Raw genomic sequence first — 922,746 nt, forward strand, 5'->3', positions numbered from 1 at the left:
TTACGCTTTCGGTTCGCGGCGGTATGTAGTTTTCGCGTCCCGTAGTCTTCAGGTGAGACTGAAACTCTTCAGTCCACAGACAAGATCGCTCCGGGCGTTTTGGGTTTACGTAGCGGCCACGCACGATGGCTTCAACCGCCGCCTATATGTGGACGGCGTTGAAGTTGCGGCCGATACGCAGAATGGTTTTGACGCTGCCGTCAAGGGCGGTCTAGTAATTGGCTCGACCTTGAATCGTACAGGTCTGTTTTCGGGCCTTGGTGATGAGATCAAGATCTTCGGACGTGCATTAACGTCAGAAGAGGTCAAGGGCCTTTTTGATAAGGGGCTTACGGCAGATCGGCCGGATGCGGCTATCACTTTTACCGCGGGTGCAACCCAGAGCGTCACCGAAGGTGACTCTGGTCAGGCAAACCTCAGCATCAATTTCACTCGCGGAGCCGGCGGCGGTGCGGGTAACATGCAGGTTACTATTGCCCCTCTTGCGGGCGGTACCACCCAGGGAGCCTCCGGGAATTGCGGTGTGAATGATGATTACGTCGTTCAGCCCAATCCTGTGACAGTTGTCTGGGCAGCTAACGAAACGGTTAAGTCCTTCGGTATCGGTATTTGTGGCGACACTGTGCCCGAGCCGGCGGAAACGTTTACCGTCACGATCGATACTGTCCCGGGCGGTGATTCGGGTGCCGGAGCAGCTCAGGTAGTCACGATCAATGATAACGATGCGACGGTGACGGTCACAGCTGTTGGTTCCGGCGGCCCTGCGATTCCAGGCTTCCCGAATGCAGCATTTGAGAACCCAGGTTTTGGTGATTTTACGTTTACTCGTGCTCCGGGAGCTCCTGTCAACTTCCCGCTTACCGTTAACTTTAATAAGTTAGGAACGAGTACAGCGGACGATGGAGACGACCTGACCACCGGTGGTCTTGACTATACGTTCTTTAATTCAAGCTGTGCGGCTGGAACCACCTATTCGACTGTCACCAATTCAGGCACAGTGGTAATTCCGACTGGGCAAACCTCTTGCGTTCTGAGTGCGAGTTACGGTATCGATTCGAGGGTTGAGCCCAATGAAACGATCAACCTTCAGATAACCGCCGGTAGTTATGTTATTGGAGCCCAGAACGCGGCGACGGCGATCATTCAGAATGACGATTTCAGCACCGTCTTTATGGATGCCCAACCCATCACGAACGGTGTCGAGGGAAATCCTGGAGCTGCCGGTTTTATCACCTTCGATCCAGCTCGAACGGCTCCTGTTAATAGCCAGCTTGAAACGCTTAATGTTCGTTTCGAGATCACCGGCACGGCAACTTGCCAGACGACGCCTGATTACACGATCGTCGTGAACGGTACCAACCGCATCACGCAGTTCGCTTGTACGGGTCCCAATACGGGCCGCGGCGTCTTTACACTGCAAGGGACCGAGTTGGATCCAATTGACCTCCCGGTAATTGACCTGGTCGCAGATCCTCGCGTAGAACCGGATGACACGGTCACCTTTACGATTCTCGCGTTCAATGCTGCGGGCGTTGGTGACCCGGGCGCAGGTAATTACAACAACAGTAATACCTACACCGTTGGAAATCCTGCTTTCACTGTAAACAACATCAACGACGATGATGAAACGATCACGGTCGCTTCTGCGAATTCGCCGTTGTCAGAAGCCGGTCCTGGTGGAATTCAGTTCAACGTTGTTCGTAACTTTAACTCAGTTGGCGGACCACTTCCGGATAACGATCCTGCGGTTACTGATCCTTTGACGGTGAATTTCAGCATTTCATCATTGGCACCAACTGCAACTCAGGCATCGTGTACCGGTTCTGACTTTACGGTTTCCTCGGGAAGCAATGAAGTTGTTACCTACACCCCGGCAACCTGTACTGGAACGATCGTGTTCCCAGGCAGTGACGTTGCTGGTCAGATCGTCGTGACTCCGGTCAATGACAATCTGCCGGAAAACAACGAGACCTTTACGTTGACGATCACGCCTAACACGGGTGCACCAGCTAACAATTATGGCATTGGTCCTGTAGTTGGGCCTGACGGTGCTGTTTCGGGTACCGCTACGGCAGATTTGGTCAGATCAACAACGACGACCTCCAGGTTATCGTTGGTGAGCACGGCGTCCGTTACCGAAGGTAGCCCTTCGGCTCCGAACGCAACAAACCTTATCTATGCCTTCACGCGTATAGGTGAAACGAACAATCCGACCTGTGCGAACTTCAACGCAACGGGAGTTAGTGCTTCGGCTCTGACCGATTACACGACTTCGTTCGGGGCTGCGACGGTCGCCTTGTACGAACTCGTTCACGGCAACTGCGGGTGTTTCGCCTGGCAGCATCGGTATCCCTGCAGGAGCAGGTAATCCTGACAATATTGGCGGTGTTCAGGCAAATCAGGCTACGTTTATCGTAAACCCGACTGACGACGCTGATGTCGAAGGCGATGAAGAAGTCCAGATCCAGGTTGATAACCACACTGGCATTGGACAGTTCTACACACCATGCGACACCTGCTGCTGGTGCGAATACCGCTACTTTCGCAGCTGGCCAGTGCACGACGAGCGTAACTGTCAATCCAACCACGGATTCAACGGTTGAGCCAGACGAAACGGTTATCTTTACGATTGCCGCAGGTGCTGGTTACACCATCGCTGCTGCACCGGCAGACGCCGCTACCGGCACGATCCAGAACGACGATTCAGGCGTCAGCGTTGCTGTTGCTCCGGCATCAGTTAACGAAGACAGCGGAACGAATCTGGTTTACACCTTCACCCGTACGGGCGTAACGAATACCCCGCTGACGGTTACTTACACGGTTACAGGTACTGCGACAAACGGTACTGACTACACCGCGATCGGAGTTTTCGGTTCCGTTCGCTGTTGGTCAGACGATGGCAACGGTCAACGCAACCCCAACCGCAGACACCGTTGTCGAAAACGACGAAACAGTGGTCATCACCGTCACGGACGGAACTGGCTACTCAGCAGTCGGTGCTCCGGCATCGGGTACCATCACCAACGACGATGCTGACATCGTTTGTACAGGTCCGGTTCCTGCTTCGGTCAACGAAAACAGCGGTACGGCAATGGTTTACAGCTGCACTAGATCGGGCCTCACGGCACCGGCTCTGTCAGTTCCGTTCGCTATCGGCGGTACGGCTAATGGCGTTGTTGGTCCTAACGCCGACTACGCCGTCGCTGGCAACACCTCGGGTGTGACCAATACTGCCGGAACGCTCGACTTCGGTGCGGGTATTGCAACGGCTACAGTCAATGTAACTCCGGTTGCTGATATCGTGGTTGAAGATAGCGAAACCGTTATCGTTACATTCACCAACCCTGGTGTTTACAGCGGATACGATTTCGTTCCTAGCCCAACGATGTTGACTGGTACCATCACCAATGATGACCAGGATGTTTCAGTTGCTGTTTCCCTTGACCAACCCGGTTGGTGCTGGTAACACAGTCGTTGAAGATCAGCCAGTTAACCTGCTTTACACCTTCACCCGTGTTCCTGGTCTGGCTGCCCTTCTTAACGCTCCATTGACGGTGAACTTCACCACCACTGGTGACGCAACGTCTGGCACTGACTACAGCCAGTCGTTCACCGGTTCCATCACGTTCGCTGCTGGTTCTGACCACCGCTACCATGGTTGTCGATCCTACGGTTGATAACGTAGTTGAGCCGAATGAGACTGTCATCATCACGGTCACCTCGGTTGTTGGTTCATCACTGCGACAGGCACGCCTGCCACGGGTACGATCCTTAATGACGATACGTCATACACGCTTCAGTTCATCGGTGTCACCGGTGCTGCAAGTGGAGCAGGTAAAGAAGGCAACCCGGCTGACGCTGGTGAGACCATCGCAACCTTCCGCGTATTCCGTAACGGTGCTAACTCGGTTGCCGGTAACGTCGACGTTTCGACGGTTCCTGGTTCGGGTACAGCAGTTGGCGGTGCACCTAATACGGTCTGCCAGCCAGGCCAGGACTACACCGCAGACGGTCGTACGTTCGTGTTTACTGCTGGTGGCGACACCTCGCAGGACTTCACGGTCCGTATCTGTCGCGACCTCGTGTTCGAATTGACTGAAACGTTTGACGCTCAGTTGACGAACCCGACCGGTGGCTTCCTGGGTGCTCCGGCTGTTGCAACGGCGACGATCATCGACGACGATGCAGCTCCAACACTTGTCATCAATAGCATCCAGGTTAACGACAATGCTGGTACGGCAACCCTTACGGTTACCCAGAGCATCGCAACGGCACTCAACACGTCGTTCGCGTTCAACACTGGTGACATGGGCGATACCGCAACAGGAAACGTTGACTACACGTCAAGCTCCTCTACGGGTTCGATCCCGGCCGGCAGCACGACCGCATCTATCGTCATTCCTATCATTGATGACAACATCGATGAGCCGAATGAAACCTTTACCGTTACTCTTTCGGCTCCGGTCAATGCAACGATCAATGACGGAACCGGTATCGTAACCATCGTCGATAACGAACCGAACACTCAGTTCGCTATCAATAACGTAGTTCAGATCGAGGGCAACCCGAGCATGAGCGACCCGACTGTAGCATCAACCTCAGCGTTCAACTTCCGTATCACCAGAACCGGTGATGCCCAGGCGAGCGAAGTGGTCTGCTTCGAGACGGTCGATGGTGACATCGAGAATCCTGCGGTCAATCCTAATCCAGCTATCGGCGGTCCGGGCGGAACCATTCCGTCGAACGTCGGTGTGCCTGATTACACTCACAGAGCCGCTGGCCCGACAAACTGCGTAACCTTTACACAGGGCGGACCTAGCGTTATCACTGTTCCGGTTATCGTCTATGGCGATATCGTTGCTGAGTTCGATGAATCGTTCACGGTGAGAATCCTCACGGTTAACGGCGTCGCGAACCCGCTCGACCAGAACAACAACCCGCGTGTCACCGATGCCCTCGGCCTCGGCGTTATCCAGAACGACGACGGTGCTCCTTCGATCGCTCTGTCAGTAGCCAGCCCGGTCACTGAAGGCAACACCCCATCGACTGGTGGTAGCGTAACCTTCACGGTAACCAGAACAGGCAGCACCTCGAACCCGGTAACGGCGAATTGGGCAACCTCGACTGGTTCAGGAACGTCCGCAGCAACCGCTGGTGCATCATGTGCACTCAACAATGCTGTTGACTTCGTAACCTCATCGGGTTCGATCACGATCGCAGCCGGTTCATCGACGACGACCTTCACGGTTCCTTACTGTGGCGATCTGTACGACGAACTTAACGAGTCGTTCACGGCGACCCTTTCGAATCCTTCGAATGGTGTCATCAGCACGGCTTCGGCAACCGCAACCATCAACGACGACGATGCAGCTCCGATCATTTCGGTCAGCGACATCAGCGTCTGCGAACCGGAAAGCGGAACAGCAGCTGCAGTATTCACGATCACGAGAACAGGTCCTTCGTACCTCACCTCGACGGTCAACGTGAACACTGTTGACGGAACGGCAACGACGACGGATAGCGACTATGTCGGTATCTTGACCCCGGGCGGTCAGCAGTTCAGCTTCGGCCCAACTGTTACGACCCTCACCGTACCGGTAACTGTTAACGGCGATACGAAGTTTGAAACGGATGAAACCTTCACACTTCAGATCGTTGGAGCGTCATCGGATGTTGTAGTTGACCCTGTTGGTGGTGCTGATCCTATCGGACTCGGTGTCATCGTAAACAGTGGTGCCGGATGTACTGGCGACGCGGCCCCGAGCTTTGCTCTTGGACCAGTCACTCAGGCTGAAGGCAATGGTGCAGCTGGAACCTCGGCTCCGTTCTACGTAAGACTTACCAGAACGGGTACGACTCAGGTACCGACTGTCATCACCTACAGCACCAGCACCTCAGGTGGCACCGCTACGGGCGGCTCATCTTGTACAGCTGGAGTTGACTTCATCAACATTTCGAATGCGACGGTAGCGTTCGCTGCAAACGGCTTTGCCTCTGCAGTTGGACCTCCGGCTTCCGGACCGAACTTCATCGACCTTCCTGTTCAGGTTTGTCAGGATGCAACGTTCGAGCCGAATGAAACATTCAATGTTGTTATCAACAGTGCTGGTGGCGCGGGCGTAATCAATCCGACCGGTTCACCTGCTCTGGTCACGATCGTGAACGACGACGGCCTTGCCTTCGCAGTTCGCTTCCCTGGTCCTGAAGGTGCTGAAGGAAACGTCGGTAACACGGCATTCACCTTCACCATTGACAGAATCGGTGATTCATCGGTTGCTTCGAACGTCTGCTACCAGACTGTCGCAGGAACTGCTACTGAAGGAACTGACTACATCGGCCTTACGGCTGGTGCAGCCAACTGTGTTAACTTCACGGCTGGTACTATGTCAGCAAACGTAAGCGTTACGGTTGTCGGTGATACGACTCCTGAGCTTGATGAAACGTTCTTCTTACGTCTCATCAGTGCTACGGCAGGTACGATCCCGGTCAGCCCTGCAGGCGACAGAGTTGCCACGATCAACAATGATGACGGCCCGATCCCGGTTGCTGCCGGATTCGAAGGCGACATCGTTGACGGTAGCGGCGGTGCTGCTGGCGACAACCTCGTTCTCGCGAACGACGTAAGTGCTATCAGACAGTACGTCCTGAACGGTACGGGTTGGGTAACCACACCGAATCAGTTCCAGCGTGCTGACGTTAACCTTCCGTGCGGAAACGGCCAGATCGATTCCGGTGACGTTACAGTCATCAGATCAATCTTGCTCAACAGCACGGCTCTGGTTGCAGCATGCGGTCCGACGGTTGTCGGCGGTGTACGTCCCGAAGCTGAAAGGGGTGAATCTCCTGAGGTAGTAGGACGCATCATCCGTGCAGTCAACACCACGACTACAGCAGGACAGACGGTAGCCGTCTCGTTCCAGCTCGATTCGCAGGGCGACGAGGCTTCGGCCAGCTTTACGGTAAACTGGAACCCGGCAGTGTTCACATATGTGAGCTCAGCCGCAGGTGCCGGCGTACCAACGGGCACGAACCTTGGAGTCAACACCAGCCAGACGGCAGCAGGACGCCTTGGCGTATTGCTTGATGCTACGAATACGTATGCAGCAGGCACCCGCCAGATCCTGACGGTCACGTTCACGGTTGCAGCAAACGCTGCAGTCGGAACGTATCCGGTGACCTTCTCGAGCACCCCGACCGCCCAGAGCGTGTCGAATGCTCAGGGAGCTTTGCTTGCTACGACCTATGAAGCAGGCAATATCGTCATCGGCCCGACAGCTGCTGGTGTTCGTGTCAGCGGCCGTGTAACAACGGCAGGCGGACAGGCACTGCGTAATGCAACCGTTATCCTCACGGATTCGGAAGGCAATCGTCGCACAGTAACTACCGGTTCATTCGGTATCTACGCGTTCGAAGATGTCGAAGCTGGTCAGAGCTATGTTGTCGGCGTGTCGGCAAAACGATATCGTTTTGCTTCACGTGTCGTTAACGTAACTGACAGCCTTGCTGACGTTGACTTTGTTGGACAGGAATAACTCCTTTCCATCGCTTTAACTGAAAGGCGGCCTTCGGGCCGCCTTTTCTTTTATAATTGCCTACGGCGATCTGTACCACGCGATACTGCTTATTGACCCTTCTGAACACAAATACTAAAATTAGGAATACGTTCTCCGAAGTAAGCTGGCTTTAGCGAAAAATGTTTTAAATGGAATTCTTTTTTACCCGTACTAAAGGTCAAAAATTTGTCACTGCGTTCTTGTCTGCAGTTGCACTCTTAATTGGGTTATTTCCGCCTTCTATTCTAGGAGCTTTGGCTCCAAGAGAAACGGCATTTAGTAAATCGATCTTTACCCGATCGAATTTACTTCTCGCCGCCGAGGGGAAGATATCGGAGCAGGCCTTCCAAGATACTGCCAATGGGGAGATAAGTTTGCTAGTGATACTCATGGCGGAGCAGGCGGATGTCAGTGCGGCATATGATATTGACGATCAGGACCAACGCGGTTGGTTCGTATATCGAACGCTGAGTGAACATGCCAAATCAACTCAAGCGGACCTGATTGCCAAATTGAACAACTTAGGAGTACCGTTTCGTAGCTTTTGGGCTGCAAATATGATCGTCGCAGAGGTTGATAGACCAACGGCGGTTGCAATCGCCGGCCGATCCGACGTTGCCCGGGTTGATTCGAATCGACCCGCGCGGTGGATAGAGGATCCAGAAGTTGCCAAATCCGGCATAGATGGTCCAAAGAGTCTTTCGCCCAGCACAATAGAGTGGGGCGTGGCTAACGTAAATGCACCGGCTGTTTGGAATATCGGTATCAACGGTTCCGGTATCGTCGTTGGCGGGCTGGATACTGGCATTCGTTGGACACACAATGCAATAAAAGCTAAATACCGCGGATGGAACGGGACGACGGCGGATCATAACTATAATTGGCACGATGCGATCCATAGCGGCGGCGGCGTTTGTGGAGCGAACACGACAGCTCCTTGTGATGATAGCGGGCACGGTTCGCATACCGTCGGGACGATGGTTGGCGATGACGGGGCAGGGAACCAGATCGGCGTCGCACCCGGAGCAAAATGGATCGGCTGCCGAAATATGAATGTCGGCGATGGAACTCCAGCGTCTTACACCGAGTGCTTTCAGTTCATGATCGCTCCAACCGATTCCGCCGGAAATAATCCTAATCCATCGATGCGGCCGCATATTCTGAATAATTCGTGGGGTTGTCCCGCTAGTGAAGGATGTACGACGAGGGCCGAGTTGGAAACGATAGTAAACAATACACAGGCCGCTGGGATTTTTGTCCAGGCGTCAGCCGGTAACTCAGGCAGCTCTGGATGCTCATCTGTGTCGGAGGCTCTAGCGATCTATGACACGTCCTTTTCAGCAGGGGCTATCGATATCAATAACGCGATCGCAGGATTTAGCAGCCGTGGGCCGAGTACATATTACAGTCCGAATATCTTAAAGCCGAATATCTCGGCACCAGGTTCGAATGTGAGGTCGATAACGAGAACGAGCGACACCGCATATTCAAATTTATCGGGAACGTCTATGGCTTCGCCGCACGTAGCCGGCGTTATTGCCTTGCTATGGTCTGCTCGCCCATCGCTTGTTCGGAATATCGCGGCGACAAAAGAACTTCTGCAGAATACGGCGAATCCGGCCGTTACCAGTGCTAGCCAGACCTGCGGCGGCATTGCGTCTACTCAAATACCTAACAACACCTTTGGATACGGCAGGGTTGACGCGTTAGCCGCAATAAACGCCTCGGCGCCGACGGTTCCTGTATCAGGGCGTGTTCTATCGCCGGAAGGAGTCGCCATTCGAAATGCTACGGTTGCGCTGATCGACTCAAACAGCATTCGCCGCACTGCAACGACAAGCTCATTCGGCATCTTTTCCTTTGGAAGTGTTCGCGCAAGCGAGACTTACACGTTGACTGTCTCGAATAAGCGATACCGATTTGCCCCGCAAATAGTTACCGTGGGTACCTCTGGGCTGTCGGTTGGTGATTTTATTGGTCTTCAATAGCGTTATGAAAAATATTCTCGTTCTATGCGTTTTAATTCTCGGAGGGTTGAATGCGATGCAGGCTCAGATTCCGTTCACGGAGGATGCTATTCGGGTTTTCGACTCCAAAGGGAATCCGGCTACCCTGGAGCAAATTGTTACCGCGATCGGAATTAACGAGGCTGTTTTCCTTGGTGAACAGCATGACGACGCCGTAGGACACGCTGTTCAGATGGAGATATTCCGCCGTGCGGTCGAGCGATATTCGGTGGATCACAAGGTCGCGCTCTCGCTGGAGATGTTCGAGCGTGATGTCCAGGTGATCGTTGATGAATACCTTAACGGATTGATCACCGAGGCACAATTCCTCGCAAGCTCAAGGCCGTGGGGTAATTATAAGACGGACTATCGGCCTCTTGTCGAGCTTGCAAAGGCAAAGCGTTTGCCGGTGATCGCGGCGAATGCCCCGCGGCGATATGTGAACATGGTCTCGCGTAATGGTCGTGATTCACTTAATGGCCTAACAAAGGAAGCAAAAGCATGGCTCCCGCCGCTGCCCTATGGCGAGCCGTCTGCGACGTATGCAACTAAGTTTAAGGCCTTAATGGGCCCGAGCCCTGAAGCACAGATGGGAATCGATAAGATACTTGCCTCACAATCTCTTTGGGACGCATCGATGTCGAATTCGGTATACCGATTCTTGAAAAAAAACAAGAATCCGCTAGTCATCCATTTGAACGGTGGTTTTCATACGGAGAATCGCTTGGGGACCTTTGAGCATCTTATGCGATATCGTCCAAAGACCAAAGGTATTGTGGTGACCATCCGCTACGAGGACGATTTTAAGACCTTCGACAAAGCGAAGCACGCGGACCTCGGCGATTTCGTGATCCTAACGGACGGTAAACAACCAAGAAGCAAACGTTGATCAGTTCCTCTCAAATCGAGGCCTTATTGGGTTAAGGCCTCGAGAATTCCTCGCTTTCACTTACAGAAAATTAGTTTCCCTATACGATCAATCGGTAAGGAATCATATCACTGTGTAAAAGTTCGCAGTCTCAGCTTTCTTCCTCCAATAGAATCAACAATTTAGCCGCGGCACAATGGTTGCAGACTACCTTTTCGTACTATCGGGCAGTAGCTATGGCATTGTTCCCATGAATCTCTCATTAGCCAAACTCATACACTATATCGGTCAAACTGAGATCATCATCACCATAGTAGACTGTCAGCTGCATAGTAAAATTGGCCTTCGCAAGAATGCGAATAGGAGTTTTAATATTTTTTATGTATAGGCATTCATTACTCTACATTGTTCTCTCAATATTGGTGGCCGCGGGGTCAGCCCTCGGTCAGACAGCTACGGTCAAAGGCACCGTACAGGATTCGGCAAATTTGCCGCTTGCAGGTGCGATCGTCGTATTACGAAATCGTACTACCGGTCTCGAAAGGCTCACGAATACGGACAACGAAGGCAAATTTACCTTTAGCAGCCTTAACACGGCTGGCTACGAGATCATTGCGACCGCAACGGGCTTTGGCCGCCGAAGCCAGGTAGTTGAGGTTAACGGAACCGAGATCGTGGTAACGCTCGAGCCAGAGCAATTTCACGAAACGGTAACGGTTGTTTCCGGATCGCGGCAAGCGGAGCTCCAGGAAAGCCTGAATACAGCTGTCGAGGTCGTGACACGGCGCGAGATCGACAGCAAAGGATATCAGACCGTTGGTGAGGTCCTGAAGGAAGTGCCAGGAGTTCAAACCCGTCTCGGCTCGGACACGGGAACTGTCAATGGGATCGCAGGCGAACAGATACAGGGCGTTGGATCGCGTCAGTCCCTGGTTCTGCTCGACGGATTCCCGATCATCGCCGCCCGCGGTATCAAGAGCGGTACGATCAACCTGGACCGTCAATCAACCGGGAAGATCGAGCAGGTAGAGGTTGTAAAAGGTGCGGCATCAGCTCTGTACGGTTCGGACGCGATCGGCGGGGTTATCAATTTGATCTCACGCGAGCCAACCATGCCGCTCTCGGGCAGCCTAATGGTCTCGGGCGGAAATTTTGGTGTTCTTAGCCAGGCGGCAGAAGTGGGAGTGCGGAAGGGGCGCTACGGCGGTTTCTTTAGCCTTAACCGTGATAAGCAGAACGAATTTGACATCACGCCGAATACTTTTGACACGACTGGCGCGGGTTTCCATCGTTACGACGTCTTTGCGAAGCAGAAATGGGAATTCTCGCCAAAGTTCTTCATGACAGCGATGGGTAATCTCTTCACGGGGCGAGCCCGCGGACGGTCGATCGGTGAGCCGGATCCGACGCAGAATTATGCATCAGGTAAGCAATTTGATGATACGCATGACATCACTCAGAACTATGGTGTAACTGCGAACTGGACGCCGACTTCAAAAACCGTTATCCAGGCACGCGGATATTTTTCGCGATATGACGAGTACGCCAAGACATCATTCGCCAATGGACAGTCGTTCCCGGACGACAATCTGTTCCAGCGATTTGGCCGCTTTGATGCTTCGATACTGCAGATCATTGGCGAACGACAGATCGTTCAATTTGGTGGCGAATGGGCGACCGATCGTTATCGCGGGCTCAATCGTCTCGCGAGCAACGCGGGCCAACAGGCAAATACGAGTACCGCATGGGCCCAGGACAAGATCAGCCTGACAAACCGGACGACGCTGACGCTTGGCCTGCGATACGATTCACATTCGATCTTTGGTTCGGCTGTATCACCGAAGATCGGCCTCAATTTCCGTGCGTCGGATCGCATCAATCTGCGAGTCTCGTGGGGCCGCGGATTCCGTGCTCCCGATCTTGGCCAGCTATATTACAAGTTCTACAATCCGACGAATTTCTATCAGGTTTTCGGCAACCCAAATCTCAGCCCTGAGCACTCGGGATCCTGGCAGGTCGGTGGCGAGTATTCGAGCACGAAGAAGTCGTATCGCTTCGGCATCAATCTTTTCCGCAATGATGTTGTAAATATGATCGATCCGCAGACGATCGGTTTTGTTCTGCCATTTGCGTCGCCCGGAGCTTTAACTATCGCTCAGGCTCGAGCCTATCTGAACGGTATTGGGCTCGACCCTGCACAATATCCGATCATGCCTTTCAGGCTACTGATCGTATACAACAATATTTCGAAGATCTACACCCAGGGAATCGAAGCGAGTACAGACATCAAGCTGCCGCGAAACTTCTCAGTGAGTTCGAATTACACGTATCTCGACGCACGAAACAAAACGACTGGTGCATATCTGCCCGAGCGCTTTAAGCATCAGGGGGCTGTCCGATTGGCTTATGATAATGAGGAAGTTGGATTCAGATCGAACATCCGTATGAGTTTCTATTCGGAATGGAAAGCTTCATCACAGTCGAACCGTGTGGTCCAGGGAGAATTAGCATCACCCGGATTTCAGCTCGTCGATGCTTTTGCAGCGAAAGACATTCGAAAGAACTTCGAGATTTACGCCGGCGTTGAGAATTTATTCGACAATAAGGATGCAAGTGCAGGGAAGTTCGATTCGACGGGCCAACCGCTGCCTATCCTGCGTCCGGATGCGGGACGTATGTTTAGGTTTGGCGTTAGATATAGATTCAGCAAGGCTAAATAGTCATTGTTTATGGTGAAGTAAGACGCTCTGAGATCTCTCAGGGCGTCTTTTTTATTGAAAGTCATTCCAGATCGGCAATTCCCATCTTCGCTTTCTAAATTTGCTCGGGTTCCAGAATCCCTTTGTTAATTCGATCTCCGGCTCAGCGTGGTTGCGGACCAGCACCGTTACAACATCGAAGCGATACTGGATATCGCGAACGCCGAATAGTCTCCGGTAGATCTTGGACGTTCTGGTTATTTGTCGTTGTTTGCGGGTATCTACCGCCGAGATCACGGGAGCGAAATCGTCAGATCGCCGCGCCTTTACCTCGACGAAGCAGAGCGTTTCGATATCGAGTGCGATGATATCGATCTCGCCCGTGACTTGAACTCCCTTCGAATTGCGGCCGACGGGCACTTTGAAATTCGTTAGGACGATGCGATATCCGGCACGGATCAGGTGTACTACGGCAAGAGTTTCGCCGTATATGCCAAGCTCGCTTGTGCGTTGTGATGCCGCTCGTTTATCCTTTTGAAGTATCGATAATATTTCGGACATTCTATTTGTGCAAATGAAACCAAATTATATCAGAAAGATCGGAGCCGTTGGCCTGCTTTGCGTCGGCTCTTTCCTAGCTGTTACTGCACAAACGCCAACTGCACAGCCTGTGCGAACGCCGACTCCAGTGCCAACACCGTTCGTCGCTCCGCCGCTGCCGGCGGTCGTGAATTTTGAAAAGCCAACGGTACTTTCGTATGACCCGGCGAAGTTAGCGTCTCCATTTGCGACCGAGAGTGCGAGGCGCAGCTCGCGGGTGATCCCGCAGCCGGCGAATGCAACGCTCAACGTGCCCAAGGGCTTCAAAGTGAACGTTTTTGCTGAAGGGGATTTCAGGGTTCCGCGTTGGATGGCTCTGGCACCGAATGGAGATGTATTTCTAGCGGATTCGCGGGCGAATTCGGTGATCGTGCTCCGGGATACCAATAAAGACGGAAAAGCGGATCAGCGTTTTGTGTTCTCGGACAAACTGGCACAGCCGTTCGGAATGGCGTTTCACGATGGATGGTTTTATGTTGCGAACACGGATTCGATCGTTCGTTTCAAATACAAAACCGGGCAAACAGCTGCCGATGGTGACCCAGAAAAGCTCGTTGAGCTGACCCCGGGCGGCTATAACCAACACTGGACGAGGAATATCTTGTTCTCAAAGGACGGCAAGCAGATGTTCGTCTCGATCGGATCGGCGACTAACGTCGATGTGGAGGCCGACCCGAAACGTGCCGCGATATCGGTCTATGATCCTGACGGGAAAAACCATCGCATCTACGCGAGCGGCCTCAGAAATCCGATCGGCCTGGCGTGGAATCCAAAAACCGGCGAACTCTGGACCGCCGTCAACGAACGCGACGGTCTTGGTGACGATCTGGTGCCTGACTACGCGACCAGCGTCAAAGAGGGCGGCTTTTACGGCTGGCCCTACTCGTATATCGGCCAGAACGAAGACCCGCGACGTAAAGGCGAAAATCCTGATCTTGTGAAAAAAGCGATCGTTCCTGATGTCTTGTTTACCTCCCATGTCGCCGCGTTGGGAATACAGTTCTACTCAGGCAAGATGTTCCCGAAGGAATATCAGGGTGATGCATTCGTAGCGTTTCACGGCTCATGGAATAGAGCAAAGTTGAGCGGTTACAAGATCGTACGGATCCGATTTAAGGACGGCAAACTTATCGGCAATCAGTTCGAAGATTTCGTTACCGGCTGGCTGCCTGATGAAAATTCGAATGAGGTCTGGGGAAGACCGGTCGGGTTGCTCGTTGCCGCGGACGGCTCACTCCTGATCACCGATGACGGTGCCCGCAAGATCTGGCGAGTTAGTTACGGAAAATAGCTATTTCTTATCAACAAACTTTACCATCGACGGCTGCATTGTTTTTTTCAATGCGGCCGCTTTTGCTTCAACTTCCTCGAAGACACGTAGGAAATTCTCGCCCGTAATTTTTCGCAGATCTTTTTCCGTCCAACCTCTTTTGGCTAGTTCAATAAGGAGATTCGGATATGTCGAAACATCTTCTAATCCCTTGATCGTAAACGGAATGCCGTCGTAATCTCCGGCAATGCCAAGATACTCGACTCCAATTAGATTCTTAACATAATCAAATTGATCGGCCATCGCGGAAATCGTTACAATCGGCTGTGGATTCGTCGTTTCCCAAGCATCCATTTCGGCAGTCGCTTTGCTCATATCGCCACTGTATTTTTTGCTTAGTAGCTCAAAATAGGCTTCGGAATCGTCCATCCATTTTGACATGTCGTGGCTAACAAAATACGGGACAAAGGTAAGCATCACGATTCCGCGATTCGTTTTTAATTTACGGAGAACCTGATCAGGAACATTTCGATTAACATCGCAAAGAGCCCGTGCGTTTGAATGACTGAAAATAATAGGTGCTTGTGAAGAATCAAGGATTCCGTTCATCGCGTCCGCTGAGACGTGTGAGGCATCGATCATGATCCCGAGCCGGTTCATTTCCTTGATCATTTCTTTGCCGAATGAGGAAACCCCGTTGTGTTTTGGTGTGTCCTCGCTGCCGTCAGCAAGATCGTTAGTGCGGTAGGCAAAGGTGACGCTCCGAAGCCCAAGATCATAGTAGCTTCGCAACAAAGCCATATTGTTTTTGAGTCTGACCGCGCTTTCAAGCGTCGGGAGAATAGCGATCTTTCCGTTTCTTGAAGCCGCCCGCATTTCACGTGAAGTTCCGACGACCCGCAAGTCATTCGGGTAAGCAGCCTCCATTCGATGTAAAAGGTCGTAGGCTGAGAGCTGGCTTTCGGAAGTTTGCTCGCTACCAAAAATATTGAGAAGCTGACCGCCAACGCCACCTTTTCGCCAACGTGGAATATCCGTGTGCCCTTTGGCAGCGACGTCGATCCGATAAGCCATCAGATCTCTAGGACACTCCTTACAATCAAAATAGTGAATGAACAGGTCATTGTGTCCGTCGATAACGGGCGACACCCTCAGAACAGACGACACTATCTTTGCCGCCGCTTCATCAGAAACGACGTAATTTACCCGAGCCCCCCCTTGGGCGATCGCCGTATGAGATCCGGCAATAAAGAGCAGAACTATCAGGTAAATCTTAGTTTGACGTTTCATAACTTCATTAGGAACCTTCGGTGTCCGTAAGATAACTATTTTTTCTCGACAACCTTAACCGACGACGGCTGAATTGTTTTCTGCAATGCGGCCGCTTTTGCTTCTACTTCCTCAAAGACACGTAAAAAATTTTCGCTCGTGATCTTTCGCAGATCCTTTTCTGTCCAGCCGCGTTTGGCGAGTTCGGTCAACAATTTTGGATAACCGGATACGTCGTCTAATCCTTTTATTGTGTAAAGGATGCCGTCGAAATCGCCTCCGATGCCGATATGGTCGACGCCAACGAGGCGTTTTACGTGGTCAAAATGATCGGCGATGTCCGAAACTGTGACAACCGGCCGTGGATTCTCTTTTTCCCATATATCCATGTCGGCCTTGACCTTTACCTTGTCAAACGCATGTTTCCTTTGTAGTGCAAAGTAGTACTCATCGCCAGCGTTGTACCATTTTGCAAATGCGTTGGTCGTGAATTCCGGCACGAAAGTAAGCATGATCATCCCGCGATTTGCGACTAGTTTCTTAATGACATCGTCGGGGACGTTGCGGTTGTGGTCGCATAGTGCACGGGCATTCGAATGGCTGAAAATGATGGGAGCCTTGGTCGTCTCAAGAACATCGCTCATCGCTTTAGCCGAAACGTGGGAAATATCCACGATGATGCCCAGACGGTTCATTTCGCCGATCATTTCCTTGCCAAATGCGGAGACGCCGTTGTGTTTTGGTTTGTCGTCGCTTCCGTCGGCGAGGTCATTTGTCTTGTAGGCAAAGGTCACGCTTCGCAGGCCGAGCTGGTAAAAGCTCCTGAGCAGCGACATATTGTTCTCAAGGCCTATCGAGCCCTCCATTATTGGAAGTATCGCAATACGCCCTGATCGCATCGCCGCCCGCATTTCTGATGATGTCCCAACTACCTTTATGTCGTTCGGATAAGCCGCCTGCATCCGGTATACGATGTCATATGCATCAAGAAAAAGACCCAGTGATCTATCTTTCTCGATATTTAGTAACTGTCCGCCAACGCCGCCTTTGCGCCAACGCGGAATGTCCGTATGTCCGGTATTTGTGCTATCGATCCGATAGGTATGGAAATCCTGGGGACACTCTTTACAAGCAAAAAAATGGATGAAAAGGTCGTTATGGCCGTCGATCACGGGTGAAGTCTTGAGAACCCGAGTGACAAGTTTTTCAGCGGCTTGGTCGGATAGGACATATTTCTTTGCCTCTTTTTGAGCATAGAAACTTGCGGCAGGAATAAGAATGCATAACGCCAATTTGAAACAATGTCGGAAGCATTTCATTGTACTTACCTCGGGTTCTTTCGGGTTTGAAATAGGTCTCTAAAATGCAGGTTCCTCGTAAATACCGTAAACATCACGCAACGCTACGCAGATCTCTTCGACGGTTGCGTATGCTGCGACAGCTTCGATGATCGCTGGCATTGAGTTTTCACCCGTTTTGGCTGACTGTTTGACCTTTTCGAGCGAATTGGCAACAGCACCGGCGTCGCGAATGGACTTGACGTGTTCCATGCGGAGAAGTTGGTGGTCGCGGACGCCTTCGTCGATCTGGAGGATCTCGTATTTTGAGACGCCTTCGTCCATGGCGTATTTGTTGACGCCGACGATGACCTGTTCGTTGCGCTCGACGGCTTTTTGGTATTGGTAGGCAGACTCCTGGATCTCACGCTGTGGGAATCCCGCCTCGACTGCCTCGACCATGCCTCCAAAATTGTTGATCTTTTCGAAATAATCGAAACAGCCATCTATCATTTTTTGAGTGAGCGATTCGACATAATAGCTGCCGCCGAGCGGGTCGACGGTGTTTGCAACGCCGGTTTCTTCGGCGATGATCTGCTGTGTTCGCAGAGCTATCAAAGCAGCGGCATCCGTGGGTAATGCAAGGGCTTCGTCGTACGAATCGGTATGAAGCGACTGCGTACCGCCGAGAACACCAGCTAAGGCCTGTATCGCCACGCGGGCGATGTTATTTAGCGGCTGTTGAACCGTTAGCGAAACTCCCGCCGTCTGCGTATGAAAACGCATCTGCATAGTCCGCGGATTCTTCGCTCCGAAGCGTTCTTTCATAGTCCGTGCCCACACGACGCGGGCCGCACGGTATTTAGCTATCTCTTCGAAGAAATCGTTGTGAGCATTAAAGAAAAATGAGATACGCGGTACAAATTCATCCACATCCATCCCACGATCGACGCCATACTGAACGTACTCGACTCCGTCACGCAGCGTGAACGCGAGTTCCTGCAACGCTGTCGCTCCGGCCTCGCGAATATGGTATCCCGAGACGGAGATCGGGTTGTACTTAGGGACGTGTTTGGTCGTGTATTCGAATGTATCGATGACGAGCTTCATCGCCGGTTTGATCGGGTAGATCCATTCTTTTTGGGCGATGTACTCCTTGAGAATGTCGTTTTGCAGCGTGCCTGAAATCTTAGTAAAATCAGCTTTTTGTTTCTCGGCGACGACCAAATACATCGCGAGAAAGATCGGTGCGGGCGCATTGATCGTCTGCGAAACCGTCACGTGATCGAGCGGTATGCCGTCAAACAAAACTTCAAAATCCGCTAGCGACGATACCGCGACCCCGCATTTCCCGACCTCGCCTTCGCTTAGCGGGGAATCGCAATCAAGGCCCATCAATGCCGGAAGATCATATGCGACAGACAATCCCGTTTGGCCCTGGGCCATCAAGTACTTGAATCGGCGATTGGTCTCCTCAGGCGACGAAAACCCTGCAAATTGCCGCATCGTCCACAATTTGCCTCGATAGCCAGTCGGGTGAATGCCGCGCTTGTATGGGTACTCGCCCGGAAATCCGATCTCGCTCAGGCCTTCCGCATCGGCGGCAGAATAGAGACGTTCAACGGGTTCGAGACTAATGCCTTCGAAGGATGCTTTGCGTTCGGGTGACCGTTCGAGGATCTTGCCGACCGTTTCGGTCTCCCAACGCTGCTTTTCTGCCTCTGCCGATGTTAGTGCTTCTTTGATTTCAGGGGTCATGATTATGCTCGTATAGATTTGTATTTTAACACAAGGCGGGATCGGAGCGGTTTCGCCAAATTGCCAAAACAGACACCTTACGCATACAATTACCAAATGGTTATCGTCAGGTCAGGTATTTTCGCCATCGCGGTCGTCGTCGCGAGCATGTTCTCAGCATGCGGCGGCAACAGTGGAAATGGCAATACAAACGCGCAAAAAACCGCTACCCGTCCTGCCGAAAATCCGAATACGGTCCGCACTAATGTTGAAGAACTAGGCGTCCTTGTCAAGGTTCCTTATGAAACCGAAGACATCGTTTGGAAGGAGATTACGGCCAAGAAAAAGATAATTGCGATCATGCGGTTTTCGGCTGCCGACGCCAATAAGATCGTCGCCGAGGCCGGTGGAACTCCTGAAAACACCGGTATTGCGGTTGAATCGTGGTTTCCCGAGGAATTGATCGCCCAGACTGAGATGAGCGGTGACAACGCCTTAAAAGGCGTTTCCTATCCCGCTACGGCTTTTTATCAGGATCCCTACACGAGCGGGAAGATCACTCGCGTCGAAGGCAGTGATTACTTCATCCTTGAGATCCAATCTAAATAGAGACTATTCCAGCTCAAATCGTTTTAGCTTTCGGTAGAGTGTCGAAAGATCGATGCCGAGGATGCTTGCGGCCGTCACCTTATCCTGGCCGGATTCTGCAAGTACATCGAGGACGTAACGTTTCTCCATTTCCTCGAGGGTCGGCCGATCTCCGATCTTTCCTGTCTTTTCACTAGTCGCCTGCACCTTTGCCGGCAGGCTCGCCAGGTCGATCTCATCTCGACTGAGGATCACTGATCTCTCAATTACATGTTCCAACTCTCGAATATTGCCTGGCCAGTCGTAGTTTGTCAGAGCGGCGAGAGCTTCGCCGGTGACAACCTTCTGCGGAGCGTTTTGGGCATGAGCGGCAGTTCCGACAAAGTGCTTGATCAGCAGTGGAATGTCATCGCGTCTCTCCCTCAACGGCGGCACCTCGATCTCGATAACGTTTAGTCGGTAGAAAAGATCTTTGCGAAAACGGCCTCCGGCGACCTCGTCTTCAAGATCCCGGTTTGTCGCGGCGACGATCCGCGCGTCAAAGTTCACTGCTGTTGACGATCCGACCGGCACTACCTGATGTTCCTGCAATGCTCGTAAGAGTTTTACCTGCAGCGATGGCGGCATTTCGCCCACTTCGTCGAGAAAGAGAGTGCCGCCCGCTACTGACCGAAATAGCCCTTTTTTGTCCGCAACTGCTCCGGTGAAAGAACCGCGTGTGTGGCCGAAAAGTTCGCTTTCGAGCAGCGATTCGGGCAAAGCCCCGCAATTGACCGCGAGGAAAGGCTTATCCCGGCGTCCGCTGTTGAAGTGGATCGCACGGGCGATCAATTCCTTTCCAGTGCCGCTTTCCCCTTGTATCAGTACGTTCGCTGATGTATCGGCAACCTTGTTTACGAGCTCAAAAACCCGATGCAGAGCATCACTCTTGCCGACGATCTCTGAGAAGGTTTGATGCTTGTACAATTCGCGGCGTAGAACACGGTTCTCACGAAACAGCTGCCTGTGTTGTGCTGCGTTCCTTACGGTCTGAACGAGATCTTCGTTTACGAACGGCTTTGTGATGTAGTCATAAGCCCCTTTGCGGAGCGCGGCAACGGCTGTGTCGACCGACGAGAATGCGGTCATAATGATCACGACAGCTTCGTCATCGATGGATTTGATCTGATCCAGCAGGGCAAGGCCGTCCCTGCCTGACATTTTGATATCTGTCAGGGTGATTACGATCTCGTTCGACGTGAAGAGGTCGAGCGCTGTTTCCGCACTATCGGCGGTATAGACCTCGAAATCGGCCGCTTCTAAAAGCTGACGCAGGATGCCTCGCATCATCTCTTCGTCTTCGACGATCAGGACGCTTTCTTTTGCCATATCCGTTAAAAATTTAAGTCTAGCACAAGCTTTATTGTTGCTTCGCGTTCGTGTTAGCATCAAATATTATCTTCTTGATTCGATGCGGTTTATCAGATTTTTCAGCTTGTCCTTATTGATCGCGGCTTCCGCGGTTCTCGGGAACGCGCAGCAAACAAACCCCGTTGAGCGGCAGGTTTCAAATCCGATAACCGACACTCCTAACATCAGCCCGATCTCGGCGGAAAAAAAGGTCACGGCACCCAAGTCAACGAAGAAGCAAAAGGTCGAGCCTGAGGGCGGGGACGGCGAACTCGTCGTCTATTCCGATCGCAACAGCGTTGAGGGCGAAAAAGGTGCCCGAGTGGTCCGGCACACTGGCAATGTTGATGCCCGTTACGGTATCTACCGGATCCAGGCGAACGAGATAACGATCTATGAGGCCGAGAATAAACTGGCGGCAAAGGGAAGCGTTATTTTCGATCAGGGCGACGACCAAAGGATCACGGGAGCCACCGCCGTTTGGAATTATAAGACCAAGCTTGGCACTTTCGAGGACGCGACGGGCTTTACGAATCAGACCAATGACGGGACCGTCATTTACTTTACTGCCGAAAAGGTCGAGCGTGTCAGCCTAAACGAGATCGTCGTTATCAAGGGCACGTTCACAGCCTGCGAGGAAGCCGTCCCTAAATGGAGTTTCACATCGGATCGGGCAACGATCAAAACGAATGATAAGCTTCGGTTAAAGAACGCTAAATTTCGAATAAAGAGCGTACCGCTTCTCGTAGTACCTTTCGCTTCGATCCCGATCAAAGCGAAGGACCGGAGCTCCGGGTTTTTGACGCCGACCGTGAGTTATTCAAAGCGAAAGGGCGTCCGGCTTTCCACGGCCTATTATCAAACGCTTGGCTCGTCGGCCGATGTGACCTTTCGCGGTGATGTTTATACATCTCGCGGTCTTGGCTACGGTTTGGACGTTCGAACGCGGGCAAATTCACGTTCGTATCTGAACTTCGGATTTTACGCGGTCAAGGATAGGATTTTCGGAAATGAGGCCGACGCAGCCCACCCGGACCAGGGCGGATCGATCATTTTCGCGGATGGTGTTCATTATTTTTCCAATGGGTTCACGGCGGCTGCGGACGTTAGGCTGACCTCGAGCCTTGATTTCAGGCAGGAATTCTCGGATGGTGTTCAGCAGATCATTTCGCCTATCGAGGTCTCTCAGGTATTTCTCAACAAGAGCTGGGATAGCTATACACTTAATCTGCTGTCGCGTACTCAGGTCATTTCGATCCCTAATGTCCGGGAAAAGACCCGCAATCTCCCGAGCATCAATTTTGAAAAGCGGCCGACGATGCTGTCATTTTTGAAGGGCGTTTATTTCTCATTCAGGACCAGTCTCGAGGGCGTATCGCGCCGAGAAGAGGTGGATGATCTCGCTCTTTATCGTCAGACCACGGGCAGCGACCCGGTCGTCACGCCCGCGTTGTCGCAGCGTCTGGATGTTTACCCGCAGATAACAGTGCCGTTTCGGACCAAGTACTTTAACTTTACTGCGAATGCGGCCGCGCGGGTGACGTATTACTCGAATTCATTCAACGATATGCGTCAGGTTGTCGGCGATAACGTTGTGCGGAAATATGGGGATTTTTCGTTTGATGTTCGCCCTGTGGCTCTGGCACGGAACTTTTACGGTAAGGATAATTCGTTCCGTTTCCGCCACGTTATCGAGCCATACATGACCTACCGTCTGGTTAAGGGAGTCGATAATTTTAATCGGATCATTCGTTTTGACTACGTTGATACCGCGGCGAATACCAACGAAATTGAATTTGGCGTAATAAACCGTTTTTATACTAGAAGATACACTGAGGCGGTGACGAGCGAAGCCCAACGTCTCTTGTCGGAGGCGTCAGGATCAGGTGGAAATTCAACTAAAGACGGGAAAGCTACCGGTATTCAGCCCTACGAGATATTGACGCTGACTGTTAGAGGAAAATACTTCTTCGATAAGACGTTTGGCGGAGCTCTCGTGCCGGGCCGGCGGAATCAGATCGAACCGATCACGGCTCTCAGCTTTTATACTTTTGGCGGGGTTCCCCGCAGGTTTTCCCCCCTTAGTATCGATCTGACGTATCGGCCGCAGAAAACGATCTTTGCAAGCACAAGGATGGATGTTGGCCTCAACAGCGATGGTATCCGCGCGGTGTCGGCGACCCTTGGTTATGATTCATCTTTTATAAAGCTTTTCCAGACCTTTTATTTCACCCGCGCGGTGACACTTATTCCGTCGCTTGCCCAATACGCGAACGCCGAGGGCAAGGAACCAGGAACACTTCGTGGTTCGCAGTGGAGTCCTTCTGTTTTCGTCGGCAATCGTGATAAGGGATTGTACGGCGGCTACTCTTTCTTTTTTGACTTCCAAAACCGCAGGGCCAGCCAGCAAAATCCACTCATCAGTTCGCTGGTTACAGTTGGCTACACCTACGACTGCTGCTCCCTGGCACTGCAATACTACAGCTTCAACGTCGGCGTAAGAAAAGAAAACAAACTTGTTTTCAGCTTTCGCCTGAATGGTATCGGGTCTTTTGGATCCGAGCAGTTCGGGCAGGGCCTTCGCTAGTTGAATATCAGATCATCGACTGGAAAGGTAAAGGTTCTGGGCGATCGAATTGTAGTATTCAACCGGTGCAAGATCGTCGGTCAGAATCGCCGCTCCCTGCGGTAAAGTTCCCGTGTATCGATGGTCAAGCAACAGTCTCATCGCCGTACTGTCGGTGTCCTGAATTAAAGCGGGATCAGTCGATTTTGACGCAACCATGATCAAATTCTGGAGCTTTTCGTCCGGGTAGTCCGAGTTTACTTTGAACAAATGCACCTGCGGAAAGACCTGTTTGTAAGTTGCAAGTTCCGCGGCGAGGAACGTGCTGCCTTCGCCTGATATCGCGGCTCCAAGATTGAAGACAATTACGCCGTCGTCACTTAGTATCCGGCTGAATTGGGTCACAGCTTCCAAGGTCGTCAGATGATGAGGAACGCTGAAAAGCGAACCAAATGCATCCATCAAGATCGTATCGTACTTGGCAGTTTCAGCCCGATTGATGAACATCCTGCCGTCTTCATGGAAGATCTGCATCCGCGGGTCGTCCTTCATCCGAAAGTGATCGCGGGCGATCCTAGTCATTTGCGGGTCGATCTCGACAACGTCAATGCGGGCATTTGGGTACGTTTTCAAATATTCTCGCGGAAACGTGTAACCGGCTCCTCCGATCAGCAGCGTGGAGGTGAAATCGGGCTTAAAAGGACTGATCAGGTGATAATATTTGCCGTATTCCAGCACGAGTTCGTCGCTGTCAAGAAATATTGCCGACTGGACGAAATACGGGTCGGTTGCTAGGGCTCGGATCGGTCTACCGGACGCAGGGTCTTTGGTTTCAAATACTTGAACGCGGCTGTATTCGGTGTCAATGTCGTAAACACCGCTGCTGGTACGCAGAATGTACGCACCGCCTTCGCTCGCGACTACTCCGAGAATGAAGAAAGTGATCGCTGCAATATTTGTCTTTGAAATTGAGAACGGAACAAGCAGAGCTGACAGGGCGATCAAAGCTGCAGCGATCAAATAAAGCGTGCGGACGCTGCCGAGAAATGGGATCAGAAAAAAGCCTGCAGCAAAAGTTCCGATTATGCTCCCGATGGTGGAGAGAGCATAAAGACGGCCTACCGTGCGTCCGGTTTCCTCAAGCGTGGTCATCTTTAGCCGCACAGCAAAGGGCGTGACAAACCCGAGGCAAATGCTTGCCGGGGCGAATAATACGACTGCCGCTATTAACGCTTTGATCTCGATCATCATCGCAGCTGATGCGATCGTCGAGAGCAGAACATCCTTTATTAGAACAGTTAGCGAGATCAGGCCGCCCGCGGCAAAGATGACCGAAGCAAGGATCTTAACGTCGGGCCTATTATCGGCGAGTCGTCCTCCAAGCCAATAGCCAAGGCTCAGGCTTGCTAAAATGACGCCGATAAGGCTCGTCCATATGTAGGTCGAGGCCCCAATAAAAGGCGAAAGGATGCGGGAGCCGATGATCTCAAAGATCATGACAAGAGCACCGCAGACAAAGACGGTGATCTCTAAGATTATGGATTGGAATCTTTTAAGCACCGTTCCAGAAGGCGGCGGCCTAGCCGCAATTCACGCAAAAAGAGAAACGGAGAAACATAGCTTCTCCGCAAATAGAGCGGCAAAGCCGCAAGAAAAGTCATGACATAGTCCTAAACGCGCGCGGCCGAGGCATTTACAAACGTGAGCCATTCGGCTCCGTCGGGTGCCGGACGCGTTGCATCAAGGATCTTGAAGAACTCGGTTTGCAGACGTTTCGTTATATCACCGCATTTTCCGGAACCTATGGTAATGCGGTCGACCGCACGTATGGGCGTGATCTCAGCTGCCGTGCCGGTAAAGAAGAGCTCGTCGGCAAGATAAAGTGCGGCCCGCTGCACGGTTGTTTCTAACACTTCAATGCCCATTTCACGAGCGATCTGAATTACCGAATCACGAGTGATTCCCGGCAGGATCGACGCTCCGAGCGGAGGCGTGATCAGCTTACCGCCATTGACCAGAAACAGATTCTCACCCGAGCCTTCTGAAACGTAGCCGCGATCGTCGAGAGCGATTCCCTCAGAGAATCCACCGAGGAGGGCTTCCATCTTGATGAGCTGCGAATTCATGTAATTCGCTCCCGCCTTGGCCATCGCGGGAAGGGAATTTGACGTAATTCGAGACCAACTCGAAACGCAAACGTCGATGCCGGCGTCCATTGATTCTTCACCGAGATACTTGCCCCACTGCCACGCCGCGATGTATGAATCGATCGGATTATTAAGCGGATTTACGCCGAATGCCGGCTTTTCCAGATCCAGCCCGCGAATGATCAGCGGCCGAAGATAGCAGGAATCGAGACCGCTGCCGCCGATAAGGCTGACCGCCGCGTCGCAAAAATCGTCGCGTGTGAATTCCGGTTCCATCCGATATATCTTTGCTGAATTCACAAGCCGGTGCATGTGTTCCTTTAGGCGGAAAACTGCCGGCCCTTTCGAGGTGTCATAGCAGCGGATGCCCTCAAAAACGCTGGAACCATAGTTCACAACGTGCGACATTATGTGGATATTTGCATCCGACCAATCGATGAATTCGCCATTTCTCCAAACCTTTGGTGCGATCTTCATCGTGTTAACATCTTTTCCGGCCATATTATTGTTCGTGCCATTAAAATGGCTCATGAAGGGGTTCTAAAATTAATTGTCGAGATATCAATAGCTCTTTGATTGTATCCCACGCCTATTTGCCACGCAACAGGCAGCAAAAAAGGCGGACAATGCCCGCCTTTTTGTGTCCTTGTCGATGTCAGGACGGTCAAAGAATTGAGATCCTGGTCGATGTATCGTCGAGCCTGCTTTCGAAAGACACGCCATCGACTGTAACCGTCACCACGATCGGCTGATCCCCAACTCCGAAAAGCTGCGAGGGCATATCGAAATCGATCGTATAAATTCCAGGCTCAACAAGTACGGCACTACTCCTGAAATTCCCGCCGACCACCAAAGCATCACGTATTCGTAGCGTGACTACGTCTGAAGTAACGTTCTCAATGCCGGTCATGTAAAGCCTGATGACGCTGGGAACGAGCAAATCGCCCCGTCGTTTAACCGTCTTGATAGCGAAAGGTTCGGTGGTAAATATCGAGTTTGTCGCGTTAAAGGCTTTCGCTCGTCCGCCGGGGCCGATATTCCCGTCTTTTGTGAAAATATCGGGTCGTGTCGGAACGATGGTCACCCAACTTTTCATCAGTACGCCGTTATTGTTAATTGCGATCGGCAATACTGTGCCGCTCGTCGCACTCGCGATCGCGGGCGGAACCACAAATTCTACCCTTCTGCCGCCAACAGATCTTAGGCCGCACGCAACGCCGTCGATAGTGACCGAGACGCCGCTCAACTCGATCGGAAGCGTGAACGCCCGGGTCAACGAACCCGCTGCCGTCTTAGGCGTGATCGGGGTGTCCGTCGCGGTATACTCCATGATCGCAACCATGCCAGGTGAAATTCCGAGCACAGCCGCCGGAGTGACCGGCGTCGGAGTTGGTGTTGGGGATCCTGTCGGCGTCGGACTCGGAGTTGGAGTCGGCGTAGGTGTTGCCGTCGGTGTTGGTGTTGGCGTAACCGAGGGCGTTGGTGTCGGGCTAGCCGTGAACAGGATCGGCAGTTTGCTTGCTCCCGTAAAGAAATTCGTCGCTACCGTCGTCTGGCTCACCACTGCAGGCTGAACGAAGTAATAGACCTCAGACTGGTAATCTCCATTACCCGTGCCAAATTCGGTCAAGGCAATATTGAACGCCATCCTGCGTATCGAATTGCTGGGAAGCAATTGCGTCGATGCGATGTAATTCAACGGCGTCGGGAACTTTGCCAGACGTGTGAATGTCGCCGCTGAAGCAGCCACGTTCAATGGATAGGAATAGATCTGCGATGGACGCACGGCGTTGTCATTCAGCCCTTCCGACGATGTAGTCGGTACAGTCCCATCCGGCTTAATGTTGAGCCGTGTTTCCAATACAAGCGTCGACGGCGAGCCGTTGGCATCATTATTCGTGAATCCCGGATAATGGGCTACGTCTCCGCCTGATGCTGCTTCATCCGCATCGCTGCGAGCACCTACGCGGCGGAATGTGTTACCCGTCGTGTCGTAGAGATAAAGAGCGAATGACGTGTAGTTGGTCCCGCTGTTTTCGTTAGCCAGATCCGCATACGAATCAAAAGCAATGTAACGCCCGTCGCGGCTCATTCGCCGTCCGAGATCGAGGATGTTGACCGGATCGCCAAGATTTGTCGATGTCGTTGTCGTTACCTGTTTTTTGACCGTTGCCGTGGTCGGGCTTCCGGCTACGAGGTCAGCGAAATATATTTCCTCGTTGCGGCTGGCCACTGGGTTCACGCCGCCCGTCATTCCAACGATCGGATTTTCTCCCGTACTTGCAAACAGAACGCGCTGTCCATTGCCCGAGATCGTCGGATTCTTGCTATAGATCGGATTCGATATCACACCGCGAGGTGTTTTTGTGACCTGGCCGAGCGTGCCTGAACTTCGGACATAGGTGAAGATCTCGTCGTTGTCTTCGGCCGGAAAAGCGTTGCCGACAGCAGGTACTAGGTCGCGTGTCGAGACGAATGCAATTACGCTGCCGTCGTCATTGATACTCACGTCATGATTATCATCAGCAACAAAGGCTCCCGTGGTGCCAGTTCCCGGACGAGGTAACTGGCTCGGGTCCGTATTCGTCACACGGACAAAATTTCCGCCCGCAAGCTGAGTGAAGGCGACCTCATCGCCTGCCGCCAAATTGGGCACATCCGCGTAGGCCGGTATCTGATAGAGCCAAATTTCGAGATTTCCATCGGCTGAAAGCGGATTTGCAGCCGGGGTCGGAGTTGGGGTCGGCGTCGGCGTACCTGTGCCGGTAGGCGTTGGCGACGGAGATGGCGTCGGTGTCGGCGTTGGCGTCGCTCCTCCGATCGGTGTTGGCACTGGCGTCGGCGTTGGTGTCGGCGTCGCAGCCGAGAACGAATCACCGTAGAAAAGGCCCGGATTGGTTGAGTTAGGCGATCCCGGTCTTGATGTCGTCGCATTAGAACTAAAGGCGATCCACTTTCCGTCACTGCTGATTACCGGACGAGTATTGACTATCGTGACCCGAATGTTGTCAAAGGACGCCGGAAGCTGCGTATCATATAGAACGCTTTTCGTGTCCGTGAGCTGAAAGATCCGGCGCTGTGCGTAATCGAAGAGAAATATCTCTGAATTGCCGTCAGTGTTTCGCGGATTTTCGGTTGCAACATTACCGGTTGATTCGAAGACAACGAAACGCCCGTTACCGCTCATGCCGCCTGCGAACGATTCAGCCGTCGAATTCGACAACTGTGCGATAACAGAATCTACCTGCCCAAACGTTGAGACGGCAAATAGGTTAAGAAAAATAATTGCTGAAAAAAGGAAAGTAAGACGAATCGTCACAAACTCCTCCAAAAATAACCGATAAGAATGATTGCCGGCGATATGTCTCGGCTAGTCCATCAAAGTACTCAAAACACTAAATTTTATGTGTATCAAGGGTGTTCTGCAAGCACGTGACAGACGAAAAGTCAGATGTTAACTCAAAATCAAGTTCTATGATGCCGCGAACGCGCGATCGGGTTGTCATTTTGCGATACGCATATATCATTTAACGAGGGACGAATGACAACGAAGCGCAAAATAATGATCGTGGCAGGCGAGGCGTCAGGCGATGCTCACGCCGCGAGGCTGATAAAGGCTATTCGCGATGCTGAGCCTGAAACGGTCTTCCAATTCTTCGGCTCCGCGGGGCCGCAGATGCGCGATGCCGGTGTCGATGCTGTGGTGCAATCTGATGATCTGTCTGTCGTTGGTGTAGCCGAGATAGCCGGGGCGTTACCGATGTTTCTTCGGGCGTCGAAAAAACTCAAGGTTGCCGCGGACGAGCGAAAGCCGGATGTGGTGGTTCTCGTGGACTTTCCCGATTTCAACCTAAAGCTCGCTAAATGGCTGAAAAAGCATGGCTTTACGGTCGTCTTTTACATCTCGCCGCAGCTTTGGGCCTGGAGAAAATATAGGATCTCGACGATCCGCAAATACGTGGATCTGCTGCTGACCATCCTGCCCTTTGAGAAAGCCTGGTACGCTTCGCACGGCGTCGGGCACGTCGAATACGTCGGCAATCCGTTGGCTAACGAGGTTAGCGCCGGCATTTCGAAACAAGAGTTTTGTGATCACGTCGGGCTCGAACCAAAAAAATCGATCATTGCACTTTTACCCGGCAGCCGGCATAAGGAGATCGTGAGGATACTTCCGGTCATGCTGGAAACGGCTGCGGAAATGACAAAGAAGGATCCGGAACTTCAATTCGTCATAGCAGTCGCCCGTGGGCGGAATCGAAATGATGTCGATAAAGCGATCCTAGATGCAGGCGATGCTCCGAAAAACCTGCGGATCGTAGAAAACGAGACCTATAATGCCGTTGCACATTCAGATGCCGCCGCCGTGACCAGCGGAACGGCGACGCTCGAAACGGGAATTCTGGGCACGCCGCTGGTCATCGTCTACGCCACCTCAGCCCTGAATTACGCACTTCTCAAGCCGCTTATTGCGGTCGAACACTACGGGCTGATCAATCTGATCGCCGGCAAGAAAGTCGCTAAAGAGTTGATACAAAATGACTTTTCACCTGCGACGCTTTCGGCAGAGCTTTTTCGGCTGCTAGACCCTGCGGTAAATGCGGAGGTGTGTGAGGAATTGCGTATAGCTCGCGAAAAGCTCGGCTCGGGCGGTGCGTCGCAGCGAGCGACCGAGGCGATCTTGAAACTTCTACCAATAGTTTGAAATTTCTCTTTCCGGCCTCCGCGTTTATCAATTGCTAGTTTTTTTCAACGCAGAGAGTGGAGAGGAAGCCGCAGAGTTCGCTGAGGTAGTAATTGACCTGCATTAAGGTCCGTCATTCCTTGATGGATCTTTTCAGCTCAGCCACGTCGTCTTGCAGTTTTTCGAGATTTCGCACGAGAACTGTTTGTTTTGTGTATTCCTCGATCCGCTGAACAGGAATGCCTGACCAAAATCCGGAGCGAACGATCTTGTTCGGGAAAACGGCGGATTTAGCACCAATTATCGCTCCTGCCTTGATGGTTACATGATCGGAGATGCCGACCTGTCCGGCGATAACGACGTCATCCTCGATCACTGAGCTTCCCGCAATACCAGATTGACCGGCGATGAGAACGCGTTTGCCGATCTGGACATTGTGGGCGATGTGAACGAGATTATCGATCTTCGTGCCTCCGCCTATCCGGGTCTCGCCGAGCGAACCTCTGTCAATACAGCAGTTTGCACCGATCTCGACATTATCCTCGATGACGACGGAGCCGATCTGCGGAAACTGAAGATGCTCGCCTTTATCATCCTTTACATAGCCAAATCCATCGGATCCGATGACGGTTCCGGCGTGGATCACGCAGTTCGAACCGATTTTTGCACCATCGTAGATCACGCAATTTGGGTAAATGATGGTTCCTTTCCCGATCGACACATTTAGCCCGATGCGAACGCCCGCATGCAACTCGCAGCCTTCAGTGATTTGCGCACCATCGCCGATCGACACATTCGTACCGATAAAACTAGCGGCGACATTGGCCTTTGCCGCAACGTCGGCCGTTTCGCTCCAGCCTTTCAGCGATTTGTAAGGGTGAAGAAGGCTCGAGATTCGTGTGAAAGCGAGTTTTGGGTTGGCGGCTTTGATCAGAGTAACGTGCACGCTCGAATCAAATGAATTCGGAACGATAACCGCTGACGCGTTGGTTACAAAGTCCGCAGGTCCAGACGAAAACGATAGTTCTCCTGGCTCTGCCCCGTCGAGCGACGCAACGCCGACGATCTCGATACCAGGATCGCCTACAAGCTCAGCGGAGAGGAATTCGGCGATGTCTTTCGTCTTCATTCCTAACAATGTAAATGGTTTTTGCGTAAAAGTCAGTTAGACGGTATGGCGTTCGACCTCGTTGATGACAGTTTGCAGAAATATCTCCATGCCCTGAATACTGAATCCGTCGAGCATATCGAGACGCCGCAGGATCGGGGCCGCGTCGCTGTCGAGAAAATCCAGGTCGGCGACATCGACTATGATATCGTTGCCGGTTTCGGCATGGATCTCGACACCGATCCGCTCCAGCAAGCGTGCATCGTCGCCGAGCATATCGCCCTCGACCCGCAAGGTAGTTATTCCGCGGACGTTATCATCGATCTGATTGATCTGTGTTGCCATGTTTTGAAAGATTAGATGCCGATATTACGAAAAAAGCAACCTTAGGTTTCAATGGGAGTGAATTTCTTGGTAACCAAATACAGACCGGCGAAAACCAGCAATGCCGCGGCGATGAAGTTTAGGGCGACATGTTCCCCCAAAAACAATACGGCCAACATGAAGCCTACGACCGGCTGCAGGTAAACAAACACCGCGACTGTAGAAGGATCTACGCGAGCTAAAGCCCATGCATTCAGGAAATAAGGAACGAGGGTGCCGATCAAAGCAGTGTAAAGTATTGCTTCCCAGATGTCCGGCTGGATGCTCGCGAAGTCGACAGTTCGAAGAGAATACAGGCCCAGTGGAACGCAAAAGATCGCGGCAAATATAAAGATCCACATTATCGACCGAAAAGCTCCATTACGGGTCACTATCGATTTTGAGATTGCGACGTAGATGCCGTAGCAAAAGGAATTAGCCACTACCAGCAGATCGCCGAGCGTCGTCTGAGAAGAAAAAGACGCGTTTCGCGGGTCTATAAGTAAAATAACGCCCGTGCACGCGACTATGATGCCAAGAACCTTGATGGGGCGCAGCATTTCAGTACCGAGCAGATAGCCTGCGGTTAGCGCAAATATCGGGATGGTTACTGAGATGAGCGACGCGTTCGACGCCTTGGTCAAAGAGAGTCCCGTCGTGAAGAGCAGTTGATTAAACGTTACAGCAAGGAAACTGATGCCAAAGAGCTTGACGTAATCGATCCGATCTTTCAGCCAAAACCGCCGCCGGAATGACTGGACGATCACGAAGATAAGAGCGGTCAGCCCGACACGAAAACCTACTAGTCCTACAGGCGGTATCACCGTCAACGCGATCTTGCCGAAAACAGGGAACGACCCGAAGGAAAGCTGCACGCCGATGAGGGCGAGATACGGTGCGATCGATCTTTCCTTATCAGCCACGTTAGGCAAGCATCATCCCGGGCGATTCGAGCATTTGTTTGAATGTTTGCAGGAACTTAGCTCCCGTTGCACCGTCGATGACGCGGTGGTCGCACGACATTGTGACATTCATGATGCTGCGGATCACGATCTCGCCATTGCGAACGACCGGCGTCGGCGTCGCTCCGCCGACGGCGAATATTCCTGCCTCAGGCGGATTGATGATCGCTGTAAACTCTTTTATGCCGAACATTCCGAGGTTCGAGATCGAGAATGTCGCACCGGTATATTCCTCGGGCTGAAGTTTCTTGGCTTTCGCTTTTGCCGCCAGGTCCTTTATCTCGGCAGAGATCTCGAGGAAGCCCTTCAGATTCGCACCGCGTATGACTGGGGTGATCAAGCCTTCGTCGATCGCGACAGCGACACCAATGTCAGCCTGCTGATAAAAGCGGATCGTTTTGTCCTGATACGAGGCGTTCGCGAATGGGTGTTTGACGAGGGCCATCGCGGCGGCTTTGACGACGATGTCGTTGACGCTGATCTTTTGATCTTCTTTGACTGCAGCATTTACCTGCTTTCGAAGCTCGAGAGTATTGTCCATCTCGATCTCGACCGTCAAATAGAATGTCGGTATAGGCCCAATCGATTCGGCGAGTCGGCTCGCAATGATCTGCCGCATCTTCGAGGTCGGCTCCTCATGGAACGGCGACGCTCCAACGATGGTCGATGCGACAAATTCTCTTGCCGGCGCGGCGGCAGACGATTGCCCACCTTCCATCGCAGCTTCGATGTCACGTTTAATGATACGGCCGTTCGGCCCGCTGCCGGTGATAGATATCAGATCAACACCGTTTTCAGCAGCCATTCGAGCAGCGATCGGCGAGACGATCATTCGGCCATTATCGGAAGTCGCTGCCGGAGGTGCTGTCGAAGCAGAGGCAGGTGCTGGAGCGGAAGCCGCCGGTGCTTCAACTCTTGGAGCTGGTTTTTCTTCGGCTGCGGGAGCGGCAGCTTTAGCGGATCCGTTCGAAGCAACTTCAGCCAGCAGCCCGGAAATATCTTCGCCTGCCTTGCCGATAATTGCGATCGCTTCGCCAAGCAGTGCGGTTTCACCCGCACCTTTAAGGATCTTCAACACCGTTCCACCCGAAAGAGCGGTCATTTCCATGGTCGCCTTATCGGTGTCGACTTCGGCGAGAGTTTCGCCTGATTCGTAATTGTCGCCTTCGTTTTTGACCCAGCGAGCGATCTGGCCCTCTTCCATGGTGGGCGACAGCTTCGGCATTAAGAATTTTTCAGCCATAATTTTGAAACGCCCGTAAAAGCGGGCTTTGATATCAATCCAATCTTTTTAACAATTCGAGCCCTTCGCTCCACTCGCCGTAGCCAGACGACCCATTGATATGTCCTTTCTCGCCGACATTAACGAACTCGCTGCCCCACGCATCCGCAAAATGCCTTGCACGGTCAAACGCAACCCATTCATCGTTTGTACTCGCAACGACCAACGAAGGAAACGCTAATTTATCAAGCAGAACTGGCTCGAAACCCGTCGAATTAAAACTGCTTCGATATTTTTCCGACTCGCAATCACTCGGAGCCACTAGCAAAGCTCCTTTTATTTGCGTTCCGTACTTTCGCGACCAATGAGCAACCGCAACGCAGCCTAAACTGTGTGCCGCCAAGATCACGTTTTCCGGCCCGAATTCCTGAACATTGGCCTCGATCGTCGAGATCCAATCATCGACCGTCGGTTCATTCCATTCGGATTGAATGATGCGTCGGAACTTCTCGGGAAATTCACGTTCCCAACGACTCTGCCAGTGGCCTTCGCTCGAATTCGTTATGCCCGGCACTGTCAAAAAGATCGTCGCCATCTTAAAGTTTCCGGTTTGCCCGGATCATTGCGAGGCGTTCCTCACGCGTCAGTTTTCGCTCGTTGTAGCCCCTGTCGTCATAAGGTTGAAGCCTTTCCAGCCAAAGGTCTTCGAGAACCTGCACATCGGCTGCGTAATCGTAATTAGGTTCGCTGCGAGGCTCAACGGGCTCCAGGGTCTCAAACTCAAATGATGCCTCACCAAACTCGTTCCAGTCTTTTTGAAGCGATACCGATTTGAACGAACCAGCATTTAAAGTAAATCTGTGTCGGTTTACCTTGCCCGGAATATTCAAGCTCGAATCGACAAAGACCTTGTCATTCGTCACGTTTCGGATCTGAAAAACACCCATCGGCCGATGGGAAAGCTTGTATTCTAGTTTAGCCGCGGCCTTGTCCATTATAAATAGCAAACTTCCTTCACCGCCGCCACGATCTTCGCAACGTCCGGGAGAGCTAGAGCTTCAAGATTCTTCGCATACGGATTCGGGGCTTCCGCAGTCGAAATTCGCTTCACGGGAGCGTCGAGATAGTCGAACGCGTGTTCCATCACCGTGTGCGAGATCTCGGCCCCGACGCTGGCGAAATAGTGCGATTCCTCGGCGATCACCAGGCGGTTGGTTTTCTTGACCGAGTTAACGATCGTGTCGATATCGAGCGGCTTGATCGTTCGCGGGTCAATCACCTCCACCGAGACGTCAAATTCCTGCTGCAATTTCTCAGCGGCCTCAAGAGCCAAGGGAACCGTCATCGAACGGGCGACGATCGTGCAGTCCGTGCCTTCGCGTTTAACGTCAGCGACGCCGAGCGGGATGATGAAATCGTCGTCATCCGGAACTTCGCCCTTGTTGCCGTACATGCGTTCCTGCTCGAGGAAAAGCACCGGATTGTCGTCGCGGATCGCCGCTTTTAACAATCCTTTAGCATCCGCAGCAGTCGAAGGCATCACAACTTTTAGGCCAGGAAAGTTCGCATAAAATGCTTCCAATGCCTGTGAGTGCTGTGATGAAACTTGGTAGGCCGAGCCATTAGGCCCACGAAAAACGATCGGCACCTTGAACTGGCCGCCCGACATGTAAAGCATCTTAGCCGCATGGTTAATGATCTGATCGGCCGCGAGGATAGAAAAGTTCCACGTCATGAACTCGATCACTGGACGCAACCCAGCCATTGCCGCTCCAACCCCGATCGCCGCAAACCCAAGTTCTGTGATCGGCGTATCGACCACCCGCTTGTCACCAAACTCTTTCCAGAGCCCGCGCGTGACCTTGTAAGCGCCATCGTACTCAGCGACTTCCTCACCCATGACGAATACGGTTTCGTCCCTCAAAATTTCTTCGCGCAATGCCTGATTCAGAGCATCGCGTATCGTTAAAACTGCCATTATCGTTTAATTCGATAGGACGCATGAGTCCTATAAGTCCTATTAATACTTTGAGTTAGGCGTAGACATCCGTCATCAACTCGCTCTCCGCCGGAAACGGACTTTCCTCCGCAAACTTAACCGCGGCGGCGACGGCTGCCATTGCTTCTTCCTCGATCTTGTCAAAATCCTTGTCGCCCAAGACTTTCGCTTCTTTCAGGCTGTCTTTGAAAAGGATGATCGGGTCGCGTTCCTGATATTTCTTAATCTCGTCGCGTGAGCGATAGTTTCCGGGATCGGACATCGAGTGCCCCATGTAACGATAGGCTCTGACCTCGAGCAGGGTCGGCGAGCCGTCTTTTCTCGCACGCTCGATGGCCCTCAGGGTAGCATCGCGAACGGCCATTACGTCCATTCCGTCGACAAATTCATTTGCCATTTCAAACGCTTCCGCTTTCTTAGCAATGCTACGCGAACTCATCGCCCGTTCCTGCGAGGTTCCCATTCCGTACTGGTTGTTTTCGCAGATGTAGATACAGGGAAGTTTCCAGAGCTGGGCCATGTTGAGCGATTCGTGAAAAATGCCCTGATTCACCGCCGCTTCGCCAAAGAAATTGAGGACGACCTGATCGGTACCTTTATATTTTGCAGCATAGGCCATTCCGGTGCCGACGCCGATCTGGCCGCCAACGATGCCGTGGCCGCCGTAGAATTCGAGTTCTTTAGAGAACATGTGCATCGAGCCGCCTTTGCCTTTCACGCAGCCGCCTTCTTTGCCGTAAAGCTCGGCCATCACGCTTTCCGGCGTCATGCCTTTGATCATCGCCTGGACGTGATCGCGGTACGAAGTAATGACCATATCGGTCGGTTTCAGTGCCATCATCGAACCGACACCGATAGCTTCCTGGCCGATGTAGAGATGGCAAAAACCGCCTATCATTCCCATGCGGTAAACCTCGGCGCATTTCTCCTCAAAACGGCGCCCGAGCACCATTTGATAGAGCATTTCGCGCAGAAGTTTCTTGTCCGTCTTTTTGATAGACGCAAGCTGCGAGGTTCGGCGGGCGTTGTATTCGGCGATCGCCTGCTCGACTTCGACAAAGTCGGTGGTCTCTTCATTCAAAACGGGCTTTTCCGCCTTATGGCCGTTTCCGTTCATTACTGCTTTCGGCGCTTTGGCTGCCGGTTTCTTTATTGTTGCTGCTTTTGGCAAAATTAGATCCTCCGTAGGAATAAGAGAGCGTGAATCCGCAATTATTCTTTGTTCGTTATTATAGGCGAGCACAGGGATTTACGCAAAAGTTTCAAGTTCTGTTTGTGTCTGATGCAGGGTGAAAATGGTATAGTTTTGGAGAAGTTTCTAGTGATGAGTAAAGCGGTTTACAAGATCTTATTGGTGTTCACGATCTTTGCGGCGTCCGCGTTTGCGCAGAATCCGGCTAAGTGGACGTTAAGCTCCGATGCGAAGGACAAGGCTCTGAAAGTCGGCGATACGCTATCGGCGAAACTTACTGCCGAGATCGAATCCGGCTGGAAGCTCTACTCGACCGAACAGCCCGAAGGCGGCCCGATCGCAACGACGATCAAGGTATCCGAAGGCAAGCAGTTCGAGGTTGCGGGCAAGATCAACACGACTCCCGCGGCGACGAGCAAAGTTGATCCATTGTTTACGGGTTTCGACGGTAAACCGTTGATGACAAAGTTCTTTACGTCGTCCGCGGCATTCGCCGTTCCGCTTAAAGCTTTAGGTGAAGTCGCTGCTGGCGACCTCGCGTTCGACGTAAGGTTTCAGCTCTGTAATGACACAGTCTGTTTGCCGCCAAAGACAGTCAGGGTTTCATTCGGGGGCGTCGAAGACGTCAAAAAGAATACCGCCTCGATACCTGCACCATCCGCAGAACCGGTGGCAGAAACCAAGCCCGCTCCGCCGGTAACGGCCTCGCAGCAGCCAACCGATCTTTGGTCCTTCCTTCTGCTCGCGATCTCTCTCGGAGCTCTATCGCTGCTGACGCCGTGCGTGTTTCCGATGATCCCGATCACGGTTTCGTATTTTACAAATCATTCGGCAGGCAGCCGGTCAAGGTCTGTGCGGCTCGCGTCGGTTTATTCGCTGGGAATAATTGCTACTTTCACGATCCTGGGAATGTTACTCGCGATCTTTGTCGGGGCAGCGGGAATAAATCTTTTTGCGGCTAATCCGTGGATCAATCTGCTGATCACGGCCATCTTTCTGTTTTTTGCGTTCAATCTTTTCGGGGCCTACGAGATCACGATACCGACTGGCGTTTTAACAAAACTCGACAGTCTGACCCGCAGCAAAGAAGGTGAGGGAAGCGGCATTATCGGGGCCCTTTTAATGGGGCTGACGTTCACGCTGACATCGTTTACCTGCACGTCGCCATTTGTCGGAACGATCCTTGTTTCCGCATCGCAGGGCGAATGGCAGCGGCCTTTGCTCGGGATGCTGGCATTTTCGACCGTTTTTGCATTGCCGTTTTTCATTCTCGCTCTCGCACCGCAGCTTCTCGCTCAACTGCCGCGAGCCGGCGGTTGGATGAATTCGGTCAAGGTCGCGATGGGCTTTCTCGAGGTCGCGGCGGCGATGAAGTTCATCTCAAATGTCGATCTGGTATGGAAATGGGGCATTTTTACACGCGATGTCGTTCTCTCGGTCTGGATCGCCGTTGGTGTCGTTCTGACGATCTACTTGCTCGGTAAATTTCAGCTTTCCCACGATTCGAAACCAGAGCGACTCGGAGCATTTCGCATGTTTGCGGCGGTGGTTAGCCTCGCGGTCAGTTTCTATCTCCTCACAGGGCTTTTCGGCGCAAAACTCGGCGAACTCGAATCCTTCCTGCCGCCCGACCTCAACAAGTCCTCAGCCCGCATGAGCGGTAAAGGTGAAGAAGAACTTAAATGGATGAAGGACGATTACGCCGGAGCCCTGGCAAAGGCGAAGGCTGAGAATAAGCGTGTATTCATCGATTTCACGGGTTACACCTGCACTAACTGCCGCTGGATGGAGGCGAATGTTTTCCCCAAAAAAGAGGTTGAGGACGAACTAAAAAAATTCGTACTCGTCCAACTTTTCACCGACGGCGAAGGCGAGATCTACGAGCGTCAGCAGCAGATGGAACAAGACATGTTCGGAACCGTCGCATTGCCGTTTTATGCAGTCATGGACAGCGACGGAAAAACAAAGGGGACATTTCCGGGACTGACGAGAAACACGGCAGAGTTCGTTGACTTTCTAAAGAAATCGCAAGAAAATTAGGGCGAGAGGAACTTAACCACGAAAGTGCACGAAAGGGCACGAAAATATTGAATTTGCCGCGATTTCGGTAGGCTTCTAATCTTTGCGGCTTCCTTTGCGACTTAGCGTCTTGGCGGGAGATCGACCAACGGAGACCATTTAGCCGCAAAGCCGCAAAGCCGCAAAGCCGCGAAGGCTTGAAAAACGTCGATGAAAACCTATAATATCCAGAAATTAGTCGACGGACTTAACGGTATTCCCGAAGACAAGTTTACCTGCGATAACGTCTATCAATTCCTGGGCGAGACGCCGGTGGATGTGGATTCTATCACGAAGTATTTCCACTGGAGCCCCAATTTTTATACCCGAAATCTGATCCATAAGAACGACCGTTTTGAGGTGATGGCGATCTGTTGGGAGAAGGGGCAGGTTTCGCGGATACATAACCATTGGGATCAGAAATGCTGGATGATGGTGCCGGTTGGGCGTTTGCAGGGGCAGAATTTTGCTGTCGAGGAGATCGACGAGTCGCGCGGCCATTGTAAGCTCATCGAGACCGACGCTTTCGAGCTGAAAGACTGTCTCGCCGCAAAGGTCGAGCTCGAAGAGCCGATCCATCAGGTACTCAACCTTCCCGAATTTGACGAGCGTGCGGTCAGCATTCACATCTATTCAAAACCCTACGACCGCTGCCTTTCCTATTGCCGCGATACCGATACATTCAAAGAGGTCTCGCTGTTTTACACCAGCATCGACGGCAAGCTCTGCGACGGAATAAGCCTCTGAAATGACCCGAAACCGCTTCGTCAAAACCGTGGTCGTCGCGTTTCTGATCGCGGTTTTTGTCACGCTCCGCATCTGGAAAATGGGTGAGACGTGCCTGTGGTTTGACGAAATATTTAGCGTCCACGCCGCATCTCTGCCGTGGGAGTCGGTCCTCTCATTTGTCGCTCTCGACCTCATCCATCCGCCGCTTTTTTATCTCACTTTAAAAGTCTGGATCGCCATCGGCGGTGACGCCGTTTTGTGGCTGAGAAGCCTGCCGCTTGCTTTTTCAGTGCTCGCGATCTTGCCTCTTTTGCTCCTTTTAGACGAGCTGAGGCAGAACTTTAAGATGAAGATATTAATGCTGTGTATTCTTATATTTAGCGGCTCTATCTTAAAGTATTCTATTGAGGTTCGAATGTATAGCCTGATGCTCTGTCTCGGACTGTTTTCGATGTGGCTTTTTGTGAGGCACGTCCAACGGCGAACGAGCATTCTTCCACTGATCGTCATCAATATCCTGCTCGTCTATACGCACTATTTTGGCTGGTTCGTCGTGGCATCAGAAGTGCTCGCAACGCTGCTTTTTTACCGAAGTTCTTTGAAGAAGATCTTTTCGATGGCGGCGATGACGATGTTGGCATTCATACCCTGGATCGCCGCCGTTCTGAATGCATCAGGGACGGGTTCTGGGCTCGCCCAAAACATCGGATGGATGACCCGGCCCGACGTTCGCGAGATCGCTGTTTTCGCACTCAACCTGGTTGAGCCGTTCTACTATCAACTCGGCAGTACCGAGCCTGTCTCAAACCTTCTCATCACGATCCCGATCTTACTGCTGCTGACGATCACTGCAAGCCTTGCCGCGATCAATTGGAAACAGACCGATGAACAGATGCGTAAGGTATTGCTCATGCTCACAACGTTTGCGGCTGTACCCGTCGTTCTCGCTTTCGCAATCAGCTGGCTCTCACCATATTCCATCTGGGGAACGCGGCATCTGATCATCGTGTTCGTGCCGTTCTTTCTGATGATAGAGATCGCGGGAGCGAATCTGCCGGGACGGACGCTCAGGTACGCTGTACTTGGCTGCGGGCTGCTGCTTTGCCTCGCAGGTGGAACGATGAACGCCGTGCGAGAGCCTCAGAAATTCGCCTGGTGCGAAGCGGGTCCGCTCACGGCCGACATCGACGCTGGCACGGCCATCTACGCGATGGAAGACCTCATCGCGTACCCTATCTGGTTCGATCACCGGAAAGACGCTCCTGCTCGCCGTATAGTAAAACTGGAAAACACTTCCGGCCTCGGCGAAGACAAAGCGTATTTTCTGCCGCGTGGCTTTGACGGTGTAACGCGAACCGACATAGACGCCGTCGCCGAGCCGAAGCTCTGGCTGGTTCAGCGGGGCAAAACGCTAAAGGATACCGAACCACCATTGCGGAATTTTCTCTTGAAAGGCTATAGGATCACGGACCGCAAAAGCGTCACCGTGACGGGTGAAGAGGTCGGCGCATTTTTGCTCGAAAAGTAAGGCAGATTGGTAGAGGTCACCACCTTTGACCAATCCGGCAAATGCCTTTGACCAATCAGCGTCTTTTTGAACGGTAGGAGCGATTCACATTTGACCAACCACTAGGTTTTTACGCCAAAAATGTTCAAAAATACGCCTGTTTTTAAAAAGTGTGAAACGATTCACACTTTTGATCGGAGAATCTTGCGCAAAGTTTGCGAAACACAAAATTTTCCCCCAAAAAAATGATCAGATCGTCTATTTCCGCTTCCACCGAACGCCGTCTTTTGTATCCTCGAGAATGATGCCTTTCTCGATCAGCAGATCGCGGATCTCGTCCGAGCGGGCGAAGTCACGGTTCTGCCGGGCGGCGGTCCGTTCGGCGATCAGGGCTTCTATTTCCTCATCGAGGAACTGATCATCCTCTGGTCCAAAGATGCCGAGTACGGAATCGAATTTGGAGATCGCATCCAGCACCGCTTCGCGCCCCGCCGGGGCAAGCTTTCCAGCTGACATGATGATATTGACCTCGCGAACCATATCGTGGACCGCCGCGAGTGCCGCCGCCGTATTCAGGTCGTCATCCATCGCGGTTTCGAAAATAGCGAGGGCCTTCATCGCGGATTCGCGAGCCTCGTCCTCAGCCTGATCTTGGATCTGAGATCCCTTAACGAGCGCGCGGAAATTTCGCAGCCGTTCGATCGTCGATTCCGCACCCTGGAGCCCTTCAAATGTGAAATTAAGCTGCTTTCGATAGGGAACTGACAGCAGCAAATATCGGATCGCGAGCGACGAATAGCCTTGTTCCTTGAGGTCACGAAACGTGAAGAAATTGCCCTTCGATTTCGACATCGTGACGTCGTCGATCTTGAGGAATTCGCTGTGAACCCAGTATTTTGCAAAAAGCTTGCCCGTCGCACCTTCCGACTGTGCGATCTCGTTTTCGTGATGGGGAAATTGCAGGTCCATTCCACCGGCGTGCAGGTCGAATGTCTCGCCCAGATATTTCATCGCCATCGCCGAACACTCGATGTGCCAACCGGGGCGTCCACGGCCAAACGGAGCATCCCAGCCCGTGGGTTCGTCTTCGCCAACGAGCTTCCAAAGGGCGAAATCACGGGCGTCCTCCTTGTCATATTTATCCGTATCGATCCGCTCGCTGCCGCCATCGCGATTGCCGGAAAAGCTGATCTTCGAAAGCTTTCCGTATTCCGGAAAAGCCGTTATCCGGTAATATATCGAGCCGTCCGATTCGTATGCATGGCCATTTGCCAGAAGGCTCGAAATAATATCGATCATCTCGGCAATGTGGTGAGTCGCCCGCGGCGTCACTTCCGGCCGTTCCAGCCCGAGAGCGTCGAAATCCTCCCAGAAATACTGAATGTAGGGTGCCGTAAACTCATCGATCGAGATATTTCTCGCCGTCGCTTCGTTGATGATCCGATCATCTATGTCCGTCAGATTAAAAACGTGGGTCAGCTTATACCCCTTGAATTTGAGGTGCCTCCGGAGAACATCGCCAAAGGTGAACGTCCGAAAATTGCCGATATGGGCGAAGTTCCATACCGTCGGCCCGCAAATGTACATCCGCACTTTGCCTGCTTCGATAGGCTGAAAATCTTCCAGTTGTCGTGAAAGCGTGTTGAAAAGTCTTAGCATCTTCGTTTCCTGCAAAAGTTCAATGATAAACGATGGCTGTCAAAACTCTAACCCGGCGCTGAGACCTTAAGCTAGATCCGCTTCGACAAATGCAGCCATTGCTCGGTCCGAAAACAAAAGTTCGCGCGAGTAGAATTTGAGTGGGTAGTCCTTATCGAAATTTACAACCAGTTCTTTTGCTATATCGATCGTCGAGGAGTCGGTCCTTGCCATCATGAATTCGGCGACGGTACGCATCCAAAATATGGTTAGCGTTTCGTGATACGGCATCTCTTTCGCCAGATCGACCCCGAAACCGTTGACCAGCAGGTTCAAGATACCCTGGCGCATTTTTTCGGTTGCGGTTTCCGGATCGTGAAGTCCTAGATAATGGAGAGCAACGATCATATGCTCGGCGTGGCCCCAGGCCTCGCGCGAGATCGTCGCATTTTCAAAGGCGTCTACAAGATTGGTAATGTCGGAAATGTCGCTATAGGTCATTGTTACGATTCACCTCTTCAAAAATTCACGATCTAAAAGCAAATGCGACTGCGGTCGCCAGCCGTAGTCGCACCGTCTAAAATCGTTTTGTTCTAAATTAAGCCGCCATGAGTGAATTCTCTTCCGCCGCAACGTCATCCATGAAAAGATACTTGCGCCATTCGGGCCTATTTTCTGCATAATGGCAGAGAAGTACGTGGTCAAGGCCGAGGCGAAGGAGCTTTTGCGAAGTGAGCAGCGGCATACGTGCCTGCTCCGGCGTGCGGTTCCCCTTTCGCTGGTTACATTTTACACAGGCTGCAACCAGGTTGTGCGGAGTGCTTTCTCCGCCCTGAGCACGCGGGAAGATATGATCCAGCGTCAGCTCTTTTGCGTGTTTTGTTTCGCCGCAATACTGGCAGCGATAGCGGTCGCGGATGTAGATCCGGGCACGCTTCATTGTCGTTTCCCGATTATTGCGGCGGACGTGGATGTAGTGGCGAAGGCGAACAACGGACGGCACTGGAAACGTTGTCGATGGCGAATGCAGCACGTTATCGCCATCATTTTCCTCAACAAAGATCGCACCGCGAAACCAAAGACAAACGGCACGAGCAACACCCACGGTGCCGAGCGGCTCGTAAGAAAAGTTCAACAGTAATACTCGACCTGTAAGCAAAATGATCTCCTCCTAAGATTTCGGCGACCGAAAGGTGGACGTTATTGCTATGCAAATTGTATTTTGCGAAGCTAGGCGCACCAATACGGCTTATCCGTTTAATGTAATATCAAAAATCTACAAACGCAAGCACAATATGTTGGTGTGTAACAGGATGGTAATCAAATATGTTGTCCAAAGACCTGGCCGCACGGCATTTGCTTTCGCTGGGTCCGGATCATGGTGAACCGCTCCGGCCTCTCGACAAGATCTACACCTGTATATTAAATTATTGACGATCCCACAAAAATTAAAAACCAAAACACTTTAAACGCAATGAATTCAAGGACTATTCGCGACTTTAAGGTTCCAACCGACATTTGGCCCGTCGTTGAAAGATGGGCGCAATCCGAAGGTTTTCGCCTTTTGGACGAAAGCGGAAACAAACGGAGATATCAGAAAGGCCACGGATTGTTGATATTCCCGACCAGGCTCGAAATATCGCAGGAAGATGGCAATGTTCATCTTGAGGCGTGGGTTCACGGGTCGATCATCAACCGTGTGATGTCGCTGTTTCTTCTCGCCGAGGAAACAAATATCGATTCAGGTGGTTTTCGGGCGATCATTCCACGATCGATCGCCCGCGATTCTGTGAACCGGCTCATGATCAATTTGGCCCAGCCCCTTATTTCGTAGCGATCTATGTCGAATCATGTACTCAGAGCAACGATCATAAGGTAATGTTTGGATATGACATCTTTGCTCGATCGTTATATCGGTGAGTTCGACGTTATTGAACGTTTCGAGAGGCGGATCAACGCACCGCCGGAGGTGGTGATGCGTGTTGCGTACGATTTCGATCTGCAATCCATCTGGCTGATCAAGCTAATAATATGGCTGCGAAGAAAGTTTCTGCGGGCGGGCGATGCGGTCCCACGAAAACCACTCGGATTGGTTGCCGAGACCAGGGAACTTGGATGGGGAACGCTGATCGAAGAACCTGGCAAATTACTCGTTTGCGGCGCTGTTTGCCAACCTTGGTTCGGTGATGTGAAATTTGTCGCGATCCCGGAAAAGGAGTTTGCCGCCTACGATGTACCGGATCAGGTTAAGATCGCCTGGTCGCTTGAGGCCTATGCGATAGAACCAGGAATGACGTTATTTGTCCACGAGGTCCGTGCTCGAGCAACTGACGAGGAGGCCGAACGAAAGTTTATGCGTTATTGGCGTTGGGCACGGTTTGGGATCGTCGAGATCCGCCTCCTGCTGCTTCCAGCTATTCGAAGGAGAGCAGAACGCGAATTATCGCCGGGATGAATTTCATCTAGAAATGTCGAAAGCCTTTTGGTTCAAGTATCGAGGTTTTGCCATCCGCCACCAGTTCAACTGAGCCCGCGTTGGTGGTGACCTCCCCGATGTGGTGAAACCCGAGGTCCTGCACGGCCCAAAAATTTTCTTGTCTGACGGTAAATAAGAGCTCAAAATCTTCGCCGCCGTTCAAGGCGAGATCAAGACGATGCTTCTCGGGCAGAGCAAGAAATGTTATCGCCGGGTCGATCGGGAGCTTATCGATATCGATTCGGCAGCCGACGCGGCTTGCGTCGATCAGATGGCCCAGATCAGAAGAAAGTCCATCACTAAGGTCCATCATCGCCGATGTCAAGCCATGTTGTCGCAATAAGATAGCAGTCTTAACTTGAGGCAATGGCTGAAGTTGGCGAAACAGCAGATGTTTGAGTGGAGCGGGAAGCGTTTCGTCAAATCTTGCCCCGGATTCCAACCGTAACAGCCCCGCTGAGGCTCCGCCGATATAGCCCGATACGAAAATCGAATCCCCGGGTTTTGCGCCCGATCTCAGTATCGCTTCTCCTTTAGGCACCTCACCGATCACGGTGCTGTCGATAACAAATTTCCCTTCTGTTTTTGAGATATCGCCGCCCACCAACTCGACGTTGTGCTGCTTGGCCAGAGCGTGCCAGCCTTCATATAATCGATCTAGAAGATCGGTTTTCCACAGGTGCTCCGGAACGGCGATGGAAATTAGGGAAAAGGCTGGTATTCCGCCCATGGCGGCAATATCGGACAGCGAAACGGCAAGAGCCTTGTGGCCAAGGAATTCGGGTGTGGTCCATTCGAGGCGAAAGTCGATGTCCTCGACGAGCATGTCCGACGTCAGCAGCATGTCGGTCAATGCGTCCTTTGGCAAAATAGCACAGTCGTCGCCGATCCTGTCTAGCGAGAATTTTGATCTAATGTTGTTTATAAACTCAAATTCCGAAACCATTCTTTCGTTGACACAAGTACAATAAATACATACAATAACGATCACTAACTTAAACAGAACTTTAACACAGATGCGAACTCGATGGCACAAGAAGCTGTAGTGATACCTGAGAAAATTTACTTTAAGATCGGCGAGGTTTGCGAACTCGTCGGCGTTCAGGCTCATGTGCTTCGATATTGGGAAACTGAGTTTTCCACACTCTCACCCCAGAAGAACAAGTCGGGCCAGCGAAGCTATCGCCGGCGTGACGTAGAGATCGCTTTGCGGATCAAGCAGCTACTCTACAACGAAATGTTCACGATCGCCGGTGCACGGAAAAAGCTGCAGGCGGAGATCAGAGAAGGTTCAAAACCGAAGGAGCACTCCGCACCGCCCATCGCTCAGGTAAGGGCACAGGCAGAAGCCCCGGTTCCAACAGTTCCACCCGGAGTCGCCCTTGGCCCGACGGGAGCCCCGCTGCTGTTTGATGCGGGATTTGAAACTGAGTTAGAAACGGCTCCAACTGAGACAAGGACCCCACACGCAGTGCAGCCTGCTCGGGAATATTCCGGCAGTGAAAAAGACGCGATCAGGGTAATTGCAGGCCATCTTCTCGACCTTCGCGAAATGCTAAAGAATTCGCAGGTTTCGTAAGGGTACAGCCGCTAGTGACTAATTTCCCCCAGTTTGACATTTCCGAAGCGTAAAACTAATCTAGGAATTCGTTTTTTCGGGACGTAGCGCAGTCTGGTAGCGCGTTCGCTTGGGGTGCGAGAGGTCGTGAGTTCAAATCTCGCCGTCCCGACCAATAAATATGGGGCTTTCAGCGATTGCTGGAAGCTCCATTTTTTTGACTTGGTTGCAGTTTGGTTGCAGTATTCTTTTTGTCCTCCTTTTTCTGCTCAAAACTCTCAAAGATCATCACTCTTGATCAGGCTGGTTTATAAACATCCTTTGTGTGGTACAAAACTGCGCCGAATGGCGCGTTTTCGCGACTTTTATGGCCGATGCTGTCTATTTTCATGGCTTTTTGGCGAGGCACATTTTTTGCCAACTGGTGATCGGAGGTTCAGGAAATGGTTGAAATTATCACGATAGAAAAAGAAGAGCTGATTCGCTTGATCGACACCTCGGTCGCGGGGGCCATCGAAAAAGCTATACATTCATCTCAGCCGCCGCAGATCATGACGAAGTCCGAAGTTGCGAAGTATTTGAAGAAATCGGGAGCAACGATAAATCGATGGATGAGGAAAAATGGCCTTCCGTTTCACGGAGTGGGCCGGCCAACTTTCAACAGAACTGAAGTGGATGCCTGGTTAGCGAATTACTAAGCGTATGTCAGTTTTTAAGAAATATAACGGTAAGCGAATCAACGCTAAGCATCCGGCGTATGCGACAGCTCGTTGGTGGGTATACAGACGAGTTAAAGGACACAAGACCATTCATCAGGTTATTCCGACAGCCCGTACTAAGGAAGAAGCTGAACTCGCCGAGCGCCAACTGGTCAAGCAACTCTTCGACAGATCATTCGGTGTTGCAGATACAACCGTAACTTTTGGAGACTTTGTAGAAACGACCTATCGAAAATATGTAGATCAAAACAACGTCAATAAGGGAGCGAAGAATCTTTACATAAAACTTCTTTTGAAACACCTAAAGGATCAACCTCTGCATACCATTACGCCACAGGATTGTCGCGATTGCAGGAACAAACTCCAGTACGGTAAAAACCAGCGAAACAAGAAAAGTTTAATATCTCCGTCCTCGATCAATCGAATCATGTCGACTTTGTCGAAGATCTTTAGTCTCGCGTGTGAAGAGGACGTTCTCGATCGCAACCCAATGCAGTATGTGAAGGCCTTACCAGAACCACCGCCAAGAAAGCGCCTACTTACGACCGAGCAGAAGAAAGCCCTGTGGAAGGAACTTGAATCCGATCAGCTACTTTACAGGCTTGTTCAGTTGGCGGTTAACATGCCGTTGCGCCGGGGCCAGTTATTGGCATTGAATGAGGAGGTGATCGATTTTGAGAATCAAAGGGTATGGGTAATTGGTTCGAAGGGACGACCTCCGCGATCCGTACCGATCAATGCAACGGCAGCATCGGTACTACGGGATCTCATTGCCGATAAACAATTACCATTTCCAATTGTAGATTTCCGCAAGCGATGGCATCCAGTTCTTGTTAGAGCCAAAATCAACAAACCGGACGGCACGCGCGAAGAAAACTATCATTTCCACGACCTGAGAACCTACTTTGCCACTGAATTAATTCGGAGAAATACAAATCCGCTGATAGTACAGAATCTCTTTGCACATTCAGATATGAGTATTACAAATATTTACGCGGAAACCGACGCGGAACTTATGCTTGAGGCAGTAAAGCGACTTGACGGTTAGCTCGTCGCGTTCGGCGATTGTTGGAAATGATGTAGAGCCAAAATGATTTCCGCAGAAAATCTTGAAAGTCATCTCATCTTAAAATCGAGCGGCTAACATTTGAAGGCTTGGAATCCTTCACCTGAGTTTGTTGCAAAAGTTAACCACCTTATTGCTTAGACACTAGACTCCAACGTAACTTAGATTGTGTCCTAAGGAGCGAATCCCAAGTCTCGTCTGTTATTCGTCGTTCGTCTTATTCGTTGGGGAATCTTATTTTTCTAGGGAGTCACCAGTGGTAGACGGAACTGGTAAGTTACCTATAAATTGATAGCGATCATGTTTGGAATTTCACCGCTGCTTTGTAAGTTTTAGCGGTGCTCACTAGTTCACAGAAAGGATAAGGGAAATGAAAGATAGAAACATTGTTTCTTTAGAACATTTTATCGAAGCTGCTCGTGATGCAGGGTACACGAACATTGCAACCGCTCTTGCTGAGCTAATTGATAATGCGTTCGAAGCCCAAGCTATGTCGGTCAGAATTGAGTTTGAGATTTCTGAAGACCAGGAACTCTCGGTTTTAATCGGGGATGACGGATGCGGAATGGCCCCGACGGTACTCGAACTTGCATTGCAGTTTGGTGGCACGACCCGTTTCAATTCACGTACGGGTGCAGGTCGTTATGGAATGGGATTGCCCAACGGTTCCCTCAGTCAAGCTCGTCGAGTTGAAGTCGTGACTTGGAGGAACCGACGCACGGTCTGGAAAAGCTATCTTGATGTGGACGAAATAGTATCTGGTGAATTGAAATCCATACCAAAGTCTATGCGAGTCGGAATTTCATACGCTAATACCGAATCGGGCACAGTCGTAATTTGGAAGAAGTGCGATCGGATTAACTTCAAGAATAAACGAATCTTTTTAACGAGGATAAGGAAGACCTTGGGTCGCCTGTTCAGAAAGCATCTGTGGGCAGGAAAGGAGATAATCGTAGGCGGTGAAAAAGTTGTTCCGGTTGACCCTTTGTTCTTACGAACCAACGATTCAGAAAATGCGGCTCCTTTCGGTTCTGAAGTTGAGTATGAGATCGCCGTGCCGGGAATCCAGAACCTTACCTCGAAAGTCACAGTTAAGTTCGTCGAATTGCCAATTGAAAGATGGCACTCGCTCTCGAATGAACAAAAGCAATCCATGGGCATCTCGAAAGGTGCTGGTACATCAATAATTCGTGCCGGCCGGGAAATTGATTCTGGCTGGTTTTTTATGGGTAAGAAGCGCAAGGAAAACTACGATGACTGGTGGAGATGCGAAATCTGTTATGAGCCGGAATTGGACGAGATTTTCGGAGTGACGAACACGAAGCAAGGCATTCGTGTGCATCAAAGCCGGAGCGTATCGGAACCGAGATGACGCCGAACCCAGTTCGACCGGACACGCCTTCGAGATCCGCGGCCAGGGCTACGTAAACACAACATCCTTTATCGAAAACGGTGAAACAAGTGCTGTTGGCAGGGCTTTAGCAAATCTGGGGTTCAAGATCGACAACGGCATCGCATCAAGAGAAGAGATGCAGAAGGTCGAAAGAATGACCGAGGCACCTAGACCCACCGGCAACAATGGACGAAATGGCCATAACGGGCGTCTCGTCTCACAATCCGTTTCATAAACTCTTTCCAGTAAACAAATAATGTCTGAATTAGAAACCGGTGATGACAGCATACGGAAGTTTCTGCATGAGCTTGATATTAGGATCAGAGCCCGATATCCGCTTATTGCTATCAATACCTTCGAAGAAGACCGCGTAAGAGAGGCGTTGGTCGATCTCGTCTTTCAGGAGCGGCATAAGGAAAAGTCTCTCTACTTTTGGAGTCGTCCAAGCGGCCTTCAGAAGGTAGTCGATCCGAAAGAGGGACTGCTAAGCTCGCCTCAAACGATCGGCGATACCGAAGATCCCGAAAGCCTTCTTGGCTTTATCAGCGAGCAGAAGACAGGCATTTTCCTGCTTTGTGACTACGCTCCCTATATCTCACCGTATGGGCAGGAAGATCCGCTGCTCGTTCGACGACTTCGTGAGATCGCCTGGAAGCTGAAATCGACGAAAGCCACCGTTCTCTTTGTAGGACCGAACTTTCCCGAATTAAAAACACTCGAAAAGGAAGTAACGCAAATAGAACTCGACCTTCCGAGGGAGTCCGAGATCGAAGACTCGATCGAACTTCAGTTTGAGAACCTGCGTTCCAATGGTCTCGATATCAGCCTTACCAAAGAAACTCAGGACGCTCTGCAGCAATCTCTCCTTGGTCTAACATCCGTGGAGATAAGCAATGTCATTGCCAAAGCAGTTATCAGCTGCAACGGTCTGAATCAGGACTCGATCAATGTCATCCTTGAGGAAAAGAAAAACGTAATTCGAGGCAGCGGTTCGCTTACGTATGTTCATCCCGAACCGGCAAGCAACTTAGGCGGCTATCAATCGCTTCGAGCAATCCTCGAACGTGCAGCATATACCTTTAGTCCGAGAGCAAAGGCCCGACACGTCGAACCGTGTAAAGGCATACTGCTTGTCGGTCTTCCGGGGTGCGGAAAGGACCTCTGTAAACGTGTCGCTTCAAGCATTACAAACCGAGCGCTACTCGACTTGGACTTCGGTTCGATCATGGGTGAGGGCGGAGGCGTTATCGGCTCGTCAGCAATGTCGATAAAGCGGGCGCTATCTATCGCGGGAACGATCAAAGGCATTCTGGGTATCAGCGAGTTCGAGAAGGCGGTCTCAGGAATGAAATCGTCGAATAAGACCGACGGCGGAGAAACGGCGAGAACAATCTCCTATCTTCTCAACTGGATGCAGGACAACAAGGACGTTCTCGTTTTCGCGACCGCGAACGACGTTCGAGAGCTCGAATCCGAACAGTTCAGGATCGGCCGGTTCTCATACATACATTTCGTCGACCTTCCGGAGACCGATGATCGGAAAGAGATATTTCGGGTACACCTTAAGAAAAGAGCACTTGATGCCGAACAGTTTGATCTCGATAAGCTCGTAGATAAAAGCAAAGACTTTTCCGGAGCGGAGATCGAAGGTGCAGTACAAGACGGAGTTCTTGAGGCCTTCATCGACGGCGACCGGCAGGCCGAGACTCGCGACATAATTAAGGCCGCCGAGAACATGACGCCTACAGCTCAGATGATGAGCGAGAAGATCGAAGAGATACGCAAATGGGCGCGGAACAATATCAAAGGCGTAGGCTCCCGAAACGAAAATCCTGGCATTACCGGAACTCGCGCCGATCGGATCTATGAACTCTAATTACGGAGAATCTACTATATGAGTAAATACATGACATTCGACTCTCAGTCATTTCCGAATCGAGAGTTGCTTCTCGAAGCCTTGGCCGAATGCGGCTTCGCATCTCCGATTGTTGGGAGTGACATTTCTCTTGAAGGATGGGACAAACGCGATCCACAAACAGCCGACGTCGTAATCAGGCGTCGAGATGTAAACGGCCAATCCCTACTAGGCGATATCGGCTTCCGGAAAACCGCGAAAGGCTATGTTGCGGTTATCGACGACATGGATCTGTCGTATCGCCTCGGCAAAGATTTCATCATTAGACTGCAAAACAACTATCACGAAGCAGCCGCGAGAAAGATGGCAAAGAAGCTTGGGGGAACGCTTAGTAAAGAGCGGGTGGGAAAGACTCTCAAGATACGGATTAAATATTGAGGAGCATCGAAAATGCCTGAAGTCGAATTCAAAATCGATACTGAACGCGGAACCTGCGAAACCGAGATAAAAGGTTATCAAGGTGCCGCTTGTGAGAAGGCCGCGAGGCAGCTAAAGGAATTTCTTGGCGATCCCACTGCTGAAACTAAAAAGCAAGAGTATTTCGTCACACCGAGGTCCAAACTGACCAGCAAACAAAAATGAGCCAAGAAATCACTTTCATACTCGAACCCGACAATGGGAAAATCACGGCTGAAGTCTCTGGCGTTTCTACCGATGTACTCACTGATCTAAGGGACGACCTAGGCACCTCCCAGAATGTGAATTGCGGAAAACAGAACAAAGGAGGCGCCGTGAAGATGTCCGCGTCAGAAAATCCCGGTTCCGACCGCACTCAGTCCATCTGGATCTATCGGATTTATCACAATTCGGTCGTAGATGGCCCCGGACGGCGTAGCGTCATCCAGGTTTCCGGGTGCTCAATAGGATGCCCTGACTGTTATGTTCCGGAAACACACCGGATTCAGAATGGATCGTTATTCACAATCTCGTCTGTGGTCGAAGAAATAGTAGAGAATTGTAACGAGCAAGATGGCGTAACAATTTTAGGTGGCGAACCATTCGACCAGACGGGAGCGGTTGCAGAACTCGTACACAGGCTAAAGCGTCTGGGTATGCACATAACGATCTATTCCGGTAACACGATAGAAACTTTGGTTGAACGATTTGATCCTAACGTTCATTACATTCTTACTCATATCGATCTTCTTATCGACGGCCCGTTTATCCATAGGTTTGCCGAGAACGCTGGTGGGTATAAAGGTTCCCGAAATCAACGACTCATCTATTCAAAAGATCGGTCTGAAACCTGCTTATCAGTTAACCAGAATTGAAAATGGCCAAGCGGCTGGCAATTCAACTCATCGAGAAAGAAATTTATCAACCAGAGCGATAAAAGTTGACCGCTGATTTCGCTCAGTTGCGGGTCTTTCATGAACGAGGATGCACCCCAAACATTCGATCGGCTTCTTCGTTAGTTCTGAATTGATCTACATCCTTTTGCGGTAGCGATTGCAGCTTACCCATTTGGACTAAGATATCTAGATGGCTCTGTAAAGCTAAATAAATATATAAAAATTGCCATATTTCGTGATCAAGGATTTCCGTCATTCGAGATAAGTTCGTTTATTGCCCATTCGCTTATATCCGTATGATGGAGCCAAAAGGAAGTGAGCATCCGGTTCAAAACTCTGAGAACGGCGACAAATGTCAGAGATCACTCGCGGGGGATCCATCGGCATTTTTTTGTTTGCTCCATATTACTTGTTTCGTTACTTCTACTTTCTTCCCCAGCTTTTCCTCTCAATCCGGATAGAGCGATCACAAATCTTTATATACGGCGTGGACGGCGAAGGACGGTGCTCCAAGCCCGATAATAGCCGGTGCGCAGGCAACCGATGTTCATCTATGGGTGGGCACTTCTTCTGGCCTCTATCGTTTCGATGGGGTCATCTATGAGGGGTACGAACCTTTGTTTGGGGCCCCATTTGCAACTACCAATATTTACTCTGCGTGTTTTATGGTATGGGAGCGCCTTAAATGTATTTGAATTTGCCATCGGCTTGTTGCGTAAAGTAAATTTTTTAGGAAAATACCGAACCTAATTAGGGAAAATCCCTATTATTCCAACCAACCATTGGTGATACTTTTTTTCATTTTGGGGAAGTAATGGAATTAGTTCCGCCACCTCCATGTGAATGGATACCGTGTGGGGCCTTAGCCATAAATCATGTCGTGCCCGGACCTCGCGATCTCACCCCGATAAAACATCCGCTTGGCTTCGAGATTGTCGATAACCCCAGGCACCGCGATCTTTGCTCCTCTCATTTCGCGGAGTTGGCCATTCGGTATTCCCTCACGTCCACTTTCGAACTAGGTCAATGCCCCGACTGCCATCTGGCGCCGCCCCTGCCTAACGGTTCCTAACCTGTTTTTGACTTGGAATCATTCACTGCTCCAGCATACATTGGCGGCGAATTATATTTCGGTGGATGCTATGAAGCCGGCAGTTCATATGAACATTTCAGCCGGGCAAAATATCGGTGAAGTGTGACGGGCGGCATGCTGCTCGAAACGAGGATCGGCCCGGTCTTTCTCGGCGGAAGTTTTGCCGATGGTGATCGCAAAAAAATCTATTTTTCCCTAGGGCGCGTTTTTTGATTCAGAACCCGCTGCTGGAGCAGTATCAACTCTGCTGCTTACTCGGAACTCCATTTTTGTCTTATCGGCAGGCTGTTCCGTTTCTTGAAAGCTAACCCTGTCCCGCGAAACCTGCCATCTTTCTTCTAGATACCCAGCAACCGCCTCGTTACGTTCAGTGGCAATCTTCTGCGTTTCGTCCTTTCTCCGATTTGCGGCGACCGTCATTATGAGAGTGGCATTTTCGCGCATTACGCGGCCGGCAAAGTCGAGCTGTAGCATCCCCAAGATCGGAAGGGAAGAACTTTTGGCGGGAAACTCTATAAAACCGAGATTGGTCGGAATTCGTTCCATACTAACTGTGGCACTTTGATCACCTAGATCTGCCCGAACTTTATCGATCACTTCAGGTTTTGGGACCGGTGGGATCGCCGTCTCGCAGAGGTAGGTCATTTTGAGGTGAAGCGAATTTGTCCCGTCCGTAATTACCTGGCGGCTGATCAGCCTAGCGTCCGGCGGTAATTGCATATCGCTCATTGATCTGTCGATCTGCCGCCAGAGGCCTGCCTGAAGTTCGCCTAGGGTAGGTGTAGCGGGTTTTCTGTCGCGTAGCCGAGTCAGAACAGATGTCGTCGGAATTTCAGTCAGATTGAGATTTAACGATTCGATCGGCCGCTTAAGCTGCGATGCAAGCAATTGAATGAATTTCGCTTTTTCGTTCGGAGTGTACGGTTCGTCGTCGAAAACACGGAGATCGATATTTAGCTTCTCTTCCGTTTCCAGAATGGTGAGTTGATCCACCGAACTTCTCACCACGCCGTTCGACTTCGTTTGAAGCTGCTGTTTCCACAGGTCGAGAATATCTTTTCTTAGCACATTGTCCCGTCGCTTCAGAGCGATTTCCTTTTGCAGTTGGCTGAACGACTGGGTAAGCGGAATAAGGATTGCGATCAGCGGTATCAGGATCATTACAAACCGGACGCCGAGGCTCCGAATTTCGCGTGCCTTTTCAAGGGCTGGGAAGCGAGCAATAAAGCGGAGAATCATCGAACTCTCCGGATCGTTGTGCTCCCATTCTTCGGCGCGTTCTTTCACGTTGGACGTACTTACCTGAACGATCAGAAAAATGACCATTGCGGTGAAAGTTATCGCGACTAGATTGGTCAAAAACAACAGGCCACCACCGGAAGCAATCCGCCAGCCAGTCGCTGTATCCAAGGTCATAATGAGGCCCAGGCCGTAACCCGCAACGCATAGCGGTGGCATCAGGGCGACGGCGATGGCCACGCCAGGGATAGACGTGGCCACGCCTTTTACGTCACGGCAAACCGCGATCGATCCGACAGCACCGGACAGCAATGCGATAAAGAGGTCTAGTGTGTTTGGTTGAGTACGAGCGGCGATTTCATTCGTCATTTCTCGGAAAGGCAGAAGTGCCACGAGAAATACCGCAAAGAGAACGGCGAGTAAACAGCTTAAAATAATCTTTGCGAGCGCACGCAAAGCCAGGATCATATCCCCAGAGGCCAATGACAATCCGGCTGCGAGGATCGGGCCCATCAGCGGTGAGATAAGCATTGCCCCAATGATCACCGCCGGCGAATTCATAACGAGTCCGAGCGTTGCGATCCCAGCCGAGAATAAGATCTGGAGCCAGTAAATTAGATCATAAAGCGTCGCCCCACGCGAAAGTTCAATATACAGGTTGGATTTACGATCGGCTTCCACGCCCAAAGCCTTGGCGATGCGAGAGCGAAAGTCGACAAGTTTCCTAAGCAAGTTATAATTCATCGTGGCCCAACTTCTTTCCGATTCGAGTTCTGGATCGTGATTTCTTATTATGCCATAGTGCCAGATCCTAACGGCCCGCATTGATATAGCCATGATTGGCTGAGTACTTAATTAGAATATGAATTCGCCTAAACCAATTATGGTTCCTCTGGATTTTGAAATGGTCGAGCCGAGTGAACAAGCACGACGGGCCGATGAATTTTTCAAGCTGCTAAACCGACGCCGAACCGTCCGTGCTTATTCTGACCAGGACGTGCCGATAGAGTTGATAGAACGAGCCATCGCGACTGCCGGGACGGCTCCGTCGGGCGCGAATATGCAGCCGTGGCGGTTTGTCGTTGTGCAAGATGCGGAAATTAAGCGGAAGATCCGCGAGGCGGCGGAAAAGGAAGAATATGAGAGCTATCACGGCCGCATGAGCGAAAAATGGCTGCGTCGGCTGGCGGTGCTCGGCACGGACGAGCACAAGCCGTTTCTCGAGACAGCACCGTATCTTATTGTTGTTTTCCGTATCACTACCGTTGTCGAAGACGGCGAGACCGAACCGACATATTACTCGCAGGAATCGGTCGGCATCGCCGTCGGAATGCTCCTCGCCGCCCTCCACAACATCGGCCTCGCCACCCTGACGCATACGCCGTCGCCGATGAAGTTTTTGCAGGAGATTCTCGAACGACCGAATAATGAAGTGCCGTTCGTGTTGATCCCAGTGGGTTATCCGGCCGACAATGCCGTTGTTCCGGACATTAAGAGAAAAACGCTCGAACATATAATGCAGGTGGTTTGATCTGCGTATCTCTCTCGGCTGATATTTAGCGATGCGTTGCAGAAAATGCAGTCGCTTCATTTTTTGTCCCCAACAATTATGACCGAGATGGTAGTTTGTGTAGAAATGACCTAAGAGGGTATCTTAGAGTCGATCTATCCACCCACCTATAACATGAAGGTTGTCCTGTCGCAATTTAGAGAATACTCCTTTTCCCTGAGATATTTGACTGCGCTTGTTCTAGTAATATTCGCATCATTCGCGACAAACGGACTATGGTTGCTGGTTGACCGGCCCATCAGCACACCGCTTTTTTTGGCAGCTATTCTTGTTAGTTCATGGTTAGGGGGGATACGCGTTGGAATATTTGCTTCAATAATTTCCGGATTAGTGATTGATTATTATTATTTTCAACCTTTTAGTGCCTTTGGTTTCGGGCGGGAAGAGATTATCAGACTTATATTATTTCAAGCGGAAGGATCGTTGATGTGCTGGCTAATTGAAAAGGTTAGGACAGCTTCCGAGGAAATCAGGTATTCGCGCGAAGAACTTAGAGATCTGACTCAACACCTACAGTCGCTTCGCGAAACTGAACAAAAGCGTATTGCCTTGGAGATCCATGACGACTTGGGCCAATCTTTAACTAGATTAAAAATGGACGTACACGTTCTAAATCGTCGATTAGGCACCCTTGACCGGAAAGAAGCCTTTGATGAGGTTCCAGACACCCTCAGCAGCTTTAGTGGACGGATCGATGACGCAATTGATTCGGTGCGTAGGATAGCGTCGGACTTGCGACCATTAATGCTGGATGACCTGGGCCTTGTCGCCGCCTGCGAATGGCAGGCAAGCGAGTTTGCGAGGACCACCGGTATAACATGCGACTTTAGATCCGATATCGCGGAGTTGGATATGGGGCCAGATTCGAACACGGCCATTTTTCGGATCTTCCAAGAGGCTTTGACAAATATCGCACGTCACTCGGGAGCAAAAAAGGCTTCGATCAATTTTACCGGTGCGAATACTAGTATCGTGATTACTATTGCCGACAACGGGAGAGGTATTAGGAGTCATGGTAAGAAGAACACTCAAGGTTTAGGACACGTGGGGATGCGTGAAAGAACGCGGGTTTTAGGTGGCCAACTCACCATTAGCAATGGCCCGTTAGGTGGAACTGTCGTTGAATTGTATATACCGCGGGTCGTGGCTGACTAAATACCCAAACGAAAATGAAAGTTATAATAGCGGACGATCACGTAATTTTAAGAGAAGGTATTAGGCAGATACTTGATTGCGAATCCGACATCGAAGTCGTAGGCGAGGCCTCGGATGGAGCCGAACTCTTCAAGCTAATTCTCGAAAACAAGGTTGATGTAATCGTCCTCGATATTACAATGCCGGGGCAGAGCGGGCTTGAGATCCTGAAAGATGTCACCCGTTTGTATCCCAAAACTCCTGTAATCATGCTAAGTATGCATCGCAGTGATCAATACGCCCTGAGATCATTCCGGGCAGGAGCCTCCGGCTACCTCACAAAGCAAGCTGCTTCGGATGAACTTGTCGCTGCGATTCGAACCGCCCACAGGGGCGAGAAATATGTCAATTCCGAGGTTGCTGGCATTTTTGCCAATTTTTTCAAAAAAGGTGAGCCCGCAGAACTTCATGCCTTACTGTCCGATCGGGAACTCGAGGTTTTTCGCTTGATTGCCTTAGGCATTGGCTTGAGCCAAATTGGCCAACAGATGAACCTGAGTGTGAAAACGATTAGTACTTATCGCTCCAGAATAATGGAAAAAACGGGATTCCTTAGCAACGCCGATATTACCCGATATTCAATCGAAAATAAGTTGAGCTAGTGATATCCCAGATGTCCATCTGAGAACCCGCACATACCTTCCATTTCCCCTACCATCATGTAGGAAATCTCCTACGTTCAACTTCGCAAAATCCTATCTGTATATAAGAACTATCCGATTGTAAAGATTTGTAAAGACGCCTACCTTATAGAGGATTCAAGCCCGAGATATTAGTAAGACGTCTGAACGGCTTAGAAAGTCTCAAAAAAATTAAAAAAAATGCGTTCACAGATCCTGATACTCAGTTTACACAGGGTAGGATATCCGCCTGCGAATGCGACACACCGTAATCTTTTTACGACGCCGCGTTTACTTACCTTCCTGCTAAGGTTCCTTAAGCTATTAGGGTTTCGATTCGCGACGCTAAAAGACGGGCTATCTGCTACCGATGGCAAAATTGCCATAATTACGTTTGACGATGGGTATGAAGATAATTTCACACTTGGACTTCCTGTCCTTCAGAAATTCAATGCTCCGGCCACAGTTTTTGTTATTACAGGGGATGTCGGGGCAAGAAACTTAAGTTGGGATGAAGCAGGAGAAAAACTGCCCGCGGATTTCATGTCATGGAATGAATTGAAGAAGCTACGAGAATGTGGATGGGAAATAGGTAGTCACGCACATAGTCACATTCACCTTGCAGAGCACCCTCGTAGAGTGCAGACGGATGCCATAACCAGGTCCATAAATGAAATCAAAGAAAATCTCGGTGAGACTACCGTTTCTTTCGCATACCCGTATGGAAGCTATGATCAAGTTACGTTAGAGGTTCTCGATGAAGCAGGTATTGAGGCAGCAGTCACTATTATGCCATCCACTAGCAGAAAACATCCTCTGGATGAGAACCCGTTAGAGTTAAGTCGAGTATCGATCGGCGGACGAAATCTTCATCACTATTTTAAGTCTATGGTTCGTATTCTCAGAGCGACCGGAATTTCCTCCTTATTACCTGTTCCTAAATTGGCCGAGCCGTCGTCGAACTCGGTAGCCGTTACCGATTAACGGTCGGGCAACAAGTCAGAACATAATGCCGCGAGAGAAAAGAGCGAAACTGGAATACAGGCTGCCGTAGCGGATCGGGCGTTGAGACAGCGCTTGCAAGCAGTTCAAAAACGAAAAGCGGGAAACCAACCACGATCCACAACCAGTCACCGGACAACACCGGAACATACTCAATCGTATTAACCGTAAAGCCTGCATCTCCTAAGATTCTAATTAGATTTTGCGCGGGCAATATCTTCCAGGTAGGGATACCGGAAACACTCCTGAAAGGATATTGGGTGAACCGTCCCGAAAGTAAATACAGCAGTCGATCCTTCGCCGTGAGCAGGTTATCGTTGGTGACAATTAGGTCGCCATCATCGGAGATAATTCGTCGGATGGCTTTAAAAAAAGAAAGCGTGTTATCAAATTCCATCACACCGCTGATGCATGTAACGACGTCAAATTGCCCCTCTAATGTTTTCGGTTGAGCCCCGTCAAGTTCGATAAAGGAATGAGAAAATGATTCCTTCGGCTGATCCAAGTCAGCGCCGGTCAAAATCCAGTCTGGAAAACAATCGTGCGTCGCATCCAAAAATTCACCATTTCCGCAGGGTATGTCCAAGAGCCGACTTGGGGCCTCTGCCTTTTTGTTTGTTAGAAGTAATTCAATTATTTTGCGATTGACACCCTTCGATGTATTACCCCTCGGTATGGCTGCTAATTTTTCAGATTGGTTCTTCACACGAGCATTATCGCACCATTCGCTCCGACCAAATAGTCCCGAAATTCGTACGCCATAGAGACTCTTCTGAGCTAATTTGCATTTTGGCGATGAATAAAACCGACAGACTTCCACAGCCAACTTCGTTAGGAAAGATCTAAAGTTGCATTTGAACCCATGTTACGGTGTTGGTATGCATTGATCCAAAGTCGGCGGTGAGCTTCCAGGCTTTTTACAAAGGCCGCAAATTCGGCAATATCCTTTTTATCGATGATTCGAGATTTGCACTGAACGGAATTAAATCAGCTTAATGATATCAAGTGAAACGGAGGGCAGAACGTATGTACCCGGACGTGGTTAGGAAGTCCCCCGAATATGATCGGCTGCACGCCCAGCTAAGCACTTGCTGTGAGATAATGGGGTCGTTATCGATTTGTGCGTTGGACTGATGGGCATTTCCGAATTACAACACTCTCAACAAAACAACATTGCGGTTGAAAGGGCTCGGCATATAGTGTCGCTGAAAGGATGGAATTCTACCTCGTACCAAATTCTCAATCCCGGCATACGACGATGGTTCTCCCAGTCGGGAGATGCGGTAACGGGCTATGTCACAACTAGACGAGCTTGGGTCGTCGTAGGTGCACCGGTTTGTACGATTGAGCGGTTGAAGGAGGTTGTGTCTGAATTTGAAAGCGAGGCAGCACGCGACAATATGCGAGTTTGCTATCTTTGCGCCGAAGCGAGGCTGGAGGCGGTTTTTTCAAACTCGACAACCCACGCCAAAGTGCTTTTGGGTGCTCAGCCGGTGTGGAACCCCCAAAACTGGGCGGTATGCGTGTCCAAAAACAGGTCGCTTCGCAAGCAGCTTAACCGGGCACACAACAAAAACGTATTCGTTACCGAATGGTCGGCGGAACGGGCATTTGCAAACACAGAGTTGCTCAATTGTTTACATGAGTGGCTTAAAGGGAAGGGGCTACCACCGATGCACTTTATGGTTGAGCCGGAAACGCTAAGCCGCTTATTCGACCGACGGATATTTGTAGCCGAACGCGATGGAGCAGTAGTCGGTTTTGTGATGCTTTCACCGGTTCCGATGCGAAACGGTTGGCTCTTTGAACAATACGTGCATAGTCCCGACTCGCCAAACGGAACGGTCGAATTGATGATCGACGCGGCTATGAGGGCATTGTCTAATGGTCAAAGCGAATATGCGACTCTCGGACTGTCACCGCTCTCAACCAGAGCTGAGATAGAACCATTTAGAAATCCCGTATGGCTTAGCCTCCTGCTCACATGGATTCGTGCTCACGGACGGAGATTCTACAATTTTGAAGGGCTTGATTCTTTTAAGGCGAAATTTCGCCCGGAGAGATGGGAGCCTGTATTTGCTATATCCAATGAGCCGCGGCTTTCGCCCTCCACTCTGTATGCGATTGCGTCCGCATTCAGCAGAAATGCTCCAATACGACTTTTTTTAGGCGGATTGCGGCGAGCAGTTAGAAGTGAGATCCGTTGGCTAATCCAGAAATTGTAAAATCGGGAAGGGTGAATACCAGGAACTCGGAAGAAGGGAACAGATCGCTGCCTTTCGAAAAGTCCTTTGGAAAATCTTCGTTTGGTATTAGGTCCGTCTGTCGCTAGCTACTAGCGGCGAACTGCATCTTTTCTACCAGCAGTCGAAATCGCGCGTCGTCTCGAATTGACGTTAGGCGAGGATCGACATTTAGCCAGACGAGGCGTTCTTCGCGGAGGTTGAAACATCTTTCGAGGGCGGCGAATGCGTCATCGACGCGGCCTAGTTCGGCATAGTTGATCGCAAGAGAATAGTCGGCTTTCGAGTTTTCTTTGGACATTTCTTCGAGCTTTTGCAAATGTTCGCCGGCTTTCGCGGGGTTTCCTGTCTTTGAATATAGCGTGGCAAGCAGCGATGACCAGACGAACTGTCGTCCTCGATCAGATACCGCCATTTCTTCCGTGACGGTTATTGCTCGCTCGTATTGTCCGGTATGAAAGAGAAATGTCGGCAACGCACGACGTGCGGTTTGATTCTGTTTGTCAAAATTGTATCGACTCTCGGCGATCTTTAGACCTTCGTCAAAACGCCCTGCGGATTCGAGTATTGCAAATTTAACGTCCTCGACCATTGGCGTGACCGGATCGACCTCAATCGCGCGTTCGACCATTGCGAGAGCCTCATCGGTTCTGCCTAGAAACGACAGCATTTGCGCGCACCATGCGATTGCTGTCGCATTGTTCGGGTCCAGTTCAATAGCCTTCTTAAATTCCTTTTCGGCACCGATCCAATCCCATTCATTGCTGCGCTTTAGTCTGCCGAGAGATGCGTGGGCTTCGGAGAGGTCAGCGTCGAGTTCGAGTGCTCGTTTGATGTAGGCGGTCGCCTTTTTATAATTTTCGGCGGCCTGAGCGCCTGTCGCGCCGTTTCCCTGCCGCGTGAACAGATCGCCGAGTCCAGAATAGGCAAGGGCGAATGTTGGATCAAGCGCCAGTGCCTGTTGGTAGGCGTCAAGAGATTGCTGAAAACCCTTCTCGATGCGGCGGGAAAAGATTGTGCGTCCACGAAGATATGCGAGATATGCTTCGCGATTCTCGGTATATCGTTTTCCCAGAATCTCTTCGTCGTTCGGCGTTACGTTATCGAGAAGCGAACCGGCAACACGCAGTGCAAGTTGATCTTGCAGTGCGAATATATCGCCGTTTGGCTCGTCGAATGTATAAGTCCACAATTGCGAGCCGTCGCGAACATCGATCAGCCGCAGGTTAACGCGCATTCGGCTGTCTATTTTTTGATAGGTTCCAGCGATAACAGCGTCAACTTTTAATTCGGCCCCCAATTCAATCGAATCTTTTTTTCCTTTTGCGAAATGTTCAACCGCCGAATAAGGTCGAACCCTGAAACGTCTCAATCCCGCCAGACGTGTGATAAGAGAATCAGTAAGGCCGAGTATTACACTGTTGTCTAAATCGTCTTCGGATAAGTTCTTAAGTGGGAGAACGGCTAACGTCGTAATGCTCTTTGTCGAAGGCGAAACGACGGTTGAACCGTTTCGAAAATATACAAAACCCGTAATTCCTAATACCACGATCAGCAGAAGTGCGACTGCCGCGAATCTTAGGTATCTTTGCTGAGGCTTACGATCTTTAGATAGTTGCTTGTCGTTGTTGCCACTAGGCGGAGCAACAAGTTTATATCCGCGACGCGGGACGGTCTGGATCAGGTCTTTGTCGCCAAGGGCCTTTCGGAGCAAAGAGATCGTGTAGTTAATATTTCCTTCTTCGACAAACGTATCCTTCCAAACGGTCGCCAAAAGGTCTTCGCGCGTGACTATCTGGCCATCCTTTTCGATAAGCAGAGCGAGAATCTCAGTAGCCTTCGGCGGCAGCGGAATAATCTCATCGTTGCGCGAGAGTATCCGTTCCGACATATTAAAACGGAATTCACCAAAGTCAATAGTTTTCGGTTTTTCGTCACTCATCGGACAAACCTAACAACTTCCTAACGCGTTCCAAAGGATTTAGGGATACCTAATACGATAAAACTATCGCCTGTAAACGACAAACATACATTCGGAAAACATCAGGAGAAAGAAAGATGAAAAATTACATACGCACGATCTGCGTGCTGATGCTACTCGGCATTATGCCATCGATATCGAGTGCTCAGAGCAGCGGAGCGATCCGCGAAGCTTTTTATAATGAGGTCGGCCACGATGTGGTCGGGTACGTGGCGGTGTTCATGAATTTTTATGATCCCAATCTGACGGGAAATGTGAACATCAACAATCCGGGCAGCGCTGCCGAATGGACGGATCTAATGGCTCGCCTCGCCAGGCTCGACAATCTTTGCAAAACGAAATACTCGAACGTTACAAATGACCCGAACTTTCCGCCGAACTTCATAAACGGTAAGCCTAAGTTATGGTGTGCTATCGCTGCGAATCGCGTTGAGTATGAAAGGCAGGCACGCGGGTCGGCAAATGATCAGCGGGCCGAGTCGTTCGTCAAGATATGGCGATACGACATCGAAAAAGCCGTAAATGATCAAAAGGGTTATGTTTACGACGACATACAGCGAATGCTTTACGCCCCTACTTGGAAAACGGAGAAATTCGCTGAGGTGCAGAAAGCATATTCTTCCGAAGGTTTAGGCCAGCCGTCGATGAAGATGTTTGATGCGATCGAGCCGGACCTTGCGAAGGTCCGAGCCCGCATTGACCGTGACAGCAAAACCAACGTATGGGTACAGCCACCCAACTCAGAACCCGCGATGGAGTCTTTCTTTAAGACAAGACTGCTCGCCCACCCTCAACATAGGGGCACGGAAATCCTAAAGATCGGCAGTAATTATAGTAACTGGAGAGTGTTCAAAAACTCGCTTGGCATTCCGACCAGTCAGTACAAGCGCGGCCTTTTCCTCGCCAAACGTCCCGGGCAGAACGGGCTTTGCCAGATTCGCGAGTGGATCGTCAAACAGGAATACATCGGCGGTGGAAAATTTGGCCCGTCCAAGATCGAAAGCTTTGGCGGTGCAGGTATCTACGCAAAATGCCAGTGATCCGCGAATGGCGTTGGAATGAGACCGAAGAGGGTTGCGACGGAGTCACGCTGCGCAGAGACGGCGTGACCCTGTGGTCAGCAAACTGGCGGGCCCCATTTACCGATTCTGGCCATGAGTGGACCATCGAAGAATTCAGAACATCCGCTACTTCTGCGGGAATACCGCCAGATGTCTGGAAAGAACTGAATCAGGAAATAACGAAGATCGAGAAATAGGAGATTACAATGAAAAACACTATCGGATTTGTAGTACTATTGGCGGCCATTCTCGGCTGCTCATCATTCAGCAAGAAAGAAACATCAAACAATGCCGCACCGGCACCTGCCAAGACCGAACCGGCTAAAACCGATGCTGCTCCGCCGAGTGCATCGGACTTGACGCTTGAGAAATTTAACCAGCTAACCGTTGGAATGAAATATGACGAGGTCGTCAAAATTCTTGGCTCCGCAGGAACAGAAGCTAGCAGTTCTTCGTCGGCAGGAAACAAATATGTTTCGTATAAATGGGAAGGTGCGAACAATGCCCGAATAACCGCAACCTTCAAAAATGATGTTCTGACCACAAAGAATCAGTTAAATGTAAGATCAACGACAACCCAAGCAGCAACATCCGATCTCACAATGGCAAAATACGAACAGCTAAATACTGGTTTGAGCTATGCCGAAGCCGCAAAAATAATCGGTTCGGAAGGCTCACAAACCAGCAGTTCAACTTCGAGCAACTACAAGACGACGACTTACAAATGGGAAGGCGACAAAAACGCACGAATTTATGTCATTTTCAAAGATGACAAAATCCAGTCAAAGTCACAGTCAAATCTGAAGTAGGGGGCTTCGTACTAATGGGCCAACCGTTGGGCCGTGTGATGGGCCCGACGAGAATATCGTGCAATAATGTAAGCCGAACCTTAGACAATCGTATGGAACAGTTCTTAGCAACTGAGACGTTGATTATTGAGCTGCTGCTGATCGTTTCGCTCGTCGCTCTGGCCGTGCGGCGGCTGCGGATCCCGTATACGGTGGCCCTTGTGGTCGTCGGATTGCTGATCACTTTTCAGCAGCCGATCGGGATCGATCTCACGCCGGAGCTGATCTTGTCGATCTTTATTCCGCCGCTTGTCTTTGAAGCCGCATTTCATCTTGAGTTCAAATCTCTCCGTGCAAACTGGCTGCCGATCGTCGGGCTGGCGATTCCCGGTGTTCTGGTCACGACGTTTGTGGTCGGCGGTATTGTTTCATGGGGCGTAGGCATTTCGTTGTCGAGCGCTCTGGTTTTCGGGGCATTGATCGCCGCGACCGATCCGGTGGCGGTGGTATCGCTGTTCAAAGCATTGGGAGCTCCGAAGCGTCTGACGACTCTCGTCGAGAGCGAGAGTTTGTTTAACGACGGAACAGCGATCGTTGTTTTCAAATTGCTGGTTGTGTTGGCTTTGGGCGTGGCCGTCAGCGAAACGGGCGAAGCGTCCCAACCATTTGATTTATTGACAGCAACGGTTGATTTCTTTCGAGTCTCGGCCGGCGGCTTGCTGGTCGGTGTCGGCTTGGGATGGGTTATCGCACAGGTGATCGCTCGCGTGGACGACTATTTGATCGAAACGATGCTCACGACCGTCCTTGCCTTCGGGGCGTATCTGGTCGCCGAGCGGTTTCATGTTTCAGGGGTCCTAGCGGTAGTAGCGGCGGGAATTATCACCGGCAACATCGGCTTGAAAGGGATGTCGCCGACGACGCGGATCGTTCTGTTCAATTTTTGGGAGTTCCTTGCGTTTGTCGCAAATTCGCTTGTATTTCTGCTGATCGGCCTGGAGGTGAATCTGCGCGAGATCGGTGCCAATATTGTCCCGATCGGCGTAGCTCTGGGAGCGGTTTTATTGAGCCGGGCGCTGGTCGTTTACGGAATAACGGCTTTGACGAACCTGCGTTCGACAAATAAAGTTCCGTTCGCCTACCGACACGTCCTTTTCTGGGGCGGATTGCGCGGAGCGATCTCTCTGGCACTGGCATTGAGCCTACCGCTTGCTCTCGCGGAACGAGATCTTTTACGAACGATGACGTTCGGCGTGGTTTTGTTCACGCTGCTGGCACAGGGAACTACGATGCAGTTTTTGATGAAGCGTTTAGGACTAGGAGTGGCGCCCGCGCTCGAGCTCGAATACGAACGCCGCCACGGACGCCTCATCGCCGCGCAGGCTGCACTTCATCGAATCGAAGAAATGTATCACGCCAATTTGTTCTCGCTAGCGATTTGGCAGCAGTCCGAACCCGAACTGCAACGGCAGGTCGACGACGCTCTCGCCGCGCAAAACGAACTGTTAAAGAAACACCCCGAACTCCAGCTCGAAGAACGCGAAGACGCCCGCCGCGAAGGCCTCAACGCCCAACGCTCTGCCCTGACCACAATGCTCAGCAGCGGCCTCATCTCCGACGCGGTCTATGAAGAACTCGTCACCGAAGTCGATCACGCCCTCGAAAAGATCAATCACGGAACGGAACTGGTTTTAGCAAGCGACGGTTTCGAGCAAACGGTGTGAACCAGCTTGGCTGCAATTGCAGATCGAGCAAAAGAAAGGCCTGAGGCAAGCCTACACGCCGTAAGCAATAGGAGTATTTTCATTCGCGATGTCATCGCAATTGACTATGAACAAACGCTTTTACAGGAACTCAAAACTTCCAAAAAACCGGAATTAGAAATGTCGCGAGGAGCCAGAAGATGATGTTTAGCGGGGTGCCGACCTTGAGGAAATCGATGAATTTGTATTGGCCGGGACCGTAGATCATGGTGTTTGTTTGGTAGCCGACGGGGGTCATGAAGCTGGCGGAGGCGGCGAAGGTGACGGCGACCAGGAAGGGCTGCGGGTTGACGCCGAGGGTGGCGGCGGTGGCGATGGCGATGGGGGCGAGCAGGGCGGCGGTGGCGGTGTTTGACATCATCTCGGTGAGTAGCGAGGTCAGGATGTAGAACGCCGAGACGAGAGCGATGAGGCCGAGCGTGCCTACGGTGCCGATGAGCTGCGTCGAGATCAGTCGGGCGGCGCCCGTGTTTTCGAGGGCGACGCCGAGAGACAGAACGCCGGCGAGTAGGAAGATGATCTTCCATTCGATCGCATGGTACGCCTCGTCGAGCGTGATACATCTGGTCAAAATCAGAATGATCGCACCGACGGTCGCGGTGACGACGATCGGTGCGAAATTAAGGCTTGCGGCGAGGATCACTCCCGCGACGACCGCAACCGCGATGACCACCTTGTTTCGCCGGAATTCGACCGTCTGTTGCTCGGAGGTGACGATGAGATCGTTGCTTCGTTTGAAAGCGTTGAGACGGTCAATGTGGATTTCGACGAGGAGCATGTCTCCGGCCGTTAGTACCTTGTCGGAAAGTTTTTCCCGGAGGAGTTTGCCGTTATGACGGATCGCGAGAACGGTCCCTCCATAGTTTTCACGGAAATTTGATCTCTGAAGAGTGCTGCCGACGAGCGGCCCATTTGGATCTATGACCGCCTCGACCAGTCGGAAATCCTCGGAGGTAATGCTCTCGTCGCCCCATTTGGTCTGCGGTTTGAACCTGATGCCCGAGCGTTCCTGAAGAGCGCGTATCTCATCGAGGTTACAGCGGACGATCAAAATATCATCGGCGAGCAGGACAACGTCGCCCGTCGGCTGCTGTATCCGCTCATCTCCGCGGCGGATCTCGATGATGTTAATGTCGAGATCATGCACGAGGGCCGAGTTTCGAATTTTCGATCCGACTGACGCGGCGTGTGGCAAAAGAACAATCTCGGTAAGGTATTCGCTGAGTGCGAAAGATTCGGTCAAATCGCCTTGGCCGCGACGCTCGGGTATTAAACGAATGCCGACTAACAGCAGGTAAGCCGTACCGACCGCGAACATTATCAAACCGAGCGGAGCAAACTCAAACATCGTAAATGCGGGCAGGTTGTTCTTTTCGGCGATAGAGCTGACCAGAATATTTGTCGAGGTTCCGATCAATGTACACACGCCTCCGAACATCGACGCAAATGAGACGGGCATCAGGATCTTCGACGCACTTATTCCAGTCTCACGCGCAGCCCCAAGAAGGATCGGAAGAAAGATCGCGATAACCGGCGTGTTGTTAATAAACGCGGAAAGCACGCCGACAATGATCATCACCAAAAGGATCGCGATCCAAAATGAATTCTTGAAAATGCGGTTGATAAAGACGCCGATGAATGTAACCGCTCCCGTCCTAAAGAGCCCCGCGCTCAGGATAAACATCGCGGCGATTGTGATCGTTGCCATGTTGCTAAAACCCGCAAGTCCCTCGACGGGCGTTACGACACCGCTGACAAGAAGCAAAGCCATCACTACGAGAGCAACAAGATCGACCGGCAATTTCTCAGTAACGAACAGATAGACCGCTAGAAGCAGGACGGCAAAGACGAAAATCATCTCAAAATTCATAAACGATCGTTACGAAGCCATTTATGTTTCGGTGACGTGAAAATCCATCGCGTCTATATCTTCGTCGGATTCTTCTGGCTGTCCAAAGAGCTTAAGCCAGATAAAGCCGGCGGTTCCTGCTGTAAATGATGCGAGCAGAATCGCCATTTTAGAGTTATTTATCACTAGTGCATTATCGGTAAACGCGAGGTTTGTAATAAAGATCGACATTGTAAAACCGATGCCGCCGAGTAGCCCGGCGCCCAAGACGTGCCTCCAGTTCAAATCGAGCGGCAGTTTGCAAATGCCGATCGAAACAGCGATGAAACTCAAGAGCGTGATGCCAAGTGGTTTGCCGAGTACTAGTCCGCCGATGATGCCAAAACTGTTTGGCGTTGTAAGGTTTTGCGCCCAGTCGGCGCCGATGACAATGCCTGTATTACATAGCGCAAATATCGGCAGAATCACAAACGCGACCGGCATGTGCAAGAGGTGTTCAAGTTGATATGAGGGTGATTCCTCGTCATCTTCCAATTCAGACGAGGGAATTGCGAATGCGAGGAGAACTCCGGCAATCGTGGCGTGAACGCCTGATTTTAACATCAGATACCACGCCAACGCCCCGACAAGCAAATAGACAACCAGTGACTTTATCCCTAAGAAACGCGCCGCCGCCGCGAGCGTGGCCAAAACCAGGAGCGCTCCAACAAGATATAGAGCGGAAAGCTCAGCGGTGTAAAAAACCGCGATGATAACGATCGCGCACAGATCGTCGAGTACTGCGAACGCGACAACGAAAACCTTCAGCGACGCCGGAACACGGTTGCCCAAAATCGCGAGGGCACCGAGAGCGAATGCGATATCCGTCGCCATCGGAATACCGATCCCGGCCTGTGTCGGTGTTCCCGCGTTAAGGAAGAAGTGAATCAGAGCGGGAAAGGCAAGTCCGCCAAGGGCGGCGAAAATAGGCAAAAGCGCGTTCTTAAAATTCGAAAGCTCGCCGTTATAAAGCTCGCGTTTCAGTTCCAAACCTATGAGCAAGAAGAAAATCGCCATCAACCCATCGTTGATCCAGTGCTCGACGCTTAAGGGGCCGATGTAGTTGCTCCATATACTCAAATAATTCTTGCCCAAGATCGAATTGGCGAAAATGAGCGACACGGCCGTGCATACGATCAACAATATCCCGCTAGATTTCTCGGAGTCGAAAAATGCCTTGAACGATCTTGATAATTTTCTTTGTACAATTCCCATCAGAGCTTAATCTGGTTTTCGCGGAGTGGCGGCACTCAGATATTTCGACCTTTCGATATCTCCGTCGCGAGTGCCCGTCGTGTCGTGAAACAAAACCACCGAATGCGGATACGGCATATCTATTCCGGCTTCGTCCAACGCGAGCTTAATACCGGTTGCTACGCGGTCGCTCGTGAGGCGAACATCCGCTTTCTGAGACTTCGTCCAGAACAATACTTTCAGATCGAACGACGAAGGAGCAAGTGCGACGACGTTAACTGAGGGCTCCGGCTCCTTCAAAACGCCTTCCGTTTTTTCAAGCACAGCCATTATCGCAAAACGTGCTTTTTCAATCGAATCCTGATAACCAATACCTACGATCAGACTCGCGCGTCGGCGGTCGAAAGCGGTTCGAATCAGGACGGCGTTGGTATAAATGTCGCCGTTCGGTATGACGGCACGTTCGCCGTCATACGTTTTTATCCGGGTCGAGCGGACGTTGATCTCCTCGACGGTTCCGTCGAATTCACGAAATTTAATCTGATCGCCGACGACAAACGGTTTGCGCCAAAGAATGAGTATTCCGGCGAAAAAGTTTTGAAGCACATCCTTGAACGCAAAAAGCAGGCAAGACCCCATTCTTCTGCCGCCTCACATCGTGCAGCTAATTGTCCGAGTCGGAGCGTTTCGCGGCAGGTTCTTTTAGCAAGTTTGTCGTTCCTTCAGTAACACTGGCCGGGACATACTCAAAGTCGCCTATCGGCGCAAGCTTTTTGGTCGTAGGTGCGTGCGGCAGTGAATCCGGTTGTTTGGGGGCACCGCTCCGCTTATTGAAGGACGACCGCAGCATCGGGTATGCAGCGATAAAGAACATTCCGGCTATCGAAATGATCACCCCAAGAAAAATGACCGCGCGAAGTTCGACAAAGCTACCTACCAAAGCGATCATTATTCCGCCAAACGCCATCGCCAACCCGCCAAGCCTCGGGTTGAAAGGACGCGGCTCGGCGGCGGCAACCTGAGCTCCGCAGGAGCGGCAAAACTGCTGGTCGTTTAGTATTTGTGATCCGCAATCTGGACAGTTCATATTTTGCCTTTGTAAAACAATATTGCACTAGACTATACGTCAAACCGCAACCCTATGTTCGATGAGTGGCGGCAGATGTGAATGAGCCGTAAGAACAAGGCAGCAGTCAGAAGTCCGCAAGATCCGCCTTAATATTTCGGGTGTGCGGCCGAAAACAAGATGAACGGCAGATACTATAAAGGGACGGCTTCGGTCGTCTTTTTATTTAAATAACGGCCCGCGTCTTCGATTGGCAGGTCATTGATACTGGCATAACGATGCGACATTAAGCCGTCTTCGTTGAACTGCCACAATTCATTACCGTAACTGCGGAACCATTGGCCCGTGGTGTCGTGCCATTCGTATTCGAATCTGACAGCCATGCGGTTTTCGCGAAATCCCCAAAGCTCTTTTTTGAGAACGTAGTCGAGTTCGCGTTCCCATTTGCCTTTCAGGAACTGCTTGACCGCCTCGCGGCCGTTGATGAATTCGGCGCGGTTTCGCCACTCGGTGTCGACCGAATATGCAAGGCAAACTCGTTCAGGATCGCGGGAATTCCATGCATTCTCTGCCGCCTGAACCTTTGCCAATGCCTTTTCCATCGTGAAAGGCGGAACGATATCGCCCGGTTTTGGTGGATATTCGTTATTCATTTTGCTTTCTCCTTTGCTCGCAGTTGTGCGACCTCTTTTTCCAGTTTTTCGACGTGTTCGCGAAGCGGCAATGTGATCGAGCGAATCTCGTCCATCGTGAAACGTGGCGTGATGTGCTGCGGGCAGTTCCAGTCGAATGCCTCAACGTGCAGGATCATCGCCCGCTCGATCTTTGCTTTGTAATCGGGCACTGTCAGTTGCTCGATCAGCCAGGGTGCATCCACGGCATCTTTGACTTCGACGCGGGCTAGTATTTTGAGTCTCGCCTGGTTCGGATAATCCATCAGGAAAAGTGCGGCTTTGTCGTTCGCCGCTAGATTTCCGACGCTGATGTACTGCAAGTTGCCGCGAAAATCCGCGTATCCAAGGGTCCGATCATCCAAGACTTTCAAAAATCCCGCCGGCCCGCCGCGAAACTGGACATATGGCTGACCATCCTCGCTGACGGTCGCCATGTAAAAACCGTCGCGGGCCTCGATAAAATCATTCTCGGCATCCGAAAGCCCATGAAAATCCGGATCGCCGCCTTCAAACCTAGCGTAGTTCTTACGCGTTCCGTAATGTTCCTGTGCCGCCTTTACGCTCGGCGTGAATGTCAGATCAAAAAATTTGTGTGACATGGTTATACATCTCCAAAAAGGCAAATTGTCACGCTTTGGTCTTCTGCGGAGGCCAAAACGTGATCTTTCCAAATATTAACGCAAGAACCACGTAAACAATGGCGACCGCACCCACGGGTAGTGCGTCTTTTACAATGAACGCTCCTTTCGACAAAGCAAGACCACCGATCATAAAATGGGTGAAATTTGCGATCGCTACCGGCCGGCTGTAAATACCTCCGATCAAATTTGCCTTTGCTGTCCAATTAAGCATCGCAAACGCAAAATAAAGTCCACCGAGGAGCTGCAAGATCAGCGAGAACACGCCGTTTGGATCCGCGTCCGAGTATTTCAAGAGATAGCCCGGAAAGAAAACAAGCACTGATCCGCTGACCGCCATCAGAACTGAGCTAACTGCCATTATTGGTTTCGTATTCATTATTTTGTTGACCGTATTTGCACGCTAGTGTATTTCAGCTTGATTTTTCAAGAAAGGTGCATGCACCAGCCACGCACCTATTGAATAACGTTTACGCACTCGCCGCACGGCTTGCGAGCGGGAATTCTATCGTCGGGAAATCGACAACCGTTCCAGCTACCTCGTTGAAGTAATTGGTGAAAATATTCAACGCGACATTGGCGACGATCTCGGTGATCTCCATCTCGGTAAAGCCGGCGGCGGTCACAGCCTGAAAGTCTGCCGGTGACACTTTGCCGCGACTGACGATCAACGCACTTGCAAATTTCAGAGCTGCATCGGCCTTTTTGTCATGTGACGATGCCCTACGGGCGTCTTCGATCGAGTGTTCATCAAGCCCAACCATCTTGCCGATCGCCGAATGTGCAGATGCACAATAGTGGCAGCCATTGATCTCGGCTGTCGTCAACGCGATCTGCTCGCGAAGCTTTGCGGTAAGCGTCGTGCCTAAAGAACCACTGAAGTTCAAATAAGCCTCAAGGACCGCCGGCGAACTTGCCAGGGTTTTCATCAGATTCGGTGCGAAACCGATCTTTTCTTTTACTACATCGAGCAATTCTTTTGCTTTGCCTTCTGCTGATTCGTGATTGATTGCTGTAATTCTCTGCATTTTTTTATTCTCCTAATTTCTAAATTCTCCAAAAAACTGTTTCGTTACTTTTCCAAGTCGGTTATATTCTCCTCAAACTTTACTTACGATTCTTGACCTTCTCGTCATAAAATCGCTGCATATTCTCAGAGATATAATCGAGATGATCTTCGACTGCGAAATGTCCGGCATCGAGGCGGTGCATTTCGGCTTTCGGAAGATCCTTCAAAAACGCTTCACCACCGGCAGGCGTAAAGAAGATGTCCGTCTGTCCCCAGAAAATGATCGTCTTTGGATGATTGTCGCGGAGAAATTTCTGCCAAACCGGATACAACTCAACATTTTTACGATAATCGTAGAAAAGGTCTAGGTTTACTCGGACGGCATTGGGCCTTTCCATAAAACCGAAATCCGATTCCCAGTTGTCAGGGCTGATCAATTCGGGGTCCTTCGCTCCGAAAAGGTAGATGCCCTTGATCGCGTCTTTGGTCAAAAATCCTTCGAGCGGCTTTTCCGTTTCCGGCGAACGGTTCTTCCACAAGGCACCGCGAAGTCCGTCCCAGACCGCTGTGAAGCCAATTTCGTAGGCGTTTGTGTTCTGAACGATCAGCCAGTCGAGGGCCTTCGGATTGCGACCAACGATCCTGAAACCGACCGGGCCGCCGTAATCCTGCGCATAGAGCCCGTAGTGATCAAATCCCTTGAGCTTTAGAAAATGCTCGACGATCTGTGAAATTCCCTCGAACGTATAGTCATACTTTGCCGGATCAGGAATATCGCTGAGGCCGAATCCCGGATAGTCCGGAGCGATGACGTGAAACTTACCCGATAGTGACCGCATCAGATCGCGGTATTGGTGAGACGCTGCGGGAAAACCGTGCAGCAGCACGACCTTCGGGTTTGCCGGATCGCCTGCTTCGCGATAAGCGATGTTCAGGCCGTCGACCTTGATGAAACCGTATTTTACGGCCGTCGTGTCGGCACTTACCAACTTGCTGTCTGAATTTGGGGCCTGCCCCTGAACGCTAAGACCAGCTGACATTGCGGCGATCATGATCGATCCTAGTAAGAGATACTTTCGAAATGTGTTGTTGATCGTTTTGTTTTTCATTGTGTTCCTCATTGTTGCTCATTTGAGCGGAATTTGAATTTGTCTGTCGGGAAAGATAATTGCATTAAACGTGCCACTCGTATTTAAAAGGCTAACATCTTTCGTTTCAGTAGTTTACGGACATTATCCTGAATACACTCTGAAACGGAATTTCGTGATACAATGAAAATTCGTTGCAATTACAACGAAATATCGCTTCATTCGGGTCGGAGGTAGAATTTGAGCAGTAAAAAAATGATATTGGCTATTTCCGGCAGCACGCGGGAGTTCTCGACCAATCTAAACCTGATCAACGCGGCCGCCGACCTTGCATCTGACCGGTTTAACGTCACCATCTATCGGGGTCTGTTGGGACTGCCACAATTTAATCCGGACGATGACAATGAAAATGCGGGTGAACAAGTAGCCGATCTCCGCCGACAGCTCCGCGAAGCCAATGGCATACTCATATGCACACCGGAATACGCGATGGGCGTTCCCGGGACGCTTAAGAATGCGATCGACTGGACGGTTTCGTCCGCCGACTTTTACCACAAGCCGACGGCATTGATCACCGCCTCGTCGTCGGGTGAGAAAGGGCATGCGTCGCTGTTGGGAACGCTGAAAGTTATAGACGCAAAAATTACTGATGAGACACAATTGTTGATATCGCACGCAAAATTGAAAGTTAGTAATGAGTGCAAAATTACCGACGTTAAAACGTTGCTCGATGTCGAGACGCTGCTGTTCGCCTTCGACAAAGTGGTACAAAATAGTTTGGATAACGCATAAGAAGTTCGAGGAAGATCGCCGATGAGTTCAGAGATAGCATTTGATTCGATCAATGAGTTGATCGTCCGAAACAGCCCGGTAAAGGAAACTCTGCAGGCGATCGCTTCGCAAATGATAAAGCAAGAAGAAGTTGCTTTGGCGCGAATTTGGCTGATCGATAAGGGCGACATTTGCGACACTTGCGTCGTTCGTTCCGTTTGTCCTAGCCAAGAGCAATGCTTGCATCTCACCGCCAGTGAAGGCAGAAATCTGAATGGTGAGAAAGCTTGGTCGAATATCGACGGACGATTTGGTCGCTTCCCGATCGGTGTAAGAAAGGTCGGCCATGTCGCGCAGAGCGGTGAAGCGATCCACCTTCATGATCTGCTAACGACGGAAAGTTCATGGATAGCTGACCGAGATTGGATACACGCTGAAAAGATAAATGGCCTTGCCGCACACCCGCTTAAATTTCAAGATGATATTTTGGGTGTTATAGCGGTCTTTTCCCGGAAAAACATTAACCCGGAAAGCTTTGAATGGCTACGGGTATTTGCTGAACAGGCCTCGATCGCCATCGCAAATGCGCGTGCTTTCGAGGAGATAGACAAGCTCCGCAGCCAACTTAAGGAAGAGAATGAATACCTTCGCGAGGAGATCAGCGAAGCGACTCCGCACAAGTTTCTCATAGGCGAGAGCCCAGTTTGGACAAAGATCGTGCAGCAGATAGATCTGGTAGGTTCGTCGGACGCGACAGTTTTACTAACCGGCGAAAGCGGAACCGGCAAGGAAATGGTCGCCCGAGCTTTGCACGAAGCAGGCCCGCGGCGGGACAAGCCGCTTGTTCGCGTTAACTGTGCTGCGATCTCGCCCGAGCTTTTTGAGAGCGAATTCTTTGGCCATGTAAAAGGAGCCTTTACCGGGGCTTTTAAGGATCGCGTCGGGCGTTTTCAGCTGGCTGACGGTGGGACGATCTTTCTCGACGAAATGGGTGAACTTCCGCTCGCACTGCAGGGAAAGCTGCTGCGAGTACTTCAGGAAAGGCAGTTTGAACGCGTTGGTGACGACCGTACGCGCACGGTCAATGTTCGCGTGATCGCAGCGACAAACCGCGACCTATGGGCGGAGGTGGAAAAGGGAAGTTTTCGCCAGGATCTTTTTTATCGTATCAGCGTTTTTCCAATTCATTTACCGCCTCTTCGCGAACGGCCCGAGGATATCGCACCTCTGGCAAGACATTTTCTAGGTACATTGGCGGTCAAGTGCCAAAAGACGTCCTTAAAGCTATCGGCTCAAGACATCAGGATCCTACAAGGCTATTCGTTTCCGGGGAATGTGCGTGAACTGCAAAATATTATCGAACGAGCAGTTATCATGGCTCAAAGCAACCGGTTGAATTTTTCTCTTCCGCAGATAATCGATCGGCTCATCGACATTGATATGGGGCCGGAGGCAAACCCCAATATGACCAAAAATCGGATAAAAAACTATGAGGAATTGAAGGAATTGGAGCGGGAAAATCTGATCAATGCTCTTCGAGAAACTAACTACAAAATATACGGCATGGACGGAGCCGCCGAATTACTTCGAATCAAACCAACGACACTTATATCGAGGATCAAAGCGATGAAGATCTCGGTGCGGCCTTAGCTAAATCCCGGCTAAAGCGAAGATCAAGAGTCCAGGTCCTATGAAAAAAAGCAGTGAGACCATCCGTCTCACCGCTTCAAGGCTCTGTGGGGAGCTTGTTTATGAACCATGCTAGCTGGCTCGCCGTTAACACCGTCCATCACGTAATGCTCGAGAAAAGCGGCGGGGTGATCTGACCGATATGAGAACCGCAGGGGTAGCTATTATGATCGCCGGTATGACTATCGTGTCAACAGCGAAATAGGGTATGTCGATGGTAATTCTAGGTTAGAGACATTTGTACCGCCTCCTTTTCAGTCGTAGACAAGACTAAAAAATTTGCGGTAGATAGTTGATAGGAATCGACGGTGTAAGGTATGCTTCGTACGAGTCGAGGCGTCTGTGGCACGGTAAGGAAGTTCCTGAATTAGCATTCAAAGTTGGTTGCAGGTTGGTTGCAGCGTTGCTGATCACGGCTTATTAGTGTTGAATGGACATAGCCGTTAAGTTGTTGATTCTAAGAAGTTTTGAGCGGTTTTGACAAATTATACAAATCTACCTAAATCGCTTGGGGTGCGAGAGGTCGTGAGTTCAAATCTCGCCGTCCCGACCATTGTGGAAAAGGGCTTTCGAAGTGATCTTCGAAAGCCCTTTTTCTTTTCGCAACAGAATGCGGAGATAACGACTTTTGTTCTCCGCGAAGACAACACGGGCTTTTAGATGAATTTATGCAGGCGGTTCTGACTCGGCCGTTTCGGCGACGATGTCTTGGACGGGCGGGTACATTTTCTGTCGCAGCCGCACGATGATGAACTGGTTGAAGAAGACGACGGCGGCCACCACAGCGATCATGATCACGGCGACGAATGGGCCCAGGGCGAAGCTGCCGTCGAAGAGATTGTTTGTTTTCCTGAACGCAAAATAAGCTTGTTCAAGCCAGAAAAACCGGAGCACGACCATCGCGGCAAAGTACACGAACGTCACCCACATCGCCCACGATCGGTTAGTCGCCCAGAGGATCGCATTACCCAATAAAAGCAGGACGATCGTCGTCACCCAGAGCAGCGGCCATGCGAGGCCGGCGTGGTATTCGTAGCCGGCGGCAGCCGCGGCGGGAAGGCCGATGCTTTGGAGCCAGCTCCACGAATAAAAGACAAAAAAGCCCATCGCGACAAGCGACAGGCCCAAAATTGCTAGATAAATTTTGCTCAGCATACCGCAAGTTTTAACACGGAAATGCTTGAAGGCAAAACGCCGACGCGGTAAAACTTTAACCACATAGGAGCATAGAACCATAGGTTTGTTTCAAAACTATGTTTCCTATGTGGTTCAAATCCTTCTACTCCGGCTGGACGGTTAGATAGCTCGTCTGGCCGCGGCGGTTAACTAACAGCACGACCGACCGGTTGCCGGCTCCGTCGAGAGCTGCTCGAACATCGGCGACCGAGCTGACAGGCTTGCGATTGATCTCGAGGATCACGTCACCACGGGCGATACCGGATTCGGCGGCAGGGCCGTCCTGATCGACATCGGTCACGACAACACCTTCAGTTCCGTCGAGGCCGAGCTGTTTTGCAACCGCCGGCGAAACAGGCTCGAGGCTGAGGCCGAGTTTGCCGCCCTGGTTTTGCGGGCCCGGACCATCTTCGTTTCCGCCAGGTCCCGGCAATTTTTCACCGTCAAGCTTTGCTTCGTCGAGGGTGGCTGTCAGATCCACCTGCTTGCCGTCACGCTGCACTGTGATCTTGATCTCAGAGCCGGGCAGGGAACTCGCGACCTTGTTGCGGAGAACATTGCTATCCTCGATCTTTTCGCCGTTGATCGCGATGATCAGATCGTTCCGCTTGATGCCCGCCTTTTCAGCTGCCGAGCCGGTGCGTACGTTGCTGACGATCACGCCGCTGCGCGCTTCGAGGTCGAGCGATTTTGCCAATTCGTCGGTGACATTCTGGATGTTGATGCCGAGCTGTCCGCGGCGGACCCTGCCGTCTTTGATGAGCTGCTCCATGACCGATTTGGCCATGTTCGACGGGATCGAGAACGCGATACCGATGTTGCCGCCGCCGGCTCCGCCGGAGAGGATCTGCGAGTTGATGCCGATCAATTCCCCCGCCAGGTTGACGAGAGCTCCGCCGGAATTCCCGCGATTGATCGGTGCGTCTGTTTGTAGAAAATCTTCAAAGCTATTGCCGTCGCTCAGCCCGGTACGGCGGCCTTTTGCCGAAATAATTCCGGCCGTGACCGTCTGTCCGATGCCGAGCGGATTGCCGATCGCGAGCACGATATCGCCAACGCGAACGCTATCAGAATTTCCAAGATTCAAAAAGGGAAGGCCTTGGCCCTCGATCTTAAGTACCGCGAGATCGCTCGGCTGATCGGTGCCGACGACCTTGGCTTCGTACGATTTGTTGTCGCTCATCAGAACGGTGATCTTGTCTGCTCCATCGACAACGTGGTGATTTGTCAGGATCGAGCCGTCGGCTGAAACGAGAACGCCGGAACCCACGCCGCGTTCGACCTGAGGACGCCGATTCTGCTGCGGGAGCTGAAACTGCTTGAAGAAATCATCCGTGGGGCCTGGCTGGACCGAGGCTTTTGTCGCTTTATGTTCGGCCTCGATCCGGACGACCGCCGGCGAAGTTCGTTCCACAACGTCGGCGTACGACGTACGGTTGCCATCAACGACGAGCGGAGCTGCCGGAGCTGCTGCAGGTTGATTGACCGGCGGCGTTTCCGTGCCGCCAAGAAGCCCGGTCTTGCATCCCGAAACAACCGCAGCGGACGCAAAAACCGAGATCAGTACCAAATTTTTAATGCTCATTTCGAATGAATACCTCAATATCCCAATACTAAAATATGAATTATAACTCTGTCAGCTTAAAACATATCTCTTTTACGATGTAAACGTGCATGTTGTTCGAAAAAATGACTGGAGAGCATGCTCCCGCTTTCCAAGTGCTCAAAAGATCCGGGTAAAGTTCAAGTTGGAGAATGCCAGGCTTCTCACACGGCAGAAGCTGCCGTGTTGGCAAGCGGGACGATTGCGCTCCAGTCCGGTGCCGCGTTAGCAGGAGGAATGATTGCTCTTCAGTTGGTCAAAGATAGAAGCCGCAAAAACCATTCGACCTATCAGCCAAATACCTCTACCAATCAGGCCGTTTCCGGGCGAAACTACGTCGATCTATTTCGACCAATCTGCCCTTTCCGCTCACATTCGTTCGATAAACAGGGCGTTTTTTAAAAAGTGTGAAACGATTCACACTTTTCAGACGAAATTTGTCGCGAATAGGAAAGTGACAAAATCGGGGGAGCTTTATTTAAGTGTTTATGCCCTCGTTTTGGCTGTTATAAACACAAGAAAAGAGGCCGCGTTTGAACACAGCCTCTCTCTATCAAACAGGATCTTCGATCTAAGGAACGTCGATATTCATCTCTCTGCCAGAGAAGCTAAATGTCGGGCGTTTGCGGCCTTTCATGAACTTCGCGGCGGTCTGCGACAGTGCCGTGATGATCATCGGCAAGGCGATCGACGGGTCGCATGGGACGTAGGCGGTGGTTGCACCACGGATCAACTTTCCAAAGACCGAGGTGTGATTGCCGCCGTACGAGGGCGTGCGAATGTCGAGCGGAGCACTGTCCGTGGTGATCGAGATCGCGTATTTGTGCCCGCGGGGTGTCGTGCGGGTGATGTACGACGACATTTCGGCGATATTCACGATGTTCTGGCTGCTCGCACTGCCGAGCGAGATGATACCCGAATGACGCGTGCGCTGAGCGATAGTGCTCATTTCCATCGTATCCTGGGTCGTGTCGAACATGATCTGAACCTTCTTCTCAAATTTCGCTCTGGCGATGCCGATGGCGAGCTCCGATCCCGGAAGATCCGGGCAGAAAACCGGAATGCGAGCCTTGAATGCTGAGGTCAGAATACCGTCTTCGTGAGCGATCTCTGAGAGTTCGCGGCCAAGCAGGTGCAGGAATTCGCGAATCGAATACGGACGGCTGAGTTCGAGCTGGTTGATAACGCTGCCGATCCATTCGTCGGCTTCCTGATACTCTTCGCGGTTGGCCATTACATCGCCGAGGCGGAGAACGTCAGAGCCATCGAGCTCTTCGTCGCTCATGCTCGGGTGTGCCTGATAGTGATTGCGTCCGAGTATCTCGTGAATGTCGTGATACAGCACCGTTCCCGACATCACAATGACGTCGACAAAGCGGTTTTTGATCACGTAAGCCAGCAAACGACGCATTCCCGAGGTGATCAGGTTACCTGAACCGCAGAGGTAAATAGTCGAGTTGTCATCGAGCATATCGAGCCAGATGCGATGTGCTTCTGCAAGTTGCTTTGCTCCGAAACCGGCTCCTTCCATCTTTTCCAAAAGGCCCGCCACCGAGCGGTCTCTGTCGATCGGCACCGGACGTGTCGGAACCGTCAAAAATTTCGAAGCCTTTGTTTTCTTTTGAGCTACCATAAGTTTGTTTCTTTATTAATGTCTATATTCTGCGGCAGTTGGTGGAAGGCTGTTGGCGGGTTGCATATCATTCCGCTCACCGCGCTCTGCCTATTGCTTACTGCCATTCGGGGTCAGATATGTATAACTTTCGACCTGATCCTCGTAAAACTCTATTACCTTGCTGCCTTCCGTATTGGAAAGCTTACCTTCCTTGATCCGCTGCAGTACGGACTTTCTGAACGTGTCATGCAGCTGTCCCGGATCGAACCTGACCGAGCCAACAGCATCGCCGAGGGTCGCTCCGTAGATAACTTTTTTAATTATGTAACCGTCTTCACCAATAAAAACGTGGGCTTCGTGCGGCATTCCGAAAAGGTTATGGTTGTTGCCCATAACTTCCTGGTAAGCTCCGACCAGCATCATTGCTAAATAATATGGCTCATTTTTGACGAGCTTATGCAATTCCAACACGGGTTTGACGTCGTGAAGATCCACGAACTTATCCACAATCCCATCGGAATCACAGGTTATATCACAAAGCGTAGCATATTCTGTGGGCTTTTTGTTGAGTTTATGTATCGGGATGATCGGAAATAGTTGTTCAAGAGCCCAATTATCCGGCATCGAGCGAAAAACTGAGAAATTCGCAAGATATTTCGCACACATCAGTTGCCGAAGCTCGTCGAATTCTTCTGCAACGTACTTCTTAAGCTGGGCAAATTTGTCCGCCGCTTCGCAAATATCCCAAAAAAGGACCTCTCCTTTGCCCTTCGCCTCAAGAGAAATGAGGCCGAGATTGAACATCGTAAAAAGCTCATCCCGGTTCTCAATAGCGTCGTGGTAATACTCCCGGTAATTCTTAGCGTTGATCGTTTCCCGCAGATCGTGAAGCTCCTTCACGGTCGGCGGATCGTCGGCATTTAGAGTCAACGGGATCTTGCTGTCAACGACCGTTTCGATCTCATCCTGGATGTTTGTAACGAGGATCGCATGATATGCGGAGAGGTAGCGGCCCGATTCCTGAATAATGGTAGGATGCGGCACATTCTCGTCGTCGCAGACGGTTTTGATGACGTAAATTACATCATTTGCGAACTCGCGCGCGTTGTAATTTGCCGAAGATTCAAACGAAGTTCGCGAGCCATCGTAATCGACCGCCATACCGCCACCGACATCGAGATATTGGATGGGGATGCCCATTTTACTGATCTTGGCATAGGTCCGAGCGGCTTCCTTCATCGCATTCTTGATGCGTTTGATATCGGTTAGCTGCGACCCGATATGGAAATGAAGCAGGCGGAGCATGTCTATGCGTCCGGCTTCCTGCAAGCGGTGTATCACTTCCAGAATTTCGGTCGTCGTAAGGCCAAATTTCGCGGCCTCGCCTCCGGATTTTTCCCATTTTCCTGAACCTTTCGAATAGAGCTTAACGCGGACGCCGATCGTCGGGATCTGAGCATCGGGATTTTCGGCCTGGATCTTTTGAGCAAGGTCCATTGTGTGATCGAGTTCGCTAAGCTTCTCGATAACAATGACAACGTTCTTGCCGGCTGAAGCACCCGCAAACGCTAACTCGATGAATTCTCGATCCTTGAATCCGTTGAGGACGAGCAAGCTGTCTTTCGCCTGCTCGAGCCCGAGTGCTGCATAAAGTTCAGCTTTAGATCCGGCTTCGAGGCCAAAACTATACCGTGTGCCTTCACGAAGATATTCTTCGATCACGGCTCGATTAGAGTTGACCTTCATCGGGAACACGCAAAGATGTCCGCCTTCGTATTCAAATTCCTTGATCGATTTTCGAAAGGCTGTTTGAAGTTTTCGGATCTGGCCAAAAAGAAGCTGCGGGAAACGAAGAAGGACCGGAGTGTTGACCCCGCGTTTTCTTAGATCGTCAATTATTTCCTTGACGTCGGCAGTGAAGTTCTCATTCTCAGGAGCTCGAACGATCAGATTCCCTTTTCGGTTAACTCCAAAATAGTCAGCTCCCCAGTTGTCGATTCCGTACGTCTCAATACTTTGTTCAATTACAGTGCTCACCTATACCGATCTCCCGCAAATATGCCGAATAGAACATTATGCAACAAAACTTAATAGCTTAGTCAAAATCCTGAAAAAAACAAGCACAATATTTCAAAATGTCTTTCGCCCCGTCCACTTAACGCCTTGGCATAACCTTTGCAATGAGTAGGGCTCAGGAAGCGGCTTTAACGCCAACTACTGCGTGAAAGAGTATGTATTTGAGTCACTTTGGCCTAAATGAAACGAGATATATGCCGTATCTTGTCAAGAAACAGGTGCCAAAAAATGTCACTTTCGCGGTAAGCGTCGACGAAAACGAGGTGTTGAAAATGAGGAAAAAGCGTGAAAATGGATTCTCGCTGATCGAGTTATTAGTAGTTTGCGTTGTGATCGGGATAATTGCGACCATAGCGATCCCGTATCTCCGTAAGGCGGTCCATGCTACCGAAAATCGAAACACTCGAACAACTCTTAAAGCGGTAGCGACGAGCCAGCTGAGTTTCGTGACCACGAACAATCGCTATGCCCGTCTAACTGAGATCAATAATTTGATGAACGGAGCTGTCGGTACTGTATCAGGCAGTGATATTACCCGTGGCCAGTTCACGATCTCGATGGTTCCTCCGACTCCGACCGACGCTGAACTTCGAGCCGGATATATTATCAACGCGACCCGAAATGTCCCCGGCGAAGGCCTCTACATCTACGAAGTAACGGAAGCCGGACGCGTCCGTCAAGTACAGCCGCTATGCAGCGGCGATTGTGATTAAGCTGTTACTATCCCGCCCCGATAGGTACAAAAAATGAGTGTTTTTGAAGATCTGATCGTCGAACTGAAGCAGGAGAATCTACTCGAGCGAACCGTTATTGAAGAACAGCGGTTTGCTGAGCAAAATTTAGGATATCTTGACGAAACAGAAGTGCCGAATGTCGAATTCGAGTCTCCTTCTATGTTGCCCGGAGACGTCGACCTGAATGTAGTTCAGGTCGAGCTAGACGGCTATGACTCACATCTGCACGACACCGTCGTGCCCGAAGTGAAGCAGCCGGAGTCTCAGGTTCACAAAAAGCCGAGGAACGGACAGGAATTCTATCGCAAACGTGCGATGTCCGAGGTATCGAACCTGCAAATGGTCGAGCATGTGCTCACCGGCGTAGAGCGCGAATACATGAAGATCAAGCCGCGGGTCTTCGATGATTTTGCAACGAAAAAGGCGCTGAATAATTTTCTGCAGGTAACCGAGGACGAGAATTCAACGGAGCACAAAGAAGCTGAATTCAAATTGATGTCGGAGACTGAGGCCTGGTGTACGGCACTTTCGGAACGTGACCGTGACGTTCTGGTTTCTAATCTTCGCCAGTATTGCGAGAACTCGCGACCACCGCTTTCCTCACAGGCTTTGGTGGCACTGGCGAGATTCTATCGAAACCTACCGTACTCTGACACGGTCCGATCAAAATTCGATTTTGTCATTACGCGCCTTTTCTCACGTCCAGTTGCAAACGAAATGCGTACCGCATTTTTCACTCGCGATGAGACGCTTGCCCACATTCAGACTCTTTATCGTGACTGGTCCAGCATTGCTTATTATGGCGATGACGATGATGGATCGAAGGCTATGCTAACCGCCCTGAGTTTTGAGGATCTCGCGATCGAGGCTGAGAACGCCGGAAGTTTTGACCAATTGATCGAGAAGGAGTTCTTTGGCCGGGTCAGAACATTTAAAGACAGTATCGGCGAGATGTTCTATGCACCGAATGTTCTTGCCGCCGCGATCGACGCAAACGTCCGGATCGGAAATGCCTATGTAAAGCTGATCGACCGTGAGCGTCAAAGGATGGATGCCGAGAGCATTCACACCAAATATGGCGACTTGCACGACGATACCGTTTCCGAAGGTGTCGGCCGGACACTCGAACTCGTTGAGCTGTTAAGGTCTCCACTCAATAAGTCGGTGCAGATCGAAGATGTACCGCACGAGGAAGGTCAAACAGAAGCACGGGAATCCCGCCACGAGGCGGCAATTACTATCGAGTCCGCTCCGGCACGAGAACTACCTCCGTTCCTTCAAAAGCTAGTTGATCAGGTTCGTTCAATGAACCGCTTTATAGCTGTCAGTTCTGCAATACTCATAGCCCTTTCGATCGGTATTTACATTTATGCGAACTTCTTTGTCGCAGAAAAGGGGGTAACGGCCGAGGTTCGTGTAGTCGGTATCGAGGATGCACTCTACCGGGACTACATCGAGTCAGCCCGGGTAAGCAACGAGACTCTCTATGGGCTGCTGCTGCCAACCTGGGAGAATCTTTCGAAAGAAAAGAAGCAGGAAATACTCCAAAAGCTCTATCAGGACGGCAAGGATAAAGGATATTCGCAGGTCAACTTGATCAACAAGGACGGAAAACCAGCGGGCTTTGCATCAGCGACGCGGTTCGACATCATTTCGCACTGAGCGATCACACAAAAAACAAGAACGGCCGTCCGGAAGCTAATATCCCGGGCGGCCGTTCTTTTAAGTAGAAGCAAAGTTAGAACTCTGAACCAGCCGGCTTCTCAGCCTTACGGTTTTTGAATTTTTCCTCGAACTTCGTGTGCATTGCTGCGGCTTTCGCCTTTTGGTCGTCGGTCAGAAGGGCAAAGATCTGTGCCTTAACCCTTTCCCTTTCGACGATCATTTTGGCTGTCAGGTTACCCTGTTCGGCCGCCAAGGCCTCGACCTGAGCTTGGTCAAATTTCCCGTCCGTACCGAGGCTGCGGATCTTGTCGTGGTTTGCACGAGTCTGTTCCATCAGCGGATCTACGGTGGTTTTGGCTGCGTCCGTTATTTCCTTGACCTTTACTTTCTGCTCATCGGTCAGATCGAGGCCGCGAAGAGCCATCTCTATGCCGCCGCGATGGCCGCCCGGGCCGTTTCCGAATCCATGGCCGCCTTTTCCGCTCGATCGCTGTGCGATAACAAAGATCGAACCCGTTATAAGTATTACTGCTGCTGCGATTCCAAATATTATTTTCTTCATTGCTAACTCCTTAAGTATCATTCCTCGACAGCAGGATTATCTGCCGTCATAACGTATGACGAAATCATAGGCGGCGCGAATATGGGTAAATCGTCACGATGTGTAAAGAATTGTAAAACGCACCCCGCTGGGCTTGTTTTTGGCGTAGAATGCATCTTGTATGGACAAGATCCTGATCATCGACGACGACGAAGAGCTTTGCGAACTGGTATCTGAATACCTGACGGTCGAGGGCTTCGACATCTCGTCTGTAAACGACGGTGCAAGCGGACTTGCGGCGGCTCTTACCGGTGATTACGATATGGTTATCCTCGATGTGATGCTGCCGAAGATGAATGGCTTTGACGTTCTGCGGAATTTGCGCGAACAGTCAAAATTGCCCGTTATCATGCTGACCGCACGCGGCGACGATATGGAGCGTATCGTCGGGCTCGAGATCGGGGCTGACGATTATCTGCCGAAACCCTTCAACCCGCGAGAACTTGCGGCTCGGCTGCGTGCGATCTTACGCCGAACGGCTGTCGAAGAGGGCGACGCGGAGGCGAGCGAGAAGCTCGACATTGACGGTATCCAGATATCGCCTGCGTCCCGCATTGCGACGTGCGACGGCAGGGAACTGAACCTGACCTCGGTCGAATTCGAGCTTTTGATGGAATTGCTGAAAGAAGCCGGAAAGATCGTTAAAAAAGAAGACCTGAGCGAGAACGTGCTCGAGCGAAAGCTATCGCCGTACGATCGCAGCCTAGATATGCACATCAGCAATCTTCGCAAAAAGCTGGGCGAACGGGCCGACGGTACGGAACGCATAAAGACTATCCGCTCGGTTGGCTATATTTATACGCTGGTATGAAGCTATTTCTAAAAATTTTCCTGTGGTTTCTCGCGGCTGTCAGTTTGGTGGTCGTGGTCTTGATCTTTGTGACGCGGACATTCCAGACCGAGCCCATGGTCAGCCGTTTTGAGCGGTCGACGCGAAATCAGTTGACGGTTTATGGCGGTACCGCAAGCCAGATCGTTAAAGCGGAGGGAGAGGATGGACTTAAGACGTTCCTGACTCGGCTTAAGGATCTCGAACCACCGCGTCAAGTAAGCCTCGTTTCGAACGATGGCAAGGTATTTTTTGGCGACCCGGTCGAGGCTCCAGAAGTGGGCGAATTAACGACCCGAACAATGTCGAGCGGCCAGGTCGAGACGGATTTTAATTCGGAAGAACGCACTGTTGGAGCGGCCCCGGTGAATTTTCCTGACGGGCGCAGAATGGTCCTTGTTTTTCAATGGGAACGTCAGGCTCCCCCTTCTCTTTTTTGGGGATCGACGACCGCGTACACGCGTCTTGCCGGGATTCTTCTTACCGGTATTGTACTTTGCTACCTGCTTGCCCTTTATCTAACGTCGCCGATCCGCAAGCTTCGCGAGGCTACAAATAAACTTGCCGACGGCAATCTTGAGACCCGCGTGATTCCGAGTCTTGGCCGCCGTCGCGATGAGATCGGTGATCTCGCTCGAGACTTTAACATCATGGCGGAGAGGATCGAGTCGCTTATAACCTCTCAGCAGCGTTTGAATCGGGACATATCCCACGAATTACGCTCGCCTCTCGCCCGGCTCAATGTTGCTCTCGAGATCGCGAAGCAGAGATCAAATCCGGAAACGATGCCGATCTTTCAGCGCATCGAGGGGGAATCAAATCGGCTGAACGAGATGATCTCACGGCTCCTGACACTATCGAAGCTGGAAACCGGTGCCGATGATGTGGATCGGGTACGACTCGATTTTGCTGAATTGGTTCGCGATGTAGCCGCCGACGCCGAATTTGAGGCTCAAGCGAAAGGCAAACATGTCGAGGTTTCATCCGCTGACAGTTGCCCTGTCATCGGAAGTGAAAATCTTCTCCGCAGTGCCGTCGAGAATGTGTTACGAAACGCTGTTCGGTATACCCCGGAGAGAACGATCGTGGACGTATCGCTCACAAAAGAAAACGGCCACGCGATCTTGAAGATCTCAGACCACGGCGGCGGCGTTCCCGAGGAGGAGCTGCCAAACCTATTCCGTCCGTTCTATCGTGTTGGCGAAGCTCGGGAACGAAAGACAGGCGGCACCGGCCTTGGGTTGGCGATCGCCGAACGGGCTGTTAAAGCTCACAAGGGCACGATCACAGCACGCAACTACAACGGAGGGCTGCAAGTTGAGATCGGGATCAACACCGCCAAAAAAGGCGACGCTTAAGGCACAGCCGCTCTTGAAAGCAGCTGAAAAACCTACGGCGTTGATCGAGCCGCGATAAAAGAACGCACCGCTAAAATCACAAAGGCCAAACAGACCACTGCCATTGCAGCCTGCGACATAACGGCGGGCGACATGGTCAGTTCGCTCATCTTCATCAAGAGGCGGCCGGCCGTCATAAGAAATCCGACAAGGGCTATCACGACGGCTGCATGCATCAGGTGTTTTCTCAGCCCTTCATTGGACTTTGCGGCAAACCCGAGACCTTCCAATAGCGTTCCGAAGACGAACGGGATCAGAGCCGTGAGGCTGGCATTTCCGTTCATCATGCCGTAAACATAGCCCATGATCCCGATCATGGACAACAACATTCCACAAACTATAGCTGTAATTGGCATTGATGATCCTTATTTTTTCAGTATCGGCAAAATGATCGCCGAAGTATTCTTTCCACCCGTGTAGATCCTCTGTGTCGCGCTTCGGAAATCAGCCGCGGTCGTGACCTTATAATTTGGTACGAACTTCTGCGGATTCCGGGCGACAAGCGGGAACCATGTGCTTTGGATCTGAACCATGATCCGATGTCCTTTCTTGAATGTGTGCATAACGCCGGGCATCGTGAAGGCAAGCTTAGTTGGTTTATTCGGCGTTAACGCAACCCCTTTCTCAAATCCGTCGCGGAAACGTGCCGGCATGGGCTCACCCCGAAGGAGCATTTGATAACCGCCTGGCTGAAACACCGACCATGCCGAGCTTTGCGGCGGTCTCTGTCCTTCGGGATATCGGTAGTTATCTGGGAAAACGTCGATCAATTTCACGACGAAATCCGAATCTGTACCACTCGACGAAACAACCAGAGACGGCTTAATATCGCCCGCAACGGTTATGTCCTCGGTCAAAACGTCGCTCTGATAGACAAGAACGTCCGGACGGCCCGCGGCAAACCGCTGGTCTTCGGTCATAAAGTCACGTGGGTAATTCTGCGTGATCTTTTGTGTGTATGGAACAGGTTTCGAGGGATCCGAAACGTATTCGTTATAGCCTGGCGCGTTTGCGGGTGCCTTGAAGGAAAGTCCGCCTTTTTCAGTTAGATAAAGGGCCGTATCTGTGCTTGTCGTTGGCTCGTAATCGCTCAGGCCCCGCCATTCGTTCGAACCGGTGTCGAAAAGGTTAACCTCTTTTATCGCTGAGATATCGCCTTTGTCTTTCAGGAAGTGATTGAAAAAGGGAACTTCGAGATTTGCGCGGTAATATTCCCCGGTTTTCTGGCCAAAATATGCGGTTCCCAGCCAGTCGCCGTCATTGCGCGACCAGCCGCCGTGATCCCACGGGCCGACGACGAGGACGTTGAAAATTCCGGGATTCTGCTTTTCGATGTGCTGGTAGGTTTTGAGAGCTCCGTAAAGATCTTCGTTATCGTACCAACCGCCGACGGTCATGGTTGCGCAGCCGATATTCTTGAGTTTCGGTAGAATGTTGCGGTCCTTCCAGAACTGATCGTAATTCGGATGCTGCATCATTTCGTCCCAGAATTTGATGCGAACGCCCATGTTTTTTTCGTATTCGTCAGCGATCTCCTTGAGCCCGCCGGCTTTCAGGAAATAGTTATACGCGTCTGATGGCTGCGGGCCTGTCCAAGGTTTGAGATATTTAAAGTCGCTGTTCGGCGTTGGGCGATACTGGCCAAAGCTGGTGAAGAAGGAGAAGTTCTGAGTCAGAAATAGAGCACCATTGTGGTGCATGTCATCGCCGTGAAACCAATCGCTGACGGGAGCCTGCGGCGAACATGCCTTTAGTGCGGGGTGCGAATCGATCGAGCCGGCAGACGTGTAAAAACCCGGATACGAAATACCATAGGTTCCGACTCGCCCATTGTTGTTATCAACATTCTTGACCAGCCAATCGATCGTGTCATAGGTATCTGTCGACTCGTCTATTTTCGTTTTGTCGGTGTTTGCGATGTCGGGCCGCACATCCTGGAATTCGCCCTCGCTTATCGTCTTTCCGCGGACGTCCTGGTAGACAAAAATGTAGCCTTCCTTTGCAAAAAGCGCATCGGGGCCGAGTGATGTCTTGAATTTGTCCGCACCATAGGGGCCTACCGTGTATGGCGTACGGTTAAGCAGCATCGGGTATTTCTGCGACTTGTCCTTTGGCTCGTAGATCGCAGTGAAAAGCTTGATCCCGTCGCGAACAGGGATCATTACCTCACGTTTTGTGTAATTGTCTGTAATGTATTTTGCGAGTTCGTTCTGAGCCGCAGACGGTGCCTGAGCACTAGCCGATAACGCAAAGATGGTGACGAAAAGTGCAACGAAGATCGATTTGACGCGCATATTGACTCCAAAGAAAAAAGGCTGTGATAACAGCCTAATTCTCGCTTAAATCCGGGGTAAAAACAAGGAGGTCTATTTTCGCATCTCCTCGATCATATCCGAGATCGTTTGCTTTACGTGTGCCGTGACAGCCTCGTATTTCTCGTCGCCGGCGACAGCTATTTCAGTACCCTTTGCAGCAGCGAGAAACTCGCGGGCATAGATCGGTTTTCCGATCGTGATCTTCACTTTTGCAGGGCGGATCTTCCAGGAGTTGCGTGCCCAGACCTTGTAAAGACCGTCGATCGCGACAGGGACGATCGGCATGTCGAGTTCGGTTGCGAGTATCGCGGCGCCTTTTTTGAAGAGGTGCAGTTCGCCGTCGAACGCTCGCTCGCCCTCGGGATAAATGTTCAGCACTTTTCCGTTCTTGAGGCCGATCGCTCCGGATTTCATGGCTCGCATCAGTTCCGTGTCCGGGTTAACGGGCACGACATTCATCATTTTCGCTAAAGATCTCAGGAAAGAGCCCTCGAAAAACTCGCTGGCTCCAACGTGAAAAATGTTCTTGAAAAGACGATAAGGATAGTTGGAACAGAGGACAAAAGGATCAAGAAAACTCTGATGGTTCGGGCAGATAAGAAATGGTTTTGCTACGGTGCCGTCGGCATTCAGCGTCGTTAGCTCGGTCAGATTCTCCCTGCCTTTGACTTCAAGGAGCATGAACACGCGGCAAAAAAGATGAAAAAGTTTATAGACCGTAAACGCGAATACGGAAAAAAGAGGGCGAGCCTTAAGGACAGCCCTGACCTCCGGGAAATCTCCATCCGCATTTCGCACGATCTCGCCCCAATTCAGATCGAGCGACGCTGCGTCAGCATCGTCTCCGACATGACTTCGGATCATTTCGATGACGTTAGCCACCGTCAGTGCCTGAGCGGCTTCGTCACCGTTGAACTCTGTCGAAAATGCCTGTTCGAGCGATGCGAATGTCTCGGCACGGGCCAGGCTGTCGAGGCCGAGGTCGATCTCGAGATTCATATTCGGGTGAACAAGTTCAATATCCTTCGAGTTTTGTTTGATGGCCTGAACCACCGATCTTGCGATGTGAGATTCAATGAGAGCTTTATCGGCGTCGGAGAATTCCCACGCCTTGATCTCTTTTGCATCGGTCGCGATCACGCCGGACTCGATCTCTTTCTTAAGCTGAAATCGCTTGATCTTGTTGGTCGCGGTCCGCGGCAGCGGTTCAACGCGGATGATGTAGTCGCGGACGCGTTGATATTCCGGAAGGTCGCGGCCGAGCGTGTCGAGATTGTGGCGAACTGCTGCTTTTGAATTAGCGATCCCGTTCGCTTTGAGATACGCAAAATCGGGAACGACCACCGCGGCCAGCTTTTCGGCTCCGGCACGCGATTCAGTCTCGTCGGCGACGCCAATGACGGCAAGTTCCTCAACCATCGGCGATTTTAGATAATGGACCTCAATATCTTCCGGATGGACATTCTTGCCAGACGGCAAAACGATCACGTCCTTGGCCCGGCCAACGATGTAGAGAAAACCGTCTTTATCGAGCTTTCCAAGGTCTCCCGAATGGAACCAGCCATCCTCGGTAAACGCTTCCGCAGTAGCCGTAGGGTTCTGATAATAACCGTCGAAAACCATTGTCCCGCGTATCAGTACCTCGCCGACGCCATCTTTGTCCGGGTCCGCGATCTTTATTTCCGCGCCTCGCATCGGTTTTCCTACGGATCCGACGCGGTTATCGTCTTCCGGAGTTGCAGTCGCGGCTCCGCTCGTTTCAGTTAGGCCGTAGCCTTGAATAATGGTGAATCCGAGCCGATGAAAATCCTCAGCAACTGCCTCGTCAAACCTCGAACCGGCGGAGATCGCGATACGTAGCTCGCCGCCAAAAGATTCGTGAACCTGGCCGAAGAGTTTGGGGCCCAGATTGACGCCGAGTGAGTCGCGGAAAAAGCCGTTGGCGGCAAGCATGGTGCGAAACAACATCCGCACCGGTTTGGGTTTCGCCTCGACCGCGTCGAAGATCTTCTTATGAAATATGTACCAAAGGCGCGGTACTGTCGTGAGGATCGTCGGTTTGAAAACCTTCATCGACTCACTAAGTTCGGCGGGAGTTAGTTCCTTCAAATAACCGACCTGCGGGCCAAAAGTCGTGGCGACCCAGAGATTCACGATTTGCAGATACGCATGGAACAGCGGCAGCAGGCTCAGGATCCGTTCCTTATCGGATAGGCCCAAGATGTCATTTACGCCGGAAAGTTCACCGACAATGTTCCCGTGGGTCAAGGGAACGCCCTTCGGAGTTCCTGTCGTCCCGCTCGTATACATAAGCAGGGCGATATCCGGACCCTCCGCTTTAGGAATTTCAGCCGCGAAGGCTTCCGGAAAATCGGTAGAAGACCATTCTTCAAATTTTTGAAAGCCGTTCGTCGAATTCTCGAGATTCCAAACAACGGCGGGAATATGGCGGCCGAGCTTTTCTTCGATCTGTGAGAATCGGCCGGTTTGATCGGGCGAGAGGAAGGCGACTTTGGCTTCTGAGTTCTCAAGAAAGTTTGTTATCGTCTCGATCTCGCCATGCGGATCCAAAGGTACGCAAACGGCTCCGTGATAGAGCGTGCCAAGGTATGCGATCGCCCAGGATGGATGGTTTTCGCCGATCAATGCAACGCGGTCGCCGAACCCGACATTTTCCTGGCTCAGCCGATAGGCGATCGCCCGAACGCGCTTGAGCATTTCCGCAAACGTGTAAACCTCGGTATCGCTGCCGACGATCCTCATCGCGACTTTGTCAGGCCGTTGTTCGAACGAGTCGATCAACATTCTTAAAAATGATTGTGACATATGAATTCCGCCGCTATTGTGGTCTAAACTTTTAATAGTTTCAAGGCGAGATCGCGGGCCTGCGAGCGAATCTCAGGTATCGCGGTCGATTCCCACAGAATACCTTTGAGAGCGGTCCCGAGCGTGCGAACGACCTTCGAAGGCTCATCATTCTTGTCGATCACCCGTCCATCGGGCGTTGCTTCGATGCCCATGGCGAGTTCGTCGGGGCGAATATGGCGCCGCGCGATCAGATTCCTGACAAATTCGGAATCGATCCGCGTGAAATTTGCCTCAGAACCGATACAGTTGACCAGCACATCGCTTGCGACCGAATGCTCGACGCCGATCGTCTTAAATTTGATATCAAAACCGCCGTCCATCCCCACCGTTATGCTTTTCAATCTTCCTTTGAGTATCTCAAGCGACCCTTTCGCCTGCATTTCTTCGAGAATTGCAGCGGCTTCGCCGGGCATGCGGTGACGGGCAACATTCCAGTAGCGGCTTAAATGCTGCTTGAAATAGCGTTTTTCCGCGGTCGGCAGGCCGAGCCAAAGCTGTTGTGTAGCAGGCCGCAGGCTGTCGATGACCGCACGCCAATTGCTTCCGGTCGCCTCGGCTTGTTTCATGTGCCGGAGCACGGTTTTTAGGATGTCGGTAATGCGGTCTGTAGTTTTTAGTTCGTTCGAAAAGTCGGGGTACGTGAAGCCTAATTTATGCACCGCCGGAAGCAATCCGCGGGTCGAGATCGCCGATATTTTGCCGCGATGGCCGTGTTTATTGAGATGAAGTGCGACGTCGATCATCGACAATCCGGTCCCAACAATAAAGACGGAATCGTCCGGATCTAACGAATCGTAAAGCCGGGAACTCCACGGATCCTGAAAATACCGCTCCGAATCCACGAAACTTAGATCACCGACGCTCGGATGCGGTGGTTTGAAATTGCCGAAAGCAAGTACAACGTGACTCGATGGCAAGACCTCGCCCGAACGGAGCATCACCTCTGCTGAATCCCCGTTGACGGACATATCAACTGCTTCGTCATCCATCAGATTCAATCGAATGTTTGCCGGGACGTTCTCTGTCGCCTTTGTGAATACATCGCGGAGATATTCGCCATACTTTACGCGCGGTACGAAGTCATGCGAGTCGTATGCGAAGCCTTTCTCGGTCAGCCATTTATGAAAATCGTCGATGTCGTCAGGGAATGCTCCCATGCGGCCGGCCGGAACATTGAGCAAGTGCGAATCCCGCGTCGTGCCGAACGCCACACCGCGGCCGATCTTTGCGCGGCGTTCGACGAGGTTTATCTCGATTTCGCGCCCACCCGCGTGCCGCAAGAGGTTGACCATCAGCAGTGTTCCACTCGCGCCGCCGCCGATTATCGTGATTCTCTTCATATTCAAAATGATTCAAGTGTGAGCGATCCTTGTTTAAAGCACTTATGCTATTTAAAGCACTTGTGCTGTTTAAAGCGTTTTCTTGTTTAAAGCACTTTCTTTTTTAAAGCAGTTTAAAGCAAGCGTTTCGGTTTAATGTTTAAAGCTTTAAAGCATTCGTTTCAATCTGCTTGTTTAAAGCACCTGTTTAGGCGAAAGATACTGCTTCTCACTGAACATAGAAAAAGGCCGTGAAGCACACCTCACGACCTCAAGAAACGTAGTGCCCTCCTTCGTTTATGTCTACGGAGTTAGCTGCCGGGCTGGAAGCGAAGAAGTCTTCTTCTGAATATCAGATTAGCCCCGGATCGTTAAACTGCACGACCTGTTGGTTCCCCCGTGCGATGAGTTAATAAACTGACCGCTTCGACGATCTATTTGACGAGAAGTGTAGCGAAATGAGTGACCAGAAGCAAGAAAATCATTTGTGATGAATGGCGAGGGAAAGTATACGAAAAAGTCTTTACGAAATTCGCCCGGGTAAGATATGCTGAGACTCCATGTCACCGATCACAATTACACTTATCCTGTTGGTCGTCGCCATCATACTTTTTTCTACGGAAAGAATACCGGTCGACATCGTGGGCCTGCTTTTGGTTATGGCTCTCGTGTTTACACAGGTTTTGACCGCACAGCAGGCTCTTGCGGGGTTCGGAAACGATATAATAATTACTATCGGTGGCTTGTTCATCCTCGTTGGTGGGTTAGCTAAGACCGGGGTCGTCGACCTGATCGGCCGCCGCATGCACGGTATAGCCGGTGACAATGTCTTTATTCTAACGGCCCTTATTATGATCGCAGCGGCGGTTAGCGCTTCGGTTCTTAAAAATACGACGACGACAGCGATGTTCTTACCAATCGTAATTGGGCTAGCTGCAAAATCAAAAGTACCTACCTCCAAATTGCTCATGCCGCTTGCCTTTGGGGCGATCCTCGGCGGTAGCTGCACCCTGATTGGAACTTCAACCAATCTCGCAGTCAGCGGAACGATCCAGCGTTATGGCCTCGAACCTTTCTCGATGTTCGAGCTTGCACCTGTCGGAATTGTAACGCTGTGCGCGGGGACTATTTACATGCTCATCGTCGGACGAAAGCTGCTTCCATCCCGCGGAGTAGAGGAGTCTTTGACCGAGCAATATAAGATGCGCGAGTACATTTCGGAGCTGATCGTCTTACCGGATTCGCCATTGGTGGGCCAAACGATAAGCGAGGCTGACCTTAACCGGAGACTCGATCTCAACGTTCTTGGGATCATACGGACCGGCCAGAAGATAAATGCGCCGGGTGCGTCGGAACGAATACGGCGCCGTGATTCGTTGATCGTGGAAGGAGCGATAAGCGATATCCTGCGCGTCAAGGAAGAAGCGGGGCTGGAGATCAAACCAGATTTTTTGCTCTCCGACACTGAGCTCGAGGGTAATAACGTCGAGTTGTTCGAGGTTCTTGTCGCCCGCAACTCTCGTTTGTCAGAACAAACTCTGAAAACGCTCGGTTTCCGCGAGCGTTATAACTTAACGGTACTGGCCATAAATCGTCACGGAAGGACATTCGTCAACAAACTGAGTGACGTAAGGCTTGCTTTTGGCGACGTCTTGCTCGTTCAGGGGAGGCGAACGGGAATCGATGTCTTAGTAGGCGATAATGATGTCCTAATGCTCGAAGATCTTACGGACACCAATCCACGGATCGAAAAGCGTAAATGGGCGATATCAGCGTTTTTACTTTTTCTCGGCCTCTCGCTTTCACAGGTCATCACCGGCATCGAGGTCCCCTTACCAATTGCAGTGCTTTGCGGCGTAATGCTTTTACTTGCGACGAAAACCGTACATCATAACGAGATGTATTCGCTCGTGGGATTTCGCGTTCTTGTTCTAATCGCGTGCATGATGAGTTTTGGCGTTGCAATGGAAACTACCGGGGCCGACAAGATGCTGGCCGATATTATTAATTTACAACTTGGTCAATTTGGTCCGACGGCGGTTCTTGCAGGCTTTTTCGTCTTGACTGTCATTCTAACCCAGCCAATGTCAAATCAGGCCGCTGCCTTGGTCGTGCTGCCGGTCGCGGTGAAATCAGCCATCGCCCTTGGTGTCAATCCAAGAACCTTCATCATTGCCATCACATATGCGGCGAGTTTCTCGTTTATCACGCCTCTTGAACCAGCTTCGGTTCTTGTCTACACCCCTGGCCGTTACCGGTTTCTGGACTTCGTAAAGGTAGGTACCGCTTTAACGGTGATCGTCTTTATTGTCACTCTGGTACTCGTGCCGATAATCTGGCCATTGTGAAGCAGGACTAGAACTTGATCTTCCACCCGGTACCCAGCACATGGCTGACAGCAGGGTGCGAAAAATTGTCGTCCTGCCGCAGATAGTAGAGATCGACTGACAGCTTCTTCGTCAGAGTTTTATTTACGCCAAGAGAGAGGCGGTTTCGCGAGAAGCGGCCTGATGCCGAATCGTAAAATGGCTCTTCGGTGACGTAAACTTTGAGTCCCTTGACCCAGCGATCCGGCAGGTGTTTATCTACTGTAACGGACGGCCGATATCGCCATGTATTGCCGCTCGCACGGTGCCGATATTCGATTTGGCTGCGATGAGTGAGGCCGAATGATCTTGTTGGAAAACGGTAGGTTACGCCGAGGCTTAATCGGTCTTCCCGTTTGAATACGCCGGCGGAATTGCGGGTCTGAATAAATAGATACGCTGGAGCGATCGACACGCTCTTGTTTGGCTTGAAAATAAATCCACCGCCTACGCGGCCCTCGTGCAGGGTAGTGACGTTTTTATCAAAGCGAAAAGTGACCGGAATGTAAAGATCGACCTTTTTGTTAAGCGGAACAGTCACACTCAAATCGTTCCACGACTGGATATCGTCATCGTCGACTGGTGTCGGCGTCGGGGTTTGGGCGACTGCGGCCTGGGCCGTCATCGCGATGAGCGCGATGAGCGCGATGAGCAATAAATATTTGAAAAATTGCATTCCGTAGACATCCGGTCAAAAACCGCCGAAGATGTTACAGAAGTGTAACGAAAATGTTACAAAACTCAAAAGGGTTGCGACAATTCTAGACTTTTGATCTGGGAATGCGGACGCGGATGGCGTTGGGAACCACTTGGTAAACGGCCGGGAGTCTGCCCGGCATTTCGCCGTCGGTTTCGAGCAGGATCTCGTGAGATGGATCGAGAGCCGAGACCTCGATCTTTTTAGCCAGTGTGCTGTTAACCTCGTTGATGCTGAGGTGCGTGCCCTTGTAGAGTGAATAGGCGTTAAAAATGATCTTAGCCGTGCTCATATCGCCAACGTTGATGACATCGAGCAGTCCATCGTTGATCTTGGCGTCCGGGGCGATCATCATTCCACCGCCGAAAAATCGGGAGTTGGCGATGCAGAGACAAAGTGTTTGCATCGTGTGTTCGTCGCCATCGTCGATCCTGACCCGAACTGTCGCGGCGTCCGGGGCAATAACTTCCTGAAGGGCCGACATGGCAAAATTCGCTTTTCCGCGAAGTCCTTCGATCGGCATCCAGTCAAAGATCTTCGTGCTTTTCACGCGTTTTATTACCGAAGCAGCTAGCCCGACCGACGAGATATTGAGAAAGTATCGGCTCACGGTCTCGCCGTCATGGTCCTGAAACGAAACAAGCCCCGCGTCCATCAATCTTGTCTCGCCGTTGCGAAGAGCAACCGCGGCCTCGCGATTGGACAGCGGAAGCCCGAGTGTACGCCGAAGATCGCCGCCTGTTCCCGACGGCAAAACGCCGAGTTCGACGTCCTTGCCTGACCTGAGAATGCCGTTTGCGACCTCATTTATCGTGCCATCACCGCCGCAGGCAATGATAAACTTACGACCCTCTCGAGATGCGCGTTCCGCGATAGTGATCCCATCACCCGGTGATTTTGTAAAGGCAACAGTGAACGGCCCGAAATGAGCCCGCAACTCACTCGCCGTCAACGACCATTTCTCACGCGTCGCCCCCGAAGCCGATTTCGGATTAACGATGATCAGCGGCAGCGTAGAGTCAGATGATGAAGTTTTATCAGACGATCTTGCCAAAATGATAAAGAGTTCGGAACGATAACGGTCCGAACTCTAGCTTACAGTTTGAGTTAGATTTTGTCTTGTAGCTTAATGGCTGCGATCGACCATCGCGGTTGCCTGATCCACAAAAATGCTCGGCTTGATACGCTTACTCAAGGTCACCTGCTTCGGAGCAACTGCCATAAACGCCTCGATATCAGCCATCGAGCGGGGAAGTTTGCCTGACATCCATTCAACACCGGTTTCGGTGACAAGCATGTCGTCTTCGATACGGACGCCGATGTTTTTGTATTTTTCGAACGCGGGGCGGACCTTTGCGATGAAGGCTTTGTTTTCCGGGGTATCCTTAAGATTGTCGAGAGCGTCTTCGCGGATGTAGATACCGGGTTCGTTGGTGAAGACCATCCCGGGCTTCAGCGGGCCGCTGTAGCTGCCGACGTCGTGAACGTTCATTCCGATCCAATGCCCGAGCCCGTGCATGAACCAGATGCCGGATTGGTTCGATTTCAGGTCGGTTACGAGGCCGAGTTTGAAAAGGCCTTCGTTGATCGTCGTGCGGGCGATCGTACTGAGCTGGCCGAATGTCACGCCGGGTTTTGTCGCCTTCGCAACTGCTTCCTGAGCGTCGAAAACGATCTGATAGATCTCGGCCTGTTCCTTTGAGAATTTGCCGTTGACCGGGAAGGTTCGTGTGATGTCCGCGGTGTAATGTTCATATTCCGCGGCGGCGTCGATCAGCAGAACATCGCCTTTTTTGACCGGGCCCTGGGATTCCTCGTAATGAAGCGTTGTCGCATTTGCCCCGCAGCCGACGATCGACGGATAGCCCCAGTTGTCGGCATTTCGGCGTCGGAAAGTGTATTCGAGCTCGGCATGAACTTGATATTCCCACTCGGCACGCCCAACCACCGCCATTGCTCGCATGTGAGCTTCGGTCGAAATATCGACTGCGTGCTGCAGTATTTTCAGCTCATAAGGCGATTTGATCAGTCGAAGCTCGGCGAACATCGGCTGAGCATTCACGATCTTGAGGCCCGCCGCCGATCTGGCAAATTGGTTTTCCTGCGCGAATTCGCGAAGCCCGTCCCCATCACGCTCGCCGTCCGGCAGAAGCATGTAGATCGATTCCGGAGCGGCCGAGATCGCAACTTTTCCATCCTTTGATGCGAACGGGCCTTTGGCTTTCACGGCGTCGAGAAAAGCCGTCACTTCCGACGAGTCAACGATCGTTTTCAGCCCCGATATCGCTGTTACCTCTTCCCGCGAATACATTTTGCCGTTCCAAGTCTCCTGTGCGGGAACGCGTTTCGGAATGAACAAGGTCTCGCTGACCTTTGCACCATCTTTCGTGATCACGAGCGTCGCATTCTTCTGCTTCAACCCGGTTAGGTAAAAGAGGTTATTCTCCTGACGAAATACATAATCCACGTCATTCGTATAAAGTCGCGGCTCGGCACTGAACAAGATCATCATGCTCTTATCCGCCATCTTCGCGGCAACCGCGGCACGGCGTCGAGCAAGCTCAGCATGACGTTCCGCATCGGTAAACTGCGGTGCTTTTGGCGTAACAATGAGCGACGTTGGACCAGCAATTTTTGTGACAGGGAAAGCCGGAACGGCGATCGTTAGTAGAAGAACGAGCGAAGTGATGATTCTCATTTATTTACCTCAAATTCAATTTCTTTTGACGCGACATTACCAAAATAATCCGCCGCGAATACACGAATACCGTGATTACCATTCGATAGAGCGGAAATGTCCAGAAACTCTTCCCTAAATTCTTCACCCTCCACAAAATTCGTGACGATGTAGTTAAATATCGTCTCGCCGGTCGCTCCCGAGTGGCTTTTGTCGGCATAGACAAATCTGACCGCCGCGTTGGGCGGCATTCGGTCAAACTTTATGGTCCATTTTGGCTCGCCGATCGGATTTTTAGCTGCGTCGAGCAGTTGATAGCCGAGCTTGTAAACGCCGAGCCGTCTGCGGTCCGAGTTGCCGTCGACCTGATCGTAGGCTTTGACGACGATCCGTGTATTTCCTGTGAGTTTAATACGTGGATTTTGAGCTGAGGTTTCGACCAGATTCCAATTCTGGTCATAAATCGAAACTTTTTCTATCACGGGAGCCCGAGAATCCGCCACTCCGGGCAATGTTAGAGCGTCGAGTGCGTTCATTTCCGAGCCGCTGCGGCCCGCGATGAGGTGGACGTGGTTCATCGAGTTAAGCGTGCCGATCGGCTCGCCCGCCTTGAATTTCGCACCTCGTGGGACGCGAACGCCGGAGAGTTTTCCGGTGTTGTCCTTCTCGAACAGAAATCGCTCATCGCCGAAGGGAATCGAGCTGTCGCTTCGCCCAAGCCGGATGTGAATGTAACCCATCGTTGGCATTCGAATGAGTTCGCGGAGCGTCGCAAAATTCTCGGCTGCGATCGGACGCAGAACCTTTTCATCACGGACGAATCGTGCAGTTTCGCCGTAGCTACCGGCAATGTCGAGGCCGTTGTGAAACCAGACCTGCTCGTTTGCAGCGTTCACTTCACCCCGAACCTCGCCAAGCGTTCCGGCGATATCGCGTTTCGCGGCCGGCGGATCGTACGGCCACCGAGCGGGAGCGGCGGTGCGAAATTCCTCAGGTTTGTCACGAAGTGCATTGATCTCTTCAGCCGTGATCTCGTGGCCGTTCGATGTCGCGGCGATCCTTCGAATCAAGCGGTTCTCGCTGTCGGCCACGATCAAACTACCTTCACTATCGATCGCCAGTCCCGACGGCCGATTGAATCTCGCTCTCGACTTTATCCCGTCTTTTAGCCCGCGTTGATCGCTCGTGACTGTGCTGACGAGAGCGAACGTCCCGCCGCCGATCTTTCGCACGGCATTGCCGTCGGTGACGTAGATCGTACCGAATTTATCGGCCGCAACGCCTGTCGGCTGAAAGAAAACGGCCGACAAAAGCGAACCGTCAACCAGATCGCCGCTGCCGTTTCCGGCGAGCGTCCAAACGCGGCCGTCGGGTTCGACGACGCGAATGCGGCCGTTCCCGGTGTCCGCAACGACGAGCTTGTCGCCCCAATTGGAAATGCCCGAGGGCGTATCGAATCTCGCCGCCCCGCCGATGCCGTCGCCAAAGCCTTTTTCACCGCCGGCGAGCGTTCTGACATTTCCGTTCTCGATCACACGAATTCGATCGTTGTAGGTGTCAGCGACAAAGATCTTGCCGTCGGCAGCAGCTACGGCGATCGGTGCGTGAAGCAATGCTGTTTTCGCGTCGCCATCGGCGAATCCTGAACGGTTTTCAGTTCCGGCAAGCATGGTCACGGAGCCTTTGGCATCGATCGACTTGATCGTATGCGAACCCGGATCAGCGACTATCAGATTTCCCGCGTTGTCGAACGCGATCCCGGAAGGCGTCTCCAGCCCCGACGCAAAAACCGTAAACGAATCGCCGTTCACCGCCCAGATCTTGCCATTCTGCCCGTCTGATATGTAAACGGTCGAACCCTTCACCGATATTCCAAAAGGCTCGCCGATCTCGCCCTTTAGTCCGGCGATGGTCGAAATGTATTGCAAGGGCTGTTCGCCGCCGCTGCGGGGAAATAAGTACCAGAGCATAAGAGCCAGCGAACCGAGCATGATAAATGCCGCGGCGATGGCGAATATTGAGTTTCTGACAGTGAGTTTTTTCCGAATACGGGGTGAATTCATAGTTCGTTCGGACTTTGGATTGTGAGATGCACAAGCCCGCGCGTGAGCAATGGCGATTCGCGAACGTCGGTTCGTGTCGATCGTCGCGACATTAAATAGGTTTAAGTAAGTCGTCCTCGCTTACTCGCGAAGCTCCGGGAAAAAAGAAAAATCTTGGTAAAAAAATCCCGCTTCTGTTACTATATCGGCACAGCAATTATTTCGAAAATCAGGAGTTAACATTATGTTTTCATTACAGGATCTGCTTGGCCAGGACCAGGGAAATCAGGCAGTCGATCAGATCAGCCAGACAGTCGGTGCGGATAATTCGATGGTAAATTCAGCCATTCAGATGGCTTTGCCGGCACTCATCAACGGCCTCGCAAGCAACGCGGCAACGCCCGAAGGTGCCGAGAGCCTCAATACCGCCCTCGAACAGGATCACAGCGGCGGCGGTGTTCTCGATAATCTGGGCGGCCTCGCCGGAATGATCTTCGGCGGCCAGCAGGAAGCAGCTCCGCCGCCGCGTCAGGCCGATGCGGGCGGCATTTTGGGCCACATTCTAGGCGGCAGCCAGGGGCAGGTCGCTCAGGAAGTCAGCCAGAAATCCGGATTGAACATGGGCCAGGTCGCTCAGATCCTGATGTTCCTCGCTCCGATCGTGATGGGCTATCTCGGCAAACAAAAACAAGAGCAGGGCGTTCAGGCAGATGGGCTCGGTGGCTTGCTTGGCAGTTTGCTCGGCGGCGGCCAACAGGCGGCTCCGCAGGCTTCATCGGGCAACGCGATGATCGATATGGCGTCGAATATGCTCGACAGCGACCACGACGGCAGTGCCATGGATGACATCGCCTCGATGGCATTCAAATATATGACCGGTAAGTAAAAGTTTGTGGTTTCGGAAGCGAAGGAGTATTCGTGAGATCAACCTAAAAGCAACCAGCCGAAAAGTTGAAGGCTTGATCGCTTCCGAAACCACAACGCTCTCTTTTTGGCCATCTCTTTGGTCAAAGGTTTCGCTTCCAGATAACGTTTGACCAATCTCCTAAATACCTCTACCAATCGAGACCTTTCGACCCCGCGAAACGTCAAAGTCCTTCGACCAAGCAGCCGTTTTTCTTCCTGATAAAGCTGTAAACACGGCATTTCGGGAAAAAGTGTGAAACGATTCACACTTTTAGAACGAAAAGTTCGCCGACACTAAAAAAACACGATCTGCACTTTTCAAAACACAAAAAAGCTGCCCTCGCGGACAGCTTTTTGGGGTTCGTAATTTGAAGAAAGATCCTAGTTCTTCCCAGCCTTGATATCGGCGATGCGTTTCTCGAGAGCCGAGGTATCAGCCTTCTCAGCCTTGCCGACTTCGACCGCCTTTTCGGCAGCGACTAGGGCTTCCTGCATCTTTCCGGCGGCAACCAGAATATTTGCCCGGCGGCCTAGATTAGCGAAGTTCGACTTGGCCTTGATCTGCTCATCGGAAGCCTTCAAGGCAGCGTCATACCATTTCCCAGCCTCATCCATCCGCTTGACGCTCTTTGCATAGTTCGCAGCGTTGAGTGCGGGAGTCGGGTCATCCGATTTGCCGGCAGCAACGTAGGCCGCGAGTCTTGCTAAGGTTGAACCCACGATATCCTTGACCTCGACCGTAAAGGGCACCTTGGCCTTTTCCCAGCGGAGAGTGACCACTGCCGAATTATCGGTAACCGAATCTATGTTGAAGGCAAGAAGTTCCTGGCTGTCGGCAACCCACTGAGCTTTCGTCTTTACCCGAAGGGCGTCTTTTTTAGCGTCGTACGCGAAGCTGCCCCACTGGCCTTCGTCTTTGTTAAAGATGATCGTCCACTCGTCTTTGCCCGGGATCGTGTGAAGGCTGTATTTACCTGCCGGAAGCAGCTGGCCGTTGATCAAAACGTCGTCGACAGCAACAAAAAGGGTCGCCTCATTTGCACCCGTGCGCCATACGTGGCCCCAGGGTACGAGCGGAGCGTCCTTTGGACGTGTGTTTTGATTGTCGAGCGTTGCTTCGCCGGCAGCCGGCGTTGTCCATTCGCCATAAACGACGCGGCCTTTAACGGCCGGCCGGCTGTACGTGATGCTGATATCGGTCGTCCCGATCGTCTGCATGACGCTCGCCTTCTGGCTCGGACGCGGAACGGGCGGACGCACCTGCGCTGCCGCGATCACGCCTGAGGCGACGATCAAGGTCAATACTGAAAGATACGAAAAAAGAACTCGCTTCATAGTTAAAAACTCCTTAATATTTCAGGTCACAAACTATTGACGTTATCCAAAAGAATAACGTCAACCGTGCAAAATTTGAAAGTCGGTAACCGCCGCAAATTACTCATCATCCTCATGAGCCCTGACACGTCCGGCCGCTACGGCTTCGTCGATCACTTTTTGCGACAGGTTGCCCGGAAGCGGATCGTAATGTGAGAACTGCATGTGATAGCTGCCCCGAGCCTGCGTGACGGAATTGAGCTTCGATTGATAATCGAGCATTTCCGAGAGCGGGACTTTGGCTTTGATCACCTGCTGTTTGCCTCGCATTTCCATGCCTCCTACGCGGCCGCGGCGGGAATTGAGGTCACCCATGATGTCGCCTGAAACTTCCTGCGGCGTGAAAACCTCAACGTCCATGATCGGCTCGAGCAGTGTCGGTTTTGCTTTCTCGATCGCCGCCCGGAAGGCTTTCCTGCCGGCGGCACGGAATGAATGTTCGTCCGAATCGACCGCGTGGTAGCTGCCGTCGATCAATGTCACTTTGAAATCGACGAGCGGATAGCCCGCGATCGCACCGTTTGCGGCCGCTTCGATAATGCCTTTTTCGATCGCTGGGCGGAAATTCTGGGGCACCGAGCCGCCGAAGATCTTGTCGACCCATTCAAAACCAGATCCGCGTTCGAGCGGTTCAAAAATACACTTGCAATCACCGAACTGCCCGCGTCCGCCCGACTGTTTCTTATGCCGCCCCTGGACCTCGACCTGAGCCGTGATCGTTTCCTTATAAGGAACCTTCGGCGGATGCAGCGTGACTTCGACGTGATATCGATGCTCTAGTTTCTTTACAACGGTCTCAATGTGAAGCTGCCCTGAGCCTGAGAGAATGAACTCTTTCGTCTGCGGATCTCGGTCGAAATGCAACGAAGGATCCTCCTCGAGGATCTTGTGCAGAGCCGATGATATCTTGTCCTCATCAGCCCGTGATTTAGGCTCGATGGCAAAGGCGATCGCGGCTTCCGGATATTCGACCGGTGGATAAACGATCGGATTTGCCTTGTCAGCAAGAGTATCGCCCGTTTGCGTGTCCTTCAGTTTAACGACAGCAATGATGTCGCCGGTTGCGGCCGAATCGACCTTATCGAGAGTCTTACCTGAGATGACATGCAGAGCTCCAAGCCGTTCAGCGGTGTCGCGAGTTGTGTTTTGAACGGTCGCGTCGTGAGCAATCTTGCCGCTAACGACCTTCATTACATTGATGCGGCCAGCGAATGGATCGGCGATCGTGCGGAAAACGTAGGCGGAAAATGGCTCGTCGTTATTGTATTTGCGGCTTATGCGGTCGCCGGACATCTCGTTGTCTTTGAAACCGTATTCCATCTCATGGGTTGCCGGATTGGGGGCGAATTCGACCAGGTGGTCGAGCAGTACCGAAAGCCCCGTGAGATTTGTCGCCGAGACTGCGTAAACCGGACAAAGTTTACTGGCGGCGATGGCACGTGCCAGGTTTGGGATGATGTCTTCCTCGGGAAGCGTTCCGGTTTCAAAATATTTTTCCATCAGGCCGTCATCCGATTCCGCGACGATCTCGATCAGGCGTTCGCGGGTCGAATCAAGCAATGCCTTTTCTTCGCTCGGTATTCCGATAGCCTTAGCTTTGCCCTCTGGGTCAAATTCGTATGCCTTTTGGTGAACGACATCGATCACGCCGCGAAAACTGCCTTCGCGGCCAATAGGCAGCGTAAAGGGAACGATCGACCGCGCAAAACTTGACGCCGCGGTCTCAAGCGCGTGGCCAAAATCGGCGTGTTCTTTGTCGATCTTATTTATGACCATGAATCGCGGCAGCATGAATTCGTTCGCGTACTGCCACGTTTTCTCCGTCTGCACCTCGATGCCGTGAACACCATCTACGATCACCAGAGCGCAGTCTGCAACGCGGAGAGCGGGGCGTGCATGTGAAACAAAGGCTGCGTAGCCCGGTGTATCGATCAGATTTATTTTTGTGTCTTTGTATTCGAGGTGGGCGAAGTTGTTGTTGAGGGAAACTTTACGTTCGATGGAATCCTCGTCGAAATCTGTGATGGTCGTTCCTTCATCGACCTTTCCCCATCGTGGGGATGATCCGGCAACGTAAAGCATGGAGCTGACGAGCTGGGTTTTACCTGCGTCGCCGTGTCCAATGACAGCCAGATTCCTGATATTCTCAGTAGTAAATGCTTTCATGTTCGGCAATCTCTCCTTCTTTTCAAGTTTTCGAGTCCCGAGTTCCCAGTTTCGAGTTATTCTTGTCGCCAACGCGGAACCTGGAACATTTAACCCGAAACTTTTTAAGTTGTTGGTAATAATCGAATTTATACCACTATAAGTAAAAGGGCAAGATGATGTTAGTATTGTAAAAATCTACTTTAAGGGGATAGTTCGGATCGAATCGATTGGTCAACTTAAAATGCGGTCCAATGCATCTTACGCTTAGCTCGGTTGGGTAAAACACTTTCGACGTGAGGGAACCTAATGTTCAATAATTCAAGGCAATTGCGGATCGTTCTGTCTTTTGCCATGATCGCAATTATCCTTTATTCTCCTATCGCTGCGGTCGCTCAGGATCTGGTCGCGATCAGCAGTATTACTGGCGGATCAAGTGTTTTTGTGTTTAGGAATACGGCAAAAGCCGCGAAGCGCACGATCGTCTCAGTAAAACCCACCCGGACAAAAGCCCAGCGAATAGAGACCGTAGTTAAGATCAAGAGGCAGTATGAAACGCTGGCTAAGGTCGCACCTAAACGTATAAAAGCTGACGCGGTCGATCCGGTCAAGAACCCGGTTTCCAAATCCCTTCCGCCTGCCCAAGGTGCGATGCGCTTCGCGGGCGTCGGTGAGTTCTACCTGGATAAAGGAGATGTTGAGCTTGCTACAGCCGCATTTCGCGATGCCCTTGAGCTGGACGAGAATAATGCGGCAGCACGATCGGGATACAGTGAAGCTCTTTCAACTAAAGGAAATGACCTGCTCGTAAAAGATCAGGCGAATGCCGCAAAGTCTCTATTCCTCGAAGCTCTTAAGTTTAATCCGAAGAATTCTGCCGCGTATTTCGGTTTAGCAGAATCGTATACGGAATTGAATGAGACGGCCCAGGCTATCGCGAGTTACGAAAAGGCCATCGAAAATGACAAGGATCTTACCGAGATATACGTACCGCTGGGCATTCTGTATTACCAGAACGGCGAGATCGCAAAGGCTGATGATCTGTTAACGAAGACAATTGCCAAGTCTCCCGATCTTGCCGAAGCACAGTTCTTTCTTGGCCTGGTACGAACGGCTCAGTCTCGAGATGACGAAGCTCTCACCGCGTTCACCAGGGCCAAAACACTGGACCCGACAAATGCGGAAGCCTTTTTCAATTCCGCGGAAACGCTCGTACGGCTAAAGCGTTTAGAAGCGGCGATACCGGACTATGAAAAGGCCACCGAGCTAAAGCCGGCATATTTCGACGCCTGGTTTGGCCTCGGCGAGGTTTATTTCATGCTCGGCAATTATCCTAAGGCGATCGTCGCTTATCAGGCGGCAGCGAAGCTTAAGAACAACGATTGGGAAGTTTTTGCCGGGCTCGGCGAGGGCTTTCGCCTGACCAATGAGTTCGAAAAAGCAGAGGCAAATTACCGGCTGGCAGGCCTCTTCCTTGCCCAAAAAACTGGTTATGACAAAGCGAAGGTTGCGGAATTCAACAGTAAGATCGGCCTCGTAATCGGCCAACAGTGCGACGTCAATCAGGCTAAAAGAATAATATGCAACTGGCCCTCGGCGATCAAAGCTCTTCAGAAAGCCGTCGATGAGACGCAAAATCCGGTCGATTATGTGAACCTCGGTTGGGCATATTTCCGCGCCGGCCATGAAGAGGCTGAGAACAAGAACTTACCGGTTGCTACGCCGTTCCTCGAGAACGCGAAAGCGGCGCTCCAAAAAGCCGTTGATTCAGGACCGCCGGCAGAAGATTTTGCTTTGCAAAATCTTGCCTCCGTATATATCGACCTGGGCGATAACCGATCGGCTATTGACACCCTAAATAAGTTGATCCCAAAAAGGCCAGATCTTGATTTTGCGCGATACGCTCTGGGCGTTGCGTACTTCAAGAATAATGACTTTGTGAACGCTGAAAAATGGTTCAGAGCGGCGATCGATCAGGACCCCAAGAACGTCGTATATTACATGGCCCTGGGTAATGCTCTGATCAGCCGAAAAGACGGCAAAGGACTTAAAGCACTCATTGACCGAATCAGGCCGATCGATGCAGCTGCCGCAGATGAACTCGACAAAAAGCGTATCGCATTCAGAATGTAGGCAGACACTATTAGCCGGGATCGAAAACCCCGCGTGAGCGGCCAGACGGAAGTTTATTCCACAATTCAATTGAAACCGACCCTTAACATACAGCAAAACGTAAATCTCGCCCCATTTACAACTCTCAAGATCGGCGGCAATGCCCGTTATTTCGTCCGGGCCGAAACGGAGCAGCAGGTTGTCGAAACCATTAAATTTGCCGGCGATAACGATCTGAAACTGTTCATTTTAGGCGGCGGCAGCAATATACTGATCGCCGATACCGGCTTCGACGGCGTTGTTTTGAATGTCGCGATCCCGGGAATCCAAGAGACCGAAGCTAAGAGTTCAAATTTTGGATCTGAAAGTGCCAATGTTTTGGAATCCGAAACTGTGAGCATGCAACGTATCACAGTCGGTGCTGGCGAGGATTGGGATAACTTCGTGAAATACTGCGTAGACCGCAACCTGGCCGGTGTTGAGTGTCTTAGCGGAATTCCCGGATTTGTTGGTGGAACACCTGTCCAAAATGTTGGTGCCTATGGACAGGAGGTTGCCGAAACCATTATCGAGGTTCGCTGCTTCGATCGCACAACCGGCGAGGTTATTTCGCTCAGCAATGCGGAATGCGGATTTTCTTATCGCACAAGCATTTTCAATTCGACTTATCGCGAGCGATTCATCGTTCTCAGCGTAACTTTTGCCATGCATCAAAATGGCAGGCCAAAGCTCGTTTACAAAGATCTGATCGAATATTTCGCCGGGCAAAAGCCGACCCTCGCAGAAGTTCGTGATGCCGTTTTGAATATCCGGCGATCTAAATCCATGGTTATCGAACCGGATGATCCAAATTCGAAAAGCGCGGGTTCATTCTTCAAAAATCCGATCGTTTCCAGATCTAAACTGGAGGATCTTAAGGCTAACTATGACCGTATTCCGTCTTTTGAATATGGCGATATGTTCAAGGTTCCGGCGGCCTGGTTGATCGAGAATGCAGGTTTTAACAAGGGCTTTGTACTCGGCGAAGCAGGAATATCATCGAATCACAGCCTCGCATTGATAAATCGCGGCAACGCAAGTTCGAACGAGATCGTCGTTCTAAAAGAGAGAATCCAAGGAGCGGTTGCTGCAAAGTTTGGCATCGAACTGCATCCTGAGCCGGTTTTTATTGGGTTTTGAGTTGAAAATAGTTATCGAAAGTGTGTTATACGTTGTTGTATAATGCTAAGGGCCCCTCAGTGCCCCTGCCTATATGCTAAACCTGAATAAAGTGTTGAGATCGTTTCTTGTTTTCGCCGTCTTGGCTTCGATGCTGCCTCTGCCTCAGGCCGTTCGAGCTCAGGATCTCGTGCCAAGCGAGGAATTAGCCGGCGGGGCCAGCGTTTTCGTCTTTCGTGATTCACGAAAGAAGCCGCAATCCCGCGCGAGTGGCGGGCGTGTCAGCCTGGCGGCGGGTGGGCAGGTTCGAACACCGAAAAGTGCAGCCCAAACCTCGGCCCAGATCGCAAACGCTGCCAAAAAACGCAGAGCAGCTGCGATCGCTGCTCGCAAGCAGGCCGCGAAAGCTGAGGCGAACCGCAAACTTGCGCTTTCGAATACGCTCACAACAAAAGCGGAAGGATTTCTCGATAGCGATCAGACAGATCTAGCGATCAAGAATTACCGCGATGCTCTTGTTCAGAATTCTAAGAATACCAGGGCTACTGAAGGCCTTAGCAACGCACTGACCGCGAAGGGAATAGTCGTCGCGGGCGATTCCAACAACGAAGCTTCGGCCGTGTATTTTGAAGAAGCGGTCAAACTTGACGCAAAAAATGACGTCGCCTACGCCAAACTCGGGGCGATCCACGATACCTACGGGCGGAAAGATAAAGCTCTCGCGAATTATGAAAAAGCCCTCGCGATAAATCCCGAGTATTCAACACTATTTGCTCCAATTGGAATAGCTTATCTTGACAGCGGTGAGATCGCGAAAGCCGAGTCATACCTCCAGAGATCGGATGCGGCCGGGGTCGACACTGCCGGATTCTCGCTACCTTCGTGGTGTGGTTCTTTTCAAACAAAATAAAGACGCGGAAGCCATGACCGCTCTGAACAAGGCTCTCGAACTCGACGGCCGATTTGTTGAGGCCCAGTACCATCGCGGGCAGATCCTGGATCGTACGGGTAAATCAGCTGAGGCTTTAGCGTCCTACCGGAAAACTCTTGAATGGGAGCCTGCGTTCACGCCGGCACAGTTCGGGATCGGTGTTGCCTCGTACAATGCCGGTGACTACGCTGGTGCCGCCGCCGCATACGAACAGGTCGTTAAGACCGAAAAAGATAATTACCAGGCTCATGCGAACCTCGCGAGTGCATACCGACAGCTCGAACGTTTTACGGATGCCAATGCCGAATACGCTCTTGCTTCCACAGGCATAAAAACTGCCGACCTTTATAGCGAATGGGGCTATTGTCTCGGCAAGGTGGCAGAATGGGAAAAAGCACAGGCCCGGCTGCAGACGGCGAAAGAAATGAGCCCGACAGCTATTGACAATTCGAACGTAGGGTGGGCATATTACAATGCCGGCCAAGCTCAGGCTGCGGCAAAGGAATCTGAGAAAGCTAAGGCGAGCTATGCGTTGGCTAAAGCCGCACTCGAAACCGCAGTGCAGCTGGATCCGAAGCTCGATGCGGCTTTGCTCAATCTGGGATCGACGCACAACGGACTTGGTGAATTCCAACTTGCGGTAAACGTCCTGAAAAACGTGCTCGGAATACGCAAGGATTGGGCGATCGCAGCAAATCAGCTTGGAATGGGTTATCGCGGGCTTGGCGATCTTAAGAATGCGGTCGTGACCTTTAAACGGATCGTTGACCTCGACAAGAACAACGTAACCGGCCTCTTCAATCTCGGAGATGCCTACTACGCCAGTGGCAACGCTAAAGAAGCGAAAAAGATCAACGACCAGCTCAGGAAGATCAACCCCTCAGCTGCGGCGAAACTCGATAATGTTCTTTCCGGCAAAGCAGTGATCGATGCTACGAAGCAGAAGATCGAGAACAAGATCCCGAGGATACCCAGATTTCCTTTTTAGGATCGGGATCGCGACAGTCAGAATTGTGCAACCGAATTAGCGGCGGCTCCGTCCTGTCTATATAAATGCGAGGTCCCATGATAGATGAAAACGCTGAACTAAAAGTATCCGATCAGGAAGTTGAGGCAAAGGTCAGCCGAAGAAAATTCTTTGGCAAACTGGGTACGGCGGCGATCGGTGCTGCCGCTTTAGGGGCGGCCAGGCCGTTCATAGATGACAGTTCGACCGTCGTTGCCAGGGACGACATCAATCCATTTTATTATCAGCGGGCCTTAGCAAATCGTCAGTATCGCATTGACGCTGCTGAGGCCCATTTTAATGAGCTTTCACCGCGTTTTCGCCGCCTCGATAATGGCGACGAGTTACGTTACCCGAATAAGATCGGAAATTACTCAAAAGGGCTGCCTCATCAGCCGAATGGCGAGGTCGTCCCGACCGCGTATGCGGCACTTGTCAACGCGATCGAATCCGCAAATCCGGCGATGTTCGAGCAGATCCCTCTCGGCGGAACCCGAAAGCTAACGAATCCTCAGGCGGGTTTTGCTTTCGATATTCAGGGCTATGATGCGTTTTCCATGATCCAGGTGCCGCCGCCAAGGTTTGCCAGCCGGGAGATAGCCGCGGAGCTCGCGGAGAATTATTGGATGGCACTGCTCCGCGATGTTGCATTCACCGAATACACCTCCAATTCGATAGCCTATGCCGCAGCCGTTGACCTCACGGCGTTCGGATCTGACTTTAAGGGGCCAAAAAATGCGAGCGGACAGGTGACGCCAGAACTTTTATTTCGCGGACTGACAGCAGGGGATCGTCTAGGGCCGCTGATGTCGCAGTTTTGGTATCTGCCATGTAATTTTGGTGCGAACGTTATCGATCAACGCATTCGAACGACGGTTCCGAATGTAAATTACATGACCGATTTTGCCTCTTGGCTAGCGATACAAAGTGGATCGGCTCCTGCCGGCGGAGACGTTTTTGACACGACCTACAGATATATGCGAAACGGCCGCGATATTGGGCAGTGGGTCCATATCGATGTCTTATTCCAAGGCTATTTTCAGGCATTTCTTGCGATTGCCGGGATGGGGGTTCCATTCGACGCGGGGAATCCATACAACAATTCGTTAACACAGGACGGATTTGCGACCTTTGGGGGGCCGCACGTCGCGACGCTGCTTTGTGAGGTTTCGACGAGGGCTCTCAAGGCTGTTTGGAATCAGAAGTGGATCATGCACCGCCGGCTCAGGCCCGAGGTTTTTGCTGCCCGCGTCGACAGAACAGCGTTTCACGGTGCAGGATATCCGGTTCATAGTGAGATCCTGAACTCAATAAATACCTCTACTCGATTGGGCGGTTTTCTGCCCGCCGGAAATGCTTTGTTACCGATGGCATTCCCTGAAGGCAGCCCGACGCATCCTGCATATGGGGCGGGACACGCGACAGTCGCCGGAGCCTGCGTGACGATCTTAAAGGCATGGTTCGACGAGGCATACGTGATCCCGAATCCTGTGGTCCCAAATGCGATCGGTACTGCTTTGGTTCCATATACCGGTGATACTTTGACGATCGGCGGCGAGCTGAACAAGATCGCATCAAATATTGCCAACGGCCGCAACATCGCGGGAGTTCACTGGCGTTCCGATGCGACAGAGTCGCTAAAACTCGGGGAATCGATCGCGATCGGCATCCTCAAAGATCAGAAACTCTCCTACAATGAGCAGTTTAGCGGCTTTAGCCTGACAAAATTTGACGGTACGACCGTGGTCGTTTAGCCGTCGGGCGAAATTATCGAGAAAGTGCGGTGCGTCTGGCCGCACTTTTTTTGTATAATCAAGAGTTTAAAAAGATGCCCAGACGCGACGATATACATAAGATCCTGATCATTGGCTCCGGCCCGATCGTTATTGGCCAGGCCTGTGAATTTGACTATTCCGGCACCCAAGCCTGCCGGGCTCTTTATGCAAGAGGGCTACGAGGTCGTCCTCGTGAATTCGAACCCGGCGACGATCATGACCGACCCGGAGATCGCTGACCGCACCTACGTCGAACCACTGACGCTTGAAACTGCGACCGCGATCATCGAAAAAGAACGTCCCGACGCTCTCTTGCCAACCGTTGGCGGCCAAACTGGCCTTAATTTGTCGGTGGAACTGTTCGAGAAGGGAATTCTCGACAAATACGGCGTCAAGCTTATCGGCGCTAACATCAACGCCATCAAGGTCGGTGAGGACCGCGAACTTTTTAAGGCCGCGATGGACGAGATCGGGATCCAGAGCCCGCGGGGTGGATTTGCTCACACGTGGGAAGAAGCCCGGCAGATCGTCGAAGAAATAGGCTATCCCGCGATCATCAGGCCATCGTTTACGCTCGGCGGTACCGGCGGCGGAACCGCCTATCACCCGGACGAATTCGAAGAGATCGCCAAGGGCGGCCTCGCCGCTTCGCCTAACTCGCAGATCCTCATCGAAGAATCCATCCTCGGCTGGAAGGAATACGAACTCGAGGTCATGCGCGACCTTAACGACAATGTTGTCATCATTTGCTCGATCGAAAACTTTGACCCGATGGGCGTACATACCGGCGACTCGATAACGGTCGCCCCGGCCCAGACACTAACGGATGTCGAATATCAAAACCTGCGTGACATGTCGAAAGCATGTATTCGCAAGGTCGGTGTCGAAACGGGCGGGTCGAATATTCAATTTGCGATAAATCCGGCAAACGGCGAGGTTCGCATCATCGAGATGAACCCCCGCGTGTCGCGTTCGTCGGCTCTCGCGTCGAAAGCAACAGGTTTCCCAATTGCCAAGATCGCTGCCAAACTCGCGGTCGGCTACACGCTCGACGAGATACCTAACGACATCACAAAAAAGACTCCGGCTTCGTTCGAACCGACGATCGATTACGTCGTCACAAAGATACCAAAATGGGCTTTCGAAAAGTTTCCCGGAGCCGAAGATGTGCTCGGTACGCAGATGAAATCCGTCGGCGAAGTAATGGCGATCGGTAGGACATTTAAGGAATCTTTGTTTAAAGGATTACGTTCACTGGAAGCAGTTAAACCATTGCGTTTAATAGATGTTCCGGATTCGGAATTACAGCGTAAATTAGCTCGACCAAATTCTCAACGTTTCTCTTATCTCACCTACGCCTTCCAGATCGGCTACTCGATCGAAGAGATCCATCGCCTTACGAAGATCGACCTTTGGTTCCTCGATCAGCTACAGCAGGTAATGGAACTGCAAGCCGAGATCGACAAACAGCCGCTCGGTGAAATTTCAATAGAAACACTTCGTGCGGCTAAAGAGAATGGGCTCTCGGATCGCCGCCTATTCTTCCTGACGGGAACGCCCGAAAACGAAGTTCGCGAACATCGAAAGTCCATTGGGATCAAGCCTGTTTATAAACGCGTCGACACCTGCGGAGCCGAATTCGAGTCCTTTACGCCGTACATGTATTCGACGTACGAAGAGGAATGCGAAGCGGATCCGACGGACCGCCGAAAGATCATGATCCTCGGCTCCGGACCGAATCGTATCGGGCAGGGAATTGAGTTCGATTACTGCTGCTGTCACGCTTCGTTCGCGCTTCGCGACGCGGATTTTGAGACCATCATGGTCAACTGCAATCCGGAAACGGTTTCGACGGACTATGACACTTCGGATCGCTTGTATTTCGAACCGCTGACGTTCGAAGACGTTATGAACATCGTCGAGGTCGAGCGTCCCGAGGGCGTCATCGTCCAATTCGGCGGCCAGACGCCGCTCAATCTCGCCGGACGTTTGCACGAAGCCGGAGTTCCGATCATCGGCACATCGCCCGACTCGATCGACCTTGCTGAGGACAGAAAACGGTTTGGAGCCTTGCTGGATGAGTTGAAAATTCCATGTCCTGAGAATTCCAGCGTTACTTCAGCTGAGGAAGCTAAAGTCGTTGCAAATAAAATAGGTTATCCGATCGTTGTTCGTCCCAGCTTTGTCCTCGGCGGGCGTGCGATGGCGATCGTTTATGATGAGCAGTCGCTCGACGAATATATGCGTTCGGCGGTCGATGCCTCGCCTGAGAAACCGATCCTGATCGATAAGTTTCTGGAGCGTGCGTCCGAGATCGACGTCGACGCCTTAGCAGACGAAGAAACGGTCGTGATCGCCGGCATTCAGGGCCACATCGAGGAAGCCGGAATTCACTCCGGCGATTCCTCGAGCGTTCTACCGGCACAAAAGATCGCTCCTGAGCATCTCGAAACCATTGAGCACTACACGCATCTCCTCGCCCGCGGGCTCAAGGTCAAGGGGCTGATGAATATCCAGTTCGCTATCCAGGACGACCGCGTTTATGTGATCGAGGTTAATCCGCGTGCGTCGCGAACCGTGCCGTTCGTGGCAAAGGCGACCGGCGTCCCGATCGCGAAGATCGCTTCTCTCGTTATGGCCGGTCACAGAAAACTGGCCGATTTCAACCTGCCGGCGAGACTTCCGGTGCCAAAGATCTTTGTGAAATCACCGGTTTTCCCGTTCAAGAAGTTCGCCGGCGTCGACCCGATCCTTGGCCCGGAGATGCATTCGACCGGCGAGGTCATGGGCGTTGGTGATACTTTTGGCGAAGCCTACGGCAAAGCCATGGAAGGTGCCGGCCTGACGCTGCCGCTGAGGGGCAAGGCCTTCATCTCGGTCAACAACACTGACAAAGGCCAGGCGGTCGTTCTCGCCCGTCGCTTGAACAAACTTGGCTTCGACCTGGTTGCCACCTACGGCACCACTAAACGCCTCCACGAAGTTGGCCTCGAGTGCGAAACGGTCTTCAAGGTCAACGAAGGCCGCCCGAACATTGCCGACCTGATAAAACAAGGCGAGATCGCCCTGATCATCAACACACCGCTCGGCAAAACGTCATTCTACGACGAACAAGCCATCCGCAAGGCCGCACTGCAGTTCAACACGCCCTGCGTGACCACAATCACCGGAGCCGAGGCCCTGGTCGAGGCGATCGCCACCAAACAGGCTCAGGAAGGCGTGACCGTGAGGAGCTTGCAGGAGATACACGCTGATTCCAGCCACAGAGAGCGCGGAGCTTAGGTTTGAATTTTCAGTGATCTCTGTGTTCTCTGTGGCTAAGACTTCGTTTCCAATTCTTGACCCACCGCGAGCATTCCACTACCTTAGATAAAAGTTTTCTGAAAATTAACAGTTCTATAACAACAAATGAGTGAATCGCATGACCGCGAGATCATTGGCGGGCATCTGCTCGTCATCGGTGGGGCAGAGGATAAATATAACGAGCGGCGGATCTTGAAAAAGTTTCTTAAGCTTGCCGGTAAGGAAAATGCTGAGGTACTGATCGTACCCGTCGCGTCGGACTATCCGGAATTTGCGGCGGACGTTTATACGCAGGCATTTAGGAATCTAGGCGTGGCAAACCCGCGCGTTTTGCGGGCGACCTCGCGGCAGGATGTGGTCAATGCCGATGTCCAGAAGCTGCTCGACGGCGTCACGGGCATCATCATGACCGGCGGCGACCAAATGCGCCTTGTTTCGCTGCTGGGTGGAACTAAGCTGGCCGAGAAAATACGGAAGATGGTTCGGGAGACGGACGTAGTCCTCGCCGGAACGAGTGCCGGGGCCGCGGCGATGAGTACCTCGATGATCGTTCGGGGCGAACCGAGTTCGCATCCCCATAAAAACGCCGTTCGGCTGTCGCCGGGCCTCGGATTTCTCAAAAATATCATCATCGACCAGCACTTCAGCGAACGCGGCCGCATCAGCCGTTTGATCACCGCGGTTTCCTTCAATCCGTACAATTTGGGTATCGGGATCGACGAGAATACCGCGATCATTCTGGATGGTAAGGGAAAGCTTGAGGTTTACGGAGCTGGCTCGACGACGATCGTTGATGGCTCACAAATCAGTTTCAATGAGATAGCTGAAGTCGCTGATAATGAATCGTTTAGCGTATGCGGTATTCAATTTCATGTAATGCGTGAAGGGCTTATCTACAACTACATTGACCGCCACCCGATCCAGCCACCAAACGAGTTCCTTTTGCCCGATCTGGGCTGATGAGTTAACTCATAAAGTGGTAGCCAACATTCACATAAATTTGCTATAACAGAAATACAGTTCTTCAGTCTAGGCAATAAGGGTGTGGCGCTTCGCGATCGTCAGTTTGAATGGAAACGCCTTCAATGGACGTACAGTTCTATTCGTTTCAGCCTTCAGCGATGACAAATTCTATGGAAATACTCGAAATTCGTACACTTCGCGGCCCTAATTATTGGAGCGGTTATTGGAAAAAGCTCATTATCATGCGCCTCGACATCGGGGATTATGAGGAAAAACCGACGAATAAGATCGACGGTTTTTACGGCAGAATGATGGAGGTTTTGCCATCGCTCTTTTCGCACGGCTGCAGCTACGGCGAAGAAGGCGGATTTTTAAAACGCGTCGAAGAGGGAACCTGGGCGGGCCACGCGATCGAGCATTTTGCTTTGGAAATGCAAACACTCGCGGGAATGGATACCGGTTACGGCCGAACGCGTGAGACGGACGAGAAGGGGATATACAACGTCGTTTACAGTTACCTTGAGGAAGAGGTAGGCCGCTTTGCCGGACGTACGGCGGTTCGCCTTTGGCTCGATCTTGCGGAAGGCAAAGACCTAGCTGAGATCAAGGAGGGAATTGCAAAAGCCATTCAGGAGATGCGCGAGATCCGCGAGAATGTTCGGTTCGGCCCGTCGACCGGTTCGCTGGTTGAGGAAGCTGACCATCGAGACATCCCGTTCATTCGCCTGAACGATCAGTCACTGGTTCAACTCGGTTATGGTGTCTATCAGAAGCGAATTCAGGCGACGACCACCGTCAATACAAACATGATCTCGGTCGACATCGCGGGTAATAAGCACGCTACCAAAAAGCTGCTCGGCGACATGGGCGTTCCCGTGCCTAAAGGCTTCCGGATCCGGGATATCGAAGACCTAGAAGATACTATAAGTGACGTCGGCTATCCTATTGTAATTAAACCGCTTGATGGTAATCATGGAAAAGGTGCGACGGTAGGTATCAAATCACTTGAAGATGCCAAGATCGCCTTCGAAAAAGCTAAAGAATACTCGCGTTATATCATTGTAGAGAAGCAGCTTATCGGTGAGGATTTTCGTGCCTTGGTCGTGAATAATCGCCTTATCGCGGTAGCTGAACGGGTTCCGGCTCATGTTATTGGTGACGGGAAATTCACGATCCAGCAGTTGATCGATAAAACCAACGAAGACCCGCGTCGCGGCTATGGGCATGAGAATGTTTTGACGCAGATCGATATTGATAACCAGACGCTGCGGTGCATCAAAAAGGCCGGTTATGAGCTCGATACGGTCCTTAACGAGGGCGAACGTCTACTGCTGAAGACAACTGCGAATATCTCGACCGGCGGAACCGCGATCGACCGCACCGACGAAGTTCATCCAGAGAACGTTTTCCTCTTCGAGCGAATTGCGAAGATAATCGGGCTAGATGTTGCAGGTGTTGATGTTATCGCTCCCAATGTGAGCGAACCGCTTCGCGAAAATGGCGGCGGGATCATCGAGGTCAATGCCGCTCCAGGATTTCGAATGCACCTGAGCCCAAGCGAAGGGATCGGCCGCAACGTGGCAGAACACGTGATCGACATGCTCTTCCCGCCGGGAACGCCGGCCCGCATCCCGATCTTTGCGATCACCGGAACGAACGGCAAAACAACCACGACACGACTCATCGCTCACATTTTGAAAAATAGCGGACGTACGGTTGGATTTACAACGACGGACGGAACCTATATTGGAAATCAGCAGATCGTTGCCGGCGACAACACCGGACCGGTTTCCGCTCAGCTTGTCTTAAAGGACCCAACGGTTGACGTAGCGGTGCTCGAAACGGCACGGGGCGGTATTATTCGTTCCGGCCTCGGATTCGATTATTGTGACATCGGCGTCGTGATGAATGTCGCAGCCGATCATCTCGGCCTAAAGGACGTTAATACGCTTGAGGATCTTGCTCGAGTCAAATCCGTTGTTCCTCGCTCCGTTTCAAAAAAGGGGTTCGCCGTCCTGAATGCCGAGGATCCGCTGGTCTACAAAATGAAGGAGCTGGTGGATGGAAAGGTCGTCTGCTTCTCGATGGATGAAAACAACCCCGTTATTCAGCGGCGAGCCGAACGCGGCCGCATCTCTTGCGTTTACGAGAACGGCTACATCACGATCCTAAAAGGGAAATGGAAAGTTCGCATTGAGCGGGCAGTTAATATCCCGTTGACCTATGGCGGAAGAGCTGAGTTCATGGTGCAGAATGTTCTGGCGGCGACGCTCGCGTGTTTTGTCCACGGAGTCTCACTCGAAGATCTTAGGACCGGGCTAACGACATTCAACGCGGGAACGGCGCAGACGCCGGGACGCCTTAATTTCGTCGAGGTTGGTGATGTCACGGTTCTAATGGACTATGCCCATAACCCCGCTGGGCTCATAGGGTTAACAAACTTTATCTCGAAACTGCCTAACAAATATCGCACAGTCGTTTTGAACGGAACGGGCGACCGCCGCGACGATGATATCCGCGAATTTGGCAAGATCGCGGCTGACAATTTTGACCGCGTCGTGATCCGTACAGGTAACTACCTACGCGGCCGCACACCGGACGAACTTCACACACTGTTACAGGAAGGGATCGCCCAAAGTGCAAACACGCCGACAGTTCGAATTATTCCTGACGGCCGAGCCGCTATACACCATGCGATCAAATACGGACGCAAGGGCGAACTCGTCGTAACACTCGCCGACAGGGTGCCGGATGATATCAAGTACGTTCAGGAGTATCGGGATATGGTAAACGATAAATTAGCCGAACCACCAGCTTAACGGTGTAAGGCGAACTTTGAGTCTAATTCAGGCGGTTCTTTTTGAACCGCCTGAATGTTTACCGACTATTTATATATCGAGACTGTAAGCTGTCCGTCCTGCTGAATTGCTCCTCGATACATGCCGTCTGAATTAAACGGCAGCGTCACGTTGCCGAATGAATCAACCGCGATCAGGCCGCCTTCGCCATTTATTTGGGTTAGGCGTTCGATCGCCCCGCGGGCAGCATCCTCCAGGCTCAAACCTTTATACTTTATCCGAGCGGCAACGTCGTGGGCGGTCGAGGCGAGCATAAAGTATTCGCCGTGGCCGGTGCATGAGACGGCACAGGTTTCGTCTGCGTATGTTCCGGCCCCGATGATGGCGGTGTCGCCGACGCGGCCGAATTTTTTGTTGGTCATGCCGCCGGTTGATGTGGCGGCGGCGAGGCTGCCGCTTTGGTCACATGCGACGGCGCCGACTGTGCCAAGCGATTTTGGATTTTGGATCTTGGATTTTGGATTGTCGGAAGATGCACTTGCTATCGACCCAGGTTCTGACTCCTCTTCTCCGCCAGTCCTCTTGTCCCCATCTTCACCAGCGTGATCGAGCTGCACGCGGCCGGCGGCGATCGCCTCCTGCAACTGCAGCCACCTGTGTTCGGTGAAAAAGTACTCATCCGGCGCAGTTTCAACGTGGTGCTGCTCGGCGAATTGGTTTGCACCGTCACCAGCGAGCAGGACGTGTTCGGTTCGTTCCATAACCAGGCGGGCGAGGTGGACCGGATTCTTGATATTTTTGACGAAGGCTACACAGCCGGCCTTTAATCTCCGGCCGTCCATTATCGACGCGTCCATTTCCTGTTCGCCGTCGTGAGTGAACACCGAGCCGCGGCCGGCGTTGAAAAGTGGAAAGTCCTCGAGCGAGACGACCGCCGCCTCGACCGCGTCGAGCGAACTGCCGCCCTTTTCGAGTATGTTCCAACCGATTCGCAGAGCCGTTTCGAGTCCGCCTCGATATTCCTTTTCCAGAACGGGCGTCATTTGCGTTCTGAGTATAGTACCCGCTCCCCCGTGTATCGCGATCGCCGATCTATTCATAACGCAATCTTAACAGGAAATCAGACTGTCAGCCGGAAAATTAATGTTAGGTGCGAGCAGCTGTTGTTAGTTTTTAAGATACCTTGACACTGTTCCGAGGGGCGAACTATTCTTCAACATCAATTGGTAAATCCATTGGGCTGTCTATCGTAAGAAAAAAAGTAAAAAGATGAGCAATAATCTAGGCCGCCGGCCCGGGCTTACAAACTGGTATGTGATCACTGGCGGACCGTGCTCGGGAAAAACGACCGTGGTCAACCTGCTCGCTGAACGCGGTTACAAGACAACCATCGAGGACGCACGGCACTATATTGACACGCAGCTTGCAAGCGGCAAGACCGTGAAGGAGATCCGAAAGCACCAGGCCGAATTCCAGCTCAAGGTCCTGGATATGCAGATCGAACAGGAAAGCACGCTGTCTCCGAGCGAATTGGTCTTTCTTGATCGGGCCATACCGGATGCACGGGCATATTATCGTTTCCTGAATATCCCGGAGGACGAAGTGCTTACCAAGATGATGGCGGTCGTAGATTATAAGAAGATCTTCATCCTCGATTACCTCCCATTGGTTGCCGACTACGCCCGGCACGAGGATCCGGCGGCGCAGAAAAAGCTGCATAAAATAATTTCCGCGGTTTATGAGTCTCTTCCATTTCCGGTCGTTCATGTTCCGGTCTTGCCTCTGGAAAAAAGGGTTGACTTTATCCTCGCGAGGCTTTAACCCGATCTAGTTTCAAAGTTTTGCCCGCCTAAGCCTCAACGCGTTCGATATGACCGAAACCGAACTGAATGTCATAGCCGCGCTCGCGATCATCGGCGAGAGAAGTATCCCAAAGACCGGGAACAGAATGCCGGCAGCGATCGGAACCCCGACGATATTATAAATAAATGCGAAGAAGAGATTTTGCCTTATGTTTCTCATCGTCCCACGGCTGAGGTTTCGGGCCTTTAGGATGCCGTCGAGGTCGGGGCGGAGAAGTGTGATGTCAGCGGACTCGATCGCGACATCGGTTCCGCTGGCGAATGCGATACCGACATCCGCCTGTGCCAAAGCGGGAGCGTCGTTGACACCATCACCGGCCATTGCGACGATCTTGCCTCGTGATTGGAGCTCTTTGACCTTGGCGGCCTTGTCCTGCGGCATGACTCCGGCGATCACCTGATCTGGCTCGATCCCAAGCTGTTTTGCGACGCCGAGGGCGGTCGTGCGATTGTCGCCGGTCATCATAACGACCTCGATATTTTGACGATGCAGTTCGGCGATGGCGGCTTTGGCCGATGCTTTTATCGGATCGGTGACTGAGATCAGGCCGGCGGGAAGGCCGTCAATGGTTACAAAGACAACGATCTGGCCCTCAAATCTTAATTTTGCGGATCGATCGAGAAGATCCGCATTCGCTTTTCCGGCCGGGATTATCCCATCGCCGCCGATCTTGATCATTTGCCCGCGAACAATCCCCTCCAAACCTTGCCCAGTAACCGATTGAAAATCGGTCGCGGTCTCGAGCTGGATTCCGCGTTCTTTCGCCGCAGCAACTATCGCTGACGCGAGCGGATGTTCGCTCAGGCTTTCGAGCGTAGCAGCGGCTGATAGAAGATCCTTCTCGCTGACGCCGTCGGTTGCGATGATATTCGTTACCGTCGGTTTGCCGGAAGTAAGCGTTCCGGTTTTATCGACAACTATTACGTTTACTTTTTCAAGCGTTTCCAGGGCCTCGGCTTTTTTCACGAGAACGCCGTTTTTCGCGCCATGTCCCGTGCCGACCATGATCGACATCGGAGTCGCGAGGCCGAGAGCACACGGGCAGGCGATTATCAGTACGGAAACTGCCGCCACGATCGCGTAGGAAAGGCTGCCCAAGAAGAACCATACGGCAAACGCGATGATCGCTGCGACGATAACCGCGGGGACGAAATAGGCAGAAACCACATCAGCTAAACGCTGGATCGGTGCTCGGCTGCGCTGGGCTTCACCGACCATGCGGACGATCTGGGCGAGCAGCGTGTCTCCGCCCACCTTTTCCGCACGCATCAGGAATGATCGGTTTCCGTTGATCGTGCCGCCGATGACTTTGCTGCCGGCGGATTTTTCGACCGGGATAGATTCGCCGGTGACCATCGATTCGTCGATCGAGGTCTCGCCTTCGATTATTTCACCGTCGGTCGGGATCTTTTCATTTGCTTTGACACGCAGGACATGTCCGGCGTGGACGTGTTTTAGGTCGATCGTTTCCTCACTGCCGTCGTGGCGGACGACGGTTGCGGTCTCAGGTGCGAGGCGGAGCAGTTCCTTGATCGCCGATGAGGTTTGCGACCTGGCTCGCAGTTCTAAAACCTGTCCAAGCAGCACCAGGGTTGTTATCACAGCCGCTGACTCGAAATATCCAGGCACCATTCCCGTGTGGCTGTCTCTCATTGCCGCCGGAAACAGATCTGAAAAGAACAATGCCGCCAGGCTCAGTAAATACGACGCTCCCGTGCCGATGCCGATGAGCGTGAACATGTTTGGACTAAGGTTTTTGATCGACTGAACCCCGCGTTCGAAAAAGGGAAGTCCTCCCCACAGGACGACAGGCGTTGCGAGGACGAACTGTATCCAGATCGAGACCTTAGGCGATATGACCGAATGAAACGCCGGAAACATCTCACCCATCGCGAGCAGAAAGACCGGCAGTGTCAGAACGGCTGAGATCCAGAAGCGGCGTTTCATATCCACGAATTCCGGATCAGGACGATCGTCCAGCGAGACCTCTTTCGGTTCCAAGGCCATACCGCATTTAGGACACGAACCCGGACCGATCTGGACAATTTCCGGATGCATTGGACAGGTGTATTCAACGTCCAGCGATTGTTCAGCTGAGGGCTGCGGATCAAGAAATTTTGTTGGATCGGCCTTGAATTTAGCAAGACAACCTGTAGAGCAGAAATGATAGGTCTTTCCGTCGTGTATGTTCGATCCGGCGGCAGTCCCCGGATCAACTGTCATTCCACAAACAGGATCTATCGCCGAGAGCTGCACGGCCGGGTTGGGGTCAAAATGGTGTTCGGCTGTTGCGTCTTTTGTACCGCAACACGATCCGGGGACAGTTTTGGTCGAGCCAGAAAGGTATTTGTCGGGCTCGGCGATAAATTTTTCCTTACATCCCGGATTGCAGAAATAGTATTGTGTTCCTTCGTGAACATAACTCGCGGCAGCAGATTCAGCCGTGACGAGCATTTTGCAGACGGGGTCTGTAAATGTTGTGGGCACTGGGGTCGAGCTTCTCCCGATCTGAATGGGCGTTGTTTTTATGGGGTCGTCGTTTTTCATGCGTTTCGTTCCTCCGAAACTAGTCTACAACCTATGAGTAAGTATCAGGTCAAGCGCTTTCTTCGACTTCCGTAAAAGATTCGATCAAAAGGCAGACGGAATGCCCGTCGGGCTCGGAATTTTTCATCGTGCTCCACATCTTCGCCGCCGATTCGAGCCGCGTTTGCAGACGTTTCAATTGGCGGATCTTTTCCTTGTTTTCCTCGATCCGTTTTTCCACTACATCCCGTACCATCGGGCAGGGCGAGTCTCCATGCGCGGCGTGGCCGAGTATCTCTTCTATCTCGGCAAGTGTAAAACCGAGTTCCTTAGCTGCCGAGATAAAACGCAGCCTCTCGGCGTCCGCAGGTTTGTAGATCTTGTAGCCGTTGCGCAGATCGCGCGACGGTTTTAGCAAGCCGATCCGCGTGTAATAGCGGACCGTGAATAGGGGGACGTTGGCTTTTTTGGCTAGTATACTCGCAGTTATCATAACGGGCTTCAAAAATAGACCTTTTTGCTTAAGTCTAATCCTTGGGCTTACGATTATATAGCTCCGTCGTACGGTCACCAAAAGGATCTGCCCGACACATTTAGCGTCGTGAACGTGCCTTAACTACGCCGATTTCTGGTTACATTGATTGCTTGCCTGCCATTTTCATTTTTTTCTTTGCCGGCATTCCCATTTTCTCAAGCTGCATTACCAACTCCATCGCGTGTTTGTGGATCGCCGCCGCATCTGGAGAACTGCCATTAATGGCCAGATCAAGTGCGTCGATGTGTGACTTCATCATGGCTTTATCTGCATCCATTTTCGGTTTCATCATTGCCATCATCGGTTCCATTTTGGTTCGCATTTCCGGGCTCATCCCTGCCACGTGAATTATGTGAACTTCCTCACCTTGAGCGATCGAGCGTTTAATTTCGTCAAATGCGATCTTTGTGAGGCTAATATCGGCTACCTTACCACCTTTCGACGTATCGCGAATGGCCTTGGCAAATGTCAAAACGCTTTGTTGATATGCCATCATCATCTTGTGATGCGGGGCATTATGCATCTCGTCCATCATTCCTTTCATTTTCATTTTTGAGCTTTCCTGTGCCGATAGCCCGAAAATGCACGAGAGAATGATAATTAACAAACCTGCTGTCGTCTGAATTCGATTTTTCATTGCTGACTCCTTCTGAACGGTCTCGTTTGATCACGGCAAATATATCGCATACGTATTTTTCGATCTTATTTGCCATGTTCAGAGTGTCACGAGGCCACAGAAGGCTTAGTACTCTAGCGCACAGACGAAAAAAATCTTTTTTTTAGCTGAGAATTGCGGGAGCCAAGCCGAAAATACGGTACTGCAATAATTTTATTTTTTTTGTGGAAGAGTTTAAGAATTCACAATTTGTTTAACCAGACAAAACTTTTTTGTTTTGTCACCTTAACCGAAAAGGCAAGTGCCCGCGAGAGCATACGCAAAGCCAGGAACCTCAGTAAAAATAGTGTCGTCCGGCTGCCGAAGTGAGGAATCTAATGTTAAAAAAACTCTTCCTGTTCCTGGGCCTGTTCGCCGCGTCGGCGAGCTTTTTGTCCGCCCAATCAAATAATTTCCAAGCTCAAACCGCGATCAAGCTGACCACCGGTAGCGAAATGGCTGACCCGCTGGGCTTGCTCGAGAGCGACGACGAGAATGACGACGATAAAAAGAAAGCCGCTGGTGTAAAAGCCTCGGTGATCGTGAACATGGCAGCAGCGGAGCAGGCTGCTTTTGGCATGATCAACCAAAAACGCGTCGAAATGGGCCTCGCACCGCTCGTCTGGAGCGACGAACTCGCCGCCGTCGCCCGTCTGCATTCGCAGAATATGGCGGAATTCAAGTTCTTCTCACACCGCGGCCTGGACAACAAGCTAGTCAGCGACCGTGCCGACCAGCTCAAGATCGGCAGATGGCGTTCGATCGGCGAGAATATTGCGTTCAATCGCGGTTTTCAGGACCCGGTAGGCAAAGCCGTCGAGCTGTGGCTAGATTCGCCCACCCACAGACGGAATATGCTGGATCCGACGTGGAAAGAATCAGCTGTCGGCGTCGCAAAGGCTGCGGACGGCTCAGTCTATTTTACCCAGGTATTTTTGGTCAGGAAATAAGAAGGGTAACCACTAAAAAATACGAAAAGACACGAATAACGGTCGACGTTTCGTGTCTTTTCGTGTTTTTCGTGGTTACTTCTTCCACTTCCTTGTGCTAACTTCCAAGTCGGAATGTCGTTTTCTCTGCCATCCTTTGCCAAGATCAACTGGACGCTTCGTGTTTTGGGGAAGCGTGGCGATTGGTTTCATGAGTTGTTTACCGTGTTTCAGACGGTTTCGTTGAGCGATACGCTGCATTTCGCTGAGTCCGAGAATTTGGAAATGACTTGCGATGACGGAAACGTGCCGATCGATGAGCGGAATTTGATTGTGCAGGCGGGGAATTCTCTTCGGAATAAATTTGGCATTAATAAAGGTGCGGCGATCCATTTGGAGAAGCGGATCCCGTCGCCTGGCGGGCTTGGCGGTGGTTCCTCTAATGCGGCGGTGGCTCTGGTTGGGCTTGCAAAGCTTTGGGAACTTGATGTTTCTTTCGACGAACTGATGCCGATCGCGGCGATTCTTGGGTCGGATGTTCCTTTCTTCTTGTTTGGCGGATCGGCCGTTGGGTCTGGACGCGGTGAGCTTTTGGAGCAGCTGGATGATATCATTGAGCCTTGCCTGCTGATCGTTACGCCGAATGTGAGCGTTTCGACTAAGGATGCATTCCGCAGATTGGGGGCCGCGACCTTGACAAATGCGGAGCTCAAGCATATTCTTTCTGTTTGCCGCACCGAAGCAGCATCGCTCAGTTTGCATCGCTCGGCCTTGATAAACGATTTTGAAGCCAGCGTTTTCGCTGACTTTCCTGAGGTTCGGCGGGTCAAAGAGACCTTGCTTGAACTCGGCGCAGTAAATGCCGCGATGAGCGGCAGCGGGGCTTCGGTCTTCGCAATTTTTGACAATATAGAGACACGGCAAACTGCTATAAAAGCCCTCGACCCTGAGTCGACCTGGCGAAAGTTTGCTGTAGCAACCGTTTCGCGGAATAAATACCGCGAGGCTCTCGGGCTATAGGTTGCTTCCGCGTCTAAGAAAGAAAATTCGCATTGGGGCGTAGCCAAGTGGTAAGGCACCGGTCTTTGGATCCGGCATTCGTAGGTTCGAGTCCTCCCGCCCCAGCCAATTTCGATTTTAAGAACGGACTGTCTCTTGTTTTGAGGTAGTCCGTTTTTTGATTTTAGATTGCCGATTTTGGATCTTGGATTTTTGTCCTGGATCTGGAATCCAAAATCCAAAATCCGAGATCCAAAATCAAGATGAGCGTCAACGGGAAAATCAAAGTCTTTGCGGGTAATGCCCACCCGGCCCTTGCCGAAGAGGTTTGCGGGCATTTGGGTATCGAGCTTGGCAAGGCGGTTGCGAATCGTTTCTCGGATGGGGAATTCAATTTCCAGATCGGCGAGAATGTTCGCGGCCATGATGTCTTCATCATGCAGCCAACGTGCCCGCCGAGCGACACGCATCTGATGGAGCTGCTGATCATGCTCGATGCATTCGTCAGAGCTTCGGCAGAGAGAGTAACGGCGGTCATTCCGTATTTTGGTTACGCGAGGTCGGATAAAAAAGATCGTCCGCGTGTCCCGATCTCGGCGAAGATGGTTTCAAATATCATCACCAAGGCTGGTGCTCAGCGAGTTTTGACAATTGATCTGCACGCTTCGCAGATACAAGGGTTTTTTGATATTCCGGTCGATCACCTTTACGCCGCTCCGGTCGTGGTCGAATATTTCAATCGCAACCCGATCGAAAATCTGATCGTGGTAGCACCCGATACCGGCGGTGCGGAACGTGCGAGAGCTTATGCAAAGCGGTTGAACGCAGGCCTCGCTCTCTGCGACAAACGTCGTGAGCGTGCCAATGAGGCCGATGTAATGAATATCGTCGGTGATGTTCGCGGCAAAAATTGTTTGATAATAGACGATATGTGCGACACCGGCGGCACTATATGTAAGGTGGCCGAGGCTTTGCATAAAGCAGGAGCGAACGAGATCTCGGCGTGTTTTACGCATGGGGTTTTGAGCGGAAACGCGGTCGAGAATATTTCGAATTCGCATTTGAGAAAGGTGATCGTCACGAACACGATACCGACAAGTGCAGGTGCACAAAAGCTGGTCGAATCCGGCCAGATCGAAGTTTTGAGCGTCGCCGGGCTTCTGGCTTCGGCGATCAGATCGATCCATGACGAGACTAGTGTGTCGTCGTTGTTTATTTGAGAAGTTGTCAGTTGTCAGTTGTCAGTTGTCGGATAAAGCCGCCGCTGACAACCGACAACCGACAACCGACAACTGAGGAATTATGGCTGATAAAATTTTAGTAAAAGCAGAAAAGCGTGAAACACGCGGCAAGAATGAGAACCGTCGGCTGCGTGTCGCCGGCAAGATCCCGGTCGTCGTCTATGGCGGCGGATCGGAAAGCCTTGCAGCAACCGCGTCGCTCGCAGACCTCGCAGCGATCATTCGTACGGACAGCGGTGTTAACACCGTTTTCTCGCTCGATATCGAGGGCGAAGGCATCAATGACGTTATTTTCCAGGATCGTCAGATCCATGCGGTCCACGGCCGTATGATCCACGCCGATCTTCGACGCTTTTCGAAGGGCGAAAAGATCGAAATGACCGTTCCGGTTCACCTCATCGGCCACGCAAAGGGCCTCGAGGTCGAAGGTGCTGTTCTCTCACAGGCGATCCGCGAGATCAAGGTTTTGTGCGAACCGGCAAACACGCCTGATTCGATCGACGTTGACGTTTCGGATCTGGACGCAGGACACTCACTGCACGTTTCTGACCTCAAGGTCGGAAAGGGCATCGAGATACAGGAAAGTGGCGATGCTGTCGTGGCGTCGATCGTTTCGATCAACGCGAGCGACCTCGAACCGCAACTCGAAGCCGGTGCAGAACCTGAAGTTACGGGCGAAACACCTGCTGAAGGCGGCGAATAAGCTTTACGCAGCCTGCGTTTCGGTATGAGTAATTGGCTGATAGTCGGGCTTGGAAATCCGGGCCCGGAATACGCAAAGACGCGGCACAACCTTGGGTTCATGCTCGTCGATCGGCTAGCTTCGAGGCTGCAAACGCGAGTTGCACGCAACGAATGCCGGGCACTCGTCGGGCGGGCCGAAATTGACAATCAGGTAGTTGAACTCGTCAAACCGCAGACGTATATGAATTTGAGCGGTGAGGCAGTGAGCGGTCTGCTCGCCAAGGGCGGCAGATCGATCGAACGGCTCGTGGTCATTTCAGACGATCTCGCTCTTCCATTCGGAACGATGCGAATTCGTTCGAAGGGAAGTCACGGCGGGCAAAACGGCCTGAGGTCGATCATAGATTGTTTGAAAACGCAGGATTTTATTAGACTGCGTATTGGCATACAGCCCGAGCATCCGATCAGGGACGCAGCAAAATTCGTTTTGGAAAATTTCGCCAAGGGCGACGCCGAAACGCTTGAAAAGATATTGGACGAATCCGCCGACGCGGTCCAAACCATCGTTAAAGAAGGTGTTGACGCGGCGATGGGAAGATTTAATGGAGTGAATAGGGAATAGTTAAAAGTGAATAGTTAAGAGTGAAAAGTAGTGAGGATAGCGACGGCCGGAAGCGGCTTTTAACTGTTAACTTTAACTATTCACTGTTCACTGCGACCGAAAGGAGCAATTATGGCACTTAGAACGTACGAAGTAATGTATATCGTCAATCCGGACACGGAAGGCGAAAAGATCGTCAAGCTGAACGAAGCTGTCGGTAAATTGATCGAGAAGGAAGGCGGCACGGTCGTTCGTATGGACGATATCGGCATTCGCAATCTTGCCTATCCGATCCAGAAAAAGAATCAGGGACATTACGTCCTTTTCGAGGTCGACGGCACGGGCCAGGAGATTCTCGAACTCGAACGCCGCATGCGTGTCAACGATCTGATCCTGCGTTTCATCACGGTCCGAGTTGACGAAGACCGCAAAAAAGCTGACAAGGTACGTGCAAAACGCGAAGCCCGCTCGGCGAAACGTGCATCATTCCGCACTGCAGCCGCTGAAGCTGCTGCAGACGCACCGGCAGAAGCGTAAGAATAGTTAAAAGTTAATAGTGAAAAGTGAAAAGTGAAAAGTTAGGAAAATGATAGAAAACAGCGACGGTTCGCCGAAAAACGCTCTTAACTATTCACTTTTAACTATCAACTTTTCACTAAAACGGGAGTATTTATGGCAGATAATGATTTGGAATTATTGAACGACAGAAATGACCTTGGCGTCGGAGAAGACGTCATCGGCGATCGCCCGCGTCGCTATCAGCGCCGCCGGCCGCGTCAGATCGTGCCCGATTATCTTGACTGGAAAGACGTGGATCTTCTCAGGCAGTTCGTGCCGGAACGCGGCAAGATCATGCCGAGACGCATCTCGGGAATTTCAGCAAAAGACCAGCGCCGCATCGCCAAAGCGATCAAACGCGCCCGCTCGATGGCTATTTTGCCATTCGTTGCGGACTAGGACGAGTGGTCAGAGGTCAGTGGTCAGTGGTCAGTAGGGTTACAAGATCCTCAGACTTCGGGCGACGGGCTAATGACCTGCTCAGCGGATTAGAAAGCTCGGTAGGAAGTCTGAACACTGACCACCGACCACTTACAACTACTATTATGGCAAACACAACAATACTATTACGCGAGGACATCGAGCATGTCGGCGGACGCGGCGAGATCGTTAAGGTCAAGGCCGGTTATGCCCGCAACTACCTGCTGCCGCAGGGATTTGGAACGCTTGCGACCAAAGGCAATATCAAACAGATCGAACAGGAACGAGCCGCTCTACTGAAGAAAGCAGCGATCGAAAAAGCGACCGCCGAGGCTCAGAAAGAGCAGATGGAAACCATCAAGCTTACCTTCGAACGCAAGGTCGGTGAACACGGCCATCTTTTTGGTTCGGTAACCTCGATGGACGTCGCCGAGGCTCTCAAGGCCAAAGGTTACGAGATCGACCGCCGCAAGATCGTCCTCAAAGACGCGATCAAAGACACGGGCGATTTCACCGTCAACGTGAAACTTCACCGCGAAGTAACGCTGGCTGTTCCAGTCTCGGTCATCGCTGAAGGCGGCGAGGAAGCTCCGAAAACAGAAGCACCGGCACCTGTTGAACAGGCTGTCGCTCCAACCGAAGAAGCTTAGTCGATCACGTCCGACGAAAAAGAAATTAACCTGGGACGGATCACCGTTCCGGGTTTTTCTGTGTTTCCCGTGCGTTCCGTGGTTTAATTGTTTAGGGAAAATCAACCACGGATCACGCGGAGCAACACGGAAAACATCCAACTATGAGCGTCGTTCAACGTAAATTATCACGATCATTCCAAGCCTTCTTCGCTTCCGAAAAGGCGGGCGGGATCATTTTGATCGTTTGTACCGTCGTCTCGCTGATCCTGGCAAATTCCATGGTCGGCCCGTCGTATCTCGCGTTTTGGCATAGCTACATTGGCGGGATGAGCGTCGAGCATTGGGTGAACGATGGGCTGATGGCGATCTTTTTTCTGCTCATCGGGCTCGAACTCGAACGCGAATTCTACAACGGCGAACTCTCGAGCATCAAGAATGCACTGCTTCCGATCTTTGCGGCTGCGGGCGGCATCGCGGTTCCGGCCTTGATCCACCTCTTTTTCAATTACGGCACTGATACACAAGCCGGGATCGGCATTCCGATGGCAACGGACATTGCCTTTGCCCTCGGTGTCTTGGCTCTGCTCGGCAGCCGCGTTCCGGCGTCGCTCAAGGTTTTCTTAACAGCCCTTGCGGTCATGGATGACCTCGGGGCTATCATTGTGATCGCGATCTTCTACACGGCGAAACTTTCCGCGATATATCTTGCTTGCTCACTGCTCGTTTGGGCCTTTCTCGTTGTTTTGAACCGTTATCTCAGGGTCGTCTCGCTTATTCCATATCTGATCGGCGGCGTTTTGATGTGGTATTTGATGCTAAAGTCGGGAGTTCACGCCACGATTGCCGGTGTACTGCTGGGATTTGCGATCCCGTTCTCGATGAAGGAGGACGACGAAACCTCGCCTTCGCACCGGCTGGAGAGCTTTCTGCACAAACCGGTCGCTTTTTTCATACTTCCTGTTTATATTCATCACAAACCTAGCGTTTGCCACGAATCCTGTCGAGATCAACGGCTCAAAAATGGCGATCCTCCTTGCCTCGATGACAGCCGGAACGATCGGTTTTATCTACCTAAAACTCTTCGGTAAACCCGAAGCGTTTGATGAGGATATGGATGCGATGGATTTTGAAGAGGAAGATGTCCCGGCCACCGTTTCTTAACGAGATCGAACGAAAAATTCGTCACAGTTTCTTTGTCAGTAGAGCTGCGAACCGAGTATCATTAGAGACTGCAAATCACTTTTGCGGTCTCTTTTTTTTCCGGATCCGACATATCCTAATGTTGCCGGTATTTCACGATTTACCGGAGCATTTTAACTGATGGCGAGTGTTTTTCCAGACAACCGACGAGAGCAGTACCTCGAGAAGCCGCTGCCGAGCAGTGATGACAGCGAGCGTTATTCTGGGGGCGATCTTGCTCGATAATTCCCTGATCGCGCAGACGGTGGAGAGCCTGAAACCTGAGGATTTTTACTCGCCGCTTAATCGCCGTGTGTTTGCGGCGATGATCGCTTTGTTTGAAAAGCAGAAGCAGATCGACCCGATCCTGATCGGCGAAGAGCTAAAGAAAGAAGGCTCGCTCGATTCGATCGGCGGCATCACGGTCATCACGAATCTTACCTTCGGGCTGCCGCATTTCTCTGATCTCTCGGAATACATTAAGGTCGTTCACGATAAATCCGTCGTCCGCACCCTGATCCGAACCTGCAACTCGATCACGAGCGAAGCCCTTGCTGAGGAAGAAGACGCCGAGATCATTCTGGATCGTGCAGAACAGGCGATCTTTGCGCTTGCTGAAGCACGGACGAATCAGAGCTTTTCGAGGATCGCTCCGGTTGCCGATCGCGTTTTGGCACGAGTTCGTGAGTATGCAAAGGGAGAAGGAACTGGAATTACTGGGCTTTCCACTGGTTTTCGTGAGCTGGATGAAATGACCTCGGGACTGCAGCGGACAGATCTTGTGATCATCGCGGCTCGGCCTTCGATGGGGAAGACGGCATTTTGTCTGACGCTTGCGCAGAACGCGGCTTTGTATTCGCGAGCGGTAGTTGCCGTATTCTCGCTTGAAATGTCGAAGGAACAGCTCGTCACACGTATGCTCTCGTCCGAGGCTCACATCAACGCGCACCGCTTTCGCACCGGCCATCTGATGTCTAATGAGTGGGAACGCCTCGCCAACGCGATCGGTACCTTGTCCGATGCAAAGATATTCATCGACGACACGCCGGGCATTTCCTCGCTCGAGATCCGTGCAAAATGCCGCCGCCTGGCCGCCGAGGAAAAAAAGCTGGATCTGATCGTGATCGACTATCTCCAGCTCATGGGTGGCGGTTCCGGCCGACGCAGTGAGAATCGCCAGCAAGAAGTTTCGCAGATCTCACGTGAGCTGAAAGGTCTGGCAAAGGAACTGGACGTTCCGGTAGTTGCACTCTCGCAGCTTTCGCGTGCTGCGGAATCAAGAAATCCGCCGATCCCGCTGATGTCCGACCTCCGCGAATCGGGAAGTATCGAACAAGACGCCGACGTCGTCGGCTTCATCTATCGCGAGGACTATTACAAAGAAACCGAAGAAAACAAAGGCCTCGCCGAACTCATCATCGCCAAACAACGTAACGGCCCGACCGGCACGGTCAAGATGGCGTTTTTGAAGGAATTTACAAGGTTCGAGAATTATTTTGGCGGCTAGTTGCCGGGTCAGAACCGGGAGCGATAGCGACTGGGTTCCCGGACGCTCGGTATTGAGAAATCCTAAGCAACGAAGAACCCAGTCGCTATCGCTCCCGGTTCTGACAGGAGAATTCTATGAGTACAGACTTAAGCTACCCGATCGGTAAATTCGACCTAAACTACGAAACCACCCCCGAAGCCCGCCAACAGCGGCTCGAGACGATCAAGAAGTTACCGTATGCGGTCACCGCAGCAGTTTCAGGTCTTACCGACGAACAACTCGATACACCATATCGCCCCGGCGGCTGGACGGTTCGCCAGACGGTCCATCACATCGCGGACAGCCATGCGAATTCACTGATCCGTTTCAAACTCGCTCTCACCGAAGATGAGCCGCCGACGATCAAGCCTTATTTCGAAGAGCGTTGGGCCGAGCTAGGGGACAGCAAGATCCCCGTCGATGTTTCGCTCAAAATGATCGAAGCGATCCACACCCGCTGGGCCGCTCTGCTCGAATCGATGTCGGACGAAGATTTCAAGAAAACCTTCATCCACCCCGAAACCGGCGTCTGGCCGCTCGAAGGTGCGCTTGCTCTATACGACTGGCATTCAAGGCATCACACCGCACACATCACGCATTTGCGTGAACGAGAGGGTTGGTAGGATTTTCTTTGCCCGCGAATTACGCGAATAAGCACGAATAAAATAGAATACGGATGATTTATTATTATTATTCGTTCTATTCGCGTTATTCGCGGGCAAAAATTTGCTTATGGCTAATTCTGAACGCCTTGTATCCCTCGACGTATTCCGTGGAATGACGATCGCGGGGATGGTTTTGGTTAACAATCCGGGCGGTTCGCCGGTGTATTGGCCGCTTGATCACGCGGAGTGGCATGGACTGACGCCGACGGACTGGATCTTTCCGTTCTTTTTGTTCATTGTCGGTGTTTCGATCGCGATCAGCCTGGGTAAGGTCAGAATCGCGAGCGAAAGTGACGGGGCACCTGCCGCAAAAGGCACTTTACGCAGAATTTTCACCCGGGCCGCCTCGATCTACCTGCTTGGGGCAGCACTTTCCATAATTCCGTTTTTCCAATTCCAGGCCACCGATGCTCCTGACCCGATAAAGTTATTGGTTTGGCTGGCATTCGTTGCATCGCTTTTCTTTCTTTTGCTCAGGAATTTCAAGGTTGCGGGGGCATTATTCGTCGTCGGTTTGCTCGGCATCGCGGGGATGAATCTCGCGGGTTATAACGTCGTTCCGTACAATTATGGCACGCTCCGCATCTTCGGCGTGCTGCAGCGGATCTCGGTTTGCTATCTGATCACCGCGATCATTTTTTTGTACACAAGCTGGAAACAGCAAGTCGCGATCGGCATCGCTCTGCTGCTTGGCTATTGGCTGATAATGACGACTATCCCGGTTCCGGGCTGCGAAGTCACGAGCCTCGCCGACAAAGCCTGCAACCTCGCCGCCTGGCTCGACCGACTCATCCTCACGGAAAATCACATCTGGCGAGGCGGCAAGGTTTACGATCCGGAGGGGATTCTCTCGACGATCCCCGCGATCGTGACAACGATCTCGGGCGTGCTAACCGGAACGTGGCTGACATCAAATATTGAATCTCGAATAACGAATAAAGAATCACAGGATCTAAGCCATTCGATATTCGATATTCAATATTCTTTATTGAACAAGGTCGCCGGCATCTTCTTCTTCGGCACCACGCTCCTCGCTCTCGGCCTGATCTGGAACAGCTATTTCCCGATGAACAAGGCTTTGTGGACGAGTTCGTACGTGCTGGCGACGACCGGACTCGCTTTGCTGGTGCTCGGCTGCTGCTATTGGCTGATCGATATCAAAGGCTACAAACGCTGGGCGTGGCCGTTCGTTGTGTTTGGCGTGAACGCCATGCCGCTGTTCATCTTCTCCGGCTTCTGGGCCCGCATGCACGCCGGCTACCGCGTCACCGGCCCCGAAGGTACGCTGATCTCCGCCCAAAAATGGGTGATGATCCACATCTTCAACCCCATCTTCAACCCCATCGACGCCTCGCTCGCCTTCGCGATCAGCTTTATCCTGCTGTGGCTATTTCTAATGTGGCTGCTGTATCGAAGGAAGATCTTTGTAAGAGTTTAAGAATAGTAACCACTAAAACACACGAAAAAACACTAAATAAGGATTTCCTTTTTAGTGCTTTTTCGTGTTATTTCGTGGTTACTTTCCTCCTACTTTATCTCGAAATTCCGTATCTCCGTTGCCTGTTGAGCCGCGAGTTGGTCTTTCTGAGCGGCGAGTGATTTTCGTTCTTTTTCCATCTCCTCGAGCCGCGTTTCCTGTTCTCCGGCTTTTGCGATGTAGCGGGCGATCAGGGTTTTGGCTTCGGGGGTTTTGGCGAGAGCCTCGATGTTTTCGCGGAGCCGCTTTTGGTCGGCTTCGATCTTTTCGACCTCATCGTCAAAGGTGGCGAGCCGGCGGTCGATCTCGGCGATCTGGGAACGGATGTCGATGATCTTCTCTAACCGGGCACGCGTAGCTTCGTCGATATATCTGCGATTGACGAAGAGAATGAGGTCCGTTTTTTGCAGATTTGCCAACTGATAGCTGTCCATCAAAGGCTGACGGACCGCGATCTTCAGCTTCTTGTCCTCAAAGGCACCAAGCTCGACGCGAAATCGATAATATCGCTGCGTCGTATAATCCGGTTTAGGCGAATCTTCAGACAGCTCCCAGCCGTTGCGTATCGGGTATTCGATATAGACGGTCTTTTTGCGGTCGGTCTGGTTCGTGATCTCGTAGGTTTTCTGCTCGCCCTGGAAATAATGAACCTGCAGAACACCGTTGACCGCCTTGATCAATTTCGCGGGCTCGCGGTTTCCTTCGTTTCTGACTACGACATTTGTGCCAAGGTCGAGAGCGAACGAGACGAGCCGCTGTTCTTTTGGCTTCAGACGTTCCATCAAAGCTTCGCCGGCGTAAGCGTTGCCGTCCAATACCGTCAGGCTGCCGCTCTCGAGCGTGAGATTTGTCGTATTCTTGAGCAAAACGCCGCTGAACGGGCGATCCGTCCGAACCGATTCGTTATAGACCGCAACCCGCTCGCCGTCCATCTTTGTCTGGACGATCGGGATCAGTGCCGAACGGTTTCGGTTGACTGTCACGGGCTGCTCGATGCGGTATTCGAAAAGATCGCCGATCTCCGAACCGCTTGCTGCGGCGGAGATGCCGGAATTCGCGCTTATCAGAGCATCGCTAACCCTGGTTTGGCTGAGTGCCAAAATACCGGATCGGAAATTGGTTGTTTCCTGACCGTCCACAAGGTAGGTATTTTCCGCACCGCTTGCGCCATCAATAGAAACATTACTCTGGGTCCCGGGCGTCATCATCAATTGACTTTGAAAACTTCGGCCGTTTAGCGGCAGTTGCTGGATCTGCCGCGCCGTAATTGCATTGCCAACACTTGCGTCAGCTGTATTTGCTGCACCTCTGCCACTGCCACTGCCGCTGCCCATTCCGCTCTGCGGCTCATAGATCTGTGGCTGCAATTGTAGATCAGACGGTGTTGGGATCACCGGACGATATCGATAAAAAGGCTTTTGCAAATTCTGGATGAAAGAGATCGGCGAGCCTGAGACGAGCGACATCTGCACGCCCGTCCAATCCTCTTCACTCACGTTGTCGACGATCGCCCAGCCCTGGAAGAACGGTTTGCCTTCGGCGTCGAGGACAACGCGATAGGTGGTTTTCCAGATCGGGGCGGCTATGGTGTACGAGACGACCATTTCGCGTTGCCCCGTGCCCTGCGATGTGACCGTGATCGTCTTGGCATCGAGCCGCCGGGCCGAAGCCGTTGCGTTGGCAAATTCGTTAATGTCACGCCGCGTTCCGTCCTCGATCAGCTTCACGCTTTTGACGTCCGCGAGGTCAAAGCTCGATATTTCGCCGCTTTCCGAAGCGATCACCAGCACGCTCGTTATCTGCGTTTCCTTATCGGTCTTGATGGTCTTGCGTTCGATCGTCAGGATCGAACCGGTCGCGGTGCCCTTGGTTGAGGCGACGACGACCTTGGCACCCTGCAATTGCGACAGCACCGACGAGATCCCGCCGCCATCGCCCGAAACCGGACTGACCGAAAACGGTATCTCCGCCATCCGCGACGAGATCGGCGCCGACGAATTATAACTGACCGCCCCGATCTTGCCCTGACCGAGGTCGAGCACAACCATTGATTTCAAAACATCATCGACCTGCGACTGTTTGAACGACAGATTGACCTCGGCATTTCCCGATACAAACCCGCGACGCTCGATGTACGCCACGCCATTCGAGTACAAAATAACCCGCCGAATCGGCAGCTGATTCGCCGCCTCAGCCGGGCGTTTTGTTTCCGGAATCGCCGTAACCCGTTTATTACGAGCTACTTGCATAAACCCGCTCAGCGGACACACTAATACCAACAGGAGAACGATCAATTTCTTCATTTTTCTAAGTCCTTATTTGGAGAATCTGGTTAAAACTTAACCTTACAGATGTATTGAACGCGCGGATTGGTTGCTTTTTGCACAAGTTCAAGAAGCTCTGAATAAGGATGTAAAAAATCGAGATGTAGGCTATACTTTAGCTTCAGTTTTCGCACTCTCATGAATATATTACGCATTTTCCTTCGCTGTTCGGTTTTGATTTGTTGCTTTACCATAGGAGCATTTACTCAGGATCAGATATTAACAAACTCTGATTTGCTAGCCCTGACCAAGGCGGGGTTATCTGCGGAGGTCATTATAGCCAAGATTAAAAGCAGTGCGGGGAAATATGATACATCGACGGAAAAACTAAAAGAACTAAAAGACGCGGGTGTTGCTGATGCTGTTATTTTGGCAGTTGTTGAGAACCCATTAGGAAAGTCTACCCAAGCGATAGCTGGCGATGAGAATATTATCCCCGGCGAGAACCAAGCGGTCGTATATATTTATCGAAGAAAGGAGTTTTCGACCCGTAACCTGCAGCCGTCGGTTTTTATAGACGACGACAAGGAAGTTGCTCGAATTGATGATGGGAAATTCTTTATTCTTAAGTTTGATCCGGGTAAACACAAAATATACGTCAACAAGGGATTTTCGGGGGCGGCAATTGACATGAAAGCTGGGCGACGTTATTTTTTTCGCGTTACGTATAAACCTGGCTTTTGGAAAGCGAGGGGTGAAATGGAGTTTGTTCCCTACGAACAGGGAACTTTAGAAGTCGCAAATATGGAGCCACTCGAAGAGAAGTGGATAAAGGATAAATCTCGTGTTTTTGTAATGGTTTCTAAACCAAAGAATTAGTTCTTCGAGGAGTAAGAGTTTGCCCTAGTACTTACCGAACTCTTTACGGCAACCCACCAATAATATGTTATGGACTAGATTCTTATCATCTAGCTTTTTTGTTGCGCGGTTTTCTTCGAAATCTTGACATTTCCAATAACCAGGCGTAAACCTAAACCTGAAAGCAAAATCCATTTTTCTAAAGGAGGCTACATATGAAGCGGAATATCTTGGCATTGGCAGCAGGGTTGGTGACGGCGTGGGCAATAATCGTGATCGACAAATTGATCGCCATCGGCGGCTGGCCCACTGGCAGTGCGCTCGAATTTATGACCCGGAACGAGATCACGGCGTACTTTAGCTCGCAGCCTCTGCCGTTTTACATGACGCTGTTGATCGGTTCGGTCCTCGGCGGATTTTTTGGCAGCTACATCGCATCGAACATGAGTCGCCGCGAGAATCGGGGTTTCGCGATGCCGCTGGTCGTCGCCGTATTTTTGATCCTGGGAGCGATGGTTAATTTCTTCGTGCTTTTCCCGGGCCAGCCGGTCTGGCTGATGGTCGCGACGATCGGGCTTTATCTTCCGGTCACGCTGCTGGCGAGAAAGCTGGCTTACTAGCCCGTTGATCAAATTCAAAAACCCTTGATCGCCGCCGCCAGGTCGCGGCGTAGTTGTTCTTTTTGCTCTGTTAGAGCCTTTTTCTCCTTGTCAATTGTCTCGATCCGCGTTTCCTGATCGTTCGCTTTCGCGATGTAGCGGGTGATCAGTGTTTTTGCTTCGGGCGTTTTGGCCAGAGACTCAATATTTTCCCGTAAACGTGCCTGATCGCTCGCGATCTGGGCGATCTCGGTTAACAAACCATTTAACTTTGCGTCCACTTCGGCGATCCGGAAGCGAATTTCTACGATCGCTTCGAGCTTGGCCTTCGTTGCGGCGTCGATCGAGCGGTTTCGCGCAAACAGATCTATCTGATCTCGCGAGATGTTGTCGAGGCGATAGCTTTCGAGCAGCGGCTGTTGAAACGATATCGTAAATTTCTTTTCCTGAAATTTTTCGAGCGGAACGCGAAACCGATAAAAATTCTGCGTTACGCTTTCAGGTTTGGGCGAATCGGCGGACGGCTCCCAGCCTTTGCGGATGGGGAATTCAATATAAAGCACCTTTGGCCGGTCGCTCTGGTTCGCGATCTCGTAAGTCTTGGTTTCGGCCCGGAACGAATGGATCTGAAAAATGCCATCGACGGCTTTGATCATACTCGTCGGTTCACGGCTGCCTTCGTTGCGGACGGTAATTCGGGTGCCGAGATCGAGGGCGAATGATATCAGGCGTTCTTCTTTTGGTTTTAGCCGTTCCATCAACGCCTCGCCCGCATAGGCGTTTCCGTCGAGCACGGTCAAACTTCCATTTTCGAATGTGAGATCTGTCGTATTCTTGAGAAGCACGCCGCTCAGCGGGCGATCTGCACGAACCGCCTCGTTATAGACCGCAACTCGTTCGCCATCCATCTTTGTTTGAACTATCGGGATCAACGCCGACCGGTTACGTTCGACCGTGGTCGGCTGTTCGATCCGATATTCGAACAGATCGCCGATGTCCGAACCTTTGGCGGCGGCCGTGATGCCGGATCGTCCGCTCGTAAGGGCATTGCTGACAGGCGATAACTGTCCGCCAGTAAAGCCGTCGATATATATTTGACCGCCGTTCGATCCGGCTGACGCTCCGACCAGTGCTTTGAGATTGTGTTGTAGCTCATCCGGATCACTTGGCAATGCCTCGATATCTCGATCCTTAAGTACCGTTTTGTCCATATTCGCCTCGATCTCATTCGACATACGACGACCGTTAATGGGCAACGTGCCGCTCTGCGGTTCGTAAACCTGAGGCCGTAGTTGCAGATCGGCGGGCGTCGGAACAACCGGGCGATATCGGTAGAACGGCTTTTGCAGATTCTGGATGAACGAGATCGGCGAACCGGAAACCAGCGACATCTGAACGTCGCGCCAGTCTTCGTCGCTTACGTTGTCAACGATGGCCCAGCCCTGGAAGAACGGTTTGCCTTCGTCGTCCATGACCACGCGATATGTGGTTTTCCAAATCGGGGCGGCGATCGTATAGCTGACGACCATTTCACGGCGACCAGTGCCTTGCGAGGTCACAGTGATGGTCTTTGCGTCGAGCCGGCGTGCCGATGCCGTGGCGATGGCAAATTCGTTGATATCTTTTTTAGTACCGTCATCAAGCAGCTTTACGCTCCGGACCTCGTTCAGGTCATAGCTCGATATTTCGCCGCTCTCCGACGCGATGACGAGCACGCTCGTGAATTTCGTTTCCTTGTCACTCGTGATCTGCTTTCGTTCCACGGTCAGTATCGATCCGGTCGCGCTCCCTTTTGTTGAGGCGACCAGGACCTTTGCCCCCTGCAGTTGTGAGAGGACGGATGAGATCCCGCTTCCGTCGTCAGAGACCGGAGTGACCGAAAACGGAATCTCTGACATTGTCGATGAGGTCGGAGCCGACGAATTGTAGCTCACCGCACCGATCTTCCCCTGGCCGAGGTCGAGGACGACCATCGATTTCAGGACGTCATCGACCTGCGATTGCTTAAAGGGAAGTTCGATCTCCGCGTTGCCGCTCACGAATCCCCGCCGCTCGATATATGCGACACCATTCGAATAGAGAACAACACGCCGGATGGGCAGGGAAGCGGCAGCGTTCTGATTTTGAGCGGCGGGAGCCGAAACTGCCCGCCGTGCTACCGTCTGGCCGTTAACCGTTAAGAAAAATGATGCAACGAGTAAAGAGAGAACGATATTCTTCATATGATCTGCTTCCTTTTGTGTTTGATTTCGGGGCATCCCGTAACAGGAAGCTTATGGCAGAAAACTCGTAGTTTTTGTCGTTCCTCGGTAAACTTTTGTCATCATTCGTCAGGAGGTAGTTTGTATCGGGCGAAAGATCGGCGTTTGTCTATTTTTCGTACCGTTTTTAGGTCGAGCAGGAGCATCGGTTTCTGGTCGTAGAGCACTTTTTGGATGCTGGTGAAGACGAGTGTGCGATTTATGGAAATGCCGAATTGGCTTATCATTCGCTGGGCCCGAACGATCCGCTGGCGTTTGCCGCGCCCGTAGCGGCGGACGCGGAAGAAATTGCGGTCGATGGCGACCGGATATTTTATCCCGATCAGGCTGCGTTCTTCGTCATACAGCAGGGTTACGTTCGCGGTCTCGCCCAGCCAACGCCACGCCGCCGGATTGATGACAAATTCGCCGCGGCGGTTCAGCGAAACGTATAGACGCTCGGGTTTCCCAAGCGGCAGCGGGCGGGCCAGTGCTATCTGCCAACCGCTCATGACTTCCCATTCTTACGCTTCGCATCGGATTTCCACGGTTTGCGTTCGAGTCGGGCGACCGAGACCGTATCGCGAAGATCAAGGATCATATGGCCCTCGTTCGTGATCTCGGGACGGGAAAATCTTTCGGTGAAGTTGATCTTGATCCTATGATGCCCGGTGAACGGCGACGCATAGACTATAAACCCACCGCCGCGTTCGATAACCGGAAAGTTGTCATCCGAGCGCGAATCGTCCGGTACGAGAGCTATCGAATCCCGATCCCGATTGTAGTAAAGCTCCACTTTCTGCGGCCGGTTAAATGCATTGTAGGCCTTTGCGTTCATATAAATGAGCCCGTCGCGATTGATAGTGACCCGAAGCCGCACGTCGGATTTCGGAGTCGGCCCACCGCGAAATTTTTCCCATTGTCTGTCTAGTGGCATAGTTTGTATTTTCTCCCTTAAATAAAAAGATGTATTATAGATAGCACAATATGTCATAAAAGTCAAGAGAAATTTTCGCTCCGTTGGAACGCCGGTTGGGAAGTAAGGTTTTGCGGTCAGAAAATTCTTCCTTTGCGGCCACTTTGCGTCTTGGCGTCGTGGCGGGAGATCCGAACCCGGATTCCCGCAAAGTCGCAAAGAAGAACCCAAAGACGCAAAGGAGAATCGATTCCAAGCTGGATCGGCGTGGCTCCGTTGGCGACTGTGGAACGAGAAATTGTGACTGTAGAAAAACCGGAATATTACCAGCGTGGCGCCGGTGGCGGCGTGTAGAAATAGTGGTTGAGCGGTCAGGGAAGCGGTCTGTTTTTTGCGTCTTTTTGGTCCGTTATGATAAACCGCAGGTCAGGGGACACACGGCGTTGGTCAGGAGAAGGGACGCGAAATACAAAAAAGACACGGACCGGTGATGACATCACTGATCCGTGCCTTGATCGCATTGCTGATAAACGCTTCTATGCTGCCGCTGCGACCACTTTCTGAGCGGCATCATTCATGCCTTGAGCGGTGATGATCCCGATGTTCGATTCGGCCAAAACGCGTCGGCCTTCTTCCACATTCGTGCCCTCAAGACGGGCGACGATAGGGATCGAAACACCGAGGTTTTTGGCGGCTGCGACCACGCCGTTTGCGACCATATCGCAGCGAACGATCCCGCCGAAAATGTTGATAAGAACGGCTTTAACGTTTTTGTCGGCAAGCAGGATCTTGAATGCCTGTTCGACGCGTTCCTGCGAAGCACCGCCGCCAACATCAAGAAAATTGGCAGGTTCGCCGCCCGCGAGTTTAATGATATCCATGGTCGCCATCGCCAGGCCGGCCCCGTTGACCATACAGCCGATGTTGCCGTCGAGCTTGATGTAATTCAGGTCGTACTTCGAAGCCTCGATCTCAAGCGGTTCTTCCTCAGCCAGATCGCGGAGTTCGAGGAAATCCTTATGGCGGAACATCGCGTTATCATCGAAGGTAACCTTTGCATCCAGAGCAATTAGGCGATTGTCCTTGGTCAGCAGGAATGGGTTGATCTCGACCAGCGAAGCGTCGATCTTTTCGTACGCATCGTAGAGCGAGAGCATGAATTTTGAAGCCTGGCCGATCAATTCAGCCGGTATGCCGAGGCCGAAAGCGAGCTTACGAGCCTGAAAACCACGAAGCCCGACCGATGGGTCGATCGTCTCCTTCAGGATCAACTCAGGCGTTTCCTCGGCCACTTTTTCGATGTCCATACCGCCCTGCGAGGACGCCATGAATACGTTGCGTCCTGTCACGCGGTCGAGCGTTATGCCGAGGTAAAACTCTTTATCGATCGGCAATCCTTCCTCGATCAAAAGCGTCTGAACCTTCTGCCCTTCAGGGCCGGTCTGATGCGTAACTAGCTGCATCCCAAGGATTTCCGAAGCGAGTTGCTTCGCCTCAGCCGGAGATTTCGCGAGCTTAACACCGCCGCCTTTTCCGCGGCCGCCGGCGTGTATCTGGGCCTTGACGACGACAACGCCGGTACCGAGTTCGATCGCCGCTGCCTCAGCCTCTTCCGGAGTACGGGCAACGATGCCGCGTGGAACCGGTACGCCGTATTCTTTCAGAATGGCCTTACCTTGATATTCGTGGATCTTCATAGATTTTCTAATTGGTACGAAAGTAAGAGTTTAGCTTTAGGACAGGCAAAAATCAAAAGGCCGGCTGATGCCGGCCTTCGTTTGCGATGGTCGAAGCTCGCAGGCTATTCTTTGGTCGTCTTTACATTGATGCCGATCAGTTTCCAGGTTCCGTCGTCCATCGTGTACTTCAGTTCGAAATTTGCACGAGCTGGTTTTGTCGGATAGTAACCTTTCACCACGAGAGCATCGAGTCCGGCGACCTTTTCGATCGACGGAACGGGCGAAAACACTGCATCCATCGGTGAAACGGCACGTTTGAAATTGTAGTTTTCCTTGTCGTCCACGAATGGTTTGAACGCCTCGGCGAGCTCATCAGCACTCGCGTCATCCCGCCAAACCTTAGCAGCTTTCTTGTGGAAATCGGTAAAATCCCCGCTCTGAACAGCATCGCTGAAATCAAGGAAAGTTGACTTTACGAGCGACTGCAGCTTGTCGTTACTAGGGATCTCGGGTTTCGCATCCGATGACTTTGTATCCGATGTCGTTGAGCTGCTGGAACCGCCGTCTTTCTTAAAAACAATACCGTCGAGTGTCATCTCGCTGCCCGTCGGTGCCTTGTCGATCTTGAAGGTCGGCCCGAGGCTGGCGAGTGATATCTTGAGCGTTTTTGCCGCTTCATCGACGGTAACACTTCCGCCGCTCACCGAAGAACTGCCCGATTTATAATCGGCACCGCCGTCCGAACGGATCGTTATCAACGTTCCATCAGCGGCTTTCCAAACGCCGACATACTGCGATGGAGGCGGCGTGCTCTTGCCGCAGGCGAGACCGACGATCAGGACGAATACCGCGGCGATCACAAGATTGAAATTGTTCTTAGAAAGGATAGTTCTTTGACGCATGACCCATTAGTCTCCTTTTTTTCCTAGGTTAAGGAATGTTAATAACAAGCTTGAGCAGCTTCCAACTGCCGCCTCGCATCACGTATTCGAAATCGAAACGCGTTTTGTATGGCTTGGTCTTGAATTCGCCCTGAGCCATCAATATTTTCAGGCCTTTCTCACTGCGGATGCCCGGCGGAACCTTGAATTCGGCTGACATATCGTCAACCTTATTCAGGAGCGGAACCACCATCGATTTCTTATCAGTGTACGACTTGAATGCCGTTTTCATTTCATCGACGGTGTAGGTCGACTGAAAATCGGTCGAGGCGTAAGCATGAAGGTCAGAGAAATCGCCCGAATCGACGGCATCGCCGAACTTCTGGATCGTTTCCTTGACGAGGCCCTCAACTACGGTTTTTGACGGAACGGAATCGTCGGAGGTTTCTGATCTGGTGTTCGATACCGACGTTGAGTTGCTCTCGCTGGAGCTATTCCCGAGGTTGAAATCCTTGTTACAGTTGCAGCCAAGAACGAACGTACCGATCACCGCAAGGGCAATAAGGCCGTTGATCTTGGCATCCTTGCCGAAAAATAGTCCACTTATGAGCTTTTTCATGATCTCCTCCATTGAAAATTGTGGATGCCTGAGAAAAGTCCGATAAAGCTGGAACTTCGAATTTTACTGCGATTTCTCTACCAGATTAAGCAGCGTGCGGATCGCAACGCCCGACGGGCCTTTTGCGATGTGCGATTTCGCCGAATCAAGCCAAGCAGTCCCGGCGATGTCGAGATGAGCCCATTTGGCTTTGTCGACAAATTCCTGGATAAAAACCGCCCCCATGATCGTACCGGCTTTGCCGCGAGGCCCGATGTTTTTAATATCGGCGATGTCAGAGCGGATATCTTTGCTGTAATCTGCTCCGAGCGGCAACTGCCAATAGCCTTCGCCAACCTCTTTGCCGCACGCGATTATCTCATCCACAAACGCCTGATCATTGCCCATGATGCCAGTATTATGCGAGCCGAGAGCGACTATCACAGCGCCGGTTAGCGTGGCCATGTCGACGATCTTCGTAGCACCCTGCTTTTCGGCATAGGCGACGGCGTCTGCAAGGACGAGCCGGCCCTCGGCATCCGTGTTGAGGATCTCGACCGTTTTTCCGTTCATAGCAGTCACCACATCACTGGGACGCGAGGCATTGCCATCGGGCATGTTCTCAACTGCAGCAACCACACCAATTACGGGAACAGTTGGTTTGAGCAGAGCGATCGCACGCATTGTGCCGAGTACGGTTCCACCGCCCGACATATCGTATTTCATTGCGTCCATACCCTCGGCGGGTTTGATCGATATCCCCCCAGTGTCAAACGTAATTCCCTTTCCGACCAACCCGATCAACTCGCCTTTTTTTGCAGTCGATTTGGTCGGGGTGTATTTCAAGACGATAAGCTTCGCAGGCTGCGAGGAGCCGTGCGAAACGCTCATCAGCGAACCCATACCCATTTTGGTCATGCGGGCTTCATCGAGGACTTCGCACTTGAGACCGACCTCTTTTGCCATCGCCTGTGCACGCTTTGCCATCTCGGTCGGCGTGAGGATATTTGGCGGCTCGTTTGCGAGGTCGCGAGTGAAATTCACCGACTCACCGATCACCTGGCCGCGGGCGATACCGCTCTTAAGGTCGGTTGGTTTAGCCCCATCGACACAGACGATGAGATTTGAAATAACCTTGTCTTGCTTGTCTTTGGTCTTGTATTTATCAAGCTCGAACTGACTAGTGATAAATCCTACGACAGCCTGTGATGCTGCTTCAGCCGCGTTTTCACTACGCGGAAGAAGTGCAAAGCTCGTGATATTCCGTTTTCGGAGGAAGCGGGTCGCTGTGCCCGAGAGAGTGCAAATACTTGGCGCTGAGTAATCAGCTTTGTCACCGACGCCAACGAGCAACAGGCGGCTAGCTTTGACGGCGCCTTTCGGTACAAATCGTACCAGAGCCGTTTCACCTGCGTCGCCTTTAAAGTCTTCGGCTTTTATGAGAGCGGCGATGAGGCCGCCAGTTACCTTGTCGAGGTCTTTGAGCACATCGGTCGTGCCTTTTTCGCCTTTAAAAACCGCCACGGCCAGGGCCTCAGCATTTGCTTCAGAAAAGTTTCCGGTAATTCCCGTGAATTTCATTTATACCTCTAAAAAATCTGTGTTTGGGATCAAATAAATATCCTTATATCTATAACTTATCTAAGGGCTTGTTTCAACTCCTGTCTAGTTTCTTTTTCAATAGACTTCTTCATTTCTGCTTCACGTTTGTCATAGAGTTTCTTACCTTTAGCAACTCCGATCTCAAATTTGATGCGGCCGTTCTTCCAGTAAATGGCGGTGACAACGAGCGTCATGCCTTTTTGCGTCGTTTCTTTCTCGAGTTTTGCGATCTCTTTTCGGTTAAGGAGTAGCTTTCGAGTACGCAAAACGTCGTGATTATTGATGTTTCCATGCGAGTAGTGCGAAATGTGGGCACCGAGCAGCCAAACTTCGCCGTCGATGATCGAAACATAGGATTCCTTGAGCTGAATTCGACCGAGCATGATGCTCTTTACTTCAGTGCCAAGCAGAACGGAACCAGCTTCGTATTTTTCGAGAATTATGTACTCGTGGTACGCCTGGCGATTATTGATAATTTCTTTGTCAGCGGCCATAAACTATTATTTTGCCATAATTTGTGTCATACAGGTAGGACGTATGCTGCCTAGTTTGCCTGTTGCAGTTGACATAATCGCCGGTCATCCGTAAATTAATAGATTGCGTTGGGAGATCGTCTAATGGTAGGACTGCAGTCTCTGGATCTGCCTATCGGGGTTCGAATCCCTGTCTCCCAGCCAAACTTTAGTGGTCAGTTGTCAGCGGTTGGTTTTCAGTGCTTTCTTTGAACGATCCGCTGTCCACTCGCCACCGAACAACACATATGGACGGCTGGCACGAAACCGAGATTCGAGTTCGATACGCCGAGACCGACCAGATGGGCATCGTGCATCACGCGAACTTTCTGGTCTGGTTCGAGACCGGCCGCAGCGAATTATGCCGCTCCCGCGGATTCTCCTACAAGGAGATGGAAGAGCAGGACGATGCCCTAATGGTTGTTGCTGAATCCTACTGTCGTTACAAATCCCCAGCATATTACGAAGATGTCCTGACGATCCGCACGAAGGTGGTTGAGATCCGCAGCCGTAGCTTGCGATTCTTCTACGAGATCTACCGGGCATCTGACAATGTACTGATTGCTGAGGGCGAGACACTTCACGTGGTGACGAATAAAGATAAGAAAGTTCGCAGCCTGCCAAACGTTTATCGCGATCTGCTCCTCGATCAGCAAGAAGAACTGGCCTTTCCATCCGAACAAGCCCCACGGTGAGAGCCAAGCCACTATCTGACATTGATCAACGCTCGGGTTATTCGACGAAGAAACTTCGTATTGCGACTTTGGACATTGGGTCTTCGACCTTAGACTATTAGTATGCCTGGAGCCGATAGATCCGAAATTTATTTCATCGCGGCGATGATGTTCTTGATCATGGTCATATCTGTTGTAGCCGTGTATTTCTTTGTAAAAACGTACAAGAAAGAGATGCGCGAAAGGGATGCCATGCGCGAGCAGAAGGCGAAAGCGAAAGCCGCATCGAGCGAACCGGAAACGAAATAATGTCTCATCCTAATCTAATCGATATCGCCCAAACTGCCCTCGTGGTCGTTGATGTTCAGGAGGCGTTTCGCAATGCGATCCCAGATTTTTCTTTGATCGTGTCTCGGATCTCAACGGCGGTTCAAGGGTTTCAGATACTTGGTATTCCCGTCATCGTTACTGAGCAGTATCCGAAGGGCCTTGGCGTGACCGCGGAGGAGATCCAGCTAGTTCTTAGAGGGGAAAACGAGTCAGTTGAGAAGACAATTTTCAGTTCGTGCGGTGCTGAGGCCTTCATAACGAAGTTGGATAACTTGGGTGTTACACGGGTGATCTTGTGCGGCCTCGAAACCCATATTTGCGTCAGCCAGACCGCTCATGATCTGCTTGAACGTGGTTTTCAGGTGCACATTTTGAGCGATTGCGTTGCGTCAAGATTCGAATACAACCGACTCGCGGGACTCGCAAAAATGTGCCGCAGCGGCGTTATCGAATCGTCAGCTGAGATGGCTCTGTTCGAAGCCATGCGCGATGCGAAGCACGATAAATTCAAGGAAATTCAGGCATTGATCAAATAACCCCCGCAGGGCTAATGTTCGCGAAAATCTGTCGCAATGGGTTGTTAAAAACTAAATGGATCTACTTTCATCTCTAAATCCCCAACAGGTCGAGGCGGTCAAAACGACCGAAGGACCACTATTGATCCTGGCCGGTGCGGGTTCTGGTAAGACTCGTGTTATCACTGTCCGAATGGCTTACCTGATCTCTGAGAAGCATGTTGAGCCGCGAAGTATTTTGGCGGTAACGTTTACAAATAAAGCGGCGGGCGAGATGCGTTCGCGTGTCCAGGAGTTGCTGAAAGGTGAACGTTTACAGTCGGCTCCGCTGATCGCTACGTTTCATAGTCTATGCGTGCGCATTCTGCGTCAGGACATCGACAAACTTGACGAGGGCTATCTTAAATCCTTCACCATCTATGATACCGACGACACACAAAAGGTAGTTAAATCGTGTATAAAAGACCTCGGCTTCGACGAAAAGCAGATGGCTCCTCGTATGGTTAGGAATGCTATCAGTTCCGCAAAGAATCGGGGCGAAGATCACGAGATGTTCGCGTCGAAGATCGAATACGGCGACGAGAAAAAAGCTGCTATGGCTAAGGTTTTCCGTATGTACGAAGATCGTCTGCGGACCGCGAACGCCCTCGACTTCGACGATCTGCTTATAAAGACCGTCAAACTCCTCAGAAAATCGCACGAGACGCGGGATAAATATAACGATCGCTACAAATACATCCTTGTTGATGAATATCAGGATACGAATGCACTGCAATTCGCACTTATCAGCTTTTTGACGGAAAAACAGCAGAATATCTGTGTGGTAGGCGACGACGCTCAGAGCATATATGGGTTTCGGCAGGCTGATATTCGCAATATTCTTGGTTTTGAGAAGCATTTTCCGAGTGCCAAGGTCATATTGCTCGAACAGAATTATCGCTCGACCCAAACCATTCTTGATGTCGCTCATGCGATCATCGAAAACAATCAGAATCAAAAGAAAAAGAAGCTTTGGACTGCAAATGCGGGCGGAGAGCGGATCTACTATTATCAGGCTTATGACGCTGATGGCGAAGCAAGGTTTGTTGCAGCGAAGATCGAGGAACATCAACGCCGAAGCTTGAGCGACCGCATAGCGATACTCTATCGAACGAACGCTCAATCTCGACTTTTTGAGGAAGCTCTCCGCCGAATGCGGATCGAATATAACATCGTCGGGGGTTTTTCTTTTTACGAGCGAGCTGAGGTAAAGGACGTGATCGCATACCTCAAGCTTTCTATGAATCCCTTCGACGATATCGCCCTCATGCGTGTGATCAACACTCCGGCCCGAGGGCTCGGTAAAACAAGCCTCGATGAATTGCAGCGTATCGCGAAATCAAATGGCTCATCGCTGTGGATGACGATCGCTTCGGTCACCGCTGTCGATCATCCGCAGGAATCGGGACTTACACCGCGGGCGAAGGAAGCGTTACGCGCTTTCAGAAAAGTTATCGAGAATTTGATATCGAAGATCTCGGAGTATTCCGAATCAGGCAGAGCAGTTTCTGAAGTCGTGATCGGAGCGATCGAAGATACGGGCTACGCGAATTCGCTCCGCGCTGAAAATACCGATGAATCAGCCGCTCGTCTGGAGAATCTCGAAGAACTTGTCAACGCAGCAGTCGATTACGACAAGCAGGAAGAAAATGGCCTGCGTGACTTTATCGATCACGCGGCATTAACGTCCGACACCGACAAATACGATGGCACGGCTCCGGTCACGTTGATGACGGTTCACATGGCAAAAGGGCTGGAGTTTCCGATCGTATTTCTTGTCGGGCTGGAGGACGGTATTTTCCCGCATTCACGATCGCTGAATGATTCTAAAGAATTAGAAGAAGAGCGCCGTCTAGCCTACGTCGCGATCACGCGTGCGGAAAAACTTCTTTACGTCACGCATTCGATGCGCCGTAGGGTGTATGGTGAGGAGATCGCTGCCGAACCTTCGCAGTTCCTGAACGAGATGCCGCTCGAGCTGATCGATGATCTTTCGCAAGGTGCTTCGTGGCTATCGTACGCCCGCAGCACGACTTCGATGAGTGCCAAGGCCACGATCAGTGCCCTGAGAGGTGAGAGCCCGCCGCCAAAGCCAAAGAGCGTCTACGCCGGCAAGACCTACAATAGCAGCGATGCGGTAGCTGAGTTCTTTAAGAAGAAGAACATCGAGATTCCAGCACGTCCGAGCGATAGGCCGACCGAGCGACCGGCTTCGGGTTACGATAAATTAAAAGCCATTGCTACCCCGCCGGCGGCACGCCCGGATCCGAATGTCCTGGTCGCCGGTTCGCACGTCCGCCACGAAAAATATGGCCGAGGCCTTGTTCTTCGTCGCGAAGGCTCTGGTGATAATGTGAAATTAACGGTGAGCTTTGCAGGATTTGGACAGAAGAAGCTGATCGAGAAATTTGCAAATCTGCAGAAAGACTGAACGCAATAGTTTGTTTTTGCGTAAAGTGGCGTGACACAGGAAACGACTATGAAAAACAAATTTGCTTTATTTTCGGTATTACTTGTAACGACTGTAGCGGTTCTTGGCTGCAGTTCGATAAATCCGTTTGCTGAGAAAAAAAACGCAGGCAATCAGCCCGGATCGAACAAATCGCTGACCGATAAGGCCGTCGACACCGCCGTTGGGGAGCAAAAGATCGGCGTTCCCGAATGTGACGAGGTGATCGATCTGTTGACTTCCTACGCGAACAATCCGGATGACGGTTTTGTGGTCAAAGCAGGAAAAGCCTTAGTCGTAAATAAGATCAAAGAATCTATCAAGAAAGCTGCCGAGGACTACAAAACCGACAAGGTCGAGATGGCAAAAACGTGCAAAGAGGCTAAGGTCGAACTCGACAAATACAAAGCCGAAGAAGACAAAAAAGCATCGAAAAAGTAATTATCTGTCGGCTTCGTCCTTACCGAGTTGTTGGGCCCACTCAGTGCCGGGAAACTTTGTCTTTAGGAGCCTGGCAAGCTCATCGCGAAGCTCTTCGTTATTTCCGCAACCATATTTGTTCCAAGCGTTCGCAACGATCATGATGTAGATCGCTTCTGGAACCCGCTTGTCCGCGGGGGACCGTTTCGCCCAGGCCAGCACCTTGCCCGCCAGATATTTAGGGGAATCGCCGATGGCTTTCAATTTTTTTCGCTCATTCTGAGATGTCTGGCTCTGAGCTGCGGTCAAGAATGCGGGACGCGGCGGCAATTTCTTCGGAACTTCGGAGTTCGTTTCGTCGCTGTATTCCGAATCGTAAGGCTCGCACCACCAGTCGTCAGAATCCCATTCTTCGGTCGTATTGTCGGTTTTTCCCATTCCGTCCTCAATGTACGGACTAAGAATGGGATTTTTCAGAACGAAATAGAGCAGGGCATTGTTTCGAGCCGCCGGGTTTTTTGCCGCTGCGATCTTGTCGAGCATAGGTTGAAATTCTGGATTATAGGTGCCAAGATCCGCCAGGAACTTATCGACCGTCACCGCATCATTCAGCAAATAAGCACGTGTCCATATAGCCAAGGCAAGCCTGGGCCGCATGTAGTCGGGCAGAGCAGGGGACTTAAAGACCTCGATCAGCGACGCCGTGGAGAAATGCTGATTCAGCACCTCAACGATGTCCGAATCAAACATCGCCCGTCTCTGCCAGAGCTTTTCTTCCTTATAGTTTTCTTCGATCTCCGCCTCGTAAGCTTCACGCCCCTCTTTATTGTATTCCGGGTCGAAATAGCTTTTCTGCTCAGCAATGATGGATTCTATTGATCCAACATCTCCGTTGAAATCAAATGCGTAAGGTTTTTTGAGCGAATATTTGAGAAAATCCCCTAGGGTCTCTGCAAGTTTTAGGCGCAAGTCGGTAAACGAATTGCGCGCCGAAAGCGGAAGCGTGTCGCCAAGCTCGAGCATCTCATCGATCAGTTTTCGCGCTTCAGCCTGTTTATTCTGAGCGACCAGGATCCGGGCTGTATGATATGCGATCGTGGTATAAGCGGGCGACGAGCGATCAATTCTGTTTGAAGCCTCTATCAGGAGCGGAAGTTCCGTCGAGCTTTTACTGGCTTGCGAAAGAGCCGTCATTAACCATAGATCTGTTTTTCGCTCGTTGTATTTTTTTAGTGAATAGAGATATGCCTCAGCCCCTTTCATCTGATAGCAATAGAGCCAGTCAGTGATCTCGTCCTGACGCAGAAAGGCTGGAAGAAGTGTAGGCGTGAGCTGTTCTTCGCCCCAATAGCCGCCTTCGTAGCTTGATTTGTTTCCGTCGGTAAAACGGCTTGAGTACGCTCGCTGTCGGCCGTCACGGACCTGCGTTTTCATCTCGGCGGTCATCGGTTCATCGACAGCCTTTTCGGCCTCTGCTAAGGCTTCGGCGTCCGTTGCATCTGATTTGACGAATATCCTCCAGCTTTTCGACGTGGTAGGGGAATAAACATATATCTCGAGGTCATCGTCATGCTTTTTCTCACCTGTGCCGCTGATGTTCGACGGTTTCGTCGCATTGAAATCGACCGAATCAGGGGGCGGAGCGTTGGAATCCTTCGGTTTTGCGGCTTCTTTACGTTTTTCTTCGGCAGTCAAGACATCGTTTTCGAACTTATCGAGCAGCCATGTATAGTCGATCACGTCCTGCCGAAAATTATTGTTCCCTAGGTAGACAGTGATGTTTTTGGCGAGTTCAGAAGTACGTTCCTTAGGGCGAAGGCGATATTTGATCAGGCCTAAGAGGCGTTCGGCAGAGTCTGAGAATTTGCCGCTGCCGGAAATGAACCTCTGAAGATGGGCTTCCGCTTCTTCGTAGAACGGAGCCGCAGCGGTTGCTGTCTTGGACAAACTCGCCTGACGTATCAGGGTGCGGGCCACCAAATAATCTGCCGTTTCTTTCCACGGGGACTCGGTATCCTGGGCGATATCGGCAAACCGCTTTTTTGCTTCGCTGTAATCAAGCGAGTAAAATGCGGCTGCCGCGATCTGGTAATCGCGGTCTTTTTGCACCCAGACAGGCGCCCCGACGGGAACAGGGTCAGGAGAACGCTTGCCGCTCGCACAATTTTGAAAGACCTGATCTTGAGCCGCTATCCAATTGAGAACGTAGGGATCGGTAGCACCATAAGAACTTGTTCGGTCGGCCAAGGTCTGCGCGGCTGTTTCGAAAGCGTTCTTGGTACAATTCGGAAAAAAATCATAGCCGCCCCATGATCTCTCAGCATATATCTCAGGCGTTTTCTCGTCTTTTCCTGTAACTTCCTGGCGTCTTTTGACCCAGGCTTTTACGGCCTCATCTACGGTATCATCGCGAAAATCCTTGTTATCGATCTCCGCCCTCCATATCTCGACAAGCGCCTGCTGCTCAGGCGTGCTCAGACCGTTACCTGCGATATGGCGATATGCGGCGATCAGGACCGAGCGATGGAATGTCGATTTCACGATACCTAGTCGTCCAGCGGCAAAGTCGGAGTATGGGATCTCCGGCGCGGACGTTGTATCGAAAAGCGGCGAAATATAGCCCGGGCCGCAAGGCATCGCACTCGAAAGGAAAGCAAATACTAGGAACAATGAGATTAGAAGGCGAGGAATTAGGTTCTTCATTGCGTTGACCAAAACTCAGTCAAATATACTCCAAGTCTGGAACGATAGAAAGATGAATTTATGCAAAAAAAATAACGCCGGATCATCTCGATCGGCGTTACTAGAAGGATTATTTGCTGGTACAAAGCTACACGCTCATTATCTCGTGTTCCTTGTTTTTGACAAGTTCATCGATCTTGGCGATGTAAGTATTCGTCGATTTCTGGACCTCGTCCAGACCGCCGCGTTCGTCATCCTCAGATATTTCTTTATCCTTGAGCATCTTCTTCAGGAGGTCGTTCGAGTGATGCCGTACGTTACGGACAGCAATGCGGTGTTCCTCGGCGATCTCGTGAGCTTGTTTGGCAAACTGGCGACGGCGTTCCTCGTTAAGAGCGGGAACCGAAAGCCGAATGATCTTTCCATCATTCGACGGGGTCAGGCCAAGGTTGGCGGCAAGGATAGCCTTCTCAATGGCATTGAGCTGAGTCTGATCCCAAGGCTGCACCGTGATCATCTGCGGCTCGGGAACAGCAACGGACGCCATTTGGCTGAGCGGTGTTGGGGTACCATAATAGTCAACAGTAACCACATCAAGCAATCCGATTGTCGCTCGTCCCGTGCGGATATTTGAGAGTTTGCGTTTGAAATCTTCAACGACCGCCGCCATTTTTGGGCCTGTTTCTTTTACTATATCCTGTACGCTCATATCTAATTGGTGACCAATGTGCCGATCGAAAGGTCGCCGCACACGGCCTTAATTATATTTTCAGATTTCTTCATGTTAAACACCATGATCGGCAAGTCGTTATCCATACAAAGCGAGATAGCCGATGCGTCCATGACCTTTAACTGCTTTTCAAGAACTTCCTGGTATGTGATCCTGTCAAACTTGGTCGCCGTCGGATCTTTCATCGGGTCGGCGGAGTAAATACCGTCGACCTTCGTTCCCTTCAGGATAACCTCTGCTTCGATTTCAAGAGCACGTAGCGAAGCAGCGGAATCAGTCGTAAAATAGGGGTTTCCTGTACCTGCCGCGAAGATCACGACCCGTTTTTTCTCAAGATGCCGAACCGCACGCCGCCGGATAAACGGCTCTGCGAGCTGCGGTATATCGATCGCAGACATTACCCGGGTATAAACACCAGCTTGCTCAAGCGCATCCTGTAATACGACCGCGTTCATAACCGTGGCCAGCATCCCTATATAATCGGCTGCCGCCCGGTCCATGTTCCCGGCGGATTCGGAAACGCCCCGGAAAATATTGCCCCCACCGACAACGATCGCTATCTCAATGCCCAGATCATGAACTGTTTTAAGCTCTAGAGCTGCCGCCTCGGCGACTTTTGTGTCGATGCCGTAATTCTGAGAACCCATTAGGGCTTCGCCCGACAACTTCAGCAGAATACGTTTAAATGCTGGCTTATTCATAAGTAGTTGGCAGTAATTAAAGGCAGTTGGCGGCAAATACTAATGCGCCAACCGCCCCTTTTAACTGCCCACCGATCTATCCCACCATCGACGCCACTTCTGAGGCAAAATCGTCAGCTTTTTTCTCAATGCCTTCGCCCATCTTGAATCGCGTGAAACGGCGGATCGAAATATTCTCCTTGATCGAGGCGATCTTTTCGGAAACTAACTCTCCCACAGTCTTGGCCGGATCCTTAACGAATGGCTGATCGACCAGAACATTGTCCTCGTAGAACTTGTTCAAACGGCCTTCGATGATCTTATTAAGAACCTCCTCAGGTTTGCCCGCGTTTTTGGGATCGTTCTTGAGCTGTTCCATAAGGATCATCCGCTCCTTCTCCAGATCTTCGGCAGGAACTTCGTCGCGGTTCGTGTAACGCGGATCCGTCGCTGCGATATGCATAGCAACGTCCTTAACGAGTTGCTGAAACTCATCGCCACGCGAAACAAAATCGCTCTCGCAGTTGATCTCAACCAGAACACCAACCTTTCCGCCCATGTGGATGTACGAACCGACTGCACCCTCTGCGGTTACACGGCCAGCTTTCTTGCCCGCCTGGGCCATACCTTTTTTGCGAAGAATATCCATTGCGGCATTCTCGTCGCCATTTGCCTCGACTAGTGCATTTTTACAATCGACCATTCCCGCACCCGATTTTTCACGAAGTGACTTTACGCCTGCTGCTGTAATTTCTGCCATAACTTATTGCTCCGTACAGAGGTCAAGCCCGTGCTTGTCTCCTAAATGATGAATTTCTAGACGCTAATTGCGCGTTTAGCTGAATTTGTTGTAAAAAAGCGTAGCCCGTCACCGAGAAACGGAAATGAGCTACGCTTTCAAGAATAAAATTGTTGAACTAGCTCGCTTTCGCTTCGCTGCTTTCTTCTGTTGTGACTTCGGTCGTTGCCGTCGGTTCCTCTGCCGGAGTTTCCGTAGCGGCTTCCTCGGTTACGATCTCATCGTCCTCTATAACTTCGTCGGGAACGTCAGCAGATTCGATCTCCGCTACATCGTCAGCCGTAAGAAACTCTTTTGGGATCGAGATACGTGATTCAACGATAGGGGCGTTCGCACCTTCTTCACCATTGTCTTCGACCTCGACATCAGCCGTACGGCCTTCGGTTCCGACCTGTTTGCCTTCGATGATCGCATCGGCAATACGCGAAGCAAAAAGACGGATAGCACGCAGAGCGTCGTCGTTGCCTGGAATGACGTGATCGATCCCTTCCGGCGAGCAGTTTGTATCAACTACTGCGACGATAGGAATATCGAGTCGATTCGCTTCCTTGATGGCGATATCTTCTTTACGCACGTCAATTACGAACATCATGTCTGGCATGCCGTTCATCTCTTTGATGCCCGCAAGGTTCTTCATGAGTTTCTCATGCTCGCGATCTAATTGTAGGCGCTCCTTCTTCGTTAACATCTCGAATCTACCGTCTTCACGCATTGTTTCGATCTCTTTTAGTTTGTTGATCGATTTTTTGACGGTTTCGTAGTTCGTTAAGAGGCCGCCGAGCCAGCGGTTGTTGATGTAGAACTGCCCGCAGCGTTCGGCTTCTTCTTTAATGGCATCCTGGGCTTGACGCTTGGTGCCGACGAAGAGGACCTTCTGATTTGGACGCTCGGTGAGCGATTCGGTGACGTAATTTAGGGCGTCGCGGAAGAGTTTCTGCGTTTTTTGCAGATCAATGATGTAAATCCCGTTGCGTTCGCCGAAGATGTATTCTTTCATCTTCGGATTCCAACGGCGGACCTGGTGACCAAAATGAACTCCTGCTTCGAGGAGCTCTTTCATCGTAACTGTAGCCAAAGCTTTATTCTCCTGGTTTATGTACTCGGCGAGGCGGTTAACAACCAAAATGCCTCGCCGATGGCGTTGGGCCAAAGGATTTGGGTCTTAGCAGAAGCCAAAACCCTCGAACCAAAGGCCGATAAAAAAATTATCTCTTCGAGAACTGGAATCTCGCACGGGCGCCTTTCTGCCCGTATTTCTTACGTTCTTTCTGACGCGGGTCGCGGGTTACGAGGCCTGCTTTTTTCAGGGTGGGACGTAGATCGCTGTTGAATTCCATCAACGCACGCGTGATGCCGTGGCGAACTGCACCGGCCTGGCCGGCTGTTCCGCCGCCGTCAACGGTGACGAGGATGTCGAATTTTTCGACCGATTCCGTCAAATTCAGCGGTTGGCGAATGATCATACGCAACGCTTCGTTCGGGAAGTACGAGTCAAATTCACGTTTGTTGACCGTGATCGTACCGGTGCCCGGACGAAGGTAAACACGTGCTGTCGAAGTTTTTCTGCGGCCTGTGCCGTAATACTGGATGTCTGCCATATCTTTGTAGTTGTCAGTGGTCAGTTGTCAGTGGACAGTTGCAAAGCCGCAAACCGCCTACTGTCAACAGCCTACAATTCCCGAACTTCCGGCTGCTGAGCGATGTGTTTGTGCTCGCCGTCGGCGTAAACTTTCAATTTCTTTGCCATTGCTTTGCCGAGCTTTGTCTTCGGCAGCATGCCGCGAACTGCGAGTTCGATGACCTTTTCAGGCTTCTTTTCGAACATCTCTTTAACGGTTGTTTCTCTCAAGCCGCCCGGATAAAGCGTGTGGCGGTAATAGATCTTCTGATCGTCCTTCGAGCCCGTAAATACTGCGTGGCGGGCATTTATGACGACACAGTGATCGCCCATGTCGAGAAAAAGGCGTCCACGCCGGGTTGTTTTTGCCCGACAAAATTCTTGCAACCTCGGTGGCGAGACGGCCGACCGTTTTGCCCTTGGCATCAACGACCAACCACTTACGATTCTCAGCCAAACCCTTTCCGCTTGGAAAATAAGTACTCATAATCACACACTAATAACCTTATCCGCAAAAATGCGAACGAGTAGGATATCGAAATCCCGCTACCGGGTCAAGCGTAGAAGCGACAAACGTAAACGCCCAACATTGGTCACAGGGATTTTCACGCTGTCCGCGATCAAACCCTTAGTTTGGTAGAGGTATTTCCGAGATTGGTCGAAGGTGTTTCTGGGTCGACTCTATTCGTTGTTCGCGTAAGACCTATTATTGTTTTTGCGTCCTCAATGTCGCCGTTCTCGATCATTTCCATGGCCTTACTTAGAGGTAGGCGGACTATTTCTACGTGTTCGTCTTCGTCGAGGTTTTGTTGGGTTTCGGTTAGGTCGGTGGCCAGGTAGACGAACATTTTTTCGGAGAGGAAGCCGGGGGAGACGTAGAATTCGGCTATCAATTCCATTTTGGCGGCTCGGACGCCGATCTCTTCTTCGAGTTCGCGATGGGCGCCGTGTTCGGGGACTTCGTCTGGGGTGTCGAGGGAGCCGGCGGGCAATTCTAAAAGATACTTTCCGGCGGCGTGGCGGTATTGTTTGACGAGGGCGACGGTGCCATCGGCAAAGAGCGGGACGATGACGGCGCTGCCGTTGTGGGTGATGACCTCGCGGTCGTATTCGGATGTGCCGTCGGGCGTGGCCTCGGCGATGCGGTCTTTGAGGATGTCGAAAACGCGGCCGTGATAAACGACCTCGGACGAGAGAGTCTTTGTCATTCGACTAGTTTATCAGTGCTTACGCTCTGCGACGTAATCGACTAGCTGGACGAGACGCGTTCGGGCTGCGGACGGCGGGAAATTGTCGGTGAGAACTCTTTTTGATTCGGCGACCTTTTTCGCCAGTGTTTCGGCGGCCCGGGCTGCGTCGGTTGGGTTCAGGTTTCCGAGGATAGCCGCATCCTGCTGCATATCTATGATGTCATCACTGATCTGATATGCGTGGCCGAGGGCTTCGGCAAAATCGGAGAGAGCGTCGATCTGGTCGCCGCGGCCGCCTGAGAGTATCGCTCCTAAATTCAACGCGAGCCGTATGAGCGACGATGTTTTCAGGTTAAGCACGCCGCCATAGAGTGAGCGGGCGCAGACCTTGCACTCGTTGCAGGTCGCGATCTTGAGATCGACAGATTGGCCGCCGACCATTCCGCCCGGACCGACGCACTGAACGGTCTCGAGAATGGCATCAACCGTGCGTTCGCGATCGCCGCGGCCGTCGAGCGTGACCAATTGGTAAGATTGATTCAGGAATCCGATCGCCACCAGCGTCGAAAGCCCTTCGCCAAACTTTTCGTGCAGAGCGAGCTTCCCACGCCGATGCGGCGAATTGTCCATACAGGGCAGATCGTCAAAGATCAGGGAGCTTGTATGAATGTATTCTACCGCCGACGCTGCGTTCAGAACGTCCTCAGGCTGGCCGCCAAAAAGCTCGGCTCCGAGCAGCGTCAATACCGGACGCAGGCGCTTGCCGCCCGGGAAAACGGCGTAGCGGACGGCGGCGTTGAACTCGGTTTCGACAGTGCTCGGTGCGAACGGCAGATTATGCTCGAGCGCCCGCTCGATCTGCGGCTTGCTCGCAGCGACAAATTGCCAGAGGTCATTTATCTTGGTGGTGAATTTAACCGTCATCTGTAGATTCTTAAAAATATGCCTAAAAATCCGTTTCGAGTACAGTTCCGAATTGGATGCGCGGCCAAGCAATTATTTGAATCTAAGATATAATATAGCGCGAAAACATAAAATTCGCGGCAGTTGCTTACCTCGGCGTCCTACTTTGCGAACTCTTCGAGGATAGTGACTGAGGTAACTTGAGGTATATTCCTCGCAGAGGCTGCTGAGGTAAGACGCAGAGATCGCAGAGCGAGGTCAAACTTCGTTAGAACAGGATCTCAAAATGAACCGCTGCTAAATGGATTCTGATCTAGACAAAAGAGAATTTCTCGCCAAGGGCCTCGTCGAATGTCAGGCGATCACTAAAAAATACGGTACGAGCTATTATTTCGCGACGCAGTTCTTCCCGCGTGAGGTTCGCGAGGGGATTTACGCAATTTATGCGTTCGCGCGGATCCCGGATGAGATCGTTGATGGTAAGGCGAAGGTCGGTAAGGATGAGACGATCGCTCAGCTAAACGATTGGCGTGAACGCTGGCGCTCCGCCATGAAAGCAGGCGGCAGCGACGACAGCGTGATGAACGCGATCGTCCATTATTTTAAGAAGTTCGACATTCCTGAGGAACACGGCGAAGCGTTTCTGCGGTCGATGTTCATGGACGAGGAACGCGACACGTATGCCAACTACGCCGAACTCGAGGAATACATGTACGGTTCGGCCGGAGTGATCGGGCTGATGGTGACTAAGATCGTCGGGTATTCGACCGACAAGGCTTTTGAGCATGCGTTGAAACTCGGGTACGCATTTCAGCTCACGAATTTTCTGCGGGACATTCGCGAAGACTACGAAGAACTCGGGCGGGTCTACATGCCGCAGGACGAGCTGCGGCGGTTCGGTTTGTCGAACGCCGACATCTCGGAACGCGTTTGGGACGAGCGTTTTGTCGAGTTTATGAAGTTCCAGATCGAGCGAAATCGTGAGGTCTATCGCGAAGCCCTGCCCGGTATCCCGATGCTCGCCTTCCGCGGGCGGTTGGCCGTCAGGATCTCGTATGTGCTTTATAAAGCCATCTTAGCCGAAGTCGAGCGCGTTAATTACAATGTATATCTGGGACGCGTGAGAACCAATTTCCGGCAAAAGCTATGGCTCTCGGCGAAGGCTTTGGTCGGGGTTTATGAATAAGCCGGGAACGCAGGCGCCCTCGCCTGCAAGCGTTCCGCCTCGGGACGCTGACGAACGCGCTGATTGGCCAGGGTAAATAATATTAAGCTGCGTTACGCCGGAGGAACCGGCGTTGCAGGCGAGGGCGCCTGCGTTCCCGGCATGCATTATGAAAAAATTAGTCATTATCGGAGCCGGGATCGGCGGGCTTGGGGCCGCAGGGCTGTTTGCGCGTAAGGGGTATGACGTCACTGTCGTCGAAAAAAACGCGAATCTGGGCGGGCGGGCGAATATTTTTTCGGAGCAAGGCTTCAAATTCGACATGGGGCCGTCGTGGTATTTGGCTCCGGATATTTTCGAGCATTATTTCAACCTCGTTGGGGAAAAGGTCGAGGATCATCTCGATCTCGTAAAACTTGGCCCGTCGTACCGCATTTTTTTTCGCAACAATGGCGATCCGCTCGATATCAATTCGAACATCGACATCGACACCGCAACGTTCGACGCTATCGAGCCCGGAGCGGGCGACAAGCTGCGGGCGTATTTGAAACAATCCGAATATCAATATGAGGTCGCGACGCAGCACTTCATGTTTAAGAACTACGACACGATCTTTGATTTCTTCAACAAACGTGTGATGACCGAGGGGCAAAAGCTTTCGGTTTTCTCGACGATGCATAAGTTCGTGTCGAAATTTTTCACCTCGAAAAAGCTGCAGCAGGTGATGGAATACACGATGGTCTTTCTCGGCACCTCGCCGTACGAGGCCCCGGCCCTGTACAACCTGATGTCGCACATGGATTTTAACCAGGGCGTATTCTATCCGCAGGGCGGTTTTACGAGCTGATACGGGCTTTGTCGAATATCGCGGAGAAGAACGGTGCGACGCTGCGGAGGAATTCGCCGGTCGAGAAGATCCTGGTTCGCGACGGAAAGGCAGTTGGTGTACGTTTAGAAGGCGGTGAAGTGATCGACGCCGACCTCGTCATATCGAACGCCGATATGTGGTTCACCGAGACTAAACTGCTCGACATTCCGCAGCAGACACACAAAGAAAAATACTGGCAAAAACGCACGATGGCTCCATCGGCGTTCATTATGTACCTCGGCGTCAGCGAAAAACTGCCTTCGCTGACACATCATAATCTGCTGTTCTCGGAAGATTGGCGCAAAAATTTTGACGACATATATAAGGACCCGCGACTGCCGGACGAGCCATCGCTATATGTATGCGCTCCGAGCGTGACCGACCCGTCGGTTGCACCTGAAGGGAAAGAGAATTTGTTTGTGCTGGTTCCTATCGCTTCGGGATTGGAGATATCGGAAGCGGAAAAGGAAGCGTATGCGGAACGCGTTCTAGCGTTGATGGAGACCGAGATGAACCTGCCGGGGCTTCGGGAAAAGATCGAGTACAAGAGAATTTACACGGTCGCGGATTTTGGCGTTGATTACAATGCGTTCAAAGGCACGGCTCTTGGTCTAGCCCACACGCTGCGGCAGACGGCAATATTCCGGCCGAAGAATAAATCGAAAAAGGTCGAGAATCTATTTTATGTCGGAGCGGGAACAAATCCGGGAATCGGAACGCAGATATGTCTGATCTCGGCGGAACTCGCGTATAAGCGCGTGCATGGGATAAAAACGGCGGAGCCAATGGAGTCGCTTTAGTTCTACATCAATTGCCTCCAGCTTTAGCTGGAGGTTCAATGTGAAAATCAAACTGGCTTTAGCCGAATCGGCGGTTTGGCTAAAGCCCCTATTAAAAATTGGCAATTAACCTCCAGCTGAAGCTGGAGGCAATTTAAAGGAGTTTTTGTAAGGCGACTTCCCAAAAAAGTATGAAACCGGCCAGGATGTTTATTAGCGGAAATGCCTTGTAAAGCTTGAAAAGCCTGCCCGTTCGATAAGACCGAACCGATGCGAGCATCAAAAAAACGTACGCAAAGCCGAGCGAAACGCTCACCATACCGAGGTATTCGAATGAGATGATTGCGGCGGCGAGATACAAGGCCGCGCAGATCGCGAGCGTCAGATAAGGGCCGCAGACGGTGGCGATGGTTTGTAGGTTTGCCTTTTTATCAGCCTCGATGTCGGGAATTGCGGAATAAGCATGCATCGCGGCTGTCCAGCATCCGGCGGCGATCATAAGGGTGATCGGCGGGAACGAGCCGGACAGCATTTGATAAGCGAAAGCTCCCGGAAAGACGTACAGTATATTGAACGCCGAATCGAGAAACGGCTTCGCCTTTGCCCTGATCGGCGGTGCTGAGTAGAAGATCGAGAAGAACAGAAACCCCGCGAGCGAGGGCAACGCAACGGGTGCGAAAATGATCGCGGCGATGATGAACGGTAGATTTGTCGCGAGTATGGCGATCGTTAAAAGTTTTCGGCGATCAGGAGCGACGAGGGCTTCATATTCAGTCTTTTTTTCGTTTAGCTTGTCGGTTTCGTAATCGAAAATGTCGTTGACGCCGTAGATCAGCAGGTTTGCTGGAAATAGAAAAAACAATGCGAAAACCGCCGGCCGCCAAGTCAGTAGTTCGCTGCGTTCGGAAATAGCGGCCACTAGGCCGACGATGTACGGACCGAAAATATAGAACCAAAACCGCGGGCGGCTGACTTTTAGTAAAAAACGGAGATCGGGCATTCGAGATATATCTTAGGCTTTCGGGCTGTGCCCGTCTATTTGCGGAGAAGCTTGCTTCTCCGGGATGCAAAAGATTCCCCTTGCAGCTTGCTGCCGCTGAGGTTGAGGGGATCTCAACTTTGGGCGACGGCAAGCCGCGAGAAATTACAGTCGATCAATCGGCGAAGCAAGCTTCGCCGCAAATAGAGCGGCAAGCCGCAAAATCAGATTTTGGCTTGATGGTGATCAGTTCAAAACAACTTTGGTTAGTCGTGGGCGTATTGGCTATATTGGCGACGAGCGCTTTCTTCATGTCGAATGTCGTGATCCCGGCTGAGGCGGCGTTTGTTTCGGGCATCAACATCATTCTTTTCGCCGCTCCCGCGTTTTGGGCGGTGAAGATGTGGCTCGGCGTTCGCGATGCTGTTTTGTTATTCGTCGTGCTGGGCGTTTTGGCTTTGGTCATTGAGACGAGTGCGATCATTACGGGCTTTCCGTACGGGCATTTTGGATATTCGGATCTGTTGGGATATCGATTGCTTGGATATACACCGTGGACGGTTTTTCTGGCGTGGACGCCTTTGGTTTTGGCGGCGTTTGCTATCAGCAAACGGCTAGCGGTGAGCGGTAAGCTGTGGGCGGTGAGGATCGTGTTGGTTGCGGTTATTTTGGTTGTTTTCGATCTCGTGCTCGATCCGGGAGCGGTGAAGATCGGGTTCTGGCGGTACGAGGGCGGCGGTGTATTTTATGGCGTGCCGGTTTCGAATTTTCTAGGCTGGCTGTTTTCGGGGGCAATTGCCGGGGCCGTGCTTGAGATCTTTACCCTGATCAAAAAACCTTTGCTGCCCGCCCCGGCGCAAATGATCTCGAGTGCGTTTTTTATTGTCTCGTTTTGGACTTTCATCGCGTTTTTCTCGGGGATGTATTGGCCCTTAGCGATAGGGGTCGTCGCTGTTGCCTTGCTCGCAGGGTTTTACGCCAAATACCACTACGCCTTTGACGACATGATCGTGTATGTTGACGAATACAACAACCCGATAGGCACTTCGCGAAAGCTGCCCGCTCATGACGGCGAGACCCGGCGCCATCGAGCCTTCTCGGTCTTCCTCTTCAACGACAAAGGCGAATTGCTGCTCCAGCAGCGTGCCCTCACCAAAAAAACCTGGCCCGGCGTCTGGTCAAACTCGTGCTGCGGCCACGTCATGCTTCACGAATCCACCGAGCGTGCCGCCCGCCGCCGTCTGAAATACGAACTCGGGATGCAAGTCAACAAACTCCACCTCATCCTCCCCGATTTCCGCTACCGCGCCGAAAAAGATGGTGTAGTCGAGAACGAGATATGTCCGGTTTTTGTTGGTTTTGCATCCGCTTTGCCGCGTCCAAATCCGCTAGAAGTGAATGATGTGAAATGGGTCGATTGGGAACGGTTCGTCGTCGAGGTTGCCGATCCGGCGAACGGATATTCGCCGTGGGCGAGGGAAGAGGTTGAGTTGTTAGTTAATTCGAAGGATTTTTCGACTTTTCAGGAAGCACTTCCAGCAGTTTATTAGTGATAAGTTCGGTTTCAAGGAAAAAGTTATCATCGACGGTTGTTAAAAGACGTCCAAGTTTTCTCCAACGAGCTTTCGCCTCTGTGATGGGAAGAGTATCGGGAAACGATCGAGTATTCTGGATGGTAAAGTATGGGTGTTCGGGCATCGCAAATTCGAGATCTGGTTCCCACTTTTTGTCACTCGGCCGTGTCTCGACTCGAAATCCACTAGATATCGGTATTCTCGTGCGATATTCGAAACAAGTTCCTGGTTCGATCGATGCGAAGTAAAAAGCTGAAGGTTCAGGCTTTTCAAGTTCCTTAAGCAGCATTTCCGTGTCGTCATATGACGATTTCTTACCGGTTGCCGACGCAGCAACCTTGCTATCGGAGGCAGGGAAGTCGCGAAACAGGATCTTTTGACGGTCGTCGGAATAGAATCTCCCATACGGTACAATCAGTCTCGCTTCATCCTGATTGCAGAGTTGAATTTGAACGCTAAGGCTGAAATAGATGTCTTTTCGTTCCCATCGTCTACCTGCAAATTCGTTTTTCGGGTCAAGAAGGAACGACTCAAGTCTACCCTCGACCCGAACGTCTGTGACTGAGCCACGGACCACGAGCGAAGTGCTCTTTTGTGCAAAAAGATATGCCGCCGATGTGATGATCAGGCCGATCGTGAGTAAAGCTGGTCTAACACTAGCGATCATGTCGGTAACTACGCGCATTCTATCATCAGAGATGGTTGTGGTGTAAGATAATCCTTCGAATATGACGAAATTTCGCATAGGTTTAGGCGTTTCGGGCGGTATTGCGGCTTATAAGGCGGTCGAGGTTTTGCGGCTGTTGCAGAAGGCCGGGTGCGATGTTCAGGTTGCGATGACGCGGCATGCGACGGAGTTTGTGCAGCCGTTGACGTTTAGGGCTTTGACGGAACGGCATGTCATCGTTGACGACTACGATCCGGCGAATCCTGATCCGATCGCGCACATCAATTTTTCGCAAAACATCGACCTGCTGCTGATCGTCCCGGCGACGGCGAATGTCATTGCCAAATTCGCGAACGGCGTGGCGGATGATTTTCTTTCTTCGACCTATCTCGCGACGACCGCACCCGTGATGATCGCCCCGGCGATGAATACGACGATGTGGGAACAGCCCGCCACGCGGCGGAATGTGGCGCAGCTACGGGCCGACGGAGTGCATTTTGTCGAGCCGGTCGCGGGGGAACTCGCGTGTAAGACGGTCGGGACGGGGAAGTTGGAGGATGTGGAGAATATTGTCGAGCAGGCTCTTTCCTTGTTGAAGACGGGAGACGGGAGACAGGAGACGGGAGATAAGAGACAAGAGCCCGAAGACATTTCAGGCTCTCTGGCTCCTGTCTCAAGTCTCCTGTCTCATGTCTCAGACTTGGCGGGCGAAAACTTTCTCATTACAGTTGGTGGCACGCGTGAGGCGATCGATCCGGTTCGGTTCATTTCTAATCATTCGTCGGGGAAGATGGGGTTTGCGGTGGCTCAGGCGGCGGCCGCGAGGGGGGCGACAGTTACGGTTGTGGCTGGTGTGACGACGGTACCGCCGCCGGATGGCGTGCATTTGATCCATGCCGTGTCAGCTGACGAGATGCACGCTGTGGTGATGAACGAGTTGAAAGCGGCAACGGTCTTCGTCGGTGCTGCGGCTGTCGCGGATTACGCACCGGCAAATCCCGCAGATTCGAAGATCAAGAAGGACGGCCGCGATTTAATGACGCTTGAGCTTAGAAAGACCCTCGATATACTGAACGACGTTTCACTTCACCGTCACGAAGGGCTGCTCGTCGTCGGATTTGCGGCGGAGACGAATGATGTTGTGGGCTACGCCCGGTCAAAAATGGAAAAGAAAGGCCTTGATCTAGTGGTAGCGAACGATATTACTAAGGCTGGAGCGGGATTTAATACGGATACCAACATCGCGACGATCCTGACGCGTTCGGGCGACGAGATCGAGCTGCCGTTGATGTCGAAACGGGAAATGGCCGATCGCATTCTGGACGAGGTTCTCCGATTACGGCAGTCGTAAGTTGTTAATTGCCGGATCGTTAATTGGTAACCAATTAACAATGTACCACTTATCAATTAACAATTCTGATCCAAACACGATGACCAACGAGATCAACGAACTCATTTCTGACGTACGCGAGCAAGTGCTGTATTTGCAGGAGCTTGGCGTTGAGTCGTTTGACGTGAGCTTGTCGGAGCATTTGCTGAAATTCGCGGGGCACAGTCATATCTCAAATTTGAGATCTCAAATTTCGGAGCCGAGGGCAGAGAGAATCGTAAACGCGGAGAGCCATGAGATCCCGCAAATGCCGCGGCCGGAAATAAAAACAACGGAGCGACCGCCTGCCGGTTCGCGATTGTCCTCGCTGCCGACTCTTTCTACAAGGAAAAAAACTGTGCCATTTTTTGATAAATACAACCCTGAAGAGAGGCCGGAGACTGGAGACAAGAGACAGGAGACGCAAACGAGCGTTCCGGCTTTTGATACGTTGCTAGGCTTGCCTGAGGCGACGGAAACTATCGAGCAGATCAGGGCTGAGATCGGGAAGGATTGCCGGCGTTGCAAGCTTTGTGATCTTGGGCGGACGCAGGTTGTGAACAGTGTTGGTAATTTTAATGCTGACCTGATGTTTGTCGGCGAGGCTCCGGGAGCGGATGAGGATGCGCAGGGCGAGCCGTTTGTCGGGAAGGCCGGGCAATTGCTGACCGATATTATTGAGAAAGGCTTGCAGATACCTCGCAAAGACGTTTTTATCGGCAGCATAACTCGCTGCCGCCCGCCGGGGAATCGAGCACCCGAACCGGATGAATCCGTGGTGTGCAAACCATTTCTGCAACGCGAGATCGCGGTGGTTCGTCCAAAGGTGATTGTGGTGTTGGGAGCGACGGCGGCGCAGAATTTGCTCGAGACGAAGGTGCCGATATCGAAGCTGCGTGGCCGGTTTCATGATTATTTGGGTACGAAAGTCATGCCGACGTTTCATCCCGCGTATCTTCTTCGTGACCCGCACAAGAAGCGCGAGGTTTGGGAAGATATGAAGATGGTCAAAAGTTATCTGACCGCGACTGGAGGGTGAGCATTCTGCTTGCCCATCCTGATTTTGGTTTAGGTTTTTATTGAGAATACATGGGCGAGCAGGATGCTCGCCGTCCAGTCATTATGCGAATTTTAGTTTTGTTTTTGGTTATCGCGAGTTTTGTCACGCCTGATGTAACATTTGGTCAGAAACCGACTTTCACTGAATTAAAGCAGCTTCAAGGCCCGCAGAATCCGCGGCTTGGGTTTATGATCCATGGCGGTGCCGGCGTTTTGGCTAAGTCGTCGATGACCCCGGAGAAGGAAAAGGCTTTTCGGGCTGATCTGGAACGGGCGGTTTTGGCCGGCTATAAGGTATTGCAGGAAGGGAATACGAGCGTTGACGCGGTCGTCGCGGCGATCAAGATCCTCGAAGATTCGCCGTTGTTCAATGCCGGCAAAGGTGCGGTCTTTACGCATGACGGTACGAACGAACTAGATGCGTCGATCATGGACGGCAAAACGCAGGGTGCGGGAGCGGTCGCTGGGCTGCGGCATATCAAAAATCCGATAACTCTCGCGCGTGCCGTGATGGAAAAGTCGGAGCACGTGATGATGATCGGCGAAGGTGCCGAAAAATTTGCGAAGACGCAGAAGATCGATTTTGTTGACGAAAAGTATTTCTGGACGCAGCACCGTTGGGATGCTTTGCAGCAAGTCTTAAAGGAAGAAGAGGAGAAGAAGAGAAAGGCGGAAGGTGAGAAGAAGCCGGGCGTTTCCGGGTCTATTCCCGCTTCTTCGCTTGGTATCAACCGGTTTGGGACTGTTGGCGCGGTTGCTCTCGATAAAGACGGGAACTTGGCGGCGGGTACTTCGACGGGCGGGATGACGAATAAGAAATTCGGGCGGGTTGGCGATGCTCCGATCATTGGGGCCGGGACCTATGCGAACAATAATTCGTGTGCGGTCTCGGCTACCGGTTGGGGCGAGTATTTTATACGGCTCGGTGTGGCTCGCGATATCTGTTCGTTGGTGGAATACCGCCAGATGCCGATCCAGAATGCGGCCGATACGGTCATCAAGAAAAAGCTCCAATCAATGGGCGGCGACGGCGGCGTTATCGCGATGGACCGGTTTGGTTTTATGGCGATATCCTTCAATTCTGAAGGAATGTATCGGGCGTATATCGGAGCTGATGGGAAGCCTGTTGTCGAGATCTACTAGTTTTGAGGCACAAGCCCGCGCGTAAGCAAGGGCGAATCGCTCAACGTTGAATGTTCCGCCCTTGCTTACGCGCGGGCTTGTGCAATATGGACATATGCTAAGTGCAGAAATTATTGCTATTGGATCTGAGCTTTTGACGCCGGATAAGACCGATACGAACAGTCTTTGGCTAACGGAAAAGCTTAACGACATCGGTATCGACGTCAAACTGAAGACCATCGTCGGCGATGACGGCGATCGGTTGGAGGAAACGGTGCGGGATGCGATGCGGCGATCGGATATTGTGATCACGACCGGCGGGCTTGGGCCGACTGAGGACGATATTACGCGGCAGTTTACGGCGAGTGCGGTCGGACGAGAGCTGGTTTATCACGACGATATCGAGCAGCATTTGCGCGAACGCTTTCGAGCGTGGGGCCGTGAAATGCCGGAGATCAATAAGCGGCAGGCATTTGTGATGGACGGCTCGGAGATATTGCCGAATCCTAACGGCTCAGCGGTCGGGATGTACCTTGAGATCGACGGAAAAATGCTCGCGATCCTCCCCGGGCCGCCGCGTGAGAATCAGCCGATGTTTCTGGAGCACGTTTTCCCTAAATTTCAGGCGGTCTCGGGCGATGTATTTGTGCGGCGGCGTCTGCTGAAGGTTTCCGGAAAGGGCGAATCGGCGGTTGATGAGATCGCAGCTCCTATATATACCGCTTATCCTGACGTTCAAACTTCAATTCTATTTAATAAGAGCGAGGTCGAGATCCACGTTGCCGCACAGGCAAGCGATCCTGAGACATCTCAGGCGACGGCGGATAAACTGGCAGAGGAACTCGCCGCTGCGCTGGGAAATGCGGTTTTTTCCACCCACGGTGAAAGCATGGAAGAGGTCGTCGGTAAGCGTCTGGCGAAACTTGGCCAAACTGTCGCGGTCGCTGAAAGCTGTACCGGCGGGCTGATCGGTCAGCGATTAACGGAAGTTCCCGGCTCGTCTGCGTATTTTATGGAAGGTGCGATCACGTATTCCAACGCGGCGAAGATGCGGACACTTGGCGTTCCTGCCGAGATACTCGAAACGCACGGAGCGGTCAGTGCCGAGTGTGCTGAAGCGATGGCTGTTGGCATGCGGGAATACGCTTCGACAGATCACGCGATATCGGTAACGGGAATTGCCGGGCCCGACGGCGGCAGCGAGGAAAAACCGGTTGGAACTGTCTTTATCGGCTACGCAGGGCCGAAGGGCGTGAAATCTGTGAGGCTCGTGCTGCCGGGAGACCGATATTTGATCCGGTGGCGTTCGAGCCAGGCAGCGTTGGATTATTTGCGGCGGCAGTTGTCAGAACCGCCTGCGTAAGCGGACGGAACGACGATCGGGTAAGATCAAAGCCGAGATAGGTTTACACGTGGAGTAGAATTCGAGCGTTGGCGTTAGAATTTTATTCAGATCGTTCCGCCCGCTCACTCAGGCGGTTCTAACGCGGAGTAAAGGCGGAACCGTCATAAAGGTTGCATTTTCCTGCCGATAATCCGAAAATTAGACCGTTATTTTTCTAGAAAGCTGCATCAAACCTTTTGAAACTTTGCGGTGAGACTCGCGTGTATATCGTTTGGCTGCAATAAATTTGTCGGTCCGACCACAAGACCAGTTTTATACGTTATGAAAAGATCTATCCACCTTCGTTTTGTCGTTAGCCTGTTTATTCTGATGTCGCTGCTTTCGCCGATCGTGACCCTAGCGGCCATGGACAATGGAAAAAAATACTTTTCTCAAGGCGTTAAGCATGAGGCGGCAGAGGAATGGGACAAAGCAGTCGAGCAATTTGCTCTCGCGGTGGCAGACAGCCCGAAGAATCCTGAATACCGCCTGCACCTGACGCGTTCGCTCTTTAATGCGTCGCAGCAGTATATGAAGAAGGGGACTTCTGCGGCTAAAGAAAAAGATTATGAGGCAGCTTATGTAGCTTTCCGACGGGCTTATGCGTTTGACCCGACGAACGAACTGGCAAAATCGGAAATGGACCGTATGGTCAGGCTGCAGCAGGAAATAAACGAAGGTTCCGGAGATCCGAAGAATCCAAAGAAAGACGATCCGGGTAAGGTCAAGATGGTAATGACCGGCGGTTCAGCGGCTGTTGTTCCCGCCGCTGTGCAGATGCCGCAGAAGCTCGAGAAGCTTCGCGATCTGCCGTTCCCGTCGGGCGTTGATACGCAGTTCATTATCAAAGAACTCGCGAAAGACCTGGATCTCAACGTGCTCTTTGATAAGGAATCATTTCGTGTGTCCGGGGCCAAGACGAATATCGATCTAAAGAATGTTTCGGCCGCCCGTGCACTCGATTACATTTTCATGCAGGAAGGGCTTTTCTTTCAGAAAGTTGGCCCGCGGACGATCATAGTTGCGAACCAAAATCAGCGGCAGAAATTTCAGCAATTGGTCTTAAGAACATTTTATCTTGCCAACGCTGCTCCTAAAGATATTGTTAAGGTCGTGCAGACGGCGATCCCCGCACAGCCGGGACGCAGCCAGACCATCGTTCTGCAGGATGAGGCAACGAACAGCGTAACCATCCGTGATACGTCAGAGAACATTCGCCTGATCGGACAGCTAATCAAATCGCTCGATAAAGATCGTGCCGAGGTCGTTATGGATGTGGCGATCTACGAGGTGAACAAGAACGACCTTCTGCAGTTTGGTAATCAGGTCGGTACCCAGTCACAGTTGACGAATCTCGGCGGTTCACAAACTGGCCAGGTCCGTCTGGGCGGACAGGGGCTTTTCAATGCAGCCGTGGGAACTGCCGCCGCAACCGTCTTGAGTTCGGTTATTCCGACCGGCATCATTCTGCCGTCCGCGAATTTAACGGCATTTCAGAGTAAGAACGATACGAAATTACTTGCTTTCTCGCAGATCCATGCTTTTAACAACGAAGATTCGTCAGCCCGTATCGGACAGCGTGTTCCGGTAAAGTCGGCGTCATTCAATACTGGTGTCGTTAATACAGGCGGTATTAACGGCGGTGTTACTTCGGACGTTATCAATTATGAGCAGGTAGGTCTGACGCTGAAATTCAAACCGATCGTTTTTCCGAATCAGGATGTTCAGGTCGCTATGGAGATCGAGTCGAAAGACGTTTCAGGTGCCCAGACGCTGACGCCGACGTTCACAGAAAGAACGATCAAGGGCACGGCGAGGATCCAGAACAACAAAACATTACTTCTAGCAAGCGTCGCACAAGGCGTCGAGAGTCGTGGAAAGCAGGGATTACCTATCCTCGGGCTTATTCCGATCATTGGCCGTTTGTTCACGGCTCCGACACGAGACAATCGCCAGGTTGATATCGTCATAGCCGTTACACCGCGTGTGATACGTGCTCCGGCCATTTTGCCCGAGGATGAGATCGAGCGTGAAACGGGAAGCCAGGGTGTGCCGACGACCGGCACGCTTCAGGAACTGATCGTTCAGGAAGAGCGGGACGAGCTACTCGCAGCTGCACGCCGAATTCCGAATGTATCAGATGTTCAGCTTCCCGATCAGCCGGTTGAGTACGTCAAGTCAGACGTTGCCGCGGTCGATGTCAGCAAGACAAAGATCAACGACACGGAAATGACAACTCCGGAGGCGCTTGCAGCGGCGATACCGGGCCTAAAGGCTATCGACAATAGCGCGAGCACGATACAGCTAAATAAGACCTCTAATTTGGTGAACCCTACGGTCCCGGAAATTGTTAATACGCAAACTGCCGCTCCGCTCAAAACGCTTGAAATAAAAGAAAAACCAGAGAATGACAATCCCGCTGTCCCTGCTGAATCGAAGCCTGTATCAGAGAATCAAGAGGCCGCGGCAGCCGTTGAGCTTCGGCTCGGTACGGAGCTGACCGAGATGAAGGCCGGCGACAATGTCAAGGTTCCGGTACTTATGCAGGGAAGCGGGGCGTTTCGAACGGCGACGATGGGATTGAAATACGATCCGACAAAGCTTGCGGTGCGTTCGGTCAGCTACGGGGACGTTTTCGGTGCTATGGCAAAAACCCCGGCGAACCCTTTCCTAAATGAACGCGGCAAACTGTACGTTACCTTTACCTCGTTCGATGAGAAAGGCCTGATCCCGGCCGGTACGCTCGCATTTCTCGAGATCGAAGCTCTCGTCCCCGGCAAGCCGCTGATCGAATTCGATCGGGATATGTTCAATTTTCAGACGGCTCAGGGCCGCAATCTGATGCTGAAGTTTCAGGAATAAATGAGCAAACTTGTTCGACAACTTAAAGGGCAGTCGGGTTACAGCATGCTCGAGTTGATTGCTACGCTTGGGGTTCTCGCCGTGCTCGTTATGGGCACGATCCCGATGGCTCAGAACGCCCTCAAACGCCAGAAGGAACAGCGTTTACGCGAAGCTCTGGCAACGATGCGGCGGGCGATCGATGAATTTAAACGCGACACGTATGGAGCGTGTCCGCAAGGAGCGGTGAACTCCGTGAACCCGACGATCCCGGGCGGCGGCGGTATAGTTCCGACCGATCCTCGAAGCCGCGTCGTGATCGACGACTGCAAGATCTTTGAATCAGACAATCTCGACCGCTATCCCCCATCGCTTGAAATGCTCGCTGATGGCGTAAAAGTTAAGTCACGGCAGCCCAATCTAACCAGTGGCAGCGGGATCCGTGATGGTTCATTGCAGGCGACCGAGATCAACGAAGAGAAAGAGATCATTAAGGTTTACCTTCGCGAGATCCCGGTCGATCCGATGACCGGCGAAAAAGAATGGAAGCTTCGTTCCTCTTATCAGGACGTTGACTCGGAAAACTGGGACGACATAAATGTCTTCGACGTGCGTTCATCCTCGGAAGAGGAGGCTATGAATGGAGAGAAGTATAGTGATTGGTAAGAAACGGAGCTTCGATTTTCGATTTTCGATTTTTGATTTCTCGTCGCATTTAGCGCGGCGGGCAGTTTCGTATCCGCCAAAGATCCAGGATCCAAAATCTAAAATCCAAAAACAGAAAGGATTTTCTTTGCTTGAGCTGATGATCGCGATGTTTATCATGATCATCCTGCTCTCGATCGCGGTGCCGACGTATGAGCGGAGCGTGCGGAATGCTCGCGAGATCGTTTTGAAAGAGAACCTTTTCCAGCTGCGGCGTGCGATCGACCAGTATGCGGGTGATAAGGGCAAGCTTCCCTCGTCGGTTGACGATCTGGTCGAGTCGAAATACCTGCGCGAAAAGCCATACGACCCGATCTCAGAAAAACAGGAATGGGATGAGATACAGGGTGAGGACCCGAATTCTGCCGATGGTGAGCAGGGCCTGGTAAACGTTAAGACACTCGCTCCAGGTGAGGATGTGAACGGCGTTCCCTACAGCGATTATTGATCTCCGGCTAAACTTTATGTTTTCTTCTATTACTCAGCCCAACTATCCAAATGCGGCATTGGGAATTGAGAGCAATTTTATTTCTGCCGTAGCGCTTTCAGGCGGGCGGCGAGGCTATACGGTAAAGCAGGCCGGTTCGGTCGAATTACCGGCGGGGCTTGTCACGCCCAGTTTTCTTGACGTCAACATTCACGATCAGTTGGAATTCTCATCCTGTTTGCGAGAGGTAGCTGAGATCTCGGGCCTTCTGAAGCAAAAGCGCTGGTCCGTGGCCCTGCCGAGCAGCACGGCCCGAACCGCAATTCTGACACTCGACAGCGTACCCGCGAACAGCAAGGAAGCTGAAGAGGTGCTCGATTGGAAATCCGAGCAAAACTTTGGTGCTCCGGCCGCGGAATTACGGATCGCAAAGGAAAAGATCTCGCCTGACAAAGAAGGCCGTGTGCGATATTTTGCTACGGCGGTTCGGCTCGCCGTGATCGACGAATACGAATCCCACTTTGAATCGCTCGGCTGGAAGGCCGGGCTTATCCTTCCGCGAGCGGTAGGTGAGGCGAATTGGCTGATGGACAGGCAGAATAAGGCTGATTCGCTGTTGATCAGTGGTAACAACGAAGGGTTTACGGCATTGCTGCTTAGGGGGTCGGAGCCGACCGTTGTTCGTTCCGTTACCTGTCTGCAGTCGGAGGTTGATGACGAGATCTATCGGCTCGTTATGTTCTATAACGACCGGTTCGGTGGAGCGGACGGGAATGGGCTTCTGGAAAGATTGCTGGTTGTCGGGCGAACTCTTGTCGCGGCAAAAGTGCAGGCGATAGCCTCGGAAGCGCTCGGGCGCAACCTGCGTGTTTTGACCAGTGATGAGGTTGGGTTGAGTCTCCCGGGCGGCGGCTTGAGCTTTGACGATCTCGCTGCACCGGCTGGGCTTGCGGCTCTTGGAACTTAGGAAGTGCAGCCACGAAAGATCACGATAATTCACGAAATAACATTCATTTTGTGGATTTTCGTGTTTTTTCGTGGTTGAAATCCTTTGGGCGGCCTTGCTCTCTGAAACAATTCGGATAGAATTACCGTAATAAACGAGCAAGCGATGACTGCACAAGCGATACCAATTGAAGGGATTCGAACTCTGACCGATGGCGAGTTGATCGTCAATGCGGTCAACGGCCGTACCGACGGTTTTGAGGAGCTTGTCAGGCGTTACCAGCGTCCGATCACCAGCTATGTTTTCCGGATGTTGGGCGACTATGACCTGTCGCTCGACGTCACTCAGGAAGTCTTCATTAAGGTTTACAACTCGCTCACCAAATACAGCCCTGAATACAAGTTCTCGACGTGGCTTTACCGCATTGCTCATAACGCTGCGGTAGATCATATGCGCCGCAATTCGGTAACGCCGCAGAGCCTGGAGACCGAAAATGCTGACGGTTCGTATCAGATCCAGTTGGAAAGCCGCGGCTCTTCGCCCGAGCAGGACCGCGAACGCAGTGAATGGCGGACAGAGATCGATTCCGTCGTTAAATGCCTTCCGTCCGCATACCGCGATCTGATCATACTTCGACACTCACGTGATCTCAGCTACGACGAGATCGCCGATATTACCGGTTTGCCGCTCGGCACTGTTAAGAATCGTCTTTTTCGTGCACGTGAAATGATGCGTGAAATGTTCATCGAACGAGGATTTACGGGAGTTTAGACCTATGAGCTATCAAATGCAGCCAATGGGCCCGATGTCTCTGCAAACGGCCGAAGAAAAACAGATGGGGATGTTCCTGCATCTCTCGGGACTTGCTTTCGCACTGGTGTTTCCGCTCGGGATCGTTTTGCCGATCATACTTTGGCAGACCCAGAAGGATAAGATGCCGGCACTCGATGCCCACGGCAAAATGGTCACCAACTGGATGATCTCGGCAACGATCTACTTTTTCGTTAGCTTTATCCTGATGTTCGTCCTGATCGGATTTCTGACTACTCTTGCTGTCTTTCTTCTGGCGATCATCTTCCCGATCGTCGGCGGCATTAAGGCAAATAACGGCGAATCGTGGAATTACCCGCTAACCATCAAGTTTCTAAAGTAACGGATGACGCAAGCAACTCAACATGCGGCATTTGAATGCCCATCAGACGAGATCTCTGCCTATATTGATGGCGAGCTAGATCTCGTTCGCGAGTTGGAAATGGAATCTCATCTTGCGGTTTGCGAATCATGTTCGATCGAACTGACGCTGCAGAAGCAATTCCTCTGCAGCCTCAATTCGAGCTTGATGGAAGAGAAGGAGATAGAGCTGCCGGCAGACTTTGCAAAGCACATAGTTGCGAATGCAGAGAGTACGGTCAGCGGTCTTCGACGCCCGCGGGAGAGATACAACGCGGTATTTATCTGCGCCGCATTGGCTCTCTTCGTAATGTTTGCGATGGGAGCCGAAGCCCGGACACTTCTTGGCAGCCTCTACGGTTTTTTTGAGCAGGCAGCTGTCGTGGCTGGCTTTCTTGGCCATTTGGTTTATTCGGTTTTTATCGGCCTGGTGATCGTTTTGCGTTCCTTTGCCAGCCAGTTCCGCCTTGATGTGATCGTGGGGTTGGCTATCGCTGCGTGTTTTGGCGTGGCATTGATGTTGATTTCGCGAAAGGTCCTGAACATACGCAGGGCATGAGTTTTCTCTGCATTCAAGGTGAATAATTTATTAGAGACAAGGTTCGGAGTATGTGCTTTTGCGGTTGATTACCGCGTGCCCGCCATGCTCCGAACCTTTCTTGTTCTCGTATTATTCATTCCCATTCTTTGCCTCACCGCATTCGCTAATCCTGAGATCACAACTTCCGAGGACCAAACTACGGTTATCGTGAATGATGCTCCTGAACAGGACGTTATCAGCTTTGGAAAGTCGGTCATCGTGATCAAACGAGCGAAAGGCGTTCTGGTGGTCGGCGGCGACATTACGGTCGAAGGCCGCGTTGAGGGCGATGTGGCCACCATCGGCGGAAATATCGTGCAGAAAGAGAACGCCTATATCGGCGGCGAGGTCATCGCGATCGGCGGTTCGTACAAGCCGGAAAGCACTTCGCCGCTCCGAGAAGCGGGAAACAGACGATCGTCCTGGGTGTTTTCGAAGAAGAACTACGCAGTTTCGGACAGGATCCGAGCCGTGTTTTTGCCCCGAGTTTTTCGCTCGGGTTTCTGGCACAGCGGCTCTTTATCGCCCTCGTGTGGTTTGTAATTTCGCTCGTTTTCACGACGCTTGCTCCGGGAGCGGTCAGCCGGGCCGTTGCCCGTGTGCAGCTATCGTCGCTCAAGATCTTTGCGATAGGAGCGTTTTCGTTCGTGCTTATTGCCACGGCTGTCGTCGGCGGAAGCATAACGCTGCCGAATTATTTGAGTGCAACGATAGCGTTCCTCGGTGCGGTCGTCGTGCTGCTCGGTTTTGTTTTCGGCCGTGTCGTCCTTCAGGTCAGTGCCGGAAAGCTGATCCAAAAGCACTTTCTGGCGGGCAATAATCGCTCAGAAACGCTCGCCCTACTCATTGGTGTTTTAGCCTGGACGCTGGTCCTCTCGCTGCCGTATGTCTGGCTGATCGCCCTTTTTGTGATCTTCGCCGCCGGCGTCGGCCTTGTACTCACAGGCAAAACCTCACCAAAATGGCAGAATCCTTAAGCGTAATGCTTGCAGATTTTTACATTTCTTTACAAATAGCCTCGAACCTTACTGCTACTATTAACGTCATACTCCTTGAGAAGCGCATCTATTTGCGTTTTTGACGCGTATAAGGTTCAAGGATAAAAGTACGAAATTATGGCCCAGGTTATTATATCGATCATTATTTTTCTGTTCTCAGGTGCCTTTGCTCTTGTAATGGGGCAAACGCCGACGGCTGGCGTCAAACCGACGGTTGTCGCCGGCGATGTTGTCACGGTCGGGGATAAGAAGTTTGTCGTTAATTTCAAAAACGGTCCGGTCGACATTACCACGAGCGACAAAACTGTTTTCAAAAAGGTTGCGGCTGAAAATCCAAACTTCGCTACCGCAACGCCGGGAGCTTTTTCGGATGTTGGTGTCGGCGACAAACTTACGGTGAGCGGTATTATGTCGGAGGACGGTAAAACGCTTCCAGCACGTACTGTTTATTTCATCACGAAGGCAGACATCGCTGCGAAGAACGCAAAAGAAAGCGGCGAATGGCAGCGTCGCGGAGTCTGGGGGAAAGTAACAGCGGTTAACGCTCAGACGAATCAGTTAACGCTGGAGACTCGCACTTTAACGGGAGCGAGCAATGTCGTCGTTACACCTAAAGAAGGTGTGAAGTTCTTTCGCTACGCTCCGGACTCGATCAAGTTTGACGAAGCCGTGACGAGCTCGCTCGCGGACACGAAGATCGGAGATATGGTTCGTGCACTTGGCGACAAGAGTTCGGACGGATTGAGCTTTTCGGCTGAGCAGATTGTCGCCGGAGCCTTCCAGACGATCGCCGGAACCGTTAAATCGATCGACGCGGCGAAGAACGAAGTCGTTATCAAAAATCTTCAGACGAATAAAGACGTAACTATCGTTATTAGTGAGACGTCTGTATTAAAGCGTTTTCCGGCCGAACAGGCAGAGATGCTCGCTCGCTTCCAGATGATGGGAGCCGGCGGCGGAGCTCGGCCGGTTGGCCAACCCGGACAGGGTGGCCAGGGCGGTGCAGCCCGCGGCACCCAACCGCCAGCAGGAAATCCGGGTACAAATCCGGGTGGAGCACCGGGAGGACAGGGCCGTCCAGGAATGGGCGGCGGGCGAGGAGCGGGTGGTGTCGAAGACATGCTCGAACGCTCGCCAAATATTTCTGCAGCCGATCTGAAGGTTGGCGACATTATTGCTCTTTCGAGCACGAAAACATCTGACACGGCACGAATCAAAGCCATCAAGCTATTTGCCGGAGTTGAACCTTTCTTGCGGTCGGCTCAGGCGACCGGTGGGCGAGGCGGACGCGGCGGCCAGGGCGGAGTCGACGGCGGATTTAGTATCCCCGGCCTCGATGGCATCGGTTTCCCCTAAATCCAGATCTCGGGCGGTGAGTATTTTCAGGACCCGCCCTTAATTTTTTATTTAACCAAACTATTATCATGAAATTCATCAGACCCCTGTTTTTATTAGGAATTATATCCATGCTGGCCGTCAGCTCTGCGTTTGCGCAGGCAAACGGCAGTCTCGCCGGTACCGTCACTGACGCGAACGGCGCAATCATCGTGGGTGCTACGGTTTCGGCTCTCTCTGCGACCGGGGCAAAGAAAGACTACATCTCAAATTCGAAAGGCGAGTACACGATCAACAGCCTCGCACCGGGCAAATACACGGTCAAAGCGATCGCTCCGAAATTCGGCTTGTATGAAAACACCGAGGTTGTGATCACTGCCGGCGAGAAGAACGAGATGTTCATCGTTCTCACGGTTGCGGGAATCGAAGAGAATGTCGATGTTTCGGTCAATGAAGGCGTCAACAACGAGCCTGAGAACAACAAAGACGCCACCGTCCTGAAAGACAAGGATATCGAAGCCCTGCCCGACGATCCTGATGAAATGCAGGCAGCTCTGCAGGCACTTGCTGGTGCGGCGGCTGGCCCGAACGGCGGTCAGATCTACATTGATGGTTTCACCGGCGGCCAGATGCCGACCAAAGACCAGATCCGCGAGATCCGTATCAACAGCAATCCGTTTTCAGCAGAATACGATCGTATAGGCTTTGGCCGTGTTGAGATCCTCACGCGTCCTGGTTCGGATAAATTCCGCGGTTCACTGAACGGCAGCTTTAATGACGAAAGTCTGAACTCACGTAATCCGTTCGCACTAAATCGTGCTCCAACGCAGTCGCGTAACTTTGGCGGCAACTATTCCGGACCACTGAAGAAAGGTAAAGCGTCGTTCAATGTCGAGATAAACAACCGTCAGAATGACGATAGCTCGATCATTAACGCCCAGATCCTGGACGCTTCGCTGAACATTATTCCTTTCCGCCAGGACGTGACCCGTCCGACACGTCGTTTCTCGTTCAGCCCACGTATCGATTTCGCGATCAATGACAAGAACACGATGGTCGTCCGTTACAACTTTGGTAACGGAACCTCGAAGAATCAGGGAATTGGCGACACGTCGCTTCTGTCGCGTGCATATAGTTCTACGAATAAAGAGAACGAACTACGATTGACGGAGACGATGATCATCAACGCGAAAACGGTTAACGAAACGCGTTTCGAATATTCGGATAACGAAAGTAAGCAGACGGGCGATAACTCGATTCCGACGATCAACGTTTCATCGTCGTTTACCGGAGGCGGCCCGTCGATCGGCAACAGCTTTAACCGGAACAAAACTGTCGAGATCAATAATTTTACCAGCACATCATTAGGTGCTAAGAACTCATTCAAGTTTGGCGGAAAACTTCGCTATGTCGACGTTATTAACCGTTCGGAGAATAACTACGCTGGAACCTACACGTTCCCGGGCGTTTGTACGAGCGCTGCCGGATGTACGGTATCGTCGATCGAACAGTATCGCCAGAAACTCCTTGGTAATTCAAACGTGATCTATAACCCGACGCAGTTTTCGATCGCGACGGGTACCCCGGAAATATCCATAAAACAGACGGAAATTGGACTATTCGCAACTGATGACTGGAAGATCTCGCCTGCATTGCTCTTGAGTTTTGGTCTGCGTTATGAGAACCAGACGAACATCAGCAGCAAATTCAATTTTGCTCCGCGATTCGGGTTCGCATGGTCGCCGGGAGCCGGTGGTGCGAGGACGCCGAAAATGGTATTCCGCGGCGGTGCGGGTGTCTTTTATGAACGCTTCGGGCAGAACAACACGCTCCAGGCTCTTCGCAATAATGGTGTGAATCAGCTCAGCCTGCTTGTTAGTGCGAATGATACTGATCCGGCTCGCCGTGCGATCGCTCTTGCGTTGCTTGCTCAGCCGGTCTTTACGACCAGCGGCGTGACGAATTCACTTACTGCCGCACAGATCCTGGCTGTATTGCCACAGACCGCAAGTTCGATCCGTGATGTCGCGGACGATCTGCAGGCACCTTACACGATGCAGGGTGCGTTCTCTATGGAACGCAGCTTCGCGACAAACCGGTTTAATCTTGCCACGACCTTTGTCACTTCCAGGACGATCCACTCGATTCGAACCCGTAACTACAACGCACCTGTATGTGCCACGCCGACCAACTGTGTGGGTGCCGTTCGTCCTATCCCGACGAAGGGAAACATCAACGTATTTGAATCGAGCGGTGTTATTAATTCGAACCGACTAAACGTAAATTTCCGTGCAAACATCAGCGCTAAGTATTCGATCAATGTAAACTACGGACTTGGTTTCTCGAATGGCGATGATGACACGCCTGCTTACATGTACGATTTCACCGGTGAATATGGTAGGGCTCGCGGCGACGTGCGTCACAATGTCTCGATCTTCGGCAATGTTACGCTTCCATGGGGCATCAGCATGAATCCTTTCGTGACGATGCGTTCGGGCAATCCGTTCAACATTACGAGGGGAACCGATTCGAACGGTGACGGGTTCTTTACCGAACGTCCAACTTTTGGCGAGCTGCAGGCACGATGCCAGCAGTTAGCCCTGACAACGTCATTCTGCGACGTCGGCGGCAACAGCCTTACAGATATCGTGCCCCGCAACTACGGCGAAGGTCCAAAGAGCATTACGATCAATTTGAACATGCGTAAAAATTTTGGGTTCGGTAAAACTGCGGCTCAGAGAGCAGGTAATGCCGGCGGCGGTGCTCCTGGTGCAGGCGGCGGCATGTCTATCCCCGCTATGGTGATGGCAAGCGGCGGTGGCGGCGGCGGAATGCGAGGCGGCATGGGCGGCGGCGGATTCGGTGGCGGCGGCGATGCTCGCAAGCCCTACAATCTGAGCGTTGGTATCAACGTCCAGAACCTATTCAACATCGTAAACCTTAACACTCCATCCGGAAGCCTTAGCTCGAGCCGTTTTGGCCAATCCACCTCGACCGGCGGCGGATTCGGTGGTTTTGGAGGATTCGGCGGCGGCGGAGCGAGTGCGAATCGTAGGATCGAACTAAATATGCGATTTAACTGGTAAACCAAAAACCGTTTAATTTAATCAAACTAAAGAGAGTCTGAAACGTAATAGTTTCTGACTCTCTTTTTGATTTAGCACTCGATTTTTGCGAACCTCAACATTATGAAACTTACGCTAGCATCTCTTACCGCCATTGTTGTCCTTGGATCCATTTGTTATGCCCAGCCTGGAGCTACGGGCAAACCGGCGGAGAAGCCATCTGCAGCCTTGACCGCTAGTGCTGGAGCCACTGCTCCGCTCGATATTGCGAAGGCCGCTCTCGCGGCACACGGCGGCGACAAGCTAAAAAAACTCCAGAGCTTTTTCGTTAAAGGATCGGTCGATGTTAGTTTTCAAGGACAGAGCCTGCCGGGAGCTTTCTCGACAGCCTTTAGCGGCGAAAAATACTATTTTGAGATAGTCACCCCGGTCCAGCAGCTAAAGCAGGTGTTTGACGGCAAGCAAACGAGCAATTCCATCCAGGGCTTCTCACTTCCGCCGGTTACGAGCCTCGGTTTTCCATTGCTGCCGAAGATCGGTGACGCGGGCTTCGTAGTTACGGCTTTGCCGGACTCCGCCAAGAAGCGAAAAGGTTTTAGGATGACCACGCCTGAAGGATTTTTCACAGATTTTGTTGTGGATGAGAAAACCGGCCAGATAAAGGGCTACGAGGCAAAATGGATGAGCGGCCAGCAGACTATAACAACCTCGGTCGAGATCGATGAATTTATGACAGTAGACGGAATCGCCGTTCCGAAAAAATACTCGCAGCGTTTCGACCTCGGCCCGCTGACGGCTTACGCCAATTTCAAAGCGAAGGACGTTAAGGTCAACTCAACCATCGAAGACAGTGCGTTCACAATAGCGAACTAGTTTTGTACCAGGTTGTCAGACCAGGTGGGTCTGAGAAATCTGGTACTCACTTCGCGAATCTACTTGCTTTCCACCAATCGATCGTATTTCTGAGCCCTTCTTCCAGGCCAACGAGTTGTTCGTAGCCGAAACACTCCACGGCACGGCGGTTGTCTGCCTGGGAATCCTTTACATCGCCATTTCGAGCCGGTTGAAAATCCGCAACGGCATCAGTTTTGCCGGTGATCTTTTTTAATACTTCGAGTAATTCGTTGAGCGTTATCCGGTCGCCGTTCGCGGCGTTCATGGTTTCGCCGAGGCCTTTCGTGGTTTGTGCGGCTTTGATGTTCGCGTCGACGACGTTGGCAATGTAGGTGAAATCGCGTGACTGCTCGCCGTCGCCGAAGATAACAGGCGCAGTGTCGGTCATCAGAGCGTCGATGAACCGCGAGATAACGCCGGAATACATAGACGCCGGATTCTGACGCGGGCCAAATACGTTAAAGTAACGCAGCGATACCGTCTCCAGGCCGTAGACGTTGTTAAATGCCCGGCAATAGAGCTCTCCGGTCAGCTTTGCGGCGGCGTAGGGAGAAAGCGGGTCAGGCCGCATTGTTTCAACTTTTGGCAGCACCGGCTGGTCGCCATAGGCGGAACTCGAAGCCGCATAAACAAATCTCTTAACTCCGGCATCGCGTGATTTGATGAGCATATTGACCGTGCCGTTCACGCAGACACGATGGGTTTCGAGAGGATCCTCGACAGAACGCGGAACACTCGGCAGAGCTGCCTCGTGAAAAACGACCTCAACGCCCTCAATGGCTCTGGCAACTGAGGCATCGTCGTTTATGTCACCCTCGATGAACTCAAAATCACCCTTTATCTCTTCAAGATTTTCGCGAAAGCCGGTCGTGAAATTATCAATGATATTAACTCGGGCACCCTGCCGGATAAGTTCGTCGGCAAGGTTAGAGCCAATGAATCCAGCTCCGCCAGTTACGAGGACTTTTGTTGTGATTGCCATAGAAATATAGTTGTTGAGTACCAGAATACAGAGTACCAGAGTTTTTGTAGTCGCAAAGTACCGGGTTTTCAGAGTGCCGGGTTTGAAAAATAATCGAACCCCATAAAATCGCCCGTGCCGTCCGAATTCTGGTACTCAATGAACCCAGTTAACTATCGTCCGACTCCGACGTATTCAAATCCCATCTCGCGCATGTCTGAAGGTTCGTAAATGTTACGGAGATCAGCAACCTTTGGGGAAGCGAGGAGGGACTTTACCTTTTCCATGTCAAGAGCCCGAAATTGGTTCCATTCGGTGATGATCACAAGAGCATCGGCTCCTTTGATCGCATCATATTCGTCCACCGCGTATTCGATGTCCGGCAGATAGTGCTTTGCCTCGGCCATAGCGACCGGGTCAAACGCTCTGACAGCGGCACCGCGGGCCACCATTGCGTTGATAATATCGGTTGCCGGTGATTCCCGCATGTCGTCAGTTTCCGGTTTGAATGAAAGGCCGAGGACGCCGATCTTCTTTCCACTGAGATCACCAACGAGCTTTTCGATCTTCGGGATCATCGCGTCCCGCTGGCGCTCGTTAGCCTCGACCACGGCATCGACGATGCGGGTCTCGACGCCGAATTTATCGGCAACAGTGGTAAGTGCCCTGGTATCCTTTGGAAAACAGGAACCGCCATATCCCGGGCCGGGATGGAGGAATTTTCGTCCGATTCGGTTGTCCATTCCCATGCCCCGGGCGACATCGTGCACGTCGCAGCCGATGGCGTCGCAGAGGTTTGCGATCTCGTTTATGAACGTGATCTTGGTAGCGAGAAAGGCATTGGCAGCGTACTTGATAAGCTCGGCTGCCTCGAGGGAAGTGATGACGACAGGGGTCTCGATCAGATAGAGCGGTCGATAAAGCTCCTTCATGACCTCGATCGCTCGGGCCTCGTTGCTGCCAACGACGACGCGGTCGGGCCGCATGAAATCTTCGATAGCTGCTCCTTCGCGAAGGAACTCCGGATTTGATGCTACGCCGAAGTCCGTTTCAACTCGAAGATTTTCGCTGACAAAGTTCCTGAGCCATTCGCCGGTGCCGACCGGTACAGTCGATTTTGTAACGAGTACCTTATAGCCGTTTATAGCCTCGGCCACATCTTTAGCCGCCTGGCGGTAATAGCTCATATCCGGCGATCCATCAGCCTGCGGGGGCGTGCCGACCGCCAGAAACACCACGAGAGCCTGCTCAACCGCAGACTTGATGTCGGTTGTGAAATGGAGTCGGCCGGCGGCAACATTCTTTTCGACGATCTTATCGAGTCCGGGCTCGTATATCGGGATAATTCCGTTGTTTAGGTTTTCGACCTTAACCGTGTCCACATCGACGCATGTAACGTCTATACCGAATTCCGCGAAACAGGCTCCCGAGACCAATCCAACATATCCCGTGCCGATAACTGCTATATGCATATAAAAATCTATAAGACGATGAAATAAGTCACTAATACTGTCTAAATCAAAACAAAAGTATGCGGGTCACGTAAGTTCTACATGACCCGCACAAATACAAACTAGAGGTTTAGATTAACGAACCGGGCTAACTACGATACCTGGGCCACCGAAATTCGAATCGTCGCTTTTCGTACCGAAGTAGATACCCGCACCGGCAGCACCAGCCGCGAGGAGCAAGAGCCAAGGCCAGTTGCCAACTGATGGACCCGGAGCTGAATCAGGGCGGAGGCAAGGTTTGCATCCTGTCTGGACAAGGTTTCCGGCGGTTGCGGATGTGCCGGCAACGACCTGCTTGTCTGCCGAACCTTCACGCATCGTTACGATACCAGCACTGGTGTCAACGTGTGAGTGTGAACATTCCGCTTCTACAGTGAAGTTGTCAGCCTGACCCGCATCGGCGATGAACGTAGCGTTCTTCGTAGTAACGGTCGTGGCAACACCAGCTGCATTTGCAACACGAGCCTTACCATCCGTAAGAATAGCAACGATGCTTGTCTCGGTGAAGCGAAGGGTTACATTTGAATTCGCGAGGATCTCAACACGGCCGGTTTTACCAAGGCTGATCTCAGCACTAGAGTTATCACCTGTCGTGATCACGGCACCTGACATAACAGTCGAGTTCGATACAGCGGCCGATCCATTGACCATAACCTGGCCCGAGACCTTGATCTCACCCGCAAAATCCTTCGGCAGAGCGAAGGCAACCATTGAGTAAACACACCAGACCGCCACTAGGGTCGCTGATGTAACAGACTTTCGTAAAATATTCTTGCCGTGCATTTAGTTAATCTCCTCCAGAAATCAATTCTTTCAAATCTAAATAATAATACCTTATAGGGTAACAAAAAAACAACTATCTAACAGGACTGGTCGTATTGTTATCGTCGCGAGTAGCGAAAATGATAACCGCCGCGGTTGCTCCGCCTATAATAGCGGCCCAAACCCACCAATCCAATCCGCCCGGTCCCGGCTTAGCTTTCTTTGAGGAAGACCCCGAAGATGCAGAAGCGGTTTCGCCGGAGGAAAGCGTTACGACATCGCCGGTCAGCGTTTTAACGCCAACAGGCTGAGCCGAGTTAAGTACTGTCAAACTTCCCGCAGTGAGGTTGCCCTTAACCGCGTTGTCCTCAACGTTGATAACGAAGGTCGAACCAGGAGCTAATTGGATCCTTCCGGCCTTGCCCAAATTGATCAAGGCACTTGTGCCTTCAGGTGTCGAGATCGTGCTCGAAGAGAAGATAGTGCGTCCCGTGTCCGCAGGTTCGCCATTTACCGTAACCGAAGCTCCGTCAACCTTAGCACCCGTGACCATTATCTCCCCAACGGGTTTCGTCGACGCTGCCAATGTAACCAACGAACCAGAAACAATGAAAGCGAAAATAACGCCGACAGTCGCGGCTTTGAATGCTAACCGCTCAATAAATAAGGATTTCATCTTTTATTGCTCCAATTCATTCGGTCCGAGACAACAGACCAGACAAAGTTTTACACGATTTCGGCGATATGTCAATAAATTGCCCGCTAAAGCGGCGGATTCCAAGAATTTAGTCAGTCAGGAGCCTCGTTAGACTGTGGACCTAATATTTAGTCTCCATTTATAACATGTTTTTCGCGTTTTTCAAATCCGCGATAGCTAATAATCTCTTTAAATGCGGAATCAATTTGGGATTAGTCATTTAGCCGAATGCTTATCCATAGGGTCAGGCCGAACGGATCCAAAACAGAAACATCATTTCAATGATTCCGTCGTCTCGCACCTTTGCCCTGAGCCTTGTTTTCTGATTTAATTCTCGGAGTCCGCAACAAATTTTCTAATGGGAGTGAGTTTCAATGAAGTTCAAAATTCTGTTCATTCTATTTGCCATTGCTTTGATCAGCGCCTGTTCCGGTGGCCCGCCGAAGGAAAAGCGTATGAAGATCGGGTTCGCGATGGATACGCTCAAGGAAGAGCGATGGCAAAGGGATCATGACGCATTTAAGGAACATTGCGAAAAAATGAATGTCGAGTGTGTCATTACTATCGCTGACAACAAGGCTGACAAGCAGGCGAACGATGTTGACAATCTTTTAACCCAGAAGGTGGATGCCCTTGTGATCGCTCCGCACGATTCGACGCAAGCGGCCTCGATGGTTGAAAAGGCGAAGGCGCAGGGCGTTCCCGTTATCAGCTACGACCGTCTTATCAATTCGGACAAGATCGATGCATACATTTCGCATCAGGTGCCGGTCATTGGGCGAAAGATTGCGGAATACGCTTTGCAGAAAGCTCCTAAAGGTAACTATGTGATGGTTTACGGCGCGTCGACCGACAACAATGCCGTCATAATGAAGAAGGAGCAATTGGCTGTATTGCAGGGTGCGATCGACAAGAAGGACATAACGATCGTAGCCGACAACTTCATGACCGACTGGCGTCCGGATGAGGCTCTAAAAATGACGGAGAATGCGTTGACCCAGAATAACGACAACATTCAGGCGTTCGTGGTCTCAAATGACGGTATGGCCGGCGGTGTGGTATCGGCGCTTGAAAAGAAAGGGCTCGCCGGAAAGATCCTTGTAACCGGGCAAGACGCTCAGCTTGACGCTCTGCAGCGGATCGCCGAGGGCAAGCAGTCGATGACCGTTTACAAACCGATCGCTCCGCTTGCGAATGCTGCCGTTGAAGCTGCAATTAAACTCGCGAAAAAGGAAAAGCTCGACACAAAGCCTTTCATGAACGACGCACTCAAGAAAGAGATTCCGGCCATTCTGCTCGAAGTTACAACGGTCGATAAAGCGAATTTGATGGACACAGTTATCAAGGATGGCTGGGCTAAATTCGAAGACGTCTATAAAAATGTTCCCGAGGCTGATCGCCCCAAAAAAGCCGCAAACTAGACTCCTGAAATGAAAACAGTCGTACTTGCCGCCGACCTCGGCGGCACAAATTTACGCCTAGCGGCTGTCGACAGCGACGGAGAACTGCTTCATCTTGTAAAACGTCCCGTTCCCCGGGACGTGAAGCCGACGGCGCTTATTGACCAGATCCGTGAAATGGCCGATGAGTGCCGCGGTCGATTTGAGGGCGAAAGTCGCGACAAGTTGTTTTCTGGCGTTGCGTTTACAGCACCGGCACCGGTCGCCAAAGATTTCGATGGAGTGCTGACAAAGCTGCCGAACCTTCCCAGCCTGGTCGGAATGAACCTTAGATCCGAATTGGAGAAGATGTTCAATCTTCCGGTCATCGTCGAAAACGACGCGACCGCTGCCGGGATCGGCGAGCACTGGATCGGAGCTTCGCGAGGGCTTGATAACGCCATCTGCGTGACGCTTGGCACGGGGATCGGCGGCGGGATCATCGTCAACGGCGAGCCGATCCGGGGAAAGGATGGTATCGGCGGCGAGATCGGACATATCTGCGTTGAGCCCGAGGGGCATCCGTGCGGATGTGGAAGTCATGGGTGCATCGAACAATATGCTTCAGCGACGGCCATCGTTCGACTTGCACGAGATAGTGGGATGAACGTTCAGACCTCCAAAGATGTTTACGACGCGTATAAGGCCGGGGATGGCATGGCCGACGCTGTGTTTCGTTCGATGGGCCGCTATCTCGGTATAACCCTCGCCGGGCTCGCGAATGTTCTAAACCCCGAAATGCTGGTTATTTGCGGTGGAGTGACGGAAGGATGGGATGCCTTCGCCGGTCATGTCGAATCTGAGATACGACTGCGTGCTTACGCTGCTGCGGCCGACCGAGCTACGCTCGTCAAGGGGGAGCTCGGCGATAATGCAGGTATCATCGGGGCAGCTCGTTCGGCGTTTCTTGCTCTGGCCAACGATCAGATTCGCTGATGCTTTTACCGGTCGCACATTGTGTTTTCTAATGGAACTCCAACCCTAAGTTGATGTATGATGTTGTCAAAACATTCTATCAGCAGCGTTAAGGAGGGTCTTGTTAGTGAATCACCTGTCAAAAAAGCTCGGCATTCCGGCCGCCATTTTCCTTGTTCTACTTGCTGTTAGCTATTTCTCCGCCGCAGTCGAGGCGAGTGAATCCCTTTTCTCGTTCTCAGGCCTGGCTGCGTCAGTACCAACACAATCCGGCTCGATCAATATCACCGTCCGCGACAGCGTAACCGGGAAGCGAGTGGCCGCGAAGATGCGGACGATCTCAAGCGACGGTGCCGAATCTCGAACTGATGCGGACGAAATTGGAAAAGGAAGCGTTTCGGCCTTAGGTCGGACCGACATTGAAATCCACGCCGATGGATACTCTCCGATCAAAACATACTTTATTGTTAACGGAAGTGCCTTAAATGTAACAGTTTATCTCGATCCGACCCTGATCCCGACCGAGATGCGTGATGAATCGATCGCGGGAGCTCTCCGCGAAGGGACGACGCTGATCCACGGCCATATTTATGACGAAAATGGTAAGCCGGTCACTGACGCACGCGTGACTTTCGAAGCTTTGCGGGAATCTGCAAGATCGGATAGTTCCGGTTACTTTCGGCTTTTTGTTCCGACGTTGCCAGTCGATCCCGTCGGGGATCTTCCCGGTTCGGCAGATCTGATCGTTGAGACGGAAGGGAAGGTCATTTATCGTCGCCCAAACACGATGATCCCGGAAGGAGCGGTTCACCTTATTATCGACACAAACAGCGATGGAGCGTTTGCAGATGGTACCCACAAGCTTCGCCTAAGCGCCGACGAACTTAAAAATACGCAAAATTACGAACCGCCGACTTTTGAGGGATCATCCGCTCCGGCTCAGCCGAGTTTAGTTACGGTTCCTGCAAGCATTCGTGTGGGATCGAATTGCCCGAGCGGGCGCACGTCGTGCACCGTTTTCACGGTTTACACGCTCGACGCGTACGTTCGCTTCGGTCTAGATGACGAATGGATCTCGTCGTGGAATGCGAACTCTTTGAAGGCTGGGGCGATAGCATTTCGGAGTTATGGTGCATATCATGTGAATCATCCGATCAACGCGGCAAATTACGATATTTGCAATACGACGTCGTGCCAGGTGTGCGATCCGGCGGATTCGGCGACAAGCACAAATAATGCCACCAACCAAACTACCGGCTCGATCGTAGTGAATTCGACGTCGACCGACGTTCTTTTCTCGGAGTATTCCGCCGAAAACAACCTCGGCGGTTGTCCTGACGGTTTTACCGGAAATAACGGAACCTGGCCGTGCTTAAGCGATCCGGTTGATGCAGGACAGGCATTTTTTGGACACGGAAGAGGTATGTGCCAATGGGGATCTCAACGTTGGTCAATAAATCAGGGTAAGGATTTTGTCTGGATCGTCAACCACTACTACAACGCCAACGGCAATCCGAGCGGCCTAAGAAATGGAATATTCCAGATGGGCCCTGACACGATCCCGCCGCCCCCTAACCTCACGGAACCCGGTAATCAAACCGCTCCCGGAACTGTTGTTTCGACGCTCACGCCGACTTTTCAATGGGAACCTATGGACGGAGCGGACGGCTATTCGCTCTATGTGAGTAAGTTCAATGGATCGACCTACGATATCGTCTACAATTCGGAAACTGCCTTAACACAGCCGATCACGGGCACCAAGTTTACGCTGCCGGCCGGAATCTTGGTCGCTGACGGGCAATACCGCTGGAATATGAGTTCGCATATTGGGGTTGGGTATGGGACGGCAAATACGTTTCGCAACTACTTTACCGTCAACCCGAACGCAGCCGTAACTATCTCGGGCCGCGTGGCGTCGCCAGGCGGCACGGCCATTCGCAATGCGATTGTAGCCCTTACCGACCCGCAGGGGATCAGGCGGACGGCGACCACAAGTTCGTTCGGAATATATTCATTTTCCGGGGTTAATGTCGGACTCACGCATTCCGTTTCGGTCGCAAATAAACGCTACCGGTTTACGCCGCAGGTCATACAGATAAACGGCAGCCTGACAAATGTTGATTTCACGGGGCTTGAGCAGGCCTAGTTAACAGCTGCAAAACAAAGGAACGGGGCCGGAAATATCCGGGCCCCGTTTTTACTTATTCGTAGGTTTCGGATCATTCTAGTCCGATCATATCCACATCGTTGAGATTGGACAGTACTACTATTGGGCGGGCGGCAAAACGATATCTCCGCGATGAGACGCTGATCGTGTAGGTCTCGCCGCCGCGGACGTTTGCAAAGACGTAAGCACCGAATGAACTGCTGGTTGTCATCTGCCTGACACCTCGCGAATCTGTGATCGAAACAACTGCATTTCTAAGTCCCTGACCATTCGGCGTGAGGACTCTTCCTGAGACCATAAATGTCGGCCCGTAGGCCAAATAGAAGTCGCCTGGAAGATCAACGCGTGAGCAAACTTGCCGCGTCGCAAAAAGAGGTGCTGGAGCATCCGGAAAAAGGATGGTTCGGTCGATCAACTGTGAGCCTTCACGGTGAAGTATTCTCAAACGGGCAAAATCCTCGGGGTCGTCAATGCCAAATGCGACGATGCAAACCGTGTGCGATCCACCGAAAATTGCACTCGTCATCACGTTAAAATGTAATCCTTCATTTGCCAATGTATAGCCGTTTGGCGGGAAGCCCGCTGACGATCCCGGGATCTGCGTGAAAGTCGTGTTGCCGGTCTGGAAAACGGTTCCAAACGTAATATTCGCTCTGCTGTCTGGAGCCTGAACAAACACATTCGTTCCCGGAGGTGTATTTGGCGTCGGACTTGGAGTTGGCGTCGGTGTCGGCGTCGGATTTGGAGTCGGGGTTGGAGTCGGATTTGGGGTCGGCGTCGGAGTTGGATTCGGCGTCGGGGTTGGAGTTGGATTTGGGGTCGGCGTCGGAGTTGGATTCGGCGTAGGCGTTGGGGTTGGATTTGGCGTAGGCGTTGGGGTTGGATTTGGGGTCGGCGTCGGAGTTGGATTCGGCGTCGGGGTTGGGGTTGGATTCGGCGTCGGCGTCGGAGTTGGATTCGGCGTCGGGGTTGGGGTTGGATTTGGGGTCGGCGTCGGAGTTGGGGTTGGATTTGGGGTCGGCGTCGGGGTTGACGTTGGGGTTGGCGTTGGTGTCGGGCCGCCTGTGCCGATCGTTACGGTTCCAGACTGATATGTCGTTGTCAGCAATGCTCCCGAAGCACTCGAGACGCTCTGAAATGTTGGAGTACTGCCAAAGCTCACGGTCGAGCCGCCTGACGGAGCACCTGCCGCCACGTTGAAGCGGATCGTCATCATCTGCCGCGTCCCGGCTGCATATGTATTTGTTGAGTCGATCAGTATTCCAAGACGTCCGCTGCCGACCTGATTCTGGTTCGTCCCAAGAGCCGATCCGGCAGGAACACCGTTTCCGATGGTTGCGAGCGGGCTGGACAACTTTGTCGGATCAAAATTCACAGTAAAACTCGCTGACGATTCATTGCCCTGAGAGTCGATCTGGATCTCGACGATGACCTGCTGACCCTGCTGGGTACTGACATTCACGCACCTGATCACTCGTCCGCCCTGGGCATTAACGGTCCAAGCTCCAAAACTTGCCGCTCCAATCGCAAGGATGAGAGTTAAGGCTAGTAGTGACCGACTACTCGACGCGAAAAACGATATAACGGAATTTCTCATGGTTCTCCGATCCTCTTGTGGAAGGTTCTTTAAGGGTGTAAGTTCCGGAAATGGAACAGCGTCTTTGGAGTATTTTAGTTAAGGGTTACCCGCGGACAAAAAACAGAATGTTAAACGCAGTCAAAAAATGACCAACCGACACTAGCGTAACGCTTGGATCCAAGGGATGTCAATGTTTTTCTCATTTCGGTCCGCCGTGACGCTATCAGTCAAAATCCCCTGAATAGATACACATATTCGGTTCGAGCCAGGTGCCCCTGTTTTTGGCCTTGCAAAATGGGTGAAGTTTCTATAGACTTCTCGTTTGCTACGAAGCGCGGATTACGTGTCGAGTGGGTTTCGCGACCCACTTTTTATTTTGCTCGGGTGACGATGGATAAGGTTTCGATAACTCAGTACGTTAGCGGGGTTGCCAAAAAGGTTGCCGATGCGAATGCTGTCGAGCTTGTTAACGTCGAAACTGCGGGCACTAAAAAGGATCTGGTTGTCAGGATCTTCATTGACAAAGAAGGCGGGGTAACGCTGGAAGATTGCACGATCGTATCGCGCGGGATCGAGGAATTTCTTGATAGCGAAGATGTGATCCCGACACGGTACGTTTTAGAAGTATCGTCGCCGGGAATCGAACGGGAACTTTATTCGCTGGCGGATTTCGTCAAGTTTACGGGACAACTCGTAAAGGTAAAGTTAAAGACGGAGATCGACGGGCAAAAGACCTTCATTGGCGAGATCGCCGGTGTCGAAGGCGAGAAGATAACTATCGGTGACCGCACGAAGGGAAATGTGAGCTTTGATTACCCTGAGGTCACGAAGGCAAATTTGAAGATCGATCTCTCTAAAGAGTTTGGCCATAAGTAAATGGCCTCGATATATATTTATGTATAAACGGTTGAGCGTGAGTAAGTTATGACATCATCCATCGGACAAAGTATAGAGATACTGTGCAACGAGCAGGGTCTGGATCGCGATATGATCATCGAGGCCATGAAGGACGCTGTTCGTGCGGCAGCCCGCAAGCAGTTCAAGGACAAAACGGGTGATAGCGTCGTTGTGGAATGGAACAACGAGGAAGGTGCGATCGAGATCTCGGCTCAGAAGACGGTAGTCGAGGTTGTTGAAGATCCGCTTGCCGAACTTTCGCTTGAGGAAGCGGTCGAACTTGCCGGCGACGAGATCGAGATCGGCGACATGCTGCTCTTGCCGCTTCCGACTGAGGAATTGGGCCGTATCGCTGCTCAGACCGCAAAACAGATATTGGTTCAAAAGGTCCGCGAAGCGATCCGCGAAAAGGTTTACGACGAATATATCGACCGCAAGGGTGAGTTGATCAACGGTTCGGTCAAGCGCTTCGAACGCGGCGACATGATCGTCGATCTGGGAAATAATCTCGAAGCTATCGTTCCACGTCGCGAGCAGTCACGCGGCGAAATGTGGAATCAGGGCGAACGTATCCGCGTTGTCATTGTTGATGTTTCGAAGGAACAGAAAGGCCAGCAGATCATTTGTTCGCGAGCTTCGTCGGAATTGCTCAAGCGTTTGTTTGAGATGGAAGTACCTGAAATTTACGACGAGACGGTTGTGATCAAATCGGCAGTTCGCGAACCTGGCGACCGCGCAAAGATCGCTGTTACTTCTAATGAAAAAGACGTCGATCCGGTTGGAGCCTGCGTTGGTATGAAGGGGTCGCGTGTTCAGGCGATCATCAAAGAACTTCGCGGAGAGAAGATCGACATTATCGAATGGTCCGATGAGCCCTCGGTGTTTGCGGCGAATGCATTGTCGCCGGCAAAGGTTTCGCAGGTTCGCATTACCAATATCGAAAGCCGCTTGATGGAAGTTATCGTCGGCGAAGATCAGCTGAGCCTCGCTATCGGTAAGAAAGGACAGAACGTCCGTCTTGCAACGCGATTGGTTGGCTGGGAGATAAAGATCGTTAGTGAAGAGCTGCTGAAGAAAGAGATCGCTCAGAAAATGGGCAAAATGATGGCTTCGGGCCAGGCAGTTCCGATCACGGCCCTGGAAGGTGTTACGACATCTCAGGCAGAAACTTTGGCATCGAAGGGTATCGCGGACGTCGAGGCGCTAGCCGCGGCATCGGTTGATGATCTGGTCGATTATCTCGATATCAGTCTCGATGCCGCTGAAGCGATCAAGGCGGCTGCAAATTCGATCGTCAGTGCCAAAAACGCTGCGATCGGCGGTGGAGAAGAGGGTGAAGCTGCTGAGGAAACTGCTGAAACTGAAGCGGTGGCAGGCGGCGATGAACAGGCAGAAGTGGAAGAAGCAGCAGCCGATGAGACGGATACGGAAGCCGTCGCGGAAGAAACGGAAACTGCTTCGGATGAAACCGAGAAATAGATCGGACGCGGATTAGGGTGAAACTTAAATTATGAATTAAGACCACACACAAAACGCGTCGAGACGTTGAGATTAAATTGAATATGGCGATTGGAAAGAGCATTAGAATCTACGATCTTGCACGCGAAGTGAAACAGGACACGAAGCGCGTCATGGAAGATCTGCGACGTGAGGGCGCGGACGTGAGCGTCGCGTCAAATTCCGTTCCGTTTGAGATCGCCGAAAAGGTCCGAAGCAAGTATTTCCCCAAAACAGAGACCGCGCCTAAGCGAGCGATCAAGGTCATCAAGGCCGCCGCAAAGCCTGTTGAGGCTCCGGTTGAAATGGCTGAAACCGAGGCTCAGGCCGAGGCAACGCCAGTTGAGACTCCGCGAGAAGTACCTGCGGTTGAGGCTGCTCCTGCCAAAGCGGAACCGGTAACGGCTCCGACCGCACCTCCGTCGGTCAAGAAACTCTCTAAAAAGATCGTCGCGGAACCTGAACCGGAGGTTGAGGTTCCCGCAGGTGTTGAGGAAGCCCCGGCTCCCCCAACAACGGTAGTCCGCCGGGTCGTTAAGCCCAAAGCTGTGGAGCCAGCGATCGAAACCTCGGTCAGCGAGGAATCTACGGAGTCGGTGGATACTGCCCCGGAGGCCGAAGAAGCTCCGGCGGTAGTTGAAGCACCGGCAGAACCAGTCGCCGGCCCAAGCGGAACGACCGTAAAGAGGCTGACCCTCAGCCCTGATGCTCTTAAGAAGGGAATCAAACCTGGCGATCGGCTTGTAAGCACTGCACCGACCAAGACCGGCAGCCTGGTTACGCCGGCTCGCGGTCCTGACGGTCGTCCGATCCAGTTCCGCGGAACGCCCGGAGAGAATGCAGCCCCGCAGATGACGTATACGCCGCCAGCGGACAACCGGCGCCGTCCGGGTCGCGGTGGTGGTCGCAAAAACGACAAAACAGGTAGGTTTGCCGAGCGTGATGTCGATGCTCCGCAGAAGCGGTCGATCGAAGAACGCGTGATGGATCAGGTCGGTGCGGTCGAGGGCGGAAATCTGCGATCCGTTCGTTTGACCGAAGGAGCTACAATTCGCGAGTTTGCAGAGGCACTTGGAATTACTCCCCGCGACATCGTGCAGCTTCTTATCAAAAAAGGTGTATTTGCGACCCTGAATCAGCCCATCGGTGAGAAGATGGCGAAAGAACTGGCTCTCGGATTCGGATTCGATGTCAGCTTCGTTCCATTTGAAGAAATGGTCATCGAACAGGAATTCGAAGAACTGATCGCAGCCGATGCTGACGATACCGAATTTACGCGGGCTCCGGTCATTACCGTCATGGGCCACGTCGATCACGGTAAGACATCACTCCTCGACGCGATCCGCTCGGCCAATGTAGCTGAGGGCGAAGCCGGCGGCATCACACAGCACATTGGTGCCTACAGCGTAATGGTCCCGAATTCGGATAATCCGGACGTACCCCGTCGCGTTGTGTTCCTTGATACTCCGGGCCACGAAGCATTTACCATGATGCGTGCCCGCGGTGCCAAGGCAACCGACATAGTAATTCTCGTTGTTGCGGCGGACGATGGCGTCATGCCGCAGACTATCGAAGCTGTTGAACATTCGAAAGCCGCCGGAGTTCCGATCATCGTTGCTATCAATAAGATCGACAAACCCGGTGCGAATGTCGATAACGTTAAGAACGGTTTGGCCGGACTTGGCCTGCAGCCGACAGAATGGGGCGGCGAAACGGAAATGGTCGAGGTTTCTGCTAAGCAGCGGAAGAACCTTGATACGTTACTTGAGACGGTTCTGCTCCAGGCAGATATTCTTGATCTCAAGGCCAGTCCGACGCGTCGTGCGTCCGGCGTTGTTCTTGAAGCCAAATTGGATAAAGGACGCGGTGCGGTTGCTACCGCGCTTGTTCAGCAGGGAACCCTGCGAGTTGGCGATCCGTTCATTGTCGGCCAATTTTCAGGTAAGATCCGTGCGATGTTCTCAGATCGAGGTACTGCGGTGACTGAGGCTGAACCCTCTACACCGGTCGAGATCCTTGGCTTGCAGGGCGTACCGCAGGCGGGTGATACCTTCCAGGTAGTTGCCGACGTAGAGCGAGCTCAGGACATTGCCCAGCAGCGTCAGATGCACGCTCGCCAGGCAGCAATGCTCAAGACGACCAAACGCGGCATCGAATCGCTCGGCATGGCCGAGATCAAGGAACTCCTTGTCATTCTCAAGGCCGACGTGCAAGGTTCGGTCGAGGTGCTTAAGGGAACGCTCGAAAAACTTTCGACTGAAAAGGTCAAGGTTCGCGTTATTCGTGCGGGAGTTGGTGCGATCGCGGAATCCGACGTACTGCTGGCTTCGGCTACGCAGGCTGACGATGCTTCGACGGCGGTCGTGATCGTTGGATTTAACGTTCGCCCTGAGGCTCGCGTTGCTGACATCGCCAAGAAAGAAGACGTCGATATCCGGCTTCACTCCATCATTTACAAGGTTGAAGAGGAGATCACCGCGGCCATGATCGGCATGCTCGATGCGATCGAGAAAGAGACGATCCTGGGCAAGGCTCTCGTACTCGAAACGTTCAAGGTTTCGAAGATCGGTACAATTGCCGGTTGCCGTGTCACGGAAGGCCTTATTCGCCGTCAGGCAAAGGCACGACTTATCCGCGACGGCGTGGTCATGTGGGATGGCGATATTGCCGCACTCAAACGATTCAAAGACGACACGAACGAGGTCAAGCAGGGCTTTGAGTGTGGTATTAGCCTCGTTAATTTCAACGATATTAAGATCGACGACGAGATCGAGGCATTTGTGATCGAGAAGATAGCGGCGACGGAGTTGTAATAGAGTGATGCGTCGGCCTGAGCGCCTCGGCGAGGCGTTAAAAATTGAGATCGCAGAGGTCGTTGGCTTTGAGCTCAACGATCCCCGGCTTGAAATGGTGACCGTGACTGACGTTGAGGTTTCACCAGATCTTCGGGATGCGAAGGTCTATGCTTTGATCCGCGGAAGCGAAGAAGAGATAGAAAAAGCTTTGAAATCGTTGCGAAACGCGGCGACCTTTGTTCGTCAGCAGGTTGCGATGAACCTTGACCTCAGGCATGCCCCGCACGTTCATTTTGTACGTGACACTGCGGAAGAAAATGCCTCGAGAGTCAGTGAGATCCTGGAAGATCTCACTAGAAAAGGGGAAATAAAGAAGGATGAGAGTGAAGGTGAGAGTTAAAAGTTAGGAGTTAAGGTTAAAAGTGAAGAAACGATCTTATTACTTTTAGCCTCATACTTTTAACTTTTAACTTTTAACTTTTCGCTTCTAACGAAGTGCTAAGTCAAGTAGTTGAGTTAATTGAAAATAAGAACGTATTCGCGATCACGACACACATCAAACCGGATGGTGACGGCGTGGGGTCGTCTCTCGGATTATGTTGGTTACTCCGGTCTCTGGGAAAGGAGGCCGAGGTTATTGTGCACGGCGAAGTGCCGCCGGCCTACCGCAGCCTACCTGGAGCGGATGAGATTCGCGATGTAAGGTACGTCAACGGAAAATATGATGCTGTTTTCGTGATCGAATGCAGCGACCTTAGCCGTCCGGGTATTGACGGCCTTGAAAGCCAATTCACTGTCAACATTGATCACCACGCGACCAGTGAGCATTTTGGCACAATAAACTGGATTGATTCCACGGCTTCGGCCGTGGGAGAAATGATCTACAATCTCTGCAAAGCGATCGGCGGCCGCATCACAAAAGAGATCGCTGAATGTGTTTACATGGCTCTCGTGACCGATACCGGCTCATTTCACTTTCCAAATACATCCGACCGCACATTAAAAGTAGCCTCCGAACTTATCAAGGCCGGTGCTAAGCCTGAGAAGATAGGTGAGGCCGTTTACAATAATTACCCATGGTCGCGTATCGAACTTATGCGACAGGTGCTGGCTACCGTCAAACGTAACGAGACTGGCCAGGTCGCATGCATGCGGCAGACATTGGAAATGCAGAAGCAAGCCGGAGCTATCGACGGTGATAACAACGGATTTGTGAATATTCCCCTAGCTGCCCGTGATGTCAAAGCTGTCGTCTATATGCGGGAGGTCGGGCCAAATAGGTTCAGAGCGAGCCTCCGTTCTAAAGGTGATATTAATGTCGCCCGAATTGCCGAACGCTTCGGCGGCGGCGGCCATAAGAATGCTTCCGGTTTAAGCATCGAAGGTGACTGGGACGAAAAGGAACGCGAGATAGTGGCGGCACTTGCCGCTGCGGTTGAGAAGGCCGGATCGTGATATTAGCCGCACATCTGTTCCCACGCAGCGACCCCGGTCCAGTTTAAGATCCAAGATATGGCAGAAAAGCGCTATAAATGGCGACGCAACGATTACCGCGAAAACACGAAAGGGCTGCTCATGCTCAATACCGGTGACGGTAAGGGCAAAACGACAGCTGCGATCGGTGTAATGGTGCGTGCCGCTGGACGTGAAATGGAATGCTGTATGATCCAATTCATGAAGTCGCGAAGCGACCGCTACGGTGAACACGAGTCATTTGAAAAACTAGGTATCGAGGTCCATACAATGGGCGACGGCTTTACCTGGGATACTAACGACAAATCACAGGACATTAAAACATCTGAGGAAACCTGGGCACTGTGTGTTCAGAAGATGCGTGACGGGGATTACGATCTGCTAGTTTTCGATGAGCTGCTATACGTTCTGAGCTACGGTTTCTTGGATATTGACGCAATTCTTGATGAGATTCGCAGCGTCCGGCTGGAAAAACCGCATCTTCACATTATTTTAACAGGCCGAAATGTCGACAACGCTCTCGAAAAAGTCATCGCGGCGGCCGATCTCGTTACAGAAATGAAAGAGATCAAGCATCCCTTCCACGCCGGGATATTTGCTCAGCAGGGAATCGAGTTTTAGTCCTTAACTTATGAAACAGGCGGTCGAGAAACGAAGCCCGTCGGGGTTGGTAGATTATTTTGCACTCGCGTTCACGACCTGGGGAGTTGGTTATCTTCCGGTTGCTCCGGGAACATTCGGGTCGATGGTCGCTGTTGCCTTTTACGTCGGACTCGAACGGTCACTCAAGTTCTTAGAGCAATCCGTTTTTCACTTATCAGGCCATACGGCTTCTTCCGATGCGTGGACGCATTCCGGAATCGCAGTTTCGCTGGCTGTCTTTGTTCTCATCGGTATCTGGGCGTCGGGACGCTCGATCCCGCTTCTCGGAAATCTTGATCCCTCGCAAGCGGTTGTTGATGAATTGATGGGGCAGTTTATAACCTTTCTTTTCGTTCCATTCGGCCTTGCGTGGCCTCTGATCCTGGCCGGCTTTCTCCTCTTTAGGCTTTTTGATATTTGGAAGCCATATCCTATAGATGATCTGCAGATCCTGCCGGGCGGCATTGGCGTCTGTGCAGATGACATTGTTGCCGGCGTTTACGCCGGGATTTGTCTTGCGATTATTCACGCTGTTACGCTCATCGTATGAAGTTCCACGTTCTGCCCGGCGATTCGCTGGTTGAAGAATTTAAAAAGACCGGTATTGATGGCGAAGTCATCGTTTTTCGTGACGCGTTGATCGTCGGACCGGTCGAGGCGAAAACACCTGATGAATTCTGGGACGAACGGGCACGATTTATTCTTACCGAATACGCTGAAGACGAGATCGTTTTCCACGAACGCGTTGCCGATGAGCTAGAGAAATTAGCTGAGATAGCGGAGGATGACCAGGTAAATCTCTGGTTCGAGTATGAATTGTTTTGCGGTGTGAACATGTGGTTTTGTCTCGCAAAACTAGCCGATTCAGGAGCAAATATTTACAGGGTCGAACCAGCGGTTCTGAGTGAAGACGACCGTTGGTCAGGTTTTGGCAGCCTTGGGGCCGACGAACTGCAGAGATGCTTCGATGCGAGGCAGTTATTCACGAGCGGAGACATTAAACTCGGGGCCGAGCTTTGGAACGCGTTTAGCCGTCGCGACTTTGATCGATTGCGGGAGCTTTTGAATTCGGACTCAACCCGTTTCCCATATCTTGCCGAAGTCGTCGAGGCTGCAGTCGATATAGATACTAGGCCGCATGAGATCCTAACCGAAATTCGATCAGAGGGAATCTCTGATCTTAACGCGATCTTTCCGGAATTTACGAAACGTGCTGGAGTTTATGGCTTTGGCGATCTTCAGGTTCAGCGTTTACTGGAAAAGAGCTTCTAGAGTTACTCGCCTTCTTCAAAATCTTTTGCCTCGCGAGGTTTGACGATAACCTCATCGTCTTTTTGAAAGATCCAGCCCCGCCGCCAGAAATACACTAGCAGCAGAACAGTAATAACCAGCATCGTGCCAAGCGTAAGGAAATAACCGTGTTCGGATCTTAGCTCCGGCATATTCTCGAAATTCATCCCATAGATCCCGGCGATCAGGCTGAGCGGGAGAATGATCGAGGAGAGGACGGCGAGCGTTTTCATTACGTCGTTCGTCCGATTTCCAACGACTGCAAAATGGATATCAAATAATCCGGAAACGAGGTCTCTGTAGCCTTCGGAAAGATCCGAGATCCTCAGCAGATGATCGTGAACATCTCTGAAAAAAGGAAGGACATTTGTCGGAATGACCGGGAATTCACCGTGTGACATCCGGTAGAGAACTTCAAGTTGGCGTGACGAGATACGTCTTAGCCGGGCAACGCTGCGACGGATGTCCATTACCTCGCCGAGTATCGAATTGTTAGTGTGCCGCATATCAAGTACGCGGTCCTCAAGCTGATTGATCGCTTCGTCAAATTCATCAACTATCGGCATATACAGGTCGACAAGTTCATCGAGAATGTGATGAAGCAAATATGCCGCTCCGCGTTTGCAGACAAATGTGCTGTTGCGGATCTTTTGCTTGACCGCCTTAATGCTTCGAAATCTGAGGACGTGAAACGTGACCACGAAATTCTCGCCAAGATAGCCGTCAAGTTCTTTAGTTACAAAATTTGAGGGATTCGTTTCGTTGGGCTTGATGCCGTGAACGATAAAGTACAGGTAATTCTCGAACGCTTCGACCTTCGGCTGATTGCGTGTCTCGACACAGTCTTCGACAGTTAGATGGTGGAACTTAAAAACGTTCAGCAGAACATCCTTGGCCTCGGCAAGGTGTTCTGCTGTTTCACCTTGCAGATCGACCCAAACGACATTGGTCTTATCCGCGATCAAAGCCGGGAGTTCATCTCGAGTGAATCCTTCCTCAACTTTCTCAGCGTCCTTACGGTAAACAAAAATCTCCATTTGGTTAGTGATCGGCTAAAACATTCTGCCACTACTCGCGATCAACTAACAACCCCTATACTCGATTCGAGCTTTTGTGTGGTTCCTTACAGACATTTTAGCCACAATTCGGGTATTCTTTAAATAGCCTACACCTGTGGGTGCCGAATGCCTTGCTACGGTTTCCGGTATCGAAGGGTGAAAAGGTGTCGGGATTCGAATCGCCCGAAACAGAAGGATGGATCGTTGTAATCGACGTCCATCCTTTTTTCGCGCGCTATCCGCTTAGGTTCACGGCGTGATAATCTTGTTCTCGAATATGAGCGACGATACAGTAACTCTGAGAGTTGATAACGTAACGAAACGGTTCGGCGACTACACCGCTGTCGAGGGGCTTAGTTTTGACGTGCGTGCGGGGCGGGTTTTTGGATTTCTAGGCCCCAATGGAGCCGGGAAAACGACAACGATCCGAATGATCGTCGGGATCACCGCGCCTGATGAAGGAAAGATCGAGCTTTTTGGCGAGCATATGTCTCCAAACCTTCAGGATCGGATCGGATACCTGCCAGAGGAACGGGGCCTCTACAAAAAGATGAAGATCGTCGATCAACTTCGCTATTTTGCGGCGTTGAAAGATATTCCCTCGGCGGTCGCTGACAAACGGATCGATCAGTGGCTCGAGCGGATGGGATTGAGTGAATGGAAGAATAAAAAGACAACGGATCTTTCGAAAGGGATGCAGCAAAAGGTCCAGTTCATTTCGACCGTGCTTCATGATCCGGACCTGCTGATCCTCGATGAACCATTCTCCGGCCTCGATCCGGTCAATGTCGAATTTATGATCGAGGTCCTTTCGGAATTCCGGCAAAAGGAAAAGACAATAATTTTCTCAACACACCTGATGGAGACGGCCGAGCGGCTTTGCCATGACATTATTCTGATCAACAGGTCCCGCAAGGTCATAGGCGGCAGTCTGCGAGAGGTCAAGGCCGGATACGGAAAAGACCTGATTGCATTACGAGCGACAGGTGGAGAAGCGGTGCTTGCGGACAGTGCACTGGTTGCGAGTATCGCTGAGCATTCGGATGAGTTGAGGATCGAACTCGCAAAGGGGGCCGATGCGCAGGATCTGCTCAGGAAATTGATAGCTTCCGAAGCGGTCGTCACTAAGTTCGAGAGGATCGAACCAAGCCTCAATGACATTTTTATAGATCAGGTTGGCGGACAGAAAGCCGCCGGAGCGAGCGTATAGTAACGGTTTTTGTCTCGCGTTAACTATTTCCCGATATGCGAAAATTCCTCGCGGTTGTAAAACACGAATACCGAAAGATAGTTCTTAAGTGGACGTTCCTTCTTGGCACACTTCTCTTTCCGCTCCTTGGCGCGGGCTTTGCGGTGGTTCCCGCGATAATCTTTTCTCTTAAGGGGGAACCGACACGTGTGGTCATTGTCGATGCGTCGAATAAGATAGCCCCAAGATTAAAAGGGAACCTCTCGGCAGAGAGGATAACCGAGAAGGCACGAAAGGCGGCTAAAGACTCTTTGGGCGACCTGAATGCAACTCAAGAAGAAAAGATGAAAAGCGGAGCGAACCAACTTGCTGCGGGTTTTGTCTTTATCGATTTCGACAATAACAACAAGTCGCCAGAGCAGATAAGGCAGGAATTGAATGCAAAAGCAGCTGCTGACGAGATCGATGCATATCTTTTGATCCCGGCAAATATCGAAAAAACAGACGCCAAATACGAATTTCGATCCAGAAAGGCAGGCGACTTTGTGGCGAACGATACCCTGAAGGATGCCCTGAATGAGGCCGTAAGATCCGAGCGTCTCGCGGCGGCGAATATCGACGAAAAAATGCTTCAGGCGTTGAGCCAGAACGTTGATTTCGAGTCAAAATCGATCAATGAGAAAGGCGAAGAGAAAGACGGAGATGTCCTATTTATTGCTTCTCTGATCATCGGGATGATGATCTACATCAGCCTGACGATCTATGGTCAGATAATCATGGGAGCGGTGGTCGAGGAAAAGGAGACGCGAATCGCTGAGATCCTATTTTCATCTGCAAGGCCCTTTGAACTGATGCTTGGAAAACTCGTCGGGGTTGGCCTCGCCGGCCTGACGCAGCTCGGAATTTGGGTAGGGTCGCTGGTCGCCCTCGGAGTATTTTTATCGACTCAAGCCGATATGAGCCCGATACTGGGTTCACTTCCTCGGATCACGCCGGTTATGGTCGGGTATTTCTTCGCGTACTTTATCGTCGGCTACTTTACCTACGCGGCGATCTTTGCCCTAATTGGCTCAATGGTCACCACCGTGCAGGAAGGCGGACAATTTGCATTTCCTCCGATCATGATAATGCTGATCGGATTTTATTTCGGCTTTGCTGTGATCCGCGACCCAAATTCAAGCCTTTCGTTCTGGGTCTCGATCGCACCATTTTTTGCTCCTTTGACGATGCCGATCAGGATATTGGCAGAAACTCCGCCTTTGTGGCAGATCGGACTGTCGTTATTCATCAACTGTCTCACAATAGCTGGGCTTGTTTGGCTTGCGGCTCGAGTATATCGCGTAGGAATGCTAATGTACGGCAAACGGGCTACCATTCCCGAAGTGTGGAAGTGGATAAGGCAGGCCTAGTCTAAATGCGAGAACATCGAACATTTTTGGGTATTTTTCTATTTATATTCGCACTAGGCATACTTGCGTGTCTCGGCTGCGGAACTACGCCGCCGCCGAAAAAGACATCCGTACCACCGCCCTCAGTGCCAATTCCGCCTGAGGCGGTTAAGGTGGATAAGCCAGTCAACGTGAGTTTCTCGACATATTCAACCGAATGGCCTGTGGGATGGCAATGGATCGATCCAGCTGAAGGCGAAAAGCCGACACCCAAGGACGTTAAGAAAGGCGTGCTGCGGGTGAAGATCCCGAGCGGAAAAGACCTCTACGGGGACAATATTTCCGCGCCGCGATATATGAAACCCATTACAGGTGATTTTCAGATCGAAACGCGGGTCAGATTTCTGCCGAAGGAGAACTATCAGGGCGCCGGTTTGCTTATATTTGTGGATGAAAGCCGATACCTCCGCTTCGAACGTGCCTACGGTGGAGTCAGCGGCGGCGGCGAGGGACTTCGAATTGATGTCCGAAGCCGGGAAAAGTACGTTCCGCTGGCAACTCCTGACGATCTTCAGACTCAGCTCGAGGAAGTCGACCTCAGGATAGTTCGGGAGGGCAAGGTTTTCACGGCCTACTGGCGTGAGAATGAGGATTCATCGTGGCGAGAAGCCGGCCAATACGAATCTGATTTTCCTGAGACGGTGCTTGCCGGGCTTGTTGCATGTAATACTGCGCGTGAGATAACCGCAGAATTCGCGTATATTAGGCTTTCACCGCAAGGCAAGCCGTAGGGTTTGTCCGAACTTCGCATTGATCCATAGCGTATGTTTCAGTAGACGATGCAACTGAGATTTAAGTCTAAAAACCAAGGAGCAAAGATATGTCTATCATTTGGCAGCTTTTCGTAGGATTGATAATTGGGGTATTAGCTAGATTGCTATTGCCTGGAAAAGAAGCGATATCGAGCGGTGTTATCGGCTGGCTGGTGACTGCCGGTATCGGAATGGGTGGTTCGTTTATCGGAACGATGGTCGGCAGAGCGATCTGGAAGGACGATAAATACAACGCCGGATGGATCCTCTCGATCCTTGGAGCGATGGGACTTCTGGTCCTGTTCCGCTATATATTTTGAGCGTGATCCAATATAGATCTGACGCCGCCCGATCCCGATGGCGGCTATTCATCACTTTATCTTCTTCTCTATACGGCGGTCTGGTATGAACCAGATCGCCGCCACTAATACATACAAGGCACCCGAAATACCCTGGTGGACGAACGCCAGCGGTATCGCCAGAATATAGCAGACCATCGATATCTTGCCCTTAAGATCCTTCCCGACTGCTGCTGCTAAAAGTTCATTGTCACCGCCCTCGTGCCTGACGATCTTTGCCTGCAGCATGGTGTAGGAAACGGCGCATAGGAGCAATATGAGCCCGTAAATCGCAGTCGGGAGCGGGGCGAAATGATTCTCGCCCATCCAGCCGGTCGCAAACGGGACCAGCGACAGCCAGAACAACAAGTGCATATTTGCCCACAGGATCTTGCCATTGACCTTTCGCGTCGCCTGGAGCATGTGGTGATGATTGTTCCAATAAATGCCGAGGTAAATGAAGCTCAGCACATAGGCCAGGAAGATCGGAAGCAATGGCTTCAGAGCTTCGAGGTCAGTCCCGTGCGGAACCTTAAGCTCAAGCACCATTATCGTCATGAGAATTGCAATGACGGCATCTGAAAATGCCTCGAGGCGGGTTTTATTCATACGCCTTTCTATCCGTTCGCTTCTGACATCGTCTCGGGCAAAGCCATTTGTACAAGTCCGTCGAACGCAACATGATAGGCGACCCCTTTTACTGGAATGGCCATCTCTTCTTCAGTCGCACCTTCCGAATTCGCTATGCTAACGCTTGCGAAATAGCACGAAGCCCCATGCGCGGCGGCGTGTTTGACGAGTGTCTGAAACACCTCCTCACCCTCGATCCGGCCGCGTTTCGGGTACATGTCGGTTCGCACGACAAAAAATCCGGTCTCGCCGTCTTTGTTGCCGACTATTTGCGGATGAGTTTCGCGGTCGGCAAAAACATCGGCTGACTCTAGAGTCCAGCCTGCCTCTTCCAATTGCTTAAAAACGATCTCAACTCCAAAGGCGTGGATATCAGCCTCGGTCATCAATTCTCTTTCTTCCATTTACTCTATTTTACTTGTCGGACACGGAAAATCCCAACACAATTGTAAGTTTCAAAAGGCTAAGTTATTTCTACGACATTTTACGATGTTATAGTATTGCCGATGAACATAACTGCAATCAATGATGCTCAAAATCTGATCGCCCCGTACGTCAAACGAACGCCGCTCGAATACAGCACCTCGCTGAGCCGCCGAACGGGGTTGAATATCTACGTAAAATACGAGCTGTTCCAGAAAACCGGTGCGTTCAAGGCTCGCGGGGCTTTTAATAAGCTGCTAAACATGTCCGAGGCCGAGCGTGCAAAAGGCGTCGTGGCCGTTAGCGGTGGAAATCATGCCCAGGCAGTGGCGTATGCATCGACCGCCCTCGGCGTAGACGCAGTCATCCTGATGGCTGAAAATACGCCGAGAGGATACGTCGAGGCGACACGTGGTTATGGCGCTACTGTCGAATTGCTGCCCACGATCGCCGATGCCTTTCGCCGCGTCAAGGACTACGAGGCCGAGGGCCGAGTTTTTGTTCATCCGTTTGACGACCCGCAGATAATGACGGGAGCGGGAACTGTAGGGCTCGAGATCCTCGAAGATCTGCCCAGTACGACGGATATCGTCCTGAGTATAGGAGGCGGCGGTTTAGCCGGAGGCGTCGCGACCGCAGTCAAAGGCATGGATCCGAAGATCAGGCTTTGGGGGGTTGAAACTGTCGGAGCCGATGCGATGTCTCAGGCTCTCGCCGCAGGAAAGCCGCTGGAACTGCCGGGCATAACATCGATCGCGAAAACCCTGGGTGCTCCATACGTATCAGATACCTCGTTGGCACTCGTTCAAGAGCATCTTGAAAGAGTAACCGTCGTGACCGACGATGAGGCCGTTGAGGCAATGGTTTTCATTGCCGAACGGCTCAAAGTTATAACCGAGCCCGCCGCAGCATGTACTTTGGCTGCCGTTGAGAAACTGCGAAACAAGTTCACGCCAGAAAGCAGGGTCGTTCTTATTTTCTGCGGCGGTAATACCGGCGTCAACGATCTCTGCGGCTATCTAAAAACGCACGGTTCGCTGCTGCCGAAATATAACCCGTAACTCGCCTTAGAATCGCCTCACCGATAAATGGCGTCGTACTCATTTCAAATAAACTAAGACCTGTTAGCCGCAGTTCAAGCAGCCGCAATCGCATTTTATCTCGGTGATGTCCTGCGTGACGGCTTCGCGGCAGTGATCGCTGCAATATTCATTTCCGCCGCTGACGATACAGGTGCAGATGTCGTGGTTACATTTGTGATCGGTCATGTTTAAGACTCCTATCTCGCCGGGGCACTTGGAACGGTGACGTTGATGTCGATGTCCTTCTTTTGCGTTCCGCCTTTTAGTATTCCGCTGTAGTAAACTAGGCCGGCAATGATCGCGACAATAATTACGAGGGCGATGGCCCAAACGGCGTTGCTGCCAGTGCTGTTTTCTTCCGTCATATGTAGAAAAATATCCTCCGAACTAATTAGAACAGCCGTCGGGGGAAACTGACTGTGCGGTGGCATACATTAAAGGCTGAGGCCTTGCGCGAACAGTGCGACAGTGTATATATTCGTATTGAAAATATGAAAAAACATTTCCTTTTGGTGTTGTTCGTCGCACTCCTATCGGTAAACGCGCTCGCTCAGTCGGCGGACTATGATGCCCTGGTCAATAAGGTCAAGGGCGGTGATATGACCGTGGATTTCAAGGCCCTTCGCTTTGCTTTTGCAGAGAAAACGCCGATCGAAGCACGTACCGCAGATCCTAAACTGCAGGCTCAGATGCTTTCCCTGCTAAACGAGAAGAAGTTCAAGGACGTGGTCAAGATCGCCGATGGAATTCACAAAACTACATTCGTCGATATGAATTCCCATATTATGGCGGCAATGGCGTATCAGGGCCTTGCGGATCCCAAAAAGGCAAAGTATCACGAAGCTGTATACCTCGGCCTCGTTAATTCCATCCTGAAGGACGCCGACGGCAACACGGCGAAGACTGCATACCACGTGATCTCGATCGCCGAGGAATTTGTCCTGCTCAACGCTCTCGAACTCAAGCACGGCGCGCAGACGGTTGAGACGATAGACGGACATAACTACCACGTTCAGGAAGCGACCGACAAAGCTACGAACCAGGTGGTAAAGGTTTACTTCAATATCGACAAGGTCGGTATGAAACTTGCCGCAGTTCCGACAAAATGAATATTCGACGAAACCTTCTCCCGATCGCCATGATCGTTTTACTTGCCGTCGGGGTTCTTTTTATTGCCGGCGATAGGCCGCTCGCTCAGCGTATGCCTAAGCCGGCAGATCAGCCGCAGAAGACGATGCCCGAGGTGATCATTTTTGCCAAAGGTTCGAAGGTCGGGCAGGTTACTTTCAATCACACAAAACACAATGGCGGCGAATACAGCTCTGGTGGCCCGATAGCCTGTATCGAATGCCACCACACCGCACAGCCCGCCGAGCAACTCGCCAAATCTCCGCCGCTAAAGACCGCGTGGCCCGCGGGCCGGAAGACTACGCTCACGACCGAATTATTCGCTGCCGATCCAACTGCCGCGGGCGTTGCATCCTGCCGCGACTGTCACGCACAGGCGGGAAAGAAGCCGAAACTTATGCCAAAGATCCCGAGCTTAAAGGATCCCGAAACAGGGAAGACCACAAAGCTGACGAGCGAACTCGCCTTTCATCAACGGTGTGATACCTGCCATTACCAGATCCTCTTCCAGACACCGGGAGCAAAGGCACCGGACGTGACGAACTGCTCGACATGCCATAAGAAGTAGGCATTTTCTCGATGATTCCTGCTTATTCGCCGGTGAGAAGCCTTTTCGTGCCATGTTTTGTCCACTGTTTGTCCACTGGCTGTCCGCGGCCTGTCCGCGATGTGCTGCGGACAAGTAAATCCTTTGTTATCAGAGATATACAGGTATTTCCAGCTCAAATTTCACCGTTTTCCGCAAAAACTTTTCTTTCAGTTATCAAATATCCATCTCAGGCGTGCTATCAAGATGCAACATCGTTGCAAGGATAATACAAATACGGCGGAAAGTCAAGGATTATCTTGCTTAGGTAGTGGGTCCGATCGAAAAGATACGGCCGTGGAGCGGCCACAGAAAATAGCCAGATGCGAAGCTTCTGGTTAGGTGATCAATGACCTCGCCGCGTCGGAGATGCGGCAAGATAAGCCTGGTGCGGCTTCACCGCGCGAAGATTCATAGGCTGCCGACAACCAGAAGCTCCGCATCTGGCTATTTTCTTACGCCGTTTCACGGCGAAGACTTTCAAAATGACCCACTACCCTTGCTCATTGTAGTGAGTGTCAGCCTGCAATTTATTCAAGATGGATGCTCATCTCGGCGTTTAACCGCGATGCTTTGAATGCCAGAACCAAAAGGAAAATGCCCGCTTGAGTTTTACGTCAAGCGAGCATTTCCATGTTCCGGTTGAAAACTAACCAACTAACTAACTATTTAACTAACTAACTAACCAGGTAACTACCGAAGTAATCACCGAACTAACTACTTAACTAACTATTCAACTAACTAACTAACGTTCAACCAAGAACAGCCTAAGATTATCAGAGCTCCGATCTGGAGTCAAATGAACCCGCGGTTCTTGCTGAAAAGTTTACAAATTTTGCGGCATTTCGGGTCGTCGGGTTCGACTTAAAATTCATGGGTTCGGCGACTATCGAAGCAGTGTGATCAGTTCGTCGAGGAAGGCGATCTGGGCAGGGTTTATTTTTTCCCGGGCGGTGGGGATGTTGAACCATTCGGCCTGGTCAACCTCGGGATGATCTTCGAATTTGCCGGAGTGCGGCGGCCATTCGAGTTCGAAAAGGTTACTGTGAAAGAAATCCGTGTCCAGCTCGCCCTCAACGGCGTAGGCGTGAACGATCTTGCCGCCTTTTTGACGGATGGGCTCGAGTTGGACGAATTCGCCCGAAACATGCGAGCCGAGTTCTTCATGGAATTCGCGGGTCGCGGTTTGAAAGATATCTTCGCCGGGCTCGAATTCGCCTTTTGGTATCGACCAGGCTCCCAGATCTTTATTTCTATTGTACGGCCCGCCGGGGTGGATCAGCAGAACTTCCAGGATCTCGTCTTCGAGACGGTACATTAAAATTCCGGCGCTTTGTTTCGGCATTAAAGGTTTCGGGCTCGGTCAGTTCTTGAAAACAAACGACGATAACACGAAAACGCCCGACGTGACAATTTTTGACGTCAGTAGCTCTAGCCGGCTTGGTTATTTGCTTGAACGGCCTTTACTCGGTTTCACGACGCAAAGATGGAGATCCTGAAACGTTCTCAGGGGCTTACGGCCGGCGGGCAGGAGCGGGAGGATATTATTCTCAAAAAATGTATTTGCCGTTTCATTTGTCTCCCAAACCTCAACGTGCCGCCAGCCATCGGCCAGCCGGTGGGAATAATGTACCAGAAAGCCCGGAGCTCGTTTTAGTTCGGCCTCGATCTTCGCAAACAGCGCATCGTATCCGATCTGCGTTTGTCGCAGGATCTCAGTCGTAACCATCACAGCCATCGTTTTCTGTCTCCAGTAGAATAGGCGACTTAAGTTTAAGCAAGGCATCAGGATGGACACAAACCAAAACGGGCTAGATTTAACGAAGATTTATTATCGCGAAACACAGATCTAATGTTAGGTGGAGTTCGGACTCCTGTTTTGTCTGCCCTGCTGATCTGTGTTCAAATTGAGGTACTTTGAACGACGCACTTTTTCAATTTTTGATGGACGACGCACAGCCCGAGCCGTGGAGCGTGACCGAGCTGAACGCCGAAGTCCGCGGAGCGCTTGAGCGGCAGTTTGCGAATGTTTGGGTCGAGGGCGAGGTGGTTAATTTTATCCACGCGGCGTCGGGGCATTGGTATTTTAACCTGAACGATGGAACTTCGCAGGTGAAATGCGTTTGTTGGAAGGGTACGAATTTTCGCATCAGATTTAAGCCGCAGAATGGCATTGTCGTGCGTGTTCGCGGTCGGATGGCGGTTTATGAGGCCCGCGGTGAACTGCAGCTCTCGGTCGATTCGCTCGAACCGGCAGGCGAAGGAGCTTTGGCGGCAGCGTATGAGCAGATTCGGGCGAAACTCGAAAGGGAAGGGCTGTTTGCGAAGGAAATTAAGCGTGAGATCCCGTTTTTCCCGCGGCGTGTCGCGGTCGTAACGTCGCGAACCGGAGCGGCCTATCACGATATTCTAACGGTCTTAACACGCCGGGCACGTTCGGTAAGCATTTTGCTTGCTCCGGCTTTGGTTCAGGGTGAAGGTGCGGCGGACAGCATTCGGCGGGCGGTCGCCGCTGTTAACGAGTATGATCGCGGACTCGACGAAAAAGAAAAGATCGACGTTATTATAGTCGGCCGTGGCGGCGGTTCGGCTGAGGATCTTTGGGCATTTAACGATGAGGCTCTGGCACGGGCTTTGAGAGCGAGTGAAATTCCGGTGATCTCGGCGGTGGGCCACGAGATCGACTGGACGATCTCAGACCTGGTATCCGACCTGCGTGCCGCGACGCCCTCGGCAGCGGCCGAGATCGTTGCGGGTCGTGAGGAAGATATTCTATTCGACCTCCAATCCGTCGAGGCGACACTTGCGTCGATGATGGATTACAAGCTGCTCATGGCGAAGTCTTCACTAAACGAATCGGCGCAGGGCCTGCAATTTGGTTTTTCCAACTCGATCCAGCGAGTGAGGTCGCGTTTTACGGATATAGCTTCACGGCTAACGCCGGCGACGCTTCGGGCGAAGACGGCGATGCACGTGAACGAACTCGCACGCCTTGAACAAAGAAAAAGTACCGCGATCGAGGGAATTCTTGCATCGAAGAACGAGGAAATGCGTGTGAATATTGCAAAACTCGACGCACTTTCGCCGCTCGCGGTACTGACGCGAGGCTATTCGATCACGCAGGGTGGGGATGGCAAGGTTTTGCGTGATGCCGCCGAGGTAAAGCCCGGCGATAAATTGAAGATCCGCCTCGAGCGTGGGAAACTGAATGCCGAGGTTTTATCGGTTGAATAGGTAATGTCGAAACGTCCGTTTGCGATCGCCGGTTTTGTTTTTTTGGGACTCGTGCTGGTTGCGGGTGTCGGCGCTTGGGTTTATTATCAGAGCCTGAAATCGACGCCGCAATATTCGCTGGCGTTGCTGGTCGATGCCGCCAAACGGGATGACAAGGCAGAGATCGCCAAGCTTGTAGACATCGACGGTGTGGTCGACGATTTTGTCCCGCAGATCACAAACAAAGCGGTCGAGCTGTATGGCCGCGGCCAACCGCCTGAGGTTCTAAAAAAGGTCGCGAGACTCGCTTTGCCCCTGTTGCCTGCGGTCAAAGAACGAGCCAGGGCTGAACTGCCGCGGGTGATTCGAGATCGGACGGCGAGATTTGGTTCCGTTCCGTTCTTTGCGATGGTGCTGGGAGCCGAGAAATATTTGGATATCTCGGTGAACGGTGATACGGCGATCGTCAAGAGCAAGATCCCTGAACATCCGCTCGAGATGAAGATGAAATGGAACGGCGACCGCTGGCAGATCGTCGGCGTTCGGGACGAACAGCTCGCGACTGCTATCGCGAGGAAGATCGGACAGGAAATAATGGCGGTCGCGGTCGGCGGCGGAAAGAAGGCCGCGGACGAATTCGGTATCGGCAACCTGACGCAATTGCTCAAACAAGCCGAGGAACTGGTGAAGTAGTTATGGAAAAATCTTTCGAAACATCTCTCGCAGAGCTTGAAGGCATCGTGGGCCGCCTCGAAAGCGGCGATTTGCCGCTCGAAGAAAGCCTCGAACTATTCGAAAAGGGCATCAAGCTTTCACGCGAATGCCGTACGCGTCTAGCGAACGCCGAACGCAAGATCGAGGTGCTGATGAAGGGAGCGGACGGGGAACTAGTCGCGAACGATATCGATCCCGACGGTCTTCGGGGGTAGGTTTGAAGGGTTCTAAACGCAAAGACGCTAAGGAGAGAAGACACAAAGTTCCAGGAAAGCTGGAACATTCCTAACCTTTAAGTCTTTTCTACTTAGCGTCGTTCGCGTTAACAAAGATCACATAGGCTTCTTCGCTGCGTCGGCCTTTCGTTTATCGAGCAGGTTGCACGTTTCCAGTGCTCCGGTCGGGTCGACGGCCGTATTTCCAACCTCAACACTCGCGATCTTACCTTCCTTGTCGACCACAAATGTGCCTCGACGTCCGTAGCTGGTCGCTTCGTTGTAAAGGCCGTATTCTTTTGTGGTTACGCGCTTCCAGTCACTTAGGAGGGGAATTGTGACTCCGATCTTTTCGCCAAAAGCCTTGTTGGACGGCGAACTGTCCATCGAAATGCCAAGTACCTGAGTTTCTTTTGCTTCGAATTTTGCGATATCAGCCTGATACGCTTGGAGTTCTTTCGTTCAGCCACCGGTAAAGGCGAGTACGTAGAATGCGAGAACCACGTTCTTCTTACCGCGAAAATCACTCAGTTTTACCTGTTTCCCGGTCGTATCCGGGAGCGTGAAGTCGGGAGCCATGTCTCCGACCTTCAGATTTGTCGTCGGTGCCGCCGGCGTCGTCTGCCCAAGGGCAGAAGCGGCGAGGGCCAATCCGAGTACAAAAACCAACGATAGTTTTTTCATCTGCAATTTACCTCTTGAAAATAGTGATGCCGCCGCGAATGCAAAAAGCATCGACGACGGCATCAAGCATAGCGCATAATTAGCGTCTGGAGCTAAAGATGTTCAGGATGTACCAGAAAAGCAGGGCGACGCTTGCGAATAAAGCAAGAGAAGCAGCGACGTGCTGTTTGGTATTGTACTGGTGAAGGATGTTCGACGTTTGATACAAGATCGCTGAACCAGCGAACGCCACCATTACGAACGCAAACACGCTGCCGAGCGAGAAGCCGAAGATGGCACTGGATATGATAAACCCGAGAGCAACAAATCCGCCGATCGCGAGGATCGGACCCAGAAAGCTGAAATCCGTTCGCGTTATAAACACCGTCAGCGTCAGACCCAGAAACAAACCAAGCGTAACGATGCCCGATTTGACCAAGACCGTTGAGTCACCGGTATAATACACGGCGATCGCGATCATCGGGACGAAAATTACTGCTTCTGCGACCACATAGAGTAGTAGCCCGAGATACTGGGTCGTGCTCGACGCATCCGACATCGCCCAGCGATTCGCCAGATACGAGACGCCCATAAAGCCGCCAAGCACGAGCAGCCAGCCCATTTGTCCAGCCGCGGACACGACGGTCAGGATGCCTGCGGCTGCTCCTGAAAGGAACAAAAACGCTTCGATCGCGACAAAACCAAGGATGGCGATGGCGAGCAGCAAATAAGTTTTGCGAATGAACGAAGCTCGATCAGCCGGTGCTGCCACGGCCGCTGAATTTCCAAATGTTGTTGTGAAATCTTCCATAAATTCCTCGAATGGTTAGATGTGGATTTCGGACTTTAGTTTGCACATTTTCACTTATTCTCGACGATGGCTGAGCGGCTGCCTTTGAAGATCGATTCGACACTCCAAACGCCGGAACCACGCGAGGCTATATACAAGAAAAGAAAACAGTAAAGGACGGCGAGTTCACCTTTATTAACGACCGGCAAGATCGCATCAAAGCTGAAGTGCCACCCAAAGTAGGCAAAGGCCATGGTACCGCTCGCAAGGAACGCAGCAAAACCCGTAAATAGACCTATCATTATCAGAAAGCCGCCGATCAGCTCAATGCCGCCGCCAACTGCCATGATCGTCGAGAGAGAACCGGTTGGGGCAGGCGTTTGAGGCGGGTAGCCTAACAGTTTTTGCGTTCCGTGCCACATGAACAGGAACCCTGAAACGATCCGCAGCACCGCGTATATATAGGTCGAGTATCTTCCAAGAAAACTTTCCATTCGACAAACTCCAAAACGATCTGATTTCTCAGAATTATAGAGCAATAAATGCAGGCTCATTTTTTTTGGGACGAATTCGCGGTTATTTGAAAAACCAAACAGTCGCACCGCCTCCAACAAAGATCAGAATTCCAAGGCCGACAACGATCCACGACAGCGTTTTATTTCGCCGCCCGAACGCCGCCTGCCAGGCCCCTGTAATAAAGGAACCGAGGCCGAAGACGATGATGCCGGCGAACAGGGCAAAGATCCCGAGCTTTTCTTCCTGCGTGCCCGTGAATTGTGCTTTTGATGGCCCCGGGTTGTAGATCACGTCGAGCATCCAGATCGAGATATAGCCGATGATCGCCATCAAAAACACGCCGCACAGCATCATCAACAAGCCGCGGATCCGCGTGGCGATCACGGTATGAAGAATCCGGCCGCATTGCGGACATTTAGCCTCAGCGGTGTCAGCAAAATAACCGCATTTGTAGCAGGAACGAGGTTTGGTCGTGGTCACTTGTCCGTTCATATTGGGCTAAGTTTACGATAGGTATGTAGAGAAACAAAAAAATGACGGCCGATCGGACGGCCGTCATTTTATTCCGATAGATATTGCCGTCGCGGCTATTCAGCCTTACCGACCGCCTTGACCGGTTCCGGTTCATGCCGTGGAGGAGCAAGGCCGAGTTCCGGAGCTCGCCAGAGATTCGATACGAGGAGCTCGCGGATGAACGTCATTTCCTTGGGAAGGCGGTCGTAAAGCTGGAAGAATAGCTCATCATGCATTGCGATCTCCTTGAGCCACATGTCGCGGTCGAGGTGCATCACTTTCTCAAACTGCTCGCGGCTGAAATCGAGCCCTCGCCAATCCATATCTTCATATCGCGGCATCCAACCGAGGGGCGTTTCGTAGCCTTTCGAAACGCCACGCGAACGTTCCACGATCCATTTCAGGACCCGCATATTCTCGCCGTAGCCGGGCCACGCGAATTTACCGTCTTCATCCTTAAGGAACCAGTTGACCGAGAAAATGCGTGGCGGCTCCGGGATCTGGCGACCGAAATTCAGCCAATGCGAGAAGTAATCGCCCATGTGATAGCCGGCAAAAGGCAGCATCGCGAATGGGTCGCGGCGGACCTCGCCTATGTTTCCGAAGGCGGCAGCTGTCTGCTCACTTCCCATTGTTGCGGCTTGGTATACGCCAAAAGCCCAGTTAAATGATTGTAAAATAAGGGGTACAACACTGTTGCGCCTTCCGCCGAAGATGAATGCTGAGATCGGGACGCCTTTCGGGTCGTCGAAGCTTTCGTCTGCCACGGGGCATTGCTCGATCGGGGCGGTGAAGCGCGAATTTGGATGAGCAGCCTTCGTTCCGATCGAAGGCGTCCAAACGTTGCCTTGCCAGTCGATGGCGTGTGCTGGTGGTTCGCCGTCCATGCCTTCCCACCAGACGTCGCCTTCGTCGGTCAGGGCCACGTTGGTGAAGATGGTGTTCTCCTTGATCGACTCCATTGCGTTCGGGTTGGTCTGGTAGTTCGTGCCCGGAGCAACGCCGAAGAAGCCGGCTTCTGGGTTGATCGCGTGGAGTTTGCCATGTTCGTCGGGCTTGATCCAGGCGATGTCGTCGCCGACGGTCGTGATCTTCCAACCCTCTTCCTGAAAGGCCTTGGGCGGAATTAGCATCGCGAAGTTCGTCTTACCGCAGGCCGACGGAAAGGCCGCGCAGACATAATCCTTTTTGCCGTCCGGTGACTGCACGCCGACGATGAGCATGTGTTCGGCGAGCCAGCCCTGGGCGCGGCCGAGATTCGAGGCGATACGGAGGGCGAGGCATTTCTTGCCTAAAAGGGCGTTGCCGCCGTAGCCTGAGCCGTAACTGACGATCGAATTTTCCTCCGGGAAATGAACAATATACTTGTCTTTCGGGTCCGGTGAGCAAGGCCACGGCACGTCCTGCTGGCCTTCGTGCAGGGGCATGCCGACCGAGTGGAGGCAGCGGGTAAATTCACCGTCGCCGAGAGCCTCGATGGCCCGCGTGCCCATTCGGGTCATTATCTTCATATTGACCGCAACGTACGGCGAATCGGTGATCTCGATGCCGAATTGCGAGATGGGCGAACCGATCGGGCCCATGCAAAATGGCACGACGTACATCGTCCGGCCGGTCATACAGCGGTCAAATTTCTTCTTCAGAATGGCCTTCATTTCGAGCGGAGCCATCCAGTTGTTGGTCGGCCCGGCATCGCCCTTGGCACGCGAGCAGATGTAGGTGCGGTCCTCGACGCGGGCCACATCCGACGGGTGCGAGCGAGCCAGGAAGCTGTTCGGACGCTTTTCCTCGTTCAGCTTGATAAAGGTTCCGGCCTCGACCATTTCGGCGCAAAGGCGGTCATATTCTTCGGGTGAGCCGTCGCACCAGTAGACGTTTTCGGGTTTACAAAGTTCGACCGCGTCGGTGACCCAGCGGATGAGTTCCTCGTTGGTGACGGTCGATGGAATGTTAAGTTCGATCATAAAAAATAGATCCTCCGATCTAAAAAATTGTAAAAACTGCTTATGTTATTTGGAATAAACGAGCAATAAGCCTCGTTTTTTGATGATATTTGCGTAGCTTATCACGGTATAACGTGTTTGTTAACGGAGGTAGGCAGGTTAACCGATTACCTCAGAAAATTATGTTAGTTTCTGTTAAAGGTCAGACCACTTTCTCCCTGCGCAAAGTTTTATGGCACTTTGGTAGAGCGCTTTCGGCCCGTCGGTAGACGAGTTCACCGGGTTTGGTAAAGGTATATGCGAGATTGGTAGAGGTGTTTTTTAGCGACACATCGAAGGTTTCTTCCAAAAGCCCCTATTTTCTCGTTCCCATCTACAACCCCATCTCTCGGCCCATCTTTCGGTCGTAGGAGAGGTTCGAAACGGGAAATTACGCAAAGTACGCAAAACATATCAATTTGAGAAAAGTACGCATTCTGTGCATAACGTGTCGATCTGTGCAAAATGGCATTTCAAATGTTAGGGAGTTGTGCGACGGTGAGCAGTGAGCAGTGCAGTGAGAAGTGAGAAGTGAGAAGTGAGAAGTGAGAAGGAGGCAGGTAGCGGGATGCGAAAGCCCGCGCGTAAGCAAGCGCGATTCACGCAACTGAATCAGTAGGCGGTAGCCAGTAGCCAGTAGCTAGTAGTTGGAAGGTAATAACAACGAACAACGAACAACGATCTACGATCAACGATCAACGATCCACGAACAACCATCAAACACTATGAACAGAAAATGGAAACAAATTAGTCCTATCGAACGTCTCGGCCGGTGGCGTGTGCCGCAGGCGACGATGAACCGGCGGGGCGATATCAAGTTGAGCCGAGTAGCGTGGGAGATGCTCGAGCAGGCGCGTTATTGTTTTGTGCTGTACGAGTCCGCAACGCGAACGATCGGCTTGCGGCCGAGCAGAGCCCATATCCGAGACACCTTCGAACTCAAACCCGATGGCAAGCACGGAGCCCACATCGTCAACGTTGCCTGTCTCCGCGTCGATCACAAAGTCATCGCCGAGCACGCGATCCGCTTTCAGGACGTCCGCCTCGACGAAGAAGGCACGCTCATCCTCGAGCTAGCCCGAGCCACCCCAGCCTACCACGGCCGCCGCGTCGGTGCGTTCCACAACGAAAGAAAAGTCCCCCAGCAACGCCACCGCCAACCCCGCCCGAACTGGCTGGCCGAAACGACTGGCGAGCAGGCGGACGGGAACGCAAGCGTCCCGCTTGCCACCCGTTGATATTGAGAGCGATGAACCCAACCGAAGTGCGAGCGAAACGCCGCCCGCCAGCGAGACGCTCGTGCTCCAGTCATGACCGTCCTCGGGGCTTTGCCCGTCTATTTGCGGTGAAGCTCTGCTTCACCGTTACGTTGGGTAAAGGTTCCGCGGCTCCGCCGCCGCTGTTGGGCGATCAACCGATCGGGATTCGACAGTCTCGGGCGGCGGCGTAGCCGCAAAGTGATTGGGGACTCTTCGGAAAAGCGCAGCTTTTCCGCAAATAGAGCGGCACAGCCGCAGAAATTTAAGTCGCGTAGCGATGCCGTGATTGTAGCCGTGGGTGACAACCCACGGAACGGAATCGCCACAACCCCGGCGTCGCGTTAGCGACCGTATGAAATTACCGCGTGAGATGATTCAACCGTCGCGAAGCGACGCATTCGTGTGCCCGATCTAACCGTGGGTTTTCACCAACGGCTACAATCAAACCATCGCGATGCGATGAAGAGAATTGTCGCGGGATCGGTGAGCCGGCAGCCGAAAGGCTTATCGGTAGTGGAGCGAGTTTGTAAAATAGAAATATCCCAATAAAATAGAGGTATGGATGTCCATACAAATGAGCAACGCTCACGCAACATGAGGGCGATACGCAGTAGCAATACTAAAATGGAGGTTGCCCTGGCGAAAGCTCTTTGGAAGCGGGGATATCGCTGCAGGAAGAACGTCAAAAGTATTTTTGGAAAGCCAGACTTAACATTTAGACGCTTTCGTCTTGCCGTCTTTGTAGACGGCGAATTTTTTCATGGCAAAGATTGGGAAACCAGCAAATTCATAATCAAAACGCGCCGGGAGTTTTGGTGGAAGAAGATTGAAGGTAATATATAGAGCGAGACCGAATTGTTAACGAAACTCTTACAGAGCGAGGCTGTGCTTCGAGTCTTTTTCGCCGACATTAGGCCAAATTATGATCGACTACTCGCAGATATATATTCTTTCTGATCAGCCTGCTTCGTGTTATAAGTGCGGCGTTCGAACCGAAATACTTTTTGATCATCCGCATACTATAGAAAAAATTCAAATTCATCGATGTCCAAATCCGACGTGCAAATTCGAATTTGTAATGCAATACGACCCTGATTTCGATGACGGTTCTTTGCTATGAAAGAAGGACAGAAATTGTGGACCAGAGACGAATTGATCTTAGCAAAAAACCTCTATTGCAAACTTCCGTTTGGTAGGTTGCACAACCGTAACCCAGAAGTTGTTAATCTCGCCAACCTTATTGGCCGTACTCCCAGTTCGGTCGCATACAAACTTGTTAACTTTGCAAGTCTTGATCCAAGTCTAAAGGCAAGGGGCATAAAAGGAGCATCAAACGCGAGCAATCTGGATAGAGAGATATGGAAAGAGTTTTTCAATCACTGGGATGTCTTGCCGTTTGAAAGTGAGAAGCTGTTGGCGAAAATTGAAAATACGACAGTAGAAGTTCTAAATCATATTCCCGAGAATGAGTTGCCGAAAGACGGTAAGACGAGAGAGCAAATAGTAAGAGTTCGCGTTAATCAGTCGTTCTTCAGAAGTTCTATTTTGGCTTCTTACAACAGCACTTGCTGCATAACTGGGCTTCAGCAACCGGAGCTTCTCATCGCTGGACATATTAAACCTTGGAGTATCGATGAAAAAAACAGATTGAATCCACAAAATGGAATTGCGATAAACGCTCTTCACGACAAAGCGTTTGACTCAGGGCTAATAACAATTACCACGGATTTTAGAATCATGGTTTGTTCCGAACTATTGAAGCAAAAAAAATCGCTGACGATTGAGAATTACTTTATCCGACATCACGAGCAAAACATGATTTTACCGTCACGATTTCTTCCAGACCTAGAAGTTCTTGATTATCACAATCGGGTCACCTTTAGAGGCTGACACTCGAACTGCTTAACTGAAAGTCGACTATTTTGAGCCCGCGTAGCGGGTGACCAGCATAAAGCCACGGGTGTAAGCCCGTGGAACGATAACAAAACGAATCAAAGCCCGCGTAGCGGGCGACAGCGCATATGCCCAGATCCTACACAAATCTGATATATCACATTGTCTTTTCAACAAAGGATCGAAAGCCGTTGATCAAGAATGAAAATGAGGAGCGTTTGTACGAATACATCGGCGGCATTCTTCGGGGACTTGGTGGTATTTTACTCATGATCAACGGGGTTGAAGACCACGTTCACATTCTGGCTAAATTGAGGCCTGACAAAGCTCTCTCCGATGTTTTACGCGATCTGAAATCCAATGCCTCCGGATGGATGCACGACGTCTTTCCAGATGCAAAAGACTTTGCATGGCAGAATGGCTATGCTGCATTCTCAGTTGGCCCGACGGAGATCGAACGCATAAAAAGATACATTTCGAACCAGAAGTTGCACCACGGCAGACAATCATTTGAAGACGAATTTGTTGAGTTGTTAGAGTTTCATGAGATCGAAGTTGATCGACGGTATTTGTGGACGTAACCGCTGCCGCCCGCTACGCGGGCTCCATTCATTCTTGCAACCTTTCCACGGGCTTACGCCGCGTGGCTTTATGCTGAAACCCGCTACGCGGGCCTAAACCCCAAACCGGCGTTAGAAACGGTCGCATTGCTTTATTGAACGACGCTGGAGTTGAGGCCGCGTCCTGGAGTTTTTCGTCCATGCTTTTACACTGGAACCGAAAACACAATCAGGCCTGCTACGTTCCTTCGCTGTCAGAGACGCAGCCAGAACGACGATATAGATACGGCAAAAACTTAATCCTTGGAACAGGCACAGACTTTCAACATTTCTTAGCCCAAATGGCTAAGGGAAATATTTACTACGATCCCGGCATTAAAATGGAGAGTATGGATTCGCGACCAAGGATTAAGAAAAGAAGTCAGTTTCGCATTAAGTCTCAGTTCCTGCCAAGCCTCTATAAGGTAAATGAAATTGTCGATGTTTCTCTTTAGTCGAGGCCGCGAAAAATGCCTTAGTGATTTTCATCTCAATTCAACTTTTCCAGCGAACCAAAGCCGTCTGCTGTTCAGCCTTTGATGCCGCTCCTACGGAGCTTTTCGTTTCCTGATCGATCTTTTTCTACAAACATTTAGCCTCTCCGAGGCTTCTGGGCTAAGCCCGTTGAAACGGGCTGGGCGATCTCGTCTCAGTCGGAACCACGCTCTGAAGGGCGTGGCTATTTGCCCTTTTGCGGGAACGGCGTTGAAACGCCGTGGGCTTATGCCGCGACTGGTTTATTCTTGTACTGAACCAGGGTGTGCAGGCAGACGGTGGCGACTATTATGATGCCGCCGAGGATGGCCCAGTTTGAGGGGCGTTCGCCGACGAAGAGGAAGACCCAGACGGGGTTGAGGAGCGGTTCGATGAAGCCGATGATGCTGGCGTCGAGCGGGCGTGTGCCGCCTCTTACACCTTTTATAAATAGGATATAAGAGATCCCGATCTGAAATACGCCCAGGAATCCGACGGCGGCGTAATCCCGCCAGGTGGCGGTCGGGAATGCGGCGATACCGCTGGGCAGCGTGAGCAGGGCGAGCAGGAAATTGCCGTAGATGACGGTGATCGTGCCGCTCATTCCCATGGCCTTGGGGTGGCGAAGCAGCATGATGTAGAGGCCGAGAAAGATGCCGGAGCCGAGAGCCGCGATGTTGCCCTGGTAATCGCCGATCGAGAGGTCGCCGACGAAGAACAGGCTCATTCCGGCAAGACAAAAGATGACGGTGATGAGATCACGGATGTGGAATTTTTCGCCGATAACGAACGGTGCGAGGATCAATATATATATTGGTGCGGTGTACTGGAGAAAGATGGCGTTCGCGGCGGTTGTGTGTTTGGTTGCCCAGACGAACAGAAATAGCAGCGTCGCGTAGATCACCGAGCACATCCCTCCGAAGGCGTTTATCCGCAGCCCGTCACGCCACGTGATGATCAGCACCGTGATCCCGGCGAGCAGGGAACGAAAGAACGTGACCTGATAGGCGTCGAGATTTGTCGCGAGCTTGATGAACATGCCGCCGGTACTCCAGAGGAGTACCGCGATCAAAACCAGAGCGACCGGGGGAAAGGGTTTTTTGTCTTCGGACACGTCGGTATTTTACCGCAAAGCCTGCGAGACGCAGAGTTGGTACGAAGATTTTTAACGCAAAGACGCTAAGGGGAAAAGTAGCAAAGACGCAAAGGAAATTAGATCTTCCTTTGCGTCTTTGCCGTTTTAACGACTTTGCGTTGAATAACTTATTCGGCTGAAACTGCCGCCGCGAGAGTTTCGCGAAGCTTTTTCGCTGAGGTCGTATTCGGTTCGAGCTCGACATCCTCGACATTGCCGCGGACCTTCTTGCCGAAGACGGCGTTCCATGCCGGAATGACGATCGTGGCGTTGCCTGAGGCCTTTGCCTGGCAGGCGAGGCGGAGGAATGGGTGGTCGCCTTCGGGTTGGTTATAGCCGAAGACCTTCATCGCACGGCGTTCGCGGCGGCTGACCTCGGTGAGCTTTTCGGCTCCGCCGAGGACGCCGACCCAGCAGGTTCCGCAGCTTGCCGCGACGCATTCGACCGGGACGACGCCTTCCCAGCAGCGTTCGTCTTGTTTCTGCCAATTCCGCGAGCGATCGTTCGACGAGGCGGACGATATCTCCTGCTCGTTGACGATCGTAAATTTCCCGTGTGACTTAGCATTCTCCCAAGCGACCGAATACTTTTTGTTGACCGTCTTGAGGAATCCAAACAGCCCCTGCGAATCGTCCTTGGCACGTTCGGCGATGACGGCGTTCGGTGATTTTGCCATGATGCCTTTCGGCTGTTCAACCTCGCCGGGAGCTGCCTTGAAAGCCTCGACGCCGACTTGATTTAAGGTGGCAAGGCCGATGATGACCATGGCGTTGATCATCTGGCGTTCGACGTGGAGCTTTTCCGCGACGGCCATTCCGATGGCTTTGATCTCTTCGATGAGGGTCGGCGTGCTTTCCTTGAATACAACGGTTTCCGCCTCGATCGCTGCCTTTACGGTTTTCCAGTAGCGGTGTCCGTATAGGAAATGGTGTGACGAATCTATCTTGTCCTCGAGCCCGAATTTGCCTTGCAGGGCGACGCCCAGCTCGGCGGCCGCACGGTCTTCGGCGGCGTCGAGATAGCGTTTCAGGTCGAGCGGATAAAAGCGGAACCAGATCTGCAGAGCGTCCTTGTCCACATCGTGAACACAAGGCAAAAGCTCGTCCACCGCTGCCAGCCAGTCGGCCTCAGTGAACTTCGAAAGGTAATCGGTTAATGCGTTACTCATAATCTTATAAAAGCAAAACAAGAAGTAAATCAAAAAAACGAGTGAGTATCAACCGTGCAGCCCGATACATCGTGTCTATCGGCTCCAGTGACGGCGATCATTTGTTGAAAAGCCCGGATATTCCGTGCTAATCTCGAGCATCACTTTCCCCTAAGTCATTGAATTCCGGAGTTATCCCACGATGAATAAGTGTATCCGCAAGAAAAGTTGGCTGTTTGCAGCGTTTCTGGTGCTGTTTGCGGCGGGGCTTGTGTATTCGCAGGACGACGAGGTTATCAGGATCAATGCGGATAACGTCACCGTGCCCGTTTCCGTTCTCGATCGCAGTGGCAAGTACATTTCGACGCTCAAGCAGTCGGATTTTAAGATATTTGAGGACGGCGTTGAGCAGGAGATCACTTCGTTCGAGACGACGGACGGATCGGTGACGGTTTTTATGCTGCTGGAGCGGAATGGGGCGATCAGGTTTCAGCTGCCGAGGCTGGTTGCGGCGGCGAATGCTTTTGTCAGGCAGATGAGAGACGAGGATCAGTTTACCGCTCTGACATTCGGGTCAAGCCTGGATACCTTGATAAAGGCGACGAAGATCAAAGACGTTCCAAAGGGGAACCGAATAGAAAAGCTGCCGGGTGACAACGGCATCTTCTTATATGACGCTGTGGACAAGGTAGTCGACCGGATTCAAAAAGTGCCGGGCCGCAAAGCTATTGTTTTGTTTTCCGAAGGCCTCGACGCCGAGTTCTACGCAAACCCGAACGCGAAAGGCACGCTCAAAGACGCCGAGGAAAGCGGAGCGACGATCTACACCGTCAAATTCAATTCCCAGTCGCTGCTGATCGTCCCTGATCGCATCAAGCAAAGCAAAACGTATCAGGACAGTATCGCGAAAGCCCAAAAATACATGACCGACCTCGCTGCCCGAACCGGAGGCCGCACATTCGACGTCGAAAAGATCGAAGACCTAGACGCAACCTTTGCCGAAGTCGCCAGCGAACTAGTCCGCCAATACACCCTCGGCTACGCCCCCGCAAAAGCCGGAACCAACGGCGAACGCCGCAAGATCACCGTCAAAGTAACCACCCCCGACGCCGTCGTCCGTGCGAGAAAAGAGGTCGTTTACAAAAAAGTGAAATAGGCATATCATTCCCACCATTATGCTGACGAAACTCTCTCATTTTCGCTACGTCGCGGCCATTCTCTCGATACTCGCCATCGCACAGATAGTCGCCGCCCAGAAACCGATTCCGACACCCGAACGCAACCGCGATATCGTTGCTCTGCTTAATGACGCCCGGCTCGCAGCCCCGGAATTGGCGGTAGATACTTTTCTTAAGGTTGTCGAATCAAAAAAGGTCACCGATCCGGTTTGGCGGAAGGAGATCATTGACGAGGCGTTGAGGACGATCGATGAGGTGCAGTATGCGATGCCGATGCAGCCGGCATATGGAGGTACTGTCGAGCGGGGTAATCTGCTGCAATCTACCGAAGAATACGTTCGAGCGGCTGGCTTTTCGAGGAACCTGGATCGGCTGTCATTTCGCGGGAGGGTCATTACGCTTCTGCTCGAAACCGACAAGGAGCGGGCGAAGAACATGATATTTCAGATGGGAGGCGATCTTGGTCTGAAGCCACGCACATGTGAAGATGCTCTCACATATTCGCCAATTAGCATCTACCCGGTCGTGATCAACGTTGCTAAAGCTGTTTTCAGCGATAAGCAGGTTGCCGAAGGGCAGAGGGCACTTTTCGTCGCCCCGTGGATAGAAAACATCGAATCACCACGCCAAATATCTCCGGCACTCGATATCGTAAAGCAATTTCAGTCCTCACCAAGCGAGCGGCAATTACTCTATAACGCTGCATCCAGGGCGATCGACCGAAATTTTAAGGACGACCGGTCATTTACCTACAGGTGGGAATCGATCGCTGCCCGCGTAGGGAAATTGAGCGAAGGCGAGGCAGATCCGCATAAAAGCGATCTAATGAATGCCTTTCGGGGAATGCTGCTTAAGAATCTTCGCGGTACTCGCTGCAAAGATAACGAGATCAAAAAAGATGAGCCGCTTCCGGATTATATCGAAGCGGTGAATAAGATCCTGAGCGAAAAGCCCATCACGTTAGAAGACATAAGCACTGCTGAATATAAGGGCACGCCCAATCTCGTCAACATAATAAAGAAGTCGACTGGAGCCAGTAAGTTTCGCGACGAGCTGCTAACGGTCCGCGACCAGCAGATCGTGGATAACAAGATCGTTAATCACGACGTAAACGATATCGCTTGGGCGGGCCGCGTCGTCGAGTTAATTGACAGAGTCCTTTCTTTCGAAGGAGGAGATAGCGAGACTGAGCGGGAATTGCTCTTTATTAAAGCAGGTTTTGTGGGAGGCATGATGTCAGGCATCGGCCCTGGCGATCTGCGGAAAGCAGTGGCTCGCAAATACATAAGACTACTTACCGGATCGAAGCTGCAAAAGGAAAGCTTCATTGAATGGCGATTCTGGATCGCCGATGCTGAACGGATGGCGTCCGATTCATTTGACGAGATCGCTGGTGAGTTTCCTAATTCGAATCTTAAAGTTATAGTAGGTATCAATAGGTTACTGAAAGAGCCGGAAAAGGATAAGAAGCCTGTTTCGGTTCCAACTTCTAAGCCGCCGAGTGTCCCGGTGAAACCTTGATCGAAAATATTCCCACATCCGCTTGACACGGCTTTACTTAAATCATAATATCTAAAGTTTCGGACTTGACCGTCTGGTTTTACCTTGCAGTTTCTTAGGAAATAGCAGCGTAGATATTTGAGAATTGAAACACGGATTGTTGCGTAAAAGCGTCTATCTCTTGACGTTGGCGAATAACGCCCCACCCGCTACCGCAGGTGGTACCGACCTTTATGCCACGCTACAGCAAAGTTTCTTTTCTCTGAGAGTTAGTACATTTTATTTAATTCTTGTCAGCGAGAGCTGCTTGAACTAACTGCCGGATTTATTTCGGCAAGAGTCAGGTAAGACGTTAGTTTTGCCTTTTAAACACGAACGATCTTAGATCTTAGGTCTTTGATCTTGGAAATTGAGGACAGCGAAGCGGTCTAAGGTAAGGCCGAAGATCAAAGTTCAAAGATCAGGTTTTTGAGTATGCCGACAATTAACCAATTAGTACGCAAGGGACGACAGGCTGTTAAGTATAAGACGGCGAGTCCGGCTTTGCAGGCCAATCCGCAGAAGCGTGGCGTCTGCACACGTGTTTACACCTCGACCCCAAAGAAGCCTAACTCGGCTCTTCGTAAGGTCGCCCGTGTGCGTTTGACCAACCAGATCGAAGTTACTACATATATCCCGGGTATCGGGCATAACTTGCAGGAACACTCGATCGTGCTCATCCGCGGCGGCCGTGTTAAGGATCTTCCGGGTGTGCGTTACCACGTCATCCGCGGAACGCTGGATGCCTCTGGAGTTGCGAACCGCAACCAGTCGCGTTCGAAGTATGGTGCGAAACGTCCGAAGGGAGCGAAATAGTAATGGCAAGACGTAGAACAGCAGGAAGAAGAGAAGTTTTACCGGATCCGATCTACAACAGCATCGGCGTCACCAAGTTCATCAATGGCTTGATGTGGGAAGGTAAAAAGACCGTTGCCGAAGAGATCTTTTACGGTGCAATGACCAAGCTGGCTGAAAAGACCGGCGAAGACGCTCTTAAGATGTTTAAGAAAGCTCTTGATTCGGTCGCACCTACACTGGAAGTCAAATCACGCCGTATTGGCGGTGCAACTTACCAGGTGCCGCTCGAAGTCACCCGCGACCGCCGCAATACGCTGGCAATTCGCTGGATCGTGACGAACGCTCGCAACCGCAGCGAAAAAACGATGGAAGATCGTTTGGTCGGCGAACTGATGGACACCATCAACGGACGCGGCGGAGCGATGAAGAAGAAGGACGACGTCCACCGTATGGCAGAGGCGAACAAGGCGTTCGCTCACTATAGATTTTAAGAGATTTTTGATCGCTGATCTTTGACCTTTGAAAGAAGGCGAGATCAAAGGTCAAAAGTCGAAGATCCAAGGTCAGAGATTTTATGGCTAACATTAGCTTAGACAAATTTAGAAACATCGGCATCATGGCCCATATCGACGCGGGTAAGACCACGGCGACTGAGCGTATTTTGTATTACACCGGCGTTTCGCACAAGATCGGCGAAGTTCATGAGGGAACGGCGACGATGGACTGGATGGAGCAGGAGCAGGAGCGTGGTATTACTATTACCTCCGCTGCAACTACCTGTTTCTGGACGCGTAACAACGTCGAGCATCGCATTAATATTATCGATACACCGGGACACGTTGACTTCACGATGGAAGTTGAGCGGTCTCTTCGTGTTTTGGACGGTGCGGTTTGTGTTTTTGACGGTGTCGCTGGTGTGGAACCTCAGTCGGAAACGGTTTGGCGTCAGGCTGATAAATACGGCGTGCCGCGTATCTGCTTTATCAATAAGCTTGATCGTGCGGGTGCTTCGTTCGAACGCTCGTTCCAGTCGATCCTTGATCGTCTCGGAGCTAACGCGGTTGCGATGCAGATCCCGATCGGTATTGAGGAGCACTTCGTCGGCGTTGTCGATCTGATCACGATGAAGGCTTTCGTGTGGAGCAACGAGGCAAAAGGTGCAAATTACGACATCACGGATATCCCGGCTGATCTCGTTGACCTTGCTAAAGAGACCCGCGAAAAATTGGTTGAAGCCGTATCGGCGATCGATGACGATCTGATGATGAAATACCTCGAAGGCGAGGAAATTTCTGAAGCGGAGATCCGCAAAGCACTTCGTGCGGGAACGCTCGCTATGAAGATCGTGCCGGTTTTCACCGGTTCGGCATTCAAGAATAAAGGTGTTCAGACGCTGCTTGACGCAGTAGTCGATTTCCTCCCGAGCCCGCTCGATATTCCTGCCATCGAAGGCACAAATCCTAAATCAGGCGAAATTGAAAGCCGTCCGCCGGATGCGAAAGCTCCGTTCTCGGGACTGGTCTTTAAGTTGATGGCAGATAAGCACTTAGGTCAGTTGGCATTCGTGCGTATCTATTCGGGTACAGTTACCTCGGGTTCGTATGTGACGAACACGATCAAAGATTCAAAAGAACGTGTCGGACGTTTGATGCTCATGCACGCTAACAAGCGTGAAGACGTCGAAACGGCTTCGGCGGGCGAGATCGTTGCTATCGGCGGTATGAAAAATACCACGACCGGCGACACTGTCGCTGATGAGTCGAAACCGATCATTCTTGAGTCGATGGACTTTCCGGAACCGGTCGTTCGCGTCGCGGTTGAACCGAAAACGCGTGCTGACCAAGACAAAATGGGCACGGCTCTTAACCGCCTTGCTCAGGAAGATCCCAGCTTCCGTGTCACCAGCGACCACGAAACGGGCCAGACGATCATCGCCGGAATGGGCGAGCTTCATCTTGAGATCATTGTCGATCGTATGAAGCGTGAGTTCGGCGTCGAAGCAAACGTTGGTAAACCGCAGGTTGCGTACCGCGAAACCATCACCGCATCGGCACCTGGTAAAGAGATCTACAAGAAACAGTCGGGTGGCCGTGGTAAATTCGGCCACGTCGAGCTCGAGATCGAGCCGGCTCCGGGCGAAGGATTTGTCTTCGAGGACAAGATCACCGGTGGTTCGATCCCGAGACAGTTCATCAAGCCGACGATGGAAGGCATCCGCGATGCGATGGGCCGAGGATATTTGGCCGGATACGAACTCGTCGATATCAAGGTTCGTCTACTTTTCGGTTCCTACCACGAAGTGGACTCGGACGAAATTTCGTTCAAATTAGCCGGATCATTCGCATTCCAGGATGCAGTGAAGAAAGCCAAGCCGGTCCTTCTCGAACCGATCATGCGTATCGAAGTCGTTACGCCTGAAGAATACATGGGGGCTGTCAACGGCGATCTTAACCGTCGTCGCGGACAGATCGATTCGATGGCACCGCGTCCGGGTAATGTTTCGGTTGTTACGGCATTTGTTCCGCTTTCGGAAATGTTCGGATACACGACCGATCTTAGAAGTTCGACACAGGGACGTGCAACTTCGAGTATGCATTTTGAGCGATATGCAGAGGCTCCGCGTAACGTCGCTGAGGAAGTTATCGCAAAGATCAAGGGAACGGGTGTAAGCACCTAAGAAATTAGAAATTTTGGCGGCAACGCTCGCCAGTGTTTTGGTAGACCCGAAACCGCTAGATTTGAGATCTGAAATTTAGGAGAAGTCATGAGTAAAGAGAAATTCGACCGAAGTAAGCCGCACGTGAATATTGGGACGATCGGGCACGTAGACCACGGCAAGACGACATTGACGGCGGCTATCACGAAAGTGATGTCGAAGCATAACGCGAAGATGACGTTTAGATCGTTTGATTCGATCGACAACGCTCCTGAGGAAAAGGCTCGTGGTATTACAATTGCGACCTCACACGTTGAGTATGAGACGGCAAACCGTCACTATGCCCACGTTGATTGTCCGGGCCACGCTGACTATGTCAAGAACATGATCACGGGAGCTGCCCAGATGGACGGAGCGATCCTCGTCGTAGCAGCAACGGACGGCCCAATGCCGCAGACCCGTGAGCACATCCTGCTTGCACGTCAGGTTGGCGTGCCTTCGATGGTTGTCTTTATGAACAAGGCAGACATGGTCGATGACGCCGAACTGCTGGAACTGGTCGACATGGAGATCCGCGAACTTCTCAGCTCATACGAATTCCCGGGCGACGATACACCGATCACCCAGGGCTCAGCACTGAGAGCACTCGAAGGCGACCCGGCATGGGAAGTAAAGATCGACGAGCTGATGCAGACGGTGGATGATTTCATCCCGACCCCTGCTCGTGAGACTGACAAGCCGTTCCTGATGCCTGTTGAAGATATCTTCACGATCCAGGGCCGCGGGACAGTGGCAACCGGAAGAATCGAACGCGGCGTTATCAACGTCAACGAGCCGGTCGAGATCGTCGGTATCAAAGACACAAGAAACTCGGTCGTAACGGGCGTCGAAATGTTCAAGAAGCTTCTCGATTCAGGCATGGCAGGCGACAACGTCGGCCTTCTGCTGAGAGGCGTCGAGCGTAAAGAGATCGAACGCGGACAGGTTATTGCCAAACCGGGCTCGATCACACCGCACACGAAGTTCAAGGCTGAGGCATACGTCCTCACGAAAGAAGAAGGCGGCCGCCACACCCCGTTCTTTACGGGATATCGCCCGCAGTTCTACTTCAGAACAACGGACGTGACGGGCGTCGCACACTTGCCGGCAGGCGTTGAAATGGTCATGCCGGGCGACAACATCCAGATGGAGATCGAGCTTATCGCTCCGATCGCCATGGAAAAGGGACTCCGCTTCGCTATCCGCGAAGGCGGCAGAACGGTTGGAGCCGGAACGGTTTCAGAAGTAGTTTTGTAAGTTGGAACGCCGGCATCTTGCCGGCAACACACGCCTGCAAGATGCCAGCGTTCCAGTGAGAATATGTTAAACGAAAAGATTCGCATCAAGTTGAAAGCCTACGATCACCGCGTGCTGGACCAGTCCACCGCTGAGATCGTCGAGACGGCAAAGAGAACGGGAGCAAGGATCGCAGGTCCGATCCCCCTACCGACCATCAAGAATAAATGGACGGTTCTCAGATCGCCCCACGTGGATAAAAAGTCGCGTGAGCAGTTTGAGATCAGAACGCACAAGCGTTTGATGGACATTCTCGATCCAACGGCCGAAACGGTCGATGCATTGATGAAATTGGATCTGCCGGCCGGTGTTGATGTAGAGATCAAGGCATTCGGTAAAAACTAGTTCGTGGATCGTTGATCGGGGTTCGTTGTTAAAAATGAACCTGCAACGAACAGCCAGCAACGAACGACGGACATTAAGATTATGATTAGCGGAATCATTGGTAGAAAATTGGGCATGACGCAGCTGTTTGCGGAAGATGGAACGGTAACTCCGGTTACGGTCATCAAAGCGGGGCCGTGCGTTGTCGTCCAGACAAAGAGTGCGGCGGGCAATGACGGATACAATGCCGTGCAGCTCGGATTCGTCGAGGAAAAGGCGGTCCGCCTTAAGAATGTGACGAAGCCGCTTCGCGGACATTTTGAAAAGACGGGCGGCGGTCTTCCTCCGACACGTGTGCTCAGAGAGCTTCGTTTGACGAATGAGCCTGAAGCATCGGTTGGCGATCAGATCAAAGTTGACGTCTTTGCTGACGGCGACAAGATCGACGTTGTCGGGAAGTCGAAAGGCCGCGGTTTTGCCGGTACGATCAAGCGTCACAAGTTCTCGCGCGGCCCTGAGTCGCATGGTTCGATGAACGTTCGTGCCCCTGGTTCGATCGGACAGTCAGCGTATCCTTCGCGTGTTATTAAAGGAACGCGTTCGTCAGGCCACATGGGCGATGCCCGTGTAACGGTTCAGAATCTGACCGTTGCCAAGGTCGATGTCGAAAACAACATATTGATGGTTCGCGGTGCTGTACCGGGACCGAATGGTGGACTTGTAATAGTTAAAAAAGCGTAGTTGGCAGCAGCAGTTGGCCGTCGTCGGTTTCAAGGAACTGACCACTGACCACTGACCACTGACCACTCGAACGGAGTGAGAATTATGCCTACCGTAAAGGTTCGCAATTTGAAGAATAAAGAAGTCGGAGATGTGGAGCTTCTCGATACCGTGTTCGGTGTCGAATTGAACGAAGCCCTTATTCACTCGGCTGTGATGAACTACCAGGCCAACGGCCGTCAGGGAACTTCAGCGACGAAAACTCGCGGTAACGTTTCCGGATCGGGCAAGAAGCTCTGGAAGCAGAAGGGAACCGGTCGTGCGCGTATCGCGTCGCTGCGTTCGCCGCTGTGGAAGGGCGGCGGTAACGTTCACGGGCCTCAGCCACGCGACTGGTCTTACCAGATGCCGAAGAAAATGCGCCGCGGTGCATTGCGTTCGGCCCTCTCGGAAAGATTGCGTGAAGGCAACCTGATCGTCATTGACGGCTTTGAATTCAAGAATCCTAAGACGAGCGAGTTTCTCGGTGCGATCAAAGGCCTCGGTCTTTCGGATTCGAAAAAGCCGACGAAAACCTTGATCATCGATTCACTGGACAACCAGAACCTGATCCTTTCGTCGCGTAACGTTGAAAAGACCAAAGTCACTAACAGCTTTGGGCTCAATATTTACGATATCATCTATCACGAAAAGCTTTTGATCTCGAAAGCAGCGGTTGAAGAGTTGACAAGTCTGCTCGACCCGAAGCGTGAAGGAAAAGCTGAGGAACCTGAGGTGGTCGTAGAGGCACCGAAGGCGAAGAAAGAAGCTAAGCCAAAAGCGGAAACGGCTCCTAAAAAGGAAGCTGCCGTCGAGGAAGCACCAGCAGTAGAAGCGGCAGAGGAAACTCCGGCGGCTGAAACAACTGAGGAGGCGACAAGCAATGAGTAAAATTGGAGTTTGGGACATTTTGAAGTCGCCGGTCGTTACCGAAAAAAGCGTCATTCTTAAAGAAGAGTCGACGGATGAGGATAGCAACCGAAAACAAGGTCAGGTTTTGACCTTTAAGGTTGATAAGAAAGCGACCAAGATCGATATAAAAGGTGCGGTCGAGGAGATCTTTAATGTTAAGGTCGCTTCCGTTCGAACGATCCAGTACGACGGTAAAATGAAACGCCGCGGCCGCATCGAAGGACGCCGTGCAGCATGGAAAAAGGCGTACGTTACCTTGAGAAAGGGCGAGCCGATGGTTGATTACGCAGAAGCTATCTAGTGGAACGCCGCCATCTTGGCGGCCAGGACCTGCCGGCTGGAAGCCGGCGATCCAAAGATTATGGGAATCAAGAGATTAAAACCAACATCACCGGCAAGGCGTTATCAAACGTACTTGACCCGCGATGAGTTGACGAAAGGGGCAGTACCCGAGAAATCACTGCTCGAGCCGAAGAAGAAAATTTCCGGGCACAACAACGACGGTCGTATCACGATCCGTCGCCGTGGCGGAGGCCATAAGCGCCATTATCGTATCATCGATTTCAAACGCGATAAGACAGGCATTCCGGGACGCGTTGCACAGCTCGAATACGATCCGAACCGTTCGGCTCACATCGCTCTGATCAACTATCTCGATGGCGAAAAGCGATACATCATCGCACCTGTTGGCCTGAAGGTTGACACGATGGTCGTAAGCGGCGAAGACGCTGATATCTTGCCGGGAAATGCTTTGCCGATCAAAAACATCCCGCTCGGTACTGAGGTTCACAACATTGAGCTTCGTCCGGGTAAGGGCGGCCAGATGGTTCGATCGGCGGGTGGTTTTGCACAGATCGTTGCTAAAGACGGCGACTATGCTCAGCTCAGAATGCCTTCGGGTGAGGTTCGCAAGGTGCCTGTTGTTTGTATGGCAACTGTCGGACAGGTCGGCAACACCGAGCATGAGAACGTTTCGCTTGGTAAGGCTGGCCGTTCACGCTGGATGGGCAGACGTCCTAAGGTTCGCGGCGTAGCCATGAACCCGGTCGATCACCCGCACGGTGGTGGTGAAGGCAAAACGTCAGGCGGACGTAACCCGGTAACCCCTTGGGGACAGCCGACACGCGGTTACAAAACGCGTCGCAACAAACGCACGAGCAATATGATCGTGAAGGACAGAAGAAGGAAATAAAACGATTTTAGATTTTAGATTTTGGATTTTGGATTGCAAGAATATGCAGTCCGCCAATCCAAAATCCAAAATCGGAAATCCAAAATTGAATTATGCCACGTTCATTAAAGAAAGGACCGTTTATCGACCTTAGCGTTCAGAAGACGCTTAGAAGAATTCTGGAAGGCGGACCAAAACCGCAAGCGATCAAGACATGGTCGCGTCGCTCGACGATCACGCCGGACATGGTCGGTTTGACCTTCGGCGTACACAACGGCAAACGTCATATTCCGGTTTTCGTTACTGAGAATATGGTCGGACACAAGTTGGGTGAATTCTCGCCGACACGTATGTTTAAGGGGCACCCCGGAACGAAAGCGGAGAAAATGGCGAAGAGAAAGTAAGCAGTCAGCAGTTAGCAGTCAGCAGTTAGATTCTGCTTACCGCTTACGGCTCACCGCTCACCATTAAGAATATGGAAGCTGTAGCAAAAACAAAATATCTAAAGGGTTCACCGCGTAAAGCCAGGCTTGTGATCGATCTGATCCGCGGCGTGAATGTATCGCGTGCCTTGTCGATCTTAAAATTTACCGATAAGCGAGCGGCTGACCCGATCCAGAAATGCCTGAGTTCGGCGATCGCGAATGCGACATACAAGGCCGAGCAGCAGAATATCGCCATCGACCCGGATGATCTCTGGATCAACCTGTGCTATATCGACATGGGCCCGACCAAGGGCCGTCGCCGTATGCGTCCGGCGCCTCAGGGGCGTGCATATCGCGAGCAGCGTCACTATTGCCACATCACGATCCAGGTAACGAGCGAAGAGAAGGCAAAGTCGGAAGAGCAGATGAGGCTCGACGCTCTGCGTGACGAACGCATCGCCGCCCGAAAAGCTGCAAGAGCGGCAGACAAGGCGAAGGCTCCGGTAAAGAAGGAAACCAAGGCCGCTAAGGTCGAGGAGAAACCGGCAGAGCCAGTGGTTGAGGAAGTCGTTGAGACTCCGGTTGAGATGGTTGACGAAACGCCGGTTGAGACGGTTACTGAAGAGGTTGTCGAAACTGAAACTCACGCTGAAGAAGTCGAGGAGAACAAAGCTCAGATCGACGCTGAAGTTTCAGCTGCTCACGAAACATCGAGTCACACGACGGCCGAAGAACATGCCGAAAAGCCGGTAGATGAGGTCATGGAAAGAACGAACAAAGACCTCGAGAGACAATAGGTTTAATTATGGGACAGAAGGTACATCCATACGGCTTTAGGGTCGGATACAACAAAGATTGGCACTCGCACTGGTTTGCGAAACAGGATTTTGCAAAGTTTCTTGCCGAAGATCTCAAGCTCAAGCGTGATCTTAAGAAGAAATTCAGCGGCGGCGGCGTTTCGCACATCGATATCGAGCGTGCAGCGACCCGTTTGAAGATCATCATCTACACTTCGCGTCCGGGCATCATCATCGGCCGCAAAGGTTCAGAGATCGAATCGCTTCGCGAAGAGCTATCGAGAAAGACCGGCCGGGAAGTGCTGGTTTCGATCCAGGAGATCCGACACCCGGAACTCAACGCTCAGCTCCAGGCGGAAAAGATCGCTCAGCAGCTTGAGAAACGCATCATGTTTCGCCGTGCGATGAAAAAGACGATCGAAGAATCACTTCGTTTCGGTGCACAGGGCATCAAGGTCATGATCGCCGGCCGTTTGAACGGTGCTGAAATTGCCCGTACGGAATGGTCGCTGCAGGGACGGCTTCCGCTGCACACGCTGAGAGCGGATATCGATTTTGGATTTGCCGAAGCTTTGACGACATTCGGCATCATCGGTATCAAAGTATGGATCTATCGCGGTGAGATCCTCGACCCGAACGCCTCGATGGCACGCGGAACGACGACGGACCCGATGAACGAAGTTAAGGTCGAACGTGGAGCACGCCGCAATGATCGCGGCCCGCGAAGAGACGACCGCGGCGGCCGGTAGGCAGTTGGCAGTAAGCGGTAGGCAGGTAAAAGAGGAAATTTAGAGTTATGTTACAGCCAAAAAAGGTCAAGCGCCGAAGAGTAATGAAAGGCCGCATGCGCGGGAAAGCGACACGCGGCGAGAAGCTCAGCTTTGGTGATTTTGGTCTCAAAACACTAGAGGCAGCGTGGATCACGGATAGACAGATCGAAGCGGCTCGTATCGCGATGACACGTCACGTAAAACGTGGCGGTAAGATTTGGATCCGCATTTTCCCTGATAAGCCGATCACCAAAAAACCGGCTGAAACCCGAATGGGTTCGGGTAAAGGTGCTCCGGATCACTGGGTTGCAGTTGTCAAACCGGGTCGCGTGTTGTACGAGATCCAGGGTGTTGAGGAAGGGTTGGCACGCGAAGCTATGATGCTCGCGGCTCAGAAACTGCCTATCAAGGTTAAATTTGTAACCAGGGCAGACCTCGAGGGAGGCGTAGTTTAGACATGAAAAGGAAAGAACAGCTCGAACAACTCGGGGAAATGACCGCCGAAGAATTGAAAGATCAGGCTGACGCTCTTAAGGAATCGCTGTTTCGCTTGAAATTCCGTAAGACGCTCGGCATGGGTGAGGTTCTCAAGGACGTTCGCCGTGAGAAAAAGACGTTGGCAAGAGTTTACACTTTGCTGAACAAGAAGGGATCGGAGGCCAAGTCGGCCTGACTGGGTCGCCGGCCTTTGTCGGTACTCTAAACGAAAAGAAATGGTAAAGAAGAAGAAGGACGAAGAAGTCGAAGGAACAGTCGAAGCCGCAGCAGAAGAAACTGTGGTGGAAGCAGCTGCTGTGGAAGAAGTCGCAGCCGCTGAGGCTGAAGCTGTCGAAGCTGCTCCGGAAGCTGAGGTCGAGGCCGCTCCGGCGGAAGAGCCTGCTGCTGAAGTTGAAGTTGCCCCGGCTGAAGAGGCTGCTGTTGAGGCCGCACCTGTGGTCGAAGCGAAGCCGAAGAAAGCCGCAGCCAAGGCTCCGAAGGCCGCTAAGGTCGCCAAGACCCCGACAGCGGCAGAGGTTGACGGAGAGAAGAAGGTTCACAAGCGTGCTGAGAGAGTCGGCATCGTTTCTTCGGACAAAATGACCAAAACGGTAACTGTTCGAGTTGATCGTCTTGTCAAACATCCGGTGTACCGCAAATACGTCAAGAAGCGTAAGAAATTCATGGCTCACGACGAACTTGGGGCCAAGATCGGTGACAAGGTACGTATCATGGAGACTCGCCCTCTATCGGCAAGAAAGAGATGGCGTGTGGTTGAGATCCTGCAGAAAGCAGAGCTTTAAAGCGGTAGGCAGCAGCAGTCGCAGAATGCCGAATCGGCAAATGTTCACTGGTTGCTTGCCACTGATAACTGGAGAGAGATTATGATTCAGATGCAGACCTCGTTAGCGGTCGCAGACAATTCAGGAGCAAAGCGGGTCGAGATGATCATGCCGGTCGGTGGTTCGACGGCGAAGATCGCACGGCTCGGTGATACGATCAAAGTTACGGTCAAAGAAGCCGCTCCGGATGGTACCGCAAAGAAAGGTAAGGTTTACAACGCCGTTATCGTGAGAACCCGCAAGGAAGTTCGTCGTAAAGACGGAACGTACATCCGGTTCGACGACAACGCAGCGGTTCTCATCAAGGACGACGGCTCTCCGATCGGAACACGTGTGTTCGGCCCAGTAGCCCGCGAACTTCGCGAAAAGAACTTTATGAAGATCGTGTCGTTGGCACCGGAAGTTATTTAGGACATATAGGACGTATAGGACGCATAGGTCCTATGTCTTGAGCAAAGAAAATGAAGACTCCAAAGACAGGAACAGTAAAGAGCAAGATCAAACGCGGCGATCAGGTCGTGTTCATTGCCGGAAAAGAATATAACCGCTACGACAGCGCAGGTAAGCGTCAGCCGTATCGCGGCAAAGTGATCGCGGTCGATGCTCGCAATGAGAAGGTCAAGGTCGAGGGAGCGATGATCGTTAAGCGTCACCGTAAACCGGTCCCGCAGATGAACCGCGAAGGCGGCATCATCGAGCAGGAAGCGTGGGTCAGCGTTTCGAACGTAGCTCTTATCGATCCGGAAACCGGAAAGCCGACACGTGTTAAGTACGAAGTTCGCGATGGTAAGAAGGTCAGAGTCGCCAAGAGCGGTAAAGTTCTTGTCGAGACCGGAAGCTACAAACGCGAAGCCAAGAAGATCGATGAAGAAGCGGCTCCGGAGGCCAATTAAGATTTTAGTCTGGAAACGGAGCGATCAGATCTGAAGTTTAGATCGGAGGTCTGAAATTATTATCGGAACCCAGACGCTAATAGGAGAAGCCAAAGAAAATGGCCAGGTTAAAAGAAAAATATAAAAGTGAGATCGCTCCGGCATTAGCTAAGGAGTTTGATATCAAGAACCCGATGGCGATCCCGAGGATCGAAAAGGTCGTGGTCAACATGGGACTGGGCGAAGCAAGTTCGAACGCCAAGATCCTGGACGTTGCCGCCGAAGAGCTCAAATCGGTAACAGGCCAAAAGCCCGTCATCACGAAGGCAAAGAAATCAATTGCTGCCTTCAAGCTCCGCCAGGGAATGGCGATCGGCACCATGGTGACGCTTCGGGGCGATAGAATGTTCGAGTTTCTCGATCGTCTTATCTCGGTTGCTCTGCCTCGAGTACGCGATTTTCGCGGTATATCGGGCAAGGCGTTCGACGGACGCGGAAACTACACGCTCGGTATTCGCGAGCAGCTCATTTTCCCGGAGATCGATTTCAACAAAGTCGATAAGACCCGCGGAATGAATATTTCGATAGTAACGACAGCAAAAAACGATGAGCAGGCCCGCTCGCTTCTGAAAGCAATGGGAATGCCGTTCAGACAATAGAAACATGGCAAAGATCAGCAAAGTAGTAAAAAACGAGATGCGTCGCGAGACGGTGAAGCTTTATGCAGAACGCCGTGCAGCCGCAAAGAAGATCATCAACAACCCTAAATCGACGGTTGAAGAAGTCGATGCAGCGGTGATCAAACTTCAGAAGATGCCGCGTAATGCGAGCCCTTCGCGCGTCCGCAACCGCTGTTCACAGTCGGGCCGTTCGCGCGGATACCTTAGAAAGTTTGGCATCTCGCGTATCGCCCTTCGTTCGCTTGCACTGGAAGGCCAGATCCCGGGTGTCGTTAAGTCGAGCTGGTAGATAGTTTTGGAAACCGCTTTTGGAGCGGCAACTGCTTAAGTAGAGTTCCCGCAAACGGAACTCTAAACTGAGCAATTATACGGAGTAAATAGAGCAATGACAGATCCAATAGCCGACATGTTAACGCGAATTCGCAACGCTATCCGTGCGAATCACACCCGCGTCGATATTCCTGGCTCAAAGCTGAAGATGGAAGTAGCACGCATTCTCAAGGAAGAAGGCTACATCAACAACTATTCGACCAAGGGTGAAGGCGTTAAATACGTCATCCGTATTTTCCTTCGCTACGATGCGAAGGGAACGCCGTCGATCACGCATTTGTCGCGAGTATCGACACCGGGGCGCCGCGTATACGTCGGATCCGCGGATATACCAAAGGTTCTCGGCGGATATGGTGTAAACATCGTCTCGACGTCGAAGGGCCTGATGAGCGGAAAACGAGCTCGTGCCGAAAAGGTTGGCGGCGAGATCTTAGCAACGATTTATTAATTGAACTTTGATTTTCGATTTTTGATCTTTGACCGGATTTGCCGCGTCGATCAAGAATCTGAGGTCCAAGATCCAAGATCAAAAGATTATGTCTAGAGTAGGAAAAAAACCGATATCGATCCCGTCCGGCGTGACCGTGACGATCAAAGACTCGGAAATGGAAGTTAAGGGGCCGAAGGGCACGCTGAAAACTCCGATCCCGGCTGGTGTAACATTCAAGCAGGAGGACGGAACGCTTACGGCGGAACGTGCAAGTGACGATGTTTCGGCGTTCCATGGCCTGGCGAGGGCTTTGGCGAATAATGCGGTCGTCGGAGTAACTGAAGGCTTTAAGCGAGAGATGGATATCGTGGGCGTGGGTTACAAGGCCGATGTTCAGGGCCAGAACATAAACTTCTCGCTCGGATATTCGCACCCGATCGTTTACTCACTGCCTGCCGGTATTGAGGCGAAAGCGGAACGTGTGAACACGAAAGCGTCGATCACGCAGTACCAGACGACGATAACCCTGAGCGGCATTGATAAACAGCTGCTCGGACAGGTCGCCGCCGAGCTTAACCGCCTCCGTAAACCGGATGCATACAAAGGAAAAGGCGTTCGGTACGCTGAGAAATCGTACAAGTTGAAACCAGGCAAAACTGGTAAATAGTTGGTGGATCATTGTTCGTGGATCGTTGCAGAAGCAGCTTTTATACGACGAGCAACGATCAATGAGCAACGAGCAATAAAGTTATGTCACAGAAAAGTAGAGCAGAAATTCGACACGGTGTTCACAGCCGCATTCGTAAGAAAGTCAACGGCACGGCTGAACGTCCAAGATTGGCGGTGTTCCGCAGCGTAAGTCATATTTACGCTCAGATCATTGACGATAAAACGGGGACCACGCTTGCGACCGCATCGACGACTGAGAAAGCACTCGGCCTCAAAACAGGCGGAAACATTGATGCCGCGAAGACGGTCGGTAAAGCTATCGCCGAGCGTGCTGTGAAAGCGGGCATTTCGACTGTCGTTTACGATCGCGGAGGATATGTCTATCACGGCCGTGTCAAAGCCTTGATCGACGCTTCGCGTGAAGCCGGATTGAACAAGCACGAAGTTAAAGAGGCCGAAGCAGCGGCATAGTGAGATCGCGCGGGCGGCTATGTCCGTGCTCCAATTTTTATGATTAAGTCTAAACAGAAAATTGCTCAGAGCGGCTTGCTGCTCAAGGATCAGTTGATCTCGATCAACCGCGTTACCAAGGTCGTTAAAGGCGGTAAGAACATGTCGTTCGCTGCTCTCGTTGTCGTCGGCGACGAAGCTGGCCACGTTGGATTTGGAACGGGTAAAGCGAAGGAAGTTCCGAACGCGATCAAGAAAGCGGTCGAGGCGGCGAAAAACAACCTCATCCGCGTCCCGCTCATTGACGGCACGCTGCCGCATGAGATGATCGGCGAATACGGAGCAGGACGCGTCCTGCTCAAGCCGGCGGCCGAAGGTACTGGAGTTATCGCCGGCGGAGCCGTGCGTGCTATTCTTCAGTCACTTGGCGTGCACAACGTGCGTACGAAGATCCTCGGGTCGAACAACGCCCATAATGTTATCCGTGCGACGTTTAACGGATTGCTCCGCATGAAGGACCCGATCGAGGTCGCTCGTTTGCGTGGAAAGCAGGTTGAAGACTTTAACTAGTTTATAGAGTTGCGAAGTTACAGAGTTTCGAAGTTGTAAGACGGCTTCGACAAACTTCGCAAACTTTGTAAACTTTGTAACTTAAAATCATGGCAAAGAAAGCAGAAATTAAAGAAGGCGGGCAGATCAAGATCCAGTATTACCGGAGCATGATCGGCTATTCGAAAAAACAGAAGGAGATCGTCAAAGCATTGGGTATAACCAAGCTCAATCAGACGGTTACTCTATTAGATTCGGCAGGCTCACGAGGTATCGTGGCTAAGGTTCCGCACTTACTCAGGATCGTTGACTAGATCGTCGATGGTTGATCGGCGATGGTTGCTTCGATAAGCAGCGATCAATGATCAACGGACAACGGTCAAATAACTAAAGTTATGGCTTTATCATTAAACAATTTACATCCGGCTCCGGGATCTACGCATAAAAAGAAGCGTATCGGCCGCGGCCGGGTTCGGGCACGGGTAAGACTGCGGGTAAGGGACACAAGGGCCAGAAGTCACGTTCGGGCTACAGCAGCAAGCGTGGATTCGAGGGCGGTCAGATGCCTTTGCAGCGTCGTTTGCCTAAGCGTGGATTTACGAATATCTTCAAGAAAGAGTGGATCGAGATCAGTCTCGCGAAGATCGAAGAGAGTTTCCAGGCGGGTGATGCTGTCACGCCGGAGGTTCTTCACGAACGCGGCCTGATCAAGAAGGCGAAGCACGATCTGGTGATCCTCGGAACCGGTGAGGTTTCGTAATCGTTAAATATTTCAGCGCATCGCTTTACCAAGACTGCTAAGGAAAAGATCGAGAAGGCCGGCGGCACTGCCACGGTAATTGAAAAGGCGAAAGTTGCTGAAGCGGCTTAAGCAGTCGTCAGTGGTCGGTGGTCCTTAGTCAGATAAAGACACGGATCGCGGACAAATTATAGATCTGACCACTGGCCACTAAATGCTGGCCACTTATAAGAATATGGAGAAGTTTTTCGGCGCCATACAAAACATGTTCAAGGTTCCTGAGCTCAGGAAGAGGATTCTCTTCACTCTCGGGTTGTTGGCCGTGTATCGCTTAGGTGCCCACGTTCAGGCACCGGGTATCAATAGCGCTCAGCTCGAAAGGGTCTGGGCAGACGTCGCGGGCACGCTCCTCGGAGTTCTCGATCTGTTCTCGGGCGGCAACTTTCGTACCATCTCGGTCTTTGCTCTCGGCGTCACGCCGTATATTACGGCATCGATCATCATGCAGCTCCTCCCGGTTCTTTCTCCGGCAATGAAGAAAATCCAGGAAGAAGGTGAGGTCGGCCGACAGAAGATGAACCAATGGACGCGGTACTCGACCGTTGCCCTTTGTGCGGTTCAGACCTTCTTCGTTGCTACCTGGCTTTCGCGTAATCAGATCATTCCGGAAACGTGGCCTGCTACGCTGATGATCGTTGTTACGCTCACTACCGGAACCATTTTTGTCATGTGGCTGGGTGAACAGATCACTGAACGTGGTGTTGGTAACGGAATATCGCTCTTGATCTTCGCAGGTATTGTCATTGGCTTGCCGCGTGGAATCCAGCAGATCGCCGGACGCGTCAGTGCCGGTGACCCGATGCAGACGCTTGGCGTCGTTTTCCTGGTCGTAGTTCTCGTAGCTCTGATCGCGTTGATCGTCTATGTCGAATCTGCCCGCCGTAATATTGCGATCAGCTATGCCAGCCGAAGAGTTGGTTCGCAGACCTTCCGCGGACAGGAGACAAGCCTTCCGCTCAAGATCAACATGGGCGGAGTTATTCCGGTCATTTTTGCTTCCTCGGTCCTGGCGATGCCGCAGACACTGTTCTCGGCGTTCCCGGCAGATCCGAATGAGCCGAATTCGACGTGGTCTAAGGTCTATGCGTTCTTCCAGCAGTTCCACGGCGGCGATCCTTACTACGAAGTGGTCTTTATTTCGTTGATCGTGATCTTCACGTTCTTCTATATTACGATCATTTTTAATACGGATGAGGTCTCGGACAACCTGCGGAAGCACGGTGGATTTATCGCCGGTATTCGTCCGGGTGCCCCGACGGCAGAATACCTTAATGCTATCCTGACACGCTTAACGACTGTTGGTGCTATCTATCTCGCGTTCATCGCATTCCTGCCGCAGCTTCTGCTCAGCGGGTTTAAGGTAGCTCGTCTCCCTTTCGTTGGAACGTCGATCGATAACTTCTTTACAAGTACTCCGGGGCTCAGCTGGATCCCGACCGGACTTGGTTATCAGTTCTTCTTTGGCGGTACGTCACTGCTTATTCTCGTCGGTGTTGCGATGGATACTATCTCGCAGATCGAGGCTCAACTCGTGATGCGCAACTACGAAGGTTTTCTCGGCTCTGGGTCGAGACTTCGCGGTCGACGCTCATAGCGATTTTTCGCCACAGAGGGCACGGAGGGCGGGAGAATATGATTCTCTTTTTACTCTGTGTCCTCTGTGGCTATAAGTTCTTTAATGGATAAGATAATTGTACTGATCGGTGCTCCGGGGGCAGGGAAGGGAACACAGGCGAGGCTTTTGGACGAGCGTCGCGGAATCCCGCAGATCTCGACGGGAGATATGTTTCGCGAGATGAAAACGCTCGATACGCCGCTTGCGAAAGAGGTGCAGGAGATAATGGCATCGGGCAAGCTGATATCGGACGATCTTACTTTCAAGATCGTTCGCGAACGAACGGCTAAGCCTGATACAGCCGGAACCTACGTGCTCGATGGTTATCCGCGGACTGCGGTCCAGGCCGGGCAACTCGAGGAACTGGCGAAAGAGCAGGGAAAAGAGATCCTTGCGATCGAGGTCGATGTCTCACGCGACGAGTTGATGAAGCGGCTAACCGGCCGGCGAAGCTGCCCGGTATGTGGTGAGATCTACAACATTTATTCGAAGCCGCCGAGGAATGACGGTTTCTGCGACGACCATCCGGATACGCCGCTCGCTCATCGGGCTGACGATTCGGAAGAGAAAGTTAAAGTGCGTCTCGAAACATACGACGAACTTACCAAGCCGCTGCTCGACTATTATGAAAAGTCGGGACGCTTGAGGAAGATAGACGGGACGGGAGAGATCGAGGACATTTACGGCGAATTGAATGAGCTTTTATAGAGCCATCCGCAATTTGTTCAGCAAAGACATGATCATCGCGAAATCAGCAAAGGATCTTGATAAAATGCGTGCCGTCGGCGAGCTCATCGCCGAGGTTCGCGAAGCTTTGCGTGGAATGGTTGCTCCCGGTATCTCGACGATGGAACTGAACAACGCCGCCGAAAAGATGATCCGCGACGCCGGGGCGATACCGACGTTCATCGGCTATCACGGGTTTCCGTACGCGATATGTGCATCAGTCAATGACGAGATCGTTCACGGTTTTTCGAAAACGACACCGCTGGTCGAGGGCGATATTGTCTCGCTGGACATGGCCGCAACCTTTAATGGGTTCGTTGGTGATTGTGCGATGACCTGTCCGGTAGGTGAGATCACTGAAGAGTTAAAGCAGCTTATCCGTGTGACCGAGGAATGCTTGGAATTCGGCATTCAGGCTGCTCGTGTTAACAATCGCGTTGGCGACATCGGCTGGGCGGTTCAGCAGCACGCTGAGAAATACGGTTACGGCATTGTTCGCGATTACACGGGACACGGTATCGGCCGTGCGATGCATGAGGCACCGCAGATCGCGAATTACGGCCGGCAGGGAACTAAAGAGAGAATTCGTGCAGGATATTGCTTTGCGATCGAGCCGATGCTCAATCTGGGAACGCACGAAACAAAGACATTGGCCGATAAGTGGACGGTCGTTACTTTGGACGGGAAGCCTTCCGCTCACGCCGAGCATACGCTCGCAGTAACGCCGGACGGGCCTGAGATATTGACGCTCACGAAGGAGCAGAAAAAGCTTCGTGAAAATGCGAATGCTGAAAGAGCCGCTGCCTGACTTGATAACACAGCAGAAAAAGGCTAACATTATTGGTTTGCTCAACTAATCAGCCGGTTGACTCGAGATGTATGTCTAAAGAAGAAGCGATAGAGGTCACAGCGACGGTGCTGGAAACATTGCCAAACGCAATGTTCAAGGTTGCTGTTGACGATAATCAGCATGAGGTTTTAGCTCATATTTCAGGCAAAATGCGAAAGAATTTCATTCGCATCCTGCCCGGCGACAAGGTCCTGGTGGAGCTTTCGCCATACGATCTGAAACGCGGTCGGATAACGTACCGATATAAGTAGTTGAGAGTTGAGAGTTCGGAGGGGTGAGTAAGAGAGTTTTTCAAACTCCCGACATTCGACCTTAGACCGACAAGAGGTAAAAACGATGAAAGTCAGACCTTCAGTAAAGAAAATGTGCGACAAGTGCAAGGTTATTCACCGCAAAGGCATTGTGCGCGTAATTTGCGAAAACCCGAAGCACAAGCAGAGGCAGGGATAACATATTTCAGATTTGAAATTTGAGATTTCAAATTAGGGAAAATCGGAGAACATATGGCTCGTATAGCAGGAGTTGATTTACCGCCCAATAAAAGGGCACAGATTGGGATGACCTACATCTATGGTGTGGGCAAATCGCGTGCGACCGATATCCTTGGCAAAGCCGGGATCGGTATCGATACCAAAATCAAGGATATGAGCGAGGATGAGTTAAATCAGATCCGCACGATCCTCGATACTGAAGGCGACGTCGAGGGCGATCTCAGAAAGCGCGTCCAGATGGACATCAAGCGTTTGATGGACATCGGCTGCTACCGCGGCCTGCGTCATCGCCGCAGTCTCCCGGTTCGCGGACAGCGTACAAGTACGAACGCACGTACCAGAAAAGGTCCGCGTAAAGCGGCCGTGGCTAAGAAGAAGGCACCAGGTAAGAAATAGTTAAGAAGTGAGCAGTGAGCAGTGAGCAGTAAATTCTGCTTACTGCCATCTGCTCACCGCTCACTAAAGATATGGCAAAACCAGCAGCAAATAAGAAAAAGACTTTTAAGAAGAAAGAGCGGAAAAATATTCCGGTCGGTATCGTGCACATTTCGGCGTCGTTCAACAATACGCTGATCTCGATCACCGATACGATGGGTAATCTCGTCGCTCAGTCCTCGTCGGGGGCACGCGGTTTCCGCGGTTCGCGTAAAGGAACACCGTTCGCCGCTCAGCAGGCAGCTTCAGAAGCAGCCCGCAAGGCTTTGGATGCGGGAATGCGTGAAGTGGAAGTTCGGGTCAAAGGCCCGGGCGGCGGTCGTGAGTCGGCAATTCGTGCGATCAATCAGGCCGGGATCCGCGTAAACTCAATTCGCGATACCACCCCGATCCCACACAACGGATGCCGTCCGCCAAAGCGCAGACGCGTTTGACGATTTTGGATTTTAGATTTTGGATTGCTAAGGCAGTCTTGTTTGGTTTTATCGAAAGGACGAAGGTCAGCGAATAGCTTTCCGTAAACTTTTCCGACAATCGGAGTCGGTTTAAGATTTTGATCGTGGTTTTTGGAGGTGAATCCAAAATCCAAAATCCAAAATCCAAAATCGCCCCCCCGGAGGCAAATTATGGCTAGATATAGAGATGCGGTGTGCAGGCTTTGCCGCCGCGAAGGTGCAAAATTATTTCTCAAGGGCGATCGCTGCTTTAAACCCTCATGCGCGATCGAAAAACGCGGTACCAATCCGCCAGGACAGCACGGTGCTGCTAGACGCAAAATGCTCCAGGGCTATGGTGAGCAGCTTCGTGAAAAGCAGAAAGTAAAGCGTATTTACTTCATTCTCGAAAAGCAGTTTCGGAATTACTTCGAAAAAGCCCGTCAGCAGAAGGGCGTTACGGGTGAGATCCTGTTGTCGATGCTGGAGAGACGTCTTGATAACGTCGTATATCGCTCGGGTTTCTCGACCTCACGCCGTCAATCACGCCAACTCGTAAACCACGGCCACGTGACCGTCAATGGAAAGAAGGTGAATATTCCATCGTTCCAGGTCAAGGCGGGTGATGTGGTCGCGATAAAAGAAAATACTCACAAGAACGTCCACGTCGACGCGGCCTGGCAGACAGCCGGCGGCCGCGGGCGTCCGCAGTGGCTCAGCATTGACGGCAAAGATCTGAGCGTTGTCGTTTCAGGTTTGCCAACACGTCAGGATATCGACGCGAATATTAACGAGCAGTTGATCGTTGAGCTTTATAGTAAGTAGTTAAATGAGTTTGCTGGGTTGACCGGGTTGGTGAGTCGTTTTGGGCTCGCAGCCGGTCAACTTGGTGAACTCAAAGGACTTTTAAAAAAAATATATGACACAGAGCAACCATTGGACAGACTTCCAGATGCCAAGCCGTCTTAATGTCGACACCGAAACCTTGACGGAACGGTACGGCAAGTTTCATGCGGCTCCATTCGAACGCGGATTTGGCACGACCGTCGGTAACTCTATCCGTCGTGCATTGCTATCGTCAATCGAAGGAGCGGCCATCACGGCGATCAAGATCGAAGGCGTAGAGCACGAATTTTCATCGATCAAGGGGGTTGTAGAGGATGCGACCGACGTCATCTTGAACCTCAAACAGGTTCCTTTTAATCTGCATGGTGCAGGTCCTAAAACGCTGTCGATCAGCAAGAAGGGTGCGGGCATCGTCACCAGTGGCGACATTGAGACCGACGGCGACGTTGAAGTGCTCGACAAAGAAATTCACATAGCTACTATCAGTGCAGGCGGTTCGCTCAACATTGAAATGAGACTGAAGCAGGGCCGTGGCTACGTTTCGGCTGAATTTAATAACGACGAAGATCTTTCGGTCGGATATATTCCCATCGATTCGGTTCATACGCCGATCAAGAAGGTTAACTACAACGTCGAGCAGACCCGTCAGGGATCGAACACGGAATTCGACAAACTTACGCTCGAAGTCTGGACCGACGGCAGCGTAAAACCAGAAGATTCGATCGGCCTGGCAGCGAAACTGGTGAAAGATCACATGTCGATCTTCGTCAATTTCGAAGAGGAAGAAGAAGAATATAAATACGAGGACATCGCCCGTCCGCCGCTTATGCGGAACGATCTGCTGGACAAATCGGTCGACGAACTTGAGCTTTCGGTACGTTCATATAATTGCCTGAAGAACGCCGACATTCGCTCGATCCGCGATCTGATCCGCCGCAGCGAAAAGGACATGCTGCATACCAAGAATTTCGGCAAGAAATCACTCACCGAGATCAAGGATATGCTTCACGGAATGGGCCTCGATTTTGGTATGGATTTTGACGAGCACGGCAATCCGATCCCGGGATCGGGCGGCCGCGATCTGGACTAGGGTCCGGTAGGCAGTCGGCAGCGGCAGAAAGCACTATAAAGCAACTGACCACCGACAACTGACCACTGACAACAAAAGAAATGAGACACTTAAAAGCACATCGTAAATTAGGCCGTACCACTGAGCATCGCATGTCTTTGCTTAGGAATCTGGCGACCTCGCTGATCAATGCTGAGAAGGAACACATCGTCACGACCGTTCCTAAGGCTAAAGAACTGCGTCCGTTCATTGAAAAAGCGATCACTCTCGCTCGCAAGGCTGAGAATCTGACCGGCGACGACAAGGTCCTTCGCGGCGTTCACCTCCGCCGGCAGGCGGCAGCATTCTTCCACGCTGGTAACAGCACTTTCAAAGCGGAACAAAGCCGTTTTCGTGGCAAGAAAGGGGAAGAAAAGGCTCCGATCGAACGTACGGCCGGTGTAAAGGCAGTCCAACGCCTTTTCAATGAGCTCGGAGCGCGCTATAAAGATCGTAACGGCGGTTACACTCGTATCATCAAACTCGGCCGCCGCCAGGGTGACAATGCCGAGATGGCGGTCATCGAATTAGTTGACAACCCACGTGAGTTAGCCGCTAAGGGCTAACATTTCATTGGTCGGAGGCTTAGCCAAATGAGCGATACAAACGCTTCGGCACGGGCAAAGGAAGGCGAAACAGTGGTTGAACAAAAAAGCGGTGACGACAAGAAGAAACTAGCGGTGACGGATCCATCGTTCAATATGGACGAGCTTCAGGCTTTGGCCGCGCTTGTTAATGAGCACGGATTCACTGATTTTGAATTCGAGAACGAAAACATTCGCGTACGGTTGAGTAAGGCAGTTACAGTTCAGGCGGCAGCCCCGGCAGCGGCACCCGTAGCCGCAGTTGCTCCGGTCGCGGCGGCTCCTGAGTCTGCACCTGCGGAGCCTGTAGATCCCGATGCCGGTTTGTTTAAAATAACATCGCCGATCGTTGGCACATTTTATCGCTCTCCCGGCCCGGACAAGGCAGCCTATGTCAGCGAGGGCAGCAAGGTGTCGCCCGAGACGACGGTTTGCATTGTTGAGGCGATGAAACTGATGAACGAGATCCAGGCAGAAACCTCGGGTGAGGTCGTCAGGATCTACGTCGAGAACGGTCAGCCGGTTGAATACGGACAGCCGCTTTTTGGAATTAAGAAATAAGGATCAGCCACAGAGCACACAGAGAAAGTCAGATAAGTTCTTATTGAATTTCTGCTCTGTGTGCTCTGTGGCTAAATTTGTTTATGCGTGAAATACGCAAAATTTTGATCGCTAATCGTGGGGAGATCGCCAACCGCATTATCTGGACGTGCAAGGAGATGGGAATCAAGACCGTCGCCGTGCATTCCGAGGCTGATCGTGATGCTCTGCACGTTCGTTATGCGGATGAAGCTCTCTGCATCGGCCCTGCCTCGTCGGCGGAAAGCTACCTTAATATTCCGGCGATCATCAGTGCGGCTGAGATAACCAATGTCGATGCAATTCATCCCGGCTATGGATTTTTAGCAGAGTCGGCGACGTTCGCTACGATCTGCGAAGACTGCAATATCAAATTCATCGGGCCGCGTCCCGAAGTGATCGCCATGATGGGCGACAAGGTCGAAGCACGTCGAACGATGACGGCCGCGGGCGTTCCGATATTACCGGGCAGCCCGGACCCGATCGAATCTACTGAAGAAGCAAAAAAGATAGCGCTCGAGATCGGTTTTCCTCTCATTATTAAGGCAGCTGCCGGCGGCGGCGGACGGGGTATGCGTATCGTTCGCGAAGAGAGCGAACTTCATGGCAGCCTGGAGCTCGCCCAGACCGAAGCTTTGAATGCGTTCAAAAACGGTGCCGTCTATATCGAGCGTTACATTGAACGTCCTCGCCACATTGAGATCCAGGTTCTTGCGGACGAGCACGGGAACGTGATCCATCTTGGCGAGCGTGAATGCACCATCCAGCGGCGCCACCAAAAGCTTCTTGAGGAAGCTCCGTCGCCCGCGATCTCGAAAGAGCTGCGCGAGCAAATGGGAGCGGTTGCGGTCAAGGCATGTCAGGAAATTGGATATTCGAGCGCGGGCACATTCGAATTCCTTCTCGATGAAGACGACAGTTATTACTTCATGGAGATGAACACCCGAATTCAGGTTGAGCATCCCGTGACGGAGATGGTAACGCTTGCGGACATTGTCCGAAATCAGGTAAGGATCGCGACGGGTGAGGATATCGGGTATACGCAGGACGAAGTCCAGATCGTGGGGCATTCGATCGAATGCCGTATTAATGCTGAGGATCCGGTGAAATTCACGCCGAGCCCGGGTAGGATCACGGCGTTCAATATTCCGGGCGGTCCCGGCGTACGCGTCGATACAGCTGTTTATCCGGGATATGTTGTGCCGCCCTATTACGATTCGATGATCGCAAAACTCATCGTCCACGCCCGCACACGCGAGCTGGCAATAGCCAGGATGCAGCGAGCTTTGGATATGATGGTCGTTGAGGGAATTAAGACGACGATACCGCTTCATCAGCGGATCATGGCAGACGAGAATTTCCGGAAGGGAAATTTCTCGACGAAGTTCATGGAAGAGTTCAAATACGAGATCTGAGCAGGTAGTAGCTAGAAGTTAAAAACTAAAAGCTGTTAAGGTCTTAAGTCGCAGAGTTGATTGTATTTACCGAATAGTTAATAATAAGAAAGAATAATTTTTCATATTTGTTAATAATTATTCTCTACACCCGTGGTTACCGCACAAGTTTGCGGAGTTACTGCGAACAATAGGAGAGGCTGATCAAAGCAAGAAAAAATGTCAACAGTTAAAGAAGTAAAAGAACAGATCGTTACAGATTACAAAACACACGGATCGGACACGGGTTCGTCGCAGGTGCAGATCGCTCTGCTCACGCAGCGCATTACCGAGCTGACCGCTCATTTCAAGATCCACAAGAAAGATAACAACTCACGCAGGGGCTTGCTTCAATTGGTCTCGCGTCGCAGAAAACTGCTTGATTATCTCAAGCGCCGTGATATTAATGAATATCACGAGATCATTAAGAAGTTAGGATTGAGAAGGTAGTTGAATTAATAGGTCGCATAGCTCCTATAGGACTTATGCGACCTATAAAAATTGGCCACTTCGGGCCTTAAACATACAAGATCTTCGCGAAGAATTTGCCGGTGGTTGCTGAACGTGACAGCATATTACGCCTCCGGACAAAGGAAGATCATCGTCACAATTAGTAATTGATTCCGAAGACGAAAGGGCGCTATCACGGCACAGCTCCTTTCGTCTTTGCTGTTTTAGAGGATAAGAAATGCCAAAAAAATATTTGAGTGAATCGATCAAGCTTGGATCGCAGGATTTGATCGTTGAAACAGGCAAGGTTGCAAAGCAGGCCGATGGTTCGGTCGTGATACGTTATGGCGATACGATGCTGCTGGTGGCAGCTGTTTCCGCCCGCACAGCCCGCGAAGGGATGGACTTTTTCCCGCTCACGGTCGAATACCGTGAAAACTCGTTTGCCGCCGGTCGCATTCCCGGAAACTATTTCCGCCGCGAAGGCCGCCCGTCGGAGAAAGAGATCCTTACCTGCCGGATGATCGACCGCCCGGTGCGTCCGCTGTTCGCCGATGGTTATAGATTTGAAACCCAGATCGTCGCGTCGGTCATTTCGGCTGACGATGATAACGATCCGGACGTGATCGCGATCACGGGTGCATCGTGTGCACTTTATTTATCGGATATCCCTTTCAATGACCCGATCGCAGGCGTCCGGATCGGTCTGATCGATGGCAAGTACATCGTCAACCCGAGCTATGACGAACGCCGCGACTCCGACCTTAGCCTGATCGTCGCCGGCACCGAAGAAGCGATCTGCATGGTCGAGTGCGAAGCTAATGAGGTTAACGAGACCATCATGGTCGAGGCTCTCATGCTCGGCCATCGCGAAGTAAAACGCCTTTGCCTGTGGCAGAAGGAACTCGGTAAGGCCCTGAACATTACGAAGCGTGAGTTCCACGTTCCCGAACTCGACGAACACATTGTTGCAGACGTCGAAAAGACGTGGACCGACAAGCTGCGTGCCGCTCTCGATTCGACCGGACGCGAGAAGATCGAAGTTTACGCAGGCCTCGACGCTCTGAAAAAAGAAGTTGTCGAAAGCTATCCTGAGGACGATCCCGGTGCACGTGCGACTGCCGGCAAGGCATTCAACAAGCTCAAGGAAAAGATCTTCCGCGAGGACATGCTGCTGAACAAACGTCGTCCCGATGGCCGCAAATTCTCGGAGATCCGCCCGATCAATTGCGAAGTCGGTTGGCTTCCGCGTGTTCACGGTTCGGCCTTGTTCACCCGCGGTGAAACGCAGGCGATCGTCACTACCACGCTCGGAACGAAAATGGACGGACAGTTCATGGACGATCTCGAGAAGGGAACGATCGACCGCAAGTTCATGCTGCATTACAATTTCCCGCCCTATTCGGTCGGTGAAACCGGCAGATTCGGCAGCACTTCGCGCCGCGAGACGGGCCACGGCAACCTCGCACGCCGTGCGATCATGTCGGTCTTGCCTGATGAGGCAGATTTTCCGTACACGATCCGCATCGTTTCGGATATCACGGAATCGAATGGTTCATCATCGATGGCGTCGGTCTGCGGCGGCATCCTGAGCCTGATGGACGCCGGTGTACCGATCAAGAAGCCGGTCGCGGGTGTTGCGATGGGCCTTGTAATGGAAGGCAACCGCTACGCGATCCTTTCGGACATCGCCGGTGCCGAAGATCATTACGGCGACATGGATTTCAAGGTGACGGGAACTGCCGACGGCATTACCGCTCTCCAGATGGACATCAAGGTCGGCGGTATCAACGCAATGATCCTGCAGGAAGCTCTGGAGCAAGCTAGAAAGGGCCGTCTCCACATCCTGGACGTCATGACGAAATCGATCGCCGAGCCGCGAGAGGAGCTCTCTGAGTTCGCACCGCGTATCATCACGATCCACATCAGCCCTGACAAGATCCGCGACGTTATTGGTAAGGGCGGTTCGGTCATTCGCTCGATCACCGAGGAGACCGGAGCCAAGATCGATATCGATGATGACGGCACGATCCTGATCGCAACGCCGGATGGCGAAGCTGCTCAGGCGGCGATCGCACGCATCAGGGCCCTCACGGCTGAGGCTGAGATCGGCGAGACGTATATGGGAACGGTTTCCCGCATCGTCGATTTCGGAGCGTTCGTTGAGATCCTGCCGGGCCTCGACGGTTTGCTGCACATCTCTGAGATCTCAGACCGCCGCGTACGCGACGTTCGTGACGAACTCAAAGAAGGCCAGCAGATCCTCGTCAAGTGCATCGGCAAGGAAGGCAACAAGGTCAAGCTTTCCAGAAAGGCCATCCTCGCCGAAGAGAAAGGCTCAGAAGGCAAGGGCAACGACGAAGAGCCGGAAGGCGAATAATTCAGACTGGAGGGCGAGCAGACTGCTCGCCCTTTTAGTTTTGGATGCAGTTTTCTTCGTCTCGACCGCCAGGGGCGGGCAAGATGCTCGCACGCCAGTCATTTTTCAGGAATTACATACCGGTTATCACTATCTTGTGGTAGCCGGTTTTATTTTTTCCGGTGAATTGAAAATAAATGGTACAAAATGCCGAAATTTCTGGAGAGTTCGAGGTATTAGGCATATTTTCCCCTTGAATTAGTTAATTCAGCCGAATTTGGGGAGCAAGATCCCCCGAAATGGGTCGCAGAAGCTGGCATTTTTATGTTGTTTTTGCTATATTCTCGGGACTGCCCCAAAACCCCAGATTCGACAGCGAGTGCCAACCAGCTGTGAAAGCGTGATCGTTTTCGCTGAAAATACCGTTTAATCAGGTAATAGACATGAAAAAATTTTACTTTAGAGGGTTGCTCTCGGCTATCTGTATCGCTTCAATACTTGCGTGCTTTACGCGTATCGATGCGGCTCCGGTTCGGTTCGATCAGGTAGTGCAGATCGTCAACGCCAGACCGGGCAGCGCGGACGCTAGCTCAATTGCCAGACTGCGTCTCGCGGACGACTTCTCTTTCGTGATCAAAGACGATAGTGACGACGACAAAAAGGTGAAGGCTCCGGCTCCGCAGGACGGCCGTGTGATCACTACGACCAAAACCGAGATCATGACCGACGATGTTTGTGATTGCGAGGAAGAGGTCGTTACGAAACGCGGATTTCCGAAATGGGCTCTGCTTGGGCTTGCAGCGATACCTATCGCTTTCATCCTGATCAAACGTAAGAAGGATACGCCGACGCCAACGCCGCCGACGACTCCAACGCCGCCGCCGCCAACGACGCCGACGCCAACGCCGACGCCGGGTATGACACCGACACCGACACCGCCGCCGGTCACGCCGACGCCTCCGCCGCCGGAGCCGGTTCCTGAGCCGATGACGATCCTGCTCTTTGGCACGGGCCTCGCATCGATCGGACTCGCTGCTCGCCGCAAATTTGGCAAGAAGGGCGAAAAGGGTGAAGAAAAGGAAGCAGAGTAGAGTTATGATGTTGATGGATACTGACCGCGAAAATGCGGTCGGTATCCGCACCATAATTCGCAAACGAACGTTCAGCGGATGACGCTGTAACAAGAGGATTTAACAATGCGAGTAAACAGATACAACTTTCTATTTGTGATCGGCCTGGTGGTGACGCTGGGCTTCACGACCGCTTTTGCGAACAGCGTTGATAACAAAACGAAAAAGCCGAAAAATACAGGCACGCTGAGCGTGAAAACGACCGAAACGTCTTACCCCGTCAAGATCGACGGTCAATATGTTGGCGAAAGCGGCGTGGGAACGGGAGCCGAGTTTTACCTAGCTCCCGGCATTCACACTGTCGAGATCACCGGCCCTGAGGGTAAGGTCTGGCGAGACCAGATCGAGATAAAGAAAGACCAGAAGCACTGCGTCTGTCTGAAGATAGTTCGCGAGACCATTACAACGCCGTGCCCGTACAGATTCACGCTCGACGGCCCTGAGAGGATCACAGAGGGCGATGCGGTGACCTTTGCTGCGATCAACGCCGGAACTGCGCCGATCCCGCTCCGCTATGCGTGGAAGGTGTCGAACGGCAGAGTTACCCGCGGACTTGGAACACCTTCGATCACGGTGGACTCAACCGGCATTGGCGGCAAGACCATTATGGCCGAACTAGACGTGAACGACGATGTCTATGACGGAAAGTGCCGCCAGGTCATCTCAGTTCCGACCGAGGTATCGATCATTCCGCCAATCGAACAGCCGAAACCTTTCCGTTGTGATGAGTTTGAAGCTAAAGCTGCTGATGATGACAAAGCCCGCTTTGACAACTGCGTAATCCAGGCTCAGAACACGCCGGATGCCCAGCTTTACATCATCATCTACCCAGGAACGGATCGTCTGAGCGTAACCCGCAACACCTATGACAAACTGTCCAAACGGGCACTCGACTACATGGTCAAAACCCGAGGCTTTGACCCGAGGCGAATACAGATCGTCAAAGGAAGCACACGAATCAAGACAACCTACGAAGTCTGGATCGTCCCACCGGGAGCAACACCACCGGTCGTGCAGTAGAAGTTGATAATTAGAAACGAAAAGAGGCTGACCGAAAGGGCGGCCTCTTTTTTTGTTGCACAAGTCCGCGTGTCAGCAAGGGTGAAACATTCAACTGAAGTGGAAATAAAGTGATCGAGAATTGGGCGAGCGTTTTTGGTCGCTTTCACCTTTGACCAATCTCGGATACACCTCTACCAATGGCACAGCTTCTTCAAAGACAGGATCTGTCTGCCTTTGAACAATCTGGCACATTGGTTGATCCTTCTCTCGTAAAAATAAGGGTTTTAAGAAAAGTGTGAAACGATTCACACTTTAAAATGGCAAAGATAGCCGACAGGTAGAATTACACATTTTGACCGCCCGAAAAAATTTCGTGGAGCGGCAAAAGTCGCGCGTTTGCTTTTTGGTTTTCGGAGAGTGAATCGGAAATCGTAAATTGGTAGAATCTAGTCTTTCTTGTGGGAAAGTAATTATGGCAGCACCAAATATCGAAACTATCGTCTCTCTCGCAAAACGCCGAGGATTTGTTTTTCCTGCTTCGGACATCTACGGCGGGCTCGGATCGTCGTGGGATTACGGCCAGCTCGGCGTTGAGTTGGCGAACAACATCAAGCAAAGCTGGTGGCGTTGGGTCGTTTACGAACGCGACGATATCGAGGGGCTTGATTCGTCGATCATCCAGAATCGGATGGTTTGGAAATATTCGGGGCACGAAGACACATTCAGTGATCCGCTCGTCGATTGCCGCGACTGCAACTCAAGGCTGCGGCTCGACAAACTCGATGTCGATCCTGCGGATGGCAAGGCGATGTGCTCGAGCTGTGGATCAAAGAATCTGACAGATCCGAAGGATTTCAACCTGATGTTTCGCACGACGGTCGGAGCGGCTTCATCAGACGATGATCCCACGGCCCTTGCTTACTTACGGCCCGAGACGGCGCAGGGAATTTTCATCAATTTTAAGAACGTTCTGGACACGTCTCGCCGCAAGCTGCCGTTCGGTATCGCTCAGGTTGGCAAGGCATTTCGAAATGAGGTTACGCCGGGGAATTTTATCTTCCGAACGCGCGAATTCGAGCAGATGGAGGTTGAGTATTTTTGCCGTCCGGACGATGCTCCGAGGGTCCATCAGGAATGGATCGATGCGTACGACGCATGGCTCGGAACGCTAGGTATTTCCGGCGAAAACGTAAGACATTACGAACAGACGAAACAGGAACTCGCCCACTATTCCGATCGAACCGTAGATTTTCTGTATCGATTTTTCCCCGAACGCGAGGAGGAGGATAAGCAGTTTGATGAGTTGCTTGGTATCGCCAACCGAACGGATTACGACCTTCGGGTTCACTCGAAAAAGCCGGAAAATGCAGAAGGAAAACGCATCAATCCGGATTCGACCGAGGACCTGTCGTACTTCGATCCGCAGACTAACGAGCGATTTTATCCGTACTGCATCGAACCGTCCATCGGCGTAAACCGCACACTACTCGCGGTTTTGATGGACGCCTATACGGAGAAAACAAACGACAAGGGCGAAGTTCGCGTCATTCTGAAACTAAAACCTGAACTCGCTCCGATCAAGGTCGCCGTGCTGCCGCTTGCTAAGAATAATGACGGAATCGTCACGTTAGCCAAAAAGCTCAAACGCGACCTGCAGCCATCGATGCGTGCCGTTTACGACGACACTGGCGGCATTGGTAAGCTCTACGCCAGACAAGACGAGATCGGTACGCCGTTCTGCGTGACGGTCGATCACGAATCGCTCGAGGACAATGCCGTAACTGTTCGTGACCGTGACACGTGGGAGCAGGAACGCGTTAGCATTGAAGGCCTGAAAGAGTATTTGCAGAAAAGGCTTTCTTAGTTCATCCGTATGAAAAAGCTGATCGAATGTGTTCCCAATTTTAGCGAAGGCCGCGATATGGCGGTGATCAAACAGATCACCGACGAGGTCGAAAAGATTGACGGCGTGAAGCTGCTCGATGTCGATCCAGGTTTTTCGACCAACCGCACGGTAGTGACCTTCGTAGGAACGCCGGATGAGGTAATTGAGGCGGCATTCCAGGCGGTCAAGAAAGCGCAGGAACTGATCGACATGCGGCGGCACAAGGGCGACCATCCGCGTTTTGGGGCGACGGATGTCTGTCCGCTTGTTCCGATAGCGGGCGTGACGATGGAAGAAACTGCGGAATACGCCCGTAAATTGGGTGAGCGGATCGGCAGTGAACTCGCAATTTCAGTCTACCTCTACGAAAACGCAGCGACCGAGGGGAAACGCCGCAATTTGGCTAATTGCCGCGAAGGCGAGTACGAAGGACTGAAAGACCGGATTTCTTCGGCGGAATGGAAACCTGATTTCGGGCCTGCGGAATTCGACGTAAGCGTTGCCCGTTCTGGTGCTGTGGCCGTAGGAGCCAGGGATTTCCTGATCGCGGTCAATTTTAATCTGAATACGACCTCGACACGGCGGGCGAACGCGATCGCATTTGACGTTCGCGAAAAGGGCCGGACAAAGCGCGAAGGCAATCCGATCACGGGCAAGAGCGTCAAAGACGAATCCGGTGATCCGGTAATGATCCCGGGAACTCTGAAAGGAACCAAAGCGATCGGCTGGTTCATCGCCGAATATGGTATTGCTCAGGTCTCGATGAACATTACGAACCTGTCGCAAACGCCGCTGCACGCTGCCTTTGACGAGGTAAGCGAAAAAGCTCACAAACGCGGGCTGCGGGTCACTGGCCTCGAGATCGTCGGCCTCGTGCCGAAAAAAGCTATCATCGATGCGGGCGACTATTATTTGACAAAACAGACCCGTTCACTCGGCGTGACCGAGGCTGAGAAGGTCAAGATCGCGATCAAATCGATGGGGCTTGACGACCTCAAGCCGTTCGATCCCAATGAAAAGATCATTGAATACGTACTAGCTGGGGATTCAAAGACGGCGAGCCTCGTCGACTTGACCTGTCGGGGATTTGCCGACGAAACAGCGTCGGAATCGCCCGCACCAGGCGGCGGTTCGATCTCGGCGTATCTTGGAGCCCTCGGTGCGGCCCTCGCGACGATGGTTGCGAATCTCTCGTCGCACAAAGCCGGATGGGACGACCGCTGGGAAGAATTCTCTGATTGGGCGGTAAAGGGCCAGAAGATAAAGGACGAGCTTCTGTTCCTTGTGGATGAGGACACGAGTTCATTCAACAAGGTCATGGATGCGTTCGGCCTGCCAAAAACGACTGAAGAGGAAAAAGAAGCTCGGACCGCGGCGATACAGGAAGCCACCAAATACGCTACGGAGATCCCGTTCCGCACGATGCAGCGGGCGTTTGACGCTTTTGAAATAATCAGGGCAATGGCGGAACAAGGTAACCCGAACTCGGTCTCAGACGCTGGCGTCGGGGCTCTGTGTGCTCGCTCGGCAGTAATGGGAGCGTACCTAAACGTTAAGATCAACGCCGCTGGCCTGAAGGATCGTGAGTTTGCCGAGAATTTGCTTTTGCAAGGTGCCGAGATCGAGGGCAAGGCTATCGCGGCGGAGGCCGAGATCATGGCTATTGTTAACGGCAAGATCGATCAATAGCAACCCTGCTATCCGGTTCATTAAGATGAAACCGCAAGGCGTACTAAATTCCATTCTTCTTAGATTTGGCCTCTCTGTCGCGGCAGTATTGTTGGTTGCGATCGCTCTGATCGAAGTTCGTGAGCGGGTCAATTCGACGACGGTCGCATTGGCATTCCTACTCGTTGTTTTGTCCGTAGCGACGTTTTTCGGCAGAAATCCGGCATTGCTCGCATCGTTTGCGGCGATGCTTTGTTTTAATTACTTCTTCCTACCACCCTATTATACCTGGACGATCGCGGAGCCCCAGAATCTCGTTGCTTGGGCTGCATTTACATTGACGGCACTCATCGCGGGAGAGCTATCGGCCTATGCGAGCCGTCGTGCAAGAGAAGCAGAGCGGCTCTACGAAGAACTGCAGACAGCATTCAAAACAGCTACTGAAGCCGAAGCACTAAAGCAAAGCGAAAAGCTTAAATCAGCTTTGCTAGACGCAGTTACACACGACCTGCGAACACCACTGACATCGATCAAAGCTTCGGTAACCACCCTGCTCGACAGCGAAGGCGGACATCGCACTATTGAACTCGACAGCGAGGGAAGGGCTGACTTTCTCGATATCATCAACGAAGAGACCGACCGGCTCAATGGCTTTATAGAAAGCATGGTCCAGCTCGCAAAGGTAGAGTCGGGGCCGGCAAAAGGCACGGCCGTGTTTTCCAATGTCGAGGAGATCATCTCGACCGCGCTCGACCGGGCGGAAAAGCTCATTTCCGGCCATCATCTCGTCGTCAATCTTGAAAAGGAGATGCCGCTCATTCGCGTTGATGCGCGTGCGATCGCGGAAGTAGTTTACAATCTCGTCGAGAACGCGGCAAAATATTCCAAAAATGAGACGACGATCACGATCACGGCATATTCACGTGGTGATCGCGTTTTTATCTCAGTTGCAGATGAAGGCAAGGGAATTCCAGAGGAAATGCGCGAACGTGTGTTTGAGAAATTCGTACGCCTCGAGGGCTCTGTCGCGGATGGCCTTGGCCTTGGCCTTGCTATCGCTCGCGGAATCGTTGAGTCTCAGGGTGGCACGATCGAGATCAGATCCGGTCCTGAAGGGAAAGGAACGGAGGTCGTGCTGGTGCTGCCGATCGGAGAAGAATGAGCGAACATCAGAAAGTTTTAATCGTTGACGACGAGCCGCAGATCACACGCGTCTTGCGCCACAGCCTGACCGCCCATCGGTATGATGTGCGAACGGCCGCGGACGGCATTTCAGGGCTTGATACATTTCGCGATTGGCATCCGGACCTTATAATCACTGACCTGCAAATGCCTGAAATGAGCGGGATCGAGTTCTGTTGCGAGATCAGAAAGACATCGTTAGTACCGATCATTATTCTCTCGGTAAAAGGTGATGAACGCACGAAGGTTGAAGCTTTAGATGCGGGAGCCGATGATTACGTGACAAAGCCTTTCGGTATCGACGAACTGCTAGCTCGAGTACGTGCCGCCCTCCGCAGAAAGGCCACTACACCGGACGAAGAAGAAGATTGTCTGGCTGATGGCGAATTCTTGATCGACCTCGCAACCCGCGAGATCAAGGTCGCCGGCGAGGCGGTTCACCTAACCCCTAAAGAATTTGATCTGCTTGTTTTCCTTTTTCGAAATCGCGGCAAGGTCATAACGCACCGTGCGATCCTGACCGCGATCTGGGGCGGGAATTTTACGCAGCAGACCGAGTATCTGCGAGTATTTGTGGGCCAACTGCGTAAAAAACTCGAGAAAGATCCTTCACAGCCTCGATACATCCGAACCGAACCTTGGGTCGGTTACCGGTTCAACCCTCACGGTTAACCGCCAACGTGGACGCTCGGTCGGAACTCTGCATCAGGCTCTGCCTGCCGCAATATCTCACGCGTTACGGGAGCTGTGTCACCTTCACCAAACAAAATATACCGAATCAGGTAGTGAATCGGATTGCCCTCGCTCCATCCAAAGTAAACATGGGGTATCTTTTTGGTCTTGTCCCGCAAATTGAGCAATAGCGCAGCGATCGCATTTGGTACGGCGGGAGCCTTTGTCCTGAGAATCTTGTAGCCGCCAATGTCCACACCGGTTATCAAAAGCTTCCCGGTAAATTCGGACGCATCTCCGATCTCGATCTCATAGAAAAGTATCGGATCGCTAGACGGAATATGATTGTCCATCCGCTTCTCTAGCTCTTTGTATCGATATTCCGTCAGATCGCCGGTTTCGCGACGGTTGGTAACAATGCGGATCTCGCCGTCGTCGAGGTCGTCAATAAATTTCTGAGCTGTCTCATCGAATTCGATCTTCTGAATGCGCAGCTCCGTAGTACGCATTGCTCTAGAAACGAAAGACGCAACAACGATCGCAAGGATGAACAGGGACGCGATTTTGATACCGTCAGGACGTTCGACGATGTTCGTGATCGTCGTATACGAGAAGACGACTGCTATCACGAGGAATATCCACTTGACTCCCTGTTTCTTTGCCCATGCCGAGATGGTAACAGCGATAGACGCCGACGTCATCAACACCAAAACGCCGGTTGCGTAAGCTCCACCCTGGGCCTCAACATTCGCCTCGAAAATATAAGTGATCGTGAAGCAGATAAAAGCAAAAATTAACACAAGGGGCCGCGACGCCCGAGCCCAATTTGGAGCCATTCCGTATCGCGGCAAGTAGCGCGGAACGATATTTAGCAATCCCGCCATCGCCGACGCACCCGCAAACCAAAGAATAAAGATCGTACTGAGATCGTACGCCGTACCAAATGCCTCACCGAGGTACTCGTGGGCAAGGTATGCAAGAGCACGTCCCGACGCTTTGCCTCCGTGACCGAATTGTTCCGCAGGAATTAGTACGCTTGTAATAAAGCTGCTGCAGATCAGGAAGAAGCTCATCAATAATGCGGAGCTTCTAAGCAGCTTCTTGGTCTTCTCGATCCGGTGGGGATTCTTGATCAGCGGCATTACTGCGACACCCGTTTCAAAACCTGAAAGCCCTAGAGCGAGTTTTGGAAAAACGATCAGCGACAGGCCGAGGATCATGAAGACGCTGCGGGTGTCGCCGCTTGGAGCTGTGAAAAGGGCGTCCTGCCATCTGCTCAGAAGCGATGGATCATGAATGATCGCATTGATCCCAACCACGATAACCACGAGATTTAGCAAAAGATACGCGATCACGAGAACCACCGCAATGCCGATCGCCTCTTTGAAACCTTTCAAAAATACCGCAGCCAGAACCGCGATAAGCAGAAATGTAACAAGGATCGGATGATTCAATCCGGCAAAGTGTTCTTCTACGAATGGGTTATGAATAATATGTTCCGAAGCATCTGCCGCAGACAACGTGATCGTGATGACAAAATCTGTGGCTACGAATCCCAGCAAGATCAGGACGAAAAGCTTGCTTTTCCAACGGGAAAGCAGCGATTCAAGCATCGAGATCGATCCTTGTCCGTGAGGGCTTTCGGTCGCCACTCGATTGTAGATCGGAAGGGCTCCAAAGAGTGTCAATAGGACGAGAAGGAGTGTTGCTATCGGAGAAAGAACACCTGCGGCTGCAAACGCGATTCCCGGTTGATACCCCAGTGTCGAGAAATAGTCGACGCCCGTCAGGCACATTACCTGCCACCAGGAATGCTTATGTTGCGGATCATGGCTGTTTTGCTCATTGTTCGACAGACCGTCCGGCGGCCTAATGCCCTGCATGAACCACTTGCTTAGACTAAAACTACCAGTTTGGTTGGTACTCATATGCTCACGCCACAAAGCAAGTATTTTACGACTTAACCCTCAAAAAGCATAAGGAAGTCATAAGGATAATTGCGGAAATACCACTATACAAGGCTGATCGTATTTACGAACTTTTTATCTGTCCATTATCAAATACTTACCGCTCGCATTCTAATCTTATAAATGTCCGGCGAAATAGCTGGGAGGCAATATGAGATACGGTTATCAATCGAGCAATGTGTTTCCGGTGCGGCGAAGCGGTGTGGCAAACGGTGCAAGAAGTGAGTGGCGAAAGAAGTTCCTAACTCCGCGTGTCTGCTCTGTAGCAGCCGGATTGGGAATTTTTGGCGGCATTTCTTTTCTTTTTGCAGGTCTCGTCTGCGTCATTCTTCACGAGATCATCCAGGGTGATGCTCTTTGCAATCAGATCGGTACAGGCCTGCTCATCTCGGCAATACCGATGATTCTTTTAGGGTCGGTATTTCTGGATGAGATAAAGGTCAGATGAAGGTGATGATTCTGAGGAAACCGCGTCTTTCTTCATAACGGCGCGTACATTTTTGATATGACAGGCGGTTCATACCAACTTCAATATCGATAAACACGCTGTGTTAATGGCGTTTTTCAGGAATGTCGAGCAGGAATCAAAGTTGCGCCTCGATAAGGTGTTGAAGGCAAGGTATAAAGAATTTGATCACCACCTAAGAATCGCGATCTTTGCGGAAAATTTATACATCTTGCCTGCTTAACGTGTTGGTGGACCCGAGCAGGATTGACAAGCAATAGGGTAATTGGCCCACCAAAGGATTTACGTTAATGAATGGGATCTACAAGTTCATAATTCTGTTTACATTAGTTTTTGCACTTAGCGTCGGAGCGAAAGCTCAGCAGACCATTTTTAATGTCCCTTCGTCGGACATTCTAGACAGAGGGAAGTTCTATTTTGAGTTTGATGCAGCGTTTAAGCCGACTAACGGCGACTCAGTCAGCAAATTCTCGAGTTTCGTTCCTCGAATCGTTGCCGGAACTGGGGGCAACGTTGAGGTCGGCCTGAACGTGACGGGAAATATTCAGCCGGGGGCTGATTCGACAACGCTCGTTCCGGCGATCAAGTACCGGCCATATAACAAGAACGGTTGGTCAGTAGTGGTTGGCGATCATGTGTATATTCCGGTTCGCAACAAGTCGTACGATGTAGGTAATTATGCCTACGCGCAGATCAGCAAGTCATTTAAGTCGGGCACACGAATAACAGCAGGCGGCTATCACTTTTCGAAGAACGTAGTTGCTGCGAATGCCAATCGTGCAGGAGGCCAGTTCGGTTTTGAACAGCCTATAAACAAGTACATTAACTTTAACGCTGACTGGTATACCGGAAAACACGCCGCGGGCTATTTTACGCCCGGATTTGCTTTCAAGCCCCATCCGAAGGTCACCGGATATATCGGTTATTCGATTGGGAACGCTAACTTAAGTCAGGGAAATCATTTTGTTTACGCCGCGATCGGCGTAAACCTGAACTAACGGAGAAAATATTCATGTTGGATCTACTTTTTTTAGCCATCATCATTGCATTCTTTTTACTTGCCCTTGCTTACATAGCGGGCTGTGACAAGCTGCGAAAAGGAGAGAAAAGCTAATGAGTTGGGAAACTATTTTGGCGGCTGTATGCTCGGTCTTGTTGTTGGTCTACTTGGTCTACGCGCTCTTGAGCCCTGAGAAATTTTAATGTCATGACTACTAACGGAATTTTACAGATACTGCTGTTTTTCTTCGTCCTTACGTTACTCGCAAAGCCTGTGGGCATTTATCTGCTCAAGGTCTATAACGGCGAGAGGACGATACTCAGCACCATTTTCGGCCCGGTAGAGCGCCTGTTTTATGCGATCACGCGGGTTGATCCGGCACGCGAGATGAACTGGAAGCAGTACGGCATCGCGATGCTGCTATTCAGCCTCGTATCATCGATCGCGCTGTATGCGGTCCAACGGCTGCAGTTCTATTTGCCGCTCAATACGCAGGAGTTTGCCGGTCCGACCGCCGATTCATCGTTTAACACGGCCGTTTCATTTGTAACTAACACCAATTGGCAGGGTTACGGCGGCGAGACGACGATGAGCTATTACACACAGATGACTGGACTCGCCCTGCAGAACTTTCTCTCGGCGGCGGTCGGCATGGCTTTAGCCATTGTGTTTATCCGCGGTATCGCTCGGTTTGAGACTGACAAACTCGGCAATTTCTGGGTCGATCTCGTCCGAGGGACGCTGTACGTCTTGCTGCCGCTGTCTTTTCTTGCCGCGATATTCTTTGTGTCGCAAGGCGTAGTCCAGAATTTTAAGGCGTATGATACTGCTCAGCTTACTCAGTCGTTCGTTGTACAGGTGGATAAGAAAGACGCCGATGGAAACGTGGTCAAGGATGAGGCGGGTGAAAACGTAAAAGAGGACAGCACGGTCAACACTCAGACTATCGCGCAGGGGCCAGTTGCATCGCAGCTAGCGATCAAAATGCTGGGTACGAACGGAGGCGGCTTTTTCAACGCCAACTCCGCCCATCCATTCGAGAATCCTACACCGTTCTCAAATCTTATCCAGATGCTGCTGATTTTCATCATTCCGGCCGGATTCACGTACACGCTCGGCCGAATGGTTAAGTCGCCGGGGCACGGATGGGCCGTTTATGCGGCGATGTCGATACTATTTCTCACCGGAGCGTTTATAACCTACGGAGCTGAGTCACAAGGTAACCCTCTTTACCCGGCTAATGTCGACCAAGTGGTGGTGGGCGGAAATTTTGAGGGTAAGGAAACCCGGTTTGGTGTTGCGAACTCAGCCTTGTTCGCAACAGTTACGACAGACGCCTCGTGCGGTGCCGTGAACTCGATGCATGACAGTTTTACGCCGATCGGCGGCATGGTTCCGCTTGTGAATATTATGCTCGGCGAGGTGGTGTTCGGCGGCGTCGGTGCGGGGATGTACGGGATCCTTGTGATGATCATCCTAACAGTTTTCTTGGCCGGTCTGATGGTGGGCAGGACCCCAGAATACCTCGGCAAGAAGATAGAGGCGTACGACGTTCAAATGGCGACGTTGTATATATTGATCTTCCCGTTGACCATCCTTGGCTTCACAGCGATATCGTCTGTGTCACCTGATTTCGGGCTAACGTCGTTAAATAATCAAGGGGCACACGGTTTATCGGAAATTCTTTACGCATTCACGTCGGGAACCGGAAACAACGGGTCAGCATTCGCCGGGATAAGCGCAAACACTCTGTGGTACAACACGACGATCGGCATCGCGATGCTGGTCGGCAGATTCTTCATGATCATTCCGATGCTTGCTATTGCGGGCAACTTGGCAGGCAAGAAAAAGATACCCGCGACGCTTGGAACGTTTCCAGTAAATACGCCGTTATTCGCGGTTCTACTCGTGAGTATCATCTTGATCGTCGGAGCTCTGACGTTCTTCCCGGTGCTCTCCTTTCACCGATCCTGGAGCATTTCCAGATGTATGCTGGACAGACATTCTAAAAATGGGGACTGGACGAGCTGTTCGCTCTCCAAATAAAGAACATGAAAAACGCAATTTCAATTTGGGATAAAGACATTATCATTCAGGCACTCGGTGGTTCTGTGAAAAAGCTCGATCCGCGCAAGATGCTGAAAAATCCGGTGATGTTCGTAGTTGAGGTCGGCGCAGCATTTCTGACCTTGCGTATGATCGCCGGTTTCGTCTCGCCCATGGCTGGAAGCAGCTTTGGTTTCGAACTGCAGATCACACTCTGGCTGTGGTTTACGGTTCTATTCGCAAACTTCGCCGAGGCTATGGCTGAAGGCCGGGGAAAGGCGCAGGCAGATACGCTTCGTAAATCCCGGACCGAGACGAGTGCGACGTTGATCGATACTGACGGCTCTAAGCGCGTCGTTCCGGCTCCGGATCTAAGAAAAGGCGACGTGGTATATGTCATCGCCGGTGAGTTCATCCCCGGCGACGGCGAGGTCGTGGAAGGCGTAGCTTCGGTCGATGAATCAGCAATAACCGGCGAATCTGCTCCAGTCATTCGCGAATCGGGCGGCGACCGTTCAGCGGTCACAGGCGGCACTCGAGTGCTTTCTGACTGGATAAAAGTCAAGATAACCTCAAATCCGGGCGAAACGTTCATAGATCGCATGATCGCGTTGGTTGAAGGAGCTTCTCGGCAAAAGACCCCGAATGAGATCGCATTGAACATACTTCTTTCAGGGCTGACGATCGTTTTTCTGCTCGCGGTGGTTACTTTGCAGCCGTTCGCGATCTATTCGAATGCCCGGCAGACTATTTTCGTGTTGATCTCGCTGCTAGTATGCCTCATCCCGACGACTATCGGTGGTTTGCTCTCTGCGATCGGTATTGCGGGAATGGATCGCTTGATCCAGCACAATGTACTTGCAATGTCAGGTCGTGCAGTCGAAGCTGCGGGTGATGTGAATACGCTTTTGCTCGATAAAACCGGGACGATCACGCTCGGAAATCGTCAGGCTAGCGAGTTCATCCCGATCGGCAACGTTACGGATGAAGAACTAGCGGACGCCGCCCAGCTTTCGTCACTGGCAGATGAAACGCCGGAAGGGCGATCGATCGTCGTGCTGGCGAAAGAGAAATATGGCCTTCGCGGTGTCGAAATCGCACAGCTTTCTACGGGCAAGGCCGAATTCATACCGTTTACTGCTCAAACACGTATGTCGGGAGTAAATTTCGATGGTCGCCAGATCCGCAAAGGTGCCGTAGATGCGATCGAAAAGTATGTGGCGAGTGGCGGCCAGCAATCCCCTGCGGAACTTCGGGAGGTTGTTGAAAGGATCGCGAAGGCAGGCGGAACGCCGCTTGTCGTCGCTGACAATTTCAGACCACTCGGCGTTATATACCTAAAAGATATCGTCAAGAGCGGGATGAAAGAACGTTTTAACCAGCTTCGGCAGATGGGTATCAGAACTGTTATGATCACGGGCGATAATCCGTTGACAGCCGCTTCGATCGCCAACGAAGCCGGGGTTGACGATTTTCTCGCGGAAGCGACGCCGGAAGACAAGATGGCGTTGATCAAACGTGAGCAAGCCGAAGGTAAGCTTGTGGCGATGACAGGCGATGGAACGAACGACGCCCCCGCTCTCGCCCAAGCTGATGTCGGTGTCGCGATGAACACCGGAACGCAGGCTGCAAAAGAGGCAGGGAACATGGTCGATCTCGATAGCAACCCGACGAAGCTGATCGAAGTTGTTGAGATCGGTAAGCAACTGCTAATGACACGCGGCGCATTAACGACGTTCTCGATCGCGAACGACGTTGCGAAGTACTTTGCAATTATCCCGGCGATGTTTGCCTCGACATTTCCGGTACTCAACGCGTTGAATATCATGGGTTTGAAAACATCTCAATCGGCGATACTCTCGGCCGTTATCTTTAACGCACTCGTGATCGTCGCCCTGATACCGCTCGCCCTAAGAGGCGTTAAATACAGGCCGATGTCCGCGTCCAGGCTGCTGCAGAGAAATCTGCTCGTTTATGGACTCGGCGGAATAATAGCACCGTTCGTCGGTATCAAAATTATTGATCTGATAATCACGGCACTAGGCTTGGCATAATTGGTGTTTTGATCTTTGACGCGCGCCACAAATAGGGCCAAAGCTCATAAAATAAGAACATGAAAGACATAATCACATCCGTTTTAATGCTGGTTGTTTTCACCATTTCGCTCGGAATACTATATCCACTCGCCGTTTGGGGCGTAGGCCAGGCGATCTTTCCATATCAGGCAAACGGCTCGCTGATAGTTAAGGACGGGAAAACTGTAGGCTCGGAGTTGATCGGACAGACATTCACCGCTCCCGGATATTTTCATTCGCGTCCGTCCGCTGCCGGAAATGGCTACGACGCAGGTGCGTCAAGTGGTTCAAATCTTGGCCCAACCAGCAAAAAGTTGATCGACCGGATCGAGACCGATTCGGAAACGATCAAGGCTGAGAACCCAAATGCAAAGATCCCGGTCGACCTGGTTACAACGAGTGCGTCTGGGCTCGACCCGCACATTTCACCGGCGGCAGCTGAGTTTCAGGTTCCGAGAGTTGCAAAGGAACGCGGGATCAGCGAGTCGCAAGTTCGCAACGCTATCAAGAAATACTCAAGCGGCCGCGATCTTGGATTTCTGGGTGAACCACGGGTAAATGTGCTGTTATTGAATTTGGCTTTGGATCGGAAGGAATATTGATCCGAGCCATCTAGAAGAGTTTATGTTCGTTGACACGGAGATCACAGAAATGCCGAACCGCGATGCCGGCGTCCGGCCTTCGCCCGAATCACTATTGCGTAAATTGCATGATAATGAACGGGCAAAACTTCGTGTTTACATAGGTGCCGCAGCCGGTGTCGGCAAAACCTACAAAATGCTCGAAGATGCTCACCAGCTTAAAGAGCAGGGCATCGACGTTGTTATCGCCGTTGTCGAAACTCATGGCAGAGCTGAGACAGAAGAGCAGATCAAGGATCTTGAGGTAATTCCGGCAAAACAGATCGAGTATCGCGGCAATACCTTTGAAGAAATGGACCTGGCGGCTGTTATTGCCCGGCATCCGGCGGTCGCAATTGTCGACGAGCTCGCTCACTCCAACATCGAAGGTGCCAAGAACGAAAAGCGTTATCAGGACGTAAAAGAACTACTTGAGCATGGCATTTCCGTCATAACAGCGGTCAATATTCAACATATCGAGTCGTTGAATGATGTCGTGGTTCGCACGACCGGAGTTCAGGTGCGCGAAACGGTTCCTGACTGTTTTTTTAAGAAGGCGGACGAGGTGATCGACGTTGACATTTCGATCGATACGCTCCGAACGCGTTTGCGACAGGGCAAGATCTACTCGGTGGAAAAGATAGAGCAGGCTCTAACCAACTTTTTCCGCAAAGGAAATCTCGCCACCCTACGTGAACTCGCGCTCCGACAAGTAGCCCAGCAGCAAGCGGTAAAGGATACCGAATACCGCGAACGAGAAGGCCTCGACCATGCGATCATTCCGGAAAAGGTAATGGTTTGTATGGCATCGCGAGGAAGCGCGAAAAAGATCCTGCGAACGGGATCGCGGATCGCGGGAAGATTTGCAACTGAGGATTGGTTTGCGGTCTACGTCGAAACGCCAAAGGAAGAGCCTGGCCGGATCGATCCTAAGGCGTATGCTGCCCTACAAGAAAACATCAAATTTGCCGAGACTCTCGGCGCGAAGGTGATCAAGCTGAAATCCGCAAACGTCGCCGACGCCCTCCTGCAATATGCTCGCGAGGAAGGCATCACTCACGTCATATTTGGCCAGTCTGCCCGCACTCGCTGGGATATATTCTGGCGCGGTTCCGTAATTAATCGCTTCCTAGCCGAAGTGAAAGACGCCGCGGTTCATGTCATTCCTATCGAAAAAGACTGAAGCCGTGCCCTGTTACGCCACCTTTTGCTTACGCGCTTCTTATCGGGCAGAATTAGAGTTCGATCATGACTCGATTGCCCGAAAAACTCATGGAACTCGCATCCCGCATTAAAGCTAATGGCGGACGGGCGATGCTCGTTGGCGGCTGTGTTCGCGACGAATTAATGGGCATTTCGCATAAGGATTGGGATGTCGAGGTTTACGGAATCGAGCCAGCAAAGCTTCGTGAGATCCTCGATTCGGTGGGCGATGTTAACGTCGTCGGCGAGGCGTTCGCGGTTTATAAGATCGGGGATGATCTCGATGTTTCTATTCCTAGACGAGAAAGGAAAGTATCTGGCGGACATCGTGGATTCGTCGTCGAAGGCGACCCTGAAATGACGTTTGAAGAAGCGTGCTCGCGGCGGGATTTTACGATCAACGCGATCCTCGAGGATATCCTGACAGGTGAGATCCTCGACCCGTTTGATGGACGGCAGGACATTGATAAGAAGGTGCTCCGAATGGTTTCGGCGCAGACTTTTGCGGAAGATAGTCTGCGAGTTTTGCGTGCCTCCCAATTTGCGGCACGATTTGAGTTTGATATTGACAGTGAGACGGTTGACCTATGCAAACAGATCGATGTCACCGACTTACCAAAAGAGCGCATCTGGGGCGAACTCGAAAAACTTTTGCTTCTTCCGAAAAGGCCGTCGATCGGCCTGAAATGGCTGTATGAATTCGGCGTCGCCGAGCAGCTTTTTCCCGAGATGCAGGAGCTCGTCGGTGTTCCGCAGGAACCGGCGTGGCATCCTGAGGGTGATGTCGATGTGCACACTTTGATGGTGGTTGATGAGGCTCGAAAGTTGATCGACGAGCTCGACTATCCGCGTAAAGTTACGGTTATGCTCGGTGCTCTCGCTCATGATTTTGGTAAACCGCCAACGACTGAATTCATTGATGGCCGAACACGTTCGCTTGGCCACGATGAAGCGGGTGTCGAGCCGACATTGTCGTTTTTGGATACTCTTGGAATCCACACTCTTGACGGCTACGACGTGCGGAATCAGGTTGTTCAGCTTGTTCGATATCACCTCAAGCCGGGTGCCTATTACGGCTCGAAAACGCCGGTCGGCGACGGAGCCTTTCGCCGTCTCGCCCGCAAGGTCGAATCCGATCTGCTCTATCGGGTGGCAAAGGCCGACAGCCTTGGCCGCTATCCTGAGGGCGATCCGGGTAAGGCGATTTTCGGTTCGGAAGCTCAGGAATGGTTCATCGAGAAGGTGAGGGAACTGCAGGTAGAAAAGAAGGCCCCTGACGAGATATTGATGGGAAGGCACCTTATCGATCTAGGACTAACGCCCGGGCCGCAGTTCAAGCGGATCTTGGATGCCGTTTATGAACTTCAACTCGACGGAAAGGTCGTCGATCTCGACGGTGCGATCGCGGAAGCGAAAAAAATGATCTCGAGTTTTTAGGAAATGCCGACACTGACCCGCGATTCGTCCCGGCTAGAAAATGTCCCGTTCAGCCGGTGATTTTTTTTGTAAAAATCACTTTTTCCCAACTTTACCAAAAAATACCAACTAAAAAGTGTGAATCGATTCACACTTTTGCGCTAACGAGGGCTGGAATGCCGATAAATACGGGGTTCCACCCATTCATGCCGGGCCGATCCGGCCAAAAACCGCAGATCGATTGGTAGAGGAAAATGCACCGTTTCTGGGACGTTTGCCGAAGATTGGTAGAGGTATTCGCGAGATTGGTCAAACGTGTGAATGAAGCGCCTGCGATCCCGCGATCGAATACGCCGGAAATGAGGTAAGGCCTCGGCCGCTGCCCACGAAGACAAAGAATTTTAGAGCTTTGTCTTCACGAAGATGAACTCCGGCACACTGCGAACTACATACATTATCTGTCGCCAAATCGGCAAATAATACAGCGTGCTTTTGCCCGATCTATACGCCTTGAAGATTGCCTTCGCGATCTGTGCGGGTTTCGCCGTGAGCATTCCGGGCAAGTCCATCCCGTCCGTCATCTTAGTTTCGACAAAACCGGGTTTGACGGTGAGTACTTTAACCTTAGTCGTCGCGAGCCGATGCCGTAAACCTGCCATAAATGCCGTAAAACCGGCTTTTGCAGACCCGTATATGTAGTTACTCTGCCGTCCTCGCTCACCTGCCACAGACGAAATTCCAATGATCGTTCCGGCGTTTCCTGTTTCAAAATCGTTGGCGACGATCGATAAGATCGATACTCCGCCGGTGTAATTTGATGTGATGACCTTTTCGGCTTCTGTCCAGTCTTTCTCGGATATCTTTTGGTCTCCGAGTGTGCCGATCGCGTACAAGACAACGTCTGGCTTTATCGGCAGTTCGGCATAAAATGCCGCATGTGACGCAGGCTTTGCCGCGTCGAACTCTGCGGTATATACCTTCACGTTATGACGTATCTCGTGATCGGTGATCGCGTTCGCGAGGTCTGCGGAATTTCGGGCGGCGAGGATGAGATCGAATCCGTTGGCCGCAAATTCGTGGGCACATGCTTGTGCGATATCAGATCGCGCCCCGAGTACTAAGAGTGTCTTTGACATAAAAAACTAGAATTCCAGGCGTTCCGACTGCGTCGAGCTGAAATGCCCGAATGATACGATCTTTGAATACGACCTTCGAAAAGTTTCCGCCTTCATCCGCGCGTCTTTGGCAAGGTATATCCTGCCGCGATCTTCCAGAACTATCTCATCGAGTTCGTCCAAAAGCCGAAAAACGGACGGCTCAGCCTTAAAATCGAGTGCCAGCGTGTAGCCTTCCATAGGAAAACTCATCACGGCCTCAGGATCAGCTTTGCCGAATAGCTTGAGCACCGCAAGCGGTGAACCCTGGCCTGACCGACTCACTTTTTCCAGGATCCTCGTCAAACCGTCATAGCTCGTCTCAAGCGGCAGGACGAATTGGTACTGAACGAAACCATTCTTTCCATAAAGCCGATTCCAGTTTGTCATACCATCGAGCGGATAAAAATAGGGCTCGAAATGAACCGTCGATCTAACCTCCGACCGCATCTGGCGATGATAATAAAGCGTATTAAATGCCTTTAGGCTCAGATAGTTGAGTGCGAACGACGGCATGAATAATGGAACGTTCAGAGCAGAGCCTGTGGCTTTTCGAAGCGGTTCATTATTAAATATCTTCGGCAGATCGCTCAAATTACAATGTTCCCCGAGCATCAGGATCGAACGTCCAATATCCTTTTTTGACGCAAAACAATCGAGCCACGCAACTGAATATGTGGAACTGCCCGACTGTTCAAATAGCTTCATCGTGCTTTCGAGGTCGGCGGTTTTATACGAGATCTGGTCGATGTAGGCAGTTTCTATCGGTTTCAGCTTGAATTTGACAGCTAAAATTACGCCCGTCAGCCCCATTCCGCCGCAGGTTTGCCAGAACAGGTCGGCATTCTCGGCTCGCGAGCAACGAAGGGTGGTTCCATCGCCTGTCATCAGATCAAAATGAACGATGTGGTTCGCAAAGCTGCCGTCGCAGTGATGATTTTTGCCGTGAACGTCCGCCGCCACCGCACCGCCCACGGTTATGAATTTGGTGCCGGGCGTTACGGGTAAAAAGAATCCGCTGGGAACAATAACGTCGAGGATCTCGGAAAGCAGTACCCCGCTTTCGCATTCGATGATCCCGTTCTCGCGGTCGAATTCCAGGAATTTATTGAGCCTGAGAGTAGAAAAGATATTCTCACCGAGTGACGAATCGCCGTAGCAGCGTCCGTTGCCGCGAGCGATCAGGTGTTCCGATTTCGCGACCAACTTTCTGATCTCTGAGAGCTCCGCCGATTCGGTGACGTTGGCCTCAGCGGTTGGGTAGTTTCCCCAGTTTGTCACCATTTTACGAGGCATAAAGTATCACCAGGAACGCGACGAACCACAGGCCGATCATCGTCTGGATCATCGTATCCTTCAGCAGAATAAGCGTCGGCGAACCGCTTTTTTGCTCGACGATCGCGATCTGCAGGAACCGGAGAATGCCAATGATCACGAATACAGCCGTCAAATAAATATGGTCAGAATGCAGCCGCTTTACGACATCCTCAGACACCGTATACATGATGTAACAAACGATCGTCGTGCCGCCGAGCACGATCAGGCACGTGTCGATGAAGGGAAGCGTGTAGCCTTTCAGCGATGGCCGCAGGTCGTGTTTATCAACGTCAAGCAGCAGATCGTCACGCCGTTTGCCGAGAGCCAAACACGAAGCGAGCAGGAACGTCATTAATATTAGCCACTTGGACACCGGAACCTGAGCTGCAATTCCTCCAGCCAAAACGCGGAGCACAAACCCAACCGCGATCAACGAGATATCGATCAGTGAAACGTGCTTCAGTACGAGGCTGTAGACGAGATTCAAGGCAAAATAGCCAGCGATAACATAGAAGAAAGTGAGGCTTACAAGCAGAGATGATCCGACCGCGACCGCCGCCAGAATGAGCATCAGCACGATCGCAGTCTTGATCGAAACCGCACCGGTTGCGAGTGGACGGCTGCGTTTTAGCTCGTGCAGCTTATCTTTCTCTAGGTCGTAAATGTCGTTGAAGATATAAACCGAGCTTGCGATCGCACAAAAGGAAATAAACGCCACGGCGAGTTTATAGTCGCTCGCAAGGAGAGCGATCTTGCCCGCAAAAAATGCAGGAATCAGGACAAAAACATTCTTTATCCACTGATGCGGGCGTAATAATCGTAAGTGCTGCTTCAAATCGTTTCGTTTGAACTATCGTTATAAAGATACATCCAGAATGCCGTTGCCCCAAAGATCAGCGAGAACATTCCATAGCCCGACTGTTGTAGAAAAAAATCCACGTGCCCGAGTTTGATCGAGTAAACCGCCGACGTAAAAAAGAGGACGAATAACTGAACGAGGGCACAATTTCTAAGGAAACGTGCTGTGTCGGTCTTCATGTCCTGAAAGGAAAGACAGATCGCGATCAGACCGGTAATACCAGGGATTATTATGCCGGCGTAGGGAAGTACGTTCTCTATGCCTTTTAATTTTTCCGATTGAACTCGTAATGGAGCAAATCCCGCCGGATCGTAAAGCCAGAATGGCAACGTGACAGCCAGAAACGTTATGCCCGATATTCCGAGGTATTTGATAGCATCCTTCCATCCCGCTCTTTGGACCAAAACCGCAAGAAAAAGCGGCATCATCAGCATGAAAGTCGATCGCGATGAAAGTGCGACGCCTAGTAAGATCGCTGGAATGATGCGTTTCCAGGTCGCGGATCCAGCATCAGAAAGTGTCTGCATCAGTGCCCACATCAAGACCAAAATATAGATCGAATTCGACGCGTAATCAGCACCGGTGACGATGTTCTGAAGCAGCGTTGGGCTGAATGCGAGCATTGCCCAGACAAGCCCGAGAGCTGACGTACTGCTTTTCTCGAAGTACCGGAAAACCAGAAAGAAAACCGCGAGCCAGAAGATGTTTTGGAGGTGAATCGCCCCTATAACTACGAAGGGGATAGCCAAAAATACGGCACCGGGCATTGGAGAGATCGGATTGCCGAGATAAGTCGAGAGCGTATACGGATAATGCCCGCGCATCAGCTCGCTGACCGCAACGACCAGAGCATCATCCGCATCCGAACCGCCGCCAAACCTTCCAGCATTCGCCATCGGATAGACGACGAGCGTGAACGCTATTAGAACGGCAAAAGTGACGATCGCGAGAATATTTGCTGTCCGTTCTGAAACATTCTCTTTGAACCACGGCAGAGCAAGACGATCGGCGGCGAATAGGAGTAGCGTTCCGATCGCGAAATATCCGATCACGCCGACAACGCCTAAATATTTCAATGCTGTATCGAACGAAGGTGCAAGCAGAAAGACCGCCAAGCCGAATACAATTAGGAATCGGTTGGTGGTCTTTTCGGGTGCCATATATGTCAGAACCGCCTGCGTTAGCGGGCGGTCCATGTGTTTTAAGTTTGTAATGTTCCGCCCGCTGATGCAGGCAGAAACTGTTTATTTTCCTTCGAGGAAGGCCTTCAGCCTTCGCGACCGCGATGGGTGACGGAGCTTTCTCAGTGCCTTTGCTTCGATCTGGCGAATACGTTCGCGGGTGACGGCAAAGTGTTGGCCAACTTCTTCCAGCGTGTGTTCCGAGCCCGTATTTCCAAGGCCGAAACGCATCTTGATGACCTTTTCCTCACGCGGTGTAAGCGTTGCGAGGACTTCGTCGGTGATCTCACGTAGATTCGAGAAAGTAACTGACTCGGCCGGGTTTAATATCGATTTGTCCTCGATAAAATCTCCGAGATGCGAATCTTCCTCTTCTCCGATCGGAGTTTCGAGCGAAATTGGTTCCTGAGCGATCTTGAGCACTTTACGTACTTTCGATACCGGAATGTCCATCCGCTTTGCGATCTCCTCGCTCGTTGGTTCACGGCCGAGTTCCTGAACAAGCAAACGCGAGGTGCGGATGAGCTTGTTGATCGTCTCGATCATGTGAACCGGAATGCGGATCGTGCGTGCCTGATCGGCGATCGCACGCGTGATCGCCTGACGGATCCACCACGTTGCGTAGGTCGAAAACTTGTACCCGCGACGCCACTCGAATTTATCCACGGCTTTCATCAAACCGATGTTGCCTTCCTGAATGAGATCGAGGAACTGCAAACCACGGTTAGTGTATTTCTTGGCGATCGAAACCACGAGACGAAGGTTGGCTTCGACTAGTTCACGTTTCGCCTTGTTCGTGTCGAATTCGCCAACGCTGATCGTCTGGTACGAGCGTTTGATCTCAACGGCCGGGAGATGGTATTTCTCCTCGATCGCCGTGATCGCTTCCTTAGCTTCCGCGATCTTGGCGTTCAATTCTTTCTTTTCAGCAGGTGTCGGTTTGCCTTCGAGGCGTTCCTTATACTTGTTGATGTTGCGTTCATTCTTGCGAATGTCCTCGACGACCTTGCGGATAGCGGCGATCAAAACCTGACGCGAGCGTTCGGTCAGATTGAGATGCTTGATCTCGGTCGCGATGTCGAGACGCAGACGGGCGGTCTTCCGCTTAAGAGCCAGAAGCTTTTTCGATTTCTTGCCGTCAGATTTTGCCTGTTCGGCAACGAGCGAAACCCAGGATTTCAGAACCGGCTGGAAATTCTGCCGGATGCTATCGATACCCTCCAGCGTCCAACGCAGATATTCCTCTGCCTTGTCTTCTTCGATCGAGATCTCAGCTTGTTCCGAGAAAACTACCGTTTCGCGAATGCTCGCCTTGCCTGCCGCCAGATCGTCACCGATCTTCAGCAGACGTTCGATAGCGATCGGCGAACGCGAGATCGCTTTGTGTGTCTTGATCTGTCCACGTTCGATGCGTTTAGCGATGGTGACCTCGCCCTCACGGTTGAGAAGCGGGACGATACCCATTTCGCGAAGGTAAAGGCGGACGGGGTCATTCGATTTATCGAGCACACCGGCCGACAGATCGAGGTCGAGATCGTCTTCGTCGACCTCTTTTTCTTCTTCTTCGTCATCGAGAGCGAGGTTTGATGCACGCTCAAGCAATTGTGCATCGGTCTCGGCGACCGATATATTTGCGCCCTCAAGGCGCTCCAAAACATCCTCGATGTCGTCTGCAGACAACATGTTCTCCGGGAGTTCCCGGTGGAGTTGATCGAGGCTCAACCCCTTCTTTCGCCTGCCGAGGGCCATCAGGCGATCCATTAAGTCTTCTTTTTCGTCGTAATCAGCCATATCTTGAATAAATTCTATTTGATTAGATCCACGTGTAAACCGTTGTTCACTATATATTTACTACGCCGGAACCGACCAAATTGTTCTAGGTCCGGCGGGCGGATTTAAAAGCGTAATTGTATCACAGATCAGCGACCTTTCGCTGCAATTCGCGGCGTATTTTTTCAAGTTCGAGCTGTTCATAGGTGAGCTGATTGAAAAGTTCGCCATCGCCCGTTTGCTCGGCGATCGCCGCTTCGCGGCTTATCTCTATGATGCGATTAGCGATAGCCATATTTCGAAGCGAGAAGACGCAGTTCTCAGCTTCGTGAAGCACCGTGTCGAGAACATCGTCCTTCTCGCGGCGCGCCTTGCCCTGCAGCAGTTCGTGAGCCAGATCGAGGGAATTCTCGTCATCGCCGATGTGTTCGAGCAGACTCTCGGGTGTGATCTCTTTGCCGGAATTGTGGATCTCGATGAATGCATCAAAAAGCTCGCCGCTCGACAGGTTTTCGTAGTCGCTCGGTTCGAGCTGCGGCAGCACTATCTCGCGTAGTTCGTGGTCGAAAACGAGCAGCTCTAGCAGTTTTCTTTCCGCCAGAGTTATCTTTGCTCTCGCGGCACGCGAGATCCTCTGAGTGACGTATTCGGTATCGTTCGCCGATGCCGTTTTGAGCGTTGACCACAGCTCACGCCGCAATCCTACGTCCTCGATATGAAAGAACGTCATCGCTTGATCAAAGCTCTCGCGGCGCTGAATATTGTTCCGGATCGCCGAGATCACCGGCAGAAAATCCTCGATCGCCTCGGCCTTTTGCTTGGCGTTGTTGAGGTTGCGGCCGGTGGTTGAGGCTTCGAGAGCGAAAGGCAGGAACGGCGTCGCTTTGCCGCGGCTCTCGTTGTAGGCGGCAACGCCGTTCTCGCGGATGAAATCGTCCGGGTCTTTACCGTCTGGTAGAACTAGAACCTTGATGTCGAATTCCTGCGGCAGTAGATGCTCGATCGCCCGGCGCGCCGCTTTGATGCCGGCAGCGTCGCCGTCGTAATTTATCACAACGCTTTTCGCAAAGCGGCTTAGCAGCTTGGACTGCTGATCGGTAAACGCCGTACCGAGACTCGCGGCGACATTTTTAACTCCGAACTGAGCGAGAGCGATCAGATCCAAATATCCCTCGACGAGGATCGCGAATTTCTTTTTCCTGATCTCGTCCTTCGCCTGAAAAAGGCCGTAGAGGTGTTCGCTCTTTGTGTATGCGGCGGTCTCGGGGGAATTGAGATATTTTGGTTGATCATCAGGACTCAAAGCCCTTGCCCCGAACGCGACGGGTCGTCCGTTAACATCCAAAACAGGGAACATTATCCGCCCGCGAAATCGGTCGAAGACCCTTTCTTTCTCTTCGTTTACGGAGACGAGGCCGCTCTGCTCGATGAGTTTTTCGTCTATGTTTTTTTCCCGCAAAACCGTGAGCAAACCGTCCCAACTATCGGGTGAAAATCCGATATGAAACTGCTTTTGTATCTCGTCAGAGATGCCTCGTTTCGCCAGATACTCTCGAGCCTCTTTCGCCTTTTTACTTTTTCCTTGCAGCTCGGCTTCCCAGAATTCGACCGCCATCTGGTTCAGCTCAATGACCTGATCCGCGAGCTTTTTGGTTTCCTCGCGTTTCTTTTTAGTCCGCTCGTAGCTGACATCATCGACCGGCTCAGGTAGCATCACGCCGCTGATCTCAGCCACGCGCTTGATGGCCTCAGGAAAATTCAGCCCTTCCATCTCCATTATGAAATTGAACGCCGAACCACCTTTTCCACACCCAAAACACTTGTAAAACCCTTTAGCCGGATTTACCGAAAACGAAGGCGTCTTTTCCTGATGAAACGGACAACACGCCATCCAGTTCGCCCCTTTCTTCTTCAGATCCTGAGCATACGGCTGTATTATCCGCACAATGTCAGCACGGTTTTTCAGGTCGTCGATGAAATACTGGGGGAAATGGTTGTTACGCCGAGTGAAATTCTGGTTTTGCACGGTTTGTTTTATCGGTGGCGAAGGGGGAGTAGCTCTAATCGATTTGGAAGGACTTTCGGATGATATTGTCGACGTTTCCGTGACCTGAGCTATTGGGACAACATCGATGTCCGGCGGGGCGGAATTAGCATCGGTTCCTTTCGATGGAACGGCATCAACCTTCTTCGCCTCTAACTTTGAAATTTGTTTCGCAAGACTTGCGGTCACCCGAGTCGTAAGTCGATCTCCATTTTTCCAATAATTGCAATGCTTATTTGCCTCAATCTTCTTCCGAAATAGTTCTAGTTTTTTCTTACCTTCTTCTGTTGATTCTAGTTTTGAGCCCGGGAGTTGACTGATCTCCTTGTGCAAGAATGCTAGTACGGGAATACCTTTTGATACCGCATAGTCGTATTCCTTCTCAGTAAAGCCACGACCATTATCGTCAACCGAACCGTAACGACCTGCCACGATCACAATGTAAACATCACTTCGATTGATTTCTTTTTGGATTTCTTCCCATTGAGTATTATCTGAGGCAAGGAATAGCTCCATTCCAATTGGAAAGCAATCAAGATGAAGTATTGTTTCCTTTACCTTCTTTCGCTCTTTTATAAGATCCTTGTATGTCGAACTTACAAATACGTTGTGGCGAATTTCCATCCTTTGCTCTACTTTTGAATTGTTGGAGTTGAAGAGATTATTGTAGCGCGAATGGAATCAAATTGGCTGGTTTTTCAGTCTCCCTAATCTGCAAACTTTCAGCTTTTCAACTCCGCGATCGTTGTTCCATTTCTGCCCTGATCTTACGGGGCGAATTCGGAGCGTTCTATAAGTCTCTGGTTTTTAGAAAGTGGTGGACGTAGTTTTTTAGCACCGATGCACGGGTTGTGGATGATGAGTCTTGCTGTAAAGATAGGCTCATCTCAGCCTTGCGAGGTCGCGTTCAAGCTCTTCCACCGAATACTGAAAGATCGATACCCCATATTTGCCTACGGATTCGATGAAGTCGCGTCTTGTTATACCGGCCAACTTAGCGGCTTGGCCCGACGACAGTTCGCCAATATCAAACAAACGGGCCGCAACGATCATCTTTATTTCGTCGTTGGTTATACTAACGCTCTCCGGCAGTTGTAGCTCAACAGTCGCGGTCATAGTCAGATTTTCCGCCGAATGAGGCCGTATGTCAACAATCTCACTCGATGTCAGAAGCTTCTAATCGGGTCGAGATTTGGACGGGCGGCTGGGTTCGGTTTGCCTTTAGGTACTAGCCAGAATTCGATTTCCGCTTCTTTTCGAAGGCCGCCAAAGATCGCACGCACGCGGCTGCGGGAAACTTTATGGTTCTTGACCAGATCGTTGATAGCCCACGAAGCGAGTTTTAGTCCGTCTTTCCGGGTTTCGGCATCTGTGTAGACTATAAGAACTGCATTCACATTTCGGTTTGCATTTAAGATTTCGGCGAATACGTCTTTATTCGGGCTAAAATTGCATCCAAGGTCGTAGAACCCGTCGTCATAGATATCCAGAACGCCTTCCCAGCGATGAAAGCCAACAGGTGATCGATCGAAAAGAGACGTTTCAGTGTAAGCATTGGGGAGGTGGGGCCGATCAGGCTTCGGCTCCGGCGCACCTGCCGGAACAAGCCAAAACTGTATAAATTGTTTACTTCGATTCTCACCCCGGATAATCGGGAGCCTCGGCAGTTCGATACCCGGTCTTGTAGGACGTCGTGCTATGTAGTCGGCAAGTTTCTGGTTTCTACCTTCGGTATCCGTGCGGCCATGGAATATGACCACACCGCGAGCAGTTGGATTGTTGTTAATCTGATTCAGAAAATTGTCCATCCGCGCCATCAAATCCTCGCTACACACTTCGCCAAACTCATCTACTGGAATCGCCTCCAGCGATTTCTGCGGAAAAGCGTTGATTGCAAGGACAAGTAGGGCTACAAACGCTGTTTTCATAAATAAATGCACGTGGCGAGAGGGCTAGAACCTTGATCCAATTCTTCCGATTCGGCAATTTCGATCCGCGTTGCAACTGAAGATGAATGAGACCGCAGAACATCGGATAATGTGGATATCGTCATTGCTTCAATTCGGCAACCGTCGCTCCATTTCCGCCCTGATCTGATGGGGCGAAGCCGAACTTTTCGACGTGTTGATGGCCTTTTAGGAAATGATGGACGTAATTTTTTAACGCGCCGGTGCCGAAGCCATGGATGATGCGGACGCGGGGGAGGGAGGACATGTAGGCTTCGTCGAGGAAGCGGTCGATCTCGTATTCGGCGTCGGCGGTGGTCATGCCGATGAGGTTAAGTTCGGCTCCGACTTCGAGAGAATCACGGTCGACATCTGCGGTCGAAACGCCTCCGTCGCGGACTTTGGCCTTTGGGCTTGGGCCTTTGGACTCTTCCGTCTCGGCGAGTTGTAGGTCATGCAGCTTTTCGCGGAGTCGGAGACCGCCGACGAGGACTTCGGCGACCTCTTTGTCCATGCGTTCGATGACGCCGATGTTGCCAAAGGATGTGATGACCTTTGAGCCGATGGTCAAAGACTGGACCGCAAGCGTCCCGCTTGCCAGTGATTCGTTGGTATCAATTCGGGCCAAATGCTGTGCACGTGCAAGCGAGGACGCTTGCGGCCTAGTCGGTTTGACCTTTGCCACGATGGCTCGATTCAGCTCCGCCTTTCGTGTCTGCCGTTCTTTTTCGAGCTTGTTCTTGAGCGTCTTGTCTTCGATCGTTTTGATGAAGGCTTTTGACTGGCGGTCGAATTCGTCGATGGTTTGGGATAGTTCGCTTTCGAATTGTTTCTGCCGAGCCTTTTCTTTTTTGACGGCTTCGTTTTCGAGGCCGGCGTATTTCATGGCGACGGCTTCGCGTTCTTCTTCGAGGGCGATCCGAAGGTCGGTGGCGATCCTGGTCTCGGTTTGGAGTTTTTTCAGGTAATTTTCGGCTTCCTGGGCTGAAATGTCGAGGTTTTCGCGAGCGGCGTCGATCACGGTTTGGTCGATGCCGAAACGGCGAGCGATCTCGATGCCTGACGAGGCTCCGGCGAGGCCGAGGAGCAGTTTGTAGGTCGGCTGTAGCGTTCGCTCGTCGAATTCGACCGAGGCGTTGATGATGCTCTCGTCGTTCGCGGCGTACATTTTCAGGCCGCGATAGTGGGTCGAGGCGATGACCTGCGCACCTTTGGAACGGAAATTATCGACGATCGCCACACCGAGGGCCGAGCCTTCTTCGGGATCGGTGCCGGTTCCGGCTTCGTCGAGCAGGACGAGCGACGGCGGCACGCATTCGCGGATCATCTGAGCGATATTCGACATGTGCGACGAGAATGTCGAGAGATTGGCACTCAGGCTCTGATGGTCGCCGATGTCGGCGAGGACGGAGCGATAGAACGGGATCTTGGCCTTGCTCGCCGGAACTGGAAGCCCCGAGATCGCCATCAGGCTGAGCAATCCGGCTGTTTTGAGCACGACCGTCTTACCACCGGCGTTGGCACCGGAGATGATCATGATGGCGTTTTGTTGTGTTAGGGAGAAGGAACTTGGGACAATGTCGTTCGCAGTTTCAGGTTTAGTTGACTTTGTCCCCGCCGAGAGAACCACCCCGTCAGCCGAAGCGGCTGCCACCCCTCCTTTGTAAGGAGGGGAGTTTCGGAGATTTTCTTCAAGCAGCGGATGTCTTGCGTCTACCAGATCGAGGGTTTCGTTATCTGCGATAATTGGCACGACTGCTCGGAATCTTCGGGCAAATTCGACTTTGGCTTTGATGAAATCGAGTTCAGCGACAGCGTCAACGGCCATTTCGATGGCGGGTAGTTGTTCGCGGAGCGATTCGGTCAGGGCGAATAGGATCCGGGCGATCTCGCGTTCTTCTTTGCCTTTGAGATTTTGGAGTTCGTTGTTGGCTTCGATGGCTTCGAGAGGTTCGACGAAGACGGTTGAGCCGCTGGATGAGAAGCCGTGGGCTACGCCGCCGACTTTGCCGCGGAAATCGGTCTTGACGGGGATGACGTAGCGGTCGTTTCGCATCGTGACGATCTCGTCCTGGATCGCCGTCCCAGCGGCACGCATCGCGGCTTCGAGCGATTTGGTCAGGCGTGAACGCTGAGCGTTGATCTCGCGCCGAAGTTTTGCCAGCTCCGGCGAAGCCGAATCGTCGATCTCGCCGCCAGGAAGCAGCTTTTTGTTGACCTGATCTATCGCCCCAAGCAGCGACGGCGGGATATTCTCAACAAAACTCCACAACACCGGAGCCGTTTCCTTTTCAGGGCTGATCGACGAACGGGCAAACAGGGCCTGATTACAAACCCGCGAGACCTCGAGCATAAAATTCGGCTCAAGCGTCGCGTTCTGGATCTTGAGTATCGCGACCGCGTCAGATGGGTCTTCGAGCCCGCTGAACGACCATGTAACCTGTTTTTCTTCGTTAAGAGCGATGGTTTCCGAGATCGCATCGAGGGCGGCGTCGAGTTCCGTCCGAGTCGCGAGCGGACGCAGATCAGCAAACCGCTCCACGCCCATCGGTGTCTGGGCATGACGGCTGACAAGCTCGAGGAGCTTGGCGTATTCGAGTGTTTCAAGTGAGTAGCTCATTGAAGAAATTTATAACAACGGATTTACGCGGATTTACACGGATAAGACGCAAATAAAATGGTTCTGAGATCTGCGCAAATCCGTGTTAATCCGTTGTTACTACCACTCCCTTCCAAAACGCGACATATCCTTCGATGTTCTTGGCGTCGGGTTTGGTTTCCGGGTAATACCACGCGGCGTCTTTGTTAGTTTTGCCTTTTACGACGACGTTGTAATAGCTCGCGGTGCCTTTCCAACCGCAGACGGTGTGGGTTTCGGTCGGTGCGAAGTATTCTTTGTTGATCGAATCGGCAGGGAAATAGTGGTTTCCCTCGACTACGACCGTTTCATTGCTTTCTGCCAGAGTGGCTCCGTTCCATGTTGCTTTCATAATTTTATTGGCGGAGGCTCGGGTGCTTCCCGCTTTACATGCATTTGTGGGATTAGATCCGCGTCAGAATCACCATTTGGGGGTTGTAGTGATTTAATAGGTATTCCAAGATCCTGCTCGTCCAATTCATCCAGAGAATCTACGGAACTGAACTCGTCTTCTCCGAGCCAATCTGTTGCTTCAGTCCGCTGACTGAAATTTGTAAGGCGACCATCCATATCGAAAACATCAGCGGTACCATCAGAATATACCCGTAGTCGAGCCCAATTTAGATTTGGAAAATCGCCCCACATTAGCCACCAACTGATTTCAGTAATCTGCTTGGTATGAATAAACCGTTCCTTAAGGTCCGGCGTCGGCATCATGCACATATCTTTTTTGCCGAACAGGCGGTAGCGGTTCTTGGCAAATGTCTTGTAGAAAAAGTCTCGGATAAATGCCGGAATAATAATAAAGGCATACGCCAGCGAACATATCCCGCCGAGGTTTTTCGCAATCCGCAGAGCGGCGGTCGAGTGCATGAATGCCTGATCGTTCTCGATCAACACGACCGAATCGATATCGTCCGCGATACCGTATTTCTTCCTAGTTTCAATCCCAAAATCCGATTGGAGCGGTGCGAATTTGAATTTCTTGTCATGATCGCGGCGAATTATGAAATTCACCGAATCATTACAAAAATTGCACACGCCATCGAACAGCAGGATCGAACTCATATCTAAATTCTAACAGAAACAAAGAAAAATAATTGCACAACGGTTTTCGGATAGATGGGCTACAGCGGGCGATGTAAACTCGGAGACATGGTGAACGAAGCGACAGCAAAAACATCGGAAAAACTCGATTGGCAATGGCGGGCGGTCGAGGCTAAGGATCGGGAATTCGACGGGGTGTTTTATTTCGCGGTGCGGACGACAGGTATATTTTGTCGGCCGTCGTGCCCTTCGAAAACGGCAAAGCGGCAGAATGTCTCGTTTTTTGTGACGCCTGCCGAAGCGGAAAATGCGGGGTTTCGGGCTTGTTTGCGATGCAAACCGACCGAGGAGTATTTTCCCGGTCCCGCAGCGGAGTTGGTCGTGAAAGCCTTCGAGATTTTACGATCCGACGAGGCTGAGGTGCCGACGATCGAGGAATTGAGCCAGCGTTTGAACGTCACGAGCGGACATTTGCAGAAAACATTCAAAACAACACTGGGCCTTACGCCAAAGGAGATCGTGGACATGATGAGGATAGAGAATTTTAAGACGAATGTGAGGGAAAGCGACGTTACGAGCTCGCTCTATGACAGCGGTTTTGGCTCGAGCCGATCGCTTTACGAAAAAGCGGGCGAGCGGCTCGGGATGACACCGGCGACTTATAAAAAAGGTGGAAAGGATATGAAGATCAACTACACAATTGTCGATTCGCGGCTCGGAAAGCTGATGGTTGCGAGAACTGAAAAGGGAATTTGTTCGGTTAGCTTTGGTGACAGCGGAGACGAATTGACGAGGGAACTGGCTAGTGAATTCTTCGCGGCTGAGATCGAGCAAAACGATACGTTATTAAAAGAGGCCGTGAACGCGATCCTCAAAAGCCTCGACGGCGAGACCGCGATCCTCAATCTGCCACTCGATCTGCGGGCGAGCGCGTTTCAGATGCGTGTTTGGGCCGAGCTGCGAAAGATCCCATACGGCGAAACGCGTTCGTATGCTGATGTGGCGGCAAGTCTTGGCGAGCCGAAGTCGTTCCGTGCGGTTGCCCGGGCGTGTGCAACGAATCCGGTCGCTCTGGTCAACCCATGTCACCGCGTGATCTCGGCCGCCGGAAAACTGAGCGGCTACAAATGGGGAATCGAGCGAAAGGCGGAACTGCTCAAGCATGAAAAGGAGACCGTGAAGAAATGACCGTCGGAGCGAAACAAGCATCGGAAGTATTTTCAGCGATCGATTGGAAAGCCGCTGCGGATCAGATGAACGCGAAAGGTTATTCATTGGTCCCTCGAGTGTTGAGCCGCGAGATCTGCGACGCATTCATCGCGAACTACGCAAAACTTAACTACCGAAAGACCGTCGTCATGGAAAGGCATCGATTTGGGATCGGCGAGTACAAATATTTCGACTATCCGCTGCCGGATCTAGTTCAGACGGTTAGAGAAACGATGTATCCGCATCTCGCCTCGATCGCGAATCAGTGGGCTGAACTATTGAAGTTAGACATTCGATATCCGGCGAATTATGCGGAGTTTCAGGCTGAGTGCCATCAAAACGACCAGCTCAAACCGACGCCGTTGATCCTCAAATATGGAAAAGGCGGATTTAATACACTACATCAGGACCTTTACGGCGCTGTCTATTTTCCAATGCAAGCTGCGCTCTTTTTGAATGAGCCGGACGAAGATTACACCGGTGGTGAATTCGTGCTGACCGAGCAGGTTCCGCGGGCTCAGTCAAAAGCGATCGTTATGCGGCCAAAACGCGGCGATATGCTCATTCTTACGACCAATTTCCGGCCTGTGCTCGGCAGGAGAGGATTTTATCGTGCGAATGTGCGGCATGGTGTGAGCGAGGTGACAAGTGGTGAACGCCACACACTTGGCGTCATATTTCATGATGCAGTCAGCTAACCGAGGCCAGCCGGCAACTACTATTTCCTGCCGTAGTGTAATGTTTTGTAAAGATGCGAGTTTTTTCTAACTCAGGCTTTGCGATCCGTAACTTTTTTATTATTCTCTCGGTAATATAAAATTCAAAGCAGTAACAATTTGCCTTTTCTGAGAAAAGTTATGAGAACAAAGCTATTTTTGCTTGTCCTGACGGCTATTTGTTCGTTTTTCGCCTCGTCCGCAGAAGCGCAAACTTACGCGATCACCAATGCTAAGATCGTGACGGTTTCGGGTGCGACGATCGACAAAGGAACGATCGTCATTAGGAACGGGCTGATCGACGCGGTCGGTGTTAATTTACAGGCTCCGGCTGATGCACAGGTTTTTGACGCGACGGGGCTGACCGTTTATCCGGGATTCATCGATTCGTTCACGAATGTCGGAATGCCGGCTGCCGCGGCACGTCCGGGCGGACCGGGAGGCGGCGGTGGAGGCCAGGCAGCGGCGGCGGCGTCAGCAGCAGCGCAACCCACGTCAAACTCGAACTACCAAGCCGGTTTGCGGCCTGAGGACTCGGTCATTGACGAACTTCGAGCGGGCGAAAGCCAGTTCGATGCGGTTCGCAATTCCGGGATCACAACAGTTCTTACAACCGGCAGAACCGGCATTTTCAATGGTCAATCGGCTGTTATTAACCTGGCGGGCGACAGCGTCTCCGCGATGGTGGTGAAGGCTCCGTTTGCTCAGCACATTTCATTTGCAACCACGCCCGCACAATATCCAGGCTCTCTCTTGGGAACATTTGCGGCTCTTCGTCAGATCTTCCTTGATGCTCAGCGTCTACAGGAATTGCAAAAGCAATACGCAGCTAATCCGAAAGGAATGAAACGGCCCGGAGCTGACAGATCACTCGAAGCTCTTTATCCGGCGATCAATCGTCAGATGCCTGTAGTTTTCAACGCAAACACTGAAGTTCAGATCATTCGAGCTCTCGACCTGATCAAGGAACTCAATCTTGACGGCGTGATCGCCGGTGGACTCGAATCTTACAAGGTTGTGGACCGCTTGAAGGCCGGGAAGGTTCCTGTTTTGCTTTCGCTTAACCTTCCAAAACGCACGACCGCCTCTTCGCCGGAAGCTGATCCGGACACCATGGAGACGCTTCGCTATCGGGCAGAAGCTCCAAAATCGGCAGCAAAACTCGCGGCTGCGGGCGTTAAGTTCGCATTCCAGTCGGGCGGAGCCACCGCGATCGGCGATTTCTTTACTAACGCAGGCAAAGCGGTCGAGGGCGGTTTGAGCAAGGATGCTGCCATTCGAGCAATGACGCTCGGGGCGGCGGAATTACTCGGCGTTGACGATCGCCTTGGTTCGATCGAGGCAGGGAAGATCGCGAACGTTGTTGTTGTAAAGGGCGATGTCTTCGGACGCGACAAATTCGTTCCGACAATGTTCGTTGATGGAAAACTCTTTGAACAGAAGGAAGCTCCGAGAACGCCGGGCGGCGGACGCGGCCCTGGCGGCGGCGGTCCAGCGGGTGGTGGTGCGGCTCCGGCGGGTGCAGGGATCAGCGGCCGCTATTCGATCACCATCGAAATCCCGGGCCAGGTCATGACGTCGACCTTGAATCTCAATCAGCAGGGAAGTGCTCTTACGGGAACGATGGTTTCGCAGCTCGGAACGGCACAGATCAACAACGGTCGTGCAACGCCTGATGGATTTTCGTTCGGTGCCTCGGTACCCTACGGCGGTGCAAATGTCGATATTACGATGAACGGCAAAGTATCCGGCAATCAGATCAGCGGAACGCTCGATTCGGCCCTCGGCTCGATCCCGTTCTCAGGAACGAAGAACCCGCAAGGAGGCGAGCTTTAATTTCGCAACAATAACGCTATGAAAAAGTTTACGGCTATTTTTACACTCTTTCTGCTTCTGTTCAGCAGCGTGCCGATGGCAGTCTTTGGCCAGTCAAAAAGCGATGTGCTGATCAAGAATGCGACCGTTATGACGGCGGGAAAAGGAACGCTGCAGGGCACCGACATCCTGGTCCAGAACGGAAAGATCACCAAGATCGGCAAGGCTCTGGCGGCTCCGGCAGGTGTTCGAACGATCGACGCGACGGGTAAGTACGTGACGCCTGGAATTATCGACTGCCACTCGCATTCGATGCTTGATGCGATCAACGAGGGCTCGCTCGCGGTGACCTCGATGACTCGCACCCGCGATCTGCTAAACCCGGGCGATATCTCGATCTATCGTGCACTCGCCGGCGGCGTGACCGCGGCAAATCTGCTGCATGGATCGGCAAATCCGATCGGCGGGCAGAACACGACGGTAAAATTCAAATGGGGCCACGACGTCGAAGATTACCCGATAGCTGATGCTCCACCAGGGATCAAATTCGCGATGGGTGAGAATGTTAAGCAATCGAGCTTCGTCCAGGTCCCCGGCGGCCGGGCACCGCGTTACCCGCGAACTCGTATGGGCGTCGTCGAAACGATGCGTGATGCATTCATGCGTGCGAAAGATTATCGACAGGAATGGGTTGATTTTCGTGCGAAAAAGACGAAGGTGCAACCACGCCGCGATCTCGAACTCGAACCGCTGGTCGAGATCCTTGAAGGCAAACGCCTCGTTCACGCTCACGGTTATCGCTCCGACGAGCACTTGAACCTGCTGCTCTTGGCTGACGAAATGGGTTTTAAGGTCGCAACGCTCCAGCACGGTCTCGAAGCTTACAAGATAGCTCCGGAGATCGCGAAACGCGGAACAGGCGTCTCGATCTTCACAGATAGTTGGGGTTACAAGCTCGAAGCGTACGATGCGATCCCATACAACGCTTACATTCTCTGGAAGAATGGTGTGAACGTTTCGATCAACTCAGATTCAGATGAACGCATGCGCAGGCTTAACCTCGATGCCGCAAAAGTGATGAAATACGGCGGCGTTCCCGAGGAAGACGCTCTGAAGATGATCACTATCAACCCCGCCAAACAGCTCGGGATCGACAAGCGTACCGGTTCGATCGAAGTGGGGAAAGACGGGGATCTGGTCATCTGGACCGGACATCCGTTCAGCCCGTATTCGCGGGTCGAAACAACGATGATCGAAGGCGAGACCTATTTTGACCGTACGGCTGACGCGAAGATGCGTGTCGATGTCGCAAAAGAGCGTGAAACTCTCGAAAAGCTTGATGTTAACAAGGCTCCGGCCACCGGTGGTGCACCGCCAAGAGTTCCAGCCGATCGCCGACGCGGCGACCGTGACGAGGCAGAGACTTGGGACGGAGGTAATCAATAATGAGTTCAATGTTAAAAGTTACAGTTTCCAGGTTGATAAGACGCGGATTCGCGATGTGTGCGGGATTGGCTTTCGCAGCATCGGCCTCGATGGCGCAGAGTGATGGTTCGCAGCAGAATAAGACCGGCAAAGCGGGAACGTTCGCGATCGTCGGTGCCAGGATCGTCCCGGTTTCGGGGCCAACGATCGAGAGCGGTACCGTCGTTATCCAAAACGGCAAGATCGCCGCGGTTGGAGCCGGAGCAGCGGTTCCGTCGGGAGCGGAACGCATTGACGGTAAAGGGCTTACCGTCTTTCCCGGCATGATTGACGCCGGAACGAATCTCGGTCTCGTCGAGATCCCGCAGGGCCTTAATGCATCAGTTGACGTAGCCGAACTCGGAAATAACAATGCGAATGCAAAAGCTATTCGCGGCCTTCATCCTTATTCGGCTCACGTAAACGTCACGCGCGTAAACGGTATCACCAGCGTTCTCTCGTATCCGACGGGCGGCTTGATCTCAGGTCAGGCAGCAGTAATAAACCTGAACGGTTCGACGCAGGACGAAATGGCTGTCGTCGGTGAGTTTGGCTTGGTCATTAACTTCCCGAGGATCGCCGGTGGCGGTGGGTTCGGCGGCGGTGGCGGTGGATTTGGTGGTTTCGGCGGCGGACAGCAGGCTGATTTCAACGAACTTGTTCGACGCCGAGACACGCAGGTCGAAGAGCTGAAAAAGCTGTTTAAGAGTGCCGAAAGCTACTTAAAAGCTAAGGAGGCATATTCCAAGGACAAAACGCTTCCGTACGTCGAAATGGATCTTAAATACGAAGGAATGGCCCCGTATATTCGCGGCCAGAAGCCTATCATTTTCACCGCCGAGCGTGAGCGTGACATTCGCGGCGTAGCCAAATTCGTCGCCGATATGAAAGTAAAAGGTATCATCGTCGGCGGACAGGAAGCATGGAAGGCGGCAGACGATCTGAAAAAGAACAACATAGGCATCGTATATACGAACATTTACGGTCTCCCCGTCCGTGACGATGATCCTTACGATTACTTGTTCGAGGCCCCTTCAAGAATGCAGGCCGCTGGGATAAAATTTTGCATCTCGACGGGCGATCCCGGGGCTGAGGTTCGCGATCTGCCCTATCACGCAGGACTAGCGGCTTCGTTCGGGCTTTCGAAGGAAGATGCTCTGAAATCCGTTACTCTTTATGCGGCGGAAGTCCTGGGTGTAGCCGACAGGATGGGCTCGTTGGAGGTCGGTAAAATGGCAAACGTAGTGGTTGCTGACGGCGACATTCTGGATCCTCGAACGAACATCAAGTACATGTTCATCGGCGGCCGCCTGATCCCGCTAACCAGTCGGCACACGGAGCTGTTTGATAGCTTCAAAGATCGAAAGTAGACCGTCCTAGAACTAAAGGAAAAAGGCATCGCGGCGAACCGTGATGCCTTTTTTGTTTATGCGAAGCTCCTGATCTGAACGAGTGCTCGTTGGAAAACAGGATGCCAGTCCGACCCTGGTTGTCTATCGAGATCGAACCAAAAAAAACGATAGACGACGCCCCCGTCATCCAGCGTGAAAAAATCCCATTCGTCCTTCAATTCTTCTTCGGTCGTGCAAAGAAAGAAATGCCACAGTTGTTGAGATTCTTCAACTAGCCAGGTTCCTTTGGCCTCCATCTTGGTAATTGACGAAATACCGGATTCTTCGGCCAATTCACGAAGCCCGGCATCAGCAGGCAGCTCACCGGGCTCAAGGGTGCCCTTGACGATCTGAACGCCCGCCGACGCATGACGGAAAACCAAAATCTGTCTGACGCCGTCGGCCTCGCGGATAATGATAGGACAGACCTTTTCAACTGGCATAAAAGATCAGCTTTTCTGAGGTATCTCTTCGCCTTCCTCGAAGAACGCGAGTGAAGCGGAATTCAGGCAATAGCGTTGTCCCGTCGGCGGCGGGCCGTCGGGGAAGACGTGGCCTTGGTGGCCCCCACATCTGGCACAGCGGATCTCGATCCGGCGCATGCCATAACTGTTATCTTCGATATTGGTCAGGTGATCTTTGTCGAACGGACGATAGAACGATGGCCAGCCGGTTCCCGAATTGAACTTATGGCTCGAACTGAACAGCGGCAGACCGCACAATCTGCAGGCGTACGTGCCCTCCATTTTGTTATCGAGAAGTGTTCCGCAAAAAGCGGGTTCTGTCCCGTGATCGAGTAGAATTCGGTATTCTTCTTCGTTCAGGTCAGTTGCCAGGCGGTCGATCGCTTCAGGGGTTAGCGGTGTAATGTCGTAGCCGGAATCGGATAATTCACTCATAATTTAATTATACATTCCGAATTATGCAATACATATTCCAGTAAATCGCCTTATCCCCACCAGAAAGCTGACGCGATAATTGCATAAAGTCCGATCAGAGCAAGGCCTTCGAGCCAGATCGATTCGCCGTCGTAAATGATAAACGCACTAACGATGACGGCGAGCAGCAATACCGCGACGAGCATCGGTGAGAGAACGAACGTCAGTATCGCACCGCCTAAGACATAAGAGAGCAAAACAAGAACCGGAAACAGGCCGAGCGCGATCTGGAGCGAGCTGTTCTGAATTACGCTGATCGCGTAATCGGCCTGATTCCGCCATGCGAGCTGGATGCCGATGAGGTTTTCGATCGCGTTTCCGGCGACAGCAACGACGACGAGCCCCGCAAAAGCCTCGGATATCCCCAGCGACGCCATCGCTGGCTGCAGTGCTTCCACAAACCAATCGGAGACAAGCGCCGCGCCAACGCCGGCAAGGGCGAGAACAACGATCGTCAGCTTCATCGACCATTTTTCGTGCTCGGGTTCGGTCGATTGGATCGCCATCGCTGGGTCGCCCTTGACCGAAAAATAGATGTTCGCTCCGAGCAAAACTAGCAAAATGACCGCGAGAAAAATGTCGAGACTCAGAATGTGGCCTTCAGCAGGAGTGTGCAATTCCTTTGCAAGAGTCGGAATAACGAGGGCAGCTGATGCAAGGAGCATTAGAGCAACGATCATCTTGGGCGGCTCAGAATTAAAACGCTGAGTTCCGTTCTTCAACCCGCCGAAAAACAGTGCGAGGCCAAGCACGAGCACGGAATTGCCAAGTATCGAACCAATTAGTGCCGCTTGAACGACATGATCCAGACCCGCACGCAGAGCAAAAATACACACGAAAAGCTCAGGTAGATTGCCAAGGCCCGATTGCAGTACGCCGGTCGCGCCTGGTCCGAGGCGGGAGCCAAGCTGTTCGGTGGCATCGCCGACTATCATCGCAAGCAATGCGAGTGCCACGGCAGTCACGCCGAATGCAAGAACAGCGTTCGCATGTGCGTAATGCAGGGTCCCGGCCGCGATGGTCGTGATCAAGCATAAGCCAATGATTATTTTTTCCTTCTTTTGCATCTATTTATCGCCAAAGACCTGTTTTTCTAGTTTCCTTAGCCGTCCGGCAAACTCGCCGAGTTTGCGGAAGGCAGCGGTCGATCGCAGCCAGTCACGGTTTTCAAAGGCAGGTATTCCAGACATGATCTTGCCAGGCTCAACGTCGTGCGAAGTGGCGGATTTGGCGGTTAGAACCGCGTCGTCGCCGATCTTCAAATGTCCGGCGATGCCCACTTGCCCCGTAAGGATCACGCGTTTGCCGATAAAAGAGCTTCCCGCTAGTCCGGTTTGAGCGCAGATAAGAGCGTCTTCGTCGATCGTACAGGAATGGCCGATCTGGACGAGGTTGTCGATTTTTGCACCTCGTTTTAGCCGCGTTTCGCCGACCGACGCACAATCGATGGCCGTGTTCGCACCGATCTCGACATCGGCTTCGAGGACAACGCGGCCGGTTTGCGGGATCTTTAGCCAGTGTTTGTTCTCATCTTTTGCGTAGCCAAAACCGTCTGAGCCGATCGTCGTATTGTTGTGAATGATGCAGTTGCGACCGATCTTGCAGTTCTCGCGGATCGAAACTCCGGAATGGATCGTCGTATTTTCGCCAATCGAAACTCCATCATAGATCGTCGCATTCGGCATTATTCTAACGCCGCTCGCGATCCTGCAATTTGCTCCGATCACCGCATTTGCGTGGATCTCGACATTGTCCGAGACATCTGCGGATGGATCGATAACAGCGGATGCATGAACGAATTTACGCAGTTCCGGCTCGGGAAAAAACAGCCGCATCGCCCGTGTGTACGCCACGTACGAATCCTTTGCCCGCAGCACCGCGATATCCTCTCTATCTATCGCTATTCCTTCGTTTAGATAGGTGGCCGAGGCCTTCGTTCCGGCGATCTGCGGTGTATATTTTGGGTTCGCCAGGAATGTAATATCTCCTTCGCCGGCGAGGTCGAGGCCGGCGGTCGAGGTGATCTCCATGTCGGCAGAACCGCGTTCGATGGTAGCGTTGGTCAGTTCGGCTAGTGTTCCTAGTTTCATAAAAAATGCCTTGATAGTTCGTTGAGCTATGTGTCACACTATTTTTGCAGACAAATTTACCTACGCAAAGCCCTCAGTATTTTGAGCCCCCTTTTTCTGTTCGTTTTGCATTTTTTTAACAAGGAGTACCAACGCAATATGAACCAGACGGCAATTGACCTAGCCACCGCAACCGCGCCTAAAAACTATCAAACTGCAAATCGCGAAGCTCTGAAAAGCGAGTTTATCGACGGCAAGATCGTCTCGCGTCAGCCCGCGAACCGCTGGCACAATCTGATCGCGACGAATTTTACCATTGCCCTCGGCGGACGCGTTCAACGAGGCAACTGCGAGATCTATTCGAACGATATGCAGGTACGGATCGGAAAGAACTCGATCTGTTTTCCCGATGTTGTGATTGTAGCCGGTGAACCGGAATTTGCCGATGCTCGCGCTGAGGTTTTGCTGAACCCGACGGTTGTGATCGAGATCTTTTCTAGTGTTTCGAAAAACATCGACCGCACCGAGAAGCTCGAAGGATTTCTCGCGATCCCGAAGATAAAAGAGTGTCTTCTCGTAAATGAGACAGAAATGCGTGTCGAGCATTACGCTCGCCAAAATGCGAAACAATGGATCTATCGTATCTATAACGAACGCGAAGATGTCATCACCCTCGAATCCCTTAACTGCAAACTCTCGCTCTCAGAGGTTTACGCACAGGTCAAGCTTAAAGAATCCTCGCTTAGTTCGAAAGCTGTAAACTAGACGATCAGGATCCGTCGGATCATCCGGTCCTGGCGATCTAAACGTTTTAGCTTTGTACCTACTTGGATTGTGAACACTGTTTGATCTCCACAGTAATTTCTTTGTGATTTGGCATCACTTTATGTGTTATCATTCGCAAAAATCTTATTTGGAGCCAATTCTCAAGTGAAAATAATCGTAACGGTATTCGTTTTAGGCATTGTTTTTTCTACCGCCTTTGCTCAGGGCAATGTAAGTGTTGGTGACGAGGTCCGTTACCAGTGCTTTTGCCTCGGTGCCGAATGGGTTAGAGCCAAGGTTGAGCGCGTTGACGGCGGAAATGTGCGTGTGCGATTTGGCAACATGGACAATCAGGTGGTCACGCTGCCGCTAAATTCGCCAAAGCTGAAGATCGGTAATGCAGCCCGCAACCCGCTCGAAACGGTACCGATGAATCCGATGCAAAAGGCATTTAGTAACGAAAACGGAAAGTACCAAAATGCTGTTCAGGTATTTGCTCATTATTACGATCCGCAATTTATCGAGGGCGGCGGAAGCCTGCCTGGATCGGAGAGATGGAAAACGAACATGGCCGAGCTCGCTGAGCTTGATGCTCTCTGTCGTACGCGATATCGAGGGATCACCGATTGGCGATCTCCCGGTTACACCCGCGAAGGATATGTCGATTATCGGTTTGGCGTGTGGTGCGAGATCGCAGCAAACCGCGTCGCTATCGAGCAAAAAGCACGTATAGGAGCCGCAAATTCGGTCGTCGGCATGGGCTACACCACAGAGAATCTCAATTTTGGCTTTAACGAGCCTGACAATCCGCTGCGGATGGAAGTGCAGGATATGATCTGGAACCGGGAAAAATGGCGGGCCGCGAAGTATGCTTGGCTAAAGCCGAAATACGCGGCCTACGGAATCACGCAGGTTCCTGCAAACGCGACCGCAGAGGTCGAAAAACGCGCCGACGAACTCTGGAAGCTCGCTGAAAAAGGTGCTCCAAATCGATCCTTCAAACAGCCGCCGTGGCGCGATGCCTCGGTTGAATCATTTGTCAGATCCAAACTTGCTGCAAAGATCCCGGGAGTACAGGTTATAAAGATCGGACTAGATTACAAGACCTGGGTAAAACGAGCGAGCGAATCTCTGGTGGCGAGCGACGACTATTTCAACTATTACAAGGTCAGTTACAACTCATACAAACGCGGCAGCGTCCTGATCAAGATCCCTGGGCGTCCGTTTTGCCAAATGCAGGAATTCGTCGTCGGCCAAAGCGGCAAAGGAATGGTCGACGCTGGAATAGGCGGCAGCGGAACTTTTATGCGGTGCGAATAAAGCTTACTTACACGGAACGTCCATTTCAGGTCCGGTTATAGGTACAGCTGTAATATCCCAAGATTCTCCATTCGGGGTTGCCCGGGCCGCATACGTTCCAATTCTAAAAACCGGATTCGGGAGATCGTTGCGAGTCTCGACACCTACGCGAGCCCAGTAGAAGCTTTCGCATTGGTAAAATGCAATATCGGTCGAGTCGCGTTTCTCTTTGGTGAGGAAATGTTCTCTGAGAGCGGCTTCCAGGCCCCGCGGGGACGTGATCCGATCGCCTACGCCAGGCCGCATCAAGTATCCACCCCCGATCGCTGCAATTGTTACCAGGATCGAAAAGATCCCGATCGCGATAACATATCTGCGGCCGCTATTGCTTGTTTCCTTTACCGTCTCGAACAAGCGGTCCTTTTCCACCACTATGGACTGGTCTGCGGGCGGCTTGCCGATTGTATTTTGCGGAGCCGCTGGTTCTGATGGAACGACCGGCCTCGAGATTTCCGACTTCGACCCGTTTTCATTGTCACTCAATAGACCTTTTTGGAACTTCATAACCCTGAAAGAAGATATAGCACCAGACAGACCTCTGAGCAAATCCCACTGTCTGGATTACCGCCAATTAAGCCTCGAAAAACTACCTAAGATCGATCCGTTTAGCTCTAAAAGGAAATGCCCGGAAAATAGCGGAAGTTGAAAGATCTCATGCAGTTCACCTATTATCGGTAGAAATCAGAAATTCGAACGGAGGTACTGACCGACGATCTAACGGGTCAGGTTTTATTATGGACAATATCAGGAAGGCAATTTCACGGGCTACGGACACGTTTGCGGAGATCTTCGCATACTATATCGGGATCATTGCGGTTTCGGCCGTTCTATTTTCATATTTTGAAGAGAAACCGTTGTTCGATTCGTTTTGGTGGGCATGCGTAACGGGTCTGACGATCGGATACGGCGATCTCTATCCGCTGACGGTGGGCGGCAAGATCGTAGCGATCGTTTTGATGCACATCGTGCCGCTAGTCATCATCCCTCTGATCGTGGCCCGCTTGCTGAGCAACGTTATCGAGGACGCGAACCAATTCAGTCACGACGAGCAAGAGGCGATGAAAAACGATATCAAGGCGATAAAAGCCGCGTTAGGCGTCGGCAAGGACGACGCTTGAATATTTCAGGCGACGTTGATCGGAAACGGCTGGTCGATAAATTCGAGGTTGATGCGTGAGAGACCAGTTTGGCTTGTATGTATACCGCGAACGATCGAGATCAGCCGGATGTTGGTGTTCTGGCTGGAGACCCGGATCGTTGAGCCCATTACGGCCGGCAATTCACTATAGACCGCCGCACCGCTGCGGCTAATATTTACCGTTACCGTAGTTTCCGAAGCTAGCGCCCAGCCATTCGTGTCCATAAGTTCGAGCGTTACTTCTTCAGGGATCTCATAGCGAGTATGCTGCCTCTTCTTTGAGTAGTTAACCGATTTTCTGTTCGGACAGGGAACTTCGGAAAGTCGCCAGAAACCGTTGCGGGGTTCGCCGGGCTTTAGCTCATAGAGCCTTTCAGGATCCTCGAAGTGTTCAGATGGAGCTTCCTTCCCGACAAATGCAACGCCGATAGCATATCGGGTTTCGCCATTTGACCCGGCGACCGGGACGCATCTTCGTACGAGTCCCCAGACCTTGTAATCATTTTTGCCAAAGTCAAAACTGCGCAACTCGCGAGGCATCGGCATTCTTAAAGCTACCAAATGGCCCGGTTTAACCGCACGTTCAAGCGTGAAGGCTGCCCCCAAAGCCGAATAGTCGGATAACGTCGTCGGCTCGGTCCAGGTCATCATGCGGTCGATGCGGCCTTCGACCAGTGCGGTCATTTTGGCTGCACGCCGCCTATTTTTTCGTTGTTCATCGTCCAGGAGAAGCATTATTTTGTGATGTTCGACGGCCGAGAAGCAGTCGATCTTCCTCGAGATCGCAATATACAATCAATCGGTGTATCGTTCCAAAAAAAATAACAAAAGCAAAAAACGTTTAACGCCATCGGTCCCTCGTCATCCAAAGGGCTTAAACGAATACAAAAAACCGGAAAAGATCGAGTCTTTTCCGGTTTTTAGTTCGATGCACTACGATGAAATTCGATCGTCCTATTTCAGCCCATACAGTGTTACTGTCGAGCGTGCTCCGCGGCCCGGTGTAGCGGCCTCGTACCAAATATCGACCTTGCTGATGTACCTGTCGTTACCCTTGAGGTCGATCGCACGAGTTTCGCCGCCAGCCCGGATGAGGTTTCTGATCTCGATATTGTCCTTTTCACCGTTAGTGTAAGTCACTTCACAACGGTAAAATCTGACCTGTCTGCGTGAGACCGCGAACTTGATCTTCTTGAACTGTCCCTTGGCGGCCGTGATGTGCCAGGTATCTTGTTCGCTTCGATCCTTGACCTCTTTTGAACCAAGATTCTCCCAATTCTGTGCTGAAACCGCCGTCGCACCTGCTGCAAATAAGAAAATGGCGAATGCCATCAATACTGCTCGCTTCATAATTTTTCGCTCCTAAGTATTTGAGGTTTGAGTCTGGACTACAAAAACGACCCGCGGAATTTTAATCTCATATAGAGGCGATTGTAAAGCCGAATGCAACCGGCTGGCTCCATATTTGCCAGTGAGGCCGCCCGGTTTCTCTTTGTTGGCTCGGATAATAGATACTAGGTCAAGAGAGCAATGGATTTCCTAAAGGAGTGGGTAAAACCGCTTGTCATCATCTCGGCTACATTTTTGATCGCCTGGCTTTTGCCGGAAGGGCCGATCGATCCTTGGGGCATTGTTAGTCTGAGAAAAGCGGCGTACATGGTTTTTGCTCTGTGCTTTATTCAGGTATTCGGGTCGGCGATGATCCGGCTGATCGGCGGGCGGAAGGGATCTATCCTGACAGGATTCTTTGGCGGGTTGGTCTCCAGCACGGCAACCACGGTCTCGGTTGCCCGCGAAAGCAGCGAGGATGGCGATGAATTCGTCGGAAAAGAGCTGCTGATGTTTCTTTCGGCAACGGCAGGCATGCTCGTCGAAGGCATCGCATTTGTCCTGCTCAGTTCGGATGGGAACCATTACTGGCTCCTCTTTATCTTCATCGGGCCGCTTGTGACAACAGCGGGGATCATCATACTTCTGGTTAAAAAGATACCGCATCGAGCGATCAAGATCGAGGACGCTGAGATCAAGTTCTTACCGATACTTGGACTAGCCGCGCTGATCATAGGGGTCTTGGCGTTCTCAAAATTTCTTCAAAGTATCTTCGGTCAAAGCGGGTTGTTGTTACTAACGTTTCTCGTATCGCTATTTGAGATCCACGGTTCAGTTATCGCGAATCTTCAGCTGCGGGAATCGGGCGTGTTCGATTATAAATTTCTGGGTGGCCTTTTGGCGACGTCGGTGGCAGCATCGTATATTTCAAAACTCTTTCTGGTAAATACGATCGGAAGCTCGGCGTTTAAGAAGAGGGTGACCAAATATGTGATGCTAATTTTGCTGTCCCTTCTGCTTAGTTGGATGCTATTTTATCTGCTCGCCTGATCACTGCGATCTCGTAGGTTTCGAGAGAGCAATGTAGGCGATAAAAAGTATGATCATGATCGCGTCTGCGACAACCGCCGTTCCGGCGCCGAAGCTGAGATAGTGTTTTCCGGATGTAAGAACGAGTGTAATAAACACCGCCTTTCCGCAGCCGGTGATAACGAGAGCGAATTTCCTTACCGACTCTACAAATGCTCCGTAAATAAGCATCACGCCCGTCAGCCCGATGAGGGCACTCCAATTGCGAACGATTATCTCGCTCACCGGGCCGCTCATTGTCTCGCCGAAGTTCGATTGCAGTGAGGACTGAGGTGCAAAGAGCCCGAGAAACATCGTGCACGTTAAAAGCCCGCAAACGAGCATTATCCACTTAAACTTTGAAACAAAAAGCTGCATAGTTGTTCTCCTGCAAGGAAATTCGGAGCCGCGCTACAATTTACCGATGACCGAAGAATTTGAAATGCTTTTGAACGATCCTGATCTGGAATCGCAACGAGGCCCCGGGGGTACTTTGATCTTTATCGACGGCGGACAGTATTGCGTGATCGGACCTGAGTTCGTAAGTATGGAAGAAAGCGACTGTTACGCCTTCGGAGAAACCCGCGAGCAGGCAATCGCGAATTATGCCCTCAAGACTCGGAAAGCTCAGTGATCATTTCAACAAAGTCTGCTGCTCGCTCTTGAGGAGCCATTTCCCATCTTGTTTAACATAGGTGTCGGTCGTCGCGGCTCGTGCCGAACGGCCGTTCTTTGCGGTTACCTTGAGCGTATATGCCAGAACGCCGGTCGAATCGTCGAGGCTGACGAGGTTTTCGTTCGAGATCTCAAAGGTTTTGATAGCCCTTTCTTCCTTTACCTCAGCGAGCGCCTTGTTTTTCGTCTTGACGGAGCCATCAACGTCAGTAAATACAAAATCGTCGGTCGTCGCTTTCGCCAGGAAGTTCACGTCGCCGTCTTTGGCAGCCGTGGTGATCTCATTTGCGAGGCTGACGAGTTGACGTTTGACCGCGTCGCGATCCTGAGCAGGTTTTGCGACGACATTTGCCGGCGGCGGTTCGCTGGTCGTTTTCTGTTCCTTTTCCCCAAGCCCGCAAACCGAAACGGCTGCCAGAAACGCAAATGGAAGCAGTATTTTCATCTTTATGTCACCCGAATTGTAGATCTTTTAACCGCGAACAGTGTAGGTGAAGTCCCGAGAGAAAGTCAAAATACTTCAACTGACGCGTGCGTGCGATACCGCACAGACAGGTAAGCTCTTTATTGCTTAGATCATCGTATGCATATTTTCTATTAATTGAACCTACGGACTACGCTTGGATCTGCTGAGGCTTGGGCGAAGGTTCAGGGAGGAGCATACGATGATTTCTTTACTTATTTGGTTGATCTTAGGCTTTTTAGCGGGTTATTTGGCTAAATTCATTTTGCCGGGCCGTGATGGAGGCGGTTTTATTTTGACAACGGTCCTGGGAATTCTCGGAGCGGTCGTCGGCGGGTTTATGGGCAGGTATTTCCTTGGTTATCCGATGATCAGTTCGTTTGATAACATCGGAGATAACCTTCCAAGCTTTGCTTCATCGATAATTGGAGCGATCGTCGTACTCGCGATCTTTCGTTTGGCGAACGGTCGGAGTTTGACGAGGTAGTTTTGAAGATAGTTATGGATGGCAAGGTCTCGCCCCAGTGGCGAGGCCTTTTTTTATTCCGACCGCCATTTGGTTGAAGACCTATCAGACCTCGCGTATAATTTCCTAAAAATAAGGAGAACAAAATGGAACGCAAAACCGCAGACGAATATCCGCAGGAGTTATTGGATCTTTTTCACGAATATCAGCACGGCGATATGGACCGGCGATCGTTTCTCGGCAGCATCGGGAAGTTCGCCGTCGGCGGACTGACGGTCGCGGCGATTTTCGAAAGCCTGACGCCGAACTACGCATGGGCCCAGACCATCAATCCCGATGACAAGGACATAAAAGTCGGCTACGAGGTCGTGCAGTCGCCGGCTGGAAACGGCACCATCAAAGGCTATCTTGCAAAACCCGCAAAAGGGAAGAAATTCGGCACGGTGCTCGTCATTCACGAAAATCGCGGTTTGAATCCATATATTGAAGACGTCGCACGCCGTCTCGCAAAAGCTGGCTACATGGCTTTCGCTCCGGATGGTTTGACGTCGGTCGGCGGTTATCCGGGCGATGATACAAAAGGCGCGGCGGCTTTTCGTACCGTTGACGGTAAAAAGATGACTGAGGATTTTGTCGCGGCAGCTTTGTGGCTAACGAAAAGGCCGGACAGCAACGGCAAACTCGGAGCCGTCGGCTTCTGCTTCGGCGGCGGGATCGTTAATCAACTCGCCGTCCGTCTCGGGAAAGACCTGAATGCCGGTTCAGCATATTACGGTCGACAGGCAGGTGCTGCGGATGTTCCTAAGATCTTCGCTCAACTCCAGCTCCATTACGCCGGTGCCGATACGGGAATAAACGGAGGCATCGCGGCGTACGAAGCGGCTCTTAAAGAGAACAAGAAGAAGTACGAGGTTTTCATGTACGACGGCAAACAGCACGGTTTTCACAACGACACGACGCCACGCTACGACGCCGAATCCGCGAAGCTTTCATGGGAAAGAACGCTGGATCTGTTTAAGAAGAATCTGAAGTGATCTGAGCTTACCGGAGACAAAAAGGGATGAAATCGATTTTCTGTGCCGTCATTTTGATCCTAGGAATATTCACGTTTGCTTCCGCTCAGTACAAAAAGGGAAGCGTTGAGGACAAGTTGATCCAACTGGACAAAGCATGGACGTTTGCCGAGTTAAAAGGAGACAAAAAAGGGGCAGGCTCGATGGTCGCGGAGGATTATTCAGGCACAACCCAGCGTGGGGAAGTCGAAAATAAGGCTCAATACCTCGCCCAGATCGCTCCAAATGCCGATTTCGTTCGTTCTGATGATTACAAGGTGCGGATCTTCGGCAACACAGCGATAATGACTCACCGCGGAACTGTTGAAGGCGTGAGAAATATGCAATTCCGCAGCACCCATATCTGGATGAAACGCGGCGGCAAATGGCTCGTTGTAGCCCATCACGGCGGACAGATCCTTCCGCCAGTCGAGTGATCCCTCTTCCCAAAATTAACTGAATCCGCAATAGTGTCGATCCGTTCCGGAAAGGTTTGAATCGACACTATTGCTTTTTTCTATTTGCGTGCCGCCGTTCTGGCCGGTCCTACGAAAATGCACGATGCCGGTGCCATTACCGCTGTCGGCGTGAGCTTGAGCGGCGTCAGGTTATTCTTTGAAAGCAGGCTGTTAAATGCCACGAGGTCTGCTCCAAGCATCGTTTTCCACGCAGTCGCGGTGGCGCTGAGCTCCTTACAGCCTGATTCCCAGGTGTGGATCATCGCGGGTGTTGGCGGCATGTCGATGCCGTTCTGCGAGAGCGGGCCGAGGACCGTGTAGAACGTCGTATTGATCGCCCGGAACGCCAGAAGGCTACCCGGTGCTCGCGGTGCTCCGCCGAATCCACCGCCGCGACCGCCCTGGACGACGGCTCCGCCGAAAGTTGTCATCTTGGTATCGAGATCCTTCGCCGCCGCTGCGACATCCGCTGGGAGTGTGCCCTTTGTGATCGCGGCGAGTTGTGTGCGAACTGCAGTAACCTCATCGTTACCTGTAGAAGTATCCGTCATACCGTTCCACGCGGCCATTGCAAGCTTATTCTGAGCCCGCAAAGCCGCCATCATCGAAGCACTTTCACCTACACGAGGATCATTGTGGACGACAACGTCCTGTGTATAAGTCTGGCCGTCAACCATCAGTTTAAGCGTGTAGGTTCCCGGCAAAACCAGCGGCCCGTGCGGCCCCGGCGTGACGGAGTCGGGAGTGGCGTTCATCTGATTGTTGATGTCGGGGTTGAATCCCGGCGGGTCGTCGTATCGCAGATTCCAATTGATGCGGTTTGTGCCGATGTTGGTTGAGAGTGCACGCGATTCCGGCGATTTGAGCCAGTAATCAGGGTACGGCGGACGCTCGACTTTTGGCGGAATGACGCTCATGATCGTGCGAACCACCTTGCCGGTCGCGTCAGAGATCTGCAGCTTAATGTCGCCTGCCGGTTTCTTGCTGAGGTGGTAATAAATGAGGGCTCCAAATGGCGGATTTTGCGAATGCGGCAATTCGGGGTTCATCGGCTGGTCCCAATTTCCATTCTCACGCGACCGGATCGCGTCACCGGGCTTGAACAAGAACGCCGGGGCGGACGCGATCGCCTGTGCCTGTGACGCGACTTCGCGAAGCGGGCTCATATCGTCGAGTACCCAAAAGCCGCGGCCGTACGTGCAGATCACGAGATCGTTCATGTGATCATTGGTGTGAAACACCATGTCGCGGATCGACGTGCTCGGCAGATTGAGCCGCAGCGACTGCCATTGATCGCCGTCGTCAAATGAAACAAAGACGGTCGTTTCCGTGCCCGCAAACAGCAATCCTTTCTGCTTCGGGTCTTCGCGAATGACATGAAGCTGGCTGCCCGTGCGTTCATCAAGCGGCAGGCCGCCAACGATTCGTGTCCACGTCTTGCCCGCATCGTGCGTGCGATACATAAAGTGCTGCTCGGGTGTTCCAGGGACGGCACGAGCATTAGCTAGTACATAGGCCGTGTTGACATCGTTGTGTCCGGCTTCGACAGTGACGAGATTGGAGTTTGCGGGCAGATCGGTGAAATTTGTGACGTTGTTCCAAGTCTTGCCGCCATCGAACGTATTAAAAACCTGACCGTTCGTGCTGCCTGTCCAAACGACGCCGCGTTTTACGGTCGAGATCGAAAAGTCAGTAATAGAAGCCGTCGCTCCCCCTCTTCCGCCAAAAGGAGCTGGCGTTGGTGTCGGAGTCGCCTTTGTCGCGTCTTTGTCGCGATCTCCCGGTTTTTCTTTTGCAGCCTTTGCAGCGGCGGCGACGGCATCAGGCCCGCATGGTTTCATCGGCTGGCCTTTGGCGGTCGTGAGATCTGGGCTGAACGTTTTCCACGACTCGGCTCCATCACGCGTCACGAGAATGCAGTTGTACGCGACGTACATCGCCTTTGGCTCAAACGATGTGTCGAAACGCTTCCAAAAATCGCGGCCCTCAGCGTACAGATCTCTGTCTGTCCCGAAGTTAGGAGCGACATTACCCCATTGTCCGGTCTCGGTATCGATCTTCGTCATACCATTGCCCTGACCGAGGCCGTAACCGACGCCGTAGACGGTTGTTGGCTTGAGCGGGTCAGGAACCGCTGTTCCGAATTCCGACGACGCCAAAGGCCACCAATCCTGATTCGTAATCTGGCCAAGGTCGCCGCGGCTGCGTGTCATGACCGCTCCCGTGTCTTGTTGTGAACCGATCACCCAATATGGATATCGCGTGTCAGTAGTGACTTTATAAAGCTGGGCGATCGGTATCTGATAGTAGCCGCTCCAAGTGCGGCCGTTGTCGAGCGTGACTGCCGGACCCTGATCAAATCCGAAGAGCATTCGGTGGCCGTTCGTCGGGTCGATCCATATGTCATGCGGATCTTCACCGCCCGGAGCGCCTTTGTAGACGTTGAAGGTCTTACCGCCGTCGGTTGATTGAGAGACGTACGTGCTGACCGTGTAAAGAATGTCGGGATCTTGCGAATCGACCCAAACGCCCGAGCTGAACGCACCTTGTCCATTACCTACGCGGGAGTCGCCGATCGCCATATGCTGCCACGTCGCACCCTGGTCGTCTGAGCGATAGAGTCCCGATGGGCCAACGCCAGTGGGCGGATTCCCGATAACGTAGACGCGTTTGCCATCCGTATGCATCGCGACTGCGACGCTGATGCGGCCGGTGTAAGGCGGCAGGGAATCGACCTTAGACCAGGTCCTGCCTTCGTCGGTTGATTTGAATAGAGCTGTGCCGTTCGCTCCCGCAGGAGCAGCTCCCGGTGCACCGCCGCCAAATCCGCCGCCTGCCCCCTGTGAGGTCGCGAACATAACATTTGGCTTGTCGAAGGCAGCTTCCACGTCCCGTGTGCCATTGGCGTTCTCAGGCTTTAATACGTTCGTCCAGGTTTTGCCGCCGTCGGTGGTCCGATAGATGCCCTGGCCGGTGTGTTTCGCGTCGCCCTGAGTTGAGACGATCACGATATTGGGATCTTTCGGATCGACGACCATTTTATTGATCTTAGTCGTTTCTTCGAGCCCGATATGCGTCCAGGTTTTGCCGGCGTCGATCGATTTGTACATGCCGTCGCCGCTCGATCCTTGAACCGAGTCGCCTGTTCCGACATAGACGATATTCGGGTCAGAAGGTGCAACCTGAATGGCTCCGATGCTGTCGACCTGCTGGAACTGATCGAAGATCGGGAACCAGGTAACGCCCGCGCTCGTTGTTTTCCAAACGCCGCCAGCCGGAGTTCCTACGTAATAAACGCCAGGCTGCCCGATCGGAGCTGTGACCGCAGAAATGCGGCCGCCGTGAAATGGCCCGATGTTTCGCCATTTCAAACCGGAAAAAAGATCCTCTGACACGACGCCGTCAGCCAAGGCGGCAGGACTGATCGGCCCCATTGCGCTGAGAGCAGCACTGAAAAGCGGTCATGAAGATAGCAACGATAAACGAAGCACGGTAGTTGGTTTTCATCTAAGAATGTCCTCGAGGTTACGAATAGAATCTATCTGCAAATTGTATTCCTAATAATTGTGGAACACGAACTTATCTGCACTGTGAATACGTAAGATGGAACGAAAAAGTTAATGCAAGAATATCCGACCTTTTTACCGCGACCGTTTCGAAACTCCGTAGCCCAACTACCGCCAAAAACGTTCAGCTCTTGTCGTCGAATTAGCAATTTGTTACTTTTACATCAGGGAGATTCAACCGTAATGTCAAAAATGGCTGGAATGATTGGTTCGTTGCTATGCGCAGTTGGCGTAATAGGATTTTTTATTGGTATTTTCGGAGGGCCTCGATCGTTCGCTATCGGCGGCGTCCTGTTGATGGTCGTGTCCTTAGTTGGCTTTTTTATTGAAGAGCAAGGTGACCGAAAGGCCGCCTAAGGAGTTATATGAAAAAACTAATTTGCATGTCGGTCCTCGCGATAGGGCTGCTTTTTGTCTTTACGAGCCAGATGTCCGCTCAAAGCTCGGTCGCGGGAGAATGGGATGCTTCGATGAACACGCCCGGCGGCCCGAGGCCTTTCAAGCTTGTCTTCAAGGTCGAAGGCGAAAAGATCACAGGCACCGCCAAGCGGCCTAATGGCGACGTTCCGGTCGCGGGTACAATAAAGGGTGACGAGGTCAGCTTTAACTACACCATCGACTACAACGGCAATGCCGTTACCGTCAGCTTTACGGGTAAAGTCAAAGGCGATGCGATGGGCGGCACTGTTTACTTCAACGAGAATGCAAGCGACGAATGGAGTGCCAAACGCACGCCCCCGCCGGCAAAGACGAAGCCCTAGTTCATAGTTCGGGTAGTGAGAGAGCCTTACTGAGATCGCAAACCGTCAGTTCTTAGGCCGCCATTTGAGCGGGCTTGAGAAAAGCTGGTTATCGGCGAGCTCAGTTAGGTTCTTTCCGTCTATATCGGCCGACCAAAGCGTTCGGTCGATGTTGTTTTCCCCGTTAAAATTGGATCGCATCCATAACGCCCGCCTGCCGTCGGCGGAGAACACAGCATTCGCGAGGCTTCCATTCCAATTGCTTGGTTTCTTATCCGGCATCTCTCTCACCGTCCTCGATGTGAGATCCAGCAAAGTAAGTCTTATGTCTTTTATGAAAAGGATCTGATTTCCGTCAGGAGACACATCCGGACTGCCGTACTCGATCGCATATCTCTCGCCCTCTTTTGATTCTTTCAACTCCGATGGCATGAACGTGGCTGGATTCTTATCGCTGCCGTCTGCTTTTATTTCTAGTATCTTACTTGTCAGCAACATGCTGTTCCCGGTGAAATAAGTCGCGTTATATATCAGATCAACCCCATCCGCCGAAAATCGGCCGTCGAGGTCACGTTGGTGAAGAGCGTTCGTGATCTGCTTAAGGTCCGAGCCGTCTGAATTCATGACGTAAAGGTCGTAATCGTTCCAGAGGTCGCGAACGTACGGGTCGCCGTTGTTTCGCGAGGCCCTCGCAAAAACGATCCGTGCGCCGTCGCGGGAATAGTGCGGGTTGCTATCGCATATCCCGCTGTCTTTTGTGAGCTGCATGATCTCACGGGAATCTATCTGCATACGAAACACGCGGCTGCTGAATCTATCACCCGTGGGCTCGGATACAAATACTAATGATCTGCCATCGGGGGAGAATGATGGTTTCTTCTCGTAAGCCGGCGTTTCGGTAAGCCGCGTGACTTTTTTGCCGTCGAGATCTATCAGGTAAAGGTCGCCGTCGTTTGCCGAAAGAGCCATCTGCTTGCCATCCGGTGAGAGAGCGAACGAAGGCTCGTGTTTTCCCCGGTCACCGATAAAGGACGGCAGCCAGCTGCAGCCGAGGCAGATGGTCGCAAGAATAGATATCACCAACAGGATCGAAATTTTGTTTTTCACATTAACCGTCCTTTTCAAGATCTAAATCGATGGATCGCGAGATCCTTTTGGGGCTGCTACTTTCTTCGTGATAAAGACCGTTGGCGTCGGCTTTGGCATCTCCGCTTCCGGCGGAACATCCCAAAGTTCGACGAACGCCTTTTCCCTTGGCCCGCCCTCGAGGAATGTCAGGCGATCGGTATTGAATCGCCGTATTACGAGCAGGTAGTTCTTCATTCGCTTAATGATGGCTTTTGCTTCACCCGAACGCCCTTTTCGCCCGGGATAAACGATTATGACGCCCGCATCATTAGGCATATTCTGCAATTGGACTTGAAACATGTCCATGTTCCGGAGTTCGACTTCGGTGTTGACCGGCTTGTATTCAACGACCTCAGTCGCCATCGGGCTGATAACCGGCTCCTGTCCAAGCGTACCAATAGCAAACAAGGCTAAACAGACTAAAGCTAAAATAAATTCCTTCATTTTGTTTTATAAACCTACGTTAAATTCGATGTTTGTCAAGGTGTTTACCGGCTGTCCGCTGCGAGTCCATGGCGAACCGCAGGTTCCGCTTGGTTAAATGCAGATTTTGGACTGAACACGCGGGCTAACCCAGATTATGCTCCGACGGTTTTCTGGGAAAACCTACTGAATAGCTATCTATAAGCGCATGCTAACAATTCCTAATGGTCACGTTAATGGATCGAGGTTGCCGGGCAGCCTGAAGGTCGCCCTTGTGCGGGCTCCGCTTATTTCGCGCGAAGGAGCTCTGAATAACGAGGCTTCGCCAGCGATCGGTCTCGCCTACATTGCCGGGTATCTTCTCAAAAAAGGCCACAAGGTCGAGATCGTGGACGGCACGGCTGCCGATCTTGGCATTGTTCGTCCGTTGAAGGAATACCCAGGGTTTCAGATCCAGGGCATCGAGCTCGACGAGTTGGTGGAAAGCATTCCGGCCGACGCCGACGTGATCGGCTTTAGCAGCATGTTCTCGTGCGAGTGGGTTCTGCTGAAAGACCTGATCACACGGGTTCGCGAGCGTTTCCCTCTACAGCTGCTCGTGGGCGGCGGAGAGCATTTTACAGCTCTCTCGGAATACAGCCTTCGCGATTGCCCTGCCCTCGACGTTATTGTAAAGGGCGAGGGTGAATACACGATGCTCGAGCTGATCGAGGCATGGTCCCGAGGCGATTACAGCGAGGTCGACGGCATATGCTACCTTGACGCTGACGGCAGCTTACGCGACAACGGCGGGCTGCCGCGCATCAGCGACATCGATTCGATCCCGTGGCCATATTGGCCGGAAGGCTATCTCGAACGTTTCTGGGAAGCGGGCAAATCCTACGGCATTTCATCCGAACGCGACATGCCGATGCTCGGTTCGCGCGGATGCCCGTACAAGTGCAAGTTCTGCTCGAGCCCACAGATGTGGATGACGCGCTACGTTCTGCGTGACATCGATGACCTGATCGCTGAGATAAAGTACTGTAAGGAAAAGTATCAGATAACCTCTTTCCAGTTTTACGATCTCACGGTATTTACCAAGAAAAGCTGGACGCTGGAATTTTGCCGCCGCCTGAAAAAGGAGGATCTCGGCCTTTCGTGGTCTCTGCCGAGCGGTACCCGCAGCGAAGTGCTCGACGAAGAGATACTGACGCTGCTCCGCGACACCGGCTGCCGATACATGGCGTATGCACCCGAAAGCGGTTCGCCCAGGTCGCTCAAGATGATCGACAAAAAGGTCGATCTCGGCAAGATGGTCGCATCGCTCAAGACCGCCGTACGGCTTGGGCTGATCGTTCGTACGAATCTGATCATCGGCTTTCCGCACGAGACCCGCAGCGACGTCCTTCAAACGCTCTGGTTTGGCCTGAAGATGGCCGCTCTCGGTGTGGAAGAGGTTCCGTTCTTCATCTTTTCCTCGTATCCCGGCACCGCGATCTTCAAACAGCTTCAGAGCGAAGGTAAGGTCACGCTCAATGACGCCTATTTTATGTCGCTCGTTTCGTTTAACGGAAAGTTCAACTTCCTCAAGCCGCAGGGAACTTCGAACCCGAACATGACCAACTTCGAACTCGCTGCGGTCAGAGTGTCCTTTATGCTGCTCAACTACTTTGTCGGCTACGCGACGCATCCCAGCCGAGTGCTTCGCACGATCCGCAACCTGATAAACGGAGATCAGTCCTCAACGGTCCTAGAAAACCGCCTCCAGGACGCCCTCGGGCGGAAGCGTCAGCCAGCCTCTGCCGGATGATCGCCAGAAGGTTTTGTTTTTTCGTCATTTCTTCCTACGTCGTTTTTGGCCGCCGACTTGGATCGTTTTCGCGAGGTCTAGCTGCAGGTAACCCTCGGACGAGAGATCGACGCCGACGAACTTGTGCGTGCCGGTGAGAGAGATGCCGAAGTGGCGTACGAAAGTCGAGCAATGAGCGACGGCCGACCCGCTGTATTCGCGCACGCGAAAGCCCGTGGCGAGCCGCTCGTGTGCCGGGCTGATGCCGATCTTACCGCTGTCGGGCTTAAAGTAGAGCATGATACGCGGCGGGCTGCCGATCAGCTCGTATGCCCGGCGGTTCATCAATATCTTGCCCTTGTCGCTCATCGACACGTGCAGCCTCTCCTCATACGGCTCAAACGGCCCGCCTGTAAACTTGATCCACTCGTCTCTTCCTATGCTCATAATTCTCCTCCTGTTCTGGTGATGATGTAAAGTTGCATAGATGATACAAAAGAGAATGTGTGATGTCAGGCCCTTTTTTCAGGGCGATCGAACGCGGCGCTCTTTAAGTGCGTTCAAGCCACATTGGGTGCACTTCGGCGCGTTGAAAGCTTTCGTGTTTTGGACCCAAAAACCTACTCTACCAAACCGCCGTTTTACTCCACCCCACGCCCCGAAAACGCCGCCGACAGCACCAAAACACTCGACCAAAACCGCCACTTTCGCCGTTGTCGTTTAATATTCTCGCAGCGACTACGCAACCCATCTTGCCTCCCATGTTTACAGGAATTCGGTTTCGACCACGATCCCAGCCGCCGGGGACGGCGACAACAGAAAGCCACCGGGCTCAAGCCCGCAGTCAGAACCACCTGCGTCACCGGGTGGTCAAGGTGGACACAAGATCGTTCCCAGCTCGCGTGATCACAACGCCCAACCACGCGCTACCGCAGGTGGTGCTGACCCGGAGGTCGAGGTCATTTCGATCCTCGGCGAGCCCGCGATTGTCTCGACCGCGTAGCGGTCATGTGATTGTAGCCGTGGGTGACAACCCACGGGAAATGGCAACAAACGGTCGCTGTCGCGTCAGCGACAATTGAGGAATAGGCAGAGGCGTTCAATCGTCGCTACGCGACGGGGATCTTTTCCCGACATACCGTGGGTTGTCACCCACGGCTACAATCAGCCGTCGCGATGCGACGAAGAGTGCAGTGAGAACCACCTGAGGTAGCGGTTGGTTTAAGGTGGGGAGTTCAGCGCAAAAGGTGATCCGTGGCTTGCGCGATCACAACGTCCAACCACCCACTACCGCAGGTGGTTCTGACCCGGAGGCCCAAGTCATTTCGATCCTCGGCGAGCCCGCGAGCAGAGCCATGATCGATGCTCCCGGCCTTTACTGGTGCTACGGCAGCGATAGCTGGAAACAATGGGAACTAGGCGACTGTCTACTGCGGAAGTACGGCCCTCCAAATGAGCCACGACCGCCGTGCATTAATAGCAAAGCCGAAGATATCTCCGCGACCGCGTAGCGGTCACGTGCTTACTGCGCAAGAATTATTCCGCGAAGATGTGAGCAACATCACAGAATCCTCCCGGAGAACTGTGATATGCAAACCTCAGAAGGAGGTGATCCGAAATGAGAAGTTCTATCAGAACATTAACTATCGTGATCTCAGTGGTAGTAGCGTTTGCCGGATTTTATAGCATCCGGCAAGATGCTCAAATAGTGCGGAGGACGGCTGAGCCGCCGAAGCAAGGTGTTCCCGAGGTGATAATTCTAGCCAAAGAATCAAAGGTCGGGACCGTTACCTTTAATCATGTAAAGCACAACAGCGGTGAGTATACAGTTGACGGGCCGATACGCTGCATCGAATGCCACCATGCTTCGCAGCCGGCATCCGAAGCGGCCAAGCATCCGCCACTTAAGACAGTCTGGCCTGCCGACCGTACGACGACTCTTACAATGGATCTGTTCTCAAAGGATCCAAAGGAAGCCGCGGTTGCAAAGTGTCATGACTGTCACGCGCGAAAAGGCGAGACGCCAAAGCTATTGGCGGCTATCCCTGAGACAAAGGATGCGGGCAGCACAACCATAACGACCCTTACGAACCAGCTGGCGTTTCACCAGGCGTGCGACTCGTGCCATATCCAGATCAAGGCGAACCGACCCGATTCAAAGGTGCCGGATGCGGTCACGTGCGTGTCCTGCCATAAGAGGAGCTAAAGGAACTGAGGCTCAGGCCCCTGAATTGTGACCTTGATGGGATCCCTAAACGGTGTATTAGGAAGCTCAGGCATTAAGAGGAGTACAATTCGTCCGCGAACGTTTTCAGATCGTGGTCCCGAACGAACTGGTCGGAAATAGTCAGTATCGAAAACAGGTTTCGCTTCAACCCTTCCTCCGAGATCTCGCCCTCTTTGAGAGCTGTCTGCAGCAAATGCAGAGCCATGTCCGCAAGGAGAACTCGTTGTTTCTCATACCACCCCGAATCGCCGCGTGTCGAAGGGTCTTGTTGGTACGACTCTTCGGTCAAACTATGAGCCGTTCGACTCATAGCCAAAATTTGTTGTCTGATCGCGTCATCCATCTTTAGTCACTGTCGATCATGCGAAGCGTCCATTCGCCTTTTCACATGGGCTGCTTAATTGTCCGAGTCGGAGCGATTCTGGGCAGGTACTTTCAGCAAGTTTGTCGTTCCTTCAGTAACACTGGCCGGGACATGATCAAAGTCGCCGATCGGCGCAAGCTTTTTGGTCGTCGGTGCGTGCGGCAGCGACTCCGGTTGATCGGGGCAACGCTGCTCCTGTTTAACGATGACCGGAGCATCGGGTATGCGGCAATAAAGAACATTCCGGCTATCGAAATGATCACCCCGAGAAAAAGTACCGCGCGGAGTTCGACAAAGCTTCCTGCCAAAGCGATCAAGATCCCCCCAAACGCCATCGTCAATCCCGCAAGCCGCGGGTCGAACCGACGAGGCCCGGCAGCGGCAACCTGAGTTCCACAGGAACGGCAAAACTGCTGGTCGTTTTGTATGGGTGTTCCGCAATTTGGACAGTTCATATTTTGTCTTGGTAAAACAATATAGCACGAGACTATACGCCAAACCGCGACACCATGTTCGATTCCATCCACCCGCCGTCATAAAGCCGCGGCGTTCACGTTGTTGGACTTCCACACTGATCAGTTCGAGAATTGCAATATTGCATGACTGATGTTATGAAGTTGATTCCATCGGAGTCGAGTGTTAGAAAACACTCAGAGTTTTGACAAGAAACTGACCCGATGGAATCAACAATGACAGTATACATCGGGGTTGATTTTCACCCATACGAGCAGACGGTTGCTTATTGTGACGAGAGGGATGGAGAGGTGCGGTATCGGCAGTTTCTGCATTCGGACAAGCAGTCTTTGAAGGCGTTTTATCGCAAGTTTGGAGACGAGGTGGTTGTCGGGGGTAGAGGCGACGGGTTGTTTGTGGTGGTTTGAAAAGCTGCTCTTTGAAAACGGAATAAAGGTAAAGATAGGTGATCCGAGGCTGATCAGGCGAGCTGCGTTGTCGCGACACAAGAACGACTTTCGTGATGCGGAGACGATCCTGGATCTCCTGGTGAACGGCTCGTTTCCCGAGATCACGCCGAGGAGCGAGCGGAGCCGCGAGATGCTCACGATGCTCAATCATCGGCATTTTCTGGTGAAGAAGCGTACATCGATCGCAAACACGCTACAGGCGTTCGCTCGATCGAAGGGGCTCGATAAGTTTCGGCTTCAGACACTTAAACGGCAGAAAGAGCTTCTCGATGCGGTTTCGACCGATATGGAGCGGCTCATCGTCATATCGCGGTTTTCTTTATACAACGAATTGTCTAAAGAGATAGCGGCCTTTGACGCGAAACTTGCGGAGGAGGCGGATAAAGATGCAAAGACGCGCCTTCTGATGACGCATCCGGGCATCGGGTGGTCACCGCTCTGGCACTCATTCACACACTCGGCGACGTCCGCCGCTTTCGACGCAAGGAAGAGGTAGTCGCGTTCGTAGGACTGGACCCGCTGGAGAAAAGCTCCGGCGAGAAGAGACGAATAGGCTCGATCAGCAAGCATGGCTCGCGACTCACGAGGCATCTGCTCGGTCAGGCCGCCCAGACGTGCCGCGATCATGGGATCAAGGGCATTACTTCAAGTTAGCCGTCGACGCGGCCGCCCGAAAGCAAAAGTCGCAGCGGCCCGCAAACTGCTCATCAACTGTTACGTCATGCTTCGTGACAACATCAGCTACGAACAGTTTGCAACCGGCGGGGCGAAGTTGGCCTGTGCGAGGGGTCAGGAGAGGTGAAGAGAAATCTTCAGTCTCTGAAGGTCTGATGGCACGGCCAGCCATCTCGATAAAGCGTCGGGATGAGCCGATCTAGTTTCATGTAGCCAGTTAAATCTGTGCACGAATAGATGATGGCACTCGCCACAAACGGCGGTGCGAACTGAAAGTAAATCTAACAATAAAAGGAGGCGGGTTGGTTATTGTCGAAACGAACATGACTTCGAATCACACCAAAACTCGGTGCGACCGACGAAGTGCGCTTGACTCATGGCTTAACTTCATAGATGACCCCAATCCGTGTCCTGATCAGTTCGAGAATTGCAATATTGCATGACTGACCCTAGTTTCGGACCCTAGTTTCGTGTCTGAGCCCGAAGTCATCGCGATCCTCGGCGAGCCCGCGAGCAGAGCCATGATCGATACTCCCGGCCTGCTTTTTCCGGAGTTAAACTGGTGAACGGTAATCGATGCCAATTAGAAATTGCTCAAATTCAAGAGCGAGATCGAGCGATGGGGCGTCGACAAAGCGATAGGAGTCTCCGCCGTCGTAGAAGATGATCGAAACTCCGCGGGCGATACTGTCATCGGAGATCCATTCCATGACGAGACGTTCACCGACATCCCCGCGATGATCACGGTAGTTCCGTACCAACTCTATGATTGTCGAGGCTTCGCGCTTTAACTTGGCAAATTCAGTCTTTGCTTTTCTACGCGAACCGAAAAAAGCGGTTACGCCTTCGGAAACAAACAGGCCATCGTTGGTTGTGTAAGACTGCGAGTAACCATTACCGCATCCCCGACCGAACGGCGTAAATCTCGAACCCGTTGGGGGGGCCGAGTCGACGAATACCTCAACAGTGACATTCGGCTCGGCTGAAAACGGTTCGTAACCAACCGAAGCCGATAAGCCTATAATAAAAGTAATGATTGCAATTAGAAATCGGAGCGGCCTGGATCGCATAATGTAAACCTCGTATACCGTTTGACGCCCGAGATCGTATTTCGTTGCATTACGTGGTCATGTTAATTAAAGTCGCGAAAATTATTATCGGGTTTTTACTGCTGATCGCGTGCTTTTTCGGGTTTATCGACGCTCGCGACCGCTGGCGGGAAGATCACATACAGGCGAACAAGAGCAGGGGCACCATCGGCATGTCCGAGGCCGAAGTCATCTCGATCCTCGGCGAGCCCACGAGCAGAGCCATGATCGACACCCCCGCCTTTACTGCTGCTACGGCAGCGATACCTGGAAACAATGGGAACCAGGCGACGTCCACTACAGAACCACGGCCCTACTGCATCTTAATAACGTGTCCGGCGGCCGGAGCAACCTCATCCGATTCAACCAAGTTTGTGTTACTATTGCCGCGTTATTCAAAATTCAATTTGGTTCAGCTAGATCGGTTTGCACGTGGGAATTTGTCGTACGAGCAAACCGGTCTTGTTTGATAAAGGAGAAAACATGCAAAAGACTTGTAGGTTCGCAGTATTGGCGGTGATGTGCGCTCTGGCGGTGATCGTTTCAGTGACTGAGGCAAAGTCGCAGCCGTCCGAAGCACAGATCAAGAAGGACGTGATGGGGCCGAAGACGGTTTCGCTGACGCTCGGAGCACCGGGAAAGGTTGAATGGAGCTCGACGTACAATAAATACGTCTGGAGCCGGAACTTTGTCGCAAAGGTAAAGACCGACGACCCTAAGGTCTTTATCGAGGTCAAAGGCTACGCTTCATACGACGTGGTGGGCGGACGATACACCTTTTGGCGAACGTTCACGTCCGGCAATAGCTACGCCGGGATGAAGAATCTGACCGCACCCGAGATACAGAAATTGATCGAAAAATTCGGTACGAAAGGATTTATGGATACCTCGCAATACAGCAAGCTGGTCGGCGAGGTCGAGTCGATCACTTTGGCAAAGGATCCTGCTTTTGAATGGCACACACCGAATTCGACTTCCTTCGACATCGTCGCCGTTTACACCAGAAAGGGAAACGGAAACACGGCCCCCAACGAACACGTCGAAGAAACCTTCCGCGTCCGCCTCTACCGCGACGATGCCAAATCCGACTGGAAAAGCATTCATAGTGTGTGGAAACGCGGGCGTCCACAGCGATAGGACCGCAGGCCTGACCGGTTCTTTGTTCGGTTCGAATTGGCTTGGTAATTCTGCCGGTCTGATATATCATCACGAAACCGCAAAAGGTGGAAGGAGAAAAGCCAGTGAGAAGAATAAATTATATAAAATTTGTCGTCCCTGTTATTTGTTTATTGATCGCCGCCTGTGGTGGCCCGCGTTCGACAATCGATATCAAAAGCGATGGTACTGCTATCCCATTTATTGAAAAAGGGAGCGGGGCTACCGTGCAAAAGGCTCTTTTCTCCGGCTCGGACACCCCTAATCAGGAGCACGCTCTTCGCTGGATAACGATCCGCAATTTCGACTCTGACGGAGCGAAAACAAATCCGCACGGCGATAAGCTGACGGCGCCCGAGCAGGTCAAGATATTTCTCTCGCTTCACGACGAAGCTGGAACGACGGTCGATACTCCGCTCAAGCCCGGGTCATACAAAGGCGCCAAAAGCACTGGGCCGATGAGCTTTGAGCTGATCAACGTTTACGTCTTTCGCGACGGCAAGGAGCAACGCCTCTATTTGTACCCGTCTCAGCAGACCGACCCCGCCACATGCGAGGTAAAGATAATCTCGGTCGAAGGCGACACCGTCAAGGGTGAGATAAACGTCTCAGGCAAACAGGACGGCAAAGAACTCATTGTCAAAGGCCCGTTCACCGCTCAGATCAAGCGGTAAACCACCGGACCGAGGGAGATCGCGGGCTCAGGCACTGCGATCTTCAATATCCACCCGCAGAAAAGGCCGCGAGCATGACGTTCGCGGCCTTCTTACGTTTATGGTGCCATCCGCTCCGGGGATCCGCCCGTTCTCGGAGAGAGCCTTTTTAGTTGACTAACTAAGCCGAACGTAAGTCCGACTGGGTTACATTCCAATACCCATGCCGCCGCCGCCCATACCGGCCATTAGGTCGCCCTTGTCGTCCTGGACATTGGTAAGAATAGTTTTTTTTCGCCTTAAATTGTATACCTTAATTCGGATATGGCAACAGGTCGAGGCCGTCGATGAATCGAAAATCTCGCTGGTTTTTTGTCGCCAGCGGTTCGGAATATGTTATTGCGGTCGCGGCGATCAGGGCGTCGGCGATCAGTAAGCCGTGACTAAGATTGTATTTAGACAGGAGTGTCACCGTGGAGTCCGAAATATCCGACGTAACCGGAAGAATACGGAACCTAAGCAGGAATTTTTCAAGGTCAGCATATTCACGCTTGTTACGGCAGCCGATTATCATCTCCATTTGAGTAACGGCACTAATAGCAAGAGTTGATATGGCTTCTCTAAATCTTAAATATTCGACGGCTTCAGATATTTGGCGCCCGGCGTCTATAAGAATATCGGAATCGACAATTGTGGAAGACATCTAATTTCGCCAGTGTTTCTTACGGATCGATCTTACCCACGCAGAACTGTCACTCATATCGTCTCGATCACGCCACATTCCTATGAATGGTTCCGAAGCCAGATCGCCAGCAGCAGATGACTTCCTGGATTCGCGAAGGTGTTTTGCAAGTCGAGCGACAAAATCCTCGACCTCACGACGAGCATCGATCGGAAGGGCCGCGATCTGTTTTAACATTTCTTCGCTGGTCATACTTTCATTTTCACTTTTCTGGCGTATATGTCAATGGAAAAGGCCCCGGCGAGTTGCCGAGGCCTTTCTAAGTAAAAAGTTAAAAGGTAAAAGGCAAAAGTGCGGAATGGGTTTTCCTTTTTACTTTTGCCTTTTAACTTAACTCTTACATTCCCATACCCATGCCGCCCATGCCGCCGCCGCCCATGCCGGCCATTGGGTCGCCCTTGTCGTCCTGGACGTCGGCGATCATGGCTTCGGTGGTGAGCATCAGGCCTGCGATCGAGGCTGCGTTTTGTAGCGCGGTACGCGTTACTTTGGCAGGATCGATGACGCCGGCTGCGACGAGGTCTTCGTATTTTTCGGTCGCTGCGTTAAAGCCGAAGCTGTCGTCGCCTTCGCGGACTTTGCCGACGACCACTGCGCCTTCCATACCGGCGTTGCCGGCGATCTGGCGGAGCGGCTCTTCGAGGGCACGACGGACGATGCTGACGCCGATCTGTTCGTCGGTGTCCTCGCTTTCGGTGTTGAAGTTGTCGAGAACACGCGATGCGCGGACCAGAGCGACTCCGCCGCCGGCCACGATGCCTTCTTCGACAGCAGCACGGGTTGCGTGCATTGCGTCTTCGACACGTGCTTTCTTTTCCTTCATCTCGGTCTCGGTAGCAGCACCGACCTTGATCACGGCAACACCGCCGACGAGTTTCGCCAGACGTTCCTGCAGTTTTTCACGGTCATAGTCGCTGGACGTGTCTTCGATCTGGTTACGGATGGTTTTGATGCGTCCGTCGATCGCTTCGCCGCTGCCTGCACCTTCGACGATGGTGGTGTTTTCCTTGTCGATGGTAACTTTCTTGGCTTTGCCGAGGTCTTCGAGAGTGATGGTCTCGAGCTTGATGCCGAGATCTTCGCTGATGACCTTGCCGCCCGTGAGGACCGCGATGTCTTCGAGCATTGCCTTGCGGCGATCGCCGAAGCCAGGTGCTTTGACAGCAGCGACGTTCAGCGTGCCGCGGAGCTTATTGACCACGAGGGTCGCAAGTGCTTCACCATCAACGTCTTCCGCAATGATGAGCAGCGGACGGCCCATTTTTGCTACCTGCTCGATGATCGGCAGAAGGTCACGCATGTTCGAGATCTTCTTCTCGTTGATCAGGATGAAAGGCTCGTCGAGGACGGCTTCCATACGGTCAGCGTCGGTCACGAAGTAAGGCGACAGGTAACCGCGGTCAAACTGCATACCTTCCACGACTTCGAGGAGCGTGTCCATCGTTTTCGACTCTTCGACGGTGATAACGCCGTCTTTGCCGACCTTGTCCATCGCTTCAGCGATGATCGTGCCGATAGTCTTGTCGCCGTTAGCCGAAACCGTTCCAACCTGTGCGATCGAATCGCCCGAAACCGGCTTTGCCATATTGTGGATCTCAGCAACTACGGCTGCGACTGCCTTTTCGATACCGCGTTTGAGAGCCATCGGGTTTGCACCGGCGGCAACTGTGCGGACGCCTTCTTTGAAGATCGCCTGTGCCAGAACCGTCGCGGTCGTCGTGCCGTCACCGGCAACGTCACTGGTTTTCGAAGCGACTTCGCGAACCATCTGTGCGCCCATGTTCTCGAGCGTGTCTTTTAATTCGATCTCTTTAGCGACCGTGACACCGTCTTTGGTGATGGTCGGCGAGCCGAATTTTTTGTCGATAACTACGTTGCGGCCCTTCGGTCCCAATGTAACTTTCACTGCGTCCGCGAGCTGATTAACACCACGCAGGATAGCTGCGCGTGATTCTTCTCCGTGTACTACTTGTTTAGCCATGATATTTGTTTCTCCTTCGTCGAAATGATCTTTGATCTTTGACTTTCGATCTTTGATTTTTGACCGGAACCTCGAATTTATTTCAAAGGTCCAAGATCAAAGGTCAAAGATCGCGGCCCTTAGGCCGCAGCTCCCGCGCGTGAAATGATGCCGAGGATCTCGTCTTCGCGCATGATGATGAATTCTTCGCCGTCGAGTTTGATCTCGCTGCCCGAATACTTGCCGAACAGAACGCGGTCGCCGGCTTTGACGTCGAGCGACTGACGCGAACCGTCTTCTTTGTATTTACCTGCACCTGCGGCGATAACTTCGCCTTCCTGCGGCTTTTCCTTTGCCGTGTCAGGAATGTAAAGACCGCCGGCGGTCTGGTTGACGTTGTCTTCGATGCGTTTGATGATCACGCGATCGTGTAGTGGTGTAATGTTTGTAGCCATAACTGTTTACTCCTTTGAAGTTAATAAAAAAGAACTTAAAATAGCGTAGACCGAGGGCAGAGAAAATACTTTTTAGCACTCAGTGTCTATGAGTGCTAGTATATGGATACTTGAGAATTGTGTCAAGTATTTAACGAAAAGTTTAGAAAAGTTGATAACGGTGTTATCAAGTTTGGCGCCTGAGTCTGACAAGCTGGATTATGAGATTGTTAAGAGTAATCGTTGTAGTAGTTCTCGTTGGTATTCTGACTGGGTTTGCGCTTGCTCAAACTCGGGAATCAGATTCTTGTAAAGTCGATTCGGTGGATTTGACGACAAAGGAGGAACTTGGGCTAGGCACATTCAATACCACGGTTGGAAAAGACCTTTCTACAATCGAGCCTTATCGCATCCGCGGTACCAAGCTCTTTTTGGTCGCACGTGTGTTATACACCGATGAATCAATGGAGAATGACGAATCGACGGGAAGCGATGCAGAGTCCATTTCTTTACAACTCTGGATAGTCAACAGTAAGAATGCCACTGCGGCCCGTGAGTCGCGTCCGCCGAAAGCCCAGGGGTTCGCTGAGGCTCAACAGGCAGTTGCAACCTTCAATATCGGTCGAGTGACACTCATCGGCGGAGTCGGGCGCACGAAGCGAGCCTTTCTGATGAAATGTTCTCGGGGAAATCGAACTTCACGTAATTAAAGTAATGAATATTTCTGAGATAAATATTTACCCCATTAAATCGTTAAAGGGAATCACTCTTGATTCAGCGCTTGTGGAGCCGCGCGGCCTGCAGCATGACCGACGGTGGATGCTCACGACGCCGGATGGGATGTTTTTTACGCAGCGGGAATTTCCGCAAATGGCGACGGTTGAGGTCGGGGTTGGGGACGATCTTTATGTGACGGCGGCGGGATTTGGGACGCTGGAGATACCGCTTGAGCCGGAGACGGGCGATAAACAGCAAGTCACGATCTGGGACAGCGTTTGCGAGGGCGAGGTTTATTCGCCGGTGGTAAATGAGTGGTTCAGCGACGTCATCGGCGAGCCGTGCCAGCTTGTCTATATGGGCGACGACTCACGGCGGGATATCAACGAGCGGTTTAACAAGGGCGGGGAAGTCGTGAGTTTTGCGGATGGTTATCCGCTGCTGGTTATCGGCGAGGCTTCGCTCGAAGATCTCAACCAGAAGCTGCGGACGAATGCTAACGGTTCAGGAGCTTTTCATCCGTTAGCCATGAACAGGTTTCGTCCGAATATCGTCGTATCGGACTCGAACGCATTTGCCGAAGATCGTTGGGACCGGATCAGCGTGGGCGATGCCGTGTTTCGAGGGTCAAAACCATGTGCACGCTGCGTCATAACGACGATCGATCAATCGCGAGGGGAATTTGACGGGAAAGAGCCTTTAAAAACGCTTGCTTCATATCGGATGGCAAAGGAAGTGATCCCGGATCGCATCGAAGCATTCGGCATGAGCGAAACCGCCGTGCTGTTTGGCCAGAATCTGGTCGCGGAGACGCCGGGCGTTTCGATCCGTGTTGGCGACGAACTGAAAGTTATCAATTGATCAGCCGTCGACGGCCATGGAGCTTATATGAAGTATAAATACCTGATCTTGACCGTCGTGATCCTGACGATGACGTCACTCGGGTTTTCTCAGGGAAAGGATGAAACCCCGCAGCAGCTCGCGACGAGAGTTTCTAAAGCCTTCAAGATAAAAAAACTCGGGACGCTCGATGCCGGAAAACCTTATGCCGGACGGGTGAAAATGGTGGTCGAGCATTCGCTTGAGGACAAGAGCGACACGAAGAGCTTCTCGAGCATGAAACTCGCAGGCGATTGGCTCTTTCGCGGCGGCCGCGACGTCGGGGTCAACGCAGGGAATCTGCAGCGCTGCTCTAATGGTACGTGCACGTTCACGATCAACGGCATGCTGCACAATAATCTATATCTGAAAAAAGTGACGTACGCCTATTCGAGCGGCCGGCCAATAATAAAGACTGTTCACTTTGTGAATGGTGATTAGAAAGGATACTCAATCCCGTGTGTCAGCAAGGGCGTATCACTCAAGCTGAAGTTACGCCCTTGCTTACGCGTGGGATTGAGCAGGTGGTCAAGACCGCTTCGTATTGTCAAAAAACGACGTACTTCTTGGTTTCGGTGGATGTCTGCGGCTGTATTCGAACTGCTTTGCCCGCATTTTTAGCTCTCTCTCGAACTGTTTTCGGCGCTCTTCGCCGGTGAGCGGGGGTTTTCCGCGGTCGCCCCAATAGTATTTGATTGTTACGAACAGCAACGCCGAACTTCCCAACACGGTCAGCGTCAGAACCAGAACGAAGATCCAAACAAAACTAGACATAAATGCCCTCAATACAAGGATAACTCGCGTTTAGCGTTTTAGCCACGAAAGCACACGAAAGGACACAAAAAATTAATAACTCTCTTCTTTCGTGCTCTTTAGTGTATTTCGTGGCTACTTTTTGAGCGGCTAACGATGAACCGTACAGAAATCTTTCGGTTCTGAGCCTTTCGTAAAGGTCTTTGACTGTTTGTCGGGGCACAATGGTGTCGCTCGCATTTTGCTGACGGGGCAGATCATTACGGTTACAGATCCGCTGATCTCGGCTGCGGGCGAAGCCGTGCGCGGGCGGGTGTTGGCGGATGGCGGTTCGGCACCTTCCTGCCAGGTTTCGCTCACCGGTGTTGGGGATGGAGTGGGTTTTTCGGGTTTTTCTTCAACGTCTACCGGTTCTTCGTCCAGCGTGATCAGCGAGCGATTCGGTACCGTTCCAACGACAAACAGCTCGATGCGGCGAAATTCCGGCGGTACGTTCGTGACGTAAATATCCCTGGGCGGGGCGATCGGATCGAGGTCATCGATCGGATTGCCGTCGCTGTCGGTTAGTTTAGTATTCGTTCCTGGAGTTGGGGTCGGGGTTGCGACGGCAGAGGCTTCGACGAGGTCTAGTTCGCGGATGAGTGCTCCATTTCGAATATCGATCTCGGCTTTGCGAACATTCGCGGGCAGCGCCCAGTCGCCGTTCCATTCCGGGTGCAGGGCGAGGGCTTCTTTCATAAAATCGGCCCAGACGGGCATCGCCGAATCGCCGCCTTTCATTCCCAAGTCGTCGCCATTATCGAATCCAACATAAACGACCGTGATCAGTTCGGGCGTGAATCCGACAAACCAGCCATCACGCGAAGTCCCGGTTTTTCCGGCATACGCATTTTTTCCCGAGACGTTACGAAATCCCCAACCTTGAGCCTGGGCCGCGGTGCCGCGATTGATGACGTCCTTCATGATGTCATCCATGATGTAGGCGACCTCGGGGCGAACGATATTCTTGCGGGTTGGGGTGAGGGCGGTTATCGTTTTGCCTTCGCCGGTGGCGATGCGTGTAATGGGCATCGGATCGACGCGGTCGCCGAGGTTGGCGAACATCGTGTATGCCGTCGCAACCTGCAGCGGCGTGGCTTCGGCCGTTCCGAGTGCCATCGACGGATATGCTTTATCGACTTTCGGAAAACCCGCTTTGGCTGCAAACGTCATGACTTTGCCGATGTTTAGCGACATCGCGATATCTACGGTGATGACGTTCTTGCTTTTTACCAAAGCATCGCGGAGCGTCGTGTCTTTATTAGAAAACACGTCGCCAAAATTGTTGGGCGAATAAGTTTCCTGATTAAACGTAAAGGTTTTCTTTTCGTCCTTAAATATCGTCGCCGTCGTGAATTGCCGCGAGCCCGAATCGTACGCCGAATTTATCGCCGCCGCATAGACGAACGGCTTGAACACAGAGCCCGGCTGCCGCATCGCATCGGTCGCGCGGTTGAATTGATTCGCCAGATAGTCACGCCCGCCGACCATCGCGACGATCTCGCCGGTTTTCGGACGGATCGAGATCAGTGCGGCATTCAGGCCCGTTTTCTTAGGAAAGTTCTTGTCGAGCCCGGCGAGGCGTTTGTTTACGATCTCGTACGCCTTTTTTTGCAGGTCGGGGTCGATCGATGTATAAACACGCAGATGCTGAAGAGCCTCGGGGTCGCTGACGATCTTGGGCAATTCTTCGACGGCGAACTGTGAAAAGTACGGCATTCCCTGAAGGTCGCGGGCGTTTGATATCTGTTTCAGCGTTATGTCGGCAGTTCGGTTATCCGCGAGCTGCTGAGGTGTAATCTCGCCGGTCTCGGCCATCGATTCGAGTACCTGATTGCGGCGTTCTTTAACGCGGTCGGGGTGTTTATATGGATTGTAGCGGTTCGGGCTGCGAATGATACCGGCGATGAACGCGGCTTCCGGCAGGGTTAATTGCGACACGTCCTTGCCAAAATACGCATTCGCCGCCTCGCCCACGCCGTAGATGGAGACGCCGGACTGTTGGCCGAGATAGATCTGGTTCGCGTAAAGCGTGAAGATCTCCTGCTTCGATAGCCGCGTCTCGAGAATGAGCGACATGTATGCTTCTTTTACTTTTCTTGTGAGCGTTTGCTCGTTCGAAAGGAGCAGGTTTTTAATAAGCTGCTGCGTGATCGACGAACCACCCTGATTCGCGAGTCGTGCATTATCGTCGGGTTCATATCGCCGCCAGAGAGCACGAGCGATACCGCGGAGATTGACGCCGTAGTGCTCGAAAAACGCCCGGTCCTCGGTGACCGTGATAGCTTTTACAAGGTGAGCGGGAATATCGTTGAAGGTAACGGTCTTTCGCCGTCCGTCGCCCTCGGCAGCGATGGAGCTGAGGATCTTGGGCTCGAGTTTTGTTTCCTGGATCTGCGAGCCGGAGTCACGGTCGCCGATCGCCGCAACCGTCTTAGAGTCCTTAGAAAACTTAACTGTTATCGAAGGGAAATTCTTCTTTCCATCGACCATTGCGGTATAGCCGGGTTCGACCGCAACCTGATCGCCTTCTAGTGAGTAGCGGCTACGCGATGCGTCGGCCTTGTTGTTCTTTTCAATATAGCCTGCCGACTTGAGGTAATCGATCAGTTCAGCCGGCGATATGAGTTCGCCGACCTTCAAAGTTTTTGGTGCCGAGTAGATGCCGGCTGAAGGTGTGAAGACTTGGCCGCTCAGGAGTTTTTGATCGATGCGGTCGGAGAATTCGAACCAGAAGTACGTTGCGGTCAAAAACGCCGCGAGCAGCAAGATCGACGCTGCGGAGATAGTGTAAACATTGAAGAAAAACCGAAGGATCCGGCGGAAACGTGACGGTGGCGGTGATTGAAACGCTTCGGCGCGACGGGTCTTCACCCAGCCTTTCGGCGGCATCTTTGACCTTGAGCTTTTTATCTGGGGCCTATCCTGCATTTAGGGGTTGGAATTGCGAAAGCTAAGTGAGATTATCGACTAGGGAGAGCACCACTAACCATTCTATATAGTTTTGGTTTGTATTGTCGAACAAATTCTGGAAAATGGCCGTTGGCAACCTTCAAACTCTGGACGGTATCGCGAGGCGAAAGCTGCTTTTTGCTGCTTTTCTCGTAGTGTTGATGATCGTGATCGGTGCGGTAGGGTTTCAGCTATTTGAAGGATTTAGCTGGCTCGACAGCCTTTATACGTCAGCCCAAACCGTGACAACCGTTGGTTACGGCGATCTGACGCCAATTACAAAAGCCGGACGTGTTTTTGCGATCATATTGATGCTGACAGGTGCGGGAACGGTGCTTTACGCATTGTCGGTACTTGCCCAAGCGGTTGTTCAATCAGAAATGGTCGAGGCTTTCAGCCAGCGGCGAAGAGTAAAAGAGATGGAGAAACTAGAAGGTCACTATATCGTTTGCGGAGCCGGCCGGGTCGGCCGCCGGATCATTCGGAATCTGCAGGACCAGGGACTGCCGCATGTAATAATTGAGTCGTCTGAAAGCAAACTCAGCGAGGTCGATTCACCGCTCTCCTTTCTGAGTATCGGCGACGCGACCTCAGAGGAAAAGCTTATCGAGGCCGGTGTGAAGCGAGCACGCGGGCTGGCAAGCTGCCTGCCGGACGATGCGGCGAATGTATATGTGGTGTTGACGGCCCGGGGATTGAACCCAGACCTTCACATCGTCGCCCGAGCTGTGGAGGAGCAGGCGGAAGCTACGCTGGTTCGTGCGGGAGCAAGCCGCGTGGTCGCACCGACCATTATCGGCAGCCAATCGATGGCAAGGGCTCTCCTGAAACCGGCAGTTGCTGACTTCATGGATTCCATAGTTGCCGAGACGATGGACCTGGTCTTTGAAGAGATCGCGATCGGGCCTGCCTCGTCCTTTAGTGGAAAGCTTTTGATCGATACACCGCTTCTTGATGATGCCAGTGTGATACTTGTCGCTATCCGAAGCAAGAACGGTGAACTCGAATTTCAACCAAAGAAAGATAGGATCATCCACGAAGGAGACCTGCTGATAGTGATCGGGAAGGCCGAATCCGTTCAGCGGTTGATGCATAAATAAGTCAATGAAGATACTTGTCACCGGCGGCAGCGGCTTTCTGGGTACGCATGTTCGCAAATTTTTTGACGCGGATGATCTTTCGAGGCGAACTGGCCTCGATATCTTGAATGTTGGAGATGTCGGGATGGCGAAGGACTACGATGTTGTCATTCAACTCGCGGCTCTGCTCGATAAGGATCCGCATAACGCCGGGAATATCTTTTTGACGAACGTCGACGGTACCGTCAATCTGCTGCGGCAGATGAAAGAAGATGCGGTCTTCATCTTTGCTTCGACGAAAGACGTTTACGGACGTTTTGCCGATAATTTTTCTCAAGTCAACGAAAATTGCCCGACGCTGTTCGCGGGCCAATCGCCGCTCGAATGGTCGAAGCTGATCGCGGAGCGATACGTCGAGTATTATGCGAACGCTTTCAATTTTCGCTCCTGCATATTCAGGCTTTCAACGGTTTATGCACCAGTTACGGACGATAACACGCCAAATTTCGTCGGGCACTATGTAGATGCCATCAATAAAGGCGAGCGCCTGCAATTGCCCGGTGGCGGCACACCACTGCGAGACCTGCTACACGTGGACGACTTTTCTCGAGCCTGCACTGCATTCACCGAATCCGTGATTCGCCACGGCCTATACAATCTCGGTGGTGGCCCCGAAAACGCTCTGACCCTGAAAGATCTGGTCGCGAAACTCGAAGAAGTTTCCGGCCTGCAGGCCGTAATTGACGAAGAAAATCCACTGCCCGCTCCGACGCCGTTAAACTATGTTACGGACATTAGCCTTTCCTCACAGGAATTAGGCTGGAGCCCGGAGCTAGGGCTGAATGAGGGCTTGAAGACTCTTTTTTAGCTCGGCTTCGCGCTAGAAAATTGCCCGTGAGATGAAAATACTCGTTCGAGGAACAAACTGGATCGGTGATTCCGTTATGTCTATTCCTGCTTTGCGGGAATTGCGGCGGATATTTCCGGAGGCAAAGATCACGCTGCATACGCGGTCGTGGGCGGATGGATTGTTTCGGGATGCGGCTTTTATTGACGATCTAGTGACCTTTGACCCGCATAAATGGAAGATCAAGGACGTTCTCGATAACTCAGATTTTCTGAAAGGCGATGGCTACGATCTCGCCCTTTTATTTCCCAATTCATTTGAATCAGCCCTGACAACCTACCTTTCGCGCATACCACGCAGATTTGGTTACAACAAAGACCTTCGCGGGTTGCTGTTGACCGAACCGATCGCGGTCCCGGAATGGAAGAACCGGCGACACGAGGTTTTTTATTATTTGAATCTGGTTTCTGAGCTTGAAAAACGTGTGCTCGGCCGTGATACGGTTTCGGCCGCGTTTCCCGATATTTCGCTGGAAGTTTCGCAGGAACGGCGGTCCGAGGCGACTTCAAAGCTTGCCGAATTTGGGGTCGATCCGCTTAAGATGACGGTGGCTTTCGGCGTTGGATCGACGAATTCGCGTGCCAAACGCTGGCCGGCCGAGAGCTATGCCGAACTCGCCGATCGACTACAGAGTGATGCCGACGTGAATTTGATCCTCATTGGAGCGAAGGACGAATCGGACGTCGCCGCGAAGGTGTGGGAGATCTGCACGATAAAACCGATCAATATCGCAGGTAAAACCGACCTTTCCGAAGCCGTTTCCATCCTTGCATCGATCGATCTGTTGATATCCAACGACATGGGCCTCGCTCACGTTGCTCCGGCCGTCGGTACCGAGACGATAGTGATCTTCGGCCCGACGAATCCTGAGACGACGCGGCCGTTCTCCGAGAAGGCCGTGCTGATCCGCAAAGATGTCGATTGTTCGCCGTGTATGCTGCGTGATTGTCCGATCGATCACCGGTGTATGACGCAGGTCAGCGTGGATGAGGTTTTTAATGCTGCGACAGAGATGTTAAATCCGGAGCCGCTGGTAATCGAAGATCTCGAGGAAGAAGATCTGTCGTTAATCGGTTAACCCTTTATTTACAGACTTTGCGTCTTCGCACCTTAGCGGCTTTGCGTTAATATAGTGTTAGATCGCTATGAAAAAGCCTGCAGTTTTTGTTGACCGCGACGGGACGTTGATCGAGGAAGTGAATTTCCTCTCGCGGCTCGAGGATCTGCGCGTTTTCCCGTTCACAGCCGCCGCGATCAAGCAGTTGAAAGACAACGGATTTCTCGTCATAGTTCTAACCAACCAGTCGGGCATTGCCCGCGGCAAATACAGCGAGGCGGATATGCACGCGATCCATGACCAGATCCAGGCCGAACTTAATGGCGCGATCGATGCATTCTACTATTGTCCGCATCTACCAAGTGCCGAATGTATTTGCCGCAAACCAAATCTTGGGATGATCGAATCAGCAAACGCTGAATTTGAAATAGACATGGAGCGGTCCTGGATGATCGGAGACAAGAGTCTGGACGTCGAGATCGCAAAGAACGCCGGGATCAAGAGTGTATTGGTCTTGACGGGTTATGGAATGAAGCATAGGCCGCAGCTTGCCCATGAACCGGATCTGGTTGTCGAGAATTTCGGAGCTGCGATCGAAAGTATCGTATCCGCGTCCGGCGCTCTCGCTGCTGGATGACCAAATCAGTTCCTTCCAAAATCATCATCCAATCGCACAATATCGTCCTCGCCAAAATAGTCACCGGTCTGGGTCTCGATAAAGACGAGTGTTTCTTCGGCGTGGGGGTTTTCGACGCGGTGGGCGTCTTCGCGGGCGATGTCGATGGCATTTCCAGAATCTACTAGAATATCGACGCCGTTTAATGTTACTTTAGCTATACCGCGCACGACGTACCAATGTTCGGCGCGTCGTGAATGCCGCTGATAGCTCAGCCGCTTTCCGGGCAGCACCTCGATCCTCTTTACCTTATAATTTTCTCCCTCGTCCAGAACGGTGAATGTGCCCCATGGACGACGGTCAAAGGTGGGCGAATTGTTCTGATTTGCGGCAGTTTCCATATATGAATAGTTTAGGCGAAAAGGCCGAATCAGCCAATTTGAAGCCGATGCAAAAGATACAGACGCTTATAATCGGGCGTCTTGTTGTCAGTTTTTTGCTGCTGGTGACGAGCTGGGTCTGGTCGAGCGGGACTTTTCGGCTGTCGGTCGAGAATTTTCCGCAAGGGTTGTTTCTCCTTTTTACAATATCGGTTGGCCTGACGATCGTCTATTTTTTCCTGCTTAGACTGAGTACGGCTCTGGCTTGGCAGATCCGGGCGCAATTCTTGCTCGACGCTTTGCTGATCACGTGGCTCGTATGGCGAACGGGCGATATTTCATCGCCGTACATCACTCTCTATATTGTTTTGATAAGCGTTGCAAGTTTTTTCCTGCGGCCGCTTTCGACGCTTTTGATGGCGGTGGTTTGCGGAAGCCTTTTCATCGGCCTCGCGATCCTGTCAGTGACGTCGGTCATCGAAACTAACGGAGCGGTACAAGATATTGGGAAAGCTGTTCAGATAATCAGCTTTCACGTGGTGGCGATGCTTGTTGTCGGATTGCTCGCGTCGCGTTTGTCTGACCGGCACCGTTCGGTCGATGAGCTTGAGGAGACAGCGAAAAATCTCGCGAACCTTCGTGTCCTTCATGAACGCATCGTTGAATCCATCCGCTCCGGTCTCGTCACCACCGATCTTGAAGGCAACATCTACACGTTCAATTCCGCTGCTACCGAGATCACCGGTTACCGGCTCGATCAAGTTCATGGCACTTCGATCTACGAGCTTTTCGGTGATATACGAGAGCCGATCGAACTTTCTCTCGCTGCGGCGGGCGACGGCGATCAGTTGCCGAGGTTCGAGGCTGATCTAATAACGCCGGATGGCTTCGCGGTGAGGATCGGTTACGGAGTTTCGCTGCTCTTTTCTGAGAATAACGAAGCATCGGGACTGATCCTCACGTTTCAGGACCTGACGGAAATTCGCTCTATGGAAGAGAGCGTTCGGCGAAAGGACCGACTCGCGGCGGTCGGGCGCGTCGCCGCCGGTTTGGCTCATGAGATCCGCAATCCTTTAGGAGCAATGCGCGGGGCGATCCAGGTTCTGGAATCGAGCACGCCGCCGGGATCGATGCAGTCCAGTCTAATGGACATCATTCTGAAGGAGTCCGACAGGCTGAACAGCATAATTACGAATTTTCTCGGATATGCCCGGCCGGCAGCAGTCGATTTTGCGGAAACGGACGTCGGCGAGGCGATAAAGGAAACGGTAATGCTGCTCAAACACAGCCCTGATGTGCGAAAGAACCATGTTTTGAAGGCCGAGATTGCTGACACGCCTTTTGTGATCTCGGCGGATGCAGCCCAGCTCAAGCAGATCTTTTGGAATCTGGCACGAAACGCTTTGCAGGCGATGCCCGATGGCGGCGAATTGAAGGTCAGCCTTGAGAATATTCCGAATAATCGAATTCGTATCGTTTTTGAAGACACCGGCCGAGGTATGTCGCCTGAGCAGGTCGAGCAGCTTTTTGAGCCGTTCTCAAATTCAACGTCTGGCGGAACCGGCCTCGGGCTCTCTATCGTCTATCAGATAGTTAAGGACCACAACGGGGCGATAAATGTCCGCAGCCATGAAGGGAAGGGCACGACCATTACAGTCGAATTGCCTAAGGACAACCGCCGCGGTGCCGCAGAACTGTCGAGACCTCTGCCAGGAACGGGCCAAACCTCGCGGCTTGAGAGCTTTTTGCATGTTGAAAGCAAAGAAACTAAAGTTCCATCTTGAATTGCCCAGAGTAAGTCTGTGAAAATAGACGCGAACGCAGGTTGAGAAACGGCCAGCGTTACGCACCTCCAAAAAATGGCCAAAATACTAATCGTTGATGATGAGCAAAGCTACCGGCAATTGCTGACACTCGTTTTTGAAGAGCAGGGAAATACGGTTCGTACGGCAATGAACGGCCGTCAGGCCCTCGAACTGCTTGCGGCCGAACCGTCGGACATTATTATCTCTGACGTTAAGATGCCCGACATGGACGGTATCGAGATGCTGCGAGCCGTTCGCGAGACCCTGCCGGATCTCGGCGTGATCCTGATGACCGCGTTTGCGTCGGTCGAGACAGCTCGCGAGGCGTTCAAGCTTGGCGCCGATGATTTCATTCAAAAGCCATTCGATGTCGAGGAACTGAAGCTAATTGTCCGTAAGACGCTTGAGAAACAGGTACTCATAAACGAGAACCGTGCCTTCAAACGCGCTCAGCGCGAACGCGGCAGCGTCAAGAACATCGTCGGAACGTCGGCGAAGATGAACGCCATCTTCCAGATGATCGAGACTGTGGCTGAGGTGCAGTCGACAGTTCTGGTCACCGGCGAGAGCGGAACCGGTAAAGAACTCGTCGCACGTGCGATCCACGATCTAAGCCCGCGGGCGGAAAAACCGTTCGTTTCGATCAACTGCGGGGCTTTTACTGAGACTTTACTCGAATCTGAATTGTTCGGATACGTTAAGGGTGCTTTCACCGGAGCAAATACAAATCGCAAGGGATTATTCGAGGCGGCGAATAACGGCACGATCTTTCTCGACGAGATCGGCGAAATGTCGCCGGCGATGCAGGTAAAGCTTCTGCGAGTCCTCCAGGAAAGGCGAGTTCGCCCCGTTGGAGCGCACGACGAACTTCAGGTCGATGCCCGCGTTATTGCGGCGACGAACCGCGATCTCAAGAAAATGACTGAAGAAGGAACGTTTCGCGAGGATCTTTTCTACCGCGTTTCCGTCATCCCGATCCACCTGCCGCCTTTGCGCGAGAGAGCGGAGGACATTCCGGATCTGATCGACCATTTCGTCAAGAAATTCAACGATCAGGCCGGTAAGAATCTCACGATGTCGCCAAAAACAGCCCAGATCCTCGAAAAATACGCGTGGCACGGCAACGTCCGCGAACTCGAACACACGATCGAGCGCGCGGTCGCCCTCGAACGCACGAGCGAGATCCAGCCGGAACAACTCCCCGATCACATCACCAATTACAACCCCCAACGCATCCGCGCTGAGTTCGAATTACCCGAAGACGGTATCAATCTCGTCTCGCATCTCGACAACCTCGAAAAAACCTACGTCGTCGAAGCCCTTCGCCAATCCGGCGGAAATCAAACCAAGGCAGCCGACCTTCTCAAAATGCCGGTCCGTTCTCTAAGGCATCTCCTCGATAAGCACAGTATCCGTTCGCTTTCGGCCCAGATGCGCGGGAATGATTAGTAAGGGCCGGAGTTCGAAATGTCAGTAGTTACGCAAAGCAAGATAACTTTGCCGTACTTTTTCGCCGATTAGATTTGCGCTATGGCCGCTCTTTCTAACTAATTGAAAGCTTGTTCCAACGCAATTATGTGAGGCTGTCTGGAGAAGGCGGCCTCTTTTTTTGGTGTAGAACGCTCAAGATGAGCCGCCATACAGCCTTGTCAATGGCTAACGGGTACCTTCGCTCGCCGCGGCATTCGAATCTGACATAAATTGTCATAGGATTCGTAACAAATACTGCCAACGATGGCTTTAAGGCTTCCCCAACAGTAGTGCAAAGAGCGAGTCGTATATTCACTAAGTCCTGATTTATCAACACTTACCGACCCTTCATTTCGTTTTCAAAGCATTGGCACGTCAATTGTTATAAGACAAGCGACCTGCGAAAGGTACAAAAGATTCAAACTTAGGAGATTGTGAATACAAAATGAAAAATCAGAAAGGTTTCTCGCTTATCGAACTTTTAATCGTTGTCGTGATCATCGGCATCATCGCTGCTATCGCTATCCCGAACTTGCTTGCTGCACGTCGTTCAGCTAACGAAGGTTCGGCAGTTTCTTCGCTCCGCACCATTCACGGTGCTCAAATGACCTACGCTTCGACCTACGGCGCTGGCAATTATGCTGCAACGCTGTCAGCCCTTCAGACCAACGGTCTCATCGACGCTGCGTTGGGCGGCTCCGGAACCAAGAGTGGTTATAACTTCTCGACCGCAGCTGTTGCATCGACCGCTACAGCCCCAGCGACATTCACTGCTGGTGCCAATCCCCAGTCGACTGCTGCACTGACCGGAACTGGTTCACGCGACTTCTGCGTTGAAACAGACGGTGTTCTTAAGTTCCGTGCGGGATCGGCGGCTATCCCGACCGCTGCTCAATGTACGGCCCTGTCGGCTCTTGCTAACTAATTAGCAATCTTCCTCGGAAGAGCAGAGGCTGCCTGAAAAGGCAGCCTCTCTTTTTTTGAGGATGTCCGCATTTCTTGCGACAAGGGTCATGCTAGGATGTTAATCTAGGGTGTCCCAACTCAATGACATTCTCCGATCAAATTCTACGATTGCGATCTCGTTTTTGTAGCGGTGCATCCGCGTGAATTTTCAAAGCAATGCCTCATAATGACCAAAGCCAGTCGCCTACCGTGATGCGAGGATTTTCCGGGCGAGGATCGATACTGATCATCGTAATAGCAGTTTCCGCCATAATGCTGCCACTGGCATTACTTGGCATTCCCGACGGATACGACCTGATGCAGCACATGAGATTCGCTGCGGCTTATGAGCATGCGATTCTGGTAGGCGAGATATTTCCAAACTGGTCAGCTCTCGATAATTACGGCTTTGGCGGGATCGGGATCAGGTATTATCCGCCTCTCGCTTATTACGTTCTCGCTCTGAGCAAGATAGTTACCGGCAGCTGGTATCACAGCTTTTGGATCAACACCTATTTTTGGGCACTGCTTGGCAGCTTTGGTGTCTATTTATGGATCAGAGAGTGGACGAGCGATCGAGCAGCCACGCTCGCGGCTGTGGCGTATGCCATAATTCCGTACCACACCTTTCAGATCTATCAGGCAGTGCTTTATGCCGAATTTGCCGCCTCGGGCATTCTCCCGTTTTGTTTCCTGTTTTTGACCCGTTTATGCCGGCGGAGACGTTGGGTTGACGCTGTCCTTTTTTCGATTTCATATTCGCTGCTGATCCTGACACATATCCCGACTGCGATAATCGCTACGCTGTGCATCGGCGTTTACGGACTCGCGATCGTTGATTGGAAAGAGGTAAAGGACACCGCAATAAAAGTAACAGTAGCGGTCGTAATGAGTGGCCTCGCGGCGTCATTCCATCTGGTGAGAGCGATCACGGAGGTCGACTGGGTCAAGCATAACTCGCCGGAGTATTTTGCTAAGGGTTACTATGACTACAAAAGCTATTTCTTTCCGATCTACTTTTCGGCATCGGCCGAGCGCTATGTTCAGAAGATGCTTTGGCACTTCGACAGCATAATACTTCTCACGCTGCTTTTCTTTACCCTCGCGTTTTTTGCAAGATTTGTCTTAAAAGATCCCGTTACTCTCGACAGCCAAACAATCAAATTGAAGCGGGCGATCACGCTAACTGGCATTTTCTCGGTCTTCATGTTCTCGTTCGCGAGTTCGTTCCTGTGGAATAATGTCTCGCTCCTCGCAAAGATCCAATTCCCTTGGCGATGGCTTTCAGTCGCGTCTTTGATGGCGGCAGCTTCGTTCGGAATCGCGGCGAGCGTGCTGCTGTTTCGCGGAACCAAGCTCGACCGCCGATTCGCATATCCGATCCTTCTGCTTGTCGTCACGGCGGCGATCTATGACATTTCCCAGAATATTGTGACTTCAGTGCCTCTCGGAAAAGACGTTTTCGACGAAAAGGTCGCCGGAATGTACGACGAGGAAGCCTGCGAATGCTGGTGGCCGATCTGGGGAAAGCAAACGGCGTTTGAAAACCGCGAGCGAGTTTCGGCAGGGTTGCGGACCGTAGAGATCGCAAAATGGGACGGAAACGACCGGAGATTTTCCGTTGGTGGTGGCAGCGAAACTAGCGTCCGGGTTGGAACCTTCTATCATCCATATTGGAAAGTTCGCGTAAATGGTCAGCCCATTGAGCTTATTGCCGGTGATGACGGAAGCATAAACTTTCCGGTTCTGTCCGAGAATGCCGATGTATCACTTTCTTTCGTTGAACCGTCCATTTCGTATATAACACGTGCGGTCTCGCTTGTTGCGTGGATAAGCCTGATTGTCGGGCTAGGAATTTCATTTTTTCGGCGACGAAACCCCGAGTCGACCTGACTGCTCTTTGTCCACCAACTATGCCGGCAGATGAGAAAGAATCAAAGGTGAGTTTCAGCCATGTGCCGAGCCTTGACGGGCTGCGCGCTATAGCTGTCCTGCTTGTGATGTTCTATCATCTCGAACTTTTGGTGCCCGGACTGAGAATGGTCGCGCCCGGTGGCTTCCTGGGCGTGGATGTATTTTTCGTGCTTAGTGGATTCCTTATAACCTCGATCCTTCTTAAAGAATACAGCCAGACAGCCCGGATCAGCCTTTCCGGATTTTACCTGCGGCGCACGCTACGGCTCGTCCCGGCTTTCTGGCTGTTTCTGATCGTTCTCTATCTCGGTGGTGATCTTTTGCTTCCGGTGAAAGAGGCGGCGATCATCTATAGCGAGAACAATTTTCTATATTCTCTGACATACCTGATGAATTGGCACCGCGGATTAGGTGCGGTTACAGGCAATCTGAACCACACCTGGTCGCTCGCTATCGAAGAACAGTTCTACGTGATCTGGTCCCTGCTGCTTTTCAAAGCATTCGGCATTTCGATGAGTAGGAAACAGATCGCGGCCGGCACGGCCTGCCTGATCGTGATCCTGGTGATCCAACGCGCGGTCCGAACGGCTGGCGGAACGGATATAGACGTTCTTTACTATTCGACCGATACGCGCATCGATGCCATCTTGATCGGATGTCTCACCTCATTGATCCATTGCTGGAAGCTCATTCCGCCTGCGGCCCTTAAGAGCAGGATGTTCGATCGGATAACTCTTGCTTCCCTTATTGTTGGTTCTGGAATTGTCATCAGTTTTCAGCATCAGGATCGGCTGTTATATTACGGTTTTCTTTCAATATTCTCGGTTTCGACGGCTGTATCTATCCTGTGGCTCGTCAGTCGGGAAACTTCGCTTGTCCACAAGGTCTTGGAAATACGCGGCCTGCGATGGATCGGCCAGATCTCGTATGGCCTCTATTTGTGGCACTATGTCTTTTACGAGTTCGCGAAGAATGCGGTTCCGGACACGATGATACAGGTTGTGCTGGGAATCGGTCTTGCATTCGGTGTTTCGGTGCTTTCCTTCTATTTTCTCGAGCAGCCAATTCTCAGGTTAAAGACCTTTAGTCTGAAGCACCTGAGGGTGAAACCGGCTCACCAGTCGCCGAGCCGCTGATCAGTTCTTTGCGGCGTAAATGTTCAACTTTATTTTCCCTGTGCAAATGATGTAAAATCACGACGGGTTTCCTTTCGGCCTGCGTCAATTTCCATTTATGCAATCGGGTTCGACCAACTATCTAAACGGTATTTTAGCCATTGCGAAGAATGCCTTTCGCGAGGCCGTTCGTGACCGCATTCTCTATAATTTGATCGTTTTCGTCTTGTTGATCACGGTGGGTGCAATTTTCCTTGGCGAACTGACTGCCGGCCAGGAAGCACGCGTGATCGTAAATCTCGGGCTAAGTGCGACTCTGATCTTCGGAACGTTCATCTCGATATTCGTTGGCGTAAGCCTCGTATGGAAGGAGATCGAGAAAAAGACGGTCTATTCGATCTTTTCAAAGCCGATCGGCCGAGGCGAGTTCATCGTCGGGAAGTATCTGGGCCTGTGTGCGACGCTGCTCGCTAATCTCGTTGTAATGGGAACGGGGGTCACGCTCGCCCTCCTTTATGTAGGCGGAAAGCAGCTGATCGGCGGCGTTTGGGCAGCTGTTTTGCTGATCTTTTTAGAGCTGACGATCATTACCGCGGTCGCGATCATGTTCTCGTCATTTTCGACTCCTGCATTGTCGGCACTTCTCACCTTCTTTGTATTTATTATCGGTCATTTCAGTTCGTCCCTGCTTGAGGTCGCGACGACCGTAGGGACAAAAACGGCTGTAGGATTTTTCACGGCGATCTATTACGTTCTGCCCAATCTATCGCATTTTAGCTTCATCACCGAAACGGCGAACGGCATGCTTCCCACTGGCTCCATGATCGGTTCGGCGGCACTCTACGCGATCCTTTTTGATGTTGTTCTGACGACCATCACGGTAGTAATATTCAGCCGGCGAAATTTCAAATAGATGGCGAATTCTGCACTGCAAAATGTCGTTCTGCCGGTGGCGATAATCGCAGGCTGCTTTGCCGCGATCATTGGCCTGACGGGCCCGCTTGACCGCGGCAAGCCTAAGCTCGCCGACGGTTTTACCGATTCTGATCTGAGCATGAACGGCTCGCGGCTCAAGGGCTTCGCTCTTGGAATGGAAGGCCTGCTTGCCGACTGGTATTGGGTTAGGGCACTTCAATATATCGGCGACAAAATGGTCGCCAGTAAGGATGCGAACATCGACGTCGAGGACCTGACGTCGCTAAACCCTCGCCTTCTGTATCCGCTTTTGCAGAATGCAACGGATCTAGATCCCCATTTTATCGGGGCATATTCCTATGGTGCGCTTGTTCTGCCGGCGATCGACAAGCAGAAGGCGATCGAGCTCGCGACAAAGGGCGTCAATAACAACCCGAATGAATGGCAGCTGTACCAGTATTTGGGGTTCATCTATTGGAAGGTCGGCGATTATGAAAAAGCGGCTGAGATCTACAAAAAGGGAGCCGAAATTCCGGGTTCGTCATCGTTTATGAAACTCATGGCGGCGTCGATGAAGACCGAAGGCGGAAGCCGTACAACTGCCCGGACCATATACGCACAGATGCTCTCGGAATCGGACGATCAGGCCGTTCAGATCACCGCCGATCGGCGGCTGAAGCAGCTCGATTGGTTCGATGAAAGGGACGCTATCAATCAAACACTTTCCGCATTTAACGAGCGGAACGGGCGTTGTGCAAACAGTTTTGGCGAGATCGCTCCGATGCTGATGCAGGTCAAATTACCCGAGGGCCGGCAGTTCCGCATCGACGCCGGAAAAAGGCTGGTCGATCCGACGGACGCCCCGTACAAACTTGATAAAGACAAGTGCGTTGTAACCCTAGATATAGAAAAAACGAGGATCGCACCCGAAAATTAGATCATGGAATACGCAGTCGAAATTAAGAACCTCTCGAAGGACTACGAAACCGGCTTTTTAAGGAAAAAGCGCGTCAGAGCTCTCGACGATCTGACCCTGAACGTAAAGCCCGGCCAGATCTTTGGTTTTCTCGGCGGTAATGGCGCGGGGAAAACAACGACGATAAAGACGCTGATGCGCCTGCAATTCCCAACCGAAGGCTCAGCGAAGATCCTGGGCCATGATATCTCAAATGTCCAAATGCATCGGCGGATCGGTTACTGTCCTGAGAATCCGTATTTCTACGATTATCTGACCGCGCTCGAGGTGATGGATTACTTCGGCGAGTTGTTTGGATTTGATAAAGCGACGCGAACGGCTAAGACCAGCGAATTGCTCAGCGCGGTCGGACTGCAGGAAAAGGATAGGAAAAAGCAGCTTCGTAAATATTCAAAGGGAATGCTCCAGCGTGTCGGCCTCGCGCAGTCGCTTATCAATGATCCTGAGATCGTCTTTCTGGATGAGCCAATGAGCGGCCTAGATCCTGTTGGCCGCCGCGAGATACGCGAGTTGATCGCCGGGCTTCGTGAGAAGGGGACGACGGTTTTTATGTCCACGCACATTCTCTCCGACATCGAGGCTCTTTGCGATGAAGTTGCGATCCTGCGACAGGGCAAGCTCGCTGCTTCCGGGAATCTGAGTGATCTGCTGACAAAAACGGGGGAGTCCCGCTCGTTCGAGGTAAATATCGAAGGCGTTTCCGCCGAAAAGATCCGCGAAGACGTCGAGTTCATCGCGGGTGCGGCGATCACTTCACGTCCCAATGGAGCCTCGATCCATATCCTGGACGAGGCTGATATCGAAGCTGTTTTGCAGATCACACGCAATTCGGGCGGACGTCTCGCATCGATCCAACCGGTAAAACAATCGCTCGAAGAGCTTTTTGTCCGGGAGACCGTATCACAACCGCCTGCGTAAGCGGGCGGTACAACGTCTGGTTATCACTTTCCTCAGGATTCGATCGATCATCTCGCCCGCTCACGCAGGCGGTTCTGACTATTTTGCTTTTATCGCCGTCACTTTCCAGCGAATATTCGCTCGATCGTCATCTTTTGCAAATCCGTCTAGCGTCAGCGTGATCGGAATGATCTCGCCGGGGCCAAGAGCCGGCTGCTGGACGGGCACTACGAGAATCCGACGTTCGCGGAGCACAACATTGAACTGGGTAACTACCGCGACGTTTACTTCGAGCGCGGTGATGGTTTTTGTGCCCTTGTTTCGGATCTTGCCTTTGATATACATTGAGATCGTGCCCATTGGGGTCATTGACTGCACCGTGTTGTCGTCGGTTGATATGACGATGTCTTTATTCAGGGCATCATAATCAGGGCCTTCGCGGAGCGAGCCCTCGAGTATCTTTGCGGTCTGCTCTTCCATCGATGGCTTCAACGAAAGCACGCCTATCACTGCTCCGATCGCTAAGAGAGCGAAGATCAAGCCGCCGACAAAGACCTTGTTAACACCGCGTTTCCTTTCTTCAGGTTTAAATAGATCGTCCATTGCTTACATTCTACGAAATTTTTCCAGGCGAGATGGGATTTTTAACGCAAAGTCGCTAAGGGGCAAAGACGCAAAGTCGGAATTCAGGTGCTCGTCGATAACTAACGGTTCGTGCTAAATCGAAGATCGGTCGGTGTCCGACCTTAAAGGCCCGCCTTTGCGACCTTGCTCCTTCGCGTCTTTGCGTTAGATCCTTGCGTTCGCCATTTAGACACCGGCGCCGAGCAAACAGTTCCCCGATAGGTTATTATTTTGTTCATAGCCCCAATAATGTCCACGCCGGAAACGACAATTTCAGCAGTTCCAACGTACGTCGAAGCCGCCCTGCCGGTACCGCTGCGGCGTGTATTTACGTATCGGATACCTGAGGAAATGAGGTCGTCGATAAAGCTCGGGGCTCGATTATTACTGCCCTTTGGGCGGCGAAGTGTGACGGGCTACGCTGTCGGCCTGCATGCGACTTTACCGCCGGACGTCGATATCGACGAGTCAAAGATCAAAGCCGTCATCGAACTCACCGACGAAGAGCCGCTCATCACGCCCGAGATATTAAAGCTCACGCAGTGGACGGCCGATTATTACTCGTCATTCTGGGGCGAAATGCTTAAGGCCTCGCTTCCTGCGGGAATAAACTCAGAAAAAGTTCGTCCGAAACGGCGAAAAGCGGTTCGCCTGACGCGGAGCGCGGACACTCCTGTCCGCCCGTACACAGAGGCTCAACTTCGAATCATCGCTTTGCTCGAGGAAAACGGAGGTGAAATGCTATTCACCGAAGTGCTCGAACAGGCTGAAACAAATGCCTCGCCGCTGAACACGATGGCTAAGAATGGCGTCGTCGAGATATACGTCCAGGACGTAATGCGCGACCCGCTCGCTGGCGCGGCGTTGCCGTCGAAGGATGATTTTGAACTGACGGCTGAACAGCAAATGGCCCTGGATTCGATAACGATGGCCTTGACGGATGGTGCGAAATTCAAATCATTTCTCCTCCACGGTGTGACGGGAAGTGGGAAGACCGAGGTGTACATTCGTGCGATGCGTTTCGCCCTCGATGCTGGGAGATCGGCGATGATGCTGGTGCCGGAGATCGCTTTGACACCGGTATTTTCGCGGCGTTTACGTACGGTCTTTGGTTCGGAGGTCGCGATCCTGCACTCGAATCTGTCGGTCGGCGAACGCTATGACGAATGGCGGCGGATCCGACGCGGCGATGCACGCATCGCGATCGGCACACGCTCGGCGGTATTTGCTCCGCTTGAGAACATCGGCCTCGTCGTCGTTGACGAGGAACATGATCCGTCATATCGCCAGCACGAATCGCCCTTCTACAACGCCCGCGATGTTGCCGTAATGCGTGCTCACCTCGCCGGAGCAGTTGTTGTCCTTGGCTCGGCAACGCCGGCGATGGAATCGTTCTTTAACGCTCAGACCGGCAAATACACGTATCTACAATTGCCTGATCGCATCGGCGGTCGCGGGCTCGCGACGGCTGAGTTGATCGACATGCGCGAGGTGTTCAAGCGGTTCGGTAAGGACGTTGCTTTGTCACCTGAATTGCTCGAAGCCGTGACGGAAACGCATGCTCGAGGCGAGCAGGTCATCATTTTGCTCAATCGCCGTGGATTCTCGCAGTTTGTGCTGTGCCGAACATGCGGCGAGACTCTCAAATGTCCGAACTGCGACATCACGCTCACCTTTCATCGAGGTGACAACAAACTCTTGTGTCACTATTGTAATCGCCGCGAAAACTCGCCGAAAACGTGCCCGCATTGCCAAAGCGAATACCTATATTTCGTCGGTGAGGGAACTGAGAACATCGCCGATCAGCTCTCTAAAAAATTCCCCGAAATGCGGATCGCCCGCGTCGATCGCGACACGATGGCACACAAAGGCGAGATGGAAGAAGTGCTGCTCAAATTCGCGGCGGGCGGACTCGACATGCTCGTCGGTACGCAGATGATCGCGAAAGGGCACGACTTCCCGAATGTAACGCTCGTCGGCGTGATCTCGGTCGATATTGGTCTGGGTCTGCCCGATCTGCGATCAGCAGAGCGGACTTTTCAGCTGATAACGCAGGTCGCGGGCCGTGCGGGACGCGGCAAAAAGGCGGGCAAAGTGATGATCCAAACGTATTATCCCGATCACTACGCTCTGCGTTTTGCTAAGGAGCAAGACTATCTCGGTTTTTACAACGAAGAGATCAAATTTCGCAAACGCCTAGCCTATCCACCGTTTTTCGTGCTCGCGTCGATCCTGATAAAACACCGCGACCACGCGTGTGCGTCGAAAATGGCAAACATTCTGCGGCGTTCGCTCGATGCCGCAAATAGCGACAAGACCGCCCGCATTCTCGGTCCCGCACCGGCTTCGCTATCGCGTCTGAAAAACGAATTCCGCCTACAGATCATCCTCAAAGGCGTCAACCGACGCTCCTTGCGCGAGATACTCGACATCGGCCTTGCCGACGCCGAACAGCAGGGCTGCGACCTGCGAACGGTGAATGTCGAGATCGACCCCGTCAACCTAATGTAATGTTTCGTACATTTCTTCGATCACGCTTCATTTATATTGGAAGTGAAGTTGAAAGGAGAAAAATATGAGTACAAAGCCTGAACGAGCAGAAGAGATCGCGGTCGCTAACCATGACGTCTTAGGATATCCCTATTACAAGGTCGTCAGCGTATTTTACGAGCCTGATGCTGTCGCTGCAGCAGTGAATGAGCTGCAGAGCAGCGGTTTTTCAGCCGACGAGATCGAGGTTTTTTGCGGTTGGAGCGGGCTGAAAGAGGCCGCGAGCTTCGACGGTACCAAGCCGGGCGTGTGGGAACAATTTGTCCACGCCGCCAAACACGTCGGCCCCGAGCGAACGTACCTCGAACGCTACGAAAAACACCTGCAGGACGGCGACTGCATAATCATGGTCAAGGTAGATAACAAAGATACAAAGGCGAAAGCCGCCGAGATCCTGCACCGTCACACGAACGAACGAGTCACGTATTTCGGGCTTTTGATGGCGGACGAGATCAAGTAGCAAAACCTCGACGGAAATCGCTACAAAAGAGCAAGGCCGCGAACCGTTGAGGTTCGCGGCCTTGCTCTTATCGGTTTAGCCTTTACTTTTTGAAGGATGCGGCCTTCTTTTCATCCGCTTCAGCAAGGGCGATCTTGCCCTGTTTGCGATAGATGAATGCTCGTGCTTTGTACGGAGAACCATCTTTAGGGTCAAGCTCGATCGCTGAGGTGAGATCTTTCACGGCCCGATCGTAATTCCCGATGTTATAGTAGGCGATCCCGCGATTCTGATAACCGTCCGAAAGGAATGCGATGTTGTTCGTGTTAAGAGAGATGTATTTGTCGTAATCCGCGATCGACTTCTGGTAATCCTTTCGGTCGTCGTAGATGATGCCGCGGTTGTAATAGGCCTCTGACTCATTCGGATCGATAGAAATGGCCTTGGTGAAATCAGCAAATGCCGCATCGCCGTTATTCTTACCCATGTAGGCATGTCCGCGGCTGACATAAGCTCCTGCATAGTCTGCCTTTAGTCCGATCGCACTTGAAAAATCGTCTATCGCGAGGTCAAACGCCTTTTTAGTCGAATAAGCATTGCCTCTGTTGAAATAAAAGAACGCTTTTCCGGGCGACAATTGGATCGCGTTCGTGTAGTCAGCGATGGCCAGATCGAGCTTATTCAGGCGTTTGTAGCTGATTCCACGGTTGCTGTAGCCATCCGCCAAGTAATCTAGATTTGACGGTTTCATCCCGATGTATTTGGTGAAATCAAGGATCGCTTCGTCGTGTTTGCCTAGGGCCTGAAACGCGATCCCGCGATTGTAATAGGCTTCAATATCATCCTTGTTATCGGCGATCTGAGCCGTATAAGCAGCGATCTTGCACGTATAGTCGCGGTCACCGCACTTAGATGCCTGAGCTGCCGCCGAAGCGGACAGCACCAGGCTCAGAGCGAATAACGCGGCAAAAAATGGAATAGACCTCTTCATCTTAATTGTCTCCTATTTCATTCCAAGATTCTTCACCAAAAAGCCATAAATGTCCGCCTGCTGCTCGATCTGTAAAGCCGTCGGCAACCCCGCACCGTGGCCGCCGCGGACCTGGATGCGGATGAGGACCGGAGCGTCACCCGCCTGGGCGGCCTGCATCGCGGCTGTGTATTTGAAGCTGTGAGCAGGGAAGACGCGGTCGTCGTGATCTGCGGTGGTTACGAGCGTTGCGGGATATTTCGTGCCCGGTTTAGCGTTGTGATATGGCGAATAGGCGTACATCGCCTTGAAATCGGTCGGGTCGGCAGGGTCGCCGTAATCCGATTTCCACGCCCAGCCGATCGTGAACTTATCAAACCGAAGCATGTCCATCACACCAACCGCAGGAAGAGCGGCACCGAAAAGATCAGGATTCTGATTCAATACAGCTCCAACGAGTAACCCGCCGTTCGAACCGCCCTGAATGGCGAGCTTTGGTGTCGAAGTGTATTTGTTAGCGATCAGCCATTTACCGGCGTAGGCAAAATCGTCAAAGACGTTCTGTTTATTGAGCCTCGAGCCGCCTTTCCACCAGTCTTTGCCGTACTCGCTGCCGCCGCGGATGCAGGCGACGGCGTAAATACCGCCCATTTCGAGCCACGGCACGCGTGCGATCGAGAATCCCGGCGTCGATGCGATATTAAAACCGCCGTAACCGTAAAGGATCGTCGGATTCGAGCCGTCGAGCTTGGTTCCTTTCTTATAGGTGAGGAACATCGGCACCTTCGTACCATCTTTGCTCGGGTAGAAGACCTGTTTGACCTCATAGGTATTCGGGTCGAATTTGACCTTCGCAGTGCGGAAAACCGTGCTTTTGCCGGTTTTCATGTCGTAACGATAGATCGTCGGCGGAGCGTTGTAGCTCGAATATGAATAAAAGGTCTCGTGATCCTTACGCTTTCCACCAAAACCACCGGCGGTGCCGATGCCGGGCAGGGCGACGTCGCGAACCCACTTACCATTCGTGTTAAAGATCTTGATCTTCGTATACGCGTCGTGCATGTAATTGAGCACGAATTGATCGTTTAGGAACTGAACCCCGTTGAGCGTATCCGGAGTTTCGGGGATCACATCGACCCAGTTCTTATTCACGGCGAGAGCATCGACCTTCACGACCTTGCCGCGCGAGGCTCCCTTATCGGTCTGAAAGTAGAAGGTCGAGCCGTCGTTACCGAGGAAATTCCACGCATTGTCCAGATTCTCAACCAGCGGCAGGATCGGGGCTTTTTCCATGGTCAGATTTTTGAAATAGACCATGTTCATCCGTTCAGTGCCCTTGCCGACGGTGATGATGAGCCAGTTTCCGTCCTCTGATATCTCGGCTCCGCAGAAATATTCCTTGTTATCCGGACGCTCGTAAACTACATAATCCTCAGACTGCGGCGTACCGAGTTTGTGGAAATATAGCTTTTGAAAATACGTAGTATTTTTCAGTTCCTGGCCCTTTTCTGCCGGCGGATAGCTCGTGTAGTAAAAACCCGAATTATCCTTGAGCCACGCCGCGACGCCTTGGCGATTTGGCGATAGAGTGTCAGGCAAAAGCTTGCCCGTTGCCACATCCATCACAAACCATTCCGAACGGTCCGAGCCAGCCTGCGAAACGCCATATGCCCACAATTTGCCATCATCAGTAAACGCCGAGCCGCCAAGCGCCGCTGTACCGTCTGCACGCAGTTTGTTCGGGTCGAAGAAAACCTTTCCGGGATCGTTTATCGACGTCGCCTTGTAGAGAACGCTCTGGTTCTGAAGGCCGTCATTTTTTGTGTAGATATAGAAATTGTCAGTGATCTTTGACGGAGCTGAGTAGCGTTCGTAGTTCCAGATCTCGGTCAGGCGTTTTTTAATGCCGTCGCGCTGAGGAATGGTCGAGAGGTAGGAATTCGTGAGCTTATTCTCGGCCTCGATCCACGCTTTGGTTTCGGCGGATTCGGTATCCTCCATCCAGCGATAAGGATCGGCCACCTTTGTTCCGTGGTAATCATCAACCTGATCGCCGCGGCGTGGTTTAGGGTAGTCAAACTTCTGTGCCGGCACACTGACCGTCAGAAATGCGCTGACGATCAAAAAAACTATAGATCTCTTAAACATAACGCGTTCAATACTCCTGAATTTCGAAAGATTTTCAGTAAGTATAGAACGCGTTAATGGTTAAAACAACTTGGTAATGTTTCGATCTTATCGAACTTCGATCAGGCGATGGTTGAGCTGCAGAAGTTCCGAGATCTCCGGCCAGCGAGGTTCAAGCCATATCAGCAATGCTCGGTTTGTCGAGTTGCCAAGACGAAGCCATACGATCGCCGGGCCGTTGAAAGTCCTGGAGGTTCGTTCAGCAAAATCCTCGTCCTTGGTGATTATCGTGAGTTCGTTCTGGAGGGCATGATCCCAAATGACAGAATCATCGGAATCTTCGAGATCAAGGTCTTTAACGTGCTGAGATGGATGGCCATTTTCACACAGCCAGCGAGCAAGTCCAGGAGGAAGTTGGGCGTCAACCAGGAACTTCACGTCGCTACCATGACTACCGCATGATCAAGTTGGGCCGCTGCATAGCCGAGGCTGGCTCTTATATCGTCAGCTTCCAGGTATGGATAGTCCTCTAATATTTCGGCCTCGCTAGCACCGCCCGCGAGCATGTCCAGAATATCTTTGACCCGAATTCGAAGTCCGCGAATGCACGGTCTGCCACCGCATTGACGCGGGTTCGAGGTAATTCTATTCATTAAGTCGGGGCTCATAGAAAGATGTTAGTTAAGTTCGCCCCGCTAAGTCAACCTTATTCTGTCCAGTTAGAAAACCGGCATATTTTCCTCAACATCGATGTGCTGAGGGGCATTTTCGATGCGATCGGATATTCTCGCCGGCATCCAGCTCTTGCGTTCGTAGAGTGCTTGCTCAGCATTTTCTCTGGTCTGCGGACGGGCGAGCAGATAGCCCTGCCCGTAGTCGCAGCCGAGGTTTTGGAGTAGGTGGAGCTGCGATTCGGTTTCTATGCCTTCGGCGATGACCTTCTTTTTAAGGTTCTTGGCGAGGGAAATGATCGTTTGCAGGATCTCGGAATTCTCACCTTTTTCACCGACGCTGTATACGAACGAGCGGTCGATCTTCAGCGTATCGAACGGCAGCCGGTGCAGATAGCTGAGGCTCGAATATCCGGTACCGAAATCGTCAATGCTGAGCTGTACGCCGAGCAGTTTCAGGCGGTTGAGCATGTCGATCGTATGTTCGGCATTTTCCATGGCTGCGCTTTCGGTGATCTCGAGTTTCAGGCAGTAGGGATCGATCTTTGAAAGATCGAGGGCCTCGCGGACGTCGGCTATCAGGTCGTCGTTCGAAAGGTGCTTGCCCGAAATATTGACGCTGACCACCAGATCTTTGTATTCCGGGCCGATCTGTTGCCAGGCGGCGATCTGGCGCGTTGTTTCCTTTAGGATCCAGACGGTAATAGGGATGATCAGGCCTGATTCCTCGGCGATCGGGATGAATTTATTCGGCGGAATATTGCCGATCTCGCTATGATTCCAACGCAGCAACGCCTCAAATCCCATCAGGCTGCCGTCCTGGATATCGATCAGCGGCTGGTAGCTCATCGCGAGTTCATTGCGGTCAAGCGCGTGGCGTAGATCGTTCTCGTAACGGATACGTTCGAGGAACTTCTCTCTCAGCTCTTTTGTGAAGACGGCAACACCGCTGTTCCACTCCTTTGCGTAATGCATGGCGATGTCAGCGTCACGCAGGACCTCTTCGGGCGTGTTGTATTCGGCGTCGCAAGGAGCAATACCGATATTGACGCTGACGGTTACGTTGTTTCCGCTGAGGGAGAATGGCTGGGCGATCGAGTCGAATATCCGCCGTGCTACTTTCTGGGCCTTGCCTATCGAGGAGATGTCGGTGAGGATCACCGCAAATTCGTCTCCGCCGATACGCGCGACCATGTCCGTCGAATTCAGCATTCGTACGAATCTTTTTGCCGCAATGATCAGAACTTTGTCGCCGAGAGTGTGGCCGAGACTATCGTTAATGTTCTTGAATTTTCTGATGTCGAGAAAGAGAACGTAAAAGGTCCTGCTCGGATCATCTTTAAACTGTTCGATGCGAAGACGCAGCTTATCACCGAAATGCTTGCGGTTCGGAAGATTCGTCAGGGAATCATGCAGAGCAGCGTGCTGAAGGTCTTTTTCACTCTTTCGAAGAGCTTCATTCGCTCTCTCTTCTTTGTCGAGCGTCGCCGCAAGTTCGCCCGCATATTTTTCCGCCTCTTGGCGGCGTTCACGTTCGATATCTGCCTTCTCGCGTTCGGCTTCCTCGGTTTGCTGCATCGCGACCGTGACCTCCGTTATCGACTGACGATAGCTAAGATAAAGAACAGCGAGAGCGAACATCGCGATCGAACCCGTGAGCACGTCACGATAGCTGATCAACTTAAATATTAGGCCGGCGAGTCCGGCACCGACGATCTGGGTCATCGAACTGGTAAAGCAGTCATTTTTCCATGTTTGCCATGGACTTGTGCCTTTACGCGTCCACGTAAAGATCGCTACGAGCCACGATGAGAAAAGAAATTGGGATAGAGCAAGAATACCAACCGTCGAGACAATGTATTGGGTCGTGTTCGGAGCGAATTTGAAAAGCGGTTCAGCGGCGGTCCAGGCGACAAAGGTCAAAGACGTGGCGACAGTATTTATCGAGACATTCGTGGGAATCATCCACTTGCCAAAATAGAACCCTTTGGAGCGGAGGTGGTAGCAATTCGAGGCAGACTCGAGGGCAGCGACCACGATCGCAGCCGGGCCGCCGTACATCAGAAAGGTGAGAAAGACCGCAGCGTCTGAAAAACTGATCGCAAAACGCGATCTCGGCAGCGTCAGGCTCATTCGCGGCGTCACGATAACGGCAGACGCGAGAATGACAAAAAAGCCCCAGCTAAACGACGCTTTAGGCAGGTCGGAAAGCGCAAGGGCGAGTGCCACCGTAGCGGCAAGGATAACTATCCCTTTGAAAGTATTTGAAAGGGGTTCTCTGTTCATAAAAGGTGGGATTTATGAGAACAGCGGTGCTCAATAAGTAGGATAGACGGGCTCAGGTTCCGTCCAACGTATCCAGTTTAACATGTTTAACGCAAAAAAAGCTAGGAAAATTCGTAACCTGAATGGGTCAGTGTATAGCAATTATGCTTTGCACAAAATTCAATGAAAATGGGGCTATTTTTGTGCAGGATCGTAGATTGCACAATATTTGCCTTCAGACGAAGTGCATTAACATTCAAGCCCATCGGATCGCCTACCGGATTTGGATCTTGCGTATCCTTCTAATTACCCAACTCTTTCAACTTGAACGAACTTCTCAATGTGGCAATAGCGGAAAGCCATATTCAACAGCATGAATTCGCTTAACTGGGCGGTCTCGCCCGAATGCACCCAGAGAATGCCGGGACTGTCCGAATTGTATTGAACATTTCCCACCGGTTCGTCGGCACAAACTATCATCTTAGCAATGGGATCTAGTGGAGTTGGTTTGGGACGAACAGTGTTGTGACAAGGAGTATTATGAAGAGGATCATCAGCATCGTCTGCTTGATGATCGTCTTCGGCAAGGGCTCTTCAAAGATTTGGCGAGCAAAATATATACCGTAGGCGGCCGTTAGCAACAAGTCAACGGAAGTTAAAACTGTCGGAATGTATGGCATGCTATTGCGAAGCGGTGCGGTAATAACCATGAGTGTGGTTGCGAAAAGATCTGTCTCTGCCTCAAAATAGACCGCACAAACTGCAAACTCGATCACGTTAAATTTCGAGCTGCGGTAAAACACCTTCCAAAGAAGTCCCCAGAATATTGTCGACAGGAGCCCTTCGATCTGATACATCGTATTGCCCGTCAGCGGGGAAGCGAAGGCCTGATCGCCCGTCAGCCACAGAAAGAGCCCACGAACCAAGACATCTGCGATCATTGCATAAAAGTAAAACTTGATCGGGTTTATGTAACCTACCCGCTTGCCTGCAAGATATTCTTTGACGAAGTCGCCTGGGCGACGTAGCAATTCGATCGCGGTTGCAAATGTTGTGGATATCTCTATCTTGCGGAGATTGTTGTAAAGTTCGCGAAGAAAACTTGAGAGCGAATAGCGTTCGACATCAGCCGCTTGGCCGCACATGTTGCAAAAATCGCCAGCCGACTCGTGGCCGCAATTTAGGCATGCGACTGGTTCGAGGCTGCTGAGCGTCGGCTCCTCCGAGATCTCCGGTTCTACAATTTCCGGGACTTGCTTTTCCATATCGAAACCTTAAGCAACGAAACTCAGATGAACAAAAAAATGCGGATGAAAATGCTCCACCCGCGTACCTTAAAAGTGATCCGTCCAGAACTTCTTATTACGCCGTGACCGCATCGAAGGCTTCTATCTTCCACAGGCCGTTCTCTTTTCCCCACATTAGACGCAGGATGCCGCCCTTGCCATTCTCAAGGATGAACTGGAATTTGGTCACATAGTATTTACCGTAAGTTCGAGCCCGAATGTCGCTATCCTTCGAACTGATCTCCGATTTCTTTGACGAACAAACAAAATGGTCATAGTCGCCGTCGGTGATCGTTGCCAGCATGAAAGCGTTCTTTTGATAATGCTCAACTGGTTTAATGAACGGATCGACCGGAGCGATCGCCCTTATTGCGTCTTCAAGCTTTTTGGGCTTCTTTAGCTCCTTGTTCGCAGCCTTCAAGGTATCCAGAAAAAGGATCTTGCGACGGGCCTCGAGCATTTGTTTCTCTGGCGATTCTTTTAGATCTGAGCAAAACCTCAGCTTCTGCTGCAGGAAGGATAGGGCTTTTGAGACGTCGCGATCTAGCAGCCAAGCCTTAAAGAACGCGTCCGCGGTGGCCGAAACCTCGGCAGCCTCCGGAGCATTGGAACTGCCGGTTGCGGGTAGATAGGTTACTGAACGCTGAGCGAAGGCATTGTTAACAAACTCTTTAATAAGGTCAGGGAACTCGGTGTCCCACCAGTCAATCAGGCCCGGCCATCGTCGCAAATGCGTAGGATAATTCCCGGCAGCTCTAACATCCGAATTTGATGCGCTTAAGTGTCCGTTAAAAAGAGCACTCGGGAATGCACTTGACCTATAGTCCACATCGATGTCAGCTCGGTCGCCGTCGGTCGCAATAGAATACTGCATTGTTGGAGGCGAACCAGCCTGGCGATAATTGATCGGGAATCCTTTGTGAAAGATGGTGTTATCTTTGCCATGCTGAAATTCCTTACTCAACTCCAGCGTTTCGATTGCTCCGGGTTTCAGCTTGACGTACAGGCGAAACTGCTCGTCGCTCCCCTTTCCGATCTCCTGCCCGGCGATCTCCTCAAGCGAATCAACGAGATCGATCGCAAACCCGAGGGGGCGTCCCTTCGGATCTGTCAGACGCGTGTACAAGAGCGCGTTAGTGGCGGCGGCGAATGTCGATCTACGCGAAACAGGCATCGCCTCAAAACGCTCACGGGGGTTATCGTCCGCCCTTCGCCCATGTTCTTTGCATTCGACCACTTATCGAAGAGAAGCCGGGACCTCTCCTTCATCTGGACGTATTGTGTCGATCTTTGCTGGCCCTTAACGCTTCCTGGAATTGCCCAGAGCGAAAAAAGCACGGCTGATAGCAGGATTATTTTCGTCGGTTTCATAGTGCTCAAATGCTGTGCCGGTGTCTTGGCTTTCTATTGCCCCAAGAACATGCGAGTTGATGAAGCTTATCTATTTACTTATTGGTCTTGTATTCAATAAAATGAACAAATCTTTTCCCATTTTGTTCCATCACGTGGACTGACGCTAAAACCTCTTTTTCAGTTTTCTTCTCGATCTCTTTGGTCCCATGTGTGATCTTTTTTCCAGTACTAACCAAAGCGTGTTCGGAGACATCATAGATCTCCTTGGCTTCTCCGGCTATAGCAAATGCAACCTTTTCAGTTCCTTTTCCAACGTGTTTTATCGCCACTTCAACGACCTTGACCGTACCTTGGCCGAACCAGTGAATTCCTTTGATAGTTTCCTCGCCAGCTACTTTGAGCGAACGAATTACCACATGAGCTCCAACGTGTACCGCTCGATCCGTCCAAACAACAGCTTCTTTTATCCCATGTGCGGTTGTCTTTTTTGTCCACTTGAATGCCTTGACCACGCCGTCCTTTGATTTGACGTAGACCATTTTTGCCTCGGCATCGATCTTCTCGACTGTGCCAACGAAGGCATCTTTGCTGTCGTCAGCTTTTGCGAGAATCATCGTTGGGAAGGCAAAAATCGCTGTCAAGACTATTAGTATTCTTAGGGTTTGCTTCATACTGCGGTTATTCATTTTATTTATCTCTCCTTTTTGCTCATCTAGATCTTCTACTTAAGCGTGTCGCCTCGCTTTAGGTTCGAATATGGATTTCCTCTCTTCCACGACGGCATTTCTTTACTCTGTGCAATTCGCCATCCAAGAATGCCCATCATGTCAGCGACCGTCTTTGCCCCAGGCCAATGCCAGGTTTTGTAAACGTCATCGGACGGCTGATGGTATTTTGTCTCTTCAAACTCATTGAACCGCTTCACAAACCCCTCTTTCGTAGCTTCAGGCGACCCGACAAGCATCAGTGCGGGAACGCCTCGAGTGACAAATGGATAATGGTCGGAGCGGCCAAAAACGCCTTGTTCAGGGATCGGGTCCTCCATCGGAGTTATCTTGTATGCCTTTGCAACGTCATTGAACATCGGCCCGAGAGAGGAGTACTCGGCACCAAAGCCGACCATGTTTTTGATCGGACCCATTATCTCGGTACCGATGCCATCGAGATTCAAGTTAGCTGCGATCTTGGTGATGTCCCACTTAGGATTCTGTGCAAAGAAATAGCCGCCTTGCAGGCCATACTCTTCAGCGGTCGTCGAGATAAAGATCAGAGAACGCTTGGGTTTGACCTTCATTTTTGAAAACGCTTCTGCTACCGCAAGCATCTCACCGTTTCCGATCGCATTATCAGCAGCAGCGTTGTAGATCTTGCCGTTGATCATCCCAAACCCATCGTAGTGAGCCGTAAATGCGATAGCTTCATTCTTGAGAACTGGATCGGATCCTTCGATGTATCCAACTACATTGTGAGAATTGGCCTGGGTTTGCTTTGAACGCAAATGCACCTTAATGCTCGGCTTGAGATCCATCGGCCGGAACTCAAGATCCGATGCGTCATCCATCGCCTCCCCGACCGTCATTCCTGATCCTTCAAATAGCTTTGCCCGGGCGGCGTCACCGAAGAAGAGGATTGGAACCTGAGCCCTCTCTTTAGATTTTTCAAGGGTTGCGATGTTCCGCCTGCCGGTTTGATCGACTACAAAATCGTGCTTATACAGTTCGCGCCCGTTTCCCACAAGAATTACCCCAACTGCCCCTCGCTCAAAAAGAAGCGGGATCGCTGACGTCTTATCCGTTATCTCCTTCCATTTCTCCGCCGTATAACTTCGCGGTGGGCCGTCGATGAGGACCGCGATCTTACCTTTAAGATCGGCATCCTTAAGGTCATTACGCCCAAGTTCATCCGAAACGTAGCCGTGCCCGACGAAGATCAGGCTTCGCTCGACACTCATATCCGCGAGCAGAAGTCCCTGGCTCCAATCCTTACCGTAGATCAGCTTCTGGCCGTTGAGCGTTACGTCAGTCTCCTCGGTGAATACTGTTTCGACAAATGGCATCGATTGCAAATAAGTCCCATTGTCGCCAAGAGGCTTGAGGCCCATTGACTTCATTTGATCAGCGATCCAGTTCGCAGCCATATCACCGCCGCGTTGCAGCGTGCCTCGGCCCTCGAATTTGTCATCGGCCAGCCCCTTTGTGATCCGTTCGATCGTTTTGATCTTGATCGACCTAGTGAGTTTCTCCTCATCCTTTGAAAGGCCGGTTTGTGCCGGAATGTTCAGAACAAAGGCTGCCACCAAGACAAAGCTGGCCACGAACCGCTGGAATTGATATGGTTTATTCGGTTGCATTTTATTACCTCTACGTGCTGTGTGTCCCCGGTGGTAGTTGAATTACGTGACTAGCAGAAAACCCCGCGGCCTTGTTCAAGGACAAGCTTCCAAGTCGTCTCATCGGGCTTCAAATTGCACTAGTGCAGGCTCGGCCCGCGTATTGCGAACCGGGCCTATACTAGATATCACTTACAGTTATTTGCATTGCTGCGAAGAATGGATGCGACATTGCCGTTCCTGACAGCAACCTGAACGCACTGGCCGGAGTCGTCGTTCTTCCAGTATGTATAGCTAGTTGAGCCAATCTTCTTACCTTTGACGTTACGGAATCCACGGGACTGCATTTCAGTCTCGGCACCCGCTCCACGAGCCCCGACAAGATCGCTGAGATCAACTTGATTTGAAGACGCCGACGCTGAACTTCCGCCCGATCCTGTCCTGCAGTCCTCGGCAGGTCCTGACACGATCGTGTCGAACCGCCCATTGAACGTTGCGACTGTCAAACAAGTGCTGGAGGAAGATTTCCACCAATTCGAGTATGAACGGTCGCCCCCTTTCGATGTCTTGATGAATCGGTACCCCCGCGATTTAAGATCGCTCTCGCCGCCCGATGCTTTGGTACCAACTAGATCTGCAACATCCGAAGGAGCACCGTCGCCCGACGATGAATCAGAACCGCCTGTCTTGCAGTCCTCTTCAGGCCCCGACACGATGGAATCATAACGGCCGTTTAGAGTTACAACTGTCAAACAAGTCTTGTTAGAGGCCTTCCACCAGTTCGAGTACGAACGGTCGTCGCTCTTCGACGTTTTAATAAACTTATAACCACGACTTTTCAGCGTCGTTTCGCCGCCCGCGGCCCTCGCTCCCACCAGATCGTTAACATCCCGAGGGGTGTCCTGTGCCAATGCCGTGGCTCCCAAAACCACAGCCAACAATGTTACTGATACTAATTTTTTGAACATATTTTTCTCCAAGAACTTTCAATTTGTCGTGCGAATAAGTCGACACGATCTCAGAAGCTTTGATCGCAGTTCAGATCAAATCCTCACTGCTTTTCGAACCGACACCCCTGAGCAACCAGAGAGCGTATAAAAAGTTAGGTAACACGAATAGAATCGGCCCGAGCACAGATGTAATCCCGGGATCGTCGGCCACAACAGGCGTGGGATGATGTCCATTACGAGAGCCAATAACGAATATGCCAAAATCCCAGAGCCAATGAACAATCATTGCGGGGACGATCGAACCCGTCCTAATAAGAATGGCGATAAATAGAAGTCCGGACATTGCAGCTGCTGTAGCTTGAACAGCGGCGGCTCCCCAGTCTCCGGTAGTGATCCCGTTGAAAACGTGTACTGCTCCAAAAATGATGAAAGTTAGGAATATCGCTCCGATCGGCCGAAGGGCGGTCCTCGCACCACTAAATAAGATCCCTCTGAAAGCAAGTTCTTCCGATATACCTACGAGTAGAGTGTTGATACCAACGAACAGAAACGCCTGAAGCGATGGTAATCCTAGTAGCAGGGACGCCGAAAAAAAGCCAAGAATAAACAGCGCAGGCAGCCACAGGATCAAAAGACTTTTGGTGCTTCGGACCGGTAACAGCCCTGTTTCTCGACGCCAGCCGAAAAAAGCTACTACGCCGGATAGAAAGACAAAGCCAACTATCAAACTGATCGAGACCTGACGACTTACCATCTCGGCCTGGCTCATAGTACCGCTGCCGACCTCTATCTTTGCCCCGATCATGATGATCGATAGGTAGACGATCAATATGACTAGCGAAACGACCAATCTTCCGTTCATACTTAACCCCTCAGTATTTGTAAATGCTCCGTTATTTGACTCCGATCCGTACGCTGAACTTCACGGGCCGCTTGTTTCTGCGAGCCTCTGCCCGTACGAGGAAAACGCGGACGATGTAGCTTCCATCTGCTGGCAGTTCACCGGACCAATTGGTTGTGTCCCGAGCCTCATCTGCAACGGCTTCCATGCTTGTCAGATCTTTAAGAACAACAAAATACAAGAATTTGTTAGTCGATGTTAGCTTCGCGGACATAGTCTGTCCGGCTTTCGCTCTTATATAAAAATCGACAGAACCATACCCGGTCACCGTATTCGAATACACCCCGCTCGAAGCACCCTGCCTGAATTTAACGTCAACTCGTTTTTCCTGAGCATTTGAAAACACTGCTCCACCGCAGAGTACGACAACAAGAACAACCAGCGATCTTTTACATACATCCATGCTCCGATTCCTCCATCAAAATAAAGTTGGGGGACGATTTCGTTCCCCCGCTATAAGCCCTCAGCCTAGCGGCAGTAGGGTGAAGAACCGATATCCTTTACCGATTCGTAGCGGCCATCTGAAACGATGACCTGAATGCACTGGCGGGTGCTGGTGTTCCACCAGATCTGATAGCTGGCATCTCCCATTTTGAACGTGTTTTTATTGCTGAAGCCTCTTTGCTGCATCGACGATTCGGCCCCAGATGCCCGCGAACCAACAAGGTCGTTCACATATTGATGAGGCTGATATCCGCCCCAGCCCGACGAATGACTTGTTTCTTCGCGTCGCTGGCGAACGCCGGCTGAGTAACCAGAGCTATACTGCGTCGAATTGTTCCAGTTGTGATAGGTACTGTTATACTGGCCATCACGAAAGCCTCGCTCGTAATCAGATTCCTGATTCGCGTCTTCAAAATGCTTGTCGTCATCGTGATGATGCGCTTTGTGAACGATCGCCGCCGTTCCGCCAACCGCAGCGGCGGCGGCGAGAGCTATCGCGACCTTCTGTCCGGTCGAGAGACCGCTCTTTTGGCCGCAGTCAGCCGGTTCGGCGTCATTGATGCGAACATAACGGCCTTCGTCAGTCTTGACCATGACGCATTTTTTCTTACTCGAATTCCACCAGTACGTCCAAACAGCTGATTCTTCTTTTGACGTGTGGTTTAAGGCGTAGCCTCTGGATTCGAGATCGCTCTCGGCCGCACCTGCACGAGATCCAACCAGGTCCTTGAGAGTATCTGCCTGCCCAAAGGTGGATAATGCTAGGCCTAAAGCAAGAACCGTAGCGAACAGTATTTTGTATGTTGTTTTCATCTTGTCTCCTTATGAAGTTCCTCGGGCTCGATCGGATCTATCGTGCTGCCGATCATTCCTTTTTATTCGAGAAGGGACTTCCATTCCGTTCCCTCGAACCAGTAATTCCGCTGTTTCTCGAGCCATCCGTTCCGTTCGTTATATCGGATCCACGTGTTCAAATAGTTGAGGAAATCAACATCACCTTTGCGGATCGCGAGAGCCTCGTCGAGTTCGCCCAATGGTCGGCTGAACGGCTTATAGATCTTTCCATTTGAGTTTTTAACTGCGAATTCCGGGCCAGGCTTCGATGCGATCGCGGCCGAAATTGTTCCGTTTGCGACAGCCTCGATCATTGACGCTTCGTCGTCAAACATCTGAGTTTTCGCTTTTGGAAACTCACTTGCAGCATAATTGCCATAAACCGTCCCTGAAATGATGCCTATCGTCACCGAGTCATCATCGAAATCCCTCTTTTCATCCTTTCGCCCCATTTTGTCGCGGCTGGCGATCAGTTCGATCTTTGAGGTCGAATACGGTTCGGAGAAGTTCGCCAAAAGAGCTCGGCTTGGCGTCGGGTACATCCCCGTGATCAGGATGTCGTAACGCTTGTTTGTCAGATCCGGTAGAAGTGATACATGCCCAGCCGGCATCAGGTTGAGCTGAACGCCGAGATCAGAGGCGAGTTTCTTAGCCACCTCGACGTTAAAACCGATGAGATTTCCGTTCTTGTCGTGCATTGCCCAGGGAATGAAGCTTGCAACCCCAACGTCTAGCCGATTTCGACGGCGAATGATCGTTAGCGTGTCATCATTAACGAGTACGGCCGGACCAACTGCCGGCATCTTAGTCGGAACCGGTCTTTTGGCCGGTGTTTTTTGGGCCAATGCTTGGCCAACCGAGCATACGGTGATAGCCGATATTAAGAGAAGTAACTTGCCAATATTTATCGTTCGTTTCATTTTATTTATCTCCAGACAAGCGCTACCTGATGCGTAGGAAGTTGTATGATTCGCCGTTGCTGTTTCTGACCGCAAAGCCGTCTCCGTTGCGTTCGACCTCATATCTGCCCCATGGGAGTTTGATCGACCCATTGTCATATCGCCCATTCTGGTACTGGCCGTTAGAATTGCGAACGGAGATCGCACCGCTCGGGCCAACGGTCAAGTCGGAATAAGATCTGAGATCTGGATTCCAGCCGCGGAACGAACCGACCAGGTAAGAAGGCACATATTCATGTCCACTGTCCCATGTATCGTTGTTTGAGGCCTCTTCATCCTCATTTTTCTTCTCGGCGTCCTTCTTTTTCTTCGCGGCAATTACTGCCGCGAGGATCACACCACCGAGCACAGCTCCTCCTGCTATCGCTGCCGCCTTGCCGGAACCGCCGCCGTAGGAGAATTCGGCCCTGCAGCCGTTGTTGACCCATATCCCGCGCCCGTCATATCCCCAATCGTAGCCATAGTTGCAGCTCGAATAGGAGAGCTTGCGCTCCAGGCGAACATTGTTTCCCGTGTTAACGCGGCAATAGTTGTAGTTAGTGTTATTACTGCCGCAGGTTAAGTAATTTGACTGCGCAACCGCGGGGATAGTTCCCAAGGATGCAAGCATGATAAAGACCGCCATTTTCAGCGCGATGAATTTTCTAAGGTTTTTCATTGATTCCTCCTAATGCTCAAGCGATTAACGACAGCGTGGATGACTGCCAATGTCGTTTACGGACTCGTATCGTCCGCCTGCGACGGTTACCTGCACGCATTGGCGGCTGTTTGATCTCCACCAGATCGTGTACGACGTGCTGCCTTGGCGCATGGTGTCAACCAGGCGAAAGCCTCTCGAAAGCAACCGGGCGTTACCGGAGAACGTGCCGACCCCAGTCAGATCATTGATCTCTGCCGGCGAACCGCCCCAATTTCCGTTGTTGCCGTTACCCCAATTGCCGTTATTGTTGTTACCCCAATTTCCGCCACCGTAGACTCTCGTGACTTCTATATAGGAAGCCTCGTCGTTGAGCCGCAGATTATAGTTGCCGGCACCTAATTCTTCGCATCTACCGCTTCCGTTCCCGCTGCCTTCGCCCTCACAAAACCGCACCTTGTAACCGTTGAGAACTACGACCGAGGACGCCTCGTCATTTCGCAACGCCCCTAACTGCCTTGCGTTGTTAAGGTAACGCCCTACGCCGAATGATTGAGATGTGCCACGGTAATTTCGATCGTCATACACCGTAACGCCCGGCTTGCCGAGCCCCGGCACATTGTTCGGATTTCCGCCACCCCAACCCCAATTTCCGTTGTTATTGTTATTGTTCCAACCACCGTTGTTCCAGCCATCGTTGTTGCCAGATGATGTACTGCGGTTACAGTCTTGTGCCGGGCCACTCACTATAGAGTCATAGACTCCGTTGAGAGTGGCTACGGTGATACAGGTGCGGCTGCCGTTATTCCACCAGTTCGCCCACTTTACGTCGCCGCCGGTGGTTGTTTTTATGTAGAGGTAGCCCCGGCTTCGAAGTTGAGAATCGCCCGAAGACGCCCGAGCTCCCACCAGGTCCTGAACATTGTAGGGAGTGTCTTGCGCCATCGCCGCTCCAGAAATGAAAAGGACGATAAAGCTGCTAATTACCAATAGTCTGTTTTTCATATATTCATTCTCCGTTTTGGCACACTCGCCTAATTTGAAGTCCATTTGTTATCCGCCAGATTTGCGTCCATGAAGATACCGCCGTCGAGCGATATCGACTTAACGGTTTTGGGTAGATTTATCCGCGATATTGCTTCTTTCATATTCAACCGCCAGATATCAGGCCCGTGGTGGATCGTTTCTGTCGAGCCATCCGTGAAGGTGACGACCATATCAGCTGGTGCCGGATATCCTCCGATATTCTTGATGGTCACCAGCGTGCTGCCGTTCTCTGCCTTGACGTCAGTTATCGCCTGATCGATGTAACCGTGCGAGAAGAACCAGGCATTCCAGAACCAATTAAGGTCCCGACCTGTATGGGTATTGAAGGAATAGAACATATCCCACGGCATCGGGTGCTTACCGTTCCAATCGTTCATAAATCCGTGTAGGCCTTTCCGGAAGTCTGTATCACCAAGCAGATCTTTGAGGGCGAGATATCCGAGTGCCGCTTTACCATACTTGTTGTCACCGTAAGCTTGGACCAAGCCTGAGACGGCATTCTCGGGAGTCATAATTGGCAGATCGGCCGAGGCATCGGCGTTCTTTACCCAGTTGGCAACGCGAATCTTTTAAATAGATCGTCGGTGAAGGGCTGACCGAAGCGCTTTTGATTGAACCCGTATTCGAATGCGGTCGTCCAACCTTCTTCCATAAATGAATATCGGCGTTCGTTTATGCCCATAAAGAACGGAAAGTAGGTGTGCAGGATCTCGTGTGCGGCGATAAAATGCTGAAACTTTGAGTCCTCTTGGGAGCTGTCATTGGCCATCATCGGGGCTTCCATGTCGGCGGTGCCGCGGAAGATGGTCATTTTGGGGTAGGGATAAGGTATGCCAGGCCAATCATTTGACGCATAGTCGAGAGCTGACTTAACGTAAGTCACCATATTGGCGAAGTTCTTTGACGGCTCGTCGTAGGCAGCCTGGGTGCTGGCACGTCGACCGGACTTTTTGTCAACGACGATGCTGCCAGCGTCCCAGATATAGTGATCGCTAAGTCCGTAAACGACGTCCGGAACGTTCTCAGACCTCCATTTCCAAGTAACGGTTGGCGTTTGAGCAGTAACCGTTCCCGCCTTTACCTCGGCGAGCGATGCGACATTGACCACGTCGTCACTCGTAAATGAACGCTTCAGCCGTTCGGCGTGTTTTGGCTGTAGAACCTCATCGATATTGGTCAGGTTTCCGGTTCCCCAAACGATGAAATTCTTCGGTACGTTCACCTCTACGTTGTAGTCGTTGAATTCACCGAAAAACTCGTGGCCGCCCAGCAAATGTTGATCGGTGTCCCATCCATCCACGTTAGTTAAAACAGCTACACGCGGATAGAAATACGCAATGTAGAAGGTCGTTGGGTCGATCACCCCGTCGCGATCAGGTTTTTCAGCGAGTTCATAGACCCACTTAAAGGAAAGCGTCGTTGAGCCGCCCGGTGGTATCGGCTTCTGGAGGTCGATAGCGTTAAGCGACATTCCTTTAATGTCGAGTAGCGGCTTCCATGGGCGAACCACCCCATTCTCCGTGAATTCGGCGATCACAACATCCGACGTGAGTTGTTTCGTGTCAACGTTTTTCTCACGAGCAGATTCTGGCGCGTGGGCGTTCATTTCGAAACGAAGAATGAGCCGGTCAAGCGTCAACGGACTGTTGTTCTTGTAAACGATCTCTTGTACGCCGGACACGTTCCTGCTTGGCGGATTTACCGAGATCTTGATGTTGTGCGTCGACTTGTTCTGAAAGTACTTAGCCGTTGGCTTTCCATCCATCGAACGCAAGCCGGCCTTGTAAGCCGCCTTAACATTTCGAGGCATGTAAAGGTCCTGCGCAATAGCGCTCACTGAAACGATCGACGCTATTAGAATTGCTACAAGTATTTTTCTCACTTTTTTCTCGCTGTTCACTCTTAGGTGCTCTTTTTTGGTAGACTCCTACCCGAAATGCGATCCTGGTCTCGATCTAGTTAGGCTGCGACGTATTTCGCCAACAAGAAGTGCAGATCGGAGGGGATTTGTGCGTCGACGTGACGGCGGCAGCTGCAATTCAAGAAATTCAGTTTTACAGGTTGCCCCCGATCTCCTGAGCGGTTCCATTTCGACTGGGAAGGCCGAGTTGGTAGCGGTCAATGCAAAGGAGACAACTTTTGATCAAGGTATAATTTTATGGGGGAGCGAGGCAGGGGTAAATACGAAGCGCTACTGAAAAAGCCTAAGTAGTTCTACTTAATTTGAAAAAAGGGACTCGATCTTCGCCTTGTTGCGGATCGCGAATTTAAGCAAGGCATTGGCCCCGTTAATATCTAATTTCGAGCAGATATTGTAACGATGGGTTTCGACGGTGCGGATCGCGACGAACAGATCGGCAGCAATTTCACGGTTAGTTTTAGAATCCGAGATTAACAAAAGGACCTTCTTTTCGGTCTGGCTCAGCGAACCCAGCGCCCATACAGCATTGCTGTCGGTGTCATCGGATACGTTATCGAGTATAAGTTCATTCAAAGCGGGGCTGAGGTACAACTTCCCGGACATTACGGTGTGAATGCATCTAACGATCTCGTCCAAAGCAGAATCTTTAAGAACATAGCCCTTAACTCCAAGGGATTTGATCGAGCGAAGGATGGAGTTGTCCTTGTGCATCGTGAGGAAGATCAGGATGGCTCGCGAAGATCGTTCCTTCAATGCCCGGGCGGCCTCGATGCCGTCCATGATCGGCATATCAATGTCCAGTATGACCACATCTGGATCGGTAGTTCCGATAAGTTCAATAGCCGCCCAGCCGTTGTCGGCCTCTCCGACAAGCCTCAGGTTATCGGACTTCTCGATGATCGCCGCCAATCCCTGTCGAAAGATCGGATGGTCGTCTGCAATTAATACTGTGATCTCCTTTCGCATCTCAGAATCTTAGCTGTATGACTATTTTCGTGCCTTCCGACACTACCGAATCTATCGTAAGATCTCCCCGGAGCAGCTTAACCCGCTGCGATATCCCCTCCAAACCGAAACCCGACGCAGAATTCTTCTCAGATGGATGCTTCCGGGAAAACCCCTTTCCGAAATCCTGTATCATCATCGTCAGCAAACCATCTTGTCTAGTCACCAGTATTTTACCCCGAGGACTCTCAGAATGCTTAATAATATTACTCAGGCATTCCTGCACGATCCTGTAAACACTGATCTCCGCCTCCTCCGGAAAGATACCATCGATCTCGTCAATCCCTTGTTCGAAAACAACTCCAGTCGCCATTTGTGTCTGCTCTATTAGATTTCGGACCGCTTCTGTGAGGCCAAATCTCTTTAAGTTCTGCGGCGATAGATTCTTTACTATTGTCCGAGCTTCCTCCAGCGCGTCGGCAGCCGATTCTGAGATCTGTTTCAATCGTTTTTGCACCTCGTCCGGGTCGGAATTGGATTCGAGCCCTTGTTGTGCCCAGTTCTTGATGATCAGGAGGTCCTGGCCGAGTCCGTCATGAAGTTCAGTCGCAATTCGACTGCGTTCTATTTCATGGGCGACCAATAGCTGACGTGAAAATTCAGCCTCTTTTAATTTCTCTGCCTCGACCTGCTGCATCTTAAACCTGTAGAGGACAACCGCAACCATCACAAGAAAAAGAGCGGCTGCAACATTAAACCACCATGTCTGCCAAAAATACTTGGCGACATCGATGCTGAGGATCGCGGTATTTTCACTCCAGACCCCACTGGCGCTGACTGCCCGGACATGAAAGGTGTATTTGCCCGGAGCAAACCGCGAGAGAAATGGATAGCTGGCAATTCGCTGCGTCCCGGCATCGGTCCAGTCATCATCGAGGCCATCAATCTTATAAAAAAAGCGGATATTCTCCGGCTTGGTAAAACTCAGGCCAGTAAAGCGGATCTCGAGATCACGATTGCCCGTCGGGATGGATACTGAATTATTTTCACGGATCGTCGCCGCAATGGGCATCGAGCCGATGTCATCAAGTCTTGTCGAAACGCCTTCGATGACGACCTTTGGCGGAGTCAGGTTGGTCTTTGTGGGATCGATAATGACGACATCCTTTATCATCGGGAACCAAAGCCGGCCATCACGCGTTTTTATCCCGGCAGATTGATGGCCGCCGCTGGCTTCGCTGCTTTTCATGCCGTCCGAAACGCCGTAAATCGCCCCAACGATCGAGTTTTTCCGTTTATCCGCCACCGCATTCAGTTCGTCCCTGCTAACGGCAAATATTCCCAGGTTTCCCAAAATCCAGAATTTGCCGTCGTCATCGACCAAGATCCTGGAAACAAAATTATCGTGCAAACCCTGAGCAGTAGTGACCACCTCTATCTTTCCATCACGCAAACGATTAATTCCACCGCCGTATGTGCCGATCCAGATAGTGCCGTCTTGATCTTCGAGTATCTCGCGGACATAATTGCCGGAAAGACCGTTCTCAGGTGTAATATTCTCAAACCTTCCATTTACAAATTTACTGACTCCGCCGATGGCACCAACCCAGATCGCATCGTCCTTGGTTTGCGTAATGAAATGAACGCTATTTCCGACGAGTCCGTTGTCCGTCGAGTAGTGTTCGATCTGTCCATTGTTGTATTTCCATAGCCCATTCCCGCTCCCTATCCAAAGGTTGTTATTCCTGTCAAAGAACAAGGAATGGATCGACTCCGTACCAAACTTTGGAATAGGTTCAAGTCTGCCATCGCGGAATACATATAAATTCGTCAATCCCCCGGCCCACAGAACATTGTTTCCATCGATCGCGAGTGCCTTTATCAATTGCGTTCCGGCGACATTTCCGGGGATCGGGATGCTCTCGACCTTTCCGTCCTTTACTTTGAGCAGATCATGACCGGCTAACCATACTGCTCCTTCTGAGTCTTGTGCAAGTGCATACCTTCCCCAGACATTGAGGTCGGTCATGTCCCCGACCAACCCGATCTTTCGCTTAGTTAAACGCACTAGGCCATCGCTCTCTGTCGCTAGCCAGAGATTGTCCTCATTATCGAATAACATCGCCCGGGATCCTGCTGTGACATGCTCCCGGATGTTGTAGTTTTCACGTTTACCGTCCTGAAAAATAAATAGGTCCTCGCCTTTTTGAAACCAGAGCTCACCGTTCCTGAAAGCGGCCGCATATCCGCCGAAATTACCTCCCTTCTCTTTCTGCAGAAGCTCTTTGAACTTCCCATTGTCCATCCAACCGAGTGAGTTGATGGTGCCAACCAACATCCTTCCCTGATCGGAAAAATCTATCTTGAGGATGTTAAAAGGCAGCATTTGGCCGACTGAGTCAGCCGTTACCAGTTGATCATCTTGTAAAACGAATGCCTTTCCGTTCGAGGTCCATATGGTGTTTCCGGGCCCTTTTGCAAGTTTGTAAGACCTTTGCCGGGATATTATTTTGATGGACTCAGGTATCACTGAACCATCCTCACGGAATTCAACCCGCTCGAGTCCCGCATCGGACGCAATAAATAACTTGCCCGTATCATCCTCTATGAACTGCCAAACCGTACGTCGCTTGAACTCGGGATCCGACTTGAACTCACCGAACTTTCCGTCGACAAGTGTATACACCTCGCCCGTCTCGGTGCCGATCCAAAGCCTTTTCCAGCGGTCTTCGTAAAGTGATAGAACACGGTTACCGGTAAGGCCGGGAGTATTTGTCGAATCAAAAACAGTGAAATTGACCCCGTCGAATCTGGCCAAACCGCCGAATGTACCGAGCCAGATATACCCGTCACTAGTCTGTACGATGGAGGTCACAGTGTTCTGTGGAAGGCCCTCCTCAGTTGTCCATTTTTTGATCAAAAAATCGCTTGTCTTGGCTTCGATCAGTTTGCTTGCCGCCAACGCACCCTCCGAAACCGAGAGTACGATAACTGAGAGTAATGTAAGGATCTGAAGCCGCGACGCCATAAATGTGATTATCCTAGATAATATACAAACATCGACGAATAGGAAACAAACTATTAGTTACATTGAGTCAGGACCGAATCCAGAAATAGCGACCGTACATTTCGACGCATTTGCCGTCAAAACTCCCGTCGAGCTTTAAATATTTTCTCGAACCGTAAATAATAAAAAACTGATCGATCTTTTGATTCTCACGGCGCCGGCCTTCCGATCGCGTTACAGATCGAACAGCAAGCCGACATCTAGGGCTTCTTGGTCAAGAGTTTGGAGATGAAGTTGAAATAATGGCAAATTTGAACCCTCGAGAAACCGGGGATCAGACTGAATCTAAGTCTGTCGGCCCCGAGGTCAATGAGGACGAAAAGGTGAGAACTGCAAAAAGCGGGCCTGACGAAGATAGTCTGCGTTACCGCATCGACCGCGACTATCTGATGGTCTCGGTCGCCGGCAATTGGAACGCATTTGCGGTCGAAAACGAAGGGCCTGAGCTTGCTGGCGATTCGGTCATCGGCCGCCGGTTGTGGGAGTTTATTACTGACCCTGCGACGCGTGAGATATATCGCCAGTTGGTCGACCAGGCGTTTGACGGCCGGTCGGTGCAGTTTGACGTCAGGTGTGACGCCCCCGATACACGGCGTTGTGCTCAGGTGAGCATCTATCCGTCCGACGACGGCACCGTGGAGTTCGAAATACACACTACTAAGGTCGAGCCACGCCCGCCGCAAGAGCTGCTTCGCCGCGGCAATTCCTCGACAACCGGCCTCATCATGTCGTGTTCGTGGTGCAATAAGATAAGGACCGCCCGCGACCAGTGGGACGAGATCGAAGACGCGATCGAAAAGCTCCATTTCTTCGAACTGGATTGCATGCCCGGTATCACCCACGCTACCTGCCCCGATTGCTCCAGACAAATGAACGCGATCTGCGATTAAGATCTACAGCCACCTCGCCCAAAATTCTGCCTGAATGTTCGCTCTCCGCTGAAAAATGGGATGCCGACTTCTTAGATGAAGGAGTGCGTCTATAGATGATTGCGAAACGGTATTTCATCCTTTTCATCCAGTCTCAACGCCCCATAAAACCTAACTTCTAGTGAATTTTTGTACATAAAGGCCCATTTATGTGCACGGTGTTAATTATGTGCAGTGTATAGCAATTATACAGTCTAAATTTGTATAAAAAGTATGCACCGCTGTAAGTATCTGCAAACCTTGATGTTAGGCGAAAATTACCAACTTTGTGTTACCAAAGTATCCATATTTCTACGTTTCCGAACCGACCGGAAAAGATCTCACAAATGATCTCTAAATTCTGTAAATAAACGGGATGTGGTTTTGGCATGCATCGCGGCACGCTGTGGCACGCTGGTTGAAATAGAGGAGTGCAAGAAAGAGAGCAAGCAGGGACTCGGAAATATTAATAAAACTTTTAGGAGAAGAAAAATGAAAAACACAGCAAAAGTAGCAGCACTCGCGATCGTACTCATGTTTGGAGCAAATATCGCTAAGGCAGACGGCATCATCGTCGGCGACAGAGCAGAAAAAGGATGCGTCAAGCAGACCAATGAAGGTATCATCGTCGGCGACCGCGGAATCTTCGGCACGATCTTTGACACCCTCGAAGGCATCATCGTCGGTGATTCGAAAGAAAATCCATGCCTCGACAAAGAAGGCATCATCGTTGGCGACCGTGCCGGCATCATCGTCGGTGACCGTGCTGAAGGCATCATCGTCGGCGACTAACATTTGAACCACACGTCATCCACTTTCCAACCGGGAGGGAAAGAAAGGCGGCCTTTGTCGGGAAACTGACAAGGCCGCTTTTTCGCGCTTGGAGAGTGAGCATCCTGCTCGCCGGCGGCATATATGGTTTAGTCGACAACTTTGTCGACGTTAAAACCACCAAATCTTTCCACTCAGCATCAAACGAGCAAAAATGAAACTCCTAACATCTTCAGCGAAGTTATCAACAACTACTCCAACGCTCTTTGTTGCCGCAATCTTAATGCTCCTTTGGTCCGGATTTGCCGCAGCTCAGGATATAGAATCGCCAGTCGCGGTAAAATTGACACTCGCGAATGGCAAGGATGTGTATCGTTCCGGCGAGACAGTCGGGCTCGTTCTTTCGTTCTCCACTGACCTGCCGGGCTATAAGGTTCAAGGTGATCAAGGAACCTATCTGGAGAAGGTGGTCATCTCGCCGCAGAGTGGCGTGTTCGATTGGAAGACTGACTTCTACGGCGGCGAAGAGAGGCCGTCCGACGGGAGCGGCTTTTCCGTTCTTGGTAATGTTCCCACTGAGGTGAAGATATCTTTGAACGACTATTATCGTTTCGACGCTCCGGGAAAATACACTGTAAGGCTGATAACTAAACGGCTGCGAAAAGATAAGGCTGGCGGCGGGATCTTCGATTTTGAAGATCCAACGGAGATAACGACAAATGCAGTAAGTTTTGAAATAAAGCCGATGGCCGATACCGAGGAGGAGGCTGAGGCGAAGAGACTTGGGGCTGCGATCGAATCGGCCAAAGATCTGCGGGAACAGATCCGCTTTGCCCAGGATCTCGCAAACTTGCCAGGCGATGCCGCGATACCAGAAAAGGTTTCGAGGTATCTCTGGTCATTGAAGCAGAGTGGCGGTAACTTTGCCGGGGCTCTGAGCAAGGGGCTTTTTATTTCCCGCAACCGGGCCCTGGTGATACGAAAACTCGAGGACATTCTGTCGGACGTATCCAAAGCGGTCGATTTTAACGTACTTTCCACTCTCAGCTTCTTGCGCGCAAGGGTAGTGATCGCCGAATCGGGCAAACCGTACAAACGCCCAAGCGATTTTCTGCCGCTGCCTGCGGACGACCCTTACACTAAAGCGAAGCAATATTATTTACGATTTGTGATCGACAGTTTGCAAAAGCGGACGGGTAAAAATCTCGTGGATACCGCTGCGGGCATTATTGTGATGGAGCATCGAGACCTCGAACCCGACGTTTTGGCAACGGTTCGGGGAATCCTGCTCAAGAACTTTGACTCGCTCGATATATTGGCTCGCGAACAGCTTGTGAGCATTAGGTGGGAACAGATCCGCGACCCGTCGCTCGTTCCTTCGCTGGAACGGATGCTGAGTGCAACCGACTATCCAACCATGTATCGGCTTAATGTTCACACAACGGGCCTGACGCGTCTGGCCGAGCTGGATCAGGCTCGGGCCCGTCCGTTTGTTATTGTGGATATTATCGATTCCGATTCGCTGCTCTACGACGGTGCTTTTGACAATTTCAAGGAGGCGTCGCTTCCTGAAGTTGACGGGCCGCTGCTCGCCGACATCAAAAAATACGGACGCACTGGTGCTGCCACGCAGAATGCTGTCAGGCTTCGGCACAAATGCATGCTCGCCGCCCGATTTGCAACGGGCTCCATCTACGATCAGCTAATGGATGTCTACAAAACGGACGGGCCGAAGTGGCAGTGGCAATCGCGGGCGATCTTGCTCGGCTATTTTGCAAGATACAACGAAACCGAGGCCCTGGCCTTAGTAGAGCAGGAGTTGTCGATCCTTGAAAAGGAGTGGCGAGGCACATTTCTTAACGATTTTACCCGCGTGAATTTTCCTCCCAAAGTCGCCGATTTTTTCGCAAAACGCCTCGCCTCCGACGATCCCGACATCGCGGGCGAAGCCGCATATCTGATCTCACAACACGGTTCTGAAACCGACCGCACAAAGATCGAATCCCGCCTTAAACAATGGCAGGCGATCTGGAACAAAAGGCTCAAAGAATTCGACGACACCGCACCGTCCCCCGAAACCACCCGCCAAGCCAACCTCCAGGCTGATCTGATCATGGCACTGCTCCAAGGGAAAGCATGGAAACTGACCGACGACGACAAAAAGGAGCTGCGAACAAACTGCCTCTCAGCGATCTGCAAGAATCGGTTTCACTGGTGAGGAAAGAACTGCAATGTTGAAGGCTTGACCCCAAAGCTGTGCTTTCGGGCTGTACTATATGCATGGAAATGTATGGGAATGGTGTGAAGCTTGGTACGGCGACTATCCGCGAACCCCCGAGACCGATCCAAAAGGCCCTGCAAAAGGAAAATGGCGTGTCCTGCGCGGCGGCTCGTGGAAAGATGGCAAAGACGACCAACGATCCGCGTATCGAGGTGGACTCTCACCTTCGACAAAATACAAAGATATCGGCTTTCGTGTTGTTGCGAGGGCAAAATAAGAACCAAGGACCGGATCCCGTCATTTGTCGTTTTCACGAATAGTTTGGTCAAAGTTCTAAATGCCAAGAAAGGCCCCCTGAACGTTTGACCAATCTCTCATTTACCTCTACCAATCAAGGTGTTTTGTGGCCGGAAATGGCTGAAGACCTTCGACCAATCTGGGTGATTCACACCGAAAAAACGCAAAAATACGCCTGTTTTTGAAAAGTGTGAATCGATTCACACTTTAATTTGGTAAAGTTCGGCGACAGGTGATTTTACACGATCTGACCTTTGAGAATTCTCGCTCAGCGAGAGAGCTTTCTGAGGTTCACGATGGCTTCGGGGAGAACCTGGATGAGACGGTCGACTTCTTCTTCGGCATTGAACCTGCCGAAGCTGAAGCGGATCGCGGAGCGGGCACGTTCTTCGTCCGAGCCGAGTGCCCGGATGACCGGTGATGGTTCGAGATTGCCGGATGAGCAGGCTGAGCCGGTCGAGACGGCGATGCCGTGCATGTCGAGGTTGATGAGCAGAGCCTCGCCCTCGATGCGGCTGAATGAGATGTTTGAGATATTTGGCAGGCGTCGATCTCGATTGCCGTTGAAGGTCAGGCCGTCGATCGCTTCGCCGACGCGGCTTTCGAAACCGTCGCGAAGGCCGCGGAGGTAATCTGTTGCGAGTCCGAGTTCGGTTCGTGCTAGCTCACATGCCTTTCCGAAGGCCACGATGTTCGGGACTGATTCCGTGCCGCCGCGAATACCGCGTTCCTGCGAACCGCCGATATTCTGGGCGTGCAGGCGAACTCCCCGGCGGACGTACAAAGCTCCAACGCCTTTCGGAGCATAGATCTTATGGGCCGAGATCGAAAGCAGGTCGCAGCCGATTTCTTCGACATCGACGGGCATCTTTCCGGCGGCCTGTACTGCATCGGTGTGAAACCAGATCTTCCGGCCCTTTTCGCGTAAGCCCCTTACTAAACGCCCGATCTCAGCCACAGGCTGGATCGTGCCGATCTCGTTATTTGCCGTCATTATCGAGATCAAAACAGTCTCAGCGGTGATCGCCGCTTCGACATCCTCGATCCGCACCAGACCATCCTCATAAACCGGCAGATACGTGACCCAATAGTCCTGTTTTTCTAGGTCTTCGCAGACGCTTTTAACAGCGGAATGTTCGATCGCCGACGTGATGATGTGGCGTCCGTGTTTGTTATTCGATTCGACGAGGCCGCGGACGGCGAGGTTGTTTGCCTCAGTACCGCCGGACGTGAAAATGATCTCGTTCGGCCTTGCATTGATCAACGCGGCGACCTGATGCCGAGCCCGATCGACCGCACCACGGGCTTCTTGTCCGAAGAAGTGGATGCTCGAAGCGTTGCCGAATTTGTCAGTCAAATACGGCATCATAGCCTCAACCACTTCGGGAGCGACCGGCGTGGTGGCGGAATTATCGAGATAGATCCGTTTCATTTTTAGGCCGGTTTCGCAGGCGATGCAGCTGTTTTTGCCGGTGCGGCAGGCTTAGGCGATACGTCGATCAGCCATTTCTCACCGACCTTTTTTAGATGGATCTCTTTCAGCTCTGTTTTTCCCGGGGCTGCCGCTGGCAGAGCCACAGGAGCGGCCTCAGAATTGGCATTTGCGATGTTAGCGTTGGCTTCATTTTTCTTTTCGGCCGGTTTTGCGGGTTCGGGCTTTTGCTCGGGTTTGTAGACGACCTGTACCGAGACCGCCGCTGATTCGCTTGAAGCCGAAGCTCCGACTGCCTTTGCACTCTCCACCGTTCCGTTGCCGGTCAGCGATTTACAGTAAGTGTCGACAGAACCGACGCTTTTCTTCATCTCCTCCGTCAACATTTCGCCGACCGCTGTGCAATCGCCTTTCAGAGCGGCCGCGTAGAGGGCATCTGCCGCCTCGGACGGAGCGACCGTTAGCGATGGCGGGGCATCGGATTCTTTGTTCGCAGCATTCGCGTTAGATGAATTCGAAGCTGAATTGCTCGCCGCTCCGCCGCAGGCACCGGTAAATAGGACAGTTGCGATAGTAAGAATTAGTATGTGTTTCATAGCAAAAGTCTGATTATAGTGTATCTAGTATCGCGAGACGAAACTGACCGCCGATTACGGTGAAATTATGATCCGGCCGTCCAGTACCTAGGTTCTCGAAAATTTCCCAAATCCGTTCAAATAAAGTAAATTATAACTTGGGGTTCTGCGGCTGCATCTAACGAAACAGTCGGCTAGCCGGCTTGAGGATAATTTAATGGATTTTGCTACAAAAGAGATTTTCAAACGATACGCAAGCATACTGATCGGCCGCCCGATCTCGCCTGTATTCTTAAATATTCTGGTAACGAGCGTCTGCGACATGCGATGCACGCACTGCTTTTTTACCGAAGAGCTAGACGACCGCCCGCGTAAAAAGCTGCAGATGAAGGCCGATGAGATCGCCAAGATCTCGGAAACGCTAGGCGGTAATCTCGGTGTTTTGGTGCTCGCCGGCGGCGAACCGTTCACGCGTAAAGATCTGCCTGAGATCGTCCGGGCTTTTTACGAGAACAACAAGCTCGACAGCGTATATCTGATGTCGAACGGCCAGATCCATCCGCGTATCTTCCCGGACGTCGCCCGCATCATGGACGAATGTCCTAATCTTAACGTCAGTGTTGCCCTTGGCATCGACGGGATGAAGGACGCTCACGAAAAGATCCGCAGGAAAGAGGGAAGCTGGGACAAAGCGATCCATACGGCCCGAACGCTGCAGCAGATGAAGAAAGAGCAGTATCCGAAGCTCGATATTCAGACGTGTACGTGTGTGATGCATTCGAACGAGGACACGATCTTCGATTGGTACGATTTCCTGAAGCACGATCTGAAGCCGGACAAGGTGAACATCAATTACATCCGCCCGCCATCGGCCGATCCGATCGAGTTGGAGTTTGACCACAAGCGGTACCAGCAGCTTTCGCAGATGATCCTCGAGGATACGAAGAGTGCGGCCCTGAAGAACAATTACGGCGGCAAATCGGGTATTTTCAAGGCCGCGGTCGATATCTATATGCACGATATCATCGCCAAGACCAAGGAAGAGAACAAAGCCCAGCTCAAATGCTACGCCGGTAGCGCGGGAGCGGTGATCTATGACAACGGTGTGCTTTCGTCGTGTGAGAACAAAGCTGACGTGCTGAATTTGCGTGATTATGACTGGGATTTTCAGGCTGCCTGGAAGACCGACCTCATGAAAGAACGCCGCAAGGAAGTCGCCGACGGCTGCCACTGCACGCACGAGTCGAATTGCTTCTATCCATCGCTGCCGCTCAACCCAGGTCATCTGATCAAGATCAAGAAGCTGGAAGGTGAGATGAAGAAGGCGGCGAAGAATGCCGAGTTTATGGCGGCGAGGGAAGTTGCTCTGAAGGCTTAGTATTTGTGCTCCCGTAAATGTCGCGAACCACTCCAAAGATCCTGATCATCTCATCCGATACCGGCGGCGGGCATCGTTCGGCTGCGCAGGCCATATCGGATGGTTTTGACAAGTTCTGGAAGGGCGATTCGTCCGTGGTGAAGATCATTAAGGGCGTCGAGGAATCGCACCACGTCACTGATAAACTTGTCGGCGTTTACAATTGGATCCTGAGAAACAAGCAGCATTGGATGAAGTATCTCTATTGGGTTGTCAATAAGATACGTCCTGAGACGCGCGAGTTTTTTCATAAGCGCTGCATCGGATATGTGCGGGACCAATTTGAAAAGTGGTGTCCGCACGTCGTCGTAAGTGTCCACCCGCTAACACAGCATATCTTTGGACGGATTCTGCGAGAACTTAATCTAACGGATCAGGTTCCGCTTGTTACTGTTGTTACAGATCCATGTTACGGGTTTTGGAAAGGCTGGGCCTGCGATGACGTTTCACTCTATTTGGTGGCGAATGAAGATGCAAGAAACCAACTTCTTGACTACGGCGTTTCGCCTGAAAAGATCAAGATATCAGGAATGCCGGTCAATCCGAAATTCCACGAGGCTGACGAAAAGGACGCGCAGGAAGCCCGGCGGTTCTATGGGTTGGATCCGGACAAGTTCACTGTATTTGTAAATGCAGGGTGGGTTGGCGGCGGTAACATCCCGCAGATATTCAGGGAACTGGTCCGCGGCGAACTCGACGTCCAGGCGATCTTCCTGGCGGGCAAAAATGAGGAGCTTCGACTCGAGGCGGAGGAGATAGCAAAACAAGCGAAGTTTCCGGTCAAGGTCATCGGCTATTCAGATGAGATCGAAAAGCTCATGCAGTCGGCAAATGTCATGGTCTCAAAGCTTGGCGGCCTGACAACGTTCGAGGCGCTTGCGTGCCGTTTGCCGATCATCGCCGATGCGACGACCCCGCCAATGCCGCAGGAGGCAGGGACTTCGAATCTTTTAGAAAGGCAAGGAGCCGGAATTCTGCTTCGTCGCTCTGCCGATATTGTGCCGACAATACAGAATCTTTTACTCGACAATGGTGCCTACGCAAGGATGAAGGCGGCGACAGTCGGTATGACGATGCCGAATTCGACCGACCAGATAATAAGAGAGATCAACGCCATTCTGCCCCATCCCTTTACCAATGCAAAAGCGTCGGCCTGACCCCTTTTTAACTTTGGCGCTTGTCAGTCTTCCAGTTTTTTCTTAACCTTTTCTATTGCATTTCGACTTTTTGCGATCACGGAGAAACACTAATTGAGCCTCTTACTTGAAGGAAAGCGTGCGTTTGTATCCGGTGGGACACGCGGGATCGGAGCTGCTATTTGCGAAGTTTTCGCCCGCGAAGGCGCTGACGTGGCGTTTAATTATCATTCCAGTGACAATCTGGCCGACGAGGTGAGGGCGAAGATCGAGGCCCACGGCCGCCGTGCTCTCAGCTACAAGGTCTCGGTCACCGACCGTTACGGCATGAAGCACATCGCCCGCGAGATCAAAGATGCCTGGGGCCCGATAAATATTCTGGTCAATAATGCCGCGGTTAATAAGGGCGACAATTTTGCAACGACGACGGATAAAAGCTGGGATTGGGTCGTCGATACCAACGTCGGCAGCCTTTTCGCAGTAACCAAACCATTCTACAAGCAGATGATCCGCGAACGTGCCGGTTCGATCCTCAATATCACTTCGGTCGGTGCTATCCGCAGCCTTCCAACCTCAGTACACTACGCGACGTCGAAGGCAGCGATGATCGGTTTTACCAAATGCCTGTCACGCGAAGCAGCTAATTTCGGTATCTCGGTCAACGCGATCGCCGCCGGCATCTTCGACACGGACCTTGGACAAACGCTCCCCGAACGCCTGCTTCAGATGCATGATTTTTGGGTCGCCAAAGGCCGGCAGGGCCAACCTGCCGAACTAGCCGAATTCGCCGCCTTCATGACCTCAGACCGCAACAGCTTCATGAGCGGCGAGGTCGTCATCGTCGACGGCGGAGCGATCACGTAACCAAATAAGCTGAGCATCCATCCTGCGCCTCACGGCTACAATCACGGCATGCCTACGCGATGAAAGACCGCTTCAGGTACCATTTCTCTCGCCTGGCAGCCGGACTTCACTTCGTCGCATGTTGTCCATATCCCCTTCCGCTATCAAGCGGCCTTCGCTCACGAGTTTTTTGACGCGTTCGGCGTAGAACGTGTCAGGAATTCGCTTATCTACGGCAGGCATTGCGGAGCCTACGACGCGTGCGACTTTGCGAGGTAGATGCGAGGCCTGGGCAAGCAATGCCTCGTCTATTTTTTGCAGTTCTTCGTCGGTTAGGGAATCGATGTTGGCTTGGTATTCTTCATCCGTAAGGACTGGAGGATCGAATTTTGGGTTTCTCCTTGGGTGGTTAAACAGATTCTCGACGTCAAGTTCGGCTCCGTCTTTTTCCCAGTAGAGCTTTCCTCCGTTTTCCAGGAAATTTGTGAGGTGAAAATTAAGCAGTCCTTGAGCCAGCATTAAGGCCTGCCATGAATCGAAGCCTGCAATATCAACTAATCCCCCATACTTTAACCCTATTGCTGCGACCGGGCATTTCCAATCCTGTCCCGACGGAAATGGCTTTCCAAGGATCAAATGAACCTCAAACCCATTGCCTTCGAAAGTCGCGTAGATGGTTCGTTCGGCGATTATTTCTCGTTCGATTTCCACTTTAACGATTACTATACCGAGTTATCTTTACCTTCGAGCCGCTGTTTTGCCTTTTCAATGAAAATCTTGACCATCTCGGCGAAGCGTTTGGTCATTTCGGAGCTGATGATCGCCTCGCCCGCCATGCCGGCGAGAAAGTGTAGGTCGCGGGCTTTTTCGCGGCGGAGCTCGACGGCTTGGGAAAAGTGGACGAGCGTAACGTCTTTGGCTTTTTCGAGAAAATCGGCACTATAACGCAGGAAATTCTGAGCCTCGGCAGCGATCGGCGACCATTCGATACGGTCTTCTTCGTCTGCGACACGCTCAACCGCAAATTTCTGGACCATCCCTCCAACGACGGGAATTTCTGCCTGTATCTTTAAATGAGCAACGCCCTTACCATCAACATGTATCTGTTGAACACCTGGCATCAGGTCAGCGAAATTCGTTATATCGTCGAAGAATTCCTTAACCGCCGAGAGGTTGGCCGCGAATTCGAAGTTTTCGTTTATAGATGCTTTGATCGTAAACATAATTTATGACGCAAAGAAACAGATGGAGTTTCTTAACGCAAAGACGCTAAAGAGGAAAGTCGCAAAGACTGATTAGTCAAAATATTTTTCGTCTTTGCTCCCTTGCGTTAAATCCCTCCTAAAAAACACCGTTGAACGTTATCGCATTAAAGAATTGACGCGTCGTCGATCTCGTCATTCCCCGGAAAAACGGATCTTCCGCAAACATCACGACATGCCCGCCGCCCACTGATTCGTCGATCACATAAGACGACCATTTTAACAGCCGCTCAGTGTTGCCTTCCCAAACGAAGCCGGAGACGGTGAGCGGTTTTTTCGGCGCGGCGTCGAAGACGAGAGCGTTGGTGCCTTCTTTCGAGTAGCGGAAGAAGTACGCACTCGCGATCAGGACGGGAATTTCGTCTTTGTTGACGCCGTAATTGATGTACGTCGTGCGGTCGACCGTCGCCCGGAAGATCGCACCCGGCAGGGCCTCGGGAACTCTGTTCATGTTAGCCGAAGGGGAAACGATGGCCGGCAAACTTGGGAATCCATCGTTTTTGTCGCTCTTCAGTTCAGCGGTCGGAGTAGATTCGGGCATCGGCGATGGGGTTGGTTTGGCGTCGTCAGGAACCTTGCCTTTCTGCTCATCATCTTCGCTTCCGACCATTTTCGACGATGACAGGCCGACGTCTTTAAGAGTTGCAAAAACGGAGGCTCCGCTGATTGTCACGATCGTCCCGCCGTCACCGGCGAATTCCTTCAGAGCCGACACGCCGCCTGCTCCGAACGAGCTCATATAGCGCCCCGCCGAACCTTCGGGCAGGATGAGGACGTTATAGCCTTTGAGCCCGCCGCCTTTGATGTTGCCGATCGTCATTGGGGTGAATTTGATTCCGTACTTATCGAACGTCCACCAGATAGATCCATAAGATTCCTGCGTGACGCCTTCGTCAGCCGCGATGGTGATCTTTGGCTCGCGAAGGGAAATGACCGCTTCGCCGCCTACCGCAGTGTCGCCTTCGTCAGAGAATCCGGAGTTGATCGCCGTCACATTCACGCCCATTTCTCGGGAGAACTGAGCTATCTTTTCGTGGATAGAATCAGGATTTCGCGAAACACGCACCACGAACGTCCCGGCCGGCCAATTTCGCCCGCCGGCGTTAAGCTGCCGCGTCGCAACGGCGACTTTGTAACCGTTCTGCTGCAAACGCATGACCATCGCGGCGGTCGAATCGGTTTCGTATGGAATGACGTACGAGATCGCCGCGCGGCCGGTCACACTGCCGCGTTTGGCAGCTGCGAGCGTTTCCGCAGCGACCATCGCACCCTGGACGTTCGGCGATTCCTCGGTCCACCACGCATCAACCCCAAAAGCGAGCGGCAGCGACCAGGCGGTGATGTCGTAAAATCCGTAATCTTCCTTTGGCTGGCCCTTGCCGCGCATTTGATTGCGGCGGAAACGAGCCATATTATCGTCGATGAACGCCTTAGTTTGCGGCGTGTCCTGTTCAAGGATCGACTTGATAAAGATCCGCTGCGGCTGGTCCAGGTCGACTATGTACGAACCGGCAGGGAACGTCTTTGAAGCGGCCGGAGCGTTCTTTTCCATGTAGGTGTGGGCGGTCGGCGACGTGAACGAATTCGCCGCGACCTTGACCTCGATGTTCGAAAGTCTAAGGATATCGACGAGTTCAGCAGCCTTCACGCGATCGCTGGTCGGGTCGATAACGACGCGTTTGAGCTTGCCAGCACCGCTGTCGGCCATGCCTTTCGCACGGAAATTGTAAAAATCCTTGATCCGCTCGACCTTGTTCTTAGCCGTAGTTTCGAGCGTGGTGAGCGACGCGACGTAGTGCTTTGCGATGGATGATCTGAAAGTAACAATGGTGCCATCATCACGGGTCCAGTTCAGCCCTTTAGGCCCGCCGCCATCAGTCTCAAAGGTCATTCCCGTTGCACCATTCAGCGACGGGTACATATCCCAGTATCCGGGATAGAATGCATCATATACATCTCGTACATAGTAATCCCAATTATTGCTATCAAAAGCTTTAGCATTAGCACGGCCATATCGCTCTTCCCATTTTGAGGTCACGGGCTGAGGAAGGTTTGGATTGGTCGGCAGGCTCGTCGGTGGGAAGAAATACTGTGACGGCTGGCCGTGATGATCGACGGCGAGCTGCGGATTCCATTCGACGAACGCCTTCTGCATATTGCGGGATTCTTTTTGCGAGAAGGTGAGCGTGTCGCGATTGAGGTTAAAACGATAATGGCTGACGCGGCCCCAGATAGCCCAAGGTTCGCGATGCTCGATAGCATTTCGATCGGGGCTGCCGATCGCGACTGAGTTATACCAGGTGACGAAACGCTCGTGGCCGTCGGGGTTTTCACCGGTGACTATGAGGACGACCATGTTCTTGAGAATATCGAGCGTCGCAGGTTCATTTGAAGCCGCAAGCTGATAAATGACCTGCATGAACGCCTCGAACGAAGACGATTCGTTCCCATGGATCGTGTACGCCATCCAGGCGATCGACGGATTGCTCTGAGCGATGCGGTCGGCTTCTGAGGCTGAGGTTTTGCGGGGATCGACGAGTTTGGCGTTCGCGGCCTTGATCTCGTCGAGACGGGCCATGTTTTCTGGTGCGGAAATCGCGACGACGTGCTGCATGCGGTGCTCGTTGGTCGTGCCGATGTCGTAGATCTTGACGCGGTCCGGTGCTGCCGCGGCGATCGCCGTGATCACCTGCTCCATCTGGGCGTAGGTCGTGTGGTGATCGCCAACGTCAAAACGCAAAAGGCTCTGCGGTTTAGGCACATTCTCGCGGTATGGCCCACGTTTGTAGAAATCGAATTTCTCTTCGGTCTGAGCAGGGACCAACTGACAAAAAACTGTCAGCAACAGCGAAAAGGCCGCAACGAGCAATGTTCTTGTTTTCATCGTCAATGAGAAGGAATCTGTTAAAATCTGGACTTGTATAGGTACGGAGGGATTGTAACAAATGATTCACCGAAACGAAAAAATCTGCCCACGGTGTGACGCTCTAACAATGAAGAGTTGGCCGGAAATGACTGACGATGAAAAAGACATGTTTGAACGCCTAACGACCAAACTTCCTCTTGCCGAAAGAAAAAAGCACCGCTTCTGCACGCGGTGCTGGTTTGAATATAAGGAAGTTGTCACATTGGCTTAGCGGTTGGCTACGGAGCAACTGAGCGCTCTCTTTCCATGACCACCATATGCTCGTCGCGGCTAACCATTCCAACTACGACATACCCGGCTTCTTTTGCTTCACTTACCTCTTTTTGAAGAGTTGACGTTCTAGTTGTTGCGAGCAGTTTATATTCATACGCTTTTTTGACTTTAGGCGGCTTCTCTAAAATCATCACTATTTCAATGCCCCCAATGAACTGTTTTTTCGCAATCATAGTGCTCGGAATCAACCGATACCCTGCATCGGCAAGTTCGTTCATTTCTTTTTGCATGGTACCAGTTCGAGTCGTCGCCAGTAACTTGTATGCATATGGCTCGTCAACGGTGCCGTCTCGTGATAAAAATAGAGCCATTTCGGAACCACTGGTCGGCGCACCGACAACTATCCTATAGCCTTGTGCAGCCGTCTCACTGATTTCTTTCTGCATTGTGGAGGTTCGAGTCGTGGCGAGAAGCTTATATTGCAAATTCTCGCTATCGGACTTCTTGTCCTGACCAAAACCGGTAACTGTTATAAAAACAAAAATTCCTAGCGTTATAAAAAATCTCATACTATTTCATCTCCGTTTGTTTCCCCATCAATTCCTTGATCTTTGATCTCAAAATGTCACTCATCTTCCAAGAAATACGAGCCTCGCTGTCATATACGCCGACGATGAGCTGAATCTCGGCTACGTCGGATGGCAGTAACGGTATTTTCTTCTCATCAACTAATGGGAATACAACCCAAAATACATCGTACTCATAGTTCCTTCCGAACAATCCGGCCAATGCAGGTGTTTTTCGCAAGTGCGGAGCCTTCACACCCGGAATCGCCCCTGGCCGTCCCGGTGCCAGGCCTTTTGGTTGTAGGTACGCTCTCCAATCTAAGGGAACTACGCCCGAGCCCTCGGTTGGGTCAATTTCGATCATTATCACCAAATCGCCCGCGTTTTCCGCGTCTTCTACGAGACGACGGGTCTGATCATCACTCAACCGCTCTTTGAGCTGTCTGACCCTTGCAGCAGCTCGAATCACTTCAGGCGTCATCAAGGTCGCGCGCATGCGGTAGTTAATTGCTTTGTTCGTGCTTATTATTCGTGTATCGAACAAGCCACCGGCACGACCATTTTCTCTGGTGCTTTTTCCGATGTCTTCGGCTTGAGAAGCAGTCCAAGACAAGTAACTGTCCAACGTTACGGTAGCTTTCTGAGCACTAGCGGCGAGAGAACAAGTAACTATGATGACGACCGATAATAAGGCATTTACGCGAGTGTTCATGGGAATCTAATCTGAAAGGCGATTGCCTTATTTTACACACAACCAGTTAGCAGTCAAGTGTTACACGAATGTAAACGAAGGCTCACGATAATGCCCGTTTCAGATAGTGGTTACGGCGATCTTGGTCCAGCTTCTCGATCGAATACCGCAGCAATACCCTCGGCATAGTTGCCGCAAACTTGTCTAAAAATGCGAGTAAACCTGACCGGTTAACTTCGCCCGCCGCCCGGAGCATCCAGCCGGTGCCTTTGTGGACAAGATCTTCCGGGTCATTTACCAGTATTTCCGCGATCGCGAAAGTGTCTTCGGTCTGCTTGAGCTTCAAGATGAAATGGGCTGTCGCGACAATTGCTGTTCGGCGTTCCCAGAGGTTTGCTGAGCCGGCGAGGTCGTAGAGAATATCCCGCGGTTTGTCGGCTAAGTAATTGCCGACGACGTAGTAGGCGGCGAGATCGACGAGATCCCAATTATTGATGCGGTCGTGGCGGCGGAGATAGAGTTCGTAGAGTTCCTTGAGCCGATCCTCAGTGCATTTTTTGCCCTTCGCCGACTGGCCCATGATGCTCATAGCTCCGACGCGCATCTCATGTATCGGGCTCTCAAGCAGCTTTTCGATCTCGCCAACCGGCATTTCACTGAACTCTTTCCCCAGCTCGAAGATACTGCCCATTCGGACGCCGATAAAATAGTCGTCCGAGGTTTGATCGCTGCTAACGAATTTGAAATAGCGCTCGTGCTTTTTCAGCTCTTCGTCGGAGCGGAGAGCAAGAAGTTTCTCTGAGAAAGCTCGAGCGGTAAGTTTTGTTGCCATGAATAGGATCTATTTTTTCCGCTCGATGGGAACCCAGATCTCTTCTTGAGCATTTGGATCATCGTGGCGATAATCTGGCCCCATTAGATCGAAATGCGGTCGTTGGCCGACCTCAAATTCAGATTCCGGTATCCATTTGCCATGAATGAAAGCTGCTGTTGCCGCAAACTGGCTCGGCAGTCCGTGGTGAATAAAAACTGCGTACAAACCCGCCGGAACGATCAAAATGGACATCTGATCCGGGGGTTTTTCCTGATCTGAAACTTCGACCGCCGCCCATTTTTCGAATTTCGTCATTGGGGTGAAGTTCTCAAAATTGCTGCCTTTGTCAAAGATCTGCACGGAGTAAAAATCCTGCGAGACGCGATTCGCGATCTCCTTTACCCGAGGTTTAAAGGCACTCCACAGTTCGAAAGTTCTGTTCTCGGCGTGCGAGGTGCGAATGTTCATCCCCACCAAGCACAGTTCATTGATCTCAACTATTTTTGGTTCCATATTTCAAGCAGCGGCGATCCATAGCCTCACAACGTCACGCAACTTTGTCTCATTCTCCAGAACTTCTGCCAAACTCGCAAATTGCATCGTTGCACGGTCATCAGTGATCCATTTTAGCAGGTCGGTCGGGTCGTCGATGAGGCGGCCGCGGCCGCTGCTGTCCTTGACCTTGGCTCCGCGGTGGAAGATCAGCAAGACGTGGCTGTCACGCACGTTGAAGGTGACGCGGTCGTCTCCGCCGTGGACGAAACTCGGACCTTTCCATTTGATCTGTTCCGTTATGGTGTCGTCGGAGCTGAGAATGATCTCGCGTATCTTGGCCATCGCGCTTTTTAGCGGATGATCGAGACTAGTGAAAAAATCAGCGACCTGCTCAGGGCCGGAACGTTTTGGCGGCATAATTTATCTCTATCGGCGAATGCTCGCTCCGCGGCACAAGCTCGCGCGTGAGCAAGGGCGATTCATACAACTCGAGCTTCAAAAATACTCACGTGCAGAGACGTAAAAATATCCATCTTGAGTGAGACGCCCTTGCTCACGCGCGGGCTTTTGCAACGGTTATCCAGTAGCGGCGGTTTCGAGATCGGCGATGATTATCTTCTTCATTTTGAACATCGCTTCCATCACACGGCCGGCTTTGGCACGGTCGGGGTCATTCAGGTTCTGCATCAGCATCGTTGGGGTGACCTGCCATGAAACTCCAAACTTGTCCTTTAACCAGCCGCACGCCTGCTCTTCGCCGCCTTCGCTAAGTTTGTCGTAATAGTGGTCGACCTCGTCCTGCGTGTCTGCGGCGATCATCAGTGAGATGCCCTGCGAGAACACGAAATTCGGATGCGGGCCGGCGTTGTAGCAATTGTATCGCTGGCCACTGATCTCGAACGAGCCGCCCGCGACCTTGCCATCAGGCGTCGGCATCGTCGAAATAATGCGGCTGTTTGGGAAAACCGAGGTGTAGAGATTCATCGCTTCCTCAGCCTGATCGTTGAACATCAGGAATGTGGTTATCTTTTGGCTCATTTCTTTTTCTTCTCCAAATTTTGTTCAACGCGAAACTTCACGATCCGCGTTACTAACTCGAGCGGCAAAGGCTCGCCGAAAGGGAATTGGACCGTTCCTTTTGAAGTTTTGTATCCGGCAAGCTCGTCCGCAAACGCCGCGATGCCGCCGGCTCCGGGATAGAAGCCGATGTGTTTCGTGAACGCCGCGAAATGGACGAGCATTCCGTCCAGCTTATATGACGGTATCGCGTAGCTGATCGTCTCCTCGGCATTCGGAGCGGCTGCACAGATCGTTTTTCGCATCTGTCCCAGCAGCTCGCGGATCTCGGGCTCGAACTGCTCGATATATTTGTCTACGTTTTCAGCGGCTTTCTGCATATGATCTCCAGCTTGGAGACGGTTCTATTGCCCGTGTCTTCTCCCAGTTTTTGCGATTTCGTTAGCCTTCTTTGCGTCTTTTGCGTTGAAATAGCTTTTTAACGCAAAAGACGCGAAGTACGCAAAAGCAAGACGAAAATGGAAACCGGCCCGTGACAATTGACGAGATGATCGTCATGCTGCCGCAGATCCATTTGCGGTCGCCGCGGATAGATCTCCAAGGATAGCATCGAGCTTATCGTAGCCGTCACTGACGCCGCGTTCCATGCCGGATTGGACCATTCCGTCGCGATCGGCAACCGAGAAAAAGACCGATTGGTGCACCACGCGGCTGCGGCCGTTCGGTAGCTCTTCGAAGGTTGTTTTGCCCAAGATCACGTGTCCGCGTTCCGGCAGCCCGTCAAATTCGAAAGTCCCAATGAATCGCTCCGGAGCGGCGACCTCGTGATAGCACCCGAAAAATGCGTATTTATGCTCATCACGTTCATGCGTGTACTTGTACGTACCACCCTCGCGGCAATCCCAATGCTCGATCGTCATCGTCATCCCGTGCGGCCCGACCCATTGAACGTACAATTCCGGATCAGTGTGTGCTTTGAAAACAAGCTCTCGCGGAGCGTCAAATTCGCGGGTGATAAATAGTTCCTGCCTGCCAGGCTCGGCTGTGACTGTGGTTTTGTTTGGCATTGCGTGTGTTCTCCTAAAGATATTGCTTCAAACTAGAGATCATTCTTTGACATGATCTCCGGTTTCGATCAATTGCCTCCACCTTTAGGTGGAGGTGGAATTCAAATTGTGTCTTGGCTTTAGCGAAACATTTGGCTAAAGCTATAGCCCTTCTGCCAGTTATCCTCCAGCTTAAGCTGGAGGCAATTCATCCCGAACTTAAATTATTGTCGATACCTCGCCGTACTTGATGCGGGCTTAGTCTATTCCTCAGTAAACGGCAGCATTGGAGCAGCAGCCGCTTGTTCTTTTTCAAGGTTTCCAGCAATTTGTCGAGACGCTGAAACTCCTGCTCTTTAGCCGCCGAGAATTGTTTGATCCATTTTTCAAGCTTTTTCATCGGTTCCGGGTTTATGTAATAGATCCGCTGCTGTGCCCGCTTCTCGACCCGCACCAGCTTAGCCTCCCGCAGCACCTTCAAATGCTGCGAAATCGCCGGCGGACTCGCCGCAAACCCGCGATAAATATCCGTCGCCGACATGTTCCCATTCGCGACAAGCCTCTCAAGGATGATTCGCCTCGTTGGTTCGGCAAGTGCGGTGAATGTGTCCATGTTTTTTATATTAAAGATATGACTTAATTAAGTCAAGACGCAAATAAGAAGATAGTCGATTGACGATCCGGAGTACAGCGTTGGAAATTCACTTCCGACCGAATCAGCGCGGAGATCAGCGAACGGTAAATGTTTATTTAGGTTTGGCGAATGCGTTGGCTTGTTTGCTTTTGACTTCGGCTATTCGTTTTTCGATTCGATCCTTTACCGACGGGTCGTATTCAAGACATTCCTTGAGATCGGCTAAGGCTTCCTGATATTTGCCGAGGGTTGTAAAGAGAGTTGATCGTTCGAATAATTGTGCGGCGATGCGACGCTTCATACCTTCGACAGCGAATGGAGCTACAGGAGGAGTTGTTTCTGGAAGGAATGGTTTTTTCGAAAATACAATCATTTTCGAAAGATCGGCGATCGCTTCCGCAAGACGTCCGGTTTTTCGATAGGCATCGTAGCGTGGCTTAAGAGAATTCTCGTCTTCGTAAAGTTCAACGCCCTTCGTCAGATCCTCGATCGCTAGATCCATGTTTCCCATTCGCTCGTGAGCCGCAGCTCGGGAGCGGTAGATACCTCGGAGATCCAGCATCGAATGGCCTTCCATACCAGTGCCTTTCTCCTTGATGATCTTAGGTTTAAGTTCATCGATGATGACCTGATACAGTTCTAGAGCCTTTTTGTCATCTCCTAACCTTGAGATCATGTTGGCTCGATTGTTTTGGTAAGAAGTTTCGGTTGGATCGAGTTCTGCCGCTCGAGACATGTCGGCAAAGGCTCCGAGTGTATCCCCGAGGCATGATCTCGCCATTCCCCGGCTCCCATAAACTGAAGCACTGCCTGAGGAAGTCGCAAGAAATGCGTCGATGAACCCTAGATTTCGCTCACAATCTTCGCGCGATCCTGTCTGCAGCACACGCACTGCCAAGAGAAGCGTTTTTTCACTACCCGGGTCGAGCTGGATAGCAAATTCTGCGTCTTTCCTGGCATTCGCCTGATCTTTCGCCATCCGGTAAATGTTTGCTCGAGCAATATAACGACTCGGATTTTTGGGCTCGATAGCAATTTCTTTTCCGATCTCCGCGATCGCCTCGCCGAGCTTGTTCTCCCTCATCAGCTCAAATGCCCTGAGAGCGATCTCGTCAGTCGCGGTCTGCGCAAATGTGTTTTGAGAGATCAGGAGTAGAAATAGAAGGAGCGTTGCGATTTTCATACTGTTGGCGTTCGAAAGATTCAGGATCTTTCAGCTATTTGTTCATCATTTCTTTCACGGCAGCGATTTTTGCCTCGATAATCGCGGATACGTTTGGTCTAAGTGAATTGACTGTTTTATAGTCAGCGATGGCCTCATTGAACTTACCCATCAAAACAAAAATATCTGCTCGAAGCCAGTAAATTTCAGGCAGGGTTCTCATCGGAAACATGTTTTCGCTCCTCGTCAGATCGATCGCACGTTCGATATCGGAAACCGCTTCGGCGTACATTTTACGCTCTCTGTATGCATATGCCCGAGTCAAAAGATAATTCAATGGGAAAATTTCTACAGCGCGGCCGAGATCAGCGAGTTCAGCCTCTTTATTACCGATCTTTTTATGAAAGGCTGCTCGCTCAGCGAAGGCTAACGCCAGAATGTTTTTGGGGAAAACCTGGTACGAATACCGTGACGGCGGAGTAGCGGGCATCTGAGCCTCGAGTTCATCGATAACCTTTTGGTAGAGCACTTCGGCGTTATCCGTGTTCTTAAATATTCTTAAGTAATTTAATTTATCGTACCAATAGGAACGGTTTTGGGGAGCCATCGTCGAAGCTAAAGATACATCATCAAATGCCCCTTGAGGATCACCGAGGCAGCTCTTTGCTTTGGCTCTCTCATTAAGTACCGCATCATTATTTGGATGTTTCGCGAGATAGTTGGAAGACATCGTGATGACATTCTTGCATCCATCTTTAAGTCTGCGAGAGGTGATTTGTGTAGCGACACGTATTAATACCGCCACATCTTCAGGATCGGCCAGGAGAGCACGGTCGAATTCCCGCCGGGCACTGTCTTCTAAACCGGCCGCGAGATAATATTTCGCTCGGGCGATGAGAATATCTGCCTTTGCGCCGCCAATTGCCTTTGTAAGGGCTTTATTCAGTTGCGCGGCATTCGCGGGTGGTTGTATGGGACGATAGTATGGCTTGCCTTGGCTGACCTGTGCGGCTCTGTAGAACGGTCGCTTGGCGACGGCTGGCTTTTGTTTTGCCTTCGATTGAGCCGCGAGCGGGATCGCCGTGAGCAAAAGTAAGATCAGGAGGTGGGGAAGTCTCGCCATAAGCCATGCTCAATTTGGAAAGATTATACACCGCTTTGATGTCGTGACATCCAAAAAAGTAGCCTCGCCGATGTGGAATGGCGGAAATGCGGAAAATTGCAGCGGGATCATTAAAAGCGTTAGAGGCAGCCAGCGTGCATGAGGTTTTGGGCGACTAGACATGTGCGATAAGTCGAAGTTTTTTTGGTAAAAATACGTTCGACCAATCAGCAAATTAACTCTACCAATCGGGCTGTTTGGGCCCGACAGAGGTGCCCGCATGTTCGACCAAACGGGCTGTTTTGCGCGGAGTTGCGAGTAAAAATGGGTGATTCACAAAAAGTGTGAAACGATTCACACTTTTTGAACCCCAAACCGGCCGACATAAGGAAAACACATTTTGGTTTCCCCCAAAATCGAGATCGTTGGTAAAGTCTGAGTTTCCAAAGAAAAAAGGCTGGCCTCGCGGCCAGCCTTTTCGATCCAGAAAGTTTAGAGCGATTCCGCGATAGCTTCCTCGAAAATCTCGATTGCGACATCGACGTTCTCCTTCGCCAGGATGAGCGGCGGTGACCAGCGGATCGAGTTGGCTCCGCAGCCGAGGATGATCAGGCCTTTGTTAAAGCAGGCCATTTCGATGCGGTCGCGGAGTTCCGGGTCGGGTTCGCCAACCGAGCCGTCAGTTGAAGGCTTCACGAATTCGACGCCGAGCATCATTCCGAGACCCCGCACATCGCCGATGACATCGTATTTTTCCTTGAGTTTATTGAGTCCGGATTCCAGATACGCCCCGACCTCGCGGCTGTTATCGACAAGGCCGCCCTGGAGAAGCTCGATGGTCTTAAGTGCCGCCGTAAGTGCAACCGGGTTGCCGCCGAAGGTCGAGGCATGAGCACCTTTGTGCCAATCCATGATGTCGGCACGGGCGGTACAGGCTCCGATCGGCATTCCTGAACCGAGGCCCTTTGCCATGCAGACGATGTCGGCCTTGACGCCTTCGTGATGATCAAGTGCGAACATTTTGCCCGTACGGCCCATTCCTGACTGGACTTCATCGACGATCAGCATGATCCCGTGCTGGTCGCAGAGACGGCGGATCTCTTTGACAACCTCGGTCGGAGCGGGAACGTAACCGCCTTCGCCCTGAACGACCTCAAGGATAATTCCCGCCACTTCTTCAGGCGGCGTGGTCGTGTTAAAGAGGGTCTTTTCGATCCAGTCGGTCGTGCCCATACAGCAGGCACCGTCATCGCATTTACCCTTATTAAATGGGCATCGGAAGCAGTTCGGGTAGGGAACATGAACTACGTCCAGCACCTGCCGGGCAAAGCCGAGACGCTGTGCCTTTTTCGAAGAGGTAAGAGCCAGAGCTCCGAGCGTTCTGCCGTGGAACGAGCCAAAGAACGAGATGAATTTCTGCCGCTTTGTGTGATACATCGCGAGCTTGAGAGCAGTCTCGATCGCTTCGGCACCGCTGTTTGCAAAGTGAGTTTTCGTCGGGCCATCGATCGGTACGATCTCGTTCAGCTTTTTGCCTAGCTGCGGCATGTGGCGGTAGTAAAAATCGGTACCGCAAAGGTGGATCAGCTCGCTCACCTGCTGCTGGATGGCCGCGACGACCTCCGGATGGCAGTGCCCGGTCGAACAGACGGCCACGCCGGCGTTGCAGTCGAGAAAGACATTGTCGTCGGGATCGGTGATCCAAACGCCTTTGGCGTGATCCGCTACTAATTTGTAATCCGGCCGAGGATAGCTGGGCGTCACATATTGGTGATCGGCGTTAATGATCTCCTGTGATTTTGGGCCGGGAAGCGCGGTTTTGATTGACGGACGCTGAAGTTCGGTCGATGGTGTCATGATATTTCTCCTGTTTGGTTAAACCCAGGATTATCTGGGTGTTGTGCTGAGTGTTTAGCCCTTCGCATACACGCGGGCTTTTACATGGCGGAGAAACGGAATTAGTCGCCGGCGAAGAGATTCGCACGCTGTTTCATTGGTCGAAGTTTAGATATGCAGCGAGGTGTCATAACTTGAAGTGCCACCAATATATCAGAATGTCGTTCGTGTTTCAAAAATTGGAGCCCGCGTGAAACAATATGTTCATGGAAACCGAGAAAAAGTTCACCAACAGCCTAATAAACGAGACCAGCCCGTACCTGCTGCAGCACGCTCACAACCCGGTTGATTGGTATCCGTGGGGCGAAACCGCGTTCCATCTGGCAAAGGCGGAGGATAAGCCTGTGCTCGTAAGCATTGGCTATTCGGCGTGCCATTGGTGTCACGTAATGGAGCACGAGTCGTTCGAGGACGAGAAAACGGCGGCGATCATGAACGATCATTTCGTCAACATCAAGGTTGATATGGAAGAGCGTCCGGACGTTGATCAAATCTATATGAACTTCGTTCAACTCACGACCGGACGCGGCGGGTGGCCGATGAATGTGTTTCTTACTCCTGATAAACGGCCCTTTTTTGGCGGAACATACTTTCCGCCGACACCTCGGTACGGCATGGCTTCGTGGCCGCAAATATTGGCCAGCATCGCAGAAGCTTACCGCGAACGCCGAGATGAACTCGAAAAGTCGGCAAGCGAGATCGTCAACGAACTCAAGCGGTTGAGTATGGTCGAACCGGCGACCGGCGGCCTGTCGCCTGAGATCCTGGACCAAGCTTTCTCAAGCTTTTCGAGGACTTTCGACACCGTCAACGGCGGATTCGGCGGTGCTCCAAAGTTTCCACCCGCCATGTCGCTCGAGTTTTTGCTCAGATACCACAAAAGAACCGGCGAAGATAAGGCACTGGCGATCGTTGAACACACGCTCAATAAAATGGCGAACGGCGGGATCTACGATCAATTAGGCGGGGGTTTTCATCGTTATACGGTCGATGCGATCTGGCTCGTACCGCATTTTGAAAAGATGCTGTACGACAATGCCCAACTAATTCGAGTTTATTTGCATGCTTTTCAGGTCACGGGTAATGACTTCTACAAACGGATCGCTATCGAAACACTAGAATACGGAAAACGCGAAATGCTTGATGCATCCGGCGGTTTCTACTCAACGCAGGATGCCGATAGCGAGGGCGAGGAAGGGAAGTTCTTTGTCTGGACGCCGGAGGAGATCGTTGAGGTTCTCGGTGAGAAGAAGGCCGCACAATTTTGTGATTATTATGACGTGACACCCGGTGGCAATTTTGAGGGGCACAGTATTTTAAACGTAAAGAACCCGGCCGCTCAAGATCCTTGCGTTTTTGCTGAGGCACGGGCCGATCTGTTCCACCACCGGGAAAAGCGGATCAAACCGCACCGTGATGAAAAAGTGCTGACAGCCTGGAACGGCTTGATGCTTTCGGCCTTTGCAGAAGCCGCAGCTGTGCTCGCTGATGATGAGTATTTGGAGATCGCAAAGCGTAATGCAGTATTTCTTACAACCGAGATGCAATCAGACGGCCGCCTTCTGCGAACATGGAAATGCGGAGCAGCGAAACTAAATGGCTACCTAGAAGACTATGCGAACGTAGCTGACGGTCTAATAGCTCTTTTTCAGGTTTGCGGTGAAGATATCTACTTGAAAGAGTCTAAAAGGCTCGCGGATATTATGATCACCGAGTTTTGGGACGATGAGAGCGGCGGTTTCTTCTTTACATCGAACGATCATGAGGAATTGATCGTCAGAAACAAGGATTTCTATGACAACGCAACGCCGTCAGGGAATTCGGTCGCGGCTGATATCCTATTAAGACTTGCAAAACTAACCGGGGACGAACGGTATGAAAGATTCGGCGTTGCTGTTCTGCGTGTAGCGGCATCACAACTGAAACGTCACCCTCAGGGATTTGGTCGAACTCTGTCCGCGTTGGAGTTTCATCTATCGGAAACTAGGGAGATCGTGGTTATCGGAGAACGCGAGGATCCGATTGTTCGCGAGATCCAGAAACGGTACCTACCTGACGCGGTAATTGTTCTGGCGGATGAAAATGGTGATACAACGGTCGCAAACCACTTGTTAGAGGGCAGATATAAGGTTGCCGGACAACCGACCGTTTATGTTTGTAAGGGTTTTGTATGCAAGCAGCCGGTTAACTCGATCGCAGATCTAGCGAAGTTGCTGGGCTGACGAAAAAAGATAGGTGAAAATGAAAAAGCCCGGGAGTCAAGAACTCTCGGGCTTTTTCAGTAAATAAAAAACTGAACTATGGTTTCTTAGCGGCGTTAGCGTTTGCATTTGCAGCAGGTGCGTTAGCAGCAGGTGCGTTTGCGGCCGGCTTCATTGCATTCGAAGCAGCATTAGCAGCATTCGAAGCAGCGTTTGCTGCGGTGTTAGCAGCGGTTGAAACTGCGTTAGCAGCGTTTGCCATTGCATTAGCGGCGTTTGCCATTGCGTTAGCGGCGGTGTTAGCAGCGTTAGCCGCCTTATTTGCTGCGGTATTGGTATTTGCAGCCTCACCGCAAGCCATTCCCAAAGCACCCATAACAAGAACTGCTGAAAGTGCGATTACTTTTTTCATAACTAAAAGATTCTCCTGTCTTCTTCAAAGATTAGATCTAATTTTATTTTATCGAAGACCGTGTACAACACAGTCCTTGTCCCAAGTCTTTCTTAATTTTTCAGGAACATTGCACAATATAGTTTCCCTTGGCGATTAAGTCAACCCCAAAACAACCAAATTATGCAATTTTTTGAACAAAAAACGTTAGATCTCGAACTCCAACATCATACCAAAACAAGAAAGCACCCCGCAAATGAGCAGAGTGCTTTCTCGATCAACAACAGTATTCGGTTAAAAACTATGGCTTCTTCGTTGCGTTAGCAGCCGGTGCGTTAGCAGCCGGAGCGTTGCCAGCAGGCTTCATTGCTGAGTTAGCAGCAGGAGCGTTAGCAGCCGGCTTATTTGCGTTCGTTGCATTAGCAGCAGGAACGTTAGCAGCCGGAGTAGCTACCGGTGCAGGCGTGCTTGCGGGGGTAGCAGCTGGCTTGTTTGCGTTGTTTGCCGGAGCGTTGGTTGCAGCTTCGCCGCAAGCCATACCAAGTGCGCTCAATCCAAGAACTGTTGAAAGTACAATTACCTTTGTCATTTTATTTAAGACTCCTATCTATACTCAAAGAATAAACTACCTGTTGCCAGGCACCGGCCGATCGTGACACAGCCGTTTTTGCTTTGAGCTCTTTCTTTCTCAAAGCAAACGATAATATAGAAATCGAAAGCAGTTTAGTCAACCTAAAAATGAGAAAAAATGCTCTTTTTTGTGATTATTTTTTACTTTTTTTTCAAGTATGCGCGAATTCGATCCAGAATGCCTATTTTTACTGGTCTAGAATAATTTCTTGACTTAAATAATCACGAAAAGTTATTCTCAATGTGTGGCGTTAGTACGCCGCTTCAAGCCCGTTCTCCCGCTCTTTCGTATAAAAATGTCGAGTCAAAATATTAGTTCAGTCGGGCTTCTCCACGCTCGTACAACGACGATGTATCCGGTGATAACGATCCTGGTTTCGTTGCTGACGATCGTTGCCGCCTATATCTTGTCTATTTCGGAGCTTGAAGCAGACCGAAAGATACAAGGATTTTGCGGGATCATCGCAGTCTATCTTTGTGTCTATGTAGTTCTTTATTTTCACCAAAAGAGACTCAAGCAGGGCACAAACGCCCGACGTCCTATGCTTGAGGCAGATGTTGAACGGAGCCTTGAGGAGCTTGACGAGGTCAGCAGTTACTTCACCGGTTCGCTTAGATCCGATGATGCTTTCAGACTCGTTGCAAGCCGCGTACGTGATCTGTTGCCATATCAAACGATCGTGTTGTTTTTACTAACTGAATCGCGTTCTCAACTCGTATCTGTACATGCTGAGGGGGTTCGGGCGGAAGTTCATAAAGGACAACTTCTGAATTTTGATGACGGCCTTGCGGGACAGGCGTACAAAACTCACCAAGTCGAGGTCGATGGTTATCTGATGCTGGATTCGAATCAGGAATACGGGAGTTCGGTTGCGATTCCGCTTATGAATGCTGGTAATGTTTTCGGGGTGATACAGCTCTTCTTCGGCGATGATTACGATCCGGCTGTTAACGAAACATCGGTCTTTGAGGCGGTTGGCACACGCGTAGCACCGCTGATGCTCGGGTCGATCTCGTATGAACGCTCGCAGGCGAACGCCCTGACGGACGTTACTACCGACCTCCCCAATGAGCGGGCATTCTATCTTGTTCTCGAAAATCAGGTCGCGGAATCGCAGCGAAGGCGTGACGATCGGCCGCTGACGGTTCTTGCTATCGACATTGAGAATTTTGACGAGGTGAATCGTACCTTCGGCCACGTTGCGGGAGACACGGTGCTTAACTTCGTTGCCAGAGTTATCAAAGATAACGTCAGGCAAATGGATTTTGTGGCGCGTGCTTTGAATGATGAATTTCTTGTTATCCTGCCGACTGCGGATAAGGGGATATCGCAAGAGGTCATGCAGCGAATACAAGCTGGCTTTTCCGGGCGTAAGCTCGCGATCAACGAGGCGCAGGCAGTCGAGATCGAACTAAATATCGGCTGGGCAGTATTCGGCATTGACGGTGAAACGCCCGGCCAACTGCTGAGCCTCGCTCAGTTAAGGAAAGAGCAGATGAAATTTACCGGGCCGAGCAACCTCCTCTTTTTCCCGAACGAACCGCGAGAATCGGCTCACTAAGGAACGGTGAAATTGCTTTGCATTTAGGTCTTTGCCTTGTATATTTGGTCAATGGCAAAGATCTCTTTTTATGGCGGCGTCGGTACCGTAACCGGTTCAAAATATCTCCTCGAACACAACAACCAAAAAATCCTGATCGACTGTGGCCTATTTCAGGGCCACAAAGAGCTGCGCGAGCGAAACTGGCAAGATCCGCCTTTTGATGCGCGCGAGATCGATGCGGTCATCATTACTCACGCGCATATCGATCACACGGGCTGGCTGCCAAGGCTGGTGAAACTTGGCTTTAGGGGCGAGGTGACAACGTCTCGGGCGACCGGCGATCTGCTGAAAATACTGCTCCCGGATTCCGCACGCTTACAGGAAGAGGAAGCTGATTACCGCAATCGCCACGCCCTGACCAGCCACACGCCGGCACTACCTTTGTATGATGAGGACGATGCGAGGGCGACGCTCCAAAAGATCAGACCCGTGCCGAATGACGGCCAGCCGTACGAGATCTGTCCCGGGATCAAAGCAAGTTTTATGGTGGCGGGCCACATTATGGGAGCTAGCCTCGTTCTCGTTGAACTTGAGAACGCCCGGCCTGACGGCAGCTCGATCAGATTTCTTTTCTCCGGCGATCTGGGGCACTATGACCAGCCGATAGTGAAGGATCCTGCTCCGCCGCCTGATTGTGACTATTTAATGTGCGAATCAACCTATGGCGATCGTTTGCATGGCGAGATAGATTCGGAAACACAGATGGCCAGAATCATCAACGAGGCAGCCAGACGCGGCGGGGCGATCCTGATACCGGCCTTCGCTGTTGGGCGGACGCAGGAAGTCCTCTACATGATCCGGGAATTGGAAGAGCAGAAACGGATCCCGGTCCTGCCAGTCATCGTCGATTCGCCGATGGCGGCCCAGGCAACGCAGGTATACAACCGCTGGCACGAGGAACACGACCGCGAATATGCCTCGATTCTTGCCCATAAACGCCATCCGCTTCGAACCGGCTCGATGAGTACGGCGTCGAGCCGCGACGAATCGAAAAAGCTTAACCAATTGCAGGGAGCCAGGATCATCATCTCGGCCTCAGGTATGCTGACCGGCGGCCGAGTGCTGCATCATGCCATGCGAGTGCTGCAAGACGAAAACGCCACGATTGTCTTTGTCGGGTATCAGGCATCTGGAACGACCGGTCGACGAGTTCAGGAAGGTGAACGCGAAGTTAAAATCATGAAACACTGGATACCGGTGCGATGCCATGTTGAAAAGGTCGAAGGTTTTTCGGCGCATGCTGATTGGAAAGCCGTGCTGCAATGGCTCAGCGGCCTTCGCAGCGAACCGAAAATGGTATTCACGACCCATGGGGAACCCGAGGCAGCCGAGGCAATGGCAGGCCATATTCGCGAGCGTTTTGCCTGGAATGTAATCGTGCCTCAGTACGGCGACGTTGTCGAACTGGTCTGATGAAATACGTCGAAACACCGCCGTCACTGCGTTTGGCCGACCTGGTCAAGTGCTTCTGGTCGCTCGAATATTCTCCTTCGGGAGCAGGGGAACCGGAGCCGGTCGTGCCGGATGGCTGTATTGAGATCATCTTTAATCTGGCAGACAGGTTTAGGCGTTACCATGCAAGCGGACTGGTGGAAACGCAGGCGGCGAGCCTGATTGCCGGGCAGATGCACCGGAGCATTTTGATCGGCCCAACGGGAAACGTCCATTTGTTTGGTATCCGTTTTAAACCGGCGGGTGCGTTTCCGTTCTTTAGATTTGGGATGAGCGATCTGGTGGATCGGGTCGAGTCGTTAAGAGCGGTTTGGGGCGGCGATATTTCCCGGATCGAGGATCAGTTGGCAAGTGCGAATAGTTTTCAGGAACGCGTCGTGATCGCCGAATCGCTTCTGGTTGAACGGCTTAGCGATAAACAGACTTTCGATCCTTGGCTCAGCAATGCCGTTGAGTTGATCTCAAATTGCTGCGGCAAATCACCGATCTCGAAAATCGCCCGGGATGTCGGTATCAGCGAACGCGGGCTGGAGCGGCGATTCCGCCAGTCGGTCGGGCTGACGCCGAAGATGTTCTCGCGGATCGTGCGTTTCCAACGTGTGCTGAAAGCGATCGAGCATTCGAAAAACCCTGCAATTATCGACACCGCGTTAGAATTTGGATACTACGACCAATCGCATCTTATCCACGATTTTCGCCAGTTTTCCGATACGACGCCCGCGGCATTTCTCGAGCGGGCTCGAGGAATAACGGACGTATTCGTGAGCGGGGATTAGGTTGTCGGATTTTTCCAATACGTTTGGTTCTGCTTTGGATACCGTGAATAGTTGAGGAACTAACCACGACGGTATTTTAAGGAAAAAGGGAACTTATGAGAAAGAGCACAGCTATTCTACTGGCAATTTTTGCGTTCGGAACTTTTGTTCATTCACAGGAGAAGCCGACGATAAGGGCTCTCGCGTTCATTTCGGGCTGTTGGGAGATCAACGATCCGGCACGTAAACGGCTAGTCACAGAACAGTGGATGTCGCCGGTCGGCAACGCAATGATGGGGATGTCGCGAACCGTTCGGAACGATAGAATGGGGGCTTTCGAGTACCTCAGGATCGTTGAGGACGAGAGCGGGATCAACTACATTTCGAAGCCCTCGCAAAATAAAGAAGAGACCGCTTTCAAGCTTGTCAAGTGGGCGGCGAACGAGGCGACTTTTGAGAATCCCGCCCACGATTTTCCCCAGCGGATCATTTACAAGCTCGCAGGCCCCGATAGACTGGCTGCGAGGATCGAGGGAACGATGAACGGCAAGGCCGGAGCGGTGGATTTTCCCATGACGCGTGCGAAGTGCGGTTAGGTCGAAGGGATCTGGCGTTTGTCGGCTATGTTTCCAAGAGATTGGTAGAGTTATTTTGCAGATAGGTCAAAGGTGTATTCGACCGAGTTTCGCCGGTTTTTTTGGCTGGATCGAGCGAGTTCCGGCTCTGACTGTGGCAACGTCTGTGACATCCGGGGCTTTTATGGCATTCGATCTGCTAATTGCGACGGCGCCAGAATACGCTTTTTGCCGATTCCTTGACTTCATTTTCGATGACAGCTGTCGAACAGCGTCATCAACTTCCGCGACCCATGACAGGGGCGGGAGGTTTGCAAGTGACCGCATTTGCAAAAGCCCGAACGTTAGCAAGGATCTCCGTGGTACAAGCCCGCGCATAAGCCAGGGCGATTCACTCAACGTTGAGTGAATCGCCCTTGCCTACGCGGGGGCTTTCGCATCGTTGGGTCCCACGTTTTACTATTTCTTCGTCGAACTCACAATAAACGCTGCCGCGTCGTCTTTTAGTTTCTTGAGCGACTTTTTCTCGATGTACATCATGTGGCCCGATTCGTAGTAGGACCAGGAAATGTTCTTCTTGAGCGAAGGGTCGAGGTTAAGGGCTGAGATGGTGTATTCGGCGGCGTAGAACGGCGTTGCCATATCGTAGTAGCCGGCACCGACGAAGATCTTCATGTACGGATTCTTGGCCATCGCGTCCTTCATCGGCATGCTAGTGTCGGCGTACTGATTGGTGACGTTGTAGTTCCACGGAGCAGTAATGCCGCCGCCGAGGATGTAGTATTCGGTGTCGGTCTTATAGCCCAATTCACTGCGGACGTACTGGTTAAACGCGGCCGTGTACGGCGGGCGAATGGCGTTCATGCTCGGGTCCGAATCGGGGCCTTCGCCGGCAGCGTCGCGGTCGATGCCCTTGAAACGGCTGTCGAGTCGGCCGGTCGTGCGGCGTTCGCTGCGGAGAAGCTCCTTGTTGAATTCGCCCAACTCGACGCGGAAGTTGTTCTGTACGACAAATTCTTTACTCAGACCCGTTAGCGAACTGAATTTTGTCGCCAGTGCGTCGCGTTCCTTATCGGTGAGCGAATCGATACGTAGCAACGCGGGCATGAATTCGTTAGCCGCGAATTGCCTCGCTTCCTGGGCGACCTGCTCGACGGACTTGCTCTGCATCGAGGACGGGAGTTTTTTGTGATACCAGGCGGTCGTCGCGTAGCTCGGCAGGATCAGGACGAGCGGCAGGTCGTTGTTATCGGCAAAGCGGATCGTCTGAAAATTCAGCACGGTCGAGACGAGCAAGATTCCGTTGAGGGCAATTCCTTTATCAAACAGGTAATTCGAAAGGCCCGCCGCACGGGTCGTGCCGTAGCTTTCGCCGACGACGTAGAGCGGCGACATCCAGCGTTCGTTGCGGCCGAGATACATTCTGATAAATTCACCGACCGAATCAATATCGCCATTCACGCCGAAATACTTTGCCGCCAGATCAGGCCGTGCCGCCCGGGAATAACCCGTGCCGACCGGGTCGATAAAAACCAGATCGGTTTCGGTCAGCCATGTTTGCTGATTATCTTCCATCTCGTATGGAGCGGGCGGCAGCATTCCGTCGTCCATCATTTTGATCCGTCGTGGTCCGAGTGCCCCCAGATGCAGCCACACCGAAGCCGAGCCCGGGCCGCCGTTGAATGAGAACATCAGTGGCCGTCCGGCCGGAGCGTTGTCGAGCGTGTACGCCATATAAAAAATGCGTGCTTCGATCTCGGCGGTTTGCGCGTTCTTGAGCGGCATATAGCCGGTCGTGACGGTGTAGTCGAGCTTTCGTGTGCCGACTGTGATGGAATGTTTGGTTACCACCGGCGGCTCGTCGCGTATTGGAGCCGGCGTTGCCTGAGTCTGAGTTGTCGGTGTGGCTTGGGTCTGCTGAGTTTGCTGATTACCGGCACCGCCGCCCTGGCGATTTGGCGGCTGAGCGAATACAAGAGCGGACGAAACGATAAACAAACACAAAAGTAACGATGCTTTCATAGTTTTTTGGCGAATTGTATTGAAATTGGAATTGCGAGAAAAGGGTAACACAAAGATGTAAATACTACCCAACGGCGTTCAGGTTCATCACAAAAAGCTTTGTTAGCGGTCTTTGCGTCTTCCTTTGCGGCTTCGCGGGAAACACCATGCCAGATCCCGCAAAGCCGCAAAGCGAAGACGCAAAGCGGCAAAGTGGGAATTGAATGGGCGGCATTGAAACGTTATCGCGACGGGGTTATCATTTCTACACTTTCAATCAACAAAATTATGAGATCACACGTGAGAAAAAGAACCTCGTTCGCAGCTCTTCTGCTGCTTAGTTTTGCGTTTTCGCTTGTCGCCCAGGAATTGCCGAGAGCAAAGCCTGAGGATGTCGGGATTTCGTCCGAGCGGTTGACGCGGTTGACGCAGACGCTTGATCAATATGTGAAGGATGAGCGGCTGGCGGGCGGTGTGGCGATGGTTTTGCGGCGCGGGAAGGTGGCGTATGCTCACACTTTCGGCCAGCGAGATCGCGAGGCTAAAGCGGCGATGAAGGAAGACACGATCTTTCGCATTGCATCGCAGAGCAAGGCCCTGACGAGCGTCGGGATCATGATCCTGCAGGAAGAAGGGAAGCTGCTGATCAACGATAACCTCGGCAAATACATGCCGGAATTTGCGAACACGACAGTTGCGGTACCCAAAGAAGGCGGCGGATATGACATCGTCAAAGCCAAGCGGGCGATCACGATCCGCGATCTGCTGACGCATACGTCGGGCGTGAGCTACGGCGGCGGCCCGGCGAAGGATAAATGGGAAGCGGCGAAGATCACGGGCTGGTATTTCGCCGACCGCGATGAGCCGGTCGGTGCGACGGTTTCGCGAATGGCGGCTCTGCCGATGGACGCGCAGCCGGGCGAGAAATTTGTGTACGGCTATTCTACCGACATTCTCGGAGCTCTCATCGAAAAGGTCAGCGGCCAGCCGCTCGATCAGTTCCTGAAGAGCCGCATCATCGATCCGCTCAATATGAAGGACACTTCCTTTTACCTGCCGCCGGCAAAAGCTGACCGTCTGTCGGTCGTCTATTCGCTGGGGAACGGAACCCTCCAGCGTGCTCCGGATCCTGGGGCCGGGGTCGGGCAAGGTGCTTATCTGAACGGCCCGCGAAAGAGTTTTTCGGGTGGTGCGGGCTTGCTCTCGACGGCGAACGATTACGCCCGCTTCCTGCAAATGCTCGCCAATGGCGGAACCCTCGACGGCAAACGCATCCTCAGCCGCAAATCGGTCGATCTGATGACGGTCGATCATCTCCGCGGCATTCCGTATAATCCGGGACAGGGATTCGGGCTCGGCTTCTCGATAGTAAAAGACGTCGGAGCCTACGGCCAGCCCTCATCCGAAGGCGAATTCGGCTGGGGCGGAGCGTATCATTCGAACTATTGGGTCGATCCGAAGGAGAAAATGGTCGTGGTCTATTTCACGCAGCTAATTCCGGCGCCGGGAATCGACGATCACGCGAAACTGCGGGCGTTGATATATCAGGCGATCGTGGATTGAACGCTCAAATGATTGCGGAAGCCCGCACGAAGTAAGGGCTCCTTTGGCTGCTGATCAACTCGGTACTCCAAAGAGCCCTTACTACGTGCGGGCTTCTGCATATTCTCGCTACGCTTTCACCGCTTCCACAATACTCACCGGCGAAGGCGTCGGGATGATCTGCGTTAGCTTGAAACCGGAATTTGTAAGCAGTGTTTCGAATTCTCCCGCCGTTCGCTCAATTCCGCCGGGTGAGATGAGCATTTCGAGGTCGAGGAACTTCGACGGGTGCGGTACGTTGCCCTCGGGGACAACGGCGTCGATGATGAGGACCTTGGCGTGGTCAGGCATCGAGGTGCGGATGTTGCCGAGGATGGTTTGATTGGTGTCGTCGTACCAGTCGTGGATGATGTGTTTGAGCATGTAGATGTCGGCGACGACGGGAATTTCCGAGCGGAAATCGCCTGGGACGAACGAAACGCGGTCGCTGACGCCGTGCGACTCCATCATTTTCGGTGCCCCTTCCAAAACATGCGGCAATTCGAACAAAACGCCGTTCATCGCCGGATTTGCCTTCACAACAGCTGCCAAAAGGTGCCCGTAACCGCCGGCGATGTCCGCAACCGTCCCGGCACCCGAAAAGTCATACGCACCCAAAACCGCCGGTATCGTTACGTGCGAAAAGCCGGTCATCGCCCGGTTGAACGTATCGCCGAGCTCGGTATTTGTGTTGAACAGATACGAAAACACGGGCTCGCCGTGAATGGTTTCCCACGATGTTTTGCCGGTTTGGACGCTGTCGATCATCTTGGCGTAAACCTTCCAATGCTCTTCCTCGCCCATCCACAGTATCAGGTCACGCATGCTGGTCGGGATATCGGAACGCGTCAGCTCCGAGATCGGCGTATTCACAAAATGCTTGTTCTCCGTCTCCGAAAAAACGCCAACGCTCGCGAGCGTTCTCAAAACCCGATACAGCGACGGAGCGTGCGTGCCTGACTTCTCAGCCAAATATTCAACGCTCTGCGGCCCGTCCGCCAGAAGGTCGGCGATTCCGAGCTTGGTCGTCACAAAATTAGCCTGCGTAACAAATACGCCCATCGTGATCTGCATCAAAATTGCCTCGGGCGGCATTTGTTGTTCTGCTGGTGCGGTCATTTATTGGAAACTCCTTTTTGGTTTTTGCAATTATCGCAAAAGGCGCGGAAATGCAGAAGCCCGTGGTGGTGCTTCTGCCTCTGACTCTAATTGTATGTTTTGCTATCGATCCGAAAAAGTCTTATTCGGCTTCTTCCCATGCGACAAAAACCTTGGAAGTTTTGCTTTTGGTTCGACTTTGAAGTCTGGCAACTGCTTGTCCAGTGCCGCTTTTGCATAAACCACGTAGGTTTCGCCCTCCATGTGAAGCAATTGTGACGGATCCGAAAAAATTACATCGTCCGTCGCGATAGAAGCTTGCCCGCATGTTCCCGCTTTACTTCAAATTTTAAGGGGTTCCGCCTTAGGGAAAGGTGCCCCCTATTTGAGGTGTTCGGAAAATCATGATCACGCCTTCGGACTCGAATCCGTCGCCTTGCCAAAAGATGCTTGGTAAGTTTGAGTCTCTCGTCGATACTCTTCAACTTTGTCAGGAGGAACGTTCCGGCACGTGCACGCAATTAAGCTAACGGTGGAACAAAGGGATATTGCTACGAGGAGAATAAATTGTTTCATGTCTTACGATCGACGGGAGCCGTTCCGGACTCAATTATCTTAAGCAACTTCTGTTGATTTCTTAGTCAAAGTCGTCCTCAATACTACTTAGTGCTCCAAAACAAAAGACTTAGGTACGAATTCTACTGAAACCAGTTCGTCGGTTTTCCCGTCGGCGTTTGGTTTGTAGACGAAAACTGCCGGGAATTCTATCGGTTTAATGCCGCAGACTAGCTGCGTGTCGCCTAGGTCGGGGGTGAAAACGTAGATCCGTAGGGCTCGGGGCGAATAGCTGACCAGTTTTCGCGTCTCGGTGCCGACGCGGAGATGATAGATGGTGCCGCCGCTCGTGCATTCGATCTTGTCCAGGAAGCCCATCTCGCGTTTTTGTCCCTCGGCGGGTTTCATCAGAGCGTTGTTTATCTCGCGCGTGGCGATGACGCTGCGGTTGGCTTCGATGGCGGTGGTTATCGGGCTTAAAGTTACGAGTTCCGGAGCCTTTTCGACCTTTGGTTCCTGATCGTAAATGATGAGCGTCGCGGTCCGCATTTCTTCGTCCGTCATGAACCGGAAATCTGCGGGGATGAATTCGATCGCGACCAGCTCGCCGCGAAACGGAGTTTTCGAATTTGGAGCCGCTTTATAGGTGACAAGAGCCGTGAACGACCCAATATCTGCCTCACAGCCGATCTGTTTTCGCATCGCCGGCGGGTCGTGAGCCCGCAGATAGAGGTCGGTGAAATCCTTGCTCGTGACAGTGAAAGTCTCGGTCGGCGTCTTGATCGTGTAAACGAGCGGGCGTTTGCGGCAATCGATACGCGTGACGCTGCCGCGGACGCGCTGTTCGCCGTCTTTGATTTTTCGCAGAGCTTCGTTTATCGCGCGAATGCGGATGTAGTCGTTTTGTTTAGCAAGTTCTTCTTCGGTCGGCGGACGCATGGATTCGATGCGTTTGACCGAAATTGGCGTTTCGCCGGTAGCAGCGATGCGTTCTTCGAGAGCCTTTTTTTCCGCCTCTTGCCGCATGGCAAAAGCTTTTAATTCGGCGATTTGAGTAACGAGACTGTTCGCTCTACTTTTTATGTCGGGTTCGGTGGCAGCGGCTGCGATCTTCTGAGCGAGCTGGGCAGCCTCGTCAAATTTGTTCTGCCGCGTCAGGATCTCGGCGATGCGGAGCGAATATCGCGGATCCGCGGGCTTGTATTTCAACGCCGTTTGCAGCAGCGTGATCGCGTCGTCGAGGGTTTCGTTATTGACGAATGACACGAATGCCAGCAGTTCATAGCTGTCCGCAAACGTCGGCTCGATCGCTATCGCCTTCTTCAGCGCGTTTCGCATTTTCTCAGCGGTTTCCGGTTTGATGCGGTTGACGAAGCCGTAATCGTCGCGGTCTTCGCGGCTGAGCAAGTTCGCGTAGCGGTAATAGGCGAGGTGATCTTTCGGGTCGCCGGCGATGGCTTTTTCGAGATATCCGCGTGCCTCGTCAAATTTTCGCTGCGAAAGCTTGAGCTTCCCCATCGCGGAATTTGCGATCGCGAGATCGGGTTTTAGTTTCAGGGCGGCGAGCAGATACGGTTCGGCTTCGTCAGCACGTTGCGATTGGATGTCGAGGCTTCATCCAGCGGTGAGGCCTGCATATCTGCGTCAAAGCTCAGCTTCTTTTTAAGCGTGATCTCCTGAAAGTTGTAGGAATTCCTGATGATGTAATCGCGAAGCTGGCCTTCCATTTGTTCATACGTAGATTGGAAAGCACCCTGGAACGCCGCTTTTGCGCCGCCGCCGCTTGTTACGTCCTTCAAAAACTTATCGAGGGCGGCCGAACGTCCGCTTTGGGTCAGGTAGTGCACGAGAGCCCACGATTGGGCGTAGAACAAGTCACGCGTACGCCCGCTGGTTTGATGCAACTGATAATTCGTCAGGTTCAAGAGCTGCTCGAGCGGCATGAGGCCGCCTTTTTGCAGAAGAGCGACGTGGCCTTCCTGCGGTTGTCCGAGCTTTATTTTGACATCGCCGGTGATCTCGTAAGTTTGGTAATATTCAGCCAAACCCTCGTTGAACCACTGCGGTATCTCGCCCTTGAAATTTGTATTGATGATGAAGTGAACGTATTCGTGAAAGATGGTTCCATAGCTGTCTTTGTCACCGCCGACCGCGATCGTAATGTAATTAACATCCTCGCCCGATTGGAAATATCCCGCGATCTCATCATCGATCCGGCCGTCGGCACGCCTCGGCTTGAACGGCGTGTACGCTGCGTTGTCTTTAAAGACGACCACATTCGTCGGCACTCGCGAATCGAGGTTCGCTGATGCGAACAGCAAACGAAAAGACTCGCGGAACTGCTCGAGCTTTGTCCCGACCTTCCTGATCTCTTTTTCAGGAGCGTTGCCGATGAGGTAGAAATTTTTTGATCTGACCTGTATCCAGCCGTTCGGATCCGCTGCCGCGACGTCGGCAGTTAGATATGATCCCATGGCAAGGATGGCTAAACTGAGGAATAAAAACAGCCTCATAAATGGGATTAGATGCAGGTTTGGCTGCCCACGGAGAATTTAGCACAGAACTCCATGATTTTTAGGCATCCTTCACGACACTAAACGCTAGGTCGAGTAGAGGATCACCCGACCTTCCCTGCGAAACTGGTTCAGGTCACGGCGGATAGGAGAAGAATGTGATCAGTTTCTCCGATCAATAGAGCGGCCCACTATTCATAATCGTCATTTTCGTCAGGAAGTTCCTCGGGAAAGACAAGAACCGCTTTAACGATCTCGCGCGGGATCTTGATTGTGGCAACACCTGTAGAAACTACGTATTCGGTATCAGTTTCCAGCAGCAATAAGAACTCATTTGTTACTTCATCGTGTTCTCGTGAATCATCAATTTTGTCCTCTAAAATAATCGGGTTACGTCCCTGATAGAACCCAACGGGATCTTCAATACTCTTAAAAAGTGTGTCGGTCCCGTGAATGACAAACTTGACGTTCAGAAGTTTCCCACCAGCGGCCGAGGCAGGAATTGCAGGATAGATATTTCTTGCGACTAGGAAGCAATAGGTTATGAATAGACTGAATGCTAACAGTGAGATGCCGGCGGTTGACCAACTTGAGAATATGGATTCCGTCAAGCCAAGAAGTTTGACGCGTTTGAGCCGGTTCGAAGATAACTGGATAGCGACCGCAAGAATAAATCCCGCGATCGGGAAGTAGAGCCAGTGTATATCGGTAGTAATACGCGCATCACGAAGAAGGAACCGCAGAAAGGAACCAATAAGATATGTGCCAAGAATGATAACGAAGAGCCTTGGTAGATTTCTAAAGGCAAATCTTGGTTGGAATTGAAATTTTGGGCCAAAGAGAGTGATCGGGAGCGAAACGAGAATGCTATGGATCAGGACAGTAGAAATGAGCAGCGGCATCAGCGTCCAGAATCCGGCCATTACAAAATTGAGCCTCAACAGACTCAATCCGGAAACCCCCGAATCACTCAGGTGAATGTGTTCGACGATCATGCCGGTGACATAGCATAAGGCGACCATGCCCACGACAAGTCTGCCAATGACCTCGACCCAGTTTTTATAAACCTCGGTATGATGGGGAGCGGAAGGCTCAGCCACCTTCCGTACCCTTACTTTCCTCAGAGAATATTCTTTCATCGCTCACCCACAGCCTGGATAGACAAATCCAGGCTACTTAACGATCTCGCTTACGACTTTTCCGTTGATCACCACCCCAGTGCAGTGCGTGACCCATTCGAAAGGGTCGCCGTCGTACATTGCGATGTCGGCGTCTTTGCCTACGGCGATGGAGCCGACGCGGTTGTCGATGCCGAGAAGTTTGGCCGCGTCGATGGTGATCGAGGCGAGAGCATTGCGAAGACCGAGGCCGTTGGCGGCAGCCATTCCGGCTTCAAACAGGACGATGCGTGTTTTGGGAACGTAACCTTCGAATCCGCTCTGAAGGGCGAAGGGAACTCCCGCCGCCTTCAATTTCGAAGCCGTCTCAAGCGAAATATTCGCGCGATCGCCACCTGGCCTCGCCATTGTCGGGTGAACGATGACAGGGAAGCCCGAGGCCTTGATCTCGTCCATCACGATAGGTGCATCGGAGACGCCGTCGAGGACGATCTTGATGTTGAACTCCTTTGCGATGCGAAGCGCGGTCATTATGTCCTGAGCGGCTTCGGCGGTGACGAGCAGCGGGATCTCGCGTTTGATGACTCGGGCCATTATGAGGGATTTGAGATCCTTCGCCTTGTCGGTTTTTGCCTCGTTTTCCTGGGCCTTGATCAGTTCGGCACGCAGCATCGCTGCTTGTTTCGCACGGGTTCCCGGCGAACGTCCCGAGGCATTTGCTCCCGGCCCGAGCGTGACCGCGATCATGGCGGTTTGTACGATCGTAGCCTCATCAACGGTATTTCCGATGGTCTTAGCGATCATCGTCTGCCCCGAGGCCAATGCTCCCGGCTGATGTCCGGTATGGATCGTTGTGACGCCGTATTGGCGGACGGTTTCGATCAATCTTTCCTGTGCATTATAGGCATCGGTTGCCCGAAGTTCGGGTTGAAAAGACGCACTGCCATCAAGGGCCATCTGATCGTGGGGCTGATTGAGATAGCCGTTGAGGCCGATGACCGTGTGTGCGTCGATCAATCCAGGCGTGACGACCTTGGCTGAGACCACGCGATAATTCGCCGGAATAGTTACCGAAGCCGAGGGCCCGACCGCCGTTATCTTGCCGTCATTTATAAGCACCACGCCATTTGCGATCGGCTCGCCGGCCATCGTGTAAACCATCTCGCCCTTAACAGCCAGTTGGCCGTAGGCAGTGGGCAGAAAGCAAAAGGCTGCAAGCAGAATTAAAGCGCCGTTGCGAAGGTAATTCATCATTCTAAATTCAACATTCATCATTATTCGTTACCTCCGTCTTCGTCGCCATCATCATGGGCCATTGCATCCCCGTCGTCGCTGGCTCCTTTACCGCCGGCGGCGAAGGTTCTGTCTTCGGCACGTGAGCGGTCAAATACTTTCTTGCCATCGACCCAAGTCTGTTCGACGTGTGTATAAATGCTCAGCGGATCACCGGAAAGTATCACGAAATCGGCATCCTTTCCCGATTCCAGCGAACCGATGCGGTCCTGCATATCGAGCATTATCGCTCCGGCCATTGTCATGCCGTAGAGAGCTTTATCGCGGCTCATCCCGGCTCGAACGGCGACTCCGGCTGAACGCAGGAACCAACGCGAATCGGTGATGCCGTCATCGGTATGAAAACCGACGAGAGCTCCCGCTTTTTCGAGTGCGGCTCCGTTCTTGTAGTCGACATCGATCGTCTCGATCTTGCCGCCCGGCGAATCGATCATGATTATCGAAGAAGGAACTTTCGCCTTGGCGATCTCATCCGCGACTTTCCACGCTTCGCTGACGTGCTGCAGGACGAGCCGGAAGCCGAACTCCTTCTGCAAACGCAAAACCGTCATAATGTCATCGTGACGGTGCGTATGAAAATGCACCACGCGTTTCTGATCGAGTACTTCGACGAGAGCTTCCATGGCGAGATCGCGGGGCGGAAGTTTCGTTTTATCGCCAGCCGCCTTCGCAACTTTTTCTTTGTATTCCTGGGCTTTAATGAAGACTTCGCGGACCAGTGCGGCTGATTTCGCCCGCGTTCCCGGAAACGAGCCGCCGCCCGCACGGATCGGATTCGTGCCGTTGGCAAACTTGATACCGCCCATGTATTTGCCCGCTTTGTCGTATATCAGCAGGTCATCGATCTTCACGGCATCATCACGCAGTTTCAAATAAAGCGTCTGCCCGCTGTCGAGATGGCCGGAGCCGGGCATGATGTTGGCAACGGTAATTCCCCCCGCCTGGGCCCGCTGAATGCTGGATGCCTGCACATTCACACTATCCAGGATGCGCACATCCGGCTGTATCGGCGATGTAGAATCCGCACCAGCCGGCCCGCCAATATGGCTGTGCGTATCAACGATGCCTGGCATGATCGTCTTGCCGGCCATATCCACGATCGTCACGTCCGCCGAAAGCCTCACGGTACGAGCATCGCCGACCGCCGTGATCTTGCCGTTCTGCACCAGCAATATTCCTTGCTCGATCGGAGCCCCGACGATCGGGATGATGCGAGCATTAATAAACGCCGTCGGCTTCGCCTGCGAAAACGCGGGCGTTGCCACAACCAATGCCGCAAAAAGCGACAGAATTAGTCTCTTCATTTAGCTAAACCTCTCTGAAGTCGTTGTGAAATCTGATAGAGATAAATTGCAATGTTATTTGCGGAGTGTCAATTCGGGTGGGTGAAAAGTAAGCGAGGATCAGGTGTTTGCCGGCAGTGAAACCGTGAAAGTAGTCCCCGCAGGCTGATTCTGGGTCACTTCAATACGCCCTCCGTGGGCCGTGACGATGCCGTAGCAGACGGCGAGGCCGAGGCCGGTGCCGCGGCCGGCCGGTTTGGTCGTATAGAAGGGGTCAAAGATCTGGCCGACGACGGCGGCGTCGATCCCGGTGCCGGTATCGGATATTGCGATGACGACATCGGTGTTTGATTGATAGGTTCGGATAAAAATGTCAGATTGCGGATTGCGGATTGCGGATTGCGGATTATCTGTGCCGGAAACGGACAAATTCAGTGCGGCGTCGGTTCTTGATAGATCAGCGATCCGCAATCCGCAATCCGCAATCAAAGCGTCCTTTGCATTTAGCAGCAGATTTAGGACTACTTGCTGCAGCTGATCTTCGTCGGCGAATACGGTCGGTAGGTCTTCGGCGAGATCGGTTCTGATCTCTAGATCCTGGAACGCCTTGTCGAAGCTCGCTAATCGCAACGCAGTTTTTACGACGGCGTTTATATCGACATCCGTTTTTGCGGCCGGTCTGGACCTGGCGAAGTTGGTCATGTCTTTAGTGACCTGCGTTATTCGCTGGATCTGTTCGGCGATCATATTGAGTTTTTCGCGGGTTTCTGGCGAGTGGCCTTCCTGGGCTCGCATCATTTGCACGAGGGACGAGATCGATGCGAGCGGATTGTTGACCTCGTGGGCGACTCCGGCCGCGAGCGTGCCCATCGCGGCGAGCTTTTCGGCGTGGATGAGCTGGTCGTTGAGGCGTTGGAGTTCGGTAATGTCGGATGCCATCTTGCGGCTCATTTCGTTGAACGAATCCGCGAGCAGGCCGATCTCATCATTACTCTTGCGCAGGTCGACCTCGGTTCCGTAGGCACCTTTTGTCACTTCGACCGCCGCCAGCGTGATGCGTTGGAGGGGACGGGAGACCGTCCTCAGAACAAGCAGCAACAGCAGTAGATTCGGCACAAGGGCTGAGATCACGCTGAAGACCAGATATCGCCGCCAGGCTTCGTAATCCATCCCGTTGCGAAACGCCCACCAGACGATCGGCACTTGAAAAAGGGCGAAGCTCACGATGGCGACCGTCGCAATTGTGAGAGCAACCTTGTACGTGATCGGGAAGAGGCGGAATTGATTTAGTGCCGTTTGAAGTGAAAAGAGCCGGAAATTCAGGATCGCGTACGCATAGATCAGTACGCCTGGAAGCACAAAGATCGCACTCAGCGGCAGCAGATCGTAGTTGCCGAAAAAGGGAAGTGCGAGATTTGCGAGCGTCTTGAGGACCCCTGTGATCGCGAGGCCCCAGATTATCGCACCGACCTGCTGGCCTTGCTGAGTGCCTTTGTATCTGCGGTATTTACGGAACAATACCACCGCGCCGAAAACAAAGACGAAATAGATATACGCGACAAACGCATACGCCAACGGAGACAGGTCGATGATAAACCGGCCGTCCTGAAAACCGACCTTTTCCCAGAGCAATCCAAAAAGTGCGGCGGGAATCAGGACAATGCCGGGTGCAAACAGGATCGCTGCCAGGCGACGCGGCGTCCGGGCGTTTTCGGGGAAAACCCAGGCGAAAACGACCATCGCATACTGCATTAAAAGTGCGGTTATAAAACTCGCTGACGCCCACCAGCCAGCCGTGGTGTTTCGCGGGTAAAAGCTCCAGAAGATGAGGTCTTTTGTGGTCCAGATCGCCAGAAAAGCAATGAACGCGGCGAAGGTCTGATTCGCACGCTTGCGCGGATCTGCCACGAACACGTAAAAGCCGAGTGCGACGAGCAGAAACAGAGCAAATAGATGGAGAACCACCAGCATTGCCTAAATCTTACGGTTTACCGACCTGAGAACAAAATTACACGCTCCCAATGTAACTGAGGATGACCGCACATATCGAATACACAATCCCGGTAGAGACGGGCAGGAAGTATTTCAGTTCGAGGTATTCGCCGTGTTTGAGCAGACGGTGCATTGCATAAAAGGCTGGGAGAGCGAGCATGCCAACCGCCCCGCCTATCAGGGCTCCGAAGAAGGCTCCCACTATAAAGAGGAAAACACCGCCAACAGCTCCGCTGATCGCTCCCCAGATAAAGCCTAGAAATGGTAGAAAGAACGTATAAAAAGTCAGCGAACGGTTGTCGCGGTCATAGAGCAAGCTGCCGACGACTTTCCCAAAAAAATATCCCACGAAAGCCGTTACTGTGTTAACGCCCATCAGCAGAGCGACCAACCAGATCTCACTGGGAGCGTTCGATTCGACAACAAATAGAGCAAACAACGAAGCAGGCGGAAATACGCCAAGCATCAGTCCGAGATACGCGTAGGTTTTCTTGAAATCCAGTTTGAGAGATAGCGAAGACGCCGTAATTTCGCTTTCTAGTGACGGATAGAACGATTTCCTTTGAGCGATCCTGGTATTCGCTTCGCAAAGAACCTCAAGATTGTGAGCGATCGCTTCGTCCGTGTTACGTCGATCTAGTTGATCGTAGATGTTGAGGGGGTCCGTGATTTCCATACTTCTTTCTCCAAACCACTGGTCCATTCTCCGTCCTGGGTTTGCCGGGCGGAGATCATTGCCTGAAATTCATCGGCTGCGATCTGATCATGGAGGTGATCAGCCAGTTCCAATGCGAGGCTTACTATTTCAAGGCAGTCCGGCCGGATGCCGGCCAGCCGCGAAATGAGCCCGACGAATTCTTCGCGGGCGGCTGAGCGATGATCGGCCAGCCGTCTCATATTTTTACGAGCGAGGCAGCGAGATGCAAGTAACTTGTTATTATGGTCGCTTATCTCGAATATCTCGGCATTTGCTTTTCCGTATTGAACTTCGTCGGCAGCCTCTGATAATCCGATAAAGCGGTAGAAGGTCTCGCGAAATTCGAATAGCAAAGTGATCGATTCGCCCGAGAAGACTAACTGTTCGAATTCAAGACGGAGACCTTCGAGACTATCTTGAAGTTCCGCTCTTCGGCGGGTTTCGTTCGAGAAAAACTTACTGATCAGCAACGAAATGGCGGCCGCGGGCCACAGAAGAAAAGATGTAAGTACTCTCGTCCAGTTAACTCCCGCCTGTCCCGTTTGCCGGTTCGTAGCCTGGAATACAGCAAAGGGCGAGCCGCATGCGAGATAAATGATAATGAGGTCAATAAGTTTCATCCGCAGGGTGAAGAGGCAAGCCTTGTGCCATTTTGGGGTTGAATCTAAATAAGTCGCCGCAAATCTCCGCAAGTCTATGTAAAATTTGCGTTAAATAATTATTTTTGGAACAACCCGAACCGGTTTGGCGTAATCTTACTGTTTGCAAATCGCAAATAAATTCTAAGAACTTTGCAGAATGCAAAAAATACCGGTGTTTTTTATCCGGCACACAAGGAGGGCTAATACCATGGACAGGTCTAAAGTAAAGATAGTGAAAAAAGCTGACGCGGGAACACTGAAAACCAAAAAACGGAAATCGATAAGTTCCAGAGCGGCCGCACGAGGCATCGTATCAAATGTGACCGGTTGGGTTGCAGATCTTAAGGAACGAAAGACCAACGAGACCAAAGCGGCGTTCGATCTTCTTTTTGCTGCCAATCAAAGACCCAGCGAGTCTTAAGCGATCCTCGCTTAAGGCTAGTTTTTGCAATTCATAAACAACAAGTAATTCATTCTCGCGGTCGTCGTTGGCGGCCGTTTTTTTTCGTTTGTGCGGAGCGAAAGAAGGCGTAGATTCAGGGTTGCTAGATTTGAAGTTTCATTGCTATGCTAGACAGCAAATTCGGTCTCTAAATATTATGCAAGGTAAAGTGGTCATTATCACTGGGGCAAGCAGCGGAATTGGCAGAGCCTCGGCACTTTTGTTCGCGAACAGAGGAGCAACCGTGGTAGCTGTTGGGCGAAATGAAAAGGAGCTTGTTTCTCTTGGTAAATCGGTAAAATCGAAGAACGGTTCGATCAAGCCCCACCTCGCGGACATGACTCAGATGTCACAGCTCGAGCGGATCGCCTCCGAGACGGTCTTTAATCACGGGCAGATCGATGTGCTTGTGAATTCCGCCGGCATCATTATGAACGGTACGATCGAGACGACCACGCTTGACGAATGGGACAAGATGTTTCAGATAAATCTCCGTTCGGTATTCGTCCTGACGCAGAAGTGCCTGCCCCACCTTATCGAAACTAAGGGTAATATTGTTAATGTATCGAGTGTGGCGGGTTCGCGTTCATTCCCGAATATTCTGGCATACGGAGTTTCAAAAGCGGCATTGGATCAAATGACTAGATGCTCAGCCCTCGAATTAGCTCCTAAAGGTGTTAGGGTAAACGCGGTGAATCCGGGCGTCGTAGTGACCAACCTCCATAAACGCGGGGGGATGGATGAAAAAGCCTATGACGCGTTCATTGAACGTTCAAAAGAGACACACCCCATTGGCCGAGCTGGAACTCCGCAGGAAGTAGCGGAATTGATCTACTTTCTTGCATCGGAAAAAGCGTCCTGGATAACTGGTTCTACGTATCAGATAGACGGTGGGCGTGCTCAGACCTGTGCGAGATAAGAGATGTTAGAGATCTAAGCTGAATTGCAATGAAGATCCAAATGCTGCCAAGTTCGATCGACGAGAACGGCCAGGCCTCGGCCCGTCAGCATCTTCTCTCTCTCGTGATCGACGATAGCGTGGCGATCGATGCAGGCTGCCTCGCGATGGCATGCTCGCAAATGCAGCGTGACAATATACGAGACATCATCCTTACGCATACTCATTTAGATCATATTGCCGGCCTTCCAGTGTTCATTGATGATCTTTTCGCTAGTCTCACGGAACCGCTGCGGATCCATGCCACGGCTGAAATGATCGAGATCCTCGAACGCGATATATTCAACTGGTCTATCTATCCGCGATTTTCGGAACTTGCCAACGATCACGGCCCGGTAGTCAAATATTGTGAATTTGAGCGAGGTTCGAGTATCGAGGTTCGACACCTTTCGGTTCGTAGCATCGGAGTAAACCATCCGGTTTCGGCTAACGGATATATCGTTTCCGATGGCAAGATTTCCATTGCTATTACGGGAGATACTGCAGAGACTGAAGAGTTTTGGCAGGCTTGTAACTCGACCCCGGACCTGCGTGCGGTTTTTGTTGAATGCGCATTCCCGGATGAGCTTGTTGAATTGGCATTGGTATCAGAACATTTAACGCCCGGACGCCTGAAGACAGAGCTTGGAAAGCTCACCGATCGGAATTATCCCGTCTTTGTGATCAATATTAAGCCAATGTATCGCGACCGGGTCATCGCCCAGATCATGGACCAAAATCTCGACCAAGTGGAGATAATGTCTGTCGCAAAGATCTACGAGTTTTAACCTCTGCTTCGCTTTTCCCTGAGAAAATTCAACGCTTCAAACGCGGTTTCGCGGAACTCCCCTTCAATGTCGTAAAGTTCGACACGTCCATTTCGCAGTACTTTCTTGATCCGAAAGGTGCGCTCTTCGCGAGTGACGCTGTTCATTATTTCCGCCCTGAAGGTCACGAGCATTTCGGGTCTTGCCCAAATGCTGGATTGCATGTAACTATTCATCGGTTTCCGGTGGTTTCTTATGTTTTATCTTACGCAGCGAAGGCCGCAGTTTTTCCTCGGGCTGCTCGCCGCCCATTTTCCTGCTCGGCGGAGCGGTCGGTTTTCTGATGGAATCGAAGACCGGCCGGCCGCCAGGTTTCCCTTTTTTCTTTCCAGGCACGGCTCATTATACCTACTCTTTGCACCAGAAATCCATTGACATTAACGATCAAAAATTTCAGTATTGAACACGTTGGATCTGATTCCTTTCTACAGTTTGATCTGTGTTCGGTCGATAACGGGCAATGGAAAGTAAACGCAGGCCGTTCTGGCTGCCAGCATCGAACTATTATGTGCTATCGGTAGCAATATCGATCGCATTTTTCTTCGTCGTCTGGGGCATCTTACATGACGGCGGTGAAGAAACTCCGTGGATCACAGCGGGGATCAGCTCATGCATTTTGGTCTGCGGAGCGGTTATTTTGCGCGAAGTGATACTTCGGCGAGCCCGCAACCGCTTACTCATGCAGCAGCGGATGATGGAAAATCGGGTCAAGTCTGCTCAACTGCGGTCGCAAATAAACGAGCCGCGGCATTCAAATAAAATTACGCTTGAGCGTAATGCCGTTCTACTCAACGAGATCCGTCAGAAGTCCGAGGCCGCAAAACTGCTGAGCAGATTTTCGTCGAGTCACCGCGAAGTGTTTGAGATGTGCGGGGAATATATCTCATTGAATGAAAATGAACTGAAGACGGTCAACCCCAATTCGCCTCGTCTTGCCCCTTTGCTAAAAGGCCGTTCGGCTGTTGCAGAATATCACCGCTATCATCTGCTGAAGTGGGCAGAGATCGAGGCCCGAACGCTTTCTGCCGAAGCCCAAAATCGTTCTCGCACGGCAGACAAAGTTGAGGCGGCACAGAACGCCCTCGGAGTGATCGATACCGCGCTGCAATACTATCCGCTAGAAAAAAGCCTGATTGAATCTCGCGAGGTTCTACAGGAGATGATCGTGTCCATCAAGGTTTCGAACTGGATCGAAAGGGCAGAACGGGCGGCCTTTAAGGGCGATACCCAAAAAGCGAAGAGCCTTTACCGCGACGCGCTTTTCTATCTGGGCCGCGATAATATCGAAAATGCGTGGCGTGAGGAGATAGCGATCCGTATCGACCGGGAGATCGAGAACCTTAATCAGGTGGAAAACAACGGGGCTGACTTGGGCAAATAATCCGTGGGTTGGTAATATAGGGAAATAATGATTTCCCAACGTTGTCCTAAATGCAATAGCAGCCGCATCAGACGAGGTTACCGCCCGACGTCGATATTCTCCAAGATATTTTTTCGATACAATCTTTTGTGTGACGGGTGTAATTGGGAGTTTAAGGGGTTCGCGGTTCCGGGAACGGTCGACTCCAAATCCAGCCATAAAAAGAAACGCTCTGCAGACAAAAACGGTTGATCCGCATACGGATTTTAACTTCTCTCGTTCGCCTGGCCAATGATCTGAAAATCAAGTGAAGTATTACCTGATAATCTTGTTCATTTTCTCGTGCCTTGTTCTCTCGAGGGCTATTCAGACCGTCAATTCTCAACAGGAGGCTGCGGTGCCGGCGGCAATCCCTTTTTATCAGGATGACGAACTCGTTCATTTTGGCGATGTCATTGACGTCGATGTGGTCGGCGGTTTTGAATTTGATTGGCGCGGAACGTTGACGCCCGAAGGGTTTTTGGACGGGATCGATGGCCTTTCCGAACCGGTCTACGGACTTTGTCGCTCAGAGGGCCAGATCGCTGCCGACATCGCAAAGATCCTTGGTCGGACACTGAGAGATCCGAAGGTGATCGTAAGAATACTGGATCGATCTAATCGAGCGGTCGTCCGGCTAGACGGGGCAGTGCGAACGGCCACGCGATTTCAAATAAAACGCCCGGTTCATCTACGAGAACTGATCGTCATGGCGGGCGGGATCATCGACGGAGCGTCAGGCGATATCAGTATTTTCCGTCCTAAAGACTTAAGCTGCCGGCCAAGTATGGTTGCGGCAGCAGGGACTTTGCAGCAGCCGGCCCCAACCCAGGACAACGCATCCATGGTCACGAACATCAAAATCGTTGATCTATTAGGCGGCAAGCCAGATGCAGATCCTCAGATACTCAGCGGGGATATTATCACTGTAAACAGAGCCTTGCCGATCTACGTTATCGGGGCAGTAGTAAATCCGAGACCGGTATTTTCTCGTGAAAAGATGAATTTGAACAGGTTGATAGCCACGGCCGGTGGATTGTCGAAAGATGCTGACGCAAGCCGGGTGATGATCTTTCGCCGGGATGGACTCGAGGTAAGATCGATAGAGGCAGATCTAACGAAAATAAAGAACGGTAAATCAGAGGATGCAGTTTTGCTGCCTTTTGATATAATAGAGGTCGCTTCCAAGGGGGGCAGTAAGAGAAAGTACCCTCCCGTGGTTGCTAACGAACAGAACGCTGATCGTTCAAAGCAAGAAATGCCGTTGCGGATCGTCGATTAATGATCTTTCAGGGTTATGTTTCTTGAATAAGTTAGAGAGATAAATAGATGGCAAAAAATAGTAAGATCGGCCGACGAGCATCGGCATTGTTGTGGTTGCTGGGTGTTTCAGTCGTGATCGGGATATTGATCGCGTACGAACAGATCTCGATCCTTTATGTGCTCGCAACGTTCTCGATCGTCGCATTACTTTTGATCGTTGGGTTTGCGGATCTTGAAAAGGTCAGCCGCGCCGATGACAAGAATGCCGGCTCTGGAGTATAGTCCCTGTCATGAGAACCTTTCGTTCCATCGCCAATACTGCCTTGCTGGTTGCTGCGGTCGCCACAACTGCATTTGGCAGCTATATGCCGGCGATCGCCGGTAAGGCCGAGCCCCAAGGGTTACGGTGGAAAGATAGGGTCATTAAGATCGCGGTTTCAAATTCAGTTGTCGATCAGAACACTAATATTAAGACGGACAGCGACGTGATCGGAGCGATCAGGCGAAGCCTTGCGGCCTGGGAGAGAGTCTCGGACGTCCGCATTGAATTTGAGCTGTCGGACCGTTTGAACGTCAGCCCTTCGGGAGCCAATGGTGATGGCGTTAGTTTGATCACGATCGCTCAGACTCCAGAGAACCTCCTTCTTTTTTCTAAGGATCCGCAAGCTGAGTCTGCCAAAACCCGGGTCTTTTACAATCGGCGTAATTTTATTACCGAAGCTGACATCGTTCTCAATCCTTTCCAGCAGTTTTCGACGGATGGCACGTTTGGGACATTTGATCTGGAATCGACGTTGACCCATGAGATCGGCCACCTGCTCGGACTTCGCCATTCCGCTGTTCTCGGGGCCACGATGTCCGGATCGCTCCCCAAGAACGGTACCTTCGGGCTTGCAGACCTTTCGGCCCGCTCATTGGCGGAATCAGACATCGCTGCTATACGCGAACTATATGGCGCCGGAGCTGAGACCGATGGTTGCTGTGCCGCTTTCGTCGGCAAGCTTAATTCGGGTTCGCCAAAGCCGGCTAAAGGCGTGACCGTTTGGGCTGAAGAGACCGGTACAGGGCGGGTTTCAGCGATCTCAGAGCTCCAGGCAGACGGGAGTTTTAGGCTTGGCGGGCTTCCGGCCGGAACCTACTCGGTTTTTTGGCAGAAGGAGGACGATCTATCGCCTTCTCCGCTGAGTGTACTTGGAACATATAGGGTTGCGAAAGACGAAACTCGTTCTGTGAACGAACGAATAAACTTTACTAGATCTGAGCTTGGCGTGAATTTCGTTGGTATTAACGGCCAACTCTCGGACACTGCGGTATCATTGACCAGCGGCCGGGAGTATACGATATTCCTTGGCGGCAAGAACCTTGATCACCGAAAGCTTGAGATCGAATTCAATTCTCCCTACATCACGCTCTCGCCAAATACGATCGCCCCGCAGGACTTCGGTACGGGTATTTCTGTGGTGAGCCTTGTCGTTAAGGTCCATGAAGATACTCCCGCAGGGGTTTACAGCATCTTTGTCACGGGCGAGGATGGTGCCATCCACTCTTTGATCGGTGCTCTTAACATACAGTAGAAAGAATTACTTAGCGTTGAAAGTTTTTTTAGTATAACAACGCTTTTGGGTTGCGTTTTTTTAAAACCTGTGGATAATTGTGTTGTTCACCTCCCGGTGAACATCCGGTCACTCAGGTGACCCGGGGCGACGGTGTGGGAGACGTCGCCCCACTTAATTTTTAAATATCGATTCCAGGTTGTGCACCTGTTTAGTTTCGAGTTTGACAAAAACCGCAGGTGCGATCCGCACGGCGGTTTTCGATTTTGTAAATGGAAGAATAGCGGGAAGTGTTAGTTGTGTCCGTTGGCTGCAGTTAACATATCTCCGCTCATCGCGGCGAAGCAGTCACGGCAATATACCGGCCGGCCCTGGCAGGGATAGAAGGGGACGGTTGTCACGACCGAACATTTCGCACATTCGGCTCTAACCTCAATTCGCTGCCGCTTTCCCGTGGTTCGAGCAAGCTCTATGGCTTCGAGGCGGCGGTTCTTGGCCTTCTTACATTCTTTGCAGCGTTTGGGGGGATTTTGAAGTTGCTTATCTTTGAAAAATATCTGCTCGCCGACGGTCCAAACAAATTCTTGTGCACAATCGATGCAGAGGATATTGGTGTCCTCGAACTCACTGGCCGCACTGGATGAGGGCGTCACGGTTTCGGCGTAATTATTGGTGGTCATACCCAAACCCTCCGTTTCAATTGGTGCGTATGTCGGCATGCGAGGACCTGTGATCGAAGTTATCTGTTAAAGCTGACCGAAGCGAAATTCGAGTCAAAATACCCGAATGTCCTGACATTACAACTATCGGATTTTCGTGTCAAGCCGAAATGGTTTTACCATTAACGCAGGGAATTATTGTTATGAATGTTCTGGTAATCGGTTCGGGCGGACGCGAGCACGCGATCTGCCGTAGTTTCTCCAAAAGTCCGCGTCTTGGCCGTCTTTTTTGCGCCAACGGCAATGCGGGGATTGCATCGGTCGCCGAGTGCGTGCCGATCAAGCCCGACGATATTGCGGGGCTTACAGCTTTTGCCGAGGGCAATGAGATCGGCCTGACATTTGTGGGCGGCGAGACATCTTTGGCGCTTGGTATCGTCGACGAATTCGAATCGCGCGGCCTCAAGATCATTGGGCCGAATCGGGCTGCGGCGCAGCTCGAAGCAAGTAAATCATTCGCGAAGGATTTCATGGCCAGGCATGGTGTGCCGACGGCAAAATTCGTGACGGCTCACTCGCCGGGCTTTGCGATTCTGGAGCTTGAAAGCGGTGATTTTGGAGACGCGGCGACACCGGTCGTGGTCAAGGCAGATGGCTTGGCTGCCGGCAAAGGCGTGGTGGTTGCCGCGAACCGTGCCGAGGCGGTTGCGGCGATCAACGAGATGGCTACTCTCGTCGGTGACGCCGCGGCTGAGAAGATCGTGCTCGAGGAATGCATGTTCGGTAAGGAAGTTTCGCTTTTGATGTTCGTCGACGGCGAGAATTTTGCACTGATGCCGCCAACCCGCGATCACAAACGTATCGGCGAGGGCGACACCGGCCCAAACACCGGCGGCATGGGAACCATCACCGACTCGTCGCTGCTTTCTGCCGAAGACCTCCAAACCGTGATCGATACGATCATTCGTCCTACGCTTCACGGCTGCGTTCGCGAAGGTTTTCGTTTTCGCGGGATCCTTTTCCTTGGCTTGATGATGACCGCGGCGGGCCCGAGGCTGCTCGAGTACAATGTCCGCTTCGGCGATCCAGAGACGCAGGCGATCCTTGTCAGGCTTGAAAGCGATCTGATAGATATCTGTGAGGCAATGCTCGCCGGGGACGAATCTGCATCGCAGACTTTTCGTGAGATCAAATGGAAGAGCGGAAGTTCCGCATGCGTCGTACTCGCCGCCGCTAACTATCCTGCCAAGCCCAAAACCGGCGATGCAATCCGGGGGCTCGAAAAAGCCGCGTCTGTCCCAGACGCTGAGATCTTTCACGCAGGCACGGCGCTATCAGGACCTCCTGTGGGTGGGGAACTTGTGACTGCCGGTGGCCGCGTCCTCGGGGTTACGGCGACCGGAGACGATCTGGCGTCCGCACTCGACAAGGTTTACAAAGCTGTTGCCGAGATATCGTTCGACGGGATGCAGTTCCGTCGGGACATCGGCAAATGAGCATCTCCATCGATCTTTAAGAAAAAAATCAAAAAGCCAAGAACTCGCGCATTTTCGTGATGCGTGAATTCTTGGCTGAATTTTTTTGTAGAAACAACCGAGAGCTAGGGTTTCTTTCCCGTGTAAGGGATAGAACCAAGGCCGCTAAGGTTCATGTCGCCGGTAATTTTGCCGTCCTTTACCTTACCTGACATTGTGCCTTCGATCATTTGCCCCATGGCGTTTACCACGATCGTCGAGGTAAACGAATCGCCATCCACCTTAATGCTGCCGAGCGGAGCCTCGCCGAGTTCGGTCGTGACGGAGCCTTTATAGCCTTCGGTCGTCTTTTCGATCTTCAGAACGCCGGCATAATCCTGGCCTGGAGCGGAAATAACAACGTCCCACTTGCTCAGGACCGGGCTTTCAGCTTTTTTGTCGTCGGATTTCTTTGGCTCTTCTGCCTTTGGTTTCGGAGCCTCCGTTCCGGGTTGGGCAGAAGCGGTGGTGATCGATAATGTTGAAATAAAGATCGCGGCAAAAATGAACAGTAATCTTTTCATAGAATAATTCTCCTTTAGGTTCTCACAAATATACAATTCTAGTAGTCGGTTGACAACTTTTTCTTACGCTAAGAGTCGTAAATCTATCAGAGTTTGTTAACGTACAGCATTCGATTTTTTTACGAACTCGTCGGATTCCTTCGTCAGTCCATTCTTTCGGCAGAAATCGGCGAGCTTCTGGTACCGTTCTGCCTGATCGACATCGGAGAGCCAGCAGACCTTCGCCGTGCATTCCGGACATGCGTCGATCGGGCGGCTGTCGGTTTCGGCGAGATGGTTGGTGCCGCTCATCAGGCATTCATATTTTTTGCAGTGACGCATCGAGAACATATGGCCCGTCTCGTGTGCTGCGATCTTCAACGTACGAATGAGAAAATTTCGGTCGTCCGTGTGGTCGTCCATCCGAGCCAGCGACCAGACGCCGACTCGATCCTCAAGGCTCGCCTGACCGAAGACGTAATTCATCGTCTCATTCGGATAAAGGTCATCGACCGTAAACGCGATCAACGCAGACGCATCCATCGGCAAAATCGGTTTGAGAATCTCGTTCAGGATAAACGGTGTTTTGATCTGACGCGTCTTGGTCAGCTTGTTCTGACGGATATTTGGATACGAAGTCACGAGTGCCTTCTCCGGCATTTTTTCGACCGGAAGGTCATAGAACACCGCCAGATACTCCGCCGTTATATCGACGATCTTTTTCTGTTTTGCATTAAACGTACCAAGCGGCAAAACGTAGATCTTCTGCCGCTCCTTAGTCGGCTTAACCGGGTCGGCGTCCAAATACTCCGCAAAAGTCTGCCCCGGCTCATTATGCGTTGCTAGCCAGTCCGAGTTCGAAGGCTTGCCCATCGGCTTAAAAAAGGGCTCGATCTTCTTAATATTCCCCCGCAACTCCGCCCGCTCCTTCTTCGCCTCGCGAGCGGCTGACATGTTGGATGCGGGTTTTTCGATGGGTTTGGAGCAGGCGAGGAGAGCGAGCGCCAAAAAAGCGATCGCTGCGAGCCGGGTCAGTACCACCTGCGGTAGCGGGTGGGGATCTCCAACGCGAGGATTATTCAAATTTAGGTAGATTATTGCCCTGTCCATTCAGAACGTAGTTTACCGCGTCAAAAAGATGCTTTTCGGTCCACAACTTTAGCTGGCTTCCTTTATCAGCCCAAGGCGAACGATCAGAGAGCCAACAACCGGCTTCGCGCATTTCTCTCGTTGCGTTTGCCTTGAACGCATTCAAAACAATGCCAGATGACTTTCCTGGATTGGCGACGACCGAATGAGCGTGATTCGTTCTTATATTCGTCGTATGCAGATGCCAGCCCCGCTTCTCACACACGTTTCGTATTGCACGTTCAACGACTGTTCGTCGAAAGCTGTCCAGTTTGACCGGCGGCTGTTTCAATCGATCTTCACTTATCTGTTGCCAGTGCGGCGTTGCAGGGTGCTTTGGTGATCCGTACTTGTTGTTGTGACGGTCAATCGATCCCCGTTCGTCGCCGTGCAGCCAGGTTCCGTAGCAACGGAACGTGATGAGAAATGCGATCGGTGTATCGGTGTCGTTCCACATAGTCAGTAACACCTGCGGTAGAGGGTGGGGCATTCAAACGTTAACGGTTAAAAATACGCGAGTCAAAAATCAGGTGCTTGTCTAAATCCCAACTCTAAATCCCCACCCGCTACCGCAGGTGGTACTGACCCGTTCGGCTCAGACGCAAAACGATCTGCCAGAGAACCAGACAGATCAACGCACCGCACACAGCGATCAAGATCGAGTAATCCCATAAAACCGTGCGTAAATTCTGCGGGGCCTCGTTTACCCATGACAATGTGCCGGGCAAGAAAACAAGGACAGCCAGCGTCAAAAGAAAGCCGCCCATCATCACAAGGCCACTCGAGACGAGATAATTCCGGTAGGGTACTTTGAGAATGAAATTTATCAACACGCCTAAACCAATGCCAACTCCAAATGAGATAGCCGTCAAAATCACAAAAAAGAACACCGGAATGGGCCACGCAATCGGAAACATAATTAATATTCTCTCAAACAATTCTGGTATCCATCATAGTTCCTCTTCATCTCATCGATCGAATCGCCGCCAAATTTCTCGCGCATTGAGTTGGCGAGGGTGATGGCGATCATGGCTTCGCCGATGACGCCGGCGGCGGGGACGGCGGTTACGTCGGAGCGTTCGAAGGCGGCGAGGTCTTCTTGTTTGGTGTTGATGTCGACCGAGTGTAGCGGCTTTTTGAGCGTCGCGATCGGTTTTTTGTAGCCGCGGATGCGTAGCTCTTCGCCGTTTGTGATCCCGCCTTCGAGACCGCCGGCACGGTTGGTCGGGCGATAGAAGGGAGAACCACCTGCGTTAGCGGGTGGTCTGGACGCGGCGGATGTCGTAGCTTCACCCTCGACCATTGACGTAGACCCTTGCACCGGAGCCAAACCACCCGCTGACGCAGGTGGTTCACCCTTTGTGCCGAAAAATATTTCGTCGTGCACTTCCGACCCCGGCCGTCCGGCGTTCGCGACGCCCTCGCCGATCTCGACGGCTTTGACGGCGTGGATGGACATGATGGCGCGGGCTAGGCGGCCGTCGAGTTTGTCTTCCCAACTCGTGTGCGAGCCGAGGCCGACGGGCAGGCCACGGGCTACGACCTCGAAAACACCGCCGAGCGTGTCCCCGTCGGTTTTTGCCTGGTCGATGAGGGCGATCATTTCGGTTTGGGTGGCTTCGTCGGCACAGGCCAGCGGGGAATCGGTCGGGATCGCGGCGATCTCTTCCCAAGTGCGTTCGAGCGGTTCGGCGGGAACGCTGCCGAGTTTGACGACATGGCTGCGGACGTCGATGCCAAACGCGGCGAGAAGCTGTTTGGCGACCGCTCCGCAAGCGACTCTCGCGGCTGTTTCCCGTGCCGAAGCACGTTCGAGAATATCCCTCAGATCTCGCGTTTGATATTTTTGTCCGCCGGGCAGATCGGCGTGGCCGGGACGCGGGCGGGTTACGATTCGAGGAATCTTGGGCTGAACGTCGATCGCCTCAGACGACATGATCTCGGTCCAGTGGACAAAATCGTCGTTCTTGATCATCAGACAGATCGGCGAACCGAGTGCCTTGCCGTGACGTACGCCGGACAGGATCTCGACCGTGTCCGTCTCGATCTTCATCCGCCCACCGCGGCCATAACCCTGCTGCCGACGCCAGAGTTCGTGGTTGATGGCGACAATATCGATCGGCAAACCCGCGGGAACGCCTTCGACAATGGCGACCAAAGCTTTACCGTGAGATTCGCCTGAGGTGTTGAATTTGAATTGCATACAAAGATTTTAACGCAAAGTCGCAGAGACGCGGAGGGGAGTTAACAGGGATGCAGGAGATAAAAGGATTTTAAGACTGATATCTTCCCCTAATCCTTTTATCCTCTTCATCCCTGTTAACAATTAGCTTCCTGCCTCTGCGTCTGCGCGACTCTGCGGTTCAGTTCTCTTGCGACGAAAGACGATCAGCCCGATGCTCGCAATGATCAGCAGGCCGCCGATGCCCGTTTGGGGCGGCAGGGTTTCGCCTATGAAGATCCAGCCGATCAGGACAGCGATGAGCGGCGTGACGAGTGAGATCATCATGGCTTTGGTTGATTCGATCTTGCCGAGGAGCCAGTAATAGAGCCAGAACGCGGCGATCGTGCCCGCGATCGTGAGATAGACGACGCAGCCGACGGCCCGCCAGGTCCAGTTGTAATTGAGCGGGTTTCCTTCGACGATCAGGCTGTAAATGATGATGAGCGGCAGGCCGCAGATCATTTGGCCGAAGACTAATGCCGCCGGATGAAACGCCCCACCTTTGGCTTTGACGAGGATCGACGCTTGGGCGGCGGCGTAGGCTCCGACGACGATCCCGACGCTGCCGAGGAACGCCATCAGGCTTTGGACCTTTAGTTGATCAATGAAAATGACCGCAACGCCGACGATGCCGATCGCGACGGCGATAATTTTGAGTTTGGTTATGCGTTCATTTGGCAGGAATATCCACGCCAAGATCAGCCCGAAAACCGTGATCATCGCCTGCAAAACTGCCGCAAGACCGGAGGTGATGTAGACTTCGCTCCAGAAGACGAGGCTATAGTTTATCGAGAATTGGAGAACGCCGGTCAGGCCGATGAGCCGCCATTCTTTGGCAGTTTTTGGCAGCGGAATCTTCTGTAAGCGAAGAACAGCGAACAGGATAACGACGGCCAAAATAAACCGCGACGCGGCAAACGCCATCGGCGGCAGATCCTCGAGGCCGATCTTGATGAAGATCCACGTCGTTCCCCAGATCAGACAAAGCAGGAGCCAAATGAGTACGGTCTTCATCAAGTATTTTCGTAAAAACTAAGCGTCGTCTCGCCCTGTTTCAGCACACGCCAGCGTCTCATATGTCCGACCTCGTCGGGCATTTGTTTTTTTGTGTGATGCTCGACGACGAGCAGACCGTCCTCATTCAAAAGCGTTTTGTTAAAGCCGAATTCGTGCAGCACGAGTGCGTAATCGGACTCGTACGGCGGATCGAAAAATGCGATATCCCAGCCGGTTTTGTGCTCGCGGCCCGTAAAATTTTCAGCGTCTAGGCCTAGGATATCGGTTGATTCTTCGGGGATCGCGAGGCTGTCGAGATTTTGCTCGATCAGGGCACAGGACTTTTTAGATTTATCAACAAACGTCACAAACGCGGCTCCGCGAGACAAAGCCTCGATCCCGATCGCTCCGGTTCCCGCGCAAAGATCCAGAAAACGTGTTTCCTCATCGATCCGCGGAGCTAGTACATTAAACAACGTCTCGCGCAGCCGATCACTCGTCGGCCGAGTCTTGTTGTCCGCCGGGCTCTTAAGCACGCGGCCGCCGTAATGTCCTGATATAACTCGCATAATTTCTGCGGCTAAACGATGAATTTTACAGGGGTGAAGGGGATAAAGGTGATAAGAAAGGTAAAAGTTGCTTTTCTATCCATTTCATCACCTTCATCCCTGTTAATCTTTTTGTCCAATTCTTTCGCCAACTTTAGTCTAAAGAATCAATCTGAGGCGGGCAATCGCGACGTTCAGTTCGTGTTACCCGATGTTCCCGAGCTTTACATTTTTGTCGGAGCGGGCGATCTTGACCATGGCTGAGGTTTCGGGGGAAAGGCGGCGGTTGGTGAGGTATTCTTCGGCCTCCTTGCGGGCGTCGATGAGGATTTCGAGGTCGCGGGCGATGTTGCCGAGTTTGAAATTCTGAATGCCGGATTGCCGCGTGCCGAGGATCTCGCCCTGGCCTCGGATCTCAAGGTCTTTTTCGGCGATCTTAAAGCCATCTGAAGACGATTCCATTATTCCTAGCCGTTCCTTCGCGACCGCCGTTCGCTTGAAGTCGGCGAGCAGCACACAAAAACTTTGCTCCGCACCACGCCCGACTCTACCGCGAAGCTGATGAAGCTGTGATAATCCAAATCGCTCGGCGTGCTCAATGATCATCAGCGACGCATTCGGCACGTCGACGCCGACCTCGATGACGGTTGTCGAGACGAGGATGTCGAGCTTTCCGGCTACGAATTCCTGCATGATCTCGTCCTTCTCGGCGGACTTCATCCGTCCGTGGAGCAGGCCGACAGTGTATTGCGGGAAAACGCGGGTTCTGAGGTCGTCGTACATTATAGTGGCGGCTTTGAGGTCCATCTTTTCCGACTCATCTATCAGCGGATAAACGATATAGACCTGTCGGCCGAGCTTTACCTCGCGGTCGATACCGGCATAGACGCCATGCCGTTTGTCTTCGCCGACGACCACGGTTTTGATCGGCGTGCGTCCGGGCGGCAACTCGTCGATGATCGAAACGTCGAGATCGCCGTAAACCGTCATCGCAAGACTGCGCGGGATCGGCGTCGCGGTCATCACGAGAATGTCGGGATTATGCCCGCTCGCCTTAAGCTGAGCACGCTGCATCACGCCGAATCTGTGCTGTTCATCGATGATCGCGAGGCCGAGCTTCGAGAATTTGACAGCTTCCTGAATGATCGCGTGCGTTCCGATGATGAAATCGATCTCGCCCGATGCCAAAGCGGCGTATATCTTCCGCTTCTCGGCCGCTTTTGTGCTGCCCATCAGGAGTTCGACGCGATAGCCGGTGTCGGCGAAGATCTTTTTCGCGTTTCGGACATGTTGTTCCGCAAGGATCTCGGTCGGTGCCATTAACGCGGCCTGATAGCCGTTTTCTATCGCAGCAAACGCGGCGAGAAAGGCGACAATCGTCTTGCCGCTGCCCACGTCGCCTTGGATTAGGCGGTTCATCGGCGCGTCGGATTTTAGATCCGTGAAGATCTCGCCTATCACTTTTTTCTGGGCGTTTGTTAGCGTAAAAGGAAGAAGTTTTTTCAGACGTTCTTTGGTCGGTTCAGTGATCTCGATGACCGTGCCTTTCGGCTCTTTTTGCCGCTCACCGCGGAGCAATTGCATCTGGAAAGACAGCCAGAAGAATTCCTCAAAGATCAGACGCTTGTGAGCATCGCTGCGGAACATTTCGTATTGAGCGATCGAAGCCGTTTCGGGCGGGAAGTGAATTTCTTTTAAAGCCTGAGCCCGCGTCAGCAGATTTTGCCTTTCGATCATCTCCAACGGCATATTCTCAACGACCGAATCGCGGTCGAGATTCTCAAGAACGCTGTGGATGATCTCGCGAAGTCGTTTCGTCTGGAACGGGCCGAGTTTACGATAGATCGGCACGCGACGGCCGCTGTGCACGGTCGCGAACTCGGGGCGGTCGCGGTCTTCCTCAAGATCATCCGGATCTACACCGCGAGTGATCGCTGGCGGAGTCGCGTCACCTGACCCGAAATCGAGTCCAATCTCCGGCAGTATTTCGAGTTCCTCCGGCTTGTTCGCCATCAACGCAAACGTATTCCGACGTTCGTCACGTTCCCATTTGCCGTAGGCGACGAAGCGTGTGCCTTGGGCGAAGCGGTCCTGATAATAGGCGACAACACGTTCGGCGGCTTTGCCGGAGATGAACCATTTGACGACGATAGGGCGATGTTTTCGGGCGACATCTGAACCGCTGATCTCGAATAGAAACAGCGGCGGCTGTCGCGGATTGCGGTTTTTACCGACACGGTAACCGCCTGAGACTTTGACGACGATCTCGACGGCGGCTTCCATTCCGTCCTCGATCAAGTCGATCGAGAGCATATTCGAGCGGTCTTCGTAGCGGGCGGGGAAGTAGAGCAACAGGTCTTCGACGGTGACCTGATCGGGATTCGTCTTGTTTGCTGCACCGGCGAGAGCTATCGCGAGTTTGCGGCGCAGGGCAGCCGACGTTTTACCGATCAGTCGATCGGGTATCTCGACTATGCAGGCTGAAATTGGGATTAGGTCATGCGTCATATTGCGAGGTCAACTATCAACTAACCACTTGTCACTATCCACTGAAGATAACGGTTTAATTCAGTGGATGGTGACAAGTGGTTAGTGAGTAGTTTTGCGTTTAGTCAGTCGATAGATCGCTGTTCCCGTCAAAACTGAATCGATCGGCATCTCGCGAAACTTTATGTTCAGTTTACCGAGATCCATGGCTGATCGGTCAAAATTATCGGTGTACAATACCTCAACATCCAAATTCGCCCGTTCGAACGCTTCCATGAATTCGTGATGCCGCTTTCGGTTTGGAACGCCGCGGTTCGAGCCGGTAATGTTCCATATTTTATCCGAAAAACGCAGGAATGTGCCGGGATCGCGGTACGAGAACCAAACGTCGTGCGGGCCGAAATCGACACGGTGTAGTCCGATGCCGTTTTCGTTGAGGATCCGACCGTGAATTTCCGCGAAGGCGTCGATGCCGGAAATGTGTTCGCCGACCTGGAATGAGCAGACGATGTCGTATTTTTGTTTCGTTTTAGCCGTTTCGAGCGGTTCGCCGATGAGTTCGAGTTTTGACTCGGCATTTTCCGGGAAGCCGGTTCCGTCCAGATTCCAAGCAAGAGCAGGAAAATATCGGCTCCAACTATTCTCGATCTCGGTGTACCAATATTTTGCGGTCTCGCCGAAATAATCGCCGGGAAACCTGTCTATCACACCGTATTTGCTTGCCCCAGCTGCCAAGAATGCTCAGGCCGGAAGTCAGATAATCGCCCGCACCTATCTCGCAGACCGAGCGGCCAGTGAGGTCGCCAGCGTACTTGCGGAGAAGATCTAGGCTAGCGAAGGCGTTGTTTTTTAGGAATTGATCGACGTTTTCAGTCTCGATCGCGGTTCGCGGCCTTTTCAGGCGCCATTTTTGGATCGTGGGCGAGGCCATGAGCATATTTTTGGCGATCTGGCTGACCAGATCACGTGCGATATTGAGCTGTCCGGTTCTGTTTCGCTCCATTGTCGCCCGCTATTTAACCTCGAGGGTGAACGGGTTGAAATTCGTATCCCGGTCGTAGAAATCCTCATGCTCGGCCTCTTTTAAAAAGCCCACGATCTTGTAGGTAAACGGTGTCGCGAGCACTTCCCACAGAACCTTTATCAGGTAGTTTCCGATCATTACGCTGACGACCTGTTCGTTTGACCAGGTTCCGAGGAAGGCGATGGGATAAAAAATGAGACTATCCACCGCTTCGCCGGCAAAGGTCGAGCCGATCGTGCGTATCCAAAGATATTTGCCGTCGGTGATCAGCTTTAGTTTGGCGAGGACGAATGAATTTACGAATTCGCCGAGCCAAAATGCAGTTAGCGATGCGACGACGATACGCCATGTTTGGCCGAAGATAAGGTTAACCGCGGCCTGTTGCTCGGCTGACATCGTTCGGGCCGCCGGCAAGCTGGTCACGGCAAATGCCATCAGTGATGCAAAGATCAGAGCGCCGAATCCGGCCCAGATGACTTTTCGCGATCTCGCGTAGCCATAGACCTCGGTCAGGATATCGCCGAAAAGATAACTGAGCGGGAAGAAAAGGACACCGGTGCCGAATATGTACTCGCCGTAAAAGGGAAGGTTCACGGATGACACCTTATGGACCCCGATCAAGTTAGAGCAAAGCAGGACGGCAACGAAAGCCGCCATTATCAGATCGAAATATTTGTATTGGCGAACCTCAGGCATCTAGCACCGAATTGTAACAAAAAAGAAAAGCAGACCAGAATTAACGGCCTGCTTTCAATTCAAAAATCGAAGATTTTGAGGAGAGTTATGCTGACGCCAACTTGTTGACGTGCTTGGTCAACCGCGACTTGTAGCGAGCCGCTGTATTTTTGTGGATAATGCCCTTATTTACTGCCTTGTCGATAAGCGAAACGGTAGGGAAGAGGAGTTCAGTGCTTGCGGCTTTGTCCTGCCCCGCTACTGCCGTTCTCAATTTCTTGATCGACGTACGCAGTTTACTGCGGTTGCTGCGGTTGATCTCGTTACGCTTTGCATTCTGACGAACGCGTTTCTCTGCTGATTTATGATTAGCCATCGTTTTATCAAGTCTGTTAAGACAAACTCCAAATAATATAGATTGAGGCGGGCGTTGTCAACCGCCGATGGCGTTGGTCTCTACCGGATGACTTTCTAAAGTGGTAAAAGATCAATTAGCACGTTTCGTTGGCGAAAATCTTCTGGAACCGAAGGTTCACTCCACGAATGACATTCAAGCAACAAAGATCTGTTTTCGATAAAAACAATAAATCCGCATAAGATGTCATCCGCCTTTCCTAGTATAGGAGAGTCGCAAACTATTCTATGATCAGGCAAGCTCGGATGGATTATCTTGAGAAAATAGCCGGATCCGGTGTATTCGTAAGATAAAAGCTCGCCTTTCTCCAAAACATCAGAAATCTGGCTCGGCGACAGTACATCAGCCGTTAAGACCTTAATGACCGTTTTTTCATACTCTTTTAACACGGGTGTTTTGCTCCTAACAGTAGCCGAACCCAACCGCAAACTCTGTTCTTCATTATCGCTCGAATTTCGATGCTATCGTATGTATCCCATCCACAAAGAACGTCACGATCGGCGGATAGAACACGAATTCGATCGCTCCGAGCGTGAATGCGGGGTAGCTCATGTCTTTTAGGACGATCGTGCCGATGTTCGAATTAAAACCGATCAGCAGCCCGATGCCGGTGCAGACGAGGACGGCGGCGATGAGCATTCCGGCGGACGCGAGGCGTGAGTATGGTTTTCTTTTTCGTTCGCTCTCATCGAGGATCGATTCGTGAATGTCGTCTTCGGGCTCGGTAAACCGGTCAAAGCCGTCGCGAACGCGCCCGACGATGCGGATGATACCGACGATGAAGAGCGAGATGACGATGATCTTGCCGATGATGTACGAATCGCCGAAAATGCTCGGGCGGAGAGCGGGAGCGAGAATGCAGGAAACCAGCAGAGCAACTGCTGGATAGATGACCTTTTGAAAGGCCATCGCTTCGTTCCGCTCCTCGGCGATCATTCGGTCGATGATGTCGTTATATCGCTTTTCATAGACCATCTGGCGCCAGCGTTTGGCGTGGGGGTTCGTCGATGCGAAAAGCGAATCACCGTTGCCGTTACCATTCCCGCTAAACTGGGCATCGACCATGCGCCGATCGTATTTTATTCGTTCTTTTGGGTTGCCGAGAACTTCGTAAGCTTCCGCGATAGCCGCAAATTTAAGAGCAGTTTCTTCTGAGCCCTGGTTTTTGTCTGGATGCAGCTTACGTGCAAGCCTGCGGTATGCCGATTTGATCTCAGCACCCGAGGCCTTTGGTGACACTTTCAGAATGTCGTAGTAATTCACCATCAATAGAGAAGCAAATCTGGAGAGCGTTTATCGTCAGAACCCGAAGACGAAGGCCTTTCAGGCAAAAGAAATCATATCATAATTCGATTTATCGTCTCCACGCCGCCGGTTAATCGAGCTGATCGATCTGCAAACTGATCGGATAGGCACCTGCCAGTTTGACCGCGTCCACGACTCTCGCGACCGTTCCGTAACCGATCGAACGCGGCGCTTTTACAAAAACTGTGCGCTCGATGCGGTCGTCGAACGGGCGGTTCGGGTCGTCGGCGAATGACGTCGAAATATTACCGCTAGCGACCCGATCCTGGAAAACCGTTCGCAGCTTGTCGATTAGTTTTGCGGGATCGTTCGAATTTCCAAGTTCCTTGACGCCGTTCAGGCTGATCGACGAATCGTCGTTGATCACGACCGCAAGCGTATCCGGGTTTGGCGAAATTATCGCGATATTTTTCTGCTCAGACGGAATCCGAGTCTTAAAACTGCTCGGTTTTAGCGGCGTGACGACCATGAAGATGATCAGCAGAACAAGCAACACATCGATGAGCGGTGTGACGTTAATGTTTGGGCGGTTCATTTGGTGTGTCTCCTTTTGGTGGACTGGAGATTTAGACACCGATAGGAAGTTTTTTGTTCCCTAGCCATCGGAGATGGCGAAAGCATAAAGCCCCGGGGCGTGAGCCCGGGGTTTGCACGATAGGTTTTTAAGCTGTCGTAGACAGCGACAGCATTTGTTCACTGACCTCTGTCGCCCGCATACGCGGGCTTGATCAGCAGAAACGACATTTCCCAGGGCTTACGCCCTGGGCTTTATGCTGCCGTCCGCTACGCGGACTCCGATCGCGGCGAGTAAGGCTTTGGCTTTCGTTAATGTCTCCTCGTATTCGCTTTCCGGGTCGCTGTCGATGACAATTCCGCCGCCGACGTTGAATGTTGCAGTTTGGTCGCGGATGACCATAGTTCTGATCGCGACGCTCAGATCCATGGCTGGTTCTAGCTCAAACCCATCAGGAATGGAATATCCGATCGCTCCCATCGAAAGGCCGCGTTTGGAGGGTTCGAGTTCGGCGATCATTTTCATCGTGCTTATTTTCGGAGCACCGGTGATCGACCCGCACGGGAAAACGGCCCTGAGAATATCCGAGGTCTTCGTTTCCGGCCGAAGATCGCCGCCCACTGTTGAAACGAGATGAAAGAGGGAAGGATGTTCCTCAAGCTCGCACAGTTTTTCGACCTCGACGCTGCCGTATTCGCAAACGCGGCCGAGGTCGTTTCGGAGCAGATCGACGATCATCGTATTTTCCGCCCGGTCTTTTTCGCTGGATAAGAGGTCCCTTTTCAGAGCTTGGTCTTCGGCCTCCGTTTCGCCGCGTTTTCTGGTTCCTTTGATCGGTGAAGTGGTGATGCGGTTGCCTCGAATGCTGAAGAATCGCTCGGGCGATGCTGAGATCACTGTCGAATCGTCTCGCCGAATAAATGCAGCAAACGGAGCAGGATGGCCGCGACGCAATCTTGAAAAGATCGTTGCAGGCGTTCGGTCAGGTGGCAGTTCGATGGTTAGTTGCTGGGTAAGATTTGTTTGATACGTATCGCCGCTCCGGATACGTTCCTTTATTTTCTCGACGGCAAAGATGTATTCCGGCTTGGTGAAATTTGATGACAACAACGGCTGATCATTTGAAATTCCAAATTCGAGATCTGAGGTTTGGGACCGCAACCTTCCCTCGATCGCGGAGAATTTCGCCGTATTGCCAAAAAGGAATGAGCGTTCGGCATCGTAGTCGTGAATAATGAGAACGTCGAACTGAGTAAGAAAAAGATCTGGTTCTAATTGTTTTCCAAATGTTGATGAAGGGATAGTTCGAATTCCCAAGATCTTGGGGCCGAGATCGTAAGAAAGCGTAAAGATCGAGGCGAGATCGCCGCTGAGCTTTTTATCGATCAGATCCAGCGTTTCCTCAGTATCAGGGCTCGAGATGCCGATCGAATCAACCGGATCAATGCCCGCGATCAGCAAATGCGAGCCAAGATGACTGACGCCGCAGCTATCGAGGATGCAGACTTGTTCGGTGGACGAGAGCGTCAGCAGGGCCGCGACGAGTTCGTCTGCATTCATTGAAAGGTCTTGCACTGAAGCGATTTTATCACGGAATAAAATTTCACTTGAAGTGAGTTTTCGCGTAAGATGATGCCAGTCAAAAACTTATAAAAAGCTATGAACGAAAACTTGAGCGAACGCCAAACGCTGATCCGTGGGCTGGGACTGATAGCGTCGATCTCAGTCATTATCGGCAACGTCATCGGTACGGGGGTATTTCTGAAAGCCCGCGTGATGACTTGTAATGTCGGCACGCCTTTTTGGGTGATCGCTGCGTGGATCGCGGCCGGTGTTCTGTCACTCGCGGGGGCGTTGACCTACGCCGAGTTGACCGCTATGAAGCCGCAGGCCGGCGGCGAGTATGTATTTTTGCGCGACACTTATGGGCGTTTATCGAGTTTTCTTTACGGCTGGATGCAGATATTTATCGCGCGAGCCGGTTCGCAGGCGGCGGCAGGAATGGCGTTTGCAATCGGGTTGAACGATTTTTTGGACAAGAAACTTGAGCAGACGATTATCCATTCTCCGTTCGAGATCACAACGCTGCAGCTCGTAGCGGTGATGGTGATCATCATTTTCACGACATTAAACTGCGCGTCGGTCTCGCTTGGCGGCCAGATCGCGACCGCCCTGACAGGGGTAAAGATCATCCTGATCCTGTTTGTCGGTCTGGGCGCCTTTATTTGGGTTACCGGCAATGTGTCGCATTTTTCAATGTTTAATAACGGCGGAACTTGCGAAGGTGTCGCTGATGCGGTGAAAGTAGGTTCCTCCAGCTATACATTCCTCGGCGGCTTCGGAGCAGCGATGCTCGGTGCTTTGTGGGGATATGACGGTTGGAACAACCTGACGTTCGTCGCGGGCGAGGTCAAAGATCCAAACCGAAACATTCCGCTCGCGATAATTGGCAGTACGATCCTGATCATTTTCTTATACGTTTTTGTTCACGTTGGATATTTTTACGTGCTTGATCCGACAGCGATCGCTTCGGTTTCGAAGAGTTCTTCGGTGGCGAAAACGGTCGTCAGCATGTTCTTTGGCGGTGATATCACAACTCTCGCGACGGGTGTTGCCGTAGCATTTTTCACGGTCGGGTTGATGCTTTCGTCGCTTGGCACACTTCACACGTCGCTGATGGCTGGTGCCCGTGTTCCTTACGCGATGGCGAAGGACGGGACGATGTTCAAGACTTTCGGCAAGCTCTCGGTCAATTCCGTACCGGTAAGTGCGGTGATCATGATGGGCGTGCTGTCGACGGTTCTCGCACTAAGCGGTTCGTTCGATACGCTGACGGATTATGTGGTGTTTGGTTCGTGGATATTTTACGCACTCGTAACGTCGTCGATCTTTATTTATCGCAGAAAGTATCCGGAACTTGCACGACCGTACAAAGCCTGGGGCTATCCGGTGGTTCCGATAGTGTTTCTTTTCGTCGCGGGCTGGCTGTTGATCAACACGATGTGGACGGCTCCGACGCAATCGTTTATCGGCATCGGCCTGATTCTTCTGGGATTGCCGGTCTATTACTACTTAACTTTAAAAGGGGATAAATCTTCGGAGGACGAAGAGGTTTAGCAGTATGTCCACGCAGGATCGAAGAAGCGGCACCGAACGCCGCTCAACAAATCGCTTTCCGGTCGAAGTCGATGTCCAATGGCAGGGCTCGGGCGAACGCATGCCCGGCTCGGTTAGTGATGTTAGCCTGGATGGCTGTTTCGTGTTGAGTTCGGGCGATGTGACGGATGGCGAGACGGTGAAACTCTTCGTGCCGTTGGCTGACGGAATGAAGGTCGAATTCAGCGGACGTGTCGCTAATCACGTTATGGAGATCGGCTTCGGGCTCAAATTCGACCAGCTTTCGGCCGCTCAGCGAGACGTTTTGGGACACCTGGTCCGACAGGCGAACGGCTAGGATTCTTCCCTGCGGCGAGCTAAGGCTTCGATCGCGACTTCGCGATCGTCGAAGTGGAATTTGTTGCCGTTGACCAGTTGATAATTCTCGTGGCCTTTGCCGGCGATGATAACGACGTCATTTGTATTCGCAGCAGCAACCGCTTTGTAGATCGCCTCGCGTCGGTCAGAGATCGCGTAATATTCCACGCCTTTTTCCTTCACACCAATTTCAATTTCTTCAATAATTTTCAGTGGATCTTCGTTACGGGGATTGTCCGACGTGATAAAGACAAGATCGCTGTATTCACCCGCGATCTCGCCCATTGGACGGCGTTTGGTGCGGTCGCGGTCGCCGCCGCAGCCGAAGACGGTAATTATCTTGCCGTCCGTCAGATCTTTCGCAGTCTTCAGCGTATTCAGCAACGCGTCGTCGGTGTGGGCGTAATCCACCACAACCGCAAAATCACCATCGTGCGGCACGCGTTCAAATCTTCCCGGAGCTCCGACACAGGTCGAAAGGCCTTCTTGGATCGAATCCAAGTCGAATCCCAGTTCCAATGCCGTCGCCGTTGCGGACAGCATATTGTAAACATGCGGACGACCGACGAGCGGGGAAGTGACCTTGATATTGCCAGCCGGAGTATTCAGATCGAACGAAGTGCCGCGGATCAAGGAAACCTCAATATTTGAGGCCGCAAGATCTGCATCGCCGACCTGCGAACACGTAACAACACGCTGGCCGTCCGCTCTTAACTCCTCCGCGAGTTTCGCTCCCCATTCATCGTCGATATTTACCACGGATGAGCTTGGTTTTTCTCCCAAACCTCCATCGAAAAGCTTTTTCTTGGCGGCGAAATAGTTCTCCATCGTCTCGTGATAATCGAGATGATCGCGCGTCAGATTTGTAAACACCGCGACCTTGAACCGTAGCCAGTCGCAGCGGTGCAGGTCGATCGCTTGTGAGGAAGTTTCCATCATGGCAACGCTACATCCGGCATCGACGGCCTCGCGAAGAAAGCGGTTCGTGTCCGAGGCTTCGGGCGTTGTTCGCACGGCTTCTTCGCTTTTTTCGCCGATGCGGTATTCGACCGTAGTCAGCATTGCGGCCTTTTGTTTTGCGGCTTCGGCGAGGGCGAAACAGAGATAAGTCGTGGTAGTTTTGCCGTTCGTGCCGGTGATTCCGACCAGGTTAAGTTCGTGCGAAGGGTTACCGTTGATCACTGCGGCAGCTTTGGCGAGGGCTTCGCGGGCATTGGCAACTTTCAGCCAGGCTCCGCCGAAATCTATAGGTGGATCGAATTCAGAAATAATGCCTGCGGCTCCGCGTCGCATAACATCCTCGACAAACCGGTGCCCGTCCATCGTCGCACCCTTGATCGCCACGAAGATGGTGTTTTCGCCTGCCTGCCGCGAATCGTGCGTCACATCGGTCGCGACCGACGTTCCATCGCCAAAGAGCTCTGCAATTAACTGCTCTGCTAGTGTTTGTGTTGTGATATTCTGTGAACTCAAAGCTGTTTTTATCCGTCCGACGTGAATTATACGATACGGATATATTTTCCACGAACATCGCCCCCGCGTTTTCGTATTAACATCAAGAGTCGGAGGTTTTGGGATATGAACATAATTAAATTGATCCTCGCCGCGATCGGCCTTGTCTTTGTGGGAATGCTGCTTTTGTGGGTGCTGGGAATACTTGGTTCGCTGCTTTCGTGGGTGTTCTGGCTTGGCTTGATCGGCCTCGTTGGATATGGAGGTTACCGATTATTTCTTGCCGCGGAGAAAAAGGCTCTCGGTTCCGATCCGCACCAGGGCCTCGGCAGCCCGTCGGACATAAATATGTCGTGGGACGAATACGACAAAAAATATCTTCATAAATAGTCGGCTAGACAAATTACGCTGGATTCGCTAGATTCTTTCTTTGCCTCGTGCCGAGGTGGCGAAATGGTATACGCACTAGTCTTAGGAACTAGCGACGAAAGTCATGCGAGTTCGAGTCTCGCCCTCGGCACCAAAAATCAGTGGTCAGTGGCCGGTTGTCAGTTGTCAGTCAAGACATCACCTCCGGCCATTGGCTTTTGCGCAGCACTGAGATTTATAATTGGTTGCAAGATATAGAACTGACAACCGACCACCGATAACTGATAACTGACTGATGAAAAGCGAAATAAAGGAAATTTCACCTACCCAAAAAGAGATACATCTACAAATCGATGCTGAGGTGGTCAAGGCCGCTTACGGTAAAGCAAGCCAGAAATACGTTAAGAACGCGAATATTCCCGGCTTTAGAAAAGGTTTTGCTCCGCTCGACGTCGTCCGGATGCGGTTTAAGGAAGAGATCAAGAGCGAAGTGCTCCAGATCGTTGTTCCGGACGCTGTGACTGCCGCGATCCAGGAGCATGACGTTCATCCGCTGGCAGAACCGCAGCTTCATCTAGAAGACCACGAGAATGTAAAAGTTAACGGTTCCGTACCGATCTCGCTCCACGTTCACATCGAGGTAATGCCTGAGATCCCGACGCCGAAATACGACGATATCGAAGTAACCCGCCGCGTAAAACCGGTGCTTGATGGCGAAGTCGAAGATCTGATCGCTGAACGCCTGCAGAAAGAGGCGACGTTGATCCCGGTCGAAGGCCGCAAATCGGAGATCGGCGATACCGTTATTGCTGATCTTGAAGGCAAGTTCGATGACGCTCCGGATGCGGATCCGATCAAAGCTGAAGACCTGGAAGTCGAACTTGGCGGCGAGCATATCGAGAAATCATTCACAGAAAATCTAGTCGGCGTTGAGCAGGATGATGAAAAGGAATTTACTGTTTCGTATCCGGCTGAATTCTCGTCCGAGGCGTTGGCCGGAAAGACCGTTCATTACAAAGCTAAGATCAAATCAGTAGGCAAATCCGAACTGCCGGAGTTGAACGACGATTGGGCGAAAAGCCTAGATGAAGGCTACAAATCACTTAAGGACCTTCGCACACGGCTTAAGGCTGATCTGGTCAAATATGCTGAGGCTGACGCAGATGCTCGACTAAGAAACAATGCGATCGCAAAGCTGATCGAGAAGAATGCTTTTGAGGTTCCAAATGTTTTGATCGAAAATCAGGCGAGAAATCTGCTGAACAATTTTGCGCAGGATATGCAGCAGAGAGGTGTTGACCTGAACAAGGTCGAGCCGCAGTTCATCGAGATGGCGTATGGAAATATGCGTCAGCAGGCTGAACGTGACGTTCGCGGTGCGATGCTCCTTGATAAGGTTGCTGACCTGGAAAAGGTTGAGGTCGCTGAATCGGAGATCGAAGAAGAACTCACGAAGATGGCCGAATATTATCGAACCACCAACGAAGAAATTCGTCAGTCCCTCGAAAAACAGGGTGGCGGTATCGAGAATATTCACAATAACCTAAAGACCCGAAAATCGATCGAGGCTGTAATTGCAAAGGCAAGGATCACCGAAGGCGAATGGATCGACGAGGCAGTTGCCGAAGCTGATGCTCAAGCCGCCGCCGAAGAAGATAAGCCTAAGAAAGCGGCCAAAAAGAAAGAGCCGGCTAAGAAAAAGGCGGCTAAGGAGTAATTTGATCGTGGATCGTTGATGGTTGTTCGTTGATTTAGCATTGGTAAGTCCACACGGCTACAACGACCAAAGAACGACCGTCAATTTCACTTGCAATTTGAGCGAAAAGTTGTAAAATCTGTTCGCGATATAGGCAATCGCCATATTTTCAACAACTTATCGCGGTTTTATTCAAGCATAGTCTGAAGTAGTTTCGATTTAGTGAGATTCAACATATGGCATTAGTACCAATGGTCGTCGAGCAAACTTCGAGAGGCGAGCGAGCCTTCGATATTTACTCCCGCCTTCTCAAAGACAGCATTATTTTCATCGGCACGCCGATCGACGATCAGATCGCGAATCTGATCGTTGCTCAGCTCCTCTTTCTCGAGGCCGAAGATCCCGAGCGCGATATCAATCTGTACATCAACAGCCCGGGCGGATCGATCACGGCTGGTATGGCGATCTACGACACGATGCAGTTCATCAAAAACGATGTAACAACGATTTGCGTTGGCCAGTGCGCATCGATGGGAGCTTTGCTTTTATGTGCCGGTGCACCGGGCAAGCGTTTTTCGCTGCCGAACGCACGCGTCCTGATCCACCAGCCTTCGGGCGGTGCATCGGGGCAGGCAACTGATGTTCGTTTGATGGCGGAAGAGATCATCAGAATGAGAACCCTGACGTCGTCGATAATTTCGCGCCACACCGGCCAGGCATTTGACCAGGTTGAACTCGATGTTGAACGCGACCGCATCCTGACACCGATCCAGGCAAAGGAATACGGTCTCATCGACGAGGTGATCGAACATCGGGAAAAATAGATGATTGACGGTTGATCGTTGTTCGTTGAGCAGTTTTGCAACCAACAACGATCGACGAACAACCAACTAACCAATATGCCCCAATATCATCGTCCAGAAGATATACTTTCTTGCTCATTTTGCGGCAAATCGCAGAATGACGTGCGTAAGCTGATCGCGGGTCCAGGTGTTTACGTTTGCAACGAATGCATCGATATCTGTAACGAGATAATCAACGATGATGAGCAGCAGGCGTCGACGACCGTTCGGACCAATCTGCCGAAACCGCAGGAAATAAAGGCTTTTCTCGATGAATATGTGATCGGGCAGGACGAGCCGAAAAAGCGTCTCGCGGTCGCGGTTTACCAGCATTACAAACGATTGGAGCTCGCTAAACGGCGGAGCGATGTCGAGCTTCAGAAATCCAACATCCTTCTCATCGGCCCGACTGGAACAGGGAAAACGCTGCTTGCTCAGACCTTAGCACGTGTTCTTTCGGTACCGTTCTGCATCGTCGATGCGACGAGCCTGACGGAAGCCGGTTACGTTGGCGAGAGGACGTCGAAAATATTCCTGAATCGCCTGCTCCAATCGGCCGGCGGGGATATCGAAGGCGCAGACGGGGATTATTTATATCGATGAGATCGATAAGATCTGCCGTAAGGATGACAATCCGTCGATCACGCGTGACGTTTCGGGCGAGGGCGTGCAGCAGGCACTTTTGAAGATCCTGGAGGGAACGGTTGCCAATATTCCGACTGCCGGCGGCGGGCGCAAGCATCCGCAGCAGGACTTTCAGCAGCTCGATACCACGAACATCCTGTTCATCTGCGGCGGAGCTTTCATCGGCCTCGAAAAGGTGGTTGAGAAGCGTTTTCGTAATAAATCACTGGGCTTTCAGGCTGAGGTCAAGACCAATAAACAGCGGCATAACGATTCGATAAACAAGCTCGAACCGGAAGATCTGATCAAGTACGGCCTGATCCCGGAATTCGTCGGCCGCCTGCCGGTTCTCGCGACGCTTTCGGAGCTCGATGAGGCTGCTCTCGTTTCGATCCTGACGGAGCCGAAAAATGCCCTTGTCAGGCAGTATCAGCGGAAGTTCGAGTTCGATAATATCTCGCTCAAATTCACCGACGGAGCCTTGACCGCAGTTGCCCGCGAGGCACACAAACGCAAGGTCGGAGCCCGCGGGCTGATGATGATCCTCGAAGAGATCCTGCTCGAATCGATGTACCACCTGCCTACCACGCGGTCGGTCAACGAGATCGTCGTTACCAAGGAAATGATCGAGCGAAAGGTTCCGGTCTTTGAGGTCGTCAACCGGACCGAGGAAGCTGCATAGACGATCACGATAAGCGATCGACCACGAAATAGCATCAAACGCGGCTGTCTGCAAAGGCAGCCTTGATCAGTTTTTGGGGTGAAAAAAATTGCATTCGCAAAATTACCCTCCGAAAAGTGTGAATCGATTCACACTTTTAATAAAAAGCCCTGTTTACGGCATTATCAGGCGAAAAAAGGCTGGATTGGTCGTAGGGATATGCCCATTTGTCGGCCGTAAACTGCCTGATTGGTAGAGTAATTTGGCAGATTGGTCGAACGTGTTTGCCGCGAAACTGCTCTACCAAACGCTGTCTCATCATCTCCGCATTTTCATACATCCTCTTTGTGGTTTATTTTTGGTTTTTTTCTTGATTATCTTCTTATTCTGACCTTCCTCCAGCCTCTTTTTCTTCTTCGCCCATCATTCGCTCTTGGCGAGTGCTTCGACAAAATTCACAGGTTTCCGCAAATCGGCGGCTTTTGCACATATCTAATGTGAACAACGCGTAAATGTAACCGGAAAAATGGCTTGACAAAGCCCCTTATAGCCTTATAATTACGCCTAATCACAAAAAATAGTAGGTTTTCCGTTCGAGTGCCTATTTCCTGCTGCGAACAAACAGCAACGCTCGATGCTTTCGGTTATCCGCTGGAAACTTTATCTATGTCAAAGCGCCCAAGCCCGTTCCGCCTCACCATCGTCCTCGTTTTCTCACTCATCCTCGCCGTTACCGGTTCAGTATTGACAGCATCCGGCGTCAATGCGGCGGGAGAGCGCTTTGCTTTCCTTAGCTCGGTTGGAGAGATATTTGGGCTTGGCAGCCAGGGCGTGCAACCGATCTCCGAGCCGACGCCTGTGATTGAATCTCCACTCGCCACGGCGGTTCCAATGGCTTCTCAGTCCGGCTTGATTTATACCGAAAATTTCGCTGATATAGCGAATTGGACAGATGGGTTCGCATCAGGTATCGGTGCGTCTCGATGGGGCGGCTTGCCTACCAATGGAACTGGAACGATTCCCGACGGGGTGCGGATTTCAACCCAAACAGAAGTGTTTCCGGCAACGGGAAGTTCCGGTGGTGTTCAAAGGGGATCGCTCAGTGGCAATCCGGCTGGCACTATCGTTTTATTGTCCACAGGAGCGACCGATAATACTACTTCCGCCGCAATAGATCTGTTCTTGAACTATTCAGGGGTTTTGGCCGGGACGCTTAGTTTCGATTGGGCATCAGTAAATAACTCAACGGGCGATCGAAAGGGTTCGTTGCGAATATATACCAGTACAAATGGAACGACCTTTACGGAACTAGCTTCAGCGGCAGTTTTGAATTTTACGAATAATTCTGCCACCAGCGGTTCAATCACGAATGTTTCTCTTCCAAGTGGCTTCAACGGTTCGAGTACCGCGCAAATCCGATTTTATTTTCACAACGGAACGGGCGGAACAACGGGATCTCGTCCAAAGATCAGCCTGGACAATGTTCGAGTGACGGCAACTAACATAGCCCCCACCACCCAAGCCTCGAACATCACGTTCTCATCGGTGACAACAAACTCGATGACCGTGAACTGGACGAACGGGAACGGTTCGAAGCGGATCGTGAAGATGAACACGACGAACACGTTCGATGCCCCGGCTGACGGAACCGATCCGTCTGCGAATGCTACGTACGGCGGTTCGGGTCAGCAGGTTGTTTATAACGGGACGGGCAGCAACGTGGCGATAAGCGGTCTTTCGGCCAGCACGAATTATCATTTCCGTGTCTATGAAGCCAACGGCTCCGGAGCGACCAGCGTTTACAATACCGCGACCGCGACCGACAACCCGAGGGCCACTGCGACGGTGGCTCCGCCGACCGCGAGCGTTACAGGGTCGAGCACGATCTGCGCCGGAGGCTCTGGGACGGTGACGGTGACGGTTAGCGGCGGTGTCGCGCCGTACACGGTGGTTTTGACGAATGGCGGCGGAACGCAGTCTGGCGCCGGGCCGACGTTTAATTTCCCGGTCAGTCCGGGTTCGACAACCGGTTACACGTTGGCAGCCGGAAGCGTAGACGCGAGCAGCACCGCGATCACAACGGGCGACACAGCAACAATAACCGTAAACCAGCCCCCAACGCCGTCAAACGCCGGCCCGAATCAGACTGTGGTTGGCTCAACAGCAACCCTTGCGGGCAACACGCCGAGCGTCGGCACCGGAACGTGGTCGATAGTCGCCGGTGTCGGCGGCAGCTTTACGTCGCCGAATAACCCTAACTCAGATTTTACCGGCTTGCCCGGCTTCATCTACACTTTGCGCTGGACAATAAGCAACGCTCCGTGCTCGTCCTCGACAAATGACGTAGTCATAACCCTGAACAAGGCCTCAACCTCTCTCGCGAATTTGACGGTAAACAGCACAGAATTCGTCGGAAATTCGCTCGCCGTGAGCACGACGCTAACGCGCACCAGCCCGCCTCCGGGTGTGGTCGCGGGCGAGATGGTGACGTTTACTCTAACCGGGCCATCTCCATCGGGTACCATCAGCAATTTGTCCGGTACGACGAACGGCTCCGGATCGGCTTCCGTTAATTTCCCGCTAACCGCACGCGGAGCGTACACGATCAATGCGAGCTATGCCGGGAACTCGACGCTGAATTCGTCCACTTCAAACACGCCCTCGGTGTCAGTCTATCAACGCTCACGCTCGCGCCGGCCAGCTGTACGACCGGAACGCCGTGCCCGGTTAGCGCAACTTTGACCACAGTTCCGGGCGGATCGCCGATCCCGGGCGAGTCGGTGACGTTCGATTTCGGCGGAACTCCGGCAAATCTTTCGGGCACGACAAACGCCTCCGGCGTAGCGACCGTAAATCCCACTTTCGCGAGCAGCGGAATTTTTTCGACGACGGCTTCATTCCTAAATACGGCCGGCTTCTTCGCCGACGACAGCGGAAATCTGGTCGCCGAGACATCGATGGCCAACATCACCGTCACCGGCCCGCCGACCGTTTCAAGCGTGAGTCCGACGTCCGGTCCGACGACGGGCGGGAACAGCGTGACGATCACGGGCACCGGGTTTACGGGCGTGACGGGCGTTACCTTTGGCGGTGCGGCTTGCACCTCGGTCAATTTCGTTTCTGACACCGAGATCAACTGCACCGCCCCGGCGCATGCGGCGGGAGCGGTCAGCGTGTTGGTCACGACGCCGATCGGCGCGAACGCGCCGAATACGCTATACACGTACATTAATAACTGTCTGGCAGGCACATACTTTAATGGAAGCGCCTGCGTCGCCGCCAGTGCGGGATTTTATGTGCCAACCTCCGGCCAGACGTCGCAGACGCCGTGCGCGGCGGGAACCTTCCAGCCACTTGAGGGGGCGATAGCCTGTGATCCGGCATCGGCGGGTAACTATGTCCCGGCCCCGCAGGCGATCGCTCAGATCGAGTGCGCTTTAGGAACGTACCAGCCGGGCATCGGACAAACAGCGTGCATAGCGGCATCGCCGGGTAATTTTGTTTCCATCCTGGGGGCCGAAGTTCAGTCGCAATGCCCGGTCGGCCAATATCAGCCGAATTCTGGCCAATCAGCTTGTATCCCGGCCAGTGCCGGTTCGTTTGTCGCGGCTCCGGGATCCCAAACTCAGACGCAATGTGCGGCGGGATCGTACCAACCGAACACCGGAGCGTCGTCGTGCATTTTAGCCGATCCGGGCTTCTTTGTTGCCAACCCGGGAGCGATAGCACAAGACCCCTGTCCTCCGGGCACGACGTCGGGTGCGGGGGCCACGGTTTGCACTGCTCCGGCGACGCGGCTGGTTGCGGAAGCTCCAACCGGGGTCGACTCTGGCAATTGTATTTCGGCGGCCTGTGCGACGATCACGTACGCCATCGGGCAGGCTCTTGCGGGGGACACGATCAGCATTGCGGCGGGGACCTATACGCAGCTGGGCATTACCGTAAATAAGAATTTGACCATAACAGGTGCCGGGGCACCGACGACGATCGTTCAGGCAAATGCTGCGCCGAATACGGCGGCGAACGGCGTGTTCATCGTCAACAGCGGCGTCACGGCGTCGATCGACGGCCTGACGATCCGGCACGGAAAAGATGTTTACGGTGGCGGCATCTACAATAGCGGCATGCTGACCGTCACCAACTCGACCATCTCCGGCAACGTCGCAGCGTCAAAAGGCGGCGGCATCTGGAGCGGCGGCACGTTGAATGTCACAAACTCGACCATCTCGGGCAATACGGGGGGCGATTTCGGCGGCGGCATTCACAATGACTTCGGCACGGTGAGTGTGACCAACTCGACCGTCTCGGGCAATAATGCGGACGGAGCCAGGGGCGGCGGAATTTCAGCTTTCGGCGGCACGGTGAATGTCATCAACTCGACCGTCTCGGGCAATTCGGCAAGTTCCAGTCAAGGCGGCGGCATTTTCCACGAATTCGGCGGTACGGTGAATCTGACCAATTCGACGATTTCCGGTAACACATCCAATTCCGGCGACGGCGGCGGCGTTTACAACGGCCCGGGCAACACGCTGAATGCGCGCAATACCATCATCGCGGGAAACACGGCCCCAACCGGACCGGACTTTTCCGGCACGCTGACCTCGCAAGGGAATAACCTGATCGGAAACACGACGGGCACAACGATCAGCGGCGGCCCAAGCGACATTATCAATGTAAGTGCCGGGCTCGCCCCGCTTGCCAATAACGGCGGGCCGACCCAAACGCATGCGTTGTTTGGCAACTCGCCGGCGATCGATGCGGGGAATAATTGTGTGTTTGACGACACCTGTTCGCCGGCCCTTGGTTCGCCGATCACGACCGATCAACGCGGATCGCCGCGAAAGATCGACGGCAACGACGATCTGAATGCCGTTGTCGACATCGGTGCCTACGAGCGCGCGGAATGTTCGGACATCACGGTCGTCAACAACGCCAACAGCGGAGCGGGCAGCCTGCGTCAGGCCGTACTTGATGCCTGTGCGGGAAGCACTATCACGTTTGACATGAACACGGTCGTGAGCCCGATCTCGCTGTCGGGCGGCCAGATCGCGATAGACAAAAACCTGACGATCCAGGGGCCGGGAGCGGGTTCGCTGGCGGTGCAGAACACGGCCGCCCCGGGCTCGACAAGCCGTGTCTTTGTTGTCAATTCCGGTGTGACGGCAACGATCTCAGACCTGACCCTCACAGGAGGATGGGCCGATCCTCAAGGCGGCGGCATATTGAACAGCGGCACGTTGAATGTCACCAACACGACCATCTCTGGCAACATAGGAGCGTCAAAGGGCGGCGGCATCTGGAGCGGCGGCACGTTGAATGTCACTAACTCGACCATCTCGGGCAATACGGGGGGCGATTACGGCGGCGGCATTCACAATGACTTCGGCACGGTGAGTGTGACCAACTCGACCGTCTCGGGCAATAATGCGGACGGAGCCAGGGGTGGCGGAATTTCAGCTTTCGGCGGCACGGTGAATGTCATCAACTCGACCGTCTCGGGCAATTCGGCAAGTTCCAGTCAAGGCGGCGGCATTTTCCACGAATTCGGCGGTACGGTGAATCTGACCAATTCGACGATTTCCGGTAACACATCCAATTCCGGCGACGGCGGCGGCGTTTACAACGGCCCGGGCAACACGCTGAATGCGCGCAATACCATCATCGCGGGAAACACGGCCCCAACCGGACCGGACTTCTCCGGCACAATGACCTCGCAGGGATATAACCTGATCGGAAACACCGCTGATACGACCGTCAGCGGCGGTTCGAATGACCTTCTCAATGTGAATCCGCTGCTCGGCCCCTTGGCAAACAACGGCGGCCCGACGCAAACCCACGCACTGCTCCCCGGCAGCCCGGCGATCGATAAAGGCATCAATGCGCTTTCACTGACCACCGACCAGCGCGGAGCGGGATTTGCTCGTGTGATCGATAATGCGGCGGCGAATGCCGCTGACGGTACGGACATCGGCGCTTATGAAGCTCCGCCGCCGTCCCCGACTGTTACGAGCGTTAATCCGACCTCCGGCCCGCAGGCGGGCGGCAACAGCGTCACGATAACGGGTACTGGCTTTACGGGCGTGACGACTGTTACCTTCGACGCATTGGCCTGCACGGCGGTGAATTTCGTTTCGGATACTCAGATCAGCTGCACAGCACCGGCACACGGCCCCGGAGCCGTCAGCGTCATCGTCACAACCCCGGGCGGCACGAATGCCGCGAATACGCTCTATACATATGTTACTCCCTGCGTGACGGATCCGGTCGTAACTACGAATACCGATAGCGGAGCCGGAAGCTTGCGTAACGCCATCGCCGAAGCTTGTGCGGGCAGTACGATCACATTTGATATGAATGCCGTCGTGAGCCCGATCGGGCTGACTAGCGGAAATCTCGTAGTCGACAAGAATCTGACCATTCAGGGGCCCGGAGCAGGCGTTCTCGCTGTTTCCAACACCATTGTGCCCGCCTTCGGAGTTGGTCCCGACAGTCTCCGAATTTTCAAGGTGCAGGCCTCAGTCACGGCAACGATAAGCGGGCTGACCATCAGGGATGGAAAGCTACAGTGGAATAACCTCACGCCGGCGCAAAACTGCAACCCCGAGTGGTCACTCGGCGGCGGAATCTTGAATTCCGGTAACCTGACAGTTGATCACGTTATCGTAAGGAACAATGAGACGGCGACCTACGAGTTCTCTCCTCAATGTTCACAAACTGGCCAAGGCAACGGCATTTTTAACTTTGGCACTCTGACCGTCAATAGTTCGGAGATCAACGACAATGGCGGGATTAACGGATGGGGCTATGGCGGCGGTATCAGCAACCATGGGCTTCTCTATGTGAATGATTCTACGATAACGAACAATCGAGTCGCAGGACTTGTTGCAGGCGGGGGTATTTACAATGAGCCTGGTGCAACGGCTTACATCAACAGGTCGACCATTTCGAATCATAGTCAAAACGGGATTGCGAACGGCGGTCAATTGTATGTGGATAATTCTACGATCTCTGGCAATGCGACCGGTGGAATATCGAACGTATGTGCTTTTGCCAGGGTCACGAATTCGACCATTACAAACAATTCCGTAAACGGATTATTTGGCGGATTTTGGACCTATTCTGTATGCTTTGGCAGCAGCAATGTCACCGAATTCCGCAATACTATCATCGCCGGGAACACGGTCGGGGATTTTTATTTTGATGCCGGATCGTACACTGGGAGCCCCTATCCCCAAGCGGTTTCCCTAGGGAATAACCTGATCGGCATCGTCCCGGCCGAGGTATCTGGAATACCGTGGAACTCCGGATTTAATGCCCCGGGCGACCAGATAGGAAGTCCTGCCACACCGATCAACCCATTGCTCGGTCCCCTGGCAAACAACGGCGGCCCGACGCAGACCCACGCACTGCTCCCCGGTAGCCCGGCGATCGATAAAGGCATCAATGCGCTTTCACTGACCACCGACCAGCGCGGAGCCGGATTCGCACGGACGGTGGATAATTCACCAACTAATGCCGCCGACGGTACGGACATCGGAGCGTACGAGGCTCCGATAGCGCCGACAGTTACCTCCATCAACCCAGGTTTCGGCCCGACGGCGGGCGGGAATAGCGTGGTTATCACGGGAACGAACTTCACGGGTGCGACGGTGGCCTTTGACGGCCTGGCGTGCCCGATCACGGGCAACACTGGAACACAGATAACGTGCACCGCACCGGCCCACGCTGCCGGTCCGGCCAATGTCGTGGTCACAGCATCGGGCGTCCCGAGTACTCCGCCTTTGGTTTATACCTATGAGGACGAAACGACGGTCGCGGTTGATGGTTCGGGGAACTTGACCATCACGGATACGAATGGCGGGAATAGTAATGACAACATCGTCATCGCGTGCACGACCGCACCGGATACGATCGTCATCACCGATTCCGGCACCGGTTTGAATCAGACGGTTTTGGCTTCGTCGGTCACAGGCTCGATCACCATCAACACGCTCGGCGGCAACGATACTCTGACGGTTAACCTCTCAGGCTGTGACTTTATCAATGACGGCGTTGGTGGCGGGTTGTTCTTCAACGGCGGCTCCCCAACTACTGGGCCGGGCGATAAGCTAAACATCGTTGGCGGTTCGACGACGACGCAGACGTTTATTTTTACAAACGAAAATGACGGTAGCGTTGTACTCGCCGGAGGATCGCGCTCAGGAACGATCAGCTACACGGGGCTCGAGCCGGTGAGCTCGACCGTCACGGCGGCGAATGTCATTTTGAATTACAGCACGTTGACGGAAACGATCACGGTTTCGCAGGACGCAGGGACGCCCGCGCAGACACTGGTCGATTCCAACGTCGGCGGCGAATCGGTTTCCTTCGTAAACCCGACCACATCTCTAGAGATCAACGGCGGTGATACGGGCGACGACACGATCAATGTCAATGGTTTCGGCACGAGCGGCGGCGGATTTACTGCCGGGCTGACCATCAACGGCGGCACCGGAAACGATACGGTCAATCTCAACGCAGACATTAATTTTGCGTCGAGCAACAGCCTCGACGTTGACCTCCAGAACGACAACGCCTCACCCGGCACCGATACCATCAGTGTTGGGGCGAACGCCAATCTGATCCTGTTGGGCACAGGTACAGCGTCGCTCGGTGCTAGCCGAAATATCGCGATGGCGAGCGGTTCGAGCGTTGTTACAGCAAATGGCAACAATACGCTCACTGCTAACCAGCAATTAACACCATCGTCGGGTAATTTTGCCGGGATCTTGCTTTCGGGAGCCACGGTGGATGCGACCGGTACTGGTGTTGTTTCGCTTTCGGGCAGAGGCGGAGATACGGGAGATAACAACTTTGGCATTTTCGTGAGTGCCGGCTCGACGGTGCGCGGCGGAAATCAGGTCGGCGTCATGACGACCGATATTCTTGGAACCGGCGGTTCGGCCGGAAACCTCAACCGTCACGGTATTGATGTCGATAGTTCGACCGTCACCTCGCGGGGCGGAAATGTGCGTGTTCGCGGCTTTGGCGGCGGCGGCACAGGCAGCGACCGATACGGCGTAATTCCGATCAATAACGGCACGATCACCTCAGGCGGCAATGGCGACGTGCTCGTTGAGGGCACTGGCGGTGCAGCTAGCGGCGGTAATAACAATGGCGTGATCCCGCACCAGAATGGCGGATTGATCACCTCTGGTGGAACCGGATCTGTAACCGTGATCGGAACAGGAGGAACCGGTGCAAATAGTTTTGGAACTTACGTGTTCAGAGATGGGCGTATCACTTCGGGGGGAAGCGGAGCGGTCAATGTAACCGGGACCGGTGGCGGCGCCGGCAGCGGCGGCGTACGCTTATTCACGGATGGTTCGGCGGCTCGTATAAATTCCGGCGGTGGACCGATAACTGTTACCGGAACAGCGACTAGCGGGGGATTCGGTATTCATCTGGCGAGTGCGGCGGCCCAAATTCAATCGTCGGGGAACGCGGCGGTAACCTTGATCTCGGACAGCATGGCGCTCAATACGAGCACATCGTTTGTCAATGCCGGCACTGGCCCTGTAACGCTTCGCCAGAAGACGAACTTGGTTGCCATCGATCTTGGGGCAACTACCGATCCGTTTGCTGGACCGCTAAGCCTTGAGGATGCGGAGATCGACAAGATAACTGCTGGAACACTTAATATTGGTGACTCGAATAGTGGTGATATTACATTTACCGCCGCGATCGTTCTGACCGACACGCCGGTCATATCAAATCTCGTTCTCACGACCGGTGCCAAGATCATTGACGGATTTTCGGGCACAGAAATAATCGTGTCGAATCTGGCGATGACGGCCGGCACGGGCGTTGGTAACGGATTTAGCGGTGAAGTTGATTTTCAGACGGACACCGTTACGGCGTCTACGACAAGCGGCGGTGTCGCGATCTTTGAATTCGATACGACAAATATCGGTGCCGCTGATATTACCGCCGGTAGCGGGTCGATCATTCTGCGCGGAGGTACGTTTGTAACGGCACCGGGCAGCGACATCAATGGCAACGTACAGCTCTCAGGTATATTAAAAGGTACGGGCACCGTCAATGGTACGCTCAGTTCGACAACGTTGGGAGCCTTTAATGGAACGATCTCACCCGGAGCGAGTCCCGGTATTTTGAATGCCAATGGCAATCTCTCAATGAACAACGCGTCGACATTTGCTGTCGAGATCGGCGGCAATACTCCAGGCAACGCTGTCACAAATCACGATCAGCTTAACGTCACCGGCTCCGTAGATCTGGGCAATGCTACGCTGACACTTGCCCAATTCAATGGTTTCACACCGACGGCGGGCCAGACGTTTGTGATCGTTAATAACGACAGCAACGACCCGGTCACCGGAACATTTGGCGGGGTTGCCGAAGGTGCGGTCATCGCGCCGTTCCTGATTCCCGGAATGCAGGCGACGATCACGTATCAGGGCGGAACGAATAATAACGATGTCGTTCTGACCGCAATGCTGCCGCCGCCGATCATTACGCTTTCTGATCCGAATCCGCTCGGGTTTGGTAATGTTACGGTTGGCAATTACTCGGCGGCTCAAACCTATGACGTGTCCGGTGTCAATCTGACCGCGAATATCGTTGTCACGGCACCGGCGAACTATGAGGTTTCGCTGTCGCAATTCTCTGGCTTTGGTTCATCCGTCAGTATCCCGTTCGGCAGCGGAACGGTCGCAGCGACTCCGATCTGGGTGCGATTTGCTCCAACAGTCCCCGGCAATCCAAGCGTAAATGTCACAAATGCCAGCACAGGTGCGACAACACAGAACAAACCAGTCATTGGCACCGGCGTCGCGGCAGTCTGCACGGCTCCGCCGAGCGGCATGGTCGCGTGGTACAGCGCCGAGGGCAATGCGAATGACCGATTTGGCGTGAATAACGGTACTTTGCAGAATGGAGCCACCACTGCGGCTGGCAAGGTTGGTCAGGCATTCTCCTTGAATGGGACGAATCAATTTGTCAGCATTCCGAACTCGGCCTCGCTGAACCCAACGAGCCAAGCAAGCATTGATGCTTGGATAAAAACAACTTCTGGCGGGACAATTGTGAGTAAAGCCGATGTCTCAAATGGAACTCTCGATGAGTCAGTTGCCCTCAGCGTAAATGGCCTAGGACAGGTTACCTTCGTGTATTGGGTTACCGGCGGCAATCTGGGAGGATATTCAGCCGTTGGAACTGCCAAGGTGAACAACGGTGAATGGCACCACGTCGCTGCTACGTATTCTGATGCTGGTGGTGGCATCGCAAATCTCCAGCTTTTTGTTGATGGCGTGTTGGATCTTGCCACAACAAACGTGGGCGGTATCTTGGTCTCAAACTCCAACCCGGTCACCATTGGAGTGATTAACGGGAATTCGGGCACCTACTTCGGAGGCCAAATTGATGAGCTCGAGATATTCAACCGAGCACTGACGGGAACCGAAGTGGCAAACATCTACAACGCCTCGACGGCAGGTAAATGCCTTGCACCCGAGATCGTTGTAGAAGAGCCGATCGGCAACGGACTTGTTGATAATGTTTCGACGATCAACTTCGGATCGGTCGGCGTAAGTGCACCGAGTGCTCCGAAGACCATGACGGTTCGTAATACCGGTACAACGACTCTTAACATCAATGTCGGCAGCATATTTGTCGACGGAGTGAATTCAAGCGAGTTTACGCTAAACACGGCCGGCATGAGCCCGACTATCGCACCGAACGGGAATACTTCGTTCACCGTTACGTTCACACCGGGATCGATCAATGTGAGAAATGCGGCTGTTCACATTCCGGGCGACGATGCGGATGAGAATCCATTCGATATTTTATTGACAGGTACGGGCGTCCAGTCAGCGACCACGACGACCATAAATTCTGACTCTCCTGATCCCAGCTTGGTTGGTCAGCCGTATGCAGTAAATGCGACCGTGGCTGCAAATCCGCCGGCGGTTGGGATTCCGTCCGGATCGATAACTGTCAGCGATGGAACGGGAGCAACTTGCAACATCGTTCTTCCCCTAACGTCATGTAACCTGACGAGCACGACTGCGGGTGCAAAGACCTTGACTGCCGCCTATTTGGGCGACACAAACTTCCTCGGAAGTACGTCTATTGGTGCTCTGCATAATGTTAATCCCGCTGATACGACGACAATTGTCACAAATTCGGCAACGCTCGCGGGAACGCCGACGGTTGTCGGTCAGCCTTATGCGGTGAATTGGTCGGTAACGGTCAATCCTCTGGGTGCTCTCGGAGCTGCATTGACCGGCAACGTCACCGTCAGCGACGGCACGGGTGCGACCTGCGTAGCGGCAGTGAGCGCTGGGACGTGCAATCTCACATCGACCACCACCGGAACCAAGACGATCACAGCTACTTATGCTGGTGACACAAACTACAACACGAGCAACGGCAATGCCTCGCATACGGTTAACAAGGCGAACACAACGATCACGAACATCACCGATGCGCCTGATCCGTCTAATATCGACCAGCTCTATACGGTTGGCTTTACGCTGGTAATAACTTCGCCGGGAGCCGGAACGCCTACGGGAACGGTCAGTGTCTCGGACGGCACAGGCGATACTTGTACCGCGATACTGCCGGCGACGAGCTGTCAGCTCCAGGGCCCGACACCGGGAGTCAAGACCCTAACCGTGACCTACAACGGCGATGCAAACTTCAATTCCAGCACCAATACCGCCGGACATTTGATCAACTGCGTGCCGAATCCGGTGGTACAGAACAATGCGAATAGCGGAGCGGGCAGCCTGAGAAAGGCAGTTTCGGATGCATGTTCGACCGCGGGACAAAACACGATCACCTTCAATATGGGAACGGTCGTCAGCCCGATCACGCTTACATCCGGTGAGATCGTGATCGATAAGAACTTGATCATACAGGGCCCGGGAGCTAACTTGCTTACGGTCAGCGGTAATAATGCGAGCCGAATATTCTCTATTTCGACCGGACGAACGGTTGCGATCAGCGGGCTTACTCTCACCGCAGGTAACGGTGTTGGAGCCGCGAGCAGTCAGGATGGAGGAGCGATCCTCAATTCCGGTGTTCTTTCGTTGTCAAGCGTTTCCGTTTCCGGCAACGTAGGACGTTATGGTGGCGGTATCGGCAATTTCTCGGGTGCATCGGTATCGATAACTAACAGTACCTTTGCTAACAACACGGCGAACGGAGGCCAGACTGGCGGTGCGATCGACAACTCGGTTGCTACCATGACTGTTTCCAATTCAACATTTAGCGGAAACAGTTCCTCCAACGCAGGGGCCGATTACAATGGCGGAGCGATATTTAGTGCTCTCGGCACGGCGATCATCACCAACAGCACGATCACAAACAACACCGGAGCCGGGCCAAACAGTACCGGAGGTATCCGCACAGACAACCTCACTTTGCGAGGCTCGATCGTGGCGGCGAATATAGGAACTTCCGGGGCGAGTGCCGATCTTAATGCTCAGGGGCCGACCTCGTTCGTAACGCAGGGATACAACCTGATCGGAAGCAACACCGGATCAGGAACCACATTCCCCGCAGGCAATCCAAACGCGAATAACGACATAGTCGGAACGAGTGCTGTTCCTGTCAATCCGCTGCTAGCGCCGCTGGCAAACAACGGAGGCCCGACCCAAACCCATGCCTTATGTGCGGCGACAGGTGTCCCGGCTGGTTGTACGGGCGTGAGCCCGGCGGTTGATAAGGGCAAGGACTTTGTGGGTACAGGCTTTGATCAGCGTGGAACCGGTTATACGCGGCCCCTAAATAATCCGTTGATCGCGCCTGCATTCGGCGGTGACGACAGCGACATCGGAGCCTTCGAGATCCAAAATACACCGCCGACGATCACGCCGGTGGTGGGGCTCTTGCGACAGCGCGGAACGGCGGTGTCGAATTCGACGATAGCTACAGTTGGAGATGTTGAGACGCTACCGGGCAGTCTGTCGGTGACGATCAATATGGCTGCAAGTGCGATGTCGAATGGAGTGACGGTCTCGAATATCGTCAATACGAACGGCACAATAACGGCGAATATCGTTGCCGACTGTACCGCAACACCCGCGACCTTCACACTGGAAGTTACGGATGGCGGCGGACTGACCACGAGTACGCCGTTTACCGTCGGGATCATATCGAACACGCCGCCTGCAGTTACATACAACCTGCCGCCAGCGGTCGTCTTCGGCCAATCCACAACGGTCAGCCCGGCAACGGCGGCGGATAATGGATCGATCACCGGGTTTGCGATCCAGAGCGTCATGCCGCCGCTGAGTACGGCTCCGACGGTCAATGGTTCTGGTGTCGTTTCGATCACGAACGCCCAGCCGGTAGGAAATCACATCATCACGGTCCGCTCGACCGACAACTGCGGAGCGGTGACGGATTCGTCATTCACTCTTGTAGTCAACAAAGCGGGCACAACCACCACGATCATCTCCGACACGCCGGATCCAAGTGTTGTGGGCCAGAACTACACAGTGACGATCGCGGTCGCACCGGTGGCACCTGGAGCCGGAACGCCGACCGGTAACGTCACAGTAGGTGACGGCTCAAGCATCTGCGTTGCGATCCTGCCGGCGACAAGCTGCCAGCTCGCGAGCACATCGGCCGGGCCGAAGACTCTGACGGCGACCTATTCGGGCGATACTAACTTTAACGGAAGCACCGCAGCGACGGCACCTCATCAGGTGGACCCGGCGCAGACGGCAACGACGGTGCAGACTTTGATCAATGCACCGAATTATGGTTCGACATTGACGGCGACGGCGACGATAACGGCGGTGGCCCCGGGAGCGGGAACGCCGCAGGGGACGGTTAACTTCAATGACGGAGGCAATCCTATTGCGGGCTGTCAGAATGTGGCAGTGACGGCACTGGGCTCGGCGGTCTGTACGACGAACCAGCTTCCGGCCGGAGTTGGTAAGGTCATTCAGGCCGTGTTCTCGCCGGGTAATGGTAACTACATCGGAAGCAACGGCTCGACGACCCAGACGATCGGCAAGGCACCGCTGAATGTCGCGGCTTCGTCAGCAACGGTCACATACGGCGATGCGGCACCGGCGATCACGGCAGCGATCACGGGCTTCGTGCTTGGTGAAACGACGGCCAACCTGACAACCCAGCCGACGTGCTCGACGACCTATGTCCAGGGCTCGCCGGTCTCAGGCTCGCAGTATCCGGCAACGTGTACGGGAGCAGTGTCGAACAACTACAGCTTCAACTACATCGGCGGCAACGTGACGGTCAACAAGAAAGGCCTGACGGTAACGGCGGATAACAAGACAAGAGCCTACGGAGCCGCTAACCCCACGCTGACGGCAACCTTCACGGGCTTTGTCCTCGGTCAGAACCTTGGAACAAGCGATGTGACCGGAAGCCCGCTGCTGTCAACGACGGCGACGCCATCGAGCCCGGTCGCGGGCAGCCCGTATGCCATCACGGCAGCCCTGGGCACGCTTCAATCAGGGAACTACGCCTTCACAACATTCACGAACGGCACACTGACGATCACCCAATCCCAACTGACGGTGACGGCGAATGACCAGACGAGAGTGTTTGGAGCCGCTAACCCGGCCCTGACATTCCAGATCACGGGCTTCCAGAATGGAGAGACGCTTGGTACAAGCGGAGTGACGGGAACACCGAACATCTCGACCTCGGCAACGAGCACATCGGGTCCGGGAGCGTACCCGATCACAGCGGCACAGGGAACCTTAGCAGCCCCGAACTACACGTTCGCGACAGCTAACGGAACCCTGACGGTGACACAGGCGGCGACGACGACAACGATCACGAACGCGTCGGCCCTCGGAAACTCGACGGTGGTCGGACAGAACTACCCGGTCAACTGGACAACGAGTCCGGTCGCCCCGGGAGCGGGAACACCGACGGGTAATGTGACAGTGAGCGACGGTACGGGCAACACCTGTACGGCAGCGGTCGCGGCCGGCACATGCAGCCTGGCCTCGACACTCGGTCCGAAGACCATCACGGCGACCTACGCCGGCGATGCGAACTTTGGAGCGAGCACGTCACAGGCAGTCCAGCACAATGTGGTGATCGGCCTGACGGGCAACGTCAAGCAGTTCATCGCCTTCGGCACGAACGTGAACCTCGCGGGCGTGACGATGACGCTGCTCAACACCGCAACGCAGCAGGCCACAACGACCACCACTGACGCAGGCGGCAACTACTCATTCGGAGTAACCCAGACCGGCGGCAGCTATACCATCACCCCGAGCGGTCTCGGCAAGATCTACGATCCGATCTCAAGAACTTACTCGAACGTTACGGGCAATATCATGAACGCTGACTTCGTCGCCTATGACCAGGCGGGCCCGAATGCGGTGCCGAGAGAGATCAGGCCGGTGAACACGGTGGCGACGCCGGGCAACCCGGTGACGGTCCCGATCGAAGCTGTCAGCCTCGGCAACGAGACGAGCTTTGCGTTCAGTGTGAACTTCGACACGGCCCTTTTGGGCATCCCGACGATCACGTGCGGAACAAATACCCCGGGTTGTGTGGTGACGATCAACACTGGCCAGCCCGGCAAGGCAGGCATCACGATCACGCCGGCAAGCCAGATAGCGGCGGGTGTAAGGCAGATCGCAAGGATCACTTTCCCGACAAGCATAAACACGGCGACGAGCACGCCACTAAGCTTTGGTGATTCACCGGCGGTGAGAGATGTCAGAAACACGGAGGGGAATCCGGTTCCGGCATTCTTCCGAACCGGGTTCATCTCGTTTGTTCCTGACCTAGAGGGCGATGTGGTGAATGCGGCGGGAACGGCCCCTGGCGGAGACGGAGTACTCGCAAACGACGTGACGGTCCTTCGCCTGATGGTTCTGGGACTGGTCACGCCGACGGCACAGCAGTACAGAAACGCGGACTCGGCACCGAGAAACACGCTGGGTGATGGCTGTCCGATCAATGCGACGGATGTGACGCAGGCTGGAAGGTACAACCTCGGCCTCGACCCTCCGACACCGGCGGGCGGGCCAATTGCTCCGATCCCGGGAGGTTGTGTGCAGCCGACGAGGAGTGAGGAAGCTACCTCAGCCAACTCACCTGACGCGGTCGGCCGCATTATCAGAGCGGTCAACACGACGGCGAGTGCGGGACAGACCGTCACGGTGACGTTCCAGCTTGATTCGCAGGGTGACGAAGCTTCGACGAGCTTTACGGTGAACTGGAATCCGGCGGTCTTTACCTACGTAAGTGCCGCCGCCGGAGCGGGCGTACCGACCGGGACGAACCTCGGCCTCAACACGAGCCAGACGGCAAATGGCCGGCTTGGCGTCCTACTCGATTCGACGAACACGTATGCCGCAGGCACGAGACAGATGTTGACGATCACGTTCACGACGGCTGCGAATGCCCCGGTAGGGACGTTCCCTGTGACGTTCTCCAGCACACCGACGGCCCAAAGCGTCTCAAGTGCCCAGGGAGCATTGCTTGCCACGACCTACGAGAACGGCAACATCGTCATCGGCCAAGCGGCGGCGGGAGTCGCAGTCTCGGGCAGAGTGACGACGGCAAGCGGACAGGGCCTAAGGAACACGACAGTGACAATGACGGACGAAGCGGGACGCACGAGAATAACGACAACGGGAAGCTTCGGCATCTACACCTTCGAAGATGTCGAGGCCGGCCGGACGTACATCATGTCGGTCGCCTCCCGACGCTTCCGCTTTGCCGCCAGGCCAATAACCGTCACCGACACCCTGACCGATGTGAACTTCGTCGGTCAGGAGTGACATTCCATTCTTGAAACTTAACCCTATAAGGCGGCCCCAAAAGGCCGCCTATCCCCTCGTATTTATCGTAAGGAAAGTGGGAATTTATCGTACGGATCGTCTTTTGCTTAAAGATATTCCGGAAGTCTTGATTCTTTTTTGAGCTGAAATATTGAGTTTCATCGCATTAGGTAATAGGGATCCAAATGGTTAGCACAGAGTCTGTTCAATGTTCGGGAAAGTTCCTCGAATCGTTCTACTAGTTTTTTTTGATCGGTTCGGTAACTAGCCGTGTCGCACCGACTGTTGCTGCGGCCTATCAGATGCAATCGGCAGCCGGTGCCCCGACGATCTCGATAAATGATGTCACGCAGAATGAGGTAATGCCGGAACTACCGCGTTTACCTTTACGGCATCGCTTTACGTCGCGAGCTCTCAAGCCGTGACGGTCGCCTACTCGACCGCAGACGGCACCGCAACGGCCGGCAGCGACTATACTGCGGCGAACGGTACCATCACATTCAACGCTAATGAGACCAGCAAGCAGGTGACGGTGAACGTTAACGGCGATACGGCCGTCGAGCCTACTGAAACTTTCTTTGTAAATCTCACCAATCCGACGGGCGGTGCCACCATCGCCGACAATCAGGGCCTCGGCACGATCACCAATGACGACGCGCTGCCGACGCCGACGCCATCACCTACGCCGACTCCGGCCGACGGCGATCTGGATCCGGATTTCGTCAGCCGGCTGATCGGGAACGGAACGGGCTTTAGCGGATTTGAGGTCAAGGATATCGCGATCCAGCCGACCGATAACAAGATCATTGCGGTCGGCGGATTTATGTCATTCGCGAGCCGTGCCCAACGCGGGGTAGCCCGGCTAAATGCCGATGGATCACCGGACTACTCATTCTTCCCGGTGGTTAATAACGACGTATTCGCCGTGGTGGTGCAGACTGACGGGAAGATTCTGATCGGCGGCAGTTTTACGCAGGTAAACGGGCAAAACCGACAGCGCATCGCCCGGCTCAACGCCGACGGAACGCTCGATGCGTCGTTCATCAATGCGTCCGTCAACGATATCGTTTATGCCATTGCTCTCCCAGAACGACAAGATAATCGTCGGAGGAACATTTGATGCCGTCGGCGGAACGGCGGCGCCATCGATCGCCCGGCTAACATCGACCGGGGCACGCGACGCGACATTCAACGGCCCAAGCCAGTCATCAACCGCCGAATATTACAGTATTTCGGTACAGCCAGGGGGCAAGCTGCTAGTTGGCGGAGACATACGACTAGGTACAAGCAGCAGCTATTTTGGACGGCTAAATGTTGACGGGGCGTTAGACACCACCTTCGCGGCGTACGTAAATGATATCGTTTACGTTTCGCAGACGCTGACGGATGGGCGGGTCATGATAGGCGGTCTATTTAACCGGATCGGTGCCAACCTCACAACCCGCAACCGGATCGTACGCCTGATGTCAGATGGCACTCCCGATCTAGGTTTTCGCAGCATAACTGAGCTAAGTTCGTTCTTTCGAGTTCACGATTTCGGCATCCAGGGCGATGGAAAGATCGTGTTCGGCGGAAACTTTATCTATCCGAACGGCACCAGTGGAGCGATCGCACGGGTTGAGGAAGACGGCACCTTTGATACGACTTACGATCCGCAGATCACCGGCGGCGCGTATGGCTATGCGGTCGCGATGCAGGCTAACGGCAAGGCCGTGGTCGGCGGCTATTTCACAAATGCGCGGGGACAGAGCCGAAAGAGCCTCCTTGACACACCGCAAGTTTGTGCTAGATTGAGGGTATTCGAAAGTATTAGAAAGTTGCGGGAACGAATTGTTCCAGCATTTGCGGTCGCCCTAGCTCAGGGTGGACTGGAGCTCGTTGGTTTTTTAACAGAATGATTCTGTAGGAGGATTCTCATGTCGAAGCGGTTAGCTATTCTCAGCGTATTTATTGTTGTTCTATTCTCAATAGGACTCGCGATGGTCTCACAGCGGACAGAAGCGGGAAAAAGGGAAGCTGCTCTGGCTCTCGCTGCGAATGCGGCGGCCGGGGATCAAGTATATGGCCCGGTCGCGAAAGCCACGCCTCCCGATCAAGAGGAACAAAGAAAGATCGACGAAAAGATCTCGAAGCAGATAGAAGCTATGGTGAGGGCCAAGAAGGCTCTCACTCCCGAACAGCAGAAGATCGATTCGCGGCTTCTTCAGGCAATAAAGATGAATCGAGGCGAGCCGATCGCCGAAGGCATTCCTACACTGGAAACGGGGATCGTTGTAACCGACGGATACACCGATATAGAGATCAGGGCTGATGTAACTCAAGCCCTGCTTGATCAATTAACTAATCTTAATGCCCACATGTATGCAGTCGTGCCGCAATTCAAAAGCGTTACCGCCGGTGTTCCGATCACGGCGATCGATCTGCTTTCGCAGATGGACGAAGTTAGATTCATAGGGCCAAGAGAAGAATTCGACACGAATAGGTCAGAGGTCGGCTCCACCATTTTCCCCGGAATTTCAACCTCGCGTCCGATCGCGAACCCGGCGGTTAGCGCAACAAGAGCAACGCGGACGGAAAATGTACGCAACATCTTGGCTGGAGCGGTTGCGAATCGTACTGCCTCATCGCTATCCCCGTTTATCGGAGCAGTCGTTTCCGAGGGCGACATCACTCATCGAGCAAACGTTGCTAGGGCCGCATTCAGCACAACCGGGGCGGGCGTTAAGATCGGCGTTCTCTCCGATGGTGTGAATACTTTAGCGACGAGGCAGATGAACGGCGAACTGCCTGCAGTTACCGTTCTGGCAGGGCAGGCTGGAAGCGGAGACGAAGGAACCGCTATGCTGGAGATCGTGTCTGATGTGGCTCCGGGAGCACAACTTTATTTTGCCACGGCAAACCCCAGCTCTGCCCAGTTTGCGGCGAATATAATTGCACTCAGAGCGGCGGGCTGCGACATTATAATCGACGACATTTCATATTTTGCGGAGACGCCATTTCAAGATGGCCAATCGGGCGCATCGGCAGGGTCCCCAAACAACATGGGCGTTGTCGTGCAAGCTGTCAATCAGGTGACCACTGCCGGAGCTTTGTATTTTTCGTCCGCAGGAAACTCGGGAAATGTTACAGACAATACCTCCGGAGCCTGGGAGGGTAACTTTTCTGATAGTGGAGCGAATTTAGGCGGAGGCGATGTCCATGATTTTGGCGGCGGGAACCAATTCACATTGGTGACGCGAGGATCAAGCAACCGCCCGCTATTTCTAAAATGGTCGGATCCATTGGCCCTGTCCGGTAATGATTATGATCTTTATTTATACACGACTGGCGGCTCTCTCGTGGCCTCTAGCGCTGGCGTTCAAAACGGAAATGATGATCCGATCGAGGCTGTAACCGTTCCGGCGGGTTCCGGAAACTATCGCGCTTACATTGTACGTTATTCGGGTTCAACCCGCTTTCTGCATTTGAATGCGAATCGCAACCGCCTGTCGATCAATACGCCTGGAGTGGTCTACGGCCACAACGCAGGCAGGAATACGATCAGTTGCGCGGCAACCCCTGCGTCGGGCCCATTTCCGAATCCGTTCACATCGGCGAACGTGAGTGAGACGTTCACGTCAGACGGCCCACGCCGGATCTTCTACACGGCCAATGGTACGGCGATCACGCCCGGTAACGTTCTTGCCACGGGTGGTGAATTGCTGATGAAACCTGATATCACGGCCGCGGACGGCGTAACAACGACAACTCCGGGCTTCATACCTTTCTTCGGAACGTCGGCCTCAGCCCCGCACGCCGGTGCGCTGATAGCGCTCCTTAAACAGGCCAGTCCGGCATCGACGAATGCTCAGCTATACAATGCAATGACAAGTTCGGCCATCGACATCGAAGCAGGCGGATGGGATCGCGACACGGGATACGGTATCTTTATGCCAATTCCTGCTCTTGTTTCGCTAGGACTTACGGCACCAACGACGACGTCTATTACGTCCTCGTTGAACCCGTCTGCTTCCGGTGCGAGCGTGACATTTACGGCCACGACGTTAACGACCGGCGGAAGTTTCCCGGTGACCACCGGCACAACCAAATTTATTGAAGGCGGAACCTGCGGGGCTCCGACGACGACCCTCCAGGGTCCGGTAGCGGTTAACGCTAGCGGAGTCGTAACTTTTACAACCTCGGCCCTCAGCGTTGGTTCACACACAGTCGTTGCGTGCTATACCGGCGCCGGATTTGGAGCGAGCAACGGAAGTGTTATTCAGCTTGTTAATAAAGCCGACACGACGACGGCCCTTATTTCCTCGGTCAATCCATCCGTTTGGGGGCAGCCGGTTCTATTCACAGCCACGATCAGCGTAACGGCACCGGGATCCGGAACACCGACGGGCAATGTTTCCTTTAGAGACAACGGCGTCAACATCGGCAGCTGTGCAGCTCAGGCGGTTGCAGCGGGCATGGCAACGTGTTCGATCAGCAGCCTTTCAGTTTCAAGCCACCCAATTACGGCAGTTTATAACGGCGACGGCAACTTCAACGCCAGTCCGGCGTCGAATACGGTAAATCAGGTCGTCAACAAAGCCGACACGGCAACGACGATCACGACCGACCTTCCGGATCCGTCCGTTTACGGTGAAACTGTGAACGTGAAATTCACTGTTGTTGCGGTTCCGCCGGGTGCCGGGACGCCGACCGGTAATGTCGTAATAACCGTCAGCGGCGGAGCTGAGACTTGTACGGGAACGGTAGCGGCGGGTTCATGCTTGCTCACGCTTGAGGCGGTGGGTTCTAGGACCTTGACCGCAAGTTATGTGGGCGATGCCAATTTTAACGCAAGTTCCGATACAGAAGGTCATATTGTGCTCAAGGCAAATACGGCAACCAAGATCAATTCTGATGTGCCTGATCCAACCGTGTTTGGACAGCCCTATACAATAAACGCCACGGTTACGCCACTGATCCCGGTTTCGTTTAGCGGAACACTTGGTGCTGGCGACCCCACGTACAACCGTCTGCTCTCCTTTACGCAGGGCGGTACTTGCTCACTTTCCGGCGTCGGCACGGCTGTTCGATACCGGACGCATCCGTTTACCCTGACGTCGAGTTCGAACGTAACTCTGAGCACGTCGCCGCTAGATGGGGCGACAATTACGCCGGCTGGCGCAGACACATTCATAACGCTCTACGGACCGGGTGGATTCAACCCTGCAACGCCCTGCACGAACGCCATAGCGGCTGATGACGATACTGGTTTAAATCTCAAATCCAGGATATCAACCACTACTCCACTCGCAGCGGGTAATTACACGCTTGTGGTGACATCGTTTAGCAATCTTCCTGCCGATTTTCCGTGGACGTACACGGCCGTATTAGTCCCGGCTCCTCTGCCCCCACCGGCAGATGAAGACCTGCGAGTGGTCGACAAGGGCGATTTTGCTTTGCCCGAAGGAGTTGTACCGCAATACTCAGGAAGAGTACTCTCACCGGATGCTCCAATGGTGGTGCAGGCTCCGAGCGGAAACATAAGTGTGAGTGACGGAACGAATCTCTGTGTGATCATTTTGCCCGCAACAAGTTGTGTTATGCCATCGACTTCTGTGGGAGCCGCAACACTAACGGCGACGTACTCGGGTAACGCAAACTTTAACGGAAGCACCGCACCGACGGTACCGCATACGGTCAACAAGGCCGATTCGGCGACGACGGTGCAGACGCTGATCAATGCACCGAACTACGGTTCGACGCTGACGGCGACGGCGACCATTACGGCGGTGGCACCGGGATCGGGAACGCCGCAGGGGACGGTGAACTTCAATGACGGCGGCAATCCGATAGCGGGCTGTCAGAATGTAGCGGTGACGGCACTGGGCTCGGCGGTCTGTACGACGAACCAGCTGCCGGCGGGAGTGGGCAAGGTCATCCAGGCAGTGTACTCGGGCAATGCGAACTACCTCACAAGCAACGGCTCGACGACCCAGACGATCGGCAAGGCACCGCTCAATGTCGCGGCCTCATCGGCGGCGGTCACATACGGCGATGCGGCACCGGCGATCACGGCAGCGATCACGGGCTTCGTGCTTGGTGAAACGACGGCCAACCTGACGACCCAGCCGACGTGCTCGACGACGTATGTCCAGGGCTCACCGGTCTCAGGCTCGCAGTATCCGTCCAGTTGTACGGGAGCGGTCTCGAACAACTACAGCTTCAACTATGTGAACGGCAACGTGACAGTCAACAAGAAAGGCCTGACGGTAACGGCGGATAATAAGAGCCGTGCCTACGGAGCCGCGAACCCCACGCTGACGGCAACCTTCACGGGCTTTGTCCTCGGCCAGAACCTTGGAACAAGCGACGTGACAGGAAGCCCGCTGCTTTCAACGACGGCGACGCCATCGAGCCCGGTCGCGGGCAGCCCGTATGCCATCACGGCAGCATTGGGCACACTGGCATCAGGCAACTACGCCTTCACAAGCTTTGTGAACGGCATACTGACCATCACCCAATCCCAGTTGACGGTGACGGCGAATAACCAGACAAGAGTGTTTGGAGCCGCTAACCCGGCCCTGACGTTCACGATCACTGGCTTCCAGAACGGAGAGACGCTGGCGACAAGCGGTGTGACGGGAACCCCGAACATCTCGACCTCAGCCGTCTCCACATCGGCTCCGGGAGCGTACCCGATCACAGCGGCACAGGGAACCTTAGCAGCCCCGAACTACGGCTTCACCTTCGTACCGGCAACCCTGACGGTGACACAGGCGGCGACGACGACCACGATCACGAACGCCTCGGCCCTCGGCAACTCAACGGTGGTCGGGCAGAACTACCCGGTCAACTGGACAACGAGCCCGGTCGCCCCGGGAGCGGGAACACCGACGGGTAATGTGACAGTGAGCGACGGTACGGGCAACACATGTACGGCAGCAGTCGCGGCCGGCACATGCAGCCTGGCATCGACACTCGGTCCGAAGACCATCACGGCCCAATACGCCGGCGATGCCAACTTCGGAGGCAGCACGTCACAGGCAGTCCAGCACAATGTGGTGATCGGCATGACGGGCAACGTCAAGCAGTTCATCGCCTTCGGCACGAACACGAACCTGCCGGGCGTAACCCTCACCCTGCTGAACACCCAGACGCAGCAGGCAGTAACAACGACGACTGACGCAAACGGCAACTACTCATTCGGAGTAACCCAGACCGGCGGCAGCTACACCATCACCCCGAGCGGCCTCGGCAAGGCGTTTGAGGCGACAAACAGAACGTACACCAACGTGGCCGGCAACATCACGGGCGGCGACTTCATCGCCTACGATGTACCGGGCCCGAACGCGATACCGAGAACGGCGAGGGTGGTGAGCCAGATAGCAACGCAGGGACAGCCGGTGACCGTTCCGGTGCTGATGACGACGACTGGTGTGGAGACCAGGGTGGCCTTTACGGTGGAATATCCGGTAACGGCACTGGGCATCCCGACGGTGACATGCGGCACGGGAGCAGTGAACTGCACCCTCGCCGTCAACAACTCGCTGGCGGGCAAGGTCGGCATCACGATCACTCCGACGGCGGCACTACCGGCCGGAACAAGAGAACTCGTGAAGATCACCTTCCCGACGTTCCAAAGCCCGGCGACGAGTGCCCAGATCAGGTTCGGCGACTTCCCAACTCAAAGGGACGTGAGAAACTCTGAGAACAACCCGCTGCCGATGCTGTACTGGACGGACGGGCTGGTCTCGTTCACGGGCGGAACACTGCTCGACGGAGCGACCATCTCGGGAAGAGTAACAACCGCCGCAGGCCAGGGCCTGAGAAACGCGACGGTCACGATCATCGACACGGCAGGCACCCGGCGAACAACGGTAACCAGCTCATTCGGAGCCTACCAGTTCGAAGGCCTCGAAACAGGCCGCGACTATCTGCTGACAGTCACCAGCAAACGATTCAGATTCGCAACCCGCATAGTAAACCTCACGGAAAACCTCAGCGACGTGAACCTGGTCGGCCTGGAATAGGCGATCATTACGATCACAACCAAAAAGGCGGGCCCCCGGGGCTCGCTTTTTTTTGATTGAATCGGCTCTTTTGACAGAAGGATCGTCGGTTTTTGATGTAAATATGTGAGTTTAGATATCAATTGATTCGATGGAGATGAGGAATCGTTGGGGCACGCTTATAATCAAAGAACATAAGGAATTAAGGTTGATCATCGAGGTCAATTTGAGTAACAACTAAATATACATGAGCACATTTGACAAGTTATTAGATCTGCACAAGGAAATCGACGATATGTTTTTCGCTCACCAATGCTCTTTGCTGCATTTTGACTTTACTACCGCGCTATCACAGCTTGAGCAATACGAATCTCTGCTGCTTCGTCACATGCAGGATGAAGAAGACCATCTATTACCGCTTTACTCGGAGAGGGCAGCGTTCGACAAGGCCGGAGCACCTCAAATCTTCTGGGATGATCATACAAAAATGCGGGGTTATTTAGAGCAATTCAAGGAGCAGACCATCAAGCTTGCAGAAGAGCCACATCCGGAAGAAGGATTGCTCCTGCTGCTCGATCGAGAATCATTTTACAAAAGGCTCTGCAGTCACCATGACAAACGCGAGAGAGAGCACCTGTATCCGTCACTAAATGTGATCTGCTCAGGATCAGAAAGGAGCGAGATCATGGCGCGGGTTATGTGTGATATCGATCTTTCGCGATCGACGGTCGCCGCGGAATAGTTGTAAAAGCTAAGACATAACCAGGTTGGAAAAGGCGAAAGTCGTTTCGAGCGGCCCTAATGATTCAGTCTGTTTTTGATTTGCGATGCATACGGTGATACTCTGCTAGCAATTCAGCTAAAAATTTTAGAAGTTCGTACTGGTGGGCCTTTCCAAATGCCGGTTTCATCGATGGAAACCCGTTAAGGACAAGTCTCCCGCCAGAAAACAACACCAACATATGGCATTTCGAAGATCGATCCCGGTTTTGTTTGTTCTTTTTTGTTTCGTGATCACACTGCTCGGTCAGTCTGAGAGCAGGCCGCTCAAGCTGGATGACCTCTTTCGGATCAAGAATGTAGGTGACCCGCAGATCTCGCCAGACGGGCAGTGGGTTGCCTATGTCGTCTCGTCGATCGACGTGAAGGCGGACAAGTCGGACTCAGATATTTGGATGGTCAGTTATGACGGTAAGACAAACCGGCAGATCACGTTCTCGAGCGACAGCGAAACTTCTCCGCGGTGGAGCCCGGACGGGAAATATCTATCGTTCGTTTCATCGAGACCCGGCCCGAATAAGGGAAGCCAGGTATGGATAATGGACCGGAATGGCGGTGAGGCGAGGCAAATGACTGAGGTCAAGGGCCGCCTTCAGGGTTATGAATGGGCACCGGATTCAAGCCGTTTGGCAATGGTGATCGGCGATCCCGACCCGGATGAAGCGACGACGCCCGCTGCCGGAGCTGCTGCAAAACCACCCAAACCGATCGTGATCGATCGCTATAAATTCAAGCAGGACGGGCAGGGATATCTTCTGTCGACGCGAAAAAGCCACATCTATTTGTACGATATCGCCGGCAAAAAACTCGATCGGCTAACGAAAGGCAAATGGGATGAAGCCACACCGACATGGTCGCCTGATGGCAGCAAGATCGCTTTTACCAGCAACCGAAAGGCCGATCCCGACCGCGATCCGGGATCGCAGATCTATGTCGCTGAATCCAAGTCCGGTTCGACCGAGAAGCGGATCACGCCGGAGACCAGCCGCGGCGGGCGAGCGGAATGGAGTCCGGACGGCAAAACCCTTGTATTTCTTGAATCTGACGAGCTCAAATTCGGTGCCTATGGCATGAACCACCTGACGACCGTGACGTCGGACGGCAGTTCTGCGCCGGTACGGGTCAAGGCCGCGGAGGATCTGGATCGCGGTGTTTCGAATCCATATTTTTCGGGTGATGGTAGATCGATCCACTTCCTGGTGACCGATGACCGATCGGTCTATCCGGCTCGGACGGAGGTTGCTACGGGTAAACTGAATCGTCTTATGGCTCCGCCGGTCGTGATATCGAACTGGGATCATTCCGCGGGAAAGGTGGTCGTTCTCTCGGGCGGCGACAGCGAAGCCACAGAGATCTACGCATTCGAGGATGGAAAGCTCAGAAAGCTCACTCGTCAAAACGACTCGCTTTTTGCGGAAATTAATTGGCCCGCGACCGAAGAGGTCAGTTTCGCAAGCAAGGATGGAACTAAGGTGAATGGCCTGCTTACTTATCCGACAGGGTATGTTAAGGGCACGAAAGTTCCGTTTTTGCTTAGGATCCACGGCGGCCCCAATGCTCAGGATCAACACTCATTCAGCGCTGAACGGCAGTTCTTCGCGGCTAATGGATACGCGGTTCTTGCGGTAAATTACCGCGGAAGTTCAGGCCGTGGGCAGAAATTCTCACGAGCGATATTCGCAGACTGGGGCCACTATGAAGTCGAAGATCTGCACGCTGGCGTGGACCATGTCATCAAAATGGGTGTTGCCGATCCGGACAAACTTGGTGTCGGCGGCTGGAGTTATGGCGGCATTCTAACGGATTATTTGATCGCCAGCGATAATCGTTTCAAGGCGGGAACGAGTGGAGCCGGAACGGCTTTTACAGTGTCCTTCTATGGAACAGATCAGTACATAATTCAATACGACAACGAGATCGGCCCGCCTTGGGATCCAAAGGCGTGGGAGACGTACCAGAAGCTGTCATATCCTTTCCTTCACGCGGATCGCATCAAGACGCCGACGCTCTTCCTTGGCGGTGAACGAGATTTCAACGTTCCGCTGTCAGGGAGCGAGCAGATGTATCAGGCACTTAAGAGCCTCGGCATCGATACTCAATTGATAATTTATCCGAATGAGAATCATGGCATTTCGCGGCCGAGTTATGTTCGCGATCGTTATGAGCGTTACCTGGCGTGGTATGACAAGTTTGTCAGAAATATTAAAGCCGAGCCTATCCCAATGATCGCGCAATGGGAAGGGAAGTGGTCGGGCAAACTTACGAATCTGCCAGTCAAACCAGGTGCTCCGCAGGTAGATGTGACCATGGAGATAGGAGCTTTCCCGGTAAAAGGCCAGGCATGCGGGACGTGGAAAACCACCTATTCCGAAGCGGGCACGGTCAAACAGGTCAAGGACTACAAGATCTGCCGAGGAAGCGGGGCCGATGATATCTATATCGATGAGGGCGGCGGTATTAAACTCACAGTACGGATCATTGGCGACTCGCTTGTTGCTCCTTTCAAATACGATCAGATATTGTTGGTTTCAACGATGCGATTGCGCGGTGAGGTACTTGAGGACGAGATCCTGACGGTCGACGACAAGCCATCAGTCAACGGCGTACAACCGATGCTCGCGAAGGGCATCCAGAGGATCGAACTCCGTCGCGTGCCAGCGGGCGACCCAAGATAGCGAGGTTCTTGGTGCCAACATACAAAAAAGCAGCCCGCAAAGGCTGCTTTTTTTGTAAATACTGATGGTACACCCGGCATGATTCGAACATGCGACCCCTTGATTCGTAGTCAAGTACTCTATCCAGCTGAGCTACGGGTGCACAAAAGGCGAATTGTTAGACTACAAAGCAATCGGCGGTGTGTCAAGCCCGCAATAGACGGCTCCTCGGTCTTACTTTGCAAAATATCCCTGGCGGGTTCGCGAGATCAACTCCGGGTTTTTAACGTCGATCTTGATCGCTCTCCACTTGCCGTCGCGTTTGTCGTTGGTCGACTGGTATTCGACGGTGTAGAGAGTGCGAAGGTCGGCTGCTACCTGAGCGTAAAGACGACCCATTTCTTCGAGGCGATTAATTGTATTGAGAGTGCCGCCCGTGCGGGCAGCGACGATCGCGAGACGATCTCTCGCCGCCTTGAACATCGCGACCTGGCGCGGGGTCGGATCAGCGAGTTTGCCGGGATCCCCCGTTGGCAAAGCTAGCGGGTAGATCGTAACCCCCTGTGCATCAGAGCGGTTCAGCACTCGATTTAAGATATCGTTGGTCTCAGGCTTGATGGCGGTTGCTATTTGAGAGTCGGCGACCGGTTCCAATAGTGAACGATCCTGGTCCCGTACCGTCGTGTCGACTCCGTCGGTTAAAACGATTATCGCTTTACGCCTGCTCTTCTCTTTTTCGAGTTTATCCAGAGCAAGGTCAAGAGCCTTGTAGAGTTGAGTTTTGCCGCGGCCATTGGCTACGTTGATAGAATTTGCTATTGTTCCGCGATCGGTCGTGAAGTCGTTGCGGACATTGACCTTGTCGTAAAATTCGATCACGGCAACACGATCTTCCGGCAATAATGCGTCCACAAATCGAAAAGCTGACTGCTTAATGACCTGCCGAAATCCAAGCGTCGAGCCGCTCATGTCGAGGAGGATGACAACGCTAAAAGGAGCCGTGCTTGGCTCTAATCTTGATATTTCCTGCCGAACGCCGTCCTCAAAAAGCTCAAAATTGCCTTTGTTCAGACTCGTGATCGGACGGCCCTTCATGTCGACCACACCAACATTGAGCCGCACGAGCGACGAATCCACGCGTATCGGATCGTCATCCTGCGACCATGCGAGCGATACGCTGCACAGGATCAAAACCCAAAATACCAATAGTCTTCGAAAAGCCATAAACCAGATGTTAGCAATTTGACGCGTATTGACGAAGTCCGGTTGCATTTCGATGCCCAAACTTATCTCATAACTGGTTTCTGTTTATGGTATACTCATCATTAACCTTATGGTGTGCAAGAGAATCACCTGCCCATTATCCAGGCGGGTGTGACGAAAAGGTGTAGCTGATGTTATTTCGGCCGAATTTTTGTGCGAATTGTGGCGAGAAGATAGAGCGGCCGGAATGGTTTCCATGGACGAGCCGAAGATTTTGCGGCGTTTGCGAGATCGAGTTTAAGGGGCAAGATCTCATCCCGAAGGTCGTGGTGGTTTTTAGTCTGCTGGTTGGTATTTTTGGCATCGGATCCTATCTTAAAAGCGGATCGTCCGAATCTGACCTACAGGCGTCTAGGCAGCCAAAGAAGCTATACGAGCAACCTGCATCGATAGCTAAGATGCCGCCGAATGTTGCAGCAGCCTTACCGCCGGCTGGTCCGGCCTTTAATGGACAACCGGAACAGCGAGATTTTTCATCTACAACAGGAAATAGGCTATTGACGCCACCCAGTAAACCGAAAATCGAATCTGATGAACCTGTAAATTTTTGCGGAGCTGAAACCAAGAAGGGCACGCCTTGCTCCAGGCGCGTTAAAGGCAACACGCGATGTTACCAACATATAGGAATGCCGGCGATGGCAGTTTCCGGAAAATCTGACATAAGATCTCAAAGATAATTTCGGTACGGAATATTCATGAAAGCACTCAACCCGAACTCAATGATCCAAGGCCGTTATCTGGTCGTGCAGCCGATCGGAAAAGGTGGAATGGGCGAAGTTTACCTGGCTGTTGACCAGCGACTTGGAAGCGCAGTTGCACTGAAACGCACCTTTTTTAGCGAAGACAGCACGCTTGGATCTGCCTTTGAGAGAGAGGCAAGGATACTGGCACGGCTGCGTCATCCAGTACTTCCAAAGGTCATTGATCATTTTGCGGAGAACGGCGATCAGTTTTTGGTGATGGAGCATATCTCTGGCGACGACATTGCCAAACGGATGGAATCGGCGAATAAACCGTTTCCATTGAGTTGGGTGATGTTCTGGGCCGATCAGATGCTCGATGCTCTGGCATACCTCCATTCGCACGAACCGCCGATCGTACATCGCGACATCAAGCCGCAAAATCTTAAGCTAACGGACGACAATCACATTGTCCTGTTGGATTTTGGGCTATCAAAGGATTTTGACAGCAAGGCAAGCGGATTGAATTCGGCAAGTGTCGCGGGTTATTCACCACATTTTGCGTCCATGGAGCAGATCCGGGGCACTGGTACTGATGCTCGAAGTGACCTTTATTCTTTGGCTGCGACGCTTTATCAGATGCTGACCAACGTCATTCCACCGGATGCATTGACACGGGCAGATTCTATGCTCGGCGGTAAAGGGGACCCGATCAAGCCGTTGAACGAGCTGAATTCTGAGATCACGCCCGCGATCTCGGAAGTTATTCTGAAGGCGGTTGCTATTCGCCAGGATGAGAGGTTTGGCTCGGCTGTTGAGATGCAAAAAGCCTTGCGAAGGGCATTTAATAAGGATAAGGCTGATCTTGATGCAAAACCGGTAATGGTGGTATCTGGAGCGACGCCGCCTGCGGCTGAAAAAGCAGCGGTGAAACCCGATCCGGAACAGCATACGACGATTCGCGACACGCCCGAGCCCGAGATGGAGACCCAGATCCGTCTCGATACCCCGACTCCGCTCGACGCGACGATGCAGTTGCAATTTGGGCCGGAGCCTGCCGAGGTTAAGCAGTCTGAGCTTAAGACAGCCGTATTTTCGGCCGGGGAACTGAGCGAAGACCAAGGACCTTCGGCACAGGAAGCCGCAACAAAAGTGAAGACACAACCAGTCGTAGAGCCGCCGGCATCGGCGCCGGCCGCTGTCGCTGCTTCGGCTGCTGCTGGTAGTGGAGCAGGACAGGTTTCTCGCCATGAAGTGAAATTGCCGCCGGCAAAGCAGCCGCAATCGCCGGCAGCACAGAAATCGAAGGCGGGCTTGATCGTCGGAGTTCTGGTTGCTTTGCTATTGCTAGGCGGCGGCGGAGGCGGGGCTGCATGGTTTTTGATGAAGCGTTCAAATGCCGGCGTTACGGTTACTCCTGCTCCGACACCGGCCCCGACGCCTATTTCTACGCCGGTTGTTGCGGCGGATACGAATCCGGCGAATAATTCGAATTCGGCAGCTTTTGATACCTCAAATTCAAACGCGAGCAATGGCAATTCGACGGTTTCAACCACTTCGACGCCAGTAGGCACAAAGCCTACTCCATCGCTTTCGACTAAGGAAACGCCGGTAAAAACGACTCAGGCCCCCGCAGCTAAGGCAACGCCAAAGGCGAAGGCGAAAGACGACCGGACTACGATATTGCAGTAATTATTGGGTGACGATATGAAAAGGGAGAAATATTTCAACGCGATCCTTCGATGCTTTGTTCTTTTGCTATTTGTGGCAGTACCGCTTTCTGCTCAATCAAAAAAAGATAAGGACCAGGCCAAGAAATTTCAGGACGAAGCTGACAAGGCAATTGCCGCGAAAAATTATCGAGAGGCAGCTGATCTATATGGAAAATCCATAACTCTTGTCCCGAATAATAATTACGCCCATTACCGCAAAGGTTTTGCTCATTTCAGCCTGAAGGAAAATGATCAGGCGGTCAGCGAGTTCACTCTTGCCCTAAACCAGGGTTTCAAGGCCATCGATATCTATCGGATCAGATATTACATCTATTTTGAGCAGGGGAATTACGATGCGGCACTTTCTGACATTCAGAAAGGCCTGCAGATAGTCCCAAACGACCAGGCTTTTCTCACCGCCGTTGGCGAAATCAATTACGCGCGAAAGTCTTATCCTCAAGCATTGGAGGCATTTCAGAAAGCCTCTAAGGCAGCTCCGAACAACGGCGATCTCTATTACAATATCGCTCGGGTGAGCCTGGCCCTGAATGACTCGGCGTCGCAGGCCGAGGCGGCTGAATCTGCTTTGGCAAAAGGAACTCGATTTCCAGGTGAGGTGTTCTATCTGCTGGGCGACGCCCGTCAGAAGTTAAAGGACTCGGCAAAGGCCATCGATGCATACCAAAAAGCTCTGGGTGTTAAGCCGAATATGTATCAGGTCTATCAAAATCTGTCGGACCTTTTTAAAGCCGAGAGCAAGTTCAATGAATCGATCGACATATTGAAAAAAGGGCTTCTGCAGTTCCCGCTGGATGGCAATTTCTACACTGAATTAGGCCTCGTTTATAGCCTTGCCGGACGGTCAGCGGATGCCGTACAGGCAGCAAAATCGGCTGTGCAGATCCTGCCAAATCAGGCGGCGGGATACACGATCCTCTGCCGGGCCCATAATGAGACGAAAGAGTTTGCCCAAGCGGTCATGGCCTGCAACAGCTCGCTGAAGATAAGGCCGGAAGATGGAGAGACGTATTTTTATTTAGGTAATGCTCTCGTTGGTACCGACAAATCAGTTGAAGCAACACGTGCATATTCAAATGCCGTTCGCGGCCTATCGGAATTGACGAAGAAGTACCCTGAACAGTCAGATAACTGGTATCTTCTTGGAAATTCTTATTTCGCGGACAAGCAGTTCGATAAAGCGATCGAGGCATATCTGAAATGTTTGGAGATAAGCCCAAAATTCCTTAAGGCGCGAGCAAATCTAGGGATCGCTTACACCAGAAAGAAAAACAAAGCAGCTGCGACAGAGCAGTATAATTTGCTTATGGCAGCGGATGCGAGTTTGGCTGCCAGAGTAAAAGCCGAGATCGACCGTATGTAGTTTAAGATCTTCGCCTTGATGGCTTAGAACCGGTTCTGACGTCAACGCTTTGGAATTTAAGTACAATGCGTATGTTCTCAGGCCGGTTTTCCATTACCGCGGGAACGAATGGGGTCGATGACGCATCAGATCCAAGGGCTTTTTCGAGGTCGCCCAGCGATCGGCTGTCACGTGGAGATTCTACCACTTCACTTATCCTTGCAAGACCGCTCCCAAAAACGTCCGCAACGACCACTACCTCTTCATCCTTCATACCGCCTCGGATCAGTGATCTCGTCAAAGCAACGAGGCCGCCTTGCGGATTTATACTTGGTGATTCGCTGGCAAATCCCATACGAGAATGAGCAAAATCGACCGGCGAAATAAATGAAGCAGCATCTTCGTTGTATGGGTTCGAGTTGCTTGCAAGTAGGATAGATCCCTCGCGTCCGCCGTTCGCGACCTGGATCGGTTTCGGCTGCAGCATTCCCGAAAACATCATTGTCAGAAATGTCACGCCGATCAGAAGGGACGCAAAAACGCCAACGCTGTAGGGCATGACACGCATCTGCAGCCATTCACGCAGATCCGAAGATAGGGGCAGCGTATTTTCTCTTGCATTGTTCAACTCTGAGCGAACAGCAACCCGGAGGTTCGCTTTAAAGCTAGCTGTGATCTCTGCCCGGCGAATGCGGGCGAGATCGGACCGTATCTCCAGGTATTCTGCATTCCTAAGACGGCACAGAGGACAGATATCAAGGTGGCCCTTTACAAAGGCCGCTTCGCCTTCGTTTAGAGATCCGTCCGTGTATCGAGATAAATTAATTTGTATATCTGAGCATTTCATTGCTGCATTGCTCCGACCTTCCTGAGTGAATGGCTGACTGACCCCGGCTGTCACTCCGCACGGAGCAACAACGCTTCAGTTGGCGACGGATTTCGTGTTTCTGCGTAAAAAGGCATACCTTGTTTCGAGTGTTGCTGGTCGATTCAAATACCACCGTTCTTACACATTTCACGGACCCGATCCCCAAATTCTGCTCTCTGACCTATCGTTTGGCACCGATTTTGTTAGTCTTCAAAAAAATGAGACCGGGGCGAGTCAGCCATTCATTCAGTTTTCAAAAATCTTTCAGTCTTCGCCGCAATTCCTCACGGCCGCGTGAAATACGTGATTTCACTGTTCCCAAACCGATCCCTAATGCGGTCGCGGTTTCTTCATAACTAAATCCTTCGATGTCGCAAAGCACGACAGCTTCTCGAAAGATCTCAGGGATGTCCATCAACGCTGACTTGATCGCATATTCGCGTTCACGAGTGAGTGCTGCATCTTCCGGGTTAGCTGAGCGATCCGCTATCGTGTCCGAGAGCGTCGTGTCGGAATCGCCGATCGATGCATCCAGCGAGATCGTTACGTCCCGCCTTCGGCGTTTCCACCATCGGAATCGATTTCGCGATTCATTTATCGCGATGCGCGTGAGCCAGGTCTTAAGTTCTGATTCACCGCGAAAGCTGCCGATCGAGCGAAGGGCCCGCATAAAGGTGTCTTGCGTCAGATCGCTGGCCTCCTCTGCGTTCTCCGTGATCCGACAGAGAAGGGCATAAATATCGCCCGAGTATTTATCGATCAGCGTGTCAAAAGCCGCGGCGTCTCCAGACTTCAATTTGTCAATGAATACGGGCTCGTCCGATTGCCGGACGCTGAGCGGCTGAGGCGACAGTACGGCCTTTCCAATTTCTTCGCCGTCAAATGTGATTGACTTACTGAAGATCATCGCCTGCCTTATTGCTTTCCCATTATTCGAAAAGCACTCAAATTGCCCCGTCCGCTTCTTGCGGACTGTAACGTTAGACACCACCCGACGGATTTTGTTCCCGGGATTTTCTAAAATATTTGATGTCAAAAATAAGCCGCGTTTATCATCTTTCCTTTAGTTATTTGCTCTTACCGCGAATTTACGCTAAATTAACTCTTTTGGAAAAAGTCCGCTTCCGGCAATTATATAACGAGCAAACAGTGAGATTTTGCAGTTTTTTTAACAATGGCACGAAAAAAGAGACGTTTTGAACAACTTCAGGCAGCCGCGTCCGCACCGCAGGACAACCGCATCTACACAAACCCGGTACAAAAGCAGGTTAGTGAAAAGCTCGACGAGGTCGGAAAAAGATTCGAGGGCAAAGGACGTACGGTTCTTTATGGCATAGCTGCTCTGGTAGTTCTCGCTATCCTGGTCATGCTGTTCCTCAATTGGAACCGCCGTGCGAGCAGCGCGGGCCAGACGGCACTTGGAAAGGCTATCGAGATCTCGCAAGCCCGCATTTCTGACACCGGAACGCCTGCCGGATCGACGGCGAAGACCTATAAAACTGAAAAAGAGCGTGGTGAAGCTGCCATTGCTGAGTTCCAGTCGGTCGCTGACAAGTTTGGCGGTGATATCGCAGAAAAGGCGAAGTACTTCATCGCGGTCAACAAGCTCGATGTAGATCGTCCGGCGGCGATCCAGGAGATCGAAGCGCTTGCCACAAAGGGCGGTGACGTGGGCAAGATGGCGAAATTCGCCCTTGCTCAGACGCGCGTCAACGATAACAAACTTGACGAAGCACTTACCCTGTTCCAAGAACTTGTAAAAATGGATGATCCAATAGTTTCAAAGGACACACTGAATTTCGAGATCGCCAAGATATACGAAAAGCAGGGTAAGAAGACGGAAGCTGTCGATATCTATTTCAATATTGCTAAGACAGCCGCTGAGGCAAAGGATATGGATGGCAAGGCCATCACGCCGACTCAGACCGCGACCGATGCAAAAGAGAAATTGACCCAGCTCGATCCTGAGCGTGCAAAGCAGATCCCGGAACCGACGCCTGAATCGCCGTTTGGCGGCAAATAGGTTTTTCGGGAAACCCGGTCGAATCGTTCTTTTTCTTTCGGTAATTACTAAAGGAACGGCACTATACTTGAACGACATCCGTCAGTCTGAAATTTTCGAGGCGATCGAGTCCGAGAGCGACGCCTCGCCTCAGCACAAAGAGCCGATCTCCATCCGCGTGTCGCCTCATGGCTATTTCGCCGGACTCTTCCTTGGCTCTTTTTTTTCCGCACTCCTTTTTTATATCCAGATCGACGCTGCGGCGATATTGCTTTTCGCCGTCTCGTGGATAGCCATTCCGTTTTTTGCTCTAAATGACAAGATCTCGTTCGACGGAAAGCGTCTTTTCCGCACCGGTGTTATACCTCGCACCTGGTCCTGGATAAACGGCTCGAAGCGGCGTCTTAAGCTGTCGGACATCGAACAGGTTGAAACAGAGGCGATCCGTGCTCTTAAACGCGGCGGCAATATCTACTACCGTTACCGAACCGTCATGCGGGGCAAGGGATTGAGCGTTGCGATCGCTTCTGGCGGCGAGGATTACCGTCGAATGATCAAAGCTATTCTGCCTCGTTTGTCTGAGAATGTTCTGGATAATCGTTCGATAGAATTGCGCGATCATCTGGCGGATCCCAAAGAGGCGTTGATGCGGGCTGAGTTTTCGCGAATTCCTTCGGTTGACGTGCTTGAGAGCTCAATGCGAACCTCAAAACGGAAACTGCCGGTATTGCTGAAAACCGTCGAGATCAGCGAGGATGAGGTCGACGAGCTTCGGAGCCTGGCGAACGAGCTGCGGCTCTCAGGTTATCTTATTCAGGCTCTGGAGGCTTTTCGCCGGGCTCTGATCCTGCGGCCATCAGATGCAAAGCTCTTATTTGATTTTGCACGCTGCCTTCACTCGTTTGCGGGTGTTGAACGAAATAAAGGCCTTGAACGTAGGGCTCTGGCAGCTCTTCGTTTGTCAGAACGGCGTGCTTCGGAAGATCCTGACTTGCTTGTTCGCCTCGGTGAATGGTATTTCCAGATCGGGGAATGGCGGCGGGCCGGGAACGTATTTAATAACGCTCTGGAGCGTGTCGGCGAGAACTTTCGCACGGCTCGCGGGCTAGCAGAGATCGCACTTCGCGAAGGTAAGATCGCCCACGTCATCCACCATTTCTCGAATGCGACTCGCCTTGCAGAAACGCCGAGCCTTCGCCGCTGGTCGCGGAGCGAAGCGGAGTATTTCTCAAACCTGAATTCCGATGACGAATACATGGAACTCGAGGTCAGTCGCGTCAACATGCTGGAAACGGTGGAACGGTCAAAAAAGACGGCACTTCGGATCGTATTTTTCGCATTTCCCCTTATCGTCATTGGGGGAATCTTCGAAGATCATCTGGTTGCAAATATTGGATGGGCCATCTCGACGGTCTCGATACTCATCTGGATCGGACTCGGAATAAGCACCAGATTGCTGAGCCAGCGAATTCCATACGAATTGGTCGAGACCGAAGATTAGGAACCGAACCGACCGTTATATCGATCTTGAGGCTGTCTGAAAAGGTAGCCTCAATTAGTTTTTTTGGGGTGGAAAAAAAAGTGAAATATTTTGTGCCGGTCAAAATGGCGCCTGAAAAGTGTGAATCGATTCACACTTTACATAAAAAGCCCTGTTTACGCCATTATCAAACGAAAAAAGGCCAGTTAGGTCAAAGGGATCAGCCGGTTTGTCCGGCATCAATGCCTTGATTGGTAGAGGTATTCGGGAGATTGGTCAAAGGTCTTTCCAGCCCAAAACTACTCTACCAAGTGTCGTTGCATCATTGCTTGGGGGGAGATTGGACTTTAGGTCCTGCTTTTGACCCCGGTTTTGTATTTTTTGCGCAATTTGAGGCGACAGCTATCACCGCCAAGGTACGCAGGTAGCGATCCTCGAGAGTTCGGGCACTGGTGAGTGACATTTCGAAATCTTTCTTGCTTAGGTCAACAAAAGTCTTTTCGAGGTCATAGCCGGGCGTGCCGAATGAGGCGAAGAAGCTGAAATCCTTGCCGGTGATCTCTCGCCTGACCATTGTCGAAAAAATATCCGGATCTTTCAGATTATTGGTTACGCGGATCGCTTCAGAGAGTTCGTCGATGGCGACCGAATGGCTTACCTTTTCGTACATATTTGCCAAACCTAATAGTACCTGGGCCTTAGAAACCGAGTTTTCGGCACTTCGCGTTATCTTGGAAAGCCGATTGAGTGTCTCGAAGAGGCTGGAAAGATCCCCCTCATTCTTGGATTGGAGTTCAGCCATTTCGAACATTAGTACGGCTCGATGCTCCGCTTCGGGAACTTTCGCAGTAAATTTATCGGCATCCTCCCAACGTTTCTCCTTGATCGCTAGTTTGGCCCTCAGGAACCAGAAGTAGTTCGTCAAGCCCATCCTCGCCTTTTCATCTTTTACTTTCTCGATCCAGGAAGTAACCTGTGCAAATTGCTCCTCACTCTTAGCGGCTCTAACTAGATTTAGCACCATGTAATCTGTCAATTTACCAGTGCCATCCGACTTTTCCATGTCCGCGATCCTTTCATCGAAAGAAAATCCTTCGCCGCTAAAGGTTTTGTCTTTCTCTTCAAGCTGTTTATTCATCTCCGCACTAAGTAGCGCCGCCGCCTGCGATTTAGCTATCGCGAGCCTTTCCAGCATATCGGGCAGTTGCTGTACGACCAGAGGTTCCATTTCTCTTAAAGCTGAAACCATATAGATCGGTTCAGCCGGATAACCTTTTTCAGGAGCTTGATTCATCTCCTCAGCACTTGCGGCGTATCGGGCGATGCGGGAGAAGAAGACGTCGAGGAATTGCCGCTGTAACGTCGAATTGGGCCGACTGGCTGGAGGCCCCATGCTTATCGAGTATTTATCAATACCAAAAATTCGTTCGTTCGCGAAGGGATAAGCCGAGAGCATTAACAGCCGACGAGGCGATTCATTGCGGTAGTTGTTCAGTGTTTCCTGATACAAAGACTCCGTGAAAGCCTGTTGGGTTAAGGGAATACCAAAAAAGACAAAGAACCAGTGGTTGAAAAGAGGATATTTCATCACTCGGCGAAAAAGAAATCGGCTCAGTTCCGGGTTGGTCTCGACACTTTCTCGCGCGAGAGCTAATAGGTCAGAAAGTTCGCGGGTCTGATCAAAGTCCTTTCGGTCGGCAGCAGACTTGTCAAAATCTGTAAGCATCTGCTCGGACAATTTTTTTGACCAAACGGAATCTTTTTTTGCGATCGCCCGGACCACTTCCATCCGCTGATCGGGAAGGCTCGTTGTCAACTTGCTGCCGCTTGCCTGCTTTGATTCAAAACCAAGTTCCTTAAAGCGATCGTCCGCCATCTTCCACGCCTCGGAGAAATAAGTGCGGGCGGTTGGTTCATCGAACTTCCAAAGGAAATCGGCGGACCGCAGCAGAATTTTGATCCGTTTCACCGGCTCAGTAACAGACTTTCCTTCAAGCACCTGCTGCTGAACCAGTTGCTGGGCAAATTCGGCATTGCAGACAGGGCTTTGAGTGCCGGGTTCGTTATGTTGAGATCAATTGCCGTTGTTTTATGTACCGTTTTTGCGGGTTTTTTGTTTTCGAACGCTGTGAAAGCGCAGGGTGTGATCGTACCGATCGTCTGTGATCTGCGTCCATGCCGCCCTCTGCCGCGGCCTTTGCCGCAGCCGCTGCCGAATGCTTTGCCCGTGAAATCCATCCAGCTCGATACCAAGATCAACGGTCAGGTTGCGACGACGCATATCGAGCAGGTATTTCGCAACGATACGCAGTACACGCTCGAGGGAACGTACTTTTTCCCGATCCCGGAGAATGCGTCGATCACTGAGTTTGCGATCTGGGAGAATGGTAAGAAACTTGTCGGCGAGGTTCGCTCTCGTGAGGAAGCACGACGCATATACGACGAGATCGTCCGCCGCCAACGCGATCCGGGTTTGCTGGAATATGCTGGAAAGAATCTCTTTCAGGCATCGATCTTTCCAATCCCGCCAAATTCTGACAAAAAGCTTGAGCTCACATACACCGAGATCCTAAAGGCGGATTCCGGCACGGTTGCGTACAGATATCCGCTCGGAACCGGCCGCAATGTCTGGAACCGCCAGCCGCTGCCGATGGAAGACGTGATCTATAACCGTCAGGGGCCGGGCGTTGGCAAACAGCAGTTTGGCACGATCTCAGGTTCGATCGAGATCGTTGGAAAAGAGGCGTTGAGGAATATCTATTCGCCTTCGCACACGATCGATGTGAAACGAAAAGGCGAAACCGGAGCGAACGTTTCGTTTGAGACAAAAGGTAATGACACCGATTTTCAATTGTTTTACGGCCTGTCGAACGGTGATTTTGGCATGTCGCTCGTCACATATCGGGAACCGGGCAAAGATGGCTATTTCTTGCTGATGCTGTCGCCAAAAGATAACTTGGAAGATCGCGAGATGGTTAACAAAGACATCGTTTTTGTACTCGACACATCCGGTTCGATGGCCGATGAAGGGAAGATGGAAAAGGCCCGCAAGGCTTTGCTTTTCGGCATTCGAACTCTCCGTGACGGCGATCGGTTCAATGTGATCAACTTCGCCGGCGAAGAGCATTTGATGGAAAGCGGATTGATCCCGGCGAACGCGGCCGGAAAGAAACGGGGCGAGGAATTCGTGGGCAAGCTCCAACCGACCGGCGGAACGAATATAAACGATTCGCTGATCGCGTCGTTAAAGCAATTCGATAAAAGCGATCGTCCGAAAATGATGGTCTTTATGACCGATGGCCTGCCGACGGTCGGAGAGACGAACGTCGACCGCATCATCAAAAATGTTCAGACGGTGAAGGTCGACGGGCTGAGGCTGTTCACGTTCGGCGTCGGATACGATGTCAACACGCGTTTGCTCGACAAGATCGCTGCGGAAAACTCGGGCGATGCCGACTACATCGAGCCAAAAGAAGACCTTGAGATCAAGGTTTCGAACTTCTTTTCGAAGGTGAATTCGCCAGTGTTGACTGACCTCGAATTTGATTTTGCCGGCGTCCAGACCGATCTGATGTATCCGCGAAAGCTGAAGGACATCTTCAAGGGAGCTCAGGTTACGATCATCGGTCGATACAAGAATGATAAAGATCTGAAGGACGTAACGCTCCGCCTGCGCGGTAAGAACGGTAAGGAATCGCGAATATTTAGCTACCCGAACCTCGATTTCCCGGTCCGAAGCGAGGGCAATGAATTCCTTCCGCGGCTGTGGGCGACACGCCGTGTTGGCTGGCTGGTCGAGCAGATCAGGTCGAACGGGGAGAACAGGGAACTGCGAGACGAGGTCGTTGATCTCGGAACAAAATACGGCATCGTGACGCCGTACACTTCGTATCTCGCAACCGACGGCAGCGAGAAAGAGTTTAGAAAATCGGACATGACCGGAGGGATAAGGCGAACGCCGGCTCCGGCAAAGTCTATCGCAATGGATGCTCCGAGCGGTGCCGAGGCGATCTCGGCAAGCAAGATGGCTCGTAATCAGCAGGAGCAGATCACACTGGATGGCGTAGGCGTAGACGATAAGGACGGCAACTTCTACAAGAGGAAAGCCAGGGAAGAACAGTCGCTGAAGAAGGTGAATGCGAAAACCTTCTACCTCGAGAATGGTGTCTGGATCGATTCTGAATTCAAGGAAGACGCGAAGATCGCCGAGACACGTATTGCGTTCGCCAGCGAAGCGTACTTCGACCTTGCGTCTAAAGAGAAAGATCTCGGCCAATATCTCGCACTCGGTGAGCAGGTTGTGATCGTATGGAAAGGAAAGGTTTACCGGATCACTAAATAAAGATCCATGTAAACTCAAACCTACAAAATTACATCGGATAAGGTGATTTTTGGCCATCGAACTATTATTCTATTGGCTAACGATCACCTTTTTTCGTCGGAATGCAGGGAAGTTTTGACCTTTCTTTGGGGGGAATAATTTTGAAGATCTATCTACACGCTCTCTTATTGATCTTGATCCTTGGGATCGGAGCAATTGCTCAAACCGGCTGGATCGTTCAACCGTCCAATATAAAGGGCGACTTGGTTGCAGTTTTCTTTACGTCGTCGGACCGTGGCTGGATCGCTGGTGATGACGGCTTTCTTGCTTCGACCACCGACGGCGGTAAGAATTGGGTAAAGTATCCGCTCAACACGACGGAGAATATTAACGAGATCTATTTCCGGAACGACGACAACGGCTATCTGGTCGCCGGAAGGCGAATGTTCATGACTCGTGACGCCGGAAAGACCTGGCAGGACATTCTGATCTATCGGAATGGCGAATTCGGTGCCGGAAGGCCGGAATTCCTGAGTATTCGATTTTCGGACAAGAAGAAAGGCTATGTCATCGGTTCGGTTCTGAGAAAAAGCGGGGCCGATGAGGTTGTCGTCGATTCGCTGCTAATGCGGACCGAGGATGGCGGCGAAACATGGCGGAGGATCACCGTTCCGACCAAGACCGAGCTGTTTCATCTGGATTTTAGCGGAAACTCGCATGGTTGGATCGTCGGTGACGGTGGCGTTGTCCTTCACACGTCAGACGAAGGACTAACCTGGAGAAAACAAGACGCTCAGACCTCGCTCCCGCTTTACCATGTCGATTTTAGAGACGATAACGAAGGCTATATCGTCGGAAAATCGGGAACCATTCTCAGAACAGAAAATGGTGGTTCAACCTGGCAGCCTGTTTTGACGAGTTTCAAAGAGACTTTCATGCGCGTCGATTTTGCCGATGACAAGAATGGTTGGGCCGTCGGTTATGGCGGCAACATTCTCCGCTCGGACAACAAGGGCAAAACATGGACCCGCCAGGAAAGCAACACCCGAAGCCGCCTTTATGGCCTGTACATGGATAAGAAATTCGGCTGGGCCGTGGGCGAAAAAGGCCTAATTCTCCGCTTCAAGAAATAAAAAAGATTACAAATTTGTGGCGAATCGGTGTTTGAGTTAACACCGATGTAAAACTGTGCTATATTGCATAAGAATTTCCAACAAGTTTAAGTGTATTCATCACGTTTTGTGATATCAGCCAATCGATTTTTTGGAGGACTAAGATTATGAGAGAGCGGTTTACGAACGCGTTCGCAGTTTTCGCGTTTTTATGTGTTTTTGCTGTTGCGGCCTTCGCACAGGGAACGACTTCACGAATCACCGGCGTCGTTGCGGACGTTGCGGGAGCCCCGATAGCGGGAGCCACCGTCTCGCTAAAGCAGCAATCAACGGGTTCGGTTCTGAAGACTCAGACCAGCGACAACGGCACCTATGTATTTGATCTGATCCAGGCCGGAACTTATGAAGTAACGGTCGAGAAGGCGGGCTTTAAAAGGTTCGTCTCTTCGGGAAATGCGGCTTTGATCAACCAGCCTTCGACAGTGAACGCAACGCTCCAGGTTGGCGATATTTCGGCAACCGTAAGCGTGACGGGCAGTGCAGAGCAGGTTCAGACCAGCTCATCGGGAAATATCGGAAACACCATCGATCAAAAGACTCTTGAGAGCCTCCCGATCGTCGGACTTCGCGGACGTAACCCTCTCGATCTGCTCAACTTTCAGCCTGGAGTCGTTGTTGGCTCCAACACCGGTGGCGGTGTCAGCGTTCATGGATCGCGAGATCGCTCATTCAATTTCACCCTCGATGGCATCGATATTAACGAGTCGACCGCAGGTGGTTCGAATTTCACGCCGCTTCGTCCAAATCCCGATTCCATACAGGAATTCCAGATCGTTACCTCCAATTTCACCTCCGAGCTTGGCCGCAGCAGCGGTGCGTCGGTGACATTCGTGACACGGTCGGGCACGAACGATTTTCATGGAAATCTGTTCGAGTACTACCAAACCCCTCGATTCAACGCTAAGAGCTATCCCGTGACGATCGCTAAGCTGCCAAAGGATCAATTCGTACAGCATATTTACGGCGGAAGCTTCGGCGGACCGTTGTCGAATTTTGGCCTGGGCGAGGGCGAACCGTTCAAACTGCTCCGAGATAAGGCATTTTTCTTCGTCAACCTTCAGCTTTTGAGAGCTTACGATACTGCTCTCGTGACCAGGACCGTTTACACCCCAACCGCTCGTGCGGGCTTGTATAGATACGTCGTTGGCAGGGCGAACGCCCCGTTTGGCAGTGCAACAGCGGCAGTGGACGCAACCGGAGCTCCGACGCTGCCCCCATGCTCGGCCACCGTTACAACGCTTTGTATTGCAACCTATAACGTAGCGACGGCTCAATCGGTAGCGACGATCGATCCCACTTTGCAGGCATATCTGAATGCTATGCCGACGCCGAACAATTTCACCGCGGGTGACGGCCTCAACACGGCGGGATTCAATTTTGCCTCGCCTCAGCATGAAAAGCAGTATGACTTTTCGAGTAAATTTGATTTCAAATTTAACTCGAAAAACTCAGCGTATGTTCGATATTCTCAGGGAAGCCAGACGAGTCTTGGGGATTCCGCAAACGGCGGCCGTCCGATCTTCCCCAATTCGCCGAATTTTGTCGATACCGGCCGCTTACCGAAGAATCTTGCGGTGAACTGGCGGTGGTCGCCAACGGCAGTTGTCGCTAATGAGTTCATCTATGGCTTGAGCAAATACTTCTTCTCGTTCGCTACGCCGACGCCGGATCCAAATCTTCCGTTCGCGTTCATCAATGCGGCGACACCGAATACGAATTTTAGCTATAACGCCCGAGGCGTCAGGACACATCAGTTCGTCGATAATCTGACGTACGTGAACGGTTCGCATACCTTTAAGACCGGTATCAACTTCCGGTTCAATCAGCACAAAGATGATCGTTCAAGCGTTGCAGGTACATCGATCGAACCAGCCGTAACTCTAAGCGGTACTGCAGGCGGCGATACGGGATTTAACTACCCGACATCTGCGTTCATTCAGACGGCTGACCTGACGCGGCTCCGGAACACGGTTGCGGACCTTCTTGGACGCATCGGTTCAGTTTCGCAGGCCTTTGTTGCGGACCCGACCAACGGCGGCGGCTTCCTGCCGCGCGGCTCAAGATGGATAAACAAGGCGAACTATAAGGAATATGATTTCTACGGCCAGGATAACTGGCGCGTGAAATCCAATCTCGTATTTGATATCGGCCTGCGCTGGGAAGTTCGTGCGACACCTGAGCTGGCTAACCGCCCCTTGCTCGTGCCTAACCAGGCAGTCAAGTTAGGTGCAGCTCCATCGAACTCGATCCGCTGGGTCGAGGGCGAACTGTTCAAGACGGCGTATAACAACATTCAGCCGTCAGTCGGTTTTGCATGGGATCCGTTTAAGAGTGGTAAGACCTCGATAAGAGGTAACTATCGCCTTGCTTCGGACCGCTTTGCAACCTTCCTTTTCGGATCGAGCATCTTTCAGAGCACGCCAGGAAATGCTCTAGGCGCGACAAATTCAAACTTTGGTGCGGCGGGCGGACTTTATAGAAATATCAGTTCCGCTATCAGCGGGTTACTTCCCACCCTAACGCCTGATCAAGCTCGTACTCCGGCTTCGTTCGGCACGGGGTCGATCAGCGTCATCGATCCGGATCTTCAATATCCTCAAATTCACTCGTTCTCGCTCAGTTTTCAGCGTGAGATCGGCAATGGAAATGTAATCGAGGCGACGTATATTCGCAAGCACGCGGTACACCTGCTTGGCGGATACAACGCCAACCAGGCGAATATTTTCGCATCTGTAAGTTCACCTGCAATTACCGACGGAGCTAACACGTTCATCTCTGCGTTCAACCTGCTTCGCAACAATTCGGCAGCGAACTCGCAGCTGATCAATCTCCTGATGTCGGGTAATGCGAACAACAATAACGGCTCGGCTCGCTTCCGTGCTCTCAATACAACTGCTCTCGCAGCAACTGGAGCAGGCTCTGGAGCGGCTGGCTCAGCGGCTGTCACGCTTTCGCAGAGGACCTGTCAGGCGGCAGATGTCACGGCGACGATCTGCACGGCTGCCCAGCTCAACCAACGGCTGTTGGATGTTAATGGATTTCCGTTCTTGATCCAGCCATATCCGCAGTTCACGGGTGGCCTGAACGTCTTCGACAGCAACGATTACTCAAATTACAACGCAGTCGAACTCCTCTTCAAACGCCGTATGACCGCCGGACTCAGTTTCCAACTGGCATATACTTGGTCGAAGTCGAAGGACAATCGTTCGTGGGATCCTTCACTATCCACGATCAATACTGCAAACTCGCAAGCGGGATCCGCTACGCCGTTCGACCTCCGCGATCGTTCGCTAAACTACGCGTTATCTGATTTTGACCGTACGCATGTCTTCCAGGCTCTTTATGTTTATGAACTGCCTTTCGGCAAAGACAAGGCGTTCGACTCGGGCAATCGGGCCTTAAATTACCTGATCGGCGGATGGCAGTTGTCGGGAACTGCTCTTTGGCAGACGGGCCGGCCTTTCACGGTTTATTCCGGAGCAAATACGGTCAGCAACGTTATTCAATCGCCGGCGAACTGCAATGGCTGTACCCCGAATATGGGCCAGGTCGTTGTCGAGAATGGCGTCAACTACTACTTCACGGCTGCACAAAGGGCGATGTTCAGCGCACCTAATCCAGGCACCCTCGGAAATACGGGTAGAAACTTCTTCCGCAACGCGAAGTATTTCCAGACCGATCTCTCGGTGCTCAGGAAATTCAAGTTCAACGAGAAGTGGGCATTTGATTTCCGCGTGGATCTCAGAAACCTGACAAATACCCCGAACTTCGATATTTCGGCGTCGAACAACAATCTGACCTTCAATAATACGGCCTTTGGACGCATCCTCGATGGCGTTGCTAATGCCGCTCGTAGAGTTCAGATATCGGGCAAGCTCTCCTTCTAGGGCCGGATAGATATCTGGTTTTAGCATGGAACTAAAACGCCCCGTCCTGATCAGGACGGGGCTTTTTTTTCCGGCGAGATCTCGAAGGCCGGATGTATTTGCTATTTGTTTTGTTGACGTCTGATCTTAGCGGCAAGGGACGCAAGCTGGGCGGCATTCGGGAGGGTTTCGACCGCCTTGGCAACCTGCGGATCGTCTTCGATGAGCACTTGATTTGCAGAGATCGCACCGAACGATGCCATGATGATGTTGTAGCGAAGTCTAAGCTTTATAAAGGTGGTCGAGCGTTTCAGCGCCGCCTGGCTATAGCCTCCATTTTCCGGTCTTGAAGCCCATAAATTGAATTCTGCCAGCAGCGAATCTGTAACTGGGAAGTCACGCGGAGTTATCCGTTTCCCGAATGTCACGGGGATAGACCGATAGCTCTCCTGGCCAGCCACGCGCCCGTTAACTAGATCTCTTGTGAACACAAATATTGGATCGAGTAATGCAAGATCGGAATCCGCAACATCCTCCACCTTGACGATCTCATCGGGCTGAATGCCGTCGCCGCCGTAAACCTTGCGGTCGGTGATCGTTCTCGCTTCAAAAAACGGCTTATCTATCTCAGCGACATTAGCCTTATGGCTGTAGTAATCGTAAAGGGCGATCTTCGAGTAGTCGCGCTGGATCGACCTGCCGGAGGGCGTCAAATACCTTGCAGTCGTGAGTGTTAATCCGGTCTTGCTCGGCAGGTCTATCACACTCTGTACAAGACCTTTCCCGAACGTTCGTTCGCCTACGATCATTGCCCGGTCGTCATCCTGAAAAGCTCCGGCGACGATCTCTGAGGCGGATGCGGTATCCTCATTTACGAGAACAACCAAAGGCATCTGCTCAGGGTTGTTATTCATCGATCTCCAAACGCGGTTGTCGATGCGAGAGCGGCCACGCTGGGTTAGGATAAGCGTTCCCGCGGGCAGGAATTTTTCAGCTACCTTTACCGCTTGATCAACGATGCCGCCGCCGTTTCCGCGAAGATCCAGGATCAGAGATCTCATTCCGCCGCGTTTAAGCTCGGCCATCGCGGCGTCGAGTTCGTCCGCGGTTGTGTAATTAAACCCCTCTGAAAGCTCGACATAACCGACGCCGGGGCGAAGCATATAGGCATCCGGGATCGACGGCTGCGGAACTCGATTGCGACGGATCTCGATCGTTTCCAACCGATTCGAGGCTGCTCGCTGAACGGTCAGCCGGAATGTTGTTCCATTTGCTCCCCGGATCTTGTCTCTGACAGTATCGGAATCTTTATCGGCCATTTTCTCGCCGTTAATGGCGACTATCTTGTCCCCATACTTGAGCTGGGCACGCGCGGCGGATGATCCTGGGAAAGTTGCGATGATATAGGTGTCGGTAACGCCGTTCCACGAGAAATTCGCGATCGTCGCTCCTATGCCCGTGTAGCCGCTTCGCTGCTCATCGAGCAGGTCCTTCCATTCGGCCGGGTCGTAATAATTCGAATGAGGATCTAAAGAGCGTAGCATTCCATCTAAGGACCGCTTGGTTAACTCACTCGGTGTTGAGACCGACCGGTCGAAGTAGTTGCGGGCGATCAGATCTTCAGCTTCACGGATCTCGGAGGCGATCTTGGCCGCTTTTTCACCGATCTCACTCGAATTTCCAAACGTTCGAACGTCAGGCGATCCGCCCGAAGCGGAAAAGGTGCTGCCGGTCCGGATGGTGAATGGATCAGCTTGGTTTAGCGGGGCTTTTTGGATTTGCGCCGTGAGCGTACCGGTCGAGATCGAAAAAAGGAGGGTAAAACATGCGATTCGGCGCGAGATGCTCATAGTATATTAGGCAAGCCAGTATCCGCAGACAAAGATCGGGATCGGTCCGGACGATCGTCACCTGAAAAAAAAAGATCGGCAGCCCTGGCGGCACCCAGGCGGCCACCGATCACAATGTTGAATGCCTTATTTATATACCGAAAAGGGGTTCCTTTCCAAATAAATCGTGGGTGTGCGGGAGAATCGTTAGCAGCTCACTTTAAAAAAAGGACCCGCCGACAGAACCGGCGGATCCGTTATCGCGTTGTTATGGACGGAACCTATTCGGTCGTGACGCCGTCAAATTCCTCTTTGATCGTTTCCGCATCGTGTTTGGTCGCTCGGATTATACCGTCCTTGTGATGAGCCGGCGAGTAGATCGTGTACATCTTCAGGGATTCCGTCGCCGACGTATTGATGATATTGTGCTGAGCACCGCTCGGTACAACGACCGCATCGCCATCGGAAAGCAAGTATTCGCTGCCATCGATGATACATTTACCGTTCCCTTTCTCTACACGGAAGAATTGATCATTCGACGCGTGAGTCTCGAGGCCGATCTCCTCATTCGGCAGTAAACTCATGAGTACAAGCTGGCTGTGTTTTGATGTATATAGAACCTTCCGAAAATTATCATTCGCAACCGCATCGTTTTCAATCGCTGATTTGAAGCCTTTCATATTTTTATTCACCTCTAATGCTTAAGATCTTAGCGTCAAGGAGCTCACTTGTAAGTGCGATTGGTCACATTCGCGAACCAAGAAGCCAACGCGGATGAGCGACTGATGTTTTTGCTTTTTTACACTCAAAATGTTCTGATTGAAGTGTTCCGAGCTTCGGCCTGCTGTCCTAAAAACATGGGTTGAAGTGAGATATTGCCGGAACAGCAACTGAATTATTTATGTCAGAAACATTCAAATTGCCGCCGCTCGAAATTGAGGAATACAGCCTTGCAAACGGCCTTCGGGTCGTCCTAAATCCTGATAATTCAATTCCGGTCGTCTCGATCGCCGTTTATTACAACGTTGGTTCGCGAAACGAGCGCGACGACCGTACGGGCTTTTGCACATCTCTTCGAGCACATGATGTTCCAGGGTTCCGAAAACGTGCCAAAGGCGGGCCACTTTCAGCACATAATGAAGGCCGGCGGCACGATGAACGGAACTACGTCGAGCGAGCGTACGAATTATTACGAAACGCTCCCGGCAAACCAATTGCCGCTTGCTCTTTGGCTGGAATCGGATAGGATGCGTTCGCTCGCGGTGACGCAGGAGAACCTCGACAACCAACGCGAAGCCGTTAAAGAAGAGAAGCGTTTGCGGTATGACAACCAGCCGTACGGGCAGATATTTGACCTGATCAATGAGATGATCTACAAGAATTTCGCCAATTCACACTCGACGATCGGTTCGATGGATCACCTCGATGCAGCTACTGTCGAAGATGTTCAGGAATTTTTCCGGATCTATTACGCACCAAATAATGCCGTGCTGGTGCTGTCAGGAGCCTTCGAAACCTCAACGGCGAAAGAGCTGGTCGAGACTTATTTTGGCGACATCGAGTCGCAGCCTTTGCCGCCTGAGCTGGACGTGACCGAGCCGGCTGAGGTTGCTGCGAATTACAAGGAATGGGAAGACAAACTCGCTCCGTTTCCGGCTTTTTTGATCGGCTGGAAGATACCGCCGCGTCGCTCGCCGGAATTTTATGCATTGTATCTGGCCGGTAAGGTGCTTTATGACGGTGACAGTTCGCGGCTTTATCAAAAGCTTGTGAAAGGCGAGGAATCGGTCATTCAGCTATTTGGCTTCACGGACGAACGCCGCGGCCCGTCAAGCATTTTCATCGGAGCGATCCCGAAACCGGAAAAAGATCTGAGCCGGATCCGTGAAACGATCATGAAAGAGATCCACGATCTCGCCGCCCACGGGCCGACTTCCGAAGAGATGGAAAAGATCGAAAATCAGCTCATCAATGACTCCGTCCGCATGCGTCAATCGTCAATGGCACGTGCTCAACAGATCGCGGAATTCGCTTTGTACGACGGCGATCCAGAGCTCATCAACAGTGAATTAGACGCTCTTTTATCGGTCACGGCCGACCATATCCGCCATGCGGTGGGCAAATTCTTGAACACAGAAAACCGGGCACTGCTTGATGTAGTCCCTGCCGGCAAAGGATAAGACTTTAACGCAAAGTAGCAAAGGAGCAAAGACGCAATGTTTTTGAATTCCTTTGCGTCTTTGCAGCTTAGCGTCTTTGCGTTAAGAAGATCAGATATGACACCAGAACTCAGAAAAAATCCTCCGGCGCCGTTGGCTCCGGTTTCTTTCGACATTCAGAAGCCATTTGAGACCAAGCTCGACAACGGTTTACGCGTCGTGATCGTGGAAAATGAGAGGCTTCCGCTCGTGAGCTACCGTCTGGCGTTCGAGAGTGGCGACATAAACGATCCCGATGGTATGACCGGGCTGACATCGGCGATGACGGCGATGTTGACTGAGGGAACTGAGAATTATTCGAGTCTTCAGCTTGCCGAAAAGATCGAGCGGCTCGGCTCGAGCGTCGGAGCGAGTGCGTCGGACGATTTCACGATCGTCTCTGCATCGGCCCTGTCGCTTTACAGCTCGGAAATACTGCATCTGCTTGCCGAGGTCGTTTTGCGGCCGACTTTTCCGGAGAGCGAACTTGATCTCTATCGCCGCAACACCATCGAGAATCTGAAATTCCAGCGTTCGCAGCCGGGATTTCTCGCAGGTGAGCAGGCAGCTCGCCTGATCTATGGCGAACATCCATACTCTAAAGTTTCGCCGACAGCTGCGGATATTGAAAAGATCGACCGCGAAACCCTTGCTAAGTTTCATTCGGGAAGCTTTGTTCCAAATAACGCGATGTTCATTGTTGTTGGCGATGTAAATCGAGACGAATTCATCGCTGAGCTCAACGAATTGTTTGGCGATTGGCAGCCTGGAAATGTGGGCAAGAAAGCGTTTCCTGAACCGCCAAAGCGCGATTCACGCAGCCTGACGATCGTCGACCGTCCTGGGTCCGCCCAGTCAAATATCGTCATTACGAACCTCGGCGTAAAGCGCGTCGATTCTGATTATTTCCCGCTGATCGTGATGAACCAGGTCCTCGGAGCCGGGGCTTCGTCCCGTATATTCATGAATCTGCGTGAGGAAAAGGGCTACACCTACGGGGCGTATACACGCCTGGAATCCAAACGGCTCGCCGGCGATTTCGAGGCGACGGCTGAGGTTCGTTCTTCAGTTACGGGAGATTCGCTCAAGGAATTCTTCTATGAACTAGACCGTATTCGCAGTGAAAAGGTCGGCGAAGACGAGCTGCAGGATGCTAAGAATTTCCTGACCGGCGTTTTTCCAATACGTGCGGAAACGCAGGAAGGTTTGACGAATTTGATCGTCAACCAGCAGCTCTATGGGCTGCCGGATGATTATCTGCAGACATACCGCGATAACATCAATGCGGTTACGGTCGATGAAGTTCAACGGGTTGCCGTGAAGCACATTCGTCCCGACGAGGTGGCGATCGTGATCGTAGGCGATGCCGAGGAAGTCTTGCCGCAGGCCCGCGAATATGCCGATTCCGTCGAAATATTCGATACCGAGGGTGTCGAGCAGGACGAAGCCAAATACGTTGTCGGCGACAGCGGTGAAACGGCGGATGTGGCAGGGAAGTGGAAACTCGTGATCGATTTTCAGGGCCAGCAATTACCTGTTTCGCTTAAGCTCGAGCAAGATGGCGAATGCGTCACAGGCGTTCTCGAAACAATGCTCGGCAACGGCAAGATAGCCGATGGCAAAGTTTCAGGCAGCAAACTCGCCGCAACCGCCCTCGCCGAAATGCAGGGCCAGCCCATTGAATTTGTGATAACAGGAAAGGTCGACGGCGATTCGATGAGCGGAACTTTGACGGCCCCGATCGTCCCCGATCCATTGCCGTTCACCGGGACCAGAACGTAATAGAAAGAAGAGAGACCAGCTAAAATACACGAAAAGACACGAAATAGAAGAACGCAAATTTCGTGTCTTTTTGTGTTATTTCGTGGTTACTTCTTATGCTTTCGGGCGTTCGAACTGGATGATCGCGAAGCTCGCTCCTGATGGGTCCGCGACCATCGACATTCTGCCGACACCTGGTGCGTCGAAAGGCGGGATGTGAACGGTTCCGCCGTTTGCGGTTATTTTTGCGACGGTTTCGTCCGTATCGTCGACCGCGATATAGTTTGCCCAGTGCGAGGGAAGTTCGCCCCATTCATCGCCCATAGGTAGAAAACCACCGGTGGCGGTTCCGTTATGAACAATCTCTTTGTACGGTATGTCGGGGCTGACTTTGGATTGTTCGAGCGACCAACCGAAGAGCTTTGTGTAGAATTCGGTTGCGGCACCAAGGTCTTCTGTTCGTAGTTCGCGCCAGCATATCTCGCCGGCTGCGGGTATATTAAAATCTGCCATGATCTTTTCTCCTCCTAGCTCTTCATCTTAAAGGTCGCAAACATCGCTCCGGACGGGTCGGCAATGATAGCAAAACGGCCCGCGTTGGGAATGTCCATTGGTTCTTTAATGACCTTGCCGCCGAGCTCGACCGCCAGTTTGGCATTCTCATCAACATCATCAACCGCGATGTAGGTGAGAAAATGCGGCGGCGGTGGAGCTTCGCCTTCAGGGCACATCTCGGGCGTGATCTGGTAGAGACCGCCAGTCGGATAACCGCCGCCGATTGAAAATTCATGGTACGCAAATCCATCTGTGGACGCATTACTATCCTGAAAAATCCAGCCGAAAACGTTCGCATAAAACGCTTTTGCCTGGTCGGCATCGTTGCTGGCGATCTCAGTCCAGCAAAAATCGCCGTGTCCGGGCCCCGAAAACGCGGCCATTTCACTTGCTTCTTGTGACATATGTTCACTCCTTTTGGTTAAGTTGAGAAAAGTACCCTATTCTGCTTCGAATAACAGGTTTTACGCAAGTGGGAGTAAGTTAGTTCTTTGTTAAATATCGTGTGGGAGTTTCGAGCTGCGGCCCATTGTATTTGCGCTTCATGGAGAAAGCTTGGATGGACGAGCCGCAGCTCAAAACACTGGTTGCCGCGTTACCGGCATTAGCTAGCACGACGGATCGGAAGAACGCCGTTTCTCTGAATATTCTGTAAGTGGTCGATCAGATCGGACGCCGAACGCTTTGACAGTTCCGAAACACTGCATTTCATCAAGTCCATACACTCCTTTGCGGCATCGATGTCACCGTCTCGAGCGAGCGATCGGATCATGCCGAGCTGCTTTGGCGTGACGAGATCGCCGAGAGTCTTCGCAACTGAATCTTCGAACTTTCTCGGCTCCGTCGTCGAAACGGCCGCTGCTTCTGCCGTCACAACCGATTCCTCACCGTTTATCGAATCGAACTCACGCTTATAAAGCTCTCTCGCAATACCAAACTTAACGGCTGCACGTTTCAGAGCGTCGTGCTCGGCTTTCTTGATGCCCGTTTCGCTCGCAACGCGGCCTGTGCCGATGCCTTCGCGGGTGACACCATCGATAGTGATCGCAACCGTAACGGTAATAATGTCGCCGATCGGGCGAATGTCCTTGATCGAGTGGCCCCAGTTCGGAGCGTGTTCGTCGAGAATGTCGGCGACCGTGTGCCATTCAACATATTCGACCATATGCGTTTGGCCATTACGATCACGGCGTCCGGCACGCTGGCGGACAAGATTTGGATCTACCGTTTTTCGCAGCTCCTTTAATGTAGTCGAAAAATCGAGCACATTGCTCGCTGTCTCATTTAGCTCAAACAAGGTTGCCGTTTCGGCAGCTTTCGGTTCGTTTAGTGCGTTGCGTTTCATTTCGTTTCTCCTTCGTGTCTACAAATCGGGCTGCGATGTGACCTATATATATATCGGATCGTCTGATCATCCGATCTCATCCATCACCGTACCCGAGTTTCTGTTCGCGGCATGTCAGACACATGCGACTCAGTTTTCATGTCAAGAGATAGTTAGGGGAATATCGATTCACCGTTCCATCTGTGAAACAGTGTATCTGAAAAATAAAAGTGTTGCAAGTATGAAATGAGGTGTTGCAATTAAAAATATCGTGTGTTATGTTTTATCTGTGCAATAGCAATGGCATTAATGGCACTTGCAAAACCATGGAGGATAAAACACAAAATTATGGCATTTAATAGGAATGAAAGTTTGATCAACACGGGCGAGCTGGGCAAAGCGATCAAGCGCCGCCGCGAGGAATTGAAACTTAGCTTACGCGATGTAGCTGATGTGACCGACGTATCAGCATCGACGCTCTCGCGTATCGAAAACGGAACGGGCCGTCCCGACGCGGACAACATCGCCCGTCTGACACAGTGGCTCGACATGCCGGTCGATCGTCTCATGACGAAACACACCGACGACAACATCGAACCGGTCATCTATTATCCACACGAACCGACCACCGACATTATCGAAGCTCACCTGCGTGACGATAAAAATCTTACGCCAGAAACAGCAAACGCTCTGTCGGAGCTTTTCCGCGTCGCATACAAACAGTTCAGCAACAGCAAACAGTAAATTACTCACGACCAAAAATAAACACCACAATAGATAAAATGAATCACACAGCGAACAAAAGCACGATAGCGGAATTTGGCGGAATGGTCAGTTTTGACACGACGTTTGTGTTGTTTTTTCTGGCGATGGAGTACGGCCGCAGCACTCAGATGTTCTCGATCGACGCAGTTTTGATGGGAATAACAACGCTGATGGTACTCGCTCTGCCGTACTTTCTGCCTTCGCTATACGAAAAGCCAACTTACATGAACTGGCTCGCCGGCCGCGGAGTCATCGCTGTGTTCGGAATGCTGCTCGGCCTGGTATTTAGGCAGAGCGTCGGTGTGGTCCTGCCTGAATCGCTTCGGTATCTCCCAATGACATTTTTGGTCCTGACGGCAATGGTTAGCTGCTACATACAGTTTTACAGCTTGATGAAACTCCGCCTGGCAAAATAGGCAAAAGGCGCCAGTTGGAGTAATTAAAAAGATCCGCATACGTCTCGGGAGGCGTATGCGGATCTTTTTTGTCAGAGAATTGACTGACTAGGCAGCGGCTGAGGCCTCAGCTTCAACAACGATCAGATTTCTTATGGCTTGCACCTGTCTCACGAGATCAAGATACTGTACTGGCGTCAACGCCTGAGCCCCGTCGCACATTGCTTCCTCAGGGCAAGGATGAACTTCAATTATTAAACCATCCGCACCAACTGCGACTCCCGCACGGGCTAATGGCGTTACCATGTAATTGTGGCCCGTTCCATGCGAAGGGTCGACGATCACAGGTAAGTGCGTCATGCGATGAACCGCAGGCACGATGGAAAGATCGAGCGTATTTCGAGCATGACTTGCAAAGGTGCGGATGCCGCGTTCGCAGAGGATGACGTCGTAGTTGCCCTCGGCCATGATGTACTCGGCCGCGAGAAGAAGCTCGTCGAGGGTTGCGGACATTCCGCGTTTTAACAGTACGGGTTTTCTCGTTTTGCCGACGTACTTGAGCAGCGAGAAATTCTGCATATTTCGGGCACCGATCTGGATGCAGTCGCCGTATTTCTCCACCGCGTCAACCCCACGTTCGTCCATCGCTTCGGTGACGATATTGAGGTCGAATTGCTCGCGTACCTCAGCCAGCATCTTAACTCCGTCTTCGCCCATTCCCTGGAAAGCGTATGGAGAAGTACGTGGTTTATAAGCTCCGCCGCGAAAGAACCGGGCACCGCTTTTTGCGATCGTTTCGGCTGTCTTAAATAGCTGCTCGCGGGATTCGATCGCACAAGGACCCGCGATCATTGCAAGTTCAGAGCCTCCAATGGTTGCATTTCCGACCTTGATGACGGATTTCTCCGGCTTGATGTCCTTAGAGATCAGTTTGTAGGGCTTCGTCACGCGAATCGCGTCGGCAACACCTGGCAAATTCTCAAAATGTGCCGGATCGATGGAGCCACGATTGCCTGTGACACCGATCGCCGTGCGGTTTTCGCCCGGCAAGGTATGCCCGCGAAATCCTAACGTCTCGATCACGTGTAAAACCTTTTCAATATCCGACGCTTGAGCGGTCGGTTTCATTACGATCAACATATAAAATAACCTCTAATAAAAACTCTAAACTTGGCTCGATCCGGAATAGTGATAGGTGCGAAGTAATATATTTTAACTTAAAACCTATTACTTATAACCTATTCCGAAAATCCCGCAGCATTTGGAACAAGCCCGGCTACAAAACCTTCAACTTCTGCAACAGCCTGATCGCCGCTTTTCTCGATAACGGATACGATCGCCGATCCAACCACCGCAGCATCTGCATATTGCCAAACCTCGGAGATCTGGGCGGCAGTTGAAATGCCAAATCCGACCGCGATGGGCAGATCGGTAAACTGCTTTGTTCGATTCACCAGGTCTTCGGCCGTCGAACTCGTCGATGCCTGGGCACCGGTCACTCCGGCCCGTGAAACCGCGTAGATAAAGCCGCGAGCGTTGTCGCAAATGGCTTTTAGGCGTTCATCGGTCGTAGTCGGGGCGACGAGTGAGATGAGATCGATCCCTTGTTTTGCGAATCGTTGCGATATCGCCGCAGCTTCGTTCTCGATCACGTCGGTGAGCAGAACTCCGTCGATCCCGGCTTCGGACGCGACCTTTTCAAACTCGTCCAAGCCAAACCGCAGGATCGGATTGAAATAGCTGAACAAGACAAGCGGTACATCGCTCTGTTTCCTGAACTCGGCTGCCAGTTCCAAAACACTTGCGAGTGTAACGCCGCCCGCCAACGCGCGTTCAGACGAACGCTGGATCGTCGGCCCGTCAGCCATCGGATCACTGAAGGGAACTCCTAGTTCGATGATGTCGGCACCGAGTTCCGCAAGTTTTAGAACGATCGAAAGGGAAGTCTCCAGATCGGGATCTCCTGCCGTGACAAAAGGAATGAAACCCTTCCGGTCTTTTTCTTTTAATTCCTCAAATTTTGAGCTGATTCGACTCATTGTGATTCTAGACTCCCAACTCTTCGCGAACGGTATTAATATCCTTGTCGCCGCGGCCTGAAAGATTGACGATCATGACGGAATCGCGGCTCATTTCTGGGGCGATCTTCATCGCGTGAGCGATCGCATGCGAGGATTCGAGGGCCGGAATGATGCCTTCGGTTTCGGAGAGCGTTTTGAATGCGGCGAGGGCTTCCGTGTCGTTCGCCGAGACGTATTCAACTCGTGAAATATCATGCAAATGAGCATGTTCCGGCCCGATCGAAGCGTAATCTAGCCCGGCGGAGACCGAATGTGTCAGAGCGATCTGGCCGTTGTTATCCTGAAGCAGATAGCTTTTCGTGCCCTGCAGAACCCCGACATCGCCGTCGGTCATAAATCTCGCGGCGTGTTCCCCGATCGCTGCTCCACGGCCGCCGGCTTCGACGCCGATCATTCTAACGTCGTCGTTCAGAAACGCGTGAAACAAACCGATCGCATTCGAACCGCCGCCGACACAGGCAACCAAAACGTCCGGCAAACGATCTTCTTTATCAATGATCTGCTCGCGAGCCTCGCGACCGATGATGCTCTGAAAATCGCGAACCATCAGCGGATAAGGATGCGGCCCGAGAGCTGAACCGAGCAGATAATACGTCGTGTCGACATTCGTCACCCAATCACGCAACGCCTCATTGATCGCGTCTTTCAGAGTACACGAGCCCGAATCCACGCCGCGAACCTCAGCCCCGAGCAAACGCATTCTAAAGACGTTCACTTCCTGCCGCCGCATGTCCTCGGTGCCCATGTAAACGACGCAATCGAGCCCGAACAACGCACAAACGGTAGCGGTCGCAACGCCGTGCTGTCCGGCCCCCGTCTCGGCAATGATCCGCCGTTTGCCCATTCGCTGAGCGAGCAGGATCTGGCCGAGGCAGTTGTTGATCTTGTGCGCACCGGTGTGGTTTAGGTCTTCGCGCTTGAGATAGATCTTGGCACCTCCAAGTGTTTCGGTCAGGCGTTTTGCAAAATATAGAGGCGATGGCCGCCCGGTAAAATTCTGATGCAGATCATTGAGCTCCGCATGAAACGCCGCATCATCACGCACCGCAAAGTACGCGGATGTCAGCTCATCCAGCGGAGCGACCAACGTTTCCGGCACAAACCGTCCGCCATATTCGCCCCAAAAGCCGTGTTCATCTGGCTCGTAATTCATAGTGCTTCCTTGGCGGCTTCAATAAATGCCGCAACCTTCGCGGGATCCTTTTCGCCTGGTGAAGATTCAACTCCGCTGGCGACATCGACGGCAAATGGCCGAACTTCGCGAATCGCTTCCGCGACGTTTTCTGGCGTCAAGCCACCTGCCAGATAAACGCGGTCCACCAATTCCGCGACCTGCCTTGCAACCGTCCTGTCAATCGTCATTCCTGTGCCACCGCGTTCTACATCTGAAAAGGCATCGAGCAAGATCGCGTCGGCCTTATATTTCAATACGTTCCTCGGTTCAAAACCCTGACCGATCCGAACTGCCTTTATTATCGTCGCGTCCGACTCCAGCCGTAGCGACTCTATAAACTCGGGCGTTTCGTCGCCGTGAAGTTGAACTGTGTCGAGCTGCGCCGTGTCTTCGATCTCGACTATTTCCTCAACGCTTGCGTTCACAAATACACCGATCTTTTCCACCCGCATCGTGACCTTCTCAACGATCGCGGCGGCATCGCTTGGAGCAATATATCTTTTGCTGCCCTTGTAAAAATTGAATCCTATCGCGTCCGCACCGTTATCTGCCGCCTGTTGAGCGTCGTCGAGATTGGTTATTCCGCAGATCTTTGTTTTGATCATGATTTTTAATGCAAAGAACAACTATTTCTCATTTTCCTCTGCTTTCTCTGCGACTGATATTTCTTTTTTCTCATCCGTTAAACGCGTCACGAGATACCAAACGATGAATACATTCAAAACCAGCAGAGCAACGCGAACCCATGTAAATTTTTCGTAGATCTCATAGATCTCGATCGGTATAAAGAGCGAGGTCGCGATCGCGGTCAGGTATTCGGCCCAGCGTTTTTGAATCCAGAGGCCGATTCCTTCCGTAAAGAGCAGGCAAGAATATCCAAATGCGACGCCGCTCATCTGCATTAGCTGCGTGTTGCCAACGCCTGAGAGTTTATCGAGAGCTGACTGAACATACTTATTCGCGATGTCGATACCATGCCGCGTTACAAAATCGGTCGCCCAAGCCTCAACGTCGCGGCCCAGCAGCGTCAGGAGCTTTATCCCGATCGCCACCAGGATCGCACCCTTGACCACTTTCATTACCGAGATGAAATAAATCGTCCACGTGCGTTCGCGGGGCGTCTGGTTTCTATATCTTAAATGCGGCTTATTCAAACCCAGGCTCCTAAGGTTTCGCTGGCATTTCCGGTTCGCATCAAGGTCTCACCTATCAAAAAGCCGTTAAATCCGAGTTCCTTTAGCTCGTCGATCTCATCTTTTGTCGATAGACCACTTTCCGAGATCATCAAAACGCCTTCGGGCCGCAGGCCGATCAATTCGCGTGAAACATCAAGCGAAACTTCGAGAGTTTGCAGGTTTCTATTGTTGACTCCTATGATCTTTGCGTCGATCTTCCGAGCTGTTTCCAGTTCGTCGGCGGTATGGATCTCAACCAGTGAATCCAAGCCGAGCCCGTCCGCGATCGCTGAGAACTCTCTAAGCTCTGTCTCGCTCAGTGCAGCCACGATCAAGAGTATCGCATCTGCGCCGGCGGCGGCCGCTTCGTAGATCTGGTAGCTGTCAACCATGAAATCCTTACGCAAAACCGGAATGTCTACCGTTTTTGCCGCCAAGACAAGATCCGCGATCTCGCCGCTGAAATACTCGCTTTCGGTTAGAACGGATATCGCAGCGGCACCGCCTGCCGCATAATTGCCGGCGACCTTAGCGACGTCAATGTCTGCATTAATAACGCCCTTTGATGGCGAAGCCCGTTTGATCTCGGCGATGATGTTCGTTCGGCCACTGTGAGATAAAGCCACCCGAAAACGATTCGCTTCCTTTGACGCCCGCACTCTCCTGGCTCGCCGCTCGATCGCCGCTGCATAGCCGAGCGATCTCGTCCTTTCAACCCTTTCGCGGGTTTTGGTGACTATTTTATTTAAGAATGTCTCAATCATTTCTGGTTTACTGAAAGAGTGTTAAGTTTTTGCAACGCCGAACCGCTTCTAATACTTGCTTTTGCCAGTTCATAACACTCCGGCAGCGTGTCGGCTCTTCCGGCGACTAAGATAGCCGCGGCGGCATTGAGCAGTACCAGCCTTTCCACATCGCGGTCTGCCATCTCGTTACTTAGGACAGCTCTGATGATCTTCGCACTTTCAGCGGCCGAACACTGCTCCGGCAGATCTTTTCCAAGAGTAAAAACATCAAAATCCGCGGCACTGATATCAAAAATATCGACCTTGCCATCTGAGACCTCCGCGACGAGCGTTGTACCCTTCAAACTGATCTCGTCCAGTCCATTCTCACCATAGACGACCCAGGAACGATCCGCTCCAAGACGCAAGAGCACATTTGCGGTGCTTTCGAGCAGGTGTTTGTCCCAAACCCCGATCACATGATGCGGGGCAGAAGCAGGATTGCAGAGCGGGCCTAGATTATTAAAGATCGTCGGCCTTCCAAGTGAGCGGCGAGCCGCTGCGAGCGTAGGCGACAACGCATGAAAACGCGGAGCGAACATAAAACAGATTCCGTGCTCATTCAAATGTTCTTCGGCGATCGTGGGGTCAACGTCAATTTCTATACCGAGTTCGGAAAGTACGTTGGCACTTCCGGAATTACTTGTCGCCGCACGGTTGCCGTGTTTCGCAACTGGCAGGCCCGATCCTGCAATGACGAACGAGGCTGCTGTTGAAACGTTGAAGGTTTTAGATAGACTGCCACCGGTTCCCACTGTGTCAACAAATGTAGAGTGTACAGAATTGACGCGCTTCATACGGTGGCGCATCAGGTGGGCGAATGCGAATAGCTCATCTTCGGACGTGCCTTTTTCGCCCCATGCCGCAAGAACCTCGGCGATCACCATCTGGTTCGTGCTGCCGATCAAAGCGTCAAACAAAGTCTCAGCCTCGTCGACCGGGATGTCCGAGCCGAGCTGAAATTCTCCTAGGTAATGATCTAAGATCCTGTCGTTCATTTATACGGTTCCACTTTCCGCTATCTCCAACGCTCTCAGCAACACCTTCGCCTTATTCACTGTCTCATCAAATTCCAGCGAAGGTACCGAATCCGCCACGATCCCGGCTCCCGCTTGGATCTTCGCGACACCATTTTCGAGCACCAGCGTGCGGATCGCGATGCACGTGTCCATATTTCCCGAATAATCAAAATATCCGACCGCACCCGAATAAACGCCGCGTGCGGTTGGCTCGAGGCCGCGAATTATCTCGATCGCACGCACCTTTGGAGCCCCCGAAACCGTCCCGGCGGGGAAGCATGCCGCGAGGGCGTCGAAACGATCGAGCCCACTCTTCAACTTCGCCGAAAGCGAGCTGACCAGATGCTGAACGTGTGAATATTTTTCGACGTTCATCAGCGTATCGACTTTAACGCTGCCGTATTCGGCGACGCGTCCGAGGTCGTTGCGGCCAAGATCCACCAGCATCAGATGCTCTGCGACTTCCTTTTTGTCGCGACGCATTTCTCCTGCCAACGCCTCATCCTCGGCGGCGTCTTTGCCGCGATGACGTGTTCCGGCGATCGGACGATATTCGAGCCGTTCATTCTCACAGCGAACCAGCATCTCAGGCGACGCACCAACGATCGACTGCTCTTCAAATTTTAACAGGAACATGTACGGCGACGGATTCAGCGAACGAATTGCCCGATATATCGCCACCGGCGAAGCGTTGGTCTGCTTCGTAAAACATTGCGATAGAACGACTTGGTAACATTCACCGGCGGCGATCAATTCCTTGATCTTGTCAACGGCGGATTCGAAATCGGCACGCTTCCAGTTTGAAGTGATGTCGTTATTGGTCGAGGAGTCGGTATTTGGCGGAATGATCAGCTCGCCGTGTTCGAGCTTTTGCTTGATTGCTTGATTATTTGACCTTGCTGTCCCATACAAAGCCTCAAGCGAGATATCATCGCCAGCCTCATCGGGAAAGACGAGTGAAATGATCTTGATCACCTGCTTCGCATGGTCGAACGCAACGATCGAGCGAAAGAACATAAAAGCCGCATCATCTCGAACGTCATCTCTTTTATCACCGCGATTTAACGAAGGCTCAAACCATTCCGAACAAGCAAATCCAAGAAATCCGATCGCACCGCCGATGAATGACGGCAGATCAGGGTCGGCGGCAGCGTGTCGTTCGGAAAAGTGGGTTTTTAGGAAGGGGATCGTACCGTTGTCGGTATATTGGTCTCCGTCCTCCGTTGTGATGAACGTTGAGGTTTCATTGCCACGCAGAACGCTCTCAGGATCGGCACCGATGAATGAATACCGTGCAAGAGTCTTGCCGCCTTCGACCGATTCGAGCAGGAACGAATTCCGAGACGCGGCCGACAGCTTCAGATAGACCGAGAGCGGCGTCAGCAGGTCGGCGGGCATGGTTTCGACGACGGGGACGACGTTTGCCAGCTTTGCCTTCTCAAGAAATGTTGAAAGATCGCTCATAAAAATACAAAACGCCGCTCGTTTTTCATTCGAGCGGCGCCTGGTGTAAAAGTTTTCGAATCCAGCTAAACGAATACTATCGTCTCGTCCGAGATCAAAACCCAACGGGCACCGCCAATCGCCACCAACCGAAGTCAGCTCGCCAATTGGCCACCGTATAGTATTTTGCCTGAACAGAATTCACTACAAGGTTTTTAGCAAACGGCGAAGCGGTCTGTCAAATCGGGTCAGATCCGCCTGCGTAAGTGGGCGGAACGTACCCGGGCACTAAGCCTCTATTTGTTAAAAGTGAATTCCGCCCGCTCACGCAGGCGGTTCTGACTTACATCTTCTCCGGAACTTCGATTCCCAGCGTAGCAAGAGCTGAGGTCAACGAACGCCGAGCCATACCGGCTACAACGATCAAAACCGCCCGTTTCGTATCGTCCGGTTCGATCAGGATCTTGTGATTGTGATAGAAAAGGTTGAACGCCCTGGCGAGCGTAAATGTATATTTTGCGAGAATTGCGGGCTCGTTCGAGATCGCGGCTGCTTCGACTGTTTCTTCGAGTCGCGAGGCTAGAACAGCCATCGACCAGATATCGCCGCCCGTCTCGGTCGCGAGAATTGCTTCGACTCCGCCAAGGTCTGCGATCCGCGAACGGCACGCGTCAACACTGTCTTTTTCAGCAAGTTTTCTAAAGATCGAATTCGCTCGAACCGCTGAATACTGGCAAAAGCAACCAGTCTCGCCCTCGAACGACAACGCTTCCTTAAAGTCGAAAACGATAACCGTATTTCGTGTGAATTTGAGTAGAAAATACCTTAATGCACCGACCGCAAGTTGATGAGCAATAAGGGCTTTCTCGGCCTCCGGGGCGTCGGCATGACGTGACTCAACTTCCGCGAAAGCGTTAGCTTCGAGGCGATCGATGAGGTCGTCAGCCTTGACGCCTAAGCCCTTTCGGCCGCTCATCTCGATGAACGGGCGCTTTCTGTTTTCATCCGAGAGAGCAAAGCCAAGTTCTTCAGCGGCTGCCGGCGACAGAGCGACCATTTCGTACGAAAGGTGAATGCTCGCCTTTTCACCACGCTCCGGCGATATCGCCGCAACTCCCTTCCGTACAATATCTTGCGGATACGACTGCCGCGAATCGATCACGTTATAGATCGTCTCGCCGCCCCCGAATGGAGGGTGAGCAACCTGCTCGCCCTGATTCGCAGTAGTGATCCAAACGTCCTTACCATTCGCGTAAGTGTGAAAATGCTTGTAGTTGAAATCAAGCCCAAGGATTCCCAGCTTCCACATCTGATACGCAATGTCTTTGCCAGTGTAAGTCACTGTCCCGTTTGATCTTACGAGGATCTTGTCGGTTTCGTTATCTTCGTTGCCGGAATGTTCTTCGAACGGCATCACCCAGCATCCGGCCTGTTTGCCTTCGGTCTCATAACGGATCACGCCGAGCTGTTTCATTTGTTCGAACGCCTTGTCCCAAAAATGCAGATGCAGGATCTCGGATTCACGTGGAAGCAGGTCGTAACGGATCGAAAGGCGTTCCATAGTGTCGAGAATACACTCGACATTACGGGTCGCAACGAAATCGGCAAGCTCCGCCGTTTCGTTACCGCCTTCTTCGATCAAATGCAGAACTTCGGCACGTTTTTCCTTGAGTTCTTCGTTCGTCTGGTACTCGATGCCAACCTTGGTGTAAAGGTCCCAGCAGTAATAGTCGAAAGTCTTACCCGACGCCGTAAGTTCTTTATCGAGTTTCTTTATAGCACTCAGATTCATGTGTTCAATGAACACAAATCCTACCACCACATCCGCTACCTGAACGCCGGTATTGTCGATATAGTTCTGGATCTCAACTCGTTTACCGGTCGCCGTAAGGATTCGTTGAAATGTATCTCCAAGCACCGAATTCCGCACGTGCCCGATATGAGCAGACTTGTTCGGGTTGACCGAAGTGTGTTCCACGCAGACTTTAACTGCATCAGGTTCGAGCGAAGACGCAAGGTTCGGCAGTGGTTCAGCCGCCGCGTTATCTGCCAGAAACTTTGCCCGGTCAAAGAAAACGTTCAAATATCCGGCACCGGCAACCTCAACCTTTCCAACGGAATCCATTGACTCGAGAGCTGCCTTCAATGTTTCGGCAATTTCACGCGGATTCTTCTTTTCGCCGGTTGCCTGTTTGATCTTTTTCGCGAGTTCGAACCCGACGGGAAAGGCGAGATCACCGAGTTCCGTTTTCGGCGGGGTTTCGGCGGCGATCATTTCCGGTTCGACTCCGAATTGAGCGATGGCGGTCGAACGAACGGCTTCGCGAAGGGCGGTTTGAATTTCTGTAATGGTCATTAGATTGTTGTCACGTGCAGTAAAATAAACGGTAATTATAAACTTTTGCGATGTGCATAAGCAAAACGGCCCCAGTTCGTAATAAGTGAGAAGTGATACGTGAAAAGTTATAACTTCTCACCTACAGCTATCACTTATTCCGAGGGGCTCCAAACTTTAGCTTTCGCCCCAAAAACGCTAGAATCAGACGTTTATGGCAAAGAAGATCAAGAATAAGATCGATCTGAAAAAGATCGCTGAGGGCGTTCGGTTGATGCTCGAAGGGATGGGCGAGGATCCAGAACGTGACGGTTTGAAGAAAACTCCGGAACGGGTCGCCGATTTTTACGCCGAACTGACCGAGGGGATGTGGATCGACCCGAAAGAGCACATAGTGGCTCTGCCCGGTGATTCGCATGACGAGATGGTGATCGTCAAGGACATTTCGTTCTCGTCCGTGTGCGAGCATCATTTGGCCCCGTTTATCGGGAAATGCCACATCGCCTACATTCCAAAGGGCGGCCGCATCGTCGGACTTTCGAAACTTGCGCGTATCGCCGAGGTGTTTTCAAAACGTCTGCAGTTGCAGGAGCGGCTGACCCAGCAGATCGCCCAGACACTGTTCGACAATCTCGATCCGATCGGCGTAATGGTTGTTTTGGAAGCTGAGCATACATGCATGACGATACGCGGCGTGAAAAAACCTGGTGCGGTGACGATAACGTCGGCTGTTCTCGGCGGCTTTAGAAAGGATTCGCGAACGCGGGCTGAGGCGATGAGTTTGATCAAGGGTTAAGAGTTTTATGAAGAGAATAACTGTGTTATTTGTGATATTTACGTTCGTTGTGTCATTTGTTTTCGCACAGGATCGCACGGGCGATTTTGACGCGAACAAGATGCGTGAACGCGTGAAACGTCTCTCTGCCGATGATTTTGAAGGCCGCGGTCCTGGTACTGCAGGCGGCAAGCGAGCGGCCCAATACATCGCCGATCAAATGAAAGCGAGCGGCGTTAAGCCGGGCAATAAGGGTAGTTATTTCCAAAACGTAAAGCTCGTAGGAATCAAGGCCGATCCGAACACGCAGCTTACTGCGACAATCACGAAAGGCCCGACGAATATGTATTTCAAGTTCGGCGATGATTTCGTGGCAACGACCGGGGCCCAAACGGCGGACGTTTCGGTGAATTCCGAGATCATTTTCATGGGCTACGGCGTCGACGCTCCGCTTTACAAATGGAACGACTACAAGGGCGATCCGGAGCAGTACAAAGGTAAGGTGTTGATGATCCTCGTCAACGACCCGCCCGCGACTGCCGCCGAACCGAATCTTTTTGGCGGTAATGCTCTAACCTATTACGGACGTTGGACTTACAAATATGAGGAAGCCGCTCGTCGCGGTGCGGCTGGCGTTATTCTCGTGCACACGAATGAATCCGCCGGTTACGGCTGGAACGTCGTCCGAACCTCTAACGGCAATTGGCGTTACGAAATTGCCCGCACGAAAACCGACAAAACGCCCTTCCTGAACTTCCGGGCATGGATGACGAATGACGCGGCCACAAAGCTCGCCAGCATCAGCCATCTCGACCTGGAACAACTCAAACAACAGGCAAAGAGCCGCGATTTTAAGCCGGTGAATCTCGGCGTGACGGCGAATCTGAATTTGAAAAGCGAATTGACGACCTTTGATTCGCCAAATGTCGTCGGCGTTATCGACGGCAGCGATTCGAAGCTCAAGAGTGAATACGTCCTTTTCTCAGGCCACTGGGATCATCTCGGGATCGGCGAAGCCGACGCAACTGGTGACAAGATCTACAACGGGGCATATGACAACGCGTCAGGTATTGCAGCAATTCTTGGGATCGCCGATGTCATAAACAAGATGCCGGCAAAACAGCGGCCGAAGCGTTCGACAGTGTTCTTTTTCCCTACTGCTGAAGAGCAAGGGTTGCTGGGAGCCGAGTATTTTGCTGAAAAACCACTCTTCCCGCTTAACAAAATAGCAGGGAATGTAAATATCGATGGGGTTAATTTCTTCGGAAAAACAAAGGATTTTTCAGCTCTCGGAGCCGAGCGTTCTTCGCTTGGAATTTTTGTCGATGAAGTCGCGAGCGAGCGAAAAATGACGGTCGAGGGTGATATGCGGCCTGAACAGGGATTCTTTTTCCGTTCGGACCATTTTCCATTTGCAAAATCGGGCGTACCGGCTATTTCGTTGCGACATGGTGATGATTTTCTAACGCCGCTGACCGGCGAGGCTTTGAATTTTTTCAGTAATTACAACGCCAAATATTATCACCAGCCGTCCGATCAGTATTACGATTGGTGGGATGCCGGAGCGATGGTTCAGAATGCCGAACTCGGCCTCGCGATCGCACTTAAGATAGCAAATTCGCCGACGTTGCCGAGGTATAAGGACACGGATGAGTTTTCGGCACCGGATAAGAAGCGATTTATGAAATAGTACGGATAGGAGTTATGGTTTACAGCGTTGAAGAGGCACAGGACAAGCTCGAACATCTAATTGCGATGGCGTTTAATGGCGAACAAGTTCTCATTAAGCAAGGTGAGGATATTGTTCGCGTCGAGCCGATCGACGACCGTTTGATTCCGGGCAAATATTGGACAGCTGAAGATTTTTACGAATAGATGAGCAACACTTTCTACATCACAACTCCCATTTACTACGCGAACAGCCTACCGCATCTGGGCCATCTGTACACGACGATCGTGGCGGATGCGGTGCGGCGGTATAAGAAACAGCGTGGTTTTGACACGTATTTTCTGACCGGAACGGACGAGCACGGGATAAATATCCAGCGTGCGGCCGAGAAAAATGGCCGGACGCCGCAGGAGCAGGTCGATCTGATCGCGGGCGAGTTGAAGCGGATGTTCCACGATTTCCGGCTCGATACCGAGAATGGCGGTTACGACATTTTCATGCGGACGACAGAGCCGTTCCATTACGAAGGCGTCCAGCATCTGTGGCAGGAAATTGCCAAAAATAAGACACCGAAAGGGAACGAGACGATCTACAAAGGCTTTTACGAAGGCTGGTTCTGTGCGCCTTGTGCGGAATTTAAGACCGAGGATCAATATTACACGCCCGAAGGCTCGGACACGCCTAATTGCCTTATTCACGAACACCCGCTCGACAAGATCGCGGAGGAGAGCTATTTCTTTCGTCTGTCGGATTATGATGAATTTTTGATCGATCTGATCGAAGGCGATTTAAGTCTGGTTAGGCCCGAGGCCCGTAAGAATGAGGTTCTCTCGTTCGTTCGCGGCGGTTTGCAGGATCTTTCGATCAGCCGGCAAAAATCGTCGGTGTCGTGGGGAATTCCCGTTCCGGGCGATGAGAATCATGTGATGTATGTCTGGATGGACGCGCTGACCAACTACATCACGGCCCTGGGTTATGGCAACGCGGAGAAAGCGTCGGTTGGATTTGAGAAATACTGGCAGAATGTCGTGCACTTGGTTGGCAAAGATATATTGCGGTTTCACACCGTATATTGGTTCTCGTTCCTGAACGCTGCCGGATTGCCGCTGCCTAAAACGGTTTTCGCTCACGGCATGTGGCTCGACGCCGATGGCCGAAAGATGGGCAAGACAATGGGTAACGTTATCGAAGTTGATGTTTTACATGAACATTTTCAGGTAGATGCTCTGCGTTATTTTGTGCTGCGGGATATGGTCTTTGGGCAGGATGGGAAGTTCGGCTACGAAAACCTGATCGACCGTGCGAATGCTGATCTCGCTAGCGGTTTAGGGAACCTCGCGAGCCGTACATTCTCGATGATCACGAAATACCGCGACGGTTTGATCCCGAGTGGCAAGATCGGGGAAGAAAACTACATTAACGCCAAACGAGCAGGAGTCAGTCCCGACGATCAGGAACTTGCGTCGGTGGTCGAGCATGCACGCGACGAGTTCATTCGCAGGTACGATAATTTCGAATTCAGCCTGGCTCTCGAAACCGTTTGGACGGTTATCGCCCGCGTCGATAAGCTGATCTCGGATTCTAAACCGTGGGAGCTTATCAAGGACGAAAAGCAAGCCGAAACGCTCAATGCTGTGCTCTATCGAGCCTGCGAAACGCTCCGTTGGCTTTGTGTCCAACTTTATCCGGTAATGCCGGATGCATCCAAAAACATCTACGGCCAGATCGGCCTCAGCGAAGACATCGCCACGCTCGATCCGGCAAACTTAAAATGGGGCGAGCTCGCCCCCGGAACCAAGATCGGCGAAACCGTTGGAGTTTTCCCGAGAATCGATAAGAAGAAAGTTATGAACGAAATCAGTGAGCAGTTAGCAGTTAGCAGTGACCAGTCGGCAGTCGCGAAAAAGTCAGTACCACCCGCGGTCGCGGGTGGGGCCGTTTCTGAACAACCAGCTACGATCAACGATCAACCATCAACCGACGACAACTTCATCACAATTGATGATTTCCTAAAAGTCGATCTTCGCGTCGGCGAGATCAAGGTCGCCGAACGCATTCCAAAGGCGGACAAGCTGCTCCGCTTCGAGATCGACCTCGGCGAAGAAAAACCACGCCAGATCCTCGCTGGCCTCGCCGAATACTACGACCCCGAAACCCTCATCGGCCGCAAAGTCGTCGTCGTCGCCAACCTCAAACCACGAATGATGCGCGGCCTCGAATCCCAAGGCATGATCTGCGCCGCGTCGCTCGAAGATAATTCCGGCCCGAAACCGGCGTTGGCGGCGTTTTTGGAGGATGTTGAGGTCGGGGCGAGATTGAAGTAGCACTTATTATAGGCAGGTGAGCATGAAACAACTAAAAATTGCCATCGCATTTTTGATACTGCTTGTTAGTGGAGGTCATGTCTTTTCACAAGATGGACCGCCACCACCGCCGCCTCCTTTGATCTGGAAAGCCCCGGCTTCTTCCGAGGTGAAGAGATATATCAATTCGGCTCATAAATTTTCAGTTGATTTCATTGGTGATCCTTCGGTTAGCGAAGGTATTGGTGTCATGTCTCACTATACCGTGAAACGGCCCGGATCGCTGATGTATGTCAGGGTAATTGAATTTGCAAAGGAAGATCTTCAAAAGGTCACGGTTCCCGAGATCATTCAGCAAGTCAAGTCGGCTTATGGAACGACTCTGAAATATTCGATTGTTGACCTTCTAAGCGAAAAGTCCGATGCGATCGAGTTCTCGGCCTCGGATACGTTCCATATTCGACGAGTCAATGCCAGAGTTGTAAACGGAAAACTCTATGAACTTTACATTGATGTCACCAACTGGCATATCTTGAAGGATCATTACCCAGAAAAAGTTAAAGCATTTAACGAGGAAGCCAATCGCTTTTTCAAGTCGTTTGAGTTACAAAAATGATTCTTATCGATTCCCACTGCCACATAGACGGCGAACAGTTTGACGAGGATCGCGACGAGGTTGTTCGGCGGGCTCGTGAGGCTGGGGTAGTGGCGATGTTGAATATTGGCACGGGCGATCCGGGTACGGATGATTTTCGGCGGGCCGTGGCTGTGGCGGAGAAATACGACCACGTTTATTCGGCGGTCGGGGTTCATCCGCATGATGCGAAGCTTTATGATGACGCGGCCGAGGAGCATTTGCTTGAGCTGGCGAAGAGCGATAAGGTGATCGCTTGGGGTGAGATCGGGTTGGATTATTACTACGATCATTCGCCGAGGGATGTTCAGCGGGATGTTTTTCGGCGGCAGATACGAACGGCGAGGTCGCTCGGGCTGCCGATCATTATTCACAGTCGCGATGCGGATGATGAGACGGTTGAGATACTCACGGAGGAATGTTCTGAAATAGCTGATAGCGGAAAGCTGATATCTGAAAGCGGTTTTCCTGGCGGAATCATGCATTGTTTTGGCGGTACGCCCGCGATGGCTGAGGATCTGATGAAGATCGGTTTCATGATCTCATTTGCCGGGAACGTTACGTTTAAAAAAGCCGAGAATCTTCGTGAGTCGGCTCGCGTCGTCCCGCTCGACCGGCTTTTGATCGAGACTGATTGCCCGTTTCTCACGCCCGTACCATTTCGCGGAAAGCGAAACGAGCCCAGCTTTGTCGCACACACCGCCAGGTTTCTTGCTGAGCTTCACGGCGTGGATGTCGAGACATTCGCAGATGCTACGACGAATAACTTCCTGCGATTCTTTAACCTCGAATTGCCGACAAAGCCGTAACCGTCTTCATACTTCGAGCGGAGATATTCCGAGGTTTTGCGACCCATCGTGTTGCATAGATAAAAGATGCAACAATCCGTGATATGATTTCGTAGGAAAGATCGTGAGGTTTGTCTGTTCGATCTGCAAAACCGTGCCACAAGATACAAATTGGCATGATTTTTGGATTGAGAATATGAGTTCGAAATATTTTTTTACAAAAATCGTTAGAATGGATGGTGGATGCAGGAGTAACTCTCGTATATACAACATTTACGCTGTCCACACTAGGAGTGGACAAGCGGTGGACAAGCGGTGGACAGCGAGTGGACAAGAATTTTGTCCGAAGCCGATAACGCTAGTGGTTGCAATAGATAATCGCGAAAGGTGTGCAAACGTGTCCACTACGTTCGGATGTCGTCACGCGAGAACACGGTGCCGTTTTCGTTCGGCGTTCCAAACGAGATTTATCTGTGGTTAAATAGAGGATATGGCAAAGGAAAATTCATTCGACATCGTTTCTAAAACAGATTACGCAGAGCTGACGAACGCTCTCAACCAGACCGAGAAAGAGATCTCGCAGCGGTTCGATTTCAAGGGCAGCAAGGCGAAGGTGGAGTTACAGGCAAAGGACCTGATCATGACCGCCGAGGACGACACGCGGCTCCGCAACATGAACGACATTCTACAGAGCAAGCTCGTCAAACGCGGCATTTCGCTCAAGGCCCTCGACTATCAAAAAGCCGAGCCGGCGGCCGGCGGAACGCTTCGTCAGCTTGTGAAGATACAGCAGGGAATTCCCATCGAAAAAGCGAAGGAAGTCGTCCGCTTTATCAAAGACGAAAAGTTCAAAGTACAAGCCTCGATCCAGGGCGAAACTGTCCGCGTTTCGGGCAAAGACCGCGATACATTGCAGGATGTCATGGCAAAGCTAAAGGGACGTGACTTTGGGATCGATATGATGTTTGATAACTATCGATCTAATTAGCTATAGAGCAATGAAATTGATTTTCAGCTTGAGCATCGCGGTAGGTTTGATAGCTGGGCTTGTTTTCGCCTTTATTGGGTATCAATACGTAAAGCCTCCTGTGTTTTCTTCAACATCTCCAGATCGAAGATTTAGAGTTGATCTCTTCGGCAATCTCGATGCTCCTGAATTTCCTTTCATCATGAGTACAATTGAGGCCGAGGTCATAGCTGAAGGGCGAAAACTAAGCCGCGTACCAATACACTTCGCCGATCCACTCGAAGGAAGTTTTAATGTTACCTACCGAGAACTTCGCTGGAGTGACGACAATGTATTTGGCCTCTATGGTTTGCCAGAATCCGATTTTCGCGACGGAATAAGCCGTGACTCTATAACGATCACGAACAATGCGAATCGGAACATTGGGTTTTTGAAGGTGCGATTTGGTGGAAATCAGTTTTTTATCTTCGATTTGAAGTCTAATCGTAACCAAGCTATAAATCTGACTCAGAAATCGCGAGTTCTTGAGTATGTTCATGTTTCTGGCGAATTTGATAGTGGAACCGAGATTCGGTCCGGCGGTATAAATTTCGATTCGAGTGATAAACAACCCTCACGATATTGCGTTACGATTGACGAAGGCGGTACCCGAATTAATAGCGTCGATTTGCAGGGATGGACTCTGAATCCTGACAAGATTATTGTTCCGGCGGTGAAGGCTTGTGGTGACTAGATAATGCAGACATTTGCTCCAAAACAAGAGTCAACCGATCCGGCTATACTCTCTAAAAGAATATTTGACCTTATCAAGACTGAGATGCAGCTCGTTGAGGCGGAGTACGAACGACAGGCTTCGTCGAACATCCAGGTCATTGACTATCTCGGCGAATATTTGAGAGCATCCGGGGGCAAACGTGTTCGCCCGGCTCTACTGATCCTGTCTAACTACGTCTTGGACGGTGATGCGACCAAAGACAATGTCATTCGTTTGGCGACCGTGATGGAGATGCTTCACACGGCGACGCTCGTGCATGACGATATAATTGATAACGCCGATCTGCGGCGGAATCGGTCGTCGGTGAATGCTCGGTTTGGGAATCAGACCGCCGTGCTGATGGGCGACTGGCTGTATATGTCGGCGTTTGAGACAACGGTGCGTGAGCGGTCGCTCGAGATCATTGACATTCTGACACGGTTGACGCGGAAGATGACCGAGGGCGAACTGATACAGCTGACTCGGATCGGGCGGTTGGATATTTCGGAAGCTGAGTATTTTGACATTCTGGAACGAAAGACCGCATTCCTGTTTTCGGCTTGCTGCGAGGTCGGGGCGATCCTTGCGGGTGCGGGCGAGGCTGAGCAGAAGGCTCTTCGTGACTACGGAATGCACCTCGGCGTTGCCTTCCAATTGTCTGACGACGTGCTTGATCTGACGTCGGAAACCGAGACTTTGGGAAAAGCCGCGGGTTCGGATCTGCTTGAAGGAAAACTCACGCTTCCGCTCATATATCTACTCGAAAGACTCCCCGACCTTCAGCCAAAACTTGAAAAGATAATGTTCGATGGCGAATATACCGCCATCCGTCGCGAGGACCTTCGGGCATTACTACGGGAAAACGGGATTATTCAAGTGATTAAAGAGCGTGCGGATGATTATGTAACACGCGCAAGAAAAAGTCTTGATGTTTTGGCCGAATCAAGGTATCGTTCTTGTTTAGAAGACGTTTTGACGTTTGTTACCGGTAGAAATAGTTAAACACAAAACGCACATCTTAAGCTGTTCGGCGATTTTGAGAATGCCGTAAGCAACACGAACACAATATGTTAGACGAAAATAATCCGGATGCCCTTCAAGACATTTTGGAACAAACACGCGGTGCTTTAAGCCAGGCAATTGCAAAATTGCGGGATGCCGAGGGCGAGGTCGAAAGGCTTAAGTCTGCGTTAAGCGCTCTTGAGGGCATTGCCGCACAGAACGGCAGATCGGTGGATGGCGTTCGCCATTCGATGAATTCCGGACGCTCCGGAAGCCTTGGTAACACATTCCATATTGAAGAAGCAACAACTTCGGGTTCCGAACGAACAGATCCTCGGTCAAATGTTCAGGACCTTACGAGCCGAGAGTATCGCCGCGACAACTCAGTGGCATATCTCAATCAGAACCGGCCCAAACTGGTACATCAGGATTTCGAACCGAGCAGTGACCGCTTTAGCGACAGGACCATCACTCAGTCATGCACATTGCTTCTCCGCGAGGCCGGACGGCCGCTGCACGTGAATGAACTTTACAATCTGCTTGTCGCCGGCGGAATGAAGTTCAAGGGCAATAACCCAACGATCTCCGTCGCCGTCTCCCTCAGCCGCAATAGCCGGTTTCGCAAGGTAGATCCGGGCACATTTGATCTGGTCATACGCGAAGCTTATCAGGCTGCGTCTTAGGCGTTTAGATCTCAACTTCGAAAAAATCAATATCAAATCGAAACCTTTCCGTTTATACTTACTCAAGGTGAAGTATAACGCTGGAAAATTGTATTTGGATCGCAAGCGGTCATGGATGGCGGCAATCTGGGTTGTGAGCGTATTGTTCATTTGTCTCACTACCGCTTCCGCGCAAAAACTCCGGCTACGATCTCAGATCAACCCGAATTGCGAAGTTCCCAGCGGCCTGACCACGCTCAAATACTCTGACATCTGGGCCAATGGAAACATCGCGGTTCAGGGGAGCTATAACTGCCGCGGTGCCTTCATCTACGACATATCGAATCCGGACGCCCCGGTGCTCGCCAGCGTTTATGATCCCTCGCCCACGCAGACGTTTCTAGAAGCGATCGTTGTTGGCAACCGCGGTTATTTTGGCAGCGGCGGCCCTTACGCAAATGGTTCGGCGCAGACCGGCACAGGGGTTCATATCGTGGATCTGTCGGATCCGTATCATCCATCACTGATCGGTAGGGTGAACGAGAACCGCGGCGGCGGGTTTAACGGCATTCACGAAATGAATGTCTATGGCAATTATCTTATTGAGAATTATAATGCCGTTTCGAACCGGACGATCAGGATCATCGATATATCCGATCCGCAGAATCCGCGCCTGAAATGGGACTTTAGTCCTCAGGAAACATTTTGGGTTCACGCCATTCATATTCGTGGAGCTCGGATGTATATGTCGGGTTGGGCCGGCTTGATAGAGATCTATGACCTAACCGATATCGCTAACACTCCGCCGCTCCTTCTCGGAACGATACAGGGAAACAACAACAACCATAGTTCATGGACGAGCGAAGACGGGAATTACCTCTATTCGTGCCGCGAGGTGCCGGACGGCGATCTGCGTGTCTATGACGTAAGAAACCCGGCTCAGGCGACTCTCGTTCGGACGATAAAAACCAGTGACCTGGGGATCAATGCGATCAGCCCGCACAATCCTGTGGTGATGGGCAATTATCTTTACGTGTCGTGGTACCAGGCCGGTGTCCAGGTTTTTGATCTGACGGATCCAACCTCTCCGCGCAGAATTGCGCAATACGATACATTCCCTGAGACATTCGCTCCGCCGGTCGAAGAATCGAAAAGGCTCGCGGATATTGAGCCCTGGGATATGGTCTGCGGATCGGCTAACCGGCAGAATGCGCTTCCAAACACGTACGAAGGGAACTGGGCGGTCTATCCATTCCTCGGACAAAATAAGATCCTCGCCGGTGATCTCGATCACGGGCTTTTCATTCTTGACGGGTCGGGCTTGGCGGCAAGGCCGAAGAATCGAGTTTCAGATTTTGATGGTGACGGGAAGACCGATCTATCTATCTTTCGCTCAACTACCGGTGATTGGGAACTCGAAAACAGCTCGGATCACGGCGTCAGCTCTCCTCAGTTTGGTGTCCTGGACGACATACTCGCTCCCGGGGATTATGATGGCGACGGGAAGACCGAGATCGCCGTTTTCCGTCCGTCTAATGGTGTCTGGTATCTCCGACGAAACACGTCCTTCATCGCAGTTCCATTTGGTATCGCGGGCGATATCCCGGTTCCGGGCGACTATGACGCGGATGGTAGAACAGACGTTGCGGTTTTTCGGCCTTCGAACGGCAGTTGGTACATTTTGCGGAGCACGCTTGGCTTCATTGGGGTCCAATGGGGAATGATAGGCGATAAGCCAGTCGCGGGTGACTATGATGGCGACAGCAAAACCGATATCGCGATCTGGCGACCCGGAAATGGTGTTTGGTATGTCTTGCGAAGTTCGTCGTCTATACCTCTTTACTGGCAGTTCGGGATCAGTACTGATAAACCGGTAGTCGCCGATTTTGACGGCAACGGAATAACGGATTTCGCAGTTTATCGTCCATCCGAAGGCAACTGGTTCGTCCTCGATCCTGCCGCCGTACCGTTCATGCGGTCTTTTGTGTGGGGTGTTCCGTCGGATCAGCCGATCCCTGCCGATTACGATGGTGACGGCAAAACAGATGTGGCGATCTTTAGGCAGAGTTCGAACGAATGGTACATCCTCAATAGTTCCGGCACGCCCTATACGCAGCGAATTTTTGGCAGATCCGGTGATATTCCGACGCCGTCTTCGGTCAATCCGCAGTAATTTCAAGTTCAAACAAAGATCGCCGCCGCGAGTTGAGCAAAAACGCTTGACTTTGGGCGGTTTGTTCTTATGATTGCAGTATGAAATTAAACCTGACGATCAGCAGCGGCACGCTCGCGGGCCGGAATTATGAATTAGAGACCGGATTTGTAACCATCGGCCGGAGTGATACCTGCAGCGTCAGGCTCGATCCGCAGACCGAGCGCATTGCTTCGAAGCAGCACGCCTACATCGAGGCGCGGCCCGATGGTTTCTATTTGTCGGACAACAAGAGTACGAACGGTACGTTTTTGAACGGTCAAAAGATCGAAACGGCAAAGCTCAATTCCGGGGATCAGATCCAGTTCGGTACGAATGGCGTGATCGCCTCAGTGCGGATCGATTCGGAAATGCCGCAGGCGGTGGTGTCCGGGCAGCAGAGTTTTCACGAATACGAAGCACAGCAGTTCAACCAGAACGCAGCCCAGCAGCCGGTAAGCATGCAGGCTTCGCTCAATAATTTCGCTCTTGGCGGAGCGACGAATGTTAAAGTTGAACCCACGAATACAAAAAAATACGTTGGGATCGGCGTCACGCTTTTCGCGATCGCATTTTTGATCCTGATCGTTGCTGCATTGATGTTTTTGAGCGTAGGCATCGTTCCGGCCGTGATCGCGGCGGTCATTGCATTCATACCCGCGGTGATCTATTTGCTGCCGCTGATCTGGCTCGATCGTTACGATCCCGAACCTTTATGGCTGTTAGGCCTCGCGTTTGCGTGGGGAGCTCTGGTAGCGGTCGTCGTATCCTTTATCATCAACACGTTCTTCGGCATCGCCGTGGGCATAGCTGTTTCGCCTGAAGCAGGCGAAGCTGTTGGAGCTGTCATGTCCGCTCCTATCTTCGAGGAAGGCTCGAAAGGGCTTGGGCTATTGATCCTTCTGATCTTTTTCCGCCGTTATTTTGACGATATTTTGGATGGGATCGTGTTTGCTGGTGTTATTGCATTGGGATTTGCTACGGTTGAGAACGTCCTTTATTATGGTCGAGCTTTGGGCGGCGGCGGATTCGGGGCATTGGCGGTCATTTTTGCAATGCGCGGTATCATGTCGCCGTTTGCACACGTCACATTTACAAGCATGACGGGCATCGGATGCGGAATCTCGCGTGAATCGCACAATAAGGCCGTAAAAGTTCTATTACCCTTCGTCGGTTATATTGCCGCCGTGACGCTTCATGCAATATGGAACGGCATGGCTGTTTTTGGCGGATTGCAGGGATTTGTGATCGGCTACCTCGTTCTGGAGATCCCGTTCTTCCTGATCTTCGTCGGATTTTCGCTCTATATCATGCGACGGCAGAACAAGATCCTCAACGAAATGCTCGCGATCGACATCGCCCGCGGCCTTATTCCTGCGGAGCATGCCAAGACCGCCACATCTGCATTCAAGAGCTCGGGCTGGATACTGAGCGGATTATTCAACGGCAAATTCAAACCGCGAAGCCGTTACGTAAGAGCCCTCGGCAAGTTGGGATTAAGTTATTGGCATATACAGCGTGCAACAGCCGCCCAGGGGCAAACCGGAAGCTTTCAGCAGAATCCAATTCTCCGCGAAGAAGTGCTGAAATGGCGCGATCAAGTATAAAATCAAGAGATAAAATTTGACTGAACTTTTGACCGGGTTATCTATCGTTAACTCGTAGAACAAGACCAAGGAGGGTATCCTAGCCCAGATAGCCTTAGAAACGCTCAATCTTCCGATCTCAAAGGTCGCTATCAAGATCGGCGATTCATCGCTTCCGCCGGCCGCTGGTTCGTGGAAGACAAGATCGTTAACAAACTGGGCGTAAAAGGTGTTGGCGAGGTTGGAATCGTCGGCGTCGCCGCCGCAGTTGCTAACGCCGTTTTCAACGCGACCGGAACGAGGGTCCGCTCGCTTCCAATTACACCGGATAAGCTAATGACGTAAACCGAGTACCCTTTTCTCTGGTTTATCCAATCGCCGTCAGTTGCCTCATATTCCGGATAGGCGCCTGGAAAAGAAAATCACACCAGCTCCTGGCACAAAAAAAGGAAAGCCCGAAATAAAGGACTTTCCTTCTCTTGAATTGGTAGGCCGAGCAGGGATTGAACCTGCGACCCGCGGATTAAGAGTCCGCTGCTCTGCCAACTGAGCTATCGACCCAAAAAGCAATCACAAGTATAACAAAATAAACCCCGGCAACCAAAACCCGGAGAACCGCGTCTCATTTTTTCGCAAAAAATATTCTGTCGGGCTTTCTTGATTTGGAATATTCTTAACGCGCGTACAAGATATTCATAGCCATGAAGGAATGCCCAAAATGCGAGCTCTGTTTTCCGGACGAAGTTGCGTTGTGCCCGGCCGACGCAATACCGACGCGGTTTGCTCTGCCCGGGCCGCAGCTGTTGGCGGAAAGGTATTTGCTGGAAAGCCGCCTAGGGCGCGGTGCAATGGGACAGGTCTATCTCGCGAGAGATAAAAAATTCGATACGAGAAAAGTCGCGGTAAAGACAGTTCGCCAGGACATTTTAAGCAGCGACGACCTGCAGGAAGGCGAGGCAATTGCCCGGTTTGAGCGCGAAGCGCAGGCTGCAGCGTCGATCCAGCATCCGAATACGGTCAGCGTTACCGACTTCGGCGAATCGGCGGAAGGTATTTTCTATCTCGTAATGGAGTATGTTGAGGGCGAAACGCTGCATCGGCTCCTTCGACGCGAGGGAACTCTGCCGGTCAAGCGGGCAGTTCGGCTGCTTCGCCAGATCGCTGACGGCGTCGACGCGGCACATGATCTCAATATTCTGCACCGCGATCTTAAGCCCGCCAACATCTTCATCATGCAGAAAGGCAAGGGCGGCGACGGCTTCGTGAAAGTCGGCGATTTTGGCCTCGCCAAGATAATGAACCAGACCGTGACCGATACTGCGTCAAAGGCGACTCCGTCGTCACGAGGTATCATTGGCACGCCGGAATTCATGTCACCCGAGCAGATGCAGCCCGAACTTCCCGTTGATAAAAGGGCTGATCTTTACGCGCTCGGCACGATAGCCTATCTGATGCTTGGCGGTAAGACCCCATTCTCAGGGGAATTAATGCAGCTCGTCATGCAAAAGGTAATGCACACGCCGCCGCCGTTGTCATCGATTCGTACGGACATTCCTGCAGACGTCGACCGCGTTATCATGAGCGCCTTGCAGACAGATCCGGCAAATCGGCCGGCGTCGGTCGCGGCCTGGATAGGCGAGCTAGAGGACGCCGCGGTGGATATTGCCGAGCGAAAATCAGGAAAATCGAGGCTCGTCGTGCTGGCTCCGATGGATGCCGAGGTTTATGTTAACGACGAGCGAAAGGGAAGCGTTGGCAGCTCAGGCCGGGTCGTTTTGACCGACATTCCTGTGGGTCAGCATATCTGGCGCGTTTCAAAAGCGGGCGAAAAAGATGACGAGCGGGTGATCGAGATCAGGGATGGAGCTAACGAGCAGGTGATCCAGGCTCAGCTTCGAAGCAGACACGGCGGCGGAAGCCATCCATCATCTCAGGGGGGGAGCACCGGCGGTTCGCCGCAGTCGAGCGTGATGCCGGGAATTGTGGCTTGTGCAAACTGCGGCTCGCGATTCGCGGATGGCGTGCGGTTTTGCGGCCGATGCGGCAGCGGTTCATTCCAAGTGATCAGCCGCGCCGAACCGTCTCTCACATACCCTTGCCCGCGGTGTGCGGCTCCGGTCATCAATAACACGCGCTTCTGCGGCCGCTGCGGCCTGAATATTACGCCCGCCCAGCAAACCGCGGCTCGCCAGCCGGCGAATTTTACTTCGCCGTATCAAAGTATACCGCCGCAGGCCGAACGCCTTTGCCGCCGCTGCGGCGGAGCTTACCCGCCGCATATCAAGTTCTGCGGCAAATGCGGGCTCACATTGCAATGACACACCGCCAATCTTTCCATTGAAGAACAAAAAATAGGCCACGGATGGAGACGGATCAAACTGATCTACACAGATCTGATCAATCAAATCTGTGTAAATCAGCTCGATCCGTTTTATCCGCGTTCTATTTCTGCCGTTTATTCCAATCCAATAAAATCAACATTCGTCAGCGACGTCGTGATCGTCAGGATCTTCGGAGTAAAACGATAACGCTTGTTACCGGTCGTAAGCGTGTACGTCTGGCCGACGGGCACATTGGTGAATGAATAAACACCAAATGAGCTTGTCGTCGACGTTTGCAGCAGATTACTTCCGCCGTCGAATAATTTAACTACCGCATTTCGAATTCCCAGGCCCCCGGGCGTAAACACGCGGCCTTCGATCGTAACAACACTAGGCGGCGGCGTTGGGGTTGGAGTAGGTGTTGGTGTGACCCCGTCCTGGCATGAGAATACCAGTGAGAAGGCTCTAACCTGGCCTGTGTCGCCGGCTCCGTTGTCGCTGACGTTCAGCGTCCACGTTCCGGCCGCAGCCTGGCCGTCGAAAGCCGACAGCGGATTGTTCGGCGTGAACGATCCCGATGGGAATGCTGCATCACTGCCTCCCGCGTTACATGTCGTTTCAATGGACGGGAATCCGCCGTCGTCATCCAGGATCACCTGTGCAAGGTTATTGTTGCTGCATCCGAATGCCGATGCCGGAACATCCGGACGGTCGAAGAAGGTCACCGCCGTTCCTGCCGGCGAGGTCAGCTTGAAGATCAGGTCGCCGACCCACGAGTGAGTTACTCCCACTCCGGTGTCTCCGGCCGTAGCACTCGGCGTTCCGTCGAACCGGAAGTTCAGGTCGGTGATCGTACACGCGTTTCCGACTGCCAGCGGAATGTTGACTCCCGCTGCCGCAGCATCCGGGATCGATACGGCCGTACCCGTGAAACTGACTGTTAAGCCACCCGCCGGTGTCGGGGTCGGTACAGGCGTTGGCGTAACGGTCGGTGCCGGTGTTGGCGTAGGTGTCGGAGCGGGCGTTGGCGTAGGCGTCGGAGCGGGCGTTGGAGTTGGTGTTGGCGCCGGCGTTGGCGTAGCGGTCGGCGCGGGTGTTGGCGTAGGCGTCGGTGCCGGTGTCGGTGTCGGTGTCGGAGTTGGAGTTGGAGTTGGCGTTGGAGTTGGAACCACGCCGCCCGGCGTGCCTACAACGTCGAACGGGAAGTCCTGTTTGACCGAAGGTACGGTAACTGGATTTCCGGTATCTTCTACGTCAGCCCACAGGGCTGTTGAGACCGTGAACTGGCGGGCATTATCGCCGACAGCTCCTCTAGATCCCGCAATTGTCTTGCTCGGATAGAAATGGTTCGCGGCTCCCGTTACCGTAGTAGCCCAGTCGACCCAATAGTTTCCCGCTGGCAAAACGGTATTGACCGTCGCGGTGTTCTTCCAGATCCTTCTTGTGGTTCCCGAAGCGACTCCCGGAGGAGGTGCTACCGTGTTGAAGATCCTGAAGATGCTGGTATCTGTCGATGACGCGAGCCTGTTTGTCGTCGTATCGCCAAAGACCACAGTGCTGCCCACATCACCAGGCCTTCCATTCCAGATCTGGAGCGTTAATGCTGTGAAAGGTGTCGTAGCCCCAGCGCCCGTCAGATATCCATAGAACGAGATCGTTTGGATCGTACATGGTTGTGCGATCGAGAAGTTGTCCGCCAAGCGATTTGAACCCTGTATCGCGCCGAATCCGGCCGACGTGTTCGCAACTGTCAGATTGCCTGCCGGATGCTGAGCTTCGCTCCAAAAAGTACCTGCCGTGGCCGCAACACCGCTGTCAGTCAACGATTGCGGATTGAGGCCGCCATTCGAGAACGTACATGCTCCGGGTGTCGGAGTTGGTGCCGGCGTTGGCGTCGGCGTTGGTGCAACCGTCGGAGTTGGCGACGGTGTCGGACCAGGTGTCGGTGTCGGCGTAGGCGTAGGAGATGGCGTCGGGATCGGTGTCGGCGTTGGTGTTGGGCCGCCGCCTGAGATCGTGAAATTAGCTGCCGATGTGCCGGAAGGTGACACGTAATCTACCTCTCTCACACGGATCCGTGCCGTTGTTGTCGGTGTATTTGGAACCGTGAAATTAAATGTTCCGGTATTCGCAGCACTTGCTGTCAGGGTCGTAGGGAAGGTTACGCCGCCATCTGTTGACAGCTCGATCGCGACCGGTTGATTGAATCCGCCACCGTTCGTCCACGTCACGTTTACCGAGCTTCCGGCGCTTATCGTGTTTCCCGAAGGAGTAACGTTCGTTATTGTGTCCGGCCCAAGGTCCGCGTTTGTATCTCTGAACCATCCGATATCTCGCATTTGCTGTCGGGTAAGATCCAAAGTTAAAGGGAGACCGGTCGTAATGTTGGGCTCCATTAGCAAATTTGGAAAGCAAAGAGTGTCAAAATGTGAAAGCGAAGATCCCTGCGAAAATGTAGAGGGCGCGTATAACTGAACTCTCCCATTAGTAACGTCTCGACCAGAGGTCAAAAATCCCGACGCAACTTTAACGTTCGGGCCATCCCATAAGAGATTATTGGTATTAGTAGTTGACGCGAGACGTTGAGCATCGGTCATTGCATTCCATCCAAGATTCGCCGTTCGATCGAACATGAAGGTGGTGTAAACATCAGGAAAGCCACCGTTTAAGGCGCCAGTGGCGCCATTCGCAAAGTTCGAGAACCCTAGGCCGTGTCCCATTTCATGAAGGAGGACGACTAACAGATTAGTTGTTCCGACCGGATTGCTATTGTCGAATCCAAGATAGAAGGTGCGTCCGCCGAGGCAATTAGGATCGCCATTGAGAGCACTATTAAAGGTAGCGTTTATTTCAGGGTTAACCCCAAGATCGCTACCAGCCAGTTTGTTTGCGAGCGGTGCGTGATACCAAGTGTTGGTAAAAGCGGCGCCGGAAAAATTACGATATATATTCACCGTACCAGCCGACCCAAGCACCGCCGAATTTGCGGTGCATGTTAGAGGATCGAACTGTGAACGTACCTGAATTGCGACCGTCGAATCTAGATAAGCTCCCCAAATTCCCGCAGCGAAATTAAATAGATTAAGTCGCTGTTGTCCTAGAGTTGTACCGCTATTGCCGCCAACCGGGACCACCGCAGTAGTGTCGTTGAATCCTTCGGCTGCACCGTCGTTGTTAACGATATTTATCGTCGCGGAATTAGGCGTTTCGGTTCTATGTTGGCGAGACTTTTCGATCAGATCTAAGTAGAATTTGTACTCCGCGACCTCAATTCCGAGATCTTTCGCGGTCTGCTCCATTTCGTCGAGCGGGGAATATTTGGGGCCCAACGATCGGCCGGTTTCGAGGTCACGGCCGAAAAATTCGTTGGCTTCCTCGAGAGTTGCGGCACAGCCGACGACCGTCCGGCCTTGCTCGTCGAGAACGGCGAGCGGGAGGTTTTGAAACCGTCCTTCCAGATCAAGCTCGACGCTGCCGTCGGCATGCTGTTTCTCCAAAAGGCCATCGGTCGTTCGATTCGTCAGGCGTTTGATCGTCGCGGCCATTTCCTGATCCTGAGGCTCGGGTTCAGTCAATATCCGCGTCCGGTTCTGGGCTCTGGATATCTCCAGGAAAAAAACGCTCAATGAGAATAGGCCGATGACGAACAGGGCGAGAAATAACTGACGCTTCATAAAACCTCTAAGCAGAGTGTGAGTACCTTGATCTGTTTGGATCTCTTTTGGCATCCATCAGGGTCTGGATACGAAAAAAGGTGAAAAACGAGTTGTGGTTGCCGATTTCTAAAAGGAGAGATATCGCAGACGGTTGCAGCGACCGAAAAAACTCCATTTAAAGCAGTTTAACGTTTTGCCGGTATTTTGAAAAGAAAAATTATTGATGCCGGGGCCGTGGGAGATCGGGCCGGCTGGTGCATTGCCGACATTCCCGCCATTTACGCGATTGGTCCAGCCCCAGGAGATTGGTAGAGCATTTGGGGCCAACGTTTGACCAATCAGGCATTTACCTCTACCAATGATGGCATTTTGGCGTGATAAGAGCTCAAATACCTGTGACCAAACTGGATGTTTGTCGCCCAAGATCGTTAAAAATAGGCGTATTTTGGAAAAGTGTGAAACGTTTCACACTTTCAAATTCGCGCATTTTGAAAACCAAAAATCAGCGCCCCATATCTTGTGTTTCGGAACCGATCGGGTCCGATCGGCGTACTCTATAAACGAAGCATTTCGACGGCAATTTTGCGCTGATAAAAATGCATGCCAGACCGTGTATCGGCGTTCTATCTATACCGGATTTTTTGAATCCGATAAAATGCTGAATTCTGTGTATGAAAAAGTCGCGTTTGCGGCCGCAAATAAGTATAATAATCGCGATATTCAGCCACAAAAATCTGATTTCTGGGGAAAGCTTACTAATTTTCGGGGAAAAATATGAAGATCTGTCCGCGCTGCCAAAAAACATACGTCGATGACAACCTGAATTTCTGTCTAGAGGACGGCTCCGTCCTCACCCAGGCGTCACAACAACCGCCCCAAACGGTCATGATGAGCGAAGCTCGTCCGACCGCACAGCCGCAAATGCCAAGTCAGCCCGGATCACAGCCGGGCTGGAATACGCCGCAGCAATACTCAATGCAGCCGCCGGTTAGATCCTCGAAAACGTGGGTCTGGGTGCTCTTGATCCTTGGGGTTGTCGTACTCGTCTGCGGCGGTGGTTTCGCGGGGCTCCTCTTCATCGGCATGAATGCCGAAAAGAGTAACACCGAAATTAGTCCGTCAAACACCAAATCATCTCCTCCGGCCACAAACAAGACGGGTAACACGTCGTTCTCGAATTCATCCACCACTTCGACGACAACAACTTCTAGTTCGTCCAACCGGACGGATATGGAGTCCGTCGACCTCGAACCCTGGGTCAAAGAGTTCTCCGCCTACGGTAACACGGAATTTACGAACGGTGAGTTCATAATGAGCTCTAAGAAGAAAGGCTTCTATTACGTCCTGGTCGCTCCGGAGGAATACAAGACCGAAAAAGCTGACACTCGAGTGACCCTTCGCAATGTTGATAATGCGGCTGGAAGTTTGGGTTACGGGCTAATATTCCACAGCAACCCAACACCGCTCCAGCAGGGCTACGCCTTCCTGATCGATACGAAGAAGAAGAAATACCGCGTTGTCCATCACGAACCGCAGAGCGAAAAATCGGTCGTTAGCTGGACATCGTCGCCCGCGATCAAAGAAGGTGCCGAGGAAAATGTGCTCGAGGCTCGCGATCTCGACGACAAAATCGAGCTCTATATTAACGGAACCATGGTCACCTCGATAAAGAATGTTTACGGATACTCGGGCGGTGTTCCGGGGCTGTATGCGGGCGATGGTGTTAAAGTAGCGTTTAAGAATCTGGAGATAAGGAAATAAGGGTGTTAGAGTCGATCGATCTAAAATCGGCTAGGCAAAAATCAAAGATCCAAGTTCGAAGATCAAATGACTTATGAAACAATGCCCGCGTTGTAAACAGACATACAGCGATGACCAGCTAAACTTCTGCCTCGAAGATGGCGAGATGCTCTCGAGCTTTGTTCAGGAACAGCGGAACCGCTACGTCGATGATTCGCCGCCGACGGTCATGCTTGACGAAGCAAGGCGAACAAATCCGACCAACTGGCCGCAGCAACAGCCGTCATCTCCGCCCGCTCAATGGCAGCAGCCTGCCGCGGCTCCGGCTCAATTCGCGCAGTTTGGCATTCTGCCTTCGCCAAATCAGACTCTTGCTATCGTTTCGCTTGGGCTCGGTATAGGGAGTTTGACGATCGGCTGGTGCTGTTCATTAGGGCTTTTGTTGTCGCCGGCGGCACTAATAACCGGCTTCATTGCTCTTTCTCAGATCAAAAAAGACCCGAGCAAATATACAGGCAAGGGCCTGGCGATCGGTGGAATGGTGACCGGCGGTGTGTTTCTTGCACTTTATATACTAGTTATGTTGATCTGGGGCCTGGCAGCGATCGGCGGCAGCCTTGGCCGTTAATTTGAGATCTAATGCGCGTTACCCTTCACGTCGTTGCCGGTCCGCAAACCGGACGCGACTTTACATTCGATCAGCACGATACGTTCATGATCGGGCGAAGCGAGGATGCTCAGTTCTGTCTGCCGCAGGACAGGTATTTCTCGCGCCACCACTGCATTCTGGAGATCGCTCCGCCGCAGGCATTCCTGCGTGATCTCGGCTCTACAAATGGCACATACGTCAACGGAATGCGCGTTGATACCGCTCATTTAAAAAGCGGCGACCGCATCCAGGGCGGTGAGACTATCCTCGAGGTCGAGGTCTCGACCGGGCTTGAAGAATTCAACGATACGGCTCGAGTTGCCGGAGCGACCCAGCCTTCCGTGGTCACGATCACCTGTTTGAACTGCAGCGTACCAGCGAATATCGAGGCCGCCGATCCGGACGCAAAACTCTCCTTCATTTGCGATGATTGCCGAGATAAACTCAAAGCAAATCCGCAGCCGATCCCGAATTATCAGATGATACGCGTTATCGGCCAGGGCGGAATGGGCAGCGTTATGCTGGGCCGTGCGGAATCGGATGGCCGTGCAGTTGCGATCAAAACGCTTCTGCCTGAGGTTGCCGTGAGCGAGCAGTCGTTGAAGCGTTTCCTTCGTGAGATCGAGGTCGCAGCATCGCTCAAGCACCCAAACATCGTCAGCTACATCGATCACGGGACTCACAACGGGTTAGTTTATCTCGTGACTGAATTTATCGCGGGTATGGACGCTGCCCGGCTTGCCAAGAACCGGGGCGGACGCCTCAATTACCGCGAAATGGTCAGTGTTGTATCCCAAACGCTCGCGGCACTCGATTTTGCTCATTCGCAAGGATTCGTTCATCGCGACATCAAGGAACAGAATATTCTAGTGAGCGGCAATTTCCCCGAAGATGTGGCAAAACTCACGGATTTCGGACTCTCAAAGAGTTTTAAACAAACCGGAATGAGCGGAGTGACGATGGTTGGGGACGTGGCGGGCACGATCGCCTACATGCCGCCTGAACAGGTTCGCGACTTCAAGGATGTTAAGCCGCCGTCAGATATCTACGCCATCGGAATGACGGCCTACAGCCTTTTGACTGGTGCCCACGCTCTCGACATTGGCCCCAAAGCGGGCATAGCGGAAACGGTGAAGGCCATCTTCGAAAAGCCGATAATCCCGGTCCGGGCACGGGTTCCGGATGTGCCGCTTCATGTCGCTTCGGTTATCGAAACAGCTCTCGCAAAACAGGTCGAGAATCGCTGGCGAACCGCCGGGGCGATGCGTGAAGCCCTTCTTTCCGCCGCCGGGTAATTTTGTCAGATTGTTTTCGTAACTTTCGACAGCGAACGCGGAGCATCAGGATCTAGCCCTTTCGCCTCGGACAACAAAGCCGCAAAGAGCTGGGCCGGCACTATGAATGGGATCGGTGACAGGAATTCCTCGATCTCCGCGGGCAGAACGAGGCTGTTCGGTGATAGTTTGGCGATCTCCTCATTGTTGGTGATCGACAGGCAATCCGCATTCAATTCGTGGAGTCGTTCGAGAAGTTCAACGCTGCTCTTTTGCGTTACGCCGCTTGGGCCGAACATTACGACGGGGAATCGGCGCTCGACGATCGCGAGCGGGCCATGAAAAAAGTCAGCCGACGAGAAACGCTCGGCGACGACGTAACACGTCTCCATCAGCTTTAACGCCATTTCGTACGAGTTGCCATAATTCATTCCCCGTCCCACGACCACGCAATTTTCCATGAAAACGTATCGCTGAACGAGATCCTTGATCTTAGGCTGCAGTTCGAGGGCTCGAGACGTGTATTCCGGGATCCGCTCGATCTCAAGCTGATTCTCCGCAAGTGCATTTGCCAGCATATAGAAATGTAGCATTTGGCCCGTATAGGTCTTTGTCGCCGCCACTGAACGCTCCCGCCCGGCATGGATGAGCAGCGTTTCATCCGCGATCTTTGCCATGGTGGAATCCGCTTCGTTGGTGATACCGAGCGTGTAAGCACCGGACGCTTTGGCACTTTCGAGGACGATGTTGATGTCGTCTCCCTCGCCTGATTGCGACACGCCGATAACGAGCGCACGGCTGAGATTCAGCTTGGCGTTGTAGAGCGTGTAGACGGATGGAGCTGAGAGCGAGACGGGAATTCCCGCCGTGACCTCGATCAGATAACGCCCAAACAGTGAGGCGTTGTCAGAGCTGCCCCGGGCGACGATCACGACGAGGTCGATGTCTTTGTTACGAAGAAAGGTGCCGAGGCGAGCGTATTTTTCGCGCTCGGCGATCATGGTTTGTTCGAGAGCGGCCGGCTGTTCCGCGATCTCCTGGAGCATTAGCGACATAAACTAGAATATAACACCAGTCGATAGCTGCGTGAAAATTAATAACCTAAGCTGATAGTGTTTCGGCTTCAACTGATTCGTTCTCGGCCTTTTCACGCATTTCGTGAAGCACGGCGTTTATCGCCCCACCGATCATCAGAGCAGATGCCGTCAGATAGAGCCATAGCATCATAATTATGACCGCGCCGAGCGAGCCGTAGGCTTTGTTGTAGGAATTAAAATACCCGAGATACGTGCGGAACCCCGTTGTGAGAATGATCCACACTAAGATCGCGACGACCGAGCCCGGCGTTATCCAAACCCAACGAAACCTCTTAAAATCTGGCAGGAGATTGTAAATGATCTCGCACGCGAGCAGCATTATTACCAGTATCGAGATCCATTGGATGCTTACCAAAAGAAATGGCGAACTCACCTCAAGGCCAAGTCTCGCAAGGCCATATTGGAACAACTGCCAACCATAAAAAACGATCGCCAGAATCGCGGTTGTAAGAACCGAGACGATGAGCGTGAAGAGAATCGACTGAGCCTTTGTCTTGAACCAATTGCGGCTGTCTTTGAGTCCGTAGATCTCATTCAAAGCCGTGCGGATAGCATCGACGCCCGCAGAGGCGGACCAAAGGGTCACGGCAAGGCCGAGCGTGGCTTTTCCGCCGGTGCTATTGACGACGATCTCTTCGACCGTTCGGCTTACCAGGTCAAAGACGGCGAGCGGCATTATCTGGCGGAGATATGAGAACAGCTCGCCGCGAAGGCCCTCGGACGATTCGATAACTATGCCGAAAAGACTGACGAGGAAATAAAGTAACGGAAACAGCGCGAATGAAAAATAAAAAGCTACCTGGGCGGCGCGGCTGAAAATATCGGTGTCGAATATCTTCGCATACAGTGCCCAGCCGAATTCCTTGAACGGGAACTCTGTAACGTTTAGCATTCGCATGATCAATTTTAACCGCGTCCGCGTTCGAGCAATGTCATCGTCAAGACACTCAGGAGAATACGCGTTTCGTCGTCTGCGGACACCTGACCGAGCAGATCTAGCCCGAAAACTCCCTCGAAAAAGGCGGGCTGTTTGTGCAGCCGGGCGACGGGCGTATTGTCAGGGCGTTCGACGATGTAGGATGGATTGAAAAAGTATCCGGTAAACATCCCGATAAGCGGCACTTCGCCGAGGACGGCGTCCATTACCTTGATCCAGCCATTCTCCTCGTGGATCTGCATCACCTGGTTTCCTGAGGCGTCGAATACCTCGTAATTTGCCCGAAATATGGATCGCATCCCTCGTCGCCGTACCGAACCAAGCGATTGGCCATTAGCCGACGTAAAGTTATATCCGGCAGAGAAATCAAGCAGCCTGTCAGCCTTTATGTTGAACAAAAGCTGAGTCTGACCTTCGTCCGCGAAAACATCGATGTTCTCCTTTAGCTTGAAAAGCTTTTGTTTTACATAACCCAAAAGGTTGCCATTAGCATCGCGGACGTAGATCTTGCTGCCGATCGCCAGCAGTTTGAATGACAGTTGTAATGGATAGTTCATAGATTTTCTCCGGCAAATATCCTTGGCACGCGGCCGCTGATGCCGCAGGTGATTTCGTACGATATTGTACCTAACTTGCTCGCAATATCCTCAGCTTTTATTTCCAAGGATCCCTGTGAACCGATCACTGTCACCGGATCGCCGACGCTAACCGTTTTCAGGCCGGTGACGTCGATAGTTGTCCAGTCCATTGAAACGCGGCCGACAACCGGAGCCATTTCGCTGTTGACGAGCACGGAGCCGAGGTTGGACAGAGACCGCCGGAAGCCGTCGTGATACCCGATCGGGATCGTTGCGATAACCGAATCACGGTTTGTGGTAAAAGTCCTGCTGTAGCCGATCGATGAGCCGCTGGGAACGTTTTTAACCTGGAGGACTCGGGTTTCGACAGACATGACGGGCTTTAGCTCAGGTTTGCCGATTCCCGCCGGGAGAACATCGCCGCCGAGTCCGTAAAGTATTCCGCCGAGCCGAACGAGATTTGAACGCGACTGCGGATGGGCGACCGCACCCGGGGAATTTGCCAAGTCGATATACTTCGGATCGAATCGGTTGCTACGAAAAATCTCTACTGCCTGTTGGAATCGAGAGAGCTGGCCCGCCGTAAACTCATTTTGAGCAAGGTCGTCAGCCGCCGCAAAATGCGTCATCATGCCGGTTACGTTCAGATTTGTGAGCGTTTTCAGCTGATTCGCCAGGTTCTGGGCGTCATCAGCTATGAATCCGACGCGTCCCATTCCCGTATCGATCTTAAGATGGACATCGAGGACGATCTGCTTCCGTTTTGCAGCCTCATCAAGGCTTTTGGCTTGTTCTATCGTGAACACAGCGGGTGTAAGGTCGTTTGCGATCACATCTTCGTGACCGCTCCAGATCCCACCAAGGATCAGGATCGGTCGCCGGATACCGGCATGGCGAAGCTCAAGCCCTTCTTCGACCGAGGCGACAGCAAACCAATTGACGCCCTCCGCTTCGAGCCTTTTTGCACATTGGATGGCACCGTGGCCGTAGGCGTTCGCCTTGACGACCGCCATATACTCAATGTCGCTGCCGATGAATGCCTTTGACGAGCGGAAATTGAACGCGAGAGCATCAAGATCGATGGTTGCCCACGTTGGCCGCAGCGGTAGCGGTTTTGGAGTTTGATTAGACATCGGATAAGAAACCCGCGGTTAAAGCGGGATATTTCCATGCTTCTTGCGCGGATTGGTATCCCGTTTATTTTGAAGAAGTGACAGGGCACGGATCAGCTTTGGACGCGTGAACTTCGGCTCGATCACCTCGTCAATGTAACCGCGTTCGGCAGCGACGTATGGGTTGGCGAATTTGTCCTGAAAATCGGCGACTTTGGAGAGACGATAGTCTTCATCGCGCTCGGCGATCTCGCGTTTGAAAAGAACGCCGACCGCGCCCTCGGATCCCATTACAGCGATCTCCGCGGTTGGATACGCAAAATTGATGTCGGTGCGAATGTGCTTCGAAGCCATGACACAATAGGCTCCGCCGTAGGCTTTTCGGGTGATCACAGTGATCTTCGGCACCGTCGCTTCCGCAAATGCGTAAAGAAGCTTGGCTCCGTGGCGAATGATGCCCTGATGTTCCTGATTAACGCCGGGGAGAAAGCCGGGAACGTCTTCGAAAGTGATGAGCGGGATGTTGAAACAATCGCAAAAACGTACAAAACGAGCCGCTTTTACCGACGCGTCGATGTCGAGAACGCCTGCTAAATACGCAGGCTGATTTGCAACGATCCCGACCGAGTACCCGCCGAGGCGTGCAAATCCGATGACTATATTAGGAGCAAAGGCTTCCTGAACCTCGAAAAAATAGCCGTCATCGACGACATTGTTTACGATGTCACGAATATCATAGGGCTGAGTCGCTGCCTCGGGAACCATTGTGTTTAGCTTCTCATCCGCCCGGTCCGACGGGTCGCTGGTCGCGACGAATGGCGGATTTTCCATGTTGTTTGACGGCATGAACGAGAGCAGTTCGCGGGTGATACGCAGAGCGTGTTCGTCGGAATCGGCGGCAAAATGTGCGACACCCGATTTGGAATTGTGCGTCATCGCCCCGCCGAGTTCGTCTTTGGTCACGTCCTCATGCGTAACGGTTTTGATCACGTCGGGGCCGGTGATGAACATGTAGGACGAATCCTTGACCATCACGTTAAAGTCGGTGATCGCGGGCGAATATACCGCTCCACCGGCACACGGGCCGAGGATGCAGCTGATCTGCGGAACGACGCCGCTGGAAAGCACATTTCGTAGGAAAATGTCGGCATAGCCACCAAGCGAGACGACGCCTTCCTGAATTCTCGCTCCGCCGGAATCATTGAGGCCGATCACAGGAGCTCCGGTTTTCATGGCCATGTCCATGACCTTGCAGATCTTCTGAGCATGCGTTTCGGAGAGAGAACCGCCGAATACTGTGAAATCCTGAGCAAAAACAAAAACCTCGCGTCCGTCGACGAGTCCGTGGCCAGTGATGACGCCGTCACCGGGAAATTTTTGATTTTCAAGGCCAAAATCTGTAGACCGGTGGACGACAAATTTGTCGAATTCCTCAAAACTTCCTTCGTCGAGGAAAAACTCGACGCGTTCGCGGGCGGTCATCTTGCCGGCTGCCTTTTGTTTTTCAAGCCGTGCACGGCCTCCGCCTTCTTCGGCGATCTGCGACCTTTCTTTGAGTAGATCGATCTTGCTTTTGGTTCTGGATTCGGGCTGCATATCGAATAAGTTTAGCGATTTTATGCGTCTTTTCAAAACCTGTTAATAAATGATTAAATTGAGGCAGATGAATGAGTTCGATAAGATAACGAGCCGCGACAACGGTCGGTTGGTCAACCTCCGAAAGGTACGCCACGGTAAAGACGCGGCGAGCATTTTTATCGAAGGTCGCCGATTGACCGAGGAAGCATTACGCTCACCGCTGGTTCTAGATGAATGTTTTGTTTCCGACGCTTTTGACGGAGAAGATCTGGTGAATGCGGTCAACGCTCGCGGGGCGACGGTTTATTTCGTCGCAGATCGGTTGTTTGCATCGATATCTGACACAAAAACGCCGCAGGGAATTTTAGTAACTGCAAAGCGGCCGAAGTCTGGGAATAATCTTATCGAAGATAACCTCGCATCAGCCGGGTTGCCGCTGGTTTTGTTTTTGAAGGAAATCAATAACCCATCCAATCTCGGAGCTGTACTACGAACCGCCGAAGCTGCCGATATCGCAGGGGTGGCCGTCTCGACGAATTCGACCGATGCTTTCTCCTCCAAATCGATCAGGGCATCGATGGGGGCGGTTTTTCGGCTCCCAGTCTGGGAGAATGTCGGCTTCGAAGAGATAACTAAGTGGGCGAAAGCAAATGATCTGTCGACGATTGCGAGCGACATTTCGGCCTCAGTTAGGTACACGGAGATCGATTGGACGAAACCGCGCCTTATGATAGTTGGCTCCGAAGCACATGGACTAAATGTTAGCGAGTTGGCGGGAGTAGATGAAAAAATAGTTATTCAAATGGAAAATGGCGTCGAGAGCCTTAATCTCGCCGTTGCGACTGGCATTATCCTGTTTGAGGCTAAACGCCAGAATGGCTAGCGATTCGTATTAGTATTTGCCGCACTTGAGTTGAGCTTTGCGTTGGCTTCGATCTCCTGTTTCAGGCGAACCTGCAGCGTCGGATCGTTGGTTATTGCCAGAGCAAGAGCTATATCAGCATTCAAGACCTTTGCGTTCGCCGGTTCTGCTTTTGAGAGTTGCTTTTGAGCCTCGATCAGAGCGAGTCTTGCTTTAGGGAAGTCACCTAACAATAGATGAGCTCGACCGATAAGGTAGTAATCCTCGGCATCGTCCGCCGGTGGGATTTCCTTGACGTAGGCGGCAGGATCGGCATCGACATTCCGGCGTAATTTCTCAAAGGAACTGAAAGCGATATCGTCTGTCTTCATGACAGACAATTTCTGATCCGGAACGTCTGATGTCTTTGGAACTAAAGCGAAATGGTAGACGCCAAGCCCGATCAAGCTGCCAAGAACGAGCATCGCAAATCCGCCGGCGACCTTTGCCATCGATCCGCTGCCCGGTTCTTCGTTAGTCGCGGCCGCATCGCCGCCGAACATTGAAAACGACTCGTCTTTCGCCGGAGCCTGCTCGACTGCAGGCTCGCCAAGAGCTTTCTCTATCAAAGGAGCCCCTAATGATGATTCCGTCTGAGGAAGATTGTTTAGCTCGGGCAAATTATCCGCAGGCTCGGCCGGGAACTTGAGTGTCTCGGCATTAGGAATAGCCAAATCACTGGTTTCCAGTTCCAAGAGTTCTTCTTCTTCCGGAAATGACGGCAGTTCTTCAGACGAGGATCTTGCTGTCGCAACGGTTGGTTCCTCGATCTCAACGAGTGTCTCAAGGGCGGTAGGAAGATCTTGCGGCTGGGGTTCCGAGATGTTAGCGGTCGATACCTTAACGACGACGGCTGTTAGATTATCTTCTGCTCCGCGTTCGTAACAGAGTCCTTTCAGATATTCACAGATCTCATTCGGCGATCCGCCAAAGGTTAGGACACCTTTGATCTCCTGGTCGTTGACATGTCGTGTGATCCCGTCGGAGCATAGCAGAAAAGCCGTTCCCGGTTCGATCATGATCGTCTTGAGTTCGATATCGACGTTCGATTCGGCACCAAGAGCTCGGCTAATGATGTTGCGGCTCGGATGATTCTCGGCCTGCTCAGCCGTCATGCGACCGGCACGAACCTCTTCTGCGACCATGGAATGATCCGCTGTTTCCGCAAATAGATTTCCATCGCGATCGACTCTATAGAGCCGGGAATCGCCGACATGGCCGATGGTGGCGATGCTGCCCGAGATATGGAGAGCAACGATCGTGGTTGCCATGTTCGAGAGTTGGGGCAACTCATGGGCCATCTGGTGGATGGCCGTATTCGCCTGGCGAATTGCCTCCCGCATTACGGATTCGGCATCGTCACCATCATGGCGGTTTGTGAATGCTTCACCTATAATTTCCACCGCCATTTGTGACGCAACTTCACCTGCCTGAGCACCGCCGACTCCGTCAGCAACTGCGTAGATACCACACTTGACCATTTCGAGGTACGAATCCTCATTCTGCGGCCGCTTTTCGCTCAGTCCACGGTCGCTGATCGCTCCGGATGTGATTTTGAAGTTGGTTTCCATGCTGAATGTGCAGTTAGCTCGAACAATTACTCTGATTCGGCTTGAAATTCGTCCCTACGTCGATCAACGCTCGCTCGATGAGAAAATGCCAAGAGCATGCCGAGCATCGTGAAGCTGGTGATAAGGCTAAAACCGCCGTGGCTGACAAATGGAAGCGTGATACCGGTCATTGGCAATGCTCGCGTGATGCCGCCAATATTTACGAGTGCCTGAAATCCGATAAATGCAGCGAGCCCGATAGAGCAGAGTTTGCTGAACATATCACGCGAATCGCGTGCGGTTCGGACCCCGGCACCAACGAAAACGATCAGGGCAAAGGTTACCAACAAACCTCCAAAAAGTCCAAGTTCTTCGGCCAATGCGGCGAAGATGTAATCGGAATCCGCGACCGGGATCAGCTCAGGATATCCGAGCCCCAGCCCCCTTCCTGTCGTACCACCGGATGCCAATCCAAAAGTCGCCTGAGCCGGTTGAAACGCGAGCACATCAAACCACGCATCGATGTTGATCGTCCTCTGCAGATCCGGATCTTCGGCGAGTATTTGCGGCAGATTTGGGTCTTTCTCGACTAGTTTATTGTAATAGTCCTCATAATCTTCTTTCCACCAGGATGTTTCAGGCGTCGGCGGATCAAAGCCATCGAGCCAGAGATGGAACCGCTGCTGGATGCGGTCGGGGAGTATCTTCTTTACCGGAGCAGCGAGCGTTGGCAGCAGCGGTATTTTCTCCTGCGTTTTCTCGGGTAAGGCTCCGACGACGAGAACAGATACCAGAAGCAAAACACTGCCAACCATCACAAATCTCTGCGGGAGACGCCGGATCGCAATAAGGTAAAGCGTCGCGTAAACCGCACTAAAAACCATCATCTGCCCGAAATCCTTCAGTACGAAGAACGGCAGAAAAGGCAAAACGGCCATGAAAACCAACGGCAGAGCATCCTTGGCACGTGGAATGCCCCAATAAGTTCGGGCTAGATTCTTGTACAGCACCGCCAAGATAGCGGCAAAGCCGACTAAGAAGGGGATCTTGGCCAACTCCCACGGAGTCAGATTGCCGCCAAATTTGCCTGCCCGCGACCAGATAGCCGCAACAAAGAGCGGCCCCAGCGTAAGCAATACTATTGCAAAGCCGTTCGCCTGCAATATCTTAAGAAATCTATCGTCCCGCAGAAATATGAACGCCCCGATCAATCCCAGGATTCCGAGGAGTGGATTGATAGTGCGGCCGGAAAGATAGACTCCGGCGTACGTTTCGGGCGCTGGCGTTGGTTTTTCTGCTTCGAGATCAACCGGCGATGGCGGCGTTGGCGGCAATCCCATTATCTGCTTTTTCTCGGCTGAATAATTCTCCTGAATGTAATGCATCTGGAGAACCTTGATCTTTTGCTGTCGAGCCTCGGCTTTGTCTTTACGCGAGGTGTATTCGGGATCGCTGAAAAGTCGATACTGGACTGTCAGTCCGATCGAAAAAAGCAGCACGGCGGATGTGTACAGGGTCCAATTACCTTCAAACTTAATAAATCGCTTTAAGAAAATAGGCAGAACTGCAAGAAATAAAAGAAGAAAGATATTGCGTTGAGCTGTGATCGTAGACGTCTCGTAGCCGCGGATCAATGCCCCATAATAAATAGAGTAATGGCCAATAGCGGTCACCAGGGCGATCAGAGCAAGAATGAAAAAATGTGATGATGTTCTGTTTTTCACTTATAGAGCCGACTATTTTTTCTTTTTCGCTGGCTGTGCCGCAGGAGGCTTTGGCTTATATTGATCGCCCAGCAGGCCAAGTTCTCGAGCCTTAAGAATTACATTTGCGGCGATCGGAGCTGCTGTTCTGGCCCCAAAACCACCACCTTCGACAACAACCGCGATAGCGAGCGTCGGTCTTTCCAGTGGTGCGATCGTTATGAACCAGCTGTCAGTCCGTTCATACATCTGTGGTACAAAATAATCTTCCCACTGGCCGTTTACATTCTTTCTTCGACGTTTTTCGGTCTTGAGTTTTCCCGCAGCGTCATAATCAGGAGCAAGTTTTTCCGCTGTACCAGTTTTACCTCCGGTTCGTATCCCGGTGCCGGCTAGCTTTGCTGAAATAACAGTCCCTGTTCCGCCCGGCTCCTCAGTAACCGTCGACATAATGTCGCGGATCGCAGCCGCCTGCTGAGGCGAAATGACCTGGCCAAATGCTTGCGGCGGTTGGTCCGCTTCGATCCGCGGTTTCATTAGTTTTCCTTCCATATTTGCAGGGATCGAAGCTATCAACGCCATCTGAAATGGTGTCATTTGGCCCGCGTAACCCTGCCCCATTCCTTCGATTCCAAGATCGTACAAGGAAATCTCTTTTCCCGTCACAATGGTCGATTGCTGTGGAGCTAGAGCTCCAGCTATATTTGGGTTGCTCGTATTCCAGATGTTTGGAAAAAAGCGAGGTAAAAGAGCCTCGTCGGGTGAATCGACGGGAGCGATGCCAACCAGCAAAGCCGTTTCCCGCAAACGTTCGCGGCCAAGTTCGATAGCCAGTTGGGCGAAATACTGATTACTTGATACCTTGTAGGCAAATGTGATGTCCTTTTCTTGACACCCGCCGTCGCAAGCTCCACCAACCGAACCGTCGGGGCCAAGTTTTTGAGTTGCATCGACGATCGGCCGCGAACCCTTGTTGGGCTTAAAGCCCTCAGCGTAACTAGGGAAGACAGCATTCTGCTTGTTCGCCCGAAAAGCCGAAATCATCGTGAATGTCTTAAATGTCGAGCCGGGAGCATAAAACTCCCTAGTTGCCCTGTTTAACAGCGGTTTATCCCGCTTGTTTCCCTCTAATTTAAGATAATTTTCAAGGGTCTGGGCTTCGTCGATATTGAATGACGGATTCGAGTACATTGCAAGCAGGTCACCGGTTTGCGGATTTAGGACGACGATCGCTCCTTTTTTGCCCTCAAGCTGAGTGGCCAGATATGATTGCAGATCGCGGTCGATCGTGACCCTGACGTCTTTTTGTTCTTCCTCCGGTTTCTTGATCTTAGTTAAAACTTCCCATGATTCCGGCATTGGATCCGCCTGTCGCTTATAAAGAGTTCGCTCGAGGCCTGGCGTGCCGCGTTCCGTTCCAAGAAGGTGAGCCATCTCTTTCTCGAGAGCGAACCCGCGGATAATGTCGCCGTCCTTATCGACTTTGTAGTATGCGAGAGTACTGGAGAGTTTCCCGGTCCGATCGAGCATCCAACCGCGGAGGCTCGCGGCCGTGGCCCGCCTATTTCGCAGATCTTTATAGCTTAACGCCTGGAACTGTTCATTCGATTCGTCCGCAAAGTACGTCCAATAGACCTGAAATCCAAATACAAAAAGAGCTGCTACCACGAAGAATACCTGCCAGATCCGCAGGCTTCGATTTGTAAGCGTTTGGGTGAGGCGGCGTTTTACTTCCTTCGGAAGTTCAAGCTCTGCAACTGGTATGTGACGACGAAAGTTATCAAAGAAAGTAATGACAAGAAACCCGATCAATATCCCGACCGCAATGATGTAGACGATCGAAAGTCCGGCAGGCGTGCGTTCAAGCACCTGGCCGCCAAACAGATTTTCGGGCTTCCATTGGTTCCAGTCGATCAGGGAAAGAAGAAACACTGTCATTTGGTGTCCTCTCGAGGGGCCGGATCTATGAACGTTTTCATCGGATCGATCTCTACCGTTTTCTCGGGCGGATCTTGAGCCGCTATTTTTGCTTCCGCCGACACTTTACCAGTGAATTTAAGCCCGTCGATCTCGATCGTGTTCTCCTGCGAAAATCGCTGAGAAAGTTCACTTGTGTTTCCGGATTCGGAAGGGATCTTTTCAAATACCACGTCCACCATCCCAAACTTAACGCGATCCTCCGCCTTCAATCTCAACGCCTTTCCGTACGGGATACGCTCGCCATTCACGAAAGTTCCGTTTGTCGAGCCGGTGTCAGCGACCGAGAGATTGTCATCGCTATCTATTACAAGCGATGCATGGATCTTAGATACACTGACATCATCTATCGTCAGGTCGTTTGAGACGGTACGTCCGACCGAGAGACGGCCGTTGGACGGAAATGTAATGCGACGGTCACGCGGAGTTCCGTTCAACTCAAAATGAGCGACGAAGACGGCTCCTTCCCGTTCTTTCTCGATCAACTCGGCGTGTGGCTTGGCATCCCCAAGTTTTATCGACGGGATCGTGACGTTCAGTTCCGCCTCGTGATCTTCATCGGAAAACTTGTCGAAGCTGACAAAGAGCTTGACGCCTTCCGTAAAGTAGTCAGGTTTGACCTCAACAGATAATGGAGCAAATGTGTAGTAAAGCTTGTCGTTGATGTGGTCGGCCGCTGCGGTGAGAAGCTCGTTTTCCAGTTTTAGCAACGTGTCATCAGCATCCGTTGCGAATTTATCCCATTGGACCTTTAACGTGATGTTGTGAGGAACAATAGATCCTTTCCCCAGAACGCCCTTCACTTCCGAGTCGAGGAGTTTTTTCATCCGCTCGACGAGTTCGCTGGTTGCGAGACTGCTTGACGGTGTCCAACGCCGCCCCGTGAACTTGTCGACTGTGTCCCCGATTCTTGTCAAGGCACCCTGTAAAAGCCAATCGGCTGAGAGTCCTTTCTTGGAAACGGGTGTCTTGTCAGTCATTTAACAGCAAATTGATCTTAGATCTCTTCCAGAAAATCTGCCGCAATTCTACCCGAAATCCGAACCAAAGAAAAGCAACTCAATCCTATTGCATTTTGAACGTAAAACATTGTAAAATCTTTTTGGAATGTGTTGTGCATTCCAACTTTTCCTTATTAGCGCCCTCATACTTTACCGTATTGGCGTAACCAGTTAGTAAGAGCGAAAGCACAAGACTTATGAGAAATCGACTTCATAAGGCGGGTCGGGACAATTCCGGATTCTCCATGACGGAACTATTGGTGGTTCTCGGCATCATTGCGATAATGAGCGTTATCTCCTTACCGTATATCGTCAATTACAAGAAAGCATATAAGTCTGAGGATCAAGCCCTTAAGGTGATAGATATGATGCGCGAAGCGGGCCAGCTCGCGCTCAACCGGCGGCGCACGATAAGGTTTGAGATCGATTTTACGGATAACGCAGCTTTAATCATCGACGAGAACGGCGGAGCTGCAGATACCCAGATCAAAAGCTCCCCTGGAAATGACCAAGGATGTTCGAATGGACATCATTCCGGCGACGATCTCGAAGCCGAATCCTCCAAATTACAATGATCTTGCCGCTTCGACGGATACCCTGGGCCATCTGGCAGGGACTGTGACCGTTACCGGACATTCGGTCTGGGCGGCTCGCTTTCGTAGTGACGGTTCGGTAGTAAATGCCGCCAATGTACCGATAAACGCAAATATCTACTCTTGGCCGCCGATCTCCCCGGGAAGCACAACGCCGCGAAGCAAAGCTGAAGTACGCGCGATTACGATCTTTGGCGGCAGCGGAGCGATCAGGTACTGGAAACACGACGGGACGAATTTCGTCGCAAACCAATAATGAGCAGGATTGGCACTATGAATATCAAATCTGAAAACGGTTCTCTTACATCGATGTAATGATCGCTCTGGTCATTCTGATGTTCGGGATCCTTGCCATGTTAGCGGCGATCTCCTGGTCAGTGGTACAAGCGAGCGGACACGAACAGCAATTGCTTGCGAAACAGATCGCAACCTCCACGCCCGAGTCGATAATGGCGGTTAGGAAACCGATCCAACGAGGCTGGGTTGGTCGGCCGTCGGAAACATAGGCAGCAACCCAGATCCAGCCACCGGCGTTGCACAGGAATATTTGCCGTCGGATTTCAGCCGGTTCGACTCGATGCAGGACCGGATCAGGTTATCGGTACTGCCGATGATACGGGTGCAACTGTCAGCCAACTTCGGCGAAGGATAGTCATTACGGATGTTTGTGACCCGGACAGGCCGTCGCCGGTTATTTGCTCTCCGGCTGGGAATTCACCGGGTCGGATCCGAACTGTTCAAGTCACGGTAACTTACAACGTCGGAGGCTTGCAGCGGCAGGAAGTCGTTCAGACCGTTCTAACCGATTACGCGGTGGTCAACTAGCTATAAAGAGTCCTATGAAAGTTCAAGTGGAAACAAGATCTGTACCTGCAAAAGCTACTCCCGAGAGCGGCTTTTCGCTGCTTGAGTTGCTGGTTTCGATGGTGATCTTCCTTGTCGTTTCAGCAGCCGTTTGGGGGCTTCTAAGGACGGCGCAACAGAGCCGGTCCGCCGTTACCGAAGAAGTTCAGCTGGCGAAAACGTTCGTATCGCTCTCAGCCAGATCTCGAGAGACGCCTTTAACGCCGGATTTGGCTACCCTTCGGCGAGCACCGTTGTGCTGCCCGATAACAGGATCTCGACCGCCCTTGGGGTGCCGAAACGATTTTGACACCAGCCGCGACACGGTTCCGCCGGTGATCGCAGGGAATAACATCACCCTGAGTACGTTCGCGACGACCGCAAATACGAGGACGGACCAGGTTACCTTTCTTTATAAGGACAAATACATTCAACGTAATAAGCGGCGTCTCGCAGCCTCGGAATATTAATGCGGCGACCAGAACTACCGGAGGTATCGACGAGATCGTGCCGATATCGGGTAGCAATGCAGCGTGCCGCGTGAACGATGTCTACATCGTCATTGGAAACACCGGATCGACTCTCGGGCTTTCAACCGCGTTGAGCGGTACTAACAAGATACAGTTCTCAAATGGTGATCTGCTTGGGTTTAACCAAACCGGAACCACAGGACCGCTCAGGGCGATCAGTACGCCGGCGAGCATACAGCGTGTACGAATGGTCACTTATTTCGTGACAGCTGACGGAATTCTGAACCGCCGCGAATACGCAAATATTACTCCGGCGGTCGCGTTTGTTGATGAGCCGCTGGTCTACAATGTCGAAAACTTTCAGATCCAGTACATCATGGACAACGGTTCCATAACGGATAACCCGAGTGCCGGGCCCGACGGCACGGGGAACCGCTGACGATACGCAATCAAATCCAGCTGCCGTCCGGCAGATCAGATTCACTGTCAATGTTCGGTCAGTTGAGAAGAATTCGAACGGGCAGCCATACACAGAATCGATGACTACTACTGTAAGCACAAGAAATTTGGGATACGACGCAAGCTAAAGTCAGGATGGAGTATAAGAAGATGAAGGGAACAAGTGTTGAAAACGGTTCATGCTGAAGGCAATGTTGTTGATCGCGGTGAAAAGGCTCGGCAATCATAATTGCCCTGTTCATACTCGCTGATCGGCGTTTTCGTCGCGTTAGCGATGTCCAGATCTTCTGCGGAAGCAGCGGCTACCGGCAATGAGACCTCGAGGGGCGAACATTCTACGCCACGCAGGAAGTCTCGAAACGATGACCCGGAACTTCAACAAGGTTTTTGAAGTCAAACTTAACCCTACGACCGCTGACCTGAACAACGCAATGGGGCTGTGTCTGGGCTCACTAATTTTACATTTTTCCAGGAACTCGACCAGATCGATTCGAGTAATGTAAAACGCTGACCGGCGGCCGTATACGGGCCTGATCGCGATCCAGGATAACTGGCGGCTCCGAACTACTGCAACGAGCAATAACGGAACAACCGCGAACCCCATCGGTACGCAGGTGCAGCCGACGCGAAACGTGCTTAATAATCAAATCCCGATCTTCCAGTTCGGTATTTCTATAACGATGACGAGCTTTTTCCGTCCTCCGCGATTCAGTTTTGGAGGCCGCGTGCATTCGAACGGAAATTTCTTTATTTCGCCGGGTTCGAAGGCGTTTATTTCGATTCACGGGTTACGGCCGCAGACCAGATCGTGACGCAGGCTTGGCGAAACTGGGATACCGGCGACTCAGCTAACAGCCAGACCTGGATCAAGAATGCATCGGGCACTTTCGTTCAATTGCTGCCGACGATGGGAAGTGTCCTGAATACAACCGAAGGTGCGGCAAATAACATATTTCAGTATCCACCGGCAGTGCCGGTTCCGGCTCGAACTCCTAATACCGATCTGCCGCCCAGCCGCTTGAATACGAGTTTCTTAACACAGTCGTCTGTCTTTGACGGCAATCTTTGGCAAACACCTGACTCTCAAGCTTCCGCTCAACGTCGGTGCTAACACGAACCTCGTTGAAATGCTTCGCCGCGGAAAAGAGATCGCAAGTTTCAGTGGTGGAGACCTCGCAAACATTGGCGGAACGCTTTGCCCGGTTACCGCCGCAACTACGGACAACAGCATTCTGCGAAGCGGAGATTTACTAACAAAACCGGAATCCGCATAACACTTGCCGATAGTCAGGCAAAACTGCCGGGCTGGCATCTGGTACCGGCATAACGCCGATCGCGACGACGACTGCGTCAAAATGCGGTATTCGCCTCGATGGCCGCCCTGACGGTATGCCGACGGAGCCGACAGTCGCTCCGACGCCGACAGCTACCGGACCGTGTTCGCGGCTATCAGCCAAAGCCGATGAAAATGGCCTAACCGATACAAATTTCACCAATAAATCCGTACGTGAGCACTCGCGTTAATGGCGAACGCTTTTATACGGGGGGCTGTTCACAGCCCACCGCGGCATGCCGCGAAGTCTGGATCAAGGTCGAGACCGTAACGACGAATCCCGGCGACGGGTCGGTGATCACTCGGGACATTACCGAAGACTTCCTGAGCCTGGGTGTTACGGAACCCGCGACTCAAATATTGAATGGAGCCACGGTTGAGTTCAAAATTACCGATAACCGATACGCTCAAGGTACCAGGACATCAATGTACGACGGCACCGTTGCTCCAACATCGTTGACGCCTACAACTCCTCAAACACCTGCGTCGAATGGTATCGACAGCCGGTCCGTTATCAAACTTCAGCGGTTTCTGATTCCCGGCAAACCGATCCCGACGCCGAGTACGACCCCTGATAAATATACGACGAACGTGAATATTGGAACCGGTGTGAATTCCAATTACGATCCGGGATTCACCGTCGTTCAGCGATTCAGCGGAGCGACACAGGCGAATGTGCAGGCCGGCTGTAAGGATCCAAACATTCTCACGGGACAACCCTGCCCCTTGCAAGCTGTGGAACGAACACGAATGCCGAGGTGGTCTCGAATTATACAAACGACTCCGTTAACCGCGGATACGATCTATACCGAGAACCGTCGGCGGCCACCTAAAGCTCGCTACGCTCGATGGTAACACTCCGTGGGCGATCGTTCCGTTCCCGATCGAGATGTTTGACGCGCTCGCGAGGGTTACTATTACGACGAACGGAGCACGACCTATTACTCAAATCTCGCCCGCCTGCGATGAACGGCGTCGCGAGCATAGTCGATATCGATGTTGCCAACATGAGACGCTTTATACGCGGCGATTTCAACGGCCTTTTCCGTTGACACCAAGTTTGCTGTTTCGAAAGGTGGCGTTGGCTTGGTAAGCTCAGATATTCCTAACGAGAACGGCATCGTGCTTTTTACATATCTCCGACCGTCGGGGCGATGCTGACTTCGACGGCGAATACGACATGGAAGATATCTATGGCGGTTCGCCCGGCAACAATGGCTCGATGGAATTGGGTGAAGACGCACAAACCGCGACGGATCGCCAGGCGAAACACATGGACTTCAGCGGAACCTATCCCTGGACGGATATCACCGGATGCGCGGGAGCGGGAACGGACTGTGAAGCTCCCAGGTATTCGCACGCCGCACCGCCGGATTTCGCTTCCGTTGTCGATCATAAATACTATCGCCGCGGTGTTCGATTGACGAACGGCACGACTTTGCCTGGGATCTATGATTCAGCGGTTCCGGCAAATACTAGAGGTTTCACCGTTGCCACCGAAAACAAACATGTACGTTGACGGCAACTACAATGCAACAAGTGCCGCCTCGCCGCCGACGTCCGGTAACACACCTTTCAACCAGTATTATCCGTTCGATGGCGACCACATTCCTGCTTCGATCGTTGCGGATGGCGTCACTATTCTCTCGAACGCATGGAATGACGGACAAAGCTTTATTAGCCCGGTCACGAGTCCGTACGATCAATCTAACCGCATCGCCCAGTCAACTACGATCCGATTTGCGATGATCGCCGGTGATACGATCGCCAGCCGTTCGGGTTCACCGAATCAAGGCGGCATATCGCCTAGATTGAACGGCGGTGTACACCTTCAAGCGTTTTCCTCGAAAACTGGTCCGGCCAGCGTCTCGATGGTTCGGGATCGCTGATCAATCTGTTCAATTCAAGAAACGCCACCGGTTCATTCAAATGCTGTAACAAAGTTTACAACCCGCGGGTTCGTAACTGGGTGTTCGACAGCACGTTCCTCGACCCGGCGCGTCTGCCGCCAGGAACGCTGTTCTTCCAGTACGTCCAGACAACTGGATTCTCGAGGACGAAACGACTAGATCAGCGTCAATTCATTCGCAAAGGCAGCTTGAGAGAGCTGCCTTTTTTTTTGTTGTAGGGAAGTGGGGAAAGGTCAGCTGACGGTTATCGGATAGCTTGGCGAGAAAGATCCGTACTCGGCGTTCTTTTGGATGAAGATCGCGCGGATGTTTCCGTTTTCGGGTTCGCCGGGTGTGGCTGGGGTGATGTTAAATGACGCGGGCATTTTTGTTGCGAACGCGGCGATCGACCACGTTGATGAGCCCTGGCGTTGATATTCGATCCGCATGGCGTCGTTCTCCTGCATCGAACCGCCGCACGTTATGCCGTAGCCGGCAAATGTCGAGACTGCGAGCTCTGGCTTTATCAGGCTGGGGTTGCTTGGCTGATGATCTCGGCTCAACTATCATCAGATCTTCGCCGATGGCATCGGTGTAGCCGGGCGAAGCGACGATCAGTTCGCGCAGCTCGCGAAAATCGGTAAAAATGCTGACGAAAGAACCGACCGGCATCATCACGGAGCCAAACGCCGGCGGAGCCGGAGCCGGATCGCCCGCGGGCCCGCCCGTAAATAGGTTGTCACGCCACTCGACCAAGTTCTCGCCGTCGTCGCCCGCATCGCGTCGACATAATCATTCGCCACGATAAATTCGTCACAGATCAGCTTTATCCTGTCAGCCTGCGGCCCGGTTATCGGCAACACGACCTTGTACGCATCGATCTTGCCCTTGATATTCGTAAACATCGCCAACTGCTCCGCACGCGTTCCTGGAAACCATGCTCTTCTAGCCATAACTCATTTCCTCCGTTAAATTGTGTTTTTTTTGTATGGAAGATGCGGGAATATCCCGCAATGCTGGCTGGGAAACAGGTCGGAGTCAGGAGATCACGGGAGTAACCACAAATTCGACGGAAGTATATTTCGCTTTCACAACAAAATCAAGCCAAGATCCACCCGCCAAACCAATTTTCAACTGTCAGATACAAATTTACGACCGTGAAAATGAAATTCACGACCGTAAGAATGAAATTCACAACCGTGAGAGCGAAATTTTCGACCGTGAAAATGAGATCCACAACCGTTAGAGCAAAATTCACAACCGTCAGAGCGAAATTTTCGACCGTAAGAAAGAATTCACAACCGTCAGAGCCAAATTTTCGCCCCAAAAAATCAAATCCACAACCGTCAGAGCAAAATTCTCGACCGTGAGAGCAAAATTTACAACCGTAAAATGACGCTCACAACCAAAACCAACCAAAGCGGTCGGGCATTTTAAACAAATATTCAGTTTTAGCCAGTATTTATCGACGTTTCAGCAAAGCAAGCCCGCAAACACGTCGCCGCGTCACGCTTTTCGGGGAACTTCGCAAGTTTTAAGAAATTTTCGGGAGAAAAGAAACCGATGCAGTGCCCGTTAGGAACGTCTCCATTCAGGCTAATTAGAAAGGGCAAAGAGACTATCGCCTCAACCGCACATGTTACCCGTTTCCCAAGAAACGCCAACAACTAACGGCTTCTCTAATTAGCGTGAGAACTATAAATCGATTTTTATGAGGGATTGCAAAAGTTTTTTTTACGGTTAGATCTGCGATCGCCGTTTTCCATTTCAACGATGGGCGATAGCTTAAATGCTCGTTAGATAATTCTTTGCTAAAGATTTCTTCGATATTCGCGTAAGCTCGCGTCATGATCAATGTGCTTTGAAGTTCATCCATTTTGGCAGAAATCCTCGCAGTTCCGCTGCGGACCTCTCGAAGTCGGCTATAAAGATAAAATACTCCTACTGATAAAACTAGGAGCGTTAGATAAAATAGTAGATCCAGTAACGAACTTTTCCCCACATTTCGGATAGAACCGATTAGATCAGTGGTAAGAACATCTCCCATGCTAAGCACCAGTGCAAAGGCCGCAGTGCTGAGAAGTATGAACTGAAAGATAGCGAGCTGTATACGATCTCGATAATTTCGCTTCTCTTGCAATTTTTTTCCGATTCTAGTTCGAGAAGCTTCTTATTTATAGTGTCATACCATTTTCCAACCGTAGTTTCCTCTAGTTCCTTTAATCGTTCAGAGAATGGTTTAAAAAGAGTTCCCATAATTCGCATGATACCGAAGCCGAACGCACTGCTACTCCCGATTACGCTTGGAATCTCAGCTTTCGCAAATGCCGCTCGAACTTCCCAATCAAAAGGCAACGGCGAAAGGTTCGGAAATAACGTTCCCCATGAATTCTTTCATAAACAATTCTTTCTTCTTCAGTTATTTTATTAAATATTTGCCAAGTGTTTGATCGCTTCAAGTGTTTTCCGATTCGAAGATGCAATGCTCGAAGGGATGCAGTGCTAATCGCATCGGGTTCTAAAACCACGAGATTGCGAGTGGAAATTTGCAAGCTCTTATTAAAAAGGTGATACTCTGCCTGGCAATCTAAGATAACGGCGTCTATTTCATTTTTTCAACTATGCGAGCTAGATTCTTCAGAATTTCTGAAAGCGCATCTTTTGCGGTGACAAAAGTTTCTTCGCCTAGCCTCAGAGTATAGGGTATAAAGTAAAAACCGGAACTTGTTAGAAAGATACGTGGATCAACGTCAGCAAGAGGGAAGTTCATTCTCTCGAAACTGCATAACTCAGGATCAGTGGCTATCTCGTCCTCAAAGAAGTAGGTCGCACCATGAGTTGAATAGTCGCAGTCAACTAAAAGTGCCCGATATCCTGCTTCACCTAGTACGCGCGCCATGGACATACCAATGACTGTCTTTCCGGAACCTCCTTTTCCGCTTAGTAAGGTGAGATACTGTGCATTAGCCATTAGAAGCCTCCGGTGCAGGTGGAAGCTGTTTGATTTCAGCCTCGTCGAGGAACGATTCCTCCTGCACTAAATCGCCCTCGCTTAATTTTCCAATCGATCCACCTTGAAGTTTCTTATTATAGGCGTTTCGTCGAGCCAGAAACTCTTCATGATCGAGACGGTGATTTTCGAGCCCCTGCGATTTCTTCAGCAGGGATTCCCTTAATATTAAATCTAGAGTTTCAAACTTCAACTCATCGATCCACAGGATGATTTTATTTAAGCGGTCTTTTTTATCGTGAGCATACGTTTTGGCATGTTCTGAAATAAGAACCCGAAATTGGTGATTCTTTAAGCTGTATTGCTGAGTCAAAGAGTATACGTACCCGATCTTCATCGAACTGCATCCAAAAATTTGTATTCTTCTCTGCTTCACAGATTAGTCTTATTTCCGTGCGGCGTTCTTGGAATCTCGTCATTGCAGTCTATAAACTGCTCGATCAATTGTTGGCGACACTTAGTGAGCTCTTTTACAACAATCAATCGCTTGGCAACAAAAAGACCGCTTTTAGCGGCGGAAACATCAGGTTTTACCTCAAAGTCCTCATTTACGCATGACGCTATTAACCATTTCCAGCCGATGCCGTTTAGCTTTGCATATTCCTTATCTTTTCGAAGGAGTAGAATCTCCTCATCAGTTAACAATTTACGAATTTCTTTTACACAATTCGATAATCAATATAAGGTTTAACTTCAGCTACAATGGAAAAAAATGCGAATGTAATGGCCGCTAAAATAGACCTAGTTGGATTTGGAACTAGGAAAGATAGCACGAAAACGGGCTAGTGGACAATTTGGGGTTCAAGCCATTCCGCCGAGGTCGTACATTTTACTTGTTCGAACAGAAGCTTTAAGAATTCCTGCAGGTCATCAGGAAAACCTGATCTGTCTATGTCAAAACCGGATACGACCAGCTCGTTGTTAAGATAAATGGTCATGTTGTAAACGTCCTTAACGTTCTTCTTATCAAAATATCGAAGTGTTTCAGGCTTCTTTAGAAGTTTTGCAAGTCTATCGGTAACGTTGCTATCGAGAACTAAGGTCTTTCGCGAGTATTTGGGATCGGCGGCAATTTGCCTCACGTCAAAGTTCTCGGATTCCGGAACACGCATTTCAACGCCGTTCGGATTGGACATTTGATATCTCCCGACTATGTACAAGAAGCTTTCCGTTCCTATCCACCGAGATGATATGCCCGCTACAGCAACTTCCACGGCCGAGTATTACAAAAGATCTCTTTTTGGCAGGATCGTTTCCGACGTAACCTGCGGCTGGGAATTCGGGACCCGATTTTCAACCCGACTGCAATTTAGGTTAATTCCCACAACCAACACCATAAACTGTACCGCCAAACCCCAAACGCCAACCGGCTACGGTTCTTGAACGGTAAAACATATATCCATCAATTTTCATATCGGGAGCGTGAGCATGCTCGGGTGTTTGAGATGAGGGAAAGATAGCACGAAAACGGGTGGGTGGGACAATTCATTTTTTGATCTTGGGGCTTTGATCTTTGAGCTTTGAATTAGTTCTGCTTCTGGGATACGGAGACAAGCGGCTGGACCGATCCTACGATCTGTTACGGGAGTTTCGGTGCCGACAAAGAATGAATAGAGGATCATCAAGCCGCCGCAATATGAAAGTAAGCCAAAGAGCGACATGTATTTGGTCGCCAATGGCAATGACCGCTCGGCAAATCGTTTATGAAGCTGCCATGGAACGAAGAGCAGAACTGCGCTCGTCAATATCAACAACCAGCCGAACGCGGCGAACACGGCAGAAAACTTCATCTGCGGCGAATACAAGACGAACGCTATGCCGATGACAATTCGTATCGAAATTTCAACGAAGTGTAAATGCAGAACTGGCAAATGCGTCGAGAAACTGCTTCACTCCGTTCCGGTCGAGCAAATGCGGCGGTAGCCAAGCCGATCAACCAGATCCCGGCAAGTATGACCATTGCGGCAGCGATCAAATTGCATAACATCATCATAAATGTTCGTTGTTCGAATTGTCCTGCGAGGCAAGCCATCGCCGCCGTGCGGGTATGCGAGAGATCTTAATGAACTTCTTCGCCGGGCGGCTGGGAAGACGAGGATCAGGAGGACGATCAGGCCGAGCAGGACGGCGGAGGCGGTGTAGCGGCTGAGTTCGAGGCCGCCGTTTTCGGTTGGTTTGTCGAGGAAATCTCCGACGACCGCGCCGGAGCGGGCGGGTGATGATGAACGCGGCCCAGAAAAGGAACGTGCGTGGAATGCTCTTCCAAAAATACGCGATCGCGATGATCGCGAGCATCGATCCGAAAACGATCGCCGCTCCGCTGTAGCCGAGATCGAGCCCGACGTCATCGGCCGTCCAATCGCCGAGAGCCGTTCCCAATGTCTGCGAGAACATGATCGTCACCCAATAGAACATCTCGACCTTTGGCTCGTTCACCGTATTAACGGAAACCGAACCGAGCGTTCGGTACCAAACGAACAGCGATGCCAGCAGCAGAACCAGCAAGAGTGCCGAACCGCCCGCATAACCGATGCCGATCGAACGCGTCACGTAATCCGCGAGCGTTGTGCCGACAGTCGTTGTCGCGATGATCGTCAGCCAATAAAGAAATGGATGAAACCGCTTCACGCCGATCTGTACAGCGACGGCGGCGAGGAAAATGGCTCCAAAGACCGCCGTGCCGATCAGATATCCGTAACCCGTGGCTTCGCCGGTCGTCTCGCCGAGAAAGGACATCGTCATCGCATCGCCGCCGGTTTCGCCGAGCGTCGTGGCGAGGATCTTGATGATCCAAAAAGACAAAGGTAACTTCGGGGACTTTGCTCAATATTTCAGCTTGTTCTTCGGTCATTCGGTTATTTCGATCCTCCACTACATTGCACGAAGAACCACGATAAAGCCAGATGAAACGAGCTGAATTGGCTGAAATTCGCAATGATCGATTTGTTCACCGAACATTGTCTTTGTGATATCGTATTCACTGTCTAAGGAACACGTCTGCCCCGCCCCGGCTGTCCTTTTTACGATGAAAGAGCTTTCGCTAAACAGTTGCAGACTCGATAAGAGATACGACGTCCTGGAGCAGCTCGGGCGTGGGAGTTATGCTGAGATCTTTCTGGCGCGGGACACGCTGGCTTCGCCGCAATCGCCGCATTCGACGGTCGTTATCAAGGCCCTCAACGTTTTTCTGCAGGATGATCTAGACGCCGATCTGGAACGCACGCTCGTCGAGAACTTTCAGAACGAAGCGATCGCTCTCGACCGAGTTCGCCACCCGAATATCATCAGCCGTATCGGCCACGGCACCGCCCGAGATCTGCCGGCACCGTTTTTCATTACCTCGTTCTCGAATACCTCGCCGGCGGCGACATGCAAAAGCTCTTGCGAAAGCAGAAACTCGGCCTCGATCAGGCTTTGAAATACATCGAGCAGGTCTGTGCGGGCCTCGGCCATGCACATCGCAATTCGATCATCCATCGCGACATCAAGCCGCAGAATCTGTTGCTCACTTCTGATCTTTCGACCGTGAAGATCGCCGATTTTGGCGTCGCCCGCGTAAATGTTTCCGACGCACCGATAACGCGTGTCGGCACAAACATCTACGCCCGCCCGAACACAGCCCGCTGATGGCAGGGAAGACCGACGGACTTGATAAAAAACTCACGCCAGCGGCCGATATTTATTCGCTCGGAAAACGATCTACACGATGCTGACCGGCGCTCGTTTGCGAATGCGAGCATTGATTCGGTTCCAGCTTCTGTTGCGAATGAAGAATGGGCTGATGAACTCGTTCGTGTGCTAAAACGAGCAACAGCGACCGATCCGGCCCAGCGACAGCAGTCCGTCGAAGACCTCTGGATCGACCTCGCCGGAATTCGCCAGATCGCGGCGGACGGCGAATACAGCACGATGATGCGTTTCGCAGATAGACACGCCGCAGCCGCACGTTTTTCGCGGCTACACGCCGATCGCACCGGAACGGCCGAGCTTTGAGGCGATCGCGGATATCCCTTCGTCGATGAGCCGCGAGCCGCTATACACCCGCCCGTCTTATCCGCCGCCGGCAGTGAAAGCGACAATGGCGATGGAGCCCGATGTCGCCGTCACGGTTGCCGAAGCGAGGCCCGCGAAAAAGAAACGCCGGTTGAAGCGGCGGTTGACCGCTTTCCTCGTGGTTGTTGGAGCGTTCACCGGTATCTTGTATGGGACGGCGAGTTACATCCGAAGCCACAATATTTTCCCGGCCTTTCGAGCTCGTTCAATTCTAAGACCGGCGTAGCCAGCACGGACATTTATCTGCTTCCATCGCCAAACACCGACAATGATCCGATCGGACTCGTGACCAAAAATTCGAAGGTCAAGATTGTAAATTCGCAGAATAATTGGTATCAAGTTGATGTCGTCCAACAAGGCCGAGACCTGCCGACGCAGCAAAATATCAAGCGGATGGCTGAATGGTAAGTATGTGGATGTGGATTAGGTAATGGTTGATGGTTGATGGTTGATGGTACCTTGTTGACAACGGTCAACGATCTGCCATCCACGATCAACAAAGATTTATGAGCATTTTAGATAAAGTCAGGCGTTGGATCGATGGTGAGACGGCGGAGCTTGTTTTGGAACAGGCCGCTCGAGACGCGCAGGTCAAGCCGCGTTCTAAGGCCGAGGCATTCATCGTCAAGATCGCCCGCGAGGTCGAATCCGTAATGCAGAACGAGATGGTCCCGCTGCCGCAGGGTACGACCATCATCCCGAGCGAATACGCCATTTTTCTCAGCAGCGACGATGACAAAGAATGGCAGGGAGCCAAACGAAAAGGCCTGGTACAAGGGCTTTACCATATTCTCGCCGAACGGGCGAAAGAGATAGCGGCAAGAAGAAACTGGAAACTCGTTCGTTCGTCATCGAGCTGCGCATCGACGGTACGCTCGAAAAAGGTGAGATCCGTGTGCAGCATAGCTGGGAAGATTCGAGCGGCAACAAGACGGGAGTTCTGGTCAGGCCGAAGGGAATTCCGGCGTTAGAACCAACTCAAAACGCTCCGATATCGCAGACCATCCCGAATTTCGCTCCGGCAACGGGATTTCAGCCCCCGCCGTATCAGGCTCCGCCGCCGGCGTCGTTTCAGAATGCACCCATTCAGCAGGCCGTTCCGCTGCAGACCGACGAGCCCGAGGATATGACCGCCGTGAAATCGCGTGCGGTCGAGCTTTACAAGCTGGAGATCTGGCGAGGCGGCGTCAGGCAAAACGTTGTGCCTATCTATCAGAAAGAGATCGCGATCGGCCGCGGTTCGAAATCAAAGCCGGTTGATATTCCGCTCGTCGGTGATGTCGAGATCAGCCGCCGGCACCTGATGCTGGTAACCGACGGAGCAGGGAATTTTTGGGCTGTAAACGAAGGGAAAAATCCGGCAGCGATAAATAACTACGAGCTACCGGCGGGCCAACGCGTAACGGTGAATGTCGGCGTTCCGTTAAATATTTGCAGTTACATGCTCCGCATCCAGCCGCACTAATCGTTCTTACTGGCGGAACATTTCGCGGTCGATCATCGGCAGATATTGCCGTCTGAGGTTATTCGCGAGAATCGTAGCCGTTCGAAGCTTTTCATTATTTTCCGTCAGGCCATCCTGGATCTGTGACATCAGTTGGCTTAGGCTTTGCCGTTGGGCGGAGAGTTTTTGCCGGCGGTTATCACGCAGCTCTTCGGTTTCCGTAGTTCCAACTAATGCAACACTGCGGTCGATCGTTCGCGGCCTGAGGTCGACATCGACCTGGGCCAACTTTCCCCGTGTTTCGTTCAGCTTCTCTGTAAGTTCGATCTGCGTTTTTTGATGGGTTGCGATCAGCTGCTCCGCGCGGACTAGCAATTCCATTCCAAGCACCAATTCGAGCTGCTTTTCCGTGAAGCTTAGCCCGCCAAGTTTTTCAAATTTATCGACAAATTTTTGCAGCCGTTCATTCAGCGTTTGAACCGACGTGGACATTCTCCGCAGATCAGTCGCGATGGATGCTATTTGTCGGGAGCTGTTGAGAGCGGATCAGATCGAGTACTCAGCGAGTGCCGAAGCAGCGTTATTTTTACGGCTTCGGGATAGGAATATTGAACGGCGTGCTGCTCATATTCGGCTTCGTCGAGGATTTGAAAACTGCCGTCCGGCCAGACGACAACGTCGATATCGAGATCGACATAATCGAGAACGGAGCCGGCAAAAGCGGGCGGCATGTTGATATTGCAGTAATAATTGCGAAACGAGCCGTCGGGTTCGTGGAAGCAAAAGATGTTATACCAGCGATCGAGCCAGTAAAATTCGTAGGAAATAGTTCCGCGGCTGATCTCGCCAAGGTCGGGATGCGACACGTCAATATCGAATACCCTGACGAAAACAATGGAATCCGCGTCAGCCTCGATCAGCTCACAGTTCCAACTTCGCCGGATCGTGCCGTCGAATTTGCGTGAATTTATGGTGACCTGCTGAGCGGCTTTCAGGCTCATTCGGCAGGCAGTCTAACAACCAGGACCGAACAAGGCGCGTGATGAACCACCGAACTAGAAACTGACCCAAGCAGGATGCGCTCCCATCGCCTGTAGCCGTGCGAGCCTATGATTATAAGGTCAGCACCGATCTGCTCAGCGGTCTCAACGATACGGCTTCCCGGCGATCCGAACAGAACCTCGCCGGAAATATCGACCTTTTTGCCATCAAAAGCCGCCGCGAGTTTCGTTTTAGTGGTCTCGACAACCGCGGCTGCGTTGTCCTTTGCATATTTTTCGAGTTCGCTCGTATCAGGTAAATAACCGCCGTAGATATCGGTGACCAGCGGTACTGCCATATCAACAACGCTGATCACTGTGACCGAATCGCCTTCGCCGAGGTTAAATTTAGCGGCCATCTCGCCAGCCGCGTCGCCGTATTTTGTGCCGTCTGTGGCTATGATTACTTTCATGGAATGCCTCCTGAGCTATTAGCTCTATGTAAAAGCTATCACCTATATCTTACACCCATGTTAATCTTCCTCTTCGACTTTTTGGCCGGTGTACGTTCCGCGAAGCTTTTTTAATACCTCAAATAGTACGAAGCGATCGCTCACCGAAAGGCCCGCGACGCACTCAGCTTCGACTTCTATCCAACTTTTTTCTACATCTTCGCGGATAGTCTTCCCGCGGGCAGTAAGGTGTACGGTCATCGCCCGGCCGTCCTTAGAGTGTTTTTTGGTACGAACCAGATTTATTTTTTCCAAGCCGCGGATCATGTTGCTAAGCGTTGGAGCTTTTACGTTCAACTGCTCTGCGAGTTCGATCTGTTTCATGCCGTCCTGGCGCCACAATTCGATCATTACAAAAACCTGGCCGCTGTGAAGGTCGGCACTAGCCATATGCTGCTCGATGCTGTTACGGAATGCGGTCGCGACCTTGGCTAAATGGTAGCTGACGGTTTCCTCGAAAATGATCGCCTCTGGCATGATAAGCACCTCTATTTACAATAGTTTAAGCGGGAATTAGCGGCCTAACGAAAAGCCGTTAGCAGTCTAACAAAAGAATGTTACTGTGCTATGTATAAATAATTAGCAGGCTAATGATAAATGGTTAGCGTGCTAATAAGTAAAAGTTAGCACGGTATGGTATATAATGAAAGTAGGCTAAGTATATTTTATGGAAAACAAAGAAAAGCTCAAAAATGCACGCAATTTGCTGCTTAAGCTGCATAAATCGATGCTCGATCGCGAACGGGAATTGTATGAAGGAATCCACGGGCCGCTTAAGCCGACACAATTCTTAAGCCTGCTGCTCGAGGACGAGGACTTCTCATGGCTGCGGAAATTCTCAATGCTTATAGTCGAGATCGACGAGCTGTTCGCCCAGAAGGACGGGATTGAGGTGGGGATGATCGAGGCTAACCTCGTGAAGGTAACCGAACTGGTCGAAATGAAGGAACACGATGAGTATTTTAAGGCGAAATATCAGATCGCGATCCAGCGAGATCCTGATTCGGCGGGACTTCATTCCGAGCTGAAAACTCTTCTCGGGGCGTCTGATAATGATCAACGCTGAAATCAAAAGACCGGCGGGAAGTTCCGCCGGTCTTTCTGTTAACTTCCAACTTTCAGTTATTAACTTTACGGCCTAGCTTCGTCCGCTCTTCTTCCAGTCCGACAGGAAGCCTTCGAGGCCTTTATCGGTCAGTGGATGCTTGACGAGCTGCGTGATCACCTTGAACGGGATCGTCGCAACGTCGGCTCCTGCCAAAGCACAATCCACAATATGCATCGGATGCCGGATCGACGCGGCCAAGACCTCAGTATCGAACTGATAATTTGCATAGATCTGGACAATTTCTTCGATCAACTGCATCCCGTTCTGACCGATATCATCGAGCCGTCCTATAAACGGTGAGATGTAAGATGCTCCGGCTTTAGCTGCAAGCAGGGCCTGGGCAGCAGAGAAGCAGAGGGTCACGTTTACCTTGGTGCCTTCTGCCCGGAAGGTGCGGCACGCTTTCAAGCCATCAAGTGTAAGAGGCACCTTGATGACGACATTCGAAGCGATCTTGGCCAGTTCGCGGCCTTCCGCGAGCATTCCGGCGGTGTCGAGAGCAGTTACTTCGGCGGAAACATCACCTTTTACGAGGGCACAGATCTTGGCAATGTGTTCCTTAAAGTCAACGTCGCCCTCTTTCGCGACCAGGCTCGGATTCGTCGTAACGCCGTCGATCAAACCAAGCTCATTCGCCTCTTTGATCTCGTCTAAATTTGCTGTGTCTATAAAGAATTTCATTGGTTTCGTGTTGATGGTGGATCGCTGTTCGTTGGTTTCGCTGATTCGCGTTTTTGCTTAACGAAACTATCTAACTGTGTTTGTTAAAGTGCCTATACCCTCGATCTCGACCTCGCAAACGTCCCCGGGGTTCATTTTTGAGACTCCGGACGGAGTTCCGGTCGCGATCACGTCGCCAGGGTTAAGCGTCATCATGTTTGAGATATATCGTACCAGAAAGTCGACGGGGAAGACCATTTGCGAGGTCCGCCCGTCCTGTTTTAAGACTCCGTTAACCCGCACCAGAACTCGCAGGTCCGAAACATCAAGCTCCGGTTCGATATGCGGGCCGATCGGGCAGAACGTGTCGAATGATTTAGCACGTGCGAACTGACCATCCTTTCGCTGCAGATCGCGGGCGGTAACGTCGTTCAGACAGGTGAAGCCCAGTATGTAATCTTCTACATTAGCATCATCACTTAAGTCTTTACAGTGCTTTGAGATAACCACTGCAAGTTCACCTTCATGTTCAACTTGATCTGACTGGCGCGGAATGATAATTTCATCGCCGTCAAATACCACCGCTGAAGGAGCTTTCAGGAATAGCATTGGCTCTTTCGGGACCTCATTCCCCAATTCCGCAGCGTGTTCTGCGTAGTTGCGCCCCACGCAGACGATCTTGGACGGGGCGAATGTTTTCTCAATTGCGATCTTCATATTTGTTCGAGCGAGATTTAGTTTTATGGAACCGTTTCCGAGACAACTTCCGACATTTCGCTTACGTTGCCGAATTTATCCGTTGCCGTCAGATAGTAATAATAGATCTTCCCGCTTTCGACCTTCGTGTCTTGGAAGGTGTTTGTTTTCAGTAATTCAGTCGTTAAAAGCTGCCATTTTACTTTATCCAGATCTTTATCGGTCGAGCGATAGATGCGGTACCCGACCACATCTTTCTCGGGGTTTACGGCAAAAAAGATCGAAATAGTTGTCGGTGACGCAGCAAGCGTGATCGCTGATGGCGGTGTTGGAGCGAAGGTGTCGATCGCTTTGAATTTCAGAACGTTCGATTCGCCGCTTTCGACCGGTTCGGCCTGCGTTCCGACCGAGACGGCACGAACAAAATAGTAATATTCCTTTCCAAACTCAAAAAATTCGTCGTTGAAGGCAGCTTCCGTGACCGGAGTTTTATTGAGAGGTTTGCCCATCTCTTTGTCCGAATTGGACCTGAACACAAAATATCCGAGCAGGCTCACAGGTACCGAACCATCAACGTTTGCCGAGGGAGCCTGCCATTTTAGCTTGATCGCGTCCTGCGTCGGTTCAGCGGAGAGAACCGTCGGTGCTGCTGCGACCTTTGCAGTAGGCTCGATGAGAAGAGAATTCGAAAATCCCGCCTTTTGGCCGGAAGCATTAACAAATCTGATCGCGTATCGTAGCCGTGCAGGCTGGCCGGCGAACTGAAGCGTGTCGCGATAAGTGAGTGTTTTCAAGCCAAAATCCGTATCCTTGATCTCTAACGCGGCGATCAGCGTGCTTCGATTTGCAAACTCTTCCTCCGACAATTGAAGCGGAGCATTCGACGGCTCGGCGAGGCGGTAGATGTCAGCACGGCTGATATTGAGAGTATTTCCCTTCACGGCGTTGCGAACAGGCATCTGCCAGGACAGAATGACCTGACTGCCACGCTGATAACCTGAGATCTCAACACGCTGCAGAACGCGTTCCTTCGGCGGCTCCGGAGCTCCGCGTTTGCCGCAGGCGACTGAAAGCGAGATCGCGAGACACAGAACTAAGAAGAATTTAGCCGCAGAGGGCACAGAGAAAGGCTTTTTACTGTTAGAAGCAAATGTTGCGGGTTCGTTCATCATTCCCAGGGTTTTCCGGCCGATATTCTCTGTGGTCTTTGTGGCTAAATTTCTTCGATCTACAAAATATATTGCCGCAGATCGCGGTCTTCGATCAGGCTGTTCAGGCGGTCATCTACATACTCAGCATCGATGACCTGATGTTTTTCTTCAAGCTCGCTGCCGAGGAAACTGATCTCTTCGAGTAATTTCTCAACGAGAGTGTGCAGTCTTCGTGCCCCAATGTTTTCGGTAGTTTTATTGATCTCCTCAGCCATTTCGGCGAGCCGGTCAATGGAATCTTCGGTAAAAGTTAAAGTAATTCCTTCAGTCTCGAGCAGTGCCTGATACTGCTTGATCAGCGAGTTCTTCGGCTGCACGAGAATCCGCTTAAGATCGTCGATCGTTAGCGATTCAAGTTCGACACGGATCGGGAAACGGCCCTGAAGTTCAGGGATCAGATCAGATGGTTTTGAAACGTGAAACGCCCCTGCGGCGATGAACAAAATATGGTCGGTGCTGACCATGCCGTGTTTTGTGTTGACGTTCGTACCTTCGACGATAGGCAGCAGATCGCGTTGGACGCCTTCACGCGAGACGTCCGGATTGCCGCCCGATTCGCGGCCGGCGACCTTGTCGAGTTCATCGAGAAAGATGATCCCCGCCGACTGTGTTCGTTCGATCGCCTTTCGGGTGATCTGCTCCATGTCGACAAGGCCTTCCTGCTCGTCGCGGATCATATAAGCACGAGCTTCGGCGATGGTGAGCTTTCGCGTAACGGTTTTGGAAGGGAACATGTTTCCCATCATATCGCGAAGGTTGACGCCCATTTCCTCCATACCCTGGCCGCCGATAAAATCGATCGTCGCGTTCGATCGGTCCGTCGTTTCAATGTCGATCAGGCGTTCGTCCAGGTCGCCGCGACGGAGCTGTTCGCGAAGCTTTTCGCGGGTTCGGGAAACCGAATTGTCGTGATCCTCGCGTTCCGCCGCCCGTTCGTCATCGTCCTGCGTCTGATAATGAAAATCCGACGGCGGGAGCAAAATGTCGAGCAGCTTTTCCTCTACGTTTTGCTCAGCTCGCGGCAAAACTTCTTCGAACGCCGCCTGTTTCGCCATATCGACGCCGACATCGGCCAATTCGCGGACCATACTCTCGACATCGCGGCCGACGTAACCAACCTCGGTGAATTTCGACGCCTCGATCTTAATGAACGGGGAATTCGCCAGGCGAGCAAGACGCCTTGCGATCTCAGTTTTACCGACGCCGGTCGAGCCGATCATCAGAATATTCTTCGGCAAAACGTCTTCAGCGAGCTCGGCTGGCAGCTTCTGACGGCGAATCCGATTACGCAGAGCAACCGCTACCGCCTTTTTCGCAGCATTTTGACCCACGACATATTTGTCCAGCTCCGCGACGATCTGCCGCGGCGTGAGGTCGTCAAGGTTTGGTTTTGCTGGTGGCGTTTCTCCGCCTAAGTAAATAGCCATTTCAGTAATGATGAAGCGTTAGCTTGCGAGCCGGGGTTGGGCCTTAGATCTCTTCGACCATAACGTCAGAATTTGTGTAGATACAGATCTCGCCTGCGATTCGAAGAGCTTCTTCGGCGATCTCCTTCGCCGAAAGCTGGGTGTGTTTCATCAGTGCCCGGGCGGCCGCGAGAGCATACATGCTGCCGGAACCGACCGACAGTAGCCCATCGTCCGATGAAATGACATCGCCTTTGCCGGAGATGAGAAACGCGTCCTTTCCATCTGCAACGACGAGCAGAGCTTCCAGATTTCGCAGGTATTTGTCGGTTCGCCAGTCCTTGCTCAGCTCGATCGCGGCACGTTCAAGCTGGCCCTGAAACTGCTCAAGTTTTGTCTCAAAACGCGTCAGCAGCGAGAATGCGTCAGCCGTAGAACCCGCAAAACCCGCGAGGATCTTGCCGTTCGATATCCGGCGGACCTTTCGTGCGGAGCCCTTGATCACGGTATCGCCAAGCGTAACCTGGCCGTCGCCCGCCATCGCAGTATGTCCGTCACGTGTCACGAGCAGCACGGTCGTTGACCTAATTCTTTGGCTCAAATAGCTGTCTTCCATTGCCTTCAATCATAAGGGTTTCATTTCAAATGCTCAAACTCTGACGAACTGGAGAGTTTATCGAGTTTAGAGAGTTGCAGAGTTACGGAGTAGACAGAGTTGGTGAAGCCTCTTCAATATTCAAACTCTGCAACTCTGCAACTCTGCAAACTTTACAAAACTTCGTAATTATCTGAACATTAAAGGGTTTTATGAGAAAGCGTCCGAGGATCGGCATTACGATGCGGCTTGAGATGGAAACGCGTCGTTTCTATCTTGGCCGCGATTACAGCGAGGCGGTTGAAGCCTGCGGCGGTGTTCCGGTTCACATGGGGCTGATACCGAAAAAGGATTATGTAGCCGACGCACTCGCGGGACTTGACGGAATTTTGCTGCCGGGAAGCAACACGGATACCGATCCGGCATATTACGGCGAAGAGCCGCATCCGAAACTAGGGACCGTCATTCCTGAGAAGGATGAAACCGACCGCTTGGTCCTTGATGAGGCCGAGAGGCTTAATTTTCCCCTTTTTGGCATTTGTTTTGGCATGCAGGCGTTAAATGTCGCCCGCGGCGGCAGCCTGATACAGGATATCGATTCGCTTGTCGATGGTAATATCCGACACGATCAGGGAAAGCCGTACGACCGCCCTTCGCACGGGGTAAAGATAGATGAAACGAGCACTCTTGCGAGCCTAGAAGCCGTTCGGAATGCGAATGGCCCGGTCAGGGTAAACAGTTCACATCATCAGGCAGTAAATCGGGTCGGAGAAAATCTAAGAGCAGTCGCCTGGGCGTCAGACGGCGTGATCGAGTGCATCGAGGACACAAGACCGGATCGATTCGTCCTCGGAGTTCAATGGCATCCTGAGATCACGTTTTCGAACGACCGGCTTTCAAGAGAGATATTTGAATTGTTTCTCACGCGGTGCAGGGAAAGAATGGTTGTAAACTAATCGTATGGTCTTTACGTATGTTTCTTAGACGGTAGGGCAGGTTATTTAATTAATGTTATTCCTTAAGTGCCCTTGCTAAGTATCATCAATAGAAAGAATAGAAGGTAAATAATAAAGTGAAACACGATCTTTACGAGACGTGCTTTCAGACAACACATTAGATGAATAATCCTGTGATAGTCGGCCTCATTTCCTGGTTCCTTCCCGGAGTGGGCCATATTTTGCAAAGACGTCCCGTCCGCGGTGCCTTGATAGCCGGCGTTGTCTGGCTTATGTTTGCGATCGCGATCGCGAGCGGCGGTGCCCATTACCCCGGTTTTGAATTTAAGGACGGCGCTCTCTTGTACCTCCTGAACATCTTTGCACGTTTCGGTAACGGACTTGGAGCTTTCGTGAGCTTTATCATGGCGGGCACGCCATCACCGCAGGTTGCCGCACTAGCTACGTTCGAATACGGAGGGCGATTCCTGGAGGTCGCGGGGCTTATAAACTATCTCGCTGCCATGGATGCTGTCGACATTGCTGTCGGGAGGAAGAAATGATCCATTTTCTGTATCTCGTAGGTTTTTCACTTTTTGTCTCTGTTGCCTTTGCCGCTCTATCGAACGGAACGACCAGAGATCGGATCATTTACGGGGTTAAATCCTTTGCCCAGTTCGTTCTGGTGAGCCTTGCTCTTGCCTGGATCCTTTATTTTATCCCCTGGTAAATTCCTTCTCCGCCTGTTGTGGACGAAGAAATGTAATGTCGGAGAGATTTGAAGCATGCCTTTGGTCGAGACCGAGAGTCTGGTCATTAAGAGTTACAATCTGGCCGAGGCGGATAAGATCGTTGTACTCTTAACGCGGGAGCACGGTATGATCCGGGCCGTTGCAAAGGGCGCAAAACGCCTTAAGAGCAAGTTCGGCAGCGGTATCGAGCCGTTCTCGATCGTTAAGATCGAATACTTTCAAAAGGAAACCTCCGAACTGGTTGCATTGCAGAAGGTCGATCTTCTTCAGTCAAATTTTGGGGCTGCCAGCAATCCTGATTTCCTGCAGAAATTCTCATATTTAGGCGATATTCTGATCACGTTCTCACCGCCGCACGACCCGAACGAAACGCTGTACCGAATGGTCAAGGCCTGTATCGAGACCGCCGCAAATGACCCGGCGAGTTTGCCTGGTATCGGCGTATACTTCGAGCTGTGGCTGCTGCGGCTTTCCGGATTTCTGCCGGACTGGAGTAAATGCGACGGCTGCGGGCGTATTTTTCTTGACGGCGATGAGACCCGTCTTCAGAGCGATCTGCACTTAAAGTGTATGGATTGCCGGCGGTCGTCGTCGGGACGAACGCTGAATTCCGACGACCGGGCCGTCGCAGCGGCGGCCCGTCGCTTGTCGCCGGTGGATTTTGCGGAATTCACTCTCGACAAGCAGGAAACCCTTCGATATCTCTCAACGATCATGAAGCAGCTGATTACTCAATCGATCGGCAGGGAAGTCACGGGGGAAACTTCGCTCGCGATCAGTATTTAAGGACACATGAAGCAGGTTGGCTGGCTAATTTCAAAGTATCTTGTTTCGACGATCGTCCCGTATTTCGTCTTTTCATGGCTGCTTCTGAGTGTAATTCTGTTTGTTCAACAGGCTAGTCGCTATACGGATATCTTCTTCAGCGTAAATATTCCGGCCAATCTTATCTGGCAATTGACAGTGGCCCTTGTGCCGAATGTTATCGCTTTTACTTGCCCGATGGCGATGCTCGTCGGAACCATCATCGGGCTGACAAAGATGCAGGGAGATAGCGAACTCGTCGCGATCCGGGCGGCCGGCGTCGGCAATCTGCAGATAGCTCTGCCGATCGTGGCTTTGGGCATTGTAATGTCGGGATTTGCGTTCTTCGTAAACCTCGAGGGCGTTCCGCTTGCCGCATCGCTGGTTCGCAGCGTTGCCCTGCAAACTGCGATCAGAAAGCTTGAATCTCCTATCGAACCCGGTGTTTTTAACACCGAGGTCAATGGATACACGATCTATGTCAAAGGCGGCGATCTCGAGACGCGGACCTGGAAGAACATTTTTATTTATAACGAAGATGCGGTGAATCGGAGTCTGCGTCTGATAACGTCAAGGAATGGGCGGATCGATACAACGGGGCAGCAGTCAGAACTCGTTCTCGAAAATGCAACAGTTTCAACACTGCCTCTCGAGCCCGGCGCCGGCAAGTATGTATCGGAAAACATTAGCGACGTCCGCTTCGCTATCAAGACGAAGCGAAGCGAGATCGTTGAAAGGCTGAGCCTGCAAGAGCTTCGGCCGGAAGAATTAGGACTTCAGCAGCTTTCGGAATATGCGACGACAAAAGACGGGGGTGAGAGGACGGAGGCCCAGATCTTGTGGCAGCGGCGCATAATCCTCTCGGTGACCCCTCTGATCTTTTGCCTGCTGGGAACGGTTATCGTCCTGCGGTTCAATCGCGGCGGGCGTGGGTTTGGGATCGCAGTGGCCCTTGGGGTCCTGGTCGGGTTCTATTTGCTTACTTTCCTTGGAGAACAGTTGGCCAGGGTTGGTGCGATCAGCGTGCTTGTTAGCGGCCTGATACCCTTTGCCGGCAGCCTGGCTGCGATCATCTGGCTCAGTCTTTCGCGAAATCTCCACGTCCTTCGTATCCCAGTAGATTTGCTGATCGAAAGGCTTGAGAAGCTCCGTAAACGGCCCGAACACGTTCAAACTCGCAATATCTTCGTGGATCTGACAACGGGGCTTCGTGACTTCGACCTGATCCTGAATCTTGTAACGAATTTTTCGTTCACGCTGCTGTTCTTGTCGGCTATTTTCATGATATTCACTGCCTTCGAACTCTGGAAATTCGCAGGGACGATCGATGGCGGGACATATCTGCTCGGTAAATATCTATTTTACTTGTTGCCCTTCGTTTATCTGCAGATATCGCCATCGGCGGCGATGATAGCGACCCTTGCGACATACGTGATCAAATCGCGGAATAACGAGATCGTAACGTGGACATCTGCGGGCCAAAGCGTCTATCGGCTGCTGGTTCCTTGTTTTCTCTTAACACTGCTGCTTGGGGCAGGGAACTGGCTGGTTCAGGAAAAGTTGCTGCCGGGTTCAAACCAGCGGCAGGACGAGACCCGTATCCTGATACGCAACCGCGGCGTTCCTGTTGCTCCGCCGGGGAAGTACTGGGTGGCCAACGACAAGCGTATTTATTCCTTCGAATTCGCGTCTGATAACGCAAAACCGTCGGGGCAGGCGGTACTAAATAGGGCTGAGTCTGATAATAGGCAGCTCGTTTACGATGGTTCTGTAAACTCCCGAATGGCGGCGTCTGATAACGTAAAAGCGAAGGCTGTGGCCATCAACTCTCTGAATGATGTGGGCGACTGGCAGAGGGAATCGGCCGCAGTGAAGGCTGCGTCTGATAACGCAATGCTCGTGATTGGCGAAGACGATACGCTTGATCTACACGAAAAGATAAATTCGATCCCGATCGCTCCGGACAGAGCAATTCATCAGATAAACGCTGATCATGGCTTTTTTGGATCATTTGGAATGATCTCTCCGTCGGTCATTCTTTTATCCTCGAATATCGCGTCTGATAACGATAAACGTGTGCCTGGCTGTACGACATCGTGTGTGAAGGGCCTGATTATCTATGAATTTGCGGATAACGGGGAAAGATTGCAAGCCGTGTACCGTTCTGACGGGGCCGAGTGGGTGGATGGCAAGATCCGTTTCATTGGTGAGGTTGAAAGGAATGATCTCCGAGATGGCAAGATAACGACGCTCTACCTCTCCAATGTTGAGATCGCAGAATCAGTAAATCCGTTTGCGGAGCTTCGTGCAAAGCCGAACCATCTGAATACACCTGAATTGAAGCGGCAGCTGGACGCAGCGGATTCCGATGTGGAAAGGCGAAATCTGTCGGTTGGCCTGCAGAAGAAGTACACCACTTTGTTCCTCCCGCTGGTTATGGCCCTCTTTACCGCACCGTTTGCTCTCAGCCTTAGCCGGACGGGCAAGGCGGCCACCGTGGGTTACGCGGTCATGTTGTGGCTTTTGTTTACTGGGATAAGCACGACATTCGAGCAGATAGGTCTGAATGGACTGCTTTCGCCGGGCCTTTCGGTGTGGTCGCCACTTTTTATATTTACATTCCTTGGCGTTTTTCTGCTTTCTAAGGTGCGAACCTAAGTCTAGCCTTCCTTGAACTTTACGTCGTGTTCTCTCATAAACTCCTTTATGGGGTCGAGGTGTATACAACCTCCGACGTGAAGGAAGGCGCTATCCTGAACTCGCTTTACCTTTGTGCCTCGCTGCAGCTCGACATCCACATCGAAATCCAGATCGAGATGCCGTGTCAGCGACTGCATTCCCCAAACGCGTCCGTCTGTGCCGAACGCGGGCCCGCCGCTTTGTCCACGAATGCCCGGCGTACTGAGTTCAAATGCGATGATTTTTCCTGACGTATCGGCAACATGGCGGGTCAGCATTCCGTCGATCGGGAAACGAGGGGTGAATTCCTGGCCCTGATCGTTCCACCCGATCGAATCCGTCAGAGCGTTGTAGCCATAATTTGAAAATTCCGGAAACGGAAAACCGAGCCGGCAGATGGACATTCCTTGCTTCATCTCGGAGCTGTCGCGTCCGAAAACCGGAAAATTGTCGCACAAGATCTTTGAAACACCGCGAAAATGAAGCAGTGCGAGATCTAATGAGCCGTGTATTTTGATGTCGAGATTCAGGTTGCCTTCCACGCAATCGATCAGGCGTGTGTGCAGCTCGATGACTTCACCGGGCTTGAAGCCGTATTTGCGTTCGAGCTGATTTATCGCGTTCTTTTGATTGCGGTCGGCAGGTATGTCGGCCCGCTCGGTTTTGAACGCTTCAAATCTGTCCGCGATCTTCGTGCCTTCAATAAAATTCTTAGCGACATGGGCGCACGTGAGAGCCCAGCCGTCGGAATTCACAAAAAACAATGTCGCCGAACCCGGAACGATACGATTCGCTCCCCAAACACGCTGCAGCATGTGCAATGCCTTCGTATAACCACCAACTTCCTCGATCGCTTTTACAAACATGATAGATATCGTCCTTTTCTAACCAACTACTTCTAAAAAGAATAATCGTTGGGCCGCGAAGAAACAAAACGGCCGCCCAGTTCGAGCGGCCGCGAGTATCATTAATTGGCAGCAGGTCTCACTAAAAGCTCTTGCGGAACAGATACGACATTTTGATAAAAAAGCTCCTGCCATTGCCGGTGAGACCGGGCTCTTGCTGGCCGGTGTACGGGTTGTAGCCTCTGTAGTTAAGGTCGTCATTATATCCGGCATAGATCGCTGTTCCGGGGCTCGGCGTCCAGCCCAGGACGAACTGCGGACGGATCCGGCTTGAGATATTTGAATAATCGAGCCTCATTCGGGCAAACATATTGCGAGTAAATTGATAGGTAGTCCGCAGGCTGAAAATATTATCATCGAACGCGGTTAGCTTCGTATCGTCGCGGATCAAACGCGTACGCGTGTAGTTGATCTGCATCTGCAAAGCACTCGTTGGCTGATACCGCACCGACGACTCAATATAAAGTTGGTTACCCGCTCCCGGATCGTATCCCGGTTCGGCCTCGGTACAGACGGCAAATTGCCCGCAGCGTTGATACCACGCCACATACGGAGCGCTCACACGGGGATATTTCGGGCCCGCACCGAAATCGTAGTCGAGATTGCCGCCGCTTTGGCTTATTACGAATGAGGCAAAGATCTGTTTTATCGGGTTTGCCTCAATAAACGCGTATTTCTCAAACCGGTTGGCAGATCGCTCGGAACTGGGCCCAAAGAACGCTCCGGGGCGCGTTGCGGTCCGATTCGGGCCGAACTCATGCTCAAAAACTCTTTCATAACCGAATTCGAGCCCGCCGCCGATAAAGATCTGCCGCTGAAGCCCGACCATGAATTGGTTGTTGGACTGCATGTTCTGCAGGCGGGCTTTCCAGTCGTAGTTAATGTTGGTCTGCGTAAAGACGCGTTTGAAAATTATCTGTTTTTTTGCGTCGCGGTCTGTTTGGTATTGGACGCGAGTTCCGAGATAGTTTGTATCGGTTCGGTTGGTAAATCCGACGTCAGCGCGGTAATCCGACGAACGCCCGAACGCCTGCAGATTCATGGACAGATTACGGCCCGACCTGTCGATACTTCCGAGATAGCCAAATCCATTACCTATCCGGTAAAGATTGCGGTTGAGGTCCGGATCGTAAAAAAATCTTTTCGAATATGTACCAACGACTTGAAACGTCGCGACCGTCTTTTGATCGAGCTTGAACCGGCCGTCAAAGCCCGCTGTATGGTTATGCCGCTCGATGAAATTGTAGGTTGTCGCGAAAAAGCCGATGTTGTTCTCGCGGCCGACATCGCGTTTGAATCGAAAAACACCAATGTCAGCATTTTTGTCCATGAATCTCTCGGTATTGCAGATGATTCCAGCGGTCGGATTCGCTGCACGGCGCTGTTGGCAGCTCAGCAAACTTTCCCGTTCATCGACCGAGTAATTGCCCGGGGCGTTGTCGGATGCAACCAGTATTCCGAACGTGTTCTTTCCTCGGCGGCCGGTGAGCTTTGCGGCTATATCGGGATCGACGATCGCGCGAGTATTCACAAGGTTGAGACTGCTCTGAAAAATATCGATGCGTTCTAAAAAGAAAGGGCGTTTTTCGGCAAAAAAGATAGGGAAGCGAACGTTCGCCGTGCTTACCGGTGCGTCGGCCTCGACCTGGGCAAAATCAGGATTGTAGGCAAAATCGAGCGTCACCGTCGGCGACAGGCTGAATTTTGCCGTCATGCCAAAATCGCCTTTCACGCCTTCGTTCACATATCTTCCGGCCGGATCGTTGTTGAACGTGAATCTAGACCGGCGTCCCGTCTCGCTGACCGTGAAACTCGGGTTCAGCTCGAGCTGCCGGGTTGTCGAGATCTCTTCGAGGCCGGTGATCTTACCGGTTTGGTTCAGCATTCCGTTGACGCTTCGGTTGAACGGCATCCAGGAATCGAGTTCGCTGTTGTTATATTTCACACGCCGAAAAATGTGAATGCCCCAATTCTTGCCTTTGCCGGCTTCGTAACGCAGAGATTTGAAGGGTATCGCGCCTTCTACGGTAAATCCGTCCTCGGTCAGGACGCCTTTTGATTCATAGACCAGGTCAACGCTGTAATTTTCACCGCGGCCCTCGGTCATTGTGCCGTCGCCCTGTATACCGAGCGGGTTAAAAAAGAAGATGTACGCCTGACGCTGATCGTTAAAGGTATCCAGGAAAACGCCGACATAATCATCGTTAAAGATGTTATCCCGGCGCGAAACAGTCGCCCTGACCGTACTGCGTTCCTGCTTGACCTTGAACGCGATATAGAGATTCTTCGCATCATAGGCCATCATGTATTCCATCGGATGCTTCGGAGCGACGTTGTCGCCGGGCTGTGTCTGGACAAAGTCGCCGAACAGGGCCGCATTTTTCCATATCGCGTCGTCCAAAACTCCGTCTATTACAGGAACCGCCTCGACACGCGGAATGCGAACGGCCGAATCCTTTCGGACATATGGCGACGGCGGGGAATCCGCGGCAATTACGCGGTCCTTTATCGGCGTAACCTCTTTTACATCAACTGCGACCTCAGCCGGAACCGGGGCCTGAGCCTGAGCCATTAGATTTTGGATCGTAGCAAAAAGTAGAAAGGCGAAGATTGAGATATTTCGAATGAAGGGGTATTGATTACTGCTCATGTTTTTCGTGCTCCGGATGATTACGGCTCGACGTTTATAAAATTGGATAGAAATTTGTTTCTCGGAAAAGAAACACCACCAATATAAAATTCGTGACAAAAAAATCGATTCTGACTAGAAATGCATTTTGGTCAGAGCCTTTCTCGAAGAATGGAATACGCGTTCGAGAATTTTAAGTTTCACGAACCTGAGTCTTTGTTATCTTTGCAAGGATGTTGGAAAGCGAGAATCGCGGTACAATGTTACAAAATTAGCATCCAGAACCAGTTTAGATACCCATATGAAAAAATACGTCCATGTACTCGTATTGCTCGTTTTGCTTACGGTCTCAGCCGCGTCACAAGCACCTTCTGAACGGCAGCGTTGGGAAGCCCAGGCGAAGAACATCACCATCACCCGCGATGATTGGGGCATCGCTCATGTTAAAGGCAAAACTGACGCCGACGCGGTCTTTGGAGCCATCTACGCCCAGGCAGAGGACGATTTTAACCGCATTGAAACAAACTACCTGAACTCGATCGGCCGCCTCGCCGAGGCTGAAGGCGAAAGGGCGATCTGGAGCGACCTGCGACAGAAACTATTCATCGATGAGCAGGAAATGAAACGGCTGTATTTCGAAAGCCCTGAATGGCTTAGAAAGCTTATGAACGCCTGGGCAGATGGGCTGAATTTTTACCTGGCGACCCATCCAAATGTAAAACCGCGGGTCATTGCGAAATTTGAACCGTGGATGCCGCTGACATTTAGTGAGGGAAGTATCGGCGGGGACATCGAGTCGATAGATCTGGGCCAGCTGCGGCAGTTTTATGACCAAAAGGGCTTTGTCGCAGTCAAAGAGCCGGAAGATCCGCTGAAAGAGCCTTCCGGTTCGAACGGAATCGCTATCTCGCCTTCGATCACCAAAAACAAAAAAGCTCTACTGCTGATCAATCCGCATACTTCTTTCTTTTTCCGCTCGGAACTTCAGATGACGAGTGACGAAGGCTTGAACGCTTATGGTGCGTCAACCTGGGGCCAGTTCTTTATTTATCAGGGATTTAATGAACGCCTCGGCTGGATGCACACGTCGAGCGAGGTTGACGCCATCGACGAGTGGTTGGAAACGGTGGTAAAGAAAGAGGACGGGACTTTCGCCTATATTCAGGGCGGCCGCGAACGAAAGGTTACCGGAAGGGAGATAGCTATTAAATTCAAAGCGGCCGGTGGGGCAATGACTGAGCGGAAATTTACGGCACTCTTCACACATCACGGCCCGATCGTTCGCTCGGAAGGTGCAAAACTTGTCTCGGTCGGCTTGATGAACGAGCCCGTAAAAGCGTTAATGCAGTCCTACGGCAGAACGAAAGCAAAAAACTACAACGAATTCAAAAAAGTGATGGAGCTTCAGGCAAACTCCTCTAACGCAACGCTTTACGCCGATGCCGACGGTAACAATGCCTATTTTCACCCGAACTTTGTTCCAAGACGTGATCCGAAATTCGACTGGACAAAACCCGTTGACGGCAGCGATCCCGCGACCGATTGGAAAGGCTTGCTCTCGTTTAACGAACTCCCGAACATTAAAAATCCAGCCAGCGGTTGGGTTTACAATAGCAACAATTGGCCGTGGTCTGCTGCCGGGCCGAGCAGTCTAAAACAGGCGGATTTTCCGAAATATGTTGACAACGGTGTCGAGTCCGCCCGCGGCCGTCACGCGATCCGGGTTTTGAAGGACAAGAAGGATTTTACTCTTGAGAGTCTGAACGCCGCTGCCTACGATAGCTATATGCCGTGGTTTGAGACGACGCTCCCGGCTCTTACAAAGGCCTGGGACGCTCTGCCATCGTCAGATCCAACAAAGGCAGCGTTGGCAGAACAGATCGCTTTATTGAAAAATTGGGATCTTCGTTGGTCGGTGAATTCCGTTCCCACATCGCTCGGGGTTTTTTGGGCGGACGACCTGGTTCGAAGCGTAGGTATGTCCGCGAGGCAATCCGGAATGGGATTAGAAGAATATATAGCTACAAAGGCGGCACCAGATCAACTGTTGAGGTCGCTAGCCGCCGCCTCTGACAGACTCAAGGCCGATTTCGGCTCCTGGAAAACGGCGTGGGGCGAGATCAATCGCTTTCAGCGATTGACCGACGACATCGTTCATCCGTTCAACGATGCGGCACCGAGCATTCCGGTCGGATTTGCATCAGGAAATCTCGGTTCGCTGGCGTCGTTCGGGGCCAGGCCGTTTCGCGGTTCGAAAAAATGGTATGGAACGAGTGGGAATAGTTTTGTCGCGGTTGTTGAATTCGGCAAAACAGTTCGAGCAAAAGCCGTTACAGCCGGCGGCGAAAGCGGCGATCCTAAGTCGAAGCACTTCAACGATCAGGCCGAAAGATACAGCACGGGAAACCTGCGGGAAGTTTACTTCTATCCGGCGCAGCTAAAAGGGAAGATCGAACGGCAGTATCAGCCGGGAAAATAATAGTTCAGGAGCTGTAACGGCCAGTGTATCCGCCGACGGATTTGGGAATGCCGTGGGGCTTTTTAACAAGGCCTTTTACGGCAGCCAGACTGTTTTCAAATGAATTCGGGTCATTTTGCGGATCACAATGGACCGCGCGGTCGTCGATAAAGGCGGCCGCTCGCGGTTTTCCCTGGCCGGTATAGACGTCGGTGTAGGGAAATCCATGTTTTTCCAGCCAGTCGATCACCTTGATTCTGAGTTGGGCGGGCGTGATTCGCGAGCCTTCGAGTACGTCCTGAGCACAGCGGGAGGTAAAGACGGTGATATCGGCGATCTTTGCCAGTTTTTTGGAAAATTCCAAAGCTCCGGGTACGGGATCGCCAAAATGATCGACACCCTTCCACTTGTCATATTGAGCTAGAACGCCGTCCAGATCGACGCAAACGCGTGGCTTTTGTTTGACCGTCGCGACCTTAGGCTGGGGCGCAGCTACCAGCGTTTCTTTGGTTTTCTTCTTCTTTAGTTTTGGTAATTTAGACGGCTTCGTTGAAAGTACTACTTCAATAGCCTCACCGCCCTCAAGCCATTCATTCTCGCCGGCGATGGCGTCGAAATTGTAGACGCGTGTGTAATGATGCCGCGTGTGGTGTCTGCCGGGCGTCCGGAGTGTGTAAGGCAGATCGTCCGGGCCGACGACACGCTTTGGAGGGAACTGCTCGGGCTTTCGCTCGAGGCCAAGTTCTTTCCAGTCCGATCGGAGGTTATCGGCAAAATCGTAAACTTCAGCAAGCGGATATTCTTTGTCCAGCAAAACCCACACATGATAACCGCCCGAGCCGTTCGAATCGAACAGCATCGGATCCATTCCCATTTCGCGCAAACGCTCGGCCCAATCGAGAGCCGCTTCAAAATTAGCCTCAGCGACCTCGTCCGCATTCGGCATGCTCGGATCGTGCAGATCGACATCGATCGCGAACCATTTGCAGGTAGAATGATCGCTGATCGAATGCAGCCCGATGAGATGTGCCGGCGATTTGGCAGAAAAATGGCGGTTAAGCTTGTTCAGCGTGACCATGTCGGTCCCAAGTTTTCGCCGCTCAGCAACGGGCAGCATCACGACGCTGATCTTGCCGTCTTTGAGCGTGTACTGGCTCCAAACATCACGGCGGTTCACCAGCCGCTCCATCGCCCATTCCGCCAGATCGTCCGCATAGCGAACCCACTCCTGCGCGATCCACATGAGGCGTTTGTTGTCGGCAAATTCGTAAAATGGTGCGGCCATAACCGTTCAGAGTTCAAGCTTTAGCTTGTTCATTCCCCAACTCAGAGACCAGCTAAAGCTGGAACTCTAAACCTATCCCACCTTATCCCAACCTGTAATAAATATCTTCTTTCCCCAGTCGTCAAACATCTGCTTCGCCGCGCGTTCGCTGTTGGTGATCTTGATCTCGCGTTCTAGTGGCGTTTGGCGATTTGGGGAAAAATCGGTGAGGTAGACGACGAAGCCCGGATAGTCGTTGCGGTCTTTCTTGTTTGTTTTCCAGAGCAAAAGCTTACGGACCATCGTGTTGCCTTTCATTACCTTGGTGTAAACGAGGCGTTCGAGGAGTTCACTCGGCGGGTCATCGTCCTCGTGAACGGATTTGTCAGCCTCAGGAACCGCCGCGAGGTCAGTGACCTGGCGAATGCTCACATCATCTACGACTGCCTCTTTGTCATCGCGAATGCGGATGAATTGCGGCGAGATGACACTAACGAGAGGCATTCGCGTGGTCGCGGAATACTTTTTCCCGTCCCAATCCAGTACCATCCGCTTAACCGGACCGCCGCGGGCACGTTCGGCGATCATGTCGAGACACGAGATCTCGATCACCATGCCGGGCTTCACCATTTCGTAGGCGACGTAATCGTTGTTGACGGCCACGTAATCGGACGGCACGATCTTCTTTTTCAGATCGGTCACGATCGATTTGCGGTCTTCATCGGTGAAACCGCCGCCAACGCGGGTGAATTCGTGAAATGAACCATCGCTACGCATCACCGCGACCAGCAGATCGTGAAGCATGCCTTTGCGATGATCGGTGCCCTCGGAATAGCCGATAACGGCCACATCGAGGCTGTGACGCAGCTTGATTTTAAACCAACCGGCCTGATCGTGCCGTACGACGACGCCCTCGGCACCTTCGCCGACAACCCAGTCGGTGAAGCGTTCCATGATCGTATCGATACTGTCAGCCTTCTCAAACTCGACCGCGTGGACCTTTTCGCCCTTACTAAACCATTTCTTCAGCGTGTCAAAGACCTTTGCCGCACTATCGACCGGCTTTTCCTCAAGTTCGACAATGTCAAAAACGGCAATACCGAGCCGCTCCAGATCCTCTTTCGACGGCGGCGAACGCAGGATGCGAACGACCTGCTGCACGGGATGAGCCTTGGTCGCATCTTCTTTTACATAGATCTCGGCACCGAGAACGCACGAGCTGACCTTCGCTTTTTTCAGTAATTCTGCTGCTTCCTCAAACGCCGGAAGCCCGATCCTTGCCGTTCCGCCTGGGTTGACGGAGATCATCTTCTCGCCGTCGAAGAGCAGCATCGCGTTCTCGCCGTCGTATTTGCGGCTGACGAAATAGCCTTTCGCCCTCGGTAATTTGAACGCGTCGTCGGCCGAGATCGCCTTCATATTGCCGCTAACCCGGCGTTTGTATTCCTGAGCTTTTACGTGCAGCGACGGGTCGGCAAGATCGGGAGCCTTGCCCGTGCAGTAGCCGAACTTGCAGGTGAATTTAGCTTTGTCGAAACCAAGATCAAGCATTTTTTAAGAGGAACCACGAAAATACACGAAAAGATCACTAAAAGAAGGCGAAAGAGATAATACAGGAATAACAGCGAGCAATTTTTAGTGTATTTTCGTGTTATTTAGTGGTTACTTCTTCCACCTCCAAGGTTTTTGGCCGTTTCAGTTCCATATTCGACAGGTGCAGAATCAGGCAATACGAATCGTCCTTCACACGGCCTTCGAGAAAGGCATTGTACGGCTTGCCGCCGCGGTTCATCACGAGCGGCTCGTTGCCTTTTTCGCCGCCGCGGACGAGCAGCAGAGCGTCGCGTTCCGCGAGGTCTTTTGCCATTTCAAACAGAAAATCGAACGTCAAGCCGTTGATATGCACGAGCTGTTTTTTGTTCGTGAAGACGAATTTATGTGCCGCTTCTTCTTTCTTAATAAATTTTCCGGTCCAACGCATCGGGAATTCGCCGTTCATGTTTTGCAGCTCTTTTTTGCGTGGCTGCCGTTTTCGCTCACTCCCGTCGGCGTTGTAGGTTACCTCGATCTCTTCGACGAGGTGAATGATGCCCTTTTTCGTGACGTAAACGCGGGACATATCAGTCAAAAACATCCCGAAACGCTCGATGTCGATCTCAGGATCGCCTTTAACCAAGCTGTCGGAAACCTTTTCGAGTTTCTTGTCTTTTTTTAGAAGCTCCGGCAGATCATGGGTGGTGTCAGTCTTCAACAACTTGCGTGTAGATATCGGCCGCCCCTTTTTATCCGTATAACGCATCACGCGTGTCGGGTTTAAGGCTTCTGCCGCCACGACGGCGTCACGATTGTTCGAATTTGAGATGTTTATTGGCATAACGCGTCAGTGGTCAGTTGTCGGTGGTCAGTGTTCAGAAAGAGATTCGGTCTTCCGCTGACAACTGACCACAGACCACTGAAAACTGCTGATTACATCAGATCAAAGTCCAGATCATCGGCCGAGATCTCTTCTTCCTCGCCGGAATCGAGGACCGCGGCCTGATTTAGCTTAATGTACTGAAAATCGGCCTGTTTTCCAACCACCATAAAAATATCGCCGCCGGAGCCGATCAGATAGGCATTGTCATATTCGATGCCGCCACGCCAGCTGAAAGGGAACCAGTACATCCGTCCATCTGACAGATAGTCGTGCAGTGCCGAGATATCATTCGTCTCAAATGTGCCGACGAGGTAAACGCTCTTAACTATCTGCGTAAAATAGTCTTCCACGGTCGCCGGCGACAACACGTTCTTTTGCCCGAACGACGAGGGAACCTGTGCTATCGGTTCGCCGTCGGGTGTGATCGGAATCAGCTCGTTTCGATCGACCGAATCGCCCTTGTCGTTCACGGTCGCGAGAGCAGTGCCGCCTTTGTCGATCAGTGTCTTTCCGTCCGCCGCTAAAACCCGCAGGCTTGCCTCGAGCCCTTTCTCATCATAAGCCTCTATCTCGACGCGGCCATACAACTTCTCCCGGTCGATCTTAACGATCGTTACCGGAAAATCCTGCCCGTCCAGCGATAAGATCAGAGGCCTCGCCATAAAGAAGAAGTTAACTTAAAGCATCTTACAATATCCGATAAAACACTGCGAGTAAAAGAGATGTAACAAACAAAAAAGCGGGTGCCATTTCTGACACCCGCCTGCGAACTAGCATGCAGCGTTAACCGTTCGGATCCGAAACCTCAGTCACGCTCTGCGGGCTCAGATTTAGCATGTTGTCACCTGCGATGACCGAGACCGGTGAATTCCAAAGTGCAAAACCGCGGCCGATCTTGGCGATGCCGAAGAGGTAGTACCCTTTAGGATCCACGCCGGCCAGGTTCGCTCCGCCGCTGCCGTTGGTCGTACCCGAGTATTTTGCCTTTGCCGCGATCGCTCGCATCGCTGCGCGCTGAAAATCACCGTAGCGATCAGGAAAAACCGCAGCGAGCCCGAGGCTTCCCGCCAGAGTGTTTCCCTCTATTGGTTCGACGCGGGCTGCTCTCAATACTGTTTCGACGTCTTCTTCCAACAGGTAAAATCTTGTCCCCTTGACCGCCTGTGTCGAGCCGCTTGCCGATGTCGCCTTCGCGTTGAGTACGACAGTTCCTTTGTCGGCTGCTGGAGCAACCGGCGGAGCCGTTGAAGAGCCGGGAACCGTCGTTGTCTGCGAAGGCGGCGGAACAGGCGCGCTTGCGGGAACACTTGTTGACGGCACCGTCGAAGTCGACGTTGTGCGTGTGTCAGTTGCCGGACGTTTGCTGGCGACGTTGACGTTCACATTTGTATTTGCTGTATCGTCACCGCCGCGAAAGGCGATGTAGGCAACAAATATAAGAACAATACCGAGCAATCCGATCGGTATCAATGCCCAGGTAGGAAACCCGCCTTCGCGATCGAGCGGCTGCGCAACGATGACCTTTCGCTCTACGACCGGCGGGGCGTGCAGAGGCCTGGCACAGTTTGGACAGGCGGCGGCGGTGGTCGAGACTTCGTGACCGCATTCAGGACAGAGTATTAATGACATAAAAATTTCTCCTATGATGTTCAAATAAGAACAAGAATCGCTTAATCCTAGCTGATCAATGGAGTTCTGAATGTCATCTAGAACACATTCGGCAAAAAAAATGGCCAGGCGGTAAAGCCTGGCCGGTTATAGCATTTCTACACAAAGGTTATTTCTTTTTCACCACAGAGATCACTACCTCAGCCGGATACTGTTTCGAGTGGTGAACGGAGTTTTTCGCGACCACGCCTTTGACCTCGTCGTAGTTATTCCCGCCGGTATTCATATTGCGGTCGAATCTTGGGAAGTTGCTCGACGATATCTCTATCCGCAGACGATGCCCGGCCGCGAAGTAGTTGCTGGTCGTCATCGGCTGGAATTTGACCTTGTAAACCTTGTCTTTTTCCATCCACGCGAGCGGTTTGTCGTAACCGTCGCGGTATCGCATGCGTTGGATGGTCTCGTCGAGGTTCCATGCTTTGCCGGTTTCGTCGACGTCGATGAGTTTTACAGTGAAGTCCGTGTCCTTCGCATCCGACGAGACAAAAAGCGAAACCTCGATCGGCCCGCTCAGCTCAAAACCTTCCTTCAAAACGTCGGTCGAGTAAACGAGAATGTCATTTCTCTCCTCCATCTTCGTTTGATCCCAGGCACCGCCCTGCACCGCATTTCCGGTACAACAGACGTTACCGCCGAATGAGGGAACCGGATCCATCGGATCGTAGGTGAAAGTGTCCGGCATGTCGGCCGCGGGCGGCTCGGTCGTAAGTTTTCCGTCGCCGGCTCCGGTGTTGGCTTTCCCGCCGCTTGCGAGATAGAACTTCATCGGTTCCGCACCGACAGGCGGCCAGGATTCGGACGACTGCCATTTGTTGCTGCCCATCGTGAAGTACTGAACTTTCGGGCGTTTGAGCACGTCGTTCTGCTCGCCTTTGAGGAAATGATCGAACCAGTCGTACGTCATTTTGCTGTAATCGAGCCGGGCATCACCCATGCTTCGCTGGCCGACGATCGTGTTTTCGGTCGCACGCGTGTAGCTGCAATGCAGCGTCGGGGCGATCACAGCGTATTGTTTGTCAGCGATATCCTTATCGGCCGTTTTGCGAACGTGATTATAGGTCGCAAGATTCGGCCCGACCGAGACGTCATACCAGGACATGAACCAGAATCCGGGAATGTTGATCTTCATGTTGTCGTGAAACAGGCCGCCCTTGTACCACGCCGGATCATTCGGAGTACGTTTTATCATCGCTCCGCCGGTCGAATTCGGCATCGCATCGGCGAAGATGCCTCGCGGCCCGTCGACTGCCTTCATGATATCCATTTCCGGCAAATGCCTGAGAGCCTTTGACCAATCGACCTGCGGCGACTGCTGGGCCAGATCGAAGGATTTCGAGGCTCTGATCAGCTCTTCCTGCGAAGTATTTGCAGGGAAAGTGGGCCGAACCTGATTCTGCTCGCCGTAAAGCCAGGCAATGAAAAGCATCTGCACCGCACCGCCGCGATACCAGTTGCCCTGCTCGTAATACGGCCCAACGCGTCCAACGCCGGCACCGAAACCCTGTGCGATCATCGTCGTGAACGATGGGTTGCCGCGAGCCGCGACCGCCATTTGCCATTCGGCAGTCGACGAGCAGCCGATCGTTCCCACCTTTTTATTCGACCAGTCTTGCGATGACATCCACGTTATAGCGTCATCGCCGTCGGTTGTCGGCGGCCCGAGGATGTCGTAATTTCCCTCGGAGAAAAAATGCCCGCGTTCGTTCATGATGACGTAGGCGTAGCCGCGTTTCACGGCGTCGAGGATCGTCGTCATATCCCGCGGAGCCCCGAGCCGGACGTCCCACCAGTTGAAGTTGTACGGGGTTCGTGAAAAGATGATCGGATACTTTTTCGAAGCGTCTTTTGGCCTGTAAACATCGGCCTGCATCCGCTTGCCGTCACGCATCGGCACCATCACCTTGCGGTCAACAACAGCGAGGGAATTCAGCTCAGCCTCGATGGCATTTCGCCGATCTCTCATCTCCGGCGTTGACATTACCTGCGGCTGCTGGCCAAAACCTGGCTGGACCACGAAGACGATTGCGGCAGCCGCCAACACCAATATGCGGACAAAACCCTTTTTCATAAACGGATGCTCCTATTTCTAAACGAGGGACGGTTAATTTTTCGATCGAAAGATGATTCTAACTCTAAAACTGGAATGAATGGTAATGGCAATATCAACGTTGTGGATCGGGAAGGGAGGGACCCCTCAATTTAAAGGCAAATGAGTCTGATAATGGACATAATGTATTATACGTGAAACGCAATTGCAAATAAGAGACTTTTTCACCGAAAATGAACGTTCGACCAAACTCGAAAATACCTCTACCAATCTCGGGAGACTACTCTACCTATCTCAAGATTTCGCTCTACCAAACCAGGGTTGAAAAGCGACAAGATCTTGTCACCCTGAAACAAAAAAGACCTCGTCGACATTGACGAGGCCTTTGTGTTTTCAGAAATAGCGAGCGGGCACGAAACCCGCGCACGTTCTTAGGTTCCGGTTTCCCAGCTAGTCATGTATTCGAGCATCTCCGGCGTGAGGATGTCCATTTGGACGCCCATGGCGTGGAGTTTGAGGGAAGCGATCTCCTGGTCGACTTCCTTCGGCAGGACGTGGACGCCGGCGGCGAGTTTGCCATGATTTTTGACCAGATATTCGGCAGAGAGAGCCTGATTGGCGAACGACATATCCATGACCGAAGCCGGATGGCCTTCAGCAGCAGCGAGGTTGATCAAGCGGCCTTCGCCGAGCACGATCACGCTCTTTCCACCGTTTTTGCCGATGTATTCTTCGACGAACGGACGACGTTTAACTGCTTCAGCCGACATTTCGCGAAGGGCATCGAGGTTGAGTTCCAGGTCGAAGTGTCCGCTGTTGCAGACGATCGCTCCGTCCTTCATTACTTCGAAGTGCTCCTTGTCAATCACGTGGCGGTTGCCGGTGACGGTGACAAAGAAATCGCCGATCTTCGCAGCTTCCTTCATAGGAAGCACGCGGAAGCCGTCCATGACCGCTTCGATCGCCTTGATAGGATCGATCTCGCAGACGACGACGTTCGAACCGAGCCCGCGGGCACGCATCGCAACGCCCTTACCGCACCAGCCGTAGCCGACAACGACCATGACCTTACCTGCAAGCAGGATGTTGGTCGCACGGATGATGCCGTCAAGTGTCGACTGGCCTGTACCGTAGCGGTTATCGAAGAAATGCTTCGTCTGAGCGTCGTTTACAGCGATCGAAGGGAAGGTGAGCACACCGGCTTTGACCATCGCGTTCAAGCGAACGATACCGGTCGTCGTTTCTTCCGTCGTTCCGATCAGATTTGGGATCAACTCAGGCTTTTCCTTGATCATCGTTGCGACAACGTCAGACCCGTCGTCGATGATGAGGTTCGGATTTGTATCAAGAGCTGCTTTGACGTGGCGGACGTACGTTTCGGTCGACTCACCCTTGTGTGCCATCACCGGGATTCCCCAGTCAGCGACGAGCGAAGCCGCGACGTCGTCTTGCGTCGAGAGCGGGTTCGAAGCGATCAGAAGCGATTCAGCTCCACCAGCCTGCAATGTGCGGGCCAGGTTAGCGGTCTCGGTCGTGATGTGGGCACAAGCGATAAGCTTGACGCCTTTCAAAGGCTTTTCTGCCTCAAAACGCTCACGAATAAGGCGGAGAACCGGCATTTCGCGGTCAGCCCATTCGATGCGCTGTTTGCCCTGCGGTGCCAGGTTTATGTCTTTGATATCGTATTCCATTGATGTTCCTGCGTTAGCCATAATTTGTTTCGGACCGCAGGCTGCTAGCCTGCGTGTGTCTCTTGCTAAAAAAATTGTAAAGTTAGACTCGGCGTCAATTTCTAACGATACGCAGGCTGGCAGCCTGCGTTCCAATGTTACGCCGCGACTCCCTTATGTTCCTCAGCCGCAGTTCTTAGAGCCTCGGCTTTATCTGTAACTTCCCACGAGAATTCGCCGTTCTTACGTCCAAAATGGCCGAAACGTGCAGTTTCCTTGTAGATAGGTCGGCGAAGATCGAGAGCTTCGATGATCGCCTTTGGCGTCAGGGTGAAATTCTCGCGAACGATGTCCGATATACGCTCGTCATCGATGCTTCCGGTACCGTGCGAGTCGATCAGAACTGAAACCGGTTCCGCAACTCCGATAGCGTAAGCTAACTGAACAGTACACTTATCGGCAAGCCCGGCAGCGACGACATTCTTTGCGATGTAGCGTGCCATATACGCAGCCGAGCGGTCCACTTTTGTCGGATCCTTGCCCGAAAAAGCACCGCCGCCATGGGGAGCGTATCCGCCGTAAGTATCAACGATGATCTTGCGGCCTGTGACGCCGGCATCGCCCATTGGACCGCCAACGACGAATTTACCCGTCGGGTTGATATGATATTTGGTCTGATCGTCAAGCAGTTCAGCTGGGATCACGGGCTTAATTACGTGCTCCAGGATGTCGCGGCGAATGTCCTCGATGTCGAGATCAGCGGTCTGTGACGAGATCACAACTGCTTCGACGCGGAAAGGACGGCCGTCACGATATTCGATCGAGACTTGCGATTTGCCATCAGGACGGAGGTAGGGAATTGTGCCGTCCCGGCGAACCTTCGACAGTTGTCGCGTCAGGTTATGAGCCATCTGGATCGGCATCGGCATCAGCTCAGGTGTCTCGTTACACGCAAAACCGAACATCAGGCCCTGATCGCCGGCACCGCCGGTGTCAACGCCCTGTGCGATATCCGGCGACTGGGTGCCGATAGCGTCGATGACGCTGCAGGTGTTCGAATCGTAACCGAATTCGGCGTTGTTATAGCCGATCTCTTCGATCGTTTCGCGAATGATCTGCTTGTAATTGACCTTTGCGGTTGTAGTGATCTCACCTGCAACTACTGCCAAACCTGTGGTTACAAGCGTTTCGCAAGCAACACGTGCCGTCGGATCCTGCGCCAAAATAGCGTCTAGAATTGCATCCGAGATATGATCCGCGATCGTATCCGGATGGCCCGCTGTGACAGACTCCGATGTAAATAAAAAATTTCCGTTACTCAATTGTTTACGTAACTCCTTTTATAGGGCTGTCTTGTTGAAATCCGAATAGATAACAAAACGATAATAATAGCCTTTTCCCAGAAAGGTGTCAAAGCTCACCATGCCGTGCATACATCGAGTGTCATCCCGCTGTCTCGAAGTCATTCAGGGAGTTCTGTTTACGGTATAACGCGTGGATAGTGAGGGTTGCGACAAATGATAGGGAAGTAATGAGGATCAGGCTGTAAAAAGCCCGAGTATAGTCGCCGCCATCAGCGTCTGCGATCTTGGATGTGATGATCGTCCCTGATGAAGCCCCAAGCGTTTCGATCAATATCACGGCCCCGAGGATCTTGCCGTATTCTTTGACGCCGAAGTGTTCCGCAACCATCAATTGCAGCAGCACGAACATTCCGCCGTAGTTCAGCCCGAAGATAACGGCAAATACGTAAATAGTGACGGTGTTGAAGTATAGAAACGTGAGGGTCGAGATCACCATTAATGCCGCAGAGACGAGCATTACTTTTGAAATAGGGAAACGATCACTCAAAAAGCCGTAGAGGAACTTTCCGATCACGCTGAGGCCGAATAGGAGGGATTGAACACCCGCGGCCTGCGACGGCGTAAAGCCGATCACAGGGCTTTGCAGGTAAAGGTTCAACTGCTGGGTGACCACAAAGATAGTGTAGAAGATGAGGGCTGCGGTAGTGCCGAAAATCCAGAAAATAGGCATTTTAAGGGCTTTGACGAGCGGTATGCCTTCAGCCGGAGCGATCATTTCATGGACCGTTTCTGGTGCTGACCCATCTGGCAACAATCCTAATTCCGACGGGCGGTTTTTGACCAGAAAGATGACGGCGGGCAGCAAAATGACCCATACGAGCAGGCTTACCGCGAACATTGCCGTACGCCAGCCGTAAGCCTGAATCAGCGGGGTCACGATCTGAGGGATCACAACTCCGCCAAAGCTGGTTCCGGTCAAAACAATGCCGAGGGCGGTTCCGCGACGCTTTGAAAACCAGTTCGAGACGAGCACCGTACACACCAGCACGCCGACAAATGCCAGCGAAGCGCCCAGCAGAGCGTGTGCCAGATAGACCATCGCGACCGAGTCAGCCTGCGAATAAATGACCACGCCGCTGCCGAGGATAATGCAGCCGGCGACCATCAGAATCTTGGCAGATGTTTTTTGGAGCAGATAGCCAGCGAGCGGCCCGAGCAATCCGGCGAGAAAAAACGTGATCGCTGGTGCGTAGCCATAAACGGACTGGATCCGGTCCTGCGGTACAGAATCATTCGCAACCAGTTCGTTTTGGACAAATTTATAAAATACGGGGATACCGCCTATCGCGAGGCCGTTGCTGACGACGAGAGCGAGCAAGCAAATGGCGGCGACGTACCAACCATAGAAAAACTTGCCGGCCGGTTTCGTCATATAGCGATATTCAGAGGGAAGTTACTTAAAACGCAGATATTTACGGTATCTGAAACACCGTTTGCGTCTGATAATAGAGATTATGTAAGATTATCCGATCAGCTCCGGCCATTCGTCCGTTGGCGTTTCCGGGTCGTCGATCGCGGTGTCGCTTGGCGTCGATGACGCCGATAGATCGATCACCTTTTGCTCAACAAAAATTGGACAATCAAGTCGCAATGCCAATGCGATCGCATCTGACGGTCGTGCGTCGATCATTACCGGATCTCCATTTTTATCCTTGAGATCAATACGGGCGTAGAATGTGTTTTCGAGCAGATCTGTGATCACAACGCTAGCGGCGGCCAGTTCGCACTCGATGATGACGTTTCTTAGCAGATCGTGTGTCATAGGACGCTGCGGGACCACTTTTTCGATCTCAAGGGCGATCGCATTCGCCTCAAACGCTCCGACCCATATCGGCAGGACGGTCTCCGAATCGATGCCTTTGAGCACGACGATCGGCGTGTTTGTGTTTGGATCCATTATCAGGGCTCCGATCTTTACTTCGACCAGGCTTTGCTCGTTACTCATGTTTATCCTCGGATCTCTCCAAACAGCGAATTCGTCTTGATATCAGTGATCTCAACATCGACGACCTGACCCAACAGATCGGTTGAACCTTCAAAGTTAACTACCTTGTGACACGTCGAATGTCCCGTCAAGCCCGTATCATACCGAGTCGATCTGCCTTCAACTAACACTTTACGTTTTGTTCGTAAATATCGCTGTAAACGCCTAGTTTGCATGGCTTTTTGAGCCCGTTCAAGCTCCATAAAGCGAACCGTTTTCTCAGCCGCCGAAACGTCGTCTTCCATCTCGAATGCCGGCGTTCCAGGACGCGGCGAGTATTTGAAAATATACGCCATGTCGAACCCGCAATATTCTACCATTCTCACGCTCTCACGGAAATCAGCCTCAGTTTCTCCCGGAAATCCCACGATAATATCGGTCGTGAGAGCAATATCACGGTGCGAAGACCGCAAACGATCGATCTTTTCAAAATACTTTTCGATCGTATGGCCGCGTTTCATCATTCTCAGCACGCGGTTGCTGCCGGATTGGACCGGCAAATGGACCCAGTTGCAGAGATTTTCGTTCTCTTCGATAGCGTCAACGATATCCGAGCGAAAATCGCGGGGAAATGAGGTCGTGAACTTTACCCTCTCGATTCCAGTCGCCGCGACAGCTCGCAACAATTTTGTGAAGGCCGACTTCCCTTCAAACCCCTCAAGCCCTACATTAGTATCTGGCTTGTAACTATTTACGTTTTGACCAATTAGGTGAACTTCCCTAACGCCTTTTTCTTTCAGTTCGGCTACCTGGCGAACGATCTGCGACGGCTCAAAACTCTTTTCACGCCCGCGTGAAAAAGGAACGATACAATAAGTACAAAACTTATTACAGCCTTCGATGATCGGCAAAAATGCGACGTAGGGTGAATGGCGGTGCGTATCCGCAACGGTCCAGTCGTATTCGTCCTCGCGTTCGCCGACATCTAGAACCTGATCGCCAGTCCGCAGCGTCTCCTTAACAGCGGCTGAAACCCGCCCTACGGCTCGTGTTCCAAGAACAAAATCGACGCCTTCGATCTTATCAAACAGCATCTCGCCCTCTAGCTGAGCGACGCAGCCCATCACGCCGACCACCGGCATCTTCTTTGCCGCTTTCTTTCGCAGCCGGCCGATGCGTGAATAGAGTTTGTGTTCAGCTTTTTCGCGGACGGAACAGGTATTTATGATGACAACGTCCGCATCTGTATCGCTTGAGGTCATTTCAAAACCGTCACGCGCCAGCGTCGTAGAAATGCGCTCTGAATCAGAGACATTCATTTGACACCCGAAAGTTTCCAGATAAACTTTTTTCATATATGGCGCAAAAAGTAGAACGGCCGGTTTTTGGATCGAAGGACTTCGTTCACCTGCATTTACATACCGATTATAGCCTGTTGCAGAGCACAATCCAACTTAAGCCTTTGGCGAAGCGGCTGAAGGAGTTGGACATGAGAGCCTGCGCCATCACCGATTACGGCAATATGTACGGGGCTGTTTCGTACTTTAACGTGATGTCCGGCAACGGCATTCAACCGATCATTGGTATTGAGGCTCACCTGACGTTTGGCAGCCGTTTGGACCGCACATCGTCGGTCGGAGCAGGCGAACGCGGCTATTACAACATCATTCTGCTTGCCCGCGATGTCGAAGGATATCAAAACCTCATCCACCTTTCATCGTCAGCATTTACCGAAGGGTTTCATCACAAACCGAGGATCGATATCGAGCTGCTTTCGCAGCGAAGCAAAGGACTTATCGGCCTTTCGGCCGGGATCGACGGAGCGGTTTCGCATTTTTTGCTGACTGGAAATGAGGAAAAAGCTCTGTCGAATGCGAAGTTGTTCGAGGACATTTTCGGCAAAGGCAATTACTACCTCGAGATACAAGACAGGGTCGACGAACGCGGGCAAAAGCTGATTGCGGACACTGTCGCCCTTTCAAAACAAAGCGGTATCGAACTGGTCGCGACGAATGACGTTCATTACATGAACGCGGACGACGCTCGTGCCCAGCAGGTACTGATCGCGATCGGCGAAGGGCGAACGGTCGGCGATAACCGCGAAACGGCGGCGGCGATCCGCTATCTTCGTTCTGCGGAGGAAATGTGGGACATCTTCGGTGCCGAACTGCCGCAATCGCTGAATAACACGATGAAGATCGCCGAAATGTGCGATCTCGACATACCGCAGGGCGACGATGTTCGTCAGCTGCCCAATTATCCCATCCCAGTCAGCGAGGGCGACATCAGCGTCGACGATTACTTCGAAAAGGTCCTTTGGGAAGGCTTTGAAGAGCGGAAAAAGACCGAATGGGAGCCAATGCGTGAGCTTGGAACGCTTAAGCACACGATGGAAGAGTACGAGGATCGTTTGCGGATCGAGATCGCCACGATCAAGCGCATGGGCTTTCCCGGCTACTTCCTGATCGTGTGGGATTTTATCGCGTACGCTAAAGACAAAGGCATTCCGGTTGGACCTGGACGCGGTTCAGCCGCCGGTTCCCTGGCAGCGTTTTGTATGCGGATCACTGACGTAGATCCGATCCAGTATGATCTGCTGTTTGAGCGATTCTTGAACCCGGAACGTATCTCGATGCCCGATATCGACATCGATTTCTGCATTCGCGGACGCGGCGATGTGATCAGCCACGTTACGGAATTTTACGGTAAAGAGTCGGTTTGCCAGATAATCACCTTCGGAACGATGGCTTCGCGAGCCGCGATCAAGGACGTTGGACGAGCCCTCAACATGCCGTACGGTGACGTCGAAAAGATCGCAAAACTCATCCCGCCGCCGATCCGCGGACGTAACGTAAGTATTTCGCAGGCTCTCGAGACAGTTCCCGAACTTAAAGCTGCAACGAAGGATGCTAAGGTGAAAGAGTTGGTGGATCTGGCTTTACGGCTCGAAGGTTGTTCGCGTCACACTTCGGTTCACGCTGCAGGGGTTGTCATCAGTCCTAAACCTTTGCACGAACTCGTTCCGGTTGCTTTATCGGGCAAAGACGAGCTTACCAGCCAATATCCGATGGGCGATCTTGAGAAAGTCGGGATGCTCAAGATGGACTTTCTGGGGCTAACGACGCTGACTGTGATCGCCGATTGCCTCGCCTCGATGAAGGAAAAACTCGGCGTCACCATCGACTGGGCAAAGATACCAACCGACGACCAGAAGACGATGGAGCTGTTCGGCGAAGGTCGGACTGAAGCGATATTCCAGTTTGAATCCTCGGGCATGGCGGACATGTGCCGCCGTCTGCGGCCAAAGGAACTCGAAGATCTCTCCGCCCTTAACGCCCTCTACCGTCCGGGACCGCTCGACGGCGGTATGATCGACGATTTTATCGACCGTCATCGCGGCTTAAAGCCCGTGGAATATGTACTTCCAGAGATGGAAGCGATCCTCGGAAACACTTTCGGCGTCCTCGTCTATCAGGAACAGATCATGCAGCTCGCTCAGCGGCTCGCCGGTTACAGCCTCGGCCAGGCCGACCTGATGCGGCGGGCGATGGGTAAGAAAAAGATCGAGGAAATGGCGGTTCACGAACAAACTTTTGTGGATGGAGCCGTTGCCAACAAGATCCCTAAAAAAACGGCCAAAGAGATCTTTGACCTGATGGCGAAGTTCGCCGATTACGGATTCAACCGCAGCCACTCGATGGCATATGCGGTTCTCGCCTTTCAAACAGCGTATCTAAAGGCTCATTATCCGGCGTATTTCTACGCTTCTGTTCTGTCTCACGAAGCCCAGGACAGTGCGAAGGTCTATAAATACTCGACCGAGCTGAAGTCGATGGGCCTTTCCCTGCTGCCGCCGGATGTAAATGAGAGCGGCGATGGATTTACGCCGGTCGAGGACACGGTTCGATACGGCCTGACCGCGATCAAAGGAATGGGTTCGTCGAGCGTCGCGGCGATCGTTGAGGCTAGAAAGACGGGCAGATTCACTTCCCTCTTCGATTTTTGCTCACGGATGAATGCCGGTGCGGTTAATCGCCGCGGGCTTGAGAGCCTGGTTGCGGCCGGGGCGTTTGATTCGATGATGCCGGATGGCGAGGAAACCGGCTCGTGGCGAGCGAGGCTGCATTCAGCGATCGAGCCTGCGCTTCAGCAAGGCCAGCGAATGGCTGAGGACCGTTTGGGGGGGCAAAGCGGCTTGTTTGGGGCCGTTGAGACATCGTCGGACGATGTTCAGACGCTTCCGAAGGCTACTCCATGGACTCAGGCGGAATTAGCAACTCGCGAAAAAGCGGCGATCGGGTTTTATCTTTCAACCCATCCTTTAGACAACTATAAGGAGCTACTCGACGGCATTAATCTAAAGAATATTGCCGATATCGGCGACATGAATTCGGGCGATATGGTCACGCTTGCGGGTATGATCAGCGGTTTGCAGATCCGGACGAGTAAGAAAGGCAATCGTTTTGCGATGTTTCGGTTTGAAGATCGGTCTTCGGGAATGAAAGCGGTCGTGCTTGGTGAGAATTTCAATAAACTAAGCCCGCTGCTGGCTGATGATCAGATGTTCATCGCCGATGGCAAGATCGAGGCTCCGGACGGGCAGGAACCGACGTTGATGATCAACGAATTGCGGTCGCTCGATGAAACAATTGCTACGCGGGCCCGGGCGATCAGCATCACGATTCCGGGGCAGACGGATGAGGCTTATTTCGAATCGCTCTATTCTCTGCTGGAACGCGAACGCGGCCGTTGCGGCGTAATTCTATCGATAAAAGCGGGCGATACCCGTGTAAAGCTCGAAGCCGGTGGACTAAGCGTCACGGGCAGCCGTTCCCTACAGCGTGAACTCGAGGGCCGCGGCTGTGCGGTCGAGTGGGTTAACTGAACAATTCCGAGCATTGTTGTATCATAGTGTTTATGGCCACAACCGCTTTTGAACGTGTGCAAATGGCACGGCATCCTGATCGTCCCTACGCGATGGATCTGTTTACGACGATCTTCACGGATTTCGTCGAGATCCATGGCGACCGTCGTTTTTCTGATGATCCGGCGATGATAACCGGATTTGCAAAGCTCGACGGTATGGAGGTCTGCGTCATCGGCCAACAAAAAGGGCGTGACATCAACGAGCGTCGGCATCGTAATTTTGCGATGTCTAAGCCCGAAGGCTATCGAAAGGCATTAAGAATGATGTACATGGCCGAAAAGTTCGGCCGGCCCGTGATCACGATCATCGATACGCCCGGAGCATATCCAGGTATCGATGCCGAGGAACGTGGCCAGGCTGAGGCGATCGCCTTTAACCTTCGTGAAATGGCGGGTTTGAAGGTTCCGATTATTGTTGTTGTGCTCGGCGAGGGCGGGTCGGGCGGTGCTCTGGCGATAGGTATCGGAGACAAGGTTTTGATGATGGAAAATGCGGTTTACAGCGTAATTACGCCGGAAGGCTGTGCCGCCATCCTCTGGAAATCTGCCGAACGAGCTGCTGATGCTGCTGAAGGGCTGAAACTCACCGCCGACAATCTCAAGAAATTCGACATAATCGACGAGATAATTCCCGAGGACCATCCATGGATGATCCCTGCTGATGGCGACAAGGCGAAGCAGAAGGCCTTCGACAAGATCTGTGGATCGCTGAAAGCGAGCCTGCTCCGCGAGTTGAAATCCCTGTCCGCTCTTGATGCCAAGAAACTGCTCGATAACCGTTATCAGAAATTCAGAAAAATGGGCGAATGGTTATAGTCCATTTCGCCCAAACCCCCCAAAAAATCTTTCCCCAAAAACTTAACGATCATAGTGCGGAAAAACTCTCGTCTGAAAAGCGTGAATCGATTCACACTTTTATCGAAAACGCCGTATTTACGACAGATTACGGTTCGTAGTGCAGCGTTTGGTCGAATATGTTTGGCTTCCTGTCGGACCAAAACAGCCTGATTGGTAGAGGTAAATGGAAGATTGGTCGAACGGTTTTTGGGGTTTGAAACTTTGACCAATTAGTGGCACTGAGAGTGTTTTACCTCACGGCTTTGCCGCCGTCCTGGATCATTTAACTGGCTTCGTGGACCAGATCCGCGAACGGCGGCTAAGACGCTTGAGACACTTAAAGCAGAGAATTAGATCTAGAACGGAATATCATCATCCGCACCCGCCGGAGCAGAAACCGGGGCAGGACTGCTGGAACCGCCTCCGGATGAGGCACCCGCTGATGAACTCGACTGCGGCGGGCCGCTGTGAGTGTTGTCATAGTCCTCGCGTCCGCCGCCGCTGTATTCGCCTCCGCCGCCACCTTCGCCGCGGGCGCTGATGAACTGCATATCTGTCGCCTGGACGCCGAGCGTGTAGCGTTCCTTGCCGTCGCGATCGGTCCATTCTTCGAGTTGCAGACGGCCCTCGATATAAACAGGGCTTCCTTTAGAGAGATATTTCGAGGCATTCTCAGCTTGTCGCCGCCAAAGCGTGACCTTGAACCAGGTCGTTACGTCCTGAAATTCCCCTGATTTGTCTTTTTTGCGTTCGTTGGTCGCCATCGAAAAGCTGCATACGGCATCACCCTGCGGCGTGTAGCGGAGTTCGGGGTCGCGGCCGAGATTTCCGACGAGAATTATCTTGTTAAATGACATAATTGGTTCCTCTTACGTGTAAGTTTTTGGTAACTTTTCTTTTACGAATAGCATCAATATAACACGACAAGGGGCGTGTGCTAAAATCGGAATTTCGCACGAGCCGAGAGAGTTAGATTTTGTGATGCGCCGCTTTTTTCTTCCTAAAATTCCTGAGATCTTGTTGTTTATCCTCGTCGCGTCGGGTCTGGGTACGTTCGGCCAGACAAAGTCCGCGTCTGAGATATCGATCTCGAAATGCTGGGCGTACCCGACAGTTGAAACCGGCGTGGCTCTCGCGTCGGATAGTACCCGCATTTTTATCGGAGCTGACGGGGCGAAGGTCGAGACGCTTTCGCAGGATGGGAAAAAGATCTGGTCGACGGAGCTGGGCGGCGACCTGAGTTCGAATCTCCTGCCCACCGAAAAAGGGCTGCTGCTCGCAACCTCGACCGAGAGGCCGGCGGGTGAAAGGTCAGCCTCCGTCCTTCGAAGTTTGAGCAAAGAGACGGGGATAACGAACTGGACTTTAAAACTGCCTGACGCAGAGCGGTATTTCCTGAGCATGCATAACGGTTCGGTTATCGTTGTGGCCAAAAGCGGCACGATCCAAGCGGTTGATGCGGCGGATGGAAGCGTCAGGTGGAAACGCGACCTTGCCGATGGTTTTGCCGCGGAACCTGTTTTTTCGGCCGCAAAGGTGATAGTTGCGGCTAAGGCGAACCAGATTTTTTCTGTCTCTCTGGCCTCAGGAGAGATAGAGTCGATGCGAAAGTCGGCTTATCCAGTCACATCGCTTGCCGAGCTCCCTTCAGGTGAGATCGTGGCCGGCGATGAACGCGGTAATATTTCGACTCTGAACGGGACAGACAAGGCGTTGTGGAGATTTAAGAGCGGCGGTGAGATATCAAGGCTACTCGTGAGTGGCGAGAATATTCTCGCTGCCTCACATGATAATTTCATCTACTATCTGATCGCCCGAAACGGTGATGTGGATTGGAAGAAACGCCTCGGCGGCCGTGTTCTACAGCTCGCAAATATTGGTGACAAATATGCTCTGACGATGAGTTTTGAGGAAAATAGTGCCGTTTTTACTGATCTTTTGACGGGAAAAGTTGCGGGGCAGCTAGTATTTGGTGACGGAGAGAAACTTGTTTCCGCTCCGGTTGCCGCAAATGGCTCGATCTTTATGCTCAGCGATCGGGCGGCTTATTCCTATTCGCTGGCAAATTGCGGTTCGAGCGAGGCTCGAGTAACCACGAAATAACACGGAACGGGAATCTCGAACCAAGATCCAACAGCGGATTATCGCGGATTCACACAGATATTTTTGTAAGGGTCAGAATCTGAGGCAATCCCTACGGTTTTTGAGCTATACGCGATAATCTGCGTAAATCCGCTGTTGAAAAAGGTTCTACACGCTGAAAAACGGTTATGGAATGATCCATAACCGTTTATTTAAAATAATTTCAGCAGCCAAAACCACTTTCTAATGCGAAACGGTGTGCTGCTGCATCATGGCGTAAATTTCGTCTTTGATCAGTAATTTCTTTTTCTTGAGGGTTACCTCCTCCAACTGTTCGTCGTCGCTGGGGTATGTAAGATGGGCAAGTTCGTTTAACCGTGCTTCGAAGTCCTGATGCTGATGAACTAGATCTCTGAAAACCGAATTACTCTTTATTAGTTCATCTCTCACCGGGTCTACCGTTGACATATCCATATGGCTTTTCTTCCTCACTTGTCAAGATTCCCGCTCACCCACTTAACAACTTGGTAACCGGGTCAATTCCAATATTAGACCTATATTTTGAAAGAATCAAGCGAAAGCTGACTGGAGCGTAAGCGTCCCGCTTGTCATGACGGCAACGCCCGAAAAGCTGCCTAGATGACCGCGAACTATTAACTATTTGATCTCTTATTCATCCCCGGCGCCGTCACGCCGCTGTCGCGACGTTGGCAAGCGGGACGCTTGCGCTCCAATCGCGGATCCAGTCATAGCGGCAGCTTCATCAGGATCGCGTGTTCGCGTGGGTTTTCGTAGAAATGGTTGCGGGTTTGGACGCGTTCGAAGCCGTTGCGTTCGTAGAATGCGATGGCTTTGGCGTTCGATTCGCGGACTTCGAGCCAGATATTTGCTGCTTTTTGCTCGATACAGGCAGTTCGAAAAGCATCGAACAGCATTTGCCCTCGGCCGCGTCCGTGTTCGGCGGTGGTGACGGCGATATTGTAAATTTCGGCTTCGAGCGTTGTTTCTATCATACCGCCCGGGATGATGCGGCCGACGACGAAGCCGCGAGTGGAATTGTCCTCATCCACTAGCCGGAACATGATCGAGGCCGGGTTTTTGATCTCCTCGAGATAACTCTGAGCAGACCAATGGCTTAGGTTTGTTTCGTCAGCGATGCGGATCAGATCGACGATATTCGCCGCATCGACCGAGCGAATTCGAAGACGGCTATAAGTATCGGGAGAAATAGCATTCATCTAAAAACTCTTACTGATAAATAGAGGTTCGACGACAACGCCGCGCGCCTGCCGGCATAAACGTCCGATCGAATGAGCGAGGTTCCAGCCCTCGTTAACCACGTTTGGGAATGCCGAAAGCACTTCATATAGACGCTCGTGGACAAGGAATGTTGCGGAACTTTCCTCGCCGACCCCGGTAATGAAATTTTCTTCAGTGACCGTAAACGGCTCGTTCAACGCCCTGATCTCGCTCCCTGATACTGCGAACTTCTGCACGCAGATCGCATCGCGGCCGACAGGCAATGCCGCTGTTACGGTGCCCGCAACGCCGGCGGAAAATGCCATTGCTTTTAGAGCTGTCTGGCTCGACATCATGATCCCGAGCCCTGCTTTCAGCCCGAGAGCAGTCGCGATCCCGATCCGGATGCCGGTAAAGCTTCCCGGCCCCGCCGAAACGGCGATCGAGTTGATCTGTCGCCGGTCGATCTCGTTTTCCTTTAAGAGGAGGTCAATGTTAAAGAGCAGGTCTTCTGCTTTGGATACGCTGGCGGTGCCGACCCAATTGGCGATCTCGACGTCACCGCGAAGCAGCGAGATGCTGCCGCCAGCGATAGCGGATTCGATGGCTAAAGTTATTTCTTCGTTCTCGCTCATTTGCCCCGATCTCTTAATTCCCTGCTCACACGGCGGATCGACGATGGTATTCGGTAAAAAAAGTTCCCGACCTGATAAAAAATACGCGTGCGGGCATCAAAGCTTCCTTCCATCTGAACGGTCGCCCAGATCGGGTTTTGGTCAAATCTTAGCGCGACCTGGTGCCAGAGCTTTTTCCTGTCATTAAGTACCAGCTCGAGCGGCTCGTTCTTATCTTCCCTCGCCCATTCGTACTCGACGCGTTTTATCAACCAGGCAGGAAGATCATTGACTTCATCTTTTATCGGCGTATCAGAAAGATCCAGGCCGAGATAATTGTGCGCCAAACCAACGGTACAAACGAGCCAGCGGCGCCGTTTGCGGCTAACAACGGTAAGAAAACGATCCCAGTCGAATTCCGGTTCGCGGTTAGCGATCGCGTAGTAAATATCCCACAGCCTTTCCTTGTTTCCACCGCCGTCGGTCAGCCAATGCACGCAAAGAACGCGAACGTGATCTTCGGGGCGAAGAATTCGATAGGAACCGGCAGCGGTTTTGATCAACCGGGAATTCTCAAATAGATCCTTCCATTCGGCCGAGTCTAAGTGCCGAAGTTCCCTGTGCAGATCTATCGCGAGCCCATCGGCAGCCAGGTTCTGAAGTAAAGTCGACGCTTTTGCGTAGTCGGCCTTTGATACCGCCATATCCATGTCTATCGATGGACGATAAATGTTTTCTGGATAAAACTTCGCGGCGGCAAGGCCTTTGATCAGTACCGGCTCGATCCCGTTATCCCGAAATAAAGCAAAGGCTCTAAGAACGTTGTGTTCCTGAACCTTTCGCTGGAGCACGCTCCAACGAGCTTCGTCGGAATGTGTTTGAGACTGAACGGAATTATCTGTCTGCACAAGAAGAAAGAGTAGCAGAGACGACGAGTCTCTACTACTCTTCAAAAAAACCTAATTGTTGCTCGGCTTAGGGAGCACAGAGTCCAGCTTGGTTGCAGTTCGTTGTTGACGGGCAAGCACGTCCGGCACAATTAAGCGGTGCGGTACAGGTGCAAGAAACTGCTGCCATCGCACTCGAAGGAGCGACCAGGGACGCGATAACCGGAAGAGCTACCATCGAAGCAAGACCGATCGTCTTGAGAACCTGACGGCGTGACTGGCCTGCGAAACGCGGAGCGACTTCATTTGCGAGAAGTCCGTTCTCGTTCAACTGATCAATTGCGAGCCATACGAAATCTTCGGTGACCTTTCCGTCAAACTGTTTGACGATGTCGGCAACGGTGTTGGTTCCGTCGCATGACTTCCAGACTTGGGCAGCCGAACTGTTCAAGCAGTGCGCTTTGTTGCTGTCCAGGTCATAAACTAGTACCTCATCGGGCATTTCCTGGACCACAATGCCATTCTGGCGGGCCATCGGATTGTTCGGGTTATTCATCTTCTTCCTCCAAGCGAATAGGTTATGCGTGTGCAAAATAAAGTCAAAGTTCTCAAAATCAGTGCTGGGCTAAGATCACCGACCTTGATAACCAAATGTTTTAATAATTCTATCTCAATTTACGTGATTGTCAACGAAATCGAGCAATGTTTCAGCAAATCTTTCTGCGGAACCTCTAAGACTCGAAACGATTATGGCACGGCTCGCTAATTTATGCAAGACCTCCATCGAAAATTCAGGGCGGTTTCGGATGGAAAGTGTAAAAGGGATTAGCTTTAGTACACCGCTCCCGGATGTCTCGATCTGCGGGTCCCAATCAGCTTCCGGATCGTATCGGGTCAGCAGCACGAGCCCGACCGGGATCGGTTCGTGTCCTACTCTGCCGCCGAGCTCTTCGATACCGAGATCGTAGGTCTTAAAGTCCTCAGTCCGCATTGCGATCCTCCGCGGAAACGGATGAACCATTGCGCCCACATCGATGATAGCAAAATCGTCGGAATAATACTCGGCCCCCTGTTTAACTAGTTCTGCGGTAAGAGTTGATTTTCCTTGAAAACTGTCCGCTGGCATCACGATCGCCTTTCCCTTCCAGCCGACAACGCCGGCGTGAAGGAATACGCGGTCAGGTGCAATTTCGCCTACCGAAACCCGTAAGATGCTGTCAAAAAAGCGAAAAGCCTTGAGCGGTGTGTCCGAAGCCCCGAGTTCCACGCCATTGTGGATGAGCATAAGATCGCCGTTCGGGAGCCGGTCGAGCGCGAATTCGTGGTCGAATGTTGAGCTTGAAATTTCACTGACATTCTCTAGTAGCGATCGATGAGCAACGGTTGTCGCACCGTTGAAGGCTTCGGCGTCGTTACTCTCGATCCGCACGAGAACGCCATAGGATTCGAAATCGAATCTGTGTTTGGCTGTATTCGGGTTTACCTGAGGCGTGGCGATCATGTTAACGCATTCTTAAATCTTAGTTTAGCACCTTCTTTTTGAAGCACAGGATCAGTATTACAGACGTCAGAATGATCACGACCGGAAACATCGCGAGGCCGATCTCATCACGAAACTGCACCGAGACCAAAACTGAGATACAAAGGATAGTCGCCAGCACGCCGTACAGAATTGTCACGCTGCGATGCGAGTAACCGGCCGAGACGAGACGCTGGAAAAGATGTTCGCGATGGGCGATCCAGATCTTTTCGCCGCGGATCAGCCGCCGAAGTATCGTTACAACCGAATCGAAGAGGAAAAACCAGACGAAGAGAACCGCGGCGATCGGCAGCAAGTCGGGCGATTTTGTGACCGATTCGCGTGCCATCAGCGGGAGTGCGGCGAACGTGAAGCCGAGAAACGCACTTCCAACATCGCCCATGAAAATGTGCTGCGGATTCCAATTATGTAGCAGAAAACCGAGGCTCGCGGCGGCGATCACTCCGCAAAATAGGTAGATGACGGGCATTCCGAGGATAATTCCGAGGCAAAGCCAGCCGAGCCCTGCGATCACAGCCTGCAAACCGGCGAGGCCATCGATCCCGTCCATGAAATTGTAGGAATTCACCATCCAGACGATCCAAAGGAAGGTAATTACGTAGCCCCAATTGCCGAATTTCAGGTTGCCGAGCATTGTGATGCCATGCCACGTTTCCGTATCAGCGATCAGCAAAACTGCGGCTGCGCAGTGAACGAGCAGCCTGACCGGGAACGAGATCGGCCGTATATCGTCGAGAAAGCTGATAAGTGCGATCAGTGCAGCACCGGAAATATAGCCCCAAGAGAAAGTACCCGTAACGAGGAGCGATATCGGTACATACGTAAGCAGACAGACGACAACGATCACGATCCCAGCACCGTGCGGCGTTGGTTCGTTGTGCGAACTGCGTTCGTTTGGAACCTTTAGGAAATTCTGCTTGAGCGTCCATCGACGATATCTCGCTACCGCGAAATAAGATACGCAGAAAACAGCGGCGAAGATAACGATGTCGATCGATCCAATCACAAAATTCAAGCCGCAAAACGCGGCGTCTAGGGGCAATTATTGTAAATTCAAGCCGGAAAGTCGTTGCGTAAAAAATTCCTGCGGTAAGCTTAATTGAACCTAAAATTCCGCCACTGTGTCAAACATCGATATGGATTGTCGTCCAAGCTTTATTTAAGGGCTTTGCTGTAGGATTCGATGGCTGTTTCGGTTGAGTATTTGCCCAACGCGGCGGCTCTCGCCCGCTCGCCCATTTTCGGCAGTTCACTTCTGTTTTTATACAGCTTCTCGATAGTTTCACTAAGTAATTTTGCATCGCCCGGAACGAGGTGCCAACCGATCTCGTCCTCGTCAATAACCTGAGCAAGCTCGGAGCCTTCATCCGTCAAAGCGAGGATCGGTTTTCCCGCGGCCATGATGTTATAGGTGCGGCTCGGCATCGCGGTTCCCCACATGCCTTTTATTAAGGCAACAAGCCCGATGTCGCAGGCGTTTAGGAAAATATTTTGTTCGGAACGCGGGCGATAGTCTAGAATCGTTACGTTTTTTAGACCGTGATCGTGAACGTGGGCCTCGATCCACGGTTTTTTAACTCCGGCTCCGATGAAAGCGAAGTGGAACTCTTCCCTGTCGATCAACAATTTCGCACTTTCGATGATCGTCTCAACATCGGTCGGATGCCCGATATTACCGGCATACATAAATACGAATTTATCCTCGATGCCAAGCTCTTTAAGCAGAGCGTTGTCGTCTCGCGGCGTCGGGTAGATCGTGTCGAGATCCGCCCAGTTCGGGATGGTAATGATCGGGATATCCAGGCCTTGGGTCTTGCGAACGAATAGCTCGTTCATATCGCGGCCCATCACGATGATATTTGATACGTGCTTATAAACCCAACGATTGACTAAGTTAGCAAATTTGACAAACGAGGAATCCGGCTTTGAAGCTCCGACCGCGACGAGGATCTCAGGATAGCTGTCCTGAATGCAGAGCGTCAGGCTCGCCCCTCGGATCAGACACGCGAGAGCCGTCGTCACCGGCAAACTCGGCGGTGCCGTGACCACCATCACATGATCACCTCTTTTGAATAGTTTGAGTGACTTTAGGAAGATCGAGATGCCTATGGTAAGCATGTTTAAGAGCCGAAAGAGGAAGGCATTCTTATCGAGCGTCGTTCCGTTTGCTCGAAAGATCTCAACGTTGTTTCGCCATTCATGCTTTTGAGCCTGAAGGCCCCGGGACATGTGTTTGGGTTGGCCGGTGATGACCTTTACCTCGCGTTGCTTGGCGAGGCCTTCGGCGATCTCGGTAAGGTAATAACCGGTCGAGATCTCTTCGGGATAATAAACCTCGGTCAAGATCCAGAGCGTTTTGGCTTTTTCCTGAGAATTATCGCCCATGAAACTAAGACGTGTGGCGGCGAAGGCTGGTGTAGCCGAGCATGATCTTGCTGACCGTTTGCGACACGTTTTCGGCTAGATACTCTTTTGGAGCGGTCCATGCAGCGGGTTGAGCAATGGCAAGGCCGACAGCTTCCACGATGGCGGACGTTTCGGCACCAGCGAGAATGTTGCTGCCGCATTCAATCGTTTCCGGGCGTTCGGTCACGTCGCGTAGAGTGACGTTCGGAATACCGAAAATCGCACATTCTTCTTGCACGGTTCCGCTGTCGGTGAGAACGGCGAGAGAGTTCTTCTCGAGTTTTACAAAGTCGAAAAAGCCCAGGGCTTTGAGCAGCCGGATGTTTGGCGACGCCGGACGAATCCCATGCTGTTCAAGCTTTTCGGCGGTTCGCGGATGAACCGAGATAAGCACAGTCTTGCCGAATTTCGTCGCGACTTGGCTCAAAGCATCAAATATCTTTTTGATCCGCTCGGCAGAATCGACATTTTCGGCCCGGTGCAGAGTTACTAGAAAATATTCGAACGGCGAGACGTTCAGGGCCTTCATTACCTCGCTTGAATCTATGCTGTCACTGAAATTATCGAGGACTTCCTTTATTGGATTTCCCGTTATAAAGATTCGATCTCTCTCAATTCCCTCGCGGACGAGATTGTCCTTGCTGCGTTCCGTGTACGGCATCAGGATCGTGCTGGAATGGTCGATAATGCGGCGGTTGACCTCCTCCGGGACGCGGTTGTCGTAGCAGCGATTTCCGGCTTCCATGTGAAACACGGGAATTTGCCGTCTCGCCGCCGGAATCGCAGACAAGGCGCTGTTTGTATCGCCGAGAATAAGCACACGGTCCGGTTTGTGAGCTTCGAGAAGCTCGTCGGTCTTCGTTAGGATCTGACCGATCTGGTCGCCGAAACTCTTTGATTTGATGCCGAGATGCACGTCCGGTGTGCGTATCTCGAGGTCGCGAATGAAAATATCGCTCAGGCTTTCGTCGTAATTTTGACCCGTGTGAACGGTAACGTGTTCACAGTGCTGATCCAGCACTCGCAGGACAAGGCTTAATCTGATTATCTCCGGCCGCGTGCCGAAAATGGTCATTATTTTCATAACTTTACGACGTATTACGCAGTTAAGAACTGATTGATCTCGGAGCCCGCTGTTAACAGAAGGTCGCGGAGTTCGCTGCCGGTAAGATTGTTATCCTTAGACGAATACTCGGCCGCAAGTGCAGCCGAAACATCCGTTTCGTCACGCAGTTCCGGCAAAACCGGCAGTATCACGTAATAATCGCCGCGTTCGACAGTGCGGAAACACTCTTCCTCAGAAACCATGATCTCGTGAACCTTTTCGCCGGGACGAATGCCCGTGAACTCGATAGGCAGCTTGTTTTCGCCCATCAGTACGTCGGCAACATCTGTGATCTTAGCCGAAGCGACTTTTGGCACAAATGTTAATCCGCGGCCGTCGCTTTTAACCGCCTCAAAAACCGTATCGACCGCTCGGTCTAAACTCAACAAGAACCGGGTCATTTCCGGCAAGGTGATCGTCAGTGTCTGGCCTTTTTTGATCTGATCGACAAACAGCGGAACGATCGAACCGCGCGATGCGATGACGTTGCCGTAGCGGACGCAGTTTAGCTGAACGTTGGGCAGATCGCGGTTTGCCTCGATCAGGACACGTTCCTGCAGGGCCTTTGTCATACCCATGACATTGATGGGCTTGCAGGCTTTGTCGGTCGAGATGCCGATGATCTTTTTAACTGGCAGGTCGTTTTCGCGAACGGCACGAACTATGTTCGCGGCACCGTAGATATTGGTCAGAACGGCCTCGAACGGATAATATTCGCACGACGGAACCTGTTTGAGGGCCGCCGCGTTGAAGATAATATCGGCTCCACGCATTGCCGCGACGACCGCAGAATAATCGCGGATATCGCCGATGCGGAAATTCAGGCGGTCCTTCGAATTCTGATAGATAACATCATCCGTCGCCGTCTCGCGATGCAGAAAATCGAGCCGCATGTAATGCTGCTTGGCTTCGTCACGCGAGAAAACCGTGATCTGTTCAGGCGTACCTAATTCGCCCGTGAGGATGCGTTTTACAAGAGTCTGCCCGAGCGAGCCCGTGCCGCCGGTGACAAGAATTCGTTTGCCGTCTAGTTCGTTCATTTGAGGTCGAAGTGCCAAGATCGCAGAGCAATTTTAGCATCGCAGGCTGAATAGCTGAAATCTCTCCTTAGCGAGCTTTGCATACTTTGCGTCTTTGCGGGAAACAGGCGTGTTGTTCCCGCAAAGCCGCGAAGCAAGCAAGTCCGCAAAGAAAAGCCGTTTAACGGTCTAGAGCGGCATTTAGCATCGCGATATTCGACCGTTCGATCCCGGGATCAGAGAGCCATTCGACCGCGAATCTGCGGGCTGCCGCAGACATTTGTCGATACCGATCGTTATCCATCGAAACTGTTGCCTGAATTGCCTTGATCCATTCATCAGGCTTTTCGAGCGGCAGATCCCAGCCGATGCCTTTTGCCGCTAAACCTCGCCACGGCGTGCGGTCGCTGATGATCAGCGGAACTCCTGATGCGAAAGCCTCGATAAATACGTGCCCAAAATTTTCGCCTAGCGTCGGCAGAATGAAAAAATCATATTTCGTCAGGGTTTCGGAAACCTGTTCGTGCGGAAGGGGCCCGAGCGATCTAATTGAGATGTTCTTCGGCAAGCTCGCGGCGATCCGTTGGCACTCTTCCCAATAATCTTTTTCTTCGAGCGTTCCGCAGATGTCAAACGAGAGTTTTTCATCGATACCGCGAAGATTTTCGAGAAGCCAATTGAAATTCTTTTTCCGCATGAACCGCGAGAGGAAGATCATCCGAGCCTCGCCTTGCTTTTTTATTGGTTTGGCGTCTTGATCGTATTCAGGATTGATCATCTTCGGCGGCATGTTCGGGGCGACGTGGACATCGAGACCGCTGCCTAATTCACGCGTGATATCCTTCTTTTCTTCTTCCGACGCGGCCTTCCACGTGAAGTTTTTTGAGAGCAACAGAACCTTAGCGTTCGCGATATAGAGCATCTTTCTCAACGGGTTTAGCGATAATGCTCCGGGAGAGAATTCGCCTTCGGGCGCCATTATCACGGGCTTTTTCAGAGTTCGGCGAAAGCGAAGCATCGTTAGATACATGATCGACAGCCGGCTGAAAAAGCTGTTGAGATAGATTGCGTCCGCATTGCATTCGTTTATTAGCGTGGCCAGACGCCGAGAACTGACCTCGGCTTTTGAAAGGTAATAAACTCGGGCCTTTCCAACCTGATTCCATTCGCTGATGTTGACGGTCGTGTAAGATGTTTGCACCGCGCTTCCGTCGTGATCGCGAGTAATTATGCGGAAATCAAATTGCTCACCCAATCGATCTACCATATTCGCCAGCGTCCTGACCGCTCCGCCGCTTTCGAAACCTGGCAGGTAATAGTCGCAAATGACGAGGATCGTTGGTCGTTGGAGCATTAGCGGAATGAACCGTAAGTCGTCGGGTCGGCGGCCATTCTTGCGATCATTGATTCCCAGTCGGGCGGGGTGAAGCCAGTGAGCGTTTTGAACTTCGCCGAATCGAGGCTGCGGTCAACAACGACCGCTTCGCTCGGCTTGATCGAGACGTTTGATTTGAAATATTTGTTGACGAGCGTCAGCAGATCGAATTTACTTATCGGATCGCTTGAGATATGGAACAGGCCATTAAGATCAGGGAAATTCTTGATCAAATCCGCGATAATGTCTGCCAGTTCGATCGTTGGAAAGCCTGAATAGATCGCCTTCGTGTATCCATCGACCGTTCGACCGCGATTAGCTAGAAACCACTCGACGATGCTATGCGAGGTCGTGATCTCTCGGCCGATGATCGACGTACGGATCGTGAGCGAGCGGCCGTCCGTAACTTCGCCCAGCAATTTGCTCAAGCCGTATAGGTCGCGGGCATTGGCTTCGTCAGATTCTGAATAGTTCCCTTTTTTGCCGTCAAACACGCAATCGGTGCTGATCGTGATCAGGCGAAAGTCGAATTCCGCCGAAAGCTGAGCCAATTGGTTGGGAAATATTGAATTGATCGTCAAGGTGCGGATCTTGTCAGCGAGCGTGGGGTTTTGTTTGACGACGCCGACGCAATTTACGACGCAATCTGGTTTCACTACCTCGATAACCCGACAAACTGCCGCGATGTCCGTAACGTCAACGTCTGAAAATACCGAGTGGCCCTTAAATATCCCAAACCTCTCGATCGCCGCGAGATCTGACCGAATCGTCGCGAAAACCTCGAATTCGGAACTCACACGTTGATAAAGTTTGTGGCCGAGCATTCCACTGCTGCCGATGATGAGGATGGACATTCGTTTTTATCGGGAAAGCGTTATTTTATGGTTTCGGCGGTCGGGAAACAAGTTCGATTGTCAGTCGAGCAGCAGCTAGACTTTTAAGATGCGAAGTTCGGGCGGATCAGTTTCCGCGGAGCGCAGCTTTTTTCGCAATTCATCAAGGACGGGCTCGACCGGTATGCCGTTCATACACGGATGCCCGGCGACCGGACATTCCTGGCTGCGGCAGCCGGCACATGGAACATCATGTTGAAAAATAGTATGCCGATCACCGAGCGTAAACCATTGACCCGGATTATCGCGTTCATGAAACAAGGCAACAACAGGCGTTCCCACGGCAGCCGCCAAATGTGTCGTTCCGGTGTCGAGCCCAAGATAGAGTTCGCACAGTGAAAGCAGCACCGCCGAATCCCTGACGGCGAATTTCCCTGCCGCATTTATTCCGCTGCCAATTTTCTCGATAAAACCGTCGCCCAACTGTTTTTCTGCCAGTCCTCCGACAATAACGATCTCGCAAAGATCTTCAGCCGTCAGTTGCTTTGCGATGCTGATAAAATTCTCTGTCGGCCAAAAATTAGCGGGCGTTTTGCAGCCCGGAGCGATCGCAAGCAGCGGCAAATGCGGCTTTTCCCTGAGCTGAGCGAGCCATTTTTCCGTTTCAGCCTTTTCTGCTTTTGAGATCTCGAAAAACGGCTGACTAAGGTCTTCGGATCTCGAAATCGTGATCCCGTCGTTTTTGAGACGCTCAAGTTTGCGGACCGCTTCATGTTGGGTCATCGCAGGGCGGCCAGATTCGTCAATCGGATAAAGCTCGTTTTTTGAAAACGCGTGGAAACCAAAAAGCTTGCGGATACCGCAGGAGCGAAAGAATAAGCGGTCGCGGCGGACAGATGCTTCGGGCCGTTCGCTGATGACAAGATATACTGCGGCGTCGAATTTTTCGGCTCGGATCTTCGTCCAGAGATGGAAATATGAAGAGATCTGGCCAGCTCCGCTTGTGTAGGCGAGGCTGCGGTCGATCAGGTTTTTCGGGATCACCTCGGAGGCCGTGACTACATGGTTTGGCTGCGTATTTTGAAGAAGGACGATCTCGGCGTCAGCGAAATGCCTTCGTACGGCTCTAAGGGCTGGAATGGCAACAATAGTATCGCCGAGCGAGCCGATCAGATAAACAAGTACTTTTTTCTGGCTCGGGGCTTTCATCTAGGTGGAAAGCACCTGAAAGCGGGCGGTTTCGGCGGTAAGCATTTCGCGGGTGATCGGCGTGGTGCCGACCTGTTCGACCACAAGGCCGGCGGCAAAATTCGCGATCTCAGCAGCTTCAAAAAACGACAGTCCGCCGCCTAAAGCCGCTGCCATTGTGCCGATCGCGGTGTCGCCGGCTCCGGTCACGTTGTAGACATTTCGGGCCGATGCTTTCAGGTTTCGCGGTTCGTGGCCGGTTTGGAAAAGCGTCATCCCGCGTTCGCCCTGCGTGATGAGGATCGCTTCGAGCGAGAGATCGTGGAGGAGTTTTTCGCCAGCGATCGTGACGATATCAGGCGAATGAATTTCGAGGCCGCACGCGTCAGCGGCTTCGCGTTGATTTGGCGTTAGGATCGTGGCTCCGGCGTATTTTGAGTAGTCCTTGCCTTTCGGATCGACCAGTACCGGTTTTCCGTTTTCATTGGCATATGCGATCAACTTTGGAACAAGATCGGCTGTCAAAAATCCCTTGGCGTAATCGGACAGAACGACCACATCTGTTTCAGCGATCAGCGGTTTGATGTCTCGCAAAAATGCCTCGATCTCGTCAGTTGAGATATCGGTTGCAGTTTCCTGATCGAGCCTTGCGATCTGCTGATTATGGGCGACTATGCGGGTTTTGAGCGTCGTAAAACGGCCTTTGACAGGAAAAAAGAGGAAATCTTCTATTCCGGTATCTTCCATGATCTTTGGAAGGAAGGCCGCGGCTTCGTCGTCGCCGGAGATACCGATGAGGTATGGTTTTGCACCGAGCCCGGCGATATTTGCTGCGACGTTAGCGGCTCCGCCGGCGGTGAGGGTTGTGCTGTCGAGCGAGACGACCGGCACGGGAGCCTCGGGCGAGATGCGGTTTACCGTTCCCCACCAATAACGGTCGATCATCACGTCGCCGATGACGAGAACTTTTGTGTTTGATAGATCGTCGAGAATTCTCATCAATTTAACCAATAACCGGATCGGTAGCCATCCATTCGTCGACAATCTCGCACCAGATATGAGCGATCGTAATATGTGCTTCCTGGATGCGAGCGGTGCGGTCTGATGGTACGAGAATGCACCTATCCGATAGCGACGCGAGTTTCTTCCCCGCTGCTCCGGTCATTCCAATGATCGAGCAGCCGCGGTTTCGGGCCGCCATCACAGCAGCGATCACGTTTCGCGAATTCCCGCTCGTACTGATCGCGATCAAACAATCGCCCTCCACCGCCAAAGCATCGACCTGACGCGCAAAGATTCGCTCAAAATCGTAATCGTTTGCGAGTGCCGTCAGTGCCGAAGTGTCGGTAGTCAAAGCGATCGCCGGTAACGCTCGTCGTTCCGTTTCATACCGCCCAACAAATTCCGCGGCGATGTGCTGAGCGTCCGCTGCACTGCCGCCGTTTCCGCAGATCAGGACCTTCCTACCGGCTTTGAATGTGTCAACGAGAAGCTTCGCACAATCCTCGATCGGGCCGGTTATTTCACCGATGACCTTGTTAAAGACCTCGAGGTGCTGATTCAATGACAGCTCGATGACCGAGCTGTCTTTCACGTTTTCCGGTGTTTCATTTTCTTTTATTTTGTCCACAATACTGCTCGACGAAAATCCATCAACCAATGGCAGCGAGAAGACCTGCCCGCCGTACGCCGTTACAAAATCCGCGCCGATTATCTCGTCCGGTTTCCAGTCGCCGCCCTTTACCAAAACGTCGGGCTTGATCTCGTGGATCAACTTTTCGGGCGTCAATTCATCAAAGATTCGAACCTCGTCAACCGATTCGAGTCCGAGAAGTACCGCTTTTCTGGCTTCCTGGTTCTGAATGGGACGATCCGGGCCTTTGATACTTCGCACCGACGCATCGCTGTTGATGCCTACGATCAGCCGCGAGCCAAGAGCCCGTGCCCGCCTGAGCAGATCGACGTGACCGGCGTGCAAGATGTCGAAACATCCGTTGGTAAATACGATCATCTAAGTAGCCTTAATACCTTTAATACTGCCGGTTTCGATGCGTTTTGCAATGATGTTAACGATCAATATTCCGATAACTGAAATAAAACCGATCTTAAAGAACACGGGGATTATCGTACCGTAAAACCCCTCATACGAAACAGATGTCAATAGCATGAAAAACAGCGTGATACGCCAGACGATGAGCTTTTGACCCTCGATCAGCGATCGATAGAAAAGTCGTAGCAGAAATCCCAGCACAAACATTCCTATCGGAATCCCGATTATCCCATAGTTTCGCAGCAGATCGCCGATCGGCGTGATCGCGTACGACGAGCCCGAATAGTCAAAATAAAGATCGCTGTATTTGCGAGGGTCGGCAACTACAGGTTTGTCCGGCCAGATCACGCGAGGGATCATGAACGTCGACAGATCGATCCAGATATTGTCGCTCAGGCCATAGATCTCTTCGTATGGGGCAAGCTCTTCGTAATTTGAGACGACGACCGCGAGTGTGCTGAGAACGTCGATCCTTTCAGCAAAATTGACGGCGCCGAACGTCAATGTGTCATAAACGTCGCTTCGCCCGACCTGATCCACAGCAGCGAAGATATTCTCGGTGTATTGTTCGGCACTTTGAGCGTCCTCAGTTCCCTTAACGTTACGAAACGTCGTTCCGTAGATCATTCCGACCGTCAAGCCGATCGTCAGCAGCAGGCCGGAAATCACTCCCTGCTTCATCGAAAATCGCCGTCCCGAAAGGATGAACGAGAATGTAATGATCAGAAAGATCTGGATAATATTGCCGCGGCTGCCCGAGTATAGAAACTTTGTCAGACTCGTGAAAAGCAGCACGCCGATGATCGGGATGACAATAAAATCCAACTTGCTCTTACGGAAGATCACCGACCAGAGCAGTACACTCGCCTGCACCCAAAATAACGTAGTGAAAAAGATGAGTCCGTCGTATGAGTTGAATTCCGTTACCCTCTGATAGCCAAAGCGGCCGAGAACAAAGGCTAGGATCGTATTTGCAAGGCCCGCCAAAAGCAACAAAACGCCCGGCAGCATGAGCGAATCGGGCTTATAGTCTGCTTTTGGAAGCACGTCCGCTATCCATCCACCGATTTTTGCTCCGACCGGCAGCAAATAGCCCGTCGCGAGTCCCGCATAGCCGAGCCCGACGAGAGCGATGGTCAGCGGCAGATTATAATTCGGATCCTGGATAAGATTCTCGAATGAAGGCCTGGACAGCCCGAGCGCAAACGAAAGCCCGCCGACTACGAATGCCGGGAAAAAATAAGAAAGTGTCGCAAACACAAGCGGATCGACAAACGTCAGTCGCCCGTGATGATACAAATACACGAGCGGTATCGCCATCACGACACCGAGCCCCATCAGCCACGGGACCAAATGCAGATTTGGGTATGCGGCGAGCGAATCGCTCGTAAACAACAGAGCCAAAAACGCAACCAAAACCGCCACGCCCATCAGGGCGAGCCCAGGGAGCAAAGATCTCTCTTTCCCCGTATCTGTTTGAGTTGGGATGTAGCGTGCTGCCAGCATTATCGATCAGACGGTAAACGGCAAACGGCAATCACGCCGTCTGCCCACTGCGGAGCTATCGTTACGCACACATCGTTTATCGCGTTGATAAACCATTTGTTATGCGGACGATGCTCTCTGCCTATATCATAAAATAAAAACGATCCGACGTGCAGTCCGTGCCGTTCGAGCAGGACTTTGAGCGTCGAATATGAGTAATATGCGACGTGGTCGGGATGCACGAATTCGACTTTTCCGCGTTTCCCCCGCAGCCCGTACCAAACGAACCGCATTCCGCAATAGGCGTTCACGGTGGTCAAAACCAACTGCGTCTCGCTGTGCATGAACCGCTTGATCCCGTTCAGGAACAGGCCCGGATTATTCAGATGCTCGATCATCTCGCCAGCAACGATGACGTCGAACTTCTCATTCAGATCGAGTTCGTCAAGTTTTTCTAGATCACCGAGAACGATCTGTTTCGAATCGTGTGATTCGAGTATCTCAATTCCCTTTTCATCCGAATCAATGCCCCAGACATCACTCGCGATCTTTTCCAGATCGTGGTGCAGAAGCATACGGTTTTTGATCGAATCTTCGGTGTACGGATAGTTCGTACAGCCGAGATGGAGCACGCGTTTGCCCGAGCAAATTTCTTTGATCAGGTCCAGACGCTGTACTAAGCTGAAGTCCTCGGCCATCGGTAAATAGTAACAAATACCTTTGCTTAGCGGTATTTTGCGAACAGGTCGCGAGCCATTTTCTTCCCGCCATCGTCGATGAAACCGGTTAAGAAGAGTGCCGACATATGCAATTCCGCCAGCTGCCACGGAGCCGAAAAAGGTAAACCAGGATGGTTGAAGCGTTTTGGCGAGAAACAATTCGGCTCCGACCGCCGGTATGGCGGCAATCAAAATACGGATTACCGTTGCACCCCAGAATTTCATAAAGATGCCGCCGAGAAAGCGTTTTTCGATATAGAAAATGAGCGGAATGAATATCAAAACGCCCGCCAATCTTCCCGCTGCGACGCCGTTGATTTGCCACGACTGGCTCATCGCGATCATCGCGATCACACCAGCGAACATCCAAAATATCGTGCCGTACGCGTTTAGAGCCGCCGCCTTAAAGCCCTCGGCAACCTGCCATGCGATCGTGTTAAGTGCAAGTATCGCAAAGGTTACGGTTTGAATGACGAGCATGACGTAACATTCGTCAGCATACCGTTCACCGAGCCAGGCAGTTAGAAATACTTTGCCGCAGACAACTACTGAAAGCACGGCGAACACGAGCAAGGTTAAAACGAGCTTCGTCGCTTTTTGATAAAGCTCTTTGAGCTTTTCAGGTTCGTCGAGCAGTTCATTCACGACCGGGAACATCGCAAGGACGAGGCTTGCTGTGAAAAGGTGCAAATAGAGAGCGAGCGTCATCGGGATGACGTAATACGCCATAGCTTCGCCGCCGAAATTTCGCAGTATCCAAACACGCTCAAAGAAAAGCAGCAAGGTTCCGAACAGCTGATAGCCGACGATCCCCAAAGCGTATTGCCTGACCGATCGCCAGATCTCAGACGGAATTTTCAACGTGAGGCGGCATTCCGGTATTAGATGCCGGGCCGCAAAGAATGAAACAACGCCGACAATTGACCACGTTACGAGATTCCAAGCCAGCAATGCGATCCATCCATAGCCGAGAAGGACGATGGCGATGCTGCCGAGGCTGAACGAGACACTAGTGAGATTGGCGAGCAGTAAATACCAGTCGAATCTGTGAATTCCCTGTAATGCGAATTGAAACACCTGAGCCATGAAGATACTCAAAATCGTCGCGCACGCGATGTAGATCCCGGTGACCGCCTGATCCTGCATCTGCTCAGGGATCCGGAGTGCGTCGACGACAATGGGGCGAGCGAAGATGAAGGCGATCAGCGATACAACCAGAGTGGTCGAGACTCCGAAAATGATCGTTGCCGAGATCATCGGCGAGATCTTTTCATTCTGACCGGTCGCCCGGTATTCGGCGACGTATTTGGCGGCAACTTTGCCGATGGCTGTCGTGAAAAAATAGGCGATAAAACTGAGGACCGCGGCGAGAACGCCGTATTGCTCGTCCCCGAGCCGTTTTATGACGATCGGCGTCGCGATCATCGTCGGCACGATCGGCAGCAGCCACGACAGCACGCCAAAAATGCTGTTGCGAAAGAAGCGTTTTCGTCTGTCGACAACCTCAGTCTGCATCGTCGAAACACTCCTCATAATGCCGGATCGCGATACGTGCAGCCTCGCGTTCGTCAAAATTCGAGAGGACAAACTCACTTCCCTGTTTCGCGATCGTTTGACGTAATTCCGGATCGTTCTTCAGTTTTAGAATGGCCTCCGCCAACCCTCGCGCATCGCCCGCTTCGATCAGCAAGCCGGTTTCGCTATCGTGAACAGCCTCAGGGATCGCAAAAATATTGGTCGATATAGACGGAATTCCCAAAGCCATCGCCTCTAGTAGAGCGATCGGCAATCCCTCGACATAACTCGGAAGAGCGAAAATATCGGCGACACGGAAAAATTCGAGAACTTCTTCCCGGCTCGAACCGACGGTTGACGAGAGCCGAATCTCGAAATTATTTAATCCGTATTTCTCGATCTTCGCTTTTTCGTCCTTTGTCGACTCAACCGGCGTCAGCCAGACGCATCGAACATCTGGAGCCTCGGTTTGAATTATCTTCGCCGCGTCCAGAAATACCCAACGCCCTTTGCGGTCGATGAACTGGCCGACACATAGGACGATAAACTCATTTTTAGACAAGCCGTGTTTCGCACGAAGCGACGCGATATCGTCCGTTCTGTCGAGCACCGTACGGATTTGCGGCGGATTGACGCACGTGTATGTGACAGGAATTTTCTCCCAAAATTCCTGCGTAACTAGATATCGGACTTTTTCCTTTGTGTCTTTGTTCGAAGCAAAGATGTGGAAGCTCTCCAGGCGAGATAAAAGCTGCATTCGGGCTGTCCAAACGCTCTCACGCCATTTCGCAGCGTTAATTGCGTTGTGCATCGTGACGAAGACGTTGGCCTTTCGCATCGCCAGCAGTACAAAAAACTGCCACGACTGCCACGGTGCGGCTTCGATATGGAGAATGGAATTGTTGAGATTGTACTGCTTGAGGAATCGCAGTGTTTTGATCTCGCAACTGATCCGGCTCAATTGCCGCTCGATCTTTCGCTTTATGGTGGGAGCTTGCCCGAGGTCGATCACAAAATCTATGAACTCAATTGTTACGCCGATCTGTCTGAGAAAACCGATCATTTCGGGCGAGGAATTACGCGGCAAAATGACGATCACGTCCCAGTCTTTCAAGGCTTCTTTCATGATCGCCATGAAATATACCTGTGCGCCGCCCCATTCCAAATAGGTCCAGAAAAAGATCAGTTTGCGGCGGATTTTAGTCATCGACGACGGCCGAGGCGAACGTTTTGTTGAGCGGCGGCTCCGGAGCATCGCTCACGGTCTTGTAGCTTTTGGTAACGCCCGCACGGACGAGGAACACGCAAAAGCCAACGAAACCCACTAGTTTTGACGGAGCGCCCTCCAGATACGCGTACAATCGCCTTCGCAGATTGTGGCCATTTCCGAGGTCGGTGACAAGCACCTTCAACGCTTTTTTCAGCCCCATTTTCTTGACGCGCGGCGGGATCGTGTTTGGTAAGCAAAAAACGCGGGCTCGCGGGTCGATCAGCAGCTTCCAACCGAGGCGTTTGAGTTTCGGTGTGAAGACGGCGTCGCCGAAATTTGGGTATTTCTTAGAATCCATCAAACCGCCTTCAGCAAACGCCCCGACGGGCACGAGAACGCAGTTCCCGACGATCAGATCTACATTCCACGGCTTGTTTGGAACCGTCCAAACCGTCTGTTGAGACCAATGCCGCCAGTCGCCGTACCAAGTGTCCCAAACCGGAGCGATCTGAAAAAGTTTGTGCGGCGTGTCCCAAAGCATCAGCAGCGAGCCGACGATCGATCGCTCATGTTTTCGAGCGGTTTCGACCATGAAAACAAGAAAATCCTGATCGAACACGGCATCGTCATTTATCATCAGGACAAAAGCCGGATCGTGCTTCAGACCTGCTCGAACGCCGACATTTGTGCCTTCCGTGTACCAGAGATTTCCGTCGCCTTGCACCACTTCAACCTCAGGAAACTGAGCCGCGATCGCCTCGCTTGTTCCGTCGGACGAACCGTCATCAACGATCACGACATGAACGTCGAGGCCCGTCGTGTTAAGCCGCGACAGGCTTTTGAGGCATTTTAGGGTTATGTCTTTGCGGTTATGAACAGGCGCGACTATTTCGACCCTGATGCGTTCGTCGATCATTCGGCGGATGTTCCCTTGCTGGAGCTGTGATCCTCGCACCAGATCGAACTTAGACGTGCGTTATTGGCTGCGTCGTCCTCGCTGAGTCCGATGCCGAGATATTTAATGTGTTCCTTACCTTCAAGTTCGCTGCGGAGAAGGCGCCAGAAATCGACCACTAAAACCTGCGACCATTCATTGCGGAAATCCTTTGCGGTAAGCGACTTAAACGCCGGATCAGGAGTCGTGATCAGCACAGCCTCAGCTTGTGACAGGCATTTCTCAATCGAGTCTAAAACGACGATCCCGCGACGAAGTTCCTCGATCTGCATGTCTGCGGACATCGGATCGTAAGCGACAACTCGGATACCGTTCTTCGAGAGCTGTTTTGCGATGAAAACACCCTGCGATTCTTCGGTAACATGCGAGTCCGGCTTGTAGCTCAGCCCGAGAATTGCGACCGTTGCTCCTTTCCTTAGCATTGGAAGCAATCTAGCAGCAGTTTTTTCGGCTATCGATCTGTTTTGATGATCTGTAGTTTCAGCAAGTTTTGCTTCGACACCCAGTTCGTTTGCGATGAACGAAAGTGCCACGTTATCACGCGGGAAACACGGCCCACCGTAACCTATCGAGCCGGTCAGGTATTTGCGACCGATACGCGAATCAAGCCCTAGAGCCGCGGTCACAACATCCACATCGCCGCCGGGCAATTTTTCGCAGATGTCGGCGAGCATGTTAGCGAAGGTGATCTTTGTGGTGACAAATGTATTTACCGAGATCTTGGTCAGCTCTGCGTTTTCGAGGCTCATTCGAGCAGCAGGCGCGTGATTTACCGTCACCTTGTCGTAGATTGCCTCAAGCTGATCGCCTGAACGTTTGTCGAATTCGCCGATCAGCGAGAAATCAGGATTCAGGAAATTGCGAATAATGCTGCCAAGTGCAATAAATTCAGGGCTATAGCAAACGCCAAAATCACGTCCTGCTTTCTTTCCCGATTCCTTTTCGAGGATCGGTAGCAATGCCTGTCGTGTTGATCCGGGCAGTACGGTGCTCGTGAGAACGACGTTGTGATAGCCATTTTTCTTACGCAATGCTTTGCCGATCTCCTTGAACGCCCATTCTGCGTATTGAAGCGAGAAGGAGCCGCGTTCATCGCTCGGCGTAGGCACGATGACGAACGAAATGTCGGAGCCGAGAACTGCTTCCTCATGGCTGAGCGTTGCCCGAATGCGTTCGCGATTTTCCCCGATCATCGCATCGAGTCCGGTTTCCTGAACAGGTGCATGACCGTCGTTTACGATGTCAATGAATTTCTGATTCACATCAACGCCGATCACATCGAAACCACGGCTCGCGAACACCGCCGCCATGCTTGCACCGAGCTTTCCAAGACCGATAACTGAGATTTTTTCCAACATAAGATCCAACGGTTACGCATTCCCAAGAGCCGCCGTTTTCGATGCCGCATGCGATTCCCTAACCTGACTCTCGATCCAATCGTAGGTCTTCTTGAGTCCGTCTTCAAGAGATATCTCGGGTTCCCAGCCAAGCACTTCGCGGAGTTTCGAATTGTCCGAATTGCGTCCGCGAACGCCTAATGGGCCGTCGATGTGCTTTTTGGTGATCTCAATTCCAGCCGCGTTCGCAATGATATCGGCGAGCTGGTTGATCGAGATCATGCGGTCCTGGCCCAGATTGAGCGGATCGGAAAAATCGGACTGCATCAGACGATAGAGGCCTTCGACGCAGTCGTCTATGTAACAGAACGAGCGTGTCTGCTCACCATCGCCCCATATTTCGATTTCGTGGTTGCCTGTCAATTTTGCCTTAGCGATCTTGCGGGCGAGTGCAGCCGGAGCCTTCTCACGACCGCCGTCCCACGTGCCGTTTTCGCCGAAAATGTTATGAAATCTGACGGTTCTCGTCTCGATCCCATAATCCTGCATGTAATGCATGCACAGACGCTCGGTGATCAACTTTTCCCAGCCGTATGCGTCCTGAGGTTCGGCTGGGTATGCGTCGGATTCCTTGAGCGGCGTAACGTTCGCATCTTCCTGCAAATGTTCGGGATAGATGCACGCGGAACTTGTATAGAGATAACGGTTTACGCCATTTTCACGAGCCGCCTCTAGCGTGTGAAGATTGATAAGAGCATTGTTGTAGAGGATCTGAGCATGATGGCAAGAAATGAATCCCATCCCGCCCATGTCCGCCGCAAGAGCATAAACATGATCGACCTCTTTCGACGCTTTCTGGCAATTTTCCCAACCGCGAAGGTCGAGTAGCTCGAATTCGTCCGCGTTCGTTTCTGAAAACTCGGGCAACTTGATATCAACACCGCGAACCCAATATCCGCGTTTCTTCAGAAATGTCACAAGATGGCTGCCGATAAATCCGCCCGCACCAGTGACCAAAACTCTAGTCTGTTTACTCATACAAAAATCAACTTATTCGCCGCGATCCGTGTAATTGCTGCGGTGGTAGTAGCTCTGATAGTAATAGTAATTGTCTTTGTTATTTAGGTTTACGTTGTTCAGTACGACGCCGAAGATCTTCGCTCCGATCTCCTGAAGCATCTGACGCGAACGCTTAACGACCTGCCGCGAACTTCGTCCCGCGTGAACCACAAGGATCACTCCGTCAACCATCGAAGCGATCAGTACACCATCCGTAAACGACGCGATCGGTGGCGAATCGATGACGATGTGGGTGAATTTTGTCCCTAAAATTCTCAACAGCGAAACCATCTGCTCTGAGCCGATCAACTCTGCCGGGTTCGGTGGGATCGGGCCCGAGGTCATGATGTAAAGCTTGGTTTTTTCGTCCTGCTTGATCGCTGAATTGACGTCCGTGTCGGAAAGTTCGCTCGCGAGCATCGAACTCAGTCCGATTCCATTCTCGATATTAAAGATCGAGTGCAGTCGCGGCCGACGCATGTCGGCATCAATGATCAGGACCTTTGCTCCGGTCTGGGCAAGGCTGATCGCGGTGTTGGTGGCGATAGTCGATTTCCCTTCTGATGGCAGACTCGACGAGATCAGCAGCGATTTCGGAGCGTGGCCGGCGGTCGAAAGCAGGATCGACGTACGCAAATGCCTGTAGGCCTCGGCAAGCGACGAACGCGAATCCGCCGATATCAGCAGCGGCGATTGCGGATTTTCGTCCTCGTTTTCAGTCGCACCGACCAGCAAAAGCTTACGCTTCGGCACCGAATCGATTGATGGGATAGCCGCGAGTGCCGGCAATTGCAGGTAATTCTCGATCTCCTCCGTCGTGCGGATCGTATCGTCGAGGTATTCGAGAAACAGTGCCAGGCCCATTCCGAAGAGCGTCGAAAGGAATAATGCCGCCATAACAGTGACAAATCGGCGGGGTGAAACTGCAACCTTAGGAGGAATGGCGATCTCGCTGACGCTGATGTTGTTGTCAGAACCTTGCGAAGCAACGTCATTGCCGCTAACCTGTTTTCTTAGATTTTCAAGAAAGCCCTTTTTGCTTTCGATATTCTGTTGAAGGAGTTTGATGCTTACCGCACTCTGATTCTGTCCCTGTGCCTCTCCAAACTGTTTGTTGAAATCGACCCGGATCTTGTCTTCTTTGTCTTTTGCTTGTAAATATTTCGTTTTGAGATTATCGAGCAGAACTTTTGACGTTCTTTGCCGAAAAGCCTCTATATCTTGCTTCGATTTCTCGAAGGCATTATCAAGAGACTTTTGATAGCTTTCGATCTGGACGTCGATCTCCTTTATCTCTGGTGTGCCCTCAAAAAATTCCTGCAATCGCAGAGCTCTCGTCTGGCGAAGGTCGGCGATCTTTCTTAGAGTATCGGTTTGCAGCGAGCGCAAACCGTTCTCCTGTTCGGTTATGTAGCGGGCGGATTCGGCCTCGGCAAGCGATTTAACTTTTTCAGGCGAATTCGCGACGGTCAGGTAATTTGCCTCGGCATTTTTTCGTTCATTTTCCGCGATAAGAAGATCCTTGTTCAGGCCGCTGAGCCGGTCAATGACAATCGTTTGATCGTTTTCGGTTTTCAGGATCCCGGCATTCTGTGTCAGGTTGACTAGCGCCTGCTCATCGTTTTTTAGATCGGATTCGAGACTGGCGATACGTTCCTGCAGGAAGTCATTAGTTTTGCGATTCGTTCCTGTTCGTTTTTCTTGATTGGCATCTGTAAATGTTTTAGCTATAGCATTTACGACAAAAGCCGCGAGGTCGGGGTCGGTGTGACGGAACATGATCGCGATCAGGCGAGTATCCTTTACCGTGGTTCGCGATTCGCGGATTGGTTCGGTTACTAGGTTCTTTTTGATCGCATCAACGTACGGTGCGAGACGAATGGCTTCGGACATTTCTTCCGAATTCGCGAGCGATGCCTGGAGGGCTTGCGAATCGACCGAGCTTTTCTTTTTCTCGGTATCGTCGGTTGCGAGGCCGAGCGATCTCAACGCCGACCGCCATGCGGAGACTGATTCCTCCGCCTTTGCCTGTTGAAATTCTTTGTTCGTGTCGAGGTTGTATTCCTTTATGACGCGGCGGATCAGTCCGTCGCTGCCTAAAAGCTGGAGCTGCGTGTTAATGTATGCTGGATCGGAATTCATCACTGATCGCTGACGATCGCTCGTGACCAGGTCAGGATTTACCTGTTCGAGATCGACCTGCACACGTGCCTCTGCCTGGAAGATGCTCGGACGACGTGCCATGTAGATAGCTGTCAGCGTCGTAACCAGAACCGCAATTCCGATCACAAGCCACAGTCTTTTGCGGATCGCACGCCAGTAATCAACGAGCTGAAATCCTTCGCTCGTCTGATTGTTCCGATACGACGGATACTGCCCGACCGGCGAGATCGGTGGTTCGAACTCACGGACGAGATCGACGTCGTGCAGCGGATTTCTAACAATTTCGCGCGAATCTTTCATATCAATGGCTCTCTACGGGATCCGATAGATAGCGTTCGGGATCGTTCCCTTGAGGGAATCTACAAATCCCATAAGTATTGACTTAGCCTTATCTTCCGAGACGGCAACGATATCGTTCGGCTGCAAAATCGGATCGATCGCTTTTCGCTTCTCTATCTGACCAAGGTCAACGATAAATTCTTCACGCTCGGTGCTGCCATCTTTCTGCCGCAAGATCCTGATCTTGTCCTTCTTGGCCGCACCCTTTAACCCTTCCGCCGAAACTATTGCCTGCGTGAGGGTTATAGGTTCTCGAGTCTTGAAAGCTCCCTGTTTGTTCACGTTGCCGTAGACGTAAATTATGTCAGAATCTAACACTGAGACGACATCGCCCGGCTGGATCCAGAACGTACTCTTTCCCGAGAGAACATCTCGGACCTTAAATTCATTGACCGACACCGTATTGGCGTCGTCAGCACGCGTATCTGGCTGCTGGCAAACAGAAATACTCCCTTGACGAGCCACGATCATTCGCGTTCCAGCTTCTTTGTTTGGGCCGCCCGCCATTCCGAGCAGTTCGAGCAGGTGCACGCGACGGTTTAGATAGTATGTCTGAGGCTTTTCTACGAACCCCAGAACCATCACGGGCTGAGACATTTGCTGGGTGACGGACACCCTAATACTCGGATTCCTAAGATATTTTTCCTTGTAGGCAGCGGTTATGTCATTTGCGAGTTCGAGCTCGGTTTTGCAGACAGCAACCAGGGGTTTTTCAATGCGGAAAAGTTCGATCGTACCATTTTGGCGGACCGGTACCGTTTGATTTAGATCAGGATGGCGGTCAACCTGGATGCTGATTATATCCTGATATCCGATACGGTACCGTTCATTGGTCTGAGTCGAAGCAACCGTCGCTGCTGAGGGTTCCGATTTGGGGTCTACGGTCTGACCGATGACAATGCCACCGGCCAAAGAAACGGAAAGAGAGAGAGAGAATAAAAAACGACTGCTCCTCATAAACGGACTCCTTATTTGAGCAAGATTTACATTTGAGCAAGATTTACTGGCTCAAAACATTCGCGTAGACACCATTTAACAAACAAAAATAATAACAAATGCACGCTGCTTTGGAAACACAAGTTTTGAAAGTCAGCGTAAATTGGCTAAACTCTGAATCACACTAAGCACAGCAAAAATGGAAACCACGACGCCGATGCTTCGGCAATATCTCGAGATCAAAAAGCAGTATCCGGGGACGATCCTGTTCTTTCGGCTCGGTGATTTCTATGAGATGTTCAACGAGGACGCGATAGTTGGCTCTCGCGAACTTGAGATCACTTTAACGGCAAGACAGAAAGACTCGCCAAACCCAATCCCAATGTGCGGTATCCCTCATCACGCCGCTTCGACTTACATCGCGCGTCTCGTCAAGAAAGGATATCGGGTCGCGATCTGTGATCAAACGGAAACACCAACGAAAGGCGTAAAGCTTGTAAAACGCGAAGTTGTGCGTGTGATAACGCCCGGAACCGCCATCGATCCGCAGCTTGTCGAATCGAAAGATTCGGTCTACCTAGGCTCGGTTTATGGCAGCGGCGAGACCTTTGGGGCGGCGTTTTTGGAGACTTCGTCGGGGCATTTTTCGGCTACAGAGATATCAGGCAGTGGCGCGTGGCAGAAGGTTTCGGCAGAGGTAGACTCTTACGCACCACGTGAACTATTATTTGCTAAGTCGTTAGAAAGACAAGTCTTTTTAGCCTTTGCCGGCTCGGCAAGTATTGCAACACAATCGCTTTTTGGTGATGCCGGACGATCTAGGGGCTCGGATTCGTCTTCTATCACGTTGACGCCGATCGATGATCAGAATTTTGACCTGAAGGACTCCGAACGTCTGCTCAAAGATCAGATGGGCGTCAAGGAACTTTCCGGCTACGGAATGGGCGGCAAGAACGCTGCGATCTCCGCTGCCGGGGCGTGTTTACGGTATGCGCAGGAAACTCAGAGAGCGACTGCCGGCCACATTTCGGAGATCAACTATTTCGAATCGAGCGATTTTATGGTGCTCGATGCGGTCACGCTGAGGAATCTGGAGATCTTCGAATCTCGCGGTGAAAAGAGCAAAAACACCCTCTTCGGCGTTATCGACGAATGCGTTACCGGCATGGGTTCGCGGCTTTTAAGGCAATGGATCGCTCGGCCTTCGCTGAAACGCAGTGAAATACAGACCCGTTTGCTCGCGGTTACCGAGCTTTCGGATACGATCTTGCGGGAGAAATTGCGGTTCCTGATGAAGGAGGTCAGCGATCTCGAACGCTTGATCGGGCGGTTGAATCTTGGGACGGCAACACCTCGCGACCTTGTGGCTTTGAGGCGTTCGATCGGGCAATCGCCGTTGGTCAATGAAACGCTCGCCGACGCTAAATCGTTGCTTTTACAGGTTCTGGCGGAAAATATTTACGAGCTGCCTGAGATCCGCGACCTGATCGACCGCTCAATCAGCGACGAACCGCCGGTCAATCCGGCTGATGGAGGTGTGATCCGGGATGGCTTTGATGCCGAACTGGACGAGCTGCGAAACATATCAGTTTCAGCCAAGCAGATCATCGCATCGTTCGAAGAACAGGAACGCGAGCGGACCGGAATTTCGAACCTGAAGATCCGCTTTAATAACGTTTTCGGCTACTACATCGAGATATCGAAGGGCAATATTTCGAAGGTTCCGGACGACTATGAACGCCGCCAAACCCTTGCAAATGCAGAACGTTACACGACTCCGCAGCTCAAGGAATGGGAAGAGAAGGTTTTGGGTGCGGAAGAGCGAATACTGCAGATAGAGACGGAATTATTCAAGCAGGTGAGGGCGACGGTTTGTGCCGAAACCCGGCTTTTGCAATCGACTGCGAGGGCATTTGCGACGCTGGATTGCCTGTGTGCTTTGGCCGAAACGGCGGCTCGGCGAAATTATGTTTGTCCAATTTTGCACGATGGTGATGAGATCCAGATCAGGAACGGTCGGCATCCGGTGGTAGAGGCTTCGCTCGGTTCGTCATTCATTCCGAATGACCTGCTCCTCAACAATTCGACCGACCGAATGCTCATCATCACGGGGGCGAATATGGGCGGTAAGTCCACTGTTCTCAGACAGATAGCGATCATACAGATACTCGGGCAGGTCGGTTCTTTCGTGCCCGCAACCTCGGCGAGCTTGCCGATCGTTGACCGGATCTGGACTCGGGTTGGAGCCTCAGACGACCTCGCTTCCGGGACGTTCGACGTTCATGGTCGAGATGACGGAGACGGCGGCGATACTTCATAATGCGACGCCGCGAAGCCTCGTTCTGCTCGACGAGATCGGGCGCGGAACGTCGACTTTCGATGGCCTCTCGATCGCCTGGGCGGTGGCGGAACACCTCCACAACTCGCCCGAACATTCCGCAAAGACAATGTTTGCAACACATTACCATGAGTTGACTGAGCTGGCGGAGAACCTGCCGGGAGCCAAGAATTATCAGCTCACCGCGACCGAAAAGGACGGCGATGTGGTATTTCTCCACAAACTCCAACCCGGGAAAGCCTCAAAGTCCTACGGTATCGCCGTCGCCAAGCTTGCCGGCCTGCCAACAAAGGTCATCGAACGCGCGAAGAATGTGCTGGAAAAGCTTGAAAAATATGAACTTGCGGTCTTTGCAGATGAGAAGAAAGAAGGCCTTGCGAGGGCCGCCGGCGGCCGGTTGGCCGCGCAATATTCCCTCTTTGCCGTGACCAACGAGAACGCGATAGACGAACTTCGCAATACCGATGTCAATAGCCTGTCTGCTGACGAATCAAAGGAGCTTCTGGCCCGCATACGCGACAAGATAATTTAGGCTCGTTTGGTCGACGCGGGTCGTGATCTTGGTCGAGCAATTTTGCGAGTTTGGTAGAGGTAATTTGGAGATTGGTCGAAGGTTGCGGAAAAAATACGTGTCTTGCGGGTAAGTGCGTTTATCAGCACACCAACTAATTCGACTATAACATCTCTATCGGAACCGTTTTCATCGGCGGTTTTATCGATAGCATGATGGCATCACTGCCTGATGCCTTGATCTCAATGGCGATACCTCTGATCGTTTTGGCCTTCCAAGCGGTGCGATTTTGAGCGATAAGGACGATTGAATTATCGAGCCAGGCATCGGCGTCGGGCCATTCCGGGAACAAATCCCTAATAATTTTTGAAACGCCGGCTTTTTTGGCCGAGTCAATGCTGCCATCCGGCATAGTGGTCGCCGTGATCACGATGCTCGTTTCGGCGAGCTCTCGTTTCACTCCCCAGATCTCAACTTTTAGTTTTTTGTCGGGCGAGATGCCGCGGCGAAGGCCGCTGGGTTCTGTGGAGACTGATCGCTGCTCGATCGCGAGGGATTCGAAGATATTCGACACCATCTGATCGTAGGATGCGACCGATCCACGACCTGCGGCCGTCTGAACCTTGGCCATTGATCCCGAATATCCGAACCATAGTGAAGCGTAACCTCCGCCGGTCGCGACGCCAAATTCTTCCCAAGGCATCGACTCGAACATCCCTTTGTTCAGAATTATCGAACTGTGCATCTCGCTTTTTTTCCAGGCGGCAAGGGCCGAGCCCAAGTCAACTCTCGAGTTCGTCGTGCCGTAGAGGGTCTCGTAACCGTCGCCTGTGTAACCGGAATTCAGGCGCCGCGGAGACTCGATTTGGCAGGGCCAGGTTTTCTTATCTCCTATGTCATACGGGCAATTGCTCCAACTGTGGGTGATCGTCTTCATGTTCTGATTCAGATCCAGCACGCGGCGGTTCGCGACCATGCTGAGCGAGGCAGAGAGTTTCACTGCAGGAAGGCCGTTCTCGGTGCGGTATTTGTTGATCGTGTCGAAAAGGGTCTGCTCATCGGGCGAGAGGTTATCGCCGGAGCAGTTCCTGGCGGTGAAGATACTTGTACCGGTGCAGTTCTCAGGCGACTGAGCGTACTCGTTCACGTTGAAAGCTGCCACAGACAAAAGGACTACAACGAGAAAGCGACAGCTGAGTAAGGACATCCTCTCATTTTCTAATATTTCAGAATTTAGTCAACAAAAACTTCATTATGAAAAGGTATTTCTGCCGAAACTCGTATTAGAATAAAAAACATGACAAATCGCCGAGATTTTTTAAAGAGTGCGGTCGCTTCTCTACCGATCGCTGCCGCCGCGAATTCGACGTTCGGGGCGGACAGATCCGCAAGATTCGCACGGCCGCTGGTTGTCTCGACATGGGACAGCGGAATGAATCGAACGCGGCTGCCTGGAAGATCCTGTCGGCCAAAGGCAAAGCCATCGACGCGGTCGAGGCCGCCTCTCGTAATGCCGAGGATGAGCCGAGCTGCTGCGTCGGGCTGGAGGCATATCCGGATCGCGACGGCTTTGTGACGCTTGACGCGTCGATCATGGATCATAAGGCAAATTGCGGCAGCGTGATGTTCGTCCAGCAGATCAAACATCCGATCTCGGTCGCGAGAAAGCTGATTGAAACGACGAAACACGTCGTGCTCGCGGGAGACGGGGCAACACAATTTGCCGTTGAAAATGGATTTGAATTGATGCCGCGGAAGCTCTCGGACGATGCTGAAAAAGAGTGGAAGAAGTGGCTCAAAAAATCTGAATACAAACCTATCATCAACATTGAGAACCGCAAGGTCAGCCAGAATGAGCGGTCGGCGCCGCCATTTTTTGATAGCGGAGCGGCCAATCACGACACGATGGGAACGATCGCACTCGACGCGAAGGGCGATCTTTCGGGTTCATGTACGACGAGCGGAATGGCGTTCAAGATCCACGGCCGCGTTGGCGATTCGCCGATCATTGGAGCCGGGCTTTTGTTGATAACAAGGTCGGAGCCGCGACCAGTCCCGGTGTCGGCGAGGACGTGATCCGCATCTGCGGCACGCACCTGATCATCGAGCTGATGCGTCTCGGCTATACACCGACCAAAGCCTGCAAAGAAGCTATCCGCCGCATCATCGACCGCGACCCAAAAACCGCCAAGGAAATGCAGGTCGGTTTCATCGCGATCTCAAAACCGGCGAGGTCGGAGCCTACGCGATCCAGAAAGGCTTTACGTATTCGTTACGGAACGCGACGACGAATAAGGTGTTCGATTCGGACAGCCATTTTAAGGCCAAGCCACAGTAGCCACGAAATAACACGAAAAGGGCACTTTCCTTTTTTAGTGGTTCTTTCGTGAACTTTCGTGGTTACTATCCTCCCCGCTATACTTTCGCTACACGGCTCCGATTGGTAAACTGCTCTTTTGCCGTTTTCCTCAAATTGAACGATGATCGAGCAACTCCAGTTCCCTTTCGTTAGAACAAAAGATCGGGCAGTTATTTTTTATTGGGATCGCCGGGCCGGAGTTGGACGAGCCAACACGAGCTCTTCTGGCGGAAGTTTCGCCCGGCGGGGTTTGTTTGTTCGCTCGAAATATTAAGAGCTTTGAGCAGACCCGCGACCTGCTCGACGGCATCCGCAGTACTTCTCAAATCGAACCATTTCTCAGTATCGATCAGGAAGGCGGCCTAGTTGACCGACTTCCGGAGGATAATGACGCCGATGCCGGCGGCGAGCAAACTTCCGTCTGCGGCGAGTGCTGCGGAGCAAGCGGCGATCATTGGTGAAACGCTCGGTATTCTCGGCTTCAATATGGATTTTGCCCCGGTTGTCGATGTGATCGATAAGGAGCGGGGTACGCATTCGAACGGGTTGTTTTCGCGAACCTACGGGGCGTCAAAAACTGATGCGACGGAGTTTGCAGGTGCGTTTCTCGACTCGCTTCAATCAAAAAATATCATCGGGTGCCTCAAGCATTTTCCGGGACTCGGGGCCGCTCAGGTCGATTCCCATGAGGAACTTCCGGTCGTCAGTATATCGGCCACCGAACTCGAAGACACAGACCTTTTCCCGTACCGCAAACTCTTACAAACCGCAGATGTTCACGCCGTCATGGCGGCTCATGTTTGTTTTCCGGACCACCCGCTTCAGGAAAAAGACGCTAACGGGAAGCTTTTGCCGGCATCTTTAAGTTATAGTTTTATTACAAAATTGCTCCGCGGCGATATGGGGTTTGACGGTGTTGTTATCACCGACGATCTCGAGATGGGAGCGATCATTCGAAATTACGGCATCGGCGAGGCCTGCAAAATGGCGATTCTCGCAGGCGTCGATATGCTTGCTATCTGTGCCGGCCCTGAGAATATTCGTACTGGATTCAGAGCGGTTTGTCAGGCGGTAGAAGCGGGCGAGATCTCGATGGAACAGATCGACGCGTCGCTCGCACGGATTGCTAAGCTCAAGGCTACGATAGCCGCTCCGCCGATGTTTGACGAGCTGCGGCTAGGTGAATTATCTGCCGCAACGGCAGCGTTGGCGGCAAAAATTTCGAATTAAGCCTTTGCGGTCTTTGCACCCTTTGCGTCTTTGCGGGAAACTAAGCCGGTCAAGGATTTTTCCGCAAGGGAGCAAAGTAAGCAAAGGCCGCTAAAGAAAGCATAAAAACTTGCCCGATAAGTTTTGTTTGGAGGAATTATCGTTTTGCGTAAATTATTTTTGTTGTTGTTGATCCTCTCCTTTTTTGCCACCGCATCGACCTGCAGACGACGGAATACAGATGCTGTGACGGTTTCTCTGTCTGAGAAATTCACGGCTTTTGACACGCTCACGTCAGCCGCATCAGATGTGGCGGCAGAACGCGTCAAGTCATTGATGTTCAATGCTCTTGTTAAGAAAGACGCAAATTTCGACTACGTCGGTGAACTCGCAAAGGAGATCAAAACCTCAGAAGACGGCAAAACGATCACGTTCGTCCTGCAGGACAATGTAAAGTTCCACAACGGCAAAGCCTTCACCTCGGCCGACGTTAAATATACGTTCGATGAATTGTTCAAGAGCAATGGTTTTAAATCCGGAGCTTTCTTCGATACGGTTCCTGACGATTCCTCGCCTGCTGCTACGCCGCCGAAAACAATCGATAATTCAAACGGGGCTAAAACTCCGGCTGAACCAAAGACCAAGCGAGTCGCTCACATAAGCTCGATCGAAACGCCTGACGCCAAAACGGTCATTTTCACTGTCACACGTCCCGCTCTGCGGAATCAGCTCCTCGCAAATTTGGTGGCGATCCCCATTATTCCGACGGATTCGGCAGCTCAGCAGAAGGACACGCCGGTGGGCTCCGGCCCGTTCAAATTTGTCGCCTTTGATGCTTCGCAGAACATTGTTGAACTCGAGGCAAACACTGAATATTGGGACGGTGCGCCGAAAATTCCAAAGCTTCGTGTTAAGACCGTGACTGATGCACAGTCGCTTCAGAATGAACTGCAGGCCGGCGGCGTGGACATCGCTCCGCTGCCAACCAACCTGCCGCCCGACGTGCTCAAGGCGATGAATGGTTCGGGTAATCTGAAGGTCGATCAGTTCGATGGGTCGAATATTCAATATCTTGTTTTTAATGCTCAATCCCCGCCGCTCAACAATCCGAAGATACGCCAGGCGATCGGTTATGCCATAGACCGGCAGAAGATCGTCTCGCAGCTTTTATTCGATCAGGCAAAGCCCGCCAGCTCGATCCTGCCGCCGCAATCTTGGGCATATTCGCCCGGAACTCATTACACATTCGATCAGGCAAGATCGAAGCAGCTATTGCAGGAAGCCGGATACAAAGGCGAACCGATCACGTTCAAATACGGAGCCGGTAACGCAGCGACAAATCATACGCGCAGGTCATTCAGAGTGCCCTGAACGACGTCGGGCTCAATGTTCGTATCGAAACGCTTGAGGTCAATACCATCCGCCAACAGCTCGCACAAGGCCAGTTTCAGATCTACACCGGCCAATGGGTCGGCGGAAATCAGGACCCGATCTTTCTTCGAGATCTGTTCAGCTCGACCAAGATCCCGGGCGGATCCGTCTCATGCTGCAACCGGAGCCGCTATCAGAATGCTGAGGTCGATAAGCTTGTCGAAGAGGCTGTAAATTCAGTCGACCGCGCAAAAGCCAAGGAACTGTATGGCAAAACGTGGGACATCGTCAGCAGCGAACTGCCGCTATTACCGCTTTGGTATCCGGGAAATATGGTGGTCTACAACAAGCGGATCGGCGGAATAAAGATATCCCCGAACGGCGATTGGAGCTTTATTAAGGATATTACCGTCAACTAGTTACAGTGCAAGATCCGCGCGTCGGCAAGGTCGAAACACCAACTTGGAGGAATCGCCCCTTGCTCATCAGGCGGGCTTCTGCAAATTCCTGGCCAGGCCGCTTGACAAATAGTTTCGTTCGGGTAAAATTATGGTTTGCCACGCGGGAGTAGCTCAGTGGTAGAGCGCGACCTTGCCAAGGTCGAAGTCGCGAGTTCGACCCTCGTCTCCCGCTCCATATCAAGGAGTAGGCAGTTAGCAGAACGTGAGTAGGCGGTAGAGAAGATCACCTGCCGACCGCCTTCCGCCAACTGCCTTCTCTTATTTAACGGCGGCGTAGCCAAGTGGTAAGGCAGAGGTCTGCAAAACCTTTATTCATCGGTTCAATTCCGATCGCCGCCTCCATCTAAACTCCCTATTTATAATAGTTTACGGACTATTTGATTTGGAGTCCATAGCTCCCAAAATGCGCCCTGTATCTAATAATGTAACCATTTTCCCAAATGGAACGCCCTTCCGTTGTTTTTCCGGTTGCGAAGTTAGGTGAATTTGCGCTATCGTTCCCGCCATGAAGCCCTTAATTCTCACGGTGATATTATCTACCCCTGCCTTTGATTTCAGGGCAGGTTAAAGACGATGACACGATGTAACATATGCAGCTCCTACGTTGCCGACGAAATGGCTTTTTGCACGAATTGCGGCGAACCCCTAGAGTTTGAGACAGTGATCCGCCCGGCGGCCACAGCTGCGAGTTTTGAACTAAGCGAACCGCCGAAAAGCAAAAAAGTCGGCGTGATCGCCGCCGGGATCGCCGGGCTTTGCGTATTTGGCGGCGTGTTGTATTTCGTGGGCAAGGGAACTGCGGAACCAAAGATCATAGCGGTTCCGGTCAATCAAATAGTTTATGTAACACCAACGCCGCCGCCGCGAACTCCCGAGCCAACGCCCGAAGTTGTCAGAACGCCAAAGCCAAAGACGACACCGATCAGTATTGACGAAATGAGAGAACGATACGACCGCATCGATCCACCGATCCCGGCTAATCGGCCAATAGCGAACGCCAACGCCAACACCTGGAATAAAGCAGCAAATGCGAACACTTTGCGTAGGCCGCCGTTTCGCGGAGCAAAATGTGAGGACGGCACAACGGACAGTCGTCCGTTGTACGACGCCCGGCGGTTATGTGAAGGACACGGACGGCCAATTCAATTTTGGACGTGGTAGTTATCTCACATACGAAACAGTGCTATAAAGATTACACAACCAAAAACGTCGGGCATCTTCGAGCCTTCGGCAAAAAAAGAGCGTGTAATCGTACACGCTCCAAATTTCAGGAACAAACAAGCCTTTCGGGCAGTTAGGGCTATCCCCTAACAAACTCTGCTTTTTGTGGGCCGGTCATCGCGTCCCATTGGCCGCGTGTGATCGTTTGCCCGGATTTGGAAGTCATTGTTTCAAGTTCCGTCGGTATCTCCACTTCGATTTCGTCGAACAGTCTCCCGCCAAGTTTGATGAAGCGGGCCTGATCAGGCAGCCCCATTGCTGCCCATTGCTTTCGGCTCATGGGTTTTGGTTTGTCGTCGGACAGTGTTTTGTAGTCGTAGCTCATATTAGTTTGTCTCCATATTCATTCTTGCTCTGATAGCAACTTCTTTTTCCGCAGCCTCTCGCTGTTCCCTTTCCGCTTTCTCTCGCAAGTAAGGGACCTTATTCAGCATAATGAGACGATCACCGTCTTCGGCAATTCCGACTTGGTGATCCTGCGTTCCGAAGTAATTACGGACGTATATTTCTTGGCTAGGCGATGCGGCTAAAGATAACAGACGTTTGAAGGGTAGCGGCTCCGAAGACGCCTGCAAGGCCGCGAAACATTTACGACGAATTGCTACCTGTTCCGCCTCAATAGCAGCCTGTCTTTTGATCTCTGCCTCGCGAGGTATTGACTCTTTCGCAAGCTCTAAAAATGTCGTTGCCTCAGCGACGCGGTGGCGTTCTAACGTGGCGTTCGCCTCTGCCTTCTCGGCTATGGCTATCGCATCCTTTACCTTTAGTGTAAGTACCTCGATGTCAGGTGGCTGCGGTTCTGGTACTTGCTCATTATGGGCCACCCAACCCGCCTTTCGACGTCTCGGTACATCTTGAACGGGTACGTTCAAATTTTGTATCACGCCGCCGAATGCCCGCGTCCGCATGCTTAAAAATTTCACTTCGTCATTTTTCATCTAACTAACTCCTTTGTTGATTACATTCTAAATTCGCAGAACTCCAAGGGTCGATAGGTTGCTATCCGATTAAATGCCAAAGATAAGGCATCAACCTGGTCATCATGCCGCCCGCGTGGAAACTGTCTCATTTCTTCTACAAACTCCGCGTTCCAGTCCCCGCGAACTATGCGGAAATTCCCGGCATTGATCTGCGCCGATAACGGGTCCGCTCGAAGTTCCTTTGAACCTGAAGTCTTTTCGGTTAATACACTAAAACCCCAAGTAACTTAACGAAGGCTTGTGCTGAATCCTTGCCACCGCTACCGGGTTCCTGTTCACCGATCACTCGACAATTGAGTCCGTCGATCTCAGCTATGTAACGAATCATCCGATCGCGTTTCGCCGTGTCCCATTGTCCCCGGCATACGTCTTCAATATAGAAAACCCCGTCTTTCCCTTTCGACACTCGAACCCCTGCGGTATAGTCCCCGCCGCCTTCGGTTGACGCCTTATCCCAACCCCGCCATCGCTGCGAAACTATTGCAGGAACCGCGTCAACAAACTCAAATTGGCTAACGTCAAAGAGAACACCCGCCGGAGAGGTAGGCCGTTGCTGATACATAGCCTCGAAGTGATAGCCGCCGATCTGTGATCTTTTATGTGCTAGTGTTTTCGCCGTGTACCGCTCCGGGCAAAGTGCTTGCCCTTCTCGTTCGCGAAAATCAGGTTCGACTATGCAGCTTTCGGGAAAATCATCGTTGGCCTCGAATAACGCGGGCAATGAAACGACATGCCAGTTCTCGTTTGATGTGCTTTGCCTTTCGTTGTGGATTAGGCGTCCTATAAGGTCGTCTTCATGCCATCGCGTCCCCATTACCACTATGGCCGCATCCGGTTCGGTTCGGGTTGAAAATGTCGAGGCGTACCAGTCCCAAACCTTATCGCGGACGATGGCGGAATTCGCTTCTTCGGCATCCTTAACAACGTCGTCAATAATTCCAAGATCAAACCCTTTGCCAGTGATCGAACCGCCGACACCCGCCGCGAACATGCCGCCGCCTGCAAGCGTTTCCCAATGCTTAACGGCCCCGGCGTCCGCGTGAGTATCAAAGCCCGCCCTTATGTAGTTCTCACGCGCCGCACGGCTTAACGTACCGGCGAGTTCGTAAGAATAGCTCGTAAGGCAGACAAAGTGACTCGGACGACGAGCAAGGTAGTATGCAGCAAGAATCCGACTAACAAGTTCGCTTTTTCCATGACGAGGCGGCATCTGAATAATCAGGCGTTTGATCTCACCTGAAACGACACGTTCCAAAACATCCGCCAATAGTTCGCAGTGCCGATAGAACTGGAATCGCGGATTCACATAGCAGGCGAACGCCTTAAGGCTTTTGCGTGCCTCGATCTGTTTTTCCCTTTCGTCTTCGCCGCTTCGGTTACGCTTTGCTATCAGCGTTTGAACCGCTTGGTCCATTAGTGGATTCGACGAGTAATTTTGCTTCCGTGAAAACGTCATCTTGATCTAAACCATAGGCAAGGGCTTTTTCGCGCCAGTCCATTATTTCCGTTTCAAGTTCAACCCGAATTCCGGCTTTGCCCTCTAGCCGGTCATAGAATTCCTTGATCGCCGGCAAATTTCCGTCGATCGCCGCCGCTATCAGTTTCGAGGCAATAAGTTCTTCAGCGGATAGCCCGGACTTCGGGTCCACAAATGCCCTTGCCATGCGTCTAAGTGCCGAAGTGCCTGACTTCGATCCCTTCGGACGGCCTGAAGGGTTGCCACTAACGCCGGGACGCCACCCGAACGGGTTCCCTTTCGTGAATTTGCCTTCTCCGTTGCGTCCGTTGATTTCCGGTTGTTCGATTCGTCCCATACCGTTGATTTTATCATTAGAAATACTAATATATCAACGTAATTCTTATTAGCCTAAAGAATGTATAATTTTCTCGGTTTTTCGCAGTACCGATTTGGCACATGTTTGTTTTCAAAAGTGCATCAGTGCTTCTGTCAGGTAGCGAATATCCCTAACATAAAGTTCGGCTTCTTCTTCAGTTCGCCCTCCGTCATGTATTAGGATCGCGATTCTTTCTTCGCACAATTCATCGAACTTCGCCGATAACTCCGGGTCGTTTCGGACTTGTTCGAGTTTCGCGTTGTATGCGTCGATAGCGTTAAACTCACTGATCCTGCGTCCGGGTTCGTTAAGACAATCCCGCACGATTCCAACAATCAATTCTTCGTCAGATTTTGGGATAGGTACTAAAACGGTACTGTGATTAACTGCGAAAATAGGGTTATCGCAGTTTTTCGCGGTTGCGTTTTCCTGTAAGTCCGGATTTTCGCCTTCGGCCTTTGCCTTAAGTCTTGCCGCCCATTTCATAGATTCACCCCACTTTCGAGCGATGAATGAATCAGGTATTTTGCGGTAGGCCGTCCGGGTTTTTCTTTCGTATCTAATTGCAGCAAATAACCGTAATCGACAAGTAAGTGCAGCACATCGTTGACAGTGTCATTCGTCTTTAGTCCGCTCCATCCTTTCCGCTTTACGTCATAGGCTGTAAAGCCTGACTTTAGATCGCCTTTCTTGATCTTGCCTAGAACAACCCGCGCGAGGTCGTATATCTGATTTTCGCCTAGTGCGAAGACGCGCCGGGCGTGCATGGTCAACACCTCGACGTAAGCCAATGTTCTCAGAAGTGTTTCCGATGAAATTTCGTCACTGATCGCCGGGCCTTCGCTTTCGAGCATGTGAAATATCAGGGCGATTGCTGAACAGCTCTTTTCCATCTTGTAGAGATACGCCGCGAAAGGTGCATCCTCGACTTGTAAGCGTTCGGCCTCTAATTCGATTTCTTCCTTCCATTCGTCGAAGATTGCCTGTGCCTCCGTGTTAAAGCGGATCGCCCGGAACTTTTGCCCGCTGTCACTAATATTCACGCCGCCGAAGTCATTGGACGCAAGGGCCGCCAATAACCGATTCGCCGCTTCAAACCCTAATTGCATCCGCTCCCGGTCGCTCGGTGTCGCTTTTGAGGTTTGGCGTGGCGTGTCAGGGTAAGCGAATATAAACCGCTGAAGAAAACCGTCCGCGTCATCATTCGAATAACATTCGGCGATATACCTTTGCAGCTTGGCAGGCTGTACGCCGCCAATTATTGAAAGCGTGCCGGATGTAAGATATATCTCCCGGTTTTCACTGACGCGGTTCATATCATAAGTGATCGCGCCTTTTGCAAGTTCTAGGATTAACTGACGGGCCGAACGGTCGTATTCGGCTTCTAAGGCACGAAGAAAGCCCATTAGTTCGTCACGGGTTTGGACAAAACCATTCGGGTTTTCTAACAGAAATTGAATGAGTTTTGGTGTGGTGCAATCGTTTGTTTCATAGCGCCGCATTGTTGGTCGCTCGGGCCGTTCTAGTGACGCGATAGCGTCCTTATAGGCGCTCTTTGTGTCAGCTCCATTCAGAGTTTCCTTTTCCTTCTTTTCGTAGAATTTGAGGTCGATCTCGTATTCTGCCTTTAGTTCGTCATAGGCCGCCTTCGCAATGGACTGAAGCTGTAATATTGGCTTTCGGGTTTCGTCTAGCGCGGGCGATTTTTTGGTTGATGGTAGTCCAACAACCGCCGCATAAAGATTTGGTACGACAAACCACGGATTTGTATTTTGCGGACGTATCCGAACCCGCGAACCGATAAGGCTCCCTGCGAACACGATCGCGGAAAGTACAAGAAAATCGAACGGGCAGCCGATCAGTTTTGACGCGGGCCGCAGCCATTTGACAAGGACTTTCGGCAAATAGTCATCTTCCAGAATCGGAACGGGTTTGAGGGTTTGATCTAACGGCCTTGGCGAAGATTCTACAAAGTTTATTTGATCTTCGATGGCATCGACGCTGACGTGCTTATTAGCCGCCCTTGGCCGCGTTTGGACCGTCCGGAATGGCTCGTCATTTAGAAATAGGTCTCGAAACTCTAAACCCACAGCGGAAAGGATTTCGTCCGGTGTGCATCCCGCAAAGCAATGAACGAGAACCTTATCGTCCTTCTCGGTAATGCTCAGGCTCGGCGACTTGTCATCGTGGGCCGGACATCTCGCCATAATGCCTCGACTTGTCTTTTTAACGCGGTCGAAGCGTGATAGAATCATATCTAGTTTGTACATTTATCTCCTGTAATCGGGCCGCCTGCCAGCGGCCTTCTCTTTTGCCTCAAGATATTTCGCGTAGGTCAACTTCCGCTCGTCCGTAACTCGAACGCAGAACGCAACCGCCGCGCGTGAATTCCAGCGTTCAGATTTATCGCTCATTTCTGTTCCCCACGCCTTTCCTCAAAAAATCCATAAGGTCCGATTCAAGGATGCGTATTGCACGGCCAAATCGCGTTACCTTCAAGTCCTTCGCTTTCACTCGTTGTCTTAGGTATGGGACGGATAATCCGGTTCGTTTTTCTACGTCCTGTAGAGTGTTGGCTAACGGTGTAAGTTCTTTGTTATTACTCGTTGTCATCAAGTGTTGCTCCTTATTATTAGTTAACTTGCACCACGAATCTATTCGTGATAATCTCCAGTAGCACTTTAACTACTGTGGACGGACTCAAGCGTAGACAGTATTGCTGGATAGGTCAAACAAAAAAAATATCAGGGTTTAATATGCACCGGAAGGTGCAAGTTACTAAGGTAATCGCCATTATGGGGAGACAAAATAAGAATCTGGGACGAGAAGAGATCGAACCGATTATCTCGCGTCAATCTCCTTCCAAGGTCTGATAGCGAACTTGTCAGATTCAGGGAGATGATGGAACCGTTACTGGAAAGCTTTGATTCATTCATGGCCTCTCTCTACGCACCGGGTGATAACGATTTCACCGATCCGTTTGCTACTTCAGATCCACTTCAGCAAGAGAAACATGAATGGACGGTCGCAGAGTTCGAAACCAGGGGTTAAAAAAGAAATCGACAGTAAATATTGGGCACTTGGAAAGTATATTGGTCCGGTTCCCGTGGCCGCGATGAATGAAGCAATCAGATGCCTTCAGTTAGATCGTGATTCGTTGCTCGCTCTTATCGCTTCGGCATCATTTATGAAACGCGGAAGGTATATGCCTGCATTAGTGACTCGTTCGTCATTTGTCACGGTCAATGCCGATTTCACTATCAGAGAATATAAACCCAGTTTGTTGTCAGTGATCCTCGACAAGCGGATCAAGATTGACCGGCTTGGCGTTTGCCCCATCTGCAAGAAAATATTTTGGCAGACGATACTCCGGGAGAAGGCTCGACAAACCGAAACGTGTGGAAATCAAAAAATGCGTCACAGGAAAGCAGGTTAAACAGACGAGTAAGAAGGAGATTAGATAATGGCACTTTACAAACGAGCAAACACAAAGAACTATTGGACGAAATTCTACTTCGACGGCAAGCTGATTCAGCAATCAACAAAATGTTCCAACTTGAAGGCAGCGGGTGAGTTCGAGGCGTCACTTCGTCACCAACTAAATTTCCGCCGCATCGATCTGGACGCCCCCAAGGAAGTTGAGGAACCTAAGTTCCCTGTCTTTTCTGAGGTTGTAGCGGAATTCCTTGCATCGCCCAACTCGAAGCGGAAGGAAAGTACACGCCGCCGCTATGAAACAGCCAGTTGGGCTTTAATAGAGCATTTTGGACCAATGAGGATCGATAAGATCACCCGCGAAGATGTTGAAAGGTTTATTGCATGGCGAACGGCGCAAAAGAAGAAAGCTCCCGCCCTTAAGTTGAAAAAGAATTCCAAGGCGAAGACTACCGCGTCGATCAAACCCGCCACCATCAACCGCGAACTTGGCTTGTTAAGGGCCATCTTCAATAGGAAGATCGAAGTCGATCAAATGGTTCTAGTTAATCCGACGAAGAAGTTATTCCCTTAAAGAGAACAACCAACAAAACCGGGTTGTATCGGTACAGGAGTTTCGACGCTATCTCATGGCCGCCAGCCAGCCCCTGAAGGACATAGCGGTCATTATGTACAACTTAGGCATGCGTCCGTCTGAGGTCGTGGCTCTACGCAAGGAAAACATCGATTGGCAGTCGAACAAGATTCGAATTTTCGAAGGCAAGACAGACGCCGCAAAACGATCTCTTGATATGCCTGTCGATGTCGCCAGAATCCTAAGGCTCCGATACGACAAAACAGAGAATGGTTTACTTTTTGGCGGCGGAAAGAAAGGTAAGAGTGACACGCCTATACTTAAGGTGACAAACGCTCACAATGCGGCGGTGACGCGGTCCGGTGTCGAAAAATTCAAGCTATACGATCTGAGGCATACATTCGCATCCGACTACGTTGCATCCGGTAACGATTTGGTAAGTCTTGCGGCGGTCCTAGGCCATTCGAAACTTGATATGGTGTATCGATATGCTCACGCTACCGAACAGCATCAGAAGAACTCACTTCGCAATCTTAATAGCTATCGAGGCGGCATAACGGACGAATTGGCAAAGCGTAAGACGGCCTGAGAGCAACACGTCACATTTAGAAAAGAGCGGGTAGCGTTAAGCACGCCCCGCTTTTCTTTTCGTCTGATTTCGCCATAGATCGCCTGTATCTAATAATGTAGCTAATTCACGCTAATTCTGAGTAACACTGAGAGAAAGCAGATTCACGAAACCTAGCAAATATCGGCGTAAATCACTCCGTAACATTTAGTGTTACTACGGTTTTTGGAACTGCAAAACCTTTATTCATCGGTTCAATTCCGATCGCCGCCTCCAATTTTTAGATGAAAAAGAGCGACCTGGTCTGGTCGCTCTTTTTGATTGTCCTTGAAGATCTGTGAGATTACAACTTGATCTGTGGAAGATAGGATGGTGGGAGAAAGGGAGCCTGTGCTCTGCCGCCCGGTATTATAATAGGCGACAACATTCGCCTGCCCTATTGCAAGACTTCCCCTTAATATGTAAACGCGATATTTGTTTTCATTTTGGCTCATTTTTTTTTCGTGAAAGCCAAATGATCCATTTTTCTCAATCCCGCGACCCTCATGCATCTAATAACGATTTAGTAAGTGCTATAATCTTGGGAAATTGGTTGACGGTGATTTAGCTTGCCGTTAGCCTTGTTAAGAATCAGCCAGCAGAAGGATCGGCTAAATATGATAGGTTCGCGATTTCAACAACCTACACAAGTGAGTGAGCTGCTGATCGCCTGGAAAGAGGGGATGATCGGGCTTTCGACCGCCTTGTACCGATCATCTACGATGAGCTTCGGAAGCGAGCTCATTACCATCTTCGCTACGAGCGATCTAACCATACTCTGCAGACCACCGCCCTCGTTCACGAGACCTACTTAAAACTCGCGTTACAGCGTGAAAAACACCTGGAAAATCGCGGACAGTTTTTTTGGCTAGCGTCGGAAATGATGCGGCGGATCCTCGTTGATTATGCGCGGGGCCGAGACAGGGAAAAAGAGGCGGGGATGCCGAGACCGTTTCCCTCGAAGAAACCTTTCAGATAGCAGTAGAGAATTCAGAGGTGGACCTGGTACTGCTTGATGAATGTCTCAAGAAGCTTGCCGAAATGGATCCCCAGCAGGCAAAGATAGTCGAATTGAGGTATTTTGGGGGATGCAGCCTCGTCGAGACCGCTGAGGTACTCAATATATCAATGGCCACCGTTAAGAGAGATTGGACGGTTGCAAAGGCCTGGCTTAAATATAGTTTATCGCTCTGATATGGGTAGGCTTGACTGGCAAAAAAGTTAAGGGAATAGTTTACGAAGCTCTTAGCATGCCAGCATGAGCGGGCGAAGTTCCTTGACGAGGAATGCATACTTGATAGTTCACTCCGCTCTGAGGTTGAAGTCTTGTTGGATTCATATGAGAGCGGCTTCCTTGAAGCGTCCTTGCTAGAGGATCGACCATCTATATCTGAGCCCACCCCTTCCCCTGTTTGCCCCAGGCTACACGTTCAGTCATTACGAGATCATTGAACTTCTCGGCCGAGGAGGAATGGGCGAGGTTTATCTAGCTAACGACACATCCCTCAACCGGCTAATAGCAATTAAGATAATTCATAGCGATTCTGGTCTTGCGGACCGGGCTTCAGCACGGCTTCTCAGCGAAGCCCGAGCTGTAGCTAAGGTCGAACATGCAGGTATCTGCTCCGTTTACGAAGTAGGAGAGACTGACGGGCACCCGTTTATCGCGATGCAGTATGTGGTGGGCGAGACGCTCGACGCTCTTATATTCAAAGACAGTGTAAGCACCGTTGATGCGATCGAGTATGCTCAGCAGATCGCCGCCGCTCTTGCGAAAGCGCACTCATATGGCCTCGTTCACCGGGACGTAAAACCGGCAAATGTGATCGTTGGTGCGGAAAAGCAAATAAAGGTTCTAGATTTCGGCTTGGCCGAAGATGTAAGTCCGGATTCCGATTCGTTAGGTACCGTTGACCATGGCTTGATCGCCGGCACGATCGCCTATATGTCGCCGGAACATCTGCGTGGTGAAGAGGTCGGATTCCAAACCGATATCTGGGGGTTCGGCGTTCTCTTTTATCAAATGCTGACCGGAAAAATGCCTTTTGCCGGAAGCAGCCGGGCTGAGCTTATTGACAAGATCCTGAATCAAGATCCCGACGAGGTAAAGGGGCTTGATACCGATAACCTGGAGGCGATCAACCTCATATTAAGGCGAGCTCTTGAGAAAGACATTCAGCGTCGGTACAAATCGATGTCCGATGTTGTCTCAGATCTCTCTAAACTTCCGGAAACGTCGACACAAAAATCTAATAGCGGATTCACAGCCTCCTCGGTGAGAGCAACCCACAGGTTTCGAAATTACATGATCGCGGCAGGCGTCATGGCAGTCATCGCGACGATCTCAGTTACGCTTTTCTTTAATGCTCGAACACAAGGAACCGAACTCTTTAAGGATAATTCCGGTGACGGCTTTAAGATGTCGAGCCTCTATAGCATTAAGAGGAAGGTTGGCGGAGCGATCACAGACCTAAGCTTTTCGCCCGATGGGGCGCGGCTTGCTTTTGCCCTGTCAGAGGTAGGAACAACCTCGATCTACGTCCAATCTGTGCATGATGAAGCTCCGGTCCGGTTAACTACAGGAGGATCTGACTATTCGCCCGTTTGGTCGCCGGACGGATCGCGCATCGGTTTTATATCGACAAAAGGAACCAAGACCGAGCTTTGCTGGGTTCCCGCCGGAGGCGGCGATGTCGAATCGATAGCGGCATTCCCGGCAAAGACACGGGCTCCACAGTTACGGAAATGGAGCAGCGATGGTGGAGAGGATCTACTTTGACGACGGCTTTGGTCCGAAGACGATCGATCTCCGATCCGGAGCAGTGACCGTACTAGATCTTAGTGGTATCGAAGGGCGGGTAACTCGCGGATTTTCTATTTCACGTGATGAGTTAGCGATGATCGTTGCGACAACTAACAACGGGGAGGAGCATCTCTGGTACAAGACGATCGGAGCAAGCCAAGCACGCCTGCTGCCAGAAGAAACTCGCCGCAACGGAACACCCGACTTTTTCCTCGAGGGTGACGGCTATGCATATAGTGCTGCCGACAATGGCAGATTTCAGATCTACGTGAGAAATCTGGATGGACGTACGCCAAGACAGATAACTTTTAGTAATTTTAGTGCGTCAAATCCGGTAGTGTCGGCCAGCGGTGAGCAGATCGCGTTCATCTCAAACATCGATCAGGCGAACATTGTCCGGACAGATGTGAAAACGGCCGCACACACCCCGCTTACTGGAAAAGTAAACATGCAGCTAATGCCCAAGGTTTCACCAGACGGAAAGTATTTGGCCTATCAGTCAATTAGCGAGTCGATTGAATTTCTATCCGCCAAACTGCAGATCGATAAGATCACTGATGCCGGGTTGATACCGTTTTTAAGTATAGCCAGTCCCGGGTGCTGCTTAGATTGGTCTCCAAACGGAGAATCCGTTGCTTTTGTTAAGCGTACAGGAAGCGATTTCAACATCTTCAAGTTCGACCTGCAAGATAGCTCCGAAACGCAGTTAAGCTCAGGCGGAGTTATACCACCAAATCTTTCAATAACACCTTTTGGAGTGAATACTTCACCGTTTGCATGGGCGACAGACGGCCAGCGAATCGCGTACGCAGTTCGACGGTCGGGAACCGAATCAATTTTTATATCGAGCACAACTCGACAGAAACCGAGATACTCACCAACAACGGTGGAGGCGAGAAGAAATACGTGTCGTCACCAAAATGGCTGAGGCGGTCCGAGAGTATTGCTTTTCTTGAGGCCTCGGATGCGAATACCCCTTCCGGAAAAGGACAAACGCGAATTATGGTCGCAACGGCCGGCAAAGTGGCGCAGTTAGCTGCTTTTGAACAGGATGTCGTACTACTCGATTGGTCCAAGAACGGCGACGGGATCTATGCAGCGGTTGGCCTTAGCTCCGGATTTGAACTCGTGTTCGTACCGATCGATCCCGCAGTATCTAAAATTAGGAGTTTAACCGCTCTTCGCGATGCAAAGGCCCTTGGGCTCTTGATGTCGCCTGACCAAGGCTCGATCGCTTACTCCGTACTTCGCAATCAGGTCGAGAACCTCTGCGTTCTAGACCTGTCGACGACCAAGGAACGTTGCCTAACATCTAACGATGATTCCACGAACTTCTTTTCCGGAACTACTTGGACCCCGGATTCGAAGAGTTTGATATATAGTAGACAGACTGGCGGTATGGAGATCTCGCTTATTTCCCGAAGTAACTAGGAGGCAATTATGACTGATAAAGAACTTGACCAGCGACGCGCGGGCTTCATTTCTGCACTCAACCTTTTAGCGGCTAGTGGGGATCCCGCGTTAGTCGCCCAGATATCTGCGGTCCTCAGATCACATGGGGCGGACCTATATAAAGAGATCGAAACCCCGCAAGCTGGACATTCCCTGGATCTGTCGGAAGCTAATCCCTGTCCCCCGGGATACTATTGGGACCCTATACAGCAGCTCTGCGTCCCTAATGAAAACGATGGCGAAAATAACTAGCTGGTCTGACGGGGCAATTGAAACTTGACATTTCTCCGTTTTGGTAAAATCATTAGAGTTAGATTTAGTTTTGGAGCCCTAGACCGCCCGGTCAGAGTTCCAAAAAATGGAACGGGTTGGAACTTTGCGGAGTGGGAGACGCAGAGGAAAAACCCGTTCCGCCTTTTCAAAGATTTTCTATTGGTTCTAAGTATCAATTCCGATCGCCTCATAAAGCAAAGAAAGCGACCCTGAATGGGCCGCTTTTTTTGCTTTTATGAAGACCGGGTCTGCGGCCGGTCTTCAGTCGGTTAGAGGAAACGCTTCTTATTCATTTCCAATGAAGTCAACGTCGGTCAGGCTGTCGGTCAGATCTACGACGCGAGGGTTGAAACGGTATCGTTTTGCGGATACGCCGACGATGTAGGTTCTGCCCGATTCGACGTCATCGAAACGGTAGAAACCGAACGAACCGGTCGTCGTAGTTCTGCGATAGCCCTGCTGGTCTGTCATCACGACCGTTGCGTTTCTTAGTCCCTGGCCGCCGGCAGTTGTGACGCGTCCGCTCATGGTTACTCCAGCCGCGGTTGAACCGATCTGAACGTAACCCGTCTGATACCTAGTCGGCAGCAGACGTCCAATGGTACTCGAAACGCTTCTAACCGTCGTGCTGTCTTCGAACGAAACCGGATAGAGTCCGATCTGAGCGTCAGCAGCTACGTTGAACCGAACCGTCAGGATCTGACGAGCTCCCGGCGTGTGCAGTGACCGAATCCAGCAGGATGCCGATCTTGCCCAAACCGAGCTCCTTGGTGTTGGTTCCTAGATGCGTTCCCTGCGAAACTCCGCCACCGACCATAACGACCGGATTGCTGAGAACCGACTGATCAAAGTGGATGGTAAAGCTCTCGGATGCCTCGTCGCCCTGAGCGACCATTTCGAACTGAACCGTCACAACTTCGCCGGGACGGGTTCCCACATTTACCGCGCGGATCACACGCGGATCGTCCGGCATTACAGGCGGCGTCGGAGCTACATCAGGAACAACCGGCCCCGCAGCCGAAGTATCCGGCAGCAATCCCATGCTGTACAGCCGCACGACCGTCACATCTGAAGAATCGATCGCCCCATCGCCATAAGTGCCCGACGAGGATCGCGTGGAGCCGTGTCGCCACGCTGGAACTGCATCGCATTGATGTCAGCCTGTGAGTTCTTAAGAGCGAATTCACGGACAGAGTCGAGGTCGTTGCCGTGAACGCCGTCCCCACCGAGGGTTGCTCCGGCCGCGTCAACCACGTCGCCTTCGCCACCCATTCCTGATGGAGTTGGAGTTGGCGAACCGGTTGGTGTCGGGTTTGGCGTCGGAGTTGCGACTGGCGTTGGCGTAACTGCGGGAGTGGGCGTTACACCGGGTGTCGGCGTCGCATTTGGCGTCGGCGTCGGGACGATGACGGGACCGCCAACCGCGAGGAAATCAGCATTCAGCACGTTATCCAGCACATTCGTGTAGCTACGATCAGCTGGAACGTACGTGTAGCCAAGTCCTGATGGCGTGACTGTGAAGTTGCCTCCGGAAATGGTCGTGCTAAATGAGTAGTTGCCATTAGCATCTGTTATAGTTTCGCCGGTCGGCGAGCCGGTGATCCGGACAGTGACACCCGGAAGATTTATGTTCGGAGCCGGAGATGCCTGAAGTTTTACGTTTCCTGCGATCAGAATTACCACGGTGTGGAAAACGCCCATCGAATTGCTGCTTAAAGTTATTATCGCCTTGGTATGTGGCGACAACAGCCTTTATGCCGGGACTCGTTGAGACCAGGCTGCACGTTCCGGCGGCGACTGGTGCGGTGCAGGTTGCACCACTGCCGTCCGAAACGACCACGTTGCCGGTCAGGGGTGCCGGTGATCGGTGATTCAGGAACCGATGTCCAATTAACATCAAATCCCTGCCCGACCCGGCTGCTGCCCGCAGCGATCGCTGCAGCATTTGTAATGGTCGTAATGGTTGGAGCTTTGTTCACGGTGAGAGTTCCGTTGACAAAGGCGAAGCTGTAATTCGCCGCCGCCAGATTTCCGCTGCCAACAACTATATCGTACGTGCCGACAGGGCTCGTCTGAACGGCCGCCGTTGTCAGGCTCGGTGTTCCCGTCGTTCCAGACGTTGGAAGACTTTCGCCATTTACGAAGCCGCTATAGCTACCGCTGAATGCCGGATTTGGCGAACCAAAAACACGGCTCGCATTGTTAGCAGTAATCGTAAGCACGGCCTTGTCTATCGTCAGTTGACCATTTATGAAGTTAAAGCTGTAGTTGCCCGAATTGAGGGTCCCAAGTGAGGCTGTGATCGTGTAAGGTCCGCCATTGACGGAGCTGCTTGACGTTGCCGTGGTTGTCAGCAGAGGACTTCCGGTCAGGTCACTTGTTCCCTGATTCTGGCCGAGCACGAAGCCCGCGATCGTTGCGGTGAAAGGTGGATTCGCCGCGCCGTAGGTTCTCAATTTGTTGTCGGCCGTTACCGTCAGAGCCTTCTTGTTAACCGTCACGTATCCGCCTGCGTAGTTGAAGTTGTAATTTGCGGAAACTGCCCCCGAACAAGTCGCCGGATACTGTGAACCAGACACAGGTGAGCCCTGTGCGTAGGTCGTCGAGCAGGTTGGCGGGGTTATGTTTACGATCGTTTCACCCAGTGCAAAACCCGTTATGGTCGATGTGATCGATGGTGCCGCATCGCCATACGTGACCGTATGGCTCGAAGCCGTAACATTCAGCGTAGCTTTACCGATGGTCTGAGTTGTTGCTCCGTTACTCGGGTTGTAGTTCGAGTTACCGCTGTATTGGGCTGAGATCGATTTGTTAACTCCCGCCGCGAGAGTATTCGAACTGCACGTTGCCGCCCCAAGTGGCGTCACCGGTACGTCCTGACATCCAACGATCGGCGTTGCTCCATCAAAGAAGCTCACCGTTCCCTGCGGTGTTCCGCCACCAGGAGCGACGGCGGTGATCGTTGCCGTTGCCGTTAAGGTCTGGCCGTAAACGGGCGGGTTGATGAGAGTTGCGACATATGTTGCGGTATTGGTTTTGGTGACGGTAACCGCGCCGTTAACGTACACGAAAGCATAGTTGGGGGATACGCCGCCCGAACACGTTGTCGAGCTAAGCGGATCGGCTACTCCGGTTCCGTATAAATAGGTCGTCGAGCACGTCGGTCTGGTCACAAGGCTTGCGGCATTCTGCCCGAGCACGAAGCCGGCGTAAGACGGTGTGATCGTTGGAACCAAGCTGCCGTAGAACACGGTATGGCTTGATGCCGTGACCGTAAGCGTTGCTTTACCAACGGTTACGGAACCGTTCGTATAGGAGAACGAGTAATTACTGGAAACACCGCCGACGCAGGCCGTTGGATATGGCGAGTTGGCAGCAGTTGAACCAGCGGCATAGGTCGTGGAACAGGTCGGTGCAGTCGAAAGATTTGCTGGTCCCTGAGAGAGGACGAATCCGCTGTAGCTCGGCGTAACGGTTGGAGCAGCGTCACCAAAAGTGACGGTGTGGCTCGATGCCGTGACGGTCAAAATTGCCTTATCTACGGCTACGGTTCCGCCAGTGTAGGTGAATGAGTAATTGTCCGAAACGCCGCCGCCACAGCTTGATGTATATGGCGAGTTAGCAGCAGTTGAACCAGCGGTGTAGGTCGTGGAACACGTCGGGGCGGTAGCGAGATTAGCCGGTCCCTGAGAGAGGACGAACCCGCTATAAGCTGGCGTTACATTCGGAGCAGCGTCGCCGAATGTGACGGCGTGGCTCGAGGCGGTGACCGTCAACATTGCTTTATCAACGGCTACCGTGCCGCCGGTGTAGGAGAATGAGTAATTATCCGAAACGCCGCCGCCGCAGCTTGATGAATACGGCGAGTTAGCAGCAGTTGAACCCGCGGTGTAGGTCGTGGAACACGTCGGGGCAGTCGTAAGATTCGCCGGTCCCTGGGAGAGAACGAATCCGCTATAACTTGGCGTAACGGTTGGAGCAGCGTCACCGAATGTGACAGTGTGGCTCGAGGCTGTCACGGTAAGTGCCGCCTTGTTTACCGTTACTGTTCCGTTTGTTGGCGCAAAATCGTAGTTGCCCGACACGCCACCGGAACAACTGGTCGAATAAGGTGAACCAGCAGCCGAGGAACTCTGGGTATAAGAAGTCGTGCAGCTTGGCTGCGCCGTAAGGTCTCCTGGCCCCTGGCTGAGGACAAATCCTGTATACGAGGGAGTTACGGCGGGAACCGCGTCACCGTAAGTTACTGTATGGCTCGACGCCGTCACGCCGAGAGTCGCCTTGTTCACGTTCTGAGTGACATTGCCTGATCCGCCATTGAAGCTTCCGTTGCCACTGTAGACCACGGAAATATTGTGGAATCCACCGGTGAGATTCGCAGTTGAACACTGCGCCTGGCCGGAGCCATTCAAAGGAAGATTCTGACAGCCAGGGATCGGTGTTGCTCCGTCGAAAAAGCTAACGGTTCCGCCGGGTGTTCCGACGCCTGGAGGATCGACCGTGACGGTAGCGGTAAAGGTTACCGACTGGCCATAGGTCGACGTTGGCAGTGAACTAACGACCGATGTCGTTGAATCGGCATTGTCGACCTGATGTGTGGTTGAACCGGAGCTGGAATTGAAATTCGCGTTGCCGTTATACGAAGCTCCAATGTTGTGAGCTCCGACGGCCATTGCTGAGGTGGTGAGCTGGGCAATTCCACTGCCACTTACAGCTACAGGGCTGCCGAAATTGCTGCCGTCGATCGCAAATTGGACCGTGCCGGAAGGGACATCGGATCCCGGCGCAGCGGCTGAGATATTTGCAGTTAAGGTTACAGTTTGTCCAAAATCCGAAGGGTTGGGCGAGGTTGAAACAACGGTAGCTGAGTTAGCTTTGTTTACGGTCTGCCCGCCGGCTAGCGACCCACTACTTGGATTGAATCCCGGATTACCGCCGTAGCTTACGCCGACTGGATGATTGCCAACCGATAGCGATGAAGTTGTAAATGAGGCCGTACCGCCGCTTAGAGCAACGGGCGATCCGACAGGTGAGCCGTCTATCGAGAATTGAACCGTACCGGTCGGTGTGTTAGACCCGGATGTCGGTGCAACGGTTGCGGTGAATGTAACACTTTGACCGCTGACCGATGGATTTACCGATGAGCCAACCGTTGTAGACGTTCCAACCGAAGTAACGGTGGTCAATACCGTCTGCCCGCCAACCGTTGGAAAGCCTGGGGCGGCGATAGAGTATGCACCGTGTGCGATCTGGAATCCCGTTGAAGCCGTCACGGTTCCGTTGACCGTGAATGATCCCGAACCGCCGGCCGGCACGTTGGTGAAATTACACGTCACCGTTCCGCCGCTAAGACTGCAATTTGGATCCGTAACTGACGTGAATGTGACGCCCGTTGGCTGCGTGGCTGTTACCGTCGGGTCGATCGAGCCGGCTGATCCGTTTTTGTAATTGTATGTGTATGTGATCGTCGAACCTTGATCGGCTCCTGACGGGCCGGTTGCTCTGACCGTCGGGCCGGCGATTTCGTTATCGGTGATCTCATCGACGTAAACATAGCCCGGATGTCCGCCGAGCGAGCAGCCTGATGCCGAGACTTCGATGCGAATATTATCACCTGAGTTTACGGGGTGTACCGGTGACGAGGTCAGGTCGATCACCTGCCAATTTAAATATTTCCAGAATTCGCCTCCGCCGAATGCTGCTCCATCCTGCCAGTTCTTACCCGGCTCATTTACATACGACGCAAAATCATAAAGCACGTCGTTGCCATTTGAAACGTTTATCGCCCGCACTCTGAAATACGGCTTCTGATCGTCCGTGTGGCCGCTTGCTGGATTAACCATGACCGCCGCATATGCGAACTTTGTATGGTTAAGACTATCGGCTGGATCGATGTAGGCCGAAACATTCTGAGTGATCATGTTACCGTTCCTGCTGTAGCCACCACTGCTATACGACTGCTCATTGTTTACCCGGGCTGAATAATGTCCGTATGCAGGATACCTAAGAGCGTTGTTAGAACGGCTGTCGGACAGACTAAGCGGAGCCACAGCAGGGCCGCCTACGATGGCGCTTAGATCGGCACCACCGCCACCGAGAGCGGAACTGTACCCGTTGTTGACGTAGGCCGTTTTTGTCCAGGAACCAAAGGTCCCATTTTCGAAGTCACCGTTGACAACGAGGGCTGAGACCCCAGTGGCAATTATCAATGCGCCGATAAGCGCTATTACAAAAAGCGAAGTGAAACGTTTCATTTGTGGTTATTCTTCTCCAAAAAGGGGTTATGGGTGGAACAAGAGAGCGGTAGGGGGGAAACCCGGTGAAAAACCGGTTATCTCGAATGATGGATGGATCGAGGATTCGAAGGACAGCGAAGGTCTAGATCGATAGCCTAGGGAGCTAAAGGCAGGCGTGGACGCCCACGTAAAGGTTACGCGATTTTAGAAAGGCTTGTCAATAAATGTGTACAAAAAGACTTAACACTAAAAAGAGCGGGCGATTCTCAGGCACATGACTGAGTACTCACCCAATAACTTATCGGTCAAAATCGTTCGAACATTAACCGGTTCGATCAACAACCTGAGCCCCCGATCAAGCCGACACAAGAGGGGCTTTTGACGAAGAGGACACGATATCTAAAAGCCTATGATCATTCTTGCCGGTCAAGATCGGAAAGAGTTACACGTTTTCGCTGAACTTCGGCGAATTCGATCGGCCGCGTTCGATTCGGCGACGGTTCTAGAAGCGACGTTGTCCCCTCAATTACCGACGGAGGTTCTGGAAGATAGGAATCGACGCTGGCTGGAAAATTTAGAACAGCTCCCGGCTGGATCGTTTCGGAAGATCTTGGCTTTCTCTTGAGTGAGCGGCTCATTCGGTTCCATCCGAACCCGATAAAGATCATATTCAGCACGGACAATCCAAGCGCGATCAATATGAAAGTCCAAATGCCCTTATTCAAGACAGCTTGGGTTGCAATAACGGAGAGCACGCTGATAGCGAGGGCAATGGTTGTCGCAGCCATAACGATCTCACTGGTAACGACCGACGTGTAGCCAGCTCTGATCTCTGCTGCCATATTAAGCATTTCAAGCTCAGTGCTCTCGACCGTCATCGGCGTACCGCATTTTCGGCAAAATCTCGAATCGTCAGTACTTTCTGTTCCGCAGGTCGGACAGATCTTCTCGACCTTTCGGACCGTTGCTAGGGACGAGATCGCCTCGGCTTCCCTCGTCAGAATATCCTTTTCCCCCTTTGAGAGAGAAGGATGCTTAACAACGTAGTCGAAGGTAACGCGGGTGGCGTGATCACCGGCCGCCTTTAATTTGATCACGAGGGTTCTCGGGTAATCGAGAACGTCTGCAGAGCTGTGGAAAGTTCCCCAACCCGATGCTCCGCGGCGACCCCGAACGGTGAGATCCTCATCGTCCAGCAGATCGTAGCCGAGACGTTCAAGTGCGGAAATGATACGGGTACGGACACTAGCTACATCGCCGACAAGGACTTTACGCAGATAGTGCTCCGTGGTGTGGTATGGGTTAGAGTCTCCCGCTAAGACCATAATATCTGCCATCAGTTTTCTCCATTTAGGTTCAAATTCTGAGAAACCTATACGACATTGATTAGAACGTAGTTGCAATGTGTTTCAGAATTTAGAATTTTGTAACATTTGGTTAATAATTGGCAAAAATAAGATCCTTAACGCCGCGTAGGGATGTACTTTTAGGCGTTCCAACATCCAGGACAACAACCTGGTTATTCCCTTTCTTTAGCCAAGTCCCAGGAACGAATAGAGTCTGCTGCGGCCCTATCTTCCAGAATCTGCCGAGATGATGGCCATTGACCCAGACGTGGCCCTTTTCCCATGTGGACATATCGAGAAAGGTATCGCCGACAGATGACAAATCGAGTGAGCCGCGATAGAAGACCGTATTAGCCTCCGGCTGCTTTTTAAAGCGAAGCGGGGAAAGATCAGCCATCGGCAGCCGGAAAACATCCCAGCCGCTCAGCTCTTGATCGCCCAACTTGACCTTACCCATAATTCCCTTTCGATCATCGATAAGCCGCGGGCCAAAATTAATGCGTCCCATGTTTTCGACGAGAACATCGAGCGGCTTGCCAGCGGCGATATCTATCTCAAGGGAATTTTGTTTTAGTCTTCGGTCGAGAGCCCCCAATCGTTTGTCCCCCTGAGATACAACGGCATAATCGCGTATCTCGCCGAATGAAAGCTTTCCTTTTGCTGCCGCACCGATCTTTTTGCGATACAGCAAAAAGCCATACGCCTGATCGAGCGATTCCATTGTCGGCGGCTCGTCAGCCTTCACCGATTTCTTTAACAAACTATCTAGAGTTGCGTACTCCTTCAGTTCGAAAGCCGGGATCTCGATCATCGGCTGTGCCGGTGGAAGCGGAGGAAACTTCTCATTCGGAAAATGCTTTTGGATAACATCGCGAAGGGCAAAAAATTTGGCATTCGGCCGTCCGGCTTCGTCTAGCGGCGAACCGTAATCGTAGCTCGATGTGTCCGGCTGGATCGGCATATCGCGGCTGGAATTTGCACCGGCCATGAAGCCCCAAGTCGTTCCGCCGTGGAACATATAGACGTTGAAAGACGTGTTGTTGCTGAGCATCCACTCGATTCCCTCGGCGGGAACTTCGTGCTGAACGCGCTTTTCGTTTCCACCCCACGGCGGCAGCGGATGATGCGTCTCGCCCCAATGGTCGAACCAGCCGACCCAATATTCACCGACCATTCGAGGGCGATCGGGCCAGCGTTTGTCGAATTCCTTGAATTGATCGGCGACATTGTCGCCCGCACCGAAATTGATGACGGCGAGGTCGTTGGGCAGCGTTCCGCCGTCAAGATTCTTAGCTCCCGGGCCGTCTGACGTGAAGAGAGTTACGTCGAAACCCGCGGTCGTTATCTGGTCACGGACGGCACTCATGTAAGCATGATTTGCCGCGAACGATCCATATTCGTTCTCAACCTGAGCCATAATTATGTTTCCGCCGCGTGTGATCTGTAGAGGTGCAAGCTGTTTGCCCACCTGCTGCATGTATTTCGCTGATGCAGCGAGAAAAACCGGGTCGGTTCCTCTAACCTTGATATCAGGATTTTTCAGAAGCCACGACGGAAATCCGCCGAAATCCCATTCCGTACAAATATACGGCCCGGGGCGCACGATCACATATAGCCCTTCTTCACCTGCTTCGCGGACGAACTCAGCAACGTCGAGATTGCCGGTAAAATCGAATTTTCCAGGCACCGGCTCATGCAAATTCCAAAAGACGTAGGTCGTGATCGTGTTCAAACCCATTGCGCGAGCTTTCTTAAACCGATCACGCCAATAAGCCCGCGGTACACGCGGATAATGCATCTCGCCCGAGCGGATCGTGAACGGTTTGCCGTTGAGCAGAAACGAATTTCCCTTCCATCCGAATGTTTCCCTGGGCTGCGGTAGAGCGGTGATCGAAACTGCAAATATGAAAAAGAGGACGCCCCATTTTGATCGGAGCGTCCTCGTGATGTTGGATAAGCTGTGAATATTCATTATCTGAGCGAGCGGTTTATTGTGCCGAGTGCCTCGTTTCCGGGACACAGAAGTGACTGCGGTAGAGCATTCAGCGGCTGTTCCGATGTGTTGATCATTTCGTGAAGTTCGGTCGAGTCAGGGTCAATGTAGAGCAGTCCCGTCAGGATCTCTCCCGTGTGTTTTGCTTTCTGAACTGCATTGACCGACGATAGGCGATCAAAGGGATCCCAATCTTTGGCGAGTTTATGCAGTCGGATCGATGTGCCATCGTGCATGACCAGATCATTCACCGAGCCGGAATCGTAATTCGTCGTGATCTCGTGCATCATTGGCACAAAATCCATCGTTCCGGTTACTTCGACATGCTCGCGAACGTAATCATAGGATTTCGTCGAACCAACGTTGTTGTTAAAGGTCACGCAGGGCGATATGACATTCAGAAATGCAAATCCTTTGTGTTTCATCGCCGCTTTCATGAGCGGAATAAGCTGATCTTTGTCGCCTGAGAAGCTCTGAGCAACAAACGTGGCCCCAAGCTCGATCGCGAGGCTTGCGAGATCGATGGCTTCGAACAGGTTCACACTTCCCGCTTTGCTTTTCGAGCCAGCGTCAGCAGTCGCACTGTCCTGGCCTTTGGTCAGGCCGTAGCAGCCGTTGTTCATCACGAGGTAAACCATGTTCAGGTTTCGTCTGACGACGTGAACGAACTGTCCCATGCCGATCGAAGCCGTATCGCCGTCGCCCGAGACCCCGAAATATATCAGGTCGCGGTTCGCGAGATTCGCACCCGTGGCCACGCTCGGCATTCGGCCGTGGACGGAATTGAACCCGTGCGAATTGCTTAAGAAATAAGCCGGCGATTTCGACGAACACCCGATTCCCGAAAGCTTTGCGACCTTATGCGGCTCGATGTTCATTTCCCAACAAGCCTGAACGATCGCGGCGTTGATGGAATCATGCCCGCAACCGGCACAAAGCGTCGACAGCGAACCCTCGTAGTAATCGACGGTGTAACCGAGTTCATTCTTGGGCAACGCCGGATGTCGAAATGTTGGTCTGATGTAGGTCATCTATTTAAATTCTCTTTTATCTTTCTGTAGATGTAATCTGCGGTAACAGGCGTTCCGTCGTAGTTTAAAACGGAGACAAGCCTCGAGGCATCGACTCCCAGTTCTATCATCATTAGACTGCGAAATTGGGCGTCTCGATTTTGCTCGATCACGTAAATGCGATGGTGTGCCGCAACAAATTGGCGAAAGCTCTTGCTGAATGGAAAAGCCCGCGGCCGCATCGCGTCCAGGTGGATTCCCTCTTCGTTGAGCATTTCGATAGCTTCTTCTGCCGAGAAAATGGACGTTCCAAAGAATATCACTCCGTCTTTCGAACGATTCGCTTCCTGATAAAAATGCGGCTGCGGGACCAGTTCTTTGGCTGTGTCCCATTTTTTTGCCAACCGATCGACGTTGCGGCGGTAGGCATCGCCGTCTTCGGTATAGACACCGTATTCATCTCGGGACGAGCCGCGGGTGACGAAAGCTCCTTTTGTCGCGTGTGTACCGGCGATCGTGCGATAAGGTATGCCGTCGTCGTCGATGTCGAGGTAGCGGCCGAATTTGCCGCGGAACTGCTGCAGCGGTTCACCAGCGGTCTGGTCGCTTCCGTCGTCACCGGGTAGATCCGCGTGATGGCCGCTGCCGCGGCTTTCGTAAGCGTCTGCCATTGATCCGTAAATGCTGTTAAGTTGCTCGGACGTCAATACTTTGCCGCGGTCGTACCGGCGGCTGTCGTCCCAAACTAACTGATCGGTGACGTGATCATTCATACCAAGGTCAAGGTCCGTCATGACGATCACGGGCGTTTGCAGGCGTTCGGCAAGGTCAAATGCGTCAGCCGTCATTTCAAAGCACTCTTTCGGCGTTGCCGGAAAGAGCAAAGGGTGCTTGGTATCGCCGTGCGAAGCATAAGCTGCTAGCAAAACATCAGACTGTTGCGTCCGCGTCGGCATGCCGGTCGAAGGGCCCGTTCGCTGCACATCGATAAGTACAGTGGGAACCTCAGCGAAATAGCCAAGACCGAGAAATTCGTTCATCAGCGAAAGTCCCGGCCCACTCGTGGCAGTGAATGCCCTTGCGCCGTTCCAGGACGCTCCCATCACCATTCCGATCGCCGCGAGTTCGTCTTCGGCCTGGACGATGGCATAGTTGTTCTTGCCGGTCTCGGGATCGACGCGGTATTTCGCGGCGTATTTTGTAAATGCATCAACGACCGATGTTGAAGGCGTGATCGGATACCAGGCGGCAACGGTTGCTCCGGCATAGATCGCACCTAGTGCACAGGCAGAATTGCCGCCGTACAGGATCTTATCGCCAAGCAGATCGCGACGTTCGATACGGAGCGGGAGCGGATAATCGAAATTATTCTTAACGTAATCGACACCGATGTTGAGGGCTATGATATTCGGTTCGATCAGCTTTTCCTTTCCCTTGAATTGGTCGCCGATCAGGCCTTCCAACACGGAAAACTCGATATTGAATAACGTCGCCAGAGCGCCGATGTAGACGATGTTCTTAAACAGCTGCCGCTGCCGGGCATCACTATATTGGGCGTTACAAAGCTCCGTCATTGGGATGCCGAGCAGTGTGATGTCATCGCGGTCATAGCCCGGCGGCAAGGGCTTCGAGCTGTCGTAAACAAAATAACCGCCGGCCTTAACATCGGCGTAGTCCTTCTTCATCGACTGCGGATTGACGGCAACCATCAGGTCCACGCCTTCGCGGCGGCCGAGATAGCCTTTTTCGCTTATACGCACCTCGTACCAAGTCGGCAGTCCCTGAATATTGGACGGGAAAATATTCTTCGGCGTTACCGGAACGCCCATGCGAAACACCGCCTTGGTGAACAAAGCATTAGCCGACGCTGAGCCGGTGCCATTGACGTTCGCAAAGCGAACCACAAAATCGTTTATTTTAGTTTCCTGCATTCGTTGTCTACCCAGCACTTCGCAAGATCTTTTCCATTTTCCTGCCCTTGGCCAGTTCGTCTATAAGTTTGTCCAGGTACCGTATCTTTTGCATCACCGGGTCCTCGATATCCTCGACGCGGTAACCGCAGATCACGCCTTTGATCAGATGAGCGTTCGGGTGAAATTTCGGAGCTTCTGCAAAAAAGGTTTGCAGATCCACTCGGTCTTCGATCACCTTTTCGAGGCCTTTCTGGCTGTATCCGGTCAGCCAACGGATCACCTCATCAAGTTCCTCTTTAGTTCGCCCCTTTCGTCTCCGTCTTTTTCAAATAATGCGGATAGACGCTGGCGAAGATAAGTGCGTATACTCTCTCCGGTTTCATCTTGCTTCGTTGAAGATCGCCTTTAATTTCAGATCATGCCAAGGCATTCCCATTCCTGGTTATCTGCACCATATTCCCGATCACTGTCGGGCCGTACTTAACCTCTCCTGCCTTGGTGACGTTGTACCAGAAAGCCTGCATATCCCACGCCGCAGTCGGGCAGCGCTCGGCGCAAAGACCGCAGTGGAGGCAGACGTCTTCGTCTTTTACCATAACGCGTCCGGTCTTAAGTCCGTTGGCAACATATAAAGATTGCTTAAAGTTAAGTGCTGGAACCTTAAGTTTTTCGCGAAGTTCCGGTTCCTCGTCATTCCCAGTGAACGTAATGCAGCTAGTCGGGCAAATATCCACACAAGCATCACACTCAATGCACTTCGGGGCCGAGAAAACCGTCTGGACATCGCAATTAAGGCAGCGTTCAGCCTCCTTGTAACCCGCGAGCGGGTCGAATCCTAGTTCGACCTCTTTCTTACGATCTCGCAGAGTCAGATCCTTCGGAGCCTGAGGTACGACGTAACGCTGATCATTCTCGACCGTGCTGTCATATGCCCATTCGTGGATGCCCATCTTCATCGAGTGGAGATTGACGAACGGCGAAAGTCGCTCGGTTTTCACGTCTTTGCTATTGCAGAAAAGGTCGATCGAAACCGCCGCCTGATGGCCGTGAGCGACGGCCGTGATGACGTTCTCGGGGCCGAACGCAGCGTCGCCGCCGAAGAAGACTTTTGGATGCGTTGATTGGAATGTTGTTTTATCGACGACCGGCATTTCCCACTTATCGAATTCAACGCCAAGGCCGCGTTCGATCCAAGGGAAGCTGTTTTCCTGTCCCACCGCGATCAGAACGTCGTCTGCGGGATAGAAAACATCAGGTTCGCCTGTCGGTATGAGCGAGCGTTTGCCGTTCTCGTCGTATTTGGCCTCGACTTTCTCGAACGTCATTCCGCCTAGCTTGCCGTTTTCGATCACGAAACTCTTGGGAACATGGTTGTCAATGATCGGAATGTCCTCGTGCATCGCGTCTTCTTTTTCCCAGGGCGATGCCTTCATGGATGCGAAGGGCGAGCGGACGATGACTTTTACATCCTCACCACCTAAACGGCGAGCCGTACGACAGCAGTCCATTGCAGTGTTTCCGCCGCCGAGGACGATAACCCGTTTTTCGATCTTGTCGGTGTGTTCGAATGCAACGCTTCCGAGCCAGTTGATACCGATGTGAATGTTCGCATCGCCCTCCTGCCGTCCGGGAAGATCGGGCAGATCGCGGCCTCGCGGAGCTCCGGTACCGACGAAAACCGCGTCGTAATCTTTCTCCAGTACGCCTTTCAGACTGTCAACGTAATGTTCAAAATGGGTGTGAATGCCGAGCCGCAAAATATAATTGACCTCATCGTTCAGAACGTGTTCCGGCAGACGAAACGCCGGTATCTGCGAACGCATAAATCCGCCGCCGAGCTTTTGTTCGTCGAAAAGGTGTATCTCATAACCCAGCGGAGCCAGATCGCGTGCGACCGTCAATGACGCAGGCCCGCCGCCGATCAGAGCGACCTTCTTGCCATTCGAAGGAAACGGCCCTTGCGGCATATAAGGGATAACGTCATCGCGATTATCGGCAGCGACGCGCTTCAGGCGGCAGATCGCGACGGGTTCCTGTTCGAGGCGTCCGCGGCGGCATGCCGGTTCGCATGGGCGGTCGCAGGTGCGTCCCAAAACGCCGGGAAATACGTTCGAATCCCAGTTGATCATGTACGCCTCGGTGTAACGTCCCTCGGCGATCAGCCTGATATATTCCGGCACCGGCGTGTGCGCGGGGCAGGCATACTGGCAATCAACAACCTTATGAAAATACTCGGGGTCTTTTACGTCAGTAGGTTCCAATTGGCTACGTCCTTTAGGTATATGTGTTTACGAAGAGATCTAACAACAAAATAATAAAGGATGTTCGCTCTCTTTGCTAGCAAACTGCTTGATAAAGAACATCTTTTCTTTTTTCCGCGAAATCTCTATTATTAAAGAGGCGTCACTTTTCGACTTGCCCCTCGAAACCTAACCCTCATGCAAACACTTTTCTTAGCTTCACTCGAAGCAGCACTCGGCGTACCTGAGGTCTTTGGGTACATCTTCATTTTCGTTTTAGGAGCGTGCATCGGCAGCTTCATGAATGTCGTCGTTTATCGAGTCCCAAACGAACTCTCCTTACTCACAAGCTCTGCATGCCCGAATTGTAAAAACGGAATCAAGTTTTATCACAATGTACCGATCTTCGGCTGGCTGATGCTGGGCGGAAAGTGTTCTAGCTGCAAAGAGCCGATCGCATGGCGGTATCCGGCGGTTGAATTGCTGACGGCCATGGTATTTATGCTGACGTATTGGCAGATCGGCTTCACCGTTTTTCTGCCTGTGGCCCTCGTGTTCGTTTCGACGATGATCGCACTGCTCTTCATTGACGCCGAACACATGATCCTGCCAAATGTGATCACGTATCCGCTTTTCGTGGCGGTTTTGATCGTGCGGATAATTTATCCGATCGTCTTATCGGGCTATACGTTCTCGGATATGGCGTATTCGCCGATCAACCAACTTGCGGGTTATCCGGGCTGGGCGGTTAGTTTAGCAGGAGGTTTATTTGGTGCGTTAGTTGGCGGCGGATCGCTATGGCTGGTTGGGGCGATCTGGAAGGCACTGCGGGGAGTAGACGCGATGGGTTTGGGCGATGTGAAGATGATGTTCGGCGTCGGGGCTTTGCTCGGCTGGCGCGTGACGATACTGACTATCTTTCTCGGCGCGTTTTCAGGAGCGCTGATCGGCATCGCGCTGGTTCTTAAAAGCAAAGACCGCGACCTGCAGACGCAGCTTCCCTTTGGTATATTTCTTGGGATCGGTTCGATCGTCGGGCTCTTGTTTGGTGAGAGAATGATCGTTTGGTACTTGTCGACCTTTTCTTAGTTTTGTTGATGAGCCCTTGTTTATGCGTGGGCATTTGCAGATTAGGCGTGACTTCTCGACCTTACGCATTCGTCTGAGCAGAAGAACAGATCGCCAACCTTCCGAGCTTTGTTCTGAGGCACCCAGACCCCGCATTTAGAACAGTTTACGAGAGGAATTCCCTTTTCGGGATTCTGTTGTATCTGCCTTGGCCCCGCGGTCATTTCGCTTTTCGCATCTTTTAGCATACGGGCGAAACCGATCACGCCGCTGATCTGTTTTCGATAGCGAAAAGCGGTCCAGGCGAGCAGCACAAGGGCGACAAGGATTATAAATAGTGCTTCCCTCATTTTGCCGTTCCGCCGGCGGAAGAGATCATCGCAGTCAACTCAGTCAGGGCGGAACTACTAGGATTGATAGCTTTTAGCTTAGCGAAAGCGGCTTCTGCCTGAGGAACCTTTTTCTGTTTTGCATATACCTGAACCAGGAACTGAAGCGATCTCTCATGTTTAGGGTTGCCCTTTGAAACACGTTCCAACTCGGCAGCAGCCTTATCCAGATCCGGCGGTTCTTGTACGAAATACGAAATACCAAGATCTGTACTCACATCAGGTTCGCCGGGCCGAACAGCGAGCGCTTTTGCGTAGATATCTCTGGCTCTTTGAAAGCTCGCAACGTCCTTTTTGAAGAAGCCGATGTCAAAATGAGCATTACCCAAAGCGACGAGAATGTCAAAATCGTCCTTCTTCAAGGAATCCGCGCGTTCCAGTATGCGGACGGCATCGCCAAGCAGTTCAGGATTTTGCTTCATTGCCGCGTAGCGGTAAAGCGAAATGCCGAGATCGCGTTGGAACGAAAGGTTGCCAGGGCTTTGATCAGCCTCGGCGATCTTGGCTTTGATCTCGGCGTCGGTAAGTTCGGTTTCCGGCGAAGCCGTGGTAGCGCCGGAATTCGCGGCTGGAGCCGTGCTGGTTGTCGTCGTCCCGGCAGAGCGATTTATGGAATTTGCGAGCCAAAATCCGGCAACAAAACCGCCGATGGCGGCAACTATCACAAAGGCGAGTGTGTTCTTATGCATCTATCAACGATGTTACCAGACAAGCGAAGCGCAAAAAAAGTGCCGCAACAGATAGCGGCACTTTTGATAGCTGGCAAACAAGATCCTACTTTTTGTCCGAAACCGGCGGAATGTACGGAAGATCATCGGCACGGCGTCGGATCGGCGGGTCGGTCGCCCGGCGTCGCGGGATCTCGTTTGAATTTCGTCGATCTACACTTCCGGGCGGCAGTCCTTTACCATGAACGGCTTCGACCAGAATACGCGTGATCTCCTGCGAGAGGGTGCGATGTTCGCCGGCGGCCCGCCTTCTTAACGACTCCTTTAGTTCGTTTGGTACATACGCACCGATAAACACACCTTTACGGTTCGCCATAAAAATAACTTCTCCTAAGTTTTATTGAAAAAAAAGCTGCCGAGTTACCAAGTAATGAAACGCGTCTATAAGCCGAATCTTGTCTCCCGCTTTCGCGGGCTGTGATCATTCATCTAGGCCGTGCGTTACCGCATGGCTCGAGCGGCCTACCCGGAAACGCCGCCTTTCGGCACCCAAGCGAGCAGCTCGGTCTCGTTTCCCTATTTGGCCTTGCACCGCGAGGAGTTTACCTGGCCGCATCTGTTACCAAACACGCCGGTGAGCTCTTACCTCACCCTTTCACCCATTACCCTTGCGGGCTGGTTTACTCTCTGTTGCACTTGTCGTCCCAATTCTTGCTTCTTCCTCATTACTCCAACCTCGAAAAGCTGGCGAGGATTCCTCGCTCGATCTGGTCCCGGACGTTATCCGGCTCGCTGCTCTATGGTGTTCGGACTTTCCTCTCTTTGCTTACGCAAACAGCGACCACCCGACGCGTTTCACTATCAAGGCCTCTTAAGCATAACAAAATTTGTTGAACAATCAAATATCTTGTTACAAGAAACCTAATTCTTTATCTCGATTACGTCGCCAGGGGCGAGGAACGGATCCATTGATCTGCCTTCCCTGATCGATCGCAAGTTGTGTTCTAGAACCGTGAACATACCCCTCTCGTTCTTTCGCCGGATCACGGCTTTCTTAGGGTCGCCCTTAGTTCCACCAGATACGATCACTGCCTGATATAGGGTTAATCCATTCGTGAGGTCCTTCTGTCCGCCCGAAATTACTTCGCCGCTGATAAAAAATGACCCGGCTGCGGTTGCTGAACCGGAATCACCCGTGAATTCGACCGTGTTTCCCGGAAAGATAAGGATCTCGTCTGTTTTCGGATCTTTTAGATCATATATCTCGTGCTTAAGCTGATCGCCCCGAATTATGGATACCTTAGTGGCCTTCGGCTTGACGACGGCTTCTGCTCTGATCGCGAACAACGGCATCGCTTCTCGCTGAAGGTTCTTTTCACCGGCGTTTTCTACCAATCCGGAAACGGTGATCTTGTGGCTTCCGTATTGACGGACTTTAACCTCGATCTGAGGCTCGGTAAAAATCTTGATACCGCTTGCGATGATCTCTTCCGCGACCTCGGTAGTTTGGTCCGCCACGACGACCACATCGCCTGCCAGCGGGTAGTCGATCGTTCCGTCAGAACGTACGGTAAAATATCCCGATCCCTGCGTTGAATTTTTCAAGCTCACAAAGAGCACATCGCCGATACCGATCTTATAGACTTCTGTTGGGGGCAGTGTACGGATCTCTGCTGTTTTTGCAATCTTGAACGTTGTTTGCGCAATTGTTGGCCTGACGTCTGCATTCGGACGATTGGCGTCCGGAACCTGCGAGGCCGATCTTTGCATTACGAAAGAAACTTCACCGGATCCAACATTATTTTTTGTAGATGTCGGAATTTCGATCTGCTTTGTTTTGGAGTTTGGGCTTGGTGAGTACGGATTATTCCTGCTTCGGCCGTCGGACTGAGCAGAAAGACTACCTGCCGTCATCGCGATTGCGAAAAGGATGCACAAACCAATGGAAATTAGTGACTTTCGTTCTATCAATGTCATTTTGGCACTCCGATCTTGTCTATTCGTTGTCGCCATTTGCGGGCATGCAGCTAGCAACGCATAAGTAAACGGATAAAAGCACCAAAATTCTATTTTTTTAGGTTCTAACGATGTTTAGCATCCAGAAGGCCTTGGGGAAATAGATCGGCCCAATGCTGAGTGTAGAACGAGCGAAGAATCCCCTCGGTTTCTTCCGAGGTTTCGCAGTGCGCTATTTTCGCAGCAAGCTCCGTTGCTCGATCTACTGTAATACCTGAGATGAGATGGCGTATCTGCTTGATAGAATTGACGTTCATGCTTAGTTCCCTTGCTCCGAGGCCGATCAGAACAGGAACGTAAAACGGCGACCCAGCCATCTCCCCGCAAACAAGGACCTGCTTTCCGGCTTCCTCACCCGCATTTATAACTTCACGGATAGAGCGTAAAACCGCCGGGTGTAGGGTCTGGTACCATTCGGCGACCGATTCATTATCGCGGTCGATCGCGAGCAGGTACTGAACTAGATCGTTGGTTCCGAGCGCAATGAAATCAACTTTTCGAGCTATTTCCCTTGACGTCATAACACCCGAAGGAACTTCGATCATCGCACCGACCCTCGGTGTACCGAATGGAATACCGTGGTCAATTAGCCGGCCGCGTTCTTCGTCGATCAGATTTTGTGCCGCCACAACCTCGGATACGCCCGACACCATCGGGAGCAAAATATCGATCTTAGTGTTTAGCGACGCTTGCAAGATAGCCCTTATCTGAGCACGGAAATGTACCTTCTCATGAAGGCTCAGGCGGATCGAACGCAGGCCAAGCGATGGATTTACCTCAGTCCTGGAGACGTTGCCGGATAATTGGTCAATACCGATGTCAAATGTTCGGATACGAACGCCATCTTCCCCGGCAACCTCGGCCATCTGGCGATACGCGGTAAGTTGCTGAGCTTCTGAGGGGATCTGTCCGGGCTGTGAGATGAGAGATTCAGACCTAAAAAGTCCGATGCCCTCGGCACCGCTGCGGCGCGCTAGCGGATAGGCTTCCGGAATATCAACATTTGCCCGGACCGCGATCCTTTGGCCATCCATTGTCTCGGAGGTTGAAACAACATCAAACTCGGAGCCACCGGCACTTGTGGATACACCCATAGAGGCATATTCATTGACCGTCGATTTACTCGGAGCGAAAATGACTAATCCGTTTTCACCGTCTACGATCGCGTCGCACCCCTCGGCGAATGAACCTGAGACCGCCTGGACGCCTGAAACCATCGGGATTATCAACTCCCGAGCGAGGATCGATGTGTGAGAGGTCCAGCCGCCGCGTTCGGTAATTATTCCCGCCGGGCCGCATTTTTTGAGCTCGATCATCACCGACGGCCGCAATTCGCGGGCAGCAACTATTGCCCCCGAATATTTATTCTCCAAGGTAGGAACAAGGCCTTGCAGTGCCGCTTCCAGTCTATTGCAAACGTCGGCGATATCGAGGTGCTTTTCCCGGAGGTGCGGATCGGCAACGGTTGACTGTCTGCCGACCAATTCTTCGGCGACAATTTTAGGCGCTGATTCAGCGTTGACTCCATTTTCGACGATCTGAGCCTCGATCTTGCCTATAAGCGACGACTGATCGAGTATCAGGAGCTGTAGATCGAGAATGTCTTTGATAGCCGGTTTGCTCGCCGGACTGATTTGCGGCGATCAGGGAGTTCAACTGAGCTCTGCAGGATGCCGCAGCTGAAGATATGCGTTCAGCTTCAACCTCGGGCGACGTCGCCGCGATACTGGTAAGATGGCTCGGGTCATCGAGAAAGAAAACTAGTCGTCCAATGCCGATCCCGTGCGAGACAGCAAGCCCATTAATACGCCGTTCGGAGGTGGCGGCTGCATCATTCATCGATTTTCTCGCTGAACCAATCCCAGCCAAGTTAACTGCCAAAACTAAATCCGCCACCGCCACCGCCCTGAGACGGGAAGAACGGCTTTAGAAGACCTGCAAAGGCCGCAAGATTGCGAGTTTGAATTAGTATCTCACCCGGTCCGGTGAATTCAGCAACCATTCCTTCTCCACTAAGCATGCTCCGCAGGTACCCGCTCTTCGCTGCTTTTCTCAGGTTGTACTGCATGTGGCCTTCCCAGGCGACGAGGTGGCCGGTATCGATCACGTACTGTTCGCCCGGACGAAGTGTGCGCCGATGAATCGCTCCGAATGAGGAAACCAGAAGTAAGCCTGCTCCGGAAACTTGCAGAACGAACAATCCTTCGCCGCCAAAGAACGATTTTGCACCGCCGAATTTGGTATCTACGACGAGCGAAGTATCGCCCGCCAGGTATGAACTCGACTGGACCATGAAGGTCTGATTCTGCATTTCGATGCCGGCAACATCGCCCGGAGCTCCCGGTGCAAATGTGACCTCACCCGGGCCGCCTTTAGCTGTAAATGTTGAAACAAATGCAGACTCTCCGCCAACGGCTCGCTTTAGTGCCCCAAAAACTCCACCCTTCAATTCAGAATAAAGATCTATATTCGCTGACATCGATACCATTGCCCCAGCCTCGGCAGCGATCGTCTGTTCGGCTTGAAGCTGCACCACAGCGAGAGCAAATGCTCCCTGATGTTCGATCGACCAGGTATATCCTCGACCCTGTCCGCGTCCATCGGTGTCAAAATGGAACGCTCCTCCGCTCTGCGGAGCTGGCTGGGCCGGCGGCGGAGTTCCTTGAAGAACTAATCCACACGACCCGCAAAACTTAGCACCATCCATCAATTGAGCATTACACTTTGGGCAATTCATAACTTTACTCCTTTCGATCTATCGAGAATTATTGAGGCAGCAGAGCCGGCATCAGCAGCGAAGTCAAGAAAGCTCAGATCCCGATCACTAACGACGAGGTTCGCTTTCCAAGCCTCAACGACCGGTTTCCAACAGTCACCGACCAAGACCAGAGGACGCGGGGCAAGAACGCCGGTCGTCAGCTTGTTCCAAACAAGCGAGATCTCGGTGACGGTGCCCATTCCGCCCTTCAAAGCGACGAAACCGACGGAACGGGTTATAAGATTCTGAAGCCGGTCGTAGAAATGGTCGGTAGCTACCTTGTCGGTTAAAAAACGGTTCGGTTCGCTTTTGAACTGGTTCATCACGATACCGAGCACCCGCCCGCCTTTTTCGCGGGCACCCCGCGATGCGGCTTCCATAATGCCCAGGTAGCCGCCCGTGCAGATCGTGAATCCTGCTTCGGCGAGCATTGCTCCAAGAGCTTTTGCCTCGATATATTCAGGCGAAGACTCGCTGCATTTTGAGCCGCCAAAAATGGTTATGATCTTTTCGTTGGAATCGCTTGTCACGGTTGTTTTAGTAAGAGAGCAGATTTCTTAATGACATTATATCGGCCATTTTTTCTAAATCCAATTGTTCTGCATCATTTCTTTGCCGCTTCTTCGGGGGTTAGATTACCGGCTTCGTGAATCGCCCTCGTCGTATTTGTAAAGAAAAGGATCAGCATTCCGGCGACGAAAAACACGATCAGTGCCAGGATCGCCTGGCGATAGGAACCGGTTGTGCCGACGACGACGGCAAAAACCAGGTTTCCGATCCAGGATGTTCCTTTTTCAGAGATCTCGTAAAGGCCGAAAAACGCCGATTCGCGAGATTTAGGGATCATTTGCGAAAAGAGCGACCGTGAAAGAGCCTGCGTCGGCCCGAGTACAAGGCCGATAAAAATAGCCATTATATAGGCTTGCGTTGAGGTTTGAAGGAACCCGTAGGCAAAAATAACGATCCCCGCCCAAATGGCAAGCGAGAGGATGATCGTCTGTTTGGTACCAATTACGCGCGAAAGCCGTTCAAATGCGATCGCACCTATAAGAGCAAATACTTGAGCAACGACGAAGATCGCGAGCAAAAAGGTCGAATCGCTTTCAAGGCCGCGAGAAATGAATAATTCCTGTGATAGAAAGATCGAGGAATTGAGGATCACTGTTTGGATCCCGTCGTTGTAGAGCAAATAACCCGCGAGGAACAGAAGGGTGTATTTAAGCCCCACCAGCTCGCGCAACGTCCGCCAGATCTCGATAAACCCAACCGTTACAAGGCTTTTCCCTTCCGGTTTTCGATGCGGCTCCCGTTTCTTGATGCAGACGAACGTAACCACCGCAAAAACGCCCCACCACAGCGAGGCTGAGAGCATCGAGACCCTAACTGCCAGAGCTTTGTCGATCCCGATCTTGTCGCCAAAATTGATCAGAGCGAGATTGACGAAGAGCATGATCAATCCGCCGACATACCCGCTTGCGTACCCGTAACTGCTGATCTTGTCTCGTTTATCTTCTGTGGTTATGTCCACAAGGAAGGAATTGTAAAAGACGTTAGACGCCGCGAAGCAGATATTTGAGATCAAAAGGAACAAGCAGCCCCAAAGATAGGACGTTCCGTGGATAAAGAACAAGAGCGAGCTGGAGACGACGCCGACATAGCAAAACACCGCCATCATCCGCTTTTTTAGCGGAGTGAAATCGGCGATCGAGCCAAGGATCGGGAGCAGAAATATCTGCAGGAAGATCGATGCCCCAAGAGTCGAGGTAAACAAATTGTCCGAAGTGATAGATCCAAATGGCCCGAGGCCAAGAACCACACCGGATTTCCCGACATCGGCCTGGGCAAGGGCCGTCAAATAAGGCCCGGCGAGTACCGTAACAACGGTCGTGAAAAATGCTGAATTCGCCCAGTCGTATGTCAACCAGCCGAAGATCTCCCGTCGGTCATTCTTAAGCTCAACGGAAGGATCTGATGTTTGTATTGTTATCTTGTTTGACTCGATACCGTTCACGATAGAGCAGTTAGTGAAATTTGTCTATCTGATGAGCATTACAAAAAACTTTACGAGCGCAGGATTTTCACAAAAGCTCTTCATTCACTTATCATCTAGTTTCGGCAGCAAACGCCATTATGAAAGCAATGATCCTGGCCGCAGGTTTTGGCACGCGGCTTTTTCCCTTAACGATCGACCGCACCAAACCGGCGATACCTTTTCTCGGCAAGCCTCTGGTCGGCTATGTCGCCGAATACATCGCCAAATTCGGTATCACGGACATCGTTGTTAACCTTCATCATCAGCCTAAATCGGTTATTGACGCTTTAGGGGACGGAAACAGGTTTGGCGTGAATATTGATTACACGGTCGAATATCCCGAGATACTTGGAACCGCCGGTGCCTTAGATTTTGCCCGTCAACATCTACAGGACGACACGTTTGTCATCGTCAATGGAAAGATAATCACCGACATCGATATTGGCGAAGCCGTTCGGGCTCACAAAAAGTCAGGAGCGATCGCCACGATGGTTCTGAAACCCAATCACAAGCGCGAGAAGTTTACCGTGGTATATACAAATGACGGAGCGATCGACCACTTCGGCCCTCATGCCACGCCGGTGACCGAAGCAGAACTTCGCGACACGGAGCATGATATTGTTACGCCGTTAATGTTTACTGGTATCCATATTCTTGAACCGGAGATCCTGGATATGATCCCACGGGGAGTCTTCTCAGATATCGTAACGGATATCTACATCCCATACATTAAAGGGGGCGGACGCATCGCCGCCCATGTTTCAGAGGGCGATTGGTACGAACTTTCGACCATACCTCGCTATTTAGATATTTCGCTGGCAATGATGGGGGCGTGCGACATGCATTTTGGCCGAAATTGTATCCTAAATGGAGCTGCAAGCCTTAAAGACTCGATCATCTGGGACGATGTGACGATCGGAGATGGAGCGACGCTCTATCGCACGATTATTGCCGACGGAGTGACCATCGAGCCGGGAGAACATTTTGAGAACGCGGCAATCGTTCGGGCGGACATGGTCCGAAGCTGTAATGAGATCCCGGAAAAGGCACTTCGCGGGTATGTGCAGGGTGAAAACTATATTGTTCCCTTAAATTAGCAATCTTTGATGTTGGATCACGAAAAACGACTTAAAGAGTTTCTCTCATCACGCGGAGAGATCCAGGAATTTGAATCGCTAACTGCGGATGCCTCAACGCGCGGTTATTTTCGGATCTCGTGGAAAGGAGCTCAGGCTATCGCCTGCGTTTATCCCGAAAAATTTGATCCTGCCGAGCAGTCTTACATCGACGTTACGAAACTGTTCGTCGCCGGCGGGCTGCCGGTTGCTGAGATCTTCGATTTTGACGGAGAATTCGGCGTTATCGTGCAGGAAGACCTGGGCGACGTGATACTGAGAAACGTCCTGCTGGATACAGATTCTGCTGATCACGCCAGGAAGCTCGATGAAGCCATTTCCTTGATCGCTCGCATCCAAACGGTCACCGGATTGGCATACGAGATGAATTCGATCGCCTCAAAACTAAAGTTTGACGAGGAAAAGCTGCTCTGGGAGCTGAATTTCTTTAAGGAACATTATTTCCAGACTTTCCGGAGATCGCCTTTGTCCCCGGAGGACGACGCCGCTTTGACGGCGGAGTTCGAGGAGTTGGCAACGGAACTCGAATCGTATGCAACAGTTCTCTGCCATCGCGACTTTCACGCGGCAAATTTGATGATCGACCAGCGGGGCCGAATGCGGATCATCGACCATCAGGATGCCCGTATTGGTTCGCCGGCTTACGATCTCGTTTCGCTCCTTCTCGATCGAATAACCGAACCACCTTCGCGAGAGTGGCTGGCAGAGAAAAGGCGTTATTTTCTCAATGTCCGCCGCCGGCTCGGACTTCCGGCGTTAGATGAAGAAAACTTCGCTAACGAATTTCGTTTACAGACTTTACAGCGATGTTTGAAAGCAGCTGGTACTTTCTCGTTCCAGGCCATCAACCGCGGCAAAACCTATTTCGTACCTTTCATCAAACCGATGTTCCGGATCACATGCCGATCTGCCGAGAGCCTGAATCGATTTCCGGTAATTCGGGAAATTCTGGGACGTGAGATAGACTGATCAAACTCTAAAATGATCGCCCCGCCACTGTTTAATGGTGGTTTTTATCTCTTTTGGAGAGCTTAGTTTTCCTTCAATGACCTGTCCTACGAGATCAGGCAACTCTTCGTCCGAAGCGAAACGCAGTGAGATCATCTTTCCAACCTGCATCTCCGAAGCTTTTTGCGCGAGTTCGGGCGACAGTAATTCTCGATATCTAAGTGTTTCCTCGAGCCGGATCAAACGGTCCTGAGCCTTCAATGCCTGCAGTCGAGCTGAGAGGGTGACCAGTACTACGATCAGGACAAAAAGAATACTCATCCCCCGATCCCAACTTGGTTCCTGATACGTCCTGACGATCTGATAGATTAACGTGATCAGCAAGAGCGGCATGATCACGAAATGTACCAATGGAAACCAGCGAGTGTGAGTAGCGTAAGTTTGTTGTTCTTCCATGAGTTGTGATGATTGTTCTATAACTTGGTCTTTGCCAATGCCTCAGGCGGCTTTCCGGTGAAATCCTCGCCGGGGTTTACGAAAAGATTCTGTTCAAATCGGTACTGCTTATCATAAAGCTGTTTATAGCGTCCGTCGAGTGCTATCAGCTCGGCGTGAGTGCCGCGTTCGAGAATTTCTCCGGTTTCGACGACCAGGATCTGGTCCGCACTGCGGATCGTCGAAAGACGGTGAGCAATGACGAACGTCGTTCGTCCCTGACGCAAACGGTTTAGTCCTTCCTGAATAAGGGCTTCGGACTCACTGTCGAGGCTCGAGGTGGCTTCGTCGAGGATAAGTATTCGCGGGTCAGCGAGCAAAGCGCGGGCAATAGCGATACGTTGCCGCTGTCCGCCGGAAAGCTTTACGCCGCGTTCGCCGACAATGGTATCGTAGCCGTTCGGGAATTTCTCGATGAATTCGTCTGCGTTCGCAACACGGCAAACTTCCTTGATTTCATCGAGGTTCGCTTCCGGATTTGAAAAGCGGATATTTTCAAGTATCGTGCCGTCAAACAAGAAATTATCCTGTAAAACAACGCCGAGATGACGGCGATAGTCGCGAAGTTTGACGCTCTGCAGGTCTTTGCCATCGATCTTGATCGTTCCCGGAGAGCGAACACTCTTGTCCGCCAGTCCAAGATTCTCGTTTTCCTCCGTTGATTCAGTCGTGCGGATAGGAGTGTCCGCACTCCTTGTTGGCTGTATGAAATTCAGCACCAGACTCAATATCGTCGATTTCCCCGACCCGCTCGAACCAACCAAAGCAGTTGTTGTTCCTGCCGGCGAGTGAAAACTCACGCCTTTCAGCACGGGAACGCCTGGATCGTATTCAAAATGAACGCCCTCAAAATCGATCGTGCCTTCGATCGTCGGGAGCGGGGATTTTAGCTTGTCTGTGTCATCTTCCGTCGTCATCGCGAGCACCTCGCGAATGCGGTCGAGCCCCGCGAGAGCCTCGGTGATCTGCGTTCCGATCGACGTTAACTCAAAAACGGGGATCGCGAGCAAAAATGTGAACGATATATACATCAAGAAATCACCAAGCGTCATCGTCTCCGCCTGTACAGCACTACCGCCAATAAGGATCATCACGACGGCGACGGCTCCGATCACTATCGACGAAAATGAACCGATCGCGGAAACTCCGGTGACAGTTTTGGCTATGTTTCGGAAAAGTTTGTGAGCCCCGCGGGCGAATGACAGCTCTTCCCGTTTCTCTGCGGTATAGGCTTTGACGATACGTATGCCGCCGAGCGATTCCGTCAGGCGTCCCGTGACCAGAGCGGTTATCTCACCACGTTCGCGGAAAACCGGCCGCAAAACCTTAAACGCATACATTAACGCCGAACCGAAAATGATCAGGACCACCATCGTTGCCGCCGTCAATCGCCAGTTTAGATAAAAAAGAACACCGATCGATATCGCAGCTGTCACAATGCTGCCTAAAAGCTGTCCGAGTCCTGTGCCGACGAGGTTTCGTATTCCCTCGGCGTCGTTCATGATACGTGAGATCAGCTGTCCGCTCTGCGTCGAATCAAAATAAGAGATCGGCAGCCGCTCGATGTGCCGTTGGACACGCATTCGCATGTTGGTGATCGCGAGTTGAGCAGCGACGCCTAGGATCTGCGAGAGTGCAAAGCTTGTGACTCCCTGAATGAGCGTTGAAATACCGATCGCAAGGGCGATCCATTTCAACAGCTCGAACCGCTTGTTCGTAAAGATCTCGTCACCGATGTACTTAGTCGAGGCCGGCAAAACCATGCCCGCAAGCCGCGAAACGAGCATCAGAACGCTGCCTAAGAGCAAACGCCACCTGGCTCCCCACATGATCCGCCGGGCTTCGGCCCAGGCGCTCGAATAATTGACCTTCTTTTTTTTCTTTTCTTCTGCCATACCGGTATCAACTCAGTCTGATAACTGTATACGGCAAAGTCAACCATAATACGAAGTTTGAACTCTGAACGAAGAGGGTTAGAATTAACCATTAACCTTCTTTATGAAACAGACTTACATCAAACAACTAAAAGACCATATCGGTGAATCTGTCACGCTCAAAGGCTGGCTTTACAACAAGCGTTCGAGCGGAAAGCTCGTGTTTTTGCAGTTTCGCGATGGCACGGGAATCGTGCAGTGCGTTGTTTTCAAGCCGAACGATGAGGCGTTGTACGATCTCGCCGATTCGATCGGGCAGGAAAGCTCGATCATAGTCACCGGAACGGTCAAGGAAGATACACGTTCATCGCTTGGTGTCGAAGTCGATGTCACGGGTCTCGAAGTTCTGCAAAACGTTCACGATTACCCGATCACTCCGAAGGAGCACGGCACCGAATTCCTGATGGACAACCGACATTTGTGGATCCGCTCGAAAAAACAGCACGCGGTGCTGAAGATCCGGCACACGGTGATCAAAGCTGTTCGTGATTTCTTTGACGAAAACGGCTTCACGCTCGCTGATACTCCGATCTTTACACCGGCTGCGTGCGAAGGCACGACAACGCTGTTTGAGGTAGATTATTTTGGTGATGAAAAGGCTTACTTGACGCAATCGGGCCAGCTTTATAATGAAGCGACGGCGGCGGCGTTCGGTAAATCGTATGCGTTCGGTCCGACATTCCGCGCGGAGAAATCCAAGACCCGCCGCCACCTGACCGAATTCTGGATGGTCGAACCCGAGGTCGCCTACGCGAGCTACGTCGACATGATGGACCTCGGCGAAGCGATGATCCTGAAGGTCGTCGACCGCGTCCTCAACGACCGTCAGGAAGAGCTGAAAACGCTTGAACGCGATACCACCGTTCTCGAAGCCATCAATTCCCCGTTCCCGCGTCTGCATTACGACGATGCCGTCAAAATGCTGCAGGAAGGCCATGCAAAGGGCGAACTCGAGAACAATTTCGAATGGGGCGGCGATTTCGGAGCACCGGACGAGACGTATCTCTCGACGCAGCACGGCAAACCTGTCTTCGTCCACCATTTCCCGGCGGCGATAAAGGGATTCTACTTCGAAGTCGACCCCGAACGCCCCGAATGTGCCCTCGGCATCGACCTGCTCGCCCCCGAAGGCTACGGCGAGATCATCGGCGGCGGCGAACGCGCCGCGAACCTCGATTACCTCATCGAGCAGCTCAAACATCACGGCCTCGACCAAGCGACCTTCGAATGGTATCTGGATCTGCGTAGATATGGATCAGTGCCGCATGCAGGTTTTGGGATGGGAATCGAACGCTGCACCGCGTGGATGGCCGGCATCGAGCATGTGCGTGAGACGATACCGTTTCCGCGGATGTTGTATAGATTGAGGCCGTAATTTCGGAAGAAAAGAAAGATCGTCCGGCTCATGTAGGGCCGGACGATCACCTTCGCAGATGTGGATGACTATCGCTCTGCGGTAAAAGGTATCTCTAGTTCGACACCCGACTAACTAGATTTCCCTGTGTCGATCGATCTGGTGGGTAATAAACCAGCCGGCGAAAAGGCCGAGGCCGACACCTGCGGCAAATGTAATACCGACGGAACGCATCGGAGCTTTCTTGATCATGTATTCGGTATCGTCGATCAGATCTTCTGCGGCATAGCGTCCTTTCTTTGCGAGCCTTTTGGCGTCTGTTACCGCATCGTCGATCATGTGTTCGGCTTTGACTTTTAGTTCGTCGACTCCTAATTTTACTCGGGCTGCTTGTTCAGCTACTCCGATCAGTTTGTTGAAATTGCTTTTTCTATTATCTGTTTTTAATGCTTCTTGTACCATGGTGATCCTCCTTTGTGCGTGCGTAAGACCGAAGGGTCCAACACAGCTCCTTGGGGCATACTTTTAGTCCTTGTGGCCCGATGTGAGTCAAAAGGAACTTCCACTAGAGCTCACGCAATAGATGTGCCGACGAGCATTTGCCTAAAACCGTTTGATTTTACCCAGATTGTGAGGAATCATGGAATTAATGGCGAAATTACTCGCGCTGCCGTGAAATAGAACACGCAGGTATCCACAAACTACCTTCGTTACAGATTCTAAATCTAATCGCGACCTTGCAATTAAATGTCAATATACTCGGCAAAGATAACGTGGAGGAGTGACTCACCAGAGGCGTTTGCAAGGAATAGGTATACTCGTGGCCACCAGTGGAGTTTTGACGGTGGAATCGAGATTCCTGCATCTAGTTCGCCCCAGGTAGTTCGTCTTCCATACTCGGTTGAGGCGGCGGTCGATCCTGAGGAGGCATTGGTGGCGGCGGCTTCTTCTTGTCATATGTTGTCGTTTTTGTGGGTCGCGTCGAAAGCCGGTTTTAATGTCGAGTCATACGAAGACAACGCCGTCGGCGAGATGGCGAAAGACAATGGCAAACAGTGGATCTCGACGATAACGCTAGATCCGCGGATCGTTTGGAATGGCAAAATTCCGACGGCGGAAGAACTCTGCGAGTTGCATCACGAGGCTCATGAGGTCTGTTATATAGCAAATTCGATCAAGTCGGAGGTCTTGATCAAGCCGCGGCCATGAAACGAACCATAGAGACCATCCTGACCGCGACCGAATCGTACCTTCCGGGCGATCTTATCGTTTACCGTGCTTTGCCGCGACGAGAATTGCGGCGGGTTGGCGGGTTTGTATTTCTGGATCATTTCGATCAGACGGATGTAACGCCCGAGCTATTCGACGTGCCGCCGCATCCGCATGTCGGGTTGCAGACCGTGACGTATTTATTCGAGGGCGAGGCGTTTCACACGGATTCGCTGGATAACGAACAAGCCGTAAAAGCCGGCGAAGTAAACTGGATGACCGCCGGCCGCGGCATCACGCACGCTGAACAGGTCACCAAAACTCAGCCGAGAATGCACGGCCTGCAAAGCTGGGTCGGTTTGCCTCATGACAAGCGGAAGGTCGAACCCGCGTTCGACAATTTTCCGGCGGCGGTTCTGCCAATGCTCGAGATCGACGGAGCTTCGATCACGGTCATCGCCGGTGAACTTCACGGCAACATTTCGCCGATCCCGACGTATCAGGAACTGAGCTATTTTGACGTCGTGATTAATGAAGGTGCGAGTGTTGACCTGACGATTCATCCTGAACATGAACTCGCGATCTACGTTGCCGACGGCTCGATCGAGATCAGTGGAACGCAGATAAAGCTCCACGACCTCGCGAAGCTCACGGCTGGCGACGAACTGAGTTTTACAGCGACTGAGAACGCTCGCTTTGTGATCCTCGGCGGCGAGCCGCTGCCTGATCCGACGGTGATCTATTGGAATTTCGTCACCGACACAGTCGGCGAAGCGAAACAGGCGGCGATCGACTGGCAGGATGGTGAATTTCCTCCTGTCAACAAATACAGGAAATTCACATCCGAAGATCTTGGCGAAGAAGCCGATAGGACGCAGTTGCTCTAACAGAATTTATGCAGGACGAATGGACCTATCACAGGACGAAGAAGTACGACAAACAAAAAATGCGTTGGCATTTCGTTACTCGTTATTTTTATGTCGAAGACGGCGAAGACGAGCCGCGTGAGCTGTATTTTCGCAACGACGACGAGACCGAATTCGGCATGCTCAGGTTTGAAAAGATCAAGGACAATCCGTACCGCGACTGGGATTTCGTCATGAACAAGATCCTCAATAACCTGCCATTCCGCCGATCTTTGCTCGACGAAGAGACGAAGTCGGTATGGAGGAAGAATTGGAAGTAGTGATCGAGCAAACCGAGATCATGTGCGACGGCCTCGACCAATCGATCGAGGAGCACAAGAAGAGAGGTTTCCGCCTCGACATGATCTTCCCCGCCGATTCGCCCCGTGAAGCGTTAATGTCGAAAGGCGGCGAGCTCGTGCGGCTCAAGGCAGTACCACCTGCGTTAGCGGGTGGAGGGGAGCCGGAACACGATCCGAATTCATTTTCGCAAGAAACGTTGATTGCTCGCGAGGACTTTCCGCCCGCTCACGCAGGCGGTTCTGACTTTGTTCGCGGCCGGGCCGGAATGGAATATCGCGATCTGATCCCGGGCCGTCTGGGCGGCAAGCTGATCGCTTCGCACATTCGCCTTCCGTTCGGCGGTGAGGTTCCTGATTCGGTTCATTATCACAAGATCGATTTCCAGATGATCTATTGCGTTCGCGGCCGAATCGAGGTTGTCTACGAAGACCAGGGGCCGCCGTTCTGGCTCGAATCAGGCGACTGCATCTTGCAACCGCCGGAGATCCGCCATCGCGTCCTATATTCCGAGGCCGGAGCTGAGGTGATCGAGGTTAGTTCGCCTGCCGAGCATGAGACCTGGATCGATCACGAGATGGAATTGCCCAACCCTGACACAGATCGGAACAGGCTATTCGGAGGACAACGATTCGTTCACTCGCGGGCTGAGGATGCAGACTGGGCTCTATCGGGTTTTGGGGGGTATGAACGTCGCAAAACGGATATAGAGAATGCAACCGGCGGATTAATAGACGTCCAATTTTTTAGATCTGTTTCGGAGCGAACCGCCATAGCGACGAGTGCAGTTACCGAGCCGGGAAAAGGCATATTGATTTGTCTTGAGGATGGTGGCTCAATTTTACTAGAATTCTTAAGGTGATCTACTTCATCGTGACTTCGCGGTCTCGGTGCCGAAGGTGACGGCAGCCTGGCCGCCCCAGTTTCCATCGAGATTCCCATTTGACTGTACGTCGTAGAGGGCGAAGCTGCATTGCCTGCCGCCAAAGCTCGCGGCGGCGACGCTTCCCTTCCAGATGCCAAATGCCAAGCGGGGTTCGGGCAGGCTCCACGTTAGATCGTATCCGCTGCCGTCTTTGACGATGGCGAGCGTGCCCTGATATGGTTTGCCATCGGGCGACGTTCCCTTTACCGAATATTTTCCGACGAAGCTACGTCCCTCGACGCGTATCGCGGTTTCAGTCGCGTACTTGCCTTCGCCCCACAGCCCGATTCGCCCAGTGAGCGAACCGTCGCTGGCGATCTTGTACAGGACGACTCCGCAGCCCTGACCGCCTCCGGTTGCGGCAAAACTCGCGGCTGTTGCGTTCCCTATCTGTACGCCTGTTCCAACCCGCGTGCCTTTGGTCGTTGTCCAGCGAAAGCCGTATGCATCGCCTTGCGGCTGGATAGTCAAAACGCCGGTATACGGGTTGTTGCCGTTCTCGGCCGAGCCTTCGACATTGAAAACGCCCGATATCTCGCGTTCGCCCGGAGTTGGTGAGGGCGATGCCTGGACAACCGACTTCTCGCGGATGCGTTCGGCAGGGCCGCCGCACGAGGCAGTAACAAAAACAAGGCCGGTGATCGCTATCAAAAGCACCACCGGCCGGAACGATAAAGTAGAGAAAAACACAAACATCTGTCTTTCTATTCTACTTCTTTTTCGCGACTTCTGTTCCCAGAGTTTTCGAGGTCTTAAAACCCCATTTGCCGTCGAGCGTGCCGTCGGGTTTGATGTCGTAGCCGACGAAAGAACACTGTTTGCCGCCGAAGCCAACTGCGACGAGGTTTCCTGCCTGAATGCCGAAGCCTTCGAGCGTGTCAGGTGCCGACCAGTTGAATGCGTAACCCAGGCCTTCTTTCTTGACATTGAGTTTGCCCTTGTATTCCTGGCCGTCAGGATTTTTGCCGGTGATCTCGTATTCGCCTTCGAGATCGGTTCCGCTCTTGCGGACGGCCTTTTCGGTCTCCATTTTGTTGACGCCCCAGTAGCCGACCTTGCCGTCGAGCGAGCCGTCAGAGTTGACCTTGTAAAGCACAACGCCGCAGCCGTCGCCGTTTTTGCCGTCGGTGAACGCAACCGCGACCGCGCTGTCTTGCAGTACTCCGACGCCATCGTAATCGTTTTTGCCCGATTTCCAGGAGAATTGAAATACATCTTCACGAGGCGTGATCGTCAGGGCCGCTTTATAGGTGCCGCCGCTGTCCGGGTTTGTGCCGTTGGCGTCATATTCACCGGCTATATTTTTCGGTGTTGACGGAGCCGGTGTGCTTGCGGTCGGGGTCGTGGTGTTAGTGGCCGAATTGGCGGCTGCGTTGTTGCTTGTCGTCGTATTAGTCGTCACACTGCCGCTGCAGGCGAGGCTGACGGCGAGCAGAGCGGAAAGGCAGATCGCTAGAGTTAAGGTGGAATTCAGACGTTTCATTATCGAGTCTCCTTGATTAGATTTAGGTAATTGTCTTTTGCGGAATATAATAGAGCAAATTCAGTTAAAGTTGGAATTATGATCAAACGATTTTTCGTCTGTGTTGTGTTGGTTTTGGCTAGTATCGCGGTTTCGGGTGTTGCTGCCGACGCTCAGAAACCGATCCGTGACCTCAAACCGACCGTGATCCTCATATCGCTCGACGGGTTTCGGTACGATTACGTCGATAAATACGCCCCGCCAGCTCTTTCCCGGTTGGCGAAACAAGGCGTGAGGGCGAAATGGATGACCCCTTCGTTTCCGACCAAAACTTTCCCTAATCATTACACGATCGTGACCGGCCTCTATCCGCAGAATCACGGCATTGTGGAAAATAACGTGTTCGATTTTGGCGTGACGTTCTCGATGTCGAAACGCGAAGAGGTACAAAACCCGCGGTGGTGGCTCGGCGAACCTATTTGGGTTACGGCGGAGAAGCAAGGGCAAAGAGCCGCGAGCTATTTCTGGCCCGGAAGCGAAGCTCCGATAGAAAACGAGTTGCCGTCTTCTTGGCGGCCCTATAACGGAAGGGTCCCCAACGATATGCGTGTCGACAAGATCCTCGCCCAACTCGACAAACCGGCTGCCGAACGGCCGACGATACTAACGATGTATTTCTCGACGACAGACGACATCGGCCACGAATTCGGCCCAGATGCCGAGGAAACAGGATATGCCGTCCGCGAGGTTGATGGCTATATCGGACGCCTGATGCAGGGCCTAAAAAAACGCGGTATCGACCGCAAAACCAACGTCATCATCGTCGCCGATCACGGTATGGCAAATTACAATTTTAAGAACGTCACATTCCTCGACGATGCGTTCAATTTTGATGCACTGACCGACCGAATTTTGTGGACGAACGAAATAGTCCAGATATTTCCAAAGCCCGGCAAGATAGACGAGATCTATTCGAAAGTAAAAGATCTGCCGCACGTCACCTGCTGGAAAAAGGGCGAGATCCCGGCACGCCTGCATTACAACGACGGCAAACGCGTCGCCCCGCTCATCTGCTCCAGCGAACTAGGCTGGATCACGACCAGCCACGCCCGTTACGACAGCTTTGTGCGTGACCTCGACGAAAAAGACCGCCCTCGCGGAGCCCACGGCTACGACAACAAATACCAGGAAATGCAGGCCATCTTCCTCGCCCACGGCCCGGCATTCAAACGCGGTTTTGTGGCGGAATCATTTCCCAATGTCGATGTTTACAACTTGATGTGCAGGATCCTGGGATTGAAACCGGCGAAAAACGATGGTGATCTGGAGCGGGTGAAGGGAATGTTAAAGCGATCTCGGCTGGGATTTGCGAGGTTAACCGGACCAGAAATTCTCGATCACTTCATATGGAATGTAAGCACAACTATAGTGTTGCATTCCTCGTCTTTGGTCCCATCGAACGCTTTTATCCGAGTTGCTGCCTGAAAAAAAAATGCTTGACTCTTGACACTAAATGTGCTATCTATGCGACAGTATTGCATCTAGTAATGGCGTGCAACGTCGATCTTTGAAAACCTGTGTGAGTTTTTTTGCGAAAAGTTGGGCTTTCGGTGTTCTGAAACACCACTAAACCACGTGTATAGAAAGTTTAGCTGTCCGCCAGGCATCGCGGACACCCTGCGGACAGCCGTGTGGACAGGCTGTGGACAGTTGTAGACACTATTCTGGTAAAATACGGCGGCGAATGCAGTTCATTGAGCCTTGATCGTCAGTACCTGTATTTCCGGCGGAACCATGAACCTCAGCGGTAGAACGCTCATTCCGACGCCGCTAGTGACAAAGAGGTCGACGTTGTTCTCGCGAATGTGGCCGTAGGCGTATTTTTGGCCGAAGAATGACGGAACGATCGGGCGTCCAAATACCGGCATCCAAACCTGGCCACCGTGGGTGTGGGCGGCGAGCATAAGTTTGAGGTCGGGCGAGATGGAAAGGTCGCCCGAGATGATCGGCAAAAGGTCGGGGCTGTGCTGCAGGACGATCAGATCGCCCGAGCCGCTGTTTTCCACGATCGCTTTGGCATCGTCCGAAGTCTTTTGCCAAGTTTTGTTGAGTTTGAGATGGTCGATCATCCCGAATATGCGCAGCCGCTGGCCGTCCTTCTCGATCGCCGCGACCTCGTGGCGGAGTACCTTGTAGCCGACCCGCGTCAATCCGGATGCAACCATATCATCGTTGTACCAGCCGTCATGATTCCCAAGCACCGCGAAGACGCCGTACTTTGCCTTCATCCCGGCCAGATTGTCCGCGATCGTTTCGGCCGGCATTTTTAGAATGACCGGGAAAACCGGCTTATCTTCGTGGACCTCGGAAACAAAATCGCCGAGCATGACCACGAGGTCGGGTTGCTGTTCGTTGACCTTTTGAACGACGAGCCGCAGTTTTTCTTCGGTCACATAGTTCGAACCGCCGTGAATATCGCCAAGCATCACGATCTTGAGTCCGTCGAATGCGGGATTCCAGTTTTTTATGGTTATTTGCGAATGGTTTACAACCAGCCGCTGCGGCTCAATGAAATACGCGTAGGCGAGGCACGCGCTGGCGATCAGGGAGGCTAGAAGGAAAATATAGAGGACGCGTTTGAAAATCACGGTTTTTTATCGCGTAGCGATCGAATGAATTTAGCCGTGGGTTATAACCCACGGACTAGTGCATCAACGTTGTGGTCGCGTCAGCGACGGCTGAATCAATTGTCGCTGACGCGACAGCGAAGATATTTCCTCATTTCCGTGGGTTGAAACCCACGGCTAAATTCAATTGCCGCTCTACGGCAGAGAATTACCGAGGAAAATATTCGTTCCACCGCGTATCGACGAGCTTTATAATATCCTCGCGAGGCTCGACCACTTTGGGATACCACGGCTTCATGCGGGCATCGATGACGATCGGGGCTGAGTAGCCGATGTGGTTGTTCTGGACGGTTGTTTCTTTGGCATAAATATCGGTCGCCGGGTTAAATCGCGTCCACGTCGCCCAGAGGAACTTCTCGGTCGACTTCGCGTAATCGGCGTCATCGTGGATGACGACGACCTGCCAATCGTCGAATTTGCCGGCTTTTGCGATCCTCGAAGCAAGATCTTTATCGTGCTCGTAGCTGTCGCCTTCGACGACGATGCATCCGCCGCAGAAAACCTCTGCACGAGTGATGCCGGCGGGAATTTCGCCTTTGAATTCACGTGCGAGTTCCCTTTTGGCTTCGCCAAAGCCCATCAGGATCGCTTTGCTGCCGTGATTGATCTTGCCGCTGGCATAGTCGAGGGTGTCGAATGCCGTCTGACTAAAAATAAAAAGATCTCGATGCCACTCGGCCCGGGCGAGGATGTGTTCGAAAAGCGTTTTGAAATCGTGCAGATCCTGAGGCCGGTCGGTAAGCAGCAAGAATTTGGTCAGCGACAACTGGCCTTCGCCAAGGATGCGGAAACCGGCGGAGAGGCCTTCACGGGCGTATCGATCTTTGACAACAGCAGCGGACAGCGAATGAAATCCCGTTTCGCCATAACTCCACAGATCCCGAACGCCAGGCATCACGAGCGGAAATAGCGGCGACAAAAGCTCCTGCAAATAATCGCCGATGAAGAAATCCTCCTGACGCGGCTTTCCAACGACGGTTGCCGGATAGATCGCATCTTTGCGGTGAAAAACAGCGTCGGCACGGAATACCGGATAATCGTGGACCAGCGAATAGTAACCGTAATGATCGCCAAACGGCCCTTCGGGACGGCGTTCGTGCGGAGCGACGAAGCCGCAGATCGCAAATTCGGCTTCCGCGATCAGGCGATGACGGTCCGGTCCGAGCGGGTTTTTGGTTGTCGCGATCTTGCCGTCATTGAGGAGTGAGGCGAGCATTAATTCGGGAATATCCTCTGGCAGCGGAGCTATGGCCGAAAGGATCATCGCCGGAGCGCCGCCAAGGAATATCGTCACAGGCAGCGATTTGTTCTGCTTTTCCGCTTCAAAATAATGAAAGCCGCCGCCTTTACCTATCTGCCAGTGAATGCCGGTCGAGCTTTTATCGTAACGCTGGATGCGGTACATCCCGAGATTGTGCTTGCCGTTCACCGGGCTCTCGGTGTAAACGAGCGGAAGCGTGACAAAATGTCCGCCGTCTTCGTGCCAGAGCTGGAGAAGAGGCAGTTTTTCTAGATCGACGGATGATTGACGGCTTTCGAGAACCGGAGCTTTATTTACAGTCTTAGTACCGAACTTTAGAGCGGAAAAGGCAAGGTCGCGATATTCCCAGAGCTTCGCGGGTTTCGGCGGCAAAAGGTTTTCGGCAGCGTGGACGGCACGTTTTACAAATTCGAGCGGCTTAGAGCCGAATGCGAGATCGATACGCTTCTTGGTTCCAAAGAGATTTGTGACGACGGGAAACTCCGAACCTTTTACATTCGTGAACAGCAGAGCTTTCCCCTGTTCATCGATCACCCGCCGATGTATCTCGGCGATCTCGAGATATGGATCAACCTCAGCGGATATCTCGACCAGGTCATTTTCCTTTCGGAGCGAATCTATAAATGAACGTAAGTTCTTGTGCATAAGAGCAGATATGCCCGCAAGTTCCACGGAAGAAACGAAGTTACCGACGAGAATAATCTACCAGTTTTTCGCTGTGTTCGCGTATTTCGCGGGCAATCAGTTCTACTAATCTATTTGCGAAGATCGTCTTTACTTAGGTCCAGTTCATCCGCTTTGATGACCTCAACTTTGGCGGTTGGGAAACGCTTGGCCAGGTCGTCCCTGAAGATCGAGTAATCGCCAACGATTATCACATCGCCGCCCGGCAAATGCTGGGAGGCAAACGCTTTGATCTGAGCGTTCGTGATGGCATTTACATCCCGAACGTAGGTATTCAGTGTTGAACTTGGAAGTCCATAGGAATATAAGGCGGCAAGATAACCGGCAAGTCCACCAGTTGTTTCCAGATTTCGCCCGAATCCACCTGTCAGAACGGATTTGCGAGGCACAAGCTCATCTTCTCCGACGGGCGAATCGATTATCCGCTTAATTTCGGCAAGGATAAGCTCGGCAACCTCAGCCGCTGATTCATTTTTTGTTTGAACGCTCGTGCCGAAATTCGCGGAGGACGAACGCCACGCAAAATTACTTCCGGCACCGTAACTCAGACCGCGTTTGATTCGGATCTCGTAGTTGAGCCTCGAGGAATAGCCGCCCCCAAGGACGGAGTTCAGTACCGACGCGCTATAAAATTGCGGGTTAAAACGGCCGACCGTTAAAAGCTTGTTCGCGTAGACGACGGATGCCTGACCGGATTTTGGCAGGTCAATAACGAGCATTCGACGATAAAGCGGGGCGTTACCCGTACCGATAGATGAACCGATACCGGTTCCGGTCTTAACTGCCTGCTTTTTCCAACGGCCAAAGAACCTGCTTGCAAGGGCAGTTGCCGGTACAATATCAGTATCGCCCGTGAAAATCAGGACGGCGTCGTCGGGATGAAAGTTCGATGAATAGAAATCGGCTACGTCTTTAAGTGTGATCGATTCGATACTAGCCTTCGTGCCGCCAGCCGGATGCTCACCGTAGCTGTACTTGCTGGCGACATAATGTGCCAGGAACGACGGTTGCGTCAGGTTGTAGGTGAGGCCGTCTAGAGTTTGAGATTTGAAAAGGTCGAGTTCTTCTTGCGAGAACTTCGGGTTCAGAACAACGTCCGCGAGGATGGCCATCGCCTGCGGCACCTTGTCTGATGTGACAGTTACAGATGCGAAAGTGTTGTTCCAGCCCGCGCCGCTGCTGATCGATCCGCCTAAAAACTCGATAGCTTCAGCGATCTGAGTTGCGGTGCGGGTCTTAGTTCCCTTTGTGAGCATTGCCGCCGTTACGTCAGCAAGGCCGGCTTTGCTTTCAGGCTCGATTGAGGCTCCACGCTTGACGACAAGTTGGATCGTAACGATAGGTGAAGCCGTTTTTCTGATCGAACTGACGATCAATCCATTTCGGAGCTGCTTTTCCTTCGCGTCGGGGATCGCAACCGACCTCGGAACGCCCGGAGCGGGTGGTTGCTCCTGCGCGATCAAACTTACGGCGGAAAAAAGCGATACGATAATAAGGAGGAAGTGTTTTCTTACGTTCTTCATTATTTTGTACCTCCTTCGTTCGAGTAGTAGATCACGACTCGATTTGTATCGGAAAAATACTTTTTCATAACGCGTTTGATATCAGCGGCAGTGACGGCCTGAATGTTGGCAACCCACGAATTTACCGCTCTCGGATTATGTTCGTAGGCAATGCCGTCCTCTATCGCACCGGCTTTTCCATCATTGGTTTCGATATCGCGTATATTGTCAGCGATCTGTTGATTCTTCGCCTTGGTCAATTCCTTGAGCGTCACGCCTCCGGACTGGATCCGTTTGAGCTCGGCAAGCAGTGATCTTTCAAGTTCCGCCGCAGTCTTGCCTTCGCTCGCGATCGCTGAGAAATAGAGAAGGCCGCCGTCCACTTTGTCATCGACGGTGAAGGATGCACTCTGAGCGATCTGCTGTTTATAGACTAGGCTTTGGTATAAACGTGAACTTTCGCCGCCACTCAGAATATTGGAGGCAAGCGAAAGTGCGGCGGCATCGGGGTCATCAGACCGAGGGCCGAGATAGGTTATCGCAACTGCCGGGAACGGAACATTTGGAGCTGTTTTCTCGAACCGAACTTCTTTCGTACGCGATGGCTCTTTGATAGTGACACGAGGGATCGTGGTGGCAGGTTTTGCGATCCTGCCGAGATATCTATCTGTCCATGTGTCAAATTGCTTTTGATCGAAGTCTCCAACGACGATCAGATAGGCATTGTCGGGGCGGTAGTACGTCTTGTGAAATTCCCGAGCGTCGGCAGAGGTTGCAGCATTCAACTGATCGAGATCACCGATCACCCCACGCTTGTATGGGTGAGTTGTGTACGAAAGACTGTTGATGTATTCGTAAAAACGTCCGTATGGATTTGCAAGAACGCTCTGACGGAATTCCTCTTTTACGACCTCTCGCTCGGAAGCGAAGTTGGCGTCGTCGACGTTGAGGTTCTCCATTCTCTCTGCCTCAGCCCAAAGAAGCGTTTCAAGATAGTTTGAAGGGACCACTTCATAATAATTTGTAAAATCGTCCCATGTTGAGGCATTGTTAAAGCCGCTAACGTCCTGGGTCAAGCGATCCATCTTTTCATTTGGCATGTTCTTGGTGGATTTGAACATCATGTGCTCAAACATATGGGCAAAACCGGATTTGCCTTGCGGATCATCCTTTCCACCCACCTTGTACCAAACATGGATCGCGACTGTTGGACTGGAATTGTCCCGAAGTGAGACTACCTTAAGTCCGTGTGCCAGCGTTCTTTCTTTGATCTCAAGCGGAGCAAACTTTACCTGGGCTTCGCCGCGCGTAGCGGTGCAAAGCATGATCGCGAATACAAGAAATAACAAAAAGCCTTTTTGCATATTTGTGCCTGCCAAAGGTTGGAACCCTAGTGCCCATACCAGCTATTATTGATAATCGTAGAACCCTTTGCCGCTCTTACGCCCGAGCCATCCGGCATCGACGTACTTCTTTAGAAGCGGACATGGCCGATATTTCGGATCGCCAAGACCTTCATGGAGAACGTTGAGTATCGCGAGGCAAACATCCAGGCCGATGAAATCTGCGAGTGTCAGCGGACCCATCGGATGATTCATGCCAAGCTTCATTATCTCATCGATAGATTCCTTTGATGCGACGCCCTCGTGTAAAGCGAAGACTGCTTCGTTTATCATGGGCATAAGGACTCGATTCGATACGAATCCGGGATAGTCGTTGCATTCAACGGGCACTTTGCCAAGCTTCTCCGACAGATCTTTCACGATCGCATAAGTCTCATCAGATGTCGCAATTCCACGGATAACCTCAACTAGTTTCATAAGCGGAACTGGATTGAAGAAGTGCATACCGATGACCTTGTCCGGCCGTTTTGTTGCTGCCGCGATCTTAGTGATAGAGATGGATGAGGTGTTAGACGACAGGATCGTTTCGGGGGCAGTGATCCGATCGAGGTCTTCAAAGATCTTCTTCTTAACCTCAAAATTCTCGGATGCCGCCTCGACGACGAGAGTACTGGTTTTAAGATCTTCAAGTGCCGTTGTCGTTTTTATCCGTCCAAGGATGTCGGATTTTTGAGCTTCTGTCATCGTTTCTTTCTTTACGAAACGGTCGAGGCTCTTACTGATATTTGCGACACCCCGCTCGACGAATTCTGTCGAGATATCACACATTATCACGTCAAATCCAGCCCCAGCGGCCGTTTGAGCGATCCCGTTACCCATTGTTCCAGCCCCGATCACACCAATTGTTTCACTCATAACTTTGCTATTTCTCCGTTATTATTGCCTTTGCCTACAAACAGATAGAATAAACCACGCCTTCGATGCAAAACAAACGAGCGATGAGAAATAGGTCCTCATCGCTCGCTAAAGTTTGGCTTTACTCAATGCTATTGCCAACTACTAGGCTGAGGGGGTTCTGGCGGGCTCTGAAACATCGGTTGATTCGCCCCACCCAAATAGAACCTTTTACCTTCCTCGCCAAAAAGAAACCAAAGGCCATAGACGCCAGCAGCTGTGCCAATTGGGAACGAAAGGCAAGAAATGATGCTGCCAACAATTCCCCACGTACGGGCATTTGGTTTTTCTTTCCAAAGCTTGTACCCGCCTACGATCTGTGGAACAACAAAAATGAGCGAAATTACCGCGATCAGGAGAATAACGCCGATAAAGACCGCTCCAACCATCTGTTCTTCGCCTCGTCTTCCGCCAACGACCATAGCAGATCCAATTACGGCGTAAATGATACACATCAGAAGCATTATCCCTCCCTGCAAACCGCCATGTGCCATAAGGAAGATACCGACCAGTCTATTATGTTCTTTTGCTGTCATTTTAATTCCTCAGTACCAAACATCGTTCGTACAAATAGAAACGAGCGAAAGATAAGTTAGGTTGCAATAATCGCCGCTAATCGCGTTCAACCGCCAATGCTACTGAATTGCCGCCGCCCAGGCAGAGTGCCGCGACACCGCGTTTCACTCCCCGCCGCTTCATTTCATAGAGAAGAGTCGTGAGGATCCGTCCGCCGGAATTACCGATCGCGTGTCCAAGAGCAACGGCACCACCGTTTACGTTGACCTTGTCCATGTCAAGGCCAAGTTCCTGCATTACACCAAGGGCCTGTACCGAGAACGCCTCGTTCAATTCAAAAAGATCGACATCCTTAATATCCCAACCAGCTTTTGCGAGTACATTCTGTACTCCTTTTACCGGGGCCATCATGATAAGTTTGGGTTCAATTCCAGAACTTGCCCAAGCGACGACCCGACCGAGCGGCTCAATTCCAAGGCTTGCGGCATTTTCCGCAGATGTTACGACAAGCGCCGATGCTCCGTCGTTTACACCAGGAGCATTTCCTGCAGTTACCGATCCACCATCTTTTTTGAAAGCCGGACGTAATTTGCCCAGACTTTCAACGGTTGTTTCCGGGCGAACCGGCTCATCATGATCGAGAACGAAAGGATCGCCCTTTTTTTGCGGAATTTCTAACGGAACGATCTCGTCAGCGAATCTACCTGCCTGCTGAGCTTCATACGCTTTTCTATGCGAGTTGTAAGCGAAATCATCTTGTGCTTCACGACCGATCTGATACTTTTCAGCCACTACCTCACCCGTATTTCCCATGTGCCAGTTCTCGAAAGGGCACCACAGGCCGTCGTGGATCATAAGATCAGTCGCCGTCTGGTTTCCCATGCGAAATCCTTCACGTGCCGTCTGCAAGGCATAGGGAATGTTTGACATTGATTCCATTCCACCGGCCACTACGTACTCCGCGTCGCCCAGTTGTACTGCCTGCGAGGCAAGTGCTACGGCCCGCAAACCGGAACCGCATACCATGTTGATCGTCAAGGCTGAAACCTCCGGCGGAAGATCAGCCTTCAACGCAGCTTGCCGTGCCGGAGCTTGGCCGATTCCCGCTTGGACGACGCAGCCCATGATGACCTCATCGATCTTGTCGGCTGAGACGCCCGAGCGCTTTACCGCTTCCTTGATCGCGATCGCTCCCAAGTCTGGAGCACTGAATCCTTTAAGAAGACCTTGAAATCTACCCGTCGGTGTCCGGGCCGCACTAATTATTACCGCTTGTTTATTTGTATTCATGACAGCATTTTTCCTCGATATTGATCAATTAAATAGGCTCAACAGAATATCTTACGACTTATCATCTCTGCGTTCAACGCCGCCAAAGATGCGATGGGCTAATTTGTGTTTTGGCTTCGTTTCGATTAAGTTTTGAGAGTCTCGATTACAAAACTTCTACAAAAAGGCAGGTAAAATAAGTGCGATCAGTTTCCATCCGCGTTCTTTTCTCGTGTTTTTCATTATATCTACTACTGTCTGCAGTTTCTGCGCAGATTCAAGCTCAGCCTGCAGCCCAAGATCCGCTAGCTAATTTGCAGTACAGACTCGTAGGTCCATTTCGCGGCGGGCGAGTAGGGGCTGTTGAAGGAATAGCGACACAACCGAATGTCTACTATTACGGGGCTACAGGCGGCGGGATTTGGAAGACTACGGACGGTGGGGTTAATTGGTTGAACGTCTCAGACGGATTTTTCAAGACCGGTTCGGTTGGAGCGATCGATGCGGCTGATTCGAATCCGAGTATTGTTTACGTCGGCATGGGAGAAGAAACCGTTCGAGGAAATGTTTCGAGTGGGGACGGAGTTTACAAATCGCTCGATGGAGGCAAAACGTGGAAAAACATTGGCCTCGGCGATACTCAGCAGATATCGCGGGTTCGCGTTCATCCGAATGATCCTAATCTCGTCTACGTCTCAGCCCTCGGACACCTGTGGGGCAAGAATGAACAGCGGGGAATCTTTCGCAGTAAAGATGGCGGTAAGACATGGGAAAAGATCCTCTACCGAAATTCAGAGACCGGCGCATCCGATCTTGTCCTTGATCCGTCGAATCCCAGCACGATCTATGCCGCTTTCTGGCAGATAGGCCGTAAGCCGTGGCGAATGGACAGCGGCGGCGATGGCAGCGGCCTTTTTAAGTCGACCGATGGTGGCGACACCTGGACGGAAATATCAAGAAACCGAGGCCTGCCGTCTGGAGTTCTAGGTAAGATCGGCGTGACTGTGTCACCACTCAATTCGAACCGTATTTGGGCGATAGTCGAGGCAAAGGACGGTGGTTTGTACCGCTCCGATGATGCTGGCCAAACCTGGCAGCGGGTTAGTGAAAATCCGAATATTCGTCAGCGTCCATGGTACTACAATCGAATATATGCCGACACGGCAAGCGAAAACACGGTTTATGTTCTCAATGTTCAGTTTCACAAATCCATCGATGGTGGGCGAACGTTTACTACGATCGGTACGCCGCACGGGGATAATCATGACCTGTGGATTAATCCTAAGGATGCAAATCGGATGATCAACGGAAACGACGGCGGCTCGAATGTCACAACCGACGGCGGCGTGACATGGACGGAACAAGATCAGCCGACGGCACAATTTTACCGGGTAATCACCGATAATGATTTTCCCTACAACATTTATGGCGCTCAACAGGATAACTCAACGGTCAGAATCGCATCCCGTTCCGACAGCGGCGCGATCACTGCGAATGATTGGTATGCGGTCGGCGGCGGAGAATCGGGCTGGATCGCACCTCATCCTGAGAACTCGGAGATCGTTTTTGCAGGTAGTTATGACGGCCTTTTGACCCGTTTCAATAAGAAGACCGGTCAGGAACGGAATGTCGATGTCTATCCGGATAACCCCATGGGCTCAGGAGCGGTTATTTCGGTACGATCTTCACGATCGACGAGTCACCATTGAAACAGGGCGTTATTTGGGCGGGAACCGATGATGGCTTGGTTCAGGTAACGCAGGACGATGGGAAGACTTGGGTAAACGTCACGCCAAAGGAATTACCTGAGTGGATCCAGATCAACGAGATCTCGGCTTCCCCGTTCGATCCCGCAACAGCCTATATCGCGGCGACAAATTATAAGAATGACGATACCAAGCCCTATTTGTTCAAGACATCAGATTTCGGAAAGAGCTGGAAGAAGATCGTCGCGGGTATTCCGGTCGATCAATTCGTTCGGACAATAGTCGAGGATCCGAATAAAAAAGATTTCCTATATGCCGGTACGGAGCGTGGAATCTACTATTCAGCAAACGGAGGTGAAATTTGGCTGCCCTTGCAGCTAAACCTTCCGATAGTTCCGATCACGGATATTACCGTACAGAAAAGGGAAAAAGATCTGGTCGTGGCAACGCAGGGTCGTTCGTTCTACGTTTTAGATAATTTACCGGTTCTATACCAACTGTCAGAAGCGGAAAAAGCCACAGCATACCTTTTTAAGCCGGAAGACTCATACCGGACAGCGGGCGGCGGCGGTTTTAGACTTCCCGCTACAGCAACTGTCGGACGCAATCCCGCCAGCGGCGCAGTTGTAAACTACTATCTAAAAACTAAACCGGCAAAGGACGTAACTGTAGAGTTTCTCGACAGTCAGAATTCTGTAGTTCGCAGATTTGCCCGCCGGATCGATCCAGCGGGGACCGAATCTGCCGCATCGGCAGGTTTTGGCGGCGGAGCCGATCCGCAACCTTCAGCAGATCTGGGTTTCAACACTTTTGCCTGGAACTATCGGCTTCCAAACGCGGCCACGATCCCGGGGCTTATCATGTGGGGCGGTTCGCTGGCTGGTCCGCGAGTACCTCCAGGCAGCTATTCGGTTCGCCTGACGGTTGACGGAAAGGTAATAGCGACTGAGCCGTTTTCGATCAAGGCGGACCTCAGGCTGATGACGACTCAGGACGAGTTTGCAAAACAGTTTGATCTGATGAAAAAGATCAATGCAAAACTCACGGAAACACACAATGCCATTAACGAGCTGCGTGATATTCGAACCCAGATCGAATCCGTGTCGCGTCGTCTAAAGCCAGAAAACAAGGATATTGTTGATAAGGCGAAAGATATCGTTAGAAAACTGACCGAGGTCGAGGAGGCTCTTCATCAAACAAAGATCCGAAGCGGTCAGGACGCTTTGAACTTTCCGATCAGACTAAATAATAAGCTCGCAGCCTTAAGCTCATTCGTTGACAGCTCAGACGATGGGCCGACGGCTTCGGCCTATGTCGTTTTTGCGGACCTTACTTCTCAGGTAGACGTTCAGCTGGCAAAATTTAACACGGTCAAACTCCAGGATCTTGCTGAATTTAATAAGCAATATTTAGCGAAAGGATTACCGGTTATCGTTTCGACGAAGTAGAAATATTTGGCATTACTTTTTGACTAGCGGCGGAGGATTTCTTTTGGATCCTCCGCCGTAGTCCGTTGTTATCAGCGTGATGCTGTATTGAATCGCTCAAAGGCTGCCCGTTCCAGATCTTCACGATTATCAGGATGCGCGATCCTTATAAGTTCGGCGGCACGCTGGCGGAGATTCAATCCGTACAAATTTGCGACTCCGTATTCGGTAACGATGTAATGGACGTGGGCCCGGGTTGTGACCACGCCGGCACCTTGTTTTAGAAACGGCACTATTTTGCTCTCTCCACGTTTTGTCGCCGAGGGAAGCGCAATTATTGCCTTACCGCCCTCTGACAATGACGCACCACGAATAAAGTCCATCTGCCCGCCGACACCCGAATATTGGTACGTGCCGATAGAATCGGCGCATACCTGCCCCGTCAGATCGACCTCGATCGCGCTGTTGACGGCGGTAACTTTCGGGTTTCGTCGAATGACCGAGGTGTCGTTAACATAGGCGATATCGAGCATCAATACCTGTGGGTTATCGTCGATAAAATCGTACAGCCGCTGGGTTCCCATGACGAAGCCCGCGACCATTCGCCCCGGATGCTTTATCTTTTGGTGGCCGTTTATCACGCCGCTTTCAACCAGCGGAATGACCCCATCCGAAAACATTTCGGTATGAACGCCAAGGTCCTTGTGGTTGCCGAGTGCCCCGAGCACAGCATTAGGGATCGATCCGATACCCATCTGCAGGGTCGCCCCATCCTCAATAATGTCAGCGATATGCTTTCCGATCGCACGGTCCACCTCGGTCAACTCGGGCATCGGTATCTCGTGGAGATGTTCGTCAACCTCGACTATCGCGTCGATCTCGTCCAGGTGAATAAGAGCGTCGCCCTGGGTGCGTGGCATTCGCGGATTGACCTGAGCGATCACACACTTGGCCGTTTCAAACGCCGCTCTCGCCACGTCAATAGAAACGCCAAGTGTACAAAAACCGTGCTTATCCGGCGGCGAGACGTTCAGCATAGCCACATCGATCGGAAGGATGCCGCGGCGAAAAAGATTTGGTACTTCGGATAGAAAGACCGGAACGTAATCAGCATGCCCGTCAGCAAGTGCCTGTCGCACATTCGCGCCGACAAAGAAAGCGTTGACGTGAAAGCTGTCCTTTAACTCGGCCGATGCATACGGTGCCGGACCCTCAGTGTGAAGATGGACTATCTCGACATTTCGCAATTCGGGGGCACGGGCTGTCATAGCCTTTATTAGCTGCTGGGGTGCGGCTGCGACGCTGTGAATAAATACTCGGTCGCCCGATTTAATGCAACGAACGGCCTCTTCTGCTGTCACTGTTTTTCTCATTCGATTTCTATGGTTTTATCTAAGGAAACTTGCTTAGTTTATGATGTTGGTTCTGGCCTGTGCTATTCGCCGATGTCTTCGTTCCATGTCTCGGGATGTTCCGCGATGAACCTGCCGAGCAGTTCCTTGCATTCCTCATTGTCCAGGTCAATGACCTCGACGCCAATTTCGCGAAGCCACTCTATGCCGCCCTGAAAGGTGGTCGATTCACCGACTATCACGGTCCCAATACCAAATTGCCGGATGAGGCCGCTACAGTACCAGCACGGTGCGAGGGTTGTCACCATTATTGTTTCACGATAACTTCTCTGCCGGCCCGCTTTGCGGAAAGCGTCGGTCTCGCCGTGAACCGATGGGTCGTTTTCCTGTACGCGGCGATTATGACCGCGCCCAAGTAAGGTGCCATGCCGATCGAAGAGAGCCGCTCCAATTGGAATTCCGCCCTCAGAAAGACCCTTGACCGCTTCCTCAATAGCCACATCCAGCATCGCCGCATGATCAATATTGTGTTCCACCATCTTCGATTTTATAAGCAAACGACGTGTTATGCTAATCTTAAAGCATGTCGCAAAGGTTTCTATCCGGTGATTTTCTTGTGTTTCAGCTGGAGGCTGGTTTTGCTCTTTTACGTTTACTCGCTGTCGAAGGCACGGGCGAGGACAGAACTTGGCATGTCGCTGCTTATCGAGATCTTTTCCCGGATGTTGAAACGGCGGAAGTTGCCTCTTTGGGTCAGAACGAACTCGTTTTGAGCAACCCTCATATAGCGTTAACAACCCGGGCGTTTGAGAGCACCCAGGTCGCTCGAATATCCAATCAGCCGCTTACGGACGTAGAAGAAGCTCCGTTCCAAAAGTGGAAGAGCGATGCCGATCGTGAAGTATCCGATCGCTCGGTCAGGCTGATGCTTGGATTAAGATGACCTGAGTTTTGATTCATCGAGTTGGCGGGTCGTTCCTTCGATGATGCTTGATGGAATGACATTATCGAAATCAGGTTCGTTCAATCTCTTGTTAACTTCCGCGACCCTTTGCGGCAATTCTGCCGAATCATCCTTTTCTCGCCGAAGTTTCTTAAAGTGCTTTCTAAGCAAAATGGAGCGCCAAAGCGTTTGAGTATGCCAACATCCCATAGCGATCAAGAGGCCGGCCGTAATGTAGATCAGCGGGTGCGTGTCAGCTCTGAAAGCAACCAAAGAGTAAAGTAGTATCGCGAGCGTGAAGCATGTGACCACTGTCATCGCGTTAAGTACCAGATTGGCCTTTACATGATCTTCCGGAGTTTGCTTATTCTTGGTAGGTTTTGATAGGTTGGGCAGTAATATGCCGCATTGCCGGCAATAGGACTCCGGTACCTGATCTGCTTTTCCGCATTTTGGGCAATACATAATAGAGGCTTTAGCGACGGCCTACGAGGTTAACATATATTCCGGCGTTTTAGTTCCCGGTCGATCATCTCAAGTTCGCGGCTGACCTGGCCGGCGGCGGATGAATTCTCTTCAGCCCGGCGGATCAGATACGGAACGGTGTCAGCGACGGGGCCGTACGGCAAGTACTTGGACACGTTATAACCTTTCGATGACAGAACGTAAGAGATGTTGTCGCCCATACCGTAAAGCTGAGAAAAGAAGATGTTTGGATGATCGGGTGAGATTCCCAGCTCGTGCATCATCTCCGCTGTGAGTTTTGTACTTGCCTCGTTATGAGTGGCAGCGACGAATGCGATCTCTTCGTGGTGCTTTAGACAATATTCTATTGCTGCATTGTAATCAGCATCAGTATCTGCCCTCGTTGCGTGAATAGGCGAGGGGTAGCCCATTTCCTCGGCTCGCTCCCGCTCCTTTTCCATGTATGCTCCGCGAACCAGTTTTACTGCGAGGATATAACCATCAACTTTTGCTTGCCGTCTTGCGTCCTTTAGAAACTGTAGACGGTCTGTTCGATAAAGCTGGAGCGTGTTATATACGATCGCTTGTTCGCGATTGTATTTCTCCATCATGTCGGTGGCGAGGCGGTCGATGGCGTCCTGGATCCAGGTTTCCTCGGCGTCGATGAAAACGGGCTGGCCGAGAGAATATGCGTATTCACAGATCTCGCCAACTCGCTTGTATATACGCTCACATTTTGCCTGGCTTTTGGCATCCAGCTTTTTCTTTCGACTCAGCCTTTCGAGTGTTCCAAGAGGGGCAATGCCTGTTACCTTGAAGACTGCGAATGGGATGTTCGGATCATTCTTGGCTCTCTTGATCGTGCGTATGATCTCGTCCTTAGTACGGTCGAAATCATCTTCCGTCGATTTTCCTTCGACCGAATAGTCGAGGATAGTGCCGATATGCGAATTTCCAAGCACCCCGACTGTTTTATCGCATTCGTCGATCGTTTCCCCACCACAAAACTGCTCAAATACCGTCGATTTGATCAATCCCTCGACCGGCAGTCCTATCGACAGAGCGAATTTCGTCATTGTCGTTCCTACCGAGTTCAGAAAAGGTGAATTAAGCAGTTTGAAGATCCGGAATTTCTCTTTGAGTTGAGCATCCGATTTGTCTGCAAATGCGGTCGCGGTGTCCTGAAGGTCTAATTGGAATTCGCTCATAAAAATCGGATAATAACACATTCGCTTAGTAGTCTACAGTCAGATTCAACCCTCTGATGTAACCCATGAAATTGTAACCATCCTAAAATTATCTTATCATTCTCGTTTAACCTCAGAGTCCTGAATTGGACCGTGGAAAGCGAGATCAATATGGCAAAAGCACTTCCTAAGAGATCGGAAAACTATTCCGAATGGTACAACGAGATCGTCAAACGGGCAGATCTGGCTGAAAATTCCGCAGTTCGCGGTTGTATGGTAATCAAACCGTATGGTTTTGCGATCTGGGAGAAAATGCAGCGTGCTTTGGACGATATGTTCAAAGCGACGGGCCACCAGAACGCCTACTTCCCCTCTTTTCGTGCCAAAATCCTTCCTCGAAAAAGAAGAGGAACACGCCGAGGGCTTTGCTAAAGAGTGTGCGGTGGTCACTCACTATCGCCTCAAGGCAAATCCTGACGGCAAGGGACTGATCGTTGATCCTACGGCAAAACTCGAAGAGGAACTGATCATCCGCCCGACCTCCGAAACCGTAATCTGGAACACCTATAAGAACTGGATCCAGTCCTGGCGCGATCTGCCGCTGCTTATTAATCAGTGGTGCAACGTCGTTCGTTGGGAAATGCGCACGCGGTTGTTTCTGCGTACCACCGAATTCCTCTGGCAGGAAGGCCACACGGCTCATTCGACCGAGCAGGAAGCGATCGAGGAGACTGAACGGATGCTCGGCGTCTATGCGACCTTTGCCGAGGAATGGATGGGCGTTCCAGTCCTTCGAGGGTTGAAATCACCTAACGAACGTTTCGCCGGAGCCATCGAAACCTACTGTATCGAAGCCCTCATGCAGGATGGCAAAGCCCTGCAGGCCGGGACATCTCACTTTTTGGGGCAGAATTTTGCCAGATCTTTCGACGTGAAGTTCGTTAACAAAGAGAATCAGCTCGAATTCGCGTGGGCGACTAGTTGGGGAGTTTCGACGCGGCTGATGGGAGCTCTGATCATGGCCCACTCTGACGATCAGGGCCTCGTGCTTCCGCCAAAGCTCGCTCCGATCCAGGTCGTGATCATTCCGATCTATAAAACTCCTGAAGAACTGGCCGCGATCTCTGAGAAAGTTGATCCGATCTTCGAAGCACTGAAAGCCGCGGGTATCTCGGTCAAATATGACGATGCGGATAACCAGCGGAGCGGCTGGAAGTTTGCGGAATACGAACTAAAAGGCGTTCCGATCCGTCTCGGCCTTGGGAATCGCGATCTCGAGAACGGCACCATCGAGGTTGCCCGCCGCGATACGCTCTCGAAGGAATCGCAACCTATCGAAGGCATCGTCGAACACGTCAAAAACCTGCTCGACGAGATCCAGGCGAACATCTACCAGAAGGCTCTGGCGTTCCGCGAGGCGAATACGCACTCGGTCGACACATGGGAAGAATTCACCGCCCAGATCGAAAAAGGCGGCTTTGTCCTGGCCCACTGGGACGGCACCGGCGATTCCGAGGAAAAGATCAAACAGGAAACCAAAGCCACGATCCGCTGCATTCCCCTCGATGCCAAAGAAGAAGACGGCAAATGCATCCTGACAGGTAACCCGTCGAACAAGCGAGTGGTCTTTGCGAAAGCTTATTAAGCTCAAATAACCACGAAACCACACAAAAAGGCACGAAACAGGACTCGATCCCGTTTCGTGCCTTTTCGTAGTATTTCGTGGTTACCCTTCGGCTAGCTCATGAGCCACTTTTTTGCTGCTTCGGGCTCCGAAAACAACCTGCAAATGGCACCGCGGTTTCGTCCGGCGGTTAGAGCAAAGTCGATCGGTCTTTCGACGGTCGAATAAGGGTTTACGACAGCCACGCGGGTTCCGCGAAACGGTTCCATATTGTCGAGCGTGATGTTAAAGAGAGTAACTTCGCCCAAAGAATTGGGAATATCACGCATTAGCAGCACGCGGCGTTCCCGAGTTTCGGCAATTTTGGCGGTAAGCTCCTTAAATATTCTCGAGCGATCTGCTCGTCTATTTTCTCGGCAGAAATTTCCGCCAAAAGATAACCTTGTTCCGTGGAAAACGAGATAGAGTACGGTTTCGTGAGAGAGTCCATTAAGAGAAGGTTAACACGATATTTGTTTGCCGCTCAAATGACTTCATCACTGATTCACCGTCACCTGCGAAGATCCCGACACACTAATAAACACAAAAAGCACGAAACAGGAGCCTAAGGAACTTCCCTTTCGTGCTTTTTCGCGTTGTTTAGTGGTTTCTGAATTCCGGACTACGAAACCGTTACCGGATAATTTGCCGAGTAGTTGCCGTATTCGGCGTTCTTTTTGATGTAGACAGCGCGGATCACGCCGGATTCGGGTTGGTTTGGTTGGGCTGGGGTGATCTGGAAGCTGCCCGGGGTGTTTGTGAGGAAGGCGATCGGGGCAAAATCTCCGCCGTTGCGGGCGTATTCTACGCGGAGAGCGTCTGCGCCCTGCATTGAGCCGCTGATGTTTACCCAATAGTTAGCCATCGTTGCGGTTTTCAGGTTTGGCGTTACCGTATCAGGAGCAACCGGAACGATCGTAGCACCTACGATTCCCAGATCTTCGCCGATCGCCTGCGTATAGCCTGCCGAAGCGACAATTCTATCTCTCAGACGGAAAAATTCGGTCACGGTGCCGAGCGTATATGCATTTGCGGGAACTACCGGGAACACCGGAGCTGCCTGGGCGGTTCCGCCTGCCGGTTCGCCGTTAAAACCTCGTCGCGCCATTTTGTCATGGCGATCATGCGGTCGCTTTGCATTGCTCGACGACATTAAAAGCAGAAACAAAGTTTCGAACACAGAGCCTCAGCCGTATCGAGCTGGGCGGGCGACATTCCCCAGAACGGTCGCATAGTTAGCGATCTTTACCGAAAAGTTCTGCACCAACACTACCTGGGCCGGCACAGACGACGGCCACCAAAATTTCACTGCCATAATAGTATGGTCTCCTTAAATTAATAAAGTTGTTTTCTATTAGGTAGTAACCGGAAGTGCGGGCACGGTGCCCAAAAGGTGTGTGAGCTAACCCTAAGCGGAAATTGGAAGGCTTCCGGCAAACTCAAAACAGGATAAAACGCGGGAAAAGTTTTGTCAATATATTTTAATACATGATATTAAATTATTCGTTCCATCATATATGACTTCGGCCTCCTAAGCCGTTAAATTGCGATCCGATAATACAAATCAAAAGCTGAACAAAGATTCGCACAATAATTAATCGAAAAGTGTTTACAATACCGCTGTACCGTTGGAAGGATCGGCATAGCATTGTGAATGACGATGTTCGAGATAAATGATCTCTCAATTCTCGCTCAGCCTGGAATTTTCTTGACTTCCTTCCTCTGCCGCAAGCCATTCAATTATCTTCTCGTTGATCGTCCAACACTTTTTGCGAATTGCGTTTCGAATTCCCGAAGTTTTTATCTTGCTGTCTTTATTATGCCCATTGTGAACTTTATCGAGCAATTTAGCAGTATTAACTGACTTAACATTTACATCGTCTCGGGAGTAAACGATGGAGTTTCAGCTTGGGCCGACAATGTATATATTATCTCTACTTCCACGTCCTCATCTGGGTTACAGGGGTCCAAATATCCGCCCTCGGGAGATCGCTGAGGTTTCATCATATTTGCGTCGTGGCTGCAAGGAAGTAGATTTCTCCATTCGTATACCAAATCTGGACGTTCTGTACGAGGTGGAAATGATCAATGTCCATCTCCCAGCTTGTGAAATATTTTTGTTCCGTGAGATAGCATTTCGAAAAAAACTGTTCATCAAATGCTTCTAAAAGATCAGAGTTTCTATAATCTGCAGGCTTCGTAGGTTTTTCATTGACAGTGGGATCATCAAGGTAATTTACAGCGCGGACTATAAAATCTCTAATCTCGGGAGTTTGAAGGCTAAGGGGTTCTCCTGTTCGAAGATAATTAATCATCTGACTATTGAGATTTGTTCTTTAATTCAATTATTCGTGATTCAATCTCGATTCGCAGCGAGGGTGTTAAATAGTTAGAGTTTGTTTCCAATATGTTTTTAGCATCGGCAAATTTCGTTCGGATGCCGCTAAGTTTATCCTCCTTAGGATTTCATCAGCAGTATTTGAAAATTCGTTATCGAGCCCAAAATGCCTCATCATCAGCTCTGAGTAGCTACTTCCTAACACCCAATCACTGACTTGCTCATTCGAGGATAAATCAAATACAACGGAATTTTCCAAGCTCGAGATTACCGCAGGTGAATGGGTAGCTATTATCAGCTGTAGTTTTGGAAACATCGCCGTAATTAAGGGCAGTATTTCGTATTGCATTTCAAGACGGGAAGTGCGTTTCGGGTTCGTCGATTAGCACGAATCCGGGACTTCATAGGAAAAGTCGTTTCGCTTCTTACGGATTAGATCGCCCGCATTAATAAGTCCATTAGGATGTTGAGGAAAGCGGAAAATCCATCCGAAAGCTGATTAAAGGTTAAGCGTCTACCGTCACTTAAATGGAGATAAAATTCAAACGATTCCTGTTCGAAAATTAGTTCAAGTTTAGGGTCTTTAAGAATCTGCCGTAAAATACTTGTGAATCTTGTGAAAAATTTTGCACTTTCGCTGTTTCTCTTTTTGGCAATAAAGTCGAATGCCTCGTAAATCTTTTTATTAACAAGATATTGCTTGAAGCTGGCAACAAACCGCCGAGGATCAACATTACTTGCGAGTTGGGATGCAAACTCGTCTTCAGTTGTGACGGTCGAAACATTGTGCAAGTCAACGCGTCTCCCCGCAACGAAATAAGCCAAAATATATTCATCTCTTCGAACATATAGGCTTCCCGCTATCTCCGGATTGGAAACCAACCTGAACATTCTCAAGGTCTTGAATCGATTTCTGAATTTCCTTCCGATCTGCCTCCGGAGCATCTTTCAGTCTTTTTCTTAGCATGTTGCCATGCGACGTAATGCCCAATTTGCTATTTCGATGGTAATCAAGAACGTGAGACAGATGATTTAAGATCGTTGTTTTTCCTGAACCGTTCTTCCCGGTGAGCAAAATATGCCTGAACTTCCCCATCTTTCTCATCTGTACTTATTTTTAAGCCCTTGTGAGCCGTGTGGTCGTTAAATACGCAAGTTCTTTATGGCACGGAATAATCGTCTCGTCTTCGTCGAAAAGGAAGTTCAAAGATTCTAAAGAATTTGGCATCTCTTATTTTCTAGAATTCCTTCCACAAATAGAGAAAGGTTCATTCTGAAAGATCGGTGAAAATTTAATAGAACATTAGCACAACTTTGCGGGAGAGCAAGGGCTCTGGTTTTATTCGTCCTGGATCGTTCCTTCGCGTCGCTCGGCAATATGCCAGAGGACGCCGCTTTGGTCGACTACGTAGGCGATGCGGAGGCCCCAGGGCTGTACGGCGGGTGGCTTTGGGGCTTTGACACCGGATTTTGATGGCAGGTCGAGGATTCGATATGCTGAAACCATGCGTCGAGATCGTCGACCATAAGCTGCATCATAAAATTCTCAGCCCAGTCCTTCTGATAGTACCGCTGCAGGATAAATCCACCCGACCCCACATTAAAAATAGCCACCTCGCCATCAAGTACTTTCTCAAAGCCAAGTGCCTCTGGGAAACTCTTAGAAAGATCAAAATCCTGAGCAGGCACAAACGCCCGCATACGCTCGGTACCAGTCGGAACAGTATTCATAATTCAAAAATCTCCTGCTACCAAGCCATCCCCGCCCAGCAAGATCTTCAAACTGTCGCCATAATAGAGAGTATTCATTTCTGGGAAGAAAGGTGAAAAATTTATTAGAACATTAGCATAAGTTTTGGAGGAGAGCAAACAGGGCGGGTTTGGGTTTTGGGCTTTGATTATGGGCTCGATCTGCATCGCTCCGCGATTAGATCCAGTTGTGAATTGGTTTCTGGTCTTGGGGATCCATTTATCGTCGGATCCTATCAGTTTAACGGAAAAAATGATCTAGGCTTCTGGATCAGGAAGATCTGATGATGGCTGCTTGGCGAGTGCATCGATCTGATCGGTTAGACGAACGATCTTTGCCTCCAATGCCTTTACTAACTTCAGATCGATCGGTTTACCTAGTTCGATCTCCGAGCTTAATAGGTTCAGGTTGGGTTTGAGAAGGTCGATCATCGTTGCCAGCGATTCACGCCTGTTTCTCAAGGAAGTATCTTCTCTCGCCGATAGGATCCATAATATTAGATTCCTGAAAATATCCGTCGCTTTTACGGCCCGGAAATTTTATGGGCGATCAAGACGACGCAAAGATACCACGAAAACGAACGGGGGAGACAATTATTATTTGATCTTAGGCCTTTGATCTTTGATCTTTGAATTTCGGCGTTGGATGTTGGTGCCGGGGCGGGCTTTGATATTGACGTTCGGCTGGCGATTTAATGATTTGGTAACGTTTTAGGCGTAAGATGTTCTCAGAGGTGACGAATAAATGAAAATACTAATAGCTACCGACGGTTCCGGAATATGGTGACGCCGCAGTTCGCTACGCGGCGAAGGTTTTGGTGGGAACTCGTCTCAGGAATTCAAAATAGTGACCGTTTTGGAACCGGCGGCCGGGACAGAACTTGAAATGATCATCGAATCGACCGATCAGCTTCTTGATGCTCACAACGAGCTGTTTCAGCAGGCCGAGACGATAGTAAAACTTCAGCTCAAAGCCTCGAAGATGCAGGTGCAGCATCCGTTTCTTATAAAGTCCTGGCGGGCCTCCGGCACGGATCGTCGTCGAGGCTGCCGAAGAATGGAATGCAGATATGATCGTCGTTGGGTTCGCACGGCCGCGCTTTTGGTCAAGAGCCTTGCTCGGTTCTATATCAGACAGCGTTTGCAAGCACGCTAAATGTTCCGTTCTGGTTGTTCGCAAACCGCCTGACATTCTGCGAGCCTTATCAAGCACGTATTTTCCTCGCCTCTTGAAAACGTTCTCGTGGCTTTGCGACGGGAATGAACTGAACTTCCCTGCCTGTTCCCGGCTTTTGCGGCCTAAGTGTGATATCGCACATACAAGGTTCTGGCTTTGTTAATAATGGTTGAGAGGAAATTGAAACTTGGGAGGAAAAATTATGATGACACCAGGTCAAAAAGCAGATGTTTTGCACAGCGTGAGCGTGGAGCTAATAACGATGTTTGGGATACTCACGAACCACTATCACCGCCCCGCGTTTGCCAAAGGGCTGCCGGAACTCGAGAAGATGAAAAATTTCTCAAGGCAAAGCTTCTCGAATACGATCCGATCTACAAAGATATCCTTACTGTGAACTGATCTCCGATCTGCCGCATCTTTCTCCACATTTCGCTCTGAATATCACATTCAAACACAACTCTGCCCCACAAATTGCCATTGCGGAACCATTCGCAGCTATCGCTGAACCGTTAAAAGTTATTCCGGAATGATCCAGGTTGTTCGAGAACGGTTCTGAGTTGCTTTCGGGATTATAGTCAGCTTTGAAAGAGCGTGCGTTAGCTTTGTGATCGAAAGAGAGCCGCTCTTGCCGCATGAATGACTGTTAACAGATGATCCAGCTCTCTACGCTGCTTCCTGTCCTAAAAACAAAAACGGCAGCGTAATTGAACGCTGCCGTTTTTATAAAAAGATTCTCTTAAACGACTAGTTGACGAACTCGAAGGACTGCACGGCTTCGGCAATTAGTTTTTGGATCTCAGGGTCTTTCGATTCGGAGAGGCCGGCTAACAATAAGCCGAATTTTTCGTAGTAGACAATAACCATAAGCGATTTGGCGCCGCCTTTATCGACTACAAGGACGGAACCGCGATATTCACCGATCTTTGCCGGCGATTCGGACAGGATCTTGTCGTCTTTTAGGTCTTTGCCTCAAAATCCGCAACCGCAGCGGCAACGTCGGCGTCCGTTTTGACCGCTTTGGTACGATTTTCGACACCTACGACGATGATCGCGTCAGAAAATTCCCACACATAGTTATGGCCTTTTCTAACCGTATTGTCGACGACGTTCTTCTGCACCATGTTGGCAGGCAGCGAGATGTTAAATCCGTCGTCTTTCGAATGATAAACAGCATCCTCAGGCACACTCTTGATCGAGCGAGCCTGCGAAAACGCGGCAACGGAAGAAAGACAAACAAACAGGGTTACGATCGCTAATTGTGTGATGGTTTTCATTAGCCCGAAATATTAACCAAATATTTTAAGCGTTGCAACCTAAAATAAGTCGTTCGCCTGCGATCTAAAATCCTGATCGAGGAAGTATTACGACCAGGTGTTTCCTAAAAGAAAAAAGCACCCGATCGCTCGGGTGCTTAGTTCAAGAGGTGAGAGGAGACCTTTGACGGGCGGACTATTCGCGGTTCCGCGATTCTAAATCCGCACCCGCCAGGGCCGGTGATGCTGACTTTTCTCCGTCGCTCAGGGACATTCCGAAAATTCTTGGATCATTGATGAACTCGGCCAGCTTTTCCGGGCTGAATGTGGCGCGGATGACGGCGGCGTTTTCGGTTTCGATGGTTACGAGTGTAATTTTGACGTTGCCGCCGTCCTCGCGCATGTACATGTAGGCCTGCTGGCCTTCGCGGGATCGAACACGGAAGACCGGGCTCCAGTCTGAGCTGAAGGAATTTTTCAGCGCGTCCTGCATTTCTATATCGAGAGTCTCGCGTGAGAACTTCAGGTCCTGAAAAGCGTGACGTTAAGCTCTTTACTCCCGCCGGACGCACCAGTTTCACCGCCGCACGTGCGAGCCAGACAAAGCCGAGGCTGACCTTCCTTGGCTTGGTATTTTGTTTTCAGATGCGAGACGATCTTGTCGTATTCGCTGGTCTTGGCAAATGTTTGCGGAGCGGCAAAAACGAATGTGAGGAGCAGCAACGCCGACGCGGTTATTAAACGCTTTTTGTTTTGCATCGCGGGTTTACTCCTTATCGTTTTTGGGTTTGGTCTCGATGTCGATACGCGGAATGTTCATCTTGCCGCTAAGTTCAATGAGCGTTTCGATATCGATCATACCGATGACGTTGACAACGGCGACGGTTTTGGATTCGGACAAGACAACTGCCATTCCGTCCATCTTGTCGCCCGTGAACATCGTGTAAACATCGACCTTCTGATTATTCTTTTTGCTGCGAACATTGGCGAGTTTTTCCCATCCCGGTGAATTCAGCTGCGACCTGACCTCGTCAACGTCGCCCGGGTTGTATTCGCCTTCTTTTTCGAAGTTGTAAACACGGACATAGATACCGCGAAGTCCGTTGATCGCGAGTGCGACCTTCTTAGCGTCCTCGTCCTTTACCTTGCCGGTAACGCGTTTGGCCAGATCGAGCAGTTTGCCGTCAACATTGACCTCGACAACGTCGCGGGCCTTTGTTTCAAGGCTGTTTAGTTTCTCAAAATGGAGACGCGCAGCGTCCTGAGCATTCGCCGCAATTCCGGCGATCAGCAGCACCGTCAGTGCCGCGAAGGTTTTTAGGGGTTTGTTGTATAACATATCTTTATTTTTTTTGCGTCAGAACCGCCTGCGTGAGCGGGCGGAATGATCTCAAATATTTAATGTGAAAGTCGCTATCACGAACGCGACACGCGTTTCTAATCTTCTGCCCGGTTGATCGTGTCGGATACGACCTTTAATTTCGAACCTGTGATCGAGAGCGCCAGCTTCAGTTGGTCGTATGCGAAACGTTCTTCGCTGGTGAGCGTGTCAAATTTGGGCTGCCGTTTGCGATACTTTGCCTGGACGGCGTACGTTTTTGTTTTTTTCTTCGGTTCGGGAGTGAATAATGTCGTCACAACCTTTGGCAAAGTGTTTTTGGCAATGTCAGGCTCGCTTGCCTTAGTTTCTGTACTGTTTCGGGTTGCTGGTTCTTGCGAAACATTTGTCAGCGGTGTTTCCTTCAATTCATTTACCGCCTGCAACTGCGGCGTTGGCCGTGTCATCCAAATTCCTGCCAACACCGCGAACAATACACACGCCGGAACCGCTAAAGCCAATGACAATTTCCACCACGGAGCCTTTACTGCCTTTAAGTCGATCGAAACCGGAAGCACCGGCGGAGCCGTCGGCTGGTATTTGAGGCCGGAGAGAAGGTTTTCGAGGCCTTTGATCTCGGCGTCGTCGCCTGATTTGTCCCAGAGGTAATCGTTATTCATCATTTTCTCCGCCGATGCCTAGTTTCTTTCTCAAAAGATTCATTCCGCGGTGCAGGTTCACTCGAACCGAATCCGGGGAAAGGCCGGTTTGTTCCGCGATCTCGTTTCCGGTCATTCCCTCGACGAGGCGTAATATCAAAGTTTCGCGATACGCGATCGGCAGCGATTGTATCGCCGCCAGAGCCTCTTCTGCTTCGAGCCGTTGGTCTTTCTTGCCCTCAATGTGTTCGGGCAACTCTTCCGAAGGGCGGCTTCCGCGATAGTGATCGACGACATGATTTCGAGCGATCCGTGCGAGCCATCCGCCGAGGGCGTTTGGTTCTCTCAATGAACCGAGATTCTTATAGGCCGCCAGGAAAACTTCCTGAACCGCATCCGAAACCTCGTCTCTTGGCAAACGCGACAGCAAAATGCCATGTACCAAAGGTGCGAACTCACTGTAGATCTCGCCGAAGGCTTCCTGTCGCCCGCAAGGCATCGCTCGACCAGCAAGGCCGTTTCGTTTCTGCCGAATCGCTGACAGGCTTTCCGCCCTGCATTATCGGAAATGCACCCCAAGGTTATCTCTCTATCTGACATCAATTTTCAGCAAATGCGTTCCGGAGAGACGCGTTTCATTTCCGTACGCTTATAAAGACGGACGGGTTTCGAAGTGTTAACCGCGAAATACGCTATGAAAAGACGCGAAACTAAGAATCGTTAATTCAATTGGACCCCTTTTTAGTGCATTTGCGGTAATTTCCTTCACTTTCATATTAAGACTTTTACACTATTTCTCGCGTCTAAGTTAACGAAAGCGGGGTTTTCTCGTATTCTTGCTAGTGACGTTGATGTGGTGTCGATGATAGATCTAAGCGATGAACAGCTTGTCGAACTGGCAGTTTCAGAGAATCCTGACGCCTTCGGCGAAATAGTACGGAGGTGGGAGCGGAAAATATTCGGTCTTTGCTTTGGTATGCTCGGCCGTGAAGACGACGCCAGCGACGCCTGTCAGGAAGCCTTCATCGCAGCGTATCGCAATATCGGAAACTTTCGCGGCGAGTCAAAAAGTTTCCTCCTGGCTGCACCGCATCGCGGTAAACCAGTGTTTGACAATAAAACGGCGACAAAAAACACGGGCTGAGGATTTTCTCGATGATGAGAATGGTGAAGAAGAAAGAACATTCGTCGCTTCCCGCTGCTTTCGCCGGCTCGTAAGACCGAACAGGCAGAACGCCTGATCTTGGTAAGGCAAGCGGTTGGAGCTTTGCCGACAGATCTTCGTCAGGTCATCGTGATGAAGGAATTTGAGGAAATGACGTTTCAGGAGATATCCGAAACCCTGGAATTGCCGCTGAGCACGGTGAAAAGTCGGCTTTATACGGCTTTGAAACAGCTCAAGATGAGATTGGAGCGGACACCGGTCGAGGTCGTTTGACCCAAAATGGTGAATGAGATGGTGAATAACGGTAACAACAAAAATTGCGGGCTTGACGACGCGATGATCTCGTACATATATGACGAGATCACGACCGCCGAACGCCGCACATTTGAAACACATCTGGTCAACTGTTCGGCGTGCACTGAGGAGTTTGCTGAGATATCGGGTGCAAGATTCTCGGTCTTTGAGTGGCAGAAAGAGACATTTGCCGAATTGCCGACGCCGGAGATCTCAATTCCTTATGCCAAAGTGCGAAAAGTTGAGGCTGAAAACGGAGGATTTTTCGCAGGGCTTCGTGGTTTGTTTGGCGGGTTCGGTATGCCGGTAGCGGCTGGGGCGGCCGTCCTTATCTGCCTGGGAATCGGATTTGCGGCTTTAACTCTGATGCGTGGTGACGATCAGATCGCGGCTAATGTCGTAGTTGAGCAGCCGAAACTGCCGCAAAATACCGTTGCCGAGAAACCGCTCGTCAATAACGAGCAGACAATAGGTAGAACAGGCGAGACCGTCACTGCAAATGACGTCGAAGAAAATACACCGTCTCTGCGTGAAGTGAAACCGGTGAAAGCCGTGGTAGAATCCAAGCGTCCGCGACCGGTCAAGCAATTTACGGCGCAAACTTCGGGTCGCATCTCGCGTCCACAACCGCCGACGAGGAAAGCTCCGGCTCTCAGCAATTTTGACGAGGCGTCCGACAGATCATTGAGGCTGACCGATCTTTTTGATGACGAGATCGGCTCGATAAGATAAATTTATGAGGCATATCAAATTGTACAAGCCGTTTCTGTTTCTGGCCTTGGCATTCATTCCCACTTCAGCGGCTTTGGCGCAAGAAACAACCCTACGCCGCCGCCTGCGGCTGATAAATCAGTCGATTTTCGCACGAACGCACTGCGGCAGTTGGGCCTTTCGCGTGAACAGCTTCAGCGGATCCGCGTTTTGAATCAGGAACGTAAGCCGATAATGGACGCGGCCCAGATGCGGCTTCGTCAGGCAAATCGTGCACTTGACGAGATCATCTATGCAGATAACGCTTCAGAACCCGATTTTCAAGCCCGTTTAAAAGACTTTCAGCTGGCTCAGGCTGAAGTAGCCAAGATCCGGTTCCTGAATGAGCTTGGTGTCCGCCGTATTTTGACACAGGATCAGTTGATCCGCTTTCGCCGACTGCGGGAAAGGTTTGAAGCGACACGTAAGGCAGATCGAGCAATGCCGGAAACTCTACCTCGCGGTACCGATCCCCAGCGTCCTTTGCCCCAATATCTAAAGCAGAACTTGAAAAAGCCTTAAGCTTTGAGCAAATTTCCTCCTCCGCAAATTATGCCGGTCGATCTTTCGTGTAAAGATCGACCGTTCTTTTGTTTGATGTTTAAGGCAGATTGGTTATACTCATTTTCATTCATAGTTTCCCCTTTTTTGGATGAATTTGATCACACTATTTCTTTCTGAGCTGCAGGCGATCACTAATCTTTTTTGGCGCTCGCTCAAAGGACTGACCAAATCGCCGCGATACTTCGGCGAGATCATAAATCAGATGGATCAGATTGGTGTCGGATCGCTCGGCATCGTCGTTCTTACCGGCTTTTTCACCGGGGGAGTGTTGATACTTCAGGCATATCCGACGCTTGCATACTACGGTGCTCAAAGCAATGCCGGCCAGGGAGTCGCTACTTCACTGATACGAGAACTTGGTCCGGTATTGACCGCTCTGATGGTTGCTGGCCGCGTTGGCTCGGCGATCTCAGCAGAACTGGGAGCTATGGTCGTTTCGCAGCAGATAGATGCAATGCGGGCTCTCGGAACCTCGCCGGCAAGAAAACTGGTAACGCCGAGAATAATAGCTCTTGTCGTTACACTTCCGCTGTTAACGGTTGCGGCCGATCTTTTCGGCCTGATCGGCGGCGGAGTGATCGCAAAACAGATCTACGGCCTCGACACAAATGTTTATATTTCGTCTGTTCGGACCGGCACGGACATTAATGACCTGCTGACAGGTATCATTAAGCCTATATTCTTTGGCCTGATCATAGCCCTTATTTCATGTCACAAAGGCCTGACCACAAAGGGTGGGACAGTCGGCGTTGGCGTATCCACCACACAGGCAGTGGTCGCGTCTTCGATCAACGTGATCGTCGTGGATTTTTTCTTGTCAAAACTGTTGCAGAGTGTTCTGGGCGGGACATTGTTCTGATCTCGAGAAGCGTTCTATGGCACTCGATGAACTCCAAAATTCTGAAAGAAGGGACGCTGAGGATTTTTCGCGCGTCCACGCGTCCGAAGTTTATAAGCGGCGCCTGCAGCCGGCGATCGAATTTCGAGATGTTGAACTCGCCTTTGATGACCAGGTCATCCTCGATAAGGTCAGCTTTTCGGTAAGGCGCGGTGAAACCAAATTTGTCCTCGGCGGATCTGGTACCGGAAAATCGACGATCATCAACCTTATCCTCGGCCTTTTGAAACCGGATGCCGGGCAGATCCTCGTTGAGGGTGAGGATATCACTGACTTTGACGATGTCGAGCTAATGCGGATCCGGCAGAACATTGGAATGGTGTTCCAGGAAGGAGCTCTTTTCGATTCCCTGTCTGTTTATGATAATGTTGCGTACCGACTGCATGAAACGAAGATATCGGAGGACGAAGTTGAACACGAGGTTCGCCGTATGCTTCGATTCGTTGATCTTGAAGAGTCGATAGATAAAATGCCGAGCGAACTATCCGGCGGTATGCGTCGCCGCGTAGGTGTCGCTCGTGCTCTGGTTGGAAATCCAAGTATTGTTCTCTTTGATGAGCCGACTGCTGGACTCGATCCGCCTACGGCTAGAACTATATGCGAACTTGCAATTAAACTAAGAGATATCGAAGATGTCTCGTCGATCTTTGTTACGCATGAGATGAATAATCTCGATTATATTTCGACGGAATACGCACTGCTCGATCGTAAAGGCCAGGTGTACTTTGAAAATGAAGGTCTTACGCGATGTCAGGTAAACACTGAGGTTCTGATGCTCCGTAAGGGGAAAGTGATCTTTAGCGGGCGCGAGGAAGTGTTGCGTGAATCGCAGGATCCGTATATTAAACGTTTTCTCAGAGGGAAATAAGGGATGCCGAGAAGCAATCAAAAACTTAAATACAGCGAGCTGCGGGTTGGTATTTTTATGCTCGCGGCGCTTTTGGTTACGGGCTTTCTGATTCTTAATTCGAGTGGAAGCTTTAATCCGTTCGAAAAGAAAACAAAGCTGAAAGTGCGCTTCGAGAGCGCTGACGGCCTGCACGCCGGAGCAGATGTTCAGCTTGCGGGCGTATCGATCGGCAAAGTTGAGGATGTGACCTTCCTTCCGCCAGACTCCAAGCCCGGCGAGCGAATTGAAGCGACACTGAGCGTTGTACAAGTTCTCGATAAAAAGTCAATCACCGAATTGATCCGAACTGATTCTAAGGCCCAGCTTATTGCAACATCGATCCTTGGCAACGACAAGATGGTCAATATAACTGCGGGAACCGCCAAAGGTAACCCGATCGAGGAAAACGCCGTCCTCGAAACGACTGCGTCGGGTGGATTGAACCAGTTTGCGGCAAAAGGAACCGACGTTCTAGAGACCATAGATAGACTGGCCATTCCTGCAAACGAAATTCTTAATAAAGCCAACCAGGGGGAAGGCACGCTCGGCCGGGTTATCAACGACGAGACGCTTTATAACAGCCTCGACGGAGCCGTGGCGGAAACCAAAATGACAATGCTCAAGCTTCAGTCGACGATCGAGCGCGTTAACAGCGGTCAGGGCAGTGCCGGAAAGCTGGTCAACGATCCGGCACTTTACAACAGCCTGAACAGCACAATCGCCCAGCTCGAAGCGATCTCGGCGGACATCAAAGCCGGTAAGGGTTCCGCGGGCAAATTCCTGAACGATGAAGCGCTTTACAACGAAACGCGTGATACAGTCGCGGAACTTAAGAAATCAGCGGAAAAGATCTCGACCATTGCCGACGATGTAAAATCAATAACCGCCGACCTTAAGCAAGGAAAAGGCACCGCTGGAAAACTCCTGACGGACGACAAATTCTACGACGAAACGAAAGACGCTATCGCCCGATTCAACGTCACGATCCAGCGTGTTGACAAAGTTCTCGCGGACGCACAAGCGGGAAAAGGTACGATCGGCAAACTTCTGAACGACGAAACCCTCTACAACAGCGTGAATCAGACTGCGAACAATGTCGCGACATTCACCGGCGAGGGCACGAAGCTTCTCGACGATTTTCGTAAGAATCCAAAGAAATACCTCAGAATCAAGCTGGCAATATTCTAAAAACTGCATAAACCACTTGTTTATTTCCAACCTAGCTTGTATATTATGCATCAGAATGCATAATATGCAGCATTGCTGCATATTATTTGGTGTAATATGCACAAAAGATCTCGACAAAATGTACTGATCGAAATAATCGAGAACCTGTCAATTTTTTCACAGGCGGAACTTGCCGCCGAACTTGCGGCAAAGGGCTTCAAGGTAACCCAAGCAAGCGTTTCAAGGGATCTGGACGAACTCGACATTGTAAAGGTTGAAGGGCGATATGTGCGGAGCAAAAATGTGGTGCCGGAAACGGATCTGGGAACCGTCACATTCGACACGGCAGGTGAAAACCTGATCGTTGGCCGCTGTGCTTCCGGCCTCGCCTCGGCAATTACCGTCCGGATAGATCGCAGTGAGATATCAGCGATCGTCGGAACGATCGCGGGTGACGACACTATCTTTATTGCGGTGAAGGATCCGGCGGCCCAAAAAGCCGTTCTTACGCGCCTTGTAACACAGTTCGGGAGAGGTTAGTGATATGAAGTATGTTGAGATCGAGAAAATGGGGTCCGCAGTGTCAAACATGATGCTTTCACGACGCGTCGGGTTCATCGACGGTGCTCTGAATCCAAGAGCAGGCGACCTGCTTGTGGTAACGGCACTGTCCGAAAGTACAACATACGGGAATCTGGAACTTCCCTCCGGCCGCCTGGCGAAGATAAATACTGGCGATATACTGCTCGGCGTACTCGGTAAACGTCGTGCTTTGAAGGGATTTGTCGGTGACGTGCCAGAAACTGTTAGCGCGGGCGACAAACTTCATCTGCTCAACATGGGCGGCGTGATCGGCCTATGTAAAGGCCACCATTCTTCATTTTCTGACGCGATCGAGGTCGAGGTGATCGGCGTCGCTTGTAATGAAGACGAAAACGTCTTGAATATCGGCGATAATGCGTTGAAGGCCGTGTTCGAACTCAGCCCGTCGGCTCCGATCGTCGTGATCGCGGGAACGTGCATGAACTCCGGTAAAACGGTCGCCGCGACGGAGATAATCAAACAAGCCGCAAACGCCGGATTACGAGTTGCAGGAGCCAAGATGTCCGGTATTGCATGTCTGCGAGATACGCTGCACATGCAGGATCATGGAGCGGTCGCGACGGCGAGCTTTGTCGACTGCGGGCTTCCCTCGACCGTCGACTACGGTGATCTCGCCCCCATCGCGAAGGCGATTCTCAATTACCTCAACAGTTTTGAACCCGATTTGATCGTTGTCGAACTCGGCGACGGCATCGTCGGCGGATATTCAGTTGATTCAGTTTTGAAGGACAGTGAAATTCGTGAAGCGATCGCCTCGTTCGTTTTTTGCGCCTCTGACTATGTCGGTGTGATCGGCGGAATGTCCGTTCTGGACGGGCTCGGAATCGATGTTGATGTCGTAGCGGGTTCAGTGACAGATTCGCAGATGGGCGAAGATTTTATTACGGAGAAATTTGGCGTGCAGGCCGGGAACGCGAGACGAAACGGAAAGCGGTTATTTGAGTTGATATCGATGAATCTCGGCACAGCGGTTTCTACAGCCGTGAAACTTAACGAATCGGTGGTGACAGCATGACGAAGATACGCGTGGCAATTTTCGGCGGCTCGGGCTACGGCGGAAGCGAGCTTCTGCGAATATTGCTGTTTCATCCGAACGTCGAGATCGCCTTTGTAACGGCTAATGAACAGGCAGGAAAAAGCGTCGGTGAGGTGCACAGGAATCTTAATGGGCTGACGGATCTGGTTTTCCAGAGAGCTCCCGGGGATCTGTCTTTGCTCACCGACATTGACCTTGTCTTTTTTGCTCTGCCGCATGGCCAGGCGTTGAGTCTTGCCCCGCATCTGCCCGCAGGTGTTAAGGCCATTGATCTTTCCGGCGATTTTCGGATCGATGATGCGGATATTTTCAAGCAGTTTTACAAGCTGGATCACGCCGGCGAGATTCAGAGCGAATTCGTTTACGGACTGACCGAAACGAGCCGTTATGCGGTCCGCGACGCCAGATTTATCGCAAATCCAGGATGTTTTGCGACCGCAACACTGCTGGCACTGGCTCCAATAGTGAAAAGCGGATTGATAACCGGAAAGATAGTCGTGGATGCAAAAACAGGATCGAGCGGCTCAGGTGTCAAACCTGCCCCGAACACACATCATCCGCAGCGAATGAATTCGTTTTACGCATACAAACCTTTCACGCATCAGCACGTGCCCGAAATAGAACAGCATCTGCGACGCGTCGGTGAGTTTTCGAGCGATCTTGTGTTTATGACTCACAGTTTGCCTGTTTCGCGAGGCATATTTGCTTCGTGCTATCTGGAAACGACCGTGAATGTGACAAATGAAGATCTAAATAACCTCTACAAGCACTTTTACGACGGCTCGTTCTTTTTACGGATCGTTGACGGCTCGCCGGATATCAATTGGGTGAAGAATACGAATTTTTGCGACATCGCCATTCATTCAAACGGCAAACAGGTCGTCGTATTTTCAGCCATCGATAACCTCGTGAAAGGAGCGGCCGGACAAGCGGTGCAGAACATGAACCTGATGTTCGGGTTAGATGAGACCACGGCTTTAGTATTCACCGGCGGAAATCCCTAAGTCAGAACCGCCTGCGTAAGCGGGCGGAACGGAGCAAGGGATAAAGCAGTTCACGCCATCGTAACACCCGTTCATCACGCGGAGCTGAATTTTAGACGCATCGTCTTTGACAAGCAAGTTCGTTCCGCCCGCTAACGCAGGCGGTTCCGACAAAGTAAAACAGAATGAATTTTGAAGAAATAAAAAACATTGAAGACAGCTTCCAGGTTGAAACCTACGCCAAAATGAGCATCTCGGTCGAACGCGGCGCGGGTGCCTGGGTATGGACGAGCGAGGGCGAAAAGTTCTTGGACCTGTACGGCGGCCACGCGGTTTGTGCGACCGGGCATTCGCATCCGCACGTTGTAAAAGCGATCCAAGAGCAGGCAGAAAAGGTTCTGTTTTATTCGAATTTGGTTTATTCGGGGATTCGGGCGAAGGCCGCCGAAAAACTCGTTTCCGTCGCTCCGGCTTCCCTCACAAAAGCCTTTTTCTGCAACTCAGGTACCGAGGCCAACGAAAACGCCATGCGAATGGCCCGAATGGCAACCGGCCGTGAGAAAGTGATCACGTTTACCGGCGGTTTTCACGGCAGAACGGCAGACTCGATCTCGGCGACTTTTCTCGGCAAATACCGCGAGATCGGCAGGCCGAATGTTCCCGGTCATGTATCTGCGGTTTTCGGCGATATCGCAAGCGTAAAAGCGGTTGCTGATGAGCAGACAGCGGCGATCATGCTCGAGCCGATCCAGTCGATGGCTGGCGTTACGGAGGCCGATCCAGGCTTTTTCCGCGAGTTGCGTACGCTATGCGACGAACTCGGCATCATTCTTATTTTCGACGAGGTTCAAACAGGCATCGGCCGCACAGGAAACTGGTTTTTTGGCGGCAGCGAACTCGCCGACGGAGTCGAACCCGACATCATAACGCTTGCCAAATCGCTCGGCAGCGGCGTTCCGGTTGGAGCATGTCTCGTCAACGATCGCGTTTCGGAAAACATCAAGCTAAACGATCTCGGCACAACCTTCGGCGGCGGAATGCTCGCGATGGCTGCGGTTGTTGCGACGCTTGAGGCGATCGAATTAGGCGACATGATCAAGAATGCTAAGAACGTCGAGCATCATCTCCGCGATTCGCTGAGCGGCGATTCGGGTGTTGTGGCGATCCACGGAAAGGGCTGTTTGCTAGGCATCGAATTCGACGGGCCGTGCTCGCCGGTTCACAAGAAACTCTTGGCTGAAAACATTATTACCGGCACATCCAGCAATCCAAATGTCCTCCGCCTGCTGCCGCCGATGTGCGTCAGCGTTGACGAAATAAATTTGATGGTCGAGGTGCTTTCGAATTGAAGAACTACTTAATTACATCTGATTTCTCGACCGCTCAACTAAACGGATTGATCGAGGCTGCCCTAAAGATCAAAAGCGGCGAAGTAAAAGACAAACCGCTCGATGGCAAATCGATAGCCCTTGTATTTTTCAACCCTTCGCTGCGAACGCGAGCTTCGATGCAGGTTGGGATCTATGAGCTTGGCGGCAATGCCGTGATTTTAGAACCTGGCGGCACTTCGTGGACGCTTGAACACCGCGATGGCGTCGTGATGGACGGCAATAAAACAGAGCACCTGGCGGAGTTTGTCCGCGTGCTCGAACGCTACGTTTCGGCCATCGGCGTACGCACATTCGCTGAACTAAAGGATTGGGAAACCGAACGGACCGATCCGATCCTCAACGCATTCGCCAAGTATGCGACCGTTCCCATCATCAATCTCGAATCCGCGATGCATCATCCGTGTCAGTCGATGGCGGATATGATGACGATCCGCGAACACGCTGGGTCGCAGAAGAAAAAAGTGCTGCTTACGTGGGCGTGGCATCCGAAGCCGCTCCCGATGGCCGTGCCGAATAGCTTCGCACTGGCGTCCGCACAATTTGGCCATGATCTGCGCATTGCTCATCCGAAAGGGTACGAACTCGACGAAGAATTGATCGCCGAGATCGAACAGCAAGCGGCCGCGAATGGCGGAAGTGTCGAATTTACGAACGATGATCAGACAGCTTTCGACGACATCGAGGTGGTTTACGCCAAAAGCTGGGGCGGTAAGCATTTTTATGGCGGCACTGACAAGGATATCGAATTTCGCGCGGGCCTGAGAAACGATTGGATCGTTGACGAGGGGAAAATGGCCCGGACGAAAAACGCCCTATTCATGCACTGCCTGCCCGTTCGGCGAAATGTGATCGTGACGGATGGCGTGATCGATTCGGCAAATTCGGTGGTGATCGACGAGGCTGAGAACCGGCTTCATATTCAGAAGGCGATCATGAGTGAGTTGATAAGGTAGCTGTCGATTCTGGTTGCGAGAGAAACGCGTGGACGCTTTCGGCAGCATTTCTGCCGTCAGCAATAGCCCAGACGATCAGCGATTGGCCACGTTCGCAATCGCCGGCGGCGAACACGTTGCTAAGGCTTGTTTGCTTGTTTTCGTCTACGACGACGATGTTGTTTTGATCGGTTTCGACTCCGAGATCGTGGAAAAAGGACGAATCCTCGCCGCCCGTAAAGCCCATTGCGAGGAAAGCGGCATCAACCGGCCAGAATTTTTCCGTTCCAATAATTTCGACTAGTTTACCGCTATCCCAGCGAACGGCGACGGTTTCGAGACCATTGAGATTTCCCGTATCATCGCCGGTAAATCGTTTGGTCAAAACAGAATATTCCCGCGGATCGCCGCCAAAAACCGCTTCTGCTTCATTCTGTCCATAATCGACCTGAAATGTCCGAACGGTGCTCAACCAGCCATCGTGCGTCGCCGTTCGATCAGCCGGACGCGGCATTATTTCGAACTGAACAAGGCTTTTACAGCCCTGCCTGAGCGACGTTCCAACGCAATCAGTTCCCGTGTCGCCGCCGCCAATGACGATGACGTCTTTGCCTTTGACGTCGATCGGGGAGATCGCTCCATCCGCCATCAGCGTCTTTGTCGAATGCGTGAGGAAATTCATCGCGAAATGGATCCCGTCGAGTTCCCTGCCCTCGATGTTTAGATCGCGGGGTTTCGGAGCACCGCAGCAGAGGACGATGGCGTCGAAATCTTGTTTTAATTCGTCGGTAGAAATATCCTGCCCAACGCTGACGTTAGTGCGAAACTCGATGCCTTCCGCCGCGAGCAGATCGATACGTCTTTGGACGATCGATTTTTCGAGCTTCATGTTCGGAATCCCGTACATCAGCAGGCCGCCGATAAGGTCTTCGCGTTCGAAGACGGTGACGGAGTGGCCGTGTTTGTTGAGTTCGTCGGCACACGCGAGGCCGGCGGGGCCGGAACCGATGACGGCGACGCGATTTCCTGTTCTGTTGACCGGCGGACGCGGGACGATCCAGCCTTCCTCAAATGCCCGGTCAACGATCGAGGCCTCGATCTCCTTGATCATCACGGGATCTTCGTTTATGCCCAGAACGCACGACGATTCGCACGGTGCGGGGCACACGCGGCCGGTGAATTCGGGGAAATTATTGGTCAGGGCAAGCCGCTCGTACGCCTCTCGCCATCTGCCGCTAAACACCAGGTCGTTCCATTCCGGGATCAGATTGTGAAGCGGACAGCCGATCGTCGCACCGTTCATCATCGTGCCGGTGTGGCAGAACGGAATGCCGCAATTCATGCATCTCGCACCCTGTTTTTGCAGCTCGCTGTCCGGCAGATGATCGTGAAATTCGGACCAGTTTCCGATTCGCGAACGTGCGTCGCCGAGGATAGGCAGCGTGCGGGAATATTCCATAAAACCGGTAATTTTCCCCATTACGCCGTCACCTCCTCAAACGCGGCTAGTTCAGCGTCCTCTTTCGACAAACCATCTGCAATCAAGCGTTTTTGAGCATCGAGAACCACGCGGTAATCGGTCGGAATAACACGCACGAACTTCGAAAACGCTATTGTCCCAATCAAGCAATATCGCAGTCGCGAGTGGGCTGCGCGTCAGCTCGATGTGGCGGAAGACCTGGTCTTTTACAAACTCGATCCCGTCCGCATCCTCGATCGCAGTCAGCTCGACCATCTGGTTGTTGCAGAGCTCTGGAAACTCGCCGAATTCGTCAAAAACATACGCAATACCGCCCGACATTCCAGCCGCAAAATTCTTTCCCGTCTGACCGAGAATGACAACGGTTCCACCTGTCATATATTCGCAGGCGTGGTCGCCAACGCCCTCGATCACGAGATCTACACCGCTGTTTCGCACCGCAAAACGCTCGCCGCTGACACCGGAAATGTACGCCGAACCGCTCGTCGCACCGTAAAATGCAGTGTTGCCGATGATGATGTTGTCCTCAGGAGCGAAGGTCACGGCTTTCGACGGAAACACAACGATCTTTCCGCCCGACAAGCCTTTGCCGATGTAATCGTTAGAATCGCCCTCAAGCGTCAACGTCATCCCATGCGGTACAAAAGCGCCGAAACTCTGTCCGGCTGAGCCTGTGAAATACAGTCTGATCGTGTCATCGGGCAAGCCTTTGGCTCCAAACTTTCGCGAGATATGGCTGCCGACGATCGTTCCGACTGCCCGATCAGTGTTCTCGATCTTGAGGCTAGCTTCGACCTTTGCATCAAGCATCAACGCGGGGAGGCATATTTCAAGCAGTTCACGTTTATCAAGCGTATTCTCGAGAGCAAAATCCTGCTGCGTCTGCTGAAAATGCGGCGTTTCCTCGGCAATTGCTGGCGTGAACAATATCTTCGAAAGGTCGAGGCCGCCGCCTTCTGTTTCTTCGAGTACGTCGACGCGGCCGATCATTTCGTTGATGGTTCGGAATCCGAGCTCTGCCATCACCTCGCGCATTTCTGTGGCAATGAAGCGCATGAAATTGACCACGTATTGGGGGTCGCCAGAGAATTTCGCCCGCAGCCGCGGATCCTGGGTCGCAACTCCGACAGGGCAGGTATTGAGATGACAGACACGCATCAAAACGCAGCCCAGCGTGACGAGCGGAGCGGTGGAGAAGCCGTATTCTTCTGCTCCAAGCAATGCGGCGATGACAACATCGCGGCCCGTCATCAACTGCCCGTCTGTTTCCAGCCGAACGCGGCCGCGAAGCTTGTTTCGCAGCAAAGTCTGATGTGTTTCGGCGAGGCCCAATTCCCACGGTACACCGGCGTGTTTGATGCTCGTTTGGGCAGCACCTCCGGTTCCGCCGTCGTGGCCGCTGATGAGGATGACCTCGGCTTTTGCTTTTGCGACGCCGGCTGCGACGGTTCCGACTCCGGCTTCGGACACGAGTTTTACACTGATCCGGGCCTTTTCATTGGCGTTCTTTAGATCGAATATAAGCTGCGAAAGGTCTTCGATCGAGTAAATATCGTGGTGTGGCGGCGGCGAGATCAGCCCAACGCCCGGTGTCGAGTGCCGCGTTTTTGCTATCCACGGATAGACCTTGTTGCCGGGCAATTGGCCGCCTTCGCCTGGTTTTGCACCTTGGGCGATCTTGATCTGGAGTTCCTCGGCGTTGACGAGATAGTGGCTCGTGACGCCGAAGCGGCCTGAGGCGACCTGTTTGATCTTACTGATCCTGCTGTCGCCGCTCGGCAAAACGGTATACCGCTCTGAATCCTCGCCGCCTTCGCCAGTATTACTGCGGCCGCCGATGCGGTTCATGGCGATGGCGAGCGATTCATGAGCCTCGGCGCTGATCGATCCGTATGACATCGCTCCGGTCTTAAAGCGTTTTAGGATCTCTTCGACCGGCTCGACCTCATCGATCGGGATCGAACGTATATCGGCTTTGAATTTCAGTAGCCCGCGTAAAGTTCCCTGCCGCTTCGTCTGGTCGTTGAGCAGCTCACTGTATTGCCTGAATAACGAGAAATCGCCCATCCGACACGCCTTTTGCAGCAGATGAATCGATTGCGGGCTGTAGCGATGCGATTCTCCTGCCGAACGCCATTGATAGTTGCCGCCAAGTTCGAGATCTTTTCGATTGGCGTCGGGAAAGAATGCTCGACTGTGCCTTTCGAGTGAGGCTGCCGCGATCTCGTCGATGCCAATGCCGCCGATCCGCGTTGGCGTGCGGGTGAAATAGAGTTTGACGAAGCTTTTCTCCAGCCCGAGGGTCTCAAAAACCTGGGCTCCGAGATAGCTCTGGATGGTTGAAATTCCCATCTTCGACAGGATCTTCACGACGCCTTTGTTTACCGCTTTTGTGTAGTTCTTTTCTGCCTTAGCTTCGTCGATCTCCAGTTCACGAGTCAGTATCTGATCGTGGATCGTTTCGAACGCAAGGTATGGGTTTATTGCCGTCGCTCCGTAGCCGAGCAGTAACGCAAAATGATGGATCTCACGCGGCTCTCCGCTTTCCAGCACAAAGCCGCAATGCGTACGCGTGCCCTCGCGAATTAGGTGATGATGAACTGCCGAAACGGCGAGCAATGCGGGGATCGGCACGCGGTATTCGCTCATTTGGCGATCGGAAAGGATCAGGATATCGTACCCGTCCGCGATCGCTTTGCTTGCGAGATGACAAAGCCCGTCAAGAGCCCATTCGAGGCCCTGAGCACCGTGTTCGCGGTCGAAAAGCATCGGAAGCGTGATCGAGCGAAAACCAAATTTGCCGAATGAGCTCTCTGAGTCGCCGAGTAATCGAAGTTTTTCTAACTCAGCGTTGTTCAGAATGAACGAGTTTAGCTTTATCTGCCGCGCACATTCCGGGATCGGCTCCAAAAGATTGTATTCCGGCCCGATGGTCGTGTCGGTCGAGGTGACGATCTCTTCGCGAATGGCATCGATCGGCGGATTCGTTACCTGTGCAAATAGCTGTTTGAAATAGTTATAGATCAGCTGCGGTTTTTTAGACAGCACTGCCAAAGGCGTGTCGTTGCCCATAGAACCGATGGCTTCCTCGCCTTTTTCGAACATGGGAGCGAGCAATATTCGAAGCTCTTCGTCTGTATATCCAAAAGCCCGTTGGCGAGCCAGAACTGTTTCGTGATCCGGCTCGTGGACGAAGGGCGGATGCGGTATGTCGTTGATGCTGATAAGGTTATCGTCGAGCCATTGGCGATACGGTTCGCCGCTCGCAACCTTATGTTTGATCTCTTCGTCATCGATGATCCGGCCCGCTCGCGTGTCGATGAGAAACATTTTCCCGGGCTGGAGCCGACCTTTTTTGACGATCTCGGCCTGATCGATCTCAAGAACGCCTGTCTCTGACGCCATCACGACCAGTCCGTCTTTCGTCACGCAGTAACGCGAAGGCCGCAGCCCGTTTCGATCTAAGACGCCGCCGATGATCTCGCCGTCGGTGAATGTGATCGACGCCGGGCCGTCCCACGGTTCGATGAGGCAAGAGTGAAATTCGTAGAACGCTCGTTTCTCATCGCTCATCCGGTCGCCGTCGAACATCGGTTCCGGGATCATCATCATGATCGCGTGCGGCAATTCGCGGCCCACGAGCGTAAAGAACTCGAGCGAATTGTCGAATGCTCCGGAATCACTCGTGTCGTCATCAACAACATGCAGAACTTTCTGCAGATCGTCGCCAAACAACGTCGAACGCATTCGCCTTTCCCGAGCGTGCATCCAATTCACGTTGCCGCGAAGCGTGTTTATTTCGCCGTTGTGAGCGATGTAGCGAAGCGGTTGGGCCCGATTCCAGTTTGGCATTGTGTTCGTGCTGAAACGCGAGTGGACAAGTGCCAATCCGCTTTCGAAACGTTCGTCGAGAAGGTCGGGATAAAACTCGCGAACCTGCTCGGTCGTTAGCATTCCCTTGTAAACGATGGTCTTAGACGAAAAGCTCGCTGCGTAGAATCTCTCCGCGAGATCCTGCTCCGCACGGGTTATCAACTCTTTTGCCCAGCGGCGGATGACGAATAGTTTGCGTTCGAAGTGGGCGTCATCGGCGATGCTCTCGCCTTTACCGATAAAGATCTGACGGATGAAGGGCTGCGAGCTTTTCGCGGTTTCGCCCAGCGTTGCGTTGTCCGTCGGTACATCCCGCCAACCGAGGAACCGCTGGCCTTCTTCCTCGATCGTTTTGAGCAGGATGTTTTGGCATAGCTCACGCTTTTCTTCGTCCTGCGGCATGAAGAACATGCCGACGGCGTATTCGCCTGGACCTGGGAGATCGAAGCCAAGACGTGAGCATTCGTCAACGAAAAACTTATGTGGAATTTGAGTGAGGATACCAGCGCCGTCGCCGCTGTTTTCCTCGGCACCGCGGGCTCCGCGATGTTCCATCCGGCACAGGATGCTTAGGCAATCTTTTACGATCTGGTGGGATCTGCGGCCCTGTATGTCCGCAATAAGGCCTACGCCGCAAGAGTCGTGTTCAAATTGCGGATCATATAAACCATGGTCATCATTGAAAGTCAGGTCGCTTTCGAGCATTAATTAAAAATAATAATTGTGGCTGCTTTAAGGTTCATTTCCGCAAATTAGGACTATCAGTGGTAAGGTTATAGCATAGATATTTTATAAATCAAAGTAATAATGTTATGGAATGCATAACGCTACATTATTGTAAGAATGTCTGAACAACTTGTTAACGTATGGTTGATGAGTGCTTTCGTGACCGGGTATCGTGAAATCAACTTCTTCTCTCCGACCTCTGCGAATAGCTCCGTGAACTCTGCGTTGATCAATCGTTCAGAATTTTTCAACGCAGAGGGAACGGAGAAAGACGCTGAGTTCGCGGAGGCAGTGATCCTAGCTTTGATTTCTATCTGGTATAAGGGCTTGCTGGTCCGCGAAATGGCGGTTTTCATCAGAACCTGTTAAATTAGCTAAGTTTATGGACCAGGAAAAATTAGATCTACTACGCGAAGCACTTCCCTATATCCAACGATTTCAGGGGAAGACTTTTGTTGTGAAGTTTTCGGGAAAGGTCACAGAGGATAGGGAAAATCTCGCATCGCTTGCCGAGGAGCTGGCGTTGATGCACGAGGTCGGCATTCGCGTCTGCGTTATCCACGGCGGCGGCAAACAGCTCACGGAACTCGCAAAAAAGCTCGGCGTCGTTCAGACGGTCATCGAAGGACGGCGTGTGACCGACGACGATACGCTCGACCTCGCGAAGATGATCTTTCGCGGGAAGATCAATACTGAGATCCTCGCTCAGTTTCGACGACGCGGGATCAGAGCAGTCGGTCTCTCAGGCGTTGATGGGGGTGTTGTAAAGGCGATAAAGCGTCCGCCGAGAGAGATGCTAAACAAAGAGACCGGCGAAACGGAGACGATAGATTTCGGGCATGTGGGTGATGTGGTCGAGGTTGATGCCTCGCTCATAAATACGTTGCTCGATAGCGGTTATCTGCCACTCATCTCGTCGCTCGGTGCGGATGATGATGGCAAGATATTTAATATCAACGCCGACACCATCGCCTCAGAGATTGCCGCGAGCCTCGGAGCAGAGAAACTTATCCTGCTATCCGACGTCAACGGGATCTATCTCAACGCCGGGGACGAAGACACGAAGCTTTCCCGGATAACCGTCGATGATGCCCGCCACATGATCGCGTCGGGCCGAGCGACGGGCGGCATGATCCCTAAGCTGGAAAGCCTTATCGACCTCCTCAGCCGCGGCGTTAAGTCCGCGCATATCATCAGCGGTACCGCGAGAAATGCGACTCTTGCAGAGGTCTTTACTGATCAAGGAACGGGAACAATGATCGTAGAGAAATAGACTGGAGCGCGAGCATCTTGCTCGCCACCCTCACGGGTGAGCAAGATGATCACCCACAATAAAGTTTCGATGGATCTGGCTCTTCGAGGTTAGCTTGTCACACGTTTGACCAATCTCACGAATACCTCTACCAATTTCGCCGAAAGGTTCTGAAAACCGCCCACTTTCCTCTACCAATCGATCATCGGTTCCAGGCCGTTGTGGCACGTGCCACATTCTTAAAACCCAGTGTTTACGGCGTTCCAGCCTTCCTTTCTGCAAAAGTGTGAAGCGATTCACACTTTTAATACGGTATTTTTTGGTAAACTTCGGCAAAAAGTAAAAAATACAAAAAGTCACAAAAAAAAGCTGCCCTTTCAGACAACTCTTTCTTTAAATATGGTGCTCAGGGGGGGACTCGAACCCCCACGGATTACTCCACACGCCCCTCAAACGTGCGCGGCTACCAATTACGCCACCTGAGCTTGTATTGTCAAAAAAACTACTTGTTCGCCGCTGGTTTTGCGGGAGGCAGAACCGCAGTCGCCTTTCCGCCAGCAGGAGCCGAGTTTGTGTTCGAGTTGGCATTCGCTGCCGGAGCATTCGCGGCCGGCACATTTGCCGACGGGGCCGAATTAGCATTCGAATTTGTATCGGCTACCGGAGCCGTATTCGCGTTTGCGTCAGCCGGAGCAGTATTCGCATTTGCGTCTACAGAACTCGCCGGAGCTTCAGCCGGAGTTTCAGGGTTGCTCGAGAGAACCGAGACATTACCCGTCAATGCGGGCATAGCGAGAAACAATGCTGAAAGCATAAAAGTGGATGCAGCGATGATAGTGATCTTTGATAGAACTGTCGCTGTACCACGTGGAGCCAGGGCTGAGCTCGAAACGTTGCTCGTAAACAATGCACCTGCATCAGTCTTACCCGGCTGCAGGAGAACAGATGCAACCAGAACGATACAGGACAAGAAGAATATTGCGTATAAAATGTAAACCATCTTCGTTAGTGAATAGTGAGTAGTTAAGAGTGAAAAGCAGTTTCCACTTCACCAGTCACTTCCTTTCAAAATTTACGATCTGTGCAAAGCTTTCGGCCTCAAGGCTTGCCCCGCCGACCAGAGCTCCGTCAACATCAGGCTGCGACATAAGGATCGCAATGTTGTCGGGCTTGACCGAGCCGCCGTAGAGGATCCTAACCTTACCAGCGACATCAGATCCATGCGAATCCGCAACCGTTTTTCTAACCGTCGCGTGCATGTCTTGAGCCTGTTCAGGCGTGGCGGTTTTACCCGTACCAATTGCCCAGACAGGCTCGTAAGCGATAATAATACGTTCCATATCGGCGACTGTCAAACCGTCGAGACCGCTTAGCAATTGGCCTTTTACGATATTCTCAGCATTTCCGGCTTCTCTTTCAGCGAGCATTTCGCCGACACAGACGATCGCGGTTAGTCCAGCGGCGAGTGTCGCTTTCGTTTTTTTATTGACCGATGCATCCGTTTCGCCATAAAACTGGCGTCGCTCGGAATGCCCGATAATAACGTGCGAACAGCCGACATCCTTCAACATTGCAGGTGCGATCTCGCCGGTATGAGCCCCAAATTCATTCTGCGACGCACAATTCTGTGCCGCGATATTGATATTCGAACCTTCCAGACGATCCGCAACGGTTTTAAGGGCCGTAAATACCGGAGCGATCACGACTTCACAATTATTTGCGTTTGCAACCAATGGTTTTAATGCCAGAGCCGTCTCGACCGATTCGCCGAGCAGCTTGTACATCTTCCAATTTCCTGCAATGACAGGTTTTCTCATAACGTATTAAGTTATCAAAATATGTATATAAAGCGAAACCTAGTTAACTCTGTGGTTTAAGTGCTATGCTCGAACCACTAGATCAAGGGAATTTTCAAGGTATGCTAAGAAATTTTACACGTCCGCGACGAGTGGTAATTACAGGAATGGGCTGTGTCACGCCCATTGGCATTGGCCGCGAGGCGTTTTGGCATTCGCTGCAGACCGGTGTCAGCGGTGTACGGACGATCGAGAGTTTCGATGTTACGGAATCGGCGGTGAAAATCGCTGGCGAGGTTCGGGATTTTGATTGGGAAGCAGCGATCGGGCCAAAGGACCGAAAACACGTCCCTCGAACCGTCCCGCTCGCCCTGGCGGCTGCTCGCGAAGCGATGGCTGATGCCGGTATTGATACGACCGAAATGCCGATAGAAAAACGCCGTACTATCGGCGTCGAGATCGGCACCGGCGGCGGCGGTCTCGCATTTGCCGAGAAACACTACGAATACTGGTACATCGGCCCAAAAACACACGCCAGCGTTTACATTATTCCTGCCTCGACGCACGGCGGCCTTTCGTCAGAGATCTCCATGGCATTTGGGCTTCGCGGGCTTTCGCATGTGGTTTCAACGGGCTGTACGAGCTCAACCGACGCCATATTTTACGCGGCCCAGCACATTGCTCTTGGCCGTCAGGATGTGATGATCGCCGGAGGCGTTGACGCCCCACTCGCACCAGGCATTTTGGCTGGATTCAATCTGATGACCGTTTTGACAAAAGACTGGAACGACGAGCCCCACCGGGCATCGCGGCCGTTTGCGAAAGGACGTTCGGGGATTGTTGTTTCCGAAGGATCGTACCTTTTTGTACTTGAATCGCTCGATTCCGCTCTGGAACGCGGAGCCAAGATATATGCTGAGGTTTCGGGCTACGGAGCAACCTGTGATGCCTATCACCGAGTCCGACTCGACGATTCCGGGATTGAACCGGCCCGAGCCATGTCGATGGCTCTAGATGACGCAGGGATCGCCGCGGAGCAAGTCGATTATGTAAATCTGCACGGCACGTCAACCGTTCTAAACGACAAGATCGAAACGACCGCAGTCAAACTATCGCTCGGCGATCACGCTTATAAAACGCCAATGTCCGCAACAAAATCCCAACTCGGCCACCCGCAAGGTGCAAGCGGAGCGGCCGGGATCGGGGCCGCATTATGCGCGATGTCTACCGGGATAATTCCACCGACTATAAATCTGGATGAATCGGATCCGGATTGTGACTTGGATTATGTGCCGAACACTGCAAGAAATGCCGAAGTAAATTTAGCGCTCTGCAATTGTATTGGTTTTGGGTCGAAGAACAGTGCCCTAGTGCTGCAAAGTTATACCGACTGATATGTTCGGCCGCTTCAAACACCGCAGCTATAAGCTCGAACGACTGGACACAGGTGATTACACGCCTGCGGAATACGCTAAATGGCAGGGTGAGATGCGGTTTGTTCACCGTATTTTTGGCGAAAACCGGGCGCTTCGCCGGGCCCTTTTTCCGGAGATCGGCAACGTCGGCGATGATCTTTCAATTCTTGATGTCGGAGCTGGTTCAGGAGAACTACTGGATACGATCCTAAAGTGGAACATCATGCCGAAACCCTTTCTCGTCGGGGCCGAGATCAATGCGGACGCGGCGAGATCGATCGAAAATCGAGCTATTTCAGCCGTTCGATGTGATGCTTTGCTGCTTCCCTTTGCGGATAATTCATTCGATTTTGTGGTTTGTTCCCTATTTTTACATCATTTGACGGATGAAAAGGCAGTTGTGCTATTGGCGGAAATGAAGCGTGTCGCTCGGAATCGAATATTTGCGATCGATCTTCACCGCAGCCCGGTTGCCTATTACTTTTATAAAGTTGTCGGGAGTATTTTCCTACAGCGTTTTACGGTCGAGGATGGCTCTCTCTCGATACTGCGTGCGTTCAAACCCAACGAATTAGAGAATCTCGCAAGGGCAGCGGGGCTTAAGGAAATATCAGTTTCGCGGTCAGCGGCGTATCGTTTAGTGCTCTCGGGAAAATAGAATTTATGAGCGGGGATAAAAAGATCTACGACGCAGCAATCGTTGGAGCCGGGCCTGCAGGTTCATCGCTTGCGATACGACTGGCGATGGCTGGGATGTCGGTTTTGCTGGTCGAGCAAAAGAGGTTTCCACGCGAAAAGCTCTGCGGCGAGTTCATCTCGCCCGAATGCCTGATCCACTTTGCTGAGCTTGGCGTGATGCCGGATATTGCAGCCGCCGGAGGTTCCGATCTGGCTGAAACATTATTTTTTGCCCGTAATGGTAAGGGCGTTTCCGTCAAAAGCGAATGGTTCGGTTCTACCGATTCGATGGCTCTCGGATTGAGCCGGGCCGAAATGGACGAACGCCTGATCGAACACGCCCGGGCATCTGGCGTCGAGGTGCTTGAAGAGACTAACGTTATTGGGCTGCTTCTCGCAAACCGCAGGGTATCTGGCATACGGATCCGAGGCCGAGATGCGGACGAGGCTGAGATTTATGCGGCTCTGACCGTGGATGCGACGGGCCGGTCGCGTTCGCTGGTTCGACGGCTCGATAGAAGTATCCAGGAAAAGCGGGCAGCAAAATTTGTCGCGTTCAAAACACATCTCAGCCACGCGAACTTAAAGCCAGGTGCATGCGAGATCTACGCGTATCGGGGAGGCTACGGCGGCTGCAACCGGGTTGAAAATGATCTCTACAATCTCTGCTTCATTGCCTCTGCCGAGGATACAAAACGGATGGATAGTGATCCGGAACGCGTCATGCGCGAAATTGTGTTCACAAACGAACGTGCGGCAGAAGCAATGTCAGCCGTACAGGTTGTAAAACCATGGCTTGCAGTGCCGATCGAGCGTTTTGGCCGCGGTGAATTGGTCCCCGCGAACGGACTGCTTACGGTCGGCGATTCGGCGGCCTTTATTGATCCATTTACGGGAAGCGGGATGCTGCTGGCTCTGGAGAGCTCTAAGATCGCATCAAACGCGATAATTAAGTATCGAGATGACTTTGCTCAAATAGCTGCTGATTACCGTAAACACTACGCTTTAGCGTTCGGCCGAAGGCTTCGCATCTGTTCGATCCTTCGTTACGCGGCATTCGTTCCGTTCCTGGCTGAGGCAACGATCTCAATACTAGGAACGAGTTTGCGCCTCCGACGTAGTGTCGCGCGAGCTACTCGATTTAGTGCAGAGCCGGGTGTTTGAGCAGCCCGCCCTGTACGTCTGATAGAGTGTGCGTCGTTATAAAAGCCTGGTCATCGATATCGATCGCGACCGATTTAACTTTGCCGATCTCAAGCCTTGTGATCACGCAGTAGAGGATCTGACGTTCATCTTCGATCACGCCGGTGCTGCCCATTCCGCCCTGGCCTCGAATAACTGTTACGCCGCGTTTCAGCTGGCTCATGATCGCCTGCTTAATTTCTTCGCTTTTCGGGGAAATAATGGTTATCGCCGTATACTCCTCGACCCCATGGAGCAGGAATTCAATAGTTTTCGAGGCAGCGACATACGTCAGGATCGAATACATAGCAGACTCTACCCCAAGAAAAAACGCCGCAGCGAGAAAAATAAAAACATTTAGGATCAGAATAACGTCACCAACCCGTAGCAGATGGCTCTTGCGGCTCACAAGCAGGGCGGCGATCTCGGTTCCGTCCAGAACACTTCCGCCGCGGATCGCGAGCCCAATGCCGGCTCCAATGAATAAACCCCCAAAAACAGCCGTCAGGAGTTTATCGGGGGTAACGTCTGGGAATTCAACAAAAAACAAGCAAAGCGAAAGCCCTGCGATTGCCAATGCACTCTTAGCGGCAAACAATTTGCCGATCTGCCTGTATCCGATCGCTATAAAAGGCAGGTTGATCAAAAGGAGTAATACAGCCAGTGGAAAATCCAAAACCTCAGAAAAAAGCATTGAGATGCCGGTCACGCCGCCGTCGATGAACCGGCTTGAGAGCAAAAATCCTTTCAACCCGAACGCCGCAGAAAATATTCCTAACACGATCAGAAGAGCGTTCTTAGCTTCGACCGCGACAGTTCTCATTGTATTTTCCGCCATAAATAGAGTCTCACACTGCCGTTTCTATTTGTCGTCCAATGCTGCAACGCCCGGCAATTCATCACCTGCAAGAAATTCAAGCGTTGCCCCGCCGCCAGTCGAAATATGGCTGATCTTATCTTCGAGCCCTGCCTGATTTACGGCCGAGACCGAATCTCCGCCCCCTACGATCGAGGTCGCACCGGCGTCAGTTGCTTTCGCGACGGCCTCGGCGATGGCGACCGTTCCCTGATCAAATGGTTTTTCTTCGAACATTCCCATCGGGCCGTTCCAAACTATGGTTTTGGCTCCTTCGAGTGCTTTTTCGAAGATCGCGATAGTTTCGGTGCCAATATCAAGCCCGACTAAACCGGTGTTTGTAAACGCGATCGGTATCGTCTTGGCCGAATTGAGCGGATCGTAAGAATCTACGACTTGATGATCGGTCGGCAGGATCAGTTCAACACCGGCCTCTTTAGCCATGTGCTCGATTTCCAGAGCCTTTGGCATCATGTCGTCTTCGACCAGCGACTTCCCTATTGTAAAGCCCTGGGCTTTGAAGAATGTGTATGCCATCGCACCGCCGATCAACAATTTATCGACCTTTCGCTTGATCAGAGATTCAATGACCGGGATCTTGTCCGAGACCTTTGCACCGCCGAGGATCGCAACGAACGGGCGTTCCGGGTCGTGCAGAGCCTTGCCGAGGGAGTTCAATTCCTTTTCCATCAGTAAGCCCGCGACACAATTATCGACAAAGTGCGTAATGCCTTCGGTCGACGCGTGAGCACGATGAGCTGTACCGAACGCATCATTTACGTAAACGTCGGCGTTCGCTGCAAGCTGCTCGGCAAAAGCAGGATCATTCTTTTCTTCCTCGCCGTGGAGCCGAAGATTCTCTAACAAAAGCACGTCACCGTCTTTCATCGCCGCGACCTTTTCGTTGACCGCATCGCCGACGCAATCGTCAGCAAAAGCGACATTCAGGCCGTCGAGTTTCGATAGATAATCGAATACAGGTTTTAACGAATATTTCGCGGCGTCGTACGGCATCCCTTTTTCTTCTGCCTTTTTCTTGTCCTTGAGCGGACGCCCGAGGTGGGATGCCAGGATCACCTTTGCTCCCTTTTCAACGGCGTAGCGAATGGTCGGCAAGGCTCCTAGTATTCTGGTATCGTCGCCGATCACGCCGTTCTTGATAGGGACGTTAAAATCTACTCGTATGAAAACACGTTTTCCGGCTATATCGATGTCTTTAATTGTCTTTTTGTTCATGGTTTTGCAGCGTCTTGAGTTACAACTAGGATAGATCAAAATCGCGATCGAGGCTAAGGGTAGGAATCGGAAAAGTTTCGATCTAGGGGGTAGTTTTTACTTTTTCGGGGGAGAAATTATTTGTAAAACAAAATGGCGACAAAAAATTGTGAAGCGTTTCACACTTTTGAGAAAACGTAGTGTTTTCGGCACTATTTTGCGAAAAAGTCGCGATTGGTCGAACGCTTTAGCTGGTTTGACGGCCATAAGTACCTCGATAGGTAGAGTAAAATCGTAGATAGGTCAAACGTTTTTCCTTCAAAATTACTCTACCAATCGTTTTTCAGACAACAATGCCCGGAAGCGGGAATTTCCGGGCATTGATGTTCCATTCTATCGGTGTTCTATTTCAAGCCAACCTGTGATTTCGACATGACCTTGTCATTCCTGAATGACAGGATGATCGACTGAAATTTCTCGCCCTCCCATTTGTTGACAGAGAATCTCACCCCGCCGCCAACCGAACTGCTGATCTCGGTGCCTTTTCCGCCGAGTGTATTCTCGACCTCGGAACGCGGCATTCCAACCTTTATCCGGTTGTACTTTTCCATCGAAAGATTATAGTCGCCTTTCGTGGAGGTTGTTGACGGTGGCGTCGAACTCGTCGCCGGCGTGGGGCGCGGAGTGGACGAGTTTTCCTTGTTGGCGAATTCCTTTAGCTTACTTGGACACGAACAGCCGAGAACCACCAGCAGCAATGCGATCAAACCGATATTTAGGCCATTTTTCATCTTTAATTAGAATGTCGTTCGCCAAACGCGGATGTAGGACATCTTGTCGTTGTAACGAAGATCTCTCGAGCCGGAACCATACTCTTCGCAATTGCCGGATCCGCGGCCGTTGCCTTCGCCGTCGCAGATCCTCACGCGATATCCACGCGGAACAAGGATCGAGGTCGCGTCGTCATTTTTGATATTGCCGAGCTGTCGCTGGTCGTTACGAAAAGTTCCGACGCCGAAGGATTGCTGGTCGCCGCGTTGGTTTTTTTCCGAGTAGACAATAACCAGCTCGTTGTTATTACCGCCGCCGTTACCACCGCCCCACCGCCGCCCCAGCCGCCGGTGCGTTGGACTTCGATATACGAGGCTTCATCATTCAGCCTAAGGTTGAATCGTCCTTCGCCCAACTCTTCGCAGCGGCCTGAACCGCGGCCGGTACCTTCGCCTTCGCAGAAACGGACCTTATACCCGCGTTCGACGATCACCGAAGATGCTTCATCATTCCGGATCGATCCAAGCTGTCCGGCATTGTTCAGATAACGTCCAGGGCCAAAGACCTGCGAAGCCCCGCGAAAGTCACGATCATCATAGACTGTTACGCCGCCGCTGCCCTGATTGCCGCCGCCCCAGCTACCGCCACCGCCGCCCCAGCCGCCGGTAACCTGGATGTAAGATGCGGTATTCGAATAGAGAAGGTTGTGATAACCCTGGCCATATTGTTCACACCGTCCCGCTCCGTTTTGCCCCTCGGCCTCGCAAAGCCGTACGGTATAGCCCTGAGCGACGTAAACCGATGATGCACGGTCATTTCCAAGTGATCCGAGCTGACGGCGATCGTTTCGATATTCACCGACGTTGAAGCCTTGGCTGGTGCCGCGACCGTTCGTTAGATCGTAAACAATAACAGGCTCATTGCCCCACTGGGCATTGATCACGCTTGCCGAAAACACGAGGCAGCAAGCGAGTAATCCTGACGAAATAATGTTTCTTATCATGCTCTTTACATAGCCTCCATTTGCAAAACCCTCCGGGTTTCCCCGGACTTGATATCGCGGCCGCCGGACGAGCTTACAATCCTTTTGCGGCAACGTACTTGACCAGGTCACGCACACGACATGAGTAACCCCATTCATTGTCATACCACGACAATATCTTGACGCATGTTCCGTCGATCACTTTTGTATTTTCCGCGTCGACGATGGACGAATTCGAATTTCCCTTAAAGTCGATCGATACTAGCGGTACTTCGCTGAAGGCTAGAATTCCTTTAAGCGGCCCGTCCGCCGCTGCCTTGAGCGTCGCGTTCACTTCTTCTGTCGTTGTCGCCTTCTCAAGATTCATCACCACATCGACCAGCGAAACGTTCGGCGTAGGAACGCGGACAGAGATTCCATCAAATTTGCCTTTCAGCTCCGGGATCACGAGAGCAACGGCTTTTGCAGCTCCGGTCGACGTCGGGATCATTGATAACGCAGCAGCACGGGCACGGCGCAGATCCTTATGCGGCAGATCGAGTAGCTGCTGATCATTTGTATAGCTGTGGATCGTATTCATCAGGGCATTCTTGATGCCGTACGTGTCGTGCATTACCTTCGCGACCGGTGCGAGGCAGTTCGTGGTGCAGGATGCGTTCGAAATAATGTGGTGATTTGCGGGATCATACATGGCCTCGTTCACGCCGAGCACGATCGTCACGTCCTCTCCCTTTGCCGGTGCTGAGATAATGACCTTCTTAACGCTTCCACGAAGGTGCTTGCCTGCGTCGGCCGCGTTTGTAAATCGGCCGGTCGATTCGATGATGATCTCTGCTCCGACCTCTTCCCAGGGGATCAGTGCCGGATCTTTCTCTGAGAATACCTTGAACGTATCGCCGTCGACCGTGATCGAGTCGCCCGATGCAGTTATCTCGTTGTCGAGATTTCCCATTACTGAGTCGTATTTCAGCAGATGGGCCAGTGTTTTAGTATCGGTGAGGTCATTGACCGCAACGAGATCGATATCCTTGTCGCCGAGCCACGTTCTGATCACGGCTCTCCCAATCCGGCCAAAGCCGTTTATACCTACTTTAATAGCCATTATGAAATATGTTTCCTCCGAAGAATTGTTAAGATAATGAAAGGCTAGAATATCTTAAAAAATAATCGATTACAACGAACAGCCCCTTGAATCGGAATCAAGAGATTCTTGAAACAAACAGATTTTGAAAGACGTAGTAAGGTTTTGAGTTTTTCGCAATAATTAATAAAATCAGGTTTTTACGTCGGAGCCCTTCATAATGCAACTTTCGCGTTCACGCAATTCTATCCTGTTGGCCTTATTCACTGTGGTCCTTGGAACCACGGCATTCGCTTCCCCGCAAGAAGTTTCGCAGGTTGCCAAGAATATGCCCGAACCGCTGACGATCAAAACTGCATCTGGCGAGAACGTTCTCGCCCCGGAAACGGTTGCGATCCGTCGATCGTCTCCATCCCTTGCCCGTGTTGGCGTCCAGAATGCTCAAACCTTGACGTTAACGGTTGCGGAGGCTGTCAAGAAAGCGCTCGAAAATAATAACGATATCGAAGTCTCGCGTGATGACGTGCGGTTCCAGGAAACGCAGATACGCTCGATCCTGGGAGCTTACGATCCGGTTTTTTCTATCTCCCCGACCTACTCGCGCAGTTCAACGACCGGTTCGGCCGCGACAAACGATTTTCGAGCAAATTCCAGCTTTAGCAAGAATTTGGAACGCGGCGGCGGTAACTATCAGGCATTTTTCAACAACCAGCGAACCGAGAATGCTTTTGCTCAGGCGCAGGTAAGTTCGGGGTCTGTATCTAACAGCAGCAGTGCTATCTATTCGTCGTCATTCGGTTTTAACTACGTGCAGCCGCTGGCCCGGAATTTCCGGATCGACAACACACGGCGGCAGGTAACGATCGCGAGGAAGCGTTTGGAACAGACCGACACTGACTTCAGGCTCCGAGCGACTGAGACCATAACGTCGGTGCAGCGTGCTTACTGGGATTTCGTTTTCGCTCTAAGGAACCAGCAGAATCAGGTCGCGAATGTAAATCTGGCCAAGGAAAACCTCCGTCAGGTTGAAGCGCGGATCGAGGCTGGAGCTGCTGCCCCGCTCGATAAAGCCCAAGTCGCTACCGAGTTGGCTAACCGCGAAGGTGATCTCCTGCTTGCGACACAGACCGTCGCTAGTGCCGAAAACACGCTGAAGCAATTACTGCTTCGTGATCCCACATCGCCGGAATGGTCGCAGACTATCGTTCCGACCGACGCTCCGACCATCAGTGCTGCTCCGCTGAACCTTGATGAGGCGATGAAGGATGCTCTAGACAACCGATTTGAACTTAAGCGGCTAAAACTGCAGCGTGAGATCAATAATGAAGATCTCAAGTTCTATAAGAATCAAACAAAACCTCAGATCGATCTGAACACAACCTTTTCGCTCGACGGCCTGTCGCGAAGCGGAACGAATACGGCGACAACAACGAACCTGTTCACCTCGACCGGCGATCTCGTGCTGCTGAACGGCCTTAATGCAACGCGAGCCTCGCTTGGGCTACCCCTAATTCCGAATCCAACGCTCGTCATCCCTGCGTCACCATCATATCTTTATGGCGGGTTTCAGAGATCGTTGGCAAATATGTTCCGCAGCGACGCCCCCAACTTCTCAGTAGGCGTAACGATATCCTTCCCGCTAAAGAACCGTACGGCAAAGGCCAATTTAGATGGAGCAAAGATCACTGAACAGCAGCTTTTGGCTCAGACCCGCGGACAGGAGCAATCTGTGATCGTCGAAGTTCGAAACGCGGTGCAGGCTGTCGAAACAACGCGTCAGCGTGTTTACACCGCCCGCCGTGCCCGTGAAAATGCCGAGATCCAGCTTGAGGGCGAACGTAAATTATACGAGGCTGGACGCTCGACCACATTCCTGCTCTTTCAACGCGAGAATTCGTTGACCAACGCCAGGAACGCTGAGATAAGAGCGGAAACGGATCACAGTAAAGCCCTGGCAGATATCCAGCGCGTGACCTCTACGGCGTTCCGTGCCAATAACATTACAGTTGATTCGCCGGTTCCTATCCCGAGGTAAGGCCTCCGTTTTGTACTTTCTTTAGGCCGCCAAGATAAATGGCGGCCTTTTGATTTTTAAGCCCACTTTCCGTTTCAGCTCAACTCTGCGAAAATCTAACGGATGAAAATATCGGCAACGATAATTGTCCGCAACGAGGAGCACAACATCGCTGATGTTTGTGAGACCGTTTCGTGGGCGGACGAGATCTTGATCGTCGATTCGGATTCGACGGATAAAACGGTCGATATCGCAAGGAAATACACCGACAAGATCTTTAATCGTGAATGGAACGGCTATAAAGATAAACACGAATATGCCGACGCTCAGACATCGGGCGATTGGATATTCTGGATCGACGCGGATGAACGGGTAACTCCGGAATTAAGAGCCTCGATCGAAAGGCTTCGCAATTTGACTGACGATCAATTGGCCGACGGCTATAAGATCGCCCGGAAAACGGAATATCTTGACCGGTGGATCATGCATTCAGGATGGTATCCCGATTACCAAATGAGGCTCTACCGTAAGGAAAAAAGCTATTGGGACGGAGTTGCTCCTCACCAGACGGCTCGCGTGGATGGAAGGATCGAGAAGCTCGAGGGCGAGTTCCTACACTACACAAAACGCGATCTGAGCGAGCATCATCGGGTAACGGATTCGTATGCCTCACTTGCTGCCGAGCATATGGCTGGAAACGGAAAAACCATCGGAGCGTTTGGCATTCTATCTAACGCGATCGCGGCTTTTTTACGCACGTATTTTCTGAAACAAGGTTTTCGTGACGGTGTTCCGGGTATGATAATCGCGGGTTTTACGGCATACGGTGTATTTCTAAAGTACGCAAAGCTTTGGGAGATCAATATTAAAAAATGAAGGCTGTGATACTGTGCGGAGGTCGCGGAACCCGACTGGGCGAGCACGGCCGGAACGTGCCGAAGGCTCTGATCAAGATCGGCGGCAAGCCCATTATTTGGCATTTGCTCACCATTTTTTCACATTATGGCGTAAACGATTTCGTTTTGTGTTTAGGTTATTTGGGTGATGAGATCAGGGAATATTTTGCCGATAATACGAACGGCTGGAATATCGAATTCGTGGATACCGGACTCGATACCAACACCGGCGGGCGTCTGAAACGGGTTGAGCATCTCCTGAAAGAGAATAGATCATTTTTTGTAACCTACGGCGACGGGCTCGCTGACGTTGATGTTTCGGCATTGCGTTCGTTTCACGCTGAACATGGCAAGGTGGCGACGGTAACAGCGGTTCACCCGTATTCACCATTTGGATTGGTAGATATCGAAAGTGACGGCACGATCAGGCGTTTTCGTGAAAAGCCGCTGCTCGACGATTGGATAAATGGCGGTTTTTTTGTTTTCGATCACGAGATCTTCGAACATCTGACTGACGATTGTGTTCTCGAACGTAAGCCCTTCGAGACGCTCAGCGGAAAAGGCGAAATGATGGCGTTCCGGCACGTAGGTTTTTGGAAATGCATGGATACGTATAAGGATAATCTGGAATTTGAGGAGCTGTGGAAAGGCGGAGCTCCGTGGAAGGTTTGGTAGATCAGAATATGGCATTTTGGAAAGATAGAACAGCATTTGTAACCGGTGCGAGCGGTTTTGTCGGAGCGAACCTCGTGGCTGAATTGGTCGACCGCGGATCTAAAGTTGTCTGCCTACAGCGTGATGAGACCCAGCCTAATTCACTGGATCTGTTGCAATTGCGAGACAAAGTTACTGTCATCCGCGGTTCGGTCGATGATCTGCCGCTTATGTCGAGGATCCTGAATGAGTACGAGATCGACGCGGTTTTTCATCTAGCAGCTCAGGCTTTAGTCGGGGCTGCAAATCGATCGCCCATTTCAACTTTCGAATCGAACATTCGCGGCACATATCTCTTGCTGGAAGCCTGTCGTCTCAGCAGCACCGTCGCCCGCGTGGTCGTTGCATCAAGTGACAAAGCGTATGGTTCGCACTCAGAACTCCCCTATTTTGAGGATTTTAAGCTGAACGCGGTCTTCCCTTACGATGTGTCGAAAGCGTGTACCGATCTTATATCGCAGTCGTATGCACATACTTTTGAGCTGCCCGTAGCGGTCACACGGTCGGCAAATATATATGGTCCTGCGGATGCGAATCTATCGCGGATCATTCCGGGCACGATCCTGTCCATTCTTCGCGGCGAAAATCCGATCATCCGGTCCGACGGCACGCCGGTACGCGATTTTATCTTCACGACGGACATCGTCGGAGGCTACTTGCTTCTGGCTGAAAACATTGAGAATGCAGCCGGTGAGGCATTTAACTTCGGTTCCGGCGAGCCCGTTTCGATGCTCGATCTGGTCAATACAATCGTCCGCCTGATGGGACGCTCAGACGATCTTTCGCCCGACATTCTGCTCAAAACCAAGATCGCGAATGAGATCGACGCTCAATATCTCGCATCCGACAAGGTCAATGCCCGATTCGGTTGGAAACCGCTCGTCGATCTCGAGAGCGGGCTAAAAATGACGATCGATTGGTATACGAACAGCTGGGATAGGTGACATTTTTGTCGCTGTACAACGCCGTGGTTCGTCATCTCATCCTAATTCTTGGAATTAAGCTCTTTATGCGCTATATTTCGGAGTAAGGATGTATAAATTTGCCACAATTGTTTTCGCTCTTCTCGCCCTCTCGGCGGCGGCTCTCGCTCAAAAGGGCGTCGACGCTCAAACCAAAACCATTAAAGAAGAAGGTAATAAGGTTACCACGCGAGGAAACGACGTAACTCGTTCATTCGATTGGGGAAAAGGCAAAACGAAGATCCGGGAACAGCTTCCGAATCCTTACAAGTTCACTTCCCGACGTGATGTCCTGATCGGGATGGTTTTGGATGCCCTCCGAGAGAAAAAACTTGTAGTTGATGAGGCATCGTCGAGACCCAAGGACGGCATCATTATCACGCAGCCGTTCGTTTTTGCAAAAGGGGCCGTGATCACCCAAAATGAGCTTAATCGTTACGGGATCTTAGAGGCATCTTATTCATCCTGGACGCGGGCTCAATACACTTTGACCATTGAAGTTCAGGCGATAGATGGTCTTCAGAACAATGTCTCAGTTAACGCCAAAGTTGAGGGCCGGGCAGGCAACGGATTGACGTCTGAGTGGGTTACTGTAAGGAGTTCCGGTATTGCAGAGGACGAGTATCTCGCTAAACTCGTAGAATTGGTCACCGGCGTGTCACCGGATCCAGTACCTGACAAACCGTAAGGTTGTAAGAGGTCGCAGCATGTTAATAAGATTCGCGTTTTTTATCTTTTTTGGCCGCTGTTTTTCTGCTGTAAATTTGGGCGTGCATGCTCAAAATGCGGACGGCCGCGGCTCGATCATTCCAAGGGCAAATGATGCCGATGACGACGACGATAAGCCCAAGAGCTTTAAGGAAACCCTTGTAAAACTTCGGATAGATAAAGAGAAAAAAGAGTATGACGAAATGCTCGGCCGCGGCGAGGAAGCTCTGAAACTATCTGAAGAGCTCGAAAAAGCGTACGAGCAGAACGGACGGTTGAACGCGAACGAGATCAATAAGTTGATCGCGGTTGAGAAATTGGTCAAAAAGATCCGGAATGAACTTGGCGGTGATGACGATGATTCAGATAAGAATCCGCTGGAACAGACTCAGTCATTAGCCCAAAAAGACGCGGTGACCACCTTTGGTTCGACGATCCGTAAACTGCTCGATGAGCTGAAAAAGACGTCCAGATTCACGGTTTCCGCCGCTGCGATCCAGACATCGAATGCCGTGCTGAAGATCGCCCGTTTACTACGGATCTCCCGTTAAACTTTCGCCCGCATGAAACGAGCTCATCTCATCCTCCTTGCGATCTTATCGATCCTCATCTTTCATGTTACTTCTGACGCCCAGAATGATGACGAGGTTATCTCGGTTGATTCGTCGATCGTTGTGATGAACGCGACGATAACGGATGCTTCAGGGAAAGCTGTCGAGGGATTGAATCGGAAGCTCTTCAAAGTCTTTGAGGACGGCGTCGAACAAGAGATCGTCATGTTCGCGTCCGAGGAAACCCCGTTCGCCGCTGTGATCCTGCTTGATACCTCAGGGAGCATGGAGCAGCGCGTTACTCTGGCCCGGTCGGCGGCGATACAGTTCCTCAGCGGGCTGCGGCGCGATGACAATGCCGCCATCTACAACTTTGATTCAAAGGTGAAGCTTGTCCAGGATTTTTCTAATAGCCGCGACCTTCGTGAACAGTTCTTCGACCTAAAAGCCGATGGAATGACGGCGCTCAATGATGCCATCTACAAAGCCGCCGAGGTTCTTTCAAAACGAGAGGAAAAGAGGCGGGCGATAATAGTCCTTTCCGACGGTGCAGATACGTTTAGCAGCAAGAGTGCGGACAAAGCCCTTCAGGCGGCTTCTGCGGTTAATGCGACGATCTATACCGTCGATATGTCACCGATCAACGATAACTCGCGCGGACGTATTCAAAATCAGGGAGTCCTAAAGAACTTTGCTGAGAAGACCGGTGGAAAATTTGTCGCGACCCCGGGCGGAGTCGCTATGCGAGATGCGTTCAAGCGAATCGTTGAGGAACTGGGAGTTCAATACACCGTGGCGTTCCATCCCGCCAACACGAAAAAGGACGGTAAGTGGAGAAACCTCGAACTTCGCGTTGCCAGGCCCAATCTCATGATTCGGGCCAGAAATGGATATAAAGCCCCGAAAAACTAGTCTCGAACTGTCTTATTCCGCAGTTTGTCATTGTAACGGGCAAATGCCAGATCGATGAGTTCGTCAATTATCTCGGGAAACGACCTTCCCGTTCCGATCCACATTTTCGGGAATCCGGACGCGTCGGTCAGGCCGGGCATAGTGTTGATCTCATTGACAAGCAACGCTCCGTTATCATTCCGTAAGAAAAAATCAACCCTTGCCAGGCCGGAGCCGTCGATCGCTTTGAACGCAGTGATCGCCATTTTTCGGATCTTTGCAGAGAGTTCGTCCGAGATCGGAGCAGGAACGACGAATTCGTTGTTTCCCGTTCCAGAGTATTTCTCCGTGTAGTCCAGGAATTTCTTACTCTCGTCCCTAATGATGTACTCGCCGGGTAAGCTCGCCTCGGGTGTGTCGTTTCCGATCACCGCGCATTCAATCTCCCGCATTTCGAGCCCCTCTTCAACGATAATCTTTCGATCGTATTGAGCAGCAAGAGAGATCGCATCCGCGAGCGAGGCTTGATCGGCTGCTTTCGAAACCCCAACTGATGAGCCGAGGTTCGCGGGCTTAACAAAGCACGGAAATCCCAGCTTTGTCCCAACCTGCTTTAGAACGACCTCGCGGTTCGCTTCCCACTCGTCGCGAAGGAACCAAACATATTCGCACATCGGCAGGCCGGCATCGCGGAACAGCGTTTTCATGAAAGCTTTATCCATTCCGCACGACGATGCGAGCACGCCGCAGCCTACATATGGAAGATCCGCCATCTCAAATAATCCCTGGATCGTACCATCCTCACCGAAAGTGCCGTGAAGCACCGGAAAGACAACATCAAGTTCAATCGTCCCACCGTTCTCAAGCACGGCAAGCCCTCGGATCTGCGAGTCACCGGTCAGACAGGCAGTCGCGTTCGCTGGTTCGCCAAATCGATCTCTAAAGAGCGTCTGGGTTGCCTCCGGAAATAGTTCCAGAGATCCGGCCGGACTGAGCCAGCGGCCGGTATTTGTGATCGCCACGGGAACGACCTGGTATTTTGACGAGTCGATCTGCTCTACAACGGTTCTAGCCGAACGGATCGACACCTCATGTTCGCCCGACCGGCCTCCGAAAATAACTCCAACGCGCTTTTTCATAAACTAAAGAATGGTCTTGCCCAGTGCTGAAAGGATCAGTTCGCAGGCGAGCTCGACGGTAATGTTGCTGTGGTCAAGCAGCGGGTTGACCTCAACTATCTCAAAAGATCTTAGCCCGCCGTGTGCAGCGATCATTTCCAGGGTCAGATGCGCTTCGCGATACGTCGCACCACCTCGCACGAGCGTGCCCGAGCCTGGAGCAAAACGCGGATCGATCCCGTCGACATCGAAGGTCACTGCAAAGCCTCCCGGGGCTTGCGAGGCGATCTCGATCGCATCTGCGACGCAAGCCTGCATGCCGCGGCTGTCAACGTCGCTCATCGTGAAAAAATTCTTTCGAAGCCCGAGTTTCTCGATCTGCGAACGTTCACCATCATCAATGTCGCGGGCACCAATATGAGCCAGGTATCGAGGATTCAGCTTGGGTGAGAAGCCGCAGAGATCTGTAAGTTCCGGAGCTCCATGTCCTAACAGCGTGGCCAACGGCATGCCATGGATATTACCGGAGGGCGACGTTTCCGGTGTATTAATGTCAGCATGGGCGTCGAACCAAATTAACCCGATCTCCTCACCCCGGGAGCGGTAATGGGAAGCTAGTGCCGTAAAGGTCGGGATCGCGATCGCGTGGTCTCCACCAAGGATGATCGGTATCTCGTCGTTTGCGAGGATGTTCTCGAGAGCTCGGGTGATGTTCAGGCTGGAGGCCAGCATCTCCGGCAGATGTTTTGGATTAGCATTCGATTCCTGATCCGTGGGCTGCACAATGGCGACGTCCCCGTGATCACTAACCTCGTACCCAAGTGCCCGGATATGCTCCGCCAAGCTATGGCCGCGGATCTTCGACAGCCGCATCGCATTGACCCCGAGTTCGCTGCCGGTATGACCGGCACCGAATCCAAGCGGAACCCCCAAAATTCCTACTTTTTTACCTAAACCTGGTCTCATAATACCTTCAACTCAACAACTACAACTCACCAAACCCGCTTTCGAAGAGTGCCTTAATCGCTGCGATCGCATCGCTTTCGTCCTCTCCCTCAGCAATAACGCTTAATCCGGTCCCGAATGATGCAGCAAGGTGGAGCACGCTCAATATCGATTTTGCATTGGCCGTTAGGCCTGTATCTTCACGGATAAGGGTTATCCGGCATTTAAAGCCGGCGGCAAGACGTACCAGCCGAGCGGCAGCTCTCGCATGCAGGCCCAAGGCATTGATGATCGGAAGGGGCTGTTTAAGCATCCTTGCTAACTCTCTGCGGCTCGAGTAAGATGCCCGCCCGGCAGATCGCATCCTTGCCCTGCTCCTCGACCTCTTTTGCGAGTTCGTGAAGTGTCATTTCCCGCGTGGTCGAAGCGGCTTTTATGACCATTGGCAAATTAACGCCAGTGACGATCTCGACCTCATGTTCTTTGAGAAACATCGCAGAAATATTTGTCGGCGTACCACCAAACATATCTGTCAGGAGCAGCACGCCTACACCCGACGATACCCTCTCGATCGCTCGCCTGATCTCGTCCTTAGCCATCTCCACATCGTCATGCCAACCGATAGATACGGCCGTGATGTGGCTAAGATCGCCGACAACCGCTTCGGCTGCGGCGACAAGCTCATTCGCGACCTGCCCATGTGAAACGATGACGGCACCTATCCTTTTCATAATAATATCAATATGTTAAGCGTGTTTTGCTCAAGTTATTTCTGAATGTCACGATGGCTCACTGCGGTATCAAATCCCGCCTTTCTAAGTGCCTTTCGGAGGCTGTTTGCGACCATCACGGATCGATGTTTGCCCCCGGTACATCCGATACCGATCGTGACATATGATTTACCTTCCCGCTGGTATCGTGGAAGCAGATACAGTAAAAGGTCTGCAAAACGATCGATGGTCTCGTTCACCTCGGGTTTATCCAGCAGGTATTTGATGATCTCCGGATCATCACCGGTCAAATGTTTGAGATCTTTCTGAAAATACGGATTCGGCAAATGGCGAACGTCAAACATGAGATCGACGCCGCGCGGGTTACCATACTTATGGCCAAAGCTCATCACCTCGACCTTAAGCGGAACACCATCGACATGGCCGCTGAATTTCTGGACCAGGAAATGTCTCAGGGTATGAACAGTGTGTTCGGAGGTGTCGACGATCAGGTCAGCGAGTTTACGTATCTCTTTGAGTGCCCTTCGTTCCGCACGGATCGCATGAAGGAGCCCTTTACCGGAGTCCGCCGGGTGAGGGCGTCGAGTTTCCGAGAACCGGCGCTGAAGTACATCGTCTGAAGCCTCGAAGAAAACTACGAACGCCTTCAGATTCCGCTTCTCTAGCTTTTTTAATTCCCCGGGGAAATCAGTCAGGAAATGGCGTTCGCGGATATTAATGACGAGCGCCGCTTTCTCGATAGAAGGGTTTCGCCGGTCTGCCGGGATGAGAAGCCTGCCAAATGTCGACAACATCGAAAGCGGCAGGTTATCGACGCAGAAGTAGCCCAGGTCTTCCAGGGAGTCTGTTGCAGAACTCATCCCCGAACCGCTGAGCCCTGTGATGATCACAAATGCCGGAAGGTCCCGGTTTTCACGTTGTTTTGCAGGCATAGGTAAAAGATCGCCTAGGCTGATCCGTACTGTTGAATCAGGTCCCGTGATTTCAAGAAATCGACGGCGATCTCAATTTCTCGCGCGAGATCGTTCTCTACACCGGACCTCAATCTGAGCTTCGGCAGGGATGCTCCAAGAAGTCGTCCGCGGCTGATCGACATTGATAAAGATCGCCGGGACGCTTCTCGCGAAATTAGTTCTATCAGGACATCAACCGGTGAAAATGCCGTGTAAGCTCCCTCGCCAAAGAACCCAACGACATCGGCGATCCCTAAACCTCTGATCTCGATAAGCTGCCTAAGTCTCACTGGTGGCGAACCGACCGGGGCAGCAGAGGTTGGCTTGATCTCAACCACATCATCAGCGACGAGTGCGTGACCTCTCGAAATGAGTTGAAGAGAAGTTTCAGACTTTCCTGTCCCGGATTCGCCGGTGATCAACACTCCAACGCCATCAATATTCACGAGGTTCGCGTGAAGGGTCGTTGTAAAAACTCCCGCATCCATAGTGGAATGACCCTAAGCGGCTGGTTCATCCGATGGGGCAGTGACGGCCGCGGCCGAGATTGCCTTGTGCGACTTGTCAATAACCTTGTCCTTTAGTTTTCGAGCCTGCTTCTCTATCTTAGCAATAGTTTGCGAGATGGAATGGTACATATCCGAGTTGCTTGTCTCGGCCTTCAGGACCTCATTTCGCCAGTTGATAACAACCTCCGAGCGATGAAGTCCCCTCTCGACTTCAATGATAATGTGTATCTTCGGTGGCTTTCCGTCAAATAAATGTTCGATCTTATTAAAATATTCCTCGGCGTGTGCTTTCAAGGCCGGGGTGAATTCCATGTGCCGTCCGGTAAATTCGATTTTCATATAACAGTTTTTCGCTCCCTCGAACCTGGTATGTGCATCTGATCGCGATACTTAGCCACGGTTCGTCGTGATAATTTTACTCCTTCTTTACTCAAAACTTTAGCGATCTGATCGTCTGTTAAGGGGGATTTAGTGTCCTCGTCCTCGACCATTTTCTTGATCCTTAGCTTCAATATGCGCGTCGAAACCTCTTCGCCTTCTTCATTTAGCATTCCTTCGCTAAAGAAACGCCTTAATTCGATGACACCCTGCGGGGTGTGAGCATATTTTCGATTAACAACCCGCGATATAGTTGAAAGGTGCATGCCGATGTCTTCTGCGACGTCCTTTAGCATCATCGGTCTGATGTACTCAACACCCTTGTCGAGGAAATCACGCTGACGAGAAACGATGCATTCGACCACACGGTAGATCGTCTGGCGGCGATGTTCGATGTTTCGAAGAAGATCAACGGCAGATCTGACCTTGTCCTTAATAAAATCTTTGGTTTCCTTCGACGTGTCAGGCTGATCCAACATACTGTGGTATGTCGGGCTGATCCGAAGCCTTGGACTTCCATCATCCGCGAAAAATATTACGTAATCTTCATCCAGCTTCTCAACATAAACCTCGGGAGATACAAAAATAGAATCCTCGGAGGTGTATCTTCGTCCTGGATAGGGATCCAGTTTACGGATCTTTCCGATCTCATCATCAAGTACATGAAGGTCTAAGCCGGTAGCTTTAGCTAGATGTTGTAAGCGATGGGGCTGCAGATCCTCCAGATGATCCGTGACGAGTGTACAAGCAAGACTGCCGGCCTCGCCATTAGCTTCGAGCTGGGCAAGCAGGCACTCTTTCGGGGTATAGGCTCCGCAGCCAACAGGATCGAGCTGCATAACGGCTTTTCTAGCCGATTCGACTTTTTCAGCCGTGCACCCGACCGACTCCGCGATCTCATCGATCGAAGCAGTTAGACGTCCGTCGGCATCCAAATTACCGATAACCTGTATAGCGGCTTCTTCCTCTATATCATCGAGATTTAGAAGGTTGACCTGCCATTCCAAATGCTCGCTAAGAGTCATGGAATGCGACAGGAACTGCTCGAAGCTGGGAGCATCGTCCTTATATTCAATTTCCTGCGTCCGGTAACCAGGATCTAAATAGTCCTGAAATTCCCTGCCGTAATCGATCTCGTCGAACGAATCAGAACCTTCGCCACCGACCTCGTCGAAACTGTCGGATTCGATATCGTCTGACGCTTTCTCGTCGTTACCATTGAGTCCGGGGCCCTCCGGCACGCCAGCCTCAATATCTGGATTCAGATCTCCCGACAGCCCTTGTACTCCGTTTTCGAGTCCATGATCCTGCCCATCCGAATTTTGATCGAGGATGTTGTTTCCGATCTCCTGAACCTCATCGCCCGGTTGTACCTCTTCTAAGATCGGGTTAGCAACGAGTTCGAGTTCGATCAGATCATTCAACTCGAGCGAATTCATCTGTAGCATCTCAATGCGCTGACGCAACTGGGGCGTGAGCACCATTTTCTGCTGAAGCTGAGCTGTGAGTCTTAGGGACGACATATTCCGAGGCTAGCAATTCCGGAAAAATGCGCTGACACGCAAAAACTGTTCCTAAGTGAAATTATAACGATAATGATGAGAAAAAGGAAAGGATTGGCGATCTATAACGTAAATCTTTCGCCCAAATAAAGACGCCTCACATCCGCGTCATCGATCAGTTCCCTTGGGCTTCCGCTCCGCAGGATCTTGCCGTCTGACAGGATGTATGCACGGTCCGTTATGTCTAATGTTTCTCGGACGTTATGGTCGGTGATAAGTATTCCGATGCCTTGATTTTTGAGGTAAATGATTATCTCGCGGATGTCATCGATCGCCAGCGGATCGATACCGGCGAATGGCTCGTCCAGGAGGATAAAACGTGGTTCAGTTGCCAGGCAGCGGGCGATCTCGACTCGCCGCCGCTCACCGCCAGAAAGTGCGTCGCCCCGCACCTTTCGGACGTGCGTTATTCCAAATTCCTCGAGTAACTCCTCCAGCCGGTCAAACCTTTCCGTCCGACTCAATTTAACCGTTTCTAGAACGGCTAAGATGTTCTGTTCAGCGGTCAACTTCCGGAACACAGACGGCTCCTGCGGTAGATAACCCAAACCAAGGCGCGCTCGCAGATACATCGGTAGACTTGTGACGTCACGCCCGTTAAGCTCGATACTTCCCCGTTCGGTCTGTTCCAGGCCAACCAGCATGTAAAATGTCGTCGTTTTGCCCGCCCCGTTGGCACCAAGCAATCCGACGACCTCCCCAGGGTCGACCGAGACACTAACGTCATCGACCACGCGGCGGCGGCCGTAGGTTTTTTGGATGTTATTCGCCGCTAACGCATGCACCGTACGCTCTGAACCTGCAGCGTTCGATACGGCGTTGCCGTTAGATCTCGTCATTTAGGGTTTTAGTTCTTTTATCTTATAAACCGAACGAATACGTCCCGATGGATTCTGTTTCGTTCGCCCTTCCGTCGTGACACGTTTTTCCCTCATCGAAAAGCTCAGTTGCCCGCTCTGCGATGAACCGTTTTCGGGATCTGTTACCGTCGCCGGATTGCCACGCAGTACCGCAGTCTCAGTCTCCGCCGTATATTCCACCCAGTCGCCTGAGGCCTTTCGGCTAGGTTGGGATATCGTAACATTAGATTCTGCTACGGTCCGCGTAACTTCATTGTTCTCATCCAGATACACATCAGCCGAACCAGCGGTGATCCGGTCCGTGCCCTGGCGAATCTCAACAGACGTCCTATATTTTATGACCCGCTGCCCTCGATCGAAAGTCATTGACCCGGCGGATGCGGAGGCTGGCAGAGCCGTTTCCCTGCTGTTTTGCTTCAGCTTAGCATTATAGATCAGGGTCTGGACATTACCGTCCGCGAGAAATTTCCCACCTGCCTGATCGATCGATAATCGGTCTCCGCGAATGTAATTACTTTCCTGCCACGCTCGCGCATTTCCGTCATAGACAGCTGTTTCGGCCGTGTGATCAAATTCTGCTCGATCCGCCGTAATAAAGACGGGCTTGTCTGCAGACCCGAACGGAGTGGAATTGTTGATCTGCTTTTGATTATAGTACGTCGTGCTTACGCCGCCTCGAAGAAATGAACGATCGTTGCGGGTGTCGAAGTCTATTTCACCCGCTTTAGCCCTTCCGCGGCCGTCCCAGAGAACCGGCTCACCACCACGGAGCCTTATCATCTCGTCAGATTGTGTGAAGGTTATCTGTTTCGCCAGGCCATTCCGGTCCAGTTCTGTGAATTTGGCATTACCATTTGCTTCGAGGGTCTCGATATCACTGGATCGTTGATTGAACTTTGCCGTCAAAGTATCGGTATTTATGGTTTGAGTACCTTTTCTTTCCGTCGGAATTGTAGGTACCCGGACCGCCTTTGCTTTCTTCCCCGCAACGCAGGTCTGGGCGTTATTTCCTGTCGGGAAAAAATCACAGTCAAAACGCGGAGCGGTGATCGCCGTCTTATAGTTTTTTCGGTCCGCAACCAGCGGATCGATGAGAAGTTCTGCATTTCCGACCGCTTCCGCCCTTTTGATGTCTTTACCGTTCGTGTTAAAAAGTGTCTTGACCGAATCCGCCGTAACCTGCTTGTTTGCCGCATCGCGCTCACCCGAAGGTGCGTTGAGCTGAATTGTGGTTCTGCCATCCGTTCTCAGGCTTTCAAGAAGGCCTTCACCCTTGAAGATAAGGCCAATTCCGCGGACAGCCGTAGCTATAACGCGGGTATACTGTTCTGCTTTGCCGGGCACGATCTCAACCTTGCTTTGACCGATCGCGTTGGCATCGCGCATTTGCCTTGATTCACCAAACGCCGCATTCAATTCTGGTGCCGAGATTATAAGCGTTCGATCTGTTGTGGACTGTTCTATGTTCGCATTTCCCCGAATAACCGCATATTTAACCTTCTGATCGGCGAAAAGATTCGCGAACAGAAAATCCCCCTTGAGGACATCATCTCCCTGTGTTATCTCGGCTGCACCGGTAAGTGCGATCTTTCGGGAACTCTGTTCGTAAATGGCATCCGTTGAGCGAATGTCGGTTTGTCGGCCGTTGACGGACGACAAAATATGGGTGCCTTGCTTCAATTCATACCGGTCGGCGTCTTTTTCATACAAAGCATAACCCGCGTCAATATTTGTCGGTGAGCCGCCGGTTTCGGTTGAAACGATGCGGACGTTATCGAAAAGCTCAAATCTCTTAAGCTGCCTCGATCTGGTATCCGCCCCGGCGAGGGTTGCGATCACCCGGTTAGCCTTTATATCGCTGCTGCGTCCCTTTGCGTTTAAATTGATCTCAACGTTTGAAACAAGGTCGATCCTATTCGCGAGCTGGTCAAAAGTAGCAGAGCCGGCGTTCATTTTCGCATATCGCACATTCGAGATCGCCAATTCAGGTGATTCAAAACTCTCGATCTCAACATCCTTGAGCAATTCCAGCCGCTTCTCGGCCATGTTTGCCGTAGCTCCGAAGGACTTCCCGCGGATATTCCCTCTTGCGAAGCTAACAGCTTCGTCGATCTCAGCGGTCTCGGTTTCGCGCGTGTAGGTAATGCTGTTTGTATTTATGTGTAATTCGTCGCTTGTATCGATCTCGACATTCCCTTTTAGATAGGTAGTGAAATTCTTATTTTCACCAGGAATATAGAGTGCCGACTCGGCTGACATCTTGTCCTTAGTAACGCCATCGCTGCCGTACAATTCGAGATACACGCCCTGAAGCTCTAAGTGATTGTCCGTGAATGTCTTAGCGTGGCCCGCTCGAATCAGATACTTAGCAACGCCATCGTCGCTCTCGAGGCGTTCGTAGCCGCTGACCTCCGTCACCACGTCCGACGAAAGCTGAGTGTGCTCGCTCTTCAATTTGAAAGCCGCCTTCGAACGCTCGCGATAGAAACCGATACCGACGACGATGACCGCAACGACAATTGCCGCGACCGCCGAAATACGGAAGTAGAATGGCAGGGTCGCGCGCACTCGGTATTGCTTTAAGTTGTGGGGATTCGTTTCGGGCACGTTCGACTAATTATCCGCTCTTAGATCTTCGACGACAAGTTGCAGCCGGGTATTTCCCTGCCATGTATTCGTCTCGGCGACGTAAGCTAATTCGATGCGGGAATTAGGTTTGAGGGTTTGCCCCTTTGATCTTTCAACGCCATCCCACCAAACTGCCTCGAACTGTCGGTTATCTTCCCCGAGCAGCTTCAGCTTTAGATGCTTTTCCTTCATCGCGTAAGGCTCATCTCTGAGGATCAGATCGCGGGTGACGAAGACCGGTTTTGGATTTCCCGCGCCGAAAGGTTCGAACGGGGCAAACCTCTCAACCAGATCGAGGCTCAGCGATTTGCTGGTGACAAGCGCGTCGATGTTTAGTTGTGGGATGAGATCTTCTGCAGCGAGTGTTCTCCTTGCGTATTCATCCAGGCGTTTCTGAAGCTCGGGAATATTATCGACCTTGATCTTCATTCCCGCCGCCGCTGCGTGGCCGCCATATTGCTCGAAGAGATCTTCGCAGCTATCCAAAGCTTGAAGCAGATGAAAGCCAACGATGCTCCTCGCACTCCCGTGCCCGTATCCTTCCTTTATCGACAGAACGATCGTTGGCCGATACAGCTTTTCCGCAATTCGAGATGCCGCGAGGCCGATCACGCCCTGGTGCCAGCCTTCACCCGCGACGACCACAAAGTGCTTTTCAGTGATGCCTTCTGTTTCGAAAAGCGCAAGTTCTGTGATCTTTTGCTGAACCTGCTGGCGTTCCCGATTTCGACTGTCTAAAAGGGTCGCCAACTGGCGTGCACTCGCAAAATCTTGTGCCTCGAATAGTTCCACAACATGGCGTGCGATATCCATTCGCCCGGCGGCATTAATTCGAGGGCCAATGCGAAAACCTATATGGTAGCTCGTCATGTCCGACCGGCAATCCGCGACTTCCATCAAGGCTTTGAGGCCAAAATTACTGGTTTTTGGAAGGTCAAGCAAGCCAAGCCGCACGATCGCTCTATTTTCGCCGGTCAGATCCATCACATCGGCTACTGTGCCAATGGCGGCGATCTTGAGAAACGCCGGGACTTCGTGAGCGAGGCCATTCTCACGCAGTATGGCGTGAGCGAGCTTGAAAGCGACGCCAACTCCGGCAAGGTGTTTGTCAGGATATGGACAGCCCGGTTGATTGGGGTTTACGACAGCGACGGCCGGCGGATTCCCGCGCACCTCGTCAGAGAGATGATGATCTGTGACTATAACGTCGAGGCCGTGATCGCGTGCCCATTCAAGCGGTTCGAAACTTCGAATTCCGCAATCGACGCTGATAACGAGGGTCACGCCATCTTTCTGAGCCTGTTCTAAGGCGGGAATATTTATCCCATAGCCTTCGGTAAAACGATTCGGTACATGGAATGTCGAATCAGAACCCAGCAGAGATAACATCTTTCTGAGTAAGACCGTTCCGGTCGTCCCGTCAACGTCGTAGTCGCCCCAGATCATGATCTTTTCTTTGTTATCAACGGCTCGCTGGATGCGATCCATTGCCTCCTGCATTCCTTTGAGCAGGAGTGGTTCATGCAGATGTTCAAGCGACGGATTTAGGAATTCGATAGCCGCCTCGGGCGTGTCGTGGCCGCGTGAGATCAGAAGGGCCGCTACAAGCGGCTTTACCTGCAAAGCAGAAGCAAGCCTATTTACCGCATCGGCGTCATGCTTTCGTATTTTCCAGCGTTTCTTCAAGGAGTTGAATGATGTAGTTAGTTGACGACCGGACTAATAACGCCCTGCCATAGCAAAACGAGGAGCACTATTCCAAGAATTATCCGGTAAACGATAAAGACGGCGGTTGTGTTTTTTCTCAGGAAAGCGATCAAAAACCAAATCGATAAATACCCGACAATGGCGGCGACTATGGTTCCAACCAATAGCGGCATAAAGCTATCCGGCGGTAAGATCTTAATGGCTTTGCGGAGTTCCAAAAGACCGCTTGCGGTAATAGCCGGGATCGAGAGTAGAAACGAGAAACGCGCCGCCGTTTCGCGTTTTTGGCCTGCCAAAAGGCCGCCCATTATGGTTGAGCCGGATCGGCTTGCTCCGGGCATCAAGGCTAGGACCTGAGCAAATCCGACGACAATAGCATCAATAAAACCAAGGTGGCGAATATCTTTTCTTTGCTTCCCAACGAATTCAGCGAAAGATAGCAGAACTGCAATGACGATGAGCATCGTCGCGATGATCCAGAGATTCTTCGTTCCGCTGCCTTCAATAAAGTCCTTGAAAATAAAACCAACGGTCCCGATCGGTATCGATCCGATTATGATCAGCCATCCAAGCCACGCTTCTTCAGAAAGCCAGATCGGGCGTACTCCATCTGTTCCCGAAAATCGCATACCACGCTTTCCCGTCAAGAGAGCGAAATGGTCCCGAATAAATGCTGAACTGATGCCCCATATGTCTGCTGCAAAATATACGAACACAGCTGCAAGGGTTCCGAGTTGGATCACCGCCATCGTGGCTGTGATCATCTCGGCGTTCCCGTCGTAAATATTGGTCAATCGGCTGGCAAAAACAAGGTGAGCCGTCGAACTGATCGGTATGAACTCGGTCAGTCCCTGGACAATGCCGAGGATTATCGCTTGCAGCAGATTCATAAATGCGGAAACTCAATCAGAGTCTGGCTAGGGTCAAGGGAGCGGGTCAAATGGAGAATCTAACACATTCAGCATTCTAAGACTATTCGCGGAAGCGGGCTTTTCCAGCGACATTGTCATAAAGCCACGCCGGCATTATCATTCCCAGCTTTACGATCTGTGCCAAAAGGAAAGGAAAAGCTGCGAATTTCTTTTTCTTTTCTATTGCCGAAATGAAATAAGGTATTGCATCATCCAGTTCAAGAATAAAAGGCATTTTGTTGGATCTGCCGGAGGTGAGAGGTGTTTTAATAAACCCGGGATGAATGATGGTCACGTCAATGCCGTTCTTTGCATGATCGAGCCGGACACTCTCGAAAAACGCCGTCATTCCGGCCTTGCTCGCTGAATAAGCCGCGGATTTTGGCAGCCCGCGAAAACCCGCAAGGCTCGAGATCGCGACGAGATGACCGGAACCGCGCTCGATCATCTGCGGCACGACCGCATGGATCGAATTCACCGCTCCGAGGAGATTGATGTCGATCAATTTCTTAACCGATGTCGGATCGTAGGCTCGAGTCAGCGGATCATTGCCGCCGATCCCGGCGTTAGCGATCATGACATCGATATGGCCGTGAGCTTCGCGAAATCTATCTGCTGCCGAGTGAAGTGCGGTCGGATCAACAACATCACAGGGCAAAACCATCGCTTTGCCGCCGACAGCCTCGCATCGTGCTGCTAGATCAGCCAGCAGTTCTTCCCTGCGAGCAACAAGGCCTAAGGTCGCACCTTTTTCCGCAAGAGCGACAGACAACGCTTCACCGATACCGCTCGACGCTCCAGTTAGTAGAATTGTCTTGTTTCGCCACGTCACGCTGTGTTTCTTAACATCCCGCCCCGCCGTCACATAAGATCGGCTTGATAACCGTGAAAGTTAGAATCACCGCCGCGGCCGAGACGGCTGCAATCGCGATCCAAGCTCCTTCGCTTAATCCTTTTTTCGACTTCTTGATCGAATCGACGTCTGCGAACCGTATGGTTTCCGCAGAGCCGCCTTTAGCCGGTTCCAATGTAAAGGAATCCTGATTAACCGAGATGATCCGCCCTTTTCGCTTTTCACCTGTACGAAACTTTATCTCACCGAGATGTTCGCCTTCTACGGCTATCTTTGCTGCGGCCTGTCGGGCTTTCTCAACTTTTTGGTCAAGGTTCTGCATTCGAACTGGTGTCGCAATGAGAGTGATAAACATCAGACACAAAACGAGTGTACGCATTGGCTAAGTCCTCCTAATTCACTTAAACCTCAATGACTGTTGTCACAATTACAGGCTTCGAACTCAATTCCTTTTGAACAAAACGCTTCAGATGAATGCGCAGATTTTCTTTGAACATCGTTCGATTTGAGATATGTTCGGGTTTCATGTCTTCGATCGCCTTTGCTACGGACTTTCTCGCATCGGCCGCGAATCCATTTAAAGGATCGATCCCGGCAACACCTTCGAACGTGATCTGGGGTTCACCATTTACCTTGTTGCTGTTCTTTTCCATCGCAACAACCAATGAGATCGCACCGCCGTAAGCCAATTTCTTACGTTCGCGAACAATATCGTATTCGATCTCTTCCATCGATTCTTCGTCAATGAAGGTCTTATAGAGTTCACGTTTCTCAACGATACGGGCTGATCGCTCGTCCAGTTCGAGTACGTTTCCGTTTTCGATCAAAATTATATCGTCGTCATCGTAGCTTCCAACGTGGTTTTTTATGAACTCCTTCTGCCGGAAAAGCATTCGATATTCGCCGTGGATCGGAATGACGAATTTTGGCTTCGCAGTTTCAACCATTATGCGTATGTCTTCCTGCGATGCATGGCCTGAGACGTGAACGAGACGGCGTTTTTCTTCGATGATGTTGGCACCGCGTTTGTAAAGATGGCCGATCAGGCGGCTAATTCCCTTTTCGTTGCCGGGTATAATGCGGGCGGACAAGATTACCGTATCACCCTTCTCAACCTCGATACCCTTGAAGTTGGCTGTTGCCATATTCCAAAGGGCTGCTCTCAATTCCCCTTGCGATCCGGTCACGAGGTAGCAGATCTCATCGTCATCTAGAGCCCTCGAACCGCTCAGGTCGATCGCGGTTCCGTGAGGGATCTTCAAAAGTCCTTGTTCCTCGGCGATCTCGATATTCTTGATCATCGACCGCCCGATCACGCAGACGCGGCGTCCATATTTATGGGCAACGTCGAATACGATCTGCAGCCGATGCATTGAGGACGAGAATGTCGAAACGATCAATCGCCCTTCGGTCTGCTCAAAGATCTCCTCAAATGCCGGAATGACAGCCATTTCCGACGGCGTTCGGCCAGGAACCGTCGCGTTCGTGGAATCACAAAGCAGTGCCAGAACACCTTCGTCACCGATTCGTCCTAAAGTCTTGAGATCATATGGTTTACCAATTACCGGCGTGTCATCGATCTTGTAATCACCGGTGTGGATGATCGTACCGACGGGCGTGTGAATTGCCAGCGAGAAACAGTCGACAAGCGAATGCGAGGCGTGGATGAACTCAACCTCAAAATTCCCGATCTCGACAACATCATTGGCTTTGACGCGATGCATCAGAACATCGCCAAGCATGTCGAACTCTTCCAAACGTTTCTCGGTCAGGGCTAACGTGAAACGAGAGCTGTAAACCGGCAGGTTGAATTTTCGGAGAATATAGGCGAGAGCCCCGATGTGATCTTCGTGGCCGTGCGTCAATATGATCGCGGTCAATTCGTCGCGATATTCCTCGAGAAAATCAAAATTCGGGATCGAGATATCGACCCCAAAAGGCGTTTCTTCAGGAAATCCCATGCCGGCGTCGATGATGATCATCTCACCGTCATACCGAATTCCCATGCAGTTCATCCCAAACTCGCCGATGCCGCCAAGCGGGATTATTTCAACTTTACTCACACATGCTCCAAGCGATCTTTTCGAATCGAAATTGGAGTATAGCACAACAAGAATGAACTTTTCTGACGGCTATGACCGGGCAGATGCGCGACAAAATCGAAAATATTCGAAACCGTTGAGAATTTTCGTGCGTCTATCACCTGACGAACGAAGTTTGAGGCCAATGAAATGAAAAAGCAGTTATCAGACGAACAGCTCGACCATATGATTCGCACGCTAATGAGCGACGCAATGGTTGATGATACTGAACTGGACAACATTGCCGAGTCACCGTCAATCTGGTGGGGCGTACAGCGAAATATCAGTCAGAAAACCACGCCGTGGCCGCCGCCAAGGAAATGGTGGCGTGTCTTTTTTATCGGCGTTCCTTCGATGGCGGCGATGGTTCTGGCCATTGTTTTTGTTTTCCTGGGCGGATCGGTTGACCTTATTCCAGATCAGGCAAAGAGTTTAGGTTCTGAAAAGCCTTCATCGAATGAGACGCGATCGAATGTCGACCTTTCGACACCGAATTTATTCTCAAGTGAAAAGCGGGTCGTATCCCCAGCGGCGAGAATTAATAAGCCGTTGACTTCCTCGAGCGTAAAGCGATCGACTTTAGCCTTGAAGGAAAGCAGAAAGAGTGATGAGAAGATCGAGCGTTCGGCTACTCCAAAAGACCCTAAGGAGCCAATCAAAACAGATTTCATCGCGTTATCCTACGCCGATAATCCAGAGAGCGGGCAGATCGTGCGGGTAAAGGTTCCAAGTTCGATGATGGTTACCCTGGGTCTCGTGGCATCGGTTGAAAAGCCTTCAAGTTTGGTTGACGCTGAGGTTTTAGTTGGCGACGACGGTTTAACACATTCTATCCGGTTTATTAGGAAAGCCCTTTAATTATAGGAGTTTTTATGAATTCAAGAATATTGCCTATTTTAGTTTTCTCCCTTTTGTTTACGGTTGCCACTTTTGGCCAGCGTCCACCCGGAATTCCGGGCCAGGATCGCCAGAACGGGAGTGAAATGGGGCCGAATAGGCCGGATGGCCAGCCCGGCGATTGGATCAAGCCGCATGATGTCAATCAGAATGGCAAGTTGGAGGCTGAAGAGTTTAGAGATGCGGTCGAACGGACCTTTGCTGAGCTCGACGCCAACGGAAACGGAACGCTTGAGGTACAGGAACTCCGTCAGGCGCCAAGGCCCAGGCAGGGCGAACGCCCATTTGATCGGGGTGGAAATCCGCCGCCACAGGGCAAAAGGCTTGATGAAAACGGGCCGCGTCCCGGCGAAGCTGGAAAACGGATTCTGCCGCCATTCTTTTTTAATGACCGGATCGATGGGGAAAAAGCCGTAACACGTTCAGAGTTCGACGCTATTGTCCGCTCGGTGTTCGCAGAGCTCGACAAAAATGGTGATGGTACCTTGACGAGGGACGAAGGAAGGCAGCTTCCAAAGCCAAATCGCCCTGACCGCGGCGGCCCACCGCCTCCTCCGAATGCACAATTCATCGGTGCCGAACTTCGATTTGGCGACAAGCCGGTAAAAGGCCAGCCATTCTCGGCAGAGACCGTGATCGAAGATTCAAGGATGCTATTCGATGGAACATTAGTGAAAAACACCCGAACGGGCGCGATCTATCGCGATGGCAACGGGCGTGTTCGCCGTGAGCAGCCGCTCGAAATGATCGGCGGCGTTAATATCGTCGGATCGGGTAATAAGCCGCAGAAACTTGTGTTCATTCATGACTTCGCGACCAAAACGCAGTTCTTTCTCGACGAGAACAGTAAGACTGCCCGAAAATCGAGAATGCCGGATAATCCCGCACGTCCAGGCGAATTAGAAGATCGGCCGGACGCAAAAACCGTTTCCGACGGTACAAGAACAATTGAAGGTGTGACTTGCAACGCAACGCGTACTGAGCACGAGATCCCTGCCGGTCAAGTTGGCAATGAAAAACCTCTGAAGGTTGTGAGCGAGAAGTGTTTTTCGCCTGATTTACAGGTAGTTATCATGTCGCTGCATCAGGACCCGTTGTCAGGACTTCATGTTTTTAAGCTAAAAAACATTAAGCGAGCTGAACCATCTGGCGAACTTTTCGCCATTCCGGCCGGTTACCGCGTCGAAAACTAGCGTATCCGTGATCAGTCATATTTGAGGAATAGCCGTTTTTCATCGAAAATGCTCGACGAGGTATTAAAAATAGGATTGCAGAAAAAGGCTCAATTTCCGGCAGTCGAGTTTACTGACGAAGTACACGTTTCTGACGATGCTCTCGTTCAGGCTGTTCTCGACGGTGATCAAGGCGCCTTTGAAACGATCTTTGAACGCTACCGCCGGCCGATGACACGGGTCGTAGGAAGGTTCTTTCGAGAGCGAAGCGATATCGAGGAATTCGTACAGCAGTGTTTTACGAAGGTATATTTCTCGCTTAAGAACTTTCGCGGCGGCGACTCGTCCTTTCAAGCGTGGATGACCCGGATCGCCATAAATGTCTGTTACGACGAATTTCGCCGAAAGCAGCGTAAGTCAGAAAACCTGTTTGCGGAAATGAGCGACGAGGAAAACGACTACATTGAGACGATCGCCGACGGCAGGGCTATAGGAACGGACAATTCGATGATTGCTGCTCAGCTTGTGGACAAAGTTTTATCCGCACTCGATGCAGAAGATAGATTAGCGATGACCTTGGTGTATTCCGAGGACTATACACTGGATGAGGTGGCGGCTTTGATCGGTATAACGACGAGCAGTTTGAAATCACGCCTATTCCGCTGTCGAAACCATATTAGAAAGAGATTTGGACATTTATTCGCTTAAAGTCGCATTAAATTACCGATAACAAATTCCGACGTTAATACCGTCCCAGAGGATTTATGAGAAGCATTAAACTAGCGGTATCTTTACTATTCGTGTGCCTGTTTGTCGGCTTTGAGTTTACCGAAAACGAGATCGTTTCCGGGCAGGCAACATCATTAACGGCTCCGACGGGCTTCACCGCGACTGACAATTTATACAATTCGAAGGTTGGCCTCTATTGGGATCCAGTTCGCGGTGCTTCGACTTATCGCGTATTCCGAAGTACGAGTAACAATCCAGCAGGTGCGACCGATATTGGCGTAACTCCTGCGAATACTTTCTTTGATCTTGGAGCCGCTCCCGGGCAGCAGTTCTTTTATTGGGTCCGGGCGGAAAGCGGAAGCGGGTCGAGTGGATTTAGTTCATCCGACCAAGGCATGCGGGCGGCCGCCCAGCAGCAAGGCCCCGTACCGCCGCTCGAACCACCGCCGGTTCCCCCGGGGAATCCGGTGACGGCTGCAAAGACATATTTGGGCAAAATCCTTTTTTGGGATGAGCAGTTATCGTCTACCCGCACAGTTTCGTGCGGCTCGTGCCATCACTCAGGAAATGGCGGTACAGACCCGCGTTCTGCATTATCACCTGTTCTATCAACTAATCCGGGACCAGATCAGATCATGAACACGGCAGATGATATCACCGGTTCTGCAGGTGTGCCTGTCAACAATGCAGACGGAACATATACTGCTTCCGCCACGTTGTTCAACGACCAGGTAACGAGCCGTAAGTCCATTTCTTATATCAACGCCGGATATGCTCCCGTTTTGTTTTGGGACGGCCGGGCAACCGGTGTGTTTCGCGATCCGGTTACAAATGCGACGATCCTGAACGCTGGGGCAGCTCTCGAGAGCCAGGTGCTTGGGCCTCCGGTCTCTGATGTGGAGATGTCGCATCCTGGACGAAACTGGACTGAGATAGCCGCCAGGATGGCGGATGCGAAGCCATTGGTTATAAGTCCTTCAATTCCTGTCGCGTTGGATGCATGGATCGGCGGCCGCAGCTACCCGGAGTTATTCCAGGAAGCATTCGGCTCTCCGGAGGTAACGCCGTCGCGAATCGCGATGGCGATCGCTACATTCGAACGAAGTCTTTATTCAGACCAGGCTCCGGTCGATCTTGATTCCGCCGGAATTGCACCTTTGACGGCTCAAGAACAGCGTGGACGCAATGTCTTTAACGCAAGCAATTGTAACGTATGCCACGCGGGCAATCTGTTTACCGATAATTCGTTCAGGTATATCGGGGTTAGGCCGCAAAATGATGATACGGGGCGTTTTCAGGTTACTGGAAACAACAATAACCGCGGCGAGTTCCGTGTTCCGAGCCTGAGAAACGTGGAACTCAGGAAGACGTTTTTCCATAACGGTCGCTTCACGGCACTTGAGGATGTTGTTGCGTTTTATAATCGCGGAGGTGATTTCAACGCCCCAAATAAACCAAACAATCTCATTCGGCCTTTGGGTCTGAACGCTAACCAGCGAGCCGACCTTGTGGCGTTTCTAAAGCGGCCACTCACGGATCCGCGGGTTATCGCAGAGTCCGAGCGATTTGACCGGCCCGTGCTTTACATGGAATCAAACCGTGTTCCCCAGATCACGGGTGTCGGCCGAGCCGGGTCTAATCTGTTCACACCGCAGATAAGGGCGATCTCGCCGCCGCTCGTCGGGAACCCGAATTTTACAGTTTCGCTTTCAGGCGCTCTGGGCAATGCTCAAGCAACTCTTGTAATTAGCGAGACCGATCCGGATCTGGGATCGAGCATCCCATCCACGGGTTCATTTGCCAGACTTGTTACGAATACGCAGAATACCGGCCCGGGTAACGGTTGGGTTTCAGTCAGCCTTCCGATCCCGAATAGCACAGCGGTCGCAGGCAGAACATATTATGCACGTTGGTATGTGCAGGATAACGCAGCTCCTTTCGGATTTTCGGTGTCACCCGCAGCTCGTTTTACTGTATTTGGAAATGCGACAGAAACGCCGAACGTTACGATCTCGGGCCGTGTGATGACGCCGGAAGGCGCCGGGCTGCGGAACGCTACCGTTACGCTTACTGATTCCGGCGGCCTGGCACGACGGGTAAGCACAAGTTCGTTCGGTGTATACACGTTTGAAAATATACCCGCCGGAGCGAGCTATATTGCGAGCGTTGCGTCAAAACGATACCGATTCGCGCCGCAGAGCATTACGCCGACGGCAAGCATTAGCAGCCTTGATTTCGTTGGGCTCCAGTAGTGGATGGAGAACAAATCATTTTGCCGGGAACGTCACGCTCTGCTGATGTTCCCAGCAAGTTTTTTCCACTCGTCCAAAGTTAGAGTTTCAGCTCGCCGAATTGGCTCGATACCGGAAGCCGTCAGAAGTTCGCTCGCGTTTGGAAAAGCGGTTTTCAGGTTATTTTGAATTGTCTTCCTCTTTTGCGAAAATCCGACACTTACTAGCCGGCGAAAGGCCTTATCATCAATGATCTCTGAAACTTTGGGTTCAAGGCTCATAACTGAACTCCAAACCTTTGGAGCCGGAAAGAATGCCCTCGGCTCGACATCGAAGAGATGTTTGGCATCAAGAGCATCCTCGACCATCACGGTAATGAAACCACGTTCGCTCTCGCCCGGTTTTGCCGTTAGTCGTTCGACAACTTCCCTCTGCAGCATCAATAACATCCTGGAAAAGAGATGCCGGTATTCGATCAGGTGTTGAATTATCGGCGTCGAAATATAGTAGGGCAGGTTGCCGATAAGCTTTGTTTTTGCGGGATCAGAGCCGGCGATGATTGATTCGAGATCGCAAGTCAGAATATCTGCCTCGACAATTTTGAAGTTTGGGTTGAAATGGAATTGTGTTCGAAGGATCGGGACAAGTTCTCGATCTATCTCGATCGCAATTACGTTCACGCCTGTCGAGACCAGTCGATCGGTCAAGGCTCCGCGTCCGGGCCCGATCTCTACGACAGTTTCGCCCTCCGAAATATTCAGTGCGGCAACGATCCGATCGATGACGGATTCGTCTTTGAGGAAGTTTTGTCCGAGCGATTTTTTGGGCCGCATAGCGTGAGCCTTAATTTGACGGATAACCCGTTATCTCGATATCACCGCCGAGATGTGAAACCGTCAGGTCGCGAAGCCTAAGGACGCTGGCCAGGGACTCGGCACCGCTGCCGCCGATCGCGTTTGGAGCCGTGCGGCCGCCAATAATTATTGGTGCAGCAATAAACGATACTTTATCCACCAAACGAGCGTCACAGAATGAGCCCGCGATCTCAGTTCCACCTTCAACCAGTACGCTTTGTATTTCGAGTTGGCGCAGATGCTCAAGAACACCTGCAAGGTCGCGCCCGCCTTCGCGGGTCTCGATCACGTTAACCCCTGCTCGACGCAGTTGGTCGATCTTTTCTCTTTCGTTACTTCTCGTAAAAACGATGGTAGGTGTCTCGCGGGCAGTTGTTACTAACGTGGAATTGATTGGTATTCTCAAACGATTATCCAGTACCACCCTAGCCAAGGGCTTTTGCCTCGGTTTTCCGCTTCGATCAGTTAGACTCGGATCGTCAACAAACGCCGTGTTCGATCCGATGAGGATCGCATCGTGTTCATTGCGAATATCCTGAACTCTCGTTATTGCTTCTGCCCCGGAAAGAGCCGTCGAAACGCTGTCGCTCAGTGATATCCTTCCGTCCAGCGACATCGCTAATTTCAGATGGACGAACGGACGTTTTTTCTGGTGCCAGCAAATGAACTTTTCGTTCAGTCTTGCCGCTTCATCAGAAAGAATACCCACAACGACCTCGACGCCGGCATTACGCAGAGTTTCAAAGCCGCGGCCCGAGACCAGCGGATTTGGATCCTCGATCGGGCAGACCACGCGGGCTATACCTGAGCCTATCAAGGCTTCGGTGCACGGAGGGGTCTTACCATGATGATCATGCGGTTCCAGGGAAACATACGCAGTTCCACCGGCCGCGAGCGGCCCCGCCTGCTCAAGAGCGATCGCTTCGGCATGGATCACGCCTTGCCTCGTATAGGTGCCTTCGCCAACTATAGTTCCGTCCTTCGACGTTATGACGCATCCAACTAGTGGGTTTGGGCTCACAAGTCCAATACCATCGGCGGCTAATTCCAAGGCCCGCCTGGTGAGGTCAATATCGATTTGATGATCTTTGAGCAATGATTAATTCCTTCGTGGCGAGGTTAGTTGAACAAGCCGTTCACATAACTTTCTGGATCGAAAACCATCAGGTCATTGACTTGCTCTCCGATCCCCACATATCGGATCGGGAGATTCAATTCCTTAGCGATCGCGACAGCGATGCCGCCTTTTGCGGTTCCATCCAGTTTGGTAAGGACAATGCCTGTGACATCCGCAGTTTTCATAAACTGCCGTGCTTGTTCGAGGCCATTTTGGCCGGTCACGGCATCGATCACCAAGAGCGTTTCGTGCGGAGCTCCCGGCACTTCACGTGAGGAAATACGCTTCATCTTCTCTAGCTCGGCCATTAAATTCGCTTTGTTATGAAGCCGGCCGGCAGTGTCAACGATAAGCACATCGGAATTGCGTGCTTTCGCTGCGGCGAGAGCGTCAAATAAGACAGCAGCCGGATCGGTTCCCTGCTTCTGCTGAACGATTTGCACCCCGGCACGATCAGCCCAGATCTCAAGTTGGTCGCTCGCCGCAGCACGAAAAGTATCGGCTGCACAGATCAGAACTTCGTTGCCCTCGTCCTTTATCCGTTGGGCGAGTTTACCGATCGTGGTTGTTTTTCCGACACCATTAACGCCGACTACCATCAGAACATACGGCTTTATTGACGGGTCAATCGTTCGCTCGTCCGCGACACCGCGCTCGGTTGAATGATGAAGAATGCCGAGCAATTCCTTCCTCATTTCCCTCTTAAGAGCGTCGAGATCGCCGATCTCCTGGCGCGATACGCCACGGCGAATGCTGTCGAGGATCTGCATGGTTGTCGCGACGCCGATATCCGTCGATATCAGCATTTCTTCCAGTTCTTCGAGGAAAGCCTCATCGATCTGTTTCCGGCCCTCGAAGATTGTATCGAGCCGGTTGTTGATCGAATGCCGCGTCTTTTCGATCGCTTTTGAAAAGCGTACGCTCAATTCGCGTTCGACCGCTTCTTCACGAGCCTTTAGCTCTTCGACGGATTTATCGAGACCGAGAACGGAGCTTGAGAACTTGTCTTCTTTATTTCTACGCCAAAAGAACGCCATATAATTTGCCTCGCAGACACGGCCGCAAACTAAAGAGTATAAAAAAATATCGCACGCTGAACAACGTGCGATATTTTTCAATGCTGGAGTGTCTGGTCAACGGAAAAGCTTTAGCCGTTCGGCGTTCTTATAAAGGGCGAAGCCGATCACGCAGGAAAATACGACAGAAAAGTAGAATCCGAATAGGCTGCCGATCGCCGTGGCTGGTAAATTGCCGACCCGCGGAAGATCAAATGGCGATAAAATAGCGCCAATAACGCCTCCCACCATACCTGATGCGATCGCGAGCAGAAGTCCGAATGCCAGGATCTTGACGTAGTCAAACCCGAGCCTGCGAATTGTGTCTAGACCCACTGCCGGGTTGAGCGTTGCCCCAAACGATCTGGTATAACCCGCTACAGCAGATGCAGCCGGGAAATAAAACAACCCCCAAAGCAAGCACAGTCCACCGGCTAGAGAAGCAATATCCCTTTGCTGATGACCTGTTTTATCATTTCTGCTCTTTCATTCGCGACCGTTTCGGGAGATTTTCCGATAGCAGATTCGAGCTGCGCCTTGCGAGATTCCTGGATCATTTGCTGAAGTTCTTCGAATTTCTTTTCGTTGAATTCATCGGCCTCGTCCGCGACCGTTCTCTGTGGAAAATCCTCGTCTGGTTCGATTCCCGATTCGATGGCTTCAACACGTCGACGCTGCTGCTCTGCATTTTTGCTTACGATCTCTCGAACTTTTTCACTTTGCTTCACTGCGTTTGCAGCATATGGCAAACCCGGACTCATAGCCCTCATTGCCTCAACTTGACTTGCATTGATCTCCTTCTGAATTGGAGCGACGATCAGAAAAAACGCTACGATCCCTAGAGCTATAAGCGGGCCGAACGACGAGATATAAACTCCGATCATCAAAAAGAAAGGATGAACGACGTCTTCCCAAAGGGAAAAGTTGTCAAACGAAGGCATGAAATTCTCACCTATCTTTCCCTGAGAAAAATTCTCAACCGTGTTTGCAAGTATTCCAAAGGTCAATGTGTTGGCGAGCATGAAGCTAACGATCGCTCCCACATCATGAATATCCCGCCGAACGAAACAACCGATTGCCCGATCGACAGGAACATGAACATGATCGCGCCCATGATCAGGCTTGCTTTGAACTTGAACGGATAGGCGAGTGCCTCTGTAAAATCTCCGAATCCGAATTTGCCCACCGGCGGGTAATAAACTTTGAGGGGTTTGGCCTCGGTCGTTTCGATCTTTCGGCACATTGCTCCGCAGAACGGGCAGATCTTTACATTTCCGCCGTACGAATTCGGGCAGGAGCGACAGAATTGATTGCAGCAAGTCTCACAAAAAAATACAGCCGGCAGATCCGCGTGCATACAGCACACTGGCTCTGCTGATGGATCAGAAACTGTTTGACCTGAAATGGAAGAACTAATTACCGGTGCAGAATTCGAAGGATTAGAGGGCGACCCGGGAAGCACGGACGGGCCTAGTTTTGTTGTCGTAACCACAGGCGGGCTAATTGGCTGGCCGTTGTCTTTTGCGTTGAAAAACGCAACCAGCGAAGGCACCTTACCCGCCTCGATCCAGCGAAGGTCACCCTTTCGGACGCGGTCGATCCTGAGCAGAGAGCCTTCGGCTATCCATTCTGTCATTTGGGCAAAGTGTGTTTCAAAGACCTCGCCGTTTGCCTCGACATGCCATATTTCCTGGGTTGATTCCGTCTCCATAGCCGATCACGCGACCAGTTTAACTGGTACCTTTGTTACATCCTCTGACGTGGCCGCACGAATGGCCGCCATTTGCCGGACAATTCCGTTAGCTACCTCTCCCGCATTGCAAGCCTCAACTAACGCCTCGACGACGTCCGATTGATAACGTGTCCCAACAAAGCTACGAAGCCGCTCCAAAGCCGGCTGCAGTTCCATTCCCTTCGAATATGGCCGGTCGATTGTCATCGCGTCGAAAGTGTCCGCGACCGAAACGATCTTCGCCTGCAGGGGAATCTGGTCACCGGTCAATCCATGCGGATAACCTTTTCCATTGACCATCTCGTGGTGCATCACCATTCCCGGCAGGAAATCCTTCATGGCCGGGATCTGCGACATGATCTTGTAACCCTTCATCGGGTGTGTCTTCATGATCTCGAATTCTTCGTCGGTCAATGCGGCTGGCTTTTTCAGGATCGAATCGTCTACAGCGATCTTTCCGATGTCATGAAGAAGGGCACTGATCCTCAGGGTCTCGAGTTCTTCATCTCCCATTCCCAGCCGTTTTCCGATCGCAACCGAGATCCGGGAGACGCGCTCCGAATGGCCACGGGTATACTTATCTTTTCCGTCGATCGCGGCAGCAAGAGCCTTGACTGTTCCGACAAAGAGGTCGCGGTTCTCTTCAGCGGCTTTCGCCAGCTTTACGATCTGTTCCTCGACTTTGTCGGTCATCAGGTTGAACGTCTCGCCGAGGGTTCCTATTTCGGTAATGCTGTTCGTTTCAACACGCGTCGTAAAATCGCCCGCTGCGATCTGCTTTGCAGCATTCACCATTCGAAGCAGCGGCGAGGTCATAAATCTCGCACCGATGAACCCGACAATAAGGGCAAGAACGGCGAATGCCATGCTGATAAGCCAGGCTTGTGTCCGCATCTCACCGACCGATGCTAACGCACGTTTCTCATCCTGCATCGCAATTACACCGACGTTGTATCCATCCGCTAAATGCGCCGTCGAATATGCTCCGATCATTTCGCTTGTTTTGCCGTTATACGTAGCGGAAAAAGGAACGAGGGCTGACTGTATCTGCAGGCCCGATTCGCCCCTGTGAAACCGGCTGCAGCGAAGCTATTGCAACGATCTTTGCCGCTTCTGAGCCGTTGATATTGACTTTGGATGTGAACGACATCACGAATTGTCCGGAGCCGAGCTTTTTGGGATCGCCGATCTTGATACGGCCTTTTCCGAGCATTTCCGAGGCAGCTTCTGATATCGCCTCCACTTCTCCGCGATTCATAAACTCCGCACGAAATACTGTGAGGGATTCTTCGTTCACCGCCTTCACGTAGAGTGCAAGAAGATCGGGGTTCTCTCGTAAAAGTGTGCCTAATGTGCGTTCGGTTTGAGCTGAAGCAATAGCGGTAGTTGTATTGGCGAGCTCTAACCCATTGGTGAGGCTGCCGACAACTGAACTGAACCGCTGACCGAACATTTCGATCTGGCGGGCTTTTTCCTGTACGAGCTGGATCTGATAGCGATTTTCGGCAGACCTTAGTTCACGTCCACTCTTGTCAGAAAGCAGCCAACCCGTCAGCACCAGCGGAGCCAGTCCGACAAGCAGAAGTGTGACAGTAACGAAAAATATGAGGCTTACTTTCTTAGATTTTATCGGCATGGCGGGGAGGCGAGAAGGACGCCATCTAAGATATTACGCCATTCCGACTAAAGGGTCAACAAGTTTTAACCGTGTCATTACGGTTTATATTCTCGTTGTTGATGACTGCTCAATCGTCGGTATCTACAAAAATAAAACTGAGATCTTCGCTGCCAAACATATTTGAGGTTACGCCGTTACGTGTGGTCGTAACGTAATTCGGAAGGCCGGGCCGGAACTTTATTGTTACCTCGCCTCCGTCTTCAAAGTCTATCAGGCCGGCGTGTACCGCAGCCGTACAGACGGACGAGTTAGCCGCATATGTGTCGGAACCGAAGACAGCGGATGCCGCTCCGTAAACGGGACACAAGATGGTGCACTTTTCGTCTTTGGCTCGCTTGAGATCCAGGGCCGTGGTTTCCCAAGTTATCGATGCAACCTCGTCAACTTTTGCTGGGTCCTCTAAAACGCTTTCGTTGGGAGATGGAGATGGGATCGGCGTGGGGGTAGGCTTTAGCTTTTCTTTGTTTGTGGTCGTGATCTTTCCGTTACGATTCGATCTCCGTGGCTCGTTCGGATCCGAAATGAACAGGAAATAGAGAAAGAAAGCGCCGAACGTGGCACCAGTTACACTTGCAATGCAGGCAACGGTAACCCCGATCCAAAACCAAGGCCCGTGTCGCTTTGGCTCCACCATGGTCGCCTGAGCGTTCATAGCAACCGTGGCTTCTGTTCCGCCTGAGATCGCAACAGTTGGTTGAACCGCGCCATCAACTACCGCGGTTCCACACATCAAACAGTAGTTCAGATCGTCATCATGATAAGTATTGTCACATGAAGGGCAAACTCTCATTGTTCGTTAGCAAAGCAGCCTCAGATCAAAGTCTCTTAACGATCACCAAGGTAATGTCATCGTTCGGAGCGGCCGTTCCGGTGAACTCGGAGAGAGCTGCCTCTACTTTATCCCTGATCCCACTCGCCGAGCGGCCTACATTAGTGCTAATGACATTTTGCAGCCGTTCCATGCCAAATTCGTCTTCGTTGAGGTTGTTAGCTTCCGAAACACCGTCGCTGTAGATGAACAGAACGTCGCCGGAATGGAGTTGAGCTCTGCCTGTTTCGTATTCTGCAAAATCCATCAGGCCGAGCGGGAGACCGCCGGATTGGACCAATTCAAGCGTTCCGTCTGCTCTGCCGATCAACGGTGGGTTATGGCCGGCATTGATATAATTGAGCACGCCTGTTGCCGGGTCTAGTTCTGCAACGAAGAGCGTGATGAACCTGTTGGCAGGTGTATTGTTGGCGAGATAAACATTGACCGCAGTTACGAGCTCGGCAAGCGGGGTTTTGGCGGCAACCTGGGCATGGATCGCCGCGTGAAGGCTCGACATCAGTAATGACGCGGACGTGCCCTTTCCAGAAACGTCACCGAGCGCAACGAGCATTGTGCCGTCGTGTCGCGGAATAAAATCGTAATAATCCCCACCGATCTCATAGCATGAGAAGGATATCCCTTGAAAGTCATATCCCTCGACCGTTGGAGGCCCGTCCGGCTGGAAACGCTGTTGGATCTCGGTCGCGAGTTCAAGTTCCCTTTCCATGCGCTCGCGGTTGATGCGTTCGTCGATGAGGCTCGCGTTCTCGACACGGATCGATGCAACTGAGGCAAGCGTGGTCAGAATATTAAGATGGTCGCTGGTAAATGTCGACTGGCTCGTCGGGCTATCGGCATAGATGATGCCGAACACATGGCGTTCGTCCACGCACATCGGCACCGCAAGAACCGACCGTATTCCTTGCAATATGATCGTTTGGCTTGCAAATCTAGGATCTTGTTGGGCGTCGGATGTCAGGACAGATTTACCGTTCTCAACAACCTCGCTCATGATCGCCCGGCTCACACGAACTTCGCCGATCTTCGTGTCGCTGCCGCGATTGCGAGCAACCTTGATGATCATTTCATCGGCGTTCTTTTCATCGCGAAGCATTATAACGACTCGTTCGGCGGGCACTGCTTCGAAAACTAGCGTAGCAACCTGATTCAGGGTGTCATCAAGGCCACTTGACGATAAAAGAGCGATACCGACCTTGCTGATCAATCCAAGCAGGTCATTGCGGCTCGACATTGACGAGTCAAGGATCTCAGTTGTTGGGTTTCGCCGCCCCATGAACGAGATAGTGTTCGAAGGATCCAGCGCCTGCGTTCCGTCTGAGATCAGTGTCGAGCTGAAGCTAACCGGCGGACGGGCATCGCTTTCGAATTCGATGCGCGTCTCTCCGATCTGGATCTCTCCGCCGGAGACAAGAGGCAACGTGGTCGTTACCGGCGTTCCGTTGAGCCGTGTTCCGTTGGCGGAACCAAGGTCGACTAGCCAAAAATTATCTCCTTCCTGCCTGACTTCGGCATGTAGACGCGATGCGAACGCGTCCGCGATGCAGAGATCGGCTCTTGCCGAACGTCCGATGGTTGTACGAAGGCGCGAGATCGGGAATTTATCTGAACTACCGTTGGCGTGTTTGACGACTAAATGGGCCATATCCTTTACTTAGAGCTGTTTTTTACGTCCGTGCACGACGATCGTTCCGGAGAGAAGATCGTGAAGCGTTCTTCCGCTAGCGTTAAGAGCCGAGATCACAAAACCAAGGCCCCCCGTTAAGAGGGTTATCAGATAACCGATCGTGTTTCTGATCAGCAACCTCCCAAAACTGAGATCGGTTCCGTTTGCGTTCACAATGGTGATGCCCGTAAGCATTTTCCCTATGGACTGGCCGCGAAAGAAAGGAAGGAGAAGAAAGTTAGCGACAAAAAAAGCTATTCCAACCACCCAGATCGAAGTTCCCAGGGCAGCGGTGTTTCCTTCGCCGAAGAGTTTTCCAAACGTGAGCCAGCCAGCCGGAAAAATAAGAAGAATAATATAATCGATACTCAGAGAAGCACAGCGCAGGGCGAATGGTGCACGAAGAGTCTCAGGAGAAAAGTCAACTAACTTTTCAGCATCTGACGGGTTTGCAGCTAGTGCTTTCTGGACGGCTGAGGCCATAAGGTAAAAGTGACTATCCTAACTCATCAAAAAATGTAATGTGGTGTCTCCTAACCGCAGACGGTCGCCGCTGGTGAGCGGGTGCGGTTGTCGCGGCTGTAATCGAACGGAATCGCTCAATCCTGCTACGAGTATCGTTCCATTCGACGAACCAAGGTCTTCTACCATGAATCCTCCGCCCTCGCGCCAGATGCGGGCGTGACGCCGGGATATCTTGGTTTGCGGATCAAACTTGGAAAGATCGACCTCAGGAAAAATATTGGATTGCGGATCGCGTCGGCCGAGCAGGTTTTCGTTTTTTTCGAGCGAAAATACGGGCGTGTCTAGTTCACTCGTACCGTCAATGAGTAGCTTTGCCGTAACGCCCGTTCTCGGATAGATCTCAGCGTGCACTCCTTGCTGGCCGATCGGCTGCTTCGCACCGCAAAAAGCGCAGAACATGTCCGTTGCAACTATCCGCTGGCCGCAAAACCCGCAAAATACGGTTTGATTCTCAAGGCTGACTGCCATCGGAGCCTCAGAGACCCCAAAAGTGATTTGCCCGCTCCTCAGGTGGTCCAGGTGTTCAGCCAGCGACCGGCGCATCGCATCCGCCGAGGGAAAGCGGTGTTCCGCACTGTACTCGACCGAACGCATCAGAATCCGCTCCATCTGATCAGAAAGCTGCGGGTTGATCTGCCGAGGCCGCGGATTCTTTTGAAAGTCGAATATCAGAAGCGGATTATTCTGTGGATCAGCTCCCGTCAGCAGATGGAACATGGTCGATCCTAGACTGTAAATGTCCGATCGGGGCTCAACCTGCCCCGAGAATAGCTCAGGCGGCGCGTAGCCCATGGTACCAACGGCTGTAACGCCCTTTTCTTGTTGATTGATGGAACGGGCAATTCCAAAGTCAATTAGCATTACCTTGCCGGTAGTGCCGTCGAGCATGATATTCGATGGCTTCAGGTCGCGGTAAACGATGGTAGTCGGAAGGTTGTGAAGATAAGACAGAACGTCTGCCACCTGGATCGCCCATTCTGTAACCGTACGTTCATCGATCCGTCCGCCCGGAGTCGAGCGAAGCCGGGCCGCAAGATCGCCGCCGGAGATGTACTTCATCACCAGGTAGAATCGGCCCTCAAGGTTGTCGAAAAAGTAATCGTAGATCGTCGGAATAGACGGATGGTCTAGTGTCGAGAGGATCGTTGATTCGCGCTTAAAATCCTCAACAGCCTTATTTTGCTGCTCTTCCTCGATACTTGACTGCACCATTTCCTTTACGGCTCTTTCAATTCCGCCAAGGTTTTGATCGCAGGCAAGATATACTGCTCCCATCCCGCCGCCGCCGATCTTTCGGACGATCTTATACCGCGAATTTAGGAGCGTTCCCTCGGCCAGAGGCTTTAGCGCGCCACGCTTGCCGTCGGTTGTGATACTACCAAGCGGTTGTTCCGTCTGGCCGAGATCGGAACCGGATAGCTCCGTTTCTAAACTCTCGGAGGCTGGCACCGCGAAATCATTTGTGCTGACCTTTGGTTGTTGTTCATCCTCAAGATCGGCTTCAAAAGAGGCATCTTCGGCGCTGTTCTCAGCATTTACTACTGCCTCGGCATTTTCTGGGCCTTCCTCAGGTTCAGTACCCATCGAAGGCCGATCCGCCGGAAGTTCAATAAAATTCTCCAATTCCGCGGGATGCTCGGGTTCTTCAGACACCGCCACAAGTTGTTCTTCCCTAATTTCCAGTTCGGGATTTTCGTCTTGGTGGCTCAATTCTTCCGGTGTCTCGTCTAATTCGATCCGTTCTTCGGCAGGAACTACCTTATCCGACTCGGAACTCACTTCCTCGGCGTTTTCATCGAACATCTTTGCCATCAGCTCGTCAGGATCACTGAAAGCCGATACATGTCCGCTGATGTCGATCGGCGCGTCAGATTTTTGTGCGACGCCGCACATCGGACAAAAGCCAGTATTTTCGGCGACTTCGAAATCGCAATTATGACAGAGGGGCATTTTTGTCTCTTTGGTATCTAGCTCTAACCTAGTCGATGATTTTAAATCTTAAAAAGGTTTTTCCGACTATGACTTCGTCGCCGTCGTTCAATAGTTGGGCGTTTCCCGGCAACAGCCGGCGTCCCCTATTAACATACGTGCCATTGGTAGAACCCAGATCTTCAATAAAGTAGCCGCCATTATTGCGGATGATCCGAGCGTGGCGCCGAGAAACTTTAGCATCTGAGTCATGAGCATCGAGATCGACATCAGGGAATATCCCGTTGTCCGCATCCCAGCGTCCGATCGTCGATTCGTCACTGACGAGACGGAACTCGGTTCCCGGCCCATCACCACGTTCGATCATAAGTGAAGCGTGAGCCGATCCTGAGTTAACGTTTTTCACGTGCGACAGAGGCGTCGCCGGTTCGGGCTCGAAGGCGACCGGGGGCACGCCCAGCGAGGTAACGCTGACCGGCCGCGAAAAAGAACTCGCCGATGGCGGTGGAACATATGCCGGCTGAGGTGTTTCTTCGACGGGAGGCGAAGCGATCAACCTGCTTCCGCACTCATCGCAGAAACGGGACGTATCAAGATTTGCCGTTTGGCATGCTGAGCATCTGATCATGATTTTCTTTACTCGCTAAGTCTTTTGCGGCGAGGTGTAAACAAGCCATAATTTTACATCGTCGTAAGTTGTACGTAAATCCTAATTCTACCTGAATTTTACGTCAAACCTTTAATGATGGTTCCTGCCACTGTTGCAATTGTCTTACATGCCCGCACTTTTTTGAAACAATGAGAAAAATCTCGTCGTAATACCCGCTTGATACGACATCCACAGGCACATTTAGCTATACTCTAAGGTTTAGAGACTTAATTTTTTGAGAGGAACATTCATCTATGGCATTGAGCCGTAAAACCAAGATCATCGTTGGCGTTGTTGCCGTTTTATTGATCGCAGCCGTGATCATCGGCAGCATCTTCGCCACGCGTAAGGATACACCGGAAGTTACGGTTGTTAAGGTAGAAACCAGGAAAGAGCTTAGGTCGACCGTCACATCTTCCGGAGAAGTGCGGCCGATACAGTTCATGAACCTTACAAGTGAGGTTCAGGGCCGTATCGAGGAGATCTATGTTAAGGAAGGCGACCAGGTGATCAAAGGGCAGCCGCTCGTCCGACTCGATCCCAATCAGCTTCAGTCGAATACGGACGCCCAGTTGGCTGCATTTCAAGCCTCGCAGGATGAAGTTCGTGTTTCTCAGTCGCAGGTGACGGCAGCCCAGAACAACTATGCCTCAGCCCAGCAGCAGTATAACGTCGCTCAGGTTGCGATCGACTCTGCACGTCAGGCGATCGTAGCGGCTCAGGCCGATGTCGACAGAGCCCAGGTCGAGGTTAATGCCGCGAATCGCGAGCTTCTTCGAAATCAGCAGCTCCTTGAGAGCGGCGTTATTGCGAGGTCTGAATACGATTCAGCTAAAGACCGCGTTGAAAACGCGAAAGCATCGCTTAATAATGCAAAGTCTAACCTCAATTCCCGTCAGATCAGCGTAAGAGATGTACAAACACGGCTTGCCCAGCAGCAGGTTTTGGTTCGCGATGCCAAACGCGGTGTTGATACTGCCAACCTCAATGTTGCGTCTAGCCAATCACGAGCCAATCAGTCAGCCGCTCAGCTTCGCGGACAGCGTAACCAGCGTGATAAAACGCTTCAGGTCGCTCCGATCAACGGCGTGATCGCTGAGATCCCGTCGAAGGTTGGTACCTTCGCCGTCGCTGGCCTTTCGACAACCGCACTATTGACCATCGCCGACATGTCCCAGATCAATGTCGAAGTAAAAGTCGATGAAACCTCGATCGATAAGGTTGAAGTTGGCCAAAAGGCAAAGATCAAGGTCGATGCATTCGGAGACAAGGAGATCGCGGGTGAGGTCATTCAGAAAACTCCGCTTGCTGTAGGTAAATCACAGACGAGCGGCGGTCTTTCGGTGAATATCAACGTCCAGGAAGCTAAAGAATTTCGCGTCGTTATCCAGATGCGGGACCTTCCAAAGGAAATTCAGGAAGGCCTTCGCCCGGGTATGAGTGCAACGGCTGAGATAACGACCAAAGTAGTTAATGATGTGATCGCGATACCGCTGCAGGCAGTTATTGAAAAGAAACCTGACGCTCAAGCGTCTCCGACCATCCAGGGCGACGCCCCGCAGCCTGCGGCGGGCGGTGAAAAACCAAAAATGATAACCGGCGTCTACGTTCTCGATGGAACGAAGGCCAAGTTTGTCGAGGTGACGACCGGCATCATCGGCGAATCTGATCGGCAGATCCTAACCGGCCTCAAGGAAGGCGACGAAGTGATAACGGGGCCAAGCAGGGTTCTAAATACACTTAAAGAAGGCACAGTCGTTAAAAAAGCCGTCAAGAAAGAGGGTGAAGCCGCGGCGAAGACCTAGCCGGAACGCAGGCATCCTGCCTGCGTTCCCAATTGTTCGCAACTACGGCTCAAGTTTGAGCTTTATGTATACGCAGGCATGATGCCTGCGGTCCAATCATGTACCGATTTATGGACGAAGAAAACGGAAATGGCGGTTCGTCTGCCTCGAAGATCGAAGGCCCGGGCGAAGCTTTGATAAGTATGCGACACATCTGGAAAACGTACCAGATGGGTAACGAAGAGCTTCATGCTCTCAAGGATGTGTCCTTCGAAGTTAAACGAAACGAATACGTTGCGATCATCGGGCCTTCCGGCTCGGGTAAGTCGACATTGATGAACCTGATCGGCTGCCTCGACTCCCCGTCAAAAGGTGAATACTGGATCAACGGCAATCTGGTCTCCGATATGACAGATGACGAACTGGCGCGCATCCGAAACAAAGAGATCGGCTTTGTTTTCCAGACTTTCAATCTTCTCGCCCGTGCTACGGCGTTGCACAATGTTGAGCTTCCGCTGATATACGCAGGTATGAGAACGGCGGAACGACACGATCAGGCTCTCGCCTCCCTGACAGCAGTTGAACTTGGAGATCGCGTGATGCACCGGCCGAATGAACTTTCTGGTGGCCAGCGACAGCGTGTTGCGATCGCTCGGGCGTTAGTGAATAACCCGTCAATTTTGCTTGCTGACGAACCTACGGGAGCTCTCGATTCTAAGACGAGCGTCGAGATCATGCATTTGTTCGAAAAGCTTCACGAAGATGGCAATACGATCATTCTCGTTACCCATGAGCCCGAGATCGCCGAACGTGCGCATCGCGTGATCACGATCCGCGACGGTGAGATCGAGAAAGACGAACGCATCAGGTAATGGATGGCGTTCCTCGATATGTTTCAGTAGTATTTCTTGTGACGGCATTCGCTGCGGTCTGGTTTTTGCTCCAGGCCGCCAAATCCGTTGGTCTGCAGGCATTGCCATCTAAGGTTCTCCTTTTCCTCCTTCCGCTTTGGATCATTTTTCAATCTGTCCTGTCGATCGGCGGCTTTTATGAGAATACGGATACCCTGCCGCCAAGGCTTTTTGTTTTTGGCATTCTGCCGGGCTTGGTTTTGAATCTCACGTTTCTGCTCTTTTTTCGACCCACCTTTGTTGAAAAGCTCCCGTTAGAGTTGTTGACACTCGTTCATGTTGTTCGAATTCCGGTCGAGTTTGTGCTCTACTGGCTTTTTTTAGGTTCCATGGTCCCTCGAGAAATGACTTTTGCAAGATGGAACTATGACATCTTGACCGGAATCCTCTCACTGCTCGTTTACCTGACGGCCTTCCGAGGGAATACTGTGAATAAGGCCATCCTCGTTGCTTTCAATTTTATCGGACTTGCATTGTTATTGACCGTGGTATCGATCGCGGCACTTTCCGTGCCTTCGCCGATCCAGCAAATTGCGTTTGACCAGCCGAATCGAGCGGTCCTGACATTCCCATACTCATTGCTGCCCACGATCGTCGTGCCGATCGTGCTTTTTGCCCACTTGGCGTCGCTTTGGAAACTATTTGTTCGGAGGACGAAATAATAGAGGATTTTTGTTAAACTCTTTCGAGATAGCAACGTATTTAACTTCTTGACGGATCGGCTGATATAGATGAATTTTTCCGAGACAATAAAACTAGCATTTTCAGCGATTTGGGCACATAAGTTGAGGTCGTTTCTAACGCTGCTCGGCATGATCATCGGCGTCACGGCGTTCATGGTCGTGCTTTCGCTTCTGCAGGGGTTTAATTCTTACGTTGACGAAAAGATAGCCGGTATTGGCTCTAATTCTTTCACTCTGCGCCGCTTTAGTTTTGATGATTTTAAGGACACCGATACGATCGCAGCGGCACAGCGCCGGAACAAGGAACTCACCTTCGAAGAACGCGATTTCATCCGCGAGCGGGCACAGTTGATCGACAAGATCGGTGCCAAGGCTGGCAACATGTCGAGAGACGTCAAACGCGGCAAGGAATCTCTCAGCAGTGTCCAGATCTCCGGAGCGGAGCCGATCATCGCAGAGATCGATAAACTGGACATCGCTGAAGGCCGCTATTTTTCGCCGCCCGAGAATGACAATGCTGCTCGCGTGGCCTACATCGGAATGGATGTTTCGAAGAAGCTATTTCCGCAAGGCGGTGCTCTCGGGCAGGAAATTACGATATCGGGCATACCGTATAAGATCATCGGTGTTCAGACGGCAAAAGGAACCGTTTTTGGCCAGCCTCAGGATAATTTCGTGACGCTTCCGATCAAGACTTTCGGCAGTGCATTTGGCGGCCTTAGAAATAACCGGGCACCGTATTTTGTCATCACTGCGAAAAACGAAAAGACATTCAATGATGCGGTCGAAGAGGTTCGTACTCTGATGCGTATCAAGCGAAAGATCCCATTTGGAGAAAAGGACACTTTTGGGATCTTAACTCCGGATGCGATCACGGGCATTCGTGACCGCATTTTGGGACCGACCTTTATTGTGATCATTGCCGTTCCGACGATCGCTCTTGTGGTCGGTGCGATCGTGATCATGAATATCATGCTGGTTTCAGTTACCGAGCGAACGAAAGAGATCGGCATCCGCAAAAGCCTCGGGGCACGGCAAGCCGACATTCTTAAGCAGTTTCTGATGGAATCGGCGACACTTTCGGCGATCGGGGGCACTATTGGCCTGATAATCGCTGAACTTCTAGGGATAATTATCACTGCGTTTGTTTTTCAAACACGGATTCCGATCTGGTCGGCCGTTTTCGCAATTCTTGTATCAGGCGGCGTCGGAATACTGGCTGGCCTGTTTCCAGCATGGAAAGCCGCACGGCTTGACCCAATTGAGGCTCTAAGGGCGGATTGATCCAAAATGAATTTTTTAGTCGGTTCATTTTACGAGAATTTTAAGATGGCGTTTGATACGCTGCGAAGCAATAAGCTGCGCTCGTTTCTTACGATCGTCGGTGTCGTCGTCGGTGTGATCACTGTGATGCTTATCTCCTCGATCATTAGCGGAATCAATGTCGCTGTCGAGAAGGAGATCGAGTCATTTGGTACACGGTCGATCTTTCTCTACAAAATGGACATCGGCATCAGAACAAGCCAGCCGACCCGAGAGGAGCGAATGCGCAAGCCGCTCACGATGGATGATGCCGCCGAGATCGCTAATCTGAAAACGATCGAAGTCGCTGTTCCGTTTCTCGATATTTCGAATAATTTCTTTGGTCAAAAGATCAACGTAACCGGCAAGAACGGAAAAACTTCTACATCCGTCCAGCTAAATGGAACGCTCCCGGCAGTGGAAAAAACAAGCTCCGAAGTGCTCGTCGATGGGCGGTGGTTCTCAGACGCGGAAAATGAAGCGAAGGCAAACGTCTGCGTGATCGGCAATTTCGTGAAAGAAGCCTATTTTCCTTACGAATCCCCGTTAGGCCAAACGATCGAGATCGGATCGCAGGAATACCGCATTATTGGGCTGCTCGAAAAGAAGGAACAACTTTTCGGCGGCGGCGGCGGTAATAATGACCAGACAAATATCATCTATATGCCGATGAATTCGGCGTTGAAGCTCAAGCCGAATGCGGACGATCTGTTTATCCTTGCGGTTGCTCGCGAAGGCCAGTTAGAAAAGGCGAAAGATGATATTCAGGACCTTCTGAGAACTCGGCGGCAGGTTAAATTTGGGGACAAGAATAACTTCGCAATGGAGACCGCAGCCAGCCTTATCGATCAGTTTTCGGCGATCACGGGCGGCGTCTTTCTGGCCATGGTGGTTATCTCTTCGGTCGGTTTGATGATCGGTGGTATCGGTGTGATGAATATCATGCTCGTGTCGGTTACCGAACGAACCCGCGAGATCGGCATTCGAAAGGCCATCGGTGCAAAGCAGAGTGATATTTTGCTTCAATTCCTCATTGAGGCCGCCACCTTGACCGGTTTTGGCGGCATTGTCGGCCTTCTGATCGGCTGGGGACTCACTTTCCTGGTACGTATCTTCTTCCCTTCCTATGTGCCGCTCTGGGCTCCCATTGCCGGTTTCGGTGCGAGTGTGGGCATCGGGCTCATATTCGGACTATTTCCTGCCTGGAAGGCAGCTCGGCTCGACCCGATCGAGTCGCTCCGATACGAATAATTCCGCTTTGCGGTCTCCGATTTTAACTTCCAAGTGTGCTAGACATCACAGACATGTGAAATATTTCACGCTACTCTGTCTACAGGCGGTGAGATCATGGGCATGCGTGTCGCGGATACGGTTAAGCTGGCCCTTACCGAAGTTTGGGCTCATCCGCTGCGCTCATTCCTAACTCTCCTCGGTATGATCATTGGGATGACGGCCTTCATGGTCGTGCTTTCGCTCCTACAGGGATTCAACACATACGTTGACGAAAAGATCGCTGGCATTGGGTCAAATTCATTTACAATCTCACGTTTCAGTTTCGCGGATTTTGGGAACAGTGATGCGATGGCAGCTGCCCGCCGGCGCAACAAGGAACTCGATCTTGATGAACTTGAGTTTATCCGCAGAAACGCTCGTTTAGTTGGAATGATCGGAGCAAAGGCAAGCGGCGTTCAGCGTGAGATCCGGTTTAAAGAAGAGATCCTCTCGGACATATCAATTACTGGCGTCGAACCTATCGTTGGTGAGATCGAGCAGGTAAATGTGGCAGAGGGGCGCTATTTTTTGGACGTTGACGATGATAACGGCCTTCGGGTTGCGTTTATCGGTGCAGATATTCAAACCACGCTATTCCCGCGAGGCGATGCGGTCGGCAGCGAGATCTACATTGCGGGTATTCCGTACAAGATAATAGGCGTTCAGGTTGCGAAAGGGAGCGTGTTCGGCCAATCACAAGATAATTTCGTCCTCTTACCACTGAAAACCTTTGCGACCGCGTTTGGCGGGATCAAGTTTAGCCGTGCCCCATCCTTTGTCGGGACGCCGGCTGGTTCAACGAGTATGGATCTCGCGGTTGACGAAGTCCGTGTGCTGCTAAGGATAAAACGGAAATTAGCTGCCGACGAAAAAGACAATTTCGGTATCAGCACTCCTGAGGCGATCAGCGGCGTTCGCCAAAGTATCTTTGGAAGCATCTCGATCGCGATCCTTGTAGTTCCGGCGATAGCCTTGGTTGTCGGTGCGATCGTGATCATGAACATCATGCTTGTTGCCGTGACGGAGAGGACCAAAGAAATTGGCATTCGGAAGGCAGTTGGGGCTCGCCAAAAAGATATTTTACGCCAGTTTCTGATCGAATCCGCAGTACTATCCGTCATCGGAGGCGTGATCGGACTCGTTCTCGCATACATCATCGGCATGGTGATCACGCGGCTTGTTTTTCCAACAAAGATCCCACTATGGTCGGTCGTTGTATCCATCGGCGTTTCCGGTGCAGTGGGAATTCTCGCCGGCCTCTTTCCGGCTCGGAAAGCCGCCCGTCTACATCCGATCGAGGCGATGAGATTTGAATAGTATGAAACCCACAACCTCCAAATTCATCGAGAATTTCAAGATGGCGTGGGACACGCTGCGCGGTAATAAACTCCGCTCCGCACTCACAATTCTCGGCGTTGTCATTGGTGTTGTGACCGTAATGCTCATTTCATCCATCATCAGCGGGATCGAGGTCGCAGTTGAAGATCAGGTCAAATCGTTCGGTACACGATCCGTGTTTATCTATAAGACGACGCCCGGTCCGCGGACGGCCCGCCCGACGCAGGACGAAAGGACGAGGCCAAATCTGACTTTAGACGATGCAATGGCACTTCGATCTCTTTCGGAGCTGGAAACGGCTGTGCCGCAGCTAAATGTCTCCAGCGGGCCGATGGGCGGCGAGACGATCGTTTCCGCTCAGGGCGTCCAATCGTCAAATATCAATATCGTGGGAACCCTTCCTGAGATAGCTGAAGCAGGTACGGAGGAGATCGTTGAAGGTCGATGGTTCACGCAACCCGAAAATGAATTAAAGATCGATGTCTGTCTAATCGGTAACAGTGTCAGGGAGACATTTTTCCCAAGCGACTCGCCTCTTGATCAAAAGATCGAGATCGCTGGCAGGCCTTTTAGAGTGATCGGCGTACTTGAGAAAAAGGAACAGTTTCTAGGCGGTGGCGGAGGCCGCTCAGATCAGAGCAATGTGATCTATGTGCCGTTTGAATCAGCGAGCAGAATGAAACCAGGTTCAGCGGATGTGAATATAATGGCGATCGCAAAAGAGGGACGTTTAAGCCAGGCCCAGGACCAAGTTGAGGATTTACTTCGCATTCGTCGCAAGGTTCCTTACGGTGAGCCAAACAACTTCGCTCTGGCAACAGCCGACAGCATCATCGATCAGTTTCAATCGATCACGGCCGGAGTTGCCCTTGCCATGGTGGTCGTTTCTTCGATCGGATTGATGATCGGCGGAATCGGTGTGATGAACATAATGCTTGTTTCCGTAACCGAACGAACCAGAGAGATCGGCGTACGAAAAGCTCTCGGTGCCCGAAATGCCGATATTCTTCAGCAATTTCTTATCGAGGCCGCCTCACTAACCGGCCTTGGCGGACTCATTGGGCTCATCATAGGCTGGCTCCTGACGTTACTCGTTAGATTGTTCCTGCCGTCGTATGTTCCGCTGTGGGCTCCGATCGCCGGATTTTGTGCCAGCGTTGGTATCGGCGTAATTTTTGGGCTGTTTCCGGCATGGAAGGCAGCCCGTCTCGACCCGATCGAATCTTTGCGGTATGAATAGCAAACCCCTACAAGGTCAAAGGGCGTCCGATGCAATTCTGCCCGTACGCCCTTTCATTTGATTGGTTCGATGATTAGCTGATGAAGCTAGGGAACGCTATCGCCATTCCCAGGCCGAAGAGTAGTAGGACTACAAATATCGAAATGCTCGCCGTCCAGGCGATCGTTCCGGTTACCTTTTCTCCCGCATTTTTTAGTCCGATAGCATTCAGTGCGACCCAATAGAACATCAGCAGGCTGAACGACCCCAGCAATGTGTAGATAACAGGATGCTCAGCAGACGAAACAAGGAAATTAAGACTGTCCTGGATCAGGGTTTGTTGGCCGAGGATCGGGTGGATGTCTGTCGGATCTTTGATGTAGAGAACAATTGTATTCAGTACAAAACGTAGTACGCTTACTGGAAACCAGGCATAGATCACCACCGAGTATGCCTGCCAGAAATTCATCTTTCCTCCCATTGCCAGAGCAAACAGTAGGAATACCGCAGCCAGGATCGCGGATATTACCGTAAAACCGGCGAACGCAGCCGGTAGTTGGATCACCCGCTGCAACTTACTCTGAGCATCAAGGATTGCCTGAGCACGTCCACTTTCTACTTGTTTTCTTGCTTCTTCATTGTTTGCAATGAAGGACATCTCCAGTGTCTTGTCGATCGTGAAATTGGCAATGCGTTCCGCACCGAGCCTGTTAGCGAAAAGAAGCGAGTAACTGGCCGACAAAATGACCATTATCAACAATGCGACTAGAAACCTGGGATGTCGCCGAAAATTGCCGAAAACCTCACCCGGAGAGAAAAAGATATTTACCAGGCTGCTGGCGGTCGACATCCGCTCGGTACCATCAGTTTCCGGTTTGCTGATAAAGCTCAGACCGATGATCAAACCGCCGCATAGGATAAGAAAAACTCCCGCCCCAGTAGCTCCGGGCACAACTTTTGCGATGCTCAGCACCGCAAGAATAAGACCGAGCGCAGCAACGACGATTCCAGCAAAACGATTCATAATTTCCTCGAAATAAGTTGGATTAAGTACTACAAAAACAAATTACGCCGGAAGGTTTCCGATTGTTTCACTTTTCGTGTGCGGGGATCCATAGCCATCAGCTCGAATGCAGGCAGCAAAATGCCCGGGGGCTAGCTCCCGCAGTTCTGGGTCAACCGTTGAGCATTCTTCGATCGCTATCGGGCATCGTGTTCGGAACCTGCATCCTGACGGCGGGTTGATTGGCGTAGGCACATCTCCTTTCAGTACGATCCTTTCCCTTTTCATCTTAGGGTCAGGTACCGGTATTGCCGAAAGCAGTGCTTTTGTGTATGGGTGAATGGGTGATTCGTAAAGCTCGGCGGCATCACATATCTCGACGATCTTGCCGAGATACATTACCGCGACCCGGTCCGAAATATGCTCTACGACAGCTAGGCCGTGCGAAATGAATAGATAGGTCAAGCCAAATTCCTGCTGAAGGTCCTGCAAGAGATTTACGACCTGTGCCTGAACCGAAACATCGAGGGCCGAAACAGGTTCGTCACAGATTATGAGTTTTGGATTGAGAGCAAGTGCTCTTGCGATCCCCAATCTCTGACGCTGACCGCCCGAGAATTCATGCGGGTAACGATCCGCATATTTAGGATCAAGGCCGACCCGGGCAAGCAGATCTTCGACCTTTGCGTTCTGTTGGACTTTTGTGCCGATGCCGTGTATCTTAAGCGGCTCGGAGATTATCGACCGGATGCTCAATCGCGGATTCAGGCTGGCATAAGGATCCTGAAAAATGATCTGCATCTCGCGACGCAGAGCCTGTATTTCTTTATTCGGTAACCCGACGATATTACGCCCTTCGAACCGAACTTCCCCGCTCGTCGGCTCATGCAGCCTCAGCAGGCATCGTCCGACGGTGGATTTCCCGCAGCCTGATTCGCCCACTAATCCGAGGGTCTCGCCCGCAATAATATCGAATGAGACATTGTCGACGGCCTGCACGACGTCGTCGCTATTTTCGACGGGAAAATGCTTCACCAGGTTCCGGACCTCGAGAAGTACATTTGATCGAGTTTTAGCGGCGTTATCCGTCATCTTTATACTCTATGCGTCAGCTGACAATGTTCGCTCACGCGCAATACTGAATTTCTGCTTCTCATCATGCAGAACACAACGAACCTTGACCCCATTCGGCAGAGGGGTAAGCGGTATCTCGCCCTCGACGCAGATCTCCATTCGTTGTTCGCAACGAGGCGCGAAATGGCAGCCGAATGGCAGATTTGTTGGGCTTGGAACGGTTCCCTCGATGGTTTGCAGTCTAACCGCTTTGGCAGTTCCCGCGTCGGTCAATTTGGGCACTGACCGCAAAAGGCCGCGTGTATACGGATGCTTTGGATCTTCAAACAGTTCATTGACACCGGATTCCTCGACGATCTTGCCGGTGTACATAACGCAAACTCGGTCCGCAACCTCAGCGACAACCCCTAAATCGTGTGTGATCAGTAGGATAGCGAGCTTTCTCGACCGGCGTAGTTCGTTCAGCAATTCCAATATCTGAGCCTGGATCGTGACATCAAGTGCCGTTGTCGGTTCGTCAGCGATCAGCAGATCTGGATCACACGCAAGCGCCATTGCGATCATAACCCGCTGCCGCATACCACCCGAAAGTTGATGCGGATAGTCGTTCACCCGGCGTTCGGGTGACGGAATAGAAACCTCGCGCATCGCTTGTATCGCGGCTTCCCAAGCCTTTTTCTTATCGAGTTTTCGATGCAGCCGCAAGGCTTCGGCGATCTGCTCGCCGACTGTAAAAACCGGATTCAGCGAGGTCATCGGGTCCTGGAAGATCATCGCAATGTCATTCCCACGGATCTCTCGCAAACGCTCGTCTGTCGCAGTCGTTAGATCTTCTCCCTTGAACTTGATCGACCCGCTTGTGATCTTGCCCGGTTTTGAGATCAAACGCATTATCGAGAGGGCCGTGATCGATTTGCCGCAGCCTGATTCGCCCACAAGCCCGAGAAGCTCGCCCTCACCGATGGAAAAACTAACTCCATCGACCGATTTTACAAGGCCTGCCCGCGTGGGAAACTGAGTTCTGAGATTTGTAACTTCGAGTAAATGAGACACTGAAATATTTTGGATCTAGGTTTGACTGAAACCGGCCGTAAACCTTGCTCGTATCAAAACAACGGGGCACGTTGCTCCTGAGGTTTGCGACTCGAAAAGTTTAACCTAATTGTATCAGCCAGAAAAGTTAGCCGTCTTTTTTATTTAGTATTCGGGGGCAACTAAACCCGTCGCTTTTTCCTCAAAGGGATGTTATTCTTTTTCTCAACGAATTTCGGCTAGTAGAAGGTTACCCCGGGAGATTTAACACTTGTGAAGCAAAGCAGTACACGCCTTTTCGCTCTCTTACTTGTCCTTTCTCTTTCAAGCTTTGGGTTTGCCCAGAGCCCGATCTCCACTGCCAAGACCCAACCTGAACGGGCGGCGGATGGCTCCAAGAAGGCTGGTTCCAAACCGGTCACCGCGGACGTAATTAACAGCGATATCAAGGAAGCTCTCGCCGTGATCCAGTCTAATTACGTTGGAGCTAAGACGCTCGATTACAACGAGGTATTCAAATCATCGATCGACTCAATGCTGCATTCACTCGATCCGCACTCGAATTATTTCGATGCTAAAGAGTTCGAGCAGTTCAAGACAGATCAGAGTTCGCGGTATTTTGGTATTGGTGCAACGATCGGCGACCTGAGCGATCCGGACGGAAAGGTGCTTGCTACCTATATCAAGGCTACCTTCGAAGGAGCTCCGGCGCACCGTGGCGGTCTCCGATATGGTGACAAGATCGTCGAGGTTAATGGAACTTCGATGCTTGGCAAACCATTTAGCGAAGTTCGAACATTCCTTCGCGGGCCTCAGGGAACATCGGCCAAGATAGTCGTTGAACGCCTGGCTACCGGTAAACGCGAGACGGTCGATATCGTCCGCGATGCGGTGCCCCAGCCGTCGATCAGCGAAGCCTACATGATCCGTCCGGGTATCGGTTACATCAACATGAATGGTGGTTTTAACCAGACGACCTACAATGAGTTCGTCCAGGCTATGCGTCAACTTACTGCCGCCGGTATGCAGCAGCTAGTGATCGACCTTCGCAACAACGGCGGCGGGCTTGTAAGCCAGGCATATCGCGTCGCAAATGCGTTCCTTTCGGAAGGACAGGTTATCTTTTCACAAAAAGGCCGAATGGAAGGTGCGACCGATCCGCCTTATCGCTCGGTGAATCGCACGCCGAACCGTTCGCCCATCGTGATGCTTGTTAATCGCAATACGGCGTCCGCGTCAGAGATTCTGGCAGGTGCGTTGCAGGATCATGACCGAGCATTGATCGTTGGCGAGGACACCTTCGGTAAGGGCCTTGTTCAGAATCCTTTCCAACTAGAGTACGGTTCGATGCTGCTCCTAACGATAGCTAAGTACGAAACGCCGGCCGGACGACTGATCCAGAGAGATTATTCGAATGGTGAGCTTTACAACTATTACACTGAAGGCGGCAGTTTGCGTGATGAGAATCAGGAGGCTGCGAAGCCCAAGGGATCCGAAAGCAAGACTGACACTGGCCGATCAGTATACAGCGGCGGCGGTATTAATCCGGATGTTCCGATAAAGCCGCAGACCATCACCAACGAGCGTGCACGCGTCCAGGCAAAGATCGCTGTACCGGCATTTGCCTATACGCTTGACCTGGTTGTCGGCAAGGTTAAAGGATTGGAGAATTATAAAGTAGACAAGCCGATCACTTTTGATTACGACATCAAACCGACGGACTATCCTATAAGCGATGCAGTTTTTGCCTCGTTCAAGGAGTTTGCCGTCGAAAAATACAAGATCCCTGCGGCTCAGATCGATCGTGAGAAGGAATTTGTCGAACGTATTCTGCGTACGGAATTGGTTACCGCTGCATTTGGAACGCAGACCTCGTCACAGGTTTTCAATGAATATGATACTCAGTTGCTTAAGGCTATTGAGCTTCTTCCACAGGCTAAACAGCTTGCAATGCAGAGTGAGCGTGCAAAGACCGTTACTCGGCAGAAGAATACGGTAAACTAGTGTGTCGAAGAGTGGTTAATATACGAAAGGCCGTCCGGGTTGGGCGGCCTTTTTGATTTGGTAACTAGAAAAGCCAGCGGATCAAGTAGAAGAGCCCGATACCGATGCCTGCAAGAACTGCGAGGGCGGCAAGTATTAGTCCGGCGACAACGAATTTAAATTTCTTGTACCGGTTCGGATCGGGCGGCGATAACTGACTCTGCGGAAAATATGGCGGCGGACGATTAAGCATATCTCAAAGTCTAATGTCCGCCGCTCAAAGTATCAAGCCTACGAAAATTTATCGAGGCAGCGGCTGCTCAAGATTTGCGAGGCCGTACGCCATTACTGCCATCAGCGAGCCGAGCTCTGCAAGCTCTTTCGGATTCACCTTGTCAAATGTATCCGCCGCCGTATGGTGATAGTTGAAATAAGTCTGCTGATTGAAATATGGAGCAAAAGACGGAACCCCCGCCTGCGTCAGTGGTCCGATGTCCGCTCCAACGCCGCCTGGCTGCAATTGCCCTTGCGAAGCTCCTTGCGAAGCCAACAGACGGCTAAGCGGTGCGAAATACGGCAACGCCTCTGCTTTACCCGCGAACTGAAACCCGAGTGGATGTGAGGCTCCTAGATCGCTTTCCAAAGCCGCGAAATGCTTACCCACGTCATTTTTGTATTCCTCAAAATACCCGCGGCCACCGGCTCCGCCGTTCTCTTCATTCATAAATGCGACGACGCGGATCGTTCGTTTTGGCTTGAGTTTCATCCGCTTGATCAGATAGCCGACCTGCATTGAGACGGCGACGCCGGTCGCATCGTCAAGAGCACCGGTGCCCAGATCCCATGAGTCGAGGTGGCCGCCGAGAACGACGATCTCATCGGGTTTCTCACTTCCCTTCAGGTCGCCAATGACGTTGTAGCTCACGCCGTCCGGCATCGTTTTCGGCGTCAACGTGAACCGAACCTTCGTTTTACCTTCTGAGGCGAGGTGTGCAAGCATTTCAGCATCTTCGAATGATACCGCCGCCGCCGGGATCTTTGTCACACCATCCGTGTAGCCCATCGATCCGGTATGAGCGAGCCGGTTTTGGGAGCCTCCGGCCGAACGAACGAGTACGCCGATCGCTCCAAGCGGTGCCGCCGCCATCGCTCCGCCGAAACGGAACTGGACAGCCTGGCTGTATGCCGCTCCGCCAAAACCGCTTGCCTGCAATTCGCGGTCGAATTTGTTATTGAAGAGAACTATCTTTCCCGCGACTTTCTCTCGGCCCAGAGCATTGAGCTCTTCGAAGCTGCTGACAACGACAATTTCGCCCGTCAGCCCTTCAGCCGGAGTCGCAATACTGCCGCCAAGTGCCGTCAAAACGATCTTCTGCGTCGTACCAGGAGCCATACCCGGAAATTCAACCACTTCGCCCGTCTCGATACCGCGAACCCATACCGGCACGGTCAATTTCTGAAGCCGAACCTCTAAACCGGCTTTTCGCATTTCGTCGGCGACGTATTCGACCGCACGCTGGGCTTGAGCCGACCCTGTCAATCGCGGCCCGATATTCGTCGTCAGGTATCGTGTTTGACGGTAGGCATAATCGCTCCCGAGTGCCGCCTTTTGCACCTGGGCTAACTCGGCAAGCGTCTTTTCGGAATAAAGCAGCGGAGTCGGTGCCGGGGCAGGCTGTTGCGAAAAAGTGGATGAAACTGCAACGGCAGCGACGAGCAGCAAGTTAAATGGTTTCATAGGGTTATCCTAGCGAATTGATTCAGCTTTGCAAAAGATATATGCGATAATAATCGTAGATTTACCACATTTTAACATTCAGGAAATTGTATGAAACGCGTACTACAGATATTTGGTTTCGTTATCTTTGCTTCGCTGGCTGCCTACGCCCAAACGCCGTTCACGGCGAAGGATATGCTTACGCTCAAGCGCCTTGCCGACCCTCAGCTTTCGCCTGACGGCAAGACGGTTGCTTACACTGTCGGAACGCCCGATATGGCGGCAAATCGCGTTGTGAATCAGATCTGGACGATGAATATCGACGGCAGCCGTCCTCGCCAGATCACCAACGGAAATTCCTCCAGCAGTGGCCCCCGGTGGTCGCCGGACGGCAAACGGATCGCCTATAACAACGGCGGCCAGATCTGGACAATGGAAGCTGACGGTGATGACAAGGAGCAGGTTACAAAACTCTCAAGCGGCGCCAGTGGGCCGGTTTGGTCGCGTGACGGAAAGTCCATTGCATTCGCGTCTGACGTTTATCCCGAATGTCAGTCCGACGAGTGCAACAAGGCCGAGGACGAGAAGGCCGAAAACAGCAAGGTCAAGGCTCACGTGACCGAACGTCTGCTCTTTAAACACTGGAACGAATGGCGTGACCGTAAGCGTACCCATGTCTTTGTGGTTTCCGAAAAGGGCGGAGCGGCTCGTGATGTAACACTTGGTGATTTCGATTCGCCACCTTACGGAGCGGCTTCGGGAGTTGACTACACGTTTTCGCCGGATGGATCGAGCATTGTGTTCCTTCGAAATCCGGATAAGGTAGAAGCGATTTCGACAAATAGCGACGTCTACATATCGCCGCTCAGCGGCGGAAACACCAAGAATATCACTGCCGGAATGAACGGCTATGACGCTTCACCGGTTTACACGCCGGACGGCAAGTACTTGATCTTCCGGTCGCAGCCGCGTGCGGCATTTGAGGCCGATCGCTGGCGCTTGATGCGTTACAACCCCGCTAATGGCGAGATCGTTGAATTAACTAAAGGATTTGACCAGCAAGTCAATGAAATGGTCATCTCTTCCGACAGCAAGACCGTGTTTTTCACGGCCGGCGAGCGAGGACGAGACCCGATCTTCTCAGTGCCTGTAGAACCGGATTTCCGCCTTCGCATCGCAACTCATGTTAAAAAGGTACTCGATGGTGTTTATGCAGGTTCATTAAATATCTCTGCGGACGGAAGAACACTTGTCTTTGCCTCGAGTTCCATGACATCGCCGAATGAGGTGATGCGGGTTGGAACCGACGGCAGCGGGCTCACTGCCTTGACATCGGTCAATCAGTCCGCCCTGACCCGGTATGGCCTGCGAAAGGCTGAGGATGTCGAATGGAAAGGGGCCCTCGGAGCGAATATTCACGGATTTGTCGTAAAACCGGCAAATTTTGATCCCGCAAGAAAATACCCTCTGATCGTTCTAATTCACGGAGGCCCGCAGGGAGCTTGGAACGATTCCTGGAGTACCCGCTGGAACCCGCAGGTTTGGGCAAACCAAGGTTATGTAGTATTTGCTCCTAATCCGCGCGGATCGACGGGGTATGGCCAGAAGTTCGTGGATGAGATCTCAGGTGACTGGGGCGGCAAAGCCTATACCGATATTATGAACGGCGTTGCCGATATCATTAAACGGCCTTATGTTGATAAGAACCGGATCGGAGCGGCTGGAGCTAGTTATGGCGGATACATGGTCGACTGGCTGCTCGGTCACAACAATGACCCGCGATTCAAATTCAAGGCATTTCTGTCGCATGCAGGTGTCTATAACCTCGAAAGCATGGCTACCGCAACTGAGGAGATCTGGTTCGTAAAGTGGGAATTCAAAGGAATGCCGTGGGAAAATCCGGTGCAGTACAATCGCTGGTCACCGCATAAGTTCGCGAAGAACTTTGCGACCCCAACGCTTGTAACGGCTGGCGAGCTCGATTATCGGGTTCCTGTCGATCAGAGCCTTCAGCTTTACACGACGCTCCAGTTGAAGGGCGTTGATTCCAAGCTCGTAGTCTTTCCTGACGAAGGCCACTGGATCCTAAAGCCGCAGAATTCTGAGTTTTGGCACGGTCACGTTATGGACTGGTTCAAGAAATATTTGAAACCGTAGCAGCACATTTTTATGAAAACGAAAAGGGTTATTCCCGTTATTTTCTCGGCCGTTATCCTTGTGATCGCGGCCTTTTCCACGTTTGCCCAGATCAAAAGAGCTGATTTTAACCGGCCGCAAACGGTCGATATTCAGCATTACGTGATCCGAGCGAGCTTTGACCGGGCGAAGAAAACGGTGAGTGGCGACACAACGGTCTCGTTCAGGCCGATAAGTTCGGACCTACGATCGATCGAGCTCGATGCTGTCGACCTGAAATTCACCTCGGTGAAACTCGAGCCGTCCGGTATCGATCTTAACTACAAGGCGGCTAACGGAAAGATCACAATAACGCTGGACAAAGCTTACGGTGCGGACGAAACCATCGCCGTTCGCCTTAAATACAGTGCTGAGCCGAAGAAAGGCGTATATTTTGTCGACGCCAGCAGCTCCGCGGACGGCGTCAAGCATTCAGCTCAGATCTGGTCACAGGGCGAGGCGGAAGAGGCACGTCATTGGTTCCCGTCATATGATTTCCCTAGCGATAAAGCGACAACAGAGCAATACATTACCGCGCAATCGAAAGAGACTGTTATCGGAAACGGAGAGTTTCTCGGTAAAGCTGACAACGGCGACGGAACCTCAACGTGGCACTACAAGATGCCGGTTCCGCACTCGACATATCTTGTTTCATTCGTCATCGGCGAGTATGTAAAGATCGAGGACAAGTATAAGGATATCCCGCTTGGTTTTTATGTTTATCCCGGAAAAGAAGTGACGGCAAGAAAGGCTTTTGGTGATACCAAAAAGATGATCGCCGTCTATGAGGAGCTGACGGGAGTTGCGTTTCCTTATAACAAATACGACCAGACGATCGTTTCGCAGTTTCAGTTTGGCGGCATGGAGAATATTACCGCAACAACCATGGCGGATACTGAGATCTTCTTCGCGGAATTCGATTTTGGAAAAATGACCGTGATGGATCTCGTTTCACACGAATTGGCCCATTCGTGGTTCGGTGATCTGGTTACGTGCCGTAATTGGGCCGAACTGTGGCTCAATGAGGGATTTGCTACATTCATGGAGGCAGCATATCGGGAGAATCAGTTCGGCCGTGGCGACTATATGCGTAAGATCCGTTCGGATGCAGCGGCATTTCTGGTCGACGATTCGATCAACCGCCGCCGTCACGCTTTATACAACCAGCGGGCGGCGGACGTAGATTCCCTGTTTGATAATGCTGCGACAACCTATAACAAGGGCGGAGCGATTGTCCACACTATTCGCGAGCAGGTTGGTAATGAGAATTTCTGGAAAGCTATCAACATCTACCTGAATCGGCATAAATTCGGCCCGGTCGAATCGACCGACCTGAGAAAGGCAATGGAAGAGGTTTCAGGCCAGGAACTCACGTGGTTTTTCGACCAGTGGGTCTACGGAGCCGGAGCACCAAGCCTAAGTGTAAAGCAGACGTTTAGCCAGAGATCGAAAAGCCTTACCCTTACGGTCTCGCAAATCCAACTGACCGACACCATAACACCTGCCGTTTTCCGGCTGCCGCTCACGATCTCATACAAGGTCGGAGGCAAAAAGGTGGTTCAGCAAATCGACGTCAGCAAGCGAATCCAGTCGTTCACATTCAAAACAGACGGGAAACCTTCCGACCTGGAGATCGATCCGGACGAACGGATCCCGTTGAAGAAGTTAAAGTTCAAGCCGCTCGTGGTTACAAAATGAGCTTTAGGCAGAACTACTCTACCGCGATCAGATCAACATCCGATAGCATCGTGGCCGGCGTGACTGCTATAGAGGAAAAGCGGAATCGTTTCGATTCTGCCCCAACTACATAGGTACGCCCCGGCTCAATGTCTTGAAAGCTGTACCAGCCAAAGACACCAGTCGTCGCTCGCCTGATAACACCATTCCCATCGGTCAGACGGACAACCACGCCGCGGATCCCGCGACCGTCAGCTGTAAGCACTCGGCCCGAAATACCCGTCGTATCGGAACTGGCAGCTAGGATCGTTACCTTACCGTCTAAATAGCTGGCTCCAAGATGATCGCCTAAGCGGTCTGCGAGTGCCCGGTTGGCGAGGCTGTCAGTGAATCGGACAATACTCTCACCGGGTTCAGCGTCCGCCGCGATCTCAAAGGCTATCGCGAGCATCTGCCCATCATCCGCCATTAAAGGTTGATCAGAATCGATCAGAACACCAATTCTTCCAAAAGCGGCATTATCTGTATTAACGGTAATGACCGCATTCGGCGACATTCCTATACCGGGTGAGATGGCTGCGATCTTCAGCAGCTTTGGATCGAATTCAATTGAGAAGCTGGTCGCTGTTGCGTCACCAAGTGCTCTACTATCAACACTTACGTTGACCAAACGGCCATTCGACCCGCTCGCATCGCGTAGTTTGATCTCCCGATCGCCGGAATATCTGAATAATTCTCGGATCCAGCTAAACAGCTCCTCGATCCTGCCGATCGGCTGTGTGGGACCGGCTGCCACCTGTTGCGGATCGAGGCCTACGATGTAACGCCTGATCTGAGACATGTCCGAGGCATCAAGAATTCCCTCTCCCGAGGTCTCGATCGGAGCAACGTCTGCCCGCTGAAACTCGTTCGATGTGCCAACAGGCATATCCTGTCCAACCACAAATCGCCTGAGCTGAACAACGTCATTAGCCAGGATAGATCCATCACCATCGGGCCGCGCGGATACGTCACCCTCAATGCCGAGCGGGAACGGCGTCGGCGTCGGTGTTGGCGACGGAGTCGGCGTCGGCGTTGGTGTCGGCGTCGGCGTTGGAGTCGGCGTCGGTGTTGGCGTCGGTGTCGGCGTCGGCGTCGGTGTTGGCGTTGGCGTCGGTGTCGGAGTTGGCGTCGGAGTAGGTGTTGGCGTCGGTGTTGGCGTTGGCGTCGGTGTCGGAGTTGGCGTCGGAGTAGGTGTTGGCGTCGGTGTCGGCGTCGGCATCGGAGTAGGCGTCGGTGTTGGCGTCGGTGTTGGTGTTGGTGTTACGCCCGTTGGATTATTAAAAATGTAGGCAGAACCGCTATCTGCAGTCGCCCCGTCATCGAGATAGCTTCCGACGATGCCGTTCTCACCGTTTAGGGCGACGCTGGCTCCGAAGTTATCACCTACGGAACCATCGGATGCTGTTAATTTCTGTTGCTCTGACCATGTTGATCCGCTTCGAGCGTAGATATAAGCTGATCCCTGGTCATTTGCCGTCCCATTATCGTCTCCATTGGCTCCAACGATTACGACCTCATTTGCTATTGCAACCGAAGTTCCAAAGTTGTCACTCGCGGCGCCATCGGACGCGGTGAGCTTTTGCTGTTGGCTCCAGGATGTACCACTCCGCGTGAAAACGTACGCTGAACCGAGAACGGATCCGCTAAAATCATCATTGACGGCACCGGCGACAAACGAATCTCCGCTGATCGCCACGCTGTAGCCAAATTGATCGAGCGAGGCTCCGTCCGTCGACGCTAGCTTCTGCTGCTGGCTCCACGTCGTTCCGCTTCTGGTAAAAACGAAGGCGGATCCTTTCGAGCCGTCATCGCGTGGTGAACCAACCGCAGCTGAATCTCCGCTGAGGGCTACACTCCAGCCAAAATCATCGTCAGCACCGCCGTCGCCGGCTGTAAGCTTTTGCTGCTGGCTCCACAAGGAACCGCTTCGCGTAAACACGTATGCCGAACCGCGATAGCTGTCGTCGCCGAACGCTCCCGCGACGATAGTATTGCCATCGATCGCAACGCTGATCCCGAATTGATCGCTCGCCGCCCCGTCTGCGGCAGTCAGTTTTTGCTGCTGGGTCCAAACGCTTCCGCTTCGGACAAATACATACGTAGATCCTTGATCCACACCGCTGCCGTCGTCCAAATAGGCACCTACAACCGCAGTATCGCCGCTGATCGAGACGCTCCATCCAAAGTTATCCTCTGCGGCGCTGTCTGAGCCCACCAGTTTCTGCTGTTGGACCCACGAACTCCCGCTTTTGACGTAGATATATGCGCTGCCCTTGTAACCATCATCGCGTTGCGCACCTACGACTGCATAATCACCACTGATCGCCACGCTGAAGCCAAACTGATCGGATGCCGCCGCATCTGATGCCGTGACTTTTGCCACTTCGCTGAAAGCTTCGGGCCGATCCTGCAGAATGGGATCGATGATCCGCCGGGAGTTCAGGGGCTCGCGGCTAGCTGGGTCGATCTCAGCATGATTCAACGTCCCCGAACCGTCCTTTCCGCTGACAGGATCGGAAATGAAACAGCAAGCCGCTATCGCGACCCCGGCGCAAATACGCACGATCAACTTAGAGGAAATAAGCGCAACTAAGCGCGGTAGATTTAAATGCACGGAAAGTAGTTTAACCGATACAGAGTCAAATCTTAAGACAACGCCGCCAAATTCCGTGTTACGAGATCAAAACAAAAAAATCCCGTCGATCGCTCGACGGGATTTTTCCCTTTGAGAAGACTGGATGTCATCCACTAACTGTTGAAAGAGCAGAGCGGGAAGCACATCTGAAATCGCGCCAATAAAGGCTTAACCCTTGCTGATACTTCTTTGCCACACCTACGAGGTTAGCTGCCGGGCTAGGAGCGAAAGATTACCCCTGCGTCACTTGACGCTTCGCCCCGTCCTGCGGACCGTTCCACAGAAATTGGTTCCCCCGTGCCGTCTCACGTCAGACGACTTCGGTGATCAACTTTTCAACAGATGAAGTATAGCAACAAAAGACTATGGATTTCAAGGACATTTTGGGGTTAAAGTAAATATTTTTCGTGTAATCCTGAAATATTACCTGCCCGGATAGATCTGATAGAGCAGCAAGTAGACCACAACGCCCGTCGTTGAGACGTAGAGCCATACCGGGAAAACCAGGCGGGCCAGTTTCTTGTGGGATTCATACCAGCCTTTTAGCCCTCGTCTGAGTGTTAGGATGATAAATGGCCCAACAACCGCCGCCAGTATCGTGTGCGAGGTAAGAATTGTGAAATAGATCGGCCTGATGATTCCCTCACCTGTAAATTTCGTCGGCCCAAGGCCAAAATAGTAAGTTCGCAGTGCGTGGTGCGTTAGATAACTGACCAGAAAAACGGCCGAAACGATACTAGCGGAAAGCATGCAGAATCGGTGCTCGCTTATCCGCCGCTTCATTATGAAGTAAAACCCAGTTATAAGAAGAAGCCCGCTGATTGCATTCAACGCGGCGTTCAAATGCGGAAAGATCTGTAAGAGTTCCATTACTTCCAAAAACCTAATAACACGAACAAGACCAGCCAAAGCACGCCCATGAAATGCCAGTACCAACCGACGACCTGAGCGAGGGTTTGGCGCTTGCTAATCTCAAAAAGGCTTTCGGTTGGCGTCAGATTTCTAAGAAGGATAGTCCCTAATGCTAAGATCCCCCCGAGCACATGCACAGCATGCACCGCCGTAAGGATGTAGAAAAATCCCGCGTAGGGATTGCCTTCCATGTAAAGCCCTCTCGCATTGAGTGCGAGCCAGGCGAGAATTTGTGAGGAGATGAACGCCGCTCCGAAAACGGTGGTCACAACGAACCACTTTTTCGCCGATCGCTGATCATTTCGATCGACCGCGACCTTGCCGAAATGATAGACGACGCTGCTAAGAAGTATCAGGACAGTACTTATCCAGATCGGGATCGGAAGGTCAAAAGGTTTCCACTCACCAGCTTTATTCGTCGCGATGACGATATAGGCTCCTATCAGTCCGCCAAAGGTCATTAGAACGACGAGCAGCAGAAATGCCGTTAGAACTCTGGACTTCTGCGGTACGAACGGTTCCTTTGTAGGACCGGAATATTGTTGAAGATTTCCCGGGTCACCGCCTCCGCCATCCCCGCCGTCGCCACCATTATCGCCGGGATTTCGTCCGCCATTTTTATTGCCCGGGCCGGAACTTCCGGATATGCCGCCTTTCCGACGACGCGGCTCCTCGATATTGTCGATGATCTCAGCTGTCCCGATTTCCATAGAGATTTAACGTTTGTCAGCAACCATGAGGATGAAAAGGAGGGGAAGGTAAATTACCGAAACCATGAGCAGACGTTTCGCTTCCTCCTTCGTCTTGGCTCTCGCCGAGCGAATACTTGCCCAGAGAAACCAGAGCCCTAGGATGCTCGCCCCGGCCAAGAAAATGAATCCGGATATCCCAAGAAAGAAGGGAGCAAGACTAACGGGAAAGAGCATGACGGCAAAAAGGACGATCTGCCTTGCAGTCAATCGTCCGTCGGTGTCAACGACCGGCAGCATGAGAATTCCCGCCTTTGCGTATTCCTCGCGATACATCCACGCGATCGCGAAGAAATGGGGAAACTGCCACAGAAACTGCATCGCAAACAAAGCCCAAGCTCCCAGCGTGATATCGTTCGCGGCGGCCGTCCAGCCCATCAGAGGCGGCAGGGCTCCGGGAAGAGCACCGATCGCGGTAGATGCCGTAGTTCGGGTCTTCAGTGGAGTATAGACAAAAACATAACCGACAATGACCACAAGCCCAAGGATCGCCGTTAAAGCGTTGACGGCAAGCAGCAGATAAACTTCAGCCGAGAGGCATAGAAGGATGCCGAATATCAATGCCTCGATAGACGTTACCCGTTTTGCCGGAAGAGGACGCTTCGCCGTACGGGCCATGAAAACGTCAATATCCCGTTCCCAATATTGATTAAGCGTCGCAACACCGAACGCCAGCAGCGTGATGGCGATCATTGAGTTGGCAAAAAGGACAAAATCGAAGGATTCCTTCGTCCCGAGATAAAATGCCGCTGCGGACGTTAAGACAAGCAGAAATGCGATCCGCGGTTTGGTCAATTCCGCATAGGCGGCGAGTTTCTCACGCATTCCTAATACCTTTTGATTTTCGATATCGACTGCCAAAGTTTCCATCACGCAAAATTAGTGTAAAGCCCAAATGAAAAGGATAACGTCTGGGGAGCTGATTTCAAAGTTTCACTGCATAATCAGGTGTGCTTTTTGTGACAAGCGGAACTTATTTACAGAGGGGTGACAAAATAAGCCCGCTACGCTATTCTTTTGAATAATAAATGTCAGCGGCTGAAGAGACTATCAAATCACGTCCAGAAGTAACGAAGCCATCGGCTCCGGTTCTCAACCGTGCCCTGGATTTTCTAAGTTCAGTCAGGTTCGGCGTAGTTCAGTTGTGCATCCTGGTCGTGCTCGCAATGATCGGTATGCTTGTGCTGCAGCAGAACGTACAGGGTTTCGATGCGTATTACGTTTCCCTAACGCCGGCTGAGAAGCTTGTCTTCGGGCGTCTGGGATTTTTCGACATCTACCATAGCTGGTATTTCAACCTTCTCCTCCTGACCCTTTCGCTGAACATCATCCTGGCCTCCATAGACAGATGGCCTTCGGCGTGGGCTTACATTCGCGATCCGAAGAAAACTGCAACTAAGGTGTGGCTTCTCAGTCAACCGGACAACGCAAGCATTGAGTTCGATCGTACCGATGCGTCATCGGCCGCGGAGAAAATAAAGTCAGTATTCGAAAGCAACGGCTTAAAGTCATCGGTAACTGAAGTAAAAAGTATCGAGTACGGACTTGATGCCGATGGCCGCAAGGACTTTTCCGTTATAAAGGAAAAGACGAGTACCGTGGTTTTTGGCCAGAGCGGACAGATCAACCGACTTGGGGCCTATGTCGTCCACGTCTTTCTTCTTACCCTGTTTCTGGGCCATTTCGTTGCTCTTCAAACAGGCTTTGATGCTGACGTTCGAATGATCCCGGGCGGGACGACAGATCAGATCGAATTGATCCAGTTCAATCTGGACAAGAAAGAGAAATTCAACGTAAAACTTCCCTTCACGATGGAATGCACCGACATTCAGCAGCGTTTGATCGACCAGGGCGGATCCATCGACGTCACGAACACCATGGATTGGCGGACCCAGCTCAAGATAACTGATCCGCAGTATGGGGAGAAGATCGCTGATGTCAGCCTCAACGCGCCATTTAACTATCGCGGATACCGCTTTTTCCAGGCTCAGACCATTCCTGTCGGCAACGCCCGTACGATCGCACTCGACATCACGCCCCAAAATGGCGGCGATCCTATCAGAGCGAATATCAATCGTAACGGCAATACTTCCCTTCCTGATGGCACGAAGGTCGAATACGCCGAGTTCCTGCCGGACTTTACCTTCGGCCCAGATGGCCAGCCCGACACAAAAAGCGGGGAGTACGTTAACCCGGTTGCCGTGCTAAATGTCACGCCGCCCGGAGGCGAACGTACAAGGGTTTTCGCATTTGCGCAGAAACTAGCTGACAACATGCCGGTTGGAGCCCCGAAGGCAGGATATAAATGGCGGCTCGCCGAATTCGAAAAATCTCCTCTCGCTCACGTCTTATCGATCAAGTATGACCCGTATGACGCAGCGTTCATCGCCTGGTACATCGGCGGTTTCGGGTTGTGCGGTGCGTTGCTGTTCGTATTTTTGCTATCACACAAACGTGTCTGGGCCCACATCGAGACGCGAGAAGACGGAACCGTTGAAGCCGTTTTAGGCGGCGACGCTAACCGAAACCGTATCGCCTTCGGCGACAAGTTCAAAAAGATCACCGAAGGTCTCAGAAGTATAAATTCTTAGAAACGAGGCAGTAATTATGGAAGAACTCGATAGATTAGAAAGCCGTACGAACTGGAAATCTTTTATTCCGGCGATACTGGTCATAGTCGGTAGTGTAGCTATGCTCGGCCTGCGACTTCAGATCGGGGCTTCATTCATGTCAGACGGGGCGTTGATGATGCTCGCTCTGGCAAGCTACATCCTCGCAGCCGTTTTTGCTCTGACGAATCTGTACGCACCGTCATCAATGGCGGAAAAGGTCGGGTTCTTTTTTGCGACAATAGGCGTTTTCTTCAATTTCTCAAGCTGGCTTGTTCGCTGGGTTTCGGCCTACGATCACGAGATCGCGGTGATGCGAGCAAGCGGAAATATGGCTGAACCGTGGGTGTTTCGTTACATCCCGTTCGCAAATCTATACGATCTAAGCCTTGCTTTCGCATTCGGTGCCGGTATTACGACGCTGCTTTTCTCGCATCGCCGCAGTTTCCGCGTGCTTAGCGCTTTTACACTTCCTGTCGCGGCTTTGATCTTGACTCTCGCCCGATTTATCGGGAACGAATTCGTCGACCTGCCTCCTGTACTCGATTCCTACTGGCGTCCGATCCACGTCGGTGATGCAAGTCTGAGCTATGGTATTGCACTTGTATGCTTCGGGGTTGCGGTCATGTATCTATTGAAAGACGGCGTCAAGGTCGAGGCGATGGCGATCTGGTCGAGCATTTTTGCGATCGCTGTTTTGGCTACAGTCAGTAAATTCTCGGTATTCACCGAATTCGTTTACCGCGCCGGCCTTTTCGTTCCCAGTGAAGGCGTTAGAAAGCCATTCTCCGCACCATTCCGCCTTGAAGTTCCTTATGTTGGCCCTGCACTTGCCATTGCCGGGCTCTTGCTCGCGGGCACGATCGTCGCATTTTTATTCTACCTTTACCAGAACAATGAAAAGGCAAAGACCGTTGGCCATTACCTGCTGAAAGCTGCGTTTGCCGCTCAGATAATATCGATCGCTCTACTAGTCTTTGGGATCGGTGATAACACGAACGTTAATACCCGCCTGCAGGCACAGTTGAATCAGGACCCGAGTCAATATGTTGTTGCCGGTATGGCGATGGCCGAGAATCAGCAGCTCAGCGTCGCTGAACTTCAGCAAATGACGCCGAAGCAGCATGAGCAGATGGGCCGGGCATACGTGCAGCAGAACGGCTCGAAGATGTTCATGAGCCTGAACACAAATCCGGTTGAAGTAGCGGCACTCATTACGGCTCTGGTTGGCACATTATTCGTGATCTTTTTCGGCTTCAGAACCGAAAAACTACGTGAACGCCTGCCGAGTCTTGAGTCTCTCGACAGCCTCATGTACAAGACAGCGTGCCTCGCCTTTGCGGGCCTCGCCGTACTCTTGATCACCGGTGCTATTTGGGCAAACGAATCATGGGGTCGTCCGTGGGGGTTTGACTCTAAGGAAACTGGAGCACTGATCGCGTGGCTGACCTACGCAGCATTCCTGCATACTCGCATTGCTCGCGGATGGACGGGACGAAGCTCGGCTTACTTCGCGATCGTCGGATTCCTGCTGGTTATCTTCACTTATCTTGGCGTGAGCTATTTATTGAAGGGGCTTCACAGCTACGCGTAAGTATCTTCGGGTGACCTTCGGAGTTATTCGAAGGTCACCTTTGCCACGTCAAGGATCGAATATTTAGACACCGCACCACTTTTGGCAACGACGGTCAGAACTCCTTTGTCGACGCTGAATCTCAGCACGTCCTTCATTGGGCGGGTAATGACGGTGCCGTCCTTCATCTGAATAACCAACCGAATAGCATCCAGCGGATCTGTCTTTTTTGCCTCACGAGCCGGTGAAGTTTCGACCTTCGGCGTTGGCTTCGGAGTGTCGACCGGCTTTGCAGGTATCGGTTTTGCTGATTCCTTTATCGTCGATCCGATTACTACCTCAGGTTTAGGCTTGAGGGCTGGCGTAACGTTCTCTTTTCCATTCGCAACTGCTGTTTTGTCCGGCGTCTCAGTCTTTTTTGGCTCGGGAACTTTATCGAGCCGCGGCGGTGTTTCTTTGGCAGGCAGAGCCTTTGGCTTTATTTCGACGATAGTTCCAACCGAATTTACTACCGTTTTCGTCTGCTCTGCCTCACGTTCGATCTCCGGTGCAGCTTCTTCTTTCTGGCCCTTGACGGCGATAAAACTGCCCCCAAACTTGATTCGATACGTAGCGGCCTCATCATTCGGCGTTCGGCCTTGAATTCTGAGAATTAGCTTTTCCTCTTTCCGCAGATAGATCAGCCGCCCTGTTTCGCTGGGACCGGTGTCGGGGAAAATGACCATTTTTGTCAGCGTCCTAAGGCCGTCACGCGTGAACACATCAATATCGCCCGCAAAATTCCTGGTTACGACATTGATGAAAATATCTCCCTGCGTCCCCTCAAGAGCATAATAAAACGAAGTCAAACGAGAATCACCGATGTCGCGGGCCTTGATCGTTCCGATTACTTCGCTCGACGACACGGCCGTGGGAAAATTCTGATCGCGAGATTGCCCGAGGGCAGCGGCCGCAGGTAAAAACAGCCCGACGATCACAAGACAAATTCTAAATGGCTTTCTTAGTATTTCTTTCACCTATACAAGTTCTTTTCTGAGATGTACTAATCGTGAGGTCTCAGCATAACCAAGATTGAGGTGGGCCTGCAGGCTGATCGAGTTATCGATCTCTGCGTCCGAAGCCATTTCAATGCAGCCTTTTCCTCGGGCCCAGCCCTCGGCAAAGGCGACCAATTCGCGGCCGACACCAAGCCTGCGAAACTGTTCTTCGACAAACCAGCCTTCCAAATATCCAACGTTCTCGGTTTGGCAGTCTTCAACATACGAACGGATACTGGCCTCCAAAAACCCGCCGAGCCGTCCGCCGCCAAAATCTGCGACAGCTACGAGCTGCGTCTCGTTGTGCTCGATAATATCGACCATTTCAGATTTATGATCGTCCTCGGTAGATTCGTCCCACAGCAGGAGCCGCAGCCTGAGCCATTCGGAAAGATCGCCTTCCGACAGCTCTCGGATAGTGAAATTTAGGTATGCCATTAAAGAGGGATTCTACCAGTCTTGAGGAATTAGAACAATAGCTAAAGCTGCCGAACCTTGCCGTAGGGCAACAAAAAAGGCTGCCCTCGCGGACAGCCTTAATTAGAACAAATGTGATCTTACTACTCGCCTGCTTTGGCGGCTGCGACTTTGTCAGCGAGCACCTCGAGGGCCTTCTTAAGTTGAATGTCCTCAACGGACTTAGGAGCAGCCGGCTTTGGTGTCGGGCTGGGTGATGCAGCGGGCGTTGCACCGTCAGGCTGCGTAAGCGAATCGACGTCGAGAGGTTCCGGCGTATCCGGCCGTTTGACCTCGATCGAAGGTTTCACTCCAGTCGTAGCTCTATCTTCACCCAGGAATGGTGCGGAATTAGGCGATGCCCATTTCGCAACGGTCAAGAGATAACCGCCGCCGCTCGATAGCGGAAACAGTTTCTGTTCCGTTCCTGATCCGAACGTTCGCTCTCCGATCACCTCGCCGCGTTTCCTGTCGATCACCGCAGCGGCAACAACTTCGGCGGCTCCAGCCGTTCCGAGGTCGGTCAGGACAGCCAGGCCGCCTTCGAAAACCGTCTTGGTGGGATCGGCATTGAATGTGCTCTGGACACGGCTCTCACGGCCAATAACTTTTGCAAGTTCTCCGTCTTTGATGAAAAGGTTTGCTACCGCTACACCTTCTACTAAAGTTCCAGAGGCGACACCGCGCAGGTCAAGCACGATCTTCTGAGCACCTTGTTTCGTAAGTCCGGAAACTGCGGCACGAATGTCATTAGCCTGCCCATCCTCGAGGCTGTAAACCTTCACGATACCTATTTTCCCGCCTTCGATGCGGGTCTCGGGCTTGGACGTAGAATAAGTTCCTCGCGTAACCTTGATTGTCTGGGCTTTTTCGCCCGCACGCAGAACCCGGAGTGAAACCAACGAACCCGGATCGCCAAGCAGCAGTTGCCTGCCGTCGTAAAGCGAAATATCACGAGTTGCTTTGTTATCGATGTACTCGATCACATCCCCGGCCTTGATACCGGCTTTATCGGCGGGGCCGCCTTTTACAGGGGCAATGATGTAAAGATATCCGGAATACTGAGAATATTCAGCACCAATGCCCACCTTGTTCGAAGTCTTGCTCACCTCGTAAGCCTTGACTTGGTCCGGTGTGAGGTACGACGAGTAAGGATCGAGGCCGCCGGCCATTCCGCGAAGAGCACCGAGGCGAACCTTATCCATGTTTGGTTCGTCGACGTAGTCGTTTTGAATGTGCTGCAGAACAGACTCGACGATGCGAAGCTGGGCCGTCGCATCATTGACCGGCTGCTGAGCCGACGTCGTGAGTATATTGCCGATGAGCGGCATTCCGCCAACAACGGCATAAACAGCTATCAGGCCCGATAATGCAAGGATCCAAAGCTTTCCGCGAAATGACATTTTTATACCTCGTATGATAATTCAAGCCGTGCTTACTACGATAAAAGAGCTAGAATTGTTTAAGAAACAACGACAAACGATTATCTCTTAACGAATTTTTCAGTGCAACAAAAAGAAACAACTAATCCCGCCGTACTTACAGATGTTTTTGACGTCCCATTAGAAGGCCGGATCATCGCGATCGACCCTGGCACAAAACGCTGCGGCGTAGCGATCTGCGATGAACTTCGCGTCACCACCCGGCCACTGCCTTTTGTGGAACGTACTAGCTGGAAAAAGCTGCTGTCAAACATCCTTCAAATCGTCTCCGAGTATGATGCCAGGGCTCTCGTAATTGGTTTGCCGTTAGAATCCGACGGCTCAGAAAGTGCGATGTCAGCCGAAGCGAGGTCGATGGCCCGCAAATTTGCCCTGTCGCTGCCGATTCCGGTTTTTCTGCAGGACGAACGTGTGACCTCATACGAAGCCAAACGCCGCCTCTGGGAAAGCGGCGTCGATCTGAAAGATGCTCGGAAGCTGGTCGATAGCGAGGCAGCCGCGATAATTCTGGCTGATTTCCTGGATCGGATCTTGAGTGTAGAAGCCCAAACGAAGTAAGGGCTTCGGTTTCTGTAAGGAAAAAGAGAATAGACAACCGATTTGACGGATGGGACTGATTTCCACGGATATAAATTGTTATATCTGTGTAAATCCGTCTCATCCGTTTTATCTGTGTTCTATTCCCTGCCGCATAATGACAAACAATTCAAAGTTCTTGAACCTACGGCTTCAAAACCGTGACGCCGACAGCCGCCTTCTCCACCGCCGCTTTTGTAAACGGAAATACTGACGTCGCTCCCGTCGACCACGCATCAAACTGATCCTTGAAATGAGGCGATTTCGGATCGCCGCTTTGTCCAAGCGGGATCACATGACTCGTCGTATCCCAATTCCCCGGCGTTGCGATGTGCCGCATCGATACGCTCGAACCGACATTTGGCGTTTGTCCGCTTCCATTCAACGGTACATTTGGCGTTTGAAACTGCGCACCGATCAGCGGAGCGACCGCGAGCGGATGAGGAAAACGCGACTGCCATATTCGTCCCCACGTCCACGTCTTAATATCCGGGCCATAGCGTTTCGGATCGGCAAAACCAGCTCGCACGGCTGTATCGCATGAACGAATAAGTTCGTCGTAATTCTTAAACGCCGCTGGCAGCCATCTCGCTGAATTTTCTTTTACTGCCCAATAAAGAATACGTTCCCGAAGAATAGTGCCCGGAACCGGCTTATTTTCCTCAGCGATCTTATTTCCGATACAGATACGAATGTCGCTTGCGAGCAACGCCGCCTGTGAATCCGGCGTCATTCGTCCGTCCCAATCTTTGAGAACAGCCAGAGTCTCCGAAGATGCCGACCCGCGTTTTACGATCTCCTTTGCAATCTCGTGAACGGGTATGTTGTGCATATCATACTGAGCCTCGCGTACATCATTCACGGTTAGTTTCGGCTTTGCCTCGAGCGTCGTCATGATCTGTCGAGCACGCCACGGGGTCGCCGCGTCGCGAGACATTTGGGTGTATTTGTATGAGGTTCCGACGATCCTCTGATTGGCGGTAATGATCAGGCCGCTTGGCGGATTGTATAGATTTGGAAGCTCCTCGAACGGAATAAATCCGACCCAATCACCGTCGCTTGTCGAGCCATCGTACGGCAATGCGCCATCGCCTACGCGTCGAATAGGGATCTTACTTGCGGCATACCATCCGATATTTCCCTTCGTATCGGCGTAAACAAAATTCTGTGCAGCTCCACCATATTTCTTGAGTGCCGTTTTGAATCCGTCCCAGTTCTTTGCCCGGTTCCAATCGTAGAAAACTTCAAATTCACTGTTCTTCGGATCGAACGCAGTCCATTTAAGTGCGTATTTCTTACCTCCGTCCTCAAAAATGACCGGCCCGTTTCGGGTTTCGAGAACCTCGAGTTTCACGGTATCCGTTTCCGGCTTGAGCGGATTCGATCGAACCTTGATATTCTCGATCCGTTTTACGGCAGGCTCCCAACCGGTCGGTGTTTTATATTCGCCCTTGTCGTTAAATGTCTCCGAATAAAGGTCCTGCACGTCCGGGCCGACGTTTGTGGCTCCCCAAGCGATGTCGGCATTGTGGCCCAGGATAATACCCGGAACACCGGGAACTGTCACGCCAGAAACCCGCATCGTCGGAGTTGAAAGATGCGTTAGGTACCAGATCCCCGGAGCAGTCGGAGCGAGATGCGGGTCATTCGCAAGGATCGGTTTGCCGTCAGCGGTTCGCTTGCCTGAAATGACCCAGTTATTGCTGGCTGCGAGATCCTCAGCATAGAGCCCGACGCGTTCGAGCGAATTTTTCCGTACCAGTTCTTCGCGGTCAGCCTCAGCGATCAGGTTCTTGATATTTTCCGCTGCCGCTGTTTGTGCCACTGCCGCTGAAGCTGCAGTTTTGGTGTCCGTTCCGAACAGGATCACATCGAATGGCGTCACGGGATTTGTGAGGTCTGAGAGTTTATCTTTTGGTAGATTCTGCAGCGAAAGCCGCATGATGTCGTTACGCCACGTCGTGCTGAGTGCGTCGGCGAGGATCTTGCCGATAATTATGGTGTCAGATGGCTTCCATTCACGCGGCTTGTATTGCAATATGCGAAACTCGACCGGCAGACTTTTTTCATCCAGAGTCGCGATGTACGCGTTGACGCCCCGAGCGTATGCATTTAGCGCCGCCTGGAGTTCGGGGCCCATGAATTTCAAACTTTCTTCCGCGATCTTTGCAAAATTGAACCGTCGCCAGCGTTTGTCTTCTTCGAGCACCGAACTCCCAAAGATCTCAGCCGTCTCGCCCCGCGAAAGCCGCCGCATCAGGTCCATTTGAAACATCCGATCGCTCGCGGTGGTGTAGCCCTGAGCAAAATAAACGTCAGCATCCGTTTTCGCTTCGATGTATGGTATCGAACGACTGTCGCGGCGAACCGTAACAGACGAAGAAAGCCCAGCGACTGAAATTTCGGTTGCCGTTGATTGAGAAAAGCCCGAAAAGCAAAAAAATGTTAAAAGAAAGGCAGAAAAAAGGAATCGATTCATGTGAAAAACGATAGTTTATTTGTATGTCTCACGGCAAGTCTGGACGCTTTCGAAGTTAACCGCTGGAAAAATAAAATCAGGGAAGAGCTATGAGTGCTTTGATCTACGGATTCGGAATTGATGCCGCGTCCGAATTGCCCGCCTTGGCCGAATACGCTAAGATTTTCCTTTAAAGGAGAATCCCAACTAGAAAATGAAGATAAAGGCTCTAATTGTTGCTATTTCTATCGGCTGTTTCATCGGCTCAGCATGCAATCAAACCGCGTCGAACACAGGGTCGGCGAATGCAGACAAAACCGCTGCCGCCACGCCGGCAAACGCGGCGACACCCGAGGTTGCCAAGGCAAGATCCGGTAAAGACCTCTATACGATCAATTGCATGACCTGTCACAAAGACAGTGGAAAGGGCGGCAAGGTTACGGTTGACGGCCGAACGATGGAACCTGACGATATCACGACCGCGAAAATGAAGGCAAAATCGGACGAAAAGCTCTTTGGCTACATCCACGACGGTATCGAGGACGAAGGAATGCCCGCTTTTAAAGACAAAATGACCAAGGACGAAATTACGGCAGTCGTACAACACGTCCGCTCGCTGCAGCAATAGGTGCGTGATGAAGTAACCATAAAAGTAAACGAAGAGCCTCGAAACTTTCTATCTTTTTCGTGTTCTTTCGTGAACTTTAGTGGTTACTCTTTTGCAAATGCGACCCTAAGAACCTAGAATTTAGGACGAGCACCCGTAGCTCAGCTGGATAGAGTATCTGACTTCGAATCAGAGGGTCACAGGTTCGAATCCTGTCGGGTGTACCAATATTGTCAATAGCAAAGGCCGCTGATCTCAGCGGCCTTCGTTCTATCTACAACCTAATACTTTTTATAATCTTACAGCGACGATCTCTTTCGTTCGGTCTGATCCGTCATTACTTAGCGACTGTTCTATATATCGGCTCGCGGCGACGGCGTCCATTGGGCGTGAGAAAAGATATCCCTGGCCGAATTCACAACCCTGACGGCGGAGTTCCTCAAGCTGTTCCTCGGTCTCAACACCTTCTGCAACGACCTGCATCTTAAGATTCTGGGCGAGGCGGACGATCGTGTGGACGATCTCTCGCTTCTCCGCATTTTCGGTAATTCGCCCAATGAATGAGCGGTCGATCTTGAGAAATTTCACCGGCAGTTGGTGCAGATAGCTCAGCGACGAATAACCTGTTCCAAAATCATCCAGACTTAGCTCAAGCCCAAGACCGCGTAACCGCTCCATCATCGAAACAGCCGATCCCGTATTCTCCATGACGTGGCTTTCAGTGATCTCGATCTTGATCGATCCGGGATCAACTCCGGTTTGGGCAAGCGTTTCCGAGATCTGCTCGATGAGGTTCAGCTGGCTAAATTCCTTGACCGAGAGGTTGATGCTCATTTGCAAATGATCGCTGCCATCGATCTGTCGCCGCCATTCCATGAGCTGACGGCAGCCTTCCTGAAACACCCACTTTCCAAGTGTAAGGATCAAATTATTTTCTTCGAGAACCGGGATGAACTCATCCGGCGGAACGAAACCCTTTTGCGGATGGTTCCAGCGCACCAGTGCCTCAAAACCCGACAGAGCTCGCGTATTGATATCCACTATCGGCTGATAGAACAGGCAAAACTCTTTCCGCTTCAGTGCTTGACGGAGTTCCGTTTCCAGCTGCAGCCGCTTGATCGCACTTTCATGCATCTCCTTATCGAAGAGCTGGAAGCGTGATTTCCCTTTCGACTTCGCCCGGTACATGGCGATGTCCGCATCGCGGATCAATTCGTCCGCCGTGCTGCTCGCCGTCCCAAACGAAATACCAATACTCGCCGACGTAAAGATCTCACGGCCCTGGATATCGAAGGGACGCTTCAGATCTTCCTGTAATCTTTCAGCCAGCAAAAATGCCGCCTGTTCACTGGCCAGGTCATTCAAGAGGATCGTAAATTCATCTCCGCCCAATCGAGCAACCAGATCGCCGGGCCTGAGGTTCGCTTCGAATCGAGCCGCGATCTGCTTCAAGAGTTCGTCGCCCGCCGCGTGTCCTAATGAGTCATTTACCACCTTGAAACGGTCGAAATCAAAGAATAGAACCGCGAACAACCCCTTGTTTCCACGTTTTCTGCTCTTGATCGTAAGCTTCAGATGCTCCATGAACAGGCTGCGGTTCGCGAGGCCCGTCAGGCTATCGTGAAGAGCGTCGTGTAAAAGTTGTTCCTCAGCCATCTTGCGGCCGGTAATGTCAGTGAAGACACCGATAGTTCCGCTAAACTCCCCTTCCAGATCAAATGTTGGCGTGCCGCCAATGATGACGTGAATACGCGAACCATCTTTGGTTTTGAGAGCCGTTTCGTACTGCCCGCTGATACCCTTCTTCCTGAGCCGATTGGTTTTTGAAACCATTCGGCTATCTTCTTCTTCAAAAAATAGTTCGGTAGCGATCTTCCCGATGAGTTCTTGTTGCGAGTAACCACTCATCACACAGAACGGCTCGTTCACAAACACGATGGCTTCGTTAACATCTGTCTGGACGAGCCCGTCGCTCATCGTGCTAAGCAGATCCCTAAGCCGTCGCTCTCGAATCTCGTTCTCCTTCAACGCACGTACGGTCGACGTTATATCTCGAAGAACGAGTAATGTTGAGTCTGGTCCATCTTCTACCCGGATCGGTTTGGCGGTGACCTCCATCCAACGGCCATCCAGCAGCTCCATCTCTTTGGAAACGCCGTCGCTGTTTTCCATCTGTACTAAGAAGCTGTCGCCTGCCTTAAACCGCTTCGATAACGACCACAGGATCTGGTCACTCGGCAATTCTCCAAAGAGGGCCGCGAAGCTTTGATTTACAAACACAGCATCACCACCGCGGACGATGATTGCGATCCCGTCGGGGGACGACTGGAGCACCGCCTCGACGGAGATCTCGCTCGACAGCCGTGTAATTGCACTAGGTGATAATTCTGCGATCATACGCATTGGGTCTGGAACGAATGCAGATAACCCAACATTAGCTCTGAAAGGAAGTCTAAAATGGTTGGCAATTTATGAAGGGAGGAACCCGATCAATAGATCGAGGAATCTACTAGTAGATTAAACTATTTACCTAATTCTAAGCAACAACTAATTTATGCCCGAACAGTTTTCCCGCTCATCACGAGTCATTGGTGATCGAATAGGCCCAGCGGCTACCGAAACCGATGAACGAATTAATCCTGAAACTGCGAAGAGTATTCGTAAAAAAGGCGGTTCGTGTGAGCCGCCTTTTTACTAGTCTTATCAACTAACCGCCTATTCCAGACCGATCAGATGCACATCGCTCATGTTATCCATAAGGCTTACTATGCGCGTTGCGAATCTGTATCGTTTGCTGGTGACTGTCAGCAGATAGTCGCGGCCTGTTTCGAGGCCTTCGAACTGGTAGGCTCCGAATGAGCTGGTTACCGTTGTTCGCCGGGTGCCTGCCGTGTCGATGATCGTGACCGTCGCGTTTCTCAGGCCCTGGCCTGCGGCGGTCGTTACCCTTCCGGAGATGGTCGCTCCGTCGAGCAGGGTTCCGCCCGTGAACGAGACCAGCCCGTCCGTCCAGTACAGCATCGGCAGCGGGTTGTTCTCAGAGTTTCTCACGTCCCTTTGAGTTGGGAAGTCGCCGAATCTGATCTGGGCACTCGTCGCCGGGCTTTGGAAGGTCGGGAAGGTGATCTTCACGAGTTCTCTCGTTCCGGCTGGCAGTGCCGCCGTCGGAGTGATCGTGATGCCGACCTTGCCTTGCAGCGAGTTGTTGACGGCCAGGGTGCAGTTCACTGCTCCCGTGCCGCATGTCACCGTCGGGATGCCCAGTGCCGTTACCGGATATTCCACCGTAAAGGCCACCTTCGTCTCGACACCCGTCGTTGTCATCAGCACCGGAACGGTCACAGGCTGTCCCTGCGTTGCTATCTGGCTCACCACCCTCGCCGTTCTCGGTATCGCGTTCGGGCCCGGTACATCGTAGGCGATGAAGTCCCCGCCCGTGATATTGCCGGCCACGTTGGTGTACGTTCTGCTTGTCGCCTCAAACGCCTTGCCGAGGCCGCTTGGGGTGATGGTATAGCTGCCGCCGGTCTGCGTTACTCCGAATGAGTAGTTGCCGCCTGCGTCAGTGGTGGTCGTTGTGGCCTGCTGCGTCTGGGTGTTCAGCAGGGTCATTGTTACGCCCGCGAGGTTCACGTTCGTGCCGAAGGCGATGAACTGCTTGACGTTGCCCGTCAGGCCGATCACCACATTGTGCTGGACTGCCTGTGACGTGCTGCCTCCGAAGTTCGCATCGCCGGCGTAGGTCGCCGTGATGGTCTTCGCTCCCAGTGTCGAGGCGAGGCTGCATGTGCCGGCCGCTACTGCTGCCGTACATGTGTTGCCCGTACCGTCGCTCACTGTCACATTACCCGTCGGTGTTCCCGCTCCCGGGGCGACCGGGCTCGTTGTCCAGTTGACCGGGTAGTTCTGCCCGACCACCGTTGAGCTGCCGAGGGCTGAGGCGTTCGTGATCGTTGTCGTCGTCGCCGCCTGTGTCACCGTCAGGGTTCCGTTAGCTGTCGCGAACGTGTAGTTCGGGGCTGCTAAGGTTCCCTGTGCCGCTGTGATCGGGTACGCTCCCGGACCCGATGTGCTCGTTGCCGAGGTCGAGATGTTCGGTGTTCCCGTCACTCCGCTTGTACCAAGCGTCTCTCCATTCTGGAAGCCCGTGATCTGGAATGTCAGGGCCGGGTTAGCGGCTCCGTACACTCTCGTCTGGTCATTCGCCGTCACCGTCAGTTGGGATTGGGTGATGGTCAGTGTGCCGTTCACAAAGCTTGTGAAGGCGTAGTTCCCTGATGCCAGTGTGCCCAGTGCTGCCGTGATGGCATACGGGCTGCCCGCGACCGGGCTCGAAGGCGTCGCCATCGTTGACAGCAGCGGGCTTCCCGTCACGTCGCTTGTTCCAAGGTTCTGGCCGAGGACAAAGCCCGTGAAGGTTGCCGTCAGCGTGGGGTTCGCGGCTCCGTAGGCACGGCTCTTATTATCCGCCGTTACCGTCAGGCCTTTCTTGTTGACTGTCACGTTGCCGCCGATGTAGTTGAAGCTGTAGTTGTTCGAAACAGCTCCCGTACACGTTGCCGGATACTGCGAGCCTGAGACCGGCGAGCCCTGGACATACGTCGTCGAGCACGTCGGCTGGGTCGTCAGGTTGGCCGTCGTTTCACCAAGCACGAAGCCCGTGATCGCTGCCGTGATCGCCGGTGCCGCATCGCCGTATGTGACCGCCGCCGATGAGGCCGCGACATTGAGCGGTGCCTTGCCGATCGTCTGGGTCGTCGAGCCGTTCGAACCGTTGAAGTTCGCGTTGCCCGAGTACACTGCCTGGATGACCTTGCCCACTCCCGCCGGCAGCTGGTTCGTCGTACAGACCGCCGAGCCCAGTGCCGTCACCGCTACATTCTGACAGCCCGCAATAGGATTGCCACCGTCATTGAAGTTCACCGTCCCCTGCGGCGTTCCCGAACCAGGTGCCACCGCCGTAATGGTCGCCGTCGCCGTCAGCGTCGAACCGTAGTTCGGTGCATTGATCAAAGTCTGCACCGTCGTCGCGGTGCTGGCCTGGTTTACGACTTGCGGATTGCCGGTAAGCGTAGCGTTGCTGTTTGAGAATACCGGCGAGTTACTAACGTAGTTCGCCGTGATCGGATGGTTGCCGAGAGCGAGCGTGTTAAGCGAGATCGACGCCGTTCCACCAACAACCTGGGCACTTCCTATCATCGATCCATTATCGAAGAACTGGACCGTTCCCGTCGGCACGCCGCCAGCTGGTGTTGTCGCCACCGTAGCAGTGAATACAACCGATTGGCCGAACTTTGAAGGGTTCGCGGAAGAAGTTAGGGTCGTAGTGGTAGTTGCGACAGGTGGTGTCTCAATGCTCACATACGTTACCGGAGACCGATTCGCAAAGGTCAAGCCACCTGCTCCGGGTACGCCCGGAGTGAAAACAACTCCGGTCGTGCCGGCAAAGTTAACATTCAAGGTATCGCCCGGTAGCGTTGGCAGGACCGGATTTCCACCATTTACGGAGATCGGCGTGTTGGCCAATGGCACCACGTTGAACGTGTCGTTGTTAGTGCCAGCGTTAATGCCGATCGCTTCGGTTGAACTGTCAAATGTGATCAGCCCTGTTCCCGTGCGAGAGATCGTCGTGGCCGTTGTATTGTAGGAATTTGCGGTCGTATCGTCCTGATCATTAATATTGATCGAATCAACAGTTCCAGCCTGGCCCGCGATCGTAAGAGGTCCGGCCAGGAGATCGAGACTGCCCGCATTACCGACGTTTACAGTATCTGCACCGCCGCCAGCATTAATGGTCGTCAAGGTATTCAGGAATACCGCAATGACGTTGATCGTGTCACCGCCTGATCCGGCGTTGAGAGTGACTTGGCCGATATTAGCGGTCCAGCCGACACCGGAACTACCTGTCCGGAAGAAGGAGTTATTGGTGACCGTATAAGTATTCGTACTCACGTCAGCCGCATCGTTGAAGTTAAGAATGTCTGTGAACGCGAGTGGTGTACCAAAGAACAGCAGTTGGCCGCCAAGCACGCCGTCCATCGTACCAGCTTTACCTACATTGACCGTGTTGATACCGGAATTGCCATTGATGGTGAACGTCGGCCCGGCTTTTGCCTGAACATTAACCACATCGCTGCCTTCGTCCGTGTTAATGGTAAACGCAGTGATCGCAGCCGGTACATTCGCAAAATCAACGGTGATGTTATCGGCGGCATCACCACCAACTACTCCGTCGCCCGCGTTTATGGTCAATGTACCCTTGTTATCAAACTCGATCGGTTCGAAGGCATCGACCGCGACCTTCAAACGGGGAGCAACCGCACCGTCCGTAAGGCCGATAACGTTTGCCGCATCCGTTGAATTGACCGTCAGGCTCGCCACGGCGACCGTATCAATGACCGGTGCGAGGCCCGTGAAGCGGATATCAACCGGATTTGGGCCGGTAAACCTCACCAAACCGTCGCCGTTATTGCTCGGCCCGCCGCCGATCGGCGGCATCGTCGTTCCAACAAAGTAGGTCTCGTTGAAGCCCGGCCCGCCGCCGCCGAACATCTGCATATTATCGCCAGACTGTCCGCCGCCGTTGAAATCGATGCCGCCCGGGGGGGCAAACAGTGCTCCCATCGGATTATTGATTATTAACGTATCGTTGCCGATCAGGCCGTCAAAGGTAAATGAAAGGGTACCGACCAAAGGAATTAGCGGCCCACCGTTGAGTGAATACGTTCCCGCATCCGGCCCCGTGGCGTAGATGATCAGGATGTCATCGCCGTTCGTGCCGGTTACTAATGGATTCGGGACGGCACAGCTGAATGGGCCGGTCGACGAATAAGTTGGCGGATTCGCCATATTCGTCTTCGTGTAGAACTGGAGGTCCGGATAACCATAGTGGTAATTCGACAGCGAATTGGTCGGGAACGTGTCCTGAGTACACCCATTGCAGTACTTCATATCGTAATACGTGAGGTGCGAGTTTATCTGTGACGAAGTGCCAAAATAGTAGCCGTCTCCTGCTCCTTGATAGAGTTCAAGTAGATACTGCGTGCCCTGAGTCAACCATCGAGGCGAGGCGATCGGTGCGTACGAATACGTCGCCGCAGGACCGCTAACCTGGATCTGATCCAGTTTTACCTGAGTTGCGTAATTGAATAGGGTCACATAGCGGGTCGTTCCGGTCGGCTCTCGCTTACCGAAGCTGGTCACGAGGATGTCCTCGTTCGGTGAGAAGCGGAAACCTCTCTGTGAATTAGATACTCCGCCCGCCCCGCCAGATGCGACCTGATCGGTCGATGAGATCGGGCCATTGAACGTGCCAGCCACGGCGGAAACAGCCGTTGCAGCCGGGTTGCCGTAATACATGTAGATCGTCTTCATTCCCGAAGCCGACAGTGAATCGACCTTGACCCAGACGACCGTTGTCGCGGTATTCAAGCCGCTTTCGATCCAATAATTGAGCAAAGTCGCCCCGCTGTTATATCCGAATCGAATATCTTTTCCTGTCGGATCTATCCGTCCTGCGGCGATAAGCGATTGAGTATCGATCTCGAGCCGAAGCTGATAGTCATTCACGGCTGCACCGGAATTTTCGTTCACTACAAATTGATTGCTGTAGCTCCAGCCAGCCGGCGGCACGTCGCATGGGCCTGGGACCGGGGTCGGTGTCGGGACCGGAGTCGGAGTGACGGTCGGCGTGGCCGTTGGCGTCGGCGTCGGCACCACAACGGCCGTATTGCCCTGGATCATAAAATCATACGGATTTTCTTCCGGGTCATCATTTACGATGCTGACCGTCGCAAAAGACGGAGCAGCAGTGCTCGGATCGTACGTAACGTTGAAAGTTGTCGAAGTGCCCGGCAATACCGGTGATGTAGGCGGAGTCGTAAGGGTGAAATCACTGAGTGTGCCCAATGTACGGAGAGCATCCGCGTCGATCGTTGGTTCCATGACCATTACTGGACTGATCGAGATCGCTCCGAGCGTGAGGTTAGACGATCCTGAATTCGTGATCGTAAACGTATGCGTCACCATGCCTGACAACGGATCAACTGTTCCAAAGTCAGTATCGTCAGCCACAGCCGGCGTCGTATCTCCATCCGCGATCGGTATACCAAGCCCGGTGACATCCATCTCAGGCAAGGTTGGCGTTGGCGTTGGTGTCGGAGCGTCCGCGTGCGTGTATGGAAAGGCCGCTGAGCATGCGGAGCTATTGCCGGCGCCGTCGATCGAACTTGCGTATATATTTGTCGTTGCGTTCGTCGGCACTGTGACGGGGATGGCAAAGTTGCCCCCGGTTGCAAACGCACCGTTAAGTATACCGGTGGTGCAATCGCTGCTGGTATAAAGATTGACGGTGCTGTCCGCTTCGGCGGTGCCGTTGATCGTCGGGCTTGCATTGCTGCTCGGGCTCGTCGGCGTACTGCCGGTTATGATCGGCGTTACCGGTAAGGTCTTGTCTATCGTGTACACTTCGCCAACGAACGGCAATATCGTCGAGATACCGGGCGTCAGGCCGGTCTCGTTCGCCAGGTTTAGCCCGAGCGTTCCGTCGCCGCTGCCGGTGTTGACGCTAATATTCCATCTGACACTCGGAGGGCCCGCCTGAGGGGCGACACTTGTTATCGAAGGCCCCGTCAATCCGCCATTGACCAGAGAAAAATTGCTTGTGGTCACGCCGTCTACTGGCGCGGCAAACTCGATCGTCCATGTGACGTCATTTAGATTTGTCGGGTTCGGATGAGCCCGCGTCAGAGACACTACCGCCGTCGGTGTTGGCGTCGGAGTTGGTGTCGGCGCGGTGCCGGTTCCGTGGACGTAAAAATTGTATGGGTTCTCGTCCGCATCATCATTAGCGATCTCTACGCCCCATGTGAATTCACCGGCGGATATCGGGTCGAATGTGACGGTAAACGTCGTAGAGTTCCCTGGCGGGATGGGCGTCACTAGTGGCTGCGACACGGTGAACGAATTGGCTACGTTCGGGTTGTTGGCTTTGCCGGATTCCGGTCTTACGATAGAGACATCGGTGATCGAGATCGGGCCGACGGCAAGATCGGCTGCTCCGTCGTTATGGATCGTAAAGGTGTGAGTAACAGAACCCGACGCAACATCAACGCTTCCAAATTCCGTATCATTGCCCACTACTGGCGAAAAACTTGGGTCAACGATCTCAACCCCAAGCCCTGTGACCCTTATTTCCGGAGTTGGGACCGGCGTTGGGGTCGGGGTTGGAGCAACATCATCATTAGTTATTGTGCCTTGGCCCTGGCCGTCGGTCACGGTCGCACCGGTCACGTTTGTTACGTTTACAAAGAATGTCTCATTCGATTCGACAGTAGTATCGCCGTTGACCGTGACGTTAAACGTCGCCGAGGAATTCCCTGACGTGATCGTCTGGCCAGTCATTGAATTACTGACGTAATCATTGTCAGCCGTCGTTGCGGTATTATCAGCAGTCGCGATATCAAAAGTAACGCCGCTCGCTGGAGCTGGATAACTTAAGGAAACTGTGAATTGAAAAGTGCTTGTTCCGGAATCAGTTTCCAGCTGGGTAACGTCATTGATGGACAGATTCGGCGGTAAAGAAGACGTTGCAAAGCCTTGCAAAGTCGGATTTACGGTCTTCGCTCCAACGTTTTCCGCGATGGCACAATAGAAGTACAAACCTCCGGGGGTAAGGCCCGTGATCGGCTCAGCCACTGCGACGTTCGCAGTGCCGGACCCGATCGATACACCGGCCGCCGGCACCTTTGTTCCAAATGTGTCGTCGCATACGCCCGGATTCGTGGATGAATATCTGAACCAAACCGTGGTGGCATTGCCGTTCGGATTGACCGTCGCGTTGAGCGTAGCGGTCGTGCCGGTAACCAGCGTTGCGGCATCAGTTGTAACTGACGGCAACGCCTTCGGAGTAATGCTGATGTCGTCGATCGCCAGTCCGTCGTCTGCGCCCGTCGCATTAACGTCATTCCACCTTATCCAGATCGTCGAGCCGTTCGGCAACAGTAGGTTAGTTATCGCACTGCTTTTGATCGTGCGGTTTGGTGACGTGTTACCGTCGAGAGCCCCGGCTGTTCCAGTCGTCACGGGCGCAACAAAATCGAGAATATCCAGATCAGTCCAGTTGCCCGTCGTCAGGCTGGTAGCATCGGTGCTGTATTGAAAGTCAAGCCTGTCTTCTCGGCCTGTAGCCCCAAGTCGCCATTGCTCGCCTGTGAAGGCTATCGCGAGCTGATTTACCGTACTGCCGGTATTGTTGGTCAAAGACGCCCCGATCGTGGAAATTAAAGTACCGCTTTGTAAACCACCGAATGCACGATCCGTTGCGGCTGCGGCACCATAACTAAACGTATCGCCAGTGCTGCTGCCCCCAGTATCGACTGCATATTGCTCGTTGTCCCTAGCTCCGCCTCCAGATTCTGTCAGGTACCATCCATTGATAGCGATCGCATTTGTTGTGCTTCCCGCTGTGTTCGATAGAGTATCGAAATTCTCGGTGTACGCGACCCCAAGTGTGGCGAGATCGATCGTACCGGCTTGAGGTGCATCAGTTGTCGGCGTCGGAACCGCACTTGGCTCAACTGGCGCAGTTTCGTCGCTTGTCGCAACAACGATAGGTTCTGCTATTCCGAAAATTTCGCTTACCGACTGGATAAACCCGAACCTCGGCGATGCACCTGCGGCTGAGGCGGTCAGGAGTGAACCGCTGGCGGCGGCGATGAGGCCTAAGACAACGATGGCAGCAGACAGGAACGTACGCGGACGCTTGAACATAAGTTTGATCACTCCAAACGGATGAACCGAACACTTAAAGCGAAACTGTTTTCACAGTCTGGTGGGCCGCTTGAACGGTAAACCCTTATTTTATCTAAGATTAATCGTAATTATAGGCTTATCCAACAGGTTGTCAAGCGTCACCAAAGTCCTCGTTAACCAGTGGTTAACACCATACGTTTAGGCGGTTTAGCGGTATCGTTCCGGCTGCCGGCGATTTGTGATCTCCCGACGGCGGGGTAGCACGAAAGTTGAGCATTCTGTGCAAAAGATATCAATTTACGCAAAGTGTGTTTTTGTGTGCATAACCTATCAATGTACGCACAATGGCATATCAATTCGGGGTAGTTTTCGGCTAGCGTGGAATGTTAGAAAACTATGCCGTACAACGATCCATTCATCCTCGAAAAACAAAAAGACTGTCTCAAACTCTACCTAGAACACAACGGCTCAGACCACGACCTGATCGAGCTCGAAATGCGCCGCCTCGGCTGGGAAACCTTCTCCCGCCGCATCCTCTACAACCGCAACCAGCGCGGCAAACACGTCAAAGGCTGGATCGACGCCCTCGGCTGGAAGCAGCTCCTGGTGGAGCGGTTTCTGGAAATGGGATATGAACGCGTCGAGTCAGAACCGCTTACCTCCCGGTCAGAACCGCCTGCGTCAGCGGGCGGAACGAAGATGAACCGCGAACTAGCCGGTTTTCACCTACCAACAAAGCGATCAGACAAAGGTCGCGACACGACACGATCGCCATTGAACCCTGGCGCCCTTCCGCCCGCTTACGCAGGCGGTTCTGACTCGGAAGCCGGGGCAAAAGACACTGGTGCATTCCATGCCTGGCTCAAACACGTCACGCCAAATTACGATTGGGATGCTAAACACCACAAGTACATCTGCGAGCAGCTCGCGAAAGTCGATTCGGGTGAGATCACGCGGCTGATGATCAACGTTCCGCCGCGTCACGGCAAGAGCGAACTCGTCACCGTCCGCTACGCTGCCTGGACGCTTAAGAATGACCCATCCAAAAACGTCATCATCGGCAGCTACGGCCAATCGCTCGCAAATCGATTCTCGCGAAAGATAAAACGCGTTCTGGGTGATGACTGGGTATTAAGAAAAACTTCCGACTCGGCAAACTCCCCTCCTTACCAAGGAGGGGTGGCAGCCGCTTCGGCTGACGGGGTGGTTCTTGGCCAAGGAATTGAGCCATGCCAATTTATGGAGAACAACGCAACCGTCACCTTTACCGCGTCTTCTTCTTTCATAACATCCGGATGTAAAGCCGGCTCGACCGATACCAGCCGTCGTCATGCCGGAGGAACCGTTGTTGCAGGCGAGGGCTCCTGCGTTCCAGTCGGCGGCGGCGAGCAGGATGCTCGCCCTCCAGTCGAGGAGTGTCCGTTCCCGTTCGTCACTTCCCGGCCGAAAAACACCGAGGCGGAATGGGAAACCTCAAAGGGCGGCGGCCTTCGCGCGGTCGGCGTCGGAGCCGGAGTCACGGGCTTTGGTGCGGATCTGATCATAATCGACGACCCCGTAAAAAGCCGTGCCGAGGCAGAATCACGAGCGCACCGCGAAGCAGTCTGGGATTGGTTCAACGACGACCTCTACACCCGCCTCGAACCTATCCAAACCCGCTGGCACGAAGACGACCTCGCCGGCAGACTGCTGAGACAAATGAACGAAGGCGAAGGCGAAGAATGGACGGTCGTGAATCTACCCGCTATCGCCTTGGGGATCGGGTCAGAACCGGGAGCGGTAGCGACTGGGCTCCGAAACTCCCCGCCTTACGTTGATTCGAGTATAACCTTACCTCGCTCCGCAAATTCGAACACATCGAACTCCGACGAGTTAGCGGATCCTCTTCCAGAGAACCACCCCGTCATCAGCCCAAAGCGGCTGATGCCACCCCTCCTTCGTAAGGAGGGGAGTTTCGAAGATGCTGCTTCACAGCTATATAAGCCTAAGGTTATTGGATTCCCACGTCTCTATTCGCGCCTCAACGACTGGAGCGCAAGCGTCCCGCTTGCCAACACCGGTTCCTCCGGTGTGGCGGCGCCGGGGCGCGAAAATGCTGAAGCGGAGCATTCAAGCCGGTCTTTGAAGGCAACGTCGGAGAGTGCTCTCGGGTTGAATTATGGTTATCGTCATCACGCCGGAGGAACCGGCGTTGGCATGCAGGATGCTTGCGCTCCAGTCCTTCACGCCGGAGGAACCGGCGTTGGCAAGCAGGATGCTTGCGTTCCAGTCGATCAGGTCGACCGGAAGCCCGGCGAATCGCTTTGGCCGAAGCGATTTCCGCTGGAAAAGCTTGAGCAGCGGCGCAAACAGATCGGTACGTATTCGTTCTCATCGCTTTATCAGCAGCGGCCGATTCCGGCAGAGGGCGGGATGTTCAAGCGGGAGTGGTTCGGACGCATCATCTCGGCACTGCCGCCGGGTTTGCGGTGGATACGCGGCTACGATCTGGGCGTGACGGCGACGGAAAATTCTGATTACACCGCGAGCTTCCGCGTGGCTTTTGATCGCGAAGAGAATATGTACATCGACGGCGGCTTTCGGCGGCGAATGGAATTTCCGGAGCAGCGGCGTTATCTCCTCGCTCGGCTCGAGGCTGAGGCGAACACCGAACACTGCGTCGAGTCAACGCACAACGGTGAGGCACTTGTGCAGGCGATCAAAAAAGACCGGCCCGGCCGATTCCATCTCGTCCGGACGCTCAAAGTTAAAGACCCCAAGACAGCTCGGGCACTCGAATGGATCAACATCGCCGAACAGGGGCGTCTTTTCCTGATCCGCGGCGCCTGGAATGAGGAATTCATCGACGAATGCTGCTCGTTTCCGCTAGGGACACACGACGACCAGGTGGACGCAGTTTCGCTCGCCGTTAAGGCACGGCGATGCTCGAACAGCAAGTTACACAGATTTTAGGCCCGCTGCCCGCCGAGGGTAATAGCCGCAAGAATAATGGCGACGAGAAAAACAACGACGAGACGAAAAATGCGCGAAGATTCGAACATATACAAATACGCCCGGCAGCAATACCGCCTTTCCCAACCGGATGAAATTACTAGATGTGGCGATTATAGACGGAAGAAGAAGAATGTCAAGAAAAAAGACCGGAGCGCAAGCGGAACGCTCGCACCCCGGTCAAATGTTGACTTTGTTATCAGTTCGGAGTAAAACCGTGATAAGTATTTCGCCCCTCCAAAACCTAATAGCTATGAAGACGCTGATCTCATTGCTAATCCTGCTGGCCTCGCTGTCTGCCGCCTACGGCCAGCGGACGGGCAAGCTCGTTTTCTGGAGCGGCGATCCGGGCTGCGGGCAAAAGAGCCGATCGATCACACCTGATGACAAATTCCTCTGCGGCACCGTTCAGACAGAACGCGGCCCGGTGAGCACCATCACGCATAATGGCGTTACGCTCTCCGTCGCTTTCCTTGAAGATAGCAAATACAACATCGTCGGCGCCGGGATCACGAATGATACAGCAGAACCACTATTTTTCGATGCCGATATGTGGGGCGCAGCCCATTTCAAGAAAAAGGAAGATCTTCAGTCGCGGAAAAAGCCCGTTTTGGCCGAAACTTCGATCCCGACCCGCGACATTCTGCGTCAAATGGCAACCGGGGTGCGCCAGGAAAGCTCGCTTGATACATTCATTGCCGACGGCCAAAAGGTCAATGAAACCAAGGAAATTCGCCGTCAGGACGGCACCCGTTACAAGGTAGATGTGATCGTTCCCGACAAGCAAACCCAGGAGGCAGTAGCCCGCCAGAACGCCGCCCGCTCAGAAATGGTCATGAGCGAACAACGCCGCATCCGCGAAACAGCCCTGACCGCAAAATCAGTGCAGCCCGGGCAATCAATTAAAGGATTGGTCTATTTCCGGCGGTTAAAGAATGTCGAGTTTGTAGTATTTTCGTTAAGCCTGGACGGGACAACATATGTATTTCAGCTGCCGAGGGTGAAGAAATGAGGTCGGTAAAAAATAACCTTTTACTTCCGCACCAGATCTTCGGTATACAGCTCGCGATAAACACGATAATTGTTCATCACCTTAAATACGTAGTTCTTAGTTTCCGCGAATCCGATCTCAGCCGCAAAAATCCCGGGCTCTCTGGGCTTCGATCGGTTGAGCCAACGCAACGCATTATCTTCGCCGCCGTTATAGCTTGCGGCTATCGCTTCGTACATTCCATTGAATTCGCGGCTCAGATCAGCGATATACTCGCACCCGATCGCAATATTGGTTTTGGGATCGTACAGGTCATCCGCCTGGAGCCCCGCGTAACCGGCTTTCTTGTTATATTTCAAAGCCGTGTCGATCACGAGTTGGAGCAGCCCGCGCGCCGCAGACGGCGATTTCACACCGGGACGGAAGCTGCTTTCCTGCTTCATGATCGCAAGCACAAATCTCGGGTCAACCTTCCGCGGCTTAGCAGCGGCGAGGACCTCGTCGCGAAACATAACGGGAAAATCCTTAGGCGAAACCTGAACGATCGCCTTGACCTGATCGGTCTTCGAATACCGGTCAGAGGCAAGCCCGCTGTAATACGAGGTCGCGCTATCCGGGATCGAGACGTAGGTATTCGCCGCCTGTTCACGCTGCCCGGCTTTCTCGAGCGAGAAGGCCTTGAGGTACTTGACCTCATCCATTCCGGTCATCGAGCCCGCAAACTTGGCCGAGAGCAGCATAGTATCTGCAGTCAAAACAGCGTCGGTCCAGTGCCCCCGATAGATATGCATTCGCAAACGGGCGTGCAGAGCATTCGCCTCGGTTGGTTGGCCGGGAAATCTGGTACGGGTCCTGTCAACCCAGTCGTTCGCCTCGTCATACTTCCCTGCCTCGCGGAGTGCGTCGATGGTGTTCAGATAACTGCCGTCGATACGCTCTCCGGTCGGGTACATTACTGTGTACTGTTGGTAGATCTTCGCAGCCTCGACATTCTTTCCGAGCCTCACGTTGCAGGCACCCTTGAAATAGAGCCCTTCACGGCCGTCTTTGGTGGCAGGAAACTCACGGGCCACGCGATCGAGGAACGGGATCGCCTTAGCATATTCGCGTTCCCAATAGTACGAACGCCCAGTCATAAACAACGCTCCCGACATAGCGGGATCGTTCGGAAACAAGTCGAGGATCTTGGAGAAATGCCCCCGAGATTGCGGAAACTGGCGGTTGTCGAAATAGATCTGACCACGGCTCAGATGCTCGGCAGCGGTCAATGTTATCAGTTTCCCACTGGCATCGCGGCTCGCCTTGTCCTTCTCGATCACAGCCCGCAAGGCGGCATCCGAGGCCTGGGCATTCAGGAAGGTACACGAGAGAAAAATAGAAAACGCGACGGACAAGATGAATTTCATAGGCGGGCCTCGGCGGCAGTCTCTACAGATTACCGATTCTTTGACGAGAATTCAAAAATCAGAGTTGCAGCCGATTTGGTTTCACAAAACCAACACGCTAAAATCACCCTCATGAAAATTGCACTCAACGGAGCAACCACGATGCACGCCGACCTCTCGACAGACATCCTCGCCGCCTCGGCCGCCGGATACGATCTGCTCGAGATCTGGTCGGCAAAGCTCTATAAATATCTCGAAAACAAGACCGCGTCCGACCTGAAGGCCGAACTGCAAGCCGCAAATCTCGAGCCGTATTCGATCAACTCGATCGAGCACATAACCTTTCGCACGGATGCCGATTACGCCAGGATCAAAGCCGAATGCGAACTGCTCTCACGCGTTGCAAGCGAGATCGGATGCCCGTATATCGTAGTTGTTCCGGGCAAATTGCCCGCCGATGCTACAAAAGAAATCATCATTGAGGAATCGATCCGGGTTCTGACGGAGTTATCTGATATAGCAGCAAATCACGGCGTCTCGCTCGCGTTCGAGTTCCTCGGCCAAACAGATTGCTCGGTCCAAACGCTTGACTTGTGTAACGAGATCGTGGAGAAGGTTGCGCGTGATAACGTAGGAAATGTGATCGACTCGTTCCACTTTTATGCTGGAAATTCAAGCTTCGAAGCGATCGACCGCATGGATCCGAAGAAGCTGTTCATCTTTCACATCAACGATGCCGAAGATCTCCCAAAGGAGCAACTCACAGATGCCCAACGTCTGTATCCCGGCACGGGAGTTCTGCCGCTCCAAGAGATGAAAGAGCATTTCGACAAGATCGGCTACGACCGCATGGTCAGCATCGAGATCTTTCGGCCTGAGTATTGGGCACAAGATCCGTTTGAGGTAGCGGCAAAAGCTAAACTCGCAACTGAAGAAACTCTCGGACTCGGCAAATACGCCGCGGGTGGTAGCTGGTAATGGATAAAGTAAAGATTGGAATCGTTGGAACCGGCTACGTCGGAAATGTTCACGGCGGTATCTACGCCCGCGATCCGCGGGCTGAGGTTGCTGCTCTATTTGACATCATTCCGGAGCGTGCTCAGCAAACGTCCAAACGCATCGGCGGCAGGGTTTGCTCGTCACAGGAAGAGCTGCTGGACAACTGCGATGCTGTTCTGGTCTGTGCCCCAAACAAAACTCACATCTCGATAGCCTCAGCGGCGATCGAAGCGGGAAAACACGTATTCTGCGAAAAGCCATTCTCGCTCGGGATCGAAGATGCTGCGTTATTGCTTGAACGAGCGAACGCCAGCCAAAAGGTATTTCAGGTCGGCCACAATCGGCGTTTTGCTCCGGTTTACACAACACTGAAGGAGATGATCGCCAGCGATCCGGCCCACTCAGCTCACATCAAAATGAATCGCGGCGAGCTGAAAAACCCAGTGTGGACCGGCGATGTCAGCGTGACGGGAGGCTTTCTTTACGAGACCACGATCCATTTCTTCGATATGCTCAGGTTTCAGTTCGGCGAGATCGAGGAACTTGTCGCCTATGGCTCGCAGCATGAATACCCTGAGATCGATGAATTTTCGATAATCTTCAAATTCAAGAGCGGTTTCCATTGCTCGTTCGCTTCGTCGTCGGATGCGAGTTGGCTTTTCCCGTTCGAACGGATCGAGGTGTTCTGTCATCACCGCACTATAATTACCGAGGAAATGGTGCGAGTGCTCGACTGCCGCGGAACCCATGCGGATTTTACCACGCATTCGTTCCACACTTTCGAAGAAGACCACCGCCGGGGCTTCCTACAGGAAGATGCCTCGTTCATCGATTGCATCCTAAACGGAACCGAGCCCAAGGTCACGGCGTATGATGGTTATAAGGCGGTCGAACTCGTCGAATCGGTCTATATGGCGATCAGAACGGGAGAAAAGGTTCGGTTTGATTAAGGATTAACCACGAAAGTGCGCAAAAAAACACAAAACGTGATCTTAGTTTTCCTGTCAGTTTTGCATGTTTTTGCTGTTTCTTCTTATAGATCCTTGGTTACGGCCCTTATTTTAGGTTCCGACGATTTCTCTGATATTATTACTGCCGAAAGTCGATTGACTTGATCTGGTTATGAATACTTGTGCAAACTGCGGAAAATTGAACACGCCTGAAACGAACTTTTGCAGATTTTGCGGCACTAAGTTTCATATGGGTGCGCAGCCAATGCCCGCAAACCCATACGACCACGCGGCTCCCCGGCCCTACGCCTGGAAGACAGACGAATTTCAAACTCAGAATGATGCCCGCAAAACGGTGCCGGGTTTAGATCAGACGGCTCAATTCAATCCAAACAACAGTAACTTTCGCCCGGCTCCACTCGCTTATTCGCAGCCGCAGCAAATCGCACATTCGTTCCGCTGTCCCCACTGTATGAGCACTTATATGCCGCGGATCGAACGAAAGATCTCAACCGCCGGCTGGATCACGTTCGCAGCCCTTCTTGTGTTTTTCTTTCCGCTTTTCTGGATCGGCCTGCTGATAAAAGAAGATGTTTTGATCTGCCAGACGTGCAATACGAGGATTGGCAGCTAACGATAATAGTAGCCTTTCGGATGCTCGATCTTGATCTCAGGGTTGGTACTCATGACCTGAACCTTATGATAGCCCTTGTTCATGTGGGTTGAGAGGTAAGTGATCGAGAACTGACGATTTAGAGCAATATTAAGCTCTCTAAAGAATGGTAAATAACTCGTTGGAGCGATCGAGCCTTGATAAAATGCCCTTCCGCCGGTTTCCTCCGATATTTTGGCCAGAGCCCCTTGAGCAGCGTAAATAAAGGTGGTGTTTCCATTCTCAGTTGTTGTCGTGGGTGAATAGAACGAATAAATTGCAACCCCTTTTCGCTGAGCCTTTAACACAGCCTGCTGAAGATCGAAACTCTGCGTAATCGAAGCAAGACTTGCTCCTTGCGAGGTATCCAGCCCGTCGGAGAATAAGAGGATCGCACGCCTGCCCGTCGGAACGCCGTCAAAGCGACCAAGAAGTTCCTGAACTCCATCATAAGGGCTCCGCGGAGCAAAGCTGGAACTTCCGGAAACTATCCTCAACGATTTCGCAGCCTTTTCGCGATCATCGGTAAACCGCTGTACAACTTGCGGCGAGCCGCTGCGGGTATACGCAACCATTACTCGAGTACCTTCGGGTAATCCACGAATAAAATTCTGGATATCCTTGATCTGAAGGTTAAAGTTTGTCGCCAGATCTTCTTGAATTACGAACGCGATCGACATTGGCGATTCACTCACGCTGCGGATCGATAAAATCTGCTGTTCTTCGTTGTCTTCCTTTACACCTAATCGATCTGCCTGCACATATTCCTGAGCCTGATTATCTCTGAGTTCCGCCTTTGTAAATATTGAGATTGGGATCGTGACTGTGCGAACCTTCTGCTTCTGCTCGGGCGTCTGTGCAGCGGCCGCGATAGCGAACATCGCTGTTATCACAATTGAGAATAGAAGCTTTGATTTGCTCATAAGATATTACGTTCCGTCAGTCGTTGACTGAATAATAATATATTTGTTAAAAAACGCTAAATTTTGTCATGAGGAAAGTCGACCGCCGGTTTCCGCACTTTTTGATTTCTTGCGCTAGACTTTAACTTCGATGGGAATACACGACATCACACCGGCAGAACTAAATCGCGGAAGAAAGCTTGCTATCGGCGGCATCGCGGCCCCGCTGGCATTAACCGTTATTCCCGCGATCGCAACATTTTTACTGGTATTTCTTGCCGCGAGTGGTCCACCAGTAGCCGCAGTTATCTTCTTTGTCGGAATGATCGTAACTGCACTCGGTTTTTTATCGGGTTTGATAATCTCCGGTATCTTATTCGGGCGCCGTGCAAAATGGACCAACGAAATGAGAGAACGCATTGCGGCCGATGGCATTAAGGCTGAAGAGATCGGATGGTTTCGCCACGAACTCAAAGCCAACGAGAAAAAAGCCCTGAAAGCCGTCGAAGCCCGTGATCTGCTCCTCGCCGATGCTTACCGTGAAACACTTGCATCACGGCTAACCGCTACGCGGATAATTAAATCGTCGAAACGGGAACTTCAACTAGCAAAAAAACGACAAGGGAGTTTACGCCAGCTCAAAAGCTCGCGTGCGGAGGAATTTCAGTCAGAGATCGAGAAGGATGTCGAAAAGATCTCAAAGATCAATGACGAAGCTCGAAACATGCTCGCTGAGGCTGAATCGCGGCTCCAGATGATCGAAGCTGCGGCTAGGCGACAAGGCGGACTTGCCGATTCGGAGCTAGCCTTGAAAAAACTCTCGGCCCGATCCTCCGAGCTTCCACTTGCTCTCGAAGCCGCTAAAATGTCCGAAGAGATCAGGCTCGAACTCGAGAACGAAGAGATCGAATAGCCCCGCAGCGCACACCCGAGCAAAAACGAAAAAAGGCTGCCTTTGCAGACAGCCTTAATCAAGAAAAGATTATGGCGAATGAGGACCGCGGAACCGTCAGGACGTATGAATTGAACCTGTTATTTACAGGTGGGTGGCTTTCTGCTCTTGCGAGCATCAGAGCCAGTGCCTATGGCGTTTGCTCTCGTGGAGAAACGCACCGAAACCGGCATTAGCCTCCCGGCATTCATATGTTGGCTCAATTGTTATATCGTCCAATAACGAGAACCGCAGAGAAAACCTTCGCCACTCTGGATACTAGCATATTCGTCGAAAATCGGAAATGAAAATCGACGATTTTCAACCCGATTTAAATGAAAAATGGCGGACGTTTCCCCCCCCCACCAATCATCTCCATATCTGGTCAAACCTCAAGCCGGTTGAGGATCGGTTTCGCGGTATTTTAGAAGTCTGTCGAGCCGTTCAGAACATTCAGTACTGCGTATCCCGAGCTGGGAATCAACCTGTTCCTGGGTGTGCTTTAACTGGTAATACTCGTCGGCGATGTGCAGGGCCGCGAGGATCGCAACCTTAAGCGAATCAACGGTCATTGTTCCTGATGCGATCTCGCGCATCTTGGAATCGACGTAGCCCGCGAGGTCCTGAATGTACTCGTTATCGCCGTCAGACCTGATGCTGTACGTCTGGTTATAGATCTCAACTCTGATCGTCTGCTCTGCCATTTGTTTTCAGAACTCCTATCGCCCGATCGCTGCCGCAACTTCGTCATCGATCAACGCCATGGCATCGAGCATTGCTTCAACCTTAAACTGGATCGCCTCTCTTTCTGAAAGCACCGCTGCAAGCCTATCTTCCGCAATTCTCTTCTCCGCGATCGCCGTTGCCGTGTCACGTATTAGAGCCTCAGCCTCGCGTTCGAGACGCTCCTTTTCGTCACGCATTTTCTTCGCGTACTCGATTGTGAGATATATCTTGTCCTCGAGGTGCGAGAACTTTTCCATGCCGGTCAAAGCGTTCATGCAGCGGTCTCCGATCTGTTGCCTGTGGAAATCATTATGTTGAGTTTTATTCGAAACTTCAAGTAATGTGTCAGCTTTTCTCAAAAACGTGGTTTGATACCCAGATCCGTTTCGAGCTGCCCGATTATCTTCTTATGCAGAACTTCAACTTCTTCTTCAACCAACGTCCGTTCGTCACTACGGTATTCGAGTCTGATAGTTATTGAACGTTCATCTACCTCAAGACCTTTACCCTCGTAAATGTCTACAAACGCGACGTTTCGGCAAAGTTCATTTCCCTGTTCGACGATTGCCGATCGGATCGTTTCGAACTCCATTTTGCGATCCACAACGAAGGAAACGTCGCGAACAACACCAGGAAATTTCGCGAGTGGCTTATACGTGATCTGATCCGCATTCTCAGCTAATGCCGTTGAAAGGTTGAGTTCAGCTACATACACCGGTTGCTTAAATTTATACGTGGACGAAATATCGTCACTCAAACGGCCGATATACCCGATCGCTTTTTCGCCGACCATTATCTTTGCCGATTGTCCCGTTCGGAGATGCTTCACGTCAGCCGCAACAAATGTAGTATTCACAATTTCGGCCGCTTCCAAAGCAACTTCGACAGAGCCTTTAGCGTCGTAAAAATCCAATTGCCGGCTGACCATCGCACGGCTCTGATTCACCTCGCCGCCCGTAACGACGAGCGCAAATGATTTCTGCTCATTCGGCAAACCGTCTTCACCCGCCTTCGCGGCAAAAACCTTCCCGATCTCGAAGAGCTTGATGTCGCGGCGCTGATGGTTCAAATTAAGCCGCACGGCATCCAGAAGCCCGGGCAGCGAGCTCGCCCTCATTCGGATCGCTCCCTCGATCACGGAATCGTGAAGCGTTACGTAAGGTTCCGCGAGCGAATCGTCTATCAGTCCGGGAATGATCTCGAAAACGCCGTCGTGCTTCGTATCGATAAAACTGTACGAAAGAGCTTCGTCAAACCCCGTATCGATCAAGGCCTGTCGCAGCCGTTTCTCTCGGGATTCGGTTGGTTGATATTCTCCCGCACCAAAAGCAGGCGGCAATTCCGAACCGATATTGTGGTATCCCGCATGGCGGGCAACTTCCTCGACCAAATCTTCCTCTATTTTAATATCATGCCGCCAGGACGGAGCAATGAACATCTGAGGAGCGGTCGCATCTTCAGCGGAAATTCCCAAAGAATTAAGAATTCGTACAGATTCCGCGGGGCTAACATCCAAGCCGGTCAGCCGTAGAACTGCCGCAGAAATGTCCGGAGACGAAACGCTGTGCGGAGTTCTTTTTGTCGGGTAAACGTCGACAAAATCACCAGCCTCGCCGCCTGCGAGTTCACAGATCAATTCAGTTGCCCGGTTTGACGCGGCTGCGAGATTGTCTATATCTACGCCACGTTCGAACCGATAACTTGCCTCAGTTGCAAGGTTTAGCTTACGCGAAGTCGTGCGAATATTTTTCCGCTCAAAATACGCAACTTCAAGTAACACGTTAGCGGTATCGTCTGTGATGCTCGAATAAAGGCCGCCCATCACTCCGCCGATTGCGGCGGGCTTTTCTGCATCGCAGACGACAACCATCGATTCGTCAAGTTTGCGTTCAACCTCGTCGAGCGTAGTTATGATTTCGCCGTGTTTTGCTTTCCGAACTACGATCCGATTCCCCGAAAGCTTATCCAAATCGAATGAATGCATGGGCTGCCCAAGCTCGTGCATGACGTAGTTCGTGATATCGGCAACGTTATTGATCGAGCGTTCGCCGATCGCTTCGAGACGGTCAACGAGCCATTGGGGCGACGGCCCGATCTTAACGTTTTTGATTATACGAGCGGTGAATCTATGGCAGAGTTCCGGGCAATCTATCGATACAAAACTGCCGACTGAATCATTCGCAGTCTTTTTCTCGCGAGTTTGTAGAGGAATATTCTCAATAGCACCGATCTCACGGGCCATGCCGAGATGTGAAAGGCAATCAGGCCGATTCGACGTGAGATCGATATCCAGGACCAGATCATCACCGTGCGGATGAATTCCCTCGACAGCTAAACCCACACTAGTGAGCTTTTTACCAAGCTCATCAGCGGAGAGATCGATATCGATCAGATCTTTAAGCCAGTTATAACTAATGTTCATTACAATTACTTTGGATTTCGAAATATCGAATTTCCGGAGAATATCAGGAGAAGAACAACAAAGCCTTGGAGTATAGTTCCGATATAAAAGACTATCGGATGTGCCGCTAACATCATTCCATCGGAACTGCTGCCGTACAGCCTGCCGTCCTTAATTTCAAATACGAGCATTGCCGCCAGCAGCGAACCTAGTATAAGGGCGATGACTCCGATCCAACGTTTGTTAGTTCCAGCGGCCATGGCATTTATCGCTCAGAAAAGCTCTCTTACTTAAACTGCTCCAAAAACCTCACATCGTTGTCGAATATCAACCGAATGTCGTCAAGCGAATACATCAACGCACACATCCGTTCAAGTCCAAATCCAAACGCAAAGCCGGAATAGACCGTGGGATCTACTCCGCATTCACGTAGAACATTAGGATGGACCATTCCCGAACCGCCAAGTTCGATCCAGCCTGAGCCTTTGCAGGGGCGGCAGCGTTCGCCTTCGAAAACGCCTGTACCGTGGCATTTAAAGCACGAGAAATCGAACTCGGCACTGGGCTCAGTGAATGGAAAGTACGACGGGCGAAAACGCGTGATAGTATCCTCGCCAAACAGACGTTTGAGCCATTCGGTTACCGTTCCCTTCAGATGGGCCATTGTGATGCCTTTATCGACGCAGAGGCCTTCGATCTGGTGGAACATCGGCACGTGCGTCATATCGGGTGTATCACGGCGGAAAACCTTGCCCGGTGCGATGATCCTGATCGGAACACCGCGGCGTTCCATAGCCCGGATCTGAACCGTCGAAGTCTGCGAGCGGAGAGCAAAACCTTGAGTCGTATAGAACGTATCTTGCGATTCCCTCGCCGGATGATCTTCCGAGATATTCAGCGCGTCAAAATTGTAATAATCGGTCTCAATCTCACGATCATCCTCGATCGCGTAGCCCATCGAAACGAAGATATCCTCGATCCTTTGACGAAGTATCGTGATCAGGTGCAAATGCCCTGTTTTCGGCCGTCTGCCGGGCAGTGTAACGTCGAGTCGCTCTCGCTCGATCTTGGCATTAGAAATGTACTCGTTGAGGCTGAATTCGGTCGCTTCGATCGATGCCGCGATCTCTTTTTCGACTGACTGGACCAGCTGCCCGAACGCACCACGTTCCTCGGCGGGTAAGCGGCCGATAAGTTTCATCGTTTCCGCGATCGCCGATTTTTTTCCGGTGTGACGAACCTTTAGCTCGCTGACCTCACGCCGTTTCGCCTCAACCTCATCGAGCGCAAGGCCATCAAGCGAAAGCTGCGCGTAAGGTGCAAAATTTCGAGCGAAAGCGGCACGAACCGATTCAACCCTTTCTCGTTCTTCAGACATAGATTCTCAGTTAGCTTCGAAAGCTCAGACCGAAGTCTACAATTTTAGCAGTACATCGGATTTACGTAAAATTTACCGTTTCGCTTTCCTCATCCGCGACAGTTCTCCTCGAATCCGACACCGTCTTTCGTCTTCCTGCTCCCGGTGATATCATTGTATTTGCAGACGTTATCTAGTCATTAGGAGTGTCGCAAAATGAAAGCGATCGTAAAAAGTAAAGCTGAAGTTGGGCTCTGGTTAGAAGACGTTTCGGAACCCACGATCGGTATAAATGACGTGTTGATCCGCATAAAACGCACAGGCATCTGCGGAACCGATCTTCATATATACAATTGGGATGCATGGGCGCAAAGTACTATCAAGGTTCCTACGATCCTGGGCCACGAACTCGTAGGTGAGATCGTTGAGATCGGCTCAAACGTAAATGATTTTTATGTCGGCGATATTGTCAGCGTCGAGGGGCATCTCGTTTGCGGACGCTGCCGGAACTGTCTCGCCGGGCGTCGCTATAAATGCGCTAATACGCTCGGTTTCGGTGTTAATACAGATGGCGGTTTTGCGGAATATATCGCGGTTCCGATGACCAATATTTGGAAGCATAGCCCGAATGTGAACCTTAACGTCGCCGCAATATTCGATCCTTTTGGAAATGCCGTTCATACAGCTCTCGCCTTCGAAGTATTTGGCGAAGACGTCTTGATTACTGGTGCCGGTCCGATCGGTATTATGGCAGCAGCCGTAGCCAAACACGCCGGTGCTCGGCACGTGGTGATCACCGACGTAAACCCCAACCGACTCGAACTCGCGAAGAAGTTCGATGTGACAATGGCGGTCGACGTTCGCGAAAAATCCATTGCCGATGTTCAGAAAGAACTCGGAATGAAAGAAGGCTTCGATGTCGGCATGGAGATGTCTGGAAATCCGACTGCTTTTCGCGATATGCTCGCGAATATGACGCACGGCGGTAACATCGCGTTTCTGGGAATACCTTCTGACGAATTCTCGATCAACTGGAAAACCGTGATCTTCAACATGCTCACTATTAAGGGCATTTACGGCCGCCAGATGTACGAAACCTGGTACCAAATGAGTGTTCTGCTCGAATCCGGTTTGGACATCGAACCCGTGATCACGCACCGCTATTCGTACAAGGAATTTCAAAAGGCCTTTGAGGTTATGCGGGACGGAAATAGCGGCAAGGTTGTACTCGATTGGAGCGAGATGTAAACGTTATGTACGGAAAATTTCAAACTTATCTGCAGAATACACTGGACGAGATCCGTCAGGCAGGTCTATTCAAATCAGAACGCGTGATCGAGAGCCCGCAGGAAGCGCATATCGAGGTTTCGGGCGGCCGCAGCGTGCTGAATATGTGTGCCAATAACTATCTCGGGTTGTCTGATCACCCGTTGATCGTAGACGCTGCGAAAAAAGGGCTTGAGGAATGGGGTTTTGGCCTTTCGTCGGTTCGATTCATATGCGGAACCCAAACTATCCATAAGCAACTTGAGGCAAAGATCAGTGAGTTTCTGGGCACTGAGGATACGATCCTATATACGTCTTGCTTTGATGCGAACGGTGGGCTCTTCGAAACTGTTTTGGGCGAAGATGATGCCGTGATCTCCGACGAACTCAATCACGCGAGCGTTATCGACGGTATCCGTTTGAGCAAGGCTCAGCGATTCCGCTACAAGAACGGTGACATGGTGGATCTCGAATCTCAGCTTCAGGCAGCGAGTTCCGCGAGATTTAAGATGATTGCGACTGATGGCATCTTTTCGATGGATGGATTTATCGCGAAACTGCCTGAGATCTGTGATCTCGCCGACAAATACGAAGCCCTCGTCATGATCGATGATTCGCATGCGGTCGGTTTCATGGGGGAAAAAGGGCGCGGCGTGCACGAGCATCATAATGTGATGCACCGCGTAGACGTAATCACCGGAACCATTGGCAAAGCTCTCGGCGGAGCCAGCGGCGGTTATACCAGCGGTAAAAAGGAGATCATCGATCTACTTCGTCAACGCTCGCGGCCGTATCTGTTCTCAAATTCAGTTGCCCCACCGATCGTGACGGCGGCGATCGCGGCGATCGATATGCTCTCGGCATCGACGGAACTGCGGGATCGCCTCATGGCAAACACCCAATATTTCCGTAATAAGCTTTCGTCGATCGGTCTTGAGATCGTCCCGGGCGAACATCCGATCGTGCCGATAATGTTCGGTGACGCTGTGCTCGCCACGAAAATGGCGGAAGCAATGCTTGCGAGAGGCGTCTATGTAATTGCATTTTCATTTCCAGTAGTACCGAAAGGTAAGGCTCGCATCCGGACGCAGGTATCAGCCGCTCATAGCCGCGAGGATCTGGATTTCGCGGTTGAAATGTTTGCGGAAGCGAAGGCAGAATTGGGAATATAAAAAGCATGAGACTTCATACGAAGCCTCATGCTTTAGACTATATCTCACTGTCCGGAACGCTTACGATCGAGAGGAAAATGCAGATCTCATTTCAGCCGAGGTAACTACAGGCATTATTTCAAAATCCATCAGATCTTCCCACTCGGCTATCCAAGCATCAAACAGCTGTATATCATCGGTTTCCATTAGCTGAAAACAGCGATAATAGCTCGTTTCGATCCAACTATCTACGTAGCGCAACCCGTCCGGCATCATCCGGCCTTTCTCTGCAAACCGTTCATAAACGGCTCCCGCATCGCGGTTCTTGAAATGTTCAATCACCATGAAAAGCATCGAATCTGCTAGTTAGGCTGCCGCTTGATGTTTACCGATGGCGTCTTTAGCCTGTCCAACGATCGTTGCGAAAGCGTCAGGCTGTTTGACCGCGAGATCGGCGAGTACCTTACGATCGAGATCGATCTCGGCAAGGTTCAGGCCGTGGATGAACTGCGAATACTTGATATCGTTCAGACGGCACGCCGCATTGATGCGGACGATCCAAAGTTTACGAAAATCACGCTTTTTCAGCTTTCTGCCCGTATAGGCAAAATTTAATGCGCGTTCGACCGACTCTTTGGCCGAGCGATACAGTTTCGACTTCGTTCCACGAAAACCTTTGGCTAAGGCTAATATTTTTTTGCGCTTCTCGAGGCGCTTATTTCCACGTTTTGCTCTTGGCATTTCTTCACTCCTACTCTACAAATCCTGTAAACAGTTGGCATCGGGGGATGGCGAATGACTGCCTCCTCCATGCTGCCACTGCCAACTAGTCGCGGCCGTATGGCAGCATCTTCTCGACGCGTTTCTGATCACCTTCTGACACCAATACATCGATGTCGAGATTACGTTTACGTTTTGCCGTTTTCTTGGTCAAAATGTGTCGAGCATGGCTGTGGCCGCGCTTGAATTTACCCGACGCTGTCGAGCGAAAACGCTTTGCCGCGCCTTTGTGTGTTTTTAGTTTTGGCATTACCTTTCTCCTGTTAATCCCTTTCTTGCACTACTCACCTGCAGTGCTTAAAATATTTCGTCGTCGTCCTTTGGCTCCGGTTTCGGTGCCTTCACCTTTTGCTCTTTCGGTGCCTTCTTAATCTTTGGTGCGACATCATCAGCTTCTATCGAATCGGTCGTAGAAACTTTCTTGGCATCAGCAACCTTTGCCTTTTTCGGGTTAAAGATGGTGAACATCTGGTAACCTTCCATCTTTGGAAAAACTTCGACGTCCGCTAATTCCGCAAGATCCAAAGTCAATTTCTTCAGGATCTTTGCCCCGAGTTCCCGGTGCGTCATTTCGCGGCCGCGAAAGGCGATCGCGGCCCTAACCTTGTCACCCTCGCCGAGCCACTGCTTGGCGTGTTCCATGCGATAGTTGTAATCGTGATCGTCCGTCCCCGGCCGAAACTTGATCTCCTTGACCTGTACGGTGACCTGTTTCTTTTTCGCTTCGTGGGCACGCTTCTTTTGTTCGTAAAGAAACTTACCGTAATCAATGAGTTTGCAAACGGGCGGCTTTCCGTTCGGAGCGATCTCGACGAGGTCGATGCCCCGATTTCTCGCTTCCTGGATCGCATCGCGCGTGTCCATCACACCCAAGGTTTCGCCGTCCTCAGTAACAACTCGTACTGACGGGACTCTGATACGTTCGTTCGTGCGATGAAGCGGCTCACGAAAACGCGGCTTAAATCTATTTCCACCAAATCTTCTAGCGATAGTTGCCTCCTAAGTTTATTAGCGATCTTAGAGACTACGCTGCAATTTCTGCTGCGTGATCATCCCTTTGAACTCTTCCAACGACATCGCACCGATGTCTCCCTGCTTACGTTCGCGAACAGCGACCTTATTGCTTTCTAATTCCTGATCACCGAGGATCAGCATGTACGGAACTTTCTGCATCTGAGCATCTCGAATTTTCGCACCGATCTTATCAGATCTCGTGTTAGATTCTACGCGAAAACCGGCATTTCTCAATTCCGCAGCAACGCTGTCCGCATAATCGTTGATGCGATCCGTTATCGGCAACACTGCAACCTGCACCGGAGCAAGCCACAACGGGAATGCTCCAGCATAATGCTCTATCAAAACCCCGAAGAACCGCTCGATCGAACCGAACAAAGCCCGGTGGATCATATAAGGACGATGCTTGAGATTATCATCGCCGGTGTATTCAAGCTCGAATCGCTCCGGCAGATTGAAATCAAGTTGGATCGTGCCTAACTGCCAAACACGACCGATTGCATCTTCGATCTTGATATCGATCTTCGGGCCATAAAACGCCGCTTCGCCCTCGATGCTCGTATGAGATGTTCCGCTCGTCGAGAGCACTGGCGAGCTGTTTCTCAGCCGCTGCCCAGTCTTCGTCGGAACCAAGATAGCCTTTGTTCTCGGCACCGCCACGAACTGAAAGTTCAAATCGAACCTTATCAAATCCGTACGTCTCAAAAACCTTGATCGCAAAATCCAAACAATCTGCAACCTCAGTGTGAACCTGGTCAGGCCGTACGAAAAGATGTGCGTCATCGACCGAAAATCCGCGAACACGCATCAATCCGTGAAGCGTTCCGGAAAGCTCGGCACGATAAACCGTTCCCATTTCCGAATAACGCTGCGGGAGATCGCGATACGAACGCGGGCTAGATTTGTAGATACCGATGTGGAACGGGCAATTCATCGGCTTGAGCCGATATTCCTCATCCTCGATGCTAGTTGGAGCATACATCGAATCGGAATAATTGCCTTCGTGCCCACTTGTCACCCAAAGCTGACGCTTAGCAATGTGCGGAGTGAAAACGAAGCTGTAACCTCGCTTCTCAAGTTCTTCCTTGAGCAAACGCTCCATCTCGTTGCGAATAATTCCGCCTTTTGGATGCCAAAGGATCAAACCCTGGCCGTAATCGTCTGAGATCGAGAAGAGGTCGAGTTCGCGGCCGAGCTTGCGATGGTCGCGTTTCTCTGCCTCTTCACGCTGCTTCATCCAGGCATCGAGTTCGTCCTGGGTCGCGAATGCAGTGCCGTAAATTCGCTGCATCTGATCGCGTTCCGCATCGCCCTTCCAATACGCTCCGGAAATCGCCAAAAGCTTAAAGGCTTTCAACTTACCTGTATGTTGAACGTGAGGTCCTAAACAAAAATCTATGAATGGCGAACCATCGATATGATATATCGTAGCGGAGCCGTCGACTTTCTCATCGATAAGCTCGCATTTAAGCGGCTCTTCGCGGCCCTTGAAAAGTTCAAGGATCGCAGATTTCACAACAACCTCACGACGATAGCGTAGATCGCCCTTTGCCATCTGCTTCATCTTTTTCTCGATGACCGGCAGATCGTCTTCGGTTAGATTTCGCGGAGCGATGATGTCGTAATAGAAACCGTAACGCGGATCCTCCATTAGAGCCGGGCCAACGCCGAGCTTGGTTCCTGGAAACAGATCAAGTATCGCCGCCGCAAGCAAGTGGGCGGTCGAGTGACGGATAACCTCGAGGCCATCGCGTGAATCGCTCGTTATCGCCTCGATGAAAAGAACCTCGTCAGTCTCTGTCAGTTCCCGATTGAGATCGACTTCTTCCCCATTGACCTTGGCGGCAAGCGATTTCTTTAGTACGTCGCGGTCGAATGCTTTTATAGCATCCAGAACAGTCGCCGGACTTGGGATCAACTTCTGATCGTTTCCGAATTTTACGTTTAATTCGCTCATTGTTTTGTAAATAGTTAATTGACGGTCGTGAATAAAATTGCTCTATCAACGCCCATACAAATCAGTAACAACGACAATTTGCTTGCCGCTCTTACCTTTTCCTATTTACTGATAACGATTTACTCGTTCGTCCTACTACTAAATAGATTTGATCCGATAAGAGCGACTTTGCTTTGCAGGATCCGAAGAAACTGCGATTGTCACGCCATTAGAAGCGTGTCGTAGTAGTTATAAAAACAGCAAAGTTCTTAATTAGCATCTTATCGAAAAATATAAATGGTAGTCTCTAGCAGACTCGAACTGCTGACCCCTACCTTGTCAAGGTAATGCTCTACCAACTGAGCTAAGAGACTACACCTCGCGGTTTCTTACGAAAAGCGAACCTAAAGAATGCCAAAGACGTTCAAATGTGTCAAGTGTGAACGGCTTAGGCGAAGACACTTTACGCAACTCCGCTACAAAAGCGATGCATACCGATCGCCACAAGCTTCGTCGTCCGATCATCGACATCGTATATCGGATTGACCTCGCTAAACTCTATGATCTTAGTATTGGCGAGCGAAGCGGCATATTTGACCAGCTGAATAAATTCTCCGGCTCGAAGACCTAGTGGCGACGGAGCGGATGTCCCCGGCGCGTCAGCCATTCGAACGACATCCATGTCAAAACCGAAAAAAGTATTCAAACTTGAGCTGTGGCCGATGAATTTCGCACGGATCTGTTCTTTTAATTCGAGATCAGCCTCGGCACGTGAACGCAGGACCTCAAGACTGATCCTGTGGACGCCAAGGTCACGGATGTATTCGTAGTAAACGGGCGATGTCAGGTGCGTTTGATATCCCGCCTCATAAAAATAAGTTGGTTTGAGATGCCCTTCATCAAGAAGCTGCCTAAATTGCGTCCCATTATTTCTCTCGTTCGCGATCCTGACATCTAGATGGGCATCAATATTAACTCCGATCCACCATTCCGGGCCAAAAACTTCGGCCATTGCAACTCCGTCCGGATAAGAAATATCGTTGCCGCCGCCGAGTACGATCAACCTTTTCCCGTCCCGAAGGATCTGAGCAACAATTTCTTTTTGCGTGAAATGGGTATCTTCTAAGGAAGGTCTTATCTTCACATTACCCAGATCAAAGATCTTTTTCTTTATGTTGAAAGGCGTGAGCCTATAAAATTGCGTACGGATCGCATCCGGTGCGGCAGCAGCACCAACCCGCCCGCCGTTTCGCCGAACGCCTTCATCCTGAGGGCAGCCGAGGATCACGATATCGGCCGCTCCGTAATGATGCGGTTCGCTTTGAACGACCTCTCCCAACCGGGGATCGTTCTTATCTCCTTTGTGAAAAAACACGTTCTCAGATGGCCGCGTTGTCAGGTCAAATATATCGCTCATAACCATATCTTATACCTAAAAAAGCCCGTATGAAAGCAATTGCTCGCACGTTGAAATAACGGCTGAAATGCAATACCTTACTTATATTCGAACCATCGGCAACTGAGGTAACAATATGCAAGAAGGCAAATCCCCAACACCAGAACGGATCTGGCAAATGATCACCGGCTTTCAGATGACCGCAGCAATGAAAGCCGCTATAGAACTTGGCGTTTTCACTAAGATCGCCGATGGAAAAACGAGCACGAGTTCGATCGCCAGAGCGTGCGGCGCCGCGGAACGCGGTATAAGAATTCTCTGCGATACGCTGACAGTACTCGGCTTTCTTATCAAAAATGGCAGTGAGTATTCCCTTGCTGATGACGCTGCTTTTTTTCTCGTTCAGCATTCGCCCGCGTACATGGGCAATATGACGGATTTCATCCTGTCGCCGCAGCAAAAGGCCGGTTTCGACGACCTCACCGCTGCGGTTCGCAATGGTGGAGCTGTTCCGCAGTACAACGCTTCGCTCGACCCCGAAAGCCCGATGTGGGCAACGTTTGCCCGGAGCATGACGGGCATGATGATGCCTTCGGCTCAAAAGATGGCGGCGGACCTCGGCTATCCAAAAGATGCCGCGATCAAAGTCCTCGACATTGCCGCGGGCCACGGAATGTTCGGTATTACCGTCGCTCAACACTATCCGAACGCCCAGATCCATGCTCTCGATTGGAAGGTCGTTCTTGCTGTAGCCCAAGAGAATGCCGAAAAATTCGGGGTTGCGGATCGCTATCACAAGATCGAGGGCAGTGCGTTCGATGCCGACCTCGGTTCTGACTACGATGTCATTCTCAATACAAACTTTCTCCATCATTTCGATCCACCTACGTGCGAAGCGTTTCTCAAGCGTGCTTTTGCAGCTCTCAGCCCGGACGGCCAGTTGCTTACATTAGAATTCGTCCCAAATGACGACCGCGTGTCGCCTCCGGGCGAAGCTCTTTTCTCGCTCGTGATGCTCGCCGCGACTCCGGCAGGCGATGCGTACACTTTTGCCGAACTGCAGCAAATGCTTGAGAATGCGGGCTTTTCGCAAAATGAACATCGCCCAATGCAAGGAATGCCGCAGCACTGGATCATGTCCAGGAAATAGGCGATAAACATTCTTCTTGACTTCGATACGCGGTACGAGCAACACTAACCAAAATCGACTAGTTTTCGGCCGGATGTTATGAATCGATCTGCGAATTCCGTCCTTATTGTCTTCACTATCTTGCTGCTTGGTTACGGTATTCGTGCTCAGGCGGACGATATCTGCTCTGAGTCGGGGCTTAATCCCGGTCTTGATTCTCCTTTCGCCCATATCCCATATGTTTTTGGGAAAGTAGTCCTTCAAGGCTTCCCGTCGACTGCAAAACCACCGAAAGTGACCGTGATTCTCTACGATGGTGGACCATCGGCTGAGCGTTTGATCGTGAATAAGTCCGGAAACTATTGCTTCAAAAGAAAGTCCAATAACAGCACTCTCGTGGTCGAGGTCGATGGCAATGAGGCTGCCCGCCGAACCCTTGCGTCTTTCGGCTCGACGCAGCAGCGTGAGGATTTCGAGATCTTCGCCAACCAACCTGCTCAAAATAGTTCCCCGGCGGTCATATCGGCCAAATTCACGCATCCGGCCAATCCTAAAACCACTGATCTGTACAAAAAAGCGATCGACGCCGAGATAAACAGAGATCCGGACAAAGTGATCAGCTATCTTAAACAGATCGTCGCAATCGATCCCGAAGATTTCATCGCCTGGGCGAAGCTCGGAATCTGGCAGTTCGCTAAAAACTCGTTGTCCGACGCCGACGCGGCTTTTCGCAGATCGCTTGAGTTGAAAGTCGATTACACGCCTGCTTGGGTGAACGTCGGGCAGCTAAGGATCGCACAAAAGCGGTACGAAGCAGCGATCCCGATCCTGCAGCACGCCGCCGAACTCGATCCAACGGCCGCCCGCACGTTCCAATTGCTCGGCGAAGCTTATCTCCTCACACGTCAAGGAACGCTCGGGGCGGAAGCTCTTAAAAACGCAATCAAACTCGACCCGATCGGGATGGCCGAATGCCATTTGCAACTGGCTCATCTCTATCAGCTCGCCGGTGCCAAGCCATTGGCAGCCGCCGAATACAGGGTTTTCCTGACCAAAGTTCCGGATCATCCGCATAGGAAGAAATTCGAGAAATTCATCAAGGATAATCCGTAGATCAATCACCTTTTTCCGAGTATTATGATCAGATCTATAACTTTCGCGACAGTCCTGGCATTTAGTCTCCTGATCGTCGCGCCTGATGTTAATGCTCAGGCAGATGACATTTGTCGTGAGATGGGTGAAACTCCGACGCGCGAGATCGGCCGTGATAATCGGTTGGCTCCATATGTCTTTGGTAAGGTTACGGTCCGCGGAGCAAAGAAGGACGCCAAACCGCCGCGTGTCACCGTGATCTATTCCGATTCCTCGCAGCCCGCAACCCGCCAGACGCTCGGCAAATCCGGAAACTATTGCTTCAGACGCTTCGGCAACAGCGGCACGCTGATCATCGACGTCGACGGCATCGAAACAGCACGCAAATCCGTCTCGGATATCGGCGGCGTCCGCCAACGTGAGGATTTTGAGGTCATTCCGCCTAATGTTGAACAAACCGCCCCGCCGAGTGTGATCTCGACCAAATTCTCGCGTGACCCGAACGAAAAAACCGCATACCTTTACAAAAAAGTTGCGAGATGGAACGGGACAATCAGCCGGAAAAAGCGATCGAGATCGTCAAGGAGATCGTCGCCATCGACCCTCAGGATTTCATTGCCTGGGCGAAACTCGGTTCGCTCTATGCCGCTCTGAACTCGCTCACCGAAGCCGAAACCTCTTTCAAACACGCGCTTTCCGTTCGAAAGGATTACGTACCCGCGATGCTGAATATAGGTATCCTGCGCGCCGTACAGAACCAACACGCTGCAGCGGTCGAAGTGTTCGAACACGCCGTCGCGGCCGACCCGACATTTGCACGCAGTTATCGTCTGCTCGGCGAGGCCTATTTCCAAGTCCGCCGCGGTTCCGACGGCCTCTCCGCTCTTGACGAGGCACTGAGGATCGACCCGCAAGGCATGGCCGAATGCCACCTGCTTAAGGCCAGGCTCTACGACCTCGCCGGTGCAAAGGATCTTGCATCCGCGGAATATAAGGCCTTTCTTGCGAAGGTCCAGGATCATCCGGACAAGAAGCAATTTGAAAGATATATAAAAGATCACGGTACGATCAAATAGCTCTTCCATCACCACGTCTCTAAAATAAATACGAAAGATACCTAATTTGCACTGTGTATTAGTTTCGTAACCTCCCGAAAACCTATTGCTCTGTTCGTAAAACAGGAGTAATGTGAGGTTATGAAGGTCCTGCTTGTATATCCGGTTTTCCCCGACACATACTGGAGTTTCAAGTATGCCCTCGCCTTTGAAGGGAAAAAGGCTGCCTTTCCTCCTCTTGGACTCCTTACCGTTTCCTCGATGCTCCCTGACACCTGGGAACGGCGGCTCGTCGATATGAATGTCACGGAGCTGAGCGACGATGATATCGAATGGGCCGATATAGTCTTCCTGAGTGCGATGATCGTTCAGAAAGGATCGCTCGAGGAAGTGGTCCGGCGTGCACGCGTATTGGGGAAATTGATAGCCGTCGGCGGCCCTTACGTATCGACAAGCTCCGAGAGCCTTCCCGACGCCGATCATATTTTTGTGGGTGAGGCTGAAACCACCATTCCTGAGTTCATCAACGACATCGAACTCGGGATCGCTAAAAAGGTTTATAAGGCTGACGAGCGGCCGTCGCTTCACGCGACACCTGCTCCGGATTTTGACCTGATCGATATGCATCAGTACAGCGCGATGAGCGTTCAGTATTCTCGCGGCTGCCCATTCCAGTGTGAATTCTGCGATATCATCGAGATCTACGGCCGCGTTCCTCGTACGAAGACCAACCAGCAGATGCTCGCTGAACTCGATAACCTTAAAAGCGCCGGTTGGCGAGGGCTCGTATTTATCGTCGACGACAACTTTATCGGGAATAAAAAGAACGTCCGGCTCCTGATGCCCGAGCTTATCGAATGGTCGCGTCGCAATGAGTTCCCTTCTCCTTCATTACTGAGGCGAGTGTAAATCTCGCTGAGGACGAAACGCTGCTTCAGATGATGCAGGATGCGGGATTTCGCCGCGTATTCCTCGGCATTGAAACGCCGGTCGAGGAAAGCTTGAAGAAGGCCCAAAAGGGTCAAAACACACGCCGGAGCCTTGTTGATTCCGTCCACAAGATCCAGAGCTACGGTATGGAGGTCATGGCGGGATTTATCGTCGGTTTCGACAGTGACCCCGAGAATATTTTCCAGCTCCAGATGGATTTCATTCACGAGAGTGCAATTCCTCTCTCGATGGTCGGCCTTCTCTCCGCACTGCCCGACACGCAGCTTTGGCGTCGGCTCGAGAAGGAAGGGCGGCTCGAAGGTTACCATTCCGGCAATAATACCGACTGCTCGCTCAATTTCGTTCCCAAAATGGATCGTGACCGCCTGATAGCTGGCTTTCAAACGCTCCTTAAAAATATTTACAGTCCAAAGGAGTATTACTACCGTGCGCTCGACTGTCTTTCCCGCTTTCATGCCAATCGCATCGAACCGCGTCAGACAACCCTGCTCGCCGATCTTCGAGCTTTCTTTAAGATCGTGATGACGCTCGGCGTCCGCGACAGTGCCCGCGGCCAGTTTTGGAAATACTTTTTTCGACTGGTCCGCTTTCACCCGAACGATATCGCCCACGGCCTGACGCTTGCCGCGATGGGTTATCACTTCCGCAAGATCACCGAAAAATACTGAGCTCTGCCGTCTCACTTCCCGGGACAAAGTGAGACGCCCTAACCGCAACATATCAAACCGGTTATAGCGATATATCGTCTCATTTGGGAAAAGCATTGAAGCTCTAAGTGAGACCGGCATTTTGACTTCCATTCGCAACGTACCGGTGGGCGGTCGGCTTGGAAACTCCCAGGCGTTGTCCGATCGCGGCGGTGCTAAGTCCCTGTTTAGCGAGCAGTTTGGCGTATTTGATCCGCCTTTGATCTAGTTTAGGGCGACGTTTTGGCGGCAGCGGGCGGAAAGGCGCGGGCAGATGCGCTTGTTCGTCGTCCTCGCTGATAAAGGAGTATCCAAAAAAGTTCTCTGCCCGGACAGCTCGCGCTCGGGTCGCTCTACCAGCAGCAAGGTCGAATTTAGCGAGACGGTAGACCAGGATATTATCGCTTTCGTATTTGACCGGGCCGTTTCGGGATTTGATCTGCTTGATGTAACGCAGGTCTGGGGCGAGAGAGCTTTTTCCAAGGGCGAAGACGGAATCGGCGACCTTCGTGATATCGATCGAGCCTTGCAGGTCGCGTTCGGTAAGAGGCATGTGCTCGCGCCGTTTCGGGGTGTGTGCGACGACCAGGATCGAGATAAAGTTTGACTTTTTCAACTGCTGAAAGCGGTTCATAAGACGAAACGCAACGCTCGCGTTCGCGGTCGAGCTTTGACTTAGGAATGTGATGTTGTCGCAGATGAGCACGTCCGCCCTATGCTCTGTGATCTTATTCTCGATGTCGGTGAACAGCATGTCGGTAAAATCGTCGTATCCGTCGATCAATTTGCCGTCCCAAAACAACTCCGCCCGAAGGAGATTGGGCGAGAATCGATAATGATCCCTGGTTTTACGCCCGTCTTCCGTCTCAATTGAGTAACGCCGGGTAAATTGCGGCCGCGTCAATTCAAAATCAATGTACAAAACCCTCTGCGGCCGGATCCCGCATCCCGGCAAAGGGTTATTAAAAGGTGCGATCGGAACTCCGCGAGCCAGAGATTCCGCGATCTGCACTGCCAGTGCCGTTTTGCCTACACCCGGAGTGGAAAACAACACCGCTACCTCCTCAGCCAGCCACAGCGGACCAAACAGTTGTTTCATCGGAGCCCACTTGATCGAATTCTTCATATGCTCCCGAGCCGATTGCACAAACAGCATCTGCGGCTCCGGAGCGAACGCTTTTGGGAACTTTTTCCGGTCCTCAGCAATTATCTTCTCGATCATTTCTTTATGCGGATCCCAACCGATGATCGAACCATAATCTTGGTCACCCGTCTCAAACATCGAATCTCTCATTTCCTATGCTCCTTATCGCAGTCATTCGTGTATAACGTTCGTTACGATATATGAAACAAACAGTTTCGTCAAGAGGAATGTGTCTTATTTATGCAACACGGTGGTTTGACTGAGGATCTCGAAAATATGCTTGCGGGCTATGCCCGTCTATTTGCGGAAAAGCTGCTCTTTTCCGCTAGGCCTACAAGCGAATACGGCTATGGCGCCGCTGCGAAAAGGCGGCGGCATAGCCGCATAAATATGCTATTGCTGACGGAAAAGCATAGCTTTTCCGCAAATAGACCGGCGGAGCCGAAAGAAGGTGGCTACGTGCTCTGGAACTACTTCACCGGCACAGCCGCAGCTCTGGCATTGTAGAACGCGATGAAATCCTTCGTAATATCCGTGCTGTCGGCAACGAACAGCAACACACCGGTCTCAGCGAGTTTGCTCGCGTCGTAGATGGCTCCGTAGTTGTTCTTCTTGCCGAATTCAGCGATCGCTTTGCCTATGTCAAAGGTGATGGGTTCGATAAGAAGCTTGCGGCGTTGGTCGATCTTTGCTTCGATATCGGTCTTCCTATAGGCCAGCGTTCGCTGCAGCGATTCGCCCTCTGATTTTTTCGCCAGCAAGGCAGCCTCGTTCGCCTCCGTTACGGTCGCCTTCTGAAGCTCCGCCGCGATCGCCGCAAGTTTCGCATTGCCGTCCTCGAGTTCCTTGATCTCCTTGGCAAACTCGCCATCGATCTGCTTCTCCGCCGAGATCAACTTCGCGATTCCCGCCTTCTCATCATAAAAAGCAGCCGTACTGATCAAAACACTCTTCGGCGGCAAAGCCTGAGAATACGCCGCCACTGACATAGCAACAACAAAAATAGCGATAGAAACGAGACGATACACCTTAAACATGAGAATTCTCCTTATTTTGTAGATCAGATCTGATGTCTGTTGGAGATTTGGGGATGGGAAAGGGTTGTATCGACAGGCTCCGTAGGTGCCAAATGTTTGTAGCAAGCGTCCTACAAAAAATCACAAGCGCCGGTAGAGGCGACACTGTGCCGCTCCTAAAGAGCTAAGACGCCATTTGAATATGCCCTTTCTACAAAAATTTCGCTCCTATCGGGGCTAGGATACTATGGTATTATTTTGATTATTATGGTTAACGACATCCTCAGCCGAATCACGATCAACCCGGAAATATGTCACGGCAAACCGACGATCAGGAATAAACGTTATCCGGTCGAAAATATGCTCGAACTGATGGCGTCGGGAATGACGAACGAAGAGATCCTCGCGGATTATGACGATCTGGAAAAAGCGGATTTGGATGCTTGTCTAATGTTCGCCGCTCGCCTCGCAAATGTCGGCTCGATCAGTGAATTGGCCAGATGAAAATAGATCAGCACGACTAAGATTGTTCCGAACGTGCTCTTTCTCATAGGCTTGCTTGGCTCCGTACTATTTCTCCATTGGGATCTTTACATCATTCCGTTCAGCAAAATCCGCAGCTTCTTCGTATCCGGCATCAACGTGACGAATGACGCCCATGCCGGGATCGGTGGTCAGGACGCGTTCGATGCGTTTAGCGGCTTCGGGGGTGCCGTCGGCGACGATCACCTGGCCGGCGTGGAGCGAGTAGCCGATGCCGACGCCGCCGCCGTGGTGGAGAGAAACCCAAGTTGCGCCGCCCGCGACGTTTATCATGGCGTTGAGATAGACCCAATCGGCGATAGCGTCGGAGCCGTCTTTCATTGATTCGGTCTCGCGGTTTGGCGAGGCGACGCTGCCGCAGTCGAGGTGGTCGCGGCCGATGACGATCGGGGCTTTTAGTTCGCCGCTGGCGACCATTTCGTTGAGTTTCAGGCCGGCTTTGGCTCTCGCTCCGTAGCCAAGCCAGCAGATGCGCCGGGAGGCCCTGAAACTCAACCTTTTCCTGCGCCATCGTCAGCCATTTGGCGAGATGGTCGTCTTCGGGGAAGAGATTCATGATCGCTTCGTCGGTGCGGTAGATGTCTTCCTTGTCGCCCGAAAGAGCGACCCAGCGGAACGGGCCTTTGCCCTCGCAAAAGAGCGGGCGGATGTAGGCAGGGACGAATCCGGGATAATCGAAGGCGTTCGCGACTCCGTTGTCTTTTGCTCTTTGTCTGAGGTTGTTGCCGTAATCGAAAACGATCGAGCCGCGACGCTGGAATTCAAGCATTGCTTCGACATGTTTTGCCATCGAATCCATTGCACGCTGTTCGTATTCTGACTGGTTCAATTTGCGCAGCTCGTTCGCCTGTTCGATATCGAGGCCGATGGGAATGTAGCCATAGAGAACGTCGTGCGCGGAGGTTTGGTCCGTTACGACGTCGGGTATGACGCCGCGTTCGAGCAGTTGCCAATGTATCTCCGCCGCATTCCCATGAAGGGCGATGGATTTCGCTTCCCTTGCCTCGACGGCGGCACTTACGAGTTCGAGAGCGTCGTCAAGATCCTTAGCGGCCACATCGACCTGTTTCAACTGCAAACGCCGCTCTATTCGCCACGGATCGACATCAACGAGCAGCCCGACACCGCCGTTGAAGGTGATCGCCTGCGCCTGAGCACCGCCCATTTCGCCGAGTCCGGCGGTGAGCACGAACTTCCCTGCCAGCGAGCCCCAACCATGCTGCCGTGCGAGCGAACCAAAGGTTTCGTAGGTCCCCTGCAAAATTCCTTGCGTACCGATGTATATCCACGAACCCGCCGTCATCTGCCCGTACATCATCAGCCCGTCACGTTCGTACTGGTCAAATTGTTCCTGCGTTGCCCAATGCGGCACAATGTTCGAGTTAGCGAGCAGAACGCGCGGCGCGTCGGCGTGACTCTTGAAAACACCAACCGGCTTTCCCGACTGGATCATCAGCGTTTCGTCCTCGTTCAGCTCACGCAGGTTTTTCAGGATCGCGTCAAATGATTCCCAATTCCTCGCCGCCTTGCCCCGGCCGCCGTAGACGATCAGATTATCGGGATCGAACGCAACATCAGGGTCGAGATTGTTCTGGATCATCCGATAAGCGGCCTCGATGAGCCAGTTTTTGCAGCTGAGTTCGGTGCCAGTTGGGGCGTGTATTTCTCTTTTCATACGGTTTGAGACTATGATAACCGAAATCCGGTTGCGGTAAAATCGGCTCGGATGGGAATGCCGAAGCACGCGGCCTTGTGATAAAATCGCGGAGAAAAAGTCTTTTGGAACTACAAATATATGAAGTACTTGACCTCGATATTTACAGTCGCGTTTATTTCGGCTGCTTTCTGTATTTCGGCCACTGGCCAGGCTGCGAAACCAAAACCGGTCGTAAAATACGACGAAAAGCTGGCCAAAAAGCTCGGTGCGGACGAACGCGGAATGAAGATGTTTGTTCTGTGCATTCTCAAGACCGGTCCAAAAGATTCGGAGATCAGAGGAAAAGAGCGGGATGATATTTTCGCGGGCCATTTTGCGAATATTGGAAATCTTGCCGGTCAAGGAAAACTCGCGGTCGCCGGGCCGTTCGAGAAAAACGATAAGGCGTATCGCGGGCTCTATATTTTTAATGTCGCGACGCTCGAGGAAGCCGAGAAGTTGGTGGTTCTCGATCCGGCGGTTAAGGCTGGAGTTTTCGTACCGGATCTGACGCTCTGGTACGGCTCCGCCGCAATGATGACGATCAACGAAACTCACAAGAAGATCCAAAAGCCTACAAAATAGTGCCAACAGCAGACCTCATAATCCACAACGCCGGACAACTCGTAACCTGTGCGTCCGGCGGCAGGCCAAAGCGCCGGGCGGCGATGCTCGACGTCGGTATGATCGCGAATGGCGCCGTCGCAATTGCTGCTGGTAAGATCGTCGGGGTTGGAACGACTGAGACGATACTGAACGACTTTTCGGCCTTTGAAATGATCGATGCAGGCGGTAACGTCGTCTGTCCCGGATTTGTCGACCCGCACACACATATCGTTTATGCCGGCGACCGTTTGAATGAGTTTGAACTCAAGATCAAAGGTGCGGATTATCTCGAAATACTGACAAATGGCGGCGGCATTATCTCGACCGTGAGGCATACGCGAGAAGCTAGCGTTGAACAGCTAGTTGAGCGATCGCTGAAGCGGCTCGACAAGATGCTTGCCTGCGGCACAACAACCTGTGAGATCAAGACGGGTTACGGCCTGGATACGGAAACAGAATTAAAGATGCTAGCCGTTATCGAGGTGCTCGATAATTTTCATGCGATCGACATCGTTCCGACCTTCCTTGCCGCTCATGCAGTGCCGCCTGAGTTCAAGGGCAACGCCGATGGTTATGTCGACCTGATCTGCGGTGAGATGCTGCCGCTGGCTTGGAAATGGTACAAGCAGTCGCACTTTGCGACGAACGGAATTCCCTTTTACGCGGACGTTTTCACCGAAAAGAACGCGTACGACATCGAGCAAACGCGCCGCGTTCTGGAGACTGCGATAGCTCTGGGATTTGGCATAAAGGCACATGTCGATCAGTTTACAAATCTTGGCGGATCAAAACTTGGTATCGAGTTGAATGCAGCTTCGATCGACCATCTGGACGCCATTTCTGACACAGAGATCGAGATGCTTGCAGCGAGCAACACGGTCGGGGTCGTAATTCCGACCGAGAATTTCAATGGCGGCAAAACGCAATTCGCCGACGCGAGGAAGTTGATCGATTCAGGATGTTCTCTAGCCCTTTCAACGGATTACAATCCAGGCTCAGCCCCATGCCCGTCAATGCCAATGGCGATGGCGATCGCTTGTCGCTATCAGAAATTGCTTCCGGCCGAGGCTCTAAATGCTTGCACAATAAATGCAGCTTACTCTATCGGAAAAGGTAGCGACGCAGGCTCGATCGAGGTTGGAAAGTCGGCAGATCTTGTGCTCACGGAAACAACGGACTATCGAGCGCTGATGTATGAATTTGGCACGAGCACGGTTGCAAAGATCTTGAAAGGCGGTGTGCTCGTCCATGGATCATAATGGGTTTGCGGAGCTTCTCGATCAGCTGGCCAGATCCTGGTCCTCGAAGTCTTACGAGGAAGTTGCTTCTAGGTTTACTGAGCGTCTTTACTATTCAGACGCAATAAACTATTCATTCTTTGACCGGGAATCGCTCTTGGATTTCTTCCGGGACGATGGCGGGCACGAGCAGTCTTGTGTATTTCACGATCACGTTTTCGACGTCGGGCGCCAGATCGGCGTTGCCGAATACACCTACTCAGGCCATTATATTTATCACGGTACCGTGTGGATCGAGCTCGAGGGCGATATGATATCTGTTTGGCGGGAATATCAGCATCGTGCAGATACTTCCTACGAGAGCTTTTGGAAACTAGATGAAAGAGATCATCCTTGACGGCGAAAGCCTTACATTTGAAGAAGTAATTGCGGTTGCGTACAGCAAGGCCGGCGAGCCGAGGGTTGTTTTGTCTGAGACGGCAAAAACGGCGGTGAATCGTGCCGCCGCGGCGGTGCAGACTTTGCTGGATCGAGGTGAGATCGCTTACGGCATTACGACCGGTTTTGGAGCTTTTAAGGACAAGATCATCAGCCGCGAAGAGGTTGAGCTGCTGCAGCGGAATATCGTAGTGAGCCACGCGGTTGGTGTTGGGAAGAATTTCGATATTCCGACGGTGCGGGCGATAATGCTGATCCGCGCTAATACCCTGGCTCGCGGATTCTCGGGTATCAAGCTTGCGACGCTTGAGTTGATCCTCGAATTTCTCAATCGCGGCGTCCATCCGTCTATTCCCGAAAAAGGAAGCCTCGGGGCGAGCGGGGATCTTGCTCCGCTTGCTCATTTCGCCTGCGTTTTGATCGGCGAAGGCGAGGCCGAATATCAGGGCAACGTAATTAACGGTCTGGAGGCGTTGTCACGTTCGGGGCTCGAACCGATAAAGCTGGCGGCTAAAGAAGGTCTTGCTCTGACGAATGGCACGACCGTGATGACTGCGGTTGGGTTGCTTGAAACTTGGAAAGCGAAGCACCTGGCTAAGATCGCGGATATCGCCGGTTGTCTAAGTCTCGAAGCTCTGCACGGGACTGTCTCTGCGTTCGACGAACGGATTCACGCTCTGCGTCCGCATCCGCGGCAGACCGAATGCGCCCGAAACTTGCGCGAGATACTTGCCGAGAGCGAGTTTGTTCGTGATTTTGATCCGGCGAATGTTCAGGATGCTTATACGTTGCGGTGCATGCCCCAGGTTCACGGTGCATGCCGCGATGCTATCGCCTATGCGGAATGGCTGATCAAGATAGAACTAAATTCCGTCACCGATAATCCGCTGATCTTTGTGTCGGAACCGTCTACTTCAGGGAACGAAACGACTGAACATCCTGAAGTCGCTCCGCCGGCTTACGCAGGCGGTTCAGACCTGGTTATCGAGGTTATCAGCGGCGGCAATTTCCATGGTGAGCCGCTGGCATTGGCGTTCGACTATTTGACCATCGCTCTTTCCGAACTTGGAAACATCTCCGAGCGCCGGATCATGCGGCTAACCGACGAATCATCCAACGCTCACATTCTGCCGGCGTTCCTAACGGACAACGGCGGACTTAACTCCGGCTTCATGATCGTCCAGTACACAGCGGCGGCATTGTGTACTGAAAACAAGATCCTTGCTCACCCTGCGAGCGTCGATACCATACCAAGCTCGGCGAATGTTGAGGATCACGTTTCAATGGGGGCAACCGCAGCCCTAAAATTGCGCGTCGTAGCTGAGAACCTCGAGACGATACTCGCTCTCGAAGCGTTTTGTGCGGCTCAGGGGATCGATTTTAGAAAACGGGTACTGGGCAACAATAAGAAATTGGGGGCGGGAACGCGAGAACTATATGCGAGACTTCGGGGGAAGATCCCATTTATCGGCGTAGACGAATATATGAAACGCCATATTGACAGTGCTTGCGAGGTCATTCGCAATTTTCCGGCGACAATATGAGAAACAAAGGGTTGGTCGTTGTAACAGTGGTCATTTTGGCTTGCGTCGGCTGTTGGTCGGTCGGATCAAAGGCAGAACCGAATACAGCCGAAACCTTAGAAATGAAAGGAACGGACGTGAAAAAAGGGTTTCTCGAAAATCTGCCGAAAGGCTTCGAACAACCGGCCGACGACGCCGGTCGGCTTCTGCTTCGGGAATACGGTGCTGTTTTTCTTGCGAGGAATGGGGCGATACCGCCGAAGAAAGTAGTCTTTCGTGACGAAGCCGACGTAACTGCATTCCAGTCGACACTTCAGCGTTCGTCTGAATCGATAGGCGGAACCACCGTCGAACTGCAGGCAGCGGCGATGTCCGCATTGCAAAAAGCGCGAGCGGAAGCTCAGCAGACCGGCCTCTCAATATCGCCTCGCGGTGCCGATTCGGCCCGGCGTGGCTATAACCAGACCGTTTCGCTGTGGGCGAGCCGGGTTAATCCGGGATTCGTTTACTGGGTCGGAAAGGGACGTGTGACGCAGGCTGAAGCAAATCGCATCAAAGCCTTGTCGCCATATCAGCAGGTTCCTGAGATCCTCAGATTAGAGCAGTCAAACATCTTTTTCGCAAAATCGCTCGACAAATCGATAATCTACTCAGTCGCGCCTCCGGGAACCTCGCAGCATTTGTCGATGCTGGCGTTGGACGTCGAGCAAAATGAGAATGGTACAGTGCGGACGATACTCGCAAAAAACGGCTGGTTCCAGACCGTCGTTTCCGATCTGCCGCATTTTACGTATATTGGTGTCAAAGAATCAGAACTTGCCGGACTGGGATTGAAAGAGGTAAAGAACGGCGGAAGAACGTTCTGGATACCGGAATTTTAACTTTAATTACAGAAGCCTAGACGAAGTAAGGGCTCTCTCGTTCACCGAAAGAGCCCTTAATTTATGCGGGCTTCCGCAATACTAGACCGTCTCTTAACCGATGAACATCTCATCGTCGACATAAACCCGGTCGATCTGCTTTGGAGCCGGAGCGAACAGAACCTCAAGACCTTTTTTCACGCCCGCCATAACCGCAGCGATCTCGCGAGCCGGGACGACTATCTTCTGGTTTACAAATTCAGTGGTTGTCGTTACCTGATCGTGCGTACGGTCTATCGAACGGCTGACCATATCGACCTTATCACGGGCCGTCAAGGCAGTGTGACTGACGATCTGACGCAACTCTACGACCTCTTCCTTAATGAGTTCGGTCGAGTCGGCCAGATATTTGGTCGCGGTTGCGAGATTTGTTGAGATCTCGTTGAACTGCACTGATATTTCGCGGCCCTGAACACTGATCGCATCGACTTTAGTGATCAGCGGTGCAACGCGTTCCTCGAGATTCTTGACGGTCGCGACGACACGGCGAACGGTCATTGCTATCGCAATGAGCGATATCGCCATCACGATGAACGTAATGGCGATCACGATCGACGAGATCATCATCCAAAATTGAGGTTCGCTGGGATTCATAAACTAAGGTTAGCTTTTCTTCTCTGGGTCGTCGATAACAGGATAGCTGGCACGGCCTTCGGAGATCGAGCTTGACTCATTTTTCCGTTTCTCAGCCGTATATGCATCCTTACCTGCCTCAATAGCCGCGGTAAATGGATTTGCAGTGTTTGCGGCAGCGGTCTTGGCCTTCTCACCAAATTCGGCAGCTTTTTCGGCCGCAGTCTGGTAGAACTCGTTGGCACGCTCGCGTGATACTTCGTAGTATTCACCTGCACGTTCCTGAAGTTGAGCGGCCGTTTCCTTGCTCTTTTCGATGCCCTTGCGTGTAGCGTCCGCGATATCTCCGCGAAGTTCGACACCCGATTTAGGAGCGAACAACAAAGCCAGGATCGCACCGATACCGCCGCCGACGATCAAATAGGTCAATTTCGTCGCCGCACTTGCTTCATCTCTTTCATATTCGTGTCTCATAAGCACCTCCCGCGTACATTGAATACGCCTAAAATATCGAAAATCTTCTATGGCTTAACTATAACAAAACTTTGGATTTGGGGCAAAGAAATATTTTCCGCCGTAATTATTCCTCCCAATCGCCCTGGCCCTCGCGCTCGACCAAATAACCGGCATTCTGCAGATGCTTATGGACCTCGTGGCCGTGCTGCTCGTCGCGGACCTCGAGGAGCATTTGGATGCCAACGCGGCCGAGTGGGGCGAGCCACATAGCCCGGCGATGAAATACTTCGATGACATTAGCACCTGATTCGGCGACCGTATTCAGAAGAGCGGCGAGCATTCCCGGGCGGTCGAGAACGAGCAATTTCAGCATTATGTAGCGGCCTTGACGGACGAGAACTTGCTCGAGAATACGGGATAGCAAGTTGGCGTCAATGTTGCCGCCGCATAGGACGGCACAGACAGTGTCATCGCTCTTGACCTTGATCTTTTTAGAAAGCAGGGCCGCAAGCCCCGCGGCACCCGCACCTTCGACGACGAGACGGTTATTTTGAACGCAGAAGAAAATAGCTCTGGCGATCTCCTCTTCGCTGACTTCGACGACATCGTCGATCAGTTCCTGGATGATCGGAAAAGTCAGTTCTCCCGGCGTTTTTACAGCGATACCATCGGCGATCGTCTGGCCCGGCTTAGCGACGATCCCGTGCCCGGCCTTGAGGCTCGGGTTTACCCAGCTAACAGCTTCTGATTGGACGCCGATCATTCTTACGTCCGGTTTTAAGGTTTTGATCGCTGTCGCAATACCGGAAATGAGCCCGCCGCCCCCGATCGGAACGACAACCGTCGTGATCTCAGGCAGGGACTCGATGATCTCCAGCCCGATAGTTCCCTGCCCCGCAATGATCCGTTCGTCATCGAACGCATGCACATAGGTGAAGCCCTTCTCAGCCTGCAGTTCGCGGGAATATGCGACGGCTTCGTCAAAGGTAGTTCCATGCAGCACGACCGTGCCGCCGAAATTCTTGGTCGCCGTGATCTTTGTCAGTGGAGCGTTCTCAGGCAGGACGATCGTTGATTTGATCCCGTTCAGCGTAGCAGCCATCGCGACGCCCTGAGCATGATTTCCGGCCGAAGCGGCAATGACGCCCCGTTCTTTTTCTTCGTCAGAAAGGCGTGAGATCTTGTTGTACGCTCCGCGGATCTTGAACGAACCGCTTCGCTGCAGGCATTCGGCCTTCAGGCTCGCTTTGGCACCGATCTCGCGGGTCAAACGATCATCGAACAGCACGGGTGTCGGAGTAATAATGCCCGTCAGGATGCGTCGAGCTTCTTGAATATCGGATAGTTTGACTGTCATAAAGTTGACGGAATTATATGTTAAATAACAACAAAAATGCGAATCATAATTCACATCTCCGGGCTGGATCGCGCTTGGAAAAGGGCAGACGCTGTATCCGGAGAATATGTTATTATTATTGCTAGTAATTACGGAGGAATATTATGCCTGAGCTTTTTGGTGTTGGTGCGATCTTACTCGCTATCATTGGTTTCGCTCTGCTTATTATTGCGTTCAAGACGATAAAGATCGTCCCGCAGTCAAGCGTATTGCTGATCGAACGGCTCGGACGCTTTCATCGAGTCGCCGCGAGCGGGCTAAACGTTATCGTTCCGTTCTTCGAAGCTCCGCGAGCTGTTTATTGGACGAATGTTCGCCCGGGTACGACGTTCATCGATTCCCGCGAGCAATTCATCGATCTGCCGCCGCAATCGGTGATTTCGCGTGACAACGTCATGATGGGCGTCGATTCAGTCGTCTACTGGCAGATCACCGATCCGATCAAGGCCACCTACGAGGTCAATGATCTGGTGGGTTCGATCGTTCAGTTAACTTTTACCGGCATGCGGTCGGTGATCGGTAAGCTCGACCTCGACCACACGCTCTCGTCGCGTGACCAGATAAATAACGAACTCCGCATGATCCTCGACGAAGCCACCGATAAATGGGGCGTCAAAGTTACCCGCGTCGATATCAAAAACATTACGCCGCCTGAAGACGTAAGAATAACGATGGAGAAACAGATGACGGCCGAGCGTAACCGCCGTGCCTTAATTCTCCAGGCGGAAGGAGACAAGCAAGCCGCGATAACGCGGGCTGAGGGTGAAAAGCAAGCAGCAATCACACGGTCGGAAGGCAACAAACAGTCCGCAATCCTTGACGCCGAGGGAGCTTCGCAAGCCCGACAAATAAGTTCGGCCGCGGAATCTCAGGCCATCGCCCAGATCGCGAGCGCCATCGGCGACCGTGCCCAAACAGCCCAGTATTTGATAACGCAGCGATATGTCGATTCGATGCGGGACATGGCTCGGACGCAGAACTCGAAAGTGATATTCATGCCGATGGAAACATCGGGGGTACTTGCAAGCGTCGGAGCGTTCAAAGAAGTATTTGCTGCGACAGGCGAAACCGATGAGCTGCCAAAGGCACCGCGTTCGCCGCGTGAATTGGAGAAATAATAGATGTTGAAAATTGTTGGGATAATTATGGTCGTAGCCGTCGCGGCTCTTGCCGGCGGTGCATACAAGCTTGGGTTCATAATGAACGATTCACCTACGGAGCCCGTTGCCGCCAAATCGGTTTACGAATTCACGATGCGCGACATTGATGGTAAGAACGTCAAGCTTGATGCTTACAAAGGCAAAGTCGTCATGATCGTAAACACTGCAAGTAAATGCGGTTACACGCCTCAGTACGAAGGCCTGCAGGCTCTTTACGACAAAAACAAAGATAAGGGTTTCGTCGTACTTGGCTTCCCGGCAAATAATTTTATGGGCCAGGAACCGGGAACAGAAGCAGAGATAAAGGAATTTTGCACCCTTAAATATAAGGTGACTTTCCCAATGTTCGCTAAGATCTCAGTCAAGGGCCCGGATCAGGACCCGCTCTATAATTTCCTGACCAATAAGGCTACGAACCCCGAGTTTGCCGGCGATATATCGTGGAATTTTAATAAATTCCTTGTTGATCGCAACGGTAAAGTTGTAGCCCGGTTTGGCTCGGGAGATACACCTGAGAGCGAAGCCGTGGTCGCCGCAGTTCAGAAGTATCTCGGAAATTAGGTTAAGATTCTAACATTAGCGGGTTAGGTCCACGGATGCCGTATCGTTGCTGCATCCGTGGATATTTTGTTTGTTATGAAGGTTGTAAAGATCGTTTTTATCCTGTTGGTTTTGGCCGTGATCGGAATCGCCGGTTTTTCGTACTGGCTATTCAGTTCTATGAACACGCCGCGAGCCCACGACAAATCTACGCAGTATATCAAGATAGAAAAAGGAACGCCGCCTAGCGGCATCATCGCAAAGCTCGTCGCAGAAGGTGTGATAGGAAGTGAACTTCCGACTCTCATCTATCTAAGATTCCTGGGCGATGCGAGCAAGCTTCAAGCGGGCGACTATCAATTCGATTCGCCCATCACGCCGCTGCAGGTTCTGAAGGAACTCGAGAAAGGCGAGGTTTTAACAACTAAGCTCACAATTCCCGAAGGTTTTACGCGTTTTGACATCTCAAAACGGATCGTCGAGAAATTTCCGCAGCAACCGCCGGTCGATGACAAAGCCATAGTCGCGATGATGGATGACGTAACGTTGATCCGCGACATCTCGCCAACCGCGAAGAATCTGGAAGGCTATATGTACCCGACGACATACAATCTTCCGCGCGAGACAAAACCTGCCGACATAATCAAGCGTATGGTCGATGAGTTTCGCAAATTTTGGAAGCCCGATTGGACGCAGCAAGCAAAGTCGCTCGGCCGCACGCCTCATGAGATCGTTACGATCGCGTCCCTGATCGAGACGGAAACCAGTGTCGAATCAGAACGCCCAATTGTGGCGGGTGTTATCAACAACAGATTGTCTAAAAACATCCCGCTCGGGATCGACCAAACAAACGTCTACATCGCCAAAATGATGGGACGTTGGGACGGCACTATCAACAAGAGCGACCTCGAAGTCGATTCCCCCTACAACACCCGAACCAAAACCGGAATCCCACCCGGCCCGATCTCATCCGTCACCGAAAGCTCCATCAAAGCCGCCCTAAATCCGTCGCCAAACGACTACATCTTTTACGTTCGAAATGTCGATCTAAATGATGGTTCACATTGGTTTTACAGTTCGGCTGCCGAGTTTGAAAAAGGTAAGGCAAAGTACCAGCAATGGCTGGAAAAGGAGCGTCAGGAAAAACGGGAGCAAAACAGCAATCAATGATAAAACTTCTCGCCCTCGACCTCGACGGCACAACGTTAAATTCTAACGGAGAAATTCCCTACGCTAATCGGGCTGCGATACGTGCGGCTGAGGAACGCGGTGTGCTTGTCACGATCGCCACCGGGCGGCGATTTCGGGATGCGCGGCCGATCGCACTGGATCTTGCCTTGAATGCTCCGCTGATCTGCCACAACGGTGCTTTGATCAAATATGCAGATTCGCAGGAGACGGTGGCGTGCGATCTGCTTTCGACCGAGACGAGCTATGAGATAGTGCGTGTCGGGAAGCAATTTGGCGGCGATGCTCTAGTTAGTACCGATCCACACCAAAATGGAACGCTCCTTTACGACCGCATCTCAGACGATAATATTCCGCTCAAGAAATATCTCCGCTGGTCGGAAACACTCCACGGGGGCGAGGCGGGCCGCGAGGGCGTGATGCACGTTCCGAGCCTTGAGGACATCCTCCACAAGCAAGAGATCGTTCATATCTCATTCTCAGGCAATTGTGCCCCGATGATCGAGTTGGAAGAGACGCTTCGTGAGGAACTCGGCGATAACGTCACGCTGCTTGCAACCATCTATCCAACGCTCGACTTCACGCTGCTCGATATCTTGCCGCCGGAAGCTTCGAAAGGACACGGCGTCGCCAAGCTTGCCGAACTACACGGATTAACTCACGAAAGCGTGATGACAATGGGCGACAATTTCAACGATCTCGAAATGCTCGAATACGCTGGAACAGCAGTCGTGATGGGAAATGCCGACGCTAAACTCCTCGACCGCGAGGATTTTTATTCGACGTTGTCGAATAACGAGAATGGAGTCGCCGCAGCAATTGAACGTTTTATTTTGAACGTATGAGAGAATCTACACATATCATCATTCAAATAGGCCGAGGCAATTGGATTGCTTTGCGGTGAAATTGTTAAAATATAAGCAAAGCGAGATCTACTCGATAATTCAGATAATTTAAATAAGTAGTTAGCTCCAGGAGATTTATAAGTGGCAAATAGAATTGCAGTTTTAGAAACCAGTAAAGGTACGATCAAATTCGAACTTCTAGAAGACGACGCACCGAAAACGACCGAGAATTTCCGTCTTTTGGCGGATAAGAATTATTACGACGGCGTCATATTTCATCGTGTGATCCCAAATTTCATGATCCAGGGCGGCGATCCGCTTGGCGAAGGCTACGGCGGCGAATCGGCTTGGGGCGGTAAGTTCAACGATGAGATCGACCGCGGCTCGGCCCTTTATGCAGGTCCATACGAAAAAGGCACCGTGGCGATGGCAAATTCGGGCCCGAACACGAACGGCTCGCAGTTCTTCATCATGCACGTCGATTATCCCCTGCCCCCAAGCTATTCGAAATTCGGCAAGGTAGTCGAAGGACAGGATGTCGTCAACGAAATTGCGACCGTTGCCAGAAATCACAACGACAAGCCGCTCGAGCCGGTTGTGATGGAAAAGGTTTACATCGAGGAAGTTTAGTCCGCCCTCACTAACGTGCGGGATCCTGCAAGATAATGAGAGCTGTCGTTCAACGCGTATCCCGGTCAAAGGTAACCGTTGGCGGCGAACTAATCGGCGAGATCGGTCGCGGCGTTCTGGTTCTGCTGGGCGTTACTAATGGTGACGATAACAAGGACGCGGAATTCCTGATCGATAAGATCGTTAATCTTCGGATCTTTGACGATTCTGAGGGTAAGATGAATCTTTCTCTCGTGGATGTCGGCGGCGAAATGCTCGTGGTTTCGCAGTTTACGCTTTACGCCGACACGCGACGCGGGCGTCGCCCCTCATTTATGGAAGCCGCAGGCGGCGAAGACGCTTTGCGATGGTATAAGTACTTTATCGTGAAAGCTCGGGAATCGGTCAAAATCGTCGCTCATGGAGCCTTTGGCGAAATGATGGATGTCGAACTCGTCAACGACGGGCCGGTAACGATAATCTTAGAAAGTAAAAAATGATATGAAGAGAATAACGTTTTTATTGCTTCTTTTAAGCCTCGTGCTCGGCGCTTCATGCAGCGGCGGGGGAACTAAAACAGCAAACACGAAACCGGCGGCCAATGCCGAAGTAAAAAAAGGAGTGGCTCCGATAGCGGATCCCGAGATAGCCGTTATTGAAATGGAGAACAGCTCGGCGTACGGTACGATAAAACTTGAGTTGTATTCAAATATCGCTCCGCTGCAAGTAGCCCGATTCAAGGAACTCGCGAAAGAAGGCTATTATAACGGGATCGCATTCCACCGCATTAACCAGAGTGTGATCCAGGCCGGCGATGCGAACACAAAAGAAGGCGGGCCAAAAACCACCGGCAAGGAAGGCGATTCCGGAAAGCCGAACGTCCCGGCCGAGTTTTCGGACATCCCTTATGACACCGGGATCCTCGGAGCGGCAAGATTCGGAAATGACGTCAATTCGGCGAACTCACAGTTCTTCATCATGCTAAAGCGTGAGGCGGCTTTCGATAACAAATATACTGTTTATGGTAAAGTTATCGAGGGCATGAACAACGTTCGTACCATCGCCCAGGCTCCAAAAGCCGAAGGTACCGAACGCCCGGTCGATCCGATCCGCATTAAGCAGATCACGATCGTTCCGCGTTAGGATGATCATTTACGCTCGCGTAGCTCAGTGGATAGAGTGCTTCCCTCCGAAGGAAGAAGTCGCAGGTTCAAATCCCGCCGCGAGTACCAAATTTATGATGAGAACAGGCACCGCGTTGGTGCCTTTTTTTTATATGTTTTTGGTTGGATCAATCATTTGCTCGATGGGTGCCAGTTTCAGGCACTAATGGCTACGGCAGATCGCGGTTCCCAACGGCCCGCTTAAGTGATAGCTACAAGGGGGACCGGCGGATTCAGATACTTCTAAACATTGGGAGTTCTCAAACGAGGAGCCGCGGCCCTTTCAATCGCGTTAATCTGTACGGCTGCTTGCTGCACTTGCTAACTAAACAATCTCGGCAAGAGGCGAAAAAAAGGTTCCCCAGCGATCTGAGGAACCTTTTCTTATTTTGAGTAGAGCTTTTTACGACTTATCACTTTAAGGTACCTTCATTGCCGGATCACCAAGCAATACCCATGAGAGCCTAACGTCAGCGCCGGCTTCGATCGCGGTCTTGGCGTCCTTCACAAGGTCTCCCATTCGTTCGATATTTCCGGTCGACATCTGATTGAAGAAGCGAAGAGCCATTATCAACTGGATGTCAGGCGTTGTTTCCGACGTTGACGCCCATGCGGCTGCCGCTCCTCCGGTGGTGGAGAACAGCAGTGTTTCTGAGAGAGAGTCACCATTCGGACGCAGAAAATAGCCGTTCAAGCAGGTCAACATGATGTAAAGGCTCGGGTTATCGATGTTAGTTAGCTGCGGAACAGTGTTGTTATTGAAGAAACTACTGTTCGCCCACAAACCGGCCGATCCGTGGCCTGAGTAGTTGATAAGGAACTTTCCTTCATTCATCCGGCCAGTTAGATTACTTTGGGCATTGACTTCCCCGGCGCTTACCATTGAAACAGGGGTTCCTGCCGGCAGTGTCTGACTTAGCTGCTGACTCATTGCCTCAAAATCAAATCCTAGCGGGACATCGTGTGCGAACAAGACACCGCGGCTGAACGATTGCTGCGCAGCCTCGTATTTGACCGTTTTGTTAAAGACCGTCGTGATCTGATTCGCTGTTCGCGCCGGGATCCGGCCGATAGCGATGTCAGATAACCCATCGTCATCAAAATCCCCAAGGGCTTCATCACTAACGCTTTCCTCAAGGATTAAGGTGACAGGCTGCGAAGGTATCAGGTCAAAGTAGCCAAAGCCCTCGTAATTGCGCGGATCGTAAGTCGAGTCACCAAGAAACAGCACATATCGAGGAGGCGTCGTCCATTCAGAGCTCGTATGGTTCAGGAACGCCTTGACGGCCTCGTGACCTGAGCGACCGTAGTTGAACTCATCATAAATATCAGCAACATCGATCACTTTGACCGTAAACCGGCCGCCATTTCCGGAACGGCGGTAATCGGCCCAGGTTTGGGCAGCGGTCAGGAATACCGGACTTGAATGGCTGATTATCAGCATGTCGGCTTCATTACCTGTACCTGAAAGCGTCGAGGGAAGATTCTCATACACCGCTGATGCCTGTAAGAGGGCCGAATTTTCGATGGCATAACCAACCATCATTCGCCCTGAGGGAATCTTTGCAATGTATTCGGAACCACTGGGAGCAAGCGTTACGTTCGAGATCAAAACAGGATTTCCATCAAACGTCATGTCAAAGACGCGCACATTCGAAGTAGTAAACCCTGAGATATCAACTTTCTTCGAACCTGGCGTCGAGAAGGATATTTTGTTTTGATCTGCAACGTATTTTCTTGCGTACTTTACAGAAATGTTGTCAAACAAATTGAAATCTGATGCAAGGTGCGCCGTTAACTCCAGTTCGTTTGTCCCCTCAAGCAGCTGTGAAGTCGGAACCGTAAACGTGCCCGAATAAAAGACCTGCCCGAACTGCGTGATCAATGGAAGCTCGAATCCATTAAGCTTAGGGCGTATCTGGTGCGAATTATTCGAGAAACCATAAGCGTTTATCTTGATCTGAGCATTTGGAACCGAAAAATCAATGCCAGTAAGGTTAAAATTTATGCGTGCGGGGGTATCAGAAAAGAGTCTACCGAGAAAATTCTCCTCTTCACCATTGAAAAACTTATTGTAAAACTGCGTTCTCTCTTTCTTAAGAGCAATCACCGGATATTGCGTGGAAGCAGCCGCTCCCGGTATCTGACGGAGGACCTTGCTTCCGATACGCTTGCCCGCAACGGTATCCGCGATCAGATAGTACACGCGGGTGTCCGTCTCAGCCGTATCCAGCCCCTTTCCGTAAAATTCGATATAGGCTGAGCCCGGTCCGACGATAATTGCCTGCTCGACGCCATTCATAAACAATCGCCACTTGGCTGAATCGCTGTTGACTGGAAAATTGGCACTTTGAAGCTCCGCCGAAGTCACCCGATAAAAGCCGTCCTTCTTGACAGCGATCTTTGCACCGGCCTTACTGGCGACCCATAGCTGATTCACCGGATCCGGTTCTTGCTCATATAGGCTTACCAGATCTTGAAGTTCTCCCGTAAGAGCTGATGTTCGTTGTTCAATGTTCGAGTTCGGTGAATTGATCGAATTAAGATAGGTCTGAGCGGAAGTTCCGGTTTCCGCTGCCAGATCTCTAACGGATTGTGCGGTAAACTCTTTACCGAACGACCGGTTTCCGCTTAGCGATAGGAATTCGATAACGTAATTATTTCCTGCCGCACCACTCGGATCGAAAACCTCATAGGTCTCACCATATGCCGGGCGGCTTCCAAACCGGCCGGCAGACCCCATAACTATCCTTTGATTTACGAGTTCTCTACCCTCCGGCGAAACGCGGTACACGTTGTAACCCGCAATGCTGTTTTCGATCTTCATTTGCCAGCGTACGAGTACGCCGGTCCCGTCAGTCAGGGCTCTCGTGCTTTCAAATTGGGATCGGGACGACACCTTCGCACTGGTGCGCTCGTTTGAAGCCGTTTGGGCAAAAGCTGGCGAGATCGCCGCAAAAGCAAAGGTAAGCAGAAGCGCAACCGATACGGTTTTCCTCATAATATTTTCTCCAGAAAAAGCCGGAAGGGACGGCGCAAAAACATTCGATCTTCCTAAAAAGTGTAAATTTATCACCGTTTAACGATGAATACAAGCAATTTTTACTTCACAACAAACCGCTTCACGTAAGCGCTCTAGCCAACCAACTGGCGTAGAACGTAGGGTAAAATGCCACCATTCTTGTAATATTCGATCTCGATCGGCGTATCGATCCGAAGTGTCAACGTAACTTCCTCGGTCTCTCCGTTCGCACGGGTTATCCGCAGCGTGGCATCCTGCATCGGTTTAACCTCCGAACCCTCGATCCCGACCAGGTCAAAGGTCTCAGTTCCGTCGAGCCCGAGCGACTGGGCCGACTGTCCGTTCTTGAATTGAAGCGGCAGAACCCCCATCCCGACTAGGTTTGAACGGTGAATTCGCTCGAAGGATTCCGTAACCACGGCCTTTACCCCCATTAAAGCGGTACCCTTTGCAGCCCAGTCTCGTGAACTGCCCGTTCCGTACTCCTTTCCCGCAAAGATCATTAGATGCGTGTTTTCCTGTTTATACTGCATCGCAACATCGTAGATAGATCCTTCGGCACCATCGGGCTGATGCTTAGTAAAGCCGCCCTCGGTCGGCGAGACCATGGTGTTCTTGATCCTTACATTCGCGAATGTTCCTCTCAGCATCACGCGGTCATTGCCGCGACGCGAGCCATAAGAATTAAAGTCTTCTGGTGCAACGCCGAGTTCCTGCAAATATCGGCCAGCCGGCGAATTCGCTTTTATTGCTCCAGCCGGCGAGATGTGGTCCGTCGTAACGGAATCGCCAAAGATCGCCAGAGCTCTCGCTCCGCGAATATCCGAAAAAGCACCCGTCGCCATTGTGAAGTCCTCAAAAAATGGCGGTTCCTGAATATAGGTAGAATCTGGATCCCACTCGTAGATCTGCCCAACGCTCGATTCAATGCTGTTCCAGAGTGGGTTTTGCTCGGCAAATTGGGTATATAGCCGTTTGTACATCTCCGGATCGAATGCGGCACTAAGCATTTCACGAACCTCGTCAAGCGACGCCCAAATATCCTTCAGAAATACGTCGTTACCATCACGATCCTGGCCGATCGGGTGAAGATAGATATCCTTCACAACCGTTCCGGCCAACGCGTAAGCCACGACGAGCGGCGGAGACATTAAGAAATTAGCCTTAATATTCTGATGAACGCGAGCCTCGAAATTTCTGTTTCCTGAAAGTACGGATGCCGCGATTATATCGTTCTCAACGATCTGATCTTCGATCGACGGATCGAGCGGCCCGGAATTTCCGATACACGTCGTACACCCGTATCCGACCAGATTAAAACCAACTTCGTTAAGATATGGCGTCAGGCCCGTACGATCAAGGTACTCGGTCACAACGCGCGAGCCCGGGGCGAGCGACGTTTTTACATACGCCGGTACCTTCATTCCTTTTTCGACAGCCTTTTTCGCTACGATGCCGGCCGCGATCATCACGGCTGGATTAGACGTGTTCGTACACGAAGTGATCGCTGCGATCAGGACGTCGCCACTGCCGATACTGGTCGAAACGGTTGGTGTTGTGGTTTCGTCAAATTCGACGCGATCAGGCGTCGGACGATTGTTGACCATCTCGATCTCTGTTTCAACATTGGTGTTGCCGACAGAAACTGTATCGTGATCCGCTTCCGGGATCGACTTTGAGCTCTGCTCGCCCCCGCCTTCGACCATTACGACAGTGTGCTCTCCCATGGAAACGCTAAAACGCCGTTCAAGATCCTCAGCTGCCTTTCCATAACCGCCATCTGCAACCGGTTTAGTAAAAAGCTCAAGGAAACGATCGTCAAGATTCGATAACTCGATCCGATCCTGCGGACGCTTTGGCCCAGCGACGGCCGGATTGACGGTTTCGAGGTTTAGATCAATGACGGTTGTATAGTCCACTTCGCCTTCTTTCGGAATGCCGAACATCTCCTGTGCTTTGTAATATGCACGTATGGTCTCGATTTGTTCCCGCGAACGGCCGGTATTTGCAAAATATTCCAAAGTTTTTTCGTCAACGCCGAAAAAGCCCATGGTCGCACCGTATTCCGGAGCCATGTTCGCGATCGTCGCACGGTCGGTCGCATTAAGAGCGGCCGCACCTTCGCCAAAAAATTCAACGAATTTGCCAACCACATTCGCCTTGCGGAGCATCTCCGTGATGCGGAGGACCAGGTCTGTCGCCGTCGATCCTTGTGACAGTTCGCCGGTCAGGTGAACACCGACGACGTCAGGCGTGAGGAAGTAAACCGGCTGTCCGAGCATTCCAGCCTCAGCCTCAATGCCGCCAACGCCCCAGCCGACGATGCCGAGACCGTTGATCATCGTTGTGTGCGAATCTGTTCCAACGAGAGAATCCGGGAAATAGACATTTTCGCGTTCAAAAACGCCTTTTGCCAGATATTCCAGATTCACCTGATGCACGATACCGATACCTGGAGGCACGACGCTGAATCCGTTAAATGCCTGAGTTCCCCATTTCAGAAAGCGATAGCGCTGGTCGTTTCGCTTAAACTCCATCGCCATATTCTGCTGGTACGCACTCTCGCTGCCGGCAAAATCAACTTGAACCGAATGATCGATGACCAGATCCACCGGAACAAGCGGCTCGATAACACCGGGGTCTTTACCCATTCTCTGCACCGCGGAACGCATCGCCGCCAGATCGACAAGCAGCGGAACGCCCGTAAAATCCTGCAATACAACACGGGCGACGACGAACGGGATCTCTTCCGAACGCTCTTCATTTGCCTGCCACGCGGCAAGAGCTTTAACATTTGCCTCGCTTACCTTGCGGCCGCCATCGAAATTGCGAAGAACGGATTCCAAAACAATGCGTATCGAGATCGGCAATCGCGAAATGGTACCGAGACCGTGTTTTTCAAGTTCCGGTAAGGAATAATAAACGCCTTCACTGCCGCTGCCAGTAACAAAGGTTTTTCGAGTATTAAAGAGATTGTGCGTCATATTGGTTGTTGATGAATTAAAGCCTAAACGTCTAGTTTAGAAAGCCTTGGGGACAAGGTCAAGGAACGCGTTGGATCGCAACCGCCAGACTGCTGACTTGCTTCGGATCGAATTGATGAATTATACTTTCGATTCGTCTTCGTGGCGCCTTCGTCTATCGGTTAGGACGCGAGGTTCTCAACCTTGAAAGAGGGGTTCAACTCCCCTAGGCGCTACCAACTCCCCTTTCTTCGTTCGACAAAAAGAGGAAACATGATAGTAACAACCGGATTCGATGTTCAGGGCAGGCAAGTCGTTGAATATCTTGGCGTAGTGCGCGGTATCGTTGTCCGTGCGACCGGCATTGGCCGGGGAATTATCGGTGGATTTAAGTCGCTCGCCGGCGGTAATATTGAGGAATGGTCGGTCGTTTGCGAAGAAGCTCGCAAAGAAGCTTTTAACCGGCTCGTCCAGCACGCTCACGAGATCGGAGCCGACGCGATCATCGGAATGCGATACGACGCGACCGAATTCTCACAAGGTGCAACAGAGGTCCTTGCCTACGGGACTGCCGTCAAATTGAACTAGAGATGTCAAACGACATTATCCTCAAGCTGAAACGCTGGAACTAAAAGAGCGGGGATCCGTTTTCCCTTCCGATCCTTAGATCCGAGATCCAACGAAACAAGCGGCTCTTAAGCCGACGCGGATCAACGAATTCAGATATCCCAACTGACGTTCGCGACCTGGAATCGCTGGTTGTTAGCGTTACCTCACTCAGCATCTTTACTTCCGAAAAACCAGACCTGAATGCAGTCAACGGCCTTACTAAAAGGTCGATCCCATCTTCAGAGCGAAACGAGATCCGGTGCGGAACAAGTAAACCCCAGCGGTCACGTTTGTGTTCTGTCGCGCTGCATGCCGCATCGCGTTCTTCGATCTTCCCGTCGCGAATAAGATAGAACTTGCCGGAAGCCAGATGATCTTGGACGCCGCCGAGGCGATCGAAAACTACCGTAGAATCTACGAAATGCGCCCGCCCCCACATACGCGAACTCAGATCTCGATAATGGACATTTTCGCTTGTTACCTGATCGTGGTAGCCGGTCCCACGAAAGTGGACCGTCTTTCTGATCTTTCCGCGGCGGCCGACCAGCATTATTTTACCGCTAACATCGGCACGCGGAGCGACCGCATTCCAAATTCCGGAGGTCCGCACGGTGACAGGAGCAAGATCTGATTCGATCAGCAACCATTCTAGCTCGGCACGGATCTTCTTCCCACCAAAGGTCATCATGTCGATGGTGACCATAAAACCTGAACCGTATTGTGCAGTATCGATCCTAAACGATGAGTTACCGATCTTGCAGCCGTGCTCACCGAGCGGTGCAAAATCGCTCTCTACAAATTCGTTTACCGAACTGATCACCGGCTTTCCATCGACAGAATATACGAACGAAACCGCCGGAAAGCGATGCCGCCCTGAATAGGTCACGTTTGGATCGGATTGGGAATTTAGGATGAAACGTGGTGACAACACATAATTGTCGTAAAACGCGATCACCAGAGCCTCTCGGCCATCGTCGGAAACCGCATCAAAATGCCAGCTTTCGAAGGCATTCGGCCCGGCGAGGCTGTGCCAGACGTCGTCTTTCAGACTCGAACAGAACGATACGCTTTTCGTCGGTTCAAAACCGTTTTCTTCGGCCATTTACAGAAACTCTGCCTACATTGTGGATCGAAATTGTTCCAAGCATCGCAAATAACAAAATAATTGGCAAACTATCGGCCAATATATGAATCTGTACGAGTGATTTTGCTCTCCTTATTTTTGAACTGAGGAAAATGATGAAAAACGTTAAGACGATATTTCTGCTTCTATGCGTAACCACCGCCGGATTGCTTCTGACCGCATGCCCTGAGCGCACGAGCATCGCCGATATCGAACGAAACCCGGCCAAATATCAAAATAAAGAAGTTGCCGTCGCCGGCGTGGTAAAGGACAGCTACGGCATTTCGATCCCAGGCACAAATATGGGAGGTGGAGCATATAAGATCGACGACGGCACAGGCTCAATGTGGATCATCGTCGCCGACGGAAATGTCCCGTCAAAAGGTGCCGAGATCGGCGTCAAAGGTGTGATCGGCAGCGGCGTCAACTGGAAAGGCAGAAACTACGGCCTCGGCATGTACGAAAAAGACCGCCGCTATCGAAAGCGTTAATTCCTCGGTTCTGAGTCACGCTTCTGGGTGGCAAAACGGTATCATATAACAAACGCGTTTCATTCAGAGGCGTGACACCGAACAATTATGGTATCGATTCTATCGGCTTTTGACCGCAGCTTTATTAAACTCGACGCCCGTTCGCGGGAGTTACTAGCCAAGATCCCGGAGGAACGGCTTTTTGAGAAGCCGCGCGAGATCGCGAACTCGATGGCGATGTTCTCATGCGGAGAGTACTTACTGCGCTCGGCCGCGATGGTCGAGAAAACTTTCGGAGGCATAACCACACGGCTTTGGGACGACCCGTTCGAATGGACCCTGCCTGAAAAGCTCGCGACGCACGAAGACATTTCACGCTATTTTGACGAAGTCGAAGCCACGCGCCTCAAAGGATTTTCTTTTTTCACGTCAGATGATGATCTCGCACGCGAGATGCCCGCTCCCGAACGCCTCACACCGATCGCTGAAATTATGATCGACACGCTCACCAAGGCTGGGCATTTTCAGGGGCGCGCTTTCGCGGTCTTTCAAATGCTGTTTGACGATAAACTTCCGCGTATCTGATCCGGAAACTCCATTGCATTCAGAACTTTTTCGTGTAAGAATTCGTTAAGATTTGGGTCTACCATCTAAACGGAGAAAATACATGCATTGTCCTAGCTGCGGGCAGCAACAAATATCAAATGAGACGAAGTTCTGCTCACGCTGCGGAATGCCCCTCGCTATCGTTGCTGAGGTGGTGACACACGGCGGTTATCTGCCTCAATTGGAGCAGCTTAATAAGCAGAAAAAGAAGGTATTTTCACGCCGAAACGTCTTAGGTTTCAGCTTGATATGGCTCTTGTTTTTTCTCTTTATCGTGACGCCGTTCTGGGGAATTGTCGGCGTTGACGAACTCGCGGGCGTGTCGGCGATCATTGGTATCTTTGGCGGGATGATAATGGCTGTCTCGGCACTGATCTTCCTCGAGAAGGCAAAGCCTGCATTCCCTGTTATCCAAAACGCCTTCCCGCCTCAGTCGCAACAATACAATATGCCGGGCCAAATGGATCACGCTGCCCTGCCGCCGCAGCAATCTATACCGGTGTCCGCATACGCTTCGCCGCAGCCAGGAAACTGGCGCGACACTAACGATCTGCAGCCCGGCAGCGTTACCGAGAGCACGACGAGATTACTGGACAAGGACGAGATCTAGGAGAGAGTTATGTTTTGTCCGCAGTGCGGCCAAGAGCGATCGTCAATCGAAACGAGCTTTTGCTCGCGTTGCGGTTTTTTGCTTACGGGAACGGCAGATCTCCTTCAGACCGGCGGGTTGATCCCACGTGCAGATGCCCCGGCAGGCTTTTGGGCTCCGTCGCCACGGACTCGCGGTATCAAACAAGGCCTTTTTATCTTCCTGCTTTCGTTCCTTATCGTACCGCTTATAACTGTTTTCTCGATCATGGTGAGTCTACGTTCACCCGTTCTGCCGATTCTGGCAACGTTGATCCTGGTCGTTGGCGGTCTTTTGCGTGTCGCCTACGCCTGGATGTTTGAATCACCTGTCCCCGGCGGAAAGACGATCGAAGAAAATGCGTTCTCCGCAGCACAGAATTTGCTCAATCGCCCATCGAGATCCCAACTTCCGCCGCAGCAAAGCTATCCGGTTTCTTCGTACGAAGCACCTGCGACCGGCAATTGGCGTGATACCAACGACCTCGAACCGCGCAGCGTTACCGAAAACACGACGCGGCTTCTGGAGAACGAAGAACTGCCTCAATAACCGATCGCCATCCCGTCACTTCGCGAGTCTATCGCTCCTAACCTGACTCCTTTGTTATCGATCATGATACCAGTAGCAGAAGCTACGTTGCCCGGATTCGCCGTGAATTTATGCCCGTATCCCATTAAAATATTTAGCGTATCGGGCGAAAAGCCAACCGGCTCGTACAATATTTCGTCGGGTAGCCATTGATGATGAATTCGCGGAGCGTCGATCGCTTCCTGGATGTTCATATCGAAATCGATCACGTTGATCACCGACTGCATTACCGCCGAAATGATCCTTGGCCCACCGCGGGCTCCGAGAGCGAACCAAACCGAGCCATCTTTTTTCAAAACGAAGGTCGGCGTCATCGACGACAGCGGACGCTTACCCGGCTCGACTTTATTCTTTTCTCCCTGAACCAGGCCAAACAAATTCGGCTTGCCCGGGCGAGCGGCAAAATCGTCCATTTCGTCGTTGAGAAGAACGCCCGTTCCCTTCGCGGTTACGCGTGAGCCATAGAGATCATTGATAGTGTAAGTGTTCGTGACGACCGTTCCGGCGGGATCTATAACCGTAAAATGGGTTGTGTCCATCGATTCCGCTCCGGGGATCGAACCATGGCCTATATCCTTGCTGACCGAGGCTTTTGTCAGATCGATGGAGGATGCTCGATCTACCGCGTATTTTTTGTCCATCATGGTTTCCACGGGCACCTTTGCAAAATCAGGGTCGCCCATAAACTCTGCTCTATCTGCAAATGCGCGGCGAGAAGCCTCAGCAAATAGATGGTATTTGGCAGCAGAATTCGACTTCATCTTCCGGACGTCGTATCCCTCGAGCATATTCAAAACCTGCATCATCACGACCCCGCCGGAGCTTGGCGGCGGCATGGAGATTATCTCGTGACCGCGATAATTGCCACGCAGTGGTGTTCGTTCTTTTGCGACATAATTCTTGAGATCTTCAAGTGTAATGAGCCCGTTGTGGGCCTTCATGTCGTCCGCTATCATTTTGGCAGTTTGGCCCGAGTAGAATTCGCGGGCACCAAGACGCTCAATACGGGACAGCGTATTTGCCAGATCCGGCTGCTTGAAAACGTCGCCTTCTTCGAAGTATTTTCCATTGTTAAGAAAGATACGTTTGCTGTCCTCGTATTTGGCAAGATTCTCTTTGTAAGCTTTGAATAGTTCCGCAAGACGATACGAAAGAACATAGCCATTCTGAGCGAGAAGGCGAGCTGGACGCACCAGGTCGGCCCATTTGACCTTACCCGAGCCGTATTTTTTGAACGCCAGCTCAAAACCAGCGAGAGTTCCGGGAACACCGGATGCCCGGTATCCGATCGTTGAACTGCCTTCACCGCGAATGAGATTGCCGTCCTTATCGACAAAAATATCCCTGTTAGCCGCTTTTGGGGCCATTTCGCGATAGTCGATCGCGTGATTCTGACCTTTCGAATCTCGAATGAGCATAAAACCGCCGCCGCCGATGTTTCCGGCTTCCGGGTAGACGACAGCCAGTGCGATGCCGACCGCGATCGCTGCATCGACAGCATTGCCGCCGCGTTTCATAATGTCAACGCCGATCTGCGAAGCGAGTTCGTGCTGCGACGCAACCATCGCATGCTTGCCCCGAACCGGCTCCGGCCATGCGAATGCTGCCCTGCTGGTAGGCAATATTGCAAATGTGATGGCAAAGACAAAGATCGCCGATAGGACAACTCGAAACGGATTGTTTTTCATACTCGAAACTCTAACAAAAGTCGTGTTTTACGACAAATATTCGGCATCCATAAATGCGGCTTTTCTATTTATCTCAAAAGAGTTATAGTCATTTTTCGCAACGAAAAAACTGATTTTTAGGACCCTGTCCAGATGAACGACGACGGAAGTAGTAAAAATGGAGTTGACACGCTTTTCACCGAAAAAGTTTGCGCGCCTCTTGAGCCGTGGTTCCCAAAAGGTCCGTCGGTCTCTGTCTGAATACCGTTTTCTCGCCTACCTTGCAGTTCTTGGCCCCGGAATAATAGCAGCAAATGCTGGTAATGATGCAAGTGGAATCGCTACCTATTCAAGTGTAGGTGCCGGCTTTGGTTATTCCCTTCTATGGGCGTTCGTCCCAATGGTCATTAGTCTCGTGATCGTGCAGGAAATGTGCGTCAGGATGGGCGTGGTGACCGGACAAGGGCTCGCAGACCTGATCCGGGAACAGTTTGGTGTCCGTTGGACGGCGTTTGTGATGCTTGCTCTTTTGATCGCGAATACCGGCGTGATCATTTCAGAGTTTGTGGGCATAGCTCAGGCTTCGGAGCTATTTGGAATTCCGCGTTTCTTTACAATTCCTATTACCGCCGGACTGATCTGGTGGCTCGTCGTTAAAGGTTCTCAGAAGCGGGTTGAACGAGTTTTCCTGGCGATGTCACTCGTGTTCTTTTGCTACGTGATCTCGGCCTTTCTCTCGCGGCCTGAATGGAGCAAAGTTGGCGAATCGTTTCTGCAGCCGACGTTTCAGACTGATTCCGCATACCTTTTCATGGTAATGGCGTTGATCGGTACGACCATAACGCCATTTATGCAGGTTTACGTTCAGTCATCGGTCGTGGAGAAACGGATGGACGTAGAGGATCTTGGCGTTGTAAGGGCAGATGTTGTCGTCGGAACGATCTTCGCCTGTGCGATCGCGGCGTTTATCGTTATTTGTTCAGCAGCGACCCTTCATATGAACGGCATCACATCAATCGACTCGGCTGCGACCGCGGCCGAGGCTTTTGTTCCAATTGCCGGCGTTTATGCAAAATATCTCTTTGGTATCGGACTATTCGGGGCAGCGATGCTTGCTATGGGCGTTTTACCTCTGGCGACGGCGTATAGTCTGAGCGAGGCCTTGGGCTTTGAGAAAGGACTTTCGCGTTCGTTTCGCGAAGCTCCGATATTCATTGGCATCTTTACGGGCCTGATCCTGATCGGTGCTATCGTCGCACTTATCCCAGGCATTCCCCAGATCCGATTGCTGCTTTTCACACAAACCGTCAACGGACTGCTCCTACCTATAATTCTGCTAGCGATCGTAAGACTTGCCAATAATAAAGAGATCATGGGCAGCCACACCAACGGGCCTGTGCTTAACTTTTTTGCGTGGCTTGTGGCCTTAACCGTTTCCCTGCTGTCTTTAGCATTGATTGGAAAGACAATTGCTGATATGTTTTAGCCCTAAATTATGGCCTCATCCGAACTACAAAAAAGAGCGATCTATTTCCTCGGCTTTGTCGCCTTACTTACCGCAGTCCTGATCTTTTTCCCATCGGACGAAACCATTTTTAGCTACACGGCAACGCAACTCGGCCTGCAAGTCTTGGCCGATGGCTCGCTGGCCACGCTCGCCGGTCAAAAACCGACGATGATGGGCGATACGACGATAAGCCTCGTGGTAAATGTCCTACGCATCGTGAAGATCCTCCTTTGGATGACGGTCGTCGTAACTATTGTCCGGTTCGTATTCTACTCGATCACAAAAGCTTTGTATCGGAATGGTGCACCTGGCGAGGTATCGTCGCTGCTGCAGACCGTTATCTCGGTGATCATATACATTGTTTCGTTCTTTATTATTTTTCAAACGCAATTCCCGGGTGTTCAGCTTGCACCGTTGTTCACGGGTTCGACGATCATTGGAATCGTTGTAGGACTTGCACTCCAGGATACCCTCGGAAACCTTTTCGCGGGATTGGCATTGCAAGCCGATCAGCCGTTTCAGGTCGGCGATGTAGTTATTATCTCCGGTCGCGGCGAAGGTGTAGTTGAGATGGTTTCGTGGCGCGGCGTTAAGATCCGCACGTTTCAGAATAAACTACTCGTCATCAGCAACTCCGTGCTTGGAAAGGAGACGATCGAGGTCGCCCCAAAAGATAACTTGAATGCGAAGGCGGTATTCTTCAACACTCTTTATTCGCATTCGCCTACCCGCACGATACAGTTCGTTCGTGAAGCGGTCCGCCAGGTGGATAACGTCTCGAAAAAGATGCGTCCTGTCGTTCGCATCCGAAACCTCGGCGATAACGGAATTGATTTTGAAGTTAAGTACTGGCTCGATGACTATACGATCCAGCACGATACAGATGCTCTTATCAGGCAGCGGATCTGGTATGTTTTCCAGCGAGAAAAGATCGACTTCGCATACCCGACGCGAACACTGCACATAGAGCCCAAACCTGTCGAAGCGGCACCCGACGAGGTTGTTAATAACATTGCAGAACACCTCAACCGCATCCCGATCTTTAATCCGCTCTCTGACGAAGAGATAGAGCGTCTCGCTAACGCTTCGACCTCACGCGTCTATGCTCCGGGCGAAGCGATCGTTAGGGCGGGTCAGGTAGGTAATTCGATGTTCGTAATCATCAGAGGCTCGGTTAAGGTTCAGATCACGGAGAATGATTACCAGAAGACGGTAAACACTTTAGCAGAGGACGATTTCTTTGGGGAAATGAGCCTGCTAACAGGCGAGCCGAGATCCGCAAGCGTGATCGCGATCGTCGAAACCCAAGTATTGCGTATTGATAAGAACGGTCTCAAGCCGATCCTCGAAGCGAATCCTGAGTTGGTAGGTGTTATTTCTGAATTGATCGAAGAACGAAAAATGGCCCTCACAAAGGAAGTTGCTAAGAGTGATGAGTTAGAGATCTCACCTAAGAAAGGTGCGATCACATCTATCAGGAAGTTCTTTGGCCTGCAATGAACTACTGCACGTTTTGGTCGTAAATATCGTGTAAGACTTCCGAGATCGTTTTGCGGTTTGCCGGCTGTTCGGCGGTTTTTTCTTTCGGAGCCCTCTTAACGGTCTGAGAAAAACTGGCAGAAACCGATCGAACCCTTTCCGGCATTTCCTGAAATCTCGGCCCAACACCATTTGCTTCCGTCTTCGGATCGTCATCTTGAGAGTCGACAACCGACTCGAGTTTCTGCTCGCTCGGCTGGAGCGGAACTACACGTTTCGTCAGTTCTAAACGACTATCTTCGAGCAATTTCTTCCCTCGATTCTTGCGTGCCCGTTCGAGCGACCGAATTGCGGACGAGGTTAAGGGAGCTTCGGCAGGAGCTCGTTCTATCTTGCGAAGCATGCGAACGTACTCACGCAATTCTTTGCTTGGGTAAACGATCGCAGTTTCATTAACCGCATTCTCCTCAACAACTTGTGAAAGGTATTTGACCGCAGAACTGTGATCATCGAGCTTCTGATACAGTGCCCCGAGGCCGAAAGAAACTAGCGGCGGAGCTGCACTCATAGAACGAACGATCGCCTCCCCTTTCGCGATCGCCTCCTGGATCTCAAATCCGTACCAGCGCCGGTCGTCTTCACGCAGGATCTCGTTTGCAGAGAGGTAGAATTCAAAGACGCGGCGGGTCTCATTACGCCCCTCGGACGAAAAGACCTTCCAGATAAAAAACGACAAGACGCCTACAAAAAAGAGTAAAAACACGGGAAAGCCCGCAACCCACAACATCAGGCCGATAATGCCAAAGGCTCCCGCGTACTGGGCCTTTTCCTTGATCGCCCCTTGTGTTCGTTTCTCTAATGAGGTTTTATTCACAGATCAATATTGCCAGAAACTTTTACTCTTTCGCTGCCGCAGGCTTTCGTTTGGGTCCGGCTTTTGGCTTTTCCCTTTCAGCTGCGGGTTCGTCCGTTTCTTTTGGACTTGTCGCTTTCTTGGCTTCAGTTTCGACTTTTGCTCCAAAATCACTGATGACGTCACCTAATTTTTCGAGAGCTTTCATAGACGAATCCGCGACATATTTTACTGCCTCGTTTATCGTCGCAGCCTCCATCTGGAGAAGGCTGGCGAACTTTTTATCGAGCGGAAGTGCGTTGAAATCGGCCTGCAGATCACTCTTGATCTCTGCCGCACTCTTTTTGGTTTCCTGGGTGTTTTCTTTGGTCATAACTACTATTTCTCCCGGTTGAATGATCCTTGCCTCGCATGCAAGTCTCTCATTTGACCTACGCCCGTACTTATCAAAATGTTCCGATTCACTTGCGGTCAACGAACCTAAGTTATCAATGCCGCTTTTTACGATCACCGAACAATCGTGTTCCTTTCCCACCATTTTGCAGGTGCCGAACCTGATCCCCAAACTCCGTCCCGCGTCAGTGAGAGTAACGCCGTCAGGCACAATTCCCTCAATGCCCTCTCTTTCAAATCGAATAACTACTATGGGAACGCTCATATTCATCGATTGGCCGTTCTAACTCGTATGCGAGGCTGAGCCCCGGACGGTGTAGTACGCGAATCAGCCTTTACTTGCTGGCATTCCGAACAGATCCCCCACATCCGCAGACTGTGATGGGTCGGTTTGAACCCAAAGTTGCTTGCCATCTGATCCTGCATCTCTTCGATCTCGGGCGAAAAGAACTCAATGACCTTTCCGCATTCCGTGCAGATCATGTGATCGTGATGCTCGTGATTGTAGTGGTGCTCATAATAGGTTTTACCATCGCCAAAACCCACCTCACGGGCAAGACCGGCTTCGGTCAATAGCTTGAGCGTACGATAAACCGTCGTCAGTCCGACGCTCGGATCCTTTTTATGAACCAGTTTATGTAAGTTTTCACTAGTTAGATGATCTTCAGTGCTCAGAAATATTTCGAGGATAAGATCCCGCTGGCTCGTGCGGCGAAGCCCGGCGGCCTGAATATGCTCAAGCAGCAAAGCTTTTTCAACTTCGAATGTGTCTTTTTTTCTAACCAAAGAGAGCTCCCCGTGTAAAATTCGATACTACCACTTCAATTTTGATTTCGCTATCGAAACTTTCGCCCGCAGTTTATCGATCCTTTCGGCACTTACCCCCTGCTTTGCCGCAAGTTCCAGCGATCTCTCCCCGAGAAGAAGATAGGTTTCAAGCAAGTCGTCCGACACATTTTCGTTGAGAGCCGTGAGGTGGCGGGTGAATGTCTCGATATCGGCGCGAGCGAAGGTGCCCGTTAACGCCGCTGACGTGCTTTGCTCGCTAAGATTCTGCACGGTGCTCATTACGAGCGGCATCAAGATATCTTTCGCCTGCTCTGGCGAAAGGCCGCATTTCGTCATCATTTCCACGGCTGAATCGAATAGCGCGACCAGATGTCCGCAGGCTGTAACAGCCGCAGCGTGATAGAGCGTCTTGAATTTAGTGTCTATAGAAAATGGACGTCCGCCCAGATCGGTGGCAATGGTTTCGCCTATTTTCACCGCGCGTGTTGTACCCTCAACGCAAAAGAACGCCTTTGGGAACCGTGTTGGCCCCAACTCCGGAGAACTAATAGAAACTAGAGGATGTATTGAGCCTGTTTCACATCCCACGGCCTTTAAATCATCGAGGACGGAAGATGGATAGGATCCGCTTGTGTGAAAGACGGTAGGATTTACTGAGATCTTCGGGGCAAGTTCGTGAGCAACTTTAACGATCCAAGAATCCTGGGTAGTAATAAAAATAACGTCCGAGCTTATCTCTTTGAGGTCTTCGAGCCGAATGACCTCGGGTTGCCTCGCGAGAAGTCGTGTTATCGTTGACAGATCGCTATCACCGCGAAAAACGAGTTTTTCTACAAAATACTTATCTGCAGGAAGACTTACCGCCAAGGCACCGCCAACGCGGCCCGGACCGATTATCGAAACACTAACCATATATGGCTAGGATAGTTCAACCAGAAGTTCAGACGAAATGCGGCACGCTCTTTCTCTAGATCTCAGTGTTGACAAAATCTTCGACCTTTTTCACTTCCTGTTCCCACAGGTGCATATGATCGTCGGTGTGGTCAGGTAGGTCGTCCCTTAACGCAGGGATACTGGGTGCTTCGCTTGTGATCTCGGATAGGCGCTGGGCAGCGATCTTCAGGATCCGCATGTCCTGGCTTGTTAGTTTAGAAAGCTCGGGATTTTCGCTGATGTTGGTGAGAATTGTCTTGACCGACGTTCGCATTGCATCTGAATCAGTTGCGTCAAGCAGTCTGTTAGAGTTCTCGATGAACCTGGAACGAAATACTTCAAGTCCACAATCAACGGTAACTTTCAGCAGAGATGGAAGGTCAACGAGTCGTTCCGTTTCAGCAAGACTAAAGGAGCAGCCACAGAAAGGTTTCGATAGCAGCGATCCTCTAACGTTTGAGTTACAGTACAGTTGCCGTATCTCGCGGATCAACGATTTTGCAAGTGGAAACGATTCGTTCTCGAGCCAAGAGACCGACGAGAAATTCTCAAACACAGCCCACTCGTCAGAACTCACGATCGCTCTCAAGGCTTCGCCTGCGACGGCAGACCTCATCACCGCATCATGCTTTTCGGCGTAGTAGTCAGTATACGCGTCACGAAACCTCTTCCAATCGGCGTCAAGCTGCTGTGTGCCCGCAACTGAGGATGCGAATTTACCCTCATTAATGGTATCCAGTAAGCCCTGGCGTGATGACTCGAGCTCGACATCGCAGGTATCCTCGCAAAGGGAAAGGTACGTCGCTATCTCCGATCGCCGTGTGACGCCCGACGTGAAATCACGCAAGATGCGCAGATCGCCCTTCTTGTTCTCATATTCTGCCTCTGAATCCGAGAAAAGATCGGCAATGCTCTGCAAACATTTATCTAGCGAAAGATCGTTTTTCACTAACGAATCAATGATCTCCGCCATTGCCCCGAACGACTTTCTAAGGTTCGCAGCCGTCCGCCAGATTCCTGCATTTAAATTCTCATCGGGAAGCGCGTCAAATTCAGCAAGCGTCCGGCTCTCATTCCAACCTGAGAGCCAGCCGGTAAGTGAATCGATTATCAGTAAACGGTCCTCACTCCGGTCAAGTGTTCTGAGCCCGGCGTTACCGGTGATCAGTTTTGCCCAGGTAAGCAGTCGTTCGGGCGAATAGAACTCATCCAGGGGTTTCGCTACACCAACGATATCGTCCCAAATGATCTGCAGATCCAGCGATCGGTGATTGATCCGGTTTCCGCTCGATGTGACGAACTCATACTGCTTCTGAGCGACCAGTGCGGCGAGGATAAGGTGCTGAGCTTCACGCGTCAGGCCAACTGACGGTGCCTGTAGACGCATCGCGATGTCTTTTAGCGGAACCATCGTTTCCGCATCAGATCCCGCAAATCCCGCTTTCACTATTTCATTCTCGACAAGGTTCTCAGCCGATATCGGAACAAATACACCGTTGACCCGAGCGGCAAGCCCGAGCGGAAATGCAAAAGATTCAGCGAGCTTCTGACTCTCGGGGCTGTTTACGTCTGAGCCGCCAAAGAAATTAGATATCAACGCAGCGGTCTGTTTATGGCCGAGGTGTTCCGCAAACTGAGGATGCTCCGGGTACTGGCCCTCAAACACCGGGCCGAGCATTATCGTCATCAACTGCGTCAGACTGTAGGCCGAACGGGCTTCTTCGGTAAATTTGAACGTCAGCCCGCCAGCAGTCAAATAGCTGTCAAGCAAGAAGACCCGCTGCCATATCTTCTCGATCGCCAACGAATGGACATGCATCGCGGTCGAGAGTGTTTCGCCCATCTGTTCTCGGATGGTCGGATCATTTTGAAGCAAATAGTTGCGTCGAATAGCGTCTTTTTCGTCTGCCGTAAGTTTGGCAAGCCGCCACGCGATAGTCGCATTTTCTTTCGACGGCTCTGCATCGGCAGTGTCAGGTTCAACGCGGATCGTCCAATCTGGATTTTCCTTGCGTTCACGTGAAGGTGAGTCGGCATTCTCACTCGGCGGCCAGATCAATTCTCCTCGCCGTGTCGCACCGCGCCATAGTATATTGCAGGCCGTAGAGTCGGACGCAGCGTCATAATCCGAGTATTTCTCACCGGTTTGCCCTAGTAGGAGACGCCAGACAACCGAATCTGCAACTGACTTAATAGCCTCTGCTAAAAGGCTCTCGACATTAAGCTTATTAGTAAGCTGGAATGAATATTTTGGCAGAATGCCGTCACGGCAAACTTTATTGATGGCACCTGGCAAAGCCTCGGCAAAAGCGTCGAGAAGATCTGAAATGTTGAATCTCGTACCATCAGGCGAGTCGCCATCTGATATCATCATCGACGCTGCGAGTTCCGGCGACGATACACCGTCACCATTCAGCGATAGGATCAGCAACCCTTTCAGGATCAGTTTTGCCGGATGTCTGAACTGTACGGGAAATTTTGTTATTACCTCACGCTCGAGCCGCTCAAAGGCAACGAACGCGTCCGCTAGATCAGGCACGGAACGGAGCCGGCTTTCGACGCTGTCGAACACCTCGTCGATCCCGATAAGTGAATTCGCGGGACGGCCCATGATCTTGACGCCAGCCTCGGCTGCAAAACCGAGCAGCCCAAAATCCTGAATATAAAGCCGAACCAGCGGAGCGATCTCTACCGTCGCGGGATGTAGCGGATAAAGCGATGTGAATCGCTGCTCGCTCCAACGAAATCCCGGCATATCCGCGCGGTAATCTTCGTAGATCTCGTGCAGAACCGCTCGTTTTTGGCTGTATTTCGTGAATATTACCGAATCGACTATCTTGTACAGATGTTCCTGATCCAGGTAATCGATGTTGAAAGTAGCCGATATCGAAGCATTTGGCCCGTCTGCTCCTGAAATATCGTCATCAAGCGCCACACCAACAAAAATTCCAAGGGCTTTGGCCGCATCAGCGATCTCACTGAGCATCGCTCCATCGTCGCGGGAGACGCGGGCGTCGCGGCCCATCGCCGTGTCTATGAGCAGAACCAATGGAACATCGCCTGCCTTCTCAGAAGCTCTGAGAAGCAGCTCGTATAGTGAATCGTTAAGTGTCGATGGATTCGTCTCGAGGATCACCCCGACAGCGCGTTTCAGTTCGTCGAGCAAGGAAGGACCTGTACCGCGGCGAACAAAAGCGACCTGTCCGTGCCGACGCGAAAGCCGTTCCGCACTCGATGAGACGTGCGGATCAGAAATACGGGTGCGAAGTTCCGGACGTGAAATGATCGCACTCAAAACCGAGATAAAATGGCTCTTCCCGACGCCCCGGAAACCTGCGAGGGCATACGCTCCGCCCTGGCCGGCTCTGACCGATGCGACACGGCCGATCCATTTTGCCATGAGGTCTGCAGTAATATCTGTAAAATGGTATCCGGCGAGCGTCAATCCCGGATCGGCGGCAAAGTCATGCAGATGCTTGAACGGACAGATCTCCACGATGTCCTTTACCTTTTCTACGACACGTTTCATGCTCTAATAAATTTACGGATATTTGAAATAGAAAGCTCAGGCGACCGATGCACGTAATTTACAATCTACCCATGGCTGCGCCCGTACCGAATTGACGCACAAAACATTTTAACAAGTTTTATCAACAATGGGAACACTAATCTTTTCGATTCGAGAACTGTAAAAAGTTTTGTCACCAGCAGCACTATTCGCAACTAATTGCCCGTTTCTTGCATCCTAAAGGCGTTGATTTGGATTACGTTTGGGACTACAATTTTTGCAGTCGTTAATATTTGATTGGAGAGAAATATGCAAAGCGAAATTCGTCGTCGATTTGGAGCCTCGTTGCTGGTGCTTAGCGTGTGGACCGGTGCGATCGCAGTAGTTCCTGTTTCGACATTTGCCCAGGACACAGATGCAAACGCAACTGCGGCAAAGGACAAAGACACCGACAAGAAGGACAACAAGAAAAAGGACGCGAAACCAGCTCCTACACCATCCGGACCGACGGCTCTTGGGGTCAAAGATGATCCATCACAGATCGGAAAACGCAACATTAACGGCGGAGCTGACAAGTTATTTGGCTGGCTTGGCGGTTCGCAGGAAAAAGAAGTTCAAATCGGACGTCAACTTGCTCTCGAAGTGGAGCAGCAGGCAAAAATGGTCGAGGATCCGATGATCACCGAATACGTCAACCGCGTTGGCCAGAACGTCGTTCTTCATTCGGATGCCAAGATCCCCTTCACTATTAAGGTCATTGATAGTGATGAAGTTAACGCATTTGCCCTTCCAGGCGGTTTTTTCTTTGTAAACAAGGGACTCATCCTCGCCGCCGATAACGAAGCGGAACTTGCGGGAGTTATGGCCCACGAGATCGCCCACGTTGCGGCCCGACACGCGATGGAAAATCAGGGCAAGGGGACTCTGCTGCAATACGGAATGCTGGCGGGTATCCTGTTTGGGGGCGGCATTGCGAGCGGAATCTTACAGAATACGGCGGGCATCACACAGGCACTCGCGTTCTTTAAGTTCAGCCGCGGTGCTGAAGGAGAGGCGGATAGACTGGGTGTTCAATACCTTTATGCATCGGGATACGATCCGAATGGAATGTCAACGATGTTTGAAAAGCTCGCCTCGCAGAATAAGAAAAAGCCGGGAACGCTGTCTAAGCTGTTTTCATCGCATCCCCAATCTCTCGACCGGCGTGATGAGAGCCTGAGTCTTGTCGCTCGCTTTCCTGAGAAGGAAGAGTACATAATCAGCACATCGGAATTTCAGCGGGTGAAGGGTCACTTGATGAAGATCACGAACGCTAAGGCTGGGATCCAAACCGATTATGATCAAGCCGACGACAGCAAACCAACACTCAAAAAGCGACAGCCCGAAGGCTCGGAATCGCCAGTACTGAACGGTGAACCTGGATCGTCTTCGTCAGACGGACCACCAAAGCTTAAGAAGCGCGACCAACCTGATCCGCTTCCGACGCCAACTCCGTCACCGCTTCCGTAACGGTCGGGTAAAAGCAAAACCGAAAACACGAACTCGCAGCAATGCGGTTCGTGTTTTCTTTTGCCCGTGACCTTCATCCGTTTATCCGAATAAATTGATAGAAGCAATTCTGTCTGGGTAGCATGTTAGAATGGCCTGTCATCGCAGATCGATATTTGCCAAGCGGAAGTTTATGGTCGTCGAGAAGTTCACGCAAAAGGAGGATGTCTGAAAATCCTGAGATGATGAGACTATTTTTGGTAAAGTAGTTTCGCGACAAAAACGTTCGACCAATCTGCCAAAATCCTCTACCAATCACGCAGTTTACCGCCGACAAATGGGCATATTCCTACGACCGATCCAGCCTTTTTTCGCCTGGTAATGCCGTAAACAGGGCTTTTTAATAAAAGTGTGAATCGTTTCACACTTTTCGGACGGCAATTTTGCGAATGCAATTTTTTTTCACCCCAAAAACTGATCGAGGCCGCCTTTTCAGACAGCCTCGCACGAGTTTAGGCAATGATCATAGACCGTTTACGGCTGTTTGACCGGCGGCGTCTCGACGATCGGGGACTTTGGCTGCACGGGCGTAGTCTTGATAACCGTAGTCAATGCCTTTGGGATCTGGTTGACTAGAATGTCACCCTGATTCTCTATGATCTGGTCGATCATCTCGAATTTCTCCTTTTCGAAATTCTTGGTCATCAAAACACCGTCTTTATCGATCGTCATCGGGTAAACGCCAAAGAGCTGATTCTTAAAGTTCTGGAAGAACGAAACGTCTTCCGGAGGCATAACCTTGGTTCTTTCCGGATGTGCCGCAGGAACCGTAGCACCGATCAACTCAAGCTGTTCTGTTGCCTTTTTAACGTATTCGCTATTCGGATAGTCGCTAACGATCCTCTGAAAATAACGGGCCGCCTGATCGGTCTCTTCCTCGACAAGGTAGGTTACCGCGAGTTTGTACAGAACCTCATCCATGAAGTCAAAATCAGGATACTTTTCAATGATCTCACGGAATCTCGACTGTGAGCCCTTAAGCCCACCCTTCTTCTGATCGACGGAAAGCGTATAGTAATAATTTGCGATCAAAAGATTGTGCAGCCCGAGGTTGTCCTGAACCTGGCGCAGCCGCGTTCTAGCTTCGGTAAGGATCGCGGGATCGCTACACTGCTGAAAGATCGCTTTGAGCCGGGTCTCGGCTCGCTTGGCACGGGTTGCATCACGATCAGGAAGCCCGATCTGTCGCATTTCAGCCTCACCGATCTTTAAAATGACCCGACACGACAATGGGTGCGTCGGGAAAAACGTCAGCCATTCCTGATATGCTCCGATAGCCTGGATCAGGGCACTTGTGGACCCTTCGAGATAGAACGAATCGCCCACCGCGAGCTTGGACATTGGCAGATATGGCGAATCAGGATACGTTGTGATGATGGTTTGGAATAGTAACCGTCCAACGTCATAGTTGCGTTTTCGGACCTCGCGGGTGGCAACCACAAATAACTCACGGTCTCGTCCAACCTGAACGCTTCCGAGCAATTCTTCGTATTCGTCGCTGCCGCCGCCGCCAAATATCCCAAGAAATTTCTTCTTTTTCTTCTTGTCGCGGGCCTGTCCAACCGTTGAGATCGGAGTTGCTCGTCCCGCAGCAACTTCTAATTGAGCCGTATCCGCGCGAGCCTGATACTCATTGACCGATTGCTCGAGCGTATCAACATCAGACCTTTCATACTTCTCGCCGCGATCAACTTTTCCGCGAAGGCTGTTTACGTCCGAACTGAGTCGCGAACCGTCCTTTTCTAGAGCAACGAGCCGTCCAAGCGGAGTTTCGAGCTTCTTCTCGTCATCTTTTTTCGCCTTATCTTCTTTGTTTTCCTCTTTGAGGACAGAAATGACGCTGTTCAGCGACCGGCGCAAACGATCCAGCTTATCTCGCATTACATCGAGTCGCTGCAGGTCCGTTCCGTCGCCAGGCCGTGCTTGGCCGAAACCAGCCGAAGTAACCGCAAGAATGACAAATAAGCAGAGAAAAGTAGCTCTTTTTAGATCAAAAACCATAGTAAATAAGAAACCTAATATGCATCAGGCCCATTCCGTTCCTTTTTCAATAAGACCCTTCACCGCCGCCGCCGCGTCCCCGCCGCCAAAAACCGCATTTCCAGCCACGACAAACTGCGCACCAGCTCTTACTATTTCAGCAATATTACCGCCATCGATACCGCCATCGATCTCGATCTGGACCGGAAGGCCGCGATCGAGGATCATTTGCCTCAGCCGCCTTAGCTTGTCGAGCATGGTCGGAATAAATTTCTGTCCGCCGAACCCCGGATTTACCGACATTAGCAAGACAAAGTCCGCATAGGGTAACGCCTCTGTGAGGCTCTCGATAGGCGTCGCCGGATTGATCGCGACGCCGGCTTTTGCTCCGGCTTCCTGAATAGCAGTCAAAGTCCGCTGCAAATGCTGGTCAGCCTCAACATGAACCGAAACCATGTCGGCTCCTGCTTTAACAAACTCAACGGCATATCGTCCGGGTTCCGAGATCATCAGGTGCGTATCAATGATCAGATCAGTCGCTTTGCGGATAGATTTGACCACCGGCAGCCCGATCGTGATATTCGGAACAAAATGTCCGTCCATCACGTCGACATGAAGGACCTTGGCTCCACCGTTTTTCACGGCCTCAATTGCCTCGGCGAGCCTTGTAAAATCTGCCGATAAGATCGACGGGGCTATTTCAAACATTGGTCTACTATTTTGTATCAAAAACCTCGTTAACGGTTGCTTCCCTAGGGCCGAATCGCTGGTTTAGGCTTTGTATCTACGGCCGCAGGTTTGGTTCCGGGAGCCGAAGGCTTCGGCGAAGCCGGCGTTTGTGTATTCTTATTCGGTTTATCTGTCGAGTTGTTATTCGAAGCCGGATCCTTCTTGTTTGCGGCAGGCTCGGTCGAGTTTGAATTTGTCTCAGAGCTATTCGAACTATCGCTGTTAACGTCTCTCGCCGTATCTACTTTCTTCTTCGCCGTGTTCGAGTTCGCCTTAGGCTTCTTCGGCTTGTCCGAGATCATTTCCTCGATCTTTTCAGAGTCGTCTTCGTCAGTCGTATTCTTGAGGCTCGCCGGGAGATCGCCTTCACCGCCGCCCTTACTTGTCACAACGAGGATCATTTGCCCGCTCTTAACCGTTTCGCCTGCCTTAGGCAATTGTTCAATGACGGTATCAGGCTTCTCAGCACTTACCCGATCCGCGCGTTTTTTGACCTTAAGGCCTAAAAGGGCAAGTTCCTTCTCGCTATCATGAAGGTCCTTGCCAATGATCTCAGGAACCTTTATCTCACTTCCCTGAAGTGACATGTAGACGACCCCAACGAGCCCAAATAGAAATACAACCAGAAGGGCGGCCAAAGCCGCCAGCCGTCCGATCGCCGAGAATCCGGAACTGATAATACTCACAAGCAAATCTCCCGAAAAACAAAAAGCTAGTCTAACATTTATTATTAGATTTTTGGAACAGAGCCGAGGCCGCCATCGCCACTAAAGCCTACGGAACGCCGCTATAAAAAAGCCGTCCATATTATCACGCTGCGGCCATGTGCGGGCGAACCCCTTCTCCGTAATGAACCTGGTGTTCACGTCGGGCTTGATACACTCGAAGCCGGGAGCTTGGAGACTAAACTCTGCACAAACATTCTCGTCCTCTTCGATCTCGACGGAACATGTCGAATAAATAAGAACTCCGCCAGATCGTACACATTTTGATGCATTCTTAAGGATCGAAAGTTGTTTCAAAGGTAATTCGGCGATATCTTTCTCCGTCAGCAGGTATCTTAACTCTGGATTGTGCCGGATCGTACCGGTTCCCGAACACGGAGCATCGACGAGAACGGCATCAAAGCTCTGCTCCGCAAATGGCAGAGTTTCCTCCGCATTGTATTGGACGACATTGATCACATCGCCCGCGAGCCGTCGGCAATTATCGCGGAGATACTCAACTCGCGGCCCATGAAGGTCCCCAGCGACGATAAGCCCGGCCTTAGCCCCTGATCTCTTCGCAGCGAGCGTGGCCTTACCGCCCGGAGCCGCACAAACATCAAGAAATCTTCCGCCCTCCGGAATTTTCTGAGCCTGCGCAGTCATCTGCGAGGCTTCATCCTGGAGGTAAATATTCTTTTTTTCCGCAAGTTCCAGAAGATCTGGATCGTAGCGGTCAACGAGGTAGCACCCATCAACGAAATCAGAAACTCGGGCACGGGAGACGAGTTCATTAACATTTTCCGTTGCCTCACCGATAATTCGGAAAGCGACAGCAGGCATCCGATTATTGGAATCCGCAAATTCGCTGGCTTGCTCGATCCCGAATTCCTTGATCCATCTCTCGATCAGCCATCGGGGATGCGAGGTTTCAAGCGAAATTTCTTCAATGTGATCTTCGAAGCAAAGCTCGACGGGCTCACGCAAATAGCGCCTCAAAACAGCATTTACAAACCCTTTAGCCGATGTTTTTCTTGCCCGTTGAACGAGGTTGACGCTTTCATTTATTGCGGAGTAATCGGGGATCTTATTAAGGTATTTGAGCTGATAGATTGCGATGCGGAGGGCGATCCGGATTTGAAGATCAAGTTTCTTGCCCAAAGCCAGTTTATCGATCAATTTGTCGAGGAAAAGTTGATGCCGCAGAGTGCCGAGTGTTATCTCGTGGCACAGGCCTCGGTCCGAGGGTGAGAGTGATTCCTCATAGATGGGCAGCAGTACGGAGGAATATGCCCGTTCCGTCTCGATGCGAAAAAGTATGTCAAAAGCTGCTGTACGTGCCGGCGAGATCTTCATTCTGAGATCTTATACTCCGGTTTCTTTCGCTTTTGGATCCGTTGTGAAAAATCTGTTATCACGCCTTTTTCAAGATTCGCATTCACGGTTATCCGCTCATCGAAAACATAGCATTCGCCTTCCCACATCGTCTCCTCGACCGGCGTATCCTCGAGGTACTTTAAGATACCGCCCTCAAGCTGAAACACTTCTTCAAAGCCAAGCTGCTTCATGTACGGCGCAAATTTTTCACATCGAATACCACCGGTACAGAACATCGCAACACGCTTGTGTTTTTGGGGATCGAGGTTTTCCGCGACAAATTTGGGCAGTTCACTAAACTTCTCTGTTTCGGGATTCAGAGCACCGCGAAACGTGCCCGTCTTGTATTCGTAATCGTTTCGAGTATCAAGGACTATCGTATCTGGATCGGAGATTATCTCGTTCCACCGTTCGGGTTTTACATGGGTTCCAACGCCAAGCGAGATATCGACCGGCAGTTTAAGGGTAACGATCTCGGGCTTGATCTTGACATCGATCTTGCGAAACGGAGGCTCGGTGTTATATGACGATTTATAGATCAGTTTGGTATCGAGAATCATCTCTGCCCGGCTAATAAAAGCCGCGATCTGTTCCCGCATGCCGCACACCATCCCGTTATACCCTTCGGTCGCGAGGATGATCGTGCCGCGGATACCCAGGTCATGAAAAACGTCCTTCAGACTAACCTTAAGTTCCTCGAGTTCACCCAGCGCAGGCAGATCCTTGAACTCATAGAACGCAATGATCTGTATATTCTTTTCCTCAGTCATTAGAACCTAAAACCTCACCAACTCTCGGCTGCGAACCGTTTACAAAATCCCTTATCCACATCCGTCTTTTCCCTTCCGGCTGGACCTCTAATATTTCGAGCATTGAGCCTTTGCCACAAGCAACTATGATGCTATCCGGCCGGACATGGACTATTTGCCCCGGTAGAAGGTTGTCGGAAGATTCAATAGCGAGCTCTTTGGCTCGCCAAATAGTTAATTTCGCACTACGGAAACGCGTGAATGATGTTGGGAAAGGCTGGAAGCCCCTGACGCGATCGACAATATTCGCGGCAGCGAGGTTCCAGTCCATATTTCCGTCTTCCCGCCTCATAATCGGTGCCAGTGATGCTAGCGAATGATCCTGTCTTAGAGGCTCCAAACTATCAAACCGCGAAAGTGTCGCCGAAAGTAATTCTGCCCCGCTGACCGAAAGCCGGGACATCAGATCGATCGCGTTTTCCTGAGGCCCGATCTCGGTATTCTGCTGGAGCAAGATATCTCCGGTGTCGAGGCCGCTGTCCATTTTTATCGTGGTTACGCCGGTCTCGCGCTCGCCGTTCACAATCGCCCAATTGACCGGTGCGGCCCCTCGATATTTTGGAAGCAATGAAAAATGTACGTTTATGGCACCCAATGGAAACGCTGTCAAATAGGTTTCCGGCAAGATCCGCCCGTAGGCCACGACGACGGCGACATCTGCTTTATGCGAATGAAATGTAGCGATCGTCTCGTCGCTCTTGATCTTAACGGGCTGGAAGACTGCAAGGCCGTGCTCCAGTGCAAACTGCTTTACTGGCGAAAATATTATCTTGTTACCACGCCCCGACGGCCTGTCGGGCTGAGTGTATACCGCAACGACCTCGTGGCCGTCCTCAAGACATCTTGCGAGCGAAGGCACCGCCGCTTGGGGCGTTCCCATAAAAACTATTCTCATTTGCGTCCGAGTCTCATCGCATCGGCCATAACGTAGAAGATCCAGTTCTCTTCCATCGAACCGCGTATCAGATGTGCGTTAACGCCGATAGCAAATATTGCGACATCCTCTCCCCCGTGAGTTTCAGCGGACATCGGAATGTTCGCTTCCTGTTTGTAGTCCGGCTTCAGCACAGTTTCATTAGTTAATATAGGTCGGTCAGCTCCTCGGGCCCCAGGGCCATTGGCGTATCCGAGCGTGGTATACGGCTTTTTATCTCGGTCTAGCGAATCTTTGTCCGCGAGTTTGCCGTCGTTATCAACCTCACGCACCAGACCAAGAATATTGTTACCTCGGATAGGATAGCCCTGGATGAACATCGTGTGGCTGTGATCGGCGGTGACGATGATCAGCGTTTCATCCAGGTTTACCTTCCCGGCCGCCATTCGCACCGCGTCAGAAAGAGCTACAGTGTCCCGCAGAGCCCGCCTTGCGTTGCCATCATGATGAGCATGATCGATACGGCCGCCTTCGACCATCAGAAAGTAACCTTTTTTATTATTCGAAAGCACATCGATCGCTTTGGAGGTCATTTCCGAAAGCGATGGCTCTTCGGAAACATCCTTCTGACGATCAAGTTCGTACTTCATATGCGAAGGCTCAAAAAGGCCAAGCAAATGTTTCGTCTTCTTTGCATCGATCGAATCGAACTGCTGCTTGTTCCATACGAATGCAGAATCCTTGTACTTTGTCGTCCATTCCTTGGTCAGATCGCGTCCGTCGAGACGTTCTCCTTTGCGGTTCGGATATTCTGGATCGACCGTCTCTTTCGGCAAGTATTTCGAACGCCCGCCGCCGAGAGCCACATCCAGTCCATCGCCAAACTTGAATTCGAGCATCTGCCTCGCTATATCGGGAAATTTAGCGTCATAGGCGTCCTTTCTTCTTGAAAAAATATCAGCATCGGATTCCCAATCACGGTCAGCAGTATGTGCGTAACAGGCCGCCGGAGTTGCATGGGTGAGCCTTGCTGTTGACACGACGCCGGTCGACTTTCCCGCCTCCTCGGCGTACTCAAGCATTGTCTTGGTCTCATTTCCGGCAACCGTCGTGTAGTTGCTGTGCTGAACATTCTGATTGACCGAAATAACGCCTTCATCGGTTTTGACGCCCGAAACTATGGCGCTCATTGTCGGAGCAGAGTCTGAGGTTTGTTGATTCGTACCGTAGGTTTTGGAAAGAGCTGAAAACGGAAACTCCTCAAAGCTCAGACGGTTCTCTTCACCGCTCTCTCCGCGCATTTGCCCCTCAAATATCCTTGAAGCCGTGAGCGTGGAGACACCCATGCCATCCCCGATAAAGAGGATGACGTTCTTGGCTTTTCCTTTCCTCAGCTTCTCTTTTTTCGCTTTTTCTAACGCATTCCAGCCGTCCCGTTTCCATGTCACGGCGGATTCGATCCGCTTGACCGGAAACTGCGTGGGTACCTGAGCAGACACGATAGCTGCAAGAACGATCGCTGTCGTAATAGACAAAGCCGTATTCCGGAATTTCTTCATGCACAAACCTCTTAGATCATTGAAAACTGCTTCAATCTGAATTTTAGCTTACTGAGATCGATTTATGTAGGCTCAGAAATAGAAAGAACGGCATATTTAACATGCCGTTCATAAATAGCTGCGGAGTCATCCACGCCTTAGAAGCTAATAGCCACAATGGTAGTTCGATCCTTCGAACGCCTTCATCCATTTGCTTCCATTCCGGCGGTAAATATTGAACCCTGCCCCCTCGAACGATTGAACGTACGTAAAAACCTCGCTTGTGCCATCGCTATCCGTATCAAATACATCAAGCAGCAACTCGTTGTATATGCCATCGTCAACGGCTTTGATCTCGCCGCTCATAACATTTTCCTGATCGATACTTCGGTATTCACTGTATCCAATAGAATATTTGCCGTTATTGCCTTTGCCTGCAATAAAAAACAGCAGGCCGCGAGTCAGCTTGTCGATCTCGACCCAATATGAACCAACCAACTCGGGCCTTCCGTCATTTTCGAGATCAAGTGCCGTCAGATTCTGAAATCTCAACGCCTTCGGCGAAAGTTTCTGCTTTGCAAACTCAGCGCGCGCGAGTCCGTCCGCCTCTTCTTTTTCAGCAGAGGTAGGCTTACGACGAAAACTGGTCTTTGATTTTACCGGAGCATTGGTGGCAAGGGCCATTACCAATCCTTTGAGCGGAGTTTTCGTCGCCTTAGTGGTTGATGTAGCGAGATTCTTGCCGCATTCAGATTTGCTATCCGCACTCTTGACCGTAGCAGTTCCCGCGGTTGATCCGCCAAAGATCAGTGTATACACCGTTCCTTTTTTGTAATAGTCCCTGTGGAATGGGGCAAGCAAGTTCTGTGCAGCACCACCGTCGACGGGCTGTTCAAATTTAGTCTTGTTTATATAAGCGATCGGCTCAAGCGTACTACCGTCGTTCAAGACCGCGAAAACAATAGGCTTTACCGTTTTTTGTGCCGCGGGCGTTTTTTTTTGAGCCAGGATAGTTGTACCTGACAACGAAAGAACCATCGCAAGAGCGAAGATCTCTGTAAAAGCTTTCTTCATATGGTTAGGCCAATATTCTGCAATGAATTATATCTTTTGAGCGATCGATTTGCCCTGCATGAACTGAAGCAAATATTCTCGTCCACCGGCCTTCGAGTCAGTTCCGCTCATATTGAAACCACCGAACGGATGAACACCGACCAAAGCTCCGGTGCATTTTCGATTTAGGTAAAGATTACCCACGTGAAAATCGCGCCGTGCTTGATCCAACCGTTCCTGAGATGCAGAATATACCGCACCAGTAAGCCCGAATTCTGTGTCATTTGCAATTTCGATCGCGTGGTCGTAATCGCGTGCCTTGATCACCGCCAAAACCGGTGCGAAAACCTCTTCCTGCTCAAGTGTAGAGCCCGCGGCAACATCATCAACGATCGTCGGCTCAATATAATAACCAGTCGAATCGTCGCCTTTCCCGCCTGTCAAAACCGTTCCACCCTCGGCAATCGCTTTCTCGATATAACCAAGCGTATTGTCGAATGAGCGCTTATTGATCACCGCCGAGACATTCGTATCGCCTTCGGTTGGCTGCCCGATCTTCAGTTTCTTTGTCAGAGCGACGATTTTTTCAACCAACTCGTCGTGGACCTTTTCGTCGACTATAAGCCGCGAACAAGCCGAGCATTTCTGTCCCTGGAACCCGAACGCTGCCTGTACGATACCCGTCGCTGCCGAATCAAGATCGGCATCATCGGCAACCACGATCGCGTCCTTGCCGCCCATTTCAGCGATAACACGTTTGATCCATATCTGGCCGGGCCTAGTCTTAGCAGCCTCCTCATTAATATGAAGGCCGACGCCCTTCGATCCTGTGAACGAAATAAAACGCGTCTTAGGGCTCGTCACCATAGCTTCGCCCGTGGCGGCACTTCCGCTGATGTAGTTGACCACGCCGGCGGGCAAACCGACTTCTTCTACTATCTCCATGAACTTTGCCGCGATCGTCGGCGAATCGGACGAAGGCTTGAGAACCACGGTATTTCCAGATACAACTGCGGCCAGAGTCATCCCCGCCATGATCGCGAGTGGAAAGTTCCACGGCGGGATCACAGCTCCGACGCCGAGCGGGATGTACTCAAAGATATTTCTTTCGCCCGGATACGGCGTGATAGGCTGCTCCGCTGCCCATTTGAGCATTTCGCGGCCATAGAATTCACAAAAATCGATCGCTTCAGCGGTGTCTCCGTCGGCCTCGGCCCATGTCTTCGATACCTCATAAACCATCCAAGCCGAAAGCTCGTGCTTTCGCTGTCGCATGATGTCGGCGACCTTAAATAGATACTCGGCACGAGCCGCCGGATCGACATTTCGCCACGTTGTGAACGCCGCGGTCGCCGCATCAATAGCTTTCTCGACCAAAGAAGTATCCGAATCGCCTTCCGAAAAAACGCCGACGACTTCCGAAGTATTTGACGGGCTAATGCTCTTAAACTTATGTTCAAGTGCGATCTTTTCGCCGTTGATCACGATAGGATATTCACGGCCAAGCTCGCTCTTAACCTTAGCGAGAGCCGCTCGCATCGCGTCGGCATTTTCTGCCTTTGAAAAATCTGTAAATGGTTCGTTTCTGAATTCGTCCAATGTTCTTTGTGCTTGCATAATACTAAAACGTGTAACCGTAATAAGCTGCAAAAGCATTGTTGCCTCTGCCTGAGTTGCCAAAACTGTAGCCCGACAAAATGTACTGCCGCGTTGATATCTGATAATTGATCCCGGCGGAAGAGTAGCCTAATCGGTTCTGCCCTGAATACCAATCAGCCACGAAGCTGAATTTCTTTGCGATCGGCTGAACCGCCGCCGCCATCACGCCTGTTCTGGTACCAAAATCATTCCCGCGGAACACATGGTAAACGCCGCCGGTGACTGTCAGTCCGTTGAGCGGTTCAATGATCTTGCTGGCGTTGCCGTAAACCATGATCGCGGTTTTATCGCCATTTGTTTGCCGAACGGGAACAAAGACGACCGTCCCGCCAGAAACGCTAACACCGAGCTTTTCGTTGCGATAAATGTTCTGTTTAAGGCTGAATTCAACTTGCCCCGTGGAGTCGCCGAGACCCTTGGTCAAATAAAAATTCGTTCCAACTTCGGTCCGGTTCCCGAGTCCGTACGAGACTCTGTAGCCGTACGTTTGAAAGCCGCCGTCTCGATAAGAGACCGGCTTTGTAATAAAGTCAGCTTCGAGTCCCCACGAACCGCGGCTCTGCGTATCCGCCGAAGGGATGTTGAAAATAGTTGTCTGAGCCGCTGCTTGCAGAACGGCGGTCGCCAAGATGAATACAAGAATGACAGTTTTTAGCATCGTCTTCTCCTCCTACTTGGCACTCTATTGATCCACTTAAAGTTCATGGCTAGGTCGGGGCATAATGACTAGCCGGAAACGTTTTTATTTTTCACTATTCTAATGGACGCCGAGAAAAAGGTAAATCGATATCACCTATCTCCGCGAGGGCTCAGCGATTCCGCTGACGCATGATCTCCCGCTGCTCCCATTCATCAAGCATTTCGGGGAAGATCGCCGGCCCGGCCTGCTGCCATGCGACCACAAACCGCGGCTTCTGGGTATCGCTTTCATGTTTTACGTAACTCAGGATCAACACCCAGCCTTCACCCAGGTATTTATTCAGCTCTCCGCTCGAACCAATCTCCGCAGTCAATTTGGTGTCTTCGATAGTCAAATCAGTTCCACTTCCCTGTTTTTTGTAGTGTTTTGATCTTGCGCTTGGCGAACTGGCTCTTTAGTGGCGTCATTCGGTCGAGAAAAACAATTCCGTCGCAATGATCATTTTCGTGAAGTATACACCTTGCGGCCAGATCTTTCACATCTATTTCTATCTGCTCACCTTTAATATTTTGCGCCCGTGCGATGACACGCATTTCCCGCTTGACGACCTGATAAAGCCCCGGGAACGACAAACAGCCTTCGTCGCCGACCTGTTCGCCTTCGACGTGGATTATTTCCGGGTTTATCAATACATGCCGCTGGCGTTCGTTGTCCTCGTCCTCCGGCGTGTCCATCACAAACAACCGCCGCCCAACCCCAACCTGCGGAGCTGCCAGCCCGACCGCTCGAGCATCCTCCATCGTTACGAACATATCCGCGACCAGACGCTCCAGTTCCGCATCAAAGACATCCACAGGCTTTCCAACCGTCAATAAGACTGGCTCCGGATAATGAACAATCGGCAGGATAGGCATAACGAATATTCTACGAATAAACGTTCTTGAGCCCAAATGCGGTCATTCGCCACAACCGGACGGACTCTAAAAAACGCAAAAAATAAGCGCCCCCAATTTTGAAATAATGCCTGCACCGCAAGTGTTACCATAGAAAGTGTGAATCGTTTCACACTTTAAGAAAAACTCCCTTTTTCTGGGCAGTTCTGTCGTAAAACTGTGGTTTTGGTCTAACTAGTTTCTCGTTTGCCGGTTTAGAACAGGCAGTTTGGTAGAGGTATTTGCGAGATTGGTCGAATGGTTTTCGATAATTTTTTCTTTGACCAAACTGGCTATTTAACTTCAAGCTTGGCTCCGGCATCCTTCGTCCAGTCGCAGAGCGCTTTTGCGTCGCTTTCGCTCAGTTTGGATTCGCTGTGGATCCAGAGGTATGACGGGAGAGGCATTTCCTTGGATTCGACCTGTTCGCAGATCTCTTCGAGTTTTTTGGTCTTTTTGGTCGGCGCGTAGGTATTGAAAACACTGAAATTTAGATGCCGACGGCCATCGTCGATGTGATCCTTGAGGAACCAGCCTGATGGCTGAATGTTCGCGTACCACGGATAGATGGTTGTGTTCGTGTGGCAATCGTTGCACGAGCGTCCGAGTATCTGCGAGATATCCGCGGGAACGGCGACTGCGGCCTCAAGAGTCTCACCCTGAACTACCGGCGGATTGGCCTTATCGATGCGGAAAAACTGCAAAACGATAAATCCGAGAGCAAGCAAACCAACAACGATCTTCAGGGTTTTTTTCATTCTTGGATTATGGTGCAAAAGCCCGCGCGTCAGCAAGGGCGAATCGTCCCAGTTAAATGATTCGCCCTTGCTGAGGCTCGGGTTTTTGCAATGAATTTTGGCGTTCCCTCTTGATGCAAACCTTGTGAAGAACTATCGTTGGAATTGATGCTTCGTCCTACCGTCATTGCTATTCCATTCTTCGCCCTCATGATCGCATTCGAGGCGTGGTGGGCGTATCGGAAAGGATCGGACGAATACGCTGATCGGAAAGATACGTGGGGTAATATCTTTCTTGGTTTTATGAGCGTTGTCTGGGGCGCTTTGTTTGGGCTACTGACCGGCGGGGTCTATCTGTTCTTTTACGACATCGCTCCTTACAAGTTTCCCGCCGATGCCTGGTGGACGTGGGTGGCGTTGTTCTTTGTCGATGATCTGGCATACTACATTTTCCATCGGGTCAGCCACGAAATGAGGCTGTTTTGGAATTTCCACGTTGTCCATCATTCGAGCGAGCACTACAATTTGAGCGTCGCGGTGCGTCAGAGCTGGTTCAGCGGTACGCTGCATTGGATCTTTTACGCGACCGTCATGCTTCTTGGGTTTGCTCCGTGGATGTTTGCCGTGATGCACGGTTTTAACCTGATCTACCAGTTCTGGATCCATACAAGATTCATCAAAACGATGGGTCGGCCGTTCGAATATATCTTTAACACACCCTCGCATCATCGCGTCCATCACGGGGTGAACAATCCGTATTTGGATAAGAATTACGCAGGCGTGCTGATCATTTGGGACAGAATGTTTGGTTCATTTATTTCGGAAACCGAAGAACCGCGATATGGAATAATCACACCGATACGAAGCTACAATCCGCTTTGGATAAACACGCACGGTTGGTTCGAGATGTTTCAGGCGATGAAAAGACAGGCCGGAATTGGTAAAAAGTTGAAATGCATTTTCGGCTCGCCGAATATGGACCTGGTTAAAACCTATGAGAATTAAACTATTACTTTCGGCAATCTGCATCGCCGCTTTTTCGACGCTCGCGTTCGGCCAGCACGTAACCATCACTAAGAAAACGGTCACCTACAAACGTCCAAAACCCCGGATGTTCAAGAAAACGTTCACCATCGAATTTCCCGTCGTAAAAGCATCGACGCCCGCACTTTCGAGAAAGATCGAAAAGGCGATCAGCCCACTCAGCGTTCTCGGCATCAGTATTAAGGAAGAGATGTCCGAGTATCAGTGGCTCGAGGCTTCTGATTTTGAGGTCCTATATAACGATAACGGCGTGATCTGCGTATCGCACTCAATGGAAGGCACTGCTGCGTATCCCTCAAGCATGACCCGAACCGTCGTTGTCGATGCCAAGACCGGCATTGTCGCGAAACCATCCGCTGTTTTTACCAATATTCCCGGCCTGATCGCTATGATCAAGAAAGGCCAAAAGGAAGAGATCGCGGCATCGATCATCGAGATCAAGAAAGAGCCTGATTGGCAGGAGCCGAATCCGGAACGGCTTTTTGAGAACGCGGACTTTAAGGCCGCGAATCTCGAAGGCTACTCAGTTTCCAAAGACGGTGTGATGTTCAATTACAGCTACGGCTTCCCGCACGTTATACAGGCGATCGAACCGGCAGGCGTGTTTTCTTACACATGGGCTCAAATGAAGCCATATATCAAACGCGGCGGTTTGCTCGGACGCATCGCTCGTTAATATACTGATTCCAAGTATGAGTGAAAGAAAGATCAGAGTTTTGGTCGCCAAACCCGGCCTCGACGGCCACGATCGCGGTGCGAAAGTCATCGCCCGTGCCCTGCGTGACGCCGGAATGGAAGTGATCTACACCGGTTTGCGTCAAACTCCGGAAATGATCGCGTCCGCCGCTTTGCAGGAAGACGTCGACGCCGTCGGCATCTCGATCCTCAGCGGTGCGCACAACACGTTATGCCCGCGGATCGTCAATCTGCTCAGGGAAAACGGTATGGACGACACGCTTGTACTGGTCGGCGGCATCGTTCCACAAGAAGACATCGTTACGCTCAAAGCTAACGGCGTCTCCGAAGTATTCCTGCCGGGAACCTCGACTGAAGATATTGTAAAGTACATCAATGCCAACGTCCGTACAGTTTAGTACGCAACCGCACATAACGCTCCGTTCCTAAATGCAATTATATTAGCGTGTTATAATGACATTGATATCAAAAGGGGAGATTTCTATGAATAAAATCAAATCTATACTCATGGCCTTTGCGTTCGTCATGACGATCACGTTTATTGGCGGTGCTGTTTCGACCCACGCCCAAGACACGATGATGGGCAAGATGGGCGACAAGGTCCAGAAGACGACGAAAAAGGTTTACAACAAATCAAAATACGGTGTTAAAAGAGGCTACCGCGTCGGCTTTGAAACCGGCGGCAAGGTTTGGAACGGTAGCAAATGGGTCGCCAAAAAATCGTGGAAAGGCGGCACCTGGGTGGCTGTTAAAACTGCGAATGGCACAAAATGGGTCTATCGCAAGAGCAAGAGAGCGATCGTTGGAAGCCCATCGCGCAGGCCGTAAGTTATAACCGAATAAGATTTTGCAATATACCGCTTCGTTCCTTTTGGTTCGAAGCGGTATTATTATTTTTTACGAACACTAACCATGAAAGATAAGATACGCGTCGCAGGCGGACAGGGATTTTGGGGAGACCTTCTAACGGCTCCGGTCGATCAGGTGCGAAAAGGGCCGATCGATTATCTAATGCTCGATTATCTGGCCGAGGTCACGATGTCGATCCTGCAAAAACAGCGTTCTCGCAACCCGGAAGCTGGCTACGCCCGGGATTTTGTCTCACTGCTCGGCGAGATCTTGCCGGATTGCGTCGAAAAGAACATTAAGGTCCTGTCGAACGCCGGCGGCGTAAATGTTCCGGGCTGCGCGGAAGCGATCCGTGAAACTGCCGCCGGTCTCGGCCTGCAGGGCAAAGTAAAGATCGGAATAGTTACTGGCGACGACGTGCTCGACAAACTCGACGACTGGCTTGCCGATGGTATTAAGATCGATTCTATGGACGACGGTACGCCGCTCGCATCGATCCGCGATAAGGTCCAGTCCGCCAACGTCTATCTCGGATCCGCTCCGCTCGTTGAGGCTTTGGGCAAAGGTGCCAATATCATCGTCGGCGGACGGCTGACCGACACAGGTTTGACGCTCGCTCCACTGGTGCATGAATTCGGCTGGAGTTTCGACGACTGGGACAAGATCTCAGCCGGAACGATCGCCGGGCACATCATCGAATGCGGCGCCCAATCGAGCGGCGGCAATTGCCAGTACGACTGGCAAAACATCCCCGACATGGCAAACATTGGCTTCCCGATCATCGAGGCCTCGCCAAACGGCGAATTCGTCGTGACCAAACACGAAGGAACCGGCGGCCGCGTCAACATTCAGTCCGTCAAAGAGCAGCTCTTATACGAAATGGGCGATCCGCATTCATACATCACACCGGATGTCGTAGCCGATTTTGCCTCGATCCAGCTAGCAGCCGTAGGTGATAACCGCGTCAAGGTCTATGGAATCACCGGCCACCCGAAAACCGACTTCTACAAAGTCTCCATCGCCTACACCGGCGGCTGGAAATCCGTCGGCACACTAGTCTATTCCTGGCCCGACGCGAACAAGAAAGCTAAGGCCGCAGACCGCATCCTCCGCGAACGGCTCGACAACCTCGGCCTAAAATTCGACACGATCCTAACCGAATTCGTCGGCGTAAACGCCACCCACGGCCACCTCTCAGGCGAGCCTGCCAGCGACATCCCCGAAGTCCAATTCCGAATCGGAGTTCGCGGCCAGAACAAGGCAGATGTCGAAAGATTTACAAAAGAGATCGCCCCGTTGATCCTTACGGGTCCACCATCAGTAACTGGTTTTGCAGGTGGTCGCCCGAAGGTCGAGGAGATAATGGCTTATTTTCCAGCGTTGATACCGAAATCGTTGATCGAGACGAAAGTTGAGATCGTTGAGGCCTGACACGATGCTTGATGAAATCAAACGGGAATGGGATTTGTGGAAGAGTGTCCCGTTCCCACTGGGAGCTTCCAAACCCGACAGGCCAGATCTGGTTTCGATTGATACATTTTCGGCTGGGTGTATTACCGTCTTCATCGAACGTGAAGGAAAATTGGACATGAAACGGATGACTTGCCTTCGCCAATGTTCACAAGATCTAGATACGTGTCTTGATCAACTAAACGGCGATACGCTTGAATACTTCGCAAGGTTGTCCAGTCTCTCCAAAATGATTCTAAATGCGATAGACGTTACTTCTCTAGAAACGTAGCAATTCCCTTCTGGCAATCCTCAGTCATCCGAGCAGTTGCATTGCCTTGAGCCCCGTGTTCGATCGCCTCGTCGAAGGTTACACTGTCGATGTCATAGAGTAGTCGCTTCGTCATCTGAACGGCGGAAGCTGATAGTTTTTCGTACTGTTTGGCTATTGCAATTATCTCTGCGTCGAAGTCCTCGTCATGAACGGTACCTTCGATAATACCTCGGTCGCGAAGTTCGTTTGCGCTGATCTCGTATCCGAAGGTTAGAGTCGCGAAGGCGTCTTTCTCCGACATATTCCGCCGAAGTATCGCGGCAACCATCGCGGGAACGAATCCGATCTTGACCTCGGGAAAACCGAATCTCGCGTCATCGTGAGCGAAGACAAGATCGCATGCCAGAGCAAGTCCGAAACCACCCGCCAGAGCACGACCTCGAACCGCCGCTATCACAGGCTGACGAACACGCCGAATGAGTTTGTACAACTCACCTAGCGAGCGGGCGTCTTCGAGGTTCTCTTCGTGCGATGCATTTGCGATTTTTTGCAATGCCGAAAGATCCGCTCCCGAGCAAAAATCCTTGCCGGCGCCACGAATGACGATACATTTCACGCTCTCGTCGACGTCCGCTTCACGCAGAGCAGCCTTCAACGCCGCGATCAGCTCATCATTCAAGGCATTGCGCTTCTCGGGCCGATTAAGCGTGATGATTCGGATCGCCCCGTCGTTTGTGATCAGTATTGGTGACATTTTGCTATCAATATACCTTTGCTGCACGGTCGATCTGAGCCGAAAAACCTTCGATCGTGCGGCTGACGATGAGGATCTGCTCCTGAGCTTCGGTCCAGTCTCGCTGCTCGAGAGCTTCGCGAACTCCGGGCAGAGTTTTTACGCCGTAGCCGGTGTAGAAACCCGGAGCGTAGATCTGATGCCGGAACCAGTCGCGCCGGGGCAGGCCTTCGCTGCGGGTTAAGAGGCGTTCGCTTTTGTAGAGAATGTCGTCGAGCGTTTTGCGTTCAGATGCGGAGAGTTGTTTCCCGGCCGCTGCCTTTTGATATTCGGCGGCACTATTTTTCAATTTCGCGAGTGCGTTTTTTAGCGGTTCGAAATTGATATTCGGAACCTCGGATTTAAGCTTCGGAGTTGAAAGTTTGTCGGTCGGGTCCTGGACCGCTCGCCACATCCCGCTCGTTATCATTTGGTTAGCTGTCTTGGCGTCTTCACGCAATGAGTCGGCGAGGCGGGTTACCTCATTCACATAAACGCCGACGGTGTCAGCGAAATTCGCAAAATCGAACGGGAGAACGTCAGCATTTGCCAGCCGTAAAACACTGTGCCCACAGACTTTAGATAAGGCGATACCATATTTGAAGCCCGGATCGCTGAACTTGAAATAGTGTGAATAGGAATCGTAGATCGAATGGTAAGTCCCGCTGCCGTCTTCCCCGCCAAATCCAATGTTCAGCGAAGCGATCCCTAAATGCTGCAAAAACGGCGTGTAATCGGAACCGGAACCCAATGCACCGATCCGCAGATCCGGACGGTTTGTTAACTCAAGACGCTGAACGGGTGAGCCGTTTACGATCTGCTGCGCACGCGAGCGTTCCCACACAGACATGCTGGTCTGCGGATCGGGTATTTCGCGGCCAACCTCATTAATGAACTTCTCAAGCGTGTGCGAACCGCCCATTCCCAAAAAGCCCCGGCCGTTCGAGTCGGTGTTGATATAAACGGCGGCTTTTTGGCGCAGCTCGTCAGCGTGTGTTTCAACCCATTCTGTCGAACCGATCAGCCCTTGCTCCTCTGCATCCCATGCGGCATAGACAATAGTACGCTTTGGCTTCCAGCCACTTTTCACAAGCTCGCCGATCGCCCGAGCTTCTTCCATTTCCGCAACGAGGCCGCTGATCGGGTCGTCGGCTCCGTTGACCCACGCGTCGTGATGATTGCCTCGAATGATCCATTGATCAGGCAGCTCCGAGCCTTTCATTTTGGCAATGACGTCATAGATCTTTTTCATCTCCCAGTTGAACTGGAGCTTCATTCGGACCGTCGGCGTGCCGCTGCCAAAATGATACGTTACTGGCAACGCACCGCGCCAAGCGTCCGGAACAACTGCTCCATCGAGATTTCTTAAGAGCGGCAAAGCATCACTATAGGAAATGGGCAGCACAGGGATCTTTGTCAGGGTTTCGGCATCTTTTCGGTCAATGCGCTTTGCGTTTTTCGTTGCTCCAATGCCCTTCGTCAATGGATCTCCAGGATGGAGCGGCATGTCCATCACCGAGCCACGCTGAACGCCGTTCTCGTTGCGGTACGGGCCTTTCGGGTAGACGTCGCCCTGATAGAACCCGTCATTTTTCGGGTCCGAATAGATCAGGCACCCAACGGCTCCGTGCTCGGCGGCGACTTTAGGTTTGATACCACGCCAGGAGCCACCGTACCGCGAGATCACGATCTTTCCTTTTACATCGATGCCGCGACGCTCCAGTTCTTCGTAATCTGCGGGCGTGCCGTAATTTACATAAACAAGCGGCCCCGAGACGTCTCCGTCGATCGAATACGCATTGTACGTCGGCAGCTGCTCTTTTTGCTGGATCGATGTTTCGTCACCTTTAACCGGGGGCTCGTTCAACTTCAAAACAAACTTCTCAGGCGCTGTCATCTCGACAATTCGCGTCTTTGGCGACGGAAACAGGACCTCAAACTCCTCGATCTTAGTATCAAATCCCCACGCCTTGAACTGCGACGCGATGAACTCTGCATTCTCTTTGCCGTACTTAGAGCCGAGATGGTGTGGGCGAGCCGACAGACGCTTCATCCAATCCCGCAGGTTATTTGGATTCAAATACGAATCAAATCTCTGCTCCATAGCCCTCTGGTCGACCGAACCCGCCGAAGAAAAGCCAAGCAAAGTAGAACCAGCAGCCTGACCGAGAACGCCATTTCCCAAGAGACAGATGAACACCAACAACGCCAATAGATTTCGCATATTTTTTTCCTTATCGGTAATAAAAACTCCAGGTCACGCGTTAAAAACTCCAGAGGCAGCCATTCTTGTTCTAACGCACCGTGTCGCTTCGCTGCATACCGAGCCAATTTTGCATTTCTCAAAAGATACTATATTGTTGCAAAAATTCAATCTGAACAGAAGCACCGGGATAACGCTAGCGAGCGAATGGCCAAGCTATAAACCGCTCGGTATCGAAATATTTTCTGCTTGATCTAGAGACAGACCATAAGGAGAAACTTGATGATAAAAACTCTTTCAATTCGCAGCTTTGCCATCTTAATGGCACTTTCGATCAGCTCTTGCGGCTGGAAGCCCGATGTTACGGCAGTTCCGGTAACTGCTCCGTGGGACTCGATGAACTTGCCGATCAAGGAAAACGCCGTCGTCTGGGCAAGCACGCCGACCGAATTCAAAGCTGTCCACAAAGACAGTAAGGTCGCTGTGGTCGCAAAGTACTCAGACGCACTGAAGGCTGCCGGCTGGAAACTCAGCAGTTACGACGACAAGAACCCGACAATGTATTTCATCGAGGTCGAGAAGGGCGGAGAAAAACTCTCGATCGATGTATACGACTTTCAAGGAACGGGCGTGATAATCAAGAAGAAATAGTAAACTACGGTGCGGTGCCTCTCGTCTATTGAGCACAGCACCATTTACTGATCGAGATCTACATACCTAACGCACTGGCTTCGGTATCGCTCACCTCGATATTCATCCGTAGCAAAGCCGTCGAAAACGTCTTGCCTTGAGCGTCGGTCATCAGGCTTAAGGTTCCGCCGCCGCCGAGAGAGCCGTGAAGCAGAAAATTCAACGCCTTCAAATTCGGCAGCTCAAATCGTTCAACATCTCCCTTCACCATCGGGCCAAAATGCCTCTTAACCTGTTCAGCCGTCACTTCGCGAACAAGCAGCGGATAGTACTCGTCCTTGAGAGCGATAAGCCCGACGTTCGCGGTATCACCTTTGTCGCCCGATCGAGCGTGTGCAAGTTTTAATAGTGAGATCTTCATAGTTATTCAAATACAAGAAAATAGTCCATATTGTCGGGCTTCACAAAATCGTATTCCCATTTCAGGGCAAATCCCGCCTGCTTGAGTTCACGCACGACGACATTTTTGTCCAAACCGTGGTCGGTTCCATTGCCATTTCGGTCGATGATGCCGACGAGTCCGCCTTTCTTTAATGCCGACCTGACCTTTTTCATCAAGGCGACGGGCTCGGCGATCTCATGATACGTCTTGAGGATAAATACGACATCGACGGAGTTTGGAAGTAGTAACGGATCGTCAGGCTTTCCCAGGATCGTTTTTATATTCTTAAACCCTTCTGCGGCCGCTCCCTGGTTAATGTGATCGATGTACTCCTGGTTGATCTCAACGGCAAAGACCTGCCCGCCGGGCCCGACACGCTTTGCGGCCCGGACGGAGAACCAACCGGAGCCGGCTCCGATATCCGCGACCGATCTCCCTTCGCTGATCTTCAAAATATCCATTACGCGGTCGATCTGCAAATTCTTGTCGCGGGCCGCATCCTCAAAGATCGAGAGATCGCCGGTGTACGGTTCGCTGGTCTTTCTGGGATTCTTGCCGTCGGCAGCAGGGGTTGGGGTCGGTTGGGCGGCAGAAGCCAAGGTCTCAATATCGACCGGCACATTAGAGAAAAACAACGTCGCGAAAACGAGTAAGAGCCAGATCTTTAGCCCGATCAATGTGACGATAAATCTCTTCATAATACGTTTAGCAGTTCATTTCTAAATATATCATCTGTAACCAGGTCCACAAGGCCGATATGCAGAGCACGCTCGGCATCTATCGCCTCTGCCGTAAAAAACATCTCTAAGGCGTTGGTCTGACCTATAAGCCGCGGCAAGCGCTGAGTGCCGCCCCAGCCTGTTATTATGCCGAGCCCGGCACCAGGATGAGCGAATTTAGCGTTCGGGGAGGCCACGCGAACGTCGCACGCCAATGCCAGATCCAAAGCTCCGCCAAAACAGAATCCGTTGATCGCCGCGACCGTCCTCATCTCAAGCACCGCGATGCGTACCATCGTTTCTTGCCCGTAACGGGCAAATCCCACCGCGTTCTCCGCAGTGACCGCGGCGATCTCGCGCAGATCAGCGCCGGATGCAAAGCTAAGCTGGCTGCCGGTAAAAACCAATGTCTCGAGTTCCTCATACAAATGAAGATCATCGAGAGCAAGATGTATTTGATCCAGCACCGTGAGCGAGAGCGGGTTGCGGATCTCGGGCCGCGTAAAGCGTACAATACAGAATGACCCGATCCTCTCGATCTGTAGTGCGTCTGAACTATTTTCCATCTATAATTTTCTGCTGAGACAAACCGAGTATAGATTACTATCTTCAGTGCTCCGTGTTCTAATAGAAGAATGACAGCTTTTCGCAACAACAAAGCTCACCCGTGGCACGGAATTTCGATCGGCGATAGTTCACCCGCGGAAGTTACCGTTTTCGTCGAGATCGTACCTCGTGACACGGTGAAATATGAGGTCGACAAAGAAACAGGCTATCTTAAGATCGACCGGCCGCAGCAGTATTCGAACGTAGTTCCGGCAAACTACGGTTTCATTCCGCAGACTTACTGCGGAACGCGGATCGCTGATCTTGCTCGGCCTAAATACACTAAACCGATCAGCGACGGCGACAATGACCCTCTCGATATTCTCGTTCTATCGGAACATCATATTCCGCGTGGCGATATTATCCTAAAAGCGGTGCCGATCGGCGGATTTTGCCTGATCGACGGAGGCGAAGCTGACGATAAGATCATCGCCGTCCTGAAGGGCGACAAAGTCTTTGAGCAGTACACCGAGATCGCTCGACTGCCAAAAGGTATCCTCGAGCGTTTCGAGCACTATTTCCTAACCTATAAATCTCTCCCCGACGAACCAAATGTCTGCGAGATAGCCTATTCGTATGGGCGAGAAGAGTCATACGAAGTCATACGTTCCGCGATCCTCGATTATCAGGAACTGAAAGCCCGCGCGTAATTAAGGGCTTTCACATGCTCCCTAAACAAAAAGCCGCCCTCAAAAGGCAGCCTCAGATCTCCAATCTTTAATATTTTGACCGCCTACGGGAGTTTCGTCTTCAAGTACGCGAAACCAATCTTCCCGACCGTCGGAATTCCCTTCCGCAAACTAAACCCAACCGTCTTTAATCCGAGTACAGCAACCTTTTCCGGTGCCTTCAAGAGTACGGTCTTAGCCACCGGCCAAGCCACCCGTTTTGCCGCGAATTTAGTCGTAGCCCACGCAACCTTCGCCGCAGACCCGACAACAATAACCGCCACCTTTCCGGTTCCCTTTAACACCGTCGCCGCCACTTTTCCGCCATCGGACGCCGCGGCGGTCGCAGTCTTTTTAACCTGGCCGTTCGCCCCACAAGCCAGTGCCACCAAGACGGCGCACACCGCCGCGGTTCGTAAAAATATTTTTCTCATTTTCTTAAGGATCGAAACGCGGGAACAAGAAGGATGGATCGCCGAAAATCAGCGACTTGTCAATAATAACGGCTCTGCGAGAATTTGGAAAGACTTTTTTCTCCGCGAAGCACGCACACAATAGGAAACCAAGTGTCTCTATCGCGGCAGAACGAACGCCCCGATGTGCGGCTGAGAAGTATTAAGGCAGGTTTGCAGAGCAAGGAGGAGCGATTCCCGAAGGTTTTCGGGCGTGACGATCGCATCGACCAGCCCGCGGGCGGCGGCGTGTTTGGCGTCGAGCTCCTTGTCATAGGTCTCTCGGACCTTTTGCATTTCAACCCTTAACGAGTCGTCGGGCTCCTGTCCGGCAGCCTTTAATTTATCGAGTTGTGTTCCAAAGATCGCCTGAACTGCGCTGTCGCCTTCCATCACCCCCATTCGCCCGGAAGGCAGCGAGAAGATGAAATCAGGATCAAATCCCTGCCCGGCCATCGCGTAATAGCCTGCTCCGGACGCGTGATTGATCGTTACGACGATCTTCGGAACAGCGGCCGTCGCCATTGCTTCGACAAACTGAGCCCCCGCACGAATGATGCCGCTATGCTCCGCATCGGCACCGACCATAAAGCCTGACACGTCCTGTACAAAGAGCAGCGGCGTCGAATGACGGCTGCAATTTTCAATAAAATAGGCAGTCTTCTCGGCGGATTCCTTGTAGACAATGCCCCCAAAACGCGGTGGAGTTCCCGGCTTACCCTTCGACATGCCGCGGGAATTAGCGATGACGCCGACCAGAATTCCTCCGATCCGCGCAGTGCCGCAGATCATTTCTTTAGCAAAATCCGCCTGGAATTCGTCGATCCCTCCTCGTCGATGAACGTGTCGAGCACAGCCCGCATATCGTATGGAGCACGGTGGTCTCCGTGGAGGATGTCGTAGACGGACAGGGACCCAGTCGCTACCGCTCCCGGTTCTGACATAGATACTCGTGTTGGCTCTTTTGCGGGAAGTTCGCTGATCAGGTCGCGGATCTTATCGAGACATTCCTTTTCGCTTTTGGTTCGATAATGGGCAACGCCGGAGATCGCATTGTGCGTCATTGCACCGCCAAGTGTCTCATTATCAATAGTTTGCCCGGTCGCACCCTTGACAAGATTTGCACCGCCAAGTCCCATGAACGACGTGCCTTCGACCATCAGGATCACATCTGAGAGCGCCGGCAGGTAAGCTCCGCCCGCCACGCACATTCCCATCACGGCCGAGATCTGCGGAACTTTGAGATACCGCCGCATGATCGAGTTGTAGTAAAAAATTCGTGCGGCCCCGTATTGCCCCGGAAACACACCGCCTTGATACGGAAGATTAACTCCTGCAGAATCAACCAGATATACGATCGGCACGCGATTGCGCATCGCGATCTCCTGGGCACGGAGGATCTTTTTGATAGTTTCGGGATACCATGCCCCGGCCTTGATGGTGGCATCATTAGCGACAACCACACATTCGCGGCCCTGGATCTTCCCCACAACCGTTACAACGGCTGCGGCCGGAGCCGTGCCGTTATATTCGTCATACGCCACCAGCAGCCCGATCTCCTGGCTGAACGTGCCCGGATCGAGAAGCAGATCGATCCTTTCGCGGGCGGTGAGTTTGCCCTGGGCATGGATCTTAGCTGCTTTCTCTGGGCCGCCCCCGAGTTTTAGCTTACTCTCGAGCGCAAGGTATTCATCAGTTAGAGTTTTAAGACGGGAGGCTTTTTTTTCCAGCTTCATTAGAAAAAGATCGTATTATTTGTCGGAAATAATAAACGTCGGCACCATTCCGCCGCCGGAGGAAACATTTGCGAGTTCCGTCGAAGAAAGCCGCGTGAATGCGGCACCGACCTTCCCCATAAACAAGAGCGGGTCGAGGTCAACCAACTGCTCGGTCATCTCCCAATTTCCTTCGTCGTCAATAAACATTGGGAAAGTCTCTTTCGCGGTTTTCACGCGTTCCTGCACGAGATAATCGCCGTCTTTCAATGCAATTGCGATCGCATCGTCCCACTCCGTTTCGGTCGAGTTCCAGCCGATATAGATGCCGTTACCGCCGTAATCGTCGTTGGGCTTGAGGACTAATTTGTGAGAATTCGATCGCGTCCACTCGACCAGGTCGATGCTCTCACCCTTGTTTTCCGTCTTTTCAGCAACGAATTTGCGCGTCCAGGGAATGTGCTTATCGATCGCGGAGAGTTCTTCGGCGTTGAAAAGGTATTTGTATCGCTCGTTCGTTAGCACTGCAAATATTGCCTTCTTATGAACAAGTTTCCCGCGAAAGCTATTGACCATGCACACCGTACCCGCACGATATGCGTTGAGCAGATCCGGCTGGGCTTCCATTATCGGCAGGTATTCGTTAACGAGCAGTCGTTTGTAAACTATGTCTATCGGCGTGCCGTTGCACGAGAGCCGTTCATTCTTGAACTCTAATTCGCTCGGCGAGCAGATGATCGCAGGATAGCCGTTTGACTCAAAATATTCTTTGAAAAGCTCAAATTCCTTGATGGTCGGCAGATCGTCGAGGTCAACGATGGCGATCGTCGGAGCACGTTCCGGCTTTTTGCCTCCGATGAATTCCGTAAAACAATCGACCAACACGTTAAGAAGTTTCGAGCGGCCTTCGAGTCCCTGAAGCGAGTAGCGTTCCGAGAATTTCCTCATCACCGGAAGAGATTCAAAGATCTTGGTTGCAGAATCGGCAAACGCGATGCCTGCAGGACTTTCACCGTTGAGCTCAACATAACTGTAGGCCTCGTCAGTGAGAAACGAATCAAGGCGCGAAGTCGGTGAGACGTGTGAGTAGCCAGGATCGATCTTGATCAGGCCACGTTCGATCTCCGTCACGCCGAGTTGATCAAGGATGGCATCGTCACCGATCGCTGCATCCTTGACCTTTTGAAGAGCCCCAAAAACGACTTCGCAGGTCGACTTGATCATCGTCCAGTCGCTCTCCATCACAAAGTGGGGACGCAAATATGGCGATAAGCGACGGCCGCCGAAGATGAGCTTGGAACTCTCAAGCCCTTCGTCGAGGAGTTTTTGCGACGATGTAGCGAGATCGCTGTCGGTAAGAAGTTCGTTGTAGTAATTTACGGCGTCTTTGAGCATAAAACTGGAGTGCGAGCCACCTGCTCGCCAAGGCCTGTCTACGAACCAGAGCGGGCGAGCAAGATGCTCGGCGTCCAGCTATTTCGACATGCTGAGAATCTCTTCGTATTCGTCTTTCGTGAGCGGCATCACCGAAAAACGCGGCTGGCGAACCAGGTAAATGTTCTCGAGTGCTTTGTTTGCTTTAATATCTGCAAGAGTGACGGGTTTCTTTAGGGGCGATTTCGGCGTTAGCTCGACCGCATGCCAAGCCGTGTCGGTCGGGCCCGGAAACGCTTCCTTGGTGACTTCGGCGATACCTACAACCTCTTTTCCAACGACAGAGTGATAAAAATAGACCTTATCTCCCTTTTTCATATCTTTGAGAAAGTTCCGGGCTTTGAAGTTCCGCACGCCGGTCCAATCGGTCTTACCGTCGCGCACAAAATCATCCCAGGAGTACGCCGAGGGCTCTTGTTTAACCATCCAATAGTTCGCCATTTCTATTTCTTCGCCTCTGCTGCTTTCTTATTTAGCCATTTCGCCCAGCGTTCTAAAAGCGGACGGAACGGTTTGAATATCTTTGCTCTGACGCTGTTTTGATTTTGCTGTTCGCTCCAGACTCGAAGGTTTTTCTCGGCATATTGCCGGATCTGAGGTTCGAGAGCAGTGCGTTTTACCGAGTGTTTCTGGGTGAGATAATAGTGTTGCCCAACGAGCGAAAATAAAAGCCCTGCGAGATTGCCCTTGAACGAACTCTTAGCCATGAATTTCTTCATGAATCCCTCGGTCGGAAGCAGTAAAGCCCCCATTGACATCTCGAGCCAGGGCGCACGATTTCCCTCGCGTGGATGATACAGCCCCGGAAGATCGCCTTTGAGGGGAGTGTCCAGATTTTTCAGCCTTGGATCGTTGATAAAATCGACGATTTTTATCTTCTCAATGCCGCGATACTGCTCTATCGGAAGGAAATCGAGAACTTTATTTATGCTCCCTTCAACATCCTTGGGCAGCTTGATCGTGGACGAATTTTCGATCCGTATCTTTGTAATTTTCGCGGCCTTCTGACCTGCGGTTTCAATTGCCATAACTTCACTAAATTGTAATCGCTAACCGCCGATTAGTAAATTCTGCCACAAGGTTGTTGTTCGATCGCAACAAGAAGGGATCGGTTCACGGTAAAATTGGATAATTCGCCTGCAAAAACAGAACATCTCCGGAATACTTCGAATGGCACAGAGATTGAATACCAAAACGCGAGAATGAAACAAACGACTCTAGCCAAACCGATCAATATTACCGGCGTCGGCCTGCATACGGGCGTTGACGTCAACATGACGCTTCGGCCAGCACCGCAGAATACGGGATATATTTTTGTACGAATAGATCTGGACGATTTTGAGATACCGGCTTCGGTTGAATATATTTCCCATTGTTCTTATGCGACCACGCTAATGCGACGGGGCGTTGTGCTGTCGACCTGCGAGCATTTACTATCGGCTTTGCGAGGCTCCGGTGTGGACAATTGTTTCATCGAACTCGACAGTATCGAGATACCGATAATGGACGGCTCGAGCGAGGATTTTATTGAGCTAATAACTAAAGCCGGCGTCGTCGAACAGGATGCTCCACGGCGCATCTTCCGCGTTCTCGAACGTGTCGAATTTGAACAAGGCGATCGAAAAATGTCTATCGAGCCAGCGGAGAATTATGAGATCGACTGTGTCATTGACTTTCCGCATCCGTTCATCGAACGCCAGTCATTGCATTTTGTATTTAAGAACGGTTCGTTTGGAAAAGAGATCGCTTCGGCACGGACGTTTGGCTTTACTCACGAGATCGATATGCTGCGAAAGGCGAATTTAGCTCTCGGCGGCTCGCTCGAAAACGCTATTGTCCTCACTCCCGACGGAATGCTAAATGAAACCCCGCTTCGTTTTGACGACGAATTCGTACGGCACAAGATACTCGATATTATTGGCGATTTTGCGTTGATAGGAATGCCGATCCAGGGAAAGATCACCGCCGAAAAATCCGGCCACAGCGTTCACGCTTCGCTGATGAGTAAACTACTTAAAGCGGAACACGCGTGGGAAATCGTCGAGTCCACCGACTGATCCCGTACGATAGAAGGTTTACGAACCCCGTCGCTCACGCATACCGCCCACCTTAAACTCTAAATTGCTGCAAATGGTGATCGAGATGCTTGTAAAGCATATTG

The 922,746-nt window shown here is 51.9% G+C and carries 839 protein-coding genes, 13 tRNA genes, 1 other RNA gene, 19 pseudogenes and 1 riboswitch (1 of these 873 only partly in view); of the genes and pseudogenes, 426 read left to right on the plus strand and 446 right to left on the minus strand.

Features of this window, described 5'->3' with window-relative positions; genetic code table 11:
- Positions 1-52: 52 nt before the first annotated feature.
- From IPG22_17395 to IPG22_17425, 7 genes are all read left to right on the plus strand, one after another.
- Entirely contained in the window at positions 53-2,368 is a 2,316-nt protein-coding gene (locus tag IPG22_17395; protein ID MBK6590062.1) for a hypothetical protein, read from the plus strand.
- 80 nt (positions 2,369-2,448) lie between these two features.
- Complete coding sequence (locus tag IPG22_17400; GenBank protein MBK6590063.1) at positions 2,449-3,036, plus strand: hypothetical protein; 588 nt, start codon at positions 2,449-2,451, stop codon at positions 3,034-3,036.
- Complete coding sequence (locus IPG22_17405) at positions 2,954-3,466, plus strand: hypothetical protein (GenBank protein MBK6590064.1); 513 nt, start codon at positions 2,954-2,956, stop codon at positions 3,464-3,466. The genes IPG22_17400 and IPG22_17405 overlap by 83 nt, the downstream gene beginning before the upstream one ends.
- 556 nt (positions 3,467-4,022) lie before the next feature.
- A complete protein-coding gene (locus IPG22_17410; GenBank protein ID MBK6590065.1) occupies positions 4,023-7,532 on the plus strand; it encodes a carboxypeptidase regulatory-like domain-containing protein in 3,510 nt (1,169 codons plus the stop codon).
- A gap of 395 nt (positions 7,533-7,927) precedes the next feature.
- Entirely contained in the window at positions 7,928-9,541 is a 1,614-nt protein-coding gene (locus IPG22_17415; GenBank protein MBK6590066.1) for a S8 family serine peptidase, read from the plus strand.
- Positions 9,542-9,545: 4 nt separating this feature from the next.
- A complete protein-coding gene (locus tag IPG22_17420) occupies positions 9,546-10,448 on the plus strand; it encodes a ChaN family lipoprotein (protein ID MBK6590067.1) in 903 nt (300 codons plus the stop codon).
- A gap of 359 nt (positions 10,449-10,807) precedes the next feature.
- Positions 10,808-13,147: a TonB-dependent receptor gene (locus IPG22_17425; GenBank protein ID MBK6590068.1), complete on the plus strand. Its 2,340-nt coding sequence runs from the start codon at positions 10,808-10,810 to the stop codon at positions 13,145-13,147.
- 51 nt (positions 13,148-13,198) lie between these two features.
- Here IPG22_17425 and IPG22_17430 read toward each other — a convergent pair whose 3' ends face one another.
- Positions 13,199-13,687, minus strand: a complete 489-nt coding sequence (locus IPG22_17430; GenBank protein ID MBK6590069.1) for a YraN family protein — start codon at positions 13,685-13,687, stop codon at positions 13,199-13,201.
- A 13-nt stretch (positions 13,688-13,700) separates the two neighbouring features.
- On the opposite strand from IPG22_17430, the gene IPG22_17435 reads away from it, so the two are divergent.
- Positions 13,701-15,017 (plus strand): sorbosone dehydrogenase family protein, encoded by a 1,317-nt coding sequence (locus IPG22_17435; GenBank protein ID MBK6590070.1) that lies wholly within the window; start codon positions 13,701-13,703, stop codon positions 15,015-15,017.
- Here IPG22_17435 and IPG22_17440 read toward each other — a convergent pair whose 3' ends face one another.
- From IPG22_17440 to IPG22_17450, 3 genes are read right to left on the minus strand one after another with little or no spacing between them, the layout of a single operon-like run.
- Positions 15,018-16,286: a dipeptidase gene (locus IPG22_17440; protein ID MBK6590071.1), complete on the minus strand. Its 1,269-nt coding sequence runs from the start codon at positions 16,284-16,286 to the stop codon at positions 15,018-15,020. It abuts the gene before it with no gap.
- A gap of 35 nt (positions 16,287-16,321) precedes the next feature.
- A complete protein-coding gene (locus tag IPG22_17445; GenBank protein ID MBK6590072.1) occupies positions 16,322-17,584 on the minus strand; it encodes a dipeptidase in 1,263 nt (420 codons plus the stop codon).
- 39 nt (positions 17,585-17,623) lie between these two features.
- Positions 17,624-19,300, minus strand: a complete 1,677-nt coding sequence (locus IPG22_17450; protein ID MBK6590073.1) for a methylmalonyl-CoA mutase family protein — start codon at positions 19,298-19,300, stop codon at positions 17,624-17,626.
- Between the two features lie 60 nt (positions 19,301-19,360).
- Here IPG22_17450 and IPG22_17455 point away from each other — a divergent pair, with 60 nt between their 5' ends.
- On the plus strand, positions 19,361-19,888 hold the full coding sequence (locus IPG22_17455; GenBank protein ID MBK6590074.1) for a hypothetical protein: 528 nt from the start codon (positions 19,361-19,363) through the stop codon (positions 19,886-19,888).
- Between the two features lie 3 nt (positions 19,889-19,891).
- Here the strand turns inward: IPG22_17455 and IPG22_17460 are convergent, their stop codons facing one another.
- Positions 19,892-21,235, minus strand: a complete 1,344-nt coding sequence (locus tag IPG22_17460) for a sigma-54-dependent Fis family transcriptional regulator (protein MBK6590075.1) — start codon at positions 21,233-21,235, stop codon at positions 19,892-19,894.
- A 106-nt stretch (positions 21,236-21,341) separates the two neighbouring features.
- On the opposite strand from IPG22_17460, the gene IPG22_17465 reads away from it, so the two are divergent.
- Positions 21,342-23,843, plus strand: a complete 2,502-nt coding sequence (locus tag IPG22_17465) for an LPS-assembly protein LptD (protein MBK6590076.1) — start codon at positions 21,342-21,344, stop codon at positions 23,841-23,843.
- Positions 23,844-23,855: 12 nt separating this feature from the next.
- Here IPG22_17465 and IPG22_17470 read toward each other — a convergent pair whose 3' ends face one another.
- The 3 genes from IPG22_17470 to IPG22_17480 form a co-directional block, all read right to left on the minus strand.
- The gene (locus IPG22_17470; protein MBK6590077.1) at positions 23,856-25,382 is read right to left on the minus strand and encodes a fused MFS/spermidine synthase; all 1,527 of its coding nucleotides are present in this window, start codon (positions 25,380-25,382) and stop codon (positions 23,856-23,858) included.
- A 110-nt stretch (positions 25,383-25,492) separates the two neighbouring features.
- The gene (locus tag IPG22_17475; GenBank protein MBK6590078.1) at positions 25,493-26,446 is read right to left on the minus strand and encodes a branched-chain amino acid transaminase; all 954 of its coding nucleotides are present in this window, start codon (positions 26,444-26,446) and stop codon (positions 25,493-25,495) included.
- 187 nt (positions 26,447-26,633) lie between these two features.
- Positions 26,634-29,288, minus strand: a complete 2,655-nt coding sequence (locus IPG22_17480) for a PD40 domain-containing protein (GenBank protein MBK6590079.1) — start codon at positions 29,286-29,288, stop codon at positions 26,634-26,636.
- 222 nt (positions 29,289-29,510) lie between these two features.
- Here IPG22_17480 and lpxB point away from each other — a divergent pair, with 222 nt between their 5' ends.
- Positions 29,511-30,671, plus strand: a complete 1,161-nt coding sequence (lpxB, locus tag IPG22_17485; GenBank protein MBK6590080.1) for a lipid-A-disaccharide synthase — start codon at positions 29,511-29,513, stop codon at positions 30,669-30,671.
- Between the two features lie 112 nt (positions 30,672-30,783).
- On the opposite strand, the gene lpxD (IPG22_17490) is transcribed toward lpxB, so the two are convergent.
- The 8 genes from lpxD (IPG22_17490) to pdhA are packed head-to-tail and all read right to left on the minus strand — an operon-like array spanning position 30,784 to position 37,421.
- Entirely contained in the window at positions 30,784-31,779 is a 996-nt protein-coding gene (lpxD, locus tag IPG22_17490) for a UDP-3-O-(3-hydroxymyristoyl)glucosamine N-acyltransferase (protein ID MBK6590081.1), read from the minus strand.
- 36 nt (positions 31,780-31,815) lie between these two features.
- Entirely contained in the window at positions 31,816-32,103 is a 288-nt protein-coding gene (locus IPG22_17495) for a hypothetical protein (GenBank protein ID MBK6590082.1), read from the minus strand.
- A 41-nt stretch (positions 32,104-32,144) separates the two neighbouring features.
- Complete coding sequence (locus IPG22_17500; protein MBK6590083.1) at positions 32,145-33,044, minus strand: DMT family transporter; 900 nt, start codon at positions 33,042-33,044, stop codon at positions 32,145-32,147.
- A gap of 1 nt (position 33,045) precedes the next feature.
- Positions 33,046-34,326, minus strand: a complete 1,281-nt coding sequence (locus IPG22_17505) for a pyruvate dehydrogenase complex dihydrolipoamide acetyltransferase (GenBank protein MBK6590084.1) — start codon at positions 34,324-34,326, stop codon at positions 33,046-33,048.
- Between the two features lie 34 nt (positions 34,327-34,360).
- Entirely contained in the window at positions 34,361-34,900 is a 540-nt protein-coding gene (locus tag IPG22_17510; protein ID MBK6590085.1) for an alpha/beta hydrolase, read from the minus strand.
- A 1-nt stretch (position 34,901) separates the two neighbouring features.
- Complete coding sequence (locus IPG22_17515) at positions 34,902-35,300, minus strand: GIY-YIG nuclease family protein (protein MBK6590086.1); 399 nt, start codon at positions 35,298-35,300, stop codon at positions 34,902-34,904.
- Positions 35,300-36,283 (minus strand): pyruvate dehydrogenase complex E1 component subunit beta, encoded by a 984-nt coding sequence (locus IPG22_17520; GenBank protein ID MBK6590087.1) that lies wholly within the window; start codon positions 36,281-36,283, stop codon positions 35,300-35,302. Before IPG22_17520 ends, IPG22_17515 begins: the two co-directional genes overlap by 1 nt.
- A 55-nt stretch (positions 36,284-36,338) precedes the next feature.
- The gene (gene pdhA, locus IPG22_17525; protein ID MBK6590088.1) at positions 36,339-37,421 is read right to left on the minus strand and encodes a pyruvate dehydrogenase (acetyl-transferring) E1 component subunit alpha; all 1,083 of its coding nucleotides are present in this window, start codon (positions 37,419-37,421) and stop codon (positions 36,339-36,341) included.
- A gap of 207 nt (positions 37,422-37,628) precedes the next feature.
- Between pdhA and IPG22_17530 the strand changes: the two genes are divergently transcribed.
- From IPG22_17530 to IPG22_17540, 3 genes are all read left to right on the plus strand, one after another.
- Positions 37,629-39,536 carry a thioredoxin family protein gene (locus tag IPG22_17530; GenBank protein MBK6590089.1) on the plus strand — a complete coding sequence of 636 codons (1,908 nt, stop codon included), beginning with the start codon at positions 37,629-37,631 and terminating at the stop codon, positions 39,534-39,536.
- Positions 39,537-39,725: 189 nt separating this feature from the next.
- On the plus strand, positions 39,726-40,301 hold the full coding sequence (locus IPG22_17535; GenBank protein ID MBK6590090.1) for a cysteine dioxygenase family protein: 576 nt from the start codon (positions 39,726-39,728) through the stop codon (positions 40,299-40,301).
- A 1-nt stretch (position 40,302) separates the two neighbouring features.
- Entirely contained in the window at positions 40,303-41,811 is a 1,509-nt protein-coding gene (locus tag IPG22_17540; GenBank protein ID MBK6590091.1) for a hypothetical protein, read from the plus strand.
- 237 nt (positions 41,812-42,048) lie between these two features.
- On the opposite strand, the gene IPG22_17545 is transcribed toward IPG22_17540, so the two are convergent.
- From IPG22_17545 to IPG22_17555, 3 genes are all read right to left on the minus strand, one after another.
- On the minus strand, positions 42,049-43,449 hold the full coding sequence (locus IPG22_17545) for a cysteine--tRNA ligase (protein ID MBK6590092.1): 1,401 nt from the start codon (positions 43,447-43,449) through the stop codon (positions 42,049-42,051).
- 66 nt (positions 43,450-43,515) lie between these two features.
- Complete coding sequence (locus IPG22_17550; GenBank protein ID MBK6590093.1) at positions 43,516-43,929, minus strand: hypothetical protein; 414 nt, start codon at positions 43,927-43,929, stop codon at positions 43,516-43,518.
- A 97-nt stretch (positions 43,930-44,026) separates the two neighbouring features.
- Complete coding sequence (locus tag IPG22_17555) at positions 44,027-44,587, minus strand: HNH endonuclease (GenBank protein ID MBK6590094.1); 561 nt, start codon at positions 44,585-44,587, stop codon at positions 44,027-44,029.
- A gap of 315 nt (positions 44,588-44,902) precedes the next feature.
- On the opposite strand from IPG22_17555, the gene IPG22_17560 reads away from it, so the two are divergent.
- Complete coding sequence (locus IPG22_17560) at positions 44,903-45,262, plus strand: hypothetical protein (GenBank protein MBK6590095.1); 360 nt, start codon at positions 44,903-44,905, stop codon at positions 45,260-45,262.
- A 63-nt stretch (positions 45,263-45,325) separates the two neighbouring features.
- On the plus strand, positions 45,326-45,883 hold the full coding sequence (locus IPG22_17565; protein ID MBK6590096.1) for a hypothetical protein: 558 nt from the start codon (positions 45,326-45,328) through the stop codon (positions 45,881-45,883).
- A gap of 7 nt (positions 45,884-45,890) precedes the next feature.
- Here the strand turns inward: IPG22_17565 and thiL are convergent, their stop codons facing one another.
- On the minus strand, positions 45,891-46,850 hold the full coding sequence (gene thiL / locus IPG22_17570) for a thiamine-phosphate kinase (protein MBK6590097.1): 960 nt from the start codon (positions 46,848-46,850) through the stop codon (positions 45,891-45,893).
- An 81-nt stretch (positions 46,851-46,931) separates the two neighbouring features.
- Between thiL and IPG22_17575 the strand changes: the two genes are divergently transcribed.
- The 10 genes from IPG22_17575 to IPG22_17620 all read left to right on the plus strand — a co-directional run bounded on the left by IPG22_17575 (position 46,932) and on the right by IPG22_17620 (position 53,826).
- Positions 46,932-47,483, plus strand: coding sequence for a MerR family transcriptional regulator (locus IPG22_17575; GenBank protein MBK6590098.1), 552 nt, complete (start codon positions 46,932-46,934; stop codon positions 47,481-47,483).
- Between the two features lie 77 nt (positions 47,484-47,560).
- A tRNA-Pro gene (locus IPG22_17580) sits at positions 47,561-47,637 on the plus strand.
- Positions 47,638-47,905: 268 nt separating this feature from the next.
- On the plus strand, positions 47,906-48,160 hold the full coding sequence (locus IPG22_17585) for a helix-turn-helix domain-containing protein (GenBank protein MBK6590099.1): 255 nt from the start codon (positions 47,906-47,908) through the stop codon (positions 48,158-48,160).
- A gap of 4 nt (positions 48,161-48,164) precedes the next feature.
- Complete coding sequence (locus IPG22_17590; GenBank protein ID MBK6590100.1) at positions 48,165-49,229, plus strand: site-specific integrase; 1,065 nt, start codon at positions 48,165-48,167, stop codon at positions 49,227-49,229.
- A gap of 388 nt (positions 49,230-49,617) precedes the next feature.
- Positions 49,618-50,619 carry an ATP-binding protein gene (locus IPG22_17595; GenBank protein ID MBK6590101.1) on the plus strand — a complete coding sequence of 334 codons (1,002 nt, stop codon included), beginning with the start codon at positions 49,618-49,620 and terminating at the stop codon, positions 50,617-50,619.
- Positions 50,582-50,875 carry a hypothetical protein gene (locus tag IPG22_17600; protein ID MBK6590102.1) on the plus strand — a complete coding sequence of 98 codons (294 nt, stop codon included), beginning with the start codon at positions 50,582-50,584 and terminating at the stop codon, positions 50,873-50,875. The genes IPG22_17595 and IPG22_17600 overlap by 38 nt, the downstream gene beginning before the upstream one ends.
- Before the next feature lie 21 nt (positions 50,876-50,896).
- Entirely contained in the window at positions 50,897-52,516 is a 1,620-nt protein-coding gene (locus IPG22_17605; GenBank protein MBK6590103.1) for an AAA family ATPase, read from the plus strand.
- A gap of 18 nt (positions 52,517-52,534) precedes the next feature.
- Complete coding sequence (locus tag IPG22_17610; protein MBK6590104.1) at positions 52,535-52,933, plus strand: DUF1257 domain-containing protein; 399 nt, start codon at positions 52,535-52,537, stop codon at positions 52,931-52,933.
- A 12-nt stretch (positions 52,934-52,945) separates the two neighbouring features.
- Entirely contained in the window at positions 52,946-53,137 is a 192-nt protein-coding gene (locus tag IPG22_17615) for a DUF2997 domain-containing protein (GenBank protein ID MBK6590105.1), read from the plus strand.
- Positions 53,134-53,826: a radical SAM protein gene (locus IPG22_17620; GenBank protein MBK6590106.1), complete on the plus strand. Its 693-nt coding sequence runs from the start codon at positions 53,134-53,136 to the stop codon at positions 53,824-53,826. Before IPG22_17615 ends, IPG22_17620 begins: the two co-directional genes overlap by 4 nt.
- A gap of 1,309 nt (positions 53,827-55,135) precedes the next feature.
- On the opposite strand, the gene IPG22_17625 is transcribed toward IPG22_17620, so the two are convergent.
- Complete coding sequence (locus tag IPG22_17625; GenBank protein ID MBK6590107.1) at positions 55,136-56,923, minus strand: DUF389 domain-containing protein; 1,788 nt, start codon at positions 56,921-56,923, stop codon at positions 55,136-55,138.
- A gap of 139 nt (positions 56,924-57,062) precedes the next feature.
- Here IPG22_17625 and IPG22_17630 point away from each other — a divergent pair, with 139 nt between their 5' ends.
- From IPG22_17630 to IPG22_17645, 4 genes are all read left to right on the plus strand, one after another.
- Positions 57,063-57,710 (plus strand): nitroreductase family protein, encoded by a 648-nt coding sequence (locus tag IPG22_17630; GenBank protein MBK6590108.1) that lies wholly within the window; start codon positions 57,063-57,065, stop codon positions 57,708-57,710.
- Between the two features lie 153 nt (positions 57,711-57,863).
- Positions 57,864-58,904 carry a sensor histidine kinase gene (locus IPG22_17635; GenBank protein MBK6590109.1) on the plus strand — a complete coding sequence of 347 codons (1,041 nt, stop codon included), beginning with the start codon at positions 57,864-57,866 and terminating at the stop codon, positions 58,902-58,904.
- A gap of 14 nt (positions 58,905-58,918) precedes the next feature.
- Positions 58,919-59,545 (plus strand): response regulator transcription factor, encoded by a 627-nt coding sequence (locus tag IPG22_17640; protein MBK6590110.1) that lies wholly within the window; start codon positions 58,919-58,921, stop codon positions 59,543-59,545.
- Positions 59,546-59,764: 219 nt separating this feature from the next.
- Positions 59,765-60,547: a polysaccharide deacetylase family protein gene (locus IPG22_17645; GenBank protein MBK6590111.1), complete on the plus strand. Its 783-nt coding sequence runs from the start codon at positions 59,765-59,767 to the stop codon at positions 60,545-60,547.
- Here the strand turns inward: IPG22_17645 and IPG22_17650 are convergent.
- Entirely contained in the window at positions 60,537-61,271 is a 735-nt protein-coding gene (locus IPG22_17650) for a methyltransferase domain-containing protein (GenBank protein ID MBK6590112.1), read from the minus strand. The two genes, IPG22_17645 and IPG22_17650, sit on opposite strands and share 11 nt — an antisense overlap.
- A gap of 493 nt (positions 61,272-61,764) precedes the next feature.
- Here IPG22_17650 and IPG22_17655 point away from each other — a divergent pair, with 493 nt between their 5' ends.
- A complete protein-coding gene (locus IPG22_17655) occupies positions 61,765-62,790 on the plus strand; it encodes a DUF2156 domain-containing protein (GenBank protein ID MBK6590113.1) in 1,026 nt (341 codons plus the stop codon).
- Positions 62,791-62,893: 103 nt separating this feature from the next.
- On the opposite strand, the gene IPG22_17660 is transcribed toward IPG22_17655, so the two are convergent.
- On the minus strand, positions 62,894-64,750 hold the full coding sequence (locus IPG22_17660; GenBank protein MBK6590114.1) for a tetratricopeptide repeat protein: 1,857 nt from the start codon (positions 64,748-64,750) through the stop codon (positions 62,894-62,896).
- Positions 64,751-64,866: 116 nt separating this feature from the next.
- On the opposite strand from IPG22_17660, the gene IPG22_17665 reads away from it, so the two are divergent.
- The 4 genes from IPG22_17665 (at position 64,867) to IPG22_17680 (ending at position 68,362) form a co-directional block, all read left to right on the plus strand.
- Complete coding sequence (locus tag IPG22_17665) at positions 64,867-65,829, plus strand: hypothetical protein (protein MBK6590115.1); 963 nt, start codon at positions 64,867-64,869, stop codon at positions 65,827-65,829.
- A complete protein-coding gene (locus tag IPG22_17670; GenBank protein MBK6590116.1) occupies positions 65,820-66,047 on the plus strand; it encodes a hypothetical protein in 228 nt (75 codons plus the stop codon). Before IPG22_17665 ends, IPG22_17670 begins: the two co-directional genes overlap by 10 nt.
- A gap of 9 nt (positions 66,048-66,056) precedes the next feature.
- Positions 66,057-66,659: a DUF3862 domain-containing protein gene (locus IPG22_17675; GenBank protein ID MBK6590117.1), complete on the plus strand. Its 603-nt coding sequence runs from the start codon at positions 66,057-66,059 to the stop codon at positions 66,657-66,659.
- 92 nt (positions 66,660-66,751) lie between these two features.
- Entirely contained in the window at positions 66,752-68,362 is a 1,611-nt protein-coding gene (locus IPG22_17680) for a Na+/H+ antiporter (GenBank protein MBK6590118.1), read from the plus strand.
- 130 nt (positions 68,363-68,492) lie between these two features.
- On the opposite strand, the gene IPG22_17685 is transcribed toward IPG22_17680, so the two are convergent.
- The 9 genes from IPG22_17685 to IPG22_17725 form a co-directional block, all read right to left on the minus strand.
- Positions 68,493-70,271: an SLC13 family permease gene (locus IPG22_17685; protein ID MBK6590119.1), complete on the minus strand. Its 1,779-nt coding sequence runs from the start codon at positions 70,269-70,271 to the stop codon at positions 68,493-68,495.
- Between the two features lie 21 nt (positions 70,272-70,292).
- On the minus strand, positions 70,293-71,504 hold the full coding sequence (gene nhaA, locus IPG22_17690; protein MBK6590120.1) for a Na+/H+ antiporter NhaA: 1,212 nt from the start codon (positions 71,502-71,504) through the stop codon (positions 70,293-70,295).
- Between the two features lie 6 nt (positions 71,505-71,510).
- Entirely contained in the window at positions 71,511-72,122 is a 612-nt protein-coding gene (locus tag IPG22_17695) for a mechanosensitive ion channel family protein (protein ID MBK6590121.1), read from the minus strand.
- A 25-nt stretch (positions 72,123-72,147) separates the two neighbouring features.
- The gene (locus IPG22_17700) at positions 72,148-72,570 is read right to left on the minus strand and encodes a zinc ribbon domain-containing protein (GenBank protein MBK6590122.1); all 423 of its coding nucleotides are present in this window, start codon (positions 72,568-72,570) and stop codon (positions 72,148-72,150) included.
- 173 nt (positions 72,571-72,743) lie between these two features.
- The gene (locus IPG22_17705) at positions 72,744-73,202 is read right to left on the minus strand and encodes a nuclear transport factor 2 family protein (GenBank protein ID MBK6590123.1); all 459 of its coding nucleotides are present in this window, start codon (positions 73,200-73,202) and stop codon (positions 72,744-72,746) included.
- Complete coding sequence (locus IPG22_17710) at positions 73,199-73,822, minus strand: pyridoxamine 5'-phosphate oxidase family protein (GenBank protein MBK6590124.1); 624 nt, start codon at positions 73,820-73,822, stop codon at positions 73,199-73,201. Before IPG22_17710 ends, IPG22_17705 begins: the two co-directional genes overlap by 4 nt.
- A 28-nt stretch (positions 73,823-73,850) precedes the next feature.
- The gene (locus IPG22_17715; protein ID MBK6590125.1) at positions 73,851-74,240 is read right to left on the minus strand and encodes a hypothetical protein; all 390 of its coding nucleotides are present in this window, start codon (positions 74,238-74,240) and stop codon (positions 73,851-73,853) included.
- Between the two features lie 91 nt (positions 74,241-74,331).
- Entirely contained in the window at positions 74,332-74,889 is a 558-nt protein-coding gene (locus IPG22_17720) for a carboxymuconolactone decarboxylase family protein (GenBank protein MBK6590126.1), read from the minus strand.
- Positions 74,890-74,968: 79 nt separating this feature from the next.
- Positions 74,969-75,910 carry an alpha/beta hydrolase gene (locus tag IPG22_17725; protein MBK6590127.1) on the minus strand — a complete coding sequence of 314 codons (942 nt, stop codon included), beginning with the start codon at positions 75,908-75,910 and terminating at the stop codon, positions 74,969-74,971.
- Positions 75,911-76,213: 303 nt separating this feature from the next.
- Between IPG22_17725 and IPG22_17730 the strand changes: the two genes are divergently transcribed.
- Together IPG22_17730 and IPG22_17735 are read left to right on the plus strand one after the other, a co-directional pair.
- Positions 76,214-76,750 (plus strand): NAD(P)H-dependent oxidoreductase, encoded by a 537-nt coding sequence (locus tag IPG22_17730; protein MBK6590128.1) that lies wholly within the window; start codon positions 76,214-76,216, stop codon positions 76,748-76,750.
- Between the two features lie 21 nt (positions 76,751-76,771).
- Positions 76,772-78,379, plus strand: coding sequence for a sigma 54-interacting transcriptional regulator (locus tag IPG22_17735; protein MBK6590129.1), 1,608 nt, complete (start codon positions 76,772-76,774; stop codon positions 78,377-78,379).
- A 705-nt stretch (positions 78,380-79,084) separates the two neighbouring features.
- Here the strand turns inward: IPG22_17735 and IPG22_17740 are convergent.
- The 4 genes from IPG22_17740 to speA form a co-directional block, all read right to left on the minus strand.
- Positions 79,085-79,573, minus strand: coding sequence for a hypothetical protein (locus tag IPG22_17740; GenBank protein ID MBK6590130.1), 489 nt, complete (start codon positions 79,571-79,573; stop codon positions 79,085-79,087).
- Between the two features lie 124 nt (positions 79,574-79,697).
- Positions 79,698-81,179, minus strand: coding sequence for a Do family serine endopeptidase (locus IPG22_17745; protein ID MBK6590131.1), 1,482 nt, complete (start codon positions 81,177-81,179; stop codon positions 79,698-79,700).
- 589 nt (positions 81,180-81,768) lie between these two features.
- The gene (locus IPG22_17750) at positions 81,769-82,830 is read right to left on the minus strand and encodes a deoxyhypusine synthase family protein (protein MBK6590132.1); all 1,062 of its coding nucleotides are present in this window, start codon (positions 82,828-82,830) and stop codon (positions 81,769-81,771) included.
- 90 nt (positions 82,831-82,920) lie between these two features.
- Positions 82,921-84,849 carry a biosynthetic arginine decarboxylase gene (speA, locus tag IPG22_17755; protein MBK6590133.1) on the minus strand — a complete coding sequence of 643 codons (1,929 nt, stop codon included), beginning with the start codon at positions 84,847-84,849 and terminating at the stop codon, positions 82,921-82,923.
- 233 nt (positions 84,850-85,082) lie between these two features.
- Between speA and IPG22_17760 the strand changes: the two genes are divergently transcribed.
- Together IPG22_17760 and IPG22_17765 are read left to right on the plus strand one after the other, a co-directional pair.
- Entirely contained in the window at positions 85,083-85,601 is a 519-nt protein-coding gene (locus IPG22_17760) for a type II secretion system protein (protein MBK6590134.1), read from the plus strand.
- Between the two features lie 33 nt (positions 85,602-85,634).
- A complete protein-coding gene (locus IPG22_17765; GenBank protein MBK6590135.1) occupies positions 85,635-87,284 on the plus strand; it encodes a hypothetical protein in 1,650 nt (549 codons plus the stop codon).
- Between the two features lie 76 nt (positions 87,285-87,360).
- Here IPG22_17765 and IPG22_17770 read toward each other — a convergent pair whose 3' ends face one another.
- Positions 87,361-87,849: a Spy/CpxP family protein refolding chaperone gene (locus tag IPG22_17770; protein MBK6590136.1), complete on the minus strand. Its 489-nt coding sequence runs from the start codon at positions 87,847-87,849 to the stop codon at positions 87,361-87,363.
- A gap of 160 nt (positions 87,850-88,009) precedes the next feature.
- Between IPG22_17770 and IPG22_17775 the strand changes: the two genes are divergently transcribed.
- On the plus strand, positions 88,010-88,699 hold the full coding sequence (locus IPG22_17775) for a response regulator (protein MBK6590137.1): 690 nt from the start codon (positions 88,010-88,012) through the stop codon (positions 88,697-88,699).
- A complete protein-coding gene (locus IPG22_17780; protein ID MBK6590138.1) occupies positions 88,696-90,075 on the plus strand; it encodes a HAMP domain-containing protein in 1,380 nt (459 codons plus the stop codon). Before IPG22_17775 ends, IPG22_17780 begins: the two co-directional genes overlap by 4 nt.
- A 32-nt stretch (positions 90,076-90,107) precedes the next feature.
- Here IPG22_17780 and IPG22_17785 read toward each other — a convergent pair whose 3' ends face one another.
- The 4 genes from IPG22_17785 to IPG22_17800 form a co-directional block, all read right to left on the minus strand.
- Positions 90,108-90,470: a hypothetical protein gene (locus IPG22_17785; GenBank protein MBK6590139.1), complete on the minus strand. Its 363-nt coding sequence runs from the start codon at positions 90,468-90,470 to the stop codon at positions 90,108-90,110.
- Positions 90,471-90,479: 9 nt separating this feature from the next.
- Complete coding sequence (locus IPG22_17790; GenBank protein ID MBK6590140.1) at positions 90,480-92,408, minus strand: CocE/NonD family hydrolase; 1,929 nt, start codon at positions 92,406-92,408, stop codon at positions 90,480-90,482.
- Between the two features lie 72 nt (positions 92,409-92,480).
- Complete coding sequence (locus tag IPG22_17795; protein ID MBK6590141.1) at positions 92,481-95,255, minus strand: AMP-binding protein; 2,775 nt, start codon at positions 95,253-95,255, stop codon at positions 92,481-92,483.
- 23 nt (positions 95,256-95,278) lie between these two features.
- Positions 95,279-96,637, minus strand: coding sequence for an FAD/NAD(P)-binding protein (locus IPG22_17800; protein MBK6590142.1), 1,359 nt, complete (start codon positions 96,635-96,637; stop codon positions 95,279-95,281).
- Positions 96,638-97,176: 539 nt separating this feature from the next.
- On the opposite strand from IPG22_17800, the gene IPG22_17805 reads away from it, so the two are divergent.
- A complete protein-coding gene (locus IPG22_17805; GenBank protein MBK6590143.1) occupies positions 97,177-98,964 on the plus strand; it encodes an SLC13 family permease in 1,788 nt (595 codons plus the stop codon).
- Between the two features lie 7 nt (positions 98,965-98,971).
- Here the strand turns inward: IPG22_17805 and IPG22_17810 are convergent, their stop codons facing one another.
- From IPG22_17810 to IPG22_17825, 4 genes are all read right to left on the minus strand, one after another.
- Complete coding sequence (locus IPG22_17810) at positions 98,972-99,658, minus strand: DUF2490 domain-containing protein (protein MBK6590144.1); 687 nt, start codon at positions 99,656-99,658, stop codon at positions 98,972-98,974.
- A gap of 85 nt (positions 99,659-99,743) precedes the next feature.
- Positions 99,744-100,733 carry a diacylglycerol kinase family lipid kinase gene (locus IPG22_17815; GenBank protein ID MBK6590145.1) on the minus strand — a complete coding sequence of 330 codons (990 nt, stop codon included), beginning with the start codon at positions 100,731-100,733 and terminating at the stop codon, positions 99,744-99,746.
- Between the two features lie 72 nt (positions 100,734-100,805).
- Entirely contained in the window at positions 100,806-102,377 is a 1,572-nt protein-coding gene (locus IPG22_17820; GenBank protein MBK6590146.1) for an aminopeptidase P family protein, read from the minus strand.
- Positions 102,374-104,419 carry a hypothetical protein gene (locus tag IPG22_17825; GenBank protein MBK6590147.1) on the minus strand — a complete coding sequence of 682 codons (2,046 nt, stop codon included), beginning with the start codon at positions 104,417-104,419 and terminating at the stop codon, positions 102,374-102,376. Before IPG22_17825 ends, IPG22_17820 begins: the two co-directional genes overlap by 4 nt.
- Positions 104,420-104,642: 223 nt before the next feature.
- Between IPG22_17825 and IPG22_17830 the strand changes: the two genes are divergently transcribed.
- Positions 104,643-105,284: a DUF937 domain-containing protein gene (locus IPG22_17830; GenBank protein ID MBK6590148.1), complete on the plus strand. Its 642-nt coding sequence runs from the start codon at positions 104,643-104,645 to the stop codon at positions 105,282-105,284.
- A gap of 401 nt (positions 105,285-105,685) precedes the next feature.
- Here the strand turns inward: IPG22_17830 and IPG22_17835 are convergent, their stop codons facing one another.
- Both IPG22_17835 and IPG22_17840 read right to left on the minus strand, forming a co-directional pair.
- A complete protein-coding gene (locus tag IPG22_17835) occupies positions 105,686-106,639 on the minus strand; it encodes a DUF2911 domain-containing protein (GenBank protein ID MBK6590149.1) in 954 nt (317 codons plus the stop codon).
- Positions 106,640-106,738: 99 nt separating this feature from the next.
- Entirely contained in the window at positions 106,739-108,844 is a 2,106-nt protein-coding gene (locus IPG22_17840) for an elongation factor G (protein MBK6590150.1), read from the minus strand.
- 333 nt (positions 108,845-109,177) lie between these two features.
- Between IPG22_17840 and IPG22_17845 the strand changes: the two genes are divergently transcribed.
- The 8 genes and pseudogenes from IPG22_17845 to cphA all read left to right on the plus strand — a co-directional run bounded on the left by IPG22_17845 (position 109,178) and on the right by cphA (position 122,890).
- Positions 109,178-110,956 (plus strand): tetratricopeptide repeat protein, encoded by a 1,779-nt coding sequence (locus tag IPG22_17845; protein MBK6590151.1) that lies wholly within the window; start codon positions 109,178-109,180, stop codon positions 110,954-110,956.
- Between the two features lie 69 nt (positions 110,957-111,025).
- Positions 111,026-112,114 carry a UDP-N-acetylmuramate dehydrogenase gene (locus tag IPG22_17850; GenBank protein MBK6590152.1) on the plus strand — a complete coding sequence of 363 codons (1,089 nt, stop codon included), beginning with the start codon at positions 111,026-111,028 and terminating at the stop codon, positions 112,112-112,114.
- A gap of 94 nt (positions 112,115-112,208) precedes the next feature.
- Positions 112,209-113,003 carry a tetratricopeptide repeat protein gene (locus IPG22_17855; GenBank protein MBK6590153.1) on the plus strand — a complete coding sequence of 265 codons (795 nt, stop codon included), beginning with the start codon at positions 112,209-112,211 and terminating at the stop codon, positions 113,001-113,003.
- Positions 112,981-114,012, plus strand: coding sequence for a tetratricopeptide repeat protein (locus IPG22_17860; GenBank protein ID MBK6590154.1), 1,032 nt, complete (start codon positions 112,981-112,983; stop codon positions 114,010-114,012). The genes IPG22_17855 and IPG22_17860 overlap by 23 nt, the downstream gene beginning before the upstream one ends.
- 245 nt (positions 114,013-114,257) lie before the next feature.
- Positions 114,258-115,784: a vanadium-dependent haloperoxidase gene (locus IPG22_17865; GenBank protein MBK6590155.1), complete on the plus strand. Its 1,527-nt coding sequence runs from the start codon at positions 114,258-114,260 to the stop codon at positions 115,782-115,784.
- Positions 115,785-115,858: 74 nt separating this feature from the next.
- Positions 115,859-119,087, plus strand: a pseudogene (gene carB, locus IPG22_17870) (carbamoyl-phosphate synthase large subunit).
- Positions 119,088-119,213: 126 nt separating this feature from the next.
- Positions 119,214-120,068, plus strand: coding sequence for a cyanophycinase (locus tag IPG22_17875; GenBank protein MBK6590156.1), 855 nt, complete (start codon positions 119,214-119,216; stop codon positions 120,066-120,068).
- Positions 120,069-120,241: 173 nt separating this feature from the next.
- On the plus strand, positions 120,242-122,890 hold the full coding sequence (gene cphA / locus IPG22_17880) for a cyanophycin synthetase (protein ID MBK6590157.1): 2,649 nt from the start codon (positions 120,242-120,244) through the stop codon (positions 122,888-122,890).
- 65 nt (positions 122,891-122,955) lie between these two features.
- Here the strand turns inward: cphA and IPG22_17885 are convergent, their stop codons facing one another.
- Positions 122,956-123,969 (minus strand): isoaspartyl peptidase/L-asparaginase, encoded by a 1,014-nt coding sequence (locus tag IPG22_17885; GenBank protein MBK6590158.1) that lies wholly within the window; start codon positions 123,967-123,969, stop codon positions 122,956-122,958.
- 169 nt (positions 123,970-124,138) lie between these two features.
- Between IPG22_17885 and IPG22_17890 the strand changes: the two genes are divergently transcribed.
- Entirely contained in the window at positions 124,139-124,690 is a 552-nt protein-coding gene (locus tag IPG22_17890) for an ATP-binding protein (protein ID MBK6590159.1), read from the plus strand.
- Between the two features lie 12 nt (positions 124,691-124,702).
- Here the strand turns inward: IPG22_17890 and IPG22_17895 are convergent, their stop codons facing one another.
- The 3 genes from IPG22_17895 to IPG22_17905 all read right to left on the minus strand — a co-directional run bounded on the left by IPG22_17895 (position 124,703) and on the right by IPG22_17905 (position 128,430).
- On the minus strand, positions 124,703-127,279 hold the full coding sequence (locus IPG22_17895) for a heavy metal translocating P-type ATPase (GenBank protein MBK6590160.1): 2,577 nt from the start codon (positions 127,277-127,279) through the stop codon (positions 124,703-124,705).
- Between the two features lie 49 nt (positions 127,280-127,328).
- The gene (locus IPG22_17900) at positions 127,329-127,751 is read right to left on the minus strand and encodes a MerR family DNA-binding protein (GenBank protein MBK6590161.1); all 423 of its coding nucleotides are present in this window, start codon (positions 127,749-127,751) and stop codon (positions 127,329-127,331) included.
- A 139-nt stretch (positions 127,752-127,890) separates the two neighbouring features.
- Entirely contained in the window at positions 127,891-128,430 is a 540-nt protein-coding gene (locus IPG22_17905; GenBank protein MBK6590162.1) for a hypothetical protein, read from the minus strand.
- A 265-nt stretch (positions 128,431-128,695) separates the two neighbouring features.
- A riboswitch (cyclic di-GMP riboswitch) is annotated at positions 128,696-128,774 on the plus strand.
- 12 nt (positions 128,775-128,786) lie between these two features.
- Here IPG22_17905 and IPG22_17910 point away from each other — a divergent pair.
- The 13 genes and pseudogenes from IPG22_17910 (at position 128,787) to IPG22_17970 (ending at position 139,322) form a co-directional block, all read left to right on the plus strand.
- Entirely contained in the window at positions 128,787-129,398 is a 612-nt protein-coding gene (locus IPG22_17910) for a CAP domain-containing protein (protein ID MBK6590163.1), read from the plus strand.
- 114 nt (positions 129,399-129,512) lie between these two features.
- Positions 129,513-130,397: a 4-(cytidine 5'-diphospho)-2-C-methyl-D-erythritol kinase gene (gene ispE / locus IPG22_17915; protein MBK6590164.1), complete on the plus strand. Its 885-nt coding sequence runs from the start codon at positions 129,513-129,515 to the stop codon at positions 130,395-130,397.
- 33 nt (positions 130,398-130,430) lie between these two features.
- A tRNA-Gln gene (locus IPG22_17920) sits at positions 130,431-130,505 on the plus strand.
- Between the two features lie 134 nt (positions 130,506-130,639).
- Positions 130,640-131,596: a ribose-phosphate pyrophosphokinase gene (locus tag IPG22_17925; protein ID MBK6590165.1), complete on the plus strand. Its 957-nt coding sequence runs from the start codon at positions 130,640-130,642 to the stop codon at positions 131,594-131,596.
- An 82-nt stretch (positions 131,597-131,678) separates the two neighbouring features.
- Complete coding sequence (locus IPG22_17930; protein ID MBK6590166.1) at positions 131,679-132,320, plus strand: 50S ribosomal protein L25; 642 nt, start codon at positions 131,679-131,681, stop codon at positions 132,318-132,320.
- A gap of 24 nt (positions 132,321-132,344) precedes the next feature.
- On the plus strand, positions 132,345-132,923 hold the full coding sequence (locus IPG22_17935; protein MBK6590167.1) for an aminoacyl-tRNA hydrolase: 579 nt from the start codon (positions 132,345-132,347) through the stop codon (positions 132,921-132,923).
- 111 nt (positions 132,924-133,034) lie between these two features.
- The gene (gene rpsF, locus IPG22_17940) at positions 133,035-133,439 is read left to right on the plus strand and encodes a 30S ribosomal protein S6 (protein ID MBK6590168.1); all 405 of its coding nucleotides are present in this window, start codon (positions 133,035-133,037) and stop codon (positions 133,437-133,439) included.
- Between the two features lie 135 nt (positions 133,440-133,574).
- The gene (locus IPG22_17945; GenBank protein MBK6590169.1) at positions 133,575-133,859 is read left to right on the plus strand and encodes a 30S ribosomal protein S18; all 285 of its coding nucleotides are present in this window, start codon (positions 133,575-133,577) and stop codon (positions 133,857-133,859) included.
- A gap of 146 nt (positions 133,860-134,005) precedes the next feature.
- Complete coding sequence (locus tag IPG22_17950; GenBank protein ID MBK6590170.1) at positions 134,006-134,530, plus strand: 50S ribosomal protein L9; 525 nt, start codon at positions 134,006-134,008, stop codon at positions 134,528-134,530.
- Between the two features lie 143 nt (positions 134,531-134,673).
- Positions 134,674-135,673, plus strand: a pseudogene (gene nhaA, locus IPG22_17955) (Na+/H+ antiporter NhaA).
- A gap of 223 nt (positions 135,674-135,896) precedes the next feature.
- Complete coding sequence (gene dnaB / locus IPG22_17960) at positions 135,897-137,198, plus strand: replicative DNA helicase (protein MBK6590171.1); 1,302 nt, start codon at positions 135,897-135,899, stop codon at positions 137,196-137,198.
- Between the two features lie 116 nt (positions 137,199-137,314).
- Positions 137,315-137,842: a bacillithiol transferase BstA gene (gene bstA / locus IPG22_17965; protein MBK6590172.1), complete on the plus strand. Its 528-nt coding sequence runs from the start codon at positions 137,315-137,317 to the stop codon at positions 137,840-137,842.
- 109 nt (positions 137,843-137,951) lie between these two features.
- On the plus strand, positions 137,952-139,322 hold the full coding sequence (locus tag IPG22_17970; GenBank protein ID MBK6590173.1) for a DUF5009 domain-containing protein: 1,371 nt from the start codon (positions 137,952-137,954) through the stop codon (positions 139,320-139,322).
- Between the two features lie 89 nt (positions 139,323-139,411).
- On the opposite strand, the gene IPG22_17975 is transcribed toward IPG22_17970, so the two are convergent.
- Positions 139,412-141,664 carry a hypothetical protein gene (locus IPG22_17975; protein ID MBK6590174.1) on the minus strand — a complete coding sequence of 751 codons (2,253 nt, stop codon included), beginning with the start codon at positions 141,662-141,664 and terminating at the stop codon, positions 139,412-139,414.
- A 255-nt stretch (positions 141,665-141,919) separates the two neighbouring features.
- On the opposite strand from IPG22_17975, the gene IPG22_17980 reads away from it, so the two are divergent.
- Both IPG22_17980 and IPG22_17985 read left to right on the plus strand, forming a co-directional pair.
- Complete coding sequence (locus IPG22_17980; protein MBK6590175.1) at positions 141,920-142,504, plus strand: DUF2846 domain-containing protein; 585 nt, start codon at positions 141,920-141,922, stop codon at positions 142,502-142,504.
- Positions 142,505-142,698: 194 nt separating this feature from the next.
- Complete coding sequence (locus tag IPG22_17985; GenBank protein MBK6590176.1) at positions 142,699-143,103, plus strand: hypothetical protein; 405 nt, start codon at positions 142,699-142,701, stop codon at positions 143,101-143,103.
- A gap of 14 nt (positions 143,104-143,117) precedes the next feature.
- On the opposite strand, the gene IPG22_17990 is transcribed toward IPG22_17985, so the two are convergent.
- The 8 genes from IPG22_17990 to smpB form a co-directional block, all read right to left on the minus strand.
- Entirely contained in the window at positions 143,118-145,304 is a 2,187-nt protein-coding gene (locus tag IPG22_17990; protein MBK6590177.1) for a hypothetical protein, read from the minus strand.
- A 101-nt stretch (positions 145,305-145,405) separates the two neighbouring features.
- On the minus strand, positions 145,406-145,834 hold the full coding sequence (locus IPG22_17995; GenBank protein MBK6590178.1) for a hypothetical protein: 429 nt from the start codon (positions 145,832-145,834) through the stop codon (positions 145,406-145,408).
- Complete coding sequence (locus IPG22_18000; GenBank protein ID MBK6590179.1) at positions 145,831-146,259, minus strand: hypothetical protein; 429 nt, start codon at positions 146,257-146,259, stop codon at positions 145,831-145,833. Before IPG22_18000 ends, IPG22_17995 begins: the two co-directional genes overlap by 4 nt.
- A gap of 515 nt (positions 146,260-146,774) precedes the next feature.
- A complete protein-coding gene (gene sucC / locus IPG22_18005; protein ID MBK6590180.1) occupies positions 146,775-147,935 on the minus strand; it encodes an ADP-forming succinate--CoA ligase subunit beta in 1,161 nt (386 codons plus the stop codon).
- Positions 147,936-148,039: 104 nt separating this feature from the next.
- Positions 148,040-148,819 carry a hypothetical protein gene (locus IPG22_18010; GenBank protein MBK6590181.1) on the minus strand — a complete coding sequence of 260 codons (780 nt, stop codon included), beginning with the start codon at positions 148,817-148,819 and terminating at the stop codon, positions 148,040-148,042.
- 28 nt (positions 148,820-148,847) lie between these two features.
- The gene (locus IPG22_18015; GenBank protein MBK6590182.1) at positions 148,848-149,417 is read right to left on the minus strand and encodes a hypothetical protein; all 570 of its coding nucleotides are present in this window, start codon (positions 149,415-149,417) and stop codon (positions 148,848-148,850) included.
- A 63-nt stretch (positions 149,418-149,480) separates the two neighbouring features.
- Entirely contained in the window at positions 149,481-150,977 is a 1,497-nt protein-coding gene (locus IPG22_18020; protein ID MBK6590183.1) for a leucyl aminopeptidase, read from the minus strand.
- A 56-nt stretch (positions 150,978-151,033) separates the two neighbouring features.
- On the minus strand, positions 151,034-151,492 hold the full coding sequence (gene smpB / locus IPG22_18025) for an SsrA-binding protein SmpB (protein MBK6590184.1): 459 nt from the start codon (positions 151,490-151,492) through the stop codon (positions 151,034-151,036).
- Positions 151,493-151,601: 109 nt separating this feature from the next.
- Here smpB and IPG22_18030 point away from each other — a divergent pair.
- The 6 genes from IPG22_18030 (at position 151,602) to IPG22_18055 (ending at position 155,958) form a co-directional block, all read left to right on the plus strand.
- Positions 151,602-151,675 (plus strand) — tRNA-Gln (locus tag IPG22_18030).
- Positions 151,676-151,758: 83 nt separating this feature from the next.
- Positions 151,759-152,205, plus strand: coding sequence for an acyl-CoA thioesterase (locus IPG22_18035; GenBank protein ID MBK6590185.1), 447 nt, complete (start codon positions 151,759-151,761; stop codon positions 152,203-152,205).
- Between the two features lie 102 nt (positions 152,206-152,307).
- The gene (locus tag IPG22_18040; protein ID MBK6590186.1) at positions 152,308-152,493 is read left to right on the plus strand and encodes a hypothetical protein; all 186 of its coding nucleotides are present in this window, start codon (positions 152,308-152,310) and stop codon (positions 152,491-152,493) included.
- Positions 152,493-153,050: an isochorismatase family protein gene (locus IPG22_18045; GenBank protein ID MBK6590187.1), complete on the plus strand. Its 558-nt coding sequence runs from the start codon at positions 152,493-152,495 to the stop codon at positions 153,048-153,050. The genes IPG22_18040 and IPG22_18045 overlap by 1 nt, the downstream gene beginning before the upstream one ends.
- A 55-nt stretch (positions 153,051-153,105) precedes the next feature.
- Entirely contained in the window at positions 153,106-155,499 is a 2,394-nt protein-coding gene (locus IPG22_18050) for a UvrD-helicase domain-containing protein (GenBank protein ID MBK6590188.1), read from the plus strand.
- A gap of 48 nt (positions 155,500-155,547) precedes the next feature.
- Complete coding sequence (locus IPG22_18055) at positions 155,548-155,958, plus strand: hypothetical protein (protein MBK6590189.1); 411 nt, start codon at positions 155,548-155,550, stop codon at positions 155,956-155,958.
- Here IPG22_18055 and IPG22_18060 read toward each other — a convergent pair whose 3' ends face one another.
- The 9 genes and pseudogenes from IPG22_18060 to IPG22_18100 form a co-directional block, all read right to left on the minus strand.
- On the minus strand, positions 155,959-158,640 hold the full coding sequence (locus IPG22_18060) for a hypothetical protein (GenBank protein MBK6590190.1): 2,682 nt from the start codon (positions 158,638-158,640) through the stop codon (positions 155,959-155,961).
- Positions 158,641-158,767: 127 nt separating this feature from the next.
- Positions 158,768-159,328: a ribosome recycling factor gene (gene frr, locus IPG22_18065; GenBank protein ID MBK6590191.1), complete on the minus strand. Its 561-nt coding sequence runs from the start codon at positions 159,326-159,328 to the stop codon at positions 158,768-158,770.
- A 2-nt stretch (positions 159,329-159,330) separates the two neighbouring features.
- Positions 159,331-160,050: a UMP kinase gene (locus tag IPG22_18070; GenBank protein ID MBK6590192.1), complete on the minus strand. Its 720-nt coding sequence runs from the start codon at positions 160,048-160,050 to the stop codon at positions 159,331-159,333.
- 76 nt (positions 160,051-160,126) lie between these two features.
- Positions 160,127-160,789: a translation elongation factor Ts gene (gene tsf / locus IPG22_18075; protein ID MBK6590193.1), complete on the minus strand. Its 663-nt coding sequence runs from the start codon at positions 160,787-160,789 to the stop codon at positions 160,127-160,129.
- A 157-nt stretch (positions 160,790-160,946) separates the two neighbouring features.
- Positions 160,947-161,903, minus strand: coding sequence for a 30S ribosomal protein S2 (gene rpsB / locus IPG22_18080; protein ID MBK6590194.1), 957 nt, complete (start codon positions 161,901-161,903; stop codon positions 160,947-160,949).
- A gap of 130 nt (positions 161,904-162,033) precedes the next feature.
- Complete coding sequence (gene rpsI, locus IPG22_18085) at positions 162,034-162,426, minus strand: 30S ribosomal protein S9 (protein MBK6590195.1); 393 nt, start codon at positions 162,424-162,426, stop codon at positions 162,034-162,036.
- A gap of 71 nt (positions 162,427-162,497) precedes the next feature.
- Positions 162,498-162,933 (minus strand): annotated as a pseudogene (gene rplM, locus IPG22_18090) (50S ribosomal protein L13).
- A gap of 133 nt (positions 162,934-163,066) precedes the next feature.
- Positions 163,067-163,654 carry an NUDIX hydrolase gene (locus tag IPG22_18095; protein ID MBK6590196.1) on the minus strand — a complete coding sequence of 196 codons (588 nt, stop codon included), beginning with the start codon at positions 163,652-163,654 and terminating at the stop codon, positions 163,067-163,069.
- A gap of 12 nt (positions 163,655-163,666) precedes the next feature.
- Positions 163,667-164,560 carry a polyprenyl synthetase family protein gene (locus IPG22_18100; GenBank protein ID MBK6590197.1) on the minus strand — a complete coding sequence of 298 codons (894 nt, stop codon included), beginning with the start codon at positions 164,558-164,560 and terminating at the stop codon, positions 163,667-163,669.
- 280 nt (positions 164,561-164,840) lie between these two features.
- Between IPG22_18100 and IPG22_18105 the strand changes: the two genes are divergently transcribed.
- Both IPG22_18105 and crtI read left to right on the plus strand, forming a co-directional pair.
- A complete protein-coding gene (locus IPG22_18105; GenBank protein ID MBK6590198.1) occupies positions 164,841-165,725 on the plus strand; it encodes a phytoene/squalene synthase family protein in 885 nt (294 codons plus the stop codon).
- A gap of 145 nt (positions 165,726-165,870) precedes the next feature.
- Positions 165,871-167,372 (plus strand): annotated as a pseudogene (gene crtI, locus IPG22_18110) (phytoene desaturase).
- Positions 167,373-167,505: 133 nt separating this feature from the next.
- On the opposite strand, the gene IPG22_18115 reads toward crtI, so the two are convergent.
- Complete coding sequence (locus IPG22_18115) at positions 167,506-168,351, minus strand: prenyltransferase (protein ID MBK6590199.1); 846 nt, start codon at positions 168,349-168,351, stop codon at positions 167,506-167,508.
- Positions 168,352-168,431: 80 nt separating this feature from the next.
- Here IPG22_18115 and idi point away from each other — a divergent pair, with 80 nt between their 5' ends.
- Positions 168,432-169,880, plus strand: coding sequence for an isopentenyl-diphosphate Delta-isomerase (idi, locus tag IPG22_18120; GenBank protein MBK6590200.1), 1,449 nt, complete (start codon positions 168,432-168,434; stop codon positions 169,878-169,880).
- On the opposite strand, the gene IPG22_18125 is transcribed toward idi, so the two are convergent.
- Complete coding sequence (locus IPG22_18125) at positions 169,828-170,649, minus strand: hypothetical protein (GenBank protein MBK6590201.1); 822 nt, start codon at positions 170,647-170,649, stop codon at positions 169,828-169,830. The two genes, idi and IPG22_18125, sit on opposite strands and share 53 nt — an antisense overlap.
- On the opposite strand from IPG22_18125, the gene coaBC reads away from it, so the two are divergent.
- The 16 genes from coaBC (at position 170,633) to IPG22_18205 (ending at position 188,445) form a co-directional block, all read left to right on the plus strand.
- Positions 170,633-171,922 carry a bifunctional phosphopantothenoylcysteine decarboxylase/phosphopantothenate--cysteine ligase CoaBC gene (gene coaBC, locus IPG22_18130; protein MBK6590202.1) on the plus strand — a complete coding sequence of 430 codons (1,290 nt, stop codon included), beginning with the start codon at positions 170,633-170,635 and terminating at the stop codon, positions 171,920-171,922. The two genes, IPG22_18125 and coaBC, sit on opposite strands and share 17 nt — an antisense overlap.
- A gap of 286 nt (positions 171,923-172,208) precedes the next feature.
- The gene (locus tag IPG22_18135) at positions 172,209-172,979 is read left to right on the plus strand and encodes a uracil-DNA glycosylase (GenBank protein MBK6590203.1); all 771 of its coding nucleotides are present in this window, start codon (positions 172,209-172,211) and stop codon (positions 172,977-172,979) included.
- 83 nt (positions 172,980-173,062) lie between these two features.
- A complete protein-coding gene (locus IPG22_18140) occupies positions 173,063-174,142 on the plus strand; it encodes an isoaspartyl peptidase/L-asparaginase (GenBank protein MBK6590204.1) in 1,080 nt (359 codons plus the stop codon).
- 94 nt (positions 174,143-174,236) lie between these two features.
- Entirely contained in the window at positions 174,237-175,484 is a 1,248-nt protein-coding gene (locus tag IPG22_18145; protein MBK6590205.1) for a competence/damage-inducible protein A, read from the plus strand.
- A 303-nt stretch (positions 175,485-175,787) separates the two neighbouring features.
- Positions 175,788-178,367: a hypothetical protein gene (locus tag IPG22_18150; protein ID MBK6590206.1), complete on the plus strand. Its 2,580-nt coding sequence runs from the start codon at positions 175,788-175,790 to the stop codon at positions 178,365-178,367.
- The gene (locus IPG22_18155) at positions 178,368-179,012 is read left to right on the plus strand and encodes a type II secretion system protein (GenBank protein MBK6590207.1); all 645 of its coding nucleotides are present in this window, start codon (positions 178,368-178,370) and stop codon (positions 179,010-179,012) included.
- Positions 178,987-179,499: a type II secretion system protein gene (locus tag IPG22_18160; GenBank protein ID MBK6590208.1), complete on the plus strand. Its 513-nt coding sequence runs from the start codon at positions 178,987-178,989 to the stop codon at positions 179,497-179,499. Before IPG22_18155 ends, IPG22_18160 begins: the two co-directional genes overlap by 26 nt.
- Before the next feature lie 16 nt (positions 179,500-179,515).
- Positions 179,516-180,445, plus strand: coding sequence for a hypothetical protein (locus IPG22_18165; protein ID MBK6590209.1), 930 nt, complete (start codon positions 179,516-179,518; stop codon positions 180,443-180,445).
- A 144-nt stretch (positions 180,446-180,589) separates the two neighbouring features.
- A complete protein-coding gene (locus tag IPG22_18170) occupies positions 180,590-181,195 on the plus strand; it encodes a sigma-70 family RNA polymerase sigma factor (GenBank protein ID MBK6590210.1) in 606 nt (201 codons plus the stop codon).
- A gap of 4 nt (positions 181,196-181,199) precedes the next feature.
- A complete protein-coding gene (locus IPG22_18175; GenBank protein ID MBK6590211.1) occupies positions 181,200-181,577 on the plus strand; it encodes a DUF4870 domain-containing protein in 378 nt (125 codons plus the stop codon).
- Between the two features lie 3 nt (positions 181,578-181,580).
- Positions 181,581-182,153, plus strand: coding sequence for a zf-HC2 domain-containing protein (locus IPG22_18180; GenBank protein MBK6590212.1), 573 nt, complete (start codon positions 181,581-181,583; stop codon positions 182,151-182,153).
- An 18-nt stretch (positions 182,154-182,171) separates the two neighbouring features.
- Positions 182,172-182,717 carry a hypothetical protein gene (locus IPG22_18185; protein ID MBK6590213.1) on the plus strand — a complete coding sequence of 182 codons (546 nt, stop codon included), beginning with the start codon at positions 182,172-182,174 and terminating at the stop codon, positions 182,715-182,717.
- A complete protein-coding gene (locus IPG22_18190; protein MBK6590214.1) occupies positions 182,705-183,151 on the plus strand; it encodes a hypothetical protein in 447 nt (148 codons plus the stop codon). Before IPG22_18185 ends, IPG22_18190 begins: the two co-directional genes overlap by 13 nt.
- A 138-nt stretch (positions 183,152-183,289) precedes the next feature.
- A complete protein-coding gene (locus IPG22_18195) occupies positions 183,290-184,528 on the plus strand; it encodes a hypothetical protein (GenBank protein MBK6590215.1) in 1,239 nt (412 codons plus the stop codon).
- A gap of 110 nt (positions 184,529-184,638) precedes the next feature.
- A complete protein-coding gene (locus IPG22_18200; protein ID MBK6590216.1) occupies positions 184,639-187,593 on the plus strand; it encodes a TonB-dependent receptor in 2,955 nt (984 codons plus the stop codon).
- A 102-nt stretch (positions 187,594-187,695) separates the two neighbouring features.
- On the plus strand, positions 187,696-188,445 hold the full coding sequence (locus tag IPG22_18205; GenBank protein ID MBK6590217.1) for a hypothetical protein: 750 nt from the start codon (positions 187,696-187,698) through the stop codon (positions 188,443-188,445).
- Positions 188,446-188,491: 46 nt separating this feature from the next.
- Here the strand turns inward: IPG22_18205 and IPG22_18210 are convergent, their stop codons facing one another.
- From IPG22_18210 to IPG22_18225, 4 genes are all read right to left on the minus strand, one after another.
- A complete protein-coding gene (locus IPG22_18210) occupies positions 188,492-189,448 on the minus strand; it encodes an SDR family oxidoreductase (GenBank protein ID MBK6590218.1) in 957 nt (318 codons plus the stop codon).
- 152 nt (positions 189,449-189,600) lie between these two features.
- A complete protein-coding gene (locus tag IPG22_18215; GenBank protein MBK6590219.1) occupies positions 189,601-190,899 on the minus strand; it encodes a UDP-glucose/GDP-mannose dehydrogenase family protein in 1,299 nt (432 codons plus the stop codon).
- A 114-nt stretch (positions 190,900-191,013) separates the two neighbouring features.
- On the minus strand, positions 191,014-191,721 hold the full coding sequence (locus tag IPG22_18220) for a hypothetical protein (protein MBK6590220.1): 708 nt from the start codon (positions 191,719-191,721) through the stop codon (positions 191,014-191,016).
- Positions 191,722-191,794: 73 nt separating this feature from the next.
- A complete protein-coding gene (locus tag IPG22_18225) occupies positions 191,795-192,376 on the minus strand; it encodes a hypothetical protein (protein ID MBK6590221.1) in 582 nt (193 codons plus the stop codon).
- A gap of 395 nt (positions 192,377-192,771) precedes the next feature.
- Here IPG22_18225 and IPG22_18230 point away from each other — a divergent pair, with 395 nt between their 5' ends.
- The 3 genes from IPG22_18230 (at position 192,772) to IPG22_18240 (ending at position 196,897) form a co-directional block, all read left to right on the plus strand.
- Entirely contained in the window at positions 192,772-193,818 is a 1,047-nt protein-coding gene (locus tag IPG22_18230; GenBank protein MBK6590222.1) for a substrate-binding domain-containing protein, read from the plus strand.
- 9 nt (positions 193,819-193,827) lie between these two features.
- Complete coding sequence (locus IPG22_18235; protein MBK6590223.1) at positions 193,828-194,772, plus strand: ROK family protein; 945 nt, start codon at positions 193,828-193,830, stop codon at positions 194,770-194,772.
- Positions 194,773-194,878: 106 nt separating this feature from the next.
- Positions 194,879-196,897 (plus strand): hypothetical protein, encoded by a 2,019-nt coding sequence (locus tag IPG22_18240; GenBank protein MBK6590224.1) that lies wholly within the window; start codon positions 194,879-194,881, stop codon positions 196,895-196,897.
- Between the two features lie 73 nt (positions 196,898-196,970).
- Here the strand turns inward: IPG22_18240 and IPG22_18245 are convergent, their stop codons facing one another.
- Positions 196,971-198,515, minus strand: a complete 1,545-nt coding sequence (locus tag IPG22_18245) for a carboxypeptidase regulatory-like domain-containing protein (GenBank protein ID MBK6590225.1) — start codon at positions 198,513-198,515, stop codon at positions 196,971-196,973.
- A gap of 372 nt (positions 198,516-198,887) precedes the next feature.
- Between IPG22_18245 and IPG22_18250 the strand changes: the two genes are divergently transcribed.
- The 8 genes from IPG22_18250 (at position 198,888) to IPG22_18285 (ending at position 207,073) form a co-directional block, all read left to right on the plus strand.
- Positions 198,888-199,373, plus strand: coding sequence for a ribosome maturation factor RimP (locus IPG22_18250; protein ID MBK6590226.1), 486 nt, complete (start codon positions 198,888-198,890; stop codon positions 199,371-199,373).
- Positions 199,374-199,421: 48 nt separating this feature from the next.
- Positions 199,422-200,873: a transcription termination/antitermination protein NusA gene (gene nusA / locus IPG22_18255; GenBank protein ID MBK6590227.1), complete on the plus strand. Its 1,452-nt coding sequence runs from the start codon at positions 199,422-199,424 to the stop codon at positions 200,871-200,873.
- An 83-nt stretch (positions 200,874-200,956) separates the two neighbouring features.
- The gene (gene infB, locus IPG22_18260) at positions 200,957-203,704 is read left to right on the plus strand and encodes a translation initiation factor IF-2 (protein ID MBK6590228.1); all 2,748 of its coding nucleotides are present in this window, start codon (positions 200,957-200,959) and stop codon (positions 203,702-203,704) included.
- Between the two features lie 7 nt (positions 203,705-203,711).
- Positions 203,712-204,086: a 30S ribosome-binding factor RbfA gene (gene rbfA, locus IPG22_18265; protein ID MBK6590229.1), complete on the plus strand. Its 375-nt coding sequence runs from the start codon at positions 203,712-203,714 to the stop codon at positions 204,084-204,086.
- A 95-nt stretch (positions 204,087-204,181) separates the two neighbouring features.
- Complete coding sequence (locus tag IPG22_18270) at positions 204,182-205,141, plus strand: bifunctional oligoribonuclease/PAP phosphatase NrnA (protein ID MBK6590230.1); 960 nt, start codon at positions 204,182-204,184, stop codon at positions 205,139-205,141.
- A gap of 57 nt (positions 205,142-205,198) precedes the next feature.
- Positions 205,199-205,780 (plus strand): cob(I)yrinic acid a,c-diamide adenosyltransferase, encoded by a 582-nt coding sequence (locus IPG22_18275; protein ID MBK6590231.1) that lies wholly within the window; start codon positions 205,199-205,201, stop codon positions 205,778-205,780.
- Positions 205,781-205,790: 10 nt separating this feature from the next.
- On the plus strand, positions 205,791-206,351 hold the full coding sequence (locus tag IPG22_18280) for a phosphatidylglycerophosphatase A (protein MBK6590232.1): 561 nt from the start codon (positions 205,791-205,793) through the stop codon (positions 206,349-206,351).
- Positions 206,348-207,073, plus strand: coding sequence for a DUF1835 domain-containing protein (locus tag IPG22_18285; protein MBK6590233.1), 726 nt, complete (start codon positions 206,348-206,350; stop codon positions 207,071-207,073). The genes IPG22_18280 and IPG22_18285 overlap by 4 nt, the downstream gene beginning before the upstream one ends.
- Positions 207,074-207,075: 2 nt before the next feature.
- Here the strand turns inward: IPG22_18285 and corA are convergent, their stop codons facing one another.
- Entirely contained in the window at positions 207,076-208,128 is a 1,053-nt protein-coding gene (gene corA / locus IPG22_18290) for a magnesium/cobalt transporter CorA (protein ID MBK6590234.1), read from the minus strand.
- Positions 208,129-208,426: 298 nt separating this feature from the next.
- On the opposite strand from corA, the gene IPG22_18295 reads away from it, so the two are divergent.
- From IPG22_18295 to IPG22_18310, 4 genes are all read left to right on the plus strand, one after another.
- Positions 208,427-209,359 carry an ATP-binding cassette domain-containing protein gene (locus IPG22_18295; GenBank protein MBK6590235.1) on the plus strand — a complete coding sequence of 311 codons (933 nt, stop codon included), beginning with the start codon at positions 208,427-208,429 and terminating at the stop codon, positions 209,357-209,359.
- A 35-nt stretch (positions 209,360-209,394) separates the two neighbouring features.
- Positions 209,395-210,747 (plus strand): ABC transporter permease, encoded by a 1,353-nt coding sequence (locus IPG22_18300; GenBank protein MBK6590236.1) that lies wholly within the window; start codon positions 209,395-209,397, stop codon positions 210,745-210,747.
- Positions 210,748-210,752: 5 nt separating this feature from the next.
- Positions 210,753-211,517 (plus strand): DUF1349 domain-containing protein, encoded by a 765-nt coding sequence (locus tag IPG22_18305; GenBank protein ID MBK6590237.1) that lies wholly within the window; start codon positions 210,753-210,755, stop codon positions 211,515-211,517.
- 89 nt (positions 211,518-211,606) lie between these two features.
- Entirely contained in the window at positions 211,607-211,858 is a 252-nt protein-coding gene (locus IPG22_18310; GenBank protein ID MBK6590238.1) for a GlsB/YeaQ/YmgE family stress response membrane protein, read from the plus strand.
- A 51-nt stretch (positions 211,859-211,909) separates the two neighbouring features.
- Here the strand turns inward: IPG22_18310 and IPG22_18315 are convergent, their stop codons facing one another.
- Together IPG22_18315 and IPG22_18320 are read right to left on the minus strand one after the other, a co-directional pair.
- Positions 211,910-212,485 (minus strand): DUF1211 domain-containing protein, encoded by a 576-nt coding sequence (locus tag IPG22_18315; GenBank protein MBK6590239.1) that lies wholly within the window; start codon positions 212,483-212,485, stop codon positions 211,910-211,912.
- A gap of 8 nt (positions 212,486-212,493) precedes the next feature.
- Positions 212,494-212,910, minus strand: coding sequence for a hypothetical protein (locus IPG22_18320; protein ID MBK6590240.1), 417 nt, complete (start codon positions 212,908-212,910; stop codon positions 212,494-212,496).
- 102 nt (positions 212,911-213,012) lie between these two features.
- Between IPG22_18320 and IPG22_18325 the strand changes: the two genes are divergently transcribed.
- Positions 213,013-213,990 (plus strand): threonine/serine dehydratase, encoded by a 978-nt coding sequence (locus IPG22_18325; GenBank protein MBK6590241.1) that lies wholly within the window; start codon positions 213,013-213,015, stop codon positions 213,988-213,990.
- A 63-nt stretch (positions 213,991-214,053) separates the two neighbouring features.
- Here IPG22_18325 and IPG22_18330 read toward each other — a convergent pair whose 3' ends face one another.
- Both IPG22_18330 and IPG22_18335 read right to left on the minus strand, forming a co-directional pair.
- Positions 214,054-214,197, minus strand: a complete 144-nt coding sequence (locus IPG22_18330; protein ID MBK6590242.1) for a hypothetical protein — start codon at positions 214,195-214,197, stop codon at positions 214,054-214,056.
- Positions 214,198-214,208: 11 nt separating this feature from the next.
- Entirely contained in the window at positions 214,209-214,376 is a 168-nt protein-coding gene (locus IPG22_18335; GenBank protein ID MBK6590243.1) for a hypothetical protein, read from the minus strand.
- A gap of 126 nt (positions 214,377-214,502) precedes the next feature.
- Between IPG22_18335 and IPG22_18340 the strand changes: the two genes are divergently transcribed.
- Positions 214,503-215,120, plus strand: a complete 618-nt coding sequence (locus tag IPG22_18340) for a DUF4919 domain-containing protein (protein ID MBK6590244.1) — start codon at positions 214,503-214,505, stop codon at positions 215,118-215,120.
- Entirely contained in the window at positions 215,117-215,707 is a 591-nt protein-coding gene (locus tag IPG22_18345) for a cytochrome c3 family protein (protein MBK6590245.1), read from the plus strand. Before IPG22_18340 ends, IPG22_18345 begins: the two co-directional genes overlap by 4 nt.
- Before the next feature lie 904 nt (positions 215,708-216,611).
- Here IPG22_18345 and IPG22_18350 read toward each other — a convergent pair.
- Together IPG22_18350 and IPG22_18355 are read right to left on the minus strand one after the other, a co-directional pair.
- Complete coding sequence (locus IPG22_18350; protein MBK6590246.1) at positions 216,612-217,070, minus strand: NUDIX domain-containing protein; 459 nt, start codon at positions 217,068-217,070, stop codon at positions 216,612-216,614.
- 99 nt (positions 217,071-217,169) lie between these two features.
- On the minus strand, positions 217,170-217,463 hold the full coding sequence (locus tag IPG22_18355) for a hypothetical protein (GenBank protein MBK6590247.1): 294 nt from the start codon (positions 217,461-217,463) through the stop codon (positions 217,170-217,172).
- Positions 217,464-217,642: 179 nt separating this feature from the next.
- Between IPG22_18355 and xseA the strand changes: the two genes are divergently transcribed.
- From xseA to xseB, 3 genes are read left to right on the plus strand one after another with little or no spacing between them, the layout of a single operon-like run.
- A complete protein-coding gene (gene xseA / locus IPG22_18360; protein MBK6590248.1) occupies positions 217,643-218,959 on the plus strand; it encodes an exodeoxyribonuclease VII large subunit in 1,317 nt (438 codons plus the stop codon).
- A gap of 3 nt (positions 218,960-218,962) precedes the next feature.
- A complete protein-coding gene (locus tag IPG22_18365; protein ID MBK6590249.1) occupies positions 218,963-219,631 on the plus strand; it encodes a hypothetical protein in 669 nt (222 codons plus the stop codon).
- Positions 219,632-219,633: 2 nt separating this feature from the next.
- Complete coding sequence (gene xseB, locus IPG22_18370; protein MBK6590250.1) at positions 219,634-219,867, plus strand: exodeoxyribonuclease VII small subunit; 234 nt, start codon at positions 219,634-219,636, stop codon at positions 219,865-219,867.
- A gap of 117 nt (positions 219,868-219,984) precedes the next feature.
- Here xseB and IPG22_18375 read toward each other — a convergent pair whose 3' ends face one another.
- The 6 genes from IPG22_18375 to IPG22_18400 form a co-directional block, all read right to left on the minus strand.
- Complete coding sequence (locus IPG22_18375; GenBank protein MBK6590251.1) at positions 219,985-220,299, minus strand: peroxiredoxin family protein; 315 nt, start codon at positions 220,297-220,299, stop codon at positions 219,985-219,987.
- Positions 220,300-220,329: 30 nt separating this feature from the next.
- Positions 220,330-220,551 (minus strand): redoxin domain-containing protein, encoded by a 222-nt coding sequence (locus IPG22_18380; GenBank protein MBK6590252.1) that lies wholly within the window; start codon positions 220,549-220,551, stop codon positions 220,330-220,332.
- A gap of 79 nt (positions 220,552-220,630) precedes the next feature.
- Positions 220,631-221,341 carry a US12 family protein gene (locus tag IPG22_18385; protein MBK6590253.1) on the minus strand — a complete coding sequence of 237 codons (711 nt, stop codon included), beginning with the start codon at positions 221,339-221,341 and terminating at the stop codon, positions 220,631-220,633.
- Positions 221,342-221,391: 50 nt separating this feature from the next.
- Positions 221,392-221,814, minus strand: coding sequence for a DoxX family protein (locus tag IPG22_18390; protein MBK6590254.1), 423 nt, complete (start codon positions 221,812-221,814; stop codon positions 221,392-221,394).
- A gap of 82 nt (positions 221,815-221,896) precedes the next feature.
- Positions 221,897-222,328 (minus strand): hypothetical protein, encoded by a 432-nt coding sequence (locus tag IPG22_18395; protein ID MBK6590255.1) that lies wholly within the window; start codon positions 222,326-222,328, stop codon positions 221,897-221,899.
- A 95-nt stretch (positions 222,329-222,423) separates the two neighbouring features.
- Positions 222,424-224,313, minus strand: a complete 1,890-nt coding sequence (locus tag IPG22_18400; GenBank protein ID MBK6590256.1) for a phosphoenolpyruvate carboxykinase (GTP) — start codon at positions 224,311-224,313, stop codon at positions 222,424-222,426.
- 665 nt (positions 224,314-224,978) lie between these two features.
- Between IPG22_18400 and IPG22_18405 the strand changes: the two genes are divergently transcribed.
- The 6 genes from IPG22_18405 to IPG22_18430 all read left to right on the plus strand — a co-directional run bounded on the left by IPG22_18405 (position 224,979) and on the right by IPG22_18430 (position 228,537).
- The gene (locus IPG22_18405; GenBank protein ID MBK6590257.1) at positions 224,979-225,569 is read left to right on the plus strand and encodes a hypothetical protein; all 591 of its coding nucleotides are present in this window, start codon (positions 224,979-224,981) and stop codon (positions 225,567-225,569) included.
- 11 nt (positions 225,570-225,580) lie between these two features.
- On the plus strand, positions 225,581-225,781 hold the full coding sequence (locus IPG22_18410) for a hypothetical protein (GenBank protein ID MBK6590258.1): 201 nt from the start codon (positions 225,581-225,583) through the stop codon (positions 225,779-225,781).
- Between the two features lie 367 nt (positions 225,782-226,148).
- Positions 226,149-226,433 carry a very short patch repair endonuclease gene (locus IPG22_18415; GenBank protein ID MBK6590259.1) on the plus strand — a complete coding sequence of 95 codons (285 nt, stop codon included), beginning with the start codon at positions 226,149-226,151 and terminating at the stop codon, positions 226,431-226,433.
- Between the two features lie 273 nt (positions 226,434-226,706).
- Positions 226,707-227,480, plus strand: a complete 774-nt coding sequence (locus tag IPG22_18420; GenBank protein MBK6590260.1) for an HNH endonuclease — start codon at positions 226,707-226,709, stop codon at positions 227,478-227,480.
- 131 nt (positions 227,481-227,611) lie between these two features.
- Positions 227,612-228,064, plus strand: coding sequence for an IS200/IS605 family transposase (tnpA, locus tag IPG22_18425; GenBank protein ID MBK6590261.1), 453 nt, complete (start codon positions 227,612-227,614; stop codon positions 228,062-228,064).
- 179 nt (positions 228,065-228,243) lie between these two features.
- Positions 228,244-228,537, plus strand: coding sequence for a hypothetical protein (locus IPG22_18430; protein ID MBK6590262.1), 294 nt, complete (start codon positions 228,244-228,246; stop codon positions 228,535-228,537).
- A 266-nt stretch (positions 228,538-228,803) separates the two neighbouring features.
- On the opposite strand, the gene IPG22_18435 is transcribed toward IPG22_18430, so the two are convergent.
- Together IPG22_18435 and IPG22_18440 are read right to left on the minus strand one after the other, a co-directional pair.
- Positions 228,804-229,670 carry an EamA family transporter gene (locus tag IPG22_18435; protein ID MBK6590263.1) on the minus strand — a complete coding sequence of 289 codons (867 nt, stop codon included), beginning with the start codon at positions 229,668-229,670 and terminating at the stop codon, positions 228,804-228,806.
- 149 nt (positions 229,671-229,819) lie between these two features.
- Complete coding sequence (locus IPG22_18440) at positions 229,820-230,860, minus strand: 2Fe-2S iron-sulfur cluster binding domain-containing protein (protein ID MBK6590264.1); 1,041 nt, start codon at positions 230,858-230,860, stop codon at positions 229,820-229,822.
- A 181-nt stretch (positions 230,861-231,041) separates the two neighbouring features.
- Here IPG22_18440 and IPG22_18445 point away from each other — a divergent pair, with 181 nt between their 5' ends.
- The 48 genes and pseudogenes from IPG22_18445 (at position 231,042) to IPG22_18680 (ending at position 269,050) form a co-directional block, all read left to right on the plus strand.
- A complete protein-coding gene (locus IPG22_18445; protein ID MBK6590265.1) occupies positions 231,042-231,995 on the plus strand; it encodes a VWA domain-containing protein in 954 nt (317 codons plus the stop codon).
- 19 nt (positions 231,996-232,014) lie between these two features.
- Complete coding sequence (locus IPG22_18450; GenBank protein MBK6590266.1) at positions 232,015-233,538, plus strand: hypothetical protein; 1,524 nt, start codon at positions 232,015-232,017, stop codon at positions 233,536-233,538.
- A gap of 453 nt (positions 233,539-233,991) precedes the next feature.
- Positions 233,992-234,372: a 30S ribosomal protein S12 gene (locus IPG22_18455; GenBank protein MBK6590267.1), complete on the plus strand. Its 381-nt coding sequence runs from the start codon at positions 233,992-233,994 to the stop codon at positions 234,370-234,372.
- Between the two features lie 2 nt (positions 234,373-234,374).
- Positions 234,375-234,845, plus strand: coding sequence for a 30S ribosomal protein S7 (rpsG, locus tag IPG22_18460; protein MBK6590268.1), 471 nt, complete (start codon positions 234,375-234,377; stop codon positions 234,843-234,845).
- An 83-nt stretch (positions 234,846-234,928) separates the two neighbouring features.
- Positions 234,929-237,031 carry an elongation factor G gene (gene fusA / locus IPG22_18465; GenBank protein ID MBK6590269.1) on the plus strand — a complete coding sequence of 701 codons (2,103 nt, stop codon included), beginning with the start codon at positions 234,929-234,931 and terminating at the stop codon, positions 237,029-237,031.
- A gap of 87 nt (positions 237,032-237,118) precedes the next feature.
- Entirely contained in the window at positions 237,119-238,306 is a 1,188-nt protein-coding gene (tuf, locus tag IPG22_18470; protein ID MBK6590270.1) for an elongation factor Tu, read from the plus strand.
- A 63-nt stretch (positions 238,307-238,369) separates the two neighbouring features.
- On the plus strand, positions 238,370-238,690 hold the full coding sequence (gene rpsJ, locus IPG22_18475) for a 30S ribosomal protein S10 (GenBank protein ID MBK6590271.1): 321 nt from the start codon (positions 238,370-238,372) through the stop codon (positions 238,688-238,690).
- Between the two features lie 81 nt (positions 238,691-238,771).
- Positions 238,772-239,410, plus strand: coding sequence for a 50S ribosomal protein L3 (gene rplC / locus IPG22_18480; GenBank protein MBK6590272.1), 639 nt, complete (start codon positions 238,772-238,774; stop codon positions 239,408-239,410).
- Between the two features lie 84 nt (positions 239,411-239,494).
- Positions 239,495-240,319 carry a 50S ribosomal protein L4 gene (gene rplD / locus IPG22_18485; GenBank protein MBK6590273.1) on the plus strand — a complete coding sequence of 275 codons (825 nt, stop codon included), beginning with the start codon at positions 239,495-239,497 and terminating at the stop codon, positions 240,317-240,319.
- Position 240,320: 1 nt separating this feature from the next.
- Positions 240,321-240,641: a 50S ribosomal protein L23 gene (rplW, locus tag IPG22_18490; protein MBK6590274.1), complete on the plus strand. Its 321-nt coding sequence runs from the start codon at positions 240,321-240,323 to the stop codon at positions 240,639-240,641.
- A 60-nt stretch (positions 240,642-240,701) separates the two neighbouring features.
- Positions 240,702-241,532 (plus strand): 50S ribosomal protein L2, encoded by an 831-nt coding sequence (rplB, locus tag IPG22_18495; GenBank protein ID MBK6590275.1) that lies wholly within the window; start codon positions 240,702-240,704, stop codon positions 241,530-241,532.
- 92 nt (positions 241,533-241,624) lie between these two features.
- The gene (gene rpsS / locus IPG22_18500; GenBank protein ID MBK6590276.1) at positions 241,625-241,915 is read left to right on the plus strand and encodes a 30S ribosomal protein S19; all 291 of its coding nucleotides are present in this window, start codon (positions 241,625-241,627) and stop codon (positions 241,913-241,915) included.
- A gap of 71 nt (positions 241,916-241,986) precedes the next feature.
- Positions 241,987-242,733 carry a 50S ribosomal protein L22 gene (gene rplV / locus IPG22_18505; protein ID MBK6590277.1) on the plus strand — a complete coding sequence of 249 codons (747 nt, stop codon included), beginning with the start codon at positions 241,987-241,989 and terminating at the stop codon, positions 242,731-242,733.
- A gap of 8 nt (positions 242,734-242,741) precedes the next feature.
- Complete coding sequence (rpsC, locus tag IPG22_18510; protein MBK6590278.1) at positions 242,742-243,482, plus strand: 30S ribosomal protein S3; 741 nt, start codon at positions 242,742-242,744, stop codon at positions 243,480-243,482.
- Between the two features lie 47 nt (positions 243,483-243,529).
- Positions 243,530-243,958 (plus strand): 50S ribosomal protein L16, encoded by a 429-nt coding sequence (gene rplP, locus IPG22_18515; GenBank protein MBK6590279.1) that lies wholly within the window; start codon positions 243,530-243,532, stop codon positions 243,956-243,958.
- A gap of 2 nt (positions 243,959-243,960) precedes the next feature.
- Positions 243,961-244,176, plus strand: a complete 216-nt coding sequence (gene rpmC, locus IPG22_18520) for a 50S ribosomal protein L29 (protein ID MBK6590280.1) — start codon at positions 243,961-243,963, stop codon at positions 244,174-244,176.
- A 40-nt stretch (positions 244,177-244,216) separates the two neighbouring features.
- Entirely contained in the window at positions 244,217-244,783 is a 567-nt protein-coding gene (gene rpsQ / locus IPG22_18525; GenBank protein ID MBK6590281.1) for a 30S ribosomal protein S17, read from the plus strand.
- A gap of 81 nt (positions 244,784-244,864) precedes the next feature.
- Positions 244,865-245,233 (plus strand): 50S ribosomal protein L14, encoded by a 369-nt coding sequence (gene rplN, locus IPG22_18530; GenBank protein ID MBK6590282.1) that lies wholly within the window; start codon positions 244,865-244,867, stop codon positions 245,231-245,233.
- Positions 245,234-245,283: 50 nt separating this feature from the next.
- Positions 245,284-245,715, plus strand: a complete 432-nt coding sequence (rplX, locus tag IPG22_18535; protein MBK6590283.1) for a 50S ribosomal protein L24 — start codon at positions 245,284-245,286, stop codon at positions 245,713-245,715.
- Positions 245,716-245,813: 98 nt separating this feature from the next.
- Positions 245,814-246,353 (plus strand): 50S ribosomal protein L5, encoded by a 540-nt coding sequence (rplE, locus tag IPG22_18540; GenBank protein MBK6590284.1) that lies wholly within the window; start codon positions 245,814-245,816, stop codon positions 246,351-246,353.
- Between the two features lie 4 nt (positions 246,354-246,357).
- Positions 246,358-246,663: a 30S ribosomal protein S14 gene (gene rpsN / locus IPG22_18545; protein ID MBK6590285.1), complete on the plus strand. Its 306-nt coding sequence runs from the start codon at positions 246,358-246,360 to the stop codon at positions 246,661-246,663.
- A gap of 96 nt (positions 246,664-246,759) precedes the next feature.
- Positions 246,760-247,152, plus strand: a complete 393-nt coding sequence (rpsH, locus tag IPG22_18550; protein ID MBK6590286.1) for a 30S ribosomal protein S8 — start codon at positions 246,760-246,762, stop codon at positions 247,150-247,152.
- Between the two features lie 88 nt (positions 247,153-247,240).
- Complete coding sequence (rplF, locus tag IPG22_18555; protein ID MBK6590287.1) at positions 247,241-247,801, plus strand: 50S ribosomal protein L6; 561 nt, start codon at positions 247,241-247,243, stop codon at positions 247,799-247,801.
- Between the two features lie 83 nt (positions 247,802-247,884).
- Positions 247,885-248,274 (plus strand): 50S ribosomal protein L18, encoded by a 390-nt coding sequence (gene rplR, locus IPG22_18560; GenBank protein ID MBK6590288.1) that lies wholly within the window; start codon positions 247,885-247,887, stop codon positions 248,272-248,274.
- A 39-nt stretch (positions 248,275-248,313) separates the two neighbouring features.
- A complete protein-coding gene (rpsE, locus tag IPG22_18565; GenBank protein ID MBK6590289.1) occupies positions 248,314-248,823 on the plus strand; it encodes a 30S ribosomal protein S5 in 510 nt (169 codons plus the stop codon).
- An 89-nt stretch (positions 248,824-248,912) separates the two neighbouring features.
- Positions 248,913-249,116, plus strand: coding sequence for a 50S ribosomal protein L30 (rpmD, locus tag IPG22_18570; GenBank protein MBK6590290.1), 204 nt, complete (start codon positions 248,913-248,915; stop codon positions 249,114-249,116).
- An 81-nt stretch (positions 249,117-249,197) separates the two neighbouring features.
- Positions 249,198-249,562, plus strand: a pseudogene (gene rplO / locus IPG22_18575) (50S ribosomal protein L15).
- A gap of 9 nt (positions 249,563-249,571) precedes the next feature.
- Positions 249,572-249,673 carry an uL15 family ribosomal protein gene (locus tag IPG22_18580; protein MBK6590291.1) on the plus strand — a complete coding sequence of 34 codons (102 nt, stop codon included), beginning with the start codon at positions 249,572-249,574 and terminating at the stop codon, positions 249,671-249,673.
- A gap of 103 nt (positions 249,674-249,776) precedes the next feature.
- Positions 249,777-251,195, plus strand: a complete 1,419-nt coding sequence (gene secY / locus IPG22_18585; GenBank protein ID MBK6590292.1) for a preprotein translocase subunit SecY — start codon at positions 249,777-249,779, stop codon at positions 251,193-251,195.
- An 84-nt stretch (positions 251,196-251,279) separates the two neighbouring features.
- Positions 251,280-251,924 (plus strand): adenylate kinase, encoded by a 645-nt coding sequence (locus IPG22_18590; protein MBK6590293.1) that lies wholly within the window; start codon positions 251,280-251,282, stop codon positions 251,922-251,924.
- A 28-nt stretch (positions 251,925-251,952) separates the two neighbouring features.
- Positions 251,953-252,750, plus strand: coding sequence for a type I methionyl aminopeptidase (gene map, locus IPG22_18595; protein MBK6590294.1), 798 nt, complete (start codon positions 251,953-251,955; stop codon positions 252,748-252,750).
- Positions 252,751-252,821: 71 nt separating this feature from the next.
- The gene (gene infA, locus IPG22_18600; protein ID MBK6590295.1) at positions 252,822-253,043 is read left to right on the plus strand and encodes a translation initiation factor IF-1; all 222 of its coding nucleotides are present in this window, start codon (positions 252,822-252,824) and stop codon (positions 253,041-253,043) included.
- 85 nt (positions 253,044-253,128) lie between these two features.
- Complete coding sequence (gene rpmJ / locus IPG22_18605; protein MBK6590296.1) at positions 253,129-253,242, plus strand: 50S ribosomal protein L36; 114 nt, start codon at positions 253,129-253,131, stop codon at positions 253,240-253,242.
- Between the two features lie 53 nt (positions 253,243-253,295).
- A complete protein-coding gene (gene rpsM / locus IPG22_18610; protein MBK6590297.1) occupies positions 253,296-253,679 on the plus strand; it encodes a 30S ribosomal protein S13 in 384 nt (127 codons plus the stop codon).
- 71 nt (positions 253,680-253,750) lie between these two features.
- Positions 253,751-254,152, plus strand: coding sequence for a 30S ribosomal protein S11 (gene rpsK, locus IPG22_18615; GenBank protein ID MBK6590298.1), 402 nt, complete (start codon positions 253,751-253,753; stop codon positions 254,150-254,152).
- Positions 254,153-254,344: 192 nt separating this feature from the next.
- Positions 254,345-254,977 (plus strand): 30S ribosomal protein S4, encoded by a 633-nt coding sequence (rpsD, locus tag IPG22_18620; protein ID MBK6590299.1) that lies wholly within the window; start codon positions 254,345-254,347, stop codon positions 254,975-254,977.
- Between the two features lie 94 nt (positions 254,978-255,071).
- A complete protein-coding gene (locus IPG22_18625; protein ID MBK6590300.1) occupies positions 255,072-256,088 on the plus strand; it encodes a DNA-directed RNA polymerase subunit alpha in 1,017 nt (338 codons plus the stop codon).
- Between the two features lie 80 nt (positions 256,089-256,168).
- The gene (gene rplQ / locus IPG22_18630) at positions 256,169-256,672 is read left to right on the plus strand and encodes a 50S ribosomal protein L17 (GenBank protein ID MBK6590301.1); all 504 of its coding nucleotides are present in this window, start codon (positions 256,169-256,171) and stop codon (positions 256,670-256,672) included.
- Between the two features lie 135 nt (positions 256,673-256,807).
- On the plus strand, positions 256,808-257,251 hold the full coding sequence (accB, locus tag IPG22_18635; protein ID MBK6590302.1) for an acetyl-CoA carboxylase biotin carboxyl carrier protein: 444 nt from the start codon (positions 256,808-256,810) through the stop codon (positions 257,249-257,251).
- An 83-nt stretch (positions 257,252-257,334) separates the two neighbouring features.
- Positions 257,335-258,684, plus strand: coding sequence for an acetyl-CoA carboxylase biotin carboxylase subunit (gene accC / locus IPG22_18640; protein ID MBK6590303.1), 1,350 nt, complete (start codon positions 257,335-257,337; stop codon positions 258,682-258,684).
- A gap of 198 nt (positions 258,685-258,882) precedes the next feature.
- The gene (gene rpsO, locus IPG22_18645; GenBank protein ID MBK6590304.1) at positions 258,883-259,152 is read left to right on the plus strand and encodes a 30S ribosomal protein S15; all 270 of its coding nucleotides are present in this window, start codon (positions 258,883-258,885) and stop codon (positions 259,150-259,152) included.
- Between the two features lie 238 nt (positions 259,153-259,390).
- Positions 259,391-261,532: a polyribonucleotide nucleotidyltransferase gene (gene pnp / locus IPG22_18650; GenBank protein MBK6590305.1), complete on the plus strand. Its 2,142-nt coding sequence runs from the start codon at positions 259,391-259,393 to the stop codon at positions 261,530-261,532.
- Positions 261,533-261,954: 422 nt separating this feature from the next.
- Positions 261,955-262,602 carry a PEP-CTERM sorting domain-containing protein gene (locus tag IPG22_18655; GenBank protein MBK6590306.1) on the plus strand — a complete coding sequence of 216 codons (648 nt, stop codon included), beginning with the start codon at positions 261,955-261,957 and terminating at the stop codon, positions 262,600-262,602.
- Between the two features lie 105 nt (positions 262,603-262,707).
- Complete coding sequence (locus tag IPG22_18660) at positions 262,708-263,661, plus strand: hypothetical protein (protein MBK6590307.1); 954 nt, start codon at positions 262,708-262,710, stop codon at positions 263,659-263,661.
- A gap of 454 nt (positions 263,662-264,115) precedes the next feature.
- Complete coding sequence (locus IPG22_18665) at positions 264,116-265,507, plus strand: glycine--tRNA ligase (protein MBK6590308.1); 1,392 nt, start codon at positions 264,116-264,118, stop codon at positions 265,505-265,507.
- Positions 265,508-265,516: 9 nt separating this feature from the next.
- The gene (ftcD, locus tag IPG22_18670) at positions 265,517-267,217 is read left to right on the plus strand and encodes a glutamate formimidoyltransferase (protein MBK6590309.1); all 1,701 of its coding nucleotides are present in this window, start codon (positions 265,517-265,519) and stop codon (positions 267,215-267,217) included.
- Positions 267,218-267,242: 25 nt separating this feature from the next.
- A complete protein-coding gene (locus tag IPG22_18675) occupies positions 267,243-268,358 on the plus strand; it encodes a DUF4118 domain-containing protein (GenBank protein MBK6590310.1) in 1,116 nt (371 codons plus the stop codon).
- Positions 268,355-269,050 carry a response regulator transcription factor gene (locus tag IPG22_18680; protein ID MBK6590311.1) on the plus strand — a complete coding sequence of 232 codons (696 nt, stop codon included), beginning with the start codon at positions 268,355-268,357 and terminating at the stop codon, positions 269,048-269,050. The genes IPG22_18675 and IPG22_18680 overlap by 4 nt, the downstream gene beginning before the upstream one ends.
- Here IPG22_18680 and IPG22_18685 read toward each other — a convergent pair.
- Positions 269,047-270,978, minus strand: a complete 1,932-nt coding sequence (locus IPG22_18685) for an amino acid transporter (GenBank protein ID MBK6590312.1) — start codon at positions 270,976-270,978, stop codon at positions 269,047-269,049. The genes IPG22_18680 and IPG22_18685 overlap by 4 nt on opposite strands.
- Before the next feature lie 190 nt (positions 270,979-271,168).
- Here IPG22_18685 and IPG22_18690 point away from each other — a divergent pair, with 190 nt between their 5' ends.
- From IPG22_18690 to IPG22_18725, 8 genes and pseudogenes are all read left to right on the plus strand, one after another.
- Entirely contained in the window at positions 271,169-271,465 is a 297-nt protein-coding gene (locus tag IPG22_18690; GenBank protein ID MBK6590313.1) for a hypothetical protein, read from the plus strand.
- A 308-nt stretch (positions 271,466-271,773) separates the two neighbouring features.
- Positions 271,774-272,481, plus strand: coding sequence for a hypothetical protein (locus tag IPG22_18695; protein ID MBK6590314.1), 708 nt, complete (start codon positions 271,774-271,776; stop codon positions 272,479-272,481).
- A 115-nt stretch (positions 272,482-272,596) separates the two neighbouring features.
- Complete coding sequence (gene kdpF, locus IPG22_18700) at positions 272,597-272,686, plus strand: K(+)-transporting ATPase subunit F (protein ID MBK6590315.1); 90 nt, start codon at positions 272,597-272,599, stop codon at positions 272,684-272,686.
- A 4-nt stretch (positions 272,687-272,690) separates the two neighbouring features.
- A pseudogene (kdpA, locus tag IPG22_18705) lies at positions 272,691-274,492 on the plus strand (potassium-transporting ATPase subunit KdpA).
- Positions 274,493-274,534: 42 nt separating this feature from the next.
- Entirely contained in the window at positions 274,535-276,583 is a 2,049-nt protein-coding gene (kdpB, locus tag IPG22_18710) for a potassium-transporting ATPase subunit KdpB (protein ID MBK6590316.1), read from the plus strand.
- A 59-nt stretch (positions 276,584-276,642) separates the two neighbouring features.
- The gene (gene kdpC, locus IPG22_18715) at positions 276,643-277,206 is read left to right on the plus strand and encodes a K(+)-transporting ATPase subunit C (protein ID MBK6590317.1); all 564 of its coding nucleotides are present in this window, start codon (positions 276,643-276,645) and stop codon (positions 277,204-277,206) included.
- Positions 277,207-277,255: 49 nt separating this feature from the next.
- Positions 277,256-278,407, plus strand: coding sequence for a universal stress protein (locus IPG22_18720; GenBank protein ID MBK6590318.1), 1,152 nt, complete (start codon positions 277,256-277,258; stop codon positions 278,405-278,407).
- Positions 278,408-278,472: 65 nt separating this feature from the next.
- A complete protein-coding gene (locus IPG22_18725; GenBank protein MBK6590319.1) occupies positions 278,473-279,864 on the plus strand; it encodes an HD domain-containing protein in 1,392 nt (463 codons plus the stop codon).
- A gap of 380 nt (positions 279,865-280,244) precedes the next feature.
- Here the strand turns inward: IPG22_18725 and IPG22_18730 are convergent, their stop codons facing one another.
- From IPG22_18730 to IPG22_18780, 11 genes are all read right to left on the minus strand, one after another.
- The gene (locus tag IPG22_18730; GenBank protein MBK6590320.1) at positions 280,245-280,979 is read right to left on the minus strand and encodes an SDR family oxidoreductase; all 735 of its coding nucleotides are present in this window, start codon (positions 280,977-280,979) and stop codon (positions 280,245-280,247) included.
- Between the two features lie 6 nt (positions 280,980-280,985).
- On the minus strand, positions 280,986-282,281 hold the full coding sequence (locus IPG22_18735) for an FAD-binding oxidoreductase (protein ID MBK6590321.1): 1,296 nt from the start codon (positions 282,279-282,281) through the stop codon (positions 280,986-280,988).
- A gap of 1 nt (position 282,282) precedes the next feature.
- Positions 282,283-283,149 (minus strand): UbiA prenyltransferase family protein, encoded by an 867-nt coding sequence (locus IPG22_18740; protein ID MBK6590322.1) that lies wholly within the window; start codon positions 283,147-283,149, stop codon positions 282,283-282,285.
- Positions 283,146-284,369, minus strand: coding sequence for a hypothetical protein (locus tag IPG22_18745; protein ID MBK6590323.1), 1,224 nt, complete (start codon positions 284,367-284,369; stop codon positions 283,146-283,148). The genes IPG22_18740 and IPG22_18745 overlap by 4 nt, the downstream gene beginning before the upstream one ends.
- Before the next feature lie 48 nt (positions 284,370-284,417).
- Positions 284,418-286,145, minus strand: coding sequence for an RNA polymerase sigma factor RpoD (rpoD, locus tag IPG22_18750; GenBank protein MBK6590324.1), 1,728 nt, complete (start codon positions 286,143-286,145; stop codon positions 284,418-284,420).
- A 121-nt stretch (positions 286,146-286,266) separates the two neighbouring features.
- A complete protein-coding gene (locus tag IPG22_18755; GenBank protein ID MBK6590325.1) occupies positions 286,267-288,792 on the minus strand; it encodes a DNA primase in 2,526 nt (841 codons plus the stop codon).
- A gap of 258 nt (positions 288,793-289,050) precedes the next feature.
- The gene (locus tag IPG22_18760; GenBank protein MBK6590326.1) at positions 289,051-289,284 is read right to left on the minus strand and encodes a UPF0175 family protein; all 234 of its coding nucleotides are present in this window, start codon (positions 289,282-289,284) and stop codon (positions 289,051-289,053) included.
- Positions 289,285-289,334: 50 nt separating this feature from the next.
- Entirely contained in the window at positions 289,335-290,096 is a 762-nt protein-coding gene (locus IPG22_18765; GenBank protein MBK6590327.1) for a hypothetical protein, read from the minus strand.
- A 121-nt stretch (positions 290,097-290,217) separates the two neighbouring features.
- Positions 290,218-292,734 (minus strand): Smr/MutS family protein, encoded by a 2,517-nt coding sequence (locus IPG22_18770; GenBank protein MBK6590328.1) that lies wholly within the window; start codon positions 292,732-292,734, stop codon positions 290,218-290,220.
- A gap of 85 nt (positions 292,735-292,819) precedes the next feature.
- Positions 292,820-293,104 carry a DUF427 domain-containing protein gene (locus IPG22_18775; protein ID MBK6590329.1) on the minus strand — a complete coding sequence of 95 codons (285 nt, stop codon included), beginning with the start codon at positions 293,102-293,104 and terminating at the stop codon, positions 292,820-292,822.
- Positions 293,101-293,820, minus strand: a complete 720-nt coding sequence (locus IPG22_18780; GenBank protein MBK6590330.1) for a DUF393 domain-containing protein — start codon at positions 293,818-293,820, stop codon at positions 293,101-293,103. The genes IPG22_18775 and IPG22_18780 overlap by 4 nt, the downstream gene beginning before the upstream one ends.
- Positions 293,821-293,907: 87 nt before the next feature.
- Here IPG22_18780 and ada point away from each other — a divergent pair, with 87 nt between their 5' ends.
- From ada to IPG22_18805, 5 genes are all read left to right on the plus strand, one after another.
- A complete protein-coding gene (ada, locus tag IPG22_18785) occupies positions 293,908-294,987 on the plus strand; it encodes a bifunctional DNA-binding transcriptional regulator/O6-methylguanine-DNA methyltransferase Ada (protein ID MBK6590331.1) in 1,080 nt (359 codons plus the stop codon).
- Complete coding sequence (locus IPG22_18790; protein MBK6590332.1) at positions 294,984-295,706, plus strand: 2OG-Fe(II) oxygenase; 723 nt, start codon at positions 294,984-294,986, stop codon at positions 295,704-295,706. The genes ada and IPG22_18790 overlap by 4 nt, the downstream gene beginning before the upstream one ends.
- A gap of 159 nt (positions 295,707-295,865) precedes the next feature.
- A complete protein-coding gene (locus IPG22_18795) occupies positions 295,866-297,560 on the plus strand; it encodes an amidohydrolase family protein (protein MBK6590333.1) in 1,695 nt (564 codons plus the stop codon).
- Between the two features lie 18 nt (positions 297,561-297,578).
- Positions 297,579-298,985 (plus strand): amidohydrolase, encoded by a 1,407-nt coding sequence (locus IPG22_18800; protein ID MBK6590334.1) that lies wholly within the window; start codon positions 297,579-297,581, stop codon positions 298,983-298,985.
- Positions 298,985-300,373, plus strand: a complete 1,389-nt coding sequence (locus tag IPG22_18805; protein MBK6590335.1) for an amidohydrolase family protein — start codon at positions 298,985-298,987, stop codon at positions 300,371-300,373. Before IPG22_18800 ends, IPG22_18805 begins: the two co-directional genes overlap by 1 nt.
- A gap of 56 nt (positions 300,374-300,429) precedes the next feature.
- Here the strand turns inward: IPG22_18805 and IPG22_18810 are convergent, their stop codons facing one another.
- Genes IPG22_18810 through lpxD (IPG22_18825) form a run of 4 tightly spaced genes read right to left on the minus strand, consistent with a single transcriptional unit; the run spans position 300,430 to position 303,422 of the window.
- Complete coding sequence (locus IPG22_18810) at positions 300,430-300,837, minus strand: NUDIX domain-containing protein (GenBank protein MBK6590336.1); 408 nt, start codon at positions 300,835-300,837, stop codon at positions 300,430-300,432.
- 6 nt (positions 300,838-300,843) lie between these two features.
- Positions 300,844-301,293: a peptide-methionine (R)-S-oxide reductase MsrB gene (gene msrB, locus IPG22_18815; GenBank protein MBK6590337.1), complete on the minus strand. Its 450-nt coding sequence runs from the start codon at positions 301,291-301,293 to the stop codon at positions 300,844-300,846.
- Between the two features lie 50 nt (positions 301,294-301,343).
- Entirely contained in the window at positions 301,344-302,399 is a 1,056-nt protein-coding gene (gene cax / locus IPG22_18820) for a calcium/proton exchanger (protein ID MBK6590338.1), read from the minus strand.
- Positions 302,400-303,422: a UDP-3-O-(3-hydroxymyristoyl)glucosamine N-acyltransferase gene (gene lpxD, locus IPG22_18825; protein MBK6590339.1), complete on the minus strand. Its 1,023-nt coding sequence runs from the start codon at positions 303,420-303,422 to the stop codon at positions 302,400-302,402. It lies immediately after the preceding gene.
- A 138-nt stretch (positions 303,423-303,560) separates the two neighbouring features.
- Here lpxD (IPG22_18825) and IPG22_18830 point away from each other — a divergent pair, with 138 nt between their 5' ends.
- Both IPG22_18830 and IPG22_18835 read left to right on the plus strand, forming a co-directional pair.
- Positions 303,561-304,166, plus strand: a complete 606-nt coding sequence (locus IPG22_18830) for a Uma2 family endonuclease (protein MBK6590340.1) — start codon at positions 303,561-303,563, stop codon at positions 304,164-304,166.
- A 165-nt stretch (positions 304,167-304,331) separates the two neighbouring features.
- Positions 304,332-305,486, plus strand: a complete 1,155-nt coding sequence (locus tag IPG22_18835) for a hypothetical protein (GenBank protein ID MBK6590341.1) — start codon at positions 304,332-304,334, stop codon at positions 305,484-305,486.
- A 3-nt stretch (positions 305,487-305,489) separates the two neighbouring features.
- On the opposite strand, the gene IPG22_18840 is transcribed toward IPG22_18835, so the two are convergent.
- Positions 305,490-306,029: a hypothetical protein gene (locus IPG22_18840; GenBank protein MBK6590342.1), complete on the minus strand. Its 540-nt coding sequence runs from the start codon at positions 306,027-306,029 to the stop codon at positions 305,490-305,492.
- Positions 306,030-306,259: 230 nt separating this feature from the next.
- Here IPG22_18840 and IPG22_18845 point away from each other — a divergent pair, with 230 nt between their 5' ends.
- Positions 306,260-306,643, plus strand: a complete 384-nt coding sequence (locus IPG22_18845; protein MBK6590343.1) for a two pore domain potassium channel family protein — start codon at positions 306,260-306,262, stop codon at positions 306,641-306,643.
- A 5-nt stretch (positions 306,644-306,648) separates the two neighbouring features.
- On the opposite strand, the gene IPG22_18850 is transcribed toward IPG22_18845, so the two are convergent.
- A complete protein-coding gene (locus IPG22_18850) occupies positions 306,649-307,347 on the minus strand; it encodes a PilZ domain-containing protein (GenBank protein ID MBK6590344.1) in 699 nt (232 codons plus the stop codon).
- A gap of 270 nt (positions 307,348-307,617) precedes the next feature.
- On the minus strand, positions 307,618-308,013 hold the full coding sequence (locus IPG22_18855) for a DUF2541 family protein (GenBank protein MBK6590345.1): 396 nt from the start codon (positions 308,011-308,013) through the stop codon (positions 307,618-307,620).
- A gap of 180 nt (positions 308,014-308,193) precedes the next feature.
- Between IPG22_18855 and IPG22_18860 the strand changes: the two genes are divergently transcribed.
- Complete coding sequence (locus tag IPG22_18860) at positions 308,194-309,042, plus strand: DUF4010 domain-containing protein (protein ID MBK6590346.1); 849 nt, start codon at positions 308,194-308,196, stop codon at positions 309,040-309,042.
- On the opposite strand, the gene IPG22_18865 is transcribed toward IPG22_18860, so the two are convergent.
- Positions 309,043-309,438 carry a hypothetical protein gene (locus IPG22_18865; protein MBK6590347.1) on the minus strand — a complete coding sequence of 132 codons (396 nt, stop codon included), beginning with the start codon at positions 309,436-309,438 and terminating at the stop codon, positions 309,043-309,045.
- 46 nt (positions 309,439-309,484) lie between these two features.
- Here IPG22_18865 and IPG22_18870 point away from each other — a divergent pair, with 46 nt between their 5' ends.
- The gene (locus IPG22_18870; GenBank protein MBK6590348.1) at positions 309,485-309,694 is read left to right on the plus strand and encodes a hypothetical protein; all 210 of its coding nucleotides are present in this window, start codon (positions 309,485-309,487) and stop codon (positions 309,692-309,694) included.
- Here the strand turns inward: IPG22_18870 and IPG22_18875 are convergent, their stop codons facing one another.
- Positions 309,695-310,180, minus strand: coding sequence for a nuclear transport factor 2 family protein (locus tag IPG22_18875; protein ID MBK6590349.1), 486 nt, complete (start codon positions 310,178-310,180; stop codon positions 309,695-309,697).
- A 223-nt stretch (positions 310,181-310,403) separates the two neighbouring features.
- Between IPG22_18875 and IPG22_18880 the strand changes: the two genes are divergently transcribed.
- The 3 genes from IPG22_18880 to IPG22_18890 all read left to right on the plus strand — a co-directional run bounded on the left by IPG22_18880 (position 310,404) and on the right by IPG22_18890 (position 312,153).
- Positions 310,404-310,685, plus strand: coding sequence for a GlsB/YeaQ/YmgE family stress response membrane protein (locus tag IPG22_18880; protein ID MBK6590350.1), 282 nt, complete (start codon positions 310,404-310,406; stop codon positions 310,683-310,685).
- A gap of 125 nt (positions 310,686-310,810) precedes the next feature.
- Positions 310,811-311,698, plus strand: coding sequence for a dienelactone hydrolase family protein (locus tag IPG22_18885; GenBank protein ID MBK6590351.1), 888 nt, complete (start codon positions 310,811-310,813; stop codon positions 311,696-311,698).
- A gap of 26 nt (positions 311,699-311,724) precedes the next feature.
- On the plus strand, positions 311,725-312,153 hold the full coding sequence (locus IPG22_18890; protein ID MBK6590352.1) for a nuclear transport factor 2 family protein: 429 nt from the start codon (positions 311,725-311,727) through the stop codon (positions 312,151-312,153).
- An 80-nt stretch (positions 312,154-312,233) separates the two neighbouring features.
- Here the strand turns inward: IPG22_18890 and IPG22_18895 are convergent, their stop codons facing one another.
- The gene (locus IPG22_18895) at positions 312,234-315,608 is read right to left on the minus strand and encodes a hypothetical protein (protein ID MBK6590353.1); all 3,375 of its coding nucleotides are present in this window, start codon (positions 315,606-315,608) and stop codon (positions 312,234-312,236) included.
- Positions 315,609-316,105: 497 nt separating this feature from the next.
- On the opposite strand from IPG22_18895, the gene IPG22_18900 reads away from it, so the two are divergent.
- A complete protein-coding gene (locus tag IPG22_18900; protein ID MBK6590354.1) occupies positions 316,106-316,501 on the plus strand; it encodes a hypothetical protein in 396 nt (131 codons plus the stop codon).
- Positions 316,502-316,546: 45 nt separating this feature from the next.
- On the opposite strand, the gene IPG22_18905 is transcribed toward IPG22_18900, so the two are convergent.
- Positions 316,547-317,587: a PD40 domain-containing protein gene (locus IPG22_18905; protein ID MBK6590355.1), complete on the minus strand. Its 1,041-nt coding sequence runs from the start codon at positions 317,585-317,587 to the stop codon at positions 316,547-316,549.
- Between the two features lie 21 nt (positions 317,588-317,608).
- Positions 317,609-318,052: a hypothetical protein gene (locus tag IPG22_18910; GenBank protein MBK6590356.1), complete on the minus strand. Its 444-nt coding sequence runs from the start codon at positions 318,050-318,052 to the stop codon at positions 317,609-317,611.
- Between the two features lie 187 nt (positions 318,053-318,239).
- Here IPG22_18910 and IPG22_18915 point away from each other — a divergent pair, with 187 nt between their 5' ends.
- Complete coding sequence (locus IPG22_18915) at positions 318,240-319,823, plus strand: B12-binding domain-containing radical SAM protein (protein MBK6590357.1); 1,584 nt, start codon at positions 318,240-318,242, stop codon at positions 319,821-319,823.
- A 24-nt stretch (positions 319,824-319,847) separates the two neighbouring features.
- Here IPG22_18915 and IPG22_18920 read toward each other — a convergent pair whose 3' ends face one another.
- Positions 319,848-320,249: a hypothetical protein gene (locus IPG22_18920; GenBank protein ID MBK6590358.1), complete on the minus strand. Its 402-nt coding sequence runs from the start codon at positions 320,247-320,249 to the stop codon at positions 319,848-319,850.
- 800 nt (positions 320,250-321,049) lie between these two features.
- On the opposite strand from IPG22_18920, the gene IPG22_18925 reads away from it, so the two are divergent.
- A complete protein-coding gene (locus tag IPG22_18925; protein MBK6590359.1) occupies positions 321,050-321,313 on the plus strand; it encodes a hypothetical protein in 264 nt (87 codons plus the stop codon).
- A gap of 107 nt (positions 321,314-321,420) precedes the next feature.
- On the plus strand, positions 321,421-322,008 hold the full coding sequence (locus IPG22_18930; protein MBK6590360.1) for a cytochrome c3 family protein: 588 nt from the start codon (positions 321,421-321,423) through the stop codon (positions 322,006-322,008).
- 73 nt (positions 322,009-322,081) lie between these two features.
- On the opposite strand, the gene IPG22_18935 is transcribed toward IPG22_18930, so the two are convergent.
- Together IPG22_18935 and IPG22_18940 are read right to left on the minus strand one after the other, a co-directional pair.
- Positions 322,082-322,372, minus strand: a complete 291-nt coding sequence (locus tag IPG22_18935) for a hypothetical protein (GenBank protein MBK6590361.1) — start codon at positions 322,370-322,372, stop codon at positions 322,082-322,084.
- 92 nt (positions 322,373-322,464) lie between these two features.
- Complete coding sequence (locus tag IPG22_18940; protein MBK6590362.1) at positions 322,465-322,848, minus strand: zinc ribbon domain-containing protein; 384 nt, start codon at positions 322,846-322,848, stop codon at positions 322,465-322,467.
- A 234-nt stretch (positions 322,849-323,082) separates the two neighbouring features.
- Between IPG22_18940 and IPG22_18945 the strand changes: the two genes are divergently transcribed.
- Genes IPG22_18945 through IPG22_18960 form a run of 4 tightly spaced genes read left to right on the plus strand, consistent with a single transcriptional unit; the run spans position 323,083 to position 324,118 of the window.
- On the plus strand, positions 323,083-323,274 hold the full coding sequence (locus IPG22_18945; GenBank protein ID MBK6590363.1) for a hypothetical protein: 192 nt from the start codon (positions 323,083-323,085) through the stop codon (positions 323,272-323,274).
- Positions 323,261-323,812, plus strand: a complete 552-nt coding sequence (locus IPG22_18950) for a transposase (GenBank protein MBK6590364.1) — start codon at positions 323,261-323,263, stop codon at positions 323,810-323,812. The genes IPG22_18945 and IPG22_18950 overlap by 14 nt, the downstream gene beginning before the upstream one ends.
- Complete coding sequence (locus IPG22_18955) at positions 323,743-323,970, plus strand: IS110 family transposase (protein ID MBK6590365.1); 228 nt, start codon at positions 323,743-323,745, stop codon at positions 323,968-323,970. Before IPG22_18950 ends, IPG22_18955 begins: the two co-directional genes overlap by 70 nt.
- Entirely contained in the window at positions 323,885-324,118 is a 234-nt protein-coding gene (locus IPG22_18960) for a hypothetical protein (protein MBK6590366.1), read from the plus strand. The genes IPG22_18955 and IPG22_18960 overlap by 86 nt, the downstream gene beginning before the upstream one ends.
- 427 nt (positions 324,119-324,545) lie before the next feature.
- Here the strand turns inward: IPG22_18960 and IPG22_18965 are convergent, their stop codons facing one another.
- The gene (locus IPG22_18965) at positions 324,546-325,061 is read right to left on the minus strand and encodes a hypothetical protein (GenBank protein ID MBK6590367.1); all 516 of its coding nucleotides are present in this window, start codon (positions 325,059-325,061) and stop codon (positions 324,546-324,548) included.
- 59 nt (positions 325,062-325,120) lie between these two features.
- On the opposite strand from IPG22_18965, the gene IPG22_18970 reads away from it, so the two are divergent.
- The 3 genes from IPG22_18970 to IPG22_18980 all read left to right on the plus strand — a co-directional run bounded on the left by IPG22_18970 (position 325,121) and on the right by IPG22_18980 (position 326,908).
- A complete protein-coding gene (locus IPG22_18970; protein MBK6590368.1) occupies positions 325,121-325,549 on the plus strand; it encodes a hypothetical protein in 429 nt (142 codons plus the stop codon).
- A gap of 13 nt (positions 325,550-325,562) precedes the next feature.
- On the plus strand, positions 325,563-326,216 hold the full coding sequence (locus IPG22_18975; protein MBK6590369.1) for a hypothetical protein: 654 nt from the start codon (positions 325,563-325,565) through the stop codon (positions 326,214-326,216).
- Positions 326,217-326,320: 104 nt separating this feature from the next.
- Positions 326,321-326,908: a hypothetical protein gene (locus IPG22_18980; protein ID MBK6590370.1), complete on the plus strand. Its 588-nt coding sequence runs from the start codon at positions 326,321-326,323 to the stop codon at positions 326,906-326,908.
- A gap of 292 nt (positions 326,909-327,200) precedes the next feature.
- Here the strand turns inward: IPG22_18980 and IPG22_18985 are convergent, their stop codons facing one another.
- The 4 genes from IPG22_18985 to IPG22_19000 all read right to left on the minus strand — a co-directional run bounded on the left by IPG22_18985 (position 327,201) and on the right by IPG22_19000 (position 330,044).
- Positions 327,201-327,590 (minus strand): type II toxin-antitoxin system VapC family toxin, encoded by a 390-nt coding sequence (locus IPG22_18985; GenBank protein MBK6590371.1) that lies wholly within the window; start codon positions 327,588-327,590, stop codon positions 327,201-327,203.
- Positions 327,591-327,821 carry a hypothetical protein gene (locus IPG22_18990; protein MBK6590372.1) on the minus strand — a complete coding sequence of 77 codons (231 nt, stop codon included), beginning with the start codon at positions 327,819-327,821 and terminating at the stop codon, positions 327,591-327,593.
- A gap of 145 nt (positions 327,822-327,966) precedes the next feature.
- Positions 327,967-329,610, minus strand: coding sequence for a chaperonin GroEL (gene groL, locus IPG22_18995; GenBank protein MBK6590373.1), 1,644 nt, complete (start codon positions 329,608-329,610; stop codon positions 327,967-327,969).
- A gap of 119 nt (positions 329,611-329,729) precedes the next feature.
- Positions 329,730-330,044 carry a co-chaperone GroES gene (locus tag IPG22_19000; GenBank protein MBK6590374.1) on the minus strand — a complete coding sequence of 105 codons (315 nt, stop codon included), beginning with the start codon at positions 330,042-330,044 and terminating at the stop codon, positions 329,730-329,732.
- Positions 330,045-330,244: 200 nt separating this feature from the next.
- Here IPG22_19000 and IPG22_19005 point away from each other — a divergent pair, with 200 nt between their 5' ends.
- From IPG22_19005 to IPG22_19015, 3 genes are read left to right on the plus strand one after another with little or no spacing between them, the layout of a single operon-like run.
- Positions 330,245-330,733, plus strand: a complete 489-nt coding sequence (locus tag IPG22_19005; protein ID MBK6590375.1) for a hypothetical protein — start codon at positions 330,245-330,247, stop codon at positions 330,731-330,733.
- A gap of 4 nt (positions 330,734-330,737) precedes the next feature.
- Complete coding sequence (locus tag IPG22_19010) at positions 330,738-331,601, plus strand: MOSC domain-containing protein (protein MBK6590376.1); 864 nt, start codon at positions 330,738-330,740, stop codon at positions 331,599-331,601.
- A gap of 27 nt (positions 331,602-331,628) precedes the next feature.
- Positions 331,629-332,060, plus strand: a complete 432-nt coding sequence (locus IPG22_19015; protein ID MBK6590377.1) for a hypothetical protein — start codon at positions 331,629-331,631, stop codon at positions 332,058-332,060.
- 87 nt (positions 332,061-332,147) lie between these two features.
- On the opposite strand, the gene IPG22_19020 is transcribed toward IPG22_19015, so the two are convergent.
- Positions 332,148-332,393 (minus strand): hypothetical protein, encoded by a 246-nt coding sequence (locus IPG22_19020; GenBank protein ID MBK6590378.1) that lies wholly within the window; start codon positions 332,391-332,393, stop codon positions 332,148-332,150.
- Positions 332,394-332,522: 129 nt separating this feature from the next.
- Positions 332,523-335,342, minus strand: a complete 2,820-nt coding sequence (locus tag IPG22_19025; GenBank protein ID MBK6590379.1) for a PBP1A family penicillin-binding protein — start codon at positions 335,340-335,342, stop codon at positions 332,523-332,525.
- An 83-nt stretch (positions 335,343-335,425) separates the two neighbouring features.
- On the opposite strand from IPG22_19025, the gene IPG22_19030 reads away from it, so the two are divergent.
- The 4 genes from IPG22_19030 (at position 335,426) to IPG22_19045 (ending at position 339,043) form a co-directional block, all read left to right on the plus strand.
- Positions 335,426-336,463 carry a potassium channel protein gene (locus tag IPG22_19030; protein MBK6590380.1) on the plus strand — a complete coding sequence of 346 codons (1,038 nt, stop codon included), beginning with the start codon at positions 335,426-335,428 and terminating at the stop codon, positions 336,461-336,463.
- Between the two features lie 4 nt (positions 336,464-336,467).
- Complete coding sequence (locus IPG22_19035) at positions 336,468-337,310, plus strand: NAD(P)-dependent oxidoreductase (protein ID MBK6590381.1); 843 nt, start codon at positions 336,468-336,470, stop codon at positions 337,308-337,310.
- Between the two features lie 31 nt (positions 337,311-337,341).
- On the plus strand, positions 337,342-338,427 hold the full coding sequence (waaF, locus tag IPG22_19040) for a lipopolysaccharide heptosyltransferase II (protein ID MBK6590382.1): 1,086 nt from the start codon (positions 337,342-337,344) through the stop codon (positions 338,425-338,427).
- A gap of 67 nt (positions 338,428-338,494) precedes the next feature.
- The gene (locus tag IPG22_19045) at positions 338,495-339,043 is read left to right on the plus strand and encodes an HAD family hydrolase (GenBank protein ID MBK6590383.1); all 549 of its coding nucleotides are present in this window, start codon (positions 338,495-338,497) and stop codon (positions 339,041-339,043) included.
- Between the two features lie 5 nt (positions 339,044-339,048).
- Here the strand turns inward: IPG22_19045 and IPG22_19050 are convergent, their stop codons facing one another.
- Complete coding sequence (locus IPG22_19050; protein ID MBK6590384.1) at positions 339,049-339,423, minus strand: phosphomannose isomerase type II C-terminal cupin domain; 375 nt, start codon at positions 339,421-339,423, stop codon at positions 339,049-339,051.
- 2 nt (positions 339,424-339,425) lie between these two features.
- Here IPG22_19050 and IPG22_19055 point away from each other — a divergent pair, with 2 nt between their 5' ends.
- The 8 genes from IPG22_19055 (at position 339,426) to IPG22_19090 (ending at position 349,460) form a co-directional block, all read left to right on the plus strand.
- Entirely contained in the window at positions 339,426-341,186 is a 1,761-nt protein-coding gene (locus tag IPG22_19055) for a PAS domain S-box protein (protein ID MBK6590385.1), read from the plus strand.
- Between the two features lie 75 nt (positions 341,187-341,261).
- Positions 341,262-342,656: a sigma-54-dependent Fis family transcriptional regulator gene (locus IPG22_19060; GenBank protein MBK6590386.1), complete on the plus strand. Its 1,395-nt coding sequence runs from the start codon at positions 341,262-341,264 to the stop codon at positions 342,654-342,656.
- Positions 342,657-343,122: 466 nt separating this feature from the next.
- On the plus strand, positions 343,123-343,602 hold the full coding sequence (locus IPG22_19065) for a prepilin-type N-terminal cleavage/methylation domain-containing protein (protein MBK6590387.1): 480 nt from the start codon (positions 343,123-343,125) through the stop codon (positions 343,600-343,602).
- 197 nt (positions 343,603-343,799) lie between these two features.
- Positions 343,800-345,515: a hypothetical protein gene (locus IPG22_19070; protein MBK6590388.1), complete on the plus strand. Its 1,716-nt coding sequence runs from the start codon at positions 343,800-343,802 to the stop codon at positions 345,513-345,515.
- A gap of 20 nt (positions 345,516-345,535) precedes the next feature.
- Entirely contained in the window at positions 345,536-346,672 is a 1,137-nt protein-coding gene (locus IPG22_19075; protein ID MBK6590389.1) for an acyltransferase, read from the plus strand.
- Positions 346,673-346,769: 97 nt separating this feature from the next.
- Entirely contained in the window at positions 346,770-347,564 is a 795-nt protein-coding gene (locus IPG22_19080) for an ABC transporter permease subunit (GenBank protein MBK6590390.1), read from the plus strand.
- Positions 347,565-348,503, plus strand: coding sequence for a hypothetical protein (locus IPG22_19085; GenBank protein ID MBK6590391.1), 939 nt, complete (start codon positions 347,565-347,567; stop codon positions 348,501-348,503).
- A gap of 3 nt (positions 348,504-348,506) precedes the next feature.
- The gene (locus tag IPG22_19090) at positions 348,507-349,460 is read left to right on the plus strand and encodes an ABC transporter ATP-binding protein (GenBank protein MBK6590392.1); all 954 of its coding nucleotides are present in this window, start codon (positions 348,507-348,509) and stop codon (positions 349,458-349,460) included.
- Between the two features lie 78 nt (positions 349,461-349,538).
- On the opposite strand, the gene IPG22_19095 is transcribed toward IPG22_19090, so the two are convergent.
- Entirely contained in the window at positions 349,539-350,042 is a 504-nt protein-coding gene (locus IPG22_19095) for a hypothetical protein (protein ID MBK6590393.1), read from the minus strand.
- 252 nt (positions 350,043-350,294) lie between these two features.
- On the opposite strand from IPG22_19095, the gene priA reads away from it, so the two are divergent.
- Together priA and IPG22_19105 are read left to right on the plus strand one after the other, a co-directional pair.
- Positions 350,295-352,574 (plus strand): primosomal protein N', encoded by a 2,280-nt coding sequence (priA, locus tag IPG22_19100; protein ID MBK6590394.1) that lies wholly within the window; start codon positions 350,295-350,297, stop codon positions 352,572-352,574.
- Between the two features lie 64 nt (positions 352,575-352,638).
- Positions 352,639-353,073, plus strand: coding sequence for a hypothetical protein (locus IPG22_19105; GenBank protein ID MBK6590395.1), 435 nt, complete (start codon positions 352,639-352,641; stop codon positions 353,071-353,073).
- A gap of 82 nt (positions 353,074-353,155) precedes the next feature.
- Here the strand turns inward: IPG22_19105 and IPG22_19110 are convergent, their stop codons facing one another.
- The 20 genes from IPG22_19110 to IPG22_19205 all read right to left on the minus strand — a co-directional run bounded on the left by IPG22_19110 (position 353,156) and on the right by IPG22_19205 (position 375,719).
- Positions 353,156-354,043, minus strand: a complete 888-nt coding sequence (locus IPG22_19110; GenBank protein MBK6590396.1) for a tetratricopeptide repeat protein — start codon at positions 354,041-354,043, stop codon at positions 353,156-353,158.
- 12 nt (positions 354,044-354,055) lie between these two features.
- Positions 354,056-356,170, minus strand: a complete 2,115-nt coding sequence (locus IPG22_19115; protein MBK6590397.1) for a S9 family peptidase — start codon at positions 356,168-356,170, stop codon at positions 354,056-354,058.
- Positions 356,171-356,257: 87 nt separating this feature from the next.
- On the minus strand, positions 356,258-356,587 hold the full coding sequence (locus tag IPG22_19120) for a DUF5615 family PIN-like protein (GenBank protein ID MBK6590398.1): 330 nt from the start codon (positions 356,585-356,587) through the stop codon (positions 356,258-356,260).
- Positions 356,584-356,817 carry a DUF433 domain-containing protein gene (locus IPG22_19125; protein MBK6590399.1) on the minus strand — a complete coding sequence of 78 codons (234 nt, stop codon included), beginning with the start codon at positions 356,815-356,817 and terminating at the stop codon, positions 356,584-356,586. Before IPG22_19125 ends, IPG22_19120 begins: the two co-directional genes overlap by 4 nt.
- A gap of 51 nt (positions 356,818-356,868) precedes the next feature.
- The gene (locus tag IPG22_19130) at positions 356,869-359,106 is read right to left on the minus strand and encodes an EAL domain-containing protein (protein ID MBK6590400.1); all 2,238 of its coding nucleotides are present in this window, start codon (positions 359,104-359,106) and stop codon (positions 356,869-356,871) included.
- A gap of 473 nt (positions 359,107-359,579) precedes the next feature.
- A complete protein-coding gene (locus IPG22_19135) occupies positions 359,580-360,350 on the minus strand; it encodes a DUF3667 domain-containing protein (GenBank protein ID MBK6590401.1) in 771 nt (256 codons plus the stop codon).
- Positions 360,351-360,447: 97 nt separating this feature from the next.
- Positions 360,448-361,608 carry a hypothetical protein gene (locus IPG22_19140; protein MBK6590402.1) on the minus strand — a complete coding sequence of 387 codons (1,161 nt, stop codon included), beginning with the start codon at positions 361,606-361,608 and terminating at the stop codon, positions 360,448-360,450.
- Between the two features lie 208 nt (positions 361,609-361,816).
- The gene (locus tag IPG22_19145) at positions 361,817-362,410 is read right to left on the minus strand and encodes a hypothetical protein (protein ID MBK6590403.1); all 594 of its coding nucleotides are present in this window, start codon (positions 362,408-362,410) and stop codon (positions 361,817-361,819) included.
- A gap of 35 nt (positions 362,411-362,445) precedes the next feature.
- Positions 362,446-364,074, minus strand: a complete 1,629-nt coding sequence (locus IPG22_19150) for a M28 family peptidase (GenBank protein MBK6590404.1) — start codon at positions 364,072-364,074, stop codon at positions 362,446-362,448.
- A gap of 167 nt (positions 364,075-364,241) precedes the next feature.
- Entirely contained in the window at positions 364,242-365,021 is a 780-nt protein-coding gene (locus IPG22_19155) for a hypothetical protein (protein ID MBK6590405.1), read from the minus strand.
- Positions 365,022-365,091: 70 nt separating this feature from the next.
- Positions 365,092-365,865, minus strand: coding sequence for a CPBP family intramembrane metalloprotease (locus IPG22_19160; GenBank protein MBK6590406.1), 774 nt, complete (start codon positions 365,863-365,865; stop codon positions 365,092-365,094).
- Positions 365,866-365,896: 31 nt separating this feature from the next.
- On the minus strand, positions 365,897-366,307 hold the full coding sequence (locus tag IPG22_19165; GenBank protein MBK6590407.1) for a hypothetical protein: 411 nt from the start codon (positions 366,305-366,307) through the stop codon (positions 365,897-365,899).
- 65 nt (positions 366,308-366,372) lie between these two features.
- Positions 366,373-367,161, minus strand: coding sequence for a hypothetical protein (locus IPG22_19170; GenBank protein MBK6590408.1), 789 nt, complete (start codon positions 367,159-367,161; stop codon positions 366,373-366,375).
- Between the two features lie 62 nt (positions 367,162-367,223).
- Positions 367,224-368,102: a transporter substrate-binding domain-containing protein gene (locus tag IPG22_19175; GenBank protein ID MBK6590409.1), complete on the minus strand. Its 879-nt coding sequence runs from the start codon at positions 368,100-368,102 to the stop codon at positions 367,224-367,226.
- Positions 368,103-368,124: 22 nt separating this feature from the next.
- Positions 368,125-368,799: a DUF3011 domain-containing protein gene (locus IPG22_19180; GenBank protein ID MBK6590410.1), complete on the minus strand. Its 675-nt coding sequence runs from the start codon at positions 368,797-368,799 to the stop codon at positions 368,125-368,127.
- Positions 368,800-368,823: 24 nt separating this feature from the next.
- The gene (locus IPG22_19185; GenBank protein ID MBK6590411.1) at positions 368,824-369,783 is read right to left on the minus strand and encodes a hypothetical protein; all 960 of its coding nucleotides are present in this window, start codon (positions 369,781-369,783) and stop codon (positions 368,824-368,826) included.
- A 29-nt stretch (positions 369,784-369,812) separates the two neighbouring features.
- A complete protein-coding gene (locus IPG22_19190; GenBank protein MBK6590412.1) occupies positions 369,813-370,337 on the minus strand; it encodes a hypothetical protein in 525 nt (174 codons plus the stop codon).
- Positions 370,338-370,369: 32 nt separating this feature from the next.
- A complete protein-coding gene (locus IPG22_19195; GenBank protein ID MBK6590413.1) occupies positions 370,370-371,707 on the minus strand; it encodes a hypothetical protein in 1,338 nt (445 codons plus the stop codon).
- A 336-nt stretch (positions 371,708-372,043) separates the two neighbouring features.
- Positions 372,044-372,712 carry a response regulator transcription factor gene (locus IPG22_19200; GenBank protein MBK6590414.1) on the minus strand — a complete coding sequence of 223 codons (669 nt, stop codon included), beginning with the start codon at positions 372,710-372,712 and terminating at the stop codon, positions 372,044-372,046.
- A 1-nt stretch (position 372,713) separates the two neighbouring features.
- Complete coding sequence (locus IPG22_19205) at positions 372,714-375,719, minus strand: hypothetical protein (GenBank protein ID MBK6590415.1); 3,006 nt, start codon at positions 375,717-375,719, stop codon at positions 372,714-372,716.
- Positions 375,720-376,000: 281 nt separating this feature from the next.
- On the opposite strand from IPG22_19205, the gene IPG22_19210 reads away from it, so the two are divergent.
- The 4 genes from IPG22_19210 to IPG22_19225 all read left to right on the plus strand — a co-directional run bounded on the left by IPG22_19210 (position 376,001) and on the right by IPG22_19225 (position 379,935).
- Entirely contained in the window at positions 376,001-376,648 is a 648-nt protein-coding gene (locus tag IPG22_19210) for a hypothetical protein (GenBank protein ID MBK6590416.1), read from the plus strand.
- A gap of 510 nt (positions 376,649-377,158) precedes the next feature.
- Complete coding sequence (locus IPG22_19215; protein MBK6590417.1) at positions 377,159-377,458, plus strand: hypothetical protein; 300 nt, start codon at positions 377,159-377,161, stop codon at positions 377,456-377,458.
- Between the two features lie 262 nt (positions 377,459-377,720).
- Positions 377,721-379,655, plus strand: coding sequence for a hypothetical protein (locus IPG22_19220; protein MBK6590418.1), 1,935 nt, complete (start codon positions 377,721-377,723; stop codon positions 379,653-379,655).
- A gap of 58 nt (positions 379,656-379,713) precedes the next feature.
- Positions 379,714-379,935, plus strand: a complete 222-nt coding sequence (locus tag IPG22_19225) for an SUMF1/EgtB/PvdO family nonheme iron enzyme (GenBank protein MBK6590419.1) — start codon at positions 379,714-379,716, stop codon at positions 379,933-379,935.
- 288 nt (positions 379,936-380,223) lie between these two features.
- Here IPG22_19225 and IPG22_19230 read toward each other — a convergent pair whose 3' ends face one another.
- Positions 380,224-381,387 (minus strand): cysteine desulfurase, encoded by a 1,164-nt coding sequence (locus tag IPG22_19230; protein ID MBK6590420.1) that lies wholly within the window; start codon positions 381,385-381,387, stop codon positions 380,224-380,226.
- Between the two features lie 2 nt (positions 381,388-381,389).
- Positions 381,390-381,983, minus strand: a complete 594-nt coding sequence (locus tag IPG22_19235) for a hypothetical protein (GenBank protein ID MBK6590421.1) — start codon at positions 381,981-381,983, stop codon at positions 381,390-381,392.
- Positions 381,984-382,179: 196 nt separating this feature from the next.
- On the opposite strand from IPG22_19235, the gene IPG22_19240 reads away from it, so the two are divergent.
- From IPG22_19240 to IPG22_19250, 3 genes are all read left to right on the plus strand, one after another.
- The gene (locus IPG22_19240) at positions 382,180-383,340 is read left to right on the plus strand and encodes a radical SAM protein (GenBank protein ID MBK6590422.1); all 1,161 of its coding nucleotides are present in this window, start codon (positions 382,180-382,182) and stop codon (positions 383,338-383,340) included.
- Between the two features lie 17 nt (positions 383,341-383,357).
- Positions 383,358-384,536, plus strand: a complete 1,179-nt coding sequence (locus IPG22_19245; GenBank protein ID MBK6590423.1) for a hypothetical protein — start codon at positions 383,358-383,360, stop codon at positions 384,534-384,536.
- 93 nt (positions 384,537-384,629) lie between these two features.
- Positions 384,630-385,379, plus strand: a complete 750-nt coding sequence (locus IPG22_19250; GenBank protein ID MBK6590424.1) for an SDR family oxidoreductase — start codon at positions 384,630-384,632, stop codon at positions 385,377-385,379.
- A gap of 72 nt (positions 385,380-385,451) precedes the next feature.
- Here IPG22_19250 and IPG22_19255 read toward each other — a convergent pair whose 3' ends face one another.
- The 15 genes from IPG22_19255 to IPG22_19325 form a co-directional block, all read right to left on the minus strand.
- A complete protein-coding gene (locus IPG22_19255) occupies positions 385,452-386,069 on the minus strand; it encodes a hypothetical protein (protein ID MBK6590425.1) in 618 nt (205 codons plus the stop codon).
- An 11-nt stretch (positions 386,070-386,080) separates the two neighbouring features.
- Positions 386,081-386,581 (minus strand): hypothetical protein, encoded by a 501-nt coding sequence (locus IPG22_19260; protein ID MBK6590426.1) that lies wholly within the window; start codon positions 386,579-386,581, stop codon positions 386,081-386,083.
- A gap of 118 nt (positions 386,582-386,699) precedes the next feature.
- On the minus strand, positions 386,700-389,504 hold the full coding sequence (locus IPG22_19265) for a hypothetical protein (GenBank protein ID MBK6590427.1): 2,805 nt from the start codon (positions 389,502-389,504) through the stop codon (positions 386,700-386,702).
- A 260-nt stretch (positions 389,505-389,764) separates the two neighbouring features.
- The gene (locus tag IPG22_19270) at positions 389,765-390,328 is read right to left on the minus strand and encodes a hypothetical protein (protein MBK6590428.1); all 564 of its coding nucleotides are present in this window, start codon (positions 390,326-390,328) and stop codon (positions 389,765-389,767) included.
- Position 390,329: 1 nt separating this feature from the next.
- Entirely contained in the window at positions 390,330-391,037 is a 708-nt protein-coding gene (locus IPG22_19275; GenBank protein ID MBK6590429.1) for a hypothetical protein, read from the minus strand.
- A gap of 82 nt (positions 391,038-391,119) precedes the next feature.
- Positions 391,120-391,848, minus strand: coding sequence for a DNA alkylation repair protein (locus IPG22_19280; protein ID MBK6590430.1), 729 nt, complete (start codon positions 391,846-391,848; stop codon positions 391,120-391,122).
- 9 nt (positions 391,849-391,857) lie between these two features.
- Positions 391,858-392,343 (minus strand): GyrI-like domain-containing protein, encoded by a 486-nt coding sequence (locus IPG22_19285; protein ID MBK6590431.1) that lies wholly within the window; start codon positions 392,341-392,343, stop codon positions 391,858-391,860.
- Positions 392,344-392,346: 3 nt separating this feature from the next.
- Positions 392,347-392,742, minus strand: a complete 396-nt coding sequence (locus IPG22_19290) for a DUF1801 domain-containing protein (protein ID MBK6590432.1) — start codon at positions 392,740-392,742, stop codon at positions 392,347-392,349.
- A gap of 159 nt (positions 392,743-392,901) precedes the next feature.
- A complete protein-coding gene (locus IPG22_19295; GenBank protein MBK6590433.1) occupies positions 392,902-393,363 on the minus strand; it encodes a VOC family protein in 462 nt (153 codons plus the stop codon).
- Complete coding sequence (locus tag IPG22_19300; GenBank protein ID MBK6590434.1) at positions 393,360-393,722, minus strand: DUF1801 domain-containing protein; 363 nt, start codon at positions 393,720-393,722, stop codon at positions 393,360-393,362. The genes IPG22_19295 and IPG22_19300 overlap by 4 nt, the downstream gene beginning before the upstream one ends.
- A 174-nt stretch (positions 393,723-393,896) precedes the next feature.
- Positions 393,897-394,409 (minus strand): SRPBCC family protein, encoded by a 513-nt coding sequence (locus IPG22_19305; GenBank protein ID MBK6590435.1) that lies wholly within the window; start codon positions 394,407-394,409, stop codon positions 393,897-393,899.
- A 187-nt stretch (positions 394,410-394,596) separates the two neighbouring features.
- Positions 394,597-395,001: a helix-turn-helix transcriptional regulator gene (locus tag IPG22_19310; protein ID MBK6590436.1), complete on the minus strand. Its 405-nt coding sequence runs from the start codon at positions 394,999-395,001 to the stop codon at positions 394,597-394,599.
- Between the two features lie 133 nt (positions 395,002-395,134).
- Entirely contained in the window at positions 395,135-396,205 is a 1,071-nt protein-coding gene (locus tag IPG22_19315; protein MBK6590437.1) for a hypothetical protein, read from the minus strand.
- A 34-nt stretch (positions 396,206-396,239) separates the two neighbouring features.
- Positions 396,240-397,307, minus strand: coding sequence for a hypothetical protein (locus IPG22_19320; protein ID MBK6590438.1), 1,068 nt, complete (start codon positions 397,305-397,307; stop codon positions 396,240-396,242).
- A 471-nt stretch (positions 397,308-397,778) separates the two neighbouring features.
- Positions 397,779-399,143, minus strand: a complete 1,365-nt coding sequence (locus tag IPG22_19325) for an acetyl ornithine aminotransferase family protein (GenBank protein MBK6590439.1) — start codon at positions 399,141-399,143, stop codon at positions 397,779-397,781.
- Between the two features lie 245 nt (positions 399,144-399,388).
- Between IPG22_19325 and IPG22_19330 the strand changes: the two genes are divergently transcribed.
- Entirely contained in the window at positions 399,389-401,404 is a 2,016-nt protein-coding gene (locus IPG22_19330; GenBank protein MBK6590440.1) for a thioredoxin domain-containing protein, read from the plus strand.
- 76 nt (positions 401,405-401,480) lie between these two features.
- Here IPG22_19330 and IPG22_19335 read toward each other — a convergent pair whose 3' ends face one another.
- On the minus strand, positions 401,481-401,795 hold the full coding sequence (locus IPG22_19335) for a hypothetical protein (GenBank protein MBK6590441.1): 315 nt from the start codon (positions 401,793-401,795) through the stop codon (positions 401,481-401,483).
- Between the two features lie 280 nt (positions 401,796-402,075).
- On the minus strand, positions 402,076-402,363 hold the full coding sequence (locus tag IPG22_19340; protein ID MBK6590442.1) for a hypothetical protein: 288 nt from the start codon (positions 402,361-402,363) through the stop codon (positions 402,076-402,078).
- Positions 402,364-402,700: 337 nt separating this feature from the next.
- On the opposite strand from IPG22_19340, the gene IPG22_19345 reads away from it, so the two are divergent.
- The 4 genes from IPG22_19345 to IPG22_19360 all read left to right on the plus strand — a co-directional run bounded on the left by IPG22_19345 (position 402,701) and on the right by IPG22_19360 (position 406,811).
- Entirely contained in the window at positions 402,701-403,966 is a 1,266-nt protein-coding gene (locus IPG22_19345; protein MBK6590443.1) for a sensor domain-containing diguanylate cyclase, read from the plus strand.
- 51 nt (positions 403,967-404,017) lie between these two features.
- Complete coding sequence (locus tag IPG22_19350) at positions 404,018-405,421, plus strand: MBL fold metallo-hydrolase (GenBank protein MBK6590444.1); 1,404 nt, start codon at positions 404,018-404,020, stop codon at positions 405,419-405,421.
- Positions 405,421-406,236, plus strand: a complete 816-nt coding sequence (locus IPG22_19355) for an AraC family transcriptional regulator (protein MBK6590445.1) — start codon at positions 405,421-405,423, stop codon at positions 406,234-406,236. Before IPG22_19350 ends, IPG22_19355 begins: the two co-directional genes overlap by 1 nt.
- Positions 406,237-406,361: 125 nt before the next feature.
- On the plus strand, positions 406,362-406,811 hold the full coding sequence (locus tag IPG22_19360) for a hypothetical protein (protein ID MBK6590446.1): 450 nt from the start codon (positions 406,362-406,364) through the stop codon (positions 406,809-406,811).
- A 438-nt stretch (positions 406,812-407,249) separates the two neighbouring features.
- Here IPG22_19360 and IPG22_19365 read toward each other — a convergent pair whose 3' ends face one another.
- Entirely contained in the window at positions 407,250-408,812 is a 1,563-nt protein-coding gene (locus IPG22_19365) for a peptidase S10 (GenBank protein MBK6590447.1), read from the minus strand.
- 267 nt (positions 408,813-409,079) lie between these two features.
- On the opposite strand from IPG22_19365, the gene IPG22_19370 reads away from it, so the two are divergent.
- A complete protein-coding gene (locus tag IPG22_19370; protein MBK6590448.1) occupies positions 409,080-410,354 on the plus strand; it encodes a beta-lactamase family protein in 1,275 nt (424 codons plus the stop codon).
- A gap of 108 nt (positions 410,355-410,462) precedes the next feature.
- On the opposite strand, the gene IPG22_19375 is transcribed toward IPG22_19370, so the two are convergent.
- The 9 genes from IPG22_19375 to IPG22_19415 all read right to left on the minus strand — a co-directional run bounded on the left by IPG22_19375 (position 410,463) and on the right by IPG22_19415 (position 421,541).
- Positions 410,463-411,491: a methyltransferase gene (locus IPG22_19375; protein MBK6590449.1), complete on the minus strand. Its 1,029-nt coding sequence runs from the start codon at positions 411,489-411,491 to the stop codon at positions 410,463-410,465.
- A gap of 642 nt (positions 411,492-412,133) precedes the next feature.
- Positions 412,134-413,543, minus strand: coding sequence for a tetratricopeptide repeat protein (locus IPG22_19380; protein ID MBK6590450.1), 1,410 nt, complete (start codon positions 413,541-413,543; stop codon positions 412,134-412,136).
- Positions 413,544-413,578: 35 nt separating this feature from the next.
- A complete protein-coding gene (locus tag IPG22_19385) occupies positions 413,579-414,538 on the minus strand; it encodes a DUF1570 domain-containing protein (GenBank protein MBK6590451.1) in 960 nt (319 codons plus the stop codon).
- Positions 414,539-414,729: 191 nt separating this feature from the next.
- Complete coding sequence (locus IPG22_19390) at positions 414,730-415,677, minus strand: hypothetical protein (GenBank protein ID MBK6590452.1); 948 nt, start codon at positions 415,675-415,677, stop codon at positions 414,730-414,732.
- A gap of 33 nt (positions 415,678-415,710) precedes the next feature.
- A complete protein-coding gene (locus IPG22_19395) occupies positions 415,711-416,907 on the minus strand; it encodes an amidohydrolase family protein (protein MBK6590453.1) in 1,197 nt (398 codons plus the stop codon).
- A gap of 23 nt (positions 416,908-416,930) precedes the next feature.
- Positions 416,931-418,253, minus strand: coding sequence for an amidohydrolase family protein (locus IPG22_19400; protein MBK6590454.1), 1,323 nt, complete (start codon positions 418,251-418,253; stop codon positions 416,931-416,933).
- Between the two features lie 99 nt (positions 418,254-418,352).
- Positions 418,353-420,203, minus strand: coding sequence for a HAMP domain-containing protein (locus tag IPG22_19405; GenBank protein MBK6590455.1), 1,851 nt, complete (start codon positions 420,201-420,203; stop codon positions 418,353-418,355).
- A 37-nt stretch (positions 420,204-420,240) separates the two neighbouring features.
- The gene (locus tag IPG22_19410; GenBank protein MBK6590456.1) at positions 420,241-420,900 is read right to left on the minus strand and encodes a hypothetical protein; all 660 of its coding nucleotides are present in this window, start codon (positions 420,898-420,900) and stop codon (positions 420,241-420,243) included.
- Positions 420,861-421,541 carry a hypothetical protein gene (locus tag IPG22_19415; GenBank protein MBK6590457.1) on the minus strand — a complete coding sequence of 227 codons (681 nt, stop codon included), beginning with the start codon at positions 421,539-421,541 and terminating at the stop codon, positions 420,861-420,863. Before IPG22_19415 ends, IPG22_19410 begins: the two co-directional genes overlap by 40 nt.
- Positions 421,542-421,770: 229 nt before the next feature.
- Between IPG22_19415 and IPG22_19420 the strand changes: the two genes are divergently transcribed.
- The 3 genes from IPG22_19420 (at position 421,771) to IPG22_19430 (ending at position 423,729) form a co-directional block, all read left to right on the plus strand.
- Positions 421,771-421,983 (plus strand): hypothetical protein, encoded by a 213-nt coding sequence (locus tag IPG22_19420; GenBank protein MBK6590458.1) that lies wholly within the window; start codon positions 421,771-421,773, stop codon positions 421,981-421,983.
- Between the two features lie 178 nt (positions 421,984-422,161).
- On the plus strand, positions 422,162-422,923 hold the full coding sequence (locus IPG22_19425; protein MBK6590459.1) for a glucose 1-dehydrogenase: 762 nt from the start codon (positions 422,162-422,164) through the stop codon (positions 422,921-422,923).
- A 29-nt stretch (positions 422,924-422,952) separates the two neighbouring features.
- Positions 422,953-423,729, plus strand: coding sequence for a 3',5'-cyclic-nucleotide phosphodiesterase (locus tag IPG22_19430; protein MBK6590460.1), 777 nt, complete (start codon positions 422,953-422,955; stop codon positions 423,727-423,729).
- Here the strand turns inward: IPG22_19430 and IPG22_19435 are convergent.
- Both IPG22_19435 and IPG22_19440 read right to left on the minus strand, forming a co-directional pair.
- On the minus strand, positions 423,726-423,932 hold the full coding sequence (locus tag IPG22_19435; GenBank protein ID MBK6590461.1) for a hypothetical protein: 207 nt from the start codon (positions 423,930-423,932) through the stop codon (positions 423,726-423,728). The genes IPG22_19430 and IPG22_19435 overlap by 4 nt on opposite strands.
- Before the next feature lie 4 nt (positions 423,933-423,936).
- A complete protein-coding gene (locus IPG22_19440; GenBank protein ID MBK6590462.1) occupies positions 423,937-424,104 on the minus strand; it encodes a hypothetical protein in 168 nt (55 codons plus the stop codon).
- A gap of 124 nt (positions 424,105-424,228) precedes the next feature.
- Between IPG22_19440 and IPG22_19445 the strand changes: the two genes are divergently transcribed.
- The 4 genes from IPG22_19445 (at position 424,229) to IPG22_19460 (ending at position 428,004) form a co-directional block, all read left to right on the plus strand.
- The gene (locus IPG22_19445) at positions 424,229-425,149 is read left to right on the plus strand and encodes a hypothetical protein (GenBank protein MBK6590463.1); all 921 of its coding nucleotides are present in this window, start codon (positions 424,229-424,231) and stop codon (positions 425,147-425,149) included.
- A 376-nt stretch (positions 425,150-425,525) separates the two neighbouring features.
- Complete coding sequence (locus IPG22_19450) at positions 425,526-426,449, plus strand: SLBB domain-containing protein (protein MBK6590464.1); 924 nt, start codon at positions 425,526-425,528, stop codon at positions 426,447-426,449.
- Positions 426,450-426,496: 47 nt separating this feature from the next.
- Complete coding sequence (locus IPG22_19455; protein ID MBK6590465.1) at positions 426,497-426,712, plus strand: hypothetical protein; 216 nt, start codon at positions 426,497-426,499, stop codon at positions 426,710-426,712.
- Positions 426,713-426,720: 8 nt separating this feature from the next.
- Positions 426,721-428,004 (plus strand): matrixin family metalloprotease, encoded by a 1,284-nt coding sequence (locus IPG22_19460; GenBank protein ID MBK6590466.1) that lies wholly within the window; start codon positions 426,721-426,723, stop codon positions 428,002-428,004.
- 272 nt (positions 428,005-428,276) lie between these two features.
- Here IPG22_19460 and IPG22_19465 read toward each other — a convergent pair whose 3' ends face one another.
- Positions 428,277-428,663 carry a zinc-ribbon domain containing protein gene (locus tag IPG22_19465; protein MBK6590467.1) on the minus strand — a complete coding sequence of 129 codons (387 nt, stop codon included), beginning with the start codon at positions 428,661-428,663 and terminating at the stop codon, positions 428,277-428,279.
- 182 nt (positions 428,664-428,845) lie between these two features.
- Between IPG22_19465 and purD the strand changes: the two genes are divergently transcribed.
- On the plus strand, positions 428,846-430,138 hold the full coding sequence (purD, locus tag IPG22_19470) for a phosphoribosylamine--glycine ligase (protein ID MBK6590468.1): 1,293 nt from the start codon (positions 428,846-428,848) through the stop codon (positions 430,136-430,138).
- 104 nt (positions 430,139-430,242) lie between these two features.
- Here purD and IPG22_19475 read toward each other — a convergent pair whose 3' ends face one another.
- The 16 genes from IPG22_19475 to pabB form a co-directional block, all read right to left on the minus strand.
- Positions 430,243-430,680, minus strand: coding sequence for a hypothetical protein (locus IPG22_19475; protein MBK6590469.1), 438 nt, complete (start codon positions 430,678-430,680; stop codon positions 430,243-430,245).
- A gap of 96 nt (positions 430,681-430,776) precedes the next feature.
- On the minus strand, positions 430,777-431,769 hold the full coding sequence (locus tag IPG22_19480; protein MBK6590470.1) for a hypothetical protein: 993 nt from the start codon (positions 431,767-431,769) through the stop codon (positions 430,777-430,779).
- The gene (locus IPG22_19485) at positions 431,735-432,244 is read right to left on the minus strand and encodes a hypothetical protein (GenBank protein MBK6590471.1); all 510 of its coding nucleotides are present in this window, start codon (positions 432,242-432,244) and stop codon (positions 431,735-431,737) included. Before IPG22_19485 ends, IPG22_19480 begins: the two co-directional genes overlap by 35 nt.
- Positions 432,245-432,353: 109 nt before the next feature.
- Positions 432,354-432,704, minus strand: a complete 351-nt coding sequence (locus IPG22_19490) for a hypothetical protein (GenBank protein ID MBK6590472.1) — start codon at positions 432,702-432,704, stop codon at positions 432,354-432,356.
- Positions 432,705-432,706: 2 nt separating this feature from the next.
- Positions 432,707-433,990 carry a chorismate synthase gene (gene aroC / locus IPG22_19495; protein MBK6590473.1) on the minus strand — a complete coding sequence of 428 codons (1,284 nt, stop codon included), beginning with the start codon at positions 433,988-433,990 and terminating at the stop codon, positions 432,707-432,709.
- A gap of 123 nt (positions 433,991-434,113) precedes the next feature.
- Positions 434,114-435,025 (minus strand): EamA family transporter, encoded by a 912-nt coding sequence (locus IPG22_19500; protein ID MBK6590474.1) that lies wholly within the window; start codon positions 435,023-435,025, stop codon positions 434,114-434,116.
- Positions 435,025-435,576 carry a 16S rRNA (guanine(966)-N(2))-methyltransferase RsmD gene (gene rsmD / locus IPG22_19505; GenBank protein ID MBK6590475.1) on the minus strand — a complete coding sequence of 184 codons (552 nt, stop codon included), beginning with the start codon at positions 435,574-435,576 and terminating at the stop codon, positions 435,025-435,027. The genes IPG22_19500 and rsmD overlap by 1 nt, the downstream gene beginning before the upstream one ends.
- A gap of 183 nt (positions 435,577-435,759) precedes the next feature.
- Entirely contained in the window at positions 435,760-438,063 is a 2,304-nt protein-coding gene (gene recG / locus IPG22_19510) for an ATP-dependent DNA helicase RecG (GenBank protein ID MBK6590476.1), read from the minus strand.
- A gap of 81 nt (positions 438,064-438,144) precedes the next feature.
- Complete coding sequence (locus IPG22_19515; GenBank protein ID MBK6590477.1) at positions 438,145-438,750, minus strand: hypothetical protein; 606 nt, start codon at positions 438,748-438,750, stop codon at positions 438,145-438,147.
- Positions 438,680-439,045 (minus strand): hypothetical protein, encoded by a 366-nt coding sequence (locus tag IPG22_19520; GenBank protein MBK6590478.1) that lies wholly within the window; start codon positions 439,043-439,045, stop codon positions 438,680-438,682. The genes IPG22_19515 and IPG22_19520 overlap by 71 nt, the downstream gene beginning before the upstream one ends.
- A 9-nt stretch (positions 439,046-439,054) precedes the next feature.
- Complete coding sequence (locus tag IPG22_19525) at positions 439,055-439,762, minus strand: queuosine precursor transporter (GenBank protein MBK6590479.1); 708 nt, start codon at positions 439,760-439,762, stop codon at positions 439,055-439,057.
- A gap of 85 nt (positions 439,763-439,847) precedes the next feature.
- Positions 439,848-440,117 (minus strand): 30S ribosomal protein S20, encoded by a 270-nt coding sequence (gene rpsT, locus IPG22_19530; GenBank protein ID MBK6590480.1) that lies wholly within the window; start codon positions 440,115-440,117, stop codon positions 439,848-439,850.
- Positions 440,118-440,212: 95 nt separating this feature from the next.
- The gene (locus IPG22_19535) at positions 440,213-440,545 is read right to left on the minus strand and encodes a hypothetical protein (protein MBK6590481.1); all 333 of its coding nucleotides are present in this window, start codon (positions 440,543-440,545) and stop codon (positions 440,213-440,215) included.
- Between the two features lie 52 nt (positions 440,546-440,597).
- On the minus strand, positions 440,598-441,425 hold the full coding sequence (locus IPG22_19540) for a J domain-containing protein (protein MBK6590482.1): 828 nt from the start codon (positions 441,423-441,425) through the stop codon (positions 440,598-440,600).
- Positions 441,426-441,531: 106 nt separating this feature from the next.
- Positions 441,532-441,996, minus strand: a complete 465-nt coding sequence (locus IPG22_19545) for a biopolymer transporter ExbD (GenBank protein ID MBK6590483.1) — start codon at positions 441,994-441,996, stop codon at positions 441,532-441,534.
- Positions 441,997-442,215: 219 nt separating this feature from the next.
- Positions 442,216-443,535 carry an aminodeoxychorismate synthase component I gene (gene pabB, locus IPG22_19550; protein MBK6590484.1) on the minus strand — a complete coding sequence of 440 codons (1,320 nt, stop codon included), beginning with the start codon at positions 443,533-443,535 and terminating at the stop codon, positions 442,216-442,218.
- Positions 443,536-443,634: 99 nt separating this feature from the next.
- Between pabB and IPG22_19555 the strand changes: the two genes are divergently transcribed.
- Positions 443,635-445,092, plus strand: coding sequence for an amino acid permease (locus tag IPG22_19555; protein ID MBK6590485.1), 1,458 nt, complete (start codon positions 443,635-443,637; stop codon positions 445,090-445,092).
- Between the two features lie 4 nt (positions 445,093-445,096).
- Entirely contained in the window at positions 445,097-445,429 is a 333-nt protein-coding gene (locus tag IPG22_19560; protein MBK6590486.1) for a PilZ domain-containing protein, read from the plus strand.
- On the opposite strand, the gene IPG22_19565 is transcribed toward IPG22_19560, so the two are convergent.
- Entirely contained in the window at positions 445,426-446,922 is a 1,497-nt protein-coding gene (locus IPG22_19565; GenBank protein ID MBK6590487.1) for a UDP-N-acetylmuramoyl-L-alanyl-D-glutamate--2,6-diaminopimelate ligase, read from the minus strand. The genes IPG22_19560 and IPG22_19565 overlap by 4 nt on opposite strands.
- Before the next feature lie 105 nt (positions 446,923-447,027).
- Here IPG22_19565 and IPG22_19570 point away from each other — a divergent pair, with 105 nt between their 5' ends.
- The 13 genes and pseudogenes from IPG22_19570 (at position 447,028) to IPG22_19630 (ending at position 480,322) form a co-directional block, all read left to right on the plus strand.
- Positions 447,028-447,291, plus strand: a complete 264-nt coding sequence (locus IPG22_19570) for a hypothetical protein (GenBank protein ID MBK6590488.1) — start codon at positions 447,028-447,030, stop codon at positions 447,289-447,291.
- Between the two features lie 49 nt (positions 447,292-447,340).
- Positions 447,341-447,424 (plus strand) — tRNA-Leu (locus tag IPG22_19575).
- Positions 447,425-447,565: 141 nt separating this feature from the next.
- On the plus strand, positions 447,566-448,987 hold the full coding sequence (tig, locus tag IPG22_19580) for a trigger factor (GenBank protein ID MBK6590489.1): 1,422 nt from the start codon (positions 447,566-447,568) through the stop codon (positions 448,985-448,987).
- Between the two features lie 215 nt (positions 448,988-449,202).
- On the plus strand, positions 449,203-449,790 hold the full coding sequence (locus tag IPG22_19585; protein MBK6590490.1) for an ATP-dependent Clp protease proteolytic subunit: 588 nt from the start codon (positions 449,203-449,205) through the stop codon (positions 449,788-449,790).
- 75 nt (positions 449,791-449,865) lie between these two features.
- A pseudogene (clpX, locus tag IPG22_19590) lies at positions 449,866-451,114 on the plus strand (ATP-dependent Clp protease ATP-binding subunit ClpX).
- A 645-nt stretch (positions 451,115-451,759) separates the two neighbouring features.
- The gene (locus tag IPG22_19595) at positions 451,760-453,835 is read left to right on the plus strand and encodes a fibronectin type III domain-containing protein (protein ID MBK6590491.1); all 2,076 of its coding nucleotides are present in this window, start codon (positions 451,760-451,762) and stop codon (positions 453,833-453,835) included.
- Positions 453,832-468,879, plus strand: coding sequence for an Ig-like domain repeat protein (locus IPG22_19600; GenBank protein ID MBK6590492.1), 15,048 nt, complete (start codon positions 453,832-453,834; stop codon positions 468,877-468,879). The genes IPG22_19595 and IPG22_19600 overlap by 4 nt, the downstream gene beginning before the upstream one ends.
- Positions 468,880-469,181: 302 nt before the next feature.
- Positions 469,182-469,558: pseudogene (locus tag IPG22_19605) on the plus strand (hypothetical protein).
- A 144-nt stretch (positions 469,559-469,702) separates the two neighbouring features.
- Positions 469,703-469,999 carry a delta-60 repeat domain-containing protein gene (locus tag IPG22_19610; protein MBK6590493.1) on the plus strand — a complete coding sequence of 99 codons (297 nt, stop codon included), beginning with the start codon at positions 469,703-469,705 and terminating at the stop codon, positions 469,997-469,999.
- Positions 469,950-470,777 carry a delta-60 repeat domain-containing protein gene (locus IPG22_19615; GenBank protein MBK6590494.1) on the plus strand — a complete coding sequence of 276 codons (828 nt, stop codon included), beginning with the start codon at positions 469,950-469,952 and terminating at the stop codon, positions 470,775-470,777. The genes IPG22_19610 and IPG22_19615 overlap by 50 nt, the downstream gene beginning before the upstream one ends.
- A gap of 18 nt (positions 470,778-470,795) precedes the next feature.
- Positions 470,796-476,888, plus strand: a complete 6,093-nt coding sequence (locus tag IPG22_19620; protein ID MBK6590495.1) for an Ig-like domain repeat protein — start codon at positions 470,796-470,798, stop codon at positions 476,886-476,888.
- A gap of 226 nt (positions 476,889-477,114) precedes the next feature.
- Complete coding sequence (locus IPG22_19625; protein ID MBK6590496.1) at positions 477,115-477,609, plus strand: hemerythrin domain-containing protein; 495 nt, start codon at positions 477,115-477,117, stop codon at positions 477,607-477,609.
- Positions 477,610-477,829: 220 nt separating this feature from the next.
- Positions 477,830-480,322: a prolyl oligopeptidase family serine peptidase gene (locus tag IPG22_19630; GenBank protein ID MBK6590497.1), complete on the plus strand. Its 2,493-nt coding sequence runs from the start codon at positions 477,830-477,832 to the stop codon at positions 480,320-480,322.
- Positions 480,323-480,387: 65 nt separating this feature from the next.
- On the opposite strand, the gene IPG22_19635 is transcribed toward IPG22_19630, so the two are convergent.
- Positions 480,388-480,464: transfer RNA gene (locus IPG22_19635), tRNA-Arg, on the minus strand.
- Between the two features lie 71 nt (positions 480,465-480,535).
- Positions 480,536-481,525, minus strand: a complete 990-nt coding sequence (locus tag IPG22_19640) for a VWA domain-containing protein (protein ID MBK6590498.1) — start codon at positions 481,523-481,525, stop codon at positions 480,536-480,538.
- Positions 481,526-482,259: 734 nt separating this feature from the next.
- On the opposite strand from IPG22_19640, the gene IPG22_19645 reads away from it, so the two are divergent.
- On the plus strand, positions 482,260-483,936 hold the full coding sequence (locus IPG22_19645) for a serine/threonine protein kinase (GenBank protein MBK6590499.1): 1,677 nt from the start codon (positions 482,260-482,262) through the stop codon (positions 483,934-483,936).
- A 15-nt stretch (positions 483,937-483,951) separates the two neighbouring features.
- Positions 483,952-485,337 carry a tetratricopeptide repeat protein gene (locus IPG22_19650; GenBank protein MBK6590500.1) on the plus strand — a complete coding sequence of 462 codons (1,386 nt, stop codon included), beginning with the start codon at positions 483,952-483,954 and terminating at the stop codon, positions 485,335-485,337.
- 1 nt (position 485,338) lies between these two features.
- Here IPG22_19650 and IPG22_19655 read toward each other — a convergent pair whose 3' ends face one another.
- Both IPG22_19655 and IPG22_19660 read right to left on the minus strand, forming a co-directional pair.
- A complete protein-coding gene (locus IPG22_19655) occupies positions 485,339-486,163 on the minus strand; it encodes a zf-HC2 domain-containing protein (protein ID MBK6590501.1) in 825 nt (274 codons plus the stop codon).
- Positions 486,164-486,437: 274 nt separating this feature from the next.
- Positions 486,438-487,091 carry a sigma-70 family RNA polymerase sigma factor gene (locus IPG22_19660; GenBank protein MBK6590502.1) on the minus strand — a complete coding sequence of 218 codons (654 nt, stop codon included), beginning with the start codon at positions 487,089-487,091 and terminating at the stop codon, positions 486,438-486,440.
- A 267-nt stretch (positions 487,092-487,358) separates the two neighbouring features.
- On the opposite strand from IPG22_19660, the gene IPG22_19665 reads away from it, so the two are divergent.
- Positions 487,359-488,207 carry a hypothetical protein gene (locus IPG22_19665; protein MBK6590503.1) on the plus strand — a complete coding sequence of 283 codons (849 nt, stop codon included), beginning with the start codon at positions 487,359-487,361 and terminating at the stop codon, positions 488,205-488,207.
- Positions 488,208-488,274: 67 nt separating this feature from the next.
- A complete protein-coding gene (locus IPG22_19670; protein MBK6590504.1) occupies positions 488,275-489,687 on the plus strand; it encodes a tetratricopeptide repeat protein in 1,413 nt (470 codons plus the stop codon).
- Between the two features lie 301 nt (positions 489,688-489,988).
- Here the strand turns inward: IPG22_19670 and IPG22_19675 are convergent, their stop codons facing one another.
- Positions 489,989-491,635 carry a hypothetical protein gene (locus tag IPG22_19675; protein ID MBK6590505.1) on the minus strand — a complete coding sequence of 549 codons (1,647 nt, stop codon included), beginning with the start codon at positions 491,633-491,635 and terminating at the stop codon, positions 489,989-489,991.
- Positions 491,636-491,731: 96 nt separating this feature from the next.
- Between IPG22_19675 and IPG22_19680 the strand changes: the two genes are divergently transcribed.
- From IPG22_19680 to IPG22_19690, 3 genes are all read left to right on the plus strand, one after another.
- Positions 491,732-494,008 (plus strand): VWA domain-containing protein, encoded by a 2,277-nt coding sequence (locus tag IPG22_19680; GenBank protein MBK6590506.1) that lies wholly within the window; start codon positions 491,732-491,734, stop codon positions 494,006-494,008.
- A gap of 140 nt (positions 494,009-494,148) precedes the next feature.
- Positions 494,149-495,120, plus strand: a complete 972-nt coding sequence (locus IPG22_19685) for a hypothetical protein (protein ID MBK6590507.1) — start codon at positions 494,149-494,151, stop codon at positions 495,118-495,120.
- Positions 495,121-495,266: 146 nt separating this feature from the next.
- A complete protein-coding gene (locus IPG22_19690; protein ID MBK6590508.1) occupies positions 495,267-499,046 on the plus strand; it encodes a carboxypeptidase regulatory-like domain-containing protein in 3,780 nt (1,259 codons plus the stop codon).
- A gap of 101 nt (positions 499,047-499,147) precedes the next feature.
- On the opposite strand, the gene IPG22_19695 is transcribed toward IPG22_19690, so the two are convergent.
- Both IPG22_19695 and IPG22_19700 read right to left on the minus strand, forming a co-directional pair.
- Positions 499,148-500,875 (minus strand): S41 family peptidase, encoded by a 1,728-nt coding sequence (locus tag IPG22_19695; protein ID MBK6590509.1) that lies wholly within the window; start codon positions 500,873-500,875, stop codon positions 499,148-499,150.
- A gap of 260 nt (positions 500,876-501,135) precedes the next feature.
- Positions 501,136-501,534, minus strand: a complete 399-nt coding sequence (locus tag IPG22_19700) for a cupin domain-containing protein (protein ID MBK6590510.1) — start codon at positions 501,532-501,534, stop codon at positions 501,136-501,138.
- A gap of 345 nt (positions 501,535-501,879) precedes the next feature.
- On the opposite strand from IPG22_19700, the gene IPG22_19705 reads away from it, so the two are divergent.
- Both IPG22_19705 and IPG22_19710 read left to right on the plus strand, forming a co-directional pair.
- Positions 501,880-503,034 (plus strand): insulinase family protein, encoded by a 1,155-nt coding sequence (locus IPG22_19705; GenBank protein ID MBK6590511.1) that lies wholly within the window; start codon positions 501,880-501,882, stop codon positions 503,032-503,034.
- Positions 503,035-503,130: 96 nt separating this feature from the next.
- Positions 503,131-504,834 carry an insulinase family protein gene (locus IPG22_19710; protein MBK6590512.1) on the plus strand — a complete coding sequence of 568 codons (1,704 nt, stop codon included), beginning with the start codon at positions 503,131-503,133 and terminating at the stop codon, positions 504,832-504,834.
- 93 nt (positions 504,835-504,927) lie between these two features.
- Here the strand turns inward: IPG22_19710 and IPG22_19715 are convergent, their stop codons facing one another.
- From IPG22_19715 to IPG22_19725, 3 genes are all read right to left on the minus strand, one after another.
- Positions 504,928-505,326: a VOC family protein gene (locus IPG22_19715; GenBank protein MBK6590513.1), complete on the minus strand. Its 399-nt coding sequence runs from the start codon at positions 505,324-505,326 to the stop codon at positions 504,928-504,930.
- Between the two features lie 14 nt (positions 505,327-505,340).
- Complete coding sequence (locus IPG22_19720; protein ID MBK6590514.1) at positions 505,341-505,772, minus strand: VOC family protein; 432 nt, start codon at positions 505,770-505,772, stop codon at positions 505,341-505,343.
- Between the two features lie 200 nt (positions 505,773-505,972).
- Positions 505,973-506,713, minus strand: coding sequence for a hypothetical protein (locus tag IPG22_19725; protein MBK6590515.1), 741 nt, complete (start codon positions 506,711-506,713; stop codon positions 505,973-505,975).
- A 327-nt stretch (positions 506,714-507,040) separates the two neighbouring features.
- Here IPG22_19725 and IPG22_19730 point away from each other — a divergent pair, with 327 nt between their 5' ends.
- Both IPG22_19730 and IPG22_19735 read left to right on the plus strand, forming a co-directional pair.
- Positions 507,041-507,436, plus strand: a complete 396-nt coding sequence (locus IPG22_19730; GenBank protein MBK6590516.1) for a helix-turn-helix transcriptional regulator — start codon at positions 507,041-507,043, stop codon at positions 507,434-507,436.
- A gap of 38 nt (positions 507,437-507,474) precedes the next feature.
- A complete protein-coding gene (locus tag IPG22_19735) occupies positions 507,475-507,873 on the plus strand; it encodes a hypothetical protein (protein MBK6590517.1) in 399 nt (132 codons plus the stop codon).
- An 87-nt stretch (positions 507,874-507,960) separates the two neighbouring features.
- On the opposite strand, the gene aroF is transcribed toward IPG22_19735, so the two are convergent.
- The 9 genes from aroF to argS all read right to left on the minus strand — a co-directional run bounded on the left by aroF (position 507,961) and on the right by argS (position 517,885).
- A complete protein-coding gene (gene aroF, locus IPG22_19740) occupies positions 507,961-508,992 on the minus strand; it encodes a 3-deoxy-7-phosphoheptulonate synthase (GenBank protein MBK6590518.1) in 1,032 nt (343 codons plus the stop codon).
- A gap of 98 nt (positions 508,993-509,090) precedes the next feature.
- The gene (locus IPG22_19745; GenBank protein ID MBK6590519.1) at positions 509,091-509,891 is read right to left on the minus strand and encodes a tryptophan synthase subunit alpha; all 801 of its coding nucleotides are present in this window, start codon (positions 509,889-509,891) and stop codon (positions 509,091-509,093) included.
- A gap of 7 nt (positions 509,892-509,898) precedes the next feature.
- Complete coding sequence (trpB, locus tag IPG22_19750; protein ID MBK6590520.1) at positions 509,899-511,086, minus strand: tryptophan synthase subunit beta; 1,188 nt, start codon at positions 511,084-511,086, stop codon at positions 509,899-509,901.
- Entirely contained in the window at positions 511,083-511,712 is a 630-nt protein-coding gene (locus tag IPG22_19755) for a phosphoribosylanthranilate isomerase (GenBank protein MBK6590521.1), read from the minus strand. The genes trpB and IPG22_19755 overlap by 4 nt, the downstream gene beginning before the upstream one ends.
- Before the next feature lie 21 nt (positions 511,713-511,733).
- Positions 511,734-512,261 (minus strand): DUF2127 domain-containing protein, encoded by a 528-nt coding sequence (locus IPG22_19760; protein ID MBK6590522.1) that lies wholly within the window; start codon positions 512,259-512,261, stop codon positions 511,734-511,736.
- Positions 512,258-513,046 (minus strand): indole-3-glycerol phosphate synthase TrpC, encoded by a 789-nt coding sequence (gene trpC, locus IPG22_19765; protein MBK6590523.1) that lies wholly within the window; start codon positions 513,044-513,046, stop codon positions 512,258-512,260. Before trpC ends, IPG22_19760 begins: the two co-directional genes overlap by 4 nt.
- On the minus strand, positions 513,043-514,065 hold the full coding sequence (trpD, locus tag IPG22_19770; GenBank protein ID MBK6590524.1) for an anthranilate phosphoribosyltransferase: 1,023 nt from the start codon (positions 514,063-514,065) through the stop codon (positions 513,043-513,045). The genes trpC and trpD overlap by 4 nt, the downstream gene beginning before the upstream one ends.
- Positions 514,066-515,550 (minus strand): anthranilate synthase component I family protein, encoded by a 1,485-nt coding sequence (locus IPG22_19775; GenBank protein MBK6590525.1) that lies wholly within the window; start codon positions 515,548-515,550, stop codon positions 514,066-514,068.
- 322 nt (positions 515,551-515,872) lie between these two features.
- Positions 515,873-517,885, minus strand: coding sequence for an arginine--tRNA ligase (argS, locus tag IPG22_19780; protein ID MBK6590526.1), 2,013 nt, complete (start codon positions 517,883-517,885; stop codon positions 515,873-515,875).
- Positions 517,886-518,078: 193 nt separating this feature from the next.
- On the opposite strand from argS, the gene folE reads away from it, so the two are divergent.
- The 13 genes from folE (at position 518,079) to IPG22_19845 (ending at position 531,540) form a co-directional block, all read left to right on the plus strand.
- Entirely contained in the window at positions 518,079-518,660 is a 582-nt protein-coding gene (folE, locus tag IPG22_19785; protein ID MBK6590527.1) for a GTP cyclohydrolase I FolE, read from the plus strand.
- Between the two features lie 7 nt (positions 518,661-518,667).
- Positions 518,668-520,329, plus strand: coding sequence for a M28 family peptidase (locus IPG22_19790; protein ID MBK6590528.1), 1,662 nt, complete (start codon positions 518,668-518,670; stop codon positions 520,327-520,329).
- A 14-nt stretch (positions 520,330-520,343) separates the two neighbouring features.
- Complete coding sequence (locus IPG22_19795) at positions 520,344-520,514, plus strand: hypothetical protein (GenBank protein MBK6590529.1); 171 nt, start codon at positions 520,344-520,346, stop codon at positions 520,512-520,514.
- Positions 520,515-522,632, plus strand: a complete 2,118-nt coding sequence (gene metG / locus IPG22_19800) for a methionine--tRNA ligase (GenBank protein MBK6590530.1) — start codon at positions 520,515-520,517, stop codon at positions 522,630-522,632.
- Positions 522,633-522,654: 22 nt separating this feature from the next.
- Positions 522,655-523,227, plus strand: coding sequence for a hypothetical protein (locus tag IPG22_19805; protein ID MBK6590531.1), 573 nt, complete (start codon positions 522,655-522,657; stop codon positions 523,225-523,227).
- Entirely contained in the window at positions 523,227-524,054 is an 828-nt protein-coding gene (locus IPG22_19810) for a TatD family hydrolase (protein MBK6590532.1), read from the plus strand. Before IPG22_19805 ends, IPG22_19810 begins: the two co-directional genes overlap by 1 nt.
- 469 nt (positions 524,055-524,523) lie before the next feature.
- Positions 524,524-525,021, plus strand: a complete 498-nt coding sequence (locus IPG22_19815; protein ID MBK6590533.1) for a YajQ family cyclic di-GMP-binding protein — start codon at positions 524,524-524,526, stop codon at positions 525,019-525,021.
- A complete protein-coding gene (locus IPG22_19820) occupies positions 524,999-525,733 on the plus strand; it encodes a hypothetical protein (protein MBK6590534.1) in 735 nt (244 codons plus the stop codon). The genes IPG22_19815 and IPG22_19820 overlap by 23 nt, the downstream gene beginning before the upstream one ends.
- Positions 525,734-525,736: 3 nt before the next feature.
- Positions 525,737-526,756, plus strand: a complete 1,020-nt coding sequence (locus IPG22_19825) for a polyprenyl synthetase family protein (GenBank protein ID MBK6590535.1) — start codon at positions 525,737-525,739, stop codon at positions 526,754-526,756.
- Between the two features lie 65 nt (positions 526,757-526,821).
- Entirely contained in the window at positions 526,822-527,439 is a 618-nt protein-coding gene (locus tag IPG22_19830; GenBank protein MBK6590536.1) for a hypothetical protein, read from the plus strand.
- A 115-nt stretch (positions 527,440-527,554) separates the two neighbouring features.
- Complete coding sequence (locus IPG22_19835) at positions 527,555-529,591, plus strand: hypothetical protein (protein ID MBK6590537.1); 2,037 nt, start codon at positions 527,555-527,557, stop codon at positions 529,589-529,591.
- A gap of 80 nt (positions 529,592-529,671) precedes the next feature.
- On the plus strand, positions 529,672-531,216 hold the full coding sequence (locus tag IPG22_19840; GenBank protein MBK6590538.1) for a PrsW family intramembrane metalloprotease: 1,545 nt from the start codon (positions 529,672-529,674) through the stop codon (positions 531,214-531,216).
- Between the two features lie 171 nt (positions 531,217-531,387).
- Positions 531,388-531,540, plus strand: a complete 153-nt coding sequence (locus tag IPG22_19845) for a hypothetical protein (GenBank protein MBK6590539.1) — start codon at positions 531,388-531,390, stop codon at positions 531,538-531,540.
- A gap of 140 nt (positions 531,541-531,680) precedes the next feature.
- On the opposite strand, the gene IPG22_19850 is transcribed toward IPG22_19845, so the two are convergent.
- A tRNA-Lys gene (locus tag IPG22_19850) sits at positions 531,681-531,756 on the minus strand.
- A gap of 140 nt (positions 531,757-531,896) precedes the next feature.
- Between IPG22_19850 and IPG22_19855 the strand changes: the two genes are divergently transcribed.
- Entirely contained in the window at positions 531,897-533,513 is a 1,617-nt protein-coding gene (locus tag IPG22_19855) for a protein kinase (GenBank protein MBK6590540.1), read from the plus strand.
- A gap of 137 nt (positions 533,514-533,650) precedes the next feature.
- Here IPG22_19855 and IPG22_19860 read toward each other — a convergent pair whose 3' ends face one another.
- A complete protein-coding gene (locus tag IPG22_19860; protein MBK6590541.1) occupies positions 533,651-537,190 on the minus strand; it encodes a proprotein convertase P-domain-containing protein in 3,540 nt (1,179 codons plus the stop codon).
- Between the two features lie 756 nt (positions 537,191-537,946).
- On the opposite strand from IPG22_19860, the gene IPG22_19865 reads away from it, so the two are divergent.
- The 3 genes from IPG22_19865 to IPG22_19875 all read left to right on the plus strand — a co-directional run bounded on the left by IPG22_19865 (position 537,947) and on the right by IPG22_19875 (position 540,856).
- Complete coding sequence (locus IPG22_19865) at positions 537,947-538,933, plus strand: hypothetical protein (protein ID MBK6590542.1); 987 nt, start codon at positions 537,947-537,949, stop codon at positions 538,931-538,933.
- A 73-nt stretch (positions 538,934-539,006) separates the two neighbouring features.
- Positions 539,007-539,540: a DUF4190 domain-containing protein gene (locus IPG22_19870; GenBank protein MBK6590543.1), complete on the plus strand. Its 534-nt coding sequence runs from the start codon at positions 539,007-539,009 to the stop codon at positions 539,538-539,540.
- Between the two features lie 11 nt (positions 539,541-539,551).
- Entirely contained in the window at positions 539,552-540,856 is a 1,305-nt protein-coding gene (locus tag IPG22_19875) for a protein kinase (GenBank protein MBK6590544.1), read from the plus strand.
- Between the two features lie 5 nt (positions 540,857-540,861).
- On the opposite strand, the gene IPG22_19880 is transcribed toward IPG22_19875, so the two are convergent.
- From IPG22_19880 to IPG22_19900, 5 genes are read right to left on the minus strand one after another with little or no spacing between them, the layout of a single operon-like run.
- Positions 540,862-541,890: an SIS domain-containing protein gene (locus IPG22_19880; GenBank protein ID MBK6590545.1), complete on the minus strand. Its 1,029-nt coding sequence runs from the start codon at positions 541,888-541,890 to the stop codon at positions 540,862-540,864.
- Between the two features lie 46 nt (positions 541,891-541,936).
- Entirely contained in the window at positions 541,937-542,824 is an 888-nt protein-coding gene (locus tag IPG22_19885) for a YihY/virulence factor BrkB family protein (protein ID MBK6590546.1), read from the minus strand.
- 14 nt (positions 542,825-542,838) lie between these two features.
- Positions 542,839-543,426 carry a hypothetical protein gene (locus IPG22_19890; protein ID MBK6590547.1) on the minus strand — a complete coding sequence of 196 codons (588 nt, stop codon included), beginning with the start codon at positions 543,424-543,426 and terminating at the stop codon, positions 542,839-542,841.
- Positions 543,423-544,580, minus strand: coding sequence for an alanine racemase (gene alr / locus IPG22_19895; protein MBK6590548.1), 1,158 nt, complete (start codon positions 544,578-544,580; stop codon positions 543,423-543,425). Before alr ends, IPG22_19890 begins: the two co-directional genes overlap by 4 nt.
- A gap of 18 nt (positions 544,581-544,598) precedes the next feature.
- The gene (locus IPG22_19900; GenBank protein MBK6590549.1) at positions 544,599-546,155 is read right to left on the minus strand and encodes an acyl-CoA carboxylase subunit beta; all 1,557 of its coding nucleotides are present in this window, start codon (positions 546,153-546,155) and stop codon (positions 544,599-544,601) included.
- Positions 546,156-546,222: 67 nt separating this feature from the next.
- Here IPG22_19900 and IPG22_19905 point away from each other — a divergent pair, with 67 nt between their 5' ends.
- Positions 546,223-547,020, plus strand: coding sequence for an RNA methyltransferase (locus tag IPG22_19905; GenBank protein ID MBK6590550.1), 798 nt, complete (start codon positions 546,223-546,225; stop codon positions 547,018-547,020).
- Here the strand turns inward: IPG22_19905 and IPG22_19910 are convergent.
- Genes IPG22_19910 through IPG22_19925 form a run of 4 tightly spaced genes read right to left on the minus strand, consistent with a single transcriptional unit; the run spans position 547,017 to position 553,248 of the window.
- Positions 547,017-548,609, minus strand: a complete 1,593-nt coding sequence (locus IPG22_19910; protein MBK6590551.1) for a protein phosphatase 2C domain-containing protein — start codon at positions 548,607-548,609, stop codon at positions 547,017-547,019. The two genes, IPG22_19905 and IPG22_19910, sit on opposite strands and share 4 nt — an antisense overlap.
- Before the next feature lie 26 nt (positions 548,610-548,635).
- A complete protein-coding gene (locus tag IPG22_19915; GenBank protein MBK6590552.1) occupies positions 548,636-550,312 on the minus strand; it encodes an FtsW/RodA/SpoVE family cell cycle protein in 1,677 nt (558 codons plus the stop codon).
- Positions 550,313-550,324: 12 nt separating this feature from the next.
- A complete protein-coding gene (locus tag IPG22_19920) occupies positions 550,325-552,229 on the minus strand; it encodes a hypothetical protein (GenBank protein MBK6590553.1) in 1,905 nt (634 codons plus the stop codon).
- On the minus strand, positions 552,226-553,248 hold the full coding sequence (locus IPG22_19925; GenBank protein ID MBK6590554.1) for an FHA domain-containing protein: 1,023 nt from the start codon (positions 553,246-553,248) through the stop codon (positions 552,226-552,228). Before IPG22_19925 ends, IPG22_19920 begins: the two co-directional genes overlap by 4 nt.
- Before the next feature lie 266 nt (positions 553,249-553,514).
- Here IPG22_19925 and IPG22_19930 point away from each other — a divergent pair, with 266 nt between their 5' ends.
- From IPG22_19930 to IPG22_19955, 6 genes are all read left to right on the plus strand, one after another.
- Positions 553,515-553,844 (plus strand): hypothetical protein, encoded by a 330-nt coding sequence (locus tag IPG22_19930; protein MBK6590555.1) that lies wholly within the window; start codon positions 553,515-553,517, stop codon positions 553,842-553,844.
- Positions 553,774-554,118 carry a hypothetical protein gene (locus IPG22_19935; protein MBK6590556.1) on the plus strand — a complete coding sequence of 115 codons (345 nt, stop codon included), beginning with the start codon at positions 553,774-553,776 and terminating at the stop codon, positions 554,116-554,118. Before IPG22_19930 ends, IPG22_19935 begins: the two co-directional genes overlap by 71 nt.
- Before the next feature lie 58 nt (positions 554,119-554,176).
- Positions 554,177-554,368, plus strand: coding sequence for a hypothetical protein (locus tag IPG22_19940; GenBank protein MBK6590557.1), 192 nt, complete (start codon positions 554,177-554,179; stop codon positions 554,366-554,368).
- A gap of 345 nt (positions 554,369-554,713) precedes the next feature.
- On the plus strand, positions 554,714-555,175 hold the full coding sequence (locus IPG22_19945) for a prepilin-type N-terminal cleavage/methylation domain-containing protein (protein ID MBK6590558.1): 462 nt from the start codon (positions 554,714-554,716) through the stop codon (positions 555,173-555,175).
- 37 nt (positions 555,176-555,212) lie between these two features.
- Complete coding sequence (locus IPG22_19950; GenBank protein MBK6590559.1) at positions 555,213-555,614, plus strand: hypothetical protein; 402 nt, start codon at positions 555,213-555,215, stop codon at positions 555,612-555,614.
- A gap of 1,072 nt (positions 555,615-556,686) precedes the next feature.
- Entirely contained in the window at positions 556,687-556,908 is a 222-nt protein-coding gene (locus IPG22_19955) for a hypothetical protein (protein ID MBK6590560.1), read from the plus strand.
- On the opposite strand, the gene IPG22_19960 is transcribed toward IPG22_19955, so the two are convergent.
- The gene (locus tag IPG22_19960; GenBank protein ID MBK6590561.1) at positions 556,885-557,127 is read right to left on the minus strand and encodes a hypothetical protein; all 243 of its coding nucleotides are present in this window, start codon (positions 557,125-557,127) and stop codon (positions 556,885-556,887) included. The genes IPG22_19955 and IPG22_19960 overlap by 24 nt on opposite strands.
- 14 nt (positions 557,128-557,141) lie before the next feature.
- Here IPG22_19960 and IPG22_19965 point away from each other — a divergent pair, with 14 nt between their 5' ends.
- The 3 genes from IPG22_19965 to IPG22_19975 all read left to right on the plus strand — a co-directional run bounded on the left by IPG22_19965 (position 557,142) and on the right by IPG22_19975 (position 558,856).
- The gene (locus IPG22_19965; GenBank protein MBK6590562.1) at positions 557,142-557,822 is read left to right on the plus strand and encodes a hypothetical protein; all 681 of its coding nucleotides are present in this window, start codon (positions 557,142-557,144) and stop codon (positions 557,820-557,822) included.
- Positions 557,823-558,147: 325 nt separating this feature from the next.
- Complete coding sequence (locus IPG22_19970; GenBank protein MBK6590563.1) at positions 558,148-558,486, plus strand: hypothetical protein; 339 nt, start codon at positions 558,148-558,150, stop codon at positions 558,484-558,486.
- The gene (locus IPG22_19975) at positions 558,458-558,856 is read left to right on the plus strand and encodes a hypothetical protein (GenBank protein ID MBK6590564.1); all 399 of its coding nucleotides are present in this window, start codon (positions 558,458-558,460) and stop codon (positions 558,854-558,856) included. Before IPG22_19970 ends, IPG22_19975 begins: the two co-directional genes overlap by 29 nt.
- Before the next feature lie 254 nt (positions 558,857-559,110).
- On the opposite strand, the gene IPG22_19980 is transcribed toward IPG22_19975, so the two are convergent.
- The 7 genes from IPG22_19980 to IPG22_20010 all read right to left on the minus strand — a co-directional run bounded on the left by IPG22_19980 (position 559,111) and on the right by IPG22_20010 (position 563,002).
- Positions 559,111-559,419, minus strand: a complete 309-nt coding sequence (locus IPG22_19980) for a hypothetical protein (GenBank protein MBK6590565.1) — start codon at positions 559,417-559,419, stop codon at positions 559,111-559,113.
- A gap of 111 nt (positions 559,420-559,530) precedes the next feature.
- Positions 559,531-559,809: a hypothetical protein gene (locus IPG22_19985; protein MBK6590566.1), complete on the minus strand. Its 279-nt coding sequence runs from the start codon at positions 559,807-559,809 to the stop codon at positions 559,531-559,533.
- A 146-nt stretch (positions 559,810-559,955) separates the two neighbouring features.
- A complete protein-coding gene (locus tag IPG22_19990; protein MBK6590567.1) occupies positions 559,956-560,183 on the minus strand; it encodes a hypothetical protein in 228 nt (75 codons plus the stop codon).
- Positions 560,184-561,458: 1,275 nt separating this feature from the next.
- A complete protein-coding gene (locus tag IPG22_19995) occupies positions 561,459-561,827 on the minus strand; it encodes an AAA family ATPase (GenBank protein ID MBK6590568.1) in 369 nt (122 codons plus the stop codon).
- Complete coding sequence (locus tag IPG22_20000) at positions 561,820-562,179, minus strand: hypothetical protein (GenBank protein MBK6590569.1); 360 nt, start codon at positions 562,177-562,179, stop codon at positions 561,820-561,822. Before IPG22_20000 ends, IPG22_19995 begins: the two co-directional genes overlap by 8 nt.
- Positions 562,180-562,238: 59 nt before the next feature.
- Positions 562,239-562,511 carry a hypothetical protein gene (locus tag IPG22_20005; GenBank protein MBK6590570.1) on the minus strand — a complete coding sequence of 91 codons (273 nt, stop codon included), beginning with the start codon at positions 562,509-562,511 and terminating at the stop codon, positions 562,239-562,241.
- A 137-nt stretch (positions 562,512-562,648) separates the two neighbouring features.
- Positions 562,649-563,002, minus strand: coding sequence for a hypothetical protein (locus tag IPG22_20010; GenBank protein ID MBK6590571.1), 354 nt, complete (start codon positions 563,000-563,002; stop codon positions 562,649-562,651).
- 567 nt (positions 563,003-563,569) lie between these two features.
- Here IPG22_20010 and IPG22_20015 point away from each other — a divergent pair.
- Positions 563,570-563,722 (plus strand): hypothetical protein, encoded by a 153-nt coding sequence (locus IPG22_20015; protein ID MBK6590572.1) that lies wholly within the window; start codon positions 563,570-563,572, stop codon positions 563,720-563,722.
- Between the two features lie 33 nt (positions 563,723-563,755).
- On the opposite strand, the pseudogene IPG22_20020 reads toward IPG22_20015, so the two are convergent.
- A pseudogene (locus IPG22_20020) lies at positions 563,756-564,701 on the minus strand (hypothetical protein).
- Between the two features lie 130 nt (positions 564,702-564,831).
- Between IPG22_20020 and IPG22_20025 the strand changes: the two are divergent.
- The 6 genes from IPG22_20025 to IPG22_20050 all read left to right on the plus strand — a co-directional run bounded on the left by IPG22_20025 (position 564,832) and on the right by IPG22_20050 (position 567,384).
- Complete coding sequence (locus IPG22_20025) at positions 564,832-565,284, plus strand: hypothetical protein (GenBank protein ID MBK6590573.1); 453 nt, start codon at positions 564,832-564,834, stop codon at positions 565,282-565,284.
- A complete protein-coding gene (locus tag IPG22_20030; protein ID MBK6590574.1) occupies positions 565,236-565,493 on the plus strand; it encodes a protein kinase in 258 nt (85 codons plus the stop codon). The genes IPG22_20025 and IPG22_20030 overlap by 49 nt, the downstream gene beginning before the upstream one ends.
- 21 nt (positions 565,494-565,514) lie before the next feature.
- The gene (locus IPG22_20035; GenBank protein ID MBK6590575.1) at positions 565,515-565,859 is read left to right on the plus strand and encodes a hypothetical protein; all 345 of its coding nucleotides are present in this window, start codon (positions 565,515-565,517) and stop codon (positions 565,857-565,859) included.
- A gap of 25 nt (positions 565,860-565,884) precedes the next feature.
- Positions 565,885-566,145, plus strand: a complete 261-nt coding sequence (locus IPG22_20040; GenBank protein MBK6590576.1) for a hypothetical protein — start codon at positions 565,885-565,887, stop codon at positions 566,143-566,145.
- Between the two features lie 280 nt (positions 566,146-566,425).
- Positions 566,426-566,890 (plus strand): DUF3662 domain-containing protein, encoded by a 465-nt coding sequence (locus tag IPG22_20045; protein ID MBK6590577.1) that lies wholly within the window; start codon positions 566,426-566,428, stop codon positions 566,888-566,890.
- Complete coding sequence (locus IPG22_20050) at positions 566,815-567,384, plus strand: FHA domain-containing protein (GenBank protein MBK6590578.1); 570 nt, start codon at positions 566,815-566,817, stop codon at positions 567,382-567,384. Before IPG22_20045 ends, IPG22_20050 begins: the two co-directional genes overlap by 76 nt.
- 6 nt (positions 567,385-567,390) lie before the next feature.
- On the opposite strand, the gene IPG22_20055 is transcribed toward IPG22_20050, so the two are convergent.
- The 4 genes from IPG22_20055 to IPG22_20070 are packed head-to-tail and all read right to left on the minus strand — an operon-like array spanning position 567,391 to position 569,332.
- The gene (locus tag IPG22_20055) at positions 567,391-567,855 is read right to left on the minus strand and encodes a hypothetical protein (GenBank protein MBK6590579.1); all 465 of its coding nucleotides are present in this window, start codon (positions 567,853-567,855) and stop codon (positions 567,391-567,393) included.
- Positions 567,856-567,881: 26 nt separating this feature from the next.
- Positions 567,882-568,364, minus strand: coding sequence for a DUF402 domain-containing protein (locus tag IPG22_20060; GenBank protein MBK6590580.1), 483 nt, complete (start codon positions 568,362-568,364; stop codon positions 567,882-567,884).
- Positions 568,361-568,816 (minus strand): universal stress protein, encoded by a 456-nt coding sequence (locus tag IPG22_20065; GenBank protein MBK6590581.1) that lies wholly within the window; start codon positions 568,814-568,816, stop codon positions 568,361-568,363. Before IPG22_20065 ends, IPG22_20060 begins: the two co-directional genes overlap by 4 nt.
- Before the next feature lie 60 nt (positions 568,817-568,876).
- Positions 568,877-569,332, minus strand: a complete 456-nt coding sequence (locus IPG22_20070; protein MBK6590582.1) for a winged helix-turn-helix transcriptional regulator — start codon at positions 569,330-569,332, stop codon at positions 568,877-568,879.
- Positions 569,333-569,522: 190 nt separating this feature from the next.
- On the opposite strand from IPG22_20070, the gene IPG22_20075 reads away from it, so the two are divergent.
- Positions 569,523-569,921 (plus strand): hypothetical protein, encoded by a 399-nt coding sequence (locus tag IPG22_20075; GenBank protein ID MBK6590583.1) that lies wholly within the window; start codon positions 569,523-569,525, stop codon positions 569,919-569,921.
- A 72-nt stretch (positions 569,922-569,993) separates the two neighbouring features.
- Here the strand turns inward: IPG22_20075 and fsa are convergent, their stop codons facing one another.
- The 5 genes from fsa to hslV form a co-directional block, all read right to left on the minus strand.
- A complete protein-coding gene (gene fsa / locus IPG22_20080; GenBank protein MBK6590584.1) occupies positions 569,994-570,644 on the minus strand; it encodes a fructose-6-phosphate aldolase in 651 nt (216 codons plus the stop codon).
- 66 nt (positions 570,645-570,710) lie between these two features.
- A complete protein-coding gene (locus IPG22_20085; GenBank protein MBK6590585.1) occupies positions 570,711-571,340 on the minus strand; it encodes a fumarylacetoacetate hydrolase family protein in 630 nt (209 codons plus the stop codon).
- A gap of 23 nt (positions 571,341-571,363) precedes the next feature.
- Positions 571,364-572,491, minus strand: a complete 1,128-nt coding sequence (locus tag IPG22_20090; GenBank protein MBK6590586.1) for a hypothetical protein — start codon at positions 572,489-572,491, stop codon at positions 571,364-571,366.
- Positions 572,492-572,547: 56 nt separating this feature from the next.
- Positions 572,548-573,957 carry an ATP-dependent protease ATPase subunit HslU gene (hslU, locus tag IPG22_20095; GenBank protein MBK6590587.1) on the minus strand — a complete coding sequence of 470 codons (1,410 nt, stop codon included), beginning with the start codon at positions 573,955-573,957 and terminating at the stop codon, positions 572,548-572,550.
- Positions 573,958-574,000: 43 nt separating this feature from the next.
- A complete protein-coding gene (gene hslV / locus IPG22_20100; protein MBK6590588.1) occupies positions 574,001-574,552 on the minus strand; it encodes an ATP-dependent protease subunit HslV in 552 nt (183 codons plus the stop codon).
- A 191-nt stretch (positions 574,553-574,743) separates the two neighbouring features.
- Here hslV and IPG22_20105 point away from each other — a divergent pair, with 191 nt between their 5' ends.
- From IPG22_20105 to IPG22_20125, 5 genes are all read left to right on the plus strand, one after another.
- Complete coding sequence (locus IPG22_20105; GenBank protein ID MBK6590589.1) at positions 574,744-575,487, plus strand: gamma-glutamyl-gamma-aminobutyrate hydrolase family protein; 744 nt, start codon at positions 574,744-574,746, stop codon at positions 575,485-575,487.
- A gap of 161 nt (positions 575,488-575,648) precedes the next feature.
- Positions 575,649-576,029, plus strand: coding sequence for a hypothetical protein (locus IPG22_20110; protein MBK6590590.1), 381 nt, complete (start codon positions 575,649-575,651; stop codon positions 576,027-576,029).
- Positions 576,026-576,196 (plus strand): hypothetical protein, encoded by a 171-nt coding sequence (locus IPG22_20115; GenBank protein ID MBK6590591.1) that lies wholly within the window; start codon positions 576,026-576,028, stop codon positions 576,194-576,196. The genes IPG22_20110 and IPG22_20115 overlap by 4 nt, the downstream gene beginning before the upstream one ends.
- Before the next feature lie 55 nt (positions 576,197-576,251).
- The gene (gene recO / locus IPG22_20120; protein MBK6590592.1) at positions 576,252-577,004 is read left to right on the plus strand and encodes a DNA repair protein RecO; all 753 of its coding nucleotides are present in this window, start codon (positions 576,252-576,254) and stop codon (positions 577,002-577,004) included.
- A gap of 6 nt (positions 577,005-577,010) precedes the next feature.
- Positions 577,011-579,680, plus strand: a complete 2,670-nt coding sequence (locus tag IPG22_20125) for an LptF/LptG family permease (protein ID MBK6590593.1) — start codon at positions 577,011-577,013, stop codon at positions 579,678-579,680.
- Between the two features lie 2 nt (positions 579,681-579,682).
- On the opposite strand, the gene IPG22_20130 is transcribed toward IPG22_20125, so the two are convergent.
- A complete protein-coding gene (locus IPG22_20130) occupies positions 579,683-580,567 on the minus strand; it encodes a trypsin-like peptidase domain-containing protein (GenBank protein MBK6590594.1) in 885 nt (294 codons plus the stop codon).
- A gap of 121 nt (positions 580,568-580,688) precedes the next feature.
- On the minus strand, positions 580,689-583,256 hold the full coding sequence (locus IPG22_20135) for a carbohydrate binding family 9 domain-containing protein (GenBank protein ID MBK6590595.1): 2,568 nt from the start codon (positions 583,254-583,256) through the stop codon (positions 580,689-580,691).
- A gap of 280 nt (positions 583,257-583,536) precedes the next feature.
- On the opposite strand from IPG22_20135, the gene IPG22_20140 reads away from it, so the two are divergent.
- Positions 583,537-585,714, plus strand: a complete 2,178-nt coding sequence (locus IPG22_20140) for a penicillin acylase family protein (protein MBK6590596.1) — start codon at positions 583,537-583,539, stop codon at positions 585,712-585,714.
- Between the two features lie 4 nt (positions 585,715-585,718).
- Here IPG22_20140 and IPG22_20145 read toward each other — a convergent pair whose 3' ends face one another.
- The 11 genes from IPG22_20145 to miaB form a co-directional block, all read right to left on the minus strand.
- On the minus strand, positions 585,719-586,978 hold the full coding sequence (locus IPG22_20145) for a hypothetical protein (protein ID MBK6590597.1): 1,260 nt from the start codon (positions 586,976-586,978) through the stop codon (positions 585,719-585,721).
- A gap of 72 nt (positions 586,979-587,050) precedes the next feature.
- Positions 587,051-588,508 (minus strand): ATP-dependent DNA ligase, encoded by a 1,458-nt coding sequence (locus IPG22_20150; protein MBK6590598.1) that lies wholly within the window; start codon positions 588,506-588,508, stop codon positions 587,051-587,053.
- A 100-nt stretch (positions 588,509-588,608) separates the two neighbouring features.
- Positions 588,609-589,331, minus strand: coding sequence for a hypothetical protein (locus IPG22_20155; protein ID MBK6590599.1), 723 nt, complete (start codon positions 589,329-589,331; stop codon positions 588,609-588,611).
- Positions 589,332-589,423: 92 nt separating this feature from the next.
- Positions 589,424-590,035, minus strand: a complete 612-nt coding sequence (locus IPG22_20160; GenBank protein ID MBK6590600.1) for a hypothetical protein — start codon at positions 590,033-590,035, stop codon at positions 589,424-589,426.
- Between the two features lie 121 nt (positions 590,036-590,156).
- Entirely contained in the window at positions 590,157-591,002 is an 846-nt protein-coding gene (locus tag IPG22_20165; protein ID MBK6590601.1) for a zinc ribbon domain-containing protein, read from the minus strand.
- 148 nt (positions 591,003-591,150) lie between these two features.
- Positions 591,151-593,019, minus strand: a complete 1,869-nt coding sequence (locus IPG22_20170) for a CocE/NonD family hydrolase (protein ID MBK6590602.1) — start codon at positions 593,017-593,019, stop codon at positions 591,151-591,153.
- A 500-nt stretch (positions 593,020-593,519) separates the two neighbouring features.
- Entirely contained in the window at positions 593,520-594,800 is a 1,281-nt protein-coding gene (locus tag IPG22_20175; GenBank protein MBK6590603.1) for an adenosylhomocysteinase, read from the minus strand.
- Positions 594,801-594,916: 116 nt separating this feature from the next.
- Complete coding sequence (locus IPG22_20180) at positions 594,917-596,080, minus strand: methionine adenosyltransferase (GenBank protein MBK6590604.1); 1,164 nt, start codon at positions 596,078-596,080, stop codon at positions 594,917-594,919.
- A 121-nt stretch (positions 596,081-596,201) separates the two neighbouring features.
- On the minus strand, positions 596,202-597,494 hold the full coding sequence (locus IPG22_20185; protein MBK6590605.1) for an MFS transporter: 1,293 nt from the start codon (positions 597,492-597,494) through the stop codon (positions 596,202-596,204).
- Between the two features lie 90 nt (positions 597,495-597,584).
- On the minus strand, positions 597,585-598,067 hold the full coding sequence (locus IPG22_20190) for a bifunctional nuclease family protein (GenBank protein ID MBK6590606.1): 483 nt from the start codon (positions 598,065-598,067) through the stop codon (positions 597,585-597,587).
- A gap of 2 nt (positions 598,068-598,069) precedes the next feature.
- Positions 598,070-599,365: a tRNA (N6-isopentenyl adenosine(37)-C2)-methylthiotransferase MiaB gene (gene miaB / locus IPG22_20195; GenBank protein ID MBK6590607.1), complete on the minus strand. Its 1,296-nt coding sequence runs from the start codon at positions 599,363-599,365 to the stop codon at positions 598,070-598,072.
- Positions 599,366-599,403: 38 nt separating this feature from the next.
- Between miaB and dnaE the strand changes: the two genes are divergently transcribed.
- Both dnaE and IPG22_20205 read left to right on the plus strand, forming a co-directional pair.
- Positions 599,404-602,931, plus strand: a complete 3,528-nt coding sequence (gene dnaE / locus IPG22_20200) for a DNA polymerase III subunit alpha (protein ID MBK6590608.1) — start codon at positions 599,404-599,406, stop codon at positions 602,929-602,931.
- A gap of 32 nt (positions 602,932-602,963) precedes the next feature.
- Complete coding sequence (locus IPG22_20205) at positions 602,964-603,788, plus strand: acetyl-CoA carboxylase carboxyltransferase subunit alpha (GenBank protein MBK6590609.1); 825 nt, start codon at positions 602,964-602,966, stop codon at positions 603,786-603,788.
- Between the two features lie 377 nt (positions 603,789-604,165).
- Here the strand turns inward: IPG22_20205 and IPG22_20210 are convergent, their stop codons facing one another.
- Entirely contained in the window at positions 604,166-604,669 is a 504-nt protein-coding gene (locus tag IPG22_20210) for a single-stranded DNA-binding protein (protein ID MBK6590610.1), read from the minus strand.
- A gap of 121 nt (positions 604,670-604,790) precedes the next feature.
- Between IPG22_20210 and IPG22_20215 the strand changes: the two genes are divergently transcribed.
- On the plus strand, positions 604,791-605,912 hold the full coding sequence (locus tag IPG22_20215; GenBank protein ID MBK6590611.1) for a PQQ-binding-like beta-propeller repeat protein: 1,122 nt from the start codon (positions 604,791-604,793) through the stop codon (positions 605,910-605,912).
- A gap of 222 nt (positions 605,913-606,134) precedes the next feature.
- Here IPG22_20215 and IPG22_20220 read toward each other — a convergent pair whose 3' ends face one another.
- The 23 genes from IPG22_20220 to IPG22_20330 all read right to left on the minus strand — a co-directional run bounded on the left by IPG22_20220 (position 606,135) and on the right by IPG22_20330 (position 631,886).
- Positions 606,135-606,359, minus strand: coding sequence for a DUF465 domain-containing protein (locus IPG22_20220; GenBank protein MBK6590612.1), 225 nt, complete (start codon positions 606,357-606,359; stop codon positions 606,135-606,137).
- Between the two features lie 278 nt (positions 606,360-606,637).
- Positions 606,638-607,129 (minus strand): ribosomal protein S18-alanine N-acetyltransferase, encoded by a 492-nt coding sequence (gene rimI / locus IPG22_20225; GenBank protein MBK6590613.1) that lies wholly within the window; start codon positions 607,127-607,129, stop codon positions 606,638-606,640.
- Entirely contained in the window at positions 607,130-607,765 is a 636-nt protein-coding gene (gene tsaB, locus IPG22_20230; GenBank protein MBK6590614.1) for a tRNA (adenosine(37)-N6)-threonylcarbamoyltransferase complex dimerization subunit type 1 TsaB, read from the minus strand.
- Positions 607,762-608,652: a nucleotidyltransferase family protein gene (locus IPG22_20235; protein ID MBK6590615.1), complete on the minus strand. Its 891-nt coding sequence runs from the start codon at positions 608,650-608,652 to the stop codon at positions 607,762-607,764. The genes tsaB and IPG22_20235 overlap by 4 nt, the downstream gene beginning before the upstream one ends.
- A gap of 67 nt (positions 608,653-608,719) precedes the next feature.
- Positions 608,720-609,187 (minus strand): PqqD family protein, encoded by a 468-nt coding sequence (locus IPG22_20240; GenBank protein ID MBK6590616.1) that lies wholly within the window; start codon positions 609,185-609,187, stop codon positions 608,720-608,722.
- A 114-nt stretch (positions 609,188-609,301) separates the two neighbouring features.
- Positions 609,302-610,132 (minus strand): hypothetical protein, encoded by an 831-nt coding sequence (locus IPG22_20245; protein MBK6590617.1) that lies wholly within the window; start codon positions 610,130-610,132, stop codon positions 609,302-609,304.
- Between the two features lie 19 nt (positions 610,133-610,151).
- Positions 610,152-611,186: a glycosyltransferase family 4 protein gene (locus tag IPG22_20250; GenBank protein ID MBK6590618.1), complete on the minus strand. Its 1,035-nt coding sequence runs from the start codon at positions 611,184-611,186 to the stop codon at positions 610,152-610,154.
- Positions 611,187-611,326: 140 nt separating this feature from the next.
- Positions 611,327-612,556 (minus strand): glycosyltransferase family 4 protein, encoded by a 1,230-nt coding sequence (locus tag IPG22_20255; protein MBK6590619.1) that lies wholly within the window; start codon positions 612,554-612,556, stop codon positions 611,327-611,329.
- A gap of 4 nt (positions 612,557-612,560) precedes the next feature.
- Positions 612,561-613,661, minus strand: a complete 1,101-nt coding sequence (gene wecB, locus IPG22_20260) for a UDP-N-acetylglucosamine 2-epimerase (non-hydrolyzing) (GenBank protein ID MBK6590620.1) — start codon at positions 613,659-613,661, stop codon at positions 612,561-612,563.
- A gap of 14 nt (positions 613,662-613,675) precedes the next feature.
- Positions 613,676-614,722 carry a polysaccharide biosynthesis protein gene (locus tag IPG22_20265; protein ID MBK6590621.1) on the minus strand — a complete coding sequence of 349 codons (1,047 nt, stop codon included), beginning with the start codon at positions 614,720-614,722 and terminating at the stop codon, positions 613,676-613,678.
- Positions 614,723-614,882: 160 nt separating this feature from the next.
- Complete coding sequence (locus tag IPG22_20270) at positions 614,883-616,055, minus strand: glycosyltransferase family 4 protein (protein ID MBK6590622.1); 1,173 nt, start codon at positions 616,053-616,055, stop codon at positions 614,883-614,885.
- Complete coding sequence (locus tag IPG22_20275; GenBank protein MBK6590623.1) at positions 616,055-616,930, minus strand: SDR family oxidoreductase; 876 nt, start codon at positions 616,928-616,930, stop codon at positions 616,055-616,057. The genes IPG22_20270 and IPG22_20275 overlap by 1 nt, the downstream gene beginning before the upstream one ends.
- A gap of 75 nt (positions 616,931-617,005) precedes the next feature.
- A complete protein-coding gene (locus tag IPG22_20280) occupies positions 617,006-618,118 on the minus strand; it encodes a glycosyltransferase family 9 protein (protein ID MBK6590624.1) in 1,113 nt (370 codons plus the stop codon).
- A complete protein-coding gene (rfaE1, locus tag IPG22_20285; protein ID MBK6590625.1) occupies positions 618,119-619,096 on the minus strand; it encodes a D-glycero-beta-D-manno-heptose-7-phosphate kinase in 978 nt (325 codons plus the stop codon).
- Between the two features lie 4 nt (positions 619,097-619,100).
- A complete protein-coding gene (locus IPG22_20290; GenBank protein MBK6590626.1) occupies positions 619,101-619,757 on the minus strand; it encodes a D-sedoheptulose 7-phosphate isomerase in 657 nt (218 codons plus the stop codon).
- Between the two features lie 351 nt (positions 619,758-620,108).
- On the minus strand, positions 620,109-621,653 hold the full coding sequence (locus IPG22_20295; GenBank protein MBK6590627.1) for a hypothetical protein: 1,545 nt from the start codon (positions 621,651-621,653) through the stop codon (positions 620,109-620,111).
- Positions 621,653-623,884 (minus strand): methyltransferase domain-containing protein, encoded by a 2,232-nt coding sequence (locus IPG22_20300; GenBank protein ID MBK6590628.1) that lies wholly within the window; start codon positions 623,882-623,884, stop codon positions 621,653-621,655. Before IPG22_20300 ends, IPG22_20295 begins: the two co-directional genes overlap by 1 nt.
- Positions 623,856-625,073, minus strand: coding sequence for a glycosyltransferase family 4 protein (locus IPG22_20305; GenBank protein MBK6590629.1), 1,218 nt, complete (start codon positions 625,071-625,073; stop codon positions 623,856-623,858). The genes IPG22_20300 and IPG22_20305 overlap by 29 nt, the downstream gene beginning before the upstream one ends.
- Positions 625,066-625,992: a glycosyltransferase family 2 protein gene (locus IPG22_20310; protein MBK6590630.1), complete on the minus strand. Its 927-nt coding sequence runs from the start codon at positions 625,990-625,992 to the stop codon at positions 625,066-625,068. The genes IPG22_20305 and IPG22_20310 overlap by 8 nt, the downstream gene beginning before the upstream one ends.
- Positions 625,989-627,389 (minus strand): UDP-glucose/GDP-mannose dehydrogenase family protein, encoded by a 1,401-nt coding sequence (locus tag IPG22_20315; GenBank protein MBK6590631.1) that lies wholly within the window; start codon positions 627,387-627,389, stop codon positions 625,989-625,991. The genes IPG22_20310 and IPG22_20315 overlap by 4 nt, the downstream gene beginning before the upstream one ends.
- Positions 627,390-627,401: 12 nt before the next feature.
- On the minus strand, positions 627,402-628,406 hold the full coding sequence (locus IPG22_20320) for an NAD-dependent epimerase/dehydratase family protein (protein MBK6590632.1): 1,005 nt from the start codon (positions 628,404-628,406) through the stop codon (positions 627,402-627,404).
- Between the two features lie 12 nt (positions 628,407-628,418).
- Positions 628,419-630,890: a polysaccharide biosynthesis tyrosine autokinase gene (locus tag IPG22_20325; GenBank protein ID MBK6590633.1), complete on the minus strand. Its 2,472-nt coding sequence runs from the start codon at positions 630,888-630,890 to the stop codon at positions 628,419-628,421.
- Positions 630,891-630,902: 12 nt separating this feature from the next.
- A complete protein-coding gene (locus tag IPG22_20330) occupies positions 630,903-631,886 on the minus strand; it encodes an SLBB domain-containing protein (protein ID MBK6590634.1) in 984 nt (327 codons plus the stop codon).
- Between the two features lie 178 nt (positions 631,887-632,064).
- Here IPG22_20330 and mutS point away from each other — a divergent pair, with 178 nt between their 5' ends.
- Together mutS and IPG22_20340 are read left to right on the plus strand one after the other, a co-directional pair.
- Positions 632,065-634,185 carry a DNA mismatch repair protein MutS gene (mutS, locus tag IPG22_20335; protein ID MBK6590635.1) on the plus strand — a complete coding sequence of 707 codons (2,121 nt, stop codon included), beginning with the start codon at positions 632,065-632,067 and terminating at the stop codon, positions 634,183-634,185.
- Positions 634,148-634,735 (plus strand): hypothetical protein, encoded by a 588-nt coding sequence (locus IPG22_20340; protein ID MBK6590636.1) that lies wholly within the window; start codon positions 634,148-634,150, stop codon positions 634,733-634,735. The genes mutS and IPG22_20340 overlap by 38 nt, the downstream gene beginning before the upstream one ends.
- A 142-nt stretch (positions 634,736-634,877) precedes the next feature.
- Here the strand turns inward: IPG22_20340 and IPG22_20345 are convergent, their stop codons facing one another.
- On the minus strand, positions 634,878-635,876 hold the full coding sequence (locus tag IPG22_20345) for a hypothetical protein (protein MBK6590637.1): 999 nt from the start codon (positions 635,874-635,876) through the stop codon (positions 634,878-634,880).
- A gap of 135 nt (positions 635,877-636,011) precedes the next feature.
- Here IPG22_20345 and IPG22_20350 point away from each other — a divergent pair.
- From IPG22_20350 to IPG22_20385, 8 genes and pseudogenes are all read left to right on the plus strand, one after another.
- Positions 636,012-637,052, plus strand: a pseudogene (locus tag IPG22_20350) (N(4)-(beta-N-acetylglucosaminyl)-L-asparaginase).
- Between the two features lie 182 nt (positions 637,053-637,234).
- Positions 637,235-637,534, plus strand: a complete 300-nt coding sequence (locus IPG22_20355) for a hypothetical protein (GenBank protein ID MBK6590638.1) — start codon at positions 637,235-637,237, stop codon at positions 637,532-637,534.
- A complete protein-coding gene (locus tag IPG22_20360; protein ID MBK6590639.1) occupies positions 637,461-638,303 on the plus strand; it encodes a hypothetical protein in 843 nt (280 codons plus the stop codon). Before IPG22_20355 ends, IPG22_20360 begins: the two co-directional genes overlap by 74 nt.
- A 144-nt stretch (positions 638,304-638,447) precedes the next feature.
- A complete protein-coding gene (locus IPG22_20365; protein ID MBK6590640.1) occupies positions 638,448-639,653 on the plus strand; it encodes an ABC transporter substrate-binding protein in 1,206 nt (401 codons plus the stop codon).
- Positions 639,638-640,072: a hypothetical protein gene (locus tag IPG22_20370; protein MBK6590641.1), complete on the plus strand. Its 435-nt coding sequence runs from the start codon at positions 639,638-639,640 to the stop codon at positions 640,070-640,072. Before IPG22_20365 ends, IPG22_20370 begins: the two co-directional genes overlap by 16 nt.
- Before the next feature lie 142 nt (positions 640,073-640,214).
- Positions 640,215-640,289, plus strand: a tRNA-Gly gene (locus IPG22_20375).
- Positions 640,290-640,381: 92 nt separating this feature from the next.
- Positions 640,382-640,456, plus strand: a tRNA-Cys gene (locus tag IPG22_20380).
- Positions 640,457-640,687: 231 nt separating this feature from the next.
- Positions 640,688-641,275 (plus strand): hypothetical protein, encoded by a 588-nt coding sequence (locus tag IPG22_20385; protein MBK6590642.1) that lies wholly within the window; start codon positions 640,688-640,690, stop codon positions 641,273-641,275.
- Positions 641,276-641,414: 139 nt separating this feature from the next.
- On the opposite strand, the gene IPG22_20390 is transcribed toward IPG22_20385, so the two are convergent.
- The 9 genes and pseudogenes from IPG22_20390 to IPG22_20430 all read right to left on the minus strand — a co-directional run bounded on the left by IPG22_20390 (position 641,415) and on the right by IPG22_20430 (position 646,763).
- Positions 641,415-641,660, minus strand: a complete 246-nt coding sequence (locus IPG22_20390) for a hypothetical protein (protein ID MBK6590643.1) — start codon at positions 641,658-641,660, stop codon at positions 641,415-641,417.
- 1 nt (position 641,661) lies between these two features.
- Positions 641,662-642,273, minus strand: coding sequence for a hypothetical protein (locus tag IPG22_20395; protein ID MBK6590644.1), 612 nt, complete (start codon positions 642,271-642,273; stop codon positions 641,662-641,664).
- Positions 642,274-642,293: 20 nt separating this feature from the next.
- Positions 642,294-642,530, minus strand: a pseudogene (terL, locus tag IPG22_20400) (phage terminase large subunit).
- Positions 642,518-643,729: a hypothetical protein gene (locus IPG22_20405; GenBank protein ID MBK6590645.1), complete on the minus strand. Its 1,212-nt coding sequence runs from the start codon at positions 643,727-643,729 to the stop codon at positions 642,518-642,520. The pseudogene terL (IPG22_20400) and the gene IPG22_20405 overlap by 13 nt, the downstream one beginning before the upstream one ends.
- Complete coding sequence (locus IPG22_20410) at positions 643,692-644,129, minus strand: hypothetical protein (protein ID MBK6590646.1); 438 nt, start codon at positions 644,127-644,129, stop codon at positions 643,692-643,694. Before IPG22_20410 ends, IPG22_20405 begins: the two co-directional genes overlap by 38 nt.
- Positions 644,130-644,240: 111 nt before the next feature.
- Entirely contained in the window at positions 644,241-644,636 is a 396-nt protein-coding gene (locus tag IPG22_20415) for a hypothetical protein (GenBank protein ID MBK6590647.1), read from the minus strand.
- Entirely contained in the window at positions 644,633-646,357 is a 1,725-nt protein-coding gene (locus tag IPG22_20420; GenBank protein MBK6590648.1) for a DUF3987 domain-containing protein, read from the minus strand. Before IPG22_20420 ends, IPG22_20415 begins: the two co-directional genes overlap by 4 nt.
- 63 nt (positions 646,358-646,420) lie before the next feature.
- A complete protein-coding gene (locus IPG22_20425; GenBank protein MBK6590649.1) occupies positions 646,421-646,564 on the minus strand; it encodes a hypothetical protein in 144 nt (47 codons plus the stop codon).
- Entirely contained in the window at positions 646,554-646,763 is a 210-nt protein-coding gene (locus IPG22_20430; protein MBK6590650.1) for a helix-turn-helix domain-containing protein, read from the minus strand. The genes IPG22_20425 and IPG22_20430 overlap by 11 nt, the downstream gene beginning before the upstream one ends.
- An 850-nt stretch (positions 646,764-647,613) precedes the next feature.
- Between IPG22_20430 and IPG22_20435 the strand changes: the two genes are divergently transcribed.
- Together IPG22_20435 and IPG22_20440 are read left to right on the plus strand one after the other, a co-directional pair.
- Positions 647,614-648,159 (plus strand): phage integrase SAM-like domain-containing protein, encoded by a 546-nt coding sequence (locus IPG22_20435; protein MBK6590651.1) that lies wholly within the window; start codon positions 647,614-647,616, stop codon positions 648,157-648,159.
- A 55-nt stretch (positions 648,160-648,214) separates the two neighbouring features.
- Positions 648,215-648,748 carry a site-specific integrase gene (locus IPG22_20440; protein ID MBK6590652.1) on the plus strand — a complete coding sequence of 178 codons (534 nt, stop codon included), beginning with the start codon at positions 648,215-648,217 and terminating at the stop codon, positions 648,746-648,748.
- A gap of 233 nt (positions 648,749-648,981) precedes the next feature.
- Here IPG22_20440 and IPG22_20445 read toward each other — a convergent pair whose 3' ends face one another.
- Positions 648,982-649,278 carry a hypothetical protein gene (locus tag IPG22_20445; protein ID MBK6590653.1) on the minus strand — a complete coding sequence of 99 codons (297 nt, stop codon included), beginning with the start codon at positions 649,276-649,278 and terminating at the stop codon, positions 648,982-648,984.
- A 158-nt stretch (positions 649,279-649,436) separates the two neighbouring features.
- On the opposite strand from IPG22_20445, the pseudogene IPG22_20450 reads away from it, so the two are divergent.
- The 4 genes and pseudogenes from IPG22_20450 to IPG22_20465 all read left to right on the plus strand — a co-directional run bounded on the left by IPG22_20450 (position 649,437) and on the right by IPG22_20465 (position 653,000).
- A pseudogene (locus tag IPG22_20450) lies at positions 649,437-649,960 on the plus strand (sigma-70 family RNA polymerase sigma factor).
- 277 nt (positions 649,961-650,237) lie between these two features.
- Complete coding sequence (locus IPG22_20455) at positions 650,238-651,545, plus strand: serine/threonine-protein kinase (protein MBK6590654.1); 1,308 nt, start codon at positions 650,238-650,240, stop codon at positions 651,543-651,545.
- The gene (locus IPG22_20460; protein ID MBK6590655.1) at positions 651,523-652,497 is read left to right on the plus strand and encodes a PD40 domain-containing protein; all 975 of its coding nucleotides are present in this window, start codon (positions 651,523-651,525) and stop codon (positions 652,495-652,497) included. Before IPG22_20455 ends, IPG22_20460 begins: the two co-directional genes overlap by 23 nt.
- A 74-nt stretch (positions 652,498-652,571) precedes the next feature.
- Positions 652,572-653,000, plus strand: a complete 429-nt coding sequence (locus IPG22_20465) for a hypothetical protein (protein ID MBK6590656.1) — start codon at positions 652,572-652,574, stop codon at positions 652,998-653,000.
- Between the two features lie 579 nt (positions 653,001-653,579).
- Here IPG22_20465 and IPG22_20470 read toward each other — a convergent pair.
- From IPG22_20470 to IPG22_20515, 10 genes and pseudogenes are all read right to left on the minus strand, one after another.
- A complete protein-coding gene (locus tag IPG22_20470; protein ID MBK6590657.1) occupies positions 653,580-653,822 on the minus strand; it encodes a carboxypeptidase regulatory-like domain-containing protein in 243 nt (80 codons plus the stop codon).
- 139 nt (positions 653,823-653,961) lie between these two features.
- Positions 653,962-654,336, minus strand: a complete 375-nt coding sequence (locus IPG22_20475) for a hypothetical protein (protein ID MBK6590658.1) — start codon at positions 654,334-654,336, stop codon at positions 653,962-653,964.
- 20 nt (positions 654,337-654,356) lie between these two features.
- Positions 654,357-654,995 carry a hypothetical protein gene (locus tag IPG22_20480; protein ID MBK6590659.1) on the minus strand — a complete coding sequence of 213 codons (639 nt, stop codon included), beginning with the start codon at positions 654,993-654,995 and terminating at the stop codon, positions 654,357-654,359.
- Between the two features lie 20 nt (positions 654,996-655,015).
- A complete protein-coding gene (locus IPG22_20485) occupies positions 655,016-659,548 on the minus strand; it encodes an Ig-like domain repeat protein (protein ID MBK6590660.1) in 4,533 nt (1,510 codons plus the stop codon).
- A 395-nt stretch (positions 659,549-659,943) separates the two neighbouring features.
- Positions 659,944-660,867 carry a zinc ribbon domain-containing protein gene (locus IPG22_20490; GenBank protein MBK6590661.1) on the minus strand — a complete coding sequence of 308 codons (924 nt, stop codon included), beginning with the start codon at positions 660,865-660,867 and terminating at the stop codon, positions 659,944-659,946.
- A gap of 100 nt (positions 660,868-660,967) precedes the next feature.
- Positions 660,968-662,848, minus strand: a complete 1,881-nt coding sequence (locus tag IPG22_20495) for a beta-galactosidase (protein MBK6590662.1) — start codon at positions 662,846-662,848, stop codon at positions 660,968-660,970.
- Positions 662,848-663,900, minus strand: a complete 1,053-nt coding sequence (locus IPG22_20500; GenBank protein ID MBK6590663.1) for a 2-oxoacid:ferredoxin oxidoreductase subunit beta — start codon at positions 663,898-663,900, stop codon at positions 662,848-662,850. The genes IPG22_20495 and IPG22_20500 overlap by 1 nt, the downstream gene beginning before the upstream one ends.
- On the minus strand, positions 663,897-665,810 hold the full coding sequence (locus IPG22_20505) for a 2-oxoacid:acceptor oxidoreductase subunit alpha (GenBank protein MBK6590664.1): 1,914 nt from the start codon (positions 665,808-665,810) through the stop codon (positions 663,897-663,899). Before IPG22_20505 ends, IPG22_20500 begins: the two co-directional genes overlap by 4 nt.
- Positions 665,811-665,817: 7 nt before the next feature.
- Positions 665,818-666,175, minus strand: a pseudogene (locus tag IPG22_20510) (DUF2200 domain-containing protein).
- Between the two features lie 33 nt (positions 666,176-666,208).
- On the minus strand, positions 666,209-668,053 hold the full coding sequence (locus IPG22_20515; GenBank protein ID MBK6590665.1) for an FAD-dependent oxidoreductase: 1,845 nt from the start codon (positions 668,051-668,053) through the stop codon (positions 666,209-666,211).
- A gap of 177 nt (positions 668,054-668,230) precedes the next feature.
- Here IPG22_20515 and IPG22_20520 point away from each other — a divergent pair, with 177 nt between their 5' ends.
- A complete protein-coding gene (locus IPG22_20520; GenBank protein MBK6590666.1) occupies positions 668,231-669,121 on the plus strand; it encodes a prepilin peptidase in 891 nt (296 codons plus the stop codon).
- Between the two features lie 41 nt (positions 669,122-669,162).
- Here the strand turns inward: IPG22_20520 and IPG22_20525 are convergent, their stop codons facing one another.
- The 10 genes from IPG22_20525 to IPG22_20570 form a co-directional block, all read right to left on the minus strand.
- The gene (locus IPG22_20525; protein MBK6590667.1) at positions 669,163-669,450 is read right to left on the minus strand and encodes a hypothetical protein; all 288 of its coding nucleotides are present in this window, start codon (positions 669,448-669,450) and stop codon (positions 669,163-669,165) included.
- Positions 669,447-670,178 carry a tetratricopeptide repeat protein gene (locus IPG22_20530; GenBank protein MBK6590668.1) on the minus strand — a complete coding sequence of 244 codons (732 nt, stop codon included), beginning with the start codon at positions 670,176-670,178 and terminating at the stop codon, positions 669,447-669,449. The genes IPG22_20525 and IPG22_20530 overlap by 4 nt, the downstream gene beginning before the upstream one ends.
- Positions 670,179-670,263: 85 nt before the next feature.
- The gene (locus IPG22_20535) at positions 670,264-670,533 is read right to left on the minus strand and encodes a hypothetical protein (GenBank protein MBK6590669.1); all 270 of its coding nucleotides are present in this window, start codon (positions 670,531-670,533) and stop codon (positions 670,264-670,266) included.
- 52 nt (positions 670,534-670,585) lie between these two features.
- An RNA gene (gene rnpB, locus IPG22_20540) (RNase P RNA component class A) lies at positions 670,586-671,014 on the minus strand.
- A gap of 64 nt (positions 671,015-671,078) precedes the next feature.
- Entirely contained in the window at positions 671,079-671,927 is an 849-nt protein-coding gene (locus IPG22_20545) for a polysaccharide biosynthesis/export family protein (GenBank protein MBK6590670.1), read from the minus strand.
- 311 nt (positions 671,928-672,238) lie between these two features.
- Positions 672,239-673,657 (minus strand): phosphoenolpyruvate--protein phosphotransferase, encoded by a 1,419-nt coding sequence (gene ptsP, locus IPG22_20550; GenBank protein ID MBK6590671.1) that lies wholly within the window; start codon positions 673,655-673,657, stop codon positions 672,239-672,241.
- A 28-nt stretch (positions 673,658-673,685) separates the two neighbouring features.
- The gene (locus IPG22_20555; GenBank protein ID MBK6590672.1) at positions 673,686-674,012 is read right to left on the minus strand and encodes a hypothetical protein; all 327 of its coding nucleotides are present in this window, start codon (positions 674,010-674,012) and stop codon (positions 673,686-673,688) included.
- A 31-nt stretch (positions 674,013-674,043) separates the two neighbouring features.
- Positions 674,044-674,880, minus strand: coding sequence for a TIGR00266 family protein (locus IPG22_20560; protein MBK6590673.1), 837 nt, complete (start codon positions 674,878-674,880; stop codon positions 674,044-674,046).
- A 26-nt stretch (positions 674,881-674,906) separates the two neighbouring features.
- A complete protein-coding gene (locus IPG22_20565) occupies positions 674,907-675,461 on the minus strand; it encodes an LOG family protein (GenBank protein ID MBK6590674.1) in 555 nt (184 codons plus the stop codon).
- Between the two features lie 74 nt (positions 675,462-675,535).
- Complete coding sequence (locus IPG22_20570; GenBank protein ID MBK6590675.1) at positions 675,536-676,918, minus strand: MFS transporter; 1,383 nt, start codon at positions 676,916-676,918, stop codon at positions 675,536-675,538.
- Between the two features lie 143 nt (positions 676,919-677,061).
- Here IPG22_20570 and IPG22_20575 point away from each other — a divergent pair, with 143 nt between their 5' ends.
- Together IPG22_20575 and IPG22_20580 are read left to right on the plus strand one after the other, a co-directional pair.
- Positions 677,062-678,060 carry an NDP-sugar synthase gene (locus tag IPG22_20575; protein MBK6590676.1) on the plus strand — a complete coding sequence of 333 codons (999 nt, stop codon included), beginning with the start codon at positions 677,062-677,064 and terminating at the stop codon, positions 678,058-678,060.
- Positions 678,061-678,069: 9 nt separating this feature from the next.
- Positions 678,070-679,068: a phosphotransferase gene (locus tag IPG22_20580; protein ID MBK6590677.1), complete on the plus strand. Its 999-nt coding sequence runs from the start codon at positions 678,070-678,072 to the stop codon at positions 679,066-679,068.
- Here the strand turns inward: IPG22_20580 and IPG22_20585 are convergent, their stop codons facing one another.
- Positions 679,069-679,503 carry a hypothetical protein gene (locus tag IPG22_20585; GenBank protein ID MBK6590678.1) on the minus strand — a complete coding sequence of 145 codons (435 nt, stop codon included), beginning with the start codon at positions 679,501-679,503 and terminating at the stop codon, positions 679,069-679,071.
- A 17-nt stretch (positions 679,504-679,520) separates the two neighbouring features.
- Complete coding sequence (locus IPG22_20590; GenBank protein MBK6590679.1) at positions 679,521-681,437, minus strand: ABC transporter ATP-binding protein; 1,917 nt, start codon at positions 681,435-681,437, stop codon at positions 679,521-679,523.
- A gap of 103 nt (positions 681,438-681,540) precedes the next feature.
- On the opposite strand from IPG22_20590, the gene asnS reads away from it, so the two are divergent.
- Entirely contained in the window at positions 681,541-682,851 is a 1,311-nt protein-coding gene (gene asnS, locus IPG22_20595) for an asparagine--tRNA ligase (protein ID MBK6590680.1), read from the plus strand.
- A 114-nt stretch (positions 682,852-682,965) separates the two neighbouring features.
- Here asnS and IPG22_20600 read toward each other — a convergent pair whose 3' ends face one another.
- The gene (locus tag IPG22_20600) at positions 682,966-683,292 is read right to left on the minus strand and encodes a hypothetical protein (GenBank protein ID MBK6590681.1); all 327 of its coding nucleotides are present in this window, start codon (positions 683,290-683,292) and stop codon (positions 682,966-682,968) included.
- A gap of 285 nt (positions 683,293-683,577) precedes the next feature.
- On the opposite strand from IPG22_20600, the gene IPG22_20605 reads away from it, so the two are divergent.
- The 4 genes from IPG22_20605 to IPG22_20620 are packed head-to-tail and all read left to right on the plus strand — an operon-like array spanning position 683,578 to position 686,106.
- Positions 683,578-684,039, plus strand: a complete 462-nt coding sequence (locus IPG22_20605) for an OsmC family protein (protein MBK6590682.1) — start codon at positions 683,578-683,580, stop codon at positions 684,037-684,039.
- Positions 684,036-684,926, plus strand: a complete 891-nt coding sequence (locus IPG22_20610) for a pirin family protein (GenBank protein MBK6590683.1) — start codon at positions 684,036-684,038, stop codon at positions 684,924-684,926. The genes IPG22_20605 and IPG22_20610 overlap by 4 nt, the downstream gene beginning before the upstream one ends.
- 8 nt (positions 684,927-684,934) lie before the next feature.
- On the plus strand, positions 684,935-685,225 hold the full coding sequence (locus IPG22_20615; protein MBK6590684.1) for a hypothetical protein: 291 nt from the start codon (positions 684,935-684,937) through the stop codon (positions 685,223-685,225).
- Positions 685,204-686,106 (plus strand): cupin, encoded by a 903-nt coding sequence (locus IPG22_20620; GenBank protein MBK6590685.1) that lies wholly within the window; start codon positions 685,204-685,206, stop codon positions 686,104-686,106. The genes IPG22_20615 and IPG22_20620 overlap by 22 nt, the downstream gene beginning before the upstream one ends.
- Before the next feature lie 6 nt (positions 686,107-686,112).
- On the opposite strand, the gene IPG22_20625 is transcribed toward IPG22_20620, so the two are convergent.
- Both IPG22_20625 and IPG22_20630 read right to left on the minus strand, forming a co-directional pair.
- On the minus strand, positions 686,113-686,865 hold the full coding sequence (locus IPG22_20625; GenBank protein MBK6590686.1) for a hypothetical protein: 753 nt from the start codon (positions 686,863-686,865) through the stop codon (positions 686,113-686,115).
- 13 nt (positions 686,866-686,878) lie between these two features.
- A complete protein-coding gene (locus IPG22_20630) occupies positions 686,879-687,652 on the minus strand; it encodes a hypothetical protein (GenBank protein MBK6590687.1) in 774 nt (257 codons plus the stop codon).
- A 78-nt stretch (positions 687,653-687,730) separates the two neighbouring features.
- Between IPG22_20630 and IPG22_20635 the strand changes: the two genes are divergently transcribed.
- On the plus strand, positions 687,731-689,116 hold the full coding sequence (locus IPG22_20635) for an alkaline phosphatase family protein (GenBank protein ID MBK6590688.1): 1,386 nt from the start codon (positions 687,731-687,733) through the stop codon (positions 689,114-689,116).
- Between the two features lie 266 nt (positions 689,117-689,382).
- On the opposite strand, the gene IPG22_20640 is transcribed toward IPG22_20635, so the two are convergent.
- The 7 genes from IPG22_20640 to IPG22_20670 form a co-directional block, all read right to left on the minus strand.
- Positions 689,383-690,279 (minus strand): metallophosphoesterase, encoded by an 897-nt coding sequence (locus IPG22_20640; GenBank protein ID MBK6590689.1) that lies wholly within the window; start codon positions 690,277-690,279, stop codon positions 689,383-689,385.
- A 187-nt stretch (positions 690,280-690,466) separates the two neighbouring features.
- Positions 690,467-692,224, minus strand: a complete 1,758-nt coding sequence (locus IPG22_20645; protein ID MBK6590690.1) for a UbiD family decarboxylase — start codon at positions 692,222-692,224, stop codon at positions 690,467-690,469.
- Positions 692,225-692,334: 110 nt separating this feature from the next.
- Positions 692,335-693,786, minus strand: coding sequence for an insulinase family protein (locus IPG22_20650; protein ID MBK6590691.1), 1,452 nt, complete (start codon positions 693,784-693,786; stop codon positions 692,335-692,337).
- A complete protein-coding gene (locus tag IPG22_20655) occupies positions 693,786-695,129 on the minus strand; it encodes an insulinase family protein (protein ID MBK6590692.1) in 1,344 nt (447 codons plus the stop codon). Before IPG22_20655 ends, IPG22_20650 begins: the two co-directional genes overlap by 1 nt.
- A 45-nt stretch (positions 695,130-695,174) precedes the next feature.
- Positions 695,175-696,023, minus strand: a complete 849-nt coding sequence (locus IPG22_20660) for a 3-hydroxybutyryl-CoA dehydrogenase (protein ID MBK6590693.1) — start codon at positions 696,021-696,023, stop codon at positions 695,175-695,177.
- A 131-nt stretch (positions 696,024-696,154) separates the two neighbouring features.
- On the minus strand, positions 696,155-696,598 hold the full coding sequence (locus tag IPG22_20665; protein MBK6590694.1) for a hypothetical protein: 444 nt from the start codon (positions 696,596-696,598) through the stop codon (positions 696,155-696,157).
- A 76-nt stretch (positions 696,599-696,674) separates the two neighbouring features.
- On the minus strand, positions 696,675-697,868 hold the full coding sequence (locus IPG22_20670) for an acetyl-CoA C-acetyltransferase (GenBank protein MBK6590695.1): 1,194 nt from the start codon (positions 697,866-697,868) through the stop codon (positions 696,675-696,677).
- A gap of 194 nt (positions 697,869-698,062) precedes the next feature.
- Between IPG22_20670 and IPG22_20675 the strand changes: the two genes are divergently transcribed.
- Both IPG22_20675 and IPG22_20680 read left to right on the plus strand, forming a co-directional pair.
- Positions 698,063-699,556, plus strand: coding sequence for a glycosyl hydrolase (locus IPG22_20675; GenBank protein ID MBK6590696.1), 1,494 nt, complete (start codon positions 698,063-698,065; stop codon positions 699,554-699,556).
- Positions 699,553-701,001 carry a hypothetical protein gene (locus IPG22_20680; protein MBK6590697.1) on the plus strand — a complete coding sequence of 483 codons (1,449 nt, stop codon included), beginning with the start codon at positions 699,553-699,555 and terminating at the stop codon, positions 700,999-701,001. The genes IPG22_20675 and IPG22_20680 overlap by 4 nt, the downstream gene beginning before the upstream one ends.
- A gap of 71 nt (positions 701,002-701,072) precedes the next feature.
- Here the strand turns inward: IPG22_20680 and IPG22_20685 are convergent, their stop codons facing one another.
- Both IPG22_20685 and IPG22_20690 read right to left on the minus strand, forming a co-directional pair.
- Positions 701,073-702,353: a 4-hydroxybutyrate CoA-transferase gene (locus tag IPG22_20685; protein ID MBK6590698.1), complete on the minus strand. Its 1,281-nt coding sequence runs from the start codon at positions 702,351-702,353 to the stop codon at positions 701,073-701,075.
- A gap of 62 nt (positions 702,354-702,415) precedes the next feature.
- Positions 702,416-702,871: a nucleoside deaminase gene (locus tag IPG22_20690; GenBank protein MBK6590699.1), complete on the minus strand. Its 456-nt coding sequence runs from the start codon at positions 702,869-702,871 to the stop codon at positions 702,416-702,418.
- A 44-nt stretch (positions 702,872-702,915) separates the two neighbouring features.
- Here IPG22_20690 and IPG22_20695 point away from each other — a divergent pair, with 44 nt between their 5' ends.
- A complete protein-coding gene (locus IPG22_20695; protein MBK6590700.1) occupies positions 702,916-703,275 on the plus strand; it encodes a hypothetical protein in 360 nt (119 codons plus the stop codon).
- Here the strand turns inward: IPG22_20695 and IPG22_20700 are convergent.
- On the minus strand, positions 703,267-703,740 hold the full coding sequence (locus IPG22_20700) for a hypothetical protein (protein ID MBK6590701.1): 474 nt from the start codon (positions 703,738-703,740) through the stop codon (positions 703,267-703,269). The two genes, IPG22_20695 and IPG22_20700, sit on opposite strands and share 9 nt — an antisense overlap.
- 29 nt (positions 703,741-703,769) lie before the next feature.
- A complete protein-coding gene (locus IPG22_20705) occupies positions 703,770-704,948 on the minus strand; it encodes a proline dehydrogenase family protein (GenBank protein ID MBK6590702.1) in 1,179 nt (392 codons plus the stop codon).
- A 150-nt stretch (positions 704,949-705,098) separates the two neighbouring features.
- Between IPG22_20705 and IPG22_20710 the strand changes: the two are divergent.
- A pseudogene (locus tag IPG22_20710) lies at positions 705,099-706,572 on the plus strand (proline--tRNA ligase).
- Between the two features lie 92 nt (positions 706,573-706,664).
- Here IPG22_20710 and IPG22_20715 read toward each other — a convergent pair.
- The 6 genes from IPG22_20715 to IPG22_20740 all read right to left on the minus strand — a co-directional run bounded on the left by IPG22_20715 (position 706,665) and on the right by IPG22_20740 (position 711,139).
- Complete coding sequence (locus IPG22_20715; GenBank protein ID MBK6590703.1) at positions 706,665-706,880, minus strand: hypothetical protein; 216 nt, start codon at positions 706,878-706,880, stop codon at positions 706,665-706,667.
- 332 nt (positions 706,881-707,212) lie between these two features.
- Entirely contained in the window at positions 707,213-707,698 is a 486-nt protein-coding gene (locus IPG22_20720) for a hypothetical protein (GenBank protein ID MBK6590704.1), read from the minus strand.
- 1,662 nt (positions 707,699-709,360) lie between these two features.
- Positions 709,361-709,819: a hypothetical protein gene (locus tag IPG22_20725; protein ID MBK6590705.1), complete on the minus strand. Its 459-nt coding sequence runs from the start codon at positions 709,817-709,819 to the stop codon at positions 709,361-709,363.
- Positions 709,761-710,024, minus strand: a complete 264-nt coding sequence (locus tag IPG22_20730) for an AAA family ATPase (GenBank protein MBK6590706.1) — start codon at positions 710,022-710,024, stop codon at positions 709,761-709,763. The genes IPG22_20725 and IPG22_20730 overlap by 59 nt, the downstream gene beginning before the upstream one ends.
- Positions 710,025-710,332: 308 nt before the next feature.
- Positions 710,333-710,659 (minus strand): glyoxalase, encoded by a 327-nt coding sequence (locus tag IPG22_20735; GenBank protein ID MBK6590707.1) that lies wholly within the window; start codon positions 710,657-710,659, stop codon positions 710,333-710,335.
- Between the two features lie 276 nt (positions 710,660-710,935).
- The gene (locus IPG22_20740; GenBank protein MBK6590708.1) at positions 710,936-711,139 is read right to left on the minus strand and encodes a hypothetical protein; all 204 of its coding nucleotides are present in this window, start codon (positions 711,137-711,139) and stop codon (positions 710,936-710,938) included.
- A gap of 572 nt (positions 711,140-711,711) precedes the next feature.
- Here IPG22_20740 and IPG22_20745 point away from each other — a divergent pair.
- Both IPG22_20745 and IPG22_20750 read left to right on the plus strand, forming a co-directional pair.
- The gene (locus IPG22_20745) at positions 711,712-712,017 is read left to right on the plus strand and encodes a universal stress protein (protein MBK6590709.1); all 306 of its coding nucleotides are present in this window, start codon (positions 711,712-711,714) and stop codon (positions 712,015-712,017) included.
- Positions 712,018-712,056: 39 nt separating this feature from the next.
- Positions 712,057-712,251 carry a hypothetical protein gene (locus IPG22_20750; protein ID MBK6590710.1) on the plus strand — a complete coding sequence of 65 codons (195 nt, stop codon included), beginning with the start codon at positions 712,057-712,059 and terminating at the stop codon, positions 712,249-712,251.
- Positions 712,252-712,813: 562 nt separating this feature from the next.
- On the opposite strand, the gene IPG22_20755 is transcribed toward IPG22_20750, so the two are convergent.
- The 6 genes from IPG22_20755 to IPG22_20780 form a co-directional block, all read right to left on the minus strand.
- Entirely contained in the window at positions 712,814-713,131 is a 318-nt protein-coding gene (locus IPG22_20755) for a hypothetical protein (protein ID MBK6590711.1), read from the minus strand.
- A gap of 175 nt (positions 713,132-713,306) precedes the next feature.
- Positions 713,307-713,603, minus strand: a complete 297-nt coding sequence (locus IPG22_20760) for a hypothetical protein (protein MBK6590712.1) — start codon at positions 713,601-713,603, stop codon at positions 713,307-713,309.
- Positions 713,604-713,632: 29 nt separating this feature from the next.
- Entirely contained in the window at positions 713,633-713,869 is a 237-nt protein-coding gene (locus IPG22_20765) for a hypothetical protein (GenBank protein ID MBK6590713.1), read from the minus strand.
- Positions 713,870-713,876: 7 nt separating this feature from the next.
- The gene (locus tag IPG22_20770) at positions 713,877-714,449 is read right to left on the minus strand and encodes a DUF4252 domain-containing protein (protein ID MBK6590714.1); all 573 of its coding nucleotides are present in this window, start codon (positions 714,447-714,449) and stop codon (positions 713,877-713,879) included.
- 98 nt (positions 714,450-714,547) lie between these two features.
- On the minus strand, positions 714,548-715,108 hold the full coding sequence (locus IPG22_20775; protein MBK6590715.1) for a hypothetical protein: 561 nt from the start codon (positions 715,106-715,108) through the stop codon (positions 714,548-714,550).
- Positions 715,101-715,586 (minus strand): sigma-70 family RNA polymerase sigma factor, encoded by a 486-nt coding sequence (locus tag IPG22_20780; GenBank protein MBK6590716.1) that lies wholly within the window; start codon positions 715,584-715,586, stop codon positions 715,101-715,103. The genes IPG22_20775 and IPG22_20780 overlap by 8 nt, the downstream gene beginning before the upstream one ends.
- A 363-nt stretch (positions 715,587-715,949) precedes the next feature.
- Between IPG22_20780 and IPG22_20785 the strand changes: the two genes are divergently transcribed.
- The 12 genes from IPG22_20785 to IPG22_20840 all read left to right on the plus strand — a co-directional run bounded on the left by IPG22_20785 (position 715,950) and on the right by IPG22_20840 (position 725,780).
- Positions 715,950-716,231: a hypothetical protein gene (locus IPG22_20785; protein MBK6590717.1), complete on the plus strand. Its 282-nt coding sequence runs from the start codon at positions 715,950-715,952 to the stop codon at positions 716,229-716,231.
- Between the two features lie 99 nt (positions 716,232-716,330).
- On the plus strand, positions 716,331-716,525 hold the full coding sequence (locus IPG22_20790; protein MBK6590718.1) for a hypothetical protein: 195 nt from the start codon (positions 716,331-716,333) through the stop codon (positions 716,523-716,525).
- 6 nt (positions 716,526-716,531) lie between these two features.
- Positions 716,532-717,278: a zf-HC2 domain-containing protein gene (locus IPG22_20795; protein MBK6590719.1), complete on the plus strand. Its 747-nt coding sequence runs from the start codon at positions 716,532-716,534 to the stop codon at positions 717,276-717,278.
- A gap of 150 nt (positions 717,279-717,428) precedes the next feature.
- Entirely contained in the window at positions 717,429-717,818 is a 390-nt protein-coding gene (locus IPG22_20800; GenBank protein ID MBK6590720.1) for a hypothetical protein, read from the plus strand.
- Positions 717,819-717,948: 130 nt separating this feature from the next.
- Positions 717,949-718,719, plus strand: coding sequence for an ABC transporter permease (locus IPG22_20805; GenBank protein ID MBK6590721.1), 771 nt, complete (start codon positions 717,949-717,951; stop codon positions 718,717-718,719).
- Positions 718,720-718,735: 16 nt separating this feature from the next.
- Complete coding sequence (locus IPG22_20810; protein ID MBK6590722.1) at positions 718,736-719,626, plus strand: ATP-binding cassette domain-containing protein; 891 nt, start codon at positions 718,736-718,738, stop codon at positions 719,624-719,626.
- Positions 719,627-719,629: 3 nt separating this feature from the next.
- Positions 719,630-720,835 (plus strand): MCE family protein, encoded by a 1,206-nt coding sequence (locus tag IPG22_20815; protein MBK6590723.1) that lies wholly within the window; start codon positions 719,630-719,632, stop codon positions 720,833-720,835.
- A 96-nt stretch (positions 720,836-720,931) separates the two neighbouring features.
- Positions 720,932-721,354, plus strand: coding sequence for an ArgR family transcriptional regulator (locus IPG22_20820; protein MBK6590724.1), 423 nt, complete (start codon positions 720,932-720,934; stop codon positions 721,352-721,354).
- A gap of 4 nt (positions 721,355-721,358) precedes the next feature.
- Entirely contained in the window at positions 721,359-722,432 is a 1,074-nt protein-coding gene (locus IPG22_20825) for a hypothetical protein (GenBank protein MBK6590725.1), read from the plus strand.
- On the plus strand, positions 722,429-723,457 hold the full coding sequence (gene argC / locus IPG22_20830; protein MBK6590726.1) for an N-acetyl-gamma-glutamyl-phosphate reductase: 1,029 nt from the start codon (positions 722,429-722,431) through the stop codon (positions 723,455-723,457). Before IPG22_20825 ends, argC begins: the two co-directional genes overlap by 4 nt.
- Before the next feature lie 164 nt (positions 723,458-723,621).
- Complete coding sequence (locus IPG22_20835; protein ID MBK6590727.1) at positions 723,622-724,785, plus strand: aminotransferase class III-fold pyridoxal phosphate-dependent enzyme; 1,164 nt, start codon at positions 723,622-723,624, stop codon at positions 724,783-724,785.
- A complete protein-coding gene (locus IPG22_20840; protein MBK6590728.1) occupies positions 724,782-725,780 on the plus strand; it encodes an N-acetylornithine carbamoyltransferase in 999 nt (332 codons plus the stop codon). Before IPG22_20835 ends, IPG22_20840 begins: the two co-directional genes overlap by 4 nt.
- Here IPG22_20840 and IPG22_20845 read toward each other — a convergent pair.
- Both IPG22_20845 and gltB read right to left on the minus strand, forming a co-directional pair.
- Complete coding sequence (locus IPG22_20845; GenBank protein ID MBK6590729.1) at positions 725,758-727,239, minus strand: glutamate synthase subunit beta; 1,482 nt, start codon at positions 727,237-727,239, stop codon at positions 725,758-725,760. The two genes, IPG22_20840 and IPG22_20845, sit on opposite strands and share 23 nt — an antisense overlap.
- Positions 727,239-731,817 (minus strand): annotated as a pseudogene (gene gltB, locus IPG22_20850) (glutamate synthase large subunit). Before gltB ends, IPG22_20845 begins: the two are co-directional and overlap by 1 nt.
- Before the next feature lie 138 nt (positions 731,818-731,955).
- Here gltB and IPG22_20855 point away from each other — a divergent pair.
- Both IPG22_20855 and argB read left to right on the plus strand, forming a co-directional pair.
- Positions 731,956-732,207: a hypothetical protein gene (locus IPG22_20855; GenBank protein ID MBK6590730.1), complete on the plus strand. Its 252-nt coding sequence runs from the start codon at positions 731,956-731,958 to the stop codon at positions 732,205-732,207.
- A 13-nt stretch (positions 732,208-732,220) separates the two neighbouring features.
- Positions 732,221-733,111, plus strand: coding sequence for an acetylglutamate kinase (argB, locus tag IPG22_20860; GenBank protein MBK6590731.1), 891 nt, complete (start codon positions 732,221-732,223; stop codon positions 733,109-733,111).
- 379 nt (positions 733,112-733,490) lie between these two features.
- On the opposite strand, the gene IPG22_20865 is transcribed toward argB, so the two are convergent.
- The 3 genes from IPG22_20865 to IPG22_20875 all read right to left on the minus strand — a co-directional run bounded on the left by IPG22_20865 (position 733,491) and on the right by IPG22_20875 (position 734,907).
- Positions 733,491-733,575, minus strand: a tRNA-Leu gene (locus IPG22_20865).
- A gap of 17 nt (positions 733,576-733,592) precedes the next feature.
- On the minus strand, positions 733,593-734,090 hold the full coding sequence (secG, locus tag IPG22_20870; GenBank protein MBK6590732.1) for a preprotein translocase subunit SecG: 498 nt from the start codon (positions 734,088-734,090) through the stop codon (positions 733,593-733,595).
- A 55-nt stretch (positions 734,091-734,145) separates the two neighbouring features.
- On the minus strand, positions 734,146-734,907 hold the full coding sequence (locus IPG22_20875) for a triose-phosphate isomerase (protein ID MBK6590733.1): 762 nt from the start codon (positions 734,905-734,907) through the stop codon (positions 734,146-734,148).
- 101 nt (positions 734,908-735,008) lie between these two features.
- Here IPG22_20875 and IPG22_20880 point away from each other — a divergent pair, with 101 nt between their 5' ends.
- From IPG22_20880 to IPG22_20890, 3 genes are read left to right on the plus strand one after another with little or no spacing between them, the layout of a single operon-like run.
- Positions 735,009-736,280 carry a beta-ketoacyl-[acyl-carrier-protein] synthase family protein gene (locus tag IPG22_20880; GenBank protein MBK6590734.1) on the plus strand — a complete coding sequence of 424 codons (1,272 nt, stop codon included), beginning with the start codon at positions 735,009-735,011 and terminating at the stop codon, positions 736,278-736,280.
- Between the two features lies 1 nt (position 736,281).
- The gene (locus IPG22_20885) at positions 736,282-736,959 is read left to right on the plus strand and encodes a methyltransferase domain-containing protein (GenBank protein MBK6590735.1); all 678 of its coding nucleotides are present in this window, start codon (positions 736,282-736,284) and stop codon (positions 736,957-736,959) included.
- Between the two features lie 5 nt (positions 736,960-736,964).
- Entirely contained in the window at positions 736,965-738,143 is a 1,179-nt protein-coding gene (locus IPG22_20890) for an NAD(P)/FAD-dependent oxidoreductase (GenBank protein MBK6590736.1), read from the plus strand.
- Here IPG22_20890 and IPG22_20895 read toward each other — a convergent pair.
- The 5 genes from IPG22_20895 to gap all read right to left on the minus strand — a co-directional run bounded on the left by IPG22_20895 (position 738,121) and on the right by gap (position 743,087).
- On the minus strand, positions 738,121-738,984 hold the full coding sequence (locus IPG22_20895) for a YitT family protein (GenBank protein MBK6590737.1): 864 nt from the start codon (positions 738,982-738,984) through the stop codon (positions 738,121-738,123). The two genes, IPG22_20890 and IPG22_20895, sit on opposite strands and share 23 nt — an antisense overlap.
- 39 nt (positions 738,985-739,023) lie before the next feature.
- A complete protein-coding gene (locus IPG22_20900; GenBank protein ID MBK6590738.1) occupies positions 739,024-740,253 on the minus strand; it encodes a phosphoglycerate kinase in 1,230 nt (409 codons plus the stop codon).
- A gap of 383 nt (positions 740,254-740,636) precedes the next feature.
- Complete coding sequence (locus IPG22_20905) at positions 740,637-741,023, minus strand: hypothetical protein (GenBank protein MBK6590739.1); 387 nt, start codon at positions 741,021-741,023, stop codon at positions 740,637-740,639.
- Positions 741,024-741,154: 131 nt separating this feature from the next.
- A complete protein-coding gene (locus IPG22_20910) occupies positions 741,155-742,006 on the minus strand; it encodes a hypothetical protein (GenBank protein ID MBK6590740.1) in 852 nt (283 codons plus the stop codon).
- 73 nt (positions 742,007-742,079) lie between these two features.
- The gene (gap, locus tag IPG22_20915) at positions 742,080-743,087 is read right to left on the minus strand and encodes a type I glyceraldehyde-3-phosphate dehydrogenase (protein ID MBK6590741.1); all 1,008 of its coding nucleotides are present in this window, start codon (positions 743,085-743,087) and stop codon (positions 742,080-742,082) included.
- A 199-nt stretch (positions 743,088-743,286) separates the two neighbouring features.
- Between gap and IPG22_20920 the strand changes: the two genes are divergently transcribed.
- The 7 genes from IPG22_20920 to IPG22_20950 all read left to right on the plus strand — a co-directional run bounded on the left by IPG22_20920 (position 743,287) and on the right by IPG22_20950 (position 749,823).
- Positions 743,287-745,101 carry a TolC family protein gene (locus IPG22_20920; protein MBK6590742.1) on the plus strand — a complete coding sequence of 605 codons (1,815 nt, stop codon included), beginning with the start codon at positions 743,287-743,289 and terminating at the stop codon, positions 745,099-745,101.
- 102 nt (positions 745,102-745,203) lie between these two features.
- Complete coding sequence (locus IPG22_20925; protein MBK6590743.1) at positions 745,204-745,956, plus strand: glycosyltransferase family 2 protein; 753 nt, start codon at positions 745,204-745,206, stop codon at positions 745,954-745,956.
- The gene (locus IPG22_20930; GenBank protein MBK6590744.1) at positions 745,953-746,651 is read left to right on the plus strand and encodes an NTP transferase domain-containing protein; all 699 of its coding nucleotides are present in this window, start codon (positions 745,953-745,955) and stop codon (positions 746,649-746,651) included. Before IPG22_20925 ends, IPG22_20930 begins: the two co-directional genes overlap by 4 nt.
- An 8-nt stretch (positions 746,652-746,659) precedes the next feature.
- Positions 746,660-747,634, plus strand: coding sequence for a GDP-mannose 4,6-dehydratase (locus IPG22_20935; protein ID MBK6590745.1), 975 nt, complete (start codon positions 746,660-746,662; stop codon positions 747,632-747,634).
- Positions 747,635-747,722: 88 nt separating this feature from the next.
- Positions 747,723-748,340: a hypothetical protein gene (locus IPG22_20940; GenBank protein MBK6590746.1), complete on the plus strand. Its 618-nt coding sequence runs from the start codon at positions 747,723-747,725 to the stop codon at positions 748,338-748,340.
- Positions 748,341-748,359: 19 nt separating this feature from the next.
- Complete coding sequence (locus IPG22_20945) at positions 748,360-748,911, plus strand: hypothetical protein (protein ID MBK6590747.1); 552 nt, start codon at positions 748,360-748,362, stop codon at positions 748,909-748,911.
- 12 nt (positions 748,912-748,923) lie between these two features.
- Positions 748,924-749,823 (plus strand): VWA domain-containing protein, encoded by a 900-nt coding sequence (locus IPG22_20950; GenBank protein ID MBK6590748.1) that lies wholly within the window; start codon positions 748,924-748,926, stop codon positions 749,821-749,823.
- On the opposite strand, the gene IPG22_20955 is transcribed toward IPG22_20950, so the two are convergent.
- The 15 genes from IPG22_20955 to IPG22_21025 all read right to left on the minus strand — a co-directional run bounded on the left by IPG22_20955 (position 749,820) and on the right by IPG22_21025 (position 765,020).
- Positions 749,820-750,941 carry a D-alanine--D-alanine ligase gene (locus IPG22_20955; GenBank protein MBK6590749.1) on the minus strand — a complete coding sequence of 374 codons (1,122 nt, stop codon included), beginning with the start codon at positions 750,939-750,941 and terminating at the stop codon, positions 749,820-749,822. The genes IPG22_20950 and IPG22_20955 overlap by 4 nt on opposite strands.
- A gap of 3 nt (positions 750,942-750,944) precedes the next feature.
- Positions 750,945-751,886, minus strand: a complete 942-nt coding sequence (rocF, locus tag IPG22_20960) for an arginase (GenBank protein MBK6590750.1) — start codon at positions 751,884-751,886, stop codon at positions 750,945-750,947.
- Positions 751,887-751,905: 19 nt separating this feature from the next.
- Entirely contained in the window at positions 751,906-752,178 is a 273-nt protein-coding gene (locus IPG22_20965; GenBank protein ID MBK6590751.1) for an HPr family phosphocarrier protein, read from the minus strand.
- Complete coding sequence (locus tag IPG22_20970; protein ID MBK6590752.1) at positions 752,171-752,596, minus strand: PTS sugar transporter subunit IIA; 426 nt, start codon at positions 752,594-752,596, stop codon at positions 752,171-752,173. The genes IPG22_20965 and IPG22_20970 overlap by 8 nt, the downstream gene beginning before the upstream one ends.
- Positions 752,597-752,631: 35 nt before the next feature.
- A complete protein-coding gene (gene rapZ, locus IPG22_20975; GenBank protein ID MBK6590753.1) occupies positions 752,632-753,528 on the minus strand; it encodes an RNase adapter RapZ in 897 nt (298 codons plus the stop codon).
- Positions 753,529-753,542: 14 nt separating this feature from the next.
- The gene (locus IPG22_20980) at positions 753,543-754,037 is read right to left on the minus strand and encodes a hypothetical protein (GenBank protein MBK6590754.1); all 495 of its coding nucleotides are present in this window, start codon (positions 754,035-754,037) and stop codon (positions 753,543-753,545) included.
- Between the two features lie 12 nt (positions 754,038-754,049).
- A complete protein-coding gene (raiA, locus tag IPG22_20985) occupies positions 754,050-754,397 on the minus strand; it encodes a ribosome-associated translation inhibitor RaiA (GenBank protein ID MBK6590755.1) in 348 nt (115 codons plus the stop codon).
- Positions 754,394-755,959 carry an RNA polymerase factor sigma-54 gene (gene rpoN, locus IPG22_20990; GenBank protein MBK6590756.1) on the minus strand — a complete coding sequence of 522 codons (1,566 nt, stop codon included), beginning with the start codon at positions 755,957-755,959 and terminating at the stop codon, positions 754,394-754,396. Before rpoN ends, raiA begins: the two co-directional genes overlap by 4 nt.
- A 101-nt stretch (positions 755,960-756,060) precedes the next feature.
- Positions 756,061-756,837 carry an LPS export ABC transporter ATP-binding protein gene (lptB, locus tag IPG22_20995; GenBank protein MBK6590757.1) on the minus strand — a complete coding sequence of 259 codons (777 nt, stop codon included), beginning with the start codon at positions 756,835-756,837 and terminating at the stop codon, positions 756,061-756,063.
- A complete protein-coding gene (gene lptC, locus IPG22_21000) occupies positions 756,838-759,465 on the minus strand; it encodes an LPS export ABC transporter periplasmic protein LptC (protein MBK6590758.1) in 2,628 nt (875 codons plus the stop codon). It lies immediately after the preceding gene.
- A 6-nt stretch (positions 759,466-759,471) separates the two neighbouring features.
- Complete coding sequence (gene recJ / locus IPG22_21005) at positions 759,472-761,172, minus strand: single-stranded-DNA-specific exonuclease RecJ (protein ID MBK6590759.1); 1,701 nt, start codon at positions 761,170-761,172, stop codon at positions 759,472-759,474.
- Positions 761,173-761,189: 17 nt separating this feature from the next.
- On the minus strand, positions 761,190-762,083 hold the full coding sequence (locus IPG22_21010; GenBank protein ID MBK6590760.1) for an undecaprenyl-diphosphate phosphatase: 894 nt from the start codon (positions 762,081-762,083) through the stop codon (positions 761,190-761,192).
- Positions 762,084-762,165: 82 nt separating this feature from the next.
- On the minus strand, positions 762,166-762,969 hold the full coding sequence (locus IPG22_21015; protein MBK6590761.1) for an SDR family NAD(P)-dependent oxidoreductase: 804 nt from the start codon (positions 762,967-762,969) through the stop codon (positions 762,166-762,168).
- The gene (locus IPG22_21020) at positions 762,947-763,336 is read right to left on the minus strand and encodes a hypothetical protein (protein ID MBK6590762.1); all 390 of its coding nucleotides are present in this window, start codon (positions 763,334-763,336) and stop codon (positions 762,947-762,949) included. The genes IPG22_21015 and IPG22_21020 overlap by 23 nt, the downstream gene beginning before the upstream one ends.
- A gap of 22 nt (positions 763,337-763,358) precedes the next feature.
- A complete protein-coding gene (locus IPG22_21025) occupies positions 763,359-765,020 on the minus strand; it encodes a ribonuclease J (protein ID MBK6590763.1) in 1,662 nt (553 codons plus the stop codon).
- A gap of 168 nt (positions 765,021-765,188) precedes the next feature.
- On the opposite strand from IPG22_21025, the gene IPG22_21030 reads away from it, so the two are divergent.
- The 4 genes from IPG22_21030 to IPG22_21045 are packed head-to-tail and all read left to right on the plus strand — an operon-like array spanning position 765,189 to position 770,088.
- Positions 765,189-765,896: a hypothetical protein gene (locus IPG22_21030; GenBank protein MBK6590764.1), complete on the plus strand. Its 708-nt coding sequence runs from the start codon at positions 765,189-765,191 to the stop codon at positions 765,894-765,896.
- A 14-nt stretch (positions 765,897-765,910) separates the two neighbouring features.
- A complete protein-coding gene (locus tag IPG22_21035; protein MBK6590765.1) occupies positions 765,911-767,128 on the plus strand; it encodes an EF-hand domain-containing protein in 1,218 nt (405 codons plus the stop codon).
- Between the two features lie 48 nt (positions 767,129-767,176).
- Positions 767,177-767,815, plus strand: coding sequence for an RNA polymerase sigma factor (locus tag IPG22_21040; protein MBK6590766.1), 639 nt, complete (start codon positions 767,177-767,179; stop codon positions 767,813-767,815).
- 56 nt (positions 767,816-767,871) lie between these two features.
- Positions 767,872-770,088, plus strand: a complete 2,217-nt coding sequence (locus IPG22_21045) for a carboxypeptidase regulatory-like domain-containing protein (GenBank protein ID MBK6590767.1) — start codon at positions 767,872-767,874, stop codon at positions 770,086-770,088.
- Between the two features lie 32 nt (positions 770,089-770,120).
- Here the strand turns inward: IPG22_21045 and rsmA are convergent, their stop codons facing one another.
- From rsmA to IPG22_21110, 13 genes are all read right to left on the minus strand, one after another.
- Positions 770,121-770,900: a ribosomal RNA small subunit methyltransferase A gene (rsmA, locus tag IPG22_21050; GenBank protein MBK6590768.1), complete on the minus strand. Its 780-nt coding sequence runs from the start codon at positions 770,898-770,900 to the stop codon at positions 770,121-770,123.
- Between the two features lie 10 nt (positions 770,901-770,910).
- Positions 770,911-772,017 carry a bifunctional diaminohydroxyphosphoribosylaminopyrimidine deaminase/5-amino-6-(5-phosphoribosylamino)uracil reductase RibD gene (gene ribD / locus IPG22_21055; GenBank protein MBK6590769.1) on the minus strand — a complete coding sequence of 369 codons (1,107 nt, stop codon included), beginning with the start codon at positions 772,015-772,017 and terminating at the stop codon, positions 770,911-770,913.
- 23 nt (positions 772,018-772,040) lie between these two features.
- On the minus strand, positions 772,041-773,075 hold the full coding sequence (gene ftsY, locus IPG22_21060; GenBank protein MBK6590770.1) for a signal recognition particle-docking protein FtsY: 1,035 nt from the start codon (positions 773,073-773,075) through the stop codon (positions 772,041-772,043).
- Positions 773,076-773,171: 96 nt separating this feature from the next.
- Positions 773,172-773,513, minus strand: a complete 342-nt coding sequence (locus IPG22_21065; protein ID MBK6590771.1) for a hypothetical protein — start codon at positions 773,511-773,513, stop codon at positions 773,172-773,174.
- A gap of 14 nt (positions 773,514-773,527) precedes the next feature.
- On the minus strand, positions 773,528-774,136 hold the full coding sequence (locus tag IPG22_21070) for a hypothetical protein (protein MBK6590772.1): 609 nt from the start codon (positions 774,134-774,136) through the stop codon (positions 773,528-773,530).
- Entirely contained in the window at positions 774,097-774,804 is a 708-nt protein-coding gene (locus IPG22_21075) for a B-box zinc finger protein (GenBank protein MBK6590773.1), read from the minus strand. Before IPG22_21075 ends, IPG22_21070 begins: the two co-directional genes overlap by 40 nt.
- Before the next feature lie 6 nt (positions 774,805-774,810).
- A complete protein-coding gene (locus IPG22_21080; GenBank protein ID MBK6590774.1) occupies positions 774,811-775,818 on the minus strand; it encodes an HD domain-containing protein in 1,008 nt (335 codons plus the stop codon).
- Positions 775,819-775,834: 16 nt separating this feature from the next.
- Entirely contained in the window at positions 775,835-776,461 is a 627-nt protein-coding gene (locus IPG22_21085) for a hypothetical protein (protein MBK6590775.1), read from the minus strand.
- A 109-nt stretch (positions 776,462-776,570) separates the two neighbouring features.
- A complete protein-coding gene (locus IPG22_21090) occupies positions 776,571-777,293 on the minus strand; it encodes a hypothetical protein (protein ID MBK6590776.1) in 723 nt (240 codons plus the stop codon).
- Positions 777,294-777,318: 25 nt separating this feature from the next.
- Positions 777,319-778,977: a SpoIIE family protein phosphatase gene (locus IPG22_21095; protein ID MBK6590777.1), complete on the minus strand. Its 1,659-nt coding sequence runs from the start codon at positions 778,975-778,977 to the stop codon at positions 777,319-777,321.
- A 9-nt stretch (positions 778,978-778,986) separates the two neighbouring features.
- Positions 778,987-779,481, minus strand: a complete 495-nt coding sequence (locus IPG22_21100) for an RDD family protein (GenBank protein MBK6590778.1) — start codon at positions 779,479-779,481, stop codon at positions 778,987-778,989.
- An 18-nt stretch (positions 779,482-779,499) separates the two neighbouring features.
- Positions 779,500-781,473 (minus strand): protein kinase, encoded by a 1,974-nt coding sequence (locus IPG22_21105; GenBank protein ID MBK6590779.1) that lies wholly within the window; start codon positions 781,471-781,473, stop codon positions 779,500-779,502.
- A gap of 28 nt (positions 781,474-781,501) precedes the next feature.
- Entirely contained in the window at positions 781,502-781,819 is a 318-nt protein-coding gene (locus tag IPG22_21110) for an FHA domain-containing protein (protein ID MBK6590780.1), read from the minus strand.
- Between the two features lie 536 nt (positions 781,820-782,355).
- Here IPG22_21110 and IPG22_21115 point away from each other — a divergent pair.
- The 7 genes from IPG22_21115 to IPG22_21145 all read left to right on the plus strand — a co-directional run bounded on the left by IPG22_21115 (position 782,356) and on the right by IPG22_21145 (position 790,631).
- The gene (locus tag IPG22_21115) at positions 782,356-783,906 is read left to right on the plus strand and encodes an efflux RND transporter periplasmic adaptor subunit (GenBank protein ID MBK6590781.1); all 1,551 of its coding nucleotides are present in this window, start codon (positions 782,356-782,358) and stop codon (positions 783,904-783,906) included.
- Between the two features lie 173 nt (positions 783,907-784,079).
- Positions 784,080-784,757, plus strand: a complete 678-nt coding sequence (locus tag IPG22_21120) for an ABC transporter ATP-binding protein (GenBank protein ID MBK6590782.1) — start codon at positions 784,080-784,082, stop codon at positions 784,755-784,757.
- Positions 784,757-785,458 (plus strand): hypothetical protein, encoded by a 702-nt coding sequence (locus tag IPG22_21125; GenBank protein MBK6590783.1) that lies wholly within the window; start codon positions 784,757-784,759, stop codon positions 785,456-785,458. Before IPG22_21120 ends, IPG22_21125 begins: the two co-directional genes overlap by 1 nt.
- Positions 785,459-785,527: 69 nt before the next feature.
- On the plus strand, positions 785,528-786,763 hold the full coding sequence (locus tag IPG22_21130; protein ID MBK6590784.1) for an ABC transporter permease: 1,236 nt from the start codon (positions 785,528-785,530) through the stop codon (positions 786,761-786,763).
- Between the two features lie 6 nt (positions 786,764-786,769).
- Positions 786,770-788,032: an ABC transporter permease gene (locus IPG22_21135; protein MBK6590785.1), complete on the plus strand. Its 1,263-nt coding sequence runs from the start codon at positions 786,770-786,772 to the stop codon at positions 788,030-788,032.
- A gap of 96 nt (positions 788,033-788,128) precedes the next feature.
- Positions 788,129-789,370: an ABC transporter permease gene (locus tag IPG22_21140; GenBank protein MBK6590786.1), complete on the plus strand. Its 1,242-nt coding sequence runs from the start codon at positions 788,129-788,131 to the stop codon at positions 789,368-789,370.
- Between the two features lies 1 nt (position 789,371).
- Positions 789,372-790,631 (plus strand): ABC transporter permease, encoded by a 1,260-nt coding sequence (locus IPG22_21145; protein MBK6590787.1) that lies wholly within the window; start codon positions 789,372-789,374, stop codon positions 790,629-790,631.
- Positions 790,632-790,704: 73 nt separating this feature from the next.
- Here the strand turns inward: IPG22_21145 and IPG22_21150 are convergent, their stop codons facing one another.
- The 3 genes from IPG22_21150 to IPG22_21160 are packed head-to-tail and all read right to left on the minus strand — an operon-like array spanning position 790,705 to position 793,740.
- Positions 790,705-791,634 carry a YIP1 family protein gene (locus tag IPG22_21150; GenBank protein MBK6590788.1) on the minus strand — a complete coding sequence of 310 codons (930 nt, stop codon included), beginning with the start codon at positions 791,632-791,634 and terminating at the stop codon, positions 790,705-790,707.
- Between the two features lie 42 nt (positions 791,635-791,676).
- Positions 791,677-792,705, minus strand: a complete 1,029-nt coding sequence (locus tag IPG22_21155) for a dipeptide ABC transporter ATP-binding protein (protein ID MBK6590789.1) — start codon at positions 792,703-792,705, stop codon at positions 791,677-791,679.
- 9 nt (positions 792,706-792,714) lie between these two features.
- Positions 792,715-793,740, minus strand: a complete 1,026-nt coding sequence (locus IPG22_21160) for an ABC transporter ATP-binding protein (protein ID MBK6590790.1) — start codon at positions 793,738-793,740, stop codon at positions 792,715-792,717.
- Positions 793,741-793,992: 252 nt separating this feature from the next.
- Between IPG22_21160 and IPG22_21165 the strand changes: the two genes are divergently transcribed.
- Positions 793,993-795,723: a S41 family peptidase gene (locus IPG22_21165; GenBank protein ID MBK6590791.1), complete on the plus strand. Its 1,731-nt coding sequence runs from the start codon at positions 793,993-793,995 to the stop codon at positions 795,721-795,723.
- 64 nt (positions 795,724-795,787) lie between these two features.
- Here the strand turns inward: IPG22_21165 and IPG22_21170 are convergent, their stop codons facing one another.
- Positions 795,788-795,955, minus strand: coding sequence for a hypothetical protein (locus IPG22_21170; protein ID MBK6590792.1), 168 nt, complete (start codon positions 795,953-795,955; stop codon positions 795,788-795,790).
- A gap of 48 nt (positions 795,956-796,003) precedes the next feature.
- Positions 796,004-797,440 (minus strand): M20/M25/M40 family metallo-hydrolase, encoded by a 1,437-nt coding sequence (locus tag IPG22_21175; GenBank protein ID MBK6590793.1) that lies wholly within the window; start codon positions 797,438-797,440, stop codon positions 796,004-796,006.
- A 90-nt stretch (positions 797,441-797,530) separates the two neighbouring features.
- Between IPG22_21175 and IPG22_21180 the strand changes: the two genes are divergently transcribed.
- Both IPG22_21180 and IPG22_21185 read left to right on the plus strand, forming a co-directional pair.
- Entirely contained in the window at positions 797,531-799,576 is a 2,046-nt protein-coding gene (locus tag IPG22_21180) for a S9 family peptidase (GenBank protein MBK6590794.1), read from the plus strand.
- Between the two features lie 12 nt (positions 799,577-799,588).
- Entirely contained in the window at positions 799,589-801,292 is a 1,704-nt protein-coding gene (locus tag IPG22_21185; GenBank protein ID MBK6590795.1) for a M1 family metallopeptidase, read from the plus strand.
- A gap of 13 nt (positions 801,293-801,305) precedes the next feature.
- Here the strand turns inward: IPG22_21185 and IPG22_21190 are convergent, their stop codons facing one another.
- The 4 genes from IPG22_21190 to cyoE form a co-directional block, all read right to left on the minus strand.
- Entirely contained in the window at positions 801,306-803,882 is a 2,577-nt protein-coding gene (locus IPG22_21190; protein ID MBK6590796.1) for a carboxypeptidase regulatory-like domain-containing protein, read from the minus strand.
- A gap of 489 nt (positions 803,883-804,371) precedes the next feature.
- Positions 804,372-804,818, minus strand: a complete 447-nt coding sequence (locus IPG22_21195) for a DUF420 domain-containing protein (GenBank protein MBK6590797.1) — start codon at positions 804,816-804,818, stop codon at positions 804,372-804,374.
- Positions 804,818-805,570 carry a cytochrome c oxidase subunit 3 gene (locus IPG22_21200; protein ID MBK6590798.1) on the minus strand — a complete coding sequence of 251 codons (753 nt, stop codon included), beginning with the start codon at positions 805,568-805,570 and terminating at the stop codon, positions 804,818-804,820. The genes IPG22_21195 and IPG22_21200 overlap by 1 nt, the downstream gene beginning before the upstream one ends.
- Before the next feature lie 6 nt (positions 805,571-805,576).
- Positions 805,577-806,479, minus strand: coding sequence for a protoheme IX farnesyltransferase (gene cyoE, locus IPG22_21205; protein ID MBK6590799.1), 903 nt, complete (start codon positions 806,477-806,479; stop codon positions 805,577-805,579).
- A gap of 158 nt (positions 806,480-806,637) precedes the next feature.
- Here cyoE and IPG22_21210 point away from each other — a divergent pair, with 158 nt between their 5' ends.
- Both IPG22_21210 and ccsA read left to right on the plus strand, forming a co-directional pair.
- The gene (locus IPG22_21210; protein ID MBK6590800.1) at positions 806,638-808,200 is read left to right on the plus strand and encodes a cytochrome c biogenesis protein ResB; all 1,563 of its coding nucleotides are present in this window, start codon (positions 806,638-806,640) and stop codon (positions 808,198-808,200) included.
- Positions 808,201-808,216: 16 nt separating this feature from the next.
- Positions 808,217-809,812 (plus strand): cytochrome c biogenesis protein CcsA, encoded by a 1,596-nt coding sequence (gene ccsA / locus IPG22_21215; protein ID MBK6590801.1) that lies wholly within the window; start codon positions 808,217-808,219, stop codon positions 809,810-809,812.
- 23 nt (positions 809,813-809,835) lie between these two features.
- On the opposite strand, the gene IPG22_21220 is transcribed toward ccsA, so the two are convergent.
- The 3 genes from IPG22_21220 to IPG22_21230 all read right to left on the minus strand — a co-directional run bounded on the left by IPG22_21220 (position 809,836) and on the right by IPG22_21230 (position 812,687).
- Positions 809,836-810,807 carry a hypothetical protein gene (locus IPG22_21220; protein ID MBK6590802.1) on the minus strand — a complete coding sequence of 324 codons (972 nt, stop codon included), beginning with the start codon at positions 810,805-810,807 and terminating at the stop codon, positions 809,836-809,838.
- On the minus strand, positions 810,808-811,266 hold the full coding sequence (locus IPG22_21225) for a GNAT family N-acetyltransferase (protein MBK6590803.1): 459 nt from the start codon (positions 811,264-811,266) through the stop codon (positions 810,808-810,810).
- Positions 811,267-811,388: 122 nt separating this feature from the next.
- On the minus strand, positions 811,389-812,687 hold the full coding sequence (locus IPG22_21230) for a PDZ domain-containing protein (protein ID MBK6590804.1): 1,299 nt from the start codon (positions 812,685-812,687) through the stop codon (positions 811,389-811,391).
- A gap of 102 nt (positions 812,688-812,789) precedes the next feature.
- On the opposite strand from IPG22_21230, the gene ruvX reads away from it, so the two are divergent.
- Positions 812,790-813,284: a Holliday junction resolvase RuvX gene (gene ruvX / locus IPG22_21235; GenBank protein MBK6590805.1), complete on the plus strand. Its 495-nt coding sequence runs from the start codon at positions 812,790-812,792 to the stop codon at positions 813,282-813,284.
- A gap of 163 nt (positions 813,285-813,447) precedes the next feature.
- On the opposite strand, the gene IPG22_21240 is transcribed toward ruvX, so the two are convergent.
- A complete protein-coding gene (locus IPG22_21240) occupies positions 813,448-815,781 on the minus strand; it encodes a penicillin acylase family protein (protein MBK6590806.1) in 2,334 nt (777 codons plus the stop codon).
- 193 nt (positions 815,782-815,974) lie between these two features.
- Between IPG22_21240 and IPG22_21245 the strand changes: the two genes are divergently transcribed.
- Both IPG22_21245 and IPG22_21250 read left to right on the plus strand, forming a co-directional pair.
- Complete coding sequence (locus IPG22_21245) at positions 815,975-816,388, plus strand: c-type cytochrome (protein ID MBK6590807.1); 414 nt, start codon at positions 815,975-815,977, stop codon at positions 816,386-816,388.
- A gap of 129 nt (positions 816,389-816,517) precedes the next feature.
- A tRNA-Arg gene (locus tag IPG22_21250) sits at positions 816,518-816,594 on the plus strand.
- 64 nt (positions 816,595-816,658) lie between these two features.
- Here IPG22_21250 and IPG22_21255 read toward each other — a convergent pair.
- A complete protein-coding gene (locus tag IPG22_21255) occupies positions 816,659-818,764 on the minus strand; it encodes an EAL domain-containing protein (protein ID MBK6590808.1) in 2,106 nt (701 codons plus the stop codon).
- A gap of 318 nt (positions 818,765-819,082) precedes the next feature.
- A complete protein-coding gene (locus tag IPG22_21260) occupies positions 819,083-827,137 on the minus strand; it encodes a DUF2341 domain-containing protein (protein MBK6590809.1) in 8,055 nt (2,684 codons plus the stop codon).
- A gap of 378 nt (positions 827,138-827,515) precedes the next feature.
- Here IPG22_21260 and terL (IPG22_21265) point away from each other — a divergent pair, with 378 nt between their 5' ends.
- Both terL (IPG22_21265) and IPG22_21270 read left to right on the plus strand, forming a co-directional pair.
- A complete protein-coding gene (terL, locus tag IPG22_21265; protein MBK6590810.1) occupies positions 827,516-830,071 on the plus strand; it encodes a phage terminase large subunit in 2,556 nt (851 codons plus the stop codon).
- Positions 830,072-830,363: 292 nt separating this feature from the next.
- The gene (locus tag IPG22_21270) at positions 830,364-831,122 is read left to right on the plus strand and encodes a hypothetical protein (GenBank protein ID MBK6590811.1); all 759 of its coding nucleotides are present in this window, start codon (positions 830,364-830,366) and stop codon (positions 831,120-831,122) included.
- 20 nt (positions 831,123-831,142) lie between these two features.
- Here the strand turns inward: IPG22_21270 and IPG22_21275 are convergent, their stop codons facing one another.
- Positions 831,143-832,507 (minus strand): transglycosylase SLT domain-containing protein, encoded by a 1,365-nt coding sequence (locus IPG22_21275; protein ID MBK6590812.1) that lies wholly within the window; start codon positions 832,505-832,507, stop codon positions 831,143-831,145.
- Between the two features lie 111 nt (positions 832,508-832,618).
- Here IPG22_21275 and IPG22_21280 point away from each other — a divergent pair, with 111 nt between their 5' ends.
- From IPG22_21280 to IPG22_21290, 3 genes are all read left to right on the plus strand, one after another.
- The gene (locus IPG22_21280) at positions 832,619-833,464 is read left to right on the plus strand and encodes a sugar phosphate isomerase/epimerase (GenBank protein ID MBK6590813.1); all 846 of its coding nucleotides are present in this window, start codon (positions 832,619-832,621) and stop codon (positions 833,462-833,464) included.
- Entirely contained in the window at positions 833,464-834,435 is a 972-nt protein-coding gene (locus IPG22_21285) for a Gfo/Idh/MocA family oxidoreductase (protein MBK6590814.1), read from the plus strand. The genes IPG22_21280 and IPG22_21285 overlap by 1 nt, the downstream gene beginning before the upstream one ends.
- 265 nt (positions 834,436-834,700) lie before the next feature.
- On the plus strand, positions 834,701-835,069 hold the full coding sequence (locus IPG22_21290) for an LITAF-like zinc ribbon domain-containing protein (GenBank protein MBK6590815.1): 369 nt from the start codon (positions 834,701-834,703) through the stop codon (positions 835,067-835,069).
- Here IPG22_21290 and IPG22_21295 read toward each other — a convergent pair.
- Entirely contained in the window at positions 835,066-836,010 is a 945-nt protein-coding gene (locus tag IPG22_21295; GenBank protein ID MBK6590816.1) for a hypothetical protein, read from the minus strand. The two genes, IPG22_21290 and IPG22_21295, sit on opposite strands and share 4 nt — an antisense overlap.
- A 130-nt stretch (positions 836,011-836,140) precedes the next feature.
- Between IPG22_21295 and IPG22_21300 the strand changes: the two genes are divergently transcribed.
- On the plus strand, positions 836,141-836,902 hold the full coding sequence (locus IPG22_21300) for a hypothetical protein (GenBank protein ID MBK6590817.1): 762 nt from the start codon (positions 836,141-836,143) through the stop codon (positions 836,900-836,902).
- A 410-nt stretch (positions 836,903-837,312) separates the two neighbouring features.
- Here the strand turns inward: IPG22_21300 and IPG22_21305 are convergent, their stop codons facing one another.
- The 5 genes from IPG22_21305 to pheS form a co-directional block, all read right to left on the minus strand.
- The gene (locus IPG22_21305) at positions 837,313-837,624 is read right to left on the minus strand and encodes a cell division protein ZapA (protein MBK6590818.1); all 312 of its coding nucleotides are present in this window, start codon (positions 837,622-837,624) and stop codon (positions 837,313-837,315) included.
- Positions 837,625-837,639: 15 nt separating this feature from the next.
- On the minus strand, positions 837,640-837,921 hold the full coding sequence (locus IPG22_21310) for a hypothetical protein (GenBank protein ID MBK6590819.1): 282 nt from the start codon (positions 837,919-837,921) through the stop codon (positions 837,640-837,642).
- Positions 837,922-838,001: 80 nt separating this feature from the next.
- Positions 838,002-840,068: a phenylalanine--tRNA ligase subunit beta gene (locus IPG22_21315; protein ID MBK6590820.1), complete on the minus strand. Its 2,067-nt coding sequence runs from the start codon at positions 840,066-840,068 to the stop codon at positions 838,002-838,004.
- Positions 840,069-840,073: 5 nt separating this feature from the next.
- Positions 840,074-840,307 (minus strand): hypothetical protein, encoded by a 234-nt coding sequence (locus IPG22_21320; GenBank protein MBK6590821.1) that lies wholly within the window; start codon positions 840,305-840,307, stop codon positions 840,074-840,076.
- Positions 840,308-840,333: 26 nt separating this feature from the next.
- The gene (gene pheS / locus IPG22_21325) at positions 840,334-841,425 is read right to left on the minus strand and encodes a phenylalanine--tRNA ligase subunit alpha (protein ID MBK6590822.1); all 1,092 of its coding nucleotides are present in this window, start codon (positions 841,423-841,425) and stop codon (positions 840,334-840,336) included.
- Between the two features lie 195 nt (positions 841,426-841,620).
- Between pheS and tdh the strand changes: the two genes are divergently transcribed.
- Together tdh and IPG22_21335 are read left to right on the plus strand one after the other, a co-directional pair.
- Positions 841,621-842,652 (plus strand): L-threonine 3-dehydrogenase, encoded by a 1,032-nt coding sequence (gene tdh, locus IPG22_21330; protein ID MBK6590823.1) that lies wholly within the window; start codon positions 841,621-841,623, stop codon positions 842,650-842,652.
- 5 nt (positions 842,653-842,657) lie between these two features.
- Positions 842,658-843,842 (plus strand): glycine C-acetyltransferase, encoded by a 1,185-nt coding sequence (locus IPG22_21335; protein ID MBK6590824.1) that lies wholly within the window; start codon positions 842,658-842,660, stop codon positions 843,840-843,842.
- Positions 843,843-843,902: 60 nt separating this feature from the next.
- On the opposite strand, the gene IPG22_21340 is transcribed toward IPG22_21335, so the two are convergent.
- The 7 genes and pseudogenes from IPG22_21340 to IPG22_21370 all read right to left on the minus strand — a co-directional run bounded on the left by IPG22_21340 (position 843,903) and on the right by IPG22_21370 (position 848,968).
- Positions 843,903-844,175, minus strand: a complete 273-nt coding sequence (locus IPG22_21340) for a DUF3303 family protein (protein MBK6590825.1) — start codon at positions 844,173-844,175, stop codon at positions 843,903-843,905.
- A gap of 12 nt (positions 844,176-844,187) precedes the next feature.
- Complete coding sequence (rplT, locus tag IPG22_21345; GenBank protein ID MBK6590826.1) at positions 844,188-844,562, minus strand: 50S ribosomal protein L20; 375 nt, start codon at positions 844,560-844,562, stop codon at positions 844,188-844,190.
- Positions 844,563-844,647: 85 nt separating this feature from the next.
- A complete protein-coding gene (rpmI, locus tag IPG22_21350) occupies positions 844,648-844,851 on the minus strand; it encodes a 50S ribosomal protein L35 (GenBank protein MBK6590827.1) in 204 nt (67 codons plus the stop codon).
- A 47-nt stretch (positions 844,852-844,898) separates the two neighbouring features.
- Positions 844,899-845,591, minus strand: a complete 693-nt coding sequence (locus tag IPG22_21355) for a translation initiation factor IF-3 (GenBank protein MBK6590828.1) — start codon at positions 845,589-845,591, stop codon at positions 844,899-844,901.
- A 27-nt stretch (positions 845,592-845,618) separates the two neighbouring features.
- Positions 845,619-847,572, minus strand: a pseudogene (gene thrS, locus IPG22_21360) (threonine--tRNA ligase).
- Between the two features lie 277 nt (positions 847,573-847,849).
- A tRNA-Val gene (locus IPG22_21365) sits at positions 847,850-847,925 on the minus strand.
- 89 nt (positions 847,926-848,014) lie between these two features.
- The gene (locus IPG22_21370; GenBank protein MBK6590829.1) at positions 848,015-848,968 is read right to left on the minus strand and encodes a formimidoylglutamase; all 954 of its coding nucleotides are present in this window, start codon (positions 848,966-848,968) and stop codon (positions 848,015-848,017) included.
- Between the two features lie 115 nt (positions 848,969-849,083).
- Between IPG22_21370 and IPG22_21375 the strand changes: the two genes are divergently transcribed.
- The 5 genes and pseudogenes from IPG22_21375 to IPG22_21395 all read left to right on the plus strand — a co-directional run bounded on the left by IPG22_21375 (position 849,084) and on the right by IPG22_21395 (position 853,842).
- Positions 849,084-850,097: a class I SAM-dependent methyltransferase gene (locus IPG22_21375; protein ID MBK6590830.1), complete on the plus strand. Its 1,014-nt coding sequence runs from the start codon at positions 849,084-849,086 to the stop codon at positions 850,095-850,097.
- Positions 850,098-850,175: 78 nt separating this feature from the next.
- Positions 850,176-851,189: a hypothetical protein gene (locus tag IPG22_21380; GenBank protein MBK6590831.1), complete on the plus strand. Its 1,014-nt coding sequence runs from the start codon at positions 850,176-850,178 to the stop codon at positions 851,187-851,189.
- A gap of 24 nt (positions 851,190-851,213) precedes the next feature.
- Positions 851,214-851,822 (plus strand): hypothetical protein, encoded by a 609-nt coding sequence (locus IPG22_21385; protein MBK6590832.1) that lies wholly within the window; start codon positions 851,214-851,216, stop codon positions 851,820-851,822.
- The gene (locus IPG22_21390; GenBank protein MBK6590833.1) at positions 851,708-852,244 is read left to right on the plus strand and encodes a tetratricopeptide repeat protein; all 537 of its coding nucleotides are present in this window, start codon (positions 851,708-851,710) and stop codon (positions 852,242-852,244) included. The genes IPG22_21385 and IPG22_21390 overlap by 115 nt, the downstream gene beginning before the upstream one ends.
- A gap of 120 nt (positions 852,245-852,364) precedes the next feature.
- Positions 852,365-853,842, plus strand: a pseudogene (locus tag IPG22_21395) (B12-binding domain-containing radical SAM protein).
- A 103-nt stretch (positions 853,843-853,945) separates the two neighbouring features.
- Here IPG22_21395 and IPG22_21400 read toward each other — a convergent pair.
- Positions 853,946-855,154, minus strand: a complete 1,209-nt coding sequence (locus IPG22_21400; protein ID MBK6590834.1) for an AAA family ATPase — start codon at positions 855,152-855,154, stop codon at positions 853,946-853,948.
- Between the two features lie 90 nt (positions 855,155-855,244).
- Here IPG22_21400 and IPG22_21405 point away from each other — a divergent pair, with 90 nt between their 5' ends.
- A complete protein-coding gene (locus IPG22_21405; protein ID MBK6590835.1) occupies positions 855,245-855,511 on the plus strand; it encodes a hypothetical protein in 267 nt (88 codons plus the stop codon).
- Here IPG22_21405 and IPG22_21410 read toward each other — a convergent pair.
- Positions 855,475-856,041, minus strand: coding sequence for an OmpH family outer membrane protein (locus IPG22_21410; protein ID MBK6590836.1), 567 nt, complete (start codon positions 856,039-856,041; stop codon positions 855,475-855,477). The genes IPG22_21405 and IPG22_21410 overlap by 37 nt on opposite strands.
- Before the next feature lie 246 nt (positions 856,042-856,287).
- Between IPG22_21410 and IPG22_21415 the strand changes: the two genes are divergently transcribed.
- Complete coding sequence (locus tag IPG22_21415; GenBank protein ID MBK6590837.1) at positions 856,288-856,524, plus strand: DUF433 domain-containing protein; 237 nt, start codon at positions 856,288-856,290, stop codon at positions 856,522-856,524.
- Between the two features lie 66 nt (positions 856,525-856,590).
- Here the strand turns inward: IPG22_21415 and hutU are convergent.
- Positions 856,591-858,238 (minus strand): annotated as a pseudogene (gene hutU, locus IPG22_21420) (urocanate hydratase).
- Between the two features lie 120 nt (positions 858,239-858,358).
- Between hutU and IPG22_21425 the strand changes: the two are divergent.
- Genes IPG22_21425 through IPG22_21445 form a run of 5 tightly spaced genes read left to right on the plus strand, consistent with a single transcriptional unit; the run spans position 858,359 to position 862,945 of the window.
- Positions 858,359-858,844: a hypothetical protein gene (locus IPG22_21425; GenBank protein ID MBK6590838.1), complete on the plus strand. Its 486-nt coding sequence runs from the start codon at positions 858,359-858,361 to the stop codon at positions 858,842-858,844.
- Positions 858,844-860,124 (plus strand): imidazolonepropionase, encoded by a 1,281-nt coding sequence (locus tag IPG22_21430; GenBank protein MBK6590839.1) that lies wholly within the window; start codon positions 858,844-858,846, stop codon positions 860,122-860,124. Before IPG22_21425 ends, IPG22_21430 begins: the two co-directional genes overlap by 1 nt.
- Positions 860,114-860,500, plus strand: a complete 387-nt coding sequence (locus tag IPG22_21435) for a hypothetical protein (protein ID MBK6590840.1) — start codon at positions 860,114-860,116, stop codon at positions 860,498-860,500. The genes IPG22_21430 and IPG22_21435 overlap by 11 nt, the downstream gene beginning before the upstream one ends.
- On the plus strand, positions 860,481-862,085 hold the full coding sequence (hutH, locus tag IPG22_21440) for a histidine ammonia-lyase (protein MBK6590841.1): 1,605 nt from the start codon (positions 860,481-860,483) through the stop codon (positions 862,083-862,085). Before IPG22_21435 ends, hutH begins: the two co-directional genes overlap by 20 nt.
- Positions 862,082-862,945, plus strand: a complete 864-nt coding sequence (locus tag IPG22_21445) for a hypothetical protein (protein MBK6590842.1) — start codon at positions 862,082-862,084, stop codon at positions 862,943-862,945. Before hutH ends, IPG22_21445 begins: the two co-directional genes overlap by 4 nt.
- A 93-nt stretch (positions 862,946-863,038) precedes the next feature.
- Here IPG22_21445 and IPG22_21450 read toward each other — a convergent pair whose 3' ends face one another.
- The 3 genes from IPG22_21450 to IPG22_21460 form a co-directional block, all read right to left on the minus strand.
- A complete protein-coding gene (locus tag IPG22_21450) occupies positions 863,039-863,578 on the minus strand; it encodes a hypothetical protein (protein MBK6590843.1) in 540 nt (179 codons plus the stop codon).
- A gap of 9 nt (positions 863,579-863,587) precedes the next feature.
- Complete coding sequence (locus tag IPG22_21455; GenBank protein ID MBK6590844.1) at positions 863,588-864,031, minus strand: YtxH domain-containing protein; 444 nt, start codon at positions 864,029-864,031, stop codon at positions 863,588-863,590.
- Positions 864,032-864,137: 106 nt separating this feature from the next.
- On the minus strand, positions 864,138-865,370 hold the full coding sequence (locus IPG22_21460; protein ID MBK6590845.1) for a threonine ammonia-lyase: 1,233 nt from the start codon (positions 865,368-865,370) through the stop codon (positions 864,138-864,140).
- A gap of 143 nt (positions 865,371-865,513) precedes the next feature.
- Between IPG22_21460 and IPG22_21465 the strand changes: the two genes are divergently transcribed.
- The 8 genes from IPG22_21465 to IPG22_21500 all read left to right on the plus strand — a co-directional run bounded on the left by IPG22_21465 (position 865,514) and on the right by IPG22_21500 (position 870,983).
- The gene (locus IPG22_21465; GenBank protein ID MBK6590846.1) at positions 865,514-866,527 is read left to right on the plus strand and encodes an SPFH/Band 7/PHB domain protein; all 1,014 of its coding nucleotides are present in this window, start codon (positions 865,514-865,516) and stop codon (positions 866,525-866,527) included.
- 81 nt (positions 866,528-866,608) lie between these two features.
- Positions 866,609-867,130: a glutathione peroxidase gene (locus tag IPG22_21470; GenBank protein ID MBK6590847.1), complete on the plus strand. Its 522-nt coding sequence runs from the start codon at positions 866,609-866,611 to the stop codon at positions 867,128-867,130.
- Positions 867,131-867,205: 75 nt separating this feature from the next.
- Positions 867,206-868,279, plus strand: a complete 1,074-nt coding sequence (mltG, locus tag IPG22_21475) for an endolytic transglycosylase MltG (GenBank protein MBK6590848.1) — start codon at positions 867,206-867,208, stop codon at positions 868,277-868,279.
- Positions 868,276-869,142 (plus strand): HAD family phosphatase, encoded by an 867-nt coding sequence (locus IPG22_21480; protein MBK6590849.1) that lies wholly within the window; start codon positions 868,276-868,278, stop codon positions 869,140-869,142. The genes mltG and IPG22_21480 overlap by 4 nt, the downstream gene beginning before the upstream one ends.
- Before the next feature lie 141 nt (positions 869,143-869,283).
- On the plus strand, positions 869,284-869,772 hold the full coding sequence (locus IPG22_21485; protein MBK6590850.1) for a peptidylprolyl isomerase: 489 nt from the start codon (positions 869,284-869,286) through the stop codon (positions 869,770-869,772).
- Positions 869,773-869,807: 35 nt separating this feature from the next.
- Positions 869,808-870,251: a D-tyrosyl-tRNA(Tyr) deacylase gene (locus IPG22_21490; GenBank protein MBK6590851.1), complete on the plus strand. Its 444-nt coding sequence runs from the start codon at positions 869,808-869,810 to the stop codon at positions 870,249-870,251.
- Position 870,252: 1 nt separating this feature from the next.
- On the plus strand, positions 870,253-870,894 hold the full coding sequence (locus IPG22_21495; GenBank protein MBK6590852.1) for a peptidylprolyl isomerase: 642 nt from the start codon (positions 870,253-870,255) through the stop codon (positions 870,892-870,894).
- A 13-nt stretch (positions 870,895-870,907) separates the two neighbouring features.
- Positions 870,908-870,983, plus strand: a tRNA-Arg gene (locus IPG22_21500).
- A 349-nt stretch (positions 870,984-871,332) separates the two neighbouring features.
- Here the strand turns inward: IPG22_21500 and IPG22_21505 are convergent.
- Together IPG22_21505 and IPG22_21510 are read right to left on the minus strand one after the other, a co-directional pair.
- Entirely contained in the window at positions 871,333-873,915 is a 2,583-nt protein-coding gene (locus IPG22_21505; GenBank protein ID MBK6590853.1) for a hypothetical protein, read from the minus strand.
- A 134-nt stretch (positions 873,916-874,049) separates the two neighbouring features.
- Positions 874,050-876,920: an aconitate hydratase gene (locus tag IPG22_21510; GenBank protein MBK6590854.1), complete on the minus strand. Its 2,871-nt coding sequence runs from the start codon at positions 876,918-876,920 to the stop codon at positions 874,050-874,052.
- A 143-nt stretch (positions 876,921-877,063) separates the two neighbouring features.
- Between IPG22_21510 and IPG22_21515 the strand changes: the two genes are divergently transcribed.
- Both IPG22_21515 and IPG22_21520 read left to right on the plus strand, forming a co-directional pair.
- Positions 877,064-877,138: transfer RNA gene (locus IPG22_21515), tRNA-Glu, on the plus strand.
- Between the two features lie 34 nt (positions 877,139-877,172).
- Positions 877,173-877,487 carry a YbjQ family protein gene (locus IPG22_21520; GenBank protein ID MBK6590855.1) on the plus strand — a complete coding sequence of 105 codons (315 nt, stop codon included), beginning with the start codon at positions 877,173-877,175 and terminating at the stop codon, positions 877,485-877,487.
- A gap of 40 nt (positions 877,488-877,527) precedes the next feature.
- Here IPG22_21520 and IPG22_21525 read toward each other — a convergent pair whose 3' ends face one another.
- Positions 877,528-878,610 (minus strand): hypothetical protein, encoded by a 1,083-nt coding sequence (locus IPG22_21525; protein ID MBK6590856.1) that lies wholly within the window; start codon positions 878,608-878,610, stop codon positions 877,528-877,530.
- A gap of 137 nt (positions 878,611-878,747) precedes the next feature.
- On the opposite strand from IPG22_21525, the gene IPG22_21530 reads away from it, so the two are divergent.
- The 4 genes from IPG22_21530 (at position 878,748) to IPG22_21545 (ending at position 880,884) form a co-directional block, all read left to right on the plus strand.
- On the plus strand, positions 878,748-879,122 hold the full coding sequence (locus tag IPG22_21530) for a hypothetical protein (protein MBK6590857.1): 375 nt from the start codon (positions 878,748-878,750) through the stop codon (positions 879,120-879,122).
- A gap of 87 nt (positions 879,123-879,209) precedes the next feature.
- Entirely contained in the window at positions 879,210-879,686 is a 477-nt protein-coding gene (locus tag IPG22_21535; GenBank protein MBK6590858.1) for a hypothetical protein, read from the plus strand.
- An 82-nt stretch (positions 879,687-879,768) separates the two neighbouring features.
- Positions 879,769-880,317 carry a zinc ribbon domain-containing protein gene (locus tag IPG22_21540; protein ID MBK6590859.1) on the plus strand — a complete coding sequence of 183 codons (549 nt, stop codon included), beginning with the start codon at positions 879,769-879,771 and terminating at the stop codon, positions 880,315-880,317.
- Between the two features lie 9 nt (positions 880,318-880,326).
- The gene (locus tag IPG22_21545; GenBank protein MBK6590860.1) at positions 880,327-880,884 is read left to right on the plus strand and encodes a zinc ribbon domain-containing protein; all 558 of its coding nucleotides are present in this window, start codon (positions 880,327-880,329) and stop codon (positions 880,882-880,884) included.
- Here the strand turns inward: IPG22_21545 and ggt are convergent.
- Entirely contained in the window at positions 880,878-882,611 is a 1,734-nt protein-coding gene (gene ggt / locus IPG22_21550) for a gamma-glutamyltransferase (GenBank protein ID MBK6590861.1), read from the minus strand. The genes IPG22_21545 and ggt overlap by 7 nt on opposite strands.
- Positions 882,612-882,768: 157 nt before the next feature.
- On the opposite strand from ggt, the gene IPG22_21555 reads away from it, so the two are divergent.
- Both IPG22_21555 and IPG22_21560 read left to right on the plus strand, forming a co-directional pair.
- Complete coding sequence (locus IPG22_21555; GenBank protein ID MBK6590862.1) at positions 882,769-884,076, plus strand: Nramp family divalent metal transporter; 1,308 nt, start codon at positions 882,769-882,771, stop codon at positions 884,074-884,076.
- A 9-nt stretch (positions 884,077-884,085) separates the two neighbouring features.
- Positions 884,086-885,597, plus strand: a complete 1,512-nt coding sequence (locus tag IPG22_21560; protein ID MBK6590863.1) for a mechanosensitive ion channel family protein — start codon at positions 884,086-884,088, stop codon at positions 885,595-885,597.
- A 1-nt stretch (position 885,598) separates the two neighbouring features.
- Here the strand turns inward: IPG22_21560 and IPG22_21565 are convergent, their stop codons facing one another.
- The 5 genes from IPG22_21565 to IPG22_21585 form a co-directional block, all read right to left on the minus strand.
- A complete protein-coding gene (locus IPG22_21565) occupies positions 885,599-886,450 on the minus strand; it encodes a hypothetical protein (protein MBK6590864.1) in 852 nt (283 codons plus the stop codon).
- Between the two features lie 22 nt (positions 886,451-886,472).
- A complete protein-coding gene (locus IPG22_21570) occupies positions 886,473-887,087 on the minus strand; it encodes a hypothetical protein (protein MBK6590865.1) in 615 nt (204 codons plus the stop codon).
- Between the two features lie 2 nt (positions 887,088-887,089).
- Complete coding sequence (locus tag IPG22_21575) at positions 887,090-887,569, minus strand: transcriptional repressor (GenBank protein MBK6590866.1); 480 nt, start codon at positions 887,567-887,569, stop codon at positions 887,090-887,092.
- 66 nt (positions 887,570-887,635) lie between these two features.
- A complete protein-coding gene (locus IPG22_21580; protein MBK6590867.1) occupies positions 887,636-888,523 on the minus strand; it encodes a DUF2520 domain-containing protein in 888 nt (295 codons plus the stop codon).
- Between the two features lie 55 nt (positions 888,524-888,578).
- Entirely contained in the window at positions 888,579-892,073 is a 3,495-nt protein-coding gene (locus tag IPG22_21585) for an ATP-binding protein (protein ID MBK6590868.1), read from the minus strand.
- 288 nt (positions 892,074-892,361) lie between these two features.
- Between IPG22_21585 and IPG22_21590 the strand changes: the two genes are divergently transcribed.
- Entirely contained in the window at positions 892,362-893,561 is a 1,200-nt protein-coding gene (locus IPG22_21590; protein MBK6590869.1) for a M48 family metalloprotease, read from the plus strand.
- A gap of 513 nt (positions 893,562-894,074) precedes the next feature.
- Here IPG22_21590 and bamD read toward each other — a convergent pair.
- From bamD to IPG22_21655, 13 genes are all read right to left on the minus strand, one after another.
- Positions 894,075-895,601 (minus strand): outer membrane protein assembly factor BamD, encoded by a 1,527-nt coding sequence (gene bamD, locus IPG22_21595; GenBank protein ID MBK6590870.1) that lies wholly within the window; start codon positions 895,599-895,601, stop codon positions 894,075-894,077.
- 24 nt (positions 895,602-895,625) lie between these two features.
- Positions 895,626-896,288 carry a ribulose-phosphate 3-epimerase gene (gene rpe / locus IPG22_21600; GenBank protein MBK6590871.1) on the minus strand — a complete coding sequence of 221 codons (663 nt, stop codon included), beginning with the start codon at positions 896,286-896,288 and terminating at the stop codon, positions 895,626-895,628.
- Between the two features lie 44 nt (positions 896,289-896,332).
- Positions 896,333-896,995, minus strand: coding sequence for a PASTA domain-containing protein (locus IPG22_21605; GenBank protein ID MBK6590872.1), 663 nt, complete (start codon positions 896,993-896,995; stop codon positions 896,333-896,335).
- 81 nt (positions 896,996-897,076) lie between these two features.
- A complete protein-coding gene (gene rsmB / locus IPG22_21610; GenBank protein MBK6590873.1) occupies positions 897,077-898,369 on the minus strand; it encodes a 16S rRNA (cytosine(967)-C(5))-methyltransferase RsmB in 1,293 nt (430 codons plus the stop codon).
- Positions 898,366-899,160, minus strand: a complete 795-nt coding sequence (locus IPG22_21615; protein MBK6590874.1) for a hypothetical protein — start codon at positions 899,158-899,160, stop codon at positions 898,366-898,368. Before IPG22_21615 ends, rsmB begins: the two co-directional genes overlap by 4 nt.
- The gene (locus IPG22_21620) at positions 899,153-900,094 is read right to left on the minus strand and encodes a methionyl-tRNA formyltransferase (protein ID MBK6590875.1); all 942 of its coding nucleotides are present in this window, start codon (positions 900,092-900,094) and stop codon (positions 899,153-899,155) included. Before IPG22_21620 ends, IPG22_21615 begins: the two co-directional genes overlap by 8 nt.
- A complete protein-coding gene (locus IPG22_21625; GenBank protein ID MBK6590876.1) occupies positions 900,091-901,632 on the minus strand; it encodes an alkaline phosphatase in 1,542 nt (513 codons plus the stop codon). Before IPG22_21625 ends, IPG22_21620 begins: the two co-directional genes overlap by 4 nt.
- Before the next feature lie 144 nt (positions 901,633-901,776).
- A complete protein-coding gene (locus IPG22_21630; GenBank protein MBK6590877.1) occupies positions 901,777-902,685 on the minus strand; it encodes a hypothetical protein in 909 nt (302 codons plus the stop codon).
- 27 nt (positions 902,686-902,712) lie between these two features.
- The gene (gene pruA / locus IPG22_21635; GenBank protein MBK6590878.1) at positions 902,713-904,281 is read right to left on the minus strand and encodes an L-glutamate gamma-semialdehyde dehydrogenase; all 1,569 of its coding nucleotides are present in this window, start codon (positions 904,279-904,281) and stop codon (positions 902,713-902,715) included.
- 4 nt (positions 904,282-904,285) lie between these two features.
- On the minus strand, positions 904,286-904,981 hold the full coding sequence (locus IPG22_21640) for a hypothetical protein (GenBank protein MBK6590879.1): 696 nt from the start codon (positions 904,979-904,981) through the stop codon (positions 904,286-904,288).
- 151 nt (positions 904,982-905,132) lie between these two features.
- Positions 905,133-905,357: a hypothetical protein gene (locus tag IPG22_21645; GenBank protein MBK6590880.1), complete on the minus strand. Its 225-nt coding sequence runs from the start codon at positions 905,355-905,357 to the stop codon at positions 905,133-905,135.
- Position 905,358: 1 nt separating this feature from the next.
- Positions 905,359-905,877 carry a peptide deformylase gene (gene def, locus IPG22_21650; GenBank protein ID MBK6590881.1) on the minus strand — a complete coding sequence of 173 codons (519 nt, stop codon included), beginning with the start codon at positions 905,875-905,877 and terminating at the stop codon, positions 905,359-905,361.
- A gap of 311 nt (positions 905,878-906,188) precedes the next feature.
- A complete protein-coding gene (locus IPG22_21655; protein ID MBK6590882.1) occupies positions 906,189-906,653 on the minus strand; it encodes a heme-binding domain-containing protein in 465 nt (154 codons plus the stop codon).
- Between the two features lie 147 nt (positions 906,654-906,800).
- On the opposite strand from IPG22_21655, the gene IPG22_21660 reads away from it, so the two are divergent.
- The 5 genes from IPG22_21660 to IPG22_21680 all read left to right on the plus strand — a co-directional run bounded on the left by IPG22_21660 (position 906,801) and on the right by IPG22_21680 (position 910,652).
- Entirely contained in the window at positions 906,801-907,637 is an 837-nt protein-coding gene (locus IPG22_21660; GenBank protein ID MBK6590883.1) for a sterol desaturase family protein, read from the plus strand.
- Positions 907,627-908,352, plus strand: coding sequence for a hypothetical protein (locus IPG22_21665; GenBank protein ID MBK6590884.1), 726 nt, complete (start codon positions 907,627-907,629; stop codon positions 908,350-908,352). The genes IPG22_21660 and IPG22_21665 overlap by 11 nt, the downstream gene beginning before the upstream one ends.
- Before the next feature lie 16 nt (positions 908,353-908,368).
- Positions 908,369-908,770 (plus strand): cobalamin B12-binding domain-containing protein, encoded by a 402-nt coding sequence (locus IPG22_21670; GenBank protein ID MBK6590885.1) that lies wholly within the window; start codon positions 908,369-908,371, stop codon positions 908,768-908,770.
- An 85-nt stretch (positions 908,771-908,855) separates the two neighbouring features.
- Positions 908,856-909,200, plus strand: a complete 345-nt coding sequence (locus IPG22_21675; GenBank protein MBK6590886.1) for a hypothetical protein — start codon at positions 908,856-908,858, stop codon at positions 909,198-909,200.
- An 84-nt stretch (positions 909,201-909,284) separates the two neighbouring features.
- On the plus strand, positions 909,285-910,652 hold the full coding sequence (locus tag IPG22_21680; GenBank protein ID MBK6590887.1) for a DUF1446 domain-containing protein: 1,368 nt from the start codon (positions 909,285-909,287) through the stop codon (positions 910,650-910,652).
- Between the two features lie 290 nt (positions 910,653-910,942).
- Here the strand turns inward: IPG22_21680 and IPG22_21685 are convergent, their stop codons facing one another.
- Entirely contained in the window at positions 910,943-911,698 is a 756-nt protein-coding gene (locus IPG22_21685) for an enoyl-CoA hydratase/isomerase family protein (GenBank protein ID MBK6590888.1), read from the minus strand.
- Positions 911,699-911,705: 7 nt separating this feature from the next.
- Positions 911,706-913,940: a M28 family metallopeptidase gene (locus tag IPG22_21690; protein ID MBK6590889.1), complete on the minus strand. Its 2,235-nt coding sequence runs from the start codon at positions 913,938-913,940 to the stop codon at positions 911,706-911,708.
- 261 nt (positions 913,941-914,201) lie between these two features.
- On the opposite strand from IPG22_21690, the gene IPG22_21695 reads away from it, so the two are divergent.
- Positions 914,202-914,570: a hypothetical protein gene (locus IPG22_21695; protein MBK6590890.1), complete on the plus strand. Its 369-nt coding sequence runs from the start codon at positions 914,202-914,204 to the stop codon at positions 914,568-914,570.
- A gap of 58 nt (positions 914,571-914,628) precedes the next feature.
- Here IPG22_21695 and IPG22_21700 read toward each other — a convergent pair whose 3' ends face one another.
- From IPG22_21700 to IPG22_21710, 3 genes are read right to left on the minus strand one after another with little or no spacing between them, the layout of a single operon-like run.
- The gene (locus IPG22_21700; protein ID MBK6590891.1) at positions 914,629-914,970 is read right to left on the minus strand and encodes a hypothetical protein; all 342 of its coding nucleotides are present in this window, start codon (positions 914,968-914,970) and stop codon (positions 914,629-914,631) included.
- A 2-nt stretch (positions 914,971-914,972) separates the two neighbouring features.
- Positions 914,973-915,689, minus strand: a complete 717-nt coding sequence (locus IPG22_21705) for a class I SAM-dependent methyltransferase (GenBank protein MBK6590892.1) — start codon at positions 915,687-915,689, stop codon at positions 914,973-914,975.
- On the minus strand, positions 915,686-916,276 hold the full coding sequence (locus tag IPG22_21710) for an enoyl-CoA hydratase/isomerase family protein (GenBank protein MBK6590893.1): 591 nt from the start codon (positions 916,274-916,276) through the stop codon (positions 915,686-915,688). The genes IPG22_21705 and IPG22_21710 overlap by 4 nt, the downstream gene beginning before the upstream one ends.
- A gap of 69 nt (positions 916,277-916,345) precedes the next feature.
- Between IPG22_21710 and IPG22_21715 the strand changes: the two genes are divergently transcribed.
- Positions 916,346-916,966, plus strand: a complete 621-nt coding sequence (locus tag IPG22_21715) for an inorganic pyrophosphatase (protein ID MBK6590894.1) — start codon at positions 916,346-916,348, stop codon at positions 916,964-916,966.
- 83 nt (positions 916,967-917,049) lie between these two features.
- Here the strand turns inward: IPG22_21715 and IPG22_21720 are convergent, their stop codons facing one another.
- The 5 genes and pseudogenes from IPG22_21720 to IPG22_21740 form a co-directional block, all read right to left on the minus strand.
- Positions 917,050-917,418, minus strand: coding sequence for a hypothetical protein (locus IPG22_21720; GenBank protein MBK6590895.1), 369 nt, complete (start codon positions 917,416-917,418; stop codon positions 917,050-917,052).
- 138 nt (positions 917,419-917,556) lie between these two features.
- Positions 917,557-919,172, minus strand: a pseudogene (locus IPG22_21725) (acyl-CoA carboxylase subunit beta).
- Positions 919,173-919,187: 15 nt separating this feature from the next.
- The gene (locus IPG22_21730) at positions 919,188-920,546 is read right to left on the minus strand and encodes a hypothetical protein (protein ID MBK6590896.1); all 1,359 of its coding nucleotides are present in this window, start codon (positions 920,544-920,546) and stop codon (positions 919,188-919,190) included.
- Positions 920,547-920,624: 78 nt separating this feature from the next.
- Positions 920,625-921,026 carry an EVE domain-containing protein gene (locus tag IPG22_21735; protein MBK6590897.1) on the minus strand — a complete coding sequence of 134 codons (402 nt, stop codon included), beginning with the start codon at positions 921,024-921,026 and terminating at the stop codon, positions 920,625-920,627.
- Positions 921,027-921,028: 2 nt separating this feature from the next.
- Positions 921,029-921,613 carry a hypothetical protein gene (locus IPG22_21740; GenBank protein MBK6590898.1) on the minus strand — a complete coding sequence of 195 codons (585 nt, stop codon included), beginning with the start codon at positions 921,611-921,613 and terminating at the stop codon, positions 921,029-921,031.
- 174 nt (positions 921,614-921,787) lie between these two features.
- Here IPG22_21740 and IPG22_21745 point away from each other — a divergent pair, with 174 nt between their 5' ends.
- On the plus strand, positions 921,788-922,642 hold the full coding sequence (locus IPG22_21745; GenBank protein MBK6590899.1) for a UDP-3-O-acyl-N-acetylglucosamine deacetylase: 855 nt from the start codon (positions 921,788-921,790) through the stop codon (positions 922,640-922,642).
- Positions 922,643-922,694: 52 nt separating this feature from the next.
- Here IPG22_21745 and IPG22_21750 read toward each other — a convergent pair whose 3' ends face one another.
- Positions 922,695-922,746, minus strand: partial view of a DUF1569 domain-containing protein gene (locus IPG22_21750; protein ID MBK6590900.1) — the 3' end only. It continues 410 nt past the right edge of the window; only the last 52 of its 462 coding nucleotides appear in the window; the start codon falls outside the window, past its right edge; its stop codon occupies positions 922,695-922,697.

It is taken from the genome of Acidobacteriota bacterium (assembly GCA_016703965.1).
GTDB lineage: Bacteria > Acidobacteriota > Blastocatellia > Pyrinomonadales > Pyrinomonadaceae > OLB17.

What these genes read in the sequence shown, in the direction of transcription:
- IPG22_19135 (MBK6590401.1), bottom strand. Translation starts at nt 360,350, where the DNA reads ATGGAAAAGCAAGTCCCGGAAATTGTAGAACCGGAGATCTCGGAGGAG.
- IPG22_18115 (MBK6590199.1), bottom strand. Translation starts at nt 168,351, where the DNA reads ATGCCCGATCTCCGTTTTTTACTAAAAGTCAGCCGCCCGCGGTTTTGG.
- rpsJ (MBK6590271.1), top strand. Translation starts at nt 238,370, where the DNA reads ATGTTAAACGAAAAGATTCGCATCAAGTTGAAAGCCTACGATCACCGC.
- rpoN (MBK6590756.1), bottom strand. Translation starts at nt 755,959, where the DNA reads ATGTCGTCCCTAAGACTCACAGCTCAGCTTCAGCAGAAAATGGTGCTC.
- IPG22_21450 (MBK6590843.1), bottom strand. Translation starts at nt 863,578, where the DNA reads ATGAATCCCAGCGAACCTCAATTTTGGATGATGATCTCGTCGATCGTG.
- IPG22_21525 (MBK6590856.1), bottom strand. Translation starts at nt 878,610, where the DNA reads ATGGCCGAAGAAAACGGTTTTGAACCGACGAAAAGCGTATCGTTCTGT.
- IPG22_19065 (MBK6590387.1), top strand. Translation starts at nt 343,123, where the DNA reads ATGAAAAATCAGAAAGGTTTCTCGCTTATCGAACTTTTAATCGTTGTC.
- IPG22_21230 (MBK6590804.1), bottom strand. Translation starts at nt 812,687, where the DNA reads ATGTCATTTCGCGGAAAGCTTTGGATCCTTGCATTATCGGGCCTGATA.
- trpD (MBK6590524.1), bottom strand. Translation starts at nt 514,065, where the DNA reads ATGAACGACAGGATCTTAGATCATTACCTAGGAGAATTTCAGCTCGGC.
- IPG22_21335 (MBK6590824.1), top strand. Translation starts at nt 842,658, where the DNA reads ATGTACGGAAAATTTCAAACTTATCTGCAGAATACACTGGACGAGATC.
- IPG22_19525 (MBK6590479.1), bottom strand. Translation starts at nt 439,762, where the DNA reads ATGCCTGAGGTTCGCCAATACAAATATTTCGATCTGATAATGGCGGCT.
- IPG22_20760 (MBK6590712.1), bottom strand. Translation starts at nt 713,603, where the DNA reads ATGCAGGACGCGCTGAAAAATTCCTTCAGCTCAGACTGGAGCCCGGTC.
- IPG22_19890 (MBK6590547.1), bottom strand. Translation starts at nt 543,426, where the DNA reads ATGAACTATCCATTACAACTGTCATTCAAACTGCTGGCGATCGGCAGC.
- IPG22_17450 (MBK6590073.1), bottom strand. Translation starts at nt 19,300, where the DNA reads ATGACCCCTGAAATCAAAGAAGCACTAACATCGGCAGAGGCAGAAAAG.
- IPG22_20980 (MBK6590754.1), bottom strand. Translation starts at nt 754,037, where the DNA reads ATGGATGCGGGAGTTTTTACAACGACCCTTCACGCGAACCTCGTGAAT.
- IPG22_20360 (MBK6590639.1), top strand. Translation starts at nt 637,461, where the DNA reads ATGACGCCGATGCCGGCGGCGAGCAAACTTCCGTCTGCGGCGAGTGCT.
- IPG22_21185 (MBK6590795.1), top strand. Translation starts at nt 799,589, where the DNA reads ATGAAAACGAAAAGGGTTATTCCCGTTATTTTCTCGGCCGTTATCCTT.
- IPG22_19000 (MBK6590374.1), bottom strand. Translation starts at nt 330,044, where the DNA reads ATGGCTACAAACATTACACCACTACACGATCGCGTGATCATCAAACGC.
- IPG22_20700 (MBK6590701.1), bottom strand. Translation starts at nt 703,740, where the DNA reads ATGTATTGCCCAAAATGCGGAAAAGCAGATCAGGTACCGGAGTCCTAT.
- rpsK (MBK6590298.1), top strand. Translation starts at nt 253,751, where the DNA reads ATGGCAAAACCAGCAGCAAATAAGAAAAAGACTTTTAAGAAGAAAGAG.
- IPG22_18125 (MBK6590201.1), bottom strand. Translation starts at nt 170,649, where the DNA reads ATGCGAAATTTCGTCATATTCGAAGGATTATCTTACACCACAACCATC.
- IPG22_17505 (MBK6590084.1), bottom strand. Translation starts at nt 34,326, where the DNA reads ATGGCTGAAAAATTCTTAATGCCGAAGCTGTCGCCCACCATGGAAGAG.
- IPG22_18945 (MBK6590363.1), top strand. Translation starts at nt 323,083, where the DNA reads ATGACAGTATACATCGGGGTTGATTTTCACCCATACGAGCAGACGGTT.
- IPG22_21240 (MBK6590806.1), bottom strand. Translation starts at nt 815,781, where the DNA reads ATGAATCGATTCCTTTTTTCTGCCTTTCTTTTAACATTTTTTTGCTTT.
- IPG22_19445 (MBK6590463.1), top strand. Translation starts at nt 424,229, where the DNA reads ATGGAAAGTAAACGCAGGCCGTTCTGGCTGCCAGCATCGAACTATTAT.
- IPG22_20030 (MBK6590574.1), top strand. Translation starts at nt 565,236, where the DNA reads ATGCAAAAGCTCTTGCGAAAGCAGAAACTCGGCCTCGATCAGGCTTTG.
- IPG22_20140 (MBK6590596.1), top strand. Translation starts at nt 583,537, where the DNA reads ATGAAAAAATACGTCCATGTACTCGTATTGCTCGTTTTGCTTACGGTC.
- IPG22_17575 (MBK6590098.1), top strand. Translation starts at nt 46,932, where the DNA reads ATGGCACAAGAAGCTGTAGTGATACCTGAGAAAATTTACTTTAAGATC.
- rplR (MBK6590288.1), top strand. Translation starts at nt 247,885, where the DNA reads ATGTCACAGAAAAGTAGAGCAGAAATTCGACACGGTGTTCACAGCCGC.
- IPG22_18795 (MBK6590333.1), top strand. Translation starts at nt 295,866, where the DNA reads ATGAGAACAAAGCTATTTTTGCTTGTCCTGACGGCTATTTGTTCGTTT.
- rpmC (MBK6590280.1), top strand. Translation starts at nt 243,961, where the DNA reads ATGAAAAGGAAAGAACAGCTCGAACAACTCGGGGAAATGACCGCCGAA.
- IPG22_18695 (MBK6590314.1), top strand. Translation starts at nt 271,774, where the DNA reads ATGAATGGGATCTACAAGTTCATAATTCTGTTTACATTAGTTTTTGCA.
- IPG22_20835 (MBK6590727.1), top strand. Translation starts at nt 723,622, where the DNA reads ATGAATTTTGAAGAAATAAAAAACATTGAAGACAGCTTCCAGGTTGAA.
- IPG22_19825 (MBK6590535.1), top strand. Translation starts at nt 525,737, where the DNA reads ATGCAGACATTTGCTCCAAAACAAGAGTCAACCGATCCGGCTATACTC.
- IPG22_19775 (MBK6590525.1), bottom strand. Translation starts at nt 515,550, where the DNA reads ATGAGCGATCTTTCAACATTTCTTGAGAAGGCAAAGCTGGCAAACGTC.
- IPG22_21460 (MBK6590845.1), bottom strand. Translation starts at nt 865,370, where the DNA reads ATGACAGTCAAACTATCCGATATTCAAGAAGCTCGACGCATCCTGACG.
- IPG22_19720 (MBK6590514.1), bottom strand. Translation starts at nt 505,772, where the DNA reads ATGTCACAAGAAGCAAGTGAAATGGCCGCGTTTTCGGGGCCCGGACAC.
- IPG22_20340 (MBK6590636.1), top strand. Translation starts at nt 634,148, where the DNA reads ATGGTCGAGATGACGGAGACGGCGGCGATACTTCATAATGCGACGCCG.
- IPG22_19300 (MBK6590434.1), bottom strand. Translation starts at nt 393,722, where the DNA reads ATGCAGAAAGCCGCTGAAAACGTAGACAAATATATCGAGCAGTTCGAG.
- IPG22_17825 (MBK6590147.1), bottom strand. Translation starts at nt 104,419, where the DNA reads ATGAATTCACCCCGTATTCGGAAAAAACTCACTGTCAGAAACTCAATA.
- IPG22_21520 (MBK6590855.1), top strand. Translation starts at nt 877,173, where the DNA reads ATGATAGTAACAACCGGATTCGATGTTCAGGGCAGGCAAGTCGTTGAA.
- IPG22_19475 (MBK6590469.1), bottom strand. Translation starts at nt 430,680, where the DNA reads ATGAAAAGATTACTGTTCATTTTTGCCGCGATCTTTATTTCAACATTA.
- IPG22_18310 (MBK6590238.1), top strand. Translation starts at nt 211,607, where the DNA reads ATGTCTATCATTTGGCAGCTTTTCGTAGGATTGATAATTGGGGTATTA.
- IPG22_20055 (MBK6590579.1), bottom strand. Translation starts at nt 567,855, where the DNA reads ATGTCCACGTCGGTTCAAACGCTGAATGAACGGCTGCAAAAATTTGTC.
- IPG22_20045 (MBK6590577.1), top strand. Translation starts at nt 566,426, where the DNA reads ATGAGCATTTTAGATAAAGTCAGGCGTTGGATCGATGGTGAGACGGCG.
- IPG22_17895 (MBK6590160.1), bottom strand. Translation starts at nt 127,279, where the DNA reads ATGAAAAACGACGACCCCATAAAAACAACGCCCATTCAGATCGGGAGA.
- IPG22_21010 (MBK6590760.1), bottom strand. Translation starts at nt 762,083, where the DNA reads ATGAATCTGCTGCAAGCGATAATCCTCGGCATTGTCCAGGGACTGACC.
- IPG22_18275 (MBK6590231.1), top strand. Translation starts at nt 205,199, where the DNA reads ATGGCAGAAAAGCGCTATAAATGGCGACGCAACGATTACCGCGAAAAC.
- IPG22_19655 (MBK6590501.1), bottom strand. Translation starts at nt 486,163, where the DNA reads ATGAAATGCTCAGATATACAAATTAATTTATCTCGATACACGGACGGA.
- IPG22_19660 (MBK6590502.1), bottom strand. Translation starts at nt 487,091, where the DNA reads ATGATCTTCAGTAAGTCAATCACATTTGACGGCGAAGAAATTGGAAAG.
- IPG22_19290 (MBK6590432.1), bottom strand. Translation starts at nt 392,742, where the DNA reads ATGCCGCCAAAACGTTCCGGCCCTGAGCAGGTCGCTGATTTTTTCACT.
- IPG22_20325 (MBK6590633.1), bottom strand. Translation starts at nt 630,890, where the DNA reads ATGAAAGATTCGCGCGAAATTGTTAGAAATCCGCTGCACGACGTCGAT.
- pruA (MBK6590878.1), bottom strand. Translation starts at nt 904,281, where the DNA reads ATGCAAGCACAAAGAACATTGGACGAATTCAGAAACGAACCATTTACA.
- rpmI (MBK6590827.1), bottom strand. Translation starts at nt 844,851, where the DNA reads ATGCCAAAACTAAAAACACACAAAGGCGCGGCAAAGCGTTTTCGCTCG.
- IPG22_19400 (MBK6590454.1), bottom strand. Translation starts at nt 418,253, where the DNA reads ATGAAGAGACTAATTCTGTCGCTTTTTGCGGCATTGGTTGTGGCAACG.
- IPG22_21720 (MBK6590895.1), bottom strand. Translation starts at nt 917,418, where the DNA reads ATGAGAAAAATATTTTTACGAACCGCGGCGGTGTGCGCCGTCTTGGTG.
- fsa (MBK6590584.1), bottom strand. Translation starts at nt 570,644, where the DNA reads ATGAAATTCTTTATAGACACAGCAAATTTAGACGAGATCAAAGAGGCG.
- IPG22_19330 (MBK6590440.1), top strand. Translation starts at nt 399,389, where the DNA reads ATGGAAACCGAGAAAAAGTTCACCAACAGCCTAATAAACGAGACCAGC.
- IPG22_20075 (MBK6590583.1), top strand. Translation starts at nt 569,523, where the DNA reads ATGGAAAACAAAGAAAAGCTCAAAAATGCACGCAATTTGCTGCTTAAG.
- rplD (MBK6590273.1), top strand. Translation starts at nt 239,495, where the DNA reads ATGCCTACCGTAAAGGTTCGCAATTTGAAGAATAAAGAAGTCGGAGAT.
- IPG22_18220 (MBK6590220.1), bottom strand. Translation starts at nt 191,721, where the DNA reads ATGCACGGCAAGAATATTTTACGAAAGTCTGTTACATCAGCGACCCTA.
- purD (MBK6590468.1), top strand. Translation starts at nt 428,846, where the DNA reads ATGAATGTTCTGGTAATCGGTTCGGGCGGACGCGAGCACGCGATCTGC.
- rsmB (MBK6590873.1), bottom strand. Translation starts at nt 898,369, where the DNA reads ATGAAGATCTCGCCGGCACGTACAGCAGCTTTTGACATACTTTTTCGC.
- IPG22_18000 (MBK6590179.1), bottom strand. Translation starts at nt 146,259, where the DNA reads ATGCCACTAGACAGACAATGGGAAAAATTTCGCGGTGGGCCGACTCCG.
- hslV (MBK6590588.1), bottom strand. Translation starts at nt 574,552, where the DNA reads ATGGAAGACAGCTATTTGAGCCAAAGAATTAGGTCAACGACCGTGCTG.
- IPG22_19325 (MBK6590439.1), bottom strand. Translation starts at nt 399,143, where the DNA reads ATGACACCATCGACCGAACTTCAGCGTCCGTCAATCAAAACCGCGCTT.
- IPG22_19005 (MBK6590375.1), top strand. Translation starts at nt 330,245, where the DNA reads ATGAGATTGTTAAGAGTAATCGTTGTAGTAGTTCTCGTTGGTATTCTG.
- IPG22_17460 (MBK6590075.1), bottom strand. Translation starts at nt 21,235, where the DNA reads ATGGCAAAAGAAAGCGTCCTGATCGTCGAAGACGAAGAGATGATGCGA.
- IPG22_18230 (MBK6590222.1), top strand. Translation starts at nt 192,772, where the DNA reads ATGAAGTTCAAAATTCTGTTCATTCTATTTGCCATTGCTTTGATCAGC.
- IPG22_17660 (MBK6590114.1), bottom strand. Translation starts at nt 64,750, where the DNA reads ATGAGTGACGAAAAACCGAAAACTATTGACTTTGGTGAATTCCGTTTT.
- rfaE1 (MBK6590625.1), bottom strand. Translation starts at nt 619,096, where the DNA reads ATGAGAATTCTCGACGATCTATCAAACACAAAAGTTCTCGTCATCGGC.
- IPG22_20255 (MBK6590619.1), bottom strand. Translation starts at nt 612,556, where the DNA reads ATGGGCGATAATTCTCAGGAAAAAGCCAAAACGCTCTGGATCTTGACC.
- secY (MBK6590292.1), top strand. Translation starts at nt 249,777, where the DNA reads ATGGAGAAGTTTTTCGGCGCCATACAAAACATGTTCAAGGTTCCTGAG.
- frr (MBK6590191.1), bottom strand. Translation starts at nt 159,328, where the DNA reads ATGAGCGTACAGGATATAGTAAAAGAAACAGGCCCAAAAATGGCGGCG.
- IPG22_19270 (MBK6590428.1), bottom strand. Translation starts at nt 390,328, where the DNA reads ATGAGATTTTTTATAACGCTAGGAATTTTTGTTTTTATAACAGTTACC.
- IPG22_20320 (MBK6590632.1), bottom strand. Translation starts at nt 628,406, where the DNA reads ATGAGTAAACAGACTAGAGTTTTGGTCACTGGTGCGGGCGGATTTATC.
- IPG22_18685 (MBK6590312.1), bottom strand. Translation starts at nt 270,978, where the DNA reads ATGAGTACCAACCAAACTGGTAGTTTTAGTCTAAGCAAGTGGTTCATG.
- def (MBK6590881.1), bottom strand. Translation starts at nt 905,877, where the DNA reads ATGCCTATCCTGCCGATTGTTCATTATCCGGAGCCAGTCTTATTGACG.
- trpB (MBK6590520.1), bottom strand. Translation starts at nt 511,086, where the DNA reads ATGAATTACGAGCCAGATGAACACGGCTTTTGGGGCGAATATGGCGGA.
- rpsT (MBK6590480.1), bottom strand. Translation starts at nt 440,117, where the DNA reads ATGGCTAATCATAAATCAGCAGAGAAACGCGTTCGTCAGAATGCAAAG.
- IPG22_20155 (MBK6590599.1), bottom strand. Translation starts at nt 589,331, where the DNA reads ATGCCAATAAACATCTCAAATTCGAACAATCGTGACGCCGTCGTGGCG.
- IPG22_20825 (MBK6590725.1), top strand. Translation starts at nt 721,359, where the DNA reads ATGAAGTATGTTGAGATCGAGAAAATGGGGTCCGCAGTGTCAAACATG.
- IPG22_20040 (MBK6590576.1), top strand. Translation starts at nt 565,885, where the DNA reads ATGAGCCGCGAGCCGCTATACACCCGCCCGTCTTATCCGCCGCCGGCA.
- IPG22_21135 (MBK6590785.1), top strand. Translation starts at nt 786,770, where the DNA reads ATGAATTTTTTAGTCGGTTCATTTTACGAGAATTTTAAGATGGCGTTT.
- IPG22_21625 (MBK6590876.1), bottom strand. Translation starts at nt 901,632, where the DNA reads ATGAAGAAATTCCGGAATACGGCTTTGTCTATTACGACAGCGATCGTT.
- IPG22_18420 (MBK6590260.1), top strand. Translation starts at nt 226,707, where the DNA reads ATGAAAGAAGGACAGAAATTGTGGACCAGAGACGAATTGATCTTAGCA.
- IPG22_18225 (MBK6590221.1), bottom strand. Translation starts at nt 192,376, where the DNA reads ATGAAATCCTTATTTATTGAGCGGTTAGCATTCAAAGCCGCGACTGTC.
- IPG22_18385 (MBK6590253.1), bottom strand. Translation starts at nt 221,341, where the DNA reads ATGGAAGATTTCACAACAACATTTGGAAATTCAGCGGCCGTGGCAGCA.
- IPG22_17530 (MBK6590089.1), top strand. Translation starts at nt 37,629, where the DNA reads ATGAGTAAAGCGGTTTACAAGATCTTATTGGTGTTCACGATCTTTGCG.
- IPG22_20805 (MBK6590721.1), top strand. Translation starts at nt 717,949, where the DNA reads ATGAATTTGATCACACTATTTCTTTCTGAGCTGCAGGCGATCACTAAT.
- IPG22_20480 (MBK6590659.1), bottom strand. Translation starts at nt 654,995, where the DNA reads ATGGGCGTTTTCCACACCGTGGTAATTCTGATCGCAGGAAACGTAAAA.
- IPG22_18200 (MBK6590216.1), top strand. Translation starts at nt 184,639, where the DNA reads ATGCTGGCCGTCAGCTCTGCGTTTGCGCAGGCAAACGGCAGTCTCGCC.
- nhaA (MBK6590120.1), bottom strand. Translation starts at nt 71,504, where the DNA reads ATGGGAATTGTACAAAGAAAATTATCAAGATCGTTCAAGGCATTTTTC.
- IPG22_19280 (MBK6590430.1), bottom strand. Translation starts at nt 391,848, where the DNA reads ATGGCAACAAAACTTACCGCTCGAGCTTTCTCAGAGAAACTTCTTGCT.
- IPG22_18990 (MBK6590372.1), bottom strand. Translation starts at nt 327,821, where the DNA reads ATGACCAGCGAAGAAATGTTAAAACAGATCGCGGCCCTTCCGATCGAT.
- dnaE (MBK6590608.1), top strand. Translation starts at nt 599,404, where the DNA reads ATGGCGCAAAAAGTAGAACGGCCGGTTTTTGGATCGAAGGACTTCGTT.
- IPG22_18100 (MBK6590197.1), bottom strand. Translation starts at nt 164,560, where the DNA reads ATGACGGTTAAATTCACCACCAAGATAAATGACCTCTGGCAATTTGTC.
- alr (MBK6590548.1), bottom strand. Translation starts at nt 544,580, where the DNA reads ATGTCTAATCAAACTCCAAAACCGCTACCGCTGCGGCCAACGTGGGCA.
- rplP (MBK6590279.1), top strand. Translation starts at nt 243,530, where the DNA reads ATGTTACAGCCAAAAAAGGTCAAGCGCCGAAGAGTAATGAAAGGCCGC.
- IPG22_19150 (MBK6590404.1), bottom strand. Translation starts at nt 364,074, where the DNA reads ATGCAACCGAATAAACCATATCAATTCCAGCGGTTCGTGGCCAGCTTT.
- IPG22_21320 (MBK6590821.1), bottom strand. Translation starts at nt 840,307, where the DNA reads ATGGCCGCTGGAACTAACAAACGTTGGATCGGAGTCATCGCCCTTATA.
- corA (MBK6590234.1), bottom strand. Translation starts at nt 208,128, where the DNA reads ATGGAGATTTTTGTTTACCGTAAGGACGCTGAGAAAGTTGAGGAAGGA.
- IPG22_20175 (MBK6590603.1), bottom strand. Translation starts at nt 594,800, where the DNA reads ATGGCTAACGCAGGAACATCAATGGAATACGATATCAAAGACATAAAC.
- IPG22_21295 (MBK6590816.1), bottom strand. Translation starts at nt 836,010, where the DNA reads ATGAGCAAATCAAAGCTTCTATTCTCAATTGTGATAACAGCGATGTTC.
- IPG22_19480 (MBK6590470.1), bottom strand. Translation starts at nt 431,769, where the DNA reads ATGGACAGGGCAATAATCTACCTAAATTTGAATAATCCTCGCGTTGGA.
- IPG22_18790 (MBK6590332.1), top strand. Translation starts at nt 294,984, where the DNA reads ATGACCGTCGGAGCGAAACAAGCATCGGAAGTATTTTCAGCGATCGAT.
- IPG22_20695 (MBK6590700.1), top strand. Translation starts at nt 702,916, where the DNA reads ATGTCGCAAAGGTTTCTATCCGGTGATTTTCTTGTGTTTCAGCTGGAG.
- rpsG (MBK6590268.1), top strand. Translation starts at nt 234,375, where the DNA reads ATGGCAAGACGTAGAACAGCAGGAAGAAGAGAAGTTTTACCGGATCCG.
- IPG22_20590 (MBK6590679.1), bottom strand. Translation starts at nt 681,437, where the DNA reads ATGGCAGAAGAAAAGAAAAAAAAGAAGGTCAATTATTCGAGCGCCTGG.
- IPG22_17745 (MBK6590131.1), bottom strand. Translation starts at nt 81,179, where the DNA reads ATGAGCATTAAAAATTTGGTACTGATCTCGGTTTTTGCGTCCGCTGCG.
- IPG22_18295 (MBK6590235.1), top strand. Translation starts at nt 208,427, where the DNA reads ATGAGCGACGATACAGTAACTCTGAGAGTTGATAACGTAACGAAACGG.
- IPG22_19015 (MBK6590377.1), top strand. Translation starts at nt 331,629, where the DNA reads ATGAAGTATAAATACCTGATCTTGACCGTCGTGATCCTGACGATGACG.
- IPG22_17760 (MBK6590134.1), top strand. Translation starts at nt 85,083, where the DNA reads ATGCCGTATCTTGTCAAGAAACAGGTGCCAAAAAATGTCACTTTCGCG.
- IPG22_19420 (MBK6590458.1), top strand. Translation starts at nt 421,771, where the DNA reads ATGGACAGGTCTAAAGTAAAGATAGTGAAAAAAGCTGACGCGGGAACA.
- IPG22_17440 (MBK6590071.1), bottom strand. Translation starts at nt 16,286, where the DNA reads ATGAAACGTCAAACTAAGATTTACCTGATAGTTCTGCTCTTTATTGCC.
- IPG22_17495 (MBK6590082.1), bottom strand. Translation starts at nt 32,103, where the DNA reads ATGGCAACACAGATCAATCAGATCGATGATAACGTCCGCGGAATAACT.
- IPG22_21490 (MBK6590851.1), top strand. Translation starts at nt 869,808, where the DNA reads ATGAGAGCTGTCGTTCAACGCGTATCCCGGTCAAAGGTAACCGTTGGC.
- IPG22_17775 (MBK6590137.1), top strand. Translation starts at nt 88,010, where the DNA reads ATGGACAAGATCCTGATCATCGACGACGACGAAGAGCTTTGCGAACTG.
- IPG22_21715 (MBK6590894.1), top strand. Translation starts at nt 916,346, where the DNA reads ATGACAGCTTTTCGCAACAACAAAGCTCACCCGTGGCACGGAATTTCG.
- IPG22_18350 (MBK6590246.1), bottom strand. Translation starts at nt 217,070, where the DNA reads ATGCCGAAACAAAGCGCCGGAATTTTAATGTACCGTCTCGAAGACGAG.
- IPG22_20460 (MBK6590655.1), top strand. Translation starts at nt 651,523, where the DNA reads ATGGTGGAGAGGATCTACTTTGACGACGGCTTTGGTCCGAAGACGATC.
- IPG22_19395 (MBK6590453.1), bottom strand. Translation starts at nt 416,907, where the DNA reads ATGAATTACCTTCGCAACGGCGCTTTAATTCTGCTTGCAGCCTTTTGC.
- msrB (MBK6590337.1), bottom strand. Translation starts at nt 301,293, where the DNA reads ATGAGTGAATTATCCGATTCCGGCTACGACATTACACCGCTAACCCCT.
- IPG22_18975 (MBK6590369.1), top strand. Translation starts at nt 325,563, where the DNA reads ATGCAAAAGACTTGTAGGTTCGCAGTATTGGCGGTGATGTGCGCTCTG.
- IPG22_20605 (MBK6590682.1), top strand. Translation starts at nt 683,578, where the DNA reads ATGTCAATATACTCGGCAAAGATAACGTGGAGGAGTGACTCACCAGAG.
- IPG22_18020 (MBK6590183.1), bottom strand. Translation starts at nt 150,977, where the DNA reads ATGAAATTCACGGGAATTACCGGAAACTTTTCTGAAGCAAATGCTGAG.
- IPG22_19940 (MBK6590557.1), top strand. Translation starts at nt 554,177, where the DNA reads ATGATCGCTCTGGTCATTCTGATGTTCGGGATCCTTGCCATGTTAGCG.
- IPG22_18590 (MBK6590293.1), top strand. Translation starts at nt 251,280, where the DNA reads ATGGATAAGATAATTGTACTGATCGGTGCTCCGGGGGCAGGGAAGGGA.
- IPG22_20750 (MBK6590710.1), top strand. Translation starts at nt 712,057, where the DNA reads ATGATGACACCAGGTCAAAAAGCAGATGTTTTGCACAGCGTGAGCGTG.
- IPG22_20920 (MBK6590742.1), top strand. Translation starts at nt 743,287, where the DNA reads ATGCAACTTTCGCGTTCACGCAATTCTATCCTGTTGGCCTTATTCACT.
- sucC (MBK6590180.1), bottom strand. Translation starts at nt 147,935, where the DNA reads ATGAAGATCCACGAATATCAAGGTAAGGCCATTCTGAAAGAATACGGC.
- IPG22_21045 (MBK6590767.1), top strand. Translation starts at nt 767,872, where the DNA reads ATGAGAAGCATTAAACTAGCGGTATCTTTACTATTCGTGTGCCTGTTT.
- IPG22_18720 (MBK6590318.1), top strand. Translation starts at nt 277,256, where the DNA reads ATGCCGAACCGCGATGCCGGCGTCCGGCCTTCGCCCGAATCACTATTG.
- IPG22_21255 (MBK6590808.1), bottom strand. Translation starts at nt 818,764, where the DNA reads ATGATCGCAGAATTATCACCTAGTGCAATTACACGGCTGTCGAGCGAG.
- IPG22_20880 (MBK6590734.1), top strand. Translation starts at nt 735,009, where the DNA reads ATGCTAAGAAATTTTACACGTCCGCGACGAGTGGTAATTACAGGAATG.
- IPG22_21630 (MBK6590877.1), bottom strand. Translation starts at nt 902,685, where the DNA reads ATGAAGAAAGCTTTTACAGAGATCTTCGCTCTTGCGATGGTTCTTTCG.
- IPG22_18055 (MBK6590189.1), top strand. Translation starts at nt 155,548, where the DNA reads ATGAAAAACAAATTTGCTTTATTTTCGGTATTACTTGTAACGACTGTA.
- IPG22_18910 (MBK6590356.1), bottom strand. Translation starts at nt 318,052, where the DNA reads ATGAAGGAATTTATTTTAGCTTTAGTCTGTTTAGCCTTGTTTGCTATT.
- IPG22_21735 (MBK6590897.1), bottom strand. Translation starts at nt 921,026, where the DNA reads ATGGCGAACTATTGGATGGTTAAACAAGAGCCCTCGGCGTACTCCTGG.
- IPG22_17840 (MBK6590150.1), bottom strand. Translation starts at nt 108,844, where the DNA reads ATGAAAGCATTTACTACTGAGAATATCAGGAATCTGGCTGTCATTGGA.
- IPG22_17610 (MBK6590104.1), top strand. Translation starts at nt 52,535, where the DNA reads ATGAGTAAATACATGACATTCGACTCTCAGTCATTTCCGAATCGAGAG.
- IPG22_17430 (MBK6590069.1), bottom strand. Translation starts at nt 13,687, where the DNA reads ATGTCCGAAATATTATCGATACTTCAAAAGGATAAACGAGCGGCATCA.
- IPG22_19025 (MBK6590379.1), bottom strand. Translation starts at nt 335,342, where the DNA reads ATGCAGGATAGGCCCCAGATAAAAAGCTCAAGGTCAAAGATGCCGCCG.
- IPG22_18205 (MBK6590217.1), top strand. Translation starts at nt 187,696, where the DNA reads ATGAAACTTACGCTAGCATCTCTTACCGCCATTGTTGTCCTTGGATCC.
- rpmD (MBK6590290.1), top strand. Translation starts at nt 248,913, where the DNA reads ATGGCAAAGAAAGCAGAAATTAAAGAAGGCGGGCAGATCAAGATCCAG.
- wecB (MBK6590620.1), bottom strand. Translation starts at nt 613,661, where the DNA reads ATGAAAATAATGACCATTTTCGGCACGCGGCCGGAGATAATCAGATTA.
- IPG22_19650 (MBK6590500.1), top strand. Translation starts at nt 483,952, where the DNA reads ATGAAAAGGGAGAAATATTTCAACGCGATCCTTCGATGCTTTGTTCTT.
- IPG22_20205 (MBK6590609.1), top strand. Translation starts at nt 602,964, where the DNA reads ATGGCCACAACCGCTTTTGAACGTGTGCAAATGGCACGGCATCCTGAT.
- IPG22_19105 (MBK6590395.1), top strand. Translation starts at nt 352,639, where the DNA reads ATGAGTACAAAGCCTGAACGAGCAGAAGAGATCGCGGTCGCTAACCAT.
- IPG22_19700 (MBK6590510.1), bottom strand. Translation starts at nt 501,534, where the DNA reads ATGAAAGGCTTCAAATCAGCGATTGAAAACGATGCGGTTGCGAATGAT.
- IPG22_18380 (MBK6590252.1), bottom strand. Translation starts at nt 220,551, where the DNA reads ATGAAAAAACTATCGTTGGTTTTTGTACTCGGATTGGCCCTCGCCGCT.
- ggt (MBK6590861.1), bottom strand. Translation starts at nt 882,611, where the DNA reads ATGAAAAACAATCCGTTTCGAGTTGTCCTATCGGCGATCTTTGTCTTT.
- IPG22_18050 (MBK6590188.1), top strand. Translation starts at nt 153,106, where the DNA reads ATGGATCTACTTTCATCTCTAAATCCCCAACAGGTCGAGGCGGTCAAA.
- IPG22_19560 (MBK6590486.1), top strand. Translation starts at nt 445,097, where the DNA reads ATGTCCACGCAGGATCGAAGAAGCGGCACCGAACGCCGCTCAACAAAT.
- IPG22_21665 (MBK6590884.1), top strand. Translation starts at nt 907,627, where the DNA reads ATGAGAATTAAACTATTACTTTCGGCAATCTGCATCGCCGCTTTTTCG.
- IPG22_18180 (MBK6590212.1), top strand. Translation starts at nt 181,581, where the DNA reads ATGACGCAAGCAACTCAACATGCGGCATTTGAATGCCCATCAGACGAG.
- IPG22_18300 (MBK6590236.1), top strand. Translation starts at nt 209,395, where the DNA reads ATGCGAAAATTCCTCGCGGTTGTAAAACACGAATACCGAAAGATAGTT.
- tig (MBK6590489.1), top strand. Translation starts at nt 447,566, where the DNA reads ATGAAAAGCGAAATAAAGGAAATTTCACCTACCCAAAAAGAGATACAT.
- IPG22_19645 (MBK6590499.1), top strand. Translation starts at nt 482,260, where the DNA reads ATGAAAGCACTCAACCCGAACTCAATGATCCAAGGCCGTTATCTGGTC.
- IPG22_21145 (MBK6590787.1), top strand. Translation starts at nt 789,372, where the DNA reads ATGAAACCCACAACCTCCAAATTCATCGAGAATTTCAAGATGGCGTGG.
- IPG22_20265 (MBK6590621.1), bottom strand. Translation starts at nt 614,722, where the DNA reads ATGAACGAACTAGACGGCAAACGAATTCTTGTCACCGGCGGCACGGGC.
- IPG22_20505 (MBK6590664.1), bottom strand. Translation starts at nt 665,810, where the DNA reads ATGCAGGAAACTAAAATAAACGATTTTGTGGTTCGCTTTGCGAACGTC.
- IPG22_19265 (MBK6590427.1), bottom strand. Translation starts at nt 389,504, where the DNA reads ATGAAAACAAGAACATTGCTCGTTGCGGCCTTTTCGCTGTTGCTGACA.
- rpsF (MBK6590168.1), top strand. Translation starts at nt 133,035, where the DNA reads ATGGCACTTAGAACGTACGAAGTAATGTATATCGTCAATCCGGACACG.
- IPG22_20275 (MBK6590623.1), bottom strand. Translation starts at nt 616,930, where the DNA reads ATGTCCATCCTCATCATCGGCAGCAGTGGAATGCTCGGCCACAAACTT.
- rpsH (MBK6590286.1), top strand. Translation starts at nt 246,760, where the DNA reads ATGACAGATCCAATAGCCGACATGTTAACGCGAATTCGCAACGCTATC.
- ccsA (MBK6590801.1), top strand. Translation starts at nt 808,217, where the DNA reads ATGGAAGAACTCGATAGATTAGAAAGCCGTACGAACTGGAAATCTTTT.
- IPG22_20085 (MBK6590585.1), bottom strand. Translation starts at nt 571,340, where the DNA reads ATGAAGATCGCAATTGAGAAAACATTCGCCCCGTCCAAGATCGTCTGC.
- IPG22_20170 (MBK6590602.1), bottom strand. Translation starts at nt 593,019, where the DNA reads ATGTCAACGCCGGAGATGAGAGATCGGCGAAATGCCATCGAGGCTGAG.
- IPG22_18625 (MBK6590300.1), top strand. Translation starts at nt 255,072, where the DNA reads ATGACACAGAGCAACCATTGGACAGACTTCCAGATGCCAAGCCGTCTT.
- IPG22_19830 (MBK6590536.1), top strand. Translation starts at nt 526,822, where the DNA reads ATGTTAGACGAAAATAATCCGGATGCCCTTCAAGACATTTTGGAACAA.
- IPG22_21590 (MBK6590869.1), top strand. Translation starts at nt 892,362, where the DNA reads ATGCAAAGCGAAATTCGTCGTCGATTTGGAGCCTCGTTGCTGGTGCTT.
- IPG22_21555 (MBK6590862.1), top strand. Translation starts at nt 882,769, where the DNA reads ATGGAGTTGACACGCTTTTCACCGAAAAAGTTTGCGCGCCTCTTGAGC.
- IPG22_19585 (MBK6590490.1), top strand. Translation starts at nt 449,203, where the DNA reads ATGGCATTAGTACCAATGGTCGTCGAGCAAACTTCGAGAGGCGAGCGA.
- IPG22_18780 (MBK6590330.1), bottom strand. Translation starts at nt 293,820, where the DNA reads ATGAGTTCGATCCTGCTGTTCGATGGCGTGTGCAATTTTTGTAATGAT.
- IPG22_18765 (MBK6590327.1), bottom strand. Translation starts at nt 290,096, where the DNA reads ATGAAAACAGCGTTTGTAGCCCTACTTGTCCTTGCAATCAACGCTTTT.
- IPG22_17830 (MBK6590148.1), top strand. Translation starts at nt 104,643, where the DNA reads ATGTTTTCATTACAGGATCTGCTTGGCCAGGACCAGGGAAATCAGGCA.
- IPG22_21310 (MBK6590819.1), bottom strand. Translation starts at nt 837,921, where the DNA reads ATGAACGCTTTGACCGGCATGGAAAAGTTCTCGCACCTCGAGGACAAG.
- IPG22_20525 (MBK6590667.1), bottom strand. Translation starts at nt 669,450, where the DNA reads ATGAGGGAAGCACTATTTATAATCCTTGTCGCCCTTGTGCTGCTCGCC.
- cyoE (MBK6590799.1), bottom strand. Translation starts at nt 806,479, where the DNA reads ATGGAAACTTTGGCAGTCGATATCGAAAATCAAAAGGTATTAGGAATG.
- IPG22_18390 (MBK6590254.1), bottom strand. Translation starts at nt 221,814, where the DNA reads ATGGAAAGTTTTCTTGGAAGATACTCGACCTATATATACGCGGTGCTG.
- IPG22_19680 (MBK6590506.1), top strand. Translation starts at nt 491,732, where the DNA reads ATGTTGAGATCAATTGCCGTTGTTTTATGTACCGTTTTTGCGGGTTTT.
- ada (MBK6590331.1), top strand. Translation starts at nt 293,908, where the DNA reads ATGGTGAACGAAGCGACAGCAAAAACATCGGAAAAACTCGATTGGCAA.
- IPG22_19070 (MBK6590388.1), top strand. Translation starts at nt 343,800, where the DNA reads ATGCCTCATAATGACCAAAGCCAGTCGCCTACCGTGATGCGAGGATTT.
- IPG22_19620 (MBK6590495.1), top strand. Translation starts at nt 470,796, where the DNA reads ATGTCGAAGCGGTTAGCTATTCTCAGCGTATTTATTGTTGTTCTATTC.
- IPG22_20875 (MBK6590733.1), bottom strand. Translation starts at nt 734,907, where the DNA reads ATGAGAAAACCTGTCATTGCAGGAAATTGGAAGATGTACAAGCTGCTC.
- IPG22_20620 (MBK6590685.1), top strand. Translation starts at nt 685,204, where the DNA reads ATGGAGGAAGAATTGGAAGTAGTGATCGAGCAAACCGAGATCATGTGC.
- IPG22_21710 (MBK6590893.1), bottom strand. Translation starts at nt 916,276, where the DNA reads ATGGAAAATAGTTCAGACGCACTACAGATCGAGAGGATCGGGTCATTC.
- IPG22_20425 (MBK6590649.1), bottom strand. Translation starts at nt 646,564, where the DNA reads ATGAGCGATAAATCTGAACGCTGGAATTCACGCGCGGCGGTTGCGTTC.
- IPG22_21110 (MBK6590780.1), bottom strand. Translation starts at nt 781,819, where the DNA reads ATGATCGAACGTGGTGATGGGCCGGGAACCGAGTTCCGTCTCGTCAGT.
- kdpC (MBK6590317.1), top strand. Translation starts at nt 276,643, where the DNA reads ATGAAAGACATAATCACATCCGTTTTAATGCTGGTTGTTTTCACCATT.
- IPG22_19485 (MBK6590471.1), bottom strand. Translation starts at nt 432,244, where the DNA reads ATGTGGAACGACACCGATACACCGATCGCATTTCTCATCACGTTCCGT.
- IPG22_20955 (MBK6590749.1), bottom strand. Translation starts at nt 750,941, where the DNA reads ATGAAAAAGCGCGTTGGAGTTATTTTCGGAGGCCGGTCGGGCGAACAT.
- IPG22_18845 (MBK6590343.1), top strand. Translation starts at nt 306,260, where the DNA reads ATGGACAATATCAGGAAGGCAATTTCACGGGCTACGGACACGTTTGCG.
- IPG22_20885 (MBK6590735.1), top strand. Translation starts at nt 736,282, where the DNA reads ATGTTCGGCCGCTTCAAACACCGCAGCTATAAGCTCGAACGACTGGAC.
- IPG22_20580 (MBK6590677.1), top strand. Translation starts at nt 678,070, where the DNA reads ATGTTGGATCACGAAAAACGACTTAAAGAGTTTCTCTCATCACGCGGA.
- rocF (MBK6590750.1), bottom strand. Translation starts at nt 751,886, where the DNA reads ATGAGACCAGGTTTAGGTAAAAAAGTAGGAATTTTGGGGGTTCCGCTT.
- IPG22_18775 (MBK6590329.1), bottom strand. Translation starts at nt 293,104, where the DNA reads ATGAAAGCAACATGGAACGGAGCCACTCTGGCAGAAAGCAATGAAACG.
- argS (MBK6590526.1), bottom strand. Translation starts at nt 517,885, where the DNA reads ATGACCATTACAGAAATTCAAACCGCCCTTCGCGAAGCCGTTCGTTCG.
- lpxB (MBK6590080.1), top strand. Translation starts at nt 29,511, where the DNA reads ATGACAACGAAGCGCAAAATAATGATCGTGGCAGGCGAGGCGTCAGGC.
- IPG22_17515 (MBK6590086.1), bottom strand. Translation starts at nt 35,300, where the DNA reads ATGGACAAGGCCGCGGCTAAACTAGAATACAAGCTTTCCCATCGGCCG.
- IPG22_19545 (MBK6590483.1), bottom strand. Translation starts at nt 441,996, where the DNA reads ATGAACCGCCCAAACATTAACGTCACACCGCTCATCGATGTGTTGCTT.
- IPG22_20660 (MBK6590693.1), bottom strand. Translation starts at nt 696,023, where the DNA reads ATGAGTGAAACAATTGGTGTGATCGGGGCTGGAACAATGGGTAACGGG.
- IPG22_19595 (MBK6590491.1), top strand. Translation starts at nt 451,760, where the DNA reads ATGTCAAAGCGCCCAAGCCCGTTCCGCCTCACCATCGTCCTCGTTTTC.
- IPG22_19665 (MBK6590503.1), top strand. Translation starts at nt 487,359, where the DNA reads ATGGCACGAAAAAAGAGACGTTTTGAACAACTTCAGGCAGCCGCGTCC.
- IPG22_19225 (MBK6590419.1), top strand. Translation starts at nt 379,714, where the DNA reads ATGCATGGAAATGTATGGGAATGGTGTGAAGCTTGGTACGGCGACTAT.
- IPG22_18800 (MBK6590334.1), top strand. Translation starts at nt 297,579, where the DNA reads ATGAAAAAGTTTACGGCTATTTTTACACTCTTTCTGCTTCTGTTCAGC.
- IPG22_19835 (MBK6590537.1), top strand. Translation starts at nt 527,555, where the DNA reads ATGGCGGCAATCTGGGTTGTGAGCGTATTGTTCATTTGTCTCACTACC.
- IPG22_21435 (MBK6590840.1), top strand. Translation starts at nt 860,114, where the DNA reads ATGGATCATAATGGGTTTGCGGAGCTTCTCGATCAGCTGGCCAGATCC.
- IPG22_21560 (MBK6590863.1), top strand. Translation starts at nt 884,086, where the DNA reads ATGGCCTCATCCGAACTACAAAAAAGAGCGATCTATTTCCTCGGCTTT.
- IPG22_21380 (MBK6590831.1), top strand. Translation starts at nt 850,176, where the DNA reads ATGAATCGATCTGCGAATTCCGTCCTTATTGTCTTCACTATCTTGCTG.
- IPG22_18660 (MBK6590307.1), top strand. Translation starts at nt 262,708, where the DNA reads ATGCGAGTAAACAGATACAACTTTCTATTTGTGATCGGCCTGGTGGTG.
- tsaB (MBK6590614.1), bottom strand. Translation starts at nt 607,765, where the DNA reads ATGAGCGAGAACGAAGAAATAACTTTAGCCATCGAATCCGCTATCGCT.
- IPG22_18150 (MBK6590206.1), top strand. Translation starts at nt 175,788, where the DNA reads ATGAAAAGATCTATCCACCTTCGTTTTGTCGTTAGCCTGTTTATTCTG.
- IPG22_19115 (MBK6590397.1), bottom strand. Translation starts at nt 356,170, where the DNA reads ATGTTTAAGAGATCTATAGTTTTTTTGATCGTCAGCGCATTTCTGACG.
- thiL (MBK6590097.1), bottom strand. Translation starts at nt 46,850, where the DNA reads ATGGTTTCGGAATTTGAGTTTATAAACAACATTAGATCAAAATTCTCG.
- IPG22_19910 (MBK6590551.1), bottom strand. Translation starts at nt 548,609, where the DNA reads ATGGAAACCAACTTCAAAATCACATCCGGAGCGATCAGCGACCGTGGA.
- IPG22_20935 (MBK6590745.1), top strand. Translation starts at nt 746,660, where the DNA reads ATGGCATTTTGGAAAGATAGAACAGCATTTGTAACCGGTGCGAGCGGT.
- IPG22_21340 (MBK6590825.1), bottom strand. Translation starts at nt 844,175, where the DNA reads ATGCTTTTCATGGTGATTGAACATTTCAAGAACCGCGATGCGGGAGCC.
- IPG22_18095 (MBK6590196.1), bottom strand. Translation starts at nt 163,654, where the DNA reads ATGACAAAGACTCTCTCGTCCGAGGTCGTTTATCACGGCCGCGTTTTC.
- IPG22_19875 (MBK6590544.1), top strand. Translation starts at nt 539,552, where the DNA reads ATGCGCGTTACCCTTCACGTCGTTGCCGGTCCGCAAACCGGACGCGAC.
- IPG22_19200 (MBK6590414.1), bottom strand. Translation starts at nt 372,712, where the DNA reads ATGCGAAAGGAGATCACAGTATTAATTGCAGACGACCATCCGATCTTT.
- IPG22_20900 (MBK6590738.1), bottom strand. Translation starts at nt 740,253, where the DNA reads ATGAACAAAAAGACAATTAAAGACATCGATATAGCCGGAAAACGTGTT.
- pheS (MBK6590822.1), bottom strand. Translation starts at nt 841,425, where the DNA reads ATGTCTGAAGAACGAGAAAGGGTTGAATCGGTTCGTGCCGCTTTCGCT.
- IPG22_19900 (MBK6590549.1), bottom strand. Translation starts at nt 546,155, where the DNA reads ATGCAGCCCGAATCCAGAACCAAAAGCAAGATCGATCTACTCAAAGAA.
- IPG22_20725 (MBK6590705.1), bottom strand. Translation starts at nt 709,819, where the DNA reads ATGTTCAGGTTGGTTTCCAATCCGGAGATAGCGGGAAGCCTATATGTT.
- fusA (MBK6590269.1), top strand. Translation starts at nt 234,929, where the DNA reads ATGGCTAACATTAGCTTAGACAAATTTAGAAACATCGGCATCATGGCC.
- IPG22_21465 (MBK6590846.1), top strand. Translation starts at nt 865,514, where the DNA reads ATGCCTGAGCTTTTTGGTGTTGGTGCGATCTTACTCGCTATCATTGGT.
- IPG22_19725 (MBK6590515.1), bottom strand. Translation starts at nt 506,713, where the DNA reads ATGAAACGCAACGCACTAAACGAACCGAAAGCTGCCGAAACGGCAACC.
- IPG22_20145 (MBK6590597.1), bottom strand. Translation starts at nt 586,978, where the DNA reads ATGGCCGCACCATTTTACGAATTTGCCGACAACAAACGCCTCATGTGG.
- IPG22_21390 (MBK6590833.1), top strand. Translation starts at nt 851,708, where the DNA reads ATGGAACGGGACAATCAGCCGGAAAAAGCGATCGAGATCGTCAAGGAG.
- IPG22_21140 (MBK6590786.1), top strand. Translation starts at nt 788,129, where the DNA reads ATGGGCATGCGTGTCGCGGATACGGTTAAGCTGGCCCTTACCGAAGTT.
- IPG22_20270 (MBK6590622.1), bottom strand. Translation starts at nt 616,055, where the DNA reads ATGCTCCAACGACCAACGATCCTCGTCATTTGCGACTATTACCTGCCA.
- IPG22_19240 (MBK6590422.1), top strand. Translation starts at nt 382,180, where the DNA reads ATGGATTTTGCTACAAAAGAGATTTTCAAACGATACGCAAGCATACTG.
- IPG22_20645 (MBK6590690.1), bottom strand. Translation starts at nt 692,224, where the DNA reads ATGCACAAGAACTTACGTTCATTTATAGATTCGCTCCGAAAGGAAAAT.
- IPG22_19795 (MBK6590529.1), top strand. Translation starts at nt 520,344, where the DNA reads ATGGTTTACAGCGTTGAAGAGGCACAGGACAAGCTCGAACATCTAATT.
- IPG22_20690 (MBK6590699.1), bottom strand. Translation starts at nt 702,871, where the DNA reads ATGGTGGAACACAATATTGATCATGCGGCGATGCTGGATGTGGCTATT.
- IPG22_21470 (MBK6590847.1), top strand. Translation starts at nt 866,609, where the DNA reads ATGAACGATTCACCTACGGAGCCCGTTGCCGCCAAATCGGTTTACGAA.
- rpe (MBK6590871.1), bottom strand. Translation starts at nt 896,288, where the DNA reads ATGTTTGAAATAGCCCCGTCGATCTTATCGGCAGATTTTACAAGGCTC.
- IPG22_20310 (MBK6590630.1), bottom strand. Translation starts at nt 625,992, where the DNA reads ATGATCGACGAACGCATCAGGGTCGAAATAGTCGCGCCTGTTCATAAC.
- IPG22_21260 (MBK6590809.1), bottom strand. Translation starts at nt 827,137, where the DNA reads ATGTTCAAGCGTCCGCGTACGTTCCTGTCTGCTGCCATCGTTGTCTTA.
- IPG22_19175 (MBK6590409.1), bottom strand. Translation starts at nt 368,102, where the DNA reads ATGAAACGAACGATAAATATTGGCAAGTTACTTCTCTTAATATCGGCT.
- IPG22_17885 (MBK6590158.1), bottom strand. Translation starts at nt 123,969, where the DNA reads ATGAATAGATCGGCGATCGCGATACACGGGGGAGCGGGTACTATACTC.
- IPG22_18430 (MBK6590262.1), top strand. Translation starts at nt 228,244, where the DNA reads ATGCTTTTACACTGGAACCGAAAACACAATCAGGCCTGCTACGTTCCT.
- IPG22_19870 (MBK6590543.1), top strand. Translation starts at nt 539,007, where the DNA reads ATGAAACAATGCCCGCGTTGTAAACAGACATACAGCGATGACCAGCTA.
- IPG22_17680 (MBK6590118.1), top strand. Translation starts at nt 66,752, where the DNA reads ATGGAACAGTTCTTAGCAACTGAGACGTTGATTATTGAGCTGCTGCTG.
- rsmA (MBK6590768.1), bottom strand. Translation starts at nt 770,900, where the DNA reads ATGCGGCCCAAAAAATCGCTCGGACAAAACTTCCTCAAAGACGAATCC.
- IPG22_19110 (MBK6590396.1), bottom strand. Translation starts at nt 354,043, where the DNA reads ATGAAGAGGTCTATTCCATTTTTTGCCGCGTTATTCGCTCTGAGCCTG.
- IPG22_21370 (MBK6590829.1), bottom strand. Translation starts at nt 848,968, where the DNA reads ATGAGCGATATATTTGACCTGACAACGCGGCCATCTGAGAACGTGTTT.
- IPG22_19500 (MBK6590474.1), bottom strand. Translation starts at nt 435,025, where the DNA reads ATGAAGACCGTACTCATTTGGCTCCTGCTTTGTCTGATCTGGGGAACG.
- IPG22_20490 (MBK6590661.1), bottom strand. Translation starts at nt 660,867, where the DNA reads ATGGCAGATATTATGGTCTTAGCGGGAGACTCTAACCCATACCACACC.
- IPG22_21410 (MBK6590836.1), bottom strand. Translation starts at nt 856,041, where the DNA reads ATGTTTAAGGTGTATCGTCTCGTTTCTATCGCTATTTTTGTTGTTGCT.
- IPG22_18135 (MBK6590203.1), top strand. Translation starts at nt 172,209, where the DNA reads ATGCCGCGGCCGGAAATAAAAACAACGGAGCGACCGCCTGCCGGTTCG.
- IPG22_17725 (MBK6590127.1), bottom strand. Translation starts at nt 75,910, where the DNA reads ATGTCAGCTGGTCTTAGCGTTCAGGGGCAGGCCCCAAATTCAGACAGC.
- IPG22_21030 (MBK6590764.1), top strand. Translation starts at nt 765,189, where the DNA reads ATGAAAAAGCAGTTATCAGACGAACAGCTCGACCATATGATTCGCACG.
- IPG22_19905 (MBK6590550.1), top strand. Translation starts at nt 546,223, where the DNA reads ATGAATGAGTTCGATAAGATAACGAGCCGCGACAACGGTCGGTTGGTC.
- IPG22_21505 (MBK6590853.1), bottom strand. Translation starts at nt 873,915, where the DNA reads ATGAGGAAAACCGTATCGGTTGCGCTTCTGCTTACCTTTGCTTTTGCG.
- IPG22_18215 (MBK6590219.1), bottom strand. Translation starts at nt 190,899, where the DNA reads ATGCATATAGCAGTTATCGGCACGGGATATGTTGGATTGGTCTCGGGA.
- IPG22_19735 (MBK6590517.1), top strand. Translation starts at nt 507,475, where the DNA reads ATGAATCACACAGCGAACAAAAGCACGATAGCGGAATTTGGCGGAATG.
- IPG22_18970 (MBK6590368.1), top strand. Translation starts at nt 325,121, where the DNA reads ATGTTAATTAAAGTCGCGAAAATTATTATCGGGTTTTTACTGCTGATC.
- IPG22_18340 (MBK6590244.1), top strand. Translation starts at nt 214,503, where the DNA reads ATGAAAAAACATTTCCTTTTGGTGTTGTTCGTCGCACTCCTATCGGTA.
- IPG22_17905 (MBK6590162.1), bottom strand. Translation starts at nt 128,430, where the DNA reads ATGAAAAATCGAATTCAGACGACAGCAGGTTTGTTAATTATCATTCTC.
- IPG22_20630 (MBK6590687.1), bottom strand. Translation starts at nt 687,652, where the DNA reads ATGAAACGTCTGAATTCCACCTTAACTCTAGCGATCTGCCTTTCCGCT.
- IPG22_19570 (MBK6590488.1), top strand. Translation starts at nt 447,028, where the DNA reads ATGAACATAATTAAATTGATCCTCGCCGCGATCGGCCTTGTCTTTGTG.
- IPG22_17670 (MBK6590116.1), top strand. Translation starts at nt 65,820, where the DNA reads ATGCCAGTGATCCGCGAATGGCGTTGGAATGAGACCGAAGAGGGTTGC.
- IPG22_20485 (MBK6590660.1), bottom strand. Translation starts at nt 659,548, where the DNA reads ATGAAACGTTTCACTTCGCTTTTTGTAATAGCGCTTATCGGCGCATTG.
- IPG22_20890 (MBK6590736.1), top strand. Translation starts at nt 736,965, where the DNA reads ATGAGCGGGGATAAAAAGATCTACGACGCAGCAATCGTTGGAGCCGGG.
- IPG22_19060 (MBK6590386.1), top strand. Translation starts at nt 341,262, where the DNA reads ATGGCCAAAATACTAATCGTTGATGATGAGCAAAGCTACCGGCAATTG.
- IPG22_18455 (MBK6590267.1), top strand. Translation starts at nt 233,992, where the DNA reads ATGCCGACAATTAACCAATTAGTACGCAAGGGACGACAGGCTGTTAAG.
- IPG22_19520 (MBK6590478.1), bottom strand. Translation starts at nt 439,045, where the DNA reads ATGGAGCGAAACAGAACCGGACAGCTCAATATCGCACGTGATCTGGTC.
- IPG22_17620 (MBK6590106.1), top strand. Translation starts at nt 53,134, where the DNA reads ATGAGCCAAGAAATCACTTTCATACTCGAACCCGACAATGGGAAAATC.
- IPG22_17665 (MBK6590115.1), top strand. Translation starts at nt 64,867, where the DNA reads ATGAAAAATTACATACGCACGATCTGCGTGCTGATGCTACTCGGCATT.
- IPG22_21290 (MBK6590815.1), top strand. Translation starts at nt 834,701, where the DNA reads ATGCCCGCAAACCCATACGACCACGCGGCTCCCCGGCCCTACGCCTGG.
- rpmJ (MBK6590296.1), top strand. Translation starts at nt 253,129, where the DNA reads ATGAAAGTCAGACCTTCAGTAAAGAAAATGTGCGACAAGTGCAAGGTT.
- IPG22_19205 (MBK6590415.1), bottom strand. Translation starts at nt 375,719, where the DNA reads ATGGCGTCGCGGCTTCAGATCCTTACATTACTCTCAGTTATCGTACTC.
- IPG22_17900 (MBK6590161.1), bottom strand. Translation starts at nt 127,751, where the DNA reads ATGATAACTGCGAGTATACTAGCCAAAAAAGCCAACGTCCCCCTATTC.
- IPG22_18160 (MBK6590208.1), top strand. Translation starts at nt 178,987, where the DNA reads ATGGAGAGAAGTATAGTGATTGGTAAGAAACGGAGCTTCGATTTTCGA.
- IPG22_20405 (MBK6590645.1), bottom strand. Translation starts at nt 643,729, where the DNA reads ATGGACCAAGCGGTTCAAACGCTGATAGCAAAGCGTAACCGAAGCGGC.
- folE (MBK6590527.1), top strand. Translation starts at nt 518,079, where the DNA reads ATGGCAAAGAAGATCAAGAATAAGATCGATCTGAAAAAGATCGCTGAG.
- cax (MBK6590338.1), bottom strand. Translation starts at nt 302,399, where the DNA reads ATGCAAAAGAAGGAAAAAATAATCATTGGCTTATGCTTGATCACGACC.
- IPG22_20905 (MBK6590739.1), bottom strand. Translation starts at nt 741,023, where the DNA reads ATGAAAAATGGCCTAAATATCGGTTTGATCGCATTGCTGCTGGTGGTT.
- IPG22_19080 (MBK6590390.1), top strand. Translation starts at nt 346,770, where the DNA reads ATGCAATCGGGTTCGACCAACTATCTAAACGGTATTTTAGCCATTGCG.
- IPG22_17720 (MBK6590126.1), bottom strand. Translation starts at nt 74,889, where the DNA reads ATGCAGAGAATTACAGCAATCAATCACGAATCAGCAGAAGGCAAAGCA.
- IPG22_20720 (MBK6590704.1), bottom strand. Translation starts at nt 707,698, where the DNA reads ATGGCGCGACGAGGTTTTAACGGCGAACCGGCAGGCGGAACCGCCCAG.
- IPG22_19335 (MBK6590441.1), bottom strand. Translation starts at nt 401,795, where the DNA reads ATGAAAAAAGTAATCGCACTTTCAGCAGTTCTTGTTATGGGTGCTTTG.
- tdh (MBK6590823.1), top strand. Translation starts at nt 841,621, where the DNA reads ATGAAAGCGATCGTAAAAAGTAAAGCTGAAGTTGGGCTCTGGTTAGAA.
- IPG22_17540 (MBK6590091.1), top strand. Translation starts at nt 40,303, where the DNA reads ATGACCCGAAACCGCTTCGTCAAAACCGTGGTCGTCGCGTTTCTGATC.
- IPG22_17985 (MBK6590176.1), top strand. Translation starts at nt 142,699, where the DNA reads ATGAAGCGGAATATCTTGGCATTGGCAGCAGGGTTGGTGACGGCGTGG.
- IPG22_21690 (MBK6590889.1), bottom strand. Translation starts at nt 913,940, where the DNA reads ATGCGAAATCTATTGGCGTTGTTGGTGTTCATCTGTCTCTTGGGAAAT.
- IPG22_20015 (MBK6590572.1), top strand. Translation starts at nt 563,570, where the DNA reads ATGAAGCTGCCATGGAACGAAGAGCAGAACTGCGCTCGTCAATATCAA.
- IPG22_20555 (MBK6590672.1), bottom strand. Translation starts at nt 674,012, where the DNA reads ATGAATGATGCAGCCGCCACCTCCGAACGGCGTATTAATGGGCTTGCT.
- IPG22_18105 (MBK6590198.1), top strand. Translation starts at nt 164,841, where the DNA reads ATGGATTCTGATCTAGACAAAAGAGAATTTCTCGCCAAGGGCCTCGTC.
- IPG22_21660 (MBK6590883.1), top strand. Translation starts at nt 906,801, where the DNA reads ATGCTTCGTCCTACCGTCATTGCTATTCCATTCTTCGCCCTCATGATC.
- IPG22_20220 (MBK6590612.1), bottom strand. Translation starts at nt 606,359, where the DNA reads ATGTCAACGGTAGACCCGGTGAGAGATGAACTAATAAAGAGTAATTCG.
- IPG22_19125 (MBK6590399.1), bottom strand. Translation starts at nt 356,817, where the DNA reads ATGAGCCCCGACTTAATGAATAGAATTACCTCGAACCCGCGTCAATGC.
- IPG22_20115 (MBK6590591.1), top strand. Translation starts at nt 576,026, where the DNA reads ATGATCCATTTTCTGTATCTCGTAGGTTTTTCACTTTTTGTCTCTGTT.
- IPG22_20780 (MBK6590716.1), bottom strand. Translation starts at nt 715,586, where the DNA reads ATGCCTTGCGGGCGACAGGAAGCCTTCGGCGAGATCTACAGTGAGTTC.
- IPG22_20785 (MBK6590717.1), top strand. Translation starts at nt 715,950, where the DNA reads ATGATAGATCTAAGCGATGAACAGCTTGTCGAACTGGCAGTTTCAGAG.
- IPG22_19615 (MBK6590494.1), top strand. Translation starts at nt 469,950, where the DNA reads ATGCCATTGCTCTCCCAGAACGACAAGATAATCGTCGGAGGAACATTT.
- waaF (MBK6590382.1), top strand. Translation starts at nt 337,342, where the DNA reads ATGAAAATACTCGTTCGAGGAACAAACTGGATCGGTGATTCCGTTATG.
- IPG22_20245 (MBK6590617.1), bottom strand. Translation starts at nt 610,132, where the DNA reads ATGATCGCCACGCCTCAGGTAAACCCGAATACAGCCAAACACAGATTC.
- IPG22_20420 (MBK6590648.1), bottom strand. Translation starts at nt 646,357, where the DNA reads ATGGCGAGATGTCCGGCCCACGATGACAAGTCGCCGAGCCTGAGCATT.
- IPG22_19210 (MBK6590416.1), top strand. Translation starts at nt 376,001, where the DNA reads ATGGCAAATTTGAACCCTCGAGAAACCGGGGATCAGACTGAATCTAAG.
- IPG22_20585 (MBK6590678.1), bottom strand. Translation starts at nt 679,503, where the DNA reads ATGGAAGAACAACAAACTTACGCTACTCACACTCGCTGGTTTCCATTG.
- IPG22_20610 (MBK6590683.1), top strand. Translation starts at nt 684,036, where the DNA reads ATGAAACGAACCATAGAGACCATCCTGACCGCGACCGAATCGTACCTT.
- IPG22_19130 (MBK6590400.1), bottom strand. Translation starts at nt 359,106, where the DNA reads ATGAACAGAGAACCCCTTTCAAATACTTTCAAAGGGATAGTTATCCTT.
- hslU (MBK6590587.1), bottom strand. Translation starts at nt 573,957, where the DNA reads ATGGCTATTTACTTAGGCGGAGAAACGCCACCAGCAAAACCAAACCTT.
- IPG22_18755 (MBK6590325.1), bottom strand. Translation starts at nt 288,792, where the DNA reads ATGGAAATTCGCCACAACGTATTTGTAAGTTCGACATACAAGGATCTT.
- IPG22_21280 (MBK6590813.1), top strand. Translation starts at nt 832,619, where the DNA reads ATGAAAATTGCACTCAACGGAGCAACCACGATGCACGCCGACCTCTCG.
- rpoD (MBK6590324.1), bottom strand. Translation starts at nt 286,145, where the DNA reads ATGGCTGATTACGACGAAAAAGAAGACTTAATGGATCGCCTGATGGCC.
- IPG22_20855 (MBK6590730.1), top strand. Translation starts at nt 731,956, where the DNA reads ATGTCTGAACAACTTGTTAACGTATGGTTGATGAGTGCTTTCGTGACC.
- IPG22_21540 (MBK6590859.1), top strand. Translation starts at nt 879,769, where the DNA reads ATGCATTGTCCTAGCTGCGGGCAGCAACAAATATCAAATGAGACGAAG.
- IPG22_21195 (MBK6590797.1), bottom strand. Translation starts at nt 804,818, where the DNA reads ATGGAACTCTTACAGATCTTTCCGCATTTGAACGCCGCGTTGAATGCA.
- IPG22_19165 (MBK6590407.1), bottom strand. Translation starts at nt 366,307, where the DNA reads ATGGATGTATGTAAAAGATCGCTGGTTGTTCTTGTTGTCGTACTCTGC.
- rplE (MBK6590284.1), top strand. Translation starts at nt 245,814, where the DNA reads ATGGCCAGGTTAAAAGAAAAATATAAAAGTGAGATCGCTCCGGCATTA.
- IPG22_19185 (MBK6590411.1), bottom strand. Translation starts at nt 369,783, where the DNA reads ATGAAAAACAGACTATTGGTAATTAGCAGCTTTATCGTCCTTTTCATT.
- IPG22_21510 (MBK6590854.1), bottom strand. Translation starts at nt 876,920, where the DNA reads ATGACGCACAATCTCTTTAATACTCGAAAAACCTTTGTTACTGGCAGC.
- IPG22_20125 (MBK6590593.1), top strand. Translation starts at nt 577,011, where the DNA reads ATGAAGCAGGTTGGCTGGCTAATTTCAAAGTATCTTGTTTCGACGATC.
- IPG22_19745 (MBK6590519.1), bottom strand. Translation starts at nt 509,891, where the DNA reads ATGAGTCGAATCAGCTCAAAATTTGAGGAATTAAAAGAAAAAGACCGG.
- IPG22_20240 (MBK6590616.1), bottom strand. Translation starts at nt 609,187, where the DNA reads ATGAATAACCCGAACAATCCGATGGCCCGCCAGAATGGCATTGTGGTC.
- IPG22_21270 (MBK6590811.1), top strand. Translation starts at nt 830,364, where the DNA reads ATGAAGACGCTGATCTCATTGCTAATCCTGCTGGCCTCGCTGTCTGCC.
- asnS (MBK6590680.1), top strand. Translation starts at nt 681,541, where the DNA reads ATGAAACAGACTTACATCAAACAACTAAAAGACCATATCGGTGAATCT.
- IPG22_18655 (MBK6590306.1), top strand. Translation starts at nt 261,955, where the DNA reads ATGAAAAAATTTTACTTTAGAGGGTTGCTCTCGGCTATCTGTATCGCT.
- IPG22_17710 (MBK6590124.1), bottom strand. Translation starts at nt 73,822, where the DNA reads ATGTCACACAAATTTTTTGATCTGACATTCACGCCGAGCGTAAAGGCG.
- IPG22_21115 (MBK6590781.1), top strand. Translation starts at nt 782,356, where the DNA reads ATGGCATTGAGCCGTAAAACCAAGATCATCGTTGGCGTTGTTGCCGTT.
- IPG22_20970 (MBK6590752.1), bottom strand. Translation starts at nt 752,596, where the DNA reads ATGAAAAGGATAGGTGCCGTCATCGTTTCACATGGGCAGGTCGCGAAT.
- IPG22_19075 (MBK6590389.1), top strand. Translation starts at nt 345,536, where the DNA reads ATGCCGGCAGATGAGAAAGAATCAAAGGTGAGTTTCAGCCATGTGCCG.
- IPG22_19190 (MBK6590412.1), bottom strand. Translation starts at nt 370,337, where the DNA reads ATGACTCCCGAGAATGCCGTCTCAGGCTTGGTCCAAGCTTACGGTGAC.
- rplV (MBK6590277.1), top strand. Translation starts at nt 241,987, where the DNA reads ATGGAAGCTGTAGCAAAAACAAAATATCTAAAGGGTTCACCGCGTAAA.
- IPG22_19430 (MBK6590460.1), top strand. Translation starts at nt 422,953, where the DNA reads ATGAAGATCCAAATGCTGCCAAGTTCGATCGACGAGAACGGCCAGGCC.
- IPG22_18960 (MBK6590366.1), top strand. Translation starts at nt 323,885, where the DNA reads ATGGCTCGCGACTCACGAGGCATCTGCTCGGTCAGGCCGCCCAGACGT.
- IPG22_19160 (MBK6590406.1), bottom strand. Translation starts at nt 365,865, where the DNA reads ATGAACGGAAGATTGGTCGTTTCGCTAGTCATATTGATCGTCTACCTA.
- IPG22_21385 (MBK6590832.1), top strand. Translation starts at nt 851,214, where the DNA reads ATGATCAGATCTATAACTTTCGCGACAGTCCTGGCATTTAGTCTCCTG.
- IPG22_17780 (MBK6590138.1), top strand. Translation starts at nt 88,696, where the DNA reads ATGAAGCTATTTCTAAAAATTTTCCTGTGGTTTCTCGCGGCTGTCAGT.
- IPG22_18665 (MBK6590308.1), top strand. Translation starts at nt 264,116, where the DNA reads ATGGCAGCACCAAATATCGAAACTATCGTCTCTCTCGCAAAACGCCGA.
- kdpF (MBK6590315.1), top strand. Translation starts at nt 272,597, where the DNA reads ATGAGTTGGGAAACTATTTTGGCGGCTGTATGCTCGGTCTTGTTGTTG.
- IPG22_19170 (MBK6590408.1), bottom strand. Translation starts at nt 367,161, where the DNA reads ATGAAAACAACATACAAAATACTGTTCGCTACGGTTCTTGCTTTAGGC.
- IPG22_20925 (MBK6590743.1), top strand. Translation starts at nt 745,204, where the DNA reads ATGAAAATATCGGCAACGATAATTGTCCGCAACGAGGAGCACAACATC.
- IPG22_18170 (MBK6590210.1), top strand. Translation starts at nt 180,590, where the DNA reads ATGACTGCACAAGCGATACCAATTGAAGGGATTCGAACTCTGACCGAT.
- IPG22_20190 (MBK6590606.1), bottom strand. Translation starts at nt 598,067, where the DNA reads ATGAGTAACGAGCAAAGCCTGGTCGAAGTAAAGATCGGAGCCCTGATA.
- IPG22_21480 (MBK6590849.1), top strand. Translation starts at nt 868,276, where the DNA reads ATGATAAAACTTCTCGCCCTCGACCTCGACGGCACAACGTTAAATTCT.
- IPG22_19350 (MBK6590444.1), top strand. Translation starts at nt 404,018, where the DNA reads ATGGCAAAGATCTCTTTTTATGGCGGCGTCGGTACCGTAACCGGTTCA.
- IPG22_17420 (MBK6590067.1), top strand. Translation starts at nt 9,546, where the DNA reads ATGAAAAATATTCTCGTTCTATGCGTTTTAATTCTCGGAGGGTTGAAT.
- IPG22_18680 (MBK6590311.1), top strand. Translation starts at nt 268,355, where the DNA reads ATGAGCGAACATCAGAAAGTTTTAATCGTTGACGACGAGCCGCAGATC.
- IPG22_17740 (MBK6590130.1), bottom strand. Translation starts at nt 79,573, where the DNA reads ATGCTGAGCAAAATTTATCTAGCAATTTTGGGCCTGTCGCTTGTCGCG.
- IPG22_20520 (MBK6590666.1), top strand. Translation starts at nt 668,231, where the DNA reads ATGCAAACACTTTTCTTAGCTTCACTCGAAGCAGCACTCGGCGTACCT.
- IPG22_19885 (MBK6590546.1), bottom strand. Translation starts at nt 542,824, where the DNA reads ATGCTAAACGTTACAGAGTTCCCGTTCAAGGAATTCGGCTGGGCACTG.
- IPG22_20105 (MBK6590589.1), top strand. Translation starts at nt 574,744, where the DNA reads ATGAGAAAGCGTCCGAGGATCGGCATTACGATGCGGCTTGAGATGGAA.
- IPG22_17820 (MBK6590146.1), bottom strand. Translation starts at nt 102,377, where the DNA reads ATGAGAATCATCACTTCGCTCGTTCTTCTACTAACGATCGCCGTTCCG.
- IPG22_21415 (MBK6590837.1), top strand. Translation starts at nt 856,288, where the DNA reads ATGGTTAACGACATCCTCAGCCGAATCACGATCAACCCGGAAATATGT.
- IPG22_19880 (MBK6590545.1), bottom strand. Translation starts at nt 541,890, where the DNA reads ATGTCGCTAATGCTCCAGGAGATCGCGGAACAGCCGGCCGCTCTCGAA.
- IPG22_19610 (MBK6590493.1), top strand. Translation starts at nt 469,703, where the DNA reads ATGTCATTCGCGAGCCGTGCCCAACGCGGGGTAGCCCGGCTAAATGCC.
- IPG22_20385 (MBK6590642.1), top strand. Translation starts at nt 640,688, where the DNA reads ATGACACGATGTAACATATGCAGCTCCTACGTTGCCGACGAAATGGCT.
- IPG22_20735 (MBK6590707.1), bottom strand. Translation starts at nt 710,659, where the DNA reads ATGAATACTGTTCCGACTGGTACCGAGCGTATGCGGGCGTTTGTGCCT.
- IPG22_19465 (MBK6590467.1), bottom strand. Translation starts at nt 428,663, where the DNA reads ATGACCACCAATAATTACGCCGAAACCGTGACGCCCTCATCCAGTGCG.
- IPG22_20635 (MBK6590688.1), top strand. Translation starts at nt 687,731, where the DNA reads ATGATCAAACGATTTTTCGTCTGTGTTGTGTTGGTTTTGGCTAGTATC.
- IPG22_19345 (MBK6590443.1), top strand. Translation starts at nt 402,701, where the DNA reads ATGTCGAGTCAAAATATTAGTTCAGTCGGGCTTCTCCACGCTCGTACA.
- IPG22_17435 (MBK6590070.1), top strand. Translation starts at nt 13,701, where the DNA reads ATGAAACCAAATTATATCAGAAAGATCGGAGCCGTTGGCCTGCTTTGC.
- accC (MBK6590303.1), top strand. Translation starts at nt 257,335, where the DNA reads ATGCGTGAAATACGCAAAATTTTGATCGCTAATCGTGGGGAGATCGCC.
- IPG22_21535 (MBK6590858.1), top strand. Translation starts at nt 879,210, where the DNA reads ATGGTATCGATTCTATCGGCTTTTGACCGCAGCTTTATTAAACTCGAC.
- IPG22_19085 (MBK6590391.1), top strand. Translation starts at nt 347,565, where the DNA reads ATGGCGAATTCTGCACTGCAAAATGTCGTTCTGCCGGTGGCGATAATC.
- tnpA (MBK6590261.1), top strand. Translation starts at nt 227,612, where the DNA reads ATGCCCAGATCCTACACAAATCTGATATATCACATTGTCTTTTCAACA.
- raiA (MBK6590755.1), bottom strand. Translation starts at nt 754,397, where the DNA reads ATGAAAATCGAATTTACCGGACGGCACATGGAATTCACCCCGGCCTTG.
- IPG22_20730 (MBK6590706.1), bottom strand. Translation starts at nt 710,024, where the DNA reads ATGGGGAAGTTCAGGCATATTTTGCTCACCGGGAAGAACGGTTCAGGA.
- IPG22_21740 (MBK6590898.1), bottom strand. Translation starts at nt 921,613, where the DNA reads ATGGCAATTGAAACCGCAGGTCAGAAGGCCGCGAAAATTACAAAGATA.
- IPG22_21620 (MBK6590875.1), bottom strand. Translation starts at nt 900,094, where the DNA reads ATGAGAATAGTTTTTATGGGAACGCCCCAAGCGGCGGTGCCTTCGCTC.
- IPG22_20165 (MBK6590601.1), bottom strand. Translation starts at nt 591,002, where the DNA reads ATGTCATTAATACTCTGTCCTGAATGCGGTCACGAAGTCTCGACCACC.
- IPG22_19260 (MBK6590426.1), bottom strand. Translation starts at nt 386,581, where the DNA reads ATGTTTACGATCAAAGCATCTATAAACGAAAACTTCGAATTCGCGGCC.
- IPG22_21075 (MBK6590773.1), bottom strand. Translation starts at nt 774,804, where the DNA reads ATGGAGACGGAATCAACCCAGGAAATATGGCATGTCGAGGCAAACGGC.
- IPG22_18365 (MBK6590249.1), top strand. Translation starts at nt 218,963, where the DNA reads ATGTCGAAACGTCCGTTTGCGATCGCCGGTTTTGTTTTTTTGGGACTC.
- IPG22_20475 (MBK6590658.1), bottom strand. Translation starts at nt 654,336, where the DNA reads ATGGGATTGCTGCCGGATACTTCGGCTGCGGGGCCGGTTGTTCCTGAT.
- IPG22_19370 (MBK6590448.1), top strand. Translation starts at nt 409,080, where the DNA reads ATGAGATCACACGTGAGAAAAAGAACCTCGTTCGCAGCTCTTCTGCTG.
- IPG22_19425 (MBK6590459.1), top strand. Translation starts at nt 422,162, where the DNA reads ATGCAAGGTAAAGTGGTCATTATCACTGGGGCAAGCAGCGGAATTGGC.
- terL (MBK6590810.1), top strand. Translation starts at nt 827,516, where the DNA reads ATGCCGTACAACGATCCATTCATCCTCGAAAAACAAAAAGACTGTCTC.
- accB (MBK6590302.1), top strand. Translation starts at nt 256,808, where the DNA reads ATGGACGAGCTTCAGGCTTTGGCCGCGCTTGTTAATGAGCACGGATTC.
- IPG22_17635 (MBK6590109.1), top strand. Translation starts at nt 57,864, where the DNA reads ATGAAGGTTGTCCTGTCGCAATTTAGAGAATACTCCTTTTCCCTGAGA.
- IPG22_20615 (MBK6590684.1), top strand. Translation starts at nt 684,935, where the DNA reads ATGCAGGACGAATGGACCTATCACAGGACGAAGAAGTACGACAAACAA.
- rpsS (MBK6590276.1), top strand. Translation starts at nt 241,625, where the DNA reads ATGCCACGTTCATTAAAGAAAGGACCGTTTATCGACCTTAGCGTTCAG.
- IPG22_17770 (MBK6590136.1), bottom strand. Translation starts at nt 87,849, where the DNA reads ATGAAGAAAATAATATTTGGAATCGCAGCAGCAGTAATACTTATAACG.
- IPG22_21405 (MBK6590835.1), top strand. Translation starts at nt 855,245, where the DNA reads ATGCAACACGGTGGTTTGACTGAGGATCTCGAAAATATGCTTGCGGGC.
- IPG22_17535 (MBK6590090.1), top strand. Translation starts at nt 39,726, where the DNA reads ATGAAAACCTATAATATCCAGAAATTAGTCGACGGACTTAACGGTATT.
- IPG22_20545 (MBK6590670.1), bottom strand. Translation starts at nt 671,927, where the DNA reads ATGCAAAGATCGGCCTCGCAGGTTCCGGACGCCAATCGTCCGAATGCA.
- IPG22_21375 (MBK6590830.1), top strand. Translation starts at nt 849,084, where the DNA reads ATGCAAGAAGGCAAATCCCCAACACCAGAACGGATCTGGCAAATGATC.
- IPG22_18915 (MBK6590357.1), top strand. Translation starts at nt 318,240, where the DNA reads ATGCTAACAATTCCTAATGGTCACGTTAATGGATCGAGGTTGCCGGGC.
- IPG22_18410 (MBK6590258.1), top strand. Translation starts at nt 225,581, where the DNA reads ATGAACCCAACCGAAGTGCGAGCGAAACGCCGCCCGCCAGCGAGACGC.
- IPG22_18060 (MBK6590190.1), bottom strand. Translation starts at nt 158,640, where the DNA reads ATGAAGAACCTAATTCCTCGCCTTCTAATCTCATTGTTCCTAGTATTT.
- rbfA (MBK6590229.1), top strand. Translation starts at nt 203,712, where the DNA reads ATGCGTCGGCCTGAGCGCCTCGGCGAGGCGTTAAAAATTGAGATCGCA.
- IPG22_20670 (MBK6590695.1), bottom strand. Translation starts at nt 697,868, where the DNA reads ATGAATACAAATAAACAAGCGGTAATAATTAGTGCGGCCCGGACACCG.
- IPG22_21640 (MBK6590879.1), bottom strand. Translation starts at nt 904,981, where the DNA reads ATGCTAAAAACTGTCATTCTTGTATTCATCTTGGCGACCGCCGTTCTG.
- IPG22_20435 (MBK6590651.1), top strand. Translation starts at nt 647,614, where the DNA reads ATGGCACTTTACAAACGAGCAAACACAAAGAACTATTGGACGAAATTC.
- IPG22_17950 (MBK6590170.1), top strand. Translation starts at nt 134,006, where the DNA reads ATGGCAAACACAACAATACTATTACGCGAGGACATCGAGCATGTCGGC.
- rplC (MBK6590272.1), top strand. Translation starts at nt 238,772, where the DNA reads ATGATTAGCGGAATCATTGGTAGAAAATTGGGCATGACGCAGCTGTTT.
- IPG22_17765 (MBK6590135.1), top strand. Translation starts at nt 85,635, where the DNA reads ATGAGTGTTTTTGAAGATCTGATCGTCGAACTGAAGCAGGAGAATCTA.
- IPG22_18045 (MBK6590187.1), top strand. Translation starts at nt 152,493, where the DNA reads ATGTCTCATCCTAATCTAATCGATATCGCCCAAACTGCCCTCGTGGTC.
- IPG22_20895 (MBK6590737.1), bottom strand. Translation starts at nt 738,984, where the DNA reads ATGAGAACTGTCGCGGTCGAAGCTAAGAACGCTCTTCTGATCGTGTTA.
- IPG22_20415 (MBK6590647.1), bottom strand. Translation starts at nt 644,636, where the DNA reads ATGAAATGGGCGGCAAGACTTAAGGCAAAGGCCGAAGGCGAAAATCCG.
- IPG22_18940 (MBK6590362.1), bottom strand. Translation starts at nt 322,848, where the DNA reads ATGAACTGTCCAAATTGCGGAACACCCATACAAAACGACCAGCAGTTT.
- IPG22_19805 (MBK6590531.1), top strand. Translation starts at nt 522,655, where the DNA reads ATGAAACAACTAAAAATTGCCATCGCATTTTTGATACTGCTTGTTAGT.
- IPG22_21655 (MBK6590882.1), bottom strand. Translation starts at nt 906,653, where the DNA reads ATGAAAAAAACCCTGAAGATCGTTGTTGGTTTGCTTGCTCTCGGATTT.
- IPG22_21425 (MBK6590838.1), top strand. Translation starts at nt 858,359, where the DNA reads ATGAAGTACTTGACCTCGATATTTACAGTCGCGTTTATTTCGGCTGCT.
- IPG22_17890 (MBK6590159.1), top strand. Translation starts at nt 124,139, where the DNA reads ATGAGCAATAATCTAGGCCGCCGGCCCGGGCTTACAAACTGGTATGTG.
- rpsE (MBK6590289.1), top strand. Translation starts at nt 248,314, where the DNA reads ATGATTAAGTCTAAACAGAAAATTGCTCAGAGCGGCTTGCTGCTCAAG.
- recG (MBK6590476.1), bottom strand. Translation starts at nt 438,063, where the DNA reads ATGACGCATGACCTAATCCCAATTTCAGCCTGCATAGTCGAGATACCC.
- IPG22_19840 (MBK6590538.1), top strand. Translation starts at nt 529,672, where the DNA reads ATGAAATTAAACCTGACGATCAGCAGCGGCACGCTCGCGGGCCGGAAT.
- IPG22_20600 (MBK6590681.1), bottom strand. Translation starts at nt 683,292, where the DNA reads ATGGTACAAGAAGCATTAAAAACAGATAATAGAAAAAGCAATTTCAAC.
- IPG22_21225 (MBK6590803.1), bottom strand. Translation starts at nt 811,266, where the DNA reads ATGGCATACCTAAATTTCACTATCCGAGAGCTGTCGGAAGGCGATCTT.
- IPG22_18210 (MBK6590218.1), bottom strand. Translation starts at nt 189,448, where the DNA reads ATGGCAATCACAACAAAAGTCCTCGTAACTGGCGGAGCTGGATTCATT.
- IPG22_19010 (MBK6590376.1), top strand. Translation starts at nt 330,738, where the DNA reads ATGAATATTTCTGAGATAAATATTTACCCCATTAAATCGTTAAAGGGA.
- IPG22_20445 (MBK6590653.1), bottom strand. Translation starts at nt 649,278, where the DNA reads ATGCATGAGGGTCGCGGGATTGAGAAAAATGGATCATTTGGCTTTCAC.
- IPG22_19970 (MBK6590563.1), top strand. Translation starts at nt 558,148, where the DNA reads ATGGAAGATATCTATGGCGGTTCGCCCGGCAACAATGGCTCGATGGAA.
- IPG22_21210 (MBK6590800.1), top strand. Translation starts at nt 806,638, where the DNA reads ATGTCAGCGGCTGAAGAGACTATCAAATCACGTCCAGAAGTAACGAAG.
- IPG22_20440 (MBK6590652.1), top strand. Translation starts at nt 648,215, where the DNA reads ATGGCCGCCAGCCAGCCCCTGAAGGACATAGCGGTCATTATGTACAAC.
- xseB (MBK6590250.1), top strand. Translation starts at nt 219,634, where the DNA reads ATGGAAAAATCTTTCGAAACATCTCTCGCAGAGCTTGAAGGCATCGTG.
- IPG22_19710 (MBK6590512.1), top strand. Translation starts at nt 503,131, where the DNA reads ATGACACCAGAACTCAGAAAAAATCCTCCGGCGCCGTTGGCTCCGGTT.
- IPG22_19625 (MBK6590496.1), top strand. Translation starts at nt 477,115, where the DNA reads ATGAGCACATTTGACAAGTTATTAGATCTGCACAAGGAAATCGACGAT.
- IPG22_19860 (MBK6590541.1), bottom strand. Translation starts at nt 537,190, where the DNA reads ATGAAGCGTCAGTTATTTCTCGCCCTGTTCGTCATCGGCCTATTCTCA.
- IPG22_17705 (MBK6590123.1), bottom strand. Translation starts at nt 73,202, where the DNA reads ATGAATAACGAATATCCACCAAAACCGGGCGATATCGTTCCGCCTTTC.
- metG (MBK6590530.1), top strand. Translation starts at nt 520,515, where the DNA reads ATGAGCAACACTTTCTACATCACAACTCCCATTTACTACGCGAACAGC.
- IPG22_19365 (MBK6590447.1), bottom strand. Translation starts at nt 408,812, where the DNA reads ATGAAAGCATCGTTACTTTTGTGTTTGTTTATCGTTTCGTCCGCTCTT.
- IPG22_18235 (MBK6590223.1), top strand. Translation starts at nt 193,828, where the DNA reads ATGAAAACAGTCGTACTTGCCGCCGACCTCGGCGGCACAAATTTACGC.
- infB (MBK6590228.1), top strand. Translation starts at nt 200,957, where the DNA reads ATGGCGATTGGAAAGAGCATTAGAATCTACGATCTTGCACGCGAAGTG.
- IPG22_17930 (MBK6590166.1), top strand. Translation starts at nt 131,679, where the DNA reads ATGGCTGATAAAATTTTAGTAAAAGCAGAAAAGCGTGAAACACGCGGC.
- IPG22_19090 (MBK6590392.1), top strand. Translation starts at nt 348,507, where the DNA reads ATGGAATACGCAGTCGAAATTAAGAACCTCTCGAAGGACTACGAAACC.
- aroC (MBK6590473.1), bottom strand. Translation starts at nt 433,990, where the DNA reads ATGCAATTCAAATTCAACACCTCAGGCGAATCTCACGGTAAAGCTTTG.
- IPG22_21680 (MBK6590887.1), top strand. Translation starts at nt 909,285, where the DNA reads ATGAAAGATAAGATACGCGTCGCAGGCGGACAGGGATTTTGGGGAGAC.
- IPG22_18175 (MBK6590211.1), top strand. Translation starts at nt 181,200, where the DNA reads ATGAGCTATCAAATGCAGCCAATGGGCCCGATGTCTCTGCAAACGGCC.
- IPG22_19315 (MBK6590437.1), bottom strand. Translation starts at nt 396,205, where the DNA reads ATGAAAATCGCAACGCTCCTTCTATTTCTACTCCTGATCTCTCAAAAC.
- IPG22_17875 (MBK6590156.1), top strand. Translation starts at nt 119,214, where the DNA reads ATGAGTGAATCGCATGACCGCGAGATCATTGGCGGGCATCTGCTCGTC.
- IPG22_18830 (MBK6590340.1), top strand. Translation starts at nt 303,561, where the DNA reads ATGAACCAGACGGCAATTGACCTAGCCACCGCAACCGCGCCTAAAAAC.
- IPG22_18395 (MBK6590255.1), bottom strand. Translation starts at nt 222,328, where the DNA reads ATGAACGGACAAGTGACCACGACCAAACCTCGTTCCTGCTACAAATGC.
- aroF (MBK6590518.1), bottom strand. Translation starts at nt 508,992, where the DNA reads ATGTTGATCGTAATGAAACCGACCGCTCAAGCGTCGGATATTGAAAAG.
- IPG22_20650 (MBK6590691.1), bottom strand. Translation starts at nt 693,786, where the DNA reads ATGAAGAACGTAAGAAAACACTTCCTCCTTATTATCGTATCGCTTTTT.
- rimI (MBK6590613.1), bottom strand. Translation starts at nt 607,129, where the DNA reads ATGAATGCTATTTCTCCCGATACTTATAGCCGTCTTCGAATTCGCTCG.
- lpxD (MBK6590339.1), bottom strand. Translation starts at nt 303,422, where the DNA reads ATGAAACTAGGAACACTAGCCGAACTGACCAACGCTACCATCGAACGC.
- IPG22_19790 (MBK6590528.1), top strand. Translation starts at nt 518,668, where the DNA reads ATGAAGAGAATAACTGTGTTATTTGTGATATTTACGTTCGTTGTGTCA.
- IPG22_20530 (MBK6590668.1), bottom strand. Translation starts at nt 670,178, where the DNA reads ATGCATAAGAACACACTCGCCTTTGTGATAGTTGCCGCCATCGGCGGT.
- IPG22_19755 (MBK6590521.1), bottom strand. Translation starts at nt 511,712, where the DNA reads ATGATCAAAACAAAGATCTGCGGAATAACCAATCTCGACGACGCTCAA.
- IPG22_20455 (MBK6590654.1), top strand. Translation starts at nt 650,238, where the DNA reads ATGGGCGAGGTTTATCTAGCTAACGACACATCCCTCAACCGGCTAATA.
- IPG22_20625 (MBK6590686.1), bottom strand. Translation starts at nt 686,865, where the DNA reads ATGTTTGTGTTTTTCTCTACTTTATCGTTCCGGCCGGTGGTGCTTTTG.
- IPG22_21670 (MBK6590885.1), top strand. Translation starts at nt 908,369, where the DNA reads ATGAGTGAAAGAAAGATCAGAGTTTTGGTCGCCAAACCCGGCCTCGAC.
- IPG22_17790 (MBK6590140.1), bottom strand. Translation starts at nt 92,408, where the DNA reads ATGCGCGTCAAATCGATCTTCGTTGCACTTTTCGTCACCATCTTTGCG.
- IPG22_21685 (MBK6590888.1), bottom strand. Translation starts at nt 911,698, where the DNA reads ATGTCACCAATACTGATCACAAACGACGGGGCGATCCGAATCATCACG.
- IPG22_18330 (MBK6590242.1), bottom strand. Translation starts at nt 214,197, where the DNA reads ATGACCGATCACAAATGTAACCACGACATCTGCACCTGTATCGTCAGC.
- IPG22_18070 (MBK6590192.1), bottom strand. Translation starts at nt 160,050, where the DNA reads ATGAATAAGCCAGCATTTAAACGTATTCTGCTGAAGTTGTCGGGCGAA.
- smpB (MBK6590184.1), bottom strand. Translation starts at nt 151,492, where the DNA reads ATGGCCGCTGACAAAGAAATTATCAATAATCGCCAGGCGTACCACGAG.
- IPG22_21445 (MBK6590842.1), top strand. Translation starts at nt 862,082, where the DNA reads ATGAGAAACAAAGGGTTGGTCGTTGTAACAGTGGTCATTTTGGCTTGC.
- IPG22_19455 (MBK6590465.1), top strand. Translation starts at nt 426,497, where the DNA reads ATGGCAAAAAATAGTAAGATCGGCCGACGAGCATCGGCATTGTTGTGG.
- IPG22_17510 (MBK6590085.1), bottom strand. Translation starts at nt 34,900, where the DNA reads ATGGCGACGATCTTTTTGACAGTGCCGGGCATAACGAATTCGAGCGAA.
- IPG22_18450 (MBK6590266.1), top strand. Translation starts at nt 232,015, where the DNA reads ATGCTGACGAAACTCTCTCATTTTCGCTACGTCGCGGCCATTCTCTCG.
- IPG22_17910 (MBK6590163.1), top strand. Translation starts at nt 128,787, where the DNA reads ATGTTAAAAAAACTCTTCCTGTTCCTGGGCCTGTTCGCCGCGTCGGCG.
- IPG22_17845 (MBK6590151.1), top strand. Translation starts at nt 109,178, where the DNA reads ATGATCGCAATTATCCTTTATTCTCCTATCGCTGCGGTCGCTCAGGAT.
- IPG22_19230 (MBK6590420.1), bottom strand. Translation starts at nt 381,387, where the DNA reads ATGAAACGGATCTATCTCGATAATTCCGCCACCACGCCGGTCGCTCCC.
- IPG22_20060 (MBK6590580.1), bottom strand. Translation starts at nt 568,364, where the DNA reads ATGAGCCTGAAAGCCGCTCAGCAGGTCACCATAAATTCACGCAAATTC.
- IPG22_17995 (MBK6590178.1), bottom strand. Translation starts at nt 145,834, where the DNA reads ATGAGCGGTTGGCAGATAGCACTGGCCCGCCCGCTGCCGCTTGGGAAA.
- groL (MBK6590373.1), bottom strand. Translation starts at nt 329,610, where the DNA reads ATGGCTAAACAAGTAGTACACGGAGAAGAATCACGCGCAGCTATCCTG.
- IPG22_21095 (MBK6590777.1), bottom strand. Translation starts at nt 778,977, where the DNA reads ATGGCCCATTTAGTCGTCAAACACGCCAACGGTAGTTCAGATAAATTC.
- IPG22_19050 (MBK6590384.1), bottom strand. Translation starts at nt 339,423, where the DNA reads ATGGAAACTGCCGCAAATCAGAACAATTCGCCCACCTTTGACCGTCGT.
- IPG22_19055 (MBK6590385.1), top strand. Translation starts at nt 339,426, where the DNA reads ATGAATAGTTTAGGCGAAAAGGCCGAATCAGCCAATTTGAAGCCGATG.
- IPG22_18745 (MBK6590323.1), bottom strand. Translation starts at nt 284,369, where the DNA reads ATGGACCGCCCGCTAACGCAGGCGGTTCTGACATATATGGCACCCGAA.
- rplT (MBK6590826.1), bottom strand. Translation starts at nt 844,562, where the DNA reads ATGCCAAGAGCAAAACGTGGAAATAAGCGCCTCGAGAAGCGCAAAAAA.
- IPG22_18865 (MBK6590347.1), bottom strand. Translation starts at nt 309,438, where the DNA reads ATGCAGCTTTTTGTTTCAAAGTTTAAGTGGATAATGCTCGTTTGCGGG.
- IPG22_17625 (MBK6590107.1), bottom strand. Translation starts at nt 56,923, where the DNA reads ATGAATTATAACTTGCTTAGGAAACTTGTCGACTTTCGCTCTCGCATC.
- IPG22_17645 (MBK6590111.1), top strand. Translation starts at nt 59,765, where the DNA reads ATGCGTTCACAGATCCTGATACTCAGTTTACACAGGGTAGGATATCCG.
- IPG22_19390 (MBK6590452.1), bottom strand. Translation starts at nt 415,677, where the DNA reads ATGAAAGAATATTCTCTGAGGAAAGTAAGGGTACGGAAGGTGGCTGAG.
- IPG22_20845 (MBK6590729.1), bottom strand. Translation starts at nt 727,239, where the DNA reads ATGGGGAAAATTACCGGTTTTATGGAATATTCCCGCACGCTGCCTATC.
- ftcD (MBK6590309.1), top strand. Translation starts at nt 265,517, where the DNA reads ATGAAAAAGCTGATCGAATGTGTTCCCAATTTTAGCGAAGGCCGCGAT.
- kdpB (MBK6590316.1), top strand. Translation starts at nt 274,535, where the DNA reads ATGAAAAACGCAATTTCAATTTGGGATAAAGACATTATCATTCAGGCA.
- IPG22_21200 (MBK6590798.1), bottom strand. Translation starts at nt 805,570, where the DNA reads ATGGAAATCGGGACAGCTGAGATCATCGACAATATCGAGGAGCCGCGT.
- secG (MBK6590732.1), bottom strand. Translation starts at nt 734,090, where the DNA reads ATGGTTTACATTTTATACGCAATATTCTTCTTGTCCTGTATCGTTCTG.
- miaB (MBK6590607.1), bottom strand. Translation starts at nt 599,365, where the DNA reads ATGAATGTCTCTGATTCAGAGCGCATTTCTACGACGCTGGCGCGTGAC.
- rpsN (MBK6590285.1), top strand. Translation starts at nt 246,358, where the DNA reads ATGGCAAAGATCAGCAAAGTAGTAAAAAACGAGATGCGTCGCGAGACG.
- IPG22_17675 (MBK6590117.1), top strand. Translation starts at nt 66,057, where the DNA reads ATGAAAAACACTATCGGATTTGTAGTACTATTGGCGGCCATTCTCGGC.
- IPG22_21275 (MBK6590812.1), bottom strand. Translation starts at nt 832,507, where the DNA reads ATGAAATTCATCTTGTCCGTCGCGTTTTCTATTTTTCTCTCGTGTACC.
- rpsI (MBK6590195.1), bottom strand. Translation starts at nt 162,426, where the DNA reads ATGGCAGACATCCAGTATTACGGCACAGGCCGCAGAAAAACTTCGACA.
- IPG22_20965 (MBK6590751.1), bottom strand. Translation starts at nt 752,178, where the DNA reads ATGCTTAAACAGCCCCTTCCGATCATCAATGCCTTGGGCCTGCATGCG.
- IPG22_21080 (MBK6590774.1), bottom strand. Translation starts at nt 775,818, where the DNA reads ATGATCGGAGCATATTCGACGGCGCATTTAGCGGATGGATACAACGTC.
- tuf (MBK6590270.1), top strand. Translation starts at nt 237,119, where the DNA reads ATGAGTAAAGAGAAATTCGACCGAAGTAAGCCGCACGTGAATATTGGG.
- mutS (MBK6590635.1), top strand. Translation starts at nt 632,065, where the DNA reads ATGGAAACCACGACGCCGATGCTTCGGCAATATCTCGAGATCAAAAAG.
- argC (MBK6590726.1), top strand. Translation starts at nt 722,429, where the DNA reads ATGACGAAGATACGCGTGGCAATTTTCGGCGGCTCGGGCTACGGCGGA.
- IPG22_19460 (MBK6590466.1), top strand. Translation starts at nt 426,721, where the DNA reads ATGAGAACCTTTCGTTCCATCGCCAATACTGCCTTGCTGGTTGCTGCG.
- IPG22_19020 (MBK6590378.1), bottom strand. Translation starts at nt 332,393, where the DNA reads ATGTCTAGTTTTGTTTGGATCTTCGTTCTGGTTCTGACGCTGACCGTG.
- IPG22_17835 (MBK6590149.1), bottom strand. Translation starts at nt 106,639, where the DNA reads ATGAAGCGAGTTCTTTTTTCGTATCTTTCAGTATTGACCTTGATCGTC.
- IPG22_19435 (MBK6590461.1), bottom strand. Translation starts at nt 423,932, where the DNA reads ATGCAATCCAGCATTTGGGCAAGACCCGAAATGCTCGTGACCTTCAGG.
- rpsQ (MBK6590281.1), top strand. Translation starts at nt 244,217, where the DNA reads ATGGTAAAGAAGAAGAAGGACGAAGAAGTCGAAGGAACAGTCGAAGCC.
- IPG22_18445 (MBK6590265.1), top strand. Translation starts at nt 231,042, where the DNA reads ATGAATAAGTGTATCCGCAAGAAAAGTTGGCTGTTTGCAGCGTTTCTG.
- IPG22_19355 (MBK6590445.1), top strand. Translation starts at nt 405,421, where the DNA reads ATGAAATACGTCGAAACACCGCCGTCACTGCGTTTGGCCGACCTGGTC.
- rpsO (MBK6590304.1), top strand. Translation starts at nt 258,883, where the DNA reads ATGTCAACAGTTAAAGAAGTAAAAGAACAGATCGTTACAGATTACAAA.
- IPG22_17795 (MBK6590141.1), bottom strand. Translation starts at nt 95,255, where the DNA reads ATGTCACAATCATTTTTAAGAATGTTGATCGACTCGTTCGAACAACGG.
- IPG22_17605 (MBK6590103.1), top strand. Translation starts at nt 50,897, where the DNA reads ATGTCTGAATTAGAAACCGGTGATGACAGCATACGGAAGTTTCTGCAT.
- IPG22_20010 (MBK6590571.1), bottom strand. Translation starts at nt 563,002, where the DNA reads ATGTCCAATCCGAACGGCGTTGAAATGCGTGTTCCGGAATCCGAGAAC.
- IPG22_19305 (MBK6590435.1), bottom strand. Translation starts at nt 394,409, where the DNA reads ATGCCAAACAAAACCACAGTCACAGCCGAGCCTGGCAGGCAGGAACTA.
- IPG22_18015 (MBK6590182.1), bottom strand. Translation starts at nt 149,417, where the DNA reads ATGAAAAAGCTCATAAGTGGACTATTTTTCGGCAAGGATGCCAAGATC.
- IPG22_18735 (MBK6590321.1), bottom strand. Translation starts at nt 282,281, where the DNA reads ATGGTGACAAACTGGGGAAACTACCCAACCGCTGAGGCCAACGTCACC.
- IPG22_17630 (MBK6590108.1), top strand. Translation starts at nt 57,063, where the DNA reads ATGGTTCCTCTGGATTTTGAAATGGTCGAGCCGAGTGAACAAGCACGA.
- IPG22_19235 (MBK6590421.1), bottom strand. Translation starts at nt 381,983, where the DNA reads ATGAAACACATACTAATTCTTACTATCGCAACTGTCCTATTTACCGGT.
- IPG22_18400 (MBK6590256.1), bottom strand. Translation starts at nt 224,313, where the DNA reads ATGATCGAACTTAACATTCCATCGACCGTCACCAACGAGGAACTCATC.
- IPG22_20300 (MBK6590628.1), bottom strand. Translation starts at nt 623,884, where the DNA reads ATGAGGAGTGTTTCGACGATGCAGACTGAGGTTGTCGACAGACGAAAA.
- IPG22_19285 (MBK6590431.1), bottom strand. Translation starts at nt 392,343, where the DNA reads ATGGAACCAAAAATAGTTGAGATCAATGAACTGTGCTTGGTGGGGATG.
- IPG22_20930 (MBK6590744.1), top strand. Translation starts at nt 745,953, where the DNA reads ATGAAGGCTGTGATACTGTGCGGAGGTCGCGGAACCCGACTGGGCGAG.
- IPG22_17975 (MBK6590174.1), bottom strand. Translation starts at nt 141,664, where the DNA reads ATGAAGAAATTGATCGTTCTCCTGTTGGTATTAGTGTGTCCGCTGAGC.
- IPG22_20280 (MBK6590624.1), bottom strand. Translation starts at nt 618,118, where the DNA reads ATGAAAGCCCCGAGCCAGAAAAAAGTACTTGTTTATCTGATCGGCTCG.
- IPG22_20160 (MBK6590600.1), bottom strand. Translation starts at nt 590,035, where the DNA reads ATGGCGAGGCCTCTGATCTTATCGCTGGACGGGCAGGATTTTCCGGTA.
- IPG22_17810 (MBK6590144.1), bottom strand. Translation starts at nt 99,658, where the DNA reads ATGCAATTTTTCAAATATTTATTGCTCATCGCGCTCATCGCGCTCATC.
- IPG22_18965 (MBK6590367.1), bottom strand. Translation starts at nt 325,061, where the DNA reads ATGCGATCCAGGCCGCTCCGATTTCTAATTGCAATCATTACTTTTATT.
- IPG22_21745 (MBK6590899.1), top strand. Translation starts at nt 921,788, where the DNA reads ATGAAACAAACGACTCTAGCCAAACCGATCAATATTACCGGCGTCGGC.
- IPG22_17700 (MBK6590122.1), bottom strand. Translation starts at nt 72,570, where the DNA reads ATGAACTGTCCAGATTGCGGATCACAAATACTAAACGACCAGCAGTTT.
- IPG22_19405 (MBK6590455.1), bottom strand. Translation starts at nt 420,203, where the DNA reads ATGCTGGTGGTTCTCCATCTATTTGCTCTGTTTCTGCTCGTCGCACTC.
- IPG22_17730 (MBK6590128.1), top strand. Translation starts at nt 76,214, where the DNA reads ATGATATTGGCTATTTCCGGCAGCACGCGGGAGTTCTCGACCAATCTA.
- IPG22_19490 (MBK6590472.1), bottom strand. Translation starts at nt 432,704, where the DNA reads ATGTTTCCGATTGCGTGGCCCATTCCGGTGTTCTTTTTTGTGATTTTG.
- IPG22_18850 (MBK6590344.1), bottom strand. Translation starts at nt 307,347, where the DNA reads ATGACCGCACTGGTCGAAGGCCGCATCGACCGCATGATGACCTGGACC.
- IPG22_20535 (MBK6590669.1), bottom strand. Translation starts at nt 670,533, where the DNA reads ATGGCGAACCGTAAAGGTGTGTTTATCGGTGCGTATGTACCAAACGAA.
- IPG22_20795 (MBK6590719.1), top strand. Translation starts at nt 716,532, where the DNA reads ATGGTGAATGAGATGGTGAATAACGGTAACAACAAAAATTGCGGGCTT.
- IPG22_17735 (MBK6590129.1), top strand. Translation starts at nt 76,772, where the DNA reads ATGAGTTCAGAGATAGCATTTGATTCGATCAATGAGTTGATCGTCCGA.
- IPG22_18725 (MBK6590319.1), top strand. Translation starts at nt 278,473, where the DNA reads ATGACTCGATTGCCCGAAAAACTCATGGAACTCGCATCCCGCATTAAA.
- IPG22_18935 (MBK6590361.1), bottom strand. Translation starts at nt 322,372, where the DNA reads ATGGATGACGCGATCAGACAACAAATTTTGGCTATGAGTCGAACGGCT.
- IPG22_17425 (MBK6590068.1), top strand. Translation starts at nt 10,808, where the DNA reads ATGTATAGGCATTCATTACTCTACATTGTTCTCTCAATATTGGTGGCC.
- IPG22_21495 (MBK6590852.1), top strand. Translation starts at nt 870,253, where the DNA reads ATGAAGAGAATAACGTTTTTATTGCTTCTTTTAAGCCTCGTGCTCGGC.
- IPG22_20470 (MBK6590657.1), bottom strand. Translation starts at nt 653,822, where the DNA reads ATGAGCGGACGCGTCACAACTGCCGGCGGCCAGGGACTAAGAAACGCA.
- IPG22_21700 (MBK6590891.1), bottom strand. Translation starts at nt 914,970, where the DNA reads ATGAAGATCTCACTATTAAAACTTGCACACGCTCGATCGGGCGACAAA.
- IPG22_20910 (MBK6590740.1), bottom strand. Translation starts at nt 742,006, where the DNA reads ATGATAAGAAACATTATTTCGTCAGGATTACTCGCTTGCTGCCTCGTG.
- rplF (MBK6590287.1), top strand. Translation starts at nt 247,241, where the DNA reads ATGTCTAGAGTAGGAAAAAAACCGATATCGATCCCGTCCGGCGTGACC.
- IPG22_21155 (MBK6590789.1), bottom strand. Translation starts at nt 792,705, where the DNA reads ATGACGGATAACGCCGCTAAAACTCGATCAAATGTACTTCTCGAGGTC.
- IPG22_20810 (MBK6590722.1), top strand. Translation starts at nt 718,736, where the DNA reads ATGGCACTCGATGAACTCCAAAATTCTGAAAGAAGGGACGCTGAGGAT.
- IPG22_21100 (MBK6590778.1), bottom strand. Translation starts at nt 779,481, where the DNA reads ATGGCCTCAGCCGTCCAGAAAGCACTAGCTGCAAACCCGTCAGATGCT.
- IPG22_18855 (MBK6590345.1), bottom strand. Translation starts at nt 308,013, where the DNA reads ATGAAGCGAGCAGTATTGATGGCATTCGCCATTTTCTTATTTGCAGCA.
- argB (MBK6590731.1), top strand. Translation starts at nt 732,221, where the DNA reads ATGGACCAGGAAAAATTAGATCTACTACGCGAAGCACTTCCCTATATC.
- IPG22_18035 (MBK6590185.1), top strand. Translation starts at nt 151,759, where the DNA reads ATGGACGGCTGGCACGAAACCGAGATTCGAGTTCGATACGCCGAGACC.
- IPG22_19730 (MBK6590516.1), top strand. Translation starts at nt 507,041, where the DNA reads ATGGCATTTAATAGGAATGAAAGTTTGATCAACACGGGCGAGCTGGGC.
- IPG22_19640 (MBK6590498.1), bottom strand. Translation starts at nt 481,525, where the DNA reads ATGGCTTTTCGAAGACTATTGGTATTTTGGGTTTTGATCCTGTGCAGC.
- IPG22_19180 (MBK6590410.1), bottom strand. Translation starts at nt 368,799, where the DNA reads ATGAAAAACCTTAGAAAATTCATCGCGCTGAAAATGGCGGTCTTTATC.
- IPG22_18895 (MBK6590353.1), bottom strand. Translation starts at nt 315,608, where the DNA reads ATGGGGCCGATCAGTCCTGCCGCCTTGGCTGACGGCGTCGTGTCAGAG.
- IPG22_18930 (MBK6590360.1), top strand. Translation starts at nt 321,421, where the DNA reads ATGAGAAGTTCTATCAGAACATTAACTATCGTGATCTCAGTGGTAGTA.
- IPG22_20110 (MBK6590590.1), top strand. Translation starts at nt 575,649, where the DNA reads ATGAATAATCCTGTGATAGTCGGCCTCATTTCCTGGTTCCTTCCCGGA.
- IPG22_17560 (MBK6590095.1), top strand. Translation starts at nt 44,903, where the DNA reads ATGAATTCAAGGACTATTCGCGACTTTAAGGTTCCAACCGACATTTGG.
- IPG22_18675 (MBK6590310.1), top strand. Translation starts at nt 267,243, where the DNA reads ATGAAACCGCAAGGCGTACTAAATTCCATTCTTCTTAGATTTGGCCTC.
- IPG22_19145 (MBK6590403.1), bottom strand. Translation starts at nt 362,410, where the DNA reads ATGAATAACCGCAGTATGAAGCAAACCCTAAGAATACTAATAGTCTTG.
- rplX (MBK6590283.1), top strand. Translation starts at nt 245,284, where the DNA reads ATGAAGACTCCAAAGACAGGAACAGTAAAGAGCAAGATCAAACGCGGC.
- IPG22_19275 (MBK6590429.1), bottom strand. Translation starts at nt 391,037, where the DNA reads ATGAACACTCGCGTAAATGCCTTATTATCGGTCGTCATCATAGTTACT.
- IPG22_21090 (MBK6590776.1), bottom strand. Translation starts at nt 777,293, where the DNA reads ATGAGAGTTTGCCCTTCATGTGACAATACTTATCATGATGACGATCTG.
- IPG22_20685 (MBK6590698.1), bottom strand. Translation starts at nt 702,353, where the DNA reads ATGAGAAAAACAGTGACAGCAGAAGAGGCCGTTCGTTGCATTAAATCG.
- IPG22_18305 (MBK6590237.1), top strand. Translation starts at nt 210,753, where the DNA reads ATGCGAGAACATCGAACATTTTTGGGTATTTTTCTATTTATATTCGCA.
- IPG22_18770 (MBK6590328.1), bottom strand. Translation starts at nt 292,734, where the DNA reads ATGAGCTACTCACTTGAAACACTCGAATACGCCAAGCTCCTCGAGCTT.
- IPG22_18885 (MBK6590351.1), top strand. Translation starts at nt 310,811, where the DNA reads ATGGAACGCAAAACCGCAGACGAATATCCGCAGGAGTTATTGGATCTT.
- bamD (MBK6590870.1), bottom strand. Translation starts at nt 895,601, where the DNA reads ATGGTTTTTGATCTAAAAAGAGCTACTTTTCTCTGCTTATTTGTCATT.
- IPG22_19815 (MBK6590533.1), top strand. Translation starts at nt 524,524, where the DNA reads ATGGCAAAGGAAAATTCATTCGACATCGTTTCTAAAACAGATTACGCA.
- hutH (MBK6590841.1), top strand. Translation starts at nt 860,481, where the DNA reads ATGAAAGAGATCATCCTTGACGGCGAAAGCCTTACATTTGAAGAAGTA.
- IPG22_19295 (MBK6590433.1), bottom strand. Translation starts at nt 393,363, where the DNA reads ATGAGCCAAAAGATAACCACATTCCTGATGTTCAACGATCAGGCTGAG.
- IPG22_20705 (MBK6590702.1), bottom strand. Translation starts at nt 704,948, where the DNA reads ATGAGCGAATTCCAATTAGACCTTCAGGACACCGCGACCGCATTTGCA.
- IPG22_21130 (MBK6590784.1), top strand. Translation starts at nt 785,528, where the DNA reads ATGAATTTTTCCGAGACAATAAAACTAGCATTTTCAGCGATTTGGGCA.
- IPG22_19695 (MBK6590509.1), bottom strand. Translation starts at nt 500,875, where the DNA reads ATGAGCATCTCGCGCCGAATCGCATGTTTTACCCTCCTTTTTTCGATC.
- ispE (MBK6590164.1), top strand. Translation starts at nt 129,513, where the DNA reads ATGTCGTTTTCTCTGCCATCCTTTGCCAAGATCAACTGGACGCTTCGT.
- IPG22_20575 (MBK6590676.1), top strand. Translation starts at nt 677,062, where the DNA reads ATGAAAGCAATGATCCTGGCCGCAGGTTTTGGCACGCGGCTTTTTCCC.
- IPG22_18440 (MBK6590264.1), bottom strand. Translation starts at nt 230,860, where the DNA reads ATGAGTAACGCATTAACCGATTACCTTTCGAAGTTCACTGAGGCCGAC.
- IPG22_18165 (MBK6590209.1), top strand. Translation starts at nt 179,516, where the DNA reads ATGTTTTCTTCTATTACTCAGCCCAACTATCCAAATGCGGCATTGGGA.
- IPG22_17445 (MBK6590072.1), bottom strand. Translation starts at nt 17,584, where the DNA reads ATGAAATGCTTCCGACATTGTTTCAAATTGGCGTTATGCATTCTTATT.
- IPG22_18140 (MBK6590204.1), top strand. Translation starts at nt 173,063, where the DNA reads ATGCGAATTTTAGTTTTGTTTTTGGTTATCGCGAGTTTTGTCACGCCT.
- IPG22_19220 (MBK6590418.1), top strand. Translation starts at nt 377,721, where the DNA reads ATGCTCCTTTGGTCCGGATTTGCCGCAGCTCAGGATATAGAATCGCCA.
- IPG22_18325 (MBK6590241.1), top strand. Translation starts at nt 213,013, where the DNA reads ATGAACATAACTGCAATCAATGATGCTCAAAATCTGATCGCCCCGTAC.
- pabB (MBK6590484.1), bottom strand. Translation starts at nt 443,535, where the DNA reads ATGAATGCAGACGAACTCGTCGCGGCCCTGCTGACGCTCTCGTCCACC.
- cphA (MBK6590157.1), top strand. Translation starts at nt 120,242, where the DNA reads ATGGAAATACTCGAAATTCGTACACTTCGCGGCCCTAATTATTGGAGC.
- IPG22_21300 (MBK6590817.1), top strand. Translation starts at nt 836,141, where the DNA reads ATGGGAATACACGACATCACACCGGCAGAACTAAATCGCGGAAGAAAG.
- IPG22_19155 (MBK6590405.1), bottom strand. Translation starts at nt 365,021, where the DNA reads ATGTTCAAAAAATTAGTATCAGTAACATTGTTGGCTGTGGTTTTGGGA.
- IPG22_21400 (MBK6590834.1), bottom strand. Translation starts at nt 855,154, where the DNA reads ATGAGAGATTCGATGTTTGAGACGGGTGACCAAGATTATGGTTCGATC.
- IPG22_17695 (MBK6590121.1), bottom strand. Translation starts at nt 72,122, where the DNA reads ATGGGGTCTTGCCTGCTTTTTGCGTTCAAGGATGTGCTTCAAAACTTT.
- IPG22_17785 (MBK6590139.1), bottom strand. Translation starts at nt 90,470, where the DNA reads ATGCCAATTACAGCTATAGTTTGTGGAATGTTGTTGTCCATGATCGGG.
- IPG22_17990 (MBK6590177.1), bottom strand. Translation starts at nt 145,304, where the DNA reads ATGAAGAATATCGTTCTCTCTTTACTCGTTGCATCATTTTTCTTAACG.
- IPG22_21530 (MBK6590857.1), top strand. Translation starts at nt 878,748, where the DNA reads ATGAAAAACGTTAAGACGATATTTCTGCTTCTATGCGTAACCACCGCC.
- IPG22_21545 (MBK6590860.1), top strand. Translation starts at nt 880,327, where the DNA reads ATGTTTTGTCCGCAGTGCGGCCAAGAGCGATCGTCAATCGAAACGAGC.
- IPG22_19375 (MBK6590449.1), bottom strand. Translation starts at nt 411,491, where the DNA reads ATGACCGCACCAGCAGAACAACAAATGCCGCCCGAGGCAATTTTGATG.
- IPG22_19215 (MBK6590417.1), top strand. Translation starts at nt 377,159, where the DNA reads ATGAAAAACACAGCAAAAGTAGCAGCACTCGCGATCGTACTCATGTTT.
- IPG22_20295 (MBK6590627.1), bottom strand. Translation starts at nt 621,653, where the DNA reads ATGCTGGCAGCACGCTACATCCCAACTCAAACAGATACGGGGAAAGAG.
- IPG22_18040 (MBK6590186.1), top strand. Translation starts at nt 152,308, where the DNA reads ATGCCTGGAGCCGATAGATCCGAAATTTATTTCATCGCGGCGATGATG.
- IPG22_18155 (MBK6590207.1), top strand. Translation starts at nt 178,368, where the DNA reads ATGAGCAAACTTGTTCGACAACTTAAAGGGCAGTCGGGTTACAGCATG.
- lptB (MBK6590757.1), bottom strand. Translation starts at nt 756,837, where the DNA reads ATGACGAGATCTAACGGCAACGCCGTATCGAACGCTGCAGGTTCAGAG.
- IPG22_21035 (MBK6590765.1), top strand. Translation starts at nt 765,911, where the DNA reads ATGAATTCAAGAATATTGCCTATTTTAGTTTTCTCCCTTTTGTTTACG.
- IPG22_19310 (MBK6590436.1), bottom strand. Translation starts at nt 395,001, where the DNA reads ATGGACACATTCACCGCACTTGCCGAACCAACGAGGCGAATCATCCTT.
- IPG22_17475 (MBK6590078.1), bottom strand. Translation starts at nt 26,446, where the DNA reads ATGAAGATCGCACCAAAGGTTTGGAGAAATGGCGAATTCATCGATTGG.
- IPG22_19415 (MBK6590457.1), bottom strand. Translation starts at nt 421,541, where the DNA reads ATGAAACTTATTGACCTCATTATCATTTATCTCGCATGCGGCTCGCCC.
- recO (MBK6590592.1), top strand. Translation starts at nt 576,252, where the DNA reads ATGCCTTTGGTCGAGACCGAGAGTCTGGTCATTAAGAGTTACAATCTG.
- IPG22_21695 (MBK6590890.1), top strand. Translation starts at nt 914,202, where the DNA reads ATGATAAAAACTCTTTCAATTCGCAGCTTTGCCATCTTAATGGCACTT.
- infA (MBK6590295.1), top strand. Translation starts at nt 252,822, where the DNA reads ATGTCTAAAGAAGAAGCGATAGAGGTCACAGCGACGGTGCTGGAAACA.
- IPG22_21125 (MBK6590783.1), top strand. Translation starts at nt 784,757, where the DNA reads ATGGATGGCGTTCCTCGATATGTTTCAGTAGTATTTCTTGTGACGGCA.
- IPG22_20430 (MBK6590650.1), bottom strand. Translation starts at nt 646,763, where the DNA reads ATGACAACGAGTAATAACAAAGAACTTACACCGTTAGCCAACACTCTA.
- IPG22_18285 (MBK6590233.1), top strand. Translation starts at nt 206,348, where the DNA reads ATGAAGTTCCACGTTCTGCCCGGCGATTCGCTGGTTGAAGAATTTAAA.
- IPG22_18920 (MBK6590358.1), bottom strand. Translation starts at nt 320,249, where the DNA reads ATGAGCATAGGAAGAGACGAGTGGATCAAGTTTACAGGCGGGCCGTTT.
- rplB (MBK6590275.1), top strand. Translation starts at nt 240,702, where the DNA reads ATGGGAATCAAGAGATTAAAACCAACATCACCGGCAAGGCGTTATCAA.
- IPG22_17640 (MBK6590110.1), top strand. Translation starts at nt 58,919, where the DNA reads ATGAAAGTTATAATAGCGGACGATCACGTAATTTTAAGAGAAGGTATT.
- IPG22_20090 (MBK6590586.1), bottom strand. Translation starts at nt 572,491, where the DNA reads ATGATGAACGAACCCGCAACATTTGCTTCTAACAGTAAAAAGCCTTTC.
- IPG22_19930 (MBK6590555.1), top strand. Translation starts at nt 553,515, where the DNA reads ATGACGGAACTATTGGTGGTTCTCGGCATCATTGCGATAATGAGCGTT.
- rplQ (MBK6590301.1), top strand. Translation starts at nt 256,169, where the DNA reads ATGAGACACTTAAAAGCACATCGTAAATTAGGCCGTACCACTGAGCAT.
- IPG22_21170 (MBK6590792.1), bottom strand. Translation starts at nt 795,955, where the DNA reads ATGCTTAATCGTCCGCCGCCATATTTTCCGCAGAGTCAGTTATCGCCG.
- pdhA (MBK6590088.1), bottom strand. Translation starts at nt 37,421, where the DNA reads ATGAACGGAAACGGCCATAAGGCGGAAAAGCCCGTTTTGAATGAAGAG.
- IPG22_18900 (MBK6590354.1), top strand. Translation starts at nt 316,106, where the DNA reads ATGAAAAAACTAATTTGCATGTCGGTCCTCGCGATAGGGCTGCTTTTT.
- IPG22_21305 (MBK6590818.1), bottom strand. Translation starts at nt 837,624, where the DNA reads ATGGCAGAGCAGACGATCAGAGTTGAGATCTATAACCAGACGTACAGC.
- IPG22_18245 (MBK6590225.1), bottom strand. Translation starts at nt 198,515, where the DNA reads ATGAGAAATTCCGTTATATCGTTTTTCGCGTCGAGTAGTCGGTCACTA.
- rpsD (MBK6590299.1), top strand. Translation starts at nt 254,345, where the DNA reads ATGGCTAGATATAGAGATGCGGTGTGCAGGCTTTGCCGCCGCGAAGGT.
- IPG22_19985 (MBK6590566.1), bottom strand. Translation starts at nt 559,809, where the DNA reads ATGGCTAGAAGAGCATGGTTTCCAGGAACGCGTGCGGAGCAGTTGGCG.
- gap (MBK6590741.1), bottom strand. Translation starts at nt 743,087, where the DNA reads ATGGCTATTAAAGTAGGTATAAACGGCTTTGGCCGGATTGGGAGAGCC.
- IPG22_20775 (MBK6590715.1), bottom strand. Translation starts at nt 715,108, where the DNA reads ATGAATAACGATTACCTCTGGGACAAATCAGGCGACGACGCCGAGATC.
- IPG22_18985 (MBK6590371.1), bottom strand. Translation starts at nt 327,590, where the DNA reads ATGTCTTCCACAATTGTCGATTCCGATATTCTTATAGACGCCGGGCGC.
- IPG22_18415 (MBK6590259.1), top strand. Translation starts at nt 226,149, where the DNA reads ATGGATGTCCATACAAATGAGCAACGCTCACGCAACATGAGGGCGATA.
- lpxD (MBK6590081.1), bottom strand. Translation starts at nt 31,779, where the DNA reads ATGAAGACGAAAGACATCGCCGAATTCCTCTCCGCTGAGCTTGTAGGC.
- IPG22_17715 (MBK6590125.1), bottom strand. Translation starts at nt 74,240, where the DNA reads ATGAATACGAAACCAATAATGGCAGTTAGCTCAGTTCTGATGGCGGTC.
- IPG22_21245 (MBK6590807.1), top strand. Translation starts at nt 815,975, where the DNA reads ATGAAGATAAAGGCTCTAATTGTTGCTATTTCTATCGGCTGTTTCATC.
- IPG22_17545 (MBK6590092.1), bottom strand. Translation starts at nt 43,449, where the DNA reads ATGCTAAGACTTTTCAACACGCTTTCACGACAACTGGAAGATTTTCAG.
- IPG22_18280 (MBK6590232.1), top strand. Translation starts at nt 205,791, where the DNA reads ATGAAACAGGCGGTCGAGAAACGAAGCCCGTCGGGGTTGGTAGATTAT.
- rpsC (MBK6590278.1), top strand. Translation starts at nt 242,742, where the DNA reads ATGGGACAGAAGGTACATCCATACGGCTTTAGGGTCGGATACAACAAA.
- IPG22_18195 (MBK6590215.1), top strand. Translation starts at nt 183,290, where the DNA reads ATGGCCCAGGTTATTATATCGATCATTATTTTTCTGTTCTCAGGTGCC.
- IPG22_19380 (MBK6590450.1), bottom strand. Translation starts at nt 413,543, where the DNA reads ATGGGGAAGCTCAAGCTTTCGCAGCGAAAATTTGACGAGGCACGCGGA.
- rpsM (MBK6590297.1), top strand. Translation starts at nt 253,296, where the DNA reads ATGGCTCGTATAGCAGGAGTTGATTTACCGCCCAATAAAAGGGCACAG.
- IPG22_17805 (MBK6590143.1), top strand. Translation starts at nt 97,177, where the DNA reads ATGTCACCGATCACAATTACACTTATCCTGTTGGTCGTCGCCATCATA.
- IPG22_20820 (MBK6590724.1), top strand. Translation starts at nt 720,932, where the DNA reads ATGCACAAAAGATCTCGACAAAATGTACTGATCGAAATAATCGAGAAC.
- IPG22_17800 (MBK6590142.1), bottom strand. Translation starts at nt 96,637, where the DNA reads ATGAAGAGAATCACGATAATCGGCGGCGGCGCGAGTGGAACACTGCTG.
- IPG22_21105 (MBK6590779.1), bottom strand. Translation starts at nt 781,473, where the DNA reads ATGCCCCTCTGTCATAATTGCGATTTCGAAGTCGCCGAAAATACTGGC.
- IPG22_19045 (MBK6590383.1), top strand. Translation starts at nt 338,495, where the DNA reads ATGAAAAAGCCTGCAGTTTTTGTTGACCGCGACGGGACGTTGATCGAG.
- IPG22_19855 (MBK6590540.1), top strand. Translation starts at nt 531,897, where the DNA reads ATGAAGGAATGCCCAAAATGCGAGCTCTGTTTTCCGGACGAAGTTGCG.
- IPG22_20150 (MBK6590598.1), bottom strand. Translation starts at nt 588,508, where the DNA reads ATGCTTGATCTTGGTTTCGACAAAGCTAAATTCACCTGCAAGTTCGGC.
- IPG22_17400 (MBK6590063.1), top strand. Translation starts at nt 2,449, where the DNA reads ATGAAGAAGTCCAGATCCAGGTTGATAACCACACTGGCATTGGACAGT.
- IPG22_20950 (MBK6590748.1), top strand. Translation starts at nt 748,924, where the DNA reads ATGAAACGAGCTCATCTCATCCTCCTTGCGATCTTATCGATCCTCATC.
- coaBC (MBK6590202.1), top strand. Translation starts at nt 170,633, where the DNA reads ATGACGAAATTTCGCATAGGTTTAGGCGTTTCGGGCGGTATTGCGGCT.
- IPG22_20305 (MBK6590629.1), bottom strand. Translation starts at nt 625,073, where the DNA reads ATGACTAAAATCCGCCGCAAACTGATCTTTTTCTGGACCTATTTGGAA.
- IPG22_18320 (MBK6590240.1), bottom strand. Translation starts at nt 212,910, where the DNA reads ATGGAAGAAAGAGAATTGATGACCGAGGCTGATATCCACGCCTTTGGA.
- IPG22_20770 (MBK6590714.1), bottom strand. Translation starts at nt 714,449, where the DNA reads ATGTTATACAACAAACCCCTAAAAACCTTCGCGGCACTGACGGTGCTG.
- IPG22_20560 (MBK6590673.1), bottom strand. Translation starts at nt 674,880, where the DNA reads ATGGATGGTGCTAAGTTTTGCGGGTCGTGTGGATTAGTTCTTCAAGGA.
- IPG22_18010 (MBK6590181.1), bottom strand. Translation starts at nt 148,819, where the DNA reads ATGCGTCAAAGAACTATCCTTTCTAAGAACAATTTCAATCTTGTGATC.
- IPG22_21705 (MBK6590892.1), bottom strand. Translation starts at nt 915,689, where the DNA reads ATGAAGAGATTTATCGTCACATTGATCGGGCTAAAGATCTGGCTCTTA.
- IPG22_19630 (MBK6590497.1), top strand. Translation starts at nt 477,830, where the DNA reads ATGGCATTTCGAAGATCGATCCCGGTTTTGTTTGTTCTTTTTTGTTTC.
- IPG22_21570 (MBK6590865.1), bottom strand. Translation starts at nt 887,087, where the DNA reads ATGAGCGTTCCCATAGTAGTTATTCGATTTGAAAGAGAGGGCATTGAG.
- IPG22_18890 (MBK6590352.1), top strand. Translation starts at nt 311,725, where the DNA reads ATGAAATCGATTTTCTGTGCCGTCATTTTGATCCTAGGAATATTCACG.
- rplN (MBK6590282.1), top strand. Translation starts at nt 244,865, where the DNA reads ATGATTCAGATGCAGACCTCGTTAGCGGTCGCAGACAATTCAGGAGCA.
- IPG22_20655 (MBK6590692.1), bottom strand. Translation starts at nt 695,129, where the DNA reads ATGCAAAAAGGCTTTTTGTTATTTCTTGTATTCGCGATCATGCTTTGC.
- IPG22_19920 (MBK6590553.1), bottom strand. Translation starts at nt 552,229, where the DNA reads ATGACAGTGTTTCTTCTTTCCCTGATCGACTGGAACCAATGGAAGCCC.
- IPG22_17685 (MBK6590119.1), bottom strand. Translation starts at nt 70,271, where the DNA reads ATGAATTTTGAGATGATTTTCGTCTTTGCCGTCCTGCTTCTAGCGGTC.
- IPG22_21315 (MBK6590820.1), bottom strand. Translation starts at nt 840,068, where the DNA reads ATGAACATTAGTTATAACTGGCTTAAAGATCTGATCGATATCGATCTC.
- IPG22_17925 (MBK6590165.1), top strand. Translation starts at nt 130,640, where the DNA reads ATGAGCGTCAACGGGAAAATCAAAGTCTTTGCGGGTAATGCCCACCCG.
- IPG22_18805 (MBK6590335.1), top strand. Translation starts at nt 298,985, where the DNA reads ATGAGTTCAATGTTAAAAGTTACAGTTTCCAGGTTGATAAGACGCGGA.
- IPG22_20465 (MBK6590656.1), top strand. Translation starts at nt 652,572, where the DNA reads ATGGTCGCAACGGCCGGCAAAGTGGCGCAGTTAGCTGCTTTTGAACAG.
- IPG22_21580 (MBK6590867.1), bottom strand. Translation starts at nt 888,523, where the DNA reads ATGGTTAGTGTTTCGATAATCGGTCCGGGCCGCGTTGGCGGTGCCTTG.
- IPG22_17595 (MBK6590101.1), top strand. Translation starts at nt 49,618, where the DNA reads ATGAAAGATAGAAACATTGTTTCTTTAGAACATTTTATCGAAGCTGCT.
- IPG22_20765 (MBK6590713.1), bottom strand. Translation starts at nt 713,869, where the DNA reads ATGCAAAACAAAAAGCGTTTAATAACCGCGTCGGCGTTGCTGCTCCTC.
- IPG22_19715 (MBK6590513.1), bottom strand. Translation starts at nt 505,326, where the DNA reads ATGGCAGATTTTAATATACCCGCAGCCGGCGAGATATGCTGGCGCGAA.
- IPG22_19320 (MBK6590438.1), bottom strand. Translation starts at nt 397,307, where the DNA reads ATGGCGAGACTTCCCCACCTCCTGATCTTACTTTTGCTCACGGCGATC.
- IPG22_21675 (MBK6590886.1), top strand. Translation starts at nt 908,856, where the DNA reads ATGAATAAAATCAAATCTATACTCATGGCCTTTGCGTTCGTCATGACG.
- IPG22_20940 (MBK6590746.1), top strand. Translation starts at nt 747,723, where the DNA reads ATGTATAAATTTGCCACAATTGTTTTCGCTCTTCTCGCCCTCTCGGCG.
- IPG22_21020 (MBK6590762.1), bottom strand. Translation starts at nt 763,336, where the DNA reads ATGCGTACACTCGTTTTGTGTCTGATGTTTATCACTCTCATTGCGACA.
- IPG22_21585 (MBK6590868.1), bottom strand. Translation starts at nt 892,073, where the DNA reads ATGAAACGTGTCGTAGAAAAGGTAAAGGACATCGTGGAGATCTGTCCG.
- IPG22_18335 (MBK6590243.1), bottom strand. Translation starts at nt 214,376, where the DNA reads ATGACGGAAGAAAACAGCACTGGCAGCAACGCCGTTTGGGCCATCGCC.
- IPG22_21085 (MBK6590775.1), bottom strand. Translation starts at nt 776,461, where the DNA reads ATGCCGATAAAATCTAAGAAAGTAAGCCTCATATTTTTCGTTACTGTC.
- IPG22_21180 (MBK6590794.1), top strand. Translation starts at nt 797,531, where the DNA reads ATGAAACGCGTACTACAGATATTTGGTTTCGTTATCTTTGCTTCGCTG.
- IPG22_17615 (MBK6590105.1), top strand. Translation starts at nt 52,946, where the DNA reads ATGCCTGAAGTCGAATTCAAAATCGATACTGAACGCGGAACCTGCGAA.
- IPG22_17750 (MBK6590132.1), bottom strand. Translation starts at nt 82,830, where the DNA reads ATGGTAGCTCAAAAGAAAACAAAGGCTTCGAAATTTTTGACGGTTCCG.
- trpC (MBK6590523.1), bottom strand. Translation starts at nt 513,046, where the DNA reads ATGATTGAGACATTCTTAAATAAAATAGTCACCAAAACCCGCGAAAGG.
- IPG22_20070 (MBK6590582.1), bottom strand. Translation starts at nt 569,332, where the DNA reads ATGCCAGAGGCGATCATTTTCGAGGAAACCGTCAGCTACCATTTAGCC.
- IPG22_19035 (MBK6590381.1), top strand. Translation starts at nt 336,468, where the DNA reads ATGAAGATACTTGTCACCGGCGGCAGCGGCTTTCTGGGTACGCATGTT.
- ftsY (MBK6590770.1), bottom strand. Translation starts at nt 773,075, where the DNA reads ATGGCGTTCTTTTGGCGTAGAAATAAAGAAGACAAGTTCTCAAGCTCC.
- IPG22_21040 (MBK6590766.1), top strand. Translation starts at nt 767,177, where the DNA reads ATGCTCGACGAGGTATTAAAAATAGGATTGCAGAAAAAGGCTCAATTT.
- IPG22_20065 (MBK6590581.1), bottom strand. Translation starts at nt 568,816, where the DNA reads ATGAAAGTAATCATAGCCACAGACGGCACAAAATACGGCGACGCGGCT.
- IPG22_20665 (MBK6590694.1), bottom strand. Translation starts at nt 696,598, where the DNA reads ATGACAGCAAAAGAACATAATAGACTGGTCGGTATCTTCCTTATGGCA.
- IPG22_20755 (MBK6590711.1), bottom strand. Translation starts at nt 713,131, where the DNA reads ATGAAAACCATCACACAATTAGCGATCGTAACCCTGTTTGTTTGTCTT.
- IPG22_19340 (MBK6590442.1), bottom strand. Translation starts at nt 402,363, where the DNA reads ATGACAAAGGTAATTGTACTTTCAACAGTTCTTGGATTGAGCGCACTT.
- mltG (MBK6590848.1), top strand. Translation starts at nt 867,206, where the DNA reads ATGAAGGTTGTAAAGATCGTTTTTATCCTGTTGGTTTTGGCCGTGATC.
- IPG22_17520 (MBK6590087.1), bottom strand. Translation starts at nt 36,283, where the DNA reads ATGGCAGTTTTAACGATACGCGATGCTCTGAATCAGGCATTGCGCGAA.
- IPG22_18730 (MBK6590320.1), bottom strand. Translation starts at nt 280,979, where the DNA reads ATGTCAAAGACACTCTTAGTACTCGGGGCGCGATCTGATATCGCACAA.
- IPG22_19995 (MBK6590568.1), bottom strand. Translation starts at nt 561,827, where the DNA reads ATGGCTAATGCACAGTATCTCACCTTACTAAGCGGAAAAGGAGGTTCC.
- IPG22_20410 (MBK6590646.1), bottom strand. Translation starts at nt 644,129, where the DNA reads ATGGGACGAATCGAACAACCGGAAATCAACGGACGCAACGGAGAAGGC.
- IPG22_19865 (MBK6590542.1), top strand. Translation starts at nt 537,947, where the DNA reads ATGAAGATCTGTCCGCGCTGCCAAAAAACATACGTCGATGACAACCTG.
- IPG22_18760 (MBK6590326.1), bottom strand. Translation starts at nt 289,284, where the DNA reads ATGACCGCGACTGTTGAGCTACAACTGCCGGAGAGCGTTAGTATAACC.
- rsmD (MBK6590475.1), bottom strand. Translation starts at nt 435,576, where the DNA reads ATGCGAGTTATATCAGGACATTACGGCGGCCGCGTGCTTAAGAGCCCG.
- IPG22_18345 (MBK6590245.1), top strand. Translation starts at nt 215,117, where the DNA reads ATGAATATTCGACGAAACCTTCTCCCGATCGCCATGATCGTTTTACTT.
- IPG22_20945 (MBK6590747.1), top strand. Translation starts at nt 748,360, where the DNA reads ATGTTAATAAGATTCGCGTTTTTTATCTTTTTTGGCCGCTGTTTTTCT.
- tsf (MBK6590193.1), bottom strand. Translation starts at nt 160,789, where the DNA reads ATGGCAGAAATTACAGCAGCAGGCGTAAAGTCACTTCGTGAAAAATCG.
- IPG22_19925 (MBK6590554.1), bottom strand. Translation starts at nt 553,248, where the DNA reads ATGACTGACAAGACACCCGTTTCCAAGAAAGGACTCTCAGCCGATTGG.
- IPG22_17935 (MBK6590167.1), top strand. Translation starts at nt 132,345, where the DNA reads ATGAGTAATTGGCTGATAGTCGGGCTTGGAAATCCGGGCCCGGAATAC.
- IPG22_20390 (MBK6590643.1), bottom strand. Translation starts at nt 641,660, where the DNA reads ATGAGCTACGACTACAAAACACTGTCCGACGACAAACCAAAACCCATG.
- IPG22_20500 (MBK6590663.1), bottom strand. Translation starts at nt 663,900, where the DNA reads ATGACCTACATCAGACCAACATTTCGACATCCGGCGTTGCCCAAGAAT.
- IPG22_19690 (MBK6590508.1), top strand. Translation starts at nt 495,267, where the DNA reads ATGAGAGAGCGGTTTACGAACGCGTTCGCAGTTTTCGCGTTTTTATGT.
- IPG22_18145 (MBK6590205.1), top strand. Translation starts at nt 174,237, where the DNA reads ATGCTAAGTGCAGAAATTATTGCTATTGGATCTGAGCTTTTGACGCCG.
- rapZ (MBK6590753.1), bottom strand. Translation starts at nt 753,528, where the DNA reads ATGCCTGCAAAACAACGTGAAAACCGGGACCTTCCGGCATTTGTGATC.
- IPG22_19410 (MBK6590456.1), bottom strand. Translation starts at nt 420,900, where the DNA reads ATGGAAATCACGGACCCCCTCAACATCTACGATCAACTAGATCGACGT.
- IPG22_20135 (MBK6590595.1), bottom strand. Translation starts at nt 583,256, where the DNA reads ATGAGCAGTAATCAATACCCCTTCATTCGAAATATCTCAATCTTCGCC.
- IPG22_18690 (MBK6590313.1), top strand. Translation starts at nt 271,169, where the DNA reads ATGAGATACGGTTATCAATCGAGCAATGTGTTTCCGGTGCGGCGAAGC.
- IPG22_18860 (MBK6590346.1), top strand. Translation starts at nt 308,194, where the DNA reads ATGGATTTCCTAAAGGAGTGGGTAAAACCGCTTGTCATCATCTCGGCT.
- pnp (MBK6590305.1), top strand. Translation starts at nt 259,391, where the DNA reads ATGCCAAAAAAATATTTGAGTGAATCGATCAAGCTTGGATCGCAGGAT.
- IPG22_21175 (MBK6590793.1), bottom strand. Translation starts at nt 797,440, where the DNA reads ATGAAACCATTTAACTTGCTGCTCGTCGCTGCCGTTGCAGTTTCATCC.
- IPG22_19385 (MBK6590451.1), bottom strand. Translation starts at nt 414,538, where the DNA reads ATGAGGCTGTTTTTATTCCTCAGTTTAGCCATCCTTGCCATGGGATCA.
- IPG22_20715 (MBK6590703.1), bottom strand. Translation starts at nt 706,880, where the DNA reads ATGCGTGATATTCCCAATTCTTTGGGCGAAGTTACTCTCTTTAACATC.
- bstA (MBK6590172.1), top strand. Translation starts at nt 137,315, where the DNA reads ATGAGTACAGACTTAAGCTACCCGATCGGTAAATTCGACCTAAACTAC.
- IPG22_17590 (MBK6590100.1), top strand. Translation starts at nt 48,165, where the DNA reads ATGTCAGTTTTTAAGAAATATAACGGTAAGCGAATCAACGCTAAGCAT.
- IPG22_20330 (MBK6590634.1), bottom strand. Translation starts at nt 631,886, where the DNA reads ATGAGGAGCAGTCGTTTTTTATTCTCTCTCTCTCTTTCCGTTTCTTTG.
- IPG22_20495 (MBK6590662.1), bottom strand. Translation starts at nt 662,848, where the DNA reads ATGAATATTCACAGCTTATCCAACATCACGAGGACGCTCCGATCAAAA.
- IPG22_18810 (MBK6590336.1), bottom strand. Translation starts at nt 300,837, where the DNA reads ATGCCAGTTGAAAAGGTCTGTCCTATCATTATCCGCGAGGCCGACGGC.
- IPG22_21285 (MBK6590814.1), top strand. Translation starts at nt 833,464, where the DNA reads ATGGATAAAGTAAAGATTGGAATCGTTGGAACCGGCTACGTCGGAAAT.
- IPG22_20185 (MBK6590605.1), bottom strand. Translation starts at nt 597,494, where the DNA reads ATGACGAAACCGGCCGGCAAGTTTTTCTATGGTTGGTACGTCGCCGCC.
- IPG22_17945 (MBK6590169.1), top strand. Translation starts at nt 133,575, where the DNA reads ATGGCAGATAATGATTTGGAATTATTGAACGACAGAAATGACCTTGGC.
- IPG22_18315 (MBK6590239.1), bottom strand. Translation starts at nt 212,485, where the DNA reads ATGAATAAAACCCGCCTCGAGGCATTTTCAGATGCCGTCATTGCAATT.
- IPG22_19095 (MBK6590393.1), bottom strand. Translation starts at nt 350,042, where the DNA reads ATGGACGATCTATTTAAACCTGAAGAAAGGAAACGCGGTGTTAACAAG.
- IPG22_19935 (MBK6590556.1), top strand. Translation starts at nt 553,774, where the DNA reads ATGACCAAGGATGTTCGAATGGACATCATTCCGGCGACGATCTCGAAG.
- IPG22_20315 (MBK6590631.1), bottom strand. Translation starts at nt 627,389, where the DNA reads ATGTTGGAAAAAATCTCAGTTATCGGTCTTGGAAAGCTCGGTGCAAGC.
- IPG22_18250 (MBK6590226.1), top strand. Translation starts at nt 198,888, where the DNA reads ATGGATAAGGTTTCGATAACTCAGTACGTTAGCGGGGTTGCCAAAAAG.
- IPG22_21455 (MBK6590844.1), bottom strand. Translation starts at nt 864,031, where the DNA reads ATGAGACACGAATATGAAAGAGATGAAGCAAGTGCGGCGACGAAATTG.
- nusA (MBK6590227.1), top strand. Translation starts at nt 199,422, where the DNA reads ATGACATCATCCATCGGACAAAGTATAGAGATACTGTGCAACGAGCAG.
- IPG22_17970 (MBK6590173.1), top strand. Translation starts at nt 137,952, where the DNA reads ATGGCTAATTCTGAACGCCTTGTATCCCTCGACGTATTCCGTGGAATG.
- IPG22_21615 (MBK6590874.1), bottom strand. Translation starts at nt 899,160, where the DNA reads ATGACTGAGGAAAAGAATATACAGATCATTGCGTTCTATGAGTTCAAG.
- IPG22_17550 (MBK6590093.1), bottom strand. Translation starts at nt 43,929, where the DNA reads ATGACCTATAGCGACATTTCCGACATTACCAATCTTGTAGACGCCTTT.
- dnaB (MBK6590171.1), top strand. Translation starts at nt 135,897, where the DNA reads ATGACAGCGAGCGTTATTCTGGGGGCGATCTTGCTCGATAATTCCCTG.
- IPG22_20395 (MBK6590644.1), bottom strand. Translation starts at nt 642,273, where the DNA reads ATGAAAAATGACGAAGTGAAATTTTTAAGCATGCGGACGCGGGCATTC.
- IPG22_18870 (MBK6590348.1), top strand. Translation starts at nt 309,485, where the DNA reads ATGACCGAAGAATTTGAAATGCTTTTGAACGATCCTGATCTGGAATCG.
- IPG22_18875 (MBK6590349.1), bottom strand. Translation starts at nt 310,180, where the DNA reads ATGAAAATACTGCTTCCATTTGCGTTTCTGGCAGCCGTTTCGGTTTGC.
- IPG22_21730 (MBK6590896.1), bottom strand. Translation starts at nt 920,546, where the DNA reads ATGCTCAAAGACGCCGTAAATTACTACAACGAACTTCTTACCGACAGC.
- IPG22_21150 (MBK6590788.1), bottom strand. Translation starts at nt 791,634, where the DNA reads ATGAATCGTTTTGCTGGAATCGTCGTTGCTGCGCTCGGTCTTATTCTT.
- IPG22_19245 (MBK6590423.1), top strand. Translation starts at nt 383,358, where the DNA reads ATGTCGCGAACCACTCCAAAGATCCTGATCATCTCATCCGATACCGGC.
- IPG22_18355 (MBK6590247.1), bottom strand. Translation starts at nt 217,463, where the DNA reads ATGGCTGTGATGGTTACGACTGAGATCCTGCGACAAACGCAGATCGGA.
- IPG22_20815 (MBK6590723.1), top strand. Translation starts at nt 719,630, where the DNA reads ATGCCGAGAAGCAATCAAAAACTTAAATACAGCGAGCTGCGGGTTGGT.
- IPG22_20130 (MBK6590594.1), bottom strand. Translation starts at nt 580,567, where the DNA reads ATGTTTGTAAAAGCGATCGAGGAAGTTGGTGGTTATACGAAGGCATTG.
- IPG22_17585 (MBK6590099.1), top strand. Translation starts at nt 47,906, where the DNA reads ATGGTTGAAATTATCACGATAGAAAAAGAAGAGCTGATTCGCTTGATC.
- IPG22_19555 (MBK6590485.1), top strand. Translation starts at nt 443,635, where the DNA reads ATGAACGAAAACTTGAGCGAACGCCAAACGCTGATCCGTGGGCTGGGA.
- map (MBK6590294.1), top strand. Translation starts at nt 251,953, where the DNA reads ATGATCATCGCGAAATCAGCAAAGGATCTTGATAAAATGCGTGCCGTC.
- IPG22_20215 (MBK6590611.1), top strand. Translation starts at nt 604,791, where the DNA reads ATGCGCCGCTTTTTTCTTCCTAAAATTCCTGAGATCTTGTTGTTTATC.
- IPG22_18840 (MBK6590342.1), bottom strand. Translation starts at nt 306,029, where the DNA reads ATGAAGTTCCAAAAAGGTCTATTGAGTGACAATGAAAACGGGTCGAAG.